Here is a 911,756-nt window from a genome sequence, read left to right as displayed (position 1 = left end):
AGGAGGAGGGGCTGATCCGGGTGGTCGGGGTCTTCTCCCACCTCGCCGTCGCCGACGAGCCGGCACGGCCCGAGACGGACCTGCAGGTGCAGGCGTTCCGCGAGGCCGTCGCCGCGGCGGAGAACGCCGGGATCGACGTCGAGGTGCGGCACCTCGCGAACACGCCCGCCACGTTCTCGCGGCCCGACTGCCACTTCGACCTCGTGCGGGTGGGCCTCGGCATCTACGGGCTCTCGCCCTTCTCCGACCAGGGCTCCGCCGAACTGGGCCTCCGGCCCGTCATGACCCTCAGCACCACCGTCTCGAACTGCAAGGAGGTGCCCGCGGGCCAGGGGGTCTCCTACGGGTACGCCTACCGCACGCAGAAGCCCACCACGCTCGGGCTCATCCCCGTCGGCTACGGCGACGGCGTCCCCCGCATCGCCACGGGTGCCCCGGTCCTCGTCGGCTCCCGCATCTACCCGGTGGTCGGCCGGATCGCCATGGACCAGCTCGTCATCGACTTCGGGACCACCGGACTGGTCGACACCCCGGACAGCCCCCTCGGCAGACGCGCCGTGCTCTTCGGCGGTGCCGGCTCGCCGCCGGTCGAGGACTGGGCCGCCGCCGCCCAGACCATCAACTACGAGGTGGTCACCCGGATCAGCGACCGCGTGGACCGGGTCTACGTGGACGGACGGCAGGAGGCGGGCGATGACGACGGCGCCTGAGTGGACCGCATCCTACGACGTCGGCTCGGCGGCCGAGCTGCAGGCCCTCGCCGCCGGCCTCGCACCGCAGCTCCGGTCCGGGGACCTGCTGGTCCTGTCCGGTGAACTGGGCGCCGGCAAGACGACGTTCACCCAGGGACTCGGCCGCGGCCTCGCGGTCGAGGACCGCATCATCTCGCCGACCTTCGTGCTCGTCCGCCAGCATCCCTCGGCCGGTGGGGGGCCGGGCCTCATCCACGTCGACGCGTACCGCCTCGAGAGTGCCGCCGCCGTCGACGACCTCGACCTCGAGGCCACGCTGGCCGCCAACGTCACGGTCATCGAGTGGGGAGCGGGCCGGGTGGAGCACCTGAGCGACAGCAGGCTGCACGTCGGGATCCTCCGGCCGCGCGGCGGGGCGCTGCCCGGAGCCGCTGCCGGCGGCCTGACCACCGCGTTCGACGACGACGGCGAGGACGAGGTGCGCATCGTCACCCTCTCGGGCTTCGGCCCGCGCTGGCATGCAGGGCCGCCGGCGATCGTCCTCGACTAGGCTGGACTGGTGCTTCTCCTCGCCCTCGACACCTCCGCTGCCGCGACGGTCGCGCTCCTGCGGGACGACGTCGTCGTCGGCCGGTTCGGCAGCGCCGACACGCGCTCCCACGCCGAGGTCCTCGCCCCCGCGGTGCAGCGGATCCTCACCGATGCCGCAGTGGCCGGCTCCGACCTGGACGGCATCGTCGCCGGCGTGGGCCCGGGGCCCTTCACGGGGCTGCGGGCCGGCCTCGTCACCGCACGCACCCTCGGCTTCGTCTGGGACGTGCCGCTGCTCGGCGTCCTCAGCCTCGACGCGATCGCCTTCGACGCCGCGGCGAGCGGTGCCGTCCCCGCCAGGAGCGCCTTCCTCGTGGGCACGGACGCGCGCCGCGGTGAGGTGTACTGGGCCGCGTACCGCGCACCGGCGGAGGAAGGCCTCCTGCCCCTGCTCCTCGACGGCCCGCACGTCGGCACCGCCGCGAGCCTGCCGAAGGGCATGCCCCTCGCGGGCCGTGCCGCGGGCCTCTACCCGGACGACCTCGACGGCCTGCCGGACTTCACGGCGTCGGACCCCGACGCCGCCTCGCTCGGCCGCGTGGCCCGGCAGCGCCTCCTCTCGGGCGAACCGCTGCGGGACACCGCCCCGCTGTACCTGCGGGAGTCCGACGCGAAGGTACCGGGCCCGCGGAAACGGGCGACGGCATGAGCTTCAGCCTGCGCAGTCTCGCCTTCGAGGACATCGAGACCATCGGCCGCCTCGAGAACGAGCTGTTCCCCACCGACGCCTGGCCGCTCGAGATGTTCTACACCGAGTTCTTCCAGCCGGACACGCGGCGCTACATCGTGGCCGAGGTCGACGGCGAGGCCGTGGGGTATGCGGGCGTCATGGTCATCGACACGACGGCGGACATCCAGACCATCGGCGTGCTGCCACGCTTCGAGGGCCAGGGCATCGGACGCGCCATGCTCACCGAACTGCTCGACGAGGCGGGGCGCCGCGGCGCGGACACCGTGATGCTGGAGGTGCGGGCCGACAACCCGCGCGCCCAGGAGCTGTACACGCGCTTCGGCTTCGTGAAGATCCACACGAGGAAGAGGTACTACCGCGACGGCGTGGACGCCTGGGTCATGCGGCTCGTCCTCACCGCGGACGGAGGCACGCCATGACACGCGAACCCCTGGTGCTCGGCATCGAGTCCTCGTGCGACGAGACCGGCGTCGGGATCGTCCGCGGCACGCAGCTGCTGACCAACACCGTGTCCTCCTCGATGGACGAGCACGTGCGCTTCGGCGGCGTCATCCCCGAGATCGCCTCGCGCGCGCACCTCGAGGCCTTCGTGCCCACCCTCAGGACGGCGCTCGACGACGCCGGTGTCTCCCTCGACGAGATCGACGCCATCGCCGTCACCGCCGGTCCGGGCCTCTCGGGCGCCCTCATGGTCGGGGTGTCCGCCGCCAAGGCGCTCGCCGTCGCCACCGGGAAACCCCTCTACGCCATCAACCACCTCGTCGCGCACGTCGGCGTCGGGATGCTCGGAGGGACGTTCGCCGACGGGCTTCCTCCGGACCTCGGCGCACTCCTCGTGTCCGGTGGCCACACGGAGATCCTGCGGATCGGGGACATCACGAGCGACGTCGAGCTCCTGGGGTCCACGATCGACGACGCCGCCGGCGAGGCGTACGACAAGACGGCGCGCATCCTCGGCCTCGGGTATCCGGGGGGGCCCGTGATCGACCGGTTGGCGGGGGAGGGGAATCCGGCGGCGATCCGCTTCCCGCGTGGCCTCTCGCAGCCGAAGTACATGGGGACGGCGGAGCAGCCCGGCCCGCATCGCTACGACTGGTCCTTCAGCGGGCTGAAGACGGCCGTCGCCCGCACTGTGGAACAGTACGAGGCGGCGGGGCTGGAGGTGCCCGTGGCGGACATCGCCGCGTCCTTCCAGGAGGCGGTGGTGGACATCATCACCTCCAAGGCCGTGCTCGCGTGCCGTGAGCACGGGATCACGAACCTGCTGCTCGGAGGCGGCGTGGCGGCGAACCGGCGGCTGCGCGAACTGACCGGCGAGCGGTGTGCCGCCGCAGGCATCACCCTGACCGTCCCGGCGCCGTCGCTGTGCACCGACAACGGCGCCATGGTCGCGGCGCTCGGGGCCCGGATCGTGATGAACGGGGGCCGACCGAGCGGAACCGCCTTCGGGACGAACCCCTCCCTGCCCGTCACGCAGATCGCCCTCGCGGCCGGCCAGGACGGCGGATCCTAAGACTCGCCGCGTACGCGGCCCCGGCCTGTCCGCCGGTCCCGCCGGGGGTCGGCCGGGTGCACTGCAGGGCTGCCCTTCCGGGAGCTTGGCGGCCGCCGGCTGCTTGACCGTCGCCAAGCTCTGCAGCCATTCGACCACCCGGGTCCGGGGAGGTGTCAAGGTCCCCGGCCCGTCCGCTGCGTCCCTCCGGAAGCCGGACGAGCCGGCGGACGGCGGCCGGGACGACGATGGACCGGACCCCCGCAGGGATCCGGTCCATCAGGACATCAGGGTCTAGAGCGTGCCGCGACGGCCCGCGTCGCCGTCGACGGTCTCGTCCCCGAACCCCTGGGTCTCGGACGGGATGCCCGTTCCCGGGACGCCGTCCACGGCCGGCACGGGATCGACGTCGACGACGTCCACCTCGTCCACGATCGGCGTGGTCTCGGGGACAGGCGCGGCATCGACGACGGGCACCGTGCCCACGTCCACCGTGTCGACGGCTTCCACCGTGTCCACGTCCTCGTCCTTCTTGCTGGCCGCCGCCGCGGCCACACCGGCCACCGCGGCCGCTGCCGCGACGCCGACCCCGGCTGCGACCTTGCCGGACACGCCGGCCTTGCCGCTGTCACCGCGCGACTGCTCGGCGTCCTCCACCGTGGGGGTCCCGGGCTGTCCGGCCACGGTCCCGCGCCAGGCGCCGGTGGCGTAGCTCTCCGACTCGATGAATTCCTTGAACCGGTGCAGATCGGCCTTGGCCTGGTTCTCCACGACATTGAGCTTGTCGCCGACCTTCTCGACGAGTCCCTCGGGCTCGTACTCCAGGACGAGGTTCACGCGCGTGGTGCCGCCGAGATCCTCGAAGGACACGGTGCCGGCATTGGTCGCGCCCTCCGTGGCAGCCCAGGACACCTTGCGGTCGGGTACCTGCTCGAGGACCCTCGCCTCCCACTGACGGCGGATGCCGCCGATCTCGGCGACCCACTCGAGGCGGTCGTCGCTGAGTTGGGTGATCTGCTTGATGCCGCCCATGAAGTGCGGGAATTCCTCGAACTGCGTCCACTGGTTGTACACGGTCGTCACTGGAAGATTCACTACAACGGTTTCTTCGACCTTCGTGCTCATCATGCCTCCCTTGTCTGGGGTGGGTGCGGTCACTGACCAAATCATCAGCATGCTTAGCATATGGTGCGCGCGGGACTATTGCCAGTACCGATCGTGCTGAGGCGTCCCGGCGGCTTCCCGGAACCGACGCCGCGCTCCTCAGGAGGGCAGGTCGCCGACGCTCGCGTACTTGCGGCGCCAGTCCCTGCCCTCCTCGCCGCCGTACAGCGTCCAGTACTCACGGCCGGAGGCGATGACGCCGTCGGCCACGGTCCAGATCGACACGACCCGGAAGATCCCGACGTCCTCCTGCGGCACCTGGACCTCCGACACCACGACCTCGCCGGCATCGTAGACGTTGAGGACGTCGATGCTCCATCCGTTCGGATGCTCGGAGTTCACGGCCACCATGTTGTCCCGGCCGCGGATGACCTCGCGCGTGACGGGCCAGAACACCTCCACGTCCTCCGCGAGGGCCTCACCCACGGCGTTCCAGTCCCTGCTCCATACCGACGACCAGTAGCGTCGGACGACCTCGGTAGATTCCATGGCCCGATGCTACCGGCGGAGGTCCCCGCTCAGGTGCCCCAGGTGTGCTGCGACGTGGGCCTCGTAGCCCTCGACCGTGCGCGCGACGGCCTCGGCCGGGGGAGTGTCCCAGATGTCCTGGTTGAAGAGCTCCACCTCGATGTCGCCGGCGTATCCCGCGGCCTGCACCGCCCGGGTGATGGCGGCGAAATCGATGACGCCGTCCCCGGGGTAGTGGCGCGAGAGCAGGACGTCCGCCGCGAGCGGCGTCGTCCAGTCGCACACCTGGTAGCTCGCGATCCGGCCTTCGGCGCCTGCCCGTTCGATCTGCGGGAACAGCTCGGGATCCCACCAGACGTGGAAGGTGTCGACCACGACGCCGACGGCCGCGGGGGAGAAGGGCGCGGACAGGTCGAGGGCCTGCTTGAGGGTCGAGATGACGGCGCGGTCCGAGGCGTACATGGGATGGAGCGGCTCCAGGGCGAGCGTCACTCCCGCCGCCTCGGCATCGGGCACCAGTTCGGCGAGGGCGTCCTGCACCATGGCGCGGGCACCCGCGAGGTCCCGCGATCCCTGGGGGATCCCGCCGGCGACCATGACGAGGACCGCCACGGAGCCGGGAGCACCCGAGGCCGCGAGGTGCGCGGCCTCCTCGATGGCCCGCCGGTTGTCGTCCATGGCCGCACGGCGTGCGCGGCCCTCCGGCACGGTGAAGAACCCGCCCCGGCACAGGCTGGAGAAGCGCAGCCCGGAGTCCGCGAGCAGCCGCCCGGCCTCCGGCAGTGACGCGGCCTGCACGGAGTCGCGCCACAGTCCGATACTGGTGATCCCGGCGTCGGCGGTCACCCGGAGGGCGTCGGCGAGCGGGGCGTACTTGATGGTGGCCTGGTTGATGGACAGGCGCCCGTTCGGCGTGCTCATGCTGCCACCCCGTTCACGGCCAGCAGGGCGTGCCAGCGTTCCCGGGCGAGCTCCGGCTGCTCGAGGGCCCCGCACGCGTTGGCGAGACGGACGATCTCCGACAGGTGCGGCAGGCTCCGCGCGGCCTGCAGGCCACCGACCATGCCGAAGCCGGCCTGGTGTCCGTTGAGCCAGCTGAGGAAGGCCACGCCCGTCTTGTAGTAGAACGTGGGCGCCGAGAAGATCTGGCGTGACAGCGCTTCGGTGGGTCCGAGGATCCGCTCGTAGGCCGCGCGGTCGTCGGCGTCGAGTGCCTGGACCGCTGCCGAGGCATGGGGGCCGAGGGCCGCGAAGGCGCCGAGGAGGGCATCGGAGTAGCCCGAGGCGTCCCCGCCGATGAGCGAGACGTAGTTGAAGTCGTCCCCGGTGAACATGCGGGCCGGTGCGTTGAGCTGCGACCGGACCGCCCGTTCGGAGTCCGCGTTCAGCAGGCTCATCTTCACGCCGGCCACCTTGTCGGGCGCGTTGGCGATGATCTTGAGGAGGGTCGACGACGCCGCGTCCGTGTCCGGGGAGCCGAAGTAGCTGCCGAGCTCCGGGTCGAAGGCGCTGCCGAGCCAGTGCAGGATCACGGGGGCGCCGGCGGCGGCCAGAACCTCCGAGTACACCCTCTCGTAGTCCTCGGCGGTGCGGGCGGCACGTGCGAGGTGGCGGCTCGCCATGAGGACGACGGAGGCGCCGGCGTCCTCGGTGAGGTGGAGCTGTTCCTTGTAGGCGTCGATGACCGCCTCGAGCCCGATGACGGCGTCGTCGACGTGGTCGGTGTTCACCCCGACCACCAGTGCGCCGTTCACCGAGCGGGCCTCCGCGGCGCTGCGCGCGATCAGCTCGCGCGTCGCAGCGGCGTCGAGCCCCATGTTGCGCTGTGCGGTGTCCATGGCATCGGCCACACCCAGGCCCCACGACCACAGGTGGTGCCGGAACGCGAGGGTCGCATCCCAGTCGAGATCCGCCGGTGAGCCGGGGACGTTCTCCCCCGTGGTCCGGGGGACCACGTGCGCCGCGGCGTACACCGTGCGGCTGCGCAGGGGCGCCGAGGGCTTCGAGAATGCCGGCGCCGGATTCAGTTCGACGGCGGAGGTGGCCCCGGCCGCATCGACGAGCGTGATCATGCCGACGTGACCGCTTCCTCGAGGGGGAGTGCCGTGGTGCGCACGTCCTCTAGGTCGAGGCGGCGTCCGGTGCGTGAGCTCTCCAGCCCCTGCTCCGCGAGGTACATGCCCCGCGCGCCGGCGAGGAAGTCGTACGGGTGCGGGCCGTCCTCCAGCACGTGCCGCAGGAACTCCTCCCACTGCGTCTTGAAGCCGTTCTCGACCACCTCGTTGGTGGGCACGTCGATCCAGTCGGCGTCGTAGTCGTGGGTTTCCTCGAGGTCGGGGTTCCAGACCGGCTTCGGGGTGGCGTTGCGCGGCTGGATCTTGCAGCCGAACAGCCCGACGACGGCCGAGCCGTGCGTGCCGTCCACCTGGAACTGCACGAGCTCGTCGCGGTTCACGCGCACGGTCCAGCTGGAGTTGAGCTGGGCGACGATGCCGCCCTCCAGCTCGAACACCGCGTAGGCGGCGTCGTCGGCCGTCGCGCGGTAGGGGCGGCCCTGCTCGTCGACGCGCTCGTCGATGTGCGTGACGGCGCGGGCGTAGACGGACTCGACCTTCCCGAAGAGGTTCTCCAGGACGTAGCTCCAGTGCGGGAACATGTCGACGACGATCCCGCCACCGTCCTCCGCCCGGTAGTTCCAGCTGGGGCGCTGCGCATCCTGCCAGTCGCCCTCGAAGACCCAGTAGCCGAACTCGCCGCGGACGGAGAGGATGCGGCCGAAGAAACCGGAGTCCACGAGCCGCTTGAGCTTCTGCATGCCGGGCAGGTACAGCTTGTCGTGCACCACGCCGTTCTTGATGCCGGCGGCCTCGGCCAGATTGGCGAGCTCGAGGGCGTCCTCCGCGGTCTCGGCGGTCGGCTTCTCGGTGTAGATGGCCTTGCCCGCCGCGATCGCCTTCCGGATCGCTGCGGAGCGTGCCTTGGTGACGAGGAAATCGGCGTAGATCTCCCAGGTCGGGTCCGCGAGGACGCTGTCGAGGTCGGTGGAGTAGTGCTCGATGCCGTGCTTCGCAGCGAGTTCGGCGAGCTTGGCCTCGTTCCGACCGACGAGGATCGGTTCGACCTGGACTTTGGTGCCGTCGGAGAGGAGGACACCGCCCTGGTCGCGGATCGCGAGAATGGAACGGACCAGGTGCTGGCGGTATCCCATGCGTCCGGAGACGCCGTTCATGATGATCCCAATTGTCCTCGTCGACATCGATACTCCTTGGTTCCGGGGGGGTTACGCCGTTCTGGAAAGCGCTTACCCAGAGTGTAGGGGAAGAAGGAGGGCGTGACAATAAGGGCAGACGGACGGTCAGTCGTCCGGACCCGGACGGCGCGGGATCTCGCGCCGCGTGCACTGGTCCGGGCGCACCCACGCCTCGCGGGCGATGGAGAATTCGACCCACTGGGCGAGGACCGCCGAGGCGGTCCATGCCATGGCGAAACCCCGGACGGTCTGCCGGACGCCGCCGGGATACTCGAGATCCACCCAGAGCGCCGGTGCGGGGGAGGCGGATTCGGTGATGCCCCCGGTGGGCGCCTCGAGCTGGAGCGGAGCGACGAACCGATGCGTGGTCGGCGGGAGGCCGTGCCAGCCGGCGGCCCTAGCCACGCGCGCCTGCGTGCACCGCGATGCACGGGGTGGGCTTGTCCATGCGCCCACTCTACGAGGGCCCCGGTGGGAAGCCCGGGAGCGAGGCTCCCCGGCGGTTACGCCGCCTGGGTCGTCAGGTCCCGACGCCGGCAGCGTGCGGCGTCGACCCACGCTTCCCGCGCCCGGGAGTACTCGATCCACTGGGCCCGGACGGCCGTGTCCGTCCAGGCCATGGCGAACCCCTTCCGGGTGCGGCGGGAGCCGTCGGGGTAGTCGAGGTCCACCCACAGTGCGGGCGATCGCACGGGCTCCGTGATGCCGCCCGGAGGAGCGTCGAGCTGGAGCGGTGGGACGTACCTGTCAGCGCTGGGTGGGATGCCGTGCCACCCCGGTCGTTCTGCCATGCGACGAGGGTATGCCGCAGGTCCGACAGTCACCCCGATCGGGCGTCCCCGGCTCCGGCGTGCGCCCGGGCGAGCTCATCGCTGAACGGTGCGCGCCTCCTCGGCGGCAGTCCGTCAATGAGCTCGTTCACGGCGAGGGCGAGCAGGTCGCAGTCGAGGGCGGGCATCGGCATCAGGCCCACCAGGTACGCCTCCACCTCGTACTCGTCGACCTCGCCGCTCATCGAGAAGTAGTGGAGCCACACCTCGCCCGCCGAGAAGCCGGACTCGACGACGGCCGCGTTGATCAGCGCCCGCTGTTCCTCGGAGTAGGGGAACGTCATCGGAACGCATCCCTGGTCCCGGCGTCCCCGTGGCCGTTCACGATGTCGGCGGTGAGCTGCCGGAACGGGACCCCCGTGCTGCGGGCGCGCGCGGTCAGTGCTGCGAGCGCCTCGGCCTCCGTGAGACCTTCACGTGCCATCAGGACCCCTTTCGCGATCCCGACCAGATCGCGCGAGCGCAGGGACTCCCGCAGTTCGCTGCTGATCCGGGTCGACGTCTCCGAGGTCTGCACGTGGCCGAGCAGGGCGGAGGCGGCGATCGACAGGTTCGTGAGGCGCGCGCGGTCGGCGTCGTCGAAGGCGGCGGGGAGGGTCGAGTACACCTTCATGGCGCCCAGGGAGTCGTGGCCCCTCAGGAGGGGGACGCTGAAGCAGGACCGCACGCCCGCCTCCGCCGCCGCCGCACTCCACCGCGGGAACCGCGTGTCCGCGGCCGTGTCCTCGATCGTCACCGGCATCCGCGTGGACCACGCCGTCAGGCACGGACCCTCGGACAGGGTGTACTGGAGGTCGTCCGCGGTGCGGACGAGTGCGTCCGTCGCACCCACGCTGGTGCGCTGCGACTCGTGGATGAGCGAGACGCCCGCGCCCGACGCATTGGGTGTCGTCTCCTGTGCGACCTCGGCGAGGAGATCCACGGCGTGCTGCGCCGTCTCCTGCGTGAGGAGCAGCCCGCGGATGCGACCGAGCGTCGCGCCCAACTCGTTGGAGGGGGGAAATAGGTCCATCAGTAGCCTCGGACGTCATGCCGGATGTGATTCCGGCGCCACGGGCCTTCTGCTAGACCACGATCGCACGTTGCCGCCGATCCGCTGCCCCCATCCTAGCCGGGCGCGAGCGGATCGGGTGCCGGAACACAGGGGTTGTTGGACCGGACATCCTGCAGGGAGGCCGGGGAGACGGCCCGGCCCGGTCCGGTGCCGGTCCACCCGCGGTGCACGGTACTCGTCGCCCGCCCTCCATGTCCTGCAGACCGGTGTCTGGTTAGGATGATCGCGACGATGTCACCCGGCACCGTAGTCCGGACGATCCTCCGGAGGCCCTCCGGAGCGCGTGTGCCGCCGTCGATGCCGTCGAGCCAGGAAGTGAGGGACCCGCAACGCCATGACGAACGATGACCTGCAGAAGATCCGCGTCGCAGCAGCTGACAAGGAGGACGTCGAGTTCGAGCTCGACCGCGCCGAACTGGTCCTGAAGGAAGCCGTGACCGAGGCGCTCAGCCACGGCGAGGACATCGAGGTCGTCGCCGAGGTCGCCGAACTGCCGGTGGACGATGTCGCGAAGCTCGCCGCCCGGAACGCCGACCCGGGGCCGATCCTGCCCCTGTGAGGTCCGGTGCTAGCGACGCGGTGTACTGCCCCGGATGATCGTCTCCGTGGTGATGGGGGTCGGGCCGGCGCCGCTGTCGGCGCCGCCGTCGTACGCCGACCCCGTGGCGAGCTGGAGGGCGCGCCGTCCGACGTCCTCGAGGGGGATGCGCACGGTGGTCAGGGCGGGCGTGATGTCCCGGACCGTCGGGATGTCGTCGTAGCCCGCCACGCCGATCCCCTCACCCGGGGCGATCCCGGCGTCACGCAGCGCGGAGACGACGCCCACGGCCATGACGTCGTTCGCGGCGAACACCAGGTCCATGTGCGCTCCCGATGCCAGCAGCTCCTGCGTGCCGCGGTAGCCGCCGTCGCGCGTGAAGTCGGCGTGGACGACGCGCTCGGGGGGAAGGGAGATGCCGTGCTCCGCGAGTCCCGCCGTGAAGCCGTCCAGGCGTTCCTCGGAGGTCCTGATCTCGGAGGGTCCGGCGATGACGGCGAAGTCGCGGTAGCCGAGCCCCGCCAGGGAGACGGCGAGGTCGTGCGCGCCTCCGCGGTTGTCCAGCAGGACGGTCGCGAACGGCGCTGCGTCCTGGCTGATGAAGGCGACCTTCCCGCCCGTGTCCTCGAAGGAGGAGAGCTCCGCCCGCAGGTGCTCCTCGAAGGCGGACCCGGTGGTCCGGGAGCCCGCCAGGATCAGAACGCGGGGACGCTGCCCGCGCAGGGCCCGGACCGTGTCGAGTTCACGCTGGGCGTTGCGGCCCGTGACGGCGATCGTCACCACGAGCCCCTCCTCGCTCGCCGCATCGATCACGCCGGCCGCGATACTGGAGAAGTACGGGTCCGCGATGTCGGCCACGAGCAGGGCCACCGTGGTGGTGCTGCCCTTGGCCACGGCCTGCGCGAAGAGATTGGTGGTGTAGCCGAGCCGCTGGGCCGCCTCCACCACGCGCTGCCGGTAGGCCTCGTTCACCTTGCGCGCGCTGCCGTTCAGGGACCGTGACGCCGTCGCGAGGGAGACGCCCGCCTCCCGGGCGACGTCGTGCAGTGTCGCGGGACTCTTGCTTGCCGGTGCAGACATCGCGTGCACTCCTGATGATGGGGGCAGTAGCCTCGGGCCGCGCCCTGCGAACTGCGGAAAGGCTCATTCTTGCACGGCTCCGGCGGGCGGCGACGTCCGCCACCCCGATTGGGTAAGCGCTTTCTCTGTTAGGGTTCCGAAGACCGCAACCCTGCCGATGATGGAGGTCCCCGTGCCCCTGCCGAGCCCAGCCGCCGCGTCCACCGCCTCCTCGGCCACGCCACTCAGGGCGGCCATCCTGGGAACCGGCGGCGTGGCCCACCTCCATGCCCGGGCGTTGCGCCTCCTGCCCGGCGTGGAACTGGTCGCGGCCGCGGATCCCTCGGAGCAGCACCTCGCGGCCTTCGCCGAGGCGTACGGCGTGGACTCGCGCCACGCATCGCTCGAGGACATGCTTGCGGACGTGCCCGTCGACGTGCTGCACATCTGCACGCCGCCCGGCGGTCATGCGGAACAGACGGCCGCAGGATTCGGGGCGGGAGCCCACGTGGTGGTCGAGAAGCCCGCAGCCCTGAGCCTCACCCAGCTCGACACCATGGTCGAGGTCGGCCGCGCCGCCCGACGCGGCCTCGCCGTCGTCTTCCAGCAGCGCTCGGGAACGGCTGCGGCCCACGTGAAGGGGCTGCTGGACTCGGGTGCCTTCGGGCGGACCCTCTCGGCGCTGTGCCAGACGAACTGGTACCGCACGGCCGAGTACTTCGCCGTTCCCTGGCGCGGTACCTGGGCCACCGAGGGAGGCGGCACCACGCTCAGCCACGGCAGCCACCAGGTGGACCTGCTGGCCTACCTGCTGGGCGAGTGGTCCGCCGTCCACGCCACGATGTGGCGGCTCGGTCGGGACGTCGAGACGGAGGACCTGTCCCACGCGTCCCTCGTCTTCGCGTCGGGGGCCGTCGCCTCCGTGGTGACCACGGTCCTCGCGCCGCGGGAGTCGAGCCTCCTGCGGATCGACACCGCGAACGCGACGATCGAGCTGGAGCACCTCTACGGCCACGGGCACGCGAACTGGAGGATCACACCGGCACCCCATGTGGACGAGCAGACGGCGGCGTCGTGGGCACTGCCCGACCAGGAGGTCCCGAGCGGGCACGATGCCCTGTTCGCCGAGATCTACGGATCGCTGCTGGCCGGACGCGGCATGCCCGGCATCGTGGGTCATCCGGCCCGCGCACTGGAGATCGTCACCGCCATGTACGCCTCCGTCCGCGAGGGCCGCTGGATCTCGAGGGCGGACCTCGCCGACCCCGCAGTGCGCGGCGCCCTCACGGCGCCGGTCGTCGAGGGCCGCCCGGAGGCCCGCCCGGACGGACCCGCGGCGTGACCGGTCCGACGCCGGTCCGGACCGCGGACGGCCGGCTCGCCGGCGTCCTGCACGACGGCGGGGGAGAGCCCGCCGAGCATTCACCCCGCCCGTTCCTCCATCCGGTGTCGACGCCCGGCGGGGGCATCGTCAGCGACTACGCGCCGGCGGACCACCCCTGGCACTGGGGCCTCGGCATCGCGGTGTCCACCATCGCGGTCGCAGGCCAACGGCACCCGGTCAATCTCTGGGGCGGACCGACCTACAGCGACGGGCAGGGCTATGTGCAGTTGCCGAACAACGGGTCCCAGCGGGGCGCCACCGCCCCCGCGGACGCCGGTGTGCTGCAGCGGCTCGAGTGGTGCGCGGCGGACGGGAGCGCGTTCCTGCACGAGGAGCGGACGTGGGATGCGGAGACCGTCCGCGCCGGCGGTGCGGACTGGGTCCTCACCTCGGTGCGGAGCCGGTGGATCAACACGAGCGCGGGTGTGGTCGCGTTCGGGAGCCCGACGACGGCCGGTCGGCCGAACGCGGGGTACGGGGGCTTCTTCCTCCGGTTGGCACCGTCGTTCGACGGCGCCGACATCGTCGCCGGCGCTGCGGTCGGATCGGGTGGTCCCGGCTCCCCGACCGGGTCCTTCCGCGTGACGTCCGGTGACGCCGGGTCCGTCAGCGAGGAGGACGCCATGGGCAGCAGACGCGCCTGGCTGGGGCTCCGGTCGGCCACCGCATCGGTGCTCATGGTGCCGGCGCCGGGCAACCCGGGCGGACTCTCGCCGTGGTTCGTCCGCAGCTCCGGCACTCCCATGCTGTGCGCCGCACCGTTCTTCCACGCGGAACTGCGCCTCGGCGCGGGCGAGACGTTCGACTGGGGCTGGTCCCTGCTCGTCGCCGACGGACGGATGCCGGACTCCGCCTTCGTCGATGCAGCGGGAGTCGCGGGAGCAGAGCACGCCGGGGGACCGGCCGAAGCCGCGCGGCCCTAGGCAGGGCGAGCACTCCCGTTCCCCGCCCCTACCGCGCCGGGGCTGCCCGGCAGGGGCGTCGTCGGGCCGGGAGAGCCGGGCGCTCCCGCTACAGTCCGAGCGCCTCGAGTGCGGGCAGTTCGGCGCGGGCACGCGCCTTGGCCTCCGCGGCGGTGGGTGCGGCCACAGCGATGCCTGCGATGCGCTGCGCCTCGGCGAGCGTGACACTGTTGAGGACGGCTCCGACGCCGGCGAGCGCGCGTGGCGTCATCGAGAGGGTCGACACCCCGAGGCCCACCAGGACGACGGCGAGTGCGGGGTCCGCGGCCGCCTCACCGCACACTCCCACGGGCTTCGCGGAACCCTCGGCTGCCGAGCCCTCGACGGTCAGCCGCACCATGCGGAGGACCGCCGGCTGCCAGGAGTTGTTCAGGGCGGCGAGGGAGCCCAGCTGACGGTCCGCCGCCATCGTGTACTGCGTGAGGTCGTTCGTGCCGAGACTCGCGAAGGACACCTCCCCGAGGATCGCCTCGGCCATCAGTGCCGCGGACGGGACCTCCACCATGACGCCGGGGGTCTGCAGGCCCGCGTTGCTGCACAGCTTCGCGAAGTCGGCGGCCTCCTCGGCGGTCGAGATCATCGGGGCCATGACCCACACGTCCGCAGTGGCCTGCGACGCGGCGTCCGCGATGGCCTTGAGCTGGCGTTCGAGGACGCCGGGGGAGGTCAGGTCGGTACGGTAGCCGCGGACGCCGAGGGCCGGATTCGGTTCGGACGCGTCGGTGAGGAAGGGCAGCGGCTTGTCGGCGCCGGCGTCGAGCGTGCGCACCACCACCTTCCTGCCGGGGAAGGCGTCGAAGACACCCTTGTAGGCCTCGATCTGCTCCTCCGCCGTGGGCTCCGTGTCACGTTCGAGGAAGCAGAACTCCGTCCGGAGCAGGCCCACGCCCTGCGCTCCGGCCTCGGCGGCCTTGACGGCGTCCTTCGCTCCGCCCACGTTGGCCAGCAGGGGGACCTCGTGCCCGTCCGCGGTGATGCCGACGCCGTCGAATACCGTGAGCGCCGCCGCGGCGGCCCGGTAGGCCTCGGCTGCCGCCTCCTCCTCGTCCCCCGGGTCGAGGGTGAGGGTCCCGGCGGCTCCGTCCACGAACACGAGGGCCCCGCTGTCGATCGCCTCGACGCCCGTGGCGGCCACGACGGCGGGCAGCCCCAGGGAGCGGGCGATGATCGCCGTGTGCGACTGCGGACCGCCGCCGGAGGTGACGAGGGCGAGGACCATCGCCGGGTCCAGGGTGGCGGTGTCGGCCGGCGCGAGATCCTCGGCGACCAGGATGAAGGGTACGTCCGACGACGGGATGCCGGGTGCGGGGAGTCCGCGCAGCTCGGCGACGATGCGGGAACGGACGTCGAGCACGTCCGCGGTGCGCTCCGCCATGTAGCCGCCGAGGTTGTGGAGCATCTCGGCGACGGATGCGCCTGCCTCCCAGACCGCACGGGCGGGGGAGGTGCCGTTGTTGATGAGTTTCGTGGCGGATTTCAGCAGCATGGGATCGGCGGCCATGAGGGAGGTCGCCTGCAGGACGGCCCGGGCGTCGCCCTTGGCGATCTCGGCCCTCCGTTTGAGCTCCTCCTGGACCGCCTTGGAGGCGACCTTGAGGGCGGCCACCGCCTGCTCGGGTGCGTCGGGGGTCTCATGGCGTTCACCTGCCGGCGGTTCGCCGACCGGGGAGGGCATGTGGCGTACGGGACCGATCACGCGGCCCGGGCTGACTCCGACTCCTGCGAAATTCACCATTGAACGTCCTCGCTTCCTTGCCGGTTGGTTCGTCTTCCTCCATTGTGACGCCTTCGGCAGGAAGTTCGTGTGACCCAGTTCATATAACAGCGCTATAGGTGCTACGGTAGCAGCCATGAAGAAAGTAGGCGAACCCACGCCTAAGGCCAGGCTTCTCCGGGCCGCCGCGGCACTGCTCGCGGAGTCCAACGGCGAACCCGTCTCGACGCGGCAGATCACCCAGGCTGCGCGCGTCACCGCACCCACCCTCTACCACCACTTCGGTGACAAGGAGGGCCTCTTCGACGCGGTCGTCGCCGAAGGCTTCTCCGAGTACCTCGACGCCGAGAGGAACCTCCCGACGTCGGGACAGCCGGTCGAGGACCTCCGGATGCACTGGGACAACCACGTGCAGTTCGGCCTCGACCATCCGCATCTGTACCTGGTCATGTTCGGCAACATCCGGCCCGAGCGCCGGCCATCGATGGTGGCCAGCGCAGAGGCCTTCCTCGAGGAGGTCCTGGTGCGGGCAGCCGCGGCGGCACGCCTCGTGGTGACACCGCACGAAGCCGCGCGCAGCGTTCTCGCCGCCAACATCGGCGTCACGCTCATGCTGATCGCGGAACCGGCGGCGAAGCGCAACCTCGAGCTCTCGGCGATGACGCGGGAAGCCGTGATCTCGGCGGTGGCGACGGATTCCGAGGGCGATCCGACGACGGACACGGAGGGGACACCCTCGGTGGTCGTGGCCGCCATAGCGCTCAACGCCGCACTGCAGTCCTCACACCCCGACCAGCTCTCCAGTTCGGAGCTCAAGCTCTTCCTCGAATGGCTCCAGCGCATCTCCAGCAGGTCGGGAAGCTGACGCTTCCCGACCTGCATTCATCCCCCCGCAATGCTGCGGAACGACGGTAAGGAAAGAATGTGGCTACTCAGACAGAAGCGAGGTCCGGTACCAGCGCCCGGGTCCGCGTGCAGAAATTCGGGACGTTCCTGTCCGGGATGATCATGCCCAACATCGGCGCCTTCATCGCCTGGGGACTCATCACGGCGCTCTTCATCGAGAAGGGGTGGCTGCCCGTACCGCAGCTCGGCGGATTCGGTGAGACCGACGGGGTGGCCAATACGGGGCTCGTGGGCCCCATGATCACGTACCTGCTGCCCCTCCTGATCGCCTACACGGGTGGCCGGATGGTCTACGACGTCCGAGGCGGCGTCGTCGGCGCGATCGCGACGATGGGTGTCATCGTCGGGGCCGGCATCCCGATGTTCATCGGCGCCATGATCATGGGCCCCCTCGGTGGCTGGACCATGAAGCGGATCGACGCGATCTGGGACGGCAAGATCCGGCCCGGCTTCGAGATGCTCGTCAACAACTTCTCCGCAGGCATCTGGGGCGCGTTGCTGGCGATGCTCGGCTTCTACGGCGTCGCACCGCTGGTGCAGGGCTTCAGCACGGCCGCCGGCAACGTGGTGCAGTTCCTCGTCAACAACGGGCTGCTCCCGCTGACCAGCATCTTCATCGAGCCCGCCAAGGTGCTCTTCCTCAACAACGCGATCAACCACGGGGTGCTGACGCCGCTCGGTGTCCAGCAGTCCCTGGAGCAGGGCAAGTCCATCCTGTTCCTGCTCGAGGCGAACCCGGGCCCGGGCCTCGGCATCCTGCTCGCGTACATGTTCTTCGGCAAGGGTGCTGCCAAGGCCTCCGCCCCCGGCGCAGCCATCATCCACTTCGTCGGTGGCATCCACGAGATCTACTTCCCCTACGTGCTCATGCGCCCGCTGCTGATCCTGGCCGCGATCGCCGGCGGCATGACGGGCATCGCGACGCTCAGCATCACCAACGCGGGCCTCGTGGCCCCGGCGGCTCCCGGATCCATCATCGCCGTGATCGCCCAGACCGCCCGTGACAGCTACTTCGGCGTCGTCCTCGCCGTCGTCCTCGCCACCGCCGTCTCCTTCCTCGTCGCCTCCGTGATCCTCAAGACGGGCAAGAACCAGGCGGACGGCGACCTCGCGGGTGCTGCCTCCCGGATGGAGACCATGAAGGGCAAGAAGAGCTCCGTCGCCGGCACCTTCCGCTCCACGTCGGCGACCACGGGCCCGATCCGCAACATCGTGTTCGCCTGCGACGCCGGCATGGGCTCCTCCGCCATGGGCGCGTCGGTACTCCGCAACAAGATCAGGGCGGCCGGCTTCCCGGACGTCAAGGTCGTCAACCTCGCCATCGCCAACCTGAAGGACGACTACGACGTCGTCGTGACGCACCAGGACCTCGCCGCCCGCGCCGAGCCCCTGACGCAGAGTGCGACGCACGTCTCCGTCGACAACTTCATGAACAGCCCGCGCTACGACGAGATCGTGGAACTGGTCCGTGCCAGTGCGGCAGCCGAGGGCGGGGTCGATCCCAAGAACCCGACGCCGGCCGCCGTGGCAGCCGAGGCCGACGTCGACGGCGCAGGCACCGGTGCCAACGACGTCCTCGCCGAGCAGAGCGTCGTGCTCGACGGCAGGGCGACCACCCAGGAGGACGCCATCAACGAGGCCGGCCGCCTGCTGGTCGACCGCGGTGCGGTCGACTCGAGCTACGTGGCGGCGATGCACGAGCGCGAGAAGTCCGTGCCCACCTACATGGGCAACTTCCTGGCCATCCCGCACGGCACCAACGCCGCGAAGGACCTCATCAAGCGCTCGGCCGTCTCGATCGTCCGCTACCCCGAAGGCATCGACTGGAACGGCAAGCAGGTGAAGTTCGTGGTCGGCGTCGCAGGCGTGAACAACGAGCACCTGTCCATCCTGTCCGCGATCGCCCGGGTGTTCTCCGACAAGGACCAGGTCGCCAAGCTCGACGAGGCGACCACGGTGGACGAAGTCCTCGCGCTCTTCGGAAAGGTCAATGCTTAGTGAAGGCAGTACATTTCGGTGCGGGCAACATCGGGCGCGGCTTCGTGGGGCTCCTGCTCCACGAGGCCGGGTACGAGGTGGTCTTCGCCGACGTCGCGGACGCCCTGATCGACCAGCTGGCTTCGACGCCCAGCTACGACGTCCACGAGGTCGGCGAGGACCCGGCCGTGAAGACGGTGGATAACTACCGGGCGCTCAACTCACGGTCGCAGGAGGAGGACGTCGTCGCGGAGATCGGAAGCGCGGACATCGTCACCACGGCCGTGGGACCGAATGTCCTGAAGTTCCTGGCTCCGGTCATCGCGCGGGGGATCGCCCGGCGCGGTGACGGGTTGGCACCCCTGCAGGTCATGGCCTGCGAGAACGCCATCAACGCGACGGACATCCTGCACCGTGAGGTCGAGCAGACCTACGACGGCGCCGCGCTGGACCTCGCCTCGAAGGCGGTCTTCGCCAACACGGCAGTGGACCGGATCGTCCCGAACCAGGCGGCCGGGCAGGGACTGGACGTCACCGTGGAGACCTTCTTCGAGTGGGTCATCGACCGCACCCCGTTCAAGGGCAACGCGCCCGAGATCCCCGGGGCGACGTATGTCGACGACCTCGAGCCGTACATCGAGCGGAAGCTCTTCACGGTGAACACGGGTCACGCGTCGGCGGCCTACTTCGGTTACGCCGCCGGTGTAGAGAAGATCGCCGACGCCATGGCCGACGAGGAGATCGCTGCCCGGGTCCGCGCCGTGCTCGAGGAGACGAAGCAGCTGCTGGTCTCCAAGCACGGGTTCGACGACGCGGAGCAGGAGGCCTACGTGCAGAAGATCCTGCGCCGCTTCACCAACCAGCACCTGCCGGACACGGTGGTGCGCGTGGGCAGGGCACCGCTGCGCAAGCTGAGCCGGCACGAGCGGTTCGTCGGCCCGGCCGCCGAACTGGCCGAAACCGGGGTGAAGCCCGTCGCCCTGCTCGAGGCGATGCAGGCGGCGCTGTCCTTCGCGGCGCCCGACGATCCCGAGGTCGCGGCACTCGCCGAGATCCTGGCGGCCCAGGAGCCGGGGGAGGCGACGACGTCGATCACGGGTCTCGAGCCGGATCACCCGCTGTACGGGTCGGTACGCGAGATCATCGCGCGGCACGCGCCGGGCCATCACGCCTGATCGCAGCGATCGGACGGGAAAGGGAGCAGCTCCGGCTGCTCCCTTTTTCGTCACCGGGCCTTGACGTGGGCGGCCCCGAATCCTAGGTTGATGAAGGAAAGCGTTTTCCAATCAAAGGATTCAATGATGAGTTCGGCCAAGAAAACCGCGGTCTCAACCTGCGTCGCCCTCGCCACGGGCACCCTCCTCACCCTCAGCGGTCTCGCCGTCCCCGCCATGGCGCAGGGCCAGGGGGCCGGCAACACCGCTCCGATCGGGGGAGTGCACCTGGAGTACCTGGACCGGGGGCTGGTGGCCGCCGCGACGCCGCAGGGCGTGTTCCTCAGCTGGCGGCTCAAGGCCGGCGAGGTGTCCGGCGCGACGTCGGACGGCCTCACGGGCACGGACTTCACGGTCTACCGGAACGGCGAAGCCGTCGCCACCGTCACGGACAGCACCAACTACCTCGATGCGGCCGTGACCGGGGAGGGGGCCGCCGCCGCTGCACGGTACAGCGTGGGCGCCGTCGTGAACGGCGTGGAGGTGGAGCTGAGTGCCGAGGTCACGCCCTGGACGCAGGCGTACACCGACCTGCCGCTGACCAGGCCGGCCGACGGCGTGACGCCGACGGGCGAGGCCTACACCTATGCGGCGAACGACATGAGCGTCGGCGATGTCGACGGGGACGGCGCCTACGAGTACTTCGTGAAGTGGGATCCCTCGAACTCGAAGGACGTCTCGCAGATCGGCTACACGGGCAACACCTACATCGACACCTACACGGCGGAGGGGCGCCTGCTGAGCCGGATCGATCTCGGCGTCAACATCCGTTCCGGCGCCCACTACACGCAGTTCATGGTGTCGGACTTCGACGGCGACGGCCGGTCCGAACTGATGCTGAAGACGGCGCCCGGTACGAAGACGACCACCTACGGACCCGACGGTGCAATCACCTCGGAGCGCTACGTGATGTTGCCGGAGGCCGACCTCGCCGCCGGCTACACGGATACGGACGACTACCGATTGAGTGCCGCCGGGTACTACGAGCACGTCGTCGGGATGTTCAGGGACTGGCAGGACCACCCCGAGGTCGCTGCAGGGAACTGGCCCGCCACGCTCGAGGAGGCCTTCGGGATCGCGCAGCGCTACGACTACCCGCTGTCCGACGCCGATGCCCGCGCGATGGCGGACTACTTCATCGACGTCTACGCCCCGTCCCGGAGCGCGCGGAACAACCTCCGCGCCTTCGAGGGCTTCATCGTCGACGGCCCGGAATACCTGAGCGTGTTCGAGGGAGCCACCGGCGCCGAACTCGAAACCGTCCCCTACGAGCCGGGCCGGGGAGACGACGGTCTGCTGTGGGGGGACTACGCCATGGCGCGCATCGAGCCCGGCAATCGCGTGGACCGGTTCCTGGCCGGTGTCGCCTATCTCGACGGCGAGAACCCGTCGGCCGTCTTCGCCCGGGGCTACTACACGCGGGCCAACGTCGTCGCCTACACCTGGGACGGGGAGCACCTCGTCCAGGACTGGGCCGTCGACTCGGGCCACGTGCCCATGTCCAACCCGTTCAACGACGGCCCGCACGGCGGCAGGGGCAGCAGCGAGGAGTTCGGCGCGCTGTCCGGGCAGGGCTTCCACTCGCTGAGTGCCGCGGACGTCGACGGCGACGGCCGGCAGGAGATCGTCTACGGCAGCGCCACCATCGACGACGACGGCTCGCTGCTCTACAGCTCGTTCGACACCCTCCCCGCCGGCAGTGCCGCCCCCGGCACGGAGGCGAAGCTGGGCCACGGCGACGCGATCCACGTCACCGACATCGACCCCGACCGCCCGGGCCAGGAGATCTTCTCCGTGCACGAGGGTGCGACGGGTGCGCCCTACGGCTGGGCCATGCGGGACGCATCGAACGGCGAGGTCCTGTTCGGCGGCTACACCGGCAAGGACACCGGCCGCGGCATGATCGGTGACATCGATCCCTCGGTCCGCGGTATCGAGAACTGGGCCGTGGGGCTCCGTTCGGCGTCGGGACAGCTCCTTCCGGGCAGCGGCCCGGGCACGAACATGAGCATCCGGTGGGCCGCCGATGGCACCACCCAGCTCGTCAACGGCACGGCCAACCAGTCCACCACCATCGACGACGCGAGGCGCGGACGCCTCCTCACCGCGACCGACACGCGGACGAACAACGGCACCAAGGGCAACCCGTCGCTCGTTGCGGATGTCCTCGGCGACTGGCGCGAGGAGCTGCTCGTCCGGACGGCGGACAGCTCCGCCATCCGGATCTTCATGAGCACCGAGGTGACCGACCGGAAGCTGTACACCCTGATGCACGATCCGCAGTACCGCGCGGAGATCGCCCGCCAGAACACGGCCTACAACCAGCCGGCCTACACCAGCTTCTACCTGGCGTCGGATACCGACTTCACGGACGTGCCCGTCCCGGACGCCTTCCTGCCCGGTGCGCTCCCCGCCCTGCAGCGACAGCTGGAGCAGGCCGTTGCAGGAGGCGGCGTGTCCGGCCCGGCCGCGCAGCAGCTGCGCGCTTCGCTCGACCAGGCCCAGCGCGCCGTGGAGCGGGACCAGTCCGGCAATGCGGCCCGTGCCCTGCAGAAGTTCCTCGACCGGCTGGAGCAGACGAAACCGGGCACTGTGTCGGACGACGCCCGGGTCCAGCTCGGATACGCGGGGTCGGCGGTCCTCGCCACACTGAACTGACGGCGTCGGGCAGAACCTCCGGCAGGATCGCGTGCGGACGGGCACGCGGTCCTGCCGGACCTGTTCCTGCAGCATGTCGGTGCCGGACGTCGTACGGCGCCGGATCGGGCACAGGCCGGGTCCGACGGCGCGGACGTCGCAAGGCGCCGGATCGGGCGCCAGGGTCAGGGGCGAGAGGCTCACCGGAGGGAACGATCCCTGCGCGTCGACGAGCAGGGGTGACGGTGCGATCGTCCCCCGCCCTCGAGGGTGGGACTTCCGGGCGCGGTGACCTCGGGCATCCGGGTACGGGCCCCGGGGAAAGGTACGCGGGTGCGGCGCCGTCGGGCGCCCGGGTACCAGGCCCTCCGGGTGTCGGCAGGCATGGTGCGGCGCCATCGGACGCCCGGACGCGGGTGCTGCCGGGCGCCCGGCGGTCAGGCCCCCGTGAGCTCCCGGATGAAGGCCAAGTGCTCGACGTCCTGGAAGGCGCCGCCCTGCTCGTGCCCGTTGTACGGGTACACCTTCATGCGCTTGGGGCCGGCGTAGTGGTTGTGGGCCGCGAACACGCACGACGGCGGGCATACGTCGTCGAGCAGGCCGACCGAGAACATCGCCGGCATGCTGCTGCGCGTCGCGAAGTTCACGCCGTCGAAGTAGCTGAGTGTACGGAAGACGGAGTCGACGGCGTCCCGGCGGGTGCCGAGATACTTCGCGATCTCCGAGTACGGGGCCGTGTCGACGATCTCCGTGGCGTGCCGCATGTGTGCGAGGAACGGGACATCGATGATGGCGCCGACGGGCGGGGTGTCGATGACGCGCTGCGCGAGGGCTGCTGCGGCGAGGGTGATGCCCCCGCCCTGGCTGCCTCCGGAGATCACCACGCGGGAGGGGTCGACGGCGGGGTGCGCCTGCGCGGCTTCGACGGCGTGCACGGCGTCCACGAACAGCCGGCGGTAGTAGTAGGTCTCGGGATCTTGAACGCCGAGCGTCATGAATCCACCGAAGTGTGGCCCGTTGAGGGTGCCGTCCGCGGTGTCGCCGGTCCGGTGGCCCGAGCCCTGGCCCCGGAGGTCCATGACGAAGTGCGCGAATCCTGCGCTCGGCAGTCCGGTCCATTCGCCGAGCAGTCCGCGTCCGCCCCCGTAGCCGATGTAGGTGACGACGGTGGGCAGGGGGCCGGCAAGATGGCGTGGGGTGAGCAGCCAGCCCTTCACCGGCTGGCCGTCGTAGCCGGCGAACGTGACATCCTCCGTGACCAGCTGGGTGTAGCCCGCGTCCACCTCCTCGAAGGAGGGGGCGGCGGCGTGGGTCCGCTGCTCGGCGAGGGTCTTGTCCCAGAAGGCGTCATAGTCCGCGGGTTCGTCGCGATCGGGCAGATAGGTCCGCAGCTGGGACAGGGGCAGGTCGAATTGGGGCATGGGGTGCATCCTTTCACGGCTTCGATGAGCGAAGATAGAGCGCGGACAAGCTGGTCCCGGATCAGACTGTTGACCATTGATACGATTCAATCTACGCTGTGGGATAACGCTTTCCCAAGGCGTACCGCGATGGCCGACGAAGAAGTTTTCCAGGAGGACAAAGATGTTCCGCACACTCTCAAGGCGCACCCTGACGGGCGTTGCAGCCCTGGCCGCCACGGGCCTGGCCCTGACCGGTTGTGGCGGCGGCGGGGGCGAACCCGCAGCACTCGACACCGAAGAAGAGATCACCCTGAACTACACGTTCTGGGGCAACGACGACCGCGCCGCCCGCTACGACGAGGCCATCGCGGCGTTCGAGGAGAAGTTCCCGAACATCACGATCAACGACACGTTCACCGACTACCCCTCGTACTGGGAGAAGCGCCAGACCGAGGCGGCGGGCGGCGGATTGCCGGACGTCATGCAGTTCGACTACACCTACCTCCGCCAGTACGGCGACAACGGCCTGCTCCTCAACCTCGAGGACTACTTCGACAACGGCATCACCACCGACGCCATCGACGAGAGCCTGCTGACCACCGGCAAGCTCGAGGACGGCACCTTCGCCATCCCCACCGGTTACAGCGCGTGGTCGGTCTTCCAGAACCCGGGGCTCCTCGCCGATGCCGGCGTCGAACCCTACGAGGGCGGCACGAGCTGGGACGACTACGACACGTACATGGCCTCCGTCACCGACGCCACGGGCGGGAAGGTGTACGGAGGAACCGACACCACCCAGCGCATCCAGGATCTCGAACTGAAGCTGCGCCAGCAGGGCCGCGAACTGTTCACCGAGGACGGTGAGCTCAACTTCACGCAGGAGGAGCTCGTCGAGCACTGGACCGAGGGCCAGGCGAACCGCGACAAGGTCACCGTTCCGCAGAGCAAGCTCGAGGAGATCAACCCCGTGTCCGGCTTCGGTGGCAACCTGACCACGAGCGAGATGAGCTGGAGCAACTTCCTCGGCGGGTACCTGGGTGACTCCGGAGCCGAAGAGATCACGATCGTGGCTCCTCCCACCGACAACCCGGACGAGAAGGACCTGTACCGCAAGGTCGGCCTGATGCAGGCGGCGTCGTCCTCGACGGAGCACCCCGAGGCAGCGGCGGCCTTCGTCGACTTCCTCATCAACAGCCCGGAGGTCGGCGAGATCTTCGGTGCGACACTCGGCATCCCCGCCTCGGAGACGCAGCTCGAGGGTGCGAACCTCGAAGGACCGGACAAGGCCGTCAAGGACTACCTCGATTCCGTCTCGGACCGCATGGGCGACGCCCCGGCGGCACCTGTCTCCGGCTTCGGCGCCATCGAGCAGACCTTCTGGGATCTCGGCAAGTCCATCGGCCTGGGCGCCGTGACCCCGGAGGATGCCGCGAAGCAGTTCTTCGACGAAGCCTCCGTCACGCTCGGTAGCTAGGCAGACAAAGGAGTTAGATCGTGACAACGGACTCGGCGCACGCGCCAGCAACAGCCCGCACCGCCGATTCCGGTGCCCGTCCGGCGGCAGGCCGCCGGACGGGCACGCCCCGGCCCCGCCGTCCCCGCAACCGCGACACGGTGGCAGGCTACGTCTTCCTCTCCCCGTGGCTGCTGGGATTCATCGGCCTCACCCTCGGCCCCATGGTGGCGTCGCTGTACCTCGCGTTCACCGACTACAACCTCTTCACCGCTCCCGAGTGGACCGGGCTCGAGAACCTCACCCGCATGGCCGGGGACGAGAAGTTCTGGAGTTCGGTGCGGATCACCCTGATCTACGTGCTGGTGGGAACACCCATCAAGCTCGCAGCCGCACTCGGGGTCGCGATGCTCCTCAACTACAAGGCACGCGGCACGGGCTTCTTCCGGTCGGCGTTCTACGCACCGAGCCTCATCGGAGCGAGTGTCAGCATCGCCATCGTGTGGCGTGCCATGTTCTCCACCGACGGCCCGGTCGACGGGACGCTCAACCTCTTCGGCATCAACCTCGGCGGCTGGATCGGTAATCCGTCGCTCATCATGCCGATGATGATCCTCCTCGCCATCTGGCAGTTCGGCGCCCCCATGGTCATCTTCCTGGCCGGGCTCAAAGGGGTCCCCGCCGAGCTGTACGAGGCGGCATCGGTGGACGGCGCCCGCGCCTGGCGCAAGTTCCTCAGCGTGACCGTGCCGATGCTCTCCCCGGTCATCTTCTTCAACCTGCTGCTCGAGATGATCAACGCCTTCCAGGTGTTCGCCTCGGCCTACATCATCGGGTCCGGCACGGGCGGCCCGGGCGGTGCGACGAACTTCTACACCGTCTACCTCTACACGAGGGCTTTCGCCAACAACCAGATGGGCTACGCGTCGGCGATGGCATGGGTCCTGCTGCTGGCCGTCGGCGTCCTCGCCTTCATCCTGTTCCGCACCTCCAAGAGCTGGGTCCACTACGCAGGAGACTCCAAGTGACCACGATCGAATCCAACCCTGCCGTCCCCGTTCCCGTGAACCCCGGCGATCCCACGCTGCGGGCGCCCCGCCGCCGTCCGATGCGCCGGCACATCCCGACCGCCATCTGGATCATCGGCATCGTCGCGCTCACGGCCATCGTGCTCTACCCGCTGCTGTGGATGGTCTCGGCGTCGCTCAAGCCGAACGCCGAGTTCGGCAGCAACCAGGGCTTCTTCCCCGAGAACCCGACCTTCGACAACTTCGTGAAGGTGATGCAGGGCATCGCGGGGATCCCCACCTGGAAGTTCTTCCTCAACTCCCTGCTCCTCGGGGTCGGCGCTGTCATCGGCACCGTCATCTCGTCCTCGATGGCCGCGTACGCCTTCTCGCGCATCAACTTCCGCGGCAGCAAGGTGCTCTTCGCCGCCATGATCGGGACGCTGCTCCTGCCGTTCCACGTGCTGATCATCCCGCAGTACATCATCTTCCGGAACCTCGGACTGATCGACACCTTCTGGCCCCTCCTGGCCGGCAAGTTCCTGGCCACCGAGGCGTTCTTCGTGTTCCTGATGGTCCAGTTCATCCGTAACCTGCCCCGTGAGCTGGACGAGGCCGCGCGCATCGACGGCTGCGGCCACACGCGGATCTTCTTCTCCATCACGCTGCCGCTCATCAAGCCCGCCATCATCACGTCGTCGATCTTCGCGTTCATCTGGAGCTGGAACGATTTCCTCGGTCCGCTGCTCTACCTGAACTCGCCGGACAAGTACCCGCTGCCGCTCGCCCTGCGCATCTTCAACGACCAGACGAGCACCTCCGACTACGGCGCCACCATCGCGATCTCCGTGCTCGCGCTGCTGCCGGTCATGCTGTTCTTCGTGATCTTCCAGCGCTTCCTCGTCGACGGCGTCGCCACCCAGGGCCTCAAGGGATGAGCCGGCGCCAGCGCGAGGCCGTCCGCGGGCGCGAAGCCGCCACCCGCGACGGAAGCGGCCTGCGCTGGCCCGGGGCGAGTGCCCGCTTCGCCCTGTTCGGCGAGGTCCTGTGGGTCGGGGTGCTGTGCTGTGTGGCAGGGCTCGGGATCGTCACGATCCCTGCGGCCCTCGCCGCCGGTTCGGCCCATCTCCACCGCTTCCTCCGCGCCGAGGACTCGCCGCTCCGGCATGTCGCCGCGGACTTCACCGCGGCCCTGCGGACCGGCTGGCTCCTGGGCCTCGGCGTCGCCGTGGGCGTCGCGCTGCTGCTGCTCGACATCCTCGTCGCCGCTGCGCGGATCCTGCCGGGATGGCAGCTCGTCCTGGCGCTGGGCGTCGTCCTGCTCGTCGGCCTGCTCGCGAGCCTTGCCGGGACGACGGCGCGCTGGCAGGCCTCGTGCTCCTGGCGCACCGCCGGTCTCCAGTGGCTCCGCGACGCGCGGCACGACCCGGCCGGCGTCGCGTGGCTCGTCTTCGCGGTGGCCCTGACCGCGCTCGTCGCCTGGCAGCTGCCGCCGCTCGTGGTCCCCGGCATCGGGTGCCTGGTGTTCGCGGCGCTGGCCACCTCCGTCCGGGACCGCCGAACCCGGTCCTGACCGATCACCCCGGTAACCCCGTTCACCCCGACTACCCCTGGAGCTCGCGTGCATTACGGCGGCGATTACAACCCCGAACAGTGGCCCGAGGAGATCTGGCCGGACGACGTGGCTCGCATGGGCGAGGCCGGGGTGACCATGGTCAGCCTCGGGATCTTCGCGTGGGCCCGGATCCAGCCGTCGGAGCACGAGTTCGACTTCGACTGGCTCGACCGCATCATCGACCTCCTCCACGAGGGAGGCATCGTCGTGGACCTCGCCACCGCGACGGCGTCGCCGCCGCCCTGGGCCACCGTCGCCTACCCGGAGATGCTGGCCGCCGACGAGCAAGGATCACCCTACTGGCATGGCAGCCGCCAGCACTACGCGCCGTCGTCGCCGGCCTACCGGAAGCTCGCCGCCGCCCTCGTGACGAGGATCGCGGAGCGCTACGCGCAGCACCCCGCCGTCGTGCTCTGGCACGTCAACAACGAGTACGGCTGCCACCTGAACGTGGACTACTCCGATGCGGCGCGGGACGCCTTCCGGGGCTGGCTGGAGAAGCGCTACGGGACGGTCGACGCACTGAACGACGCCTGGGGCACCATGTTCTGGTCCCAGCGCTACGGCACCTTCGGTGAGGTCTTCCCGCCCCGCCACGCGCCCTACAGCCACAACCCCGGCCAGCTCCTCGACTACCGCAGGTTCACCTCCGACATGCTCCTCGAGTGCTACCGCATGGAGCGCGACATCATCCGCGCCGCGGGGGCGACGCAGCCCGTCACCACCAATTTCATGGGGGCCTTCAAGCCGGCGAACTACGCGCAGTGGGCGCCGGAGCTGGACGTCATCAGCGACGACCTGTACCCGGACCCCAACGATCCCGAGAGCTTCCGCGAGGGCGCCTTCCACGGGGACCTCATGCGCTCGCTCAAGCCGGGAACCCCGTGGCTGCTCATGGAGCAGGCCTCCAGCGCCGTCAACTGGCGGCCGTCCAACGCGCCCAAGGCGCCGGGGCAGCTCGCGGCCCAGAGCGTGCAGGCCGTGGCCCGCGGAGCCGACGGCATCCTGTTCTTCCAGTGGCGCCAGTCACGGGCGGGGTCGGAGAAGTTCCACTCCGCCATGCTGCCGCACGCCGGGACAGGGACGCGGACCTGGCGCGAGGTGGTGGCCGCTCGGTGGGGAGCTCGGCCGGCTGCCGGGACTTCCGGCCGACGACGGCACCGCGCGCGTCGCCATCCTGCTCGACTGGGAGAACTGGTGGGCCATCGAGAACCCGGACCACCCCACCTCCCTCGACTACCTGTCCCTCGTGCGGGGCTGGTACGACGCCGCACACCGCCTCCACGTCCAGGTCGACATCCTGCCGCCCACAGCGGACCTCACCCGATACGCCGCCGTCATCGCGCCGCACCTCTATCTGCTCACGGAGCAGGCCGCCGGCAACCTCGTCGCCTTCGTGGAGCAGGCCGGACACCTGCTGGTGACGGCCTTCAGCGACGTGGTCGACGAGAACGACCGCTTCCGCGCCGGCGGATTCGGCACCCAGGTGCGCGATCTGCTCGGGGTGGTCGTCGAGGACTTCGGCGCCCTCGTCGCGCCGGGCTCGCAGGGACCCGGGCAGCAGGAGGCGCGGGTCGCCGGCGCCGGCTTCGCCTTCACGGGTTCCCTCATCGCGGAGGAGGGCCACGTGATCGACGCCGAGGTCCTCGCGACCTTCGACGGGGCCCGCCGGCACGGCGCGCCGGCGCTGACCGTGCGCCCCGGCGGTGCAGGAGCCGCCTACTACCTCGCCACCGTGCCGGACGACGACGGCGCACGGCAGGTACTCGGGCACCTGTTCGCGGCGGCCGGCGTGGAGCCGGTGCTTCCCGGGCTCCCGCCGATGGTCGAGGCGATCCGCCGTGGCCGGTTGCTCACGGTCATCAACCACGGCGACGAAGCCGCGGAGATCCGGGTGGAGGGCGAGGACGCCCTCACGGGGGACACCGTGGACGGCGTCACGCTGCAGCCCTTCGACTACGCCCTCGTGCTGACCGACCGCTGACCCGGGCCGAGGGGTCCTGCCCCGGCTACACCGGACGCCCGGCAGGTGCAAGACGGGCCGCCCGCTTCGACGGGGACTGCGGGGGAGCGGCCTGCGGTCCTACGCTCGGAGGCATGGACCAGCCGACCGAAGAACACCACCTGAAGGACCTCGGCAGCACGGAGGGCATCGATCCGACGGACGTCGGGCAGATCCAGGACGGGCCGCTGACCGCCGCGGACGAGGTGGACCTCATCTCGAACCAGGTCGTCCCGGACGCGGACCCGTCCGTCGAGACGCTCGCAGGGAACATCGGACTCGAGGACTCTCCCGCGGACAACCCGACGACGGACGACCGCTTCACCGGCGGCTCGCGCTAGCGGAGGCCGAGGACGGAGCCCCTGCCCGCCAGGGGGTCGCCTCCCCGGGTCGGACCAAAACGCCCGCACTCCCGGCGAGGGCGCGCCTGCGTGCCTAACCGCGCAGCTGCTGCACCATGTCGAGCACGACGGCCCGGAGGTCGCCGTCGTTGTCCTCGGCGATCCTCCGCTGGCGCTGGTACCCCGCGCCGCGCTGCAGGATGCCCTCCACGTCCGCGAGTTCACTGCTGCAACCGAGTTTCGCGGCGACCGGCTCGAGCCGGTCCAGGACCTCGACGAGGTGCTCGGTGACGAGCTGCTCGTTGCCCTGGGCGTCGAGGATGATGATGGCGTCGAGGCCGTACCGTGCGGCCCTCCACTTGTTCTCCTGGATGTGCCACGGCGGCATCGTGGGGATGGTGCCGCCGGCGTCGAGCGTGGTCGAGAACTCGTGGACGAGGCACTGCGTCAGGGCGGCGACGGCTCCGACGTCCTGCAGGGTCGAGAGCCCGTCGCACACGCGCATCTCCACCGTGCCGAGGTTGCCCACGGGGCGGATGTCCCAGCGGATCTCGCTCACGGAGTCGATCACCCCGGTGGTGAACATGTCCTCGACGTAGGACTCGTACGCGGCCCAGTCGTCGAAGTGGAACGGCAGCCCGGCGGTGGGCAGCTGCTGGAACATGAGGGCCCGCTGCGAGGCGTACCCCGTGTCCTCGCCACCCCAGAACGGTGACGAGGCGGAGAGGGCCTGGAAGTGCGGGAAGTAGTTGGCCAGGCCGTCCACCACGGGCAGGGCCTTGTCCCGGTGGTCGAGACCCACGTGGACGTGCACGCCGTAGATGACCATCTGCCGTCCCCACCACTGCGTGCGGTCGATCAGCTTGGCGTAGCGCTCCTTGTCCGTGACCTGCTGGGAGCGGGGTGCACTGAAGGGGTGCGAACCGGCGCAGAACAGCTCGACGCCCATGGGGTCGGTGACCTCGCGTACGGCGGCGAGTGATCGGGACAGGTCGGCCTTCGCCTCCTCGACCGTCGTGCAGACGCCGGTGACGAGCTCCACGGTGTTGAGCAGCAGCTCCTGCTTGATGTGCGGGTGCTCGTCGTCGTCCTGGAGCTCGGGGTGGTTCGCGCTGACGCCGCGCAGCACCTGGTCGGCGACGGAGACGAGCTCGCCGTTGTAGCGGTCCACGATCGCGAGCTCCCACTCGACGCCGAGCGTGGACTGGGCCGATTGCGCAAAGTCGATCTTCAAGGGCTGGCTCCTGGAGCGGTGCTGGGATGGTGGTGCCTCGGCAACGCGCCGTCGCGGAAGAGACTCGTCCCCATGCTAGTACGTGGCACGCGCGTGCGGCACGGCCGGGGGCACTGCTGCAATGATGGTGGGGTGCCCATCCTGAACAAAGACATGACCCTCTGCATCTCCCTGGCCGCGCGGCCCAGCAACATCGGCACGCGCTTCCACAACTACCTGTACGAGGAGCTGGGGCTCAACTACATCTACAAGGCGTTCACCACCAAGGACCTGCCCTCGGCCATTGCGGGCCTGCGCGGGCTCGGCATCCGGGGCTGCGCCGTCTCCATGCCGTACAAGGAGGACGTGATCGCGCTCGTGGACCACCTCGACCCCTCCGCGAGGGCCATCGACTCCGTCAACACCATCGTGAACGACGACGGCGTCCTCACGGCCTACAACACCGACTACCTCGCGGTGGAGCGGCTGCTGCGCGAGCACGCCGTCCCTCCCACGCACTCGGTGCTCGTCCGGGGTTCCGGCGGCATGGCCAAGGCCGTCGTCGCGGCCCTGCGCGACTCCGGCTTCACGCGGGTGGCCGTCGTCGCCCGGAACGAGCGCACCGGCCGTGCGCTCGCCGAGCTGTACGGCTTCACCTGGCAGCAGGAGGTGGGGGAGTCGACGGCCGACCTGATCCTCAACGTCACGCCGCTCGGCATGGCCGGTGCCGATGCTGATGCGGTCGCTTTCCCGCAGGCCGCGATCGACGCCGCGCAGGTGGTGTTCGACGTCGTCGCATCGCCGTCCGAGACGCCGCTGATCCTCGCGGCCCGGCAGGCCGGCAAGCCGGTCATCACGGGCGCCGAAGTGGTCGCCCTCCAGGCGGAGGAGCAGTTCGTCCTCTACACCGGGGTGCGGCCCACACCGGATCAGGTGCGCGCGGCGGGGGAGTTCTCCCGCCGGCAGGCGTAGCGCCCGCCGGACGCGGCCCGGCTACAGCCGGTACCAGCGCATGCCGTGCGGCTCGATCGTCACGCCCGCGGCCAGGAGCGCGTGCTCCGCGCCGATGAGTTCGAGGGCGGTCCGGGGCAGGCCCGAGAGCGTCTCGGCGCTGACGGACTGGGGCGTGTCGGCGAAGTTCGCGAGCACGACGACGGTGGAGTCCTCGCCGTCGAGCACGCCCGGGCGCTGGTAGCCGAGCACGTGCGGGTTGTTGGTGTGGAAGGGCACCAGCCGGCCGCCTGCGAACTCCGGGGTCTGCCGGCGCACCTCGACGAGGCGGGTGAGCCCGGCGAAGACGGCGCCGGCGTCCGTCGAGGGGTCCTGCCGGGCCGCATAGCGCTCCGCCGGGTAGGCGGGGCGGCCCACCCAGCGGCTGTCGGACGTCTTGGCCGGGTCGGCGAGGTAGGAGTAGTCGTTGAGCTGACCCACCTCGTCGCCGAGGTAGAGCAGCGGGATCCCGCCGGTGCTCAGGATGATGGAGTGCGCCAGGAGGATCCGCGCCACCCCGGCGCCGGTCCCTGCCTCGTCCGCCTCCAGCCCGGCGAGCGACGCCGTCGTGCCCGAGATGCGGCAGTCCCCGGTCCGCGGGTTGTCCTGGAAGGGGACGCCGCGCGCGAAGCTCCCGGGGAACCGGTCCACGAAGAACGCATTGAGGAACCGGCGGTGGTCGTACCCGTCGATCCCGAGCTCCGCGGCGTCCTCGTCCGAGAACGTCCAGCCGATGTCGTCATGGCTGCGCACGTAGTTCACCCACGCGGTGCCCTCTGGGATCTCGTGCCGGCGCTCGAGGGCCTGGGCGAGGAGGGAGACCTCGCGGGTGGCCAGCGAGTTCCAGATGAGCGCCATCTGCAGCGGGTTGTAGCTGAGCCGGCACTCACCCGGGTCGATGTACTGCACCACCTCGTCCGGGTGCACGATCGCCTCCGACTTGAACAGCAGGGAGGGGGCGGCGAGCCGGCAGACCGCGTTGAACGCCTGCAGCAGGAGGTGTGCCTCGGGCAGGCTCTCGCACGCGGTGCCCAGCTGCTTCCAGATGAACGCGACGGCGTCCATGCGGACGATGTCCACGCCCTGGTTGGCGAGGTACAGCATCTCGCCCGCCATCGCCCGGAACACCCGCGGGTTGCGGTAGTTGAGGTCCCACTGGAACGAGTGGAACGTGGCCCAGATCCACCGTCCGTCGTCGAGCTGCACGAAGGAACCGGGGTGGTCGTCGGGGAAGATCTCCCGCACCGTCTGCTCGTAGGCGTCGGGCATCGTACGGTCGGGGTAGATCCAGTAGAAGTCCTCGTAGTCGGGATCGCCCGCGAGGGCCCGGCGGGCCCACTCGTGCTCGTCGGAGGTGTGGTTGAAGATGAAGTCGACCACGAGCGCTATGCCCTCCCCGCGCAGCTCCCGGGCGAGGTCCGCGAGGTCGTCCATGGTGCCGAGGGACGGCTCGACCTGGCGGTAGCTGGAGACCGCGTAGCCGCCGTCGGAGTTCTCCGCCGGTGCCAGGAACAGCGGCATCAGGTGCAGATAGGTCAGCCCGAGGTCGCGGAAATAGGGGATGCGGTCGCGGAGACCGGCGAGACTGCCGGCGTACAGGTCCACGTAGCAGACCCCGCCGAGCATCCTGTTGGACTGGAACCAGTCCGGCGCCATGGCACGGGACGCATCGATGGCCTTCAGGTCCGCGGGGCGGTCCTGCCACGACGCGGCGGCGTCGAGGACGACCTGCAGCAGTTCCCCGTCCGCGCCGGGCCCGTAGAGGCGGTGGAAGAGCGACTGCAGGCGGGGGACCTCCGCCTCGAAGCGCGCCTCGAAGGACAGCCAGTCGGCGTCCGGGGTGTCCTCCCGGCGCGCCGCCCTGAGCTCTGTCCGGATGCGGTCCACGGTCAGCGTCTGCGGAGAACTCATCCCGCAAGCCTATGGCAGCCGGCCCCCGGCACCACCGTCGTGCGAAGGACCACGGGTGACGACGACCCGGGCAGGCGGACGTGGCCCCGCACGATGCACGAAGCGCCGCGCCCCTTCCGGGACGCGGCGCTCGATGCTGCGGTGGGGACCGCCGGAATCGACTACTCGGCGACCGGGATGGACTGCGACTTCAGGGAGTCGATGGTCTTCTGCTGCCCGTTCTCGAGGGCGTCCATAAGGGTGCCGGAGCCGCCGATGGCAGCACCGAAGCCGTCGGAGACGTCGGTGTAGGTCTGCGTCATGGTGGGGCCCCAGGTGAAGTCGGGGTTCACGTTCGCGGATGCGTCGGCGAAGACGTCGTAGATCTTCTGTCCGCCGTAGTAGTCGACGCCGCCGGAGAAGGCGTCCAGCTCGGTCGCCGACGTCGCCGCCGGGTAGATACCGCCGAGTTCGTTGGCGAGCGCGAGGGCTTCGGGGTCGGTGTTCAGCCAGAGCGCGAACTTGGCCGCTTCAGCCGGGTGGTCGGAGCCCTTCAGCACGGCGGTGGACGAACCGCCCCAGTTGCCGGCGGCCGTCCCGCCGTCCTCCCACTGCGGCATCGGGGCGACGGCCCACTTGCCCGCGGTGTCGGGTGCGCCGGTGGACAGTGTCGTGGCGCCCCAGACGGCGGACACCCAGGTCCACTGCTGGCCCTCGTTGAACGAGGCGTTCCACTCGTCCGAGAAGGACGGCAGGGTGGAGACGAGATCCTTGGACAGGAGGTCCTGCCAGTAGGTGGCGACCTCCTCGGACTCGGGGCTGGTCAGGTCCACGTCCCAGCTCTCGCCGTTGTTCGCGAACCACTGGCCGCCGTTCTGCCACACCATGCCGGCGAACCAGTTGACGTCCTGCTTCGGGAAGTTGGTGATGTAGGAGCCCTGCGCCTTGATCTTCTCCGCTGCGGCCGCGTACTCCTCCCACGTGGTGGGGACCTCGATGCCGGCCTGCTCGAAGAGGTCGGCGCGGTAGTACATGGCCATTGGGCCGCTGTCCTGCGGGACGGCGTAGACGGCGTCCTCCTCGCCGAAGGTCACCTGGCCCCAGGTCCAGTCGACGAACTTGTCCTCGGCATCGGCGACGCCCTCGCAGCCGGCGATGTTCTCCAGGCCGTCCTGCACGCGGAAGTTCGGCAGGGCGTCGTACTCGACCTGGCCCAGGTCGGGGGCGTTGCCCGCCTGGATCTGGTTGAAGAAGTTCTGGTAGGTGCCCGAGTTGCCGTTGGGGCTGGTCTGCACCTGCACCTGGATGTCCGGGTTGTCGGCGTTCCACAGCTCGACGACCTTGTCCATGCCGGGGACCCAGGTGGTGAAGTTCAGGGTGACGGGGCCCTCGGAGGCCTCGCAGGGAGCCGCGTCGGCGCCTGCCTCCGTGCTGTCTCCGCCGGCTGAGCAGCCGGAGAGAGCCAGCGCAGAGATCATGGCAAAGGCCGCGGTGACTTTTCCGTAATGCGCGCGCATTGTCTTTCCTATCGGTGGTAGTGCGGTGCGGGGGCGGTCGCCCCTGCACCCGAGGTGCTGGTCAGGAAGGGCTGCTACTTCACGCCGCCCGCGCCGAGGCCGCTGCTCCAGAAGCGCTGGAGGGCGAGGAAGGCGATGATCAGCGGCAGGATCGACACGAGCGCACCGACGATCACGAGGGAGCGCAGCTCGGGGATCTGGCTGATCTGGCTGTTCCAGGCGTACAGGCCAAGCGTCACGGGGAAGAGCGCCTGGTCACGGAGCATGATCAGGGGGAGGAAGAAGTTGTTCCAGATCGCGACGAACTGGAAGAGGAAGATCGTCACGAGGGCCGGTGCCATGAGGCGCGTGGACACCGTGAAGAACGTGCGGATCTCGCCGGAGCCGTCGAGGCGGGCGGCTTCGAGCAGTTCGCCGGGCACGCTGGCCGCCGCGTAGATCCGGGCCAGGTACACGCCGAAGGGGCTGACGAGGCTCGGCAGGAACACGGCCCACATGGTGTTGGTGAGCTCGACGCGGCTGAAGATCAGGAACAGGGGGAGCGCCAGCGCGGTGGCGGGCACCAGGACGCCGCTGAGCACGATGTTGAAGATCGCCTCGCGTCCCCTGAACTCGTACTTGGCGAGGGCGTACCCGCACATCGCCGCGATGACCGTGCCGATCAGCGCACCGACCCCCGCGTACAGGGCGGAGTTCAGCAGCCACCGGCCGAACAGGCCGTCGCCGTAGGCGAACAGGCGTCCGAGGTTCGTGAAGAACGTCCCGGCCGAGTTCGCCGTGAACCACAGGGGAGCGGTGGAGCTGATCTCGCCGCCCGTCTTCGTGGACGTGGTGAGCAGCCACCAGATGGGGGTGAGGAAGTACAGGGTGAAGACACCCATGATGAGCATGGCCGCGCTGCGGGACATGATGCTCTGGCGGGGTCCGCGGGAACGGTGGTCGGCGCTGTCCGCCGTCGAGCTCCCGTCGCGCTGGCGCCTGGACGCGGTGGCTGGGGCTGCCGTCACTGGGTTACCTTCCGCTGGGTGGACTTCAGGAAGACGAAGGAGAGGATGAACGTGGCGAGGGCGAGGACCACCGAGAACGCCGCGGCGAGGTTGTAGTTCGGGACCGACGCCGTGGTGTAGACCGCGAGGTTCGGCGTGAACGTGCTGTTGATCGCCGAGCTGAAGCTGCGCAGCGTCTGCGGTTCGGCCAGGAGCTGGAGCGTGCCGATGATGGAGAACACCGCCGTCAGGATGATGGCCGGGATCACCAGGGGGATCTTGATGCGCCAGGCGATCTGGATGTTGCTGGCGCCGTCGAGCCGCGCCGCCTCGTAGATCTCCGTGGGGATCGCGAGCAGCGACGAGTAGATGATCAGCATGTTGTAGCCGACGTACACCCAGGTGACGATGTTCGCGATCGCCCAGAGCACGAGATTGCCGCCCAGGAAGTCGACGTTCGAGGTGACGGCGCCGAACGGGGAGAGCGACGGCGAGTACAGGAAGCCCCACATGATCGCGGCGATCACACCGGGGACGGCGTAGGGGGCGAAGAACGCGAGCCGGAAGAACTTCTTGCCCTTCAGCAGGGGCGAGTCCAGCAGCAGTGCGAACAGGAGGGCGAGGCCCAGCATGATCGGCACCTGGACGACGCCGAAGAGCAGCACGCGCCCCACGGATTCCCAGAAAGCCGTGTTCTGGAAGACCTGCTCGTACTGGACGAAACCGCCGAAGACCTGGCGGGGCTTGCCGAAGGTGCCCTCGCGCTCCACGGTGAGCAGCGACTGCACGACGGCGTAGACGATCGGGATGGCGTAGAAGGCGAGGAAGAGGATCCCGAACGGGGCGATGAACAGTGCGACGGCGCGGCGCTGCGCTCCCGACGTCCGGTTCCTCCTCGCGAGCGGGGCCCCCTTGGGGGCCTGCGCCGGGGTGCTAATGACTGACATTGCCTGCATCCTTTCGGCCCTGGTCGGGGCCGTCGGTGTCGGGGATTCCTGGGGTGGTGCGGACAACGCGGACCGCGCCTGCGGGAACGGTGACGACGTCGGCCGAGGCCTCGGAGGTCAGCAGTTCCAGGCCGCTGACCCGGTACTTGCGGTCCTCGGCGGAGTGGTTGATCAGGAAGACGTACTCGTGTCCGTTGCCGCGGCGGGTGACGGTCTCGAGGCCGGACTGCGCCTCGGGCACCTGCACGCCGGCGGTGACCGCGGCCCGCAGCAGCAGATCCGTGAGGACGCCGCCGTCGAGGACCGTCGCGGAGTACCACGCCTCGCCCGCCCCGACGCGGTTGCGGGTCACGGCGGGGGTTCCGGCGTGGTGGCCGCCCGCGTAGTGCAGGACGGCCTCGGCCGAGGTGAGGCGCAGGGCCTCGGACCAGAGCGATGCGAGGGAGCCGTTGTCCAGCGGAAGCGGGTGCGCGGGGTCGAGGGGGAAGAACTCCTCCGAGCGGATGCCCAGCAGGTCCCGGAAGGCGCCGGGGTAGCCGCCGGGGACCACCCGCTCGTTCTCGTCGACGATCCCGCTGAAGAACGTGACGAACACGGATCCACCGTTCGTCACGAAATCGCTGATGACGGCGGCGTGCTCGGCACGGACCAGGTAGAGGTTCGGCACCACCGCGAGCTTGTAGGCGGACAGGTCGGCACCGGGCGCCACGACATCGACCGTGAGCCCGGCGTCCCACAGCGCCTTGTAGGCGGCGTGGACCTGCTCGATGTAGCGGACGTCGCCCGACGGATGCGATTCCTGGTCGTGCGCCCACCAGGCCTCCCAGCTGAAGACGAGCGCGACGTCGGCGTGCACCGTGGTGCCCGCGATCTCCCGGAGCCTGCCGAGAGCGGAACCGAGTTCGACGACGTCGCGCCAGATCTGCGAGTCGGTGCCCGCATGGGGCAGCATCGCGGAGTGGAACTTCTCGCTGCCCTGCAGCGATGCACGCCACTGGAAGAAGCACAGGCCGTCCGCGCCCCGGGCGAGGTGGGTGAGGGAGTTGCGGAGCATCTCGCCGGGGCCCTTGGCGATGTTGCGCGGCTGCCAGTTGACGGCGCCCGTGGAATGCTCCATGAGCAGCCAGGGCCGGCCCTGGGCGAGGCCGCGGGTGGTGTCGGCGGCGAACGCCAGCTCGGCGTGCGGCGTATCGAGGCGGTGGTCGAGGTAGTGGTCGTTCGCGATGACGTCCATCTCCGGCGCCCAGGACCAGTAGTCCTGGTTGCGGATGTGCGCGGCGACCATGAAGTTGGTGGTCACCGGGGCGTCGCTGTTGCGGCGGAGGGCAGCCTCCTCCGCCGAGTAGTGCGCGAGCAGCTCGTCGGAGCTGAAACGGTTGAAGTCGAGCGTCTGCGTCGGGTTCGTGGCCGAGAGCGTGAGCCTCGGGGGGAGCACCTGGTCCCACGCGGAGTAGCGCTGGCTCCAGAAGGCGGTACCCCATGCGGCATTGAGGGCGTCGAGCGTCCCGTAGCGGTCGCGGAGCCAGCCGCGGAAGGCCTCGGCGGAGACGTCGCAGTAGCACAGGGAGTTGTGGCAGCCGATCTCGTTGGAGACGTGCCACAGGCGGAGGGCGGGGTGGCTGCCGTAGCGGGCGGACACCTGCTCGACCAGGGCGAGCGCGTGGTCGCGGTACACGGGGGAGCTGGGGCAGAACGCCTGGCGACCTCCCGGCCACCGGGCCGTGCCGTCGGCGGTGCGGGGGAGCAGCTCGGGGTGCGCGGTGGTGAGCCAGGCGGGGGTCGACGAGGTGCCGGTACCGAGATTGACGCCGATACCGTTCTCGGCGAGCAGGTCCATCACGGCGTCCAGGTGCTCGAACCTGAAGATCCCCTCCTCGGGCTCGAGCTCCGCCCACCCGAAGATGTTGACGGCCACGAGGTTGACACCGGCTTCCTTCATGAGGCGGACGTCCTCGTGCCAGACGGAGGGGTCCCATTGCTCGGGGTTGTAGTCACACCCGTAGACGAGCCGGTCCGTGCCGGAGAGTCCTGCGACGGTGGTTGTGCGTGCCAAGCCTGCTCCTCGTGCTGCGGTGCCGATTCTCGGGGCGATGCCGGAGAAGGACCGCGGCGCAGCTTCTGTGAACGTTCCCAGAAACGGGCGGCTGAGCTCTCCATCGAGATTGTGTGAACGCTCCCAGAGTAACGAGGGCCACAAACGGTGTCAACGCGGAAGGGCGTGTCGGGTCCGGTGTGCCGACGTCGTCCGGGTCGTTCTCCGGGCTGTCGTGGAGGCTGTCGTGCGGGCCGTCGTGGAGGCCGGGCAGGGAACGGCCCGGGTGGCAGGAGGGACGTCAGCGGGGCGGGGGACGACGAGGACGACGGGAGGGGGGGCGAGGAGTCCGGCGCCGCCCGACCTGCAGGCCCGGGCCGTGTGCTCAGTCCGCGGGTCGGATCCGCGCGGCCAGCAGGGGCGTCCCCGGTCCCTCGAGCCCGTCGAGGTAGGCGGCCCGGCCGGCGAGACACATGACGAGGGCGAGGAGCGTGCCCCGTACCTCCGGCCCCTCGCCCGCCGTGAAGGGGGCATCGGTCGCGACGAGTCGGAGCCGCGCTCCGTTGCGGCGACTCGGGACGGTGAAGTTCCGCGCCACGAAGAACTCGGCGACCGGCAGCAGCGCATCGAGACCCGGGCGGGTGGGGATGCCGAGCGGCTGCCGGATGTCCTGCGCATGCACCACGACCTCCCCCAGATACGCGGGGAGGTCCGAGGACGGGGCGACCGACAGCCGGGCGATGGCGCGGAAGCGGTCGAGCGTGCCGGCGGGTGATGCCCCGAGGTGCTCCGCGAGGCGGCGTCGGTTGTGCACGTCGGGTCGGAAGCCCGCGAGGAGCATGCTCCTGATCCACGGCCACCGGCCCACCGACGCGGCGGCCGTGAGGTGCGCCGTGACCTGCTCCACGTCCCACGCCCCGCACAGGGTGGGACCCCGCCACTGCTCGGGCGTGAGGGTGGCGAGGTCCCGGGCGAGGGCGGCGCGCTCCGCATGGGTCACCTGCCACAGGGCATCGGTCGTGGTGGTGGCCATGCGTGTCCTTCCTGGGAGGGCCGGAGCCCGATGATCAGCTGCGGACGAGGATCAGACCGGCTGCTGGTCGCCGTACTTGGCCTGGACGGCCTGCCAGTCGCCGGACTGGGCGATGGGGTCCATCCACATCACTTCCCACGCGTGGCCGTCGGGGTCGGAGAAGGAGCGCGAGCGCATGAAGCCGAGTTCCTGGGACTTGTTCTCGGTGGCGCCCGCGGCGACGGCCTGCTCGACGAGGGTGTCGATCTCCTCCGGCGCATCGACGCTGATCGCGTTGATCACGGCGGACGTGCTGTGGGCGTCCGCCACCGGCTTGTCCGTGAACTGCGCCCAGTGCTGGTGCGTGAGGATCATCAGGAAGATGGTGTCGCTGATGGCCACCGCGCCGGCGTCGTCGTTGGAGAAGTTCGGATCGAGCGTCCAGCCGAAGCTGGTGTAGAACTCCTTGGACCGCGCCAGATCGCTGACGGGCAGATTGATGAAGACGTTCGTGGCCATGGCCGTTCTCCTGTTCGTGGTGGTGGTCCGCTGGGCGGTCCGGTGGCCCTTTCGAGCCCTTGCACCCCTTAGACGCGGGGTCCTCCGGGAAATCATCGGCGCCGGACGTAGCCCTGTCCACCCCTTGCGGACCGGGCCGACCAGGTCAACCCCTTGCGGAGCAGGCTGAAGAGGTCAACAGTATGGTGAAGAACCCAGGGGAGGCCGACCATGAGCACTTCTGCAGAGCATGCGTCCGATGCGCAGACCTCGACCGGCGAACCGGAGCTCAAACGGGTCCTCGGGCCGAAACTGCTCCTCCTGTTCATCGTGGGCGACATCCTCGGGGCAGGCGTGTACGCGGTCACCGGGACCATGGCCGGCACGGTCGGCGGGCTGGTCTGGCTCCCGTTCCTCCTGGCCTTCATCGTCGCGACGATGACCGCCTTCTCCTACCTCGAACTCGTGACGCAGTATCCGCAGGCGGCCGGGGCGGCCCTGTACACGCACAAGGCGTTCGGCATCCACTTCGTCACCTTCCTGGTGGCCTTCGCGGTGGTGTGCTCGGGCATCACGAGCGCGGCGACCTCGGCCAACGTCCTGGCCCAGAACTTCTTCGGCGGCCTCGACGTCAACGGGTGGATGGCCATGCCCGGGCAGGGGGTCATCACCGCCGTCGCGCTCGGGTTCATGCTGCTGCTGGCCGTGATCAACCTCCGCGGGGTCGGCGAGAGCGTGAAGTTCAACGTGGTGCTGACGCTCGTCGAGGTGACCGCCCTGTGCATCGTGATCGGCGTCGGATTCCTCGCCATGGCGCAGGGCAACGGCAACATCGGCGAGATCTTCGTGTTCACCGACTACCAGGACAAGGGGCTCTTCCTCGCGGTGACCGCCGCGACCTCGATCGCGTTCTTCGCCATGGTGGGCTTCGAGGACTCCGTCAACATGGTCGAGGAGACCCAGAACCCCGAGCGGATCTTCCCGCGCTCCATGCTCACCGGCCTCGGGATCGCCGTCATCTTCTACATGCTCGTCGCCATCTCGGTGGTCACCGTGCTGAGCCCCACGGAGCTGGAGGGCATCCGGGAGTCCGAGGGTGCGGCGCTGCTCGAGGTGGTCCACAAGGGCTCGCCCGACTTCCCGATCGACAAGATCTTCCCGTTCCTCGCCGTCTTCGCCGTCGCCAACACGGCCCTGATCAACATGCTCATGGCGAGCCGCCTGATCTACGGCATGGCGCGGCAGGGCGTCCTGCCCCGGCCGCTCGCGAAGGTGCTCCCGGTCCGCTGCACCCCGTGGGCCGGTATCGCCTTCTCCACGATCCTCGCGCTCGGCCTGATCCTCTACGTGACCAGCGATCCTGACAGCAACATCGTCGCCAACCTCTCGGGCACCACGGCCTTCCTGCTGCTGTGCGTGTTCACGGTGGTCAATGTGGCGTGCGTGGTGCTGCGGCGCAAACGGGACGTCAACCAGAAGGTGTTCTTCACCTCGCCCGGCCCGCTGCCCATCGTGGCCGCGCTGCTGTGCGCGTTCCTCGCCGGTCCGTGGGTGGGGCGCGACGTCGTCCAGTACCAGATCGCCGGCGGGCTCATGGTGATCGGGGTGGTCCTGTGGGTCATCACGTGGCTGATCAACCGGAGGACCAACACCCGGGCGGGAGACCTGACGGAGATCGACGGCTGATCCGGGTCCGCGCGGGGCGCTACCATCGCGTCATGGAGATCCTCCGCTACGCGGCGTTCACGGACCGGCCCGACGGCGGCAATCCCGCGGGCGTGGTGCTCGACGCCGACGACCTGGCGCCGGCGCAGATGCAGGCCATCGCCGCCGACCTCGGCTACGCGGAGAGCGCGTTCGTCTCGCGCAGGGTGCCCGGCGCCGCGACCGTCCGGTACTTCGCGCCCGAGGCGGAGATTCCCTTCTGCGGGCATGCCACGATCGCCACCGGCGTCGCGCTCGCCGAGCGGGAGGGGCCGGGACGGCTGGTCCTGTCATCGCCGGTGGGTCCGCTCGACCTGCGGACCGGGATGGTGGACGACCGCCTCGTCGCATCCCTCGTGACGGTCGGGCCCTGGGTCGCCGCGATCGACCCCACGGTACGGGCGGAGCTCCTGCGGCACCTCCGCCTCGCGGAGGAGGACCTGACGGATGACCTGCCCGTGATGCTGTCCTTCGCCGGCAACGTCCACCCGATCGTGGCCGTCCGCGACACCGCGATCCTCAGGCGCCTGGACTACGACTACGACGGGCTGAAGCAGCTCATGGCCGCCCAGGGCTGGGGCGCGACGGTCGCCGTCGTCCACCGCCTGGCGCCCCACGTCTTCGAGGCCCGCAACCCGTTCCCGCCCGGCGGGGTCCGCGAGGATCCCGCCACGGGGTCGGCCGCCGCGTCGCTCGGCGCGTACCTCCGTGCGCTGGGCAGGATCGCACCACCGGTCAGGCTGACGGTCCATCAGGGCGCCGACGTGGGCCGGCCCTCCGTCATCACGGTGGACGTCCCGCCGGACGGCGGCCTGACGGTCTCGGGCGGAGCGGTCCGCATCAGCGGATAGGAAGCGGGACCTCAGGGCCGCCCGCCTCAGGGACGCTGGTGGGACGCGCGACCGAATGCCGGCGGACGCGCGAACGGCAGGACCGTACGACCACGGCCGGCCCGCGGCTCACCTGCGGCTCAGTGGCCGGCGATGGGTGCGATGAGTGCCTGCGTGGCGGCGATCAGGTCCCCGGGCGCCAGTTCGATGTCCAGGCCGCGCTGTCCGCCGGAGACGAAGACGGTGGGGTGGTCCAGGGCGGAGCGATCGACGACCACGGGGGAGGGGTGGCGCTGGCCCAGGGGGGAGATCCCTCCGAGGACGTAGCCCGTGCGGCGCTGGGCGACCGCGGGGTCCGCCATCGCAGCCCTCCGCCTGCCGAGAGCGGCGGCCAGGGCCTTCAGGTCCAGCGTTCCCGTGACGGGCACGACGGCGGCCACGAGCGATCCGTCGGCACTGGCCATCAGGGTCTTGAAGACCCGCGCAGGTGCGACGCCGAGGGCGGTGGCGGCCTCCAGCCCGTAGGAGGAGACACCCTGCTCGTGCTCGTAGGGGCGGGCCGTGAACGCGATGCCGGCCGCCGTGAGCGCGGCCAGGGCCGGGGTGCTGCGCGGGCCCGTCGCTCTTCTGCCCACGGCACCTCCTCGCGCTTCTCAGATGGCCCTGGTCCTAGGGCGGGCCTGATCCTACGACGCCGACGCGAGGTCCCGGATCAGGGCCAGCTCCCAGGCGTCGGGCCGGCCCCAGGCTCCCGCGAAGTCGCAGGACAGGAAGAAGTCTGCCACGACCGGACCCGTCAGGACGAGGCCCTCGAGGTACTCCACGCCGTCGTGGTCCACCCGCTCGACGCCGTGGCCCCGGAGGGCCCGGAGGAGGGGGCCGTCGTCGTCCGACGCGGCTCCGTCGAGGCCGTCGGTGATGTCGGCGATGTCAGTGGTGTCGGCGGATGCGGTGCGCAGTGAGCGCCAGTGCAGGTACAGGCCCTCCGCCTCGTCGACGGATACGAGGGAGCCGTCGGCGGTGACGGTGATGCATTCCTGGATGAACTCTTCGGTGTGCTGGGTCATGGTGGTGATCCTTTGCAGTGTCTGGGACGCGGGACCGGGCAGGGGTGGGGCCGGTCGGGGGTGACGCGCGCGGGGCGGTCGGTACGCAGCGGATGCGGTGATGGGCAGCGCTGCGTCAGGGCGCGGAAGCGCCGACGGGAGATGAGGTATCCGTCAGAACGGCGGGTGCGAACCGGGGCGAGGACTGCTCGCCGGGGCAGGGGTCACCGGACGGCCTGTAAGCGGCTGGAGCGAGGAAGGTTCTGGCTGGTCATGATGCACGCCCCTTTCGGGGATGGTGCTCTGCTGTTGCATGCCCGGCGGGAACGGCGGGGCTGCGAAGAGAAGAACCGAAGACAGCCGCCTTCTTCTAGACAACTACCCCCACCCTACGCCTTCCCGTCGCGGATGGCCCGGGGAGCCTCGGCTACAGTACAGATATGCCCCCGACGCGCCCCCGGAACCGCCGGGCGACCATCAACGACGTCGCCACCGCGGCCGGGCTCTCGCGGGGAACGGTCTCGCGGGTCGTCAACGGCGAGCGCTACGTCTCGGACGAAGCCCGCGTCGCCGTCGAGGATGCCATCGCCAAGGTCGGGTACGTGCGGAACTCGGCCGCCCGGAACCTGGTCACGCAGGAATCGCGCGCGATCGCCCTGATCATCCACGAGCCCCACTCGCTCCTGTTCGAGGACCCCAACATCGGCTCCATCCTCCTGGGGGCCAACGCCGTCCTGTCGAAGGCCGACTACCAGCTGGTCTCCCTCATCATCGACTCGGACCGGGACAGCCGCAGGGTCGCGGACTACCTCCGGGGCGGGCTGGTCGACGGCGCGGTGATCGTCTCCGCCCGTGCGTCGGACCCCATCGCGTCCGCCGTGCGCGACATCGGCGTCCCCGCGGCCTTCGTCGGGCATCCGCCCGGCACGCCCGATCTCCCCTATGTGGCCATCGACAATGTCGCGGCGGCCTTCGCTATCACCCAGCGTCTCGTCGGCACGGGCCGGCGGCGCATCGGCATGATCGCGAGCGCCATGGACCGGGACTCCGGGAACGACCGGTTCACGGGGTTCCGGGCTGCCCTGGGCGAGCGCTTCGACGCCTCGCTGGTGGTCGAGTACCCCCTCTACACCTACGCGGCGGGCCTGGAGGGCATGCAGGAACTGCTGCGCCGCTGCCCGGAGATCGACGGTGTGTTCGCCGCGTCCGACGCCGTCGCCGCGGGTGCCATGACGGCGCTGCAGGAGTCGGGGCGCAAGGTGCCCGACGACGTCGGGATCGTCGGGTTCGACGACAGCAGCTGGGCCCTGAGGACCAGGCCGCAGCTCTCGACCGTCAAGCAGCCCGCCGACCTGCTGGGCAGTACCGCCGCCGAGCTGGTCCTCGCGCAGATCCGGGGCCTGCCGAGCCCCGTGCAGGTGCTGGACACCACGGTCGTCTGGCGCGATTCGGCCTGACACGCGCGGTGGACGGCGCCCGACGACAAGGAGGACTGACATGTGGATCGGGTTCATCGAGTTCGACGTCCTGCTCGGTGACGTGCATTCACTGAAGGGCAAGCGCTCGGTGGTGCGCCCCCTGGTGTCGGATCTCCGCCGGAAGTTCGAGCTCTCCGTCGCCGAGGTCGGGCACCAGGACCTGCACCGCCGGGCGGTCGTCGGGGCCGGGGTGGTCGGAGGGGACCGGCAGCACGTGGTGGACGTGCTGGATCGCGTGGAGCGGTACGTCGCGGCGCGGCCGGAGATGGAACTCCTCAGTGCCCGACGGCGGCTCCTCAGCAGCGAGGACTAGGGCGCCGGGACGCCGATCGCGGCGGAGGCCGTGGGTCAGCCGGCTCGCCGCCAGGTTCCGAGGTCGCCGGACTGCGACTGGAAGAAGTCGACGGTCATCGAGGTGGCAGTGCCGCCGTCCAGGGCGAAGACGACCGACGACAGGGAGCCCTTCGGTGCGTTCTCGCCGCGCGGGGTGAAGGCGAAGGTATCGGCGTCCCAGTGCTCGAGGACGGCGGTCGTTCCTCCCTCCGGGCCGACGGCGAGGACGAGGGATCCGTCCTCCTCGGTCACCGTCGCGGTCCCGAAGTACTCGTTCGTGTACTCGCCCGTGTAGGCCGACAGCGTCTGTGCGGGAGCCGGGTCCGTCGGGGCCGGTACGCCCGGCAGGTCTCCCGCCGGCAGGCTGAGGTTGGCCGTCGCCTTCCCGTAGGCCTCCACCCAGTCGCGGGTGGCGTGGCCGAACTGCACCTCGTCGAGGAACGCCGCCGCGATGGCCTCGGGCGCACCGACCGGGGAGGCGTTGGTCAGGACGACGATGCCCACGTCGGCGGACGGCATCATCACGACGGTCGTCGCAGCACCCAGGTTGAAGGCTCCCGAATGGCTCAGGCTCACCCGGCCGCCCGGGTGCACGCCCACGCCGAAGCCGAAGCCGTACTGCCCGGCGCGCTGGTCCGCGGCCGTCGGATGGGACGAGATGCTCTGGGCGCTGATGGCCGGCAGCAGGGCCTTCTCCTCGAGGAGTTCCTCGCCGTCGTACGTGCCGGATGCGAGGATCAGCGTCATCCACCGGGACAGGTCGTCGACCGTGGAGGAGACGCCGCCCGCCGGGGCCTGCGCATCGGCGTCGCGCTCGTAGAGCGGCTCGAAGGTCCTGTCCGCGACCCTCGTGTGCAGCGTCGCCCGGTTCTCGCGCCCGAGGAAGTCGTCGTGCCGCGAGCTCGTCCGGTCCATGCCCAGCGGCTTGTACAGCTGCTCCTCCGAGAGGGACTCCCAGTCGGTGCCCGCTGCCGCCGCCACGGCTTCCGCCCCGATGGTGGTGCCGAAGTTCGCGTAGCCGTAGCTGGCACGGAACGGGTTCAGGGGCTGGTGCCGGAGGTGGTCGATGATGTAGTCGCGGTCGTAGCCGATGTCCTCGAGCAGATCACCGGCGGCCGGCGGCAGTCCCGTGCGGTGCGCGTAGAAATCCCCGATCGTGGCATGGGTGGAGACCCACGGGTCCTCGAGTTCGAAGCCGCTGAGCAGGTCCGCGACGGGCGTGGTCCACTCGACGACGCCCTGCGACACCTCGCGGGCGACCACGGTTGCTCCGACGGGCTTGGACAGCGAGGCGATCTGGAAGACGGTGTCGGCGTCGACCGCCCCGTCCTCGCCGAGCTTCCGCACGCCGTAGCCTTCGGCGAAGACCGTCTCGCCGCCGTGCACGACGGCGACCGCCGCACCGGGGACGCCGGTGCGCTGCAGGGCGGCCTGCACGATGCCCGGCAGTTCCTCCACTGCCGTGTCGATGCTGCCCTCCGGCAGTGCGACCACGTCCTGGTTGGGGGCGGCACCGGTGGTGACCGTGATGCCCTGGTCGGGAGCGGTGCCGGTGGGGACCGCTCCCGGAGGAAGGGTGCAGCCGGCGAGGACGGTGACGAGCACGGCCGCGACGGCGGTGCCCCTCGGGGGACGATGACGCATGGCGACTCCTGACCGCGGCTGCCTGGGACACTCAGGCTAGTGCGCAGCCCTGCGCGCGGCGATGGACCTACGTCCCGTCTTCGGAGGCCTGGAAGGCCGGCGGCGCCCGGACCCTCCGGGCTGATCCGGGACGGCAGGCGGGGGCGGCCTACTGCGCCAGGTAGCGGATCACGGCGAGGACCCGGCGGTGGTCGTCCACGGTGACCGGCAGGCCGAGCGTCTCGTAGATGCGGGAGGAGTGCTGCACCACGGCCTTCTCCGTCACGACGAGCCGCGCCGCGATCCAGGCGTTGCTGCGCCCCTCCGCCATCAGCGCGAGCACCTCCTGCTGGCGCGGGGTCAGCCGTGCCATGTCATCCCGCGCGCGCCGGGCCCGTTTCACCATGATGTCCACGACGTCGGGGTCGAGGGCCGTGCCGCCGCGGGCGACCCGCCGCAGATCCGCGCGGAAGGCGTCGACGTCGGCGATGCGCTGCTTCAGCAGGTAGCCCACCTTCGCCGGACGGTCGGTGAGCAGCTCGACGGCGTAGCGCCGCTGCACGTACTGCGAGAGCACGACGATCGCCGTGTCCGGGTGCTCCGACCGGATGCGGAGCGCGGCGACGAGTCCCTCGTCGGTGCGCGTCGGCGGCATGCGGATGTCGGTCACGACGAGATCCGGCTGGTGCCGTGCCACGGCGTCGAGCAGCTGGACGGCATCCGGTACCGCCGCGACGACGTCGAACCCGCCCTGTTCGAGGACGAGCATCAGCCCCTGCCGCAGCAGCGCCTCGTCCTCGCCGATCACAACACGCATGGCAGCTCCGCACTCAGCCGCGTCCCGTGGCCCAGGGCGCTCTGCATCTCCAGCCGCCCGTTGACGACCTCGACGCGGTCCGCCAGCCCGCGTAGTCCGCGTCCGGCCGTGAAGGACGCGCCTCCGACGCCGTCGTCGTGCACCTCGACCAGGAGCCGGTCGCCACGGCGCTCGATGCGCACGGTGAACGCCCCGGCCCTGGAGTGCTTGAGTGCGTTCGCGAGTCCTTCCGCGACGACGAAGTAGGCGGTGCTCTCGATCGCCCCGGGCAGGGCGCCGTCGGTGATGCCGAGATGCAGGCGGGTCGGGACCGGGATGCGGTCCACGAGGTCCTCCGTGGCGGCCGAGAGTCCCTGTTCGATCAGCGTCGAGGGCATGACGTCGTGCACCAGGCGGCGGAGGTCTGCGGCGGCGTCGTCGATGCCCTTCCGCAGCGACGTCGCCTGCTCGCGGGTGTCGGGTGTCGACCCGGGCGCGTTCGCCACCTGCTGGGCCTCGAGCGCGAGGAGCACGAGCTGTACCTGGAGCCCGTCGTGCAGGTTCTGCGCGATGCGCCGACGCTCCCGGTCGGCGGTGGCGACCAGCCGGGCGCGCGAGGCGCGCAGGGCGTCCTGGCTCGCCAGCAGCTCGGCGGTGAGCCGTTCGCGTTCCACGGCGATCGCCACCACCCGGCCGGCGGTGCGGACGGGGTCCGGGTCGGCGAGCAGGGACGCGTCGTACACGATCGCCCCCACCGTGCGGCCGCCGACCTCGACCTCGACGCTGGACCGTTCGTCGCCCGCGGTCGGCAAGCCCACCCGCGCGCCGGCTGCGTCCACCCAGGTGCGGCTGTCCGGCACCCAGAAGACGATGTCGAGGGAGGCGTCCCCGAGGGCGTGGCGGAGGGCTGCGGTCAGGGACGGCCTGGCGCCGCCCGTGGTTCCGAGCCACGTCCCGAGCTCCTCGAGTTCGCCCGTGCGCGCGAACCCGCCGCGCAGCACCCCGAGGGCGAAGGCGACCGGGATGCCGCCGAGGAGCACCGCCTGTACGGCGGCACGCACCAACGCCGGCATGCCGAGGACGGCCTCGAACAGGGAGGCGCTGGCCGGGATGAGGATCACGGCCACGATCCCGTAGGCGAACAGCGGGCCGAGCACCCGGCGGTGCGCGGCGTCGGACCGGATGAGGCGCCGGGCCAGGATCGCGGTGGTGGCGACCGCCACGGCGATCCCGCAGGCGCGCTGCACCGTGCTCCCGAGCATCAGCAGATCGGGTCGGTCCGCCACGGACAGGGGTGCGGGCGCTCCCGGGTCGAAGAGGTAGAGCGGGGCCTGGAGCACCAGCGCGACCCCGTAGCCGGCAGCGACGGTCACCCGTGAGGCGCGGCTCCGCAGCCGGCCGGACGGGAAGGCGTGCAGGAGGTGGAAGGCCACCGCGAGGACCGCCGTCGCGGTGATCGTGCCGATGACGGGGAGTACGGGGACCGTCGTGTCCGCCAGGCTCCCGGCGAACAGGGCGAGCCCGCCGATCACGATGAGGGCGCCCATCCGGTTGCTCGGCCGCCTCCACCAGGCCACGAGGCCGGCCGCGACGTACACCCAGAAGACCACGATGAACAGCAGGTGCACCCAGCGGGCGTCGCCCGCACCCGGCAGGACCAGGGCCAGATGGACCGTCCCGAGGACCAGCGCCGAGATCGCGAGCAGGACGAGTGCCCGGCCCAGCGATCGGGGCAGGGACGAGCGGATCCCACGAGGGGTTGGCATCTGCCCAGCGTAGGGCCCGGGGACCGTCAGCGGGATAGGCGGGGCACCACCACTTCCGGCGGCGTCCTTACCGCGGCGGCGGGGCGGACCCGCGGCCCAGGGCGCCGGAAAGGACGCTGCAGCGACGCCTCAGGAGGCGGGTGCGGTGGAGGACGGCTTCGCCTGCCGGTGCAGCGGGCCGTCGTCGAACGCGTCGAGCAGCGCCCGGATGTCCTTGTACACCTCCACGGCCCCGGCGTCCCGCAGTTCGGCTTCGCTGGTGCCGCCCGAGGCGAGGCCGACGGTGGTGATCTTCAGTTCTGCCGCCGCGATGACGTCCCACACCGAGTCGCCGACGAACACCGCGTGGGCGGCGTCGAGCCCGCCGGCATCGAGCGCGGCCTGGAGGATGTCGGGGGAGGGTTTGCTGTTCTCGGCGTCCGTGGAGCTCGTGGCCGCGGTGATGGAGGCGTCGGCGTCGATGATCCTGCGCAGGACCTCGAGTTCCTGCTGCGAGGCGGAGGAGGCGAGCACCACGGTCAGGCCGCTGTCGGCGCAGCGGCGCACGAGGTCGCCGGCGCCCTCGAAGGCGCGGAGGCCCGGCCAGAACGTGGAGAAGATGGCGCCGTGCGTCGCATCGAGCTCGGAGTCCTGGTCGGGGTCGCGGTCGTCGCCGAGCAGGTGCGCCACGAGCTTGTCCCCGCCCATCCCGATGGCCCGGTGGATCTCGGCCGCCGGCACGTCGTGGCCGAACCGCCGGAACGCCTGCCACCAGGCGAGGGTGTGCTGGTAGTTGGAGTCGACGAGCGTGCCGTCGACGTCGAACAGCACTCCGGCCCGTCCGCCTGCTGCTTCCGTGGTGTTCTCCGCCATCGTGTCCGCTCTCCATGGGTGCCGGGTACTGGGTGCTGGGTCCTCAGTCGAGTCTAGGAACGGGAACGGCCCGGTGGGACTGTGGGCCCGGGGTTGCGGCCCGCGGGGAAGTGTGGCCACCCGCGCGGCGGGCCGGGCGGGCTCAGGGGCTCAGGGGGCCGTCACGGGCTCGACGACGATCGCCACGCGCTCGTCGCCGATGCGGGTCAGCACGAGGGTGGCCTTCTTCCGTCCCTTGCCCGATCCGTTCAGCAGTTGCCTGCGCACCTCCTCCGGTGTCACCGACAACCCGCGCTTCTTGATGTCGAGGACGCCGATGCCCTCGCTGCGCACCCAGGCCTTCAGTGCCTTCACGCTGTAGGGGCGCACCTCGAGCACGCGGTAGGCGCGGGCGAAGGGGGTGTCCGTGTACGAGGGGGCGCAGATGTAGGCGATCATCGGGTCCAGCAGGTGCCCGCCGAGCCGTCCGGCGAGATCCGCGACGAGCTCGGCGCGGATGACGGCGCCGTCGGGCTCGTAGAGGTAGCCGCCCGGCTCGCCGACCGCCGCCGTCGGGCCGTGCCCGAACTCCGCCGCGGACACCATCTCCGCGGACCCCTGCGGGCCGACGACGAGCGCCGCCCGGCGGACGCCGTCGCGCCGGAGCGCGTTGAACCAGAGCGCCACCTCGGTGACGTCGCCGTCCACGGAGACCCACTGCGCCTCGCACGCGGACGGGACGGACGCGTGCGGCATGCCCGGCCCCATCTTCACGCCCACGGGCTTCCCGCCGTCGGCGAGGTGCTGGGCGAAGGAGAGCGGAGGCGAGAACGCCTCGGGGTCGAAGAGGCGGGAGGTGCCCGACGTCGTCGTGGTCCGGCGGGCAGGATCGAGCCACACGCCGTCGTACTCCGCGGTGTCCACGGCGGACGCGTCCGCGTTGACGACGCGTGCGTTGGGGAAGGGCAGCAGGTTCATCGTCGCGGCGGCCGCCGTGGTCTCGTCGAGCTCGACGGCCGTGACCTCCCGGTCGAGGGTGGCCAGCGCCATGCTGTCCGCGCCGAGGCCGCAGCCGAGGTCGGCGACCCGCACGAGCCCGGCGTCCACGAACCGCTGCGCGTGGCGGGCGGCGACGGTCAGGCGCGTGGCCTGCTCGAGTCCTGCCGCCGTGAAGACCATGTGCTCCGCGAACGGCCCGAACTTCGCGGACGCCTTCGCGCGGAGCCGCGACTGCGTGAGTGCTGCGGCGACGGTCCCGGGGGAGTGGCCCGCCTTCCGCAGCTGCTCCGTGAGCCGCAGGCTGTCGGCCTCGGTATAGGGCCCGAGCGAGTTCAGCAGCTCCCAGCCCTCGGGGGTCAGGATGTCCGCGATGTTCTCCGAAGCCATGCAGCCAGCCTAGGCGAAGTACACGCCGATCCTGTTGCCGCGGATCTGCTCCACCTGGATCTCCACGTCGTACACGCGGTGGAGCACGGCCGGCGTCATGATCTCCTCCGGGGGGCCCTGCTGGATGAGTGCGCCGTCGCGCAGCGCCAGGATCGTGTCCGAGTAGCAGGACGCGAAGTTGATGTCGTGGATCACGAGCACCACGGTCTTCCCGAGGTCGTCGGCGAGCCGGCGGAGCAGGCGCATCATGTCCACGGAGTGCTTCATGTCCAGGTTGTTGAGCGGCTCGTCCAGCAGGATGTGCTCGGTGTCCTGCGCGAGGACCATCGCGATGAACGCGCGCTGGCGCTGGCCTCCCGAGAGTTCGTCGACGAAGCGGTCGGCGAGGGCGGTCAGGTCCAGGTAGTCGAGCGCGCGCTCGATGTGCTCGCGGTCCGCCGTGGTGGGGCGGCCGTTGTTGTGCGGGAACCGGCCGAACCCGACGAGATCGCGCACCGACAGACGGACCGTCAGCTGGTTCTCCTGCCGCAGGATCGACAGCGTCCGGGCGAGCTGCATCCCCGGCGTCGTGCTGACGTCCAGCCCGTCCACCTCCACGCGGCCGGCGTCGAGCGGCAGGAGCCGGCTCATCATGGACAGCAGGGTGGACTTGCCGGCGCCGTTCGGACCGATGATCGAGGTGACGCCGCCCCGGATCGTGCAGCTGACGTCGTCCACCACCGTGGCGGTCCCGTAGCGCTTGGTGGCATGGCTGACGGTGATCACCGGATGCGGCCTTTCAGGAGGAGGGCGATGAAGACGAGGCCACCGGTGAACTCGATGACGATGCTGAGTGCTGTGTCGAACGCGAAGACCTGCTCCAGGACGAGCTGTCCGCCCACGAGTGCGATCACGCCGAGCAGGACGGCGACGGGCAACACGACGGCGTGCCGGAAGTGGTTGCACAGCTGGTACGCGAGGGCCGAGACGAGCAGGCCGAAGAAGGTGGCGGGCCCCACGAGGGCCGTGGAGACGGCGACCAGCACCGAGCAGATCACCAGGACCAGCGTCACGGTGCGCCGGTGGTCCACGCCGAGCCCGACCGCGGTGTCCCGGCCGAGGGCCAGGACATCGAGGCGGTGCCGCAGGCGCCAGGCGGGCACGCACAGTCCCAGGACGGCGACGGCGGAGATCAGCAGCAGCGTCGGATCCACGCGGTTGAAGCTCGCGAAGAACAGGTCCTGCAGGATGATGTACTCGCTCGGGTCCATGAGGCGCTGGAGCAGGGACGAGACGCCGCGGAAGAAGACACCGAACACGATCCCGACCAGCAGCAGCAGGTGCAGGCTCCGCCCGCCGCCCGTGAAGAGCCACCGGTACAGCAGCCAGGAGAAGCCGACCAGGAGCGCGACCTCGACGATGAAGCGGACCGGCGCTCCGAGGGTGAGGAGGGTCCGGGCACCGAGGGCGAACGCCAGGACGGTCTGGATGAGGATGTAGAGCGCGTCCAGCCCCATGATGGACGGCGTGAGGATCCGGTTGCCGGTCACCGTCTGGAAGAGCACGGTGGACACCCCGACGGCGACGGCGACCAGCACCATGGCGCCGACCCGGTTCAGGCGCCGCGGGAGCACGTACGCCAGGTTGCCCTGCAGGTCGACGAGCAGGAACGCCGCGACGAGCGCGGCGGCGGTGACGCCGAGCACCGCGAGCCAGGCGCGGGGCGGGAGCGTCCTCAGCGGCGTCCGGCCGGACTGCACGACGGCGGTGGGAAGGGGGCTGGTCCTAGCGCGCACCGGCGGTCCTCCGTACGAGCAGGGTGATGAACAGGGCGCTGCCGGCCACGGAGACGATCACGCCGACCGGCACCTCGTAGGGGAAGCGGATGATCCGGCCGAGGATGTCGCAGGCCAGCAGGAATCCTGCGCCGAACACGGCGATCCAGGGGACGGCGCGGCGCACGTTGTCGCCGATGAGCAGGGACACGAGGTTGGGCACGATCAGGCCGAGGAAGGGGACGGCTCCCACGACCACCACCACGACGGCGCTGATGAGGCTCACCAGCACGAGGCCGAGGTTCATGGTCCGCCGGTAGTCCAGGCCGAGGTTGGTGGTGAACTCCTCACCCATGCCGGCCACGGTGAACCGGTCGGCGCACACGTAGCCGACGACGGCGAGGGCGGCGACGATCCACAGCAGTTCGTAGCGGCCGCGGACCAGCCCGGAGAAGTCACCGATCATCCAGGTGTTGAGCGTCTGCAGCAGGTCGAAGCGGTATGCGAAGAACGTCGTCACCGCCGCGATGACCCCGCCGAGCATGATGCCCACGAGCGGGACGATCAGCGTGTTCCGCAGCGGGATCCGGCGCAGGACGGACAGGAAGAGCGCCGTGCCGGCCATGGCGAAGACGGCGGCGATCCCCATCTTCGCGACGATCGGGGCGGCGGGCAGGAGCAGCGTGGCGACCAGGATCCCTGCGGTGGCCGATTCCACCGTGCCGACGGTGGAGGGTTCCACGAACCGGTTACGGGCCATGAGCTGCAGGACGAACCCGGCGACGCTGAGGGCCACGCCGGCCAGGAGGACCGCGAGCGTGCGCGGCACCCGGCTCACGAGGAACGTCTGCCACACGCCGGCGTCGCCCTCGAGCAGGTCGGCGGGGGAGACCGCCGCGACGCCCACGAACAGGCTGACGAGGGCGAGCAGCAGCACCGCTGCGCCCGCTGCCCAGAGGGCCGGTGGCCGGGTGGAGCCGTGCTGCTGCGCCGGCCGCTGCGGCCGGAGGGAGAGTGCTGCCATGGGGGCGCCTACCGCCGGAGCGGCGCGGCGGTTCAGGCCGCGAGGGCCTCGTCGACTGCGGAGACCATGGCGTCGAGGTTGTCGAGGCCGTACCCGATGAGGTACCAGCTCGCGGAGTCGAGGTAGGTGACGTCGTCGTTCTTCGCGGCGTCCGTGCCGTTGACGAGCTCGTTGTCCAGGACGGCGGAGCCGGCGGCGCCGGCCTCACCGACGGCGGCGTCCCGGTCGATCACGAAGAGATGGGCCGGGTTGACCTCGGCGATGTATTCGAAGGAGACCGCCTCGCCGTGCGTGCCCTCGTTCCTGACCGCGGCGGCGGGCTCGACGCCGAGCACGTCGTGGATCAGGCCGAACCGTGATCCGGCGCCGTACGCGGTGACCTCGCCTGCGCTGGTCATCAGGACGAGGCCGTTGCCCGCGGAAGCGGCGGTGTCCTTCGTTCCGGCGATCTTCGCGTCGAGCGCGGCCAGCCGGTCGGCGACCTCGTCCTCGGCGCCGAAGATCCGGCCGAGTGATGCGGTGTGCTCCCGGAAGCTCGCCATCGGGTCCGCTGCATCGACGCTCAGATCGATGGTCGGCGCGATGTCCGAGAGCTCGTCGTACGAATCGGCGACACGGCCCGAGATGATGATCAGGTCGGGGGCGGCGGCGGCGATCGCCTCGAAGTCCGGTTCCTTCATGGAGCCGATGTTCGTGGTGTCACCGCCCTCGTAGGCGGAGAGCTGCTGGGGCAGGGTCCCCTGCGGGACGCCGGCCACGTCCACGCCGAGCGCGTCCAGGGTATCGAGGGCGCCGAGGTCGAAGGTGAACACCGTCTCGGGATCGACCGGCACCTCGGTGGTCCCCTGCGCGTGCTCGACCGGGACGGTCGAGGCCGCCGCCGGCTCGTCGGCCGCCTCGGAGGAGCCACCGCACGCCGTCAGGGCGAGGGTGGCCGCAGCGGCTGCGGAAAGGACGGCGAGGCGCAGGTGTGCCATGGGGTGGACTCCGTGGAGGGAAGGGGCCGGGCGGGCCGGACGTCGCGGAAGTAAGGAATGCCTTACCTCTCTCGAATGTAGAGGGCCGTGCGGGAATTACGCAACTGGAACGTGTCCTATTGCGACGAAGTGCGTCCGGTCGGACGGTGGGCCGCCACCGTTGAGCCGTCAACGCTGGCACTCACCTTGACCGAGTGCCAGCGCTTGCATACAGTCGGAGTTGGCACTCGCTCACTGCGGGTGCTAATCCCGAGGGAAGCGTTCGCCGGCACCGCGACGACGGTTCACGCCCAGCCCGACGGCCCCCATTCCATTGGTATCGAACGCAAAGGAGAGCCCGAGTGTCGGTCTCTATTAAGCCCCTTGAGGATCGCATCGTTGTCCGCCCCCTCGAAGCCGAGCAGACCACTGCTTCCGGCCTCGTCATCCCGGACACGGCCAAGGAGAAGCCCCAGGAGGGCGAAGTCGTGGCCGTCGGACCGGGTCGTGTCGACGACAACGGCAACCGCGTGCCCGTCGATGTCGCCGAGGGCGACGTCGTCATCTACTCGAAGTACGGCGGAACCGAAGTGAAGCACGGTGGCCAGGAGTACCTAGTCCTCTCCGCCCGCGACGTCCTCGCCGTCGTCGTCAAGTAGTACCCCTTGAGGAGAAGCCCCGGCCCGCAGCGGCCGGGGCTTTTCCTCGCCAAGCCTGAAAGGAACCAACAGTGGCAAAGCAGTTGGAATTCAACGACGCCGCCCGCCGTGCCCTCGAGGCCGGCGTGGACAAGCTCGCGAACACCGTCAAGGTGACGCTGGGCCCCCGCGGACGCAATGTCGTGCTCGACAAGAAGTGGGGTGCGCCCACCATCACGAACGACGGCGTCACGATCGCCCGCGAGGTCGAGCTCGACGACCCGTACGAGAACCTCGGCGCCCAGCTGGCCAAGGAAGTCGCCACCAAGACGAACGACGTCGCCGGTGACGGGACGACCACCGCCACGGTCCTGGCCCAGGCGCTCGTCAAGGAAGGCCTCCGCAACGTGGCCGCCGGCGCAGCACCCGGACAGCTCAAGCACGGTATGGAGGTGGCGGTCGAGGCCGTCGCCAAGCGCCTGCTCGAGAACGCCCGCGAGGTCGTCGGCCAGCAGACGGCCAACGTCGCCTCCATCTCCGCGCAGAGCACCGAGGTCGGTGACCTCCTCGCCGAGGCGTTCGACAAGGTCGGCAAGGATGGTGTGATCACCATCGAGGAGTCCTCCAGCACGCAGACCGAGCTCGTCCTCACCGAGGGCATGCAGTTCGACAAGGGCTACCTCTCGCCGTACTTCGTGACCGACGCCGAGCGCCAGGAAGCCGTCCTAGAGGACGCGCTCATCCTCATCAACTCGGGCAAGATTTCCTCCCTCCAGGAGTTCCTCCCGCTGCTCGAGAAGGCGCTGCAGGCCGGCAAGCCGCTGTTCATCATCGCCGAGGACATCGAGGGCGAGGCGCTCTCCACCCTCGTGGTCAACAAGATCCGCGGCACCCTGAACGTCGTCGCCGTCAAGGCGCCGGGCTTCGGTGACCGCCGCAAGGCCATGATGCAGGACATCGCCACCCTCACGGGTGCGCAGGTCGTCTCGCCGGACCTCGGCCTCAAGCTGGACCAGGTGGGCCTGGAGGTGCTCGGGTCCGCCCGCCGCATCACCGTCACCAAGGATGCCACCACGATCGTCGACGGCACCGGCAGCGAGTCCGATGTCGCCGACCGCGTGGCGCAGATCCGCGCCGAGGTCGAGCGCACCGACTCCGACTGGGACCGTGAGAAGCTCCAGGAGCGCCTCGCGAAGCTCGCCGGCGGTATCGGCGTGATCAAGGTCGGCGCCGCCACCGAGGTCGAGCTCAAGGAGAAGAAGCACCGCATCGAGGACGCCGTGTCCTCCACGCGTGCCGCACTCGAAGAGGGCATCGTGGCCGGCGGCGGTTCCGCACTGGTCCACGCCGGGAAGGCGCTCGACACCGACCCCGACGTCCTGGCACTCGAGGGCGACGCGGCCACCGCCGTCGGCCTCGTCCGCCGCGCGCTCGCCCAGCCGCTGCGCTGGATCGCGGAGAACGCCGGTCACGAGGGATACGTCGTCGTCGCGAAGGTCTCCGACCTCGAGGACGGTCACGGCTTCAACGCCGCGACCGGCGAGTACGAGAACCTCGTGGACGCCGGCATCATCGACCCCGTGAAGGTGACGCGCTCCGCGCTGCGCAACGCGGCGTCCATCGCGGCACTCGTGCTGACCACGGAGACCCTCGTGGTCGAGAAGCCCGAGGAGTCCGAGGACGAGGGACACCAGGGCCACTCGCACTAGGGCCCAGGGGCTCCGGCCCCCCGCACGACAGCAGCACCCCGGCTCCGAGGAGCCGGGGTGCTGCTGTCTGTTCCGGGGCCGTGCCCCTAAACGACGAAGCCCCGGTACTCCAGGAGTACCGGGGCTTCGTCGTGCAGTTCGGGGATCAGGCGTCGACGACGATCGCCGTGACCACCGGCTGGCGGTTGTAGTAGCGGCGCATCCAGTTGGCCGTGGCCCGCTCGATGATGTCCTCCGGGTCCTGGCGGCGGCCGCCCTGGCGGTTGGACGCCGCATCGCGGAGCGCCTTCTCGACGGCGGCGCCCGCCTTGTCGAGGTCCTCGTCGGAGCAGGAGAAGCCCTTGGTGAAGAACTCGGGCGCCTCGACGATGTCCCCGTTGTCCGGGTCGATGATCGCGAGGACGGTGACGACACCCTCCTCCGCGAGGCGGCGCCGCTCGCGCAGGTCCTCCTCGGTGATGCCCCCGACGCTGTCGCCGTCGACGAACACCAGGCCCGCCTCCACCTTGCCCGAGAGGGTGGCACGTCCACGCACGAGGTCGACGGTCACGCCGTCCTGCGCGATCACGACGTTGCGGGGATCGACGCCGGTCGCGACGGCGATCTCCGAGTTCGCGCGCAGGTGGCGCCACTCGCCGTGCACCGGCATGACGTTGCGCGGCTTCACGATGTTGTAGCAGTAGGCGAGCTCGCCGGCGCTGGCATGGCCGGAGACGTGCACCTTCGCGTTGCCCTTGTGGACCACGTTGGCACCGATCTCGGTGAGCGCGTTGATGATCCCGTAGATGGCGTTCTCGTTGCCCGGGATGAGCGAGCTGGCCAGCAGCACGGTGTCACCCTCGCTGATGCGGATGGCGTGGTCCTTGTTGGCCATGCGGGAAAGGGCCGCCATCGGCTCGCCCTGCGAACCCGTGCAGATCAGCACCACCTTGTGGTCGTCGCTGCGCTCGAGCTTCTTGAAGTCCACGAGCAGGCCCTGCGGGATGTTGAGGTAGCCGAGGTCCGCCGCGATGGTCATGTTGCGGACCATCGAACGGCCCACGAACGCCACCTTGCGGCGGTGCTGGTGCGCGGTGTCGATGATCTGCTGGATGCGGTGGATGTGGCTCGCGAAGCTGGACACGATGATGCGGCGCGGAGCCGTGCGGAACACGGCATCGATGGCCGGCGCGAGGTCCTTCTCCGACGTGGTGAAGCCGGGGACGTCCGCATTCGTGGAGTCGGTGAGGAACAGGTCCACGCCCTCCTCGCCGAGGCGTGCGAAGGCGGCGAGGTCCGTGATGCGGCGATCCAGGGGGAACTGGTCCATCTTGAAGTCGCCCGTGTGCAGCACCATGCCGGCCGCGGTGCGGATGGCGACGGCGAGGCTGTCGGGGATGGAGTGGTTCACGGCGACGAACTCGAGGTCGAAGCCGCCCATGGTCCGGCGGTCGCCCTCCTTTACCTGGACGGTCTTGGGGGTGATGCGGTGTTCCTTCAGCTTGGCCTCGATGAAGGCGAGCGTCAGCCGCGAGCCGACCAGGGGGATGTCCGCCCGCTCCTTGAGGAGGTACGGGACGGCGCCGATGTGGTCCTCGTGGCCGTGCGTGAGGACGACGGCGACGACGTCGTCGAGGCGGTCGCGGATGTAGGAGAAGTCCGGGAGGATGACGTTGACGCCGGGCTGGTGTTCCTCGGGGAACAGGACGCCGCAGTCCACGATCAGCAGCTTGCCCTCGAACTCGAAGACGGTCATGTTTCTGCCGATCTCACCGATGCCTCCGAGCGCGACGATGCGCATGGCTCCGGCGGCCAGTTCCCGTGGTGCTTTCAGTACGGCAGGTCTCTTATTCACAGATCAGGTTTCTCTCGTTCATGCGGGGGCGGTCGTGGCCGTCCGACAGTCGTCGTCGAGGCCGTCGGATCCGGCGATTCCGGTCCGTGGTCCCCGGTGTCCCCGGGAACATGCTTCTCCAAGAGTACGTGGTCCGCGGGCGCCCCGGCGGATCGATCCCCCACCCCGGTTCCTGTTGCACGGGTGTGCGCCCGATCGTCACCCCGTGCCGCCGTCACCGGAATAGGGGCCGTGTACGAATGGTTCTAGACTGACAGGGCCCGCGGGCAGCACCCGCCGAAGGCCCCGACCCCCACCCGGTTCCACCGAAAGAGGCGCAGCAGTGAGCCAGCAGTCCGGCCAGAACGAGACCCACGACCCCTTCGGATTCATCGGCCTGACGTACGACGACGTCCTCCTGCTCCCCGGCCACACCGACGTGATCCCCTCCGAGGCCGACACGTCGTCACGCATCTCCAAGCGGATCACCGTGAGGACGCCGCTGCTCTCCTCGGCCATGGACACCGTGACCGAGGCCCGCATGGCCGTGGCGATGGCCCGCCAGGGCGGCCTCGGGGTCATCCACCGCAACCTGTCCATCTCCGACCAGGCAGACCAGGTCGACCGCGTGAAGCGCAGCGAGTCCGGGATGATCACCAACCCGCTGACCATCGGCCCCGACGCCACGCTGCAGGAACTCGACGAGCTCTGCGGCCACTACCGCGTCTCCGGCCTGCCCGTCGTGGACGGGACCGGGCACCTCCTGGGCATCGTCACCAACCGCGACACGCGCTTCGTGCTCGAGCGCGATTTCCCCCGCACGCTGGTCCGCGACGTCATGACGAAGATGCCGCTCGTCACCGGGCACGTGGGCATCAGCGGCGACGACGCCATCAACCTCCTCGCGACGAACAAGATCGAGAAGCTGCCGCTCGTCGACGACGACGACGTCCTCCGCGGCCTCATCACCGTCAAGGACTTCACCAAGGCCGAGCAGTACCCGCTCTCCACCAAGGACGACGACGGCCGCCTGCGGGTGGGCGCGGCCATCGGCTTCTTCGGCGACGGCTGGGAGCGCGCCATGACCCTGGTCGAGGCCGGCGTCGATGCCCTCTTCGTGGACACCGCCAACGGCCACAGTGCCGGCGTGCTCGAGATGATCGCACGCCTGAAGGCCGAGAAGTCCGCGGCGCACGTCGACATCATCGGCGGTCAGGCGGCCACCCGCGAAGGCGCGCAGGCCCTGATCGACGCCGGCGCGGACGGCATCAAGGTGGGAGTGGGACCCGGCTCCATCTGCACCACGCGCGTCGTCGCGGGCGTCGGTGTCCCGCAGGTCACCGCGATCTACGAGTCCGCGAAGGCGGCGATCCCCGCCGGTGTCCCCGTCATCGCCGACGGCGGCCTGCAGTACTCCGGCGACATCGGCAAGGCCCTCGTGGCCGGTGCCGATACCGTGATGCTCGGCTCGCTCCTCGCCGGATCCGCCGAGGCGCCGGGCGAGCTGATCTTCGTCAACGGCAAGCAGTTCAAGACCTACCGGGGCATGGGGTCGCTCGGCGCCATGCAGACGCGCGGCAAGAACACCTCCTACTCGAAGGACCGCTACTTCCAGGCGGACGTCTCGGGTGACGACAAGCTGATCCCCGAGGGCATCGAGGGGCGCGTCGCCTACCGCGGCCCGCTGGCGTCCGTGGCGTACCAGCTCGTCGGCGGCCTGCGGCAGACCATGTTCTACACGGGCGCGCGCACCATCCCCGAGCTCAAGGCCAAGGGCAAGTTCGTCCGCATCACCGCGGCCGGCCTGAAGGAATCCCACCCGCACGACATCCAGATGACGGTCGAGGCACCCAACTACGGCTCCAAATAGCACCAGCGCGTCGCATCGGCCCCCGCCCCGGACTCCGTGGACGGGGGCTGATGCCGTATGAGCGGACTCCCGCAGCCCGAGGTCGCCGCGCGCCGCAAGCTCCGCCTCGGCCCGTACGCCCGCGCCGTCGGGCAGGTACTGGTGGTCAGCGCGAAGGCGTCGCCGGGCGCCGTCGTCATGAAGGTGGCGGGCTCGCTGATCTCCGCGACCCTGCCGCTGGTCACCACGTACTTCGCGTCCCTGACGACGACGGCGCTGGCCGCCGCCTACGCGGGTGACCCGGACGCCGGGCGGTCGGCGATCGTCTACGTGATCGTGACGGCCGTCCTCGGCCTGCTGTGGGGCGCCTTCACCAGCGTGGACCGCTACATCCAGCAAGTCCTGAGCTTCCGGGTCGGGGCGATCGTGGGGGACCGCATGTACGAGCGGTTCCTGGCCCTGGAGTTCTGGCGGTACGACGACAAGGAGACCGTGGACCTGTACGACCGGGCCCGCCGCTTCTCCGACTCCTACGCGAGGGTCCTCGACCGCATCGCCGCGATCTTCACGCAACTGGTCTCCGTGGTCCTCGCGATCGGCGCGCTGCTGCTGGTCAGCTGGTGGATCGCGCTGATCGTCCTCGTCGCCATCATCCCCAGCGTGTACCTGCAGTTCCGGCTCTCCCGCGAGCAGATGGCGCACTGGAACACCCAGGTGGACTCGCGGCGGCAGCGGCGCATGATCGAGGCCAACCTGATGAAACCGCAGAACATCGCCGAGATGCGCCTCTACGGGATCGTCCGGTACCTCATGGACCTGCGCTCCACCCTGCGCGACGCCGACGAGAAGCGGCGCCTGGACTTCCAGCGGCGGTACATCCCCAAGCAGCTCCTCGCGGACGCCCTGCAGTACGGCGCCGAACTGCTGTCGCTGGTGTGGATCGTGGGGCAGATCATCGCCCGCGCCCAGCCCGTGGGCCAGTTCCTCTACGTGCAGCAGATCGTCAGCCGGGCGCTCAGCACCGCCAACAACCTCGTCTCCTCGCTGAGCTCCATCGACGAGGACCTCGCGAACCTCAAGGACTACGAGCAGTTCATGGAGTTCCCGCTGTCCACCGGTGCCCCCGGGCGCCTGGCGGAGGCACCCGCCGACGTCGAGCTCCGCGACATCCACTTCACGTACGCCGGTGGGGAGGCCGAGGTCCTCAAGGGCATCTCGATGTCCTTCCAGCGCGGCACGCACGTGGCCGTCGTGGGCGAGAACGGTGCCGGGAAGTCGACGCTGGTGCGGGTCCTCGCGGGTCTGTACCAGCCGAGCCGGGGAGCGGTGCTGCTCGACGGACGCGACCTGCGGGAGATCGGGATCGACGACTGGCACCAGCACCTCGCCGTCATGTCCCAGGACTTTCTGCGCTACGAGTTCGCCACGGCCGCCAACAACATCTACTTCGGCGACGTCCACCGCCCGCGCGACGACGAGCGGGTGCGGCGGGCGGCGGCGGACGCCGATGCTGCGGAGTTCATCGGGAAGATGCCCAACGGCTACGACAACTATGTGAGCAACTGGATGGAGGACCCGCGCGGACGCAAGGGCAGCGGCCTGTCCGGCGGGCAGTGGCAGCGGCTCGCGATGGCCCGCAACTTCTACCGCGATGCGCCCTTCATCGTGATGGACGAGCCGACGTCGGCCATCGACGCGCTCGCCGAGCACCGCATCTTCTCCCGGCTCTTCGCCGACCGCTCCCGGACCATCATCGCGATCAGCCACCGGCTCGCCACGATCGAGAAGGCCGACATCGTGTACATGCTCGAGGACGGGCGCGTGGTCGAATCGGGCACGCACCGGGAGCTGGTGGCCCTCCGCGGCCGCTACTTCCGGATGTTCGAGAGCCAGCTGCCGGAAGCCTGACCCGGGGAGGGGAGTGGCCGCAGGTCAGGCGTCGCCGTCGTCCGCCGCGTCCGGCTCCTCCTCGTAGCCCACCGACTTCTCCTGCAGGAACTGGCACAGGGAGGCCGCGACCAGGAGTTCCGCGGCGAGGGCGTGCAGCTCCGCGGCGGTGAGTTCGAAGGCGTCGCTGCGGGCCCCGAACGAGATGGACCACCGTGCATCGCCGATGGAGACCGGTTGCATGAAGATCTCCGTGCTGCCGGTCCTGAGCGGCACGGTCACCAGGCCCGTGTCCGCTCCGTCCGTCCCGTCCTGCACGAGGACGGTGATGAGCGCACCGCCCTCGATGGTGGTCCGGAACTCGTCGATCCAGGCCTCCAGCGTCTTCTTGCTACGGAACGGCATGCCGTCGTCCTTTCCCGAGGTCCTTCTCCGCAGGGCGTTTCCGGTGCTGTCCGGAGTGCCCCGGGATTCAGAATAAGGTGCCCGGCCGCCTCCTCCCGACCGCGCAGGGCGAGCTCCAGGAGGGAGTCGTCCGTACGGCGTCGACCGGAGGGGCGGGACCCGGCCCCGAGCTGCTTTGCGGAAAGGCATGCCTTCCTGCGAGGATGGCCCCGCACGAGGAATCAAGGATCAGGGACGGATGAGCATGCTGCGGACCTTCACGGCCCGGACTGCCACGGAATGCGGGGTGGCCGCTGTGGCCTGCTGTGCGCCCGCGCCCTCACCGGCCTCCCGGACCGCAGGCAGTTCTCCCGCCTGACGCACCGCCGCACCCCGTTCGACGCGCACTCACCTGCGCCCGTGCGGCGCGCCGCGGTTTCCTGGCCTGGGCCGGCAGAGCTCGATCACCCTCGACCCTCCAGCTGCTAAGGCACCCTCCCATGCATCCCCTTTCCATCAAGGACATCCGCTCCTCCTTCATCAACGCCACCCGGTCCGAGACCGCGAAGCTCACCCCGCCGAAGAACCTCGAGACCGTGGACTGGCAGAACCTCGACTTCCTCGGCTGGCGGGACGAGAAGATGCCGCTCCGCGGCTACCTCGTGGTCCCCGGCTCCCAGGGTCCGACCGGCATCCTCCTCCGCGCCCCCGAGGGGGGAGCCCGCAGGGGCCGCTCGGTGCTGTGCGAACTCTGCCGGGACGTGTATTCCAAGGAGGACGTCCTCCTGTGGGTCGCCCGCCGCTCCGGACAGTCCGGGCGCGACGGCAACACCGTCGGGACGCTGATCTGCGCAGACTTCATCTGCTCCGCGAACGTGCGCAGGGAACCGCCCGCCAGCGAGATCCACCCGGATCCCGCCGTCGTCGTGCAGCGCCAGGCAGGTGAGCTGCGCGACCGCACGGAGAAGTTCCTCGGCCGCGTGCTCCAGCGGTAGCCCCCGGGCGGGCCCGGACCCGGGGCGAGCTCCCACCGGGTCCGGGCCGGAGCCCCCGGACTCGCCCACCCGGCGGCCGCCGCGGCTCCCGCCGGGCCGAGGGCGGTGCTGGGCTAACCTAGAGCAGTGACTTACGAGATCGAGATCGGCCGGGCCAAGCGCGGACGCAGGGCATATTCGCTGGACGACGTGGCGGTGGTGCCCTCCCGGCGCACCCGGGACCCGCTCGACGTCTCCGTGAACTGGCAGATCGACGCCTACCAGTTCGAGATGCCCGTCGTCGCCGCCCCGATGGACTCGGCCATGTCGCCGGCCACCGCCATCGCGATGGGCCGCCTCGGCGGACTCGGCGTCCTCAACCTCGAGGGGCTGTGGACCCGTTACGAGGACCCGCAGGCCGTCCTCGACGAGATCGCCGGTCTCAGCACCGAGAACTTCAGCCCGGCGGCCACGCGCCGCCTGCAGGAGCTGTACAGTGCGCCGATCCGCGCCGAGCTGATCACGAGCCGCCTGGCCGAGATCCGCGAGGCCGGCGTGACGGTCGCCGGGTCCCTCACCCCGCAGCGCACCCAGCAGTTCTACAAGACCGTCCTCGCGGCCGGCGTCGACATCTTCGTGATCCGCGGCACCACGGTCTCCGCCGAGCACGTGTCCAAGAACGAGCAGCCCCTGGACCTGAAGAAGTTCATCTACGAGCTCGACGTCCCCGTGATCGTGGGCGGCGCGGCCGGGTACACGCCCGCCCTCCACCTCATGCGCACCGGCGCGGCCGGTGTGCTGGTCGGGTTCGGCGGCGGCGCGACGACGACGACCCGCCGGGCCCTCGGCATCCACTCGCCGCTCGCCTCGGCCATCGCCGACGTGGCCGGTGCCCGCCGTGACTACATGGACGAGTCGGGGGGACGCTACGTCCACGTCATCGCCGACGGCGGCATGGGCGCCAGCGGTGACATCGTCAAGGCCATCGCCATGGGCGCCGACGCCGTCATGCTCGGTTCCGCGCTCGCCCGCGCCGAGGAGGCCCCGGGCAAGGGCTGGCACTGGGGCCAGGAGGCACACCACCACGAACTCCCGCGCGGTGACAGGGTCAACATCGGCACCGTCGGTCCCCTGCAGGAAGTGCTCTGGGGTCCCTCCCACCACACCGACGGCAGCTCCAACTTGATCGGCGCCCTGCGGCGGGCGATGGCCACCACCGGCTACTCGGACCTCAAGGAGTTCCAGCGCGTGGAAGTCGTCCTCTCGCCCTACATCTCCACCGACTGACGGCGCGGGAAGGCCGGCGCGCGGGACGGCCCCGCTAAACTGGAAAGCCATGGCCGGCGGTAACTCCGAAAGGCACACTGTGAGCGACTTGTCCCTCGAGCTGCACGACGCCGAACTCACCACCCCCGACCTCGTGATCCTCGAGATGGAGGCGGCCTCGAAGGAGGACGCGGCGGCCCAGCTGGCCGGGCGCCTGCACGCCGCGGGCCGGATCTCGGACCTGCAGGCGTTCCTCGACCAGGTCAACTCGCGCGAACACCAGATGGCCACCGGCCTGCCCGGCGGCGTCGGCCTGCCGCACGCCCGCAGCGAGTACGTGAACCAGACCTCGATCGCCGTCGGCGTCACACGCTTCGGTCACAGCCTCGACTTCGGCGCGGTGGACGGCCCGGCCACCCTCGTCCTCCTCATGGCCACCCCGGCGCAGTCCTTCTCGGAGCACCTCGAGGTCCTCGCCACGATCGCCCGCAGCCTGTTCAAGGAGAACTTCCGCGAGTCGCTGCGCCGGGCGCACGACGCCGAGGTGATCGCCGAGCTGATCAATTCCTCGCTGGTGTTCTTCGACCACTGACGCCCCGGCGGACCGCCGGGGTCCGTGGCGCTACTCGCTCCGCCAGGAATGCCACAGCGACGCGTACGCGCCGTCCAGTGCCAGCAGTTCCTCGTGCGAGCCCAGCTCGGCGATCCGTCCCTCCTCCACCACGGCCACGCGGTCGGCGTCGTGCGCGGTGTGGAGCCGGTGTGCGATCGCGATGACGGTGCGCCCCTCGAGGACGGCGTTCAGCGACCGTTCGAGATCGCGTGCCGCCTGCGGGTCGATCAGTGACGTCGCCTCGTCCAGCACGAGGGTGTGCGGGTCGGCGAGGATCAGCCGCGCCAGCGCCAGCTCCTGCGCCTGGGCAGGGGTGAGCTCGTGCGCCCCCGATCCCACCTCGGTGTCCGTGCCCTCGGGCAGTTGCTTCACCCAGTCGAGGGCGCCGACGCTGCGCAGCGCGTCCTCGATCTCGCCGTCGCCGGCGTCCGCGCGCCCGAGCCGCACGTTGTCCGAGACCGACCCCACGAAGACGTGGTGCTCCTGCGTGACCAGGGCCACCTCGCGGCGCAGGTCGTCGAGCGGCCGGTCGACGAGGGGCACGCCGCCCACCGTGACGGTTCCCGAGGTTGGCGGGTGGATGCCGGCGATCAGCCGGCCCAGGGTGGACTTGCCGGCGCCGGAGGGGCCGACGACGGCGAGGCGTTCGCCGCGCACGAGCGTCAGGTCGACGCCGTGCAGCACGTTGTGGCCGGGGCGGTAGGCGTAGGTCGCGGCGGACACCACGATGTCCTCGTTGGCCGGTTCCGCCGTCGTCGCCTCGCGGTCCGGCTCGACGTCCTTGATGCCGATGATGCGGGCCAGCGAGGCGGCACCGACCTGGATCTCGTCGGTCCACATGATGAGCAGGTCCACCGGATCGATGAGCCGGACGGCGAACAGGGCCACCGCGGCCACGGCGCCCGGGGTGACAGCGCCCTGCCCGGCGAGCCAGCCGCCCCACAGCAGCACCGCGGCGGCGGGCAGCCAGAAGGCGATGTCCGCGGCCGGGAAGAGGACGGAGCGCAGCCACAGCGTGTACCTCTCCGCCTGGTAGCTCCTGCCGAGGGCGGCATCAAGGTCCTGGCGGCGCAGGCCGCCGAGGCCGAGGGCGTCGACGGTGCGGGCACCCTCGATGGTCTCGGTGATCGTCCCGTTCACCACGGCGTAGGTCTCGCGCTCGCGCATGTAGCCGGCCGCGCTGCGCCGCAGGTACCAGCGCGTCACGGGCCACAGCAGCGGCAGGCCCACGAGGAGGGCGAGGGACAGCACGGGCGAGGTGACGACGGCGGCCCCCAGCGTCAGCAGGATGGTCACCGCGGAGACGACGACCTGCGGCACGCCGAAGCGGACCGTGTGGGACACCGCGTCGATGTCGTTCGTCGTCCTGGCGACGAGGTCGCCCGTGCCCGCCTTCTCCACGGTGGACAGCGGGAGCGCCGTGACGTCCTCCATGAAGTCCTCGCGCAGCTCCGCGAACACCCGCTCGCCGAAGACCATGCCCGAGCGCACGGCGTAGCGGCGCAGCACGGACTGCACCGCGAGGAAGCCGAGCATCCCGAGGGAGACCGCGGCCACGAAGGACGGCGTCGTGCCGGCGGACACGGCGTCGATCAGCACGCCGAGCAGGAAGGGTCCGGCGAGGCCCGCGACGGCGGACCCGACGTACAGGATGATCACCGTGCCGAGGCTCCGCCGGTGGTGGCGGATCAGGCGTGAGGCCTCGTCGCGGACGGACCCCGGTCCGGCGACGGGGAGCTTGGTCGTGCTACTCACTGCGGATCACCACGTTCCTGTAGGTGCTGCTGCTGGTCATGAGGTCCTTGTGGCTGCCCTGCGCGCTGACCCGGCCGTCCTCGAGGAAGACGACGCGGTCGACGACCCGCAGCAGCAGCGGGCTCGCGGTGACGACGACGGTGGTCCGCCCGTCCCGGCGTCGGGCCTCGCCGAGCCGGGCCGCGATGCGCTGCTCGGTGTGCGCGTCGACGGCGCTCGTCGGTTCCACGAGGACGAGGTTCTCCGCGTCGGTGAGGTAGGCGCGCGCCAGGACCAGGCGCTGGCGCTGCCCGCCGGAGAAGCCCCTGCCGCGCTCGGTGACCTCGTGGTCGAGGCCACCTTCGAGCCCGTCGAGGATGTCCAGTGCGCTCGCGGCCTCGAGCGCCGCGAGGACGGCGTCGTCGTCGTGCCGGCCGTGGGGGTCCAGCTGGTCGCGCAGGGCGCCGCTGAACAGCTGGGGGGCGGCCTCGCTGACCACGATCCGCGCGCGGATGTCCGCCAGCGGGACGTGCCGGAGGTCGGCGGCGCCCCACCGCACCGTCGCCTCGGCGAGCACGGCGTCCTCGAACCGGCCGAGGCGCGTCACGGCGTCCGTCGACTCCGCGGGCTCCCGCGAGACCACGGCCGTGATCAGCCCGGGCTCGACCACCACACCGGACCGCTCGTCGACCAGGACCCCGCCCGGCGGCGGGGCGGGCACCGGCGTCGGACTCTCGGCGACGTTCGCGTCCACCGACAGCACGGCGATGATCTTCCGCGCACCGACATGGGCACGGATGAAGCGGGCCACCGAGTCCGCGGCCGCCCGGATGGGGGTCATGAGGAAGATGGAGAACCCGTAGAGGGCCACGAGCTCCCCGGGCGTGATGTCCCCGGCCAGCACCAGCGAGGCGCCCACCCAGGTGAAGACCACGCTGAAGGTCCCGGCGATGAACACCTGGGAGGCCTCGAGGTCCGCGAGGGAGCGCGCCACCCGGATGCCCGAGTCACGCGTCACGGTGGACTTGTCCCGGTAGCGGCCCACGAAGATGTGCTCGCCGCCGATACCGCGTAGCACGCGCAGTCCGGCCACGGTGTCCGCGCCCACCGCTGTCATCCTGCCGGACGCCTCGCGCTGCTCGCGCTGCCGCGCCTGCATGGGCCGCACCACGAAGAGGAGCAGGCCGCAGCACACCGGGACGCCGACGAGCACGACGACGCCGAGCACGGGGGAGGTCTGCCAGATGAGGACCGTGACCACGAGCCAGGCCGCCGCTGCTCCGGCGAGGCGCGTGAGCACCTCGTACACCTCGCCGAGCCGGAAGGCGTCGGAGGCGGCGGTGGACACGACCTCGCCCGTGGACAGTGCGGTGGGCAGGGCATCGCCGGTGCGGCTGATCTTGTCCCCCACGAGCCGGACGGAGCTGAACGCGGCCTGCATCCAGTTGCTGACGCCGGCGCGATGCGTCGCGGTGTCGGAGACGGCCTGGACCACCATGAGTCCGAGCAGTACGCCCGCCCAGCCGAACAGCGCGCGCCCGTCACCGCCGATGATGCCCTCGTCGAGGGCCCTGCCGAGGACGAAGGGCATGACGGCCTGCGACGCCATCCACACGGTTCCGAGGAGGATCCCGGCCGCGAGGGTGGCCTTCTGCTGCCCGCCGAGCCACAGGAGGTAGCGCGCGGGGGAGCGCAGGTCCGGCGAGCCGGTCAGGGGGTAGGGAAAGGAGCGCACGAGGATTCATCCTAGACCGCATCGGGGCTCAGTGATAGGGATTTGCCAATCACTCTTGCGGGCCGCGGTGCTGCCCGGTGGGGCCGGGCGGTATTCGTTGTTCTACAGGGGTACGAAGTACCGTTAAGGGGTGTTGAAGACCGCGCTCAAGCCTCGATGGATCCTCACGCTGATCCTTGCGATGGCGGCTGCCGCGATCTTCGTCCTCCTCAGCCAGTGGCAGTTCAACTCCTCGCGGGAGGTGCCGCCGCCCGCGCCCAGTACCACCGAGAACGTCCGCCCGCTCACCGACGTGCTGACGCCGCTCACGCCGCTGTACGCGTCGGGGGCCGACCAGATGGTGTCGGTCGACGGCGCGTTCCTGCCCGGGACCCGGATGCTGGTGGGGAACCGCCTCCGCGACGGCGAGGAGGGCCTGTGGGTCGTCCAGGCGTTCGCGGTCGATCCGGCCCCGGACGCTGCGCCCGGCGAGGGGGCCGTGATCCCCGTCGTGCTCGGCTGGGTGGCCGCGGCGGAGGACGCGGCGTCCGTGCCGCAGCAGCAGGGTGCCGCCGCCGTCGTCGGGCGGCTCCTGCCGCCCGAGGCGCCCGTGGCGCAGCGGAACGCCGACGGGCAGGTGCCGTCGCTCTCCACGGCCGAACTGTCCAACGTGTGGGACGCCACCGCCTACGCCGCCTTCATCGTCGCCACCGACGTGACGGTGGACGGTGCCGCCGTCCCGTTCGCCGACGGCATGGAGCCGGTGGTCGTCGGCCCGCAGCCGCAGGACACTCCGATCAACTGGCTCAACATCTTCTACGCCGTCGAATGGGTCGTCTTCGCCGGCTTCGCGTTCTTCCTGTGGTGGCGCCTCGTCGCCGACGACCACCGCCGCACCCTCGAGGACGCGGCCGACGCCGAGCAGGCGCTGCGGGACGCCGCCGGCCCACCCCTCGAGCAGCCTGTCGACCCGCCCGTCGACGAGCCCGTCGACGCGCCGCTCGTCGCCCCCTCGTCCCGACTCGCAGCCGATCCCACCCGCACGACATCCCCCAAGGAAAGCGGAGCCCACCGTGACTGAGCCAGCACTCGACCCCACCGCCGGAACGGCCCGCCCGCAGGGCGGGAAGCAGAAGCGGCGGTTCGGCGGCACCCATGCGCAGATCCGTTCCGCGCTCGCGTTCTACAAGGTGCTCGCCTACGCGACCGGCGTCATGCTGCTGCTCGTCGTCGTGGAGATGGTGGCGAAGTACGGATTCGACTCCGAGATCGTCGCCGGAGGCGGGGCGTTCCTCCAGTTCCTGCCCGAGGTCGTCGCCGAGACCGCCGGCGGGGTGAACCTCTCGACGGCGGTGCTGATCGTCCACGGCTGGCTCTACGTCGTCTACCTGATCGCCGACTTCCGGCTGTGGCAGCTCATGCGCTGGCCCTTCGGCCGCTTCGTCCTGATCGCGCTCGGCGGCGTCGTGCCGCTGCTGTCCTTCTTCGTGGAGAAGCGGATCCACCGTCAGGCCGAGGAGGACCTCGCAGCGCACCCCGAGGCTGCGCCGCGGTACTGAAGCCCCGCGTCCGCCATCGCGTCACAGCCCGCCCGCGGATGTGCGGCGCCGGGTGCACGCGGACTATTGTTGGTGGGTGACTACCCCCGAGAACGGCTCCGAACACCGTCCTGTCCTCGTCGTGGACTACGGCGCGCAGTACGCACAGTTGATCGCGCGCCGCGTCCGTGAGGCGGACGTGTACTCCGAGATCGTCCCGCACACGCTCAGCACGCAGGAGATCCTCGCGAAGAACCCCTCGGCGATCATCCTCTCCGGCGGGCCGTCCAGCGTCTACGCGGAGGGCGCCCCCCGCATCGAGCGGGACCTGTTCGACGCCGGCGTGCCCGTGCTCGGCATCTGCTACGGCTTCCAGGCCATGGCCGACGCGCTCGGCGGCACGGTCGCGAAGACGGGCCTGCGGGAGTACGGCTCGACGGACGTCCGCTCCGACGGCGCCTCGCGCTCCATCCTCACGGGGACCCCGGAGCAGCAGAACGCCTGGATGAGCCACGGCGACAGCGTGCAGGCCGCCCCCGACGGCTTCGACGTGCTCGCGAGCACGGCCGGCGCGCCGGTCGCCGCCTTCGCGAACGAGGAGAAGGGCCTCTACGGCGTGCAGTGGCACCCCGAGGTCAAGCACTCCCAGCACGGCCAGGCCGTCATCGAGAACTTCCTCTTCCGGGGCGCGCGCCTCGACCCGAACTGGACCACCCGCAACATCCTCGAGGAGCAGGTGGAGCGCATCCGCGAGCAGATCGGCGATGCGCGCGTCATCTGCGGGCTCTCCGGCGGCGTCGACTCCGCCGTCGCGGCAGCACTCGTGCAGCGCGCCGTCGGTGACCAGCTCACGTGCGTGTTCGTGGACCACGGACTGCTGCGCGAGGGCGAGGCCGAGCAGGTGGAGCGCGACTTCGTCGCCGCGACCGGCGTGAAGCTGTATGTCGCCAACGAGCAGGAGCGCTTCCTCGACGCCCTCGCGGGCGTCTCCGACCCGGAGACCAAGCGCAAGATCATCGGCCGCGAGTTCATCCGTGCCTTCGAGGAGGCCGAGCGCGCCATCATGCGCGAGGCGGCGGCCGAGGGCGAGCCCATCCGGTTCCTCGTGCAGGGCACCCTCTACCCCGACGTCGTGGAATCGGGCGGGGGAGAGGGCGCCGCGAACATCAAGAGCCACCACAACGTGGGCGGCCTGCCCGAGGACCTGCAGTTCGAGCTCGTCGAACCGCTCCGCACCCTCTTCAAGGACGAGGTGCGCGCCGTCGGCGCCCAGCTCGGACTGCCCGCGGAGATCGTGGGACGACAGCCGTTCCCCGGCCCCGGCCTCGGCATCCGCATCGTCGGCGACGTCACCGAGGAACGCCTCGCCCTGCTCCGCAAGGCCGACGCGATCGCCCGCGCGGAGCTGACGGCGGCCGGACTCGACAACGAGGTCTGGCAGATGCCCGTGGTGCTGCTCGCCGACGTCCGCAGCGTGGGCGTCCAGGGGGACGGGCGGACCTACGGACACCCGATCGTGCTGCGCCCGGTCTCGAGCGAGGACGCCATGACCGCCGACTGGTCACGCCTGCCGTACGACCTCCTGGCCCGCATCTCCAACCGCATCACCAACGAGGTGGACGGCGTCAACCGCGTGGTGCTCGACGTGACGAGCAAGCCGCCGGGAACCATCGAATGGGAATAGGCGGATCCGGACAGGGGATCGAACCCCTGTCCGACCGCCCGGGCCGCGTTGCTATCCGCGGGGTCCGATCGCTTTTCGGATAGCTTGGAAGACATGCCAATCTGGTCGAGATCAGCACGTGACAATGCAGGGAAGAAGGCGGCCGTGCCGGAGCAGGACCAGCGGGATACGGCGGGTTCCCCCGCGAATCAGCCGCAGGGGAACCAGCAGCGCACGGAGGCGGGCCGGCAGCGCCCCGACCCCTCCGGTGACGCAGCCTCCGCCCAGGAGTTCCTCGTGCCCTGGCTCGAGGGCCTCGGACCCCAGGCCAGCGGCGATACGCTCCTGCACTTCCGGCCCTCAGCGGGCACGAGCATCGACCTGACGCACGCCCACCCCTCGGGACTCGCGCAGCTCCTGGCCGGCAGGCGCACGCGCCTGTCCACCCTCCTGCGCGACCCCGTCCAGTACAGTGCCGCCAAGGCCGCGGCGCGCGCCCTCCGCGCGAAGATCTTCGAGCTCGGCACCGAGCGGGGCATCGACGTCGGCTTCCTCGCCGCCGGGACGGCGTCGTGGCGGTCGGTGGACGACTCCGGACGCTCCGAGACGCTGAACGCCCCCGTCCTGCTCACCGCGATCTCGCTGACGGTGCACGCCTCACAGGACGACTACGAGCTGCAGATCACCGAGCAGGCCCGCATGAACCCGGCACTCGTCCGGCACCTGCGGAACCAGCAGGGCCTGCGCGTGGACCCCACCGGCATCGCCCGCCTCGCCTACGGCACCGCGCGCCTCGATCCGCATCCCGTCCTCGAACGCATGCGCGTGCTGAGCGAGGGGGTGCGCGGCATGTCCGTGGAACACCGGATCCTGGTCTCCACCTTCGCCGACCTCGCCGGGGTCAAGGGCGATCCGGCCCTCCGCCCCGACCATCCGGTGCTCGCCGCGCTGCTGGGTGCGGCCCGTGGGGACACGGACGACGCATCGGCCCTCGCGGGTGCGGCGGACGGACTCCGGTTCCCGCCCGCCGACGAGCGGGACCCGGCCGAGGAGATCCTGGTCCTCGACGCCGACAAGGCCCAGCAGGAGGTCCTCGACCTCGCGTCCGCGGGCATCAGCCTCGTCGTGGCCACCCCTCCCGGGACGGGCCAGACCCAGACCGCCCTGAACGTCGCCGCCCGCGCCGCCGCCGACGGCAAGCGCGTCGTCGTCGCCGCGGAGCGCCGCGGCACCCTCAACGAGTTCGTGCAGGACCTCGACGGGCTCAACCTGGGCTCGCTCGTGCTCCAGGTCGGCAGCCAGACCGGGCCGGCCCAGCTGCGCGAGGCCGTCATCCGCGCCCTCGTCCGCAACGAGAAGTCCGTCCAGCCGCAGCTCGAGACGCTCCACGCCACGCTCACCGGGCACCGCCACCAGCTCATGGAGCATGTGCGGAGCCTCCACAACATCCGCAGCCGCTGGGGGTGCTCGCCCTACCAGGCCATGCAGTCCCTCGCCGGCCTCACCGCGCTCGATCCGGCACCGTCCACCACGGTGCGCCTCAAGCGCAGCGTCCTGGACTCCATCGCCGACCGCAAGGAACTCACCGAGCGGCTCCAGCGTGCCGCGGAACTGGGCAGCTTCAGCAAGGCGTCCACGGAGAGCCCGTGGTACGGCGCCCAGCTGCTCAACCGCAAGGAGACCGAGCACGCGCACGGCCTCGCCGAGCAGCTCGCCACCGAGATCCCCGAACTCCGCGACGAGGTGCAGCGGGTCGCCGAGCACTCCCACATCACGCTCGGCGGGACCTTCCAGGAGTGGGGCGAGCAGCTCGAACTCCTCGTCGCGGTCCGCGAGAGCCTGGACAAGTTCACGCCCGACATCTTCGACCGGCCCGTCACCGACCTCATCTCCGCCACCGCGCCGTCCTCCTGGCGCAAGGAACGCGACATCGAGATGAGCTCCATGACCCGGTCCCGGCTGCGGCGCGTGGCCAAGGAGTACATCCGGCCGGGCGTGCACATCTCCGACCTCCACACCTCCCTGCGCGAGGTCCAGCAGCAGCGCACGCTGTGGACGCGCTACGCCCTGACCGAACGACACCCCTCCGTCCCCACGGGCCTGGCGGAGATCCATGCGTCCTACCGCGCCGTGGAAGCCCGGCTCGCGGAACTGACGACGATCCTCCGTCCGACCTCCGGGCACCCCGACCTCGCGGCGCTGGACCTCGACGCCCTGGAGACCCTCCTCCGCGACCTCGCGGTGGACAAGGACACCCTCGCCACCCTGCCCGAGCGCACGCTGCTGCTCGACGAGATGCGCGAGCAGGGCCTGGGAGAGCTGCTCACCGACCTCGCCGCCCGGGAGGTGCCCGCCGACCGCGTGGGGCACGAGCTCGAACTCGCCTGGTGGCAGTCCGCCCTCGAGGCGATGATCAGCGGGGACGACTACCTCGCCATGTCCGACGGTGACAGCCTGCGCAAGCTCGAGGCGGAATACCGCCTGGCGGACAACGCGCACATCGCCTCAGGTCCGGCCCGCATCCGCTGGACGCTGGGCGAGCGCTGGCGCGCCGCGGTGGAGAACCACCCCGAGGACGCCGCCCGGCTCCGGCAGGAGCTGAAGGACGGGACGCTGACCCTCGAGGTCTTCGCGGGCCTCGCGCCGGAGCTCGTCGCCGCGCTCGTGCCGATCTGGGCCGTGAGCCCGCTGACCATCCGGGGTGCGGTCCCCGAGGGCTGCACCTTCGACACCGCGGTGATCCTCGACGGCGAGTCGATGTCGCTGCAGAGCGCCGTGCCCTGCATCGCGCGCGCCTCACAGGTCACCGTCTTCGGCGACGATCGCCTGGCGGGGCCGACCCGCTTCAGCATCGAGGTGCAGTCCGCGGATCGCGCCTCCACCCTCGAGCCCCTGCCGAGCGCCTACGACGCGCTCCGCGAGGTCCTGCCCATCCGGGGCCTGACACAGGTCTACCGCGGCGTGGACCGGGGCCTCGACACCTACCTGAGCGAATCCTTCTACGACGGGAAGCTCTCCCGGCTGCCGCAGGCCTCCGAGGTCACGGGCAGCGGCCGAGGGCTCGTGGTCGAGTACCTGCCGAACGGCACCGGCATGCCGAGCTCCGAGCACGACGGCGTCGAGAGTGTCGCCGTCGAGGTGAACCGCGTGGTCGAGCTGGTGTTCGAGCACATCCGCCGCCGTCCCCACCTCTCGCTGGCCGTCGTCACCGCCAGCGCCCGGCACGCCGCCCGGGTGGGCGAGGCGATCCGCCTGCAGATGACCGAGTTCCCGTGGGCGGCCGATTTCTTCACACCCGGTCGGGAGGCGTTCCGCGTCGTGCCCGTCGAGCGGGCAGGAGGACTGGTCCGCGACGACATCATCTTCTCGCTCGGCTACGGCCGCACGCCCCACGGGCGGGCGCTGCACTCCTTCGGTCCGCTGTCCGGTCCGAACGGTCGCCGCAACTTCGTCATGGCGATGACGCGCGCGCGGCGGCTCCAGCACGTGCTGACCTGCTTCGAACCGTCCGACCTCGATCCCGACCGGCTCACCACGGGAGCGCTGGACTTCTTCGAGCTGCTCCAGCGCGAGCTCGGCGGACCGGCCGGGCAGCCCGGGCCGGTGTCGGGCAGCAACGAGGATCCCCTGGTCGCCGACCTCGTGGACCGTCTGCGCCACCGCGGCGCCGAGGTGTGGGACCACTACGCGGGCGTCCTCGACATCGTCGCGGTGCGGCCGGCGGACCTGCGAGCGGACGGCACGGCCGCCGCGGTGCAGGACGAGCGGCCCGCTCCACTGGCGATCGAGTCCGACGGGACCACCCGGTACGGCTCGATGTCGGTGCGCGAACGCAGCCGGCTCCGGCCCCAGGTGCTCGAACGCATGGGCTGGCGCTACCTGCCGCTGTGGACCATCGAGGTCTTCACGGACCCCGACGGCTGCGCGGAACGGGCATCGGCCGTCCTCGGGCTGCCGCCACGGGACGCTCCGGAGGAGCCACGGACATGGAAGGACAGCGCGACCATGAGCAAGGACGGGCAGCACCCCGGACCCGGGAGCGAGGCGGCCCGTGAGCCGGCCGACGCGGCCCCGTCCCTGCCGACGACCGCCGGCGAGGACGACCCCCGATCCTGGGGAGACACCGAGGGCGACCACGACGAGTGGCTCCAGGAGCAGCGGCCCCCGCACTGGGGCTGACCGCCCTGCCCGGGTAGCGGGGGACGACGGGTCCGTCGCGACGCGGGCGTGTCAGCGTCCGGCCGTCAGCACCAGGTGGACGTCCCCCGAGCTGGAGGATCCGGCGAGGGCGGCGGCCTCGGCGGCGCGCGCCGCCACGACGACGAGCCCGCCGTCGCCGTCCGCTCCCGGCCAGGTACCCGTGCCACCCGCATCGGTCCACAGGACGGCGACCGCTCGGGCGAGGACCGTGGACTGTGCGGGGGACTCGAAGCCGTTGCCGGTGCTCAGGACGACGTCCACGAGCTGGCCGGGGGCGAGGAGCTGGACGATACCCGGATCCGCCGGTCGGAGCGGCACTGCGACGGTGCCGGGAGCGGCGCCCGTCAGCAGTCCGTCACCCACCAGTGCCGTGCTCGCGATCGGTGACCCGCGGAGCAGGGGAGTGGCCAGCTGCTGGCCCACGAGGCGGTCCGTCTGCCCGAACGGACGATGACCCACCGCCGCCACGGGCAGCCGGGTGAGGGCGACGTCGGCCTCCGTCAGCACCGTCCCTGCCGCGAGATCGCGGGCAGCGGTGGCGACCGTCGTCGTCGCGTAGTCGTCTCCCACCAGCGCTTCGACCGCGACGCCCGCAGCGAGGCTGAACAGCAGGCACGCGAGGAGCCGTCTGCGGCGATACACGAGCCGGCGGAGCCGGTAGCGGAAGGGCCGCTCGCGGAGCAGGGTGGTCGGGTCCATCTACCGACCCTAGGCCGGGCACGCCGAGGCGCGACGTGCGGGCGGAGCCATGTGGATATCGGTCCGGTGGGTCACCCGCCGGCGCCGGACGGGCCGGCAGCCGTCAGGACGCTGCGGCGTTCCCCGTCGAGGAGGAGGAGGACGACGACGCCGTCGACGCGGCTGCCGATCCGGTCGAGGAGCCGGAGGAGCCCGGGGCCGCCGTGACCGTGGACGAGGAGGACGGCGAACCCGCGTCCGTGCTCGTCGTCGTGGACCGGGAGTCGTTGCGGTAGAAACCGGAGCCCTTGAACACCACGCCCACGCTGTTGAACTTCTTGCGCAGGGCTCCGCCGCAGGCGGGGCAGACGGTCAGGGAGTCCTCCGAGAACGACTGCTGGATGTCGAAGGCGTGGCCGCAGTCCTTGCAGGCATAGGCGTACATGGGCATGGAAATCCTCCTGGACGGGCGTCGTGGCCCCCGGGGCGGCTCTTCCGGCCGCTGCTTTTGGCACTCTCCGGGGTCGAGTGCCAGTCTACACCGGCCCAGCGACAGCTTCGAAGCGCTGCAGTCCGTCCGCCGTGAACACCCCGCCCAACCGCTGGTCGAAGGGTTCGGCCGGGATGGCGCCGGCGGGCAGCAGCTCGGACCGGTACACCACACCCAGGCGGGGCGGGGCGCCGGGGGAGTCCGTCGGATGCTGCGCGAGGAACCGGTCGTAGTATCCGCCTCCCTGGCCCAGGCGCTGGCCCGACCGGTCGACGGCGAGGGCAGGCACGAGGATGAGGCAGACCGCGGGCACCTCCTCGAAGGGGCGGCGCGGGCCGACCGGCTCGTCCACGGGCGCGCGCACCGACCGCTGGAGGGCGGTACCCGGCACCCACCCGACCCACGAGAGCCGGTACGCCGGCTCGCAGACCGGGAGGACGACGTCGAACCCGCGTGCGTGCAGGTCCTGCAACAGCCCCGCGGTCGCCGGTTCCGGGTCACGCCCCAGATAGGCGGCGATCGTCCGGCGCTCCCCGGGAGCCGCGGCGATACCGCCGGCGTGGTCCACGACGGCGCGGGCGATCGCCTGCGCCTGCTCCTGCCGATCGGCCGGATCCGACGCGGAGCGTGCAGCGCGCAGCGAGGCCCGCAGGCGGAGTTTTCCCTTATCACGTGCGGGGAGGGTCATTTCACCATTGTGCAGGGCGCCCGGGGGATCGGGCACCCGTTATGTAGTGTGGTGCCCATGACTTTGCGATCACGTGTGACGAAGGCCGTTATCCCCGCGGCCGGCCTGGGGACCCGCTTCCTCCCCGCCACCAAGGCGATGCCCAAGGAGATGCTGCCCGTCGTGGACAAGCCCGCGATCCAGTACGTCGTGCAGGAAGCTGTGGACGCGGGCCTGTCCGATGTCCTGATGATCACCGGCCGCAACAAGCGGGCCCTGGAGGACCACTTCGACCGCGTCCCCTTCATCGAGCAGACGCTCGAGGCTAAGGGTGACCACGACAAGCTGGCCGCCGTCCGCCGGCCCTCCGAGCTCGGCGACATCCACTACCTCCGCCAGGGCGACCCCAAGGGCCTCGGCCACGCCGTGCTCCGCGCGAAGCTGCACGTCAACAACGAGCCGTTCGCCGTCCTCCTGGGTGACGACCTCATCGACGACCGCGACCCCCTGCTCGAGACGATGATCGCGGTCCAGGCCACGACGGGCGGCTCGGTGATCGCCCTCATCGAGGTCGACCCCCAGCAGATCAGTGCCTACGGTTGTGCCGACATCACCGAGATCGACGGCGAGGACCACGTCCGCGTCAACCAGCTCGTCGAGAAGCCCGCCATCGATGAGGCTCCCTCGAACCTCGCGGTGATCGGCCGCTACGTGCTGCACCCCCGCGTGTTCGACGTCCTCGAGACCACCGAGCCCGGCCGCGGCGGGGAGATCCAGCTGACGGACGCCCTGCAGACCCTCGCCGCCGCCGAGGGCGAGGGCTCCGGCGTGTACGGGGTGGTCTTCCGTGGCCGCCGCTACGACACGGGCGACAAGCTGAGCTACCTGAAGGCCGTGGTGACACTCGCGTCGGAGCGGGAGGACCTCGGCCCCGACCTGCGCACCTGGATCAAGGACTTCAGCAAGAACCTCGCGGACTAGCACGGGGCGCACGCGATGTGGTCGGCGACCAGCTGGCCCGTGAGTCTCAGGACGGGCTCCCTCGTCCTGAGGCCCATCCGCCACCGGGACAAGGCAGCCTGGACGGCGTTGCGGCAGCGCAACGCCCGCTGGCTCGCGCCCTGGGAGGCCTCCAATCCGGATCCCGAGGGTTTCCTGCCCACCTACCACCAGATGGTGCGGTCGCTCACCCTGCAGGCGCGGTCGGGGTCGGCGCTCCCGTTCCTCATCACGGAGCAGCCCGAGGGTTCGCGGGATGCGCGGCTGGTGGGCCAGCTGACTGTCTCGGGGATCACCTGGGGTTCGGCGTTGTCGGCGACCCTCGGGTACTGGGTGGACGCCGAGCGGGCCGGCCGGGGGATCGCACCGACGGCCGTGGCCCTGGCCACCGACTACTGCTTCGGGGACCTCGGCCTGCACCGCATGGAGATCAACATCCGGCCCGAGAACGCAGCGAGCCTCCGTGTCGTCGAGAAGCTGCACTTCCGCGACGAGGGCCTGCGGCCCCGGTACCTGCACATCGCCGGGCAGTGGGCGGATCACCGGAGTTTCGCGCTCACGGCGGAGGAGGTCCCGCGCGGCCTGCTGGCCCCCTGGCTCGAGAGCGGCCGGTCGCACCGCGGGTGATCCGACGGTCGAATGCCGCGGCAAGCATATTCGGGTCCGACACACCGAGGACAATGCGGTGACGCGGTACCAAGTGTCCTACGGTTCTAGGTGTGGTCTTCTCCCTGGATAGCTCGTTGGTGCTCGCCGCAATCGTCGGACTGTGGCTGCTCTGGGTGGCCCCTTCCGTCCTCAGGAGGACCGTGCCGGCATCAGCCGGAAGCTCACACCGATCGCCACGAGCCGGGACCCGCCGTCCCGCAGGGAGCATGATGACCATGACCACGCCACAGGACGACGCACACACCACGGAACCCACCCGGGTCCTGCCCGCCGCCGCCGAGGAGTTCCCGGCCGGGGAGTTCGCGGCCGGGGAGCCGACGGCCCTGCCGGACCCCGCGCCCGCCGCCACGCCGACCTTCAGGCCGCGGTGGGGACGCATCGGTGTCGCGCTCGTCGGCCTCGCGGCCCTGCTGGTCACGCTGGTGACCCTCGTGCTGGCCGTGTTCGGCGTCGTGTCCGTCGTCGTCCCCCTGGCATCGGTGGTCGTGGCCGCGGCCGCCGTCGCAGTGCTCAGGATGCTCGCGGTCCGCGCCCGCCGCGCCCGCGTCGACCAGGCGTTCCTCGATGCCATGGCGCCCGTCCACGTCGCCGAGCCCGCACCGCCCGTGGCGCCGGCTGCGCCCGCAGCCCCCCGCCGGCCCACCACCCTGTTCGATGCCGAGGAGGCCGTGACGCGGCGCCTCACCCCCATGGAACTGCGCACCGCCGCGCTCGCCGTGGCGCACGGCTCCTCCGTGCTGGACGTCCGGGGCATGTCCGTGCCGGCCGAGGCGGACGCCGCAGCCGGCGAGGACGTCGCCGCCGCGCCGGCCGTCACACCGGACTGGGCGCCCGTGGAAGTCCCCCGGCCCACCTACGTCGATGCGGCCAAGGCAGAACGCCAGGCGCCCGCCCCGCTCGATCTCCCCGAAGCCCCGAAGCCGACCTCCCGGACTCCCATCAAGGCCTCCGAGGCCGCTGCGCGCATTGCCGCGAACGACACGGTGGGCGACGCCGCCGAGGCAGCCCCCGCAACGGGCCGCATCAACCTCGACGACGTCCTGCAGCGCCGGCGCGCCTGACCGGTCATCAGCTGGGGAACCGGACACCGGTCCACCCCCGAAGGCATCTCCCGGGGGCCGCATGAAGGCGAGGCAGGCGCGCATCGTCCGCGAGCAGGAGACCATGGCGCTCCTGGAATCGGATGCGCCGTCGGATCTCCTGCACCGGACCCTCGCCGCTGCGGGCTGGGCACTCGAGTCCTGGCAGCTCGGCTCCCTCCACCACCGGCCCGGAGCGGGCGTGACAGGCGTCTACGCCGTGACGGTGCGCCCGGCCCGGAGCGCCTCCGGCCGTAAAGGTCGCACCTCGCCGCCACCCGCCTACGCCTGCATCACCTCCTGCGCCATCCCGCACGCCGCGGACGGCGTCGTGGTCTTCCACCGTCGGGGCGCGGACCCCCTGACCGTCTGGGTGCATCCCGCCGATCCGCTCCTGCCCGGACTCCCGCTGGCCCTCGACCAGGACCGCGTCACAGCCCTCGCCTTCGGCCCCGGTCACGTGCCCGGCGAGACGGGACTCGACCTCCGCAGCTATCGGCCGCTGCGCCGCGCCGTGATCCGCGCGGACAACGGCGGGGACCGCCGCTACCTGAAGGTGCTGCGCCGTCATGCTGCGGGAGGCCTCGCGGACCGGCACCGGATGCTGCGGGCCGCCGGGGTCCCGGCGCCCGCCCTCGCGGGAGACCCGGTGCAGGACGTCGTCGCCATGCACCCTGCGCCGGGCACGCCGCTCGCCGACCTGCTCATGCGGGACGGCGCGGCCGATGTGGATCCGCACGAACTCGTCGCGGTCCTGAGGTCGCTGCCGTCGGCGGTGCTGGCCCTCCCCGTACGCCCGCCGTGGGCCGCACGGGTCCGCGACTACGGCGAGGGCGCGGTGGCCGCCCTGCCGGAGCAGTCCGCCCGGATCCGTCGGCTCGCCGAGGGCATCGATGAGGCGGTCCGCACGAGCGACGGCGGCCCGCTCGTGCCCACCCACGGGGACTTCTACGAGGGCAACCTCCTCATCACCGGCGGCGCGGTGTCGGGGCTGCTGGACGTCGATGCGCTCGGCCCCGGACGCCTCGTGGACGATCTCGCGTGCTTCCTCGGCCACCTGGCCGTCCTGCCGGGCCTGCATCCCGGCTACACGCACGTGCCACAGGCGCTGCTGCGGTTCCTGCGGGCCTTCGACGAGCATGTCGACCCCGCGGCGCTCAGGAGCCGGGCGGCAGCGGTGAGCCTCACACTGGTCGCGGGGGCGCGGCGGGACGCGGCGGACGACGCCGGCGCCGGCGAGGCGCTGTCCCGCCTCGAGGTCGCCGAGCAGTTCCTCACGGAGGCGCGCGCGCTCGGGGCGCCGCGCGCGAGGGGCGCCTAGTCGCCGCTCGGTTCCGCCCGCGTCCTCATGACCAGCACCGGCGTGCCGTCCGCATCCGACGCCTCGAGCTGCACGGAGACGGCGAGGCCTGCCAGCGAGTCCAGGTGGGTGCCGCCGCACGGGATCTCCGCACGTTCGCCCGGCAGCTCGCAGACCCACCGGCGCCGGTCCGTGAGACCCGGTCCGTCCGCCGCGATGCCGATCGGCGCACCCGTCGCCGTCCATGTCGCGAGGGTCGCGTTCACGGCCGCCGCGATCGCGGCCGGGTCCAGGTCCTCGACGCTGAAGCCCTTCCGCCGGAGGGACTTGCCCAGCCGGTACGTGTCGACGGAGCCGAACTCGCCGATCGCGGTCGTGTCGACGGCCAGCGCATCGAAGTTGGGCGCGCCGAGGGCATCCGCGGGCACGTCCTTCTTCCAGCGGTCCGCCAGCGCTCGGTTGAGGGCGAGGGAGGCGAGGTGGCAGCCGGTGTGCCCGGCGGACACCGCCGCCCGGTAGGCGGCGTCGACCCGGACGACGACGTCGTCGCCCACCGCCGGTGCGTCCGCGTCGGTGAGGTGCGCGACGACGAACGCCCAGCCCTCGGTGCCCTTGCGGACCGGCGACTCGGCGCCGAGGTACAGGGTGGTGCCGTCCGTGGCGCCGACCACGCAGTCGGTCACCGGCCAGGCGGCCCCGTCTGCCCGGAGCTCCCCGCGATCGGGGCCCTGGTCCGGCCAGGCGGAGTCGACGGGGTGGAAGGCCGTGGTGTCCAGGAGCACGGCGTGCCGGCCGTCGTCGCGGGTCTCGACGTGCAGCACGCGCGAGACGGAATCGACGGCGCCCTGCGGATAGGTGACGCGGGTGTCGGTGGTGGGCAGGGCCATGGAGGTCTCCTCGGGTAGCGCGGGTCGGGTCGGGCATGCGGGTAGGTTGGCCGGTCGGGCGGGTCGGGCGGGTCGGGCGGGTCGGGCGTGCGGGTCGGGTCGGGCGTGCGGGTCGGGCGTGCGAGTCGGTCGCTGGTCAGGCGTCGGCAGGACGCTGCGCGAGCCGCTCGAGCAGCGGCTCGACGCGGTACGGGATGTGCTCGTGCAGGGCGAGCACCGTCTCGGTGCGGATGACGCCCTTGATCTTCAGGACCGAGCGCAGGGCGGCCTGCAGGTGGTGGGTGTCCGTCGCGGCCACCCGGCACCAGACGTCGCCCCGCCCCGAGATCTCGTGCACCTCGAGGACCTGGTTGAGGGTGCGCAACCCGGCGATGACGCCGTCGAGCTCGCGGTGCGCCACCTCGATGGTGATGAAGGCGACCACGTCGTACCCGAGCGCCTCGAGGTCGAGCTCTCGTCCGCTGGTGCGGAGGATCCCCGCCCGGAGCAGCCGGCGGATCCGGGTCTGCGCCGTGTTGCGGGCCACCCCGAGCAGTTCGCCCAGCTCGCTCACCTGGGCGCGCGGATCCCGCACCAGTTCGAGCAGCAGGCGCAGGTCCAGCCTGTCCAGTTTGCTCATGAAGCCCACTTCCCGTCAGTCGTCCCGATCCGTGTTGCGCACGACGCTCAAAAAAGACGTGCGTGACCCCCCAGGGCGTGCAATCCACCTCATCCTATAGAAGTCCGGGCCCGACCCCGCTCGGAGAAGCGCCTACTGTTGGCGCGTGCGAGCGAGGAGAAGTGGCATGAGCGTCATCAACGAGCTGCGGATGCGGCCGGCATCCGCCGAGCGCCGCAGCTGGGACGCATCCCTCGCCGTCCGCCTCGCTCTCGCGGTGACGGTGATCTCCACCCTCCTGATCGGCGCCAACCTCGCCACGCCGCTCTACCCGCTCATCCAGGCGGACCTCGGGCTGACCCCTTTCGCCGTCACCGTCGCCTTCGCGTCCTACGTCATCGCGCTGATCGGCGGACTCGTCCTCGCGGGCCACTGGTCCGACCACATCGGCCGGCGCGCGGCCCTCGTCCTCGCCGTGCTCCTCGGACTGCTCGGGGCCGCTCTCTTCGCCGTCGCCACCTCACTGCCGATGCTGGCGGCAGGCCGCGCCCTCCAGGGCGGTGCCGTAGCCCTGGCCACCGGCGCGAGCGCGGCCGCCCTCCGCGACCTCCTGCCCTCGCGTCCCGACTGGGCATCCCGCTTCACCCTTCTGGCCTCCGCGGGGGGCGTGGCCGCCGGACCGCTGATCGGCGGGCTCCTCTCGCTCCTGCCCGCGCCCACCAGGACGCCGTTCCTGATCTACCTCGTGGTGCTCGCGAGCCTCCTGGTGCCGCTGGTCCTGCTGCGTGCCCGGCCCGCGATCAAACCCGCAACGGGGCAGAATCCGCTGACCGCCCTGCGTCCCCGCCGGCCGGCCGTGTCCCGGGAGGCACGCCGGTCCTTCTGGACGGCGTCGTCCGTCGGATTCCTCAGTTTCGCCGTCTTCGGCTTCACGCTGAGCCTCGCCCCCACCTGGTTCGCGGGGATCGCGGGCACCTCCTCCCGGCCGCTGATCGGCCTCCTCTCGGCCCTCGTGCTCGGATCCTCCGCCGTCAGCCAGCTCCTGTCGCCGCGCGGACGCTTCGTGGTGCCGCTCGGTCTCACGGGCATGGCGCTGGGTGTCGGCCTGCTGCCGGTCGCCGAGGCCACGGGCAGCCTGCCCCTGCTCGTCGGCGCGTGCCTCGTGGCCGGTTTCGGGCAGGGCATGGCCTTCCGCGTGGTGTTCAACGAGGTGTCGGTCAAGGTCGCACCCGCACTGCACGCCCAGACCGTGAGCGCCGTGTACGTCATCACCTACCTCGGCAGCGCCGTGCCCGTCCTCGGCCTCGGTGCTGCCGCCGGGATCTGGGGGCTGGACGCGTCCGTGACGGTGTTCGCGCTCGCGGTCGCCGGGGTCTGCGGGGCGCTCGCCGCCGGCTCGCTCGTCGTCCGGCTCCGCGCCGCCCGCTGACCCCGGGCCGGTTCGCGGGTCGCAGCGGCGGTGCCGGCACCGGCGGGAGCGCCGGCCGGCAGCACGTACGCCGCGGCCGGTCGGGGATTCCGCCGGCGGACCTCCGGGCGATACCCGCTGTTTGTACGCTGTAGGGATGAGCAGCCCGTCGTCACCCCAGCCGTCCCCCGCTCCCACCGGCGCCGATCCTCGTGCGGCCGCCGGAGAGGGGGCGCTCGTCGTCGGCCTCGACATCGGCGGGTCGAAGACCCACGGAGCGCTGTGGCGGGACGGGATCCTCGTCGCCGAGGCCAGGGCCGGCAGCGCCAACGTCCAGAACGTGACGCGGGAGGACGCCGCCCGCAGCCTCGGCGAGCTGTTCCGCGACCTCCTGTCCACCGAGCCGTCCGGGAGGATCGGGCGGGTCGTCGCCGGTTCCGGGGGAGTCGACACCGAGGCGGACGCCGACCGGCTGCGCGCCCTGATCGCGCCGCACGCGCCGGGAGCCGCGATCGACGTCGTCCACGACACGCGCCTCATCCTCGCGGCCGGGGGAGCGCGGGCGGGCATCGCCGTCATCGCCGGCACCGGGTCGGTGGCCTGGGGCGTCACGGAGGACGGCCGCCAGGCACGCTCGGGAGGCTGGGGCTACCTCCTGGGCGACGAGGGCAGCGGCTACTGGGTGGCCCGCGAGGCGGTACGGCGGGCACTGCACCGGCATGACGTCGGGCTCCGCCCCGACACCCTCGACGCCGCCGTCCTGGCACTGAACGGCGTCACCACGCCCACCGAACTGATCGGGCTGTTCCACTCCGGGGCCGGCCGCACGTACTGGGCAGCACAGTCGAGGGCCGTGTTCGACGCGGCGCAGGACGGTCACGAGGACGCCGCAGCGATCGTCGACCAGGCAGCGGCCGATCTCACGCGCCTCATCCTCGACGTCGCCTCCGTGATCGGCATCCCGGGTCCCGTGGTGCTCGGCGGCGGTCTCGCGATGCATCAGCCGGCCCTGCAGGCGCGCCTGCGGGACCGTCTTGCGGCCGCGGACATCACCCGGGTGGTGTTCCTCGAGGAGGATCCCGTCAAGGGTGTCCGCTTCCTGATGGCGGGGTAGGCGGGCCGGGTGCCGGCGGCGCGGAAGGTGGCGGACGGAAATTGACCGACCCGAGACCCATATGCGGTCTTGCCTGCTCCGAACACACGGTTAGACTCAGAACCTCCGACAGCTTGAACTGACCGCTGCGCCCCCGCCCAGCGGCATCCAGACGGCAAGCCGGACCCGCATTCGTGCGGCCCGCGGGCGCAGCCCGGCCGAGAAGCTCCTGCCAGGAAAGGCACAGCTGCCATGACACCCGCCGAGCAGGCTTCGAGCCGCCCCATGATCGAGTTCCACGACGTCACCAAGACCTACGACGGCGGACGTCCCGCCGTCGAGGACCTCTCCATCGAGATCGACCGCGGGAGGATCACGGTCTTCGTGGGCCCCTCCGGCTGCGGCAAGACCACCTCCCTGCGCATGATCAACCGCATGGTGGAACCCACCTCCGGGCAGATCCTCCTCGACGGCCAGGACATCGGCCGGCAGAAGGCCGCGGAACTGCGCCGCTCCATGGGGTACGTCATGCAGTCCTCCGGGCTGCTGCCGCACCGGACGGTCCTCGACAACATCGCGACCGTCCCCCGCCTCAACGGCGTCGGGAAGGCCGAGGCGCGCAGGCGCGCCTCCGAGCTGCTCGACGTCGTCGGGCTCGCCTCCGACCTCGGCCGCCGGTACCCCGTGCAGCTCTCCGGCGGGCAACAGCAGCGTGTGGGTGTGGCCCGGGCCCTCGCGGCGGACCCGCCCGTGCTCCTCATGGATGAGCCCTTCAGCGCCGTGGACCCCGTGGTCCGCGCCGAACTGCAGGAGGAACTGCTGCGCCTGCAGCGGGACCTCGCGAAGACGATCGTCTTCGTCACGCACGACATCGACGAGGCCACCATCCTCGGGGACAAGGTCGCGGTGTTCGCGGTGGGCGGGCGCCTGGCGCAGTTCGCCGCTCCCGAGGAGATCCTGAGGGCCCCCGTGGACGATTTCGTGGCCGGCTTCGTGGGCCGCGACCGCGGGTTCCGCCACCTCTCCTTCCAGGACGGCGACGGCGTCGCCATCCACCCCGTCGAGACCATCGACTCCGACCGCCTCGCCGATCCGACCGTCCCGGTGCACTCACCGTGGACGCTGCTGGTCGACACCGAGGGACGCCCGCACGGTTGGGTGCCGCAGGCCAGCCGCGCAGGCTTCACGCGGCAGGCGGACGCCGTACCCGGCGGCTCCCTCTACACGCGGGGCGACTCGCTGCGCCGCGCCCTCGACGCCGCCCTCTCCTCGCCCTCGGGCCTCGGGGTGGCGGTCGACGACGACGGACGCGTCGTCGGCGTCGTCCGCGCCGCGGAGGTCTTCGGCCTCATCGAGGCCGCGAGGCTCGGCCGGGGCCGCGCCGAGCACAATACGGCGGTCTGACCATGGACTGGTTCCTCTCCAACCTCGACTTCATCTGGCTGCACACCCGGCTCCACCTCTTCCAGGCGATCATCCCGCTGCTGCTCGGCGTCCTCGTCGCCGTGCCGCTGGCCCAGCTCGCCCGGCTCAACCCGGTGGTCGGGTCGGTGCTGCTGACCGGCTCCTCCATCCTCTACACCATCCCGTCGCTGGCGATGTTCGTGTTCCTCCCGGTGATCCTCGGGACCAAGGTGATCGATCCGGTCAACGTGATCGTGGCGCTGTCCGTCTACGCCTTCTCCCTGCTCGTCCGGTCCACGCTCGACGCCCTCGACTCCATCGACGACGGGGTCCGGCAGGCCGCCGTCGCCATGGGCTACACGCCCGTGCGCCGGTTCCTCACCGTGGACCTCCCGCTGTCGCTGCCCGTGCTGTTCGCGGGCCTGCGCGTCGTCTCGGTCACCAACATCTCCCTCGTCAGCGTCGGCGCCCTCATCGGGGTGCCGAGCCTCGGGACGCTGTTCACCGACGGGCTCTTCCGGTCCTTCCCGACGGAGATCGCCGTAGGGATCGCGATCATCCTCCTGCTGGCCCTCGTCCTGGACCTCGCACTCGTGCTCACCGAACGGCTGCTGACGCCCTGGGCGCGCAGGGCCCGCTCCGGTAGCACCGGCGGCTCCGCCGACGACGCCGTCGCGCTCGAGGCGAAGGTGGCGGGCGCCTGATGGACTACTCGAGCACCAACCTCTTCGTCCAGATGTGGGAGTGGCTGACCGCGCCCGAGAACTGGGAGGGCGAGCGCGGCATCCCCACCCGCGTCGTCGAGCACCTCGGCTTCACCGGGCTGACCATGGTGATCGCGCTCGCGATCGCCGTGCCGATCGGCCTCTACGTCGGCCATACCGGACGCGGCCGCGTCGTCATCGTCTCCGGCGTCGGCATCCTCCGTGCCCTCCCGACCCTCGGCATGGTGTTCCTGTTCACGCTGCTCGCGGGGCTCGGGCTGATGCCGCCCATCTGGGCGCTGGTCCTGCTCGCCGTCCCGCCACTGCTGAGCGGCATCTATGCGGGCATCGCCTCGGTGAACCGCACCGTGGTGGACGCCGCGCGCAGCATGGGCATGGGCGAGCTGCAGATCCTGTTCAGGGTCGAGGTGCCCAACGGCCTGCAGGTCATCCTCGGCGGGGTCCGCGCGGCCGTCCTGCAGGTCATCGCGACGGCAGCTGTCGTCGCCTTCATCAACCTCGGCGGGCTCGGGGTGTTCCTCGTCGAAGGGACCCAGCTCGCCGACTACGGGCGCCTCTTCGGCGGCGCCGTCGTCATCACCGTCCTCGCGATCGCCGTCGATCTGCTGTTGGGCCTGGTGCAGCGACTCGCCATCCCGCCGGGCCTCCGGGCATCCGGTCCACCCAGAACCAGAGAATCCGGTCGGCAGAAGGCCGTCGCCGGAGCACAAGGAGGAACACCATGAAGAACCTGTCAGCGCAACGCGCCACCCGGCGCGCTTTGATCGGACTGGCCGGTGGCCTGACGGCCGCGCTGGCGCTGAGCGCCTGCGGTGCGGACAGCGATCCCCAGGGCGCGGCGGAGAACACCGCCAGCGCCGCCGGCGGATCCGTCGTCATCGGTTCCGCGGACTTCCCCGAGAGCCAGGTCATCGCCGAGATCTATGCCGGGGCGCTCAAGGCCGCCGGCGTCGAGGCGACGACGAAGCCCAACATCGGGTCGCGCGAGATCTACTACTCCGCCCTCGAGGACGGGTCGATCGACATCCTGCCCGAATACGGCGGCAACCTGCTCCTCTTCGCCGATCCCGCTGCCACCGCCGCGTCCGCCGACGACATCCTGGCGGCCCTGCCCGACGCACTCGCCGCCAAGTCGCCGGACGTGAAGCTCGGCGTGCTCGAGCCGTCGAAGGCCGAGGACAAGGACGCGCTCGTCGTCACCGCTGCGACGGCCGAGAAGTACAGCCTCGAATCCATCGAGGACCTCGCGAAGGTCTGCGGCGAGATCACCATCGGCGCCCCGAGCACCTTCCAGGAGCGTGCGTACGGCCTGCCCGGCCTCAAGGAGAAGTACAACTGCGAGCCCGGCGGCTTCGAGGCGATCAACGACGGCGGCGGGGACATCACCCTGCAGGCGCTGCTGAACGACGACGTGCAGGCCGCGGACATCTACACCACGACGCCGTCGATCGAGGACAACGACCTCGTGGTCCTCGAGGATCCGAAGGACAACTTCATCGCGCAGCAGGTGCTCCCGCTCGTGAACACCGACACCGTCAGCAGCCAGGCCCAGGACGTCCTCAACAAGGTGTCCGCCCAGCTGACCACCGAGGACCTCCTCTCGCTGAACCGCGAGGTCAGCGGTTCCGAGAAGCGCAACCCGGCGGACGCGGCAGCGGACTGGCTGTCCGAGAAGGGACTCGCGGGCTGATCCTCGGTCCGGGTGCTCCGCAGGGGCCCGGCACGCGGCGTCTTTCTGCCGCGTCCCGGGCCCCTGCTGTGGCATCCTGATCCAATGGCCACCTACACGCAGTCGGAAAAGCTCCGGAACGTCCTCTACGACATCAGGGGGCCGCTGCTCGAACACGCCATGACCATGGAGGCCCAGGGCCACCGGATCCTCAAGCTCAACATCGGCAACCCGGCGCCCTTCGGCTTCGAGGCACCGGACGCCATCCTCGTGGACATGATCCGCAACCTGCCCAAGTCGCAGGGCTACAGCGACTCGCGGGGTATCTTCTCGGCACGCACCGCCGTCGTGCAGTACTACCAGAGCCGGGGCATCACCTCGATCGACGTCGACGACGTCTACCTCGGCAACGGCGTCAGCGAGCTCATCACGCTCTCGATGCAGGCGCTGCTCAACACCGGCGACGAGATCCTCATCCCCACGCCCGACTACCCGCTGTGGACGGCGTCCGTGGCGCTCGCCAGCGGCACCCCCGTGCACTACCTCTGCGACGAGGACAACCACTGGTGGCCGGACCTCGAGGACATGGCCTCGAAGATCACGCCCAACACCAAGGGCATCGTCCTCATCAACCCGAACAATCCGACGGGCTCTGTGTACCCACGGCCCATCCTCGAGGCGATCGTGCGGCTGGCACGGGAGCACGGGCTCATCATCTTCGCGGACGAGATCTACGAGAAGATCCTCTACGACGACGCCGTGCACATCAATGCCGCCTCGGTGACGGGCGACGACGTCCTCTGCCTCACCTTCAGCGGGCTGTCCAAGGCGTACCGCATCGCCGGGTTCCGCAGCGGCTGGATGGCGATCTCCGGGCCCAAGCGTGACGCCGCGAACTACATCGAGGGCATCAACCTCCTGGCCAACATGCGCCTGTGCGCCAACGTGCCCGCGCAGCACGCGATCCAGACGGCCCTCGGCGGGTACCAGAGCATCAACGACCTCATCCTGCCCGGAGGACGCCTCAAGCAGCAGCGCGACAAGGCGGCCCAGATGCTGAACGCCATCGACGGCGTGAGCTGCGAGGTGGCGCAGGGGGCCCTGTACCTCTTCCCGAAGCTCGACCCCGAGGTGTACCCCATCAAGGACGACGAGAAGTTCGCGCTCGATCTGCTCAAGCAGCAGAAGATCCTGATCTCGCACGGCAGCGCCTTCAACTGGGTGCACACCGACCACTTCCGGATGGTCACGCTGCCGAGTGTGGAGGTCATCGAGGACGCCATCGGACGGCTCGCCGATTTCCTGTCCACCTACAAGCCCTGACCGTTCCGGCCACGCCGGCCCCACCAGCAGGAGGACCCATGGCATCCACCACCGCCCCGAGCGTCGCCTCGATGACCGAGATGCGCCGGCTCCTCCTGGCCGGGCCGGACTTCTCGCTCGCGTCCGTCGACCCGGACTCCACCCCGGGGTTCGACGGCGGGAAGGCGCAGGGCAAGGCGGCGCTGGCCGACGGGGCGGAGGCACTGTCGTCGCTGCAGGAGAAGCTGTTCGCGGAGAGCCGGGCCGGGAGCGAGATCGCCGTCCTGCTCGTCCTGCAGGGCATGGACACCTCGGGCAAGGGAGGGATCGTCCGCCACGTCATGGGGCTCGTGGACCCGCAGGGCGTGCAGCACCACGCCTTCAAGGCGCCCACGGACGAGGAGCAGCAGCACGACTTCCTCTGGCGTGTCCGCCGGCAGCTGCCGGCAGCGGGCCTCATCGGGGTGTTCGACCGCTCCCACTACGAGGACGTCCTGATCCACCGGGTACGCGGACTGTCGCCCGCCGCCGAGGTGGAGCAGCGGTACGCGGCCATCCAGGAGTTCGAGGGCGAGGTGACCGCGTCCGGGACACGGGTGCTGAAGGTGATGCTCCACATCGGCAAGGACGAGCAGAAGGCCCGCCTCGCGGAGCGCCTCGACCGGAAGGACAAGTACTGGAAGTACAACCCGGGCGACGTCGACGAGCGCGCCTACTGGGACCAGTACCAGGAGGCGTACCAGGTGGCGATCGAACGGACGAGCACCGCCGACGCGCCCTGGTACGCGGTCCCCGCCGACCGCAAATGGTACGCGCGGCTCGCCGTCCAGCACCTGCTCACCGCCACCCTGGAGGACATGCAGCTGAGCTGGCCGCGGGCGGCCTTCGACGTCGAGGCCGAGAAGCGGCGCCTCGCGGCCAGCTGAGCGGTCCTGCACCCCCGCCGGCGCGGTCCGAGGACGCGGACCGCTCCTGACCGCATCTGCTTCTAGCCTTGAGGCTCCACCACCATCACGGAGGCCATCATGGACTGGAAGATCGAACTCATCGGAGTGCCCGTCAGCGACGTGGACCGTTCCATCGCTTTCTACCGGGACCAGGTGGGGTTCGTGCTGGACCACGACCACCGCGTGAGCGAGGGGCTCCGGTTCGTGCAGTTCACGCCGCCCGGATCCGCCTGCTCCATCGCGTTCGGCGAGGGTATCAGCGACATGGCACCGGGCTCGCTGCGCGGCATCCAGGTCGTCGTGGCCGATGCGGCGCAGGCGCGGGCCGACCTGGTTGGGCGCGGGGTGGAGGCATCGGAGGTCGACGAGCAGCCGTGGGGCAGGTTCGTGTATTTCGCCGATCCCGACGGCAACGGGTGGGCGCTGCAGGAGATTCTCGCCCGGGGGTGATCGGGCGCAGGCAGGCGCGGGGATCGTCGGGTGCCTGCCCCGGGCGTCGTGTCCGGGGCAGGCCGTCCGCGCCGCTGGAGGACTCCTGGTCCTGGGGGACTACTGGCGCTGAGGGGCTACTGGCGCTCGGCTTTGTCCCGCGCCGCCGCCAGCCGCACCTTGGCACCCTCCAGCCACGCCTCGCACCGGTCCGCCAGGGCTTCACCGCGCTCCCACAGGGCCAGGGACTCCTCGAGGCTCACGCCCCCGGCCTCGAGCCGGGCGACGACGGCGACGAGTTCCTCCCGTGCCTGCTCGTAGGACAGGGCGTCGATGTCGGCCCGCTGCGGCTCCTGCTTGCTGTTGTCCGTCATCGTGTCTTCCTCGTCTGGCGGGTACCGGGTACCCGGATCGTCGTGTGCTCGGCTGAAAGGCCACGGGCAGGGCGCGCTGTGCAGTGCGGTGGATCGCCGACGGCGCCGGCGGGCCCTGCGCCCTCGCCGGTCACGACGGTTCCCCGGACGGTGGCTTCGCGACCGCCGTGAACTGCCCTCCGGCGACCCTGATCCTCAGGGCATCCCCGCTTCCGACGTCGTCGGGCGCCCGCACCACGTGCCCGTCCGACCGCTGGACGACGGCGTACCCGCGGTCCAGGGTCTTCTGGGGCGACAGCGAGCGCACCCGCTCCCGCAGGTGGTGGACCGCGTCGGCGTCGCGCTCCACCAGGGCGGAGATGGAGCGCAGTGCACGGGAGCGGAGGCGCTCGACGTCGGCCTCGCGCACATCGATCATCCCTTCCGGCTTCGCGAGGGACGGCCGGGAGCGCAGGTTCGCGAGGCTCTCGCTCTCGCGGTGGACGAGGACCCGGATGGACCGCTCCAGGGCCGCCCGCGCCTGCCTGATCCGCCCGAGCTCCTCCGTGACGTCCGGGACCACGCGCTTCGCGGCGTCGGTCGGCGTCGAGGCGCGGAGATCGGCCACTTCGTCGAGCAGGGGGCGATCTGCCTCGTGGCCGATAGCGCTGACCACGGGCGTGGCGGCCCGCGCGACGGCCCGGACGAGCGACTCGTCGCTGAACGGGAGGAGGTCCTCGAGTGCGCCGCCGCCGCGGGCGATGATGATGACGTCGACCCGCGGATGGGCGTCCAGCTCGGCGAGGGCCGCGGAGACCTGCGCGACGCTGCTGACGCCCTGGACGGCGACCTCGCGCACCTCGAACTCGACGGCGGGCCAGCGCAGGGCAGCGTTGCGCATGACGTCCTTCATGGCGTCGGAATCGCGCCCGGTGATGAGCCCGATCCGGTGGGGGAGGAGCGGCAGCGGCTTCTTGCGGGCTGGCGAGAACAGCCCCTCGGCGGCCAGCGCCTGCCGCAGCCGTTCGATACGCGCGAGGAGGTCACCGATGCCCACGGGACGGATGTCGATGGTCTGCATCGACAGGCGCCCCGTCTTGATCCAGAAGTCCGGTTTGAGGCGGGCGACGACGCGCGAGCCCCGCTCCAGGGGGCCGGACACCCGCTCCATCACCGAGCCGTAGACCGACAGGGACAGGGAGACCTCCGTGTCGACGTCGCGCAGCGTGATGTAGCACATGGTCGCGCGCCGGTTCAGTTCGATGACCTGTCCCTCGACCCACGCGGCCGGGGCGCGGTCGATGTGCGCCTTGAGCTTCTCGGACAGCAGGTGCAGCGGCCACGGGGCGTCGGGGGAGGTCTCGGCGGCCGTGGGTGGGATGGTCGAGGTGCGCTGCGCCGGCTCGGAGGCGCCGGCGGTGCGCGCGCGTGTTCCCTCGCTCGTCATGGCTGTCCTGTCCGCGGGGAGTCCGGTGCTCCCGCTGCTGCTCCTCGAAAGTGCACGGTCTATCTCTACCACCCCCGACCCCCACCGGGCCCCGCCGGTCCTCCCTGTGCATTCCGCACATGGAGGGGCGAGGGGCTGCAGGGCGCGACGCGCTGTGTCCGAAGGCGATCGAACCGGCATAATCGTGCACTCGACCTCCACCTAAGGATTCCATGCGGACGCTCCTCTCTGCCCTCCTGGCCCTCCTCGCGCTCGTCGCCACCGCCGGGGGACTGGCATCGGCCTGGATCGCCGGGAATCTCGTCGAGGAATCCGGATTCGTCGCGCTCGCCGCCCCCCTGGGCGACGATCCCGAGTTCCAGGCGGCGCTCGCGGAGTCCCTGGCGCAGGAGGTCACGGCGACGAGCGGGCTGCCGGAGCAGCTACGGTCCTTCGTCGAACCGGTCATCCGTGACGCCGCGGGCGCCGTCACGGGATCGTCCGGCTATCCGGGGGCCTGGACGGAGACCCTGCGCCTGTCCCACGCGTTCACGTTCGCCCAGGCGCCCGACCCCGGCGAGACGGCGCCGGCCGTCCTGACCCTCGACCTCGGGCCTGTCGCGCAGCTCCTCGCGGAGGACGTCGGAGGACGGCTGGGCGTCGACGTGCCCGTCCCGGACGACACCACGATCGACGTCGGCTCCCTCGAACGCGGCGGGTTGCTCAGCGGTGTCGCCGACGCGGTCCAGGGGTGGCGTCTCTACCTCGCGGGGGCGGCGGTGCTGGGCCTGCTGGCCATCGTGGTCGCACGACGGCGCAGCACCACCCTCGCGTTCCTGGGGCTCGGCGTGGCCGGGCTCGGCGTGCTCGGGTTGCTGGCGGTGGACTGGGTGCCGGCAGCGGCGGCCCGGGCTCCCGGGACGAGCGCGCTCGCGGACGTCTTCCTCGGAGGCCTCGCCGGGCGGGCCGGGGCGGACATCGCGGCCTCCAGCATGCCCGTGATCGTCGTGGGCGTCATCGCGTTCGTCCTCGGGGTCGTCGGCCGGCTCGCCGCCGGGCGGCGTAGGGCTTAGCTCACAGCGGAGTGCAGGCCGACCAGCGGGGTCGGGGACGACCGAGCCGGTAGAATCGGACCATGACCAGTACCACCGTTCAGGTCCCCATGCCCACCATCCCGCGCAGGCGCCGTTCCCCCGAGGACGTGCTCGCCGCTGCGCCGGTGACCGGGGAGAAGAGGGTACTGCTCGCCGCCCCCCGCGGTTACTGCGCCGGAGTGGACCGCGCCGTCATCGCCGTCGAGAAGGCACTCGAGCACTACGGGCCGCCCGTGTACGTGCGCAAGCAGATCGTGCACAACCTGCACGTCGTGTCGACGCTCGAGGCCAAGGGCGCCATCTTCGTCGACGAGACCGACGAGGTCCCCGAGGGCGCGCTCGTCGTCTTCTCGGCCCATGGCGTGTCGCCCGCCGTCGTGCAGTCCGCCGAGGACCGCGGCCTGCGCACCATCGACGCGACCTGCCCGCTCGTCACCAAGGTGCACCGCGAGGCGCAGCGCTTCGCACGGGACGACTTCGACATCCTCCTCATCGGCCACGAGGGCCACGAGGAAGTGGAGGGCACCGCGGGTGAGGCCCCCGATCACATCCAGATCGTCAACGGCCCCGAGGACGTCGACAAGGTGCAGGTGCGCGACCCCGAACGGCTCATCTGGCTCTCCCAGACGACCCTGAGCGTCGACGAGACCATGCTGACCGTGAACCTGCTGAAGGAACGCTTCCCCACACTGCAGGATCCGCCCAGCGACGACATCTGCTACGCCACGTCCAACCGGCAGGCCGCGATCAAGAAGATCGCCCCGGAGACCGATCTCGTGATCGTGGTCGGGTCCGCCAACTCCTCGAACTCGGTCCGCCTGGTGGAGGTCGCGCTCGAGTACGGGGCGAAGGCCGCGCACCGCGTCGACTTCGCCAACGAGGTGGACGAGTCCTGGTTCGAGGGCGTCGCGACCGTCGGCATCTCCTCGGGTGCCTCGGTGCCCGAGAATCTCGTCCAGGACGTGCTGCGGCTCCTCGCCGAGTACGGGTACGGGCAGGTCGAGGAAGTCGTGACGGCCCAGGAGGACATCATCTTCTCCCTCCCCAAGGAGATCCGCGCCGCGCTGAAGGCCATGGGTGATTCGACGCCCGCGATCGGCGGTCGGGGCCAGCGGGACCGCACCTCCCTCAACTGACCCGGCCGGTGCACGACGCACCGGACACCGCGCCACGACGGCGGCCCCTCCTCGGAGGGGCCGCCGTCGTCGTCCGGGGACCAGCAGGGTCTGCTGCCACGGAAGCACCCCGGGAATGCCCGGGGCGATCAGCCGGCCGATTCCTCCAGGAGTTCGTGGGCGGTCAGGGAGCGCGGTGTCGCATCGATCGTCGCCGCCCGTTCCGACGCCCCGGGGCTGCCGGCGCGCTGTGCGCGGGCGGCGCCGAGGAGGCTGACATCTGCCCCGGCCGGGCCCTCGGAGCTCCCGGTGGCACCGTCGGCGCCCTCCACCGCGGCCTCGACGGCGTCGAGGGACGCGGAGTCGAAGGCGCCGATGCGGCGCGCGGTCGGGAGCACCCTCGATTCGAGGGCTCCGACGAAGGAGTTGTAGCGCTCCACCGACGTCTTCAGGGACGTCCCGAGACGGGTGACGTGCCCGCCCATGGTGCCGAGCCGCTCGTACAGCTGCTTGGACAGGTCGAACAGTTCCCGGGCGTTGTCGGTGAGCACGGCCTGCCGCCAGCTGAACGCGGCACCCTTGAGGATGCCCAGCAGGGAGACCGGGGACGCGAGCGCAACGCTGCGCGAGAAGGCGTAGTCCAGCAGCTCCGGATCCGCGCGCAGCGCCTCCGAGAGCACGGACTCGACCGGGATGAAGCAGATGACGAGTTCGGGGGAGTTGGCGGCGCCCTCCCAGTACTTCTTCCGCGCGAGCGCGTCGATGTGCGCCCGCAGCGCCTTCGAGTGCTGCTTCAGCAGTTCGCTGCGCCGCGCCCCGTACCCGGCGGCGTCCCCGTCGCCCGGCTCCTCGGCCGATCCCGCCAGCTCCTGCGCCGCGAGGAAGGCGCTCAGCGGCACCTTGGCGTCGATGACCAGCTGCTTGTCCCCCGGGAGCTGGACCACCATGTCGGGGCGGGCCCGCTCCCCGTCGTCGCCCGCGGTGAAGGACACCTGCTCCAGGAAGTCGACGCGCGAGAGCATGCCCGCGGCCTCCACGACGCGCCGCAGCTGCACCTCGCCCCACTGGCCACGCGCGCTGTTGCTGCGCAGGGCACCCGCGAGGGAGTGCGTGGTCGACAGCAGCAGGGCGTCCGCCTCGCGGGACTCCTCGAGCTGCCGGGCGAGCTGCCCGTACTGCTCCACGCGGTCCCGCTCGAGCAGGCCCACCTGCCGCTGGACCTGTGTCAGCTTCTCCGCCACGGGGGCGAGCGCGCGCAGGACGTCGTTGTCCGTGGACGTCTTGCCGGTCAGCTCGCGGTTGTGCTGCTGCAGGAGGTCACGCTGGGCCGCCGCAGCCGCGAGCTCCGTCGTCGTCCTCCCGAGGCGTGCGGTGGCGTCGTCGAGCTCGGTGCGGAGGCCCTCCGCGCGCAGCCGCAGGGTGCGGGCGACCAGGTACGCGCCGACGGCGCAGCCGATCAGGAAGGCGAGGAGGACGAGGAGGACGGCGGTTGTACTCATGCCCACACTGTCGCAGGAACCTCCGACAATCACGTGCGCCGACACCGCCGGACGGTGTGCCGGCGCCCGGTAGACTTGTCTCCCGTGGCTCTTACTATCGGCATCGTCGGACTGCCCAACGTCGGCAAATCAACCCTCTTCAACGCGCTGACGCGCAACAACGTGCTGGCGGCGAACTACCCGTTCGCCACCATCGAGCCGAACGTCGGCGTGGTCAACCTGCCCGACCCCCGCCTCGCGAGCCTCGCCGATGTCTTCGGCTCGCAGCGCATCCTCCCGGCCACCGTGTCCTTCGTCGACATCGCCGGGATCGTCAAGGGCGCCTCCGAGGGGGAGGGCCTCGGCAACCAGTTCCTCGCCAACATCCGCGAGGCGGAGGCGATCGCCCAGGTCATCCGCGTGTTCGACGACCCCGACGTCATCCACGTCGACGGCAAGGTGGACCCGCGCTCCGACATGGAGACCATCAACACCGAACTGATCCTCGCCGACCTGCAGACGCTCGAGAAGGCCATCCCGCGCGTCGAGAAGGAAGTGAAGATCAAGAAGCGCGAGGCCGCGCAGCTCACCGCCATGCAGGCCGCGCAGGCCGTCCTCGAACGCGGCGACACCATCTTCGCGTCGGTCGCGAGCGACAAGCTCGAGATGGAGCACCTCCGTGAGCTCAGCCTGCTCACGGCCAAGCCGTTCATCTACGTCTTCAACGTGGACGACGCCGTGCTCGGCAGCGCCGAGCGCCAGGAGGAGCTGCGGCAGCTCGTGGCCCCCGCCGACGCCATCTTCCTCGACGCCAAGCTCGAGGCCGACCTCGTGGAACTCGACGAGGCCGAGGCCCGCGAGATGCTCGAGATGAACGGCCAGGACGAGTCCGGCCTCGATCAGCTCGCGCGCGTCGGTTTCCACACCCTCGGCCTGCAGACCTACCTCACGGCGGGTCCCAAGGAGAGCCGTGCCTGGACGATCAAGAAGGGTGCGACGGCGCCCGAGGCCGCCGGTGTCATCCACTCCGACTTCCAGCGAGGCTTCATCAAGGCCGAGGTGGTCTCCTTCGGCGACCTCATCGACGCCGGGTCCATGAGCGAGGCGAAGTCCCGCGGCAAGGTCCGTATCGAGGGCAAGGAGTACGTCATGTCCGACGGCGACGTGGTGGAGTTCCGCTTCAACGTCTAGGAACAGCCACTGCGGGTCGGGCCGAGGATGGTGGGCTCCGGGGTCGGCAGTCAGGTCTGCTGCGGCGTGTGGTGGAGCTCGTCGTCGACACTGGTCGTCCTGGTCGCCGACGGTGTGGTGCGGCGGGGCCAGGCCCAGGCGGAGCGCAGGATGAAGACCAGCAGCAGTACCTCGATTCCGATGGAGATGCCGTAGAAGGCGGCCCACTCCCAGGTAGCTCCTGCCGCGTTGAACATGGAGTAGGGGATGAGGAGCGACGCGACCACGAGGTTCGTGGCGCGGTTCATCCGGGCGGGCAGCATCATGGAGAGCACCACCATCAGGGCCGGTATCGACACGGACACGAGGAAGATGGTCAACAACGTCGCGCTGATGTCGAACCTCCAGACGAGGCCGTTCAGAATGCCGTCGACGACGCCTGGCTTGTAGAGGTTGAAGATGTCGACGTAGATGTAGAGAAACATGAAGGTGGTCCATGCGGCGGCGATCCTGGCCTGCACGGGTATGAGCCGGTCCTCCAGCGGCGAGCGGAAACGCGGGTTCTTCAGCGCGGTGCGGGACTGCGGTGTTCTCATCAGAAGCTCCTTGCCGTGGTGGGTGGGTGCTTCCACCTTCGCGGATGCCTACATCGGGCACATCGGTCCGGAGGCCTGATCCGACCTGGCCGTTGGTCTGGCCGAGGTCCTGTACTTTCGGCCGATACGCCGATCACGCGGGCTGCCTAGACTGATGAGATGGCCGCCCACGCACTCCACGCGATGTGGGCCGAACCTCGACCGACCCACCCCCCGAACCGGGGGCCGCGGGACTGGACCCTGGTCGCAGTACTGATCAGCTGGTCCCTGGTGGAAGCGGTGTTCCGCCAGGACCTGGCGCCGCGCCCGCTGCTGCTCACGGTCCTCGCGGTCGTGGGACCACTGCTGTGGCGACGCACGCACCCGCTCGTCGCGGTCGCGGTCGCCTTCGGAACCTTGACGCTCGTCGACATCGCCAGAGTCCTCACCGGGTCGCAGGGCGCTCTGCCGTCGAGTATCTCGGCGACCCTGATCCTGACCTACGCACTGTTCCGGTGGGGCTCCGCTCGGGAGGCCGCAAGCGGCCTCGGCCTGATCCTGCTCTGGCTGCCCATCACGACCGTCGCCGAGGGCGCCGGCCTGTGGGAGGCGGTCGCCGGGTACGCGATCTTCCTGTTCGCGGCAGCGCTCGGTGCCGTGATCCGCTATCGCGAGAGAATCCGCATCCGCGACATCGACCAGGCCAAAAGCCACGAACGCGAACAGCTCGCTCGCGAACTCCACGACACGGTGGCTCACCACGTGTCCGGCATCGCCATCCAAGCCCAGGCAGGACGTGCCATCGCAGCCTCCCACCCGGAGCGCGCCATCGAGGCCCTGGCCGTCATCGAGGACGCAGCGACCCAAACGCTCACCGAGCTGCGCGCCATCGTCGGCGTACTCCGCGCCTCACAGGACACCGAGCTCGCGCCGCAACCCGGCGTGGCGGAGGTCGAGCAGCTCGCCACCGACGGCCGGACGCGTCCCCGGGTCGAGGTGACGCTCTCCGGCGAATTCGACGACCTCAGCCCGGCCGTCGGGGCAGCGATCTACCGCCTGGCCCAGGAGTCCACCACCAACGCCCGAAGGCACGCCCGCCACGTGACGCGGATCACCGTCACCGTCACAGGCGACGCCGACCGGGTACGAGTGACCATCGACGACGACGGCTCCTCCGGCGCCGGCGGTCGTACCGCAGCAGGCTTCGGCCTGGTCGGCATGCGGGAACGCGCGTCACTGCTCGGTGGCAGCTTCGACGCGGGCCCCGCCGGCGAGCAGGGCTGGCGGGTGGAGGCAGTGCTGCCCCGGACCGGGACACCGCGTTGAGCATCAGGGTCCTCATCGCCGACGACCAGCCCATCGTGCGTACCGGGTTGACGATGCTGCTCGACGCGCAACCCGACATCGACGTGGTCGGCGCGGCCGCCGACGGGTGCGAGGCCGTCCGCCTGGCGCTTCAGCTGCGGCCCGACGTCGGCCTGTTCGACATCCGGATGCCGCTGATGGACGGCATCGAAGCCACCCGGCGTCTCGCCGGCCCCGACGTCACCGACCCGCTCCCGATCGTGGTCATCACCACCTTCGACCTCGACGAGTATGTCCACGGTGCGCTCAAGGCCGGCGCCCGTGGGTTCCTGCTCAAGGACGCCGGACCCGCTCTGCTGACCCAGGCCATCCACGCCGCCGCGGACGGAGACGCACTGATCGCACCCAGCGTGACTGTCCGACTGCTCTCCGCCTTCGCACACGCACGGACGTCACCGCCGAGGCAGCCGACCGAACCGCTCACCGCCCGCGAGGAGGAAGTCCTTGGCACCGTAGCCCGCGGTCGCACCAACAACGAGATCGCCGGCGAGCTCTACATCACCCCGAGCACCGTCAAGGCCCACCTCGCCAGCCTCATGCGGAAACTCGGCGCCCGGAACCGCGTCGAGGTCGCCATGTGGGCCCATGAGACCGGCCGTATCTGACGTCGCAAGGCCTCGCCGCCGTCAGGTCCGGCCCTGTTCGGCTGTGGACCATCCTCAGGTGCAACGGGTCGAGTGCTTCACGGCTCGTGAGGCGTCGGTTCGCGCTGGCGTCGCCCTGTGTCAGGAGCCCGCAGCAGGACCACTCCGGAGGACCTCGTCGAAGGAGGGACAGCGGGCCTGACAAGCACCAGGGATCGACGCTGCCAAAATAGTGCATTATGATGCACTGTATGGAGACAGAGGCAGAGCCACTGGCGCGGGCGATCGGCACCCGGGTGAAGCAGGAGCGCAAGAACCGGGAATGGACGCTCGACCAGCTCGCCGCCGCGGCGGGCGTGAGTCGCAGGATGCTCGTGAACGTCGAGCAGGGTGCGGCGAATCCGAGCGTCGGCACCCTCCTGCGACTCTCGGATGCGCTCGGCGTCGGGCTGCCCTCGCTGGTGGAGCCGCCGGCGTCGCCGGCGGTGAGGACGACCCGCCATGGTGATGGGGCAGTGCTGTGGACCGGCGACCTCGGGGGGCAGGGTGTGCTCGTCGCGGGGACCGAGCCGCCGAACGTGGTCGAACTGTGGGACTGGACTCTGGCCCCCGGGGAACGGCACACGAGCGAGGCTCACGCAGGCGGCACTCGGGAGCTCCTCCACGTCCAGGAGGGCGCTCTCACCGTCGACGTCGACGGTGAGCTCCATGAGCTCGGCACCGGCGACGCCCTGACCTTCCACGGTGACGTCGCCCATGCCTACCTGAACCGGAACGGCGTCCGCACCCGGTTCTCCCTCACGGTCTTCGAGCCGGGCGTCGGAGCCGCACGCAGAACCGGGACCCCCGATGCCTGAGCCCCTGACCTCCGACGCCTTCCTCGCCGCCTGCACGGTCGAGCCTGCAGTGTTCGACCTGCGGCCGGACTACCGCGCCATGCTCCTCGTCGTCGACGGGCTCACGCCGGGAGCGGAAGCCGCTAGCGGCGCGGCCGATGCGCTGATCGCCGCCGCCGAGGCACACGCCCGGACCGCACTCGCCTCCTCCCCGGTCGACGAGCTGCCGCACATCGCCGCCTGGCGCGCGGCCTACCGTGCATTCGGGGCCAAACCCCAGCGCACCCGGAACAGCCTGGAAGCGCTTACGCGTCGGGCCGAGCACGGCCTGCCGCGTGTCAACGCCCTCACCGACATCTACAACGCGGTCTCCGTGCTGCACCAGGTCCCGCTCGGCGGCGAGGACTTCCACGCGTACCGAGGGCCGGCACGCCTCGCCCGGGCGACCGGCGAGGAGCCGTTCGACACGACGGCGGACGGCGGGACGGTGATCGAGCACCCGGAGCCCGGAGAGGTCGTCTGGTGTGACGAGGAGGGGGTGACCTGCCGGCGCTGGAACTGGCGGCAGGGCCGCCGCACCGCGCTCACGGACTCGACGACGACAGCCTTCTTCATCCTCGACGCGCTCGCACCGATGTCCGACGCCGCGCTGGACGCTGCGGCGGACGAGCTCGCGAACGCGCTGGCGCAGCTCGGCGATCGGGTCTCCAGTTCGCGCCGGATGATCGGCGCTTCGTGATGCGCGGACGCACGGGTACCGGCGTCCCGGCGTGGTCGATGGCGGTCGCGGCCATGCTGGCCGTCCAGCTGTCGAACGCATTGTCGGTGGGCGTCATCGACCAGGTCGGTGCGGCCGGTACCGCCTGGCTGCGCATGTGCTTCGGTGCGGTCTTCCTCTGGCTGATCGCCCGCCCGAGGATCCGCTCCGTCCGCCGGAAGGACGTGCCCGCACTGCTCGCCCTCGGCGTGGCCACCGGGTTCATGACGACGTTCTTCCTCGCCGCCGTCGAGCGCATCCCGCTCGGTACCGCGGTGGCGATCGAGTTCCTCGGCCCGCTGACCGTGGCGAGCGTGGCGAGCAGGGACAGGAGGGCACTGACCTGGCCGCTGCTGGCCCTTGCCGGCGTGGTCCTGCTCACCGAGCCCTGGCGCGGGGACATCGATCTCGCCGGCGCCGGGTTCGCCCTGCTCGCAGGCACCTGCTGGGGCCTGTACAACGTGCTCACCCAGCACGTGGGCGACCGGTTCTCGGGAATCAGCGGGCTGTCGCTGACGATCCCCGTCGCAGCCCTGGCGACGATGCCCGTCGGGCTGCCGCAGGTGATCGGCGGCGACGTTCCGTGGTGGGTGCTGCCGGCAGCCGCCGGCATCGCGCTGATCGCACCGGTGATCGCGTTCGGGCTCGAGATGCTCGCGCTGCACCGCATGACGCACACGGCGTTCGGCACCCTGCTCTCCATCGAGCCCGCGTTCGGCATCCTCATCGGGCTGCTGGTGCTCAGCCAGACGCCCACCCTCCTGCAACTGGTCGGTATCGCGCTCGTCATCCTGGCCGGCGCCGCCGCGCAGCGCGGAGGGGCCCGGCCGCCACGGCCGGAGGCCGGGACCCCGGCACCCCCGGCCGCAGCGAAGGGACCGATGCCCCCGCCGGGGTGACCGTGCACCCGAGGGCGGAGGCCTGCCCGGACGCGCTGCCCCTCACCACAGGCGGCTGTTGGTCTCCGACACGAAGCCCCGCCCGTCGGAGAACCAGTGGATGGTCGGGCTGTTGCGCGCCGAAGGCGTCGTGAGCTCCGCGAACAGGTCCGCGTTGAAGCGGTTGTTCAGCTCGGGGGAGCTGAGCACGGTGTCCCTCGTGATCACGAAGACCGGCCCCTTGAGCCCTTTGCTCTGGATCGACAGGTGGACCTCGGCGTGCTGGTCCAGGCGCGCCTTGAGGGCGCCGATCGCGGCCTGGACGTTGGCGTCGTCGTCCCAGACCGCCGCATGCTTGTCGACGAAAAGCCAGGCCATACCGCATTCCACCCGTCCACAGCGGATCCCGCACGCCCGTCCGGCGCGCCGCCCGGTGCAGCAGCCATGCTGCCGCTCCGGGTCGTCCAAGCAAAGCACCGGGCCGAGCGACCGATCAAGCGGCTCGTGCCGTCGTCGCACTGGGTTGCAGCTCGGTAACAACGACACCCGGCTCCTGTGCCGGATGCCTGCCGGGATCGAAGTGCCCCTATGCTTCACCTGATGTGAGTAGCGTCGTCCCTGGGGGGCGCGTGTCGGCTGATCCGCAACACCGCGTGGAGTCGGAGCCACCCTACGAAGGAGGAGACGGCATGCGTTTCGGACGTACTTCCAGGGCTGCGGGGGTGGCTGCGGCAACGGTGCTGGTGATGAGCGCCTGCACTGCCCCCACGGGGCCCGAGATACCGGAGGAGACCCCCGCGGGCGAGGTGACGGGCGGCAACATCCGCGTCGCGGAGGTCAACGGCTTCACCTCGTTCAACTCGAACAGCTCCAAGGGCCAGGTGGACGTCAACGGCCGGATCGCCTATGCGACCCACTCCGGCTTCGTGTACATCGACGGCGACCTCGAGGTCGTCGAGAACGAGGACTTCGGGTCCATCGAGGTCCTCTCCGAGGACCCCCTGAGCGTCAGGTACACGGTCAACGAGGGCGTCACCTGGTCCGACGGTGAACCGGTCGACGGCGGGGACCTGCTCCTGCACTGGGCGATCGGCTCCGGCTACTTCGACGACGCCACCCTCGACGCGGACGGCGGCGTCGTCTCCGGGGCCACGTACTTCGACTACGCCGGCGACACCAGCGGCCTCGCGCTCACCGGACTCCCGGAGATCGGCGAGGACGGCCGGTCCCTCACCCTCGAGTACTCGGAGCCCTTCGCGGACTACGAGGTGGCCTTCGGCCTCATGACCGACGGCGGCATCTCCACCCCCGCGCACGTCCTCGCGGAGAAGGGCGGCCTCGCCGACGAGGACGCACTGACCGAACTCATCCGGACCGAGCCGGAGGGTGACCCCGAGAATCCTGCGGTGCGCCCCGAGCTGCGGCGGGTCGCCGATTTCTGGAACACCGGCTTCGACACCAGGTCCCTGCCGGATGACCCCACGCTCTTCCTCTCCAACGGGCCGTTCGTCGCGTCGGCCATCACCCCGGACCAGTCCATGACGCTGGTCCGCAATCCGGACTACTCCTGGGGGCCGATGCCGAAGGTCGACGAGATCACCGTGCGGTACATCGGGGCGGCGCCGGCCCAGGTCCAGGCACTGCAGAACGGGGAGGCGGACATCATCTCCCCGCAGGCCTCGGCCGACACCGTCGAGCAGCTCGAACGCATCGAGGGCGTCACCGTCAACCGCGGCAACGAGCTGTCCTACGACCACCTCGACCTCACCTTCGGCGGCGTGTTCGCCAGGGAGAGCGTCCGCGAGGCCTTCCTGAAGACCGTGCCCCGTCAGCAGCTGGTCGAGACCATCGTGCAGGAGCTGAACCCGGACGCCGAACCCCTCGATTCCCAGCTCTTCCTGCCCGACCAGGAGCCCTACGGGAAGTCCGCCGCCGAGAACGGCTCGGAGGCCTTCGCGGACGTGGACATCGAGGGCGCGAAGGAGCTGCTCGAGGGCGCCACCCCCGAGGTCCGGATCCTGTACGACCGGGACAACCCGAACCGCCAGGAGTCCTACACCCTCATCGCCAAGTCCGCGGCGAAAGCGGGATTCGAGGTTGTGGACGGCGGCCTCGGTGCCTCCGCCTGGAGCGCCGCCCTGGGGGACGGCACCTACGACGCCTCGATCTTCGGATGGATCAACGCGGGAGGCGGCGTGTCCGGCGTACCACAGATCTTCAGGACCGGTGCCGGTTCCAACTTCAACGGCTTCTCGAGCCCCGAGGCCGACGAGCTCATGGACGAGCTGATCGTGACCACCGACCCGGAGCAGCAGGACGAGCTGCAGATCCGGATCGACAAACTGATCTGGGACTCCCGGTACGGGCTGCCCCTCTACCAGCTGCCGGGTGTCGACGCGTTCAGCGACAACGTCTCCGGGGTCACCTACATGCCGAACCAGACCGGTGTCTGGTGGAACTTCTGGGACTGGCAGCTGGCACAGTAGGCCGCGGCGGCACCGGACGTCCCGCTGCGGGCGCGGGTGCTCGGGCGCTTCCGGGACTCCTGTACCGTACTCGAGGGTCTTTTCCCCGCTTCGTTATGAAAGCGTGATTTCGTGACGCAGGGCGCGCTGGCCTGCGGAAACAAGGGCCGCACGCCCCGAAGCTGAGTGTCCGCTGGGAGTCCTTGTATACAGGATGTTCAGGGAAGCAACGGAACGGGCATATGATCTTCCGGTGTGAGTTGGCTCTCGCTGTCTGCAGAGCCACGAAACCGGCCACATCAACGCCGGAACGACCCCAATAACTAGGAGGCGGAATGCGTTTCACGCGCACTTCCAAAATGCTCAGCGTCGCGGCGCTCGCCGCACTGACCCTGAGTGCATGCGGTGGCGGAAGCTCTGAGTCCGGCACCACCAGCGGGACCACGGACGCGGTCATCGTCGTCGATGGCTCCGAGCCCCAGAACCCGCTGATCCCCACCAGCACCAACGAGGTGGGTGGCGGAGCGATCCTCGACCTGATCTTCGCGGGCCTCGTCAGCTACGACGCCGAGGGCAAGCCCCAGAACGAGATGGCGGAGTCCATCGAGACCGAGGACGCCCAGAACTACACGATCACGCTCAAGGAAGGCAAGACCTTCACCAACGGTGATCCCGTCACCGCGAGCTCCTTCGTGGACGCCTGGAACTACGGTGCCGCTGCGAAGAACGCCCAGCTCTCGAGCTACTTCTTCGAGAGCATCGAAGGCTACGCCGAGGCCAGCGCCGAGGGCTCCACCGTGGAGACCATGAGCGGCCTGAAGGTCGTCGACGACAAGACGTTCACCGTCAAGCTGTCGCAGCCGGAATCGGACTGGGAGCTGCGACTGGGCTACAGCGCGTTCTTCCCGCTGCCCGCCGAGGCACTCACGGATCCCGCGACCTTCGGCGAGAACCCGATCGGCAACGGCCCCTACAAGTTCGCCTCCGAGGGTGCCTGGCAGCACAACCAGCAGATCGAGCTCGTGCCGAACGACGAGTACGAGGGCCCGCAGGAAGCGCAGAACGCCGGCGTGACGTTCAAGATCTACCAGAACGACACCACGGCATACCAGGACCTGATCTCGGACAACCTGGACGTCCTGAAGACGATCCCGACGAGCGACATCAAGAACTTCAAGAACGACCTCGGGGATCGCTCGATCGAGTCGCCCTACGCGGGCAACCAGACGATCGCCGTGCCGTACTACCTCCCGAACTGGGAGGGCGAGGCCGGCAAGCTGCGGCGCCAGGCCCTGTCGATGGCGATCAACCGCGACGAGATCACCGATGTCATCTTCAACGGCGGTCGCGAACCCGCGAAGGACTTCACCGCTCCCGTCCTCGACGGCTACAGCGCGGACCTGCCGGGCAGCGAGAACCTCGAGTACAACCCGGACGAGGCCAAGAAGCTCTGGGCCGACGCCGAGAAGATCTCGCCCTACGACGAGTCGCAGCCCCTGACCATCGGCTACAACGCCGACAAGGGTGACCACAAGACGTGGGTCGAGGCCGTGGTGAACAACATCAAGAACAACCTCGGCATCGAGATCTCGGGCAAGCCGTACGCGACCTTCAAGGAAGCCCGCACCGAAGCCACGGACGAGACCCTCTCGGGTGCCCTCCGTGCCGGCTGGCAGGCCGATTACCCGTCGCTGTACAACTTCCTCGGACCCATCTACGCCACCGGCGCCGGGTCCAACGACGCCCGCTACAGCAACCCCGAGTTCGATCAGCAGCTGAAGGACGGTCTCGCCGCCAGCTCGGTCGAAGAGGGCAACGAGGCCATGAACACGGCCCAGGAGCAGCTCCTCGAAGACCTCCCCGCCATCCCGCTGTGGTACCAGGTCGCCCAGGGCGGCTGGAGCAACAACGTGGACAACGTCGAGTTCGGCTGGAACGGTGTTCCGCTCTACTACGCCATCACCGGCAAGTAACCCCTAGCGGTCTCGGGGCCCGCCCGGCACAGGGCGGGCCCCTTTTCCGTGCTCCAACGAAAAGGTTCAACACCTCATGAGCAACCCCACCCTGCGTCCCGTCCGGACGCATGCCGCACCGGGAGGTGCGCACTGATGGTCTGGTACATCGTCCGACGCTTCCTGCAGCTGATCCCCGTCTTCCTCGGCGCGACGCTGCTGGTGTACTTCCTCGTCTTCAGCCTCCCCGGCGACGCCACCGCGGCCATCTGCGGCGAGCGCGGCTGCACCCCCGCCGTCGTCGCGGGCCTCCGCGAGCAGTACAACCTGGACCAGCCCTTCTGGATCCAGTACCTGCTGTACCTCAAGGGCGTCCTGACGTTCGATCTCGGCACCAACTTCTCGGGCCGTCCGATCGCCACCATCATCGCCGAGGTCTTCCCGACCACGGCGAAGCTCGCCATCATGGCCCTCGTCATCGAAGCCGTCTTCGGCATCGTCTTCGGCCTCATCGCGGGCCTGCGCAAGGGCAAGATCTTCGACTCCTCCGTCCTCGTGCTGTCCCTGATCGTCATCGCCGTGCCCATCTTCGTGCTCGGCTTCCTGATGCAGTTCCTCATCGGCGTCAAGCTGCAGTGGACGAACCCGACCGTGAGCGGCGACGCCACCTTCTCGGAGCTCCTGCTCCCGGCCGTCGTCCTCGGGCTGGTGTCCTTCGCCTACGTGCTGCGCCTGACCCGCACGAGCATCATCGAGAACGTGAACGCGGACTACGTCCGGACGGCGACGGCCAAGGGCCTCAGCCGCCGGCGCGTCGTCGTCGTGCACGTCCTCCGCAACTCGCTGATCCCCGTCGTGACCTTCCTCGGCGCCGACCTCGGCGCCCTCATGGGCGGCGCGATCGTCACCGAAGGCATCTTCAACGTCAACGGGGTCGGCAACACCCTCTACCGCGCCGTGCTGAACGGTGACGGACCGATGGTCGTCTCGATCGTCACGTTCCTGATCCTCATCTTCTGCCTGGCGAACCTGCTGGTGGATCTCCTGTACGCGTGGCTGGACCCAAGGATTCGATATGCCTGAACCAACACCATCACCCATCGAGGCCGTCGCGACCACCGCGGTGACGCCGGTGGCCCGCACCAAGCGGTCCGCCTACCCGATCGAGCACTTCGTCGCCGACCTCGACGAGACGCCGGTCCGGGCCACGGACAGCGCCGTCTCCGACGCCGCGCCCCGGAGCCTCTGGGGCGAGGCCTGGCGCAGCCTGCGGAAGCAGCCGCTGTTCATCATCAGCGCGATCCTGATCCTCGCGGTCATCTTCGTGGCACTGTTCCCGGGACTGTTCACCAATGAGCCGCCGAACGAGAACTGCCTGCTCGAGAACTCCGACGGCGGCCCCGCTCCCGGCCACCCGCTGGGCTTCACCGTCCAGGGCTGCGACATCCTCTCCCGCGTGGTGCACGGTACCCAGTCCTCGCTGACAGTCGGCCTGTTCGCCACGCTCGGCGTGGTCCTGATCGGCGGCCTCATCGGTGCACTGGCAGGGTTCTTCGGCGGCTGGGTCGATGCCGTGCTCGCCCGCATCGGTGACATCTTCTTCGCGCTCCCGCTGATCCTCGGCGCCATCGTCGTCGTGCAGCTGCCCGTGTTCCAGCAGAACCGGAACGTGTGGACGCTCGTCGTCATCCTGGTGGCCTTCGGCTGGCCGCAGATCGCCCGCATCACGCGGGCCGCGGTGATCGAGGTCCGCAACGCGGACTTCGTGACGGCGGCACGCTCCCTCGGGGTGTCCCCGCTGGGCGCCCTCGTCAAGCACGTCATCCCGAACGCGCTCGCGCCCGTCATCGTCATCGCGACGATCTCGCTCGGCACGTTCATCGTGGCGGAATCGACGCTGTCCTTCCTCGGCATCGGACTGCCGCCGGAGGTCATGTCGTGGGGCAACGACATCTTCTCGGCCAAGCCCTCGCTGCGCAGCAACCCGATGGCGATCTTCTGGCCGGGCCTCGCCCTGTCGATCACCGTTCTGAGCTTCATCATGCTGGGCGACGCCCTGCGTGACGCTCTCGATCCGAAGGCACGCAAACGATGAGCCACAGCACCCACCACGAGGGCGGCCGCCGTGCCGCCCGCACCGAGACGGCGGCGGCTCCCGCAGCGACGGGAGGCGTCCAGCCGCTGCTCGAACTCCGCGACCTCGCCATCACCTTCACGACGTCGAACGGGGACGTGCCGGCGGTGCGCAACGCGCACCTTACCGTCATGCCCGGGGAGACCGTCGCGATCGTGGGGGAGTCCGGGTCGGGCAAGTCGACGACGGCCCTCGCCGCCATCGGGCTCCTGCCCGCGAACGGCCGCGTCTCGAACGGCAGCATCATCTTCGACGGCGAGGACATCACCCACGCCTCGGAGAAGCGGATCATCGAGCTCCGCGGCTCGTCGATCGGCATGGTGCCGCAGGACCCGATGTCCAACCTGAACCCGGTGTGGAAGATCGGATTCCAGGTCAGGGAGACCCTGCGGGCCAACGGCCTGCCGAGCGGCCCCCAGGACGTCGCGAAGGTGCTCTCGGAGGCGGGACTGCCCGACGCCGCATCGCGCGCCAACCAGTACCCGCACGAGTTCTCCGGCGGCATGCGCCAGCGTGCACTCATCGCCATCGGCCTGTCCTGCCGGCCGCGCCTGCTCATCGCCGATGAGCCGACGTCGGCCCTGGACGTGACCGTGCAGCGGCAGATCCTGGACCACCTGGACACCATGACCGAGGAGCTCGGCACCGCCGTGCTGCTCATCACGCACGATCTCGGCCTCGCCGCCGAGCGCGCGCACAAGGTGATCGTCATGTACAAGGGGCAGGTCGTCGAGGCCGGTCCGGCCCTCGAGCTGCTGACCAACCCGCGCCACCCGTACACACAGAAGCTGGTGGCCTCGGCCCCGTCCATCGCCTCGCGCCGCATCGAGTCGGCGAAGAAGGCCGGCATCGAGACCGAGGACCTCCTCGCGCCCACCGTGGCGAAGGGGCCGGCCCAGGACAAGGTGATCGAGGTCGAGGACCTGACGAAGGTCTTCAAGATCCGCGGCAGCTGGGGCAAGTCCACCGACTTCACCGCTGTGGACAAGGTGTCCTTCTCGATCGCGCGCGGCACCACCACCGCGGTGGTGGGCGAGTCCGGTTCGGGCAAGTCCACCGTCGCGAAGATGGTCCTCGGGCTCGAGGGCGCGACGTCGGGCAGCATCCGGTTCGACGGCGTGGACATCACGACGCTCGGGCGCAAGGAGATGTTCGACTTCCGCCGCCGCGTGCAGCCGATCTTCCAGGACCCGTACGGTTCGCTCGACCCGATGTACAACATCTACCGGACCATCGAGGAACCGCTCCGGGTCCACGGGGTCGGGAACGCCAAGAGCCGGGAGAAGAAGGTCCGGGAGCTGCTCGACCAGGTGGCCCTGCCCTCCGCGATGATGCAGCGCTTCCCGAACGAGCTCTCCGGCGGCCAGCGGCAGCGCGTGGCCATCGCGCGGGCGCTCGCCCTGGATCCCGAGGTGGTCATCTGCGACGAGGCCGTCTCCGCGCTCGACGTCCTGGTGCAGGCACAGATCCTGAACCTGCTCGCCGACCTGCAGTCAAACCTGGGCCTGAGCTACCTGTTCATCACCCACGACCTCGCGGTGGTGCGCCAGATCGCCGACCACGTGGCCGTGATGGAGAAGGGCACGCTCGTGGAGCAGGGCACCACCGACGAGGTGTTCGACAACCCGAAGACCGCCTACACGCAGGCGCTCCTCGCGGCGATCCCGGGGGCCGGACTCGTCCTGCCCCCCGAGGTCGCATAGCCGGAGGTCACCGGCAGCACCGGCAGCACCCGCAGTACGGACGACGGCGGCTCTCCACCCGGAGGGCCGCCGTCGTCGTACCATCCGCGCCCCGCCTCTGCGCCCACAGCGGATTCGGGCCCCGATCGAGGGGGCGCATTAGGTCCGTTTTTACCTCTCGCCTAGACTGGTATGAGGGCGTGCAGTGCAGCCGCCACCATTTTCCCCGCAGTAGATACCGAATTGAGTCATTACGCATGTCTGAAACCACAGGCAACACCGCTGTCCGCAGCGATCTCCGCAACGTAGCCATCGTGGCTCACGTTGACCACGGAAAAACCACCCTGGTCGATGCCATGCTGAAGCAGACCAATTCGTTCGCCGCCCACGGCGACGTGGCCGACCGCGTCATGGACTCGGGTGACCTCGAGCGCGAGAAGGGCATCACCATCCTCGCGAAGAACACCACGGTGTTCTACGACGGTCCCTCCGCCAAGGGCGAGACCATCACCATCAACGTCATCGACACCCCGGGCCACGCCGACTTCGGCGGCGAGGTGGAGCGCGGACTGTCCATGGTCGACGGCGTCGTGCTGCTGGTCGACGCGTCCGAGGGGCCGCTGCCCCAGACCCGCTTCGTGCTCCGCAAGGCCCTCGCCGCGAAGCTCCCGGTCATCCTGCTGGTCAACAAGACCGACCGTCCCGACTCCCGGATCGAGGACGTCGTGAGCGAGTCGATGGACCTGCTGCTCGGCCTCGCCTCGGATCTCGCGGACGAAGTGCCGGATCTCGACCTCGACTCGATCCTGAACGTGCCCGTCGTCTACGCCGCGGCCCGCGCGGGAGCGGCCTCGCTCGAGCAGCCCGCCGACGGCACCGTGCCGACGAACGACAACCTCGAGCCGCTGTTCCAGACGATCATCGAGCACATCCCGGCGCCCAGCTACAACCCCGACGGTGTGCTGCAGGCGCACGTCACCAACCTCGACGCGTCGCCGTTCCTCGGCCGCCTCGCCCTGCTCCGCATCTTCAACGGCACGCTGCGCAAGGGCCAGCAGGTCGCCTGGGCCCGCCAGAACGGTGAGCTGAAGACCGTCAAGATCACCGAGCTGCTCGCCACCAAGGCGCTCGAACGCGTCCCCACCGAATCCGCCGGACCCGGCGAGATCGTGGCCGTCGCCGGCATCGAGGGCATCACCATCGGCGAGACGCTCACCGACGTCGACAACCCGCAGCCGCTGCCGCTCATCACGGTCGACGACCCCGCGATCTCCGTCACCATCGGGATCAACACCTCGCCGCTCGCCGGCAAGGTCAAGGGCGCCAAGGTCACCGCACGCCAGGTCAAGGACCGCCTCGACAAGGAGCTCATCGGCAACGTGTCGCTCCGCGTCCTGCCCACGGCACGCCCCGACGCCTGGGAGGTCCAGGGCCGCGGCGAGCTCGCACTGGCCATCCTCGTCGAGCAGATGCGCCGCGAGGGCTTCGAGCTCACGGTCGGCAAGCCCCAGGTGGTCACCAAGACCATCGACGGCAAGATCCACGAGCCGATGGAGCACATGACCATCGACGTGCCCGAGGAGTACCTCGGCGGCGTCACCCAGCTCATGGCAGCCCGCAAGGGCCGCATGACCAACATGGCCAACCACGGCACCGGCTGGGTCCGCATGGAGTTCATCGTCCCCGCCCGCGGCCTCATCGGCTTCCGCACGCGCTTCCTCACGGACACGCGCGGCGCCGGCATCGCCGCGTCGATCTCCGAGGGCTACGAGCCCTGGGCCGGTGACATCGAGTACCGCACCAACGGGTCGATGATCGCCGACCGCGCCGGCGTGGTCACGCCGTTCGCGATGATCAACCTGCAGGAGCGCGGCTCGTTCTTCGTGCAGCCCACCTCCGAGGTGTACGAGGGCATGATCGTCGGCGAGAACTCCCGCGCCGACGACATGGAGGTCAACATCACGAAGGAGAAGAAGCTCACCAACATGCGTGCGGCGTCCTCCGACACCTTCGAGAACCTGACCCCGCCGCGCAACCTGACGCTCGAGGAGTCCCTCGAGTTCGCCCGCGAGGACGAGTGCGTCGAGGTCACGCCGGAGTCGATCCGCATTCGCAAGGTCATCCTCGACGCCAACGAGCGCATGCGGGCATCGCGCTCACGCGCCCGCGCCTAGAGCTCTAGCAGCACCATGGCACACGACGACGCCGGTTCCTCCCCAGCAGGGGAGGGCCGGCGTTCGGCGTTCCCGGTGCTTTCGGAGGGACACCCGAGGGCCGGCACGCCGGCGCGTCCGGCGTCGGACCCGATGCGGCAGCCTCGACCGCAGGATCAGGCGCAGGATCAGGCGCAGGATCAGGCGCAGGATCAGGCGCAGGACCGGGCGCAGGAACCGACACGGGACCCGGCGCAGGATCAGGCGCAGGGCGCTCCCACGCCGCACCTCCGGGGAACCGGCCCGCTGGCGGCCGCCGCCCCTGCGACCGGCCCACGGAGGCCGCACCGGGTGGTCGCCGTCCTCGGAGCAGCCGCGGCCGGCATCGCCGCTGCGGTCCTCGGCACCGTGCTGCACGCCCAGCTCCTCCACGTGGGCGCCGCCGCTCTTCCCGTCGGGGCGCTGGCCGCCCTCCTGCTGGCCGGGAGCCTGTTCCTGCTGTGCGGCCTCTGGGCGCGGAGCGTCATCATCACGGCAGTGGCCGGGGCCGTCGCCTACGGCGCGGTGGCACTGATCTCGACGTCGTCCGAGCGGCTGATCCTCACGGGCTCCTCCGACGCCGCCCCAGGCGCAGCCCTCGCCGGGAACCTCTGGCTCTTCGGGGTGCTCGTGGTGACGCTGGGCGCCGTCGTGGCCGGGAGTATCCTCCTGCGCCCTGCCCGCCGCTAGCCGAACCCGCGCAGGGTGCGCCGAGGGACTGCCCGGGGCCGACACGGGTCACCGGTGGCGGGAGGCCCGCTCCGCTCCTCGCCGGGAGGTGCGTCAGTCCGCGGTGCGGTCCAGGTGGTGCGCGAGCATGATCGACGTCGCGGTACCGTCCGGGTCGGGGCCGCGCTGCGCGTAGTCCTCGAAGACCTCGCGGATGCGCCCCATCATCTCGGCGCGGTGCTCGTCGTTGAGCCGGACGCCGAGCCGCCAGACATCGATCTCGGACGGCTGCAGTCCCTCGATCTCCTGCAGGAACGTCTCGACGAGCACCGGTGCGGAGTGGGGGATGGGCGTGTGCCAGGACAGCCCCGTGGCGCGGTAGGGGATCTCCTTCGCCCCGCGGTTGCCGGTGCGGGCGTCGTCGGCGGCGAGGAAGCCGGTGGAGAGCAGGGTGCGCACATGGTGGAGGGAGGTGGCGGGGTTGAGCGCCAGCCTCTCTGCGATCTCCTTGTTGGTCCTCGGCTTGTGCAGGCACAGGCGCAGGATGCGGAGCCGGACCGGGGAGCTGAGTGCGCGGCCGCGCGCCTGGAGGTCCTCGTCTAAGTCCATCCGCCGATCATACGGGACATCCACCGATTGATTGATGGGTCCCAATCACTGGCTGTCGGGTCCGTGGCGGCCCGTCAGCGTCGCGGTGCGCGGCGAGGGGGAGCGGGCGGCACGGGCTTCGCGGCCGTGACGTCGGCGAGCACGACGACGTCGTCACCCCGGCGCGTCCGCACGGTGCACGTGGTCCCGTCCAGCGCGACGAGGTCCCCCAGGGAGTCGGTGACCCCCTCGTCCAGGCGCCGCCGGACCACGACCCTCGTGCCCAGGGGGAGCGCTGCGAGGAGGCTTGCGGGTGTCTGCACCTGTCAAGGGTAGGCCCCGCGGAGCACCAGGGGGCGATTCCGGAGCCTGCCGGTGGTGGTCCGATGGCGGGGAAGGGTGCGTTAAGCTGGGAACCGCACCGAGGGTGCGGCAGCCGACCCCAGTTTCAAAGGAAAGGCGTGGGACGTGACCTACGTAATCGCGCAGCCCTGCGTGGATGTCAAGGACAAGGCCTGTATCGAGGAGTGCCCGGTCGACTGCATCTACGAGGGTGAACGGTCGCTCTACATCCACCCCGACGAGTGCGTCGACTGCGGCGCGTGCGAGCCCGTGTGCCCCGTGGAGGCGATCTACTACGAGGACGACACGCCGGAGCAGTGGGCCGAGTACTACAAGGCGAACGTCGAGTTCTTCGACGACCTCGGTTCGCCCGGCGGCGCCGCGAAGGTCGGCAACACGGGCTTCGACCACCCGATCATCGCGGCCCTGCCGCCCCAGAACCAGCCCGCCTAGGTGGCGTCCGGGGAGCCGAAGCCCTTCGGCCTGCAGCTGCCGGACTACCCCTGGGACGCCATGGCGCCCTACCAGGACATCGCGTCCCGGCACCCCGACGGCGTGGTCAACCTGTCCATCGGCACGCCGGTGGACCCGACGCCCCACCTCATCCGTTCCGCCCTGGCCGCAGCGGCCGACGCGCACGGCTATCCGACCACCCATGGCACGGTGGCCCTCCGTGAGGCGATCAGCGCCTGGTTCGCACGCCGCAGGGGCGTGCCCGGGCTCGATCCGCTCGACATCCTGCCGACCGTGGGATCCAAGGAACTGGTCGCGTGGTTGCCGTTGCTGCTCGGGCTGGGGGCCGGCGACGTCGTCGTGCGCCCCACCGTCGCGTATCCCACCTACGACATGGGCGCGCACCTCGCGGGTGCGACGCCCGTCCCCGCGGATTCCCTCGCCGATCTCCCGGACGACGTGCGGGCCCGTGTGCGCCTGGTCTGGATCAACTCGCCGGGCAACCCTACGGGCGAGGTGCTCGACGTGGCCGGCCTGCGGGCCGTCGTCGACGACGCGCGCTCCCTCGGGGCCGTCGTCGCCTCCGACGAGTGCTACGGCGAACTCGGCTGGGGGCGCTGGGACCCCGCGGAGGGCGGCGAGCCGGTGCCGAGCGTGCTCGACCCGCGGGTCAGCGGGGGCTCGCACGAGCTGCTGCTGGCCGTCTACTCGCTGAGCAAACAGTCCAATCTCGCAGGGTACCGGGCCGCCTTCACGGCCGGCGACCCCGCCATCATCGCCAACCTCGTCAACTCCCGGAAGCACGCCGGGATGATCGTCCCCCGCCCCGTCCAGGAGGCCATGCGGGTGGCTCTCGGGGACGATGCGCACGTGGCCGAGCAGAAGGACCTGTACCGTCGCCGTCGCGCCCTGCTCGTCCCCGCCCTGGAGGCCGCCGGGTTCACCATCAGCGGCTCCGCCGCGGGCCTGTACCTCTGGGCGTCCGACGGCGGGCCCACCTGGGACACCATCGGCTGGCTGGCCGGGCTCGGTATCCTCGCGGGGCCTGGGACCTTCTACGGTGACGCGGGGCACGGCTTCGTCCGGGTGGCGCTCACCGGCAGCGACGAGAGGATCGCAGCCGCCGCGGCCCGCCTCACCGAGGCGGGGCCCCGCAGGGCGGCCCCCTTGCCCGCGGACGGGGAAGGGAAGCAGGATTAGTGATCAGGGGCTCGCTGACTGGTAGCGTTTGTCGCTGAATGTGCTGTTCCCGGAGTGACGTACGTCCTCCTGCGTAGTGATGATCTGAGGCGACGACCTCGCTCCAGCTCCTGAAGGAGAATCGATGACCGAGCAGAATGCTGCTTCCCTGCACTACGACGGTGGCGAACTCAGCCTCCCGCTGGTGCCCGCCGTCGAAGGCAACAACGGCTACGACGTGTCGAAACTGCTGAAGCAGACGGGCCAGGTCACCTTCGACCCGGGCTTCATGAACACCGCGGCCACCGCGTCCGCGATCACCTACATCGACGGCGACGCCGGGATCCTGCGCTACCGCGGGTACCCGATCGAGGAACTCGCGAAGAGCTCCAGTTTCCTCGAGGTCTCCTACCTCCTCATCTACGGCAACCTGCCCACCCCCGAGGAGCTGAGCGCGTTCGACGGGCGGATCCGCCGCCACACCCTGCTGCACGAGGAGCTCAAGGGCTTCTTCGGCGGGTTCCCGCGTGACGCGCACCCCCATGCCGGTGCTGTCCTCGGCTGTCTCGGCGCTGTCCACGTTCTACCAGGACTCGCTGGACCCGTTCGACGACGAGCAGGTGGAGCTCTCGACGTTCCGCCTCATGGCGAAGCTGCCCGTCATCGCGGCGTACGCCCACAAGAAGTCCATCGGCCAGCCGATGCTGTACCCGGACAACTCCATGAACCTCGTGGAGAACTTCCTGAGGCTCTCCTTCGGCCTGCCCGCCGAGCCGTACGATCTCGACCCGATGATGGTCAAGGCCCTGGACCTGCTGCTCATCCTGCACGCGGACCACGAGCAGAACTGCTCGACGTCGACGGTGCGCCTCGTGGGCAGCTCCAATGCCAACATGTTCGCCTCCGTCTCCGCCGGCATCAACGCGCTGTTCGGCCCGCTGCACGGCGGCGCCAACGAGGCCGTGCTGAACATGCTGCGCGACATCCAGGCCAAGGGCATGCAGCCCGAGGACTTCATGGAGAAGGTCAAGAAGAAGGAAGACGGCGTGAAGCTCATGGGCTTCGGGCACCGCGTCTACAAGAACTACGATCCGCGCGCGAAGATCGTCAAGGCCACGGCCCACGACATCCTCAACCGGCTCGGCGGCAACGACGAGCTCCTCGACATCGCGATGCGGCTCGAGGAGAAGGCCCTCGCCGACGACTACTTCATCGAGCGGAAGCTGTACCCGAACGTGGACTTCTACACCGGCCTGATCTACAAGGCCATGGGTTTCCCCGAGAAGATGTTCACAGTGCTCTTCGCGATCGGACGCCTGCCCGGCTGGATCGCCCAGTGGCGCGAGATGATGCAGGACCCGCAGACGAAGATCGGCCGCCCCCGCCAGCTGTACACGGGCGAGGCGGAGCGCCACTACCCCGCGAACTGACCCGCAGCACGACGGCGGCCGCCCACCTCTGGTGGGCGGCCGCCGTCGTTCGGTGACCGGATCGGAGGGGCCGGGAGGGGTCAGCTCCCCTGGGCGTAGCCCTGCGGATTGTTCTTCTGCCAGCGCCAGTGGTCCTCGCACATCTCGGCGAGCGTGCGCTTCGCGGACCAGCCGAGATCGGCCAGCGCCGAGGAGGGGTCGGCATAGCTGACGGCGGCGTCGCCCGGTCGGCGCGGGGCGAACTCGTAGGGGACGTCCTTGCCCACCGCCGCGGAGAAGGCCGTGAGGACCTCGAGGACGGAGGAGCCGCGCCCGGTCCCGAGGTTCCAGGTGTGCACCCCGCCGTGTGCCACGAGGTAGTCCAGGGCGGCCAGGTGTCCCTCGGCCAGGTCGACGACGTGGATGTAGTCGCGGACGCCCGTCCCGTCCGGCGTCGGGTAGTCGTTGCCGAATACGAGGACCTTCTCACGCCGGCCCACGGCGACCTGCGCCACGAACGGCAGGAGGTTGTTCGGGATGCCGGTCGGGTCCTCGCCCATCGTCCCCGAGGCGTGTGCGCCGACGGGGTTGAAGTAGCGCAGCAGGGCGATGTTCCAGCGCGGGTCGGCCGCACCGAGGTCGGAGAGGATGTCCTCGATCTGCTCCTTGGTCCGCCCGTACGGGTTGACGGCGTCGAGCGGGAGCTTCTCGGTCAGGGGTACTTCCTCCGAGGCGCCGTAGACCGTCGCCGAGGAACTGAACACGAGGGTGCGCACACCGGCGTCGTCCATCACGCGCAGCAGGCTCAGGGTGCCGCCCACATTGTTGGAGTAGTAGTAGAGCGGCTTCTCGACCGATTCGCCCACGGCCTTCAGCCCCGCGAAGTGGATGACGGCGTCGACCTGCTCCTCCGCGAAGATGGCGCGCAGCCGGGGCTCGTCCAGGAGGTCGGCCTGATGGAAGGTCGGCGTGCGGCCCGCGAGGGTCGCCACCCGATCCAGCGACGTCTTGGTCGAGTTGAGCAGGTTGTCGACGACGACGACGTCATGGCCGTGTTCGAGCAGGGTCAGGACGGTGTGCGAGCCGATGTAGCCGCTGCCACCGGTAACGAGGATCTTCATGCTTCCATCCTAGGTCGGCGGCGCTGCCCGACCGGGCCGGCATGACGACGATGGCCCGGGCAGGTGCCCGGGCCATCGTCGTCGTCCTTGCCGTGCCGTCAGAGCGGCGGGGCCCCGACGGTGTCGTACATGGCGTAGTCGTCGGTGGTGACGGTGCCGTTGCCGAACAGGCTCAGCCCGAAGCTGATGGCGGTGGCCCCGGCGGGCAGCGCCGGTGTGGTGAAGCTCGCCTGGGTGTAGGCGCCCGCCGCGGGCAGCCAGGGGCCGGAGGTCCAGTACACCCAGGTGCCGGAGGCGTCCCGGTAGTAGAGGGCGAACTGGGTGATCGCCGTGGAGGTGTACCAGGCGCGTACCGAGTAGGTCTTCCCCGCGGTGGCCGCCGGAGCGCAGGTGCCCGTGTCCAGGGAGGTCAGCAGCTTCGCGTCACCGCCGGAGTAGCCGGTGATGGTGAGGCGCTCCGCCTTGGTGCCGGTCCGAGCGGTGGCCACGGTGCTGAAGGTCGGCGTGTTGACCCCGAATCCCGAGGACTGCCAGCACTGGGGGAACGCGCCGCTTCCGGCCGTCTCCAGGCTGGGGTTCTTCACGAGATTGGTCCCCGGGGCCGGCGGCGGCGGCGGGGTCACGTTCGCGGTATCGAACATCTCGTAGTCGTCCGTGGTGAGGGTGCCGTTGCTGAAGAGGTTCAGGCCGAAGCTGAGGCCGTTCGCGCCGGCCGGCAGGGGCGGCGTGGTCCAGCTGGCCTTCTGGTAGGTGCTGGACGCCGCGAACCAGGGGCTGGAGGTCCAGTACTTCCACGAGCCGACCCCTGTGCGGTAGTAGAGGGCGAACTGCGTCGGTGCGGTCGATTTGTACCAGGCGCCCAGGTTGTAGGTACGGCCGGCCGTGGCCGGGGGTGAACAGCCGCCGAGGTCGAGCGCGGGCAGGAGCTTCGCGTCACCGTCGACGTAGCCGCTGACCACCAGCTGCTCGGCACGGGTACCGGTGCGGCCGGGACTCACCACGGAGAACGCGGTGGTGTTGGTGCCGTAGCCGCCCGCGTTCCAGCACTGCGGGACGCCGTTGGTGAGCGTCTCGAGGCCGGGGTTCTTCACGAGGTTCCCGCCCACGGGCGGAGGAGGGACGGCGGGCCCCGAGACCACCGGCTTGACCGTGCCGCCCACCACCTGGTCGACGGTCTTGACGGTGGTGGTCGCGGGCCTGGTCTTCAGCCAGGCGGCGAACTGGTCGAAGAGCGCCGGTGTGACGGCCAGGGGGTCGGTCCCGCCGATGTGGTGGAAGGTGAGCTGGATCCACCCGCCCACGGACTCGGCCTGGGTGACGCTGTTCTGCAGGTCTGCCAGGGTCCAGGTGTTCTCGACCTGGTCCGGGGCTGCGGTGTTCCAGGGGTTCACGGCCGGGATCGTCTCGGCCAGGGGGCAGGTGCCGCAGCTGAACCGCGTCTTGATGTCGCCGAGCCCGCGGGCGCTGTTGTACCCGCAGTTCTTCGCGATCGTCTCGATCGCCGGGGTGTTCGAGGCGAACGGATAGGCGAAGCTCGTGACGCGGAACCCCCAGCTGGTGAGGTTGACGCGGTCGTTGCAGATCTGGCGGGTCGCCTCGTCGGACGGCAGCGTCACCAGATCGGGGTGGGTCACGGTGTGGCCGCCGATCTCGTGGCCGGCGGCGGCCAGCGTCCTGAGGTCGGCCTGCGTCAGGTAGCCCGCCGTGTCGGTGACCCCGGATGTGACGTAGAAGGTGCCCTTGAGGCCGTACTTGTTCAGGGTCTGGGCAGCGATCAGCTGATCCGCGTTACCGTCGTCGAACGTGAGGGAGACGACGGTCGGGCCCGCGGCCGAGGCCGCCGGGGGAGCGATGGCGGGGCTGACGATCCCCACGGCGAGGGCCAGCAGGGCCGTCACCACCCATACCGCCCACCGGCCCGGAGCCGGGGCGCCGTGCAGTGGTCCGTGGTTTCTTGTGGTGCTTCCTGACGAAGTCATGGTTTCTCGCTCACTTCAGAACTGGGATTCCCGGACGCGCGCCGTTCCGGGGCACCCTTCAACCTACGACTCCGCCCCGGCGAAGCCACGCGAGATCGCTACCCATATCTTCAGGGGCAACACTCGGCTTCGGTACGGGCGTCTCGCAGCGGCTCCGAGTAGTGTCCCGGCCGGCGTCGAGTGCTGTTCGGCCTTTGAAGCGCCGTCCGCGCCGGGTCTACTCTAGGAAACCAGGCTGACCGGTCCTGAAGGAGGCCAATGTCGTATCCCGACCCCGGCTACAGCGCGTACTTCACCGTGGACACCTCGGAGGTGCTCCTCGTGGCGCTCTACCTCCGGGACTGTGCAGGCCTCAAGGGCGTGGGACGGCCGTCCCTGCCGCCCGTGATCCCCACCGTCCGGGCCGTCGACACCCACCGCCTGGCCCGGACGGGGGAAGCCTCTGTCCTGCGGGTCGAGTGGGAGGCGTGGTGGCACAGCCTCGTCGCGCACAGGATCAGCGGCGCCGTGCTGCCCGTCCCGCCGCTGTTCGAGGCCCTCGACGGCATGGAGGCGCTCAAGGGGCTGTTGCGCGCGCACGTCGGGGCCGCGACGGACTGGGCGGAGGAGCGGTGTGCCGAGTACGCCCTGCATGCCGGCGCCAGGGGGGCCGACAGCATGGAGAGCCTGCTGGCGCGGCTCGTGCAGGAACGCGAGTTCGAGCTGGGCCGGGCCGCCCGCCGCTTCACCCTCGAGGTCGTCGAACTGCCGCTGGGTGTCCGGCGGGCATGGTGGGTGGAGCCGGACAAGCTGCTCATGTGCCAGGACCTGTTCGACGACGAGCGCTCGTTCCGCAGCTACGTGGAACCGGTCATCCGGGCACTGGCCTGACCACACGCGCCCGTCCGGCAGGTGCCCGACGGCGGGCCGTCAGGGTGTTCCGCCCGCAACGGTGATGGTGAGCGTCCCGGGAGCCGTCGTCGTCGACGTCCACCCGCCGTCCGCCCTCACCCATTCGAGGCCCGAGTAGGCCACCGAGGTGATCTCGAGGGCCGACGCATGCGCCACGGCCCATTGCGCGGCCGCCCAGCCGCCGGTGCCGTCGAGCTGCACGGCGAGCCGGTTCCCGTCGACGGCCCCGCCGAGGGGGCCGAAGACCTCCTCCGCGGCGGTCGAGACGGCCAGGGGGTCGCCCGTGGCGGCCGGCTCCCGGAGGGTGCAGTCGAGGGCGGCCGGGGAGTTGCCGGTCAGTGCCGAGGCGAAGGCCCGGCTCTCGGGCTCGTGGTCCGCATACGCGTCCGGGAAGGCGGAGCGCTGCACCGTCTGGGCGGCCTCCGTGATGGGGAGCGTCTCGTAGCCCGGCACCTCCACGAGCGCGTCGTAGAAGGCACCCGCGGCGTAGACGGGGGTCAGAACCTGCTCCTCCGAGCCCCAGCCCTGCGAGGGGCGCTGCTGGAACAGGCCCCGTGAATCCGGTCCGGCCTCGTCGCCGTAGTCGATGTTCTCGAGCCTCGACTCCTGGATGGCCGTCGCGATGGCGATCGTCGCGGCGCGTGCCGGGAGGCCGCGGCCCACGGCGACCCCCGAGATCAGGGCCGCGTTCTCGGCCTGCCGCGGCGTGAGCTCGAACGTGTCGGTACCCACGGTGGCGCTGCAGCGCTCGCGGACCAGCACCTCGCTGTCGTCCAGTGCGTGGACGGCGAGCACGGTCCCGCCGACGACGACGGCCGCCAACCCGGTCAGCAGGGCACCGGTCCGGAGCCGGCGCCGGCGACGGCGGACGGCGGCGGACGGACCCCGCGGAGCCACGCGCTAGTTGGCGTGCAGGGCCGGGTTGAGGGCGATGCCCTCCCCGCGACGGGGACGTGCCTCGACGGCACCGGTGGCGGAGTTGCGCAGGAACAGGATGCCGGACTCGCCCGAGAGATCCTTCGCCTTGACGAGCGTGCCGTCCTGCAGCGTCACCTTCGTGCCCGCGGTGAGGTAGAGCCCTGCCTCGACCACGCAGTCGTCGCCGAGGGAGATACCGACGCCGGACTCCGCCCCGAGCAGGCATCGCTCGCCGATGGTGATGCGCTCCTTGCCGCCGCCGGAGAGGGTTCCCATGATCGAGGCGCCGCCACCGATGTCGGAGCCGTCCCCGACGACGACCCCGGCGGAGATCCGGCCCTCGACCATGGAGTGACCGAGGGTGCCGGCGTTGAAGTTCACGAAGCCCTCGTGCATCACTGTGGTTCCCTCGGCCAGGTGCGCACCCAGGCGCACGCGGTCGGCGTCGGCGATACGGACGCCCGCGGGTACCACGTAGTCCACCATGCGGGGGAACTTGTCCACCCCGTGCACCTGGACGGGGCCGCGGGCGCGTAGGGCCGCACGGACCGTCTCGAAGTCCTGGACCTGTGCGGGCCCGTGGTTCGTCCAGACCACGTTCGCGAGCAGGCCGAAGATCCCGTCGAGGTTGATGGTGTTGGGCTGCACCAGGCGGTGGGACAGGAGGTGCAGCCGCAGGTAGGCGTCCTCGGTGCCGGCCGGGGCCGCCTCGGGATCGATCGTCAGGTCGACGACGCGCTGGGTGACCTTGCGCGCGTTGTCCACGCCGGCCTCCGCGAGGGCCTCCAGCGAGTCCCTCAGGTGGGCCGACGTGCGGTCCTCGCCGCACCAGGGGGCGGGGAACCAGGCGTCCAGCACCGTTCCGTCCGATGCCACGGTGGCGAGGCCGGTACCGCCGGCCAGCCGCTGCGGGGTGGAGGGCATGGACGGGCTGGGCAGGGGAGGAGTCATGGGCAGCAGTCTACCGAGGGATAGTGTTGCAGCATGATTCAGACACCCGCCGCGGAGCTCGATCTCGGCTCCGACGTCGCCCTCCTGACCGCCCGGCTCATCGATCTCGAGAGCGTCTCGGGCAACGAGGCGGGCATCGCCGACGCCGTCGAGCAGGCGCTGCGGCGCCTCGACCACCTCGAGGTGGTCCGCGACGGCGACTGCGTCATGGCGCGCACCCGGCTCGGACGGGCGGAGCGCGTCATCCTCGCCGGTCACCTCGACACCGTCCCGCTGCCGTCGGCACCGGGGTCCCGCGGCACGGTGCCGTCCACCTGGGAGGGCGAGGTCCTGTACGGCAGGGGAGCCACGGACATGAAGGGCGGCGTGGCGGTGCAGCTGGCGCTCGCCGCGGCCCTGACCGAGCCCACCCGGGACATCACGTTCATCTTCTACGACCACGAGGAGGTCGAGGCGTCGCTGAGCGGCCTCGGCCGGGTCGCCGTCTCCTACCCGGAATGGCTCGTCGCGGACTTCGCCGTCCTGCTGGAACCCACGGACGGCACGGTGGAGGGCGGGTGTAACGGCACCGCGCGGTTCGAGGTCAGGGTGACCGGCAGGGCAGCCCATTCAGCACGTGCGTGGCGGGGCGTGAACGCCATCCATGGGGCCGCCGAGATCCTCGTCCGGCTGCGGGACCACGAACCCGCCACCGTCCACGTGGACGGGCTGGACTACCGCGAGAGCCTCAATGCCGTGAAGATCGCCGGTGGCACGGCGGGCAACATCATCCCGGACGGCGCGGTCATCGAGGTGAACTACCGTTTCGCGCCCGACAAGACCCCCGAGCAGGCCGAGGACTACGTGCGCGCCCTGCTCGAGGGGTTCGCGGTGAAGCGGACCGACGCCGCTGCCGGGGCGCGGCCGGGGCTGCACCATCCCGCAGCCGCCGCGTTCGTCGCGGCGGTGGGCGAGGAACCGAAGCCGAAGTACGGCTGGACCGACGTCGCGCGGTTCAGCGCCCTCGGCGTCCCTGCGGTCAACTTCGGTCCGGGCGACGCCCTCCTGGCGCACACGGACGACGAGCACGTGCAGGCCGACGCCGTGCGCGCCTGCCTCGCGGCGATGGTCGCCTGGCTGTCCTGACGGGAGCGGCCGGAGGACCCGGCAGGAAGAGCGACGCAGGGCCCGGCAGCTGCCGGGCCCTGCGTCGTTCCGTCCGCCGGACGGCCTCAGGTGGAGGCCGCGTCCAGCGCGACGGCTTCCTGTGCCGCGGGCCTGCGGCCCTTCGTCCTGAAACTGAGGAGCACGGACAGCCGTGTGGCCAGCGTCGAGAGGGCGAAGTTGATGGCGATGAAGATCGCCGCGGCGACCAGCAGCGACGGGATCACGTTGCCCTCGCCGACACCCAACCGCCGCGTGTACTGCAGCAGTTCGGGGTAGGTGATGATGAAGCCCAGGGCGGAGTCCTTGAGGATCACCACGAACTGGCTGACCAGCGCCGGCAGCATCGCGATGAGCGCCTGCGGCACCTCGATGTTCCGCAGCGACTGGTTCCTCGTCAGGCCGATCGCCATGCCCGCCTCGCGCTGGCCCCTGGGCAGGCCGTACACGCCGGAACGCACGAGTTCGGCGATGACGGAGCCGTTGTAGAGCGTGAGGGCGAGGATCACGGCGATGAGCGGCGCCTCCTGCGGCTTCACGGCGCCCGAACTGCCGAGTGCCAGCCAGAAGAAGATCATCATGAGGAGCACCGGCACCGCCCGCAGGAACTCGACGACGACACCTGCGATCCAGCGGATCGGCGCCACATGTGAGAGCCTGCCGACGCCGAAGACCAGTCCGAAGGCCACCGAGGTGACGATCGCGATCCCGGCGGCCTTCAGCGTGTTGCCGAGGCCGGGCAGGATGAAGAACTCCCACGTCCGCGATTCGAGGAAGGGCGTCCACATGCTCGCGGCGAACTGGCCCTTGTCCGCCAGCGCCGAGATCACCCAGGCGAGGATGCCGAGGACGATCAGGACGCCGACGATGTTGCCGATGAGGATGGTGCGTCGCGCTCGGGGGCCCGGCGCGTCGAAGAGGACCTGCTGTGCGCTCATCGGGCCACCGCCAGTTTCCGTGAGGCCCACGTGGTCAGCAGACCGATCGGGATCACGAGGATCACGAAGCCCAGGGCGAAGGTGAGGAAGATCGGGATGACCAGGTCCGAGCGGAACTCGATCATGGTCTTCATGAGGCTGGACGACTCGGCCGCTACGGAACCGGCCGCGGCGACGGTCGAGTTCTTGATGAGGGCGATCAGCACGTTGCCGAGCGGGGCGATGGCGCCCCGGAAGGCCTGCGGCAGGATGATGAGCCGCGCCGCCGGCAGGAAGCCGAGGCCGATGGCCCGCGCCGCTTCCGCCTGCCCGACGGGGACCGTGTTGACGCCGCTGCGGATCGCCTCGCACACGAAGGCCGCGTGGTACAGCGAGAGGCCGACGATGGCGATCCTGAACAGGCTGTCGTCGAGCTCACCGGCGAGGCTGATCTGCATGACCGAGAACAGGCCGAGGAACCCGAACGCGAGGATGATCGTCAGCGGCGTGTTCCGGAAGATGTTGACGTAGGCCGTGCCGAACCACTGCAGGCTCGGGATGGGCGAGATGCGGAACAGGGCCAGCACCGTGCCGATGACGAGGGCCCAGATGGCAGCCCAGAAGGACAGCTGGATGTTGACCCAGAACGCTGCGGGCACGTTGTAGGTCTCGAACAGCGACAGGTAGTTCTCCACGGTTCACCCCTTTCCGGGTGGGGGACATGGCATTGGTGGGGCGGCCCGGACGGACCGCCCCACCAAGGGGAGCGATGCTAGGCGCAGGGCTCGGGCGTGGGCGGGTTGAGGTCCTTGTTGAAGGAGTAGTCGGCACCCTCGGTGTTGCGGGTGATCGCCTCTTCCCAGGCACCGTCGTCGATCATCTTGGTGATGGCGGCGTTGATGTCCTCACAGCGGTCGCTGTCCTGGGGCAGGCCGACGCCGTACTTCTCCTCCGAGAAGGTGTTGCCGACGACCTTGAACTTGCCCGCGTTGGCCTCCTGCGAGGCGAGGCCGGCGAGGATGATGTCGTCGGTGGTGACGGCGTCGATCTGGCCGCCGCCCATCGCGGTGACGCACTCGGCGTAGCCCGGCTGCTCGACGAGTTGGACGCCGGGGTACTGGTCCTTGATCTTCTGCGCGGACGTGGAGCCGGTGACCGAGCAGAGGTTCTTGCCCTCGAGGTCCTCGGGGCCCGTGATGTCGCTGTCGGTGGGGACGAGGAGGTCCTGGCCGGCCACGAAGTACGGGCCGGCGAAGGCGACGGTCTCCTTGCGCGTGTCGGTGATCGAGTAGGTCGCGAAGATCATGTCCACCTGGTTGTTGGACAGCAGGTTCTCGCGGTTCGCGGAGGGCGCCTCGACGAATTCGATGTTGTCCTCGGTCACTCCGAGCTCGTTCGCCACGTACTTCGCGACGTCGACGTCGAAGCCGGAGTAGGAGCCGCCCTCGTCGTAGCCGAGGCCGGGCTGGTCGAACTTGATGCCGATGCGAAGGCTCTCGCCGCCGCCCTCTCCGCCGCTACCGCTCTCGGCGCTGTCGCCACCGCCGCCACAGGCGGACAGTGTCAGTGCGGCCACCGCAGCCACCGCGGCTGCTGCGTATCGGGTCTTCTGCATGGGTTCTCCTTGGATTGCGGCCTCGCGAGGCCCTCGTGGATTGCTTGCGGGGTGAGTGGGACGGGCAGGGTCAGTGCGAGAGGATCTTGCCGAGGAAGTCCCGGGCGCGCTCGCTCTGCGGGTTGGTGAAGAACTCCTCGGGGGTGGCCTGCTCCACGATCTGGCCGTCGGCCATGAAGATCACGCGGTCGGCTGCCCGCCGGGCGAAGCCCATCTCGTGGGTGACCACGATCATGGTCATGCCCTCCTTGGCGAGCGACACCATGGCGTCGAGGACCTCGTTGATCATCTCCGGGTCCAGCGCGGAGGTGGGCTCGTCGAACAGCATGACCTTCGGCTGCATCGCGAGGGCCCGTGCGATGGCCACGCGCTGCTGCTGGCCGCCGGACAGCTGGGCCGGCAGCTTCTGCGCCTGGTTGTCGACGCCGACCCGCTTCAGCAGCGACATCGCGAGGTCCTTGGCCTGGCCGCTCTTCATGCCCTTGACCTTGATGGGTCCGAGCGTCACGTTCTCCAGGATGGATTTGTGGGCGAAGAGGTTGAAGGACTGGAAGACCATGCCGACGTCGGCGCGCAGCTTCGCGAGGGCCTTTCCCTCGGCCGGGAGCACCTTGCCGTCGATGGTGATCTCGCCGTCGTCGATGGTCTCAAGGCGGTTGATCGCGCGGCAGAGCGTCGACTTGCCGGACCCGGAGGGCCCGATCACGACGACGACTTCACCGCGGGCGACCTCCAGGTCGATGTCGCGCAGGACGTGCAGGTCCCCGAAGTGCTTGTTCACGTGCTTGAGGGAGACGAGAGGGCTTCCCGTGGACGCGGGCGTGGCCGGGCGGGGTTCACTTGTCATGGGAGAAATCTAGCGAACTATTCCTTTGCGGCAATACACAGCGGCGCAAAGGTATCGATTGTGATTCAAGAGCAACCAAAGCCCGTGCGGCCCCCGGCGTTGGTTAGCCTAGGTAAATGTCTCCTTCCCAGCACCCCTCGGCCGGCGATGGCGCACGGCTCCCCGCCCTGCACGGCGACGACGCACCGGCTGTGGCCGGCGTGCCCGCCGCCGGCGGCTCGAACGGCTCCTCGCGACCACGGGGCGAGGCGGGGCCGGCGACCAGGCGGAAGGGCTCCGTGGAACTGAGGCGCGGCCAGGCGACGGTGCCGCAGGCGGACAAGATGCTCCTGGATGCGGATGACAACGGCGGCTTCACCCGCACCGATCCGTGGCGCGTCCTGCGGATCCAGAGCGAGTTCGTGGAGGGGTTCGGCACGCTCGCGGACCTGGGGCCGGCCATCAGCGTCTTCGGGTCGGCACGGACGCCCCGCGAATCGGCCTTCTACGCCATCGGCGAGGAGGTGGGCCGGCGGCTCGCCGAATCCGGGTTCGCGGTCATCACCGGGGGAGGCCCGGGCGCCATGGAGGCCGCCAACAAGGGTGCCTGCCAGGCGGGCGGGACCTCCGTGGGACTCGGCATCGAACTGCCCTTCGAGCAGGGCATGAACGAGTGGGTGGACCTCGGCATCAACTTCCGGTACTTCTTCGCCCGGAAGACCATGTTCGTCAAGTACGCGAGCGGGTTCGTGGTGCTGCCGGGCGGCTTCGGCACGCTCGACGAGCTGTTCGAGGCGATGACGCTCGTGCAGACCCGCAAGGTCACGTCCTTCCCGATCGTGCTCGTCGGGGTGGCCTACTGGCAGCCGCTGCTCGACTGGATCGAGGGCACGCTGCTCCCTGCGGGCACCATCTCCGAGAAGGACCTCTCGCTGCTGCAGCTCGTCGAGACGGCCGAGGACGCCGTGCGGATCGTGGCGGCGTCGGCCGGCCACGACCACCCGGCCTGAACCGCTCCGGGGTCCCGGCGGTGACGTCCGGGGTGCCCGGTCACTCCGGCGGCCCCGGCGATTCTGGCACCATTGCGGTGTGACTATCTTCCTGGTGATCCTCGCCGTCCTGCTGGTGGGGGGAACCGCCGTCCTCGCCTCGGGCCGGCCGCTGCCTGCACCCCTCCAGCGACTCGCGGTGAGCGCGCGCTCGGGGTCCGGGTCGGCGACGCCCGCGGGATGGGCGGACCCCGCGGCACCGGCGGGGCCGGGGCTGGTGGAACCCGTCGCCTCCCTGCCGCCGGTCCTGCTGCCCGAGGCACCCTCGGCACAGGACGTGGACGCGATCCGCTTCGGCCTCGGGCTGCGCGGCTACCGCATGGACCAGGTGGACGAGGTCCTCGACCGCCTCGCTGCGGCCCTCGAGGAACGCGACGCCGTCATCGCAGGGTTGCGCGTGCAGCTCGCCGGACGGGACACGGGACGCGGGACCGGGACCCGACAGGACGCCGGGTGGTGAGCGGCGCCGGTCCCGGCTCCGACGGCCGGCTGCGCTGCGGCTGGGCGCTGGCGAGCGCGGACTACGAGCGCTATCACGACGAGGAATGGGGCCGGCCCGTCAGGGGAGAGGCTGCGCTGTTCGAACGGTTGAGCCTCGAGGCCTTCCAGTCGGGCCTGAGCTGGATCACCATCCTGCGGAAGCGGGACGCCTTCCGGCGGGCCTTCGCCGGCTTCGACCCGACGGCCGTCGCGGAATTCGGCGCCGACGACGTCGGGCGGCTCATGACGGACACGGGGATCGTCCGGAACCGGCAGAAGATCGACGCCACCATCGCCAACGCCCGCGCCCTGCTCGCACTGCCGGCGGGGACCACCCTCGGCTCGGTCCTCGAGAGCCACCGGCCACCGCCACGTCCGGCGCCCGCCGAGCTCGCGGATGTCCCGGCCATCACGCCCGAGAGCACGGCACTGGCCAGGGAGCTGAAGCGCCTCGGATTCCGCTTCGTGGGTCCGACGACGGCGTACGCCATGCTGCAGGCCACGGGGTACGTCGACGACCACCTCCGGGACTGCTGGGTCCGGTCCGACGGCGGCGGGGAGGTGTCGGCGACCCCCGACGGCGCACGCCCATGAGCCGCACGGCCGCGGCCCGGACACGCCGTCCCGCTCTGTCCGCCAGGCTCTCCGCGCTGACGTCCAGACTGGCCGCCGTCCACTGGTCGGTACCGGTGCTCGCGGTGTTCCTCGTCGGCCGCATCGTGTCCACCGGGATCCTCCTGCTCGCCGCGGCGCGCCAGGGACCGAGCCCGTGGTCGGGCGCCGCCCCCGGGTACGGCACGTTCATCAACTACTGGGACAGCGGCTGGTACGAACGCATCTTCAGGGAGGGCTACCCGACCGAGCTGCCGCGGGACGGCGAGGGTGCCGTCAGCCACAACCAGTGGGCGTTCTACCCGCTCTTCCCGGGACTGGTCCGTCTCCTCGACGCCGGCACCGGCCTCGGCTGGGGGATCCTCGCCCCCGTCGTCACGGTCGCCGCCGCGGCGGGAGTCGCGCTCGTCGTCTACCGCCTCTTCCGGCTCCGGACGGACCACCGGACCGCGCTCGCAGGGGTCGCCGTGGTGTCCTTCGCCCCCGTCGCCGTGATCCTGCAGGTGCCGTATGCGGAATCGCTGCACCTGCTGCTCCTCGCGTCCTCGCTCCACCTCGTGGCGAGGGGCCGCCACTACGCGGCGATGCCCGTCGTCGTGCTCATGTGCCTGGCCCGTCCGGCAGGGGTGCCGTTCGCCATCATGGTGGGCATCCTGTTCCTCTCCGCCCTCTGGAGGAGTCGCCGCGCAGGGGAGGATCCGGCCGCCCGTCGGCAGGTCGTCTCCCTGTTCCTGCTGGGCCTGGTCTCGTCCCTCGCCGCCGTCGCGTGGCCGGGTATCGCGTGGGCGGTCACGGGACAGGCAGACGCGTACGTGGCCACCGAGACCGCGTGGCGCGGGGAGCCGCTGGCGCCCTTCGTCCCCTGGTTCGAGACGCCCGCCGCACTGCTGGGCCCGGGAGCGGCGGCCCTCGTGGTGGCGGCCCTGCTGATCGGTCTCGTGGCGCTCTTCCTCACGCCGGCGGTGCGCTCGATGGGTCTGGTCCTCGGCGCCTGGTGCGCCGGCTACCTGCTGTACCTCGCGGCCTTCTGGGACCCGCAGTCGAGCACGTGGCGCATCCTGACGCCGCTGTTCCCCCTCGCGCTCGCCGTCGCCACCATCCGTAGGGGGCGCCTCCTCTGGGTGCTGCTGCCGGCCTCGGTGGTGCTCCAGTTCCTCTGGGTGGACTGGCTGTGGGGCTGGACGCCGACCGGGCCGGACGGGGATTATCCACCCTGAGTGTGATCCACGCCGCACCTGAATTAGCAGGTGCAGGCCTTGTGCTGAATAATGAAGGGGATGACGTGCACCGCCGGACCTTTCATCGGGCACCGGAGCGGGGCACTGTTTACTGTCGCGCTACCGCTCGTCGCGGTCGCGCCCTGTTGAAAGGGACACCCCCATGGCTGCCATGAAACCGCGAACCGGCGACGGACCGATGGAAGTCACCAAGGAGGGGCGCAGCCTCATCATGCGGGTGCCGATCGACGGCGGCGGTCGCCTCGTCGTCGAACTCAACGCCGAAGAGGCGGGCAAGCTCAAGGACTGCCTGCTCACCGTCACGACCTAGGCCGACCGCGCTCAGGCGCGTTGCTTGACCGCCAGCAGGAGCCCGGTGCCCGTCGGCAGGAGTGCCGACACGAGTGCCTCGTTCTCACGGATCATCTTCCCGACCTGCCGCAGGGTGTTGGTCGACTGCTCGCGCACCGCGGGTTCCGCCACGCGGTCCTGGTCCAGCGCGTCGTTGACGATCATGATGCCGCCGTCCTTGAGCAGGCGCGTGGCCTGCTCGACGTACGCGGGGAGTCCCGGCTTGTCGGCGTCGATGAACACCAGGTCGTAGGCGCGGTCGGTCAGCCGCGGCAGCACGTCGGCGGCGCGGCCGGAGATGGTGCGTGTGCGGTTCGAGGGGATCCCCGCTTCGGCGTACGCCTCGCGGGCCGCGCGCAGGTGGTCGACGTCGGAGTCGATGGTGGTCAGGACGGCGTTCCGGCCGAGCCCCCTCAGCAGGCAGACCCCCGAGACCCCGGCCCCGGCGCCCACCTCGACGGCGGTGGTGGCCTTGGAGGCGGCCGCGAGGACCGTGAGGGCCGCACCCACGGCGGGCGTCACCGGGGCGACGCCCAGTTCGTGGGACCGGTCGCGTGCCCTGAGCAGGACGTCGTCCTCGTCGGGGAGTCCTTCCGTGTAGGACCAGCTGCTGTGTTTGTCGGCGGCCATCGGCATCCGTTCTGTGGTTCGCGGGAGGTGGTGCGGGCTGTCGGGGCCCCGCGTCAACACTACTGTGCGGCGTGCACCTCCTTCCATGCGAGCTGTCCGGCGGAGGAACAGGGGAGGGGCAGGGCGCGTAGGGCCGCTGGTCCTGCCGTCGGAGCCCGCACAATATCCATGCTGCTACCAGCGGGCTCCCAGCTTGGTGGGAAAGACTTTTTACTCGGGACATCCGTCGTCAAGGCAGTCCCGAATCCCCGGTATCACTGCTCGAAGCCCCCGGGCGAGAGCAGGATCCGATCGGGATTCGCCGCGAGAAGGGGTACATGATGTCTAGCGTTAAGGCGGCACGAGCCGCCGTGGAGGCGGTCTCCGAAGCGGACGCGCCCATTCTGGACGAGCACGGCAACCCGTGGGTCGCGCCGTCGTGGGAGGAAGTCGTCACCACGTACTCACCGAAGGTCTACCGCCTGGCCTACCGGCTCACCGGTAACCGGTTCGACGCCGAGGACCTCACCCAGGAGGTCTTCGTCAGGGTGTTCCGGTCCCTCGCCAACTTCAAGCCCGGCACGCTCGACGGCTGGCTGCACCGCATCACCACCAACCTCTTCCTCGACCAGGCCCGGCGCAAGACCCGCATCCGCTTCGACGGTCTCACGGAGGAGGCGGAGAGCCGCCTCCCCAGCAAGCACCCCGGCCCCGAGCGGAGCTTCGAGTTCAACAACCTCGACATCGATGTGCAGGCCGCCCTCGAGGAACTCCCGCCGGACTTCCGTGCCGCCGTCGTGCTCTGTGACCTGGAGGGCCTCGCCTACGACGAGGTGGCGCAGGTGCTCGGCGTGAAGCTCGGCACCGTCCGCTCCCGCATCCACCGCGGACGCACGATGCTGCGGGAGAAGCTCGCCCACCGTGATCCGCGCAGCTCCGGCGGGACCGGCGCCGCCCTCGGAGTCCCACGGATCGCCGGCCTGGGCTAGGACCGATGCTTCATCCTCATCGTTCGCTCCAGGACCTCGTGGACGGCGAGTTGTCCGATCGGCGGCGGATCGCCGTGGAACGGCACGTCTCCCGCTGTGCGTCGTGCACGGCGTCGGTCGCCCGCCTCCGGAGCCTCAAGAGCGCCCTGCTGGGCCTTCGGAATCCGTCGCCGGACCCCGGCTTCCAGCAGCGCCTCCTCTCTCCGCACGTGGGCTCCGGCTCCACCCCCAGGTCCTCTGCCGAGCGCGAGGAGCGCACCGGCTCGAGCGCGGCCTTCGTACGAGCCCACCACGAGCGCACGGCGCCGCGACGCCGCCACCGCACGCTGGTCCTGGCGGGCGGGTCCGCCGTCGCCGCGGCCAGTGTGCTCGCCGCGGCCTACGTCGTCGGATCGGAGGCCGTCCCGGTGACGGCGGAGGGCGCCCGGGGGGCCACCGCGCTCCGCGCCGGATGGGACTCGGTGGCCCCGCAGACGCCCACGTACCTCGACACCGGCCAGCTCGAGACGCTCCGGGAGGGCGGCTGGTACTGCCCCGAACTCGAGTCGCTCGGATTCACCCTGCAGAGCGCCGAGGGCATCACCGTCGGTGGCAGGCCCACCCTCGAACTGGTCCTCGAGAACGACGGCGACACCGTCACGGTCTACGAACAGAGGAAGGTCGGCGACGCCGGCGGCCTGGACGAGCCACCCCTGAACGCCGTGACCGGCAGTCCCGTGAGCTCGGACGGCTTCGAGCACATCGGCGGTGCCGATCGCGACATCTGGGTGCGCTCGGGCGAGCCCTGGCAGGTGGTCCTCGACAGCCCCACGGTCACCTACACCGTGGTCTCGGACCTGCCGGCGGCCGCGATGCCGCAGACGCTCAATCAGCTCGTCGCGACGGAGCACGCCCAGCTGTCGCTGTCACCGCAGGGACAGGACGATTCGATGATGGCCCGCATCATCCGGGGCCTGTCTCGGATCACCCACCCGGAGGGCGACGGCGGGTAGGTGGCCGACGGGGCGCGCAGACGTGGACCGTCGGTGGCCCCGGTCCGCCGGCTGTCCAGGGGCACCGGCGAATGTGGCCGGCGCCGGCCGGAAAGGTAGTCTTTTCACGTGTTGGGAATCAACGGCCTCGAACTCGTGGTCCTGGCGATCATCGCCGTCGTGGTGCTCGGCCCGGAGCGGCTTCCGGAGTACGCCGCCCAGCTCGCGCGGCTCGTCAAGGGACTGCGGCGCATGGCGACCGGAGCGCGCGAGCAGCTGAGGGAGGAAGTGGGCCCGGAGCTGGACGAGGTGGACTGGCGCAAGCTCGACCCACGCCAGTACGATCCCCGGCGCATCATCAAGGAAGCTCTCCTCGACGACATCGAGGACGTCTTCAAGCCGGTGAGCCCGAACGCCCCCAAACCCGTGGTCACTGCCGCTGCCGCTCCCACCGCGGCGACGGGCGCCACCCGCCCCACCGTGTCCGTCCCGCTCGGTCCCCGGCTGGAGGCCGGGCAGGCCGCACCGTACGACCGCGAGGCGACCTAGCACCCTCCCCCCCCGGATCAGGCGGCCTACGGCCTGCCGGACGGGCCGGTCCACAGCAGCCCGAGTCCGAGGCGCCCGGGCTGTCGGCACCGGGACCGTCATTCCCTGACCCTCGTGCCCTGACCGTCGGCGCCGGTCGGCTCAGCGCACGCTGACGGGAAGCTTCAGGCCCTCCAGCCCGCGGGGTCGGCGCGCGAGCGCCGACGCGATGGCCAGGAGCTCCTCCCGCGCCGCCGAGTCGCCCCCGCCGAGCACCAGCGGCGTGCCGGCGTCGCCGCCCTCGCGGAGCGACACCTCCAGCGGGATGCTGCCGAGCAGCGGGACCTGGGCGCCGAGTGTCGCGGACAGGCGCGCTGCGACGGTGCTTCCGCCCCCCGCGCCGAAGAGCTCGAGCCGACCGCCGTCGGGCAGCCCGAGCCAGGACATGTTCTCGATGACGCCGGCGGACGCGTTGCCCGGTCTGGGCCGCCATGGCCCCGGCCCGCTCGGCGACATCGGCCGCTGCGCTCTGCGGCGTGGTGACCACCAGGAGTTCGGACGAGGGCAGCAGCTGAGCCACCGAGATGGCGATGTCCCCGGTGCCCGGCGGCAGGTCGAGGAAGAGCACGTCGAGGTCGCCGAAGTACACGTCGGTGAGGAATTGCTCCAGCGCCCGGTGCAGCATCGGTCCGCGCCAGGAGATGGGCTGGTTGCCCTCCACGAACATCCCGATGGAGATCACCTTCACGCCGTGCGCCACCGGCGGGAGGATCAGCTCGTCCACGCGTGTGGGCTGCTGCGTGATGCCCATCAGGGCGGGGACGGAGAAGCCGTAGACGTCCGCGTCCACGATGCCCACCCGGAGCCCCTGCGCGGCCAGGGCGGCCGCCAGGTTGACGGTCACGCTGGACTTCCCGACGCCGCCCTTGCCGCTGGCGACGGCGTACACGCGCGTGAGCGACGACGGGCTCGTTGAACGGTATGCCGCGACGCCCGCCGGCACCCTTCAGGCGTTCCTTCAGTGCGTCCCGCTGCGCCTGGTCCATCACGCCGAGCTCGACCTCGACGCGGTCCACGCCGTCGACGCCCGCGAGCGCGGCCTCGGTGTCCCGCCGGATCGAGTCACGCAGCGGGCAGCCGGCGATGGTCAGGAGCACCCGGACGCGCACGGTCCCGCCGTCGATGGACACGGACTCGAGCATCCCGAGTTCATCGAGCGGGCGGCGCAGTTCGGGGTCGATCACCGTGGCCAGCGCTGCGCGGACGGCCGCCTCGGCGGGCAGGTCACGTGTCACCGGGACGGTTTCCTCCCGGTGGGCTGCACCTTCGGGAGCGTCACGGTGTTCTCGGACGGTTTGCGGGGTTTCCGCTTCTGCAGGACCAGCTCCTGCCCGTCGGTCGCCTCGATCAGCTCCTCGAGGACCGAGCGGAGCTCCGAGCGCACGTAGTCGCGCGTCGCGACCTCGCGCAGGGCGATGCGCAGCTCGGCGATCTCCCGGGTCAGGTACTCGGTGTCCGAGAGGTTGCGTTCGGCGCGCTGCCGGTCCTGCCGCAGCGACACCCTGTCCCGGTCGTCCTGGCGGTTCTGGGCGAGGAGCAGCAGGGGGGCGGCGTAGGAGGCCTGCAGGGACAGCATGAGCGTCAGGGCCGTGAAGCCGAGCGCCGCACTGTCGAAGCGGGCGTTCTCCGGCGCGAACGTGTTCCAGGCCAGCCAGATCAGGCAGAAGATGGTCATGTACAGCAGGAACTGCGGGGTGCCCATGAACCGGGCGAAGTTCTCCGTCGCGCTCCCGAAACGGTCCGGGTTGGGCCGCGGCCTCAGCAGGAACCGCTTCCGCGCCTCCCTGGGGGTGTCCAGTCCACTCGAATTCGACCTCGTCTTCTCAGCCACGGCGGTCACCTCGTTTCAGTCCCGGTGTGTCGTCCTGTGCCCGCCAGTCGTCGGGCAGCAGGTGGTCCAGCACGTCGTCGACCGTCACGGCGCCCACGAGGCGCCCCTCCGTGTTCACGACGGGCAGGGAGTTCAGGTTGTAGGTCGCGAGGATCCTCGAGACCTCGCTCACGTCGGCCTGGTCGCCGACGGCCTCCAGGTCGGTGTCGATGATGTTGCCGAGCGGCTCCGGCGGCGGATACCGCAGGAGCTGCTGGATGTGCACGACGCCGAGGTAGCGTCCCGTCGGCGTCTCCAGCGGAGGCCTGCACACGAAGATCGACGAGGCGAGGGCGGGGGTCAGCTCCTCGCGCCGCACATGCGCGAGGGCCTCGGCGACGGTCGCCTCCGGGGGCAGGATCACCGGCACGGTGGTCATGAGCGAACCGGCCGTCCCCTCCTCGTACTCGAGGAGGCGGCGCACGTCCTCGGCGTCGTCGGGCTCCATGAGCTGGAGCAGCTCCTCCTTCTGCGCGTCGGGCAGTTCGTTGAGGAGGTCGGCCGCGTCGTCGGGGTCCATCTCCTCGAGCACGTCAGCCGCGCGTTCACGCGTGAGGGACGTGAGGATCTGGACCTGGTCGTCGTCGGGCAGTTCCTGCAGGATGTCGGCGAGGCGGTCGTCCTGCAGCTCGCCCGCCACCTCGAGGCGCCGCTTGTCGTTCATCTCGTGCATCGCCTCGGCGAAGTCGGCGGGCTTGAGGTCGTCGTGCTGCGCGACGAACTGGGTGGCGCCCTGCGGTTCGTCCGTGGTGCCGTGGAAGGCGTCGAGCCAGTCGATGATGAGCCGCTCGCCACCCCGGCGCAGCCCGCGCAGGGGTGACACCGCGCCGCCGCGGCGGACGAACAGCTGGGAGACGTGCCAGTCGCCCGCCCGGTTGCGTTCCATCGCGATGTCCTCGACGACGGCGCTGCCGCTGCCGTCGCGGAGCGTGAGCCGGCGGTCGAAGAGTTCCGCGACGACGAGCATCTCGGCACCGCGCTGCTCGAAGCGGCGGAGGTTGACCAGGCCGGTGCAGATGATCTGCGACGGGTCCATCGACGTGATGCGCGTCATGGGGACGAAGACGCGCTTCTTGCCGGGCACCTCGACCACGAGACCCACGACCTGCGGCGTCCTGGTGGGGCCGCGGTCGAGCACGACGGCATCCCGCAGGCGGCCCAGGCGGTCGCCGAGCGGGTCGAACACGTCGAGGCCCAGGAGCCGGGCGACGAAGACGCGGGTGGGGTTGGTAGTCACAGCTCTAGGCTATCGGGCGCGGGGGGCTCGGACGGCATCGCCTCAGGGCCCCCCGGCCGCCCGGGAGGGCGTCCCCCGGGAGAACCCTCCCGCGGTCGCAGGCGTTAGGCAAGAATGGACACCATGTCGACACCACCACTTGGAACCACTGCCTCCCGCGATCTGGGCCGGGTGCTGCCCACGGGCGAGACCATCGGCCGGTACACGAGCTACCTCGATGCCCAGAAAGCCGTGGACTACCTCGCGGACAACAAGTTCGCCGTCCAGCGTGTGGCGATCATCGGCAACGACCTCAAGACCGTCGAGCGGGTGACGGGGCGCCTGACCTATCCGCGCGTGGCGCTCGGCAGTGCCGCGACCGGCGCCTGGTTCGGCCTCTTCGTCGGGCTGATCCTGAGCCTGTTCGCCGGGAGCGAGACCGGGATCACCATCACCTCCTCGATCGCCCTGGGCGCCATCTTCTGGCTGCTCTTCGGCGTGCTGACCTACACGTTCCAGCGCGGGCGGCGTGACTTCACCTCGACGAGCCAGGTCATCGCCACCAGCTACGACGTGATCGTCGAGCCGAGCCTCGCCGCGGAGGCCCGGCGCCTCCTGCAGCAGCTGCCCATGAACGGGCAGGCCCAGCACCCGGGCGGGGCGCCCTCCGCCTGGGGGCAGCCGCAGGGACAGGGACAGGCTCCCGTCCAGCCGCCCCAGCCGCCCCAGCAGCACACTCCCGAGCGCCCCGCAGGATGGAATGACCCCTACGCGGGCCAGCAGGGCCAGCAGGGTCAGCAGGGCCAGCAGGGTCAGCAGGGCCAGCAGGGTCAGCAGGGTCAGCCGGGGCAGCCCGTCCCGTCCGAGGACCAGACCGCCGGTCCCGGCACCACGGGACCCCGCCGGGGCCAGTTCCCCGATCTGCCGGACGGCCGGCCCCAGTACGGCGTGCGCGTCGAGGAGCAGCCGGTGGGAACCCCGGCGGCGGGCCCGGACGGAGCGGCGCAGGCCGGCCCTGACGCGGTAGCCGCCCCGGACCGGTCCGGGGACGACGAGCGCCCCGGCAGCCATGGCTCCTCGGCCGCGGGCGGCTCGCACTAGCGGGTCCTGCGCGCCGGGCCTCCTCCGGAGGCCGCCTGCAGCACGAAGGCCGGGACCCTCGGGTCCCGGCCTTCGTGCTAGGGCCTTCGTGTTACGGCCTGCGCCGTCCGGACGACCCCTCGGGGGCCGCCCGCGTGGCGCTACTCGCCGGTGCTGCCCCAGATGCCCGCGATCCAGGCCTCGACGTCGTCGGGGTCCCGGGGGAGGGCCGCACTGAGGTTCACCGGTCCGTCGGCGGTCATGAGGATGTCGTCCTCGATCCGCACGCCGATACCCCGGTACTCCTCGGGGACCGCCAGGTCCTCGGCCTTGAAGTACAGGCCCGGCTCGATGGTGAAGACCATGCCCTCGGTGAGGATCCCGTCCAGGTACAGTTCCCGTTTGGCCTGCGCGCAGTCGTGCACGTCCATCCCGAGGTGGTGGCTCGTGCCGTGCGGCATCCAGCGGCGGTGGTGCTGGCCCTCGGGCGCCAACGCCTCCTCGAGGGAGACGGGCAGGAGGCCCCACGCGTCCAGGTTCTCGGCGAGCACGGTGACCGCGGCGGTGTGGATGTCGCGGAACTTCCGGCCCGGCTGCGCCGCGGCGAAACCGGCGTCGGCGGCGTCGAGCACCGCCTGGTAGATCCTGCGCTGGATCTCGGTGTACTGCCCGGTGACGGGGAGTGTCCTGGTGATGTCGGCGGTGTACAGGCTCTCGGCCTCGACGCCCGCGTCGAGCAGGAGCAGGTCCCCGGCCTTCACCTGGCCCGTGTTGCGGATCCAGTGCAGCGTGGTGGCGTTGTTGCCGGAGGCGGCGATGGTGTCGTAGCCGAGGTCGTTGCCCTCCTCGCGTGCCCGGGTGAAGAACGCCCCTTCGACGACGCGCTCGCCGCGCGGGTGGGTGAGGGCCCGGGGGAGCGTCCGGATCACTTCGTGGAAGCCGTTGACGGTGGCAGCCACGGCGGCCTCCATCTGCTCGACCTCCCATGCGTCCTTGATGAGCCTCAGCTCGGAGAGCGCTTCGGCCAGCACCGCGTCGAGGGCGTCGGCCTGCTCCAGGTCCACCCCGGTGTTGATGCGGGACGTGTCCACCAGCGCATCGGCGTTCAGGTCCACCTCCCGGAGGAGGCGGATGCTGACGCCGCCGATCGCGGGGACGCCGGCGTCCTTCGTGATGGCCACCTCGAGCTCGGCGAGGTCCGCGGTCTCGAGGTCGAGCTGGGCCCTGATCTGCGCCATGGACAGGCGCTGCCCGATCCAGAACTCGCCGTAGCGGGCGTTCGCGTAGAACTCGGCGCTGTCGCGTCCCGCGAGCTCCCGGAAGTACAGGGTGGCGGTGTGGTTCCCGCCGTCGTCGCCCGTGCCGGGATCCACGGGTTCGAGGACGAGCACGGCGTCCGGCTCGTGGTCGAGGCCCAGGCCCGTCAGGTGCGCGAACCCGGAGTGCGGGCGGTACCGGTAGTCGGTGTCGTTGGAGCGGACCTTGAAGGGGCCGGCGGGGATCACGAGGCGCTCGCCGGGGAAGCGGTCGGAGACGGCGCGACGCCGCCGGGCCGCGTGTTCCGCGACGGGGGCGACGGACGGGAGGTCGTCCGAGGCCGGTGCCCAGCGGGAGGCCATGAACGCCTTGAAGGCCTCGGAATCGGGCCGTTGCGACCGGTTCTCGTTACGGGCGGCGAGGGGCTGGCCCTCGGGTGCGTCGGTGGGGATGTCGGATGCGGGTGCTGTGTCGTCGGTGCTCACACCCGCCATCGTCCCACCCCCGCCGCGTGTCGGGAAAGTCCGGCGCGGAAGGCCGGAAGGCCGGAGCGGCGCGGGAGCCCCTGACCGGGCCCGGCGCCCGCGGCGCGTAGATTGGATCCGGTGAGAATCGATCTGCACACCCACTCCAACGTCTCGGACGGTACCGAGGACCCCGAGGTCCTGATCGGGTCGGCGGCGGCCGCCGGGCTCGACGTCGTCGCGCTCACGGACCACGATTCGACGGCGGGCTGGGACAGGGCGCGGACCGCCGCGGACAGGCTCGGCATCGGGTTCGTCCCGGGCATGGAGGTCTCGTGCCGTACGGACACCGGCATCAGCGTCCACGTGCTGTCCTACCTGCACGATCCTGCCCACCCCGGCCTGGTCGAGGAGATCGCGAAGTCCAGGTCCGCGCGCCTGACGCGGGCGCGGCGGATGGTCGGGCTGATGGCCGAGGACTTCCCCATCACCTGGGACCTGGTGCAGCAGCACGTCACGGAGGGCGCGACGGTGGGTCGCCCGCACATCGCCGACGCGCTGATCACCCTCGGCGTGGTGGGTACACGCTCGGAGGCCTTCGAACGGATCCTGACCGCGCGCTCGCCCTACTGGGTGAGCCACTACGCACCGCACCCCGCCGCAGCCGTCGCCCTCATCCGGGACGCCGGAGGGGTGCCCGTCTTCGCCCATCCGTCGGCATTCAACCGCGGCGCCGTGGTGGGCGGGGACGTGATCGACGAGATGATCGACGCCGGCCTGCTGGGGCTCGAGGTGGAGCACCGCGACAATCCGGAGGAGGCGCGCGTGGAGCTGCGGAGGATCGCCGGCGACCACGGGCTGCTCATCACGGGGTCGAGCGACTACCACGGCGCGGGCAAGCCCAACCTGCTCGGGGAGAACGTCACGGCGCGGGAGACCCTGGAGGCCATCACGGCACTCGCCACGCACACGCCGGGCTAGCCGGTCAGGTTCGGCGCTGCGGCCGGCGCGTCAGGTCCATGGGGCCAGGCGCGCGTGCATGACCTCGATGGCCTGCGGATTCCGGTCCACGCAGACGAAGCGGCGGCCGAGCTTCCCGGCGACGGCGCCGAGGGTCCCCGAGCCGGCGAAGAAGTCGAGCACCCAGTCGCCCTCGCGGCTACTGGCCGCGACGGCGCGGCGCAGCAGGCCCTCGGGCTTCTGCGTGGGGTAGCCGGTCTTCTCCCGGCCGGTGGGGGAGACGATCGTGTGCCACCACACGTCGGTGGGGAGCTTGCCGAGGGCCGCCTTCTCCGCGGTCACGAGCCCCGGCGCCATGTAGGGTTCCCGGTCCACCTCGTCGCTGTTGAAGTAGTAGCCGGACGGGTTCTTCACGTATACGAGGATGTTGTCGTGCTTGGCCGGCCACTTGCGCTTGGCCCGCGCACCGTAGTCGTAGGCCCAGATGATCTCGTTCAGGAAGCAGTCGCGGCCGAACAGGGCGTCCAGCATGACCTTCGCGTAATGCACCTCCCGGTAGTCCAGGTGCAGATAGAGCGTGCCGTCATCGGCCAGGAGCCGCCACGCCTCGGCGAGCCGGGGCCAGAGGAAGTCCCAGTAGTCCTCGAAGGCGTCGTCGTAGCTCGCGAGCATGCCCTTGACCGTCGAGTACGAGAGGCCCTTGAAGCCCACGCGGTCACCCTCGCCCTGCGCCGCCCGCACCATCGAGGTCTGCTGGCGGCGCTGCACCCGGCCCGTGTTGAAGGGCGGGTCCACGTAGATCATGGTGAAGGCCGCGTCCGGCAGTGTGGCGAGGTACTCCGCATTGTCCGCGTGCACCACCAGGTTGGCGCCGTCCGCGCTCCACAGGGGAGGCACGGACGGCGCAGGGAGCTCCGACACCGGGTGTCAGTCCTCCGTGCCGCCGGCAGGCTTCCCGACGACCTCGCCGTTGCGGCGGCGGGTCCGGCTGCGGCGCGGACGGTCGCCCGCGGGCGCCTCGCCCTCGCCGCCGGAGCGACGACGGCGTCCGCCCTCGACCCCCGTCCGCCTGCGCGGGCGCGGCAGGAGCGTCCGTCGCGGAGCTGTTCCCGCCGCGGCCGCGGCTGCGCGAACGACCGGAGCCGTCGCCGGAGCCTGAGCCTGAGGGTGCGCCGTCGCGGCGCGGGCCGCGGCCGCCGGAGCGCCCCTGGGCGTCGTCGTCGCGGGTGCCGCGCGTGCCACCGCCGCGCTTGCCGGTCTCCCCGAGATCCTCGAGGACCTCGGCCTGGATGCCGGCCAGCTTGCGGTCCTTGCGGGGCAGGCGGCCCTTGGTGCCCTCGGGGATGTCGAGATCGGTGTACAGGTGCGGCGACGAGGAGTACGTCTCGACGGGTTCGGGCGTGTCGAGGCCGAGTGCCTTGTTGATCAGGCCCCAGCGGGGGACGTCGTCCCAGTCGACGAACGTGACCGCGGTGCCCTTCTTGCCGGCACGGCCCGTGCGGCCCACGCGGTGCAGGTAGGCCTTCTCGTCCTCGGGGCACTGGTAGTTGATGACGTGCGTGATGTCCTCGACGTCGATGCCGCGCGCCGCGACCTCCGTGGCGACGAGGACGTCGATCTTGTCGCCGCGGAAGGCCCGCAGCGCCTGCTCGCGGGCACCCTGGCCGAGGTCGCCGTGGATGGCGCCGGCCGCGAAGCCGCGGTCGATCAGTTCCTCGGAGAGCTTCGCCGCGGTGCGCTTGGTCTTGCAGAAGATGATGGCGCGGCCGCGGTTCCTGGCCTGCAGGATGCGGGCCACCACCTCGGCCTTGTCCAGGTTGTGCGCCCGGTAGATGACCTGGCGGATGTCCTTCTTGGTGATGCCCTCGTCCTCGGGGTCCGCGGCGCGGATGTGGGTGGGCTGCGTCATGTAGCGGCGTGCCATCGCGATGACGGGGCCGGGCATGGTCGCGGAGAACAGGAGCGTCTGGCGCACCGGAGGCGTCGCGGCGATGAGGGTCTCGACGTCGGGCAGGAAGCCGAGGTCCAGCATCTCGTCGGCCTCGTCGAGCACCACGATCTTCACGTTCTTGAGGACGAGCAGCTTCTGCCGGTACAGGTCGATCAGGCGTCCGGGCGTACCGACGACGATCTCGACGCCCTTCTTGATGGCCTCGATCTGGGGCTCGTAGGCACGGCCGCCGTAGATGGTGACGATCCGCGCGTTGCGCTTCTTCGCCGCCGTCGTGAGGTCGTTCGCCACCTGCACGGCGAGCTCGCGCGTCGGGACGACGACGAGGGCCTGCGGCGCGCCGGGGACCGGGAGCTTCTCGTATCCCGCGTCGTCGGGGCCGACCACGCGCTGGATCGCCGGGATGCCGAAGCCGAGGGTCTTGCCCGTGCCGGTCTTCGCCTGGCCGATGATGTCGTGGCCGCCAAGGGCGATCGAGAGGGTCATCGCCTGGATGGGGAAGGGGTGGGTGATGCCGGCGTCTGCAAGGGACTCGACGATGTCGGGGCGGACGTTGAAGTCCGCGAAGGTCTCGGCGACGGCCGCGTGCGGCTCGTCGGTGGTGACCAGGGTGTCCTCGACGTCGATCGCGTCGGCCGAGTTGTCGGCGACGAGGTGATGGGCGTCCGTCATCTGGGTGGTGTCTTCATTGATGTCGTGCACGTTCTACCGTTCATTCAGGCCCCGCGGCCGCTGAGGCTCGACGCCGGGATCGATTCATCCGGGGCGGAGCGTATCTGCGGGCGCCAGGGCGTCCGGTGGAAGCCGATCGCGGGCTTGGACTGCGTGCGGGCTGCGGAGGGAGACCTGCGCCCGCGGGAACTCGGGATCGAGTTGGTACTACGGGTTATCGACGAGGTGATAACGACCGGGCATCCATTACTACACCGTCAAGACTACCCTGCCCGCTCCTCCCCGGTGTCATCGCAGGCCGGGCGGGGGTGCGTCCGGGGGTTTGACCTCGAAGCGCAGGCGGCGGCGCGCGATGTCGGCTTCCAGGAGCACCACGGTGACGCGTTCGCCCGCGACGAGCTCGCCGTAGCATTTGGCCTCGAGCGGCGGTTCGGTGACCTGCACGGTGCCGGACAGGCGGGGCGCCTGCTTGCCGGGGGCGTCCTCGGCGGCCGGCGGCGAACCCTGGAGGACGACGGCGGAGAACGCCTCGCCGATGCGGTTGCTCAGCAGGGCGGCCTGCACCGCGTCCATCGCACCCGAATCGAGCCGCGAGGCCGTCTGGTTGGAGGACGCCATGAGCGCGTTGAGGTCCGGCAGGGCCGCCCGCACCCACTCGGGTACCTCCTCCCCGGCACAGAGCGACGCACAGGTCACGAGCACGAAGCGGTCCACGAGGCGTCGGAGGGGAGCGGTGGTGTGGGCGTAGGGTGCGGCGATCGCGGACTGGACGACGGCGTCGGGCACCTGTCCGTCGAAGGCGGTGTACCCGGCGCCCCGGAAGAGCGAGGCCGCGGCGTGCATCAGCGCGAGCTGTCGCGGGTCGGCGACGTCGAGCGTACGGAGGAACGCGTCGTAGGGCAGGTCCGCCGGCCAGGGGTGCTCGAGGGCCTCGGACTGCCGCCGGAACTTCGCGAGGGCCCCCTCGTCGGGCTCGGGCATGGTGCGCAGGATGCCGATGCCGCCGTCGATCATCATGCGGGCGGCGGCCATGCCCGTCATGAGGGAGATCTGCGCGTTCCAGTCCTCGCAGGGCAGGGCGGGCTCCGTGAGGATGCCGTAGCTCTCGCCGTCGTGGGTGATCTCCTGGCGGGGCAGGTTGAGGCTCGCCCCGCCGCGCTCGAGCTCCTGCTGGATGCGGTGCAGGCCGATCTCCTTCAGGAGGGTGAGCTGCTCGTCGGCGGTACCGGCGTCGATCTCCGCCTGGGCCTCGGCGTAGGTGAGCTGGCGTCGGCTCCGGACCATGGCGCGGCCGACGGTGACGGACTGCACGACGGCCGCGGCATCGAGGCGGAAGTGCCACACGAAGGCGGGCCGGTCCCGGTCTGGGAGGAGGCTCGCGGCGTCCTCGGAGATGGCCTCCGGGTGCAGCGAGATCCGCCCGTCCGGTGCGTACATCGTCTGTCCGCGGAGCCGTGCCTCCGCATCGACGGCGCCGCCGGGGCGCACGAAGAGCGGTACGTCGGCGATGGCGTACCAGACCTCGTAGCCCGTCGCGTCCGTGGCACCCGGGTCGGCCGGGTCGGCGCTGCCCGTCCGCACGAGGTGCACGGCCTGGTCGAGGTCCGTGGAGCCGGGCGGGTCGATGGTGAGGAACGGCAGGTCCCGCAGGTCCGTCGCGGGGAGATCCAGGGACGCCAGTGCGGCCTGCGCCTCCCGCAGGACCTCCTCGGGGAAGTCCTCGCGGATCTCGAGTTCCTCGCGCAGGGCCCGCAGCGACTCCGTGAGGCGCTGCTGGGACTCCCGGTCCCTGATATCCATATGCTGTGCGGGCACAGGCATTACGGTAACGCACGTCACAGACATCGGGGGTCCTCCCGCGGGCGGGCCGCGGGGGTTGCTAGGCGTCGTGGGGGCGGAGCGACGCCACGGCCTTCAGGACACGGCGCTGCCGCGTGTCGGCGCCCTTCGCCTGCTCGATGGGCAGGACGAGTGCCTTCCGCCGGCTGACCGACAGGGCGGCGAACGCGGCGACGAGCGCCGGATCGGCCGAGAGGGCGACGGCGAGGTCCTCCGGCACGTCGACGGTGCGCTCCTCGAGGTCCAGGCGGAGGCCCACGGCCACCGTCTGGTCGGCTGCCACCCCGGCCCCGGTCCGATGCTCCGCACTGACCGGGATCATGGCGCGGCCGTTCATGGATCCGACGGTGGTGCGGAAGGTGTAGGCACCCAGCGTCACGGTCACGGCGGGGCGCCTGCCGCCGCCGAGCGACGCCAGCACCTCCTCCGGGACCTCGATGCCCGTGGCCGTGCGGCCCGCCCGCTCCAGGACAGCCGAGAAATCCATGTGTTCCTGCCTTCCGTCCGGCCACCGGCACGCATCCGCGCCGACCGGAGAGGTCCCCTCCGGCCCGTCCGGCCGGTGGGGACCGAGCATAGACCGACGGCGGCGGTGCGCAACAGGTCCCGGCGCCGTGCGGCAGGTTGCCGCGCCGGTCGGAGTGCGTACTCTTAGCAGAATGAACAACGGCTCCTCCGACAGCACGGCCCTCTCGGCAACCGGACGGGATCGCACCGGATCCGAGGATGCGGCCTCCGGAATCACCGTTCCCGCCACAGACGACGCGTTCGCGAATCCCCTCTACGCGCGCTTCGTGACCGACCTCCTCGGCATCGTCGCGTACGGGGAGCTGTCCGGATTCGAGCGGCTGTCCTCGGACGCGCGGTTCTCGCCCAGTCTCGCCGACCGTGCCGGCCTGGGCCGGCTGGCCGTGCAGGAGTTCGAGCACTTCGAGATGGTCGGAGCCTTCCTCGCGGACCTCGGCATCACGGTCGAGGACGCCATGACCCCGTTCCAGGCCTCCATCGACGCCTTCCACGAGCGGACACGCCCCGGTGACTGGTACGAGTCGCTCATGAAGGCCTACGTGATCGACGCCTTCTCCGGGGACTTCTACCGGTCGCTGGCCGGCAGTTTCGACCCCCGCACCCGCGAACTCATTCGCGCCATCGACTCGGGCGACGGTGCGGCCCACCTCCAGAGACGGCTGAAGGAGGCACTCTCCGACGATCCCCGCCTCGCCTCGCGCCTGGCACTCTGGGGCCGCAGGCTCGTGGGGGAGGCCCTGACCCAGGCGCAGCGGGTGGGGATCGAGCGCGAGTACCTCGCCGGTCTCCTCTTCGCGAACGAGCCGGACCACACGCAGCACACGACGGCGCTCTTCGCGCAGCTCACCCGGAACCATTCACGGCGCATGAGCGCCCTGGGACTCACCGCCTGATCCCGGCCTCTCCCGGGACGCGGCAAGACCCGTGGTCGACGGCGCCAGCCGCCCGCCACGGGTCTTGAGGTGAAGAGGTCCCTCGCGCGGCTAGAGTGCGCCGAACCCGACGCGTCGCGTCTCCTCGGCGCCGATCTCGACGTAGCCGAGCACCGACGTCGGGACGATCACCTGGCGGCCCTTCGCGTCCTTGAGGCGCAGCTCGGTACCGCCGCTCATCGCCTGGGCCACGAGCTCGGCGATGGCGTCGGCGCTCTCGGAGGATTCGAGGATGATCTCGCGGTTGACGTTCTGGATACCGATCTTGATTTCCACGGCGTGTTCCTCCTGTTGTGTGGGCAGTCCTACTGCTTCGAAAACTACCCTAGATCTCTTTCGGGAAACGGCTGATTCCGCGCCAAGCTAAACGGTAGATGAGCTCCGCGGCAGCATCGATGTCGAGACTGCCGTCCGTCTCCAGCCAGTAGCGTGCGCTGACCTGGGCCATCCCGGCGAGGCCGCGTCCCAGCAGCGTCGCCTCCACGATCGAGAGCTGCGTGTCGCCGGCGATCACACCGGCGATCGCGCCGGCGAAGTGGGCGTTGAACTCCTCGAGCCGGCTCCGGACATCGGGCTCGTTGCCGATGTCGGACTCGAACACGAGCCTGTGCGCCTGGCTGTCCTGGGCGATGAACTGGAAGTAGGCCCGCATGGTGGCGTGGACGCGCAGCTTGTTGTCCTCGGTGGACCGCAGTGCGTCCACGAGCAGCTGCGTGAGTTCGGCGAGGTGCCCGTCGAGCAGCGCGAGATAGAGATCCCGCTTGCCGGGGAAGTGCTGGTAGAGCACGGGCTTGCTGACCTTGGCCGCCACGGCGATGTCGTCCATGGCGGCACCGTGGTAGCCGTTGCTCACGAAGACTTCCTGCGCCGCCGCCAGGAGCTGGCGTCGTCGCTCGTCCCGCGGCAACCGGACGGCTTTTCCTGCGGTGGTCGGTTCAACACTCACGTGAGGTGTTCCTCGGGCTCTGCGGGCGGGGGGATCAGCCCAGTTTACCCACCGGTAGGAAGCGGGCCGTCCCTGACCGGGAGGCCGAGACGGCGGACCCGCTCCGGACGCTGGGTCGGCGACGTCTCCTCCCCGGGGAACCGGTACGGCGGAGTAGCTCCGCGGGCGGGAGGGGGCGGTGCCCGCTGGCCCGGGCCCGGGGGAGCGCCCTACCCTTGGGCATGACCGCTTTCCCGTCGTCCGCGCCCGTGAGTGCCCAGGCCGTCCCGTCAGCACCGCCCGGCGTGGCCGCGGGCCTGCTGCCCCTGGTCGAGGCGAGGGGGAGCCTGTCGCAGGAGGAGACCCTGCGGTATTCGCGGCACCTGATCATCCCCGGTTTCGGCACGGAGGCGCAGCTGCGCCTGAAGAATGCGCGCGTCCTCGTGATCGGCGCGGGAGGGCTGGGATCGCCGGTGCTCCTGTACCTGGCGGCGGCGGGCGTGGGGACGCTCGGGGTCGTGGACGACGACGGCGTCGAGCTCTCCAACCTGCAGCGCCAGGTCATCCACGGCATGCCGGATCTCGGCCGGTCGAAGGCGGAATCCGCCCGCGACAGCATCCTGGCGCTGAATCCGCTCGTGGACGTCGTGCTGCACGAGGAGCGGCTGGACCGCGGCAACGCGCTGGAGCTCTTCGCCGGGTACGACCTCGTCATCGACGGCACGGACAACTTCGCCACGCGCTACCTCGTCAACGACGCCGCGGCGATCCTCGGCAAGCCGTACGTGTGGGGCTCCATCCTGCGGTTCGACGGCCAGGTCAGCGTGTTCTGGCAGGACCACGGACCCACCTACCGCGACCTGTACCCCGAAGCGCCGCCGCCCGGTTCCGTGCCCTCGTGCGCAGAGGGCGGGGTGCTGGGCGTGTTGTGCGGGCAGATCGGCTCCGTGATGGTCAACGAGGCGATCAAGCTCATCACGGGGGTGGGCACCACGCTGCTCGGCCGGGTGCTCGTGTTCGACGCGCTCGACATGAGCTGGCGGGAACTGCGGGTGCGGTCCGACCCGACGGCGTCGCGCATCACCGAACTCATCGACTACGAGCAGTTCTGCGGCCTGCCGTCACCGGCGGCCGCGGCGGCATCCGGGGAGGCGCCGGAGGAGGTCGTGCCGACCGTGTCCGTCGAGGAGCTCTCCGCGCTCCTCGCGGCGCGCGCCGCCGGCACCGCGGACTTCGACCTGCTGGATGTGCGGAACCCCGAGGAACACGCGATCGTGAGCATCGACGGCGCCGTGCTGGTGCCGAAGAACCTGATCATCGACGGGGACACGGTGATCGAGCCGGGCAGGACGCTGTACGTGCACTGCAAGTCCGGCGTGCGGTCGGCCGATGTGGTCCGCTTCCTCCGGGACCACGGACACCGTGATGCCGTGTCCGTGGAGGGCGGCATCATCGAATGGGTGCGGAGGATCGAGCCGGAGAAGATGACCTACTGACCCTTCCCGCCCTCGTGGGCGGGCCGCGCCGGGAGCGATGCCGGGCAGGGTGCTCCGGTCAGGTGCTCCGGGTCAGGCGCTCTGTGCGGGCCGTTCGTGGTCCACGGGGCAGACGGCGCCGTCGAGGTGCTCGTGCGGTCGGGTGGCCGGCACGACCTCGGCCGCATGACCCGGGGCGCCGAGGTCCGGATGCGGAGCGGGCGTCTTCTCCGCGGGCGCCATGTCGATCCCGTAGAGGGCTTCGAGCGCTGCGGTGTAGTCGTCCTGGCGTCCCTCGGCAGCGAGTTCACGCGCTCGGACGGTGGGCACGTGCAGGAGCTGCCGGACCATGCGCCGCAGGGCGAACTCGACCTCCTCCGCAGCGGCCGTGCAGCCGTGCTGGGCGCGGACCCGCTCCATCTCGGAGTCGAGGACCGCCTGCGTGTGCCGGCGCAGTGCCACGATTGCCGCGTTCATGGCGCGGGTGGTCTGCTGTTCCTCGAAGGACCGCGCGGCGCCGCGCACGAGGTCGGCGGCCTGAGCGAGCGCGTCGGCCTGCTCCTCGGGGGCCGCGGCGCGGACGGACTCGAGGGTGATGAGTTCGACGTCGTCGAGGGTCCCGACGGCGGGGTCGAAGTCGTGGCTCAGGGCGAGGTCGATGACGACGAGCGGGCGGTTGCTCCCGGCGCGGACCCGTTCGATGTCCGCGGCGTCGATCCGGGCGTCGCTGCCGCTGCAGCCGATGACGACGTCGGCGCGGCGCATGGCGCCCGGCAGGTCCGCCGCGGTGACGGCGGTGCCGCCGCGGGAGGCGACGAAGCCCTCGGCGCGTCCGGAGGAGGAGAAGACGGAGATGTCCGTGCAGCCGCGCTCCTTCAGCGCGGCCATCGCGGCGCCCGCATACGCGCCCGTGCCGAACAGCACGACGGTCTTGCGCGACCAGTCGGCGTCGGCGGAGAGATCGCCGGCGAGCTCGAGGGCCACGGAGACGATGGACCGGCCCCGGCTGCCGAGCGCCGTCTGCGCGCCGACGTCCTTCGCGGTCTTCGAGGCGGCCTGGAACAGGCGCACGAGGCCGCCGCTGGCAGCACCCGAGCCCTGCGCCTCGATGAGTGCGCGGCGCACCTGGCCCGCGATCTCGCGTTCACCGATCACGGCGGAATCGAGCCCGGCGCCGACGGCGAAGAGGTGTTCGGCCACGCCCTGGCCGGTGTGGGTCTCGAAGGACGCGGAGACCGACTGCTCCGGGATGCCGGAGTACTCGCTGATGGTCGACACGATCGCGGAACGGGCGGCCTCGACGTCCTCTTCGGAGGGCGCTTCGGCGTAGATCTCGAAACGGTTGCAGGTCGCCAGGACGACGGCACCGGACACGGCCCTGTCATCGGCGAGTACGGAAGCAGGGACCTGGGGTGCCCCGACGCTCAGTCGGGCGACCGTCTCCAGGTCCACGTTCGAATGTGTCGCTACAAGTGAAAGAAGTACCACAGTCCTTCGATCATACCGAGAACAGGCCCCTCCCACTGATGAGGCGATCCTTACCGGGGCTTGCTTTCCGCGGATTCCTGCGGGATTCTGTCCCTCGGCCGCCGGGGTGATCTTGGCCACGCACCCCCGCGCCGCAGGAATCCCGGTTAACGCTCCGGCGGGATCTTCGGCAGAATCGGCGGTATGGACCTCGCCGCATCGCACCCGCTCAACGACGGCCGCACGTCCGGCTCGGCCCTCATCTCCGCCTATCGCGGCCTGACGCCGCACCGGCGTCCCGTGTGGTTCATGCGCCAGGCCGGACGGTCGCTGCCCGAATACCGGGCGCTGCGCGCAGGCACCGACATGCTCGCGTCCTGCCTGGACCCCGAGATGGCGTCCGAGATCACCCTGCAGCCCGTCCGCCGCCATGATGTCGACGCCGGCATCTTCTTCTCCGACATCGTGATCCCGCTGAAGCTCGCAGGTGTCGACGTGGACATCGTCCCCGGGGTGGGCCCGGTCCTCGGCAAGCCCGTCCGCACCGCCGCCGACGTCGCCGCCCTGCCCACGCTGACCGACGAGGCGCTCGACCCGATCCGGCAGGCGGTCGCCCTGACCGTCGACCAGCTCGGGAGCACGCCGCTGATCGGCTTCGCCGGGGCGCCGTTCACCCTGGCCGCCTACATGGTGGAGGGGCGGCCCTCACGCGACCACCTCGGCCCGCGCACCATGATGCACGCGGACCCTGACACCTGGCGCGCCCTGACCGACTGGGCCGCGGACGCGTCGGGCATGTTCCTGCGCGCACAGCTCGAAGCCGGCGCCAGCGCGGCGCAGCTGTTCGACTCCTGGGCCGGCTCGCTCGGACTCGCGGACTACCGCCGTCACGTCGCCCCTGCCTCGCGGCGGGCCCTCGACCACGTGCGCGGTCTCGGGGCGCCCCTGATCCACTTCGGCACCGGCACGTCCGAGCTCCTCGTCGCGATGCACGAGGTGGGCGTGGACGTCATCGGCGTCGACTACCGGCTGCCCCTCGACGAAGCCGGCAGGCGCCTCGGCGGGACGGTCCCGCTGCAGGGCAACATCGACCCGGCCCTGCTGCCCGCACCTTGGCCGGTCCTCGAGCGCCACGTCCGCGAGGTGCTGGCCGCCGGAGCGTCGGCCCCCGGGCACGTGGTGAACCTCGGACACGGCGTCCCGCCGGAGACCGACCCGGACGTCCTGACACGCGTCGTCGAACTCGTCCACTCCGTGGAGCCGTAGCCGTGGCAAGGAGCGCCGGTGGACCCGGCGGCGAGGACCTGCCGGCAGGGCTGCCCGGCGGTCCGCCGCAGGAGCGTGCGCGCCGCCGCACCGTCGTGGTGATCGGCGGCGGCATGGCGGGCCTCGTCGCCGCGCGGACCCTCCTCCGGCAGGGGCTCCACGTCACGCTGCTCGAGCGGTCCGGACGCTTCGGGGGCACGGTCGACGGACGCCTGCTCGGCGGCTTCCAGCTGGACAGCGGCGCGGAGTCCTTCTCGACCCGCTCCGCCACGGTCCCGGCCCTCGCCGCCGAACTGGGGCTCGCCGACCGGATCGTCACCCCCGATGCCACGGGCGCCTGGGTGCAGCTCCCGGGCAAGGACCTCCGTGCCTCGGCGCAGCCCCTGCCCAGTTCCGGTGTCCTCGGGATCCCCGCGGATCCGACCGACCCGGCGATCACCGCCGTGATCGGTCGCGCCGGCTCCCTCCGGGCGTCCCTCGACAGGGTGCTGCCCGTCGGATCCCTCGCGACGCGCAGCAGGGTGAGCCTCGGAGAGCTCGTCCGCACCCGTATGGGGGACGAGGTGCTCACCCGCCTGGTGGCCCCCGTGGCCGGCGGTGTCTTCTCCGCGGACCCGGACGACCTCGACGTCGACTCCGTGGCGCCCGGCCTCCGCACCACGATGGCCCGCCTCGGCTCGCTCGGAGCAGCGGCAGGAGCACTGCGTGCGGCGGCACCGGCCGGCGCCGCGGTCGGTGGGCTCTCCGGCGGGATCGCCCAGCTGCGGGACGCACTCGTCGCGGAACTCACGGCCGACGGCGCCGACCTCAGGACAGGGGAGCAGGTGACCGGCCTCGCCCGCTCGGCCACCGGGTGGACGGTGACCACCGAACACTCGTCCCTCACGCGCCGCCTGCCGGCCGACGGCGTCCTCGTCGCCACGGAGGGCCGCGCCGCCGTCGACCTCATGGCCCCGGTGATCCCCGACCTCGCGACCGAACGGCCCGATCCGGTACCCGGCGTCGCCCTCGTCACCCTGATCGTCGACGTGCCGGAGCTGGACGCACGGCCGCGGGGCACGGGCGTGCTCGTCGCACGCGGCGTGGAGGGCGTCGCGGCCAAGGCGCTCACGCACTCCACCGCGAAGTGGGCGTGGCTGCGGGACCAGGCCGGCCCGGGCTCGCACGTCCTGCGGCTCTCCTTCGGGCGGGTCGGGGACACACCCGCCGACGTGGGGCTCTCCACGCCCGACGACGCCCTCTACCGCCATGCGCTCGCCGACGCCTCGACCCTCCTCGACCTACCGATCGTCGAGGCGGACGTGCTCGACTGGGACGTGGTGCGCTGGGCGGGCGCGCTGCCCCACGCCTCCGTGGGGCACCGGGAGCGGGTCGCCCGGATCCGGTCGGCCGTCGCCGACCGCTCCGCGTCCCTCGCGGTGACGGGCGGATGGCTCGCCGGGACGGGTCTGGTGGCGGTGATCGACGACGCCCGGGCCCGCGCGCAGGCCCTCGCCGACGCCCTGACGGGTGGCCCTGCCGAGGACGGCCCTTCCACCGGGATGTGACGTTGATCTCTTCTACCCCCTGTAGAAGAAAAGGGATTCGGTTCGACTCCGGGCGAGGGGCAGACTAGTACCATGACTGAGCCAACATGTAGCAACCCCGCCCACGCTCCGAACGGAGGGGGCGCCGAAGCCCCCGGTGAGCTGTTCTACACCCTCTGGACCGTCTTCAAGCGGGACGCCGCGACCACCGGTTCCGATGCCCGGCAGCTCGAGGAGGTGCTCTCCTCCTTCGAGCAGGACGGCGTGGTGCTCCGCGGTTTCTACGACGTCTCCGCCATGAGGGCCGACGCCGACGTGATGGTCTGGCTCCACGGGCCGCGCCCGGAGGAACTGCAGGCCGCCGTCCGCCGCCTGCGCCGCACCGAGACGTTCGCCGGGACCAGCGTCGTGTGGTCCGCCATGGGCGTGCACCGCGACGCCGAGTTCTCGAAATCCCACAGCCCGGCCTTCTCCCGCGGCGTCGCCCCGGCGGAGTGGGTGTGCGTGTACCCGTTCGTCCGGTCCTACGACTGGTACATCCTTCCCCAGGACGAGCGCCGGACCATGCTCATGGACCACGGGATGAAGGGGCGCAAGTACCCGCAGGTCATCTCCAACACGGTGTCATCCTTCGCCCTCAACGACTACGAATGGATCCTGGCACTCGAGGCTCCCGAGCTCGTGGACCTCGTGGACCTCATGCGGTACCTCCGGGAGACCGAGGCACGCCGCCACGTCCGCGAGGAAGTGCCGTTCTATACCGGCCGGCGGATCAACCCCGACGAGATTGCAGAGGTGCTCCAGTGACGACACAGGCTTTCGACCCGCTCGAGGGCGTCGACCAGAACGGCCGCATGGCCCCGAAGGCGTACGACGCCGTCGTGCTCGCCTCCTTCGGCGGCCCCGAGGGGCAGGACGACGTCATCCCCTTCCTGCGCAACGTGACCCGCGGCCGCGGCATCCCGGACGAGCGCCTCGAGGAGGTCTCGCACCACTACCGCGCGTTCGGTGGGGTGAGCCCCATCAACAGCCAGAACCGGGCGCTGCGCGCCGCCATGGAGGCCGAGCTGCGCGGCCGCGGCATCGACCTGCCCGTCTACTGGGGCAACCGCAACTGGGAGCCGTTCATCGCCGACACGCTCCAGGAGGCCTACGACGCCGGGCACCGCAGGGTGCTCGCCGTCACCACGAGCGCCTACTCCTGCTACTCGAGCTGCCGCCAGTACCGTGAGGACCTCGGTATGGCCCTCGTGAAGACCGGCCTCGAAGGCCGGCTCGAGGTGGACAAGGTGCGCCAGTACTTCGACCACCCCGGCTTCGTGGAACCCTTCGTCGAGGGTGTGACGGAGGGGCTCGCCACGGTGCGCGCCGGGCTGGCCGAACAGGGCACCCCCGACGCCCCCGTCCACATCATGTTCTCCACCCACTCGATCCCCATGGGCGACGCGGAGGCCGCAGGCCCGCGCAACGGCGACGGCGGACCGGCCTACGAGGACGGCGCCTACGTGGCGCAGCACCTCGCGACCGCCCAGGCGGTGCTGGACCGCATCCCCGGGGCCGCGGGCGTCGAGTGGTCGCTCGTGTACCAGTCCCGCTCCGGCGCGCCCCACATCCCCTGGCTCGAGCCCGACATCAGCGATGCGCTCCGTGACCGCTACGAGCACGGGACACGCGGCGTCGTGATCGTCCCGCTCGGCTTCGTCTCCGACCACATGGAGGTCGCCTGGGACCTCGACACCGAGGCGATGGAGACCTGCGGCGAGCTCGGGATCGTCGCCGACCGCGTCCCCACGCCCGGCACGCACCGGAAGTTCGTGGAGGGCCTGGTCGACCTCATCCTCGAGCGCACCGTCGAGAACAACATCGCGGACCGGCCGTCGGCCACGGCGCTCGGTCCCTGGTACGACGTCTGCCGCCCGAACTGCTGCGCGAACCGTCGCGGGGAGAAGCCGACCATCGCGGCCGTCGACTCCACCGTGGGCACGCCGCTGCCGAACCCCGGGATGTGATGACGACGGGTATCAGGGTCGGCACGCGGGGCAGCGCCCTCGCGATGACGCAGACGACGACGGTCGCGGAGCGCGTGGCGGATCTCGCCGGACTGCCGTACGAGCTCGTCCGGGTCCGGACGGAGGGTGACGTCTCCCGGGGCTCGCTCTCGCAGATCGGCGGCACCGGCGTCTTCGTCGCGGCCCTCCGCGACGCCCTCCTCGAGGAGCGCTGCGACATCGCGGTGCATTCGCTCAAGGACCTCCCCACGCTTCCCGCGCCCGGACTCACTGTCGCCTCGGTGCCTGAGCGGGAGGACGTCCGCGACGCCCTGTGCGCGCGCGACGGCCTGACGCTCGCGACGCTCCCCGACGGGGCGCGCGTGGGCACAGGATCGCCGCGCCGTGCCGCGCAGCTCAGGTCCGCGCGGCCGGGGCTGGAGGTCGTCGACATCCGCGGGAACGTGGACACGCGCCTGGGTCGCGTCGCCGGACTCGTGCCGGGTGCGCCGGGAGACCTCGACGCCGTCGTCCTCGCCGCCGCCGGGCTGCGCCGGCTGGGCCGCGACGGGGTCATCACGGAGTTGATCGACACGGACGTCATGCTCCCGGCCGCCGGTCAGGGGGCCCTCGCGGTCGAATGCCGCGAGAGCGAGGCGACACCGCACGTGCGGGAGGCGCTGGCCACCTACGACCACCTGCCCACGCGCCTCGCGGTGACCGCGGAGCGCGCCGTCCTGCTGCAGCTCGAAGCCGGGTGCGCCGCCCCCATCGGTGCGCTCGCGCGCCTGCAGGGCGACGAGCTGTCGCTCGAGGCCGTGGTCTGCAGCCTCGACGGCCGCTCGATCCTCCGGCTCACGCGCTCGGCACCCGCCACGGACGCCGTCGCCGCCGCGCAGCTCGGACTCGAGCTCGCCGAGGAGCTGCTCGCCGCCGGTGCCGCCGGCATCGCACCGCTGAACAGCTGAGGCCGGCGTGGCGGAGCAGCGGGCGGAGAAGCCGGTGATCGTCCTGCGGCATCCCGCCCGCGCGGTCCGGATCGCCGAGGCACTCGGCGCCGCCGGCCTGACGGCCTACGCGCTGCCCCTGACGGACACCGAACTCCCCGTCGACACGGCGGGCGTCGCGGAAGCACTCGCGCGGCTCGGACGGGGCGGCTACGCGTGGCTCGTCGTGACGAGCGGCAACACCGTCCAGTCCCTGGAGATGCTCGTGCGGACGGACGGGACGACGCTCGCCGCCCTCGTCCGCGCCGGCCACGCGCGGGTCGCCGCCGTCGGTGCCGCCACGGCCCGGCTCCTCACCGCCACCGGCACCGGCGTCGACCTGGTTCCCGGCCGCGCCTCCTCGGCCGGCCTGCTCGATGCCTTCGGCCCGGGCCCGGGCGAGGTCCTCCTGCCCCAGGCCGATCTGGCGCCGGACGACCTGCGGATCGGCCTGACGGGCCTCGGCTGGTCGGTGCACCGCGTCGAGGCGTACCGGACGGTGCCCTACCCCGCCCACCCCGCCCGGCGCGTGCCCGGCGTCGAGGAGGAGGGGACGCCGCCGCCCCTGCTGTCCGTCCCCGACGTCGTCGGGACCGGCGCCCGCCCTGTCCACCCCGCCGTCGTGTTCACGGCCCCGAGCGCCGTGCTGCAGTTCCGTGAAAGGCTGGGTGGCGGGCCGCTCGCCTTCCTCCCCGTCGCGATCGGGCCGACCACGGCCGCGGCCCTGCGCTCGCAGGGCTGGGAGCCCGCCGCGACGGCCGCGGAACCGACACCGCCGGCGATCGTGGCGGCCGTCGAGGACGCCTTCTCGCGCGGCCGGACGACATACTTCGCACCACTGAACGGAGATCGACCATGAGTTTCCCCCAGCACCGCCCCCGGCGGCTGCGGTCCACACCCGCCCTGCGGCGCATGGTGGCCGAGTACCGCGTCCACCCGTCCGAGCTGATCCTGCCGGCGTTCATCCGGGAAGGGCTCACCGAGCCGTCGCCCATCCTCTCCATGCCGGGCGTCATGCAGCACTCCACCGACTCGCTGAAGCGCGCGGCCACGGAGGCGGTCGAGCGGGGTGTGGGCGGCATCATGCTGTTCGGCATCCCCGCACACCGCGACGCGACGGGGAGCGCCGGCATCGACCCCGACGGCGTGCTCAACCGGGCCATCGCCGACGTCCGTGCCGAGGTCGGCGACTCGCTCGTCGTCATGAGCGACGTCTGCCTGGACGAGTTCACGGACCACGGGCACTGCGGCGTGCTCGCGGAGGACGGTTCGGTGGACAACGACACGACCCTGGCCCTGTACGCGCAGATGGCGGTCGAACAGGCGAACGCCGGGTCCCACGTCCTCGGCCCCTCCGGCATGATGGACGGCCAGGTGGCCGTGATCCGCCAGGCGCTGGACGAGGCCGGACACCAGGACACGGTGGTGCTCGCCTACGCGGCGAAGTACGCCTCCGCGTTCTACGGTCCGTTCCGGGAGGCCGTGGACTCCCAGCTGCAGGGCGACCGCCGGACCTACCAGATGGACGCCGCGAACCGACGGGAGGCGCTCCTCGAGGTCGAGCTCGACATCGAGGAGGGCGCGGACATGGTGATGGTGAAGCCCGCCATGAGCTACCTCGACATCCTCGCCGACGTCGCGGCCATGTCACCCGTGCCCGTCGCCGCGTACCAGATCTCGGGGGAGTACGCGATGATCGAGGCCGCCGCGGCGAACGGCTGGATCGACCGCCGTCGCGCCATCGAGGAGTCCGTCCTCGGCATCAAGCGCGCCGGCGCGCAGATGATCCTCACCTACTGGGCCTCCGAGCTTGCGCTCTGGCTCGACGAGAAGAACTAAGGAACCCTTCATGACACCTTCCCCGACGACGTCGGACACCCTGTACGAACGCGCCCGGGCCCTCATGCCCGGCGGGGTCAACTCGCCGGTCCGGGCCTTCGGGTCGGTCGGCGGGACGCCGCGCTTCCTCGTCGACGCGCACGGCGCCTACGTCACCGACGCCGACGGCACCGAGTACGTGGACCTCGTCTGCTCGTGGGGTCCGGCGCTGCTCGGACACTCCCACCCGGACGTCATCGCCGCGGTCCACCGCGCCGTCGACCACGGGCTCACCTTCGGCGCCTCGACGCCCGCCGAGGCGGACCTCGCGCAGCTCGTGCAGCAGCGCGTCCCCGCCGTCGAGCTGCTGCGCATGGTCTCCACCGGCACGGAGGCCACCATGACCGCGGTGCGCCTGGCCCGGGGATTCACCTCGCGCAACCTCATCGTGAAGTTCGCCGGCTGCTACCACGGGCATGTCGACAGCCTCCTCGCCTCCGCGGGATCGGGCGTCGCGACCCTGGCGCTGCCCGGCTCCGCGGGCGTCACGGAGGCGACGACCGCGGAGACCCTGGTGCTGCCGTACAACGACGTCGAGGCCGTCGAGGAGGCCTTCCGGACGCACGGCGAGCACATCGCCGCCGTCATCACGGAGGCGGCACCGGCCAACATGGGCGTCGTGACGCCGGCGCCCGGTTTCAACGCCTTCCTCAGCCGCATCACCCGCGAGAACGGCGCGCTGTTCATCGTCGACGAGGTCATGACCGGCTTCCGCACCCACGCGGGCGGGTACTGGAAGCTCACGGGCGGGGCCGACGACGCCGAGCACCCCTGGACACCCGATCTCCTGACGTTCGGCAAGGTCATCGGCGGCGGGATCCCCGCCGCCGCGCTCGGCGGGCGTGCCGACGTCATGAACTACCTCGCGCCGATCGGGCCCGTCTACCAGGCGGGCACGCTCTCGGGCAACCCGATCGCCATGGCCGCGGGCGTGGCCACCCTCACCGCGGCGACCGACGACGTCTATCGCCACGTCGACGCGCGCTCCCTCGAGGTCAGCGACGCCCTCTCGGCGGAACTCTCGAAGGCCGGCGTGGACCACTCGATCCAGCGCGCAGGCAACCTGTTCAGCGTCGCCTTCGGCACCTCCGAGCACGGCGTCCGGAACTACGCGGACGCCCAGGGGCAGGAGGCGTTCCGCTACGGCCCGTTCTTCCACTCCATGCTCGACTCGGGTGTCTACCTGCCGCCGTCGGTGTACGAGGCCTGGTTCCTCTCCGCGGCGCATGACGACACCGCGATGGAACGCGTGCATGCAGCCCTTCCCGCCGCAGCCCGGGCGGCTGCTGCTGCCGTAGCGGCGGACTGACGCCGGGACGGCAGCGGCCGACTCCGACGGGCCCCGTCGGCGTCGGCCGCTGCGCCGCCCAGGGACGGCCGGCGCTCCCCGGGGCGATGCACCTCACCCCGGGGCGGGCCCTGCAGGCCCGGCCGGTGCCCCGATGACGGGCCAGGCCCGTTCGATCACGGCGTCGGGCTCGGTCCGACGGAGGTACTCCTCGAAGCTCGCCGCCTGACGGTCCGCCCACACCACCAGCGACGCATGGAGGTCGGCTGCGGGTCGCTGGAGGAAGGCGTAGCGGTCGGCGAGGATCCGTCCCACCTCCAGCGTCGCGAGGACATCCGCGGCAGAGGTGTGCGCGTTCTCGAACCGGATGCCGTAGTGCTCGCACAGGGCGGTCAGGGTCCGCTTGCCGCGCCGGTACCGGTCCGCCTGCTTGTCCATCACGTAGGGGTCGATCACCGGCGATGGGCGGGGGATGTCCACGGCATGGCGGCGTCCCTCCTGCTCGAGCACCGTGAAGTCGTAGCGCGCGTTGTAGGCCAGCACGGGGACGCCGTCGCCGAAGAGCCGGGCGAGGACCGCCGAGATGCCCCGGACCACGTCCGCGGCCGCCAGCCCGTGTGCACGCGCATGCGCCGTGGTGATGCCGTGGATGGCAGCAGCCTCGTCCGGGATCCCGACGCCCGGATCCGCCAGCCACTCATGGTGTTCGAGGACCTCCCCCTCGCCGTCGACGAGGACGATCGTCGCGGTGACGATCCGCGCGGACAACGGGTCGCGTCCCGTCGTCTCGAGGTCGAAGGCCGCCCTCGGGCCCACGTGCCAGCTGCTCATGGAACCACCGTACTGGCGGCCTCCGACCAATTGAGGCCTCGCGACGGCGCGCCGGGACTAGGGTGGGGACCATGCGGGGTGGAGGCACGGACAGCGGGGCAGCGCTGCGGCAGGACGCCGCCGGCCGGGTGCGCACACCCTCCCGTGTCGACCCCGACGCCTACGTCGACGCCGTCCTCGCGGTCGCCGGGATGATCCCCGCGGCGCGCGTCCTGACGTACGGGGACATCGCGGAACTCCTGGACTGCGGTGGCCCCCGGCAGGTCGGCAGGGCCCTGGCGCGCAGTACGTCGGGGGTCCCGTGGTGGCGGGTCCTGCGGGCCGGAGGTCACCCCCCACGCGGGTTCGCCCGGCAGGCGCTGTCCCACTACGAGGAGGAGGGTACGGCCCTGACCGTGCCGGCGGGCGCGGAGGACGCCGAGGGGTACCGCGTGGACCTCCGGGAGGCACGCTGGTGGCCCTCCGAGGCGGAGCAGTCCCGCATGGCCGCACTCGGCGCGTCCCTCCGGCGGACCGGCCCGTAGACCACCGACGCGGTGCCCGTCGACGAGTCGCTGATTGTCCGTGGCATGTGATGGTCTTGAGGCATGACCAGCACTCTCCATGACGCTTCCACGACGGCGGACGCCGCCCCCGGGGAGGGCGCCTCGCCGTCCGCGAGGGCACACGACGCCGTGCTCGCTTCGCTGGAGACCGTCACCGGTCAGGTCCTCGTCCTCGGCGCCCCGGGCAGCGGGAAGTCGTCCCTGCTCGCGGACCTGGCCGTGCGGCGCATCGAGGCAGGAGCGGTGGTCCCCGAGGGGCTCCTCCTCCTCGCGCCCACACGCGCCGCCGCCACCCGGCTGCGGGACGACCTCACCGCCAAGCTCGACCGCAGCATCAGCACGGCGCCCGCGCGCACCTGGTCCTCCTACGCGTTCGACCTCATCCGGCGTGCGAAGGCAGAGGGCCGCACCCCCCTGATCACGCGGTCGCCCAGGCTCCTGGCGGGTGCCGAACAGGACCTCATCATCAAGGAACTCCTCTCCGGACACGGCCGCGACGGTGCGGCGTCCCCCGCGTGGCCGTCGAGCCTCGCGCTCGCGCTGCCCACGCGCGGGTTCCGGCAGGAGATCCGCGACCTCTTCGACCGCGTGAGCGAGTACGGGGTGCCGGCCGACGACCTCGCGGAGTGGGGACGGCGGTTCGACCGCCCGGACTGGGTCGCGGCCGCAGCGCTGTACCGCGAATACCGCGACGTCCTGGATCTCCGGATGCCCGAGGCCTTCGACCCGGCGGGCATCCTCACGGCCGCCCGGGAGCTCCTGGAGACGGACAGGGACTTCCTCGACCAGGAACGCGACCGGCTGCAGCTCGTGCTCGTCGACGACTACCAGGAGGCGAACCCCGCCGTCCACGCGCTGCTCGGACTCATCGGGGCCGGCAACGACGTCGTCGTCACCTCCTGCCCGGACACCGTCGCCCAGGGCTTCCGCGGCGCCCGCCCGGAACTGACCGGACGGCTCTCCACCCTGTTCCGCGACGGTGCCGGCCTGACCACCGTGACCCTGCCGGGATCGCTGACCATGGGGGAGCGGCTCGCGGAGGCATGGGGCAACGTGGCGGCTCGTATCGCCACCACCGGCGTCAGCACGGCCTACCGCGCGCCGCAGGGCGGTGCAGGGGACCACGAACGGCCGAACGGGCAGCAGCACGCAGGGGACGACGCCCGGGAGGAGCTCCGGGGGGACGCACGGGAGGACGGCGGGACCACGGGCGGGCCCGCCGTGTCCGCCCATGTGCTCGACAGTGTCTTCCACGAACAGCGATTCATCACCCAGCGGGTGCTGGAATCCCACCTGTTCGGCGGACGGAGTCTCGACGACATGGCCGTGATCGTCCGCAACGGCGCGCAGGTGAGCGCCGTGCAGCGCTTCCTGACCGCGCAGGGCATCGCCGTGAACGTCCCGGCCGCGGAGACGGCCATCCGCGAGGAACCCGCCGTGCGGCCCCTGCTCGACCTCTACGCCGTCGTCGTGGGACGGGCGGAGCTGGACACCGAGCTGTGCATCTCCCTCCTCACGTCGAGGATCGGCGGTGCGGGCAGCCTCGACCTCCGGCGGCTGCGCCAGATCCTGCGGCGCACGGAACTCCAGCAGGGCGGAGGCCGGACCAGCGACGAACTCCTCGCGGCCCTGTTCTCCGCGCCCGAGGAGATCGCGGCACTGCCGTCGGAGGGCGCCCCGGTGCGCAGGCTGCACCGCATGCTCGAGGCCGCCCGCGCCGCGATCGCCGACCCCGGGCGGGACCCGGAGACGGTCCTGTGGGCGCTCTGGTCGGCCTCCGGGTTGGCCCAGCAATGGTCGTCCGCGGCCGTGTCCGAGGGGCCCTCGTCCGCGCGGGCGGACCGGGACCTGGACGCCATGATGGCACTGTTCACCACGGCCGAGCGCTTCGTCGAGCAGATGCCCGGCGCGGACCCCGAACTCTTCCTCGACTACATCCTCAGCCAGGACATCCCGATGGACACGCTGACGCAGCGCACCACCCGCCACGCGTCCGTCTCGGTCCTCACGCCGGCCAGCGCCGCCGGCCGGCACTGGCCGCTGGTGATCGTCGCAGGGGTCCAGGACGGCGTCTGGCCGAATCTCCGCCTGCGCGGGGAGCTCCTCGGGTCCGGTGAGCTGCGTGCCCTGCTCGATCACGGTGAGTCCTTCCGCAGCACCCGGGACCCCGTGTCGCTGCTGCAGGACATCCGCTTCGACGAGCTGCGGACCTTCTCGCTCGCGGTCTCCCGGGCCACCGAGGAACTGATCTGCTGCGCCGTCTCCTCCCAGGACGAGCAGGCCTCCCAGTTCCTCGACGTGCTCGACCCCCTGCCCGCCGGCGTGGCGGAGCGCGCACGCACCGAGGTCCTCCGGCCCGTGACGCTCCGCGCGCTCGTCGCCGAGCTGCGCAAGTTCGCGCAGGACCCGCAGGCCGGCCCGGCCCTGTCGCGTGAGGCCGTCCGGCACCTGGGCCGCATGGCGGTGCTCGAGCCGCCGGTGCCCGGCGCCCACCCGGCGCAGTGGTGGGGCGTCCTCGCAATGAGCAGCGAGGACCCCGTGGTACCGCCGGACCAGCCCGTCCCGGTGTCGCCCTCCAAGGTGGAGTCCGTCCTCACCTCCCCCCTGAGCTGGTTCGTCTCCGCGGCCGGAGGCGAGCGCACCACCGACTTCGCCCGGTCGCTCGGCACCCTGGTGCACCAGATCGCGCAGGACCTCCCGGAAGCCACCGGCAACGAGTACGTCCGGGAACTGGAGCGGCGCTGGCCGCAGCTCGGCATCAGGGACACGTGGGAGGGTCAGGCCGACTTCCGGCGCGCCGAGGGCATGGTGCGCAAGCTCGCCGCGTACGTGCTGTCGATGCGGAAGGCCGGGCGCACCCTCGCCGCCACGGAGGTCGACTTCTCCGTGGACCTCGACGTGCGGCTCGGCGGGTCGGAGCGGATCGCCCGGCTGCGGGGCCAGATCGACCGGCTCGAGCTCGACGCGGAGGGCAGGTTCGTCGTCGTCGACCTGAAGACGGGCAAGAGTGCGCCGGCCGTCGCGGAGATCCCCCGGCACCCGCAGCTCGCCGCCTACCAGACCGCCGTGTCCGCGGGTGCGCTGCAGGACGCCGGCGCCACCGACCCCGCCGACCCCACGTCAGCGATGGAGGGACCCGTGGTTCCGGGCGGTGCATCGCTCGTCCAGCTCGGCAAGGACTCCAAGTCCGTCTCCATCCAGGAGCAGCCCCCGGTGGGCCCCGACGACACCTGGGCGAGGACCATGATCGAGGACGCAGCGGCGCTCATGGCCGCGGCCACGTTCGACACCATCCACGATCCGCGGCGTTCCGGCTTCGGCGGCAGCGGCTGCCGCCTGCCCGAGATCTGCCCGCTGTGCGAAGAAGGCAAGCAGGTGACCCAGTAGTGGCCGGCACGAAGACCACACGATACTCGGCACGCGGCCTCGCGGAGCTGCTGCACACGGACCCCGATGCGCCGGTGGCCTATCCCACGGACGACCAGGCGCGCGTGATCGAGGCCCCGCTGGAGCCTCTCCTCGTGATCGCCGGCGCGGGATCCGGGAAGACCCGGACGATGGCGGACCGCGTCGTCTGGCTCGTCGCGAACGAGCTCGTGCGCCCCGAACAGATCCTCGGCGTCACCTTCACCCGGAAGGCGGCCGGCGAGCTCGCCTCGCGGGTCCGGCAGCGCCTCGCGCAGCTCTACGCCGCCCTCGAGCGTGACGACACCACCCCGGCCGGCGGGGACTCGCTCGACCGGCTGGACCCGGCCATCTGCACCTACCACTCCTTCGCCAACGGGATCGTGCAGGACTACGGGCTGCGCATCGGCGTCGAACGCGACTCGGTCATGCTCGGGACCGCCCAGTCCTGGCAGCTCGCACACTCGGTGGTGGAGACCTACGACGGGGAATGGGAGCACTTCACGGCCGCGAAGAGCACGCTCGTGAAGGCGGTGCTCGACATGGCGGGGGAGTGCGCCGAGCACCTGGTGAGTCCTGCGACCGTCCGGAGCGAGCTGCGTCGCCACATCGAGCACGTGACCTCCCGGCCGTACGTCGCGGGGGCCGCCAGGCCCACCACGCAGGACGCATCGAAACTCGTCAACAAGCTGCGCACCCGCATCACCGTCACCGAACTCACGGAGCGTTACGCCGCCGCGAAGCTCGCACGCCGGCAGCTCGACTTCGGGGACCTCGTCTCCCTCGCCGCGAGGATCGCCCGGGACATTCCGGAAGCGGGCCGGATGGAACGCGAGAAGTACAGGGTCGTGCTGCTCGACGAGTTCCAGGACACGTCCCACGCGCAGATGGTGCTGTTCTCGCGGCTGTTCGCCGACGGGCGCTCCGTCACCGCCGTCGGTGATCCGCACCAGTCCATCTACGGGTTCCGGGGCGCTTCCGCAGGCCAGCTGGCCACCTTCCGCACGGCGTTCCCGGCCGTGGGCGAGGACGGCCGCGCCCCGTCGGAGGTCGCCCACCTGTCCGTGGCCTGGCGCAACGCCACGTCCATCCTCGAGGCCGCGAACACCGTGTCCGCGCCCCTGAACGTCCCGGCGCCCTGGCTTCGGAACACCTCGGTCCAGCAGGTGCCCGGACTCGTCGCACGGCCCGGTGCACCGCTCGGTGAGGTGACGCTCGGGCGGTTCCTCACCGATGCTCCCGTCACCGCCGGCCCGTCGACGGACGGCGCACCGTCGGATCCCGCCCCGGCCCTGAGCGAGGCCGAGGCGATCGCGCGGGAAGTCCTCCACCAGCGGCGGCGCAGCTTCGAGACCGACGACGCCGGCGACCCGCTGCGGCCGACGATGGCCGTCCTGTGCCGGGGCCGCAAGCAGTTCGACCCGATCCGGCGTGAACTGGAGCGGGCCGGCGTGCCCGTCCAGATCGTGGGCCTCGGCGGGCTGCTGCGGACCCCTGAGATCGTCGACCTGCTGGCCACCCTGAGGGTCCTCGGCGATCCCGACCGCTCCGACGCGATGCTGAGGCTGCTCTCGGGCGCGCGCTGGCGCCTCGGTCCGGCGGACCTCATGGCGCTCGGCGACTGGTCCCGGCAGCTCGCCCGCACGCGGGAGGCCGCCTTCCGCCGTGGCGCCTCTCGGGGGAAGGAGCTCGACGACGAGCAGGCCGCCGACGCCGTCGTGGCGCCCGACCTCGCCGAGGCGGGCAGCCTCGTCGAGGCCGTCGACTACCTCCCGCCGACGGACTGGGTGTCGTCGTCCGGCCGGTCCCTCAGTGACACGGCGAGGCGGCGGCTCGACGCGCTCCGACGCGAGCTGCGTAGCCTCCGCGGGTTCGTGGGAGATGACCTGGGCACCATGATCGGGGAGGTCGAGCGCACCATCCTGCTGGACATCGAGGTCGCAGCGAAGCCGGGAGTGAGCATCCATGAGGCACGCCGGAACCTCGACGCCTTCACCGAGGCCGTCGCGGGATTCGTGTCCACCGCCGAACGGGTCGACCTGCCGGCATTCCTCGCCTGGCTCGAGGCCGCCGACCAGGAGGAGGACGGCCTGCCCGTGACGCAGCTCGAAGCGAGCAGGGACGCGGTGCAGCTCCTCACCGTCCACGCCTCGAAAGGCCTGGAGTGGGACGTCGTCTTCGTGCCCGGCCTCAACGAGGGATCCTTCCCCAGCGGCAAGGACTCACGCTGGAGCAGCGGTGACGCCTCCATCCCCTGGCCCCTGCGCGGAGACGCAGCCGAGCTTCCCCAGTGGGACTGGGAACAGCAGGACCAGAAGGAGTGGCTGGCCAGCGAGAAGGAGTTCACGGGCGAGGCGAGGGCCCATGCGGAACGGGAGGAACGGCGGCTCGCCTATGTCGCCTTCACCCGCGCCAAGCATTCGCTCGTGTGCACCTCGTCGGCGTGGGGCGGGGGGCGGTCCCGGCCCTCGGGCCCGTCGCCCTACCTCACCGATCTGGTGCACCTCGCCGGGTCCGGCACGGCCGGCTTCTCGGCGCCGCACTGGGTCCCGGAGGAGGACGAGGGCGACGCCAACCCCGCGAACGCCAGACCCGAGCGTGCCACTTGGCCGTTCGACCCGCTGGGCGCCCGCCGCGCCTCCATGGAACGTGCGGCGCAGGCCGTCCTCGAGCAGGCGGCGGCGCCGGCGCCGGCGGACGACGCGGACGGCGGCCGGTGGGGACGCGAGGTCCGACTCGCGCTGGCCCGGCAGGCACGTGAGCGGGAACGCCTGCCGCTGGCGCTGCCCTCGCACATCTCCGCCTCGACGCTGGTGGAGTTGCGCGAGGATCCCGGCGCCGTGATGCAGCAGCTGCGGCGGCCGCTGCCTCGGCGTCCCGGTTCGGCGGCTCGCAAGGGAACGGCGTTCCATGCCTGGATCGAGGAGTTCTACGGTTCCAGCGGCATGCTCGACCTCGGTGAGTACCCGGGTGGGGCGGACGCGTACGTGGACGAGACCCTCGGGTTGAAGGACATGGCCGCGATCTTCGAGCAGTCCGAGTGGGCGCTCCGCGAACCGGCGGCCATCGAGGCCCCGATCGAGACGCGGATCGGGAGCATCGTGGTCCGCGGCCGCATCGACGCGGTGTTCCGCGACGCCGACGGCGGCTGGGACCTCATCGACTGGAAGACGGGCCGCCCGCCTGCCCCGGACCGGCGCGCGGCGAAGGCCGTCCAGCTCGCGGTCTACCGCCTGGCATGGTCGCGGCTGAAGGACGTGCCGCTGGAGAAGGTGCGGGCCGCCTTCTTCTACGTCGCGGACAACCTCGTGGTGCGGCCGCACGACCTGGCGGACGCGGCGGAGCTCGAGGAGATCATCCGGGCCGCGGATGCCGTGGCCGGCTGATCGCCGGGGCGCGGCGGGGTCAGCCGCGGAAGGAGACGATCGGCAGGGCTGACGTCGCCACGTCGTCCGGCGAGCCGGCGGACTGCTCGCTGCTCCGGAGCAGCGTCACCTTCGAGGAGGTCGGCATGGACCGCTGGCGGCCGGCCGTCAGGCGCGCGTAGGCGAGGGACGACCCCGAGGCCGTCCCGTGGTCGTCGTCACCGCGGTGGGGCCCGGAGGACTCCGCCGGGCGGCTGCCCTGCGCCGGAGCGCTGTCGGGCAGGCGGTGGAACCTCTGGCCGGCGGTGCTGTCCGGGTCGTAGGCGTGGCTGCCGGTCCTCCCGGTACGGTCGTCCTCCACCTCGGTTCCCGCGTCGTGCGACGCCGGTCCCTGCCCGCTGTGCACGGCGAGGCCGGGCACGGTCGCCTCGGCGGTGGGGCCCCCAGGGTTCTCCTCCGTCCCGGCGTGGTTCTCGGGACGGCCGGACAGCCCTCCGGTCTGCACCCTGTCATCGGGACGGTGACCGCCCGTGGACCCGTAGCTGTCGGTGCCCAGGTCGTCGCCCCACTCGAGGCGTTCCTCGTGGGCGTGCCGCGCACGCTCGGCGGCCTCGTGCTGCTCGCGTTCGATGAACTCCACGTCCGCCTCGAGGGTGGCGAGCATGCCTTCGGCCTCGCGGATCATGACGGCGTCTTCGAGCGCCATCCCACGGACCAGCCACTGGGCCAGGGCGAACTCGGCGGCCAGTGCGGCGCGGCGTGGGAGGTGCGGATCGACAGCTGACGTCCGGGCACCCGCATACGCCTCGTGGACCGCGTCCACGAACGCCGTGTCCTCCGCGGCGGCGAGCCAGGCGAAGTCCTCAGCGGGATCGCTGATGCACAGGTCGGTCCAGCCGGTCACGGCGGACACCCGCCCTGCGGAGATCAGCAGGTGGTCCTCGTGCAGGTCACCGTGGACGACCGTCGGGCTGAACCGCCACAGCGTCACGTCCTCGAGGGCGTGCTCCCAGCGGCGCAGCAGGATCGCGGGGATCCTGCCGGTCGTCGCCGCCTGGTCGAGTTCGTTCAGTTTCCGCTGCCGGTACTCGTTCGCCTCGTAGCTGGGCAGGTCGGCACGCTGGACGATGTCCTTCGGCAGTTCGTGGATGGCGGCGAGGACGCGTCCCAGTTCCCGCGCCATCCCCTGACCGCCTGCCGTCAGCACGTCGAGGGGGCGGGTGGTCCCGGTGAGGTGGGAGTAGACGAACGTGCTGAGTTCCCCCTGCCGCACGCTGCCTGCCATGTGCGGGATGAGGAAGGGGAGTTCCGCCTTGACCGCCGGCGTGAAGGCGCGCAGTGCCTGCAGCTCCGTCTCGAGCCGCATGCTGGCCTCGGCGTGTCTCGGCGAGCGGACCCTCCACTGCTTCCCCGCATCGTCGACCAGCAGGGCGGAATCGAAATCCGCGGCGTCGTCGGGCGCGCCTGCGACGCCCGTCGGGGCCAGGCCGGGTACAGCGGCGCTTGCGATGGCAGCAAGTTCCATGGGTGTCCGTTTCACAAGGTCCACCGTAGGGCGTCCCCGCTCCGCCCGCCCAGTCCCGATGCGGCGCGTCGCCAGATGGACTACTCGTCTTCGGGCCTGCGCCGGTCCCGTATCCGCCCCTCACCCCTCCTGCACCGGCACGCATCGAAATGGGTTTTGGGAGAGCGAGAACGTACCGTAGAAGCATGACCGAACCCCTCCGGACCCTCGCGCTGCCACCCCTCGGATCACTGCCGCTCTCCCGCACGGATTCCGACCGGGACGGCGATGCGAGGACCACCGAGAACCTCCTCGAGAAGCTCTGGGCCTCCGAGGAGACGAAGGTCCTGCCCCTGACCCGCGGGAAGGCCCCCGTGGAGGGGACCGCCCTGCGGCTCCTCGCACCCTCGGAGCTGGAGCGGCCCGAGCTGCTCGTCTACCTCGGGCGGATCAACGAGGGATCCGCCGACGCCGGTCGGAGCGTGGTCCTCGCCGTGCTCGAGGCGGAGGACCCGGCCGTCGCCCCCGTGGACCGGTGGCTGGGGCTGCGGGAGGTGGCCGCGTCGCTCGATGCACGCGACGCCGGGCTCTTCGTCGAGGCCGCCGCGGTGGCCAACTGGCATGCGACGCACACGCACTGCCCCCGGTGCGGCACCCCCACGGAGGTGCGCGACGCCGGCTGGGTGCGCCGGTGCCCGGCCGACGACTCCCTGCACTACCCGCGCACGGACGCCGCGATCATCGTCTCGGTGATCGACGACGACGACCGCCTGCTCCTCGGGTCCGCGATGGCGTGGCCCGAGGACCGCTTCTCCACCCTCGCCGGCTTCGTTGAGCCGGGCGAGTCCCTCGAGGCCGCCGTCGTCCGGGAGGTGGCCGAGGAGTCGGGCCTCGAGGTCCGGTCGCCGGAGTACCTGGGATCCCAGCCGTGGCCCTTCCCCGCATCGCTGATGCTCGGTTTCACGGCGCACGCGGTCACTACGGATGCGGTGCCGGACCGCGAGGAGATGCGGTCGGTGCGGTGGTTCACGCGTGAGCAGCTGTTCACCGAGGTACGCGACGGGACGATCGCCGTCGCGGGCGGCGTCTCGATCGCCCGTGCCCTCATCGAGCGCTGGTACGGCGGACCACTGGACGAAGAGCCGTCGGAGGCGCGCCCCTGATGACCGGGATTCTGCTCGAGGACAGCATTCTCGAGGGGCTCGACGACGAACAGCGGACCGTGGCGAGCACCCTCACGGGCCCGCTCTGCGTCCTTGCGGGCGCAGGGACCGGCAAGACCCGCGCCATCACGCACCGGATCGCGTACGGCGTGCACACCGGCGTGTACAAACCGCAGCAGGTGCTCGCAGTCACCTTCACGGCCCGCGCGGCGGCGGAGATGCGCACCCGACTCCGTGATCTCGGCGCCGGTGGCGTGCAGGCACGGACGTTCCACGCCGCAGCCCTCCGGCAGCTGCAGTACTTCTGGCCGCAGGCCGTCGGCGGACCCCTGCCCGCGCTGGTCGACCACAAGGCCCAACTCATCGCCGAATCGGCCCGGCGGTTGCGCCTGACGACGGACCGCGCCGCCATCCGGGACGTCGCGGCGGAGATCGAATGGGCAAAGGTCTCGATGCTGACCCCCGACGGGTATGCCGCCGCCGCCGCGGGGCGGGAAGAGCCGGCGGGCATGGACCTCGTCTCGGTGTCCCGCATCTTCTCGGCCTACGAGGACCTCAAGATCGACCGGAACCTGATCGACTTCGAGGACGTGCTGCTGACCACGGTCGCCATCCTCGAGGAGGACGAGAAGGTGGCCGCGACGGTGCGGGCGCAGTATCGCCACTTCGTCGTCGACGAGTACCAGGACGTCTCCCCGCTCCAGCAGCGGCTGCTCGACCTCTGGCTGGGCGAGCGACGGGAGCTGTGCGTCGTCGGGGACGCGAGCCAGACCATCTACTCGTTCACCGGTGCGACGTCACGGCACCTGCTCGATTTCACGAAGCGGTACGAGGGCGCGCAGGTGGTGAAGCTGGTCCGCGACTACCGGTCGACGCCCCAGGTGGTCCGCGCCGCCAACACGCTCCTGGCGGCGCGGGGCGACGACGCGGATCGGCGTGCCGTCGGCACCACGTGGTCGGCGCCGCTGGAGCTGATCGCGCAGCGTGCCTCCGGTCCCGAGCCGGTCTTCACCGAGTGCAGCGACGACGAGGCCGAGGCGGCCGAGTGCGCGAGGCGGATCGGCGTCCTGCTGAGCCAGGGCGTCAAGGCGAGCGAGATCGCCATCCTGTACCGCACGAACGGGCAGTCGGAGGCGTACGAGCAGGCCCTCGCCAGCGCCGGGATCGGGTACCAGCTGCGCGGCGGCGAGAGGTTCTTCCAGCGCCGCGAGGTGCGCGACGCCCTGCTGCAGCTCCGCGCTGCGGCGCGCACCCAGGGTGATGCCGACGTGCCGCAGCAGGTGCGCGATGTCCTCGCCTCGCTCGGCTACACATCCGTCGCGCCCCAGAACTCGGGTGCGGTCCGCGAGAAGTGGGAGTCGCTCGCAGCCCTCGTCGGCCTGGCCGACGAGCTGAACCGGGTCCGCGGTCCCGAGGCCTTCACCCTGCAGCTGTTCGTGGCGGAACTCGAGGAACGGGCCGCGTCCCAGCACGCCCCGACCGTGCAGGGGGTGACCCTCGCGTCGCTGCACTCGGCCAAGGGGCTCGAGTGGGACGCCGTCTTCCTCGTGGGCCTGAGCGAGGGGCTCATGCCCATCTCGTTCGCCGACACGCAGGAAGCCATCGACGAGGAGCGACGGCTGCTGTACGTCGGGATCACGCGTGCCCGGATCCACCTCTCGCTCTCGTGGTCCACGTCGCGCTCCCCGGGCGGACGGGCGAGCAGGAAGCCGTCGCGCTTCCTCGACCCCCTCCGTCCTGCGACGGCCGGCCAGGCGTCCTTCCGCCAGCCGCGTCCGAAGACGAACCGCAAGTCGTCCGCACCTGCCGTGTGCCGCGTGTGCAAGCGTCCGCTCCTCACCGGCTCGGAACGCAAGATCGGGCGTTGCAGCGAGTGTCCCGCGAGCTACCAGGAGGAGACCTTCGAGGCGCTCCGGGCGTGGCGGCTCGCGGAGGCCCGGGACAAGGACGTCCCCGCGTTCGTCGTCTTCACGGATGCCACGCTCGTCGCGATCGCCGAAGCCAGACCGCAGACGCTCGACGAACTCGGCGACCTGGCCGGTGTCGGGACGGCGAAGCTCGAACGGTACGGCGAAGCGGTGCTGGAGATCCTCGGTGACAGCGCCTGAGGCCGGCGTGCCGGGCGCCGAGCGGCTCCCGGTGGAGGTGCGGCGGTCCGCACGGCGGAAGCGGACGGTCAGCGCCGACATCAGGGACGGGGTGCTCCGGATCTCCATCCCCGGTCATTTCTCGGCAGGCCAGGAGCGTCACTGGGTGGAGCGGATGACGGCGCGGATGTCCGCGAAGTACTTCGACGCCCCGGTCACCGACGACCAGCCCGTCCCCGAACTGCAGCAGCGGGCCGAGCGGCTCGCTCACCGGTACCTGGGCGGCAGGGGTGTGCCGTCGACGATCGGCTGGGTGACCAACCAGAACTCGCGCTGGGCCTCCGCGACCCCGGCGTACCGGACCGTGCGGCTGTCCCACAGGCTGCAGGGCATGCCGGAGTGGGTCGTCGACTACGTGATCCTGCACGAGCTGGCGCACCTGATCGAGCCCTCCCACAACGCGGTGTTCTGGGCTCTGCTCACGTCGTACCCGCACACCGAGACGGCGAAAGCCTTCCTCGAGGGTGCGGCCTTCGCCGCACACCGGAACCTCTCGGGCGACCTGGACGAACTCTAGGGCGGGCGACGGCAGGACCGCGGTCGGGCCGGCCCGCGCCGGGTACCCTGCCGCGGGCCGGCCCCAGCCAGTACACCGCGGGAAGCCCCACGCCGCGCCGGGCCGGTCGGTCCGGACCGGGCCGTCGACCATCTGCCGCGGGCCGGCCCCCGCGGGTACACCGCGGGAGACCTCATTCCGCGCCGGGCCGGTCCTGCTGGTCCGACGCACCGGGCCGGTCCTTCCGGACCGGCCCGTCGGGCGGTTCAGTCGGCCCTGGTGCCGTCCGGGCCGGGACCGTCGCCGGCTTCCGGGTCGTCGCCGGGCTCCGCCGTCGGCGTCCCGCCGTCCTCCGCGCCGGACGACGCCGGATCCTGCCCGGTCGGGGAGCCGTCCGCGGGTGCGTCGGCGTCCTGCTCGAAGCCTCCGGCGAGGAGCCGCTGGAGGGCTGCATCGACGTCGGCGTCGGACGATTCGATCAGTCTGCGGCGCTCCGTGAAACCGGCCGGATCATCGAGGTCCTCCGCGGTGGGCAGGAGATCGGGGTGCTGCCACAGGGCGTCGCGCCCGTCGGGTCCGCGTTCCTCCAGCAGGAGGGCCCACAGCGCTGCGGCGTCGCGCAGCCTCCGCGGCCGCAGCTCCAGGCCGACGAGCGCCGAGAACGCGTGCTCGGCAGGACCGCCCGTCGCCCGGCGACGGCGGACCATCTCGCGCAGAGCCCCGGCCGACGGCAGATTCGCCGCCGCCGCAGCGGTCACCTCGTCCACCCAGCCCTCCACCAGGGCGAGTGTCGTCTCGAGCCGCACGAGCGCGGCGTCCTGCTCGGGCGTCCGCTCCGGCATGAAGACGCCCTGCGAGAGGGCGCCCTGCAGGCTCTCGGGGTTGGTCGGATCGATGTCGCGCGCCGCTTCCTCGATCTTGCCCATGTCGATGTGGATACCCCGCGCGTACCGCTCGATGCTGCCGAGCAGGTGACCGGTGAGCCAGGGGATGTGGGTGAACAGGCGGACGTGGGCCGCCTCGCGTACCGCGAGGAAGAGCTGCACCTCCTGCTCCGGGATGTCGAGCCCGGCGCCGAAGGCGGCCACGTTGGCGGGGAGGAGTGCCATCCGTCCGTCCGCGAGCGGGACGCCGATGTCCGTCGATCCCACGACATCCTTCGAGAGGGCCCCGACGGCCTGCCCCAGCTGCATGCCGAACATGGCACCGCCGACGTTCTGCAGCATCGAGGCGGGGCCGCCCATGCCCATCATCGACTTCATCTCCTCGGGCAGCTGCTCGGAGATGACATCGGACAGGGCCTTGGCGATGCTCGTCGCGACAGGCTCCGTGAGGCGGCGCCAGGTCGTCATGGTCGCCTCGACCCACTCGGCCCGGGACCACGCACGGCCGAGCTGCCCGGTGCTCGGGAAGTCGGTCACCGGGTCGAGCCACATCTCGGCGAGCTTCAACGCCTCGTCCACGCTGCGCCGCTGAAGCGCGGTGACGGAAGGATCGCTGTCGGACGCTGCGACGCGCCGTGCCTGCTCGTGCGCCATCTGCCAGTTGACGGGGCCCTCGCTCTGCGCGCTGAACATGGCCTGGACCTGCTGCATCATCATGGCCATCGCCGCGGGATCGGAGGGCAGGCCGGCCGCCTTCGCGATCTCCTGCGGATCGAAGCCGCCCGCCCCGCCGCCGCCGAACATCTTCGCCAGCATCTCGGACAACGGATCCTGGGGGGTGTCGTCGTCGCCGTTCGAGGGATTGGATGGGTTGGTCACTGATACCACCGGTCCTGGGAGTAGCTCGGGTCCGGCAGGGAGGCGGGGCCCCTCCTGCCGGCTGTGCAAGACACGCTACCGGCCCGGCCTTGCCGGTGTCCCTCGCCGCGTGAACCGTTCGCTGAGGGCAAAGAGCCGAGCGTGGGCGGACGCCCGGGGAGGACGCCCGTGCAGCAATCGTCCAGGAACGGTGTCGGTGAAAGCGTCTACCCTAGGGGTGCCGGTAGCGTGCTGTTGCCCCGGGCCCGGCACTTGAACGCGCCCTACAGAGAGAAGACCCGTGACGCAGCCTGTCCACGTCGAGACCCACGTCCCCGAGGAGCCCACGCGACCCAGGGACCCGCGCTTCCGCGCGATGATGGTCTCAGGAGGCCTCGCCGTCGTCCTCGGCGCAGCCGCCGTCCTCCTGCCCTCGCCGTACGTCCTGGAGACCCCCGGTCCCACCTTCAACACGATCGGCGAGGTCAACGGGCAGCCCCTGATCCATGTCGAGGGGAGGGAGAGCTTCCAGCCCTCGGGCCAGCTGGACCTCACGACGGTGTTCGTGAACGGCGGACCCAACGGGCCGGTGAACATCCTCGACACGTTCCGGGCCTGGGTGGACCCCAGCGCGAACGTCCTGCCCGAGCAGCTGGTGTACCCGGAGGGGACGACGTCGTCCGACGTGAAGGAGCAGAACGCGGTCGCGATGACGTCCTCGCAGGAGTCCGCGATCGCCGCGGCGCTCGCCCACGAGGGCATCGACTTCACCGAGGAGCTGTCCGTCGCCGGCCTCGCCACCGACGCCGCCGCGGAGGGGATCCTCCGGGAGGGCGACATCCTCCGCACCGTCGACGGGCAGGAGGTCGAGAACATCACGACCCTCCGCTCCGCTCTCGACGACGCGGAGGGAGCTCCCGCCGACCTCACCATCGTCCGGGACGGCGCTCCGCTGGACGTCTCCGTGACGCCGAAGAAATCGCCCGAGGGCGACTACCAGCTGGGCGTCATGCTCGCCTCCACGTTCGACTTCCCGTTCGACGTGACCATCCAGCTCGACAACGTCGGCGGCCCCTCGGCGGGGACGATGTTCGCCCTCGGGATCATCGACACCCTGACCGAGGGCGACCTCACCGGCGGCAGGCACTTCGCCGGGACGGGCACCATCGACTCCACCGGAGCCGTCGGACCGATCGGCGGTATCGCCCAGAAGCTCGTGGGAGCGCGGTCCGGGGGAGCGGAGTTCTTCCTCGCGCCCGCAGCCAACTGCAACGAGGTGGTCGGCCACATCCCGGACGGGCTGACCGTCGTGAAGGTCGAGACACTCGACGAGGCCGTGGACGCCGTGGAGACGCTGGGAGCCGGCGAGGACCCCGCAGGGCTCCCCGCGTGCTGACGACCCGCACGACACGGTTCGGTGACGATCCCGGTGGTGTGCTGCCCGACCGGGAACCTAATTGGTCGGGCCGAACGTGAACAGGGCAGAATGAAAACACGAAGGGCGTGACTGCACGCTGTCTGCTGCCCGTGTCCGGGCCGGGGGAGCGAAGTGGAACACCGGTCATCGTGACCCGTAGCAGCCAACGATGAGGTAGATGTGACATCCGGACCAGATCGTCCGTTCGGCAGTAGGCCGAGCCCCGCAAGTCCAGCCAGGAGCCGGCGTCGCAGCCCGCTGATCCCGACCATCATCGTCGTGGCGGTGATCGTCATCGCCTTCGTCTACCTGTCCCAGGTATACGCGGACGTCCTCTGGTACCAGCAGCTCGGGTTCCTCGAGGTGTTCGTCACCGAGAACCTGTCGCGGATCGTGCTCTTCATCCTGGCGTTCCTCATCATGGCGGGCGCCGTGTACACGAGCCTCCGGATCGCCTTCCGCAGCAGGCCGATCTACGCACCGGACAGTGCCATCCAGGACAACCTGAACCGGTACCAGGCCCAGCTCGAACCGATCCGCCGCCTGCTGATGCTCGGCATCCCCGTCGTCCTCGGCGCTTTCGCCGGGACGGCCGCCTCCTCCCAGTGGCAGGAGGTGCTGCTCTTCCTCAACCAGGAGTCGTTCAACAAGCAGGACCCCGAGTTCAAAATGGACTACGGGTTCTACATGTTCACGCTGCCGTTCCTGAGTTTCGTGACGGGCTTCCTGATCAGCGTCGTCATCATCAGCGCGATCGCCACGATCCTCACGCACTACCTGTACGGCGGCATCCGGCTCGAGGAGAAGGGCCTGTTCACCACGAAGGCGGCCCGCATCCAGATCGCCGTCGTCGCGGCGCTCTTCCTCGTCCTGCAGGGTGTCAACTACTGGCTGGACCGATTCGACACGCTGCTGAACCAGGGCACGTGGGCCGGCGCGCTCTACACCGACGTCAACGCGGTGATCCCCACCAAGGCCATCCTCGCCGTCGCCGCCCTCATCGTGGCCGCCCTGTTCGTCGCCTCCGCGTTCCTCGGGCGCTGGCGCCTGCCGCTGATCGGCACGGCGATGCTCATCATCACCGCGCTCCTCGCCGGCGGCGTGTACCCGTCCATCGTCCAGCGCTTCCAGGTGCAGCCGTCCGAGCTCGACGCCGAGCGGCAGTACATCGACCGGAACATCGAGCTGACGCGGGAGGCCTACGGCCTCGACGACGTCGAGGTGGAGCCCTACACGCCGACGGACGTACCCCAGGCGGGAGCGCTCGGCGACGACGGCCAGACGACCACGAACATCCGCCTGCTGGACCCGAACATCGTGTCCGACGCCTTCAGCCAGCTGCAGCAGTTCCGGCAGTACTACCAGTTCCCCGAGACGCTCAACGTCGACCGCTACGAGATCGACGGCGAGGTGCAGGACACCGTCATCGCCGTGCGTGAACTCGACACCAACGGTGTCCCCGAGGGCTGGGTCAACGAGCACGCCTTCTACACGCACGGCTACGGCGTCGTGGCCGCCGCCGGATCGACCGTGCAGCCGGACGGCCGGCCGTCCTTCCTGCAGTCGGGCATCCCCTCGACCGGCGTGCTCGGCGACGACACGACCTACGAGCCCCGCATCTACTTCGGCGAGGAATCTCCCGAGTACTCGGTGGTCGGCGCCCCCGAGGGCCGGCCTGCCGCGGAGATCGACAGGCCGCAGAGCGAGAACTCGGACACCGACTCCCGCACCACCTTCAAGGGGGACGGCGGACCGGATGTGGGCAACCCCTTCAACCGGCTCGTCTACGCGCTGAAGTTCCAGTCCACCGACCTCCTGCTGTCCAACCAGGTCACCAGCGAGTCGCAGATCCTCTACGACCGCGACCCCGTGGAACGCGTCCGGAAGGTCGCCCCCTACCTGACGCTCGACGGCAACAGCTACCCCGCCATCGTCGACGGCCGGGTCAAGTGGATCATCGACGGCTACACGACCAGCGCCAACTTCCCCTACTCGACGGAGCAGGAACTCGAGTCCGCCACCCAGGACTCGCAGACGGCCGAGGGCCTCGCCACCGCGCTGCCCGCCGAGCAGGTCAACTACATCCGGAACGCGGTCAAGGCCACCGTCGACGCCTATGACGGCTCGGTGGACCTCTACGCCTGGGACGACCAGGACCCGGTCCTCAAGTCCTGGCAGAACGTCTACCCGTCGTCCCTCCAGCCCTTCAGCGAGATGTCGGCGGACCTGATGGCACACGTGCGCTACCCGGAGGACCTCTTCAAGGTCCAGCGGGAACTGCTGGCGCGCTACCACGTCACCGATACGGACGCGTTCTTCTTCAACAGCGAAGCCTGGAACGTGCCCGCCGACCCGGGGGCGACGTCGGAGGGGGCGACGACGACGGCGGCCACCGACCGCCAGCCACCCTTCTACCTGACCCTCCAGATGCCGAACCAGGAGGGGGCTGCCTTCTCCCTGACCACGCCCTTCATCCCGTTCGTGCCCGCCGGCCAGACCCCGAGGAACGTGCTCTACGGATTCCTCGCGGCCAACGGTGACGCCGGGACGGGGGAGGACGGCGTCAAGAGCGAGGACTACGGCCGGCTGACCCTGCTGGACAGTTCCGGTCAGGATTCCGTGGTCGGTCCCGGCCAGGCGCAGAACCTCTTCAACTCGGACACCGAGGTCTCCCAGGAGCTGAACCTCCTGCGCCAGGGTGCCTCCGAGGTGATCAACGGCAACCTGCTGACCCTGCCGATCGGCGGCGGCATCGCGTACGTGCAGCCGGTCTACGTGCAGTCCTCGGGCAGCTCGTCCTTCCCGGTCCTGCGGCGTGTGCTCGTGAGCTTCGGCGAGAACGTCGGGTTCGCGCCCACCCTGGCCGAGGCCCTCGACCAGGTCTTCGGCGGACGCTCCGGCGCCACGACCGGAGACCAGGAGAACGTCGGCGAGACGCCGGAGGATCCGGCGACACCTCCCACCGAGGGTGAGGCGGCTCCGACACCGAGCCCGTCGCCCAGCCCCTCACCGACACCCTCCGAGGGCGGGACGCCGGGCGGAGCGACCGGTGACCCGGCGGCCGACCTGCGGACGGCGCTCGGCGATGCGAACAAGGCGATCCAGGACGGCAACGCGGCGCTCGCCGCCGGTGACTTCGCCGCCTACGGTGAAGCGCAGGACCGGCTGCAGGACGCCCTGCAGCGTGCCCTGGACGCCGAGGAACGCGTCTCGGGGAGCACCGGGGAGTAGCCGGAGGCGGATCGGGTTCCTGCTCGATTTGCACCTGGGCCCCGCGGCCGGTAACGTTAGTTACACGCCGCGGGGTGGAGCAGTTCGGTAGCTCGCTGGGCTCATAACCCAGAGGTCACAGGTTCAAATCCTGTCCCCGCAACGAAGAAGAGTCCGGTCCACCACTGGTGGGCCGGACTTTTTGCTGTGCGCGTCCCGGTCCTGGTGCTCTCCGGATCGCCAGGACCGGTGCACGGGTGTCGTGACCGGGGAGATCGATCGGGTGACTCACACGCTCCGACCATGCACCGGTCCGGCGTTCGCCGGAGGTTCTCCCACCTCGTGGACGGCATGATCGCCGCAGGCCGTCCCGGTGACGGAGGCCCGCTCGATGCGCGACACCGTGAACCATCGCATCGCGTTGCGCAGCCGGCACCACCCGACCAGGTACCACTGGCCGTTGGTGGAGGCGAACAGCACGGGTTCGACGTCGCGGGTGGTCGTGGTCCCTTCCCCCGAGGTGTAGCGGATGCGGATCACCCGCTGCTCGGCCATGGCCTCCTCCAGCGCCGACCTGATGACGCGCGAGGAGGAGGGGAGCGCATCGACCCAGACGCGCCCGGCCAGCTCGTCGGCCCGGGCGCGGGTCCTGGGATCGAGGACGTCCAGGATCTTCCGGATCCCGGCTGCTGCCAGATCGGCGTAGGGGGCATCGGGTGCGGCGGATACGGCCGCCATGAGCGCCACGGCCTGCGCCGGGGACAGGCTGACGGGCGGCAGGGACGCACCGACCGCCACTCCGTAGCCACCGCCCGGACCGGGACGCGACCAGAGGGGCAAGCCGCTGTCCTCGAGCGCGGCGAGGTCCCGCTTGACGGTGCGCACGGAGACGCCGAACTCCCGTGCCAGCCGCTCGGCGGAGCAACCCCGTGGACCGCTGCGGCGCAGCGTCTCGGACAGGGCATGAAGGCGCTCGGCCCGCTTCATCGTTCAGCCGCCGTCAGATTCATGACACGAATAGTGACATACACCTGCCCGCAGCGCCTGTCAGGGTGGTGGCATGACGACGACGACGAGCAGTCCGACCATCCTTCTCATCGCCGGCCACTGGCTGGGCGCCTGGGCGTGGGACGAGGTGCTGGAACACCTGACCACCGACGATGCCCGGGCAATCGCGATGACGCTGCCCGGTCTCGACGGGGACGATCCCGGGCGTGCGGCGAGAACCCTCGATGATCAGGCCGCAGCGGTCCTGGACCTCCTCGCCCGCCTCGGGGTCTCCGAGGGCCGGCCCGCGACCATCGTCGCCCACAGTGGGGCGAACGCCCCCGTCAGCCTTGTCCTCGACCGGCACCCGGAGCTCGTCCATCGGGTCGTGTGGGTCGAGTCCGGTCCGATGGCGACGGGAAGCGTCTTCGCCCCGGACCTCCCGGAAGGGGTCGAGGAGCTTCCGCTGCCGGCCTTCGACGTCCTCGCGCAGCAGGCGAGCCTCGAAGGCCTGAGCCCGGAGGTCCTCGAGCGTTTCCGGGCCCGGGCCGTCCCCGAGCCCGGCCCGGTGCTCCGTCAGCCCGTCGTGCTCACGGACGATGCCCGCCGCACGGTCCCTACGACCCTGGTGTGCTGCTCGATCCCGAGCGCGCAGGTACTCGAGCTGGCCCGCGCAGGCCATCCCGTGTTCGCCGATGTCGCCACCCTCGAGCACCTCGACGTCATCGACCTCCCGACGGGCCACTGGCCCATGTGGAGCCGTCCCCGCGACCTCGCCGAAGCCATCCGGTCAGCGGCGTCCCGAGCCTCCTGAACGGCCGGTACACCTAGCCCTCGGAGAGGGCCTTGTACGCACTCAGGGCCCGCTGGCGGCTCTCCTTGAGGTCGACCACGGGCTCCGGGTACCCGGGCGCCTGACCCTTCCAGGGTTCGTGGACGTTCTCGGCGTCCGCGAGTTCCGGCACGAACCGGACCAGGTACGCCCCCTGCGGATCGAACTTCTTGCTCTGCAGCACGGGATTGAAGATCCGGAAGTACGGGCTGGCATCGGCGCCCGACCCCGCGACCCACTGCCAGCTCGCGGCATTGCTCGCGGCGTCGGCGTCGACGAGGCAGTCCCAGAACCATCTCTCGCCCACGCGCCAGTCGATCATGAGGTTCTTGATGAGGAACGACGCCGTCGCCATCCGCACGCGGTTGTGCATCCACCCGATCTCCCACATCTGTCGCATCCCGGCGTCGATCAGCGGATACCCCGTGCGGCCGCGCTGCCAGGCGTCCAGCTCGGCTTCCGTGGAACTCTCCCACGCGAAGGCGTCGAACTCGGGGCGGTAGTTCACGGTGGCCAGCTGGGGATTGAAGTACAGCAACTGCCAGCTGAACTCGCGCCAGCCCAGCTCGGAGCCGAAGACCCGGATGTCCTCCGCCGTCGAGCTGTCCTTGCGGTCCTGCGCGGCGTGCCACACCTCGAACGGGCTGATCTCGCCGAACCTCAGGTGCGGGGACAGCCTGCTCGTGCCGTCAACCGCGGGCCGGTCGCGGGCGTCCTTGTACCCGTGGGCAGCATCCTCGAGGAAGTCGTCGAGGCGGGCGTGCGCCCCGGCTTCGCCGGGCGTCCACGTCGCGCGGAGGCCCTGCGCCCAGTCGGGGGCCGTGGGCAGCAGCCCCCAGGCGTCGAGGCGGTCCGAGCCGAGGACCGGCCCTCGGAGGGCTTCCGGTGCGGGCAGGGGCTTGCGTGGGGTGCGGGACGCCAGGCATGCCCGCCAGAACGGGGTGAACACCTTGTAGGCCTCGCCCGACCCCGAGGTGACCTCCCACGGCTCGTACATCAGATTCGCCTGGTAGCTCGTCGCCTCCACGCCCTGCTCCGCGAAGGACGTCTTGAGGGAGGCATCCGTGGTGCGCTCGGCGAGCCCGTAACGGCGGTTCCAGGCGACGGCGTGGGCCGAGGCCTCCTGGACGATCCCGGGCAGCACCTCTCCGGCCGCTCCCCGTCGCAGGACGAGGGGGATGCCCAGCTCGTCGAGTGAGGCGCCCAGTGCCGCCAGGGAGTGGTGCAGCCACCAGCGCGACGCACCGCCGAGCGGCCGGATGCCCTCGGTCTCCTCGTCGAGGATGTAGCAGGCGACGACGTCGTCCCCGCTGTCCGCGGCAGCGGCGAGTGCCGGATTGTCGGAGATGCGGAGATCGTCGCGGAACCACACCACAGTCAGAGCCATGCCCTCAATCTACCGGCGGGCTCCGACACGACGGCGCCGGCAAGCAGAGAGGGCCGCAGCCCGGTGGCTGCGGCCCTCTCCGGCAGGGGGTCGATGCGTCAGTGCGTCAGTGCGTCAGTGCGTCAGTACGCCGTCTCGCCCGTGGTCGACGGCGTGCCGGCCGCGGCGTTCTCGCCGGAACCCTGGCCGATCGCCGACCGGGAACCGGACCCGGATTTCAGGGCCGCGAGGCGTGCCTCGATCTCGGTCTGCTCCCCGAGGTCCTCAAGGCTCTCGAACTGGGCATCGAGGCTCGACGACGCCAGCTCCTGCTGTCCGCGGACCCGGGCCTCCTCGCGCCGGATCTTCTCCTCGAAGCGGCCCACCTCGCTCGTGGGGTCCATGAAATCGATGCTCTTGACGGCGTCGTGCACCTGCTGCTGCGCCTGGGCGGTGCGAGCCCGGGCAACCAGCTGGTCGCGCTTGACGGTGAGCTCGCCGAGCTTGCCCCGCATCTGGTTGAGGCCGTCCTTGAGCTTGTCGACGATCTCCGTCTGGGAGGCGATGGTGGGCTCGGCGCCCTTCGCCTCGTTCTCGGCCGCCATCTGACGCTGGATCGCCACCTTGGCCAGGTTGTCGAACTTCTGGGCGTCCACGGTGTCGCCGGTCGTCCGGTACTCGTCGGCCTTGCGGGAGGCCGCGAGGGCCTTGTTGCCCCAGCTGCGGGCGTTCTCGACGTCCTCGTTGTAGTCGTCCTGCATCATGCGCAGGTTGCCGATGGTCTGTGCGACAGCGCTCTCGGCCTCGGCGATGCTGTTCGTGTAGTCGCGGACCATCTGGTCGAGCATCTTCTGCGGATCCTCCGCCTGATCGAGCAGCGCGTTGATGTTGGCGCGCGTGAGCTGGGCGATCCTGCCGAAAATTGACTGCTTTACCATTGATTTCCCTTTCGATTCTTCCTGAGATCCTGCGAACACTGCATCCTGCTGTCGGCGCGAGCGGTGCGGCCTAGAAGTCTCCGCCGCCTCCGCCGAAGTCCCCGAACCCGCCGCCGCCGCCGTCGAACCCGCCGAAGCCGCCTCCGCCGAAGCTCCCGCCGTCGCCGCCGAAACCCCCGCCGCCGCCGTCGTTGTAACCGCCGCCGCCCCAGCCGCCACCGAAGCCTCCGCCGCCGTTGAGGATCGAACCGAGGAGGATGCCGCCGAGCAGGGCGCCGCCCATGCCGTCGCCGCCGCGACCGCCGTAGCCGCCCATGCCCATGCCGCCGCGGCCGAAGCCGTCGACGTCCTGCTCCGCCAGCTGCGCGGCCTGGTCGGCGAGCATCGACGCCTGCTGCGCGTGGGACAGCGCCGCCACGGGATCGGAGCGCTGCAGGCCGACGGCGTAGTCGAGGTTGCGTTCGGCCTCCGCCAGCCGGGTGCGTGCCTCGCTGCCCACTCCACCGCGTCGCGCGCGGATGTAGTCGGCCGTGCCGGAGATGCTCGACTGGGCCGCGATGAGGGCGTGCTGCAGCGAGTCCTGCGCCCGCCGGGTGTTCTCCGCCTGGTCGCGCACGCCCCCGAGGGCGGCGTCGAGCTGGGAGTGCGCGGCCTCGAGCCGCTGCAGGAGGGCGAGGGGGTTGCTGCGGGCGCTCTGGCGCTCCCGCCGCACGGTCTCGACGGCGGCCTGCGCGGCCGCGATGGGGCCGGCGAGGTCGCGGTACTGCCCTGCCCGGTCCATGGCCTGCGCCTGCGCCAGGTCCTGCTCGGCCTCGGGCAGCGCACGTTCGAGCTCGCGCTCGGCCGATGCGAGCTCCTCGGCGCGCTTGTCGATCGCGTCCAGGAGCACGGTGCTCTGGTGGACCGACTCCTCGGCGGCCCGGACGGCGACGACGGCACGGCCGGTGTCGCCGGCCGCCATGCGCGACTCGGCCTCCGTCGCGGCGCTGTCGACGAAGCTGAGGCGCTCCCTGGCCTGTTCGATGTTGTCGGCGACCTGGGACGTCGCGGTCTCGAGGTAGCGTCCCTGGAGGGTCCGCAGGGCCTGCTCGGCGGCGGCGAAGCGTCGCTGCGCCTCCCCGGCGGCGGCCTGGGCCCGGCGCAGTGCCTCGGGTGCGTTGCGTTCGAGCTCCCGCAACGCGTCGAAATCGGCCTTGTTGGCCTGCAGCGAGGCGTTCACGTCCTCACAGCGGCGGATGATCTCCCCGAGCCACTGGCGCTGCTGCTGTTCCGTGTCCGGGATGTGGTCGTCCAGTTGCTGCTGCAGCTTGAAGGACTCGCTCATGTGCTGCCGGGCGGCGGCGATGTCCTGGGCGAACGTCGCGATCGCCTCGCTGCCGTACTGGGCCTCCGCGAAACCGAGCTCCTGCTCGCTGGACTTGATGGCGTCGTCGGCCGCGACCAGGAGGCTGCCGGCCCGCTTGCGGAGGTCCTCCACGCTCACGGACGCCAGTGGATCGACGACCTCGCCACTCGCGGACGGCACCGGGCCGTAGCCGTACTGCTCCCGCTTGCGCTGGGCGCTGCTGGTGCCGCGGTTCTTGAGCAGCATGTAGCCGCCCGCGCCGGCTACGGCGACGAGGCCGCCCACGAGGACGAGCCCGCCGAGGCCGCTGCCGCCCGAGGAGCCGGTGGTCCCGGAGGAGGTTCCCCCGCCCGTCCCACCGCCGGTATTGCCTGCCAGCGCGTCCTCGGTCCCCTGGACGGCCGCGGTGCCGGCAGCCGCCAGCTCTCCTGCCCGGAGCTCGGGGCCGATGTATTCGTCGTAGATCGCCTGACCCTGCCCGCCGATCGCGGAGCCGCTCCCGACGACGTACGCGGCAACCCCCTGATCGACGGCGACCGCCAGCATGCCCTCGTTCGAGGTCTGGTCGTTCAGCTGCGCCGACGCCGTCGCCCACGACGCGCGATCGGTCGGGTTCTCGAAGTCGTCCACGTAGGCGACACGGACGGTGAAGCCCTCCTGCGAGCGCAGATCCTCGATCGCGGCCTCGAGCTCGCTCTCCTCGTCGGGGCTGAGGACGCCCGCGTTGTCGATGACGTAGTCACCGGACGGGAAGGTGAGCGGTTCGTCGGCGAAGGCCGCGGCACCGGAGAACAACGGGATCGCCACGGCGGCGCCCAGGACAGCAGAGACGCGGGTGCGCCTGCTCAACATTCGCATTTTCGACCCTTCGGCACGTCCCCCGGACCCTACCGGTCCCAGGACTGGGGCCGGCGGACGCCGGAGGCTCCCTGTCTTTCCGATTCTATGGTTGGGGTTCGGGAGCGTCCACCACCGTCCCTATGCCCCTAGCGAAAGGGGCGGCATCGGCCCCTGGCCCGCGCCCGATCCTGGGCTCCGCCGCTGCCGGGAGCCACCGACGCCCCGGCGCACCCGGCGCACCCGCCTACCACGCGCCCGGCGGGTCCGCGCCAGGGTGCACCGATCCGCTCCTGGTCCCGGCAGATGCCGGCTACGCACGATACTGGGGGAGGGCCACCACCTCCCGGAGGAATCCGGGAGACCTCCGCAGGGCACCAGCAAGCTCTCAGACACCGCACAGCGAACGCATGCTCAAGGCTCAGAGAAGGTTGCCATGATGTGGTCAACAGCAACGAAAGGACCTCCGATGAACGAGCAGCCAGGCACGCCGGGCACCCCGGACCGCCCCCTCCCTCCGCAGCCGCAGAACCCTCCGTCCTGGGGATCCGGCCGGCACCAGGACTCGGCCGGAGACCGCCCGGCGGAGGGGCAGCCGACCCCGTGGAGCGACAGCCGCCCCGGCGGTCACGCTGCCGGAGCTCCTGACACGACGGTCCAGCCGTCCACCCCGTACCCGACGGCCCAGCATCCGGCGGTGTCCAGCCCGGGGCACGAGGCCCCGCAGCCGGCGTTCCAGCAGGCTCCTGCCGCACACCCCGCCTATGCGGGCCACCAGCCCTTCTACGGGGAGCAGAACGGCTACGGCCACGCGGCGTCGGGTCCTGCGGTGCAGACCGTCGGAAAGGACCGCCGACGTGTCGGCCTCGCCACCTTCGCCGCAGGGGTCCTGGTGGCAGGGCTCGTCGGCGGCGGCGTCGCGACGGCCGGCTACAACGCCCTGGACGGCAACGCCTCCGCCGGCACCGCCCAGGCGGCACCGGAGTCCATCGTGGTGAACAACACCGAGGACGTGAACACCATCACCGGCGCGGCCGTCACCGCGTCGCCCAGCGTCGTCACGATCGCCGTGAGCGGCGGCAGCGCGAGCGGCTCCGGATCGGGCATCATCCTCGACACCGACGGCCACATCCTCACGAACACCCACGTGGTGACCCTGGGCGGACAGGTCTCGGAGCCGACGGTCGAGGTCAAGCTCAACGACGGGCGCGTATTCGCCGCGACGGTGGTCGGCACCGATCCGCTCAGCGACCTGGCGATCATCAAGATCGACGCCCCCGACCTCAAGGCCGCCACGCTCGGGAACTCCGACGAGCTCAACGTCGGCGACACCGCGATCGCGATCGGCGCCCCCCTGGGTCTCAGTGGCACCGTCACGGACGGCATCGTGTCCACGCTCAACCGCACCATCAGCGTCGCCTCGTCCGCCGTGCCCGAGGAGCAGCCGGACAGCACGGAGCCCGACGACGGCGAGGGCTTCAACTTCCTCCCGCCGGGCGGCTCCAGCGGGCAGCAGAGCGGGTCGCAGGGCTCCATCTACCTCAACGTCATCCAGACCGACGCCGCCATCAACCAGGGCAACTCCGGCGGTGCGCTCGTCGACACCGACGGGAAGATCATCGGCGTCAACGTGGCCATCGCCTCCGCAGGCTCCGGTGAGTCCACCGGCAACATCGGCGTGGGCTTCTCCATCCCGATCAACTACGCGAAGCGCATCGCCCAGGAGATCATCGAGGACGGCGCGGCCACGCACGGATTCCTCGGCGTCAGCGTCACATCGGCCTCCAGCGACGGGTCCAAGAGCGGCTCCACGTTCTCGTCCGGTGCCCTCGTCCAGTCGGTGGAGCCGGGCTCACCCGCCGAGGGGGCCTCGCTACAGGTAGGCGACGTCATCACGAAGGTCGGCACCTTCGCGATCAGCGACCCGCAGTCCCTGACGGCGGCGGTGCGCATCCAGACCGTGGGACAGCAGGTGCCCGTGGAGATCCTCCGAGGCGGGGACGCCCGTACGGTGGAGGTCACCCTCGCCCAGGCGCCCGCCCAGTAACGGGAGAGGTCGCGCCGGGAGGCACGGACGAGCAACGCACAGGAGGTGGTCCCGGGTCCGGGACCGCCTCCTGTGCGTCGGGGAGCCGGACGGGTCGCGCGGGCGGATGGTACGGGCGCCGTCGTCGGCTCCCGGGCGCACCACCTGTGGTTAGCTAGTCGGTGGGAAGATCCCCGAACGAGGAAGGTCATCAATGGACGAGGCCACAGCAGGAGGACTGCGCATCGCAGTCCTCGTGAAGCACGTTCCGGACGCTCAGTTCGACCGCCATATCGGCGAAGACCTGACGACGGTCCGGACGGAGAGCATCCTCTCCGAACTGGACGAGTACGCCCTCGAAGCAGCGCTGCAGCTCGTCGAGGCGCACGGGGGAGCTGCCGCCGGTCACCGCGTCACGGCCATCACCATGGGCCCCGCCGCCGCCGTGGGCGCCGTGAAGAAGTCGCTGCAGATCGGGGCCGACGACGGCGTCCATCTCACCGACGAGGCACTGACCGGGTCCGACGCGTCGGCCACCTCCAAGGCGCTCGCCGCACTCCTGCGGCACCTCGGTCCCTTCGATCTCATCCTGACCGGCATGGCGTCGACCGACGGGGAGACCTCGCTCGTCCCGGCGCAGCTCGCGGAGCGCCTCGGCCTGCCGCAGGTGACGTTCGCGGCGTCGCTCGAGCTCACACCCGGGGACGGTGACCGGACGCTCAGCGCACGGCGCGACAACGACACCTACGCGGAGACCATCGAGTCGTCCCTGCCGGCCGTCGTCTCCGTGACGGACCAGATCAACGAACCGCGCTACCCGAACTTCAAGGGCATCATGGCGGCGAAGAAGAAGCAGATCCAGGTCCTGTCGCTCGCCGACATCGGACTGCAGCAGGACGAGGTGGGGCTGGCAGGGTCCTGGACCCGGGTGGAGGCGGCGGCGCCGCGGCCGCCCCGCAACCAGGGGACCGTCATCACGGACGAGGGCGATGCCGGCGTCCGGCTCGTCGACTTCCTCGCGGGACAGAAACTCCTCTGAGCCCGTCCTCCCGTCCCATCCAGACCTCCAGGAGATCCGCCATGACCACCGTCCTCGTCTTCCTCGACCATGCCGGAGCGAGCCTCGCCAAGAGCGAGCGCGAACTCCTCTCCCTCGGGGCGTCGCTCGGTGAGGTCACCGTCGCGCTCGCCGGCGACGCCGACCAGGCGTATCTCGACGGGGTCGGCTCGTACGGCGTGCAGCAGGTCTACCGGCCCGACAGCGCCGCCGTGTCCGAGGTGCTGGTGGCGGGGAAGGCGGCGTTCCTCGCCGAGGCCGTCCGCACCACGGGCGCGGGCATCGTGCTGCTCGGCAACTCCTACGAGGCGAAGGAGATCGCCGCGCGGCTCGGTGTGCGCCTCGGGGCGGGCGTCATCACGGACGTCGTCGCGCTCGCTGCCGACCTGACCGCCACGAAGTCCGATTTCGCCGGCTCGTACACGGTGGACTGCCGCGTCACCACCGACGTCGCGATCCTCACGGTCAAACCCAACAGCTTCGATGCGATCGAGGCGGGCGGCCCGTCGTCGCCGCACGAGGTGCGCCTCCCCGTGGACCTCCCGGCGGCCGTGGCGCGCGTGACGGGACGGGTGGACAAGCCCGTCAGTGGCAGGCCCGAACTCGCCGAGGCCCGGGTCATCGTCGCCGGCGGCCGCGGCGTCAACGGAGACTTCACGCCGCTCGAGGCTCTCGCCGACGCCCTGGGCGGTGCCGTCGGTGCGTCCCGCGCGGCCACCGACGCAGGCTGGATCGAGCACTCGGCCCAGATCGGCCAGACGGGCAAGACCGTGTCCCCGCAGCTGTACATCTCCGTGGGCATCTCCGGTGCGATCCAGCAGAAGGCCGGCATGCAGACCTCGAAGGTGATCGTGGCGATCAACAAGGACGCGGACTCGCCCGTCTTCGAGATCGCCGATTTCGGGATCGTGGGTGACCTCTTCACGGTGCTGCCGCAGGCCACCGAAGAGATCCGCAAGCGCGGCCTGTAGCGCATGGCTCGCGAACAGGTCCCCTCCGCCATCTCCCGGGTGCTGGTGTTCGCCGCCCATCCCGACGACATCGACTTCGGGGCGTCCGCGACGATCGCCGGGTGGACCGCTGCCGGGGTGTCCGTCAGCTACTGCATCCTCACCGATGGTGACGCGGGCGGTTTCTCCGCGGAGGACCGGCCGGGCGTCGCGGCCCTCCGCCGCAGCGAGCAGCGCGACGCCGCCGCAGTGGTGGGCGTCAGCGACGTCACCTTCCTGGGAGAGCCCGACGGCTACCTGGAGCCCACGGACGCCGTCATCCGCGAGATCGTGCGGCGGATGCGCGAGGTCAGGCCCGACGTGGTGCTGTCCATGCACCCGGAACGGAGCTGGGACCGCATCCAGAAGAGCCACCCCGACCACCTCGCATGCGGGGAGGCGGTGACGAGGGCGGTGTACCCGGCGGTGGAGAACCCCTTCGCCTACCCGGAGCTCGAGGCTGCCGGGCTCCGCAGCTTCCGCGTCCCGTGGCTGTGGTTCTACGGCGGTCCCGCCCACCTCGAGAACCGGTTCGTGGACGTGACCGGGGCGGAGGACCTGAAGCTCGCCGCCATCACGGCGCACCGGAGCCAGCACCCCGATGTGGGGCGGATGCAGTCGCGCGTGCGGGCCATCCTGCAGGAGAACGCCCGTCGCGGCGGTCTGCCCGAGGGCCGCAGCGCCGAGGCTTTCCACGTGGTCGAGGTCAACACCGAGGAGACGATCGCCGGCTTCTAGCGGCGGCGTCCGCCGGGCAGCGCCGGCAGTCGGCCGCAGGGAGCAGCAGGGCCCCGCCGGTCATCCGGCGGGGCCCTGCTGCACGTTCCGGGTACTGTCCCGGATCAGGCTCCGAGAGGGATCTGCACCACGATCGGCAGCGTCGGTGTCGCCGAACCGCCCTCGGGCTCCACCGTGATGGCGATCGCGGTGAAGCCGCTGATGTCGCGCAGCTCGGTCACCTTCGAGCCCGCGACGTCCTCACCGGTCATGGTGCCCTCGGAGACCGGGGCAGCGCCGTCGGCGGGGATCCGCCACATCTGGTAGACATGCCCTTCGCTCGGCGCCGGGATGCCGCTGAGCGTCACGACGGCGGCGTCCTCCTCACCGGAGACGGCGAGGTCCGCCGTGCCGCCCGCCTCGAGGGAGAGCTGCTGCTGCCGGACATCGGAGGCCTGGAGCACCTGCTGCTCGAGCGTGGTCTGCTGAAGGTTCTGGGCGATGGTCACGCCGCCGACGGCGATCACGACCGCCGCTGCCGCGGCCACGACCCAGCGCGAGGCCCGCGAGCCCAGGGACGTCCGCGCGGAGCGCCGCCTCGCCAGCTCGTCCTGCCCGGCAGGAAGCGCCTCCCGGCCGACGGTCCCGTCCCCGGGCGCAGGATCCGGATCGGCTGCGACGGAGGGGACGGCCGACAGGCCCCGGACGGGGGATCCCGTGCCGCTGCCGCCCGGCAGCTGCGCCATGATGCGTTCGAAGAGATCCGCCGGTGGCTCGGCCTCGGCCGTCGCATACGCGGCCGTCGCGGTCTCGCGGCAGGTACGGACCCGCTCGGTGAAGGCCGCCCGGACGGCGGGCTCCGCATCCTCGAGGAATGCTTCGAGGACGCGTCGCTCGGCGTCGCTGATGGCGTCCAGCGCGTACAGCTCCGCCCACTCGAGGACGTGACCTCGTGCCAGGTCCGTGTCGAGGTCGTCTGCGAATCGTCTGTTCATATCCTTGTCCTGCATCTCAGGTCACCTCCAGACAGGTCTTGAGCCGGATCAATCCATCACGGATCCTCGACTTGATGGTCGGCACCGCGACGCCGAGCTTCTCGGCCACTTCGCGGTACGTGAGGCCCCCGTAGTAGGCGAGCTTCACGGACTCCTGCTGCGTCTCGGTGAGGGTGTCCAGGCACCGGACCACGCCCTCCGCCTCGAGGCGCTGCGTGACGGTGTCCACGACGTCGTCGTGGTCGATGGTCTGCGTCGCCGCGCCGTACCGGGCCTCGCGGTCCGTGGCGCTCTGTTCCGACCGCACCCTGTCCACCGCGCGACGGTGCGCGAGGGTCATCAGCCAGGCCATCGGGGTCCCCATGGCCGGGTTGAACCGGTCCGCGGTGTTCCAGACCTGCAGGTAGACCTCCTGGGTGGCGTCCTCGCTGAGTTCGGGGTCGATGAGCACGCGCCGGGCGAGGCCGTAGACGCGCCTCGACGTCTGCTCGTAGAAAAGCGCGAAAGCCGTACGGTCCTGCTGCGCGATCCGCAGCAGCAGGTCGGTCAGGGTGGGTCCTGCGGGATCGGCGGCCGACTCGTCCGCGGCGGGAGCGGTAGGGCTGACCCGGCTTACTCGTGGCGTTTCCATAGGGCTCCAGCATAGGGTGCCCGCCGACCCAAACCGAACACCGCGGACGGCGCCGTGCCGGGGCCGAGGGCCCCGTCCCTGATGCAGCAGTACCATCTCACCACCCCGCCTGCTCCTCGTTCTCCGCTGACACCTACCATTCGGCGCTGCGGCACCGACGGATGGCTCGGGACGAGGCTTCGTGCGCGGTCGCGGGCGCCGCCTCCCGTGGTGTCTGGCGTGGTGTCTGGCGTGGTGTCTGCTGCGCTGCCTACTCGGCGGGCGGGCGGGATCCGACGGCGATGAGCGAGTCGGCGTTGAGGACGAGGGTGTCGCCGATGCGCTCGGCGAAGGCCTCCCGCACACGCTGGAGGGCGTCGGGCTCGTCCGGCAGCAGCCCCCGGTACGCGCTGCCGAGCGCGAAGGACCAGGCGCGGTCGGTGTCCAGGGGGACGGCCAGGCCGAACTTCTCCACGGAGACGTCCGTCAGCCCGCGCGCACGCAGCCAGTCCGTCAACCGGTCCACGGAGGCGAGTCTCCTGCAGTTCTCCACGAAGACCGGGACGGGCGGGTGGCCCGCGGTCTCCGTGCCGGTGCTTCCCGCGTCCCGGAGTGTCTGGAGGAGGAGGTCGCCGAACGGTTCGAGGGCGCCGTCGTCCCACGCGCTCAGCGCGATCCGCCCACCGGGCCGCAGCAGGCGCACGATCCGGTCCATGCCTGCGTCCATGTCGTCGAGGAGGAAGACGCCGTAGCAGCTGACGACGGCGTCGTACGGCAGCTCGGCGACCCAGGCCTCCGGGTCCGCCCGGTGGAAGGACACGTTGCCGAGGCCGAGCGCCTCCGCCTTGGCCTCCGCGAGGTCCAGCATCGCGGAGGAGTGGTCGACGGCGTCGACGTGCCCGTCCGGCCCCGCCAGCTGCGCCGCGGGGATGGTGCCCGTACCCGTGCCGGCGAACACGTCGAGGACCCGCTCGCCCAGGAGGACGTCGGCCGCGGCGACCACCGCGTTGCTGACCGGGTTCCAGACGGCCGGAGCGAGGCGGTCGTAGTCCTCCGCACCGCCGTCGGGCAGTGTTGCGGCATGGCGAGCGGGCATCAGGACTCCTGGGTGGTCATCGCTGGGCGCCCGCGAAGCCCTGCTGGCGCCAGGCTTCGTAGAGGACGATCGACGCGGTGTTGGCGAGGTTGAGGGATCGGCGGGAGGCGAGCATGGGGACGCGGACACGGGACGTCACGTGCTCGTCGTGTTTCACGTCGTACGGGAGTCCGTCCGATTCCCTGCCGAACATCAGGACGTCCGAGGGGTCGTAGGCGATGTCGGTGTAGGACACGTCGCCGTCGGAGGTGTAGGCGAACACCCGGCGGGGCTGCAGCGCGGTCCAGGCGTCCTCGAGGCTCGCATGGACGTGGAGCACCGTGAGGTCGTGGTAGTCCAGCCCGGCCCGCTTCAGCTTCGAGTCCTCGAGGGAGAACCCGAGCGGTTCCACGAGGTGGAGCTCGGCGCCGGCGACGGCGGCGAGGCGGATGGCGGCACCGGTGTTGCCCGGTATCTCGGGGGTGTGGAAGAGGATGCGGAACACCGGTTCATCCTAGCTTCCGGCCGCGGCCAGCAAGCGCGCGAGCACGGGGAGCTGCACCACGTTGGGCGCCGGTCCCGAGGACAGGAAGGACCGGATGGTCCGCACCGCGGTGCCCGCGTTCACGACCTGCACCACGCCCGGCGACCGGTCGAACCCCGGCGGGACGTCGATGACCGGCGCGAAGGGATTGTCCGGTGCTCCGTGGATGACGAGCCATCCCGTCACGTTGCAGTCCGGGAACAGCTCCTGCACCGCCCGGACCACCCGGGGCACCTGGAGGTCGACGGGCCGGCCCTGGTGGCGCAGGGCGCGGCCGTCCCAGGAGAAATTGCCCGGCGGGGCGGTGAAGGAGTCGATGACGGCCATCCGGTAACCGGCGAGCAGGATGGAACCCGCGGACGTCCTCTCCCGGTCGTCGAAGGCGACGCCGTTGACGAGGCGCGCGGCCGGGTAGGTGGGCAGCAGCGCCCGCTCGAGCAGGGCCGAGGTCCGGAGCTCCCCGTCGACCCGGGCGCGCGTTCCGGTGGAGAGCCGCGCGAACATGCCGGGTTGCCGGGCGGTGCCGTGCAGCTGCCGGCCGGCGGCGATCAGGGGGACGACGGGCGGGGAGGACGGCGAGAACGGCGGCAGGTACTCGGGCGGGGACTTCGCGGCGTCCTCGTCCTCGACCCGCGTGCGCGTGGACGCGGGCTGCGGGGCCCCGTTCCGGCGGGCGCCCGTGTCGCGGGCGGGAGCGGCCGGCCGTGCCCGCCCGGTGTCCGCGTCGTACTTCTCGCGGCGCCGGGGATCGCTCAGCGTCTCGTAGGCGACGGCGACGTCGTGGAACCGGGCGGCCGTCCCGCCGAGATCGGGGTGCGCTGCACGGGCAGCCCGGCGGTAGGCGTCCTTGATGTCCTTGGTGTCGGCTCCCGGGGGCACGCCGAGGATGTCGTAGTACGACTTCCGTGGTGCCTCTGGCATCGATCAGGCCTTTCGTGGGGGTTCTCCGTTGCCGGACGAGCCGGATCCGGGCCGGCCGGGACCGCCTGGGTACCCCTGAGACTAGAGGCACCGGTGGTACCGGACAAAAGCGGCCGGGCAGGGCCGGGCGTGGATGGGCATAGGTACAACGGAGGACGCGGCGGGTAAGTTCGCGCCCCCGTGGCGCCCCCGTGGCGGCCCGGTCTCGACCCGGTGATGACCGCGTGATGACCGCGTGATGACCCCATGGCGGGAGGGGAGCCCTGCCCATTGCGGGATGCACGGCCGGCACTACAGTGGGAACGGCGCGCGGAGGTCGTGCTGCTGATCGGGGGACAGGACGGTGCACGTGGGGCGTAGCAGGTGGCGGAACCGGCGCTGGGCGGCCCTCGCCTCCCTCGGTCTGCTGGTGCCGGTCTCGGCCTGCACCATCGAGGTGCCGCTGGGCCCGGGCGCGACGCCGGCCGCCTCGTCGTCGACCGCATCCACCCCCGCCCCCACGCCCGCCCCCACCGGTGCTGCACCGGAGCTGCCCCCGCTCACGCGGGCACAGATCTCGGGCGAGGACATGACGTTCGCCCGGGGCGGGTACATCGCGGAAGGGGAGAGCGTCGCGTTCTCGGACGGCATGACGCGCTCCGATGGCTGGACCCAGCGCACCATGATGGTCAACGGCGAATCCGTGTACGAGAACGGCGCGGGATGTCGGGCCTCGCTGCGCTACACAGGGCTGCAGACTCCGCTCGTGGCGGACGGTGACGACAGGGCGTCCACGGAGGCGCTCTTCCAGTTCCTCGATCCGAGCATCGTCCCCGGATACCTCACGACGACGACCTGGCTGTGGGGCGAGAGCCCGGGAGAGGCCTCGGCCGGCATCGAGTTCCTCACCTACGTCCAGCCGGCCACCGGCTCCGCCCCCGCGAGCGCCGTGTCCCTGCGGCTGTTCCACCGGTTGCGCACCGGCATGGCCTTCACGGTCTCCTGCCCGTCGGACGACCAGCTGGCCGCCGCCGTCACCGACGTCCGCAGCCGTGTCTCCGTGGTCCCGCCCCGCTCCTGAGCCCCGCGCACGCCCGGTCCGGCCTCCTGGCCGTTCCCGTCTGGCCGTTCCCGTCTGACCGTTCCCGTCTGACCGTTCCCGTCTGACCGTCCCCGTCTGACCGTCCCCGTCTGACCGTCCCCGTCTGACCGTCCCCGTCTGACCGTCCCCCTCTGACCGTTCCCCTCTGACCGTTCCCCTCTGACCGTTCCGCTGCGCCGCCGCGCCGCCGGAACTGGTCAGGAGGCGCGCCGGTACCGCGTGTAGAGGGCGGAGTCCTCGGCCAGCAGCGATGCGAGCGTCAGGGCCACGGGTGCCTCCGGGCCGCCGCCGGCCGCGATGCGGGGGCCGTCGCCCCCGGCGAGCAGCGGACTGATGGACAGGCACAGCTCGTCGACGGCGTCGGAGCGGGTGAAGCCGCCGAAGACGGCCGGGCCGCCCTCGCACAGGACCTTCAGCAGATCGCGCCGATGCAGTTCCGCGAGGACGGCGGGCACCTCCACGGTGTCCCCGCCGCAGTCGACGACGTCGGCGACCTCCGCAAGGGCCGCCCGCCGGTCGGGGGGCGCGGCCGCGCTGGTGAGGATCAGCGGCCGGACCGGGGCGCCGCCGAGGAACCCACCGGCCGGATCCAGGTCGAGGCTGCCGGAGATGACCGCGACGGCCGGGTGCGCCGCAAGACCGTGGGCGGAGCGCCACGCGCGTGCGTCGTCGTCGACCAGGCTGCCCGCGTAGCCCTCCGCGCGGATGGTCCCCGCGCCCACCAGCACCACGTCGGCGAGGCGCCGCAGGACCGCGAAGATGCGCTGGTCGCCGTCGTTCCCGAGGCCCGCGGAGAGACCGCCGCTCGTCGCGGCGCCGTCGGCGGCCGCCACGAAGTTGAACCGGACGAACGGGCGGTCGGTGGGCGGGTACGCGTAGAGGCGGTGGAGCGCGCCGTCGTCGACCGCTCCCGGGGACGCGGGTATCAGTGAGGTGATCACGGCGTCACCGGCTCGTTGACGTCGCCCATGTTGTGGCGGAGGTAGACCGGTTCCCGCCACCCGAGGACCGCCTCGGTGAGGTTGACGGCGGCACGGGACGCCGCGACGTTGTGCATCCGGACCACGCGCGCCCCGCCGAGGATGCAGATGACGGCTGCGGCGAGGGAACCCTCCACCCGTTCACGCTTGGGACGGTCGAGGGTCTCGCCGATGAAGTCCTTGTTGGACACCGCGGCCAGGGTGGGGAAGCCCAGGCCGGCGATCTCGGAGAACCGGCGCGTGATCTCGAGCGAGTGCAGGGTGTTCTTGTTGAGGTCGTGTCCGGGGTCGAGCAGGATGCGGTCCTCGGGGATGCCGAGCCGGACGGCGTCGTCGACCTTGCGCAGGAGGAAATCCACGATCTCGCCCACCACGTCACCGTAGGTGGGCCGCGGGTACACGGTGCGGGGCTCGGCGAGGCTGTGGGTGATGACGAGGTGCGCGCCGGCATCGGCCACCACGGCCGCCAGGTCCGGATCCCGCAGGCCCGTCGTGTCGTTGACCACGTTCGCGCCGGCGGCGAGCGCCTGCCGGGCCACCTCGGGCAGGAAGGTGTCGGCGGAGATGATGACGTCGGATGCCGCCCGCACGGACGCGATGACGGGCACGATCCGGTCCGCCTCCTCCGCCGCGGGGATCGGCTCGCCCGGGGAGAAGGGCGCCCCGCCGATGTCGACCCAGTCGGCGCCGTCCTCGACGGCCTTCAGGGACGCGTCGACGGCGGCCTGCAGGGCGAAGGTCGCACCGCCGTCGTAGAAGGAGTCCGGTGTCCGGTTGATGACCGCCATGAGCGCCACCTGCCGGTCGAAGTCCACGGTGCGCGCGCCGAAGGTATGGGTCGCGTGCCGGAGGCCCGGCAGGTAGGTGCCGGGCGATGAAGGAGCCGCTGCTTGACTGTCCATGCTGTCTTTGTACCACTGCGTGCTGGGCGGACCGCCGTGTGCGGAGCAGGCCGGACGCCGCCGGGATCGGCTCCCCGGTGTGGCGCCCGTAGAATTGGGGTATGCCCGTGTATGTCGATCACGCGGCGACCACGCCGATCTCGGCGCCGGCGCTCGCCGCACTCACCCGCGAACTCAGCCGGAGCGGAAACCCCTCCTCCCTCCACGGCTCGGGCCGTCGTGCCCGGCGCGCCGTCGAGGAGGCCCGGGAGACGGTCGCCGCGGCGGCCGGGGCACACGCCTCGGAGGTCGTCTTCACCTCGGGTGGAACCGAGGCGGACAACCTCGCCATCAAGGGCCTCTACTGGGCGCGCCAGGCAGAGGATCCTGCCCGGACCCGGATCCTCTGCAGTTCCATCGAGCACCACGCCGTGCAGGACACCGTCGAATGGCTCGAGCGGCACGAGGGTGCCGAGGTCGTCTGGCTGCCCGTGGACGCGGCAGGCGTGGTGTCCCTCGACGCGCTGCGCGCCGCGCTCGCCGACGCGCCGGACAGGGTTTCGCTCGTGACCGTCATGTGGGCGAACAACGAGGTCGGGTCCGTGCAGCCCGTGCGGGCCGTCGTCGAGGAGGCCGCACGCTACGGGGTCCCGGTCCACAGCGACGCCGTGCAGGCGTTCGGGGCCCTCCCGGTGTCCTTCGCCGCGTCCGGACTCGCCACGATGGCCGTCAGCGCCCACAAGATCGGGGGTCCGGTGGGCGTCGGTGCCCTGCTCGTGGGCCGTGCCGTCTCGCTCACGCCCGTGCAGCACGGCGGCGGGCAGGAACGCGACATCCGCTCGGGCACGCTCGACGGCGCGGGCATCGCCGCGTTCGCCGCAGCGGCGGACGACGCCGTCGCCGGCCTCCACGCCGAGTCCGTCCGCCTCGCGGGTCTCAGGGACCGGCTCATCGACGGGATCCTCCGCGAGGTGCCGGACGCGGTGCTGCGCGGTGTCGCGCACCCCGCCCCGGAGGGCACGCGGCTCCCCGGCAACGTCCACTTCACCTTCCCGGGCTGCGAGGGCGACTCCCTCCTGTTCCTCCTCGACCTCGCGGGGATCGAGTCCTCGACCGGCTCCGCCTGCACGGCCGGGGTCCCGCGGCCGTCGCACGTGCTGCTCGCGATGGGGCTGACGGAGGACGAGGCCCGCGGCGCCCAGCGGTTCAGCCTGGGGCATACATCCACGGCCTCCGACGTTGACGCCGTGGTGGCGGCCATCGGGGGAGCCTACGCCCGCGCCCGCAAGGCGGGAATGGCCGGGCACGCATCAACCATCCAGACGGCAGGAACGGGTTTCTCATGAGGGTACTGGCAGCGATGAGCGGCGGAGTCGACTCCGCGGTGGCGGCGGCACGCGCCGTGGAGGCGGGGCACGACGTCGTCGGCGTCCACCTCGCCCTCTCCCGCATGCCGGGGACGCTCCGGACGGGCAGCCGCGGCTGCTGCACCATCGAGGACTCGCGGGACGCGTGGCGCGCCTGCGACATCCTCGGCATCCCGTACTACGTGTGGGACTTCTCCGAGCGGTTCAAGGAGGACGTCGTCGACGACTTCGTCGCCGAGTACGCGGCGGGACGCACCCCGAACCCCTGCATGCGCTGCAACGAGCGCATCAAGTTCGCGGCCCTGCTCGAGAAGGCGCTCGCGCTCGGGTTCGACGCCGTGTGCACCGGCCACTACGCGAAGGTGGTCGAGGACGCCGACGGCAACCCGGAGCTGCACCGCGCGGCCGACTGGGCGAAGGACCAGTCCTACGTGCTCGGCGTGCTGACGCACGAGCAGCTCAAGCACTCCATGTTCCCCCTGGCCGAGACGCCGTCGAAGGCCGAGGTACGGGCCGAGGCCGAGCGGCGGGGACTCTCGGTCGCGAACAAGCCCGACAGCCACGACATCTGCTTCATCCCGGACGGCGACACGCGCGGCTGGCTCGAGGAGCGCATCGAGATGACCGAGGGTGACATCCTCGACGTCGACGGTGAGCGGATCGGCAGCCACCCCGGGGCGAACGCCTTCACGGTCGGCCAGCGGCGCGGACTGAAGCTCGGCACGCCCGCCGCCGACGGCAAGCCGCGCTTCGTCCTCGAGATCCGTCCCAAGCAGAACGAGGTGGTGGTGGGACCGGAGCACCTGCTCGCGATCGACGAGATGCGCGGCATCAAGGTCTCGTGGGCGGGTCTGCCCATCGCCGAGGTACGCACGGGGGAGGAGTTCGAGTGCACCGCCCAGGTGCGGGCGCACGGCGATCCCGTGCCGGCACGGGCGACGGTCGAGTCCGCCGACGGGGTCCAGCAGCTCGTGGTGCGCCTGATCGAACCGATGCGCGGTGTGGCACCGGGCCAGACGGTGGTGCTGTACCAGGGCACGCGCGTGCTCGGGCAGGCGACCATCGATTCGGCGCGTTCCGCCCTCCGTCCCGAGCTGGCCGCGGCAGGCTAGTCGCAGTTCACGGAGGGCCCCCGGCTTCTGCTTGACTGGACTCATGACGCATCCACGCAGCGGCTTCGACCCGGCAGCCAGTTCACTCGCGGGAGACGTGGCCCCCGAGGTGATGGCGGAGCTTCTCTCGGTGAGGAGCTCCATCGACAACATCGACGCGACGCTCGTCTACCTGCTGGCCGAACGCTTCAAGGCGACGCAGCGGGTCGGACACCTCAAGGCCGAGCACGACCTGCCGCCCGGCGACCCGCAGCGCGAGGCCGCGCAGATCGCCCGGCTCCGCATGCTGGCCGAGGAGGCGCAGCTTGACCCGGCCTTCGCCGAGAAGTTCCTGAACTTCATCATCTCCGAGGTGATCCGGCACCACCAGGCGATCTCCGAGAACCGCCGGCCCGGCGCGGACACCGCCGCCCCCGCCGGCCCCTCCCGGGACAGTGCCTCGGCGCCGACCGCCCCGGCGGGTGCCTCCACGCCGACGAGCGCCGGTGCCCCCGCGCCGTCGAGCCCTGCGACCGGGATCTCCGGCACACATGCCTGAGGAGCCCTCCGTCCGGTCCGTCGGAGCGACATCCGCCGGGGACTGGCCCGGCACCGACCCTCTCGAGGCCAACCGGGCCGTGCGCGGCGAGCTCGGGGGAGCGAACCTGCCCTTCCTGCCGTCGCTGCCCGCGCGCGGACCGGGCAGCGACGCCGTCGGGCGGACGCTTGGGGTGCTCGATGAGCTGCCCTTCGACCTGCAGCCGCACGGCTGGCGCCTCGTGCAGCGCCCCGGCAGGGATCAGCGACGCGCCGAATCGGCCCTGTCCTCCGACATCAACGCCCTCGGTGACATCGCCGGGGCCGAGGAGGTCCCCGCACCGCGGCTGAAGCTGCACCTGCGGGGCCCGCTCTCCCTGGCGGCCGGCGTCCACCTGCACAACGGCGAGCGCGTCCTGATCGACCACGGGGCCCGACGGGAACTCTATGCATCGCTCGCCTCGGGGGCCGCGGACCTCGTGCGCCGCGTGTCCGCCGTCGCGCGGGGAGCCGAACTGCTCCTCCAGCTCGACGAGCCGGACGCCGAGGAGATCCTCACCGGCCGTGTGCCGACCGCGAGCGGCTACCGCACGCTGCGCGCCGTCGACCGGCGGGAGGCCACGGAGGCATGGGACCTCGTGACGGGGTCCGCCCTCGCCGCCGGTGCCGCCCGTACGGTGCTCGTCCCGGGCGGCGGGGACGTCGCCCTCGACGCGGCCCGCTCCAGCACCGCCTCGGCGCTCTCGCTGGATCTGCCCCGGATCTCCGACCGGCGCTGGGAGGCACTCGCCGAGGACATCGAGGCGGGCCGGCTGCTGGAGCTCGCGATCCTCGATCCGCGGGCCGCCCTTCCCCAGGTGAGGGTCCTGGCCGAGTCGGTCCTCGCCGCATGGCGCCGCGTCGGTCTGCCCGTCTCGACGCTCGGAGTGCTGACGGTGACCACCCGACCCGGGCTCGAATCCTCGACGCCCGGCGAGGCGACCCGGGCACTCACGCGGCTCGCGCAGGTGGCCGACGCGCTGGACCAGGTCCGCGTCGAGGGCTGACCGGCCGTCCGGCGGCCGACGCCGCTGTCGGACGCGCCCCTCGTCAGACGCGCTGCTCCCAGCGCCGCGGGCGCGCGTCGGCGGGCAGGACGCCGTCGAACTCCTCGAGCGTGTAGTCGAAGGCCCCGGCATACACCAGCAGGGTCCCGAGCTGTCGGTGGACCACCCGGGTCTTGATCCGGAAGGCACCGGTGTCGTCGTCCCACCACTGCTCCACGTAGGCGAGCGCACCGACGGCGTCGGGCAGGGGCAGGCGGATGCCCGCGAACACCCGGGTCTGCGAGGACACCATGCGGATGTGCCCGTCGTCCGTCGAGGTGCAGGTCAGAAGGGTGGCCATCCGGCGGTGCCGGCCCACGTAGTCGGTCAGGACGCCGTCCTGCAGGGAGGTGGTGTCCTCGAAGACGCGCAGCGCCGTCCCGAAGTCCAGCTCACGGCGGGCCGTGAGCGCCGGCCGGCCGAACGGGTCGGTGTGCGGGTAGTTCCTGATCGTGAAAGGGACGTCGTCGCCGTATTCGGGGAAGAACGCATTCTCGAGGGCCGTGAGGCGGAAGGCCGGCCGGGCGAACCACGCGGGGCATCCGGCGACGTCGAACACCCCGCGCCCGTGGCCGGCGAGGCCGCTCCCGGCGTGCAGCCCGAAGTACTCGCGCAGCTCCGGCTGCAGGCGGCCGAAGTCGCTGCCCATCGCCTGCTGGTAGATCGAGGTCATGCCGCCCACTTCCGTCGCTCGGACCACCAGTCAATCACGCTGCGGACGTCCGGCCCTCGGAGCGCCGCAGGCGCAGGGCAGCCGACGCCGTTCACAGGCGCCCGGCGGCCTTGAGCCTGATGTACGTGTCCGCGAGGAGCGGCGGGAGCTCCGCGGGAACCGCGTCCACGACCTCCGCCCCGACGAGGCGGAGCTGGTCGGCCACCGCCGCCCGGTCCAGCAGGGCACGCTCCGCAGCCGCAGCACGGAACGTCGCCGCCGCCGTCGACCGGTCGGCCGCCATCTCCTCGAGCCGCGGATCACGGACCGAGGCGACCACGACGACGTGGCGTTCGGTGAGGCCCGGCAACGCGGGCAGCAGGCCCTCCTCGACGGCCCCCGAGTCGAGCGAGGTCAGCAGGACCACGAGACTGCGGTGGGGCGACGCGGCCCGCACCTGCGCCGGGAGGCGTGACCAGTCGGCCTCGATCAGTTCGGCCTCCAGGGGGGCCATCGCCGCCACGAGCGAGCCGAGCAGGTTGCCCTTCGCCGTCGAATCGACGCGTGCCCGCAGCCGGCGGTCGAACGCCAGGAAGTGCACCTTGTCACCGCCACGCTCGGCGAGCACGGACAGCAGCAGCGCCGCCTCGATGCCGGTGTCCAGGCGCGGCTCGTCGAGCACGCGCGCCGCCGAGGTACGCGACGTGTCGAGCACGACGACGACGCGCCGGTCACGCTCCGGGCGCCAGGTCCGCACGACGGTGTCGCGCCGTCGGGCCGTCGCCCGCCAGTCGATGGAGCGCACGTCGTCGCCCCGGACGTAGTCGCGCAGCGAGTCGAACTCCGTGCCCGCGCCCCGGATCTGCACCGCGGACCGGCCGTCCAGCTCGCGCAGGCGGCGGAGCTTCGACGGCAGGTGCCGCTTGGAGGCGAAGGGCGGGAGCACCCGGAGCGCGCCGGGGGCCGTGACCGTGACCTGCCGCGCGGCCACCCCGAGCGGACCGGCGCCCCGGATGGTCACCGTCTCCACGCGGAGGATCCCGCGGCGCCCGGGGCGGAGGAGGACCCCCATGCGGCGCGACTCCCCGGGCGGGACCAGGACCGACTGCTCCGGGTCGACGGCACCGGCCGACGGCTGCCAGGCCTCACGCACCCTGGCGCGCAGCGGCCTGCGGGTGTCGTTGCGCAGCACCAGGGCGCTGCGGCACTCCTCGCCGAGCCGCACGCCGTCGGGGAGCTCACGCACGATCCCCACCCGGCGGGGTGATGCGGCGAGGGACAGATCGACGGCGGTCACGGCGGCGAGGAGCGCCGCCCACAGCAGGATCGACGTCGCACCCGGGAACAGGATGACAGGCACGACGCCGAGCAGCGCCAGCAGGACGAGGCGGCCGGTGAGAACCACGGGAGCTCCTCTCGGCTCCGGACGCAGCAGCGCTCGGAGGGGGTGGGGTAGGGACCCTACCGCGGGACGGGGACGGTGTTCAGGATGCCGCCGAGCACGTCGTCGACGCTCACGCCGTCCATCTGCGCCTCGGGCCGCAGCGCCACGCGGTGACGGAGCGCCGGGAGCGTGAGGGCCTTGACGTCGTCGGGGGTCACGAACGAGCGCCCCGACAGCCAGGCCCAGGCGCGGGACGTGTTCAGCAGGGCGGTCGCGCCGCGGGGCGACACCCCGAGCTGGAACGACGGCGAGGACCGCGTGGCCCGGACGACGTCCACGATGTAGGCGAGGACCTCCGGGGCGATCGCGACGCGCGCGACCGCGGCGCGGGCCCGGTCGATGTCCTCCTCGCCGGCGACGGCCCGGACGCCGGCGGCGCCGAGGTTCCGCGGATCGAAGCCGACGCTGTGGCGGCGGATCACCTCGATCTCGTCGTCGCGGCCCGGGAGGGGCAGGATGAGTTTCAGCAGGAAACGGTCGAGCTGCGCCTCGGGCAGGGGGTAGGTGCCCTCGTACTCGACCGGGTTCTGCGTGGCGGCCACGATGAAGGGTGCGGGCAGGCGGCGCGAGACGCCGTCGACGGACACCTGGCGTTCCTCCATCGCCTCCAGCAGCGACGCCTGCGTCTTCGGCGGCGTGCGGTTGATCTCGTCGGCCAGCAGGATGTTGGTGAAGACAGGGCCCTCGCGGAAGGTGAACTCGGCGGTCTTCGACTCGTAGATCAGGGAGCCCGTGATGTCGCCGGGCATGAGGTCCGGCGTGAACTGCACGCGCTTGGTGTCGAGGGCCAGGGCCGTCGCCAGGGTGCGGACGAGCAGGGTCTTGGCGACGCCGGGGACGCCCTCCAGCAGGACATGCCCGTCGGCTAGCAGGCCGATGAGGAGGCCGGTCACTGCTGCGTCCTGCCCCACGATGGACTTGCCGACCTCCGTGCGGACCCGCAGGAGCGCGGCCCGGGCGCTCTCGCCGTCGTGGTCGTCACTGCCGGCATGGTCCGCAGGGTTGCGAACCCGGTCGGACGCCCCGCCCGTCGCCTGGTCCGGCATCCGGTCCGTCTCCTGGTCCGGCATCCGGTCCCGATCCGCGATACGCGTCGCCTGGTCGGACCCGGAGCGAGGTGCGGCGGACGGCGCCTGCAGGGGCCCGTCCTGCCAGCCGGCGGAATCGTTCATGATCGAATCTCCTTCTCGAGGTCGAGGATCTCCTGTGCCCACAGCACAAGCTCACGGTCGGTGGTCGGGGTGTGGTCGAGCAGTCGCCGCTCGAGGTCGGTGCGGGGCCGGCCGCTGTGGCGGGCCACGGCGTCGAGGATCTCACCCGGCGGGGCCGAACGGTCCACGCGGAGGCGGCGTGCCATCCGGGTGAGCGCGGCGGCACGGAGGTTCGCCGCAGCGTGCGCCACAGACCGGGAGTCCTGGTAGAGCCGGGCGCGGCCCTCCGCCGTCTCGGCCGCACGGACGACGACGGGCAGCGGCTCGACCGCCAGCGGCCCCAGGCGTCGTCCCTTCCAGGCCATCGCCAGGACGGCGCAGACGAGCAGCCAGACCAGGAGCGGGTCCACCCACGGGGGCAGGAGCGTCCGGGGATCGATGCCCTCACCGCTCGCGACGATGTCCGCGCCCGTCGGCTCGTACCAGACGAGCGTCGGGAGGGATCCCAGGGCGTGCAGGGCGAGGGCGGCGTTGCCGTCCTCCGTGATCGTCTCGTTGGAGAGGACCGACGGCGCCCCGAGGACGGCCACCGCCCCGTCGGCGCTCGTGGTGTACAGGCCGCCGCTGCCGTCGTCACTGCCGTCGTCGCTGCCGTCGTCGGTGACGCCGACGACGGGCGTCGGGAAGCACTCGATGCCGCCCGAGTAGGCCGTCCCGGTCGCGGAGATCGTACCTGCCGCCGTCGCGGCCTCGTCCTGGCACTCCGCGGCGAGCGCGGGCGTGTCACCGAAATCCAGGGGTACGGAGCCGAGCAGGGTGAACTCCTCGTCCAGCGCGGTCAGCTGCCGGCTTGCCGGGGCCGCGAGGACGGCCCGGCCCGATGCGTCGGCCAGCTCCGCCACCTGGGTGGCGCTGAGGTACTGCCGTGCATCGTTGAGGAACAGCGTCGCCGGTCCGGCGTCCAGTTCCTCCAGCGCGTCCTCGAACGACTCGACGCGCACGACGTCGACACCCTCGGCCGCGAGGACCTCCGCCACTGCGCGCGCGCCCTGGGGTGCCGCGTTGCCGGGGGACAGCGGACCGTCGTCCTCCTCCTGTCCCGGGAGGAGGTTGAGCAGGACGATCACCGCGAGCACGATGGCGCCGACCAGCAGGGGCACGGAGCGGCGGAGGCGGCGGCGGGTGGTCGCGAGCACGCTTCCGCCGTCACCCATGTGCTCGGACCCCGGCCCGACGGCGGATCGAGGGGCGGGTCGCCCGTCCGCCCCGCCGGAGGACGTCGCCCGCTGGATCCCGGTCCCCTGCACAGCGGTGCTCCGGGCGTGCGCCGGTTGGGCGTCGCGCGTCATCGCGGTGCCGCCGGCGTCGTCGTGCCGGTGCGGCGGCCGGGCTGCTCGGACGCGAGCCGCCCGTCGAGCTCGACGGCGCGCCGGTAGTCGTCCGCCCCGGCCGTGCCGCTGCCGTAGTGGGTCTCGTTGAAGAGGTCGGCGAGCCGGGCGATGTCGGGCGCCAGGGCCGGGAACGCTCCTCCGAGCTGCCCGGCCGCCTCCGTGGCCGTCCTCCCGACCTGCTCCTCGACCACGACGCGTTCCTCCGCGGATCGGATGATCGCGCGCAGCAGCTCGGCGACAGCGCCGTTCCAGTCGCGGTCCGACGCGAGCTCTGCGGACCGGCGACGGTGATGCTCCGCCGAGCGCCGGGCGCCGTCGTCGAAGACAGCGGTGTCCTGCTTCCGCCCGCGTGCGTTGAGGCGCGGCCTGATGAGCACGACGGCCACGACGATGACCAGCGCCGCGCCGACCGCCACCAGGAGCGTCCCGGGCCCGGCCCCCAGGCCTTCCACCCCGTCCAGGAGCCTGCCGATGCCGCGCAGGAACTCGGCGAGGATGCGTTCGAAGATGTTGGGCTGTGCCTCCACGTAGGCCGGTTTCGCCAGCTCCTCCTGCAGGAGCCTGCGGGCCTCGTCTGCGTCCGGTGCGATCAGCATGCGCGGACCGGTCGTCGCGGGCACCCGCCGTCGCACACCACCGGTTCGGCGCGGGGACGTGTCACGCGGGGCCTCCCGGCTGGTAGCCGAACGAGGTACCGGACGGGCCGCCGGGGATACCGCCCGGTGTCGATCCGCCGCGTTCGTGCTCGCGCATCAGGACCACGTCGAAGCCCTCACGGCGCATACGGAGATCAACGTAGAGGAGGGACGTCACACCGGCCTGGAAGGCGTAGCCGATGGCGGAGAAGAGCGCCGTGATGGCCTGGGTGGCAAGGAGTACGGGAAGCGAGTCCAGGGCGTCGGGCGCCGCGGACGCGCTGCTACTGAAACCGACGATCAGCGACACGGCGAACGTCAGGGGCGCGGAGATGACGGAGGCGATGATCGACACGATGATGCTCGTCAGCAGGACGATGCCGAACGTCCGCCACCAGTTGCCGCCGGTCAGCGCCCACGACCGCTTCACGGAGGTCCACGGACCGGTCCCCTCGAGCATGAGCGCCGCCGGTGCGACGACGATCTTGGTGCTCACCCAGACCAGGAGGGCCACGGCGCCGAGCACGAGCGGCACGATGAGCAGGGCCGAGTACTCGTCGAGGCCGAGGATGGCCAGCGCGGAGATCCCGACGACGAGCACGAGGCCCACGAGCCCTGCCGCGAAGGTCAGGAGGCCGAAACCGAGCAGCGGGAGGATGCGCCCGCGGGCGAGTCGCCACGCCTGCGCGAAGGACGTCCGCTGGTTGATGACCGCCCGCGCAATCGGGACGACGAGGATGCCCTGCAGGACGAGCAGTGCCACAGCTGACACCACGCCCGACACGCCGGCCACCGCACCGAACCCGGCGAAGGCCGCGATGATGCTGTCCGGAGTCGGGTTCTCGGCCTCGAGGGTCTCGAAGGACGACATGACGTTCCCGAGCAGGAGGACGGTCACCAGCGCGACGACGGCCTGCAGGAGGATCGCCGTGCCGAACGTCGCCACGGGGTTCTTCCGGCATGCCTGGAAGGCACCGTCGAGGATCTCGCCGAGCCCGAGCGGCCGGAGGGGGATGACGCCTGGCTTGGGCGGCGCCTGGTACAGGGGCCCGGCGGCAAAGGGGCGGGAACCGTACGGGCCGCCGGCCGGCCCGGGTCCCTGCGGCGGGTAGCCCGGACCCCAGCCCTGGCCCGGTGGTTGTCCGGGTCCCTGCGGCGGGTAGCCCGGACCCCAGCCTTGGCCCGACGGCTGTCCGGGTCCCTGCGGCGGCCCGGGGGACTGCCAGGACTGCGCCGGCCGGCCCTGGTCGTGGGGGGCGGGCGCGCCCGGAGCCTGCCACGGGGACTGCGGCGCGGACGAGGACCGGGAGGGCGGTTCGACGCCGTCGCCCCGTCCGTCCGGTGCGCCGCCGGGCACCCCGTCGTCCGGCTGACCCTTCACCTGATCACTCATGGCGTCCCCTCGGTCGATGCTCCGGGGAGGTCCGTCCGCTGCTCCCCTCCTGCATCATAGGCCGGGCCACCGCGTCGGCCGGCTGATCACGGGCTGCACCTGCACCTGCGCCGCACCTGCGCTTCTTCCGCCCAGCACACGGTGGGGCTGATGGGACATTGCACGCCCGATGGGACAGTATGGGGGTATGAAGGCTCGCATACTGGTGATCGACGACGACGAGGCCCTGTCCGAGATGATCGGCATCGTCCTCCGCAACGACGGATTCGACCCCGTCTTCTGTGCCGACGGCGCGGCCGCGCTCGGCGTGTTCCGCGCGACCCAGCCGGATCTCGTGCTGCTGGACCTGATGCTGCCCGGCATGGACGGCATCGAGGTGTGCCGCCAGATCCGCAGCGAGTCGGACCTCCCGATCGTGATGCTCACCGCGAAGTCTGACACCTCCGACGTCGTCCGGGGCCTCGAATCCGGCGCCGACGACTACGTCCCCAAGCCCTTCAAGCCGGCCGAGCTCGTCGCCCGCGTGCGCGCCCGGCTGCGCCCGGCCGAGTCGAAGGCCCCCGAGACCCTCCGGATCGGCGATGTGGGCATCGACGTCGCGGGCCACGAGGTCACACGCGCCGGTGAGCGGGTCTCGCTCACCCCGCTCGAGTTCGATCTGCTGGTGGCCCTCGCACGGAAGCCGTGGCAGGTGTTCACCCGGGAACTGCTCCTCGAACAGGTCTGGGGCTATCGGCACGCCGCCGACACCCGGCTCGTCAACGTCCACGTGCAGCGGCTGCGCTCGAAGATCGAGCGTGATCCCGAGGCACCCGAGATTGTCCTGACGGTGCGTGGTGTCGGCTACAAGGCCGGACAGGGCTGACACGGAGGGTGCGGGGGGCCGCACCTCCGAGCCCGGCACCACTCCCGCATCCGGGACGCCCTCGGACCCCGGCTCCGACGGTGCCGCGCTCCACCGACCCGCCGGTGGCCGGCTGAAGGACGGCGTCGACCGCTTCCGTACCCTGCTGCGCTCCATCGCGCGCAGCTGGCGCCGTTCGCTGCAGTTCCGCACCGTCGTCGCGACGATGCTGCTCACCTCCGTGTCCTTCGTGGCCGTCGGGGGCTTCCTCTCGAACCAGATCGCGAGTGCGCTCTACGACGAGCGCTTCGACCAGTTCAGCGCGGAGGCCCGTTCCGCCCTCACCTCCACGAAGGCCGTCTTCCGGGACTCCTCGGCGACGGACCGCGACACCACGAGCCGGCTGGTGTTCGACTCCGTCAACGCACTCGTGGGCAGCAGGACGAACGCACCCCGCCAGGCCATGCTGGTGCCCATCACCGCCGGGGAGGGGCTCTTCATCCCGACGACGGTGAGCCAGGACGGGGCGACGGCGGGCATGTTCCCCGACGACCTCCAGCAGGCCGTGGCTGCGGGGCAGGATGTGTACTGGGCGCCCATCACCATCCCGGTGACCGAGAACGGTGAGCCGGACGCGCCGGGCATCGCGTTCGGGACGCAGGTCCAACTGCCGCCCGAGCGCAGCCCGTACGCGCTCTACGTGTACTACGACCTGTCCTCGATGCAGGCCACACTCGACTCCATCCACGGCGTGCTGTGGCTGGTGGGCGTCGTCCTGCTGCTCGTCATCGGCGGGGTCACCTGGTACGTCACCCGCAGCGTGGTGCTGCCGGTCGGCCATGCCGCGTCCGTGTCGGAGAAGCTCGCCGCCGGGCAGCTGCAGGAACGCATGGAGGTCACCGGCGAGGACGAGGTGGCGCGGCTGGGAGCATCGTTCAACCGGATGGCGGCCAGCCTGCAGGACCAGATCACCCAGCTGGCCCAGCTCTCCCAGATGCAGCAGCGCTTCGTCTCCGACGTGTCGCACGAACTCCGCACCCCCCTGACCACCGTGCGCATGGCGGCCGAGGTCCTGCACGACGCCCGGGACGAGTTCAATCCCGTGAACAAGCGCTCCGCCGAGATCCTGTTCGACCAGGTGGAGCGCTTCCAGGCCCTGCTCGCGGACCTCCTCGAGATCTCACGGTTCGACGCCGGGGCGGCGGTCCTGGAGGCCGAGTCCGTGGACGTGGTGCAGCTCGTCCAGCACGCCATCGACGGCGCGCGGCCCCTCGCGGAGCGGCTCGGTACCGAGCTGTCGATCGTGTCGACGGAGTCGCGGTGCATCGTCGATGCCGACGGCCGCCGCATCGACCGGATCCTGCGGAACCTGATCGTGAACGCGCTCGAGCACGGGGAGGCGCGACCCGTGGAGGTCCACATCGCATGCAACCCGGAGGCCGTCGCGGTCGCCGTACGCGACCATGGGATCGGGATGACACCCCTGGAGGCCTCCCGTGTCTTCGACCGGTTCTGGCGGGCGGACCCGGCACGCGCCCGCACCACGGGCGGCAGCGGGCTGGGGCTCTCCATCGCCACCGAGGACGCCCGGCTGCACGGTGCCTGGCTGGAGGCGTGGGGGCTGCCCGGTGAGGGTGCATGCTTCCGCCTGACGCTGCCGCGGCATCAGGGCTCCGTCCTGATGTCGTCGCCCCTGGCACTGCCTCCGGGAGCGGTCCGGGACCGGACGGGGTCCGCCGGAGAACCACGGCACGGGGCATCGCACGAGGCAGGGGACGGGACGCGTGAGGACACCGGGGCCACGACGAGGGAGAGCAGTGCGACGCAGTAGGACCAGAACCCGCGCCCGGGCCGAGCGTTCCGTCCGCAGGAGGCGGCCGGCACTTGTTGCCGCCCTGCTGGTGGTGTGCTTCATGGTGCTGACGGCCTGTTCGGCCATCCCGACGAGGGGACCGGTCGGGGTCATCCCGGCGGCGGAGCCCGAGGTCGACGCCGTCGCGCCCGCGTTCGACCCCGTGGGACCCGCGCCCGGCGCCACGCCCGAGCGGATCCTGCGGGACTTCATCACGGCCGGGACGGGGGCCGGGGACGGGTACAGTGTGGCCCGCCAGTTCCTGACCCCCGAACTGGCGAAGACATGGAAACCCGAGGAGCGGATCGTCCTGTTCCGGTCCGATCCGCGCGTCGAGAAGCGCGAGACCGAGGGCGTCTACCAGATCCAGTTGGAGACGACCGGGACGGTGGACTCCCGGGGACTGCGGACCAACAGCGCCCTCCCGGCCTCCGAGACGCTCGGCGTCCGGATGGTGCAGGTATCGGGAGAATGGCGGATCGACGACATCCCGGACGGCATCATGCTCGCCCAGAGCAGTGCACGGGACCTCCTGATCTCGCACAACCTCTACTTCTACAGCAGCAACTACCGCTACTGGGTCCCGGACGCCCGCTGGTTCGTCCGGCGGACCGGGGTGACCGCCAGGATCGTCAGCGCCATGCTCTCGGGCCCGGCACCGTACCTGCAGGGCTCCGTGACCAGCGCCTTCCGCGAAGGGGTGACGCTGGCCCGCGATTCGGTGCCCATCACGTCCGGCACGGCGTCCGTGGAGTTCTCGTCCGAGGTCCTCGAGGACGCCACGAGCCTCGGCCTGCAGCAGATGAACCAGCAGCTCCAGGCCAACCTGCTCGGCCTGAACGATGTCACCTCGGTGCAGATGACCAGCGGCCGGCCCATCGAACTCGGCGATCCCGCCCCGGAACTCGTGGTCCCCGAGCTGACCCCCGACGTCGGGGGAGAGCAGGTGGCCGTGGCGGACGGTGAGCTGGTGCGGGTGCGGAACGGGGCCACCGTCCCGATCGAGGGGATGCCGAGCGTCGCCGAGCTGCAGCCTCGGATGCCTGCGACCTCGGTGTCCGGGAGTGCCTACGCGTTCGTGAACGGGGACAGGAGCACCCTGTTCGTCTCCGCGCCGGGCAGTGAGGCCCGCGGGGTCGTGACGGGCACGGCCCTGACCCGGCCCTCCTTCGACCCGGAGAACTGGGTGTGGACCACCAGGGCCTCCGGGGGGCGCAGCTCCATCCTGGCCGTCCCGCCCGGCGGGACGGAGGCCAACGCGGCCGTCCTCGCCGCAGGCTGGCTCGGCGACCGGAGGGTGGACGAACTGCGCGTCTCCCGGGACGGGTCGCGGGCCCTGATCGTCGCGGATCGCGATGGGACCAGCGAACTGCTCATCGCCGGGATCACACGATCCCCGGACGGGATCCCGCAGACGCTCACCACGCCGCTGGCCCTGCCGGTGACCGGGGACATCGACACCGCGGCCTGGGCCGGCCAGAGCACCATCGTCGCGTCCTCCCTCAGCGCCGACGAGGAGGCCACGCCGGTCATCCTGCAGCTCGACGGCGACCAGGAGACCATGGCGGCCCTGACCGGTGTCCTCGCCATCAGCGCCGGATCGGATGCCGAGGACACGCTGTACGCACAGGCCGGCGCCACGCTGTACCGGCGCATCGGCAACAGCTGGGTGGACGAGCAGCTGAAGGTCAGCGACCCCGCGTTCCCGGGCTGACGATGTCCACATGGGCGGCACGGCGGACGGCCGCCCGCCGGCGGCGTGATGCGCTGGGGCATGCGCGTTCCCGCCCTCGCTCCGACCGTCGCCCGCATCCTCGACGGTGTCGTGTTCGGCCGGGCCTATCAGCGCGCCGCCCGCGCCCTGGCCGCCTTCGCCGCCCTCGTCCTGCCGTCGTCGTGCGTGGTCTGCGGCCGGTGGGACACGTCCCTGTGCCCGGAGTGCCTCGGCGCGTTCCGCCTGGCGACGGCGCGTCCGTTTCCCGCCGAAGCGGAGGCCGAGTCGCTGCCTGACGTCCCGCTGACAGCTGCCCCGCCCCCCCCGACGCGCCCGGCGGGCGGAGGGACGCTCCGGCACCCGGGCGGCACCCGCCGGAGCGGGGCACTGACGGCTTCGGCCCGCTGCCCGTCCTCGCCGCCGGCCGGTACGGCCACGCCGTGTCGGTGGTCCTGCTGGCGTTCAAGAACCATGGGCACGTGGATCTGGCGGGGCCCCTCGCGGCGGCCCTCGGCGGAGTGCTGCATGCCGCCCTCGCGCGATCACCGGGACCGTGGTCGTCCGGGCCCGTCCTGCTGGTGCCCGTGCCCACCCGGGCCTCGTCGCGTCGCAGGCGCGGCTACGATCCCCTGATGCTGCTCCTGGCCCGCCTCGACAGCGCCGGAGGGTTGCCGAGGGGTACGGTGCTCGCGCCCGCGGTCCGGCAGCTCCCGGTGGCGCGGCGTCTGCTGACAGCACTCCAGCAGGGAGGAATGCCGGGATTCGGCCGTTCCGCGTCGGCGGTGCTCTCCGGTCTGCGGGGTGGCCAGAAGGGGCTCGGCCGACGGCGGCGGCGGGCCGGCGTGCTGGACTCCATGGCCGTCGGGCGCCTCCGCGGTGCCCTGGTCGGCCGGGACTGCATCATCGTGGACGACGTCCTCACCACCGGTGCGACGGTCGGCGAGGTGCACCGTGTCCTCACCGCGGCCGGTGCTCGTGTGCTCGGGGCCGTCGTCCTCGCGGCGACATCCTCGCCCGCAGCAAAAGGGTCCGGGCGCACGCCTGACGAACTCCCGGCAGGCTACCGGAACTTGCCGGGCGTCGGAGGGTGAATAAAGCAGGAGCGTGAACTAACGTGATGAGACGGGTACCCAGAGATGGTCCGTATCCGTCGGCGGCGGCTCTGCTCAATGCCACAGCCGTCGTCGTGTCACCTAGCGATGTGGAGGGCACCATGGAATTTGTGATCAATGGTCGAAACCTGGCGGTATCCGACCGTTTCCGTGAGTACGCGACGGAGAGGATCGACAAGATAGAGCAGCTCGGCGACAAGGTGCAGCGCGTCGACGCGAAGATCACCAAGGAGCCCAGTGCACGCATGGCGGACACCTCCCTCACGGTTGAGCTGACGGTCCTCTGCAAGGGCCCCGTCGTCCGCGCCGAGGCCTCCGCGGCCGACAAGTTCGCGGCCTTCGACCTCGCCTACGCGAAACTCCTCGAGCGCCTGCGCCGCGCCCGGGACCGCCGGAAGGTCCACCACGGCCGGCACACCCCGGTGGCCGTCCGGGTCGCCACAGCCGACCTCGAACCGGCCGATCCCGCCCAGCCCATCTACCTCGAGACGCCGGTCATCGAGCCGACGTCCACCGAGCCGGTGGCGCAGACCGACGACGCCGGTGACGCCGACTCGTACGCCTCCCCGGACGACGTCCCCGCAGGCGATTCGCCCGTGCTGATCCGCCGGAAGGTCTTCTCCGGTACCCCGATGACACTGGACGACGCCGTGGACAACATGGAGCTCGTCGGACACGCCTTCTACCTCTTCGTCGACTCCGCGACCGGAGCACCCTCGGTGGTGTACCGGCGGCAGGGCTGGACCTACGGCGTGATCACCCTCGATTCGAAGTGCGCCGAAGGAACCGAGGAGCCGCAGGAGGAACTCCTCGCCTACCGGGCCAAGGAGACCGCCACCGCCTAGGCACCGCAGCGGGCGGGCAGCGCCCGCGTATCCCGACGTCCGATCAGCACTGCCTCCGCGCACCGCGCGGGGGCAGTGCCGTGCAGGAGACCATGCCGAATCTCACCATCGCCCAGGCCAGGCGGATCCTCCTCGCCGCACAGGGCCTCCACCGGCCGCGCATCGAAGCGCCGTCGTCGCGCCGAGCCGTCACCACGGCGGCGCAGCGCCTGCAGGTGCTCCAGGTGGATTCCGTCAACGTCCTTACCCGGTCCCACTACCTGCCTTTGTTCTCGCGCCTCGGCACCTACGACCCCGCGGACCTCGACGCCCTGTACTCCCGGGGTCCGCGCAGGCTCGTCGAGTACTGGGCCCACGAGGCAAGCCTCGTCCCACCCGAGCTCTTCCCGCACCTGCGCGTCTGGCAACGGCGGACCTGGATGGGCGCCTCGAGCGTCCCCGCCGACGTCCGGGACGCGCTGGAGGCGGGGATCAGCGGCATCCTCGCCGCCGGCATCCCCCTGACCGCCGCCAGCATCCAGCGGGAGCTCGGCGCGGACACCGCGCGGCCCGCGGAGGGCTGGGGGTGGCGATGGACGGCGGCGAAGCGGGTCCTGGAGGACCTCTTCGCGCGGGGCGAGATCGGGTCGGCAGGCCGGACGCCCCAGTTCGAACGCCTCTACGCGCCGATCGCCTCGGTACTGCCCGACGCCGCACTGGCCACGGCCGCACCGGACCGGGCGGAGGCCCTGGCGGTGCTCGCCGGACGGGCCGTGAAGGCGCTCGGCGTCGCTCCCGCCCGTTCCGTCGCGGACTACTTCCGCACACCCGTGCGCCAGACGCGGGAAGCCCTCGACGGGCTCGTGGGCGTGGGCGCGGTGCAGGCGGTGTCCGTCGACGGCGGGACGGAGCCGTGGTACCTCGACCCCGCGGCCGTCCTGCCGCGGCAGGCGCGGGGGAGGGCCCTGCTGAGCCCGTTCGACTCCCTCGTCTTCGAACGCGGCCGGCTGCAGAAGCTCTTCGGGATGCACTACCGCATCGAGATCTACACCCCGGCCGACCGGCGGGTCCACGGCTACTACGTGCTGCCGTTCCTGCTGCGGGATGCCATCGTGGCCCGGGTGGACCTCAAGGCGGATCGTGCCGCGAACCGCCTGATGGTGCATGCCTGCCACGGGGAACCCGATGCTCCCGCGGACACCGCCGCGGAACTCGCCGACGAGCTGCGCCTGCTCGCGCGGTGGCTGGGCCTGGCCGACGTCGTCGTCTCCGACCGGGGCGACCTCGCGCCGGCGCTTGCCGTACAGGTCGGCAGGCTACTCTGAGCGGACACGTGGTGCGGCGACGTCGGTTCCGAGCGGGAACCAAAGCGGGGCACCGGACGTCACTCACGTAGACTAGATACGCCATCTTTGGGCAGCATCAGATTGGGAGCAGATACCAGTGCCATCACTTCTTGAACGAGTACTCCGCACCGGCGATAAGAAGACACTGAAGCGACTCCGGAACTACGCTGACGCGATCAATGTCCTCGAGGACGAATTCCGCGAGATGTCCGATGCGGAGCTGCGCGGAGAGACCGACCGGCTGAAGAAGCGCTACGCGGACGGTGCCACCCTGGACGACCTGCTGCCGGAGGCGTTCGCCGCCGTGCGCGAGGCCTCGAGCCGTACCCTCGGCCTCCGCCACTTCGACGTCCAGCTGATGGGCGGCGCGGCCCTCCACCTGGGCAACATCGCCGAGATGAAGACCGGCGAGGGCAAGACGCTCGTCGCGACCGCCCCCGCCTACCTGAACGCGCTGACCGGTAAGGGCGTCCACGTCGTCACGGTCAACGACTACCTGGCGGAGTACCAGTCGGACCTGATGGGCCGCGTCTACCGCTTCCTCGGCCTCACGAGCGGCTGCATCCTCTCCAAGCAGGATCCCGCGACACGCCGTGAACAGTACGCGGCCGACATCACCTACGGCACGAACAACGAGTTCGGCTTCGACTACCTGCGCGACAACATGGCGTGGAGCGCCGCCGAGCTCGTGCAGCGCGGACACAACTTCGCCATCGTCGACGAGGTCGACTCGATCCTCATCGACGAGGCCCGCACGCCGCTCATCATCAGCGGCCAGGCGTCGGGCGACGTCAACCGCTGGTACAACGAGTTCGCGAAGGTGGTCCAGAAGCTGACCGTCGATACCGACTACGAGGTCGACGAGAAGAAGCGCACCGTGGGCGTGCTCGAGGACGGGATCGAGAAGGTGGAGGACTACCTCGGTATCCACAACCTGTACGAATCCGCCAACACGCCGCTGATCGGATTCCTGAACAACGCCATCAAGGCCAAGGAGCTGTTCAAGCGCGACAAGGACTACGTGGTCCTCAACGGCGAGGTCATGATCGTCGACGAGCACACCGGGCGCATCCTCGCCGGGCGACGCTACAACGAGGGCATGCACCAGGCCATCGAGGCGAAGGAGGGTGTGGAGATCAAGGCCGAGAACCAGACCCTCGCCACCGTCACGCTCCAGAACTACTTCCGCCTGTACGACAAGCTCTCGGGCATGACGGGTACCGCCGAGACCGAGGCCGCCGAGTTCATGTCGACCTACAAGCTCGGCGTGGTCCCCATCCCGACCAACAAGGACATGGCACGCCAGGACCTCTCCGACCTGATCTACAAGAACGAGGTCGCCAAGTTCGACGCCGTCGTCAAGGACATCATCGAGCGCCACGAGACCGGCCAGCCCGTCCTCGTCGGCACCACGAGCGTCGAGAAGAGCGAATACCTCTCGAAGCAGCTCGCCAAGGCCGGGGTGCGCCACGAGGTCCTGAATGCGAAGAACCACGCCCGGGAGGCCGCGATCATCGCGCAGGCCGGCCGGAAGGGCGCCGTGACTGTCGCGACGAACATGGCCGGACGAGGCACCGACATCATGCTCGGGGGGAACGCGGAGTTCAACGCCGTCGCCACCCTCGAGAAGCTGGGACTCGACCCGGCGGACAACGCCGAGGAGTACGAGGCCCAGTGGCCTGACGCCCTCGAGGCCGCGAAGGAAGCCGTGAAGGCCGAGCAGGACGAGGTCCGCGACCTCGGCGGACTGTACGTGCTCGGCACGGAACGCCACGAGTCCCGGCGCATCGACAACCAGCTGCGTGGACGCTCGGGACGCCAGGGCGATCCCGGCCGCTCCCGCTTCTACCTGTCGCTGACCGACGATCTCATGCGGCTGTTCAACTCCGGAGGGGCGGAGCGCATCATGAACAGCGCCACCATGCCGGACGACGTCGCCCTCGAGTCGAAACTCGTCTCGAAGGCGATCGAGAACGCGCAGGGCCAGGTGGAGGGACGCAACGCCGAGCAGCGCAAGAACGTACTGAAGTACGACGATGTCCTGAACCGCCAGCGCGAGGCCATCTACGGCGACCGCCGCAGGATCCTCGAGGGCGGCGACCTCAAGGAGAAGGTCCAGTTCTTCCTCGAGGACGTCATCACCGCGATGGTCGACGAGGCCACCGAGCAGGGCCACGGCGACGACTGGGACTACGAGCTGCTGTGGACCAACCTCAGGACGCTGTACCCGATCACGCTCACCGCGGACGAGGTCATCGAGGAAGCGGGCGGGAAGTCACGCCTGACGCGCGACTTCCTGCACGGGGAGATCCTCTCCGACGCCAGGCTCGCCTACCAGGCGCGTGAGGAGTCCCTCGGTGAGCAGTCCATGCGGGAGCTGGAACGCCGCGTCGTCCTGTCGGTGATCGGCAGGAAGTGGCAGGAGCACCTCTACGAGATGGACTACCTGAAGGAGGGCATCGGTCTGCGGGCCATGGCCCAGAGGGATCCGCTCGTCGAGTACCAGCGCGAAGGGTTCATCCTCTTCCAGGCGATGATGGAGTCGATCCGCGAGGAGAGCATCGGCTACCTCTTCAATCTCGAGGTCGAGACCTCCGCGCCGGCACAGACCGGACTGCCCGGGGTGACCGACGGACGGAACGTGGTGCAGGCGCCGACCATCAAGGCTGCAGGCCTGGAGGCCCCGGCGAAGCCGGCCACGCTCAACTTCACGGCGCCCAATGCCCAGGGCGAGGCCGAGATGCACGTCGAGCGCAACAGGACGCAGGCCGCTGCGGCCGGCGGCAAGAAGGCCAAGCGCAAGTAGTCAGCCGATCTCCAGGGCGGTCACCCGCCACGCTCCGCGCCGTTGCTCTATCCGAAGAGCGACGGCGCGGACGCGTTTCTGGTCATAGGCGACGACGGACGCCTCGTACACACCGGGGCCGACGGGGCACACGCGTGCGGAGCGCACGATGACGTGGCGGTGGGCGCTCGGTGCCGTCTCAGCCCCGCGGCCGGCGGGCGCATCGTTGATGCAGCGCACGAGGTTGGCCCGCAACTGGAGCCGCTCGTAGTTCTCGGGGTCGAGCCACCGCGCCAGCTGCTGGAGGGGGCGGGACCCGCCGAGCACCTCGAGCGCACCCAGGGCCACGGAACGTGCGATGCCCGCGATGCGGCGGACCGCCGCGGGATCCGCGTCCGCCGGCGCCGACGCGGCCGGACCCGCGTCGTCGACCGGGTTCCGGCCGTCCTCGAGCCCTGGCTCCTCGACTGCGGCACCCGTGGCGAGGGCTCCGGCGCCATGGTCGGCCGGACCGGGCACGGCGGCGGCGACCGGGTCCGTGCTGTCCGGCGGGTCGGCGGAGGGCCGGAGCTCGAAGAGCGCGCCCGGCGCGGCGTCGGCTCGTCGGGCTGCTTCCGGCAGGAGGGGGCGAGGGGCGCCGCTGGCGTGGGCGAGCTGGGCGGCCCTGGTGTGCTGGAGCTGGGTTACGACGGGCATGCGTTGTCCTCTCCGAAACATCCTGACGGTCGTCCGCGGCACCGGGGGCGGAAGCGCGGTCTCCTCCGCCGCACGGGCACGCCGACGGTGGAGTTGTCGTGCCGGTGTCCTGCAGCTCTCGAGCTCGGGAGCTCTCGTGGGGTGGGGCCGGTGATCCTCCCTCCGGCCTAGGGTGCCGGAGCCTTCAGGACCTGGCCCGGCAGCAGGAAGGACGGGTCCTCCCCGACGATGGCGCGGTTCGTGTCGTACCAGGCCGGCCAGGCCTCCGCCACATCCGCTGCCGTCGCGAGCGGACCGAGGCGCCCGGCGACGATGGACCACAGGGAGTCGCCGGAAGCGACGACGACCTCCGCCGCCCCGGCCGTCGTCCTGCTCTCCGGGCGGACCAGGAGACTGCCGCCCGCCGGTATCGGGGACGGCTCCCAGGCCGGCGGGATCGGGGTGGGCACGTGGGGCCCTGCGGAAGCTGCGGCAGAGGGCTCCCCGGAAGGGGAGACGGGCTCGGGTTCACTGCCTGACCGTTCGCCGGCGGTGGCTATCGGTGACCAGTAGGGCGAGCCGGAGGGGGTCGGGGCGCCCGTGGCGGCGGGAGCGCCGTCATCGGCTGCCAGGGGATCGCTGCCCGATGCAAGGATGCCCGCGGCGTGGGACCTACCGCTGCCGTCCGATCCGCTCGACGCGGCCTGGGCGAGGGTGGGCACGGCGAGGAGATTGACCCCGAGAAGACCGGCCGCGATCCGGCGCATGACGGCCGGGGTGCACCGCCGGACGATCGTCGCGGCGGATGAGGGGCCGCGGCGCTGGAGCAGCTCGGCCACGACGGCCAGCCCCAGGGCCAGTACCCAGAGGCCGACGGTACCCGCTCCGAGCATCGACAGCAGGACTCCGACGGCGCCGTCGATGTCCCGCTCCCGTGGCGACGTCGACAGGAGCTGTCCCGCCGCTGCCGCCACCGCCCCGCACGCGAGGACCAGGCCTGCCTGGATCGTATCGTCCCTCTTCATGCCCATTCCTCCTTTGGCACAAGTTTGATGAGACCGAACGGCATTTGTCTACGTTTGGGGCTACTCGCTTTTTCTGGTCGCGATTGACGAGGATCCGGGCTCGGCCTACCGTGGGGTGATGCGCTGGGATGCCCTGTTCGACGACCTCGAGTCACAACTCCGCTCGGCGACGACGGCCGTGCAGGAGAGCGAGATCCGGGATCGGACGCGGATCGAGCAGTCCCGCCTGACGCTGGTGCAGCGGCTCCTCGGTCACGTGGGTATGCCGGTCGGCGTCTCCACCACGGGAGGGCGTTTCCTCTCCGGTGTCCTCACGCACGTCGGCGCCGGGTGGGTCACGCTGGCGGTGGAGGGTCGCTCGGTCATCGTGCCGCTCGCGTCGCTGCAGGCCGTCCGCGGGCTGGGTCGCGGGGGGTGGGGCAGCCGCCGTCGGGTGTCCACGCGCGGGTCGGTCTCGGGTCCGCCCTCCGGGCCCTGTCCCGGGACAGGGCGCAGGTGGCGCTGTGGCTGGCGACGGCGTCGCGCTACAGCGGGGTGATCGACAGGGTCGGCGCAGATTTCCTCGAACTCGGGCTGGTGGTCGCCGGCGAGGAGAGGCGCGCAGCCCACGTGCGGGATGTCCTCACGGTGCCCTTCGCGGCCATCGACGTCCTGGAGTCCGCCGCGCCGAGCGCGTGAGGAGCAGGACGTCCGCGGCTCAGAGGACCGGCGTGCTCTCGGGGTCGTTCCCCAGGGCGGACGCGGTCTTCTCGTACGCCTTCGCGATGTACTCCTCGAGGACGCGGGTCTCCACGCGCCACTGGCCGCGACCGCCGACCTGGATGGCCGGCAGCTCACCGGACCGGACGAGGGCGTAGGTCTGGGATGAACTGATGTTGAGCACCTCGGCCACATCGGCGAGGGTGAGGAAACGCCGCTCGGCCACGGGTCCGCCTTTCCTGATACTTCGGGTATGCCTCCAGTGTGCCACCGGAGATGCCGATTGAAGAGGATCTCCACACTTTGATCCGATTTACGGCTGCTCGGTTCCTTTCGGCCCCCTGCTGGGCCAGAATGGCAGGACCGAGCCCCGATCGGGTGGCGCCGGTCTTTTGGGGGGATGACAGTGAGCATCGACACGCGCGCCACACAAGGACCAGGCGAAGCCCCGCGGCTGAAGAAACCGTCGTGGAAGGACCCGCGGCTCCTCATCGGGCTGCTCCTCGTCCTCGCCTCCACGGCCGGTGTCGTCGCTCTCCTGGACAGCCAGGACACCACCACCGAGGTGTACTCGGCGCGCCGGGACATCCCGGTCGGCGCCGCGGTGTCCGCCGACGACCTCGTGGCCGTCCCGGTCCGTCTGGCGAGTTCCGCCGGGGCCTACCTGCCGGTCTCCGGCGGGATCCCCGACGGCGCGGTCGCCACGAGGCTCGTCACCGAGGGTGAACTCATCCCGTCCGCGGCGCTCGGAACCGCCGACGAACTGGACCGGAAACCGGTGGGCCTCTCGGTCGAGGACCCGCTGCCCACGGGAACCGAGGCAGGCGACCGCGTGGACGTCTGGGTGTCGCTCCGGACCGACACGAACACGTACGAGGAACCCCGGCTGCTGCTCGAGGCCGCCGAGGTGGCGGAGCTGACCGTGGGGGAGTCCGCCCTGGGCGGGAGCGCCTCGACGCTTGTGCAGGTGCTCGTCGACGACGGGGCGATGCCCGAACTCCTCAACGCGCTCTCCAACGACGCCCGCATCGCCGTCGTCCTGAACCCCGGTGCGGGTTCGTGAATATCCCGGTCGTCACGCTCGGGGCGGCCGCGAGCGCCCATGTCCCCGGACTGGAACAGCTGCGCGGCCCGGTCACGGTGGTGCGCCGCTGCGAGGACCTGCCGGAGCTCGTCGCCGCATGCCAGTCGGGCCTCGCGCGGGCCGCCATCCTCGCTCCCGGCGCGGCGGAACTGACCGCCTCCCTCGTCGACCGGCTGCGGTTCGCCGGGGTCGCCGTCGTCGCGCTGACCGACGGGGCCGCGGCCGCGGACGCCATCGAGGGAGTCGAGTACGTCGATTCCACCGTCGGGCCTGCGGCACTCGCGGACGCGGTCTCGCGGGCCGTCGCGTCGTTCGGGGACGGTGCTGACCGGCCACGGGGAGCCCTCGCCTACGCCGATCCGCTGCACCGGCCGGAGGCCACCGGGCCGCCACCCGCCGACGTCGCCGACAAGCCGGGGGAGGGGCGGATCATGGCGGTCTGGGGGCCGGCGGGCAGCCCCGGCCGCACCACCGTCGCGATCAACATCGCCGCGGAACTGGCGGTCGCCGGCACGTCCGTCCTGCTGGTCGACGCGGACACCTACGGTGCGAGCATCGGCGCCTCGCTCGGCCTGCTCGATGAATCGGCAGGCCTCGCGCAGGCCTGCAGGCTCGCCGACCAGGGTGGCTTCTCCAGCTCGATCCTCGGACGGATCGCGGTGAGCGTCGCCATCAAGGGACGCCGCCTCCAGGTCCTGACGGGAATCACCCGACCCGACCGCTGGCCGGAACTGCGCCCCGCGGCCCTCGCACAGGTGCTCGACGCCGCCCGCTCCCTCGCGGACGTCACGGTGGTGGACTGCGGCTTCTGCCTCGAGGCGGACGAGGAGCTCAGCTTCGACACCCTCGCACCACGCCGCAACGGTGCAGCCCTCCGTTGCCTCGAGCTCGCCGACTCCGTGATCGCCGTCGGCGGCGCGGACACCATCGGCGTCCCGCGCCTGGTGAAGGCGCTCACCGAACTCGCCGACGCGGTACCGACCGCCGCGCCCCGCGTGGTGTTCAACAGGGTGCGGGCAGCGGCGGTCGGGCGTGCCCCGGAGGCGCAGTTGCGGGAGGCCTGGGAGCGTTTCGGCCCGTCGGCGGGGATCGCCGCCTTCCTGCCCGTGGACCACGCCGCCGCCGACCGGGCACTGCTGGCGGGGACCGCACTGCTGGAGACCGCGCCCGCCTCGGCACTGCGGATCGCGATCGCGGAGCTCGCCGAGGTGCCCGTCGCCGAGGGGCGGCGCCGCCGCCCCTTCCGACGGCTCGGCGACGTGAGATTTCGAGGCAACCCGGATAGGCTTCCTTGGTAAGAGGTCGCAATGAAGCGGCCTTTCATTTCGTTACGGAGGCCCTTCCCATGTCGTCTGGATCCAGGACAACGGATCAGTCAAGCTCGGACACGTCGCGGGAGGATTTCGTAGAGCACTACTTCGAGCATCTCGCACGCGAGGACGCCGTCGGGTACCAGCCCACCGATCTCCGCCAGCGGGCCTTCGCGCACAGGGACCTCGCCGAGGCCCGCGAGCCGGGTACCGCCGCCATCGGGGTCATGGACCAGGGGAACTCCAGCGTGGTCATGATCGTCACCGACGACATGCCCTTCCTCGTCGATTCCGTCACGGCCGAGCTCGTGCGGCAGGACGCGGCCATCCAGCTCGTGGTGCACCCGACCTTCCTCGCGGTGCGGGCGGACGGGTCCCACGCCCTGACGGCGCTCAAGCGCGTACCGTCGACGGCCGGCACATCCAGCGGCGACACCGCCGCGCTGCCCAACATCGGCGAGTTCGCCGGACTGAGCGGCCGCACCACCCACATCGAGTCCTGGATCTCGGTGGAGGTCACCCGGCTCCCCGACGCCGCCGCGAAGGCGGCGATCATCGACGGCCTCCACCGCGTGCTGGGCGACGTGCGCGCGGCCGTCGAGGACTGGCCGGCCATGCGGCAGACGGTCCGGTCCATCGAGGCGTCGCTCGACTCGATCGCCGGCGCGGAGGCGATCCCCGACCTGCGGCAGGCGCAGGAGCTGCTGCGGTGGCTCGACGGCGGCAACTTCACCTTCCTCGGCTACAAGGAGTACGAGCTCGTGGTCGACGAGGAGGGTGCCGACGCCCTGCGGGTGCGGGACGGCAGCGGCCTCGGCCTGTTGCGGCACGGCGGCGGCGGCGGACAGCTGCAGCAGCTCACGGCCGCGGGTCGCGCGAAGGCGCGGGAGCGCCGCGCACTCGTGATCACCAAGGCCAACTCGCGCTCGACGGTGCACCGCGCCGCCTACCTCGACTACATCGGCATCAAGAGCTTCGACGCCCAGGGCAACGTGAACGGCGAGCGGCGCTTCATCGGGCTCTTCGCGACCAGTGCGTACACGGGCTCGGTCCGCAACGTGCCGCTGGTCCGCGACAAGGTCTCCGAGGTCCTGCAGCGCTGCGGCTTCCCGTCCGACTCCCACTCGGGCAAGGACCTGCTCTCCATCCTCGAGACGTACCCGCGCGACGAGCTGTTCCAGGTGGACGTCTCGGACCTCGTGTCCACGGCCCTCGGCATCCTGCGACTGCAGGAGCGCCGCCGCACGCGGCTGTTCCTGCGCCCGGACGTCTACGGACGCTTCATGTCCGCCCTCGTCTACCTGCCCCGCGACCGCTACACGACGAGCGTCCGCCAGCGGATCGAGGAGGAGCTGCGGGCGGCGCTCGACGCGGACTCGATCGACTTCGAGGCCCGGATGAGCGAGTCCGCGCTCGCCCGCCTGTTCTTCCGCATCCGGCTGCAGCGCGGCGCGGAGATCCCCGCCGTCGACGCCGCGGACCTCGAGGAACGCCTCGTCCGGGCGGCCCGCTCCTGGCCCGAGGGCATCGTGGAGGTGGCGCAGCACAGGTTCGAGCAGGACACCGCCCAGCGCCTGGCCGCACTGTGGGCGGACTCCTTCCCGGCCGGCTACCGGGTCGACTACGAGGTCGAGGACGCGCTGGAGGACATCTCCCGGTTCGAGGAACTGGCCCACGCGGACTCGGGGGCACCGCAGCTGCACGTCTACGTGCCGGAGGGGCCGGAGTCCGGCGACGCCGCGGACGCCCGCCTGAAGCTCTACCTGACCGAGGCGAAGAGCCTCACCCAGATCCTCCCGTACTTCCACAACCTGGGCCTCGAGGTGCTCGACGAGCGGCCGTTCGAGATCACCCGGTCGGACGGACGGGCCTTCTTCCTCTACGATCTCGGGCTCAAGTACCCCGCCGGTATCTCACCGCTCGCCACGGCCCCGCTGCTGCAGGACGCGTTCAGCGCCGCGGTCACGGGGAACAGCGAGTCCGACGCGTTCGACCGTCTCGTCCTCAGCGAGGAGCTCGGCTGGCGCCAGGTGCTGATCCTCCGCGCCTACGCCAAGTACATGCGCCAGATGGGCAACACCAATTCCTACGGTTTCGTCGCGGACACGCTGCGCCGCAACGGTGTGGTCGGCCGTGCGCTGGTCGCACTGTTCAGCGCACGCTTCGATCCCGACCTCGACGGCGACCGTTCGGTGGCCGTGGAGGCGGCACGCCGGTCGCTCGACGAAGGCCTCGAGGGCGTCCCGACCCTCGACGCGGACCGCGTCCTGCGGACCTTCGCGAACCTCATCGAGGCGAGCCTCCGGACCAACTACTTCCAGGACAAGCGGCACGTCAGCATCAAGTTCGACACGTCGCGGATCGAGGGCGCGCCCTTCCCGCGACCGAAGTTCGAGATCTGGGTCTACTCGCCCCAGGTGGAGGGCGTCCACCTGCGCTTCGGCAAGGTGGCCCGCGGCGGCCTGCGCTGGTCGGACCGGCGCGAGGACTTCCGCACGGAGGTGCTCGGGCTCGTGAAGGCGCAGACCGTGAAGAACGCCGTGATCGTGCCGACCGGCGCGAAGGGCGGCTTCTTCGCCAAGCAGCTGCCCGACCCCGCCGTCGACCGGCAGGCGTGGCTCGCCGAGGGCCAGGCGAGCTACCGCACGTTCATCCGGGGGCTGCTCGACATCACGGACAACGTCATCACCGCGGTCACCGCGGAGGGGACCACCGAGTCGGTGCTGCCGCCCGCCCGAGTGGTCCGGCACGACGACGACGACACCTACCTGGTGGTCGCGGCCGACAAGGGGACCGCGGCTTTCTCCGACATCGCCAACGAGCTCTCCGGCGAGTACGACTTCTGGCTCGGTGACGCCTTCGCGTCGGGCGGGTCCGTGGGCTACGACCACAAGGCCATGGGCATCACCGCCCGGGGCGCCTGGGAGTCCGTCAAGCGGCACTTCAGCGAGTTCGACGTCGACACGCAGACCGACGACTTCACAGTCGTCGGCGTGGGCGACATGAGCGGTGACGTCTTCGGCAATGGCATGCTGCTGTCCGAGCACATCCGCCTCCTGGCGGCCTTCGACCACCGCCACATCTTCCTCGACCCGAACCCCGACGCCGCCACGTCCTTCGCCGAGCGCCGTCGCCTGTTCGACCTCCCGAGGTCCAGCTGGGAGGACTACGACAGCAGCCTCATCAGCCGCGGCGGCGGCGTGTACCCGCGCCAGGCCAAGTCCATCCCCATCTCCCCCGAGGTGCGCGATGCGCTGGGCCTCGACGCCGGAGTGGTCAAGCTCAGCCCCCCGGAGGTGCTGAAGGCGATCCTCCGCGCGCCCGCCGACCTGCTCTACAACGGCGGCATCGGCACGTACGTCAAGGCCACGGACGAGACGCACGGCGACGTCGGCGACCGTGCGAACGACGCGATCCGCGTCAACGGCAGCGAACTGCGCGCCCGCGTGGTCGGTGAGGGCGGCAACCTCGGCATGACCCAGCGGGGCAGGATCGAGGCGGCGCTCGCGGGCGTCATCCTCAACACCGACGCCATCGACAACAGCGCCGGCGTCGACTGCTCCGACCACGAGGTCAACATCAAGATCTTCGTCGACCGCATGGTGCGCGCCGGCCACCTGCAGCCCGAGGAACGGGCGGAGTTCCTGCATTCGATGACCGACGAGGTCGGCCAGCTCGTGCTGCAGGACAACATCGACCAGAACGTCCTACTGCTCAACGACCGCCAGCGGGTCATCGAGTGGAGTCCGAGCTACGAGCGGATGATGGACTGGCTGGAGAAGAAGGCCGACCTGGACAGGGGACTCGAGGCGCTGCCGACCACGGCCGAGCTGCGCCGCAGGATCGACGCCGGCCAGGGCCTCACCTCGCCCGAGCTGGCGGTGCTGGCCGCCTACGCGAAGATCGAGCTGACGAAGGTGCTGTCCGCCAGCAGCCTCGCCGACGATCCCTACTTCAGGGGCACCCTCCGCCGCTACTTCCCGCGCCGGCTGGTGGAGCGCTTCGACGACCTGCTCGACACGCACCCGCTGCGCCGCGAGATCATCTCCACCGTCATCGCCAACGACATCATCAACCTGGGCGGGATCACGTTCGCGTTCCGGGTGATGGAGGAGACGTCGGTGCCCGAACCCGTGGTCGCCCGTGCCTTCGTGGCGCTGCGCGAGATCTACTCCCTCGACGAGACCGTCGATGCGCTCGCGGCGCTGCCCGCCGACTTCCCCACCGATCACTGGACCACCGTGCACCTGGACCTGCGCCGGCTCCTGGACCGGGCCGTCCGCTGGTTCGTCAACCACGTGGAGCAGGGCACCGCGGTGGACGAGGACATCGACGCGTTCAAGCCGCTCGTCGCCCCGTTCCGTTCGCGCCTCGCGGAATACCTGCGCGGCTGCGATCTCGAACGGGCCCGTGAGGCGACGGCGACGGCGACGGCGTGGAACCTGCCCGAGGAACTCGGCCGGCACTGGGCGGAGCAGTTCGAGTCCTTCGCGCTGCTCGACATCGCCTACAGCACCCGAAGGGTCGACGAGCCGGTGGAGAACATCGCGAAGGTGTACTACGCGGTGTACGACCGCTTCGAGGTGGACGACCTGCTCGAGCGCATCACCACACTGCCGCGCACGGACCGCTGGCAGGCCCTGGCGCGGGCCGCGCTGCGCGACGACCTCTACTCCACGGTCGCCGACATCTCCGTCGCCGTCATGCGCGCCACCCGTGAGATGCAGGACCGCGACGCGGGGGAGCGCCTCCTGGCCTGGCAGGAACTGAACGCCGACCAGCTCCAGCGTGCGAGCAACATGTTCGCCGAGGTCAACCTGCTCGAGCAGGACGACATCTCGTCCCTGTCCGTGGCGCTGCGCCTGCTGCGGTCCATCGTGCGGTAGGGGTGCGCCCGGTCCGGTCGGCGCCCGGGCCTGCGAGTGACAGACTGGACCCGTGGCACCTCGCGCCGCAGGTCCGGCCGGTCACCGCCGGCCGGGTGCGGACCGTGGTGCCGCGTCGTGACCGAGCAACAGAAAGATCCCATGGCAATCTTCACCGACCCCATCCGCGAGCACGCGGGGTTCGAACCCGGCGACGCCGAGTGGCTCCACCTCCTCGTCGGCGACTGGCAGATGGTGGCCGACCTCGCCTTCGCCGATCTCGCCCTGTGGTTCCCCCTCGACGGCGGCGGCTATGTCGCGCTGGCCCATGCCCGGCCGTCGACCTCTCACACCGTCTTCCACAGCGACTTCGTGGGCGAGCGCATCCGTGCCGACCTGCAGCCGCTCGTCGACGTCGCCTGGGCCTCCCAGAAGATCGAGCGGTCCGGCGAGACGAACTGGACCACCGAGATGGCGATGCGCGTGGAGGCGGTGCCGATGGTACGCAACGGCCGCACGCTCGCCGTCGTGACGACCCACATGGACCTCTCGAGCTCGAGGATGCCGTCGCGGCTCGAACTGACCTACCGGCAGTGCGCCTACGACCTCCTGCGGATGGGCACCCTGGGGCTGTGGCCCGACTTCGCGACGCCGACCGGGTCCCGGCGTGGCGCCCCGCGCGTCGGCGACGGGCTCATCCGGCTCGACGTCGACGGGATCGTGCAGTACGCGAGCCCGAACGGCGTATCGGCGTTCCGTCGGCTCGGTGACGTCGAGACCCTCGAGGGCCGTCCGCTCGCGGAGATCACGACGGCGCTGCTGAAGGACCGGCGGATGGTCGACGAGACGCTTCCACTGGTGGTCACCGGGCGCATGCCCTGGCGCACCGAGATCGGTTCGCGGGGCGTCAGCCTGTCGCTGCGTGCCATCCCGCTGCGCGACGAGAAGGAGCGCTTCGGAGCGCTCGTGCTCTGTCGTGACGTCTCGGAACTCCGCCGCCGGGAGATGGAACTGGTCTCGAAGGACGCGACCATCCGGGAGATCCACCACAGGGTGAAGAACAACCTCCAGACCGTTGCGGCGCTCCTGCGGATGCAGTCCCGCAGGATGGTCAGCGAGGAGGGGAAGCTCGGCCTCGAGCAGGCCATGCGCCGTGTGTCGACCATCGCGCTCGTCCACGAGACGCTGTCGCAGGGACTGGCCCAGAGCGTGGACTTCGACGAGCTGATCTCACGGCAGTTCCGCCTGTCCGCGGAGGTCGCCTCACCGTCGCAGGCGGTGCGCACCGAGCGCAGCGGCGACTTCGGGGAACTCCCGAGCGACCTCGCCACACCGCTGGCCCTCGTGATCAACGAACTCGTCACGAACGCCGTCGAACACGGGCTCTCCGGCCGTGCGGGCACCGTGTGGCTCATGGCGAACCGGCGGATGGTGGTCGACGGGGAGGAGATCCTGCGGGTGACGATCGCCGACGACGGCGTCGGCCTCCCTGCGGGCGGGCACGCCGAGGGCCTGGGGCTCCAGATCGTCCGGACCCTCGTCACCAGCGAGCTCGGCGGGACGATCGAATGGCGCACGCGCGGCGGGGGCGGGACCTCGGTCACCATCGAGCTGCCGTTGCGCCTGAATCAGGGCAGCTGACACCGGCCACCGACGACGAAGGGCCGCCCGATGGGCGGCCCTTCGTCGTTCGTCCCGTTCTCCGAGCGGACCGGGTACTGCTACCCGGCTTCGATCAGGAGGCGCGGCGTGCCCGTGCGGCCCGGCGCTTCAGCGCCCGACGCTCGTCCTCGCTCAATCCGCCCCATACTCCGGCGTCCTGCCCGGATTCGATGGCCCACTGCAGGCAGGTGTCCTGCACCTGGCAGCGACGGCAGACGCTTTTCGCCTCCTCGATCTGGAGAAGCGCCGGCCCGGTATTGCCGACCGGGAAGAACAATTCCGGGTCCTTGTCGAGGCAGGCTGCGCGACTACGCCAATCCATGGTGATCACATTCTCCTTCAGCCTCGCTCGTCTCTTGTGAAAACATTCACGAGGGGGCTCATAGTAAAGGGGGCCGACTCTGGGCCCCCCGGGTATCCACTGCTTTTAAGGCTGTCACGTTACCAACGGGTAAACAAGGGTTTTACCCTGTCGATTGGCTGTATGGGTGAGTGGTTAGTCACAGCACCCTTAGGTGGCGGTGCCTCCCGGAGAGGGGCCGGGCGCGTCGGGTAGGGTGCGAGGGTGGTTCCCGATCAAGCCCTGCCCCCTTCGACGCGGCCTCCCGGCGTCCTCCTGATCGCCGCGATCCTGGTGCTCGAGGCGGTCGCGCTGCTGGTGCTCGCGGTCCGCTTCGTGCTGACGGCCTTCAGTGCCGACGCGCTCTCGGTCGGGGGGTCGGTCTTCATGACGGTGCTCCTGCTGTTGGTCGGCGCAGGTCTCATAGCCCTGGCCCGGCAGCTCGTCGCCGGTTTCCGCTGGCCGCGGTCGCCCTCGCTCGTCGTCCAGATGTTCCTGGTGATCCTCGCCTTCCCCTACTTCTCCAACGGCCTGCCACTTCTCGGTCTGGCGCTCCTAGTCCCCGCCGCCGTCGTCATCGTGACACTCTTCTCCCGGCCGGTCGTGGAGTACACGGTGCGGACCACCGGGCCCGGCAGGGCGCTGTAGCGGCCGCGGAGCCCGGGCTGTCCGGACGGGTCCTGCGGCTTCCCCGACGCGCGGGCGACCTGTACCTCCACGACGCCTCCCGGATCGCACGCGTATCCGCGACCGGCGACGGGCGGCCCGTCCGCGGCGAGCCGGACGCCGAAGAAATCGCCGTCGCCCGCCGTCCTCGGCGCGAGGAGCAGTCCACGGCCTGCGCTGCGGGCCCGCAGCGCGAGCGGTACGCGTGTCGCGAGCGCAGGACCCGGACTGGCCGCGAGCACCGACGCCACACCGTGCGCGACGAGACCCGACAGTACCTGCTGCACGTCGGGAGGCAGCCGGTCCGCGTCGTCGACCAGGAGGATGCAGTCCTCGGCCAGGCCCGACCCATCGCCGGCCTGCGCGAGCTCCCGCCAGTATGCGACGGCCGCTGCCCCGGCGGCGTCCGGGGGCGGCGCCAGGACGCAGCGTGGCGGGACCAGGCGCCGGGCCGACTCCCGCAGCACGCGAAGGCTGTTGGTGCGGCCTGACCCTGCGTGTCCCAGCACGAGGTACACCTCGCCGGGGCGGAGGGTGAGGGAGAACGGCTGCAGGTCGTCGCCGTGGACGCCCAGCAGGAGATCCTCCGGTGCGTCCGGACTCCCTCCCGCCACGATGCTCGACAGGAGGATCCGGCGGGGGAGGGGATGCACCGGGAACGGGGTCCGTGCGGGCGGGCGGACCGGTGGTCCGGCGGCCGCGGGCTCCGTCAGCAGCTGGCAGGTACCCTCGCCCCAGCTGCCCGTGATCCGTCCCTGGGCGAAGCCCCGCCCGGCGACCGCGTCCACGGGCGGCATCCTGGGCCACGCCATGGTGGTCTCCGCATGCGCCCCGAGGGGCAGATAGACGCGGTTGGGGAGCAGGGCGAAGAACCGTGACGTGGTCAACTCCCGGCCCCCGTCGATGAGGACGCTCACGCCGCTCCGGGCACCGTCGCGGACGAGCGTGTGCAGGTCGTCCTCGGCCCGGACCAGGCGTCCGCCCTGGAACTGGCTGCTCCATCGCCCCCACCCCGTGACCACGAGGACGATGCGGCCGGTGTCCTGCGGACCGATCCTCAGCGCGGCCAGTCGCTCGAGGACACGACCGGCCCGCTTCGTCTCGTCGGGCAGGACGTACGCCCCGACGTGGGCATCCGCGGAGCATGCTCCCAGGGACCCGTCGCCGTCGAGCACGTACAGGTGCAGGTCCGGGTCGCTGCCGGGCAGGGCCGACACGACGGCGGCGAGGGTTTCCGCCGCACCGCAGCCGGGAAGCCCGACGAGGGCGAGATGGGAGTGGCTGCCCGGGGCACCAGCGCAGCAGGTGCTGCGCCTGGTGCTCCGGGTGATCGGCGATCCCGAGGAGCACACCGGCGTCGTCCCCGCCGCGGTGCGTATCAGCATCAGGAGTCGGCAGAGCAGTGCAGGCCGCGGGCGGGAGGCGGCTGGGAAGCGGCGGCAGGACCGGCCGGAACGGGGAGGGAGCCGCGGCCCCGCCGGCGGCCTCCACCAGCCCGGCAACCGCCCGCTCGAGGACACCGGGGCCGGCTGCGGCCCTCCCGTCGCCCCCGTCGATCCTGTCGCCCCTGTCGTTCCAGTCGCCCCCGACGGGAGCCGGTGCGGGTGTGCCGGCCCACGATCCGCCGAGGTAGGCCGTGACGTCCTGCCAGCCCGGTGCTGCCGCCGGGAGGTCGGACGACGACGCGACCTGCACGGCGACGGGCGGTTCGTTCCCGCGGCGCAGGAAGGCCCGGCCCGGAGCGCCGACCGGGATCTCCGCCGCCACGCCGGAGCCGAGGAGGTCCTGCGACTCCATCGCGGTCTGCACCCGCAGGAGCACCGACGTCGTGAGGTTCGCCCTCAGGTCCGGTGTCACCGCTCCCTGCACCCGCTGCGTGGCCAGCACGAGGTGCACGCCCAGGGAGCGTCCGAGTGCGGCGATCCGCATCAGGTCCGGGCCAGCGGTCGGCACGTCGTCGCTCAGCACCCGGAACTCGTCGATCACCACGACGAGCCGGGGCGGGCAGTTCGACGGCGAGATCCGGCGCAGTTCGTCGAGGTCCTGGGCGCCGTGGTCCGCGCACAGGCGTTCCCGCCGCCGCAGTTCCGCCCGCAGCGAGGTCAGGGCCCGCGCCGTCGATTCGGAGGACAGGTCCGTCAGGCTTCCCACGCAGTGGGGGAGCGAGGCGAGTGCGCCGAGCCCCGAACCGCCCTTGTAGTCGAGCAGGAGCAGGGCCAGATGCTCGGGCGGCTGGTCGAGTGCCAGCCCGAGCACCAGCGTCCTCAGGAACTCGGACTTGCCGGAGCCCGTGGTGCCGGCGACCAGGAGATGAGGCCCGTCCCGGACCAGGTCGATCGACACCGGGCCGACAGGGGACCGGCCGATCGATGCCGACGGGTGCTGCGCGTCGGCCGCCGCCCATCGCCCGGGGATCGACGCTGCGAGGGTGTCGGGTCCGAGCTCCCCGGACCACAGCGATACCGACGCCGGCAGGACACCCGCGCCGGGCCCTGCTCCCGGACGGCGGGCGGTCGCGGCGGGGCCGCGCCGTCCGGCTCGGGCGAGCGCCCTCGCGGTCCGCTCGAACGTCCGCTCGGAGACACCGTCGGGAAGGACGCGGTACTCCCGCCCGTCGATGCGTGCCCGGGCATCCTCGCCCACCACCATCCCTGCGCCCGGTAGGACCGTCCCGCTCCCGGCTGGGTCCGTGGGTCCGGGATCGTCCAGCCGGAACCGGATGATGAGGACCCCGGGACCTCGGGCGACCTCGGGAAGATCCTCCGCGACCTGGAAGAGGAGCAGCGCACCGGTCTGCTCGATGATCGCGGCCAGGACGCTCGGGTCCTTCGTGAGCAGGACGTTCGCGAGGAACCGCGCAGGGAGCGGGAGGTGGGCCGAGCCCCAGCACACCACCGGCGGATACCCCTGCTCCGGATGGGCGAGCTGGAGCAGCAGGGCGCGCAGGACTCCCGCGACGGCCACCCTGTCACCCGCGACCGTGAAGAACGGTTCCGCCGTGCTGACGGTGCGGACGGCGGTGCGGGAGGCGGTGCCTGCGTGGCCACCCGGCAGGCAGGGCAGCACCAGCGGCAGCTCGGACAGGACCGGCGGGTCGACCATCGGCGTTCCCCGACCGATGGCGAGATGCGCGGGCTGATCGGCGATGCCGAGCCTCAGCAGGACCGGCGCGGAGGGCGGCCGCACCCCTGCCTCCGGCCCACGGGGTGCCCCGTGGCAGGCGCGCAGGGCGTCGAGTGCCGTCTGGCCGGGGTCGGGCACCGCACCGGCCCGGCGGAGCCGGTCCCGGCCGGCCGCCTCCCGGACGGTGTCCGCGAAGACGCGCGCCTGCCGCCGGTGACCGATCAGGGGGACGAGTCCGGTCACCGCCGAGAGGCCGCTGAAGGCGAGGAAGAACCACAGGCCGGTCGTCAGGGCCAGGACGACGCCGAGGACCAGCGGCAGGACCGCCGTGAGGCCCAGGAGGCGGGACGGTCTCCTCGGGGGTTCCGGACCGATCGGGACGGCCTCGAGGACCTCCGTGGGGGAGACGTAGTGCCAGCCGTCGTCGTCGACCAGCGCGATCCGGCACCGGCTCGAGCCGAGCCGGAGAACCGCCGACACCGTGAGATCCGCGGTGCTGATGCGTCTCCCGTCGAGGAACGTCCCGTTCACCGAGTCCAGGTCCTCCAGGAGGACCGTCTCCACGGTCACGGTCAGGAGTGCGTGCCGCCGGGAGAGTCCCGGGTCGGCGATCACGATGTCGCAGCCCGCGCGGCCGATCGTATAGCTGCCGCGCGTGAGTGGAATCACCTGGCCGGCGTCGGGGCCCGACTGGACGACGAAGACGAGCGGTGGCAGCCGGGCCGGGACGGCCTCGGGCGGGATCCCGCCGCAGACGATGATCGCCCCGTCCGTGAGGTCGCCGACGAGAGGCGTCAGCCCGGCCAGGGGCGCACCGTCGACCGTGAACGGTGCCTCGTAGCCTGCCGCTGCAAGCCGGCCGGCGAGCGCTGCGCCCGTCGGCAGTACCTGGGGATCGACGACGATCTCCCGGGTGGGGAAGGCGCTCGGGGGAGCGCTCGCGAGCGTGACGTGCAGATCCACCGCGGCCTCCTGGGGTCCGATCTGCCTCCGAGGCTAGGGCGGGACCGCCCCCGGGCACCTGGAGCGTGGCGGGGTGTGGATAAGCGCCCGGCGGGCACCGACGCGGGTGGTTGCCGGCCCGGGCGTGCCGGGTCCGCACAGGAGCCGCCGCTACACTTGATCATCGTGTCTACCCCGGAAGCCCACCATGTCCGTCGCTGAAGCGAGTCGTTCCGCGGCTCCACGTGTTGTGTCCGGCGGTGAGAATCGAGGATTCCGGCCGGAGGTGCAGGGCCTGAGGGCCCTCGCCGTGCTCATGGTGGTCTCCTATCACGTGTGGTTCGGCCGGGTGTCCGGCGGCGTCGATGTCTTCCTGCTGATCTCGGCCTTCCTGCTGGCGCTGTCCTTCCTGCGCAAGGCGGAGTCGGGCAAGCCGCTGGATCTCGCGCGGCACTGGCTGCACCAGTTCAAGCGGCTGCTGCCGGCCGTCGTCGTCGTCATCCTGGGCGTCCTCGCGGCCACCTATGTGCTGGTCCCGAAGTACCGGTGGCTGGACATCATCGAGCAGTCCTGGGCGTCGCTGCTCTACGTGCAGAACTGGGTGCTGGCCTCGAATTCGGTCGACTACTACGCCGACGACCACAGCGCAGCGAGCCCCCTCCAGCACTTCTGGTCGCTCTCCGTGCAGGGGCAGGTGTTCATCCTCTGGCCGCTGCTGTTCCTCGCGAGTTCCCTGCTGGCACGCCGGTTCCAGCTGAAGTTCCGCGGTGTCGTGCTGCTCGTGTTCGGAGCGCTCTTCGTGGCTTCGTTGGCCTTCTCGATCTGGGAGACCTACACCAACCAGGCGTACGCCTACTTCGATACGCGGGCCCGTCTCTGGGAGTTCGCCTTCGGGACGCTCCTGGCGCTGGCGCTGCCGTTCCTCCGCCTGCCACGCTCCCTCCGGATCGTGGCCGGATGGGTGGGCGTGGTCGCGATGCTCAGCGGCGGCTTCCTCCTCGATGTCCAGGGTCAGTTCCCCGGGTATGTTGCCCTCTGGCCCGTCGTCGCCGCCGCCCTGGTCATCGTCGCCGGGCAGACGGGCAGCCCGTTCGGGGTGGACCGGTACCTCTCCGCCGGGCCGCTGGTCCGGATGGGCGACCTGTCCTACGCGCTGTACCTCTGGCACTGGCCGGTCCTCGTGCTGGCCCTGATCTGGCAGGATCGGCCGACGCCCGGAGTGCTCGGCGGCCTCCTCGTCATCGCGGTGTCGCTGGTCCTGGCGTATCTCACGATGCGGTTCGTCGAACGGCCCCTCCGCCGCCTCACCTGGGCCGACAAGCGGCGCCGCCGGGCCGTGATCGTCCTCGCCGTGTGCCTGGGCCTGGTCGCCGCGCCTTTGGCGGGCTGGCAGCAAAACCTGCAGGCGCAGGCCGCGCGTGCCGCGGCCCAGACCAGCGCCGACAACCCCGGGGCGGTATCCCTGCTTCCCGGGTACCGGAACGAGATCTCCGAGGACGCGGTGACCCTGCCGGAGCTCAGCTCGATCAAGGGCGATTTCCCCCGGCTCGAGGCCTGTGACGCGACCGCGACAGGCATACCCGCCGATCTCGCGGACTCCTGCACGCAGAGACTGGCCGAGGGCGAACCGAGCAGGACGATCGTCGTGGTGGGGAACAGCCATGCGCAGCACATGTCCGCAGCGGTCGTCTCCCTGGCCGAGAAGCACAACTGGACGGTGATCGACCTGATCTCCCTGGGGTGCGTCTTCGGGCCGGCGGGCCCCGACACCACGCCCGAGTGCGCGGACTTCTTCGAGCGGTCGAGCGCCTACATCGAGGACCTGGAGCCCGACGCCGTCTTCACGATCGCGACCAAGACGCAGTTCGGCTCGACCGCTGAGACCCTGGTGCCCGACTTCGAGAACACCGTGCGACGGTATGCAGCCCGCGGCATCCAGGTCATCGGGGTACGGGACAACCCCCGGTTCGAGTTCAACATGCCCGACTGCATCCAGGAGCACGAGGACGCCCTCGAACCCTGCACACCCGCCAAGGCGGACCTGGTCCCCGCGGTCTCCCCCCTCGACGCGCTGGATCCCGGGACCCCGCTCTACCGGTCGGTCGACATGACGGACGTGATCTGTCCCGGTGTCACGTGCCCGCCCATCATCGGCAACGTGTACGTGTACATCGACAACAACCATGTCAGTGCCACCTACTGGCGCACCATGGTCTCGCAGTTCGAGGAGCGGCTGGTCGGCGTCCCGGCACTGGAGACAGCCTGAGCGCCGATGCCTCGCCGAGCGGTGTTCCACGCCCCTCCCCGGCGTTCCGCAGACCGCGGACCGTGTGGTCCGGCGAGGGGAAGCATCACTCTCGGGTAGCCTTAAGCGGGCATGTCCGTGGTTCGAATCAATTCAGGAGCATTTGTGAACGTTGACCTCGTTGTCGTTGGATCGGGCTTCTTCGGCCTGACCATTGCTGAACGGGCGGCCACCCAGCTCGGCCTGAAGGTGGCCGTGCTCGACCGGCGCCACCACATCGGTGGGAACGCCTACAGCGAGAACGAAGCTCGCACGGGGATCGAGGTCCACCGCTATGGTGCACACCTGTTCCACACGTCGAACGAGCGTGTCTGGGACTACGTCCACAACTTCACGGAGTTCACGAGCTACGTGCACAAGGTCTACACCCGCCACAAGGGCGAGGTGTTCCCGATGCCGATCAACCTCGGCACCATCAACCAGTTCTTCCGCACCGCTCTCGGACCCGCCGAGGCCCGCGCCCTCATCCAGGAGCAGGCGGGGGAACTCGCCGGGACGGATCCGCAGAACCTGAACGACAAGGGGATCCAGCTCATCGGCCGGCCCCTGTACGAGGCGTTCATCAAGTACTACACGGGCAAGCAGTGGCAGACCGACCCCAAGGACCTGCCGGCGGAGATCATCTCCCGGCTCCCCGTCCGGTACACCTATGACAACCGGTACTTCAATGACAAGTACGAGGGTCTGCCCGTCAACGGGTACACCGCGTGGATCGAGCGGATGGCCGACCACCCGAACATCGACGTCCACCTCAACACCGACTTCTTCGACGAGGGCCACGAGTACTCGCGCTCCACCACCCTCGGCCAGGTGCCCGTCATCTACACCGGGCCGGTGGACCGGTACTTCGACTTCGCCGAGGGCGATCTCTCCTGGCGCACCATCGACCTCGAGGAGGAGGTCCTCCCGATCGAGGACTTCCAGGGGTGCTCGGTGATGAACTACCCCGACGAGGACGCGGCCTACACGCGGATCCACGAATTCCGTCACTTCCACCCCGAGCGGGACTACACGAAGGACGCGACGGTCATCATGCGGGAGTACTCCCGTTTCGCGGAGAAGGGCGACGAACCCTACTACCCCATCAACACCGGCGACGACCGGGCGAAGCTGCTCGCGTACCGTGACCTCGCCCGGGGCGAGGAATCGGTGCTGTTCGGCGGACGCCTCGGCACCTACAAGTATCTCGACATGCACATGGCCATCGGGTCCGCGCTGTCGATGTTCGACAACAAGATCACGCCCCACTTCACATCGGGTGCAAAGCTGGAAAGCGGAGGAGTGGAAGCATGAGCATCGTTTCCAAAGAGATGGACACGGCAGCCGACGACACCGGCACGGACCTCTGGAAGACCGTCCACCGCGTCGTCTTCCCGACCGACGGCGACACCGACACGCTGCCGCTCTACGTCGACTTCAATGCGGCCCAGCGCGTGGTGGACGAGCAGCAGCGCTCGCCGCGGGCGGGCGCCGCGACGACTGCCGTCGTCGCGCAGCACAGCACCCAGCGCTCCGACTTCATCCTCGACCGCCGCAGCCTGCGCCTGCCGGCCTACCGGAGGGTGTCCTTCGGCACGTACTTCAATGCCTTCCCGGCAAGTTACTGGCGCGCCCACACGGACGTGGCGCAGGTGCGCCTGACCGTCGAGGTCGACGCCGAGGCCACGGTCGTCATCTACCGGTCGAGCGCGCGCGGCACGTCCAACCGGGTGCAGAGCGTCCACGTCGACGCCGGCAGCCCGGTCGCCGTCGACCTGCCGATCACCGCCTTCGGTGACGGCGGCTGGTACTGGTTCGACCTCGTCGCCCTGGACAGCGACGTCACGCTGGAGCGCGCCGAATGGGCGGTGCCGCAACCGGACGGTTTCGAGGCCGGCACGCTGTCGGTGGCCGTCACCACCTTCAACCGGCCCGACTACTGCGTCCGCCACCTGTCGACCTTCGCGGAGTCCGAGGACCTGCTCGGCATCCTCGATCGCCTCATCATCACCGACCAGGGCACCCAGAAGGTGCGGGACCAGGACGGTTTCGAGGAGGCCGCGGCGACGCTCGGGGACAAGTTCACGCTGCTCGAGCAGGGCAACCTCGGCGGCTCGGGCGGATTCGCCCGCGGCATGCACGAGACGGTCAACGACGGCCGGAGCAAGTACGTCATGCTGCTGGACGACGACGTGCTGGTCGAGACGGAAGGCATCCTGCGGGCGGCGAACTTCGCCGACTTCACCCGCAAGCCGACCATCGTGGGCGGGCACATGTTCAACCTCTACGAGCGGTCCGTGCTCCACAGCTTCGGCGAGGAGATCAACGAGTACCGCTACTTCTGGGGACCGGTGACGAACACCCTCGAGGCGCACGACTTCTCGTCGAGCAACCTCCGCACCACCCCCTGGATGCATCGCCGGGTCGACGTCGACTTCAACGGCTGGTGGATGTGCCTCATCCCGACCAGCATCATCCGCGAGATCGGCCTCGCCCTGCCCGTCTTCATCAAGTGGGACGACGCCGAGTACGGCATCCGGGCGAAAGCCCACGGCTACCGGACGGTCTCCCTTCCCGGAGCCGCCGTCTGGCACATGCCGTGGACCGAGAAGGACGACACCATCGACTGGCAGGCGTACTACCACCAGCGCAACCGCTGGCTCGCCGCGATGCTCTACTCGCCCTACAAGCACGGTGGCCGGATGCCCCGCGAGAGCTTCGCCGTGGACGTACGTCACCTCCTGTCCATGCAGTACTCGGCGGTCGAGCTCCGGCTGAACGCGCTCGAGGACCTCCTGGACGGTCCGTCCCACCTCCACGCGACCATCGGCGCCAAGCTCCCCGAGATCCGCAGGCGTCGCGCCGACTTCGACGATGCGCGCATCAGCAAGAACATCGCCGAGTTCCCCGACGTCAAGCGGGTGAAGCCTCCCAAGAAGGGCGTCAAGCCCATGCCGCCGCGCAATGTGCGGAGCGCACTCGTCAAGGCAGGAACGGGAGCCCTCCGCCAGATCCGGCCGGCCCGTCCCGAGGCGAGTGTCCGCCCGGAGGCGAACGTCCCGGCCATGGATGCACGGTGGTGGCGGCTGTCGCAGCTCGACTCGGCCCTCGTGTCCTCGGCCGATGGTTCGGGTGCGTCCTGGTACAAGCGCGATTCCGCCAAGTTCCAGTCCATGCTCAAGCGCAGCATGGTGCTCCACCAGCGGCTGCTCGCCCGCTGGGACGATCTCGCCGAGCAGTACCAGAGTGCGCTGCCGGAGTTCACCTCGCAGCAGGCCTGGGCGAGGACCTTCGAGGACGCCACCCCGGGCGAAAGCGCGGGGAAGTCGTCGCAGTGAGCAGCGTCACCGACCGGTCGGCGGCCGGAGGGGGGCCGCGCGGTGAGCTCGTGGCGCCGGGATACGGCCACGGTCTCCGCGACGTCGTCCGGTCCCGCTACCTGCTGAAGCTGCTCGTCCAGAAGGAGCTGCGCGTCCGGTACCGGGGATCGGTCCTCGGACTGCTCTGGTCCTACGTCAAGCCGGGCGTCCAGTTCGTCGTGTTCTATGTCGCCCTCGGGGTCTTCCTGGGGCTCGAGCAGAGCGACCGGAACCCCGGTGGCCTGCCGAACTACGCGATCTACCTGTTCTCGGGCATCGTGCTGATCAACTACTTCAACGAGGCCCTGGGCAATGCGTCGCGCGCCATCGTGTCCAACGGCGGGCTGATCAAGAAGATCTATCTTCCGCGGGAACTCTTCCCGATCGCCTCCACGTGGGTGTCGGCGGTGCATTTCCTGCCGCAGATCCTCATCCTCCTCGTGGCCTGTCTGTTCGCCGGGTGGTCGCCCTCGGTGCTCCAGCTCGCCGCCGCCGTCGCCGGGTTCCTGATCGTCACGATGTTCGCCATCGGGCTCGGCCTGCTGTTCGGCGCGGTCAACGTGTACTTCCGCGACGCCGAGAACCTCGTCGACATGCTGCTGATGGTCGCGACCTGGGCATCACCCGTGCTCTATCCCTGGCTGCTCGTCCGCGAGAAGCTCGGCGAGACCTGGTTCATGATCTACCAGCTCAACCCCATCACGGTGGCCGTCGAGACGTTCCACTTCGCCTTCTGGCTGCCCACCACGGAGCGGGCCGAAGCGATCCCGCCGAACCTGTTGTCGCTGTGGATCCCGGTCGCGCTGGTGACCTCGGCACTGATGCTCGTCATCGGCCAGCTCGTCTTCCGGCGGCTCGAGGGCCGCTTCGCCCAGGAGTTGTAACGTGAGCACAGCCATCGAGATCCGCGACGTCAACAAGCAGTTCGTCCTGCGCCATACCCGGTCCATGAAGGAAGCCTTCGTCTGGCTCATGAAGGGTCGCAAGGGCGACCTGTCCGAGCGCTTCCACGCGCTGTCCGACGTGTCCCTCACCATCCAGGAGGGGGAGACGGTCGCCCTCCTGGGCTTCAACGGCTCCGGGAAGTCGACCCTGCTCAAGCACATCTCCGGGGTGATGCGCCCCGATACCGGCAGCGTGCACACCCGGGGGAGGGTGGCGGGCCTGATCGAGGTGGGGGCCGGGTTCCACCCGGACCTCAGCGGTCGTGACAACGTCTATCTCAACGGCGCCATCCTCGGCATGGAACGCGCGGAGATCGAGGAGCGCTTCGACTCGATCGTCGAGTTCTCCGAGATCGGGCAGTTCATCGACACCGAGGTCAAGTTCTACTCGTCCGGCATGTATCTCCGGCTCGCCTTCTCCGTCGCCGTCCATACGGACCCGGAGGTCTTCCTCATCGACGAGATCCTCGCCGTCGGCGACGAACCGTTCCAGAAGAAGTGCCTGGCGAAGATCGCGGAGCTCGCCGCCGAGGGGAAGACCCTCGTCGTGGTCAGCCACGACCTCGACATGGTGGCCAGGATCTGTGATCGCGGTGTCCTGCTGGATCACGGGAAGATCCTGATGGACGGGCCCGTCGATGAGGTCGTCGAGCGCCTGCGCGCGAGCTGACGCCTCCCAAAGCAACGCCATCCCTCGGGTGGGTCCCGTCGGCCGAGCCGAACGGCAACAGGAATGATGCAGCCCTTGGAGCTGCCGATGGAGGAAATGTGTCTTGGTGGTCCACTGTGCCGGTGCTACTCGTCACGGTCGCCGTGATGGTGGTGCCCGGTGTCCTTCTCTCACTCGGGCTCGGCTTCCGGCGCCTGATCGCCGTGGGACTCGCACCGTTGTTCAGCGTGGCGGTCGCCGGTGTCGCCGCGGTACTCGGGTCCCTGATCGGCATACGGTGGTCGATCTGGCTCGTCCTGGGAGCATCCGTCGTCTTCTCGGCGATCGCCTTCGTCCTGACACGTCGCTTCGGGCGGCTTCCACGGACGGAGGAACCCCGTCCTGATGGCACCGGCGTCCTGGCGGCAGCAGGAGCAGGCGTCGTTCTCGGTGGCGCCCTCATCGCCTGGCGGACCGTCACGCTGATCGGCAACCCGGAGAACATCGCCCAGCGGTTCGACAACGTGTTCCACCTGAACGCGGTGGAGTACATCGTCAGCACGGGGGACGGCTCGTCGCTCACGCTGGGTGAGATGACGGGAAACACGGGCGCAGCCGCCGTCTACCCGGCGGCATGGCACTCGCTCGCAGCCTTGGTGGTGCAGGTGACGGGCACCTCGGTGCCCATCGCGGTCAACGCACTGAACATCGTCATCGCGGCCGTCGTCTGGCCGCTGTCGATCGTCCTCCTGGCCCGCATCGTGGCTGGGAAGAGGCCCGCCGTCCTCCTCGCAGCAGGCGTGCTGTCGGCCGCTTTCATCGGGTTCCCCTACCTCATGATGGTGTGGGGACCGCTCTTCCCGTACATGCTGTCGGTGGCACTGCTGCCCGCGGCCGTCGGTTCCGTCCTGCTGGCCGTCGGCATGGGGCGGCAGGTACGCGCGGCCGTCCTTCCCGCCGTGCTGGCCGTCCTGATCGCCGTTGCTGCCCTCGGGCTGTCCCATATGAGTACCGTGAACAGCCTTCTGCTGGTCAGCATCCCCGCCCTCGCCTGGGCGCTCGTCCGATGGCCCGTCACCGTCTCCCGGATCAGGACCCCCCTGGGCGCGGTGATCCTCAAGAGTGGTATCGCGCTGGCCGGACTGGGGTTGTCCGTAATCCTGTGGCTCAAGCTGCGGCCGGTGCCCTATGACGTGTGGGGGCCCCATCAGACTCCCGGCGGCGCGGTGGGCGAGGTGCTGTCCTACTCGCCGATGGGATTCCCGCTGATCTCCCTGGCCGTCTCCGTGTTGGGCCTGGTCGGTATCATCCACATCCTGCGTTCAGGGCACCACCGCTGGCTGCTCGTGAGCTTCGCACTCGTGGGCTACCTCTACGTCGTCGACGCCGGTCTCGAGCGAGGGCCGTGGCGGGCAGTCCTCACCGGGATCTGGTACGCGGACACCAACAGGCTGGCGGCGCTCCTGCCGCTCTTCGGAGTGCTCCTCGGGGCGCTGGGAACCGGAGCAGCGGTCACCTGGCTCGCCGGGCTCCGGACTGCGGCCACGAAGGGCGACGGGACGGAGGAACGGTTCCTGGGCGGCCGGCGCTCCGCGCGACGCGTCGGGTATGCGGCCGGCCTCACGGTCCTCGCCCTGCTGCTCGCGGTCTCCACGCAGACCGAGCCCCTCGAGACCTACCTCGAGGGCGGCGAGCAGTTCTACCTGAGGGACACCCCCACATCGATCCTCTCGTCCGATGAGTACGAGTTGCTCGAACGGGCGGATCAGTCACTGCCCGAGGATGCCGTGATCGCGGGCAATCCATGGAACGGGAGCACCTTGGCGTTCGCCTTCACCGGACGCAAGGTCCTGTCCTACCACCTCTTCGAAACGCAGAGTCCAGCCGCGATTGAGGTGTCCGAGTCCCTGAGGGACGCGGCCACCGACCCGCGGGCCTGTGACGCGGTCGAGGAGACCGGGGTGTCCTACGTCCTCGATTTCGGGACGCAGTACCTGGTCGAGGGCGGCGGCGAGGGCCTCTTCCCAGGGTTCGACGACCTCGCCGATTCGGATGCCGTGCGGTTGGTCGACGAGCAGGGTGCGGCCAAGCTGTACGAGGTCGTCGTCTGCCAGTAGCCCGAGACCCGCACCCCCGCTCCGGCGGGTCGGGCGGGCACCGGGATTCCCCGCCCGGCGGGTTGCGCGGACGAGGCACCCGGGGGTGGCATCCGCCGGCGGGCGGGGGATCCGTCAGAGGCTATTTGCCGCGCGCCAGGAGTCCGAGGAGGTAGCGCCCGTAGCCGCTCTTGACGAGCGGTTCCGCGCGACGGCGCAGGTCGTCGTCGCTGAGGAACCCCTGGCGCCAGGCGATCTCCTCCGGAGAGCCGATCTTCAGTCCCTGGCGGTGTTCCACGGTACGGATGAAATTGGACGCGTCGCTGAGGGACTCGAAGGTCCCGGTGTCGAGCCAGGCCGTCCCTCGGGGGAGGATCTCCACCTGCAGGCGCCCGGCCTCGAGATAGGCCTTGTTCACATCCGTGATCTCCAGCTCACCCCGGGGCGAGGGCTTCAGATCCCCGGCGATGGAGATGACGTCGTTGTCGTAGAAGTACAGACCGGGGACCGCGTAGTTGCTCTTGGGGTTCTCCGGCTTCTCCTCGAGCGAGAGCGCCCGGCCGTTGGCGTCGAACTCCACGACGCCGTAGGCGGAGGGCTCGGCCACCCAGTAGCCGAACACCGCCCCGCCGTCGACGTCGGCGAAGCGGCGCAGCTGCGTACCCATCCCCTGCCCGTAGAAGATGTTGTCACCGAGGACCAGGGCCACGGTCTCCTGTCCGATGTGCTCCGCGCCGAGGATGAATGCCTGGGCGAGACCGTCGGGGGAGGGCTGCTGGACGTAGGTGAGTGAGACCCCGAACTGGCTGCCGTCCCCGAGCAGGTGGCGGAACTGGTCCGCATCCTGGGGGGTCGTGATGATCAGGATGTCCTGGATGCCCGCGAGGATGAGCGTGGAGAGCGGGTAGTAGATCATCGGCTTGTCGTACACGGGCATCAGCTGCTTGCTGACGCCGAAGGTGATCGGGTGAAGTCTGGAACCGGTTCCCCCGGCAAGGATAATCCCGCGCATTCTTCGAATTATTGCCGTGCGGCAGTGCAGGGCCAAATCGCAGCCGTGGCCGGCGAAGGGTGCTGGGGTAGGATGACCGGGTTGCCCGAGTGTCGGTCGTGCTGATGGAGAGATTGTGCCACGGAGGAAAAACCAGTCTGGGCTGTGGTTCGGTCGACCGTTCGACACCCGGAACAACGGCCTGAACCTGATCCGCCTCGTGCTCGCACTGACGGTCCTGGTCCACCATAGCTGGCCGCTGTCCGGACGCGCTGAGGAACCCGCCTTCGCCGGCGACACGCTCGGAGGATGGGCCGTTGCGGGCTTCTTCGTGGTCAGCGGCTACCTCATCACCGCGAGCCGGTTCAGCCACTCGCTGGGGGAGTACCTGGTACACCGGATCGCCCGGATCATGCCGGCGTTCATCGTCTGCCTCGTCGTCGTCGCAGGCTTCTTCGCACCCCTCGGCTATTACGCCGCCCGCGGAAGCCTCGACGGTTTCCTCACGACCGGCACGACCCCCTTCAACTACGTGTTCGCCAATCTCGGGTTGAAGATGATCACCTACGACGTGGCGGGCACGCCCGCGGACGTACCCTACCCGGGTGCCTGGAACGGCTCGTTGTGGAGCCTCTACTACGAGTTCTACTGCTATGTGATCCTCGCCGTCCTCGGGATCTTCGCGATCATCCGCAAGTCCCCCTGGCCCATCACCATCCTCTTCGCCGCGAGCGTGGTCGCGCACGCCTCCATCGAGGACATCGCCGCCTACACCCAGGGCAACTTCGACTTCGACCTGCTGTTCCGCCTCCTGCCCTTCTTCCTCGGCGGCGCCGTGGTCCAGGTGTGGAAGGACAGGATCGGCATCCACTGGCTGCCCGGAGCGGTAGCGGTGGTGGCCGCCGTCGCGATCACGGCCCTGGTCCCGGACTGGGGCGGAGCCGCCTCGGCCGTCTTCATCGCCTACGGCATCCTCTGGATCTCGACGCTGGTTCCCTCGCCGCTGCTGATCCGGAAGAACGACGTGTCCTACGGCGTGTACATCTACGCCTTCCCGATCCAGCAGCTGCTCGCGATCCATGGGGTCCACGAGCGAGGACTGGCCATCTACATGCTCGTGGCCGCGGCCCTCACCATCGCCGCGGGGATCGCCAGCTGGCTCCTCGTCGAACGACCCGTGATGCGCGCGGTGCGCCGGCACGGGAAGGCTGCTCCCGCGCCTACGACGGCTGCGACGCCGGCCGCAGGGGCAGCCCCGGAGGAGGGAGCACCGGCCGGGAAGGCAGCCCAGGCCGGGCGCACGGCACCACCGGAGCAGCAGGACGCGCACGTCCGGCAGCGGCCACCGATCGTGGAGACCCAGGCGACAGGCGGGTGAGCCTCTCAGCCGCGGAGCTCCGGTCGACGTCCCGGCGCAGGGCGGGTGTGCTCGCTCCGGCTGCGGCCGGTGTCGGGGTCTTCCTCACCGTCGTGGCATTGCGACTCGCGGGTCTCCTCGACGGACCCGTCATGATCGGCGTTCTCGGGCTGCTCCTGCTGGGGTTCCCGACGTCGGACTCCCTGTCCCGGCGTATCGTCCTGATCCTCCCGCCGATGCTGGGCTTCACCCCGCTCCTCTGGTGGATTCCGGAGCTCTTCACCGTCGTCGACTACGGCGCGTTCGTCCTTGCGGCGGTGGCCGGAGCGTTCGCGGCGTGGGCTGCCTGGGCGGCGTCGAGGCCCGGTGAACTCGGGCGGGTACTTCCGCGGTTCAGGCCGCTGGACGTGCTGCCGGTCCTGACCGGCGCGGCAGCCGTCGTGACACAGCTGCCGGTACTGGCCGCCGGTTCCGCCGACAGGGCACTGTCGCTGCTGTCCCTGAACTGGGACAACGCCTCCCACTTCACCATGTACTCGACCCTGCAGGCCCGGGACCGGGTGATCCCGCTGCTGGGCCTGGCGGGGGACGGAACCCGCTGGTCCTTCCAGGACTACCCGCAGGGCTTCCACGCCGTCCTGGCGACGGCGTCCCAGCTCGCCTTCGGTCCGGTGGCCCTCGGACCCGAAGCGGCGGTCGTGGCCTACGCACGCCTGTCCGCCCTGGTCACGGTGATGGCGGCGGTCCTCGTCTCCGCCGGGCTGGTGTCGCTCCCAGTGATGCGCCGGCGGCCCCTGGTGGCGACGCCCGTCGTGGCCGCCGTGTCGGCCGGGTGGGTCTTCGGGCCCGGGGCGATGGCGTACCAGCACGGGTTCCCCAACTTCTACCTCGGGGTGGCGCTGGTGGTCTCGGCCGTGCTCGTGGTGTCCACCATGGCGAAGCCCCTCCTTCCCCTGCCCCTCGCGGCCCTGGGCGGGTGCGCCGTCGGCGTCGCCCAGAACTGGGTCCTCCTCCTCGTGTTCCTGGTGCCCCTTCCGCTGGTCCTGTTCCTGCCGGCCCGTGCGGTCCGTTGGCGTGCCCCCTGGACCGGATGGGTCACCGCCTCCGTCACCGTGCTGCTGACGGTGGCGGGCGTGTCCCTCGCGCTGGGGCAGATCTCGGCGATCGAGGTGAAGACGGTCATCGAGGCGACCGGGGGAGTGCCCGATCCCAACGTCGTCGAGGTCACGGCGATCCTCGTCGCCTGTGCGGTGCTCTCCTTCCGGGCCGCACGGAGCCGAGGTGCCGCGGCGGGCTCCCTGGTCCGGAGGCGCCTGCCCCTCCTCGTCCTGGCGGCAGGGGCGCTCTTCATCCTGTGGTTCGGCGGCGTTCAGCTGGTCGAGGCCGGCAAGCTGTCCTACTACGTCCTGAAGTTCCTCATCGCCTTCGAGCTCGTCGCACTGGTCCTGGCAGCCGTGGCGCTGATGATCGTCCTCGAACGGCCGCGCCTGCCGGTCCGCCCGCGTGCTGCTCCGCCCGGGTCCCGACTCCCCGGTGTAGCCGTGGCGGTCCTCGCCGCAGGGGCGGCGACGCAGCTCTTCGGCTCCGCCCCGGTACCCTGGGGCCAACCGCTCCTGGGCGCATCCGCTGCTGCCCGGGAGGCCGTCGACCAGCAGGAAGCCATCGCGGAGGTGCCCGCCCACATCCATGCCCTCCTGCGGGCCGTCGAGGAAGGGGGCGGCGAACCGGCGATCTACATCACCACCGAGGACTGGACCGTCTTCAACCCCCTTCTGGCGCAGCAGTGGTACAGCGCACTCACCGGTACGTACACCGAGGGCGGCTGGGAGCTCTCGCTCTCCATGTTCCCCCTGGTCGGGAACCCCTCAGCGGTCGACGGGGTCGTGGACGCGATCCGCGAGCAGGCTCCGGGCACCCGCTTCATCATCAACCCCTGACGGCGCCGGTCCCACCCGGGCCAGGGACCCGCGCGCCGGGACGGGGATGGGGCAGGACCGAAACGAGGAGAGCCTCCCGCGCTCGGCGCGGGAGCTCTCCTCGGACACGCGGCGCAGGCGCCGTCCGGTCCGATCCTGGTCGGTGTCAGGCCGGCTGGACGTCGGCCTGGGAGTCGATCCACCGGGCCAGCCGGGAGATACCCTGCTCCAGGTTGTACTGGGGGGTCCAGCCGAGTACCTGCTGCGCCGCGCTGACATCCGCCCACGCGTGCCGGACGTCGCCCTGCCGGTACTGGCCGGTGACGTGCGGGGCCGGTGCGCTGTAGTACCCGGCGATGATCGCCGCGGCCGTGCCGATCGTCTGGAATTCCCCGGAACCGATGTCGAGAGGGGTGTCGCTGACGGACGGCGCGGTCGCCGCGGCCACGAGGGCCGACGCGACGTCGTCGATCAGGATGAAGTCGCGGCGCACCTCGCCGTCCTCGTAGAGGGGGATGGAGGTGCCCGACTTCGCCATCCTGCAGAACAGCGACATGATGCCGGTGTAGGGGTTGATGAGCGACTGGCCCGGGCCGTACACGTTCTGGAGCCGGAGGATCGCCGTCTCGACCCCGTAGGACTTGCCCCAGGCCAGCAGGACGTTCTCCTGGGCGAGCTTCGTGGCACCGTACACGCTGACCGGGGCGGGGAAGACGTCGTCGGCCCTCATCGCCGTGGGCTCGGCGTCGGCGAAGTCCCACTGTGCCTGATCGAGGGTCGCGCTGGTGCGCTGGCCCGGGTAGAAGAGCGAGTCCGTTCCCGTGTGGCGCCAGGCGCCCTCCCCGTACACTGCGCGGCTGCTCGAGAGGACGATCCGACGCGGCAGCTTCTTGTGGCGATTGAGCGCATCGAGCATCTGGGACGTGCCGACGACGTTCGTCATCGTGTGCCGGGTCGACTCCTCGAGGGACTGTCCTGTGCCGGTCTCCGCGGCGAGATGGATGATCACGTCGGGGGTCACCGTGGCGAGCACGCTGTCCCAGACGCCTGCGTCCGTGATGTCGCCGCGGATCAGCTCCGCCGACGCATGGAGATCCGCCGGCCGCTCGCCGGAGGCGTGGATCTGCGGGTGGAGGTTGTCCACGACGACGACCCGGCCGAAGGAGGCCGCCAGGCCGCTGGAGATGGCTGTACCGATGAAGCCGGCTCCGCCGGTGACGAGGACTGTCTGGTCGGGCTGGCCGGAATGTGGGGCGTGGGTCATGAGAGCCTTCCTGAAGGGGCCGTTAGAGGCCGAAGATGTGGCGCGCGAGCGCCTTCGCTGCTGTCTGGTTGCGGCTGAGGAGGGCGCCGGGCAGGAGGGTCGCGGCATGGGCCCGGGAGGTCAGGCGGAGCCGCGCGGCGCGTTCGGCGCGCTTCCAGTTGAGTTCCTTGGCCTGGCCGGCCGCAACGCTGAAGTACTCGCGTTCCCCGGCGAACCTCGAGCCGTCCACCAGCTTGGAGGACGAGGCGCTGGCCGAATGGCGCCGATAGGAGAAGCACAGGGTGGGCTCGATGAGCAGTTGGTCACCCTTGTAGACCATGTCCATCACCAGGGCGAGGTCCTGGATGATGGGGAAGCCCTCACGGAAGTCGACCTCGCGGATCTTGTCGGTGCGGAACGCGAGGGATGGCCAGTACAGCCAGTCACCGTGCATGAGGTTCGCCGCGATGGCCTCGCCGGAGACGAGCTGGATCCCTGCCCCACGGGGGCGGACCAGTTTCTGCTTGGCGGTGTCGGCGAGGGTCGTCACGACCTTTCCCGCCTCGTCGATGATCCGCACCCCGGGCTGGATGATCGCAGCCTCCGGGAAACGGCGGTGCGCGGCGAGGACGGTGTCCACGTAGTTCGGCAGCAGGACGTCGTCGCAGCCGAGGATCGTCATCAGCTCCTGCGTCGCCAGCGAGACGCAGGTGCGGTAGTTCGCGGTGATGCCCTCGTTCTGCTCCTTGCGGATGTAGGTGATCCGCTCATCCTCGATCCCGTCGAAGTATTCCTTCACGGTCAGGTCGGGGTAGGCGTCGTCGACGACGGTCAGGCGCCAGTCGTCGGAGTCCTGCGCCAGCACGCTGCGGACGGTCTCCTTGAGGTAGCCGGGATCGCCCCAGTAGGGGATGAAGATGTCCAGTGGCATGGGTCGGCCAGCTTTCCGTTGGTTGGCGCGGCGGAGGGCTCCGCCGGGCAGCGTGGTCTCAGGGGTGCTTCTGCTTCTGCGGAGGATGCACGGGGGACGCGCCGTTCGCTCCTGTGGAACCGTGACCGGAGGCGTGGGGCTCCATCGGCGCCCGCACGGCGTCGGCAGGCCCCTTCTCGGACGGGACCGTCCGGTCCGCGGCGAGGGCCTCGAGCTGGGCACGCAGGATGGCCACCTCCTCGGCGAGCGCCCGCGTCTCGTCCTCGACCGAGGAGATCTCGACGGAGAGGTGCAGCAGCACGCCCAGCACGAAGAGGATTCCCAACGCGAAGAGCAGGTTCGACGGGATGGTGACGCCCACGGTCTCCGCGGCGATCGCCAGGAGTTGGGGGAATGCGCCGAGTACGACGGTGGCTGCACCCACGATCAGCCAGAGCGCCGCGTACTTCTCCCGGATCTTCTTGCGCCGCAGGAGGTCGAGGACGACCGCGACGATGATGATGGCCAGCACGAAGGCGGCGATGGTTTCCAAGAGTCAGGCTCCCACGAGATGGACTGGTCCGGATTTCCTGCGCGTCAGTGCGAAGAGCAGGGCGAAGACGGAGCGGCCGAGGTAGATGGCGGCCTTGGTCGGATTGTGGCTCGGTGTGCCCCCCTGGCGGACGCGCATCTCCACGGGAACCTGGACCACCCGACAACCTGACTTGATCGCGACGACGAGCGAGTCGATGGTGTCGCCGAGGTACTCGGCCGGATAGTGGTCGAGGTACTGGGCGATCGCCCGGGTGTTGGCGGCCCGGAAGCCGCTGGTCACGTCCGTCAGGCGCGTCTTGGCGAGAGCGGAGATGACCCCGGCAAGGAATTGCATGGCCCACTTGCGCGGACCGGACACGCGGTACTCGCCGCGGTCGGCGAAGCGCGCTCCGATGGAGATGTCGGCGTCGTCGAGACCGCGGAGCACCCGCTCGATGTCCCGGGGGTCGTGCTGGCCGTCGGCGTCCACCTGGACGACGGCGTCATAGCCGGTGCGGGCCGCGTACTTGAAGCCCGCACGCATGGCGCCACCCACCCCGAGGTTGAACGGAAGCCGCAGGACGGTCGCGCCGGCGGCCGCGGCCTCGGCAGCGGTCTCGTCGGAGGAGCCGTCGTCGACGACGAGGACGTCGTACCGCTGCCCGAGGGCCAGTGTCTCCCGGACCGTGTTGCCCACGGTCTGGGCCTCGTTCCACGCCGGCATGATGACGAGGGCGCGGGAGTAGGACGGATTGGGCATGACTTCAAAGATATACCAAGACAGCGGGGGAACCGGGCCGGCCGGGTGCGCGTCCCGTCTACTCCGCGCCGTACGAACGCCGCGCGTAACGCCGGTACACGGCCCCGAACAGGGCGGGAGCGACCTTGAGGAGCAGCCCCGCCGCTGCGAGGTCCGGGCGTACCCTGGCGCAGCCGGCCAGGCGCCGGAGCGGGAGGGCCGCGGCGTACGGCCGGAGGTCCGGGTGCCCTTGGTCGGCCCCGGTGCCGGATGCGGCGGCGCTCTGCGCCACGAGGAGTGTCAGGAGTGTGAGCATCGCCTGGAACGGCGCGCGGAACCGCTCCTGCCGGAAGGCATCGTCGAGGTGGTCATCCAGGTGCGCGAGGGCACGCCCGACGTCGTCCTGGGACGGCACCCGCCCCCAGGTGAGGGAGCCGGCGGAGATCCGGTAACGGTACAGGGGCCGCTCCAGGACGACGACGTGTCTCGCCCGGGGGTAGAGGGAGAGATTCATCACCATGTCCTCGAACCGCTTGAGTCCCTCGGGGTAGCGGATGCCGTCGAACAGGCTGCGGCGGTACAGCTTGTCCCAGGGGAACGGCGTGATGCGGTCGGCCAGTGCCAGGCGCAGGGCGGCCGTCCCGGCCATGCGCCCGCTGCCGCGGCTCGATCGCGGGCGCTCCTCGGAGCCCTCCACCGCGACGACGTGGCCACACACGACGATGTCGGCCTCCGGGTCGCAGGCGCCCGTCAGCACCTCGAGGTAGTCGGGCAGCAGCTCGTCGTCGGCGTCCAGGAAGACCACGAACTCACCGGTCGCGGCGTCGAGGCCCGTGTTCCTGGCGGCGGAGCTGCCGCGGTTCTCTGGGCACTCGATCACGCGCACCGCCCTGTCGTGGGCTCCGTCGGCGAAGGCCCGGGCCCGTCGGGCGGAGTCGTCGCCCGAGGCGTCGTCGACGACCACCAGTTCCCAGTCCTCGTAGCTCTGGGCGACGACGCTGGCCAGTGCTCGGTCGATCGTCGAGGCACTGTTGTAGACGGGCACGATCACGCTGACGAGGGGAGCTCCGGAGGTCATGGTTCGATATCTTCTTCCACCGGGGAACCGGTCTTCCGTCCCCTGACGAGGGTCAGGAGAGCCGCGATATGGACGAGGGCTCCGACGACGGGCCCCGACAACAGGCTGAGCACGACCCGGGACTCGAGGGAGCCGGGCAGCAGGAGCATGAGGAAGGTCGATGCCGTCGCGATCAGCCAGCCCATCGAGTAGGCGGAGTGTGCGCCTCGCGCGAGGCACGCGGTCCCCGTCAGGGTCAGCACCGCCATCAGGCAGCCGGCGAAGGTCAGGGCGGCCATGGTCAGGGGGGCCAGGACGTACGCGGGCCCGAAGATCAGCATGATCCAGGGCCCGAGGAGACCGGCCGCGCCCGCACCGACGCAGCCGAGTGCGAGCAGTCCGGCGGCGGGCCGGACGAGGGCACGAAGGAGCGCGGTGCCCGTCACGCCGACGAAGCGGGAGATGAGCACCGATTGGAAGGCCTGGAGGGGGATCATGATGGGCGCGCGGGTGAGGGAGATCGCCAGCAGGAGGGGTGCCGCGCCGGCGTACTGCTCGAGGGGCGTCGTCAGCCGCAGGAGGATGGGGAACCCGGTGACGAGCGCCGCCGTGGCTGCGGCCGACAGCATGGCATGGCCGGCGTTGGGACAGGAGGGCCGATGCGCCGACGTCCGCCCGTGCCCGCACCGCCGTCCGTGACGAGCGGGTGAACAGGAGGATGAGCAGCCAGGTCAGGGCCCCTGCGGCGCTCGCCACTTCCAGCCCGAGCCGCGTGGACACGGTGAGCGCGACGACGACCACGAGGAGCAGGCGCAGCAGCGCCTCGGAACCGGCGAGGCCCGCGAACAGCGTCCACCTCTGCGACCCTCCGGCCGCTCCTGCCAGCGAACAGTGCCCCGCGTAGGTGATCGCGGCCACCGAGAGGACCGCGACCAGCAGGACGGTGTCGTCCGGGAGGATCGACGGCGCCCAGAGCGGCGAGGACGCTGCGATAGCCACCGCACCCCCGCCGCCGATGAGCAGTCCGAGGGGGAAGACCGCCGCGCCGCGCGCCGTCCGTCCGACGTCCGTCGCTGCTGCCCTGACCGCGCGTGTGAATTCGTTGATGATGCCCGCCAGGACGCCGAGGACGAAGAACAGGACCGCCCAGAACGTGAGGAACTGGGCGTTCTCCTCGGGGCTGAGTGCGCGAGCGGCGATGAAGAGGATCAGGTAGCTGGCGGCCGCCGCGACCACCGAGGCGGCACCCACGGCCGGCAGGCCTCCGCCCCTGCTCCGTCCGGCCTTCACACGCGCGGGTTCTGCCGCGGACTCGGCCGGATCACTCAGGGACATAAGCCCCGATCATAGCGAGGCCGCGAGCCCCGGACACAATCCGCTGGAGTGGATCGTGCCCGGGTCTACGCGCCTGGTGGTGTGGGTTAGAGGCGGGTGATGCCGCGGGTGGGTGACCAGCTGAGTTGGCCTTTCTGGAATTTCTGGGTGCAGGTCTTGGTGGTGGTGCAGGTTTCGTCGGTGGTGGGGTAGCCCAGGGTGCCGTTCTCCCAGCCGGTGGCGCGCCAGGCGGCGCCGATGGCGCCGGTGGTGGGGTGGGCGCCGGTGGTGGGGGACCAGTGGATCTGGCCGCCCTGGAAGTTCTGGTAGCAGCCGCTGTTGGCGAGGCCGCAGGACTGGTTGCTTGTGGGGTAGCCGAGGGTGCCGGCTTCCCAGGCGGTGTTGCCCCAGGCGGTGTTGAAGACGCCGCGGGTGGCGTAGGCGCCGGTGGTGGGGGACCAGTGAATCTGGCCCTTCTGGAAGTTCTGGTAGCAGCCGCTGTTGGTGAGGCCGCAGTTCTCGCCGCTGGTGGGGTAGCCCAGGGTGCCGTTCTCCCAGCCGCTGCCGGCCCAGGCGGAGGCGATGGTGCCGTAGGTGGGCTGGGCGCCGGTGGTGGGGGACCAGTGGATCTGGCCGCCCTGGAAGTTCTGGTAGCAGCCGCCGTTGGTGAGGCCGCAGGTCTCGTTGGCGGTGGGGTAGCCGAGTTTCCCGCGTTCGCGGCCCAGGGCGCTCCAGGTCGTGTCGATCGCTCCGGAGGTCACGGCGGTTCCGGTGGCGGGGGAGGTGTAGATGTTGCCCTTCTGGAAGGTCTGCAGGCAGCCGTTGCCGACGAGTCCGCAGATCGCGTTGCTGGTCGGGTAGCCGATCTTGCCCTTTTCCCAGCCGCTGCCGGCCCAGGCGGAGGCGATGGTGCCCGTGGTCGCGTAGGGGCTGGTCGTGGCCGACCGGTGGATCTGGCCGCCCTGGAAGTTCTGGTAGCAGCCGCCGTTGGTGAGGCCGCAGGTCTCGTTGCTGGTGGGGTAGCCCAGGGTGCCCTTCTCCCAGCCGGCCTGTCCCCAGGCCAGGGCGATGGGGCCCCAGGTCGCGGAAGCGCCGGTGGTGGGGGACCAGTGGATCTGGCCGCCCTGGAAGTTCTGGTAGCAGCCGCCGTTGGTGAGGCCGCAGTTCTCGTTGCCCGTGGGGTAGCCCAGGGTGCTGCGTTCACGGCCGAGCGCGCTCCACGCGCCGTCAATCGCCCCGAGTGTCAGTGTCGCCCCGGTGGCCGGGGTCCAGTAGATGTTGCCGCCCTGGAAGGACTGGACGCAGCCGCTGTTCTTCAGGCCGCAGGTGAGATCGCTGACCGGGTATCCCAGGACGCCCTTCTCCCATCCGGTCCTGCCCCAGGCGGTGTTGACCGCGCCCTGCGTCGCGTGCGCTCCGGTGGCCTTCGTCCAGTGCACCTGACCGTACTGGTAGTTCTGGTAGCACCCGCCGCCACTGATACCGCACACCAGCCCCGACACGGGGTCCCCGACCGCCGGCGTCCGCGCGGCAGCACCCTCCACCAACGGACCCGCCACAGAGGCGACCTGGGAGTTCGTGGTGAAGGAGGCGAGGTCCGCCGCCGATCCCTGCCATACGTTCGAGTCACCGACGAAGGGCCCGGTGCTGCTGTACTGCCAGACGGCGTAGGAGGACCAGCCGTTGGGCAGGCGTCCGGCCGTCGTCTGGCCGTAGGCTGCGATGTGCAGCGGATGATCGGCGAACGCGCTGGAGTTGCCGGTGCAGGTCGCCCACCAGTCCGTCGTCGTATAGATCATGGGCACCCGGCCGGTGAGGGCCCGGACCGTGGAGGAGAAGTCCCGGATCCAGGACACCATCTGCGTGGCCGACAGGTTGTAGCAGGTGTTGCCGAGCGACGGGTAGGGGTTGTACTCGATGTCGAGCAGCGGCGGCAGGGTACGCCCGTCCGCCGACCAGCCTCCGCCGTTGCGCACGAAGTACGTCGCCTGCTGGGCGCCGGATGACGACGTCGTCGGGATCGCAAAGTGGTAGGCGCCGCGAACCATGCCCACGGACGCCGCTCCGTCGTACTGCTGGCCGTAGAACGGGTTGACGTAGCCGGTGCCCTCGGTCGCCTTCACGTACGCGAATTCAGCGCCCTGCGTCCTGGCCGTGCGCCAGTCCACGGCAGCCTGGTGGCTACTGACGTCGATCCCCTGGATGCCTGCCGGCCGCCAGGTGGCGGCCAGGCCCTGCGACCGGGGGACGGCGGTCTCCTGCTGCACGACGGCGGCCGCGACTTGCGCATCGCCGGTGGCCCTCAGCCGATCCAGGCCCTGACCCATGGCGGCATTGCCGTAACCCCGGACAGCGTCAGCCGCGCTCGGCGACGCGACGGACGCATGGCCCGGCTCCGCAGGAGGGGCAGCGGGATCTACCGGCTTCGCGGGCGTCGTGGGTACAGCGGTCGGCACAGCGGTCGGTACAGCGGTCGGTACAGCGGTCGGTACAGCGGTCGGTACAGCGGTCGGTACGGGAGCTGCCTCCGGACCCGTCGGGCGTTGGGCCTGTGCCTCGGGTTGCGCGACCTGCGACGGCGGAACCGGATCGACCACCTCCGAGGCGACGGCGGGGAGTGGCGCAAGGGCGAGCGTCACCAGGAACGCTGCGGCTGTCAGTCGGGACGTGCGGGAGAGCGGGTTCATATCAAAGGTCCTTGGGGTCTACGCGCCTGGTGGTGTGGGTTAGAGGCGGGTGATGCCGCGGGTGGGTGACCAGCTGAGTTGGCCTTTCTGGAATTTCTGGGTGCAGGTCTTGGTGGTGGTGCAGGTTTCGTCGGTGGTGGGGTAGCCCAGGGTGCCGTTCTCCCAGCCGGTGGCGCGCCAGGCGGCGCCGATGGCGCCGGTGGTGGGGTGGGCGCCGGTGGTGGGGGACCAGTGGATCTGGCCGCCCTGGAAGTTCTGGTAGCAGCCGCTGTTGGCGAGGCCGCAGGACTGGTTGCTTGTGGGGTAGCCGAGGGTGCCGGCTTCCCAGGCGGTGTTGCCCCAGGCGGTGTTGAAGACGCCGCGGGTGGCGTAGGCGCCGGTGGTGGGGGACCAGTGAATCTGGCCCTTCTGGAAGTTCTGGTAGCAGCCGCTGTTGGTGAGGCCGCAGTTCTCGCCGCTGGTGGGGTAGCCCAGGGTGCCGTTCTCCCAGCCGCTGCCGGCCCAGGCGGAGGCGATGGTGCCGTAGGTGGGCTGGGCGCCGGTGGTGGGGGACCAGTGGATCTGGCCGCCCTGGAAGTTCTGGTAGCAGCCGCCGTTGGTGAGGCCGCAGGTCTCGTTGGCGGTGGGGTAGCCGAGTTTCCCGCGTTCGCGGCCCAGGGCGCTCCAGGTCGTGTCGATCGCTCCGGAGGTCACGGCGGTTCCGGTGGCGGGGGAGGTGTAGATGTTGCCCTTCTGGAAGGTCTGCAGGCAGCCGTTGCCGACGAGTCTGCAGATCGCGTTGCTGGTCGGGTAGCCGATCTTGCCCTTTTCCCAGCCGCTGCCGGCCCAGGCGGAGGCGATGGTGCCCGTGGTCGCGTAGGGGCTGGTCGTGGCCGACCGGTGGATCTGGCCGCCCTGGAAGTTCTGGTAGCAGCCGCCGTTGGTGAGGCCGCAGGTCTCGTTGCTGGTGGGGTAGCCCAGGGTGCCCTTCTCCCAGCCGGCCTGTCCCCAGGCCAGGGCGATGGGGCCCCAGGTCGCGGAAGCGCCGGTGGTGGGGGACCAGTGGATCTGGCCGCCCTGGAAGTTCTGGTAGCAGCCGCCGTTGGTGAGGCCGCAGTTCTCGTTGCCCGTGGGGTAGCCCAGGGTGCTGCGTTCACGGCCGAGCGCGCTCCACGCGCCGTCAATCGCCCCGAGTGTCAGTGTCGCCCCGGTGGCCGGGGTCCAGTAGATGTTGCCGCCCTGGAAGGACTGGACGCAGCCGCTGTTCTTCAGGCCGCAGGTGAGATCGCTGACCGGGTATCCCAGGACGCCCTTCTCCCATCCGGTCCTGCCCCAGGCGGTGTTGACCGCGCCCTGCGTCGCGTGCGCTCCGGTGGCCTTCGTCCAGTGCACCTGACCGTACTGGTAGTTCTGGTAGCACCCGCCGCCACTGATACCGCACACCAGCCCCGACACGGGGTCCCCGACCGCCGGCGTCCGCGCGGCAGCACCCTCCACCAACGGACCCGCCACAGACGTGACGGACTGCACGGGCTCGATCGTGACACTGGCCTCGGTGTTGCTGACGGAGTCGATCCGGAGTCTCGTGCCGGCCTGCGTGGTGAAGGTCTGTCCCTGCTGCCAGGTGAGCGACGTGTTGCCCCAGCCCGAGCGTGCACTGTTCGGGGTCAGGACGATGGAGGCGTTCCCGCTCCAGCCGAGGATGTCCTGCTTGGTGATCTTGACACCCCGGTTTCCGCCGACGGCTGTCACCGCGTCATTACCGACGGGTGCCCGGAGTTCCAGGTAGTACGTCTCGCCGCTCGTCGATTCGGTGAATTTCACTGCCCGGCTCGAGGCCGTACCTGCCCAGGGTCGGAGCGTGACGGAGCGGGTGGCCGCAGGAGTCCCGAGATCCTGGATCTCGTCCCCACGGCCGAATCCGCCGTATTCCCAGAGGAAGGCGTTGATCTGCGGGGAGCTGGTCTGGGCGTAGCCCATGAGGTCGGAGGTGTCACTGTACTCTGCCGACCAGCAGGCGGGATCGGTCCACGAGGCCCCGGACCGTGCAACATCGAGGCGCCCGTTGCTGCACGCGAGGGAGTTGGCGTGATGCAGTCCGAGCACGTGGCCGAACTCGTGCGTCACGACGTTGTTGGTCAGGGCGGAGGGGTAGGGCATGATGACGCGTCCGCTGGTGGGGCCGTCGGTGAAGCCGCCGCCGAGGATGCCCCAGGACCCGTTGTAGTTCAGGTCTGCGTGCGGCACGAAGATCACGAGGGACTCGTACGGCCGGTACTGCCAGTTCAGTTCCTTCGTGACCTTGTCCATGATGGTGCCGTAGGAATCGGTGATCTTGGCCGCCGAGACGTGGCGGTACTCGTTCACCTGTTTCATCGAAAGGCGTCCGGCGGTCGCGGAGTTCCAGTATTCGTTCGACTTGAGGATCGAGTTGCGCGCGGCCGTCATGTTGATCGCGTCGGCGTCCGCCTTGGTCTTGCCCGCGAGCTGGACCGTGACAAGGGTGACCTTGAACTCACCCGATCGCGGCGCGATGGCCGCGTTGCCCCCGCTGCCGTCGAGACGGAGGGGCGATGCGGCCTTCATCGGGGTGACGGGCTCGGTGTAGTGCTCCCCGTAGCGCGCGTTGGAGTTCGGGTCTGCGAGCGGATTCCAGTTCAGGTCCGGGACGAAGGACGTGACCTGATCCGGTGCGGCGGCGGCCGCATCGGTCGCAGCAGGTGCAGGCTCGCTCGCCCGTGGCGTCGAAGTGCTCGTGGTCCCCGGAACGGTGGCGGGAGCGGGCTCGACGGTCGGGGCCGTAGCGCTGGGCGCCGGGGCCGGGGCCGGTGCCGGTGCCGGTGGCATCGGCGTTGCCGGAGTTGTTGCGGTGACAGCTGCGGGTGCGGCGGGTGGCAGCGAGGGCGAAGCCTCATTCGCAAGTGCGGGAACTGCGCTACCGACGAGACCGAAGGACAGCAGGGCGGCGCACAGAAGCCGGGCGGGGGAGGGCAAGGTCACGGGTTTCTCCAGCAGAATCCGGGCGTTAGCCAGCTAAGTGAAATCCCGTGAAGACTATCCAGATGTGACTTGAGTGACTAACGATTCGGATGTGACTGTGGAATCTTAGGCAAAACCTGCGGGTTTCCCTGTATTGACTGCGGCGTGTCGCTTGCACACAGTAAGGAGACAGGCGTAGTGCCGCCCGTCGCGAAGTTATCCACAGGCGCGCGATGCTCTGGTCGGGCCGGGTCTCCTTCAGTAGGGTAAGGGGCGGCAGGGGCTCCTGAAGCCGCGGCCATCGCGCCGACGGCGGCGGGACGATCGATGGGGGATGTCGATGGAAGCTGTGCGCATGGTCGAGGACGAGGTGCGCGAGCTCATCCGTCGGCGCGGCATCGACCCGGCCTTCCAGATCGCAGAGGTCCAACGTCTGGTCAACGACGCCGTCGAGGACTACGAGGAACGCTCCGTCCTCGGAGTCCTTCCTCCGCTGGGCAGGCTCGACGCCGCGCGCAAGCAGATCTACGACGCGGTCGCTGGTTTCGGCGTCCTGCAGCCGCTCCTCGACGATCCGACCATCGAAGAGATCTGGATCAACGCCCCCTCCGAGGTATTCGTCGCGCGGAACGGCGAATCCGAGCTCACGGCGCTCTCGTTCACGGACCAGCAGGTCCGGGACCTCGTTGAGAAGATGCTCAAATCCTCGGGACGACGGCTGGATCTCTCGTCTCCCTTCGTGGATGCTTCCCTCCCCGACGGCTCCCGCCTGCATGTGGTGATCCCGGACGTCACCCGGCGCCACTGGTCCGTGAACCTCCGGAAGTTCATCGCCCGTGCCTCGCGCCTGGAGCACCTCGTCGAGCTGGGGTCACTCAGCCCGCAGGCAGCCCGCTTCCTCGCTGCGGCGGTCGCGAGCGGGCTCAACATCCTGGTCTCCGGTGCCACCCAGGCCGGCAAGACGACCCTGCTCAACTGCCTCGCCGCGTCGATCGGACCCCGTGAGAGGGTCATCACCGTCGAGGAGATCTTCGAACTGCAGTTGCCGCTGCGCGACGTCGTGGGTCTGCAGTGCCGGCAGCCCAACCTCGAGGGCACGGGCGAGATACCGCTGCGGCGCCTGGTCAAGGAGGCCCTCCGGATGCGGCCGGACCGCCTCATCGTCGGCGAGGTCCGGGAGGCCGAGAGCCTCGACATGCTGATCGCCCTCAACAGTGGACTTCCTGGCATGTGCAGCGTGCATGCCAACAGCGCGCACGACGCCGTCACGAAGATCTGCACGCTCCCGCTCCTGGCGGGCGAGAACATCTCGAGCAGCTTCGTGGTGCCGACCGTCGCGTCGTGCATCGACCTCGTGGTGCATTGTGCTCGGCTCCCGGGCGGTCAGCGCAAGGTCATGGAGATCATGGCCTTGGGGCGGCGGGTCGAGAACGGCGTCATCGAGTCCTCCCAGGTCTTCAGGCGCGTCGACGGGGACCTGCACCTCACCGCCAGCGGGATGCCGGCCGAGGAGAAGTTCGCCGCGGCGGGCGTCGACGTCTCGACCCTGCTCGGAGCCCGCGCATGAGCATCGCCGTCGGGGCCGCCCTCGGTGCCGGCCTGTTCCTCGTGTGGTGGTCCTGCTGGGAGCGCCCGGCGACCCAGCGCCGGGTCCCTGTCCGACGGCGACTGATCGACGACCTGCTCCTGCGCGCCGGCGTCGAGCGCGTCTCGGCGAACGGGCTCCTCGCCTCGTGCGCAGCGGTGGGCGTCGCCGTCCTGCTGGTCGGCGTCCTGCTGACGGGCTCGGCGCCCATCGCGCTGTGCTTCGCGCTGTTCGGCGGGTTCCTCCCGTTCTCGGTCGTCAGGTGGCGCGCGGCCCGGCGGACCGCGTCCCTGCGCGAACTGTGGCCCGACGTCGTCGATCATCTCCGGTCCGCCATCCGCGCCGGGCTCTCCCTCCCCGAGGCGCTCATCCAGTTGGGGGAGAAGGGCCCGGTCGAACTCCGGACAGCCTTCCGGGCGTTCGGCGTGGACTACCGCGCAGGCGGGCGCTTCGAGGACGCGCTCGATCGACTCAAGGAACGGTTGGCGGATCCGGTGGCCGACCGCATCGTGGAGGCGCTCCGGATGACGCGCGAGGTGGGCGGGTCCGACCTGGGGCGGCTCCTCGGAACACTGTCGGAATTCCTGCGGGACGCGGCCCGGACCCGCAGCGAACTGGAAGCGCGGCAGTCCTGGACGGTCAACGCCGCCCGGCTCGCCGTCGCCGCCCCCTGGATCGTCCTGCTGCTCCTGGCCACGCGCCCCGAGGCCGTGCGTGCCTACAACTCGGCAGCCGGGGCGGCGGTCCTGCTCGGCGGGCTGCTGATCTCCGTGGTCTGCTACCGGATCATGCTGCGCGTCGGAGCGTTGCCCGAGGACGAGAGGGTCCTCCGATGACACCCGTCCTCGCGCTGGCGGCTCTTGCGGGGCTCCTCCTGGGCGTGGGGCTGTGGCTCGTGGTGGTCCGGCTGCCGGCCATGCGGCCGGTGACCCTCACGCAGCGCATCGCGCCCCAACTCCGCGCCGTCGACGTCCGGTCCAGGCTGCTCGCCGAGGCGCCCGCCGACCTCACGCCGTTCGGCGCGCTCGAACGGATCCTCCGCCCGCTCCTCGCGGACGCGGTGTCCTGGTCGCACCGGTTCAACCCCGCAGCGGCGACCCTCGCAGGCAGGCTCGCCCAGGCCGGACGCGGGCAGACCACCACGGACTTCCGGGCACAGCAGTTGCTCTGGGCCGCCGGGGCGCTCGCAGGATCGACCCTGGTCATGGTGCTCCTGGCCGCCGCCGGCTCGGTCGACCCGCCGCTGGCGGTCGTCCTCATCCTGGGGTGCGCCGTCCTCGGGTTCGTCGGGCGTGACTACCTCCTCTCTGCCGACATCCGGCGGCGCGAGGCCCGGATGCTGGCGGAGTTCCCCAGTCTCGCGGAACTCATGGCGCTCGCCGTGTCCGCCGGCGAGAGCACCACCGGCGCGCTCGAGCGCATCTGCAGGACGGCGAGAGGCGAACTCGCCGGCGAGTTCGGCCTCGTCCTCGCTGCCACCCGGGCGGGGAAGCCCCTGGTCGACGCACTGCAGGAGTTCTCGCACCGTACGAGGCTCGCCCCGCTCGCCCGCTTCGTGGACGGCATCACCGTCGCCGTCCAGCGCGGGACCCCGCTCGCGGACGTCCTCCGGGCCCAGGCACAGGACGTCCGCGATCTGGCCAAGCGCGACCTGATGGAATCGGCCGGCAAGAAGGAGATCGCCATGATGGTGCCACTGGTCTTCGGGGTCCTTCCGCTGACCGTCCTCTTCGCCGTCTATCCCGGCATCGCCCTGATCACCATCGGCTTCTGACGCAACGTCACCACACCACGAGGTCACCACAACAAGGCAGCACCACTACGAGGGGGAACCACCATGAAGGTCCTGACCAGCACACGGCACATCGCCCTGCTCCTCCTCACGGCCGTCGCGGCGTGGGCCGCGCCCCCGCCGGCGGGCGACCGGGAGCGCGGCGACGTCCCGGGCTGGGTGATGATCACCCTCATGTCCGCCGTCCTCGTCGCAGCGCTGCTCGCGATCGCGGGGCCCGCCCTGGAAGGCCTGTTCAACCAGGCGATCGATCAGGTCTCGCCCTAGGTGGCGTCGCACGCAGCAACTCCGCGTCGCGGTCACGGGCGCCGCGACGACGGAGAGCGCGGCGCCGCCGTCGTGGATTTCGCGCTGATCGGGGGCCTGTTGACGGTCGTCTTCATCGCCATCGTCCAGCTGGCACTCGTCCTCCACGTCCGCAATACCCTGATCGACGCCGCAGCGTCGGGGGCCCGCTACGGCACGCTGGCGGATCGGGATCCGCAGGACGCGGTGGGGCGCACCGAGGAACTGATCCGCGGCTCCCTGGCCGACTCCTACGGGTCGGACGTCTCCGTCGGGGAGAGCACCGTCGGGGGCGTTCGAACGCTCGAGGTGGTGGTGCGGGCGCCCCTGCCGGTCATCGGTCTCATCGGTCCCGCCGGCACCATGGAGGTGCGTGGCCATGCCGCTCTTCCGTCGTGATGCGGGGAGCGCCGCGGGCGGGACCCGACAGGAGAAGAGGTCTGCCGGCCCTGCGCCCTCCGTGCTGCGACGGCCGGGGGAGCGGCAGGCCGCGTGGCGGGGCCTCGGGGATGAGAGCGGCAGCGCCGTCGTGGAGTTCGTCTTCCTGGGCGTCCTGCTGCTGGTGCCGGTCGTCTACCTCGTCCTGACCGTGGGCCAGTTGCAGGGCGGGTCGTTCGCCGTCGTCGGTGCCGCCGACCAGGCGGCGAAGGTGTACGTTGACGCGCCGACGGTGCAGGACGCCGACGCGCGGGCCCGTGACGCCGTGCGCCTCGCGCTCTCCGACTTCGGTTTCTCCGAGGACCAGGCTGCCGTGGAGATCGCCTGCAGCACCGAATGCCTCGCACCCGGCTCGACGGTGACCGTCGTCGTACGGCTCGACGTCCCGCTCCCGCTGATCCCCGCCATCGCGGGCACGCATCCTTCGGCAGCAACGGTGGATGCGGCCGCGACCCAGGTCATCGAGCGGTTCGGATGACCGGGAACAGTGCACCCACGCGGAGGAGAACGCCTGCGCCTGGGAAGGCTGCACCATGGGCCGGCAGCCGCGAGGACGGTCAGGTCGGCGTCCTGGTCATCGGCTACCTGCTCATCTCCCTGCTCGTCGTCACCGTCGTGCTGGCCGTGTCGGCCGTGTACCTCGAGCACAAGAAGCTGCTCTCCGCCGCCGATGGTGCCGCGCTCGCGGCCGCCGACAACTACAGCATCGACGTCGGGACCGGCGGGGGATCCGGCGCGGGCGCGCTGCCGCCGCTGACGCCGCTGCCGGCGCTGCAGGACTCCGGCGTCGAGCAGGCGGCCGAGGGCTACCTCATCGCCACCGGGGCCGGCGCCCGCTTCACGCAGCTCACCGTCGACCCGGCGACGGGCGCACCCGACGGACGGACCGCCCGGGTGGTCCTCAGCGCCGTGGCGCACCCGCCCGTCGTGAACTTCCTCGTGCCGGCAGGGATCCCCATCGTCGCCCGTGCCGACGCCCGCGCCGAGCTGACCCGCTGACAGGCCCGTCCGTGTCCCGCCACGCTTGCCGGTGCCAGGTGAGCGCCAGGGAGCCCTCGCGTCGCCCCAGGACCGATGACGTAGGCTGGAAGGACCATGGCAGCCACCGATTTTCCCGCAGAGATCCGCGCCCTCCGGGCCAAGTACCAGTCCATCGAGCAGGTGTCCGACGTCGAGGGGATCCGCAAGGACATCGACGAACTGAGCGAGGAAGCCGGCGCCCCGGACCTCTGGGACGACCCCGCGGCAGCGCAGAAGGTCACCTCGAAGCTGTCCCACCGGCAGTCCGCCCTCGAGCGCCTCGAGACGCTCGAGAGCCGCATCGACGACCTCGAGGTCCTCGTGGAGCTCGGGCAGGACGAAGGCGACGAGGACTCCCTCGCCGAGGCCGAGAAGGAGCTCGTCTCCCTCAGCAGGTCGCTGGACGACCTGGAGATCGTGACCCTGCTGGCCGGTGAATGGGACGAGCGCGAGGCCGTCGTGACCATCCGGTCGGGGGCCGGGGGTGTGGACGCCGCCGACTTCGCCGAGATGCTCCTGCGCATGTATCTCCGCTGGGCCGAGCGCCACGGCTACCCCACCCAGGTCCTCGACACGTCCTACGCCGAGGAGGCGGGCCTGAAGTCCGCGACCTTCGAGGTGAAGGCCCCCTACGCCTTCGGCACCCTGTCGGTCGAGGCCGGGACGCACCGCCTCGTGCGCATCAGCCCGTTCGACAACCAGGGCCGCCGCCAGACGTCGTTCGCCGCCGTCGAGGTCATCCCGCTCATCGAGCAGACGGACGTCATCGAGGTGCCCGACAACGAGATCCGGGTCGACGTCTTCCGTTCCTCCGGGCCGGGCGGGCAGTCGGTCAACACCACCGACTCCGCCGTCCGCCTGACCCACCTCCCCACCGGGCTCGTGGTGTCCATGCAGAACGAGAAGTCCCAGATCCAGAACCGCGCCGCCGCGATGCGCGTGCTCCAGTCCAGGCTCCTGCTGCTGAAGAAGGAGCAGGAGGACGCCGAGAAGAAGGCGTTCGCCGGGGACGTCAAGGCGTCCTGGGGTGACCAGATGCGGTCCTACGTGCTCAACCCGTACCAGATGGTCAAGGACCTCCGGACCAACCACGAGGTCGGCAATACCTCGGCCGTGTTCGACGGCGAGATCGACGACTTCATCGACGCGGGCATCCGCTGGCGGACGAACAACCGCAACGACGCCGCATAGCCACTACGCGACTTCGGGGCTCGACCACCTGTTTTGCGGTGGAGCTCTTGCGTGCGACACACCGGCGGGGTAGTGGGCGACGCGTGATGCTGTCGTTATAGTCGAGGAGCCGCGGCTTCCTCCCCCCAGCCAATGCCCGTGCCCGGCGCACCTGGGCGCTTAAGTGGTCATGATCCGATTCGATAACGTCACGAAGAACTACGACCAGCAGTCGCACCCTGCCCTCGACGCCGTCTCGCTCGACGTGGACCGCGGTGAGTTCGTCTTCCTCGTCGGCGCCTCGGGCTCCGGCAAGTCGACCTTCATCCGCCTGGTCCTCAAGGAGGACAGCGTCTCGCGGGGCGCCGTGTACGTCGCCGGCCAGAACGTCGCCAACATCCCGAGCTGGCGGGTCCCGCGTCTCCGCCGCGGTATCGGCGTGGTGTTCCAGGACTTCCGCCTGCTGCCCAACAAGACGGTCTTCTCCAATGTGGCGTTCGCGATGCAGGTCATCGGCAAGAGCCGCGCCGTCATCCGCGAGACCGTCCCGGACGTCCTCGCCACCGTGGGGCTCGAGGGCAAGAACAACCGCATGCCGCACGAGCTCTCCGGCGGCGAGCAGCAGCGCGTCGCGATCGCGCGTGCCATCGTCAACCGTCCCGGCATCCTGCTCGCCGACGAGCCCACCGGCAACCTGGACCCGACGACGTCCATGGGCATCATGAAGGTGCTCGACAGGATCAACCAGAACGGCACCACGGTGGTCATGGCCACGCACGACGACGACATCGTCAACACCATGCGCAAGCGCGTCGTCGAGCTCCGAAGCGGCTCCGTGGTGCGCGACGACGCGCAGGGCATCTACGTCGGCGACGCCGGGGCCATGGTCGAATGAGGCTCGCGTTCATCCTCGCCGAGATCGGCTCGGGCATCCGCCGGAACCTGTCCATGGTCACGTCCGTGATCCTCGTGACCTTCATCTCGCTGACCTTCGTGGGTGCGGCCGGGCTGTTCCAGCTGCAGATCGGCCAGATGAAGGGCTACTGGTACGACCGCGTGCAGGTCACCATCTACCTCTGCGTCGACAACTCCTCGCAGGCCAGCTGCGCCACCGGCCCGGTGACGGAGGACCAGCGCGCCGCCATCGAGGCGAAGCTGGAGTCGGAGCAGTTCGCCCCGTACGTCGACACCGTGACCTACGAATCGCAGGAGGAGGCGCTCGGCCACTTCCGCGACCAGTTCGCCAACTCGCCGATCGTCGACTCCGTCACCGCGGACCAGCTCCCCGAGTCGTTCCGCGTCAGCCTCGTGGACGCCGAGAAGTACGAGGTCATCGACGAGGCCTTCTCCTCGGAGCCAGGCGTCGACGCCGTCAGCGACCAGCGGGACTTCCTCGAGGCCATCTTCCGCTACATGAACTGGGCGTCCGTCGTCGCGCTCGTGATCGCGGGCATCATGACGTTCTGCGCCATCCTGCTCATCGCGACCACCATCCGCCTCTCCGCCTTCAGCCGCCGTCGGGAGACCGGCATCATGCGCCTCGTCGGAGCCTCGAAGGCCGTCATCCAGCTGCCGTTCGTCCTGGAGGGCGTGATAGCGGCCGTGATCGGCGCGATCCTCGCGTCCGCAACGCTCTGGGGTGCGTCGCGCTTCGTCATCGACGGCTGGCTCGTGAAGACCTTCCCGCAGACTGCGTTCATCTCGTCGCAGCAGGTCCTGATCCTCGTCCCCGCGCTCATACTGCTCGGGGCCGTCCTCGCAGGGCTCTCATCCCTGCTCACCCTCCGACGATACGTAAAGGTCTAGCATCATGCCGCTCAGCGCCAGGGGACACGTGCGCCCGTCAGGAACCTTCTGGCGGGCAGGGCAGGACAGGAAGGCCTTCGTGGTCCGCGGGACGGCGGGCAGCTCGATAGCCCTCGTCGTCGCGCTCGCCCTCGGTTTCAGCACGCCGGTCGTCGCGGACGAACTCGACGACCGCAAGAGCGCACTCGAGCACGAGATCGAGGAGGTCCAGCAGTCGATGGAGTACCTCGACTCCGACATCGCCGAGACCATCGGGGCCCTCAAGACCTACCAGGGCCAGCTCCCCGCCGCGCAGCAGGCGCTCACCGATGCCCAGGGCGAGGTCGAGACGGCTGCCGGCGAGGCCGAGGCCCTGGCGGTCCGCGTCGAGCTGGCGCAGGAGACGAAGAACAAGATCGCCGAGGAGCTGCGCGCCGACCAGCAGGAGATGGACGAGACCCGCGTGGTCATCGGCCAGATCGCCACCGAGGCGTACAAGAACGGCGGGGTCCCCACCAACGTGTCCCTACTGATGGGAGCGGACGACGTCGAGGACTTCACCGAGTCGATGGACCTGGTGGACCAGGCCCTGCGCAGCCAGAACGCCGCCATGGAGCGCCTCTCGGAACAGAGTGCGACGAACGCGAACAGCCAGGCACGCCTCGTCGCCGTCGAAGCGGAGATCACCACCCTGAAGGACAAGGCCGACGCCGCCCTCGCCGCGGAGCAGGCGGCACGGGACGCCGCCGCCACCGAGAAGGGGAAGGTGGACAAGCTCGTCGCCGACACCTCCGCCCTCTCGAACAAGCTGCAGGAGCAGAAGCCGGTCATCGAGGCGAAACTCGCCGGTGTCGAGAAGGCGCAGCAGCAGGTCAACGCCGATATCGCCGAACGCCAGCGCCGCCAGCTCGAGGAAGCCCGCAAGGCGGAGGAGGCGCGGCTGAAGGCCGAGGCCGAGGCCGCAGCCCGGGCCGAGCAGGCGCGTCGCCAGGCCGAGGCCGAGGCCGCCGCCGCCGCGGAGACGGCACGGCGGGAAGCCGAGGCGGCGGCCGCCAACCGTCCGGCGCCGGCCCCCGTCCAGCCGGTCGCCGTCCAGCCGGTCATCCCGGCGGCTCCGGCACCGGTGGCGTCGAGCCCCAGTGCTTTCGGCCTCAGGTCCCCGGTGAACGCGCCGATCAGCTCGGGCTTCGGCTGGCGCCCGACGCCGGTGGGCACCATCGACTTCAACGGCACCGGCGGCTACACGCACACCGGGATCGACTACGGTGTGGGCTGCGGGACACCGCTCTACGCTCCGGCCGCAGGGGAGGTCTGGTACGCGGACTCGAACGTCCTGCCCGGTGCCGGGAACCGGATCGTGCTCAACCACGGCGTCGTGGGCGGCAACGCGCTCGCCACGAACTTCTACCACCTGACGAGCTTCCTGGTCTCTCCCGGCCAGCGTGTCAGCGCAGGCCAGCTGATCGGCTACACCGGTACCACCGGCAATTCGACCGGCTGCCACCTGCACTTCGAGACGATGCTCAACGGCACGCTCGTCGATCCGATGGGTCTGCTCTAGGTCGTAGGATGGAAGGCACTGTCCATCCGCGGACCGCCGTCCGCAGCAGTGTCCCACGAAGGAGAGTTGCCGTGCCGAAGGAAAGTGGCCGGAAAGTGGTGGCCACCAATCGGAAGGCCTTCCACGACTACGCGGTGCTCGACACCTATGAGGCGGGCATCGCCCTCATGGGCACCGAGGTGAAATCCCTCCGCGCGGGACGTGCCTCCCTGATCGACGGCTACGCCATCTTCTACGGCGACGAACTGTGGCTCGAGGGCATCCACATCTCCGAGTACTCCCAGGGCAGCTGGACCAACCACGCCGCCCGCCGCCGGAGGAAGCTGCTCCTGCACCGTGAGGAACTCACCAAGATCTCCCAGAAGATCCGCGAGTCGGGTTTCACCCTCGTGCCCCTGCAGCTCTATTTCCTGAACGGCAGGGCCAAGGTGGAGATCGCCGTGGCCCGGGGCAAGCGCGACTACGACAAGCGCCAGACCCTGCGGGAGAAGCAGGACAACCGGGAGGCGCTGCGCGCCATGCGCGAGAAGAACCTCGGCGCGTGAGCGATGTCTTCTGGGACGCCCAGGAGGACGAGCCCGAGGTCTCCGAACTGACCTACCGGCGCCCGTGGTGGGTGACGGTCACAGCCCTCGTGGACCTCGTCCTGCTGCTCGTGGTGGTGCCCGTCGGCATCCTCTCCCTGATCCCTTTCGTCTTCCTGGTCTACGTCTTCTTCGCGCAGGTCCTCGTCTGGATCTCGCCCGTGCTGCTCGCCCTCAACGTCGCGGTCTTCTGGTGGAGCTTCCGGCGCAAGCAGGCGGCGACCACCGCCCTGGCCGCCCTCGGCATCGCCTTCGTCACCCTCTCCTTCGTCGTCGTCGGTCTCTGGCAGGCGCCCGTCGTCGTCCTGGGGCTCACACTCCGGGGCTAGGCCGTCGTCGTTCTCCGTCAGCGAAGCCCTCCCGGTGCATCCTCCGCGTGCGGTAGACTTCTGAAGTCGGAGGGCCGGTGGGCTTCCCGGCACAGGGATCACTTGATAACTGAACATGGGGATGACAGGTTTCGACGATGTTAGTCGCGACAGGGGAAGCGGGCCGAGGATACAGGGTTATCTCGTAAACGCTCCTTGTAAAACAATAAGTGCCGAACAAAAGCGCACTGACTTCGCTCTCGCTGCCTAAGCAGCCTAGCTAGTCCGTCAGCCCGGGTTTGCTCTCGCCCCGGATCCTGGCGTCATTTAGAGGGCCACTGCTCCCGGTCCTCGTTGTAGGGACCGGGGGGACTCTTATACAACTGGGCTTGGCAGCCACTCGTCTGCACGATGGCTGGAGCCGAGAAAAACCGACGCAGACTGCGCCCGGAGAAGCCCTGACTACACTGCATCGGACGCGGGTTCAATTCCCGCCATCTCCACCACCCACGAAGCGCTCCGCCGGTACCCGGCGGGGCGCTTCGTCGTACCGGTTCCGGGAGCGCGAACTACACTTGGCCAATGAGCTGGACTGACAGGCCGCCGTCGTGGCTCCCGCCGCTGCCGCCGCCCCACAGGGGACGTGCTCTGATCGTGCTCGGCTGGATCCTCGTCGGCGGGACGTTCGTCTACATCTTCGTCATGAGCTACCTCGGCGGCACGCACACCCTGCTCACCCTGGTGCCGCTGCTGGTCGGCCTCCTGTGCCTCATCATCGGCCTGCTGCGCCGGGACACCCGCCCGCGGTAGCATGTTGCCGTGCAGTTAATTACACGATAAAAATAAAGAATGATTTTCGAACCCCTCCACCTCTCGCGCGGGGGCACCAGTGTGGTGCTCGAACCCCACCCCCACGGACTGCCGGCCCTCACCTACTGGGGCCCCGACCTCGGCGACACGGGGGACCTGGTGGCCCTCGCCGCCGCCCAGCAGCCGCAGCGCGTGTCGGGCGGCATCGACGTGCCCGCCCGCCTCACCCTGCTTCCCCTCCAGTCCGCCGGCTGGCAGGGCACGCCCGGCCTGACGGGGGACCGCTCCGGGACGCATCTCTACCCGCGGTTCACGGTGGTGTCGGTCGACTGCCCGCCGGGTTCCGCGGCAGCCGTCATCGAGGCGCGCGACGACGACGCCGGGCTCGCCCTGACCGCGCACGTGGGCCTCACGGCGTCGGGCCTGTTCACGCAGCGCCTGGTGCTCACCAACACGGGCGACGACGAGTACGAGGTACGCTCGCTGGCCCTGTTCTTCCCGCTCCACCACACCGCCGCCGAGGTCCTGGATACCACGGGCCGCCACCTCCGCGAGCGCTCCCCCCAACGGCACGCCCTGACCGCCGGTACCTATGCCCGCACGAGCCGGCGCGGGAGGCCCGGCGCCGACGCCACGGTGCTCCTCGCGGCAGGTGCCCACGGTTTCGGCTTCGAGCACGGCAGGGTGCAGGGTGTGCACCTCGCCTGGAGCGGCAACCAGCAGGTCCTGGTGGAGAAGACGCCGGCCAGCGCGGGTTTCCTCGCGGCGGGCGAGGTGCTGTCGCCCCGCGAGGTCGTCCTCGCACCCGGGGAGAGCTACGCCACCCCCGAGGCCATCGGCTCCTGGGGCGAGGGCCTCAACGAACTCGCCGCGCGCTTCCATCGCGATCTCCGGGCGAGGCCCTCGCATCCGCAGCGCCCCCGCCCCGTGACCCTCAACACCTGGGAGGCCGTGTACTTCGACCTGGACCTCCCGCGCCTGCTGGCCCTGGCGGACCGGGCGGCCTCACTCGGCGTCGAGCGGTTCGTGCTCGACGACGGCTGGTTCCGGGGCCGGCGGGACGACACCTCGAGCCTCGGCGACTGGTACGTGGACGAGACGGTCTGGCCGGACGGCCTGGCCCCGATCATCGACCACGTCCGCGGACTCGGCATGGAGTTCGGGCTCTGGTTCGAACCCGAGATGGTCAATCCGGACTCCGACCTGGCGCGGGCCCACCCGGACTGGATCCTGCAGCCCGAGGGGCGCCTGCCCCTGCCGGGGCGGCAGCAGCAGGTGCTCGACCTCGGGAACCCGGACGCCTATGCGTACATCCTCGAACGCATGGACGGGATCCTGTCGGCCGACGACATCGCCTACGTGAAGTGGGACCACAACAGGGACCTGCTCGAGGCAGCGGATGAACGCACGGGACACGCGGCCGTGCACCGGCACGTCCTGGCGCTCTACCGGCTGCTGGACGAGCTGCGGCGGCGCCACCCGGGCCTCGAGATCGAGAGCTGCGCGTCGGGGGGAGCGCGCGTGGACCTCGGTATCCTCGCGCGGACGGACCGCATCTGGACGAGCGACTGCATCGACCCCCTGGAGCGGCTCGTCAATCAGAAGTACACGGGGCTCGTGGTGCCCCCCGAGCTCATGGGGATGCACGTGGGCGGGCCCGTCTCGCACTCGACCGGCCGGGCGCACACCCTGCCCTTCCGGGCCGGCACCGCCGTCTTCGGGCACTACGGCATCGAGTGGGACATCTCCGACCTCACGGACGAGGAGTACGCGGTGCTCGGCCGGTACGTCGGACTCCACCGGTCCTGGCGCCGGGACCTGCACCGCGGCACCGTCGTGCACGCCGACCCTGACGGACCCGGCGATGGATGTGCGGGGCGTCGTGTCGGAGGACCGCCGGCGAGCGCTCTTCGGGTACTCGCTTACGGGCTCGAGCGCGAGCTACCCGCCCGGTCCGCTGACCTTCCCGGGCCTGGACCCGGACACGCTGTACACGGTGCGGCCGGCGGTGCCGGAGGAGGGGCATCCCGGCAACGGGCAGTCGCCGCTGGCCTGGCTGCAGTCCGCGCTCGACGGCGTGCCGCTGCGGCTGTCCGGTCGGGTGCTCGCCCAGGCGGGGCTCCAGGCACCCGTGCTGCTGCCCGAGCAGACCCTGCTCATCGAGTTCCACGCGGCGGACTGACGCAGCCGGGCCGCAGGGCGGGGTCACCGGCCCTGCGGCTCAGCCGCCGTGGGCGAGGGTGCTCCCGTAGAGCGACAGGAGGGACTCCATGCCGCCCTCGCGCATGGCCCGCCGCTGGCGCTCGGCTCCCGTGCCACGTTCCGCCAGGGTGGTGAGCCCGGATCGGACGGAGTCGGTGTCGCCCTCGGCTTCGAGGGCGGCGCCGACGTATTCGAGGAAGGCGTCGAGGTGCTGCCGCGCGGGGACGGGTTCCGCCGTGGCGAGGTCCACGAGGTTGCGTTCCATGCCGTCCCTCGCGCCCTGCCAGAGCGCGGCGTCGAGCAGTTCCGGATCCGGCACGAGCGGCGCGGTGTCGGCCTCGGCGTCCTGCAGCGCCGTGACCACGAGGGCGCGGGTCAGCGCCCCGAGGAGGACGGCGTCCTGTGCCTCGAGCTGCACGTCGCAGGCCCTCAGCTCGAGCGTGGGGTAGCGGTCCGAGAGCCGCGCGACCCATGTGAGGACCCCGCGGTCGAGGATGGCGCCGGTGGCGCTGATGGCCGTGATGCGGCGCTCGTAGTCCGCGGCGTCCGCGAAGTAGGGTGCCACGCCCTGGACCGCCCAGCGCCGGTAGTGGATGACGCGCCAGCTGCCGAACCCGCTGTCCCGGCCGAGCCAGTAGGGCGAGTTCACCCCGAGCGCGGTCAGCAGCGGGATCCAGGGACGGATGCGGTTGAGGGCCTGGACCCCGCGCTCCTGGTCCGGCACGGCGACGTGCACGTGCAGTCCGTTGACGAACTGGTCCCCGACGATGCCGGGCGCGGTGGCGCGCAGGTCCTCGTAGCGCTGCTTGTCGGTGAGTTCGGGGTAGGCCTGCGGGATCCACGGCGCCGTGCCGGTGGCGGCCCCGATGCTGTCCGTGCGCGCTACCGCGTCGGAGAGCGTCCGGCGGAAGGTCAGCAAGGACTCCTCGGCCTGCGCCAGGGTCTCGCACACGGGCGTGGCCGTCTCGATCTGGCAGGAGAGCAGCTCACGCTGGATCTCGTCCTCGCCGATCTCCGGCACGGCCTCGAGCAGCGCCTGGACCTCCTCGGCGCGGTGGGCCGGCAGCCCGGACACCGGTTCGAGGAGCAGGTACTCCTCCTCAAGTCCGAGAGTGGTCATCGGGGGACTCCGTCCGGGCGTCGGGAACAGGGCGACGCGCGGGGCGCGCATCCCGCCCAGTCTAGGAGCGGACGCCGTACGAGGGCGACACGGTTGGCTCCGCGGCGCGTCCGGCGCCGGTCACCCGGCCGCGGGCCGCCCTGGGTCGTGGAGCGTGCACCCGTCATGGCGCGTGGTCGTCTCGATCCACAGCGCGCGGGCGAGCGCCGCATCGACCGTGAGCGACCGGGCGGGGGAGGGGACCGGGTCGGGGGCCACTGCGCCCGCGGGGCGGGTTCCCTGCCCGGGCACCGCGCCGATGCGCAGTTCGAGCAGGGAACCGGCGCCGTGCCGTTCCAGGAGCAGCTCGTCGTCGAGGCCGATCCCGTGGCGGACGAGGAAGCGCAGGACGGCGGGGTCGCCGTCGCTCACCCGCACGAGCCGGCCCGCATGGCCGTCGTCCACGCCGTCGAGGCGATGGGCCGGCGGATACCGGACGGAACCGTCGGCCGCAGGGATCGGATCCCCGTGGGGATCGCGCCGCGGGTGGCCGAGCTTCGCGTCCAGGCGCTCGATGAAGGCGTCCGAGACCGTGTGCTCGAGCAGCTCGGCCTCGTCGTGGACCTCGTCCCAGCCGTACCCGAGTTCCGTGACCAGGAAGGTCTCGATGAGCCGGTGCCGCCGCACCATGGCGAGGGCGAGCGCACGGCCCGAGGGGGTCAGGCTGACGGGCCCGTACTTCCGGTGGTCCGCGAGCCCGAGGTCGACGAGCTTCGCGACCATCCCCGTCACCGAGGAGTTGGCGACGGACAGGCGCTCGGCCAGGTGCGTGGCGGTCACGGCCTCCGCCTGCCACTCCGTGAAGGCGTAGATGGCCTTCACGTAGTCCTGCACGCTGGTCGACTCGATGCTGAGGACGGCGCCCCTGCGCCCCGCCATCAGGCGGCCACCCGGGTGCCCGTGCCCCCGCGGGCACCCGAGCGGCGACGGGCCTGCCAGAGGATCCCGTCGGGACGGGCGACGAGGTAGACCACGGCGAACACGAGGGCCTGGCACAGCACCACCGCCGCACCCGTGGAGATGTCCAGGTAGTAGCTGGCGTAGATGCCGGCGACGGACGCTGCCACGGTGAGCACGACGGCGATGACCAGCATGCGGTCGAAACTGCGGGACAGCAGGAAGGCCGTGGCGCCCGGCGTGATGAGCATGGCCACGACGAGGATGATCCCGACGGCCTGCAGGCCGACGACGACGGTGAGGGCGAGCAGTCCGAGCAGCAGCGCCGACAGGAACCGCGTGTTGAGCCCGATCACGTGCGCGTGCGTGCGGTCGAAGGCGAGGAGGGTGAGGTCGCGCCGTTTGAACAGCAGGACGGCGAGGGTCAGGGCGCCGAGGACCAGCACCTGCCACACGTCCCCGGCGGACACCCCGAGGACGTTGCCGAACAGGATGTGCATGAGGTCGATCTGTGATGGCGTCGCGGACACGATGGCGAGCCCCGCGGCGAAGAGGGCCGTGAAGACCACCCCGATCACGGTGTCGGCCTTCAGCTTCGTGGTGGACCGCACGATCCCGATGAGGGCGACCGCGCCCGCGCCGAAGACGAAGGCACCGATGGAGAAGGGGATACCGAGGATGTAGGCGAGGGCCACGCCGGGCAGGACGGCATGCGAGACGGCGTCGCCCATGAGGGACCAGCCCATGAGGATCAGCCAGCACGAGAGGACGGCGGCCACGACGGCTGCGGCGACCGTGACGGCGAGGGCGCGGGTCAGGAACCCGTACTGCAGGGGTTCGAGCAGGAAGGTGAGGACGTCCACGTCAGGATCCTCCGTCCGACAGCGAGGCCGACGCCGCGGCAGGCGCCGCGGGAGCCGTGTCGACCGGAGCACGGGGCGCCGGGTCCGGAGGTGCGGCCCCGAAGGCCCGGGCGAGGTTGCCGTGGGTGAGCACCTCCGACGGGTCGCCGGCTGCCAGGACCCGCCGGTGCAGGAGGACCGCCTCGTCACAGAGGGCGGGGACCCCGGCGAGGTCGTGGGTCGAGACCAGCACCGAGCGGCCCTCGTCCCGGAGCGACTTCAGGAGGCCGGTCATCGTGCGCTCGCTCGCCTGGTCCACGCCCGCGAACGGCTCGTCGAGCAGGAGCAGCCGGGCGTCCTGCGCGATGCTCCGGGCGATGAAGACCCGCTTGCGCTGCCCGCCGGACAGCTGGCCGATCTGCCGTCTCCGCAGCGCGGTCAGGCCTACCCGCTCGAGGGCGTCGTCGACGGCGGCGCGTTCGGCGGCACCGAGGCGGCGGGCGGCGCCCAACCGTCCGTACAGTCCCATGGCGACGACGTCGGACACGGAGACCGGGAAGGTCCAGTCGACCTCCTCGGCCTGCGGCATGTAGGCGACGAGGCCCCGCTTGCGCGCCTGGGCCGTGGTCATCCCGAAGAGCTCCACGCTGCCCTCGCGCGGGACCAGGAGCCCCATGAGGGCCTTGAAGAGGGTCGACTTCCCCGAGCCGTTCACGCCGATCAGCCCGCAGATCCTGCCGGCGGCCAGGGTCACCGAGACGTCGTCGAGCGCGTGCACCTCGTTGTACCGGACGCTGAGGTCCCGGACGTCGAGCACCGGTGTACCGGCTCCGTTCGTGGTCATCGTGCGATTCCTTCCGCGATGGTCTCGAGGTCGTAGCGGATGAGGTCGAGGAACGTCGGTACGGGCCCGTCGGCCTCGGACAGCGAGTCCACGTAGAGGGTGCCGCCCAGGTCCGCCCCGGTGGCCAGCGCCACCTGCTGCTGGGCGGACGCGTTGACGGTCGATTCGCAGAACAGCGTCGGCACACGGTGTTCTTCCACGAAACCGATGACGTCCCGGATCTGTCGGGGCGTGCCCTCGGAGTCGGCGTTCACCGGCCAGATGAACGCCTCGGCGAGGCCGGCGTCCCGGGCGAGGTAGGAGAACGCCCCCTCGCAGGTCACCAGGGCCGGCGCGCCGACGCCGGCGACGTCCGCGCGGAAGGCTTCCAGCAGATCCGCGAGATCCTCCTTCAGCGCCTGTCCGTTCGCCTCGAAGTCGGCAGCCTGGTCCGGAACGAGCCCGGAGAGGGCCTCCACCGTGTTGTCGACGTAGATCTGGGCGGCGAGGGGGGACATCCATGCGTGCGGATTGGCGTGGCCGCTGTAGTCGCCGGACCGGATGTCCACGGGTTCCACGCCGTCGGACAGGACCACGTGGGGGGCGTCGACCGCGGTGAGGAAGCGTTCGAACCACCGCTCGAGCCCCAGCCCGTTGTCGAGGATCAGATCCGCGTCCTGCGCCCGGACGAGGTCCGACGGCGTGGGTTCGTAGCCGTGGATCTCCGCACCGACCTTCGTGATCGACTCGACGCGCACATGCCCTCCCGCGACGGTGCCGGCGAGGTCCGCGAGCACGGAGAAGGTGGTCAGGACGAGTGGACGGTCATCCACCGGCTCCGGGCGTCCCGGGGAGGCGGCGCACCCGCTCAGTACGGCGAGCAGGACGACCCACCACGCGAGGCGTGCGGACGGGGACCGCCGGAGTTGAGGCATACCTAAAACTAGCCTTTAGGCATGCCGAAATCTAGGCGGGGAGCAGGGCCGCGCGCCACGCGTGCGTGTAATAGGGGATCCGGACGACGGCCTCGGCCGGGAAGGCCAGGTAATCGGTGAGGTACCAGAGGAGGTTCGCCTCGACGCGGGCCCGCCCCGCGGACGAGGCACGCCGATAGTAGCTGCGGGACCGCGCGAGATCCACGATGCCGGGGACGGTCAGTTCCTGGGACCAGCGGACGAGGATCTCCTCGGGCGGCCCGAAGGACGGCCCGAAGGCCGGGCGATAGGCGGGGGAGAAGACATCACCCGCGTGCATGATGCGGGACAGGCGATGGACCCAGGGCAGGGTGACGTCGAGCTGGTTCCAGAGCAGGGCGAGCCGTCCTCCGGGCGTCAGCACCCGCGCGGCCTCCCGGACCGTCGCCGGGTGGTCGCACCAGTGCCAGGCCTGGGCCAGCGTGAGCAGGTCCACGGAGGCGTCCGGCAGGTGCGAGTGCTCCGCCGTGCCGCGGACGGCGGGCACGGAGGGGAGCCGGGTCGAGAGGACGGCCAGCATGTCCTCGGACGGGTCGACGGCGGTGACGCCGAGGCCGCGTGCGGCCAGCAGGGCGGTGAAGATGCCGGTCCCGGCGCCGAGGTCGGCCGCCCGACGGGCACCTTCAGGGACGACCCAGTCCGCGACGACGTCGGGGTAGCCGGGGCGGACGCGGTCGTACCGTCCTGCACCGGAGAGATAGGCGTCGGCCATCTCCCGCCGGCGCTGCTCGTCGAGGCGCGGCCCGCCCCTCACCACGACATGCCCTGCGGACCGCCCGTCGCGCTAGAGGAGGTCATCCACATCGGGGTTGAGGGTACGCAGGACCTCGCTGTGCAGGGACCCGTTCGTGGCGAGGGCGTTGCCGCCGAAGGGGCCGTCCACGCCGTCGAGCGAGGTGAACCGGCCACCGGCCTCGGTCACGATGGGCACGAGCGCCGCCATGTCGTGCAGGTTCAGTTCCGGTTCGCAGGCGACGTCCACGGAGCCCTCCGCCACCAGGCAGTAGGACCAGAAGTCGCCGTAGGCGCGCGTCCGCCAGACCTTGTCGGTCAGGTTGACGAATTCGGCCAGCGTGCCGCGCTCCCGCCAGCCGGACAGGCTGGAGTAGGACAGTGAGGCGTCCGCGAGCCGGGAGACGTTCGAGACCCGGAGGCGCTGGGCCGCGGCGAGCGACTTGCCGGTGTAGGCGCCGGTACCCTCGGCCGCCCACCACCGCTTGCCGAGCGCAGGCGCACTCACCAGGCCGACCACGGGCCGGCCCTCGTCGATGAGGGAGATCAGGGTGGCCCACACCGGGACCCCCCGGACGAAGTTCTTCGTGCCGTCGATGGGATCGATCACCCAGCGGCGCGAACCGGAGCCGGTGCTGCCGAACTCCTCGCCGAGAACGGCGTCGCGCGGCCGCGCCCGGGAGAGCTGGCCGCGGATGGCCTCCTCGGCGCTCTTGTCGGCATCCGTCACGGGGGTGAGGTCCGGCTTGGTCTCGACCCGCAGGTCGAGCGCCTTGAAGCGCGACATGGTCTGGTCGTCGACCGAATCGGCCATGATGTGGGCAAGACGGAGGTCGTCGTTGTAGCCCTGCGTGAAACTCATACCGATCAACCTATCGTCTGGGCGGGCGCATCAGGCGCTTCGGTGCGGGGCGGGCCGGTCGGGACCGGACAGCAGAAAGCCACCGCGGGCTCGCGCCGCACGGTGGCTTCCGGTCCGTCGCCGCTGGGCGGCACGGGGACAGTTAGAGAACGGTGATGTTCTCGGCCTGGGGACCCTTGGGGCCCTGGGTGGTCTCGAAGTTGACCTTCTGGTTCTCTTCGAGGGAACGGTAGCCGTTCGAGTTGATCGCGGAGAAGTGGGCGAACACGTCAGCGCCGCCGTCCTCGGGAGCGATGAAGCCGAAGCCCTTTTCGGCGTTGAACCATTTCACTGTGCCAGTAGCCATGTCGTACATCCTTACCTGGGAGAGCATCCCGACGTTCGGGCGCTCATCGTGGTGTTCGTTACCCGCTTATCGTCAAAAGCTGTCGAACTCCAGGTGGAGGGTCAAGGCTTGAAATTTAATGCGCAAACAACAACTGTGTTCACCCTAACAGCCCAGGGGCCGGTGTCCGGCATCCTGTGCCCGCCGTCACTGCTGTCCGAGCTCCTTGGCGTCGTGCGCGCTGCCCCGCGGGTCCGCGGTCCCGGCCGTCAGCAGGCGCCGCAGGCTGGCGAGCCGGACGGGCCCCGAGTCACCGGCGAGCCCCTCCGCCACGTAGCTGTCCAGGCCGCAGTCGACGGCGTTGTCGTCGTGCCGGCACCCTCGCTCGCAGCGGTCGGTGCCCGGCTCCAGGTCGGGGAACGCCTTCAGGATGCGGTCGGCGTCGACGTGCGCGAGCCCGAAGGACCGGATGCCCGGGGTGTCGATGATCCAGGTGCCGGGAGCGGCGTCGGCCGCCTTGAGCGCGAGGGCCGACGACGACGTGTGGCGCCCCCTGCCCGTCACGGCGTTCACGCCGCCGGTGGCCCGGGTGGACCCGGTGAGGGCGTTGACCATGGTGGACTTCCCGACGCCGGAGTGGCCGAGCAGCACGCTCACCTGTCCGTCCAGTTCGTCCCGCAGGGCGTCGACGGCGCCGTGCGAGAGCCGAGCCGACTCGCCGTCGTCGGAGGTGGCCTCGAGCCCCACGGCCTCGTCGGTCCTGCTGATGATGACGCGCAGGTCGAGGTGTTCGTAGTTGGCGAGCAGGGGGGCCGGGTCGCGGAGGTCGGCCTTGGTGATGCACAGGAGCGGCTCGATCCCGGCGTCGTAGGCCGCCACGAGTGCGCGGTCGATGAAGCCGGTCCGCGGCTCCGGGTTGGCGGCGGCGACGACGATCACGAGCTGGTCGGCATTGGCGACGACGACGCGCTCCACGGGGTCCGTGTCGTCCGCACTGCGCCGCAGGACGGTGCGCCGTTCCTCGATCCGGACGAGGCGCGCGAGGGAATCGGGCCCGCCGGAGAGATCGCCGACGAGGGCCACGAGGTCCCCGGCGACGACGGCGCTGCGGCGCAGTTCGCGGGCCCTCGCGGCGACGACGGTCCGCTCGTCGGGCGTGTCCTCGTCGACCACCGTGGTGTAGCGTCCACGGTCCACGGTCACGACGCGCCCGGTCACGGCGTCCTCGTAGGCGGGGCGCGTCTTGGTGCGCGGGCGGGACCCCTTCTTGTTGGGGCGGATCCGCACGTCGGACTCGTCCCAGGCACGCGACCCGCGGCGGTTGCCGGCCTCGCTCATGCCCGGCCCTGCCCGTCGGCCGCGCCCGGCGTGCCGGCCGAGCCCGTGAGCGCCGTCCAGAGGGCGGGGAACTCCGGCAGCGTCTTGGCGGTGGTGCCGATGTTCTCGACCTCGACGCCGTCCACGGCCAGCCCGATGATCGCGCCGGCGGTCGCCATGCGGTGGTCGTCGTACGTGCGGAAGACGCCGCCGTGCAGCGGCGCCGGGCGGATGGTCAGTCCATCGGCCGTCTCCTCGGCGTCGCCGCCGAGCGCGGTGATCTCCGCGACGAGCGCGGCGAGCCGGTCCGTCTCGTGCCCCCGGAGGTGGGCGATGCCGGTGAGGGTCGACGGCGAGTCGGCCAGCGCGCAGAGGGCCGCGACGGTGGGGGCGAGTTCGGACGTGTCGGCGAACGTGCCCCCGGCGATCGAGGGTCCGCCCGTGACGGTCAGGACGCCGTCCGCCAGGGTCGCCTCCGCACCCATGAGCGGCAGGATGCGCCGCCACGCGTCGCCGACCTGGGTGGTCCCGTCGGGCCAGTTGCGCACACGGACGGTCCCGCCGGTGACCAGGGCGGCGGCGAGGAACGGTCCGGCGTTGGAGAGGTCGGGCTCCACGGCGACGTCGAAGGCCGCGATCGGTCCGGGGGAGACCCGCCAGAGGTCCGGCACGGAATCGTCGACGTCCACGCCGAGGGAGCGCAGGGTCCGCACCGTCATCCTCACGTGGTCGAGGCTGGGGACGGGCTTGCCGACGTGCTCGAGGTGCAGGCCCTCGGCGAAGCGGGCGCCCACGAGGAGGAGCGCGGAGACGAACTGGGAGGATGCGGACGCGTCGACGACGAGCCGCCCGCCGCGGACGTGTCCGTCGCCCTCGACCGTGAACGGCAGCGCACCGGAGCCGTCGTCGTCGACCGTCACGCCGAGCCCGCGCAGGGCCGCGATGATGCTGCCCATCGGGCGGCGCCGCGCGTGCGGGTCGCCGTCGAACCGCGTGCTCCCCGTGACGAGCCCTGCGAGGGGCGGCACGAAGCGCATGACGGTGCCCGCGAGGCCGCAGTCGACGGCGCGGTCCACGGCCGGTCCCGGCCCTGCCGGCAGGGGGACGACCCGGAGGTCCGGCCCGAAGCCGCCGTCGCCCGGTACGTCCTCGATGACGGCGCCGAGCGCCCGCAGGGCGTCGACCATCAGGGCGGAGTCACGGGAGTGCAGCGGCCGGCGGATGAGGCACGGACCGTCGGCGAGCGCCGCGAGCACGAGGTAGCGGTTGGTGAGCGACTTGGACCCGGGCACCGAGATCTCGGCGTCCACGGGACGCGTCAGGCGGGGCGCCCGCCACAGAGTCTGGTCGGACACCCCGCCTGAGGTAACGGTCATGTCGCTTAGGAACCGACGACGTCGGATGCGGTCTTGCGCACGGCCTGGTCGGCCTTCTTCAGCTGCTTGCGGGCGTCCTTGCGGAAGCCTGCGGCGTTCTTCCTGGCGTCCAGGGCGATGTGCTCGGCGCGCCAGGCGATGCCCGGCCGGCCGTTGGTGTCCACGGCGGCGAGCAGGACGGCGCCGATCAGCGAGAGCTGCTTCAGCAGCTGCGCGCGGCGTGCCTTCTTGGCGTCGGGCGTCGAGGCATCCGCCGAGCGGTAGTCGACGAGGGCGTTGACCGTCGCGGTGACGGTCAGCAGCAGGGCCGCGACACGGGAGAACCGCCCGATGCCGAGCAGGACCGCCGCGCCGACCTGCGTGGCCCCGAGGACCTGGCCCACGAGCTTCTCGTTGCTGGTGAAGGCGCCGGCGGACGGGACGACCTTCGTCACCCCGGCGAGGACGGGCTTGAGCTGCGGGGCCGTCGCACCGGCGGTGCGGAGGCGGTCGACGCCGGAGAACACGAAGCTGCTGGCGAGCAGGGGTCGGGCGATTACGCGGACAAGGGTCACAACTGCCTCCTGGTTGCCGGCGGGGTGCGCCGGACATCGGTTCCGTACTGCTTACTAAGCACGCTGGGTCTAGTTTTGCATGCCGCACCGCACGGGGCGATCCGTAACCCGCCACGCACGGCCCGCCCTGCTGTGCCTCCAGGCGCGAGGTTGCTCCACGATCCTCCGGTGCGGGACGGGGACGGGGGCGGCCGGCAGGAATAGAAGGGCACGCGGGCCGGTTGGAACAGGGGTAACGGAGACAGCAGGGGGAAGGGGACGCACGAATGGCAGGTATACCGACCGCGACGGTCGACAGACCGGGCTTCCAGCTCTCGACGTCGGTCAAGCATGAGGCCCCCACAGGGCCGCGACAGCTTCGACGCGTAGACTTTGGCACGATGAATACCACAGCCCCCGCAGGCAGCAGCCCCGCCGAAGACGCAGAGTTGGACGTGTCGACCGAGTCCGAAGCGGACCGCAAGGCACGCTTCGAGCGCGACGCCATGCAGTACGTGGACCAGCTCTACTCCGCCGCCATGCGCATGGCCCGGAATCCGAGCGACGCCGAGGACCTGGTGCAGGAGGCCTACACCAAGGCATTCTCGGCGTTCCACCAGTACAAGCCGGGAACCAACCTGAAGGCGTGGCTGTACCGGATCCTCACCAACACCTACATCAACCTCTATCGCAAGAGGCAGCGCGAGCCCCTGCAGTCCCACTCGGACACGATCGAGGACTGGCAGCTCGCGAAGGCGGCCGAGCACACCCCGGCCGGCCTGAGGTCGGCGGAGGCCGAGGCGCTGGACCACCTCCCGGACTCCGACGTGAAGAGCGCCCTCCAGGCCATCCCGGAGGAATTCAGGCTCGCGGTGTACTTCTCCGACGTGGAGGGCTTCGCGTACAAGGAAATATCGGAAATCATGAACACGCCCATCGGGACCGTCATGTCCCGGCTGCATCGCGGCCGCAAGCTCCTCAGGGAGCTCCTCGCGGAGTACGCGCATGAGCGGGGACTGCGTACCACCACCGGTGCTGGTGCCAAGACCCCGGTCGCAGCAGGTGCAGCGGGCAAGGAACAGGAGATGAGGAAATGAGCGATTGCGGCAGTTTGGGCGATTGCGCCGACTCGAGGATCGAGCGGCTGTACGAATACCTCGACGGTGCGCTCTCACACCAGGACCTCGTCGAGATCAAGGACCACCTCGACGGGTGCCCGCAGTGCGCCGAGGAGCATGACCTTGAGTGCGTCATCCGGTCGGTCGTGAAGCGATCCTGCACGGAGGTGGCACCGTCCACCCTGAAGGCGAGCATCCTCGACCGCATCAGCCACCTGCAGACCGCCGACCACTGACGGCCTCGTCAGGCACTGACGGCATCAACGACAGAACCTCCGGTACCCTGACGGGCCGGAGGTTCTGTCGTTGGTGCCCGATGGCACCGTCCGGACTCAGGTGTTGGGGCGCTTACCGTGGTTCGCGCCTCCACGCTTCCGGTCGCGACGCTTGCGTGCTCGCTTGCTCATGGCTGCCTCCTTCTTCTTCAGGCACTGGATTCGTGCAGAACTGCACCCAAGTCTCCCATACCGCTGCGGGCGTCACCTAAACCGCGCCGCTGCCGCCGTCGGACCTGGCCCTAGGATGAGGGGATCATCCCCCGTCGAAGGAGTCCTGCATGCGCGCCGCCTATGCCGCCACCCAGTCCGCGGACGATCCGCTCGACGGCCTCACCGTCGGCGACCTCGAGGTACCCGACGCTCCCGCCGGCTTCCGGCGGGTGAGGGTCGTGGCGTCCTGCCTGAACCACCATGACCTGTGGTCGCTGAAGGGTGTCGGTCTGCCCGAGGACAGCCTGCCCATGGTGCTCGGCTGCGACGCGGCAGGGGTCGACGACGACGGCAACGAGGTGATCGTGCACGGCGTCGTCTCCTCGCCCGACTGGCGCGGCGACGAGACCCTCGACCCCCGCCGTTCCCTGCTCTCCGAGCGCCACCCGGGCACGATGGCCGACTACGTGTGGGTGCCCGAGCGGAACCTCGTGCCCAAGCCGGCGGAGCTGACGTTCGAGGAGGCGGCCTGCCTGCCCACGGCCTGGCTCACGGCCTACCGCATGCTCTTCACGGTCTCCCCGGCGGCCCCCGGCTCCACGGTCCTCGTCCAGGGGGCGGGGGGAGGCGTGGCCACCGCGCTCATCGCGCTCGCCGCGGCGGCCGGTTTCCGGGTCTGGGCCACGAGCCGCAGCGAGGAGAAGCGCCGGCGCTCACTGGACCTCGGCGCGGAGCAGGTGTTCGACGCCGGTGCCCGGCTGCCCGAGCGCGTCGATGTCGTCTTCGACTCGGTGGGTGAGGCCACGTGGGCGCACTCCCTGAAGTCGCTCGTGCCCGGCGGGACCGTGGTGACCTGCGGCGCGACGAGCGGGCCCGCCCCGTCCGCGGACCTCAACCGCGTGTTCTTCCTCCAGCTGCGCGTGCTGGGCTCGACGATGGGCACCCGCGAGGAGCTGCAGCGGCTCACGCGCTTCCTCGTCGCCACGGGCGTCCGGCCCGTCATCGACACCGTGCTGCCCCTCGACGACGCCGCCCAGGGCTTCCGGCGCATGCTCGACGGCGAGGTGTTCGGGAAGATCGTCTTCCGCCACTGAGGACCACCGGGAAGCACCGGGGACCACCGGGAAGCGCCGGAGATCTCCGGGTAGTACCGGTTAGCACCGAATAGCACCGCACGGACGAAAGGAGACCCTCCGCTGACGGAGGGTCTCCTTTCGTGTGCCGGCCTGGGCGCCGCCCTTCGGGCAGCTGGTCGATGGCTAATCGATGGCTAGTCGACGGCTCCGGCCGCCATGAGGGCGGAGCGCTGCTCCCGGCGCAGCGCCTGGTGCGCCGGGTCCGGTACGGGCGCCGCGGCGAGCAGCCGGCGCGTGTACGGATCGCGCGGGTACTTCAGGATCTGCTCGGTGGTGCCCTGCTCCACGAGGGTGCCCTTGTTGAGCACCGCGACGTGGCTGGCGAGGAGCTCCACGACCGCGAGGTCGTGGCTCACGAACAGGCAGGCGAACCCGCGTTCGCGCTGGAGCTCCTGCAGCAGCTCCAGGACCTTCGCCTGGACGGAGACATCGAGCGCCGAGGTGGGCTCGTCCGCGACGAGGAGGTCCGGCCGCAGCGACAGCGCACGGGCGATCCCGACGCGCTGGCGCTGTCCGCCGGAGAGCTCGTGCGGGTACCGGTTCCGGAACGCGACCGGCAGCTGCACATCCTCCAGCAGGGCCGCCACGCGCTTGTCCAGCTCCGCGCGGCCCGGCTTCTCGTGCAGGAGCATGGGCTCGCCGATGCTGTCGCCGATGGACAGCCTCGGGTTGAGGGACGCCGCCGGATCCTGGAACACGATCGCGAACCTCTTGCGCAGCGGCAGCAGCTGCCGGGCGCTGAGTTCGGTGATGTCGGTGCCGCCGATCCGGACCCGGCCGCCGGAGGTCCGGATCAGGCCGGTGACGGCGCGGGCGATGGTGGACTTGCCCGATCCGGACTCACCGACCAGGCCCAGGACCTCGCCCGGGTTGATGGTGAACGACACGCCCGCGACGGCCTTGAAGGGCGGCTGGCGGAAGCGTCCGGGGTACTCGATGTCCACGTCCGTGAGCTCGAGGGCGGGGACGACGCCGGAGGCGGCGTGCGTCTCCTGGGCCCGGAGCGCGGCCTCCGCATACTCCCTGTGGATGGTCGCCTGCCCGTCCACGACCTCGACGTCGGTGAGGACGCCGCCCACCTTCGAACCCAGGTGCGGGACGGCCCCGAGGAGCTGCCGGGTGTACGCCTCGGCGGGAGCCGCGAACAGCTGCGCCGTGGGAGCCGCCTCCACGATGCGCCCGCGTTCCATCACCACGACGTGGTCGGCCAGGTCGGCGACCACCCCCATGTCGTGCGTGATGAGGAGCACCGCGCTGTTGAGCCGCTTGTTGAGCTTGCGCAGGAGATCCAGGACCTCGGCCTGCACCGTCACGTCGAGCGCCGTCGTCGGTTCGTCCGCGATGAGCAGCATCGGGTCGTTGGAGAGGGCGATCGCGATCATGGCGCGCTGGCGCTGGCCACCCGAGAACTGGTGCGGGAACGAGTCGTAGCGGCGTTCCGGCTCCGGGATCTCCACCATGCTCAGCAGCTCGATGGCGCGCTTCTTCGCCTGGGCGGGGGAGAGCTCGGTGTGCTGCTCGATCGCCTCGCGGATCTGCTCACCGACCGTCAGCACGGGATTGAGCGCGGTCATGGGTTCCTGGAAGATCATCGCGATCTCGTTGCCGCGCACGCGCCGGAGCGTGCCCTGCGACGCCCCGATGAGCTCCTTGCCCAGCATCTTCGCGCTGCCCGTGGAACGCCCGTTGCGGGGGAGGAGGCCCAGCAGGGCCATGGAGGACATGCTCTTGCCCGAGCCGGACTCCCCGACGATCGCGAGGATCTCGCCCGGGTGGATCTCGTAGGAGACGTCCTCGGCGGCCATCACCCACTCGTTGTCGACGTTGAACTCCACGCCGAGGCCCTTGACCGCGAGGATGGGGCCGTCTCCGGGCACTGTCTGCTCATCCGAGATGATGACGGAACTGGTACTCATTACTGCTTCACCCTTGTCTGCTTGGGGTCGAACGCGTCGCGCAGGCCGTCTCCGATGAAGTTGACCGCGAGGGCGATGCCGATGATGAACGCACCGGGCCAGAGGAAGAGCCAGGGGCGCACGGTGAGGGCCGAGCGGTTGTCGTTGATGGCCTTGCCGAGCGAGGTGTCGGGTGCCGTGACGCCGAGGCCCAGGAAGCTGAGGCCGGTCTCGAGGAGGATGGCGCCCGAGATCGCGAGCGTCGTCGAGACGATGATGACGCCGACCGTGTTCGGCAGGATGTGGCGGAAGATGATGCGGCCGGAGCTCGCACCGACCGACTTCGCCGACTCGACGAACTCCTTCTCGCGCAGGGACAGGAACTCGCCGCGGACGAGCCGCGCCAGTCCGGTCCAGGTGACGGCTCCGAGGAACAGTGCGAAGGGGATGATGCCGTGCTTCGCGACGATGCCGGCGACCGCTGCCGCGATGACGACCGTGGGGATGGTGATGACGACGTCGGTCAGGCGCATCAGGACTGCCTCGGTCCAGCCGCGGAAGTACCCGGCGAATGCGCCGACGGTGGTGCCGATGACCATGGCCACGATCCCCACGATGAACGCGATGATGAGCGAGGTCTGGATGCCGCGCATCGTCAGGGCGAAGTAGTCGCGGCCCAGGACGTCCTGGCCGAAGGGGTGCTCGCCGAGGCTGAAGGGCCAGAGGGTCAGCGTGGGCCGGCCCTCGTTGAAGCGTGCGGCCAGGACGTCGTAGTCCTTGTTCCACCAGCCGGGGATGCCCGCGAAGCCGATCGAGGTGAAGGCGAGGAGGAAGATCAGCACCAGCAGGGCGATGCCCGCCAGCGCACCCTTGTGGCGGAAGAACCGCTCCCGGATCAGGCGTCCCTGGCTCTTCGCCTCGGTGGTGCGGATGCGATCGGTCTGGTCCCTCGTGGGGATGGCCGTCGCGATGTCGGTGTCCTGGCTCTGCAGTGTCATCTCGGACAGTTCCAGGGAGGTGCGGGTGTCGTCCCGCGGGTTCTCGTGGTTACTCATGATGGATGTCCTAGCTCAGGGTGATGCGCGGGTCGAGGAACGCGTATGCGATGTCGGCCAGCATGTTGAACAGCACGGCGGCCGTGCCGACCACGAGGAAGAAGGCCATGACCGGCCCGGGGTCCACGTTGTTGATGCCCACGACGAACATGTTGCCCATGCCCTTCCAGCCGAAGACCTGCTCCGTGATGACGGCGCCGCCGAGGACGCCCGCGAAGTCGAAGGCCATCAGGGTGGTGATCGGGATCATCGCGTTGCGGAAGGCGTGCTTGACCAGGACGGTGCGTTCGCTGAGGCCCTTGGCGCGGGCCGTGCGGATGTAGTCCTGGTTCATGACGTCCAGCTGGCTCGCCCTGGTGTACCGCGTGTAGGTGGCGAAGGAGATCAGGGTCAGCGCGATGGTGGGCAGGATCAGGTGCAGCGCATAGTCCAGGTTGGTCTCCCAGAACGTGCCGTTGAGGTTCGCCGACTGCGACCCGGTGGTGGGGATCGGTCGGCCGCCGGCCTTCGCGGAGAGCACCGGGTACGCCTGGAGGAGGCGGTCGAGCACGATCAGCAGGCCCACCGAGACGGCGATGACCGCACCGATCTTGCCCGCCTGGCCCCGGAACGGTCCGCCGACCACGCCGGCGACGACGTAGGCGAGCACCGCCATGACGACCACGAGCGCGACGACGACGAGCCAGTTCGGCTCCTCGAGCAGCGGGATGGAGACGAGGTAGCCGACGAAGCTGACGCCGGCGGCAGCGAGGGCCGCGTGCAGGACGCGGCGTCGGCGGAACCCGGCGAGCAGCGCGGTCCAGAGGACGGCGACACCGACGGCGGAGACGAGGATCCCGACGAGGCCGAGGCCCGGGGTGACGAACCAGCCCGTGACGAGCAGGAGGTACAGGGCGAGGGCGGTCGCGACGGTGGCGACCACGAACACGGTGAGCCGGCGCCGGCGGTCACCGCCGACGGCGACGGCCCAGACCACGCCGGCAAGCAGGCCTATCAGGGCGATCGTGAGATAGGAGAACTGCGGATTCGCCAGCCACGTGTTGAGGTCGATCGCCAGGTACTGCTTGAGGATCGTCGAGAGCCAGAACAGGGGCAGCGAGAAGAGCAGGAAGGAGATGAAGGTGACGGAATAGTCGAACGTGCTGTACTGGCGGATCGCGGTGACGATGCCCACGATCACGCCGAGGACCAGGGCGAGGACCGTCGCGATGACCACGAGGCGCAGGGTGGAGCCCATGGCGTTCTGGAGCTGCGGGAGGACCTCGGCGCCGGAGCGGTCCTGGCCGAGGGTGCAGCTGACACCGCCGGGGACGAGGCAGTGGCCGACGTCCTGGAGCCACAGGAAGTAGCGGGGGATCGGCGGTACGTCGAGGTTCATGGCGGCCGTGCGGGCGGCGATGGTGGCTGCCTTCTCCGGACCGCTGGTCTCACCGAGGTCCTCGAAGGGATCGCCCGACGAGATGGTGAGGAAGTACATCAGCGTGGTCGCTGCGAGCATGATGAAGAACGAGATGATCGTTCGCTTGGCGATGAAGTAGAACACGGGGGGCTCCTAGGAAACGGTGCAGGCTGTCGCGGTGCCGGGCACAGGGACGGGCAGGCCCGAGGGCCTGCCCGTCCTCATGCGTTCTCCGGATGGAGCAATCAGCTCTGCTTCGTCCAGCTGTAGGCATTCCAGGTGATGCCGGTCTGCGTCGGGTTCAGTTCCACGCCCTCGAGCTTGGAGGAGTACCCGATGATGTCGGCGTTCGCGTAGAGCACCACGTTGTACTGGGTCTCGGCGAGCCGCTGCTCGAGTTCGGTCTTCAGAGCGGGGACCTTATCGGCGTCCGTGGTGGTCGCGATCTCCGACCAGAGGCGGTCCACCTCGGGATCGGCGTAGCCGCCGAAGTTCTGCTCGCCACCGGAGACGTAGATCGACTGGCCGGAAGCGACGAGTCCGGAACCGGACCAGCCGAACAGGACGGCGTCCCAGGCACCGGGCTGGGAGAGCTTGGCGCTCCACTCGGCCTCGGGCTGCGGGACGATCTCGAAGCCGGCCTTGTCGCAGGAGTCCTTGATGAGCGCGACCATGTCGGCGCGGAGCTGGCTGGTCGAGGCGTACATCAGGCTGACCTTGACGGGCTCGGCCTTGCCGGCCTCGGTCAGGAGCTTCTTGGCGCCTTCGATGTCGGCGGTGCCGTCACCCTGGGCGGCAGGAGCGCCCTCGAGGACCGTCTCGTAGTCGGGCTGGCCCGGCTGGTACTCGCGCAGGTTCATGACCGTTCCCTCGGGATCGATCGGGGTCACGAACTTGTCGACCATGTCGGCGCGGGGCATGCAGGCGTTGAAGGCCTGGCGCACCTTGACGTCCTCGAAGACCGCGCCGGGGCGCTGGTCGAGGTCCACGTGCGAGAAGGTCAGGGAGGTCCCGGCGTCCACCGTGACGGTGTCGCCGATCTGCTCGAGGGCCGTCTTGGTGTCGACCGAGGGGCTGGAGGGGTCGATCACGTCGACGTCGCCGTTCTGGAGCGCCTGGACGGCCTCCTCGTCGACGATGGTCTTGAAGACGATGGTGTCCGTCTTGCCCGCGTGCTCCTCGCCCCAGTACTTGTCGTTCTTCACGAGCGTGAGCGTGCCGTTCGTGGCGTTGTCCAGCTTGTACGGACCGGAGGAGGGCAGCAGGGCCGTGTCCGGGAGTGCCGGCAGCTCGGGCTCGTAGTCCCAGCCGGTGTTCCAGAAATCGGCGACGGGCTTGAGGGCCGCGGTGTCGTCGTTCTGGATGGCGTCGACGAGTGCGGCGCCATCGCCCTCGGTGGAGAGTCCACCCTGCTCCGCGGCGATGTGTGCGGGCATGAAGACCCCGCCGGTCAGGAGGGCTTCCCAGTCGGCGTAGGGCTCGTCGAAGACGAGCTCGAACTCCTTGTCACCCGGTTCGCCCTCGATCATCTTCGTCTGGGCGAAGCCGTTGGTCGAGGCGGCCAGGAAGAGGTCGGACTCGGCGCCCGTCTCGGGGTCCTTCTCACCGCTCGGGTGCGTACCGGAGAGCGCCGCCCACGTCAGCAGGGCGTCGTCGTAGTCGATCGGCACGCCGTCGGACCAGACAGCATCGTCGTTGATGGTGTACTTGATCGTCAGCGGGTCGTCGCTCACCTTCTCGTAGGTGCCGAAGTCCTCGTTGGGCTCCAGTTCCCCGGCTGCCGTGAAGGCCGCGAAGCCGCTGGAGGTCAGGTTGTCGACGTAGCCGTTGTACACGGAGTTCGTGGCCGCGGTGTTGCCGTTGTAGCCCGTGGGCGCCTGGCTGATCGCGATGTTGATCGTCGTCGCCAGGTTCTCCGCGGCACCTTCCGATGCGGGGGTCTCGGCCGTTCCGCCCGCCGATCCACAGGCGCTCAGCATGAGCGCTCCGATGGACAGTGCGGCGAGCGTCATAGTGCGCTTATTACGCATTGAATAGTCCTTACTGTGCTTGGCGCGAGGGGCGAAGGGGCGCCCCACGAGGCGGGATTGCTGCCGTGACGGCAATCACACTCGCACAGCATAGCGAAGGATCGTTGCCTCCGGACACTCAGTGAACCTTTGATAACCCAACTGTTACCTGTCCGAAATATAAGGCCTCTGGCCAATAAAAAAGCCCCGGGGACAGCGTGTCCCCGGGGCCCGGCGCGTGTCCGGTGGCCTACTCTGGCGCCGGCACTTCCAGCCACTGGAACCAGCCACGGTGCAGGACGAGCCAGGCGATGAGCCCGTAGCCGGCCTGGCCCGGGGTCCCCGCGTTGGAGGCCAGATCGTGGCGCCACTGCTCGTGCGCGAGCAGCGGGGAGAAGGTGTCGACGAAGACGTGCTTGCGGCGCGTGGTGACATCACCGAAGGCGGCCGACAGGTCGGCGAGGCGGCGGTTGCGCTCCGCGTCGAGACCCGGCGGAGGACCGACGACGAGCACCTTGACGCTCATCTGCGAGGCGCCGTCGAGGATGTTCGCGAGATTGAGCCGGCTCCGCGCCGTGGACAGGTCGAGGTCCAGGTCCCGGTCCGAGAGACCGATCACGAGGCGGTTCTCGAAGCCGGTCTCGAAGCGCCGGCCGGCCTCCTGCAGCCAGCGGTTCGCGAGGGCCTCGGTGCCCTCGCCGGGGGCCGGGAGGCTGTACGCCTCCACACTGGCGGTATCCGGCCGGGTCCGGGCCATCACGCGCCCGAACCAGCCGAGAGCGCGCGGATCACCGAGCCCCGCGAGGAGTTCGTCGCCCACTGCTGCTAGCCGGATTCTGCGTTGTTCCACTGGTCCCTCGGTGTGCTGGTCGTCGAAGATGAGCCGGGCTGCCGGGAACGGCACGCGCGCTCATCTGCCCTTAAAGATGTCAGGTGGGGCCTGAAGCCCCACCTGACATCATACTGATGGCCTTGCTACTGGCGGCCGAACGCCCTCTTGATGAGGAGTTCCTGCTCCACCGCGTGGTTCTTCGCGGATCCGGTCGCGGTCGACGCCGAGGCGGGCCGCGAGGCCAGCCGCACGCTCCGATCAAGCTCCTGCGGCAGGTTGAGACCGATGAACGGCCAGGGCCCCTGGTTCGCCGGCTCGTCCTGCGCCCACACGATCTCCGCGTTCGGGTAGGTGGCCAGGGCGTCGCGGATCTCGTCCACGGGGAGCGGGTAGAGCTGCTCCACGCGCACGATGGCCGTCCTGCCGTCGTCGAGCTTTTGCCGCGAGGCCAGGAGATCGTAGTACAGCCGGCCCGAGACGAGGATCACGCGCTCGACGTCGTTGCCCGGCGTCTGAAGCGTGTCCGGGATGACGGGACGGAAGGTGCCCTGCGTGAAGTCCTCCACCGAGCTCGCCGCGGCCTTCAGGCGCAGCAGCTGCTTCGGGGTGAAGATCACCAGCGGCTTCCGCGGACGGTGGTAGGCGTGCCGGCGCAGCAGGTGGAAGTGGGACGCGGCCGAGCTGGGGTTAGCCACCACCATGTTCTCCTCGGCGCACATCTGCAGGAAGCGCTCGATCCGGGCGGAGGAGTGGTCGGGGCCCTGGCCCTCGTAGCCGTGCGGCAGCATCAGCACGAGGGACGAGCGCTGCCCCCACTTCTGCTCGGCGGAACTGATGAACTCGTCGATGACGATCTGCGCGCCGTTGACGAAGTCACCGAACTGCGCCTCCCAGATCACGAGTGCGTCCGGGCGTTCCACGGAGTAGCCGTACTCGAAGCCCATGGCGGCGTATTCGCTGAGCAGGGAGTCGTAGACCCAGAACTTGGCCTGGTCCGGGCCGAGATCGTCGAGCGGCAGCCACTCGTGGCCGGTGGCCCGGTCGTGGAACACCGCGTGGCGCTGCACGAAGGTCCCGCGGCGCGAGTCCTGGCCGGCGAGCCGCACGGGCACGCCCTCCATGAGGAGGGACCCGAACGCGGCGATCTCGCCGAAGCCCCAGTCGATGCCGCCCTCGCGGGACATCTGCTCGCGCTTGTCGAGTAGGGCCTTGAGCTTCGGGTGCACCGTGAAGCCTTCGGGGATGGCGGTGTGCGCCGCACCGATCCGCGCGAGGGTCTCCGTGCTGATCGCCGTCTGCGGGGCCTCGCTCTCGCCGCCGTCCGCCTGCTGGGCGTAGGGGCGCTCGAGATCGGACTTCGCCTGGGGGTCCCGGGTGATCACGGGGATCGGCGAGGTCTGCGCCGCGTGCGTCTCCGCGAAGACCCGCTCGAGGCGCTCCTGGTAGTCGCGCAGGGCCTGCTCGGCTTCTTCCTGCGTGATGTCCCCGCGGCCGATGAGGGCCTCGGTGTAGAGCTTCCGGACCGAGCGCTTCGCCTCGATCAGGTTGTACATCATGGGCTGGGTCATCGAGGGGTCGTCGCCCTCGTTGTGGCCGCGGCGGCGGTAGCAGACCATGTCGATGACGACGTCCTTGTTGAACCGCTGCCGGAACTGGTACGCCATCTGGGCCACGCGGACCACGGCTTCGGGATCGTCGCCGTTCACGTGGAACACCGGGGCCTGGACCATCTTCGCGACGTCGGTGGAGTACACCGAGGAGCGCGACGAGGTGGGGCTCGTGGTGAAGCCGACCTGGTTGTTGACGATGACGTGGATGGTTCCGCCGGTCCGGTAGCCACGCAGCTGCGAGAGGTTCAGGGTCTCCGCCACCACGCCCTGGCCCGCGAACGCCGCGTCGCCGTGGATGAGGATCGGCAGCACGGGGAACGTGTCGCCCTGGTCCAGGAGATCCTGCTTGGCGCGCACGATGCCCTCGAGCACGGGGTCGACGGCCTCGAGGTGGGAGGGGTTCGCCGCGAGGTACACGCGGGTCTCGTTGCCGGCGTCGGAGGTGAAGGTGCCCTCGGTGCCGAGGTGGTACTTCACGTCACCGGACCCCTGCACGGAGCGCGGATCCTGGGTGCCCTCGAACTCGCGGAACACCTGGGCGTAGGTCTTCCCGGCGATGTTCGTGAGCACGTTCAGGCGGCCGCGGTGGGCCATGCCGATCGCGACCTCGTCCAGCCCGTCGTCGGCCGCACCGGAGATCACGGCGTCGAGCAGCGGGATCAGGGACTCGCCGCCCTCGAGGGAGAAACGCTTCTGGCCGACGAACTTCGTCTGCAGGAACGTCTCGAAGGCCTCGGCGGAGTTCAGCTTGTGCAGGATGCGCAGCTGCTCCTCACGGCTCGGCTTGGAGTAGGGGTGCTCCAGCTCGTCCTGGAACCACTGCCGCTCGGCGGGATCCTGGAGGTGCATGTACTCGATGCCCGTCGTGCGGCAGTAGGCGTCACGCAGGACACCGAGCATGTCGCGGAACTTGAGCATCGGCTGCCCGCCGAAACCGCCCGTGGGCCACTCGCGGTCGAGGTCCCAGAGGGTGAGGCCGTGCGTGCGGATGTCGAGGTCGGCGTGCTTGCGCTGGACGTACTCGAGCGGGTTCGTGTCGGCCATCAGGTGGCCGCGCACGCGGTAGGCGTGGATGAGCTGCTGGATCCTGGCGACCTTGTTGATCTGGTCCACCGGGTCCACCTGGATGTCGGCGCTCCAGCGCACGGGCTCGTAGGGGATCCGCAGCGACTCGAAGATCTCGTCGTAGAAACCCTGCTCGCCCAGCAGCAGCTGGTGGATGATCCGCAGGAACTCGCCGCTGCCCGCACCCTGGATGACGCGGTGGTCGTAGGTGGAGGTCAGGGTGATGGTCTTGCTGATGGCGTGCTTGGCGAGGGTCTTCTCGCTCGAGCCCTGGAACTCCGCCGGGTACTCGAGGGCGCCGGCGCCGATGATGCACGCCTGGCCCTTGGACAGGCGGGGCACGGAGTGGACCGTGCCGATACCGCCCGGGTTGGTGAGGGACACCGTGGTGCCGGCGTAGTCGTCGGCGCCGAGCTTGCCGGCGCGCGCCTTCTTCACGAGGTCCTCGTAGGCGTGCCAGAACTCCGAGAAGTTCATGGTCTCGGCCTTCTTGATGTTCGGCACCACGAGCGAGCGCGTGCCGTCGGGCTTCGGCATGTCGATCGCGAGGCCGAAGTTCACGTGCGCCGGCTGGATCGCGGACGGCTTGCCGTCGACGACGTCGTAGTAGACGTTCTGCGACGGGAACTGGGCGAGGGCCCGGATGATCGCGTAGCCGATGAGGTGCGTGAAGGAGACCTTGCCGCCGCGCGCACGGGCCAGGTTGCTGTTGATGACCAGGCGGTTGTCGATGAGCAGCTTGGCCGGGATGGCCCGGACGCTGGTCGCGGTGGGGACGCTGAGGCTGGCCTCCATGTTGGTGGAGATGGCCTTGGCCGGGCCGCGCAGCACGCTGACCCTGTTCTCCTCCATCTCGGCGCTGCGGTCCGAGGCGGGCAGCTGCGCCGGGATGGGCTTCGCGGCGGGCTTGTCCTCGCGGGACGTCTCCGGCTTCTTCGCCGGTTCCTTCGCCACGGGGGGCTTCCCGCTCTGCTGCGTGCTCGCCGGGCTCTCACCCGACGCCTTGGGCGCGGGGGCCTCGGCCTGCACCACCGGCAGTTCCTTGGTGGGCGGGTGGGCGGCCGCGGGTGCCGGGGGAGTGTTCCCGTTCGAGGGACGGGCCTCCGGGGTGGTCGCGGCAGGGGCCGATGCGGGGTTCACGGGCTTGTCGGCCGCGCGGCCGTTCTGCGGCGGCGTGCTCTCCGCATCGAACGAATCGAAGAGGTCCCACCACTTCCTGTCGACCGAGTGTCGGTCCTTCTGGAACTGCTCGTAGAGTTCATCAACGAGCCACTCGTTCCCGCCGAATTCTTCAGGCAGGCGGTGGCTGGTTTGTTCTGGCACTTGGTATACGCCTCTTCCGTAAGTTGCCCTGAGCGCGGTGCGGGCGTCACGATCGGCGGAAAGCCGTGTCTGGACCCTGTTCAAGTGTAGTGACAGGAGTAGGTCACGGCCAATCAGGCGTGTCGCGCCGGGCGGCGTCGTGTGATACTGCGGGCAGCCGGCGGATGTGCCCCGCGGCACGCGACGCACTAGACTCTTCGCGGCTGTCCATCAGGCTGCCCGTCCGGCCGTCGACGCAGGGAGCACCGTGCGCTTCATCACCCCGCCCACCACCGACCTCACCTACTCGGACGTCTTCCTCGTCCCGAGTGCCTCCGAGGTCATCTCACGCTTCGACGTGGATCTCTCCTCCGACGACGGGACGGGCACCACGATCCCGCTGGTCGTGGCGAACATGACGGCGGTCACCGGCCGGCGCATGGTCGAGACCATGGCCCGGCGCGGGGGCATCGGCGTGCTGCCGCAGGACGTGCCGGTCGAGGTGATCGCCGAGGTCACCTCCTGGGTCAAGGACCGCCATCCCGTCTTCGAGACGCCGCTCAAGCTCCAGCCGGGCAACACCGTCATCGACGCCCTCCACCTCATGCACAAGCGCGCCCACGGTGCGGTCCTCGTCGTCGACGACGGCGGCGCCTGCGTGGGCGTGGTGAACGCGGCCGACTGCGAGGAGGTGGACCGCTTCGCCTCGCTCGAGTCCGTGATGCGTGCCGCTCCGGCACCGTTCGAGGCTGCGCTCTTCGACGACGAGCCCGCCGCCGCGCTGCAGAAGGCCTTCGAGGACCTCGACGGCGCGCGCATCGCCCTGGCGCCCGTGGTGCGCGACGGCGTGCTGCAGGGCGTCATCACCCGCACCGGGGCACTGCGCTCCACGATCTACGACCCCGCGCTCGACGCCGCCGGCAGGCTCCGTGTCGCCGCGGCGGTCGGCATCAACGGCGACGTCGAGGCGAAGGCCGGGGCCCTGCTGGACGCCGGCGTCGACGTGCTCGTCGTCGACACCGCGCACGGCCACCAGCGGAAGATGCTGGACGCCCTCGCGGTCGTCCGCGGCCTCGACCCGAAGGTCCCGATCGTCGCCGGCAACGTCGTCAGCGCCGACGGCGTCCGCGACCTGGTGGCCGCGGGTGCGTCCATCGTCAAGGTCGGCGTGGGTCCCGGCGCCATGTGCACCACGCGCATGATGACCGCCGTCGGACGCCCGCAGTTCTCCGCCGTGCACGAGTGTGCGCAGGCCGCCGCCGAGCTCGGCGCCCATGTGTGGGCCGACGGCGGCGTCCGCTACCCGCGCGACGTGGCACTGGCCCTCGCCGCCGGAGCGAGCCAGGTCATGATCGGCTCCTGGTTCGCCGGTACCTACGAGAGCCCGGGCGACCTGCAGACCGACAGCAACGGCCGCCGCTACAAGGAGAGCTTCGGCATGGCGTCGGCACGCGCCGTGCAGAACCGCACGCGGCGCGACGACGTCTTCGCCCGCGCGCGGAAGGGCCTGTTCGAGGAGGGCATCTCCACCTCGAAGATGTACCTCGACCCGGCACGCCCGGGCGTCGAGGACCTCCTCGACCTGATCACCGCCGGGGTCCGCAGCTCGATGACGTACGCGGGCGCGGCATCGCTGGCCGAGTTCCGCGAGCGCGCGGTGGTGGGCGTGCAGTCCGCGGCCGGGTACGAGGAGGGACGGCCGCTCCAGCAGAGCTGGTAGGCCGGCCGATCCACCCCGCGGGTGCGCGCAGTTCCGCCCGGGGAGAAAGTCCCCGGCGGGAGACGTGCCCGAACCGGTAAACTGGGCCTCCTTATGGACAGTCCTTCTAGGGGCCGGCTCGATGCCGGCATACCCTCCTCCCGTGCCCATCTGCTGCCCGGAACCGATCCGGACCACCCGGCCGACGCCGGGTCCGGCTCCGACGCAGCCCTCCTGTCCTCCGACGCGGCGGACCCCCTCAGACGCGGACCGCTGCATCCCCGCCCTGCGCTGATCGGGGAGGGGAGGTAGCGGTGGAATGGATCCTCCTGGCCGTCGGCCTGCTCCTCGTCCTCGGCACGGGGTTCTTCGTGGCCGTCGAGTTCGCCCTCGTCGCGCTCGACCAGACCTACGTGCAGCGCGCCGTGGACGACGGCGACACGAGGGCGGAGCCGCTGCTGCGCTGCCTGAAGTCGCTCTCCACGCAGCTGTCGAGCTGCCAGCTCGGCATCACGCTGACCACCCTGCTCACCGGGTACGTCATGGAACCGTCCGTCGGTCGGCTGCTCGAGGCGCCCCTCACGGGTCTCGGCCTGTCGGAGGCCCTGGTGGCCTCGTCGTCGATCATCATCGCGATGATCCTGGCGACCCTGCTCTCGATGCTCATCGGCGAGCTGGTCCCCAAGAACCTGTCCATCGCGCTGCCCTTCCGGGTGGGTAAGGCCCTCGCCCGTCCGCAGCTCGTCTTCACCGCCGTCTTCAAGCCCGCCATCATCGTGCTGAACGGTTTCTCCAACCGGATCCTCAACATCTTCGGCCTCGAGGCCAAGGAGGAGATCTCGGGTGCGAGGACGCCGTCGGAGCTCTCGTCGCTCGTGCGCCGCTCCGCCGAGATGGGCACGCTCGACCAGGGCACGGCCAACTTCCTGGCCCGCACGTTCAGCTTCTCGGAGCGCACGGCCGCCGACGTCATGACGCCGCGCATCCGCATGGAGGTCATCGACTCCGACCAGACCGTGGCCGACGTCGTCGAGGCGGCGCGGCGCACCGGGTACTCCCGGTTCCCGCTCATCGGGGACTCCGCCGACGACATCCGGGGCGTGGTCCACGTCAAGAAGGCGGTGGCCGTCCCCCGGCACAAGCGTGCGGAGCTCCCGGCCGGCACCATCATGACCGATGTCCTCCGCGTCCCCGAGACGGTGCACCTGGATTCGCTCCTCAGCGAGCTCCGCGAGGCGAACCTGCAGCTCGCCGTCGTCCTCGACGAGTACGGCGGCACAGCCGGCGTCGCGACGCTCGAGGACCTCGTGGAGGAGATCGTCGGCGAGGTGAAGGACGAGCACGACAAGCTGAAGCCCGGCGTGCTGCAGAGCGCGGCCGGGGACTGGTTCTTCCCCGGTCTCCTGCGTCCGGACGAGGTCACGGTGCTGGTCCCCGGCCTCGTGGTCCCGGACGAGTCCGGGTACGAGACGGTGGCCGGGTTCATCATGGCCGAGCTCGGCCGCGTCCCGGCGCCGGGCGATCAGGTCGAGGTGCCCGCGGGCACCCTCACGGTGGAGCGCATGGACGGACGGCGCATCGACCGCGTCCACTTCCGGCCGGCGCCCGTCCCCGCAGGGGAGACCGACGAGGCCGTGGTGCCCGAGCACCAGCAGGTGCCGCAGGGCACCGGCCCCCACGACACCGGCTCCCACGACACCGTTCCCCGGGCCACCGCCCGTCCCGCCTTCGCGGGCAGTACCGCCGTACGGAAGGACCACCGATGAGTGACTGGGCAGGAATCGTCTGGCTCGTCGTCCTCCTGATGGGCAACGCCTTCTTCGTGGGCTCGGAGTTCGCCATCATGTCGGCCCGCCGCAGCCAGATCGAGCCCCTGGCCGAGGCCGGGTCCAAGCGCGCCCGGACCACCATCTGGGCCATGGAGCACGTCTCCCTCATGCTCGCCTGCTCGCAGCTGGGCATCACCGTCTGTTCGCTGCTGATCCTGCAGGTGGCGGAACCGGCCATCCACCACCTGTTCGTGGTGCCGTTCGAGGCGTTCGGCATCCCCGAAGGACTCGCCGACGGGGTCGCCTTCGCGCTGGCCCTGATCCTGGTCACCTTCCTGCACGTGACCTTCGGCGAGATGGTGCCCAAGAACATCTCGGTCTCCGTGGCCGACAAGGCGGCCCTGCTCCTGGCGCCGCCGCTCGTGATGATCGCGAGGGTCGTCAACCCGGTGATCTCCACGCTCAACTGGGCCGCGAACCACATCCTGCGCGCCCTGAAGGTGGAGCCGAAGGACGAGGTGTCGTCGACGTACACGCTCGAGGAGGTGCAGTCGATCGTCGAGGAGTCGACGCGGAGCGGCCTGGTGGACGACGAGTCCGGGCTGATCACCAGCGCCCTCGAGTTCTCGGGCCAGACGGCCGAGACGACGATGGTCCCCCTCGGGGAACTCGTCACGGTCCGCACGGACGCGACACCGGAGGACTTCGAGCGTGCCGTGGGACGCACCGGCTTCTCCCGGTTCGTGATGGAGGACGAGTCCGGGAACCTCACCGGCTACATGCACCTGAAGGACGTCATGTCCATGCCGCAGGCCATGTACCGGAGGCCGATCACGGAGAACAAGGTGCGCACGCTCGTGAATCTCTCGGTCGGCGACGGGATCGAGGACGCCCTCGGGGTGATGCAGCGGACGGGATCCCACCTGGCGCGCGTCCTCGGACCCGACGGGTCCACCCGGGGCGTGCTCTTCCTGGAGGACGTGATCGAGCAGCTCATCGGCGAGATCAGGGACGCCACGCAGAACCAGGGCGTGCGACGGACCGGGGAGGGCGTCGGCGGCGCGGAGGCGTCCGTGGGCTGAGGCCCGGCACCGCCGACGGGAATGCGAACCATTCGCGTTTCGGTTATGCTCGTGACGCTAACGTAAACAGTTCTCATTAGTCTGATCGAGGTCCCATGCACCTGTCCCGCCGTCTCGCCGTCCCCGCGCTCCTGGCCGTCTCCGTCGTCGGGCTCGCCGCCTGCGGGGACGGCGCGGCGGGAGCGCGGACGGGGGACGCCTCCGGCGGCGCCCTCACGATCGTCACCGCCACCAACGTGTACGGGGACATCGCCGCCGCCGTGGGCGGCGACGACGTGGAGGTGACCGCGATCGTGGACAGCCTCAGCCAGGACCCCCACTCCTACGAGGCCACCGTGCAGGACAAGCTCGCCGTCTCCGAAGCTGATCTCGTCATCGAGAACGGGGGAGGCTACGACCCCTTCCTCGGCCGCCTCGCCGAGGAGACGGGCGTGGAGACGGTGCTCAGCGCCGTCGACCTCTCCGGTCTCGAGGGCGCCGACGCGACGGAGGAGGCCGGCGAGGAGCACTCCGACGAGGAGGGGCACGCGCACGGAGCCTTCAACGAGCACGTCTGGTACGACCTGCCCGCCATGACGGCCCTCGCCGACGCCCTCGCCGAGGAGCTCGGCCGGCTCGACGGGGCGAACGCGGACGCGTACCGGGAACGCGCCGACGCCTTCACGGCGGACCTCCAGGGACTCCAGGACCGCCTGGCGGCGCTCGCGGCGGACGGGCCCGGCGGGAGGGTCGCTGTGACGGAGCCCGTCCCCGTGTACCTGCTGGAAGCCGCCGGCCTCACCAACGCGACGCCCGAGGAGTTCACCGAGGCCATCGAGGAGGAGTCCGACGTCCCCGTCGCGGTCCTCGAGGAGATGAAGACGCTCGTCACGGGTGGGACGCTCTCCTTCCTCGCCTACAACGACCAGACCGAGGGATCGCAGACCGAAGCGGTCCGCACCGCCGCCGGGGACGCGGGCCTCCCGGTCCTCGATTTCACCGAGACCCTGCCCGAGGGCGAGGACTACGTTTCCTGGATGACGGCCAACACGGATAGCATCGAGGCCGCGCTCGGATCGTGAGGTCCCGGCCGTCCGATCCCGGCACGCCCCCATCACGACAGACTGGAAGCCGCCCCGCATGACCTCGACGACGTCCCGCCACGTACCCACCCCGGACGGGACGGCCGGCCCGGCGATCAGCCTGCGGGGTGCGGCGCTCTCCTTCGGACGGCGCACGCTGTGGCAGGGCCTGGACCTCGACATCATGCCGGGTGAGTTCTTCGCCGTGCTCGGGCCGAACGGCTCCGGCAAGACCAGCTTCCTGAAGGTGCTGCTCGGCCTGCAGCCACTCGACGCGGGCACGGCGACGATCGACGGCCGCCCCATCACGCGCGGCAGCCGGAGCCTCGGCTACATCCCGCAGCAGAAGTCCTTCCCGGCCGAGACGCCGCTCCGCGCGCGCGATCTCGTGGGACTCGGCGTGGACGGCCACCGGTGGGGGCTGCGGCTGCGCGGCAGGGCCCACCGCGAGCGGGTGGACGGCCTGCTGCGCGATGTCGGTGCGGAATCCTACGCCGACGCACCCGTGGGTCTCCTCTCGGGTGGCGAGCAGCAGCGCCTGCGTGCCGCGCAGGCGCTGGCCACCGATCCGACGGTCCTCCTGTGCGACGAGCCCCTGCTGTCGCTGGACCTCAACCACCAGCAGGCCGTGAGCTCGCTCATCAACCGGCAGTGCCATGACCGGAACAGCGCGGTGGTCTTCGTGACGCACGAGATCAACCCCGTCATCGACTACGTGGACCGCGTCCTCTACCTCGCCGACGGCCGGTTCCGGGTCGGGGCGCCCGCCGACGTCATGACGAGCGAGGTCCTGTCCGATCTCTACGACAGCCCGGTCGAGGTGCTGCACAGCAACGGCCGGATCGTCGTCGTGGGCCTGCCCGACGCCACGACCCACCACCACGAGAGCGCCTGACCATGGACTTCGCCGAGATGATCGATGCCGTCTTCACCTTCGACAACTACGCGCAGCTGCTGCCCCTCGTGCAGAACTCACTGATCGCCGGGGCGGTGCTGGGCCTGCTGGGCGGACTCATCGGGACCTTCGTCATGATGCGCGACCTCGCCTTCGCCGTGCACGGCATCGCGGAACTCTCCTTCGCCGGGGCGGCCTTCGCGCTGCTCGTCGGAGCCAACGTCGTCGCCGGCTCGCTCGTGGGCTCGGTGCTCGCGGCGCTCGTCCTCGGCCTCATGGGCATCCGGGCCCGCGACCACAACTCGATTATCGGGGTGGTGATGCCGTTCGGCCTCGGCCTCGGCATCCTGTTCCTCGCGCTCTACGAGGGGCGTGCGGCCAACAAGTTCGGCCTGCTCACCGGGCAGATCGTCTCGGTCGACGACGTGCAGCTGAACCTGCTGGTCGGGTGCGCCGCGGTGGTGATCCTCGCCCTCGCCGCGATCTGGCGCCCGCTGACCTTCGCGAGTGCGGATGCGGACCTCGCCGAGGCGCGCGGCGTCCCCGTGCGGGCCCTCTCGATCCTGTTCATGGTCCTGCTGGGGATCTCCGTGGCGCTGTCCATCCAGGTGGTCGGTGCCCTGCTGGTGCTCGCCCTGCTCATCACCCCGGCGGCGGCGGCGCTGAAGGTGACCTCCGCGCCCGGGCTCGTGGTGCTGCTCAGCGTGCTGTTCGCCTGCACCTCGGTGGTGGGCGGCATCCTCCTGGCGCTGGGCGGCCGCATCCCGATCAGCCCCTACGTCACCACGATCTCCTTCGCGATCTACGTGGTGTGCCGACTCGTCGGTCCGCGTCGGGCGGCGCGACGGTCCGGGGCGGTGGCCGCCGGCGGTTCGCAGGCCATCGCGGCGGGTGCGCGGGGCTAGGACTCCGGCGGGCGGTCGGCCTGGTCGACGGCGTCCGTGATGGTCTGTTCCATGCTGCGCAGGAACCGGGTCACCGTCTCGGTCTCCGCGTCGGTCAGGCCCTCGGCCGCTGCCAGGACGCTGCGCTTCTCGATGTCGAAGCCGGCGCGGAACTCCCCGGTGGCCTTCTCTCCCGGCTCGAGGATCACGGCACGGCGGTCCACGGGATGGCGTCGACGCCGGATGAAGCCCGCCTTCTCGAGCCTGTCGATCACGAGCGTCGTCGAGGCACTCGAGATGCCGAGGGCCAGCGCGAGCTCCTTCGGGCTCGCCCCCTCGTCCCGCTGCCAGACGGCGAAGAGGTAGCGCAGCGCGCTCAGGTCCGTCTCGTTGATGCTCAGCTGCTGGCTGAGCCGCCGGCGCATGCCGCTCTCCAGCGTCCGGTACGCCCGCAGGGCGTTGAGGACGTCGACTCCTGTCGCCGTGGCATGGGGCACGTCGGCGGCTGCCGGGTACCAGTAGCCGGCTCCCTGCTGTGCGTCCGGGGAGATCATGCTCTTAGCTTAGAACATCTAGTAGTCAGTCTCTCTAGCTAACCCGCCGGATGTCGTCCCGTCCTGTCCCGGGGCGCCCGCGTCAGGGCCCTCGGTGGGGAAATCCGGCAGGTCGAGCTCCGCCATCGCCGCCCCCAGGCTGCCGAGGAACCGGTGGATCACGGCGTACTCCTCGGGCCGGAGCCCCGTCACGACGGCCATCATGCGCTCGTGGAGGGCCCCCATGGTCGAGCGGACCTCCTCGTCCGTGGACGCGGTGGGCCAGATCTCCACGCCCCGACGGTCGGTGGGGCTGGCGCGTCGCTCCGCGTGGCCGCTCCTGGCAAGGCGGTCGATCAGGACGGTCGTGGCCGCGGTCGAGATGCCGAGCTCCCGGGCGAGTACCGCCGCGCTGAGGGGCCGGCCGGTCCGCTTGGCCTGGAGCAGGAGCCGCAGTGCCGTCATGTCCGACCGGCCTAGGTGCATGGAGTCCCTGCTCCGGCCGCGCATGGCGATCTCCGCGGTCCGGTAGCTCCGCACCGCATCGGTCAGGGCCTCGAGGTGCTCGGCGTCCGGGCCGTGCCCGCCGGGGCCCGCCGCTGCAGGGGCCGCAGGCGAGGGGGTCGGTCGGTCGGAGGCCATCACAGGAATCAGCCTAGTCGAGGGCGGTGATCGTCGTCTGCGCCCCCGACCGGTTTCCGGAGGCTACCGGTTGCCCTGCCGGGTGCAGTACCGTCCCCTCCGGGACGGCCCAGGAGACGGACCGGGGGGACGGCCCAAGGGACGGCCCAGGGGACGGCTCAGGGGAGGGATGGCCGGGCGGAGCATTCAGGGCACAGTCCATGGATCTCGACCGTGTGGGCGGTGTCGGTGAAGCCGTGCTCGGCGGCGATGCGCGCGGCCCACTGCTCGACCGCGGGAGCCTCGATCTCCACGGCCCTGCCGCAGTTCCTGCACAGCAGGTGGTGGTGGTGGTGCTCGACGGCGCAGCGACGGTACACCGCCTCGTTGTCCCCGCTGCGCAGCACGTCCACGAGGCCGTCGTCGGCCATGGACTGCAGGATCCGGTAGGTCGTGGCGAGGGAGACAGACTCGCCGCGATCGTGGAGCAGGCGGTGGAGTTCCTGCGTGCTGACGAAATCGTCGAGGTCGTCGAGCGCGGCGCTGACGGCACGGCGCTGGCGCGTGACGCGCTGCGCACCGCCCGTACCTGCCGGTGCTGCCTCGGATGTCGCCTCCGGCGTCATGTTCTACCCTTCCCGGCGGGCACTCGACGTGCCTGGACCGGAGTCAAGATTATCAGCGCGGCGGCGGGTAATCTGGGCGCATGCTGCTGACCAAGTTCTCGCACTCCTGCGTGCGCCTCGAGCAGGACGGTTCCGTGCTCGTCATCGATCCGGGTTCGTTCTCCGAGGTCGAGGAGGCGCTCGAGGGTGCCTCCGCCGTCCTCGTCACGCACGAGCACCCGGACCACATCGCCGTCGACCGGGTGGTCGCCGTGCTCGCGGCGGACCTCTCCGTGCAGCTCTGGGCCCCACGCGGTGTCGCCGACGCCGTCGCCGAGGGCCTGGGTGACGCCGCGGGGGACCGGATCCACGCGGTCGGCGGCGGTGAGGAGTTCTCCGCGGCCGGCGTCGACGTCCGGACGTTCGGCGGCCAGCACGCGCTGATCCACCCCCTCATCCCCCTGGTCGCCAATGTCGGATTCCTCGTCGGAGGGACCGTCTACCACCCGGGCGACTCGTTCATCGTCCCCGAGGGGGTCGAGGTGCGGACGCTGCTCGTGCCCGTCCACGCGCCCTGGTCGAAGCTCGCCGAGGTCGTGGACTTCGTCACCTCCGTCCGCGCCCCCCGCGCGTTCCAGATCCACGACGCGTTGCTGAACGAGACCGGGCTCGGCATGGTCGAGGGCCACGTCACGCGGCTCGGAGCACGGTACGGGACCACCTTCCGCCATCTGGACGTGCGCTCCAGCGTCGAGCTCTGAGGCCGCCGTCCCGCGGTCGCCGGTTCCGGTCGTCGGAGTCCCGGAGAGAATCGGTGCCTGAGCCGTCGGCACGGCCGCGGGATCCTTGGTGGGCGGACCGCCGTGTGGTGGACTGGCCTGCATCAGGGCCGGCCGCGGCGACCGCCGCAGTCCGGCCGCCCGTCCCGACAGGAGATCTCGATGAAGACTCTGATGGATGTGCAGGAACTGCAGGACCGGATGACCTCCGGTGCGCAGACCATCCTGCTCGACGTGCGCTGGTCGCTGGGTGACCCCCACGGCCACGAGCACTACCGCGCGGCCCACATACCCGGTGCCGTGTACGTGGACATGGAGACCCAGCTTTGCGCGCCCGGCGGCCCCGGTCTCGGCCGCCACCCCCTGCCTGCTGCCGAGGCACTGCAGGAAGCGGCCCGCCAGTGGGGCCTCAACGACGGCGACACGGTGGTCGCCTACGACGACTCGGGCAACCTCGCGGCGGCCCGCCTGTGGTGGCTCCTGCGCGATGCCGGCTTCGCGTCGGTCAGCCTGCTCGACGGCGGCCTGACGGCGTGGCGCGCCGCGGGGTTCGGCGTCGAGGGCGGGGAGGAGCGCCACTGCGTCGGGTCCGTCCACCTCACCCCGGGCCACATGCCGGTCGTGTCGATACCCGACCTCCTCGACGCCCCGGCGGTCGATGTCCTGCTCGACGCACGCGCCGGCGAACGGTTCCGCGGGGAGCAGGAGCCCGTTGACCCGAAGGCCGGCCACGTCCCCGGAGCGGTCAGCGCGCCGACGGCGGACAACCTCACGCCGGACCGGCGCTTCCGGTCCGCCGACGAACTCCGGCGCCGTTTCGGCGCCCTCGGCGCCGGCCAGGGACGCGTCGCGGTCTACTGCGGCTCGGGCATCACGGCCGCCCACGAGATCGCGGCCCTGGACATCGCGGGCATCGACGCCGCGCTGTTCCCGGGCTCGTGGTCGCAGTGGTCCACGACCGAGGGCCTGCCCGTCGCGACGGGCGCCTGACGCCGGCACAGACCGAGCAGGGCGTGCCCCGACCCTGCCGCTGGCCCCTTCCCGGGCGGCGCGGTAGCGTCGGGGCATGACCCCAGGACGTCCCGTGCCACCACCCCTGCGCGGCGCAGTGGCACTGCCCTCCCCGGCGCCGGATGAGGCGGCGGGCGCCGACGGCGTCGATACGGCCGCAACTCCAGGAGGAACCATGCCCACGCTGTTCACGAAGATCATCGACGGAGAGATACCCGGCCGGTTCGTCTGGCAGGACGAGGACGTCGTCGCCTTCCTGACCATCGCCCCGATCACCCCGGGGCACACGCTCGTGGTGCCACGCCGGGAGATCGAGCACTGGCTCGAGGCCGACGCCGGGACGCTGGCCAGGGTGATGGCGGTCGCGCAGGCGGTCGGCCGCGCGCAGGAGAAGGCCTTCGGGGCCAGGCGCGTCGGGGTCCTCCTCGAGGGCTACGAGGTGCCCCACCTGCACGTCCACGTCTGGCCCACGCAGTCGCCGGACGACTTCGACGTCAGGCGCGTCGACCACGCGCCCGACCCCGCCGCCATGGACAGCGCCGCCGACGCCCTCCGGGCCGCCCTGCGCGACGCCGGGCACGGGGACTCCGTCCCGCAGTAGGCGGAACGGACGGGCAGGGCCGGCCGTTTCCGGGTGGCCGCCTACCGGCCGGCCCGTTACCGGCCGGCCCGTTAGTTACCGGTCGGCCGGCTACCGGGTGGCCGCGAGGGCCTCGTTCAGGGCCGTCCTGACGCGTTTCTCCGACACCGAGTACGCCGTCCCGAGATCCTGGGCGAACAGGCTCACGCGCAGCTCCTCGATCATCCAGCGCACGCGCCGGAGTGCGGCCGGGCGATGGCGCCCTGCCGCCAGCGACGCGACGGCGTCGTCGTACTCGTCCTCCAGCCGCTGGACGACGGCCATGCCGAGGCCGTCGCGCTGCACGTTCGTCGGCAGCTTCTCGAGCCGGACCTCGATGGCCCTCAGGTAGCGGGGGAGGTGCGCAAGCTGCGCGTAGCCGGTCGCCGCGACGAAGCCGGGGTAGACGAGGTGCTCGAGCTGGCTCCGGACGTCGTTCAGCGCCGTGATGAGCGCAAGGCTCGTCGTGCCCTTCAGCTGCTTCTGGATCCGACGGGTGCTGGACAGCACGCGCTCGACCGTGGCCGTCACCGTGAAGACGGTGTCGATGAGCTCCGCGCGGACCGCCTCGTACAACCGGTCGAAGGCCTCCTCCGTCCAGGGCAGCTCCTCCGGCACGAGCTTGTCGATCGCGGCCAGCGAGCAGTCGCGGATCAGCTCCGCGACACTGCCGTGCGGGTTCTGGCTGAACGTGAGCTTCTCGGTGTTGCTCAGGTGCTCGAGGACGTATTTCGCCGGGCTCGGGATGCGCAGGGACAGGAGCCGGATGACGCCCGCCCGCATGACCGTCGCCTGCTGGCCGGCGTCGGGGAAGACCTTCAGCCCCACCGACGTGCCCTCGTCCACCACGGCAGGGAAACCCGTGACCCGGTGCCCGGCGACGGTCCGCGACACCTCGCGCTCGAGGGTGCCGAAGACCCACGACGTCTCTCCCGTGCGCTCCGCGACGGCCGGTGCCTCGGCCACGGCGACCCCGCCGCGGGAGGCAGGGGCGACGCCGCTGCCCGCCCGGGGTGCGTCGGTGACCGGTGCGCCCCGTCCGCCCCGCGTGCCCGCGGCGCGTCCGTCGTCCCGCCCGGCGGGTCCCGTGCCTCCTCCGCGGCCGCCGCGCCCGGGGCCCCCGGAGGGGCGCGTGCTGCCGGGCGTGGCGCCGAGGGACTGCGCGATGGCACGGCTCACCGCGGGCGCGAGCGATTCCTTCAGTGCCTCGAGGTCGCGGGATTCGTCGAGGACCCGGCCGCCGGCATCGACGATGCGGAACATCATCAGCAGGTGCTGCGGCACCGCGGACCAGTTCCACGACCCGGGCGGGATGATGTGCCCGCGCAGCCGGCGCAGCGCGAGTTCGAGGGACGCCTCGAGATCGTCCTGTGCGGGGTCGAAGTCCGCGGCGAGGGCGGCGACTGCGGTGCGGGCCACGTCGGGCGCCGGCACGAAGTTCTTCCGGATCTGCTTCGGCAGGGACTTGATGAGCGCGGTGACGAGCTCCACGCGCTGGCCGGGGATCTGCCAGCGGAACGGCTTCGGCTCGAGCTGGTTGAGGAACAGGACGGGGATGGTGACCGTGACGCCGTCGTGCGCCCCCGGGGTCAGTGGCGAGAACTCGTAGGTCAGCGGCAGCTCGAAGCCCGCCTGGTGCCAGACGCTCGGGAATGCGGCCTCGTCGAGCTCCGCGGCATCCTCGCTGAGGAGCTGCTCCGGGTCGAAGTCGAGCAGGTCGGGGTGCTCGTGGCGGGCCTTCTTCCACCAGGAGTCGAAGTGCCGTTCCGAGACGACGTCGGGGCCGATGCGCTGGTCGTAGAACTCGAAGAGCGTCTCGTCGTCGACCCGCAGGTCACGCCGTCGCAGGCGGTTCTCGAGCTCGTCCACCTCGGCCAGGCGGGCCTGGTTGCGGCTGAAGAACGTGTGGTGCGTCTTCCAGTCGCCCTCCACGAGGGCGTGGCGGATGAACAGCTCACGGGCGACCTCCCGGTCGATCCGGCCGTAGTTGATGCGGCGCTGCGGCACGATCGGCACGCCGTACAGCGTGACCTTCTCGTACGCCATGACCGAGCCCATCTTCCGGGACCAGTGTGGCTCGCTGTAGGTGCGCTTCACGAGGTGCGGCGCCACCTGCTCGGCCCACAGCGGGTCGATGCGGGCGACGACCCTGGCCCAGAGCCGGGAGGTCTCCACGAGCTCGGCGGCCATGACCCAGTCGGGCGACTTCTTGAACAGCGCGGACCCGGGGAAGACGGCGAAGCGGGTGCCCCGTGCCCCGGCGTACTCGCGCTTGCGCTGGTCGTAGAGCCCGATGTTGCTGAGCAGCCCCGAGAGCAGGCTGACGTGGATCTGCTCGTGCAGGCCCACAGGGTCCACGGGGCCGGCGGGCAGCGTGATGCCGAGAGGCTTGGCGAGCTGGCGCAGCTGCTGGAAGAGGTCCTGCCACTCGCGTACGCGCAGGTAGTTGATGAACTCGGTGCGGCACAGCTTCCGGAACTGCGTCGAGGAGAGTTCGGCCTGCTTCTCCTGCAGGTAGCGCCACAGGTTGAGGTAGGCGGTGAAGTCCGAGTTCTCGTCGACGAAACGCTTGTGCTTCTCCGCCGCCTGCTGCTGCTTCGCGGGCTGGTCGGCGGAGGGCCGCTCGCGCGGGTCCTGGATGGTCAGCGCCGCAGCGAGGACCATGACCTCCTTGACGGCACCGCGGGCGCCGGCCTCGACGATCATGCGTCCCAGCCGGGGGTCGACGGGGAGCTGGGCGAGCTTGCGTCCGACGGCTGAGAGTCCGCCGTCGTCCTTCAGGGCGCCGAGCTCGCGCAGCAGGGCCACGCCGTCGTTGATCGCCTTGGTCTCGGGCGGTTCCACGAACGGGAACTCGGCGATGTCCTTCGGGCTGCGCGTGACGCCCATGGCCGCCATCTGCAGGATGACGGCGGCGAGGCTCGTGCGGAGGATCTCCGGCTCGGTGAACGGACGCCGCGACGCGAAGTCCTCCTCGGAGTAGAGGCGGATGGCGATGCCGTTGGAGACACGCCCGCTGCGGCCCGAGCGCTGGTTCGCGGACGCCTGGGAGACGCGCTCGATCGGCAGGCGCTGCACCTTGGTGCGGTGGGAGTAGCGCGAGATGCGCGCCGTGCCCGTGTCGATCACGTACTTGATGCCCGGCACGGTGAGGGAGGTCTCGGCGACGTTCGTGGCGAGCACGATCCGGCGGTGGCTGCCCGTGGGGCGGAAGACCCGGTGCTGCTCCTCGAGGGACAGGCGCGCGAACAGGGGCAGGACCTCCGTGCCGCGCAGCCGCGTCGTCGACTGGATCCGTGCCCGGAGCGCGTCGGCGGCGTCGCGGATCTCGCGCTCGCCGGAGAAGAAGACGAGGATGTCGCCCGGCGCCTCGAGGGACAGCTCGTCCACCGCGTCGCAGACGGCATCGAGGGGATCGCGTTCCTCCTCGAGCTCGCTGTCCGCGCCGCCGTCGCCGTCGTCGAGCCCGCCGGGCGGCTGGTCGAGCGGCCGGTACCGGATCTCCACGGGGTAGGTGCGCCCGGAGACCTCGATGATCGGCGCGGGGGAGGTGTTCTCGACGGCGGCGTCGGCGGCGAAGTGGGCGGCGAAGCGCTCCGGGTCGATGGTGGCCGAGGTGATGATGACCTTGAGGTCCGGGCGCTCGGGCAGGATCCGCCGGAGATAGCCGAGGATGAAGTCGATGTTGAGGCTGCGCTCGTGCGCCTCGTCGATGATGATGGTGCTGTATTTGCGCAGCATCCGGTCGTGCTGGATCTCGGCGAGCAGGATGCCGTCGGTCATGAGCTTGATCTTCGTCGTGCGGCCCACCGAGCCGGTGAAGCGGACCTGGTAGCCCACCTCCTCGCCGAGCGGTACCTGCAGCTCCTCGGCGATACGCTCGGCCACGGTGCGTGCAGCGAGGCGCCGGGGCTGGGTGTGGCCGATCAGTCCGTGCTCCGCCAGCCCGAGCTCGAGGCACATCTTGGGGATCTGCGTCGTCTTCCCGGACCCGGTCTCACCGGCGATGATGGTGACCTGGTTGGCCGCGATCGCGGCCATGATGTCTGCCCGGCGCTCCGAGACAGGGAGGTCCGCGGGGTAGGAGATTGTCAGTGTCATGGTTGCCTGCCAGTCTAGTTGCTCGCGCCGGGCCGCAGGCGGCCGTTCACTGAGGGCTGGGCCCGGCCTGCACGGCGTCGTCGGTACGGGCGGGAGCGCCCGCCGATCGGCGCAGGCGTTCGGCGACGACCACGGCCCGCTCGCGCATCTCGGCCGGCTCGAGGACCTCGAAGTCGATGTCCCAGCTCGCCACGTAGGCGAGGGGGAAATCGAGCGAGTCGAAGCCGGCCCGGAGCAGTGTGGCGTGGTCGCCGTCCGCCTCCAGGGTTCCCGTGGTCGGCGGCACGCGTGCTTCCAACTCGTGCAGGGGCGCATGGAACCGGATGACGGCGTCGTAGGAGAAGGGCGAGCGGGTGATGGATTCCTGCACATAGGCGGCGAGGTCCGCGGCCGGCAGGGTCCGGGGTGCGAAGCGGTCGCGTGCCACGGGGACGCTCCGGCAGCGATCCACCCGGAAGGTCCGCCAGTCCTCCCGTGAACGGTCGAAGGCCACGAGGTACCAGCGTCGGCCCGTGTCCACGAGCCGGTACGGTTCCACGATGCGCCGGGAGGACTCGCCATCGTGCCGGTCGTAGCGGAAGGCCACGCAGCGGCGCTCGGTGATGGCCGCGGAGAACGCGGTGAGTACTTCGGGATTCACGGGTGTGCTCGCCGCCGCCATGCGGGTCACCGCCGAGCGGAGGCCGGAGAAGCGGGGCCGGAGGCGGGGTGGCAGCACCTGCTCCAGTTTGGTGAGGGCCCGGACGGACGCCTCGCCGACCCCCGAGACGGGACTCGCCGTGACCGCGGTGAGGCCGATCGCGACGGCGAGCGCCTCGTCGTCGTCGAGCAGGAGCGGTGGCAGCTGGGCGCCGGCGCCCAGCTGGTAGCCGCCCGCCACGCCGGGCGACGCGTTGATGGGGTAGCCCAGGGTGCGGAGCTTCCCGATGTCCCGGCGGACCGTGCGTTCCGTGACCTCCATGCGCTGCGCGAGGGCCGGACCGGTCCACTCGCGTCGCAGCTGGAGGAGCGAGAGGAGCTGCAGCAGGCGTGCCGACGTCTCGATCATGCCCCCACGGTACGTCCGATCGCGGACAGGAGGTGTCCTGGATCCCTGCGGGGCGTGCGGCGTCCGGCCCGCGGCGGGGGCCGGCCCACAGGTGCCGTCGGAGCCTCAGTCCCCGGCAGGGGTGGCTGCGCGTGGCGCCGGGGCCTCACTCGCCGCCGACAGCGTGAAGATCCCGTAGCGCATCGCACCGGTACGGTAGGCCAGGATCAGGCGGGGGATGCTCAGCAGGAAGACGCGGTTGCGTCCGCCGAGGGCGAGGCGGCGGGTCTCGCGATCGACGAGCAGGGCCTTCGCGAGCCGACGGGCGCAGATCGTCCAGGTGCGCGCGACGCGGCGGCTGGCATCCTCGTAGCCGTCGATCGTGAAGCCCGCCGCCCTCGCCATCGCCTCGTACTCCTCGCGCGTGCCCATCGCCGGCAGGCGCCCTTCGCGGCAGATCGGCTCGAGCAGGTGACGCACCTTCCACCCGCCGGCATCCGTCTCCGCGAGCCACGCGCAGACCACGAGGCGGCCGCCGGGCGTCAGCACGCGATGCGCCTCGGCGAAGAACCCGGGCTTGTCGACCATGTGCTCGCTCGACTCGATCGCCCAGGCGGCATCGGCCGAGGCGTCGGCCAGCCCGTTGGCGAACCAGTCGCGCAGCTGGATGTCGACGTCGGGCCCGGGGCACGCGGCGGCGTAGCGGTATTGCTCGGCGGAGAGCGTGAAGCCGGTCACGCGGACCCCACGCGTCGCCGCGAGCAGCCGTGCGGTGGAGCCGTAGCCGCAGCCGATGTCGATGCACGCCTCTCCGGGTACGAGGCGGAGCCGGTCGCCCACGGTGTCGACGAGCGCCTCGACGGCCTCGGTGGACGTCTCGCGACCCGTCACCCAGAGTCCGTGATGGACGTGCTCGCCCCAGACGGCGCGATAGACCGGATCGAGCTCGTCGTAGTGGTCCGCGACCGCCGCGGCGTCCTGGGAGATGTCGGGGACAATCACGCGCTCACACTACAGCGCTGCTCACGGCCGTCGGAAGGTCCCGACAGGACACGTCGGGCCCGGTGGACGGCGGAAGCGCCCAGGGCCGGCACAGCCCTACGCGCGTCGTCCCAGCACCAGCCAGAGCGCCCACCCGGAGAACGCCGCGACCCCGCCGAGCACGACCGCCAGGCTCGAGCCGGCGCCGCCGAGCAGCAGCGCGAGCAGTGCCACGGGCTGCGCCACGACCTGCCGACGCAGGAACGACAGTGCGAGCTCCCGCAGTGCCGCGACACTGATCCACCCGTGCAGGGGGAGGTGCAGGAGCAGGAGGTAGAGGACGAACACGGCGTGGAGCCCGGCGACGAAGGCCAGGAGCCACGGCGACCCGGCGGGCATGTTCACCGCGTAGGCCACGACGAGCAGCAGCAGGGCCAGGAACACCAGGCCGATCGACGGGAGGACCGCGGCGCCGACGGCCACCGCGAGGGGCACGGCGATCCAGGCGGAACCGCCCCAGACGAGCGCGCCGAGCGACCCCGCCGCCAGTGCCGTCGCACCCCGCACCAGGGCCAGCGGGACGAGCCCGCCGCGGTCCGGGACGGCGCGGTCACCCGTGCGGCGCGCGGGGCGTACGGGACTCACAGGACCGCACCCGCGCCGGAGGGTCCGCCGGCGGCTCCGGCGGCTCCGGCGGACCGGCCGTCACCGAAGCGGAGCGGGCGACCGGGGACGCCGGACGTACCCCCGCCAACCGAGCGGGCGCCACCCCGTGTGCTGCCGGCGCTCCGCCTGCCCGCCTGCCGCGCGAGCAGGCGGAGGCCGGTCTCGAGATCGGGGCCGGACGGCGCGAAGAGATCCGCGCCGGCCGCACCGGCCGCTCTGCGGGCAGCGACCTCCGCCGGTGCGGAGTTCACGCCGGGCGTTCCGCCCCGCGTGGCCGTCGACGTGCCCGCGAGGACCGGGATGCCGTCCTCCCGCAGGCCCTCGAGCAGCAGGCGGCGCCGGAGGAGCGTCAGCCGCACGGCCTGGGCCTGGGACGCCGTCGTCCCGCCCGGCAGCAGCTGTGGCACGCAGTCGACGCCGACCACGAGGTGGCCCTGGGCGTGCCACAGGCGCAGCAGGCGCGCCGGCTCGTCATCGAGGAAGGGCGAGAAGACCACGACGACGGCGCCCGGCGGCGGCACGGGGTCCCGGCTGCGGCGCCGTCGGGGGACCACGGACGTCCCTGCGAGCCGCGTACGGATCCGCTCGAGGTGCCGGGCGCCGCCGGCGGAGCGCAGGGCGCGCCGGGTCCCGGACAGGTCGTCCAGTCCTACCCGATCGCCGCCGGCGAGGAAGGAGGCGGCGACCGCCGTGGCGGCGGCCCGCGCCACGTGGAGGGACCCGCTGGTGATGCGGGGACTCCCCGTGGCGAACCAGTCGGCGGTCGACGACGGGAGGTCCTGTGCGGGGTCGACCACGAGGAGGACGGAGGCCTCCGCATCGGCATAGGAGCGCCGCACCATGAGCCTGTCCTGGTCGGTGGAACGGCGGGCGGTGGCGCGCCAGTCGATCCGCCGCAGGGCATCGCCCGGTTGGAGCGGTGCGACCGACCGCAGTTCGACACCCTCACCCGGCCGCCTCGACACGTGCGTGCCGGCGAGACCGAGGAGCCGCCTCGCCACGGGACGCGCGAGGGCCACGCCGACCGGCGGGAGGATGCTGAGGCGCACGGGCCGGCCCGCGATGAAGGACGAGGACCCGGTGACGTCCGCTGGAACGCCGGCCGACGCGTACGACAGGACGTCGCGCTCCCCGGAGGGCGGTGCCCCGACCAGCAGCGGGCACTCCTCGCCGGTCGTCAGCACGAGGCCGTCCGGTGGACAGCCGGGCGCGGCCAGGATCGTCGCGGTGAGGCCGCCCCCGGACGCCCTGCCCGTCGACGGTCCGAGCAGCAGGCGAGCGCGTGCGCCCTGCGCTCCGGGCCGCCGGTCGCTGGTGATGCGGACAGGTGGTTCCTCCCGGCCGCGCGGCCCGGTGCGGGCGGCGAGGGCGAGGAGGGCGAACGGCGCGGCCAGTGCGGTGGTGTCGGGACGGCCGGAGACGAGCCCCGCCACGATGCACAGCAGGGCGAGGACGACGGCCAGGGCGCCCCCGGGGGACCGGCCGGCTCCGGTCCTCCCGGTCCCGGCCCTGCCGCTAACCATGGGGCACGGTCGACGGGGTGGGCACCTCGGCCAGCACATCCCGCACCACGCGCTCGGCGGCGACCCCCTGCGCCCAGGACGTCGGCGTCAGCGTGAGCCGGTGGGCGAGGACCGCCACGGCGCCCTCCTGGATGTCCTCGGGGAGGACGAAGGTGCGCCGGTCGAGGACCGCGAGGGCACGACCGAGCAGGACGAGGCCCTGGGAGCCGCGCGGCGAGGCGCCCACCTCGACGTCGGGGTGGCGGCGGGTCGCCGCGGTGAGGCGCACCGCGTAGTCGATGACGTCGGCGTCGACGCCCACGGTCTCGACCGCTTCCTGCAGGCGCAGCAGTTCGTGCGCCGTCGTCACGTTCGCCACCCGGGTCTCGTCCTGCCGCCGGGCGATGCGCCGCGCGATGATGTCCTGCTCCCCGCCGGCGGCGGGGTAGCCGAAGCGGAGGCGGACCAGGAAGCGGTCCAGCTGCGCCTCGGGCAGCGGATAGGTGCCCTCGAACTCGATCGGGTTGGAGGTCGCGAAGACGTGGAAGGGGCGCTGCAGCGGGAGGGTGGTGCCCTCCACCGACACCTGCGCCTCCGCCATGGCCTCCAGCAGTGCGGACTGCGTCTTCGGGGATGTCCTGTTGATCTCGTCGGCGAGGAACAGCCCTGCGAAGATCGGCCCCGGACTGAACTCGAACTCGCGGGTGGCCGGGTTGAAGATGGAGGACCCGGTGACGTCCGAGGGCAGGAGGTCGGGGGTGAACTGCAGGCGGCGGAAGTCCAGGCCGAGCGCCTGGGCGAGGGTCTTGGCCGCGAGGGTCTTGCCGAGCCCGGGAAGGTCCTCGAAGAGCACGTGGCCGCCGGCGAGGACCGCCGCGAGCGCCAGGCGCAGTGCTTCTTCCGCGCCGACGACGACGGTGCCCGTCCGGTCGAGGACCTCCCGGCCCACCCGGGCGGCCTCCTCCGGCCCGGACTGCCGGGTGGGCCGGCCGGCCGGTGCGGCGGCGGACCCGTTGCGATCGGGGGTGTTCATGGGGTCTCCTGGCGGTGGGCGGGCGGCGGGCCCGGGGTGAGGACGAGCGCTTCGAGTTCGTCGAGGACGGCGCGCAGGTCGCGGGAGGTCAGGGGGAGGGGGGAGGACCGGGCGGTGAAGGCTCGGAGCGCGTCGCTGCGTGGAGCGTCCGGACGGGCCTCCGCCGCTGCGACGGCGAGCCGGTGCACCTCGAGGACCGCGCGGGTGCCGGGTTCCGACGAGGCCAGCGAGAATTCGAGCGCGTGCAGGTCGGCGAGCCCGAGGGCCGGGCCGGGCAGCGGCGGGAGGACGGCGCGCCGGACGTCGACGGCTTCGAGGAGTCCGTTCGCGATGCCGGCCGCGACCGCGGCTCCGGCGAGGGCCGTGGCGTGCCGGGCGTCGAGGCCGAAGAACCACCCCGCGACGAGGGCGAGGGCGACCAGGACGGCGGTGATGACCCAGGCGGAGCGCTTCACGGGGCGTCCGCTCCGGTGCGGGGGGAGGGGAGGACCGCCGAGAGCTCCCGGATGGCGCCGAGAGCGAGCTCCCGGTCGTCCTGCCCCAGGCTCGGGCGGCCCCCGGTGCCGCTCCTGCCGAACCGGGCGCGCTGGTAGAGGCGGGTGAGGGTCGCCAGCGGCGGCAGCGGCAGGGTGAGGGCGGTGGCGGCGGTCGCGGCGAAGTCCGACGTGGTCTGGGCCGGTGTTCGCGCGATGCCTGCCGCCGCGCAGAGGCGCTCGAAGTCGAGCCAGCACCGGATGACGGCGTCCGAGGTGTCCGCTCCGGCCAGCAGGGCGCGCGAGGCGTCCGTCCAGGCCGGCAGGACGTGGGGCGCGAGCGCGGAGGTGTCCTGCTGCTGGAGGCCGGTCTGCTCCAGCAGGCCGTCCTCGGCCTCCCGGAGGGCACGGAACCGCAGCAGGAACCTCAGCAGGAGCGCGAGCGCGGCCATGCCCAGGACCAGCAGCGCCGCCACGGCCCAGTCGCCGCCGATCTCGAGGCGCTCGCCGTCGGGCAGGGGGGCGGGGGTGGCGGTGGCCGTCGGGGCGGGTACGGCGTCCTGCTGCCGGACGGCGGCGGGAGGTTCCACCACGGGGTCGGCCGAGAAGTCCCCCATGAACGCGGCCGCGAGCACGGCGAGGACCAGCATGATCACGGTCAGGACGGCGGGGCCGGCCGATGCCGCGCGCCGGGGCCACGCCTTCGTCGCCACGCCTCCCCCGTCGTCGGTGCCAGTGCGGTCCGAGGGCCGCGTGCTGGTGAGCCTACCAAAAGCAGAACCGCCGCCGGCCTGATGGCCGACGGCGGTGGACTCTGCGTGAGTCGGGGTGCCCTCGATAGGATTCGAACCTACGACCTTCTGCTCCGGAGGCAGACGCTCTATCCCCTGAGCTACGAAGGCAGACACGGTGGTTCCCGTGCCCGTTAGGGACTCGTAGAGCTTAGCAGGTGAGCCCGGCTCGGGAAAACGCCGGGGCCGCCCGCGCGGGGGTCAGTAGCCCAGGAAGGCGTCCGTCGTCACCCGGGACACGCCCGCCGAGCGCACCGCGGCGCGGAAGTCGCCGATGAACCGGGGTGAGCCCGAGACGAGCACCCTGCGCCTGCCGAGATCCGGGACGGCGGCCAGGAGGTCCTCGGCCGACGCATCCGCCCCCGCGTAGGTCCACGTGCCGGGCAGCGGGGGGACACCGTCCGCGGTGGGCAGGAAGAGCACCACGCGGGTGCCGAGGTCGGCCAGTTCGTCGCGGAAGGCGATCTCCTGCTCGTCCCGCACCACGTACACGAGGACGACGTCGCGGGTCTCCCCGCGGGCGGCGAGGTCCCTGAGCTGGCTGAGGAACGGCGTCACGCCGATGCCCCCTGCGGCGAGCAGCAGCGGGACGGACGGGTCCCGCGGCAGGAAGAAGTCGCCACCCACGAGCGTCCCGGTGACCTGCGCGTCCTTCGGCAGGTCGAGCAGGGCCTTCTTGAACGAGCTCCCGGACCCGGTGGTCCGCAGCCCGAAGGTGACGGCGTCGCCCTGCTGGGGTGCGGAGGTGATGCTGAAGACCCGCCGGCTGCCGCGGCTGTCCGCCCCCCGGTGCGGCATGCTCAGCTCCATGTACTGGCCGGCCCGGAAGCGTACGGGCTTCGCCGGGGCGAACACGAGTTCGGTGCTGGTCGGGGTGAGCCGCCGCGACCCCGTGAAGGACAGCCGCACGCCCCGCCGCTGTCCCATCAGGAACGCCACGGCGTTGCCGATCACCAGGGCGAACTCCGGGCCGAGGAACACCGGCCCGGCCGACAGCTGGAGCGCGAACACGGCGGCGACGATCGCCGCGAAGAGCCACTGCTGCCAGCGCAGCGGGGGGAGGGTGAGCGGTTCGGTCAGCATGAACCCGAGCAGGAACAGCACGGGGTAGGACGTCAGGACGAGCTGCAGGCCGGCGCCGGGTGCCATGCCGCCCTGCACCAGGCCCGCCAGCAGGATCCCGAGCGCCACGACGAGGAACACGGCTCCCATGGCCAGCTTCCGGGTGCGGTACAGGAGCAGGGCGGCCCCCACCGCGACGACGGGCAGCATGTAGGCGTTCGCGACCCACCACGCGGCTGCACCGACGCCGAGCAGCGTGGCGACGACGGCGCCCGTCGCGGCGGGATTGAAGATGTGCCGTCCCCGGAAGGCCAGGAGGAACTTCGACGCGCCGGCCGCGGCACCGGCGACGAGGACGCCGCCGAGCCCGGCGGCGGTGGCGGACGGGAACATGATGAGGAACACGATCAGGCCGGTGATGAGGGAGGACTCACTGTGCGGGCGGAGCCGCAGGATGAGCGCCATCACGCGGGTGCCGATGATCGTCCCCCCGACCGCGGCGAGGAGCGAGCCGCCGAGCTCGGCGGGCGGGTAGGCGAGGAGGCCCGCGAGTGACAGGGCGAACGCCTCGAGGGTCAGGACCAGGAGGACGATCAGCGTCAGCCGGTACATGGTCACGCGGCCCAGCAGGCCGTCGAGTGCTGCGGTCATGGGAACAGGGCTCCTTGGAGTGCGGCGGACGAGCGGGCGCGCCCGTCCGAGTACACGAGGACGTAGTCGAAGCCGAAGGCCCGGCCGAGGTCGGCCGGGTCCGCGACGAACAGGGCGGTGCACAGGCCGTCGGCGGTCATCGCGTCCTCGGCGAGGACCCACGTGGCGACGACGGTGTCGACGCAGCGGCCCGTCCGGGCATCGAGGACGTGGTGCAGCCCGTCACCCCACACCCGGCGGTTGGACGCCGAGGCGCACAACGCCCCGACTCCGAGGGGCACCGTGCCGATGGCCGACGACGGATCATAGGGATGCTCGAGCCCGACCGTGATGGTCCCGGCGCCGGCACGCCGCATGTCGCCGCTCGCGTCGACGATCACCTCCTCGTGGCCCGCGGCCAGGAGGTACTCCAGCATCAGGTCGACGAGCTGGCCCTTGCCCGCGGCGCCCACGTCGAGGAGGGCGGGCGCGCTCAGGGTGACGCCGTCGTCCGTCCAGTCCAGCAGGCCGTCCCAGGCGCGGGAGGGCGCGGGCGCCGCCGTGGGGACGAACGAGTACGCGGCATCGTAGCCCAGGGCCGCGAGGCGCTCGCCGACGAGCGGCGAGACCCCGCCGCCGGTCACGTCGTAGAGGGTGCGCAGGAGCCGGCCCAGCGCGGCGCCGTGGCCGGGCAGGGGAAGGCTGCCTCCGGCGGCGGCGAGGGCTGTGACGCCGGAGTCGGCGCGGAAGCGCGAATAGAGGGCGTCGTACTCGCCGGCGAGCTGCAGCAGCCCGGCGCGCTGCCCGGCCGGGAGCGGCGCGCGACTGTCGACACGCCAGCGGGTGCCGATCGCCTCGAAGCTGAAGGAGTCCGCCACGGTACCGCCCTAGAGCCGGGCTTCGCTCTTGATCTTGCCGGTCGCCTCGTTGAAGCCGCCGCTCGTGAGGGAGGACCCGGCCACCTTGTCGACGGCGAGATCGTCGAGCTTCCGGCCCACGATCGCGTCCGAGATGCCGCCTGCGAACCGCTCCTGGTAGATGGTGGTGGTCGGGTTGTCGGGCATGGGCTCCACCTCCACGGCGGTGACGACGTCGGCCTCCAGCGTGATCGTCACGCCCACCTCCTCCCGGCCGGCCGGGGACTGGTACGAGCCGGTCTCCGTGTAGGTGCCGTCCCTGTAGGACGCACCCGAGGCGTCAGCGCCCGTGTCGCCCGCCGCCGGTCCCGTGCCCGACGGTGCCTCCGACGGTGCCTCCGACGGTGCCTCCGACGGTGCCCCCGCCTGCGACCCGGGCGCGGGCGGCTCGGCCTCCGCACCCGCGCAGCCCGCGGCGCCGAGGATCGAGACCGCGGCGAGGGCCGTCAGGACCCGGCGGGGCAGGGGGGACCCGGCGGAACGGGTCGCTGCAGCGGGAAGGGTGTGGGGGCGTGCGCTCACGGGGTGCTCCTGGGGAGATCGCCGGGACGGGGGCCGGGGGCCGGACACCGAGGGAAGGTTGAAGCTCGAACCAACGTACCTGCATCGTCCAACGTTCCGCCGCACGATTCGTTTCCCCCAGGACGAGGGACTCCCGCAGGAGCACGAGGGCCCACCGGGCCCAGCCGTCACCGCCGCTGCCGACCGCGTCACGCGAAGCAGGGCGCGGAGGTCCGCGCCGGTATGCTGGACGGGTGACTCCCGAAGAACTCTCTGCCGCAATTTCCGCCTGCCTGAAGGCCGCCGTCGAGGCGGGCGACCTGCACATCGACCTCCCCTCGGAGGTGCGCGTGGAGCGACCGAAGAACCGGGACCACGGGGACTGGGCCACGAACATCGCCCTGCAGCTCGGCAAGAAGGCGGGCATGAACCCGCGCGACTTCGCGCAGCTCCTCAGCGACCGCCTGGCGGGCATCGACGGCGTCAAGGCAGTGGACATCGCCGGTCCCGGCTTCCTGAACATCACGCTCGACGCCGGCGCGGCGGGCGAGCTGGCCCGCACGATCGTCGAGGCCGGCCCCGCCTACGGCACCAACGAGGCGCTCGCGGGCCACACCATCAACATGGAGTTCGTGTCGGCCAACCCGACGGGCCCGCTGCACCTGGCCCACACGCGCTGGGCCGCTCTCGGCGACTCCATCGCGCGCGTCCTTCGGGCCAGCGGTGCGCAGGTGACCACGGAGTACTACATCAACGACGCCGGCACCCAGATGAACAACTTCGCGGCCTCCGTCCTCGCGACCATCAAGGGCCGGCCGACGCCCGAGGGCGGTTACCCCGGCCAGTACATCGCGGACCTCGGCCGCACCGTCCTCGCCGGCCGCCCCGAGGTGGCGGACCTCGACGACGACACCGCGCTCCCGATCGTGCGCGCCCTCGCCTACGAGGCGCAGATGGCCGACATCAAGGAGACGCTGGCGGACTTCGGCGTCCACTTCGACGTGTTCTTCTCCGAGTCGGCGCTGCACGACGGCGGCGCCGTGGAGCAGGCCGTCGACCGCCTGCGCGAGCAGGGCCACGTCTTCGACGAGGACGGCGCCGTCTGGCTCCGCACCACCGACTTCGGCGACGACAAGGACCGCGTCCTCATCAGGGCCAACGGCGAGCCCACGTACTTCGCCTCCGATGCCGCGTACTACCTCTCCAAGAAGGACCGCGGCTTCCCCGAGAAGATCTACCTCCTCGGAGCGGACCACCACGGCTATATCGGCCGCCTCAAGGCCATCGCGGCCTGCGCCGGCGACGACATGGAACAGAACATCCAGGTCCTCATCGGCCAGATGGTGTCCGTGAACGGCGCCCGGCTCTCCAAGCGCGCCGGCAACATCATCGAGCTGCGGGACCTGCTCGACTGGCTCGGCAAGGACGCCCTGCGCTACTCGCTGGGACGCTCGCCGGCCGACTCGGCCATGTCCATCGATCCCGAGCTGCTGCGGAAGAACACCAACGAGAACCCCGTGTTCTACGTGCAGTACGCCCACGCCAGGACGCACGCCGTCGGCCGCAACGCCGTCTCCGCCGGCGTGGACACGAGCACCTTCGACGCCGCCTCGCTGGGCCACCCCACGGAGGGCGAGCTGCTGGCCGCCCTCGGCCAGTTCCCGGGCGTCGTCGCGCAGTCGGCGACCTTCCGCGAGCCTCACCGCGTGGCCCGCCACCTCGAGGTCATCGCCGGCACCTACCACCGGTGGTACGACGCGTGCCGCGTCGCGCCGCTCGGCGACGCGCCGGTCGAGGACGTGCACCGCTCGCGCCTGTGGCTGAACAACGCCACGCAGCAGGTCCTCGCCAACGGGCTGGACCTCCTCGGGGTCTCCGCGCCGGAGAGGATGTAGCGGTCATGGCGATGACATCCGCCCAGGCATCGCCGCTCGCACCGGAGTGGCTGTCCGTACCCGCCGACCAGGCACGGCTCGACGCGAAACTGTGGGCCGAGGACGTCGACCGCGGGGCCGATGGCGTCGTCCGGGTCGACGGCGTGCCCGTGACCGACCTCGCCGCGCAGTACGGCACCCCGCTGTTCGTCGTGTCCGAGCGCGACTTCCGCACCCGTGCCGCGACGTTCCGCGACGCGTTCGACGAGGCCTTCGCCGACCTCTGCGGTGGCGTGGACGTGTTCTACGCGGGCAAGTCGTTCCTCTGCACCGAGGTGGCCCACTGGGTCCGGGAGGAGGGCCTCGGGCTCGACACCTGCTCGGGCGGCGAGCTCGCCGTCGCCCTCCGCGCGGGCCTGCCGGGCTCCCGGCTGGGCCTGCACGGGAACAACAAGTCCGCCGCCGAGATCGTCCGCGCCATCGACGCCGGCCTCGGCCGGATCGTCGTCGACAGCATCCAGGAGGTCGCGCTCGTCGGCGACCTCGCCGTGCAGCGCGGACGGACGGCCAACGTCATGCTGCGCCTCACGCCCGGCGTCCACGCGCACACGCACGAGTTCATCGCCACGGCCCACGAGGACCAGAAGTTCGGCCTCTCCCTGACCACCGACCAGGGCCCGGGGCAGGGGAGCGGCGGTGACGACGCCTCCTCGCCGGCCGCCCGCGCCGTCGCCGACGCCCTGGCCCACCCCGGCATCGAGCTCCTCGGCGTGCACTGCCACATCGGGTCGCAGATCTTCGAGCCGGAAGGCTTCGAACTCGCCGCACAGCGGCTGCTCGGCTTCCTGGCGGAGGTCCGCGACCGGCACGGCGTCGAACTGCCCGAGCTCGACCTCGGCGGCGGCTACGGCATCGCCTACACCGAGGCCGACGAGCCGCGTCCCGCCCGGGAGATCGCGCAGGCGATGGCCGCCGTCGTCGGGGCGACGTGCCGGGACCTGGGACTGGCCGTGCCCCGCATCTCGATCGAGCCCGGCCGGGCCATCGTGGGCCCGAGCACGTTCACCCTCTACACCGCCGGCACCACCAAGACGGTCCGCGTGGACGCGGCGGCCAACGGCTCCGAGGTCCTCGAGGACACTTCCGTTACGCACCCGCGGCGCTATGTGTCGGTGGACGGCGGCATGAGCGACAACCCCCGTCCGGTGCTCTACGGCGCGGATTACTCGGCCGTCCTGGCCTCACGGACACCCGAGGCGGCCCCCGTGCTCTCGCGCGTGGTTGGCAAACACTGCGAGAGCGGTGACATCGTGGTGCGGGACGTCTACCTCCCCGAGGACATCGGGGCCGGTGACCTCCTCGCCGTCCCGGGCACCGGGGCCTACTGCTGGGTGCTCTCGAGCAACTACAACTACCTGACGCGTCCGCCGGTCGTGGCGGTCGTCGACGGGGTCGCGCGGCTGATCGTGCGCGGCGAGACGGAGGAGGACCTGTTCCGCAGGGACGTCCAGCGCGAGCCCGCCTCGCCAGGGAAAGCAGAGCCCGCCACGGATTCAGGAGCCTCACGGACAGCATGAACTCACCAGCCACACCCTCCGCAGGACCCCTGCGCGTAGCCCTGCTCGGCTGCGGCAACGTCGGCGCGCAGGTCGCCCGCATCCTCCTCGAGGACGCGGAGAACCTCGGCCGCCGCGCCGGCGCCCCGCTCCAGCTCACCGGCGTCGCCGTCCGCAGCCTCGACGCCCCCCGCGACGTCGACCTGCCGGCCGGGCTCCTCACGACGGACGCCGAGGCACTCGTCGAGGACGCCGATATCGTCATCGAGCTCATGGGCGGGATCGAGCCGGCCAAGTCGCTGATCCTCCGGGCGATCGGCCACGGCGCCACAGTGGTCAGCGGCAACAAGGCGCTCTTCGCGCAGGACGGCCCCGAGCTCTACGAGCAGGCCGACGCCGCGGGCGTGCAGCTCTCCTACGAGGCCGCGGTGGCGGGCGCCATCCCGATCCTCCGCCCCATCCGCGACAGCCTCTCCGGCGACCGCATCACGCGCGTGCTCGGGATCGTCAACGGCACCACCAACTACATCCTCGACCAGATGGACTCCACGGGAGCCTCCTTCGCGGATGCGCTGAAGGCCGCCCAGGACCTCGGCTACGCCGAGGCGGACCCGACGGCCGACGTCGAGGGCCACGACGCCGCCGCGAAGGCCGCCATCCTCGCCTCGCTGTCGTTCCACACGCGGTTCGCCCTGGAGAACGTCCACTGCGAGGGCATCACGTCGGTCACCGCCGACGACATCGCGGCCGCCGCGGAGGACGGCTACGTCATCAAGCTGCTGGCCATCGCGGAGATGCTCACCGACGAGGCGGGGGCGGCGGGCGTCGGCGTCCGCGTGCACCCCACCCTGCTGCCCCGCTCCCACCCGCTGGCCGCAGTCCGCGGCGCGTTCAACGCCGTGTTCATCGAGGCGGAGAATGCCGGCGAGCTCATGTTCTACGGCCAGGGCGCCGGCGGCACCCCGACGGCCTCCGCCGTCCTGGGCGACGTCGTCAGCGCCGCCCGGCGGATGGTGCTCGGCGGTCCCGGCCGGACCGAGACCACCACGGGCCACGTACCGCCGCTGAGCATCGACACCGTGCGCACCAGCTACTGCATCGGGCTGGAGGTCGCCGACCAGCCCGGCGTCCTCGCCCGCATCGCGCAGATCTTCGCCGAGAACGGCGTCTCCATCGAGACCATGCGCCAGCGCATCCACCAGGGCGGGCCCGACGGCGGCACCACCGCCGAGCTGCGGATCGTCACGCACCGCGCTCCGGAGGCGTCCCTCGCGGCGACCGTGAAGCAGGTCGCCGCGCTCGAGGTCATCACCGCCGTCTCGTCCGTGCTCCGAGTAGAGGGAATCTAAGTGGCCCACCAGTGGCGCGGAGTCATCCGCGAATACGCCGACCGCCTGCCCGTCACCGACGCCACCGAGGTCATCACCCTCGGTGAGGGCGGCACGCCCCTCGTGCATGCCCGGCACCTGTCCGAACTGACCGGATCCACCGTCTACCTCAAGGTGGAGGGCATGAACCCCACGGGGTCCTTCAAGGACCGCGGCATGACCATGGCGATGACCGCCGCCGTCGCCGCCGGTGCCAAGGCCGTGGTCTGCGCGTCGACGGGCAACACCTCCGCGTCCGCCGCGGCCTACGCCACGCAGGCCGGCATCACGTGTGCCGTGCTCGTGCCGGACGGCAAGATCTCCATGGGCAAGCTGAGCCAGGCGATCGCCCACGGTGCGCAGCTCCTGCAGGTCAACGGGAACTTCGACAACTGCCTCGACGTGGCCCGGAAGCTCTCCGAGGCGTACCCGGTGTTCCTCGTGAACTCGGTCAATCCGGCGCGGCTCGAGGGCCAGAAGACGGCCGCCTTCGAGGTCGTCGACACCCTGGGCGACGCCCCCGACTACCACCTCATGCCGGTGGGGAACGCCGGGAACATCAGCGCGTACTGGAAGGGCTACAAGGAGTACGCGGCGCCTTACGCCTCCCTGGAGCACGGCGAGCTCCCCGCTGTCGCCACGCGCACGCCCATCATGTGGGGCTTCCAGGCCGAGGGCGCGTCGCCGCTGGTGAAGGGCCACCCCGTCACCGAGCCGGACACCATCGCGACCGCCATCCGCATCGGCAATCCCGCGTCCTGGGACTTCGCCGTCGCCGCGCGGGACGAGTCCGGCGGGCTCATCGACGCCGTGACGGACGAGGAGATCCTCGACGCGCACCGCTGGCTGTCCGCCCGCGAGGGCGTCTTCGTGGAGCCCGCCTCGGCGGCCGGCGTGGCGGGACTCATCAAGAAGCACGCGGAGGGCCTCGTGCCCACCGGGAAGACCATCGTCATCACCGTGACGGGCCACGGCCTGAAGGACCCGCAGTGGGCGCTGCGCATGGCGGACGGCTCGGACGTCGAGCCCACCAAGGTGGAGTTCGACGTCGTCAGCGTCGCCGCCGCGCTCGGGCTCGAGGACTGACGTGGCCGGGCTGCACGCCGCCCCGGTGCCGGCCGAGGTGCTCGACCTCCCCGCCGTCGAGGCAGGCCAGGACGTCGAGGTCACCGTTCCCGCCACGAGCGCGAACCTCGGCCCGGGCTTCGACTCCCTCGGTCTCGCACTGACGCTGCAGGACACCGTGCGGGTGCGCACGACGACGTCCGGCACCACGATCGTGCGGGCCACGGGGGAGGGCGTGGCCGGTTTGCCGACCGACGAGACCCACCTCGTCGCGAAGTCGCTCATCAGCACGCTGCACCACGCCGGACGGCGGGCGCCCGGGCTGGAGCTCGACACCACGAACGTCATCCCGCACGGCCGGGGCATGGGTTCCTCGGCGGCGGCCATCGTGGCCGGCGTCCTCGCCGGCAACGCGCTCCTGCCCCCCGCGGAGCAGTTCGATGCCGCACACCTCCTGCAGTGGGCGGCGGCCATCGAGGGCCACCCGGACAACGTGGCCCCGGCGCTGCAGGGGTCGCTCGCCATCTCCTGGGAGAGCGGCCACGCCTTCCACAGCACGCGGGTCGAGGTGCGCCCGGACATCGTCCCCGTCCTCGCCATCCCCGACCTGGCCCTGTCGACGGACAGCGCCCGCGCGCTCCTGCCGGCGTCGGTGTCCCATCGGAGCGCCGCCGCGAACGCGGGACGCGCCGCGCTCCTCGTGCACGCGCTCGGGGCCGATCCGTCCCTGCTGTTCGCCGCCACGCAGGACGCGCTGCACCAGGACTACCGGGCCCAGGCCATGCTGCCGAGCGCCACGCTGCTGCGCGCACTGCGCTCGGCCGGCTTCGCGAGCACCATCTCGGGGGCCGGTCCCAGCGTCCTGACCATCGCCGTCGGGGAGTCCGGGGCGCGGGCGGCGGAAGAGGCGCTCCACGACCTGCTCGGACGCGGCGACACGCCGGGGATGTGGCGCGTGGTCAGGCTCGCTGTGCAGCGGGAAGGTGCTAAAGTGGGAGTGCACCAAGGGTAGGAACCGCCGGGGGCGTCATGCCCCCATCGGAACCAGTGTGTCTCAAGCAATGACCGTGTCTTTCAGCAGACACCGTGTCCCACATCAGGCACCGCGTGCTGTTGAACTGGGCGTCCTCATCTCTAGACCGCCGCGAAACTGCAGGTCCGACCGGCAGTAGCACATCCTCAGGTGTAGCCTCCGACCTTATCTTTGTGCGTGCGGACCCACCTCCCGCACAACGACATCCTCAGGCTCCCAGCAGACCCAGCCTGAGCCGGATCGCATCCGGCCCGACTGAACCCCGCCCGCTTCCCATGCGGCTCGGGGCAAACCACCGCGGACCACCGATCAGGTGGCCGCCCGACGAGGGGGAAGGATCCTTCGTGACTGACACCACTGACCTGTTACCAGGTGTGGCAACCCAAGACGCTGAAGCAACCGGCGCAACAACTTCCAAGAGCAGCGGCCTCGCGGGCCTGAAGCTCGCCCAGCTCCAGGCCCTTGCCGGCCAGCTCGGGATCACCGGCGGATCGAGGATGCGCAAGAGCGACCTCGTGTCCGCGATCTCCGACCACCAGCGCGGTTCCGCCGTCGCCGATCGCCAGAAGACCCCCAGCGTCCGCAGCGAGCACACCGCCGACGCCGAGCGCCCCGCCGTCGTGGGCACGCCCGCCGCGGCCGAGGACCGGCCGCAGGACGACCAGTCCGCCCCCGCCGAGCGCCAGCCGCGGACCCGCAACCGCAACCGCCGCGCAGGCAGTGACGGCGTCGTGTCCACCCCCGCCCCGGACGCCGTCGTGCCGGGCGAGCAGGTCGAGGCACCGTCCCGCACCGCCGAGGACACCCCGGCGGACGAGCAGCAGGACCGCGGCGACCGCGACAGCGGAGGACGCAACCAGCGCAACCGCCGCAACCGTCGCGGCGAGGACCGCTCGGACGCGCAGTCCGGTCAGGCCGACACGCAGAACGGCCAGGGCGAGACCCAGAACGCCGGCCAGGGCGAGTCCCAGGCCGACACGCAGTCCGGCCAGCAGGGCGAGGGCCGCAACGAGCGCCGCACCCGGTCACGCAACGGACGCGACGACGATCGCTCCAACGGTTCGAACAACGGCTCCAACGGCTCCAACGGCTCCAACGGCTCGAACAGCGACACCCAGTTCGACAACGGCCGCAACGGCAGCGAGCGCAGCGACAACCGCGGCAACGGCGCGAACGACGACGAGGGCCGCGGCCGCAACCGCCGCAACCGCGCGAACCGCAACGGCGGCCCCGGGGGCAACGGCCCCGAGGACCGCAACAGCCGCTTCCGCGACCGCAACGACCGCAACGAGCGCAACGACCGCCGCCGCGGACGCAACCAGCCGGACGTCGACGACGTCGAGGTCACGGAGGACGACGTCCTGCTGCCGGTCGCCGGCATCCTCGACGTCCTCGAGAACTACGCCTTCGTGCGCACCTCCGGCTACCTGCCGGGTCCGAACGACGTCTACGTGTCGCTCGCCCAGGTCAAGAAGCACAATCTGCGCAAGGGCGACGCCGTCGTCGGCGCCATCCGTGCTCCCCGCGAGGGCGAGACCCAGGCCAGCGCACGCCAGAAGTTCAACGCCCTGGTGCGCGTCACCTCGGTGAACGGCAAGCCCGCCGAGGACCTCAAGGACCGCGTCGAGTTCGCGAAGCTCGTCCCGCTCTACCCCTCGGACCGCCTGCGCCTCGAGACGGACCCGAAGAAGATCGGCCCCCGCGTGATCGACCTCGTGGCCCCGATCGGCAAGGGCCAGCGTGGCCTGATCGTGTCCCCGCCGAAGGCCGGCAAGACGCTCATCCTGCAGGCGATCGCGAACGCCATCACGATCAACAATCCTGAGGTCCACCTCATGATGGTCCTGGTCGACGAGCGTCCCGAAGAAGTCACGGACATGCAGCGCACGGTCAAGGGCGAGGTCATCGCCTCGACGTTCGACCGCCCCGCCGACGACCACACCACGGTCGCCGAACTCTCCATCGAGCGTGCCAAGCGCCTCGTGGAGATGGGCATGGACGTCGTCGTGCTGCTCGACTCGATGACCCGCCTCGGACGCGCCTACAACCTGGCCGCCCCGGCGTCGGGCCGGATCCTCTCCGGTGGTGTCGACTCGGCCGCGCTGTACCCGCCGAAGCGCTTCTTCGGTGCCGCGCGCAACATCGAGAACGGTGGCTCGCTCACCATCCTCGCCACCGCGCTCGTGGAGACCGGCTCCAAGATGGACGAGGTCATCTTCGAGGAGTTCAAGGGCACCGGCAACATGGAGCTCCGCCTCTCGCGCAGCCTCGCCGACAAGCGCATCTTCCCCGCCGTGGACGTCAACGCGTCCGGTACCCGGCGCGAGGAGAACCTGCTCTCGCCCGACGAGGTCAAGATCATGTGGAAGCTGCGCCGCGTGCTGTCGGGTCTGGAGACCCAGCAGGCACTCGAGCTGCTCACCAACAAGATCCGGGAGACGCAGTCCAACGTCGAGTTCCTGATGCAGGTCCAGAAGACCACCCTGGGCTCCAAGGACTCCGACTAGGAACGGCAGCCGTTCGGGACGGGTCGGCCAGATCATGGCCGGCCCGTCCCGGGCGGCTTCGTCCGTTAACCGGCACCCCCGTGCCGCGACGGCGGCGACGACCGCGTCGAGCCCCGACCAGTGGTCGTCCCTGCCCTCCCGATCTTCGTAGACTGGCTGCACACGCCGAAAGAGGTACACCCGATGTTTGAGTCCATCCAGGGACTGCTCGACGAACACTCCGAGCTGCAGGACCAGCTCGCCGATCCCGCCGTCCACGCCGACCAGGCGCTGGCCCGCAGGCTCGGCCGCCGGTACGCGGAACTCGGGCGCATCGTCGATGCCCACAACCGCTGGAGCGCGCTCGACGACGATCTCCAGGCGGCCCGCGAGATGGCCTCCGAGGACCCCGAGTTCGCCGCCGAGGTGCCCGTCCTCGAGCAGCAGCTCGCCACGGCGCAGGAGCGGCTGCGGCGCCTGCTCATCCCCCGGGACCCCAACGACGGCCGCAACGTCATCATCGAGGTCAAGGGTGGCGAGGGCGGCGACGAGGCGGCCCTGTTCGCCGGCGACCTGCTGCGCATGTACGCACGCTATGCCGAGTCGCGCGGCTGGAAGACGGAGCTGATCTCGGCGACCGAGTCCGACCTCGGCGGCTACAAGGACGTGCAGATGGCCATCAAGGGCTCCTCGAACGATCCCGCCGAGGGCGTGTACGCCCGGCTCAAGTTCGAGGGCGGCGTGCACCGCGTGCAGCGCGTACCCGTCACCGAGTCGCAGGGCCGCATCCACACCTCCGCCGCGGGCGTCCTCGTGCTGCCCGAGGTCGACGAGCCGGAAGAGGTCGAGATCAGCCAGAACGACCTGAAGATCGACGTGTACCGGTCCTCGGGTCCGGGCGGGCAGTCCGTGAACACCACCGACTCCGCCGTCCGCATCACGCACCTCCCCACCGGGATCGTGGTCGCGATGCAGAACGAGAAGTCGCAGCTGCAGAACCGCGAGGCCGCGATGCGCGTGCTGCGTTCGCGGATCCTCGCCCACGAGCAGGAGAAGATCGACGCCGCGAACTCCGACATCCGGAAGTCGCAGATCCGCACCATGGACCGCTCGGAGCGCATCCGGACCTACAACTACCCGGAGAACCGGGTCGCCGACCACCGCACGGGCTATAAGGCGTACAACCTCGACGCCGTCATGAACGGTGATCTCGAACCCGTGGTGCAGTCGGCGATCGAGATGGACGAGCAGGCCCGCCTCGACGCCATCGGCGCGGACGAGTAGGCGTGGAGGAGGCCCTGCGGGCGGCCGAACGGCAGCTCCGCGACGCCGGCGTCCCGAGCCCCCGCGTCGACGCCGAACTCCTGGCCGCGCACCTGCTCGGCGTGTCCCGCGGACGGCTGCGAGCCCTGGCCCTCACCGGGGCTGCGGCCCCCGAGGGGTACGGGGCGCTCGTCGACGAACGCGCCCGCCGCGTCCCCCTGCAGCACCTCACGGGGAGGGCGTCGTTCCGTCACGTCGAACTGTCCGTCGGGCCCGGTGTGTTCGTCCCGCGGCCCGAGACCGAGACGGTCGCGCAGCTCGTGATCGACCGCGCCGCCGGTCTCGACGCCCCGAAGATCGTGGACCTCGGCACCGGCAGCGGCGCCATCGCCGCGGCCGTCGCGGACGAGGTGCCCGGGGCGGACGTCTTCGCCGTCGAACTCAGCGACCTCGCCCTCGCCTGGGCCGGGCCCAACCTCGAGCCCTTCGGCGTCCACCTCGTCCAGGGCGACCTCGCCACTGCCCTCCCCGAGCACGACGGCTCGTTCGACATCGTCGTGTCCAACCCGCCCTACATCCCAGCGGACGCCGTGCCGCTGGAACCCGAGGTGGCGGAGCACGATCCGCGCATGGCGCTGTACGGCGGGGGAGCGGACGGCATGGACCTCCCGCGTGCCGCCGCGCGCACCGCCGCCCGCCTGCTGAGGCCCGGCGGCTACTTCGTGATGGAGCACGCCGAGGTCCAGGCGCCCTGGATCGCCGCGTTCCTCGAGCACACGGGCTCGTGGAGCACCGTGACCACCCACCAGGATCTCGGCGGACGCGACCGCGCGACGAGCGCCGTCCTCGCCTCCCAGCGCCCGGCCACGACGACGGAAGAGACACCACGATGACGGACAGCAGCACGGAGGCCGGGCCGGTATCGGTGCCAGGCACGACACCGGTCCCGGACGCGGGCTCGGGCAAGATCACGGGCTCGATCACGGGCTCGATCGCGGGCTCGACCACCGGCCCGGACGCCGGCGAGTCGGTCGCGACGACCGTCGAGGAGGCCGCCGCGGCCGCCGTCGCCGACGCGCGGGACACCGTCGCCGTCGCCGCCGTCACCTACGACCGGCACGAGGAGCTCGCGCAGCTCCTGCATTCGCTCGCCGCCCAGAGCGCGCCGATCGCACGCGTGGCCCTCGTGGACTCGGGCACGAAGCCCGCCACCGACGTCGTCGATGCGGCGACGGCCGCGGGCAGCGCGATCCACTACCTCCGTTCCGAGGCCAACCTCGGAGGGGCGGGCGGCTTCGCCTTCGCGATCCTCGCGGCCCTCGCGAGCGGCGCCCGCTGGATCTGGCTCATGGACGACGACGGGCACCCCGAGGACGAGCGCTGCCTGGCCGAACTGCTCCGTGCCGCACACGAGCACGACCTGGACATCGTGAGCCCGCTCGTCGCCGCGACGGACGACCCCACGCGGCTGTCCTTCAACTTCCGCATCAACGGGCTGCTGACCAACGACCGCGCCACCCTCGAACCGCTGGGTTACCTGCCGGACATGGTGCACTTCTTCAACGGCGCCCTGATCCGCGCGGAGGTGTTCTCCACGATCGGGCTGCCCGACATGAAGTACTTCATCCGCGGCGACGAGGTGGATTTCCTGGCCCGTGTGCGCAAGGCCGGCCTGAAGTACGGCACGCTCGCCACCGTCGCCGTCCGGCACCCCGCCACGTGGTCGGAGATGAAGCCGATCTTCGGCGGGTTCATCACGCCCGTCATCCCCGACGGCGACTTCAAGCGCTTCTCCTACTTCCGCAACCGCGCCTACAACGCGCGCAAGTACCGCAACCTGCGCTGGTTCGGTGCGGACGTCGTCGGCTTCCCCTACTACTTCCTCACCCGGCGCGACCTCAAGGGGCTGAGGGCCTGGTTCGCGGCCTACTCCGCCGGACTGCGGGGAACCGGCTTCGGTCCGCCGCCGTCCTGATCCGCGCCGATGTGCGGAGGCCCGCCCCGCAGTGGAAGGATGAACCGGTGACCACCAGCTACGACTGCTCCGACCCCGCCCAGCGCCGCGAGGGGCTCGCTGCCGCCCAGCGCGCCGTCTCGCTCAAGCAGTGCGTCGTCCTGCCGACGGACACCGTCTACGGCATCGGCGCGGATGCCTTCTCACCCCAGGCCGTCGCGACCCTGCTCGCCGCCAAGGGACGCGGCCGGAACATGCCGCCGCCCGTCCTCATCCCGCGGATCCAGACACTCGACGGGCTAGCGACGGACGTGCACCCGGATGCACGCGCCCTCGCGGAGGCCTTCTGGCCCGGCGGCCTGACGCTGATCTGCCATGCGCAGCCCTCCCTGACCTGGGATCTCGGCGACACGCTGGGAACGGTCGCCCTCCGCATGCCCGACGACGACGTCGCCCTCGAACTGCTCACCCTGACCGGGCCGCTGGCCGTCTCGTCGGCGAACAGGACGGGCCACCCCGCGGCGACCACTGCGGCCGACGCCGCCGGCCAGCTCGAGGAATCGGTCGCCGTGTACCTGGACGCGGGTCCCCGCACCGCGGCCGACGGGACGGGCTCGACCATCGTCGATGCGACGGGCGGTACCCTCAGCGTCGTCCGTCAGGGGACCATCCCGCTCGAGCGCCTGCGCGAGGTGGTGCCGGGCATCATCGGCATCGACGGTGCCCCGGCGACGGACGGGCACGACGCGGGAGCACCCTCCGCCTGATCGGCCCGCCTGATCGGCCCGCTGATCGGCGTCAGGCGGACGCGGCCCCGGGCGTGCGTGCCCGGTCCTGCGCCTCGGCCAGCACAGCGCGCACCCTGGGTTCCGGTGCGAGGCCCTCCTCCAGGGCCCACCCGGGCGCCTGGTCCTGGCCGAACCACATCAGCTCCACGCGGCGTACGTGGCCGTCGAGCCGTCCCCGGAGGAGCGCCGACACACCGTAGCCGCCCCGGACCGCCACCCGGCAGAGCGCGGACGGCAGCACGTGCGGCCGTCCGCCCACCGCCTCGAGGACCGTGCGGACGGTGAGCCCCTCCCACGGCTGCAGGACGATCCGCGGCGGGGCGTCCCCGTGCCGTCCGACGGCGAGGACGAGGTCCGCGAGGGCCTCCACGGAAGTGATCGGCGAGCGCGCGTCGCCGGGGGACGCCACCGAGGCGAGCGGGGACTGCGCGAGCCGCGCGAGGGACGCCGTCGTGGGACGGCCCCGCCCCTGGACCGAGGTGGCGCGGACCGTCACCACGGACAGCCCGGGTGCGCGGTCCGCCGCGAGCGCCAGCGCCTGCTCACCGAGCGCCTTGCTGCGCGAATAGGCGGAGAACGGGCGCACGGTGTCCGTCTCGTCGAGCCTCTCCGTCCGGCCCTGCACCGCGGCGCTGCTGAGGTGGATGAAGCGGCGCGTCCCTGCCGCTGCCGCGGCCCGTGCGAGGACGGCGGGGAGCAGGGCGTTCGCCCCCAGCAGGTCCTCGCCCCCGGAGGCGGAGGGCGTGGCCAGTCCGGCGGCGTTGACGACGACGTCGTGGCCCTCCATCGCGGCCGCCAGCCCCTGGACGTCCGTCCCGGCAGCGGCCTCGAGGAGTGCAGCGGGTGTCTGTGCGGACGCCGCCAGGCGCGGCGCGGGGAGCCCGCGGGCATCGATCCCGCCGCTCCGGAGGGCGTGCATGATCGCGGAGCCGACGAAACCCGAAGCGCCGAGCACGAGCCAGGTCATCGCGTCCCTCCCGAGGACCGGGACTGCCCGGCCGGCGCGGTCAGGGGCGGCTCCGGCTGCCAGTCGGGATCGCGCAGGATCGCACGGGCGGCCCGCCATCCCCGCCACAGCGCCGGCGCACCGGAAAGGGACCTCTCCACGGCGACGAGGCGCACCAGCTCCTTCCCGGCCGAGAGGAGCGTCCCGAGGCCGAACCCCACGCGGTTGAACCGGCCGTGCAGGCGCAGGTAGCGGGCGAGGTGCCCCCGGTTCCGCATGCCGCAGAACCGCGAGAGATCGCTGGAGTCGTTGAGGTGCCGGACGCCGAGGTCCACCTGCCGCTGGGCGCGGGTCTTCCGCAGCACGAAGGCGTCGACGTACGCCACCGGATACCGCCGGGAGATGAGCCACCCATAGGTGAGGTCGTCGCCGTTGAGGAAGAACCGCGCGTCGGGCAGCCCGATCTCACGCACCACGTCCGCCGAGACGAGCATGCCCTCGAAGCAGCCCACGTTGGTGTGGAACACCGAGGAACGGGCGAACACGTCCCCGCGCACCGGCAGATGGACCCCCAGGAACTCGTCGAGGATGTGCTGCCAGAAGAACGGCTCGCCCGCGTGGTCGTACCGGCGCCCGTGGATGCAGGAGTAATGGTCCAGCCAGGGCCGGAAGGACGCGAGCGCGTCGGGCATGACGACGACGTCGTCGTCCATGAGCCACAGCCACTCGGCCCCCTCGCCGATCGCGCGCGACACGCCGGCCGCGAAACCGCCCGAGCCGCCCACGTTCGTCGGGAGGCGGTGCACGATCACCGGCACGCGCGGCTCGAGGGCCGCCAGGAGGTCCGCGGTGCCGTCGGTGCTCGCGTTGTCGACGACGACCACGCCCGACGGTGCGGGATCCAGGGTGTCGATCGAGGCGAGGAGCTGCTGCAGGTGGTCGGCCCGATTGAAGGTGGTGATGACGATGAACACGCGCGGACTGCCGGCGTCGGGGACGTGCAACGTGGTCCTTCCGGGCCGCGCCAGCGCGGTGCGCAACGGGCCTGGCACGGGCGGGGCGGCTAGTATTCTCGGGTAACAGCAGTCTATTACACCGTGTTCCGGCCCCCGTCGGTCCGGTCCCGGCCCTGCCGGCGCGGGACTGTCCCGGCAGCAGCACGCCCGGTGCGGGACGCGGTGGTGCACTGCCTGACACCGTTAGGAATCATGGGACTCAACCAAGGCCGGACACCAGGCTCCACCGCCCGGACGCCAGACTCCACCGCCACGGCTCCAGCGGGCGACAAGCCTGCGATCTGGCTGTGGTCGCAGTACCTGCTGGACGCCGTCGCCTGGATCGTGGCCATCCTCCTCGCGCTGATCCTGCGCTACGAGCTCCTCGTGAAGGAGGTCAACGTCCCGGGCGTCGCGGCGTTCTGCGCCGTCGCCGTCGTCGCCCAGCTGGTGGTGGGACTGAGCTTCGCGCTGTACCGCGGCAGATACAGCTTCGGCAGCTTCCACGAGGCCAAGCTGCTGGTCATCGTCGCCGTGCTCGTCGCCGTCATCCTCGTGCTCACGAGCGTCGCCTTCTTCACCGTCATCGAGGTGCCGCGCAGCATCGGGATCATCGCGTTCCCGTTCGCCTGCATGTTCCTCGCCGCGACGCGCTACCTGAAGCGCATGTACGTGGAGAGCAAGGCCAAGCCGGGGGAGGACGCCCAGCGCACCCTCATCTACGGGGCCGGGTTCCTCGGCAACTCGCTGGTCGGCCGCATGATGCAGGACCCGGAGTCGCCCTACTTCCCCGTGGGCCTGATCGACGACGACCCCGCCAAGAAGCACCTCCGGCTGTCCACCGTGCCCGTCCTCGGGCGCATCGACGACCTCCGGGACATCGCCGCCAGGACGCAGGCCCAGGTCCTCGTCATCGCGTTCGCGGAGGTCGAGGCGGCGCAGGTCCGCCGTGTCTCCGATCTCGTGGCGGGCCTCGGGATCAAGGTGCTCGTCCTGCCGCCGCTGCGCGACATGCTCGGCGCTGCCGGGGCCGCCATCGCCGACTTCCGGGAGGTCGCGGTCGAGGACCTGATCGGGCGGCGCCCCGTGGACATCCACCCCGACGAAGTGGCCGGGTACGTCACCGGCAAGCGCGTGCTCGTCACCGGCGCGGGAGGTTCGATCGGTTCCGAGCTCTGCCGCCAGCTCGCGGCCTTCGCGCCCGCCGAACTCATCATGCTCGACCGCGACGAGACCGGCCTGCAGTCCACGCAGATCTCCCTGACGGGGCGCGGCCTCCTGACCGGGCGCGACACCGTCCTCGCCGACATCCGCGACGCGGACGCGCTGCTGAACATCTTCGAGGACCGCAGGCCGCAGGTCGTGTTCCACGCGGCGGCGCTGAAGCACGTCTCGCTGCTCGAGCAGTACCCCGAGGAGGCGTGGAAGACGAACGTCCAGGGGTCCCTCAACGTCCTGCGGGCGTCGGGCGCCGTGGGGGTCACCAACTTCGTCAACATCTCGACGGACAAGGCGGCCGACCCCACGAGCGTCCTCGGCCACTCCAAGCGCGTGGCCGAGAAGCTCACGTCCTGGCACGCGGAGCGCACCGGGCAGAAGTACGTGTCGGTGCGCTTCGGCAACGTGATCGGGAGCCGCGGCTCCATGCTGCCGCTGTTCACCGAGCAGATCCGCAACGGCGGACCGATCACCGTGACGGACCCCGAGGTCACGCGCTTCTTCATGACCATCCCCGAGGCGTGCCAGCTCGTGGTGCAGGCCGGCGCGATCGGCAGGGGAGGGGAGGTGCTGATCCTCGACATGGGGGAGCCCGTCCGGATCCTCGACGTGGCCCAGCGCATGATCGCGATGTCCGGCAAGGACATCGACATCGTCTTCACCGGCCTGCGACCGGGCGAGAAGATGCACGAGGACCTGATCGGCGAGGGCGAGAACGACTCCCGCCCGCTGCACCCCAAGATCTCCCACACCTCGGTCGCGCCGCTCGACCCGCAGCAGCTCAGCCTCCAGGAGTGGAAGGCCGAGGGCGGTTTCGGACACGGCAGGCGCGGGATCGAGCCCGGGCCGGCGTCCCCGGACACGGTCCATGAGGCCTCCCGCGAGCCCGGACGGCGTCCGGCAGCCCACGTCCCGCCGTCCGCCTCGGGCGTCGGTGGGCGGTCGTCGTGAGCCCGCTCCTCGCCCTCGTCGGGATCGTCGCCCTGGGGCTGTCGCTCGCGCTGCCCGTCGTCGTGAAGCCCCTGCTCAAGCGCCTGGGCGTCATCGACATCCCCAATGACCGTTCCTCCCACTCGACCACGGTCATCCGGGGGATGGGAGTGGCCGTCGCTGTCGCGATCCTCGTCGCCCTGGTGCTCTCCCTCGCCACGGGGCTCGTCTCGGTCGACCGGTCGCTCATCGCGATCATCCTCTGCATGGTCGCCGCCGCTGCGACCCTCGGGTGGATCGAGGACTTCCGCGGCCTCTCCATCAGGGTCCGCGCCTCCGCGCAGCTCCTCGTCGGGGCGGTGGGCACCGTCGCCCTCGCGACCACCATCGACGACAGCAGCTACTGGTGGGTGCCGGTCGGCGCCATCGCCGTGGCCACCTACATCAACGCGGCCAACTTCATGGACGGCATCAACGGCATCTCCGGCATGCACGGAGTCGTCGTGGGCCTGTTCTACTCCGCGGCGGGAGTGCTCAGCGACCAGCTGTGGCTGACCGTCGCGGGTCTCGTGCTCGCCGCCGCCTTCGCGGGTTTCCTGCCGTGGAACCTCGGCCGCGGATTCGTGTTCCTCGGCGACGTGGGCAGCTACCTGCTGGGCGCGACCATCGCGGCGATCGCCGTCACGGGTCTCCTGGCCGGGGTCTACCTCGAGTACCTGCTCTCGCCGGTCCTGATCTACCTCGCGGACACCTTCACCACGCTCGTGCGGCGCGCCCGGCGCGGTGAACCCCTCTACATCGCGCACCGGCAGCACGTGTACCAGCGGCTCACAGACACCGGACTCGGCCACGTCCAGGTGTCGCTCCTCGTCACCGTGCTGTCCGCGCTGACGGGAGCCGCCGGTTTCGTGTCCGCCACGGCCGCCGCGCCCCTCGCCGTGTCGGCCTCGCTCTTCGCCGCGGCCGTCGTCGCGCTCTACCTGTACTCGCCGCGGATCTTCCGCGCGCTGGCCCGCCGGCGGGCCGCAGCGGACGCCTGAGCGGACCCGGCCCGGACTTCGGCATGCGGTAGAATTTCAGGCGCCGGGCACGACGACGCCGCGTCGTGTCGACCCGGTGCCAGGCCTCGCGACGCCGTCGACGGAGGACCAGCAGTGCGCCCTGCGGCGCAGACGAGAGAGCGGACAACGCGTGCCACGACCGGAGCATCCGGCCAACGGAGCCGACCCGAACCTCGTTCGGGCGTCCGGCGCCACCGAATCCCCCTGGCTGGGCATCCTCGCCAGGAGCGCGGCAGCGGCCGGCGCGGTCGCGCTCGTCCTCGCCGCCGCCGCATTCCTCGCCACCTCGCCCGAGGCCGGCCTGAGCGTGCTGTTCGGGGCCGTCCTCGTGATGGCCTTCTTCGGCATCAGTCTCCTGATCGGACATTTCACGGGAAGGACGAACCCCTCCGGGGCGCTCGGCCTGTTCATCGTCACCTACGCGATCAAGGTCGTCGGCTTCGCCGCCGTCCTGTTCCTCCTCGGCACACCGGACTGGCTGGACCGCACGTGGTTCTTCACGGGCGCCCTCGCGACAGTCCTCGTCTGGCAGGCCGCCGAGGTGTTCGCCTTCTCCCGCCTCCGCACGCCGCTCTACACAGGGACCGGGGCCGCCACGGACTCCGCGGCCGCCGATCGATCGCTGCCGCCGACCGAGCCGTCGACCGAGCCGCCGACGGGTCCTTCGGCACAGCCTTCCGGGCAGGCTCCGGCACGGCCCACGGCCGGCCGGTCCTCCGGTGATCCGTCCGATCTGACGGAAGGACGCTGACATGGCGACCCCCCAGGAACCCGCCCGGGGAGCGAACGGCGACCCCGCGGCACGCACCGAGGACGCGCGCCTCGCGAACGGCGGCTACAACGCCGGTATAGCCGTCCTCAGCTACATCATTGGCGGGATCGCAGTGTGGAGTTTGATAGGCTGGGGGCTGGATAATCTCCTCGACACGCGCTGGTTGGTGCTGGCGGGAGCGTTCTTAGGTGCAGCAGGGGGTTTCTACCTCTCCCACATGCACAACCTCACCCGGAACCACACCCCGAGTCCGCAGGACGGATCCCGGGCGTCGACCGGTGCCGAGGACGGACACGAGTGAATCCCCAGAACTTAACGAGTCGGACCAGTTCCACTGCGACCGAACAGATCTTGCCCAACGATGGACACTGCAGAGAGGAAACGCGTTGATCGCGCTTGCGCTCCCGGCCGCAACTACCGAAGAGGGATTCGTAGCCCCGACGATCGAGGACACCCACTACCGGGACATCCTCCCCTGGGGTGACGCCTACGGAGTCTGGTTCGACCCCGGCTTCGGCAAGCAGATGCTCATGGTCATCCTGTCCGTGGTCCTCATCGCCGCCTTCTTCCTCGTCGCCTCCCGGCGCGGCCAGCTCGTCCCCGGCAAGATGCAGTTCCTGGGGGAGTCGGCCTACGGATTCGTCCGCAACTCCATCGGCAAGGACATCATCGGCGGCCGGGACTTCCTGAAGTACGTGCCCTGGCTCTTCACCGCCTTCTTCTTCGTGCTGGTGAACAACATCTTCGGTGCCATCCCGTTCCTGCAGCTGCCGAGCTTCTCGCACCCGGGCAGCGCCTACGCCATCGCGGCGATCTTCTACCTCCTCTGGGTCGGCATCGGCCTGAAGAAGCACGGCCTGCGGTACTTCAAGCTGGCCGTCGTCCCGTCGGGCGTGCCCTGGTACATCCTGCCGATCGTCGTGCCGATCGAGATCATCTCGAACTTCATCGTCCGGCCGGTCACCCACTCGCTGCGACTCTTCGCCACGATGCTCGCCGGCCACCTCATCGTGACCCTCGCCGGCTCCGCCATCGAGTACATGGTCTCCACGGGCAACATCCTCCTGCAGGGCACCAGCGTGCTGGTCCTCGTCGGCGCCGTGGCGATGTACATGCTCGAGGCGCTGATCATGGTCCTCCAGGCCTACGTCTTCACGCTGCTCGCCGCGATCTACATCGAAGGCGCTCTGCACGCCGACGCCCACTGATTCACACACGTCTTCCCCGTCGGGGATGATCCCAAACAACCTGTCGCACCAAGGCGGCATCTTGAAAGGAACACAATGGAAGTACAGGGTAGCCTCAACCTCGTTGGATACGGTCTCTCCGCAATCGGCGGTGGTATCGGTGTGGGCCTCGTCTTCGCCGCGTACATCAACGGCGTCGCTCGCCAGCCTGAGGCACAGCGTGTCCTCCAGCCCATCGCCTTCCTCGGTCTGGCACTGACCGAAGCCCTCGCGATCCTGGGCCTCGTCTTCGCCTTCGTCATCGGCGCCTGACACCGCCGTCCAGATCGACCGAAGACCAGTTGAAGAAAGACGGGTGAAAAATGCTTAACGCAGCAATCATGGCGGCGGACGAGGCCTCGAGCCCGCTCGCACCGAACTGGTGGGAGTTCCTCGTAACTCTGGTCGGCTTCGCCGTGCTGATGTTCATCGTCATCAAGTTCGTCATGCCGGCATTCGAGAAGACCTTCGCCGAGCGCACCGCCGCCATCGAAGGTGGCATCGCGAAGGCGGAGGCCGCCCAGGCGGAAGCCAACGCGGCGCTGACCGAGTACAAGCAGCAGCTTGTGGACGCTCGTACCGAGGCGAACCGTATCCGGGAGGAAGCACGCGCCGAAGGCGCCCAGATCCTCGCGGAGCTCAAGGAGAAGGCCGCCGCGGAGTCCGCGCGCATCTCCGAGCAGGCCCACGTCCAGATCGAGGCCGAGCGCCAGGCCGCAGTGGTCTCGCTCCGCGCCGAGGTCGGGACCCTGGCCACGGATCTCGCCAGCCGGATCGTCGGCGAGTCCCTCGCCGATGACGCCCGCTCGTCGCGCGTCGTCGACCGCTTCCTCGCGGACCTCGAGACCTCGTCGCACGGTGCCGCTTCGGATCGTGCAGGTGCAGCGAAGTAATGGCAGGTGTATCGAGCGTCTCCCTGGCAACGGTCCGTGAAGGACTGGAGCCCCGCCTGCCCGGAGCCACCCTGGCCCTGGCCGAGGACCTGTTCGGTGTCCTGGCGATCCTGGACAGCAACGCCGGCCTCCGGCGGGCGCTGACGGATCCCTCGCGTACCGGCAAGGACAAGGCCGTGCTGGTGGATCAGCTCATCGCCGGCCGGGTGTCGCCGGAGGCGGCCGCGGTGGTCAGGGACCTCGTCAACGAGCGCTGGGCCAACGCCCGCGACATCGGTGACGCCCTGGAGACCCTCGCCGCGACCGTCGTCATCGCCGTGGCCGAGCAGGGCCGCGGCGTGGAGGGCTTGGACCAGCTCGAGAACGAGCTGTACTCCTTCATCCAGGTGGTCGCCTCGAACCACGCCCTGCAGAGGGCGCTCTCGGAAGCGCAGGCCTCGCCGGAGTCGAAGGTCACCCTCGGCCTGAAGCTCGTGCCCCAGGCGGGCGCAGCCGGCAGGCTCCTCATCGCGCAGGCCGTGCGTGCCCCGCGCGGCCTGAAGCCCGCAGCACTCGTGCATCGGTTCCTCGAACTCGTCGCCGCGCGCCAGCAGCGCTGGATCGCCGATGTCAGCGTCACCCGTCCGCTGACGGCAAGCCAGCTCGCCCGCCTGGAGTCGGGCCTGAACGCGATGTACGGCCGGGAGCTCAAGGTCAACGTGAAAGTCGACCCTTCACTCATCGGCGGCGTCCGTGTCAGCGTTGGAGACGAGATGGTCGACTCGACCGTCATCACGCGTCTGTCCGAACTCCGTCGCAGGTTGGCGGGATAGGCGTCCACGCCCGTCCCAGCGGAGTTCCATCCACTGAATCACACACCGGTCGCCACGCATCCCATGGGGACCAACAACACAGGAGAGCAGGGACTGAGATGGCCGAATTGACCATCAACGCCGAAGACGTCCGCAGTGCGTTGAACGACTTTGCGGCGTCCTACGAGCCCGGAAATGCGGAGCGCGTCGAAGTCGGCCGCGTCACCACCGCCAGCGACGGCATTGCCCGTGTGGAGGGTCTTCCCTCCGTCATGGCCAACGAGCTGCTGCGGTTCGAGGACGGCACGCTCGGACTCGCCCAGAACCTCGACACGCGTGAGATCGGCGTCGTCGTCCTCGGTGACTACAACGGAATCGAAGAAGGCCAGGAAGTACACCGCACGGGCGAGATCCTCTCGGTCCCCGTCGGCGACGCCTTCCTCGGCCGCGTGGTCGACCCCCTGGGTCAGCCCATCGACGACCTCGGAGAGATCGTCTCCGAGGGCCGCCGCGCACTGGAGACCCAGGCACCCGGCGTGACGCAGCGCAAGTCGGTGCACGAGCCGATGCAGACCGGGCTGAAGGCCATCGACGCGATGATCCCGATCGGCCGCGGCCAGCGCCAGCTGATCATCGGTGACCGCCAGACCGGCAAGACCGCCATCGCGGTGGACACCATCATCAACCAGAGGGACAACTGGGCCTCGGGTGACGTGAACAAGCAGGTCCGCTGCATCTACGTCGCCATCGGCCAGAAGGCGTCGACCATCGCCGCCGTGCGCCAGACCCTCGAGGACAAGGGCGCGCTGGAGTACACGACGATCGTCGCGTCGCCCGCGTCCGACCCCGCCGGGTTCAAGTACCTCGCCCCCTACGCCGGTTCGGCCATCGGCCAGCACTGGATGTACGGCGGCAAGCACGTCCTCATCGTGTTCGACGACCTGTCGAAGCAGGCTGAGGCCTACCGTGCGGTGTCGCTGCTGCTCCGCCGTCCGCCGGGACGCGAAGCCTACCCGGGCGACGTGTTCTACCTGCACTCCCGCCTGCTGGAGCGTTGCGCGAAGCTCTCCGACGAGCTCGGTGCCGGTTCGATGACGGGCCTGCCCCTCATCGAGACCAAGGCGAACGACGTCTCGGCCTATATCCCGACCAACGTCATCTCCATCACCGACGGCCAGATCTTCCTGCAGTCGGATCTCTTCAACGCCAACCAGCGTCCCGCCGTGGACGTCGGCGTGTCGGTCTCCCGCGTGGGCGGCGCCGCACAGGTGAAGTCGATGAAGAAGGTCTCGGGCACGTTGAAGCTCGACCTCGCCCAGTACCGCGACATGCAGGCGTTCGCGATGTTCGCCTCCGACCTGGATGCGGCCTCGCGCCAGCAGCTGACCCGCGGCGCACGCCTGATGGAACTGCTCAAGCAGGGCCAGTACTCCCCGATGCCGGTGGAGCAGCAGGTCGTCTCCATCTGGGCCGGGACGAACGGCTACCTGGACGACGTCCCCGTCGAGGACATCCGCCGCTTCGAGTCGGAGTTCCTGGAGCACCTCGGCCACAAGTCGCAGATCCTCAACACGCTCGCCCAGACGGGCAAGCTCGAGGATTCGACGGCGGAGGAGCTGAAGACCCAGATCACGGACTTCAAGCAGGGCTTCTTCGGGGTCGGTGCCGACGGTTTCGGTGCGGGCCACGAAGAGTACGAGGCCATCGACGCCGAGTCGGTCGAGCACGAAAAGATCGTTCGACAGAAGCGCTAGAGGACCCGTCGCCGGGAGGGGCCAAGCCCCTCCCGGCCGGCAGGACCCTGGCCTGATCGCTCCCCGACGCGGGGGCGGAGGAAAGGACAAGAATGGGAGCCCAGATCCGGGTCTACCGCCAGAAGATCGCCTCGACCACGTCGACGCGGAAGATCTTCAAGGCGATGGAGCTGATCGCGACGTCTCGCATCGGCAAGGCACGTACGCGTGTCGCAGCGGCCCAGCCGTATGCCAACGCGATCACCCGGGCCGTCTCGGCCGTGTCGTCGCAGTCGGAGATCGACCACCCCCTCACCACCGAGCACGGTGAGGTGCGGCGCGTCGCCGTCCTGGTGATGACGTCCGACCGCGGCCTCGCCGGCTCGTACTCGGCCAGTGCCCTGAAGCAGGCGGAGGGCCTGTTCGAGGCGTTCCGCACCGAGGGCAAGGAGATCCAGGCCTACCTCATCGGCCGCAAGGCGCAGTCGTACTTCGACTTCCGCGGGCGCGACTACGAGAAGGTCTGGACGGGCGGCACCGACGCTCCCGAGTTCGAGACCGCCCGCGAGGTCGGCGAGGCGCTCCTGTCCACCTTCCTCAAGGACTACGAGGACGGCGGCGTGGACGAGATCCACGTGGTCTACACGAAGTTCCGCTCCATGGTGGTCCAGGAACCGTCGGTCGTCCGCCTGCTCCCGCTGGAGGTCGTCGACGAGCAGGTGCCGCAGGACGGCGACCTGCTGCCCCTTTACGAGTACGAGCCGGAGCCCGAGCAGGTCCTGGACGCGCTGCTGCCCCGGTACATCGAGTCCCGGATCTTCGCGGCGATGCTGCAGGCCGCTGCCAGCGAGCTCGCCGCCCGGCAGCGTGCGATGAAGTCCGCCGGCGACAACGCGACGGAGCTCATCAAGAAGTACACGCGCCTGCGCAACACCGCCCGCCAGGCGGAGATCACCCAGGAGCTCTCGGAGATCGTGGCCGGCGCGGACGCGCTGAACGCCTCCTGACGCCCCACCCGCCCGGATCCTCACGGACACCGGGCAGCTAGACTTAGTTCCACGCCATCTACGTAAATGAAGTGAGAGAGATGACTGCCCAGACTGTTGAGCACGGTACGGACTCAGTTGCCCCCGGCGCCACCGGCCGTATTGCACGTGTCATCGGCCCGGTTGTCGACGTCGAGTTCCCGGCCGATGCAATCCCCGCAATGTACAACGCCCTCACCACCGAGATCACTCTCAACGGTGTGACCCGCCTGATCACCTTCGAGACGTCGCAGCACCTCGGCGACAACCTCGTCCGCGCGATCTCCCTGCAGGCCACCGACGGACTCGTCCGCGGCACCGTGGTCCAGGACACCGGTGCTCCGATCTCCGTGCCTGTCGGCGACGGCGTCAAGGGCCACATCTTCAACGTCCTCGGCAAGCCCCTCGACGTCGAGGAGTCCGCGCTCGAGATCACCGAGCGCTGGCCCATCCACCGTTCCGCCCCGAGCTTCGCGTCCCTCGAGGGATCGACGGAGATGCTCGAGACCGGCATCAAGGTCATCGACCTCCTGACCCCCTACATCAAGGGTGGCAAGATCGGCCTGTTCGGCGGCGCCGGCGTCGGCAAGACCGTCCTCATCCAGGAGATGATCACCCGTGTGGCCCGTAACTTCGGCGGCACCTCGGTGTTCGCCGGTGTGGGCGAGCGCACCCGTGAGGGCAACGACCTCTGGGTCGAGATGGAAGAGGCCGGCGTCCTGAAGGACACCGCGCTCGTGTTCGGCCAGATGGACGAGCCGCCGGGAACGCGCCTGCGCGTGGCCCTCTCGGCCCTGACCATGGCGGAGTACTTCCGCGATGTGCAGAACCAGGACGTGCTGCTCTTCATCGACAACATCTTCCGGTTCACCCAGGCCGGGTCCGAGGTGTCGACCCTGCTGGGCCGCATGCCCTCGGCCGTGGGCTACCAGCCGAACCTCGCCGACGAGATGGGTCTCCTGCAGGAGCGCATCACCTCGACGAAGGGCCACTCGATCACCTCGATGCAGGCTATCTACGTGCCTGCGGACGACTACACCGACCCCGCCCCGGCCACGACGTTCGCGCACCTCGATGCGACCACCGAGCTCTCCCGCGAGATCGCGTCCCGTGGCCTGTACCCGGCCGTGGACCCGCTCGCCTCGACCTCGCGCATCCTGGACCCCCAGTACATCGGACACGACCACTACAACACGGCCGTCCGCGTCAAGCAGATCCTGCAGAAGAACAAGGAACTGCAGGACATCATCGCGATCCTCGGCATCGACGAGCTCAGCGAAGAGGACAAGGTCGTCGTCGCCCGCGCGCGCCGCATCCAGCAGTTCCTCTCGCAGAACACGTACACCGCCAAGCAGTTCACCGGCGTCGAGGGTTCGACCGTCTCCATCAGGGACACCATCGAGGGCTTCTCGGCGATCTGCAACGGCGACCTCGACCACATCGCGGAGCAGGCGTTCTTCAACGTCGGCGGCCTCGATGACGTCGAGCGCCAGTGGGCCAAGATCCAAGAGCAGACCGGTAAGTAGCGCCGATGGCATCGAACGCTGAACTCGAGGTCGAGATCGTCGCGGCCGACCACTTCGTGTGGTCGGGCGCGGCGCGTGTCGTCAATGCGCGCACAAGCAACGGTCAGATCGGGATCCTTCCCGGCCACGCTCCCATCCTGGCGATCCTCGAGGCCGGTGAGCTCTCGGTGGAGCCCGTCAACGGCGAACGCCTAGTGGTCGGCGTGGACGGCGGCTTCTTCTCGGTCGACTCAAACCGCGTGGTGATCGTGGCGGACAACGCCAAGGTCGGCGGTTCGGTGACTCCGGAAACCGTCTAGGGTTTCCGGCGTGGAGGCTCTCGGTGTGACGTTCATCTGCCTTGCGGTCGTCTTCGGCCTGCTCGTGCTCGTGATCGCCGCCTTCCTCCTCCGCCGCTATCAGCTGGGCCGAGCGCTCGGCACCTTCGACGCCTCCATCCGCTTCCCTCCCCGGGGATGGCGGGTGGGGGTTTGTCGTTATACGGACAAGCACCTCGAATGGCTCAGCCTCCTGTCGCTGAGCCCCATCCCCAAGTTCCGCTTCCTCCGCAGCTCCCTGGAGGTCACCGGCTGGCGTGCGGCCACCGAGGCGGAGCGCGCGGGGATCCAGCCGGGGGCGATCATCGTCCACATGGCCTACGAGGGCAAGCCCTTCCACCTCGCGATGAAGTACGACGTCTACGCGGGCCTCTCCTCCTGGATCGAGGCCGGACCGGTCATCGGCATCGGCACCTGGCGCTAGCCCGCTGCGGCGGCGGTCCGCCCATGGGTCGCCGGTGCCGCTCGTGGGGCTGGTGGCGCTCAGGCGCCGTCGAGGTCGAGCGGCAGGACCCACCGCCCGGCACGGAGCACACCCTTCAGCTCGAGGTCGGGGGAGACCACCAGAGCGTCCGCGCGGAGGCCGCTGCGCAGACTGCCCACCTCGTCGGCCAGTCCCAGGACGCCCGCGGGGACGGAGGTCGCGGCGCGCAGGGCGTCGACGATGCCCACCCCTGCCCCGACCGCGCAGCGCACCACGTCGAGCAGGCTTCCGGCGCCACCCGCCAGTGTCCCCGTGGCCGTCAGCACGGCGGCGTCGTCCACCACCGTGACCTCCTGGCTCCCCAACCGGTAGATCCCCGACGTACGTCCCGCCGCGGCGGTCGAGTCGCTGACGAGGCAGATGTTCTCCGCCCCGGCGATCGTGAAGGCCATGCGGACCGTCTCCGGGTGGAGATGTACGTTGTCCGCGATGAGCTCGACGGCGATCTCGCCCGCGCGGGCCCGTTGCAGGAGCAGGGGCACGGGGCCGGGGGAGCGGTGATGGATGGCCGGCATCGCGTTGAACAGGTGCGTGGCCGTGGGCCTGCCGCTGAAGCCCGCGAACCCCGTGGAGGCGAGTTCCTCGTTGATGAGGTCGAGGGCGGCGCTGGTCTCCTCCGTGGAGCTGTCGGTGTGCCCGATGGACGGGATGACGCCGTGCATCACCAGTTCGTAGACGAGGACGTCGCTTCCCGGCAGTTCGGGGGCGTAGGTCATGGAGGTCAGGTGTCCCCGGCCCGCGGTGACGAGGCGCGCCACGTCCTCCTGCGTCGGCAGGAGGAGGAAGGCGGGGTCGTGCGCGCCGTTGCGCTCCTTCGACAGGAACGGGCCCTCGGCATGGATGCCTGCCAGCAGCCCTGACTGCACTGCTGCGGCGAGTCTGCCGAAGGCGGCCTCGAGGTCCTCGATCGGTGCGGCGCACGTGCTGGCGAGCACCGTCGTCGAGCCGCTGCGGTGGAGGTGCGTCGCGGCCGCCTCGATGTCGGCGTCGGAACCGGACGTGAAGTCGCCGCCGCCGGCGCCGTGGCAGTGCAGGTCGATGAGCCCCGGGAGGACGAGGAAGCCCTCGGGCAGCCGCAGGGCGGTGGGGTCGCCGGTGCCCGTGCCGACCCCGACGATGCGGGAGCCGTCCCAGCGGAGCACGCCGTCGTCGATGATCCCCGCTTCGGTCACCAGGCGTCCGGACAGGGCAGTGGGCGTTCCGCTGGAGAGGGCCATGGTCCGATTCTAGGCCGTCGCCCTCCCGCGGCCCCGATGGATCGGACGGACGGCTAGAAGAGGCGGGAGGCGCTGTCGTCGACGCCGCGCATCGCGTCGTAGTCGAGGGTCAGGCAGTCGATGCCCCGGTCGGTGGCGAGGACACGTGCCTGCGGCTTGATCTGCTGCGCGGCGAAGATCCCGCGGACGGGCGCCATGAGCGGGTCGCGGTTGAGCAGTTCGAGGTAGCGCGTGAGCTGCTCGACGCCGTCGATGTCACCGCGGCGCTTCAGCTCGATGGCGACCGTCCGCCCCTGGGCGTCGCGGGCAAGGATGTCGACGGGGCCGATCGCCGTCATGTACTCACGGCGGATCAGGGTGGACCCTGCGCCGACGAGTTCGATCTGCTCGGCGAGGAGCCGCTGGAGGTCGGCCTCCACGCCGTCCTTCACGAGGCCGGGATCGACGCCGAGGTCATGGGAGGAGTCGTGCAGGTGCTCCCGGATGTTGATGACGAGCCGGTCGTCGGTCTTGGCGTGCTGGACCGTCCACACCTCGGTGATGCCCTCGGCGCGGTCGGCGTCGTCGGGCTCGCTGACCCGCAGGGTCGCGGGCGGGCTCATCCAGTTCAGCGGCTTGTACGAGCCGCCGTCGGAGTGCACCAGGACGGAGCCGTCGGACTTCACCATGAGGAGCCGGGTGGCCAGCGGGAGATGCGCCCGGAGGCGGCCGATGTAATCGACGGAGCAGCGGGCAATGACAAGACGCACGTCGGCGATTCTACCGGGCGTTGGGCCCCTTCCGCGCCCGGTGCGGAGCTGTGCGGCCGCATCGGGCAGACTGAGGGGGTGCCCCGTTCCAACCGCCCGAACCGCCCCCGCGGGTCCTCGCGCCCCAAGTGGACCGCGCCGCCGGAGCTGGATCTCGAGCGCGCGCGTGCCGGCCTGCCGCTGCGGGAGTCCGCCCCCGACGGCGAGTGGTCGGTGCGCCGCATCACCGAGCGCAACGCGGCCAAGACCTACACCTGCCCCGGGTGCAACTCCTCCATCCTGCCCGGGATCGCGCACCTCGTGGTGTGGCGGGAGGACTCGCTGTTCGGCCCGGAGAGCGCCCTGGCCGACCGGAGGCACTGGCATGTGCGGTGCTGGCAGACGCGGAGCTTCCGCTACTGAGGCACCCGGTGCGTGCCCGTCCTAGACTGGGAGGATGCCCACCGATTCGCCCGATTACACCTTCACGCCCACCGACGAGGCGATCGAGATCCGCGCGTCCACGGTGCTGCCCGCCGATCGCCGGAACATCGAGCTGCAGACCGCCGACGGGCTGACCCTCGTGGGGGAGTTCGCGGCACCCGCGGGCGGTCGTACGCCGCGGGCCACGCTCGTGACCCTGCACCCGCTGCCGACGCACGGCGGCTTCATGGACTCCCACGTGTACCGGAAGGCGTCCTTCCGGCTGCCGGCTCTCGCGGACATCGCCGTGCTGCGGTTCAACACGCGCGGCACGTGCTCCCCGCGGGGCTGCAGCGAGGGCGCGTTCGACGGCGGCGACGGCGAACGGCTGGACCTCCAGGCGGCCGTGGAGTGGGCCGTGGCCCAGGGGCTGCACCACATCTGGCTCGTGGGCTGGTCCTTCGGCACGGAACTGTGCCTCAAGTACGGTGCCCAGGACCCGGTGGCGGAGCTGATCGAGGGAGCGATCCTGCTGTCACCGCCGCTGCACCGCGCCGGCGACGCCGACCTCGACGCGTGGGGGGCGAGCGGACTGCCCCTGAAGGTGCTCGTCCCCGAGTTCGACGACTACCTGGTCCCCGAGGACGCGGAGCGCCGGTTCGCGCGCGTCCCGCAGGCCGACGTGACCGGGGTGGACGGCGCCAAGCACCTGTGGGTGGGGGAGAAGTACGCGGCGCGGGCGCTCAACGAGATCGTCGGCGTCGTCCGTCCCGAGCTCGAGCTGCCCCTGCCCACCCGGTGGGCGGGGCCGGCCGCCGTCGCGAGCTCCCAGTGACCACGGGCTGCTGACGGCCGGCTGACGAGCCCGGTTGCCAGGACGGGCGGACTACTGGCCGTCCTGGCGCGCGATGAACACTTCCTTGAGGAGCAGCATCACCGCGGCCGCCGTCGGGATGGCGATCAGTGCGCCGAGCACGCCGAGGAGGCTGCCGCCCGCGATCACCGCGATGACGGCCACCGCGCCCGGCACGGCGACGGCGCGCTGCATGATGCGCGGCGAGATGAAGTACGCCTCGAACTGCAGATAGGCCACGTAGGGGATCGCGAACAAAAGGGCGGTGTGCCAGCCGACCGTCATTGCGATCAGGCTGACGAGCACCGCGGCGATGGTGCCCCCGACCAGCGGGATGAACGCCAGCAGCGCGACGACGAACGCCAGCAGGACGGAGAAGGGCACGTTGGCGATCGACATGACGATGAACGCGAACGTGCCGTTCAGCAGGGCCACGCAGGCCTGGCCGATCACGTACATGCCGACGCTGCGCGTGATCTCCTCCGAGAGGACCTCGACGCGCGGCCGGCGCGAGCGGGGAGCGAGCCGGTACCCCCACTTCTTGATGGACGGCAGGGACGCGAGGAAGTACAGCGCGAGGACCAGGATCACGAGGGAGCCGAACAGCCCGTTGATGATCACCGTGCCCACGCCGAGCACGCCGCCGAAGATCCCGCCGACCGCCTCGCTGTTCGCGAAGAACTTGTCGACCTCCGAGACCACGCGGTCCCGGACCTGGAACTGGTCGTCGAGCGTCGTGAAGAACTCCGAGTTCAGGAAGTCGTCCGCGTACCCCGGCGCACGGTCCACGATCTGGGAGGTCTGGCTCACGATCGTCGGGATGAGCAGCGCGAAGAACCCGGCCACGATGCCCACGAGGACGGACAGGGCGACGGCGATGCCGGCCGGGCGCGGCACGCCCTTGGTCTCGAGCCACCGCACGATCGGGTCGAGTCCGAGCGCGATGAAGAGGGCCGCCCCGATCCACACGAGGAGCTGGCCCACGTTGGTGATGATGAAGAAGGCCAGCAGCGCGAGCCCCACGCCCACGCTCATCATGAAGCCGAAGTGGATGGGGTGGCTCCTCATGCTGCGGGGGTACGCACCACCGAACTTGAGGCGTTCGTCGGCGAGGGACACACCGGGATCGACGGCGACGGCCGCGGGCTCGCGCTCGGGCGGGAACTCGAAGCGGGGTCGTGGCTGCGCCGCCGGGAGGGACTTCCGGGCGAGGGAGAACAACGACCGCAGGGTCGACGGCGGCTGGGCGGCGGCGACCGGTACATCGGAGGGCAGCGTGTCCTCGCCGGCCACGGGCGGCTCGGGCCGCGGAAGCGGCTGGTCGAGCGGGACGTCCTGGTGGTCTGTCAACGAAGGGCTCTGCTTTCGGATGTGCGTACCTGCGCCGCGGGTGGGTCGGCTAGCGAAACCCTAACAGCCGGGCACCGCCCACGAAGGTGTTGACGAGCCGCCCCGGGACGATCCCACGGACGCCGTCCCGCCCATGATCCGGCCGACCGACGCCGCCCCGGCCCGACCGGCCGGAGGAACTTCGTTACCATTGGGTGACTATTCCCGATGGCCCGCCGCCGCAAGCGGCGGGCCATCGGAGCGGAAGGGGCCAGACGCTCCGCCGGAACGGACGACGATAGGCAACCAGTGCGCGGAAAGACAGCAGTACCGATCATCGTGGCAGGGCTCCTGCTGATGCTCCTCGGCATCGGGCAGCGGACCATCTGGGCCCCTGCGGAGACGGTCACCGCCAGTGTCGCCCAGGACGTCGCCGAGGGGGCCGGGACGGCCCCCGTCACAGTGATCGAATCCGGTGCGCGCGGCGACGCCGACGGCTCCGTCGACGTCACCGTCGAGGCGGACGGTCCCTTCACCCTCGCGGTCGGCCGAGCCTCGGACGTCGAGGCCTGGGTGGGGGACGCCGCACACCTCCAGGTCACGGGCATCGCCGAGGACACGCTGTCCTCCGACTACGCCGACGGCGAGGACACCGTCCCCGATCCCAGCGGCAGCGACCTCTGGATCAGCGAGGAGCCCGGTGACGGCACGCTGACCTACCGGTGGAGCGAGCCCGTGGAGGGTGACTGGTCCATCCTGCTCGCCGCCGACGGGACAGCCGCCGCACCGACGCAGGTCTCCATCACGCGCCCCAACGACCAGTCCACGCCGTTCGCCCTGCCGCTCATCATCGGCGGAGCGCTCGTCGTCGTCCTCGGTATCGCCCTCCTCTTCGTCCCGCCGCGCAACCGCAGCGGGAAGCGGACCACCGAGGCGGTCGAGGGGACCCGTGCGTACGCCCGCCGGCACGCACAGGCCGGCGGATCGGTCGGCGCGTCCTCGATCGCCGCTCCCGGGCCCGTCCTGGTGCTCGCGGGACTCGTCGCGGGCGGCTCGCTGCTGGGTATCGCACCCGGGATGGCGACGACCACGCCCACCCCGTCCGCGACCTCGCCGTCCACCGCGTCATCCGCGACCGCCACGCCGTCCGCGTCCTCCACCTCGTCCGCGGTGCCGTCCGCCGCCGCCACCGGGGCGCCGTCGGCGGGCAGCGAGGCCAGCGGCCCGCCCGTCGTCCTGGCCAGCCAGCTCGAGCGCATCCTGGGCGACGTCTCCTCGACCGTCACCGATGCGGACGCGGCAGCGGACGCCAAGCGACTCGCCCCACGCGTCGGCGGCGCCGCACTGGACCTCCGCACGGGTTCCTACGCCGTGCGCGCCAAGGAACCGAAGGCCACACTGCCGGTCCCGGTCGCCGCGGATCCCGTGCTGCTGGACATGATCCCCACGGGCGCGGACTGGCCGCGCACGATCGTCGCGCTGACGCAGAGCGACGACAACCCGGTGCCGCAGGCTCTCCTGCTGGTGCAGGAGACCCCCCGCGAGAACTACAAGCTGACCTCCGCGGTCCAGATGCTGCCCGGGAGCACGTTCCCCTCTCCGCCGGCGCCCGGGGCCTCGGGCCCGGTCCCGGTCGACGAGACCAGAGCGCTCGCGAAGGCGCCCCAGGACGCCGTCGCATCCATCGCCGACTTCCTGACGAAACCGACCGGCGCCAACGCCGAGACCTTCGAGGAGAACTCCTTCTCGGAGGCGATCACCGACTTCCAGGCCGGCGTCGTCGCCGACCCGGGCAACAAGGCGGCCAACATCACCTTCACGCACCAGGCGCAGGGCGAGCGCACGCAGGCCCTGATGACGGGCGACGGCGGAGCGATGGTGTTCGGCTACCTCACCCACACCTACTCGAGCGTCCCGAAGGGCGCCGGCGACACCATCGACCTCAAGGGGACGGTGTACAAGTCGCTGACGGGCAAGGACTCCAGCGAGAAGGGCATCGACGTCAACTACGGCGAAGCCGTGATGATGTACGTCCCCCCGGCAGGGAGCGACGATAGGATCCGGGTCATCGGCGCCGCGCAGCAGCTGCTGTCGGCCAAGCTACGCTGACCCGGCACCCACGAGCGTCCAGCACAGGCAGCCAGAGAAAGGCAGAGCATTGTCCACACCAGCACAACGGGGCGGGATGCCGCCGTCGAGCATGAACCTGCGGGGAGCGGTGGACCTGTCCGCGCTCAAGGCGCGCGCCGACGCCGCCGCACGGCCCGCCGCAACGCGTCAGCCCGCGGCAGGACCGAGTCCGTACGTCGTCGAGGTGACCGAGCAGACCTTCCCGCAGCTCGTGCAGCTCTCGGCCCAGGTGCCCGTCGTCGTGAACCTCCGCGCCACCTGGAGCGAGCAGTCGAACCAGGTCACCGCCGTCCTCGAGGCCGCCGCGGTGGAGTTCGACGGCCGGATCCTGCTCGCGAACGTGGATCTGGAGGCGCAGCCGCAGATCGCCCTGGCGTTCCAGGCGCAGGGGGCCCCGACCGTCGTCGCCGTGGTGAAGGGCCAGCCGGTGCCGTTGTTCGAAGGCGCCCTGCCCGACCCCCAGATCCGCGCCTACCTCGACGAGCTCCTGAAGGTCGCCGAGGCCAACGGGGTGACCGGGACGCTCAACGACGGCGCCGAACCCGGCACCGCCGCTCCCGAGGAGCCGCCGCTGCCGCCCCTGCACCAGGAGGCCTTCGACGCCATCGAGGCGGGGGACTACCCGGCTGCGGCTGCCGCCTATCGCCGTGCCCTCGCGGAGCAGCCCGCCGATGCGGACGCGAAGGCCGGACTCGCGCAGGTGGAGCTCATGCAGCGCGTGCAGGACGTCGATGCCGCCGCGGTACGCCGGCGCGGCGCGGACGAGCCGGACAACGTCGAGGCCCAACTCGCCGTGGCCGACCTGGACATCACGGGTGGCCATGTCGAGGACGCGTTCAACCGTATCGTCGCCTTCATCGGGCGGACCGCGGGGGAGGACAGGGAAGCGGCACGCAAGCGCCTGCTGGAACTGTTCGACATCGTCGGCGTCACCGATCCGCGCGTGACCAAGGCCCGCAGCGCGCTCGCGCGCGCCCTGTTCTAGCAGGCCGCCCCCGCCCTGACAGCACCGCGTCCCGCCCAGACCCCGTACGACCAGCAGAGGATGGCATGACTTCCGCAGCACCCACCGGCACGGCCGGCCTGTTCGACCCCATCACACTCCGGTCCCTGGAGCTGCCGCACCGCGGCTGGGTGGCCGCCATGTGCCAGTACTCCTGCGAGCCCGCGACGGCTCCCGGCGTCCCCACCGACTGGCACCTGGTGCACCTCGGCCAGTTCGCCACCGGAGGCGCGGCGCTCATCATCACCGAAGCCGCCGCCGTGAGCCCCGAAGGCATGATCAGCCCGCGCGACGCCGGCATCTACTCGCAGGAGCAGGTCGATGCCTGGCGCCGCATCAACGACTTCATCCACGACCACAGTGCCGTCGGCACGAAGACGGCCGTGCAGCTCGCGCATGCCGGTCGGAAGGCCTCCACCTACTGGCCCTTCAGCGGCAAGCACAACTCCGTCCCCGCATCGGAGGGCGGCTGGCAGACCCTCGGCCCCACCGACGAGGCCTTCGGCCGGTACGCTGCGCCCCGTGCCATGACCGAGGAGGACATAGAGAAGGTCATCCGCGACTTCGGGACGGCCGCCGCCCTCGCCCTCGACGCCGGCTTCGACACCATGGAGATCCACGCCGCCCACGGATACCTGCTGCACCAGTTCCTCTCGCCGCTGGTCAACACCCGGACCGACGGTTGGGGAGGCTCGGAGGAGGCCCGGTTCCGCCTGACGCTCGAGGTGATCCGCGAGGTCCGCCGGGTCATCCCCGACACCATGCCGCTGCTGCTGCGCATCTCCGCCTCGGACTGGACCGAGGGCGGGCTCGACGGCGCCGTGTCGGCGCGCCTCGCCAAGCGTGCCGCCGAGGAGGGCGTGGACTTCATCGACGTCTCGTCCGGCGGTGCCGTGCCGGCCGCGTCCATCCCGGTCGGTCCGGGTTACCAGGTGGCCCTCGCCGAGGAGGTGCGGACCTCCGGTGTCCCGACGGGCGCCGTCGGTCTCATCAGCGACCCGCGCCAGGCCGACGACGTCATCCGCGGGGAGCGGGCCGACGCCGTCCTCATCGCCCGAGCCGCCCTCCGCGATCCGCACTGGTGGATGCGGGCAGGGCACGAGCTCGGCCATGAGCTCGTCCCGGCGCCCCAGTACGAGCGGGCCGGCACCTTCTGACGCACCCGTCCCTTTTCCTCCTTTGGGATGACGAGGGGCGCAAGTGCACGTTGCTAGCGTGGCAGCATGAGTTCCCTCGTGCCACCGCCGACCGACGAGAACAATCCGCAGGCCAGGGCCGGTACTGCCGCACTGAGCATCCGTGGTCTCGCCAAGCGTTTCGGAGAGAAGATCGCCGTGAACGGCGTCAGCCTCGAAGTGCCGCCGGGCTCCTTCTACGGACTCGTCGGGCCGAACGGCGCCGGCAAGACCACCACCCTCTCCATGGCCACAGGCCTGCTCCGGCCCGATTACGGCCAAGTCATGGTGCACGGTGTGGACGTATGGGGCCAGCCGCTCGAGGCGAAGAAGATCATGGGCATCCTGCCCGACGGGGTCCGGCTGTTCGACCGGCTCACCGGCGAGCAGCTGGTCACCTATGCGGGACTGCTGCGCGGCATGGACCGCGAGACGGTGGTGGAGCGGACCGGGGACCTGCTGCGTGCCCTCGACCTGACGAACGACGCCGGGACCCTCGTGGTGGATTACTCGGCGGGCATGACGAAGAAGATCGCGCTCGCCTCTGCCCTCATCCATGCACCGAAGCTGCTGGTCCTCGACGAGCCGTTCGAGTCCGTGGACCCCGTCTCCGCCGCGAACATCCGCGACATCCTGACGGGCTACGTGCGGTCCGGCGGCTCGGTGATCGTGTCCAGCCACGTCATGGACCTCGTGCAGCGCATGTGCGACCACGTCGCGGTCATCGCGGCAGGAACCGTGCTCGCCGCGGGAACGGTGGACGAGGTCCGGGGGGAAGCGACCCTCGAGGACCGCTTCGTCGAGCTCGTCGGAGGTCGCAGCACGTCGGAGGGGCTGTCGTGGTTGCGGACCTCCTGAGACTGAAGCTCCTCCTGCTGCGCAATTCGCTTCGGCGGAGCACGGCGCAGCTCGTCGGAGTGATCCTCGGCGGGTTGTACGGACTGGGCCTCCTGGTCCTGCTCATCATCGGCCTGGTGCTGCTCGGCAGTGCCGAACCCGAGCTGATCCGGACCATCCTCGTGATCGGCGGCTCGGCGACGGTGCTCGGCTGGATCGTCATACCGATCGCGGCGACCGGCATCGACATGACACTCGACCCCGCACGGTTCGTGACCTTCGCGATCCCCATGCGTCAGCTGCTCGCCGGCCTGGTGCTGGGCGGCATCGTCGGGATCCCGGGCGTGGTGACGCTCATCGCGTCCCTGACGCAGGTGTTCACCTGGATCCGCTATCCGGCCGCCGCGCTGACCGCCCTCGTCTGTGGTCTCGTCGCCGTGCTCCTGTGCGTCGTCGCCTCGCGGCTCGTGACGACGGCCGTGTCCTCGATGACGGGCTCGCGCCGCTTCAAGGACGTCAACGGCATCGTCGCGTTCATCCCGCTGATCTTCCTCGGGCCGATCATCGGCGGGGTGACGGCCGGATTCCAGAGCTCGCCGGGCTTCGCCCGGTCGCTGGCCGATGTCCTCGCCTGGACTCCGCTCGGTGCCCTGTGGGCCGCACCGGCCGACGTCGCCGCAGGGAACGTCGGGGCGGCCCTCCTGAAATTCCTGATCGGCGCGGCCACCCTGGCGCTGTTCCTCGTGCTGTGGAGCCGGAGTCTCACCCACGCACTGGTCACGCCCCCGTACAACGCCGTGTCGAAGCGGGCCGGCGGGAACCTCGGCTGGTTCGGCCGTTTTCCCGCGACACCCGCGGGGGCGGTAGCAGCACGGGCCCTGACGTATTGGCTCCGTGACCCGCGGTACTCGGCATCCCTCGTGATGATCCCGTTCCTCGCGGTGCTGCTGTATTTCTCGGGTGGGGGCTCCGGCACGGCGTTCGCCTTCCTCGGTCCGCTCACCGCCTTCCTGCTCGCGTGGTCCATCTCGGCCGACATCTCCTACGACAACACCGCTTTCAGCCTGCACGTCTCCACCGGGGTGAGCGGACGCGATGATCGGCTGGGACGCGCCGGCGCACTGCTGGTCTTCGCGCTGCCGATAGCACTCGTCTTCACGGTCGTGCCGTTGCTCGTCACGGGCAGGGCCGAGGACCTGCCCGTGATGCTGGGGCTGTCGCTCGGATTGCTGCTGACCGGCGCAGGGCTGTCGAGCATCGTGTCGGCGCGCTACACCTACAACGTCCCGCTGCCCGGGGAGAGCGCCTTCAAGACGCCGCCGGGTACGAACTTCCTGATGTTCGCCGTCCAGATCCTCGGGTGGCTAGTGCTGGTGCTGCTGGCGCTGCCCGAGATGATCCTGACCATCGTCTACTTCGTGACCGGGCAAGCGCTGTTCGGCTGGCTGACCGTCGTGGTGGGGCTTGTCCTCGGCGGGGTGCTGCTGGTCGTCGGTATCCGTACGGGTGGGCGTTGGTACGATCGCCGCGCTCCGGAACTGCTGCTGGCCGTCTCGGCGAACCGCTGATCACAGCTGCTGGCCGTCTCGGCGAACCGCTGATCAGAGCTGCTGGCCGTCTCGGCGAACCGCTGATCAGAGCTGCTGGCCGTCTCGGCGAACCGCTGATCACAGCTGCCGGCCGCGTCGGCGAACCGCTGATCACTGCTGCCGGCCGTCTCGGCGAACCGTTGATCACAGCGCACGTCGGCGCTGTGACCCTACGCACGCGCTTCGGGTCGGTCCGGCGTCTCCGGGCGATCACCCAGGCGGACGACCACGGTGACCCGCCGGGCGCGCCAGGTGTACAGCCCACTTCGGCGCTGTCGCCGGTGCGCAGCGAACCCTCGTCGCAGGGGGGAGGGCTGACAAGACGCGCGCAGATTCAGGGCTGTTCGGCCGACTCTACCTGTGCATAACCTGTAGCGCGCGGGACGCGTAGGGCTATGCTGAGGGCCATTCCGGTAGGCGGGCCGACGGTGATGGGGGAGTTGCATGTTCCTTATGCGTGCATCTGGTCGTGGTGATGGGCTCCGTCATCGTCATCGAGCGGCTATGCCGATTCTGGCAGGAGCAGCTGTTGCCATGATGCTGCTGACCGGCTGCCAGGGCGACCCGGATCCGTCGGCGCAGCCGAACCCTGATCCGTCTTCGTCGGCGTCGCCCGCTGCGGCGTCTCCTTCTGCAACCCCGTCCCCGTCATCGACGTCTGAGTCGTCGCCTGCTTCGTCGGCTGGGCCCGCGGCGAACGTCCCTGTGCCGGTGAAACCGGCACTCGCGGACGAGAACTCGGCCGAGGGTCTGGAGGCCTTTACCAAGTACTGGTTCGAGTTGTTCTCCTATGGCTACGAGACCAACGACTGGGCTCCCTTCGAGGCAGTAACGGATCCGCGATGCGAGACCTGTTCAAATGCGACCAGCGCGGTGATGGACGTCTACGCGGATGGTGGATGGGTCTGGGGTGCCGACTCCGAAGTCACCGAGTTCACGACCGATTTCCAAACGAATACTCAAGGATCAATCGGCTCCTATGTCGAGGTAATCCAAGACGCATCTATAACGTTCTCAGCCTCGGGGGAAGTTGAAGCGGAAGCGCCCAAAGGGGATGCAATCTTTAACGCCATCTTCTCGGCATACATCGACCACCGATGGGTAATGCTCGATTTCGGCGCACCCGAGGGGGTTCAATGATGCAATCCATGAGGTTTCCCATCTTTGTCGCGGTCCTTGTTTTTGCGTTCTACACTCAGTCGGTCGCAGCGGTAGCCAAAGGAAATGACATCAGGTTTGATGGAGACACGGCGACCGCGACGGTGAGAGACTCTGGCTTCTTCGATGGAAGCACGACGGAGAATAAGTCCGATCCTCGGCCAGGAGATAGGGCAATTCAAGAGCCTGCTGCCTTGCCCGTTGACGACGGAATCGAGTACACCTACGTGCGGGCCTGCACCGTGGATGTAGGTGATGCTCTGGATCCGGCAACGTGTCCGAAGATAAATGCTCGGTGCACGGCTCGGGAGGGCGGGCTCGTGGTGAACTGGATCGCTATAGACACCCGGGTACAGCCGGCGACGCGGACGCCGACAGGGCGGAGTTCCTGCGTATATCCCGGCGAGGTGCCGGAACCGCCGGTGGATACCGCAGCGGATACCGCAGCAGCACCGGCGGAAGCGCCGATCGTCATCACCCTCGAGGAGTTCCAGAAGCAGCCGGTCCTGGCCGCGACGATCCTGTCCCAGCCGTCGAACTTCGGGTTGCGCAACGCGCAATCGAACATCTACGCGCAGGCCCGGGAGCAGGAGTTCACGTTCGTGTTCCAGGACGCATCGATCGTCCTGAAAGCCCGACCGGTGTCCTACCGGTGGGACTACGGCGACGGCACCAGTGTGACGACGACGTCGCCCGGCGGCCCGGTGAACGGGAATGCTTTCGACACGCCCACGGCAACGAGCCACCAGTATGCCCGGACCGGTGACTTCCAGGTCACGGTGACCACATTCTTCGCCGGCGACTACTCAGTTGACGGCGGTCCGTTTCAGCCCGTTGCTGGAGAAGCCGCGGTCGTGTCCACACCGCACCTGATGAGCATCTGGCGGACCCAGTCGCATCAGGTGAGCCAGGACTGCCTGGAGAACCCGACCGGCATCGGTTGCGAGCCACCCGTCCGGTGATCATGCGGCCCAGCCGCGATGTTCGCCACCCCTCCGGACCCGGACTGCATGCCCTAGAAGGGCGGTGCTTCGGGGGCGGTGGTGTAGGTGCGCCCGGTAGGAGAGGTGGCGGTCAACGTGCCTGACATACAGGACGTGGCAGGAATCCCGAGCGTGCCAGTGGTACCGGGCGCCGCTGGGCCGTGTTGGCCGACCCGGTTCTGGTCGGGGCCCTGGGTGTAGTGCCAGATACCTTCGGACTTGAGGGTGTGATGCTTGCGGCAGAGATGGGCGAGGTTGTCGTGATCGGTCGGCCCGGCGTGGGACCAGGGCGTCGTGTGGTCGAGTTCGCAGCGCGAGGCGGGGATGCTGCAGCCGGGGTGTCGACAGGTCTGGTCGCGGACTCGCAGCCAACGTTTGAGGTCGGCCGGGACGGCGTACGAGGTACGGCCGACGCTGAGCACGGCCCCCGATTCGGGGTGGGTCAGGAGCCGGGTGAAGGAAGGCGCATGGGCGGCAAGGCGGCGGGCGATGTCCGCGGGGATGGGGCCGTAGCCTTCCAGGTCCGCCGGAGCGTCGTCGACTCCGAGCAGTGTCAGCACGGGCACCGTGACATTGATGTGCGCACAAATCCTCGGCTCCGCCGGTACCCCGACATGGGCTTCCCCGGAGGAGGCTTCAGGGGTCGGGTCGCTGTCCGGTCGATTGGCGGAGACGCGAGCGGAGGTGCCCTGGCAGCAGGTGGTGCCGGGGGCGGTGAGGAGGAGGTCGGCGAGGACGTCGGTGCGTAGCTGGGGCAGGGTGCGGGTTTCGGCGGGGGTCTGCAGGCTGCGCGCTGTGGCGGTGAGTCGGCTGTCGATGGCCGTGGCGTCGGCGGCAGGGAGGTAGACATGCAGCCAGGCCATCGCGTCGTGGTCGGGCTCGAAGTCCACACGGCGCCGGCTGGTGGCTGTCGCAGCTCGCTGGTGGAGGGATTCGGGGTGCAACCGGGTACGGAGCGTCCGGGCTCTGGAAGCCAGCCGGGTTGTGGTGGTCTCGGCGGCCAGAGGCAGCAGTTGGTCTTCGAGCAGGGCCGCGGTCGCCTCGGGCAGCCCGGTGTATTCGTGGATCAGGGTGGTGGCGTGCGCCCAGGAGATCGCCCCGGACGCGAGGGCTGCGTGAGTTCTGGGGTGGTGGTTGACGAGGACTGCGGAGAACTGCACGAGTCGGTGGGCAGTGCGTTCGGGGATACGCAGCAGGCAGGCCAGTTCTGTCGCCGTCGTGGTATCCGCCAGATTGGTGTGCCGACCCTTGGTGAGTCGTTCAGACGATTGCCCGCGGGCCTGATAATCGAAGAATTCGCTTTCCAGGAGTTGACGCAGTTCCTCGGTGGCGGTAGCCATGTCAGCATCTATCCGGGCTTTCTCGGCGGCCAAGGACAGAATGCGCGCGTCGATGCGCTCGCATTCCGCCCGATATTGCGCATTCGTCCTCATACCCTTTATTATCGACCCTGCCACCGACAATATAGGGTGGGGCAGGAACGCCCGGCAGGAACAATTCCGGAATCGAAGGCGGCTCCCCTTCCGTGGAGAATACCTGCCCGAATGTCACCCCTGACCCCCTGTAGAACGGGTGGCCGGGCGATAGACTGGGCCCATGACTATGCCCGCAGATCCCTTCGCAAACGATCCCCTCGAAGCCGGCACAGGCGGCTCCACGGCGACCATCGAACGTGAGGAAGTCCGCCAGGAGGTCGAGCCCGGTGACGCCGAACGCTTCGCCCACTACGTCCGCAAGGAAAAGATCATGGAGTCCGCCTTCACCGGCGAGCCGGTGATCGCACTGTGCGGCAAAGTGTGGACCCCGGGCCGCGACCCCGAGAAGTTCCCGGTCTGCCCGGAATGCAAGGAGATCTACAACGGCCTCCGCCCGGGCGACGACAAGCCCAAGGGCTGACAAGCCGAAGGGCTGACAAGCCGAAGGGTCGGCGGGGAACCCGAGGGCCCACAGGAAGCCACAGCCCGACAACTAGGCGAAGGGCCGCGTCCCCGACAGCAGCACCCGATCCCGCAGGAGCAGGTGCCCGGCTCCTGATCTGATCAACCCTCACGAAGCGCCACCAGCACCGGCCGATCCAGGAGCCGCGGTTCGAACGCGCCCGCCCGCTACCCAGCAGAACACAAGGTGACATGAGCAAGACCGCCAATAGGGCAGGGACCACGACAGCCGGAGCGATGTCGCCCGAGCTGCGCCCACTCACCATCGGCATCCTCGCCATCATCACCTGCGCGGCCTTCGAGGCGATGGCCGTCATCACCGCGATGCCGTCCGTAGCCAGGGAACTCGACGGCGAATCGAGCTACGGGCTGGCGTTCTCCATGTATCTGACGGCGTCGCTGCTCGGCACCGTCGTCGCCGGTTCGTGGTGCGACCGCAAGGGCCCCCGGCCCGCCCTCGCCGTCGGGCTGGGCCTCATGATCCTGGGACTCCTCGCGGCGGGAGCAGCCCCCGACTTCTGGCTCGTCACGGTCGGCCGAGCCGTATCCGGCCTCGGTGGGGGCTCCATGATCGTCGCGGTCTATGTCGTCATCGGACGGTCCTTCCCGCACAAGGCCCAGCCGGTCGTGTTCGGCTGGCTCGCCGCCGCCTGGGTACTCCCGGCGCTGATCGGCCCCGTGGTCGCCGGATTCGTCACCCAGAACTTCGGGTGGCGCTGGGTGTTCCTCGGCGTCGTCCCCGTGGTGCTCGCCGCCGTCGTCATCGTGTGGCCGAAGACGAGGGGGCTCGGCCCCATCGAGGCGACCGATGCCGGCCCGGCAAAGGGACGCGTCCTGCGCGGGTTCGCCCTGGCCGGGGGCGTCTTCGCCGCGCAATGGGCCGTCGTCCGCCTCGCGGACGCGCAGGACCCGGACGCCGGGACCGTGACGGGCCTCGTGCTCCTGACCGTCGCGGGCGTCGTCGTCGCCCTCCTCGTCCTGCCTCCACTGCTGCCCAAGGGCGCCCTGGTGCTCGCCCGCGGACTGCCGAGCATCATCGCGACCCGCGGCATCGTGAACGTCGCGTTCTTCGGCACGGAGGCCTTCATCCCCCTGATGCTCGTGAGCTCCCGGGACATCGATCCGGGCACGGCGGGCCTCACCCTGAGCGCCGGGGCGCTCGGCTGGAGCGCCGGCTCCTTCGTGCAGGCACGCGTCACGTTCGACCGGCAGTGGCTGCTGGTCGCCGGGTCCTCCGTCCTGTCGCTCTCGCTCGGCGGGTTCGCACTCGCGACGGCGGTGGAGGCACCGCTGTGGGTGCTGGCCGCTGTGTGGGGTCTGTCGGGATTCGCCATGGGGATGACGCTCTCGAGCACGTCGGTGCTGGTGCTGAAGCTCTCCGCGCCCACGGAGCAGGGGCGCAACTCGGCCGCCCTGCAGATCTCCGATCAACTCGGCGGCGTGGCAGGCACGGCGGGCGCCGGTGCGCTCTTCGCGCTGCTGCACGACCCCGCGGATCCCGGGCATGTGCCGACCTTTGTTGCGATCTGGCTGGCTCTGTGGGTGTTCACGGCAGCGGGTATAGTTTCGGGTCTGAGAGGGGCCAGGTCATCCGATGGCGGCTCCGGTCTCACCCCCAGCAAGTCAATGGAAGGTACTGTCCCGGCGTGAGTAGTGACACCCTGTTCGGTGCCGGCGCAGCCCTGCCCCCCGCATATCCGGAGCGCGCCGCCTGGGGGACCGCCCCCAAGCTGCGCCAGTGGCAGAGCGAAGCGCTGGAGAAGTATTTCCGGGAATCCCCGAGCGATTTCCTCGCGGTGGCCACCCCCGGTGCAGGCAAGACGACCTTCGCCCTCCGCGTGGCCACGGAGCTCGTCGAGCGCGGCGTGGTCAACCGGGTCACGATCGTCGCCCCGACCGACCACCTGAAGCGCCAGTGGGCGGATGCGGCCGCGAAGGTCGGCCTCGCCATCGACCCCAACTTCAAGAACGCGGACGGCCGTCATGGCGGAGCGTTCATCGGCGTCGCCGTGACCTACGCGCAGGTGGCCAGCAAGCCGATGCTGCACCGTGCGAAGACGGAGGCCGCCCGCACCCTCGTGATCCTGGACGAGATCCACCACGGCGGTGACGCGCTCTCCTGGGGTGACGGCATCCGTGAGGCTTTCGAGCCCGCAGCCCGGCGCCTCGCACTCACCGGTACGCCCTTCCGCTCGGACACCGCGGCGATCCCGTTCGTCGAGTACGCCGAGGACCGCGACGGGATCCGCCGCTCCCGCGCCGACTACACCTACGGCTACGGCCAGGCCCTCCGCGACCACGTGGTCCGCCCCGTCATGTTCATGGCCTACTCCGGCCAGATGCGCTGGCGTACCAGCGGCGGCGAGGAGATGGCCGCATCGCTCGGCGAGGCGGCCGTCACCAAGGACATCACCGCGCAGGCCTGGCGGACGGCGCTCAACCCTGCCGGCGAGTGGATCCCGGCCGTCCTCGCCGCCGCCGACAAGCGGCTCACCGAGGTACGGCGCACCGTGCACGACGCCGGTGGCCTCGTGATCGCGACGGACCACGACGACGCCCGCGCGTACGCGGGCCAGCTCAAGCGCATCACGGGGGAGTCGCCGACCGTCATCCTGTCCGACGACGCGAAGGCCTCCTCGAAGATCGAGGAGTTCTCTGCCGGCGAGAAGCGGTGGATGGTCGCCGTGCGCATGGTGTCGGAGGGCGTCGACGTCCCGCGCCTCGCCGTCGGCGTCTACGCCACCTCGACCGCCACCCCGCTGTTCTTCGCGCAGGCCGTGGGCCGCTACGTGCGTGCCCGGCGGCGCGGGGAGACGGCGTCGATCTTCCTGCCCTCCGTACCGAACCTCATGGCGCTGGCCAACCAGCTCGAACTCGAACGCGACCACGCCCTCGACCGGCCCGAGAAGGACGACGAGGGGTTCGGTCTCGAGGACGGGCTCATGGAGGCCGCCAACCGCGAGGACAAGGCGTCCGATTCGCTCACCAAGCAGAAGTTCGAGGCCCTCGAATCGCAGGCGTCCTTCGACCGCGTCCTGTTCGACGGCGGCGAGTTCGGCACCGGTGGTGAGATGGGCAGCGAGGAGGAGCTCGACTTCCTCGGCATCCCCGGGCTGCTCGACGCCGACCAGGTGGGACAGCTGCTGCGCCAGCGCCAGCAGGAGCAGCAGTCCCGCCGTAAGACGAGACACGCAATGACACCCGCCGAGCCGCTGGTCGTGGACCACCGGCAGCTCACCGAGCTGCGCGGCCAGCTGGCGAAGAACGTCTCCGCCTGGGCCGCCCGGACCGGCATGCCGCACGGCCAGGTCCACACCGAGCTGCGCCGGCAGTGCGGCGGGCCCGCCGTCGCGCAGGCCAACGAGGACCAGCTCCAGCGCCGCCTGCAGAAGCTGCAGGACTGGTTCATCGGCAAGAAGTAGGACCCGTGGACACACGAAGGCCGGGCTGGTCGCACCAGCCCGGCCTTCGTGTTTCCGGCTAGCCGGCGAGCTCGACGCCGGCCGCCTCCAGCTCCTCCAGCGCCGCCTCCGACTTGTCGTCGTGCACGCCCCGGACGAGGTCCACCATCACCGTCACGCCGTACCCGGCCTGGAGCGCATCCAGGGCGGTCGCCCGCACACAGTAGTCCGTGGTGAGGCCGGCGATCACGACGTCGTCGACCTCGTGGTCCTGCAGCCAGTCGTCGAGGGTCAGCGGATCCTCGTCGCTGTCCGCTGCCCCGCCGCCGAGCTTCTGCTCGCCTGTGGGCACCTCGTCGTCGGGTGCCTTGACGCCCTCGAACCCGGAGTAGGCGGCCTCGAACTGGCCCTTGCGGAAGACGGCGTCGATGCTCTCGGTGTCGAGGTCGCGGTGGAACTCGGAACCCCTCGTATCGGCGACGCAGTGGACCGGCCACGAGTCCGTGAAGTCGGGCTCCTCGGAGAAATGCGCCCCCGGATCGATGTGCCAGTCCTGCGTGGCGACGATGTAGTCGTACGTGCCGGCCTGTCCGTCGATATGGTCGCTGATGTCGGCCGCGACCTGCGCGCCGCCCTGCACGGCGAGCGAACCGCCCTCGCAGAAGTCGTTCTGCACGTCCACGATGATCAGTGCGCGCGTCATGATGCTGCCTCCTCGTACTCGGTGGGGATGACGGGTTCGCCGCGCTGCAGACGCCGGACGGCTCCGGGCAGCTCGGCGACGGACCGGGTGTGGCGCTCGGCGGCGCGGTGGACGGCCTCGGCACCGGTCCAGCCCGGAAGGACGACGCCGTCCTTCACGAACTGCTGGACGAGCGGGCGGTCGTCGCCGTCGTTCGCGGGGCTGATCCCGATCCCGACGACCTCGACCTGGGCGATCCCGTGCTCGTCGAGCCTGCGCATCGCCTGCTTCAGCCCGCCCACCGATGCCTTGTTCTTCGCCGCCTTGGCCACGGAGATGAAGGTGCCGTCGTCGTCCTGGCGGCTGACGAGCTTGTAGACCATGCCGGCGGTCGGTGCGCCGGAGCCGGTGACGAGGGATGTGCCGACACCGTAGGAATCCACCGGGGCCGAGGCGAGGAGGCCGATGGCGAACTCGTCGAGGTCCGAGGTCACCACGATCTTTGTGCTGTGGTTCCCGAGGTCGTCGAGGAGCTCCCGCACCCAGCGGGCCTGGGCGACGAGGTCACCGGAATCCAGGCGCACGGCACCGAGCTCGGGGCCCGCCACCTCCACGGCGGTGCGGACGCCCTGCTCGACGTCGTAGGTGTCCACCAGCAGCGAGGTGCCCCGGCCGAGCGCGGCGACCTGCGCCTCGAACGCTGCACGCTCGGAGTCGTGCAGGAGCGTGAAGGAGTGCGCGGCCGTGCCGACCGTCGGCAGGCCGTACCTGCGGCCGGCCTCCAGGTTGGAGGTGCTCGCGAAACCGCCGATGATCGCGGCCCGGGCGGCGGCGACGGCGGCCTCCTCGTGCGTGCGGCGGGATCCCATCTCGATGCAGGGGCGCCCGGCGGCCGCACCGGTCATGCGGGACGCCGCGGAGGCGATCGCGCTGTCGTGGTTGAGGATCGAGAGGATGAGCGTCTCGAGGATGCAGGCCTCCGCGAAGGCGGACTCCACCGTCAGGATCGGCGAGTTCGGGAAGTAGGCCTCACCCTCCGCGTAGCCCGAGATCGAGCCGGTGAAACGGAAATCCGCCAGCCAGGCGAGGGTGGTGTCGTCCACGATCCCGGCGTCGCTGAGGAACGCGAGCTGCGCGTCGTCGAACCGGAAGGTGGCCAGGGCCTCCAGCAGGCGGCCCGTCCCTGCGACGACGCCGTAGCGCCGGCCCGCCGGAAGCCGCCGTGCGAAGGCTTCGAACACCGACCGGCGGTGGGCCGCCCCCGAGTGCAGCGAGGCCTGCAGCATCGTCAGCTCGTACTGGTCGGTGAAGAGCGCGCTGTTCGGCATGTTCACGGTGGGCGGCACCTCACCGGCAGCGGCGGGCGGGTCTGTGGTCGGGGCGTTGGTCACCCTCAAAACGATAGCGGGGCGCCCGGGGTGTGAGTAGCCGGCCAGCGGAGGAGGTTGAGGCGACCTAGAATGAGGGGATGACCGTAGGCTTTGCAACCGGCACCGACACCCTGGAAGAGGTGCGGACCACCGAGAAGACCGACCTGGACCAGCCCTGGGTCGTGGTGGTCTGGAACGACCCCGTGAACCTCATGAGCTATGTGAGCTACGTCTTCCAGACCTACTTCGGCTACAGCGAGGCCAAGGCGCGCACGCTGATGCTCGAGGTCCACGAGCAGGGCCGCTCCGCCGTCGTCTCCGGCAGCCGCGAGAAGGTGGAGCAGGACACCGTCGCCCTGCACTCCTACGGGCTGTGGGCCACCTTCGAGAAAATCGGAAGCGAGTAAGCCCTCCCATGGCGAAACCCTTCAAATCGACGCGCCGCGGCATCACCGGAGCGCTCGAGCCCGGTGAGGCGCGCCTCCTCGGCGCCCTGCTCGACGACGTCATCTCCATGCTCGAACCCGAGACGGGGCCCAGCGAGGACCCGCTGGCCGCGATCGTGGGCATGTCCGGGGCGGATGCCGAGTCGACGGCCCCCGACGACTCGGCCGTCCGGCGGCTGCTGCCCGACGCCGTCCGCGGGGACGACGACGAGGCGCTCGCCTTCCGGCGCCTGACCGAGCGCTCCCTGCGGGAGCAGAAGATGGGTGCCCTGCGCAGCAGCGCCCTCGCGATCGAGTCGAATCCCATCACGCTCACCGACGAGCAGGCCCGCCTCCTCGCGCAGGCGCTCAACGACGTCCGGCTGGTGCTCGCGGACCGCCTCAGCATCGAGACCGAGGAGGACGCCGAACGGCTCCACGACATCGCGGACTCGAAGGACGTGGACGACGTCGAGTCCTACCTCGCGCTCGTGTACAACTTCATCACCTGGCTCCAGGAGTCCCTCGTCCAGGCCATGCTGAAGGCCGCCCGGCTGCAAGGCTGACGCGGGACGGCGCCGGGCACATCCCCGACGACGGCGGGCTGTGACAAAACCCACGGATCAGTGAATAGTTTTCGTGGGCGTCACGTCATATTCTCGGAGGATCATGAGCCCAGAGCCAGCGAACCCCGACCGCAGCGAAGCGCCCATCGGCATCTTCGACTCCGGCGTCGGGGGACTGACGGTCGCCCGAGCCGTCATCGACCAGCTTCCGCACGAGTCCATCATGTACGTGGGCGACACGGCGAACGGTCCCTACGGACCTCTGCCGATCGCTCAGGTACGCGCGCACGCGCTGGGGGTGATGGACGAACTCGTCGATTCCGGCGTGAAACTCCTCGTCATCGCCTGCAACTCGGCATCCGCCGCGGTCCTCCGCGACGCGCGGGAGCGTTACACCGCCCGCTACGGCATCCCCGTGATCGAGGTCATCCAGCCGGCCGTACGCCGCGCGGTGGCGTCCACCCGCTCGGGCCGGATCGGCGTCATCGGCACCAGCGCGACCGTCGGGTCCCGCGCCTACGACGACACCTTCGCGGCCGCCCCGCACCTCGAGGTCACCTCCGTGGCCTGCCCGGCGTTCGTCGAGTTCGTGGAGGCCGGCATCACCGGCGGTCCGGCACTGCTGAGGACGGCCGAGGAGTACCTCGCACCGCTCAAGGACGCGGGAGTCGACACGCTCGTGCTCGGCTGCACCCACTACCCCCTGCTGACCGGCGTCATCTCCTACGTCATGGGCGACGCCGTGACCCTCGTCTCCAGCGCGGAGGAGACCGCGAAGGACGTGTACCGGGCCCTCGTCTCGCACGACCTCGAGCGGGACGACGCGGTGCCCGCCGTACACCGCTTCATCGCCACGGGCGACGCCGCGAGTTTCGAGGTGCTCGCACGCCGGTTCCTCGGGCCCGAGGTCCTCAGTGTCCAGCACGTCGACCACGTAGCCGCCCAGTACCCGACAGGCAGCCTCGCGCGCATCACGCCCGAGATGATCGCCGCCGGGTTCCCGCCCGCATGAAGCTCACCATCGTCGGCTGCAGCGGGTCCTTCCCCGGCCCGCAGTCCCCGGCGTCCTGCTACCTCCTGACCGCCGAGTGGGAGGGGCGCAGCTGGCGCATCCTCCTCGACCTCGGCAACGGCTCGCTCGGAGCCCTGCAGCGGTACATGGACCTGCGGGAGATCGACGCGGTGTTCCTGTCCCACCTGCACCCCGACCACTGCATGGACCTCTGCGGCCTCCACGTCGCCGTCCACTGGGACCCAGCGGGCTGGGGGCTGCCCCGCATCCCCGTCTGGGGGCCGGCGGCGACGGCGGACCGGATGGCCAGCGCCTACGGCCTCGACCCCGACCCCGGGATGCACGAGGACTTCGACTTCCGCTCGTGGGAGGACCGCTCGGCCGTCTCGGTGGGCCCGTTCACCATCACGCCCTACCGGGTCCTGCACCCCATCGAGGAGGCCTACGCGCTGCGCATCGAGGTGACCGAGGCCGACGGCGAGGGGTCCTCCCGCCCGCACGTCCTCACCTATTCGGGCGACACCGACGCGTGCGACGGGCTGGTGGATGCAGCCAGGGACGCCGATGTCTTCCTGTGCGAGGCCGCCTTCCACGAGGGACGCGACGACGCCATCACCGGCGTGCACCTCACGGGCAAGCGTGCCGGCGACGTCGCGACGCGCGCGTCCGCCAAGCGACTGCTGCTGACCCATCTCCCGGTCTGGAACGATGCGAACGTCGCGGTCAGCGAAGCCCGGGAGAGCTACGAGGGCCACCTCGCCGTCGCTGTCGCCGGAGTCTCCTACACCGTGTGACGCATGGTGCACACGAGCCCGCTCGTGTCCGCGGCGCCGCATCACGGGCACCCCTCCTGCACGCCCGCGTCTAGACTGGAAATCATGACCTCCCCGAAATCCACGCCCGTGCCGCCTGCCGCCAGTACCCGGAGCCCCGTGCTGCGGGCGGACGGCCGGACGCCCGACCAGCTGCGCAACATCAGCATCACGCGCGGCTGGTCCAAGCAGGCCGAGGGCTCGGCACTCATCGAATTCGGGAACACACGCGTCCTGTGCACGGCGAGCCTGACGAGCGGTGTGCCCCGCTGGCTCAAGGGCGAGGGCAAGGGCTGGGTCACCGCCGAGTACGCGATGCTCCCGCGGGCCACGAACACGCGTTCGGACCGGGAATCCGTCAAGGGCAGGATCGGCGGCAGGACGCACGAGATCTCGCGGCTGATCGGCCGCTCGCTGCGCTCGATCATCGACACCAAGGCGCTGGGGGAGAACACGATCGTCCTCGACTGCGACGTGCTGCAGGCCGACGGCGGAACGCGGACGGCCGCGATCACCGGTGCGTATGTGGCGCTCGCCGACGCGATCCGGTACGCCAAGGACAAGAAGCTCATCCCCGCCTCGGCATCCCCGCTCACCGACACCGTCGCGGCCATCAGCGTAGGCATCATCGACGGCGTCCCCATGCTCGACCTGCCCTACGTGGAGGACGTCCGCGCGGAGACCGACATGAACGTCGTCGTCACCGGATCGGGCAAGTTCGTCGAGGTGCAGGGCACCGCCGAGGGGGCGCCGTTCGACCGCGCCGAGCTCGATGCCCTGCTGGACCTCGCGCTCCTCGGCACCGCGCAGCTCGCGCAGATCCAGATCGACACCCTTCGGGACTCCTCCGGTGGCTGACGCGCCCCGGCTCGTCCTCGCCACCCGCAATGCCGGCAAGCTGCGTGAACTGCGCGAGCTCCTCCGCGGCCAGGTCCCCGGGCTCGACGTCGACACGCAGGTCGTCGACGCCGAGACGGCGGGTGCACCGGACGTGGTGGAGAGCGGCGTGACCTTCGAGGAGAACGCGCTGCTCAAGGCCGAGCAGGTGGCACAGGCCACGGGTCTGCTCGCCGTCGCCGACGACTCCGGCCTCGCCGTCGACGTGCTGGGGGGAGCCCCCGGCATCTTCTCGGCACGGTGGGCCGGCAGGCACGGCGACGACGCCGCGAACCTCGAACTGCTCCTGGCGCAGCTCGCGGACATCCCCGACGAGCGGCGGGGCGCGGCCTTCGTCTGTGCCGCGGCGCTCGCGCGTCCCGGCACCCCGGCGGGAAGCCACACCGAGCGCGGGGAACTGCGGGGAACGCTGCTGACCGCCCCCCGGGGGACGGGGGGCTTCGGCTACGACCCGATCCTCGTGCCCGAGGGGCTGGACCGCAGCTGCGCGGAGCTTGCACCGGGGGAGAAGAACGCCATCAGCCACCGGGGCATCGCCTTCCGGGCGCTGCTGCCACACCTCGTCGACGCGCTCAGCTGAGCGGCATCGAAGCACCACCCAGCAGGATCAGCATCATGACCAGAACCAGCCGGCACCGCAGGCGCCCCGTCCACGAGGACGGACCGGTCGCACCATCAGAGGGACGGACATCACCGTGAGCATCATCCAGACAGCACAGGCCGCCCAGGCCCTCCACGTCGCGACGGCGACCACGTCGTCGGACGGCTCGGCGCTCGGCGCCGTCACGGACTGGGCGGTGAATCTCATGGAGACCATCGGAGCCCCCGGTGCCGGACTCGCGATCGCGCTCGAGAACCTGTTCCCGCCCCTGCCGAGCGAGGTGATCCTGCCGCTCGCCGGATTCACCGCGAGCCGCGGCAATTTCTCCCTGTTCGAGGCGATCCTGTGGACCACCCTCGGCTCGGTCATCGGGGCCTACGCGCTGTACGCGCTGGGCGCCTGGCTCGGCCGCGACCGCATGCGGCGCCTCGTGTCCAAGGTCCCCCTCATCGATCTCGAGGACGTGGACAAGGTGGAGGACTGGTTCAACCGGCATGGCTACCGGGCCGTCTTCTTCGGCCGGATGATCCCGCTCTTCCGGAGCCTCGTGTCCATCCCCGCCGGTATCGAACGCATGCCCCTCGGCAAGTTCCTGCTGCTGACCACGGCGGGCAGCCTGATCTGGAACTCGATCTTCGTGCTGGCGGGCTTCTTCCTCGGGGAGAACTGGCACGTCGTCGAGCAGTACGCCGATACGTTCCAGAAGATCGTGATCGTCGCCGTCGTGCTGTTCGTCGTCTACTTCGTCGTCTCCAAGGTGCGCAAGCACCGCGCCGGCAAGCGGGTGCAGTGACGGCGGATCCCGAGCGCCGTGCCGCGGACCCGCTGGCCCGCGTGTGGCCGCTGTTCGGGCTCGTCATCGAGACGCCCCGCCTCGTCCTGACGCCGGTCAGGGACGAGCACCTGCCGGAGCTCGTGGATGCCGTCCTCGCCGGTATCCACGACCCCGCCGAGATGCCGTTCAGCGTCCCCTGGACCGATGCGCCGCGCAGCGTCCTCATCACCGAGACGGCGCGGCACCAGTGGAGGACCCGTGCCGGGGTCACCCCGGAGGACTGGACGGTCAACTTCGCCGTGCTGCACCGGGGCCGCGTCATCGGCAGCCAGGACCTCAGGGCACGGGGTTTCCCGCTCCTGCGGCAGGTAGGGTCCGGGTCCTGGCTGACCCGCTCGGCGCAGGGGCAGGGCTTCGGCACCGAGATGAGGGCCGGCGTGCTGCAGCTCGCGTTCGACCACTTCGGTGCGACGTCGGCGGTATCGGAGGCCGCCGACTGGAACCGGGCATCGCTCGGCGTCTCCCGGAGCCTCGGCTACACCGCCAACGGCACCGCCCTCGTCGAGGCCCGGCCTGGTGAGCTGCAGACACAGCAGAACCTGCTGCTCGCCAGGGAGGACTTCGTCCGGCCGGACTGGACCGCCGAGGTGAGGGGCGCGCGGGCGGCCCTGGACTTCCTCCTCCCCGCGGGGACGGCCGCACCAGCGGACTGACGCGGGTGTTCCGGCGGCCGGCAGCTCCCCAGGCGCTCCCGCGACCCGTGCCTCCACGGGTGTTCCGCGACAGGTGTCTAGCCGTGCGCTCCCGCGACCGGCGCCTGACCGGGCTGCGTCAGCACACGCGACACGTCCGTGGACGGATCGAACAGCCGAGCGTCGATCCCGAGGGCACGGGCGGCCGCGACGTTCGCGGGCGCGTCGTCGATGAAGATCACCTGTGGCCCGTCGACCCCGAGCTCGGCCAGGACCTGCTCGTAGACCGCGGGGCTCGGCTTGACGAGCCGGAGCGTCGAACTGAAGAAGAGATGCTTGAAGAGCCGGGTCCACGGAGCGTGGGAGAGCTGCGACACCATGGCCGCCGGCATGTTCGAGAGCAGTGCCAGCTGTTCGCCCCGTGCGTCCAGGTCCTCCAGCACATCGAGGATCTCCAGATTGGGGTGCGACCACTGGTTGCCGTCGAGGACGTCGAGCCAGGCGGACCTCACGTGCTCCACGCGCTCGCCGCAGACCAGCGACCAGTACTCCTCGGAGGTGAGTGTCCCGGCGTCGTAGGCATAGCGGTGCTGCCAGTAGGCGGATCCCGCGTCCTGCAGACCGTGCGTGCCGGTCGCTTCCGCGAGCAGATCCCAGTCCTGTGGGGTGGGCGCGGTGGAGATCACATTTCCGTAGTCGAAGAGGTACCACCTGCGGGGGCTGTCGATGTGGGCCATGGTTCAGGGTAGGGCCGAATGCCTCCCGATGCGTCGGGACAGCGATGAACGTTGCGTGAACGGGTAACCGGCGGCGGTAGAATTGGTTCGTGGGAATAGCATTCACGGCCATCGACTTCGAGACGGCGAATGGCTTCCGTGGATCCCCCTGCGCGGTCGGCCTGACCAAGGTCAGGGACGGCCGGATCGTCGAGGAAGCGTCCTGGCTCATGCGACCGCCCGTCGGCCACGACTCCTTCGACTCACGGAACATCGCGATCCACGGCATCACCTCGGACATGGTCGCCGACGCACCCCGGTTCGGTGACCTGTTCCCCGAGATCGGCGGCTTCATCGGCTCCGATGTGCTGGTGGCGCACAACGCCGCCTTCGATCTCGGGGTCATCCGCTCCGCGCTCGAAGTGTCGGCTCTCGCCGGGCCCGCCTGGGACTACGCCTGCACCGTCGTGCTCTCACGCAGGAGCTATTCGCTGCCCTCCTACTCCCTGCCCTTCGTCGCGGAGGCGGCCGGTGTGCCGCTGGTCAACCATCATGACGCCGTGGAGGACGCCCGCGCCTGCGCCGGCATCATGATCGACATCGCCCGCCGGTACGGGGCGCCCACCGTCGAGGACGTGCTCGGCCACCACAACCTCCCGCTGTCCCGGGCCGAGCCCTACGCGCCAGGCGTCGACGAGCTGTCGAAGGCCACCAGGACCGCGCTCGAGCGCGGGACGTCGCCCGCCGGCTGGTCCGGTTGGCCCGAGGAGGGTGAGAACCCGAACGCCAACGCCCAGGCCGATCCGCGGCACCCGCTCTACGGGCAGACCGTCGTCTTCACCGGCAATCTCGGCATCCCGCGTCCGCAGGCCAAGGAACGCGCGGCACGACTCGGGGCGCAGCCGGCCAGTTCCGTGACGCGGAGGACCACCGTCCTCGTGGTCGGTGACGGCTTCGTCGCCTCGGACCTGCGCAACGGGCGCGTGACCGGCAAGGCCCGGCGCGTGCTCGAGCTGCACGAGCGCGGCCAGGCCATCGAGGTCCTGTCGGAGGCCGAATTCCTGCAGATGACCGGCGGACGCTGGCCGAAGGACAGCCAGTAGCCGTCGGTAGCCGTCAGCAGTAGCGGGTGTAGCCCGTTCTGACCCCAGCGGGATAGCCGGCGGGGTGGGCCGACCGGTCGATGTGCCCGGGCCCGGCCTGATGCCCTGCCCCACGGGCTGCGGGCATCAGACCGGCTCCACCCGGACGGGACGGCGTCAGCCCTCGACCACGGCGATCTCGTTGGGCGCGCCGGGTAGCTCCTCCGACGAGGTGATTCCTCCGGTGGTGATGTCGACGGCGTGCAGCTTCCTCGAGACCGGATCGGTGATGTAGGCGGTGTGCCCGACGACCTCGAGGGCGGGGTGCGGATCCTGCCACTCGACAGGGCCTTCCCAGGCGTCGAGGACCGGAGTGGAGTCGGTGATCTCGCCGGTCGCGGGATCGAGGGTGTGCAGGACTCCGTCGGAGGCGATGATGAGCACCTCGCCGGCGGGTCCCCGCGCGACGTCCCGGAACGTGTACTCGATGCCCTCGGGCAGGTCCACGACCTTCATGGTCTTCGCCGCGGTATCGATCAGGGCGAGCTCGCCCAGCAGGTAGCCCTCCGAGTCCGGGTCCGAGTTGTAGTCACCGACCACGATGGGGCTGGCGTCGCTGAGGTAGGCGTTGCCCATGCGCCCGTACTCGTCGGGGGCGGTGATCTTCGTGATGTCGCCCGAGTCGTAGGCGAGGACGCCGTTGCTGCAGCCGAACACGACGACTTCGTCCTTCGTGGTCCCCTCACCGTGGACGGAGGGGCACTCGTCGCTGCGGGCGATCTCGTTCCCTTCGGCGTCGAGGACCTTGATGCCGGAGCGGCTTTCCGAGGTGCCGACGGTGGTGAGGAACGTGCCGTCCTCGAGGACGACGGAGACGCCGTGGTGCGGCTCGCCGCCCGGGATGGTCTCGGTGTCGGGGAGGCTGTCCGTGACGTCGAGGAGGTCGTCGGTGGTGAAGATGGTGGTGTCGCTGGTGCCGTCCGCATAGAGGACCGTCCTGTCCCCGTGCTGGACCACGTGGCCGGCCGTATCGGCTCTGAACACCAGATCGGTGAGCTTCGGCTCTGACTGCTGCGACCCGGCGGAATCCGTCCAGGTTCCCAGGTCGAGGACCCGGAAGCCCTCGGGAACGGTGACGAGGGCGTGGCGTCCGTCGCCTGCGGGATTCAGGCGGGTGAAGCCCTCGAGGGGGAGATCGCCCTCGAGTTCCAGCGTGGTGCCGTCGAGGACGACGATGCCGCCGTCGTAGGTCAGGGCCACGCGGGGTGCGGCGGATGCGGCCGGGGTCGTCTCCGGAGCGGCTGAAGCATCAGCTGCCGGTCCCGAGGAGGAGCCGCAGGCCGTCAGGAGCAGGGTGGACGAGGCGACGGTCGCCGCGAGGGCCAGGTGCCTTCGTCGTTTCGTGAGCAGATGTATTGTCATGATCTTCCTTTTGTTCTTCCGGGATCTCAGGGCGAGAGCCCTGCGGAGATGCGCTCCGTGTTGGTGCGCATCATGGCGAGGTACGTGTCTGCACCCTCGCCGGGGTTCGTGAGCGATTCGGTGAAGAGTTCGACGACGTCGACGTCGACATCCGCGCCGGCGGCCAGGACCTGAACGAGCCGATCGGGCTGGGAGGATTCCGCGAAGATGGCTGTCACTCCCGCCTCTTCGATGGCCGCGACGAGGTCGCGAAGGTCCGAGGCACTCGGGGACGCGAGGGTGGTTCCGCCCGGGATCACGGCGCCGATGATGCGGAAGTCGTATCGCTCGGCGAGATAGCCGAAAACATGGTGATTGGTGACCAGGGCCCGCCGATCGGTGGGGATGGCCGCGAAGGCTTCCGTCATGGCGGCGTCGAGCTCCGTGAGCTCCGACCGGTAGCCCGCCGTGGAGGCTCCGATCGCGTCGGCGTCGATGCCGTCGATGCCGAGGACCCGTTCCTCCAGCTCGTCGACGACGTCGACCATGAGTGCCGGGTCGGTCCAGAAGTGGGGATCCGGAGCTCCCTCGGAGTCCCCCTCTGCGTAGGCGAGCGGCTCGATGAGTTCACCGGCGACGAGAAGGGGGACATCCTCGGACCGTGCGCTGTCGATGTGCTGCTGCAATCCCTCCTCGAGCCCGAGCCCGTTGGTGACGATCAGGTCCGCCTGCCGCATCAGGGCTCCGTCCTGGGCGGAGATCTCGAAGGAATGAGGATCGGCATTCGGCTGCATGAGCACCCGGACCTCGGCCTCCTCGCCCACGACGTTCCGGACGACGTCGCCGAGGATGTTGGTGGTGACCACGATGACGGGTTCGTCCGACGCCGCGGCGGCGCATCCCGAAGCGCCGGTGATCGCTGCTGCGGCCAGGACCAGTGCCAGATGCCGTCGTGTGCGGTTCATCGACCGACCTCCGCGAGATACGCCGGGGTGGTCTCGGTGCTGAAGGACCGCGCGATGCGGGCGCTGTCCGCGAAGTCGATCTCATGGAGCTGCTGCTCGGCGGGCGCGTTGAGATAGGCCCGCTGCTGGTCGGCGATCAGCTCGACCCCGGCCAGGAGGGCAGGATCCTTCAGGGTCCCGGTCAGCAGCGGCCCGGTCGCGGCAAGGATCCCGGGACTCTCCGCGGAGAGCACGAGGACGCGGCCGTCGTCGCCGAGGGCGACGACGTGACCTTCGGTGTCGTCGACGGCGGATACCTGCAGCAGCGGCACGTCGGTGGGGATGAACTGCCAGGAACGCTCGCGGGTGTCGAGCAGCCAGGCACCCCGGTCACCGGCCACCGCGGCGACCGTCGGCCGTCCTTCCCGGGCACGGAACTCCGAGGCCTTCGGCGCATCCACGCCGACCGGGTAGGGAACCCGCTCGAAAGCGATGTCGTCGCCGTCGGTCGTCACCAGCAGGGCGCCGTCGTCGCACCCGATGACGGTGCCGACCGACGTGGTGATCGTGCCTCGAGCGTCGACGCAGTCGGCGCTCGCGCCGTCCACCGGATCACCGTGCGTGTCGTACGCCTGGACGGCGGCTGCCGTTCCGTTCCGCCCGGGGTGGGTCAGGAGCGTGAAGTTCGAGACCGGGACGAGCATCCCGGGGTGTGGCTCGGCCCTGAGTTCCGTACGGACACGCAGTTCCCCCTCGGCCAGGGCATCGTTGTCGAGCACTGTGCCCAGGCCGCTGTCGGGGAAGTAGATGCCGGTGGCCGAGGCGCCCGGCGTGACGAGCGCTTCGCCACTCCCGGCGATCGTCCCGATGACCGTCGGCTCACCGCGGTAGTAGTGGAAGTGGTCCTCGTGGTCCCACGTCCACATCCCGCTGTCGATGACCGTCATGGCACCGGTGGCAGCGGACGACGTGAAGAGGTAGCGACCGTCGGTGGCGGTGTCACTCACGTCCTCGACCTCACCGATGCCGGTGGTGGTCCCGTCGGCGAGGTCGAGCAGGTGAAGCCGTCCCTCCGTGTCCACGGTCATCAGATGCAGCTGAGGCTCGGCGACCTCCGTGGAGCCTTCGAGAGTCCCATGGCCGTCACCGACAGGAGCAGGGGAGGAGGTGGACGGGACCGGCGGGTCCGGTATGCGCTCACCGGCTGATTCCGCGGACGAGCAGGAGACAAGGGTGAGCGCGAGGAGAGGAAGAGCGAGGAACAGGGTGTCAGGCGTTCGCACGGAGGACTTTCTGTGACAGGGCTTCAGCCGGTTCCTGACCGGTGGAGCGGTGGGTGGAGGTGGGTCGACGCCGGGTGAGGCTGCGGATGACAGTCGACAGGGCCGCGCACCCGACGGCGGCAAGGGCGATCGAGGCGCCGGCGGCGGTGCCGCAGTACCAGGAGGCGAGGAGCCCGACGACGACGGACACCATGCCGATCAGCGCTGCGGTGACCATGGTGGTGGGGATGCGCGCCGTCCAGGGTGCAGCTGCGACGGGCGGAGCGAGCAGCAGCCCGATGACGAGCAGTGCCCCGACGGCCTGGTATGAGGCGACGACGGCCAGTGTCACCAGCCCGACGAGGAGCACCTGGGCCAGGCGCGGCCGCAACCCCATGACGTGGGCGATCCTCCGGTCGAACGCGAGAGCGACGAACGCGCGATGGAAGGCCGTGGCGACCAGGACGGTCAGGAGTAGGCCGACGGCGAGCAGCCGGATGTCGGTGGGACCGATCGCCAGCACGTCTCCGAAGAGGATCGCCGTCGCGTCGGTCGCGAAGCTGCGCGAGTGGGAGACGATGATGACGCCGGCGGCGAGCATGCCGACGAAGAACAGGCCGATGCTCGTGTCATGGGACAGGCGGCCGCGGCGCGCCAGGTAACCCACGCCGAGACTCATGACGATCGCGCTGGCAGCAGCGCCGAGGACGACGGGGACTCCGGCCAGGGTCGCCACTGCCACGCCGGGAAGCATCCCATGGGCCATCGCCTCGCCGAGGAACGCCATCCCGCGGATCACCACCCACGTCCCGACCACGGCGCAGATGGCTGCACAGAGCGAGCCCCCGATGAGGGCTCGCAGCATGAAGTCGGTGGCAAGGGGTTCCAGGAGCAGGGTCACGGGGCAACCGTAGACTTAAATGCGCATCATTCTCAATATGGTACTTTCGAGGGATGCTGCCGCTCCGAACTCCTTCCGTCCGCACGGCTACTGGGGTAGCTCCGGACTGCATTGAGCCTCTGGTGCTCACCGATGTCTGGTTCGATCACGACGGCGTCGAGGCCCTTCGCGGCATCTCACTCTCGATCCAACCGGCTGCCGTGACGGCTATCGCGGGCCCCAACGGATCCGGGAAGTCGACGCTGCTCGCGGTCCTCGCCGGCCTGCTCGATCCCCGCAGCGGCAGCATGTCATCGCCCGCACAGGCACGCAGGGCCCTTGTGGTGCAGCGCAGTGAAATCTCCGACCGCATGCTTCTCACCGTGCGGGAGGTCGTCACCATGGGTCGATGGTCCGCTGCAGGCCCGATGCGACGCCTGCGTGCCGACGACCGCCGAATCATCGACGACTGCATCGAAGTCGTGGGCCTGGGCGGCCATCGGAACCGTCCCCTCAGTGCCCTGTCGGGTGGACAGCGGCAGCGCGCCCTCCTGGCCCAGGGCCTGGCGCAGCGAGCCGATGTCGTGCTCCTCGATGAGCCGACCACCGGCCTGGACGCCACCACGCGCACAGTCGTCGCCGATGTCCTGCTCACCGAGCGCGCCCGAGGTGCAACAGTCGTCTGCGTGTCGCACGACGATGTCGTCCTCGCCGCTGCCGACCAGACGATCAGGCTCGACGCGGGCCGGGTGGTTCCTGCAGGACCGGACCTTCTCCGTACTCACCAGCCGGGCGCCTGAAGGATCACTGCATCCCGTGACCGGCGTCTTCCGATCCGCCTGGACGCAGTAGCGCGGCCTCGTCCACTGCCTATGCTTCCCGCCGGACGCCGGACGCCGGACGCCGGACGCCGGACGCCGGACGCCGGACGCCGGACGCCGGCATGACTGACGGAGACGTGGTCTTTGCGGCGAGCACCCTCACGACGTCGGGGGGCACGGGGCCGGCTCTCGTCGTTCCCGCGCTGTTGTGGGGGTGGGGGTGGGGGTGGGGGTGGATTTGGTGGTGGTGGGGTTGTGGTTCTATAGTTATGGAGTTGCCCCGGTGAGGGTGACACATCCCCCCTTTGATTCGAGTTGAAGCTGTTCTGGTGTGTGCTGTGCATGCTGCCGGGATGGGCTTTGGTTCTGTTGTCGGTTGTGTGGGTTCGTTGGTTGGTGGTGGTGCCGGGTTTTTGCCTGGTGGTGCGGCTGGGGAGCGGATTTGCGGGATCGGGGGTGGTGGGGTAGGCTTGTAAAGTTGCTTCGGAGCGAGAACAGATCCGTTTGGTTGTGTTTGGTGCCGGTAGCTCCTGTTGTTTGAGAACTCAATAGTGTGCCAAGTTTGTTGATACCGATTGTTTTTTGATTGGTTGAATTTGCTGGTTGCCGCACCCCGTGTGGTGGCTGGTTTTTTTGGCTGGTTTCGAATTTTGTGCAATGGTGTCACCCGTTTTCCCGGGTGGTGTTGTTGTGTCTGTAATGCATTTACGGAGAGTTTGATCCTGGCTCAGGATGAACGCTGGCGGCGTGCTTAACACATGCAAGTCGAACGATGAACCTCACTTGTGGGGGGATTAGTGGCGAACGGGTGAGTAACACGTGAGTAACCTGCCCTTGACTCTGGGATAAGCCTGGGAAACCGGGTCTAATACTGGATACGACCTTCTGGCGCATGCCATGTTGGTGGAAAGCTTTTGTGGTTTTGGATGGACTCGCGGCCTATCAGCTTGTTGGTGGGGTAATGGCCTACCAAGGCGACGACGGGTAGCCGGCCTGAGAGGGTGACCGGCCACACTGGGACTGAGACACGGCCCAGACTCCTACGGGAGGCAGCAGTGGGGAATATTGCACAATGGGCGCAAGCCTGATGCAGCGACGCCGCGTGAGGGATGAAGGCCTTCGGGTTGTAAACCTCTTTCAGTAGGGAAGAAGTCCATCTTTTGGGTGGGTGACGGTACCTGCAGAAGAAGCGCCGGCTAACTACGTGCCAGCAGCCGCGGTAATACGTAGGGCGCAAGCGTTATCCGGAATTATTGGGCGTAAAGAGCTCGTAGGCGGTTTGTCGCGTCTGCCGTGAAAGTCCGGGGCTTAACTCCGGATCTGCGGTGGGTACGGGCAGACTAGAGTGCAGTAGGGGAGACTGGAATTCCTGGTGTAGCGGTGAAATGCGCAGATATCAGGAGGAACACCGATGGCGAAGGCAGGTCTCTGGGCTGTAACTGACGCTGAGGAGCGAAAGCATGGGGAGCGAACAGGATTAGATACCCTGGTAGTCCATGCCGTAAACGTTGGGCACTAGGTGTGGGGGACATTCCACGTTTTCCGCGCCGTAGCTAACGCATTAAGTGCCCCGCCTGGGGAGTACGGCCGCAAGGCTAAAACTCAAAGGAATTGACGGGGGCCCGCACAAGCGGCGGAGCATGCGGATTAATTCGATGCAACGCGAAGAACCTTACCAAGGCTTGACATGAACCGGAATGATGCAGAGATGTGTCAGCCACTTGTGGCCGGTTTACAGGTGGTGCATGGTTGTCGTCAGCTCGTGTCGTGAGATGTTGGGTTAAGTCCCGCAACGAGCGCAACCCTCGTTCCATGTTGCCAGCGGGTTATGCCGGGGACTCATGGGAGACTGCCGGGGTCAACTCGGAGGAAGGTGGGGACGACGTCAAATCATCATGCCCCTTATGTCTTGGGCTTCACGCATGCTACAATGGCCGGTACAAAGGGTTGCGATACTGTGAGGTGGAGCTAATCCCAAAAAGCCGGTCTCAGTTCGGATTGAGGTCTGCAACTCGACCTCATGAAGTTGGAGTCGCTAGTAATCGCAGATCAGCAACGCTGCGGTGAATACGTTCCCGGGCCTTGTACACACCGCCCGTCAAGTCACGAAAGTTGGTAACACCCGAAGCCGGTGGCCTAACCCCTTGTGGGAGGGAGCCGTCGAAGGTGGGACCGGCGATTGGGACTAAGTCGTAACAAGGTAGCCGTACCGGAAGGTGCGGCTGGATCACCTCCTTTCTAAGGAGCGCCTCAGGTTCATGTCGTCCATCCTCAGTGGTGGGTGTGTGGCCTGCAGGAGTCAGCCCATAGCGCGGGCGTTTGTTCCGCGGTGGGTGCTCATGGGTGGAATATCAATGGATAGGTCCCGGAGGGGTCCTGGTGGCGTGTGAGTACGCACCGGTGGTGCTGGTGTCCCTGGAAGGGGATGGTGGCCGGCTGGTGTCTGGAAAGCGCGTGTCGGGGTTTGTTCGGGTAATCGTTTGGCACACTGTTGGGTCCTGAGATAACAGGGCCCTGTTCTTCGTGGGTGGTGTCGGTCGTGGACCGGGTACCGGGTGCGTGCGGGGAAGGCGACGTGAGGGGTCCTTTGTGGATTCCTTGGGTGGTTCTTCTTCGGGTGCGTGTCGGGTTCCTGGTGTGGGGTTGGTGCCGCGTGTCGGGGGGTGGGGTTTGGTTGTTTCTGGTTTTCCCGCGCATGCTGCGCGCCCGGTTTGTTCCCTGGTTCTCCCTCGTTTGTGGGGGGTGTGGGGTCGGGTGTTCGGGTGTGACGGGGTTGTTGGTTGAGAACTGCATAGTGGACGCGAGCATCTTAAAAAGAAGCAATTTCTAAGATAAATCTGGTTTCGGACGTATGTTCGGGCCTGGTTTTCTCGATATGTTTTTTGATCTTTTGTGGTCAAGTTTTTAAGGGCACACGGTGGATGCCTTGGCATCAGGAGCCGAAGAAGGACGTGGGAATCTGCGATAAGCCTGGGGGAGTTGATAACCGAACTTTGATCCCAGGATGTCCGAATGGGGAAACCCCGCCCGGCGCGCGAGTGACCGGGTGACCCGTATCTGAACACATAGGGTACGTGGAGGGAACGTGGGGAAGTGAAACATCTCAGTACCCACAGGAAGAGAAAACAATAGTGATTCCGTTAGTAGTGGCGAGCGAACGCGGACGAGGCTAAACCAGTGGTGTGTGATAGCCGGCGGGCGTTGCATCACTGGGGTTGTGGGACTTTCCGTTCCAGTTCTGCCGGACTGGTGAAATGAGTGCGTGCGTATAGGTGAACGGGTTTGAAAGCCCGGCCGGAGAGGGTGTTAGTCCCGTAACCGTAATGCGTGACGCCGTTTGGAGAGGATCCCAAGTAGCACGGGGCCCGAGAAATCCCGTGCGAATCTGCCAGGACCACCTGGTAAGCCTAAATACTCCCTGATGACCGATAGCGGACCAGTACCGTGAGGGAAAGGTGAAAAGTACCCCGGGAGGGGAGTGAAACAGTACCTGAAACCGTGTGCCTACAAACCGTCAGAGCAGCCTTGTAGCTGTGATGGCGTGCCTTTTGAAGAATGAGCCTGCGAGTTAGTGTTACGTCGCGAGGTTAACCCGTGTGGGGAAGCCGTAGCGAAAGCGAGTCTGAATAGGGCGAGTGAGTGGCGTGATCTAGACCCGAAGCGAAGTGATCTACCCATGGCCAGGTTGAAGCGACGGTAAGACGTCGTGGAGGACCGAACCCACTTCAGTTGAAAATGGAGGGGATGAGCTGTGGGTAGGGGTGAAAGGCCAATCAAACTTCGTGATAGCTGGTTCTCCCCGAAATGCATTTAGGTGCAGCGTTGCGTGTTTCTTACCGGAGGTAGAGCTACTGGATGGCTAATGGGCCCTACAAGGTTACTGACGTCAGCCAAACTCCGAATGCCGGTAAGTGAGAGCGCAGCAGTGAGACTGTGGGGGATAAGCTTCATAGTCGAGAGGGAAACAGCCCAGACCACCAACTAAGGCCCCTAAGCGTGTGCTAAGTGGGAAAGGATGTGGAGTTGCCCAGACAACCAGGAGGTTGGCTTAGAAGCAGCCACCCTTGAAAGAGTGCGTAATAGCTCACTGGTCAAGTGATTCCGCGCCGACAATGTAGCGGGGCTCAAGTACACCGCCGAAGTTGTGGCATTCACATAGATCCCAAGCCGGAGACTTGTTCTCTTGGTTCAAGGATGTGGATGGGTAGGGGAGCGTCGTGTGGGCAGTGAAGTCGCGGTGGAAACCAGCGGTGGAGCCTACACGAGTGAGAATGCAGGCATGAGTAGCGAAAGACGGGTGAGAAACCCGTCCGCCGAATGATCAAGGGTTCCAGGGTCAAGCTAATCTGCCCTGGGTAAGTCGGGACCTAAGGCGAGGCCGACAGGCGTAGTCGATGGACAACGGGTTGATATTCCCGTACCGGCGAAGAACCGCCAATACTGATCGAGGGATACTAACCGCCAGAAGCATGACCGCCCACCCTTGTGGTGACGTGGTTTTTTGTGGATCGCGGGACCTGATCTCGGGAGGTAAGCGTATTAACAGGTGTGACGCAGGAAGGTAGCCGAGCCGGGCGATGGTTGTCCCGGTCTAAGGATGTAGGGCAGGGCGTAGGCAAATCCGCGTCCTCGTGTTCAGTCACGAGCCTGAGATCTGATGGGACCCCCGTCAAGGGGGGATTCGGTGATCCTATGCTGCCGAGAAAAGCATCGGCGCGAGGTTCCAGCCGCCCGTACCCCAAACCGACACAGGTGATCAGGTAGAGAATACTAAGGCGATCGAGAGAATTATGGTTAAGGAACTCGGCAAAATGCCCCCGTAACTTCGGGAGAAGGGGGGCCCCAACTGTGAAGGCGACTAGCTCGCCGGAGCGGATCGGGGCCGCAGAGACCAGGGGGAAGCGACTGTTTACTAAAAACACAGGTCCGTGCGAAGTCGCAAGACGATGTATACGGACTGACTCCTGCCCGGTGCTGGAAGGTTAAGAGGACCGGTTAGTTTCACGCTTGCGTGGGACGAAGCTGGGAATTTAAGCCCCAGTAAACGGCGGTGGTAACTATAACCATCCTAAGGTAGCGAAATTCCTTGTCGGGTAAGTTCCGACCTGCACGAATGGAGTAACGACTTCCCCGCTGTCTCAACCATAAACTCGGCGAAATTGCAGTACGAGTAAAGATGCTCGTTACGCGCAGCAGGACGGAAAGACCCCGAGACCTTCACTATAGTTTGGTATTGGTGTTCGGTGTGGCTTGTGTAGGATAGGTGGGAGACTGTGAAGCGTGGACGCCAGTTCACGTGGAGTCATCGTTGAAATACCACTCTGGTCACTCTGGATATCTAACTTCGGCCCGTAATCCGGGTCAGGGACAGTGCCTGATGGGTAGTTTAACTGGGGCGGTTGCCTCCTAAAAAGTAACGGAGGCGCCCAAAGGTTCCCTCAGCCTGGTTGGCAATCAGGTGGCGAGTGTAAGTGCACAAGGGAGCTTGACTGTGAGAGAGACATCTCAAGCAGGGACGAAAGTCGGGACTAGTGATCCGGCGGCACATTGTGGAATGGCCGTCGCTCAACGGATAAAAGGTACCTCGGGGATAACAGGCTGATCTTGCCCAAGAGTCCATATCGACGGCATGGTTTGGCACCTCGATGTCGGCTCGTCGCATCCTGGGGCTGGAGTAGGTCCCAAGGGTTGGGCTGTTCGCCCATTAAAGCGGTACGCGAGCTGGGTTTAGAACGTCGTGAGACAGTTCGGTCCCTATCCGCTGCGCGCGCAGGAAATTTGAGAAGGGCTGTCCTTAGTACGAGAGGACCGGGACGGACGAACCTCTGGTGTGTCAGTTGTACTGCCAAGTGCACCGCTGATTAGCTACGTTCGGATGGGATAACCGCTGAAAGCATCTAAGCGGGAAGCCTGCTTCAAGATGAGATTTCCATACACCAAGAGTGTGAGAGGCCCCCAGCCAGACCACTGGGTTGATAGGCCGGACGTGGAAGCAGGGACTAAAGACCTGTGAAGCTGACCGGTACTAATAAGCCGATAACTTACACCACACACCCACCCCCACCACGACAAGGTGGTCACGGGATCCCGGGCAACCAGGACCCCGAACCCCCTTCACGAACGGTGACGCAGGGGCGGGTGAAAGATCGACATGCTACGCGTCCACTATGCGGTTCCCAACCAACAACAGGAACCACCCCCACCGGGACCCGTCCCCACCCCGCCCCCACCAGGGCAGGCAAGGACCCAGGGCCCCGCACCAGGCGGGGGGCACCACCTACAACTGAATAGGTCCAACCAGCACAACACGACCAACACCCACAGATTTACCGCCACCGAACCCAAACCCCCAGCACGGGGGAGGGCGCCCGGTCAGGCCGGTAGCAAGGGTTACGGCGGTCATAGCGTGGGGGAAACGCCCGGTCCCATTCCGAACCCGGAAGCTAAGACCCACAGCGCCGATGGTACTGCACCCGAGAGAGTGTGGGAGAGTAGGACACCGCCGGACAACCATTACAAGGACGAGGCCCCACCACCGGTGGGGCCTCACCCCTTTAACCACCCCAACACCCCCCAACCACCCGCCAGCACCAGCGTCACGCCACTGAGTGCGCGTCGCCGCCGGCGGGACCAGCAGACCAGGTCTGCACGAGAAGACCACGGCACTTCCAAGGAAGCGTCGTGGAGCTCGCTGCGGGAGGTGTCGGCTCACCTCCCCATAGGGTCAGGAGCCGGTGGTCGCAGCGAGCAGGGTATGCGCCATGGTCCGGACGACTGCGGGCATCCCCGCGGCGTCCAGGTAGGCCGGAGGAAGCGCGCTCGTACCGTGGAGGGCACCGATGATCGCCCCTGCCACGGAGGCCGCCACGACAGGCGATGCGTCGGGCCTGCCGGCCGCGGCCGCGGCGGCGAGAGCCGCCGCGAGTTGTCCTCTCGGCGATGCCGATGCCGCCGCTCCCTCGAGAGCGGCCTGCAGCGCGGCCTCGAACGTCCCCGCCGCCGTCGTCCCACCGTCTGCCGGGGAGTCGTCCCCGACTCCACCCGATGCGCCGGCTCCCACTCCGCCCTCGTGGGCGAGACCCGGGTTCGGGGCGAGGCGGTGTTCCTCCAGGCGGAGCTCCCCGACCGCCTCCTGGAGACCGAGGCCCTCGATGGCGAGCGACCTGATGATGTTACTGAAGAGGGCTGCGGTGTTCCGCGCGGCGGGGGAGCCGTGCGTGAGGGCGGCACCGTCGACCGTCAGCCTCTCCACCATGCTCGCCGGGATGCGGGGAACGAGTCCGAAGGGGGCGGAGCGCATCAGCGCACCGGCGCCCTGCGCCTGCTGGTTGAGCGGCCGCGCCCGCGTCCCCATCTCACCCGTGAGAAGTGCCCGGACGGTGTCCGGGTCCGCGTCGTGCACCGCGAGGAGGTCGTCCTGCCGGTCCAGCCACCGTGCAGGCGGAGCCGGCGCGCCCGCCGGGAGGTGCTCGCCCTGCCGGTCGAGCCAGCGGAGGTAGGCGAGCCAGAGGCAGGCGGTCTCGTCCGCGGCGACGCCGTCGTTCGCCCACTCCAGCGCGTCGACCAGGCCGTCCACGGTGTACAGCGTCAGCTGCGTCGCGTCCGAGACGGTCGCTGCGACGGGATCGTGGAGGGCGGCTGTGGGATCGTCACCTGCTGCGAAGAGCACGCCGTAGGCGTCGCCCGCCATCGTCCCGAGGAGACACCCGAGGACGCGGTCCTCGTAGCCGGTCGGGCCGTCCGGTGCCGGGGTGGAGGTGGCGGTGCTGGGGTCTGCGGTGCTGTCGGTCGTCACCCGTCCAGTCTAGGAGCCCGCCCGGCCCGACTGCGCGTCGGCTCCCAGCCGCCATGCAGACTAGAATGGAAGGCTTGTCGGCGGTCCGGTGCAGCACCGGACGGTTTCCCACAGGCACGAACGAAGGACTGCGCTCCCATGACCTATCCCACGACACCCGCCGGAGCGACGGCGGACGCCGCGTCCGCCGCGAGCACGTCCGACGACGCGATGCGGGCTCCTGGCCTCGTGGCCCGCTCCATCGCCGAAGGCGCCGGTTCGTTCCTCGTCATCCTGGCAGGCCTAGGTGCGACGATGCTCGCCACGGAGACGGCGCTGCAGCCCACGCTCGTGTTCGGTTTCGCCGTCGTCGCCGCGATGATCGCATTCGGGCATGTCTCCGGAGGGCATTTCAACCCCGCGATCACCATCGGGTCGGCCGTCGCCGGCCGGACCGACTGGAAGTCCGTCGCTCCGTACGTCGTGGCCCAGGTGGTGGGTGCCGTCGCTGCGTCCGGCCTCATCTGGCTCGTGCTCAGCGCCAATGCACAGCTCACCGACATCCGCGGATTCTTCAGCTCCGCCTCCAATGGCTTCGACGACCACTCGGCCGCACAGTTCCCGCTGACCAGTGCCTTCCTGCTCGAGGTGGTCGCCTCCGCACTCCTCGTGGCCGTGCTCCTCGGGGCGGGCTCACGGCGCGCCCGGCGCGACCTCGCCCCGTTCGCCGTCGGCCTGACCTACGCGGGCCTGCTCTCGTTCCTCCTGCCCGTGACCAACGGCGGTATCAACCCCGTCCGCGCCACCGCATCCGCCCTCTTCGCCGAGTCCTGGGCCCTCGAGCAGCTGTGGATGTTCTGGGCCGCCCCGATCGTCGGAGCCCTCATCGCGGGGCTGATCTTCCGCAGCATCGATGGCTTCGCACCAGGGCGCAAGAGCTCGGCGGTCGACGCCGAGATGGCCGCAGTGCCCGCCGGACCGGACACGGACCAAGCCCCGGTGGACGACGGCGGCCCTGCCGGAACCGGCCGCCGCCCGGTCGGTGACGCCGCGTCCTTCTTCGACAAGCCGGCCTCCGACAGCCCGCAGGCGGCGTCCGATGACGTCGCCCCCGGGACGACCGGCCCGGTCCGCTAGCACCATCCCATGGCCCGTCGCGCGCTGAACCGAAGAATGTCGGCGTGCGGCGGTAGCGTGAAAATCATGAGGATCCTGCACACTTCCGACTGGCACCTGGGCCGTTCCTTCCACGGCACCGGGACCCTCGACGCCCAGCGGATGTTCCTCGACAGCCTCGAGAAGACCGTCCGCGAGGAAGCCGTCGACGTCGTCCTTGTCGCGGGCGACGTCTACGACCGCGCCCTGCCCGCCGTCGACGTCGTCGCGCTCCTCGACGAGGCGCTGGACCGCCTGACCGTCGCCGGCGCCCACGTGGTCATCAGCAGCGGCAACCACGACTCCGCGACCCGGCTGGGATTCGGCGGGCGGCTCCTCTCCCGCGGGGGAGTGCACCTCCGCACCCGCCTCGAAGACCTGGCTGTACCGGTGACGTGGCCGCTCGGTGACGGTGCCGAGCTCGCGGTCTACGGCATCCCCTACCTCGAACCGCGCGTCGTCGCGAACGCGCTGCAGGCGGACGTCGGGACCCACACGGCCGTGACGGGCGCGGCCCTCGACCGTATCCGCGAGGATCTCGCACGGCGGGGGGAGGACCGGCGTGTGGTGTCGATCGTCATGGCCCACACGTTCGCCGCGGGCGGCGCCCCCACGGACAGTGAACGCGATCTCGCCATCGGCGGGCTCGGCGCCGTCCCGCTCTCCCTCTTCGACGGGTTCGACTACAGCGCGCTCGGCCACCTGCACGGCCGGCAGAGGCTCTCCGAGACCGTTCGGTACTCCGGCTCGCCCCTCGCCTACTCCTTCTCCGAGGTCGACCAGACGAAGGGTGCCTGGCTGCTCGAGGTGGACGCCGACGGCGTGCGCGACATCCGTGCGGTCGAATGGCCAGCACCCCGGGACCTCGCGGTCCTCGACGGACGGCTCGAGGACCTGCTGGGCCGGACCGACCTCGAGTGGGCGGAGACCGCCTACTGCCACGTGACCCTCACCGATCCCGAGCGCCCGGCGCGCGCCATGGAGCGCCTGCGGACGCGGTTCCCCGACACCCTGGTCCTCGCGTTCGCTCCCGAGGGAGGTTCCGGCAGCGACACCCGGACCTACAGCGAACGTATCGCCGGGGCACGGGACGACGCCGACATCTGCTGCGGTTTCCTGGAACACGTGCGCGGCCGGAAGGCCTCACCGGAGGAGCAGGCGCTCGTCCGGCAGACCGTCGACGCCGCCCTGAGCCTCGCCCACGAACAGTAGGAAGGTCCCGTGAGACTGCACCACCTCGAGATCCAGGCTTTCGGCCCCTTCGCAGAACGGCAGAGCGTCGACTTCGACGCGCTGTCGGCCCAGGGCCTGTTCCTCCTCAACGGTCCCACCGGTGCCGGCAAGTCGAGCGTGCTCGACGCCGTGTGCTTCGCGCTCTACGGCTCGGTTCCGGGTGCACGCCAGGCAGCCAAGCGGCTGCGCAGCGACCACGCCGCCGAGTCCCTCGCCCCGGAGGTCGCCCTCGAGTTCTCGATCGCCGACCGCCGCTTCCGGGTCGTCCGGTCGCCGGCCTGGGACCGACCGTCGCGACGGGGCAGCGGCACGACGACCGAGCAGGCCCGCACGCTCCTCAGCGAGCACATCGGCTCCGACTGGGTGCAGAAATCCGCCCGCAACGACGAGGCCGGACACGAACTGCAGTCGCTGCTCGGCATGGACAAGGAACAGTTCACCAAGGTGGTCATGCTGCCCCAGGGCGAATTCGCGGCTTTCCTTCGAGCCGACGCGAAACCGCGGCGGGAACTGCTGCAGCGGCTCTTCTCGACGACGCGCTTCGAGGACCTCGAGCGGCTGTTCGCCGAGGAGAGCCAGCGGGTGGGCCGGGACCTCGCCGAGCAGGAGAGCCGCCAGCGGCACCTCCTCCTCCGCGCGATCGACGAGGCCGAGCGCCACGACCTCGGTGGAACCGGAACCGCCCCCGAGTCGGGATCCGACTGGTCGGTGACGATGCAGGGCATGGTTGCCGCGCTCTCCGCGCGCCGGGAGGCGGCGTCCCTCGACAGCCTGGAACTCGCCGAACAGAGCGCCCTCGCTGACGGTGCGCTGGCAGAGGTCCGGCGACGGCGCGAGCGGTTCGCGGCCCTCGAGCAGCTCAGGGCGCAACGCGCCGACCACGACGGCCGCACCGAGGAGATCGAGCGCCTGGCCGGGGTGCTGCGCCGTCACGAGCAGGCCCAGGGCCTCGCAGTCCTCCTCGGGCTCGACGACGACGGAGCCGCGGCGGTCGAGCTGGCCCGCTCCCGGCACCGGGAGGCCGTCGACCGCGTCCGGACCGACACCACGGCCACCGAGTATCTCGACCCCGATCTCCTCGCCGACGAGATCCCTCGCGCCGCCCTGGCGGACGGATGCGAGGCGTCCTCCTCGGCCCTGGGTGTCCTGCGAGCCGCCCTGCCCGACGAGCAGCGGCTGCTGGAGATCCGCTCCGGACTGCAGACCGAGACGGCGGCAGTCGAGAGCCTCGACCGTCGGATCGAGGAGACGGCCGAGGAAGCCACCCGACTGGAGCGCGCACGCACGGCGGACACCGAGAGCCTGGTCCCGCTGCGGCTCGCGGCCGACGGGCTGACGCACCTGCGCGCCGATCTCGCCGCGGCCGCGGCCGCCGAGGACGTCGTGCGGCAGTACCGCGCGGCCGCCGAGCGCAGCACCGCAGCGGACGCCGCCCACGCGGCGGCGTCCGCGCTCTTCCTGCAGCTGAAGGCAGAGTGGCTCGACAAGCTGCAACTCAGGCTCGAGCAGTCCGCCGAGGAGCTCGCCGAGCGGCTCCGGGACGGTCAGCCCTGCCCGGTGTGCGGCAGCTCCGAACATCCGGCGCCCGTGACGTCACCGGGAGGGACACGGATCACCCTCGAGGAGGAGCAGGCCGCACGCCGCCTGCAGGCCGAAGCCGAGAGTGCGCTGGACGATGCCCGGGAGGTGCGTGACCGGCTACGCCTCGAGGTGGCCGACCTCGCAGCCCGGGGCGGCGCCGCCGCGCCCGAGGACGCGGCCGCGTCGACCCGCGCAGCACGCCTGCGGGTCGACGCCGCGGCGGCGGCAGCTGCCGAATGCTCCGCCGTCGAGGAGCGGGTGCGGATCTCGATCGAGGAGGCGCAGCGTGTCGGCCGGCTGCGGGACGCGCTCCGTGAGGAACGGTCCGCCGCGGAGTCGCGGAGGTCTTCGCTGCTCGACCAGCAGAGCGTCCTCGATCGGCGGCTTGCCGGGCTGCAGGGCGCAGCGTCGTCGCTGGCCGAGCGGATCGGGGCGGTGCAGCGCGCCCACGACCGCCTCGAGGCCGTCCTGGACACCCTCGACGACGTCGTCCGCGCCGCCGCCCGCCACCTGGACGACCGGAAGCGCCTGGAGGAGGCACTGCTCGCCACGCCCTTCCCCTCGCCGCAGGAGGCGCGCGCCGCGCTCCTGCCGGACGACCACCACGCGCGGGTCGCGCAGGACGTGCGTGACCATGAGGTCCGGGGCCACCGCCTCGACGCAGCCTGGGACGGGAGCGGGATCCGGGAGAGCCTCCGTGAGGAGCGGGACGGCATCATGCCACCGTCCGGGGACGACGAGCAGCGCGCCGGCGCCGCTGCCGAGGATCTCAGGGCCAGGGCACACCGGGCAGGAATCCTGGCCGAGGTACTCGGCCAGTCCGTCGCGCAGGTCGAGACCTATCTCCGGCAGCTCGAGGAGCTCGAACGGGACGTCGCACCGCTGCGCGAAAGGGCGCACCTGGTGGCCGCCGTCGCCGACACGGCCCGCGGGGGAGGGGAGAACCTCTACAAGATGTCCCTCGCCACCTACGTGCTCGCATCGCGGCTGGAGCAGGTGGCGGCTGCCGCGACCGAGCGACTGCTCCAGATGTCCGACGGCAGGTACCAGCTGGTGCACAGCGACGCCACCGCCGGCAACAAGCGGTCCGGACTGGGCCTCAATGTGATCGACGGCTGGACGGGGAACCGACGCGACACGGCCACCCTCTCGGGAGGCGAATCCTTCATGGCCTCCCTGGCGCTGGCTCTCGGACTGGCCGACGTCGTCCAGCAGGAGGCGGGCGGACTCGACATCGAGACCCTCTTCGTCGACGAGGGGTTCGGCTCCCTGGACGACCAGGCGCTCGAGCAGGTCATGGACGCGCTCGAGGGCCTGAGGAGCGGCGGGCGGGTGGTGGGACTGGTGAGCCACGTGCCCGAACTCAAGCAACGGGTCGGTGCGCAGCTGCAGGTCGTGAAGGGACGGCAGGGCTCCATCCTGCGCTTAGTGGAGCAACCCGCGAGCGTGTAAACTGTAGGGCGTTGACGGGTCGGGCGCATCGGGAGGGGGGACGATGCGCACTCGATGCACCCGGAAAGCGCATGTACAAGAACCCGACGCCCGCCTCTGCGGACCCCTCCCCGTCCCCGAATCAGTCCCCGCTGCCACGTCCTGACCGGCCCGAGCGCTCGCGCCTCGGCAGGTTCGGCGTGCTGCCCCATCTTGCGGGCACCTCCTTCCTCGTCCTGGGCCTCTTCGCCCGGCTCCCTCTGGCGATGCTCACCGTCGGCGCCCTGACGCTCGTGACCACCGCCAGCGATTCGTACGCCGCCGGCGGATTCGCGGCCGGCGCCGTGGGCGTCGGTTCGGCGCTCGGCGCCCCGCTCCTCGGCGTCCTCGCGGACCGGCGCGGCCAGCGGATCGTGCTCCTCGTCTCGGCGGTCCTCAACACCCTGGCCATCGCCGTACTGCTGGTCGTGACCCTCACCAGTGCACGCTTCACCGGTGGCGCCCTGGCCCTCGTGCTCGCGGCGGCGTTCGCGACGGGCTTCACCTGCCCCCAGATCGGTCCGCTGGCCCGGGTCCGGTGGATGGCCATGACCCGTGGCCGCCGCTCGGACCTGGACACGGCCCTCTCCTACGAGGGGACGGCCGACGAGCTGACCTTCGTGCTCGGTCCGGCGCTGGTGGGACTGCTCGCCGGCCTCATCGCGGCGTGGCTCCCACTGGCCCTTGCCGCCGCCCTCACCATCACCCTCGTCAGTGCCTTCGCCGTGCACCGCACCGTCGCCTTCAGCGATGCGCCGCCCGCACCCGCCGCGGACGAGGCCGCCCCGGGCGAAGAGGCGCCCGCCCGGTACCGGGCCTCGCTCGTCCTGCTCCCCGTGGCGGGCATGATCGCCATGGGCACGTTCTTCGGGTCCACACAGACCTTCCTCACAGCCTTCACCGGGCACTTCGGCTCGCCGGAGTCCTCGGGACTGCTCTACGCGGTGATGGGGCTGAGCTCGGCCCTGGCCGCCCTCTCGGTCGCCTACTGGCCCCAGCGGTTCGGCCACACCACCCGGTGGGTCGCCTCGGCCGCAGCGATGGCCGCAGCCGCGGCGGCCCTGGCTCTTCCGGACTCGATCGCCGCCATGGTCGTGGTGCTGCTGGTCCTCGGGATCTTCGTGGGACCGACCATGGTCACCATCTTCTCGATCGGCTCCGAGGTCGCCCCCGCGCATCGCCTCGGGACCGTCATGACCCTGCTCGCGAGTGGGATCGTCGCCGGAACGGCGATCGGCTCGGCGCTGGCCGGGACGCTCGCCGAATCGTCCGGCCCGGCCGCGGCCGCCGCGGTCCCGGCGTCGGCCGCCGGGGTCCTGCTGCTCCTCGGCCTCCTCTCCGCCGTCGCCCTGCGGCGCGCGACGACCGGACGGAGGATGTCACGGCACGTCCCGTGATGTCCTGCATAGCACGCCCTCGGCACGCGTTCCGCGTGCTGTCGCTTCCGCTGCGCTGAGCATAGGATCGGGAGACATCCGAGCTGCAGGAGGACTGATGAGTACCGAAGGCACTGAGCAGGACGGCACCGACGACGAGCAGGGGGCCGGCCCCGAAGGCACCATCCCGGCCAGTGCGGACGGTGTGGCGGCGGGCTCGACGGACGAACCGAGCCACTTCGAGCCGGAGGAGGACGACGGCGACGGGTCCTGACCCCGCGTCGGCTCCATAGGGGCGGATGAACCTCAGCGCCGGGATCCTGGCCCATCGGCCGGATACGGTGCAGCCGTGCAGGACCGCGGATCAGCCATCTGGCGCCCGCAACAGCAGACCGCTGCAGACGCGAGGGCCGGTCAGCTGATGCTCGGGGCGCGGCGGGGTGGCTCCGGTACGTGGATCCTGCCCGTGAAGACACCGCCGGTAATGGCGCCCCCTGTCGAGGGGCCGCCGTCGTCCGGGGTGGGTGCATCGCCCGCACCCCGCGGACCGGGTACGCCGCGATAGGGCGGCGGGCGATGTCCGTCCGTCCCGCTGCGCAACTGGAGGGCGACGTCGTGCGCATCGGGGCGTCGCGCAGGATCGCGCGCTGTCATCCGCCGGAGCAGATCCGCCCACTCCGGTCCGAGCGAATCGGGTACTTCGGGATCGCGCAGGAGTCTCGCCAGAGCCGCTTCGACCAGCGGACCGGAGAAGGCCCGCTCACCGGTCAGGCACTCGAGGAGGACGAGACCGAGCGAGTAGATGTCGCTGCGCTCATCGACCGGATCCCCCTTCGCCTGCTCGGGGCTGAGGTAGTTCGCGGTGCCGATCGTCGCACCGACGGCCGTGGCCGTGGCGGCCTCCACCATGCGGGCGATGCCGAAATCGGTCAGCTTGGCGTACAGCCGCGTCCCGTTGTCGGCACCGTGGAAGAGCAGGATGTTGGCGGGCTTCACGTCGCGGTGGACCACCCCTTCGGCGTGGATGTAGGCCAGCGCGTCGGCCAGATCGGCGCCGAGTTGCGCTACGTCCTCGCCGGGAAGCGGGCCGCGCTTGAGCCGGTGCCGGAGGTCCTCGCCGTCCACGAGTTCCATGACCAGGAAGCCCGCGGTGCGCCCGTCCTCGTCCTCGTGCATGCCGGCGTCGTGCAGCGTCACGAGGCCGGGGTGGTTGAGCGTCGAGAGCAGCATGGTCTCCATGTGCTGGCGACGGTAGTCGTCGTCGTCCGCCATCGTGGGATTGAAGAGCTTGACCGCGACGTCCCGCCCGAGATTGCGGTCGACGGCGCGATACACCGACGCGGTTCCCCCGACGCCGAGCAGCTCCGTGGTCTCATACCGGTGGGCCAGGAGCACCCGCATGCGTGTCCTCCCGCGACTGTCAGTGATTGTCGATCCTGCGCAGCACTAAGTCTGCTGATCGATTGTCAGTATATCGTGCGCGGATTCCGCTCCGGCGCCCATCGGGAGCCGTTACCGAACCTTGATCGGGGTCCTCAGGAGAGGAAGTCGAGGGCGGCGTCCTTGAAGAGCCTGGAGGTGATGGCGCTCGAGTGGTTCCTGCCCGGCAGGGTCATGACGGCGGCCTCCACGGCCCACTCCCTGAGGTCGTCGATCCCCCCGGCGTAGTCGTCCTGGTCTCCGGCGACGAGGAGCAGCGGCATCCTGGGCACGGCGCCCTGAGGGTCGAAGGGCTCCGTCTTGATGGCCGAGACCATGGCCAGGAGTGCGGGGAGGTCGGCCTGCTCTCCCGCCTGCGCCATCCGCAGGAGGTCCGTCGTCGTCGGATCCTGCGACGGGGTCCCGCCGGCGAGGAAGCGCTCCGCCCCCTCGAGATCGAAGGCGGCGAGGGGGTCTGCGGTGCCGGGCCCACCGAGCACCATCCGCCGGACGAGTTCGGGCTGCGTGGCGCCGAACTCCCAGGCCAGGCGGGACCCCAGGGAGTAGCCGATGATGTCGACGCCGGTCGTCGGATCGTCGTCGCGCAGGGGGACGACACGCTCGTCGAAGAGGGCCTGCAGGATGTCCGCGCGCATGCGGCTCGGTGTGTAGGCATCGCCGTCCTCCGGCGCCGCGCTGTCCCCGTGCGCGGGGAGGTCCACCATGATCACGCTGCGCCCGGCGTCGTTCAGGAAGCGGACCCAGCCCGTGTCCGTCCAGTTCTGCCGGGACGAGGAGCCGAAGCCATGCAGCAGGAGGATCGGCGGCAGGGGGAGTGGGGCAGCGGCAGTGCTGCGCAGGATGGACAGGTGAGGATCGGTGCCCTCGACGTCGTGTACCGCGTGGTGGTCCATGTACCCCATCGTAAGGGCGGCAGAGACGTGTGCGCCGTCGAACACATCCCCGCCCTTCGACCCCGGAGGGCCGACGCCTGTGACTTTAGACACTTTCCGGCGGCGGTTCAAGCCGCCGGCCGACAGCGGCCCAGGGGCGGGGGACCGGACGTCTGTCCATCGCCCGGCCCATGAGTTATAGTCATCACGACCCTAAGTAGGGTCGCACCCCGTCGGACGGAAGGGCCGGGTATGTACAGCTCGGCCAACGTCTCGGAGCGCCAGGCCCAGGCACCGGCGCTCGCCATCTCGACGGTCATCTTCGCGCTGCGCTCGGACCCCACCTCGGGGCGGTCCGAGATCTGGCTGCCGCTCGTGCGAAGGATCCGGCAACCGCACCTCGGCAAGTGGGCGCTCCCCGGTGGCCCGCTCGGAGGCAGCGAGTCGCTGCAGGACGCGGCAGCGCGGAACCTGAGGGAGACCACGGACCTCGAGCCGACGTACCTCGAGCAGCTCTACGCGTTCGGCGGGCTCGACCGCGCTGCAGCGCAGCGCCTCGTGTCCATCGTCTACTGGGCGCTCGTCCGCCCGGACCAGGCCGGCCTCGCACGGGAGTCGGAGAACGTGCGCTGGTTCCGGGCATCCGAGGCGGCCGGCCTCGCCTTCGACCATGACGAGATCGTGGCCTACGCCCTCGAGCGGCTGCGCGGCAAGATCGAGTACGGCTCCGTCGCCTACCACTTCCTCGGCGACCGGTTCACGCTCGCGCAGCTGCGGGGGGTGTACGAGGCCGTGCTCGGCCGGTCTCTGGATCCGGCGAACTTCCGGCGCCAGTTCCGGTCAGCCAAGGACATCTCCGCGACGGACGAGGTGCTCCAGGGCGGGCGCAACCGGCCGCCCCGCCTCTACCGCTACACAGGACCGGTCGCGACCGCGCCCCTCCCTCGACCTGCGGAGCCGGCCCCACCGCCGTCGTAGCAGCCCATCGCCGACACCCGTCCTCTTCGTCCTCCACCCCCCCCCGATCCCGCCGACGACCACCGCCGGCCCGCCCACTCAGGGAGAACCACATGTCCGTCACCACAGCCATCCAGCTCGTCGGTCGAGAAGAGGCGGGCGCCGCCGCGGGCACCGGGACCTGCTCGCCGAACCTCGCGCGCGATCCGTGGGCGTTCGATGCCCTACCCATGCCCAGCTACGGCCCCGGTGCCTCCATGCACGATCAGGCCCCACCGGCCACTCCCCGGCAGGGCGAACTCCCGGAGGAGTACAGGACCGCGTCCGCAGAGGAGCTCGACCGCCGCATCCTCGCCGCGAAGGACACGCTCGGGGACTCCGCGGTCATCCTCGGCCACTTCTACCAGCGCGACGAGGTGGTGCAGTACGCCGACTTCGTGGGCGACAGCTACCAGCTCGCCCGCGCGGCCACCGAGCGGTCGGCGGCCGAGTCCATCATCTTCTGCGGCGTGCACTTCATGGCGGAGACCGCGGACATGCTCTCCACGCCGCAGCAGTCCGTGATCCTGCCGAACCTCGCGGCAGGGTGCTCGATGGCGGACATGGCGGACATCGATTCGGTGTCCGAATGCTGGGAGCAGCTGACCGCTCTCCTCGGATCCGACGAGGACGCCGATGGGCGCCGGCCCGTCATCCCGGTGACCTACATGAACTCCTCGGCCGCGCTGAAGGGATTCTGCGGTGAGAACGGCGGCATCGTCTGCACCTCGTCGAATGCCGCGGCGGTGCTCGAATGGGCCTTCGAGCGGGGCCGGCGCGTGCTGTTCTTCCCCGATCAGCATCTCGGGCGCAACACGGCCAAGGCCATGGGCGTGCCGCTCGAGCAGATGCCGATGTGGAATCCACGCAAGCCCTGGGGCGGGACGGACGAGCAGACGCTGCGCGACTCCCGCGTGATCCTCTGGCACGGGTTCTGCTCCGTGCACCGGCGGTTCACCGTCGCGCAGATCGAGCAGGCGCGCGCGGAATTCCCCGGTGTCCGTGTGATCGTGCACCCGGAGTGCCCCATGCCCGTGGTGGACGCCGCCGACGAGTCGGGCTCCACCGACTACATCCAGAAGGCGATCGCCGCGGCCGCGCCCGGCAGCACATTCGCGATCGGGACGGAGATCAACATGGTGAACCGGCTCGCCGCGCAGTACCCGGAGCACACCATCTTCTGCCTCGACCCCGTCATCTGCCCCTGCTCCACGATGTACCGCATCCACCCCGGGTACCTCGCGTGGGTCCTCGAAGGGCTCGTCGAGGGGCGGGTCCTCAACCGGATCACCGTCCCCGACGCCGTCGCCGTCCCCGCCCGCGTGGCCCTGAACCGGATGCTCGCGGTGCGGCCATGACACCGGGACGCCCGGTCCGCGCGCGGCCGGACGACGGTGCCCACCGGGCCGTCGTCGTCGGCGCCGGAGTCGCGGGACTGCAGACGGCGCTGGTGCTCCGCCGTCTCGATCCCCGCCGGGAGGTGGTCCTGCTCTCGAAGGCGGCCCTCGCCGAGAGCAACACCAGGTACGCCCAGGGCGGGATCGCAGCCGTCGTGCCGGACCGTCCGGACCACCGCCCGACGGCGGGTGCCCCGGAGGACACGGTGCTGTCGCACATCTCCGACACGCTCGCGGCCGGCGCCGGGCTGGCGGATCCGCACGCCGTCGCGGTCCTCTGCCGTGGTGCCGCGGACGGTATCGACGCCCTGGAGCGGGCGGGGGTCGTCTTCGACACCTCCGGTGCGGCACGGGCGGCGACAGGCGCGACAGGCGCGGCACATTCCCCAGCCACCGAGCACATCGGACCCCGGCCGGCCGGAGTGGGCGGAACCGGCACCCACGAGACCCTGGCACGAGGCCGGGAGGCCGCCCACTCGGCTGCCCGGATCCTCCACATCGGCGGCGACGCCACCGGAGCCGGACTCGTGGACGCACTCACCGCAGCCGTCCGCGGGGACGAGGGGATCCGCGTCCTGGAGCACACCTTCGTGACGCGGGTGCTGCTCGACGAGGCACCCGGCAGTGCTCCACGCGCCACCGGGGTCGAGGTCCTCACGGACGAGGGCGTGCGGCGGATCGGGGCCGACGCCGTCGTGCTGGCGACCGGGGGCGCGGGCCAGCTGTTCGAGCACACCACCAACCCCGTGATCAGCACGGGTGACGGTGTCGCACTGGCGTGGCGCGCGGGGGCCGTGGTCGCGGACCTCGAGTTCTTCCAGTTCCATCCCACGTCGCTCGACGTCCCCGGGAACCCGCTTCTCTCGGAGGCCGTGCGGGGGGAGGGGGCCCGGCTCGTCGACGCCGAGGGCCGTGCCTTCATGACGGACCACCACCCGGACGGCGACCTCGCGCCCCGCGACGTCGTCGCCCGGGGCATCGCCGGACACCTTGCGTCCCGCACCACCCAGGCCGCTTCCCGGCCCGCCCGGCAGCCATCCGAGAGCTCGACCGGCCCGACACCGCGGGTCCTCCTCGATGCGACGGCGCTCGGTGGCGCGTTCCTGGCCCGGCGCTTCCCGTCCCTGACCGCGCTCACCGCCCGGCACGGGTTCGACTGGTCCACGGAACCGGTCCCGGTCGTCCCCGCCGCCCATTACTGGATGGGTGGCGTCCGGACCGATCCGGACGGACGGACCTCCGTCCCCGGGCTGTTCGCCGTCGGCGAGGCGGCCTGCACCGGCGTGCACGGCGCCAACAGGCTCGCCTCGAACAGCCTGCTCGAAGGGGTCGTCTTCGGCGCCCGCTGTGCGGCCGCGATCGCCGGCGGCGGCGGCGGGGACGCGCCCCGCTTCGATGCCGAGCCCGTGGACCTGGACGGGCAGGCACCCACCCAGCCCTTCACCCGGCGCGATCTGCAGGTGCTGATGTCCGACCACGCGGGCATCCTGCGAACGCACGACGGGCTCGACCTCGCCCGCAAGCACCTCTCCTCCTACCGCTCCGGCCCCGACCCCGAGAACGCCAACCTCCTGCTGTGCGCCCGGCTCCTCGTCCACGCGGCCGCGAACAGGTCCGGCTCCTGCGGTGCGCACTTCCGCGCCGACGAGCCCGACGACGCGCCCCGCCATCCCGCCCCGCGCCGGTCCTACGTCCGAGCCACCGAAGGAGCAACGCCATGACCCGTACTGCCGCCACCCCGCCCTCCACGGCCCTGTCGACCACCCCGCCGCCGCAGCACCTGATCGACGCGATCGTCACCGCTGCACTCGCCGAGGACGCCCCGTGGGGCGACATCACGTGCCAGGCGCTCATCCATCCCGACCTGCAGGCGACGGCGACCGTCACGGCGCGCGAACCGGGCACCCTCTGCGGGACCGCCGCGATCGAGGCCGCGATGCGTCTGACGGACCCGCGCATCCGCGTCGACCTCCCGCTGGCGGACGGTTCCAGGTTCGCAGCCGGTGACGTCCTCGCCGAGATCAGCGGACCGGCGGCCGGGATCCTCACGGCCGAACGGACAGCACTCAACATCGCCCAGCGCCTCAGCGGGATCGCCACCCTCACACGCTCGTTCGTGGACGCCGCATCCGGCACGCACGCGCGCATCGTCGATACCCGCAAGACCACGCCCGGGCTCCGGGTCCTGGAGCGCTGGGCGGTCCGGTGCGGCGGTGGATCCAATCATCGGTCCGGACTGTCCGACGCCGTCATGGTCAAGGACAACCACCTGGCCCTCCTCGCCGTCGACGGCCCCGAGGCCCTCACGGACACCCTGCTGACCCTGCGATCGCGGGTGCCGCACACCGTGCACGTCGAGGTCGAGGTCGACCGGCTGGACCAGCTCGGCCCGGTCCTCGCCGCAGGGGTGGACACCATCATGCTCGACAACTTCGGCCTCGACGACCTCGCCGCGGGCGTACGCCTCATCGACGGACGCGCGCTCGTGGAGGCGAGCGGCAACGTCCGGCTGGACACCGTGGCCGCCATCGCCGCGACCGGCGTGGACATCATCTCCGCCGGGGCCCTCACCCACAGCGTCCGCTCCCTGGACCTCGGGCTGGACTTCGTCCAGGTGCCGGGCCCACGGGCTGGTCGGCCGGACGGCCGCCATGATCTACCTTGACGCCGCCGCGACCGCACCGGCGCGGCGCGAGGTCCTCGAGGAGATGTGGCCCCTCCTGACAACCACCTTCGGGAACCCCTCGAGCCACCACACCTACGGCGAGGCGGCAGCGGCCGAGTTCTCACGGGCCCGCTCGCGCATCGCGGCGCTGCTCGGCTGCCGTCCGTCGGAGATCGTCTTCACCTCGGGTGGCACCGAGGCCGACAACCTCGCGCTCAAGGGGATGGCCCTCGCCGCCCCGCGGGGACGGCATATCGTCACGAGTGCGATCGAGCACCCGGCGGTCCTGGAAGTACTCGACCACCTCCGCCGCTTCCACGGCTTCCGCATCACCGTCCTGCCGGTCTCCCGCACGGGCCTCGTCTCGCCGGCCGTGCTGGGCGACGCGCTCGAGGACACCACGACGCTCTGCAGCGTGATGTACGCGAACAACGAGGTGGGCACGGTGCAGGACGTCGCAGCGCTGGCCGACGTCTGCCGCCGCGCAGGCGTCCCCTTCCACTCCGACGCCGTCCAGGCCGCGGGCTGGCTTCCCCTCGACGTCGGACGTCTGGGAGTCACGGCCCTCAGCATCTCGGGCCACAAGCTCGGTACGCCGAAGGGCATAGGGCTGCTGTACCTCCGCGCCGGGACGCCGTGCGAGCCCGTGCTGCACGGCGGCGGCCAGGAGCGCGGGCGCCGGTCCGGCACGGAGAACGTCGCCGGTGCCGTAGGCCTCGCACGGGCGCTCGAACTCGCGCAGGGCTCCCTGCCGGGCGTCGCAGTCACGGCAGCGACCGCCCGGGACGCGTTCATCGCCGCGGTCCTCCAGGGCGTTCCCGGGGCGATCCTGACCGGCGACGCCGAGCATCGGCTGCCGAACCTCGCCTCGTTCTGCTTCCCCGGCGTGAACGGTGAGGCGGTCCTCCTGGAGCTCGAACGCCGCGGGGTCGTCTGCTCGAGCGGATCGGCCTGCGCGGCCGGCTCCACCGAGCCGTCGGCCGTGCTGCTGGCGCTCGGCCTCGACGAGGAGACCGCATCGACCGCCGTGCGGCTCTCATGGACCCAGGGCACGCCGGAGGGGGATCTCGAGGTGGCCGCCCAGGCCGTCGTCGCGTCCGTGCGTGCCGTGCGGTCGCTCGGCGCGGCACACCCGGACGGCAGCTTCGCCGAAGCCTAGACTGGCGGCATCGAGCGACGCGCGAGGCAGAGCGGACGGCACGGAGCGGCAGTTAGCGGCAGGGAGCGGCACGGGTGTCACCGGAGATACCCGTGCCATGGAGGGGGAGGCGTCATGATGAAGCCCAGGACGATCGTGCAGGAGATCCGACCGGGACGACGGGCACGGCAGGCCGTCCTCGCCGCGGCGCTCGCCGGCCTGCTGCTGACGTCGTGCTCCGCGCCGCAGGACGACGAGGGATCCGTCTCGCCGCCTGCGTCCGCCTCCAGCACGCCGGAACCGACGGCAGCGCCGCTGCGGGAGGCCCGCGAGGGATGGAAGGTGTTCACCGATCCCGGGCGGCTCGTGAGTTTCGAACTGCCCGAGGCATGGGTGGTGCAGCCGCTCGAGCCGGCCGTGGGCAGCTATGCGCCGGGCTCGCTGCACTACGCGGTCCGCACGCCGGAGGGGGTGACCGCCGCCGAACTGCACACCGGCATCGTGACGCCCGAGCCTCCGTGCCCCGAGCCGCAACGCACACCCTATTACGTCATCGGCAGCGAACCGCTCGATCCCACCGTCGGAGCTCCGGCCACCGCGGACCTCGAACCCCGCTTCGTCGTCCGGCTCATCACCGGCTTCCGCTTCTTCGGCTCGTACGGGATCGCCGATCAGGTCGGCGGACCCGACGGGCTGGCGTGCTCGCTGTCGAACACCGTTCAGGGGAGCGACGCCCTCGGCCGGTTCAGTTTCGGCGATCTCGAGGTGCTCGCACCCAAGGTGCCCGCGGAGACCGGTCCGGGGACGGTCTCCTTCGGCACCATCGGCGAGGCGGAGGCCTACTATGCCGGCCCGGAGTTCGCGACCATCCGCGAGATGATCCTCTCCGTCCAGGTCGGGGCCGCTCCGGCGAGTTAGGCCGAGGGTCAGACCGCGGGCTGCAGGGTGGCGTAGTCCACCCCGGTCAGTTCGACGCTGCGGTTCCAGAGTCTCACCGCGATGTCCCGGTCCAGCACCCGCGGCACGGGGGCCACGAGGCGGGGGCCGCCCCGGGTCTCGCCCGGCCCGGAGGGGCCGAAGTAGTCACCGCCACGGACGTCCGGGGCGGTCGCCGCGTACAGGGTGGGCGACGCCCCGGCGGCGTCGGACTGGCCCATCAGCCGGAAGAAGCCGCCGAAGGCGTCGAGCAGCGCGGGTGCCTGCATGCCCGCGGTCAGGTTCGTGTTGGCCAGTCCGGGATGTGCCGCCACGGAGGTCAGGTCCCAGCCCGCGGCGCGCGCCCGACGGTCGAGTTCCACCATGAAGTAGAGGTTCGCGATCTTGCTCTGGCCGTACGCGCTCCAGCGGCGGTAGCGGCGTTCCGACTGCAGGTCCCCGAAATCGATGCGCCCCCGCTTGTGCGCGAGGCTGGACAGCGTCACGACGCGGGACGAGCCCGCCTCCTGGAGGTTCGGCAGCAGGAGCCCCGTCAAGGCGAAATGGCCCAGATGGTTGGTGCCGAACTGCAGTTCGAAACCGTCGGCCGTGGTGCCTTTCGGCGTGGCCATGACACCGGCGTTGTTCACCAGGATGTGCACCGGACCGTCGAGGCCCGCCGCGAAGTCGCGGATCGAGGAAAGGCTCGCGAGGTCCAGCACGCGCATCTCGACGCTCTCACTGCCGGTCAGGGAGCGGACCCGCCCCTCGGCCTCGCGCCCGCGTTGCTCGTTGCGGCATGCGAGGACCACGTGCGCGCCCTTCCTTGCCAGCGCGACGGCGGTCTGCAGCCCCAGCCCGCTGTTGGCGCCGGTGATGACCACGCGCCGTCCCGACAGGTCGCCGATCGAATCCGCTGTGAAGTCGCTCATGTGTGCCTTTCCTGCATGGGCGTCCTGCCCGGCCGGGGGATGCCCGCCCGGCGTCGAGGATACCGCTCCCGCCCCAGCATAGAGTTGGGACCGAACGAACCGCCTACCGGGAGCAACGAACCATGCAGCGCACTGTCTCCGCCGATCTCGAAGCCACCACGACCGCCGGCACCGAGATCGTCCTGTCGATCGCCGTGGCCGCCCCGGAGGCCTACGCGTCGGTCGAGGAGCAGCTGACGGTGCTGGTCGACGGCGAACCGACCGCGGTCCGCGCGAAGCAGGACGGCGATGGCGGCCGGCTCCACCTGCTCACCACGCCTCGGGCCTCCTCGGTCGCCGTTCACTACCGGGCGACGGTGGCAGGACAGGCGGCTCCAGCCCCCGGGGACGACGTCGACCTGGTGCGCCATGTGCGTCCGAGCCGCTACTGCGAATCCGACAGGATCCTGCCCACCGCCTATGCCGTGCTGCCCGACCTCCGGGGGCCGGATCTCGTCCAGGGCATGCGGGACTGGGTCGCCGAGGAGCTGTCCTACGTCTCGGGGTCGTCCCGCTTCACGGACGGTGCCGTGGACACCCTGCTCGCGCGCAGGGGTGTCTGCCGGGACTACGCGCACCTGCTGATCGCCCTCCTGCGGGCGCGGGACATCCCCGCGCGCCTCGCCTCCGTGTACGCTCCGGGACTCAGCCCGATGGACTTCCACGCGGTCGTGGAGGCCTGGGTCGACGGCACCTGGCACCTGCTCGATGCGACAGGCCTCGCGCCGCGGGCCTCGATGCTGCGGATCGCGACGGGCAGGGACGCGACGGACACGGCATTCGTCTCGACCGTGGGCGGTTCGCTGCAGCTCACGCGCCTCACGGTGACCGCCACCGTCGACGCGCTGCCCGTCGAACGCGCCGCCGACCGGGCATCCCTGCGCTGATTCCGAAGTCACGGCGGGGGCTGCCGGGCGCGAGGGGCAGAGCCTGACCTACTGCCCGAGGCCCGCGTTGATCTTGTCCGTCAGGGCCTTGAGCTGTGCCATCTCGGCCGGGTCCAGAACGGGCGCGAGCACGTCCTGGATGCGGTGGACGTGGGCCGATCCGATCCGCCGCTGCAGCGCCCGGCCCTCGTCCGTGAGGGCCAGTTCGACGCCGCGCTGGTCGGTCTCCGCAGGGCGCCTCCGCACCAGGTTCCTCGCCTCGAGGCGGTCCACCATGCGACTGAGGCTGGGCTGGCTGATCAGGAGGTGATGATTGAGTTCGTTGAGCCGCGTCCAGCCTCCCGGACAGCGGCTCAGGTTGAACAGGACGTCGTACTCGCCGATGGGCAGTTCCCGGAACACGGGGTCCTGGCGGAGGCGGCGCATGACGCCGACCTGCGCGCGGAAGAGCGACTCCCAGGTCTCCGAGGCCTGCCGGGTCGACGGACCGGACGCGGCCTCGCCGTCCTGGCCGGCGGCCATCGGCTTCCCTGCGGTGTTCGACTGGTCGCGCATGGCTGTTCCCCGGCCTCCCGCCGGTTCCACCGGCCATTGGATACGTATGCATCCATTCTACGCGGCCGGGGCGGGCTGCACGCGGGAGCCCTCGGGGCGTCAGGCGGTTGCGGCGGCCGCCCTTCGCCGGGCCCGTTCCTCACGGCGCCCCTCGACGAGCCGGTACAGGACCGGGACGAGGATGAGCGTCAGCGCCGTCGACGAGACGAGTCCGCCGATCACGACGACCGCCAGCGGCTGCGAGATGAAGCCTCCCTCGCCTGTGAGCCCGAGCGCCCATCGGCGTGAGCGCGAAGATGGTGGCGAGGGCTGTCATGAGGATGGGCCGGAGGCGCTGGCGGGCGCCCTCGCGGATCGCGTCCGCGACGGGCAGTCCCGGCGCTCCGTTCCGCGGCAGGCGGTACTGGTTGATGAGGTCGATCAGCACGATCGCGTTGGTGACGACGATGCCGACGAGCATCAGCATGCCGATGAGCGAGGGCAGTCCGAGCGGGATCCGCGTGATCAGCAGCAGAGCGATGGCGCCCGTGGCGGCGAAGGGGATCGACACGAGCAGGATCAGGGGCTGCACGAGGCTCTTGAACGTCGCCACCATGATCACGTAGACGATGGCGACGGCCGCCCAGAGCGCCAGGAACAGCTGGTCGAAGGACTCGGTCTGCTGGCTCGAGGCGCCGCCGACGGTCGCCGTCGCGCCGGCGGGCAGGTCGACGCCCGCGAGCCGCTCGTTCACCGCCGTCGTCAGGCCACCGAGGTCGTCCCCGGCGGGGGTGATCGAGACGCGTGCCGTCCGCTCCCCGTTGGTGCTCGTGACCGAGAGCGGCACCTCCACCTCCTCGACGGATGCGACATCCGTCAGGGGGACGGGCCCCTGCGCCGTCGGGATCCGGAGGGCACGGAGCTGGTCGAGGCTCGTGATGGGTGTGCCCTCCCCGATCAGGACCGGGAAGTCGTCGGCGTCGAAGCGCACGGACCCTGCGGGCACGGGACTGATGCTCCCGCCGAGCAGGCCGGCGATCTGGCCTTCGCTGAGGCCCGCCTCGACGGCGGCCGCGCGGTCCACGTCGATCTGGACCTGCGGCTTCGCAGCCGACAGGTTGCTCGTGACCTCGCCTGCGCCCTCGATGCCCTGCAGGCCGTCGAGGACGGCGGCGTTGGCCGAGGCAAGGTCCTCGGGAACGGGAGCTGTGATGTCGACGTCGATGGTGCTGGACGTCCCGAAGCCGCCCTGCTGACTCGACACGGAGAAGGTGCCGGCGTCCTGGAGGCCGTCGAGCTCCTGGCGGACCGACTCCTGGAGCTCCTCCTGGTCGGCCTCCTCGTCGGTGATGACGGTGAACGTCGCCACCGAGGCACCGCCGGAGAACTGGGCGGCGAAGCCGCCCTCCGCGTTGCCGACGGTGAGCTGGACGTCCCGGATCCGGGGATCGGCGGCCAGGATGTCCTCCGTGCGGGCGGCCGCCTCCGCTGTCGTCGTGAGGCTGGAGCCCGGTGCCAGCGTCTGCGTGAGGGAGAAGCTGTTCTGGCCCGAGCCGCCGAGGAGGTTCGTGGGGAGGAACGGGACCATCGCCGCCGTCGCGCCGAGCACGATCAGGCCGCTGACGAGCGTGACGACGGGGTGACGCTGCGTGCCGGACAGGATGGGCAGGTAGCCGCGCTGGAGGAGGGACGGCCGCTCGGACGCGGGAGCCTCCCGGGCTCCGTCCTCCGGCACCGCGGCGGCGTGGCGTGCTCCCCGGCGTGAGGGCATGGTGCTGGGGAGGAACCAGTAGGCCAGCACCGGGATGATGGTCAGCGCCACGGCGAGGGATGCCAGCAGCGCGATCCCCGTCGTGACGGCGAAGGGCCGGAAGAGTTCGCCCGCGAGACCGCCGACGAACCCGATGGGGGCGAACACCGCGACGGTGGTCAGGGTCGAGGCGGTGATGGCTCCTGCCACCTCACGGACAGCCGTCAGGATCGCCTCGCGCTTGTCCTCCCCGTAGCCGAGGTGCCTCTTGATGTTCTCGATCACGACGATCGAGTCGTCCACCACGCGCCCGATCGCGATCGTCAGGGCGCCGAGGGTCAGCAGGTTCAGGGAATAGCCCGCCGCGTAGAGCCCGATGAACGTGATGAGCAGTGACAGGGGGATGGAGATGGCGGTCACGAGGGTGGAACGAACCGAGAGCAGGAAGACCAGGATGATGAGGACGGCGAAGACGAGACCGAGGATGCCCTCCGTGGTGAGGTCGTTGATGCTGCTCTCGATGAAGGGCGCCTGGTCGAACACCACGGTGATGTCGGCGGCGTTGCCGAGTTCGGCCTCCAGGTCCGGCACGAGGTCCACGATCTGCTGCGAGATCTGCACGGTGTCGCCGTCCGGCACCTTGGTCACCGCGAGGGCGAGGGTCTCCACGCCGTTCGTGCGCGTGATGGAGGTGGCGGCGTCGTCGGCCAGGCTGACGTCGGCGATCTCCCCGATGGTCACGACCGGACCGGAACCGGAACCGGGAGCCGGAGCCGGAGCCGCAGGAGCGGCTGCGGCACCGCCCGGTGCCGACGGTGCCGACGGTGGCGGCGACGTCGGCGACGTCGGCGAGGTCGTCGGCGACGACGAGGAGGTCGAGGACGACGGGAGGACCGGGAGCGCCTTGATGTCGTCGAGCGATTCGATCCGGCTTCCCGCCTGGATCGTCAGGGACCGGGGGTCCTCCTCCAGCGTCCCGACCGGGAACAGCGCGCCGTTGTCCTCGAGGGTGCTGGTGAGGTCGGCGACGGTGAGCCCGGCAGCGGCGAGTGCGCCGTCCCGGGGCAGGACGGCGACGTGCTGCGTGGTCCCACCGGAGACCTCGGCGGTGCGTACGCCCTCGATCTTCTGCAGCCGGGGGACGGTCAGCCGGGAGAGGTCGCCGTTGAGCTCGCTGAGGGACTGGTCCGAGGACACGGCCATGAACACGATGGGCAGGTCGCTGATGCTGCCCGCGAGGGCCTGCGGCTCGACGTCCTCCGGGAGGGTGGGGCGCACCGTGGAGATGGCCCGGTCCACCTGCGCGCGTGCCCGGTCGAGATCGGTGCCGTACACGAACACGAGGCTGACGGTGGAGACGCCGGTGCGGGAGGTGGAGGACGACGACTCGAGCCCCTCGACACCGCTGAGTGCCGCCTCGAGGGGTTCGCTCACCTGCTGGTCGAGGTACGCGGGGGACGCCCCCGGCACGGAGGACAGCACCGTGATCTGCGGGAACTCGAGCGAGGGGATGAGCTCCTGCTTGAGCGACCCGAGGGTGATCACGCCGAACACCGACGCGAGGATGGTGATCAGCGCGATGAGCGCGCGGTTACCGAGGGAGAGATGGGCCAGACGGAACAAGGAACCTGCCTTCGGTGCTGGCGGGCGTCCGGCTGCCCGGCACCGCCGTCGTTATTTGAGCTTGAGGACCCGGTCGGTGAGCGTCTGGACCTCGGTGGCCAGGGACGGGTTCTCGTTGAGCCTGACTCCGTACCCGGGCAGCATCTCCTTGAGCTTGGGCTCCCAGTCGGTCATCTTGGCGGGGAAGCAGCGCTTCAGCAGCTCCACCATGATGGGCGCGGCGGTGGAGGCGCCGGGGGAGGCGCCGAGCAGGGCGCCGACGGAGCCGTCCGCGGACGTGATGACCTCGGTGCCGAACTGCAGCACGCCACCCTTCTTGGGGGCCTTCTTGATGACCTGCACCCGCTGGCCCGCCGAGATCAGTTCCCAGCTGCCGCCGTCGGCCGTCGGGAGGAAGTCGGTGAGCGCCTCGTTCTTCGCGTCCCGGTTCTTCAGCACCTCGGTGATGAGGTACTTGGTCAGGGACATGTTGTCCTTGGCGACGGCCAGCATGGGCACCAGGTTCGAGGTGCGGATGGAAGTGGGCAGGTCCAGGTAGGAACCGCGCTTCAGGAACTTCGTGGAGAAGCCGGCGTACGGTCCGAACAGGAGGGAGCGCTCGCCCTTGACGAAGCGCGTGTCCAGGTGCGGCACGGACATGGGCGGAGCTCCGACCGACGCCTGGCCGTAGACCTTGGCGTTGTGCCGGCCCACGAGCTCGGGATCGGTGCAGCGGAGGAACTGGCCGGACACGGGGAACCCTGCGAAGCCCTTGCCCTCGGGGATGCCGCTGCGCTGCAGCAGGTGCAGGGCGCCGCCGCCGGCACCGATGAAGACGAACTTCGTGGTGACCGTGCTGGTCTCGCCGGTGGTCCTGTTCCTGACCTTGACGTCCCAGCGTCCGTCGGTGGCGCGGGCGACGTCGAGCACGTCGAAGCCGTAGTGCAGGTCGACGCCGGTCCCCTCCAGGTAGCCGGTCAGCTGGCGGGTCAGGGCACCGAAGTCGACGTCGGTGCCGCCCTCGACGCGTGACGCGGCGACGGGCTGCGAGGGGTTGCGGCCCTGCATGACGAGCGGCGTCCATCCCGCGATGGTGTCGTGGTCCTCGCTGTGCTCCATGGTGCTGAAGAGCGGCTGGGCGCTGAGCGCCTCGTAGCGCCGGCGGAGGTACTGCGCGTTCGCCTGACCCCAGACGAAGCTCATGTGGGGCACGGGGTTGATGAAGGTCCGGGGATCGCCGACATGGCCCTCGGACACCATGTGCGACCAGAACTGACGCGACACCTGGAACTGCTCGTTGATGGCGACGGCCTTGGCCGGGTCCACGGAGCCGTCCTTGCCGGCGGGGGAGTAGTTCAGCTCGCACAGGGCGGAGTGGCCCGTGCCGGCGTTGTTCCAGGGGTCGGAGCTCTCGAGGCCGGCGACGTCGAGCCTCTCGAAGAGCGAGATGTCCCACTCGGGCTGGAGCTGACGGAGGAACGCGCCGAGCGTGGCGCTCATGATCCCACCGCCGATCAGCACAACGTCGGTGGTCTTGGCAGGGGAGCCCAGAGTATTAGTGGTCAACGTTGTCTCCAGTCGCAAGGTCGTAGCAAGGAAAGCCTAGCCTCTGGCAGTGACACTCCCTAAATCCGCGGGGCGCCCGGGCAGCACGGGGTGCGGGGTCCGTGGCGGCTCAGTCCGAGGGGTCGGGCAGGGGTTCGGCGTCGGCGAGGTCGATCCGGTTGAAGACCTCGCGCATCACTGGGCTGACCGGATAGGACGTCACGCGGGCGCTCATGGCCAGCGCCGAGATGGGGAAGGCCAGGGGCACGGCGGGGATCCGTCCTGCGATCTGCGAGCTGATGCTCGCGTACGCCGTCGTCCGGTCCTCGCCGTTCGGCAGTCCGCGGGCGCGGTTGATCTTGCTGAACAGCTGCGGGTCGTCATAGCCGAACTCGTCGTTGCGGCTGCCGAAGAGCGCGCCGACGAAGTTGTCGGGGTCCTCGTAGCTCCCGCTCCAGCCGAGGAGGTGGAAGGCCCGGTCGCCCGGCTTCTGCACCGCCGCCACATAGCCGTCGCTCCACTCGACGGGGACGGGCTTGATGTTGAAGCCGGCCTCGGTGAGCTGGCGGCTGAGCTCCGCATAGGCCTTCTCCGGCGAGGGCAGGTAGGCGCGGGAGACGTTGCGCGGGTAGTAGAAGGGCAGTTCGCGCCCGTCGTACCCGGATTCCTCCAGCAGTTCCTTGGCGAGGTCGAGGTCGTACCCGTAGTCCGCCACGGTGTCGTTGCTCACACCGAGCTTCTCCGGGACGAACTGGCGCGCCGGCTTGGTGCCGTTGAGGAAGCGGCCGTCGATCAGGGCGTCCTTGTCGATGGCGTGGGCGACGGCCTGGCGGAAGAGGGGGTCGTCGACTCCCGGGAAGGCCTGGTTCATCCCGAGGTACAGCACGGAGTACGGGTCGCGCTGCAGGAACTGGAGGCCGTTCCGGGCGAGGTCGACGGCGCTGTCCACGCTGACGAAGTCGTAACCGTCGATCCGACCCGAGGTGAGGGCCCGCGCGCGGGAGTCCGGGTTCGGGATGGTGGTGAAGGCGACCTTCTGGATCTCGCCGCGCTCCCCCCAGTACCGGGGGAAGGCGGCGAGGTCGACGGCGCCCGGCGTCCAGGAGACGAGGCTGAAGGGCCCGGTACCCACCGGAGCGAGGCCGTACCGGGAGATGGCCATGCCGTCACGGGTCTCGCTGAGCTCGTCGGCGGCCCCGGACCGGAGTGCCGCCGGGGAGGAGATGGCGAAGGCCGGAGCGGCGAGCGCCGGGATGAGCCCGGTGATCCGCTTGCGCAGGTGCAGGTCCACGGTGTGCTCGGCCGTCGCGGTGCACCCCTCGTAGAGGGTCGCCTCGGGCCGGTCGGAGAACGCCTTGAACACGTTCTCGAACGGCAGGCGGGAGGCGCCCGCGCGGGCGGCGGCGGGCAGCTGGTACCAGCGGTCGAAGTTGGCGCACACCGCCTGCGCGTCGAACGGCAGGCCGTCGTGGAAGACGACGTCGTCCCTGAGTGTGAACTCGTAGGTCCGTCCGTCGTCCTGTTCCTCCCACGCCTCGGCCAGGAGCGGCGTCGGTTCGGAGGTGAGCGGATCGACGCCGACCAGTCCCTCCATGATCTGCTGCGACACCCGGTAGGACTCGGTGTCGTTGGCGAGTGCCGGGTCGAGCGTACGGGGGTCGGCCGCGGTGCCGAACGTGAACGTCGACGCCTCCGCGGCCGGGGTGGTCGCGGCCGCGGACGGCTGGGGAGGGGACACCTCACCCGCCGTGCAGGAGACCAGCGAGGCCGCCGTGAGGACCGCCGTGAGCGGGAGAACGCCGCGACGGGCGCGTCCAGGGCCGATGCGGCGCGCGGCAGGGGTCTTCACAGCAGGATCTCCGAAGGGCAGTGGTTCCCGGTCCGACGCGGTCCGGGTTTCTGATCCTCAAGTCTAGGTGATGGTCCTGTCCGCGCTGCCCGGACCGCGGCCGGACGAGCGAACGGACCCCCTCACCGCGGTGAGGGGGTCCGTCCGTTGCCCTGGAGCATGTCAGAGGTGTGCGCCAGGGACGCTTCCGATGCTCAGCCGGCGGGAGGCGTGAGGACGCCGTCCACCAGGTACACGACGGCGTTGGCGGTCTGGACGCCGCCGCAGACGATGTTGGCGTCGTTGACCTTCAGGGCGTCACCGGAGCCGGTGACCTCGAGCGTCGCGCCCTGGACCGTGGTCTGGGTGGTGCCCTCGAGCTCGGCGGGCTGGATCTTGCCCGGGACGACGTGGTAGGTGAGGATGCTGGAGAGCATGGCCGAGTCCGTCTTCAGGGTCTCGAGCGTCGCGGGATCCAGGGCCTTGAAGGCGTCGTCGACGGGTGCGAAGACCGTGAACTCGCCGCCGTTGAGGGTGTCGACGAGGTCGACGTCCGGGTTGATCCCGCCGGAGACCGCAGCGGTCAGCTGGGTCAGGATGGGGTTGTTGGACGCGGCGGTGGCGACGGGATCGAGCGCCATGCCCTCGACGGAGCCGGCACCGTCGGGGACCTGCTCGGCGTAGCCGGCGCAGCCCGGTCCGACCAGGTTGGCCGCGGGGTCCATCATGGCGTCGGCGGAAGCCGAGGGGCTCATCTCCGCCTCCGGCGTCGCGGACTCGCTGGCCATGCTGCTCTCGCCGGCCGCGCTGCTCGGGCTGGACTCGGACGATGCCTCGTCGCCTCCGCCACAGGCCGCCAGGCTCAGCATCGAGATGGCTGCGATCCCGAGGATCGAGAGGTTCCTACGCTTGGTGGTTTCCATGAGATTGTCCTCCGTACATGGCACCCCGGAAGGGCGCCTGTGGGCTGTGGTTTGCGGTGAAACACATCGTGTCGATGTCTCGGAGGTACTTCGGATGCCCCGCGGGGGTGGATGGGTGGGATCTTCGAGAAGGAGTCCGCCGGCCGCCGTCGGGCGGGCACGCACGGGCCCTCCCCGATGCGCGCACGACCTGCCGCGTTGTGCCTCCCGGCGCCGCCGCGGCCAGCGGAAAGCCCCGCCGGATCGGTGCCCGGCGGGGCTTTCGTGAGCGACCCGGAGGCCGGTGCCGCCGCTGTGTCGTGTGCGCGAGAGGGGACTTGAAAACTCCTCTTGGCCCTTTTCGGCTCCCACCCCGAGGACCGCGCTGGGTAACGGCGGAAACTGAGAGGGTCCCCGGAGTGTCCGGAATCCGGGTGGCGTTGATGGCATCAACAGGCCAGGCGAAGGGACCACGGTCCCCTCGTCACCCGTCCCGATGCGGACCTCGCTCCTCGAGTTGCCGCCGGCGCACGACGCCAGGGGGCACCTACGCTTCACGAACCATCGAAAACTCCACCCACTGGACCTGCGCGAGCTCCTTCGGCCACGCCATAGCGAAGCCCTTCACCGTCTGCACGACGTCGCCGGGGTAGGTCAGGTCTACCCACACAGCCGGTGCCTCCTCCGTCGTCCAGTGCACGCTCTCGGCCGGCCCCGGCATGGACTCGGGCGGACGAACCGGTCAGCAGACGGGGCATACCCATGCCAGTGGTACCCGTGCCCGCCCTGGGATCGATCACTCATCCCGAGCAGGGTTGCACCCACCAATGACGGAAGGGGCCGCCCCCGGATGAGGCTCACGCTTTCAGATCGTGATGGAACCGGGAGCACAACGCGGGCACGGGTTCCACCCAACAACTACATTGAGAAGCGAGGTCGCAAACAGGCACACTCGACAAACTCAGGCGTCCCGCCTCCGGCGGTGCCTTGTGAAATGGGGGAAGTATGAAGAAATTGATGGTGTCCAGCGCTGCCGCCCTTGGGATTTCAATCCTGATCTTGCTGTCGGGCATTCCCGCCGCGGGCGCATTGGAAATCCCGCCACGCCAGGAACCGACGATTTCGGCGACGGTTTTCGAGGCCGGGACGACCATCACGTTTGGTGGGATCAACGCGTACCCGAATACCGAGGTGTGGATCGACTTCGATGAGCCTCGGAAGTTGGCGTTCATTGACGAGGAGCGGTACACGAATCCTGACCTCCCACCGCAGCAGACGATCATCTCCGACGCCAACGGGGTGTTCTCCACACACGTGACCTTCCCCGTACCGGGCACCTATTTGATCAGGGGTTACTGGGTCGACGGCGGAAGCGGACGGGTGTTGAAAGTTGACCAGACCGTTGAGGTGACGGCGTCGACCACGCAGCTCCCTGCCATCGGTACGTCTACTCCACAGGTCAGTCAGGTGCCCATTGGTGGCGTTGACACCGGAGTCCCTACCACCGACGAACAACCCACCAACCTAGGAATCGTCGCCCTTGGCGGAGGCATAGTCCTGGCGGCAGCGGGCATATCGCTGAGGATCAGGCACCTGCAGGCTGGTGCCCGGAGTTAGGCCGAACCCTCACCGAACCAGCTGGCCATCGCACAGGCCCTCGTCTAATGAGGAGTAACTGATCGCCAACGACGAAAGCGCCCCACCCTCACGAGGAGGGTGGGGGCGTGTCACTGCACTGAGCCGGATTCATGGACTCCTCTCGGGTGGATCCGAGTAGTAGGAGCACATGTGGAGTACCGCACACGCTGTTGAGGCGCTGGCCCCGAGCTTTAGCGTCAGCGCATGAAACGGCTACTAGAAGCAGTGCACCGGTTCGTGGAGCACAACGTCGTGTGCGATGACCCGTGGCCTGCCCTGTCGCGCCTAGACCAGGAAGACCTCATAGCCCAGGCAAGGTACCGGCTCGACCGATTGCACTAAGCCGGATCCATGTGTGGAGGCGGTCGGATACCGCCGTTCCATGACCCGTATCTTCTTGAGCCATGCATCCGAAGACAAACCCGCGTACTTCAGGTCTACCGCCGCTTAGACAACGCCTACCCTGACCTCGAGCAGTGGTTGGACCTGTTCGAGATCGTCGCCCCCATCAACACTTCCGCCAACTTCATCAATAACGACCCGGCCGATGCGCCCCTGACTAGAAGCTCTACTGTGCGCGAGAGGGGACTTGAACCCCTACGTCCGAAGACACTGGAACCTAAATCCAGCGCGTCTGCCAATTCCGCCACTCACGCTCGGATGCCTCGCAGGGAGGGCATCCGGTCGGATCCACTCTATCGCCACCGCGCCGTGCCAGGGCGACCCGGTGTGCGGTGGCTCGCGGCTGCCTACCGGTCGATGCCGAGGTCGCGCCGCAGCTTCGCGACATGGCCGGTCGCGCGGACGTTGTACTGCGCGAGGGCGACCCTGCCCTCGGCGTCGACGACGACCGTGGACCGGATGAGGCCCTCGTACGTCTTGCCGTAGTTCTTCTTCTCACCCCAGGCTCCGTAGGCCTCCGCGACGGCGTGGTCCTCGTCGGACAGCAGGGGGAAGGTCAGGGACTCCTGCTCGGAGAACGCTGCCAGCTTCCGGACCGGGTCGGGCGAGATGCCCAGCACGCGGTACCCCGCGGCGCCGAGCGAGGCGAGATTGTCCCGGAAGTCGCAGGCCTCGGTGGTGCACCCGGGGGTGGCGGCCGCCGGATAGAAGTACACGACGACATTTCCGCCCCTGAGCGACGAGAGCGAGACCTTGTTGCCTTCGGCATCCAAGAGCGTAAAGTCGGGGGCACTATCACCGGTAGCGAGTCGTTGCGTCATGCATACTCCTGGGGTTCGGCTGGGGTGGGGCGGGGGTGCAGCCGTCTCCCGGCAAGGCCTCCGGGCCCGGCCGGGAGAAATTGACTAGCTGGCCTAGCTATCATAGGGGGAGATCCGGTGCCGGAGACGGGACCCGATCTGCGATCGAGAGGAAGTGCACGGTCTATGCCCGATCTGGAGCAATGGCCCACCGGACGACTGCTGACGACGGCGGCGCGTCTTGTCGAGCATGCCTGGAACGAGCGGCTCGTCGACATTGGCGTGACGCATGCAGGCGTGATCGCCCTCGGCGTCCTCGCGGATCAGGGTGCCATGACGCAGGCGAGCCTCGCCCAGATCGTCAGGGTCCAGGCGCAGACGATGGGGAAGACCCTCTCGCGGCTCGAGACGCGCGGCCATGTGACGCGCGTCCGGAACGACCTGGACCGGCGCTCGCACACCGTGTCCATCTCGCCGGCGGGACGCAGGGTCCTCGACGCCGCGGAGGACATCGAGCGCACCCTCGTGGCCGGTGGGGGGCTCGTGTCCGACGAGCTGCGCGGGCACCTGCAGAGAGTCATCCGGGAGCTGGGTGCGCCCCGGTGGAACTGGACGGCGGGCAGCGCCGGCGCGAAGGACGGGGTGGCCCTCGAAGGCCCCGGTGCCGCGGGCCCCGCAGCGACCCTGTCGAGCTGAGCACCTCCCTGGACCGCAGAGGTCCGTCGAGCCCCTTGCCCTCCGGGTAGGGGGCTTTTCCGTTCCCGCCGCGGCCGGCGCGCGGAACGCTTCTACCCGCACCGCCGGGAAAAGGGAAGACCCCTGCAGAATCGGATTGTTCGCGGAAAGGGTCTTGCGTACTAAGCAGACTGATGTTTTGTTGGGAAGCGTGAGTGTCCAACGCCTGACGGAGAACAGCATGCCCGGTACCGCCGACCCCGATTCCGCCGCGGAGCCCCCTGCCGTCCGCGCGGTCACCCCCGCCTGTCCCGGCGAGGGCACGCAGGCTCCCGGCGAGGACACGGAGGCCGACGCCCCGGAAACGGACGGCGCGTACCCCGAGCGTCCCCTCAAGGCGGCCCTGCAGGATGACATCGCCCTGCGGCACATGGACATCGCCGAATCGGTGGCCCGCTCGTTCGCGTTCTCGGGGCCCGAGGCCTCGGACATCCGGCAGGTCGCCTATCTCGGACTCATCAAGGCGGTGCAGCGCTTCAACCCGGGCCGGGGCATCCCGTTCGCCTCGTTCGCGGTACCCACCATCACCGGGGAGATCAAGCGCTATCTGCGGGACTCGTGCTGGGTGGTCCGACCGCCACGCGCCGTGCAGGATCTGCGCACGGAGATCGCCCGCACCGCTCCCGCGATGGCTCAGCGGCTCGGGCGCGAGGCCACGGCACGGGAGCTGGGGCTGGAGCTCGGCTGGCCGGAGAACAAGATCCTCGAAGCACAGGCCTCCCACTCGAGCCTGCGTCCCGACTCCCTCGACGCACCGACCGAGGGACGCACCTGGGCCGACACGCTGGCGAGCGATTCCAACGGGATGGAGCGCAGCGATGACATGATCTCGCTCCGCGGCGCCGTCAACGAACTCGACGCCGGTGAGAAGGAGCTGCTCTACCGCCGCTACTTCATGGAGCAGACCCAGCAGGGGATCGGGGACGAGCTCGGGATGTCGCAGATGCAGGTCTCCCGGACCCTCGCGCGCATCCTGGTCAAACTGCAGAAACGGCTCCTCGACGCCCCCGCCGCGCAGGGTCAGCGTCCCGCGCGCACCGGCATCGCCTGAGACGCCCGGAAACCCTGCGCGGCGCACACCCGAGGGCGGCCCTAGGAGATGCCGTGGTCGGCCGCCGCCGCCAACACCTGCTCCACGGTCACCGCCATCAGCGCGGGATCCGGCGTCGGTGAGAACGTCTCACCCAGGCGCAGCGATTCGTCGGTCAGCACGGTGTGCGGCCCGGGTGGCGGTCCCCACTCGGACGCGGGGGCCGGTCCGAACAGCACCACGGACGGCCGGGCGTACGCCGACGCCAGGTGCGCGGCCCCGGTGTCGGCGGAGATGACGAGGGAGGCGCCGGCGATCAGGGCGGCGAACCGGTCCAGCGGAAGGTGCCCGGCCGCCACGGTCTCCGCCGGCAGGCCGGCGGCGTCGGCGACGGCGAGCGCCCGGGGCCGTTCCTTCGCGCTACCGGTGAACAGCACCTGGTGCCCGGCGGCAGCCAGGGTGTGTGCCACCGTCGCGAACCGCTCCACCGGCCAGAGGCGGCTGCCGTACGCCGCCCCCACATGGACGACCACGGCGTCAGGTGCCGGGCTCCCGCCGTCCGGCACCCGCAGGCGGCAGTCGAGCGGGTCCGCCGGGACGCCGTGCCAGGAGACGAGCGACGCCCAGCGCTCCCGTTCGAGGATGCCGTCGCGCCATTCGGGCCCGTCCCAGCCGGGGGAGCGGTGGCCCATGCGCCGCTTGGCGCCGATCTCCTCGAGGCGGCCCCTGCTCTCGCCCCCGCTGCCGTGCAGGTTCACGGCCAGGTCGATCCGCCCGTGCTCGATGGGCAGGGGATCATCCAGTCCGTGCGTGGGCAGCAGGTCGTCGATGGCCTCGGTGAGGCCGACGATGGGCCGCAGCCATTCCTGCGCCGCGTAGAGGATGCGGTGCTCGGGGAACGCACGGCGCAGCCCTTTGAGGGCGGGCACCGCCACGAGGAGGTCCCCGAGCTTCAGCGCGCGCAGGGCCAGGATCTCGGGGCGTCCGTCCGGGGCGGGCGTCGAGGCCGGGATCTGGACGGGAGCGGAGGCGGGCCGGATGCCCGTGGCGGTGGTGCCCTCGGAAGTCATGCGAATCATCCTGCCAGAGGTTGGGACGGCCTCCCGCTGCCGCCGCCGCTCGACGCCGGGAGAAGAAGTTCGGCGTCAGGTGTTTAGTACTGCTTCTTCTCGGGAACTAAGCCAGTATGCATACTTCGGCCGGACTCCCGCGGACAGCCCCCCAGGCGGTCCTGTTCGACCGCGACGGGACCATCGTCGTGGACGTCCCGTACAACGGCGACCCCTCGCTGGTGCGGCCCATGCCGGGCGCCCGCGAGGTCCTCGACGGGCTGCGCTCGCGCGGCATCCCGGTGGGCGTGGTCACCAACCAGTCGGGCATCGCACGGGGCTACGTCACACGCGAACAGGTCGATGCCGTCAACGCCCGGGTCGAGGACCTGCTCGGTCCGTTCGCGGTGTGGGAGGTCTGCCCCCACGGCGCGGACGACGGCTGCCGGTGCCGCAAGCCCGGCCCCGGGATGGTCCTCTCCGCCAGCGAGCGGCTCGGCCTCGACCCGGCGGAGGTCGCCGTGATCGGGGACATCGGAGCGGACATGGGCGCCGCCGCGGCCGCCGGGGCCCGCGGCGTGCTGGTGCCGACCGACATCACCCTGGACGAGGAGATCCGGGATGCCCCGGCCGTCGCCCGGGACCTCGCCGAGGCCGTCGAGTCCCTCTGGGCGGGCACCCCGTGAGGCGGCGTGTCCTCGTCGCCCGCCTCGACAGCGCCGGAGACGTCCTGCTCGCGGGTCCGGCCGTCCGCGCCGTCGCGGCCGGCGACCACGGCGATTCGCCGAACGACGTCGTCATGCTGTGCGGCCCGCAGGGTGCGGCCGCGGCCCGCCTCCTCCCGGGGGTCGTCGACGTCGTCACGTGGTCCGCGCCCTGGATCGTGGACCCCGCCCCCGAGCCCACACCGGAGCTCGTCCGCGAGCTGCACGACGCCGTCGCGGGCCTCGGCGTCGACGAGGCGGTCCTGCTGACCTCGTTCCACCAGTCACCCCTGCCGCTGGCCCTGCTCCTCCGGCTCGCCGGCATCCGCCGGATCGCGGGCGCCTCCGTGGACTACGCGGGATCCCTCCTCGACGTCCGGCTCAAGCCCGGCGAGGACTTCCCCGAGGACCAGCCCGAGGCGGAACGCGCGCTCGGCATCGCGGAGGCCGCGGGCTACGCCCTGCCGCCCGGCGACGACGGCCGCCTCCAGGTCACGGGACTCACCGACGCCTCGGACCTGGTGGGCAAGGGCCCCTACGTCGTCGTCCACCCCGGCGCGTCCGTGCCGGCACGGGCCTGGCCGCCGCTCCACCACGCGGCCGCCGTCGAGCTCCTCACCGCGGCCGGCTTCCGCGTGGTGGTCACGGGCGGGCCGGGCGAGACCGACCTGACCTCCACCGTCGCCGGACCGGAGGCGCTGGACCTCGGCGGGCGCACCGACCTCGCCGCCCTGGGCTCCGTCCTCGCGGGCGCCTCGGTGGTGATCACGGGCAACACCGGCCCGGCACATCTCGCGGCCGCCGTGGGCACGCCCGTGGTCTGCCTGTTCTCGCCCGTGGTGCCGGCGATCCGCTGGGCACCGTATCGCGTCCCCGTCGAGCTGCTCGGCGACCAGAACGCCGCCTGCGCGCTCAGCAGGGCCCGGATCTGCCCCGTGCAGGGTCACCCGTGCCTGTCCACCGTCTCCCCGGAGGACGTCGTCGACGCCGTCCTCCGCCTCAGCTCCGGAGTATCGTCACTCGGCTCACGCCGCAGCATCGGCCGCACCGACGGCCGCAGAACAACGAGGGGAAACCGATGAGGATCCTGTTATGGCATGTGCACGGAGGGTGGACCGACGCCTTCGTGCGAGGTGATCACACCTACGTGCTGCCCACCACGCCCGACGGCGGCGCTTGGGGACTCGGCCGGGCGGGCCGCGACTGGCCCGCCTCCGTCATCGAGGTGGCGCCCTCCGACCTCGCCGACGCCGGCATCGACGCCGTCGTCCTGCAGCGCGTCGAGGAGATCGCCGAGTGCGAGCGCCTCCTCGGCCGCACCCCCGGACGCGACCTGCCGGCCGTCTTCCTCGAGCACAACACGCCGCGCCGCGACATCGTCGGCACGGTGCACCCGCTCGCGGAGCAGACGGACATCCCGGTGGTGCACGTGACCCACTTCAACGAGCTCTTCTGGGACAACGGCGTCGCCAGGACCACGGTGATCGAGCACGGCATCGTCGATCCGGGCTACCTCTACACGGGGGAGCTCGAGCAGCTCGCCGCCGTCATCAACGAACCCGTCCGACGCGGGAGGATCACGGGGACGGACCTGCTGCCGCGGTTCGCCGGCGTCGCCCCGCTGGAGGTCTTCGGCATGGGCACCGACCGGCTCGCCGACGCCCTGGACCTCGGTCCCGGGGAGCTGCGGATCGGCGGCGACCTCCCCACGGCGCGGCTGCACGCCCGGCTCGGGCGTTCCCGGGCCTACGTGCATCCCCTGCGGTGGACGTCCCTCGGGCTCTCGCTCCTCGAGGCCATGCACGTGGGGCTCCCCCGTGCTGGCGCTCGCGACGACGGAGGCCGCCCGGGCCGTCCCGCCCGAGGCCGGCGCGATCTCGACGAGCATCGACGACCTCGTCCGGATGGCGTCCCGCCTCCTCGAGGACCCGGACGAAGCCCGGGCCCGGGGGCTGGTGGCACGGGAAGCGGCACTGGCACGGTACGGGCTCGCCCGGTTCCTCGCCGACTGGGACGACGTCCTGGAGCGGGCGCCGCTGCGGCACCGGGTCCTGGCCTCGACAGAAAGGAAAGCGCAGTGAGGATATCGATGGTCTCCGAGCACGCCAGCCCGCTCGCGGCACTGGGGGGCGTCGATGCCGGCGGACAGAACGTCCACGTGGCGGAACTGTCTCTCGCGCTCGCCCGCCGCGGACACGACGTCACGGTGTACACCCGCCGCGACGACGCCGCACTGCCCGACCGGGTGCGGACGCACCCCCGGCTGGAGGTCGTGCACGTCACGGCGGGCCCGGTCCGCAGCGTCCCGAAGGACATGCTGCTGCCCTACATGAGCGAGCTCGCCGAGGGCATCGTCGAGGACTGGGGCGAGCAGGCACCGGACATCGTCCACGGGCACTTCTGGATGTCCGGCATCGCAGCACTCGACGCCGCCCGCCAGTCGCGCAGCGCCGGCCGCCCCGTGCAGGTCGTCCAGACCTTCCACGCGCTCGGGACGGTCAAGCGCCGCCACCAGGGCTCGGAGGACACCAGCCCGTCCGAGCGGCTCATGCTCGAGGCGATGGTGGGCCGCAGCGCCGACCGCATCGTCGCCACCTGCTCCGACGAGGTGTTCGAGCTCAAGGCCATGGGCGTGCCGGGCAGCCACGTGTCCATCGCCCCCTGCGGCGTCGACCTCGAGCTGTTCAGCCCGCAGGGACCCGTCGAGGCGCGCGGCCGCGCCCACCGCATCGTCAGCGTGGGGCGGCTCGTGCCACGCAAGGGCATGGATCTCGTCATCCGGGCCCTGGCGGAGCTCGCCACCACGGGACGCGACGACGTCGAACTCGTCATCGTGGGCGGCGCCGGCAACTCGGCCAGCCTCGAGGAGGATCCCGAGGCGCAGCGGCTCACCGCCCTGGCCGCCGAACTCGGTGTCGGCGACCGCGTGGTCCTGCGGGGCCAGGTCTCCCGCGCGGAGATGCCGGCGGTCCTCAGGAGCGCCGACGCCGTGGTCTGCGCGCCCTGGTACGAACCGTTCGGCATCGTGCCGCTCGAGGCGATGGCGTGCGGCGTCCCCGTGATCGCCGCCGCCGTCGGGGGACTCGTCGACACCGTGGTGCACGGCAAGACCGGCCTCCACGTCCCGCCGCAGGACCCCGCGGCCATCGCGGCGGCCATCGCCGAGGTGGTGTCGGATCCCGACTGGGCCGGCGAGCTCGGCGGCAACGGCTACCGCCGTGTGAAGGCCCGCTACTCGTGGAGCCGGATCGCGGCCGACACGGAGAAGGCGTACCAGACGGCCCTGAATGCGGCAGCGCCCGCACAGCCGGCCACAGCGCGGCGGAGCGCCGCGCGTCGACTCGAGAGCACGGGAGGCAGGGCACTGTGACCACTCACATCACCGACGTATCCGAGGACAGGACCACCGGTCCTGTCGATACCGCGGCACCCGTCCGTGGTCCACGCCCGCACACCCCCGGCGCGCCGGGCAGCACGGCCCCTCCCGGGGAGGACTCCCGCCGGATCGTGACGGACCACCTGCGCTCCGTGGGCCCGGCCATCGAGTCGCTGCTGCAGAACGTCGGCACCCTCGCCGGCTGGGGGGTGGAGATGGCCGAGCGGCTGATGGCCGGCCAGCGCCTGCTCGCCGCCGGCAACGGCGGCTCCGCCGCGGAGGCGCAGCACCTCACCGCCGAACTCGTGGGCCGGTTCGACGGCGAACGCGAGCCGTTCTCGGCGATCTCCCTCCATGCCGAGAGCTCGGCCGTCACGGCGATCTCCAACGACTACGGGTTCGACCGCATGTTCGCCCGCCAGGTGACCGCGCACGGGCGCCCGGGAGACATCCTGCTGCTCCTGAGCACGAGCGGCAGGAGCCCCAACCTGCTGCACGCCGTGGACGCGGCCCGGGCGGCCGGCGTGACCACGTGGGCCCTCACCGCGGCGGGACCCAATCCGCTGACCGAGCGCGTCGACGACTTCGTGGCGATCGAGGCGAAGTCCGCCAATGCGCAGGAGGGCCACCTGATCGCCCTCCACGCGATCTGCCGGGCCTTCGACGCCGAGGTGCACCGCCGCCGCCAGGAGGAGCAGCGATGAGGATCGTTGTGGTCGGTGACGTCCTGCTCGACACGGACCTCTCGGGTGATGCCGGGCGCCTGTCGCCCGACGCGCCCGTGCCCGTCGTCGACGTCGACGCCGTCCGGCGCCGTGCCGGCGGTGCAGGACTCGTGGCCCGCATGCTGGAGGCCGACGGCCACGAGGCCGTCCTCGTGACGGTCCTCGGGGAGGACGACGCCGCAGGGCTGCTCCGTGCCGAGCTCGAGGGCATCGCCGTCGTCGCCGGCCCCTCCGGCGCCCCGACACCCGTCAAGACCCGGGTCCGGGCGTCCGGGCAGCCCGTGGTGCGCTTCGACGAGGGATGCGCCACACCGCCCGTCCCCGGATGCACCGACGCCATGCTGGCGGCGCTCGACGGGGCCGACGCGGTCATCGCGGCGGACTACGGGCGGGGGCTGCTGGCCGATCCCGCGCTGCGCGCCCGCCTCGAAGCCCTCGCCGCGTCGACCCCGGTGGTGTGGGACCCACACCCCTCCGGGGCGCAGCCTGTCCCCGGCGTCGCCGCCGTGACCCCCAACCTCGGGGAGGCGCTCCGCTTCGCCGACGTCCAGGGCTCCGGCACGCGCGCCGCCGCGGCTGCCGCGGACGTCCTCCTGGCCACCTGGCGCAGCCGCGCGGTGCTCGTCACGATGGGCGAACACGGGGCCCTCGTCGCCGCGCCGGGCCTCCTGCCGCAGGTGGTCCCCGCACCCCGCGTCACCGCCGCGGACCCCTGCGGGGCGGGCGACCGGTTCGCCTCAGCGCTCGCCGTCGGCCTCGCCTCGGGGGAGCCGATCGACACCGCGGCCCAGCGGGCCACGGAGGCCGCCGCGCGCTTCCTCGGCTCCGGGGGAGTGGGCGCCATGGGCCGCCGGCAGGACACGCCGCGGCAGCTGCCCGTCGACGGCCTCGATGCCCTCGACGTCGCGCGCCGCACGCGGGAGGCGGGCGGCACCGTCGTGGCGACCGGCGGGTGCTTCGACCTCCTCCACGCGGGCCATGCCCGCACCCTCGCGGCGGCACGGCAGCTCGGCGACTGCCTGATCGTCCTCCTCAACTCGGACGAGTCCGTGCGAGGGCTGAAGGGCGAGAGCCGTCCCATCATCAAGCAGGAGGACCGCGCCGAACTGCTCTCCGCCCTGGAGTGCGTGGACGCCGTGCTCGTCTTCGGGGAGTCCACGCCGGAGAACGCCATCTCCCGCCTCCAGCCGGACATCTGGGTCAAGGGCGGCGACTACGCGGCCGAGGACCTGCCCGAGGCGGCGCTCGTGAGCAGCTGGGGCGGCAGGACGGTCACCGTCCCCTACATCCCGGCCCGCTCCACCACCAGACTTGCAGCCGCGCTCGCCCGAGTCGGCTGACGCGCTGCAGAACCGCACCCGGTCCGATCCAGCAGGCCGGGAGCAACGCAACGAAAGGAACAGCATGACCGAGAACACGACAGCAGGCACGGCAGCGACACCGGCAGGCAACGGCTTCAACCCGGGACGCGTCCTGGTGACCGGTGGAGGCTCCGGCCTCGGCGCGGCCATCGTGCAGGGCGTGCTCGCCGCAGGGGGTACCCCCGTGGTGCTCGACCGCGACATCAGCCGCGTGACCGGCGTCAAGGCCTTCGAGGTCGACGTCGCGGACCGCGAGGCCGTGGAGGCGGCGGTGCGGGAGGCGGCCGAGACGATGGACGGCCTCGACGCCGTCGTCACGGCAGCCGGCATCGACCGGTGCGGGGCGCTCGACACGGTGCCCGCGGACCAGTGGGAGAAGGTGATCGGCGTCAACCTGATGGGCACCGCGTCCACCGCCCGCGCCGCCCTGCCCTACCTGAAGCAGACGCACGGCCGCGTGGTCACCATCGCCTCCACGCTGGGCATCAAGGCCGTGGGCGACGCGACGGCCTACTGCGCCTCCAAGTTCGGGGTGATGGGCTTCTCACAGGCCCTCGCCGCGGAGACCGCCGGGCAGATCGGCGTCACCACGATCATCCCCGGCGGCATGAAGACCCGGTTCTTCGACGACCGCGACGAGCAGTACAAGCCGCAGGACGATTCACGCCTCAACGACCCCGAGCGCGTGGCCGAGGCGATCCTCTTCGCGCTGTCGCAGCCCAAGAGCTGCGAGATCCGCGAGATGGTCATCGCCCACGCAGAAGAAGGCTCGTGGCCCTGAGTTCCGCCACGTCCGCGTAGACGGCGTCGGGCTGGACGGTCGCAACGAACGAGTCGTCGTGCTCGCAGCGTTGGGCCGTCCACCCGACCTGGGTGACGTCCACGCCGCACACCGGGCAGTGCGCCACCCAGGAGAAGTGCACGCGGTGGAGGCTGCGTCCCATCGCCCCGGCGTTGATGACGTTGCCGATCCAGTAGACACCGACGGTCGGCGTGCCGACGGCCTGCGCCAGATGGCGCGGGCCGCTGTCGTTGCCCACCATCACCGCGCTGCGCGCCAGCACGCCCGTCAGTTCGCCGAGGGTCAGCCGGCCCGCGAGCGACCGCACGTCCGCCGACGGGTGTTTCGCGCGTGCCAGGCGGACGATCTCCTCGGCCGTCGGTGCGTCGGAGGCGTCGCCGACCACCACCACCTCGCAGCCGTCCGCCGCGGCGCGCACCGCGATCTCCGCGAACGACGACGACGGCCATCGCCGGCGCGGGTCGGTGGCGCCGGGGTGCAGTGCGATCACGGGTCCCGGGCCGGTCAGCTGCGCGGCACGCTCCGCCTCCGCGGGCAGCACCTCGACCCGCCGGCTCGAGGTCCCGCGGCACCGCCCCGGCCAGCCCCACCACCTCGAGGGCGCGGAACACCTCGTGCTGGTAGTAGACGTACGGGATGGTCCGTTCCAGTCCCACGGCGTCGGGCGTGCGCGTGCCGATGGTGTGGCGGGCCTCCAGCCGCAGCAGGAACGGGTTGGAGTTGCGTCCGCCCCCATGCAGCTGCACGGCGAGGTCGAAGGACCCGCGCACGGCGGCGAAGAACCGCTCCACCGCCTCCGGATCCTCCTCGCCGGGTCGGACGCCGGGGGAGACGGGCAGCTCCAGCACCGCGGACACCGGGCCGGGCCTGCCCTCGAGCAGCGCGGCGTGCCCGGGCATCCCGAGGAGGGTGATCTCCGCCCCGGGATAGCGGTCCTCGAGAGCGGCGATGGCGGGCAGCGCGAACATGAGGTCGCCGAGGCCGCCACCGCGCAGGACGGCGATCCGTCGGACGTCCTCGAACGGCGCGAGCACCGGCCCCACCGACCTCGCCTCGTCCTGGCGACCGCCGAAATCCGCTGTCGTGTCCGCCTGCTGTGTCACGTTCTCCCCGTTCCTGTCGCTGATCGCGGTGCCTCGAGCAGCAGGCCCCCGGTGCCCCCAGCGGCAGGCCTGCGCCATGCTGTCAATGCCTTCGCCGGGAGCAGGAGACCCGCTGCCCCTTCCCGTGCCACCATATGCTAAGCGTGCTGATGACCGCGCGGGTGTGGCGTAGAAATCGGCGGGCGCCCTGTGTGAAAGCACGGGAGGCGGGTACGGGACCACTAGCCGTGCCGCGGGACCACGCCGCGGCGGTACACGACATCGAGGAGCGCAATGTCCATCAACTCCCAGGCACACACCCTGCTTGATGTGCAGGACGACGAGTCCCTCACCATCCTCGATCCCCGCGACGGGAGCGAGGTGGGGACGCTGCCGTCCGCCAACCGGGACCAGGTGGCGCTCGCCGTCGGCCTGGCGCGGACCGTGCAGCCCGAATGGGCCGCCACCAGCCCGGCCGACCGGGGTGCCGCCCTGCGGCGGGCCGCCGCGGCACTGCGGGAGGGTGCCCGTGAGCTGGCGGAACTGAACACGCGCGAGACCGGCAAGCCCCTCGGGGACGCACTCGGCGGCGTCGAGGCCGGGATCGCCACGCTCGAGCAGTACGCGGAACTCGGCCCCGTGCACCGCGGGCTCAGCCTGCGCGGAGCGGTGACCGCCACCGACTACACGGTCGCCGAGCCGCGCGGGGTCGCCGCGCTCCTGACGCCGTGGAACGACCCCGTGGCCGTGGCCGCCGGGCTCATCGGTGCCGCCCTGGTGACGGGCAACACCGTCATCCACAAGCCGAGCGAGCGGTGCCCCCACGTGGGCGAACTGCTCGGGCGCCTGCTGCAGCCGGCCTTCCCCGACGGCGTCCTCACCACCCTGACCGGCGGCGCCGGAGTGGGGCAGATGATCACGATGGAGACGGGGGTGGACGTCTTCGCCCACGTCGGCTCGAGTGCCACCGGGGCGCGGATCGCCCGGGCGGCGTCCCTCACCGGCGCGCACGTCATCCGGGAGAACGGCGGCAACGATCCCCTGATCGTCGACGCCGACGTCGACCCCGTGTGGGCCGCGGGCCAGGCGGCCCTCGGCGCCTTCGCCAACAGCGGGCAGATCTGCACGTCCGTGGAGCGCATCTACGTGCACCGCGCCATCGCCGAACCCTTCCTGGCCGCCCTCGCGGCCGAGGCCCACAGCCGCAACACGGGCGGTGACTTCGCGCCGCTCGTCGACCGGCGCATGCGGGACATCGTGGACGCGCAGGTGACGGAGGCGATCAGCCTCGGCGCGCGGTGCCTCGAGGGCGGGCAGGTGCCGGGCGGCCCGGGCGCCCACTACCCGGCCACGGTGCTCGCGGACTGCACCGATGCCATGACGGTCATGACCGAGGAGACCTTCGGCCCGGTGGCGCCGGTGACCGTCGTGGACAGCTTCGACGACGCCCTGCGCCTCGCCGCGGCCGGTCCGTACGGGCTCGCGGCGTCCGTGCTGACGGGCGGCATCGCCCACGCGCAGCAGGCCATCGCCGGGCTCGCGGTCGGCACGGTCAAGGTCAACGCCGTCTTCGGCGGTGCGCCCGGCGGATCGGCCCAGCCCCGCGGCATCAGCGGGGCTGGGTTCGGCTACGGGCCCGAACTGCTCGACGAGTTCGCCCTCGTGAAGGTCGTGCACATCAGCGCGCCTCCGCAGGAGGGCGCCTGATGGACGACGCGCTGCAGAACCTGCCCGGGGGCATCGCACCCGCGGCACAGGACGCCGGGGAGGACCTCTCCGAGGTCCGGGGCCTCGCCGCCTGGGTCCCCGCGGCCATCGCCGACCGCGCGCCGAGCATCACCGTGATCGGCGACGCCATGCTGGACGGCTGGTGGAGCGGCACCATCGAGCGCTTCTGCCGGGAGGCGCCGGCGCCGGTCGTGGACATCACGCGGCGCGACTACGCCGCCGGCGGGGCGGCGAACACGGCGATGAACCTCGCCGCCCTCGGCGCCGACGTGCGCATGTGCGGCCTGATCGGCACCGACGACGCCGGGCAGCGCCTGCGCGGCATCCTCGAGGACGCCGGCGTCGACACCACCCATCTCCTGCAGGACCCCCGGGTGGGCACCACCACGAAGTACCGCATCCTCGGCGGTGACCAGGTCATGCTCCGCCTCGACGACACGCACGGCGACCTGCCGTCGTCGGCGCTCACCGACCTCGCCGCCACGATCCCCGCCGCCGTCGCGGGCGCCGACGCCGTCGTCGTCTGCGACTACGGCTCGGGCGCGCTCGGCGAGGAGGTCCGCGCGGCGCTCGGGCATGCCTCGAGCATCGATCCGGGCACCCTCGTCGTCGTCGACGCCCACGACACCGCCGCCTGGGCAGCGCTCGGCCCGGACATCGTCACGCCCAATGCGCAGGAGGCCGCGCAGGTCCTCGCCGTGCGCCTCGACCCGCGCTCGGACCGGGCCGCGACCGTCACCGGCGCGGAGGGCCGATCTCCTCGCATCGACGAACGCCGCCGCCGTCGTGGTCACCCTGGACCGGGACGGCACGGTGCTGCTCGGGCAGGACGGCGAGGAGCACCGCACCTGGGCCCGGCCCGCCACCGAGAAGCAGGCCTCCGGTGCGGGGGACACCTTCGTCGCGAGCCTCACCGCCGCGCGGGCCGCGGGCCTGCCACTCACCACGAGCCTGGATCTGGCGCAGGCCGCCGCCGACGTCGTCGTCCACCGCCCGGGCACCTCCGTGTGCACGACGGCTGACCTCACCGGCCACCTGCAGCAGGTCGCGGACACCGCTCTGACCATCGAGGAGCTCCTGCGGAGGGTGGCGGAGGACCGCGCGGCCGGCAAGCGCATCGTCCTGACGAACGGGTGCTTCGACGTCCTGCACCGGGGGCACACCCGCTCCCTCAACCAGGCCAAGCAGCTCGGCGACGTCCTCGTCGTCGCGCTGAACGACGACGACGGGGTGCGCAGGCTCAAGGGCCCCGACCGGCCCATCAACCCCATCGCGGACCGCGCGGGCATCATCGCGTCCCTGAGCTGTGTCGACTACGTCACCGTCTTCACCACGGACACCCTCGTGCCGCTGATCGAACTGCTCCGGCCCGACGTGTACGCCAAGGGCGGCGACTACACCGCGCAGATGCTCGAGGAGGCGCCGGCCGTCGAGGCCTGCGGCGGACGCGTCAGCATCCTCGACTACGTCCCGGAACGCTCCACGGCGGCCGTCGTCCGCAGGATCCGGTCCGCACCACTGAGGGACGACGCGCCGTGACGCCGCGCTGGTCGGGCGAGTGGGCATCGGACGCGCCGGCGGACGAGCCCGCCGTCGACGTCCTGATCCCCTCCTTCGGGCGCCCGGCGGAACTCGCCGTGACACTCGCGGGCCTCGCCGCGCAGGAGGGCGTGCCCTTCCGCGTGATCGTGAGCGACCAGACGGACGGCGAGGCCGCGTCCTGGATCCAGCCCGCGGTCCGGGCGATGGTGCGGGTCCTCGAGGCCCAGGGGCGGTCGGTCCGGCTCGAACGGCACCTGCCCCGCAGGGGACTGGCCGAGCACCGGCACTACCTCCTGGGACTGGCGCGTGCGCCCTTCGTCCTCTTCCTCGACAACGACGTCTGGCTCGAGCCCGGCACGCTGGACCGCATGGTCCGGGCGCTGCGGACGGCCGGCTGCGGATTCGTCGGGTCCGCGGTCCAGGGGCTGTCCTATCTCGGCGACCGCCGGCCCCACGAACGCACCGGGCTCGCGCTGTGGCCCGGGAACGAGGTGCTGCCGGAGCGGATCCGCCCGGACACCGAGGGCTTCGCGCGCTGGCCGCTGCACAACGCCGCGAACCTGGCCCACGCCGCCGCGGACCTCGCCATCCCACCCGGCGACTGGAGGCTGTACCGCGTCGCCTGGGTGGGCGGCTGCGTCCTGTTCGACCGGAAGGCCCTCGTGGAGTGCGGAGGCTTCGACTTCTGGGAGAGGCTCCCCGCCCGGGCACGCCGGCGAGGACGTCGCCGCCCAGTGGCGCGTCATGGAGCGGTACGGCGGGGCGGGCATCCTCCCGTCCGGGGCCGTGCACCTCGAGGCGCCCACCACGGTGCCGGACCGGGAGATAGACGCTGCCCGGGTGATCCTGGGCCAGTGACGGTGCTCCCGCCGCGGGAGCACCACAGGAGAACGAACCGACATGAAGGAGCACCAGATGGCAGATCCGAGTCCGATCGACATCCAGAAGGCGCTGGGCGGCATGGACTACCCGGCCTCCAAGGAGGACCTCGTCCGGCACGCGAAGGACAAGGGCGCGGACGGCGCGGTCCTCGAGACGCTGGAGAACCTCCCCGACCGGGAGTTCGATTCGCCGACCGATGTGAACAAGGAAGCGTCCAAGTAGTACGAGGGCGACGGGAGAGTGCCCGACGGCGCACCCTCCCGTCACCCGCCCTTCCGGAAGGACGGCAATGAAGAACACGGCAACGCAGGCAGCGGACGGGACCCGCCCCGGGAAGGAGCAGCAGGAGTCATCGGGCGGCGAGAAACCCGTGACCGTCATCATCGCGTTCATCGCGAATCTCCTCGTCGCGGGCGCGAAGACGGTCGCCGCGATGATCACCGGCTCCGCCTCCATGACGGCCGAGGCCGCCCACTCGTGGGCCGACACCGGCAACCAGATCTTCCTGCTCGTCGCCGAACGCAAGTCACGGCGCCGCCGCGACCGGTCGCACCCCATGGGGTACGGGCGCGAGGCGTACGTCTGGTCGATGTTCGCGGCCTTCGGGCTGTTCACCGCCGGTGCTGTCGTCTCCATCACGCACGGCATCCAGCAACTGCTCGAGCCCGAACCGGCCGGCGACTACGGGATCGCCTACGCCGTCCTCGCCATCGCCTTCGTCCTCGAGGGCATCTCGTTCACGCAGGCCTTCCGGCAGGCGCGGAAGGCCGGGCAGGAGCGGGGCACCAGCACGCTGCAGAGCGTGTCGACGACCTCGAACCCCACCCTCCGCGCGGTCTTCGCGGAGGACGCGGCCGCACTCCTCGGCCTGGTCATCGCCTTCCTCGGCATCCTGCTGCACCAGCTCACGGGCTCGTCCGCAGCGGACGCCATCGGGTCCATCCTGGTCGGCGTGCTCCTCGGGGTGATCGCGGTGATCCTGATCGACCGCAACCGGCGCTTCCTCGTGGGCCAGGCGGTGTCACCGGCGCTGCTCGCATCGGTCGCCGGACGGCTGGGCGCGCACGCGAGCATCGACCGCGTGACCTACCTGCACCTGGAGTACGTGGGGCCGGAGCGGCTGTACCTCGTGGCCGCGGTGGACCTGGTGGGCGACCGCCTGGAGCACGACGTCGCCGTGGCCCTCCGTGCCGTCGAGCGCGACATCGAGGACCACGAGCGCATCGAGGAGGCCGTGCTCACCCTCTCCACGCCCGACGAGCCGACGCTGGAACTCGACGCCGGCACACGGAGCTGACCCGGGCGGACCGCCCGGGCGGCCCGGTGGACCCGGGCGGCCGTCTCAGGCGATGCTGGACGCACCGTCCCCGGCCGCCTGCGCCCTGGCCGCGGTCCCCGCGATGTTGACCATCCAGCTGATGCCGAAGCGGTCGACGCACATGCCGAAGCTGTCGCCCCAGGGCGACTCCGACAGGGGGAGGACCGCGCTGCCGCTGCCGGCGAGGGCGTCCCAGTAGCCGCGGAGCTCGGCCTCGTCGTCACCGCTGATCGAGATCGAGTGGCCGGCCGGGGGCGTGAACTCCATGCTGTTGGGTGTGTCGGCCGCCATGATCACCTGGCCCGAGGGGGTGGTCAGCATCGAGTGCATGATCTTGTCCTGCTCGGCCGGGTCCTCGCTCATCTGGAACTCCCCGAAGGTGGTGCTCTGCAGCTCCCCGCCGAACACGGACCGGTAGAACTCCATCGCCTGCGCCGCGGTGTCCTTGAAACTGAGGTAGGTGTTGATCGTCGCTGCCATGATGTCCGCTTCCTGCCGGGTGACCTGGGCCACGCCTCCGTGATGACAGGTGCGATTATCGCCCAGGGACCGCGGGCTGGGAAGATCAGGGCCGGCGCTGGTCGATCGCGCCCGCGATCCTCTCCTCGAGATCGGTGATCGTCGCGTCCGGCAGGACGATCAGCCCGTCGAGCTCCCGGCGCGCCCGCCGGTACGCGGTCTGGCGTTCTGCGGCCGTCGCGGCGTCGTCGATCGCCACCGTGACGAGCTTCCTGGCCGTCTCCAGCCGCTGCCGTTCCTCGGGGGTGAAGCCGCTCGCCCGCACGCGCCGGGCCTCGGTCTCGGCCACCTGGAACGCGACGTCGTACGAGGTGACGGCCGAGCGGTACTCCGCGAGATCCTCGGCGGACATCTCGGCGGGGTCCTCGGGACGCAGGGAGTCGGCCACGCGCTTGGCGCGGAGGAAGGCGACGGTGAGCGGCTCCCGCACATCCGTCATGGTGGGGTAGTCGATGAGTTTCGCGGCGTCGAGCTCGTAGGACAGCCACTTCCGGTCGACCTCGTCATGCATGCGCTCGACGTGCCGGACATCCCGTTCGCGGTTCTGGGGCTGCTCGGGGGCGGCGTCCGGCCGGGCGTGTGCCCCGTGCAGGGCTCCCGGGTGCTTCAGGCGGTACATCTCCACCTTGCGCCGGTGCCGCCGCTCGGTGGCCTCCGACCATGACCTGCCCCAGATCGCGAAGACGCCCGACAGCGGGAAGACGAGCCACCAGTAGCTGCCGGCGAAGGACAGGATTTCGTTCACGGGTCCATCGTAGGCCCGAGCCGGGTCGAACCCGGAGAGCTTCCGGCCGGGCCGGGAAATGAACGAATCCCCGTCCTCCAGGCGGCGAGACCTGGCGAACGGGGATTCGACGTGCACCCCCCGGGACTTGAACCCGGAACCCATTGAAGGAGAACCAGAGTCCTTTGACAGATCAGTGAGTGAACGGTTAGTGCCCGATTCTGCCCCTAGAACGCGCGGATTAGGGTGTCTCGGCCCTCAATTCCGCTTAGAGTCGTTCATTCTATGACTGTCCCGTTCGGGAAAAAACTTAGACTTAACTCAGAGCCAGAGCCTGCCGGGGCTACTCGCCGGCGACGTCCTCCGGCGCCAGCTTCCCGCGCTGCTTCTCGGCCTGCTCGTACATGCGAGCGATGTACTCCTCGAGCTTCACCCGCTCCACACGCCACTGCCCTCGCCCACCCACCTGGATGGCCGGCAGGTCGCCGGACTTCACGAGCGCGTACATCTGCGACTGACTGACTGCGAGCTCCGCGGCGACATCGGGCAGGGTCATGAAACGGGGTTGATCGGCCATGACCTGATCCTAGTGGGACGAACTGGGGTCAACCGTCCCGATGCGGCCGCGGATCCTCGACCTGCCGGCGCTTCACCACCCCAGCGTCCACCCAAGCCTCGCGAGCCATCGAGTACTCCACCCACTGGCAGAGGACGAGGCTGTTCGTCCACGCCATCGCGAAGCCCTTGACCGTCTGCGTCTGACCATCGGGGTAGATGAGCTCGCACCAGATGGGTGGCGCCTTCTCCGTGGTCCTGGTGACGCCCTCCGTGGGCTCGGGGAGGCTGATGGGCGGTACGAACCTGTCCCGTGAGGGCGGGATCCCGTGCCACCCTGGGCGGGGCTTGCGTTCTTCCATGCCTGCGACCGTAGCGCCCGCCAACGACAGAACGCCCCCACCCGATGAAGGGTGGGGGCGGCACTGCACTAAGCCGGATCTATGGCGGAGTCGAGCCAGCATGTGGAGAGCACCAGCCACGCGAAACGCCGCAGACACACGAACGCCGTAAGCTTCAGCGCATGGGGAGACAAATTGCACACATGCGACGGGTCTGGCGGAACACCAACACGAGCAGGCGGCTCACAATCCTGGGAGCAGCGCTCCTTGGCGCAGGAACCTTGTTCCTCGCGATCGCCGCCCTGCAACTCACCTAAGCAACACCGCCAAACACGGACACGCCCCACGCCCGAAAGGCCAGGGGCAACGGATAGGATGACACGCATGCTGATGGGGAAGCTCGCGCCGATCGACCACATCCGCGCATGGTGGAGCCGGGTTGGTGAACAACCAGACGTGTGCCGGCGCTGCGGTGAAGCTGGCGCCCCCATCCGACCAGAAGGAAGCTACTTCTACTGCTCGCTGGGATGCCAGGAACAAGACGCAGACGCGCAAGCCGAAGCGCTCTAAGCAACACCGGGCACGATGCCCGCAGGCACGACATCAGGCAAGGGGCTGGGGCCTTATCTCAACAGCACACGAGTCAGCCGCCGCTAAACCACGCAAAGAACACGAACAGTGGATGGACGCCCTGCGCGGGTTAGCCATCCTCCTCGTTGTCTACCACCACGGCATCGGGCAAGCGGCCACAATCTCAGACGTTCCCCGCGCCCTACTCTCCCTCGATGACTTTCTAGACCCGTTCCGCATGCCAGCGCTCATGATCCTCTCCGGCATGCTGCTGCCTCGCTCGCTCGCGAAGTCGCCCGCCGAGTTCCTGTCAGGGAAAGCCGGCAAAGTGCTCTGGCCCTATCTGCTGTGGTCCGTGATCGTCGTTTCAGCGGTCGGGCTCTACGGCGGCGGGCTGGACCTGACGGACTATGCGCTCATCCTCTACGACCCGCCCACCTACCTCTGGTACCTGGCGATCCTCTTCGTCTACTACCTCATCGCCCTACTCGTGCCATCCAGGTTCCACCCCTTGATCGGACTACTAGGGTGGCTGTCATCCTTCGCCGTTGACTGGGCCTTCGTCGGCCCGCTGACCAACGCCGAACGATTCACCTACCTCATCGGGTTCTTCTTCCTCGGGCAGATCATCGCCAACAACCGCACCAAGTTCGACGCCGCCGCGAAGAACCCATGGGTCCTCCTAGTGTCCATTCTGATCGGCGGCGCGGGGGCTGCCCTGTCCGTCGCAGGAGTGGCGGTCAGCTTCTCCCCGATCTTCGTAGTCGTCCCCATCGCGGGCTTCCTCGTCATGTACCGGCTAGCCCTCCGTATCCAGCCCATCTTCCTGCAGTGCATAGGGGCAGGGTCACTGGTCTTCTACGTAACCCATTTCCTCGTCATCATGACGGCCTCCGCGCTCTTGGGGCGCCTTGGCGTGACGTGGTGGCAAATCACCGCCCCGGCCCTACTACTCACAGCCGTAGGCGCCGGGTACGTTGGCGTATTCCTATCACGACGCCCGGTAACGAGCTGGCTGTTCGCCCTCCCAGAATCAGGCCAGAAGCGGCGGACACAGACAAACGAAGAGAAGGCCCCCACCCCGTAAAGGGTGGGGGCCAACGCCCGCGCAGTCCAACGTATTAGATGACCCGCGCAGTCAAAGCGTCGAACGCAACAGCCGAGGAAGCCGCCGCGCAACGGAAACCATATTGGGTGCCGGCCGTGAAGTACGCCAGGTCGTCCACAGTAAGCGTGTGGGCGAGAGCCAGCCGGCCATCGAGGTAGGCGTTCAACTGGTTCCCCCGCGCCACAACCCTGAGTGCGTACGTTGTTCCCGCGACGGGGGCGAAGCGAAGCCCCAGCACGTTGGTGCTGGCTGCGCTCTTCGTGATCGCGAGGAACACCCCGCCGCTATCGACGAAGGCTCCCATCCTGTTGCCGCCGTCAAAGCTGCGGAACAAGACGCCCGGCGCCGTACCCGCAGCCCATGTGAGGTTCACACGGAGATCGAAGTCTTTCTGCGCCCAGGTGAGGAACGTATTGCCGCCCGTGACGGGTACAGCTTTCCCCGCGACGATGGCGAAACCTCCGGCGCCCCATGGTTGGCCGCTGTCGGCGGTGCCAAGGTTCGCGGCGTCCGCCCTATCGAACGAGTCACGAACGCCGGCAACAGGGGCCGTCCGGGTAAGAACGTCGACCGTGGACACAAGGGCGGTCCCAACACTGATCTGCGCCGGGATCTCGAACTCGGCCCGCAGGAGGTCAGCCATGAGCTCGTGGCCCTTGTCGTTCTGGTGCGTCCGGTCGATGTCGATCACATCGAGCGGGTCCGCCCCCGGCACGTCGAGTGCCAGGTAGGTCGGGTTCAAGTCGATGTACCAGAACCGCTCTGGGTTGCTGTCGGCAATTTCCTTCATGATCGCGCCGTAGTCCTGCCAGAGCCGCGGCCCGAAGTAGTCGAAGCGCTGGAACTGGTTGATTAGAAGGTGGACAGCATCGGATGCCCCTGCGGCATCCATGCGCGCTATTGCATCGAGGATGTTCGCCTTGGATGTTGCGGGGTCGTAGCCAGCTGTCCAGTCGTTCGACGTGGGCATGTGGATGACGAGCGCGGGCTTTATGAGGCCAATCTGCGTCGCCCGGATCGGCGAGACGTACACGTCGGTCCTCGCTCCGGGGATGCCAGCGTTGTAGGCGTGGATGCCCGGGGTGTTGATCGGGGCGGTGAACGAGTCGTCGAGGATCACTGGCGTTGACTCGGCGCCAGCGCCGCTGGGGTATTCGCCCTGGATGATCGCAGTAAGCCTGTTCACATACCGTCGAGCAGGGGTGGTTGCATTGCCTCCTGCTGTCGTGGAGGATCCGTCAAAAACGATGGCGACCGCCTGCGTCCTACTGTTGGCGGCGCGCTGCTTGAACTTCGCGAGAGGTGCGCGGCGCCCCTTGCTGCCAACGGTCGCATTGGCAATTGTGGCACTTAGTACAGCGCGGGACGGGCTGGTGGGATCCTGCAGTTCCCCTGCGACAGCCGCCCTGGTCGTGGCGACGTTCGCCCCGTCCTTGCCGGGCTCGCCCTTGAGGACACCGCTTGCGACGACCTCCGCGACCTCAGCGGAAACACGCTCGGGCACTGCCACTTCGAGCTGCCCGAGAGCGCCCTGCGCCGCCGTCTTCGCCGCAACAGCCTCCTGCAGCACTCCCGTGTAGGACTTGAACGTCCCCTGGAACACCTCACCCGGGGCGACCGCCTCCCACGCCACGAGCGTGTACCCGTCAGCGATGAACGCGGGCCCGAAGCCGCGGGAGTTGAGCTGCAGCGGGTTGGACAGCGGTCCGCCCGTCACCGTCTTCAGGGCGAGGAGGGTGCGGGTGCCCGGGGCGTAGATGCTGATGACGCCGTTCTCGGCGACGTTCTGCGGGTTGTTCGGGTCGTTCGCGAAGATCTGGTCGAACTCAGCCATGAGTGGGCCTTCCTGATGGGACGCTTAAGTGGAGAAGGCCCCATCAGGGGCCGTTGGAGCAGGGGCGGGGTTAGACGTTGCGGCGCCGGCCCGTGCCGTCAGGGACAGGGCCCGGGATCGCGAGTGAGGTCAGGACGGACACGAGGCAGCCGCCGAGGAACGCGCCACCCAGGGTCGCGAAGTTGATCGTGAACGCGTTGATCACCTCCGCCGTCTCACCATCCACCCCGCCGGCGACGACACCCACCCCGAGGGTGAGGAGGGCGAACTGAGCGCCGGACTTCAGGGCACGCTCGGCGGCGCCGCGCCAGAACTCTGTCGTGAACATCAGGACTCCTTGGCGACGGTGAGGGTGACGTCGGCGGTGATGCCCTTGAGGTTCTTCTCGAATGCCCGGGTGGTGGCCGCCTCGACCTGGGCGACGAGGTCGGCGACGTCGACGCCGCCGGTCTGATTGGCGAGGGCGGCGAGGATCACCTCGCGGGTGGCCTGCTGCTCGGCGCGCAGCTGCGCGAAGTTCACCGACAGCCACGACAGTTCCGTGGCCCACGTAGTCGGCTTACCATCCGACCGGCGGGACACCTGAGCGTTCAGGACGAACGGGGCGATGACAGGGCCGGCGACCTCGCCGACCCGGGTGAACAGCTTGGTCTGGTTGTCTCCGAAGAGGCCGCCCCAGATTTGCTTGAGCATGGTGAGGTTCGGGTGATCTGCCATGGTGGAGCCCTTCTATGCGTAGATGCCTTCAATGCCCTCGATGAGGAGTGGCTCTGGTGTGCCGACCGAACTGGCGCCCTCGCCGCCGGGTGCGATGGGGACGACCGTCTCGATCGCGAAATAGTCGAGCGGGTCGACCCGCCCATAGAACGTGCCCTCCGGATAGGCGCCGTCTGCGTAGTCGATGAAGACTTCCCAGTGCAGGTGCGTTCCGTTCTGGTTCTTCGGGAGGATGTAGCCGGTCCACCCCATGACCCCAATCGGGGTGCCCGCTTTGACGAACTGGCCTTCTTTGACCCAGATCTCAGCCAGGTGGCAGTACATCGAGTAGACAGCCTGATTCGGGGCGGGGTGGGCGGCGATGATGCTGTTTCCGTTGTCCCCGTTGTTGGGCAACTGCTCCCACGGGTTGTTAGCGGCGAAGCCCTCGCCCCGCGCCCAGACGATGAACATGTCCGCGGGTGCGTAGACGATTACGCCCTGCTGCCCGGGCGTGGGTGGCGTGTAGTCGATGCCGTAGTGGATGCGCCATCCCACGTCGCCGAAGCCGTTGCTGATGGATGGGACGTCGACCGGGTGCCGGACGAATACGCTCATGGGGTCTCCTAGATGACGGTCTGCCCGTAGCTGTCGTGGATTTCATTGCCGAGCTTCTGCGCGTGCTTCGCGAGCTCCCGCTCCAGCTCGTCAATGCGACGGTCCTTGGTGCGGATGATGTCCTCGAGCTCCCCGATACGCATGTGCAGCGACCGGATGAGCTCCTGGTCCTGCCGGGCGTCCGTGTCCGCTTTCTCCGCGTAGGAGCGAAGATCCCGGATCGTGCCCTCAAGGGCGGCGCGGTCAGTGCGGTTGTCCTCGATCGTCTTGGACAGGATCGTGAAGACGTTCATGGTCTCCGACTGCTGATCAGCCGGGGTACGCATCTTTTTGTCCAGCACGAGCTTGATCAGGACGCCGAGGGCGCCGATCACGGTCGCCGCGAGCCCGCCGCCGGCGAGGCCTTGGATGAAGTCCACTTAGACGTCCTTCCCCTCGGCCTGCGCCTCCCGGATGAACCAGGGGAGGAGCATCACGAACCGGCAGATTAGGGCGGCGAGCATCGCGTATGCGAACACGGCGAGGGCGGCACGCTCATAGTTGCTGAGTGCGAGGTACGCCTGAGTGAAGAAGTAAGACAGGGGACCCGAGGACAGCAGGGCGATGCCGGCGAGTTCGATACTCACCCCGATCGTGCGGACCCGGCCGCGTTGTGCGGTCATGATCAGGCCGGTGATGCTCATGATCCCGCCAAGGATGGTCGCGCCCGCCATGGTGGTGACGATGGTGCGCTGCAGGGCGTCGTTCACTGCGGTTGGGGTGAGCAGCCACAGGACCGTGGGCCACACGACGCCGAGGGCGAACTTGAAGTGGATGTAAGCCCAGTGGACGGGGGTCAGCCGTTTCAGGGCGCGGGCTGTCCGCCGTGTCTTATGGGGAGCCACATGGGCCTCCAAGGTCTCGTGTAATGTCTCCGGTACCCGTGCGGGCATATCGTTTTCTCGATTCGTTGTGTTCGTGCGGGTGAGTGGCCCGTCGTGTTAGCGCACGACGGGCCACGCCTCTTAGTAGCCCAGGACGACGACGTCGACGGTGAAGCCAGCGTTCGGGTCCTTGGCCCCGGTATCGCCCCTGTAGAGGCGCCACCGGACCCGCCCGTTCACGAGCTCGACCTTGCGGTAGTCCTTGGACGCCCCACCGCCGAACGTCTGATCGGTGAACAGGACCGCGGTGACAGCGTTGGGGAACGCGGGGAAGAACGTGTCGACCTCCGCGTTCGCATTCGATGTCCCATCCACGGGAATGAGCTTCGCCTGCAGGGGCTGGGCCTGCAGCGGGTACACCTTCCATGCGAACGACCCCCCGTTCGCGGCGTCGTACTCGTAGCAGTGGAGGTTCGACCCGATTTTCACCCGGGCGCCTTCGCGCTGCAGCTGGTCACGACCCAACACCTCAGCCGCCTCAACGCCACCGTTCCCGGCCCACGCCCGGAGATCCACGATGTCCTGCACGACCGTGTTCCCGGCCTGGATTCGGACCAGTGCGATTTCCTGATCACTAATCTGTCCCGGCGCGTTCTCGTGCGCGGGGATCTTCTTCTCCGCGGTGCCAGGGATGATCACGAAATTCGTGGATGCCGGCGTTGACCAGTTGCGGCGGGCTGCGAGCAGGAACCACTGCGACCCCGATGCAACCAGGGGCAGGGATCGCGTGTCGTAGTCGGGGAAGTCGTCCATGACACCGTCGCCGACGCCGATGCCCCCGTTGATGCGGATCCCGCGGTCCAGCCCGGGCTGCACGGTGACCTTCCAGTCCTCCTCGCCACCGACGCTGAATCGGGCGCCGGACACGCGGGTCAGCCAGTCGGCGAGGATCGCCGAGTTCACCGACCCCGGGTAGCCGTAGCTTTCAGGTGCTCCTGCCATTACGTGCCTACTCTCAGATCGGTGACGCCTCTGGCGAGGGTCGTGATGGCTTTCATGAGTTGCTCCATGGGGTCGTCCTTCGGCCCGATGACCGCTGAAAGGGACAGGCCGTTCGATCGTGACCAGTCGAGGCTGACTTCCCGCACGACGTCGGTGACCTCGATGCCGGGGCCCACGACGGCGGTGACGATGTCTCCCGGCTTCACGCCCTTCGGCCCGAAGATCCGGAAGTTGTTTGACTCCGCCAGGTCCACGGTCAGCGTTGCTACGGGCGCTGTCTCGTTCAGTGCTTCCTGCCCGCGCATCGCGTGGGTGACCGAGTCAGCCGTGTCCCGGGCGTCTTGGAAGACCTCGATGACGTCGCCCCATTCAGCCTCGCGGGCGGCGGAGGCGAAGGGGATGAACTCGCGGAGGTCCCCGGATCCCTGCGCGCCGATTACGCCGCGGGTAGCTTCCGGTGCGGCCCGGGAGAACTGCCACTTCCTGACCACCCTCGACTGCTCAGTCAGCTTCGTGACCCGCACCTTCGGCACGTAGCAGTCCAACAGCAGCCCGCCGGGGATCATCTCCACGGACACCCCGATCCCGGCGGCGTCGACCGCGGGAAACAGCCGGTCGAACAGAGGGTGCATCCGCAGGGACACGTCCACCAAGCCGCCTCGGGACTGGTCCGGGGCGACCGTCAGTGGGTATTCGGACCGGTGAAGGATGTTCTGCCGTGCCGCGGCCTTCACCACGGACTCGGCGTTGTCTCGCATTGTCCAGTACGCGCCGTCGTCGCCCTGCTGGGTGATCGCCTTCATGGGCGCTGGCCAGCCGAGGAAGTTCGACAACAGACGGAAGTCCGACTGGACGCTGAACTCAAGCGTCCTCGGAGGCTCGCTGCTCCCACTGGCCAGGCGCACGGGCCCGGAGATGAGGTGCTCGCCCCGGTACCGAATTCGCAGCCGTGTGCCCGGCTCGATCAGCATGCCGGCCCGCTTGTGGTTCGCCGGAATCGAAAACGTAGCCTCGCTGATCGCGTTGTGCCGGATCGTGGCCTTCAGCGAGGTCACGCTCCCCAGCGGCGCCCGCCACTGGTAGTTCCTGTCGAAGATCGCGAACTGGAACATCAGACCCCCATCAGGCGCAGCGGTGTGAACTCGACCTGCACCTTGCCGGTGCCGTCCATGGCGAGGCTCAGCTTCACGTCCTCACCCGGAGGGATGGGCGGCGGCCCGAAGTCGGGCAGCTGGTCCATGACGTCGTCTCCGTCGAGTTCGGCGATGAGGTCGAGGGGGTCGGAGTTGAGGATCAGCTTCGATCCTTCGGGGATGGGGAAGTCGATGGGTGTCACGACGCCGGCGACGCCGACCTCGACGGTCTTCGTGGGCCCGAAGACCGTCCACTTCGCGTACGACTCGACGTCGCCCCTGTTCGTGACGACAGCCGACGCGAGGTTCGAGGAAGGGCTGATGAAGAAGTCCGGCCCATACCCGGTGGGCCCGAAGAAGTCGACCTGCTCACCGGTCTCCCACACCTTAATGACCGGCTCGTCCTCCCAGAACGGCTGCTCAGGCAGGAGTGGAATGCCGTAGGCCATCCACCCGCGCCTGCCCGGGTCCCGGTCGTAGACGTAGCTGTCCGGGCTGCCCAGGCGGAGGGTGAGCGAGAACTTCTCGCCCCTCGAGGGAATCTCGACCGTCCACACGCCCGTCTTACCCGGACGGAGCGTCTTCCAGAACGCCCGGTGCCGTTCCACCCACGCATCCGTCGACGGGATGTCATCGGTCGCCGTGCCGGTGTAGATGATGATGTTCCAGTAGACCTTGCGGCCTGTGGCGAGCCAGCCGTCCCACTCGACGCCGTGCACGACCGGGGAGTCGTGCGTGTAGTTCACGAGCTCCGGCATCCCAAGCCCCTCGAGGCCCTCCGCTGCCAGGGCGACACCGGTGGTCGGGTCGGAGATCTCCCACACCGAGCCATCCCAGCCCGTCCACGTATGGCGCACTCCGCGCCAGCGCTTCAGGAGGGCTGGGATGACCGGTACGTATGGTGCGGCGTAGGCGAGGTTGATCATCCGACTCGTGCCACCCTTCTCAGGTCGTTGAGTGTCACGCCGCGGCGGACTTCGGTTTTGAACTCGTCCACGATGTGCTCCGGGTTGCCGTAGACCGGCCCGTTGAAGTTCACCTGCACACCCGCTGCCCCAGCCCCGCCGGCGGAACCCCCACCTGCGACCGAGGAGGTGCCCGAGAGGGAGGCCGCGCCGGTGACCCGTGCGGCCGCCTGCTGTACCCTCCCGGCCTGGCCTTCGATCGCGTCAGCGAAGTCGTTGACCAGTGCCTTGCCGGAGTACGTGGTGTACCCGCGACCAGAGAACGGGCCACGCTTGGCCGGGGAGAACGGGAAGAACTCGCGGACGCGGTCCATGGCGTTCCCGACCGCGCTGGTGATGTTCCCGATCATCCCGGTGATGCCGTCGAGGAAGCCCTGCATCAGCGACCGTCCCGAGTTGATGAGGAGGCCACCGAGGTTCCCGAGCGCGCCGGTGATCTTCCCCGGCACGCCCATGACGAACGAGACGAGGTCCGTGAACTTGCCGACCGCAGCGGACCGGGCATCCTCGACGTAACCGCCGACGATCCGCCCAATGGCGCCAAGACCAGCGATGCCGGCCTGCACGCGCCCCGGGATGGACTGCACGAACGACACGATGCCGTTCCAGATCGAATCCCAGACGCCCTTCACCGCCGTGAGGCCCGCCCGCACGATGGACCCGACGATCGCGAGGGCCCCGGTGATGATCGCGACCACAGTGTTGAAGACACCCTGGACGATGTTCTTGATGCCGTCCCACACCTGCGACCAGTTCCCGGTGATGAGGCCGGTGACGACCTGGATGATGCCCTGGATGATCTGCATCGCTGCCATGATCACCGTCGCGATGACCTGAAACACGGTCACGACGACTGGCAGGAGCGCCTGGATGATCGGGATCAGCGTGCCCGCGATCTGGGTGATCAGGGGCGCGATGGCGCCGATGAGCGCCCCGAAGATGGACACCACAGGCGGCAGGATCGCCGTCACGAGGTTGATCAGGATCGGCGCGAGCTGCCCCACCAGCGTCGTAATCAGCGGGATGACCGCCGTGACGACGCCGAGGATCACCGGGACGAGCGTGGTGAACGCCTGCCCTACCATCCCGATAAGGGTCCCGATGGTGGGCAGGAGGGCCACGAGCACGCCGGAGAGGATCCCGACGAGCTGCGAGAACAACGGTGTGACCTGCGCGAGAGTGGCCCCGAGCACGGGCCCGATCTGAGCGGCCAGTGCCTGGATCATGCCGGCGATCTGTGGGAGGACCGGCAGGAGTGCTTGGAATACCAGCCCGAATGGGGACAGCATCGGCAGGAGACCCAGCACCTGCGGCCCGAGGGTTTGGAAAGCGGTGATGATCGTGTCGATCACGGTCCGGATGGTGGTGCCAATGGCCTCGAAAGGCCCGCCGCCACTGAACCCGGTCGGGTTACTCAGCCCGGCCCAGAAGTCCTTCGCCGCCCCGATGACCCCATCGAAGGCACCTCGGAGTGTCTGCCCGAACGCCAGGATGGGGTTCAGGTTTGCGCCGTAGCTCGCTGCGACGTCCGCCGGCATCTTGAAGCCGCCGATGATGGTCTTGACGAAGTTGACCGAGGTGATGAACGCTTCGCGGATCCGGAACAGGGCGCCGACGACGGGGGAGTCTTCCTCGACGCCGAAGGCCTCTCGGAAGGCTCCGGTGAAGTCGCCCTTCCCGAAGAGGTCGCGAAGACCAGTGAAGCCGAGACCTATCCGCTCCACGGTCCCCTTGACGGCCGCCTCAGCCTTCGGGAAGCCATTCACGAGGGCCGTGGTGACCGCCGTGATGGCTGGGAGGAATGCTGTGCCGAGCGAGGCTTTCGCGTTGCCCCACAGCGAGTTGAGGCGCTGCTGCTGGCCGGCGAGGGTGTTGGACTCCTTCGCGAAGTTCCCATGAGCGTCCGCAGTCTGCTTCATCACCAGAGACAGGGTCGCCGCCTGCTGGGCTTCAGCGGACAGCGCACCATCGACCTTCTCGAAGCCGAGGGCAGCCGCCTCCGCGTCGATCTTCGCCTGTGACAGCGACACCCCGTACTTCTCGATCGGGTCCCGCTCACCCTTGAGGGCCGACGACAGGGCGCCGACAGCGTCCGACGTCGTCCCACCGAACATCGACGCGAGATCCGCGCCAAGCCCGATGAGGTCATTCGTCTTGGGGGCGAGCTCCTCCATGGCGGTGCCGCCGTTTTTCAGCTGCGCACCGATGAGCGTCCCGAGCTCGTTGTACTCGTTCTTCGTCAGCCCGACGTCGGTCGCGGCGCTCGAGGCCCACGCGTTGATCTGGCCCGAGCTGTCCTTGAAGATCGCGCTGACAGCACCGACCGACTGCTCGAGCTCGGCGGCACTGGTGATGCTGGACTTGAAGAAGCTGACCGCCTGGTCGACCGCGAACACTGCGGCGAGGGCTCCCATGGCCTTCTTGATGCCGGACACGAAGGCGCTACCGGACTCCCGGCCACCCGAGTCCGAGACGCGGACAGCGTCGTCGGCCTCGTCTTTGACGGCCTTGGAGATGTTCAGCTTCCCCTTGAGCCCGTCCCAGCCGCGGGCGAAGCGGCTCGAAGCGATCTCGGACGACGTCCCAACCTCTTCGGTCGCGTCCGCGAGCTGCTTTTGTGAAGCCTGCAGGGTCTCCGAGGATGCCTTCGTCTTGTCCTGCGCGGTGGTGAGCTTCCGTTTCGCGCCCTCGAGGCGCTCCTCAGCGGCCACCAGGCGTGCCGAACCGGCCTCCCCCTTGGCCCGTACGTCCGCGAGGGCCGCCTCAGCGACACGGACCTTGCCTGCGGCGTCCTGCTCCTGCAGGCGGGCCGTGGACAGCGCCTTGGACGCACTCGCCACTGAAGCCTGCAGCTTCTTCGCGGAATCGGCGCCGACGTTCCCGGCGCCAGTCGTGAACGCGGACGAGAACGCCCGTCCCGACGACTGGCCCGCGGACGATGAGGCGGACGAGAAGATCCGGCCGAACCTGCTGGCCGATTCCTTGCCCGCCCCATCGACCTCGGAGGTGACTGCGGAGCGGAAGCCCTTGAACGTCGGAAAGACCGGGATTGTTGCATTTCCGACTTCAGCCACGGGTTACTCCTCAGGGTTGCGGATCTGCGCGAAAGCGCTGGAAGCGCGGAGTCGCTGCACGAGTACTGCGCGTTCTTCGTCGGTGACTTCGGCTTCGGCGTCGGGCCACGGCCAGTCGAGCTCGAGCGGCTGTTCCTTCTCGCCCCGGGTGGCTTGGTGCACCCGGAGGAGGGTCATGCCGGCGTAGAACTCTTCACGGCTCATGGGGTACTTCCAGCCCGCGAGCGAAGCGAAGAAGTGGGAGCTCTGGTCCTTCTGAAGCTCAGCGACGAGGTCGATCGCTTCAGGGAAGGGGATGCTCTTGCCGACTTCGCCTACTGAGGTTCCGAATCGGTGCCGGAAGTCGTAGGTGAGGGCTGGTCGGTGCTCCCCGATGAGTCTGAGGAGCCCTGCGATTCCCCCAGGCTCGCTCCGAACCGCTTGCCGAGGGCCTCGGAGAACTGCATGAGGATCTGTATGGCTTCGGCACCATCGGAGAGCCCGCGGAGCATCTTCGCGTCGTCCTCGGACATGATGCTGTTCATGATGAACTCGGGCGCTTCGGTCTCTTCGACGTCATCGATCTTCATCATCTGCATGAGGCGATCGAACGGGACGAGGAGGCTGACGGACTTCTCGCCGTCGTAGGTCTGGCACTTCAGGTTGGTTTCGACCACCTGGAACTTCGGCTTGGGGCCGGGTTCGGGCTTTTTCTTGGGGTCGGTCATGATGGGCTCCTAGCTGGTGATGGGTGCGATGGGTGTAGCTGTGGCCCGTGTCCACCCATCAGGGACACGGGCCACAGGTCTAGAAGGGGCCGGAGGTTAGCCGGCAGCCGCGACGGCGAGGGTGTTCCACTCCGCGAAGTGGTCGTTGTCGAGCTCCTCGGAGCGGGAGACGTTGAAGACGACCTCCGTGCCGCGGACCTCGCCGCGGGTGTTCCGCTGCTCCGTCACGGACTGGATGGACACGTTGGGGGCGACGCGTCGCTCGATGGCGCCGTTCTTGAAGATGATCTCCGTGAACGCGACGTACTTGACGTCTGTGCCACCGCCGTCGACGGTCATGTAGCCGTTCGCGTCGTACGTCTTGCCGCGGGTGAGCTCGCGGACGACCGGGTCGGTCTGGGCGAGGGTCACGCTGATCGTGACGTTCGCCAGGCCGGACGGGATCGAGAAGCCCTCCTGGAAGAACTCGATCGGGTCCCCGTCGGCTTCCATGGCCCATTCGGGGGCGCCGTCCGTGGTGAACAGGCCCGGCACCTTGTAGGCGGCCGGCAGGGTGAAGCCGATGACACCTCCCTCGGAAGGGGACGGGATGTCGGTACCGAAGGGTGCGAGGCCGATGAAACCAGTGACCGGCACTCCAACTTTTGTTACGTCATTCGCCATGACAAGGCTCCTTTGAATGGAAGTGCCGCCCACGTTTGGACGGCCGGGATGGAGGGTATTGCTGTGATGGGGCTAGAGGGGCTGTCCGACGACGGACAGGGTCGCGGTCAGGTACCGCCGGGACTGGGTCGATTCCTCGGGCGCCTTGTAGGGCCCGTTCACCCCGAGCACCGCGGCGACTGGGTTGCCGGGCTCGACCCGGGCACAGTCGCGGATGATCGCGGCGACCAGGCGGGACAGGTTCGCCGCTTCCTGCTTGTTCGCGGCGAGGATCGTGACGCCCACAGCGGCCTCAGCGGTGACCACGGACGTGTCCGGGCCGCCGTCGTACCGGACGACCACCGTGCGGGGCTTGGCTGGGCTGGGGAACTCGTCGGATACGAACACCCCGGCCGCGTACGCCTCGGGGCGCAGGGCTAGTTCCCGGCGGATGTACCCGGTCAGCCACAGCTCGAGGTCTGCATGAATGACGCTAGCCACGCTTCACGCCCCTGACCGCCCTAGCCATGTTCCCGGTCCGTGACTCGATGAGCAGGCTCTTCGGGTCCGATGCCTCGACTACCGCGACGTTCCGTCGTGCGCTGCGCTTCACCTTTACCGTGATGCTGCCCTTGTATGCGCCGGAGTCGACCGGGGCGGACGACACAGCAGCAGAGCGGATCTGCTCGGCCTTGTCGACGCACATCTGCGTCAGCTCGGGCCCGGTACCGATCTCGGAGAAGAACGAGTCGTTGGGTTCGAAAGGCATCAGCCGTCCACCTTCCGGATGGCGAACTCGCTGCCCGGTGACCAGCCGGTGAACGGGTTCGGGCTGGTCAGGATGTCGCCCTGGACCTCCCACAGCCCGCTCCGGGCCTCGATGCGGTCGTGGGCTCGGATGTCCTCGTCGGGACCGCAGTAGATGCTCATCTGGGTGATGACCTGGGATCGGGAATCGTTGACCGCTTCGACGGTGGAAGACGCAGCGATCGCCACGCCCTCCACCGTCAGCCTGTCAGGATCCGACCAGTCACCGAGCGTCTGCTCGTTCGAGTACGGGTCGAGGACGAGCCGCCGGCGCACCCGGACGACCGTCTCACCATCAGGCAGGGGAAACATGGTCCTCCCCGATGGCTTCGTTCGCGATGTCCTCGAGTTCCGTCTCCGGCTCGTACGTGTCGACCCGATTGTTGAACCGGATGTGGTCCGGCGCCGGCGTCCGGTAGGTGCGGGTGCCGGTGTTCCCGGTGATCGAGTCGAGGGTTTCGAGCTCGGCGGGCAGGAACCACGCCCCAAGGGAGCTGGCCGAGTTCCACCGTGCGGAGAACGGGCCAGCCCCTTCGGAGTCGATCATCTGCTTGAGCTTGTCGAGACGCCGCTGCACTGCGTCGGCGACTGTCACGAGGAACAGCGGTTCGAGGTCAGCCGTGAGGCTCGCCCCGTACCGCCGCTCGAGCAGCACCTTCAGTGCAGCGACCCAACCCTCAACTCGCGGTGTTTGCGCCGCGCTTGGTGGTTTTGACAGGAGGGGTGTCACCTTCGCCAGAGTCAGTTCCACTGTCACCCTCCGCTTCCTTGGTAGCTTCCGCGGCCTTGGCCGCTTCAGCTTCCTTCTCGGCTTCCGCAGCCTTGGCTGCCTCTTCCGCTTCCTTGGCGGCCCTCTCGGCCTCCGCGGCGTCGGCAGCGGACGTGTCCTCGGCCCAGCCCCGTTCCGTGTAGAACGGGGCCGAATCCTCGTCAACGACGACCGTCCGGCCCGACTTCTCGTGCTTCAGTTCGACGTTGGGCATGATCAGGCCCCCGATGCTGCAGTGAGCGCCGAGACCGGCGAGTGGCGGGTGCCCTCGGTGCCGACGACGTCGGCGAGGGTGTAGGCGTACCGGGCCCGGAAGCGCAGCGCGACCTGGTCGTTCTCCGCGAGGTTGACGCCGTCGATGGTGGCCTCGGTGAGGAACTTCACCTGGATGTCGGTGCGGACACCGATGAGGACCGAGGACGTGTCCGCGACGAGGCCGAGGGCCTTGGTGCGGTCCCACGCGCCGTTCTTGTTCCAGTACGCGTCGAGGCCGGCGACGTTGTCGACGGATCCCGCGGCGGAGGACAGGGACGGCAGGTAGATCGGGGAGCCGTCAGCGTTGCGGAGGTTCGCGAGCTTGAACTTGAACCCGCCGCGGGCGAGGAACGCGTCCGGGTTGGCCCCGGAGTCATCCACGGACTCGGCTGCCTGGAAGATCGACCCGACGAGGTCGTCCTCACCGGCGCCCACCTGGTAGATCTGGCCGGCGGCCGTCGCAGCGGCGAAGAGGTCCGGGGACGTCCACGCTGCGGGCTTGCCGGTGCCGAACAGGACCGCGCCGTCGAGGGTGCGACCCACGGCCTCGCCACCGAGCGCTGCGGCGTTGGCGAGCAGGTCGTCGGTGGCGTCCTCGAGGTCTTCCTCGTTGAGGACGATGATCGCGGCGATCTCCTGCGCCTCGAGGCGCTTGTTCTCGAACGAGAACTTCGTGTTCGGCTTCTTGCGGGTCGCCGCGGTCTCACCGACGAACGATGCGGTGGGACGGGTCGCCAGTGCAGGCATGTTCTGCACCTTCGCGCCCATGGGGACGGTCGTGAACGCGGACAGGACGGTCGACGTCGCTGCGGCGCGGTTCAGGAGGGTGTCGCTGTACTCCTCTTCGATGAGAGCAGCAATGTCAGCTCGGGTGATAGCCATGGTGGTTCTCCTTCAAGAACGGGGGAGGTTACTGGCCGCCGCGGTATTCGCGGAGCGCAGCAGCCGCACGGGACTTCCCCGCGGGCTTGGTTTCAGTCGATTCGGAACCCTGCTTGGGCTTCGGGCGCTGCCGGACGGCCGGGCCGCCGGTGGTCTTGAGCAGGTAGGGCTTGTCCTTCGCGATCGCCTCGAGGCGGTCCTTGATCGCTTTCGCGTCAGGTCCGTCGTCGCCGATCTCGACGGTGCTGATGTCACCGAACAGGGCGATGGCGTCCTTCGGGTCGGAGAAGTCGAGAGAGGCCGCAGTGGCCTTGATCTCGGCGTTCACGATCCGGGTGGTGAACTTCCCTGTGACCTCGTTGGCGCCCTCAGCCTTCGCAGCGTCGATTGCTTTCTGCTGCTCCGTCTTGGAGGACTCCTTGAACTGGTCGTACTCGGTGGCCTTGGCCTTCAGGGTGTCGTAGTCCGCGAACTTGTTGCGTTCGCGTGCCACGCGGTCCTGAATGATGCGGTCGAGGTCAGCCTGTGACGCGGGAGGCGTGAATGCGCTCTCCTGCTGCTGTCCGGCCTGCTCGCCGGGCTGCTGCTGGCCCTCGGTGCCCTGGGTGTCGCCCATGTGGGTTCCTTCTTCCGTGAATCCGTCGATATGACCGGCGATTTGAGCAGCCGCCGTGACTGCGTCCCCGTTACTCGGGTGGGTTCTGCTGCTGCAGGTCCGTGAGGCCCTGCAGGGTCTGTTGGGTGTTCGCTTGGACGGCGGCGGGAAGGGCTTGGGTGCCGTTCTCCCGCACGTACTCGGCGGCTTCGAGGGCGTCGGTCTTCGACCAGCCCGGGATCATCGCGAACAGCATCTCCAGCGGCGCACCAACGGTCTGGAGCTTCACGATGGAGTCGCTGATCTGCGCAAGGGAGCGGGTCGACGTGTCGGCCCAGTGGACCTGCGACGAGGTATCCGATGCGGCGTCGTCGTAGTTGAGGATCGCCGCGGCCTTCCGGAGCGCGAGCTCGTACCCTTCGCCCATGACGACCTGGTGGTCGGCGATGTTCCGGAAGTAGCCGGACTCGGCGGCCGCGATGCCCTCCGCGCTCATGTTCACGATCGCGCCGAGCAGGTAGTGCGGTGGGACCTGGCAGACGGCCGACAGGTGCTTGATGTGCGTGTCGACGGCGTCCGCGACCTGCTTGATGTCCGACGCAGGGAACGACCCCCACCGGGTTTCCGGGTCCGTTGAGTGCAGGAGCGAGTCCACGGACGGGCGGACCATCGCGTTCCCGGCCTCATCCTTGGCGATGTTCCCGCCGGACTGGTTCTTCTGCGGGAACGCGCCGTACCGCTGCACCATCTGCAGGGTGAACGTGGCGTCCACAATCCGCTTGTAGACCGGGATGGCCGGCTCAATGGAGGACTTCGGGAAGCCATCCATGGCGAACTCGTTCGCGATCATCGTGACCGGGTTGACGCCCATCTCGTGGGCGACGAACTCGAGCTTCTCGATCTTCTGCGGGGTGCCCGTGATCGTGTACTGGCCCTCGGAGTCGAAGAACATCCACCGCTTGTCGCTGACCTTGTGCAGGGCGTAGGTGGGGGAGTCGTCCCACGGGTCGTCCTTGGTCGAGTACGTGGTGTGCGCCGACAGAGGCCGCATCACGACGCCGTCGCCCTCCGCGGGGAGGTCGAGGAGGTACCCATAGCCGAGGCCGATGACCTCGCGGTTCAGGACGACCTGCCGGGCGTCCATCCCGTTGGCCTGCCATGCCTCTTTCCACGTCCCGTCATGCGAGTACCCGTCGATGGCCGTGCCCTGAGCGATGCAGTCGCGGACGAACAGCAGCCAGGGGGAGCGGGCCTTCGTGAGGAGGTCCTTGTACTCGGTGTCAGCGTTCTCGGGCATCCACGTCTTGTTCAGGCCGCCCTCGATGCTCTTCTGCAGCCATCGGAGGCGGGCCCACTGTGTGCGGGCGCCCTTCATCATGTCGCCGTCGCTTATGAGAGCGGAAAGCTCGCTGCTGCTAAGGGCCACGCTCTCACCTGATTCCTGTCACTACGCCCGGTTCTTTCGCGGGGTTGGCTTCTGCCTTCTTGACGCCCCAGTGCGCGAGGGTCGCGGACTGGATCTGCGTGATCGGCTCGGTCGGGTCAGACTGGTCCCACGTGAGTCCGCCGACAAGTGGTCGGGTGGTCGCGTGCCGAAGGGACTGCAGGAGGTCGTCCTGCCCGCGGTGGACGACGAGGCCAGCGTTGATGGACTCGACCATCGAGCCAAACGCCCCAGCGACCTCGCCGGCATTCACGGCCATGTACTTCACGCCGGCCGCCGTGAGATCCGTGAGGATCGGCCCACAGTTCTTCTCATCGAGGACCACGAGCGCCGGTTTCAGGTCCTTGACCATCGCAGCGACCGCTGCAGGCACCCAGAGCGTCTGCACGCGGGTGTCGCGGGTCTCAACGAAGATCCTGTCGCCGGACCTCGACGCAGCGGACACTGTCGCGTACCCGCCGCCCCTGCCGAGGCTGATCGCCAGCACCGGGGGGTCCCCCAGAACAGCCGAAGCGTCTGCAGAGCCGTTCCAGACGTCGAGTTTGACCTCGTTGTGTATGGCTTCCTGCTCCGGGCGCCGATTCGGCCACACGCTGCACCGCTCCCGGGCGAACGAGGACTTATCGGCCCCTGCCCGAACGTGCTGCTCGGCGATCGTCTCCGTCCGGATCCGGATGTCCTTCGCAGGGTTCGAATCGGCCCACACCTGCTCGCTCGAGAGGTCGATAACGTCGGCGAGGTCCGGGTCTTCTGAACCCTCCGGGGACCACTCCGCCCAGCCCGTCCGATCGCGTACAGGGGAGCGGCCGCGGTCGCGGACACCCTCGAACACCTCGGAGTCGTTCAGGCCCTCCTCGGGAACGGTGCCCGTGTAGAGCTCCTGCCGGTTCGGGACCGCTGACTGCGTGTAGGTGAGCGCGTTACGAGCTGCGACGCCCAGTTCCTGGGCCTCGTCGTACACGATGACGTCGGCGGAGAAGCCGCGGCCCGAGTTCTTGGACCGGGCCACGAATTTGATGCGGTTACCAAGGCTCTTTTGCCCCGGCTGCCGCTTCAGGAGGATCTCGGCGGTGTTGCCCTTGTAGATCTGCTCCACACGCTCATTTAGGCGCGGAACGGACTCGATGACTCCCCGGAGCCGGTCGAACCCGTCCATCGCGGTCTTGAACTCGTGCGCCGTGTGCAGGATCGACTTCCGCCGCCGGTCCAGCCGCGGGAAGAGGAACAGGTGAGCCAGGTCGTAGGCGACGAGGATCTCGCCCTTGCCGTTCTGGCGGGCAACGAGAACTCCAAACTCTGTCGCCGCCCACTCGTTCGACTCATCCACCGCGAACAGCCCGTCGATGACGTACGACTGCCAGTCATCGAGCAGGATCCCGCACAGCTTCGCGAACTGTGAGACCTTCGGGCCGAGCGTGCCGACAGAATCAGGACGCTTCTCGATCCTTGGGCGCTGGGAACCCAACAACGTTGGAGAGGTCGCCGTTGAAGAACTCATCGAACGGGTCGACCTCCTTCACGCCACTACTCAGGCCAGCGAGCTCTACCAGCAGCTCGGAGTGGCGTTTGGACAGCGGGGCAAGCTTCGACGGCTCGACGTCACCCATCGCGGCCTCCACCAGGCGCAGATTCCACTCCAGCGACTGCTGACGGGTCATCCCAGCCTTCGGAGCCTCAGCAGGAGGCCTCTCGGCAGCCGTGGGCTCGTCCTCACGCCGCTGACGCACCTGGTCCCGCGAACGGTCCACCGAAGCCTGCCGGCAAGCCGCATCCACGGCCTCGCCATCCCGGAGATGCCGTTTGTAGGCCGAATACGTCCCGCAAGGGGCCTTAGCACGGGGCATCAGGACCTCCTCGGTAGTGGGCGCCTCTCAAATGGTGCGAAAACACGAAATGGTGCGCAGGAAAAAATGCCACGAGCAGGCGGGAAGTAGGCAGGAGATCGGGGGTTGGGGGGTACCCCCGGGGTCTGTTCGCTAGTGCTTGGTGGAGAAGGTGTAGAAGTCGGCGCTCATGCCGTCGTGCACTGTGGGTCTGATGCTGAGCAGCTTCCCTACGTGCTCTGCCTTCTCTGCTGCACCGAGTCGGGCTTCGTGCTCTGCGTCTTCTCGCCTGTACCCGAGGATCATGACCTCGACCGTGTCAGGTGCTGGCTCTACGTCGGGTACAGCTGGCGGCTTGGCTGTGGCGTCTGAGTACCCGAGGGACTCAGTGATCGCCGTGTGCTGCGGGTGCTGGTCGAAGCTGTCATCGATGAGGCGAGGCAGGGCGCCTGTGCTCCTACCCCTGAGCTTGGCTGCGCTGCCCACGTACTCGTAGGTGCCAGGCTCGAGGCCGGATTCCTTCGCGGCCCATACGCCTGCGCGCTTGTTGCCTGCGAATACCAGTGTCTTGTCCACGGTCGTGTCCTTATCCTGGTGGGCGGATGGTCGGTGCTGCACTGTCGGACTTGATGCTGTTGCAGCGGCGGTGCATGGGGTCGAGGTCCTGTGCGTACAGGTGACCGCCGTTGTTCACCGCGTCCGGGTGGTCAGCGGTGAATGACATGGCGTGTGTGGCTGGGAGCGTGTAGTCGATGGGCTTCCCACACCAGGCACAGTCGCGGCCTTCACGTCGGAGGCGTTGCTGCTTCCGCCTGTACGCCCTGTGTCCCTTGCCGTTGCGGATGCTCGACGTCATCGGCCCTGCCCCTGTACGGGGCGGGCCTTCGATCGTTCCTGCCGGCACTCAGCACACAGCCCGTTCGCTTCCCCCACGTTGGGGCAGTAGTCCGCAGTGCAGGGCCGCATGGTTCGCCTCCGCCTATCCGTCCGTCAGTGCCCCGGCTTACTCTTGGTGCACTGGTCTCTACCGAAGGAATGCAATGACACTGGATGCTGCTGTCGCCGACTATGTTCGCCGCGGTTACGCCGTTGAATCCCGCACGAATACTCAGGCCGTGATGGCGAAGAAGCGTCGCATCGGCTGGTTCTGGAACATCCTGCTGAGCATCGTCACCGGTGGCCTGTGGCTCATCGTGGTGATTGTGCGTCTGATCAACCGGAAGGTCGACCGCGTCGTGTTGAACGCGGATCCGACGGGCATGCTGATCAGGTAGCTGGTGGGTGCTGGCGTCTCCCGACGAGCAGCCAACCAGGTGGCCCCTGACACGGGCCGTTCACCCCGAACGGCAATAGGTAGCGAACACTCTGCCCGGGCGTGATCTGTGAAGTGTTGGAGCCTCTGCCTGTATCAGCCGCAGGTCTGAGGCGGTTGCCCGGTGTTGCGTCCGGCTTGTGCCTCGAGCTGCCCTGGACGAGTGGGGCGGGCGCTCTAGCTGGCCGTGACGAGATACCCACGCACTTAGCCTGACGAGCAGGAACCAGCGGTGGTGGGGATTGAGTAGGAACGGCAGGAATCGAACCTGCATCACTTGGCGCCAAGTTCAAGCTCTGCCATTGAGCTACATCCCCATGGCTCCCTGCATGGAAGAAGCCCGGCACCGTGTGGGGGGACAGGTGCCGGGCCTCTCATTCAGGAGACTACAGCGACCGAAAATTCAGACACTTCGGTAGCGCAAGATCATTCTATGCAGAATGACGCAGGTCACGCAACAACGCTGGGTCGATCGTTCTCCTGCACCTTGGCGCTCATGGCATCGCGCAGCCAGTGCAGCTGCTCACCCTCCCACTGGGCGGCACATGACTGGCACGTCACCGTCCCCCCAACCGCGATGAGGACCGAGCAGATCTTCGTCTCGCCGTCCACGACGACCTCCTGCTTCGCCCAGCCGCAGTGCGGGCAGGCGCCGACGATCTCGGTGGACCGTTGAGGGTGAACGATCGCGAGGATAGCTGACACCCAGCCCGCCGTTGCGAGCCTGGCGTCCTCGACGTCCTTATCGCCGGCGGACAAGAGATGAGCCACCCATCGCCGGAGGTTCCCCTCGACGTCGGACGTGGGGACGCGGGCGACACCTGCCCAGGTCTGGTACCTCTCCGCGCACTTCCCTTTGATCTCCTCGAGGAGGTTCAGGGCCGACACGTCGAGGGGCAGCCCAGCGGTCGCAGCGCCGCCGGTGTTGCCGCCGGCGGATGCCCCGATGCACTTCCTGAGCTGGTCGAGGAGGGATGGGACGGTGCCGTGCACGTCCTCGGTGATGAGCTCGCCGTCGACGCGGTACATGGCCTTGTGTCGGCGGGTGTGTTCACGGGTGAGCTGGTGCACGTTGGAGTGCACCTCGGTCAGGGCGTCCATGCTCGGGCCCCGTTCCGGTTCCCGGCTCGCAGGTTCGCCAAGTTCTCTGCTTCCCTCGCGAGCGAAGCGCGGGCCTCCCTGGCTGCCCGCTGGTCGTCCTCCTGCTTGTGGTGGCTGCAGGTGCGCTGCCTCCCACACGTCCCGTAGGGGGTCCAGCAGCACCCCCGCTTGCAGGTGTTTGTGTGGGGGATGGGGTTGAGTGGCATCAGATTCCTTCGAGGTGGTCGCGGTTGCCGTTGAGAATGGCGGCGAGGTCGCCGACGGTGAGGGTGACCCACTGGTCCTGCGGCTTCCCCTTCCCGTGGCGTTTGTGGACGATGAGTCCGGCAAGTGCGTCGTCGTTGCCTCGTTCGGTTTCGGCTTCGGCCGCCCAGGTGCCGAGGCTGATCTTCGCGGTGTTCTTGCACTCGAGGACGAGCTTCTGCCCGTGGATTCGGACGCCGCCGATGTCGCCGCGGTCCTTCGCCCCGTTCTTCGGTCGCCTGTCGATCCGGTCGTCCACGGTGTCCCGCAGGTAGTCGGCGACGCCACGCTCGAAGCTGGCGCCCTTCTGCCGGTGGTACGTGGTCATGCGACGGCCTTCCTGAGTCGCACGCGGTTCGCCTCTGCGCACGGCTCGCATGGCTTCTCGCCGCGCACGAGGTGACGCTGGTAGGCGGCAGTGGTCCCGCAGGGCTTCAGTTCCCTGGGTTTCCTGCGGCTCGCCTTCGAGGCCGCCCGGTACTCCCGGTTGGCGATGGTGCACGGCTCACAGGGGCGTTCGTTGGAGCGCATGTGCCGGAAGTACGCTCCACGCGTCCCGCAGGGGTGGCGGTCGCTCCTCGGGGCGCGGGTGGTTTTGAGGCCGCGGTCGCTCGCCTTCGACGCGGCACGCTTCCGCGGCTCGGTGGCACCGATCTCCTTCTCGATCTGCGCTTCCATCTCCGGGGTGATGACGAGGCGGACTGCTGGGCGACGTGGGGCGCCGTACTGGTAGCCGGGCATCAGGCCACCAGCTTCGCGTGGTGGAGCCAGTCGGAGGCGAGCTTGTTGTCGAGCTCGAGGTCGACAGCGAGCGTGTACTCGACCATGGCGCCGCGGCTGACCTCCCAGCCGGGCAACAGTGCGATGCCGTCCGCCTGAATGAGCTGAGCGATGGCGAGGCGCATGTACCCCTGCCACGTCTCAGGCTCCGGTTTCGGGTTCTCGGCCGGGTTCAAAACGGTGTAGCCGGCTGCGCGGAGCTTGGCCGCTGCTTCGTGGAAGGCCGGGTAGTTGAAGTCGGGAAGCCCGGACATCGGTCCGGCCAGGTAGAGCGTGGTTGGGCTAGAAGGGTGGGGTGTCATTGGTGCTGGTCTCCTTGGTTGGTGGTGTGGGTGGGAGTGGTGTTCCGAGGGTGTTGGTGCAGTGGTGTTGGGGGACGACTGGGTGGGTGTCGTGTTCGGGTGGGTGTCCGCGAATGTGGTGGATGGTGCGGCGTTGGAGTGTGCGGTTGCGGGTGTCGTAGTCGTAGGTGTGTCTGCCGGCCAGGAGGGCGGTGAGTTCGTCGGTGCTGGTGAGGGTGTGGGGGTCGGCGGTGTTGGGGATGAGGGTGCGGGTGTCTTCGAGGGCGTTGAGGGTGGGCTTGCCACAGGTGGGGCATTGGCCGGTGGTTGTGGTGTGTGCCCAGGCGTTGAGTGGTTGGCGCCGTCGGGTTTTCGTGGTGGTCGCGGCTGGCGGTGTGGGTGCTGCGAAGAGTGCGGGCTGGGTTTGGCCACCAGTACCTACCACCCCCCTCCCTAAAGGTCGGGGGGAGGTGGGTTCCTCCTGACCTCCTCCTAACCTCCTCCTGACCTCCTCCGACCTCCTCCCGCCCCTAGATGTAGGGGAAGAGGTAGTGGGTGCGGGCGCTGAGAACGGGTTGTTCATGCTGGAGCCCCTAGAACGGTCACTCCGAGGGGCAGGTAGATGTACCCCTTGCCCGGCCCGGAGGGGGCGATCTCGGTGACCTTGTGCTCGAACACGGCGGCGTCAATGTGCCCTTGGAGGGACTCTTCCTTGCCCTTGTAGCCGGAGGCCCGGAGCGCCCCGTAGATCGCTGCACGCGAGCAGCCGGGGTTGTTCTGCACGTGTCCGACGACGACCTGGGCGCCGCGCTTCGTCTTCTCCCAGGCACGGTCGCCGCCGCCGATGGTCTGCCAGCGGGTCTCCTCGTCGTACGAGAGCATCTGCTCCTCGACGTCGACGTCACGGCCGGTCGCACGGAAGTACCGGATGTCGGCTTCGTCCTTGGTGAGGAACCAGCGGACGTCGGCCCAGTCGTCCAGGCGGGTGGCGCCGCGGGCCCTTTCTTCGCCCTGCTCGGCTTTCTCCCTGCCTGTGTGGGTGGGGAGGATGAGGTTCTGGACGCCGGCCCGGTTCTTGATGACGTCGAGGGTGTCGAGGAACCTGCCGACCTCGGTGTTGTCGTTCTCCGAGACACCGGTGAAGGCTCGGGCGAAGGGGTCCACGATCCAGTTCGTGATCTCGTGCTCGGCGAGCCATCCGACGATCCAGTCCTCGACGTATTTGACGGTGACGGGCATGCGGAAGCCGCGGAGGTTGAGCAGGGACACCATGTCGGTGTTGTCGACGTTGAGCTCCCGCAACCACTTCCGGTAGAGCCGGTCGTCGACCTCGTAGTTGAAGATCGCGGTGCGGCCGCTGTCGGGGTGCACCGCGTACTTGCCGAGGAAGTCGATCTGGTCGGCGAAAGACTTGGCGAGGTTGTTGATGGTGGTGGACTTGCCGGTCTTGAACTGCGCGGTAAGCAGGACGTTGCCGCCCATGGGAAGCAGCTGGTCGACGGCGTAGTCCAGCGGCGGATCCGCGATGAGGAGTTCCGCGGTGAGTGTGGGCCTCGAGGGTGGGACACGGAAGCTCTTGAGGTTCTCCTCGGCGTCGAGGATCTGCCGCGCTTCCCTGCGTGCCCGTTCCCGTTCGACTTCTTGCTGTACTGCCTGGTGGCGTTGGAGTTGGAGGAGGTAGGCGCGGTCGGCGTCGGTGAGGTCCCCGTCGCCTTGGACGCGTTCCTCGAGCCCTGCTGGCTTCTCGGCGATCGTGGGTGCGGTGATGGTGGTCGTCTCGGGGAGGAGCATGGGCGGTGGTGCCTGGCGGGGGTGTTCTGCTCCTGCGCCGAGTCCGGAGTTGAGGGTGGCGGTGATTTCGTCGCGGGGGAGCCCGCAGCCGAGGGCGGCTTGGGTGAGTTGGTCGTGGACGGTTTGGTGGGGGAGTTCGCCGCCGGCGACGAGTTGGGAGAGGCTGAATGCGGCCCGGTTGAGGGCGTGGTTGCGGGTGCCTTCGGGGGCGGTGGTGACGTTCGCGCATTCGCGGTTGAGTGCGGCGAGGGCGTAGGGGGTCGCCCCGTCGAGGGTGAGGAGTTGGTGGACGGTCGCTGCGGGTTGCCCGTCATCGCCGACCGGGTCCCCGTACTTCTGCTTGACGCTCTTGAGGAAGCTCACGATGCCTCCTTTCTGGGTTCGGTGATTCTATATGGAATGAGCGAGGGCAGAGCTATACAGCTGCGTCGAAGGTCAGTTCGGCCTGCGTGAAGCGCTGAGCGGCCGCTTCGCAGTAGTCCTCGCGGCCTTCGATGAGGATCGCCCTCCGGCCCGACATGCGGGCCGCCATCCCGGTTGAGCCGGAGCCTGCGGTGGGATCGAGGACTATCCCGCCGGGTGGGCAGGAGTAGCGGATGATCGGGTCGAGGATGCCGAGGGGCTTCTCGGTTGGGTGGATTGCTTTGCCGTGCATCGACCGCACCTGGAGGACCGAGCGGACGAGCCGGGGCCCTCCATCCTCTGAGGTGTAGCTGCTGGCCTCGATGTTTCCGGTGTGGGTTGGTCGCGTCTTCCGGCGGACGGTGCGCGCCCGGGCGTCGTTGGTGTACTGCGGGTCTTTGTAGACGTCGCCCCACGATCCCCGGTACCAGTGCAGGGCGATCTCGTGGACGCGCTTAAATCGGTCGGCGTGGAAGCCGGACCCGTTGTGTTTCTCCCAGATCAGCTCCTGCCCGTACGTCCACGCGGCGAAGTCACTCCGGCGGTCAAGGTGCATTCGCATTGAGCCGAAGCACCACAGCGACGCGTCGTCCGGCAGGGCGCCCTGGACAGCTTGCACCCACCCTTCGGGCCAGTGATCCCACTCCAACGACGTGTCACCGTACGGAGGGTCAGCGAGGACCATGTCGGCACTCATGCCGGGCAGGACGTCGCGGCAATCGCCGAGGTACAGCTCGATCGACTCGTCCTGGTAGTAGGGCTTCATGCTGAAACTGCCAGTGACTCGGAGACGATTCCGACGAGGTCCCGGGCCGCCGGAGGGGTGACAGCGTTGCCTGCCTGCATGGTGCGTTCCTTCATCGTGCCGAGGATCGTGTAGTCCCGCGGGAATGCCATGCCCCAGGACTGCTCGTGGGGCTGGATCATTCGCATGAGCGCTTCGGTGACTTCGGGGCTGTCGTACTCCACGAGGGAGTGGTGGTTGCCGCCGGCGGCGAACGTGTCGTAAGGCATGGTGAGCGCGGGCTTGGCCTTGCCATTGCGGCGGAGCGGGACGATCAGGGCGTGCCGGTCGCGGGTGGTGAAGGTCGAGTACGGCTGCGCGGTCGTGGCCGGGCTCGACTTCCCGTAGTACGTGATGAGCAGGTTGTCTGCTGCTGGGTAGCGGTTCAGCCCGTCAACGATCCGGCCGAGCGTCTTCTCGGCGAGAGGCTTCGCCCTGTCTCCGATGCGCTTCCCCGTGAGCGTCCAGTCGATGGCTGTTGCCGCTGCCTCGACTGCAGGCTCGATGATCTCGTTGCGGCACTCCACCCGTGGGCACCGCCAGTGATATTGGGTGCGGTACTTCCCCCACTTCTGCCCCTTGAACGCCTGCAGCGCCTGCACCCGGCCGTGCTTCGAGCACTCCGCGTAGGGGCGGAGCTTGTCGAAGTCCGGGCGCTGGTTGCCCTTCTTCCAGAAGACGACGTACATGCGGTCGCGGGACTGCGGGGCGCCCTTGCCGAACGCCTGAGCGTGCATCGAGTTCATGTACACCTGGTGGTGCTCGTACCCAAGGGTCTCCATCGCGTACAGCCACGCGGGGAAGGGCCCCCACTTACCCGCCTCGACGACGTTCTCGGTCATGATCGCCTGGTAGCCGTGCTGCTCGGCGAACCGGGGCACGTCCCACATTGTCGCGCGCGACCGCTCGGCGGCCTCATCGGGCAGCCCGTCGGTGAACAGCGGCGAGTCGTTCGTGGCGCGCTTCTTGCCCTTGGCGTTCGAGTGGTTGGTGCACTCCGGAGACGCCCACAGCAGGTCCGTCTTCGGGGTGTACCGGGGGTCGATGTGCTGGACGTCGGCGCACGCGTGGTCGGCGGTCGGGTGGTTGTGCTGGTGAGTCTCGATGGCACGTGCCCAGTGGTTGAGCGCGAGCTTCACTGTGATCCCCGGGTTCATGATCGCCCCGGTGGAGGATCCGCCGGCGCCGCAGAACATGTCGGTGAGGGTGAGGGTCATCGTGTCTCCTGGCTGGCTTCGAGGGTGAGGGGCTGCTGCCAGCGGTAGACGGCGCCGTTAGTGAGCCGTGAGGGTGGGGCGAGGACGTACCCGCCCTGCCCGCGGTAGTCGATGCCGGGGAGGAGGCTGGTGGTGTTCCCGTCGCCGGTGGGTCGGATGTAGACGTGGATGCCTCGGGGTGTGTTGGCGCGGCCGATGATTTCGGGGACGTCGCCGCCTGCGCGGAGTTTTGCGTAGGACTCGTAGCCGGGCTGCCCGTCGACGTCGATGACGTCGAAGAGGGCGCCGGTGGGGAGGCCGATGTTCGCGGGCGGTGTGGCGGTCCACCACGCCCGGATCTGGTCCGCGTCGAGGGTGGCGTCCTTGAAGCCGTGCTGGGTGAGGGGCCGCTTCTCGCCTGGGCGGACGGGGAAGACGGCGATCCCGGTGGACGCGTACCAGAGGGCTGCGTTGAGGAGCGCGTCGGGGGCGTTGAGGCGTGCCTCCCGTGCTTCCTGTTCGGCGTCGATCTGGCCCTCGAGGAGCAGCGCCCGTTCGAGGTCGTTGGCGTTCAACGCTTCCTGGTAGTCCTGTTCGATGGTTCCCACGTGTGTCTCCTGAACTGTCGGGGTGATCGCTTGTGCTTGGTGCCGCCATTGGCGGGGGTTGAGCGGGTAGTTGGTGTGCATGGGGTCTCCTGAGGTGTGGTGCCCGCCCACGGCTCGAACGTGGGCGCCTGCCGGCCGGGCTGGTCGTGCTGGTCTAGAAGGGGGGCTGCCCTCCCGTGTTGGTTGCCGGCGCCTGCTGGGGGGCGGGGGGCTGCAGCTGTCCGCTGGCCTGCTGGTTGATGTAGGCGACACCGACCTCGATGTCCGCGGCCGTCGCTTCCGCGAGGAGCCACGGCGCGGACTGGCCGAGCTTGGCCTGCCCCTGGCCGAGCCGTCCGAGGACCTTCTCGCCGATCTTCGGGCGGAGCTGGTTTGCCAGGACCTTCGGGAAGACGAGGCAGTCGTCGTACCGGTCGCCGGCGCTGGGCCCGTCCAGCACGACGATGTTGGAGCGGACGACATCGGACTCGCCGTAGTTGGAGGTGACCTTCTCGGAGTTCAAGGGCTCGATGTACAGCAGCGCCCCGTTGACGGTCTTCCAGTCGATGCCGGAGGTGGTGGCGGGTGCTGCGAACGGTGATGCGGTCATGTTCTTGTTCTCTTCCTGTTGCTGTTTCTCGGTGAGTGGTGAGGTCAGGCTGCGAGCTGCTGCTTGCGTGCCTTCGCGGCCTCGGTGTGCAGGGCGTCCCAGATGGTCTGGTTGTCCTGCCACAACTTGGTGAGCTCGTCGGCGGTGGCGGCGACGGTGATCGCGTTGACGAGGGCCGCACCGACGGTGACGGCGTGCTCCTCTTCGGCGGTGTGGTCCGGGGCGGGGGTCTGGTCCACGAGCGGCCAGGTGAGGTTCTTCGTGGACCGCAGTGAGTGCACGGCCTTCGCCGTCTTCATGGCGTCCCACCCCTTGGCGATGTCCACCCACACCAGCCGGCACGTCCCCGTTCCGGCAGGCAGGTGGATGATCAGGGCCCGCTCGAGGTCGACGTTGAGGGGTTCGCGGGTGTTGGTGGTGTGGTCGTAGCGGACGCTGCGGGCGTAGGTGGCGAGCTGCGCGGCGATGGTGAGGGCGGCGAGGTCGATGTTGCCGGTCTTCACGTCCGCGATGTAGTCGCGGCCCTGGTAGCGGACGCGACGGTCCAGGGTCCCGCCGACGTGGAGCTCGTCCTGCACCACGAACTCCTCGATCGTGAGGACCTCGAGGTCGGCGGTCGCTTCCCGGTACGCGGCGAGGTCGGGGATGTAGGCGAGGGGTACGTTGCGGGGTTCCTCGCCCCGGTCGATGGTCTCGGTGAGCTTGTGGATGGCCGTGCCGAGGGTCGCTTTCGCGGAGACGCCGGCGGCCTCGAGGGCTTCCTGCAGGGTGGCGTTGAGTGCCTTCTTGCCCTCGGGCGCTTCGGGATCCTCGACGGCGGCGACGGCCATCTGCAGGTCGGGCCGGGCGAGGAGGCCGAGGGCTGCGAGGCGGAGCTTCCAGTTGGTGAGGTTGGTGGTGTCATCGATGCACTTCGCCATGGTGGTGCAGCGGGTGTAGGGGATGGGTTTCCCGCCGTCGGCGGGGGTGACGAGGGGCCGCTGCCAGCGGTCCCGGGGGATGGGCTGCACGGCCTGGGCGAATGGTGTGGTGGTCATGGTGCGGTTCTCCTGAATGGATCATCCTATTTGGAATGCTCGTGGGCATGGGGGAGCGGTGCTCCGATTATGCGGGGTGCCTCTGACGTTCGATGGCCTGGTCTTCGCGCCATTCGTCGGCGCGGGCGTCGTAGTCGTCCGGCGCCTCGGCGTCCGTGTCGGGGTTGTCTTCGAGGTGGCGGTCGAGGTGGCTCGCGAAGGGTGCGGCGAGGATCAGCATGACGAGGAGGAGCAGGTACACGCTGTCCGGGATCACGATTTGCCCTGGGCAAGCACGGCGAGCGTCGCCGCGTCCTGCTTGTTGATCATCTCGCGGTACAAGTCATCGGGGTTCTGCCCCAGCTGCTGAATGACCTTCACGGCGTAGAAGCCGTACCCCTTGGGGAACTCGACCTTGATCGAGATGGGAATCTGAATGTCCTCGGTGGTTGTGGCGGTGATGGTCAGGTCCAGGTTGTCCTTGGCGCTCATGATGTCTCCTTGAGGTTGTCGAGGGCGGTTGCTGCCCGGGCCCGCCACACGTTGGTGAGCGCGTTGATGAAGTCCTCGCAGTCCTTGTCGGTGAGGGTGAGGAGTAGGTCGCCGTCCGTCGAGACGACTTCGATGTGGTTGTCGCCCGATGTGATGACTTCGCGGATCTCGGCGGTGAGGCCTTCGCTGGTGAGGTTGAGGGTTTCGAGAGTGACCGCGACCGGCATCGCTGGCCTAGGTGCGGTGGCGTCGAGCCGCTTGCAGGCGGCTTCGAGGGGATCAGCTAACATGATGGTGAACTCCTTGAGAGAGGGTTTCTAGGGCCGTCCCCCACCTGCCAGTGGGAGACGGCCAATTTCGTTTAGACGCAGATGCTGTGGAAGCGGGCCAGGTCTTCGATCTGGCGTGGAGACCGACCAACTGCCCGGCAAAGGTCCATGTATTCGTCCAGCTTCGGGATGTACTCGCACCGCCGAATCCGGGCGATCTTCTGCACATCCCACCCGGTGAGAGCACTGAGCCCTGCGGGTTTGAGATCTTGCCGGCCTGCTTCGGCGAACACCTCCTTGATCAGTTCGTAGGGAGTGGGTCCGGGGTCCACTTCGGGCATTTCCTGATGGTGTGTGATACCCATGACACCGAAGCTAGTCTGAATAGAATGATTAAGTCAAGTAGTGAGTGCTTTGATCCAAGTGGAGCGGCTAGGTATGTCGAGTATGGATAAACCATTCAGAATCTGATAGCTTCATGCCATGGCACTCGGAAAGAACATGGAACCCAGCGACCTCACCAAGAGAGTCGCAGCTGTCATCCGCGCCCAAATGGCATACAAGGACATCAGCCAGGCAGAGCTGGTCCGCGCAACCGGGCTCTCTCAGCCCACTGTCTCGCGCCTCCTGAAAGGCGAGCGGGCCATGGACCTCGAGCAGATGAACCTCATTTGCTCCGCCCTGCGCATCTCAGTCGCCGGCGTCCTCGAGCAAGCCGAAGAGCACCTCCGCAACCAGGGGGCCACCGTCACCCAGCTGCGACCCACAGTGTCAGACGACGTCTCTAGCCTTGTCGAACGGTCTGCAGCGCGAAACGGCAAGGGGAACAAGCAGGAACATGGGGAAAGCTCTACCTGACATCGAATACATGCTCCTCCCGGGAGCATTGAACGGTCTCTACGACAAACAGACGCACACTATCTACATCGACCCGAGGCTCGACCCTCCCACCACGAGGGCCACCCTCGTCCACGAGCTCGTGCACGCCGAACGCGGAGACACCGCCTGCTGCGACGCCTGGTTCCACGCCAAGCAGGAACTCACCGTCGAACGAGCCGCAGCCATGAGGCTCATCAGCACCGACGACCTCATCGCCGGCGTCCGTGAAACCTGCGACGACCGGCACCTCGCCGCCTGGCTCGAGGTAGACCTCGACATGCTGAACACCCGCATCGGGATCCTCACCGCCGCGGAGCGAAGAGTCATTGAGGAAGAGGTGGACCGACTAGGAAGGACGGCGTGATGCGAGGTAGGCCCAGGCTCCCGGTCGGCGAGTACGGGAAGATCACCGTCGTCGGCGAGAAGCCGAAGTACGTGGCCCGCTGCTGGTTCCGCGACCTCGACGGCGTCGGCCGGTACGTCACCGCGCAAGGCCCAGCCAAGGCCTCCGCCGTCCAGGCGTTGAAGGACAAGGTGTCGCAGCGCCGGCTCATCGGGGGCGCCGAGATCCTCCCCGAAACACGCGTGTCCGTCCTCGCCGAAGCGTGGTTCACGACCCTCGACCAGTCCCAGGGCACGAAGGACACGTACCGGCACATCCTCGACCGGCACATCCTCAAGCAGCTGGGGAATCTGCAGATCCGTGAAGCGACCACGGCACGCCTCGACACGTTCCTCCGCGACGCCGCGAAGAAGGGCCCCAGTGTGGGGAAGTCCTGCCGCGTCGTCCTGTCCATGATGTTCGGCCTCGCCTCCCGGTACGACGCCGTGCCGGCGAACCCGGTGACGGACACGAAGCTTGCCCGTGTGGAGCGGAAGAAGGTCACCGCCCTGTCGGTGGCGGAGGTGGGGGAGTTGCGCCGCGACGTCGCCGCGTGGGCCGCCCAGCGAGCCTCCCGGGCGGTGATGCTTGACGTCGTGGACCTGTTCGTCGCCACCGGGCTGCGGCCGGGCGAGCTCCTTGGGATCCGCTTCGCCGACGTCGACCTCCGCAACGGCACCCTCAGCGTCACCGGGACCGTGAAGCGGGACAGCGTCAGTGGGCTGCACCGTCAGCCGTACCCGAAGACCGAGTCCGGGGTCCGGACCCTCGCCCTGCCCGACTTCGCCGTGTCCATGCTCCGCCGGCGGAAGCTGGCCGGCACCTCCGACCTGGTGTTCCCCGCCCGTGATGGTGGGCCGTGGGAGCCGTCGAACTTCCGGCGCATGTGGCGTGAGGTGCGGGGCGAGAAGTGGGAGCACGTCGAACCACGAGCGTTCCGCAAGGCCGTCGCCACGCTGATCGAGCGCGAGTCCGGGTCCCTAGTCGCATCGCAGCAGCTCGGACACTCATCCGACGCTGTCACCCGGAAGCACTACATCGAGGCGAACCACGTCGCGCCCGACAGCCGCGGGGCGCTCGAGCAGTTCCGCGCCGCCGAGTAGGATCTCGAAGATTCCCGGCCTGAGCTAGTGACGCCATCCATTCAGTATGGGATGATCTATTCACAGGGGAATCACCCCGGACAAAGCGAAACCCGACAGCCGGCGAGAGCTAGTCGGGTTTCTACCGCTCAACGTTGAAGGAGAAGCGGCATGGAAAACACTACCAGCACATCGGCCCTAGACGTGATTCGGGCCCGCGCTGACGCTGCCACCGAAGGGCCGTGGGAAGTCGAGCCAGGATCGGTCAGCGCCGACTTCCTAGACTTCAAGCCGAGCAGCGTCTTTGTAGGCGGCGGGGTTGACCCTTTTGGCGAGGCAAACAACGACTACGTTCTCAGCTACAACGTCACTGACGAGGACGCTGAGTTCATCGCTCATGCCCGCACGGATGTCCCGAAGCTGGTATCCGCCCTCGAGGCCGTGCTGGCAGAGCACCGAAAGGTGAGCATCTACGACGAGTGCGAATGCCCCGACGGCACCCATCCCGAGGACTACGACTACATCGATTGCCAGGACTATGCGGGCTGCCACAACAGCATCACGGGCATCGGGTGCGAGGAGTGCTGCGTACATGGGGACTATTTGACCGAGGCCTGCGGTGAGAGTCACAGCCACACCACGGATGCCACGCAGCGGTGCGCGACCGTCAAGGCCATCACGGAGGCCCTCGCATGAGCCCCCGCCCCGCGAAGGATCCCCGCGTCCACGTGGCGGCACGCGCCCTAGCCGAAGCCATGGGGACACCCCTGGACTGGAAGCTGTTCCAGTCGGAAGCCCGGGCGGTCCTCGAAGCCGCCGACACCGTCGACCCACTCCGAGAGAAGGCAGCATGAACCGGAAAGAGATCACCGAAGCCCGTGCGAAGGCGGTCCAGTTCATCCTCGATAGTGATGCCGCGATCGGCCGACTCGACCGGGAGTTGAAGGAGCGGAGTTGGGGCGACGGGAAACCCAAGGCGTCCGACCACTCCTACGGCTCACCTGAGACGGGCCAGCTGCGCCGCACATCCCTCGACCTGACCCGCGCACTCGCCCGGATGAGGCGGCCATGAGCGCCAAGCAGGAGGCCACCTACCACGGGGCGGACATCGTGACCCGGCTCCGCCTGTACGGCCCCGAGTCCGACTACGACGGGGTGATGAGCGAAGCAGCCAACGAGATCGAAGAGCTGCGAGCCAAGCTTGCTTGGGTCAGCACAGACGACGGTGTGTCAGCAGTTCAGGAAGAGCTCGCGGCGTGGGAAATCCTTGAATATGCCCCGGCGGACGAGATCAGGGCGGCCGCCTCGGCAGCGATGAAGGCACTGATCGACGCCAACCCCCACGGCCGGTTCGCCGATGTCTAGCGGGGCCCCGAAGTTCATCGACGTCACCGGCTTCCCCGATGAGGGCGAGCACGTCCCACCCACTGCCAGGGCAGCAGCCCTCCTCGTAGCGCAGGGCTGGACCGCGCCGAAACCGATCCCCGCTGACAACCGAGAGATCGGCTTTGTCTGCTACACCCGCGACCTAGGGGACTACGTATGATCCGCACCGAATCAGTGGACCTACACCAAGCCAACACGGGGCACCTGATCCTGGCCATGAGCCACAGCGGAGAGACGAAGGCCTTCGAGAAGATTGGTGACGACGAGTGGCAGAAGATGGGCGCCGGCATCAACTACTCCGACGCCGGGGTTCGAGCTTGGGCTCATGACTGGTGCGACCTAGTGCAACGCGGGCCCCTCAATGTTCCTTCTGATATTGCGGTCGAAAGGCTGAGGCAGAAGCTGGGGGGCTCGTCGTGATCCGCTTATGGGAGGAGATCCAACTCCTCAAACCCCTCACCTACCTCGCATGGGCGCCCATCCTCTGGGCACTCGACCGCATCAAGCCCGAAGGAGAGACGGGCACCTAACGAGCTCAGGGGCAAGCATTACGGTGCATCCGGAAGTGACTCTACGGATGGTAGGAAGCAGGGTCTAACGATTGGGAGACGCACTCGATTAGGTCACCGAGTGCCCGTAGCCTCAGGAAATCGCCCTGTATCTAGGGGTGCGGAGAACTAGCGAAGGTAGGCGCCAGTGGCACGGTCAGATCAGTTCGCCGTCCACGGGCTCGGTGAGGTCCGGGCCCGCGGATCCTTTACGGAGGCGTCGGAGGATCTCACCGACCAGTTCCTTGTCCGTAGCGCCGGCCAGCGAAGCCTGGGTGTCCATCGATTCGATGTCGCCCTGCTGCAGGAACCCTGCCGCGAGGAACGCCGGCACCACCGGTGCGTCGTAGGCCCGGCAGATCGCCACGATGGTCAAGGCCTTCACCTCGCCTGCCATCTGCCTGGTCAGTGTCGAGTGTCCCAACCCGGATCTGGCTGCAATGGCACGCCAGCTATCGCCGTCCGTGACGCGCTGCAGGTACTCCCGCAACGGCCGGTTACTCACCTCGTCGTGAGGGACTTCTGCATCACTAGGCAACAGGAACCCCACCAGTCACACGAGAGCCTCGGGCAACAATTCCCACTAGGCGTGGGGGCCGTTGCTCGCCACCGAAGGAGCGGTGCATACTTGCACCACAGCGTTCCAAGAATGCGACAGTGGAGGCAGTCATGGCGGAGCTCAGGATCAAACCCGGGCTACTCCAGCGCCTCCGCGAAATCCGCAACATCCCCAGTGAGGAGCACCAAGCCAGGCTGATGGGCGTGGACCGGTCAACCTTGCGCCGCGTGGACCGCGGCGCGACACCTTCCGGAGCGTTCATAGCAGCCCTCTGTGAGACGTTCGACTTGGGGATAGGGGAAGCCTTCGAGATCGTCTCCACCAGCACACCCCAGAAGAGCAAACATAACCCATGACTATCGGCGATGCCGGGAAGCAGTACCCATGGGGGGACAGCAGTACGTGAAAGGAATGGTCTCAGTGACGAGCACGCCAATGGTGAGCACGACAGCCCCGCATCCGGAGGGCTACAGCCAGGACGATGGGAACCCGAACGTGTGGTGGGGGACCAGCATCGAGCGGGACGAATACAACCTCCACCCGGCATGGACGCCCGAGGATGGGCATCGCCTGTTGGTCGAGGTGGGGGAGGTCACCAAGGAGGGGGCGAAAGCCATGGCAGCCGATCTGGCCGGGTGGTGCGGCCCGAGCTAAACGGCTGGGGGAGAGGGCGGTTCCGGGGATCCGGGACCGCCTTTTCTATGCCCTCGTGAACGAACGGATCACTATAAAACTTCGACTTAACTTAGAGTGAGTCGATCCGGAGGCAACAAAAAAGCGGTCCCACCAGGCGTTGTGCCTAGTGGGACCGCTATGTTGTGTGCACCCCCCGGGACTTGAACCCGGAACCCATTGATTAAGAGTCAATTGCTCTGCCAATTGAGCTAGAGGTGCGTGGCGTTTCGCCTCCCGATTTCACCCGGGCGGGTCATCCGCAACAGCATGAAACTCTACCAGCAGTTCTGCCGAAACATGAAACCGGCGACTCCACCCGGTCCCGCCACCGGTCCTTCACCCGTGCCCGTCCCTCCGGATCGTGAGGATCCTGGCACCACCGGACTCGTTGGTGGCCACGAGCAGGGAGCCGTCCGCGGCCGCCGCGACGTCGCGCAGACGCCCGAACTCCCCGTCGAAGTGACTGGCCGGTTCCCCCGCCGTGCCGCCACCGAGCGGGACCTGCCAGAGCCGCTCACCCCGCAGGCCGCCGATATAGGCGACGTCGTCCACGATCGCCATGCCGCTCGGTGAGGAGGCCGCCGTGGACGGCCACACCACCTGGGCGTCGATGTACCGGGGATCGCCGGGCGCCCCGGTGACCTCCGGCCAGCCGTAGTTCCCGCCGGGCGTCACGAGATTCAGTTCGTCGTCGACCTCCGGGCCGAACTCGGAGGCCCAGAGCCGCCCGGCGGAGTCCCAGGCGAGGCCCTGCACGTTGCGGTGCCCGAGGCTGTACACGGGCGAGCCGGGCACCGGGTTGTCCTCGGGGATCCCGCCGTCGGCCGTGATCCTCAGGATCTTCCCGCCGAGACTCGCCGGGTCCTGTGCGCGGTCGCGGACGGCGGCATCGCCCGTGCCGACGTAGAGGTGGCCGTCGGGCCCGACGGCGATCCGCCCGCCGTTGTGCGTCTCCGCCTTCGGGATGCCGGTGAGCACCGCCTCCGGCGCGCCGAGCCGTCCGCCGGCCCACGCCATCCGCACCACGCGGTTGTCAGTGGCCGAGGTGTAGTAGGCGTAGACGGCGTCGGGCTCCTCGGTCCCCGTGGCGGCGACGGCCAGTCCGAGCAGGCCTCCCTCGCCCGATGCGTCCGCCGCGTCGGGGATCCTGCCGACGACACCTGTGTCTGCGCCCTTCACGCGCCTGATCTCGCCCGTCTCCCGCTCGGACACGAGCAGGGAGCCGTCGCCCAGCACCACCACGGACCAGGGGACACCGAGCCCCGTGGCGGCGTCCTCACCGCGGGTGAGGCCGGGAAGCGCGGCCGGCGGCCGGTCCGTGGGCGCGGTCCCGCCGGGGGTCGCGGACCCGCCGGCGTACCGGGGGTCCGGTTCGCCGGCCGGCGTCGAGCAGCCGATCACGGCCAGCAGGATCGCTGCTGCCGGAGGAAGGGCCCGGGCCAGAAGGCGGGCGGGTCGCCGTCGGGCGGCTGACATGGTCCGACCCTAGGGCGGGGACCGGGGGGTGTCCACCCCTCCTGTCCGCCGGGGGAGCGGGACCGCCGGGCGGGCGCCGGGTCACGGGTGCCTCTAGGCTGGCGCCATGACGAACCCCACCCCCTCCGACACCCCGGTCCGTACCCTGAGCGTCCCCTCCGCCGACCTGCGCGATGCGCTCGCCGGCGCCTCCCCGGCCGTCGACGTGGTGCTCTGGGACTTCGAGACCCCGCCCGAGGGCTTCGACCCGGCCACGCTCGACGCCGCCGTCCTGCCCTACACGGGCCGCGCCCACCTCGACGGGGCGCTGGACGCCGCCCCGAACCTCCGGCTCGTCCAGACCCAGTCCACGGGCTACGACGGCGTCGCGGACCTCGTGGGACCGGACGTCGCCATCGCCACGGCCGCCGGCGTCCACGCCGCGGCGACCGCCGAACTCGCCGTCGGACTCGCCCTCGCCTCCCTGCGGGGGATCGACGACGCCGTCCGCCAGCAGGCCGAGGGCCGCTGGCACAGCGCCCGCTACCCGGGCCTCGCGGACCGGCGCGTGCTGCTCGTGGGCGTCGGCGGGATCGGGGAGGAGATCCGCAAGCGCCTCGTCACCTTCGAGGCGGACGTGACGCGGGTGGGCAGCGCCGCGCGCGACGACGAGCAGGGGCACGTGCACGGCAGCGACGAACTGGTGGAGCTCGCCCCGCACCACGACGTCGTCGTGGTGATCACACCCCTCACCGACGCTACGCGGGGGCTCATCGGCCGCGAGGTGCTCGCCGCCCTGCCGGACGGTGCCCTCGTGGTGAACGTGGCCCGCGGCGCCGTCGTGGACACCGAGGCGCTGACGCGCGAGGTCACGGCCGGACGGCTGAAGGCGGCGCTCGACGTGGTGGATCCCGAGCCGCTCCCCGCCGACCATCCGCTGTGGCGGGCTCCGGGCGTCCTCATCACCCCGCACGTGGGTGGCAACACGGGCGCGTTCCCGCCGCGGATCCTCGCCCTGCTCCGGCGCCAGATCGAGCGGTTGGGCCGCGGTGAGGAACCCGTCAACCTCGTGCGGCGCGGCCCCTGGGCGTAGCCGCCCGCCGGGGCGGGGCGGGAAGCCCCGACGTCCGTCGGAGCCGTCGCTCGTTGCCGCGGGCACTCGTCGCTGCCGGCACTCGTCGCTGCCGGCGCTCGTCGCTGCCGGCGCTCGCCGCCGCCGGCGTCGGGGCCTCAGGACATGGCGATGAAGGCGTCCATGAAGGATGTGAAGTCGGCGGCGTCCTCGTCCTGGGCGAGGCGCAGCGGCGTCCCCGGGCCGATGTCGAGGACGGGCTGCTCGAGGACTGTGAACCGGAAGACCCGTCCGGTGCTCGTACCCACCTCGAAGCTGTCGTCCTCGTCCCACTGCAGCGCGTGGGCGAGGTTGGTCATGTTGACCTCCACCGGCACCCCGGCGCCGGTGATCGCCACGAGGTCCACCGGTGCGATCATCAGTTCCGCGGGCTTCCAGCGGTAGCCGACCACGTAGGCCGCGGCCGGCACGGCACCGCGGGCCCGACCGGCCGCGAACACGAGGTTGTAGTCGCCGTAGTTGGGGATCTGGGCGTCGAAGACGCGGCGCAGGGCGTTCTTCAGCCCCTGCCCGCCGTCGAGCGGCCTGCTGGAGTCGTGCGGCTCTTCGGGAGTCATATCACGCCGTTGCGGTAGGAGGCTGTCGGACCGGTGCCCGGGGTTTCCTTCCGCGCTCCGCAGCCGGCGGGCCGGAGGAATCGCCCGTGAGACCCACACTGTACCGGAGGGCGTACCCCGCGCACGAGGACGGCCATGATGCGGGAACGACACGTGCAGGGTGCCTGGACGACCTGTAACAGGCGGGTCACATGGTGAAACCGTCCTGTTACCCGGGCCTAGACTTCTCGCATGACCGTGGAAACAACGCCTGGAAAAACGTCGGGAACAACGCCGGACATCAAGCCGAGAAGCCGCGTCGTCACGGACGGCATCCATGCGGCGCCGTCCCGCGGGATGCTGCGTGCCGTGGGTATGGGTGACGACGACTTCGCCAAGCCGCAGGTCGGTGTGGCCAGTTCCTGGAACGAGATCACCCCCTGCAACCTGTCCCTCAACCGCCTGGCGGAGGGAGCCAAGGAGGGCGTGAGCGACGCGGGAGGGTTCCCCATGCAGTTCGGCACGATCTCCGTGTCGGACGGCATCTCGATGGGCCACGAGGGCATGCACTTCTCGCTCGTCTCCCGTGAGGTGATCGCGGATTCGGTGGAGACCGTGATGCAGGCGGAACGCATCGACGGCTCCGTGCTCCTCGCCGGCTGCGACAAGTCCCTGCCGGGCATGCTCATGGCAGCCGCCCGGCTCGATCTCGCCTCCGTGTTCCTCTACGCCGGCACCATCATGCCGGGCTTCGCGAAGCTCGAGGACGGCACCGAGAAGGAGGTCACGCTCATCGACGCCTTCGAGGCCGTGGGCGCCTGCGCCGCCGGGAAGATGAGCCTGAAGGACCTGGACAGCATCGAACGCGCCGTCTGCCCCGGTGAGGGTGCCTGCGGCGGCATGTACACGGCGAACACCATGGCCTGCATCGGGGAGGCCCTCGGCATGTCGCTCCCCGGCTCGGCAGCGCCGCCCTCGGCCGACCGCCGCCGCGACATGTACGCCCGGAAGTCCGGGGAGGCCGTCGTCAACCTCCTGCGCCTCGGCATCACGGCCCGCGACATCATGACGAAGAAGGCGTTCGAGAACGCCATCGCGGTCACCATGGCCTTCGGCGGCTCGACCAACGCCGTCCTCCACCTGCTGGCCATCGCCCGTGAGGCGGAGGTGGAGCTCACGCTCGACGACTTCACCCGCATCGGCGACCGCATCCCGCACCTCGGCGACCTGAAGCCCTTCGGCCGCTACGTCATGTTCGACGTCGACAAGGTGGGCGGCGTGCCGGTCATCATGAAGGCGCTGCTCGACGCCGGCCTGCTGCACGGCGACTGCCTGACGGTGACCGGCAAGACCCTCGCGGAGAACCTCGCGGAGATCGACCCGCCGGACCTCGACGGCAAGATCCTCCGCGCGCTCGACAACCCCATGCACAGGACCGGCGGCATCACCATCCTGCACGGCTCCCTCGCTCCCGAGGGCGCCGTCGTGAAGAGCGCCGGCTTCGACGCCGACGTCTTCGAGGGCACCGCCCGCGTGTTCGAGCGCGAGCAGGGCGCCCTCGACGCCCTCGATGCGGGAGCGATCCAGGCCGGGGACGTCGTCGTCATCCGCTACGAGGGACCCAAGGGCGGCCCCGGCATGCGCGAGATGCTCGCCATCACCGGCGCCATCAAGGGTGCGGGCCTCGGCAGGGACGTCCTCCTGCTCACCGACGGCCGCTTCTCCGGAGGCACCACGGGCCTGTGCATCGGGCACGTGGCACCGGAGGCGGTCGACGGCGGTCCCATCGCCTTCGTGCGCGACGGCGACCGGATCCGCGTCGACATCGCGGCGAAGAGCTTCGACCTCCTCGTCGACGAGGCCGAGCTCGAGCAGCGGAAGGTCGGCTGGGAGCCGCTGCCCGCCCGCTACACCAAGGGCGTGCTGGCGAAATACGCGAAGCTCGTGCACTCCGCGTCCCAGGGTGCGTACACGGGCTAGGGATCCTCACGAGCCGGGACGGGAACCCTCCCGTCCCGGCTCGGCCCGATCGGGTTAATGTCCACTCACTGGACGAGGTGTCCACGATGTGAGATGGGGCGGGGGTCGGTTGACACTCTTTCGCGGGGGCGTGGAAACTACAGGTATGCAGCCCGAACCCGTAGTCGTCGTCCTTATACAGCGCGTGGCCTGAAGCCCGTCCGGTAGACGACTGCAGTCACGCGCAACCCCTCGCAGAGCCCGACAAGGCTGAGGGGTTTTTTTGTTGACATGACCTGTCGGCAGGAAAGCGGCGCGGGAAATCCGCAGTTCCATCTGCAGCAGTGCAGCGAACGTTCCAAAGGAAGTTGTCAGATGTCCAAGGGATCGCCCATCAGCCCGGCGCTGTTGGCAGCAAGGCCAGCACCTCCGGCAGCACCAGCCCCCGAGACCGTTCCCGCCGTCCCGGCGAGTGCCGTCCGGGGCCCCAACAACGTCGTCGCGCCCGTCCGGATGCTCGGATCCGCGGCGATCGTGCGGTCCCTCGAGGAACTCGGCGTCGACGACGTCTTCGGGCTCCCCGGCGGGGCGATCCTCCCCACCTACGACCCGCTCCTCGCGTCCACCCGGCTCCGCCACATCCTCGTGCGGCACGAGCAGGGCGCCGGCCACGCGGCCCAGGGCTACGCGATGGTGACCGGCCGGCCCGGCGTCTGCATCGCGACGTCCGGCCCCGGGGCCACCAACCTCGTGACGGCCATCGCCGACGCCCACATGGACTCGGTGCCCATGGTCGCGATCACCGGCCAGGTGTCCAGCGCGTTCATCGGCTCGGACGCCTTCCAGGAGGCGGACATCGTCGGCATCACCATGCCCATCACCAAGCACTCCTACCTGGTCACCGATGCGCAGGACATCCCGCGCGTCCTCGCCGAGGCCTTCCACATCGCCACCACGGGGCGCCCGGGGCCCGTGCTGGTGGACGTCGCCAAGGACGCCCAGCAGTCCACCATGACGTTCTCCTGGCCGCCCAGGGTCGACATCCCCGGCTACCGGCCCGTGGTCCGCGGGCACGCCAAGCAGGTCCGCGAGGCCGCCCGCCTCATCGGTGCCTCCCAGCGTCCCGTCTTCTACGTGGGCGGCGGCGTGGTGAAGGGGCATGCGTCCGCGGAGCTGAAGGAGCTCGCGGAACTCGTCGGCGCCCCCGTGGTGACCACCCTGATGGCCCGCGGCGTCTTCCCGGACTCGCACCGGCAGCACGTGGGCATGCCCGGCATGCACGGGTCCGTCTCCGCCGTCACGGCGCTGCAGCAGGCGGACCTCCTCATCACGCTCGGCGCCCGCTTCGACGACCGCGTCACCGGCGTGCTGTCCAGCTTCGCGCCCAACGCGAAGGTCATCCACGCGGACATCGACCCCGCCGAGATCTCCAAGAACCGCACCGCGGACGTCCCCATCGTCGGCTCCGTGAAGGAGATCATCCCCGAGCTGACCGCGGCGGTCCACGACACCTTCGAGGCGCAGGAGCGCCCCGACATCTCCGCCTGGTGGAAGACCATCGACCACCTGCGCGAGACCTACCCGGTGGGCTTCACCCAGCCCGACGACGGCCTGTCGGCACCGCAGCAGGTCATCAAGCGCATCGGCGAGCTGACCGGCCCCGAGGGCGTCTTCGTCTCCGGCGTCGGACAGCACCAGATGTGGGCCGCCCAGTTCATCCAGTACGAGCGCCCGCACGCGTGGCTGAACTCCGGCGGACTCGGCACCATGGGCTACTCGGTCCCCGCCGCGATGGGCGCCAAGGTGGGCAACCCGGACCGCGTCGTGTGGGCGATCGACGGCGACGGCTGCTTCCAGATGACCAACCAGGAACTCGCGACCTGCGTCATCAACAACATCCCCATCAAGGTCGCTGTCATCAACAACTCCTCGCTCGGCATGGTGCGGCAATGGCAGACCCTGTTCTACGAGGGCCGCTACTCGAACACCGACCTCAACACGGGGCACGACACCGTCCGCGTCCCGGACTTCGTGAAGCTCGCCGACGCCTACGGCTGCGTGGGCCTGCGCTGCGAGCGCGACGAGGACATCGACGCGACCATCCAGCAGGCGCTGGCGATCAACGACCGCCCCGTGGTCATCGACTTCGTGGTGAGCCGGGACTCCATGGTGTGGCCGATGGTGCCCTCGGGTGTCAGCAACGACCTCATCCAGATCGCCCGGAACATGACCCCGACCTGGGAGCAGGAGGACTGACCATGGCACGACACACACTCTCCGTGCTCGTCGAGGACGTACCCGGCGTGCTGACCCGCGTGGCCAGCCTCTTCGCGCGGCGTGCGTTCAACATCAACTCGCTCGCCGTGGGCCCCACCGAGATCCCGGGCATGTCCCGCATCACGGTCGTGGTCGAGGCCGAGGGTGACCTCCTCGAGCAGGTCACCAAGCAGCTGAACAAGCTCATCAACGTGCTCAAGATCGTCGAACTGACCACCGAGCAGTCGGTGCAGCGCGACCACGTCCTCATCAAGGTGCGGGCCGACGCCGCCACACGCCTTCAGGTGACGCAGGCCGCGGACCTGTTCCGCGCCTCCGTCGTGGACGTGGCGATCGACTCGCTGATCATCGAGGCCACGGGCACCCCCGAGAAGCTCTCGGCGCTGCTGTCCGTCCTCGAGCCGTTCGGGATCCGCGAGATCGTGCAGTCCGGCACCCTGGCGATCGGCCGCGGCGCGAAGTCGATGAGCGGCTCGAGTCAAGCCCTGCGCAGTGCCTGAGCACCCCAGACCCAACCTTTCCAGCACCATCCACCCCAAGGAGAAACACCCGTGACCGAGATGTTCTACGACGACGACGCCGATCTGTCCATCATCCAGGGCCGCACCGTGGCCGTCATCGGCTACGGCAGCCAGGGCCACGCCCACGCCCTCAGCCTGCGGGACTCCGGCGTCGACGTGCGCGTCGGGCTGAAGGAAGGATCGGCGTCGCGCGCCAAGGCCGAGGCCGAGGGCCTCCGGGTGCTCTCGGTGGCGGAGGCCACCGCGGAGGCGGACCTCATCATGGTCCTCACCCCGGACCAGGTGCAGCGGCACGTGTACAAGGAGGACATCGCCCCCAACCTGCAGGCCGGCGACGCCCTGTTCTTCGGGCACGGCTTCAACATCCGCTACGGCTACATCCAGCCGCCGTCCGACGTCGACGTCGCCCTCGTGGCGCCGAAGGGGCCCGGGCACATCGTGCGCCGAGAGTTCGAGGCCGGCCGTGGCGTCCCCGACCTCATCGCGGTCGAGCAGGACGCCTCGGGCACGGCCCGCGACCTCGCCCTGTCCTACGCGAAGGCCATCGGCGGCACCCGCGCCGGCGTCATCGAGACCACCTTCACCGAGGAGACCGAGACGGATCTCTTCGGCGAGCAGGCCGTGCTCTGCGGCGGCGCCTCGCAGCTCGTCCAGTACGGCTTCGAGACGCTGACCGAGGCGGGCTACAAGCCCGAGGTCGCCTACTTCGAGGTGCTGCACGAGCTCAAGCTCATTGTCGACCTCATGGTCGAGGGCGGCATCGCGAAGCAGCGCTGGAGCGTCTCCGACACCGCGGAGTACGGCGACTACGTCTCCGGCCCCCGGGTCATCACCCCCGAGGTGAAGGAGAACATGAAGGCCGTCCTCGCCGACATCCAGAACGGTGCGTTCGCGAAGCGCTTCATCGACGACCAGGACGCCGGGGCACCCGAGTTCGCCGCCCTGCGCAAGAAGGGCGAGGACCACCCGATCGAGAGCACGGGCCGTGAGCTCCGCAAGCTCTTCTCGTGGATCAAGACGAGCGACGACTACACCGAGGGTTCCGTGGCGCGCTAGCGCCGTCCCCTCCCGGCAGGGCACCCGCCTGGCGCTCGACGACGAGCAGGTGCCCTGCCGGACGTGTGTCCGGGCCCGACCGGCCCCGTTCGGTCCTGTCCGGCACCGCCCGCTCCGCCCCCGATCCCGCCCCTCCCGTCCCGAAGGAATCCCCGTGACCACCAGACCCGTCGTGCTCCTCGCCGAGGAACTCTCACCCGCCACCGTCGAGGCCCTCGGCCCCGATTTCGAGATCCGCAGCACCGACGGCGCCGACCGCGCGCAGCTCCTCGGAGCCCTCGCCGACGTCGACGCCGTCCTGGTGCGCTCGGCCACCCGCATGGACGAGGAGGCCATCCGGGCCGCACCGAGGCTGAAGGTCATCGCGCGCGCCGGCGTGGGCCTCGACAACGTCGATATCAAGGCCGCGACGCAGGCCGGCGTCATGGTGGTGAACGCGCCGACGTCGAACATCATCTCGGCCGCCGAACTGACCGTCGGCCACATCCTGAGCCTCGCGCGCAACATCCCGCAGGCCAGCGCCGCCCTGAAGGCGGGGGAGTGGAAGCGCTCGAAGTACTCGGGCACGGAACTGTACGAGAAGAACGTCGGCATCATCGGGCTCGGACGCATCGGCGCGCTCGTCGCGGCGCGGCTGCAGGGCTTCGGCACGCAGATCCTCGCCTATGATCCCTACGTCACGTCGGCCCGGGCGGCCCAGCTCAACGTGCGGCTCGTCTCCCTCGAGGAGCTCCTGCGCGAGTCGGACTTCGTGACGATCCACATGCCGAAGACACCCGAGACCGTCGGGATGCTCGGCGCGGACGCCTTCGCGCTCATGAAGGACACCGCGTACGTGGTCAATGTGGCGCGCGGCGGACTGGTGGACGAGGACGCCCTGCAGGCCGCCCTCGAGCAGGGGCAGATCGCCGGAGCCGGCGTGGACGTCTTCGTGGCGGAACCGAGCACCGACCTCCCGTTCTTCGCGCACGACAGCGTCGTGGTGACCCCGCACCTCGGGGCGTCCACCGCCGAGGCCCAGGAGAAGGCCGGGATCTCGGTGGCGAAATCGGTCCGCCTGGCGCTGGCCGGCGAGCTCGTGCCCGACGCCGTGAACGTGGCCGGCGGCGTGATCGACCCGGCGGTGCGCCCCGGCATCCCGCTCATGGAGAAGCTCGGCCGCATCTTCACGGCGCTCACGCATGCCTCGCTCACGCAGATCGACATCGAGGTGGCGGGTGAGATCGCCGCCCTCGACGTGAAGGCGCTCGAGCTCGCCGCGCTCAAGGGGGTGTTCACCGACGTCGTCTCGGAGCAGGTCTCCTACGTGAACGCGCCCGTCCTCGCGGAGCAGCGCGGCGTCACCTCCCGGCTCGTCACCACGCCGGAGTCGGAGGAGTACCGCAACGTCCTCCGGCTGCGCGGTGCCCTCTCCGACGGCAGCCGGATCTCGGTGGCCGGCACGCTGACCGGACCGAAGCAGGTGGAGAAGCTGGTCGGCGTCAACGGCTACGACCTCGAGATCCCCATCAGCGACCACCTCCTGGTGCTGCTCTACGCCGACCGTCCCGGCGTCATCGGGACCCTCGGCCGGCTCCTCGGCGAACGGGACATCAACATCGCCGGCATGCAGGTGGCACGCAACAAGGAGGGCGGCCAGGCGCTGTCCCTGCTCACCGTGGACAGCTCCGTGCCGCAGGACGTCCTCGACGCGATCCGCGCCGAGATCGGCGCCACCGTGGCCCGCGAAGTGGATCTGCAGGACTGATGACCACCACCGGATCCGAGCCCAGGACCACCCACCACCTCCCCGCCGAACAGGCGACGGCGACGCAGGTCCTCTCGCGGGACACCCCGCCGGTCCTGCGCGTCGAGCCAGGCGACCGCGTGGTCGTCGAGTCCCTCGACGCGAGGGGGCACCTCGAACGGCAGGCCACACCCGGAGCGGTCACGCCCTACCGGTTCCCGGACCGGCAGGGCCACGCGCTGACCGGCCCGATCGAGGTGGCCGGGGCCGTGCCGGGCGACGTGCTGGCGGTCCGCTTCGAGTCCCTCGAGCCGGCCGACTGGGGGTGGACGGCGGCGGCCCGGCGGAACGACGAGTTCGCCCGCCTCCTCGGACTGGAGGGCACGGACCCCGCCTGGCTGCTCTGGGACCTGGACCGGGACGCCGGGACGGCCACCGACCAGTACGGCCACGTGGTCCGGCTCGCCCCGTTCCTCGGGGTGGTCGGGCTGCCGCCCGCCGAACCGGGTGAGCACTCGACGACCCCGCCCCGCGCGGCCGGCGGCGGCAATATCGACTGCCGTGAGCTCACGGCCGGCTCCACGCTGTTCCTGCCGGTCACCGTGCCCGGCGCGCTGCTGCACCTCGGCGACGGCCACGCCGCCCAGGGCGACGGCGAGGTGGGCGGCACGGCCATCGAGTGCGGCATGACGACGACGATCACCGTCGACCTCGTCCGGGACGCCCCGCTGGACAGCATCCACGCGCTCACGCCGACCGCGCGCATCACGTTCGGTTTCGACGCCGACCTGAACCGGGCGACGGCGGAGGCCCTCGGGGCCATGCTCACGTGGCTCCAGCAGCTCCACGGCCTGGAGCGGAAGGCCGCGCTCGCGCTGGCGAGCTCCGTCGTCGACCTGCGGGTCACGCAGATCGCGAACCAGACGTGGGGTGTGCACGCCGTGCTGGGGCTCGACGCCGTCGGGGCGGCCTGAACCCTCCGCGCCTTCCCGCTTGGGCAATTGACGCCGCGCCGGGGTAATTTCGTAGGGTGACTTCCCCAGATGCAAAGCCCTCGTTCTACATCACCACGGCCATCTCCTACCCGAACGGCGTGCCGCACATCGGGCACGCCTACGAGACGATCGCCGTCGACGCCATGGCGCGCTTCAAGCGCCTCGACGGTTTCGACGTCATGTACCTCACGGGGACGGACGAGCACGGCCTGAAGATGCAGCAGGCGGCGGACCGGGAAGGCATCCCCGTGCGGGAGCTCGCCACGCGCAACGCGCTGGCGTTCCGGGACATGAACGATGTCGTGGGCACCTCCTACGACCGCTTCATCCGCACCACGGACGCGGACCACTACGCCGCCGCGACCGAGATCTGGAAGCGCATGGAGGCGAACGGGGACATCTACCTCGACAAGTACGCGGGCTGGTACTCCGTCCGGGACGAGGCGTTCTGGGGCGAGGACGAGACGGAGGTCCGCGAGGACGGCGTGCGGTACGCGAAGGAGACCGACACGGAGGTCACCTGGACCGAGGAGGAGAGCTACTTCTTCCGGCTCTCGGCCTATCAGCAGAGGCTGCTGGACCTCTACGAGGCGCAGCCCGAGTTCGGTGCGCCGCAGTCCCGCTTCAACGAGGTCATCTCCTTCGTGCGGCGCGGCCTGGAGGACCTCTCCATCAGCCGCACCACCTTCGACTGGGGCGTCCCGGTCCCCGGCAATCCCCGGCACGTCATGTACGTCTGGGTCGACGCGCTCACGAACTACCTCACGGGCGTCGGCTTCCCCGACACCGGATCCGAGCGGTTCCGGACGTTCTGGCCGGCGGACGTGCACGTGATCGGCAAGGACATCTCACGCTTCCACGCCATCTACTGGCCCGCCTTCCTCCTGTCCGCGGGGCTCGAGGTCCCGAAGCGCGTCATGATCCACGGCTTCCTGCACAACAAGGGCGTCAAGATGTCCAAGTCGCTCGGCAACACCGTGGCCCCCGCCGACTGGGTGGACCAGTACGGCCTGGACCAGGTGCGCTTCTTCCTCCTCCGCGAGGTCCCGTTCGGCGCGGACGGTTCCTACAGCCACGAGGCCGTTGTGGGACGCATGAACGCCGACCTCGCGAACAACTTCGGCAACCTGGCGCAGCGCTCGCTCTCCATGGTGGCCAAGAACTGCGGCGGCGCCGTCCCGCAGCCGGCGGAGTTCGACCTCGCGGACACGCAGATCCTCGATCAGGCACACGCCCTGCTCGATACCTGCCGTGCCGCGTTCGACCGGCAGGAGTTCTCGCGGGCGCTCGAGGCCGTCTGGGCCGTCCTCGGCGACACGAACGCGTACTTCGCCGAGCAGCAGCCGTGGGTCCTCCGGAAGACGGACCCCGAGCGCATGAACACGGTCCTCTACGTGACGCTCGAGGTGCTGCGGGTGGTGGCCGTCCTCGCCCAGCCCGTCATGCCGTCCGGGGCCGGCCGGATCCTCACGGCCCTCGGCCAGGGGACGGCGGACGACGACGGGCGCCGTGTGTTCGCCGCGCTGGACCGGCGGATCGAGCCCGGGACGCCGCTGCCGGCGCCGACGCCGGTGTTCCCGAAGTACGAGGAGCCCGCGGGGGAGTAGGCGGGAAGGAGACGGGAAGAGCAGTCCCGGGACCGCGCAGGCCTTCCGCTGGCCGCCTGCGCGGGCGCCCGGCGTGGGCCAGTGCTCGTTCCGGGTCCGACGCTCAGTAGCGCAGGAAGCGCGCCGGGGCGGTCTCCCGCATGATCCGCGCCACGGTGTCCTGCTGCCGCCTCGATGCTTCGAGCAGCCGTTCGAGGGCCGGCCGGTCGAGGACGGTGTCGCCCGCGCTCGCCGTCGCTGCCGACGACAGGGCGAGGAGCGTGGACCACAGCGACTCCTTGCCCCGCACCAGTGACTGCAGGGCCTCGAGTTCAAGCTGCGCGCCCGTGGTCGCCCTGCGGCGCATCGGGTTCAGGGGATCGAGTTCGGCCACCACGGACATCGCCCGGGCAGCCGCCATCTTGACGACGCCGGGCCGGTGCCCGAGCGACCTGATCAGCCGCTTGAGGAAGGCGCGCTCCTCGTTGATCTCCTGCCGCAGGCGCTCGAAGTCCTCTTCATGGGGGGTCCCCGCCCAGGAGACCCGCGCTGCCTTGAACAGCCGGACCCCGTTCGTGGCACCCACGAGGTGCACGTCGAGGTAGGGCAGCAGGGTGTCCAGGTCCAGCTGGCGCAGGGGGATGCCGTCCGCGGCACGCGACATGGTTTCTCCTTCCATGGATTGTCCAGTCCATCACCCTACGGCAGCGCAGTTCGGCAGGGATAGCGGCACGGCGGGTCCACCGGCTCTTGCGACCCGGTGGACCCGCGCTGCCGGCGGCCGGCGCACCGCGGCCCGGGAAGGGCGCGGTGCGCCCCGTCCTCAGTCGGCGGCGAGCCCGGCCACCGGGGAGAGGCGCGCCGCCCGGCGGGCCGGCAGCACGGAGGCCAGGAGCCCGGCGGCGACGGCCACCAGGAGGACGGCGCCGATCTGGCCCACGGGCACCGCGGGGCTGACGGGGGCGATGCCGCCGAGCGCGGACTGCGCGCCGAGCCAGCCGTAGAGGATGCCGAGCCCGGACCCGAGCAGGGCCGCCACGCCGGCGATCAGCACGGCCTCGACGGCGAGCATCCCGCGCAGCTGGGCCCTGGTGAGGCCGAGGGCGCGCAGCAGCGAGTTCTCCCGGCGCCGTTCCAGGACGGAGAGGGACAGGGTGTTCGCGACCCCGATGAGCGCGATGAGCACCGCCACGGCGAGCAGGGCCGTGACGATCAGCAGCATCACGTCGATGATCTCGTTGTAGGCCACGCGTTCGAGGGCGGGACCCATGACGCTGTACTCCGAGACACCCGTGGCGGCCACGATCCGCGACTGCACCTCCGCGACGCCCTCCGCGTCCAGCCCGTCGGTGAGCTTCAGCCAGTAGGTGGAGCCGACGGCGGTGGCGAAGGCCTCGGCGTCGGCCGCCGGTGCGGTTGCCGGATCGGCGGCCACCGGTTCGCCCAGGTAGGCCTCCAGCGCCCCCGGCGGGGTGCCGCCGAGCTGTTCCGCCGTGGCCTGGGTGATCAGGGGCTGGAAGAACACGGCGTCCGTGGCGGTGACGGGCAGGGTGGCGGGGCCGTCGCCGCCGTCGAGTGTCACCTCGGACTGCTCCCAGGTCTGGGGTGCGAGGACCATGCCGTCCTGCAGGACCCCGTCGGAGCGGAGCACGCCGGCGATGTCGTCCGCGTCCGCCGAGTACACGAGCTGCCCGCCGTCCGCGGCGCCGGTCAGCAGCACCGGGGTGAGCTTCACGGCGGTCTGCACGCCGTCGATCTGCTGGAGGGCGGGGACGTCGACGCGGGACGCCTGCCCCCCGGTCCCGGAGGAGGAGCCGGGCACCCTCACCTCGAGATCCACGGCGTAGTTCTGGTCGAGCTCGCGGTCGAAGGACGTGCGCGCGGTCTGGGCGCCCACCATCATCATGGTCACGAGCGTCACGCCGACGAGCAGGGCCGCGGACGACGCCGTGGTGCGAGCGGGGTTCCGGACGGCGTTGACCGACGCGAGGGTCCCCGGGACGCCGAGGGGACGGGCGAGCCGCCCGGCCGCCGCGACGCTCGCCGGGATGAAGAACGGCGCGAGGAGCACGACGCCGAGGAAGGAGACGGCTCCGCCCAGCACGGCCGGGCCGATCGCGACGGAGAAGGCGCCGAGCACCAGGAGCGCGACGCCGAGGAGGAGCGCCGCGAGCCCGACGGCGAGCCGGACCCGTCCGCTCCTGCTCGCTGCCAGGACCGGATCGGTGGGACGCAGCGCGGCCAGCGGCGCCACGCGCGTGGCGGCGCGCGCCGGGACGAGGGCGGCGAGGAGCGTCATCAGCAGGCCCACGGCGACCCCCGTGAGGACGGCGGACGGCGGGACGGCCAGGACGGCGAAGGAGCCGAAGTCGGTGCCGCGGGCGAGGCCCACGAGGCCGGCCATCACGCCCACGGCGAGCAGCACGCCGACCACGGAGCCGGTGAACCCGACGATGGTGGCCTCGACGAGCACCGACGCGCGGATCTGGCGCCGCTCGGCCCCGATGCAGCGCAGCAGGGCGAGTTCCCGCGTCCGCTGCGCCACGAGGACGGAGAACGTGTTCGCGATGACGAGCCCTGCGACGAGGACGGCCACGGCGGCGAAGGCGAGCAGGATCCCCGTGAGCGCGTCATTGCCGTTCGAGAGCTGCGCGACGTCGGCAAGGGTCTGCTCGGAGGCCGTACGGACGGAGAGGTCGGTGGCCTCCCCGGTGTCGGCCGCACCCGTGGACGGTGCCTCCAGGACCGCCGTGACGGCTCCCAGGACGGCTGCGGCGTCGGCCCCGGGGGCCAGGGCGAGCTGGATGTTGCGGATGGCGGGATCACCGCCGGTCAGCTCGCGGACCACCGACGCGGACGCGAGGACCTGCACCGCACCGGAGAGGCTGGGATCGGCGCTGGGCGTGACGAGTCCGGTCACGGTCAGGGCACCGCCGAGTGCCCCGGGGGTCGCCGCGCCACCGTCGCCGAGCGCTACGGTGTCGCCGGGCACGACGCCCAGGCGCTCGGCCGACTTCTCGTCGAGCGCCACCTCGTCCGGCGCGCCCGGGTAGGAGCCGCGGATCACCTCCGCGTTCTCCAGGTCGGTCGGAGCGGTGGTGGTGAAGACGGCGAGGGACGACTGCGCGCCCGTGGCGAGCTGGCCGTACGCCCGCTCGAGACCGTACGCGGTGTCCACGCCGGGGACGGCCGTGAGCCGCTCGACCACGTCGGCGGGGACGTCGGAGCCGTCCTGCCCGGTGACGACGAGATCCGCCGTGGCGTAGCCGGCGCCGATGCTCCGGCCGAGGCTGGCGGTGGTGGTCGCGCCGACCATGAGGGTGGCGGAGAGGAAGGCGACCCCGAGCATCACGGCGAGGCCGACGGCGAGGAAGCGGCGGGCGTGGACCCGCACCTGGGCGAGGGCTATCTGGAGCACGTCATGCCCCCAGCTGCGCGAGGGCGCCCAGGATGGCGTCGGGCGTGGACTGCTCGAGCTCGCCGACGAGCTCGCCGTCCTTCATCAGGACCACGCGGTCGGCGTAGGACGCCGCGACGGGATCGTGCGTCACCATGATGATGCTCTGGCCCATCTCGCGGCAGCTGCGCCGGAGCAGGGACAGCACTTCGGCGCCCGTCGCGGAGTCCAGGTTGCCGGTGGGTTCGTCCCCGAAGATCACGTCCGGCCGGGTGAGCAGGGCACGTGCGACGGCGACCCGCTGCTGCTGCCCGCCGGAGAGCTCGTGGGGGCGGTGGGACAGCCGGTCGGAGAGGCCCAGGGTGGAGGAGATCTGCTGGAGCCAGTCGACGTCCACCGTGCCGCCCGCCAGCGCGACCGGCAGCGTGATGTTCTGCTCCGCCGTGAGGGTCGGCACGAGGTTGAAGGCCTGGAAGACGAAGCCGACCCGCTCCCGGCGCAGGCGCGTGAGCTCGGCGTCGGGAAGGCCGGTGATGTCGGTCCCGCCGATCCAGAGGCGGCCGGAGTCGACGCTGTCCAGCCCGGCCAGGCAGTGCATGAGGGTCGACTTGCCGGAGCCGGAGGGCCCCATGATCGCTGTGAAGTGTTCCCGGGCGAAGTCGAGGGAGACGTCGCGGATGGCGTGCACGGCGGTCTCGCCGCGGCCGTAGCTCTTGGACACTCCGCGGGCGGCGACGGCGCCGCCCTCCGGGGTGGCGGACACGGCGAGGGCGCCGGGCACGCCGGCGGGAAGATTCGTGGAAGTTGTCATGCTCCCACGCTATGGAGGACGGCCGGCCTGCGGATCGGCGTACGGGCCGGGTTTTCAGCAGGTGCATCTCATACCGGGGGATGAGCAGGAGCTGCGAGGCCTACGACCTGTCCGGCCGGCGCGTCAGGGCCGGACGACGCCCGTCGCGTAGGCCAGCACGACGGCCTGGACGCGGTCGCGTGCCTCGAGCTTCGCGAGGATGTGCCCCACGTGCGTCTTCACGGTCGCCTCGGAGAGGAACAGCTGCACGGCGATCTCGGGATTGGACAGTCCCTGCGCGATGAGTTCGAACACCTCGCGCTCGCGCGGGGTCAGGCGCGCCACGGCGTCGGTCTGGGCGTCCTGCGCGGGGGAGGGCCGGCGCAGCAGCGGCGCCACATGGTCCAGCAGGCGCCGGGTGGTCGAGGGTGCGATCACGGCGTCGCCCCGGTGCACCGTCCGGATCGCCTCCAGCAGCTCCTCGGGCGGGGCGTCCTTCAGCAGGAAGCCGCTCGCGCCCGCGTGGATCGCGGACAGCGCGTACTCGTCGAGGTCGAACGTCGTCAGCACCACGATCCGCGGACCGGCGTCGGCGGCCCCGACGGCCCCGTTCGATCCGGCGAGGATGCGGCGCGTCGCCTCGATCCCGTCCATGCCGGGCATGCGCACATCCATCAGCACGACGTCGGCACGCGTGGTGGCCAGGGCCCGCACCGCCTCCTCGCCGTTGGCCGCCTCACTGACCACGCGGAGGTCGGGCTGGGAATCGATGAGCATGGCGAAGCCACTGCGCACCAGGTGCTGGTCGTCCACGATCGCGACCCGGATCGCGGTATCGGGGACCGCGCCGGTGTGGCGGGCGCCGGTCGTGTCGGCGGTGCTGGTCGTGCTGGTCGTGCTGTCCACGGTGGTCCTGTTCTCCTGATCTCGCCCGGCGTGCTGCCGGGACCCGGTCGCCTCGCGGCGCGTCCTGCATCTGGTGTGCCTCCCTGCCGCCCTGAGCCTAGGACTGGGTGTAGGGGATGAACGCCCCCACCCGGTAGCCGCCGCCCGTCCGCGGGGCGGCCGACACCGTGCCGTCGTACAGGCGGACGCGTTCGGTCATCCCGGTGATGCCCTGACCCGCGCCCGCCGTGGCGGGGTCGGGGGCGGCGCCACGCCCGTCGTCGTCGACCGTGATGGTCAGCCCGCGCGCCCCGTACTCCAGGGTCACCTCGGCGGTGGTGTGCGCCCCCGCGTGCTTGAGCACGTTGGTGAGGGACTCCTGCACCACCCGGTAGGCGGTCAGTTCCGCTCCGAGCGGGAGCTCCTTGCGCGGCGTCCCGATGCGCCTGCACGCGACCCGCACGCCCGAGTGCCGCACCGACTGGATGAGGGCATCCACGTCGTCCAGGGTGGGCAGCGGGCGGGTGGAGGCGGTCTCGTCGCCGCGCAGCACCCCGAGCAGCCGCCGCATCTCCCGCAGCGAGCCCCGGCCGGTGTCGGCGATGGTGCCGAGCGTGCGCACGGCCAGTTCCGGTGCCTGGGCGCTCGCGTAGCGTGCGCCGTCGGCCTGCGTGATGATCACCGAGAGGGAGTGCGCCACGATGTCGTGCATCTCCCGCGCGATGTGGCTGCGTTCGTCCGCGGCCGCGAGGTCGCGCTCCTGCTGCCGCTCCACCTCCAGGCGGCGCGTCCTGTCCTCCAGCGCCTGGTAGGTCCGGCGGCGCGCGCGGGCCAGATCACCCATCGTCCACGCGAGGAGCACGAGCGACTCCACGAAGAAGAGCACGATGACGTACACCGGCACCGAGGCCAGCACGAACGCTGTGCCGCCCAGGCCGATCAGGTCACCGAACCGCACGAGACCCGCGGCCGAGCCGACGAGGGCGAGCGCGAGGCCGCCGAGGCTCGCCCACCGCGGAGCGTAGGCGGCCAGGGTGTAGAGGGTGATCAGGACGACGAACTGCGCCGGAGCCGGCTCCACCCCGAGGACGATCTGCAGGACCGAGATGCCGGCGATGATCCCGGCCGAGAGGATCACGTGCGACCGGCGCCAGACGAGGGGGACCAGCAGGGCCACGGACACCGCGACGAGGCCGCCGTAGCCGCTGGCCCCGGCGAAGGGCAGGACCAGGAAGACGAGGATCGCCAGGGCGAGGCAGGCGTCGATCGTCCCCGGGTGTGCGCGTACCCAGCGCGCGAGCCGCAGGTGGATGTCCATGGCAACCAACTCTAGGGGGGGCGCCGCCGTCGCACATCCGACCCAGGGTGGAGCCGTCTCAGCCTGCGGACGGATTGTTGCCGGACCGGGCGCCTTCCTACGCTGGAACCATGACCGACGCACCGACAGACGCACCCCGCCGTATCGACCTCGCCGTCATCCCGGGCGACGGGATCGGCCCCGAAGTGACCACCGAGGCCGTCAAGGTGCTGCTCGCGGCGGTCGGCACGGACGTGGAGGTCGCACTGACCGAGTACGAACTCGGCGCCGAGCACTGGCTCGCCACGGGCGAGACGCTGTCCGATGCGACGCTCGCGGCACTGCGGACGCACGACGCCATCCTGTTCGGGGCCGTGGGTGCCGCGCCCGGCGACACCCTCGTCCCGTCGGGACTCATCGAACGCGAGTTCCTGCTGAAGCTCCGCTTCTCGCTGGACCACTACGTGAACCTGCGCCCCACCCGGCTGTACGCGGGCGTGCCCAGCCCGCTCGCGGACCCCGGCGTCGTCGATTTCGTGGTCGTCCGCGAGGGGACCGAGGGTCCCTACACGGGCAACGGAGGGACGCTGCGGGGCGGCACGGAGCACGAGGTCGCCACCGAGGTGTCGCTCAACACGGCCCACGGTGTGGAGCGCGTGGTCCGCGACGCCTTCCGCCGGGCCGCAGGGCGGCGCGGGAAACTGACCCTCGTGCACAAGCACAACGTCCTCGTCTACGCCGGCCACCTGTGGAAGCGCATCGTGGAGGCCGTCGCGTTCGAGTTCCCCGAGGTGGAGCACGACTACCTGCACGTCGACGCCGCGATGATCTTCCTCGTCACCGACCCCTCGCGCTTCGACGTGATCGTGACCGACAACCTGTTCGGCGACATCGTGACCGATCTCGCCGCAGCGGTCTCGGGGGGCATCGGGCTCGCCGCGTCCGCGAACCTGAACATGGACCGCAGCGCACCGTCCATGTTCGAGCCCGTTCACGGTTCGGCCCCCGACATCGCCGGCCGGCAGATCGCGGACCCCACGGCCGCGATCCTCTCGGCCGCGCTCCTGCTCCGGCACCTGGGCCTCGACGGGCATGCCGCCCGGATCGAGCAGGCCGTCGAGGCGGACATCGCCTCCCGCACGGGAACGCGCACCACGACGGCCGTCGGCGATGCCATCGCCGCTGCCGTGTCCTAAGGTGGTTACACATCATTAACCCAGTGCCGGAGCACTGACCACCGACGGACGACGGCGGCCGCGCCGCGCGTGCAGTCCGTTCCAGCGCGGAGGAACCATGACAGCCACCGAGACCCAGTTCACCCAGCACCTGTCGACCCGGCGCACCCCGGCGGAGGAGCGGGAGGCGGTACTGGCCGATCCCGGCTTCGGCAACTTCTTCACCGACCACACGGCGATCATCGACTTCAGCGTCGACGAGTCCGGCGTCGGTGGCTGGCACAGCGCACGCCTGGAGCCCTACGGGCCCATCGCGCTCGATCCCGCGGCCGCCGTCCTGCACTACGGCCAGGAGATCTTCGAGGGCATGAAGGCCTACCGCCACGCCGACGGGTCCGTGTGGACGTTCCGCGCCGACGCGAACGCGGCCCGCCTGAACCGGTCCGCGATCCGCCTGGCCCTGCCCCAGCTGCCCGAGGAGCTGTTCCTCGAGTCGCTGCGCCAGCTCGTCGCCGCGGACCAGGACTGGATCCCGTCCGGCGACGGCGCGAGCCTCTACATCCGGCCCTTCATGATCGCCACCGAGGCGTTCCTCGGCGTGCGGCCCGCGCGCGAGGTGTCCTACCGCGTGATCGCCTCCCCGGCGGGCAACTACTTCGGCGGAGCGGTCAGGCCCGTCGACATCTGGGTCTCCCGCAACTACGCGCGGGCAGGGCGCGGCGGCACGGGTGCGGCGAAGGCCGGCGGCAACTACGCCTCGTCCCTCGCCGCGCAGCTGGAGGCGGAGGCCCACGGCTGCAAGCAGGTGCTCTTCCTCGACCAGGCCAACGACAACGCGGTCGAGGAACTCGGCGGCATGAACGTCTTCTTCGTCTTCCGCGACGGGTCGCTCGTGACCCCGTCCCTCTCGGGGACCATCCTCGAAGGCGTCACGCGGTCCTCGATCATCCAGCTCGGCCGCGACCGCGGGCTGAACGTCGTCGAGCGCAAGATCACCCTCGACGAGTGGCGGGACGGCATCGCGTCCGGCGACATCACCGAGGTGTTCGCGTGCGGCACCGCGGCCGTCATCACCCCGATCGGCCGCCTGCGCGACGGCGACGAGTACATCGGAGCCCCCGATTCCGCCCCGGGCGACGTCACCATGTCCATCCGGAGCCAGCTGCTGGGCATCCAGAGCGGTGTCGTGGAGGACACGCACGGCTGGCTGACGCGCCTGGTCTGAGCTCCGGCGCCCGACGGCGTCCCGCCCGCCGTGGCAGGGGGCGGGGCGCCGTTCCCGTCCCGGGGCGGGGTCAGCGCGAGGCCGCCGGCTCCGGGCCGTCGATCTCCTCGCCCACGCGCAGGTAGCGGGTCGTGGCGAGGAGGGCGCCAGCCTCGTCCGCCGGCATGGGGCGGCTGAAGTAGTATCCCTGGCCACTCGCGCAGCCCAGCTCCCGGAGCTGCTTCGCCTGCTCGCGGGTCTCGATGCCCTCGAACACGGCCTCGAGGCCCGCGGCGCGGATGAGCTGCAGGATCGCCGCGACGAACTCGAGCTGGCCGGGACGCGTGTTGAGTTCGGTGAGCAGGGAGCGGTCCACCTTCACCATGCTGACGGGCAGCTCGCGCAGGTAGCTGATGGACGAATAGCCCGTGCCGAAGTCGTCGATCTCGATCCCGACGCCGAGCTGCTGCAGGCTCAGCAGCGAGTACATCTCCACCTCGCCGCGCGTGACGATCGCCGTCTCGGTGATCTCGACCACCAGGTTGCGGGACGGGAGGTCGAGCTCGCGGAGCAGGGTCCGGATGGAGTCGACGAGGTCGAGCTGCTTGAGCTCGACGGCGGACAGGTTGACCCGCAGCTGGAAGTCGTCGTCGAGCGGGAAGTCCCGGCGCCATCGGGCCAGCTGGTGCAGCGACGTGGACATCACCCAGCGGTCCAGGTCGTGGATGACCCCGATCTCCTCGGCGAGCGGGATGAACGTGTCCGGCGGGATCAGGCCGCGCAGGGGATGCTGCCAGCGCACCAGGACCTCGACGCCGAGGATCCGGTGGGTGGCGAGCTCCACCACCGGCTGGTAGTGCAGGACGAGTTCGTTCGAGCTGATGGCCCCGCGCAGTTCCGCTGCCATCTGGCTGCGGAGCTGCCGCGAGTAGAGCATCACCGGCTCGAACAGCTTGATGATGCTGCGGCCCTCACGCTTGGCCGCGTACATGGCCGTGTCGGCGTCGAGCAGGAGTTCGTCCGCCGTCTGGTCCGCCGTGCCGAGACGCACGCCGATGCTCGCGCGCGCATGCACGTAGAGCGAGTCGAGGCGGATGTGCTCGCCGAGGACCTCCAGTGCCCTGCGTGCCACGTGCATGGCGGTGTCCTTGGTGGCGCCGGGCAGCAGGATCGCGAACTCGTCGCCGCCGAGGCGAGCCACGACGTCGGTCTCGCGGACCACGCTGTTGAGCCGGGAGGCCACCTCCTGCAGCACCCGGTCGCCCGCGTCGTGCCCGAAACGGTCGTTGACGTTCTTGAAACTGTCGAGGTCCAGCAGCAGCAGGGCGGGAGGCTGGGTCCCCCTGGCGGCCTGGCTGAGGGCCTCCTCGATGGCGTCCATCAGCGCCACACGGTTGGCGAGACCGGTGAGGGCGTCGGACATCGCCATCTTCATCATGTCCAGGTGGGCCTGCCGGAGCATCGCGGTACGGCTCTCCACCCGCTTCTCGAACTGTTCGTAGACCTGTTCGAGCTCCTCGGCGAGCAGGTTCACGCCGGTGATCACGGCGTCGACCTCGTCCCGGGCGGTCGAGGGCTCGATCCGGCTGCTGAGCTCGCCCCGCGACAGGCGGACGATGCTCTCGACGAGCATCGCGAGCCGGGGGTCCTTGTGTTCAGCGCTCATCGGATCCAGCGTACAGTCCGAGTGCCGCTCCCCGGGCGAGCCCGCCCGGGCGTTGCGTGGTCCGCGGTGCGGACGAAGACCGTCGTCATGCGTTGCCCCCAGGCTGCCGCCGTCCAACAGAGGGCGCCTCGACCGGGGCAGGCGGGCCGGTCGTGCGGCGGGCACCATCCGGCCCCTGGTCCACGTGACGGGGCAAGACTAGCACCGCGCGGCGGCGCTCCTCCCGGGCGGACCGCCGCGCCGGGCGCGCGGACCCCGCGCGGGAACGGCGGCACGCAAGGAAGCCCCGACCGGGTGGGAGTAATGGGGGAAAACGCCCAGCCCGATCGGGGCTCGAAGATCAACCTACGCGAGGTCGGGCAGGCGGGGCGCCGCCCAGTCGACCCCAGAATTCGCTTGACATCCGGGAACCGCCCGAGGGGTCAGCTCGGCACCTCCTGGATGCCGCGGATCAGGGCGTGGGCCGCCGACGCCCTGTCCTTGGCGCCCGACTGGAGGAACAGGCCCTCGCTCACCCTGAAGTTGCCGAGAGCCTCGGCCCTGCTGCCGCGTGCCGACAGCGCCTGCCCGAGCAGGAAGTGGGCCTGGGCCGCCATATGCGAGGCGAGCAGGTGCTTCTTCGCGATGATGTCGGCGAGCTGGTCGACGGCCGCGTCCAGCTGCCCGGTCAGGACCAGCCACTGCGCGCGGGTCAGCTTCAGTTCCAGCCGGTCCCGCTCCGTCCCGCCGACGATCGAGCTCGCCAGCTCGGCGCGCTCGATGCATTCGAGCGTCTCGGGCCCGATGGCACCGGCCGCGAGCCGCAGCGACGCCGACGCACGGTTGAAGCGCGCCCACAGGTCGAGGTCGTTGGTGGGGGACAGGTTCTCGGCTGCCAGCCGGTGGTACGCCACCCCCTCGTCGACATGTCCGAGGAGGAACGCCACATTGCCGATCGTCCAGTAGGACTGGCCGACGTATCGGCTGGCGGGCTGGAGCGGCAGGAGGTCGACGAGGGCGAGGCACTCCTGCCAGGCGGCCTCCAGCTGGTCGCTGTCGGCGAGGGCGGCGACCAGGGCGTGGCGGGCATCGATCTCGACATTGACGTCGTCGTGGCTTCCCGCCGCGTCCCTCACGCCCTGTCGGGCGGCGGCGACGGCGAGTGCCAGGTCCCCCGTGCCCTGCAGGGCGAGCGAGGAGAGCGTCGACACCTTCGCGCTCAGGGCCTTGGACCGCTCGGTCAGGGGGTGCTTGCCCAGGATCTCGGCGGCCGCCCACGACTCCTGCATCTTGCCCTGCTTCCGGAGGCACTCCGACACGAGGAAGCTGGCGTTCCACCAGCCGAGCTCGTCCGAGGCCAGCAGGGCGGCGGAGGCGAGTTCCTCCGCGAGATGCTGCGCGTTCTCGTAGTCCCGCTGGTTCCACGCATCCCGTGCCCGGAGCTCGAGCAGCAGTCGTTGGCCGGCGGCTTCCTCGTCAGTCATGCGCACCTACGGCTTTCCACGTGATCGGGTGTCGCCCCCCATTATTCGGAATCATCCGGGCCGCGACCATCCGCGCAGAGAAATGTTCAAAAAAATCTTTGAATATGTTACTAAAGTGACTGGTGTGGCTTACGATGATTATCGAACCGCTCGTGTTATAGGGCGGGACTCCACTAGACTGTCGACCGAGCCCTAAGGACAAACACCATGAAGCGCTTTACCTCCGCATTCCTGCTCGCAACGCTCCTCGTCACCGGTGGGGCTGCCGCAGCCAACGCCGCCCCTGCGAAGACCGGCGTCGTAGCACCCGTCTCCTCGCTCGACCGCGTGAACAACTGGCCCGGTTAAGCACTCTCGGCCGGACTCGGCGATCCGTTAGGGATTTCCGTCAGGCCGCAGCGTGTCAGGCCACCTGATGCAGTACCGGCACCGCGGGCACCCTCTTGGGGGAGTGCCCGCGGTACGTCGTTAAGGTGCGTCGGCGAGCCGGTTCCGGCGCCGCCGGTGCGCACGCTCCCGGACGCAACTGCGCAGGCTAGGCTTGGCCGCATGCGAATTGCACGCTTTGTCGTAGATGATGACCCATTGTTCGGCGTCGTGGAAGGGACCCCCGGGAGCGAGGAGGTCGCCGTCATCCAGGGCGACCCGTTCTACGGCGGCGTCCAGCTCACCGGCGTCCGCCACGCGCTCGAGGACGTCCGGCTCCTGGCTCCCGTCATCCCGCGCAGCAAGGTGGTGGGCGTGGGCCGGAACTACGCCGACCACATCCAGGAGATGGGCAGCGAGACGCCGGCGGCGCCGCTGATCTTCCTCAAGCCCAACACCTCCGTCATCGGACCCGGCGATCCCATCATGCTGCCGTCCTTCTCGGACCAGATCTCCTACGAGGCCGAACTGGCCGTCGTGATCGGCCGGATCTGCAAGGACGTCCCGCTCGAGCGCGTCGACGACGTCGTCTTCGGCTACACCTGCGCCAACGACCTCACAGCACGCGACGTCCAGAAGACCGACGACCAGTGGGCGCGCGCCAAGGGCTTCGACACGTCGTGCCCCATCGGCCCCTGGATCGAGACCGACCTCGACCCCGAGAACCTGACCATCCGCGGGAGCCTCGACGGCGACCTCCGCCAGGACGGCTCCACGAGCGACATGATCTGGGGGGCGCGCGAACTCGTGGCCTACGTCTCGCAGGCCTTCACCCTCCTGCCCGGGGACCTCATCCTCACCGGCACGCCCGCCGGCGTCGGCCTGATCACCGACGGCCAGCGCTACGACGTCGACATCGAGGGCATCGGGCGCCTGTCCAACCCGGCCCGCCGCTGATCCAGCCGCCGCGCGTCCGGGGGGCCGGGCGCGGCGCCGCGCGGCCGGTCATGATGCTCCCACCTAGACTGGGAGCATCATGACTACTGCCGCAGATCTCCCCACCGTCACCGATGCCACCCCCGTCCGGGTCCGATTCTGCCCGTCCCCGACGGGCACGCCCCACGTGGGGCTGATCAGGACGGCGCTGTTCAACTGGGCGTACGCGCGCCACACGGGCGGGAAGCTCGTCTTCCGCATCGAGGACACCGACGCCGCCCGCGACAGCGAGGAGAGCTACCAGCAGCTCCTCGAGGCGATGACCTGGCTGGGCATCGACTGGGACGAGGGCGTGGAGGTGGGAGGGCCGCACGCGCCGTACCGCCAGTCGCAGCGCGGCGACCTGTACCGGGACGTCATCGAGCGCCTCGTCGCAGCCGGCCACCTCTACGAATCCTTCTCCACGCCCGAGGAGGTGGAGGAGCGGCACCGCGCGGCGGGCCGCGACCCCAAGCTCGGGTACGACAACCACGACCGCACGCTGACCGAGGAGCAGAAGGACGCCTTCCGGTCCTCCGGCCGGCCCGCCGTCCTGCGCCTGCGGATGCCCGACGACGACATCACCTTCACCGACCTCGTGCGCGGCGACATCACCTTCCGCGCCGGCAGCGTGCCGGACTTCGCCGTCGTGCGCGCCAACGGCGCGCCGCTCTACACCCTCGTGAACCCCGTGGACGACGCCCTCATGGGCATCACGCACGTGCTGCGCGGGGAGGACTTGCTCTCCTCCACGCCGCGCCAGGTGGCCCTGTACCGAGCGCTGATCGACATCGGGGTGGCCCGGTACATGCCCCTGTTCGGGCACCTGCCCTACGTCATGGGCCAGGGCAACAAGAAGCTGTCCAAGCGGGATCCGGAGTCGAACCTCTTCCTCCACCGCGAGCGCGGCTTCATCCGGGAAGGTCTGCTCAACTACCTGTCCCTGCTCGGCTGGAGCCTGTCGGCGGACGAGGACATCTTCTCCGTGGAGCAGCTCGTCGAGAAGTTCGACGTCCGCGACGTCCTCGCCAACCCCGCCCGGTTCGACCTGAAGAAGGCCGAGGCGATCAACGGCACGCACGTGCGGCTCCTCGACCCCGCCGAGTTCCGCAGCCGGCTCCTGCCCTATCTGGTCGCCGCCGGCGTCATCGGTGACGCTCCCACGGACGAGGAGCTGCGCATCGTGGCCGAGGCCGCCCCCCTCATCCAGGAGCGCATCACCCTGCTCGGCGAGGCACCCGAGATGATCGGGTTCCTGTTCAAGGCCGACGACGCCGTCGACATCGCCGAGGACGCCCGCAAGGGCTTGCCCGAGAACCTCGGCGAGGTGCTCGACGCGACCCTGGACGCCCTGCAGGCCGTGGACGCGTGGGACGCGGAGTCGCTGCAGGCGGCCCTCCGGGGAGCGCTCGTCGACACCCTCGGGCTGAAGCCGAGGCTGGCCTTCGGCCCGGCGCGCACGGCCATCTCGGGGCGCAGGATCTCGCCCCCGCTCTTCGAGTCCATGGTCATCCTCGGGCGCGAGTCCTCGGTCGCGCGCCTGCGCGCCCTGCGCGAGACGGCAGGCTGAGCCGTGCCGGGCCCGGCCGACGAACCGACGGCGTCGCAGGCGGACCCCGTGGAGGGGGTGCTGTTCGACATCGACGACACCCTCGTGGACCTCGAGCAGGCCATGGGGCACGTCCTGCAGGCGATCCCCGATCCGGCGCTCAGCCACCTGGGGGATGACGACTGGGTGCGCTACAAGGCGCTGTACACGACGGATCCGCAGCGGCACTACGACCGCTTCCTCGCCGGCGAGCTCACCTTCGAGGAGCAGCGCGTGCACCGGGTCCGGCATGCCCGTGCAGGGTTCACCCCGGAGCCGTTCCTGGGGCGTGTGGCCGAGGCGTGGGTGCGGGACTACGAGCAGCTGCTCCCGCAGCACTTCCGTGCGTACGACGACGTCGTCCCGCTGCTGGACGCGCTGGAGGCACGGGGGATCCCCTACGGCGCTGTCAGCAACAACGTGCACGACTACCAGCGGGCAAAGCTCGACCGGGCCGGGCTCCAGCGGATCGGGGTGCTCGTCGGCATCGACACGGTCGGGGTCGCCAAGCCGGACCCGGCCATCTACCGCGAGGGCGCGCGCCTGATCGGTGCCGCGCCGTCGCGCACGCTGTACGTCGGCGACAACCGGCTGGTGGACGCGGTGGGGGCACGGGACGCCGGGCTGATCGGCGTCTGGCTCGATCGCACGGGTGCCGGCAGGGACCGCGGGGTCGACTCGGGGACCGGGGCGGCCACGGGCGCCGAAGGCGTTCCCGAGGTGCCTTGCATCGCCGGGCTGGCGGCCGTTTTGCAGTTCCTGCCCTCTGTCCGGTAAAGTTATTTCTCGGCGCGGAGCGGTTACGCGGCCGGAGCCCAGCACGATCGGGCCTTCGGGAAGTGCCATTGGGGTATGGTGTAATTGGCAACACACTGGTTTCTGGTACCAACATTCTAGGTTCGAGTCCTGGTACCCCAGCGCGGTTCCGTCCTTCCGGACGGGATGGCACGAGCAGTAAAAAAGAAGTAGTAGGATGGAAAGTACTGGCCCCATCGTATAGCGGCCTAGTACGCTGCCCTCTCACGGCGGTAACGCGGGTTCGAATCCCGCTGGGGTCACAACCGGACAGTCCCGGACATCACCACGATGTCCGGGACTTTCTGTTTCCCGGCCCGACCCGCTCCGCAGGGTCTCCGCAGGGTCTGCTCCGCAGGGTGTGCCGGGGCGCGGCGCCCCTTGGCGCCGCTCGGCGGGACGCGGCTGGCATGATGGAGCCATGAGCGCACCCTCCCCGGCCGGCGAAGCCCGCGCGCTGCCGCCGCTGCTGCGGGACGTGAGCGGCGCACTCGATCATCTCGCCTTCCCCCTGGCGCTCCCGGCCTCCGCCGCCGCACGCACCTCGACCGAGGCCGCGCGTGCGCAGCTCGCCGACTACATCCTCCCGCGCCTGGCCAGCCTCGACGCGCCCCTCGTGGCAGTCGTCGGCGGCTCGACGGGAGCGGGCAAGTCCACACTGGTCAACGCCCTCGTGGGCCGCCCCGTCTCCGCGACGGGCGCCGTCCGGCCCACCACGCGCCGCCCGCTCCTGCTCCACCACCCGGATGACGCCGGCTGGTTCGACGACGACCGGGTGCTGCCCTCCCTCGCCCGGGTCCGCCTCGGGGGCGACGACGGGACGGCCGGCGAAGCATCGGCCTCCCCCGGGGGACCCTCGCACCACCCCGCGACCGGCCAGGGGGCGGACACGCTGCTGCTGCGTCCCACGCCGACGCTGCCGGCCGGCCTCGCGCTGCTCGACGCTCCCGACGTCGATTCGATCGCCGACGAGAACCGCCGGCTCGCCGGCCAGCTCCTGGCGGCAGCCGATCTCTGGCTCTTCGTGACGACGGCCAACCGCTACGCGGACGCCGTCCCCTGGAAGCTGCTGGCCGAGGCCGGACGGCGTGACGTGCTGGTGGCGATCGTGCTCGATCGGGTACCGCCCGGCGTCGAGGAGGAAATCAGGAGCGACCTGCTCACCCTCCTGTCCGCCGAGAACCTCGGTCACGCCCCCATCTTCGTGATCCCCGAGCTGCCGCTCGGACCGGCCCGCATGCTGCCGGCCGATGCCGTCGAACCCATCACCCGGTGGCTGCAGGCCCTCGCCACCGACGCCGAGGGCCGGCGCGACATCGCCCGGCGCACCGTGCAGGGAGCCATGCGTGCCCTGGCGGAACGTGTGGACGGGATCGCGGAGGCGGTGAGCGAGGAACAGGCGGCCGGGGACGAGCTGCGGGCGGCAGCGGACGGCGCCTATCGCGAGGCGCTGCGCGCCGTGCTCGCCGCGACCGAGGACGGCCGGCTGCTGCGCGGCGAAGTGCTCGCCCGCTGGCAGGACTTCGTGGGCACGGGCGAGTTCATGCGGGGGCTCGAGTCGAGGATCGGGCGGGCCCGCGACCGCGTCAGCGCCTTCTTCACCGGCCGCCCCGCCCCGGCCGCGACCGTGGCCGAGGCCATCGGCAGCGGCCTGCAGACCGTCGTCGTCGAGCAGGCGGCCCGCGCCGACGAGTCGACACGGCGGCGATGGCGGAGCGACGCAGCGGGCCGGGTCCTCCTGGAGGGCATCGCTCCCTGGCATGCCGATGCCGTCTCCGCGGAGGTGGCACGCGAGATCCGCGCCTGGCAGGAGGACCTCCTGCGGCTGGTCCAGGCCGAGGGCGCCGACAAGCGGTTCACGGCCCGCATGCTGTCCTTCGGCGTGAACGGCATCGCCGTCGCGCTGATGGTGGTGGTCTTCGCCTCGACCGGGGGGATCACGGGCGGGGAGCTCGGGATCGCCGGTGCCTCGGCGATCGCGGGGCAGAAACTGCTCGAGGCGGTCTTCGGGGACGACGCCGTCCGCCGCCTCACCGCCACGGCACGCGAGGACCTGTCGGCCCGCGTGGAGGGGCTGTTCCGCCAGGAGCGGGAGCCCTTCGACCGCAGCCTCGAGCCCCTGGCCCGTCAGACGCCGGCGGAGACCCTGCGTGTCCTCGCCCGCCGGCTCCGCACGGCCCTGCCCCCGGGACAGCGCGCCGCGGCCGGGGACGGCGCATGAGCCGACACCGGGGAGCGACGGCGGAGGCGCCGCTCGCCGAAACCCTCACCGGCGTGCTCGAGGACCTGCAGGCGGCCTACTGGCTCGGCACGGACCGGCTGCCCGAGGAGCACCTCGCGCGGCTGCACGCCACCCTGGACCGCGCCGGCAGCCGCCGCTCACTCTCGGCCGACCACACGGTCGTCGGGGTGTTCGGGCCCACCGGCAGCGGGAAATCGTCGCTCGTGAACGCCCTGAGCGGCACCGACGTCGCCCGGGTGGCCGCCCGGCGTCCCACGACCTCCGAGCCGCTCGCCCTGGTCTGGGGGCGGCAGGGGAGCGACGAGCTGCTCGACTGGCTCGGCGTCCGCGTGCGGGTCGAGCTCCCCGACGGCGCCCCGCTGGCCGGATCGCCCGGCACGGCGCAGGACCCACGGGCCGGGGCGGACGCTCCGCCCCCCGCGGCACAGGCGGCCGGCGAGGAGCCGCGCACGCCCGACGACGCCCCGTCCGGCGCCGCCGTCGCGGCGCCGGCAGGATCGACCGCCCCCGGGATCCGGGCGGACGCTCCGGGCGAGGGGCGCCGGGGACTCCTGCGCTGGCGGCGGCGCGGCAGAGCGGCATCGCCGGTGGCCCCCGAGGCGCCGGCCACGGCATCGCCCGCCCGTGCGTCCGGGCCCGCGGCCGGGCTCATCCTCCTCGACCTCCCGGACTTCGATTCGACCGCCCTCGTGCACCGCGAGATCGTGGAGCGGCTCTCGGGGCAGGTCGACGTGCTGCTCTGGGTGGTCGATCCCCAGAAGTACGCCGACGCGGCACTCCACCACGGATTCCTCCGCGGACTCGCCCACCACGACGCCGTGACCCTGGTGGCCCTGAACCAGGCGGACCGCCTCCAGGCGCAGGACCTGGAGGAGGTCACGGCGTCGCTCCGGGGCATCCTCGCCGGCGAGGGACTGCAGGACGTCGCCGTCGTCCCGGTCTCCGCGCTGACTCGTCAGGGGGTGGGCGACCTCGCCCGGGTGATCGGCGACCTCGTCGGAAGCCGCGCCGCGGCCGGCCGCAGGATTGCTGCTGACGCCGCGCGGGCCGCGGACGACCTCCTCCCCTTCGCGGCGGAGGAGCCCGTGGCAGGGCCCTCCGAGGAGGTGCGGGCGGTGCTGGCGGAGGAGCTGGCGTCCGCGGCCGGCGTGCCCGTCGTCGTCGACGCCGTCCGGTCGTCCTACCGCCGCGATGCCCACGCTGCCATGGGCTGGCCCGTCACGCGATGGCTCGGGGCGTTCCGGCCGGACCCGCTGCGCCGGCTGAACCTGCGGCGGCAGGACGTGGTGCCCGAGGTGCGGCGCTCGTCGCTCCCGCTGAGCAGGCCGGCCCAGCGGGCGCGCGCCGACCAGGCACTGCGGGTCTTCGGCGACGAGGTCGCCCGCGGCGTCGTGGAGCCCTGGCGCACGTCCATCCGCGACGCCGCCCGCGGCACCGCGGACGACCTCACGGACGCGCTCGACTCCGCCGTCACGGCTGCCGACCTGGAGACCGGACGGCGCGCCTGGTGGGCGGTCTTCGGTGTCCTCCAGTGGGTCGCCTTCGCCGCGCTCGTCGCAGGGCTGGCCTGGCTCGGCGTCCTCGCCGTGCTCGGCTTCCTCCAGCTGCCCGCCGTCGACGTCCCGCGCGTCGAGGGGTTCCCGGTGCCCACCCTGCTCATCGCCGGCGGCGCGGGAGCAGGCATCCTCCTCGGAGTGCTCGCTGCGCTGCTCGCCCGGTGGGGTGCGGCCCGTCGCGCGGCACGGGTACGACGGCGGCTGTTCGCCGCATGCGCCCGCGCGGCGGAGGGCACCGTCGTGGCCCCTGTCGAGGCCGAGGTGGACCGGTGCAACCGGTTCCGTGACGCCGTTTCCCGAGCGCGCCGGGCCTGAGGACCACCCGCCGGAGGACGCGGCGGCCCGGCGGCGTCAGCGGGTGGCCGACGTGACCCTGGCGACGGGATCGTGTCCCGAGCAGATCCACTCGACCGAGCCCGAATCGATGCGCTCGGCCAGCAGCCCCACGGTGGCCGCCGCCGTCGGTTTGTCGTCGATGAAGATCGCGGCGAAGTCGCCGACACCGCCGCCGGCCGACACCCTGGCCGCGTCGCCGGTGAAGAGCACGCCGCGCCACTGGTAGGCCACATGGCCCGGCGTATGGCCGGGCGTCGGGAAATAGGCGAGCGCGGGGAAGATCTCGCCGGCGCCGGTCAGTTCCCGCGCGCCGGCGGGGAGTGCCACGCGGACCAGGCGCTGCAGCACCTTCCGGAACAGGGTGTGCGGCGTGCGGCGGCCGCGCAGGATGTCCGCGTCGGCGGCGCCGATCCACACGGTCGCCCCGAGGGCCTCCTGGAGCCGCTGCGCGGCCTGTGCGTGGTCGACGTCGTAGTGGGTGAGGACGATGTCCGTGACCGGGCCGGTCGTCGCCTCGCCGGCCCGCAGCTCGGCGATCACGCCGTCGGACCCGGAGGACATGCCGGGGTCCACCACCGCGGTGCGGGCGGCGCCCACCACCACGAAACCGTGGGACCCCTTCTGCCGGTCGAGCTGGTAGCAGTCCTGGGCGATGAGGCGCATGGGTGTCCTTCGGCTGGTCAGGGCGGGTGTTCGAACACTACCAACCCGGGGCCCCGCCCGACCGCGGCTCAGCCGAGCAGGCGCAGCACCTTCTCCACCGTGTTGATGTTCCGGGTGGTCGACGTCGCGGCGAACCGGGCGCGCGCGAGGAGGCGGGCGAGCGGGACGTCCGTGGACCGGCCCTTGGGGGCGAACCACCCGATGGCCGTACCACCGTCGAGCACCACGGGCTGCAGCTCGTGGGCCTCCCGGAGGAAGGCCGCGAGCTCGTCCGTCCCGGTGAACAGGGTGACGTAGGTGTGGACCGGCCCTGCGCCGCCGGGCGGCTGCGGGACGGACGCGGCGATCGCACCGAGCTCGGCGCGTTCGGTGACGATCACCCAGGCCGTGTAGCCGAAGCGTGCGCCGAGGGCCTCCTCGACGGTCCGCTTCAGGTCCAGCGGTCCGAGGGCGGAGGAGCAGGTGACGTTGCCGCTGGCGAGGACCGTCGCGACGTCGGCGACGGGCAGCCCAGCGAGCAGATCGCGCAGTTCCGCCATGCGGACCGTCACGCCACCGACGTTGACGCCGCGCAGGAAGACGGCGTACCGGTGGAGCGGCACGGCGGGCTGAGCCCGGGCGGGGGCTTGTTTTCCGGCGGGGAGGTCAGCCGGCATGTCAGCCGGCCTGTCCGTCCGCGGATCCGTCCCCGTGACCGTCCGCGTGTCCTTCGGACGCCGATCCGACGGCGAGGGTCAGCTGGCGCGCCGCGTCGGAGACGACCTCGGCATGGATGCGGCCCGGCTGCCGGGTGAGGCGCTCCATGGGGCCGGAGATCGACACGGCCGCGATCACCCGCCCCGAGGGACCGCGCACGGGCGCGGAGACGGACGCGACGCCGGCCTCGCGCTCGCCGAGGCTCTGCGCCCACCCGCGCCGCCGCACCCCGGCGAGCACGGTCGGCGTGAACCGCGCGTTCTGCAGTCCCATGAGCAGGCGGTCGTGGTCCTCCCAGGCGAGCAGGCACTGGGCGGCGGACCCGGCCTTCATCGACAGCTGGGTGCCAACGGGGATGGTGTCCCGCAGCCCCACGGGCCGCTCCGCCGAGGCGACGCAGACCCGCCAGTCACCCTGCCGGCGGAACAGCTGGGCGCTCTCGCCCGTCGCGTCCCGCAGGGTGAGCAGGACGGGCCCCGCCGCGGCGATCAGCCGGTCCTCGCCTGCCGCCGAGGCGAGCTCCACGAGGCGGCTGCCGAGGACGAAGCGACCCTGGATGTCCCGGCCCACCAGACGGTGGTGGGCGAGGGCCAGGGCCAGCCGGTGCACCGTGGGCCGTGCCAGCCCTGTGGATGCGACGAGCTGGGCGAGGGTGGTGGGGCCCGCCTCGAGGGCGTCGAGTACCAGAGCGGCCTTGTCGATCACGCCGACTCCACTAGAATTGTCCATAGGATGATACTGCCGTCTCATTATCTGAGACGCAACCCGTCGGGCTGGCCCTCGTCGCCGGGCGCTGGTTGAGTGGCAACCACATTGGTCCTATCGGGCCCCACCGGGCCCGGTTCGCCGGAACAGAGAAGGACGATCGTCATGGGCAAGACACTGGCAGAGAAGGTCTGGGACGCGCACGTGGTCCGCAAGGGCGACGTCGTCGGCGCCGAAGCGCAGCCCGACCTCCTCTACATCGACCTGCACCTGGTGCACGAGGTCACCTCGCCCCAGGCGTTCGAGGGGCTCCGCCTCGCCGGACGGCCGCTGCGCCGGCCCGATCTGACGATCGCCACCGAGGACCACAACACGCCGACGCTCGACATCGACAAGCCGATCGCCGACCTCACGAGCCGCACGCAGATCGAGACCCTGCGCGCCAACTGCCGGGAGTTCGGCGTCCGCCTGCACTCGCTCGGCGACGCCGAGCAGGGCATCGTCCACGTGGTCGGACCGCAGCTCGGACTCACGCAGCCGGGCCTGACCGTCGTCTGCGGCGACTCGCACACCTCCACCCACGGGGCCTTCGGAGCGCTCGCGATCGGCATCGGCACCTCCGAGGTGGAGCACGTCATGGCCACGCAGACGCTCTCGCTGAAACCCTTCCGGACCATGGGCGTCACGGTCGAGGGGACCCTGAAGCCGGGTGTCACGTCGAAGGACATCATCCTCGCGGTCATCGCCAAGATCGGCACGGGGGGTGGCCAGGGCTACGTCCTGGAGTACCGCGGCTCGGCCATCCGCTCGCTGTCCATGGAAGCGCGCATGACCATCTGCAACATGTCCATCGAGGCCGGGGCGCGCGCCGGCATGGTGGCACCGGACGAGACGACCTTCGCGTACCTCAAGGGCCGCCCCCACGCCCCCGAGGGCGCCGACTGGGACGCTGCCGTCGCCGACTGGCGGGAACTGCGCACCGACGACGACGCCGTCTTCGACGCCGAGGTGTTCCTCGACGCGAACGAGCTCGAACCCTTCGTCACCTGGGGGACGAACCCCGGCCAGGGGGTCTCGCTCTCGCAGGCCGTGCCCTCGCCCGACGACTTCGCGGACGAGAACGACAAGGCAGCCTGCAACCGGGCGCTGGACTACATGGCCCTCGAGCCGGGCACCCCGATGAAGGACATCCGGGTGGACACGGTGTTCCTCGGCTCGTGCACCAACAGCCGCATCGAGGATCTGCGCATCGCCGCGGACATCATCCGGGGGCGGCAGAAGGATCCCGCCGTGCGGATGATGGTGGTGCCGGGCTCGGCCCGCGTCCGGCTGGAGGCCGAGGCCGAGGGGCTGGACCGGGTGTTCAAGGACTTCGGCGCCGAATGGCGGTTCGCCGGCTGCTCCATGTGCCTCGGCATGAACCCGGACCAGCTGGCGCCGGGGGAGCGGTGTGCCTCGACGTCGAACCGGAACTTCGAGGGGCGCCAGGGCAAGGGCGGGCGGACCCACCTCGTCTCGCCCGTCGTCGCCGCCGCGACCGCCGTGCGCGGCACCCTCAGTTCGCCGTCGGACCTCGATCCGCTGCCCGGCACCGGTGCCCGCCCTGCCACCCGTCCTGCCGCCGATTCCACCGTCCCCGCCGCCTAGGAGCCCGCCATGGAGAAGATCACCACGCACACCGGCATCGGCGTCCCGCTGCGCCAGAGCAACATCGACACCGACCAGATCATCCCCGCGGTGTACCTCAAGCGGATCACGCGCACCGGGTTCGAGGACGCGCTCTTCGCGGGCTGGCGCAAGGAGGAGGGCTTCATCCTCAACCGGGAGCCCTACTCCCGCGGGACCGTCCTCGTCGCAGGACCCGATTTCGGCACCGGCTCCTCCCGCGAACACGCCGTGTGGGCGCTGAAGGACTACGGCTTCCGGGCCGTCCTGTCCTCCCGGTTCGCGGACATCTTCCGCGGGAACTCGGGCAAGCAGGGGCTCGTGGCGGCGCAGGTCGCCCAGGACGACATCGAGCTCATCTGGAAGATCCTCGAGAACGAGCCGGGCACCGCGGTGACCGTGGACCTCGCCTCCCGCACCGTCCAGTGCGGATCGGTGAGCGCCCCTTTCCAGATCGACGACTACACGCGGTGGCGCCTGCTGGAGGGGCTCGACGACATCGGGCTGACCCTCCGCCAGGAGGAGCACATCACTGCGTTCGAGGCGCGCCGGCCGTCCTGGAAACCGACCACCCTGCCCGCACGCTCCTGAGTGCACGCACACCGGATGTCGTGCTCGTCACGTACGGTTTCGGTGTCCGGAAGGAATGACGACGCACCCGCGCTGGTTCTTCCCAAGAGAACAGGGAGTGCGCGACGTACCCTTGAATTTCTGTCCGCCGCACGGTGCTCCTATGCTTGGTACGAGCATTTTCGAGTCCGCGGGGGGTTCAACGTATGAGGGAAATAGGTATTCATGGGTAGCGTTCTGACCATCCGCGGGGGCATCCCGCTGACCGGCAAAGTATCCGTCCGCGGTGCGAAGAACCTGGTTCCGAAGGCGATGGTGGCCTCCCTGCTGGGTAGCACGCCGTCCGTCCTGCGCAATGTCCCGGAGATCAAGGACGTCGACGTCGTCACGAGCCTGCTGCAGCTGCACGGCGTGACGGTGACCAAGGACCCCGTGACGGGCGACCTCACGATGGACCCGATCAACGCGAAGATGGCGATGTCCAAGGACATCGATGCGCACGCGGGTGACTCGCGGATCCCCATCCTCTTCTGCGGGCCCCTGATGCACAGCATCGGCGAGGCCTTCATCCCCGACCTCGGCGGCTGCAAGATCGGCGACCGCCCGATCGACTACCACCTCGAGGTCCTCCGCAACTTCGGCGCCGTCGTCGACAAGCGCCCCGGTGGTATCTCCATCTCCGCGCCCAAGGGGCTCCACGGGGCGAAGCTGACGCTGCCCTTCCCGAGCGTCGGCGCCACGGAACAGGTGCTCCTCACCGCGATCCGCGCCGAGGGCATCACCGAGCTCTCGGGTGCCGCCGTGGAACCCGAGATCATGGACCTCATCGCCGTGCTGCAGAAGATGGGCGCCATCATCACCGTGCAGACCGACCGCGTCATCCGGATCGAGGGCGTCGCGGAGCTGACCGGCTACAACCACAAGGCCATCTCCGACCGCAACGAGACGGCGTCGTGGGCGTCCGCGGCCCTGGTCACCAAGGGGGACATCTACGTCGAGGGCGCGCGCCAGCTCGACCTCACCGCCTTCCTCAACACGTACCGGAAGATCGGCGGGGCCTTCGACGTGGACGACGAGGGCATCCGCTTCTACCACCCCGGCGGCGCACTGAAGCCGCTGGTCCTGGAGACGGACGTGCACCCCGGCTTCATGACCGACTGGCAGCAGCCCCTCGTCGTCGCCCTAACGCAGGCGTCCGGCGTGTCGATCGTCCACGAGACGGTCTACGAGCAGCGCTTCGGCTTCACGGAGGCCCTGATCCGCATGGGCGCCAACATCCAGCTGCACCGCGAGTGCCTGGGCAGCGTCCCGTGCCGCTTCGGCCAGCGCAACTTCCTCCACTCGGCCGTCATCTCCGGGCCCACGCAGCTGCACGGCGCGGACATCGACATCCCCGACCTCCGTGGCGGCTTCAGCCACCTCATCGCGGCCCTCGCGGCCGACGGCGTCTCCCGCGTCACCGGGATCGAGCTCATCAACCGGGGCTACGAGCGCTTCCAGGACAAGCTCGAGGGCCTGGGTGCCGACTTCGACGTCACGGAGGACGCCCCGGTTCCCGCCGTGGCCTTCTCCTAGGCGGCCCGGGCAGATGGGGGAGTCACGCGGCTCACGGGCCATGTTCATGTTCCTCGCCTCCTGGGTGAGGCCGGTGATGAATGCGCTCATGGACAAGGAGTGGCACGGGCAGGAGAAGCTGCCCCGCGGGACGGGCATCATCGTCTGCCCGAACCACGTCACGGAGATCGATCCGGTCGTGGTGGGGCACTTCCTCTACAACCAGGGGATCATGCCGCACTTCCTCGCGAAGGCGTCGCTGTTCGAGGTGCCGGTCATCGGGGCGATCCTGCGCACCATCGGGCAGGTGCCGGTGGAGCGGAGCTCGGCGGGCGCCAACCGTTCGCTCGAGGCCGCGCGCGCAGCACTCGCCGACGGCGGCGGCATCATCATCTACCCGGAGGGCACGCTCACGCGCGATCCTGACATGTGGCCCATGAAGGGCCGCACCGGTGCTGCACGCCTCGCACTCCAGACGGGAGCCCCCGTGGTCCCGATCGCGCACTGGGGTGCGCAGGAGGTCTTCCCCCGCTACGCGAAGCGCTTCTACCTCTTCCCGCGCAAGCGCTCCCGCGTGCTCGTGGGCGAGCCCGTGGACCTCTCCGACCTCTCCGACGCCCCGCTGACCAGGACCACGCTCGACGCCGCCACCGATCGCATCCTCGATGCGATCACGGACCTGCTGGCGCAGCTCAGGGGCGAGGAGCCGCCCGCGGAGCGCTGGGACCCCGCGCAGAAGCAGCAGAAGCCGACCGGCCGCCACTTCGAGGCCCCGGACGACGGCCCCGACGCCTCGCCGACCGGAGGACGGTCATGACCCCGGCACCCGCGAAGATCGCGGTGCTCGGTTCCGGCAGCTGGGGGACGACCTTCGCCAAGGTCCTCGCCGACGCCGCCGACACGCCCGTCATGCTCTGGTCGCGGCGCCCCGAGGTGGCCGACGAGATCACCGTGGAGCACAGGAACTCGCGGTACCTCGGTGACACGCGCCTTCCGGCCAACGTGTCCGCGTCCACCGACATCGCCGCCGTCCTGGCCGGGAGCGACCTCGTGGTCATCGCCGTCCCCGCCCAGACGCTCCGGGCACAGCTCCCGGCCTGGCGCCCGCTCATCCCGGGCACCGCCGTCGTCGTCTCCCTCATGAAGGGCCTCGAGGTGGGCACGGATGCACGGATGAGCGAGGTGATCGCCGAGGAGCTCGGTCTGCCGGCGGAGCGCATCGCCGTGCTCTCCGGACCCAATCTGGCCATGGAGATCGCCCGCGAGGAACCGACGGCGTCCGTCGTCGCGTGTCCGGACCACGACACAGCGGCGTGGATCGCCGCTGCGTGCACGGCCTCCTACTTCCGGCCCTACACCTCCACCGATGTGATCGGCGTGGAGATCGGCGGCATCGTCAAGAACGTCATCGCCCTCGCCGTCGGCATCTGCGAGGGGCGGCGCATGGGTGACAACACGAAGGCGTCCGTGATCACGCGGGGGCTGGCCGAGACGACGCGCCTGGCGGTGGCGCTCGGCGGGAAGGCCGAGACGCTGGCGGGGCTCGCGGGCATGGGCGACCTGATCGCCACGTGTTCCTCCGCCCTGTCCCGCAACCACACCGCGGGCCACCTGCTGGGCCAGGGCCTGACCCTCGAGCAGGTGACGGTCCGCATGAACCAGACCGCCGAGGGCATCAAGTCCGCGCACGCGGTCCTCGACTCCGCCACCAAGCTCGGCGTGGACATGCCCATCACCGAGAGCGTCGTGGCCGTCCTCCAGGGGCACCTGTCCGTGAACGACCTCGGGCCGCGCCTGCTGTCCCGCAACCTCAAGCCGGAAGGCGATCCCGCTCCGTGACCACCGAGACCTCCGCCCCCACCCGCAAGCCCCGCGTCCTCGTGCTCTTCGGGGGCCGCTCGAGCGAGCACTCCGTCAGCTGCGTGACCGCGGCCGGCGTCCTCGAGGCGATCGACCGGACCCGCTACGACGTCGTGCCTGTCGGGATCACCAGATCCGGCCAGTGGTCGCTCGTCTCGGCGGATCCGTCCGCCTGGTCGCTGCGCTCCGACGTCCTGCCCGAGGTCACCGCGACCGAGCAGGCCGTGGTCATGGGGACCGCGACCGGGGGCGGCTCCGGCCGGGAACTGCTCGTCGCCGCGCCCGGTTCCGTGCCCGAGAGCCTCGGCGGCGTCGACGTGGTGCTGCCGCTCCTGCACGGGCCGTTCGGCGAGGACGGAACGCTCCAGGGCATGCTCGAGATGGCCGACATGCGCTACGTGGGCGCGGGTGTCCTCGCGTCCGCCGTCGGGATGGACAAGCACTACATGAAGGTCGTGTTCGCCGCCGCCGGGCTCGAGGTGGGCCCCTACGAGGTGATCACCGACCGCCAGTGGCGCAGCGACCCCGACGCCTGCGCGGCGCGCGCCGCGGGCCTCGGCTTCCCGCTCTTCGTCAAGCCGTCCCGGGCCGGCTCCTCCATGGGCATCAGCCGGGTCGAGGACGCGACCGGGATCAGGGACGCGGTCGAGGCCGCCCGTGCCTTCGACCCGAAGGTCGTCGTCGAGGCAGGCATCGAGGGCCGGGAGATCGAGGTGGCGGTCCTGCAGGGGCGCGGCCTCGCGGCGCCGCGCACGTCGCTGCCGGGGGAGATCGCGATCCAGCCCGGCGACCACGCCTGGTACGACTTCGAGGCCAAGTACGTCGACGGCGCCGCGGCCGAGCTCTCCTGCCCGGCGGACCTCCCGCCGGACATCCTCGAGCGCGTGCAACGGCTCGCGGGCGAGGCCTTCGACGCGATCGGCGGTGAGGGCCTCTCGCGCGTGGACTTCTTCTACACGCCGGACGGCCGCCTGGTCATCAACGAGATCAACACCATGCCCGGGTTCACGCCCATCAGCATGTACCCGCAGATGTGGGCGAAGTCCGGTCTCGGCTACACCGAACTGATCGACGAACTGATCGGCCTCGCGCTCGACCGGACCACGGGACTGCGCTGACCCGGTCCGCGCCGTCGGCGTGGTCACCCCGCCAGGAGGACCCCGACGAGTGATCCGCCCGCGAGCAGCACCGTCGAGAGGGCGCCGACGACGGCGAAGCGTCCCCCCGTGCGCAGCAGCCGGCGCACGTCGATGCCCGCGCCGAGCCCGAACATGCCGGCCGCCAGCAGCACCGTGGTGACGGTACGGCTGCCGTCGAGGACAGGGAGCGGCAGGACCCCGAGCGAACGGACGGCCACCATGGCCAGGAAGCCCAGCACGAACAGGGGGACCACGGGCGGGCGGGCCGAGTTCCCGGGGACGATCCCCGTCCGGGCCGCCGAGGGTCCGGGAAGGCCGGCCCCGGCGGTCGGCTGATCCGCTCCCGCCCGGGCGGCGCGCCGTCGTTCGCCGAGGGACGCCACGGCGGCGACCGGCGCGAGCATCAGCACCCGGCCCAGCTTGACCACCGTGGCGACGGCGAGCGCCGTCGCTCCGGCCGTGCCGGCGACGGCCACGACCTGCGCCACCTCGTGCACGGCCAGCCCCGCCCACATCCCGAAGCGGTCCTCACCCAGCCCGAGGAGGCCGCCGAGCACGGGCAGGACGACGATCATGAGCGACCCGTAGAGGGTGACCATCGCGACCGCGCCGGCGGTCTCGTCGTCGTCGGCGTCCACGACGCCCTGCAGGCCGGCGATCGCCGAGGCGCCGCAGATCGAGAAGCCCGCTGCCATGAGGGTGGCTCCGGCGCGGGTGAGACCGAGCCGCAGGCCGAGGTGGAGGGTGAGGACATAGCTCAGGGCGACGCACGCGACGATCAGGCCGAGGACGGGCAGGCCCAGCGCCACGATGTCGGGCAGGGCGAGCTGGAGTCCCAGGAGGACGACACCGGCCCGCAGCAGCTTCTTCGTCCCCGCCGTCACACCCCGTCGAAGAGCCGGGGCGTAGAGGGTGGAGTTCGCGAACAGCACGCCGAGCACCAGCGCGATCACGAGGGCGCCGACGACGGACTGGACCGATCCGACCCAGAGCGCGACGGCCACGCCCGCGGCCACCACCGCCAGCCCCGGGGCCAGCGCCGCGGTCCGTGCCCGCACGCCGGCGGGACGCCCGGAGGGTGCTGGGGTCATGATCGATCACTTCCGGGCTGGACGGACGAAGGGAGGTTGCCTCCGATCATTGTTTCATGGGAGGGGGAGCAGTACGCTCGCCTTCCCGCCCGGTGGGGCCCCTCCCCGAGGTGATGACATGTCCACGTTCCTCTTCGCCACGCTCGATGCCGGCGGCAATCTCCCGCCGGCCCTGCTGATCGGCGCGGAGCTGATGCGTTCCGGTCACTCCGTCCGGTTCATGGGTCACCCGGCCCAGTCGGACGCGGTCCGGGCGACCGGAGCGGACTTCGTGCCGTACCGTTCGGCCGTGCCCATGACGCCGACGGTCGAGCTGCCGGCGCTGCGGGACATCACGATGATGCTGTCGGTGTTCACCGACGCCGGGATCGGCCGCGACGTGGTGACCGAGGCCCGCCGCGACCCGCCGGACCTGCTCGTCATCGACTGCCTCCTGTTCGGTGCCCTCGGTGCCGCCGCGAAAGAAGGGCTCGCCTACGTCTCACTGGTGCACAGCTTCTACGCCTTCTTCGACGGCCCCTTCCGGCGCAACCCCATCTCGGTCCTGGCGCGCCTGAAGGGCCTCGGCCCCCGTCAGGTCCTCGAGGGCGCGGACCTCGTGCTCGTGTGCGCGGATCCGGACCTCGATCCGGCCGGTCGTTCCCGCCGCTCCGGCAACGTGGTGTGGGCGGGAGCCGCGGTCGACGTGACCGCGCCGGCGACACCGCCCGCGCACCCCCATGTCCTCGTGAGCCTCAGCACCACGGCCTTCCCGGGACAGCCCGAGGTACTCCAGCGGATCCTCGACGCCGTCGCGGACCTGCCGATCGACGTGACCGTCACGACGGGGCCCGCTGTCGATCCGGGCCGGCTGTCCGCTCCGCCGAACGTCGCGGTCCACCGGTACATCCCCCACACCGAGGTCATGCCCCACTGTTCGGCCGTGCTCGGCCACGGCGGCCATGCGACGACGATGCGGGCCCTCGCCCACGGGCTGCCGATGCTGATCGTGCCGATGCACCCCATGCTCGATCAGCCGATGATCGGCAAGGTCGTGCAGGAGGCGGGTGCCGGGCTGGTGCTGGGGCGCAGATCGTCCGGGGCACAGATCGCCGAGGCCCTCATGACGATCCTCGACACGGACTCCTACGCGGCGGCCGCGGGCGCGATCGGTGAGCGCCTGCGCGCGGCGGGCGGAGCACGCACGGGTGCACTCCTGCTCGAGGGACTCGTCGAACGGGCCGCCGCCTGACCCCGGCGCGGCGCCCGAGGGGCCGCCGCGCCGGTTCCACCCCTAGATCAGGCCGTCGGTCAGGCCGTTGGGCGTCCCGAAGCGGTGGGCGGTGATGCTGATGGCCTGCTCCTGCAGGAACGGCAGCAGCTCGATGCGCCCCGACTCCGTGACGGGCTGCGCATACACCGCGAGATCGGGCCGGCCGCCGGTCACCGCGGCGAGCGCTGATGCGCCGCCGCCGATGAGCCGCACGCGCCGGAGCGGGAGCGTCGCCGCGCGGGCCAGCCAGGCGGCGTCGTCCTCGACGGTGACGCCCCCGATCTGCTCCGGCAGGGCGGACCGCAGCGCTGCCGGGAGGCCGGCGGCGGACGAGACGGCCACCTGAGCGCCGGTCGCGGCCGCTGCGAGCAGCACGCGGACGAGATCCGCCAGGGGAGCGCCCTCCGCGAGGCGCACCGTCACCGGGTGGGGGAGGTAGCGGAAGAGGTTCCGCTCGGCGGAGAGGGCCGAGACGTCCCGGACCCGGCCGAACTCGCCGTTCCATGCTGCGGCGTCCGAGGCCGCGGCCCGGGTGAGGCGTGCCACGTCCGCGTCGGACAGGCCGGCCGACCCGGCCGCCGACAGCAGCGGCGCGACGGCGGGCAGGGCGGCGCCGGATGCCGTGGCCTCCCTGGGCGACCACGTTCCGAGGCCCACGAGGTAGTTGGGGCCGCCGGCCTTGGTCCCGGCACCCACGGCCGACTTCTTCCAGCCGCCGAAGGGCTGGCGCTGGACGATCGCTCCGGTGATGCCGCGGTTGATGTAGAGGTTGCCCGCCTGCACACCGTCGATCCAGGTGGCGATCTCCCGGCTGTCGAGCGAGTGGATGCCGGAGGTGAGGCCGTAGTCGATGTCGTTCTGCAGCGCGATCGCCTCCTCGAGGGTCGCGGCGGTCATCACACCCAGGATCGGTCCGAAGTACTCGGTGAGGTGATAGGTGGCGCCGCGCTTCACGCCGACCCGGATGCCCGGGCTCCACAGGCGGCCGGAATCGTCGAGCCGCCGGGGTTCGACGAGCCAGGACTCACCGTCGCCGAGGGTCGTCAGGCCGTCCAGCAGCTTGCCGGCGGCGGGTTCGATCACCGGGCCCATCTGCGTGGTGGGGTCCTCCGGGTAGCCCACGGAGAGGGAGGCGACGGCGTCGAGCAGCTGGTTGCGGAACCGCTGCGACGTCGCCGCACTCCCCACGAGGATCACGAGGGACGCGGCCGAGCACTTCTGGCCGGCGTGGCCGAAGGCCGACTGCGCGACGTCCCGCGCGGCGAGGTCCAGGTCCGCGCTGGGCGTGACGATGATGGCGTTCTTGCCGGACGTCTCGGCGAGCAGCGGCAGGTCGGTACGGAACGAGCGGAACAGCTCGGCGGTCTCGTAGCCGCCGGTCAGGATCACCCGGTCCACGCGCGGATCGGCGATGAGCTGGCGCCCGAGATCCCGTTCGTCGACCTGCACGAGGCGGAGCACCTCGCGGGGGACGCCCGCGGCCCACAGCGCGTCGATCATGACGGAGCCGGAGCGCCGGGCCTGCGAGGCCGGCTTGATGATCACGGACGAACCGGCGGCGAGCGCCGCCAGGGTCGATCCGGCGGGGATCGCGACGGGGAAGTTCCACGGTGGCGTCACCACTGTGAGCCGGACGGGGGAGAACACGGCGCCGTCGACGTCGTCGAGCTCACGGGCACGCTCGGCGTAGTAGTGGGCGAAGTCCACCGCCTCGGAGATCTCCGGGTCCGCCTGGTCCAGCGTCTTGCCGGTCTCGGCGGCCATGACCTCCATGAGCTCCGCGCGGCGTGCCTCCAGGGCGTCGCCCGCACGGTGCAGGATCACGGCGCGCTCGGCGCCGCTGAGGGAGCCCCAGGCGGCGGACGCGGAGACGGCGCCGGCGATCGTGTCCTCGAGCTCGCCGGCGCGGGTCAGGGTGGTCGCGGCGACGAGGTCCTTGCCCAGCTGGGAGGAGGGGACGCGGTCGAGGATCGCCCGGCCCCACGACCGGTTGGCCGGCAGCGAGGGGTCGGTGTCGGCGGTGTTCGTGAAGCCCGTGCCCGGGTGCGGCGGGGCGGGGACGGTGCGGTCCTGCCGGCGGTTCGGCCCGGGGATCGAGGTGTCCAGCTCCGCCAGGGAGGCGAGGAACCGGTTCTTCTCGCGTTCGAAGAGCACCTCGTTGTCGGAGAGCTCGAACACGGCGGACATGAAGTTGTCCTGGCTCGCTCCCTCCTCCAGGCGTCGGATCAGGTAGGCGATGGCGACGTCGAACTCGCTCGGGTGCACCACGGGCGTGTAGAGGAGGAGGGACCCGACGTCGCGCCGGACGGCCTCCGCCTGGCCCTGCGCCATGCCGAGGAGCATCTCGAACTCGATGCCGGAGCGTACACCGCGCTCGCCGGCGAGCAGCCAGGCGAAGGCGAGGTCGAACAGGTTGTGCCCGGCGACGCCGACGCGCACGTTGTCGACGCGCCCGGGCTGCAGGGCGTAGTTGAGCACGCGCTTGTAGTGCGTGTCCGAGTCCTGCTTCGACCCCCAGGTGGCCACCGGCCAGTCGTGGAGGGATGCCTCGACCTGCTCCATCGGCAGGTTGGCGCCCTTGACCACGCGGACCTTGATGGCCGCACCCCCGGCGGCGCGGCGGGCCGCGGCCCACTCCTGCAGGCGGATCATGGCGGCGAGGGAGTCGGGGAGGTAGGCCTGGAGGACGATGCCGGCCTCCAGGTCCCTGAACTCGGGACGGCCGAGGATCTCCATGAAGACCGCGATCGTGAGGTCGAGGTCCTTGTACTCCTCCATGTCCAGGTTGATGAACTTGGGCTTCTCCGACCGGGCGGCGAGCGCGTACAGCGGGGCGAGCTTCTCGGCGACGTGCTGCACGGCCTCCTGGAAGGCCCAGGCGGGGTGCGGGGCCACGGTGGAGGACACCTTGATGGACACGTAGTCGACATCCGGCCGCTCGAGGAGGCGCACCGTGCCTTCCAGGCGGCGTTCGGCCTCGTGGTCGCCGAGGACCGCCTCGCCGAGGAGGTTGACGTTGAGGCGGATCCCCTCGCGCCGGATCCTGCCGATCGACCGGCCGAGCCGCGCGTCGGAGGCGTCGATGATGAGGTGCCCCACCATCTCCCGCAGCACACGGCGGGCGACCGGGATGACGACCTGCGGGAGGACAGGCGCGACGGCGGCGCCCACCCGAACGGCCGAGCGCATGTACCAGGGGAGGAACGCCGGCACCTTCGGGGCGATGGCGGCGAGGTTGCGTGCGGCCACGGAGAGGTCCTCCGGGCGGATCACGCCGTCCACGAAGCCGACGGTGAAGGCGAGCCCGTCAGGGTCCTTGAGGACCCCGGCGAGCTGCTGCGCGGAGGAATCCACCGGCACTTTCGAGGCCTCGGTAAGCCACCGGCGCACGAGGGCGATCGCTGCGTCCGGGAGGCCCGCCGGGATGTCGGTGGTGCTGCCGGGAGCGGCGGAGAAACGGGAGGATGCGGCGTCGTGCCCCTGGTCGAGGGTGCTGGACGCCTTCAGGGGTGCCGCGGTGGCGGCGACGCCCTCGAGGGGGATCTGGGTTGTCATGGCAACGGCTTTCGATCGGACGGCTTGCACCGTCGCAGCTATTTCCTCCCAGTATCGGCCCGCCGTACGATTAGCGAAAGTGATGATTACCGAACGGTACCCATCAGTGGATCCGAATCGTCATCGAGGCCGGAGGCGCCATGCTCGACCTGCGCAGGCTGCGGTTACTCCGCGAACTGAAGATCCGCGGCACGCTCGCGGAGGTCGCGGAAGCCCTCAGCTACAGCCCGTCCTCCGTCTCGCAGCAGCTGGCCCTGCTCGAGAAGGAGGTGGGCGTTGAACTGCTGCGCCGAGCGGGTCGCCGCGTGGTCCTCACGGCACAGGCGGAAGTGCTTGTCGCCCACACCGCCGAACTGCTCGAGACCCTCGAGCGCGCCGAGTCCGATCTCGCCGCGTCGCTGACCACGGTGTCCGGCACCGTCCGCGTGGCGGTCTTCCAGTCGGCCGCGCTGGCGCTCATGCCCGGCGCCCTGACGGCCATGACCCGCGACTATCCCGAGGTGCGCGTGGAGATGGTGCAGCGCGAACCGGAGACCGCGCTGTACGAGACGTTCGCCCGCGACTTCGACCTCGTCATCGCCGAGCAGTATCCGGGGCATGCGGCCCCGCGCCACCCCGAGCTGGACCATATGCCGCTGACCGAGGACGCCATCCGCCTCGCCGTCCCGCTCCTGGGGCCCCACACGGGTATCGGCACTGTCGCCGACGCGGCGGGAGCGGCGTGGGTCATGGAGCCCAGGGGTGCGGCGTCCCGCCACTGGGCGGAGCAGGCGTGCCGACGCGCGGGGTTCGAACCGGACGTCCGCTACGAGACGGCGGACCTGCAGGCCCAGATCCGCCTGATCGAATCGGGCAACGCCGTCGCCCTCATGCCCGATCTCGTGTGGACCGGCCGGAGTGTCCCCGTGCAGCTGCTCGACCTCGAGGAGAGTCCGCGGCGCTCCGTCTTCACCTCCGCTCGCCGCGCCGGTGCACAGCGGCCCGCCGTGCTGGCCGTCCGCGAGGTCCTGGGACGCGCAGCGGCCGATGTCCGGCACCCGCCCTCGCCGTAGCAGCCCGCCGCGGGACGGGGACCACCGGGTGGTCACCGTTCGGGGAGTCGGACGCAATAAACGGCTGCCCTGCCCTGTTGGGTCCTAGGACGCGGTTTTTCGCGTCGGCCCGGCCCGCTCCTAAGGTTGATGCATGTCCATCCAGTCCACCCAGTTCGACTCCTCCGCCGTACCGGCCACCGTCGAGAGGGTCGCGGAGACCGTCCTGCCGACCCGGCACGGGACCTTCCGGATGATCGGCTACCGGGACAGCGGGGGCACGGAGCACGTGGCCCTGGCCCAGGGGATCGCCGACGATGCCGACGGCCGGACCACGGGCGCGCCCCTGGTCCGGGTCCACAGCGAGTGCCTCACGGGCGACGCCTTCGGGTCCCGGCGCTGCGACTGCGGCGAGCAGCTCGAGGCGGCGCTCGCCGCCATCGCCGAGGAGGGCCGGGGTGTGGTGGTCTACGTCCGCGGTCACGAGGGCCGCGGGATCGGCCTGCTCGCCAAGCTCAAGGCGTACGCACTGCAGGACCAGGGCGTGGACACGGTGGACGCGAACACGGCGCTGGGTCTCCCGGTCGACGCCCGCCGCTACGACCAGGCGGCCGAGATCCTGCAGGACCTCGGCATCGGCGCGGTCCGGCTGCTCTCGGGCAACCCCGCGAAGGAGGAGGCCCTGGAGGATCTCGGCATCGCCGTCGTCGAGCGCCGGAACCTGCCCGTGCCGGACCGCGCCGAGAACGCCGGCTACCTCGCGACCAAACGTGAGCGCATGCGGCACGACGCCCCACCCGTGGCGGACGCGTGGGAGTCCCTGCTCGAGGGCGTGGCACCCGCGGCTCCGGCACCGGGGGAGGCCGAAGAGCTGACCCACCGGTACGGCTACCTCGCGCAGGCCTCGGGGCCACTCGTCGTCGGGCAGCTGCGCCAGAGCCTGGACGGCTTCATCGCGTCACGATCCGGTGATGCCGGCCTGCACGAGGATCGCGGGGACCACGGACACCTGCAGCGGCTGCGGGCGCTGGTGGACGCCGTCGTCGTCGGCGCCTCCACCGTGCTGGCCGAGGACTGCTCGCTCGCGGTCGAGGACGTGCCCGGACGCAGCCCCGTACGCGTGGTGCTCGACGCCGCGGCGAGGGTCGGCGTCGCCGCCAGGGTCCTGGCCGACGACGGCGTGCCGACGCTGTGGATCGTGTCCGGCGACGCGATCGTGCCGGACGGGCTGCCCGCGTCCGTCGAGGTGGTGCGGCTGCCGGCGGAGGATTTCGCGCCGCGCCGCGTCCTGGACATCCTGCAGGCGCGGGGCCTTGAGAAGGTGCTCGTGGAAGGGGGCGGCAACACGGTGTCGCGGTTCCTCGAGGCCGGTGTGCTGGACCGGCTGTATCTCACGACGGCTCCGGTGCTCGTCGGTGACGGCGTCTCCGGGATCCGCTTCTCCGGCTCCGACGTGCTGGCCGAGGCCCGGACCGCGCCCGTGCGCCGCTTCGTGTTCGGCCTGGACATCTGCACCGAGTTCAACTTCGCGGCGACACGCTGACCTGCCGCGTTCCGCCCCGACGTTCCGGGGCCCGGACGCAGCAATCCCACCGGCCAGGGCCTTCCGGCCCGGACGGTGGGATTCCGGCACAGCGAGGGGTCAGGAGTCCTCGGTGAGCCGCTTGCTCTTGCCCTGCAGCCGATCGATGTGCTCGGATGCCTCGGCCTTGTTGATGTCCGCGGGGATCTCCTCGCCGGCCTCGCGGGCGAGGGTGTCCAGGTAGCTCCGCTGGGCTGCGGTCATGGGCTCGTCGCCGGTGACCCAGTCCGAAGGATCCCGCTCGAATCCGCCCTCGGGCTCGGAGTTCGGGCTTCCCAGTGTGTCTGCCATGCGTGTTCCCCTTCGTCGTAACCGGCTGAAGCCATCAGTGTACTTACTGTCACTGACAGCTCCGCAGGGCGGACGGCCAGGCGGCGTCGCAGGTGTCGTTCCGAGTGCGCGGCGAGGCGCATCCTCCCGCCGGCGTAGCGCACGCCGCCGCGTGTCCTGCTGGCCACGGCGAGCCAGCTGCACACGGAGCGTTCGAGGACCCACGCGGGTGCCCACAGTGCCGCGGTGGGGTGGAAGACGCCGCGCCCTCCGCGCCGTCGGCGGCCCAGCTCGGCGAGGGCGACGACGGCGACGCCCGCCACCGCGAGCCGGGCGCCCGACCGTCGGGCGAGGAGGATCGCGGGGAGCAGGCCCAACTCCACGGCGAGGCGCCCCGGCTGGGCGAAGCTGTCGTAGGCCTGGCGCACGCGCTGCCGCAGGAAGTGCCGCGACGAGCAGGGGATCCGGGCCACGAAGAGATCGTCGGCGCGGACCTCGACCCCGCCGGCAGCGCGCACCGTGCGGATCAGTTCGAGGTTCTCGAAGAGGGCGTCGGCGCAGTAGCCGCCCGCCGCGAGGACGGTGCTCCTCCGGACGCCGAGCGTGCCGGGGAAGTCGGAGGAGAACGCCCTGTTGAGAAGGGTCCGCCCGGTGTCCCAGCGGGCGTGCCAGGGCGGATGCGCGAAGTAGTTCTGGGGCCGCACCAGATCCGCGTCCGCGAGGAGCCCCAGGACGCGCTCCAGCTCGCTGGGCCCGTACCGGACGTCGTCGTCGGCGATCACGACGGCCTCGTGCCGTGCGGCGGCGAGGCCGGTCAGGACGCCCTGCACCTTCCCGTTGCCGCCGCGGCGCACCAGCCCGGGGTCGGGGCGCAGGTGGCGGACCTCCCGCGGGAACACGGCCGCATGGACCGCGAACAACGGGTCCGCGGAACCGTCCACCACCGTGACATCGACCCACCGGACGAGATCCCGCAGATAGCGCGCCAGGTCCTCGGCGGGCCCCGCCTCGGCGCACCTCAGCGGCAGGACGTATTCGGCTGCGTACCGCATGGACGGCGGATCCTCCTCACGCAAACGGTTTCCGGACCGGTCATCCGCTTCCCTCCAATTACTAAGGGTGCTTACGGTGAGAGGGCAAGGAACCCACGGGCACGACTGCCCGTAGACACCAGGAGGAACAGTGAGCCAGCCAGCCCAGCAGCAGGACCCGCCCGGCACCACCGAGGCCATGGACCCGGCTCCCGACCACGGCGAGGAGTCCTACCGCGGAAGCGGCCGACTGACCGGCAAGAAGGCGGTCATCACGGGCGGTGACAGCGGCATCGGCCGCGCCGTCGCGATCGCGTACGCCCGCGAGGGGGCCGACGTCCTCATCAGCTACCTGGACGAGGACGACGACGCCCGGGAGACGGCGCGCTGGGTGGAGGAGGCCGGACGGCAGGCCGTCCTGTTCCCGGGCGACCTCGCGGACCCGGCGACCTGCCGCGCCGTGATCGACAAGGCGGTGGAGGAGTTCGGCAGGGTCGACGTCCTCGTCAGCAACGCCGCCTTCCAGATGACGCACGAGACCATCGAGGAGATCCCCGACGAGGAGTGGGACCACACACTCGCCACCAACCTCAGCGCGTTCTTCCACCTGACGAAGGCGGTCCTGCCGCACATGGGACCGGGGGGCTCGATCATCGGCTCGAGTTCGGTGAACTCGGACAACCCGGTCCCCACGCTGATGCCCTATTCGGCGACGAAGGCGGGGATCGCCAACATGGCGGCGTCCATGGCCCAGCTCCTCGCCGAACGCGGGATCCGCGTCAACTCCGTGGCCCCCGGGCCCATCTGGACACCGCTCATCCCCGCCACCATGCCCGAGGAGCAGGTGCAGAGCTTCGGCCAGCAGGTGCCCCTGCAGCGCGCCGGCCAGCCCGCCGAGCTCGCGCCGGTGTACGTGCTGCTCGCCTCCGACGAGGCGAGCTACGTCTCCGGCGCCCGCATCGCCGTCACCGGCGGGCAGCCGATCCTCTGACGACGCCGCCGCATCGCGGCGACGGTCTCCCGGGGCCCTTCCACGGACGGTCGGCACCACGCGTCCGTGGAAGGGCCTCCCGCGTCGAGGCTGATCAGGCCTCGATGATCAGCCCTCGAACATCGGCAGCGGTGCGCCCGCCACGCCCGGCTCGACGGCGAAGAGCGCGCCGGCCTGCGGTTCGGACCCCTCGGGGATGTTCTCCTGCGTCGTCGTCACGAAGAGGGTCCTCAGGTCCGGTCCGCCGAACGCGCACGCCGTCACGTTCGTCACGGGCAGGGTGATGTGCTCGGAGAGCCTGCCCGAGGCGTCGAAACGCGCGATGGCCCCGCCCCCGTACAGTGCGGCCCAGATGCCTCCCTCCTCGTCGATGGCGAGGCCGTCGGGCATGCCGAGCGCCTGCTCGACGAGGGCGAACGTGCGGCGGTCCGTGAACCGGCCGGCGGCGACGTCGTAGCCCAGCGCGTCGATCCGGCCCGTGGGGGTGTCGGCGAAGAACGCGGTGTCACCGGCGGGGGAGAAGTGCAGGCCGTTCGAGACGGTGATGCCGGTCAGCAGGGTGGAGACCTCCAGGTCCCGGCCCAGCGCGTAGAGGGTCCCGGCCCCGAAACCGCCCTCCCAGCCCATCGATCCGCAGAGGAACCGCCCCGCGGTGTCGCAGCCGCCGTCGTTCATGCGCACGCTGCTGTCGGCGAACGCCTCCGGGCCCTGCTCGAGGATCGAGAAGGAATCGTCCGCGAACACGAAGCCGCGCTCCACGCCGAGCACGTAGCCGCCGGACGAGCGGCCGCGGATCACGCCGGCGAGCCGCGGGTGCACGTCGTGCCGGTCGAAGGTGCCGTCGTCGTGGCGGACCAGGACATCGCCCTCCATCATGTCCACCAGCAGCAGCTCACCGCGGCGCGGGTCCCAGTAGGGGCCCTCCCCGTGGAAGGTGCAGACGTCGGAGATTTGCTCGGCTTTCACGGTGCCTCCTGGCGGTTGGGTGGTGCTGGATCGGGGGTCGGACGCACTGTCCGGTCGGCATCCGGTGTCCTCCCCGTCCCAGCGTGGATCACAGGACGTGCCGGGTGCCATCACCGTCCGCCCGGCGGGCCGGGGCGTCGACGGGGTTGCGTCAGCCGCCCGGAGCGGGGGTGGCGTCGGCGAGGCCCACGCACGCCCGGCTCTGCTCGACGCGCGCGACGGCGTCGCCGAGTTCCACGAGCACCGTGCTCGATGCGACCTCGTCTGGGTCGAAGAGGACCTCCACGGCGGGATCGCGGCCGTAGGTGGTGGCGGTCCAGGCCGGGTCGCCCTCCCGCACCACCCAGTCGACGTCGTTCACCGTCACGCACGGATCCGTGGTGGGGCCGGGGACGTCCACACCGCATCGCAGCACCACTGCGGACGGATCCCCCCAGGCGGAGGTGGCCTGGCTGTTCGTGTCGCGCTGTTCGTTCTCGGCCACTGACGGCGGAAGGGCGATCATCACGTCGGCGCAGGCCGCGTTCGCGGCATCCTGCGCGGGATCGACGTCCACGACGGACGCACATCCGGAGAGCCCGGCCAGGAGCGCGAGAAGCACCAGGGGGGTCGCGGACCGGGGGAGGGCAGGCATGATCCCACCCTAGTAGGTGGCCCGGGCGCGGGGGCGACACGGGGCAGCGGGTACCCCCGATGAGCGGGGAGCGGTGGCGTGCCGACCGTACACTTCAGGAGCCGCAGCCGAATCCGGGCTGCGCTCACCCACCGCACCCGTCGATGCTCTCAGGCAGCACACGGGTGTGAGAGCCCGAGCCGAGGACGAATGACCGCGCCACACCGCCGCACCCCGACGACCGCCACCACCAGGATCCTCTGCGGTGCAGCCGCCACCCTGCTCGCAGGAGCGGTGCTCGCCGTACCGTCACCCGCGCTCGCGGTGGAGGGGGCAGGGTCCGTCCCCGCCCCGGCCGTCGTCGGCGACACCCTGCCGGGCAGGACCGTCGCCGAGCAGCAGCAGCAGCCGCAGCCGCAGCCGACGGGGACCTTCGTCGAACCCGCGCCGGGCGTCACCGACCCCACGGCGACGGACGGCGTCGACCCCGCCACGGGCTTCGCGATCAACGCCAGGACCCGGTTCCTGGTGCACCCCGGCACCGGGTACCTGATCGAACCGGGCACGGGGCACCTCCTGTTCCCCGACACCCTCATATACACCAATCTCCGCTACGACGAGGCGTCCGGCCAGGTCGTCGGCATCCCCGGTGAGACGCCGGCCCCCGGCGCCGGAGAACCGACGGCGGCCCCGACGCCGACGGCCACCGATGCCCCGACCGACGCCGCGACCGCCCCCGCCCCGGCACCCTCCGCCGTCCTGTCGGAGGTGCCCGTCGCGGCGCCCGCCGTTCCGTCCGCGGCGCCGAGCGCCACGGCGACGCCGCGTCCCAGCCGCTCCGCCACGTCGTCGGCCACGAGCACGCCGGTCGCCGCCGAGGAGGAGCGGACCTCCGCCCTCGCGCCCATCGCCTGGATCGGCGGCGGGATCGTGGCGGCCGCGCTCGTCGTCGTCGCCGTCCTCGCCGCACGACGACGGGGCCGCCACCAGTCCTGACCGGCGCCCCGCGCCGCGTCCGCCCGGCCGCGGTTCCACGAGGTCGGGCGGACGACGGCCCGAGGACCGCACGACGGCCGGCGGCCGCGCGACGGGCCGACGGCGGCCGGGAACCGGGCGGGGCCGCGGCCTGCCGGTAAAGTGCAGGACGTGAAGAATCTCCTCGTCACCGGCGGCGCCGGCTTTATCGGATCCAATTTCGTCCACTACCTCATGGAGCACACGGACGTCACCGTCACCGTGCTGGACAAGATGACGTACGCGGGCAACCACGCCTCCCTCGAGGACCTGCCGGCAGAGCGTGTGGAGCTGGTGGTTGGGGACATCGCCGACGCGGCCGTCGTGGACCCGCTGACCCGGCGGGCGGACGCCGTCGTGCACTTCGCCGCCGAGTCGCACAACGACAACTCGCTGCACGATCCGCGACCGTTCCTCGACACCAACATCATCGGCACCTACACGCTGCTCGAGGCGGCGCGGCGCTACGGGACGCGGTTCCACCACATCAGCACGGACGAGGTGTACGGCGATCTCGAACTCGACGACCCGGAGCGCTTCACCGAGAACACGCCCTACAACCCGTCGAGCCCCTACTCGTCCACCAAGGCGGGCTCGGACCTCCTCGTGCGTGCCTGGGTGCGCTCCTTCGGGGTGCAGGCCACCATCAGCAACTGCTCCAACAACTACGGCCCCTACCAGCACGTCGAGAAGTTCATCCCCCGCCAGATCACCAACGTGATCGACGGCGTCCGCCCCAAGCTCTACGGCGAGGGCCTGAACGTGCGCGACTGGATCCACGCCAACGACCACTCCTCGGCCGTGTGGACGATCCTCAACAGGGGCGAGATCGGGCAGACCTACCTGGTCGGCGCCGACGGCGAGCGGAACAACAAGGACGTCGTGGAACTCATCCTCAGCGAGATGGGCCAGGCCGCCGACGCCTACGACCACGTGGTCGACCGCGCCGGACACGACCTCCGCTACGCCATCGACTCCACCAAGCTGCGCACCGAGCTCGGCTGGACCCCCGAGTTCGACCACTTCGAGCAGGGCCTGCGGGACACGATCGCCTGGTACCGGGCCAACGAGGCCTGGTGGCGCCCGCAGAAGGCCGTCACCGAGTCCAAGTACACCGAGCTGGGACAGTAAGCGCATGGGCCCCACCTTCTCGAAGCCCCTCGCCGCCCGCGAGACGCCCATTCCCGGCGTCGTCCTGTTCGACCTCCCCGTCCACGGTGACAACCGGGGCTGGTTCAAGGAGAACTGGCAGCGCGCGAAGATGACCGCGGCCGGGCTGGACGACTTCGGTCCCGTGCAGAACAACATCTCCTTCAACGAGACCGCCGGCACCACGCGCGGCATCCACGCCGAACCCTGGGACAAGTTCATCTCCGTGGCCACGGGACGCGTCTTCGGCGCCTGGGTGGACCTCCGGGAGGGACCGTCCTTCGGCGCCGTCTTCACGGCCGAACTGGACCCGTCGACCGCGATCTTCATCCCGCGGGGCGTCGGCAACGCCTTCCAGACCCTCGAGGACGGCACCGCCTACACCTACCTCGTGAACGACCACTGGTCGGCCGACGCGCAGGACCAGTACGTGTTCCTCAACCTCGCCGACGAGACGGCCGCCATCGCCTGGCCCATCCCGCTGGCCGATGCGGAGCTCTCCGAGAAGGACCGGAACCACCCGCGCCTCGCGGACGTGACGCCGCTGGCGCCACGCCGGACCCTCGTGGTGGGGGCCGACGGCCAGCTCGGCAAGGCCCTCCGCGGCGCCCTCGCCGGTTCCCCGTCCGTGGAATTCGCCTCCCGTGCCGATCTCGACCTCCTCGACGGGGATCTCGACGGCGCGCGTCCGTGGTCGGCGTACGGCACCATCATCAACGCCGCCGCGTACACGGCGGTCGACGCGGCGGAGACACCCGACGGGCGCGCGGCCGCATGGGCCGTCAACGTCGCCGGCGTGGCGGCCCTCGCCCGGGTGGCGAGCGCGCACCGCCTGGCCCTCGTGCACATCTCCAGCGACTACGTCTTCGACGGATCGCGCCCCGTGCACGGCGAGGACGAGCCGTTCACGCCGCTCGGCGTGTACGGGCAGACGAAGGCCGCTGGCGACGCGATCGTGGCCACCGTGCCGCGCCACTACATCCTGCGCACCAGCTGGGTGATCGGGGAGGGGAACAACTTCGTCCGGACGATGGCGAACCTCGCAGGCCGCGGGATCTCCCCGAGCGTCGTGGACGACCAGGTGGGCCGCCTCACCTTCACCGAGGACATCGCCGGCGCGATCCTGCACCTGCTCGGCAGCGGAGCCGCCTACGGCACGTACAACGTGAGCAACGACGGCGCACCGCAGAGCTGGGCGGAGATCGCCGCGGACGTGTACGCGCTGTGCGGCAGGGACCGCGCCGACGTCACCGGCGTCAGCACCGCCGAGTACTTCGCCGGCAAGGACGCCGCGCCGCGCCCGCTGCAGAGTGCGCTCGACCTGGCGAAGCTGAAGGCCACCGGCTTCGTGCCGGTGCCCGCGGCGGAACGCCTCGCCGAGTACGTCGCCGCACTGACGGCGTGAGCCGGGCCGTGACGGTTTGTCGGTCCCGCACCCTACGGTAGGCCCATGAGCAGATTCGCTGAACGCCCGGCGCCGGCCGGACCGACCGTCGACGGCCTGACGGAGGGGGAGCTCCTCGCGAGGATCTTCCCCCTGCTCGGCGCCGCACGGGGCGTGCTCGTCGGCCCGGGCGACGATGCCGCCGTGCTCGCCGCCGCGGGCGCGTCCGTCGTGATCTCCCTGGACACCCTCGTCGAGGACCACGACTTCCGGCTGCTCCGTCCCAACGGCTTCCTGACCACCGGCTACGACGTCGGCTGGAAGTCCGCCGCCCAGAACCTCAGCGACATCAACGCGATGGGTGGCACCGCGACGTCGCTGGTCGTGAGCCTGACGCTCCCTCCGCACACGAGTGTCGCCTGGGTGGAGGACTGCGCGCGCGGGCTGGCAGCCGCCATCGACGGGCTGGGTGCCACCGGTTGCTCGGTCGTGGGCGGCGACCTCGGGGGCGGAGCGCAGCTCGTCGTCACCGCCGCGGTCACCGGGACCCTGGCGGGACGGGCGCCCGTCCTGCGCTCCGGCGCGGCACCGGGGCACATCCTGGCCGTCGCGGGAACGCTCGGACGGGCCGCCGCAGGCCTCGCCCTCCTCGAGGACGGCCGCCCGCTCGAGGAGTTCGGGCCCTCCGCGGCAGAGCTGGTGGCGGCGCAGCTGCGCCCGCGACCGCCGCTGGCCGCCGGCCCCGCCGCCGCCGTCGCGGGGGCGAGTGCCATGCTCGACATCTCCGACGGCCTGCTGCGCGACGCCGGCCGGATCGCGGCGGCGAGCAACGTGCGCCTCGACCTGGACCCCGTCGCGCTCCAGCCGTATGTCGTACCGCTGGAGGACGCCGCCGCACGGCTCGGTGCCGCCCCGCTGGACTGGGTGCTCGGCGGCGGCGAGGACCACGGCCTGCTGGCGAGCTTCCCCCGCGACGCCCTGCTCCCGCCCGGGTTCACTGCGGTAGGCTCGGTGGAGCCGGGCGCGCCGCTGGTGACACTGGCGTCACGGGCGACAGTCCTCAGGGGATGGGATCACTTTGCAGACTAAGATCACCGCCAACGCTGTTGCGATGAAGCGTTGGCTGAGCAGGGCCGAAGAATCCCTCGGCAACCACAGCGACCGCCTCAACGCCATCAACATCTTCCCCGTCGCCGACGGGGACACCGGCACGAACCTCTATCAGACTGTCCGCGCCGCGGCGCAGGCGGCGCACGACACCGGGACGTCGGACCTCGGGGAGCTGCTCAGCGTTGCGGGCCGCGCCGCCATGGAGGATGCGCGCGGCAACTCGGGGACGCTCTTCGCCGTCTTCCTGGCGGCCTTCGCCGAGCCGCTGCACGGAGTCACGCGGCTCACGTGCACGCTCCTGGCATCGGCGCTGCACCGGGCGCAGATCCGCAGCTGGTCCGCCCTCAGCGACCCCGTGCCCGGCACCATGCTCTCCGTCCTGGAGGCCAGCGCCCGCGGCGCGGCCGAGGCGGCGGCCGGTCATGCGGGGGACGACAGCAACTCGGCGCTGGCCCTCACGCTCAGGGCATCCGTCCAGCAGTCCCTGCAGGCCGTGGTCCGCACCGAGAGCCAGCTCGGCCCGCTCACGGACGCGAAGGTGGTCGACGCCGGCGGCGTGGGCTTCCTCCTGATCCTCGATGCACTCCGGGCCGCCGCGCTGGGCGAGGAACTGCAGGACGAGCTGCTCGACGGCCTCCACGGCTACGACATCCAGGCGCCGCACATCCACGCCGGCGGTGACGCCGAAGGGGTGGAGGTCATGTGCACCATCAACCTCAGCCCGCTCGACGCCGCCACCCTGCGCCTCCACCTCGACGAGATCGGTGATTCCGTCATCATGAGCGCCGTCACGGAGGTCGAGGACGGCTACCGCTGGCGCGTCCACGTGCACGTCCCGGACCCGGCGCCCGCCCTCGCCCTCATCCACGAGGCAGGAACACCCGTCAACGTGACGGTGACCCAGCTCGCCGCCCCGCCGGTAGGAGACGCGAGCCGGTGAGTCCTGAGACGGCGCGGGCCACCGCCTCGGAGCTCGACGCCCCGCTCGAGAAGCGCCTCGGGCCGGTGGCGAAGCACCTGGCGAAGTACTTCGGCATCACCACGGTCGGCGAGCTCCTCAACCACTTCCCGCGCACCTATCTGAAGCGGGGGGAACTGACGCCCATCGCGGAGGTCCCGGTGGACGAGGAAGTGACGCTGATCGCCCGGGTGCAGTCGGCCAACTCCCGCAGGATGCAGACGCGCAAGGGGATGCTGCTCGAGGTCACCATCACCGACGACGCCGACGGAGGGCTCGGCGGGATGAACCTGACCTACTTCAACGGCTTCGCCGCAGCACGCGACCTGAAACCCGGCGTACGCGCGATGTTCTCCGGGAAGGTGACCGTCTACCGTGGCAGGCTGTCCCTCACCAACCCGCGCTACGCCCTGCTCGACGAGGGGGACGACCCCGACGACGTCAACCGGCCCATCCCGGTCTATCCTGCGGTCGAGAAGCTGGACAGCGACAAGATCGCCAAAGCCGTCGCGACGGTCCTCGACACCCTGCAGCTCTCCGACCTCGACGACCCGGTCCCGGCATCCATCGCCCGGCGGGACAAGCTCATGAGCCTGGGCACCGCCTACGAACTCGTCCACCGCCCGCAGCAGGTCGAGGACGCCTACCGCGCGCAGCACCGCCTGCGGTACCAGGAGGCGTTCGTGCTGCAGGCGGCCCTCGCGCGCCGGCGCGCACTCGCCGCGCGGGAGGAGGCGACGGCGCGCGCACCGCGCGCGGGCGGGCTCCTCGACCAGTTCGACGCGCGGCTGCCCTTCACACTGACGCAGGGACAGCTCGACGTGGGGCGGACCCTCGCGGAGGATCTCGCACGGGACCACCCCATGAACCGCCTGCTCCAGGGGGAGGTCGGGTCCGGGAAGACCCTCGTGGCGCTGCGCGCCATGCTGCAGGTCATCGACGCCGGAGGCCAGGCCGCACTGCTCGCGCCCACCGAGGTGCTCGCCGCGCAGCACCTGCAGTCCATCACCCGGACGCTCGGCCCGCTGGCCGAGGCCGGCATGCTCGGCGGTGCGCTGGACGGCACCCGCGTGGTGCTGCTCACCGGCTCCATGTCCACGGCGCAGCGGAAGAAGTCGCTGCTCGAGGCGGCCTCCGGTGACGCCGGGATCGTCATCGGCACCCACGCCCTGCTGTCCGACAACGTGGAGTTCTTCGACCTCGGGCTGATCGTCGTCGACGAACAGCACCGCTTCGGCGTGGAGCAGCGCGACTCGCTGCGCACCAAGGCCCGTACCTCCCCGCACGTGCTCGTCATGACGGCCACCCCGATCCCGCGGACGGTCGCCATGACGGTGTTCGGCGACCTCGAGACCTCCACGCTGTCGGAACTGCCCGCCGGACGTTCGCCGATCGCCACGCACGAGGTGGGCCTCAGCGAGCACCCCGCCTGGATCAACCGCATCTGGTCCCGGGCACGCGAGGAGATCGACGCGGGCCGGCAGGTGTACGTGGTGTGCCCCAAGATCGGCGACGACGGCAGGGCCGACGAGGACGCACCGGAGGTGCTCTACGGGGAACCCGTGGCGGACCGGAAGGCCGGCGGTCAGCAGGAGCTGACCAGCGTGGTCGGGCTGTTCGAGTCCCTCGGGACGGTCCCGCAGCTCGACGGCGTCACCAGTGGCATGCTGCACGGCCGGATGGACCCCCAGGACAAGGCGGACGTCATGGCGCGCTTCGCGGACGGCACCGTGCAGCTCCTCATCGCCACGACCGTCATCGAGGTGGGCGTCGACGTCCCCAACGCCACGCTCATGGTCATCATGGACGCCGACCGCTTCGGCATCTCGCAGCTCCACCAGCTGCGCGGCCGCATCGGTCGCGGCGGGCACGCGGGCACCTGCCTCCTCGTGACGAAGCTCGAGCCCGAGCATCCGAGCCGCGAGCGCCTGTCCGCCGTCGCCTCCACCACCGACGGCTTCGAGCTCTCCCAGAAGGACCTCGAGCTCCGACGCGAGGGGAACATCCTCGGCGCCTCGCAGTCGGGCGGCCGCTCGGCACTGCGCTTCCTGAAGATCACCCAGCACGGCAAGGTCATCGAGAAGGCCCGGGCCGATGCCCAGGACATCGTGCCGGCGGATCCCGATCTGCACGACTATCCCGGGCTCGCGCTCGCCATCGAGCTGTACCTGAACCCGGAGAAGGAAGCCTTCCTCGAAAAGGGCTGACCCTCCCGGTTCCGCGTCCGAGGAGATAGCATCCTCTTCATGACGCAGATACGGATCGGCGATGCGGCGCGCTTCCTCGGGGTCAGCGACGACACCGTGCGCCGCTGGATCGATGCGGGCATCCTCGGGAGCAGCAGGGACGCCTCGGGCCGCGCCGTCGTCGAGGCTCTCGAGCTCGCCCGGCTCGCTCAGCGCAACGCCGTCCTGCCGGGTGACCCGTCGGACATCGGCCGGTCCGCCCGCAACCGCTTCGTGGGCATCGTCACCGGCATCATCGTCGACACCGTCATGGCGCAGGTGGAGCTGCAGTGCGGCCCGCACCGCGTCGTGTCCCTCATGAGCAGCGAGGCCGTCCGCGACCTCGGCCTGGAGGAGGGGTCCGTCGCGATCGCCGTCGTCAAGGCCACCACCGTCATCATCGAGACCCCTGCCGGGAAGGCCTGAGCATGGCGCCCGACCTGAAGCCCTCCCTCGTGGTCGCCGCCGCTGTCGCGCTCCTGGCCACCGGCTGCGGAACCGGCACACGGGACGCGGGAGACGGCGGCACGACCGGCGACGCGGCCGACGGCAGCATCACCGTCTTCGCCGCCGCCTCCCTCAAGGAGTCCTTCACCGAGCTGGCCGCGGCGTTCGAGCAGGCCCACCCAGGGTCGGAGGTCTCCCTGAACTTCGCCGGCTCCTCGGACCTCGTCACGCAGATCACCGAGGGCGCTCCCGCGGATGTCTTCGCCAGCGCGGACGCGGAGACCATGGCCGAGCTGGTGGAGGCGGGCCTGCTGGCCGGAGAGCCGGTGGACGTCGCCACCAACACCCTCCAGCTCGTGGTCCCGCCCGACAACCCCGCCGGGATCTCCTCCCTCGCGGATGCGGCGAGGCCCGGGGTGAAGACGGTGATCTGCGCGGTGCAGGTCCCGTGCGGAGCAGCGGCGGCGATGATCGAGCAGTCCGCCGGGGTGGACCTGACGCCGGCCAGCGAGGAATCCTCCGTCGCGGACGTCCTGGGCAAGGTCACCTCCGGCGAAGCCGACGCGGGGCTGGTCTACGTGACGGACGTGCGGGCGGCAGGAGACGCCGTCCGCGGCATTCCCGTGCCCGAGGCGGCCGACGCCGTCAACACCTACCCCGTCGCCGTGCTCGCCGACCGCCCGGAGGGGGCGACGTCCCGGGCCTTCGTGGAGTTCGTGGCCGGCGCGGACGGGCAGGCGGTGCTCCGGACAGCAGGTTTCGGTGCGCCCTGACGCCTCCTCCGCCCTGAACCCGGGCGTCCTCCCACGCTGGGTGGTGGTGCTCGCCGTGGTCGGCGGCCTGTTCGTGCTGTTGCCCGTCGTCGCCCTCGGCCTGCGCGTCGACTGGCCGCACTTCCTCCCGCTCGTCACCTCGGACAGCGCGCAGGCGGCGCTGCTGCTCAGTCTCCGCACGTCCCTCACCGCGACGGCGCTATGCGTCCTCCTGGGCGTGCCGATGGCCCTCGTCCTCGCCCGGACGGCGTTCCGCGGACAGCGGCTCGTGCGCTCCCTCGTCCTGCTGCCCCTGGTCCTCCCGCCGGTGGTCGGCGGGATCGCCCTGCTCTACACCTTCGGGCGGCGGGGACTGCTCGGCAGCAGCCTCGATGCCCTCGGGATCGACATCGCGTTCTCGACGACCGCCGTGGTGATGGCGCAGGCCTTCGTCGCCCTGCCGTTCCTCGTGCTCAGCCTCGAGGGCGCCCTGCGGTCGGTCGGGACCCGCTACGAAGCGGTCGGCTCGACCCTCGGCGCCGGACGCTGGACGGTCCTGCGGCGGATCACCCTGCCCCTGGTCCTGCCGGCCCTCGTCTCCGGCGCCGTCCTCTCCTTCGCCCGCGCACTGGGCGAGTTCGGCGCCACGCTGACCTTCGCCGGCAGCCTCGAGGGCACCACCAGGACGCTCCCGCTGGAGGTCTACCTGCAGCGGGAGACCGACCCGGACGCCGCCGTCGCGCTGTCGCTCATCCTCGTCGTGGTGGCCGTGGCCGTCGTGGGCGTCGCGCACCGCGTGCGGCCACTCGGGAGCGGTGTTCCGGGATCCCGGCCGGCCGGTGCCGTGGGCCGGGCCGGCTGATGGGGCTGACCTTCGCGGCGACCCTCACCGAGCGCGGCTTCGACGTCTCGTTCGAGCTCGCCCCCGGGGAGACCCTCGCCGTCCTCGGACCCAACGGCGCGGGGAAGTCCACGCTGCTCACCCTGCTCGCCGGGCTGCTCGCCCCCACCTCCGGCCGGGCGGCGCTGGACGGCTCCGTCCTCTTCGACGTCGGTCCCGGCCGCCGCGTGCTCACGGAGCCGCGGCAGCGCGGCGTGGCCCTGCTGGCGCAGGAAGCGCTCCTGTTCCCGCACCTCACGGCCCTCGAGAACGTCGCGTTCGGTCCACGCAGCCGGGGGGAGCACCGCGCTGCGGCACGCGCCAGGGCCCTGCAGTGGCTCGACCGCGTCGGGGCCGGGGACCTCGCCCGCCGCAGACCGGCCGAGCTGTCCGGAGGGCAGGCGCAGCGCGTGGCGATCGCGCGCGCACTCGCGGCCGATCCGGCGCTGCTGCTGCTCGACGAGCCGCTCGCCGCCCTCGACGTGGCCGTCGCGCCGGCGGTCCGCACCCTGCTCCGCGATGTGCTGGCCGGCCGCTCGGCCGTCATCGTGACGCACGATCCGCTCGACGCCTTCCTGCTCGCCGACCGCGTCCTGATCCTCGACGGCGGGAGGATCGTCGAGTCCGGAGCGACCGCCGAAGTCCTGACGCGACCCGTCACGGCGTTCGGCGCCCGCCTGGCAGGCCTGAACCTCGTGCTCGGCCGCGCCTCGTCCACGGGCTTCACGGCGGACAACGGGCTCGACGTGCCCTCGGCCGACCCGCTGCCGACCGATCGCCGGCTCGCCCTCATCGTGCGTCCGGGCAGCGTGACAGTGTCGCGGGACCCAGCGGCCCCGCCCGGGACGGTCCGCATCGGAGCGGAGGTCGACGACGTCGAGCACCGCGGGGACCTGGTGCGCGTGCACGTCGCCGGACTGGCGGCGGACGTCCCTCCGGCCGACGTCGTCGCCCTCGGCATCACGCCCGGCCTGCGATTGTTCGTGGGTTTCCGGCACGAGGACGCAAGCATCTACCCGCTCTAGGAGGACGGTCGGTGCGGTCCCGGTCGGACGCTAGAGTCGACAGCATGACGCGCATCATCTCCGGGGCCGCAGGCGGCTCGACCCTCACCAGCGTCGACGGGAACGGCACACGTCCCACGACCGACCGCGTGAAGGAGGCCCTGTTCTCCAGCCTCGAGTCCTACAACGTGGTGCACGGGGCGCACGTCCTCGATCTCTACGCCGGCTCCGGGTCGCTCGGCGTCGAGAGTGCGAGCCGCGGCGCCGCATCCGTGGACCTCGTGGAATCGGCCGACAGGGCCGCCGCCGTCGCCCAGCGCAACGCGGACCTCGTGAACCGCGTGCTGGGGTGGACGGCGGTACGCGTGCACCGCACCAAGGTCGAGACCTACCTCGACCGCGTCGCCCCGGACATCACCTGGGACCTGGTCCTCATGGACCCGCCCTACACGGTGCGGGAGGACGGTGTGCTCGCCGTCCTGGCGGCCCTGGAGTCGCGGCTGTCCGAGGGTGCGGTCGTGGTCGTCGAGCGCTCCGCGCGGTCTCCCGAACCGGCCTGGCCCGCCTGGCTCGAGCGGTTCTCGGACAAGAAGTACGGGGAGACGCGCCTCTGGTTCCTGGAGCCCGCGGTCCCCTGACCCGCCGTCGGGAGCCCGGAGGGGCCGCGGAAGCGGGGACAGGGCACGGGCAGGGACGCCACGGGGCGCGGTACCGGCGGATGCACCGGTACCGCGCCCCGTGGCGGAGGGACTACGCCCTGCGTCGTGTCCTGGCGAGCGCCACAGCACCGGCCGCGAGGCCGAGCAGGCCGGCGACCAGCCCGACCCACGCCACGGCGGACGCCGAACCCGCGTCCGTACTCGACGAGGTCTGCTCCGCGTCGATCGCCTCCGGGGTCCCGGCGGTCGTGTGCGAGCCGCCGTGTGCGTCCTCGCCCTCGGCCGCGGCGGTGGTGACGAACGACGGCGCCGGCTTGTCGGGCTCCTCAGCGCCTTCCTCGGCCTCCTGGTTCCACGCGACGACCTCGCCGTCGGTGTAGGACTGCGAGGTGGGAAGCACCACGGTGGAGCCTGCCTCGGGCAGGCGACCGACGGAGATCGAGAACGTCTGGTACTCCTGCTGCGAGATCTCCGCGCCCGCGTCGGCCGTCCAGACGACGGACAGCGGTGCCTCGGTGAGTGTCACGCCGTCGTCCGTGGTGACGGGCTCCGGCAGGGCGCCGGACACCACCTCGGCGGTCCAGCCCTCGACGGGCTTGACCCGGACGGAGGTGAACGGCTGCTCGGTGGGGAGCTGGACCTCGAGCTTGTTCGTGGCCGCGGTCTCGGACTCGTTGGGCACGCTGAACGTGAGCTGCGAGTACCCGTTCTCGGTGGTCGAGGCGGGGGCGACGGTGACGTGGGCGCTCGCGGCGCCGAGGCCGAGCCCCATGAGGCCGGCGGTGGTCAGGGCGACGGCGCCGGTGGTGAGGGCGCGCCGGGGGAAGGAAGTCATGGAAGTGCCTTTCGGGACTGCGCTCCGGGCCGCAGTGCGGCAGGTGTCGGAGCAGCGGGGAATCGGGGGTCGTCGGGGTGGGTGCCCGCCGATGCCCCGGATCCCTCCGGGTCAGGCAGGCAGCAGGGCCTCCGGCGGTCCGCGCAGGCTCGGCACGGAGGCGTGCACGGACAGGGGTGCCACCGGGGGCGGGCCGTCCAGTACGGGCCCGCGGCGGGTCGGAGCGGGGGGAGCGGGCGTGGCGGGGGCGAGGAGCGGCCGGAGCCACGCGCGGAGGAGCGCGAGGGCCTGCTCGCTGCGGGAGACCGCGGCCGCGAGGACCACGGCGGCCAGTGCGTGCAGCAGGACCATGGCCGGACCGGCGGACGCCGCGCCCATCGGATCCTGGACCGCCGGCGAGCAGGCGAGCTCGAACGCGGCGTGGTGCCCGGGCATCGCCGACGAGCTCTGGCACACGGCCGGGACGGCCGTCATCCCGAAGACGGTGTGCAGCAGGAACTGACCGGCGCCCATCGCCAGGAGGCCGGAGCGGAACGAGACGGGACGCCGCGTGAGCAGCATCAACGGGACCAGGAGCAGCGCGCCGAGCAGGAGCAGGACGGCCGGCGCGGGTAGGTGGCCTGCGGCGAGGACGTGGGACGCGGACGAGACCGAGAGGATCAGCGAGACGAGGACGACCGAGCGGAGGTACGGGAGGGCGCTGGCCATCCGGTGCCTCCTCCCTGTCGTGTCCTGAGCTCCTGGCGGCATCGGCCGGCCGACGAGAGCTCCCCTCACAGGGTACCGCCGCGGCGCGGACCGGCCGCGTGGACGTACTTCGCGCGCGGGGCCCGGACGGATGGGCCGGTGACGGCCGGGGCCCATCCGTCTCCGGGCCGCGACCGTCACTCCCGCCGGCGGACGGGGTGCCTCCCGGGTCGGTGGCGCAGGTGGGCTGCTCCGCCCCAGCCGAGCCCGAGCGCGGCGACGATCAGGCACAGTGCCAGGCCGTTCCACGGAGCGAGGCCACGGAACGTGACCGCCAGGCCCAACCCGGCGGTGCTCAGGGCCAGTACCGTGCAGGCGAGGACGACGGCGGCGGGCCGCACGGCCGGAGGCACGCGATCGCCTAGTGCTTCGGATCCGGCTGGCGGGGATCCTGCTCGCCCATGTCCGCGCTGCCCAGGGCCGCACCCGCAGGGGAATGGCTGGTCTCGTTGAAGCGGGCCATGAGTTCGGGGTGATGCAGGTCGAGGGCCGGGCGCTCCGAGCGGATACGCGGGATGGAGACGAAGTTGTGGCGCGGCGGCGGGCACGACGTCGCCCACTCCAGGGAGGCACCGAAGCCCCACGGGTCGTCGACGTCGACCTTCTTGCCCTGCCTCCACGTGATGTAGACGTTCCAGAAGAACGGGATCACGGAGGCGCCGAGGAGGAAGGACCCGATCGTGGAGAACTGGTGCATCCCGGTGAAGCCGTCCTCGGGCAGGTAGTCCGCGTACCGGCGGGGCATCCCGTTGACGCCGAGCCAGTGCTGGATGAGGAACGTGGCGTGGAAGCCGAGGAACAGCATCCAGAAGTGGATCTTCCCAAGCCGCTCGTTCAGCATGGTCCCGGTGAACTTCGGCCACCAGAAGTAGAACCCGGCGAACATCGCGAACACCACGGTGCCGAAGACCACGTAGTGGAAGTGCGCGACCACGAAGTAGGTGTCGGAGACGTGGAAGTCCAGCGGCGGCGAGGCCAGGATGATGCCGGTGAGTCCGCCGAAGAGGAACGTGACGAGGAAACCGAGACTCCACAGCATCGGTGTCTCGAAGGTCAGCGACCCGCGCCACATGGTGCCGATCCAGTTGAAGAACTTCACGCCGGTGGGCACCGCGATGAACATGGTCATGAGGGCGAAGAACGGCAACAGCACGGCACCGGTGACGTACATGTGGTGCGCCCACACCGTGACCGAATACGCCACGATCGCCCAGGTGGCGTAGACCAGGCCCTTGTAGCCGAAGATCGGCTTGCGGCTGAAGACCGGGAAGATCTCCGAGACGATGCCGAAGAACGGCAGGGCGATGATGTACACCTCGGGGTGGCCGAAGAACCAGAACAGGTGCTGCCAGAGGATGGCACCGCCGGCCTCGGGGTCGAAGATGTGGGCACCGAAGCGGCGGTCCGCGCCGAGCGCGAAGAGGGCCGCGGCGAGGACCGGGAACGCCATGAGGACGAGCACGGAGGTCGCCAGCGTGTTCCAGGTGAAGATGGGCAAGCGCCACATGGTCATGCCCGGTGCGCGCATGCAGATGATCGTGGTGATGAAGTTGACGGAGCCGAGGATGGTCCCGAAGCCCGTGAGTGTCAGGCCGAACACCCACAGGTCCCCGCCGATGCTGGGGGAGAAGCTCACATTGGCGAGGGGCGGGTACGACGTCCAGCCGAAGGCCGCGCTGCCCTGCGGGGTGAAGATGCCGAGTCCCACGATCATCCCGCCGAACAGGTAGAACCAGTACGCGAGGGCGTTCAGCCGCGGGAACGCGACGTCGGGTGCGCCGATCTGCAGCGGCATGATGACGTTCGCGAAGCCCGCGAACAGGGGGGTCGCGAACAGGAGCAGCATGATGGTGCCGTGCATCGTGAACAGCTGGTTGTACTGCTCCTTGGTCTGCAGGATCTGCATCCCGGGCTCGAACAGTTCGGCGCGGATCACCAGCGCCTCCACCCCGCTCATGCAGAACCACACGAAGGACGTGATGATGTAGAGGTACCCGATCGTCTTGTGGTCCGTGGTGGTCAGCCATTCGACGATCACCCGCCCTCTGGTCCGCGTCCTGGCGGGGGAGGCGGGCTTCGCGGCGAGGGTGGAGTCTGCGTACTCAGCGGTCATGCTGCGCTCCTGACGGGGACGGGGATTGGGTGGTGGCGGGGCGCTGCACGCCGGACCGGGCCCGGTGGCTGCCGTGCGGTCGGGGGAAACGCGAGGGGCAGGGAGGCAGGACCTCCGGCACGATCAGCGAGCAGGTGCCGGTCCGCTCGGCATGGCGTGGGTGCGCGGTCGGTCCGAGGATGCCGGAGAGATTCAGGGCGTCCACCCCTTCGCGTTCGATGTGCTGCGCGCCGCTCGCGTCGATCACCACCATCGGCACCTGCAGGACGCGGAGGGTGCGGTCGACGACGGCGACGAGGGCCCTGCAGTTCTCCTCCGTGAGGCATCCACGGACCTCCATCCGCGCCGCGCGGAGTTCGATGTCGAGGCGGACGGTCACACCCAGTTTGTGGCTCTTCGTCATGGTCCCCCTGTCAGAGGTCTTCCATGCCCGACTGCTCAAGCTGATTCAAGGCTAGGAGGCGAACCGCGTCTTCGTGACCGGTAAACCTGCTTGACAAGGCGCCACCGATCCGCCCCGCGTAGTCCCTCGAGGGCGGACGCTATCGGCGGGGGAGCCGCTCGAAGGCCTCGCGGTCGGACCCGACGAGGACGGCGGCCGGGTGCGGTCCCGCAGCCAGGAGCGCCCGCGTCCAGGCGGCCGGCCAGGGCTTCCGGCGTGCGGCGACGATCACGTTGCCGGCCCGGGAGCCATCCACCATGCCGGCCTCGGTCAGCACCGCCGTCGCGGGGGCCAGCGCCGCGAGCTGCCCGCTCTGCGCGCGCGCGAAGGCGAGCGGAGGATCGTCGCCGACGTTGACCAGGACCACCCCGTCCCCGGCGCAGACCCGCAGAAGGTGCGCGGCGAAGCCTTCGGACGTCAGGTGGGCAGGAGCGTCGTCCCCGGCGAAGATGTCCAGCACGACGACGTCGAAGGCGTCGTCCGGCTGCTCGAGCACGGCGTCCGCAGCGTCGCCGACGACGATGTCGCAGGTGGTCCCGTCCGGTAGCGGCATGGCGTCGAGGACGAAGTCGATCAGCGCCTGGTCCAGGTCGACGGCGGTCTGCTGCGACCCGGGACGCGTGGCCTGGACGTAGCGGACGAGGGTCAGCGCGCCGGCGCCGAGATGCAGGACCCGCAGGGGTGCACCGGGTTCTCCCACCAGGTCGATGACGTTGCAGATGCGCTGCAGGTACTCGTAGAAGACCCGCTCGGGGTGGAGCAGGTCCACATGGGACTGCTGTGCGCCCGCGATGCTGAGGATCAGTGCGCCCTCGATGTGGGCGTCCTCGTCGAGTTCGGCGTAGGCGCCCGCCGCCGGCAGCCAGCGGGTCGGGACCTCGGGCTCCAGCTCGGCGGCCGCGTCGCCGGCGGGTCCCGGGTCCGGCGTCCCGGTCATACGCGCGCCTGCAGGGTGCCGAGGCGCCGTGCGCCCTCCTCGATGACGTCGAACTTCTTGCAGAAGGCGAAGCGCAGCATCGAGCGCGTCCGCTCGGCGCCTTCCTCGTGGCAGAACATCGCCACGGGGATCGCCGCGACGCCGATCAGCTCCGGCAGGCGCCGCGCGAGGTCGGTCGCGTCCTCGATCCCGAGGGGGGCGGCGTCGACCATGGTGAAGAACGTGCCCTCGGGCTCGAAGACATCGAAGCCGGCCGCGCGGAGGCCCTCACCCAGAAGGTCCCGTTTCCTGCGCAGCGTGGCCGCGGCGTCCGAGAAGTACGTGTCCGGCAGCCCCAGACCCAGGGCGACGGCACCCTGGAACGGTGTGCCCGAGGTGTAGGTCAGGAACGTCTTGACGGTGCGCACCTGGGCCACCAGGTCCGCGGGGCCGCTGAGCCAGCCGATCTTCCACCCCGTCACCGAGAACGTCTTGCCGGCGGAGGAGATCGTCAGGGTACGCTCCGCGGCTCCCGGCAGGGTGGCGACGGGAAGATGCGGAATCCCGAAGGTGAGGTGCTCGTACACCTCGTCGGTCACGATGATGGCGCCGTAGCGCGCGGCCAGCCGCACGATGAGCTCGAGCGCCGACCGGCTGAACACACTGCCCGTCGGGTTGTGCGGATTGTTGACGACCACGATCCTCGTGCGCTCGCTGAAGGCGGCCTCGAGGTCGGCGGCGTCCGGCTGGAAGTCGGGCGCGCGCAGCGGCGCCGTGGTGTGGGTGGCACCCGAGAGGCCGATCACCGCGCCGTAGGAGTCGTAGAAGGGTTCGAAGGTCAGCACCTCGTCGCCGGGCCCGGCGAAGGCGAGGATGGCGGCCGCGATCGACTCGGTGGCGCCGGTGCTGACGATCACCTCGGTCTGCGCATCCACCGTCAGCCCGTAGAACCGCTCCTGGTGGGCGGCGATCGCGTGCCGCAGGACGGCGAGTCCCTGGCCGGGCGCGTACTGGTTGGCGCCGTCGGCGATGGCGGCCCGTGCGGCGTCGAGGATCTCCCGGGGTCCGTCCTCGTCGGGGAACCCCTGGCCGAGGTTGATCGCGGCGTGCTTCTGCGCGAGGGCCGTCACCTCCTCGAAGATCGTGATGCCGAGCCGGCCGTCGCTCCCGAGGAGGTTCGCCCCGCGGGCGGTCCTCGACCACGGTGCCGTGCTCCTGGGGGCAGCGGTGTGCGCGTCTGTCGTCATGACACCAGTATTGCCGCCCCGCCCGCCCCGCGCGGGGCACGACGACGCAGGGCGGGCGGACTCGGTACCGTGGGGGTATGAGCCGCGCCGTCTGCCCCGGGTCCTTCGACCCCATCCACAACGGGCACATCGAAGTCATCAGCCGGGCCAGCCGTCTCTTCGACGAGGTGATCGTCGCCGTCTCGACGAACTACGCCAAGAAGTACCGGTTCGGGATCGACGAGCGCCTCGCGTTCTGCTCCGAGAGCCTCGCCCACCTGCCCGGTGTCACGGTGCGGCCGATGGGCGCCGGGCTCGTGGCCGAGTTCTGCAGGGAGCACGGTGCGGCGGCGCTCGTGAAGGGCCTGCGGTCCGGCCTCGACTTCGACTACGAGCTGCCCATGGCGACCATGAACCGGCACCTGGCCGACGTCGAGACGGTGTTCCTGCCCACGGGCACGGAGTTCGCGCATGTCTCCTCCACGCTGCTGAAGGAGGTCGCGGGGCTCGGCGGGGACATCGGGGCCTTCGTCCCGGACGCCGTCCTCGCGCGCCTGCGCCCGGAGGGTTGAGTGGCGCAGGCGTGGCCCCCGGGGGCGTTTTGGGCCTGCCCGGATCATCAGGGTAGGATGGTACGTCGGTCATATGTTCTACAGGAGTCACCATTAAAAGCGATCTCAGTTCGCCCCTGACGTTCAGCGTCAAGGATCTCGGACGCAGTCCGGGAAGCATGCGGACAATCGAAGAACATGTACCGGCCCCGAAGGATTTCGGCGTCGCCCTGATCGGCGTGCAGGAAGGTTCCGACATGGAACTCGACCTGCGCTTCGAGTCCGTGCACGAGGGGATCCTCGTGTCGGGTACGGCGAACGTCGAGGTAACCGGCGAGTGCGGCCGTTGCCTGGAGCCACTGCGGTACGAGCACGACGTGGATGTCCAGGAGCTCTTCTTCTACAGCGACTCCGAGTCGCTGTCGGTGGAAGAGGACGAAGAACAGCACAGGGTGGAGAACGATTCGGTCGATCTGGAACCCGTGCTGAGGGACGCAGTGGTAACGTCGCTGCCGTTCCAGCCGGTGTGCCGGGAGGATTGCAAGGGACTGTGCTCCGAATGCGGAGCCCGGCTCAACGACGATCCGGACCACCACCATGAAGTTTTGGACCCTCGCTGGTCAGCCCTCGCCGGGCTGACAGGCACCGCCGCCGAGCATGACGCGGCACCCAAGTCAGAGTCAGACGAGAGAGAAGAGAGTTAGCCGTGGCTGTCCCGAAGCGGAAGATGTCCCGCGCGAATACCCGTGCACGCCGGTCCCAGTGGAAGGCAACCGCCCCCAAGCTGGTCAAGACCATCGAGAACGGTCGCGTCACCTACAGCCTCGCCCACCAGGCCAAGGTTGTCACCGACTCGGCCGGCACCCCGCTGTTCCTGGAGTACAAGGGCCGCAAGGTAGCCGACGTCTGACACCGGATCCGTCCCGCCGCGTGCACGCACCGGCGGGCCTCCGTCCGATGCAGCAGCTGATGCGGTTGTGAAGAATACTGAAGAACTCACGAAGCGTCTCGGTGTCGATATCGACACCGGGACGCTTCGTCTTGCCCTGACGCACCGGTCCTACGCCTACGAGAAGGGCGGCATCCCGACCAACGAGCGGCTGGAGTTCCTCGGCGACTCGGTCCTCGGCCTCGCGGTCACCGATGCCCTCTACCGGGACAATCCAGGCCTGTCCGAGGGCGAGCTCGCGAAACGGCGGTCCGCGGTCGTCAGCACCAAGGCACTGGCGGGAGTCGCACGCACCCTCGATCTCGGCAGCTACGTGCTCCTCGGACAGGGCGAGAAGCTGACCAACGGGCGGGACAAGGCATCGATCCTCGCCGACACCATGGAAGCGGTCATCGGTGCGGCGTACCTCAGCCACGGCATCGAGACGGCGCGCGCGATGGTCATGCGGCTCATCGGCCCCCTGCTCCGCGATTCCGCCGTCCTCGGCGAGGGCACCGACTGGAAGACCCGCATCCAGGAGACCGCGGCCGGCCGGCGGCTCGGGCTCATCGACTACCGGGTCGACGGCACGGGCCCCGATCACGCACGTACCTTCACCGCGCGCCTGGTGATCGGCGGGATCGAGTACGGCTCCGGACACGGACCCTCGAAGAAGGAGGCCGAGCAGGCGGCCGCGGCCGCTTCCTGGGCGCTGCTCACCGAGGGCGCCGGTTCCTTCCCCGGAACGGGAGACCCCGCCCACGACGCCGCCGGCGGGTCCTGAGTGCCCGAACTGCCCGAAGTGGAGGTCGTGCGCCGCGGCCTCGCCCGCTGGGTGGCCGGACGCACCATCGAGGCCGTGGAGGTCCTCGACGCCCGGTCCCTCCGGCGGCACGTCGACGGCGTCGAGGACTTCATCGGGAACGTGACCGGTTCACGCGTCACCGACGTGGTGCGGCGCGGGAAGTTCCTCTGGATGGTGCTGGACGACCCCGACGGCGGCCCTGCCCGAGTGGCGCTGATGGCCCACCTCGGGATGAGCGGCCAGCTCCTGATCGAGGAGCCCGACGCACCGCGGGAGAAACACCTCAAGGTCCGCCTGACCCTCTCCGCCGCCCTCGACGAGGAGGGCGTCCCGCTGCCGGCCGAGCTGCGCTTCGTGGACCAGCGCATCTTCGGAGGCATGTTCCTCGCCGACCTGGAGCCGACGCCGGACGGGCACCCGGGAGGACTGGGGCGGGAGAGCCTGCCGCTCGTCCCGCACCAGGCCGCCCACATAGCGCGCGACCTCCTCGACCCCGCTTTCAGCCCCGAATCCTTCCACCGGAGGATCCGGGAGCGCCGGACCGGGCTCAAACGCGCCCTCCTCGATCAGGGGCTCGTCTCGGGCATCGGCAACATCTACGCCGACGAGGCCCTCTGGGCGGCCAGGTTCCACTACGCACGCCCCACCGACACCCTGCGACGCCCGGACACTGCACGCATCCTCGAGGCGGCCACCGACGTCATGACCCGGGCGCTGGCCGCGGGAGGCACGAGCTTCGACGCGCTGTACGTGAACGTCAACGGTGCGTCCGGCTACTTCGCGCGGGACCTCCAGGCGTACGGCCGGGCCGGCCGGCCGTGCCGTCGCTGCGCGTCCGAGGGCCGGGAGACCCTGGTGCGCCGGGAGTCCTTCATGAACCGCTCCTCCTACCTCTGCCCGCACTGCCAGCCCAGGCCGCGGAACGCACGGGTCTGATCCCGCCCGGCACCGCCCGTGTGAGATTCCCCTCGTGATCCAAACGTGACAATCCACGGCCCCTCACGTACCGTTGATCCCGCGCTCGCTCCAGCACGGAGGGGCGCCCATCCTCTTTCTGCCGAACCCTGTCGATGAGGATGGACCGTTCGCACAAACCATTCGACAGGGGCGGGGGAACCAGTAGCGGGCTCGATCACGAGTCCTAGGGGTTAAGACACGCGTTGACCAGCTTGGGGGCGATGGTCAGCAGGTGCATGTCCGGATGTCCCATCCGAACCCGACAGCTAACTTCGCAGGCATTGGGAAAGGCAACAGCATGTCCAAGAGCCATATCGCGCGCCACCGGGCCGTCCCGACGCGCATCAACCCCCTCGTCACCGCCTCCCGCGCCGTCAGCGCGAGTGCGTCCGTGGCCGGCAAGCCCGCCGCGGTCGTCGTCGCCGCTTCCGGCCTCCTGTTCGGCGCGGCACTCCCGGCCAGCGCGGCCGGCGAGATCGCCATCGACACCCCGCAGCAGGCAGCGGTCAGCACGGCCGCGGCCGGCACGTACACCGTCCAGGCCGGCGACACCCTCGGCAGCATCGCGTCCTCCCACGGCGTGAGCCTGGAGACCGTGTTCGCGGCCAACGGCCTCGGGTACAGCTCGGTCATCTACCCCGGCCAGGCCATCTCGCTGAGCGGTTCCGCCGCTCCCCAGCAGTACGCCCCGCAGGCCGTGCCCGCGAGCAGCCCCGCGGTCACGTCCACGTTCACCTCCGCGGGCAACTCCACGGGCCTCAGCACGCAGTCCGCAGCCTCGATCGCGCCGGTGTCCTCCGGATCGCTCGCCGGTATCGCCGGAACGGCGATGCAGGGCAAGGGCTCGAGCTACGTGTACGGCGGCACCTCCTTCGGTGCCTGGGACTGCTCCGGCTTCGTGCAGTGGGTCTACGCGCAGCAGGGCATCAGCCTGCCCCGCACCACCTGGGCCCAGTTCGCTGCCATGACGCCCACCAGCAACCCGCAGCCGGGTGACCTGGTGAGCCAGAACGGCGGCAGCCACGTCGGGATCTACCTCGGCAACGGCCAGATGATCAGCGCTCTGAACCCCTCGCAGGGCACGCAGGTGCACTCGGTCAACGCCATGGCGGTCGACGGCTACTACACGCGCTAGAGCGAACCGCCGGCGGCGAACGCCGGCAGCGCCACGGAAGGGCGGGATGCTGTGCATCCCGCCCTTTGCCGTACCCGGCTTCGGGTGTACATTCCGGCGGGTCACGCCTACCCGAAGGAGCACCGATGTTTCGAGGATTCGCCACGATCACCTTCTACGCCGACGATCTCTCCGCAGCCCGCGACTGGTACACGGAGCTGTTGGGGATCCCGCCGTACTACGCCTTCCCGCAGCCACCCGCCCCTCCCGCCTACCTCGAGTTCCGGGTGGGTGACGACGAGGACGAACTCGGGTTCATCGACCGGAGGTACGGGCCGTCGGGTGCCTCCCTCGGCCCGGGCGGCGCCGTCATGTTCTGGCACGTCGACGACCTGGCCGGGACTCTGGACAGGCTGTTCCGGCTGGGCGCCACCGAATACGAGGCCGTGACGGAACGGGGGACCGGTGGCTTCACGACGGCGTCCGTGGTGGACCCGTTCGGCAACGTGCTCGGGCTCATGCACAATCCGCACTACCTCGAGGTCCTGGCCGCACGGGAGGCGTGACCGCGGCCCGCGGGCACCCTAGCGCGAGTAGTGCCGGGCCAACCGTTCGAAGCCCTCGTCGATGCCGACGTCCGGCTCCCAGTCGAGGACCGTGCGGGTGCGCCGCTGGTCGAACCAGTGCGCCGTCGAGAGCTGTTCGGCGAGGAAGCGGGTCATGGGCGGTTCCTCCGTCCGGCCGGAGGCGAGCCAGGCGCGCTCGATCACGGCTCCTGCCCCGCGCGCGAGTGCACCGGGGACGGACCACGCCGGCGGTGCCACCCCGCCGGCGCGGCAGATCCCGCCGAGCAGCTCCGCGATGGGGCGCGGCTCACCGTTCGTGACGACGAAGGCCTGCCCCTGGGCGGCGTCGATACGCCGCAGGCACGCGACGATCGCCGACGCGGCGTTGTCGACGTAGGTCGTGTCGATCAGTGCGGTGCCGTGGTCGAGCAACGGCAGGCGGCCGTGCCGGGCGCGGTCGATCACGCGTTCGACGAGCTGCGTGTCACCGGGGCCCCAGACGATGTGCGGCCGCACCGCGGCGACGCGGAAGGCCGGGGTGGAGCGGGCGAGGGCCAGCAGTTCCGCGGCCGCCTTGGTCCGCGCGTAGTCGCCCCGCGCGTGAGCCGGGTCGGCGGGGCCCGCCGGAGCGCCGACGAGGGACGTCCCGTCGTGGGCGACCGAGGGGGAGGAGACGTACACGACGTCGGTGACGCCGGCGTCCTGCGCCGCGTCGAGCAGGCGCCGCGTGCCCTCGACGTTGACGCGGTCGAATTCGGCGGCGGCACCCGTGAAGGAGACCTTCGCCGCCAGGTGGACCACCGCGGCGCACCCCCGGACCGCCATGGCCACGGCGTCCGGGTCCTCGACCGAGCCCAGGACGTCCTGCGCTCCCGGCACGCCGGACGGGCGGCGCTGGAAGCATCGCACCTCCCGGCCCTCGGCGACGAGGTGCTGCGCGACGGCGCGCCCGAGCATGCCGCTCGCGCCGGTCACGAGGACCGTCACAGCGAGCCCGCCCGCCCGCCCGAGAGGAAGCGGCCGCTCCACGCCGCGACGCCGGCCCGGTCGATCTTCGCGTTGTGGCGGACGTCCACGGGCAGGGCCGGGACGGTGATGACGGCTGCGAGGTCCACGCCGTGCGCGCGCGCGGCGGAGCGGGCGTCCGCGGCCAGCGGAGCGTCGGCGAGGCGCGGACGGCCTCCCGCCTCCGTCTCGAGGACCGCGACGACGGCCTGGGTGCCTGCCGGGCCCACGCCGACGACGGCGGCCAGCCGGACGCCGTCGAGCGCCTCCAGTACCTGCTCGAGTCCGACGGGCGTCAGCACGCCGGGGGCGGGGGTGAGGACATGGCCGAGCCTGCCCTCCACCCACAGGCGCCCCTCGGCGTCGAAGTGCCCGACGTCGCCGGTGCGGTGCCAGGGCGCCGTCCGTGCCGCGTCCTGCTGGGTCCTCCACAGCCGGAAGTAGCGGTCCTTGACGTGCGGGGCGTCGACGAGGATCTCGCCGGTGACGCCCGGCGTGGTGGTCGGCTCGCCGGTCGCCGCGCCGGTGCCGTCGAGCGGGCTCAGGGCCACGCGGGTCCCGTGGACGGGCAGGCCCACGCACACGCCGTTCCCGGCACCCTCGGCGTCAGACGCCGTGGCCGCGCGGATGCCGGCGAGGTCGATGTCCGCGACGAGGAGGGATTCCGTCATGCCGTAGGGCGTGTGGAGGGCGGCGGCCGGGACGAGGCCCTGCACGGACTCGAGGAGCGGGACCGGGATGGGCGCACCGGCCGAGAGCAGCAGGGTGATCCGGGCGAGGGCGCGCCTCCCGCTCGCGTCGAGGGCCGACGACGTCGCGAGCACGTTCCGCAGGGCCGCGGGCGAGGCGAAGACGACCGTCGCGTCGATGGCGGCGGCAGCGTCCGCCAGCGCCTGCGCGGTCAGGGTGCGGGGGGCCGTGACGTCCATCGCCGGTGTCACGGACGTCGCCCCCAGGGCGGGCCCCAGCAGGGCGAAGGGCGCGAAGCCGGCGACGAGCGCGGTGCCGGGTCCCAGTCCCAGGGTGTGCTCGACGGCGTCGCGCATCGCGGAGAGCTGCCGGTGCGTGTAGACGACGCCCTTGGCGGGGCCGGTGGATCCGGACGTGAACAGGATCGCCGCGTCGGCATCGGGCGCGGGTGCCGGGACGTCGGCCGTCCGCCGGGCCGCCCGGAGGTCCCCCAGGGAGGCCTCGACGCGCAGCGCCTTCCGCTTCGCCGCGGGCAGGGTGCCCACGCTGATGCGGCGGCCGGGCCAGCCGAAGGCGCGGGCGGCGAGGAGGGCCCGCTCGATGCCGATGACGACATCGGGCGCCGAGCCCTTGACCGCTCGGCTGAGGCCGCGGGCGCCGAGGCCGGCGTCCGCGACGACGATCACCGCACCGATGCGCAGGCACGCGTAGATGAGGACCGTGAGGTCGACGCCGGGCGGGACGAGCAGGCTGACCCGGGTGCCGGGACCATGCCCGAGCGCGGTCAGGCCCGCGGCGACGGCGGCGACGTCGTCGTCCAGCTGCCGCCACGTCAGGGTGCGTGGGGGACCGGCGGGCGTCATCTCGGCGACGGCCGTCGCCGGACCTTCCGGACCGCCGGCAAGCTCCCCGAGGCGCCGGCCGAGCGGCACGTAGGGCGCGGCCTCCGTCGAGCGGGCGTCGTCGACCGGGGGCGCACCCGTGCCGACCGAGCGGGCGGAGAGCCAGTCCATGGCGGTCGACGCCGTGTCGGCGTCCTCCTGCACGAGGTGGCTCGCGTGCTCGAAGCGGTGGATGTCCGCGTGCGGCAGCCGGCCGGCGAGGTCCTCCAGGTAGGTGTCCGAGAAGATCGGATCATGCGGGCCCCACATCATCAGGACGGGGACGTCGAGGCTGCGGATGCCCTCCGCCGTCGCGGTGAGTGCCGCGTAGCTGGGGTGGGACGGATCGGCGGGGATGTCCGAGACGAAGTTCGCGATGCCCTGGCGATCCGCCGCGGAACGGTACGGGGCGCGGAAGGCGCGGCGGACGTCCCGGTCGAGAGCGGGCCGGGCGAGGGCGAGCGTGACGTCGAGGAAGGCACTCGTGGTCCGGGTGCCGAGTCTGTGGACCCCGGGCGCGAGGGCGAGCCGGAGGGGCGCCGGGATCGGGCGGTCGCCGTCCTGGTGGATCGCCGTGTTGGTCAGGATCACGCCGGCCAGGTCCGCCCGATGGCGGTCCGCGTAGCCGAGGCTGACGACGCCGCCCCAGTCGTGGCCGACCGTCACGAGGGGCCCGGTGATGCCCGCGGCGGCGACGAAGTCCCCGAGATCCGTGATCCGGTGCTCGAGGCGGCGGAACGCGCCGGTCCGGTCCGAGTAGCCCATGTCCAGCTGGTCCACCGCGACCACGCGCCAGCCGGCATCGAGCCCGGCCGCCAGGAAGGTCCGCCACAGGTAGGACCAGGTCGGGTTGCCGTGGACGCACAGGAGCGTACCCTTGGCGGGCCCGGCGAGGCCTGCCCCGTTGTCCAGGTAGTGCCAGCGGTGGGTCGTCCCCGGCTCATCGGCCCCACTGGTCGAGGGCACATCGAGGTACGCCGACCACGAGGGATCGACGCCGGGGAGTGCTACCACGCAATCTCCATCATCGAGGTGTTCAGGCCCGAGCCGACGCCGAGGCAGAGCACACGGTCGCCGGAGGTCAGCGACTGCGCCTCCTGGGCGAGGGTCATCGGCAGTGACGCCGGCCCCACGTTGCCCCAGTGCGGGAAGGTGATGGGGACCCGCTCACGCTCGAGGTCCACGGCCTTGATGATGGCGTTGGTGTAGGAGTTCGACACCTGGTGCGTGACGTAGCGGTCCATGGCGTCCCACGCCCAGCCGTCCGCCTGCGCCTCGTGCCACGCGGTGACCACGAGTTCCAGGCCGCCGTCCAGCAGGCCCTTGGTATCGGTGTACATGCCGTCGATCCCGCCCACGCACAGCTCGTGGTGCTGCGTCCCGGCGCGGGACACCCCGCCGAGGATGCGGTGCGAGCCGGGGTGCAGGTCGGCGGGGCCGATCACCGCCGCAGCGGCCCCGGACCCGAGGGTGAGGGTCGCGAACTCGGCCAGGAAGTCCGCGCGCGTCGAATCCTCGCGGTTGAGGCGACGGAACGTGGCCTCCTGCGTCCGCTGGGCGTCCTCACCGGCGACGATCAGGGCGTACTTGATCTGCCCCGAATCGATCATGTTCGCGGCCAGGGTCATGCCGTTGACGAAGCCCAGGCACGCGTTGGCCAGGTCGAAGTTCATGGCCGACGAGGGGAGCCCCAGGGAATGGTGGATCTTCACGGCGACGGACGGCTCGAGGTTCCGCCGGGTCACCGAGGTGTTGATGAGCAGGCCCACGTCACCCGGTTCGATCCCGGCCTCGGCCATCGCCTTGGCACCCGCCTCGATGGCGGCGTCGTCGAAGTCGGACCCGGGGGACCACCAGCGCCGCTCCGTGACGCCTGCCACGCGCTCGAGGAGCCGCTTGGAGAGGCGGAGCCTCTTCAGGCTGGGAGCCAGCCGTTCGTCGAACTCTGCGGAACTGACGACTACCGGCGCCTCCACACTCGTGACGGCGAGCAAGGCCGTGTTGTCATGTCGGAACGTCGCGTTACCGGTCAAATTTCCTGCCTCGTCAACTTGTCAGCGCCGGTACAGGCCGTGAAGGACCCACGGATGGATCGGCCTGGACGCTCTGGATACTGCTGAAACTTTTGTAAGCCTACTTCGTAGTGCGGCGGGCGGCCACGTCGGAATCGTCCGCGCGTGCGGCCCTGCCCCCGGATAGGCGCCCCGCGCCGGCCGACCGCCGCCCCGTGGTGGTACCGATGCCCTGCACCGTCGGTGGGTTCCAGTAGATTAGGGAGGTCCCTCACCACCTGGAGATCCTGACACCGTGCACCTGAAGAGTCTAACCGTGCGAGGGTTCAAGTCTTTCGCCTCGGCGACCACCTTCGACTTCGAACCCGGCGTCACAGCCGTCGTGGGGCCCAACGGCTCCGGCAAGTCCAACGTGGTGGACGCACTCGCCTGGGTGATGGGCGAGCAGGGCGCCAAGACCCTGCGCGGCGGCAAGATGGAGGACGTCATCTTCGCCGGCACCTCGGGCCGCGCACCGCTGGGCAGGGCCCAGGTGTCGCTCACCATCGACAACAGCGACGGTGCCCTCCCCATCGAGTACACCGAGGTCACCATCAGCCGCACCCTCTTCCGGGCGGGCGGCTCCGAGTACGCGATCAACGGCAGGCACTGCCGGCTCCTGGACATCCAGGAGCTGCTCTCCGACTCCGGGCTGGGGCGGGAGATGCACGTCATCGTCGGCCAGGGCCAGCTGGACAAGGTGCTGCACGCCACCCCCGAGGACCGGCGCGGCTTCATCGAGGAGGCCGCCGGGATCCTCAAGCACCGCCGCCGCCGCGAGAAGACCGTGCGGAAGCTCGATGCCATGCAGGCGAACCTGGCGCGGCTGTCCGATCTGACCGCCGAACTGCGGCGGCAGCTGACGCCCCTCGGGAAGCAGGCCGAGGTGGCCCGCCGTGCGCAGCAGGTTCAGTTCGCCGTCCGGGACGCACGGTCGCGCCTGCTCGCCGACGAACTCGTCACCCTGCGGGCCGGCTTCGACCGTGACACCGCTGCCGAGGCGGCGCTGCAGGCGCGCCGCGAGGAGGCCGAGACGGCGCTCGGCGCCGCCCAGGCACGCCAGGCGCACCTCGAGCGTGCCGCTGCCGCGTCCGTCCCGGCCCTGAACCGTGCCCGGGAGACCTGGTATGCACTGTCCAGCGTCCGGGAGAAGCTCGCCGCGCTCGCCGCCCGCGCGGAGGACCGCGGGCACCTCCTCGGGCAGGGCGGCGCCGAACCCGACCAGGGCCGCGACCCCGATCACCTGGACCGGCAGGCCGCACGGGTCAGGACCGAGGTCGAGGGACTGCAGGAGGAGGTCGCGACGCTCACGCACGCCCTCGAGGCGACCCTCGCCGCCCGCCGCGACGCCGAGGGGGCATCGGCTGCGGAGGACGCGCGGCTCGCGCGCCTGCTCCGTGCAGCCGCCGACCGGCGCGAAGGCGACGCACGGCTCGCGGGAACCGTGGGCGCGGCCCGCTCACGCGTCGAGGCGGCCGTCGCCGAACTCGGCCGCCTCCGCGGATCGGTCACGGCGGCCGAGGAACGGCGGCGCACGGCCGAACGGGACTTCGCCGCGCTCGAGGGCCAGGTCGCCGGAGCGGAGGAGGGGGAGGAGGGGCTCGACGCCGAGCACGAGGACGCGTCAGCCCTCCTGGACACTGTCACCGGGGAGCGGGCCGCGCTCGTCGAGGAGGAACGTGCGGCCGAACGGGAGCGCGGCGCCCTCGCTGCGCGGCTCGAGGCGCAGCGCGAGGGCCTGCAGCAGCGCGACGGCTCGGAGGCGCTCCTCGCGGCAGGGCTCGAGGGCGTGTCCGCGCCGCTGGCGCGGCTCCTCCACGTGGCAGCCGGCTTCGAGAAGGCGATCGCCGCGGCCCTCGCCCACGCGGCGGACGCCGTGACCGTCGACAGCGTCACGGTGGCGGTGCGGGCGCTGGAGCTCCTCAAGCACGACGACGCCGGGCAGGTGTCGATCGTCGTCGCACCGGGCGTGGCGGGGGACCGTCCGTCCGGACCGCAGCAGAAGGACCGTCCGGAGGCGACGCCGGTGCAGGAGGACGTCCCGGTCCCCGCGCTCTCCGTGGTCGCGGTGCCCGACGCGGTCCGGCCCGCCGTCGAGGAACTCCTCGCCGGCGTCGTCGTCGTCGCCGACCTGGCAGAGGCCGCAGCCATCGTGGAGGCGGGGTCGGCGACGATCGCCGTCACCCGCGAGGGCGACGTCCTGTCCCGGCACACCGCACGCGGCGGGACGCCCGGGGCCGCGGGCTACCTCGAGCTGCATGCCGCGGCCGAGGAGACCGGGGTAAAGCTCGCGGAGGCCGTCGCCACGACCGAACGCCTGCGGTTCAGGCTGTCCGCGGTGGACGCCCGCCGGCAGGCAGCCCAGCAGCGCGTGGACGCCGCTCTCGAGCGCCTGCACGAGTCCGACGCCCGCATGGCGGCCGTCGCCGAGAAACTGGGGCAGCTCAACGCGAACCTCCGGTCCGCCTCCGGCGAGGCCGTGCGCCTCGCAGCCCTCGTCCGCGCGGCCGAGGCGAACCTCGTCCAGGAGGAGTCGAGACTGCAGGAGGCCGCCCGGCGGCTGAAGGACCTGCAGGACCAGCCCGTCGACGCCGAGCCGTCCACCGAACAGCGGGACGCCCTGCAGCGCGCCGCCGTCGAGGCGCGGCAGGCAGAACTCGAGGCCCGGCTCGCACTCCGCAGCCGGGAGGAGCAGCTCTCCGCCCTGGCCAACCGGGCCGCCTCCCTCGAGCGCGCCGCCCAGTCCGAGCGCCGGGCCCGGGAGCAGGCGGCCGAGAAGGCGCGCATCCGAGCGGCCCAGGCACGGAAGGCCGCCGCAGTCGCCCGGGCAGCACGCGAGGCCGAACGGGCGGCCACCGCCTCGGTGGCCGCGGCCGCCGAGCAGCGCGATGCCGCCGAGGGCCTGCGCGACCAGCAGGACAGGGAACTCCAGGAGGTGCGCAGGGCCGCCGCGGACCTCGCCGTCGACCTCGCGCGGCTGACCGACTCCGTGCACCGCGACGAACTCGCCCGCACCCAGCAGAGGCTGCGGATCGAGGCACTGGAGGATCGCGCCATCGAGGAGCTCGGCCTGACGCCGGACCACCTCGTCGACGAGTTCGGCCCCCACCTGCCCGTGCCCTCGGACGCGGCGCCGGAGGACAAGTGGGCCGAGCTGAGGGCCCCGGTCGACGACGACGGCCGGCCGGTGCCGGTGGGCGTCCCGTTCGTGCGCGAGCAGCAGGAGAAGAGGCTGAAGCGGGCCGAACGGGACCTCGCGGCGCTCGGCAAGGTGAACCCCCTGGCGCTGGAGGAGTTCGCGGCCCTCGAGGAGCGGCACCAGTTCCTCAGCACGCAGCTGGCCGACCTCAAGGCCACCCGGAAGGATCTCCTGGACATCATCCGGGACGTCGACGAACGCGTGGAGCAGGTCTTCACCGCCGCCTACCGCGACACGGCCGAGCAGTTCGAGCGCGTCTTCGCCACCCTCTTCCCGGGCGGCGAGGGCAGGCTCGTCCTCACCGACCCCACGGACATGCTCACCACCGGGATCGAGGTCGAGGCGCGGCCCGCGGGCAAGAAGATCAAACGCCTGTCGCTGCTCTCCGGCGGGGAGCGCTCACTGACGGCCGTGGCCCTGCTCGTCGCGATCTTCAAGGCCCGGCCCTCGCCGTTCTACGTCATGGACGAGGTGGAGGCCGCCCTCGACGACACGAACCTGGGCCGGCTGATCACCATCTTCAGGGAGCTGCGGGAGTCGAGCCAGCTGATCATCATCACGCACCAGAAGCGCACCATGGAGGTCGCCGACGCGCTCTACGGCGTCACCATGCGCGGCGACGGCGTGTCCACCGTGATCAGCCAGCGCCTCGATGCCGAGGCGGAACCGGCCCTCCGCTAGGGCGCTGCCGTGCGTTCCTGCGCGGGTAGGGTCTCGCGGGAACCGAGCCACACCGCCGCGGCGACGACGGCCAGGGCGCCCGTCACCACGAAGGCGAGGTCGTAGGAGCCGGTGGACAGCCGGTCGATGATGACGCCGGCGACAAGGGGTCCGAAGATCGCGCCGAGGTCGGAGCTCATCTGGAAGCCTGCGAGCACCTTCCCGCCGCTGCGCCCGTTGCCGATGACGTCCGCGACGGCGGCCTGCTGCGCCGGGTTCAGCAGCCCGGTCCCGATCCCGCCGACGACGCAGATCGCCAGGAACACGACGACGGTGCCCGAGTAGCCGAGCGCCGCCATGGCGGCGCCGTTGACCAGCAGCCCGGTGATCACGAGGGGCTTCCGGCCGACGGTGTCGGCGAGGCGGCCGGAGACCGTCAGGGCGAGCGCGGTCCCGGCGGCGAAGAACGCGAGCGAGATGCCGGCGATCTGCGGCCCGGCACTCAGTACGGCCGAGGCGAAGAGCGGCACCAGGGCCATCCGGATGCCGAAGGAGGACCAGCCGTTGGCGAAGCTGGACACGAGGGCCGCCCGGTAGGCGGAGTCCTTCACCGCCTCGCGGACGGTCAGGGGGGCTGTGTCCCGGCCCGCCTGGCGCTCGGCGAGCGAGGTCCCCTTGAGCTGGAAGAACACCACCGCCGACGCGACGAGGAGGGCTCCCGCGTAGACGAGGAACGGCACGCGCAGGCCGAGCCCCGCGAGCAGCCCGCCGATGATCGGCCCGCCGATGCTGCCGAGCAGGAAGGCGGTGGCGTAGGCCCCCGAGACGCGACCCCGGATGGACGGCGGTGCGAGCCGCACGATCAGTCCCATGGCCGACACGGTGAACATGGTCGACCCGATGCCGCCGAGGCCGCGGAAGACCAGGAGCTGCCAGTAGTTCCCGGCGAAGGCGCAGGCGGCGGTGGACAGGGCCACGATCAGCAGTCCCACGATGTACACCGGGCGCTCGCCGAGCTTCTCCACCAGCCATCCGCCCGCCGGCGCGAACAGGAGGCGGGTGAGCGCGAACGCGCTGACGATGACCGAGGCGGCGGTCACCCCCACGTCGAAGCTGCGGGCGAACTGCGGGAGGATCGGGGCCACCAGGCCGAACCCGATGGCGATCACGAACGCCGCCGCGATGAGCACCCTGATCTCGCGGGGGATCCGCTCACGCTCCGGCCGCCCGGCGGGCGTGGAGGAGCTGGGGGAAGAGGGGCGCGCGCGAGGGAATCCGGCCATGGTCCCTGAATTCTGTCACCCGGCCGGCGGGATGCTCAATCGGCCCGTATGAGAAGGTGGATCGGTGAACGACATCCTCCTGCCTGTCATCTTCGTCATCCTCGCGATCGCCGTGATCGGGTCGGTCGCCGTCCTCCTGGTGCGCGGCCGCCGCACGCCGCCCGGGCTGTACTCCTCGCCCCGGGACCCCGACGACCAGGTGACGGGCGCCGCCCACGGGGCGACGTCCACGGACGTCCTGGACCGCCCGGACGGCGTCACCACGGACGAGCTCGTCCCGGACGACCTCAGCGGTCTCGACGAGGCACCCGCGCTGCCGGCCCTGGACACGGTCGACCCCGTGCAGGGTCGGCTCGCCCGGTTGCGTGCCCGCCTGGTGCGGTCCAACAACGCGCTCGGCAAGGGTCTCCTCGCCCTGCTGTCCCGGGACAGGATCGACGAGGACGTCTGGGACGAGGTGGAGGAGACACTCCTCCTGGCCGACCTCGGCACCGAACCCACCATGGAGCTCGTGGACGCGCTGCGCGAACGGGTGAAGGTGGCCGGCAGCCGCAACCCCGCGGAGGTCAAGGACATGCTCCGCGAGGAACTCGTCAAACTGGTCGACCCGTCGATGGACCGCTCCCTCGCGACGCAGCGCCATGCCGACCGGCCGGCCATCGTCATGGTGGTCGGCGTCAACGGCGTCGGCAAGACCACCACCGTCGGCAAGCTCGCCCGGGTGCTGGTCGCCGACGACAAGGACGTCATCCTCGGGGCCGCCGACACCTTCCGCGCCGCCGCCGCCGAGCAGCTGGCCACCTGGGGTGCGCGAGTGGGTGTGCCCACCGTCAAGTCCGACATCGACGGCGCGGACCCCGCGTCGGTCGCCTTCGAGACCGTCAAGGCCGGGATCGAGCAGGAGGTCGACGTCGTCCTGATCGACACCGCCGCGGCGCCTGCAGAACAAGGTGGGCCTCATGGACGAGCTCGGCAAGGTCAAGCGCGTCGTGGAGAAGCAGGGCACCGTCGACGAGGTCCTCCTGGTCCTCGACGCGACGACCGGGCAGAACGGCCTCACGCAGGCCCGCGTGTTCGCCGAGGTCGTGAACATCACAGGCATCGTGCTGACCAAGCTGGACGGGACCGCGAAGGGCGGCATCGTGGTGGCCATCCAGCGGAGCCTCGGCGTCCCGGTCAAGCTGATCGGTCTCGGTGAGGGTGCTGACGACCTCGCGCCGTTCGACGCCGAGGGCTTCGTCGACGCCCTGCTGAACTAGGGTCGCCGCCCCGGCCCTCCCGGTCGGGAAACCTGCCTGAAACATCGGTGTCACGCGTCTTTTACGGGAGCGGAATCCCTGTAACCTGCGCGCAACGCGCCACCCAGCAGCCGGAAACACGCGCAACGCATTCTGGAGGAGCGGGAAGTCCCCGCCCTCTTCGGAAGGACAGCGTTCGATGGATCTGACAGCAGGTCACGTCTGGGTGATGATCTCAGCCGCCCTCGTACTCCTCATGACCCCCGGCCTCGCCTTCTTCTACGGCGGCATGACCCGTGCGAAGGCCGCACTGAACATGATGATGATGAGCTTCATCGCCGTCGGACTCGTGGGCATCGTGTGGGTCCTCTGGGGCTACTCCATGACGGGCGGCGACGGCGTCGCGCAGCTCTTCGGCAATCCGTTCGCCTCGTTCGGCCTGGCGAACCTCGTCGGCACCGAGGACCTCATCGGGGCCGGCTACGGGGCCACCTTCGCGATCATCACGGTGGCGCTCATCAGCGGCGCCATCGCCGACAGGGCCAAGTTCGGCGCCTGGACGCTCTTCGTCCCCATCTGGGTCACGGCCGTGTACTGCCCCCTCGCCTTCATGGTGTGGGGCGGTGGACTGCTGAGCGCCGACGGCGCCGTCGGCGGGGCCGTCGGTGAGGCCGTCGACTTCGCGGGCGGCACCGTGGTGCACATCAGCGCCGGCGTCGCGGCCCTCGTCCTCGCCCTGATCCTCGGCAAGCGCCAGGGCTTCGGCAAGGACCCCGCGCAGCGTCCCCACAACATCCCGTTCGTGATGCTCGGCGCCGCACTCCTGTGGTTCGGCTGGTTCGGCTTCAACGGCGGCGCGGCGGGCTCGGCCGAGGAGGCCGGCCTCATCTGGGTCAACACCATGGCCGCTCCTGCGGCCGCGATGGTCGGCTGGCTCGTGACGGAACGCATCCGCGACGGCCGGCCGACGTCGCTCGGCGCTGCGTCGGGCATCGTGGCGGGCCTCGTGGCCATCACGCCGGCCTGCGCCAACGTCAGCCCGGTAGGAGCCGTGGGCCTCGGTATCGTCTCGGGGGCGCTCTGCGCCCTCGCGGTCGGCATCAAGTACCGCCTGGGCTTCGACGACTCGCTCGACGTCGTCGCCGTCCACCTCGTCGCCGGCATCGTCGGCACGCTGTCCCTCGGATTCATCATGATGCCCGTCGAGGGCGAGGGCGGCGGACTGTTCTACGGCGCCGGCCCGGGCCAGCTCGTCGCCCAGGTGGTCGCGGCGGCCATCGCCATCGCCCTGTCGGCGGTCATGACCGCGATCATCGGCCTGGCCATCCACAAGACCATCGGCTTCCGGATCAGCTCCGACAGCGAGGTCACCGGCGTCGACCTCTCGGAGCACGCCGAGACCGCCTACGAGTTCGGGGGGCTCGGCGTGGGTGGGTCCTTCCACCCCTTCGCCGACCAGATGTTCGCGCAGCAGAAGTCCGCACAGCCACAGACCACCCAGCAGAACGTCACGGAGGGCGTACATTCATGAAACTGGTCACAGCGATCGTCCGTCCCGACAAGCTCGACGGTGTCCGGGGAGCACTCGAGAACTACGGCGTACAGGGCCTCACGGTCAGCCAGGCCAGCGGTTACGGCCGCCAGCGCGGCCACACCGAGGTCTACCGGGGTGCCGAGTACACGGTGGACCTCCTGCAGAAGGCACGTGTCGAGGTCCTCGTCGCGGATGCCTGGGTCACCGACATCGTCGACGTCCTCGTCTCCACCGCCAACACCGGCCGCGCCGGTGACGGCAAGGTGTGGGTCATCCCCGTCGAGGAAGCCGTCCGCGTACGCACCGGCGAACGGGGAGAGGCAGCCCTGTAGGACGCGCGCCCCGAGGTCCTGACGTCGGGGGCCGAACCGGGTTCGACGGAACGCCCGGCCGGAGTGACTCCGGCCGGGCGTTCGTGCGTCGTGGCTCGTGCGTCGTGCGTCGTGCGTCGTGCGGCGGTCATGGGGGAGCGCCGACGATCGGCGGCGCCCGGACCGCCGGGGAGGGGCGGGAGTCAGGCCCTGCCGTGCGAGGACGGCCAGCCGTCGGGGCCGTCCGACCCTGCCGGGTACTCCTCGAGCGGCACCCGGCCCTCGGACCACGCCGCCAGGACGGGCTCCACGATGCGCCAGCAGTCCTCGGCGGTGTCGCCCCGCACGGAGAGCGTCGGATCGCCCGCGAGGACGCCGTCGAGCACCTCGCCGTACGGGAGCAGGTCCGTCTCGTTGAGGTCGGCGCTGAGCGTCGCCCGGTCCAGCGAGAACATGTCGCCGGGCCCGTTCACGTCCATCTCGAGCTGCAGCGTGTCGGGGCCGAAGCCGATGCGGAGCTTCGTCGGCGCGTCCTGTCCGGTGAACCCGGTGGGGAGGTGGCTGACGGGGCGGAAGGTGATGACAGCTTCCTTGCGCTTGGCGCCGAGCGCCTTGCCCGAGCGGAGGACGAACGGGACGCCGGACCACCGCTCGTTGTTGATGGACACCGTGACCTCGGCGAGCGTCTCTGTGCCCTTCGCGCCGTCGACGCCGGGTTCGGCGGTGTAGTCGACGATCTGCCGGTCGCCGATCGTGCCCGCCGTGTACCGCGCGCGCCGGCTGCTGCCCGGCTCGTCGAGATCCACGGAGCTCGCCCGGAGGATGGATCCGATGTGGTCGCGCAGGTCCCGTTCGTGGAGGGTCGACGGCGCGTTCAGCGCCAGCAGCGCCATCACATGGAGCAGGTGGCTCTGGATCATGTCCCGCAGGGCGCCGGCGCCGTCGTAGTAGCGGGCGCGGTTCTCGAGGGCGAGGTCCTCGTCGAAGATGACCTCCACCTTCTCGATGTGCAGGTTGTTCCACACCGGCTCCAGGATGCGGTTCGCGAACCGCAGGCCGAGGATGTTGAACACCGTCGCCTTGCCGAGGAAATGGTCCACGCGGTGGATGTTCTGCTCCGGGACGAGCCTGGAGAGCTTCCCGTTGAGCCGGTGGGCGCTCGCCTGGTCCGTGCCGAAGGGCTTCTCCATCACCAGGCGCGTGCTCTTCGGGAGGGAGTCCGGGCCGAGGGCGCTGCAGGCCTTCTGGCTGATGGCGGGCGGGAGGGCGAAGTAGATCGCCACCGGGCCCTCGAGGGTCGCCACGAGGGCGGCCAGCCCGTCCTGGGTCACGTCGATGAAATGGTAGGAGCTGGTGTCGCGCACCTGCTCGAGCGCGGCCCGCCCGCGGTCGTCCGCCTTCTCCAGGGCGGCGGCGAAGGCCCCGCCCACGCGCTCGCGCCAGTGGTCGTCCGTCCAGTCGTCGGATCCCGCGCCCACGAGGTGCAGCCCGTCGGCGCGGCCGAGGCGGATCAGCCGGGCGAGCCCGGGCAGCAGGAGCCGGCCCGTCAGGTCGCCGGAGGCCCCCAGGATCAGCAGCGTCTTGACGCGCGTCTCTGCGTCGGCGGGAATGGTGTCGTGTTCGGCGAGGGAGGATGTGTCCACCTCTTCACCTTGCCACTTATCCCCGCGGGTGTCCTGCACTCCCGCATCGTGGCCCCGGTTGCGCCCCGGGTGATGCGGCCCCCGGCACCCGGCGCCCCGGGGGTCGACCCTCCGGGACCCCCAGTTGATACCCTAGGGAGTTGAGTCTCTCTACTTCCCGATGAAAGAAGTGCACGGCACGTGTTCAATTCACTCTCCGACCGGCTGACTGCGACCTTCAAGAACCTGCGCGGCAAGGGCCGCCTCACCGAGGCGGACATCGATGCGACGGTCCGCGAGATCAGGCGCGCCCTGCTCGACGCCGACGTCGCCGTCCCCGTGGTCCGTGCCTTCACGGCCGCCGTCAAGGAGCGCGCGCTCGGCCTCGAGGTCTCCCAGGCACTGAATCCGGGCCAGCAGGTCGTCAAGATCGTCAACGAGGAACTCGTCGGGATCCTCGGCGGTGAGACCCGCCGCATCAGGCTCGCGAAGAACCCGCCGACCGTCATCATGCTCGCCGGCCTCCAGGGCGCCGGTAAGACCACGCTCGCCGGCAAGCTGTCCAAGTGGCTGAAGGGCCAGGGCCACAGCCCGCTGCTCGTGGCATGCGACCTCCAGCGCCCGAACGCCGTCCGGCAGCTCCAGGTGAACGGTGAGCGCGCCGGCGTCCCCGTGTACGCCCCGCACCCCGGCGTCAGCTCCGAGTTCGAGACCGCCACCGGCGATCCCGTGGCCGTCGCCCGCCAGGGCGTCGCCGAGGCGCGCGCCCGCCTGCACGACGTCGTCATCGTCGACACCGCCGGGCGCCTCGGTGTCGACGCCGAGCTCATGCAGCAGGCCGCGGACATCCGCGCCGCGATCAGCCCGGACGAGGTGCTGTTCGTCATCGATGCGATGATCGGCCAGGACGCCGTCAACACCGCGCTCGCCTTCAACGAGGGCGTGGACTTCACCGGCGTCGTGCTGACCAAGCTCGACGGCGACGCCCGCGGCGGCGCGGCCCTCTCGGTCGCCTCCGTCACGGGCAAGCCCGTCATGTTCGCCTCCACGGGTGAGGGACTGGGCGACTTCGAACTGTTCCATCCCGACCGGATGGCCTCCCGCATCCTCGACATGGGCGACATCCTCACCCTGATCGAGCAGGCCGAGCAGTCCTGGGACAAGGACGAGGCCGCCCGGATGGCGAAGAAGTTCGCCGACCAGGAGGACTTCACGCTCGACGACTTCCTCGCCCAGATGCAGCAGATCCGCAACATGGGCTCCATGAAGAAGATGCTCATGATGATGCCCGGTGCCGCCAACATGCGGGAGCAGCTGGAGAACTTCGACGAGCGCGAGATCGACCGCGTCGAGGCGATCGTCCGGTCGATGACGCCCCACGAGCGGCTGGCGCCGAAGATCATCAACGGCTCCCGCCGAGCGAGGATCGCCCGCGGTTCCGGTGTGCACGTGTCCGAGGTGAACGGCCTGCTCGAACGCTTCGGCCAGGCGCAGAAGATGATGCGGAAGATGGCTTCCGGGGGCGGCATCCCGGGCATGCCCGGCATGGCAGGGCCCGGCGGGTTCGGTGGTCCGCGCAAGAAGGCGGCCGCCGCGAAGGGCAAGAAGAAGCCCCGCTCCGGCAACCCGGCGAAGGCCGCGCAGGAGCTGCAGGAGGCCGAGGCGCGTCGTTCGGCCGCCCGCACCGCCGCACCCACGGGTGCTGCATTCGGCGGCCAGCCGGACTTCGACCCCTCGGCCATGAACCTCCCCAAGGGCTTCGAGAAGTTCCTCGGCAAGTAGCTGATGGTCGGACATCCCGGACCCCGGGCCGAGGGGCAGTGATGGCGTTCGAGCGTGCGGTGTTCGTCCACGGCGGCGATTCCTTCGGTGCCGCGGCATGGCCGCGGCAGCACGGCCTGTCCCTGGACTACGACTGCCTCTACGTGCGCCGGCACGGCTTCTCCGCGACCGAGGAGCCGTGCCCGACCGACCACGGCCGTGACCAGGCCATCATCGCCGAGGCCCTGGGCGGCGGGGGACACCTCGTCGCCCACGCGCAGGGTGCGGTGTGCGCGATGCTGCTCGCCGTCGAGCGCCCGGACCTCGTGCGCACGCTCACGCTCGTCGAGCCCGCCTGCCTGTCCCTGACGGCCGACCTTCCCGCGACGGCGGCCTACATCTCCCGGATGGCGCCCCTGTTCGCCGACCGTGCCGCCATGTCCGACGACGACTTCCTGCGGGCCTTCGTCCGCCGCGAGTCCGACACGGACGCGCGGATGCCCGCCAGCGCCGACGCGCGGCGGGACGTCGCGCGGCTCCGGCTCCAGAGCCCTCCCTGGGAGGCGCCCCTGACGATCGTGCCCGGCGTGCCGACGCTCGTCCTGACGGGCGGGTGGGAACCGCTGTACGAGGAGGTGGCCGCGTACCTGGCGGGTACCGGCGCCGTCCACCGCATCGCCCCCGGCGGCCACCGTCCGCAGGACACCGACGAGGGCGCCGGACTGATCCGGGCGTTCCTCGCCGCGTCGCGCCTGGATGCCGTCGCCTGACGGCCGGTACGCCGACCCCTGCTGGGAATAAGTTGAAGCTTCAACCAGTTGTGCCGGATACCTACTTCCGCACCACGAGGAGCCACATGTCCGCGCAGGATCTCCTACCCGTCGCCACCACCATGGGCACGCTGACGCTGAAGGTCGGCGACCTGGCGTCCATGTCCGCCTACTACGCCGCCGCCCTCGGCCTGGCGGTGCTCGAGGACGGCACCGACGCCGTCGTCCTCGGCCGGCAGGGGAGCGCCGTGCTCCGCCTCGAGGAGGCCCGCCACCTGCGCCTGCCGAACCGCGGCGAGGCGGGCCTGTTCCACACGGCCCTGCTCTTCCCCGATCGCGCGGACCTGGCCGCCGCCGTCGCCTCCGCGGCACGCCACCCCCGAAGCGCGTACGTGGGCAGCGCCGACCACCTCGTCAGCGAGGCCTTCTACTTCAGCGACCCCGAGGGCAACGGCATCGAGCTGTACTTCGACCGCCCGCGCGAGACCTGGGCGTGGACCGAGGACGGACAGGGCAACCGCGAGGTGACCATGGGCAGCCTGCCCCTGCCGCCGCGGGACTACATCGGACAACACCTCACGGAGGCCGCGGCGTCCTCGGCGGAGTCGCGGAGCGCGACCGTGGGGCACGTCCATCTGCAGGTGGGCGACGTGGAGACCGCCCACCGCTTCTACGTCGACGTGCTCGGGTTCGAACGCACCGCGGGCTGGCACGACCAGGCATTGTTCGTGTCCGCCGGCGGGTACCACCACCACATGGCGATGAACGTGTGGAACAGCAGGGGTGCGGGCCCGCGCAGGGACACGCTCGGCCTCGGCGAGGTCCTCATCCGGGTGCCGGCCGCCGACGAGGTGGCGGCCCTCGCCGACCGCCTCGCCCACGCCGGGATCGCCAACCACCACACGGGTGCCGAGCTGCGCTTCGAGGACCCGTGGCGCAACCGCCTGAGGGTCGCCGTCGACGCGCCGTCCGCCGGTGTCAGGCCTCGCCCATCATGAGCCCCTCGATCGAGTGCTTCTGGGTGATCGGGGTCAGCGTCTCCACGATCGGGCACCCGAGGTGGTCGCGGACGCGCTGGGGCAACCGCTCGTAGAACCCGCGGGTGACCGCCATGTCGTGGTGCTCCGCGTTGCCTGCTCCCGGAGCATCGACCCCGAGCACGAGGACCGGCCGTGACTTCTGCGAATCGTTCCGCGTGCCGCGGTGGATCGTGAGGGCCGAGCGCGCCGAGATGTCACCCATCTTCGGGTACTTCCGCTGCGCCAGCGCCTCGTAGCGGGGGTAGGCCGCCTTGGGCGGGAACATCTCGTGGTCGAAGCCCTCCGGCAGGTCCCACTGGGTGGTCGGCGCGACCTCGAAGGGGCCCATGTCCTCCTCGGTGTCCACCGCCGTGGCATTGAAGGCCAGCGACGTCAGGCGCCGGTTCGTGCGGGTCTCCTCCGGCATCGGGAAATCCCGGTGCCACGGCTGGTTGACCGCGCCGGCCCCCGGCACGTCGAAGCCCAGCTCCACGATCTGGTAGTCCGGGCCGAGGACGGACTCGCAGACCATGCGCACCCACGGGTGATCCACGAGTTCGAGCCAGCCCCGCATCTGCTCCGGGTGCATCTCCACGTAGTAGCGCTTCGGGCCCCGGCCCACGGCTCCGTTCGGGCGGGAGAGGGCTTCCTGGAATGCCGCGTCGATGTCCTCGCGCAGCTGCTCGGCCCACTCGCGGGAGAAGGCCTGCTTCCGCGAGATGACGCCCTCCGTGTAGAGGCCGGTCACGGCGGCGGCCACCTCCTCGTCAGCGCCCTCCGGGATCGGGACCCGGATGTCGTCGAGCGTTCGTGTCACGTCGGTCATGGTGTCGTCCTCTTCCGTTGTCCTCGGGCCGGGCGGGCGTCCGGTGCGTCGGAATCGCGCCGCTGTCGGGGCTCCGCCGTCGGAGGCCGCCCGGAATGCTCCTGAATCGCCTAATTTACGCCTGTCTGGCACAATGGAGTCGTACTCGATCCGTGCAGCCCCTCTCTCTGCGCGTGCATTGTGTCCTTTGAACCCCTCTGATTGGCCCGCCCCACGGGAGCAGGACGACGGGTTCGCCCCTTTTCATTTACAAGGAGTGACCACACAAGTGGCCGTAAAGATTCGCCTCAAGCGCATGGGCAAGATCCGCGCACCGTTCTACCGTGTCGTCGTCATGGATGCACGCTCCAAGCGTGATGGTCGTGCCCTCGAAGAGATCGGCAAGTACAACCCCACCGAGGAGCCCTCGTTCATCGAGATCAACTCCGAGCGTGCCCAGTACTGGCTGGGAGTCGGCGCCCAGCCGACCGAGCAGGTCTCCGTCCTGCTGAAGATCACGGGCGACTGGCAGAAGTTCAAGGGACTCAAGGGCCAGGAAGGCACCCTGAGGACCAAGGCACCCAAGGAGTCGTTCGTGGCTCCCGAGAAGGGTTCCGTCATCGTCCCCGAGGCGATCACGCCGAAGGCGAAGAAGAGCGACGACGCCGCCACGGAAGCAACCGAGGCCGAGTAAGTTGCTGGCCGAAGCTCTGGAGCACCTCGTGCGCGGGATCGTCGACAACCCGGACGACGTCCGGGTCTCCGCGAAGAACAACCGCCGCGGCGAGACGCTCGAGGTGCGCGTGCACCAGGAGGACCTCGGCCGCGTGATCGGCCGCCAGGGCCGGACCGCCCGCGCGCTGCGCACCGTGGTGGCAGCCCTCGCGAACGGCGAGCCGGTGCGCGTCGACGTCGTCGACACCGACCGTCGCCGGGGCTGACACCTCCCAGAGCTGACAGGCACGAACCCGATCGGCCCCATCACCAGGACATGGTGGTGGGGCCGATCTCATGTACCCCCCCCCCCCGCAGCACCGACACGACAGCAGGAGCACCACGATGGACGTACTCGTAGCGAGGATCGGCAAGCCCCACGGCATCCGGGGCGAGGTGACCGTGCAGCTCTTCACCGACGCGCCGGAGGACCGGTTCGACGCCGGGGAGACCTTCCGCGTGGAGGGCGCGGCCGTGACGGAGCTGACCGTGGTCCGGGCACGCTGGAACAAGGACATCCTGATCGTCGGCTTCGAGCAGGTCGCCGACCGCAACCAGGCCGAGACGCTGCGCGGCGCCCAGCTCTTCATCGACACCGACGAGGCCGACGACGAGGACGACGCCTGGTACGAGCACGAGCTCGTGGGCCTCGACGCCCGGGTGGACGGCCGGTCCGTGGGCAAGGTGACCGGGCTGCGGACCATGGCCGTCCAGGATCTCCTGGTGGTCGAGCTGGCCGACGGCCACGAGGCCCTCGTCCCGTTCGTGGGCGAGATCGTGCCCGAGGTCGATCCGGGGGCGGGCTTCGTGTCCATCGTGCCGCCGGCAGGACTGTTCGACCTGAACACCCCCGGCTCCAACCAGGCGCCCGACGACGGCGACGACATCGCGGCAGCCGAGGGCGAGGCGCGCGAGTAGTGCGCATCGACGTCGTCTCGATCTTCCCCGAGTACCTGGCCGCACTCGAGCTGTCCCTGATCGGCAAGGCGCGGCAGGACGGCGTGCTCGACGTCCGCGTCCACGACCTGCGCGCCTTCACCACGGACCGGCACCGGACCGTCGACGACACGCCCTACGGCGGGGGAGCCGGCATGGTGATGAAGGCCGAGCCCTGGGCCCTGGCGCTCGAAGCCGTCCTGGCGGAGGCTCCCGCGGCCCCCGCGCCGGCCCACGCTCATCGTCCCGTCGCCCGCCGGGGCGGTCTTCGACCAGGCGATGGCCTACGAACTCGCGGAGCTGGACCACCTCGTCTTCGCCTGCGGCCGGTACGAGGGGATCGACGAACGCGCGATCGACTGGGCGCGCGCGGAGTTCGACGTCCGGCCCGTCTCCCTCGGCGACTACGTCCTCAACGGCGGGGAGGTGGCGGTCCTCGCGATGGTCGAGGCCGTGGGCCGGCTCATCCCCGGCGTCGTCGGTAACCCGGAGTCGCTCCTCGAGGAGTCGCACGCCGACGGGCTGCTCGAATACCCCGTCTACACCAAGCCGTCGTCGTGGCGGGGACGGGACATCCCCGAGGTGCTGCTCAGCGGCAACCACGCGCGGATCGCCCAGTGGCGGCGCCTGGAGCAGTTCCACCGGACGGCCGAGCGGCGGCCGGACCTGCTCGAGGCCGTCGACACCGCGGCACTGACGAAGGCCGACCTCGCGGCGCTGCGCGCGGCGGGATTCGACGTCGTCGACGGCAGGCTCACGCGCACGGCGCATTAGCGGTTCGCGGCGCTGCTGTGGAATAATCAGAGATCGTGTCCACTGGGCCGGGACCTGCCACAGGGGGTGTCCGGCCAACAGTTCGCACACCGGCCGCCGACTTTCCGGATCGGCCGGGAAACCTGCTTCGGCGGCATTGCCAGGACCTACGGTCCTGTCCTTGCCCGCCGTGACCAACGTGGATGACCTGTGGCGTCCACCAGGAGAAACAGCATGCATATCCTCGACTCCGTCGACGCCGGATCCTTCCGCGACAACGTCCCCGACTTCCGCGCCGGCGACACCGTCAACGTCCACGTCAACATCATCGAAGGCAAGAACACCCGTGTTCAGATCTTCAAGGGCTTCGTCGTCGGCCGCCAGGGCGACGGCATCCGCGAGACCTTCACGGTCCGCAAGGTGAGCTTCGGTGTCGGCGTGGAGCGTACGTTCCCCGTCCACAGCCCGGTCCTCGACCGCATCGAGGTCGTCTCCAAGGGTGACGTGCGCCGCGCCAAGCTGTACTACATGCGCGAACTGCGCGGCAAGGCAGCCAAGATCAAGGAGAAGCGCGACCCCAAGACGGTCAAGTAACCCCTCTGGTGCAGTTCACCCCCGCTTCCCGGTCACCGGCCGGAGAGCACCCGAAACGCCGGCCCCATTCCGTGGGCTGGCGTTTCGTGTTCTCCGCCGTCGTCGTCGCGGTCCTCATCACGGGACTCGTGCGCGGCTTCCTCGTCGACGTGTACTTCATCCCGTCGGGATCCATGGAGCCGCTGCTGGCCGAGGGCGACCGGGTGCTCGTCACCAAACTGGAGGACACCCCCGGGGACGTCCGCCGCGGCGACGTCGTCGTCTTCGACGGCCGCGGCTCGTTCGACCCCATCACCGATCCCCGCGGCCTCCCCGAACGGGTCGGCGGAGCCGTCGGCCAGTGGCTGGGGCTCACGGGCAGCGACACCGTCTACGTCAAGCGCGTCATCGGCGTCGGCGGGGACCACGTGACCTGCTGCTCGGACGACGGGCGGCTGACCGTCAACGGCACGGCGATCGAGGAGCCGTACGTCTCCGCGGGCGACGCGCCCAGCGAGCAGGCGTTCGACGTCGTCGTCCCCGAGGGGCGGCTGTGGCTCCTCGGAGACCACCGCTCCGCGTCGATGGACTCCCGCTCACTGCTGGGCGCGCCGGGCGGGGGGCTCATCGCGGAGGATCGGATCATCGGACGGGCCTTTCAGCTAGTCTGGCCACTTGACCGGTTCGCCCCGATCGAGCGGCCCGCGACGACCTCGTAGCGGCACGGATGCCGCACCCGCAGGACCGCACCCGGAGGTTGCACCGGGTGTCACGACCACAGAGGAAACCTTTCACATGGCACGGAACTTCCGCAGGAAGTCGCCCACGGGGGCCGAGGCACCCGCAGCGCAGACGTTCGAACCGGGCGCCGACGCCGGCGGTTCGGCGGAGAACGCAGCGGGGGACTCCTCGCGCCGCAGGAAGGACGCCGACAGGGGCTTCGGGGCGTGGCTGAAGGAGATCGCGACGATCGTCGTGATCGCTCTGGTGCTGTCCTTCCTCATCAAGACGTTCCTGTTCCGGGCGTTCTTCATCCCGTCGGGATCCATGGAGCAGACCCTCGAGATCGACGACCGCATCTTCGTCAACCAGCTCGTCCCGCAGCCCTTCGACCTCGAGCGCGGGGACATCGTCGTCTTCCGCGACACGCAGGGCTGGCTGCCACCCCAGGCCGACGCGCCGGTCAGCTGGCTGAAGGAGGCGCTGGTCTTCATCGGACTCGCCCCGGACGAGTCGCAGCAGCACCTCGTCAAACGCGTCATCGGGCTCCCGGGGGACCATGTGATCTGCTGCGATGCCCAGGGCCGCCTCACGGTCAACGGGGAACCGCTCGATGAGCCCTATCTGTTCCCCGGTGCCACCCCCTCGGACCTCCCGTTCGACGTGGTGGTCCCCGAGGGCAGGGTCTGGGTCATGGGAGACCACCGGAACGCGTCCGCGGACTCCCGCGCCAATCGGGACAAGCCCGGCGAGGGTTTCGTCTCCATCGACGACATCGAGGGCAAGGCCGCCGTCATCGCCTGGCCCCTGAACCGGATCGGGTTCCTCGGCAACTACCCGGACGTCTTCGACGGGGTCCCCGACGCCGCGGCGGCGCCTGCTCCTGCAGGACCATGACCGCACCCCGGAAGAAACGCACCGCCACCCCGACCCTGAGCGTGGAGAGGTCCTTCGCCGCCCACGGCCACCGGTACATCGCCGGCTGCGACGAGGTGGGCAGGGGAGCGCTGGCCGGGCCCGTCTCCGTCGGCATCGTCGTCGTCGACCTCGACGCCGCGACGAGCCTCCGCGGCGTGCGCGACAGCAAGCTGCTCCTGCCGGCACACCGCGAGGCGCTGGTGCCTCGCATCCGCCGCTGGTCCGTCGCCTGCGCCGTGGGGCACGCCACCGCGGCCGAGATCGACGCACTGGGACTCATGGCCGCCCTCCGGACCGCCGGCGCCCGGGCCTGGACGTCCGTCCTGGAGACCGTCGTCCCGGACGCGGTCATCCTCGACGGCAACCACGACTGGCTCTCGGCGCGGTCCCAGGGAGAGCTCTTCGGCACGCCCGACGGCGGCACCGCGCCCGTGGAGCCTGGAGGCTGCACAGCCCCCGTCCACACGCGCATCAAGGCCGACCTGAGCTGCCAGAGCGTCGCCGCCGCCAGCGTGCTGGCCAAGGTGGAACGCGACGCCCTGATGGTGGAACTCGCCGGACGCCACCCCGCCTTCGGCTGGGACGGGAACAAGGGGTACGCCACCGGGGCGCACCGCGAGGCCATCGACGCCGCAGGGCCGAGCGAATACCACCGGAAGACCTGGCGCCTCGGCAGTGCGGACAGGCCCGGCGCGACACACGCGGAAATTGGAGGATGATGAACGGATGAGTGCCGAAGATCTTGAGAACTACGAAACCGACATGGAGCTCCAGCTCTACCGCGAGTACCGGGACGTCGTAGGGCTCTTCAGCTACGTCGTGGAGACCGAGCGTCGGTTCTACCTGGCCAACACCGTGGACCTCCAGGCCCGCTCGGCCGACGGCGAGGTGTACTTCGACCTGACGCTGCAGGACGCCTGGGTGTGGGACGTCTACCGTTCGGCGCGGTTCGTGAAGAACGTCCGCGTGATCACCTTCAAGGACGTCAACGTGGAGGAGCTGTCGAAGTCCGACGACATCGCGCTCCCGAAGGACGGCACGCTCGGCAACTGACGCAGGGCAGGGTCGCCGGCCTCCACCGGCGACCCTGCGCCCGGGCGCCCTCCGACCCTTGCGGGCGCGGACTCGTGCTCACGCCGTGGGGCTGTCCTCCGTGTCCCCGTAGGGGAACGCGTCGTCGCCGTCGATCGGCACATCCGCCGCCTGCTCGAGGCGGTCCGCTTCGGATCCGCCCGTGCCCTCACCCGCGATCCCTCCGCCGGACACCGTGTCGTCGGGCTGCAGCGAGGCCGCCTGCTCCTGGAGGTCGGCCTCGGATCCGCCCATCCCGCCGCCCGCGATCGTCCCGCCGGACGCCGTGTCGCCGGCCTGGTCGGGGACGCCCTGTTCCTGCAGGTCGGCATCGCTCCCGCTGGGTAGGAAATCGTCTGTCGCCACTGTGTCCTCCTCGGGCTCGTGCTGGCGTCACCGTGACGTCGCCCCACCACGGTACGAGGTGGGACCGGGCCCATGCCACAGCAATCTCCGGTCGTGGCCCTCTCGCGTCCCCGGCCGCGGGGTTGTCCACATAGCCGCTGTCGTCCCGGCGGGCCGCCGCTGATTCCCCGACTCTGGTGGAGGAGGTGAGGCCAATGCTGGCCAAGGATCAATTGGGGCGTCGCGGAGAGGCGACGGCCGCGGACTACCTGCACCAGGCAGGACTGAGGATCGTCGACCGCAACTGGCGGTGCGCCGCGGGGGAGATCGACCTCGTGGCCGTCGACGGGTCGACGCTCGTGATCGTCGAGGTCAAGACGCGGAGCTCGGACGACTTCGGCCAGCCGCTGGAGGCCATCACGGCCGCCAAGCTCGAGAGGCTGTACCTGCTCGCCTCGAAATGGGCGCGGGCGCACAACCTGAGATTCAGCGGATTCCGCATCGACGCCGTCGGCGTGCTCGACGACGGCTCCGGTGCGCCGCGGATCGAGCACGTCCGGGCCCTCATCTGATGGCGCTCGGCCGCACCTACGCCGTGTCCCTCGTCGGCATGAACGGGCACGTCATCGAGGTCGAGGCGGACATCGGCCAGACACTGCCGGCCTTCGTGCTGCTCGGCCTGCCCGACGCATCGCTCAACGAGGCGAAGGACCGCATCCGGGCGGCGGCCCGGAACGCGGGCGTCCCCCTGAGCCGACGCAAGATCACCGTGAACCTCATCCCCGCGTCGCTGCCCAAGCGCGGATCGGCCTTCGACCTCGCGATCGTCATGGCGGCGCTGTCCGCCGCGGGCGACGTCCGCGGCTGCGGCAGTACGGTCTTCCTCGCGGAGCTGGGGCTCGACGGCCGGCTCCGGCCCGTGCGCGGGGTGCTGCCGGCGGTGATGGCCGCCGCCGGCGCAGGGCACCACGGCATCGTCGTGGCGGAGGAGAACGCCGCCGAGGCGGCACTGGTGCCCACGGCCGAGGTCCGCTCGTTCCGGACGCTCGCCGCGGTGGCCCTGGCCTTCGGAGCCGACGCCGCGCAGGTCCGGCTGCCGGATTCCGCGGACAGCGCCGCGCCCGGCGTCCCGCCCGCACGGCCCGAGCCGCTGAAGGACCTGTCGGACATCGCGGGCCAGCAGGAGGCCCGCTTCGCCCTCGAGATCGCGGCCGCCGGTTCCCACCACCTGCTGATGGTCGGACCACCCGGTGCGGGCAAGACGATGCTCGCCGAGCGACTGCCGGGCATCCTGCCGGATCTCGAGGACGAGCAGGCGATGGAGGTGACCGCGATCCACAGCCTCAGCGGCGACCGGCACTGTACCGAACTCGTCCGCAAGCCCCCGTTCGAGAGCCCCCACCATACGGCGACCCCCGCCGCCATCATCGGCGGTGGCAGCGGCATCCCGCGGCCCGGCGCGGCGTCACGCGCCCACCGCGGGATCCTGTTCCTCGACGAGGCCCCCGAGTACGAACGCCGGGTGCTCGAGGCGTTGCGGGAGCCCCTCGAGAGTGGTCGCCTCGTCCTCCACCGGGCCTCGGGGACCGCGTCCTACCCGGCGAGGTTCCAGCTCGTCCTCGCACTCAACCCCTGTCCGTGCGGACTGGCCAGCGGAAAGGGCGTCGAGTGCATGTGTACCGCCCAGCAGCGTCGAAGATACTTCAACCGCCTGTCCGGTCCGCTCCTAGACCGTGTCGACCTGCAACTGGCCGTGCACCGGGTGAGCCTCGCGGACTATGCAGGGGCTCGGGACGCCGAGACGTCCGCCGTCGTGGCCGCCCGCGTGGCGGATGCGCGGAAAGCCCAGCGTGAGAGGCTGCGGCGGTGGAACTACGCCACGAACGCCGAGGTCCAGGGGCGTATCCTGCGCGGCGAGCTCGCGCTGCCGCGAGCCGTGACCTCGTCCCTGGACAGGGCGCTGGACAGGGGCCTGGTGAGCGCCCGGGGATGGGACCGGGTCCTCCGCGTCGCGTGGACGATCTCCGACCTCGCAGGCCGCCTCCGCCCCGACCCCGACGACGTCGTCACGGCGCTCGGGTTCCGGATCCAGGAGCGCGCCGCGTGAGCGGGGTCGCGGAGTCCCTGCTCGCCCGGGCGTCCCTCTCCCGGCTGTTCGAACCCTCGGACAGCGTCGGACTGGCACTGGTGTCGGTCGTCGGCCCCGTCGACGCGCTGCGCATCATCGGGGGCGGGATCGCGGCGGGATCCGCGGTCCGGCGTCTCCTGCGGGATGCCCTCGACATCCCCGACAGCCCCCGTGATCCCCTGAAGGACGGCGTGTCCCGCTGGGGTCCGCGCCTGCACGACCTCGCACCCGAGCGGGACCTCGCGACCCTCGAACGGCTCGGCGGACGGCTGGTCACGCCCGATTCCGAGGACTGGCCGGAGGCACTGGACGACCTGCGGCTCGCCGCCCCGCTGTGCCTGTGGGTGCGGGGCCGGAAGGAGATCCCGGCACTGGCCCGGACGGCCGCGGTCGTCGGATCCAGGGACAGTACCGCCTACGGCGGTTCGGTGACGGCCGGTATCGCGTCAGGACTGGCCGCCCGTGGCTACTCGGTGGTCTCGGGGGGCGCCTACGGTATCGACGCGCAGGCTCATCGTGCGGCGCTCGCGTCGTCGCACGACGAGGCGTCCCCGCCGACCATCGCCTTCCTGGCGTGCGGCGTGGACAGGTACTACCCCGCAGGCAACGAGGAGCTCCTGCGGACCGTCGCGGAGAGAGGGCTGCTGATCTCCGAGGTCCCGCCCGGCAGTTCGCCGACCCGATGGAGGTTCCTGCAACGGAACAGGCTGATCGCCGGCGTGAGCGCGGTGACGGTGGTCGTCGAGGCGCGCTGGCGCTCGGGCGCCCTGAACACCGCGCACCATGCGGCAGCCCTGGGCCGCGCGGTCGGTGCCGTACCCGGCTCCGTGCATTCGGCGAACTCCGCCGGCTGCCACCGCCTGCTCCGGGACGGCAGCGCCGTGTGCGTCACGGACGCCGCCGATGTCGTCGAACTCGCCGGCGGGCTCGGCACCGAACCGTGGGGGGACCTGGAGCGGGAGGGTGCCACGCCCGCCCGGGAGCACGACGGTCTGGGGATCCCCGACCTGCTGCTCCTCGACGGCCTGCCCGTGCACGCCTCGACGACCGTCGACAAGCTGTCCTCCGTCGCCGGGCTGTCCGCTCGGGACGTCATCAGCGGGCTCGCGCGGCTCGAACTCGCCGGCCTGGCGGTTCGCGCGGCCGGCGGATGGCGCCGGCAGAAACCCTGAGGCGTGCCTCACGGCGCAGCGGACTCCCTGCGCCGCGTCCCCGACCACCCCGACCACCCCGACCACCCCGACCACCCCGACCACCCCGAGCACCACCAGGAGGATGTCCATGAACCGCACCAGCACCCCCGCCGGCGAGGAAGAGCGATGGCAACTCGACATCAGCACACCGATCGGAGGTCTGCACGTGGTCGCCGGTCGTGCGGCAATCGTCGGTCTCTATCACGCCGACCACCACCCGATGCCCCCGCCGGTCGCCCTCGGGCGCCGCATCCCCGTTACTCCCGGCCCCGCCCAGGAGGCGGTCCGGGAGGCAGGCGTCGAGCGGCCGGCAGGTGCTGCCGGTGCCGCCGGCGATACCGATCCTCCGGCCCCGGACCCGGTCGTCGTCATCCTGCAGCAGGCGGAAGCGGAGCTGGGGGAGTACTTCGCCGGTCTCCGCCGCGCGTTCGACGTGCCCGTGGACCTGCGGGGGACGGTCTTCCAGCGATCCGTGTGGTCCGCCCTCCTGGGCATCCCCTACGGGCAGCGCCGCAGCTACCGTGATATCGCCGGCGAGCTCGGCAACCCCAGGATGGGGCGGGCGATCGGCGCGGCGGTGCGGGCCAACCCCGTGTCCGTCATCATCCCCGGACACCGGGTGGTCGGCAGCACCGGAGCGGTCGTCGGGTATGCCGCGGGCCCCGCGACCAAGAAGGCGCTCCTCGACCTCGAAGCAGGCCTGGTGACCGCGCCGTTCCACAGTGGCTGAAAGGCACGGCCCCGAATGCGCTGCGCCCTCCGGGCCTGCGGGGATACTGGTACCGGAGGGACGATGCCACACGACGACACAGGAACACCGGCGCTGGACGCCGCCGCGCGCGACTTCGAGCTGTATCTGACCCGGGAGCGCAACCGCTCGGTGCACACGGTCCGCGCCTACCGCACGGACCTCGAGCTGTTCTTCGCGCACGCCGCGCAGTCCGGGGTGTCGGCGCTGGGCCAGCTCGAACTCCGCCACTTCAGGGCATGGCTCGGCGCGCTCGACGCCGCCGGACTGTCCCGCTCCACCATCGCGCGCCGCGCCGCCTCCGTCAGGGCCTTCATGGACTGGGCCGTGCGGGAGGAACTCGTCCCGACCAACCCCGCACTCCGCCTCCGCTCACCCAAACGCGCCAGATCCCTTCCCGCCGTCCTCAGCCGGCCGCAGGCCGGCGCGCTGTTCGAGGACCTCGAGGACCGCAGTCCCGGAGGAGATCCCTCCGACCTGCTCCGGCGGGCCCTGCTGGAGGTGCTGTACGGCACGGGCGTGCGCGTCGGTGAGCTGGTGGGCCTCGACATCGACGACGTCGACACCGAGCGGCGCACCCTCCTCGTCCTGGGCAAGGGCTCGAAGGAGCGCACCGTGCCCTACGGCGTGCCCGCGGCGCACGCTCTCGACGACTGGCTCCGGCGCGGCCGCCCGCACTGGGTGACGGACAGGAGCGGGCCGGCGCTCTTCCTCGGCCGGCGCGGCGGACGCATCGATCAGCGCGCGGTCCGCACCCAGGTGAAGGACGCCCTCGACGCCCTCGGTGACACGGCAGCGCGCGGGCCCCACGCGCTCCGGCACACCGCGGCCACCCACCTGCTCGATGGTGGCGCCGATCTGCGCGCCGTCCAGGAGCTGCTCGGCCACTCGAGCCTCGCCACGACGCAGCTCTACACGCACGTGTCCGTCGACCGGCTGCGGCGCAGCTACGAACAGGCCCACCCGCGGGCGTGAGGGACGCGACCGGGACGTGTCCCACCCACCGGCTCGCCCACCCGTGGCCGACGTCGTCGGAAGTGGCGAAATTCACGTTCGTCCGGCACAATAAGCAGTAGTTCGGTCGAGCCCGCGCTCCGCGCGCGGGTGGGTCTCGTGAAGTTGCCGGTCATCGCGCATTGCATCATCCGTTGAAGGTCGTTGGGGAAGACGTACCTACAGCTATGGAGGATGGAATGTCTGTTGTGATGGCGCGCGGTGTCTTGTACGTGCACTCAGCCCCTACTGCGTTGTGCCCTCATATCGAGTGGGCTGTCGGCTCCGTGCTGGACAAGCGCATCGACATGGAGTGGACGGCGCAGCCCGCCGCGCCCGGAATGCTCCGGGCCGAGCTGTCCTGGGTCGGCCCGCAGGGTTCAGGCGCACAGCTCGCCTCGGCCCTCCGCGGCTGGGCGCACCTCCGGTACGAGGTCACCGAGGAGCAGAGCGCCGGCGCCGACGGCGGCCGCTGGTCGCACACACCCGAACTCGGCATCTTCCACGCCACCACGGACGTCCACGGCAACATCATGGTGACCGAGGACCGTATCCGCTACGCCTACGAGGCGGGCGCCGGTGATCCGGCCGCGGTCTACCACGAGCTCTCCCTCGCGCTCGGCGAGTCGTGGGACGAGGAACTGGAACCGTTCCGGCACGCTGCCGAGGGCGCTCCCGTGCGCTGGCTCCACCAGGTCGGCTGAGCATCCGCCGGGAGGCAGAACCCGCTCGGCGCGCAGCCGGACGCCGCGGATCAACGCACGCACAGCATGAGGAAGGGCGCCACCCCGGGGTGGCGCCCTTCCTCGTTCCCGCCGTGTCCCGCGTCAGATGCTGCGGAGCACGATGACGGCGTTGTGCCCGCCGAACCCGAACGAGTTGCTCAGCGCCACGATGTCCCCGGAGGGTAGATCCCTCGGCTTCGTGACGACGTCGAGGGGGATCTCGGGGTCCTGGTTGTCCAGGTTGATCGTGATCGGGGCCTTCCGGTCGTGGATGGCGAGGACCGTCATGACGGCCTCGACCGCGCCTGACGCACCGAGGAGGTGACCGGTCTGGGACTTCGTCGCCGAGACGGCCACCTGGTCCACGTGCGCTCCGAGCGCGGCCTTCAGCGCCGTGTACTCGGGCTTGTCCCCCACCGGGGTGGACGTGGCGTGGGCATTGACGTGCACCACGTCCTCCGCCTGGGCCCGCGCGTCGAACAGGGCCGCCTTGAGCGCCCGGGTGGCACCGAGTCCCTGGGGATCGGGCGCGGTGATGTGGTAGGCGTCAGCGGTCACCGAGGTGCCGGCCAGTTCGGCGTAGATACGCGCGCCGCGGGCCAGGGCGTGCTCCTCGGCCTCGATGACGAGCGCGCCTGCGCCCTCGCCCATGACGAACCCGTCGCGGTTCGTATCGTACGGGCGCGACGCGAGCTCGGGCTCGTCGTTCCTGCGTGACAGCGCCTGCATGGAGGCGAAGGCCGCGATCGGCATCGGGTGGATGGCTGCCTCGGCGCCGCCGCAGACGACGACGTCCGCCTTGCCCGACCGGATCAGTTCCAGGCCCTGGTGCAGGGCCTCCGTCCCGGAGGCGCAGGCGGACACCGGGGTGTGGGCTCCTGCCCGAGCACCGAGGTCGAGGCTCACCGCGGCGGCGGGACCGTTGGGCATCAGCATCGGCACCGTCATGGGCAGCACCCGCCGCGGGCCCTTCTCGCGCAGTGTGTCCCAGGCGTCCAGGAGGGTCCAGACGCCACCGATGCCGGTGGCGAAGGCCACCGCGAGGCGGTCCTTGTCCACGTCCTCGATGCCGGAATCACGCCATGCCTCGCGCGCCGCCACGACGGCGAACTGCGTCGAGGGGTCCATGCGCTTGGCCTCCACACGGGAGAGCACTTCCGAGGCCGGGGTGGCGATCTGGGCGGCGAACGTCACGGGCAGTTCGTACTTCTGGACCCAGTCGGCCTCGATGGTCCGGGCGCCCGAAACTCCCTTGAGGGAGTTGGCCCACATGGTCGGGACGTCCCCGCCGATGGGGGTGGTTGCACCGAGTCCGGTGATGACGACTTTGCGTGGCATGGTCACTCTTTCGAAGCTGGAGTGTGCGCCGGCGGGACCGGGGCGGGGATGACGACTACGGCCGCCCACGGCGGGAACACCGGGAGCGGCCGCAGCGCTGGGAACGCAGGGACTAGGCCTGTGCGCCCGAGATGAAGTTCACGGCGTCGCCGACGGTCTTGAGGTTCTTGACCTCTTCGTCGGGGATGCGGACGCCGAACTTCTCCTCGGCGTTGACGACGATGGTCATCATGGAGATCGAGTCGATGTCGAGGTCGTCGGTGAAGGACTTGTCCATCTCGACGGACTCGGGGGCGAGGCCCGTCTCCTCGTTGACGATCTCTGCCAGTCCGGCCAGGATTTCTTCGTTGTTAGCCATGGTGGCTCCTTTTCTGTTCTTGCCGGTGCACCGGCGGGGATGGTCAGACCGCACTGTCGCGGCCTGGGCTTGAAAACTAGGGGAGCACCACGACCTGGGCTCCGAAGACGAGACCCGCGCCGAACCCGATCTGCAGGGCGAGCTTGCCGCTGAGGGAGGGCTGCTCCTTGAGCGTGCGGTGCATGGCCAGCGGGATGGAGGCCGCCGAGGTGTTGCCGGCGTCCACGATGTCCCGTGCGACGTAGACGTGCTCGGGGAGCTTCAGCTGCTTCACCATCTCATCGATGATACGGATGTTGGCCTGATGGGGGAGGAAGGCGGCCAGATCCTCGGCGGAGATGCCTGCCGCGTCGAGCGCGCGTTGCGCGACCTTCGCCATCTCCCAGACGGCCCAGCGGAAGACCGTCGGTCCGTCCTGGCGCATCGTCGGCCAGAGGCTCTCCCGGCCCGCATCGACGTCCTGCTCCCGCTCGGTGTCGGTGGCGACCGCGCCGATCGCGTAGTCGCGCACGTCGGTGAGGGGGCGGGTCATGCGGATGGCTTCGTGCTTGCTGCCGTCGGATCCCCAGACGGAGGGTCCGATACCCGCGGTCTCGCCGGGACCGACGACGACGGCGCCGGCACCGTCACCGAGGAGGAAGGAGATGGTGCGGTCGGAGTTGTCGATGAAATCGGACAGCTTCTCCACGCCGACGACGAGCACGTACTCGGCGGTGCCGGCGTGGACCAGGGCGTCGGCCTGGGCGATGCCGTAGCAGTAGCCCGCGCAGGCCGCCGAGATGTCGTAGGCCGGGGCCGGTGTCGCACCGAGGCGATCGGTGAGCTGCGCGGCGGCGGACGGTGTGGCGTACGGGTGGGTCACGGTCGAGACCAGGACCGCGCCGAGCTGGGATGCGTCGATACCGGCGGCGGCGAGGGCCTCCCTCGAGGCTGCTTCCGCCATGTCGATGACGCTCACGTCACGGGGTGCGCGGTGGCGCGTGACGATGCCGGTGCGCTGCCGGATCCATTCGTCCGAGGAGTCGATCCACTGGCAGACGTCGTCGTTGGTGACGATGACCTCGGGCCGGTACGCGCCGACGCCGTGGATGCGTGTGTGCTCGCGCAGGGGGGCTTGCTTGATGGTGGTGCTCACTGAGGTCCTTCGGAGGTAAGGGACGGATCGAGGTCCGTGGTCCGCGAGTGCTCCTCGAGGAAGCTGCGGGCGGCATCCAGGTCCTCCAGCGATTTTACGGCGAGGGTCGCGGTACCGCGCATTCCGCGCTTCGCCAGCCCGGTCAGGGTCCCCGCGGGGGAGAGCTCGATCATCCCGGTGACGCCCATGGCCTGCATCGATTCCATGCAGAGGTCCCAGCGGACCGGGCGGGAGACCTGCGCGATCAGGCTGTCGAGGTTGCCCTCGCCGGTGGCGACGGGCCGTCCGTCGAAGTTGGACATGAGGGTTGCCACCGGGTCGGTCGGTGCGAGCGAGGGCCGCAGCGCCTCCAGCGCCGTGACGGCGGGAGACATATGGGCCGTGTGGAAGGCCCCGGCGACCTTCAGGGCGATGACGCGGGCCCTGGCCGGCGGATCCGCGGCGAGCTCGGCCAGCTGTTCCAGCGTCCCCGCGGCGACGACCTGCCCGCCGCCGTTCGCGTTGGCCGCGGTGAGGCCCAGTTCGGCGAGCCGGCCCTGCACCTCCTCGGCGTCCCCGCCCAGCACCGCACTCATGCCGGTGGGCACGGACGCCGCCGCCGCGGCCATCGCCGTGGCACGTACCCTGACGAAGGCGACGGCGTCGTCCTCGCTGAGCGCCCCGGCCACGGCGGACGCCGTGAGCTCTCCGACCGAGTGGCCGGCGACGACGGTGGCGGCGGTCAGCACGGAACCCTCGAGCAGCACCCGCGCCGTCACGAGGCCCGCAGCGACGATCAGCGGCTGGGCGACGGCCGTGTCCTTGATGGTCTCCTCGTCGGAGACGGTGCCGTGCCGCACGAGATCCGTGCCGGCGCGGTCACTGAGCTGCTCGAGATGCTCCCGTACCCCCGGGAGCTCGAGCCAGGGGCTCAGGAAGCCCGGGGTCTGGGAGCCCTGTCCGGGGCAGGCGATTGCAAGCACTGTTCCAGCTTTCCAAATCGGTGGTGCATTATCGGGTGTTCGGCTGAACCAAGCTGGCTGTGCCGCTTTGTAGGAAGTCTACAAGTCATCGGCGGGCGCGGGGACGGCCTCTCCAGCGCCGTCCATGCCCGCCGACCGCATCGCTCGTGCCGTCGCCGACGATGACCCGCCACCCGCCGGGACGATGGGCGGGGAGACCGAGAGCCGGCCGACCACCAGCGCCGTCTGCAGGACGAACGCCTCACGGGCCACCAGCGGGTCCCACCCGGTGACGTCGCAGACGCGACGGAGTCGGTACCGCACCGTGTTGGCGTGCACGAACAGGGCCCGCGACGTCGCCTCCAGGGAGTGTCCCAGGGAGAGATAGGCGGACAGCGTCTGTTCCAGGCCGTTGGACGCCGCCAGGAGCGGCCGGTAGATGTTCCGCACGAGGGCCCGGCGCGCGGTGTCGTCCCCGGAGATCACGCGTTCCGGCCACAGGTCCTCGGAGGAGACGGGTCGGGGAGCCCCGGGCCAGGCGCGGGCGGCGGTGAGTCCCGCGAAGGCGGCCTGCGCCGACGTGCTCGCCTCGACCAGCGATTCCGCCTCGGGTCCGAACACGACGGCGCCGGATCCGAACAGCTCGGTGATCCTCGGGTAGGCCTTGGCCGGGTCCCGGACGCCTCCCAGCACGAGGATGAGCCGGTCGCCCTGGATCCCGACGAGGACGTCCTCCGCGAGCCGTCCCGTGACACGCCGCAGCTCGTTCAGGAACCCGGCGTCGGGCTCCTGCGGTGCACTGCCGACCATGACGGTGATGCGCGCCTGGGACGTCCAGCCCACGGCGGCGATGCGCGATCGGAGCGCGTCCGAACTCTCGCCGCGCAGGATCGCATCGACGACGAGGGCCTCCAGGCGGGTGTCCCACGACCCGCGGGTCTCCGCAGCACGCGCGTAGACGTCGGCCGCTGCGAACGCCACTTCCCGCGAATACCTCAGCACGGCCTCCCGCAGCGGTCCCTGATCGGCCGCGGGGGCGAGGAACGGCACCTGGTCCTCGACGACCTGCACCACCACGCGGATGAGCTGCAGGGCCTTCTGCAGGCTGATCGAGCGCGTGAGCTCCGTGGGCGCCGTGCCGAAGACGTCGCTGAGCACCCAGGCCGGGGAGACGGGCTTCTGGTACCAGTTCACGAAGGAGGCGATGCCCTTCTGGGCCACCATGCCGAGGGCCGACCGCTCGTCGGCGCGCAGTCCGCGGTACCACGGCAGGTCCGCGTCCAACTGCTTGAGGGTCGCGGTCGAGAGGGAACCGATCGTGGCCCGCAGCTTCTCGACGGTGGCGGGATCCGCGGGAGCGGTCCCCGCGTTCGTGGCTCCCGGGGCGGTCCCGGTGCTGCCGGGGAGATGTTCGGGCTGCGGCATCCTCCGAGCATACGGTCTCGGCGACGATCGCCCCATTTGTGGAGGAGCTACAAAAAAGGCGACGGCGGGAGCAGCACTGGGCTGCTCCCGCCGTCGCCCCCTACCGGGTGGGTGGGGTCAGGCGTCGCCGCCGGTGTTGCCGGTGGTTCCGGCGTTGACGTCGAGGAGGCGGTATTTCTCGATGGCTTCCTTGGGCGCGTTGGGGTCGACTTCGCCGCGGCGGGCGAGCATCTCCAGGGCGCGGACGACGACGGAGTGGCTGTCGATCTTGAAGAACCGTCGTGCTGCCGCGCGGGTGTCGGAGAAGCCGAAGCCGTCGGCTCCGAGGGTCGCGAACTCGTTGGGGAGGAACTGGCGGATCTGGTCGGGCACGGCCTTCATGAAGTCCGACACGGCGACGATGGGGCCCGTGGCGCCTTCGAGTTGCTGGGTGATGAAGGGTTTACGGGCGTCGGCGCCGGGGTTGAGGAAGGCTTCTTCCTCGGCGTCCAGGCCGTCGCGGCGCAGCTCGTTCCAGGACGTCACGGACCAGACGTCCGCGGAGACGCCCCAGTCCTTGGCGAGGATCTTCTGCGCCTCCAGCGCCCAGGGCACGGCCACGCCGGAGGCCAGGATTTGGGTGCGGGGGCCGTCGACCTTGGCGGGTTTGAGCAGGTAGATGCCCTTGAGCAGTCCCTGGACGTCGAGTTCCTCGGGTTCGGCGGGTTGCACGAAGGGCTCGTTGTAGACGGTGATGTAGTACATGACGTTGCGGAAGGACTCGGGCTTGTCGCCGATGTCCCCATACATGCGGTTCAGCCCGTCGCGCATGATGTGCCCGATCTCGTACCCGAACGCCGGGTCGTAGGTGATCACGGCCGGGTTCGTGGAGGCCAGGATCGGGGAGTGCCCGTCGGCGTGCTGCAGGCCCTCACCGGTGAGCGTGGTGCGCCCGGCGGTCGCCCCGATGATGAACCCGCGGGCCATCTGATCCGCCGCGGCCCAGATGGAGTCCCCGGTGCGCTGGAACCCGAACATCGAGTAGAACACGTAGATCGGGATCAGCGGCTCACCCTGCGTGGCGTAGGCGGTGCCCGCGGCGGTGAACGCGGCCATGGATCCGGCCTCGTTGATGCCCGCGTGGAGGATCTGGCCCTGCACGGACTCCTTGTACGCCAGGACCAGGTCGCGGTCCACGGAGAGGTAGTTCTGCCCGTTGGGGTTGTAGATCTTCGCCGTGGGGAAGAACGAGTCCATGCCGAAGGTGCGTGCCTCGTCGGGGATGATCGGCGCGATGCGCTTGCCGAACTCCTTGTCCCGCATGAGGTCCTTCAGGATCCGCACGAACGCCATCGTGGTCGCGGCCTGCTGCTTGCCGGAGCCGCGCTTTCCCATCTCGTACGCCTTCTCGCCCGGCAGGACGACCTCGGCGTGCTTGGTGCGCCGCTCGGGCACGAAACCGCCGAGCTCACGCCGGCGCTCCATGAGGTACTTGATCTCCGGTGCATCGGCGCCCGGGTGGTAGTACGGGGCGTTGTAGAGGTCGTCGTCGATCTGCTCGTCCGTGACCGGGATCCGCAGGTGATCGCGGAACGCCTTCAGGTCGGCGTTGGTCAGCTTCTTCATCTGGTGGGTCGCGTTGCGGCCCTCGAAGTGCGGGCCCAGGCCGTAGCCCTTGACGGTCTTGGCGAGGATGACGGTCGGCTTGCCCGTGAACTCCGTGGCCGCCTTGTACGCCGCGTAGACCTTGCGGTAGTCGTGGCCGCCGCGCTTGAGCTTCCAGATCTCGTCGTCGGAGAGGTCCTCGACCATGGCCTTGGTCTCGGGGGACTTCCCGAAGAAATGGTCCCGCACGAATCCGCCGGACTCGGCCTTGTACGTCTGGTAGTCGCCGTCGGGCGTCTGGTTCATGATGTCCACCAGCGCGCCGTCCGTGTCCTTGGCCAGCAGCGAGTCCCACTCGCGCCCCCAGACGACCTTGATGACGTTCCAGCCCGCACCGCGGAAGAACGCCTCGAGTTCCTGCATGATCTTGCCGTTACCGCGCACCGGCCCGTCCAGGCGCTGCAGGTTGCAGTTGATCACGAAGTTCAGGTTGTCGAGCTTCTCGTTCGCCGCCAGCTGGAGCAGGCCCCGCGACTCCGGCTCGTCCATCTCACCGTCACCCAGGAACGCCCAGACCTGCTGCCCGGAGGTGTCCTTCAGGCCCCGGTTGTGCAGATACCGGTTGGACTGCGCCTGATAGATCGCGTTCATCGGGCCGATACCCATCGACACCGTGGGGAACTCCCAGAACTCCGGCATCAGCCGGGGGTGCGGGTAGGAGGACAGTGCGTGGCCCTCCTTGGACTTCTCCTGCCGGAACCCGTCCAGGTCCTCCTCGCTCAGCCGGCCCTCCAGATACGCCCGCGCATACATCCCCGGGGAGGCATGACCCTGGAAGAACACCTGGTCGCCACCGCTGGGATGGTCCTTGCCCTTGAAGAAATGATTGAAACCCACCTCATACAGCGTCGCCGCGCCCGCGTAGGTCGAGATGTGCCCGCCGACCCCGATCTCCGGCCGCTGCGCCCGGTGCACCATGACCGCGGCGTTCCAGCGCAACCACGCACGGTACTTCCGTTCGATCTCCTCATCGCCCGGGAACTCCGGCTCCTGATCCGCCGGGATCGTATTCACATAATCCGTCGTCGTGACCATGGGCACACCCACGGACTGCGCACCGGCACGCTGCAGAAGCGAACGCATGATGTACTGCGCACGCTCCGTGCCCTGGGTGCGAATCAACTCATCGAGGGACTCGATCCACTCCGCGGTCTCCTCAGGATCCCCATCGGGCTTACCGACAGTCAGACCACTCAGAATATCCGCCGTACCTTGTTCTGCAGCCACGCGATATCTCTCCACTTCCACGGATCTTGTCCGTGTCGCTTAATGCCTGCGCATGGCTCGATTGGGCCCGCGCAGAGAATGCATGCCCGGCGCTAGCACCGCGGCCACATACCGCTTCACTCTATCGCCGCCACGCGGTGAGTGCGTAGCGGGACCAGGGTCAAGCGGGAGATTACGCCGAGGGCTTGCGCACACTTCGTCGCGTGGCGCGGGCGACGGGGTGTGGCGGGCCCGAATCCGCCGACTGGCTTGATGCTTGGCGGATAAGGGTGTTGGCTGGTAGTCATGTACATCCATACGAGGGCCGGTCACCCGACAGTCCCGTCTTTTCAGGAGGAGCTAAGTGAGCGAGGCTGAAGCCGCCACTGCGGTCAACGTGGCAGGCAAGTTGGGTTTCAAAGACGGTGACCTTGTCCAGGAACTCGGCTACGACGACGACGTCGACTTCGACTTCCGCGAGGGCCTCGAGGACGGCATCGGGTCGGAACTGCTCACGGAGGACGACCAGGACGTCGTCGACGGCGTCATCCTGTGGTGGCGGGCCGGGGACGGCGATCTCGTGGACGCCCTCGTGGACGCGCTGACCTCCCTCGGTGCCACCGGCGTCGTCTGGCTGCTCACACCGAAGTCCGGCCGCCCCGGCTACGTCTCTCCCGCCGATGTGCAGGAAGCAGCCCCTACCGCGGGCCTGCACTCGACGTCCTCCGCCGGCGTCTCCCGCGAATGGTCGGCCACGCGGCTCGTCAGCCGCCGGAAGCAGTAGGTCTTGGCACTGGCAGTAGGGGCGGCCGCCCCGGAGTTCGCGCTGGCGAACCAGTTCGGCGAGACCGTCGAGAGCCGGTCGCTGGTCGGCGGGGCCGTGGTCGTCTTCTTCCCGTTCGCGTTCTCGCGGGTGTGCACCGATGAGCTGGGCCAACTGCGGGACAGCCTCGACCTCTTCGACGCCGCGGGTGTGAGCCTGGTGGCGGTCTCGGTGGACCACAAGTACACGCTGCGGGCCTTCGCCGACGCGAACGACATCTCCTTCGACCTCCTGGCCGATTTCTGGCCGCACGGGACCGTCACGCGGGCGTTCGACGCGTTCGACGACGTCCACGGGTACGCCGAACGGGTCAGTTACGTCCTCGACGGTGCCGGGACGGTGCGCGCCGTGGTGTCCTCCCCGCACGGCCAGGGCAGGCCGATCGCCGACTACGCCCGCGCACTGAGCTCGGTCGAAGCCGCACTGTGACGGGTGGCCCGGGGCGGGGGCCGGAGGACCTGCCCGGCCCCGCAACCAACCCGAGGCTCGGCCTCACGGGTTTCGTGAGCGCCGCTCCCGCGGAGAGCCTCGTCCCGCTGGCCGACGACGAGCGCCGGCTCCTGGACGAAGCGGTCGCGCTGCTCGGCGGCCATCGGCTCGCCGTCCTGACGGGTGCGGGCCTCAGCACGGATTCGGGGATCCCCGACTACCGCGGGCCGGAGTCGGTGCCCCGCAGCCCCATGACCTACCAGCAGTTCGTCGGAGACGAGGCGCTCCGGCGCCGGTACTGGGCGCGCAACCACGTGGGTTGGCGCCACCTGCGCCGGGCGGACCCGAACGCCGGCCACGCGGCCGTGGCACTGCTGGAGCAGCGGGGCCTGCTCTCGGGCCTGATCACACAGAACGTCGACAGGCTCCACTCCTCGGCCGGCAGTGTGAACGTCATCGACCTCCATGGCACCTTCGATCGCGTCGTGTGCCTGCAGTGCGCGTCGACCTTCCCGCGATCGCGGATCGCCGAGATCCTCGAGGACCTGAACCCCGGGTACCTCGAGCGGGAGTCCGACGCCGGTGACGTCGCACCGGACGCCGATGCCGACGTCGACGACACCGGGGACTTCGTGATGGCGCCGTGCCCGGTGTGCGGCGGGATGCTGAAGCCGGACTTCGTCTACTTCGGCGAGAACGTGCCCAAGGCGCGCGTCGCGGATGCCTACGCCATGGTCGACGCCGCCGGTGCCCTGCTGGTCGCCGGGTCCTCCCTGACCGTCATGAGCGGGCTGCGGTTCGTCCGCCATGCGTTCAAGGCGGGCAAACCCGTGGTGATCATCAACCGCGGACGCACGCGGGGCGACGAGTTCGCCTCCCTGAAGATCGAGGCCGGCGTCTCCGAGGCCCTCAGCTACCTCGCCCGGCAATTGCCGGACCTGCCGTCCGCGGAGGCGATTATCCGTCAGGGGCGCGAGTAGTGCGACCGGAAACCGAGTAGCGACTACTGGTCCCGCAGCCTCCCGTGGACCGTAGGTTCATCCCATCGGTCTCTCACACGGGGTGGAAAATGCGTTCAGCGAACAGGTCTCTTCTCGTAGGTCTCACCACAGCGGCGGCCATCGTCGTTGCTCCCTTGCTGACGAACCCGGGCAGCCGGCCGCCCGAGGACGCACCGGCCGCGGCTGTGCCGATGGTGGGAACGCCGCCGGCCGCCCTGGCGCCGGCAGCCGCGGAAGCGTCCCTGGACCTCGGGCCCGCGCACGCTGCGGACCCCCTGCCTGACCTCCTGCCGGGCCCCCTGCCTGATCCTCTGACGGACCCGGCACCGTCCCCGGCGCCGCGGCCATCGGGCAGCGGGATGGGCGGCGATCTGCCTCCCGGACTGCTGCCGGATCCTCCCTATCCCCAGTGCCCGATCACCGAGGACGGCGCCTGGTGGACCGACCCGGCCGATCCCTACACGTGCATCCCGCCCGCATCGCGTCCCTTCCACGAGCCGACGCCACCGGGCATCGACCCCGGGCTCCTCGAACCGATCTTCGAGGACCCCGGGACGGAGCCCGGTCCCGGCGGGGACTGCCGCACCACCGGGGCGCTGCAGTGCACCGTCACGATCATGGGACAGGACTACGTCGTGCTCTTCGCGGACGGTCGGCCGGTGGGCGTCGTCGAGGCGCAGGGCTAGAGCCACCCGCAGGCAGGCGCTGTCCGCGAACTCACCGTCGCGGGCCCGACCACGGCGCCCCTGCGAGCCGCCCGTCGCCGAGGTTGTCCTCCCCGCGGACGCGGGTCATGCTTGTCCTGAGAGCTCGCCCGATGGTGACCCCGTTCGACCGTGGAGGAGGGCTTGGCGACCCTACGCGCACCGACACCGGACGACACGGCGACCCGATCCGGAGCCATCGATGCCCTACGCGTCCTCGCGGTCGTCGGGGTCGTCGCCGGGCACGTCTGGTCCGGTCCGCTCGTCGACGCCGCCCTGTACACCTGGCACGTGCCCGCGTTCTTCCTGCTCTCCGGGTACCTCTGGAAGACCCGGGAGCCGGGCACCCGTCGGGCGGTCGTGACGGAGGCCAGGAAGCGCTTCGGCACCATCATGACGCCCTACTGCGCATGGCTGGCCATGACCCTGATCGTCCATGTCGCCCTCCACTCCCACCGCGGGACGCTGACGCCGGAGGCCGTGACCCGGCCCCTGATCGGCGGGTCCCTCAACGCAGGGCCGTTCGGCGCGTACTGGTTCATGACCGCCCTGTTCATCTCAGCCGTCATGTTCCGGGCGCTCGAACGTGTTCCCCTCGTCCTCCGGATCGCGCTGGTCGCCGGTGTCACGATCCTCATCTCCCAGTTCCGGGAGGTGCTCGCCCCGCTGCCCCTGTCGGTCGGGGTCGCCGGTGCCGCGCTCATCTTCATGCTCGCGGGCCAGGGACTGCAGCACGTCCGCGGACGGGTGAGGAGCCCGGTCCGGACCGGCGCCGTGTGCCTCATGGCAGGCGCCGCGCTGGTCCTCTCCGGGGTGCCGGAACCGCTGGACATCAAGTACGGGGAGCTCGGCACGCCGGTCCTCAGCGTGGCCGTGGCGGTCCTGATCGACGTCGGCCTCCTGTTGGTGCTCGAGGGTCTGTACACCCGGCTGCCCGAAGAGGTTCATGGGGTCTCCACGGCGCTTGCCGCCGGTTGCCTGATGGTGGTGCTCACCCACACCTACGTCCTCTGGCTGCTCGACGTACCGGAGCCCGAGCGGTCGTTCCACGTCCTGGCTGCGGCACTGGTCCTGCCGTGGGCCGTCGCTCTCATCCTGCATCGCACGCCGCTCTCCCGGGTGCTCCTCGGGATGCCGCGCGCCACCTGAGCGGCCCAGCCGGCGCGCACGGGAGGGGCAGGGGAGGGAGTGCTCCGGACAGCAGAGAACCCCGCCGTCCAGGAGGGACGGCGGGGTTCTCCGATGGTGGGTCCTACCGGGATCGAACCGATGACATCCACGGTGTAAACGTGGCGCTCTACCAGCTGAGCTAAAGACCCTCACCTCGCGATGCACTGTTCCGGGCGGCGCCGGGTGGCTGCATCACGAGGGTCGACTATACCGGTTCCGCGCGGGATCCGGCCAATCCGGACCGTCGCTACTCGCCGGCGGCGAGCTGCCCGCAGGCGCCGTCGATCTCCTTGCCGCGGGTGTCCCGGAGCGTGGTCGGGATGCCGGCGGCGCGGAGACGATTGATGAACTCGGTGGACACGCTCTTCTCCGACGCCGTCCAGATGGACCCGGGCGTGGGGTTGAGCGGGATCGGATTGACGTGCACCCAGCCGCGGCCGCGCTGGTTGAGTTTCTTCGCCAGCAGGTCCGCCCGCCAGGCGTGGTCGTTCATGTCCTTGATCAGCGCGTACTCGATGCTCACGCGCCGGCCCGTGGTCCGGTAGTAGTTGTACGCGGCGTCGAGGGCCTCGTCCACCTTCCAGCGCGTGTTGACCGGGATGAGCTCGTCGCGGAGCTCGTCGTCGGGCGCGTGGAGCGACAGCGCGAACGTGACCGGCAGGGACTCCGCGGCCAGCTTGTTGATCGCCGGGACGAGGCCCACCGTGGAGACGGTGATGTTGCGGGCCGACATGCCGAGTCCCTCGGGGGAGTCGTCGACGAAACGGTGCAGGGCGGCCATCACACGCTTGTAGTTGGCCAGCGGTTCGCCCATGCCCATGAAGACGATGTTGGTGACGCGGTCGGCGTCGTGCCCGCCGTCCGTGCGCAGATCACCGAGGGCGCCCTCGGCGAGCGCCCTGTTCGCGGCGACGACCTGGTCCACGATCTCCGCCGTCGACATGTTCCGCGTCAGGCCGGCCTGGCCGGTGGCGCAGAACGGGCAGTTCATGCCGCAACCGGCCTGCGAGGACACGCAGAGGGTCACCCGCCCGGGGTAGCGCATGAGGACGGACTCCACGAGGGCGCCGTCGAACAGGCGCCAGAGGAACTTGATGGTGTCGCCGTTGTCCGTCGTCAGGCGCTTCACCTCGGTGAGCAGCGGCGGGAACATGGCCGAGACCAGCTCCTCGCGTCCCGCCTTCGGGAGGTCGCTCATCGCCGCCGGGTCGGTGGTGTAGTGCGTGAAGTAGTGCGTGGACAGCTGCTTCGCGCGGAAGCCCTGGTGGCCCAGCTCCTTCAGGCGGTCCTGGCGTTCGGCGAGCGTGAGGTCCGCCAGGTGGACCGGCGGCTGGCTCACCCGGGGTGACTTGAACTGCAGCAGGGGCCTGCCGTCGCTGGAGACGATCGGCTGCGAGCCCTCCACTTCGGGCCGGACCTGGGGTCGCGCGGCAGCGGTGGGGGCGGGGGCGGGGGTTACCGTAACGTCGGACATCCTTATCATTCTTTCACGGATGGCGCCAGCGTCCCAGCCGGAGGGCTGTCGCGTCCGACACGCCACCCGCCGAGGGCGCTGACACATAACGCGACGGGCAGTCCCGCCTCTGGCGGCCGGTGCGGGCACGGTAATAGTGTGAAACCGACCGGATGGCCGGCGCGGGAGCGCCCGAAGCACCGGCAGATGCAGCGACCTGCATCCAGCTGACTAACGACGGAGAACACATTGAGCGCACAGATCGGCGTCACAGGCCTGGCAGTCATGGGGGCGAACCTCGCCCGGAACCTCGCCCGCAACGGCTACACCGTGGCACTGCACAACAGGTCGGTGGAGAAGACGGACGCTCTGCTGCAGAAGCACGGCGGGGACGGGGAGTTCATCCGCACGGAGACGCTGCAGGAGCTCGTGGACTCCCTCGAGAAGCCCCGCCGGGTGCTCATCATGGTGAAGGCGGGCAAGCCGGTCGACTCGGTGATCGACCAGCTCACCCCGCTGCTGGAGCCCGGCGACATCGTGATCGACGGCGGCAACTCGCACTACGAGGACACGCGGCGTCGTGAAGCGGCCCTGTCGCAGCAGGACCTGCATTTCGTCGGCGTCGGGGTCTCCGGTGGCGAGGAGGGCGCGCTCCTCGGCCCGTCGATCATGCCCGGCGGGTCCCGGGAGTCCTACGACTCCCTCGGGCCGATGCTCGAGAAGATCTCCGCGAAGTACAACGGGGAGCCGTGCTGCCGCTGGATCGGGACGGACGGCGCGGGCCACTTCGTGAAGATGGTGCACAACGGCATCGAGTACGCCGACATGCAGGTCATCGGCGAGGCGTTCGACCTGCTGCGCTCGGGCGCCGGGATCGAGCCTGCGGACCAGGCGACGATCTTCACGGACTGGAACACCGGCACGCTGTCGTCCTTCCTCATCGAGATCACCGCCGAGGTGCTCGCCCACACCGACGAGCGCACGGGCAAGCCCTTCGTCGACGTCGTCGTCGACGCGGCCGGCCAGAAGGGGACCGGACGCTGGACCGTGGTCTCCGCGCTGGAACTGGGCAGTCCGACCTCGGGCATCGCCGAATCGGTATTCGCTCGTGCGCTGTCCTCGCAGCTCGAGCAGCGGCTCCAGGCCCAGGACATCCTGCAGGGCCACGAGGGCACGGTCGAGCTGCCCGAGACGTTCGTGGAGGACGTGCGGCTCGCCCTCTACGCCTCCAAGCTGGTGAGCTACGCGCAGGGCATCGACATGCTCACCGCGGCGGCCAAGGAGTACGGCTGGGAGCTGAAGCTCGATGAGATCGCGTCGCTGTGGCGTGCAGGGTGCATCATCCGGGCCGAACTGCTCGACGACATCATGAAGGCCTACGCCGTGGCCGACGAGCGTCCGGCCAACCTGCTGCTCGCTCCTGCGTTCGCCGAGGCGATCGCCGGCGCGGTCCCGGCGTGGCGCCGTGTGGTGGCCACCGCCGTCCAGCTGGGCATCCCGGTCCCCGTCTTCTCGGCGTCGCTGGCCTACTACGACGGCCTGCGCCGCAAGCGCCTGCCGGCCGCCCTCACCCAGGGACTCCGGGACCTGTTCGGGGCGCACACCTACAACCGCGTGGACACCGAGGGCACGTTCCACACCCTGTGGGGCGAGGACAAGTCCGAGATCGACGCCGTCGACACGCACTGACGGCTGATTGACGGCTCACTGAACGACGGAAGCCCCGGACCGTGGTCCGGGGCTTCCGCCGTGCAGGGCCCGTACGGGCGGGGTGCGGGCCTAGATGTAGATGGCCGGGTCCACGTACTCGGCGGGATCCACCGCGGGCTGCGTCTCGCGGCGTGAATCCCGGTGCCGGAACGTCGCGGGGATGCCGGTGACGATCGAGTCGGGCGGGGTGTCCTTCACGACGACGGCATTCGCGCCGACCGCGCTCCCCGCGCCGATGGTGATGGGCCCCAGCACCTTCGCGCCGGCGCCGATCGTCACCCGGTCGCCGATGGTGGGATGCCGCTTGATCTTCTCGAGCGACCGGCCGCCCAGCGTCACGCCCTGGTACAGCATGACGTCGTCACCGATCTCGGCGGTACCGCCGATCACGATCCCCATGCCGTGGTCGATGAAGAACCGGCGCCCGATGGTCGCCGCCGGGTGGATCTCGATCCCCGTGAGGGCGCGCGTGAGCTGCGACAGCACGCGCGCCGGGAAGCGCAGCCGCTCGTCCCGCCACATGCGGTGGGTGAGGCGGTGCATCCAGATGGCATGCAGCCCGGAGTACACCACGGTGTTCTCGAGGGACCCACGGGCAGCCGGATCGTGGGTGCGCGCGGTGTCGAGGTCCTCGCGCAGTCGTTCTAGAAAGCTCACCGGCTACCTTCTCAGGGATTGTCAGGAACGGCTCAGGGACGGGACGTGGCGGTCAGCCGCGGATGTCGTCGAAGAGGACCGTGGAGATGTAGCGCTCGCCGAAGTCGCAGACGACCGCCACGATGAGTTTACCGGCGTTCTCGGGACGCTTCGCGAGCTCGAGGGCCGCCCAGACGATCGCTCCCGACGAGATGCCGCCGAGGATGCCCTCCTGGGTGCCGAGGGCCCGGGCCACGCGGACCGAGTCCTCGACCGTGGCGTCCATCACCTCGTCGTACGCCTCGCGGTCGAGGTTCTCGGGGATGAAGTTCGCCCCGAGGCCCTGGATCTTGTGGGGGCCGGGGGCGCCGCCGTTGAGGATGGGGGAGTCCGCCGGCTCGACGGCGACGATCCGCACGCCGGGCTTGCGCTCCTTGAGGACCTGTCCGACGCCGGTGATGGTGCCGCCGGTGCCGACGCCCGCCACGAAGATGTCGACCTCGCCGTCCGTGTCCTCCCAGACCTCCTCCGCCGTGGTGGTCCGGTGGATCGCGGGGTTCGCCGCGTTCGCGAACTGCTGGGCCCAGATGGCGTTCTCCGTCGTCGCGACGATGTCCTTCGCCCGCTCGACGGCACCCCGCATGCCCTCCGAACCGGGCGTCAGCACGATCTCGGCACCGTAGGCGCGCAGCATCACGCGCCGCTCCGTGGACATGGTCTCGGGCATGGTCAGGATGACCCGGTAGCCGCGCGCCGCACCGACCATCGCCAGCGCGATCCCGGTGTTCCCGGACGTCCCCTCGACGATCGTCCCACCGGGCCGGAGGGCGCCGGCCCGCTCCGCCGCGTCGATGATGGCCACGCCGATGCGGTCCTTCACGCTGTTGGCGGGGTTGTAGAACTCGAGCTTCACGGCGACCTGGGCGTCCAGTCCCTCGGTCAGGCGGTTCAGCCGGACGAGGGGGGTCCGTCCCACGAGCTGGGTGACGTCGTCGTAGATCTTTGCCATGTGGAGCCTGTCTGTTCGGAAGAGGGAGGGGCGACGTCGGTGGGGGCGGGGCGGGATGCGCGCCCCCGGGGCGACGGCGGTCAGCTTAACGGGTGGCCGCCGGTGCGCCTAGGCGGCGAGCCACTGGGCGTAATACTTCCGCGCCTTGGACAGCTTCGGGTTGATGATCACCTGGCAGTATCCCTGCTCGGGGTGCTTGGCGTAGTAGTTCTGGTGCCAGTCCTCCGCCACGTGGAACTGCGGGAGCCGGCTGACCTCGGTGACGATGGGGTTCTTCCAGTTCTCCTGGTTGCGGCGGGTCGCGTCCTCGAACAGTGTCTGCTGCTCGGCGTCCTGGTAGTACATGACGCTGCGGTACTGGGTGCCGACGTCGTAGCCCTGCCGGTTCAGCGTGGTGGGGTCGTGGGACACGAAGAACATGTCCAGGACGACGTCCTCGGGGATGACGGTCTCGTCGAAGGTCACCGCGACGACCTCGGCGTGTCCGGTCGTGCCGGAGCAGACGGAGTCGTAGTCAGGGTGCCGGGTATGGCCGCCCGTGTAGCCGGACACCACCTCGGTCACGCCACGGGTCTTCTGGTAAAGGGCATCGAGGCACCAGAAACAGCCCCCACCGAGCACGAAAGTCTTCATGACTGTGTCAATGCGCGGTGCGCCCCGATGATTCCCCGGCGTCATCTGCCCTGAGTGAACCCCGGAGGCTTGGAGGGGCCGCCGGGGGCAGGTATTACTGGAGTCATGGAACACAAGGAGCACGACGCCGTCGGCCCGCCGGCACTCGCGCCGGCCGCCGCGGAGCGCGCGGATCCGCCGGTCGTCCGCGTGCCGACCGTCGGCGAGGTCCTCGTCGCCATCGAGGAGCTGTGGCCCGAGAGCCTCGCCGAGGGGTGGGACGCCGTCGGCCTGGTCGCGGGCCGCGCCGGGAACCGGGCGGAGAAGATCCTCTTCACCGTCGACCCGACGGCCGCCGTGCTCGACGAGGCGCTCGAGTGGGGAGCGACCATGATCGTGTCCCACCACCCCCTGCTGCTGAAGCCCGTGTCCACCGTCGCGGCGTCCGGGTTCAAGGGCGAGGCCGTCCACCGGCTGATCGAGGCGGGCTGCGCCCTCGTCACCGTGCACACCAACGGCGACAGCGCCGTCGGCGGGGTGTCCGACGTGCTGGCGGACGCGCTGGGGCTGCACGGCGTGGAACCCCTCGTCCGGGCGGCGGACGGCCTGCCCGAGGAGGGCATCGGGCGTGTGGGTGACCTCGAGGCGGCCGTCCCCCTCGGTGACTTCGCCGAGACCGTCTTCTCGATCCTGCCCGCCGTGGCCGGCGGGGTGCGCGTGGCGGGGGACAAGGACGCGCTGGTGCGCCGGATCGCGGTCTGCGGCGGGGCCGGTGACTCCCTGTTCGACCGCGTCCGCGCGAGCCGTGCCGACGTGTACGTGACCGCCGACCTCCGCCACCATCCGGCGTCCGAGGTCAGGGAGGCCGCCGCCGACGGTCCTCCCTACCTCATCGACGTCTCGCACTTCGGCAGCGAGTGGCTGTGGCTGACGCCGGCGGCCGACGCCCTGGGCACTGTCCTCACGGACCAGGGCTTCAGCACCGACATCCGCGTCAGCGGGGTCAACACCGACCCCTGGGACTTCGTGCTCACGCCAGGCCACTGACCCGCCCTCCGACCCGCCCACGAACGCCTTCCCTGATCGCCTGCCGGCCGGTGGTCGCCTGGTCACCGGCCGGCGGGCCGGTCCGGGTGGCCTAGGCTGGGACGACGCACCCGGCCCGCCCGTCGAGCCCCGTCCGTCCGACCCTGGAGGTTAACCGTGGCCAAGGCTGCACCCGAGGAACAACTCCGCCTGCTCGACCTGCAGGCCCTCGATTCGACCCTCAACAAGCTCTCCCGCCAGGCCGTCGCCGCCCGTGGCAACCCTGCGCTCGGTGCCGTCGCCGCCCGTGTGGCCGAGGTGGATGCCGAACTGGTGCGGGCCGGCACGGAACTGGGAGACCTCGAGCGTGAACTCACGCGCGCCGAGGACGAGGTGCAGTCCGTGGTCACGCGCCTCGAACGCGACGAGAAGCGACTGAACAGCGGAACCGGGACGTCCAAGGACCTCACGGCACTCCAGCACGAGGTCGCCTCTCTGACGAAGCGTCGCTCCGACCTCGAGGACGTGGAGCTCGATGTCATGGAACGCGTCGAGGCGGCACGCGCCGCCCGGGACGAGGTCGCGGAGCGCACCAACGCCGTCCGCGCCGAGCTGCTCGCCCTCGAGGAGGCGCGTGATCTCGAACTCGCCGACATCGACGTGCAGCGCGTGGATGTGCAGGCGCGCCGCAACGAGCTCGCCGCGACCTTCGAGGAGCCGCTCCTGGCCCTGTACGAGCGGATCCTCGTCAAGCGCGGTGTGGGCGCTGCCCGCCTGTTCCACGGCAAGTCGGAGGGTTCGGGCATGCAGCTCAGCCCCGGCGACCTCGCGGACATCGCCGCGGCGGCCCCCGACGACGTCGTGCTGTGCCCCGATTCGGGCTGCATCCTGGTCCGCTCGAGCGACTGGGGTACCCAGCAGCCGTGACACACCAGCAACTGTTCGACCCCTATGAGCGCGACGACTCCACCGAGGACGCGGCGGCGGGCCCCGCCCGGCTCGTCGTCGAGGCCGACGGCGGCTCCCGCGGCAACCCGGGACACGCCGGCTACGGTGCCCTCGTGCGCGACCCGGAGAGTGGCCGGATCCTCGTCGAGAAGGCCGCCTACATCGGCAAGGCCTCGAACAACGTCGCCGAGTACTCGGGCCTCGTCTCGGGTCTCGAGCTCGCCCGGGAGATCAACCCGCAGGCCTCCGTCCACGTGAAGATGGACTCGAAGCTCGTCGTGGAGCAGATGTCGGGGCGGTGGCAGATCAAGCACGCGGACATGAAGGTGCTCGCGGCGAAGGCACGCAAGGTCCTGGACCCGCGCCGTGTGACCTACGAGTGGATCCCGCGTGAGCGCAACAAGGACGCCGACCGGCTCTCGAACGAGGCCATGGACGCCGGGATGGCAGGTGTCCCGTGGAAACCCCGCGCCGCCGCGCAGGCCCCGGCCCCGACGCCGGCAGCGTCGCCCGCTCCGGCCGCCGACGAGGTCCGCGCACCCGCGGGCAGGCTGCACCACATCGAGGTGTGGACCGAGGATCTGCCCGCGGCCGAGGCCAGCCTGGGCTGGCTGCTCGAGCGCCTCGGGTTCCCCCGGAAGGACTCGTGGAAGGACGGGGTCGGCTTCGGGACCGACGAGTTCTACATCGTGCTCGAGAGCGGACCGGACGTGGCCCCCGGCGGACACGACCGCCGTCGCAGCGGGGTGAACCACCTCGCCTTCCGGGCCGGCACGCGCGCGGCCGTCGACCTGCTGGCGCGCCGCGCCGCGAGCCACGGGTGGTCGCTGCTGTTCCGTGACCGGCACCCCTTCGCCGGGGGGCCGGAGCACTACGCCGCGTATCTCGAGAACGCCGAGGGGTTCGAGGTGGAGCTGGTCGCCGACTGACGCCGGTCAGTCGAGCACGATGTTGAGCTGGGCGGGCTTCCGTGCCGTCGCCGGCTCGAGCTCGGCGCTCCACTTCTCCCGGGCCGCCGCTAGCAGAGCCGCCGGTGTCGCGGGAGCCGCTCCGCGCCGCGTGAGCAGGTGCCGTGCGAACTCGCCGCGCGTGTGCTTGGCGAAGTGGGACACGACCGTCCGCCGCCCGCCGCGCAGCTGGAAGACGTTCACGGCGGCGCTCTGCTGGGGCGGCGGCGTCCACGCCGCGGCATAGGTGCTCGAACGGCAATCGACGATCAGGCCCGCTCCCGCATGCTCCCCGAGCGGTACGGCCAGGTGCTTCTTCCAGTAGGACGCCAGGCGGCCCGTCCCGGGAAGGTCCACGGACATCGACAGGCGGTAGGCCGGGATCCGGTCGCCGAAGCCGAGGGCGCCCCACAGGGCCGACACGACGACGCACTGCTCGCGCGCCTTGCGCTTCTGCACCGGCGTCATCCGCGCGTAGCCGAGGGCGTCGTACAGGACACCCGAGTAGACGTCGTGGGCGGGGGCGGCGGGGGCGACGTCGAGCACCAGGTTCCTCTGCACGTCCTCGATGAGGGACGCGCCGACGCCGAGGACCGCGTGCGCGTCGTCGGCTCCGCTGACCGTCTTCAGCGCGGCGAGCACGGCCCTGCGCGCGTCGTTCAGCCCGGCGAAGTGGAGCTCCTCGAGCCGCACGGGGCCGCCCGTGCGGGCGGCGGACTTGCCTTCGGACGGGGGGAGCAGGATCAGCACCGATCAACCCTATCCAACTTCCGGGGCCCTCCCGACACCGTCCGGTGTGGCGTCCCGTCCCGTCTAGAATGGACGACGGATGGGTCGACCAGGCGGCCGCGTTGGACGGTGCGCATGCGCCCGATCCACCGAGGAACGTCCGGGCTCCGCAGGGCAGGGTGGTGGGTAACGCCCACTCGGGGTAACCCGCAGGCCAGTGCCACAGAAAAGAGACCGCTTCCCGCTGCAGGCTCCGGCCGGCGCGGGGAGTAAGGGTGAAAAGGCGGTGTAAGAGACCACCAGCACGCCGGGTGACCGGCGTGGCTCGGTAAACCCCACCCGGAGCAAGGCCAGACAGTGTCCGCTCGAGGGCTGCCCGCCCGAGGGCACGGGTAGGCCGCTGGAGGGCGTCGGCAACGGCGTCCGTAGATGGATGGCCGCCACTCGCGCGACGGCGACGGCGCGCGATGACAGAACCCGGCGTATCGGTCGACCCATCCCTCGACCTCCCCTAAATGGCGTCGGTTCTGGCGATTTAGCCGGGATTACGGGCAACTTTCCCTCCCAGTAGTGCGGACTGTTGCGTCCTACTGTGGAGGATTGGCAGCGCCCCCGAGCGCCCGAGACGACTGCTAGCGCCCCACGAGCGCCCGATAGCTACCCTGGATTGAGGCCCTCCTGCACTGCAGCATGACGCTGCCAGCGGGGCAATGCGTGATCCAGTAGAGCAACCCGAGCTTCCGGCATGGTGCCAGCCCTAAGCCGTTTCCGTTGGGACAGCATCCAGATCATTAGGGATCGCTCTTCGCTTCCCTTTGGCGCCTCGACCCGAGGTCGGCGCCCATTCTGCTCCATGAACCGCAGGTAGTCGGTGAATCGCTGCTGCCAGTGTTCCGGGGCGCGGGGTGGCACGTACCAGCCGGGTACGAGATTCAAGAGCTCGAGCTGCTGTGCTGTCAAACGACCGCTGTGGTGCTCGTGGCGCTGCTGGTAAAGGAATCCGTGGCATTGCCGCTCCCACGTCGAACCATCCTGGCGGGGGAGACGCCCTGCAGTTTTGACGAACCAGCACAAGTTCTCGTACTTCTGCTGCCAGGTGAGCAGGGGGCGTCGCTTCGGCACTGCAGGCTGGTCGTGCAGGACAAGCCGGCGATCGAAAAAGCCGCGATCGCGACGGTCCTTGCTAGCGGCGACGCGTCGGACGTTCCGAACGCTCGTACGGCACAAGTCCGCGATCCGCTCTGGGGAGAGGCCGTGCTCGTACATCAGCAGCCACTCCTCGCGTGACTCGCACGGCCCCCAACTTTCGTCCATCGACGCTACTCCTCGGCGGCAACGTCCTCAGGGGCGAGCTTGCCGCGCTGCTTCTCGGCTTGCTCGTACATGCTGCGATGTACTCCTCGAGCTTCACCCGCTGCACACGCCACTGCCCGCGGCCTCCCACCTGCATGGCTGGCAGGTCGCCGGACTTCACCAGCGCGTACATCTGCGACTGACTGACTGCGAGCTCCGCGGCGACGTCGGGCAGGGTCATGAAACGGGATTGATCGGCCATGACCTGATCCTAAGGGCGAGGAATGGCCCCTTCGCTCGGCCTGCCGATTTGTTCCCTCGCATGCTCCCTAAAGCGGAGTCATTGACACCGCATGCTCCTCTTGCAAATGTTAGCCATCCGGAGAAGCGAGGGCTTGAAAGAGCCTGATATGCCTTGGAGGGCACATGGAGGATCTCGTTCGAAGACTTGTCGTGCTTGTGGGAGTAGCAGCAGTGGCAACGGCTTGCGGCGGCGCTCCTGCTGAATCCCCGACCAGCCCTGCTGAGAGTTCTTCTGCTCAGGAACAAACAAGTGCAACCCCTAGCGCAACTCTGCCGGTGACGCCGGCAGCGACAGAAGAACCCGCCGCTGCTCCCGAACTGTCCGATGGTCCCACCCTCATTACCTGCAGCACCTCCGGAACCTCGGAACTTACTCAAGTTGAAGTTTGGGTGATCGATGCGGAAACGGCAGTTCTCACCCCGATCTCCGACATGACCATCGGGGACACACCCTCCTGTCCGTCGGGAGCGTTCAGTGCCGACCGAATGCGGCAGTGGTTCTCTGATGACTATGCCCGCAGCGCCGCCGACTTCAAAAGAGCGGAAGACAACTCCAGTCGCGTGGGCTGGGTCGATATGCAGGCAAAGGAGCTAACCGACTTCTCGGAGAAGTTAGCTGGCGGTTCAGGTGGTTTCGCAGCAGCCCCACAGCACTGGAACGCACTATTTGCGCCTGACGGCTCCCTGTTCTTCTTCGACCAAGCGACGCAAACCTACAACTGGGCGGACGCCGACGCAGGCGGAATTACGAGGACAGTCCCGATGGGAGACGTGCGCCCGCCCGTGTTCCTGGACGCGGTAGGCGAGCCTCAACGCGTGGACAATATGGGCACTAGCCTCTCTAGTTGCAACAAAACTGTCGCCCCCGATGGGCAATCACAGATGAATCTCGATGTTCAACAGAACGTCCTCGCGTGGGTGGACGACACAAGCGCGTTTCAGTTGACTGAAGACGGTCAGCTATCCGTAGTAGAGGCGCGCCCGCCGAGTGAGTCACAAGGGTTCTGCAACTTCCCTGGAAAACCAATTACGCCCGTGTCGGATTTTGAGATCACCACGGCAATCGTGAACCCCGAAGGTACCCATGCCTTCTTCATCGCCTACAGGGGCACCGAAACGAGCCTCTTCAAAGTACCCATGGATGGCTCAGGGCAACCAGAGCTTGTAGGGCCAGTTGAAGGGCCAGCCCGATCCCGATACTTCCTGACGGACTGGGATAGCTAGCAGTCAGGGTGGCTAACCTCACCCGTCGCGATGCGGCCGGGGATCCGCGAGCTTCCGGCGGCTGACGACGTTCGCGTTCACCCACGCCTCCCGTGCCATGGAGTACTCCACCCACTGGCACAGGACGAGACTGTTCGTCCACGCCATCGCGAACCCCTTCACCGTCTGTGTACGCCCGTCCTGGTAGACGAGGTCACACCAGATGGACGGAGCGTTCTCCGTAGTCCTGGTGACCCCCTCCGTGGGCTCGGGGAGGCTGATGGGTGGGGCGAACCGGTCCCGTGAGGGCGGGATGCCATGCCACCCTGGGCGGGGCTTGTGTTCCATGGCTGCGACCGTAGCTTCCGCCAATGACGAAAGCGCCCCACCCTCATAAGGAGAATGGGGCGCTTCTGTCTTGTCTCACGGAGTAAGGCCAAGTATCAGCTAGGAGCGGAGCGCCTACATATTGGCGCGGTGGTCGGGTCCTTCGACCCGATCGAGCGGGTTCGCTGGGACGGGCGGGGGAGGCGGGGGAGGCGGGGTGTTGGGAAAGGCAAGCCCGGCCGCGCCCAGCCCGAGAACCGCCGCGGCAAGGTTCAGCCACGCTTGGGACTCGTCGGGTCCGATGACGCCAAAGATGACGAGGATCGGGATTAGGGCCGTCACGATGCCATAGATCCACTTACGAATTGCAGGGTCCGCAATGATCATGATGCGCTTCTTTCGAGTGCGAGAGCGACGATGCCGATGAGGGCGGAGGCGCCTTCCCATAGGGTAGGTAGCGTCCAGCACAGAGCCAGTGCTGTGATGCCGACAACGAGTGTGGTCAGCGCGAGAAGCGGCTCTCAATGCGGAATCTGGAGCCGCAGCCCGACCTTCGTTTCCGCGGCCGGGTTGTTGATGCCGTTCGCGAACTGCAGCTTCTGTACCGTCAGGGCCTTGTGCCCGTTCGCGTGGTACCAGCCAGTGATGCTTGACAGTGTATCGCCGGCGTCAACTACCCATGTATCGGCGCCAACCGGAGGCCAGACGCGCTCACCCGGCTTGATCTTGTTCGGGTCCTTGATGCCGTTGTAGGCGGCGATCTTCTCGACGCTCACTCCGAAGTGCTTGGCAATCTTGCCGAGGGTCTCGCCCTTGCCTGCCTCCACCAGCCAGTGATCATCCGGCTCGTACACTGCGTTGACAGCCGGCTTCACGAAGGCGGCGGGCGGCGCCGTGATCGGGGGTGCCGGCACGGGGGCGGACAGCGCCCGAGACTCGCGATCCACGCGGGCAAGATCCCACACCCCGGGGCATGCTGTCGCGGACCAGGACGAATGCTTGATGAGCGGAAGGTTCGCGCCGTAGTGCTCGCGCAGGCCAGGCCACGGTCGCGTAGTCACCGTTCGTCGCCTCGGGGCGGCACTCGATGTGGATGCTCGTCGCATTGCCGTAGGCATTGCCCGCAGCCCAGGAGGCGTTCACGGGGGAGACGAGGCAGTGGATCCGCCCGTCCGAGACGACGAAGTGCGCGGACGTGTTCGGGTTTCGGTGGACGAAGAAGTCGACGACGCCGTCGTGGGTCTGCCCGAAGGACCCCCAGTGGTGGATGGTGATGGACTCGATGCGGCGCGGAGTTCCGAAGGTCCCGAGGACGCTCAGGGAGTCGGTGAATTCGGAGTCGGACAGGGACTCGTCAATCGTGTAGGTCATCAGTGGCCCCTTCCCGGGCATAAAAAATGACCGCCCACGAGGACGGTCATAGAGTGCAGTCGATATGCGGTTATGGGGTGGGCAGGCCTGCCGCCTTGAGCGCGGCGTGTGCCCTATCGAGCTCGCCAATGCCATGGCGCCCGGGGACGCCCACTTCGGCTTCCGCGGCTCGAACTGCATCGCTGCACGTTCCAGCCAGGTCACGCTCACGGGTTCCCCTCGGGTGTGAGTGGTTGCTGGCGCTACCACCGGCTAAATTTTGACCCTCCTCCTTGGCGCGAGCCTCGGGCATGAGACCATTTTTGCAAGCGAAGGAGCTGCGAAATGAAGACATGGACAATCGTTCTCGTAATGGTCGTTTCTGGGGCCGTGGGCATACTGTTCATGATTTTCGCTTTTGACAGTGGATACTCGGTGACCGCGAGTGTCCTGCTGTTTGCACCGTTGATAGTGAGCATTTTCGTCGCCTCATTCACTGTTTTCGCACACGGAAGCCTTACGCTGCAGCGGGAAGCAGCCGCCGCCTTCGTCTCCTATGCAGCGCTTACACTCCTAACCGGCGTGGCCTTTCTGGTCGACGAGCCAGAAATTACAGCCAAGTTCGTCGACGCTCTTTTGTTTGGGCAGGTCATTGCACTGCTTTCGGTGGTGAGAACGTGCCTGGAGTCTTGGAACAATCCAGTGGCGAAGGAGACTAAGGAGCAGCGCTTAGCGCGGCATGCCGCAGCAGCTCAAGTTCGCAAGGCGAATTACCAGTAGACGGCAGACCACGCTTGGCGCCTCTGCCTGTTTCAGCCGCAGTTGTGAGGCGGTGCCCGGTGTTGCGTCCGGCTTGTGCCTTGAGCTGCCCTAAGACGGGTGGGGCGGGGCGGGCGCTTTGGCTGGCCGTGACGGGGTGCCCGCACGTTCCGCACTGCCGAAGCAGGGGTGTGAAGGACTTAGGGGCGCAGGACGGACTTGAACCGCCGCAACGGGCCGGAAGGCCCGTGCTCTATCCACTGAGCTACTGCGCTGACGCCGTGGACTAAACCGCGCCCTTCACCTTTCGTGCTCAGGAGTCCCCCTAGCCCGTGGTGGAAGTCTGGCCCGCCGGCTCATGTTCCGGCAGGTATTCAGTTGTGCCCCGCAGGTGGTGTCACTGGCTCCTGTCAGGAGGTGGAGCCTCAACCGACCTTCGCCCCATGTCTGGGCGGGCGTTGACGGGGGAAATCTGCCACTGCGGGCGATTATGGTCTGAGACTATGTGACAAGCCCCACCCTGTCAAGAGACGACACTCACCCCAACGGGAGAGTTTTTGAGCGCGGGATTCCCGTACTTCGAGGCCTTCATCCGCAGCCAGAGTTCCTGCACTTCGCTGATCCGGTACCGCTTCTGCGGGATGACCAGTTGCCGACTCCCGACCGCCTGGAGGATCTCGGGCCCGTTGCAGCGGATGAGCTGCTTGCGTTGCGCCCACTTCCGGATCGTCGCCGCGGGCAGGGCTTCCCCCGTGGTCGGGTCGGTGAGCGCCCGGCTGATCTCGGCGGCCGTGCCTTCGATGATCCCAGCAGCGGCCAGGGCGGCGGCCCTCCACCCGTTGACGTCGTACGCCTCACCGCAGGTCCGGCAGGTCACGTACGGCTTGCCCTGCAGGGCGTACAGCGGCGACCCGCACACCTCCCCTTCGATGTCCGTGGGGCACATGCCAGCGAACACGCGCTGCACAGGCCTGTCAGCCCCGCGGAGGCACTGGCGGACGGCGGGGATGATCTCGTCGTACATGTCTCCGGCCCACTCGCTGACACGGATGGTCGCAGCCATGGTGGCCACCCATTCGGCGACGGTCGCGGGGGACCGGTGGTCGCGGGGGCCGGGCCGCAGGGGTTCGGCGGGCATTGGTGGGGCGGGTCCCCCGGTGAGGGCGAGGGCGTCGATCCGTTCGCACTCTTCCATCCATGCGAGGGTGTCGCGGTCCCACTGGGCTGTGAGGGGCTCGAGTATGTAGCGGGCCCAGGCGTTGACGAGTTCGCGGAGTTCGTAGCCGCGGGTGAGGGCGACTTCGTCGAACATGACGGGCTTGTCGCCGGCGGACGCACCCCCGACGCTCTCCCCGTAGGCGGTGGAGCGGATGGCGACGGCGCCGAGCGCTGCGAGGGTGTCGCGGACGTCAAGGAGCGCGTCCTTGAGCTTGGTGAGGTCGTCGTCGCACAGGTACACGCCCTCGGCGAGGTGCTTCTCGCAGTGGGGTGCCGTGCACTCCTGCGCTGTCACTGCTGGCCTCGGAGCCACATGCTGGCACCGTCGGCGTCGTGGAGGGTTCCGAGGGGCATGAGGTCGGCGGCCGCGGTGAGGACCCAGCGGACGTCTTCCCGGTACGAGGTGCGGGACGCGTCGTCGAGGTCCGCCCAGGGAGTGGATTCGGGGAGATTCTCCTACGCTATCTGGCACATGCTTTCGAACGTTTCAGCGCCCGTCGACTGGTCCACTGTTGTTGCCACTTCGTCCCCCTGAATTGCCCGCCCTAACACCTTCGATTCTACCGTAATAGGAGCATAATTACCTCTAAATGGAAGGGATCTAGGGCGCCAGTTCGCCCAGCGATCGGAGTGCGGCGGGCACCACGGTGGGCACGAGTTCCCACTGCCCGGGCGTGAGGTTCAGGGCGTTGAGGATGGACCGGATTGCCTGCGCCACGAGGTCGCCCTGCTGCTCAGCGAGGCGCACCCGGCGTTCCTCGATGCCGGCCTTCAATGCCGCGGTGGTGACGGCGACGAGGTGCTTCCGTTCCCCGAGGTACAGCTGGTACCAGGCGTTGAACTCGGCCCGCTCTGTGGTCGTGTCGACGGGGCCCTGTGGGCCGATGCCCTGCTGCTTCTCCACCTCGCCCCACACCAGCTGATCGGGCCCGAGCTCCCGCACCTTCCCCTGCAACCACAGCACCGTCCCATACGTCCGGCTGATCTCGTCGAGGAGGGCCTTCGCGGGGTCGATGTCCTGGGGTAGCCCGAGGGTGACGATCGCTTTCTCCATGGTGTCCTTCGCCTCTGCCTCTGCTATCCGGGCCGCTGCCGCCTTCTGGGCTTGCGGGGACTTGCCCCCGTGCCGGGCGCACCGCTTCTGACCCCGCATGGGCGAAGCGCCACACGAACCGCCGTCACGCTTCTTTGCACCACAAGTGGGCATGTCTTCCTCTCTGCTGGGGCGCGCCCAAGGTCGGGTCAGTCTTCGCTGACTTCGGATGCGCGACCTACTTTTCCCTGATGGCTTGCGCAGGGTTTTTGCTCATGGGTAATGCTTTACCCGAGAAGATGCACTGCTCGTCAAAGTCGACTTTTAGATGAGACTCATCGCCGTCGTAGTCAATGTTGAACACTTGGTCTTCGAAGGTGCAATTTATGAAGCTCACGCGAAGACTGTTCGCTTCTCGCGATTTTATGAGACTATGAAAGAGTAATCCGAATCGACCACCCGAAAAGACGCAGTTGTCAAAGGTGAAGGAAATCTTTTCATGATGAATAAAAGTAGCGCCCATCGCGCCGGAGAAATTGCAGTTTGAGAAGTGCATTGTCTTAAAAGACTCATGCAGGGTTTCGAAAAATAGCAGCCCACTCCCAAACTTGCAGTCCATCATTGAGAAGAATCCCCCGGGTCTGTTAACCTTGGCGCCCTGCAGAATAAGCGCGCCGCCATCCAGTTCAACTTCCGAGAAGAAGGTGTTGTCTTCAAGAGTCGCGTCCTTAAGTATCAACATTCCGTTGTTCGAAATGAGGGCATTAGAGATGGGCTGTATCGCTGAGACGCCCTCTAGGTTGAGTGAACGATTACCCCAGTACTTCCGCTTCTCAACATCTTTCTGCCATCGTGCACTAAGTATCTGCCAGCCGGCGCGCTGAATCGCAGAGGGTCTTGCGGGATCATAAGCATCTCCCTGACTCTCTATCTGAATGACTGAACAGAAGAGGTCGAGGCAGGTTTGTTGCTCGGCAGTGTCGTCGCGATCAAACCAATCATCTGCTAGTGCGCTCAAGGCATAGAGGCCGGCGAGGCGCACCGCAGTCTCTTTACTGGCGAGCTGCTCCGCGCATTGCGCGTATCGGGCACGGAGTGACGCTACGATGTCTAAGTCATGCTTCCGACTGACGAGTTCAAAGTTGCGATTCGCAAGTTCGAAATTCCGGTTGGCAGTCTCTTGCGCTGCAGCTGATGTCTTTTGTACTTCGACGCCTGTCTTCTGTGCTTCGGCAGCAGTTCTTTGCGCCTCAGCGCTGATCCTAAGGGTTCGCTCCGCGGTTTGCTGTCGGCGATAGGAAAAGAACAGCGTCACTCCAACGCCTAAGGCCGCAGCGGCTGTCACTGCGTTTCGGATCACGGCAAAGAATCGATCAGGCTCCAAGCGCGGTTCAGCTCGCCAGAAGATCCACTCTTTCGTCTCATATGCTGCTGCCACCCAGATCAGTCCGAAGACGACGGTGAGGGAAAAAATGAAGCCCCAGAAGAAGATGTACGGTAAATCGATTGGTTGCGCCTCACCCTCGAGCGCCTTCCGTTCGGCTCTGGCGCTGCGGTTCGAGAAGTCGGATCTGGTGTACCCCATCAGCTCAGCTTATTGCCTGGTTGTGGGCTGCTGGTCGTTCCTCGTCCGGTGATGTCCCGCCGGCGGCGACGAGATGCTGTGCGGCCCGCGGCGTCGGGTCCACGGGCCCACCCTCGTCGGGGAACCCGATCACGTCGAGGAACGGCGCCGGACTCACCATGGCTTCTGCTGTGGGTCTACGCCGAGAGCGATGCTGGTCGGGCAGGGGAACTTGACGTCCTTGTCCTCGTTGAAGTCCCAGCAGGAGATGCAGCACCCATTGCCTTCTGCGACGTGCATCGCGAGAACGGCCTTGATCTGCTCGCTCTGGGCGGTGATGGCGTCGGCGGCTTCGCCCATCAGCGCCTCGTAGTCGGATTCCGGGCCGTGGGCCCTCAGCCCGGATTCAACGGTGCTCATGCTGCCTCCTGTCGTTTGTGAATGCGGGCGACCAGGCGTTGCCCTTCGGGGTCGGCGATGAACCCTTCGAGGGCGTCGAGCCGAGTGACGTGTGCGCGGTGGGCTGCGGTGAGGTCAGCGAACAGGTCCGCTTGGGTGATGGACGGGGCCCCGCACGCGATGGCCAGCTCGTACGCCTCGAGCGCGGAGGTGAGGGCCCGGACGCTCATGCTTCAGTGCCCGAAGATCGTCCGCGCCGGCAGTGCCCGTCGCGCTCGTCACCCCGGCACCAAGTGGTGTGCAGGAAGCCGGCCGGGGGCGTCGGGGCAGCGCCGGCGAGTTTCGTCACGAGTGGGGGGTACGCCGGTGGGATGTTCGACTGCGCTCCCGTTGAGGCGATAGCGGCCAGCGCGTCAGCCTCCTCTGCGAGTACGATCGCGTGGTCGAAAGCAGGCCGAAGCGACGCCCAGGCGAGCGACCGAGCTGCGCTCAACCGCTCCACGGTTGCCGAAGCGCTCATGGTCGCCTCATGCGGGCGAGTGCGCGGGTGAGGTCGAGGGAGGTGCGGCGCAGCTGCCCGGTCTCGGGTGATCCGGAGGAGTGGTCGGACGCCTTGGGTTTCCCGTCGCCCCAGCTACGGTCTTTCAACTCTCGGTCGAGTCGGCCGATCGCGGCATCGCTGTCGAGGATGAACTGGACCGCTTTCGCCCGGGCGTCGGTGATCTCCTTGCGGTTCATGCTGCGGCCTGCTCGAGGTCGATGATCCGGTCGATGGCGGCGCGTGCCCCGGGCTGGATGCTGCTGTAGAAAAACCCTGGCCCGTTGAACAGCTCGATCACCAGCTCGTCGCGGCGTGCGGCCCGCTTCGCTTGGGCGGCGGCAGCTTCCACTGCGTCCTCCCTCGCTTCGAGGTGCAGGGCGAGTGCGATGTTGTTGAGCGCATACTCCCACCGGGTTTCGGAGTTGCCCGGGCCGAATCGCTTCGAACCGATACCGATGCCCATGCCGTGCGCTTCGACGATGGGCAGTTCGCTGCGGGGGATGACGGCGTGCTCGGCCAGGATGGCGCCCACCACCTCGCCCAGGCTGCCGTTCGACCACAGAACGTCTGTGTTCTCGTTGATCGTCGCGGCGAGCTGCCGGCGAGTTGTGTCTATGCTGGTCATATCGGAACCTCACTTCCGGTCGTGCCCCGGACGTTCGCAGCGTCGCGGGGCTTCTACGTGTCCTATCAGTCTAGTGTCAATCAGAGGGCACTACCACTCTCAATGGGAGTGATTGTGAGCAAAAGTCCAGCCCTGCCGGTGCCGCCTTCGCGCATGTCTGGGCCGACGACGTGGGCGTTCGTGTCGTCCGGGGTGAGCCCGTAGTCGACGAGCCCGTCGATGACCGCCTTCGCGGTGGGGGTGAGGTTGTGCGCGTCGTACGCCCTGCCCGTCGACTTGATGACAGCCGCGGTGATGTGCACTGGCCCGAGACCCTTGGGGAGCCGGGCGAGCCTCGCGTACACGTGCGCCGAGTGCCGCCACGCCTTCGTCAGGCGAGCCCTGGTCGCCCAATGGGACCGGTCGTTCATCGAGATCCACGCGGCCGGCGCCGGGACCTCCAGCGTCCATGGCTCGTTCACGACACCCTCCCAGCATGAACACTCGTCAATCCCAATGGAGGGGCTGGAAGGCGCTCAGAAGCCCCAGCAGAATGTGAGACACCCGGATACCCACCCGACGCCCGCCGCACGCTCCTGACCCCCGCCACGTCCCGCCCAGCCGCAACCGAACGCTCATGCTCCCACACCGCAAACACCCGCGACTCATACGCCTCCGCATCCGTCAGCTCCAAACGCGTCACCTGCACCCGACGCTCCACCGAGATCCGGGCATCCACCGCCGCCCCAGCCGACTCCGAACGCTCCCGCCGCAACCGCTCGACCAGGGCATCCGTTATCGCCTTCGCCTCCACGAAACGAGCCTCCGCCACATCAACCACCGTGGGTCGGTGCGCGGGAGGGTTGGTCGCCCTACGGGAGGGTGTGATGTTCGTGCTCATCGGGTGGCCTCCTCTCGGGCTTCGGTGCAGTCCGGGCATTCGGACTCTTTGCCGCTGATGCGGTGGACCTTGGACCACCGGGACCCCGGGATCGGCTCATCGTGGTCGTGGTGTTCTGGCTCCGGGCCGCAGGGGTATGGCTTGATGGCGCTGGGGTCGACGCCGTAGTGCACGGCTCGTTCATAGATCCATTCGCCAGCGTCGTCCATGCGTTCCACAGCCCAGTCCCACGCTTCCTGCCCGGTGAGCCCTTGGTGCATTGCGTCGGCCATGAGCGCGATCTGGCGGGCGGCGATGAGTTCCGCGGTGCGGCTTCCGGTGCGCTCGGAGATGGTGTTGAACCAGCTGGTTCCCTGCACGTCGAAGCCGATGGCGCGGGTGTAGAGGTAGGGGAGTTCGACATCGAGAGGGCGTGATTCCCATTCGCCGGGGTGGGGGTAAAGCTCGTGTGCGTATCTGCGCTTCGTGCGGCGGGTTTCGGTGGTGGTCATGGTGTGCTCCCTGGGTTCCAGTGTTTGCCTTGGTGGGTGGGTGGTCTGTCGCCGACGAGGATGTCGGCTTTGCAGCAGTGGCAGGTGTGGGCCGGTTCGGTGGGGTGGTCTTCGCATTTCGGCCCGGGTGGTGGCTGCTCTCGTGGGTGGTCTCCGTCGGCCCTCCAGTGCCGGCCTTCCATGAAGATCACCGCGGGCGTCCGGTTCGTGGGGGTTGCTGCGGTCTTGACGGCTGCGATGACGAGTGCCGGGAACGGGTGGTCTGCCCGGTGCTCCCAGAGCAGGCTCATCATCGAGGGGATAGACCAGTCGGGGCGGATCTCGTGGAGGATGTGCGCGAGGAGTGTGGCCTGGGGTTGTGTGAGTTCTGGGAAGTCAGTCAAGTGTTCGAACCTCGCTTATCACCTAGGTGACGATTGATTGATTTCTCAGCCAGAGGGTTGAAAACCCTTGAGGGCTGGGAGGTGAGTTAACTACTTGGTCTTGGCCTTGGTCTTGGGCACCTGAACCTTCGACGAACTTTCGCCGTTCGGAACGGGCGCGGAACGGCGTTCCTTCACCGTTCTTCTCCGTCTTTTTCCTGCCCGTCGAGCCATTTCCGTTTCCGTTCTCGCGCCTTCCTCTTCTCGTTCTCAACCTGTTCTTTCGTGCGCTGGTACTCCGTCCAGGACAGGAACCGGTATTGGTCGCCCTCAGCCGTCCACAGCCCCGCGGTAATCAGCCTCTGTGCGAGCTGTCGCCCTTTCGGCCAGGACTGGACGTGCCAGCCCGGCACGACCCCGTCAGTGAGGTAGTCGGTGCAGTACGTGCCACACACGAGCCAGAGGCCGGTCGCTTCGAGACCCGCAGCGCGCACCTTCGGGTGGGAATGCATCTTGTCGTCAGCGTTGAACCACGCCATTGGCGAACGCCCCCCGGGAGTGCTTATAGGGTGAGCGGGTGCTAAAACTACTCACTTGCGAAGACGGTGGCCCTATCACCTGCGCCATTCTCAAAGTTGTGGACGAGATAGGGCGTGACCCTGGCATGTTCCAGTGGTTTGCCAGTATCTGGATTCCTCTGGTTTCCGCGGCAGCGTCGGTTGCCGTCTTGGTGTATGCGGTGCGGACGGCTCGCTCAGCTGAGGACCAAGCCGAAAAGTCAGAGAAGGCCCGCATCAAAGCTGAGAAGGACCGGTCGGCCGCAGAGCACGCCGACCGGCTGCGAAGAGCATTCGCAGCGATATTCGCATCGGTCGGAGAACTTGGTGAAGACCTCGTGCTGCAATCTGTCAACGGTAAGAGAACGCCGCTGCCGACGGACTTCCGCGTTCTCGGAGATATTGCGGCCGCACGACTGGAGTCGAACAGCCATGAAGAGCGAAGGCTCCTCGATCGGTTGCGGAAATTCGTGATTGAAACCCGGGACATGCCCAGATCGGTTCGGGGCCTAGTTCTCCTCGAGATGTGGAGGCTGGTCATCAACTGGTCTGAGAGCACTGCTGAGTGGCGCGACTCTACTGTGTTTCCGCGCTTTGATGAACTCGCAGCTCTTACGGGCAATGACGACTGGCCCGACTGGGTTGAACGAGGCTCGTAGGGTTCACGAACCCACCCCCAACGCCTGGGCGCCGATGCTGATGAGGTCGCGGGCGGCCGGCGGGGTGACGGCGTTGCCGGCCTGCTTGACCTGCTCCCGCTTGTTGCCGGTCATGATGTAGTCGTGCTTAGTCATAAGTTTCTCCTTGTAGTCTTCATGGATGTTCTGGGGACTTGGGTCGGAAGTATGGCTGCAACTTTGGTCAGGTGTAATTGGATCGCTCGTCGGAGCCATCGGGGCCGCCGGCGTGGCTTTGCTCGTTCTCTGGCGTACCAATCTCCACCAAGCCGAATTGGCCCGGCGAGCACTTGAGGAGCAACGCAGCCTGTCTGAGAAGGCCCTAACTGCGCAACGGGATGATGCAAAGAGGGCCCTTGACGAGCAACGAAACTCCCTAGAGCGGCAACTGACCGACCAACGATCTGAATCCTCACGAGCAAGGGAGCTAGCTGCCATCGCAGACTTCCTTTCCGCTGTAGTGGGTGTGGTCAACGGTGCTGATGACTTGAGCCAACTGGATGCTCATGACCAACAACTCCGATCCGCCCGCTATCGCATGACGTTCGAACCAGGTTCCCGAGCGCTCGGCGAAGCTCTTAGGGGTTGGGTTTCTGTATTGGCGAGATCCGTACGCCTCTCTCACATGGTTAGTAGCGCACATCACGTCATGCCGCTGCCCAACGATGCCGATGACATAGCTATCGATTACATCGGTATTTCCGCGAGGATGAGGGAAGCCGCTTCGACGTGGCCCGTAGGTGATGAGGGCGACCGTCAGAAGTTGCTGACCAAGCTGCGCGAAAATCTTTCGCACTATGAGGAAAGGTCGACGAAGATTCGGGATCACATCACGCCGTACTTCACAAGCGAGGGCCCAACGAATCGATAGTCTTCGGCGGGTCGCTCGTGACCGGCGGCTAAGGAGCGGTCGTGCAGCTAGCCTCCTCTTATGACTGTTGAGTGGGGGACTCCCGTCGGATGGACGGGCACGCGCAAAGAGATCGCTGCGATGTACGGCGGCACGAGGTTCGGAGGGATGGAGACGCCGAGCACCTCGGCGAACGTGCTGTTGTTCACTGACCCGAAGGTGGGTCGGGAGAACGGGTATGAGTTCGACGGTTGGTCTGCCGACGGAGACGTGTTCTCGTACACGGGTATGGACCGGATCGGTCCGCAGAAGGTGCATAAGGGCAATCTCGCCTTGCGGGATCATAAGCTCAACGGGAAGGCCGTCCGCCTCTTCGGTGTGAGCGGGAAGGCCGCCGTCGGGAACGGCCAGGACCGCATCTACCTGGGTGAGTTCGCCATCGACGACGACCACCCGTACTCCACGGAGGATGCCCCCGGCGTGGATGGAGTCATGCGCACTGTCTTCGTGTTTCACCTGCGGCCGGTCGGGGAGATCCTCCGTCGCGACGAGGACTTGAGCTCGAAGGCTGCAGATCCGACGGATGCCGGCAGTGCGAGTCGGGTTCCGCTCGAGAACCACGCCGTCGAAGAGTTTGAGCGAGCCGGGACTGAAGCGGGCACCGGCAAGAAGCGCGAGCAGGATCTCGTCAACGCCTTCCAGACCATCCTGAAGAGCAGGGGCCGCGAGCTCGATCGGTTCAAGGTGTACCCGAAGGGCAGCAGCATGCCGCTCTTCACAGACATCCACGACGCCACCGAAGGCATCCTCTACGAAGCCAAAGCGGACGCCACCAGGAACAGCGTGCGTGCTGGCCTCGGACAGCTGCTCGACTATCGCCGGTACGTGGACGGCCGCCCCTGCCGGCTGCTGCTCCCCGCCGCGCCGAATGCCGACCTGCTGGAGCTCCTCGCCGAGCACGACATCGCTACCGTGTGGCGCGTCGGCGACACGAGCTCTTTCGAGTTGCACGAGGGCGGCTCGACGCGGGCGTTCTGATCGGTTCCGCATGTGAGTCCAAGTCGGCATCAGTCATCACCTTCTGACCTGCAGGAAAAGGGGCTGCACCCGGCGAGGGAGCTGTCATCTTCGAGGGACTCTTCAAACTCGGCCGCAGCGATGGCGTGCAGAAGATTGCCTTGACGGCTCGCCCACTCGTGGTAGCTGACGCGGTCGATCGGCGCGTCCGAGAGGGCCATGCGCGAACGGTGCAGGAATGCCTGCCCCAGCAGTGGCTGCCCCTGGGCGTTGGCCTTCGCGGAGCCCGCACGGATCGCCGCATCAAACTCGACCGCGTCCTGCCACTCCGCGGGGTTGTTGTCGCGCAGCTCGCGCCACTGGCGGTTGGTGTGAAACGGGCACCCGATGCACGCCGACTTCGGAGTCGACCCGAAGCCCTGCGAGGTGAGGAGCAGGACGCACAGCTCGCGGCTCATGCCCAGCTCCAGCAGCGGGTATCGGTTGCGAGAGTAGGAGACATCGCCGGTCTTGAGGTTGCCGTCCTGATCGAGAGCCCGGTCGCGCTCGTCCGTGCTGATGCCGATCCACTGATCGACGGAGCGGCCCTTGGGTACGCGGCCCGGCTTACCGTCCTCTCGTGGCTCGGCGCCGAGGATGCGGCGCACCTGCTCCTTGATTGGCTTGAGCTTGTACTCGCTTGTGCACTGGCGCCGGGTCATACCGTCCCCGCCGTCCTTGTTCTTGATATAGAGCGGCATGGACGCGAAGCGGTGCACGGGGTCGAGGGCGTCATTGCGGATGTTCCCGGAGGAAACTCGGTAGATCGGTATGCCGGCGGGCTTGGCGATCTCCTTTTCGATGCGGTCGAGATGGGCGTAAACGGACGCTGGCTCCCAGCCGGTGTCCGAGATAATGGCTCCATCGAGCCGCGGGAGCGTACCGATTGCGGACAGCAGGAGGAGTGCGGTGGACTGCACCCCGGCGCCCAGCGAGAGAATCTGCCGGCTCAATCCGAGCACCTGCATTCGCCGGTGGTGCGGATGGGGGATCCGCAGGAGGTGCAAATCTCAGGGTTAGTGATGGTCGTGGTGGTGTTCATGCTGCGAGGCTCCCTGCTTAGCGTTCGAGGTAGTCGGGGCGGAAGTCGCCCCAGTGGAGGTCGGTTTCTGGGTCGCCGGTGGAGACGATGACGACGGGCGCCTGCTGGTAGCCGAGGGCTGCGACTGCGGCTGCGTCGGCGGGGCCCTGGGCCAGGTCGACGGCCACGTATCGGAGGCCGCGCTTCTCGAGCCACCGCTTTGTGGCGTTGCACTGCTGGCAGTTCGGCAGGGTGTAGATCGTGAGCATCACTGGGGTGCCTCTCAGAAGGGGTGAAAGCTGCCCTGCAACGGGAGGGTTGCAGGGCAGCGTGAATCTGGGTGGTTAGAACGGGGGCTCTGCGTCGTCGGTGGGGGCGGCACCCGACGGGTCGTCTGCGGGCTGCTGGCCCCAATGCTGCCCGCTGGTGGCGGGCTGGACGCCGCCGCGGGTGCCGGGCCCCTGTGTCCGGGTCACCTTCGCGGAGGCGTGGCGGATGGACGGGCCGATCTCGTCCACCTCGAGTTCCATGAAGGTGCGCTTCTCGCCCTCTTTCGTGTCGTACGAATGCGACTTGAGGCGCCCCTGGGCGACGACCCGCGTCCCCTTCGTGAGGGACTCGGCGACGTTTTCGGCGGCGTCCTTCCACACGCTGGCCCGGAGGAACAGCGTCTCGCCGTCTTTCCAGTCGTTGGCCTGCCGGTCGAAGGTCCGCGGGGTGGATGCGATGGTGAAGTTCGCCACCGCGCTACTGGACGGGGTGAAGCGCAGCTCGGGGTCGGCAGTGAGGTTGCCGATGACGGTGATGACTGTCTCGCCCGCCATCAGTTGGTACCTGCCAGGCATGCAGCGTCAGTGTCCGCGTCGACCGGCTTGGGGAGGACGCCGTCGTCGTCAACGACGTCCTCCTGCTGGGTGTCAACGTCGGCTTGCTGCTGCGCGGCGGCGACGAGCTCGTCGGTCAGCTGCTTCGCCTCGGACACGGTAAGGTCCTTCGATCCGTTGATCTCGCGGCCGACCCACGCGGTGACGACGCCGAGCATGTCGTCCTTCGTCGTGTAGCCCAGGGCCTTGAGCGCGTTGCCGAGATCCGTCTGCTGCTTCCGGGAGCACAGCGGCTCCGCGGGTTCCGCTCCGGCAGGCACAGCTGCTTCGGGCGCAGGCGGGGGAGTGGCGGCCGCTGCTGCCTCCGCGAGCCGTGCCGTGGCCGAATGCGCGGCCGGGCCCATCGCACGAGGAGGTTCGTGGTGCGTCCGACGTAGAGGAGCTTCCCGCCCCGCGTGTAGATCCGGTAGACGTAGGCCGGCCGCTGCACCACTCGGCGAGCATGGGCTTCTGCGCTGTTCACGCTGCACGCTTCTTCGACGCGTCGGCGTGGAGTGTGTAGGTGATCTCGTCCTTGGTGACGCCGAGGCGTTTGGCAATGCGGGTGATCACTTCTTCGGAGGGCTGCTTGGCGCCCTTCTCGACGTGGGTCAGGTATCCGGGGCTGATGCTGCAGTCGACTGCAAAGACCCCGTGCTTGATTCCGAGGGCTTCCCGCATGGCCCTTATGGCTGGGCCGTGCGCCAATCTCATTCGCATAGGAAGAGCATGGGCAACCTTAGGCAACGAGGTCAAGCAACTATGGGTGACTCGGGGAAAAGCCGCTCTAACCTGCGGTTTTACCTACGAACTACTTGCATGGTTTTCCGGTTTCGGACCCGTAAAGTGCAACGTTGGGCAGTTGTGTTGCCTAAAACTTTCTAGGAGAGTGTCGCCTGTGATTACCGGAGAGCAGATCAGGGCCGCTCGTGAGCGGGCGGCGCTGACGCAAGGTCAGCTAGGGGAGCGCGTTGGCGTGTCCCTGCGGACCATCGGGAACTGGGAGCGCGGGGAGTCCGTACCGCGCAACAAGGAGGGCGTCCTGCGCTCTGCTCTCGGAGACTTCCTGCCGAACAGGGATAGCCAGGCGCCACCGCTCGACTCAGCTAGTGACGCCGAGCTGCTTGCTGAGGTCGCTCGGAGGTTCGCCCGGACTACCCACTATCCGGAGAAGCCCGGGGTGGATCCCGCGGAGGACATCACGCAGTTGCCGCGCCTTCCTCGCAAGTAGGCGAAGCTCCACTACTCACGCACGATGCAACCTCTACTGGAGTGTCTACTGCACCCGCTAATAGGAGGTTGACCAGCCCCCATCAGGGGGCGCCAACTGGAATCAAGCACACAATCTGTCAGGAGAAACACGATGTCTAGCAACCCAGAAACGCTCAGATCGCTGATCCTCGAGATGAAGGGTGATCGGTCCTTCGAGCGGTTGTCCCGAGACTGCGGCGGGATCCCGAAAGCGAACCGGTTGAACACTCTCGCGGCCGGCCAGAAGATCAACAACTTCCCGGACCCGCCCACGATCAAGGGTCTGTCGCGGGGGCTGAACGTGTCCGTAACGCGGGTCGTCCTCGCTGCGGCCCGGTCCCTTGAACTGAACGTCTCCGATTCGGACCCGGACGAGCTCGTGCTTCAGGGGGCTGGCGCCCTCCCTCCCGAGTCGAAGCAGCTCCTGGTGAGCATGTCGCGTCAACTTTTGACCGCATGGGACGCCGCCGACACGGCCCGACCCGGCGTGTCGGATAACGGCTCGGCGACGCGTATGTGAACTGTCACAGCCGTCCCATAGCGTGCATCCATGGGTCTCATGGGTCTCATGGGGACAGCGGTAGAGCTAGGAACACAGGTAATCGAGGGGAACGTCGAGCAGGGCTGGGGGTCGTGGGATCACGCCACGCAGACGATGACATTGAAGCCCGGGATGGGCAAGGTACAGCGCCGGTCGGTGCTGGCGAGGATGCTCGGGCACGCGGCGCTCGGGCACACCGAGGCATCTCCGCAAGCGGAAGCGGAAGCGGAAGCGCAGGCATGGGCAGCGCGGCAGCTGATTAGCGCCGGGCGCGTCGCGGCGACACTGAAGGCCGTCAACTGGGTGGGCCTGCTGGCCCGGGAACTCGAGGTCATGCCGTCGGACGTCGCCGCCTACTACGGGTCGTTGAGCGATGAGGAGAGATTGGGGATCCGAAAGATGATCGAGACGACGCCGTGCGGGTACCCACGGGGGAGTGGCTGATGGCCAGCATCGAGGACAGGTGGACGCGGGCCAACCCTGACGGGGGGCCACCGAAGCGTGTCCGCCGGGAGCGGTACGGCCAGGGCCTGCGGTGGCGGGTGCACTGGGATGAGGGCGGCAAGCGGTCAAAGTCGTTCTCGACGAAGGACGCTGCGGAGGCGTTCCTGACCGAGGTCAATGCTCGAACCCACCCCGGGATCTACACGGCGCCGGCGCGGGCGCTGCTCATCTCGGAGTACGCGGCCCGGTGGCAGGAGCAGCAGATCCACCAGCGGGCGTCGTCCCGGGAGCAGATTGCCCGGCGGATGAACCGGAGCATCCTGCCCGTGCTCGGGCACAAGCGGATGGAGTCGGTGACGCGGACGGATGTGCAGGCCGCAGTGATCGGCTGGTCGGAGACGCTGGCGGCGTCGACGGTGAAGCTCACCTACACGTACCTCGCGGGCATGATGAAGGCCGCTGTCCTCGACGGCGTGATCCGGGCGACGCCGTGCGTAGGGATGCGACTCCCACGGGATGAGGTGGAGCGGGTGCGCCCGTTGTCGACCGATACGGTGCGGGCGCTGGTAGAGGCAATATGGGCGCCCTACAGGCCGCTCGTCGTGTTCGGGGCGGCGACCGGGCTGCGCGGTTCGGAGATGCGCGGGCTGACCTGGGACCGGGTGAACCTGTCCCGCGGTTCGGTGACCGTTGACCGGCAGCTGGTGTCACGGGACGCCGGCCGCCCGGCGTGGGGTCCGCCGGAGACCGCGTCGAGTGTCCGGACGATCAGCATCGGCCCCGCGACGATCGCAATGCTCGAGGACCTGCCACGGGTGGGGGAGCTGGTCTTCACGGCAGGCGGACGTGCGCTCACCCGGGGGAACGCCGGGGATGCTTGGCGCGACGCTCGGGCGAAGGTGCCAGGCATCGGCGACGGGTTCCACCAGCTCCGCCACTATCACGCGTCGCAGCTCATCGCCGGGGGCATGTCGCCGGTCGCGGTCGCCCACCGCCTAGGGCACAAGGATGCGACCGAGACGCTGCAGACGTACGCCCATCTCTGGCATGACGATGACCAGCGGGCGGCCACTCTCACGGACGGTGTGGTCGCTCTGTAGGCGGACGGTTCTGCGGCTGGCAGCGCCCCTACAGCGCCCGGGCTACATGTCGTCCCACGTTAGGAGGATGCCGAGTAGATACCCGGCGTATCGGTCGACCCATCCCTCGACCTCCACGCCGACGGAGAACGCGCGTTCGATCAAGGATCGTCGGCGCGTCGCGCCCGGCTGGACACTGGGGATCCGCATACTCTGTGAACACCGCCGTGGGTCTCCTCGACGAGCACGACGGTACGAACGGGTCGGCCTACCGCTGGGGCAACGAGGCTGACCCGTTCACTCCCCTGGAACGCTTTCCCGAACGCCCTGTCGGGCGGCCCGTTCCGGGCCGGAGATGAAACGGCCCCCCGTACCTGGTCTCAAGAGGTAGGGGGGCCGCCCGGCGTCTATAGCCGCCTCGGGAGCCGGTCGACCGCGATACTGCTGGGGGAACGACCGCGGGACCCACTCCCAGCTCTCATTCTCCGCTTCCACCGAGGGCGCGGCAATCGACGAGGGGTCCTCTAAGCCAAGGGAGAACTCGGGAACTTTCACAGAGGATGCCGGAGGCAACCAAGTATCGGGCCGGGTCCCTGTTCCGTCAAGACCCCGCGAAGTCGTCCGGATCTCGACCTCGAGGCGTCCGGAACACGGCGCAGGACTGGGCTAGGGTGATCGGATGAATGCAGGTGGTCCGCGGAGCAGGCGCCTGTTGGCGCGCAACCGGAACTTCCGCGCACTCATGATCTCGAGCACCTTCGGGGTGCTCGGGAACGCGGTCGCAGCGGTCGCCCTGCCCGTCATCGCGGCCGTCGAACTCGATGCCAGCGACTTCGCGGTGGCCGCACTGGCCGGCATGACGTTCCTGCCCTGGCTCCTCTTCGGCCTCCTCATCGGTGTCTGGGTGGACCGCCTGCCACGCAGGTTCGTGATGCTCGTCGCGCTCTCGGTGCGCGTCGTCGTCCTCGCGCTCCTCCCGCTCGGCTACTGGCTCGGATTCCTCAGCACGCCGCTGCTCTTCGGTGCCGCCTTCGTGGCAGGAGTGGCCTCCGTGTTCTTCCAGCTGGCGGACGCCGCCCTGGTGCAGCAGGCGGTGACCCCGGACGAGCTGATGGAGGGCAACGGCCTGATCACCGGTTCCGGTGCTGCGGCCGACGCCGCGGGGCGGTCCATCGCCGGGTGGCTCGCCGGCGCGGTAGGAGCGTCCAATGCCCTCATCGTGCAGCTGGTCACCTCGGTGGTCTCCCTCCTCGCCCTGCAGCGGCTCGATGTCCGGGAGGTCGTCCGGCCGCAGAGCGACCGGCGCATCCTGCAGGAGATGTCCGAGGGGATGCGCTACACCTTCAGCACGGCCCCGCTGCGCGCCATCCTCCTCAATGCGGCGCTGTGGAACCTGGGCGGCAACATCGCGGCCTCCCTGCTCGTCGTCCTGGTCCTGAGGACCCTGGGGGAGTCGGAGGTGTGGCTCGGGCTGCTGCTCGCCGCCGCCTCCGTGGGCGGAGCGGCGGGCGGCACGACGGCGAACGCGCTGGGGGAGCGCTTCGGCTCCGGACCGCTCTGGCGGTGGTCCATGGTGCCCGGGGTGTTCGGCTACGCCTCCCTCCTGGTGCTCACTCCGGGCTGGGGGATGCTGTGGGGGGTCCTCGGCATGTTCGTCATGGGCGCGAGTGTCGCGTGGAACATCGTGGTCGGCTCCAGCTTCCGCCAGCGCGTGTGCCCGCCGGGGATGATGGGACGCCTGGGTGCGGCGTCGCGCATGGTGAGCTGGGGCATGCTCGCGCTCGCGAGCCTCCTGGCCGGGATCCTCGCCGAGACCATCGGCGTGCGCGGGGCCGTCGTGGTCGGCGTCGCGATCGCCTGCCTGGCGCCCCTCGTGGCCCTGTTCGGGTCCCTGCGCGGCGTCCGGCGGCTCGAGGACCTGGTCGAGGCCGCCGAGCCCGACGCGCGGGCCGCTGCCCGGCCGAACGCCTGACGCGCGGCGTCAGCGGGCTGCGGTCTCCGCGGAGTGGTCCGGACGGCTCAGTGGCCGAAAGGATCAGGGTCGACACCGGGCATCCAGGTCAGACCCTGGACGCCCCATCCGTTCGCCTTCATCGCCTTCCTGGCCTTCCGCGACTGCCGGTTGTCGAGGCGGTCGACGTACAGCTTGCCGTCGAGGTGGTCGTACTCGTGCTGCATGCAGCGGGCGAACCAGCCGGTGGCCTCGAACTCGACGGGGGTGCCGTCGCCGTCGAACCCGGAGATCCTCGCCCATTCGGCGCGTTTGAGGGGGAAGGCCTCCCCGGGCACGGAGAGGCATCCCTCGGCCTCGTCGTCGGGGTCAGGGTCCGATCCGGGCACCTTCGACGTCACGAGGGTCGGGTTGACGAGGACGCCGCGTGGCGCCACGCCGTCGTCGTTCTCCATCCCGTACACGAACACGCGCAGGCCGACGCCTACCTGCGGCGCTGCGAGACCGACGCCGTTCGCGGTGTCCATGGTCTCGAAGAGGTCGGCGATGAACGTGCGCAGTTCGTCGTCGAAGGCCTCCACCGGCTGGGCGCGCCGGTGCAGGACGGGCTCACCGGAGATGACGATGGGATGGACTGCCATGGACCTACCTGTTCTGGGTGGGACGGTCCGCGATGGACCGCCCGATGGATTCGCGCATGATCTCGCTGGTCCCGCCGAAGATGGTCAGCAGCCGGGCGGCCAGGAAGGCCTGCGAGACCGGGTATTCGAGGATGTACCCGTAGCCGCCGTGCAGCTGCAGGCACCGGTCGGTGATGGACTTGGCGCGTTCGCTCGCCCACAGCTTGGCCTGTGCGGCGGACGTCGGGGTCAGGGTGCCGGCGTTGAACGCGAGGACCGCCTGGTCGACGAAGGTCTCCGTGACCTGGACCTCGGTCAGGATGTCGGCGAGGACGTGGCGGGTGTTCTGGAAGTCGAGCACGCGTTCGCCGAACGCGCTGCGGTCGGTCACGTACCGGACGGTCTGCTCGTAGGTGGCCCGCGCGAGAGCGGCCGCGGCGACGGCGATGCCGAGGCGGCCCTGCGGGATCTGCTCCAGGCTGTAGCGCAGGCCCTGGCCCACCTCGCCCACGAGATCCGCGCCGGGGACCCGCACGTTGTCGAAGAACAGTTCTGCCGTGTCCGACGCGCGCAGCCCCATCTTGTCGAGCTGGCGTCCGGGCGTGTACCCCTCGCCCCGCCGCACCATGAACAGGGAGAAGGCGTCGCTGGCCCCGCGGCCGGTGCTGCCGTCGGTGCGGGCGAGCACGAGGGAGGCGTCCCCGCTGATGCCGTTCCCGATGAACACCTTCTGCCCGGAGAGCAGCCAGTCGTCGCCGTCGCGCACGGCACGGGTGCGGATGCCGCGCAGGTCGCTGCCGGCCCCCGGCTCGGTCCACGCACAGGACGTCACGATCTCGCCGGAGACCATGCCGGGAAGCCAGCGTTCCTTGAGGTCGTCCGAGCCGTGGGCGAGCAGGTGCGGGAGGACGAGGTCGTCGTGCAGGTGGAAGGCGAGCCCGACGGCGAGATGGTTGCTCCGGGCGAACTCCTCGTCGAGGACGGCGCGGAAGCGGTAGTCGGGCATGCCAGCGCCGCCGAACTCCTCGGGTACCGCGAGTCCGAGCAGGCCCTGCTCGCCCGCGGCGGTCCACACGGACCGGTCCATCATGTGCTGCTGGTCCCACCCCGCGTAGTGGGGGGCGACGGCCCGTTCGTTGAACTCGCGGGCGACATCGCGGAAGAGCTCGTGATCCTCGTCGAACACTGTGCGTTCCATGGTTCTGGTCCTTCGGTGCTGTCAGCCGCGGGTGCGGCCCGAGGGCTGCCGACCGGGGCTGGGCTGGGTGGGCCGCAAATGCGTATGCCGCCCCGGATGATCTCCGGGACGGCATACGTGGCCAGGTTCTTCCCTGGCAACTGAGGGTGAGTAACGGGGGTTGAACCCGCGACCTCCTGGACCACAACCAGGCGCTCTGCCAACTGAGCTATACCCACCATGTGTCGTCGCTCGCCAGCCCTCAGGAACTCCGTCCGGGCTGTCAGCGACAGGCAGCGGATACAAGTTTACACACTTTTCGGTGTGCTCCTGACCGCCGGTCGGAGCCCGCCGGCAGGTGTCAGGGAGCGACGGTGCCGGCGATCGCCTTGCTCGTGGCCGAGTCGGGGCCGGGCGAGGGCACGAAGACCGCGGCGCGGTAGTAGCGCAGTTCACGGATGGAGTCCTCGATGTCCCCGAGGGCGCGGTGCCCGCCGGTCTTCGGCGGTGCCTGGAAGTAGGCGCGGGTGTACCAGCGGCGCGCGAGCTCCTTGATGGTGGACACGTCGATGATGCGGTAGTGCAGGTAGTCGACGACGAGTGGCATGTCGCGGGCGAGGAAGTTCCGGTCGGTCCCGACGGAGTTGCCGGCCAGCTGCGCCTTCCGCGGCTCGGGCACCCATTTCTTGATGTAGGCGAGCACCTGCTGCTCCGCCTCGTCCATCGTGATGCCGCCGTCGAGCTCCTCGAGCAGCCCCGACGTCGTGTGCATCTGCCGCACGAAGTCCCCCATGTGGGCCATGGCCTCGGCGGTGGGCTTGATCACGACGTCGACACCCTCACCCAGGATGTTGAGTTCCGAGTCGGTGACCAGGACTGCCACCTCGATCAGGCCGTCATGGGTGAGGTCCAGCCCCGTCATCTCGCAGTCGATCCAGACGATGTGTTCACTCGATATCGGCATTCGACCAATGTACCGTCCGGGACCGACCGCCCCACGCGCCGATCCCCGGGTGGCGTCCAGCCTGCCGGGAGCGGCCGTACCCGAGGACTCGCATGGGGCCCCGGTGCTAATATTCGAACAGTCCGCTCAGGGCTGCGGGGAGACCTGGGTGCCCCCGCCGCCTCCGGCCCAGGGCACCGCGGTGTCCGCCGTCCGGTCGTGACCCGCCGGCGGCCCTGGAACACGGGCATGCAACGCCGACCTCCTGTTTGCCGACGATTGGAAATGCCCAGATGCCCGCCCAGGTCCCCCTCACGCAGGTCGAGACGCAGCCGGGCCCTAACCGCCCCAACGTGGCCGTCGTGCAGGGCTTCGTCGGTTCCCTCCTGATGTGGATGGGATCCCTCGGCGTCGGCTGGCTGTCGCTGGCCTCCGCGGAGCTGAGGCGGAATCCCGTCATCATCTGGCTCCGCTTCGAGCCCGCCGGTGCGGTCCTGTCCGTGCTGCTGCTCGCGCTCGGCGGCATGCTCCTGATCCGCGCCTGGCTGCGTCTCGGCCAGCGGCTGAACGGGTGGTCGGACGACACGCGCCCCTACCTGCTGAAGGCCATCGTCGCGTGGACGATCCCGCTCGCCGCCGCGCTACCGCTGTTCAGCCGGGATGTCTTCGCGTACATCGCGCAGGGCCAGGTGATGGTGGCCAAGCTCAACCCGTACGTCGACGGCTACTCGCAGATCTCCAACTACCTGCAGATCGGCGCCGACGACCTCTGGGCCCAGAGCCCCACGCCCTACGGCCCCGTGTTCCTCTGGATCGAGGAGGGCATCGTCCGCATCACGGGCGGACACCCCGACACCTCGATCATCCTGTTCCGGGTCGTCGCACTCGCCGGCGTCGCCCTGTGCGTCTACTTCGTCCCCAAGCTGGCGGAACTGCACTCCATCAACGCGAACCGCGCCCTCTGGCTGACGGTCGCCAATCCGCTGTTCCTCATCAACTTCGTGGCCGCCATCCACAACGACTCCCTGATGATCGGGCTGGCACTCGCCGGGCTGTACCTCGCGGCGACCCGGCGGCCGCTCCTCGGGATCCTGCTCATCACCCTCTCGGTCGGCATCAAGCCGATCACCCTGATCTTCCTGCCGTTCGTCGGGCTGATGTGGGCGGGCAAGGGGGCGTCCTGGCCGCGGCGCTTCCTGTACTGGTTCCTCACCGCCGGGCTGTCCCTGGGGATCCTGTGGGTCATGGGGTACGTGAACACCTTCGGCTTCGGCTGGGTGGGGGCGCTCAGCACGCCGGGCAGCGTCTGGATCTGGTACGCGCCCATCGGGTTCATGGGCCTCGTCATCGCGACCCTCGGCGACGCCGTCGGGCTGAGCGGCTGGGACATCGCCAACTGGTTCCACACCCTCGCGCGGTTGGCCTCGCTGGTCATCATCGCGTTCCAGATCTTCCACGGCGACCACAGCCGCCTCGTGCGCAGGCTCGCCTTCGCCTTCGCCGCGATCGTCCTGCTGTCGCCCATGATCCAGTCCTGGTACGTGGTGTGGCTGATCCCGCTGTTCGCCGTCACCGGCATCCGCGACGACTGGCAGGTCAAGTTCCTCTACTTCACGGTGGCCTTCTTCATGGTCTACGCCATCACGGACCAGCTGGACATCTTCCCCTACTTCGACTTCAGCCTGATGATGGCGCGGCAGGTGGCCGCCGTCGTAGCCCTCGGGTTCGCGCTGTACCTCGTCTTCGTGGACCGGAGCACGAAGATCCTGTTCCGCAAGCGCTACCGCCCCCTGGAACCCGGGCAACTGCACTGATCCCGGCCCGCCCGGGGCGCTTCCGACCGCCCCCTGGGCGAAAAGCGATATGCGGGACGGGGGCGAAGCGGCAATACTGAGCAGATGATTGAAACAGGAACGACGACGTACACCGGCGAGTTCGAGATCACCGGCTGGGACGCCGAGCCGTATACGGAGCCCGGCAGCACCGGTGAGCTGTCCAGGGTCCGCGCCGCGAAGGTGTTCGAGGGCGAGATCAGCGGGACGAGCACGGCGGAGCTGCTCATGGCGGGCAACGACGTCGGCGCCGGGTACGTGGCGTCCGAACAGTTCGTCGGGTCCGTCGGCGAGCGCACGGGGTCCATGACGGTGCAGCACTGGGGCGTCGCCGAGGGTGCCGATGCGGCGAGTTCCGGGCACATCATCCCCGGCTCCGGCACGGACGGGCTGCATGGCATCTCCGGCAAGGCGATCTACTCACAGGACCCGGACGGCCAGCACCGCCTCGAACTCAGGGTGAGCTTCGGCGAGGACGAGTAGTCCGCGGGCCGGTATCGCGGGGGAGCAGGAGCGGCCCATAGTAAACTGGGCCCACTGCCTCCGTAGCTCAGGGGATAGAGCAGGGGCCTTCTAATCCTCTGGTCGCAGGTTCGAATCCTGCCGGGGGCACAGTACGAGGGCCGGACGCCTGGCGTCCGGCCCTCCGTCGTCCCGACCCCAACCGGTCCCGTCCGGGCCCCGGGGCCCAGTTACGGGCGGTTCCCGGTATCGAACCGCTCGCCGTACACCCGCTCAGCCTCCTGCAGCAGGTCCTCGTGCAGCCGACCGAGCGGCACCACGTCGGTCAGGAGCGGTTCGGAGTCCGGCCCGCGGCCCACGCATTGCCCCGTGAGCACCCACGGGAAACGCTCCTCTTCCTCCGCCAGGTGTCGGTACTGGCACACCTGGCGGGCGAGCCAGTCGCCGAGCGGCCGGGTCCACCACGGTTCGGGGGTCAGCGGATTGACGGACAGCCCCGGCAGATCCAGCCCGCTCTCGCCGTCGCTGCTCGTCCCGTCGCGATCGGCCTCGAATCCGCACGAGTAGCGGAGGTACACCGGCTCGTCGCCCTGCACGAGGTCACAGAGTTCGTCGAGGGTGGAGATGACACGGTCGCCGGTGCCGGTCGCCGTGCCCTGTGCATTGTTCGTCGCGTTGTCCGTCGCGTTGCCCGTCGCTGTGGCCGTCGGACTGGCCGTTCGGGTCTGGGGAGGTGTCGCCGTCTTCATCCCTCCACGCTAAAAACGAAACCACACGTGTCTCAACCATCGATTCGTGCCCCATCCGCCCTTCCGCTTCCCGCCGGCGTCGCCTAGTGCGGGTGGACCGCGCCGTGCCGGCCGGGGCCGCCCCGGACCCTGACGGTCTCAGCCGGCGCGGAGCGCTCCGGTGAGGGTGGTGTGGACCAGGTCGTGATAGTCCTCCGGCGTCCAGCCCAGATCGGTCAGGGTGCGGTACGCCTCGGGGTGCCCGGTCGTCCAGATCACCGCGGCGGCCTGCGCGTCGCTCAGCTCCCCGAGCGCGCCCCTCTTCCTCAGTTCCGCAGCGGCGCGGCGGTAGTTGGTGAGGCGCTGCTCGTCCCGCCTGCGCTGCACCGCGGCGACTTCGACGTCCACGGCCGCCGCCTGGCGGATCACCACCCACACGCCGGACGTCCGCGCGTTCACCTCGACGAACCACTCCGCGAGCACCGCGACCACCTCCGCGGCGGTTCCGGCACGCCCTACCCGTTCGGCCATGAACTCGGGCACGGGGGTCGGCGCCGCCGGCCCTGACGCCGCGAGATCGAGCACCGCGGACAGCAGCGCTGCCTTGTTGCCGACCGAGTTGTAGATCGTCTGGATCGACACCCCGGCACCGGTCGCGACCGCGGCGATCGAGGACCCGACGTAGCCGTCGGAGAGGAAGAGGCGCTCGGCCGCGTCGACGATGCGACGGCGCGTCAGGGCGGCCTGCGCCTCGCGGAGCGACGGAGGCGGCAGCGTGGAATCCGGCATCTCGCTAGCATAGACGTCCACTCACTGGAGGCGTATTCTAATGATCCGTCCAGGAGATCGCCATGGAACATCTCGAGACCGTCGTGGTCGGCGCGGGCCAGTCCGGCCTCGCCGCCGGCTACCCATCTCGCACAGCGGGGACTGCCCTTCGCGATCCTCGACGCAGGAGAGCAGGTGGGGGACACCTGGCGGGGCCGGTGGGACTCGCTGCGGCTCTTCACCCCGGGCAGGTTCAGCAGCCTCCCGGGGTCCGCCAACCCCGCCGGCCCGGCAGGTTTCGCGGGCAAGGACGAGTTCGCCGACTACCTCGCCGCCTACGCGGAACGGTTCGCGCTCCCGGTCCGCTGCGGAGTGCGCGTCCACCAGGCCGTCGTCCGCGGCGACGGCTTCGAGCTGGACACCAGCGCCGGGCCCGTCGCCGCGACCCACCTCGTCGTAGCGGCGGGGCACACCGGGTTGCCGCACCGACCGTCGTTCGCCGAGGGGCTCGACGGAGGGATCCGGCAGCTCCACGCCTCCGAATACCGCAACCCCCGGAGCACGCCCGGAGACACGGTCCTCGTGGTCGGTGCGGGCACCTCCGGGGCCGAGATAGCGCTCGAGCTCGCGGCGACCCGCACCGTGGTGCTCGCCGGGAGGCCGACGCCGCACATCCCCGATGCGGTCTTCCGGTACGCGGGCCGCCCCTACTGGTTCCTCGTCGACAGGCTGCTCACCATCGACACACCACCGGGGCGACGCGTCGCAGCGGGGTTCGGACGGCGAGGGGCTCCCCTCATCCGGGTGTCGATGCGCCAGGTGGAGGACGTCGGCGTCACCCGGGTTCCTGCCGTCACCGGGGTCACAGGCGGGCAGCCGCAGACGGTCGACGGCCCGCTGCCGCAGGTCGACACGGTCATCTGGGCGACAGGCTACCGGCCCGACCTGCGATGGCTTCCGCCCCTCGACGTCGACGATGTCGGCGTGCCGCGGACCGATCGCGGTGTGGCGGCCGACCTCCGCGGCCTCTACTTCCTGGGCCTGCCGTTCCAGTACGCGCTCACCTCCGCACTCATCGGCGGGGTCGGGCGGGACGCGGCCTACATCGCCGACCGGATCGCCCGCGAAGCCGCCGTGCCGGTTCCCGCAGCGGACCTGACCCGGTCCCGGCCGAGCGTTGTCAACATAGCGCCTGTGCCGTCCGCGCCGTCGGTGCACCCGGCCGAGACTGGGCGGAGGCCGGCACTCACCGCCGTCCTCCGGACCTACGGAAGGACAGATCCATGACCGACACCATCACCGTGCGGGGCTATGTCGCCACGGACGTGCGCCTCACCTCCGCGCAGAGCGGGCTGGCGATCGCCGGGTTCCGGATGTGCTCCACGGAACGCCGCTTCGACAAGGAGGCGAACGCGTGGGTGGACGGCCACACCAACTGGTACTCCGTCTCGATGTTCCGCCAGCTCGCCACCCACGCCGGGGCCAGCATCAAGAAGGGTGACCGCGTCATCGTCACGGGCCGGCTCAAGGTGCGGCCGTGGATCAACGCGGAGGGCAAGACGGGCACCTCCGTGGAGATCGACGCCGACACGGCCGGGCACGATTTGATGTGGGGTACGGCAAACTTCCGGCGGACGACGGCCGACCGGGGCGAGCTCCACTCCGCGTCCGGACCCGATGAGCAGCCGGGCCCCGTCACGGCCGACGACGGACCGCCGGCGGGCGTCGATGCCTCGACGGGTGAGCTGTACGCCCCCGCGACCTTCGACGTGTCCGGCGCTGATCCGGGTGGTGCTGCATCGGGTGACGCTGAATCGAGTGACGCTGAATCGAGAGGCGCTGACGGCCGCGACGATGCCCGTCGCGGGCACGCTCTTGACGCCGAGGGGGTGCCGTTCTGATCGGGTGCGGTCCCGATCCAGGCCCTGGGCGTGCGACAGAAGGGCGGAAGGGCGGAAGGGCTGAAGGGCTGAAGGGCTGAAGGGCGGAAGGGCTGAAGGGCTGAAGGGCTATGGAAGGGGGACTCGAGCTCGGCACGGCGGCGCCGGAGGGCCCGTCTCGTGGTCGCATGGCAGGATGAACACGTGATCACAGACGCGTCCGCCCAGCCTGTCCGCCCCACCCGTGGGCGACGGTGTTCCGCCATCCCGATGGCGCTGGCGTCCGTCCTTCTCGCCCTGACGTCCTGCGCCTCATCCGCGCCGGCGGACGACAGCGCCGTCGTCGCCCCCGCGAGTGACGCGGCCGACCCGGCGGCGACGCCCGAGGGCCCGGAGGAGCCGGCGCAGGCGGCCGCCACCGCGTCCGCACCGGAGGGAGACCTGGCGAAGGTGTCCGGCGCGGTCGATGCCGCCCTGCAGGAGCTGGTGGATGGCCAGGACTCGGTCACGAGCGACCAGGTGCGAGGTGCGATCGAGCAGGGGTTCGGCGCGGCGGACGCCGCGGCCGAATCGGTCGAGGTGTCGGTCGACCGGACGCCGACGGGCCTGGACGTCGACGCGATCCAGGGCGCCGGCCTCCTCGGCGGACGCTGCGTGTTCGGCGAGGTGCGCGAGGGCGTCGTCTCGGTCGTGGTGCTTCCCGCGCTGGCCTCGGGCCGATGCTTCGTGGGCGACCAGCGCTGAGGTCCCGCCTCGCCGCCGCCGCCGGATCGCAGGAGGCGACGCGGGGGCCGGGGCGGACGGATACCGGCCGAGTGGGAGAACAGGGTGGACACCCACTAGCCTTGGAGGTATGGCGGAATTCATCTACACAATGACCAAGGCCCGCAAGGCCGTCGGCGACAAAGTTATCCTGGACGACGTCAGCATGTCGTTCTTCCCCGGTGCGAAGATCGGCGTCGTCGGCCCGAACGGCGCCGGTAAGTCCACGATCCTGAAGATCATGGCGGGTCTGGACACGCCGTCGAACGGCGAGGCTCGCCTGAGCCCCGGCTACAGCGTCGGCATCCTCCTGCAGGAACCGCCCCTGAACGAGGAGAAGACCGTCCTGGGCAACGTCCAGGAGGGCGTGGGCGAGATCTACGGGAAGATCCAGCGCTTCAACGAGATCTCCGAGGAGATGGCGAGCCCGGACGCCGACTACGACACGCTGCTCGACGAGATGGGCAAGCTGCAGGAAGCGATCGACGCGGCCGACGCCTGGGACCTCGATTCCCAGCTCGAGCAGGCCATGGACGCGCTGCGCTGCCCGCCGCCGGACGCCGATGTCACGGTCCTCTCCGGTGGTGAGCGTCGTCGCGTGGCGCTCTGCAAGCTGCTGCTGCAGAAGCCGGACCTGCTGCTCCTCGACGAGCCCACCAACCACCTGGACGCCGAGAGCGTGCTGTGGCTCGAGCAGCACCTCTCCTCCTACGCCGGCGCAGTCCTGGCCGTGACCCACGACCGGTACTTCCTCGATCACGTGGCGGAGTGGATCGCCGAGGTGGACCGCGGCCACCTCTACCCCTACGAGGGCAACTACTCGACCTACCTCGAGAAGAAGCGTGCGCGTCTCGAAGTCCAGGGCAAGAAGGACCAGAAGCTCTCCAAGCGCCTCACCGAGGAACTGGAATGGGTCCGCTCCAACGCCAAGGGACGGCAGACGAAGTCCAAGGCACGCCTCAACCGCTACGAGGAGATGGCTGCGGAGGCGGAGCGCACCAGGAAGCTCGACTTCGAGGAGATCCAGATCCCACCGGGCCCGAGGCTCGGCAGCCAGGTCATCGAGGCCCACGACCTGCGCAAGGGCTACGACGACCGGATCCTCATCGACGGGTTGTCCTTCTCGCTGCCGCGCAACGGCATCGTCGGCGTCATCGGCCCCAACGGTGTCGGCAAGACCACGCTGTTCAAGACCATCGTGGGCCTGGAGCCCCTCGACGGCGGGGAGCTGCGCATCGGTGAATCGGTGAAGATCTCCTACGTCGACCAGTCGCGAGGCGGCATCGATCCCAACAAGAGCCTCTGGGAGGTCGTCTCCGACGGTCTCGACTTCATCCAGGTGGGCCAGGTCGAGATGCCGTCGCGTGCCTACGTGTCGGCGTTCGGCTTCAAGGGCCCGGATCAGCAGAAGAAGGCCGGAGTGCTCTCGGGTGGTGAGCGCAACCGCCTGAACCTCGCCATGACGCTGAAGCAGGGCGGGAACCTCCTGCTCCTCGACGAGCCGACCAACGACCTCGACGTCGAGACGCTGTCGAGCCTCGAGAACGCGCTGCTGGAGTTCCCGGGCTGCGCCGTCGTCGTCTCGCACGACCGGTGGTTCCTCGACCGGGTGGCTACGCACATCCTCTCCTACGAGGGCACCGAGGACGATCCCGACAACTGGTACTGGTTCGAGGGCAACTTCGACGCGTACGAGCAGAACAAGGTGGAGCGCCTCGGAGCCGACGCGGCCAAACCGCACCGCGTCACCCACCGCCGCCTCACCCGCGACTAGCGGGAGCGGATCGGTACAGAAGAGGGGACACGGCGAGCGCCGTGTCCCCTCTTCTGTGTCTCGGTGCCTCCCGGCCGGGTGCCGGTCAGGCCGGCGGGATCCGGATCATGCCCTCCTGCGCCACGCTCGCCACGAGATCGCCCGCACGGTTGTAGATGTGTCCGGTAGCCAGGCCCCGGGCACCCGACGCGCTCGGGGAGGTCTGCACGTACAGGAGCCACTCGTCCACCCGCACGGGGCGGTGCCACCACATGGCGTGGTCGAGGCTCGCCACGCTCATGCCGGGCTGGATCCAGCTGAGCCCGTGGGGGCGCAGGATCGATTCGAGCAGGGTGTAGTCGCTCGCGTAGGCCAGGGCCGCCCGGTGGAGGTTCGGGTCGTCGGGCAGGGGCCCGAGGCTGCGCATCCAGACGGCGTTCCGTGGCTCCCGCGAGCCCTCGTTGGTCAGGTACAGCGGAGCATCGACGTGCCGGATGTCGAACGGCCGGTCGAAGGCCCATGCCCGGGCCACGGGGTGGTCGAGTGTGCCGAGCAGGTCTGCCGTCGTGGGCAGAGTCTCCGGGTCCGGCACACCGTCCGGCATGGTGTCCTGGTGGACGATCCCGTCGTCGGGCGTCTGGAAGGACGCGATCATGGACAGGATGGGGACGCCGTTCTGATAGGCGTGCGTGCGGCGTGCCGAGAAGGAGCGACCGTCCCGCAGCCGCTGGACGCCGAAGGTGATGGGCTGGTCCGAGTCGCCGGCGCGCAGGAAGTAGCCGTGCATGGAGTGCACGTCGCGCGACGGCTCGACGGTCCGCATGGCCGCGACCAGTGACTGGGCGAGGACCTGGCCGCCGAAGACACGGCGTCCCGGCTGGCGGGCGGAGGACCCCACGAAGATCTCCTCGTCGGTCTGCGCCCCCTCGGCGCTGCTGAGGTCCAGCAGGGCGAGGAGCGCCTGCGTCGGATCGGTCGGGGGTTCGGCGGCAGCGGCGGCTCGGGCCGCGTGCGGCTGATCGGTCATGGGGGTCCTTGCGGTGGTGTCGACGGAAGCGGTGAACCGGGAACGGCTACCCCCGACACTAGACGGACGCGTCCGTCCTGCTCAAAACCACGCCAACACCCGGCCGCCCCGAGGCGGGTGCCCGGTCCGGGACGCCGTGCGGCCGGACACTCCATGATTTCTTGAGAGGATTGCACCATGCCTCCCGTGAACACCTTCCCCCTTCAGCTGCGCTTCGGCGACGAGGATTCGTACGGCCACGTGAACAATGTCCGGTTCGTGCAGTTCCTCGAGGACGCACGCGTGCACCTGATGAGCGGATCCCGGCCCGAGGGATCCTTCATGGATCTGATCGACCCGGACCAGTACACCCTCGTGGGGCGCCAGGAGATCGAGTACCTGGCGCCGTTGAACTTCAGCACGACCCCCGCCGCCGTGGACCTGTGGGTCACCGCCGTCGGCGGGTCCAGCTTCGACCTGGGCTACGCCGTGCGCGACAGGGTGGCCGCCGAGGGCAGCAGCACGAGCGCGATCGCGGCGACCACCATGGTGCTGGTCAGCCGGACCACCGGGCGTCCTGTGCGCCTCTCCGATGCCCAGCGGGGCATCCTGCTGTCCTGGCAGGGCCCGGCCGTCCCCTTCCGTCGCGCCCGCGCCAGGTAGGGCGGGCCATGGGATCGTCGGAACTCCGATTCGCGGACACGCAGTCGGTCGCTGATTTCCGCACCTTCACGGCGCGTGCCCGGGCGAACGACGACGGCAGCATGCGCCTGGTGGCGGTCGGCCGGGTCGCGGCCGCCTACGTCCGGACCCTCGGCCCCACGGTGCTCGGGGAACCGCTGCCGACCGTGCTCGGACTCCGCACCATGGCGCTCGGAAGCGACGCCGACGTCGACGTGACCGTCTCCCTGGGCTCGGTCCTCGACCGGCTCGCTCGCATGCCCGCCGGCGACGTCGTGTTCCCTGTCCCGACCGTGACGGTCACCGAGCCCTGGGCCGGGATCCTCCCGCCGCGTACCGGCTGGTCCTACGTGGGGGATGTGCCGTGCGCCGTCCTCGACCGGGCAGCGACGGACGGCATCGGGAACGTGGCCCGGAGCCTGCCGGATCGGGCGGGGGCGCCGGTCGTGAGCAGTGCGCGGACAGCGGTCTGGGGCCGCCCCCTCGACGGCGTGGCCGGATCGGTGCCCGCGGGAGCCGCCTTCGGTGCGTTCAGCCTGGGGTTCCTCGTGCCGGAGGCCAGCGCCACGGTCCACGTCAACGGCCGCTGGTCCCGGGTGAGTACCGCACGCGGTCATATCCTCGTGCGCGCCGCGGCCATCCTCTGACGCACGCACCGACGAACCGACGCGCGGGCGAACAAGCGAACGAACAGGCAAGCAGACGGTCGCGCGGGTGAACGGGCCGGCGCCCGGGCTGTCCCTCGGATCGGGCTAGTCTGCGGCGTTGACCATCGAGTGTGCGGCGCGGTCCAGGTAGTCCCAGAGGGTCGCCTCGTGCAGGGGGGCGAGCCCCAGGGAGTCGACGGCCGCGCGCATGTGCTGGAGCCAGTGGTCACGTGCCTGCGGGCCGACGCGGAAGGGCATGTGCCGCATGCGCAGTCGCGGATGCCCTCGCTGTTCGCCGTAGGTCTTGGGGCCGCCCCAGTACTGCTCGAGGAACAGCAGCAGGCGTTCCTTCGCCGGCCCGAGATCCTGCTCCGGGTACATGGGGCGCAGGACGTCGTCGTTTGCCACGCCGTCGTAGAAGGCGTCGACGAGCTTCACGAAGGTCGCGTGCCCGCCCACGGTCTCGTAGAAGTTGTCCGTGTACTGGGGCTGGCTGAACCCCTGGCCCGCCGTGACGAGCCGCTCGACGGGCAGCGCGGAGCGCGCGCCTGCGGACGGGGACGACGCGGTGCCGGCAGGAGGCGCCGCTTCGGCCGGTACGGGCGGCTCCCCGCCGGTCGACGGCCGCTGCGCGCCGGACGAACCCTCGCCGGTCATGCCCGATCCTCCGCCGGTGCGGTGGGAGCAGCGGCGGCCGGTGCGACGTAGTCGCCCTGCGACCGGTTGCCCACCTTGGTGATGTCGCCGTTGCGCACGTACCAGATGGCGCCGTGCTCGTCGATCATGCGGGTGATGCGCAGGCCGAGGGACTGGACCACGCCCACGGTGTCGCCGACCTCGATGGTGTCCCCGATGCCGTACTGGTCCTCGATGGTGATGAAGAAGCCGAGGAAGGCGTCGCGGATCACCTCGCGTGCACCGAAGCCGATGGCGATACCGACGATGCCGACGCTCGCGAGGATCGGCCCGATGTTGAAGCCGAGCGTCTCGATGGCCATGAGGATCGCGACGACGGCGATGGTCACGGCGGCGACGCTCGAGAGCAGGCCGCCGATGGTCTCGGCGCGCTGGACGCGCCGTGCGCTGTCGAACGGACGCAGTGCCGGCTGCGCCCACTTGAAGTGCGGCTTCTTGAACACGCTGTAGCCGTTCTGGACGCGTGTCACCGACCGCCCGATCAGGTAACGGACCACGAGCCACAGCAGGAGGGCGCCGATCAGGATGATGAGAGCGGCGATGACCTGGCCGCCGTAGCCGAGGGGGGTGAGGAATGTCATGGAGTCACTTTCATGCAGGCATCCGGGACGTCCGCCACGAGGGCACAGTGGCGCGGGGATGTACTGACAGGCTACAGGGACTCCCGCGGCCGGCGCCCGGCGACGGTCGCCACACCCACGGGGTGACACCCGCCGGACGCCGGATCCGGCGTGCTCCGCCCGGATGGCCTGTCCGGCTTGTCTGCTGCGTCCGCCGGACGCGCCGGGGCGGCGTCTCCCCGGGTCGTCTAGACCGTCGGGCCCGCGGCTACCGGCTCGTGGTGCACGGGGAAGGCCAGCGAGCGGGCGATGAAGCACAGCCGGTTCGCCTCGGCGTGCAGGGAATCCGCGAGGGCGACCTGGCCGGCGTCCTGCAGTTCCACCCGGGGCCGCAGCACGATCCCGGTGAACTCGCCGCTGCCGTCCGGGTTGAGGCGCAGCGTCCCGGTCGCCGAGTCGCTGTAGCCGGTGACCACCACACCCGCCTGCACGGCAACGTGCAGATAGGACAGCATGTGGCACTGCGCCACGGCGGTCAGCAGCAGCTGTTCGGGGTTCCACCGCTCCTTCGATCCGCGGAACGTGGGGTCGGCGGTCCCGAGGAGGCGCCCCGGACCCTCCACGTCCACCTCGTGGTCGCGGCTGTAGGCCCGGTAACCGGACGTCCCCTCGCCGAGATTGCCCGTCCAGAGGATCCGCGCCGCGTACGAGTGTTCCTGCAGGTTCATCCCTCGACCCTAGTACCGGTACCGGGGGGAGGGGGACCGGGGCGGGGAGGACCTGACCGGTCCTCCCCGCCCCGGTGGGTGGCTACCTGTCGGCGGCCTGGGCCCTGAGCGCCCGGACGATGCCGTCGCGGCTCTCGAGCACGAGCCGGCGCAGCGACGGTGCCTCGCTGCCGAGGTCGGCCAGGAAGGCGTCCGTCCGGTCGAGCGTCTCCTGCGTCGTCTGCAGCGAGGGGTACAGGCCGACGACGATCTGCTGGGCGATCTCGTGCGTGCGGGTGGCCCAGACCTGCCGGAGCGACGCGAAGTACCGCTCCACGTACGGCTCGAGCAGGGCGCGGTCGTGGACGCGGCCGAAGCCGGAGATCATGGCCCGCTGCGTGGCGTTGGGCAGATCGGTGGCGTCGACGATCGCCGTCCATGCGGCCTCCTTGCCCTCAGCCGTCGGCAGCGCCGCCCGGGCCGCCGCTGCGGCCAGCTCGCCCGTCGCCGTCGAGTCGCGCGCCAGTTCGGCGTCGATCTCGGCGGCACCGGCACGGCCACCGGTCACGAGGCTGGTCAGCAGCTCCCACCGCAGGTCCTGGTCGACGGTGAGGCCCTCGGGCACCCGGTCACCGGCGAGCATCGCCGCGACGGCGTCGAGCTGCGGCGCCGTGCGGGCGTGCGAGGAGAACGCCCGGGTGAACTGCAGCTGCGCATCGGACCCTGCGGCCGCCGCGAGGGCGAGCTCCTGCAGGCTGTCCGCCGCGGCCTCGCCCATCGCCTCGCGGTCCTCGGGATTCACGTAGAAGGCGAGCGTCGAGGCGAGCTGCCGGAGCAGGACGAGCACCACCGAGGAGTCGGACTCGGCGCCGATGTTCTGCAGGACCAGCTCCACGTAGTCGCGGGCGGGCGTCTCACCGTCGCGGGCGGCGTCCCACGCTGAGGCGAGGACGAGCGTGCGGGGGAGGGAGTCCTTGAAGTCCTTGACGTGGCGCACCGAGGTCCGGAGGGACGCGGGGTCGAGCCTGATCTTCGCGTAGGCGAGGTCGTCGTCGTTCAGCAGGACCAGCGCGGGCCGCCGGCGACCCACGAGGTCGGGGACCTCGGTGCGCTCGCCGTCGACGTCGAGCTCGAGCCGGTGCACACGGACCAGCGCGCCGTCGTCGTCGTGGTCGTAGAAGCCGACCGCCAGGCGGTGCGGCCGGATGGTGGGGAACTCCTCGACCGCGGTCTGCACGATGGTGAAGGCCGAGATGAGGCCGTCGTCGTCCGTGCCGATCTCGGGGCGGAGCGTGTTGACGCCGGCGGTCTCCAGCCACAGGCCGGACCACGCCTTCAGGTCGCGGCCGCTGGAGCCCTCGAGCTCGGACAGGAGGTCGACGAGCTCGGTGTTCTTCCAGGAGTGCTTGGCGAAGTACTGGCGGACGCCCTGCATGAACTCCTCCTGGCCCACCCACGCCACGAGCTGCTTGAGCACCGAGGCGCCTTTCGCATAGGTGATGCCGTCGAAGTTGACCTGCACGTCCTCGAGGTCGTTGATCTGCGCGACGATCGGGTGCGTGGAGGGCAGCTGGTCCTGGCGGTAGGCCCAGCCCTTCTCGAGGATCGCGAAGGTCGTCCACGCCTGCTCGAACTCCGTCGCCTCGGCGGCGGCGAGGGTGGACATGAACTCGGCGAAGGACTCGTTCAGCCAGAGATCGTTCCACCAGCGCATGGTGACGAGGTCGCCGAACCACATGTGGGCCAGTTCGTGGAGGATCGTGATGGCGCGCCGCTCGACGGTCGCATCGGGGACCCGGCCCCGGAAGACGTAGGTCTCCACGAAGGTGACCGCCCCCGCGTTCTCCATGGCGCCCGCGTTGAACTCCGGCACGAAGAGCTGGTCGTACTTCTCGAACGGGTACGGTGCGCCGAACTGCTCCTCGTAGAACGCGAACCCCTGCCGGGTGAGGTCGAAGATGTTCTCGGCGTCCATGTACTGCATGAGCGACTTCCGGGCGAACACGCCGAGCGGGATGGTCCGCCCGTCGGAGCTCGTGAGCTCGCTCCGCACCGACTGGTACGGTCCCGCGATCAGCGCCGTCACATAGGAGGACATGACGGGCGTCGGCTCGAACGCCCAGGTGGAGGCCGCGGCGCCGTCGGTACCGTCCGCTCCGGCCTGGACCGGTTCCGGCGTGGCGCTGTTGGAGATGACGTCCCAGTGCGACGGCGCGGTGACCGTGAAGCGGAACGTGGACTTCAGGTCCGGCTGCTCGAACACGGCGAAGACGCGACGCGAATCGGGTACCTCGAACTGCGTGTAGAGGTACACCTCCCCGTCCACGGGGTCCGTGAACCGGTGCAGGCCCTCGCCCGTGTTCATGTACGGCATGTCGGCCTCGATCACGAGCCGGTTGGCGGCGGCCAGCGACGGCAGCTGGATCCGGACGCCGTCGGACACCTCGGCGGTCTCGAGGGGGACACCGTTCAGTTCGACCCGGTGGACGGTGTCGGTCACGGCATCGATGAACGTCGATGCGCCCTGCTCCGCGTCGAAGGAGACGACCGTCGTGGACCGGAAGACGCGCTCGCCGCGGGTCAGGTCGAGGGTGACGTCGTAGGAGTGGACAGTGAGCAGATCGGCGCGCGTACGTGCTTCATCGCGCGTCAGGTTCAGACCGGGCAAGGATCGCCTCCAGGTGGTATCGGGGTCCGCGCGTGTGATGGGGACTACGCGGCGCTTAGATTCTCTCACTCCGCCAGACCCCGTCGCTCGCACCGGGCGTCATCGGTCCGCCCCCGGGGCGGACTAGGCTGGAACGCGTCCTGCCCTGCCGGGCGGGGTGCCCCGCAATCACCGCCGGCCCGCCCGGCGCCGTCCCGAAGGAACAGATGTCCATGCGCGTCCACCTCGCCACAGACCACGCCGGCATGGAGCTGAGCGCCCACCTGCTCTCGCACCTCACGGCGGCAGGGTACGACGTCGTCGACCACGGCCCTGCCTCCTACGACCCGGAGGACGACTACCCCTCCTTCTGCATCCACGCCGCGCAGGCCGTCGTCGCCGACCGGGCTGCGGGCACGGAGGCGCTCGGGATCGTCCTCGGCGGGTCCGGCAACGGCGAGCAGATCGCAGCGAACAAGGTGCAGGGCGCGCGGGCGGCCCTGGCCTGGAACCTCGACACCGCGCGCCTCGCGCGCCAGCACAACGACGCGAACGTCATCGCCGTCGGAGGACGCCAGCACACCGTGGACGAGGCGACGGAGATCATCGAGGCGTTCCTGGCCGAACCGTTCAGCGGAGCCGAGCGGCACAGCCGCCGGATCGCCCAGATCGCGCGGTTCGAGGAAACGGGAAGCATTGCCTGAGGGCCACTCGGTCCACCGGCTGGCGAAGCAGTTCGGCTCGGTCTTCGCCGGCGAGCGGCTGGCCGTCTCCAGCCCCCAGGGGCGCTTCTCGGCGGGAGCCGCGCTGCTCGACGGCGGCACCCTGCTGAGCGCACTCGCGCACGGCAAGCAGCTGTTCCTGAGATTCGACGGCGACCGCGTGCTCCGCGTGCACCTCGGTCTCTACGGCGCCTGGAGCTTCGGCGGCGATTCGACCTTCCGGGGAGCGTCCAGTATCGGTGCGCCCCGCCGGGTGGGGGAGTCGGAGCAGCCCTCCGGAAGCGGTGACGGCGACGGTGACGCCTACGGCGGCCCGCCGGAGCCGGTCGGCGCGGTGCGCGTCCGGCTCGTCTCGGCCCACGGCTGGGCTGACCTGCGGGGGCCGACGGCCTGCGAGGTGATCACGGGTGCCGAGGAGGAGGCCGCGCGGGCGAAGCTGGGACCGGATCCACTCCAGCCTTCGTCCGACGGCACCGTGTTCGTCCGCAAGGTGATGTCGAGCATCACGGCGGTGGGCATCCAGCTCATGAACCAGGCGGTCATCGCCGGGATCGGGAACATCTACCGCGCGGAGGTGCTGTTCCTGCAGGGCATCAACCCCTGGCGCCCGGGCAGGCAGCTCCGGGAGGACGAGGCGGCCGGTATCTGGGCGGACACCGTGCGGCTGATGAAGGACGGCGTGCGGGAGGGCCGGATCATCACGACGACGTCCGAGGCCCGGAACGGCAGGCCCAAGCGGTCGGCGCCGAACTACGTGTACAAGCGCACCGGTGAGCCGTGCCGCCGCTGCGGCACGCCGATCCTGACGGCGGAGATGGCGGCGCGGAACGTGTACTGGTGCCCGCAGTGCCAGGCGGCGTGACCAGGGCCGAGCCCGCGCGGCGGACAGGCCGGTTAAAGCAGGACACCCGGACGCATCGGTCCGGGTGGAAGGCCCTCGAGGGCCGGAAGGAGAGGGGATGACGGGAATCGAACCCGCGTAATCAGTTTGGAAGACTGAGGCTTTACCATTAAGCTACATCCCCGAAACAGGCCCTGGCGGACCCTCGTGGAACGCCTACAACTACACCACAGCAGCCGCGCGATCGCCAAATGTGCGCCGTGCGCTCAAAGATGCGTAGACTGACACTCGCACTTACGGGGTGTAGCTCAGCTTGGTAGAGCGCCTGCTTTGGGAGCAGGAAGTCGCAGGTTCAACTCCTGTCACCCCGACTCTGTCGTGTGATGAGGAAAGTGCCTCCGCTGCAGAACCAATCCCAATCATCCCAGGAGTCCTACGCTGTGAAGAGCGCTGTTGAAACCCTTTCCCCCACCCGGGTGAAGCTGAACGTCGAGGTCCCCTTCGAGGAACTGAAGCCCAGCATCGACGAGGCCTACAAGACCATCGCCACCCAGGTCCAGGTTCCAGGCTTCCGCAAGGGCAAGGTTCCCCAGCAGCTCATCGACCAGCGGGTCGGCCGCGGCTACGTGATCGAGACCGCCATCAACGACGGCCTGAACGGCTTCTACCAGAGCGCCGTGCAGGAGACGGGCATCCGTCCCTTGAGCCGCCCCGAGGTCGAGATCACCGAGGTCCCCGACCCCGCGAAGAAGGACGGCCAGCTGACCTTCACGGTCGAGCTGGACATCCGCCCCGAGATCGAGCTGCCCGACTACAAGGGCATCGACGTCACCGTCGAGCCCGTCGAGGCGTCCGACGAGGACATCGAGAAGGCCATGGACGAGCTCCGCGGCCGCTTCGGCACCCTCACCACCGTCGACCGCCCCTCGAAGGACGGCGACTTCCTCACCATCGACCTCACCGCGTCCGTCGACGGCGAAGAGGTCGACTCGGCCCAGGACCTCTCCTACCAGATCGGTTCCGGCACCATGCTCGAGGGCATGGACGAGGCCGTTACCGGGCTCTCCACGGATGAGAGCGCCACCTTCGAGACCAAGCTGGCCGGCGGGGAGCACGCCGGAGCCGACGCGCAGGTCACCGTCGCTGTGAAGGCCGTCAAGGAGCGCGAGCTCCCCGAGGTGAACGACGAGTTCGCCCAGCTCGCCAGCGAGTTCGACACCGCCGAGGAGCTGCGCGCCGACCTGGCGAAGCAGGCCTCCGAGTCGAAGCTCATGGACCAGGGCGTCGAGGCACGCGACAAGGTGCTGGACAAGCTCGTCGAGATCGTCGCCGTGCCCGTCCCCGAGAGCGTCATCGAGGAGCAGCTGGAGCAGCACTTCAACGGCGAGAACGCCCACAGCGCCGGCGAGGACCACGACACCGAGGAGCACCGCGCGGAGGTGCGCACCAATACGGAGCGCGCCTTCCAGAACGAGGTCATCCTCGACGCGGTCGCGGAGAAGGAAGAGGTCGGCGTCAGCCAGAACGAGCTGATCGACTACATCGTCTCCACCGCCGGCCAGTACGGCATGGAACCGAACCAGTTCGCCCAGATGCTCGACCAGAGCGGCCAGGTCCCGATGATCGTCGGAGAGGTCCGCCGCCGCAAGGCCCTCGCCAAGGTCCTCGAGTACGCGACGGTCACCGACACCAACGGTGCAAGCGTCGACCTCACGGAGTTCGTCCGCCCCGCGGGCGACGAGGCCGAGACCTTCCAGGCCGACGACGTCGAGTCCGAGCGGGACGCCGTCGAGGACATCCGGTCGACGGAGGCCGACGTCGTCGACGCCGACGCCACGGACGTCCAGGCCGCCGAGGCCGAGACGGCCGGATCCGAGGACACCGCGGCAGCGGAGACTCCGGAGGAGCCTGCAGCCGCCGAGGCACCGAAGAAGAAGCGCGCGCCGCGCAAGAAGCCGGCCGCCGAGTAGGACCCGTTCGTGCAGTCAGCGGTGCCGCAGCCTCCGGGCGCGGCACCGCTGCCGCGTTAAGGGCCCGGGACGGGTGCGGGCGGCCCCGCTGCGACGCCCGCCGGGGCCGGCGCGGCCACCGTGCGCCGTCAGCGAACAGCTCCCCGAGCGGGAGCAAATCGGCGGGGCAGCGGGTTAGTGTCCAAGGAGAGACAAAAGGTCGGGTAGGCCGCCAAGGCACCACCCGCCAGAGTGAGAGGTCAACGTCAATGGCAACCGAACCACGCACCCCGAGCATGGCAGGCCCCGAAGCGGGCGGTCGTGACGAGTACATCTACAACCGGCTCCTCAAGGAGCGCATCATCTGGCTCGGTTCCGAGGTCCGCGACGACAACGCGAACGCCATCTGCTCCCAGCTGCTCCTGCTGTCCGCCGAGGACCCGGAGCGCGACATCTTCCTCTACATCAACTCGCCCGGTGGATCGGTGACGGCCGGCATGGCCATCTACGACACCATGCAGTTCATCCCCAACGACGTCGTCACCGTCGCCACGGGCCTCGCCGCCTCCATGGGCCAGTTCCTGCTGTCCTCGGGGACGAAGGGCAAGCGCTACGCGACGCCCCACGCACGCATCCTGATGCACCAGCCCTCCGGCGGCATCGGCGGAACGGCGACCGACATCCGCATCCAGGCGGAGCTGATCCTCCACATGAAGCGCGTGATGGCCGAGCTGACGGCAGAGCAGACGGGCCAGACCGTCGAGACCATCCTGAAGGACAACGACCGCGACAAGTGGTTCACGGCCCAGGAAGCCCTCGACTACGGGTTCTTCGACCACATCTCCGCGCACTCCGGCTCCGTCGCGGGCGGCGGCGGCACCGAGCAGACCGCGTAGTCCGCGCAGCAGCCCCACTCCTACCAGTCGTCCTACAGGAGACACCATGAACCACGATTTCCAGGCAGCCGCGGGATCCAGCGCACGGAACCTCCCCACGAGCCGCTACATCCTTCCCCAGTTCGAGGAGCGCACGCCCTACGGGTTCAAGCGCCAGGACCCGTACACGAAGCTGTTCGAGGACCGCATCATCTTCCTCGGCACCCAGGTCGACGACGCGTCCGCGGACGACGTCATGGCCCAGCTGCTCGTGCTCGAGTCCACGGACCCCGAGCGCGACATCACGCTCTACATCAACTCGCCGGGCGGATCCTTCACCGCCATGACGGCGATCTACGACACCATGCAGTTCATCCGGCCCGAGGTCCAGACGGTCTGCCTCGGGCAGGCCGCGAGTGCCGCCGCCGTCCTGCTCGCCGCCGGCGCGCCGGGCAAGCGCCTCGCCCTGCCGAACGCACGCGTACTGATCCACCAGCCGGCCCTCTCCGGAGGACAGGGCGGGCAGGCCTCGGACCTGGAGATCCAGGCCAACGAGGTCATGCGCATGCGGACCTGGCTCGAGGACACGCTGGCCCTGCACTCGGGCCGCACCCCGGAGCAGGTCAACATCGACATCGAGCGCGACAAGATCCTCACCGCCGCCGACGCCGTCGAGTACGGCCTGGTGGACGAGGTCCTGAACTCCCGCAAGATCACCCCGCCGAAGATCAACACCCCGTAACCGGCACGGCGCATCCGGCGGTCCCCGCGGCCACCGGATGCGCCGATCGGCAGGGTCAACGCCCGTGGCGCCGCAAGGCACCACGGGCATTTTGATACTGGCTCCCGCAGCCATGTGGCCTACAGTGGTCATAGCAATCGTGTAATACCTAAGGGGATTGAACCATGGCTCGCATTGGTGAGAGCACCGATCTGCTCAAGTGCTCCTTCTGCGGGAAGAGCCAGAAGCAGGTTCGGAAGCTGATAGCCGGCCCCGGCGTGTACATCTGTGACGAGTGCATCGACCTGTGCAACGAGATCATCGAGGAGGAGCTCTCCGAGGTGGCGGATCTCGGCACGTTCGAGCTGCCCAAGCCCCGCGAGATCTTCGATTTCCTGCAGGAATACGTCGTCGGCCAGGAGCCGGCCAAGCGTTCGCTCGCCGTCGCCGTGTACAACCACTACAAGCGCATCCAGTCCGGCAGCGGCCCCCGCGCCGCAGGCACCCTCGCCGATGCGGCCGAGGCCGAGGACGTCGAGATCGCGAAGTCGAACATCCTCCTCATCGGCCCCACGGGCTGCGGCAAGACGTACCTCGCGCAGACCCTGGCCCGCCGGCTGAACGTCCCGTTCGCCGTCGCGGACGCGACGGCCCTCACCGAGGCGGGCTACGTCGGCGAGGACGTGGAGAACATCCTCCTCAAGCTCATCCAGGCCGCGGACTACGACGTGAAGAAGGCCGAGCAGGGCATCATCTACATCGACGAGATCGACAAGATCTCCCGCAAGAGCGAGAACCCGTCGATCACCCGCGACGTCTCCGGCGAGGGCGTGCAGCAGGCGCTGCTGAAGATCCTCGAGGGCACTGTCGCCTCCGTTCCTCCGCAGGGCGGACGCAAGCACCCGCACCAGGAATTCATCCAGATCGACACCACCAACGTGCTCTTCATCGTGGCAGGGGCCTTCGCGGGCCTCGAGGAGATCATCGGGTCGCGGGCGGGCCGCAAGGGGATCGGCTTCGGGGCGCCGTTGAGCTCGCTGAAGAACGAGGAAGCCAGCTACGGCGACGTGATGCCGGAGGACCTGCTGAAATTCGGGCTGATCCCCGAGTTCATCGGCCGCCTGCCGGTCATCACCACCGTCACGCACCTCGACCGCCCGGCGCTCATGCAGATCCTGACCGAGCCCAAGAACGCCCTCATGAAGCAGTACCAGAAGATGTTCCTGCTCGACGGCGTGGAACTCGTCTTCGAACCGAAGGCGCTCGAAGCGATCGCCGACCTCGCCCTGGACCGGGGCACGGGCGCACGCGGGCTGCGCGCCATCATGGAGGAAGTGCTCCTGCCCGTCATGTTCGACCTCCCGAGCCGCGAGGACATCGCCACCGTGGTGATCACGGACGACGTCGTCGGACGGCGCGCGGAGCCCACGCTGATCTCGCACGAGGTCGTCGCGAAGCGCCGCAACAAGTCGGCCTGACTCCCGCAGCACAGGAAAGGCCCGGCCGTCAGGCCGGGCCTTTCCTGTGTCACGCGCCGAGGCGTCCGACGGAGATCCGGGTCAGACCCCCGCGGCGATTTCGGTGTCGGTGTCGGTGTGGGTGGTGGGGTAGGTGGGTGGGTGGACGGCGGCCATTTCCTCGAGGACGCGGACGACTTGGCAGCTGTAGCCGAATTCGTTGTCGTACCAGATGTAGAGCACGGTGTGGTGGCCGTCGGCGATGGTCGCGAGGCCGTCGACGATGCCGGCGCGGCGGGAGCCGACGAAGTCGGTGGAGACGACTTCGGGGCTGTCGATGTAGTCGATCTGTTTGCGCATCTCGGAGTGGAGGGAGACTTCCCGGAGGTAGGTGTTGATCTCGTCCTTGGTGGTGGCGTGGTCCAGGGTGAGGTTCAGGATGGCGATGGACACGTCCGGGGTGGGGACGCGGATGCTGCTGCCGGTGAGTTTGCCGGCCAGTTCGGGGAGGGCTTTGGCGACGGCGGTCGCGGCCCCGGTTTCGGTGAGGACCATGTTCAGGGCTGCGGAGCGGCCGCGGCGGTCGCCGCGGTGGAAGTTGTCGATGAGGTTCTGGTCGTTGGTGAAGGAGTGCACGGTCTCGACGTGGCCGTGGGCGACGCCGTAGCGGTCGTGGATGGCTTTCAGGACCGGGGTGATGGCGTTGGTGGTGCAGGACGCGGCGGTGATGATCCGGTCCGACTCTTCGATGGTTGCGTGGTTGATGCCGTGGACGATGTTCTTCAGGGCGCCCTTGCCGGGTGCGGTGAGCAGGACTTTCGCGACGCCGGTGCTCATGAGGTGTTGGGACAGGCCGGCCTCGTCGCGCCAGCGGCCGGTGTTGTCCACGACGAGGGCGTCCCGGATGCCGTAGGCGGTGTAGTCGATGGTGGCGGGGTTCTCGGAGTAGATGACCTGGATGCGGATGCCGTTGGCGGTGATGGTGTTGGTGGCCTCGTCGACCTGGATGGTGCCGTCGAAGGAGCCGTGCACGGAGTCGCGGCGCAGCAGGCTGGCGCGTTTGACGAGGTCGTTGTCGGCGCCGCGGCGGACCACGACGGCGCGCAGGCGCAGGCCGTGGCCGCCGCCGGCTTTCTCGATGAGCAGGCGGGCCACGAGCCGGCCGATCCGGCCGAAGCCGTAGAGGACGACGTCGGTGCTGGTGCGCTCGTCGTGGCCGCCCTTGCCGACGATGTCGGCGAGCTCGGTGCGGAGGAACTCCTCCAGGGTCCGGGTGTCCCCGGCGGCGGCGGCGTGGTCGTAGGCGTTGCGCAGGCGTCCAATGTCGATCGCCGCGGCGCCGAGGTCGAGGTCCGCGAGGATCGCCAGCAGCGGGGCGGTGTCCTCGAGGCGGAGTTCTTCGGTGGTGATGCGGCGGGCGAACCGGTGGGCCTTGAGGATGTTCATGGTGGATTTGTTGATCAGGCTGCGCCCGTGGATGCTCGTCACCACGTTATTGGTGCGGTAGAGGCGCCCGATCAGCGGGATCATGGCCTCCGCCAACGCCTCCCGCTCAAGCCACATGTCCCGGGTTCCGGCGTCGTTCTCGGTCCTGTCGTACGGCAAGTGTGCATCCCTTCGGGCACCGGGAACACCGGTGCGGGCTCCTCCAGCCGGATGGCGACGCAGGGATAGCGCCAGGCACCGTCGGCTGGTCGTGTGCTCCCATTAGACCGCTCCGCACGGCCCCGCATCAACTCGGCCGTCCCGACCACGCCGGAAGCCGCTATGGAATAGGGCGCGGCCGGAGCCGGTTGCACCGGAAAAGGCCCCCGGCCTGCCCACCATCCGAAGGAGTACTGCATGAGCGAGTCCACCACCGTCGAGAAGGCCGATTTCTGGTTCGATCCCCTGTGCCCCTTCGCGTGGATCACGTCCCGCTGGATGGGGGAGGTGGAGCAGGTCCGGAACATCTCCGTGGACTGGCACGTCATGAGCCTGTCCGTCCTCAACGAGGGACGCGACCTGCCCGAGGACTACCAGGCCGTCATGGAACGGGGATGGGGTCCCGTCCGCGTCATCATCGCCGCAGCCGAGCTGCACGGCGGCGAGTACATCAAGAAGCTGTACGACGCGATGGGCACACGCATCCACATCGGCCAGAACAAGGACTTCGACGTCGTCATCCGGGAGGCACTCGACGAGGTGGGGCTTCCTGCCGAGCTGGCGCAGTACGCGCACACCGACGAGTACGACGCCCAGCTCCGCGCATCGCACAAGGACGGCATCGACCGGGTGGGAGACGAGGTCGGGACACCCGTCGTCGCGTTCAACGGCACCGCGTTCTTCGGGCCCGTGCTCACGAGGATCCCGCGCGGCGAGGAGGCCGGCCGCATCTTCGACGGCGCCGTGCTGATGTCCGGGTTCCCCGAGTTCTTCGAGCTCAAGCGTTCACGGACGGCCAGCCCCACGTTCGACTAGGGCCGCAGCACAACGCGGAAGGGACCCACCAGGCGGTGGGTCCCTTCTGCGTCGTCGGCACGGGCGGCGCGGCGCCTACTCCGCGGGCTGGGGCACGAGTTCGACGTCGGACACGGCGAGCGCGCCGTCCCCCGCCGCCAACCGGAGGTCCTTCGCGTTGCCGGCGGCGAGCAGGTCCGCGAGACCGGCCCGGACCTGCTCCACCTGGGCGGCGGGCGCGGTCACCACGGCGGTCTCCACCTCGGTGCGCTGCTTGACCTTGGCCTCGGACTTGGCCTTCCGGATCCCTCCGAGCGCCAGGGCGACCGCCGTCAGGACCTCCGCGTCAGCGGTGTCGGGCAGTGCCGCGAGGGCGTCGGCGCTCGGCCACGCGGCCCGGTGCACGGAATCCTGCCGCCACCAGCTCCAGACCTCCTCGGTGGCGAACGGCAGGAACGGCGCGAAGAGACGCAGGAGCGCGTCCAGCGTCGTCGCCAGCGCCGTCTGCACCGACTGCGTCGCCGCGTCCGCGGGGTCGCCGTACGCGCGGTCCTTGACCAGTTCCACGTAGTCGTCCGTGAAGGTCCAGAAGAAGGACTCGGTGAGCTGGAGCGCCCGGGCGTAGTCGTACTTGCCGAATGCGGCCGTGGCCTGCTCGGTCACGGTGCGCAGCTGCGCCAGCAGCGACTGGTCCAGTGCCTCGGTGACACGGCCGAGTGATCCCTCGCCGACGGACGCGTCCGTGACGCCGAGGTTCAGCACGAACTTCGACGCGTTGAGCAGCTTGATCGCGAGACGGCGTCCGATCTTCATCTGGTTCACCTCGTACGCGGTGTCCGCGCCGAGCTTCGCCGACGCGGCCCAGTAACGCACGGCGTCCGCGCCGAACTGCTCGAGGACGTCGGTGGGCACCACGACGTTGCCCTTGGACTTCGACATCTTCTTGCGGTCGGGGTCGAGGATCCAGCCGGACAGCGCCGCGTGCTTCCACGGCACGGAATCCTGCAGTGCATCCGCGCGGACGGCGGTCGAGAACAGCCACGTCCTGATGATGTCGTGCCCCTGGGGCCGGAGATCGAACGGGAAGACCTTCCCGAACAGGTCCTCGTCCCGGGCCCAGCCTCCGACGATCTGCGGGGTGAGGGACGACGTCGCCCAGGTGTCGAGCACGTCGCTGTCGCCGATGAAGCCGCCCGGCTGGTTGCGGGCGGACTCCTCGAAGCCCGGTGCCGGATCGGCGGCCGGATCGACGGGCAGGGTCTCGAGGGCGGGGAGGATCGGATCCTCGTACTCCGGCTCGCCGTCGGCGTCCAGGCGGTACCACACGGGCACGGGCACTCCGAAGAACCGCTGGCGGGAGACGAGCCAGTCGCCGTTCAGGCCCTCGATCCAGTTCTCGTAGCGGGAGCGCATGAAGGCCGGGTGGAAGTCGATGGCACGCCCGCGCTGGATCAGCGCGTCGCGCTTGGCGGCGTCACGCCCGCCGTTGCGGATGTACCACTGGCGGCTCGTCACCACCTCGAGGGGCTTGTCGCCCTTCTCGTAGAAGTTGACCGGGTGCATGATCTTCGTCGGCTCGCCCTCGAGGTCCCCGCTGTCGCGGAGCAGGGCGACGACGGCCTCCTTGGCGCTGAAGATCGTCTTGCCGGCGAGCTGGGCGTAGTTCTCCCGGGCGCGCTCCGTGGCGATCCACTCGGGCGTCTCCGAGCGGAGGCGTCCGTCCCGGCCGACGACGGCGCGCGTGGGCAGCTGCAGCTCACGCCACCAGGTGACATCCGTGAGGTCGCCGAACGTGCAGATCATCGCGATGCCGCTGCCCTTGTCGGGCTTGGCGAGGGGGTGGGCCTTGATCTCGACCTCGACGTCGAACAGGGGGGAGGTCACAGTGGTACCGAACAGCGGCTTGTAGCGCTCGTCGTCCGGATGGGCGACGAGGGCGACGCACGCGGGGAGGAGCTCGGGCCGGGTCGTCTCGATGTGGATCGGGTCGCCGCCCGGGGTGTGGAAGGCGATGCGATGGTACGCGCCGGGCTGCTCGCGGTCCTCGAGCTCGGCCTGCGCGACGGCGGTGCGGAAGGTGACGTCCCACAGGGTGGGGGCCTCGGCGAGGTAGGCGTCGCCCGCCTTCAGGTTCTCGAGGAAGGCCCGCTGCGAGACGGCGCGGGAGGTGTCGTCGATGGTCCGGTAGGTCAGGTCCCAGTCGACCGAGAGCCCCAGCGTGCTGAAGAGGTTCTCGAAGACCTTCTCGTCCTCGACGGCGAGCTCCTCGCAGAGCTCGATGAAGGTGCGGCGCGAGACGGCGTCGAAGTCACGCTGGTTCTTGGCCGGCTCCGCCGGCGGACGGTAGTCGGCGTCGTAGGGCACCGACGGGTCGCAGCGGACACCGTAGTAGTTCTGGACGCGGCGCTCGGTGGGCAGACCGTTGTCGTCCCAGCCCATCGGGTAGAAGACGTTGGCGCCGTTCATGCGCTTGAAGCGGGCCATCACGTCGGTCTGCGTGTAGGAGAACATGTGACCGACGTGGAGGGAGCCCGACGCCGTGGGCGGGGGTGTGTCGATCGAGTACACCTGCTCGCGGGTGGTGTCGCGCCGGAAGGTGTAGGTGCCGTCCTCGCGCCACTGGCGGGACAGCCTCTCCTCGAGGCCCTCCAGGGCGGGTTTGTCGGGAACGGAAACGGACTGGGGGGAGGGCGTGTCTGTGCCCTGGGTCGTATCGGCCATGTCTCCATTGTTCCCTACCCGGGAGCCCGCACCCTCCGGGGTAGGGGTCCGGGGCCCGACTTCTTCGGGCCGGGATTGTCGGGTGGGAGCAGGCCGGGTCTTTGTACCGTGGTGCAGGACGGTCGGACAGAAAGGTCGGACAGGACGGGAGGACCTGATGCAGGAGTGGAACCGTGCGATCGAGCTCATCGAGGCGGACCTCACCGCGCCCGTCGACGCCGGTGCCCTCGCAAGGGTCGCGCTCACCTCCGAGTACCACTTCCGGCGCATGTTCGCTTCCCTGGCGGGCATGCCCCTGTCCGAGTACATCCGCCGGCGCCGGCTCACGGCGGCGACCGGCGAGATCCTCGCCGGTCGCACGGTGCTCGAGGTGGCGACCCGGTACGGGTACGGGTCGGCGGAGGCCTTCACACGGGCGTTCAGGGCCCTGCACGGCACAACCCCCTCACAGGCACGGCGACCGGGAGCCATCCTGCACTCCCAGCCGCAGCTGAGGTTCCATCTACGGGTCGAAGGGACGACGGACATGAAGCACCGCATCATCAGCAAGGACGCATTCCGCCTGGTCGGGCGCAGGGCACGGGTGCCGATCGTCTTCGAGGGCCCCAACCCGCACATCGAGCGGTTCGAGCGGTCCCTGGACCCTGCCCTGAGGCCCCTGCTGGAGGCGTTGTCGGACACGGAGCCGCAGGGGCTGCTCGCCGTCACCGACACCATCGCGCATCCGGTGGAGGAGGGCGGCGAGGTCGACTACTGGCGTGCCGCCGCAACGCTCCAGGCGCCGCCGGATGGTCTCGACGCCCTGGAGGTGGCGGCCGGACAGTGGGTGGTGTTCGATACCGAGGGCGTGTTCCCCGACGTGCTGCAGCGCCTCTGGGCCGATGCGGCGGCGGAGTGGTTCCCGGCCAACCCGTACCGCTGGGCGCCGGGCCCGCAGCTGCTGAGTGTCCAGGCGGATCCGGGCGGCGGCACGGGCCGCGGTCAGCTGTGGATCCCGATCGAACCGGCGGCGTCGAGCTGACGGTGGTGCCGGGCGCGGGCCCCGCCCGCGGAGGGTGATCGCTACAGTGGCCCCATGAGCCAGACATCAGCCACGCCTCTCGGCGCCCCCGCAGACCCAGCCCCCACCGCCCTCCGCGCGATCGTCACGGGGGCGAGCTCCGGCATCGGTGCCGCGACGGTGCGTGCGCTGCGCAGCGCCGGCTGGGACGTCGTCGCGGCGGCCCGGCGCCTGGACCGCCTCACGGCGCTCGCCGAGGAGACGGGGGCCACCCCGATGGTCCTCGACGTCACCGACCAGGCGTCCGTCGATGCGTTCGCCGCGGAGGTGTCCGCGGCCGGACCGGTCCACGCGCTCGTCAACAACGCGGGCGGGGCCTTCGGCGCGGACCGTGTCGTGGACGCGGTGACGGCCGACTGGGAGTGGATGTACAACGTGAACGTCCTCGGCTCGATGCGCATGACGCGCGCACTGCTGCCGGCCCTGCGCGAGGGCGGCCAGGGCACCGTCCTGTTCCTGACCTCCACGGCCGCGCTCGCCGCCTACGAGGGCGGCGCAGGCTACTGCGGGGTGAAGGCGGCCCAGGAGTCCATGGCGCGCTCGCTCCGGCTCGAGGAGGCCGAGAACAACATCCGCGTCATCGAGGTGTCCCCGGGCATGGTGCACACCGAGGAGTTCTCCCTCAACCGCCTCGGTGGCGACCAGGGGGCGGCGGACAAGGTCTACGAGGGCGTCGACTACCCGCTGACCGCCGACGACGTCGCCGGGGCCGTGGCGTTCACCCTCAACGCACCGCACCACATGAACATCGACCAGCTCGTCCTGCGTCCGCTCGCCCAGGCGGCGAACCACAAGGTCCTCCGCCGCTGACCGCCCCGCGGAACCCGACCCTCATGGGCCCTCCGGCGGCGGGCACCGGACGCCGCTTCCTCGCACGCCGGTCCTCGCCGCGTCCCGACCGGGTGGACGCGGCGCCGGGCGGGGTACCGGTTCTCCTGCTGGTCAACCCGGCCGCGGGGAAGGGCAGGGCCGAGCGCCGTGCGCCCGCGGTCGAGCACGCCCTCCGGAGCGCCCACGCCACGGTGTCGGTGGTCCGGACGGGGAGTCTCGCCGAGGCGACCGCATGCGCGCGGAGCGCGCCGCCCGGCAGCGTCGTCGTCGCGCTCGGCGGCGACGGGTTCCTCGGCGCTGTCGCGGCCGGCACGAGGCTCTCCGGCGCGGTCCTGGTGCCCCTGGCCGGGGGCCGCGGCAACGACACCGTCCGGCGACTCGGCGTCCCCCTCGACCCGGTGCGGGCCGTCCGCGCGATGGCAGGATGGCACGAACGGACCATCGACGTCGGGCTCGTCGGCGGCCGTCCGTTCCTCGGGGTCGCGCATGCCGGCTTCGATGCCGTCGCCAACGAGTACGGCAACGCCTCGCGGTGGGACCTCGGGCCGCTCGTCTACCTGTACGGCGGGATCCGCGCGTTCCGCTCCTGGCGTGAGGTCACCTTCACCCTGACGGTCGACGGGCAGCACCGCGTGGTGACCGGCTGGTTCGTGGCGGTCGGCAACGGGGGCCGGTACGGCGGTGGCCTGCGCATCTGTCCGCGCGCGGTGATCGACGACGGACTCCTCGACGTCGTGGCCCTCGGACGGTCCTCGATCCTGAACGTCGTCGCCACCTTCCTGCTCTCCTACAGGGGCCGTCACCTCCGGCGGCCCGGGATCACCGTCGAGCGCGGCACGAGCATCAGGATCGCCGCCGACCGACCCCTCAACGCCTACGCGGACGGGGAGCTGGTGGGCCCGCTCCCGCTGACCGTCGTCGTCGAGCCGTGCTCGCTCAGGATGCTGCTGCCGCCCGTTCCGCCCTCGGTGCCACCGCGAGCGTGACGGAGTAGTTGTCCATGGTGCCGGGCAGCGGACGCTCCGGGTCGAGGGCCTGGCCCTCCGCCACGCGGAGATCGTGCCCGCCCACGAGCGAGGCCAGGGTGGCGCTCGTCAGCAGCAGCACCAGCTGCTTCCCGGGACACACCACGGGCCCGTCGCTGAACGGTACGAGCGGCCAGCCGTCCTCCTCGTCCGTCAGCCAGCGCTCCGGCGAGAAGTCGTGGGCGCCGCGCAGGTGGCGGTCGTCGCGGTGGAAGTACGGCGCGTAGACGAGCACGCCGCAGTCCGCCGGCATCACCCCCGCCGGCCATTCCACGGGTCGCGTGGTCTGGCGGAGGATCATCGGCGTGGTGGGCCAGAGGCGCAGTGCCTCGAGGACGCACGCACGGAGGTAGGGGAGTACGCGCCGGCCCGAGGTGTCGCCGTCGACCTCGCGCCGGGCCGCCGCCATCGCCTGCGGGTGCGTGGCGAGCACGGTCAGCGCCCGGAAGGTCGCCATGCCCGCGGGGTCGAAGGCGAACAGCCACTGCGGCAGCTGCTCGGCCGGTTCGGCGCCGTCGCCCTTCGGTGCGGCCGCCAGCACGGCCGCCAGGCTGCCGGGTTCCGCGTTCGCGAGTTCCTCGTTGACCCGCTGCAGGAACCGGCGGCGCGTGTCCTTCCGCACCGGCCTGAGGAACGCCCAGTTGCCGCCCTTGCGGAGTCTGATCATCATGGCCGTGAGGTCCTTGTCGTCCCGCGCGTGGTCGCCGAAGACCACCCGCCGCACCACGCGGTACCAGGCGTCGAGGAACTCGCCCCACGGGAGGGTGCCGCTGCGGGCGGCGGCACACATCAGGTGCTGCATCTCCTCCTCCACGACCGGGACGAAGCGGTCGGCGAGGCGGTGCACCGGATGAGCCGTGTCCAGGACCTGCTCCTGGAGGGCGCGGCGCACGGTGCGGACGGGACCGCGGGAGACCAGCACGTTGGCGGGCTGGAAATGGGACAGCGCCGCGCGCTTCTCGCTGCTGGCCGGGGAGAAGGGCTCCGGCGACTGTGCCAGGACGGTGTCCACGTCCCCGGGGGCCAGGACCATCGCCTGCTTCCGTACGGGCAGCTTCAGCATCAGCGGGCCCTCCGGGTACCGCGCATGGACTCTCCGGACGATGTCCACGGCCCTCGTGTCCAGGTCGAGGCGCGCCGTGAGCCGCACCGCCCACGGCCTGCGGACGATGGGCCCCTTGGCGATGGTGGGCAGGAGGACCCCCAGCAGCAGGCGGGCGGTGTCCAGCGTCGTCGCGGTGGGGAGGGTGGTGGTCGGCATGCGGTGTCCATCCTGTTGCTCGGGGGGTGCCCTCCCAGCGTGCCAACGAGGAGCCGCGACCACAACGACTTTCCGCCCGCCCACGCACCCGCGCGGTGTGCGGTCGCCCTTTCGACAACGAATTCGCCCCGGCGCTAGACTGGCAGGACAAGCATCGACCCGGCGATCACCGGTGAGCTTCCGGAAGAAAGGCCCGCCCGCGCGGCGGCCCGTAGAACCGGACGGGGTGGCCCGTCACAGCCTGGAAACGAGCGGCGGCCCCGCCCGCAGTGCCCGCGACGAGCGGCATGGCGGACGACGGCGGCAAGTGAGGTGGTACCGCGGGTCCAGTTCCCCTGCGGCCGGTCAGGCAACCGGCGGCGGGCCGGGCAGGCTCCCGTCCTCACGGCAGGACTCCCCACCCCACGCCGCCGTACACAGGATGAGAACAATGCCGCAGATCTACCCCAAAGCAGTGTCGCCCGACGACGCCGGGACCCCTTCCTCCGGGACGGGCGCGTCCCCGAGCTTCCCGGAGCTCGAGCAGCGAGTCCTCCGCTACTGGGAGAAGGACGGCACGTTCCAGGCGTCCATCGACAACCGCGACGCCGGGGTGGACGGCTCCAACGAGTTCGTGTTCTACGACGGCCCGCCCTTCGCCAACGGCCTGCCGCACTACGGCCACCTCCTCACCGGCTACGCCAAGGACCTCGTGGGCCGCTACCAGACGCAGCGCGGACACCGCGTGGAGCGGCGCTTCGGCTGGGACACCCACGGCCTGCCCGCCGAGCTCGAGGCGATGAAGCAGCTCGGCATGACCGACAAGCAGCAGATCCTCGCCATGGGCATCGACAAGTTCAACGAGGCCTCCCGCGCCTCCGTCATGAAGTACGCGGGGGAGTGGCGCGACTACGTGACCCGCCAGGCCCGCTGGGTGGACTTCGACAACGACTACAAGACCCTCAACCCGGAGTACATGGAGTCCGTCCTCTGGGCGTTCAAGACCCTTCACGAGAAGGGCCTGACGTACAACGGGTACCGCGTGCTGCCGTACTGCTGGAACGACGAGACACCGCTGTCCAACCATGAGCTCCGCATGGACGAGGACGTCTACCAGGACCGCCAGGACCAGACCGTCACGGTGACCTTCCCCCTCCTCGCCGGCGCCACCGAGCTGTCGAAGGAACTCGCCGGCGTCCGGGCCCTCGCCTGGACCACCACGCCCTGGACCCTGCCCACCAACGCGGCGCTCGCCGTCGGGCCGGACATCACCTACGTCGTCGTCGAGGGCGAGCACGACGGCCAGGCGGCCCGCTACCTCCTCGCGGAGGATCTGCTCGGCAACTATGCCAAGGACCTCGGGTTCGCCGACGCCGCCGCCGCCCGCGACGCCGTGACCTCGCGCCACGTGGGCACCGAGCTGGAAGGGCTCACCTACGAGCCCCTGTGGGACTACCTCGCCGATCCGGAGGAGGGCGGGTACCGCAACGCCTTCCGCATCCTCGTGGCCGACTACGTCACGACGACGGACGGCACCGGGCTCGTGCACCAGGCGCCCGCGTACGGCGAGGAGGACCAGAAGGTCTGCGAGGACGCCGGCATCCAGGTGATCCTCTCCGTCGACGAGGGCGCGAAGTTCCTGCCGCTGTTCGGCAAGGGCCCGCTCGCGGAGGTCGTCGGCCTGCAGGTCTTCGAGGCGAACCGGCACATCACGCGCGTCCTGAAGTCCGAGGGGCGCCTGGTGCGCCAGTCCAGCTACGTCCACAGCTACCCGCACTGCTGGCGGTGCCGGAACCCGCTCATCTACCGGGCCGTGTCGTCCTGGTACGTCGAGGTCACCAAGATCCGCGACCGCATGGTGGAGCTGAACCAGGACATCACCTGGATCCCCGGCAACGTCAAGGACGGCCAGTTCGGCAAGTGGCTCTCCAATGCACGCGACTGGTCCATCAGCCGCAACCGCTTCTGGGGCAGCCCCATCCCGGTCTGGCAGTCCGACGACCCGGAACACCCCCGCACGGACGTGTACGGCTCACTCGCCGAGCTGCAGGCCGACTTCGGCAGGCTCCCGCTGAACAAGCAGGGCGAGGTGGACCTCCACCGCCCCTTCATCGACGAGCTGACGCGCCCCAACCCGGACGATCCGACCGGTCGGTCGACCATGCGGCGCGTCGAGGACGTGCTGGACGTCTGGTTCGACTCCGGGTCGATGCCCTTCGGCCAGGTGCACTACCCGTTCGAGAACGAGCAGTGGTTCGACACGCACAACCCGGCGGACTTCATCGTCGAGTACATCGGGCAGACGCGCGGCTGGTTCTACATGCTGCACATCCTGTCCACCGCGTTGTTCGACCGCCCCGCGTTCCGCAACGTCATCAGCCATGGGATCGTGCTCGGTTCGGACGGGCAGAAGATGTCCAAGAGCCTCCGCAACTACCCGGACGTCTCCGAGGTGTTCGACCGCGACGGCTCCGACGCGATGCGCTGGTTCCTCATGGCCTCCCCGATCCTCCGGGGCGGCAACCTCGTGGTCACCGAGCAGGGCATCCGCGACGGCGTCCGCCAGGTGATCCTGCCGCTGTGGAACGTCTGGCACTTCTTCAGCCTCTACACCAACGCCGCGAACGGCGGAGCGGGCTACGAGGCGAAGACCGTCACCCCGGAGGCTGCCGCGCAGCTCGCGGAGCCGATCGACCGCTACATCCTCGCGAACACCGGCAACCTCGTGAGGGACCTCACCGAGGCGCTCGACGCGTTCACGATCAGCGACGCGTGCGAGTCGCTGCGACGCTACCTCGACACGCTCACCAACTGGTACGTCCGCCGGAGCCGCCAGCGGTTCTTCGACGAGGACACCGACGCCTTCGACGTCCTGTACACGTGCTTGGAGGCGGTGTGCCGGGTGGCGGCACCGCTGCTGCCGCTCGTCACCGAGGAGATCTGGCGCGGCCTCACCGGCGGCCGGTCCGTGCACCTCACCGACTGGCCCGAGGCGGCGTCGTTCCCCGCCGCTCCCGACCTCGTGGAGCAGATGGACCGGACCCGCCAGGTCTGCTCCGTCGGATCGAGCCTCCGCAAGGCGGCCAACCTCCGCGTGCGGCTGCCGCTGCGGGAGCTGACCGTCGTCGCGCCCGGCGCCGAAGGCCTCACCGGGCAGTACGCCTCGATCATCGCCGATGAACTGAACCTCAAGGACGTGCGCCTGGTCGACTCCGCGGACGCCGAGCCGGCCGAGTTCGGCATCGCGCAGCGCCTCGTCGTCAACGCCAGGGCGGCCGGCCCCCGCCTCGGCAAGAACGTCCAGGCCGTCATCAAGGCCTCGAAGTCGGGGGACTGGTCCGTGGACGACGACGGCGGTGTCACCGCCGGGGGACTCGCCCTCGAGCCGCACGAGTACACGCTCGACACCGTGGTGGAGGGCAACGACGCCGCGTCGAAGGCCGTGACGGTCCTGCCGGGTGGCGGCTTCCTCGTCCTCGACACCGAGGTGACCCCTGAACTGGCCGCCGAAGGGACGGCGCGGGACGCCATCCGGGCCATCCAGCAGGCGCGCCGCGACGCGAACCTCGACATCAGTGACCGCATCGGCACGACCATCGGCGTCGCCCCCGCGCAGGTCGCCGCCCTCGAGGCGAACGCCGGCCTGATCAGGGCCGAGACCCTCACCGTCGACCTCCGCGTCGAGGCCGTCGAGGGCTCGGGGAACGACTTCACCATCACCGTCGCGAAGCAGGAGCAGCAGAATGGATGACTTGAACGGGGCGGGCCCCGAGCTCGACCGCTTCTCGGTCGAGAGCGTGTACGCCGAACTGCTGAGCCGGGCGCCGGAGGACAGGATGGAGCCGCGGATGGCTCCGCTGTACCGGGCGATGGAGATCCTCGGGGAGCCGAACAAGGCGTTCCCGATCATCCACATCACCGGCACCAACGGCAAGACCTCGACGGCGCGCATGATCGAGAGCATCCTGCTGGCGCACGATCTCCGCACCGGCCGGTTCACCAGCCCGCACCTGTCGCGCGTGACGGAACGCATCAGCATCGACGGCGAGCCCGTCGCGGACGAGACCTTCGTCCGGGTGTGGGACGAGATCAAGCCCTACCTGGACATCGTCGACGGCGAACTCCTCGTCGCGGGGGAGCCGCGGCTCACGTACTTCGAGTGCGTCACGATCCTCGCGTTCGCGATCTTCGCCGACGAGCCGATCGACGTCGGCGTGATCGAGGTGGGACTCGGCGGGATCACCGATGCCACGAACGTCGGCGACGGCCAGGTGGCGGTCGTCACGCCCATCTCCCTGGACCACACCGAGCTCCTCGGTGACACGGAGGAGGACATCGCCCTCGAGAAGGCGGGCATCATCAAGCCCGGCTCGTTCCTCGTCAGCGCCATCCAGCCCCGGGACGCCGCCCAGGTGCTCCTCGACCGCGCCCGCGAGGTCGGCGCGGAGTTCCGCTTCGAGGGCGTCGAGTTCGGGGTCGAGTCCCGCACGGTCGCCGTCGGCGGACAGGTGGTCTCCCTGACCGGGCTGGCGGGCCGCTACGGTGAGCTGCTGGTGCCCCTGCACGGTGAACACCAGGCGGAGAACGCCGCCGTCGCCGTCGCCGCCGTCGAGGCGTTCCTCGGTGCCGGTGAGCGTGAGCTGCAGACGGAGCTGGTGCGCAACGGACTGCGCGCCGTCACGTCGCCGGGCCGCCTCGAGGTGGTGCGCACCGCGCCGAGCATCATCGTCGACGCCGCCCACAACCCGGCCGGGGCCCGCGCGGCGGCGAAGGGCGTCAGCGAGGCGTTCGATTTCTCCCGGCTCGTGCTGGTCATCGGTGTCCTCGAGGACAAGGACGCCGCGGGGATCCTCGCCGAACTCCACGAGGAGCTCGGCGGCATCCTGGAGGACGTCTGCCTGACGCAGTCCACCTCGCCCCGCTCGGTCCCGGCGGCGGACCTCCTGCAGGCCGCCCTCTCGGCGGGCTTCGCGGAGGAGAACATCAACATCGCCCCGGGTCTCGACGACGCCCTCGAGTGGGCCGTGCTGAAGGCCGAGGAGAACAACGACCTCGCGGGCGGTGTCCTCGTGACCGGCTCCATCACGGTGGTCGGGGAAGCCCGCACGCTCCTAGGGAAGTAGGCAGATCATGGCACGCATGACCAAGGCCCAGCGCGAGTGTCGGCCCGGGATGCCGAAGAAGCGCCGGTCCACGAAGATCATGTTCGCCTCCACCGTGCTGTTGCTCGAGGCGTTCGTGGTGTTCTTCGCCACGCTCGCCGTCTTCGGGCTGCGCCGCGACGAGATCCCGCCCGCGCTCATCCTGACCTCCGGGCTGATCCTCAGCGTGGTGCTCGTGCTGACGTGCGCCGTGCTGACGAAGCGGTGGGGGATCGCGCTGGGCTGGGTCCTGCAGCTCGTCCTCATCGCGGGCGGCTTCCTCGAGCCGACCATGTTCGTCGTCGGGCTCGCGTTCGCGCTGACCTGGCTCTACGGCCTTCGCCAGGGCAGGCGGGTGGATCGCGAGAACGTGGAGCGGGACCGCCTGCAGGCGGAGTGGGAGAAGGCGAACCCCGAGTAGCGGCGGCTTTAGTAGAGTCGGACCTGATACCAGTTCACCGTTGACTGCGCCGTCCGGGACGGCGCCCACCCCCAGGAGTACATCATGAGCGTCGAGCGCACCCTTGTCCTCGTCAAGCCCGACGGCGTGGCCCGCGGCCTGACCGGCACCATCCTGTCCCGGATCGAGGCGAAGGGCTACACCATCGCCGAACTCAAGCAGGTCCACGCGAGCCGTGAACTGCTGGAGGAGCACTACGCGGAGCACGCCGGCAAGCCGTTCTTCGAGCCGCTCGTCGAGTTCATGCTCAGCGGGCCGATCGTCGCAGCGATCTTCGAGGGCCAGCGCGTCATCGAGGGCTTCCGCTCCCTGGCGGGAGCCACGGAGCCGACCACGGCGGCGCCCGGCACCATCCGCGGGGACCTCGGCCGTGACTGGGGTGTCAAGGTCCAGCAGAACCTGGTCCACGGGTCCGACTCGGCGGAGTCCGCCGAGCGCGAGATCGGCATCTGGTTCGCCTGACGCCGCCGGCAGGGTTGCCCCGGGTCGTGTGCCCGGGGCAACTGTCTTGGTAGGTTAGGGCCATGATGACCTACCAAAGACTGGGTTCCTCGGGACTCAGCGTTTCCACCGTCGGGCTCGGCTGCAACAACCTGGGCAGGGCCGGCACCTCCTCCGAGTCGCAGGAGGGCACCGACGCCGTCGTGCACGCGGCCATCGATGCCGGCATCACGCTCTTCGACGTCGCGGACATGTACGGCAGGGCGCCCGGCGTCAGTGAGGTGCAGCTGGGCAAGGCGCTCGGCAGCCGGCGCGACGACGTCGTCCTCGCCACCAAGTTCGGCCTCGACATGGGCGGCGTGAACGGACCCGACTGGAATGCCCGGGGCTCCCGGCGCTACATCGTCCGGGCCGCCGAAGCGTCGCTGCGGCGCCTCGGCACCGAGTGGATCGACCTCTACCAGTACCACGCCCCGGACGCCCTCACACCCGTCGAGGAGACCCTCGCAGCCCTCGACGACCTCGTGACCAGCGGCAAGGTCCGCTACCTCGGGCACTCCAACTTCGCCGGCTGGCAGATCGCCGAGGCGGAGTTCACCGCGCGCAGCGGCGGCTACACGCCCTTCATCTCCGCGCAGAACCCCTACAGCCTGCTGGACCGGCGCCTGGAACGCGAGGTGGTCCCGGCGGCCGAGGCCTACGGCCTCGGCATCCTGCCGTACTTCCCGCTCGCCAACGGCCTCCTGACCGGCAAGTACCGCCGGAACGAGGTGCCCGCCGGCAGCAGGCTCACGCACTCCCGCCAGAACGTGCTCGACACCGCGGACTGGGACCAGCTCGAGGCCTTCTCGGCCTTCGCACGGGAACGGGACCTCACCGAGGTGCAGGTGGCCTTCTCCTGGCTCGCCGCCCAGCCGTCGGTCGGGTCCGTGATCGCGGGGGCCACCTCACCCGACCAGGTGCGCCAGAACGCGGCGGCCGCGGCATGGACGCCGTCGGACGAGGACCTCGCGGAACTGGACCGGATCTTCCCCCGCCCAGCCGCCTGACTCCGATCGGCAGGCCGAACGAAGAGCACCTGTCCCCACTCTCCACTCCCGCGCGGGGTGGAGAGTGGGGAGACCAGTGCGCACGGAGAAGCCGGGCCTGCTGCTAGTGGCCGGGGGTGGGTTCTCCACTCCGGAGATCGGCGCGGTGGTCCGCGAGGATGATGCGCCGAGCGACTATCGAGCCGACGAACGAGACCAGGGCGAGGACGAGCAGCAACGTGGCAGGGCCGGTGGAGGAACCGTCGGTGAGGGTCAGAATCCAGGCTGCCAGTGCCGGCATGAATCCGGCGATGACTCCGGCGATATTGGCTGACAGCGCGATTCCCGAATAGCGCAATCGCACGGGGAAGAGCTGGGTCAGTGTCGTACCCAAGGCTGCGTACGAGATCGAGCCGAGGCCCAGGGCCAAGAACATCGCGGCGCTGATCGCGACCGACTGCCGCGAGTCCACCAGCCAGAAGATCGGGAATGCGGTCACCACGCTGACCGCATACCCGACGATGAGCATCCTGGATGGGGTGAAACGGTCGGACAACTTCCCGACGATCAAGGTGACGATGATCTGCGCGACGGCACCCCACGAGATGGAGGTGAGGATCACGGTGGCGCTGAGCTCCAGCGTGCCCGTCACGTAGCTGATCATGAAGGTCGTCAGGAGGAAGAAACCTGCGTTGTTCATCAGGTAGGCGCAGACGCCCACGAGCAGCCGCACGGGGGCTTCGGAGATCAGTCGCGCAAAGGGCACTTTGTCGTCCGTACGATGAGCGGCTGCAGCTGCTGTGAAGTCGACGGTCTCGTCCACGCGCAGGCGCAGCCACACGCCGACGGCCACCAGGAGGATCGAGATGAGGTAGGGGATCCGCCAGCCCCACTCGAGGAATTGCGGCCCGGTCAGGCTGACGACTGCAGCGACGATGAGCGTCGACAGCAAAGTTCCGGTGGGGGAGCCGAGTTGGACGACGGCACCATAGAAGCCGCGCTTGTGTGCCGGCGCGGATTCCACCGCCATGAGCATTGCCCCACCCCACTCACCACCGGCCGCGATGCCCTGCACGAAGCGCAGGATGGTGAGCAGGATCGGGGCGATGATGCCCGCGGTCTGGAAAGTAGGCAGCACCCCGATGAGGGTGGAAGCGACTCCCATCAGCACGATCGTTGTGACGAGGATGCCCTTCCGGCCAAGCCGGTCCCCGAAGTGTCCGAAGACCAGTGCGCCGAGGGGGCGACCGATGAACCCGATACCGAAAGCCAGGAACGATTGAAGCGTCTGCAGGGCGGGGTCGTCTCCGCCGAAGAACAAGGGTGCGAAGACGATGGATGCAGTCGTTCCGAACAGGAAGAAGTCGTACCACTCCAGGGATGTTCCGACGTAGGAGCTGATGACGGCTTTGCGCGCCCGCCGTGCATCAGCTGGTCCGAGCGCCACCGGTGCGGCGTCGTATTCCGGCCTGTTGTCGAGCGAGGCTGCGTCGTCGGCGGCAGGTGGGGTATTCGATGTGGCGATGCTGATCACTCCTGAGTTTTCGTCCGTCCCGATCGGCGACGCCCAGATACAGCACCCCCTTCAAAGACCCTACGTTCCACCCATACCCACAAACCAAGGCCATCAATCCTGGCCTGACTCTGCCATGATCACCACCAAGAAGCTTTGGACCGTCACTCCCATCATCAGCCTTCGGGTATTGCCCCGATTCCTCAGCCTGCGCCGGTGATCAGTACGCCATGGGATTCTTCTCCACGTTTCTGACGCGGTGCAGCAGGTTCAGGGGACGAGGATCGCGCGGCCGCGGACCTTGCCGGCGTCGAGGTCGCTGATTGCCTGTTGGAAGTCGTCGAGGGAGTATTTCTGGGTGTGGAGCGTGACTGCTCCGCGTGCTGCCAAGGCCATGAGGTCCTGCAGGTCGTTATAGCTGCCGACAAGGTTCCCGATGATGTTGATCTCGGAAGACACCAGGTCGATGGTCGGCACGTTGATGTTCTCGCCGTAGCCGACGACGAAGTAGTCTCCCGCCTGCCTGGTCATGGCGATGCCCTCCGTGGTGGCCCCACCTTCGCCGACGAAGTCGATGAGTACTTCGGCGCCGTGGCCGCCGGTGAGTTCCAGGACCTGTTCCACCTGTGTTCCGTCGGCGAGAACGCCCTCGTCGGCCCCGATGCTCTTCGCGAGTTCCAGGGCGGCCGGATTCCGGTCGACGACGACGATCCGGCTGGGCGTGAGTGCTTTGAGGACCTGAATTCCGATGTGCCCGAGTCCTCCAGCCCCGATGACGACACAGGTATCGCGGGGGGTGAGCCGCTTGGCGGCTTTCGCGGCCGCATGGTATGCGGTGAGGCCGGCATCGGCGAGAGCGGCGACATCGGCTGGTTCGAGGGCGTCGTCGATCCTCACCACGGAGCGTGCCGACGTCAACAGGTATTCCGCGTACCCGCCGTGTGTGTCGATTCCGGGGAACTTGCTGGTTTCGCAGTGCACGTCATCTCCCGAGCGGCAGGCGCGGCAGAGCCCACACGTCACGAGTGGGTGGAGGATCACCTTGTCGCCGACCTGGACATTCGTCACCGCGCTTCCGGTGGCGTGAACCCACCCGGCGTTCTCGTGACCGATCGTGTAGGGCAGATGGACCTGTGATTTTTCGGCCCACTGTCCTTCAAGGATGTGAAGGTCGGTTCTGCAGACACCGGCCCCGCCGATTCGGACGACGACGTCCCACGGCCCGGTTACTTCCGGCCTGGGCACCTCGGCCATCTTCAGTCCTTCGTGGTAGCCGACGACCTGGACGGCTCGCATGGTGCTCACTGGTGGATCTCCTTGATTGTGACTGGAAGCAGGGTGTGTTGGGTGCTGGGTTCTGCGCCTTCCGGACGGGCGCTCTGGTCGGCTTCGGATCCTGCGTAGCGGGTACGGAGCAGCCCCCTGCAGAAGTGGGCGTTTCCGTCGATGGAGATGCGGGTCGACCGGGCTCGTCTCAGTGCCATGGGCACAGCCTCCAGCGCGTACGTGCGGCCTTCATGATCGACCAGGACGATTGCGTCCGGATGCGTGGGCAGCCCGAGTGCTTCCCGTCGGCGGAGAAGAGCTGTCTTGGTGCGACCGGCCGGGATGTCCGCCAGCGGGATCCGGCCGATGTCTGATTCGGGAAGGTTCCGGTTGGCGCGAAGCAATTCCGTAAGGCACCGTTCCATTGCGGCAGTGTGCGCTTTCTTTCGGAACGTCCAGCGCAGCTCGTCAAGGCCTTCCTCCGCCTCGTGGCGGAAGGTTCCCCGGTACCCGGCGTCCGCGGCGAGCCCGGCATTGATCAGGTCGGAGTCGTGGTGGTCGTCCAACTCGACGACCACCCTGTCGACTCCTTCCAATGCCGCGATGGCGTCCTTGCTGTCGGACGCCATGAGGTAGGCGAAATTGGGTGAGCAGAACGACGTCGGAAGACGCAGGTGCACGCTGATGGTCAATCCTCCGACACCGTGCATGACGTCGATGGATCGCACGAACCCAAGGTCAGTGATGGGTTCGTCGAGTTCGGGATCCTGCACGGCACTGAGGGCGCGTCGGATGTCGTCGGTCTCGAGCAGGGTCGCGCGAGGGGACGGCCGGGTCTGAATGTCTGTCATCACACGCCCGCCAGATCTGCCCGCTCGGGCTGGCGCGGACCCGTCGTGGGCTCCCCGGCGTCGGGGAGCTGCAGGGCCGCAGGCACCGGGATGTCGTACATTTTTGCGGCATTCAGCCCGAGGATCTTCTTCTTCTGGTCGATGGTCAGCGGGGCGTACTCAGTCATGTCCTCGGGGATCTGGAAGTCGACGAACGCTTCGATGAGCCACCGTGGCGTCCATAGGGCGTAGTCGCTGGAGAACTGGATGCGGTCCTCGCCGATCCAGTAGATGAGCTCGCCGATGATCTGCGCGAAGTAGCGGGGGCGGGTGTGCATGAAGGGCATGGCGACGGCAAGGCCACCGTGCACGTTCGGCTCCTGGGTGGCGATCCAGCAGAAGTCTTCCAGACGGGGCAGTCCGACGTGCTCGACGACGAAGTTCAGGTCGGTGAAGTCGGTGGCGGCGTGATCGACGTCGGAGACGTCGAAGGCATCCCGGTCCAAGGGGCGGATCGTGGGGCCCTTGTGGACGTGGATGTTCTTCACGCCGAGCTTGCGGCACTCCTCGAAGTAGCGGTAGGTCCAAGGATCGGACAGCTTGTAGCCGCGCGAGTCTCCGTTCCATTCCGCGGTGTAGAGCTTCACGCCCTTGAAGTTCATCCGCTCGTGGTCAGCCCGCAATTGGTCCAGGCCGGCCTCGCCGTTGCGCGGGTCGAAGCAATGGTTGTAGCTGAGCTGGGTCGGGTTGGCCGCGGCGAGGGCATAGGCTTCCTCGGTCTGTCCGAACCCGGTCTTGTAGAACTCGCCGAGGTAGGCGGGCTGGAAGATCGCGTGATCGACGTAGCCGTCCTCGAAGATGTCCTTCATCAGGCGCTTGCCGCCCTGGTACAGGTATTCCTCGTAGGTCCACAGTTGGTCAGCGGGGGAGAGGTTGCGGTGATAATCGTAGAAGCAGTCGATGAACTGCTTGCCGTGGATGTTGAGTTGGTTCTCCGGACGGGCGTCCCACAGAGCGATGTGGGCGTCGACGATGAAGTAGTTCTCGCCGTCTTTGGTGTACATGCCATATCTCCATCTCCTCGCAACTGCCGTAGTTGCGATGGGAGAGACGCTACGAGCTTTCCAAGAACGCAAAGTGTGATCGGCGTCTCAATTTGAGACGGACGGTGCTGACCGACGAACGGCAGCCCCGCTAGTCTCGAGGGACAAAGTTCAAGGAGGACGGCGATGAAGCCGAACCACATCCCCTCTCCCGTTCCGTCGCGCGAGAGTGCCGGAAAGGACGGAGTATCCGTCGGGGCTCGGCGGCTCCTGGCGTCCTGGCAGAGAAGCCAGGAGTACGGCGTGTCCGCAGAATCCGTTGATCCCACCTGGGCCGGTGACATCCCCGACGATTCGCTGTTCTACCAGTGCGGACAGGAAGTACTCGCAGGCCTTCACGAGTCGCTGGTGAACGAGCCGCTCAGTCTCATGCTCACCGACGCAGACGGGCTTGTGCTGAACAGATTCAGCGGAGACTCGTCCCTCCTGCGCGCATTGGATCGCGTCTACCTGGCGCCGGGCTTCGCGTTCTCCGAGCGCCAGGCCGGAACCAATGGACTCGGACTTGCGTTGGCCGACAAGGTACCCACCCTTGTGCGAGCCGAAGAGCACTACAGCGCGAGCCTGCGGACCTACACCTGCGCAGCAGTGCCCGTGCTGGACCCGGTCACAGGGAGCATCGAAGGAAGCGTCAACATCACCACCTGGTCCAAAACCTCACCCGGCCTACTGCTCGCCCTCGCCCAGTCCGCAGCGACGAACACCTCCACCCTCATGTCCAGCCGATCAAGGGGACGGGTTCAGCCCGCCAAGCCCCAAGGAGGAGTGTTTCGGGTCCAACGTCCGAGGCTTGAGCCGGCAGCAGGCACGATGCGCGCCATGTCTGCCCCCTGGACCTCAGCCTTGCAGAAAGCAACTGAGGCCCTAGCCATAGGAGACGTCGTTGCCGCGGTCGGAGAACCTGGAAGTGGACGGGCCACACTCTTGGGTCAGGCGCTCCGTCAGGCACACCCCGCCAGCCGAATCCTCTGCGCGTCCGTACCCGCACCTGACATGGTCGAAGAATGGCTGGCGCTCTGGACTCCCGAACTCTGCAAGCCGGACACCGCGATCATCATCGAGAATGCTGATTTCCTTCCAGCATGGGCCGCACAGAATATTGCAGGTCAGGTACGGAACCTCCCCGGCGCCACGACCCACTCGTCGCCCGACACTTCAACAACGGTCCCGCTCCTTCACTGGGCTTTCACAGCGGAGAACCTCGACCATGTCCCAGCGGAACTGACGCGTGCAGTCGCGCGCGTCATCCCCGTCCCAGCACTGAGAGAGCGGCCCGCGGACATCATGCCCCTCGCCAGGTACGCGGCCCGCCAGACAAGGCTGCGCGACCTCGACTTCACCCCAGCAGCCGAACGAGCGCTTGCCAACTACGACTGGCCAGGAAATACCGACGAACTCGTCCACGCAATCCACGCGGCCGCACTCGTCACCGATATCATCGACACGCACCACCTCCCTCCCGGGTTGATCGGACCCACCGCGAGGAGACTGACCCGGATAGAGACCTTCGAACGAGACGAAATAGCACGACTTCTCTCACGCCCCGGCACATCCGTTGCCGAAGCCGCAGCGGAACTAGGCATCAGCCGAGCCACCATCTACCGACGCCTCACCAAATTAGGTATCAACCCACGGAGTTGACCGCTTCCGCTGCTGCCGCGAGGGTCGCCACGACCGCCCCTGCTATCCCAGCAGCTGGGCGGATAATTCATCTATGTCAACCCATGTTGACGAGGCTAGCTTTATCAACCAAGCGTCTCTCCTTATCAGCCGTCGCCTACTTAGCATTCGCAAGCAACAGAGCAATAGATCACGAGGCCGGAGACGCTTCAAGACACCATTGCCGCGGTCGTCATCTACCCCGTCGATCCGACCAGAGCGAAGCGCCAAGAGCGGGATGTTCCGTCTACTTCGTCGTGATGGGGCTCGATGCAGCTCTTAGGTATGGGGCGATGCCGGCTGACGGATGGGGAAGGCAACGTGCGCGACCGGTTCCTCATCTGGCCCGGTGGAGGGATCGGCAAAGTAGTACTCCCTAGGCGAACCTGCTTGCTCGACGTCATTTTCATCGATCCAAATTCTGATGGAATCGTAGGCGGAGAGAATATCTGGATACCGGATGTGGGCGCGGGTGATCGTGACGAAAGCCTCGAGGTGCGCCGGTTCCACTCTGGTGCGCAGGGTTGTGTCTTTCGCTCGCTCGATGTCGATTGGGAGCGCCGACTCCACGGGCCCGTCACTGTCCTTGGAGACATCACCGTGGTACATCACGATGGAAGCATCCACTTGCCCCCCAAGTCCTGCCGCAGCAGCTTGCTGCCGAATACCTGTTTGCACAATCCAGTCGCTGCGATTCGGGGCATCGACGTAGGCCTGCTCGGTAAGCAGCGTTTGGGCTGGTATTTCGCGTGTGGTGACAGGGAACATGATGTAGCAATCCCATCTATCGGTGTTGGTGTGGAAGAGGAGCTCGAGGATGGTGCGGTGGTAGTCGGATTGGCGACAGGCTGGGACCTCCACGACATAACGTAGGGTTCCGTTGTTCGCGGGGCGTATTGACCGGTTCCGCTGCTGAGTGCATCGGCACCCCGGTCCGTCGGTGCAGCCAGATCGATCGTTGGGCGCGCAACTGGTCAGGCTCGCACGCTCGGTAGCCCGTTTGCGAGTCCACCTTCGCCGGCAGGAGCAGTCCGTTCTGTGCGTGCAGCCGCAATGCCCTGGGTGAGGGCGGCGATCGCTTTGAGCACCGACCAGCTGAAAGCCACTTCGGTTGCCTCATTGACCTCCTCCGGCGCGGACTGCGTCCGCTCTCAGGTTCAGCGTCCGCTCCGCCCCAGGGGCGAAGTCAACATCACGGCCTCGACACGCGCTGTTCAGGAGTCCGCGCACCGCAACCTGGCTTTCGGGGTCTTGTCGGGGCAACCTTGGCCACGAAGATCCGGCAGTCCGTATGCGGCCACCGGCGCCGATACTGGGGTGTACGCTAGTACACCGTCAGAGGGAAAGCGGTCCTTCGGGGTTCTTACAGGATGAAATGGGTGGTGGGGACCTTCTGGCCGATGGAGGCCAGGACTTGCGCTGAAATGTCGTGGACTTTGACGTTTTGCCCGCTGGATGCGGCGAGGAGGATACGCATCGCCTCATCGTGGCTGCATTGGTTCTGCCCCATGATGATGCCCGCGGCGAGGAGAATCGCTGTCCGTGATTCCAGGGTGCTCATCAGCTGGTGATTGGTGTCGGTGACCTGCGCGAGACGAACCGCCAGACGTAAGGCTCTCGAGGCACCCTGCGCTATCTGCAGCGCTTCAGCTTGTGCCTCCTCGTTGAAAGCATCGGGGTGTTCGGCATACAGGTCTAAGGCTGCTCGAACCCCACCGTCCAGGGGAATCGGGGTGCCAAGAGCGGACAGGATGCCGTAGTTCCTGACGACGTTGGTGTACTCACCGAAGCGGGTGTCGGAACGAAAATCGGTCACGTACTGCACTTGGCCGCTCCGGGCCGCGCGAACACAGGGTCCGTCGTTGAAGCGGTACTGCACCTCATCGATGCGCTGCGCACGAGCGCTGCTGCTGGCAATGGTCATTTTCGTTCGTGGTCGCAGCAGCGTCACCCCGCACAGAATGGTCGTCCTCGAGGTGCTGAACTTCGAGGCGGCACGCTGGGCCAGCAGGGTCAGCAACTGGCCCCTGTCACCGCTGTCCAGGACGAGGTTCTGCATTTCATCTGCGAAAGCACGTGCATCAGCGTCTGTATCGCCGGGTTGTGGGGTGGACATCAAAGAGCCCGCCTTCACGCTCCGCGTTGATCCCTTCACCACGATGGTGAAAGCGCTGAAGCTATAGAGCCGCCTGCTACTAGACGACACCCTCACTGTACAGACGAGCTCAAACGCACCTGCGCTTAACCGGTCCGCTCCAGACCTTTCTTCTCAACCACAGATAGCCGACCTTCGACGCCGGCGATATTGGCTGAAAGGGCGATTCCGGAGTAGCGCGGCCGCACGGGGAACAGCTGGGTGAGGGTAGTCCCTAGGGCCGCGTAGGAGATGTGTTGGGGTGCGGCTCGGCCGGTGAAGAGTGTCTTCCGGCTCATCCGGTCTCTGGTCGAGGTTGAAGGGCGGGTACTCCTCTCGCATGGGCGGTGATTCAATGAGCGAGTCCGCGCTGGTCCTCTCGAAAGGCGCCCTACTGGTAGGGCCGCTGGCCCTCTCGTGCTGCAGGTGACGACTGCGGCCGGGCACGCTCTGGTCAGTGGTCATGGTTGCCGTGTTGCGCCCGCTCGATGAGCGTTGCCAACGCACCGTGCAGTGTGTGGCGTTCAGGGACAGTGGCCGAGGTGTCCCCGAGATGTATTTCGTACATGCGTTCGTCGGGGTACTTCCGGCAGCTTTCGTCGGCTTGCTCGAGCGCGGTAAGGAGCGGAGTGCAATCCGAATCAGGGATGTCAGTCGACCACTGCCGGGTCAGGCTGGTGAATCCGCCGCTTCGAGTGACTTCAAGATGCATTGGGGTGACTTCTTTCCTTGGCCCAGGTACGGCATGGCGCATTTCACGGTGGAGGTTCAGGTGCACCAGAACCAGCCCGGCGGTCGCCAGGACACAGGGACCGCATGTTGTCGTCCTGCGCCGCAGCGCGTGCAGCAGTATCGCGCCCACGCCGGTTCGACGTGGCCGTTCGGAAGCGTGTGTTGCAGGCTGTACTCCGGGTAGATCAAGTTCTCGTCAGTCCCGCAGCTCAGGCAGACAGGGGTTGTGTCGGCCGCGCTGGCCTTCCGGGACGCATATCTTCTCATCGCCGCGGAATGTAGTGCCTGTGACGGTGGGACGGCCACGCGGTGAGCCGTGAGTAGATCGATGGGCCTCTGCTCGGCGTCCTTCTGACTGGTGGGCATCAGTGCGTGGCTCCCATGAGACGGCCGCGCGCCATGGAGCGTGCCAGGTTGAAGAACTGGTCCCGTTGGCCCGCCGCCCAGGGCTGGTCGACTGCTTCAGCCCACAGGGGCCTCACTAGGCTCGGGTCTGCCACGCGGGTGGCAGAACCGTTGAGCAGCACCGACCATCCGCTGCGGGCCTCTGTGTCGATGCGGTCGATCTGAAACGCTGCGTGCTCGAGGTAGCTGGCGGCGTTGGTGCCCTCGGTGGAGGTGCGGAAGTACACATGGTCGGCCATCATGAAGTAGCTCACCGGCACAATGTCCAGCACCCCGTCACGGAAGAAGCCGAGCCGGCCCGCGGATTGCGTCGCTGCCAAAGCCCAACACTGGGCACTGGTGAGTGCTTTCGCAGCGTTCAGCCCGCCCTCGGACTCCCCGTAGGCGTCCTGGTGCTCTATCGGAGAGTTGTGTCTCGTCCTGGACGTCGATGGGTCAGGAGTGGCGGAGGAGGTGGTTGTCATGGTGTTGTCTTCTTCCCGTTTGATACGGAGACCGATCACCAGCACACCAAAAGTGCCCGCGACAGCTTGGGCGGGAGCAGGCGTCGCAGCTCGTCATGGACTGGCGTCAACGCCTGGTGATCTCCTGATTTTCAGGCTACGGAACGAGGAAGTGCCTTATCAGGGCCCAAAGGCCCTGATAAGGCACTTTTATTTGCTGCTGGTGGCGGGCGTGCACTGTGCGGGGACGGTCATCAGTTCGGGTGTCGCCGGAATGAGGTCGCAGTGACTTGTACCCTCAGCGCGCTTGCCGGAATCATCGAGGGGCCACAGCCGCTGCTCTGACCCGACGGAGGACAGGACGGATGCTGCAGGGGCTGTGTGGGCGGGGTCTGGTTTGTTGCTGCAATGCGCCTTTGCAGGATGTCAGGTGCTCGTCAGTGGATGGTTCCTCGCCGGGATGGATGACCGAAGGCTACGTGGCTGACGCTTCCTGGTTGACGGGGTTGTTCGAGCCACTGCGGGGGAAGGCCCGTCCGCTGATGGACCCGGGAACCAGGCGCATGAACCGGTCTTTACGACCGCTTTCCCACGGATGAAGGGGCAGTTGCACTGTGGCCAGAAGCTCGGAGGTCACCGCGATAGTCGCTGCGTCTCCTTTCACGACAACACTCCACACCACCTCCTGGCCTGTGCCATCGTCTGTGTACGAGCCATCCGCTTCGAGCGCGGCAGGGGCGTGTTCGGCGGCAAGGGATTTTGTGCCTTCGGATGTCCTGTAGACGACTGTCCCGTGATCGACGGTGAAGTTGATGGGGAAGATCTCGGGCCGCCCGTCCTTGCAGAGGGCAAGACGCCCGACGGACGTCGCACGCAGGAGCGCCCAGCATTCATGTGCTGGAAGGATCCTCGTAGGTGTGGGCTCAGCGTTCATACCGTGACACTATGAAGCTGCTGCTCCACCGGCTAGGGCACTAGGTCCTGTTACGGCGCTTCAGCAAGCGTACGTGCCAGCGTCATCCGAACGACCGGGTGAATCGATTACCTCAGGAACTTCATGGAAGTTCAACCACGGCACTCGGGAGCGTTCAGTGGTAACAGGATCCCAGCACGAATCGGTGACCCCGCACGATCAGACCATTACTGCCACCTCAGCGGCGGGAATCGGAAACCTCCTCGCAGCTTTCGAGTCCATGGCCGATGATATCGATCTGGATACCGTCCTCGAACGCGTCATCTCGGCCGCTTGTCAGCTGGTTGACGCACACTACGGTGCGCTGGGCGTTATCGGCCCGAACGGGACACTGGGTCAGTTCATTACGGTGGGACTTCAGGATGATCACATCAAACGGATCGGGTCCCCGCCTCAGGGGCACGGCGTGCTGGGTCTTCTTGTCAGCGAACCCCGGCCGTTACGGCTTCAGGACCTGCGCCATCACGATCGCGCCACGGGGTTCCCGGAGCGTCATCCGCAGATGGGTTCATTCCTGGGTGTCCCGATCCGGATCCACGGGACGGTTTTTGGGAACCTTTACCTCACGGAAAAAAATGGGGAGGAAGACTTTACCGACACCGATGAGAAGCTGCTCATCGCCCTTGCGGCCGCGGCCGGCGTCGCCATCGAGAATTCGCGCCTCTTCCACGACTCGACCCGACGAACGCAGTGGCTCGAAGGCGGCCTGAACGCCGCACATGAGCTCCTCGAGCAACCCGATGATGCCCGCAATGACCTCGAACTAATCGCACACCACGCCCTGCACGCATCACGCAGCGACCTCACTGTCGTGCTGCGTGACTTCGGCCAGCAGCGGGGCCTGATCTGCGAAGCCGCGGACGGCGTCAATGCCGGAGCTTTCATCGGACAATCAGGGGCTGACAACGTACAACTCGACGGACTGACAGCACAATCGCCGCCGCTCCTGCTGACGGAGGAGGACATCAACCAGCTCCTTCCAGGAGCGCCACCGGCAACGATCTCCACAGCCCTCCTCACACGCCTCGCGGGGACCGGGGAACGGCAGTTCCTCCTCTTCGGCAGACCTGCGGAATTCCCGCCCTTCTCGGACGTCGATCATGAGATGGTGACCTCGTTCACCTCCCACGTGGCCCTGTCTCTGGAGCTACTGCGGGTCCACCGGCAGCGGGAGCAGGAAGCGGTCTTCGGCGATCGCGACCGGATCGCCCGCGACCTCCACGACCTGGTGATCCAACGACTCTTCGCGGCGGGCCTGAGCATCCAAAGTTTGCACAAATACCTGCCGGATGCCGAGGCTCTTGAACGGATCGAGGCCGTCACCGTCGAACTGGACGCGACGATCAGGGAACTGCGCGACACCATCTACTCGCTGCGCTCCATCCCTCAGAGCACCCAGACATTCACGTCCAGTATCTTCACCCTCGTTGCGAGAGTCTTCGACGGTCACGACCTTCAACCTGTCCTGCACCTCGCCGGACCCCTCGACGCCACCATCGATCCGGCGTGGGCTGATCACGTGCGGGCGATCCTCCTCGAGGGTTTGTCCAATGCGCTCCGCCATGCCGGCGCGCGGTCCATCACGACGACGCTGCAGGCACTGCCGGACCGCCTAGAGCTGCGGATCACCGACGACGGGTCAGGGTTTGAACAGACACCGTCGCGCAGCGGGCTGGCGAATATGCGGCGTCGCGCCGAGCTCTGCGGAGGCACCCTCACGATCTCCAGTCCCCCGGGCAGGGGAACGGATGTCCTGGTCACGGTGCCTCTAACATCCTCGCCAACCGTTTTACCTCTACTTGCTCCTAGCGCGTAGGGGCCGGTGGTTCTGAGGGCCGGGAAATGTAGACGGCGGCCTGGGTGCGGCGCTGGAAGCCGAGCTTCGCCAGGAGCGCGGAGACGTAGTTCTTGACGGTTTTCTCGGCCAGGAACAGTTCGGCGCCGATCTGCCGGTTCGTCAGTCCGCCTCCGATCAGTGTGAGGACCTTTTTCTCCTGCGCTGTCAGGCCGGCCAGGCGCACGTCCTCCTGTGGGGCGTCGCGCAGTCCGGCGATGATGCGCTCCTTCAACCCTGGCTCGAACAGAGACTCACCCGCGGCGGCCCTGCGTGCCTTGCCGACCAGATCGGAGCCGATGATCTCCTTCAGGATGTATCCGGAGGCCCCGGCCAGGACGGCGCCCCGCACCGCCTGGTCGTCGTCGTAGCTGGTCAGGATGACACACGACAGGGACGGGTCGATCGAGCGCACATCACGGCACACCTCGATTCCCGTCCCGTCCGGCAACCTCGCGTCGAGGATCGAGATGTCAGGTGACAGGGCAGGGATTCGGCGCGTTGCTTCCTCGGCGGAGTCGGATTCCCCGACGATCACGCACCCCTGGGCCTCCAGCAGTTCTCGTAATCCTCGCCTGACCAGTTCGTGGTCGTCGAGGAGGAACACCGTGACGTCCTTCATCTGCTGATCACCGTCGTTACTCGCATCCCATATCTGCCTTAGTTTTTTCAGACCTGACGCCTGTCGACACCAAGCATCAGCATGATCCCGCCCGGCCTTCCCTGACAGGGCCTTACGTCCCCTTACCACTATGGACTGAGGAGGGGACGTAAGGCCCTACCTGCTTATTGCGGGACCGGCGACGATCGGAAGAAGTCGTGTTCCGCCCAGAAAAGGACTCCTCATGGACGCACCCTCTACCCCCCGCCGACGCGTCATCGTTGTGGGAGTTGATGGTTCCCCGTCGTCGATCGCTGCTCTGCAACTCGCCGTCAACCTCATGCCGCTGGCCGGTGACACCATCCACGCCCTCGCGGTATGGCAGCACCCCATTGCCTTCGGCCGTTACTCACCGCCCGTGGAGCACGACTACGAGGGACTCGCTCGCGAGGCCCTGGATCAGGCGGTGACCGAGGCGTTCCCCCCGGGGGCTCCTCGCCAGGCTGCGGACATTGAGCGCAGAGTGGTGCGCGGCCTCGCCGTGGAGGTCCTCATCCAGGAGAGCAGGCATGCCGCGATGGTCGTCGTCGGTTCCCGCGGTCATGGCGGGTTCGCAGGACTACTCCTGGGGTCCGTCAGTTCCGCACTGGCAGAGCGGGCGCAATGCCCGGTCCTCGTCGCCCACGGCGCGCTCCACCTCGCCGAGGGTGAGACCACCGCCCTGCCGCCCGTCCGGATACCGGCATGAACCCTCCCGGTGTCCCCGCCAAACCAGTGATCGTCGGCTACGACGGCTCCGATGGCTCCCGGCTCGCCGTGCAGTGGGCAGCCCACCACGCGGCGGCCACAGGTTTGGGCCTCGTCGTCGTGCACTGCTGGGTCTGGCCGTTCTTCACGCAGGACCTCGGCCCGGTTCCAACCGTGAAGGACAGCGGCCTTCGGAGCGCAGCGCAGCGGATCGCCGCTGAAGGCCTCGGCCTCGCTCGACAGGCCGAGCCCGACGTCGACACGAGCGAACGGCTCATCGTCGGCTTCCCTTCGGAAGTGCTCACCAGGCTCTCGGTGGAAGCCTCTCTGCTTGTCACCGGCACGCGCGGGCTCGGAGGTTTTGCGGGCCTGCTCATCGGATCGGTCAGCCTCCATCTCGCCGCCGCCGCGTCGTGCCCCATCGCGGTCATCCGTGATGATCAGCCCGCCAACGGCGACGTCCTGGTGGCGGTCGACGGATCCCCCGAGAGCGACCGCGCCGTCATCGCGGCAGCATCGCTGGCGACCACCCTGCACGCCCAGCTGCGCATCCTGCACGTCAGGCCCTACAGCCGGCATGTCGCCGCCCGACTCGCCGACCTCGAAAGCGACCCCGTCATCCAGCAGGCCTTGAATCTCCTGCCGGGCGACACGGACCTGACCGTCATCGAGGATTCGTTCGCCGAACACTCGGTACCCGGCGTCATCGTCCACCACACGCGCGGGGCCATGATCGTGGTGCTCGGAGCGAAGGGCAACAACACTCTCGGCGCCCGCCTCGGATCCACGGTCCACGCCGTGCTGCACCACGCCCAAGGGAGCGTCCTCGTCGTCCGCTGAGCCACAACACCCCGAACCAGAATCTCAGCCTTCAAGAAGGGCACGCGCTGAACAGCGCATCACTGGCAGCGCTCACCCGTCATCAAATGGACGATGCCTGAACGGCGTCCAGCAGGCGCAGCTCTCACACCGTTTCCGGAGGGCACGGGAAGACTCTGCGGCAGACCACGCTCGGGTTCCGGACCGGCGGCCGTCGGAGCGGGCACGAGAATCCGGGAGAAGTGACCTCGTGCGTGTTGCAGGGACGTGTGGCACACACTCCCGGCACCATGCCTGAAACGGTTTGACCGGGGACGTGATCGTCGTTGCGGATGCGCCGTATGCGCCAGGAATCGTCGAGGAGTTCGTTGGTGTCCTTGATCGTCGCTATGCCCCGATAGCGCCGTCTCTTACGTGGTGTGGCACTTCTCATGCCTGCGAGCACTGGACGCCGTTGTCGGCCGGCAGCATGTCTATCGCCGGCGTGGATCTTCCACGTCGCACGCTCATGCTCCCTACGTCAGGTGGCGCTCCTGCACCCTTGACGTCCCAGCTGACACCTTTCGTCCCTTCAACGCCAGATTGGTGCTGACCTCGGGGAACGGCTCGGCACGACACTGACCAAGCCGTTCGCTTACTGGAACTGTCTTCATGGGCGAAGCCGTCGCCTCGCAGCCCGATGCCGTGCGTGGTGTCGTGCGTGGTGTCGCGCGTGTATCTGGGCGATGATCTCAATCGCTGCGGCGCCGACCATCGCGGTGGCCAGGCTCATCGTGAGCAGGGCGTGTGGGGGGCCATGACAGGTCGAGGAAGTCGCGGACGACGGGGACGATGAGTACGGCCGCGAGACCTGCACACATCGCTAGAACGACAGCGACTCGCTGGGCATTCAGGGGTCGCGACGTGACCACGAGGATCCATAGGCCCACCAGTGTGAGCACGATGACAGATGCGGTCCGAACGGCCTGGGGATCGAAGGCGCCGCTGACTGTGGCATAGATGTTCAGCGCGATGACAGTTGCTGCAACAGTCATGCCGGCAGGTATAGCGAAAGTCAGGGAACGTCGGAGGAAGCCGGGTGTGTAGCGGCGCGTATTGGGCATCAGGGCGAGGAAGAATGCGGGGATCCCGATGGTCAGGCCGTCGGTGACGGATAGTTGCCGAGGAAGGAACGGAAAGGCCCACAGGAGCGAACCGAAGACGACGGAGATGACGATGGCGTAGGTCGTCTTGGTCAGAAACAGCATGGAGACGCGTTCGATATTCGCGATGACCCGCCGGCCTTCTGCCACCACGCCCGGCAGACGTGCGAACTGGCCGTCAAGAAGTACGAGGCGGGATACGGCCTTCGTGGCGGCCGCCGCTGAACCCATGGCGATACCGATGTCCGCCTCCTTCAAGGCCAGGACGTCGTTCACCCCGTCCCCGGTCATCGCTACTGTATGGCCGCGGCTTTGCAGAGCGCGGATCATTTCCTTCTTCTGTGTCGGCGTAACCCGTCCGAAGACGGTGTGTTCCTCCATCACTTCGGCGAGTAGTTCCTGATCATCCGGAAGGCTACGGGCGTCGAAGCCCTTGTCGATATCCAGTCCGACGTCGCGCGCGACGGCGGCGACCGTGTGCGGATCGTCGCCTGAAATGATCCTTAGGCTCACGCCCTGCTCGAGAAAATAGGCGAGGGTTCGCCCCGCGTCCGATCGTGTTTTTTCCCGGAAGGTCAGGAGGACTACGGGCACTGGGGTTAGTGGTAGCTGAGCATCATGGGGGGGATCACTTCGTAGAGCGCCGGAGGCGTGAGCCAGGATGAGGGTCCGTGAACCCGTTGATGCCAGGGCTGCAGCCTTCTCCAGCGTTGAATTCGTCCGCGGCGTATCAGAGGTCAGGACCAGTTCCGGTGCACCGAGCACCCAGGTTTCCTCGCCGCCATGCTCGACGTCGAAGCTGACCGCACTCCATTTTCTTGCTGAGGAGAAGGCCACAGTCGAGATGGGGGAGAGGCTCTGGCCGGAAGCGTACTGTTCGCTCAGGCATCGTGCGGTCGCGTTGGCGTTAGGGTCGGCCCCGAACCAGCCCAGTGCTTGTTCCCACCCCCGTACATGGTCGGAGCTGACTTCGTGGACGGCCTCGAACACGATACGGCCCTCGGTAAGGGTGCCGGTCTTGTCGAGGCAGAGGACATCGACTCGCGCGAGGCCCTCGACGGAGGCAAGCTCCTGAATGAGGACCTTCTCCCGCGCCAGCCTCACTCCGCCGACGGCGAACGCGACGCTGGTCAGCAGCACCAAGCCCAGAGGGATCATCGCGACGATGCTGGCGACCGCTCCAATAGCCCCTGTTCGCCAGGCCCCTGTGGTGATCGCCTGTGACCAACCACCGTTGGCTTGCATCTGCCCATTGATGACCAGCAACATCACGGGCAGCAACATCCACGTGATCCACTGCAGAATCTTGTTGAGGCTGCTGCGGATCTCGGAATTGACGAGCGAGAAGCGTTTGGCTTCTGCTGTCAGGCGACTCAGGGACGCGTCATCGCCGACGCGAATGACACGTGCCCGTCCCTGCCCGGCGAGAACGCTGGAGCCTGACAGCGCCTCCGAACCGGGGGGCTTATCGACTGGATCCGATTCACCGGTGAGCAGTGACTCGTCCAGCTGTAAACCCTCACTGTCGAGCACAACAGCGTCAGCGCTGAGCTGATCACCGGCGCGAAGCACGAGAATGTCGTCCCGAACAATGGTCGCTCTGGCGATTTCATGCGCAAACCCGTCACGGAGCACGCGGGCGGTAGGACGATCAAGGACAGCAAGTCGATCCAACGACCTTTTAGCCTGGTACTCCTGCACCACCCCGATGACAGCGTTGCCGATAGCAGCGAAGCCGAACAGGGCGTCCTGCCACTGGCCGATCACCAACAGCAGAGCAAAACTGCCGGCAACGATCCCGTTGAAAACGGTCAGGACGTTGGCACGGAAAATCTGCCACAAGCTCCTGCTGGACTGGTCGGACACCTCATTGCCGAAGCCTGCGAGGAGCCTTTGTGCCGCCGCTTCCCCTGAGAGTCCTGCTCTGGCCGGTGCCTGTGCGTCGGGCCGGACCATTGTGTGTCCCATATCTATGCGACGGTCCCGCCCTGCAGCTCCATTCGGAAGCCACCCCTGTGCTGGATCGACGATGGCGGACCGCTGGCCACAGTGATGCGTTGATCGTCCCGGGCACCCGCTGCACGCCGAAGGACCAATCTGTTTCCGTTTCTCACCCTAGGACGCCGCTCACAGGTAGCGGCGCGCTATGGCGGGCTGCTGGGCACAGGTTTGGCAGCAACTTCAGGGCGGCCCCCGTGCAAGAGGCATCGGTTGCACGGGCTTGAAGACCAAGAATGATGAGCATGATCCCTTCGAGCTCACGCGCACGACGAAGAGGTCCACAGTCGATGGGGTGCATACCAGCTGAAGCCGCAAGCCGACCGACAGCTGCTTTCGCACCATCGGAGTCGCCGGCAATGAAAACATCCAGGGGGAGTCCACCGACCGTGCCGGCTTGCAACGCGGCGGCGGGAATGGTGTTGAACGCCTTCACGACAGGCGTCTGATCGCCTAGGAGCCCGGAGAGATGCTCGGCGGCTGAGTGACCCGGCGGGACCAGCATCCGGTCGAAACTGGCAGTATCCACGGGGTTGCTGACATCAACGACGATTTTCCCCCTCAGCTGGGGCCCGTACTTCAGGACGAACGGTTCGATGTCCGGGTAGGAGAGGGCCAGCATGATGATCGTGCCTTCGATCGGGCTGCCGTAGTGCGCGCCGCGGGCCTCTGTTCCCAGCACACTCACCAGTGCCTGCACCTTTTGATCGTCGCCCATGATTGTCACCTCGCAGCGGGCATGGAGCATCCTCACCGCTAATCCGTGAGCTATCGGCCCGGTTCCGATGATCGTGACGGAGTTCATCTGTGTTTGTCGTTCGAGAAGTCCGCCCGGCAGGGCGACCGCGATCCACTGGTGCAACATGAGCTCACCGTAGGAGGCAGGCAGTCCTGATTGGAGGTGTCTTAGGTCCTGACTTCGCATCTTTCACCGCGCCCGGCTCGCCAAGGCTTGCCCGAGTGCCTCTGACACCGCGCCCTGTCCGCCCTCGTACTGCCCGTGCTGATAGCTGGGTCCAACACTTCGGGACGTTGTGCCCTACCCGTATGGCGTGGGTGCCCGTTTGGATGGAAATTTGGATGGGAAGAGGACCTGAGGTGCGTGTCATCCGGGGATGGTGACCATCGTGGCTTTCCGATGAAAAGGACGCGCTTCATGACCAGCATCAGCACTTTGTGGGCAACACTCGATACCACGGTGCAGCGATGGCTGCTGCAGAACCCCGGCACGATGGTGCTGCCCCGGACGTACGTCAACCAAGTCGCAGCAGGTGCGGGGCAGGTTCTGCATCTGGACGAGCACGGTGAGTACTGGCTGTCCAAGGAGGACATGCTCTTTCTGAAAGCCGTGCGAAGCCAATCGCCGCACTCCACAAAGTCGCCGTCACCTCAGGTGCGCTCGCGTGCTGCCGCCCTTCGCTCCGATGAACCGGGACTGGATCCTCATAGAGAGGCCCTCGACCAGTGACCCTCACCCGACCCGCGCCGTCACCACTTCCTGACCGGGTACCAGCGCCCTCAGCCCGCCCCGTGGCAGGCAAGGTCAGGTCGCCGTTCGTCCGTGTCTCTTCGCAGAACCCTGTCAGCGTCACTGAGCCCTCGCCTGTTTTCGTCCGGACGAAAAAGCGCAGGTCAGCGCCCTGCCTTTCTACGCCAGCTCCTCCTGCGCAGATCCGGCCGGTACCGGGTCCTCCAGGGTAGCTGCAGGTTCAGCGACGTGGCCGGCTCGAAGGTGGTCACGGAGTTCCAGGATGATGGCCAGCTGCTGCTCGCTGAGTTGGATGAGGCGGTCGATTTCCTGCTTGGCTGCGGTGTCGGTTTGGAAGTCGTGCAGCGCCATAGCGGCGCTGATCCCATCCTGCCGTTTCGCTGCGATGAGGAGGATGGCCCCCTGCAGCCCGGCGAGCATCGACAGTCCGAGGTTGAGCAGGATGTAAGGGTAGGGGTCCCAGGCATCATTGGTGAGAATCATGGTGTTCATCAGCGCCCACACGAGCATCAGCGAGACCAGGACGGCGATGAACGCCCAACTTCCCATGCCATTGCGCAGCACGTCCGCGGCTCGCTGCCCGACGGTCAGGCCCTCGAAATGCACCGAGAGCCACGTCGGATGCTTCGGCACGAGATTCTGTGCGGGGGTTTTCGCGTTACGGATGGTTTTCACCTGCCGAAACGAGGTTGAAGGTGTAACTAACGGTTCCGCCCAGGATGGCGCCAGGCGTAGGGACCTGGCCTTTCAGGACGCGCGCCCCCGGTCGTGTATCACTCACGCGCCCTGTCGCGGCGTTGGGCTGCGCGCGTTTTGTGCTTGTGCGCTTTTTGCCTGTGGTCACGCTGTGGAGTGGTTGGACGGTACGCATCTGCTCAGGGTCATTCGCCCAGTACAAGTCGATCGCCCGACGCTGATCTGGCTCGCCCGTATCAGTGATCTGTCCACAGCCTTTTGTGGTGGTCAGCAGTGGCTGGGGTAGAGGATGTGGGACTGTTCGGGCCGATGCCGGGGGTGAAGGAGGCGGGCTAGTGTCACTCATCAGAGTCCGCGAACCGTGTCCGTCGGTAGGTCGCAATATGCAGGGCAATTTTTCGTTCCGTCTCCCGGCGACGCTCGCCTCGCCGTTCCAATGAAGACCTGACGCGGTTGCTTTCACCACGACCTTGACCGTCCTGGTCAGGGAACAAGTAGTGCGCAGGACGAGGAAAAGCGGGGCTCTTCACTTTCGGGAGCGGCAGTGATGCTGATCCCAGGAGGGAATCGATGGGACGGCGGGGATGTCTTGTGCTCACAGGTGATCCTTCCTTGGTGCTCCGTACCGCACAGCTCTGGCTCTGGCTCTGGCTCTGGCTCTGGCTCTTTTTGATGGTCCCTCTCGCGTCGGCGACCCGCTAGGGTCTTTGGCCACTACATGGGTGGTGGAGTACGCCACGACCGTCAGAGTGGGGAAAGGGTGCGTGTGGGTACCGTTCAGTGGCCGACCAGCCCTGTCGTGGGCGCTGGCGCACTATTGAATGAACATCATGAGAATCGTCAGCTCAAAACCTCGCTGTCACCGCGGTAGGTGCTGCAGCGCTTTAAGCCCTGTCAGTAGGTGACCTGGTCAGTCGCTCGGATCTCGCCGCTGTCCTGTATCTGGAGGCGCAGACCATGGGCAACGTTTTGACCAGACTTCATCTACAGCGGCTGATCACCAGGGATCGCAACACGATGGGTCGACGTTCGATGCGCACCGCTTCGTCGCACGGCGAGGACAGGCACCCGTGGGAAGTGTTGATGACGTGTCAGAGCCCTCCGCCGGTACGGCCCGGTTGTCTGAGCAGACGCGCTGGCGCCCTCTAGGTATCGTTTTCACTCGTTCCCGGGCCAACCCGGCCCTTGACCCCCGAACACACTGTGAAACCACTCTTCAGGGGCGCGGGGATACCGGCACTGGCTGTGGGTGGCCGCTACGGCCAGGTGAACGTTCCCGCGGGCAGTTCGTTTCAAGATGCCTCATCCTCCGCTCAGCGTGGTCGTGTCCGAGGATGTCGTCACCTTTGCGCTGCTTCCGTAGTGTGCTGAGCCTCTGCTTGAGGAAGCTCAGACTGAACATCGGTGATGTAGGACCAATGACCCTGTCTGCAGGCGGGCACAGCAACGAAGGTGGTTCTAGCCTCAGCCCTATGCCTTCGACCACTGGATGAAAACTTATGAGTGTTCTCAACACTGTTCGCGATCTCGCGGCGGAACCTGTTCTTGATGCGATCGAGTTGGAGCGCATTCATGCATGGTGGCGGGCAGCGAACTATCTCTCGGTCGGACAGATCTATCTAATGGATAACCCTCTGCTGCGCGAGCCGCTGCGCCCTGAACACATCAAGCCACGGCTCCTGGGCCACTGGGGGACGACGCCGGGCCTGAACTTCATCTACGCCCACCTCAATCGGGTCATCATGAAACGCGATCTGAACATGATGTACATCATGGGCCCGGGCCACGGTGGTCCAGGTCCGGTGGCAGCCGGCTGGCTTGAGGGCACCTACAGCGAAACGTACCCCGACATCACTCAGGACCACGACGGCATGAAGCGGCTTTTCCGCCAGTTCTCCTTTCCGGGCGGCATTCCCAGCCATGTTGCACCGCAGACCCCTGGCTCGATCCATGAAGGTGGAGAGCTTGGATATGCACTTTCGCACGCCTACGGTGCAGCGTTCGACAACCCGGACCTCGTCGTCGCCGCCATCATCGGAGACGGCGAGGCAGAGACCGGCCCGCTGGCTGCGAGTTGGCACTCCAATAAGTTTGTCGACCCCGCTCGGGACGGCACTGTACTGCCCATCCTGCACCTCAATGGATTCAAAATCGCCAACCCCACCGTCCTGGACCGGATCGACAGGGACGAACTCGACGCACTCCTGCGCGGATACGGACACACCCCCTATTACGTGGAAGGGTCCGATCCGGAGCAGATGCACCAAGACTTCGCCCGCGTCCTCGACGCCTGCCTCGATGCAATCCAGGACATTACCCGCCAGGCACGGGAGAACGGGGTGACGGAAAGGCCACGGTGGCCGATGATCGTCCTGCGATCCCCGAAGGGATGGACGGGTCCTGCTGAAGTCGACGGCCTGAAGGTCGAGGGCAGCTGGCGATCGCACCAGGTGCCTTTCACCCGTGCCCGCGAGAACGACGGTCATCGGGCTGTCCTTGAGCAGTGGACGCGCAGTTACCACCCGGAGGAACTTTTTGACGCGACCGGCGCTCCTGTCGACGCGATCCGCACTTTGCATCCGGTGGGGGAGAGGCGCATGAGCGCCAACCCCCACGCGAACGGGGGCGTCCTGCTTCGGGACCTGCAGCTGCCCGACTTCCACAACTACGCGGTACCCGTGGCCGCGCCGGGTACCGGCGCGGTCGAATCCACCAAGGTACTGGGCACGTTCCTGCGGGACGTGATGGCCTCCAACATGGACAGCTTCCGTGTTTTCTCCCCCGATGAGAACAACTCAAACCGTCTCGGCGCAATTCTGGAAGCAACCAACCGCACCTGGAACGCTCGAACCCTCGCCGAGGACGACCATCTTGCTCGCGACGGGCGTGTCATGGAGATCCTCTCCGAACACACCTGCCAGGGCTGGCTCGAAGGTTACCTGCTCTCCGGACGCCACGGACTGTTCTCCTGCTACGAAGCGTTCGCCCACCTCGTCGACTCGATGGTCAACCAGCACGCCAAATGGCTGACCACCACCAACACCATCCCCTGGCGGAAACCGGTCGCATCCCTGAACTACCTACTGACCTCCCACGTGTGGCGGCAGGACAACAACGGGCTCTCCCACCAGGACCCGGGATTCATTGATCACGTCGTCAAAAAAGCCGACGTGACCCGCGTCTATCTTCCGGCGGATGCCAACACGCTGCTCTCCGTCACCGATCACTGTCTGCGCAGCCGCCAATACGTCAACGTCATCGTTGCCGGTAAGCAACCCGCACTGCAGTACCTGACCATGGAGCAGGCCGCCATTCACTGCACCAAGGGCATCAGCATCTGGGACTGGGCCAGTACCGACGTAGATGCTGAACCGGACATCGTCATGGCGTGCGCCGGGGACGTGCCCACCATGGAGACCCTCGCCGCCGTCGAAATCCTGCGAACGCGCTTCCCCGACCTGAAGATCCGGGTCATCAACGTCGTTGACCTAATGCGCCTCCAGGACCGGAGCCAGCACTCTCATGGTCTCTCTGGAGAGGACTTCGACGCCCTGTTCACCACGGATAAGCCGGTCATCTTCGCCTACCACGGGTACCCCTGGCTCATTCACCGCCTCACCTACCGACACACCAATCACGACAACTTCCACGTCCACGGGTACCGGGAGGAAGGAACCACCACCACACCGTTCGACATGTGCGTGCTCAACGGCATCGACCGATACACCCTCGCCATCAACGCCCTCGACCACATCCCACGCCTCGCCAACACCTCGGCACACGTACGGGAAGAGCTCCGAAACAAGCTCATCGAACACCACCAGTTCATCCGCGTCCATGGAGAAGACATGCCCGACATCATGAACTGGCAGTGGACAGCATCCCTTGGTGCGGAAGCCGTGAAGGGAAGCGGATGAGCAGCGCCCGGCGCTGCCGTCTAAATCAACTCCCGATACGTAGGAACGTCGTGGGCCAGAAGCCACCGTGTCCCTCATGAAGAGACTCGTCGGGCTGAAGACGATTCCGGCCTGTTGTGTGGGGCCGACACAACGACCGGCACTGACCCACTCAGCACGGATGCGTCGAGCGGCTGTCGTTCTCGACAGCAGCCGCACGACCCGACGCGGAAGGAACGTACATCACTCATGGCCGATCCAGTACAAACGTACGACGTCATCATTGCCGGGGGAGGCATTGCAGGGCGTAGCCTCGCCTACTTCCTCAGTCGGAAACCACAGCTGGCTGGAACCAGGATCCTCCTCATCGACGGTGCCCGGAACCAGTATGAACACCGTTCGCTGATCTACTGGCACGATGGAGATTTTCCTTTGCCTCTGGCACCCGCAGCCACATTCAAAAGCATCGCAGTCGACGCAGAACCTGCCCGACGGGTCCTGCCGCTCAAGCACCACAGCCTGTGCCTCACCTCGTCACGAACCGTCTTTCGGTGCCTCGATAAGGTCATCGACGCCAATAGCCACATCACGCGCCTTGACGCCAACATCTCACGTGTACGCAGTCACAAGGACTTTGTAGAAGTCACACTCAGCGATGGCCAGCCATTCCGAGCGCCCTACTGCTTCGACAGCACTTTCTACCCGCTCGGAGTCAAGGCACCATTGCTCATGTCGGGCGAAATCCGACGGATACGCACTCCCCAGCCATCGTTCGACCCGTCGGTGGCTACCTTCATCGATTTCCGGTCGGGCGAGAAAACTCCCGTGCACTTCCACTGCGTCCTGCCGATCTCGGCCAGGGAAGCCTTCGTAGAAGTAACCCGGATTCTGCCCAACGGGCATATAGATCCGGGATTCTCCTTCGAAGAGGCGACATCGGCCTACCTGGGCGAGGTGTGGGGCGTGACCGAGTTTTCCCTCTTGTCCCTCGAACGGGGTTTCATCCCCCTGGGAATCCACCCACCCGCCCCTCACCGTCGCCATATGTACATCGGAACCCCTTCCGGAGTCATCAAAGCCACGACGGGCTACGGTCTCACCCGCATTCTTCGCCAAACCGAATCCATCGCAGCCTCGCTTGCCTCCACCGGATCACCGGACGCTCCCCGGCCGTCCCGCCGTTTCCATTGGTACGACAAACCTGTCCTGAGAATGTGGAAGCACAGTCCCCAGGACGCAGTCTCCTTCATGAAAGCCGCGTTCGCGGCCGGTGACGCCGATCTCGTCCTCGATTTCCTGGACGAACAAACGACCCTTGAGCAAGAACGCGGCCTACTCGGCTCCATGCCGGTCACCTTGCTCCTCCACCCGCGGCTCTGGATCTGACCCAGCACGACTTCCTGGAGAAGCCAGCACCCCTCAAGCATTGAAAAGGCGGAAACGCAGAAGGGGCGTGGCTTGGGAATGCCCTGCCGACCCGGATGTGTCAATGACTATCGGTCCTTCAACCGATGTCGGTGGATCCAGGCAGGCGGTGGTCAGTCCTTGGTCAAACCGCCGACAAGGGGCTCGCGCCATCAGCGATCCCGCCAGGCGTCCGCGACCGATTGGGAGTGCCTCTTCCGCCCTACACAGTGCGACGGTTGTGAGCGGACATGCCGGGTGCGTCAGGCACTGCGGAACCTTCTCGCAGCAGCTTGCCCACCACTCGATGTGTTGATAGCGCCGGTTGATGGGTGTCTTTGCGGGGACTAGGCGCGCACCCTGGCACGCCTTGTCGGGTGTCTAGTGGCGTTACGGACCATCGATACGTTTGGAAGTAGCCAGGGAGAGAATGAGGTATCAAAGAGTCAGATCCTCGCCCCTGTAGGACTGTTCGCTTCGGCGCCGCCATTGTCCTTGCGGGGTGCTCAACGGGTTCGGGTCCGGACGACAGAACGCCCCCCGTGAGAGCAGCACCGCATCGTCCGCGCCAGCCACAACCACCGAGGCGAAGTCTCCCTCGGCATCCGACCCGGCAGGGGCGGCCGCTCCGGCCTTGAGCTCGCCTGATGCCACGCCGTCGGTGACCGCGCCCGGGCAGGCAGGAGGCGCCTCGTCGGGTCGGCCTCGGTCGGCGCCGGCTCAGCCAACGTGTCCTTGGTAGCGGGCGCCGAGCACAGCATCACCCGCTCGGACGAGCCTGCCACTGGCGAATGCACCAGCGGCGGAGACATCGACCTCGAGACCGACACCGTGGAACTGACAGTCACAGATGACTGCGCGGACATCGAGGTCGATGGAAACCGGAACACCGTAACTGGCGGCAGCACCCAGACGCTCGATGTCGAAGGCGACCGCAATACCGCCACCACAGGTTCGGTCCCGGAGGTGAGTGTCGACGGAGAGACAACAACACCATCGAGGTTGGTGAAGCAAGCGCTATCGACGTCGCAGGGGACGAGACCACGATCATCTACGAGAACGGCGACCCCGTCATTGAGACCGAAGGGAACAACTCGGTCTCCGCCGCCTGATGTACTGACCGTGGTCCCAGAACCTTCTCATGTCGTGCCGACGCAGGTCCGGCAAGGTCGCTCGTCAAAGACGGGTAATCCACTTCCAGATGCGCTGAAGTCCTGATCGGGTAAGTGGGTAGAGCACAAGAACAGCCCAGGCACCGAAGACAACTTTGTAAATGACGGCATCGTCGATGATGTCCTCGGAGGCATCATGGAAAGCCTGCCCCCTGGCCGACCTTGGGTGGCGTACCGGCTCTGATGCTGTCTTCAGACGGGCCATTGAATTCCCTACCTCAATCGAACCGGATACTCGAAGGGCCAGGGCCAGGTGTCCTTCAACCTGCACCAGATATTCGTGGATCACGCGGGATGCGGCTACTACCGGCGCGGTGGAAGGTGAGCAACGGAAGACATCATGCCTGCACTCCGGTGGGAGCTGCCGTCAGGGGCAGGGCTGCGTTCGGGGGCTCGCGCAGGTCCTCACGCTAGCGATTCCGCCGCTGGCGTGACTGTCGATGCGTCGTGGGAGAGTTGCAGCGCTCCGTGGGAGATCAGGACAGGGCATGCTGATCGTTCGGCGATAGCGGAGCTGACCGAACCGAGAAGGAGGCCAGCGAAACCGCCATGTCCACGCGAACCAACAACTACCAACGAAGCAGATTTGCTCTTCTCGATGAGTATCTCGGCCGGTGGCCCCTGCAGGACCAGCCGCTCGACTCTGCAGGGTGCCTCGTCGTGAAAAGCAATTGCCAGAGCCCGGTCGAGGACTTCTTCGGCCTGATCCTGGGGGTTCCACCCGGTGGGGGCGTACAGCCCGAAAGCGAGGGGGTAGTGCCAGGCTGCTACCGCATGAATCACATCCCCTGCTGCTGGGACGAACTGGGCAGCCAGCTGTAGTGCGGTGACTGATGAGAGTGACCCATCAACGCCGACGACGACCACACGTTCATGTGCTGCGGGAAAGTTCTTCATCATTGGTCCTTACCATCGCAGGAGAGTGCTCTTCCGATGGTCGCGGAGGCAAGTGCAACCAGACAGGGCCAAAAGGCCTTTCAGGCAGGTGGAATCGTCTCACTATGGGCGGGTTGATCATGCCGGCGCAGCGTCGAGCGGTGCGCGCCCGCAGGAGCTGCTGTCTTTTCCCTTTGCCGATCCGCACATCATCAAGGCAGTGGGGGGAGCACGGCCAGTCCCTCGTCCGCCAAGGGACACGGCCCGCTAGCCTCTGATCATGGATAGGACGTCAACGCGCGACCGCGACCTCCCCGGAGGGGAACGCATCCTGATCCTGTCCGCAGGGGTGGGCTCGGGGCATAACAGCGCCGCTGCCGCGGTGCAGCAGGCGTGCGCGGCGCGCCCCGAGGTCTCCGACGTGCAGGTGCTCGATGTACTGCAGGTAAGTAGCCTGCTGTACCGAACACTGCTCGGAAAGGGCTACTTCGTCCTGGTCAAGGGTTTGCCCTGGCTGGTCGAGTGGGGCTACGACACGAGCGACCCGCCGTTCCGGCGACGCGGCCCGATCGACCCATGGACACGGGCGAACGCTGTTCCCGTTATCGGTGCGATCAAGCGCTTCCGACCCACCGCGATCGTATGCACGCATTTCCTGCCAGCCCAGCTGGTGGCATCACTGCTGCTTCGCGGCGTCATCGACGCGAGGACCGCCGTCGTGACGACGGACTACGATTTCCAGGGCCTGTGGCTTCCGGGCGCGTTCCACGCCCTCTTCGTCGCCAGGGAGGAGGGGAGGGTAGAGCTCACAGCGCTCGGCCTCCCTGCCGATCGTGTCGCGGCCACGGGCATTCCCATTACCCACCAGCCCTGTATCGCGCCCGCACGCAGTGCCACCGAGCCCCCGATGCTGCTGATCTCGGCGGGCGCAACCGGCGGCGATGATGCGGTCTCGGTGGTGCGGCAGACGATGCACATGCGCTCATCGTTCACCGCCACGATCGTGTGCGGACACAACGACGCGCTGCGGCAGCACATCGAGCAGCTGGTGGCGCCCGCCGGCGACCGCTACCGCGTGCTCGGGTTCACGGCAGAGATGCCGCAGCTGCTGCACCGTGCCGACCTGTTCGTAGGCAAGCCGGGCGGGCTGTCGGCGTCGGAGTGCATGGCTGCAGGGCTGCCCATGGTCTTGGTGAACCCGATTCCAGGGCAGGAGATCCGAAACGGTGACTACCTGATGGAGCAGGGGGCGGCCGTCCGTTGCAACACCGCAGCGACGATCGGTTGGAAGATTGACGAGGTCCTGCGCGAGCCCGGCCGTCTTCAGCGAATGCGGGCGGCGGCGCAGAGAATTGGCCGCCCTGACGCTGCAGCGAACGTTCTCACCCGCCTGCTGGGCGGACCGGCACGTCCTCTCGTCGTGACCCGCGCAGCCCAAAGGACGATTTTCGCAGCGAGCGATCAGCGCGTCGTAGCGACGGATCTAACGGGGCCCTCCTCGCTGGTCCGTCTGGTCGACTCCGCTGCGGCTAGCACCATCGCATTGCTGCAAGTTAAGGAACTGAAGGATCTGCAGAAGCGGTACGCGACACCCAACGGGGATCTGGTGCTGCGACGGGGCCAAGCGTCCATCTCGCTCCGGTGGGAGCCGCGACGATTCCTCCGCGCCTTGCTGAGGCGCGACGACGCGCTGCCTGTGCGCATTGAAGGGCTTTCGGCGTCCCCTCACGACTTGTCCGAGTAACCGGCACGACACGCCCCGCTGCGTGCTCAGGCCGGCCAGCGGCCGGGGGCACCTTTCTCATTGACCGGTTCCTCGGTGCGTCGGAACCGCATTGCGTGCGTCCAGCTGACCGGGCTGTGCTGGTCGGCGAGTAGCGCCCAGTCGCCTGCGCGAGCGGACCAACGCCGTGTGATCGGATCGCGCTGAAGGGTGGGCCCCGCATCCAGTGCTACCCGCACGGTCGCCTCCGCGTCGGGCCCCAGTGTCACCTTCCGGAAGCCCAAGAGATGGGCCACCGGCCTGCGCAGGGACACGTCTGCGGCGTATACCTGGATGACAGTCGAGCCCTCCCTGTTGCCGGTGTTCGTTACGAGTACGTCCGCGGCGCCTCCTGCGTCATCAATGCTGTGGCCCAGAAGCCGGTGCTTGATCGTCGTGTAACCCAGGCCGAATCCGAACGGGAACGCGGGCGCCTGTCCCTCCCGGTCAAGGCGGCGCTGACCCCACATATCGTCGTAGATGACGGACTTCGCCGCACGATCAAACGGTGGCAGATGCGCGGCGTCCTTCGGCAGCACGAACGGCAGCCGTCCGCCGGGCTCCGCGCTGCCGGTCACCACGCTCGCGAGGGCACGGCCGCCCTCCATTCCGCTGTACCACGTCAAAAGGAGTGCCGGCACCCGGTCCCGCCACGCCTCCATGAGGATCGCGCTGCCGCCGATCAGCACGACGATGGTCCGAGGGTTCGCCGCGGCGACCGTATGGATAAGACGCACATCGGAGGGGCGCAGGTCGAGCGAGCTGCGGTCGCCGCCCCGGACGAAGCGCGACGCGACGTGCGCGAGACCGATCAGGGACTGACGGAGCGGGCCTGAGCCAAAGGCCCGGCCGAGCACGGCCCACGTCGACGCCGCCCGTGACGACGGATTCGCCCTCGTCGTGCTGGTCCAACCCGACGACGACGATCGCTATTTCGGCCGCGGCTGCCAGCGCAGCCGCGGCCCGCTCGTTCCGACCGGAGGTGGTCGTGATCCGTACCAGGGGAAGCGCCTCACGCAGCCCCTGCAGCGGCGACACCGTGGAGGGGGGCCGAACGCGTGAAGAGCCATGATCGCCGAGATTCGCCCGTGCCGCGAGACGTCCGATCACCGCGAGATGTCCGGTGGTAGGAGCCAGCGGCAACAGCGGCGCCCCACCGACGGTTTCATTCTTCAGCAGGACGATCGACTCCGCGGCAACCCGGTGGGCGAGTGCACGGTGCGCCGGGGAGGCGATGAGGTCAGGGGTGGGGCTCACAACGTCCCGGGTCGCGGCATGCAGCAGGCACGTGCGCAGGATGCGGCGCGCGGACCGCAGCACAGTCGCTTGGGTTAGCTCGCCACTGTGCAGCGCGGCCGGCAGATCGCGTGCACGCAGCAGTCGCAGCGGCATCTCCACATCCATCCCAGCTTCTAGGCTGGCAACCGCGTCGTGGATTCCGAACACCCAGTCGCTGGTCACGAACCCCGGAAAGCCCCATTCCTGTCGCAGCACATCAGTGAGCAAGGCGCGGTTGACGTCCATGTACTCGCCCCGCACCCGGTTGTAGGAACTCATCACAGAATCCGCGCCAGCTTTCACGACGGCTTTGAAGTGCGGCAAGTACACCTCGTGCAAGGCGTGGTCGTCGACCGACACATCCACCTCGAAGCGCTCGTTCTCCATCGAGTTGAGCGCGAAGTGCTTCACGCACGCCATGACGTGCACGCGGACGCCTCGGGTGAGGGCCGATGCCATCCGGCCCGTGAGTACCGGATCCTCCCCATAACACTCCTGCGCCCGGCCCCACGCGGGGTGGCGAAGCAGGTTCACGCACACGGAGGCGGAGTAGTTCGCTCCCCGCGCCCTCGTCTCCACACCGATCGCAAGCCCGACACGTTCCTCCAGCGACGGATCCCAGGTCGCGGCCCGCGCAACTGTCACCGGGAAGGCGGTAGACGCTCCGATCACCACGCCACGGCCACCGTCGCTGAACCGAATACCTGGAATGCCTAGCCGCGGGACCGCCCCCGCCACGAACGGCCGCCGCCCAAGCAGTATCGGGATGAAGGGGAGCAACAGCCGCGGAGAGTCACCGTCGAGCAGCCCAAGAATCTCCCCTTCCGTCATCCGGGCGATCAGTTGCTCCGCGGCGTCATCAGCACCGAGCTCGCCCGCGCGGACCGCGCGCACCACCTCGCCGTACACGCCGCCCGTAACCCGCGTGTCCGGCAACGCCAAGTTTCTCGCTCGCGCTACCCAACGCCCCGCGGCCCTCGTCATGCCCACATTCTGCACCCCGTGCATACCTAGCTGCGGAAGAGCGGCACTATCCCCTCAGACCTGAACGATTATTACATCTCTCCGAGTAGTTCCCAGGCCGGTAATCAGCGATCATCCGCCCGATGGCGCTATCGGGACGCACCCCACACGACGAGGTCCGGATCAGGGAACGATGACGGCTCGTCCCCGCAAAGTGCCGTCGTGGAGCCTGCGATACGCCTCGGGACCCTGCTCGAGGGAGAAGCGTTCGACATCGACGGTGATCCGGCCCGACCGGGCAAGTTCGATGACTTCTATCAGTTCCGACCGGGAGCCCCAGTAAGGTGCTCGAGCGGAAGATTCCCATGGGGTTGAAAAAAAGCCGACAGCGACAGTTCCTGGACCGACGCCAACGATCACGACATCACCACCGACCGCGATGGTCCGCGATCCGAGTTCGGTGGTGGGAGCAATGCCGACGAAATCGAAGACGGCATCGGCTCCCCGGCCGCCGGTCAGTGTCCGAATCTGTTCCGCTGCGTCCGGACCGGATGGGACAGTGTGGTGGGCACCGACGTCTCGGGCGTGGGCAAGTTTGTCTGCCGCCGCGTCAACAGCGATGACAGTGCAGGAAGTGATGGCCCGCAGGATTTGTACGGCAACATGCCCGAGGCCGCCGACACCGATTACTACTGCGGTTGAACCGGGAACAAGTTTCGGCAGTGATTTCTTGATGGCGTGATAGGGCGTCAAGCCGGCGTCTGTCAGGGGTACGCTCACGACCGGGTCGAGATCTTCAAGCGGCACCAGGTGCCGGGCATCATCGACGAGCAGATACTCGGCCATGGCACCGGGCGCACCCAGACCGGGCGGTTTGATGCCTCGTGCTGCCGCGTTCTCGCAGTAGTTCTCCTCACCTTTCGAGCACGGGTAGCAACGACCGCAACCCCACGGGCCGTAGACGAGGACCGCGTCTCCAATGTCGAGACCGGTAACGCCTGCACCGAGCGCTTCAACAGTGCCAGCCCCCTCATGACCGAGAGTCAACGGTAGGCCGTACACGTACTGATCCTCAGGCAAACCCATGATAAAAGAGTCCGAGTGGCAGACCCCAGCGGCTGTTACGCGCAGCAATACCTCGCCTGGCCCCGGGGAAGGCATGGGTATGTCAACGAGCTCGGGGGCGGACCCGATAGTTCGGTATTGCAGGGCTTTCATGTGGATCCTTCGATTGTTGGGGAGGGGCAGAAAACGGGCGGGCATCGCGGCGAGAAGACGGCGGTACCCAGCAGCCTGTGAGCATGAGGCTTGGTGCGTCGCTCATGGACGGCGCTCCGGTCCTTCTTGCTGGACCATAAGCTCCCGCGCAGGCTCTCGGAGGCATGCGCACTGCAGGCAGATGACCACGCGCTGAACCCGGTTGGTGCAGTAATGGCAGAAAACGTATCGGTTCGACTTCGTGATCGCGCACCGGTCGCGGTCTATCTGTGAGAGCAAGCAACGGAGCAACAAAAGCCGATGACTGCAAAGCTACTTGTCCGACCGGATTCGATCACGAACTTCCGGACCAAAACCTTCACTCTCGTCGACTACGTTGGACGCAGGTGTGGCCGCACCGCTAATGGTCATCGGGCGAGCCCAGGAAGCGCTATCTTGCGTCGCTGCAGCGGCCGACCGTGTGCGCAGTATGCAAGAAGAATCAGTTCCTGTTCGATCGACCCGAGCGACTCAACCCGGAATGAACCCAACACCACCGCGTCGGTGACGTAGCCTCAATCGAAGGGGGATTGGTTGAGTCTCTAGTAGGACTCGACGTACAGGCGGTTCTCGACATCCGTTACGTTCGGCGAGGACCACGCCGCACGACCGGCCTGCTGCTTCTCGCTCCAGGAATGAACCTCTCCGCTGAGAGTCACTCTCGTGCCAATGACACGGACTTTGACGTTGTCTGCATCGACCTGTGTATTCCGGACAAGTGCGTCCCGGATTCGGTTTTCGGTGTCGTCTTTCGAGGACCGGTCGGAAAGGGAGATGTGGTTGTCGATCATGTGAACCCCTTGTAGATGAAGTACCGCCCATTCGGCGGCACGGCGGCGGACGTACCAAATAGCCTCACCCGTCAAACTGAGCTCGTGCACTCCGGGAATTACCTACGTTCAACCTGTCCTGCAAACTCAGTTCCGCGGTCGCCACGAACCTGCTCTGTTGTGAGCGTGCGGAGATCCTTCGGTCGATGCGCGAAAAAGTGCGGCTTGAAACCACTCTCGCAACTTAGGTCGACTGCTGACAGTGCCGAAGGTCCTGAAGTGGGCATCGCTGAACTTGCCCTGCTCATCTAAGGACGGGAACAAGTTTCTCCGAGGTGAGGGTGATTGCCGCGGTGGCGCTACCGGTTCTGCAAAGCTCAACGTCGACAGCCTGCTCCCAATTGCCCTCAGTGTTGGGCCAGCACGAAACACCAGTCACCCCTGAGGAACGATGCTTCCAATCTGGCGGAACAGCTCTACCATGGGCGCGAAACAATGATCGGGAAGCATCATTGCCTATGCTTGAAGAACGCATTTCCCGCATACAACAAAACCGCCGATAGCCCATGTTTTGTTAGGTCAAAGTCGGGCAGAGCACCCCCCAGAGGTGCCGGAAATAGAGGCGTAGGCGGGTAGGGGTGAGGACCAAGTTGGCTATGACGCCCAAAGGCCGAGACGTTGGCACAACGTGGGGTAGCCCCGCGGCCGGAATGTGGAAGGGTGATTCGGCGTTGTCGCACAGTGAGGCTCGATGATGCGCCGACACATCGGATCAAGCACAGGAGTACTCCATGCCTCTCAGCCCTGCCCTGACGACCCTTCGCACCGCCGAGACCAGCGTCCCCCTCATCAGTGAACTGGCCAGGCGCTGGAGTCCGCGGTCCTTCGATGCCGAAGCGGTGATCTCGGATGCCCAGCTCGACGCATTGCTCGAGGCAGCACGCTGGGCGCCGTCGGCGAGCAACAACCAGCCCCGCCGGTTCATCGTCGCCCGCCGGGGAACCCACACGTTCGACACGATCGTCTCGGCCCTCGTGGGCTTCAACGCAGCCTGGGCCCAGACGGCTTCGGCCTTGATCGTGGGGATCGCCGAGACCTCCAGCGTCGAGGGGGACGTACGGCCCTACGCGGAGTACGACCTCGGACAGGCCGTGGCCCACCTCAGCGTTCAGGCGGAAGCCGAGAACCTCTCGACCCACCAGATGGCGGGCGTCGAGTGGGAGAAGATCATCGCGGCATTCGACCTCCCGGAGAACATGAAGCCCATGACCATCACGGCAGTGGGCACGGTCGCCGAGGCGGACAGGCTCCCCGAAGCGCTCGCGGAGAGGGAGACCGCCCCCCGCACGCGCCTTCCGCTGGACGAACTGGTGCTGCTCCGCAGCTAGTCGCCGCACTACCGCCGGGACTCCCATGCGCGACGGCTGGCACCCGCCGCGCAGGGCAGTTCCCTGTGGTGTGCTGCAGGGTCGCCGGGCGGCCTCTGCTGCTTGGGCAGGAGGCGTGTTGTCAGAGGCGGTCGGAGATCGTGTCCATCGTCCGCTGCGGTGCCTCGAGATGCATATCGTGATGCACGCCTGCGACACGGCGAATCTCCCATCCGAGTGCCTCCAGCTCGATTGCAAGGCTTTGCGGCAGCACTGCTGCAGAGTCGTCCGACAGGACAATGGTCGACGGTACTGCTGGCGGCCCCGCGGCAACAGGGTGAAACGCGACGTCACGGAAAACGCCGATTGCCATACGGGCATCGAATGCGGCTTGCGCGCCAGCCAGCGAAGCACGGATCTCGGGGGTGTAGCCGGCTCTTGTCTTCGCCCCCCCCGCCGCGCCTGCAGCGCACCCACCACGCCGAGGGAGAGCGGGGGAATCATCCAGAAGAGTCGGCCGGGCAGACCGGACGTCGGCAAGGCCATCTGGAAGCCCGGGCGTCCCTCGGCGGTGAGGGTGGTGACGAGATCCGCGACGGATTCCAGCGACGACAGGTCCAAGGACCGGGTGCTGACCCTGGCGCCGTCGACGGCCGCGCGGATACGCTGCGCTGCCGCTTCGCCCTTAACCTGGTTGCGGACGGGCATGATGACCTCCGCGCCGGCTCCGGCCAGTCGTGTCGCAATGACCGTGCCGATGCCGTCGCTCGCTCCGGTGACGACGGCGAGGGTCCCGGTCAGGTCGAGGACGGGGTCGTAGGTGCGCGCCATGAGGAATTCCTTCGGTCGAGGATCAGGGGTGCCGGAATCGGCGCCTTCATTCATGGTTCATCGGTTGCTGTGTCGTAGCTAGGACCTGTCGATCCACGGCTCGGCGGACAGCGGCTGAGGGGTGGCGCCGGCTAGGAGGTGAGGGTCCGTGCCGATGACCGTCAGCAGCTGCAGTTTCTCGTGGCTGTCACTGCCGGGCACGGCCGTGTAGACGAGGAGGCGGTGCGACTGGTCCGGATCGAGCAGGGTCTGGCAGTTCAGATCGAGGCGGCCGACTGTCGGGTGGAGGAAGCGTTTGACCTCGGGCGGCTGCACGCCCACTTCCTGGGTGTCCCAGACGCTGCGGAAGTCCGCGTTGTCCTGGAGGAGCGCGGCGAGGTCGGCGGCCCGCGAGCCTGGCCCGCGGAGGGCGACAAGCTGACGGAGCCCCGAGGCGTAGACGCGGGACAGCCGCTCGCGTTCCTCGAGCGGGTAGGCCTCCCTCGCCGTGGGGTCGGTGAACCACCGCTATCCGATACTCCGCCCCGGACCCGTGCGCTGCGAGGCGTCACCGAAGAGGGCCAGACCGAGCGGTGTCTGCCGGAGGGTGTCCCCGACCTCGGTGATGATCTCTGCGGGAGTGTCCGTGAGCCGGTTGAGGATCCGTAGCAGTCCCGGGCTCACGAACTCACTGTCGGTGCCGCGCAGAGGCGGGGTATGCCCTGCGAGGCGGAAAAGATGATCCCGCTCGCCCAGGGTCAGGTGAAGCCCCTGGGCGATGGAGGCGATCATCTGGCCGGAGGGGTGGGGGCCGGTGCCACGTTCGAGGCGGGCGTAGTAGTCGCTCGACATGTGGCACAGCCCGGCCACTTCCTCCCTTCGAAGTCCGCTGGTCCGCCGCCGCTGACCCCGCATCAGCCCGACGTCCTCTGGCTGGAGCGATTCACGGCGATGACGCAGAAACGAACCCAGTCCCGCACGATCGATCATGCTGTGCCTCCTTCAGAAGTGGACCCTCTGTCTATCGTGTTCACCCTCAGGTATCCACGGCTCGTCAGACCACCCCTGTGCGACGGTGGTGCCACGCCCTACCCGTGCGGCGTGCAGCCACCCCACGCCGTGCGGGACGGCGCGGGCAGGCACCAGGAAGGCCCCGGACCGGCGGGTCGGGGCCTTCGTGCTCCTCGAACGGCTGCAGGCTCAGGCCTGGTGGAAGGTCTTCCCGAGGACGCGCTCGGACGACCCCACGCGGTCGAGGTACGGGGTGATGCCGCCGAGGTGCATCGGCCAGCCCGCGCCCATGATCATGCACAGGTCGATGTCCTCGGGTGCGGCGACGACGCCCTCGTCGAGCATGCGCCCGATCTCGTCCGCCAGCGCGTCCTGGGTCCGGCGCAGGACCTCCCCGGCGGTCGACGGTGCGCTCCCGCGCTCCATGAGGTCCAGCGTCGTGGGAGGGACGGTCTCGGTGCCGTCCTCCTGCTTCTCCCAGAGACCCTTCACGCCGGCGTCGATCAGCTTCTGCTGGTTCGCGGAGACGTGGAACCGGTCGCCGAACGCGGCGTGCAACGACTCCTGCACGTGCTGGCCGACGGGCAGGCCCACCAGGGCGAGCAGCCTGAACGGCGTCATGGGCAGGCCCATGGGCCGCAGCGCATTGTCGGCGGTCGCGGCGTCGGTGCCCTCGTCGAACACGGCCGTGATCTCGCCGAACATGCGGCCGAGGATGCGGTTCACCACGAAGGCGGGGGCGTCCTGGACGAGGACGGCGTTCTTCTTCAGGCCCTTCGCGAGGACGAAGGCCGTGGCGAGCACGGTGTCGTCCGTCTTGGGGGCGCGCACCACCTCGAGCAGGGGCATGGCGGCCACGGGGTTGAAGAAGTGGAAGCCGACCACGCGTTCGGGGTGCACCAGGTCCGCGGCCATCTCTGCCACGGACAGTGACGACGTGTTGGTCGCGAGGATGCACTCGGGCGAGACCACGGCCTCCACCTCGGCGAACACCTGCTTCTTGACCGACAGTTCCTCGAACACGGCCTCGATCACGAAGTCCGCGTCGGCGAACACGTCCTTCGAGACCGAGCCGGTGACGAGGGCCCTGGTCCGGTTCGCCGCGTCCTGCGACAGGCGCTTCCTGCCGAGCATCTTGTCGATCTCGGCATGGACGTAGGCGACGCCCTTGTCCACACGGGCCTGGTCGATGTCCGTCATGACCACGGGTACCTTGAGCTGCCGGGCGAACAGGAGGGCGAGCTGGCTCGCCATGAGACCTGCGCCGACGACGCCGACCTTGGAGACCGGGCGGGCCAGCTTCCGGTCGGGTGCTCCCGCAGGGCGTTTGCCGCGCTTCTGCACGAGATCGAGGAAGGCGTAGACCGTGGCGTGGAACTCGGATGTCTGCATGAGTTCGGCGAGGGCCGTGCACTCGGCAGCCGCCGATTCCTTCTGCGAGGAGGTCCGGCCGGCGTCGAGCAGGGCGAGGACCCGCATGGGCGCCGGCGCCGCATTGCTGGTCTTCGCCTCGACGAACGCCCGGCCGGCGGCGACCGCGCCGATCCAGGCGTCGTCGTCGTAGCGTGCGAGTTCGGCCCGACGCTGCGCGACGGCGTCCGCCTCGCCACCGGTGAGGACGCGGGCGGCCCAGAGGAGGGACTGCTCGATGAAGTCCGCCGGCTCGAAGAGGGCGTCGGCGATGCCGAGGCCGTGGGCGGCCCTGCCGTCCAGGCTCCGATTGTTGCTGAGGGGGTTCTCGATCATCACCTTGACGGCGTTCGCGGGGCCGATCAGACGCGGCAGGCGGTACACGCCGCCCCAGCCCGGGACGAGGCCGATGAAGGCCTCGGGCAGGCCGATCCCGTTGGCACCCGAGGACACCGTGCGGTAGTTCGCTGCGAGGGCGATCTCAAGGCCGCCGCCGAGAGCGACACCGTTGATGAAGGCGAAGCTCGGCACCCCGAGATCGGCGAGGAGGTCGTACGCCTCGTGGCCGAGCTCCGCCATGAGGCGGCCGAGGTGCTCGGACCGCACGCTCTTGACGGTGCTGAGGTCAGCGCCCGCCACGAGGAAGTAGGGCTTGCCGGTCACGGCGACGGCGGAGATCTCGCCGCGCGCGGCACGCTCCTTGAGCCCCTCGAGGGTGCGGCCGAACTCGATGAGCGTGTTGGGCCCGAGCGTGGTCGGCTTCGCGTGGTCGAGGTCGTTGTCGAGCGTGATGAGCGCGAGGACGCCCGCGCCCCCGGGGAGCGTGATGTCCTGGACGTAGGAATGGGTGACGATCTCGGTGGGAACCAGTGCGGCCAGTTCGTCGTAGCGGTCGAAGCTCATGCTGCATCCTGTCCGTAGTGCTCGTGGTGGGGGTTCTCCCAGATGACGGTGGCGCCCATGCCGAGGCCGATGCACATGGTGGTCATGCCGTAGCGCACGGCCGGGTCCTCCTCGAACTGGCGGGCCAGCTGGTTCATGAGGCGCACGCCCGAGGAGGCCAGGGGGTGCCCGACGGCGATGGCTCCGCCGTAGCGGTTGACCCGCGGGTCGTCGTCGTCGATGCCGAAGTGGTCCAGGAAGCTCAGCACCTGGACGGCGAAGGCCTCGTTGATCTCGAAGAGCCCGATGTCGCCGATGTCCAGGCCGGCCTGGCGGAGGGCCTTCTCGGTGGCGGGGACCGGGCCGATGCCCATGACCTCGGGTTCCACGCCGGCGAAGGCGTAGGCGACGAGGCGCATGCGGACGGGGAGGCCCAGTTCGGCGGCGGCGTCGGCGGACGCGAGCAGGGCGGCCGTCGCGCCGTCATTCAGCCCCGCGGCGTTACCGGCGGTGACGCGCCCGTGGGCGCGGAAGGGCGTGCGCAGCGTCGCGAGGTCCTCGACGGTGGTGCCCGGGCGCGGCGGCTCGTCCACGGTGTTGAGCGTCCAGCCGGAACCGGCCTTCCGGCCCGCGACCGGCACGAGATCGGGCTGGATCCGGCCCGTCTCGTAGGCGGCCGCGAGCTTCTGCTGGCTGCGGACCGCGTACGCGTCCGTGCGGTCCTTCGTGATGTCCGGGAAGCGGTCGTGCAGGTTCTCGGCGGTGTTGCCCATGTTCAGGGCGGCGGGGTCCACGATCCGCTCGGACTGGAAGCGCGGATTGGGATCGGCGTCGGCGCCCATGGGGTGGTTGCCCATGTGCTCCACGCCGCCGGCGATGACGACGTCGTAGGCCCCGAAGGCGATGCCCGACGCCGTGGTGGTCACGGCGGTCATCGCGCCGGCGCACATGCGGTCGATCGCGAAGCCGGGGACGGTGCGGGGGAGTCCTGCGAGGAGGGCGGCGGTGCGGCCGATGGTCAGGCCCTGGTCGCCGGTCTGGGTCGTGGCGGCGATCGCGACGTCGTCCACCCGCTCGGGCGGCAGCGACGGGTTCCGGCGCAGGAGGTCGCGGATGCACTTCACCACGAGGTCGTCGGCGCGCATGCCCGCGTAGATGCCCTTGTCACCGGCCCTGCCGAAGGGGGTCCGTACTCCATCGACGAAAACGACGTCGCGGACGGCACGCGATGCCCGCGCTGTCCTGGCTGCGGACGTGGTCCCGGTTTCTAGGCTCACCTGTTGCTCCTCTTCGAGATGTTGATCCGCGACTATGTTACTGGCCAGTAACATAGCGTGCAAGCGGCTCGCCGGGCGCGTGGGGCGTCAGGCGTCGGAGGGCTCCGGGCCGGGCCGATGACCCTTGGCGGGCAGCGGGTCCGGGTCGAGGAACGCCACGGTGATGATCGCTGCCACCTGCTCGATCTGCCAGCGGCGTGCGCCCAGCTCGGCGAGGGCCGCCGCGACCGATTCGAGGGAGATCTCGGCCGGGGGCCGCCACGCGATGCGCCGCAGGTAGTCCGGCGTGAGCAGGTTCTCGACGGGCATGCCGAGCTTCTCGGCGTGGGCCGCGACGCGCGGTCGCGCGGTCTGCAGGCGGGCCGCCGCCTCGGGATCCTTCTCGGCCCAGACCCGCGGGGGCGGCGGGGCGTTCGTGGAGATGTGCAGGGGCGGGAGGTCCGTCAGCTTCCGGGCGTCGCTGATGCACTTCAGCCAGCGCGGTGCCTCCTTCTGGGCCGCCCGGCCGTGGAAGCCCTTCGTGGCCAGCAGCTGCGGGACGGTGGCGGGCATCGCCTTCGCCGCGGCCACGATCGCCGAATCCGGGATGAGCCGCCCGGGCGCCACGTCGCGGCGCTGCGCGAGGTCCTCGCGTTCGAGCCACATCTGGCGGACGGCGGCGAGCTGCCGCCGGTCCCGCAGCTGGTGCAGCCCGGACGTGCGGCGCCACGGATCGACGCGCGGCTCCGCGGGCGGTGTGTTGCGGATGTGCTCGAACTCCTCCTCGGCGATCGCCAGCTTCCCGTCCTGCTGCAGCAGATTGGCCAGCTTGTCCCGGAGCTCCGGCAGGACCTCGACGTCGAGTGCCGCGTAGCGGAGCCAGGGCTCGGGCAGCGGCCGCTTCGACCAGTCCGCGGCGGAGTGCTCCTTCGCGAGGCTGAACCCGAGCTGCGACTCGATGACGGCGGCGAGGCCCACGCGGGGGAGGCCGGCGAGGCGCGCGGCGAGCTCCGTGTCGAAGAGCCTGTCGGGCCACATGCCGAGGTCGGAGAGGCAGGGCAGGTCCTGGCTCGCGGCGTGCAGGATCCACTCGACGCCGTCGAGGGCGTCGTCGATGATCCGGAGGTCGTCGAAGGGCTCGGGGTCGATCAGCCACGTGCCGGCGCCCTCACGCCGGATCTGCACGAGGAAGGCGCGCTGGCCGTACCGGAACCCGGAGGCCCGCTCGGCGTCGACGGCCGCCGGACCGGTCCCGGCGGCGAGGGCGGCCGCGGCGCGCTCGAGGCCGGCCTGGGTGTCGATGACGAGGGGCACGCCGTCGCGGGGTTCGGTCAGGAGGGGGAGGTCCTGGGGCCCGGATTCGACGGCGGGAGGGGGCGCATCGGTGCTGTCCGTCTGTTCGGACGTATGGGAAGTCATGGTGATTTCAGTCTATCCCCGCGGACGTCCGCGGCCGGAAGCGGAGGGCGCCCCGGGCTGCGGCGGGCAGGTGTCCGCCTGCGGGACGCCGGGTGGTCAGGATCTGCGGTGGGGCAGGTGGGCGACGCCCGCGGGCAGGGGCGGCAGGCCGGCGAAGGTGCACACCATGTCGGACCAGGCCTCGAGGTGCCGGCGCACGTCCTGCGTCTCGGGCGTCCAGGACGCCCGGAGTTCGATGTCGATGGTGTCGGGGCGGTCCTCGAGGGTCCCGTAGCTCTCGGAGAGGATCCGGGTGGCGGTGCCACCGGTGCTGTGATGCCGCGCGCCGCGCGTCTCGAGGGCTTCCACGAGCCAGGTCCAGGCGACCGACCCGAGGAGCGCGTCGTTGCCCATGTCGGCTTCGAGCTGCGCGCGGATGTAGGTGACGATGCGGAAGCGGCCGTTCCAGACCTCGGAGCCCTCGGGATCGTAGAGGAGGATGAAGCGGCCCGTGGCGAGTTCCTCGGGGTCGGACGGTGCGAGGAGGCCGCGTGCGGGTCCGTGGAGCGGCAGCGGCGACGCCTCGAAGACCTCCGCGCCGAGCGCCACGGCGAAGGGGGCGAGCCGCGAGGGCGCCGGGATCTCCTCCAGCCGGATCTCGCTGCGACGGGCCGCCTTCCGGAGCCCGGCCAGGGCATCGAGGAATTCGGCAGGAAGCTGCGATACGCCACCGGTAGCACTCACCCCCGCAGATTATGCCCTGCGGGGGTGGGTTCTGCGGCGGCGCGCCGGTCGGCGGACGACGGCGCGCCGGGGAACGGATCCGTTCGGGTCCTCAGGCGGACGCCTCCCGGCGGATCGCCTCGATGAACGCGTCGACGTCCTCCTCCGTGGTGTCGAACGAGCACATCCACCGGACCTCCCCGGTGGCCTGGTCCCAGTCGTAGAAGCGGAAGCTCTCGCGGACGCGGTCCGCGGCTCCCGGGGGGAGGATGGCGAAGACGGCGTTGGCGGTGGTCTCCTGCGTGAGCGTCACGCCCGGGATGCCGCGGACACCCTCGGTGAGGCGGGCGGCCATGGCGTTGGCGTGCGACGCCGAGTGCAGCCAGAGGTCACCCTCGAGCAGGGCGACGAGCTGTGCGGAGACGAAGCGCATCTTCGACGCGAGCTGCATGTTGAGCTTCCGCAGGTAGTCCAGCCCCGTGGACGCCTCCTGGTTCAGCACGACGACGCACTCGCCGAACATGAGGCCGTTCTTGGTGCCGCCGAAGGAGAGGATGTCCACCCCGGCGTCGCGCGTGAAGGCGCGCAGTGGCTGGCCCAGTGCGGCGGCGGCGTTCGCGAGGCGCGCGCCGTCCATGTGGACCCGCATACCCCGTGCGTGGCAGTGGTCGGCGATCGCCTTGATCTCGGCCACGGAGTAGAGCGTGCCGAGCTCCGTGGTCTGGGTGATCGAGACCGCGAGGGGCTGCGCGCGGTGCTGGTCGCCCCAGCCCCAGGCCTCCCGGTCGATGAGCTCGGGGGTCAGCTTGCCGTCCGGGGTGGGGACGGAGAGCAGCTTGATGCCGCCCACGCGCTCGGGGGCCGCGTTCTCGTCCACGTTGATGTGCGCGGTCTGCGGGCAGATCACGGCACCCCAGCGCGGCAGGATGGACTGCAGCGAGAGCACGTTGGCTCCCGTGCCGTTGAACACAGGGTAGATGGAGATGCCCTCGCCGAAGTGGTGCTCCATGACCTCCTGCAGCCTGGCGGTGTACCGGTCCTCGCCGTAGGCCACCTGGTGCCCCTCGTTGGCGGCCGCCAGGGCCGCGAGGACCTCGGGGTGCACCCCCGAGTAGTTGTCGGACGCGAAGCTGCGCGAGGTCCGGTCGTGCAGGGGCGCAGGCGCTGCGGGAGCGATGGCTGGAGTCATGGTGTCGGTCACGGTCCTATTATCCCCGAGCCGCGGCTAGCGCCGCACCGCGTCGATGCGGGCGCCGTTGACCTCGCCGGCCGGTGCGCCGGGCAGCGACGCGAGGATCCGGGCGAGGTCGTCGACGTGGGTGAAGCCCGGGAACGTGCGTTCCGGGTGCTGCTGCAGCATCGAGTCGTCCACCAGCGCCTTGACGACGACGGCGGTCGCGGCCGCTCCGGTGCCGTCCTTCGCGAAGCCCTGCGCCACGGCCTGGAGCCAGGCGTCGACGGACGCCTTCACCGCGGCGTAGGAGGCGTTCGCCGCCGTGGGCGCGGCGACCGCCGTCGCGGTCACGGCGGCCAGGCGGCCCGCACCTCCGGCCAGCTGCTCGTAGAACGCCCGGCTGGTGTTGAACAGGGTGACGAAGACGGACCGGTGGAGGAACTCGTAGTCCGCCGTGGACTGCGTCGTGATACCCCGGCCACCCCGCCAGCCACCCACGAGGTGGAACAGGGCGTCGGCGCCCCCGTGGTCGGTGCGGACACGCTCGGCGAGGAGGCCCACCGCGGCCCCGTCCGTGAGGTCGCACGCCTGCCGGTCGACGCCGTCGAGTCCGGCGAACGCCGCCTCGAGGCGCGTCGCGTCGGACCCCACGGCCACGACCGTCAGGCCGTCCGCCAGCAGGCGCCGGGTGAGGGCGAGACCGGACGCGCTCGTGGCGCCCGCCACGACGGCCGTCCGGCCGCCGGAGGCACCGCTCACGCCGTGTGCGCGGTGATGCCCGCGGTCGACTCGATGACGGGCTTCATCTTGCGCTCCAGCGCCTCGAAGAACATCGAGAGGGGGAACTCGTCGTCGAGCACGGCGTCCGTGAGGGCGCGCGGCGGGCCCATGAGCTCGAGGGCGTCGGGGCCCTTGGCCCACACGGAGGCCGGGTGCGGGGTGACGGTGGCGGAGACGAGCTCGTAGGCCGCGAGCCAGTGCGCGATCTTCGGCCGGTCGATCGACCGCCAGTACAGCTGCTCGATCTGCTCGCCGAGGGCGACGACGACGTCGGCGACCTCGTCCCAGTCGATCGTCAGCTTGGTGTCGGTCCAGTGCAGCACCCGGTGCTGGTGCATCCACGCGAAGAGCAGCTGGCCGCCCAGGCCGTCGTAGTTGCGCACGCGGCTGCCCGTGATGCTGAAGCGGAAGATGCGGTCGAAGATGACGGCGTACTGCACGAGCCGCGCGTGCCGGCGTGCCTCGGGGGACGCGTCGTCGTCCTGTGCGATCCGCACGGACTCGCGGAAGGCCGTCAGGTCGCAGCGCAGCTCCTCGAGCGAGTACAGGAAGAACGGCATGCGCTGCTTGATCATGAACGGGTCGAAGGGCAGGTCGCCGCGCATGTGGGTGCGGTCGTGGATGAGGTCCCACATCACGAACGTCTCCTCGGTGAGCTGCTGGTCGTCGAGGAGCTCCAGGGCGTCCTCGGGCAGGTCGAGACGCGTGATTTCCGCTGCGGCGCGGACCACCCGGCGGAAGCGGGCGGCCTCGCGGTCCGCGAAGATGGCGCCCCAGGTGAAGGTCGGGGTGGAACTGACGGCGACCGTCTCGGGGAACAGCACGGCGGAGTTGGTGTTGTACCCGTCCGTGAAGTCGAGGAAGCGGATGGGCACGAAGAGCGCATTGGAGTACTCGCCGGCCTCGAGCTCGCCGATGAACTCCGGCCAGAGGACCTCGATGAGCACGGCCTCCACGAGGCGGCTGGTGCTGCCGTTCTGCGTGTACATCGGGAAGACCACGAGGTGCTGGAGGCCGTCGACCCGGTCCAGCTGGGGCTGCAGTGCGAGCAGCGGCTCGAGGAAGTCGGGCACGGCGAACCCTGCGGAGCGCCAGGCCTCGAAGGCCGTGACGGTGCGGCTCAGGTAGTCGGCGTCGTGCGGGAACAGGGGAGCGAGCTCCCGGACGGCGGACGTGATGGCGTCCGTGCAGGCCGCCGCCTCGGCGTGGTGCTCCGGGTCGGGGACGGAGCCGTCCTTGACCTGCAGGAGGCGCAACCGGTGCGCCGCGTCCTTGAGGGCGTGCCACGCGGGGTGTTCCTGCGGCCTGTTGTCTACGGGGGCGAGCGGAGTGACGGTCATGGCTCCTGCTTTCGTCGGTGGGATGCATCGCTGGTCGTTGCCGTGAGAGTAGCAACATGAACAGGGATACTTACACTTTTGGAAGACTTACAAAAGCAGAACTTATGCTCGCCGGGAGGACCCGACGCCGGAGGATCAGCGCGGCTTCACAGCAGGGGCACGCGAAAGGCCGGCCCGAAGACCGGCCTTCCGGGAGCGCGGTGCGCGTCGGCACCCGTCCCGTTACTCGGCGGGCACCAGCGTCATGGAGATGGAGTTGATGCAGAAGCGCTGGTCGGTGGGCGTGTCGAAGCCCTCGCCCTTGAAGAGGTGGCCGAGGTGCGAGTCGCAGCGTGCACAGCGCACCTCGATGCGTTCCATGCCGAGCGAGCGATCGTGCAGGTAGCGGACCTTGTCCTCGGCCAGCGGCGCCCAGAAGGAGGGCCACCCGCAGTGGGAGTCGAACTTCTCGTTGCTCGTGAAGAGCTCCGCCCCGCACGCACGGCACGCGTACGTGCCCGCGGTCTTCGCGTCGTAGTACTCCCCGGTGTAGGGGCGCTCCGTGCCGGCCTTGCGCAGCACCTGGAACTCCTGCGGGGTCAGTTCCTGCCGCCACTCGTCGTCGGACTTCTGGATAGCGGGCCGGTACGCATCATGTTCGGTAGTCATAGTGCGTGCAACGCCTAGGAGTCACCAATAAATCCCGAGCCCGAGTACAGGTGCAGCACGGCGATCCCGAGCTTGTCCTGCGCCCGATTGGCCCAGTCCCGGTGCAGGGTGTCCGCCACGGCATGGGGGCGCGTGATGACCACGGCCTGCGCGGCCCCGGTGTCCGCGGCCTCCTGCACGAGCGCGTCCACCGGGTTCCCCGTCGTGGTCCGGCCGCGCGCGGCGTACCCCTCGTCCATGAGGAGCCGCAGCGATACCTCGAGGGCGGTGCGCGCCGCAGCCTCGTCGTGGTGCCGGTCGTCCGAGGAGAAGGACCGGAAGGCCTCACCCACCTCGAACAGGCTCAGGTGCCGGAAGAACTCGCCGAGCACGGACTCGTCGCGGTCCTCGGGGATCAGGACGACCACGTCCGCCGGCTCCTCTCCCTGCAGGGACCGGAGATTGGCGAGATCGGGCTGGGTCAGGGCTTCCTCGGTCAGCACGAGGATCGTTTCGGTCATGGCGCCACTGTACTGCGGGACCTCGGCAGCGGATCCCGGCCGCGGGAGGGTGTGGCGAATCGGCGATGCTTGGCGGGGCGGGGTGCAAGCAGGGTAGAAATGGAGGCATGGCAACTGGAAGGTCGACGCCCGCGGTGCAGCGGGTCCCTGCGCCCTGGCTCAAGTGGACGGCGCTCGGCGTGGGGGCGGGAGCGGCCCTGGCCTCCTCGGCGGCCGGAGTGGTCTCCGGACTCGCGGTGTACTTCGCGCGGCAGATCGTGACGCCGCCGCGCGGGCGCGAGGAGAACCTGGACATCCTCGCCGTCGTGGGACCCCCCGGGAACCAGACCGTGATCCTCCCGGCGAACGAGGACACGACCGTCGAGGGCACCTACAGCCTCCACTTCGACCGCGGCGAGGGGCACGCCCGCATCGGCGCCATCCGCTCCTACGTGCCCCGCGAGGGCACGGTCGAGCGGGACGTCGAGAAGGTCTACACGGGCGACCTCGGGTCCGCGACCCGCGGCTGGTGGGGCGGTGCCACCTACCCGTCGCCGTCGGGCCTGGGCTTCGCCGACGAGGAGGTCCTCATCCCGGTCGAGGGCGGTTCCGCTCCGGCCTGGCTGGTCCGGGCGGAGGCGCCGGCCCGGACGTGGGCCATCATGGTGCACGGCCGCGGTGCGTCCCGCAACGAGGCGATGCGCGCCCTCCCGCCGGCACGCCGGCTCGGCATGACGAGCCTGGTGCTGTCCTACCGGAACGACGGCGAGGCCCCCTCGGCGCCGGACGGCCGGTACGGCCTCGGGATGACCGAGTGGCACGACGTCGATGCGGCGATCGACTACGCGGTGGCGCACGGCGCCCGCGACGTCGTCCTGTTCGGGTGGTCCATGGGCGGGGCCATCGCCCTGCGGACGGCGGACCTCTCGCGGCATCGGAGCCGCATCACCGCGCTCGTGCTCGACGGCCCCGTCATCAACTGGATCGAGGTGCTCGCGCACCATGCCGAGCTGAACCGCATCCCGGCCCGCGTGGGCCTCCTGGGCCAGTACCTCCTCGCGAGCCAGCGTGCCCGGCGGATCACCGGACTCGCCGCGCCGCTCGACCTCAAGAGCATGGACTGGATCGCCCGCGCCGAGCAGCTGACCCTGCCGACGCTCGTGCTGCACAGCGAGGACGACGAGTTCGTGCCCATCGGCCCCTCGGCCGAGCTGGCCGCCAGGAACCCGGCCTTCGTGACGCTGGAGCGGTTCCACCACGCCCGCCACACGAAGGAGTGGAACGTCGACCCGCAGCGGTGGGAGTCCGTCGTCGAGCGCTGGCTCGACGGCCTCCTGTTCGGGCGTACGCTCCCGGGCGGGAAGGCGCCCGACGCCGGGAGGCCCGACGCTACTGCGCTTCCCTGATCTTCCGCTTGATCCGTCCCAGCATGGCCGCCATGCCGCGCATGCGCAGGGGGGTGATGGCGCGGGTGAGGCCCAGACGGTCCGGCACGTCGTCCGGCACCGCGAGGACCTCCGCGGCAGGGAGCCCGTCGAGGCCCTCCAGCAGCACGCCCGCGAACCCGCGGGTCGTCGGCGCCTCGGGCGGCGCCGAGAAGAAGAGGTGCACCGGCCGTTCGGGCTCCGCGCCGATCTCCATCGTCAGGAACAGCGGGCTCTGGCACTCGACGACCTGCTCGAGCAGCTCGGGGTGCTGCCCGTAGCGCTCGGGAAGGGCCGGCAGCTCGCGGGAGAAGTCGAGGAGGAGCTGCAGCCGGTCCGGCTCGGTGAGGTCCTGGAAGTCGTCGATGATCTCCGCGAGCTTCGCGGGGATGGCCTCGGTGGTCATCGTCCGGCCTGCGCTGCCGACACTGCCTGCGCGGGTGCTTCGCCGGGCTCGCTGCCGCGGACGATCGGGACACGCACCGCGTTGCCCCATTCCGTCCACGAGCCGTCGTAGTTCCGTACCTTCTCGAAGCCGAGCAGGTGGGTGAGGACGAACCAGGTGTGGCTGGACCGCTCACCGATCCGGCAGTAGGCGACGACGTCGTCGCCGTCCTGCAGGCCCGCTTCGTCCCGGTAGATGGCGTCGAGCTCGGCGCGCGTGCGGAACGTCCCGTCCTCGGCCGCGGCGCGCGCCCAGGGGACCGAGCGGGCCGTGGGGATGTGCCCGCCGCGGAGGGCCCCCTCCTCCGGGTAGGCGGGCATGGTGGTGCGGGCACCCGTGTACTCGTCGCCGGACCGGACGTCGATCAGCGGGTTGCCCAGGTGCGCCAGGACGTCGGCGAGGTAGGCCCGGACGGGGGCGTCGTCGCGCTCGACGACGGGGTACTCCGAGGCCACGATCCCGGGCCGGTCCGTGGTCATGTCCCGGCCCTCCGCGACCCACTTGTCGCGTCCGCCGTCGAGCAGGCGGACGTCCTCGTGTCCGAACAGGGTGAAGACCCAGAGCGCGTAGGCGGCCCACCAGTTGCTCTTGTCGCCGTAGATCACGACTGTCGAGTCGCGGGCGATGCCCTTGGCGGCCATGAGGCGGGCGAAGCCCTCGCCGTCGATGTAGTCGCGGGTCACCTCGTCGTTCAGCTCCGTGTGCCAGTCGATCTTCACGGCGCCGGGCACGTGGCCGGTCTCGTACAGCAGGACGTCCTCGTCGGACTCGACGACCACGAGGCCCGCGGATCCGAGGTTCTCGGCCAGCCAGCCGGTGGAGACGAGCCGTTCGGGGTGGGCGTACTCGGCGAACTTGTCCTGTGGATCTGCAGTCAGGGTCATGGGGGCCTCTCGCATGGCTTGGGGGCACGCGCGGCGTGCGGTCCGGTGTCTTTCCACCTAGCCTAACCACGCGGCACGCCGATTGCTTCCGGTGCTCCGGGGTGCTCCGGCGCACACCGGAGTGCCCCGCGGCGCTCGCCGGTGCAGCTGCGGGCCGGGCGGGACCCCGGGCCGCAGCCCGGGTCAAGACCCCCACCGCCCCGGACGGGCGCGCGGGCGCGCAGGGGCCGTTGCCGTAGTCTTGCGTAGCGGAACGGCCGCGTGCAGAGCCGTTCCCGACGACCTCGCCGGACAAGAGAAAGCGGTCCAGATCCGTGCCAGCCATCGAACACCTGACAGAGCGTTCCCCGAAGGTCTCCGTCGATGAGTTGCTGGACGGCTTCTACCCGTCGCCCCGCTTCGGCGAGGTATCCTTCGACACCTACCGCCCCGATCCGCAGCAGCCCTCCCAGGCGGCGGCCGTCACCAAGCTCCGCGACTTCGCCGGAGCGGTCAACGAGCCCGAGCCGTCGGGCCTGCGTAGGCTGTTCGGCGGGAAGAAGCCGGCCACGCGGGCCGGCATCTACCTCGACGGCGGGTTCGGCGTCGGCAAGACCCACCTCCTCGCCTCCCTGTGGCATGCGTCCTCGGGCCGGAAGGCGTTCGGCACGTTCGTCGAGTACACGAACCTCGTCGGCGCCCTGAGCTTCCGCAAGACCGTCGATGCCCTCAGCGGCTACAGCCTCGTCTGCATCGACGAGTTCGAGCTCGACGACCCGGGCGACACCGTCCTGATGTCCCGCCTCATGCGGGAACTCGCCGACGCGGGCGTGAAGCTCGCGGCCACGTCCAACACGCTCCCGGGCTCCCTCGGGGACGGGCGGTTCGCGGCGGAGGACTTCCAGCGGGAGATCCAGGTCCTCGCGGACCAGTTCGAGGTCGCGCGGATCGACGGCGAGGACTACCGCCACCGCGGCCTGCCGCACGCACCGGAGGCGATCGACGACGCCGCCCTGCGGGACCGGATCGCCGCCTACTCGGCGGGAGTCCTGGCGGAGGACGACTTCCCCGAGCTCATCCGGCACCTGGCCGACGTGCACCCGAGCCGCTACCGGCAGCTGCTCGACGGCGTCGACGCAGTGGCCTGGCACAACGTGCAGACCATCACGGAGCAGGCCGTGGCACTGCGGTTCGTGGTCCTGGCCGACCGCCTCTACGACAGGGACGTGCCGATCATGGCGAGCGGCACCACCTTCGACAAGCTCTTCACGGAGGAGATGATGGGCGGCGGGTACATGAAGAAGTACTACCGGGCGGTGTCCCGCCTGACGGCGCTCGCGCGGCAGGGGAGCGACGTCGCGAGCTAGCCCCGCCGCTCGGAGCGGATCGCGGCCGGGTGGGGGGTCGGCCGGAAAAGCAGGAAGCGCCGGTGCCGCCTCTCGGCGGGACCGGCGCTCCTTATTGCCAGGCTGGGATCACACGGCCGGCGGAGGGGTAGGGCCGACGTCGCCCTTGCCGTCCTTCTTGTCGATCTGATCGACCATCTCGGAAGCCTTCGTCTGCACTCCGTCGATGTGGTGCGAGTACTTGCCATGGGTCTTGCCGTCGACGAAATCGCCGGCCTTCCCGATGCCGTTCTTCACCTTGTCGGAATTATCGCCAATGAGTTCGGTCGCCTTACCCGCGAGGGTGCCGGCCTTGCCCTTGAGCCCGTCCAATAAACCCACGGACACCTCCTTTCGGTCGTGGAAACGCAGGACCGTTTCCGCTCCGACCATCATAGGCGAGGATCATGGGCATGTCCTGGGAGGCCTCGGCCACCGTCCGCCGCCCGGGCACACAAAAAGACCGACCCACACCGGGGTCGGTCTGCGAGCGGACGACGGGATTCGAACCCGCGACATCCACCTTGGCAAGGTGGTGCTCTAGCCAGCTGAGCTACGTCCGCAAAAAAGCGCCCCCGAGGGGGCGCCCTGGTGGGCGATACTGGGATCGAACCAGTGACCTCTTCCGTGTCAGGGAAGCGCGCTACCGCTGCGCCAATCGCCCATTTTCATGGTGCTCGTACCGTAACGAGGTGGGGACGGGATTCGAACCCGCGTATACGGCTTTGCAGGCCGCTGCCTCGCCTCTCGGCCACCCCACCGTGACCGGAGGAGCTCCGGTCACCGGACTGATCCGGCCATACAGTGACTTGCGAGCGGACGACGGGATTCGAACCCGCGACATCCACCTTGGCAAGGTGGTGCTCTAGCCAGCTGAGCTACGTCCGCAGAAGGAGAACAGAGCCGAGAACCCCGCTCCATGACGAGCATTTCGCGGTGTTTCTTCGTTTTCCAACGAGAAAAAACTCTATAGGACGTTTGAAGGTTCGTCCAATCGGCGGGTCGCGACGTCGGCCGGGGTGCGTGCCGGAGCCGCCCGTGGATCGCCGGTTCGCAGGCATCGGGCTGTCAGAGGCACCTGAGAGACTGGAGCCATGACCGCCCCGCTCCTCGCCCACGCGACACCCCACGGCAGGATGTACGCCCGCTCCACCTCCGAGCAGCCGTCCGTCCCGTCGATCACCACCGTGATCTCGCAGCTGCCCACCTCGCTCGGCGGCTGGTTCGGCCACATGGCGGCCAGCGCGCTCTCGCGGGACCCGCGGCTGCCCGGAGCGCTCGGCAACCCGTCGGAGCTGCGGTCCGCGGTCCGCGAGGCGGCCTCCGCGGCCGAACGCTACCGGGACGACGCAGCCCTCCGCGGCACGCGCGTGCACCACTACTGCGAACAGGTCGCGCTGCGCGCACTCGGGCGCCCCGAGGAGCTCGATGCCGCCCGCCTCGCCCTCGAGGAGAACGGCGAGGCCGGCTTCGCCCAGCGGTTCGACGAGTGGTGGAGCCTCTACGACGTACGTCCGGTGGAGCCCGAGCTGACCGTCTGGAACACCGAGCTCGGCTACGCAGGGACCCTCGACCTCGTCGCCACGATCGGCGGGCGCACCTGCCTCATCGACTACAAGACCAAGAACACCGACCGCGACGGTTTCGTGAAGGCCCTCGACGACAAGGTGGTCATGCAGCTCGTCGCGGGCATGAAGGCGGAGGAATGCCTCGTGGACCCCGAGAAGGGCGAATGGCGTGCCTGGCCCCACGGCGACCAGCCGCTGCTGCTCGGCGTCGCCGTCGGGCAGACCGAGGTGCGCGCCATGCGGGCCAACCCGGAGGTGCTGAGGACGCACTGGCTCCGCTTCTGCGCCCTGCGGCGCGCCTGGGAGGCGGGGCTGCACGCCGAGGAGGCCGGCCGGGCGCTGCTGCCCATCGGTCCGCCGCCCACCGCGGCCGTGCCGGCCGGGTCCGCCCTCCCGGCCTGACCCGCGGAATCCCGGCTAGCCGGAATCCTGGCGCGCGGAACCCCGGCACGCGGTACCCGCCACCCGGCGACGGCCGGGGAGCATCCCCGGCACCACACCCCGGGCCTTCCGCGGTGCCCTGTTCCACGCCGCGGCACTAGGATTGACGGGAACCTCGCGGACACACCCTGGCCGCGGGCAGCCCACCCTCCCGTCCTGCGCGCTCCCGCGCAGACCGGAACCGAAGCGAGGAACCGAGCACCGATGGCCGTCCTGAGTATCCGCATGATCGGCGATCCGATCCTCCGTACACCGGCCGCCGAGGTGACCGACTTCGGACCGGAGCTCGCCCGGCTGGTCGAGGACATGACCGAGACCATGATCGACGTGCAGGGCGCGGGGCTCGCCGCACCCCAGGTGGGGATCGGGCTGCAGGTCTTCACCTATCGCGTGGACGGGGTGCAGGGCCACGTGGTGAACCCGGTGCTCGAGACCGACGGCGCGTCGCAGGGCGAGTCCGACGTCGAGGGGTGCCTGTCCGTGCCCGGGCTCGGCAGCTATGTCGACCGGACCGAGTGGGCGCGCGTCACCGGCAAGGACATCTCCGGGCAGGACGTCGTGGTCGAGGGGACGGGCATGCTCGCCCGCGCCCTGCAGCACGAGACCGACCACCTGCGCGGCACCCTGTACATCGACCGGCTCCAGGGCGAGGACCGCAGGAGCGCCCTCCGCGCCATCCGGAGCGCGGACTACAACCGCGTCACCTCCCGGACCGCGGCCGAGCGGTCCCGCACCCTCGGATCGAGCTTCACCCCGGGAGCCGGCGGCACCGGGACGTTCGGCCGGGCCACCCGATGAGGATCCTGTTCGCGGGGACGCCCGAGGTCGCCGTCCCGTCGCTCCGGGCGCTCGTGGAGGCCGGCTTCGACGTCGCCTCCGTCCTCACCCGCGTCGACGCGCCGGTGGGACGCCGGAAGGTGCTGACGCCGAGCCCGGTCGCTGCCGCCGCCGACGAGCTGGGGCTGCCGGTCCTCAAGGCCAACCGCTTCACGCCGGAGCTGATCGGCCACCTCGGCACGCTCGGGCTGGAAGCGGCGGCCATCGTGGCCTACGGCGGCATCGTCCCGCCGGCCGGGCTGTCCGTCCCCGCGCACGGCTGGATCAACCTGCACTTCTCCGTGCTGCCGGCCTGGCGGGGCGCAGCCCCCGTGCAGCACGCCGTGCTCGCCGGGGACGACGTGACCGGCGCGACGACGTTCCTGCTCGAGGAGGGCCTCGACACCGGCCCCGTCTTCGGGGTCATGACCGAGACCCTCGAGCCCGCTGCAACGAGCGGGGAGGTCCTCGGGCGCCTCGCGCACAGCGGTGCCGTCCTCCTCGTGCAGACCCTCTCCGGCATCCAGGCCGGCCGCCTCACGGCGGCACCGCAGGCCGGGGAACCGAGCTTCGCCCCCAAGCTCACCATCGACGACGCGCGGGTCGACTGGTCCCGGCCCGCCGTCGCCGTCCGCCGTCGCGTCAACGCCGTCACCCCGGAACCCGGGGCGTGGACCACCCTCGACGGACACCGCGTGAAGCTCGGACCGGTCACCCCCGTCCCTGAGGCGGCCGGCGACGGGGCCGACGGAGGACCGGCGCGGGCGCGGCTCGCGCCCGGCGCACTGCAGGTGGCCGGGCGGCAGGTGCTCGTCGGCACGGGCACGGATGCCGTGGCCCTCGGCGAGCTACAGCCCGCCGGTAAGAAGATGATGAACGCCCTGGACTGGGCACGAGGCGCGGCGGCGCGCGGGGAGCTGGTGTTCGAGTGAGTACGGACCGCGGATCGAACAGCGGAGCGAACAGGGGATCCGGCAGTGGATCGGGCAGTGGATCGGGCAGGGGATCCGGCGGCAGCGGGGGACAGGGCTCGCCGCGCGGGTCCGGCAGGAGCAGCGGACGCGGACAGGGCGGCGACCGCCGGCGCAACGAGCAGGGGCGCGAGCGCAACCGCGGCGGTGAGCGCCAGTACTCCCAGGCCGCGCCGTCCCAGCGGACGCGCCGCGCGGACCCGGCCCGCCTCGTGGCCTTCGAGGTCCTGCGCGCCGTTGCCGCCGAGGACGCCTACGCCAACCTGGTCCTCCCGGCCTCCATCCGCAAGCACCGGCTGGACCGGCGCGACGCGGGCTTCGCCACCGAGCTGACCTACGGGGCCCTGCGCGGTCAGGGGACCTACGACGCCGTCCTCGCCCGCTGCGTGGACCGGCCCCTCGACCAGCTGGATCCCGCGGTGCTTGATGCCCTCCGCCTCGGGGTCCACCAGCTCCTCGCGATGCGCGTGCCCGCCCACGCGGCGCTCGACCAGACCGTCGGGCTCGTGCGCGCCGTGATCGGCGCGGGCCCGTCGTCGCTCGTGAACGCCGTGCTCCGCAAGGTCACGGCCCACGACCTCGACGGCTGGATCGCGGAACTGGTGGCCGGGCTGACGGACGCGACCGCCATCGCGGCCCTGACCCACAGCCACCCCGAGTGGATCGTGCGTGCCATGCGCCAGGCGCTCGTCGCCCACGGCCGCGACGCCGCCGAGATCGACGCACTGCTCGCCGCGGACAACGCCGCGCCCGTGGTGCACCTCGTGGCCCTGCCCGGGCTCGCCTCCCTCGACGACGCCCTCGCGGAAGGGGCCGAGCCGGGCCTCCTCGCGCCCGACTCCGCCTACTACTCCGGCGGCGACGTCAGCCGCCTGCCCGGCGTCTCGACCGGCACCATCCGCGTGCAGGACTCGGGATCCCAGCTCGTGGCCCGGGCGCTCGCCGCCGTCCCGCTCGACGACCGCCGGGCGGGTGGCGCCGAACAGTGGCTCGACCTGTGCGCCGGCCCGGGCGGCAAGACGGCGCTGCTCGCGGCGCTCGGCCAGGACACCGGCGTGCACCTGACCGCCAACGAGCCGGTACCGCACCGTGCCCAGCTGGTCCGGCAGGCGCTGCGGCCCCTGCCGGAGGAGTCCTGGACGGTGCGGGTCGGGGACGGTCGCGACCTCGGGCGGGAGCAGCCCGGGCACTACGACCGCGTGCTCGTCGACGCGCCGTGCACGGGGCTCGGTGCGCTGCGGCGCCGGCCCGAGTCCCGGTGGCGCCGCAAGCCGGCCGACCTCGTCTCCCTCGCCCCCCTCCAGCGGGAACTCCTGGCCTCGGCCCTCGACGCCGTCGCCCCGGGCGGGGTCGTCGCGTACGTCACCTGTTCGCCGCACCACGCCGAGACCGACGCCGTCGTCGACGACTGCCTGCGCAAGCGCACCGGCTTCGAGCGGCTCGACGCCGGCGCGGCGCTCGACGCCGTGAGCATCGGGGGAGCCCTGGACGCCGGGCACGGGGCCGGCGCGCAGCTCTGGCCGCACGTGCACGGCACGGACGCGATGTACCTCGCCCTCATCCGCAGGACCCCGGAAGGATGACGGCGCGCGCGTGCGTGCGCCCGGTGTGGACCCGCACACCCCTGGATCCGCAACGAAAGGAACAGCCGTGACCCACCTCCGCATCAACCCGAGCATCCTCTCCGCGGACTTCGTCAACCTCGAGGCGGAGCTGCAGCGCATCGGGTCCGCCGACGCGGTGCACGTGGACGTGATGGACAACCACTTCGTGCCGAACCTGACGCTCGGCCTCCCCGTGGTCCGGCGCATCCGGGAGGTCAGCCCGCTGCCGCTCGACGTGCACCTCATGATCGAGGACGCGGACCGCTGGGCGCCGCAGTACGCCGAGGCGGGGGCGGCGTCCGTCACCTTCCACGCGGAAGCGGCCACCGCCCCGGTGAAGCTGGCCCGGGAACTGCGGGACGCGGGAGCGAAAGCCGGCATGGCACTCCGCCCGGCCACGCCGGTGGAGCCCTACCTCGATCTCCTCGGCGAGCTGGACATGCTGCTCGTGATGACCGTGGAACCGGGCTTCGGCGGGCAGTCGTTCCTGGACCTCACCCTGCCGAAGATCCGCCGGGCGGCGAAGGCCATCCGCGGCGCGGACCTGCCGCTGGTCATCCAGGTCGACGGCGGGATCACGGAGGACACCATCCTCCGTGCCGCCGAGGCGGGCGCGACGGTCTTCGTGGCCGGTTCCTCCGTCTACGGGGCGGACGACGCCGCCGCCGCCATCTCCGCCCTGCGCACGGCAGCGTCCCGGAAGCACTGAGCACGCCCCGACCGGGCGGCCGGCCGCGCTAGGGAACGGCGGGCGGGTCGGTCACGGCGATCCGGACGGACAGCGCCGATGCGGCGGCCTCCTTGAGGACGGCGAACCGCGGATCCGGCACCGTGAGGAAGGGGACCTGCGGCAGCCCCGCCACGGCCGCGAGGACCGGTTCGCCGAGCGCTGCGGCCGCGAGGGTCCTGTCACCGCCGAGCTGCAGGCAGGACGGCGGGTGCTCGGCGAAGATCGCCGCGGCCCGCGCCGCGGTCTCCTCCACCAGCGCGTCGGCCTGGTTGGCGCGTCGCCGGGCGAAGCGTTGCTGCGACCAGCCGCCGGCCGCGGTGCGGCCCTGCACATACCGGGTGCCCGTCTTGGAGGACAGGACGACCCCCTCACGGGCAGCGCCCACCGAGTACCCGCCCCGCCGCAGGAGCAGCAGCCCCACCGTGGCGGTGGCGTCGATCCCCGACAGGAGGGCGGCGACGTGGTCGCCGCGCTCCGCCGGTCCGGACGCCGGCCCGGCCGGGCCGGCCGGAGGGAGGGCCGGGGGGAGTGGTGGGGTCAGGACGGCGCGGCAGCCGTTCGCGGCGGTGACCTCCAGGGACCCGTCCGGCCGCTCGGCGGGCTGCACGGTAAAGGTGCCGTTGCGCTGCCCGAACCGGGTGAGCCAGCCGTCGAGGCGCCGGGCCTCGACGAGCACGGACCTGGTCGGCGACACGGTGCTCCTTCAGGGGTGCGGGTGCTGCGGCGGTGGGTGCGGCGACGGGCCGCCGGCGCCTGCTGCGTCAGTGGCCCACAGTAACGTTGACACCGTGAATGATCTATTCAGCGCGGCGGCCGACGACGACGAGCAGGACGACGCGCCCGCTGCCGGCAGCCGCGCAGCGGGCATCGGCAGGCCGCGCAGCCCCCTGGCCGTGCGCATGCGGCCGCGCTCCCTGGACGAGGTGGTCGGCCAGCAGCACCTGCTGGGCCGGGGGTCGCCCCTGCGGACCCTCGCCGGCGAGCACGACCCCGGAGCGCACGCCGCGCCGTCATCCGTGATCCTCTGGGGCCCGCCGGGCACCGGCAAGACGACCCTCGCCCACGTGATCGCGCGCGGCCAGGGGCGGAAGTTCGTCGAACTGTCCGCCATCACCGCGGGCGTCAAGGACGTGCGGCGCGTCATGGACGAAGCCCTGACCTCGCGCGACCTGTACCGGCAGACCACGGTGCTGTTCCTGGACGAGATCCACCGCTTCAACAAGGCCCAGCAGGACGCCCTGCTGCCCGGCGTGGAGAACGGATGGGTCGTGCTGATCGCCGCCACCACGGAGAACCCGTCGTTCTCCGTGGTCTCGCCGCTGCTGTCGCGCTCGCTGCTGCAGACCCTCAGGCCGCTCGACGAAGCGGATATCCGGGGCCTCCTCGAGCGGGCCGTCGGCGACGAGCGGGGCCTCGCCGGCACCGTCCAGCTGTCCCCGGACGCGCTCGAGCATCTCGTGCGGCTCGCCGCAGGGGATGCCCGGCGCGGCCTGACCGCGCTGGAGGCCGCCGCCGGCGTCGCACGGTCCGAGCAGGACACGCACGACGCGCAGGACGCGTACGGGACGGGTCCGGGCGCAGGCAGCGCCGGTACCGACGGCGAGGATGACGGCGAGGACGACGACGAGGACGAGGGCAGCCGGCAGGCGCTGCCGGTGCTGGTCACCCTCGCCCACGCGGAGAAGGCCGTGGACGTCGCGGCGCTGCGCTACGACCGCGCCGGGGACCAGCACTACGACGTCGCGAGCGCGTTCATCAAGTCGCTCCGCGGGTCGGACGTCGACGCGGCCCTGCACTACGTCGCCCGGATGCTCGAGGCCGGTGAGGACCCGCGGTTCATCGCGCGGCGGCTCATGATCTCCGCCTCGGAGGACGTCGGCATGGCCGACCCGACGGCCCTGCAGACCGCCGTCGCCGCCGCCCAGGCGGTCCAGCTCGTGGGCATGCCCGAGGCGCGCATCATCCTCGCCGAGGCCGTGGTGCACATCGCCACCGCGCCGAAGTCCAATGCCGCGTACAACGGCATCAACGCGGCCATCGCGGACGTGCGGGCAGGGCGCGGCCAGGGCATCCCCGCCCACCTGCGGGACGCCCACTACCCCGGCGCATCGCAGCTCGGACACGGGAAGGGCTACGTGTACTCGCACGACGAGCCCCACGGCATCGCCCTGCAGCAGTATGCACCCGACGACCTCGTGGGGCGGGACTACTACGTGCCGTCGGACCGGGGCACGGAACGGGACATCTCCGCGCGCCTGTCCCGGCTGCGCCGCATCATCCGCGGGAAGTAGCCGGGCCCCACGCGCCCGGCCGTGCAGGACGCCGCGTCCCGGCGGCATCCGCCCGGCCTCCCGCTCCGGCGCGGGGCGACGAGGGGTGCCGATTCGGCCGGCCGGCCCGTGCACTGCTAATATTGGTCGCTGACTGGCAAGTCGCCGTGTACCAGCCATCCTCCCGTGTCCTGCAGCAGGTCTCCTGCTGCGCCGCTCGGGCTGACGGCCAGGGTCGCGGCGGACTGTAGTACCGGGAAGCGGCCAATCCCGGCTCTCCGCAAGAGGAGGCCAGCGACACCAGAAGTGCGGACGCCCCCGTGGCGCAGGTCCGTTCCTTCGCCGCAAAAACATCGAAAGGTAGACGTGGCTAACAACACACGTGCCCGCCGGAAGGTCCGCATCTCGCGTGCCCTCGGCATCGCCCTCACCCCGAAGGCCGAGAAGTACCTCGAGCGTCGGCCGTACGCGCCGGGCCAGCACGGCCGCGCGCGTCGCAAGCAGGACAGCGACTACGCCGTACGTCTGCGCGAGAAGCAGCGTCTGCGCGCCCAGTACGGTATCCGCGAAGCACAGATGACCCGTGTCTTCGAGGAAGCCCGCCGCACCGCAGGTCTGACCGGTGAGAACCTGATCGAACTGCTCGAGATGCGTCTCGACGCCCTCGTGCTGCGTGCAGGCTTCGCCCGCACCATCGCCCAGGCCCGCCAGCTCGTCGTCCACCGCCACATCATGGTCGACGGCGCCCGCGTGGACCGCCCGTCGTTCCGCGTGGCCGAAGGCCAGCTCATCCACGTCCACAGCCGCAGCGAGACCATGGTCCCGCTGCAGGTTGCTGCCGCTGGTGCGCACCGCGACGTCCTTCCCGCCGTTCCCGGCTACCTGGACGTGCAGCTCGACAAGCTCCAGGCGCGCCTCGTGCGTCGCCCGAAGCGCTCCGAGGTCCCCGTGACCTGCGAAGAGCAGCTCGTCGTCGAGTACTACGCACGCTAGTCGCCCCGCCCGTCCGGAGCGATCCGCCGGGAGAGCAGCACGAAGAGCCCGTGGCACCCGCCACGGGCTCTTCGTTCTGTAAGGTACTAGGAGCAAGATTCCGATGCCCGCCCTTCGAAGGCGGCCCCTGCGTAAAGGAGACCGCCCATGTCAGGTGGAGATATTGCCGGCCTGATAGCTGCTGGCGTGTTCGCCGTCCTGGTCCTGCTGCTGGCCGTGCCCATCTGGAAGCTCGGTCGCGTGTTCGACGAGCTGCGCAAGGCCATCCGCACCGTCACCGACGAGACCACCCCGCTGATCGGGGAGGTCACGAGCACCGTGAGCACCACGCACCAGCAGCTGAAGGCGGTCGACGGCATAACCTCGAACGTGTCGGACGCCTCGGCCAACATCTCCGCCCTGTCGTCGCTGGTCGCCGCGACGATCGGCGCACCGCTCATCAAGGTGTCCGCGTTCTCGTACGGCGTTCGCACGGCCCTCGCCGGCCGTACGTCCCCCGCACGCCGCCGCCGCAGCCGCTAGCCCCCAACGAACCGGAGAGAACGATGATCAGAAGAGTGTTCTGGCTTGCCGCCGGCGTCACGATCGGCGTCGTCGCCGTCCGCAAGGTGTCCCAGGCGAAGTCCACCCTCGGCCCCGAGGGCCTGAACCGCGCGGTCGGCCAGATCAGCGACAGCATCGCCGATTTCGCCGACGCCCTCCGGTCCGCCATGAGCGAGCGTGAGAACGACCTCCGCGCGGCGCTCGGCGTCGAAGCCCCCGCGGCCCCCGCCACACCGGACGCCCCCGGCGACGCCGCTCCCGCGTCCCGCCGCTCCCTCCGCTAGGTACGGCACGGGCCTGCTCCCGCAGTGCCTCCCGGTGCCTCCCGGACCCTTCCGGCGCCGGAAGGCACCGAGCCGTCCCCTGCCACGGGCGACGCCGCCCCGAGCCCGCCGGCCCCACGCCGCATCGCGACCCGCCCCCTCACCGAAGGATTGACCCATGAAGTCCCACGAGATCGCCAGCCGCTGGCTGAGCTACTTCGAGAAGAACGGGCACACGGTCGTGCCCTCGGCGTCGCTGATCTCCTCCGACCCGTCGCTGCTGTTCACCGTCGCCGGGATGGTGCCGTTCATCCCGTACCTGACCGCGCGCGAGGTCGCCCCCTACGCCCGGGCCACGAGCGTCCAGAAGTGCATCCGCACCGGTGACATCGAGGAGGTCGGCAAGACCGCCCGCCACGGGACGTTCTTCCAGATGTGCGGCAACTTCTCGTTCGGGGACTACTTCAAGGCCGAGGCCATCCGCCTGGCATGGACCCTGCTCACCAGCGACGTGTCCGAGGGCGGCTTCGGCCTGCCGGCGGAGCGGCTCTGGATCACCGTCTACCACGAGGACGAGGAAGCGCTGGAGATCTGGCGCGACAGCATCGGCGTGCCCGCCGAGCGCATCCAGAAGATGGGCAAGAAGGACAACTACTGGTCCACGGGCCAGCCCGGCCCTGCCGGCCCCTGCTCCGAGATCTTCTACGACCGCGGCCCCGCCTACGGCGTCGACGGCGGCCCGGAGGCGGACGACACCCGCTACGTGGAGATCTGGAACCTCGTCTTCATGCAGTACCAGCGCGGCGAAGGCACCGGCAAGGACGACTTCCAGATCCTCGGGGAACTGCCCAAGAAGAACATCGACACGGGCCTCGGGCTCGAGCGCCTCGCGATGATCCTCCAGGGCGTCGAGAACATGTACGAGACGGACCAGGTCCGCCCCGTGCTCGACCGGGCCGCAGCGCTCAGCGGGAAGACCTACACGAGCGCCGAGTCGCCCGAGGACCCGCACCACACGGACGACGTCCGGATGCGCGTGGTCGCCGACCACATCCGCTCCTCCCTGATGCTCATCGCCGACGGCGTGACGCCCTCGAACGAGGGCCGCGGCTACGTGCTGCGCCGCCTCATCCGCCGGGCCGTCCGTGCGATGCGCCTGCTCGGCGTGGAGAAGGCCTGCCTGCCGGAGCTCCTGCCGGCGTCGCGCGATGCCATGAAGGGTGTCTACCCGGAGGTCGAGAAGGACTTCGAACGGATCAGCCGCATCGCCTACGCCGAGGAGAAGGCGTTCCTGCGCACCATCGCCTCGGGCACCGCACGGCTCGAGGAAGCGGTCCGCGAGTCGCTGGCCGAGGAGCGCCCGCTGTCCGGGCAGGACGCCTTCACCCTGCACGACACCTACGGCTTCCCGATCGACCTGACCCTCGAGATGGCGGAGGAGGCGGGCTTGGCGGTCGACGCGGAGGGCTTCCGGTCCCTCATGCTCGAACAGCGCCAGCGTGCCCAGGCGGACGCCCGGGGCAAGAAGGCCGGCCACGCCGATCTCTCGGTCTTCACCGAGCTCCTCGGCCGCGGACAGACCGTGTTCACCGGCTACGACGAGCTCACCTCCGAGGCGACCATCATCGGCGTGCTGACGAAGGGCCAGTCGATCCCCAGCGCCCTCCAGGGCGACGAGATCGAGATCGTGCTCGACCAGACCCCGTTCTACGCGGAGGCGGGCGGCCAGGCGGCCGACGTCGGGCTCATCACGGGCGACGGCTTCGTGATCGAGGTCCTCGACGTGCAGCGGCCGATCAAGGGGCTCAGCGTCCACCGGGCCGTCGTCCGTGAGGGCGAGGTGGCACAGGGTGCCCGGGTGATCGCCGCCGTCGACCGCCAGCGCCGGCACGCGGGGGAGCAGGCCCACTCCGGCACGCACATCGTCCACGCCGCCCTCCACGAGATCCTCGGCCCGGAGGCCCTCCAGCGCGGGTCCTTCAACAAGGCCGGGTACCTGCGCTTCGACTTCTCCTGGGGCGAAGGCATCAGCGCCGCCGCACGGTCGGAGATCGAGGAGGTCTCCAACATCGCGATCCGCAACAACTACGAGGTCGAGACGAAGATCATGTCCCTCGCCGACGCGAAGGCGCTCGGGGCGACCGCCCTCTTCGGCGAGGCGTACGGCGACACCGTCCGCGTGGTCGAGATGAACGCCGAGTTCTCGCGGGAACTCTGCGGCGGCACGCACGTGGCATCGACGTCGCTCATCGGAAGCCTCACGCTGCTGGGCGAGCAGTCCGTCGGGTCGGGCAACCGGCGCGTGGAGGCCCTCGTGGGCCTGGACGCCTTCCGTCACCTGGCCGCCGAGCGGGCACTCGTCTCGGAGCTCTCCGACATGCTGAAGGTGCCGTCCGCGCAGCTCCCCGAGCGGCTCTCGGCGACCCTGGCCAGGCTCAAGACCGCCGAGCGGGAGCTCGAGAAGCTCCGCAAGGAACAGCTCGCCGCCGCCGCCGGTTCGCTGGTCGACACCGCTGTGGACGTCGACGGCGTGCGCCTCATCGCGCACGACGCCGGCGAGGTGAGCGGCGCGGACGACCTGCGGACGCTCGTGCTCGATCTGCGCGGCCGGCTCGGCTCGGATGCTGCAGTCGTCGCCGCGACGGCCGTCTCCCAGGACCGCCCGCTCGTGCTCGTCGCGACCAACGAGGCCGCCCGCGGCGCCGGCGTGAAGGCCGGCGCGCTGGTGCGCACCGCCGCGAAGATCCTCGGTGGCGGCGGCGGTGGCAAGGACGACGTCGCGCAGGGCGGCGGGTCGGACGCTTCACGGATCCCCGAGGCGCTGTCCGCCATCCGCACCGCCGTGGCGGAACGCTGACGGCCCCGGTGGCGGGCGACGGCGGGGGAGCGGGGACCGGCATGGACGCCCCCGCCCCCTACCCGCGGGGGCCGAAGCTCGGCGTCGACGTCGGGCAGGTCCGCGTGGGACTGGCCGGCTGCGACCGGGACGGGCTCCTCGCCACGCCCATCCGCACGCTCAAGCGCGATGCGCGCAAGAACAGCGACGTACGGATCCTGGTGCGCGAGGCCGTCGAACGCGGCGCTGTGCAGATCGTCGTCGGGCTCCCCCGGAACCTCAGCGGCAGGGAGGGCGCGTCGGCGGAGATGGCGCGGACCTATGCCGCGCTGGTCGTCGGGGAACTCCAGCGACAGGCCCTGCCGGTACCGGTACGCTTGGTGGACGAGCGGCTGAGCACCGTCTCGGCCCACCGCTCGCTGCACGCGGCTGGTCTGAGCAGCCGCGAGCATCGTAAGGTTGTTGACCAGGTGGCAGCTGTCGAAATTCTCCAGCATGCCATCGACACGCAACGTTCACTCGGACGGGACGTGGGGGATCCGGTTCCTGTGCGTGACGCAGAGGGCGCCCAGGGCCCATTGCTGACCCCTACAGAGGAGCCGGTTATCAAGGACAGTTCACCCAGCAGGAGGAATCCGGAGTCGTGAATAACCGTACCCGCCATTCCCCTTCGTCCCATGAATCCGACGAGCAGCGCGCCGCCTACGACGACGGCTACGCCCACCCCGCACCCGTCGAGCAGTTCTTCGCGGACCAGGAGGCACCCCGCCGCGGCCGCCGGCCCCAGTCGGCGAAGGCCAAGAAGCGCAGGCGCCTGAGGCGCACCGTCGTCATGCTCGTGGTCCTCCTGCTCTTCGCGGGCACCGTCTACGGCGTGGCACTCATGCTGCGGGACATGCTCGGCCTGAACGACGTCACCGACTACGCCGGCCCGGGCGGCGAGGAGACCGTCTTCTCCGTCACCGAGGGCGCCGGAGCACTCGCCATCGGCACCGGGCTCGAGAGCGCGGACATCGTCGCCGATTCCGAGACCTTCGTCGAGGCCCTCGCGGCCATCGCGGACGGCCGCGAGGTCCAGCCGGGCGAGTACGAGATGCGCCTGCAGATGCCCGCCGCCGACGCCGCGGAAGCGCTCCTCGGCGACGACCCCTCGCTCGTCTCCTACGCGGCCGTGGCCCGCGACCTCCGCCAGGGCGAGGTCTTCGACATCCTCAGCACCTCCACCGGCATCCCGCGGGCCGAGTTCGACGCCCTCGCCGCCGCACCCACCCAGTTCGGCCTCCCGCCGCAGGCCCTCTCGCTCGAGGGCTACCTGCACCCGGGGGAGTACCGCTTCGACGTCGACGCGAGCGCCACCGACATCATCACGGAGATGGTCAAGGCCACCACGGACCGCCTCGCGGACGACGGCGTGACCGACCCGGCCGAGCAGTACCGGATCCTGACCATCGCGAGCATCGTGCAGGCCGAGGCCCAGCAGGGCGACTACGCCACGGTGGCAGGCGCCATCAACAACCGGCTCACGCCGGGCAACACCGAGACCAGCGGCTTCATCCAGTCCGACGCGACCGTCACCTACGGTCTCGGCAAGCGCAGCTACCAGATCACGGACGAGGAGAAGCAGGACACCTCCAACCCGTACAACACCTACGCGAACCCGGGACTGCCGAAGGGCCCCATCGGGTCTCCCGGCGACGACGCCATCGACGCGACGGTCAATCCCGCGGACGTGCCGTTCTACTTCTGGGTGACGGTGGACCTCGACACCGGCGAGACCAAGTTCTCCGAGACGTACGCGGAGCACCTGCGCTACGTGGACGAGTACCTGGCGTGGTGCACGGACCATCCCGGTCGGTGCGACTAGGTGGGCCGGTAGGTGGTCGCCCCCGCGGCGCCCGCCCGGGCCGCCGTGATCGGGTCGCCGATCGGGCACTCGAAGTCGCCCCAGCTGCATGCGGCCGCCTACCGGGCGCTCGGCATCGAGTGCCCGTACACGGCGATCGACGTCGCTGAGGCGGGCCTCGACGCCTTCGTCGCCGGCGTGCGCTCCACGACCGGCTGGCGCGGCCTGTCCGTCACCATGCCCCTCAAGGCCGCCATGGCGCGGCTCGTCGACGCCACGACGGAGCCGGCCGCTGTCCTCGGGGTCGTCAACACGGTCGTCGTCGACCACGCGGGCGGACCCGCCCGGCTGACCGGGCACAACACCGACGTCGCCGGGGTGGCCAACGCCCTGGCCGCCGCCGGCGTGCGGCGACCCCGGGGGCCGGTCGTCCTCGGGGGCGGGGGCACCGCCGCGGCGGCCGTCGCCGGCCTCGCCCGGCTCGGAGCACCCGCGGTCCGCGTGGCGGTCCGGCGGCCCGACGCGGCGGCCGACCTCCTGCGCATCGGCACAGCCCTCGGCATCGACGTCGTCCTCCTGCCCTGGCCGGACGCCGCGGAGGCCGTGCGCGCGGCCGACGTCGTCATCTCCACGCTGCCGCCCCGCGCGGCCGACCCCCTGGCCGTGGACCTCGCGGCCGACGCCTGTTTCCGGACGCAGGGGACGCTGCTCGACGTGGCCTACGACCCCTGGCCCAGCACCCTCGCCGATGCCTGGCAGCACGCCGGCGGGACGATCGTCCCGGGCCTGGACATGCTGCTCCACCAGGCCGTGGAGCAGGTGCGCCTGTTCTTCCCCGACGTGCCACAGGACCGGGGCGCCGTCCTCGAGGTGATGTGTGACGCAGTGGGGGCCGTGCGGCGCTGATCCACGCGCCACCGCATGGCAGTATGGAAACCATGTTGCGTTGGTTGACGGCAGGAGAATCACACGGCCCCGCCGTGGTCGGGATCATCGAGGGGATGCCCGCGGGGGTGGCCGTCACGAGCGCCGACGTGCAGGAGGCCCTCGCCCGTCGCCGCCTCGGCTACGGGCGCGGCGCCCGGATGAAGTTCGAACAGGACGAGGTCCGCATCCTCGGCGGCGTCCGCCACGGGATCACGCAGGGCGGGCCCGTGGCCATCGAGGTCTCGAACACCGAATGGCCCAAGTGGGAGAAGATCATGTCGGCCGACCCCGTCGAGGGCGACGACGCGGCCGAACTCGCCACCTCCGCCCGCAATGCGCCCCTCACCCGGCCCCGCCCCGGGCACGCCGACTTCACCGGCATGCAGAAGTACGGCTTCGACGAGGCCCGTCCCGTCCTCGAGCGGGCCAGCGCCCGGGAGACCGCCACCCGGGTGGCGCTCGGCACCGTCGCCGCGCAGTTCCTCGCGGGCCTCGGCATCCGCCTCGTCAGCCACACCGTGTCCATCGGCTCCGTCTCGGTCCCCGAGGACGCACCCCTGCCCGTGCCGAGCGATGTGATCGCCCTCGACACGGACCCGCTGCGCTGCTTCCACCGGGACACGTCCGACGCCATGGTGGCCGAGGTCGACGCCGCCCACAAGGAGGGCGAGACGCTCGGCGGCGTGGTCGAGGTGGTCGCGTACGGGCTCCCGCCGGGACTCGGCAGTTACGTCCACTGGGACCGGAGGCTCGATTCCCGCCTGGCCGCCGCCCTGATGGGCATCCAGGCCATCAAGGGGGTGGAGGTCGGCGACGGTTTCCAGACGGCGGCCCGCCGCGGCACCGCGGCGCACGACGAGATCATCCGGAACGACGACGGCAAGATCGTGCGCCTGTCCAACCGCGCCGGAGGCATCGAGGGCGGCATGAGCATCGGTGACGCGCTGCGCGTGCGCGCCGCGATGAAGCCCATCGCGACCGTGCCCCGCGCGCTGCGCACCGTCGACGTCAGCACCGGAGCGGCAGCGCGCGCCCACCACCAGCGCTCGGACGTGTGCGCGGTGCCCGCCGCCGGCGTCGTCGCCGAGGCCATGACGGCACTCGTCCTGGCCGAGGCCGTCACCGAGAAGTTCGGCGGCGACTCCCTGGCCGAGACGGCCCGCAACCTGCGCAGCTACCTCGAGAACATCCCGGAGTTCCTGGACTCCGCCGGAGTCTGATGCGGGGGAACCGCCCGGTGGTCCTCGTGGGGCCCATGGCCGTGGGCAAGTCCGCCGTCGGCCGGATGCTCGCACGGCGGACGGACGCGCGCTTCGTCGACACGGACCGGGTGATCGTCGAGCGGCACGGCAGCATCCCCGGCATCTTCGCCCGCGGCGGAGAACAGGCGTTCCGCCGGCTCGAGGCGGAGGTCGTGGGCGAGGCGCTGACGGGCGACGGCGTCGTGGTCTCCCTCGGCGGCGGGGCCGTGCTCAACCCCGGGACACGGGAACTCCTCGCCGACGCGGTCGTCGTGTTCCTCGACACGGACCTGGCGACCGTCCTCCCGCGCATCAGCGGGGACGTCGGGCGCCCCCTCCTCGCCGGCCGGCCCGCCGAACGGTGGCAGGAACTGTACGACGCGCGGCGGCCCGTGTACGCGGCGGTGGCGACCGCCGTCGTCGACACCCGCGGCCTGAGCGTCGGCGCCGCCACCGATGCCGTGCTCCGCGCCCTGGCGGACCACGACACCCCCAGCGACACCCCCAGCGACACCCCCAGCGACACCCCCAACGACACCCTGGACGACGAGAGCGGGACGACCCCTAATGGCCACTGACGAACCAACCATCATCCCGGTGACCGGCAGTGCCGGCGAGGGCGGCTACGACGTCGTCGTGGGCCGCGGACTGCTCGGCCGGCTCCCCGGCATCCTCGGCGAACGGGTGCGCCGCGTACTCGTCATCCATCCGCGGGCCCTCCGCACCACCGGTGACACGGTGCGCGCCGAACTCGCCGACGCGGGCTTCACGGCCGTGACGGCGGAGATCCCCGACGCCGAGGAGGGCAAGCACATCCAGGTGGCGGCCTTCTGCTGGCAGGTGCTCGGCCAGAACGACTTCACCCGCTCCGACGCCGTCGTGACCGTCGGCGGCGGCGCCGTGACGGACCTCGGTGGCTTCGTCGCAGCGACGTGGCTCCGCGGCGTGCGTGTGGTCCACCTGCCCACGAGCCTCCTGGCCATGGTCGACGCAGCGGTGGGCGGCAAGACGGGCATCAACACGGCCGAGGGCAAGAACCTCGTGGGGTCCTTCCACCCGCCCGCAGCCGTCCTCGCGGATCTCGACGCGCTGGCGACGCTCCCGGCGAACGAGCTCGTCACGGGGCTCGCCGAGGTGGTGAAGTGCGGCTTCATCGCGGACCCGGCCATCCTCGACATCATCGAGCAGGACACGACGGCGGCCACGGATGCCACCTCGCCCGTGCTGCGGGACCTCGTGGAGCGCGCCATCCGGGTGAAGGCCGGGATCGTCTCGGAGGACCTGCGCGAGGCGGGCCGCCGTGAGTACCTCAACTACGGCCACACGCTCGGGCACGCGATCGAGCTCGCCGAGCGCTACTCCTGGCGGCACGGCGCGGCCGTGTCGGTGGGTCTCGTGTTCGCCGCCGAGCTCTCCCGGATGGTCGGGCGCCTGAGCGACGCGGACGCCGACCGCCACCGGACCATCCTGGCGTCGCTCGGCCTGCCCGTCACCTACCGGCGCGACCGGTGGGCCGCGCTCCTCGACGGCATGCGCCGCGACAAGAAGTCCCGGGGCGATCTGCTGCGCTTCGTCGTCCTCGACGGCATCGGCCGCCCCGGCATGCTCGAGGTCCCGGACACCTCGCTCCTGTTCGCCGCCTACCAGGAGATCGCCTCCTGACCCGTCGACAGGGTGGGCGGGCGGGGCCCAGCCGGTCGCCGCGACGCACAGGGTAGACTGGTCTCTGGACTTTTGGCGCGCCTCCGCGCGCCCGCCGAGCCCCGGCCGGCCCATCCATCAGCGACATCGACGAAAGTGAATCTGTGGCGACCACGAACGACATCAAGAACGGCACTGTGCTGAAGCTCGAGGGCAACCTCTGGAACGTCCTCGAGTTCCAGCACGTCAAGCCCGGCAAGGGTGGAGCCTTCGTCCGCACCAAGCTTCGCAACATCCTCTCCGGCAAGGTGGTCGACAAGACCTTCAACGCGGGTCTGAAGATCGAGACGGCCACGGTGGACCGTCGCGACTACCAGTACCTGTACAAGGACGGCGAGGACTTCGTCTTCATGGACACCACGGACTACGACCAGATCACGGTGCCCGGCAAGACCGTCGGCAATGCGGCGAACTTCATGCTCGAGAGCCAGATGGCCACCATCGCGATGCACGAGGGCTCCCCCCTCTACGTCGAGCTGCCCGCCTCCGTGACGCTCGAGATCACCTACACCGAGCCCGGTCTCCAGGGCGATCGTTCGACCGGCGGCACGAAGCCCGCCACGGTCGAGACCGGCCACGAGATCCAGGTCCCGCTGTTCCTCGGCACCGGCACCAAGGTCAAGGTCGACACCCGGACGGGCGAGTACCTGGGACGCGTCAACGAGTGAGTGCACGCAGCAAGGCCCGACGCCGGGCCCTCGACATCCTCTTCGAATCCGCGCAGCGGGACATGGCGGCCCTCGAGGTCATCCGGGCACGCCGCGAGAAGACCGACATGGTCATCGCGGACTACACGGTGGACATCGTGGAAGGCGTCCTGGAGCACCAGGAACAGATCGACGAATACCTGAGCACCTACTCGCAGGGCTGGACCCTGGACCGCATGCCCGTGGTCGACCTGATGCTCCTGCGCATCGGCTCCTGGGAGCTGCTCTACAACGACGACGTCCCGGACGGGGTCGCCGTCAGCGAGGCCGTCGAGCTCGCGAAGATGCTCTCCACCGACGAGTCGCCGAAGTTCGTCAACGGACTCCTCGGGCGCCTGCAGCAGCTCAAGCCGACCCTGCTCGCCTGACCTGACCCCGGAAGCTCCCGTGGACCGCCGCCGGCGGACCGCGGGAGCTTCTCGCGTTCCCGGACGGCCTCGCACCCGCCCGCTGCGCACCCGGCACGGGTGCGGACGCCTGACGACCGCTGCGACCGCTGCGCGCGACGGGCGGTCAGCGGGCCGCGGAGGCCACCTGGAAGATCCGCGCGCGGCGCTGCGTCGCCTCCTCCAGCAGGGCGCGCTCCTGCGCCGCGTAATCGGCGTCGTGCCGTCCGCCCAGCAGTCGCTGCCGGGTGAACGCGATGCGCGCGCCCGTGCGGATGAACTCGCGCATGTCGGGCTTGGCGCCCACCGACGCCGCCCAGGCCAGGGCCTGTGACCGGCCCGGACGCGTGGCGAGCATGTGCACCTCCTCAGGCGTGAACCAGCCCGCGCGGGCGTAGTCGCCGAGCCGTGCCTCCGTCAGGCGTCGCTCCGAGCGGCGGAGGAGGACGACGGACACCACGGCGGCGATGAACAGCGGCACCTGCACCACCAGGTAGAAGAGCAGGAAGTCGTTGAACAGGACGAGGGTGCCGCCGTTCCACAGCATGTGGCCGGCCATCGCGGGGATGAGTCCGAGGACGAACGCGCCGAGGATCCGGGCGTTCCCGCCGCCGCGGCTCAGCGCGTAGCCGAGGACGAAACCGAGGAGCGAGGTGAACATGACGTGCGCGAAGGGGGAGAACAGGCCCCGGAGGATGAAGACCCCCACGAGGGCGCCGGCGGTGCTCGACTCCATCACGGCCGAGCCGAAGTACAGGATGTTCTCCGTGAAGGCGAACCCTGCGGCGACAGTGCCGGCGTAGACGATGCCGTCCACGGGACCGTCGAAGTGGCTCCGGCGGGTGTAGACGAGGACCAGCACTCCCAGGCCCTTGGCGAACTCCTCGACCAGCGGTGCCTGCAGGACGGGCCCGATCACCTCCGGGGAGGTGGTGGTGAGGGCGTTGCCCAGCAGGTCCACCACGTAGGTGCCGAGCAGCAGCGTGACGACCACGGAGGTCCCAGCGCCCCAGAGGAACGCGAAGAGCAGGGCGCCCCGCGGTTCGGGGTCCCACCGGTCGATCCAGTGGAGGCCGAGCAGGCAGATACCGAGGGGGACGAGGGCGAGGATCCCGCACAGCAGGAACGCCGACGGGCCGAGCGACAGGGAGAGCAGGAGCAGTACGCCCGCCACCACGAGGGCCGCGACGATCACGAGGACGACGTTGAGCGCACCCCGCCGTCGCGGCGGCGGCTGGTTCCAGACGGGGAGCAACGGCCCGGCCGTCCGGGTGGGTGCGGGGTGGTGGTGGCGCAGCGTCGTCGTACCCCACCAGCCTTGGTGCTGGTGGGGCTGGGAGCGGTCCTCGAGTCGCTGTCCGTAGCCCTGTGAGCTGTTCCACTGCGGGCCGCCTGGACCCGCGCCGGGGTTGTTCATAGCCATGAGGCAACCCTAGGGGCAAGCGGCGCTGTGGTAGTTTTGACACCGCAACCAACCTTTAAATGCCGTCCGGTGAGGCGGGGAAGGAGGAAGCGTGTTATGACCGTGCCAGCTCCGGAATCCGGCCTGCACAAGCGCGTTGTTCTCGCAGAAGCAGATATAGACCGCGCTCTCACGCGCATCGCCCACGAGATCCTCGAGGCGAACAAGGGGTCCCGCGACCTCGTCCTCCTCGGCATCCCCCGCAGGGGCTTCCCCCTGGCCCAGCGCCTCGCCCAGAAGATCGCGGCCGTCGACACCACCGTCGACCCGGACCTCATCACCGGGCAGCTCGACGTGACCATGTACCGCGACGACCTCCGGCGCAACCCCACCCGCTCGCCCCTCGCGACCCAGTTGCCGCCGTCGGGCATCGACGACAAGGTGGTGGTGCTCGTGGACGACGTGCTCTACTCCGGCCGCACGGTCCGCGCCGCCCTCGACGCCTTGGCCGACCTCGGGCGTCCCCGCGCCGTCCGCCTCGCGGTCCTCGTGGACCGCGGACACCGGGAGCTGCCGATCCGGGCCGACCACGTGGGCAAGAACCTCCCCACGTCGTCCCGCGAGCGCGTGCGCGTCCACCTCGCGGAGATCGACCTGATCGGCGGCTCGGCCGTCAACGAGGTCGTCATCGAGGACCGCGCGTGAAGCACCTGCTCAGCACGCAGGATCTCTCCGCCCGGAATGCGCTCCGCCTCCTCGACGTCGCCGAGGAGATGGCCGCGGTGGGGGAGCGCGAGATCAAGAAGCTCCCGGCACTGCGTGGACGCACCGTCGTGAACCTGTTCTTCGAGGACTCCACCCGCACCCGCATCTCCTTCGAGGCGGCAGCGAAGCGGCTCTCCGCGGACGTCATCAACTTCGCGGCGAAGGGCTCCTCGGTGTCCAAGGGCGAGTCCCTGAAGGACACCGCGCAGACCCTGGAGGCCATGAGTGCGGACGCCGTCGTCATCCGGCACTCCGCCTCCGGCGCCCCCGCCCGCCTCGCAGCCTCGGGCTGGATCGACGCCGCCGTCGTCAATGCAGGCGACGGCACCCATGAACACCCCACCCAGGCGCTGCTCGACGCGTTCACGCTGCGCCGGCACTGGGCGAAGGTAGGCGGCGGGCCGTCGGCCGGCACCACGCTCGCCGGGATGAAGGTGCTGATCGTCGGTGACGTGCTCCACTCGCGGGTGGCCCGCTCCAACGTGTGGCTCCTGACGACCCTGGGTGCGGAGGTCCTGCTCGCGGGCCCGCCCACGCTGCTGCCCGTCGGGATCGGTTCCTGGCCCTGCACGGTGTACTACAACCTCGACGACGCCCTCGCCCAGCGGCCCGACGCCGTGATGATGCTCCGCCTGCAGGCCGAGCGCATGAATGCCGCGTTCTTCCCTTCCACGCGGGAGTACTCGCGGCGCTGGGGCTTCGACGACGGACGCCTCGCACTGCTGGACACGATGGGCCTGCACGACACCGTCATCATGCATCCCGGGCCGATGAACCGGGGCCTGGAGATCTCCTCGGCCGCGGCCGACTCCCCGCGCTCCACCGTCCTCGCGCAGGTCCGCAACGGCGTGTCCGTGCGCATGGCCGCGCTCTACCTGCTGCTCTCGGGCGACCACCACGACGAGCAGGACCAGCAGCAGGAGCAGCAGCAGGACCAGCACGACGACCCGACCGCCCTGATCCCGGAAGGCCGCACCTCGTGACGACCCCCAGCAGCACCCCCAGCAACACCCCCGGCACGCCCGCCCAGTACCTCGTCCGCGGCGCCTCCCTCCTCGGTCGCGGAGCCGAGGACCTCCTCGTGCGCGACGGCGTCATCGCGGCCGTGGGCGGCGCGGCAGCGGAGGCGGCATCCCCGGACGCGGTGATCATCGAGGCAGCGGGGCTCGTCGCCCTGCCCGGCATGGTGGACCTCCACACCCACCTCCGGGAGCCCGGACGGGAGGACGCCGAGACGGTCGAGACCGGCTCCCGCGCCGCCGCCCTCGGCGGTTTCACCGCCGTGCACGCCATGGCCAACAGCTCCCCGGTGGCCGACACCGCGGGCGTGGTGGAGCAGGTCTACCGCCTGGGCCTGGCCTCCGGCTGGGTCGAGGTGCGTCCCGTCGGAGCCGTCACCGTCGGCCTCGGCGGCGAACGCCTCGCGGAACTCGGTGCCATGGCCGAGTCGCCGGCGTCGGTGCGCGTGTTCTCCGACGACGGCGTCTGCGTCTCCGACCCGGTCCTCATGCGCCGCGCCCTCGAGTACGTGAAGGCGTTCGACGGCGTGATCGCTCAGCACGCGCAGGAACCGCGCCTCACCGAGGGCGCCCAGATGAACGAGGGCGACGTCTCGGCGGTCCTCGGCCTCACCGGCTGGCCTGCCGTCGCGGAGGAGAGCATCATCGCCCGCGACGTCCTCCTCGCCCAGCACGTCGGGTCGCGGCTGCACGTCTGCCATGTCTCCACGGCCGGATCGGTCGAGATCATCCGGTGGGCCAAGGCCCGCGGGATCGACGTCACCGCCGAGGTCACCCCGCACCACCTCCTGCTCACCGACGAGCTGGTCCGCAGCTACGACCCCGTCTACAAGGTCAACCCGCCGCTGCGCACCGCCGACGACGTCACCGCCCTCCGCGCGGCCCTCGCCGACGGGACGATCGACGTCGTGGGGACCGACCACGCGCCGCACCCGAGCGAGCACAAGGAGTGCGAGTGGGCGCAGGCCGCGATGGGCATGACGGGCCTCGAGACCGCGCTGTCCGTGGTACAGCACACCATGGTGGAGACGGGGCTGCTCGACTGGGAGGGCTTCGCCCGCGTCACCTCCGTGGCGCCGGCGCGCATCGGCCGCCTCGCCCACCAGGGCAGGCCGCTCGCCGTGGGTGAACCCGCGAACCTGATCCTCGTCGACCCCGCCGCCCGGTGGACGGTGGACCCCTCGACCATGGCCACGAAGGGACGCAACAACCCGTTCCGCGGCCTCGAACTGCCCGGCAGCGTGCGCGCGACCTTCCTCGCCGGCCACGCCACGGTGCTCGAGGGCCGCCTGGCCACACCGCGCCCGGCAGCCCCGGCGGCGGGCGGGGAGGCGCCGGCATGGAGTCTCTAGGCTGGGTCGCCCTGACCCTGGGCATCATCGCCGTCCTCGTCGCGCTCATGGCGCTCGGGTGGCGCAACAGGCTCCGCCGGCAGTCCGACGTCCCCGCGCCGCCCGAGCCGCCCGCCGACCCCGGGCCCGTCCTCTACGAGGCCGCGGGCCAGTACGTCGCCACGACGACGGCGGGGGACTGGCTGGACCGCATCGCGGTCCACGGGCTGGGGCTCCGCGGCAACGCCGTCGCCGCCGTCCACCCCGACGGCCTCGTGTTCGCCCGCACCGGCGCGCGCACGGTCTTCATCCCCCGCACCGACCTCACCGCCGTGCAGCTCGCGAGCGGCATGACGGGGAAGTTCGTCGAGAAGGAGGGCCTGGTCGTCGTGACCTGGCGCCTCGGCGCGCTGCGCGTGGACACGGGCTTCCGCACCCGCCACCCGGCGCACAAGGCCCAGCTCGTCGCAGCGGTCGCTGCGCTCATCCCCTCCGATCCACCAGACCACCGAACTCCACCGACCCCCGAAGGCAGGGAACAGCTGTGAGCCACGCTCCATCGAAGGCACCGGTCCGAACGAACGCACCCGCGGTGCTCGTCCTGGAGGACGGACGGACCTTCCGCGGCCGCGCCTACGGCGCCGAAGGCACCGCCCTGGGAGAGGCCGTCTTCGCCACCGGCATGACCGGCTACCAGGAGACCATCACCGATCCGTCCTACGCCCGCCAGCTCGTGGTGCAGACCGCCCCGCACATCGGCAACACGGGCGTGAACGCCGACGACGCCGAGTCGCGCCGCATCTGGGTGGCCGGCTACATCATCCGCGACGCCGCCCGCCGCCCGTCCAACTGGCGCTCCGAGCAGAGCCTGGACGAGCAGCTGCGCGAGCAGGGCATCGTGGGCATCGAGGGCGTCGACACACGCGCCATCACCCGCCACCTCCGGGAGCGCGGCGCCATGAGGGCCGGGATCTTCTCCGGCGCGGACGCCGCAGCCGGCGAGGAGCGGCTCGTCGAGCAGGTCCTCGCCCAGCCGTCCATGGCCGGAGCACGGCTCGCCGAGGAGGTCAGCATCGACGAGGCCTACGTCGTCGAACCCGCGGACCACGGCTGGACCGGCGAGACGCAGGCGACCATCGCGGCGCTGGACCTCGGCATCAAGGCCATGACACCCAAGCACTTCGCCGAGCGCGGCGTGCGCACGGTCGTCCTGCCCGCCGGCGCCACCTTCGAGGACATCACCGCCGCCGGGCCGGACGGCGTGTTCATGTCCAACGGGCCGGGCGATCCCGCCACCGCCGACGCGCAGGTGGAACTCCTGCGCCGGGTCCTCGACGCCCGCCTGCCGTTCTTCGGGATCTGTTTCGGCAACCAGATCCTCGGACGCGCCCTCGGCTTCGGCACCTACAAGCTCCGCTACGGGCACCGCGGCATCAACCAGCCGGTCCTCGACCGGCGGACCGGCAAGGTGGAGATCACCTCGCACAACCACGGGTTCGCCGTCGACGCGCCTCTCGACGGTCCGGTGGACGCGCCCGCCGGCGCGTACGGCCGCGTCGAGGTCAGCCACGTGAACCTCAACGACGACGTCGTCGAGGGCCTCGCGTGCCTTGACCTCCCGGCCTTCTCCGTCCAGTACCACCCCGAGGCGGCCGCCGGCCCCCACGACTCCGCCTACCTCTTCGACCGCTTCCTCGACCTCATGCGGGCCGAGAAGGAGAGCCCCGGCTCCGGCAACGCCGTCCTGGCCTCGGCCCTCGACGCCCCGTCGGAAGCGGCGGCACTCGCCACGGCGGCCGCCGCGGAACTCGGCACGCACGGTTCCAAGGTGACGGGCACGCAGCCCCGGCACAGCACGACATCGAGCAGCACAACGCAGGAAGAGAACTGATGCCCCGCAGAACCGACCTCACGAGCGTCCTGGTCATCGGCTCCGGGCCGATCGTCATCGGCCAGGCGGCCGAATTCGACTACTCGGGCACCCAGGCGCTGCGCGTCCTGCGCGAGGAGGGCCTGCGGGTCATCCTCGTGAACTCGAACCCCGCCACCATCATGACGGACCCCGAGTTCGCGGACGCCACGTACGTGGAACCGATCACGCCCGACGTCGTCGCGAAGATCATCGAGAAGGAACGCCCGGACGCCTTGCTGCCGACCCTCGGCGGCCAGACGGCGCTGAACACGGCCATCGCACTGGACAAGAACGGCGTGCTGGAGAAGTTCGGTGTCGAGCTCATCGGCGCGAACATCGCCGCCATCGAGCTCGGCGAGGACCGCGAGAAGTTCAAGGGCGTCGTCGAGCGCTGCGGCGCCGAGTCCGCCCGGTCCGCCATCATCCACTCGATCGACGAGGCCCTCGCAGCGGCCGACGACCTCGGGTACCCCATGGTGGTCCGGCCGTCCTTCACGATGGGCGGCCTCGGCTCCGGCCTCGCGTACACGGAGCAGGACCTGCGCCGGATCGTCGGCCAGGGCCTGCAGTACAGCCCCACGAGCGAGGTCCTCCTCGAGGAGAGCATCCTCGGGTGGAAGGAGTACGAGCTCGAGATGATGCGCGACAAGAACGACAACGTCGTGGTCGTCTGCTCCATCGAGAACTTCGACCCGGTGGGCGTGCACACGGGCGACTCCATCACGGTGGCGCCCGCCCTGACCCTCACCGACCGCGAGTACCAGCGCCTGCGGGACATCTCGATCGCCGTGATCCGCGAGGTCGGTGTCGACACCGGCGGCTGCAACATCCAGTTCGCCGTCGAGCCGGACACCGGCCGCGTCGTCGTCATCGAGATGAACCCCCGGGTGTCCCGTTCGTCCGCCCTGGCGTCGAAGGCCACGGGCTTCGCGATCGCGAAGATCGCCACGAAGCTCTCCCTCGGCTACACGCTGGACGAGATCCCGAACGACATCACCCTGAAGACCCCGGCGTCGTTCGAGCCGACCCTCGACTACGTGGTGGTGAAGGTGCCCCGCTTCGCGTTCGAGAAGTTCCCCGCGGCGGACCCCACGCTCACCACCACCATGAAATCGGTCGGCGAGGCCATGGCGATGGGCCGCAACTTCACCGAGGCGCTGCAGAAGGCCCTCCGCTCGCTCGAGCAGAAGGGCTCCCAGCTCTCCTTTGCGCCCGTCGGCGCGGACGAGGTCGACGCCCTCGTGGAGGCCGCGAAGCGCCCCACCACCGAGCGTCTCTCCCAGGTGCAGCGAGCCCTGCTGGGCGGCGCGAGCGTGGAGCGGCTGTACGAGGCGACGGGGATCGACCCCTGGTTCCTCGACCAGCTCGTCCTGCTCAACGAGATCGCCGAGGAGGTGCGCACGGCGCCGAACCTCACCGAGGAGGTGCTGCGGCTCGCCAAGCGCCACGGCTTCTCCGACGAGCAGATCGGCGCGCTCACGCACACCCCCGACGCCGTGGTCCGCGGCGTGCGGCACGCCCTCGGCATCCGGCCCGTGTTCAAGACCGTGGACACGTGCGCCGCCGAATTCGCCGCCTACACGCCGTACCACTACTCGTCCTACGACGAGGAGGACGAGGTGGAGGCGCACGAGAAGCCCTCGGTGGTCATCCTGGGCTCCGGGCCCAACCGGATCGGGCAGGGCATCGAGTTCGACTACTCGTGCGTCCACGCCACCATGGCGCTGCGCCAGGCCGGCTACGAGACCGTCATGATCAACTGCAACCCCGAGACGGTGTCCACCGACTACGACATCTCCACGCGCCTGTACTTCGAGCCCCTGACCCTCGAGGACGTCCTCGAGGTCATCGCGGCCGAGCAGCGCACCGGCGGCGTGCTCGGCGTCTTCGTGCAGCTCGGCGGCCAGACACCGCTGAAGCTCGCCCAGGAGCTCGCCGACGCCGGCATCCCCATCCTTGGCACCTCCCCGGAGGCCATCGACCTCGCCGAGCACCGCGGGGCCTTCAGCCGCGTGCTCGACGCCGGCGGCCTCATCGCGCCGAAGAACGGCACGGCCGTGTCCTTCGAGGACGCCAAGAGCATCGCCGACGCCATCGGCTACCCCGTGCTCGTCCGGCCCTCCTACGTCCTCGGCGGCCGCGGCATGGAGATCGTCTACGACGAGGCCAACCTCTCGCGCTACATCGCCAACGCCACGGAGATCACCGAGGCCCACCCCGTGCTGATCGACCGCTTCCTCGAGGACGCCATCGAGATCGACGTCGACGCCCTCTTCGACGGCACCGAGATGTACCTCGGCGGCATCATGGAGCACATCGAGGAGGCCGGCATCCACTCCGGCGACTCCGCGTGCGTGCTGCCGCCCATCACGCTCGGCGCCGACGTGCTGCAGCGCGTCCGCGAGGCGACACTCGCCATCGCCCAGGGGGTCGGCGTGCGCGGACTCATCAACATCCAGTTCGCCCTGGCCTCAGACGTGCTCTACGTCCTCGAAGCGAACCCGCGGGCCTCGCGGACCGTGCCCTTCGTCTCCAAGGCCACGGGCGTGCAGCTCGCGAAGGGCGCGGCGCTCATCGGCACGGGCGTGACGGTGGCCGAACTGCGGGAGCGCGGGCTGCTGCCGGCACAGGGCGACGGCGGGTCGCTCCCGCTCGACGCGCCCGTCTCCGTCAAGGAGGCCGTGCTGCCCTTCAGCCGCTTCCGCACACCGGAGGGCACCGTCGTGGACTCGCTGCTCGGCCCCGAGATGCGTTCCACCGGCGAGGTCATGGGCATCGACAAGTACTTCGACACGGCCTTCGCGAAGAGCCAGGCGGCCGCGAACGCGGCCCTGCCCGTCGAGGGCAAGGTCTTCGTCTCCGTCGCCAACCGGGACAAGCGCGCCATCGTCATGCCGGTGAAGCGCCTCGTGGACCTCGGCTTCGAGATCGTCTCGACGGGCGGCACCGCCGACGTGCTGCGCCGCAACGGCATCCAGGCGACGACGGTGCGCAAGGTCGCCGAGGGCGCAGGGGCCGCGGGGGAGGGCACCGTCGTCGACCTCATCACCGAGGGCGGGATCGACATGATCATCAACACGCCCTCCGGGGGCCAGGCCCGCGGGGACGGGTACGAGATCCGGGCCGCCGCGACGTCCTACGGGCTGCCGGTCATCACGACGATCCCCGAGGTCGGGGCGGCCGTCCAGGCGATCGAGGCCATGCGCTCCTACGAGTGGTCCGTGACGAGCCTGCAGGAGCACGCCGCGAACCTGCGGGCAGCGTCCGAGGCCCGCAATGCGTCCTGAGGCCGGTGCCGTCCCGGTCCGCGCCCCGTTCGGGGAGCGGCTCGCGGCGGTTCGGGCGGCCCGCGGCAGCCTGTGCGTGGGCATCGACCCCCACCCCGGGCTGCTCGCGGACTGGGGGCTCGAGGACTCGCCGGCGGGGCTGGAACGGTTCTCGCTGACGGTGCTCGACGCCGTCGGGCCCGTGGCCGCGGCCCTCAAGCCGCAGGTCGCGCTGTACGAGCGGCACGGCGGGCGGGGGCTCGCGGTCCTCGAGACCCTGCTGGCCCGCGCTGCCGACGCCGGCGTCCTGACCATCGCCGACGCGAAGCGCGGGGACATCGGGTCCACGATGCAGGCGTACGCCGACGCCTGGCTGGGGGAGGGGCGGCCCCTCGCCGCCGACGCCGTCACCCTGAACCCGTATCTCGGGTTCGAGTCCCTCCGGCCGGCCCTCGACCTCGCCGCCGCCACCGGGCGGGGCGTGTTCGTCCTCGCGCTGACCTCGAACCCGGAGGGCCGTTCCGTCCAGCACGTGGGGGGAGCGGCGTCCGTGGCCCGCTCGATCGCCCTGGCGGCCGCCGCCGAGAACGCCGGACGCGGGCGGGGGCACGTGGGCCTGGTGGTAGGCGCCACCGTCGGCGATGCCGCGCAGGGGCTCGGCCTCGACCTGGCCGGCCTCAACGGCCCCATCCTCGCTCCCGGCGTCGGCGCCCAGGGGGCGGGGCCGCGCGAGCTGCGGGCCGCCTTCGGCGACGCCCTCCCGTCCGTCCTCCCCACGTCGAGCCGTGCCGTCCTCGCTGCAGGGCCCGACGCCGCCGCGCTGCGGACCGCCGCGGAGCGGACGCGCGACGAGCTCGCCTGAGAGCCCCGGGCGGCAGCCCGTGCATTGATTTAGGGGCCCCGCGCCCGGTAGGTTCGGTTCCAGCCCCACCCCGTCCCGGGGAGACCCTTGACCGATCCAGACGACGAGCGGTCGCCGCCATCCGTGGTGCCGTCCAGTGCAGGGAGCACCCGTGAGCCTGAAGCCTTTGACGGATGACGAGCGAACCGTGGCGCGCGGGAAGGCGACGGCGGCTCGCGCCGTGCGGGCGGACATCAAGGCGCGGCTGAAGACCGGTAAGCTTTCGGTGGCGGAAGTCATCGACAACCCGGACGGCGACGACGCCGTGGGCCGCCTCAAGGTCCTGGATCTCCTCAAAGCCCTGCCCGGCGTCGGCGACGTGCGGGCGGCGGGCATCATGGCGGAGGTCGGCATCGCCGCCACACGCCGTGTGCGCGGCCTGGGCGTCCATCAGCGCAAGGCTTTGGTCCTGTACCTCGAACAACATCACGCCGGCCCGGCCGGCAAGTAAGGAAGCAGTAGTGTCACAGCCCCGGCTGACAGTCCTCGCCGGCCCCACCGCGGTCGGCAAGGGAACCGTCTCGACCTACATCCGGGACAACTACCCCGAGGTATGGCTCTCCGTCTCGGCGACCACCCGCCCTCCCCGCCCCGGTGAGGTGGACGGCGTGCACTACTTCTTCGTCTCGTCCGACGAGTTCGACCAGCTCGTCGCCGACGGGCAGCTGCTGGAGTGGGCGGTGGTCCACGGACGCAACCGGTACGGCACGCTCCGGCGCACCGTGCAGGCGGCGATGGACGAGGGCCGGTCCGTGCTGCTCGAGATCGACCTGCAGGGTGCGCGCCAGGTCAGGGAGAGCATGCCGGAGGCGAATTTCGTCTTCCTCGCGCCCCCCACCTGGGAGGAGATGGTGCGTCGCCTCGTGGGGCGCGGCACCGAAACACCGGAGGAACAGCAGCAGCGGCTGGAAACCGCTAAACTGGAACTTGCCGCCGAGCCGGAATTCAACCACACCGTCGTCAACGACAGCGTGGAGCATGCGGCAGACGAGCTCGTATCACTGATGGGACTGCGTCCGCTGCAGCGCTGAGAGGCCCCGCACCAGCCGTTCCGCCTTATTTTTGGAGAATTTGTGTCAACTCAGCCCGAAGGCATCATCAACCCGCCGATCGACTCCCTCCTGGAGGTCTCGGACTCGAAGTACGCCCTCGTGATCTACGGCGCCAAGCGTGCCCGCCAGATCAACGCGTACTACTCGCAGCTCCACGAAGGCCTCTTCGAGTACGTCGGCCCCCTCGTCGACACGAAGCTGAACGAGAAGCCCCTCTCCATCGCGCTGCGCGAGATCAACGAGGGCATGCTCGTCTCCTCGCCCATGGAACAGTCCGAGTAACGCGACCGATCCAGCAGGCGGCAGACAACCGGTGCGCGTAGTACTTGGTGTCGGAGGAGGGATAGCAGCCTACAAGGCAGCGTCCCTCCTCCGTCTTTTCACGGAGTCCGGCCATGACGTGACAGTCATCCCCACCGAGGCCGCCACGCGCTTCGTCGGCACGGCGACCTGGGAGGCGCTCTCCGGCCATCCCGTCAGCAACAGCGTGTGGGACGACGTCGACAAGGTGAACCACGTGCGCCTCGGCCACGAGGCGGACCTCATCGTGATCGCCCCCGCGACCGCTGACGTCCTCGCCCGCGCCGCCGCCGGCCTCGCCGACGACCTCCTCACCGGCACCCTGCTCATGGCGCGCGGCCCCGTCGTCATGGCGCCCGCCATGCACACCGAGATGTGGCAGCACGCCGCCACCCGCGCGAACGTCGAGGTCCTCCGCTCACGCGGCATCACGGTGATCGAGCCGGCTTCCGGGCGTCTCACCGGGGCGGACTCCGGCCCGGGCAGGCTCCCGGAGCCCGCCGACATCTACACCGCTGCCATCGAGGCCGCCCGCCCTCCCGGCGGCGCCCTGCAGGGGAAGCGCGTCACCATCTCCGTGGGCGGCACCCGTGAGGCCCTCGACCCCGTGCGCTTCCTCGGTAACCGGTCCTCCGGCAAGCAGGGCATGGCGCTGGCCGAGGCCGCCCTCGCCCAGGGGGCCCGCGTGACCCTCGTCCTCGCCCACGCGGAGGTCGCCCCGCCCCGCGGGTGCGAGGTGGTCCGGGTCGAATCCGCGCTCCAGCTGCGCGACGCCGTGCTCGCGGCGCTGCCCGCCACGGACGTCCTCGTGATGGCCGCCGCCGTGGCGGACTTCCGCCCCGCGGAGACGGTCACCACCAAGATCAAGAAGAACGACGACGGGACCGACCCCGTCCTCACGCTCGTCCGCAACCCCGACGTCCTCCGGGAGGCCGTGCTCGCCCGCGACGAGGTGCTCGCCCGCGACGGCCGCGACGGGCCGCTGGTCATCGCCGGGTTCGCCGCCGAGACGGGCGACGCGACGGCCGATCCCCTCACCCACGCCCGTGCGAAACTCGCGCGGAAGGGGTGCGACTTCCTCGTGCTCAACGTCGTCGGTTCGGATCTGGTGTTCGGCGAGGACTCCAACGAGGTCACCCTCCTCGGCGCCGACGGCAGCGAATCGGCCCCGCTGCACGGATCCAAGCGCGCCGTCGCCGACGCCGTCATCACCCGTGCGGCGGACCTGCTGTCGCGCTGAGCCGCGCAGTGCGGTCCGACGGCCGGTCCGGCGTCCGCCGCAGCACGCAGCACCGGGCAGCACTGTCCCTCCGACCCAGTAGAGTGGGCACGTGAATTCTCCCAGCCCTGAGTCCTCCTTGCGCCTGTTCACCTCGGAGTCGGTCACCGAGGGGCATCCGGACAAGATCTGCGACCAGATCAGCGACGCCATCCTCGACGGCCTGCTCGCCCAGGACCCCGATTCCCGCGTCGCCGTCGAGACCCTGGTCACCACCGGCCTCGTGCACGTGGCGGGGGAAGTCACCACCGAGGCCTACGTCGAGATCCCCGACATCGTCCGCAAGACCATCCTCGGCATCGGCTACGACTCCTCGGCGAACGGCTTCGACGGCGCCCGCTGCGGCGTGTCCGTGTCCATCGGCCAGCAGAGCGCCGAGATCGCGTCCGGCGTCTTCACCTCCCTCGAGACCCGCGAGGGCACGGGCCTGGATCCGTACGACGCCCAGGGCGCGGGGGACCAGGGCATCATGTTCGGCTACGCGAGCGACGAGACGTCCGTGCTCATGCCCACGCCCATCTGGCTCTCGCACCGCCTCTCGGAGCGGCTCACCAGCGTCCGGAAGGACGGCACCCTCCCGTACCTGCGCCCGGACGGCAAGACCCAGGTCACCATCGGGTACGACGGCGACCGGCCCGTGTCCATCGACTCCGTGGTCATCTCGTCGCAGCACGCGGCCGAGGTCTCCCTCGATCAGCTGCGCGCCGACCTCGTGGAGCACGTGATCACCCCGGTGCTCGCGGACTCCGAACTCGACGCCTCCGACGTGCGGCACATCCTCAACCCGGGGGGCGCCTTCATCATCGGGGGCCCCGTGGGCGACGCCGGCCTGACCGGGCGCAAGATCATCGTCGACACCTACGGCGGCATGGCCCGCCACGGCGGCGGAGCCTTCAGCGGCAAGGACCCCTCGAAGGTGGACCGCTCGGCGGCCTACGCCATGCGCTGGGTCGCGAAGAACGTCGTCGCCGCCGGCCTCGCCCGCCGCGCGGAGATCCAGATCGCCTATGCCATCGGCATGGCGCAGCCCGTCGGCATCTACGTCGAGACCTTCGGCACGGAGACGGTGGACCCGCAGGCCATCGGCGCCGCGATCCGCGAGATCTTCGACCTGCGGCCCCTCGGCATCATCAACGCACTCGACCTCAAGCGCCCGGTCTACCAGCGGACCGCCGCGCACGGCCACTTCGGCCGCGAGGAGGACGGCTTCACCTGGGAGCGCACGGACCGTGTGGACAAGCTGCGGAGCTACTTCAACGCCTGAGGCGGGAGGGGACGGCGGGCGGCACGGGCTGCCCGCCGCAGCATCATGACGGAGACCAAGCGCCCCGCCGTTCGGCCGGCCCCGGGCATGGACGGCCAGCTGTCGCTCCTGCACGGATTCGGTCCGGCCAGGCTCCCGCAGGCGGACCCCGAGCGGGCGTCCTCCCTGCCGGTGGCACGGGTCATCCTCGACGCCCAGCTGCCGCACCTCGACCGGTTCTTCGACTATGCGGTGCCGGCCGCGATGGACGCCGAGGCACAGCCCGGCGTGCGGGTGAAGGTGCGGTTCGCCGGGCGCGAGCAGTCCGCGTTCCTGGCGGAGCGGGTCGACGAGGCGAGCACCACGGCCACGCTCCTGCCCCTCGGCAAGGTCGTGTCGCCGCAACAGGTCCTCACACCGGAGATCCTCGCCCTGGCGACCGCCGTCTCCGCGCGGTCCGTCGGCACCGTGAGCGACGTCCTGCGCTCCGCCGTCCCGCCGCGGATGGCCCGCGTCGAAGCGGAGTTCCCCGGCAGCATGGGGACGGTGGACCCGGCGGCGGACGACGCCCAGGAACCGGTGCTCCCCGTGGTCGTGGAACCGCGCTCCTCCGGCAGCTTCGGCCGGTACGTGAACGGGCGCGCCTACCTCGAGCACCTCCGGGCGGGTGAGTCGCCGCGTGCCGTCCTCACCAGCCTCGGCGGGTACGGTGCCACCGCATGGCCGGAGGAGATCGCCGACGCCGTGGCGGCCACCGCCACGTCCGGGCGGGGCTCGGTCGTCGTGGTCCCGGACCAGCGCGACCTCGCGCGGGTGGAAGGTGCACTCGTCGCCCGGCTCGGGGCGGATGCCGTCGCCCGCCTCACCGGGGAGGACGGCGCGACGCCGAGATACCGGAACTTCCTGCGCGTCCTGCACGGCACCGCGACCGTCGCCGTCGGCACCCGGTCGGCCGCCTACGCACCCGTACGGAACCTCGGCCTGGTCTGCCTGTGGGACGACGGCGACGACCAGCACATCGAACAGCGCGCCCCCTACCAGCACATCCGGGACGTCCTGCTGCTGCGGGCCGAGCACGAGGGCACCGCGATGCTGTTCTCGTCTGTCGGCCGCACCACGGAGGCCCAGCGCCTCGTGGACACCGGCTGGGCCCACGCCATCCAGGCCGACCGCACGGAGGTACGCCGGGCCACCCCGCGCGTCGTCCATGCCGCGGACGCGTTCCAGATGGAGCGCGACCCCCTGGCCGCGCAGGCCCGGATCCCGCACGCCGCCTGGGCTGCGGCGCAGGCGGGCCTGAAGCACGGTCCCGTGCTGCTGCAGGTCGCACGCACCGGGTTCTCCCCGGCGCTGGCCTGCGACAGGTGCCGCCACCCCGCGCGCTGCTCGGCCTGCGCCGGGCCGCTGGCGCAGGCCGGCCGGTCCGCCCCGCTCGCCTGCCGGTGGTGCGGGCGCCCCGAGACGGCGTGGTCCTGCGCCGAATGCGGCGGAACCCGGATCCGCGCCACGGTAGCGGGAGCCACCCGCACCGCCGAGGAACTGGGACGGGCGTTCCCCGGCGTGCCCGTGATCTCCTCGGCGGGTGAGCACATCGTCGACGCGGTGCGGGACGCACCCGCGGTCGTCGTCGCCACGCCGGGCGCCGAACCGGTGGCGCCGGCAGGGTACGCCGCGGTGATCCTGCTCGACGGCAACGCCCTGCTCAGCAGGGAGTCGCTGCGGGCCGGCGAGGACGCCCTCCGCCGCTGGTTCTCGGCCGCGATCCTCGCGCGCCCCTCGACGGCGGGCGGCACCGTGGTGATCACGGGTGACGACGACGTCGCGGTGGGACACCTCGTGCGGTGGGACCCGGCAGGCGCCGCCTCGCGGGAACTCGGCGAGCGCCAGGAGCTGGGACTGCCTCCCGCAGTCCGGTACGCGGTGCTCACGGGAACCCGCGAAGCCCTCACCCACTTCCTCGAGGGTGTCCGGACGGAAGGCGTCGCGCGCGTCGTCGGCCCGGCGCCCGTCCCGCCGGACATCCGGCGGGAGGCGATGCTCGCCGCGCGTGCCGCAGCCGGCGCGTCGAAGGGCGGCGCGCCGACAGTGCCGGCCGACGCACTGGCAGGGCAGGGCAGCCACCGCGTCCTGCTGTTCTTCCCCTACCGGGCGGCCGCCGGCATCACCGCGCAGCTGCGGGCACGCCGCGCCGCCCTGTCCGCTCGGCGGACAGGCGAACCGGTGCACATCCGGCTCGACGCGCTGGACGTGCTCTGACCCACCAGGAACGCCGCGCCGGGAGGGCCTGCGTTCCCGAGGGGCGCACAGGCTGTACCGTGTAGCTGCCCCGAAGTAGGGATCCGCTGACAAGTGAAGAGGTTCGTCGTGCCCTATCGGAGCAAAAGCCTTCTGGAGCAATGGGTGTGGGAATTCGCCGCCGATGCCGAGGAGACCCCGGGCGTGATCGAGGTCCTGCAGCACGACGGCGGTGCCGGGGCCGACACGGGACTGGTCGTCATGCGCTTGAACGATCTGCCCTCGGACATCTTCCTTCATCCGGTAGGACCCGGTGACCCGAGGTGGGAAGTGAACTTCGGTCCACGGGAGCGGGACCTCGCGATGAGCGCCGGCAGGCTGCGTGGTCTTGCGAAGGAACTGGACCGTGCGGCGGCGCTGTGTGAGTTCTTCGAAAGCAAGTCGGAGGAGCATGCCTCAGGCGCCAGCCCGGCCCCTGCGGCCTGAGGCCGGCTCGAGGATCGATCGAGCCGGCGGGGACGGGGAGCGCGGACCTAGGCGACGACGCCGATGGCGGGAACCGACCCGAGACGTACCGGAGGAAGATCCTCGAATGCCGGCGTCGCGAACCAGTAGCCCTGGAACAGGCGGATACCGGCCGCCTTCAGGAACAGGTACTCCGCCTCCGTCTCGACACCTTCTGCGAGCACCGTGATGCCGAGCTCCCCGGCGATGCCGAGGACACCGGACACGACGGCCTGGCGAGCGGGGCTGCCGTCGATGCCGCGCACGAGCTTCATGTCGAGCTTCATCAGGTCCGGCTGGAAGTCCACCAGGAGGCCCAGCCCCGCATGACCGGCACCGAAGTCGTCGATGGCGGTGGTGAAACCGTGCTTGCGGTATTCGGTGATGATGTTCGTGAGGTGGGCGGTGTCCTCGACCTCCTCGTTCTCGGTGAACTCGAACATGATGGCCGACGTCGGGAAGCTGCACCGCGCGGCTGCGCGCAGCGTCGCTCGGAGGCACGCGGCCGGTTCGTAGACTGCGTTCGGCATGAAATTGATGGACAGCTTCAAATCCTCGCCGGCAGGGAACAGGCGCGATGCCAGCTCGATCGCCTTCACGCGGCAGTCCTGGTCGAAGCGGTACCGCTGGTCCGGCAGGATGCGCGAGAGGACCTCGGGGGCGCCCTCGCCCGACAGGCCCCTGACCAGCGCCTCATAGCCCCACACGCGCTCGTCGACCGCGTCGTAGATCGGCTGGAAAGCCATGCTGAACTCGAAGCCGAGTCGTGAGGATACGGCGCAGCCGTTGCATGCCATGCAGATTGCTCCCTTACTGATTCCGTCCACCATAGAACACGCCGAGCGTCCTCGCCGTCCAGCCGGGCAGGACCAACCGGCGGTCCGACAGGCACGGCCGGGCTGTGCTCCTGCTGCTCCTGCGTCGTCGCCGCCCTGCGCTGCCGTCGACGTCCTGCTGCTGCCGTAGGAGCGCTAGTCGCCGTCGCCCGCTGCGTCACCCGGATCGAAGAACCCGAGGGGATCAATATCAGGGGAGGGTGCTGCTGTGCTGGTCGAGGTCTGGCCCGAGTCGCCGGCACGCAGGACGGCCGGGTCGTCGTACACGGACCGTTCGCCGTCATCGGCTGCGAAGAAGGCAGCCACCGCACCCGGCACCAGTGCTGCGGCTGCGATCGCACGGGGGATCCTCGAGTCTGCGGCCTCACCGGAGGTGCCGGCCACGAGCTCGACCCGAATCGGTGTGTGGGTGCCATCCGTGAGCGCCATGGTGTCCTCCGACGTCCGGCCCGAAGTCCTGTCCCTCGAATGATCCTCCGCGGCGTCCGGCTGTCAAGGGACGACGACGGGGACGGCGTCAACCGGGAGCCGCCTGTGGTGCCGCACGGTTCAGGCCTCCGGTGTCGGACGCACCGGTGCGGCCGCCCCGGACAAACGCTCCTCGCCGCCTCCGCCCGGGTTCGGCATCACAGGCCTTCGACGTCTCGGGGCGTCAGAGGAGTTGCAGCCCGTACGGCGGAGACGACGTCGAGGATCCCCCGGGCAGCCGCGGACGCATCCTCCTGGTCGGTGATGAACGACGCGTGGGTGGCGCCGTCGACCACGCGGTGCAGGCTGTCGGACGACAGGGAGGCCAGGACGTCCTGCGATACGTCCCAGCCGGGCGCGCTCCCACGGCCCGCGGTCAGGACGACCAGCGGCTTGCCGCCAAGATCCTTCAGGGCGGCAGCCTGCTGCACGGAGGAGCCGCCGTGGCCGTACTCGTGGAGCGTGCTCTGCGCATGGGCGGGCGTCACACCGAGCAACTGTCCGACACCGAGGCGCGTGGCGCTCGCGGCGAGCGCCGAGATCCGGTCCACCATGTCGGAGTCGGAGTCGTCGGGATGCGCCGACCGGACGGGGCCGGATGCCGGCGCGGTCGAGTCCACCAGGACGAGTCCGGCCACGTCCTCGGGGTAGTGGGCGGCGAACGTGAGGACGTAGAGTCCACCGAACGAGTGTCCCGCCAGGACGTACGGTCCGGGGACGTCCCCGCGCTGCAGCAGCGTATGGAGGTCCGTCGCGATCCGGGCGGCATCCTGTGGGGTGGTCGCCGGATCGCTCCAGCCCCGGCCCGCCCGATCGTAGATACACACCCGGGTGTCACGGGCGACGGCCGGGGTTATCCGCCCGAGATCCGACGACATCCCGCCCGCACCGGGTTCGAGTACGACGGTCGGGCTGCCTGAGCCGGTGCAGTCCAGGTGCAGGCGGTGTCCGCCGACGTCGATCAATCGGCCCGGCATGGCATGGGCCCTCGCGTCCGCCGCTTCGCCTGCGGCTTCGTAGCCTCCACCCAGCGACGCCAGGACCAGCACGGCGATCACCGGGTAGAGCAGGACGCGCCCGCTGCGGCCGCGCAGCCGGCGTCGGGCGTGGGGGATCATCCAGAGGGCCACGACCAGCAGGGCGGGCGGCCATACCCAGGTGAGCGCGGCGCGCAGCGGGGCACCGAACACCACCAGGAGGACACCGGTCAGTCCCAGGAGGAGTGCCGGAGCCGCGGCCCATCGCTGCGGTTGATCGGTGAGCCGTCCCGAGAGACCAGCCAGCATCGCCCAGCCCAGGGCGAGCCCCACCAGGACGGCGCCGCTCACGCCGCTCTCGGTGGGCGGGATGAACGGTGCAGCGGCCAGCAGGAGTGCGGCGAGCGCCCCGGTCACCAGGGAACCGGCGGCGATCCAGCCGGTGCGATCCTTGCGCGACGGATGAGGGCGGAGACGCTTCCGAGCCGCGGTGTGGGGGCTCGTGGAAGTGCGGGACGTTCTGTTCGTGCTCGCCGGGGGAAGGGTCATGCGCTCATGCTGCCACCCGGTGGCAGCGGATCTGCGGGGCGAAAATGCCCTTCATGGAAAGGATTCCGCTCAGGCGATGCCCTGCTCGGTACAGTGGCCCTATGCACCGGGTCGTCGCTTTGGCACTGCAGGATGTGGTCGCTTTCGACCTGGCCATCCCTGCGCAGGTCTTCGGCCATGCGGATGAACGGGCGCGGTACTCCTTCCGTGTCTGCGCGGCCCAGCCCGGTCTGGTCCCGACGACGTCCGGCTACTCCATCCAGGCCACCGACGGTCTGGATGCCCTCCTGTCCGCGGACACGGTCGTGGTGCCCGGCTACGAACCGCTGGACGACCCTTCCGCCGAGGTCTGCGAGGCGTTACGTCAGGCGGCCGCCAACGGGGCACGGGTGGTGTCGGTGTGCACGGGCGCCTTCGCGCTCGCCGCCGCAGGCCTTCTGGACGGCAAGCGGGCCACCACGCACTGGAGGAGCGCGCAGCGTCTCCAGACCCTGTACCCCGGTGTCTCCGTCGACGCCGACGTCCTCTACATCGACCAGGGAGCCGTCAGCACCAGCGCCGGGGTCGCGGCCGGCATCGACCTGTGCCTGCACCTGGTCCGCAAGGACTTCGGCACCGAGGCGGCCAACAGCATCGCCCGACGGATGGTGGTGGCCCCGCACCGCGAAGGCGGCCAGGTCCAGTTCATGGAACGTGCGGTCGCCGCACCCCTGGCCCTCTTCGCCGATACCTGCGCGTGGGCGAGGCAGCACCTGGCCGAACCGCTCACGGTGGACGACATGGCCTCCCATGCCGGCTGGGCGCCCAGGAGTTTCACACCCGGAAATTCACGGCCGAAGCAGGAATGACGCCCCTGAGGTGGCTGAACGACCAACGCATCGCCGAAGCATGCCACCTTCTGGAGACCACCGGCCTGACGGTGCACGCGATCGCCTCCCGGACCGGCCTGGGGACAACAGCCAATTTCCGTCTCCACTTCACCCGGAAACTCAACACCACGCCCTCGAGCTACCGGCGTCTCTATCAGGGCCGGAACCGGCGTGCTGCCCCCGCGTGACACTTCCGGCGTGATCGACCATCACGCGGAGTGCATGCGGACGCTGTGCCCAGCCGGTCGGCGTCGCTGCCGGACTCGCACCAGGAGGGGAGTGAGGCCGGCAGTGAGAGCGAGGGCGCAGGCGACGACGAGGAGGGCCCCGGGTCGGGGTGGCACCCACAGCTGTGCCTGCTCGGCGCTGCGGGCGGGGTAGTCGAGCATCTTGGCGGTCGAGTCCGCGAGGCCCGGCCCGCCGTGTGCTGCCAGGTCCGCCAGCGCGGCGTCGAACCCCCCGTGCCCGGACGACGTGCGCAGCGTCGAGGAGGGGATCCCCTGGCCCCGCGCCCAGCGGTCCAGTGAAGCGCGTTCTTCCGGGTCTCCGCTGGACGCCACCAGCACGCGATCCAGGCTGCTCGGAGCGGCCGAGGTCGGTGCGGTGAGGAGAACCAGCCCGTGAGCGGTGGTGATGCTGGATCCAGCGCCGACGGGAAGGGCCGTCGTGGCTGACGAGTACCCTGCAACCTCGAACGGGGCCGAGGCATCCACTTCGCCGACCCCCTCAGCGAGGGCGACCCCGACCGTCGGACGGAACCAGGGCAGGACGGCGTTGAGACCGACGCCGAGATCGGTCGGTGCGAACCGCTGGACCGGGATGGCGGTGGAGGCGTCCAGCGACCACGACGGGTAGGCCATGTCTGCACCGACACGCTCGGCTTCCGTATCGCCGGCAAGCTGCTGCATGAGGCGCAGTGCAGCGGGGATGCCGGAGGTCACTCCCGCAGAGGTGGTGATACCCCGGTCCTGGACGTACCGCTGACCGGTCACCCACGTGACGTCGGGATTCGATTCCTCGAGCTCGATGATTCGGGACCAGTGCGACGTGGCGCGGTGGCCGTCCAGCAGCCCCGTTGCGGCCAGGACCCTCGAACCCGCGCAGACACCGAGGATCTGGGCGCCCGACCGGGCCCCGTCCACCACGTAGTCGCGCAACTCCGTTTCGTCGTCGCCCGCTGGGTCGTTGACCGCGGGAACGACGACGACGTCCGGCGCCGGCGCGGCCCCTATGGCCGCGTCCTCGAAGGTGTACGTCGGCAGCACACTCAGTCCGCCGTTGAGCGGGACAGGATCCGAGGTCGCGGCGACGGTGTAGACCGAGAAGTGCGTCGAGCGGGCGAAGACCTCGTAGGGGGCCAGGGCGTCGGCCGCGTCGGTGCCGGACCGGCCGAGGGCCACGGCGACCACGATCGGGCCGTCCGAAGAGGGCACGCTTGCCGCGCTCCCGCCGTCCTGGACCATCAGCGCCTCGGTGGGGGCGGCGGCAGCACCGGCCCAGAGCAGGGCGATGAGGGTGATCAGCGTGATCCCGGTGCCGAGGATGGCAGCCCCGATGCGGCGAAGAACGAGTCTGCGGGCGGAGGAAGGGTGGGACGTGCCGATCCTGGTGGCGCTCATCGGGTTGCCTCAGCACTGTGGTGGAGCCGCGTGACCGCTGGGGTCGTGGGTTCACTGCCGCGAGGGTGTGCGGCGGTCCCGGATTCGATGGGGTGCATGGTGTTCTTCGTGGCCTTCCTGACTGTGCTTCGCAGCGGAGCAGGACGTCGTCCTGGACCCTGGGTCGGGGGTACCTGGGTACGGCAGCCGTGCGTGGTCCTGCGCGCTGGAGCGGGTGGTGCGCTCATGCTGTCACTCAGCGGTCGCGGAACTGCAGGGTGAAAATGCCCTGTAGGACAAGGATTCTGCGCGTGGGTGCTCTCGAGTTCCGCCGGCGCCGGCCGGCATCGTCCAACGCCGGAAGACCACGGTTACCAGATCACGTTCCGGAAACGCATCTGATCCCACGCCGTGCACGATGCGCCGGCTGGTGGGCTTGTCCGAGTAGTCTTCGCATCAGGTAGGGCAAGGGCGGAGACTTCAATGCGTAGACGAGCGGCCCATGGCAAGGCGTGGCTCAGCCGGCGCCCGGATGGGATCCAGCGCCTGGAGTGGGTGGAAGGATCCACGATCTCCGGCAAGGACGCCGCCGATGTTCTCGAGGCGAGCTTCTGTCTGGCCGGTCACAAGCCGTACGCGATCCTGGTGGAGATGACCGCGATCGTGCATCAGACGCAGGAAGCGCGCGAGACATTCAATGCGGACTCCCGAGTCATCGCGGCGGCGCTCCTCGGCGTCGGACCGATGGACGAGATCCTCGCAGGAGGCGCGCACACGGCGGTGCACCCCACGAGCTACTTCACCTCCGAGGACGACGCCATCACCTGGATCGAACTGCATCTGGAGGCGCTCACGACATCGCCACACGCCGGGTAGGTCGATAGCCCCCGGGCCATGACCTGGAGTCCGGGGCCCGTCGGGCCGAACCGGAGTGTTCTCGGTGTAGGCGCTAGGCGTTTCCCGGGAGTGCGGTTGCAGTCGTGCATCGACGGTGTCGTCGCGCCGGGGGATCTGCCTACGGTGGCATCAGACAGAAAATCTACTGAGGAGTCCTCATGGTCCTGTTCTCATCTCCGCCCCCGCATGTCCACTCCGACGCCTCCTCGGCTCGCCGGGTGGGTGCTGCCCTGGTTGGAACGGCACTTCTTCTCACCGGATGCGCGTCTGGGGGAGAAGATCATTGGAACTCCACGGCGGTCGGGGACGACAAGAGCATCGGTGCTGTGGAACTGCGGAGCGTCCTGCTCGTGACCGACGCCGAGGGAGAACCGGCAAGGCTCCTCGGCACGATCGAGAACACGGGAGGGCAGCCGGTCGATGTGACGATCAGCGACGCCGATGAGGAGACGGTGCTGACTGTCGAGGCTGAGGGCAGCGTGCCCCTGGATACGGTCGAGACGCTCCTGAGGACGGCAGGCGATGCACCAGGTGCTCGAACGACGCTGACGGCCGAAACCACCGAAGGCGACGTCGACCTTCTCGTCCCCGTCGTCGACGGAACCCTCGACCCGTACCGGCCATACCTTCCCACCTGAGGCACGACGACGCTGGACGATGGACCAGTTGGATGCGCGCGGGCCGCACTCCGAGGATGCGTGGTTCGCGCTCCGCAGTCCGACCACTCAGGATGCTTCTCCGTCCCCGTTCAGCCACTTCGCTCTTACCTGCACGTCCGAGAGCTCGTATCCCAGCCCGTCGTAGAAGCCGATGACCGCTTCGTTGGTCGTGCGGATCATGAGGTGCACTTTCACGGCGCCACGTTCGATCAGCCACTGCTCACACGCCTCCATCATCAGGCGGCCGAGGCCGTGTCCCTGCTTCTGCGGGGCGACCGCCAAGTAGTAGACCCACCCGCGGTGACCGTCGTGTCCCACCATCGCGGTAGCCACCAGATCGCCGTGCATGGTGCAGCCGAGAACAGTGGACGACTCGCCATTGATCGCGCGGAGCAAGTCCGCCGTCGGGTCATTCCAAGGAAGCGTGAGGCCCGTGGCCTCCCACAGCGAGATGGCATCCCGATACTGATCTTCCGTCAGGGTCAGAGCTTCCATTCCGCCGAGTGTATGCGGCCATGCCCCGCCGGCGAAGCGGCCGCCACCCGGTCCTCAGGCGTGCTCGTGCTGGTCGGGGAACCAGGAATCAGTGGGTGGTGAACGCCGAGTCCTCCGAAGCCATCCCTTGGTCGTTTGCTTCCGCGTGACGGATCACCAGGGAGGTCGTGATGAGTGCGGCGGCGAGCACCATGCACGGCACCAGCACGATCAGGTACGTCAGCGACACCAGCACGGCTGCGGGCGCTGATTCCCAGACCTCGGGAAGCGGCATGAGGCTCAGGCTGTCCCCGACTCCGAAGTTCCTGTTGATGAACGGGCCGAGAACCAGCAGGGCGATGGCAATGATGCCGAGCCTTGTCCCGAACTTCATGGCTGACTTCGCCAGGGCTGCACCGGACATCTTGCTCCTGAGGGTCGATCGGTGGGAATCTGCTCGATGGATCGCATCTTGCTGTGGTCTGAGTATGAGCGCAGTCTGCAGCGGCATCAATGCCGGGCCCGGATCGGCCCCCATCAGGACGCATCCCGGAAGCGGAACCGGGCGCATCGGTCGGGCAGACGGTGACACGTCGATGGTCGCGAAGAGGCAGCTCCGAACCATGGCGATTCTTCACCGGGGAAGAGGTGCTGGATGTTGTGCCTGCCGGGTCTTCAGCAAGGCGATGAAGCCCGTCAGGAGGAAAGCCGGTATGCCGACAAGGCTGAGCAGGATCAGGGAGTCGACCATCCAGGAGGACCGACCTGCGTCGGCGAGGGCTATTCCTCGACCGAAGGCCCCCATCGACACTCCACCGAGGAGGACCACCAGACCGAAGGACACTGATGATGCCCGGCGTCGGTCCGTTCCGGCGCTGCGGGCGGAAGAACTGGGCGGACCTCTTGGTGGAGCGATCGTCAGCGTCGAGCCATGGCCTTCTGCGAAGTAGCGAACAGCCCGAGACTGTAGGCGAGGAGGATGACGGACATGACCAGCCCCGACCCGACGGCCGCTCCGAGAGCACTGGTCCGCGTGCCGATGAGCAGGCCCAGGCCACCCAGGCCGGCAAGAATTCCTCCGAGCGTGTAGAACATGCGTTCCTTGAATGCCCAGGCGAAGGGTATGAAGTGGAGACCGACGACCAGGGCGATCAGCGCTGGTTGAAGCTCCAACGTGCCCCTCGAGGTGAGCCATCCGGTGCCGAAAGCGATCAGCGCGAACTCCATGATCACGCACAGGAGATACATTCCGATCTGCTGTCCACGAGGAGCAGTGAACGGGCCGAGGTAGCGCGGCGAGGCGAAAAGGAACCAGACGGTGAGGGTGACGGCACCGATGACCAGGGTGCGCGCGACGGCAGGTAGGAGGTCTGCGAAACCCGGCGTGTAGGAGAACACGAAGACATACGCGCCGAACAACCCGACAAGAGTTCCGATTCGACGCGGATCCGCGAGACGCGGTGGCGCACCGGCTGAATTCCACGCAGTGTCGCTGTGACCTGTCACTGAAAGTCCCCCTGAAGTGATGTAGTCATCGCCAGCCGCCAACGGCGACCCGTCGATGAAGTGCTCGCAACAGTACCTCGCACGCGCGATCGACGGGTGGAGGGGTCGGTGCGCGGAATCGCGGATTCTCACGATCCACCCGACACGATGCCCGTCATGACTGCGGAAGTCCTGCACGCTGGCCACGGTGTGTTGCATTGCGCTCCCCACGTCCGCCAACCCGGTCCCACGGTCGGCCGGGTACCGCGCCGATACCTGATCGATTCGCGTCACACGTCCCGAAAGGTGGGTCCACTCCGACGATCCGTACCTTTCTCCTACTGCGCCGGCGTAAGTATCGCGTTGGAGGGGCACCGATCGCCGGCCCGCGAACAAACGAGCGAGCCACTCCTGGTCCATGGGTACCAACGCCCAGTCGACTTCTTCATCGAGGACGACGTCGAAACCGTCCTCCGCCACCTGCCACTCGGTCAACCACACATCGATCTCCTGCGGAGCCTTCGAAGGGACGACGTCCTCCACATCCGCTGCATCGCGTCGTGACGCCGTGAGCGGCTCGTAGGAGCCGAGGAAGTGGGAGTGCTCACCGGACGGACACCACTCATCGCACCGTTGCCTTGCACTGATCGATGACACTTGCGGTGCGTTGCGATCGTCCATCCGACGAGCCTAGAGCAGCTCCGGTGGCGGTTCGCTGCCTGGGTCGAATCAAGAGGTCCCTACAAGGTAGCGGCGAGGTCCAGACCCCGATTCGCCGCCAGTCCTGGGACGGAGGTCGACTCCACATAGTCGACGGCGTCGATGGGTAACGCGGACAGCGCGTCAGCCGTAGTCGGCTGTGACTGTTCCGGTACTTCCGTCCAGGCGGATGAGCCCACCGTGAGGGAGGACCCACTGAGGTCGGGTGTGGCCGAACGGAACACCGACGCAGACGACCGCGTCCGGGTTGTACGCGTTGATCTGTCCAGTCATCGCATCGCTCTGCTCTGCCCGCAGTCGCGCGCGGTCATCGGCTGAAGGGACTGGTTCGCCCAAGCGGCTGACCGGTGGGCGAGCTACCAACACGCCGGCAACAGCTTCGAGGATCCCTCTTTCACCCAGGGCTCGCACCCAACCCACCACGTCGTCCGCCGGGGGTAGCTCCTCGCTGGTCTCGAACAACAGGATCGCTCCGGCCAGATCCGCAACGGATGGCATCCGGTCGGCCAGCGCGATCTGGTCGATGACTTCGAGGCACCCTCCCCAGGAGGGGCCTTCGACGACCTTTCGCGGGCCCGACCACATCCACGGTGCTGTCGCCTCACGACTGCCGAACTCGGTCAGGGCGCGAGCATCCGTCCAAGGCACTCCGTAGTCCTCCGACTCGCCCGGATCGGTCAGTTCGATACTGCCGCCGTCGAGGAGCGCGGCGCGGAGAGAAAGGAGGTGCAGGTCATCGATGTGTGGTCCCGCACCCAGATGCACCTGCGTCGAACCCCCGTAGTAGCTCGGCACCCCCAGTCCCCACAGGAAGTTGTGCAGGTTCGTATTGTCGCTGTACCCGAGGAACGGTTTCGGGTTGGCGGCGATGACCGCAGCGTCGAGGTGCCTGATCACGGTGATCTGGTCATTTCCTCCGATCGTCGCGAGCACGGCACGGATACTCGGATCGGCGAATGCTGCGGTGATGTCGACGGCCCGGGCCTGCGGGGACGCGCCGAGTTGTCTGGTCGTCGGATATTCGACCGGCACCAACCCGGTCGTCTCCGACAGCCGTCTCATCGCCTGCTCGTGAACATCCGTCGCGATCGCCGGCGCCGCGAACGCCGGGGAAAGAACAGCGACCCGATCACCAGCGACCGCCTTCTTGAGGACGGAGAAGGTCTGTGATGTCATCCGATCATTAGATCAGCCGAACAATTCATTCAAAGTCCATGCGCTTCTGGAAGCACATCGGCCGGCGCAGGTCCGCCCCTTCCGACTTTCCGAGCGCACGCTTTGCTCTGCCTGCGGACACCGCAGTACGCGGGGGAGGCTAAGGTCAGCTGCGGATCGATATACGGGCAGACGGATGGTCGTGTGCGAAAGTGACGGAATGACTCTGGATGATGAGCTCGACCTGATTCTCGAGCGTCGGGACCGCGACAATATGCAGCCGACCATCGACGCTTTGCTTCCCTACTACGCTTCCCATCCGGGGGATGCGCGAGTGCTCTACGAAATCGGCGGGGCCTACGATACCGCGGGACAGGAAGACATCGCGCGGAAGTTCTATGAGGAAGCTCTTGCTGCCGGGCTCGAAGGGGATCTGCTGCGCCGGTGCTACATCCAGTACGGGTCGACGCTCAGGAACCTGGGCGAGTTCGAGGCGTCGCTCGAGGTCTTCAGGACAGCTCGTACCGCGTTTCCCGGCTCGCCGGCGCTAGGGGCCTTCGAGGCCATCACCCTTCATGCGGCGGGTCGATCGAGTGCATCTGTCGCGTCCCTGCTTGATCTGGTGGTGGAGTTCGTTCGCTCTCGCGACATCGAGCGATACCTGGCAGCCATCAGTGGCAACGCTGCCCACATACGGTCCCTTGGCGACGACCACTCGTAGCCGGTCATGTGTCGATACGAAGGAAAGTAGAGCTCTGATGAAATTCAGTAGTGACGTTGATCCGATCCAGCATCCTCTCCCCGGCGCCGTACGCCTACGCGGCCACAGCGCCTGCGGATGCGCGATTGATCTTCCTCGCGGGGTCATGCCCTCTCGACGAAGCCGGAGCGACGGTCGGCAAAGGTGACTATGCAGTCCAGGCGCGACAGTGTCTTGGGAACATGAAGACCGCACTCGATGAGGCTGGAGCCGCGCTCGAGGACGTGATCAGTACCCGTGTGCTCGTGGCATCGACTGATCGGGCTGATCTCGTCAGGGCATGGGAGATCGTTCGCCAGGCATTCGGCGCCAATGACGTGCCGAGCACCCTTCTCGGTGTCACGGTTCTCGGCTACGAGGGCCAACTCGTGGAGATCGAAGCCGTCGCTGCTGTACGTGGCTGATGGCCCCTGCCGGGGTGTTCCACTTCTGCAGACCAAGGTCCTTCGGATGACGGCGTCCGAAACCCCTCGCTACTGCATCGCGGCGTCGGAGTGTGCACCGGGAACCTGGCGCACTTCTGGTGCGATGTCAGGGCCATCGACCACCAATGTGTAGCCTCCTGCTGCTGTCGCCTCCCTGAAGGCTGGGAGGTCACCGCGGTCATCACCTGCAGACGCGACAGTCAGGAGATTCCTGGTCAAGCGGGCCTTGCCCATCCCGAAGCCTCCTCGCCCACCTGGCCGGTGACCTCGGCGGTCCCCTAAGCTGTCGCAGTGAGCCACGTGAGCGAGAAAGGGCCGTTCTTCCACGGCACGAAAGCGGACCTGAAGGTCGGAGATTTTCTGACCGCGGGCTTCCGGTCGAATTACCGTCCCGACGTCATCATGAACCACATCTACTTCACCGCGCTTCCCGACGGCGCAGGTCTCGCTGCAGAGCTTGCATCCGGTGATGGTGAACCGCGCGTCTATGCCGTCGAGCCGACAGGAGAGTTCGAGGACGACCCGAACGTGACCGACAAGAAGTTCCCAGGCAATCCGACCCGGTCGTACCGCAGTCGTGCTCCGTTGAGGGTCATCGGCGAGATCGCCGATTGGACGCGGCTGACACCCGAGGCACTACGAACCTGGAAAGAGCGACTGGCGGCACTGCATGCGGATGAACGGGCCCAGATCATCAATTGACGGTCGTTTCGCGAGGGGCGTCACGACCACGGAGTCACTGAGCGCTTCTGTTGCTCGCCATCGATGACGAGGTCCAGTCGCTCGTCGAGGAACGCGACGTAGTCCCGCACGTCCGCTGCGTCGCTCAGGGGGTGTTCGTACTGCCACGCAATGTCGTCCACCCGTTGATCTCCGATAGTCGCGGAGTACCAGGTCGCATAACCCTTGTACGAGCACATCGAGCTTGTCGAGCTGGGCTCGAGCGGCGCCACGACGTCCTCCATCGGCAGGTAGTACCGGGCAGGCAGGTTCGTCTCGAACAGCATCCGTGCTCGGGTGGTGTCGGCGAGGACGTGGCCGTCGAGCATCAGCTGCACGTGCCGGGAGGTGCCTCGAATGTCGATGCGACCGTACGGGTCATGCGGATGGCTGATGATCTCGTCGTCTTCCTCGAACCAGGTGTCGAAGTCGGCGAATGCGAGGATCACATGATCGGCGAGACCGGGGTCGTGTGCCCGGAACCCGGCAGCCGCGGCATCCGTCTCCGGAACGCGTACCTCGACCGGTTCGCCGGCCGTCGTGCGCACGTCGAACGGGATCCGCGGGTCGAACACGGGAACCTTCGACAGGTCGGGAAGCATGAATCCCACCGCGTCATTCTCGAGTGGCGTCGAGGAGCGAAGCGAGATCTCGGCGTGGATGTCCTGGTACGGGACGGCGTAGCCGGGCACGACCCGTCGCGGCTCCCACACGAGCATTGCGCGCGTGGTGTCGACGACGGTCCGCCCGCCGAGCGTCGCGCGGATGCGCTTGGCCGTCGGCTCGTACCGGAGCTTCTGGAGCAGCTGCCCCATCGCATCCCGCATCTGCACGCCGGTCATATCGGCGTCAAGGTCGAGTGAGTCTTTCGTTGGGCCCGGCATGCACTCACGGTAGACCTGCGCCCCTGGTCCGGATAGAGGCGGAGGGCTCTATAACCGCCTCGCTTCGCGCGTCCTACGGTTCGACAGCGGCACCTGACAGAGTAGGGATATGGGACAGAAGAATAAGAACCAGATTCTCCACGGTGACGGGCCATTGGTCGCAGGCTTCCTGGGCGCGGTTCTGCTCAGTATCCCGATCATCATTCGGCTTGCCTACGGGAACGGGAATGCCTGGGACTGGGTCTTCCTGGTTATAGCCGCCGGCCTTGCAATCTACTGGATAATGCTCGCATTGCGTGGCAAGAAAAGACAGGCGAGGAAACTGTCGGCCCTTCCTGGAGAGGAATCACCTTCACGAATTCCTTGATATCAAGGCGCTATTCCCTGGTCGTGACATCCGGACCAGTGGAAGGGGACGGACCGGACGATGCAAACAGCAGTGGCGCGCCGATTCCGCTTGCCGCGCCACTGCGGCGTTCCTAGCGTTGAACAAGCACACGGTGCCCTGAGTCAGCGGAAGGACGAATACCACCATGAAGCACTGGATAAGAGACCACGGACTCTTCCTGGCGAATGCCGCGCTGTTCCTCGTCTCCTTCGTCGGCATGGTGCTCAGTGGCGTCCTCGACTACAACGAAGAGCAACGTGCTCACGGAGCGCCCGGCGTCACCCTCCTCGGCTTCTTCGGTACGGGCGACTTCCTGGAGGCGACGTTCGAGAACTGGGAATCGGAGTTCCTGCAGATGGGCATGTACGTGGTGTTGACCGCGTATTTGTTCCAGCGTGGCTCCTCGGAGTCCAAGCTCCCGGGCAAGCATGAACCGCAGGATGACGACCCGCGGGAATCGGCAGGCAACAAGGACGCACCGTGGCCGGTGCGCCGTGGCGGTCTTGTGCTCAGACTGTACGAACATTCGCTGTCCATCATGTTCTTCGTCCTGTTCGCGGCCTCCTTCCTCCTGCATGCAGTGGGCGGAAGCGAGGCATACAACGACGAACAGGCGAGTCACGGCCAACCAGGGGTCACCGTGCTCGGGTATATGGCGACGTCGCGATTCTGGTTCGAGTCCTTCCAGAACTGGCAGAGCGAGTTCATGGTCATCGCCGTGATGATCGGGGCGTCCGTCTACCTGCGCGAACGTGGAAGTGTGGAGTCCAAACCCGTCGCGATGGCACATCGCGACACCGACACATGACCGCTGTTTCCCTCTCCGCCCCGTCGGTGCGGTGAAGGAGCGTCTCGTGGAGGCTGACGTACAGGGATGACTGCTCAGGTGAGGTCGGCTATGAGCGCTGATGAAGCGCAGTCCCGAATACCGTTGATGCCTTTGACGGTCGTGTCCTTGTCCCCGTACGGCTCACTGGTGACCAGGGTCGCTCCGTCGTCGCCTGTGAGCCGGAACCGGAATCGCTCATCATCGTCCAGATAGATCTCGAATCGTCCCGCCATGTCTGTCTCCTTCATCGTGCGGTGCTGCACGTCTCACCTGACCAGGTGACCGCGCAGGAACCATGACTGACCCCGTGAGCGCTGATCGCATCCGCGTACGTGCCAAGATAGCCGGGTACAGGCGCGTGCACCACGCGTCGCCCCCGGAGCAGCGTTGCATGCGGAATCCTTGCACCCGCGCTCGGTCGCCGGACTGTCTCCCATCGACGTAGACCGCGGCTCCGGATGCCGCCACCGAGGAGGGAGGCGCTGTCTTCGGCGCCTCGAGGTCGACCGGCGTGGCCTTCAGTTCCTAGAGTGGAGGTATGACCCGTTCCCCTGAGACTTCGTCCGACTGCGACAGACCCGGTGCCCGGTGGAGGCCGGGCCGGCTACCTCTTCCTGGGGTGGTCCGATGAACGGGGAGCTGGGGTTGAACATCGCACTGGTCGTGGTGTTCGTCCTCATCGGTGGTGTGTTCGCGGCGACCGAGATGGCGCTGGTGACGCTCCGCGACAGTCAGGTCAACGCCATAGCTCAGCGCGGGAAGCGAGGCGAGAAGGTCGCTGCGCTGGCTCGCAACCCGAACAGGTTCCTCTCAGCGGTGCAGATCGGGGTGACGGTCGCCGGGTTCGCGTCGGCCGCGTACGGCGCGTCGTCGATTGCCCCCTCCGTCGCACCCCTGCTGGTATCGCTCGGACTGGCCGAGCCGGCCGCCCTCACTCTTGCCACGATCCTGCTGACTCTGATCGTCGCGTACCTGTCGCTCGTCCTGGGTGAGCTGGCACCGAAACGGCTGGCGATCCAGCGCAATGCGCAGTTCGCGTATGCCGTGGCCCCGGTCCTCAATGGTTTCGCGGTGCTCATGCGCCCGGTGATCTGGTTGCTGTCCGTGTCGACGAACGCGGTGGTGCGTCTTCTCGGCGGTGATCCCCACCGCACGAGCGAGGAGATGACGGAGGAGGAGCTCCGGGACATCGTGACGAGTCATGAAGGGCTGCCCGAGGACGAACGCCGCATCCTGGACGACGTGCTCTCGCTGCGTGACCGGCAGATCAGTGAGGTCATGCGACCCCGGCCCGAGGTCGTCGCCCTCCCCAGCAGCGACACCGTCGCAGAGGCCATCGCTCGCATCAACGACCTGCCGTTCTCGCGGTACCCGGTGGTGGACCAGTCCATCGACGACATCACGGGGTTCGCGCACGTGCGGGACCTGTACGACGCCGCCGCGCACGACCCGGGTGCGCCATTGTCACAGGTCCTCAGGCCGATCCCGTACCTGCCCGCTACCGCCCGTCTTCTTCCCACCCTCACGAAACTTCGCGCCCGGAACACCCATATCGCCGTCGTCGTCGACGAATACGGCGGCACCGACGGGATCGTCACTTTGGAGGATCTCGTCGAGGAAGTCGTCGGCGAGATCTTCGACGAATACGACACCGACGCCGCACCCGTGAGGCTCGCTGACGGCGGAGGCGTCGTCGACGGGCGACTCAACCTGCAGGACTTCGCCGAGACGACCGGCATCGAGCTACCGCGGGGGACATGGGACACCGTCGCCGGTTTCGTCCTCGACCGCCTCGGCCGGCTTGCGGCACCGGGAGACACCGTCGACGTGGACGGCGCGACCCTCCAGGTCACCAGCATCGACCGACGGCGCATCGCCGAACTCCTCGTGCTACCGGCGGAAGGCCACCCTCACGACGAGCAGAAGGTCATCTGATCGCCCCGCGATGTGGAACGCGGGAGACCCGGACACAGCGCAAGGGATCCTCGACCGGATGTCTGAGGCTGCCTGGCTCACCGTTGTCGTGCTGCTCGTGACGGAGGATGGTTCCGTGGGGAGCGCAGCAGGGACCGGGGGTCTCGTGGTTCAGGTGGGCGGGCAGTCGCGATCCGCGATCGTCGAGGCTCTGCACCTTGCGGGTGTGCAGCTCAATGTGCACGCGCAGACACTGCTCACCCACCCCGCGTTCGATGACCCACTCCGTGAAACGCTGCGAATCGTCGAGCGCACCGTGGAGCAGCTGGGTTTCGAGGAGGGGGCTGTTCAGTCCCGCGTCTTCGAGGCCGCCAGGGCTCAGGGCCTCGAACTCTGTCCCCTGGTGGCCGGCCCTTATCTCCGGTTGACGATGATGGACCAAGCGAACGCGCCGGACTCGGTCCTGTCCGCAGGTCGCGGCCCGACCGGGGCGGTCCACATCGCGTCCGAGCCGCTGAGTGAAGACGTGGAGTATCCCAAGGGGTTCTATCTCCGCGTCGTGGACGGGCGGGCCTGGCTGCGAGGCTATCGCTGCGACGACGAGTACGTGTGGGCTCCGGGGCAGCGGCTCGCGTTCCGCTCACCGATGCCGGCTGAGCGGCGCTCCGTGAGCTGATCCTCCAGCGGGCGGACACCAGGCCGACAGGGGAGTGGGCCTTCAACTGTTTCCGCAGCCAGAAGGAGGACACTGCTGCCGGGAGCCGGGACGAAAGCGGAGTGGTGCACGTCGATTCACCCTTGAGGGGTGATTCTCCGGCCTTGTCGTTCTGTTGTGATGTCCCCGGAAGGGACTTCTCATGTGCCGTTGGATCGCCTATTCCGGTTCGCCCGTCAATCTTGAGGACCTCCTGTACAAGCCGGAGCGTTCTTTGGTGATGCAGAGCAAGTACTCCCGGCTGGGCGTCGAGACGATCAACGGAGATGGTTTCGGGGTCGGCTGGTACTCGACGGTTCCCCGTCCCGGCCTTTTCCACAGCACGGACCCCGCATGGAATGACAGGAACCTCCGTGAGCTGGCGGCACTGGCCTGGTCAGGCCGCGTCTTCGCCCACATCCGCGCATCGACCGGCACGGCGGTCCAGCAGACAAATTGCCACCCTTTTCGCCATGACCGATGGCTCTGGATGCACAACGGACTCATCAATGACTTCCTCAAGCTCAAGCGAGACCTGACACTCGCTGTGGATCCCGCCCTCTTCCCTCTGATCCAGGGCTCAACCGATTCGGAACTGTTCTTCTACCTGGCGCTCACCCTGGGACTCGAGAAGGATCCTCCGGGGGCTGTCGCGCGTGCGGTCGGGCTGATCGAGAACATCGGCCGACAGCACGGCGTCGAATTCCCTCTGCAGATGACGGTGGCTGTCACGGACGGGGAGACCACCTGGGCCTTCCGCTATTCCAGCGAAGGGCGGTCCCGCTCTCTCTTCCGCAGCACCGACATCTCAGCCCTCAGGGCTTTGCATCCCACCCATGAGTTACTGCAGGGGCTCTCGGGCGACGCGCGACTCGTGGTGTCCGAGCCGCTCGGCGACCTCGAAGGGGCATGGCAGGAGGTGCCGGAAGCCTCCTATCTGGTGGTACACGGCGCTCAGGCGGAAGTCGCACCCTTCGCTCCGATCCCGGTGTAGCGGAAGAGGTCCGTGATCATGGCTCAGACCAGGGTCGAGCACCGAAGCGTCCATGAACGCGCGGCGATGGGCAAGCAGCAGAGGGAGCAGACGCCACGGTCCTCCCACAGGGGCTGGCTACCCTCAGCGGACCGCCCGGATCCTGTGGCGCTGCTCGAGGAACAGAACCTCACCCGCGACCTAGACCTCGTACCGGTCCGCCACGGGCGGATGCTGGCCTCCCCCTTCACGTTCTACCGGGGCGCGGCCAAGATCATGGCCGCCGACCTGATGGACACGCCACGGTCGGGTCTGATGACCCAGCTGTGCGGGGACGCCCACCTGTCCAACTTCGGTGTGTTCGCCTCACCGGAGCGGAGGTTGATGTTCGACCTCAACGACTTCGACGAAACGCTTCCAGGGCCGTTCGAGTACGACGTGAAGCGCATGGCCGCGAGTTTCATGATCGCGGCGAGGAACAACGCATTCGCCGAAGACGACGCGCTCGAAGTGACACTCACGGCGGTGCGGGCATACCGCGAAGCGATGGCCCGGTTCGCGCAGATGCGGACTCTGGACATCTGGTACGCCCGACTGTCCGAGGAGGAACTGATGGACGCCATCGATGTGGCGGTGGCGACCCAGAAGGGCAAGGCCCTGAAGAGGGCCGAAGATGTGGGCAAGTCGGCGCGGACGAACATCGCCAAGGCTCGCACCCGTGACAGTCTGCAGGCACTCTCCAAGCTCGCCGAGCGCGTCGACGGGAAGTACCGGATCGTCAGCAAGCCTCCGATCATCATTCCTGCCCGGGACCTGGGTCGATCGTTCGGCATGTCGCCCGATGAGGTGGAGCAGGTGGTTCATGAGCAGTTCCGCGCCTACCGGGCCACCCTCCCTGCTGACCGGCGTCACTTGCTGGAGCGCTTCGAAGTGGTCGATGTCGCCCGCAGAGTCGTGGGTGTCGGCAGTGTCGGCACGCGGGCATTCATCGCTCTGCTTCAGGGCCGGGATCAACAGGATCCGTTGTTCCTGCAGGTCAAGGAAGCCAGGAGGTCTGTGCTCGAGGACCACCTGCCGAAGAGCCGGTTCCGCCAGCCGGGCGAGCGGGTGGTGCAGGGGCAGCGGATGATGCAGGCCGCGAGCGACATCTTTCTTGGCTGGACGAAGGGCGTACAGGAGAACAGGTATCTGTATTGGCGCCAGTTGCGTGACATGAAGGGTTCAGCCGTTGTGGAGGGGATGAGGCCGCTCGGCATGACGTTCTATGCCAATGCCTGCGGATGGACCCTGGCACGGGCGCATGCCCGATCCGGTGACCCCGTCGCGCTGGCCGCCTACCTGGGTAGCAGCGACACATTCGACCGCTCCATTGCCGACTTCTCCGGGCACTATGCCGACCAGAACGAACGCGACTTCCAGGCTTTCGTCGCTGCAGTCCGTTCCGGACGCCTGGAAGCCGTCGGCGTCGGCTAGGGGCGGTCCACGATCTGGAAGGGAAGTCGAACCGCATGAATCGCGTCGCGATGCTTCGCAGTAGCCCTCGAACCCGGGGAGGTCGGACTGATGACTGATGCGGCGTTCGCCCTCCTGATGGTGCTCATCCTTGGATGGGCAGTGACCTCGAATCGCTTGAGTCGATGGAATATCACCGGTCCGCTGGTGTTCATGCTTGCCGGTTTCCTGCTCGGGAACCGATACTGGGGCCCGGTTCCGATCGATGTCGAGGCGCCGTCGGTTCACCTTCTCGCCGAGTTGACGCTTGCGATGCTGCTGTTCTCCGACGCGGTGAGGGTGAATGTCGCAGACTTGAGGCACGATCTCCGGGTGCCTGCGCGTCTGTTGGGGATCGGCCTTCCACTCACTCTGCTTTTCGGCACCGTCGCCGCTGTCGTGTTCTTCGATGACTTCAGCTGGGCTCTCGCGCTGTTCGTCGGCGCCGCCCTCGCCCCTACTGATGCTGCGCTGAGTGCCCAGGTGATCAACGACAAGCGGATCCCCTCGCGGATGCGCCGCGTGATCACCGTCGAGAGCGGGCTCAACGATGGGATCGTCACTCCGATCGTCGTCTTCGCGCTCGCGCTGGTGGCGGGTCAGCTCGGCACCGATGGTGGCCATGACGACGCCCGAATCCGTCCGCTGCTCGAACTGGGTATCGGGATCGTTGTGGGTGTCGCCGTCGGGTGGGGGAGCGCCAAGCTCATCGCGTTCGCTTCGGAGCGCGACTGGGTGAGTTCCGGTGGTCGACGACTGGCAACTCTGGCTGCCGCGCTCGGCAGCTTCGCCGGCGCAGTGACCTTCGGCGGCAACGGATTCATCGCCGCCTTCGTCGCGGGAATCGCGTTCAGTGCCGCCCTTGGAGAGGGCGCCGAGCAACAGCACGAATTGAGTGAACTGCCGGAACTGTTCGGGGAATTGCTCGCGTTCGCCGTATGGTTCCTGTTCGGCGCGGCGCTCGTGCCGGTTGCCTTCGAGCTCTTCTCGGCGTGGACCCTGCTCTACGCGGTAGCGAGCCTGACTGTCATCCGCATGATTCCCGTGGCACTGGCGCTACCGCGAACAGGGCTGGACAGGTCGACGGTCATCTTCGTGGGATGGTTCGGGCCGCGCGGCCTTGCCTCGATCGTGTTCGCGTTGTTGGCGATCGAAGAGCTCGGAGATTCGGGCCCGGTCCGACAGGCGATCTCCGTCGTCAGTCTCACCGTCCTGCTCAGCGTGATACTCCACGGAGTATCGGCCGGTCCTCTCGGGCGCCGCTATGCACTGCAGCACGGCGACGCCCACATCGTCGGCAGATAGGACCGACCCCTGGTGACGCCCCGGACGGGGCTGGAAGGTCCGCGTCGGGCCTTCGGTCAGTGAAGGACACCTGCCGGCTCGCGCGTGAGGGGTGTAGGCTCGGCGGCTACAGAAACCGAACGGCAAGGATCCACGGTGCTATGGGTGCGTCTGACGGTGCGTCTAGAGGTGTGATGGAGGGGTCTGGCGGCGGTGCCGGGCCTGTATCGACGGTGCGGGTCAAACCCCGGAGCAGGGCTGATCCAGCCCATCCCCTGATCGCGTCTCATGAGGCCGAGGTGCGGTTGCGGGTTCTGAAGGCCGCCAGCGTGCTGGTCGACCGGCTCACCTACGACGCGGTGACCATCGAAGCGGTGGCGAGAGCCTCGGGGGTGAGCAAGTCGACGCTGTACCGGCACTGGCCATCGCGCCAGCTGCTTGTGTTGGAGGCCTTCACCTACAAGACGAATCTCCTGACGAACGTCGAGGACACCGGCGATGTTGCACGGGACCTGCACGCCTACCTCGTGGCGCTGACGTACTGCCTCCACATCGGCGGTGCCGGCTCCACTGTGGCGAACCTGTTGGCCGAGGCGATCCGTAGCGAGGACTTCGCCGCCCACTTCCGCCACACCCTGCTGCGGGAGCGACGCCAGGGGTTCCTTGCGATCATGGCGCGCGGCCAGCGCCGCGGACAGGTGCGCGACGACGTCGACCTCGCGGTCGTGATCGATGCGGTGTACGGCTCGGTTCATCACCGACTGGTCGCCACAGGCCAGACCATCGACGGCTCGTTCTTGCGGAACCTGACAAGATTCGCCGTCGACGGCGTCGCGACCCCGTCCTACCGCGAGACGTATCGCGCTCGGACCTGACCGGTACCGTCCGTTGGCGGCCCTCCGTGCTGATGGGACGATCGGTGCCGTTTCGTCCCATTCCTTCCCCCACACCCGGGTCATCGCGGGATCGTGGAATCAGCGCAGGAACAAGCGCGGATCACCACTCACCGGAGGTATGCAGGCCATGATCACCAAGGAAAAGACCGCACGGACGAACGTCGGCAGCAGGCACCCGCAGCTCTACCGGGCGCTGACCCCGGTCGCACGGCTGGCGGACATGACAGCCCTGGAGGAGGGCCTGTCCCCGTTGCTGATCGAGCTCGTGAAGCTCCGTGCGTCCCAACTCAATGGGTGCGCGTTCTGCCTGCGCACCCATTCACAGGATGCCCTGGACAAGGGGGAGAGCCCCGTGCGGCTCAATGTGCTCTCCGCATGGCGGGAGAGTGAGTATTTCGACGAAGCGGAACGCTCAGCCCTCGCCCTGACGGAGTACCTCACGCTCATCCAGGACTCCCACCGCAACGCGGGCCTCTATGAAGCGGCGGCCGCGCACCTCACCTCCGGCCAGATGTCCGCGGTGACTTGGGTGGTGCTGATCATCAATACGTACAACCGCATCGCGATCAGCGGCGCCTACCGCGTCGCCCCCTGACCCTTCTGTCCGGGGCGATGCCACCACCACGTAGTACCAAGAGAAAGTCTGGAGACGCATCCACATGCGCAAGATCCTCATCATCGGCGGCGGCTATGCAGGTTTCTACACCGCTTGGCGGCTGGAGAGATACCTCCGGCGGGGGGAAGCGGAGGTCACCCTGGTCGATCCCGTCCCGTACATGACCTATCAGCCGTTCCTGCCCGAAGTGCTCGCCGGGTCCATCGAAGCCCGCCACAGCGTCATCGTCCACCGCCGGCACCTGAAGAAGACCCGGTTGATCACCGCGACGGTCACCTACATCGACCATTCAGCGAAGACAGCGACGCTGAAGCTCCCCGACGGACGCGAGGAACGCGAGGAACGCGAGACATACGACATCGTCGTGGTCACCGCCGGCGCCACAACCCGGACCTTCCCCATCCCGGGCGTCGCCGAGCAGGCGATCGGGGTGAAGAACATCGAAGAGGCCGTCTACATCCGAGACACCATGCTGCGCAACATCGACACCGCAGCGTCCCTGCCTCCCGGCCCCGAAAGGGAGAAACTCCTGACCGTGGTCTTCGTCGGCGGCGGCTACGCCGGCATCGAGTCGTTCGGCGAGCTTCGGGCGCTCGTGACAGCCACCCTGAAGAAATACCCCGAGCTGTCCTTGGCCGAGACCCACTTCCACCTCGTCGAGGCGACGGGCCGGATCCTGCCGGAAGTATCCGAGAAGACCAGCCGCTGGGTCCTCCGCCACCTCGCGGAGCGGCGGGCCAGTATCCATCTGGATACCCAGGTGACGTCCGCGATCGGCGGACGCATCAGCCTGTCCACGGGCGAATCCTTCGATGCGGGCCTGCTCATCTGGACCGCCGGCGTCATCGCGAACCCGATGATCACCAGGAACACGGACCTGCCGATCGACCAGCGGGGACGCATCATCGCCCGCGCCGACCTCCGGATCGGCGGCCCGGACACACCGGTCGCCGACGCGTGGACGGCAGGAGACAACGCGGCCATTCCGGACCTCACGGGCGGAGGGGTGGGTGGCTATACCGTGCCCAACGCCCAGCACGCCATCCGGCAGGCCAAGCTCCTGGCCCGCAGCATCCGCGACACGCTGCGTGGCGGTGAGGCGCAGGAATACCGCCACCACAACCTCGGCGCCGTCGCGACCCTCGGCCTGGGCACCGGTGTCTTCCAGTCCGGGCCTCTCGTCATCAAGGGCTTCCCGGCCTGGCTGATGCACCGCGGGTACCACGTGCTTGCCATTCCCACCTGGGAACGCAAGTGGCGGGTTCTCTGGGGGTGGTGGAACAACTTCTGGCTCGGGCGCGACACCGCAGGCCTCCGTGGCCTCGAGACTCCACGGGCGACGTTCGAGGAAGCCGCGTCCTACAGCCGGCCCCAGCCACCGACGGCTACGGCGACCGTCCATCCAGCACCACATACCGGCGCCCTCGGTGCTGGAGGGAAAGAGGAGGACAACCGTGCGTCCTGACGCCGGCCCGACAACCGGTCTCCCCCTCCGACGATGAAGGTCCTGCGGCTTCACATCGAGTCGTGGCGCCGACGGGTGGAAGCTACGGTAGTGTCTCTTTCGCCTCTAGAAGCGGGGCCATTGGGTTGTTGGTACGTGAATGAGGAACTTCGTGAGTGATAGCAGCAGGCTGGATCCGGAAAAGACCTTCCCGGAGGACTTGACGTCAGTCGATCGGGATGACCTGGACATCCTGAACAGCAGGAACCACCGCTCGAGGGATGCGCAGTACATCCGTGACGGTGAAGTCGACGCCGAAACCGAAGGTCAGCACCACGACCTACGGGAAGAGCTCGACCGCCGCCAGACAATCCGGGACACCGGCTCGGCCACCGACAAGGCCGAGGCCGCGGCCGACGTGGACTCTCACAGCGCGGCGAAGGAAGCTTGACGCCTGCCTGACACGGGAGTTCCGACGCGTTGCGGGATGGGTTCCGACGTCATCCCGTCTGACCGGACGGGGTGTCGACAGTGACTGCCGTGGGCTGATCGGCGGCCGCATGGCCGTTGATCAGCAGCCCGGTCTGCTCCCTGTCGTCGTCCTCTTCGAGTCCGGAGCGCGTCGCCAGTCGTTGATCATGTCCATCCTTCATCCTGTGCCGATCGCGATCGCTCAGTGGACGCAGGTGAGTGCTTGATGTCAGCGTCGTGCGGCGAGGATCTCGACAAGGGATCTGGACCTCGGCGAAGGAGTACGTTGCGTCCATTCGACGCTCGGCACCCGCTCGCCGCTATTGCGTCGCGATGACACTCATGACATTGCCCGACGGGTCGGTGAACCAGGCGATGAGGGGGCCACCCTTCCGGTTCACTCCCTTGTCGTCCGTCATCCCTTCGTAGTGAACAAAGACGACCCCTTTGGCCCCGAGTTCATCGACGGCCGCGTCGACATCCGGGACGGGGAAGTTCAGGACGGTGAACGTCGCAGGTTCGTGGGCGGACCCTTTCGGGTAGACGAGCACGTGGTGACCACTCCCAAGATCGATCGAGAGCATCCCATGTTCCTCCGCGACGGACAGCCCGAGCGCATCCTCGTAGAACGCCCTCGCCTCCTGGATGTCCCGCACTGAGAAACCACTGAACGCCTTCGTCTGATCGATCATGCGGCCCAGTGTGCCACTGCGGCGCAATAACCGACAGGGACTGAAGTATATGAAGCCCTTCAACAACCGGAACCACCGTGAAGATCCGGACAAAGAGCGCGAGGGCCCAGCGGGGCAGTTCCACGTCTCCCTGGGGGCGAATGCCACCTCTCTTGATCAGGGCCGAAGTCCCTCCTGCATCCTGCGGGTGAAGCGGTCGTCGTGGCTGTAGGGTTCCGGTATGCCCGAAACGTCCTTGGAATGGAAACTCGAAGTAATCGTTCTGCCCAGCAGCGACATCGACCGGTCCATCGAGTTCTACCGGGACAGCGTCGGTTTCGTCCTGGACCATGACGTGTCCCCGGTGCCGGGAGTCCGGGTCGTCCAGTTCACGCCCAGGGGATCATCCTGCTCGGTGGTCTTCACCGAGGGCATGGGGTCCGGTGCGAGCGCGCCGATCTCCGGTCTCCAGCTCGTGGTGCGGGATGTCGAATCAGCCCGCCTGGAGTTGCTGGAGCGCGGCATCGACGTCGAGCCCGTCACGAGAATGGGAGAGGGGGACGCAGCCGCGTTCATCTATTTCTCGGATCCGGACGGCAACGGGTGGGCCGTACAGGAGATCCGGAACCGTAGCGACTGGCTCACCTAGCACTCAGCCCTGCTCTTCAGCACTGCCGAACAAGGGCTGACTGCGCTCGGCTGCTCCCGCGCCTCTGACGCCTCGTGAACGTCGACTTCCTGCGTCGCTGGGTCCGGGCACGAGTTCCCGCTCGAGGGATGGATCCTCGACTGGTTGGACGTGGTTCGTCAACCGGTGCGAGCGTGGACGTGTCGACGACGATTCCTGGGACCGTGAGATCGGCGAGGAGACGGACGAGGCACTGGCACTGACGGGGAAGGATGTGGGCACGCCCATCATCCACTTCGAGCCGCCCGCCGGTGTGACCTTCTTCGGGCCGGTCATCAGCAGGCTGCCGGCGCAGGATTCGGCTGCCGAGCTCTGGGACCATGTGGTCGCTCTGGCACGGCGGGAGTCGGCGCCAGAAGAAGTGAGGGATGCGTGAGAAGGGGCTTATGAGTCAGACAAGCATCCGTCATCACCAGGAGTCCATTCTGGTTCAGGCGTCGGCCGAGGCGCTCTATGACCTGGTGTCCGATGTTGCGTGCACGGGGGAGTGGAGTCCGGTCTGTACCTCGTGTTGGTGCGACGACGAGGTCGAGGCCGGCCGGCTCGGTGCCTGGTTCACTGGGCGGAATGAGCTCCCGGATCGCTCCTGGGAAACCCGGTCGCAGGTGGTGGCTGCCGATCGCGGACGCGAGTTCGCCTGGGTAGTGGGCGGTAGCTTCGTCCGCTGGGGCTTCACGCTGACTCGAGAACAAACCGGCACGACCCTCCGTGAGTCGTGGGAATTCCTACCCGCCGGGATCGCCATGTTCGAGGAGAAGTACGGTGACGGGGCGTCTGCTCAGATCGCCGACCGCACCCAACAGGCGCTCGGAGGCATCCCGAGGACTCTGGCCGCGATAAAGCGGATCGCCGAGGCCGTTCCCACGAGTGAAGAGGTCCGGCCCTGACCGCAGAGTCAGGTAAGGGAGGTGACCTCGTAGGTATGGCCTGCCGCACGCAGTCGCTCCACCAGGACATCGCCGAGGGCGGTCGCCGGGGTCAGCGATCCTGCGGCGGGTGGCAGGCGGTCGCCGTCGAGGGCAAGACAGAGCGCTGTCTCACCGGCCATGACGGCGGTGGCGGCGTACCCGGGGTCTCCCGGCCCGGCTGCGACGGCCCGGTACCGCCGTCCGCTCTCCGTGGAGGCGGTCACCTCCGAACGGAACCAGCCTGAGCGCCGCGCGGCCTCGGTCGGTCCGGTGCCCGGGGCAGGAAGGGCGCGGTCCAGCAGCTTACGCGTGGGAGGAAAGGCCATTGCAGCCCCGAACACCCGCAGACCCAGCGCCATCGCTCCGGCGAGGAGCGCGCGTGCGGGCCCCCGTCCCGTACCCATCACCTCGCCGTACCGGAGGGACCTGCCGTAGGCCCACCCTTGCAGGGCATTACTGCGACGCACGATGCGCGTATTCGCCGACGCCATGATGAAGGGCGCGGTCCACAGACCGTCCTCCGAACGGCCGACCCACCCCAGATCCGACGGCTGCCGCGTCGAGGGCTCAGCTGCCCGGTCCGGGCCGAGGGAGAAGGGATCGCCCGCGAGCGTTCGCAGCACGGAATCCGACCGCATGCCGTCGAGCTGCCCGCGCATCGACTCGATGGTGCCGCCGCTGAAGCCACCCTTGGCCGTGGCGACGAGCTGGACCTCGGTCAGCCCGCCGGCGTCGTCGGCCTCCGCGGTCCGGTGCAGGAGGAGCACCGCGAGGTCCGAGGGGACGGAGTCGTAGCCGCACGCATGCACGATCCGCGCGCCGGTGGTTTTCGCCAGGGCGTCGGAGCGGTCGATGGCGTCACGGACGAAGGACACCTCGCCCGTCAGGTCCCCGTAGTGCGTGCCGGCGCGGGCACATGCTTCGACGACAGGTAGTCCGTACTTGGCGTAGGGGCCGACAGTGGTGAAGAGAACCCTGGTGCCCGCGGCCAGCGCAGCGAGCGTTCCAGGGTGATCCGAATCGGCTTCGATGAGGGACCAGCCGCGTGCTGCGGGAGGGAGCCTGGACCGTACCGCCTCGAGCTTCTCCCTTGACCTCCCCGCGAGCCCCACGCGGAGGTCCGCCGGAGCGTGGTCCGCGAGATATCCGGCGATCAGTTCACCGACGAAGCCGGTGGCACCGAAGAGGACGAGGTCGTGGTCGCGCGCTGGGGCCTCCATGCCAGCAGTCTTCCACGGCAGCGCCCGGACCGACACCGAGAAGCGCCTGGGGGAGGTCTGCCTCGACACTGATCCTTTCGTGACAGGATGCATCAGATGACCGACCTTCCTGTCCTCTCGGACCGGCTCCTTGCCGTCCCCTACCGCGATCCGGTTCACGACGGTGCGACCGACCCGGTCCTGGTCCCCGATCCCGTCACGGGATCCTGGTTGATGTTTTACACGCAGCGCCGCGCTACGCAGGTCAGGCTCGACGGCGTGGCCTGGGTGCACGAGTCCGACATCGGTGTCGCACGCTCGAGCGACGGCGGTCTGACCTGGATCTACCAGGGCATCGTCGAGGGCCTCACCCCACCGGGTCTCGTGGGGCCCCTTACCCGGTGGGCGCCTGACATCGTCCGGGTAGGGGACCGCTGGCTCATGTTCCTGACGTTGCTGGGCGGTGAGCGGACCGACTGGACCGGTCCGGCGCGGATCGCCCAGTACACCAGCGCCGATCTGCAGATGTGGGAGTTCCAGGCCTATCTCGACCTCCGTTCCGAGCGGGTCATCGATGCGGCCGTGACGCAGTGCGGTGATGGCCTTTTCCGCCTCTGGTACAAGGACGAGACGCAGGGGTCTCGCACCTATGCCGCGGTGACAGCCACCCCGAGCCTGCCCTCCACCTGGCGTGTGGAGGGCCTGGTGATCGATGGCAGGCCGCACGAGGGACCGAAGGTCTTCGTGCTGGGCCAGTGGTACTGGATGATCACCGACGAGTGGCGGGGCCTGGCTGTCTACCGGTCACGTGATGGTGCAGGTGGATGGGAGCGGCAGAAGCGCGACGGCGGACTCATCCTGACGGCACCGGAAACCTTCAGGGGCCTCCCTGTCGTGGCCCGGCATGCTGACGTCGTGGTTCAGGAGGATCACGCTGCCGTCGTCTACTTCACCCATCCGCAATGGACCGGTGCGGACCTCGGCGACATGGAGGGCGAGGCGGCGGGCACGGCTCATCGCAGGAGTCATGTCCGGGCCGCCTGGTTCCACGTCAGCCCCGCCGGCGAACTCGTCCCCAGGGGTAGCAGGCCATCGTTCGGCTACTCCACCGGAAATGCCTCAGCGCACCTGCCGAGTGGTGACGATGGTCTTCCAGGGCCCTGACGGGACATCCTTGTCGTCCACGAACTGCCAGTTCACCCGGTCATCCCGGCCGTTGAGTTCCTTGAACCCGAGGCAGCCGTTCAGGGCCGGTGAAACGTCCATGCCGGCTCCATTGAAATCCTTGTTGGCCGGTCGTGTGTCATTGGCACCGAATACGTAGGCCTTGTCCTGGTACTGGCCGGGTCCGGCATCCTGGATCTGTCCGTAACATTCGCGGTCGCCGTTGCGCATCCTGACCCATCGGTTCTTCATATAACTGAAAGAGGCGTCTGGTCCCCTGCCGGCGTATGCCGCCTCGTTGGCCCAGGGTATGACCCCAGCCCGCTCTCGAAAGGCTGCGGCATTGTTGATGTCGTCGTACGGCAGGTCCAGGTAGAACGGGTTCTCGCTGGGTGTCATCCTGGTGGGAGCGTAGCCGTTGGACTGCACGCGGACTTCCGTTGTGCAGACCCCTCCGGCTGAAATCCCGTCGCACCCGCCGTAGCTCTGTATCCATGCAGAATCGTAGGTCGAATACGCCTGGCTGCCGTCCTGTGCCTGTGGATCGAAGATCTCGCCGACCCAGAAAGTCGTGGCCACGATGTTCGTGTGCCAGGGGTACTTCCCGCTGTCGGCCAGTACAGCGCGTGCCGACGGCTCGAGGGTGGGCGGCGAACATGCGGCAGTTGTCACGGCCAGGGTCACCAGGAGCGTGGACTTCACGGCCTGACGCCTGATGCCGGTCCCGCGGCGAGAGTTTCCCATTGTGTTCCTCCACAGCCTCGTTGCACCTTCACCCCACCCTTTTCCTACAGCAACTGCGCACCCGCCAGCCGACACCGGAGGTCTGCTGCGCGGATAGGTGAGGTGTGGAGTCACGCAGCGAGGAGCTGCTGGAGTGTTCATGATGATCTCGTTCTCGGTGGGCGTCAACGTCGAGCCGGTGGTGCCGGCGGTCGTCCGCAGCTTTCAGTCGAACCTCACGAAAGCTCGGATGGTCCCTCCGGGGAATTCGTCCGTCTGCGTGTAGCCGAGGGCTTCGTAGAATGCCTTCTGCCGTGGCTCATCGTCGGTGATGAGGACCTTCTGCCGCACGTGGGGGTACTGCTCGAGGGCTCGCTCAGCGAGGGCACGTCCTACACCGCGCCTCTGGTGGGACGGCCGGACGAGGATGTCCTGGAGGTAACAGATCGAAGCACCGTCGGAGATCACTCGCGCCAGTCCGACCAACATCCGACCGTCGCGGGCAGTCACGAGGGTGGATGATCCTTCGAGGGCCCTCTGGAGGGCAGCCGGCTCCCTGGTGTAGGCAAGCCATTCCACGGCGCCATAGAGAGCGAGAACATCATCCAGCGCTAGGTCCTGGGCCTTCACTACCTCGATCGTGGTCATGCTTCATCGAAGCACGATCGCGGCTCCACCCGTGTGCCGGCTCACGGCGCCCGGCGGGGGCGTCCAGCCGGGCGGACCAGCCGTGCGCCGCTTGAAGACACCCTTGTGCGGTGGGCACGGGCGGTTGGTGGTTCCCGTCTAGGGTTGGAGGATGGCTGCCGTGGGGGAAGTGCTTGAGGCTGATCGGCTGTTGGTCGGGTACGCAGGTACTCCCGTCTGCGGGGAGGTGTCCTTCAGCGTCGCTGCCGGCGAGGTTCTTGCGGTGGTGGGTTTCAACGGTGCCGGTAAGTCCACAGTTGTTCGAACGCTGGCGGGGCGCCAGGACCCACTGGCCGGGGATGTGCGCGTCCATCGCCTACCGGTGGCGCTCGATGCGGTCATGTTTCGGCGACAGGTCGCCGCAGTGTTCGATGAGGACGTCTTCTTTCCGTCATTGACGGTGCGGGAACATCTACTTCTGGTTGCCCGGGGGCATTCGCTGGACGATCCTGAGAACGCGGTGGAGGCCGAGCTGGAATTCTTCGGGATCGCGGACAGGGCGCATGTGGTCCCGGACGCATTGTCCTCAGGGCAGCGCCGGCGCCTGCTCCTGGCCGCAGGGTTCATCCGACCGTCTTCACTGGTGTTCCTCGACGAGCCCGAGCAGCGCCTCGACCCCGTGATGCGTGACGCGTTGTCCGGGCGGATCCTGGAACGTGCCGGGGCGGGAACCGCCATCGTCCTGGTCACCCACGATCCCCGGCTGCTGGTACGGACGGCGACATCATGCTTGGTCATCGATGAGGTCGTCACGACGGTCGACACGGAGCGGGGGGCTCAGATCATTGCAGGTACCTGACCCGGTGGGCGCGACGACAGGGTGGGTGGCACCGGACCGTGATCCGGTGCGCCTGGCGAGGGACGTCGTCATTTTCACGCGGCGTTCGGCCCGACAGTACAACAGGGTCCGCTCGTCGGCGCGGGATCTCTTCGTCGACGTGTACTCGAACGCGTTGGCAGGTGCTTGCGTCGTGATGATGGTCGCGTCGCTCGTCGTGGCCCTCCGGAATGAGATCGCAGCGAGAAGTATCCACGAGACGAGCCTGGTGGCCATGCGCTGGCAGGTACTACCCGCCGGCATCCTTTGGATGGCTCTGACCTACCTGGCCTTCGTGGGGATCGTCGTGGTGGCCCGCCGGCTTGGACCTGTCACCGTCGGCCAGGCAGAGGGAGCGTGGTGGCTGCCGCTGCCGATCGACCGCAGACCGATGGTTCTTCCGTCGTTCCTCCGGCGACTGGGCGCCGTCGGTGTCGTAGCTTCCGTGTCCTATGTGCCGTTCAGCCTCCTGACCGCGCTCGATCGCTCCCCCTCGGCACATGTGGGCGCGGCGGCGACCTTCGGAGGTGGAACTGTTCTGGCTGTCGCCGGCGCCGCGGTCCTGCAGCTGGCACCAGCGTCCCGTGCACTCCGGGCGAGCATCTTCGTGGGACTCGTCCCCGTGGCCGTCCTGCCGTTCGTGGCCGCCGCCATCTGGCCGCTCGTCCTGGTGGGCGTCGCAGCGACGATGCTCGTCGCGTACGTGCTCCATCGCGCCGGTGCCGTGCGCGGATCCGAGCTGCAACGCGGCGGCGCCGTCTCGGGGCATGCCGTGGCGTCCATCTTCTTCATCGACGTCAACGAGTTGCGCCGCTCCCTGGTGGCCGAACGAGCTTCGGGCGTCAGCCGACGCGGCTCGCGCTACTACGCGCGCCCCCCTCGAAGGGCCCTCACGGCCGTGGTACGCGCCGACGTCGCTGCGTTCCTCCGCCTGCAGCCTCCGCCCACCGCGGCACTGGTGTGGCAGGGGATCTGCGTCGGCGTCGCTCTGGTCACCCCGGCCCTTCCCGTGTTCCTCCAGCTGACCGTGATCCTCATCGCAGGATGCGTCACGACAGCAGGAACCGGAACCGTCGCCCGACGGACAGCCGTCATCCCCGAGCTCGACGTGCTCCTGCCCGTCAGCCCGGTCCTGGTGCGATGCAGCCGGACCCTCATGCCCGCCCTTGCCATGGCGGCCTGGATGGGCGCCCTGACTGCAGCACTGGCAGTGCTGGGAGCCGGTCCTCCCAGCCTCGTACTCCTTGGCGCTCTCGCGGGCTTCGGCATGGGAGCCGGAGCTGTCCGCGCAGCTACCCGCCCCGCCACCGACTGGACCACGCCGCCGGTGGAGACGCCCTTCGGGTCAGTACCCCGGGGCCAACTGTCCTCACTCTTGCGCGGGACGGACATGACCGTCCTGGCCATGGTCCCGGTCCTCCTCGCGCTCTACGTGGGGGTGGTTCATCCGTGGCTGATTCTCGCCCAGATCATCGCCAGCGCGACGGCGATCATCGTGCAGGTCTCGACCCCGCCTTCACGATGAAGGATCGGCTGACGGATGCTCTACCGGCGATTCAGGGTTTTGTTCAGGTGATCGGGCGTGTGTCGTTGCCGTCCGGGGAGGGGGCGCAGCGCGGTTCTGGAGGGTCCTGACGACTTTCTGTACGGCTGTTCGGTGCAGGCTTTCGGGACGGCAGAGGATGTCGACGCGTCTGCTGAGGTGTACATCGCGCAGTGGTTTGAGAACGATGCGGCTGCCGGGTTGAGGCGCGGCTGTGTAGCGGGGCATAAGCGCCACGGCGGGACTGTTCGCGATGATCGCGGCGGCGACGAAGAACTCGTTGATCCGGTGCGTGATGTTCAGCGGTCTTCCTGCGTGTACGGCAATGCTGTGCAGAGCTGATACCAGCGGGAATCCGTCCTGGACGGACACCCATTCCTCATCGATCAGCTCTGCGACGCCGACGGTGGGGTGAGCGGCCAGAGGGTGTTGATCCGACATGGCCACGTCCAAGGGCTCACGCACCAGGGGCAGCACTGTCAGGGACGACGGCCAGGGCGCGCTGTGCTCGAGGCGGTGAGCGATGACGAGGTCATAGTCAGCTGCGAGGGCGGGAAAAGCATCCTGCCCGACGTCCCGGTCGTGACACACCAGGCGTGGATTCCCCTCACCGGCAAGGTCTCCCAGAAGCGGTCCGAAGTAGGTCAGTCCGGCGCTGTTGAACGCGCAGATGCTGACCGTCGCGGTCGGGTCCTGCACATACCGGCTCACAGCCTGCTCCGCGGAGCTCATCGCGACACTGATCTGCGTGGCGGCTTCGGCCAACGCCTGCCCGGCTCCGGTCAGGACCAGGTTTCGGCCTCGGCGTTCGGTCAGGGGCACCTCGATCCGGCGCTGCAACGCGCTGAGTTGCTGGGACACAGCAGACGGCGAAACGTGGAACGCCCGCGCCACAGCAGCCAGGCTCCCGCGTTCGCCCAACTCTCTGAGTAGCCGCAGGTGATGCACATCCATAAGAGAACGCTAAACCATCACTTCACAAACTGCCCTCTCGTCTAACCATCCAGAATGCGCCAAGCTCTAGGAGTGCCCTCCTCCCTCTCATCTCCGACCTCACCGGACTCCTTCGACCGGCGCCTAGGAAACAGCCGGCACCATCCCGTCCTCTCCTCCCTGATTGCACGCCGCGTCGATGTCCTTCTCCTGCTGGTCGCCCTGGTGTGGGGTAGCAGCTACCTCGTGGCGAAGGTCCTCACCGACACCGTCGGTGTCACCGTGATTCTCTCGTTCCGGTTCCTCATCACCACCGCGGTTCTGGTCGTGATTGCGCTGATCCGGACCCGGCGCAAGGCGGGACCGCGCGAGATTGCCACCGGCGCCGCACTCGGCCTCACTCAAGCGGCCGTCCTGCTCCTTGAGACCCACGGGATCGCCGGCACCAGTGCCACGAATGCCGGCTTGATCATCAGCCTCGTCGTCGTCTTCACCCCGATTGCGGAGAGCGTCGCCTTCCGGGTCCAACTGCCACGCATGGTGCTCGGTGCGGGCGTGATCGCCGTCGTCGGGGTGTGCCTGCTGGTATCCGAGGAGGGACTCGTGACCCCGACTCCTGGGGACACCCTGATGCTCGCCGCCGCGGTTGTCCGCGCCATCCACGTCACCGCGGTCTCCGGTCTCACCCGAGGACGGGACCAGAGTCCGCTGACTCTGACGCTGGTGCAAAGTGCCGTCTGCGCCGTCGTCTACACCGCCGCCGACCATACGGGTGTCCTCGACGCCATCAGCATCTTCGATCCCGCACAGTGGCTCGGTGTTCTCTATCTGGGCCTGGCCTGCAGCGTCTTCGCGTTTCTCGTACAAACCTGGGCGATCCAACAGACGTCTGCGTCACGGGCCAGCCTCCTCATGGGCACGGAACCCGTCTGGGCCGTCCTCATCGGAGTCACCATCGGGCAGGACACCCTCGGGCTCCTCGGGCTCCTCGGCGCCGGGTTCATCATCACCGGCACCTACCTCGGACTACGAGCCGAAACCCGCCACCGAGATCTACAGGAACCCGCGCTCCTGCACGCACGTCACGACACCCCTGCCTGAAGTGGGATCATCAGGCAACACGATCCCGGAACCTGCGGCAACCGAGTTCGACGTGCCGGGTCACCGGTCAGTGGCGGGCCGACTTTCGCCGGGAACCGTCAAACGCTCCATCCCGGTAGCCATAGCCCTATTGCCCTTGCCGCCGCGGTTCTCATCATCGCGCCCTGGCACTGAGAATGCGGTGCGGTGCCGTCAATGGTCAGTCTGATGTCATCGCTTGCCGGCTGCGACGGCCAGCATTGTGAGCGCAGCGCCGGCTGCTGTTGTCACGGCGGACCGTGAGCGTCGGCGTTGCCCCATCATGACGCCGGCGAACGCCCACAGCAGGGTGCCGGCGTAGAACCGGGAGGAGACGGTGGAACGTTCGGGAGCGGCGACGGCGCTGGTGCCGAGCGCGCCGAGCGCCGCGAGGAGGGCCGCTCCCGCCGTCGAGGCCTTCGGCCCGGCGGGGACGAGGTCCTTGGCGACGAGCACGGCGGCCAGGTTCACTCCGCAGGCTGCCTGTCCCCATGCGGCAAGCATTCCCGCCGCCGGGGCGACCGCCGCAACCTGGGCCGTGCTCAACTGATCCTTCCGCTCAGCCTGCGCAATCCGACGCCGTCCCGCCTCGGCCAGAACGGCGAGCGCGGCGAGCGCCGCCTGGGCGCTCCAGGACCGGCCGGAGCGTGCAAGCGGCGCCCAGATACCGGCGGCAGCGAAGGCTCCGGCAAGGGGCCATCCCGCTGCACGCCAGATGTCCTGGGAGCGGGCGGAACCGCGGGCCTGGTGGATCGCGAAGGCGATGGAGGAGGCAAAGATCGGGAACCAGATGGTGAAGCTGAAGGCGGCCGGCTGGATCACGTTCGGCGGTGCATCCCCACCTCGGAACCGCGGACCGTAGAACGTGGGGAGGAGTACCTGTGCGGCAGCCGCCGCGCAGGTGAGCACCTGACGGGAGGAATCGCCCGAGGCCGTGGCCCACAGGCGGCGAGGGGTACTGGGAACGAGGTCGGTCATTTGAGCTCCCTGGAAGGTATGAGCAGATCCGGCAGCGGCGCATGTCCTGCGTGGTGCAAGCAGGTAGGGGATCATCCCGAACGTCGCCCTGATGATGGTGGACAAATCTGGGGCAGCCGCGGACTCGCTTGTCCCCAACGCTGAACGTGGCATCAGGCTAGAGCGCCAGCGGGCCGGCAGAATGGCCAGTGCTGAGTTCGATCACTGACCGATGCCGCGGTGTCCACCGGACCGCCGTCCAACGCACAGCCATGGCGCACACTGCAGGACACCCGAGATACCGGGGTCCTCTATCCGGCGGGCATGGCCGAGACCTCGGGGACGCATCGGAGACCGGCCGGGTCGCCAGTATGGATATCCGGGAACGTGATGTCCGTGGACTCGCCCCCTGCCAAGGTGAACCTGTCCTCGGCGAAGCCGACCGATCCGCCGTCGGAAGCGCGCAGAACGGAGAACCGGACCGTATAGGAGTTGGTTGTGGTGCCGATGTTCGTCAGGAGGGCCTTACCCCGCCATACGTTGCCTTCATAGGCCGCGCACAGGAAGCCGGACAACACCTCCGGATCTGCGGTCGGCGTGACCGTGCCGGCTGTCGTGGCTGGTGCGGTCGGTTCGGGTGCCGGACTCGCACAACCAGTCAGAGCGGTCAGCAGGACGGCGACGGGAACAGTGCCCACAAATGCCTCGATGCGCATTTCCTCAGGTTAGATCCGGGTTCGGATCTCGGTATCACCTGATCGGGGTGACTAGCGGGGTCGGGCGCACGATCCCGGGCGGGATTTCCAGACCGGGAGATGCTCCCGTGGGGCTCCTCACGACGGTCCAGGTCGGTCGACTCCGGGCCGCAATCATCCGCTCCGGGTGAAGCAAGAGTTGACGACATGGATCTACGGTCAGGCATGCGACTACTACGAAACCGGCCCGAACGAAGCCGACCTGACGCTCTCGGGGGACAGCGGTTCCAGATGCGCGAGAAGCTTGCCTCGTTCGGGGATGACTACTGGATCGAGGACGACGCGGGTCAGCGGGTCTACAGGGTCAACGGCAAGGCCCTGCGGGTCCGGGACACCTTTGTCCTGGAGGACGCCTCCGGGAATGAGGTGGCACGCATCCAGGAGCGCAAGCTTTCGGTTCGCGACAAAGTCGCCGTCGAGCGCGGCGGTCGCACGGCAGTCACTGTCTACAAGGCGCTGATCGGGCTCCGAGCCCGGTTCACCATCGATGTGGAAGACGGCGCACCGATGAGAGCGTCAGGGAATTTCATAGGTCACGAGTACCAGATCGAGCGTGACGGACGCGTGATTGCGACGATCTCGAAGAGATGGTTCCGGATGCGTGAGTCCTACGGCATCGACGTGGCCCAGGGGGAGGACGTACCGCTCATCCTGTCGATCACCGTCGCCATCGACTCGCTGACCTAGGTGCTACCCATGGATCCGGGGCCCGACCCGATCATTGCTGTCCGAAGAATCGTGGGTTCTCGACCGATGGCCGATCGTCGCGCTCGCCGTTGCACCCAGTTCTCGGCCCAGGGTCCCTTTCCGAGCGATGACCATCGGGAGTGGACCGGCGCACCTGGCACGAAGCGGCCGGTGCACGACCGATCAGAGTTGTGGTGACGACCGACGAGGTGCCAGGTCTGCCCGGGTCTCGACCCAGGAGGCGCCGGCTGCCCAGGCGGGCGGCCTCAGCGTTGGCAGAACGTTGGACGAGGATCGACGGCGTCGATGTCTTCTACCGGGAATCGTCCGCCCTGACCGATTCGCCAGTCATGATGCACCTGCACGGCTTCGGCCTTTCCGGCCGGTACCTCCTGCCGACGGCGGAACGTCTCCGGGACGAGTTCCACACGTTGGTCCCGGATCTTCCGGGATTCGGACGCAGCGGGAAGGCGCTCAATCCCCTCGACGTGCCCGATCTCGCCGACGCAGCCGCCAGGTTCCTCGACGATCGTCATATCGCGTCGGCCACCCTTGTCGGCAATTCCATGGGGTGTCCGGTCATCTGCGAATTCGCCTACAGTCATCCTGAGCGCCTGGATCGGGCAGTCCTCGTCTCGCCGGCCGGGGGAGTGCACAATCAGCCGTTAGGACGCGCCCTGCGGCAACTCGCCCGCGATGGTGCGCGCGAACCGATCGGGATGATGCGCGTGGCCGCCCCGGACTACCTCAGGTTCGGTGTCCCCAGCACCGTCAGGATGTTTCGCGCTCTCACGCGGTACCCGTCCCTTGATCGTTTGCTGGCCTTGAAGAGTCCGACCCTGGTGGTCATCGGCGACCGGGATCCGTTGATGCCGAGCCCCGCTCGGATCCGCGAGGTCGCGAGCCGCACGGACAACAACGTCTTGATGGTGATCATCGAGGGGGCGGCGCACGCTATCAACTTCAGCAATCCCGGCGAACTGGCTCACGTCATCAGCCAGTTCATGTCAGATGAACCGATCGTCGACAATCCTGATGAGCCCGGGCACTCCCGCTCCTACGAGATCCACCGTGGAACTCTCCACCCGCAGAACGGACCCTGACCACGGCAGTGGGTGTGGCGCGTCAGCACGAGAAGGGGGCTGTTCCCCCGCGCCAGGTCACGGAGGGTTGGTGGCCACGATACCGGTGGTCAGCGCTTGGCTCCGGCGAGGGTGCCGGTCGTGGGAGCCTCGTCCGTCATGGAGATGAAGCAGAGGATCTGGCGGTCGTCCTTCCACGTCCAGCCCTCATTGTTGGGGTAGATGTAGCTGAACCACAGCTCGGATTCGTCATAGGCCAGCCCGACGAACTCCTCGAACTCGGTGGTGCAGAACTCGTCGGCCAAGTCGATGGCCCATGACTCGCCCAGATACTCACCATCGGGCAGCGTCGTGACAGCAAAGGCCTCGAAGACGTGTTCGTCCTCGCACGGAATAGCGGTCACCTCGTAGACGTCGAAACTTTCACCGGAAGCCGCGGCTTCTGCTTGTTCAGCAGATGCCAGGGTCGAGGTGCAGTCACCGACCAGGAGAGCAGCAGCATTCGTCTCCGACTCGGCAACGAGATCACCTGCCTGATCCCGATCAGGCGCCGGCAGGTCGGGCTCGAGTATGGCGCACCCGGTAGCTCCGAAGAGAAACAGCGCTACCGACAGCCCGACGGCACCTCGCACAACGACAGACTTCAAGCCTCGACTCACACCGCACCCCCAAGACACGGCCCAGCGGATGCGGTGCCGACTGAGAGGAGTATAAGCGTGGGCACCCCGAAACCCGTCCCGCCTCTTCGGGACACGGTCAGGCCCTGTCTACAACGAGATCTGGCCACGACCTACGCAGGGCAGAGCCCTCTGTGGACGTACTCGGGGCTACCCCTTGGCGGCGCTCCTGAGTATGTCTCAGCCGGCCAGGCCGTGCGCCAGGGCGTACAGGCTGGCGCCGACCCGGTTCCCCACGCCGAGCTTGCCGTAGATGCGTTCGACATGGTTGCGGACCGTCTTCTCCGAGAGCGTGAAGCGTTCGGCGATCTGCCGGTTGGATTCACCACGGGCGACGTGCACCAGGATCTGCGTTTCGCGGGGCGTGAGGCCATCGATCCGCTGAGCGGTCTTCGCCTGGCGGTGTCCGGCCACCGAAAGCACAGCGCTGACCGCGGCGGGGTCGAGCCGACCGGTCGCCGCGCGCTTCCGCAGCCTGTCTGCGGCCTGGTCGGGGAGGAGCTCCGTGCGATAGGGCCGGGGCTCGAGGGCGGCTTCGTAGGCGACCGCGGCCGCCAAGATCCTGTCCGGTGTGGGAAGTGCTGCCGCTGTGAGCGAGCGGGGGTAGCCGCGGCCGTCGGGCTGCTCGTGGTGGTTCGCGGCGATGCGCGCAACGTCTCCGAGACCCTCCACGCGTTCCAGGATGCGCGCGGTGAGGTACGGGTGCAGGCGGGCGCGCTCCCACTGCACCTCGGAGAGCGGACCGCCCTGCTCCCAGATCCGGTTCGAGACACCGATCCGGCCGATGTCGTGCACATGGCCGGCGCGTCGCACGGCCGCGACGTCGTCCGCGTCGAGGCCGGACGCAACGGCTGCCCTCGCGGCGAGGTCCGCGACCGCTCGGGAGTGCCCCAGAGTGAACGGACACTTCAAATCGACGAAGTCGCCGATCGCAACGAGTATTCGATCCAGTTCGACAGGGCTCATCGGTCGGTCTCGATCAGGTGCCTCGCGCAGCACCTCGTCCCAATGCGTCTGGCCCGCGGGCGGGGCGAGGATCTCGCCCGGCGCTGCAAGGAAGGCATCGGCGACCCCCGGATCGAACTGGCCGCCGCGGCGGGACCGCACCATGTGCTCTGCTCCGCCTGGACCGTAGGTGCGATCATGGACCTCGACGAGATCGGCGAGGTGGGCGATGTGCATCTCGAGGGGAATCGCCTCGCCCTCGAGGCCCATCGGACTGCCCTGCCCGTCATACCTCTCGAATGTTGCGGCGAGCGCCTTCTGCACCCGCTCGGGGAGTCCCATCTCCGCACAGAGCAGGGAGGCCGAGGCGCAGTGCGAATGGATCATCTCCCCGAGCTGTCGCCTCGGATCGTGCATGAGCTGTGCGATCACCTTGAGCCGTTCCGGCAGCGGAGCGCCATGAGCGATGTTGCCCAGCAGGAAGCGCATGTACGGCAGGCCCGCCCAATCGACGAGGAAGGCCTGCTGCTTGACGGTGATGTCGTCGCCGAACCAGCGGACGTACTCGTGGGATTCGGCATGGCACCCGATCCACATCATCAAGGTGAGGTAGAAGGTGGTCTCACGCTCCTCGCGGTCGAGCCCGAGCCGGTCCGCGAGTCGCGTTGCGATGACCGATGAGCGCAGGACGTGCTCGGTCGGTTGGCCGAGTCCGAGGTCGATCGCGATCGACAGGGCTGCCAAGAGCTCTGTGCGCCTTGTGGCGATGGCTCCATGGGGCATGCGCTCATCCTCTCGCGGTTGTGACCGTCTAGGAAGCGGTCTCCCGGAGCCTCCTGTCGTGGTCCGCGGCCGAGAGGTGTTCGGCTGCATCGAACGTGTCGAAGTGCACGAAGCCGGTCATGAAGAGGCCGCGCTGGGGCAACCAGAACCCACCCAGACGGGTCTGGGTGGCAAGGGCCTGGGGGACGCCGAAATCGCTCCCGTCGAGGGTCGCGCGGCTTTCCTCGACAGCCCAGATCTGCAGGGGCGCCATGGCGAAGTGCTGGCCGTTCGGCATCACCCCCCTCAGCCGGACCCTGCCCACGCCCAGCACCGGGCCTGACATCCGCCCCATGAGTGACAGCACGGCCGGGCTGGTCCACATCCACAGGGGCATGAGCCTGCACATGCGGCTCATCATCCGCGTGACAGGGGTGCTCGTGAGAGCAATGGTCCAGTCGAGCGTTCCACCGATGGAGATGTGCAGGGTGCGTTCGTCGAGCCAGTCGGCATCGATCGGTCCACGGACCGACGGGCGAGTGCACGCCGAGCCGATGTACCGTTCGCAGCTGTGCTGCGGATCAGTGGTCGAATACACCGTCCAGTCACCACTGGGACTGCGGTGCCAGACCGCCGTGTAGTCGGGGCCGAAGCTCGAGGCCATACGACGCGTCGCGAGATAGTCGCCGGAGGAGAACGACAGACCCACGATGCCCGAGCCGGCAATACGCTCGTCACCCCCGGGAGGCAGGATCGGGGTTGCCTCGGCGCCGGCACGAGGAGTAGTCATCACGACCCCTCGATCACGGGGAAGATGCGGTCCGCGACGAGCCCGTGACCCTCGCGATGAACAGTGATCGCGGCCGCGGCATCTGGTGCCTCGACCAGACAGAACACCTTCCCGTGCTGCTCATCGACCCAGTAGCGCAGGTACTTCACGTCGTACTTGTCCTGGGTCTCCAGGTCTCGGGCATGAGCACCGGCCACGTCCTGTGCTCCGATTCCCTCGGGAAGTGTCTCGTGTACATCCATATAGAGAGTCATTGCTGGCTCCTTTCATCGGCTTTCGTCGGCGGGGAGATGGTTCGATTGTGCTCCGCCAACTGGTCCGGGTCATGAGGCATCTGCCTCATCTCAGAGGACGAAAAACGGTTCACCCCTTCCTCGGGACTCCTGCTGCTTTGGAGGCGGCGGTCACGTCCCCTGCTGCACGCTGCGACGGTTGAGGAAGCAGCCGTGAAGGCGGCAGGTGTCGTCTCGCTGTACAGAGACGGTGACAGGGTGGAAGGAGGGGGTGCCCGCCTACCGTGTGAAGGGTGCGTAGCAGGGTGACCAGGCGCAGCAGACGAAGGGGGCGCAGCATCGGTAACGTGACGATGAGCAGCTCGGGGATGGTGCGGATGAACCAGCGGCGGCGATCCTCGGCCGGATACAGCCGGGCTCATGGGTGGCACCCTCGGCGAGCATGCCCGCCAGCGACGGACCGGGGCGCCCTTCAGCCCGTGAAACGATCCTTCAGCGAGAATGGCCGGCCGACGCAGGCGCCTGACGCATCTACTCGGCCTCGTACGCCATTCTCGCCTCATAACTGAGGTCGGCTTCACTGGCACGGACCTCGAGGGAGTCCTGACCGGCTGCCAGGGGAAGTGACCACACACCCGTCGTGGACTGCGCGGCAGCGTCCGCGCAGTCCATCTTCGCACCACCCGGCAGGAAGAGAGTTCCGGGACTACCGCAGGTGAGTTCCACTCTGATGTGTGTGGCGCCGGAGGGCGGGGTGCCCAGTTCGAACGTGTGGTCACCCGTGTAAGTACCGGAAATCGGTGCTGCCGTTGCGTCGGACGTGACACCTGTGGAGCGAGGTGACGGCTGATTGTCAGTCGATCCGGGTGAGGGCAGCTCTTCAAGGCGCTCTGGATCTTGAGCAGTGCACCCTGCGAGGAGGCCGGCCGTAACAAGTGCCGATAGTGATACGCCCAGTACGCGGTGTTGGTTCATCTATCGACGCTAGCAGGGTGGTTTACCGATCTACCCTTTGGTCAGGACTTCGTTATCGGGACGTTGTTGCGTCGAATCATGGTTTCTGTCCTCACGTCGCTCGACGGCTGATTCCAGGTTCTGGTGGTGATTCAGCGGTGATGCCGTTGCGACAGACCCGCTGATCGGCCCGCAGCCACGTCCGCACCGGGGCATCATGGATAATCAGCCTGGCGGTGGCCGAGCACGTCATCCACCGGCACTCGCAAGCGGTCACTGGGGACGTCCTGGATCCCCGGTCCGCCCTGAGGAGATGCTGGCCGCCCAGTCCGTGCGATCGTGAGGAGAGCCAGTGATGATGGCGGTGCTGAGTACGAAGTTCTTCGTTCCGTCGCAGCGCTCTGAGTCGGTGTCCCGTCCTCGTCTGGTGGAGCGTCTGGTCGCCGGGTTCCGGTCGGGACGACGACTCGCGCTCGTCTGTGCACCGGCCGGGTTCGGCAAGACCACCGTCCTGGGGGAGTGGATAGCGCAGCTGCGCCGGCAGAACCCGGACATGTGCATCGCGTGGTTGTCCCTTGAAGAGAGCGACAACGATCCTGTCCGCTTCCTCACCTACCTGACTGCCGCACTTCATCGGGCCGACCCCGACGTCGGCTCGGAGGATCCAGAGGTGCGACTGCCGGCCGAAGCGGCCCTCACCCCGCTGATCAATGACATGACGCGCAGCGCGCGGCCGATGATCCTCTTCCTGGACGATTTCCAGGTCATCGAGGACACGTCGGTCCGTGACGCGGTCGTTTTCCTGCTTGATCACCTGCCACCCGGGATGCACGTCGCCATCGCGAGCCGTTCTGATCCGCTCCTTCCCCTGGCGCGGCTGCGAGCAGGCGGCCGCCTGACCGAGTTACGCGCCGCCGACCTGCGTTTCACCCAGGATGAAGCGACCGCCTTCCTCAACCAGGTCATGGGCCTGGCCTTGACCCAGGAGAACCTCGCTGCGCTCGAGACCCGCACGGAGGGCTGGATCGCCGGACTCCAACTCGCCGCGCTGTCCATGCGCGAAAGTACGGATGTCCCGGCCTTCATCGACGCGTTCACCGGCAGCAACCGCTTCGTCATCGACTACCTCTCCGAGGAGGTTCTCCGCCGGGCACCGCTCCACCTGCGCGAGTTCCTCCTCCAGACGGCAGTCCTTGACCGGCTCAGCGGGCCGCTGTGTGATGCGGTGACCGGACGGACCGACAGCACCCAGATCCTGGAATCCCTTGAGCGCGCCAACCTGTTCATCGTGCCCCTGGACGACAAGCGGCAATGGTACCGATACCATCACCTCTTCGCCGAGGTTCTGCGTTCGAGGCTGCTCACGCACGGCACGGCGCACGTTGCGGCCCTCCACAGGGCGGCCAGTGCGTGGTACGAGAACAACGACGCGCCCGACGAAGCGGTCAGGCACGCATTCGAAGCAGCCGACTTCCCGGGGGCCGCGCGCTTGATCGAAGCGGCCATCCCCGGTGTCCGCAAGAGCCGACAGGACGCAACCCTCCTCGGCTGGCTCGCGAGGCTGCCGGATGATGCCAGGAACCGCAGGCCAGTGCTGAGGGTGTTCTCCGCGTGGTCCTCACTCGTCGCCGGGGACATCTTCTCCGCCGATCATCAACTCACCGCAGCAGAACGTCTCCTCGCGATGTCCGATGACGGCGAAGATCCCGCCCATGATTCCGAGCCCGGCGAGGAACTCCGGAACCTGCCCGTCACGATCGAGCTCTACCGCGCCTCCCTCGCCCTGGCCCGGGGAGACCAAGCCGGCTTCGCGATTCACGCTCATCGCGCGTTCGACTCGGCGAGGCCCGAAGACCACCTGGGGCGGGGCGCGGCGGCCGGCCTGCTGGGCCTTGCCTTGTGGGCCGGCGGCGATCTCGAGGCCGGCGTCGTGGCCTTCAGGAACTCTGCGGCAAGCCTTCGCCTCGCCGGCAACCTGACCGATGCGCTGAGCACCACCATGGTGATCACCGACATGCTGCTGCCGCTCGGTCGACTGCGGGAAGCCCGGACGATCTATGAGGCCGCGCTGCAGCAGTCCATCGACCACGGCAACGGTGGCCCACCGACAGCGGACCTCCATGCAGGGCTCAGTGACCTGTATCGGGAGTGCAACGAGCTGTCGCTCGCCCAGGAGCACCTGGCGGCAAGCACCGAACTGGGCGAAGGCGCGCTCTCGCACGAACATCGCTACCGGTGGTTCGTGGCGATGGCCAGAGTGCACGAAGCCCTCGGGCAACCCGAGCTCGCCCTCGAAGCTCTCACGGGCGCCGAACAGCACTACCGGCGGGGCTTCTTCCCCGACGTCAGACCGATCGGCGGCCTGCGCGCCCGCATCCTGATCGCCCAGGGGCACCTTCGGGAAGCACGAGCGTGGGTGGACGAGCAGACACTGACACCCTGCGGGATGCTCGATTACCACTCCGAATTCAGCCATATCACTCTCGCTCGGCTGCTGATCGCAGAGCACCGCGAATACCCCCTGAGTCACTCTCTCGACCAGGCACACGAGCTACTCGGTCGCCTGCTCGTTGCAGCCGAAGCCGGCGGACGTACGGGGAGCATGAGCGAGATCCGGGTGCTGCAGGCTCTGGCATTCCACGCGCAGGGCCAGATATCCCTGGCACTCGTGCCCCTGGAACGAGCCCTGACGGACACCGAGCCCGAAGGCTATGCCCGACTGTTCATCGACGAGGGCGCACCGATGCTGGCACTCCTGCGCCACGCCGCCGGCGCGGGCATCTGCCCGGCCTTCGTGCGTCGGCTCAGCCAGGCCCTCCGCGACACCGGCGACGCCGGGTCCCCGGACCAACCCTACGAAACGCTCAGTGAACGTGAGTTCCACGTGCTCAGGCTTCTCGCCACAGAGCTGTCAGGGCCGGAAATCGCCCGCGAACTCTACGTCTCACTCAACACGATGCGGACCCACACGAAGCACATCTTCCTCAAGCTCGACGTGAGCAGCCGGGCCGCCGCCGTCCGCCGCGCCGAATCGCTGGGCCTGATCTGAAGGCACTTCCACAAGAATCACCATCCGATCAAGAAATGTGGTGATGCCGTGTCACCACACGGCTGCGTAGCTTTCGAATGTGCCCGGACGATCATCCGGCGCATCGGAACCAGAGGAGCGCATCATGAGCATCACCACATCCACCCTCACCCGCGGAGCCGCGGCCGCCGCGGCCCTCGCGGGCCTCGCCTACATCGTCATCCAGTTCATCCACCCAGCCGACGTGGTCGCTTCGCTGACGACACAACGATGGCAGTTCGTCCACCTCCTGAGTTTCGCCGAGGCGGTACTCGCACTCATGGGAATCACCGGCATCTATCTCCGGCAGGTACGGCAACTCGGGGTCCTTGGGTTGATCGGGTACCTGATGTTCGGCTTCTTCCTGATCCTGCAAGCCGCCTTCAACTTCGCCGAAGCGATCATCGCCCCCCTGTTCGTCACCGACGCACCCCAGGTCTCCGTCGACGTCGTCGGACTCTTCGGCCGGTACGAGGCCGTCACCGATCTGGGTCCACTAGCCGCACTCCCCAACCTCGGAGCATTGCTCTACGTGGTCGGCGCACTGCTCTTCGGCATCGCCGTCCTCCGCGCCCGGGTTCTGTCACGAGGAGCCGGCATCCTGCTGATCGCAGCAGCAGCCATCACGCCCGTCGCGGGCGCGCTCCTGCCCCACACGCTCGAACGCCTGGCCGCCGTTCCCATGGGCCTCGCCCTGATCTGGCTCGGCTACTCCCTCTGGTCCGACGAGCGCTCTAACACCGCAGACACCGCAGCCCAGCAGGCGCGAGCGGATGAGGCCCGCCTCGGTCCAGCGGCATGAACCGCTACCAGATACGGCTCGAGGGGCGACTCGACCCGGGATGGAGCGAATGGTTCGAGGGCTTCACGCTCACACTAGATGCGGAGCAGCACACCCTCCTCACCGGTGCCGTCATCGACCAAGCCGCCCTCCACGGGCTGATTCGACGCGTAGGCGACCTGGGCATGAACCTCATATCCATCAACAGCACGAACGATGCCGCATGACGGCGTACGCCCGCCGGCCTACGCCGAGCCTCTTCCGCACCGGTGAAGGGTCCGCGGCCGGTCGTTCTGCTCAGAGCAGCTGGCGAGCGTTGGCTCGGGCGAGGTCGATGAGTTCGCGGCCGTTGCCGGCGAGCACAGTGCGCAGCGCGTAGACCGCAAAGCCGGTGGCCTGCTTCGCCTCGATCTTCGGCGGTATTGAGAGCTCCTGCCGCTCCACTGCGACGGAGACGAGCGCGGGGCCGTGGTGTGCGAACGCGCGGCGCAGGGCACCCTCGAGGTCCTCCGGGCGCGTCACACTCTCGCCGTGCATTCCCACCGCCTGAGCGACCGCACCGAAGTCGGGGTTCTGGAGTCCGGTGCCGAAGTTGACGATGCCGGCCGCCTTCATCTCCACTTCCACGAAGCTCAGCGCCGCGTTGTCGAACACGACGATCTTGATCGGAAGCTCGTGCTGCACAGCCGTCAGCAGCTCGCCAAGCATCATCGCCAGGCCGCCGTCGCCGGCGAGGACCACGACCTGCCGGTTCCGGTCCACAGCCTGGGCACCCATGCCGAGCGGGGTCGCCGCCGCCATGGTGCCGTGCCAGAAGGAGCCGATGAGGCGCCGTTTCGGGCCGATGCGCAGGTGCCGGCACGCCCAGATCACCGGAGTGCCGACATCGGGCAGGAAGACCGCGTCGTCGTCCGCGAGCTCGTCGATCAGGTGGGCCAGGTGCTGCGGATGGATGGCGCCTGAGCCCTGCTTCTCGAGGTCGTCGAGCTGCGCGCGGGTGCGGCGGTAGTGGTCAAGCGACTTCTCGAGGTGGGTGCGCTGTTGCTTCCGCTCGAGCAACGGCAGCAACGCCGCCGCCGTCGCGCGCACACCGCCGACCATGCCCTGGGTAAGTGGCACCCGGCGCCCGAGCTGCTCGCCCAGTACGTCGACCTGCAGGATCTTTGCGTTCTTCGGGTAGAACTGCTGGTACGGGAAGTCGGTACCGAGCATCAGCAGCGCGTCGCAGTCCTCCATGGCGCGGTATCCCGACGCGAAGCCGAGGAGCCCGGTCATGCCGACGTCGAACGGGTTGTCGTGCTCGATGATTTCCTTCCCGCGGAGGGCATGCACGATCGGCGCTCCGAGTACGTCGGCAAGGGCGAGGACCTCATCGCGCGCCCCCGCCACGCCGCCGCCCGCGAGGATCGTGACCTTCTCACAGGAGTTCAGTGTGGTGGCTGCGTCCTGCAGCTCCGACGGGGAGGGCACGATGACCGGGTCGGTGCGACGGACCGTGAAGACGCGCTCGTCCGAGGCGGCCTGAAGCGCGGTGTCGCCCGCGATCACGAGCACCGCGACGCCCCTCTTCTCGATGGCCGTCCGCATTGCGATCTCCAACAGCCGTGGCATCTGCTCAGGGCTCAGCACCATCTCGCAGAAGACCGTGCAGTCACGGAACAGCTCGGTGGGCCGCGTCTCCTGAAAGTACTGGCTGCCGATCTCGTCCGTCGGGATGTGGGATGCGATCGCGAGCACGGGTACCCGGCTCCGGTGCGCGTCGTAGAGCCCGTTGATGAGGTGCAGGTTGCCGGGGCCGCAGCTGCCCGCGCACACCGCGAGGTCGCCCGTCAGCGCCGCCTCCCCGGCAGCAGCGAACGCAGCCTCCTCCTCGTGCCGGACGAGCATCCACTCGATGCCCTTTTCCCGGCGGATGGCCTCGGTCACCGCGTTCAGGGAGTCGCCGGGAACGCCCCAGACACGCTGGATCCCGTTGGCGGCGAGGTTGTGGACGACGGTCTCGGCGATCGTGGTCATGCTGCTCCTCCGTAGGGCCTGCAGGCGGCTCGGCCAGTCTAAGCGGCGGGGATCGGGCAGTTCCATGGTTGTTTCGAGTGCATCCGTGTGCTTGGCGCAGCGGGAGAGCCCAGTGCCCAGCATGGCCGCCATGGACGGCACATCGATGTCGTCGTCCAGACGATCCTCAACCAGCTCGAGCAGTCTGTTCGACTGCGCGATCATCGCGCCCCTTCACCACCCACACTTCCGCGTCGTCGCGATCGGCACGCTACTCTCGCGGTCCAATCGGATCACGTCACCGTCCGGGCAGCTGCCGAAGCCGGTGGACCAGCGTGGTGGGTGAGCGCAACCGACCGTTCACGAGCGGGATTCTGCTTCGCACTCGAGGCTTCCACTCAGCCGTCTTCTGCCACCGCTGCGATCGTTCCCAAAAGTATGCTTACCTGACCCATCCTGGTTCGGGGTCGGTCAGCGACATCGAGTGAGGTGCTGTGTATGTCCACGCGGGATGTTTCCTCGATAGGCGCACCCTGTTGGGTGGACACCTGGCAGCCGGATCCGCCGGCCGCTGCACAGTTCTATGGCGCCCTGTTCGGCTGGGACTTCGATGCACCGATCCGGATGTCGGGTTTCAGCGGCGAGTACTACCTGGCCCGTCTCGACGGGCGGTTGGTGGCCGGCGTCGGGCAGGCTCCTCCGCGGTCACCGGCTGGATGGCTGACCCATGTCCGTGTGGATGATGTCGGGAAAGCATTGGCCCATGCTGAGCAGGCGGGCGGCCGCGGGCTCGCCGAATATCGGGCCTCGACGCGCGCGGCATTGATCGCCGACTCCTCCGGAGTCATGTTCTGCCTGCGAGAAGCGGGAGAAGACCACCGCGTCGAGCTCGTCGATCAGCCGAATAGTTGGGCGATGAGTTCGCTGCACACTCCGGACCTGGAGAAGGCCCAAGAGTTCTACCGGACGATGTTCGATTGGGAACTGGAGTCTTCGCCGGAAGGTACCTTCTCACGATGGGTTCGCGACGACCGGATAGTGGCAGTAGCTACCACCACCGACGGCACCGATATTCCGGCGCACTGGAGTATCAACTTCTCCGTCGGCAGTGCGGACGAAATCGCTGAGAGGGCGGTGGATCTCGGGGCGGACTCCTGCTGCCACCCTCGAATACCCCGGGATTCAGGAGCGCGGTGATCCGGGACCCCTGGGGCGGGGTCGTCGCTGTCAGTGCGGTCTCCGCCTGAGGACAGCACGCACAGGGCGCACCGCGCTCGGGAGAGGGGCAAGACGGTAGCCCGAGGAGGGCCTGCGGTCGACGGGACGTCGCGAATCTCCAGGGTTTGCGAGAGCCGCGCCGAACCAGATGCAGGGTGGTCGCCCGCGAGGGGACCCTTCTACCGGACTGTGCATGATGCGGTGCGTGTACTCGCGATATCTAGACCTCCTGCGCGCCCCAACGTGCGAGCGCGACGATCGCCTCGCGCAGGGCAAGCCCCCGGTCGGTCAGCGCATAGGCCCGGGTGTTGTGCCGGAGTGGCAGGCGCGACAGTACGCCGGCCGCTTCGAGCTCGCGTAGCCGGGTCGCGAGCATGTTCGTCGGCGCGCCGAGTTCGCGCTGCAGATCGCTGTAGCGCTGTGGCCCGTCGAGTAGCTGCTCGACGACGAGCAGGGCCCACCGCGCTCCGACGATGTCGAGAGCCGCGGCCAGGTCGCTCATGCGGTCGGATCGACGTCCGGTTTCATCCAGAACGGCGAGTAGTGGTAGCCGTCCGGGTCGTCGAACTGGCGCTGGTACATGAAGGGGTAGTCGTCGGTGTCGCCGATCCGTCCGCCGGCGGCGCCGGCGCGTGCGGTGAGCTCGTCAACCGCCTCGCGGCTGCCGAGGTCGAACGAGACAGTCACCTTCGAGGGCGTGCCGGGTCCGCCGACCAGCTCCTCGGCCCCACCAATGCTTGCGTACATCTCTCGGCTACCGAGCATGACGTATTGCTCGGGCGCGATCGCGAAGCACGACACGTTGTGATCGGACATCTCAGTGTTCAGGGTCCAGCCAAGGGCGGTATAGAAGGCTGTCGCACGCTCGACGCTCTCGACGGGGCAAGTGATGAAGAGGCTCATGCGGCTATACTTGCAAAATGCAAGTGATACGTCAAGACCCGCCCCGGCTGGTCGTTGGGAGCAGGAGCGACTGCGGGGCCGGCCGATCCGTCACTGTGTTCTCCTGGTCGCGTGCCCCAGCCATAGATATGCACGCCTGACGACGCCCGTGGTGAGAAGGGTGAATCCCGCGTAGGCCAGCGGGTCACGATAGGAGAACGGCCTTACGGCATACGGCGATCGTACGGCGGCTGTGGAACAGGTCAGGTGCCAATCACGGCACCTCCAGGCCGGCAGTCCTCTGCGGGATCCTCGTCGCCCACGATCAACCACCCTCTACCGGGTTCGGGAGGCTTGCTGGAGGAGGGCTTGTTCAACGTAGGGGGAAAGAGCCGCAATCATGGCGGCGGCGAGGACCGCGTGGCCCTGATCGTTGGGGTGGAGCTGGCCCTCTTCAGGGTAGAGGTACGGCAGGTAGTCCTCGCCGAAAACGCCGCGCTGTCCCTTGATGAACGGCAATTCAGCTTCCTGGGCGCACTCACCGTGCAGGTCGAAGAGATCCCGGCCCCTCGGTGGTTCCTGGAGTGTCGATGGCCAGTACGGCTCCACGACGAGCACCTGGGACGTGGGTAAGGCGTCCCGGAGGGTGGTCATGTCCTGAATGATCATGCGGCGGAGTTCACTCTTCCGCTCGGGGATGCACTCGTAGTCGTTCTGGCCCAGTGCGATCAGAGCAAGGTGAGGCTGGGCGCTGATGACCATCTGCAAGGGGTGCAACGGAAAAGCGTCCGTGTCGCGTCGGCGGATGAAGCCCAGGCCGTCCACCGAGAAGTTGTGCTCCTCGAGGTTCAGGGTGGCGCACGTGATGCTCGTCCAGCGTTTGCTGCGGTCCGAGATGCCCCGCCATCCGGTGCCGATACTGTCCCCGTAGATCCCCATCCTGATGGTCACCGGCACACGCTAGCAGCACACGCGCCGGAGTCCAGCCATCACCACGAAGGACCAGAAGGGGATCGGCGATCAAGCTCGGTCGGCGTGTGCTCCCGCCTGTCCGATCTCGTCGTTCCGCCGGCTCAGTCGATGTCCGAGACCGTCGATGGAGAAGCCCAGACCCGCCTCGAGGTCGGGCACCGTTAGCGTGCCGTCATCCACCATCCGGTTGCTTGCACTGCAGGGTACCGGTAGCATGCAGTGCATGGCACCTTCCCCCGATTCGGTCCTGACGCAACTCCGCAAAGGCACAGTGGACTACTGCGTGCTTGCCTGCCTGCGCTCCGGGGCGGCGTATGGGCTGGAGATCGCCGATCGTCTCGGCGAGGGGAAGGTCCTGTTCGCCAGCGGGGGCACGCTCTATCCGCTGCTCTCACGTCTACGGCAGCAGGGATGGGTGACCACCACGCTGGAGCCATCACCGGTCGGTCCGCCCCGCCGCTATTACCACCTCACTGACACGGGCGAGAACGCTCTGCAGGTCTTCATGGAGACCTGGAGCGTGTTCGCTGCGGATGTCACAACCATGATCAAGGAATCTTCATGACCACCACCGAACCGCTGCCGGCACTTCTGGAGGCATACTTCGCCGATCTCGATCGCGCGCTGATCGGCACTGACGCCCGGGAGCGCGCTGAGACGATCCAGGCGATGCGCGAACATGCCGCCGAGATGCTCACCCGAGATGGAGCGTCGGACAACACCGCTGAACGCATCGTCGCCGATTTCGGGCCGGTCGAGCAGGTCGCCGCCGCCGCCACGTCGGCACCCATCGCGGCCCGCTCCTGGGTGGACGTCTGGCTGCTCGTGGGCTCCATAGTGAGTCTGGTGTTCTACGTCTTCCCCTTCGTCGCGTTCGCGATCCTCGTCTGGGCGATCGTGCGGCTGAGACAGGCTTCAGGGAACCGGGCGCTGCAGCGCGCTGCTTGCTGGGTGTCCGCTGTGTCGGTCGTGTTCTCGGCCTGTTTGTTCATCAGTCACCTCGTGCACGCCCTCTGACCTGTCGACGGGCTGCGACAGGCTCCTGGAACTCGGTGGCTGCAAGCCTGCCCACGCCCCTGTCCGTGAGCAACTCGAAGCCGAGAAGCGTCTTGGCCGTCCGTCCCGATAACGGATCCGCCAGCAGCGTTCCCGGCAGTCGGCCTGTTCGGCCACGTGAGGTCGTGACGAAGCGCCCTGGCCGTCCGTTGGAGGATCCTCCGGGGGCTCCTGCTGATCAAGCCCCTGGCCCTCTGCCTGTTGCACATCTGTGGCGAGCAGGAGGTGCATGTTTGTCATTGACGCATCCGCTGGAGACTTGGCACGTTTACTTAGTAAGTAGACTGACTAACTCCGGAGAGTTGACGCCGATGAACCAGAACGAGAGTACTGTCCCGACTGCGCCGGGTAAGGATCAGAAGCCGAACCGGTCCGGGTAAGGAGATGAGTGCGGGTACGAGGTCACGTTTCACTTGGGTTTTGCGTGCAACCTTGTGGTTCTGGCCGTTCCTTGCCGCTGTCGTGTCCCTGGGGGTGACGATCCTCCTCTTGACGGTCCGCCCGGATCCTAGCCCCGCGTGGGCCACATGGTTGTGGCCGAGCGGTACCGACGCCGCGATGGCGCTGCTGCAGGTGGTGGCCGGTTCGATCATGACGGCCACGACCCTGATCTTTTCGTTGACCGTGCTTGCGTTGCAGGTGGCGTCTCAGCAGTTCTCTCCGCGGTTGTTGCGCGAGTTCGCCAGGGACCGGGTGACCCAGACGGTTCTGGGCATTCTGATGTCGACGTTCGTGGTATCGGTGACCGGATTGCGGGGAATGGATGCGGAGCGCCCGCTACCGGTGCTGGTGCCGGCCCTGGTGTTCGTGATGGGGCTCGGATCCGCCGGAGCCCTGCTGTTCTATGTCGGCCACATCGTGAAGTCCCTGCGGGTGGACACGATGATGCTCGCCGTTCACCAGGAAGCCTCACGAGCGGCTCGGCAGGCATACCCGGAGTACGAGGACCACTCCAGGGACCTCAGCTCGAGCCTTTCGAGCCCCAAAGGCGGGACCCTGGTCATGGCAGCGCGCAGCGGGTTCGTCAAGGCCGTCCGGCCCCAGGTTCTGGTGCAGGCGGCCACTGAATCTCGTGTGGTCGTCCGGGTAGGTGTCAGACCGGGGGATCGGGTGACGGTCGGCACCCCTCTCGGAAGCTTCTCGACGGACGATGGCCGGGACGTGACCGGTCCCGTGGCAGAGCAGATGTCCGAGGCTCTGGCAGTGGCGGTCGAGATGGGCTTTGAACGCACGCTCGAGCAGGACCCCGCTCTGGGGCTGCGCCAGCTGACCGACATCGCGGTGAAAGCCATCTCACCGGCGATCAACGATCCGATCACAGCAGTCCACGCGGTGGGTCACTGCGCGGACCTACTCGTGCAGTTGCAGGGCTGCAAGCTCGGCTCCCAGCAGCACAACGACGTCCACGGTACGCCACGGGTGATCACCCCAGACCGGGATCACCGCTACTATCTGGACCTGGTGTGTGCACCCGTGCGCCGGTTCGGGTGTTCCGAGCCGTTGGTGCTCTCTGCATTGCTGCGCCTGCTCCGGGACTGCGCGATCAATGTCCGGGACGACACCCAAGGCAAGGGCATTCGCGCTCAGGTCGGACTGATCCTCGATGCGATGGACCCCTCGATGCTTCCCTACGACGCTGACGCTGTCCATGACCTCGCTGCCCGCGTGGACCTGGCATTGCAGGGGAACGCTGATGACGCATACCGGGACCGGGCCGGCGAAACCAGATCAGTCTGACAGCATCGGCCTACCGGCGTACTCCTCGTACATGGTGGAGTGTCCGATTGTCTGTTCCTGTGGAACCGACGACGGTCAGCAGCCGATCACGTCCTGGTTGAGCGAGGAGCAGGCAGGTTGCTCGGATCATGGCTCACCGACTAGTCCCAGCATGTGCGCTGCGGGTGTGGGCGTCTGATACGCCGTCCCTCCCGACGGGACTGTCAGGGGCGGGCCCTGATGTTTCGACCGGGTTGCTGAGCAGTGGGCAGCTTTCGGGCTTCTGGAAGAGTCCTTGCCCGCGCGCATGGGCGCTTCCAGAAGTTCACACCCCGGACGACTCCGAGATAACTCCGGGACGACTCCGAGATGACTCCGAGATGACTCCGAGGCGACTCCGGAACGGTCCGGGGCGTTGAAGTGACAGCAACTCCTCAATCCCTCGACAGCACAGGGCCAGTTGCGTGGGTATCGCGGATAGTAGGCGTTATCTGGTGCTTCCGCTGCGGGTGGCTGCTTTGTAGGGTTGGGTTGCGGAGTGCGCTAAGCAAAGGTCGAACCCGCAGAGCCGACGAGCGTCCGGGCGCCGGCGTACCCGACAGAAAACGACCCCATGCCTCACCCCACATCTCACACCGAGTCTCAGGCGATGTCCCACCCGCTCGCGGGCGTAGCAGATGCCCTGCTCTCGCTCGTTCTCGCCGATGAACCGCTCGAAGCGTGTCTTCACCTACTCACCGAGCATGCTCTGCGCACGGTCCCTTCCGGTACCGCCGAGTGCGGGGTGTTTCTCCTGCGACCACGCAAGAGACCCCTGGTCGTCGCCAGTACCACAGATGCGGCCAACCTCGCCCGGCGCCGGGCGTCAGCCGTGCAACGGCGCACCACACTTGATCAGGATGCAGCACCGGCCGGCCGGCCGGATGCCGTCGACGTGGATGAGTACCCCGAGCGGGAGCGGATGGGTCCGGGTGTCCAGTCGGTCCTTGAACAGATTCGCCCCATCGGTGAGGACAGTCACCTCGGGATCTGCCTGTATCCGTCCCGGCCGTCACGATGGGGTCCCTTGCTGCCGCAGGTCGCGGCCGACATCGCTGCGCTTCACGACGTCGCACGGACCGCTCTTGCGTTCGGTGTCCGCTTATCGCTGCTCTCCGGCCGCAGCGAGGACCTGGTCGCGGCTTCCGCCAGTCGCACCCGCATCAACATTGCCGCCGGGATCCTGATGGAGCAGAGCAGGTGCTCCCATGCCGAAGCGATCGAGATACTGCAGTCAGCCGCCAGTCACCGCAACATGAAGATGCATGCCCTGGTCGAGGTGATCATCAACAGCGTGCAAACCCCCCCCGGTGAAAGGAACCACCGCAGCACAGTCGCCTCCTCGTCACAAACTTCACCCACGAGAAGTCCTCTGCCCAGCAGGGAACCACCGACACCGAACGCGCATTCGAGAACACGTGGCCTGGAAGAGATTCATCGAGGAGCACGTTGGCACCCACGGGTGCACGGAGACGAGTCGGCTCCGCGCAGACCCGGCCGTGAGCTCCCTGACTAGACTGCGGGTGTGCACTTTCCCGAGCCCGCACTCAGGCAGGGGGGCCTCGCGCTCTACGCGGTGGCTGCCGTTCTTGCCGCAGCCGCACATTTCGTGGCGGGGTACTTCTATCTGACCAGCGGTCTCGTCGCCCCGCTCTGGGCCCTGGCACTGTTCCTCGCGTGGTGGCTGGTGCTGACCCGTGTCGGCGTGAAACTGGTGCTACGCCGGTCCTATCGGGTGCTTCTCGTGCCTGTCGTCGCGGTGGCCACGTGGTTCGGCGCGATGGTGATCGGTGGCACCGTCCTCGGCTGGAGTGCCTGACCTGCCCGGGAGAAGGTCAGGAGCGTGCCGGCAGGACGCACAGCTCGTTGCCCGAGGGGTCGGCATAGATGCGCCACGGCAGGTCGCCCCAGCCGGTGCGCAGTTCGCGGCCGCCCCGTTCGATGATGCCCGCTGCGACGTCGTCGGGGTCGTCCCCGGCCTCGAGCCGCACGTCCAGGTGCAGCGGGTTCTTCCCGGCGCCCTTCGGCGCCGGCTCAGGGCACAGCTCGAGGAGCGGTCCCCGCTGCGACGGGTGGCGCAATGTAGGAACCCCTCCCGGGACCCGGGTCCAGCCGGTGAGCCAGGACCAGAACCGCGCGTCGCGCTCCACGCCGGAGGAGTCGAGGGGGAGCGCCGCGATGGGTCCTGTCAGGTAGTCCTCCGTCCGCTCGTCCATGACGCAGCAGGGGTTTCCCTCCGGATCGGCGAGCACCACCCACGGCACGCGCCCCTGACCGACGTCGAGGTGCCGGGCACCGAGCGCGAGCAGCCGGTCGACCTCCTCCGCGTGGCCGGGGCCGCTCCGCAGGTCGACGTGGAGTCGGGGCGGGGAGGACGGCTCATGCACGCGCTGGAAGCACAGATCCAGCACCGGACCACCCTCGATGGTGAGTCGGGTCTCGTACACGTCAGGCTCGTCCGTGAGCGTCTCGCCGCCGACCACCGCCTCCCAGAAGCGGCCGAGTCGCTGGGGTTCCACGGCGTCGACGACGAGATTCTCCAGGTACATGGAGGCCACCGTAGGCCAGGTGGGTCAGCCGCCTCAAGGGGGCGGCCGACGGGACGGCCGTCAGGCGTGATGCCGCCGGCGGATGAGGAACTCGGCGACGGCGAGGTTGATGACCCACGCCGCACCCATCAGCAGTGCCCGGGCGGTCTGGCCGGGCGGCATCGAGAGGAGCTCCGGCAGGATGAGGATCAGGGCCTGTGTCCCTGCGCCGAGTCCGATCGCGTAGGCCCGGGTCATCCATGCGCCGTGCGCTGCGATGTCCCCGTGCATCACGGCGCGGACGCCGAGAGCGAGGCTGAGGAGCATCACCCCGCCGAACAGGAGCCGAAAGGTCAGCAGGAGCGGACCATCACTGGCTGGAAGGAGGTAGAACAGTGCCATCCAGAGGCCGGTCGCTGCTGCCGTCACCCCGGCAGGGAAGAGGATCCGGCCGGAGATCCGGTGCCAGCGGCGCCCCCGGCGGCGCAGGGCGGGGACGAACTGGAACGCTCCGAGCAGCGTGTAGACGGTCGCGCCGACGATGTGCAGGACCACCGGGACGGGAGAGTCGAAGAACCGGGCGTTCCGCTGCGTGATGCCGGCACCGCCGGTCAGTTCGGTCAGCCGCACGGCGCCCGCGAGGACGGGGATGAGGCTCAGCAGGATCAGTCCTGCCGGCACGAGCCACGCCGGTGCCGAGCGGCCGGTGCCGGCCGGGTGGGCCCGGGCGGGCGTCGTCAGTCCTGGAGTGTCCATCGGCGTCCTGTTCTTCGAGCCCTGGGGCGTGGGGTGAAGCTAGGGGGCGGAGCCTTGAGGTGTACTCTGTACACCTCTGAGGATCACAGTAGGTGTACGGCGTACACTCGTCAAGTGGGTGACGTGACGGACAGGGAGGAGCACATGGAGGAGAGGATGCGGGCCGTGCCGCGAGCACGCCTGAGCAGGGATACCGTGCTGCGGGCCGCCATCGCCCTTGCCGACGAGCAGGGCATCGGACGCCTGGGCATGCGCCCCCTGGCCGAGGCGCTCGGCGTCGTGCCGATGGCGCTGTACAAGCACGTGGCGAACAAGGACGATCTCCTGGACGGGATGCTCGATGTCATCGTGGGGGAGATCGACCCCCCCGATCGATGCACCGGAGTGGAAGGACGTCGTCCGGCATCGGGTCCTCTCGGCGCGGAGTGTGCTCCAGCGGCACCGGTGGGCCCGCAGGGTGCTCGAGACGCGGACCCGGAGGACCGCGGGGGTGCTCGCCTACATGGATTCGTTCATCGGCATGTTCCTCCAGCGGGGGTTCTCGGCGGACCTGACGCACCATGTCATGCACGCCATCGGCAGCCGTATGTGGGGTTTCACGCAGGAACTTTTCGACGATCCCGAGGCCGGACCCGCCGGGCCTGCGGCAGTGGAGGACGGCGCGGCCGAGCAGGCCGCCCTGCAGCAGATGGCAGCGCTCTTCCCCAACGTCCTCCGCATCGCCATGGCCTCCTCGCACGACGGCGAGGGCGTCGTCGGTCGCGGCTGCGACGACCAGTTCGAGTTCGAGTTCGCGCTCGACCTGCTGCTCGACGGCATCGAGGACCCGCGTGCCAGCGGCTGGTCGTCCGCGGGGCTGCGGACGGGCTCGTAGCCCACGCCCGGATCCTGCGGGTGGCCGGACTACGTCCGGTCGGGGATCGCCGCGAGGTGCCAGCCCTCGGAGTCGATCTCGAGGACGACAGGTGCCGTGCCCTCCACGGCTTGCCGATGCAGGGCCCGCGTCACGGCGTCCGCGGATGCGGTGACGACGAACGTCTCGCCGCGGAACCGGTCCGCCGTCTCCTCGAGGAGGTCGGTCAGGTCCTGCGTGTCCTGGAGGTCGAACCAGGCGGCGACCGGAAGGCGCGTCAGCCACGCAGGAGGTGCGGCAGCGGCATCGAGCAGCACAGCCGTGGCAACGCACTGGAGATCCGTCATGCTCCGCGTCCTCCGAGGACCATGCCGCCGATGCCGCTCACGCCGAGGGGTCCCGTCGGCCGACCGATTCCGCGGTGAGCCGAACGAAGCGCCGTCGTCCGTATTCGTCGATCGCCCGCCGGCACGCCTGGCGCAGCTGCTCGGCTGACGCCGTCCACGTGTACGTGGCAGCCTGCGCCACCCCGGCACGGGAGGCCTCGGCCCAGCATCCGGGCTCGTCGAGGGAGCGGACCGCGGCGGCCACCGCGTGGGGATCGTCGGGGTCCACGTACAGGGCCGCCGTGCCCCCGACCTCCCGGAAGATGGGGATGTCGCTCGCGACGACGGGCGTCCCGGTGGCCATCGCCTCGATGATCGGCAGGCCGTACCCCTCAGCCCTGGAGAGCGTGACGAGCGCGGTCGCGTCGAGGAGCAGGTCCTCGTACTCGGCGTCGCTCACGCCGTCGTGGAATCTCACCCGTTCCTCCGCCGCGGGAAGCGCCGTCAGTTCGGCACGCCGGGCCGGTGTGATGCGGCTCAGCAGGTGCAGCGTGTGGCCGGGGAGCAGTGCCACGGCCCGGACGAGCGTCTCGACGTTCTTGTAGGGCATGAAGGACCCCATGTAGAGCAGCGACGCCGACCGCGGGGCGTCCGGGTCACGGCGGCGCTCCGCCGGTTGGGGTGCGTTGCCGACGAGCAGCACAGGCCGGCGCGTGAGCCTGTGCCGCGCGATGAGCCCGGCGGTGGTGGCGGAGATCGTGGCGACGACGTCGGCGCGGTTCAGCAGGAGCCGCTGGGGCCAGTAGGCGAGGTGGTAGAGCCGCCAGAGCAGGCGCACCGGCAGGGGCAGGAACGACGGCGGCGTCGGGTTCTCGTAGTAGATGAGGTCGTGCAGGGTGAGGACGAGCGGGTACCGGCGGCCCCAGGAGCCCATGGTCTGCATCGGGCACACGACGACGTCGGGCTTCAGGCGGTTGATGCGCCGCGCGACGAACAGCTCGGCGGGGGAGAGCGGGCTGGTGATGCGTACGAAGGGCACGTCGGGCAGGAGCGCGAGCTGCCGGGGGTCGCTGATGAGCATCACGACGTCGTCCGTCCGGGCGAGCGCGGCAATCAGGCTCGCCCCGTAGCGGCTGATGCCGTCGTGGTGGTCGGTGCGCGTGAAGCGCGCGTCGAACAGGATCCTCATACGGGTGCTCTCTCCAGGAAGTTCTCGATCAGCAGGGCCGCCTCGCGCGGCTTCTCGTAGTGCACGAGGTGCCCGACGTCGGGCAGGACGGCGAGCGTGGCGTCCGGGACGAGGGCGGCCAGTCCGCGCTGGCTCTCCACGGAGCCGATGTCGTCCTGTTCGGCGGCGATCAGCAGCACGGGCATCAGCAGTTCGTGCGCGCGGTCCCGCACGGTGCCCGAGATGGAGGCCCGGAACGCCTCGAGCACCACCCGGCGCGTGGCGAAGGAGCTGAAGTAGGCCGCGTGCTGCCCGTGGATCCAGCGGCGCAGCGACCTGTCCCGGGTCTTCGCCATGAACACGCTCATGCTGCGGACGATCACCGGGTTGGCCAGCAGGGCACGGCCGGCCCGCTCGGGCAGGCGGTCGGCTGCGACGTAGTAGGCCTCCGCGACCCGCGACGCCAGCCGGCTCGGCCCTTCGAGGGCTGGGGCACTGATGGGGTTCACCAGCACCAGGGTCTCGGCGAGGTCCGGGTCCAGCGCCGCCGCTTCGGCCGCGACGATGGAGCCGAAGGAGTGCCCGAGCAGGACGCGCGGCTCCGGGGCGAAGCGGCGCGCGATGTCGTCGATGAAGCGTGCGTAGGTGGCGACGTCGTGCGTACCGGGCAGCTCGCCGCCCTGGCCGAAGCCCGGCAGGTCGGGGAGGAGGATGCGGTGGCGGGGCAGTTCCTCGACGAACCGCAGCAGGCCGTGGTGGTCGCCGCGGAAACCGTGCACCATCACGATCGTCGCGCCTGCCTCCCCGTCGGTGCCGAGCGCCGGGTAGTCCCAGACCCGCTGCCGGGTGCCCTCCCAAGCGAGGGTCGTGACGGTGCCCTGGCGCATCAGCCCACCCGGTCGGGGTGCGACCCGAACCGCTGGTCGCGGTCGAGGGCGTCGAGCGCGGCGAGGTGCGCGTCGTCGAGCGTGAACCCGAAGATGTCCAGGTTGGAGCCGATGCGCTCGCGGGAGCTCGCCTTCGGGATGGTCAGGATGCCCTGCTGCAGGTGCCACCGCAGGATCACCTGGGCGGGTGTGCGCCCGAGCTCGGCCGCGATGCGCCCGATCGCCGGGTCCTGGAGGACGTGGCCCCGGCCGAGCGGGCTCCAGGCCTGCGTGGCGATGCCGTGCTGCGCATGGAAGGCACGCAGCGCGCGCTGCTGGAGATAGGGGTGCAGCTCGATCTGGTTGAGGACCGGGACGACGCCGGTCTCGGCGATCAGGCGTTCGAGGTGCGGCTGCTGGAAGTTGGAGACGCCGATGGACCGGACCCTGCCCTCGGTGCGGAGCCTCTCGAGAGCACGCCACGTGTCGACGTACAGGTCCCGGGACGGGCAGGGCCAGTGGATCAGGTACAGATCCAGCTGGTCCAGGCCTAGCAGGCCCATCGTCGTGTCGAAGGCGCGGAGCGTCGCGTCGAAGCCGTGGTCGTCGTTCCACACCTTGGACGTGACGAAGAGGTCCTGCCGGTTCCCGGTCTCGAGGAAGGTGCGTGCGGCAGCGCCGACGCCGGCCTCGTTGCCGTAGAGCGCGGCGGTGTCGAGCAGCCGGTACCCGACATCGAGGGCGGTGGAACACAGCTCCGCGGTGTCCTCGGGCGGCACTTTGTACACGCCGTACCCGAGGACGTCGATGGTGGTGCCGTCGGCGAGCGCGGCGCGGGGTACGGAGGTGCTCATGGGGGAACTCTACCGAGCGCACGGCATCGTCGACGCCGACCGGCGCCCGCCGGGTGGCGGGTCGTCCCGGCGCCGGGCGCTGCTCAGCCCGGTTGCAGCGCGTCGAGGACCAGGGCGAGACCGTGGTCGAACTCGTCGGCGAAGTCGTAGCCCGGCTGGAGGACGACCCCCGTCGCGATCTCCATCATCCAGGGGTACTCGCCGCCCGCGAAGTGCTCCATGATGGGCGCGGCCGCCTCGGGCACGGACTCCGCACCGCTGAGCGGCAGTGCGGCCTCCTGCAGCGCGAACCCGTAGATGAAACTGTCCAGCAGCGCATACGCGTGGGCCGTCGCCTGCAGGGTGAAGCCGGAACGGCGCAGGGTTCCCAGGGTCGCGTCGTGGTGCCGGAGGGTCGCCGGTCCGGGATTCCTGCGCGATTCGAGCAACCCCACGGCCCAGGGGTGTCGGCGCAGCACCGCGCGCAGGGAGCGTGCACGGGAGAGCATCTCCTGCCGCCACGGCTCCCCGATGACGGGGAGGTACACCTCGGCGAAGACCAGGTCCACGATGCCGTCGAGGATCTGCTCCTTGTTGGCCACGTAGTAGTACAGGCTCATCGGCTTGCTCCCGAGTTCCGCGGCGAGCGTCCGGATGCTCAGCCCGGCGAGGCCGTGCGCGTCGGCGAGGGCGACGGCGCAGCGGAGGACCCGCTCGCGTGTGAGCGGCACCCGATCGGTCGTCGGTCGTGCGTGCATCCGGCCCCCTGGGTGATGACCCCTAGCTGTTTCGTACACTGTACGATACCGTGTGCCGCACGGGCCCGCGCAGGGAGCGCGTCCCCCGAGGAGGCGGTCATGCAGGACGAGGACAGCAGGGCGACGACGGCCGGGGCCACCATGCGGGCCGTGACCCGGTACGAGTACGGCGGCCCCGACGTACTGCGGGTGGGGGACGTGCCCGTACCGGAGGTGAAGCCGGACGAGGTCCTCGTGCGGGTCCACGCCGCCGGCGTCGATCGCGGGGTGTGGCACCTCATGACGGGCACCCCGTACCTGGCGCGGCTGGCCGTCGGGGTGCGCAGGCCCCGGAACGTGGTGCCGGGCCAGGACCTCGCGGGCGTCGTCGAAGCCGTCGGCGCACGGGTCTCGCGCTTCGCGGTCGGTGACGAGGTGTTCGGGAGCGGGCGAGGGTCGTTCGCGGAATTCGCGGCCGCCCCCGAGGACACGCTGGTCCGCAAGCCCGCCGGCCTCACCTTCGAGCAGGCGGCGGCCGTCCCGGTGTCCGCCGTGACGGCGCTCAAGGCACTGCACGACGTCGGGCGGGTCACCGCGGGCCAGCACGTCGCGATCCTCGGCGCCTCGGGCGGCGTCGGCAGCTTCGCCGTACAGCTGGCCAAGGCCGCCGGGGCACGCGTCACCGGGGTGTGCAGCGCGGCGAAGGGCGACTTCGTGCTCTCACTGGGCGCCGACCGCGTGATCGACCACGCCGCCGGTGACTTCGCCGCCGGGTCGCCCGCCTACGACCTCGTCCTCGACATCGGCGGTCGTCCCTCCGTGGGCCACCTGCGCCGCGCGCTCGCGCCCCGCGGCACGGCCGTGATCGTCGGAGGGGAGGGCGGTGAACGCCTCTCGGGCGGCATGCACCGGCAGCTCGGTGCTGCCGCGCTGTCCCCCTTCGTGCGCCAGCGACTGGCCATGGTGATAGCGCTCGTCCGGGCCGAAAGCCTGGAGCGGCTCGTCGCCCTGATGGGGGAGGGTGCCGTGATGCCGAGCATCGACCGCTCGTTCCGCCTCGAGCAGGCCTCCGAGGCCCTCGCCTATCTGGAGGCGGGCCGGGTTCGCGGGAAGGTGGTCCTCGCCGTCTAGCGCTCACCCGGCCCGGCACCACACGCGGCGCGCAGGGCCCGGGCAGCTGGGCCGCGCCCGGCGCCGCAACCCGGTCAGGCGTAGACGAGCCGCTGGGCGGCGCCCTCGTCGAGGATCAGATCTGTCGCGAGTCCTGCCGCGAGCGCTCCCCGCAGCCCGTGGATCTTGGACTCGCCGGAGACCACGCAGATGCGGCGGCGGACCTTCCGCAGCTCGTCGAGGTCCGGGCCGGTGCTCCGCTGGTTCAGCACCACGTCCCGGTGGCTACCGTCCGCGCGGAAGAACATCGTGGCGACGTCGCCCACCACGGCATCGCCCTCCAGCGCCTCGAGGTCCTCGCCGTCCAGGTACCCGCCGCTGTACACGTGGCTGGGGATCCCCGAGCCGATGGAGCCGACGCCGAAGATCGCCATCGTCATGCGGCGCTGCAGGTCGAGGATGCGGCGGACGCTGCGCTCGTCCCACATGGCGGTCTTCGTCGCGGCGTGGTCGAAGAAGGCCGGGACGGGGAACTGTTCCACGCGCGCCCCGTAGGCCTGTCCGAACCGGCGCAGGATCTCGCTGGCATACGTGATGCCGGTGGTCTGCGTGTTCCCGGCCCCGTTGAGCTGCACGATCGTGCTGTCGTGGGTCTGCTTCCGCGTCAGGTGGTGGCTGACCGCGCTGAGCGTGGATCCCCAGGCGACGCCGATGATCGCGTTCGAATCCACCAGCGGTCCGATGGTGCGGGCGGCCTGGATCGCGACGCGGTCGAGCACGTCCGAATCGCTGACCGAGTCCGCGACGGGGACCACGTGCGCCTCGACCCCGAACCGGCGGCGGATGTGCTGCTCCAGCGCCGGTGCCCGCTCGGACGGATTGTTCACCTGGATCTGCACCAGCCCCGTCTCGCGGGCCATCGACAGCAGGCGGGAGACCGTGGAGCGCGAGGTCCGCAGCTCCCGCGCGATGGCGTTCATCGTCAGGTCCTGCAGGTAGTACATCTGCGCGGCCCGCAGGGCATCCCTGGACCGGTTCCCGTGCGCATGCTCACCGGCCGCCCCCTCCACCCCGGGGCTACCACTCATGATCGTCATCCGGCCAGTCTGGACCTCTCGTGCACGTTTGTGCAATGCGGTTGACTGCAATTCCCAGTCCTCGAAGAATGAGAGATGCAGCACCCCTTCCAGACATAGACGTTACGGAGTAGTACCTTGAGCATTCCAGTCGACCGGAACAACGGTGAAGGCACGACAACTTCTACCCGCACCGTGGTGCAGAGGCTCAGGGACAAGCCCCGGGCGTCCGTGCTCATCATCGGCGGCGGCATCAACGGGGTCGGCACGTTCCGCGACCTCGCACTCCAGGGCATCGACGTCGCCCTGGTCGAGCGCGGCGACTACTGCCAGGGCGCCTCGGGTGCGTCCTCGCACATGATCCACGGCGGTATCCGCTACCTCGAGAACGGCGAGTTCCGCCTCGTCCGCGAGTCCGTCATCGAGCGCAACGCCCTCATGAAGATCGCCCCCCACTACGTGAAGCCGCTCCAGACCACGATCCCGATCTACACGACGTTCTCCGGCATCCTCTCCGCCCCCATGCGCTTCCTCACGCACAAGCAGGGCAAGCAGGTGGAGCGCGGCGCCGTCCTCATCAAGGCCGGCCTCACCATGTACGACTTCTTCTCGCGCGACGGCGGCAATGTACCCCGCCACTCCTTCGTGGGCCGCAAGAAGGCACTCGCGGCCATGCCCGACGTCCGCAAGGACATCAAGTGGGCGGCGACCTACTTCGACGCCTCGGTCCACAACCCCGAGCGCCTCACCCTCGACGTCCTGCGCGACGGCCAGGTGATCAACCCCGAGGCCCGTGCCGCCAACTACGTCAGCGCGGTCGGCACCGGTGAGGACGGCGTGCTCCTGCGCGACGAACTCACGGGGGAGACCTTCACGTTCCAGGCCGACGTCGTCGTGAACGCCACCGGCGCGTGGACGGACAACACCAACGCGGTGCTCGGCTCCGAGACCCGGTTCATGGGCGGCACCAAGGGATCGCACATCGTCCTGGACCACCCCGAGCTGCTCAAGGCCTGCAACGGCACGGAGATCTTCTTCGAGCACGTCGACGGCCGGATCGTGCTGATCTACCCGATGGGGGACCGCGTGCTCGTCGGCACCACGGACATCGACGTCGACATCAATGAGCAGGCCGTCTGCACGGACGAGGAGATCGAGTACTTCTTCGAGCTGATCGGCCACGTGTTCCCCGATATCGAGGTGACGCAGGACGACATCGTCTACAGCTTCTCCGGCGTCCGGCCCCTGCCCCGCCACGACGACACGCAGCCCGGGTTCGTCTCCCGCGACTACCGCATCGAGAAGCGCGAGGAGAAGCTGGGCGGCCGGTCCGTCACCACGCTGAGCCTCGTCGGCGGCAAGTGGACCACGTTCCGTGCCCTGTCCGAGCACCTCACCAATGACACGCTCGCCGCCCTGGGCAAGCCCCGCAAGGCGTCGACGGCGGGTGTCGCCATCGGCGGTGGCCAGGACTTCCCGACCGACGCCGCCGCCGAGCGTGCCTGGATCAAGCGGGCCGTCCGCCCGGGTGTCGACGAGGCGCGGGTGGAGGTCCTGCTCACGCGCTACGGGACCCGTGCGACGGATGTCATCGAATACCTTGCCGAAGGCCCCGACAGGCTGTTCAATTCCACGAAGGAGCTGAGCACGCGCGAGCTTGCCTACATGGTGGAGCACGAGCAGGTCGGCCACCTGATCGACGTCCTGATCCGCCGTACATCACTTGCCTTCCGTGGACTCGTCACCGGGGAACTGCTTGCCGAGCTTGCCGATACCCTCGCCCCGTTGCTGGGATGGGACGCTGCGCGATCCGCAGCGGAGGTCAAGCTCGCCGAGACGGTCCTCGCCGAGGCCCACAGGGTGCACGTCAAAAGCCTGACCGCCTAGCGGCGCCCGCCGCTAGGGGTCGAACCGCTGCCGAGAGGCAGTGGCGCAGTGCCAACGGCAGTGGTTGCCGGGGGGAATCAACGGGTGCCGTCGAGGCGGCGGCACCCGTTAATAAATGAATAGATTGAGGAGTCAACGATGTCTCTGGAAGTGTTTGTGGCCGAAACATTCGGCACAATGCTGCTGCTGTTGCTGGGTACGGGCGTGGTCGCGAATGTCGCGCTCGCCAGGACCAAGGGCAATAACGGCGGCTTTCTCATGGTCAACTTCGGTTGGGGTCTCGCCGTCTTCGCCGGTGTCTACGTGGCAGCCCTCTCCGGCGCCCACCTCAACTTCGCCGTCACGATGGGGCTGCTGTTCAACGCTGACGCAGCCGAATACGCGCCCGGCGTCGACAAGACCTTCGCCACCACACTGGCGTACCTCGCGGCCCAGATGATCGGTTCCATCCTCGGCGCCGTCCTCTGCTGGCTCGCCTACAAGCAGCACTTCGACGAGGAGCCGGATCCCGCCAACAAGCTCGGCGTCTTCTCCACCGGTCCCGCGATCCGTTCGTACGGCTGGAACCTCGTCACCGAGATCATCGGTACCTTCGTGCTCGTCCTGGTCATCCTGTCCTTCGGCAACACGCCGTCGGGCCTCGGCCCCCTCGCGGTGGCGCTGCTCGTCGTCGGTATCGGCGCGTCGCTCGGTGGACCCACCGGCTACGCCATCAACCCGAACCGTGACCTCGGCCCCCGTATCGCGCACGCCTTCCTGCCGATCAAGGGCAAGGGCAGCAGCGACTGGGCGTACGCGTGGGTCCCCATCGTCGGACCGATCGTCGGTGGTGCGCTCGCAGGCATCGTCATCCAGTTCCTCTCGTTCCCGGCCGCAGCCTAGGCAGCACCACGTAGGGCGGCGCGTCACCGCGCCCTCTTCCACGTCGTCATCCAATGAAGGAGTAAGACATGTCGCAGCAGTACGTCATCGCCATCGACCAGGGCACCACCTCCAGTCGGGCCATCGTCTTCGACCACAAGGGCGATATCGTGTCCTCCGGGCAGAAGGAGCACGAGCAGATCTTCCCCAGGGCAGGCTGGGTCGAGCACGATCCCGCCGAGATCTGGACCAACACGCGCGAGGTGATCGGCACGGCGCTGTCCAAGGCGAACCTCACCCGCCACGACATCGCCGCCGTCGGCATCACCAACCAGCGTGAGACCGCCGTCGTCTGGGACAAGACCACCGGCAAGGCGGTCTACAACGCCATCGTGTGGCAGGACACCCGCACCCAGAACATCGTCGACGAGCTCGCCAAGGACGGCGGCGTCGAACGGTACAAGGCGAAGGTCGGCCTCCCGCTGGCCACCTACTTCTCCGGCACCAAGATCAAGTGGATCCTCGACAACGTCGAGGGCGCACGCGAGAAGGCAGAGGCCGGCGACCTCCTGTTCGGCAACACGGACTCCTGGGTCACGTGGAACCTCACGGGCGGCACCGACGGCGGCGTGCACATCACCGACGTCACCAACGCCTCGCGCACCCTGTTCATGGACCTGGAGACCCTCGCCTGGGACGAGTCCATCCTCGCCGACTTCGGCGTCCCCGCGTCGATGATGCCGGAGATCAAGTCGTCCTCCGAGGTCTACGGCACCGTGCACACCTCGCAGCTGCTCCGCGAGACGCCGGTCGCCGGAATCCTCGGTGACCAGCAGGCGGCGACCTTCGGTCAGGCGGCGTTCGACAAGGGCGGTGCGAAGAACACCTACGGCACCGGCAACTTCATGATCGTCAACACCGGCGAGGAGATCGTCCACTCGAAGAACGGTCTGCTCACCACGGTCTGCTACCGCCTCGGAGACGCGAAGCCCGTCTACGCACTCGAGGGCTCGATCGCCGTCACCGGTTCGCTGATCCAGTGGCTCCGTGACAACCTCGGCATCATCAACAGCGCGCCCGAGGTCGAGCAGCTCGCGACGACGGTCGACGACAACGGCGGCGTGTACATCGTCCCGGCGTTCTCCGGCCTCTTCGCACCGTACTGGCGCTCGGACGCCCGCGGCGCGATCGTCGGCATGACCCGCTTCGTGAACAAGGGTCACATCGCCCGTGCCGCACTGGAGGCGACGGCCTTCCAGACCCGCGAGGTACTGGACGCCGCCAACGCCGATTCCGGGGTCAACATGGAGGACCTGAGGGTCGACGGCGGCATGGTCGCCAACGACGCCCTGATGCAGTTCCAGGCCGACATCCTGGGCATCCCCGTGATCCGGCCGAAGGTCACGGAGACCACCGCCCTCGGCGCTGCCTACGCCGCGGGCCTCGCGGTCGGTTTCTGGAAGGACACCGACGAACTCGCCACCAACTGGGCCGAGGACAAGCGCTGGGTCCCCACCATGGACGAGGCAGAGCGCGAGCGCCAGCTGCGCCTCTGGAAGAAGGCCGTCACGAAGACCTTCGACTGGGTCGACGAGGACGTGCGCTAGCACCGTCCGGCAGTATCCGGCCGTGCCGGGAGGGCACGTCCGGTCCGTCGCAGGACGGACCGGACGTGCCCTCTGCATGATCGGGCCTCCCGCGGGGCGGTCACGGCCGCACGCTGCTAAAGTGAAGCCATGCCTCGCGCCCTCCTTCTTACATAGCCGCACGGTATCCTCCGTGCGGCGGCCCCTCCCTGTGAGGGGCTTTTGCATGTCCGGCGCAGGACGGCAGCACGGCAGTCCCGAAGAAGCACCGCAGCAACGTTCCACCGACAGGACAGGTCAAGACACAGTGAGCATCAATCCCGAGGCCGCGCAGCCGGACGAGGACACCTACGATTTCTCCGCCATCGAGGCGAAGTGGCCCGCGGTGTGGGACCGGCTCCAGGCATTCGCCCCTGCCGACGACGGCAGCCGTGAGCGCCGCTACGTGCTCGACATGTTCCCCTACCCCTCGGGTGACCTCCACATGGGGCACGCCGAGGCCTTCGCCATGGGCGACGTCGCCGCGCGGTACTACCGCCAGAAGGGCTTCGACGTCCTGCACCCGATCGGTTGGGACTCGTTCGGCCTGCCCGCCGAGAACGCCGCGATCAAGCGCAACGCCCACCCGGCGGAGTGGACGTACGCGAACATCGAGACGCAGGCCCACTCCTTCAAGCGCTACGCGATCAGCGCCGACTGGAGCCGCCGGCTGCACACCTCCGACCCCGAGTACTACCGCTGGACGCAGTGGCTGTTCGTCCGGTTCTTCCAGAAGGGCCTCGCCTACCGCCGGAACTCGCCGGTGAACTGGTGCCCGAAGGACCAGACCGTCCTCGCCAACGAGCAGGTCATCAACGGGGCCTGCGACCGTTGCGGGACCATGGTCACGAAGAAGAACCTCAACCAGTGGTACTTCAGGATCACCGACTACGCCGACCGCCTGCTGGACGACATGGAGCAGCTCAAGGGGCACTGGCCCGAGCGGGTCCTCGCGATGCAGCGCAACTGGATCGGCCGCTCCAAAGGAGCGCATGTCCGCTTCCGCATCGAGGCGACCGACGGCGCGCCGGAGTCGGACGTCACGGTCTTCACGACGCGCCCGGACACCCTGTACGGGGCGACCTTCTTCGTCGTCGCCGCGGACGCGGACCTGGCCCTCGAGCTGGTCACCGCCGAGCACCGGGACGCCCTGGAGGCGTACCGCGAACAGGTCAAGGGGCTGTCGGAGATCGAACGGCAGGCCACCGAGCGGGAGAAGACCGGCGTGTTCACCGGGCGCTACGCGGTGAACCCGCTCACCGGCGAGAAGCTGCCCGTGTGGGCCGCCGACTACGTGCTGGCCGACTACGGCACCGGCGCCATCATGGCGGTCCCTGCCCATGACCAGCGCGACCTCGACTTCGCGCGGACCTTCGACCTGCCGGTCCGCACCGTCGTCGACACGGGCGCGGAGGACGCCGCGGAGACGGGTATCGCGACCACCGGCGCGGGCACGCTCGTGAACTCCGGCGAACTGAGCGGCCTGGACAAGGCGACGGCCATTGCCCGCGCCGTCGAACTCATCGAGGAGCAGGGGACGGGCACGCACACCGTCAACTACCGCCTGCGCGACTGGCTGCTCTCCCGCCAGCGCTTCTGGGGGACCCCCATCCCGATCATCCACTGCCCGTCCTGCGGCGAGGTGCCGGTCCCGGACGACCAGCTGCCGGTCACGCTCCCCGAGGGCCTGCGCGGCGAGGCGCTGGCGCCCAAGGGCACCTCGCCGCTGGCCGCCGTCGAGGAATGGGTCAACGTGCCGTGCCCCTCGTGCGGCGGCGCGGCGACCCGCGACACGGACACCATGGACACCTTCGTGGACTCGTCCTGGTACTACCTGCGCTTCGTGAACCCGCACCTGGACACGGCGCCGTTCGATCCGGAGGCGGTGAACCGCTGGCTGCCCGTGGGCCAGTACGTGGGCGGCGTGGAGCATGCCATCCTGCACCTGCTCTACAGCCGGTTCTTCACCAAGGTGCTCTTCGACCTCGGCATGGTGGGCTTCACCGAGCCCTTCAGCGCCCTCCTGAACCAGGGCCAGGTCCTCAACGGGGGCAAGGCCATGAGCAAGTCCCTCGGCAACGGCGTGGACCTCGGCGAGCAGCTGGACCGTTTCGGGGTCGACGCCGTGCGCCTCACCATGGTGTTCGCGTCGCCGCCCGAGGACGACGTCGACTGGGCGGACGTCTCGCCGTCCGGCTCCGCGAAGTTCCTCGCACGCGCCTGGCGCCTGGGGAACGACGTGACGAGCGCCGTCGGTACCGACCCGGCGACGGGGGACCGCGCGCTGCGGTCGGTGACGCACCGGACGGTCTCCGACGCCGCCGAGCTGATGGAGGCCAACAAGTTCAACGTGGTCATCGCGAAGCTCATGGAGCTGGTCAACGCGACGCGGAAGGCCATCGACTCCGGTGCCGGGGGAGCGGATCCTGCCGTCCGTGAGGCAACGGAGGCCGTCGCCGTCCTCCTGAGCCTATTCGCGCCGTACACGGCCGAGGACCTGTGGAACCGCCTCGGCCACGAGGCGACGGTCGCCACGGCGGGCTGGCCCGTCGTGGATCCCGCCCTGCTGACGCAGGAGAGCGTCGTCGCCGTCGTCCAGGTGCAGGGCAAGGTGCGTGACCGCCTGACGGTGTCCCCGGACATCGCCGAGGACGAACTGCGCGAACTCGCGCTGGCCAGCGACCAGGTGCAGCGCGTGCTGGACGGTCGCGGCATCCGCACAGTGATCGTGCGGGCGCCGAAGCTGGTCAACATCGTGCCGGCCTGATGACCAGGGGATCGACGGTCACGCGGACGGGGAGCTCCTCGTGCGGGTAGCCGTCGTCACCGACTCGGCCGCCGGGTTCGCTCCGGGATGGAGCGCACCCGGCGGCCCGGCGGACGGTGTGCACGTGGTCGCGATGCCGGTCCTCGTGGGCGACGACATCCTCACCGGGGAGCACGACGACGTCACGGCCCCGCTGATGCTGGCCCTCGCTGCAGGATCCGACGTGCGCACCTCGAGGCCGTCGCCGGGCCAGTTCGACCGCGTCTACGCGCGGCTGGCGGACGAGGGCTACGACGGGATCGTCTCGGTCCACCTGTCCGGGCTGCTGTCCGGGACCGTGGAGGCGGCGCGCCTGGCGGCATCGCGCGCACCGGTCCCGGTCGAGGTCATCGACACCCGGACCGCCGGCATGGCCCAGGGCCGCGCCGCCCTCGCGGCGAAGGACGCGGCCGCCTCGGGAGGGGACCTGCAGGCCTCCGCCGCGGCCGCCGCCATGGCGGCCCGCGCCTCCAGCCTCTACTTCTACGTCCCGAGCGTCGAGCAGCTGCGGCGCGGCGGGAGGATCACCGCCGCTGCTGCGTGGCTGGGTACGCTCCTGTCCGTGCGGGTGATCCTGCGCGTGCAGGGCGGACGGCTGGTGCCGCTCGAACGGATGCGGTCGGCGGCGCGCGGCATGCAGCGGCTCCAGGAGCTCGTCGAGGCCGACGTGGCGACCCGGAGCGGCGGCGTCCACCTGACGGTCCATCACTTCGGCAACGAGGACGTCGCCCTCGCCCTTGCGGACCGGCTGCAGACGATGGCCGGGTCCGGCGTGGTCACGACGGCGCCCTGCCCCTCGGTGCTGGCCGCGCACGCGGGACTCGGCGTCGTGGCCGTCACCGTCAGCGCCGACTAGGCAGCTCTCCGGCAGGTCGCTCCCGACCGGGATATCCACATAGCCTCCACCGCCCTCCGGTGGCCGATGCCGGCTCCTAGCGTGGAGCCATGGGAAAGCACCGATGGCCGACAACGGGGGACGCCTGGGAGCCGCCCGCCCCCACGTTCGGGGCACCGCGCTCGGATCCCTCCGCGGGTGAGGGCCTCACCGGGGCCGACCGGGAGGACGGCGACGGCTCCACTACCGATCTGTGCCCGCCGCAGGCTGCGGGAACCCGGTGGGCGGGACGGGATCAGGGGATCCCACCGTCCCGACTCCGTGCCGTGCGCTGGAGTGTGGCGCGGACCGCGGCGCTGGTGTTCCTCGGCGTGGCCCTCGCCGTCGGCGCAGCGCTCTTCCTCATGCGCAGCTCGGAGCCGTCGGCCGCCGCCGTGTCGGTGCAGCTGGACGGCGGTACCCCGGCCGAGGGAGCCGGCGACGGCGGAGCTGCGGAGGACACGGCGGGTGGGACATCCTCCGGGGAGGAACCGCCCGGGCAGGAGCCCGGCGGGGATTCGTCGGGCCGGCCACCCGGTGGGGCGTCGTCGGGACACGATCCGTCGGGTGGAGACCCGCCCGGTCGGGTGACCGGCGGGCCCTCCGTACCCGCTGGCGGCGGGGGCGGACCGGTCGTCGTCTACGTGACCGGCGCGGTGGCGTCGCCCGGCGTCGTCACGGTGCCGGCGGGGACGCGGCTGTTCGAGATCATCACGAAGGCGGGCGGAGCGCTTCCCGAGGCGGATCTCGACGGGATCAACCTCGCGGCCGTCCCCGGGGATGGCCAGCACATCCACCTCCTGGCTGTCGGCGAGGCACCGCGACCGGATCAACCGGAGGCGGAAGGACCCCTGCCCGCAGCGGGGTCGGAAGGACTCGGAGGGATTGTCGGTGGGTCAGGTGGCGTCGGCTCGGGCGGAGCCCTCGACATCAATACCGCGGGCCTGGCCGAGCTCGACTCCCTTCCGCGCGTCGGGCCCGTCCTGGGGCAGCGGATCGTCGACTGGCGGGACGAGCACGGGCCCTTCGCCCAGGCGTCCGACATCGATGCGGTGCCCGGGATCGGGCCGGCACTGCTCGAGGGGATCCTTCCCCTCATCGTGGCGCGGTGAGGGTCGTATCGGGCCGTACCGGGTGCAGGCCGGGCGGGAATTCCCGCCGCCGGGCAGGCGGCGTGGCCGACGCCGCTCCTTCCCCGGCTCTGTCCGCCGGCGACCGGGACCGACACCGACGGGATCTGCGGCTCGTGCCGTCGGCGGCAACGGCGTGGGCCGCGGCCGCCGCCGCCGTGATCCACGGCGGAGCGGTCGGGGTGACGGCAGCGGGCCTCATCGCCGCCTCGGTCGGCGTGACCCTGGCCTGCCTGGTCGCCCTCGTGCCGGCGGGGCCTCGTCCGGCCTGGCTGCTGGTGCCCGTGCAGGTTCTCCCCCCGGTGGCCGCGCTGACCCTGGTGCTGCTCGCCGCGGGTGGGAGCCTCGCGCGGGCGGAGGCAGGACCGGTCGATGACGCGGTCCGTTCCGGCGCCCGATTCACCGCCGTCCTCCGTATCGCCGGTGAACCCTCGCCGCTCGCGCCCGGCCCGTTCGGGAGCGGCACCCGCTACCTCGTCGAGGCGGACGTCGTCGGCGGGGTGCTGCGCGGCCAGGCGTTCGCCTCGGCCACCCCCGTGGTGGTCCTCGGCCCGGAACCGTGGAGCGGGGTCGGCACGGGTGACACGGTGCGGGTGCTGGGCACCGCGAAACCGGCGGACCGGGTGGGCCGAGCCGCGGCGGTCTTCCTGCCGGCGAGCAGCCCGAGCATCGAGGAAGCCGAGGGCTGGCTGGGCTACACCGAGGACCTCCGGGCACGCTTCCGCGACCTGGCAACCCGCGACGACCGTGACGGCGGCCTGCTCCCGGGGATGGCGCTGGGTGACCGGATCGGACTCGAGCCCGACCTGGAAGCGGACATGAGGACCACCGGACTGACCCACCTCACCGCCGTGAGCGGCGCCAACTGCTCCTATGTGGTGGCCTTCGCCTTCCTCGGCCTGCGGACGGTCCGCCTGCCTCGCCTCCCCGCGGCCGTCGGCGCGGTAGGAGCCCTCATCTGCTTCGTGATGCTGGTCCGGCCGGAACCGAGCGTCCTCCGCGCGGCGGTCATGGGTGCCATCGGCGTGGCCGCCGTCCTCTCGGGGCGGGGCAGGGTGTCCCTGACCCTGCTGATGCTGTCCGTCATCATCCTGCTCGCCGCGGACCCCTGGCTCTCGGTGTCCTTCGCGTTCATGCTGTCGGTCGCGGCGACCCTGGGACTCGTCACTGCAGGTCCGGCGGTCGTGGAGACCCTCGAACGGGTGATGCCACGCATCCTCGCCCAGTTGCTCGCCATCCCCCTGACAGCGCAGCTCTTCTGCACGCCCATCCTGGTCCTCATCCAACCCTCCCTGCCGGTCTATGCACTACCGGCGAACATCCTCGCCTCGCCCGTCGTCCCCGGGATCACCCTGCTGGGCATGCTGGCGGTCCTCGCACTGATCGTCGCGCCGGTGGTGGCACACCCTCTCGTGATCGCCGCGCAATGGGGCACCCGGTGGGTGGCGGGCATCGCGGACACCCTGTCCGCGGCACCGGCGGCATCTCTGCCCTGGCTGCCGGGCGTACCCGGGGCCATCGTCGCGGGCCTGGTCTCCGTGGCGCTCCTGCTCCTGATCCGGCGGGATGCCCTCGTGGCCCGGTGGGGGCGCACCCGGCGGGCGAGCCGCGTCCAGGCAGATCACGAGGACACCGCGCCGACCCCGACCCGATCCTGTCCGCGTCGCCCCCGGGCCTGGATCCTCGCCGTCCTCGGCGCCATCGTGTGCCTCGCGGCCGTGGCCGCTCTCGCCGGCCGCGCACGGGTGCCGGAGGGACGCTCCTGGATCGTGACGATGTGCGACGTCGACCAGGGCGACGCCGTGGTGGTGAGGACGACGCCCGGCCACGCGCTCGTCGTCGACGCCGGACCGGATCCGGAGGCGCTGGACCGGTGCCTGGACGCCCTGCGCATCGAGGTGATCGACGCGCTCGTCATCACGCACCTGCACGACGACCACTACGGCGGTGTCGAGGGCGCCGTCCGGGGGCGCGTGCTGTCCGCGCTCTACTACTCCACCGGGGAGGACCACCTGCCACGCGAGGTGGAGAAGGCAGCGGCAGCAGCCGGTGTGCGGGCCGCGCGGCTGGACAGCGGGTCGGCGCTCCACCTCCCTCCGCTCCGCATCGACGTCCTGTGGCCCCCGGAGGACGCGGCACCGCCGGAGGAGAACAACGCGAGCGCCGTCCTGGAGGTCGTGGCGCCGACCACCGCTGGATCCATCACGATCCTGCTCCTGGGAGATCTGGAGGAGGACGCCGCGACCTCCCTGCTCACCGCGACGCCCTCACTGAGCACGAAGGGAGTGGAAGTCCTCAAAATTGCCCACCACGGTGCCAGGAACGGCGGCACCGCGCTCCTCGAGGCCGTGCACCCCCGCCTCGCCCTCATCTCGGTGGGGGAGGGCAACGACTACGGCCACCCGCACCCGACCATCCTCGACGCCCTCGAGCGCTCGCGGATCGCCACCGCCCGCACGGACGAGCTGGGCACCGTCCTGGTGGACGTGGTCGGCGACACCCTCGAGGCCCGGACCCTGCGGTGAGGCCTTCAGGAGGAGGTGCCGCAGCTTTGAGGCGCCTCGGGGTCGTGACACAGTAGGAGTGCACCTGACGGAAGGAAGCCCGCCCCGTGGCAACAAAATCTTCGGCCGCCCGCACCAGCGGTCCCGCCCCCGCATCCTGGCGGGAGGTCACGCCGGCGGCGGTGGTCCTGCTGTCGGGTCCGGAGGACTACCTCGCGTCGAGGGCGGCCGAATCGATCCGCGGCCAGGTCCGCGCGGCACAGCCCGATGCCGAACTCATCCGCTTCGACGCCGGTTCCTACGAGGCCGGCACGCTCACCATGCATGCGAGCCCCTCCCTCTTCGGCGACTGGAAGATCATCGAGGTGGCGGGACTGGCGCAGATGAACGACGCCTTCCTCGTGGAGACCCTCTCCTATCTCACCGACCCGGCGCCCGACGTCGTCCTGGTGATGCGCCATTCCGGCGGCAACCGCGGGAAGAAGCTGCTCGACGCCGTCAAGGCCTCGAAGGCCACGATCGTCGACTGCCAGCCGCTCAAGAAGGACGGCGAGAAGGCCGAGTTCGTCACCACGGAGTTCCGGTTGGCACGACGCCGGATCGATGCCGACGCGGTGCGCGCCCTCGTCGCCGCCGTGGGCTCGCAGCTGCCGGAGCTCGCGGCAGCCTGCCAGCAGCTCATGTCCGATACCGCGGGCGACGTGTCCGTCGAGACGGTCGAGAAGTACTACGGGGGGCGGGTGGAGGCGACAGGTTTCAAGGTCGCCGACGCGGCCCTGGCAGGACGCACCGCCCAGGCCCTGTCGATGCTGCGGCACGCCCTGGCCACGGGGGCGGACCCGGTCCCCATCGTCGCCGCCCTCGCCATGAAGGTCCGCGCCGTCGCGAAGGTGCACGGGGTCAGGGGCTCGTCCATGCAGCTCGCCAAGGACCTGGGGATGGCGCCCTGGCAGGTGGACCAGGCCCGCAGGGAAGCCCAGCGGTTCAGCTCGGACGCCCTGGCACGCTGTATCCGTGCGCTCGCCGAAGCGGACGCCCAGGTGAAGGGCGAGGCACGGGACCCGGTGTACGCCGTCGAGCGGGCCGTGACGGTCATCGCCCTCGGCGACGGCTGAGCCGCCGTACCGCCTCTTCGCCGCCGTCGCGCCGCACTGCCGTAGCGCCGCACTGCCGTAGCGCCGAAATGCCGCGGAGCCGCAGCACGGCCGAACCGCCGCGACGCCGCACGGCCGAACCGCGGGGCCGCCGCACGGCCGACCTGCGGCAGTGGCTTAAACGCCGAAGGGCCGGCCCCCGGAGGAGCCGGCCCTTCGATGAAGGGTTCGCAGCTTAGAGCGCGTTGACCTTCTTGGAGATCGCGGACTTGCGGTTCGCTGCGTTGTTCTTGTGCAGCACGCCCTTGCTGACGGCCTTGTCGAGCTTGCGGCTGGCGGTCTGGAGAGCCGTTGCAGCAGCGTCCTTGTCAGCACCTTCGACGGCCGTGTTCACGGCGCGGATGGCGGTCTTGAGCTCGGACTTGACCGAGTTGTTGCGCTGCCTCGCCTTTTCGTTGGTGAGGATGCGCTTCTTCTGGGACTTGATATTTGCCACGTATGAGAACTTTCTTTGTATTGCGGACTGGTCGTGAGGGTATTTCGGCCGACCAGAGACTGAACGGCGTGGGGATACCGTGTGGCGATCGGCCAAAGTGCCCGAAGACCTGCGCGGACACACAGCTATACAGCTTACCAGAAAGAGCCGGAGACCCGGACCTGCACGGCTCCTGCCGGTGCTCCGCGACGACTGCGGGGGACCGCCGCCGTGAGGGCGCGGACACGGGCCGGAGCCGAGCGGTGCACCGGGCCGGGGTCGGTGTCCGGTCAGAGCGGACGGCTGGTCAGCCGAGCAGGTGATCCGGTAGCGCCGCGACCACCCGCTCGAAGCGGTCCCGGGGAAGGACGGCGCCCTCGCGCCGGATCCCGGCGGGCGCGACCCGCAGGATCCGATCGACCTTCACCTCGCTCGGGCGTCCCTGCCGGTCCCAGGCACCGGTACCGATGTCGATGTACCGGTCGTCGTGCTCGCGGGTGTTGTTCCGGTCGCGGCTGGTGAGCATCAGGCCCAGCAGGTCGTGCCCGTCCCGCCCGATCAGCAGGACCGGGCGGTCCTTGCCCTGCGCTGGATCGTCCTCGTACGGCACCCACATCCAGACGATCTCGCCCGGGTCGGGATTCCCGTCGCTCGAGGGGGAGTACGCCAGCGAGACGGCCCGGCGGCGGCTCTCCGCCGGACGGCCAGGAGTCGCACGGCCCGTGGGACCACTGGATTTCCGCGGGGATCGGCGGTCGGGAGCCTGCCTGGACTGTTCACGCTCCGCGGCGCTGACGACGCGGCGTGCCAGGGACAGGAGGGAGCGCAGGGTGATGGCCATGGAGGTGATCCTAGGCGAGCCGCCCATCGGGTACCTCGACGCCGTCGTCCGTCCCGTCGCCGTGATTCCCGGTGCCACCCGGCCACGTGGGACACTAAGGGAAGTGAAACGGCGCTGACCAGCCCCGTCGCCGTAGAGGACGGCGCGGCTGTGGACTGCATGCCGGCCCTGTCCCGTAACAGTGAGGAACCTACGTGTCACCCATGGCCCGCACCGCGCCGGTGCCCGCCGCCACCGATCCGGCGATCATCAGGAATTTCTGCATCATCGCCCACATCGATCACGGGAAGTCCACGCTGGCGGACCGCATGCTCCAGCTCACCGGAGCCGTGGAGCAGCGTGACATGAAGGCGCAGTACCTCGACCGGATGGACATCGAACGCGAGCGCGGCATCACCATCAAGTCGCAGGCCGTGCGCCTGCCGTGGGAGGTCGACGGCACCGCCTATGCGCTGAACATGATCGACACCCCGGGGCACGTGGACTTCACCTACGAGGTCTCCCGCTCGCTCGCGGCCTGCGAGGGCGCGATCCTGCTCGTCGACGCCGCGCAGGGGATCGAGGCCCAGACCCTCGCGAACCTGTACCTCGCGATGGAGAACAACCTCACGATCATCCCCGTGCTGAACAAGATCGACCTGCCGGCCGCCCAGCCCGAGAAGTACGCGGCGGAGCTCGCGAGCCTGATCGGCGGCGAGCCGGAGGACGTGCTGAAGGTGTCGGGCAAGACCGGTATGGGCGTCGAGGCCCTCATGGACAAGATCGTCCGAGACCTCCCCGCACCGACCGGCAACCCGGACGCGCCGGCCCGCGCCATGATCTTCGACTCCGTGTACGACACCTACCGCGGCGTCGTCACCTACGTGAGGGTCGTCGACGGCAAGCTGAGCCCGCGCGAACGCATCCAGATGATGTCCACCCGCGCGAGCCACGAACTGCTCGAGATCGGCGTCAGCTCACCCGAGCCCCAGCCGTCCAAGGGCCTCGGCGTCGGCGAGGTGGGGTACCTGATCACCGGCGTGAAGGACGTGCGCCAGTCGAAGGTCGGCGACACGGTCACCAACCTGGCCAAGCCCGCCTCGGAGTCGCTCGGCGGCTACCAGGACCCGAAGCCGATGGTCTTCTCCGGCCTCTATCCGCTCGACGGCACCGACTACCCCGTGCTGCGCGACGCCCTGGCGAAGTTCACCCTGAACGACGCCGCGCTCGTCTACGAGCCCGAGACGTCCGCAGCGCTGGGCTTCGGCTTCCGGGTTGGCTTCCTCGGGCTGCTGCACCTCGAGATCACGCGCGAACGCCTCGAGCGGGAGTACAACCTCGACCTGATCTCCACAGCGCCCAACGTCGAGTACGAGGTCACGCTCGAAGACAAGCGGGTCCTCAAGGTCACCAACCCGAGCGAGTACCCCGTGGGCAAGATCGCCGAGGTACGCGAACCCATGGTGTCCGCCACCATCCTGGCGCCGTCCGAGTTCGTCGGCGCCATCATGGAGCTGTGCCAGCAGCGCCGCGGTGTCCTCGGGGGCATGGACTACCTCTCGGAGGACCGGGTCGAGATCCGGTACCGCCTGCCCCTGGCGGAGATCGTCTTCGACTTCTTCGACCTGCTGAAGTCCAAGACCCGTGGCTACGGGTCCCTCGACTGGAAGGCCGACGGCGACCAGGTGTCAGACCTCGTGAAGGTGGACATCCTCCTGCAGGGTGAGCAGGTGGACGCCTTCAGTGCCATCACCCACCGTGAGAAGGCCTACGCGTACGGCGTGATGATGACGGGCAAGCTGCGCGAGCTCATCCCACGCCAGCAGTTCGAGGTGCCCATCCAGGCCGCGATCGGGGCACGGATCATCGCGCGCGAGAGCATCCGGGCCATCCGCAAGGACGTCCTGGCCAAGTGCTACGGCGGTGACATCACCCGCAAGCGCAAGCTCCTCGAGAAGCAGAAGGAGGGCAAGAAGCGCATGAAGATGGTGGGCCGCGTCGAGGTCCCCCAGGAGGCCTTCATCGCCGCCCTGTCATCCGACGAGTCGAAGGACAAAGCCAAGAAGTGATGCCGAACGGTTCCCAGGCGGCGAGCCGGCATGCCTAGCGCGCTGCCGCTCGGCCTGCCGGCGCCCGACGACGGACTCCTGCCGCCCACGGCGGCAGATGGTGCGCTCGAGCGCGACTTCTGCCTCTACGTGCACATCCCGTTCTGCGCCGTCCGGTGCGGGTACTGCGACTTCAACACCTACACGGCCACGGAGCTCGGCGGGGGAGCATCCCAGGACGCCTATGCGGGCTCCGTGCTCGCCGAGATCGAGCTCGGCGCGCGCGTGCTGGAGACCTCCGGCGTGCCCGCCCGCCCGCTGTCCACCGTGTTCTTCGGCGGAGGCACCCCCACCCTGCTCCCGGCCGAGGACCTCGCCTCGATCCTGCGCGCGGCGCGTGCCACGTGGGGGCTGGCCCCGGACGCGGAGGTCACCACCGAGGCAAACCCCGACTCGGTCACCCCCGAGTCCCTGCGCACCCTGCGGGAGGCCGGCTTCACCCGTGTGTCCTTCGGCATGCAGTCGGCCGTGCCGCACGTCCTCGCGGTGCTCGACCGCACGCACGCGCCCGAGCGCGTCCCGCAGGCCGTGCAGTGGGCCCGCGACGCCGGACTGGCCGTGAGCCTCGACCTGATCTACGGGACGCCGGGGGAGTCGCTGGAGGACTGGCGCACCACCCTGGCCACGGCCCTGTCCTACGGACCGGACCACATCTCCGCCTACGCCCTCATCATCGAGGACGGAACGAGGCTCGCCTCGCGCATCCGGCGCGGCCAGGTCCCGCCCATCGACGACGACGACCACGCGGACAAGTACGCCCTCGCCGAGGAGATGCTCACGGCCGCCGGTCTGCACTGGTACGAGGTCAGCAACTGGGCACGTACGCCCGCGGACGAGTGCCGCCACAACCTCGCCTACTGGCGGGGCAGCGACTGGTGGGGAGCCGGCCCGGGCGCGCACTCGCACGTGGGCGGGACCCGCTGGTGGAACGTGAAGCATCCCCGTCCCTACGCGGACGCACTGGGCGCCGGGCGGTCACCCGCGGCGGGCCGCGAGGTGCTGTCGGCGGAGGACCGTTACGTCGAGGACGTCATGCTGCGCGTGCGGCTGCGCGAGGGGCTGTCCACGCAGTCCCTGACGGCGACCGGACGCAGGGCCGTCGCCGGCCTGATCGCCGACGGACTGGTCGACCCGGCCGCCGCGTTCGCCGGCCGCCTGGTCCTGACGTTCAACGGCAGGCTGCTCGCCGACGCCGTGGTGCGCCGGCTCCTGCCGGACTGAGGCGCCGCGCGGATCCAGTGCGGACCACAGGAGGTGGGTGCTGTCCCGGCCAGGCCTGGCCGGTCCGCCACCCCCGCTGCGGGACGCGAGCGCCGCGCCGGGTCAGGGGTGCCGGCCGCTCAGCGGATCGGGCGCAGGTTCAGGGCGTAGCGGTACGGGCGTCCGCGATTCACCTGGATGCCCGCGCTGACCGAGAAGATCGCGATGACGACCCAGATGAGGGCATTGACGACGGCGAAGACACCGCCGATGACCGGCAGGAGCGACAGGAGCCACGCGACCAGGGCCAGGATGGTGGGCGGAAGCGTGAAGTTGAGCGCCTCCTTCGACTCCTGCGCCGTGAAGGGGCCACGGTCCTTGAAGATGAGGTAGATCAGCAGCGAGGGGATGAACCCCAGGATCCCGCCGAAATGTGCCAGCGTGGCGTACTGGCGGTCCTCGGAGGCCGTCAGGGGGAGGGCGGTCGCGGGCGTCCCCTCGAACGCAGGACGGGACTCGTTCCGGCCGTGGTGCTGGTGGTCGGCGGTGTTGGACAACTTCGGTTCCTTTGGTGGCTGGCGGGAACTCTCCCCCGGGAGTGTGCTTCAAGGATACGGGGTGGCGGGGGCCGGACGGCTCAGGCGGTCCCCGGCTGGGCGGTCAGGAAATCGATGACCTCTTCGACCCGGCCCAGCAGGGAGGGCTCCAGATCCGCGTAGGTGCTGACGCCGGCGAGGATCCGCTTCCACCCGTGTGCGACGGCTGCCTGGTTGTGGTGCGGCCAGCCGAGGCCGGCGAGGATGCCCGTCTTCCAGTCCTGGTGGCGGGGGACCACCGGCCACGCGTCGAGCCCCAGGGCAGCCGGTTTCACCGCCTGCCAGACGTCCACGTAGGGGTGGCCCACGATCAGGACGTGGTTGCGGGCGCCGGGTACGGTCATCGCCTGCTGGGCGATCCGCGACTCCTTCGTCCCCGGCAGCAGGTGGTCGACGAGGATCCCGAGCCTGCGCTCCGGGCCGGGCGCGAACGCGCGCACGGCCCCTTCGAGGTCGTCGACCCCGTGCAGCGGTTCGACGACGATCCCCTCGAGCCGGAGATCGTCGCCCCAGACCTTCTCCACCAGTTCGGCGTCGTGCTGGCCCTCGACCCAGATCCTGCTGGCGCGCGCCGTCCGGGCACGGGCGCCGTCGACCCGCACCGATCCGGAGGCGGTGCGCGTGGACGCCGGGGCGGCGCGCAGGACGGGCGCGACGACGTGCACGGGATCGCCGTCGAGGAGGAACCCGTGACCGAGCCTGAAGGTGCGCTTCTTCCCGCGCCGGTCCTCGAGCACCATGACGTGCAGCCCGCCTGACTTCTCGACGCGGACCACGGCGCCGACGAAGCCGCTCTGCACGTCCTCGAGGACCATGTCCTTCTCCACCGGGACGTCGGGCAGGCTGACCCGCTTCGGAGCCGCGATGTCCTGTGCTCCCCAGCCGTAGTCCATGCCGTGCGCGTCCTTCCCGTGAGGGCTGCGGCGGTCTGCCGCTGCCCGGGTCCCAATGCTAACAATCGGCCCGCACGTACTAGACTTGGCACTTGGGTGTGTCGAGTGCTAACCGCTCGGGGCCGCCCGCAGAACGCACCCGCATGGAGAGGAACAGACCCGGAGGTGAGTCAGGAATGAGCGAACCACGACGCCTGGAGGTACTCCGGGCCATCGTCGAGGACTACGTCCACTCCCGGGAGCCCGTCGGCTCCAAGGCACTCGTGGACCGCCACCGGCTGGGCGTCTCGTCCGCCACCATCCGTAACGACATGGCCGTCCTCGAGGAGGAGGGCCTCATCGCGGCTCCCCACACCAGTTCGGGCCGCATCCCCACGGACAAGGGCTACCGCCTGTTCGTCGACCGCATCTCCGAGGTGAAGCCGCTCTCGGCTCCCGAGAAGAAGGCGATCCAGACGCTGCTGGAAGGCGCCGACGATCTCGACGACGTCATGGACCGGACCGTGCGCCTGCTGGCACAGCTGACCAACCAGGTCGCCGTCGTCCAGTTCCCCCGGGTCGGGGGAGCGTCCGTCCGGCACATCGAGTTCGTGCTGCTCGCCCCGCAGCAGATCCTGGTCGTCCTGATCGCCAGCAACGGCACCGTCCAGCAGCGCATCGTACGGACCCCGGCCGCGATCCAGGAGGCCGAACTCGCGGAACTCAGGCAGCGGATCCTGTCCGCGGTGTCGGGTGTGAAGCTGTCCGGGCTGCCCGCCGAACTCGGTGTCGCCCTGGCGCAACTGCCTCCCGCACTGAGGGCGCACGGGGGTACGATCATCAGGGCGCTGGAACAGCTCGCAGGGCTCGGCCGTGACGACCGGATCCTGCTGGCGGGGACGGCGAACCTCGCCCGTTCCACCGGGGATTTCCCGCTGAGCATCGGCCCCATCCTCGAGGCGCTCGAGGAGCAGGTGGTCATGCTGAGGCTCCTGTCCGAGATGGAGTACGACGCCCGCGGCATCTCCGTGAGGATCGGCAGCGAGAACCCCTACGGGGGCCTGTCGGGGGCCTCCGTCGTCGCCACGGGCTACGGGCCGGACGCCGGCGCGAAGCTCGGGGTCCTCGGGCCCACCCGCATGGACTACCCGACGACGATGGCCGCCGTGCGCGCCGTCGCCCGCTACCTCTCGAGGATCCTCGAGGAGTAGGCGAGTGCCCTCCGGGGCACCCAGGCATTTCCGCCGGTTCCGGCGAGCAGCAGACAGAAGTCTCCAACAGGAAGTGATGTGCACGAGTGAGTAATCACTATGAGGTCCTCGGTGTGGCGCAGGGTGCGACCGGCGAGGAGATCAAGAAGGCGTACCGCAAGCTGGCGCGCAAGCTCCACCCGGACGTGAACACGGGGGACGATGCCGCCGAGGAGTTCAAGCGCGTCACGCACGCCTACGAGGTGCTCTCGGACCCCCAGAAGCGCAGGGTCTACGACACGACGGGCAACGAGAACGGCACGGACAACGGGTACGGCGCCGGCTACTCGGGCTCCGGCTTCGCGTTCCAGGACATCTTCGAGACCTTCTTCGGCGGCGGCGGCCAGCAGGCCGGAGCCCCGACGCGGACCCGCCGCGGGCAGGACGCCCTGATCAACGTCCGCATCGACCTGAAGGACGCCGTCTTCGGGGCCAACAAGAAGATCGAGGTGGACACCGCGGAGGTCTGCCCCACGTGCGACGGCAGCTGCTGCCAGCCCGGCACCTCCGTCCGCACCTGCGACATCTGCGGCGGCTCCGGCCAGGTCCAGCGCGCCGTGCGGTCCATCCTCGGCCAGGTCATGACGAGTGCCCCCTGCGGTACCTGCCAGGGCTACGGCACCGTCATCCCGAGCCCCTGCCACGAGTGCAGCGGTGAGGGCCGCATCCGCGCGCGCCGCACCCTGACCATCAAGGTGCCCGCAGGCGTCGGTACCGGCACGCGCATCCAGCTCGCCGGGCAGGGCGAGGCCGGGATCGCCGGCGGGCCGCAGGGCGACCTGTACGTGGAGATCCGCGTCAACACGGACTCGACCTTCCTGCGCGACGGCGACGACCTGCACGTGACCCTGAGCGTCCCCATGACGGCGGCCGCGCTCGGCACCAGCGTGCACCTGGACACGTACGACGGCGACCAGGAGCTCGTCATCAAGCCCGGGACGCAGTCGGGGGAGATCCTGACGCTGCGCGGGCTCGGCGTCACACACCTCCGGAGCCAGGGCAGGGGAGACCTCCGCGTCCACCTCAACGTCGAGACCCCACGCAACATCGACCACCAGCAGGAGGAGCTCCTGCGCCGGCTCGCGGAGCTGCGCGGCGAGGAGTACACGGACGGACAGCTCGCCAGCAGCGGTTCGGGCGTCTTCGCGCGCCTCCGGGAGCGCCTCGGGAACCGCTGACCATGACGCGGCCCCTCTTCTTCGGTCCGGGTGAGACCGTCCGGTCCGCCGTACCCGGCACCGTGTTCGTCCTCGGCGGGGACGAGGGGCGCCACGCCGCCACCGTGAGACGGCTCACCGCGGGCGAGCGGATCGACGTGTCCGACGGCGCCGGCTACCGGATCGGCGGCGTCATCGCCGCGGTCGGGACGGGGACGGTCGACCTCGAGGTGGAGACGGCGGGCCAGGACCCCGCACCGCTCCATCGCCTCGTGCTCGTGCAGGCCCTGGCGAAGGGCGGCCGCGACGAGCAGGCCGTCGAAGCCGCCACGGAGCTCGGCGTCGACGCCGTCGTACCGTGGCATGCCGAGCGCAGCATCGTCCGCTGGCGCGGCGACAAGGCGGAGAAGGGCCGGCAGAAGTGGGTGTCGCTCGTCGGCGCCGCGGCCAAGCAGTCCCGCCGCTCGTTCGTCCCCGACGTGCACGGCGTGGTGGACACCTCCGGGCTCGCCACCTGGGCGGCGTCGGTGGACCGCATGGTCGTCCTCCACGAGGACGCGGAGACCTCCCTGGCGGCTCAGGTGACGGCGCTGCGCACCTCCGGTGTGCTGGACGCGCCCTCGTCGACCGCCGTCGTCGTGGGCCCGGAGGGCGGGATCAGCGACGCCGAGCTGGGGAAGCTCCGCGCCGTCGGAGCCCGGACGGCGCGCCTCGGACCACACGTCCTGCGGTCGTCGTCCGCCGGGCCGGCGGCACTGGTCCTGCTCAACCACCTGCTCGACCGCTGGTAGCGGACACCCCGGTCATGCCGGCCGCGCCGGGCGTCCCCGATCCGACCCCGTCTACCTGACGGTGACGCTCTTGGAATCCTGTGCCTCGCCGTCGCCGTCGCCGTCGGGGACGGTCACGGTGACCTCGTACCGGCCCGGTGGCAGCGTCACGGAGAAGGAGTAGGCCCCGTCCGCGATGTCCACCGAGCCGTCGCGGAACAGTCCCGTGGGGCCCGGGGTGGAGCTGTCCTCCCCGCGGTCGATACGCCAGCCGACGGATTCCTCCGACGAGGGACCGACGCCGTGGATGATCAGCCCGGCGGTGTCCGCTTCCACGTCCTGCTGGGGGTCGATGATCCAGACGGGCGCCCAGCGCCGCTGAGTCCCGCGTCCATTCGCCGACCAGATCGACCGCGCCGAAGGCGCGGACGTCGGCCGCCCCGTCCACGAGGACGACGACGGAGCTCGACTCGCCCCCCGGGATGAGTCCCGCGTTCGATGCCGCGGCGGTCGCCGTGTAGACGAGCTGCTGCAGCGCCAGGCGGGCTGCGTCCTCGTCCAGGCGGGACGAGAACGCATCCGAGGACATGTCCAGCGTGATGACGTTCTTGGTGGAGATCGCGGACCGGACGCTCGAAGCCTGCTGCCAGGGGGAGCGGTAGTCGGGATCCAGGGGCCGCCCCGCCGTCATGAGCTGCACCGCATCGGCGATCGGATCACCCGTGGCCCCCTCCGGAGGCGGGAGGAACTCGCGGAACAGCCGGTCGCTGCCCTCGACGTCCCCGAGCCAGTACACGGGCAGCAGAGGTTGCGCCTCGGCCGGTCCCGCAGCGGCGCCCTGGGTCTGGACGGAGGGGTCCGACGGCGCGGAGCCCTCGGGCGCGGCGGTGGCGAAGGGCTCGGCGATCGCCGTCGTGTGCCCGCCGCCCTGGAACAGCCCCACGTTCGGGACGATGAACACGCTGCTGGCGACGAGCACGCCGCCGGAGACGAGGAGGATGCCGGGCAGCCCGAGGCGGCTCCGCTTCAGGGGGTCCTGCTCGCTCATGCCGGCCCCCTTCCGTCAGGCGCACAGGTGCGCGGATCGATTCCTGGAAAATTCGCGGTCCAGCGCATCGACGGCTGGAGTCGGTGCAGGCGCGGACCGGGAGCCGGTCCCGCTGCCGGGCCTCATTCAGCTTGGCACAGGGCGGGAGGACGCACCCGTAGGAAGACCGCCACCGGGCGGGACTGAAACCCGATCGATACGAAGCCGTTGCCGATTCGCGATGAAACCCGAGTGGAACTCGGTCTCCGGGTAGGATGCCGCAGATCACGTCCCTGCACCATGTCCGGCCGGGAATCAAAGGCCTCCGGCTCCTGTTGACACAGGAGGCGGCAGTGGACCATGACGTAGGATTGGCATCTCTGCGGCTGTCGGTCCGAGCGCTGGTCCAGCGCGGGACCCGCGGCGGGCGCAGCCACCGTCACCACGTGTACGACTACTCGAATGAGGGCGATCGAAGGCCGGACGGCCGAGCTATGAGCGAATCTTCAACTGGCATCAATGCGGCAGGACTGGACACCCGGATGTTCGTCTTCGACTCGACGGAGCAGATGGTGCAGGCCCTCGGCTCCAACGACGAGGCGCTCCGGCTGATCGAGGACTCGTTCCCGGGCGTCGGCCTGCAGGCGCGGGGGAACGAGCTGACCATCACCGGGCCCTCGGCCGACGTGCTCCGCACCGAGCGGCTCATCGGCGAGATCCAGACCATGGCGAGCAACAACGCGACCGTCTCCCCGCAGGTCCTCGAGCAGCTGGTCACCATGCTGAAGACGCAGAGCGCTGCCAGGCCGTCCGAGGTCCTGTCGGTCAACATCCTCACCTCCCGCGGGAAGACGATCCGCCCCAAGACGCTCAACCAGAGCACGTACGTGGACGCGATCGACCGCAACACCATCGTGTTCGGGATCGGCCCGGCCGGTACCGGCAAGACGTACCTGGCCATGGCCAAGGCGGTGCAGGCGCTGCAGCAGAAGGAAGTCAACCGGATCATCCTGACGCGGCCGGCCGTCGAGGCGGGGGAGCGGCTGGGCTTCCTGCCCGGCACTCTGAACGACAAGATCGACCCGTACCTGCGGCCGCTGTACGACGCCCTGCACGACATGATGGACCCCGATTCGATCCCGCGCCTCATGGCGGCCGGGACGATCGAGGTGGCCCCCCTCGCCTACATGCGCGGCCGCACCCTCAACGACGCGTTCATCATCCTCGACGAGGCCCAGAACACCACGCCGGAGCAGATGAAGATGTTCCTCACCCGCCTCGGCTTCGGCTCGAAGATGGTCGTCACCGGCGACGTCACCCAGGTGGACCTGCCCAACGGGACCAGTTCCGGACTCCGGATCGTCAGCGAGATCCTCCGCGACGTCGACGACGTCTACTTCAGCGAACTCGACTCCGCCGACGTCGTCCGGCACCGCCTCGTCGGGGACATCGTCACCGCCTACAGCGCCTGGGACGAAGAGCAGCGCGCAGGGCAGGCACGCGCCACCCGGCCGGGTGGCAACCGATGAGCGTCGAGGTCAACAACGAGTCCGGGTACGACGTCGACGAGGAGTCGCTCGTCCGCCTCGCCAACTACCTGTTCGAATCGATGTTCGTCCACCCCGAGGCCGAGCTCTCCATCATCCTCGTGGACACCGCGGCGATGGAGAAGCTGCACGTCGAGTGGATGGACGAGCCCGGCCCCACGGACGTGCTCTCCTTCCCCATGGACGAGCTGCGGCCCGGCACGCCGGGGCGGGTCACGCCCGCCGGGCTCCTCGGGGACATCGTCCTCTGCCCGGAGGTCGCCGCGTCCCAGGGTGCGGCAGCGGGTCATAGCACCAATGACGAGCTGCTCCTGCTGACCACCCACGGCGTGCTCCACCTCCTCGGCTACGACCACGCGGAACCGGAGGAGGAGAAGGAGATGTTCGGCCTGCAGCGGCAGCTCCTCTCGGGCTTCCTCGGTGGCAGCGCCCCACGGGAGACCCGCGCTTGACCGTCTGGCTCCTGGCCCTCATGGGCCTGTTCTTCGCGCTCACCGCGGCCCTCGTCACCTCCGCCGAAGCGGCCTTCAGCTACCTCCCCCGGCAGGAGGGCGAAGCGCTCGTCCAGGAATCACGGACGTCGTCGCTGCGCCGCATCCTGGACGCCCCCGTCGCCCACATGCATGCCCTGCGCTTCTGGCGGGTGTGGTTCGAGATGGCCGGGGCCGTCGCCGTCGCCATCCTGTTCCACGACCTGCTGGACAGCATCTGGCTCGCCGGCCTCCTCGCCACGGCTGTCATGGCGGCCATCGGTTTCGTGATCGTCGGCGTCTCGCCCCGCCAGCTGGGGCGGATGCATGCATCCGCCGTGGTCCGGCTCACCGCGGGGCTCGTGGCCTTCCTCTGCGCGATCCTCGGTCCGATCCCGCGCTGGCTCGTGCGCATCGGCAGTTCCATCACACCGGGAGCGAGCCGCGACGAAGCCGCCTTCTTCACGGAGGAGGAGTTCCGCGAACTCCTGTCCCGTGCCTCGGACGCGGAGATGATCGAGGACAACGAGGCGGAACTGATCCACTCGGTGTTCGAACTCGGCGACACCAAGGTCCGCTCGGTCATGGTGCCGCGCACCGACATGGTCACGATCGACACCGGGTCCACGCTCGACCAGGCGATGTCGCTCTTCCTCCGCTCGGGCTACTCCCGCATCCCGGTGATCGGCGAGAGTTCCGACGACATCCGGGGGCTGCTGTACCTGAAGGACGTCGTCGCGAATCTGCACGGCCGGGCCACGCCGAACCTCTCCCGGCCCGTGGACGCCGTGTGCCGGCCCGCCCGGTACGTCCCCGAGTCCAAGCCCGTGGGCGACCTGCTGCGCGAGCTGCAGCGTGAGTCCACGCACGTCGCCATCGTCATCGACGAATACGGCGGCACCGCCGGGCTCGTCACGCTCGAGGACCTCATCGAGGAGATCGTCGGCGAGATCGTGGACGAGTACGATTCCGAGGTGCCCGAGCAGGAACGGCTCGACGACGGCGAGTACCGGGTGAGCGCGCGGATGGGGATCGACGACCTCGGCGAGCTGTTCGGCCTCGACCTCGACGATGAGGAGGTCGACACGGTCGGCGGCCTCCTGGCCAAGACGCTGGGAAGGGTGCCGATCGTCGGATCCGAGGTCACAATTGACGGTATCGGTCTGCGGGCCGAGCGCGTGGAAGGCCGACGCAACAGGGTCTCCCACGTGATCGCGCACCGCCTCCCCCCGGAGCACACCGAGCAGGACGAACGAGAGACGATAGAGGCAGATCATGAGCGACGTTGAACACAGGGCCGGATTCGTCTCGCTCGTCGGCCGGCCCAACGCCGGCAAGTCCACCCTGACGAACGCCCTGGTGGGGCAGAAGGTCGCCATCACGTCGGCGAAGCCGCAGACCACCCGCCACACCATCCGGGGCATCGTGAACCGCGAGGACTCCCAGATCGTCCTCGTCGACACCCCGGGCCTGCACCGGCCACGGACGCTCCTCGGGCAGCGGCTCAACGACCTCGTCGCCGACACGCTCGCCGAGGTCGACGCCGTCGGGTTCTGCCTGCCCGCCAACGAGAAGATCGGTCCGGGTGACCGCTTCATCGCCGAGCAGCTCGCGCGGCTCAACCGCAAGCCCCTGATCGCGGTGGTCACCAAGACCGACCTCGTGGACCGACGGGCCCTCACCGAGCAGCTCCTGGCCGTCGCGAAGCTCGGCACCGACGTGGCCGGACCCGCGGGCTGGGCGGACATCGTGCCCGTCTCCGCCGCCGACGGCTTCCAGGTCGACACGGTCGCCGAGGTGTTCAGCCGCCACATGCCGGAATCCCCCGTGCTGTACCCCGGGGGAGAGCTCACCGACGAACCCGAGGCCGTGATGGTCGCCGAGCTCGTCCGCGAGGCCGCCCTGGAGGGCGTGCGCGACGAACTGCCGCACTCCCTGGCCGTCGTCGTCGAGGAGATGATCCCGCGCGAGGGCCGCAGCGAGGACAACCCCATGCTCGACGTCCACGTGAACCTCTACGTCGAGCGGCCGTCGCAGAAGGCCATCATCATCGGCAAGCAGGGCGCCCGGCTGCGGGAGGTCGGGACGAACGCCCGCCGCGGGATCGAGGCGCTCCTCGGGACCCGGATCTACCTCGACCTGCACGTCAAGGTGGCCAAGGACTGGCAGCGCGATCCCAAGCAGCTGGTGAAGCTCGGCTTCTAGCCGGGCACGACTCACCGGGTCCGCTCGTTAGGATGCGGGAACGGCCCGGTAGGCTGCGATAGCCTCCGCAGCCGACTCCCACAGCATTGCCGGGCGACCGGCGCCACTGCCGTCGCGCTGCGGATCCCTGCGCCGGCGACGGCGCACGGTCCCGACCGGTACCGACCACCATCCTCCATCCGAAGGAGCCCGGGCATGACCCGCCGATCGTCCTCCGAGGGCGCAGACAGCGCCATCGACGCCTCCGAGGCGGCTCCTGCAGGGGCGCCCGCCACCACGGGCCCAGTGGGACGGCACCTCGGCAGTGGCGGTGGGCACCGGGTCCTGAGGCTGACGGCCCTCGTGATGGCGACGGTCCTCGTGGCCGCCGTCGGCTTCGTCGCGGTGCAGGTCCTCCGCCTGCAGTCCAACGTCTCCACGTTGCCGCTCAACCTCGCCGAGGACCAGGGCTCGGCCCTCCCCGTCGATTCGAGCACCGATCCGCTGCAGATCCTGATCCTCGGATCGGACACCCGGACCGGGAACAGCGGGGAGTTCTTCGGTGACGAGAGCGACTCCTCGGGCGAGGGGAACTCGGACGTCATGATGCTGCTGACCCTCTCGGCCGACCGCGAGGACGTCACGGTCGTCTCCTTCCCCCGCGATCTGCTCGTGCCCCTGCCCAGCTGCGTCGACCCCGAGACCGGCGACGTCTCCGAAGCCCTCGACCTCGGCCAGCTCAACGGGGCTCTCGACGAGGGCGGGCCCGGCTGCACCGTCGCGGCGATCAACAACCTCACCGGCCTCTCCGTGGACCACTTCATGATGGCGGGCTTCAACGCCGTCAAGGAGCTGTCCTCCGCCGTCGGCGGCGTCGAGGTCTGCGTCCAGGAGCCCGTCGACGACGAGTACTCGGGGCTCTCCCTGCCCGCCGGCACCAGCGAGGTCGAGGGCGACCAGGCGCTGGCCTTCCTGCGGACACGCCACAGCTTCGGCGACGGCGGCGACACCGGGCGGATCGCGGCCCAGCAGGCGTTCATGGCGTCCCTGGCACGCAAGGTGCGGGCCGAGGGCACCCTGACGAACCTCCCGAAGCTCTACTCGATCGCCGACGTGATCACCCGCAACCTCACGGTGGACGAAGGGCTCTCCCAGCCCACGGAACTGCTGAAGATCGCCGACCGCATGAAGGACGTGGACCTCGGCAACATCGCCTTCGTGACCGTCCCGACCGAGCAGTGGGTCGAGGACCCCAACCGGCTGGTGCTGAACGAGGAAGCGGCGGCCCCGCTCTTCGACGCGCTGCGGGAGGACCGCGGCCTCACCGAGGATGCCCCCGAGCCCTCGGCCACACCGTCCGCGCCGGAGACCCCGCAGGCTCCCGAGACGCCGGCGGTCGATCCGGCCACGGTGCCCGTCCTCGTCATCAACGCCACCACGGACACGGCCCGCGGGGCCGAGATCCAGCAGCTCCTCGCCGCGGCCGGCTACACGCAGAGCTCGCCCTACGAGTCCGTGCCGGCCGAGGTGTCGCAGGTCGTGTTCGGCCCCGGATACGAGACCGCTGCTGCCGACCTCGCCGCCCGGTTCGGGATCCCCGACAGCCAGGTGCTCCTCAGCGAGCAGACCGTAGGGGTCCAGCTGGTCGTCGGCGCCGACCTCGCCACGGGCTCGAAGGTCGTCGTCCCGCCGCTCGGCAGCGACCTCGACGGCCAGACGGCCGACCAGGTCACCTGCCAGGCGACGTCGGGCCTCTAGCCGGAGGGGTTCCGCCCCGACGCCCCCGACGCCCCCGACCCGCCGCCGGGATGCCGGACGGGTCCTGGGTGAGCGCCGGACGGGGCCGGTCGTCCGGGCCCGTCCGGCGCGGTTCCTACCAGATCCTGACGCGCTCGGCCGGGTCGAGCCAGAGGCCGTCCTGCTCTCCGACGGCGAAGGCCTCGTGGAACTCGTCGAGGTTCCGCACCACCTGGTTGCAGCGGAACTCGTTCGGCGAGTGCGGATCGACGGTCAGGCGCCGCTTCGCCTCCTCGGGCCGGATCTTCTGCTGCCAGCACGTCGCCCAGGAGAGGAAGAACCGCTGGGTGCCGGTGAGGCCGTCGACGACGGGGGCCTCGGCGCCGCCGAGGCTGAGGAGGTAGGCCCGGTAGCTGATGCCCAGCCCGCCGAGGTCGCCGATGTTCTCGCCGAGCGTCAGCTCGCCGTTGACCGCCTGGCCCGGCACCTCGGACGGTTCGAGCGCGGCGTACTGCGCCACGAGCCGGCCCGTGAGGGCGTCGAAGGCCTTCCTGTCCTGCTCGCTCCACCAGTTGGAGAGCCTGCCCGTCCCGTCGAACTGGGACCCCTTGTCGTCGAAGCCGTGGCCGATCTCGTGCCCGATCACCGCGCCGATCGCGCCGTAGTTGATCGCGTCGTCGGCCTCGATGTCGAAGAACGGCGGCTGGAGGATCGCGGCGGGGAACACGATCTCGTTCATGGTGGGCATGTAGTAGGCGTTGACCGTCTGCGGCGTCATGAGCCACAGCCCGCGGTCGATCGGCTGGCCGAGCTTGTCCAGCTGGCGGCGGTGCTCGAACTCGGCCGCGCGCAGGACGTTGCCGTAGAGGTCCGAGGGCCGGACATCGAGCGGCCCGTAGTCGATCCACTGCTCGGGGTAGCCGATCTTCGTGGTGAAGCGGGCCAGCTTCTCGAGGGCCCGTGACCGTGTCTCGTCGGTCATCCAGGTGAGGGCCGTGATGCTCGACTCGTAGGCGGCGATGAGGTTGCCCACCAGGTCGAGCATCGCTGCCTTGTGCGTCGCGGGGAAGTGGCGCTCCACGTACCGCTGGCCGATCGCCTCGCCCATGGCGCCCTCCACCAGCGCGACCCCGCGCTTCCACCGGTCCTTCAGCTGCGGCGTACCCGCGAGGTGGGTGCCGTAGAAGGCGAAGGCCGCGTCGACGAACCGCTCGTCGAGGTAGTCGGACGCGTGCAGCAGGACGCGGCTCGCCAGCCACTCCCGCCAGGTGGCGAGGTCCTCCTCGCGCAGGGCCGCGTCCAGCCCGCGGACGTAGTCCGGCTGGTTGACGACGAGCTCCGCCGCCTGGTCCGGTGCATCGGTGACGATGCCCAGCCACGGGACGAGGTGGTCCGACAGGCCGGCGACGTCGCCGTGCTGCACCAGGTTGTAGGTCTTCTGCGGGTCACGCCTCTCGACGCTGCCCATGGACGACGCCGCGAGGCGCGTCTCCAACGCCAGGACGCGAGCCGCCGCGCCCGCCGGGTCCCCGGTGCCGACGAGCCCGAAAAGGGTGGCGAGCAGCTCGCCGTACTTCTCCCGGGTCTCGGCGAAGCCGTCCTCCCGGTAGTACGACTCGTCCGGCAGCCCGAGGCCGGACTGGTAGAGGTGCAGCAGGTACCGCTCCGGATTGCCGGCGTCGTTGCTGACATAGGGCGCCGCGAGGCCCTGCACCCCGGAGCGGGTGAGACCGGCGCTCAGGTCCACCAGTTCCTCGACCGTCGTCACCGCGGCGATCCGCTCGAGCAGCGGCATGATCGGCGCGGCGCCCTCCGCCTCGATGCGCTGCGTGTCCATGAAACCGGCGTACAGGGTGCCGAGCTTCGCGTCGATGCCGTCCGCCGCGGCGTCCCCGCCCGTCCCGGCGGCATCCTCGATGATGGCGCGGACGGCGAGTTCCGAGGCGTCGCGCAGCGCGGTGAAGGAGCCCGTGAGCGGGCGGTCCTCGGGGATGACGGCGGAGCTCAGCCACACGCCGTTCGCGTGCCGGAAGAGGTCGTCCTGCGGCCGGACCGACCCGTCGAGCTGGTCCGGATCGAAAGTGCTGATCGTCATTGTCGCTTCCCGTTTCCTCGTGGTGTTCCTCGGTGCTGAACCTGGGCGTCCCGGCGCGGGACGCCCGCAAGCCATCCTATGTGCCGTGCTATCGTGACAATGTGCGTGCACAGCTGACCCTTCTTCGGTGCCGCGGCGAGGCCATCTAGGACTTACGAGCCACTGGCCATCCCTCGCCGCGGAGGTACCGCCCGGCCGCCAGCACCTCACTTCCAGCAGAGAAGGCCGATTCCCATGCAGAACGCACAGAAGACCTCCAGTATGCCCTTCGGCAAGTACCGTCCGTTCCAGGACCAGATCTCCGTGGAGCTCCCCGACCGCACCTGGCCGGACCGCGTCATCACGAAGGCGCCCCGCTGGTGTGCGGTCGACCTCCGCGACGGCAACCAGGCGCTCATCGATCCGATGAACCCCGAACGCAAGCACAAGATGTTCGATCTGCTGGTCCGCATGGGCTACAAGGAGATCGAGGTCGGTTTCCCCTCGGCGTCGCAGACGGACTTCGACTTCGTGCGCCAGCTCATCGAGGGCGACCGCATCCCCGACGACGTCACCATCCAGGTGCTGACGCAGTCCCGCGAGCACCTGATCGAACGCACCTACGCGTCCCTCGAGGGCGCCGACCGGGCGATCGTCCACCTCTACAACTCGACGTCGGTGCTGCAGCGCCGCGTGGTGTTCAACCAGGACCAGGACGGGATCATCGACATCGCCCTCCAGGGCGCCCGGCTGTGCCGCAAGTTCGAGGAGAACATGGGCGACACAGCCATCACCTACGAGTACTCCCCGGAATCCTTCACCGGGACCGAACTGGAGTTCGCGGCTCGCATCAGCAACGAGGTCTCGGCCGTGTTCGAGGCCTCCGCGGACCGGCAGATGATCCTGAACCTGCCCGCCACCGTGGAGATGGCCACACCGAACGTGTACGCCGACTCCATCGAGTGGATGAGCCGCAACCTCGCCGACCGCGACAGCATCATCCTGTCGCTGCACCCCCACAACGACCGCGGCACGGGCGTCGCCGCCGCCGAACTCGGCTACCTGGCCGGGGCGGACCGCATCGAGGGCTGCCTCTTCGGCAACGGTGAGCGGACCGGCAACGTGGACCTCGTGACCCTCGGCATGAACCTGTTCAGCCAGGGCATCGACCCGGAGATCGACTTCTCCGACATGGACGACATCCGCCGCACCGCCGAGTACTGCAACCAGCTCAGCGTGCCCGAGCGGTCGCCCTACGGAGGCGACCTCGTGTTCACCGCCTTCTCCGGCTCCCACCAGGACGCCATCAAGAAGGGCTTCGAGAGCATGGAGCGCGACGCCGCGGAGGCGGGCGTCGGAATCGACGACCTCTCCTGGGCCGTCCCCTACCTGCCGATCGACCCCAAGGACATCGGCCGCTCCTACGAGGCCGTCATCCGCGTCAACTCGCAGTCCGGCAAGGGCGGCGTGGCCTACCTGCTCAAGAACGAGCACAGCCTCGATCTGCCCCGCCGCGCGCAGATCGAGTTCTCCGGCGTCATCCAGCGCCGCACCGAGACCCAGGGCGGCGAGGTCAGCGGCGCCCAGCTGTGGTCGGTCTTCCAGGACGAGTACCTGCCCACCCGCACCGAGGGCGGCACGGAGGCCTGGGGCCACTACGAGCTCACGTCGGTCAACACCGACACGGCCGAGGACGGATCCTTCAAGCTCGTCGCCACGCTCCTCGTCGACGGCGTCCAGCAGCGCAGGTCCGCCCACGGCAGCGGCCCGATCGACGCGCTGCTGGCCATCCTCAGCCAGGACGGCGTGGACGTGCGCGTCCTCGACTACACCGAGCACGCGCTGTCCTCCGGCGGGAACGCCCGCGCGGCGGCCTACGTGGAGTGCGCGGTCGGCGAGCGCGTCCTGTGGGGTGCCGGCATCGACGCGAACACCACCATGGCGGCCCTGAAGGCCGTCGTCTCCGCCGTGAACCGGGCCATCCGCGACGCCGCCTGATCGCCTGCGGCGCACCCGCCACCTCCGCCCGCCACCCCTGCCGATGGCTTCGGCGGGGGTGGCAGGTGGGACAATAGGCAGGTGCCGTCCTCCTCAGCATCACGTACCTACCGCACCGAAGGTGTCGTGCTCCGCACCTACAAGCTCGGTGAGGCGGACCGCATCATCGTGCTGCTGACCCGCGACCAGGGCCAGGTCCGCGCGGTGGCCAAGGGCGTGCGGCGGACCAGCAGCAAGTTCGGTTCGCGCCTCGAACCGTTCATGTCCGTCGACCTCCTGCTCGCGCACGGACGCAACCTCGACGTCATCACCCAGGCGCAGACGAAGGGCGCCTACGGGCACGGCATCGCCTCCGACTACGGGCGCTACACGGCCGCGACGGCCATCGCCGAGACCGCCGAGCGCCTGACCGATATCGGTGAGGCCGGGGGAGCGCAGTACGCCCTCGTCGCCGGGGCGTTCTCGGCCCTCAGCCGCGACCTGCACCCGTCGGAGCTCATCCTCGACTCCTACCTGCTGCGGGCCCTCGCGACCGCGGGATGGGCTCCCAGCTTCACCGACTGCGCCCGGTGCGGCGCGCCCGGACCCCACTCCGCGTTCTCGGCGCCGCTCGGCGGGGCCGTCTGTCCGGTGTGCCGGCCGCCCGGGTCGGCGTCGCCGTCGCCCGCCACGATGGACCTGCTCGGAGCGCTCCTCACGGGGGACTGGACTCTCGCGGACGCGTCGGAGAGCGGAGCGCGCCGCGAGGCCGCCGGGCTCGTCGCGGCCTACCTGCAATGGCACCTCGAACGCGGGGTCGCCTCCCTCAAACATGTGGAGCGTGCATGAACAACCCCGGCACACCGTCCCGTCGCGCCTTGGCCGCACCCGAGCGGGGAGCAGGTGCCGTCCATCCCACGGCAATTCGTCCCCGAGCACGTGGCGATCGTCATGGACGGCAACGGCCGCTGGGCCAACGAGCGGGGACTGCCCCGCACGGACGGGCACAAGGCCGGCGAGGCCGCGCTCCTCGACGTCATGGCCGGCGCGATCGAGATCGGTGTCCGGCACGTCTCCGTGTACGCCTTCAGCACGGAGAACTGGAAGCGCTCACCTGAGGAGGTCCGCTTCCTCATGGGCTTCAACAAGGACGTGCTGCGCCGCCAGCGCGATCAGCTCGACGCCTGGGGTGTGAGGATCCGCTGGTCCGGGCGGCGTCCGAAGCTGTGGCAGTCGGTCATCCGCGAGCTGGAGGAGGCGGAGCGGCACACAGTGCACAACACGACGTGCACGCTCACCATGTGCGTCAACTACGGCGGGCGGGCCGAGATCGCCGATGCGGCCCGGGCCATCGCCGAGGACGTCGCCGCGGGGACACTGAAGGCCTCCTCGGTCAACGAGAAGACGATCCAGCGCTACCTGGATGAACCCGACCTGCCCGACGTCGACCTGTTCCTCCGCACGTCCGGTGAGCAGCGGCTGTCCAACTTCATGCTGTGGCAGTCGGCGTACGCGGAGATGGTGTTCATGAACACCCTCTGGCCCGACGTCGACCGCCGCACGCTCTGGCGTGCCATCGAGGAGTACGCGTCGCGCGACCGCCGCTACGGCGGAGCCGTGGACCGCACCGCGGACGCCCGCCGCTCCTCCTAGCCCTCCGTCGGTCTGGTGCTTCGACGGTCTGGTGCTTCGACCGTCCGGTCCTCCGACCGTCTAGTCCTCCGACCGTCCGGCCGGCTCCGCGTCCGCGACCGGCACGGCGGTCCGGGCCGGAGCGGCCCGGGGGAGTTCGCGGCGGTCGGCCGCCCGCACGGGGACGTACGCATCGAGCCACCACGCGGCGCTGTCGACGGCGAGTCTCCGCACCTCACCGCGGGACAGGAACACGTCGTGCAGTGCACCGGGGAGCCGGCGGATGGTCACCCTCGGGCCGAGTCCCGCCGCGCGGCGCACCATGGGTTCCACGTCGAGGACGCTGTCCGTCGCGAGCTTCGCGCTCTTCCACGCCAGGCCGAGGGTCGACGCCGCGGAGCACAGGACGAGGACCGGGGCGCTGACCGAGATCCCCCTCGCGAGGGTGGCGTGTGCGGCCAGGACGGCGGCGAGCCAGCCGACGGTCACCGGGAAGCCGGCCTCCGGGCGCCATGCCGGATCGACGTCCCACTCGCCCTCCCGCGTGTCGCTGATGCTGCGGAAGGACGCGCCGGGTTCGGGCAGCCGCAGGCGCAGCTTCGGCCGGCGGTGGGACAGCCGGGCCAGGATGCCGTGGGCCGCGCGCTTCACCAGCGCGGTGCCCGGGGTGTCGAGCCACGGGCTGCTGAGCACGAGGGCGGCGATCCGGCCCGGATTGCGTGCCGCCCAGAGCGTGGCGACGAGCCCGCCGGTGGAGTGCGCGATCAGGACGAGGTCGACGGCCGTCGGCACGCCGCGGCGGACGGCGATGCGGCGTTCGAGGGCGAGGATCGCGGCCTCGAGGTCCGCGTCGTAGTCCTCGAGCGAGGTCACGTAGCCCGGGGTCTGGCCGGGCAGCAGGCTCCTCCCGTACTTGTGCAGGTCGAGGGCGAAGAACGCCCAGCCGTGCAGGTGCAGGGTCCGGGCGAGCTCCTCGTGGAAGAAGTAGTCGCTGAAGCCGTGGACGTACAGCACCGCACGCGCGGTACCCGCCGGTTCGGCGGTGCCCCCGGCGCCGTCCGGCTCGTAGGCGACGAGCGTCGCGACGCGGGGTCCCTCGTCGTCGGGCTCGAGCGGCAGGGTCAGTGCGCGGAAGGATGGCCCGAGGATGTCCTCGGCCCAGGATTCGTCCATGCAGGACACTATCCTCCTTCCGCCGCCCCGAGTTGATGCTCCAGCACCCGTCATGGAACTCTTGACCCATGCGTTTCTACCCGACCTTCTTCCGGCTCGTCTTCTCCGGGATGGACGCCGAGAGGGCCCACAGGATCGGGTTCACCCTCATCCGCGCCGTCGACATGACACCCGTGGGCTGGGCCCTGCGCCGCTTCTGCGCACCCGACCCGGGCCTCGCCACCACCGCGTTCGGGGTCGAGTTCCCGTCGCCCTTCGGCCTCGCTGCCGGTTTCGACAAGGCCGGCAAGGGCGTGCTGTCGCTGACCGCGCTCGGCTTCGGCCATGTGGAGATCGGGACGATCACCGGCCAGGCGCAGCCCGGCAACCCGGCGCCCCGCCTGTTCCGCCTCGTGGAGGACAGGGCCGTCATCAACCGGATGGGCTTCAACAACGACGGTGCCGCCGCCGTCGCCCCCCGCCTGCAGTCGGCCCGGCACCGGCTGGCGCGCCGCTACGGGGAGCGCCGGCGGCCCGTGGTCGGTGTGAACATCGGCAAGACCAAGAAGGTCGACATCGCCGACGCCATCGCCGACTACCTCGTGAGCGCAGGTCAGCTCGCCCCCGTGGCGGACTACCTGGTGGTCAACGTGTCCTCACCGAACACGCCGGGGCTCCGGCTGCTGCAGAGCGTGGACTCCCTCCGGCCGCTGCTGGAAGCGGTGCGCAGCACGGCCGACGGCGCGGCGGGCCGGCACGTGCCGCTCCTCGTCAAGATCGCCCCCGACCTCACGGACCAGGACCTCGACGACGTCGGCGCCCTCGCCCTGGACCTCGGACTCGACGGCATCGTCGCCACGAACACCACCATCACCCGCGGGAATCTCACCACCGACCCCGCCACGGTGATGGCCAAGGGCGTGGGCGGCCTCAGCGGCGCGCCCCTGAAAGCCCGTTCGCTGGAGGTCCTCACGCGGCTGCGGGCCGCCGTGGGTGATGAGCTGGCCATCGTCTCCGTGGGCGGCGTCGAGACGCCCGACGACGTCGCCGAGCGGCTCGACGCCGGCGCCACGCTCGTGCAGGGCTACACGGCCTTCCTCTACGAGGGACCGTTCTGGGCGCGCCGCATCAATCGGGGGCTGGCACGCCGTCGCGCAGCCACCTGACGCGGTCCCTCGTGGAACGGAGAAGAGCCGGGCCCGTAGGCCCGGCTCTTCTTCCGTTCCCGTCCGCGGCGCGCCGCGGACGTCAGGAGCTCGTGGTCGCGATCAGGAGGGGTACTGTCCGCGCTTGACCTGCGGCTTCGGCAGGCGCAGGCGGCGAAGCTGCAGCGCCCGGGTCACCCCGTACCAGAGATCGCCCTGGTTGGGGCCGCCGAACTTCTCCGTCAGTTTCTTCTTCAGCTTGCGCCGCAGCAGGATGCAGTCGACGATCACCGCGACGATGAGGACCCAGAACGCCATGAGCACGGCGCTCTGCACCGCGAGGGACTGGAAGAAGCTGAGGATCACGAACACGAGGGCGGCGATCATGAGGAACTCGCCGATGTTCACGCGCGCGTCGACGAACTGCCGGATGAAGCGCCGGTTCGGGCCCTTGTCCCGGAGCGGCAGGTAGCGCTCGTCATCGGTGTCGAGGGCCTGGCGCATCCTGGCGCGGTCGTCCCGCACCGCCGACCGGTCCTTGTCCCGGGCGGCCTTGCGGTCGGTGGGCACGAGGGGTCGCTTGCGGGCGGCCTGCTGGACGCTGCGCTTGGGTGTCGGGGCACCCTTGCCCTGCACGCGCTGCGTCTCGTGGGTCGATGAAGCGCTGTCAACGACTTCCTGGGCAGAGGGGGCTTCCTTATTTCGTCCGAACACCCCTTCAGGATACCGGCTCGCCGGGTCCGCCCCGCCGGTCCGGTCCGGGCATTTCGCCCGCCCCCTGCCGCCCCGGTCCCGCGGTCGGGCTGTGTAGGGTTCTGGCATGACTTCCATGAGTACCCCCACCGAGCATCCGCACGAGCCCTCCGACGTCGTCGAGCAGCTGCGGGCGAGCGTCGACACGGCGTTCCCCCGGATCGTCGAGGAGCTCTCCGGCCTCGTCGCCATCCCGGGCATCGCCTGGGAGGCCTTCGACGCCGCCGAACTCGATCGCAGCGCAGAGGCCGTCGCCGCGCTGATCCGCGGCGCCGGCATCGACGACGTCCGCATCCTGCGCGTCGACAACGACGGCACGCCCGGCGGGCCCGCCGTCGTCGCCCGCCGTCCCGCGGTCGGCGACCGGCCGACCGTGCTCCTCTACGCGCATCACGACGTCCAGCCGCCCGGCGATCCCGCGCTGTGGGAGACCGAACCGTTCGTCGCCACGGAACGCGACGGCAGGCTCTACGGGCGGGGGGCAGCCGACGACAAGGCCGGCATCATGGCGCACGTCGGCGCCTTCCGGGCACTGTCCGACGTGCTCGGCGACGCGTTCGGGGTGGGCGTCACGCTGTTCATCGAGGGCGAGGAGGAGGCCGGCTCGCCCACTTTCCGCTCCTTCCTCGAGACCTACCGCGCCGACCTGGAGGCCGACGTCATCGTCGTCGCCGATTCGAGCAACTGGAAGGTCGGCGTGCCCGCGCTGACCACGAGCCTGCGAGGGCTCGTCGACGGCACCATCGAGGTGCAGGTCCTCGACCACGCGGTGCACTCCGGGATGTTCGGCGGGCCGGTCCTCGACGCCCCGACGCTGCTCGCCCGGCTCATCGCGACGCTGCACGACGACGCCGGCGACGTCGCCATCGCGGGCCTGCAGGGCGGGGACCACGCGACCGTGGACTACGCCGAACAGGACTACCGCGCGGACGCCTCGGTGCTCGACGGCGTCGACCTCGCAGGGACGGGCTCCATCGCCTCCAGGCTGTGGCACAAGCCCGCCCTGTCCATCATCGGCATGGACGTCCCGAGCGTCGCCCTGTCCTCGAACACCCTCCTCCCGCGCGCCCGCGCCAAGTTCAGCCTCCGCCTGGCGCCCGGGCAGGAACCGCAGGCGGCCATGGACGCCGTCCGGAGCCATGTCGAGAGCCACGCGCCGTTCGGCGCCCGCGTGACCTTCACGCCGGGGGAGACCGGCAGCCCCTTCCGTACCGATACCAGCGAGCCCGCGTCGCGCCTGGCGCTGGAGGCCCTCGAGGAGGCGTGGGGCGTGCCGGCCGTCGAGGCGGGGATGGGTGGTTCCATCCCCTTCATCGCCGACCTCACGGAGCTCTTCCCCTCCGCCCAGATCCTGATCACCGGCGTCGAGGACCCCGATTCGAGGGCCCACAGCGCGAACGAGTCCCTGCACCTCGACGAGTTCCGGAAAGCCGTCCTGGCCGAGGCGATCCTCCTCGCCCGGATCAACGACGGCGGGCTGCACCGCGACCAGGGGTGACACCCGGGCCGTGCCCGGCCGGGGGACGGAAATGTTTCGGGCCCCTCGGCCGTTAGATGGAGAGTGGGCCCGGCGTAGAATGGGACGACGCCGTGCGCGCCACCCCGCGGACGCACGAGCGGATCCGCCAGGATCCGAGCTAGGAGAGACACGATGAGCACACCGACCACCGAAGCAGCAGCCCTGCAGGAGTCCACCGAGCTTCCTGCCCACGAGGTCGACCTGTCCGATGTCGCAGCCGGCAAGGTGCGCAGCCTCCTCGAGCAGGAGGGCCGTACGGACCTCCGCCTGCGCGTGGCGGTACAGCCCGGCGGCTGCTCGGGCCTGATCTACCAGCTGTACTTCGACGAGCGGGTCCTGGACGGCGATGCCGTCCGCGACTTCGACGGCGTCGAGGTCATCGTGGACAAGATGAGCGTGCCCTACCTGTCCGGTGCGTCCATCGACTTCGAGGACACCATCTCGAAGCAGGGATTCACCATTGACAACCCGAACGCCGGCGGCTCCTGCGCCTGCGGGGACTCCTTCCACTAAGGCTGTCCACTAGCACGCGGCGAAGGCCCGGAACAACCCGAGAGGGTGTGTTCCGGGCCTTTCGCATGTCACCGGATCGCGGGTCTTCCGGGTAAGCTCTACAGTGAGTAGTAAAACTGGATGTGCACCCCGGGCAGCTTCATGGGCGGGTGGCAACGCACGTAGAAAAGGAAGGTCCGTCTGTGAGTTCGCAGGACCGAACCGGTAGCAAGCGCGTCAGGATCGCGAAGATCTCCAGCATCTCGCTGGCTGGCGCCCTCCTACTGACCGGCTGTTCGGCAGAAGCCCAAAAGGGCTGGCTTCCGGCAGACCGGGACAACACCAACCACACCGGGGCCATCACCGATCTGTGGGTCAACTCGTGGATCGCGGCCCTGGCCGTCGGCGTCATCACGTGGGGCCTGATCATCTGGTGCATGGTCGCGTACCGCCGCCGGAAGAACGACACCGGCTACCCGCGGCAGATGAGCTACAACCTGCCGCTCGAGATCTTCTACCTGACGATCCCGCTGTTCATGGTGCTCGTGTTCTTCTACTTCACCGAGCGCGACATCGCGACGATCGACGCCCGCGTGGAGGACCCCGACGTGATCGTGGACGTCCGCGGCAAGCAGTGGTCGTGGGACTTCAACTACGTCACCGAGGACAAGTACTCCACCGGTGTCCAGGGCAGCCTGAACGGCGAGGAAGGCGTCCCGGAGAACCTTCCGACCCTGTACCTGCCCGTGAACCGGTCGGTCGAGCTCCAGCTCAACGCCCGCGACGTGCAGCACTCGTTCTTCGTCCCGGCGTTCCTGCAGAAGCGCGACCTGTACCCCGGGCGCACCAACTACATCAACCTCACTCCTACCAAGGAGGGGACCTTCGCGGGCAAGTGCGCCGAGCTGTGCGGTCAGTACCACTCGGAGATGCTCTTCAACGTCAAGGTCGTCTCGCAGGCGGAATTCGATGCGCAGATGGACCGTCTGGAGGACGGTCAGCTCGGCGACGAGTACGACCGCGACTCCTACCCCGGAGATGATCCCGATACCGACCCAGCCAGGAGCAGCAGCTGATGTCCACCTTCGAATACACCCTTGAGGAAGCCGGCACCGTAGCCGCTCCCCGCGTGGTTCCGCGGTCCAAGGGACGCATCGTCGTCAACTGGATCACCTCGACGGACCACAAGACGATCGGGTTCATGTACCTGATCGCCTCGTTCGTCTTCTTCTGCTTCGCCGGTGTCATGGCGCTGATCATCCGCGCAGAACTGTTCGAGCCCGGGATGCAGATCCTGCAGACCAAGGAGCAGTACAACCAGCTGTTCACGATGCACGGCACCGTGATGCTCCTGATGTTCGCGACCCCGCTGTTCGCGGGCTTCACGAACTTCGTGATGCCGCTGCAGATCGGCGCACCCGACGTCGCGTTCCCGCGGCTGAACGCCCTGGCGTTCTGGTTCTTCCTATTCGGCAGCAGCATCGCCGTCTCGGGGTTCATCACCCCCCAGGGTGCCGCGTCGTTCGGCTGGTTCGCCTACGCACCGCTCTCGAGCACGACCTTCTCGCCGGGCGTCGGCGGTGACCTCTGGGTCTTCGGCCTCGCGCTCTCCGGCTTCGGCACGATCCTCGGCGCCGTCAACTTCATCACCACGATCATCTGCATGCGCGCACCGGGCATGACCATGTGGCGTATGCCCATCTTCACCTGGAACGCCCTGATCACCTCGATCCTCGTGCTGATGGCGTTCCCGCCGCTGGCCGCGGCCCTCTTCGCGCTCGGCGCGGACCGCCGCTTCGGTGCCCACATCTTCGACCCCGAGGCCGGCGGTGCCATCCTCTGGCAGCACCTGTTCTGGTTCTTCGGCCATCCCGAGGTGTACATCATCGCCCTGCCGTTCTTCGGCATCGTCTCGGAGATCTTCCCGGTCTTCAGCCGCAAGCCGATCTTCGGCTACAAGGGCCTGGTCTACGCGACGATCGCCATCGCGGCCCTGTCCGTGACCGTGTGGGCGCACCACATGTACGTCACCGGCGCCGTCCTGCTGCCGTTCTTCGCCTTCATGACCATGCTCATCGCGGTGCCCACCGGCGTGAAGTTCTTCAACTGGATCGGCACCCTCTGGCGAGGCTCGCTGACCTTCGAGACACCGATGCTGTGGAGCCTCGGCTTCCTCGTCACGTTCCTCTTCGGCGGACTCACCGGCATCATCCTGGCCTCGCCGCCGCTGGACTTCCACGTCTCCGACACCTACTTCGTGGTCGCGCACTTCCACTACGTGGTCTTCGGCACCGTGGTGTTCGCGATGTTCGCCGGGTTCTACTTCTGGTGGCCGAAGTTCACCGGCAAGATGCTGAACGAGCGGCTCGGGAAGATCCACTTCTGGATGCTGTTCCTCGGCTTCCACGCCACGTTCCTCATCCAGCACTGGCTCGGCGTCGAAGGCATGCCCCGCCGGTACGCGGACTACCTGCCCGAGGACGGCTACACGGCCATGAACCAGTTCTCCACGATCGGGTCCTTCGTCCTCGGCGCATCGCTGATCCCGTTCTTCTGGAACGTGTACATCACCTGGCGCACCGGCAAGAAGGTCGAGGTCGACGACCCGTGGGGCTTCGGTGCCTCCCTGGAGTGGGCGACCTCGTGCCCGCCGCCGCGCCACAAACTTCACGTCGCTGCCGCGCATCCGCTCGGAGCGCCCTGCGCTCGACCTGCACCACCCCGAGCTGCAGCAGACCCACACCCCCGATGAGAGCCCGGCCAGCTTCATGGGCTCGGCCGACCGGAAGGACGCCAACGCATGAGGATCGAGAAGAACCTGTTCCTTTTCGGTGTGCCGATCTTCGTGCCGGTCGCCTTCATCTACGGCTGGCTGACGGAATGGTCCGAGTGGGTCGGCCTGCTCGGGATCCTGCTCGTCGGTGGCCTCGCCGGCATGATCGGCTTCTACCTGGCCTTCACGGGCAAGCGCGTCGGTGCACGCCCCGAGGATCGCCTCGACGCCGAGATCCACGAGGGATCCGGCGAGCAGGGCCACTTCAGCCCGTGGAGCTGGTGGCCGCTGGTCCTCGGCCTCGCCGCCGCGACCGGTTTCCTCGGAATCGCCATCGGGTTCTGGATCCTGTACATCGGTCTCGGCCTGGCTGCGATCGCCCTCGTCGGCTGGGTCTTCGAATACAGCCGCGGGTACCACGCCCACTAGTACCGCTCGAAGCCCTGCGACAGGGAGCCCGCCACGTGCGGGCTCCCTGTCGTTTAACTAGAGTCGGTACAGCGACCCCGCACGGGGGACGCCGGCGGAGCGAGGAGACCGACACGTGGCAGTACTGCCCAGGCCTTTCGACGCGGACCGCCTCGACGACGCGTCCGGCACACCCAAGCACGTCCAGCTCCGGGAGAGCCTGCGCCGCTACATCCGGCAGTTCGGGGAGCCCGGGGCCGGCATCCCGTCCGAGCGGCAGCTGAGCGAGTACTTCGGCGTGGCACGCATGACCGTCCGGCAGGCCGTCGACGCGCTCGTCGCGGAGGAGGTACTGGAGCGGGTGGTGGGCCTGGGGACCTTCGTGGCGCGGGCCAAGGTGGACCTGCACATGAAGATGACGTCCTACACGGAGGAGATGATCCGCCGCGGGATGGTGCCCGACGCCCGGGTCCTCAGTTTCGAGCAGCAGGGAGCGAGCCCCCTGGTGGCGCGGGAGCTGCAGATCGAGATCGGCCAGCCGGTCGTCCGGTTCCGGCGTCAGCTCCTCGCCGACGGGGAGCCCATGAGCGTCGACGAGAACTTCCTTCCGGCGCACCGGGTGAAGGGCCTGCTCGACGGTCCTCCTCCCACCTCGCTCTACAACGTGCTCAGCGAGAAGTACGGCCTCGTCATGGAGTGGGGGGAGGACACCATCGAGGCGACGGCGGCGTCGCCGTCCATCGCCCGCCTGCTCAACGTGGAGATGAATGCCCCGCTGCTGAAGATCCAGCGGCATGCGTACGTGGCGCGGGCGATGATCGACTACTCCGTGTCCTACTACCGCGCCGATCGCTACAAGCTGTGGGTGCCCCTGCAACGCCCGGGCGTCCGCACGCCGCGTGCGTACAGCTCCAAGCGACTCGGGTGACGTGCCGGCCCCCGATACCGCGACCCGGCGCCGGGTGGTACCGAGGACGGGACGCGGGACCGCCGGCAGGGGAGGACCCCGCGGGTGTCAGGGTGTCGGGGGCCAGGGTGTCGGGGGTCAGGGTGTCAGGTCGGCGATGATGTTCGCGGCCGGCCCGGAGCGACTGTGACGGTAGCCGGTGCCGGCCCAGAGGTGCAGTGCCTGCAGGTCGTTGTGCGCGGCCGCGGCCGCCCGCAGGGGTGCGGTCATGTGGTGGATCTGCGGGTAGGCGTGATCATTGCGTTCGTGGTCGTCCATGAACCGGTTCCGCAGTCCGCGGGCGGGCCTGCCGGTGAAGGCGCGGGTCACCTTCGTTTCGGTGAAGACCGGGTCCTGCAGGGCTGAGCGGTGAGCCGGGGTCGTTCCGGCTTCGTCGGCCAGGAGAAGGGCGGTCCCGACCTGCACGGCTGCGGCGCCGGTGTCCAGGATCGCGCGGACCTGCGTCCGGGTGCTGATGCCACCGCCGGCGATCAGCGGACGGTCGGTGGTGTTCCTGATGGCGGTGACCAGGTCGGGGAGCGGCTCGGTGCCGGGCTCGGCGGCCGGATCGAACGTGGCGCGGTGGCCGCCGGCGTCGGGGCCCTGCACGATGAGGATCCGCGCGCCGCGTTCGGCGGCGGTGCGTGCCTCGTCCGTGGAGGTGACGGTGACGGCGGTGTGGATGCCGAGGGCGTTCAGCTCCTGCAGGACGTCGGCGTCCGGACAGTCGAAGGTGAACGACACCACGTCGGGTCCCAAGTCCCGGATCACGTCCAGCTTGGCGTGCCAGGCGTCGTCGTCCCAGCTGGGGGCACCGACCTCGACGCCGTACCGGTCGGCGTCGGGCTGCAGTTCCTGCCGGTAGGCCTCCAGCTCGTCCTCGTCGGCATGGTTGGCTGACACGACGAAGAGATTGACCCCGATGAGCCCCGAGGTGAGGGTCCTCGTGGTGGCGATCTGGTCTGCGAGCTGCTGCGGTGTCTTGTTCCCGCCGGCGAGGAATCCCAGGCCGCCGGCGTCGGTCACGGCGGCGGCGAGTGCCGGGGTGGAGGGTCCTCCGGCCATCGGTGCCCCGATGATCGGTCGGCGCAGCGCGAAGGGCAGGGGAACCGGATCGGGCAGGACCGCGGAGGGATCCGTCACGAGCCGGCACTCGGGGGCGTGCGGCGCGTGAAGACGAGGTGCACGACGCCGGACGGGGAAGGGGTCGCTTCGATGGCGAAGCGCTCCTCGAGTCCTTCGAGGCTGTCCCAGAGCCGTTCGCCCCGGCCGAGGACGATCGGCACGAGGACGATGTGCAGGTGGTCGATCAGATCGGCCTCGAGGAACTGCCGGACCGTCGCGACGCCGCCGCCGATGCGGATGTCGCCGTCACCGGCCAGGGCGCGCGCCTGCTCGAGCGCAGCGGCCGGATCGGCGTCGACGAAATGGAAGGCTGTGCCGCCGTCCATGGAGAGGACCGGCCGGGGGTGGTGGGTCAGGACGACCACGGGGGTGTGGAAGACCGGGTCCTCACCCCACCAGCCCCGCCACGCCTCGTCCTCCCAGGGGCCGCGCTGGGGGCCGAACTTGTTGCGTCCCATGATCTCCGCGCCGATCCCGGGACCCCACGCGCTGGCGAACGCCTCGTCCACGCCGCGGGACCCCTCCGACTCCCCGTGGATGCCCATGGCGCGGAACGTGCTCGTCTCGAACGCCCATTCCATGAGCCGGGAGCCGGCATGACCGAAGGGGGCGTCCAGGGCCTGGCCGTCACCGGCACCGAAGCCGTCGAGGGAGATCGAGAAGTTGTGCACGCGGACGAGGGACATGGCATCTCCTGGGCTTGTCGTTGGCGATCACTCTAGGGTGACCGGACCGGTGGCTCAAGACAGGAGCCGTCAACCGGCCGCCACGAGGAGAGCGAACGCACCTCCGATGAGGGCCCCGACGGCGTAGCCGGCCGCCACCTGGCCCGGGGTGTGGGCGAGGAGCCGGACGCGCGACCAGCCGACGGCCGCGGGGACCAGCACGAGGGGGGACGCCCACGCACCGAACAGCGCGAGCATGCCGACGACGGCGAACACGGCGACCGCGGAATGCGCCGAGAGCTTCCACCAGAGGTTCACGACCAGGACCGCGAGCACCCCTGCGACGGTGCACACCACAGCCCCGACCACCGCGGCCGGCGCGTCGAGGCGGAGGAGCAGTGCGAGGCCGATGCCGATCGACACGAGGGTCCCGGCGAGCACGGGCAACCGCTGGCGGCGATCGCTGATGTGGTGGTCGACGAGATACCCGCGGCGCACGAGGGCGATGACGCCGACGAGGGGCAGGGCCGCGGTGAAACCGACGGCCACGGCCGCGAGGAGCACGCTCTCCGGCCAGGCAGCGGAGTGCAGGGCCGCGAGCACCAGGAACAGGGACAGGAGGACGGCGGGGGCGAAGACCTCGCTGACCGCGACCGCGAGCCGGTCCGACATCGACCGTCCCTGTGCGGTCGGAAGAGCACTCATCCCACATTCCTTCTCTGATCGCCGCGGAGATGACGGAGGGCCCGGACGCTGGCGTCCGGGCCCTCCGATCGGGTGTTCAGGTGCTAGTGGCTCGCGATGGACTCGCGGTCCTTCGCGCCGGCGACTTCGTCGTGGTGGTCTCCATGGGAGGCCGCCAGTTCCTTCGGCGTCACGGGGGCCACGCGGTCTTCGAAGAAGAAGCGGGACAGGCGACCGTGGGCCTTGTCGAGGAGCGAGACCTTGCCGTCGGCGTCCGGCGCCGGGACCATGACCTCGGGCGACTCGAACGCGACGAGCTTGTAGCGCTTGTAGTCGTCCACCGGCTCGTGGACCTCGATGAACTCACCGTGCGGCAGGCGTACGATGCGTCCGGTCTCGCGGCCGTGCAGGGCGATCTCGCGGTCCTTGCGCTGCAGGGCGAGGGCGATGCGCCGAGCGACCATGAAGGCGAGGACGGGGCCGAAGAACACCAGGAAGCGCAGCCAGTAGGTCACATCGTTCAGCGACACGAGGAAGTGCGTGGCGATGAGGTCCGAGCTCGCAGCGGCCCAGAGGACGCAGTAGAACACGACACCTGCGACGCCGACGGCCGTGCGGGTCGGAGCGTTGCGCGGGCGGTTGAGCAGGTGGTGCTCCCGCTTGTCCTTCGTGACCCAGGCCTCGATCCACGGCCAGGCGAACATGAGGGTGAAGACGATGATCGCGGGGACGAGCGCCGGGATCAGGACGTTCAGGGAGAGCGCGTTGACGCCCCACGGGAACGGGATCATGAACTCGAAATCGAAGTCCCCGATGGTGCCGGGCATCAGGCGCAGGGCGCCGTCCACCCATCCGATGTACCAGTCGGGCTGGGTTCCCGCGGACACGGGGGAGGGATCGTAGGGGCCGTAGTTCCAGATCGGGTTGATGGTGAACGCTGCGGCGATCGCGGCGAGGACACCGAACACGATGAAGAAGAAGCCGCCGGCCTTCGCTGCGTAGACGGGTCCCACGGGGTAGCCGACGACGTTCGTGTTCGTCCGGCCCGGGCCGGGGAACTGCGAGTGCTTGTGGAGCACGACCATGAAGAGGTGGATGCCGATCAGGAGCAGGATCACGGCGGGGATCAGGAGGATGTGCAGCACGTACAGGCGACCGATGATCATGGTACCCGGGAACTCGCCGCCGAAGAGGAAGAAGCTCAGGTACGTACCGACTACCGGGATGGCCTTCATGACGCCGTCGATGATGCGCAGGCCGTTACCGGAGAGCAGGTCATCGGGGAGCGAGTAGCCGGTGAAGCCGGCGGCCAGGCTCAGGATGAGCAGCACGCAACCGACGACCCAGTTGAACTCGCGCGGCCGGCGGAACGCGCCGGTGAAGAAGACCCGGAGCATGTGCACCGCCACGGAGGCGACGAACAGCAGTGCCGCCCAGTGGTGGATCTGGCGCATGAACAGGCCGCCGCGGACATCGAAGGAGATGTCCAGCGATGACCCGTAGGCCACTGACATCTCGACGCCGCGGAGGGGCAGGTAGCTGCCCTCGTAGTGCGTCTCGGCCATCGACGGGTCGTAGAAGAAGGTGAGGAACGTGCCGGAGATGAGCAGGATGACGAAGGTGTACAGCGCCACCTCACCGAACATGAACGTCCAGTGGTCGGGGAAGATCTTCCGGCCGAACTCCTTGACGATCCCCGAGCCGCCGACGCGGGAGTCGACGTAGTCGGTGACCTTGCCCACGCGCGTCTTCGGCACGTAGGTAGGCGTCGCAGTTGAGCTGCTCATGTCAGCCTCGCTCCCAGAAACTAGGTCCTACGGGTTCTTGGAAATCGCTTGACGCGACGAGGTAGCCCTCGTCGTCGACTTCGATGGGTAGCTGTGGCAGCGGCCGTGCAGCCGGTCCGAAGATGACCTTGCATTCCTGCTCGAGGTCGAAGGTGGACTGGTGGCAGGGGCACAGCAGGTGGTGTGTCTGCTGTTCGTAGAGTGCTACCGGGCAGCCGACGTGCGTGCAGATCTTGGAATACGCAACAATTCCGTCGTAGCCCCAGTTCTCCCGTCCGGGAGAGGGGTTGAGCTCCTCGGGGTCCAGGCGCATCAGCAGGACGACTGCCTTCGCCTTTTCCTCGAGCTTGTTCTCGACCTCGTTGAGGCCTTCGGGGATGACGTGGAACGCCGAACCGATCGTGACGTCGGAGGCGAGGATGGGGGTGCCGCTCGGATCGCGGGTCAGGCGGACGCCCGTGTCCCACATGGTCTGCTTCAGCGCGTTGCCGGGGAGCGGACCGAGGTCGCGGAAGATGGCGATCGCCGGCAGGGGAGCGAGGATCGCCGCTCCGAGGAGCGTGTTGCGGATCAGCGGCCGGCGCTTGATGCCCGACTCGTCGAGGATGTCGTTGACGATCTTCTCGGCGTCCTGGCGGTCCTGCTCCGGGCGGATCTCGTGGCGGCTCTCCGTCACCTCGTGATCGGGCATGAGCGTCTTGGCCCAGTGCACGATCCCGACGCCGATGCCGAGCATCGCGAAGGCGGTGCCGAGGCCGAGCATGAGGTTCTGGAGGCGTAGCCGCTCCACCGTCTGGTCCAGCGGGATGAAGAAGTAGCCGACGAAGAAGAGCAGGGTGCCGAGGACCGAGATGAAGAACAGCAGGGCGACCTGCCGCTCCGCACGCTTCTCGGCGCGGCGGTCCCGGTCCGCCAGGCGCGGCCGGTGCGGGGGGAGGCCCGGGTTCTCGAACTGGTCCAGCTCGCGGCCCGGCGTGGTGACGGTAACCGAGGTCCCGGGAGCGCCGTGACTAGAGTCGGCCATGATCCCTCTCATCCTTCTTCAGGTACTGCATTCGAAAGTCTGTCTTGAATTCGTTCACGATGCGCGTGCGGATGGTCAGGAGGACCGCGACGTGAGCCACACGGTGAAGGCGATGATGACGCCCAGGCCGGCGACCCAGATGAAGAGTCCCTCGGAGACCGGGCCGAGCGAGCCGAGGTCGGCTCCACCCGGGGAGCCCTGCTCCTCGATGGTCTTGAGGAACGCGATGATGTCCTGCTTGTCCTCGGGGGCGATGTTCGCGTCGTTGAAGACGGGCATGTTCTGCGGGCCCGTGACCATGGCCTCGTAGATGTGCTTCTCGGAGGTGCCGTCGATCGACGGGGCGAACTTGCCCCGGGTCAGGGCGCCACCGGCGGCAGCGGCGTTGTGGCACATCGCGCAGTTCACGCGGAAGAGCTCGCCGCCCTTCGAGGGATCACCCTCGGAGGCATCGGTGATCTCCTCGGAGGGGATCGACGGGCCGGCGCCGAGCGAGGACACGTAGGCCGCGAGCTGGCTGATCTGCTCCTCGGTGAACTGGACGGGCTTGGCCTGCGCCTGGGGGCCGTCCATCTGCATCGGCATGCGCCCGGTGCCCACCTGGAAGTCGACCGAGGCCGCGCCGACACCGACGAGCGACGGTGCCGCGTCGGATCCGGTGGCGCCCATGCCGTGGCAGGAGGCGCAGTTCGCCGAGAACAGCTTGCCGCCCTCCTCGACGTCGTTCGCCGTGAACGTGGTGGTCTGTGCCTGCGCTTCGTTGGCGGTGCTGGCGGCGGCGTACAGCCCGCCGGTGACGAGGAGCGCCATCAGGAGCAGCGCGAACGCTGCAAGGGGATGACGCCGCCTCTGGGAGAGTGCCTTCACGGAGTGGTTCCTGCCTTTTGTGGTGCCAGAGCTGCTGGAGTTCTTCATTGAATTCTACCTCTAGTAGAAGAGTTTACGTGAGGCAGTTACTGGAGGAAGTAGATGATGATGAACAGGCCGATCCAGACGACGTCGACGAAGTGCCAGTAGTAGGACGTGACGATCGCCGAGGTGGCTTCGAAGTGGCCGAACTGGCGGGCGATGAACGCGCGGCCGATGATGAAGAGGAAGGCGACGAGGCCGCCCATGACGTGGATCCCGTGGAAGCCGGTGGTCATGTAGAAGGCCGACCCGAAGGGGTTGGAGGACAGCGAGACGCCCTCGGCCACGAGGTGTGCGTACTCGTAGGCCTGCACCGAGACGAAGATCGCCCCCAGGAGGAAGGTCAGGAGGAACCACTCGACCATGCCCCAGCGGCTGAAGGCGAACACTCCGCCGGTCCTGCGCGGCTGGAGGCGCTCCGCGGCGAAGACGCCGAACTGGCAGCTGAAGGAGCTCGACACGAGGATGATCGTGTTAACGAGGGCGAACGGCACGTTCAGCTTCTCGGTCTCCATGGCCCACAGCTCGCTGGAGGTGGACCGCAGGGTGAAGTACATGGCAAAGAGGCCGGCGAAGAACATCAGCTCGCTGGACAGCCACACCACGGTTCCTACGGAGACCATGTTGGGGCGGTTGAGTGCGGGATGCGGGGCGGCGCTGGGGGCTTGGGTCGCAGATGTCACAGAGTCATTATGTCCCCAAGAACATCACGATCACCAACGCGAAATGGGCCTCCCGGGCGCCGCCCGAGACCGTGGGGAGCCCCAACGCCCGGATTTCCGCGGAAGTTCCCCGTGATGACTTTCTACAATTCGTAGATAATCTGGGACGGTGAGCCTGACAACGACCCCTGCAGGGGTGCAACCGACCTGGCCGTCCATCTTCTCGTCCCTCCTGTCAAGGACGGATCTGACGACGGCGCAGAGCCGCTGGGCGATGGACACGATCATGGCGGGTGAGGCGAGCCACGCCCAGATCGCGGGCTTCCTGATCGCCCTGCGCGCCAAGGGCGAGTCGGTCGACGAACTGGTCGGGCTCGTCGAGGCGATGCTGGGACGCGCGCACCGCATCGCTGTCGAAGGACCGACCCTGGACATCGTCGGGACCGGCGGTGACGGCCTGAACACACTGAACATCTCGACCATGGCGTCGCTCGTGGCGGTCGGGGCCGGGGCGAGGGTCGTCAAGCACGGGAACCGGGGGGCGTCGTCGGCGTCCGGGGCGGCCGACGTCATCGAGGAGCTGGGCGTCCGGCTCGACCTCGCGCCGTCCGACGTCGCGAGGACGGCCGAGCGGGCGGGGATCACGTTCTGCTTCGCGCAGGTCTTCCACCCCTCGATGAAGCACGTGGCCGTCCCACGGCGTGAGCTCGGCGTGCCGACGGCGTTCAACTTCCTCGGGCCGCTAAGCAATCCGGCCGGGGTCACGGCCCAGGCGCTCGGCTGCGCCGACGCGAGGATGGCTCCCCTGATGGCCGGCGTGCTCGCGGCCCGCGGCATCCGGGCCCTCGTCTTCCGCGGCGACGACGGCCGCGACAAGCTCACCACCAGCGGGTCCTCGACGGTGTGGGAGGTCCGCGACGGTCGGGTGCAGGCGCATCAGGTGCACCCGGGGGACTTCGGCCTCGACGCCGTGCCGGTCGACGCGCTCCGCGGCACCGACGCGACCGGCAACGCGGGCGTGGTGCGTGCAGTACTGGCCGGCCACACGGGTCCGGTACGCGACGCCGTCGTCCTGAATGCCGCCGCCGGCCTCGTGGCGCTCGACGACACCGCCGACGGGGACCTCGTCGACCGGATCCGGGCGGCGATGGACCGCGCCCGCGCCTCCATCGACTCCGGGGCGGCGGCGGACGTGCTCGAGCGGTGGATCGAGGCCACCCGGTCCTGCTGACCGGCGGAAGGTCCTCGGCGTGCCGGCGATGGCGGGCCCGCGGACCCGCCGCGATCCGTCAGCTGTCGAAGCCCAGGGAGAACGCGGCGTCGAGGTCGTGCTGCGAGTAGGACCGGAAGGCGATCTGCGTCGTCGTGGACCGTATGCCCTCGATCTTGGACAGGCGGTCGGCGATGACGTCCGCGAGGTCCTCGTGACGGCTCACGCGTGCGATGGCGATGAGATCCCATTCGCCGGTCACCGAGTAGACCTCGCTGATGCCCTCGATCTCGGAGATGGCCTGCGCACTCTCGGGGATGCGCGCGGCATCGGTCTGGATGAGGACGAATGCGGTGATCATGGCGTGCCTTTCGGGTAGGGACCTCGGTCCTACGCTACCCGTCGGCGCCGGTCGATAGCGCGTGCCACGGCCCGCGGTGCCAGCAGGAACACGCCGAGGACGAGCAGCGTGACCACCTGGAAGCTGAAGGCCACCCCCGCACCGGAGAGGGCACGCAGGGCGAGTCCGCCGACGACGGTCCCGAGCCACAGGACGACCGCGGTGGGCACCAGGGAGCCCGGTGTGCGCCACGCCCGTGCCACGAGCGCCGTGAGCGCGTAGGCGAGGAGGAACGGCCAGGCCGTCTCGAGGATGCCCGCCGCCGTGACCCCGTGCTCATGGGTACGGCGACCGGACGCGGCGAAGGCCAGGACGAGGAGGACATCGGCGAGGTGCCAGACGAGCGGGGTGCGCCGCGTGTCCCCCCGGGTCGGCCGTGCGTGCGGGCGGACGGGAGTGCGGCGGACCATGAGGTCAGCCTACTGCCCGTCGGTGGCGGGGGCGTGGATGACATCGGGGCCACGGTCTGCCCGACAGCGCGCGGACGTGGCGTAGGCCTCCGGCGTCGCCGACGCCCGGTCGTAGCCGACCCTGTGCGCCGACCCTGCGCGCCACCCTTCTGCGCCGAGCCGATCGCGAGAGCTGCGGCGGGCGCCGGTCCGTCGGCATACCCGGACACAGCCGGGCACGACCGGACACAGCCGGCGCACAGCACCACGAAAGCCGCGCCACACGTTCACCGGTGACAGTGGTGCAGGGTCGATGAAGGCCCAGTCCACTGCAAGCGGCCGCGGAGAGCGGCAGATCGAGGAGACACAATGATTCAGCGGAGGAAGATGGCACTGGGCATCGGTGCGGCAGCCCTGGTGGCCGGGACGAGCCTCGGGATCACGGGCATGGCCAATGCCGCGACGACGGCGACACCCGAGCCGTCCGCGAGCGCCTCGGCCGCCCCCGACGCCGAGGGCCGGGGCGGCGGGGGCGGCCGGCACGGCGGCGGATTCGACGCCGCCGCCCTCGCGGAGAAGCTGGGGGTCGAGGAGGCGGCGGTCCAGGATGCGCTGCAGTCCTCCCGGGAGGACACCGGAGGCCGGCCGGACCGCAACGCCCTGCAGTCGGCGCTCGCGGCCTCCCTCGCGGAAGCGCTCGGGCTCGACGAGGCGACCGTGCAGACCGCGCTCGACGACCTGGAGGCGGAGCGCCGGGCGGAACGCTCCGCCGATCTGCAGGAGAGGCTCGACGCGGCGGTCGCGGACGGCTCCCTCACGCAGGACGAGGCCGACGGCGCGGCGAAGGCCGTGGAGCTCGGCATCCTCGGCGGGCACCGCTGAGGCGGTCCGGCCCCTGCCGGCCCACGGCTGACCGGCGCACGGCTGACCCGGGCCCGCTCCTGATCGGGCCCGTCAGGGCCTGACGGCGCCCTCGAGGCGCGGGGATGGTTCCGTCGCGGGCAGCCGCCGTCGCGGAACCATCCTGTCCTCGATCCTCCTGCGGGCATTCCTCGGCACGGGTACGCTCGTCGCAATCGGGACGTGACCCGAGTAGGCAGAGCAGTCCTTCCAGTTTCGAGGAGCAGCCATGACCACCCTCCAGAACCGCCCGAACACCGCACTCCTGGTCATCGACGTGCAGAACGGCGTCGTCTCCGGCGCCCATGCGAGGGACACCGTGGTCGCCACCATCAACGGTCTCGTCGACAGGGCCCGTACCGCCTCCGCGCCCGTGGTGTGGGTGCAGCACGCCGACGCGGACCTGGAGGCGGGAAGCGAACCGTGGCAGATCGTGCCGGAGCTGGAGCCCCTCGCGTCGGAGGCCGTCGTGCACAAGACGTACGGGGACTCGTTCGAGGGAACCGATCTCGAGGAGGTCCTCGCGGCCGCCGGCGTAGGCAGGCTCGTGGTCTCGGGTGCCCAGACGGATGCGTGCATCCGCTCCACCATCCACGGGGCATTCGCCCGGGGGTACGACGTGACGCTCGTCGGCGACGCGCACACCACCGAGGACCTCAGCGCCTACGGGGCCCCGACGCCCGACCAGGTCATCGGCCACACCAACATGTACTGGCAGTACCAGACGGCGCCCGGGCGGACGGCCGGCGTGGTGGCTGCCGGCGAGGTCGCCTTCAGCGCCTAGCGGGTCCTCGACCCGGTCCGGGCGCGGCATCCGTCCGGGTGGGTACTTCCCGTCGCCGGGCGTCACGACCGCGACGGGAACCGCATCGTGACGCCCGGAGCGCGCCCGGGAGTGCAATCGCGCGCCACCGTCCTGTACAGGAGGCAGGGGCACCACAGACTGGCCCTACGAGGACGCGCGTCCGGTGCGTCCCGAGCGGCTCCAGAGGGGGATCCGGGCATGGGTCCACGACGTGCGTCCACCGGCGAGGAGCCCCGGGTGCGTGCCGCTACCGGCGGCGCCGCCCTCCGCGCTCGCCGATCCGTTCCCGCGCCGCCCCTTCCCGGGAGCCAGTCCGCCGGTGCGGTATGGCGCTCGATCGCTCGGGAATTCGGACTCCTTCCCGGTTCTGCCGTCGATGCCCTCCTCGGCCCTGCGAGTCCGCCGGCCGGGTGCCTCGCCGCCGAGCGGAGGATCCTCGGCGTCGGGACGCGCGCAGGCCGGGTGCTCTACCCGGGCTTCCAGTTCGACGCCGCAGCACACCGCGTCCGGCCGCTCATCGCCGAGGTGGCGCTGATCGGACGGACCTCCGGCTGCCGGGACCGCCGGATCCTCGCGTGGTTCTGCATCCCCTCCGAGCGGCTGGGCGACGAGCGCCCCGTGGACCATCTCGCGGATCCGTGTACCGTCGTCGCGGTGGCGGAGATCGACTTCCGCTGGAGCCGGCGGTCGGACCCGCCCGACCGCGCGGACGACTGACCGCGGGAGCGGACGGGACGACCGGCCGTGGCAGATCCCGCGGCGGCGCGCGGCGGCCGCCCGGGGCCGGCTACTGCAGGGAGGACGTGAGCCGCGCCAGGTTGTCCATCACCTTGTGGCCGGCGGGCCGCTTCAGCCACTCCTCGAGGAGGAGCCGGTCGCTGTTGCGGCGGTACCCGTCCTCGATCGCGTCGAGCTCCGACACCAGGTGCGGGTCCCTGATGAGCACGGAGACCTCCAGGTTCAGGGCGAAGGAGCGGATATCCATGTTGCTTGAGCCGACCACGGCGACGTCGTCGTCGATGCTGAAGTGCTTGCTGTGCAGGACGTGCGGTGCACGGTAGAGCCATACCGTCACGCCCGCCCTCAGGAGGGCCTCGTAGTAGGACCGCTGTGCGTGGTGCACGAGGGGCTGGTCGCCGATGGCGGAGACGAACAGATCGACGCGTACCCCGCGGGCGGCGGCGGTGACGATGGCCAGCATCAGGGACTCGTCCGGCACGAAGTAGGGGCTCGTGATGCTGACGCGCCGGGTCGCGTTCTGGATCATGTGGACGTACAGCTTGAGATTGTTCGCGTTCTCGAACGTGGGGCCGCTCGGCACGATCTGGACGTCCGCTGTCGCATCCCCCCACCCGCCCTCCGCGCCGAGGAGCAGTCCGCCGGGTGCTGCGGGTGCGGTCGCGCCGAGCATGGCGCCGGCGGTGGTGCCCGCGGGTGCCGGGACGAGGACCTCACCGGTCTCGCTGTACCAGTCGCTCGCGAAGACGGCCGCGAGCTCGTCGACCGCCGGTCCCTCGAGCGCCACCATGAGTTCCTTCCAGCGCAGCCCGCGCGCCACGTTCCGCTTCTTCAGGTAGCTGGCGTCGATGACGTTCTGGGAGCCCGTGAAGGCCACGTCCCCGTCGACGATGAGCAGTTTGCGGTGGTTGCGCATGTCCGGGCGCTGCCACTGGCGGCGCAGCGGGCGCAGGGGCAGCATGGGGTGCCACTGCGCTCCCATGGCCGTCAGCGCCGCCTGCGTGGGCCGGTGCCGCGGGAGCAGGAGTCCGGCGACGTGGTCGAAGAGCACACGGACGACGACCCCGCGTGCTGTGGCCCGGGCCAGCGCCTCGAACAGCGGTTCGGTGGCGTGGTCCAGCACGAGGATGTAGAACTCGACGTGGATCGTCGTCCGGGCCGCGTCGATCCGGTGCACCATGCGCCGGAGGCTGTCGTCGTAGTCGCCGAGGAGCACGCCCCGGTTCCCGGCGGTCATCGGCAGCGCGCCGAGGCGCGTGTTGAGCGCGACGGCGGACGCGAGCCACGGCGGCCACTCGTCACGGCGTTCGACGGCGGCGAGGGCCTGCGGCCGCTCCAGCGCCCTCTCGTTGAACCGGCGCTGCGCCTCACGCCGGGCGCGGGGCAGCCGCCCGACGCCCACGAGCAGGAAGGCCAGCGCACCCAGGAGGGGGATGAACACGATGGTCAGGACCCAGGCGATCGCCGCCGACGGCTGCCGGTTCGCGGAGACGTAGACGGTCGCGATGAAGCCGAGGACCACGTGGGAGATCCCCAGGACCGTCGCGACGATGGCGGGATCGGTCATGGTCCACCCGCCGGTGGCAGCGGCGGGTGGGCGCTCATGCCGGTGATCCTGCGCCCGGGTCCAGGGCCATCACCACGTCCAGCAGCAGCCGCGCACCGAAGCCTGTGGCGCCGCGCGACCGCCAGGCGTCGTCGTCCTCGGACTGCATGGTCCCGGCCATGTCGATGTGCGCCCACGGGACGCCGCCCACGAACTCGTGGAGGAACAGGGCCGCCGTCGTGGCACCGGCGTACTTGCCGCCCATGTTCGAGAGATCCGCGACGTGGGAGTCGAGCTGCGGGCGGTAGCGGTGTTCGAGCGGCAGCTGCCAGACGCCCTCGTCCGTCCTGCGGCCGGCCTCCGCGACGCGGTCCAGCAGGGCCTGGTCGTTGCCGAAGAGCGCCGCGGTCCTCGTACCCAGGGCCATGAGGGCCGCGCCGGTCAGCGTGGCGATGTCGATGATGGCCCGGGGTGACTCCTCGGTGGCCAGGACCAGGGCATCGGACATCACGAGGCGCCCCTCGGCGTCGCTGTTCTTGATCTCCACGGTGGTCCCGCCGCGGATGGTGAGGACGTCGCCGAGCTTCATCGCGGAGCCCGAGGGCATGTTGTCGGTGCACATCAGGAAAGCCGTCACGGGGATCGGGCATCCGCTGTCCCGGAGGGCCGTCATCATCCCGACGATCGCCGCGGAACCGGCCATGTCCATCTTCATCGAGAAATGCATGGGGTCCGAGGGCTTCAGCGAGATGCCGCCCGAGTCGTACATGATCCCCTTCCCGACGAGGGCGAGGTGCTGCACCGGCGGACCGGGCGGCACGTAGCGCAGCATGATCATGCGCGGTTCCTCCGTGCTGCCGGCATTGACGCCGAGCAGGCCGCCGCATCCCATGGCGATGAGCTGGTCCTTATCGAAGGTCTCGGCCCCGAAACCGTAGGTCCCGGCCATACTCCGCGTGAGGTCCGCGAAGGCCACCGCGGTGAGGTGTCCCGGCGGGGTGTTGGCGAGGTCCCGGGCGATGTTCGTGGATCGTGCGGCGAGGCGCCCGGCCTCGGCTCCCTGCGTCGCCCCCGGGACGTCGGCCTCCGGCACCACGAGGCGGAGGGTCTCCAGGGGCACGACGTCGGGCGCGGACTTCAGTTCGGTGTAGCGGTAGCGGGCCAGGAGCACGCCCTCGACGACGGCTTTCCCCAGGGCTTCGGGTGCCAGGTCCAGCTCCGCGGGTGGTACGAACGACGCATTCCGGAAGCGGCTGGAGGCCCGGGCGAACGTCGCGGCGGTGTCGCGGAGCGCCGCCTCGTTCAAGTCCTCCACGGCGCCGCAGCCGACGAGGACGACGGCTGGTCCGGCCAGGTGCGGCAGCGCGAGCGCCTGGCCCGGCTTGCCCTCGAAGCCGGCGACGCGCAGCGACTCCTGCGTCATCCCGAGCCATTCGAGCCCACCGAGGCCGGGGCCGGTGGCATAACCGATGACGTCCGCCGAGCCGTCCGCGCTGCCGTCCGACGGGAGGTTGTCCTGTTCGCCGACCAGGATGCGGGTCCCCGGCTGGTGGTTCACTGAGGGGAGCGGGTCGAAGTCCGCGGCGATGAGCTTGTGGGAGGCGAAGGTCACGGGGCGCCACCCGTGATCGTCCTCGCCTTCAGCAGGGTGAACTCGTCCTCCGTCAGTGCCCCGGACGCGCGCAGCGCCGCGAGGCGTTCGAGCCGTGCGAGGACGTCCTCCGTCGCGGACGGGGAAGCCGGAGCGGCGGTCGGGCTGGGCGGCGGTGGCACCGGGGCAGGAGGCGGTGCGGCGGCCGCCTGGCCCCTGGCATTCACGGCGTTGGCGGTGGCCGCGGCCGTGCCGGTGATCACCGCCGTGCGCACGGCGGTTCCGGCGAGGCTGCGTCGTCGTCGTCCGAGGGCCATGATGCTGCTCCTTGCTCGTGGAAGGTGGGTGCGTCCGGCCGGCGGCCGGAGGATCGGTCAGGCCTGGGCGGCAGCGGGTTCGGTGCCCGGGCTGCCGGCGGTGACGGTCGGGGGGATGTCTCCGGGGAGCCAGGAGGGCAGGCGTCCGGCGGGTACCACGGCCAGGAGGGCGATGCCCGCGAGGCCGAGCAGCGAGAGGTTCAGTGCGCGGAGCCTCGACTCCTCGTTGATGCGCACGGCCTCGGCGACCTGCGCTTCGGTGGCGTCGGTGGCGCCGAGCACGTCCTCGAGCTGGTCGTTCGTGATGAAGTTGACCTCGTCGAGATCGACCTGCGCCTTCAGTGACGGCGGGATGGTCTCGTTGTCCACCAGGTTCGCGTTCACCAGGGCGCTCAGCGCCGTCACGGCGAAGACGCTCGCCACCGCGATCCCGATGCTGCCCGAGATGTTGTGGACGAGCCCCCGCCACGCGCCGACGTCACCGGCAAGGCGCTTGGGTGCGGCGGAGAGCAGGGTGTTGAAGACGAGGGCGACGATGGCCCCCTGGCCCAGGCCGAGGGTGACGAGTCCGACGACGACGAGGAACTGGCTCCAGTCGTTGCGGATGGTGAATGCGAGGAGGATCAGGGCCGCCGCGACGACGACGAACGCTGCGCGGGCGATGGTGCGCGGCGGGAAGCGCGTGTACAGGCCGGCCACGGCCGTGCTGGCGATGAAGATGGAGATGGTGTACGGGATGATGGCGATCGATGTCTGGAACCCGGTGCGGCCCTGCACCACCTGGATGTAGAGGGGGATCAGGAAGTTCGCCGCGGTCCCCACGAACAGCATGCACGCCATGCACACGGTGGTGGCACGTTCGGAGGCGCTCTTGAGGACCTCGAGGTCGAAGAGCTGCGGCGCTCCCTCGGCCTTCCGCTTCCGGAGCCACGCGAAGAAGCTCTGCCCGAAGACGGCACCGAGCACGATCAGGACGAGGGCCGGGGAGAGCCCGAGCACGGAGAACGGGGCCGAGGGGGTCGCGATCACCACGCCCCAGCTGTTCAGTCCGCTGAAGCCGAAGCTGAGGAGGATCACGGTCGCCGCAGCGAGGCCGGCGCCGGTCCAGTCGATGGTCATGCCGGTCTGCGGGGCGACGGGGGCCAGCCGGAGGGCCAGCAGGAAGTTGACGACGGCGAGGGCGACGACGAGCGCGAACGAGTAGCGCCAGCCGATCGTGGACGCGAAGGACCCGGCGAGCAGCAGGGCCAGGACCCCGGCGGCCGGGATGGCGGCGGCGAGGTACCCGATGGCACGCGCCTGCTGCTGGCCCGAGAAGTTCGCGGCGATCACGACGACGAGGGCCGGGGCGATGAGCGCGATCACGGCGCCCGAGAGCGCCTGCGCGGCGAACAGCATGACCGGGCTGACGCTCAGCGCCACGCCCGCCATGGCCGCGCCATGGATGACGAGCGCGATGCGCAGGATCCGCATGGACCCGAACTTCGCACCGAGCTGGGCGCCGAGGAGGATGAATGCCGCCATGGCGAAGGTGCCGGCGGTGATCGCCGTCCCGACGGTCGTGGCCGGGGTGTCGAGGTCACTGGTGATGCCCTGCATCGAGACCGTCAGCGCGTTCACCGCGAAGGAGGCCTGGATCTGCGTCAGCACGACGACGACGAGCGGCAGCCACGACGTCGTCCCCTCCTGGTCGGTTGCAGCCTCGCGGCCCGGTCGAGTCTTCATGAGGTACCTCCGTGGGAGCAGAATCGTGAACTGCCGGTTCGGTGCCGCAATGCTACGAGCGGACGCCGCCACCCTCGGGCGCCCCGTCGCTCGAATCGGGTCGCCCGGTCGCTGAATCACACTGTCCGTCGGTCGGAGGGCCGCGGGGAGAACAGCCTGGGGGGAACAGCTGGGGGAACAGCCTGGGCGGACCGTGCGCACGGTTTCCACCCCTGCACCCATCCGCGGGCCCGCCCGGATGCGACGGCGGGCCGTGTGCTCTACTGGGGGCATGACGCACAGGAGCGCGACGTCGCAGCCGGCGGAGGGAGCGCTGGCGGCGGCCGCCGGCGCCTACGAAGCGGCGTTGCCGGGACTGCGCGCGCAGTTCGCCATCGACGGCCTCGACCGGACGGGCGTGCCGACGTGGGCGACCTGGTGGCGGGGCGACGGTGCGGCGCTGGGCGGCGTCGGGTACGGTCCGTCCGCGGCGCAGGCGCGCGTCGGGGCTCTCGGCGAGACGGTGGAGAGCGCCTTCTCCCTCAGGGCACTCGCGGACCTCGAGCGGACGACGGCCTCGTACAGCGATCTCCGGCGCCGTCGGGGTGCGGCGGGGGTCGCCGATCCGCGGACCCTGGGGTTGCCGGCCGGCTCCGGCTACTCCGATGACATGGTGCTCACCTGGGTGCCACTGCGTCGTGCCCGCTCGGCCCCCGGCCCTGACGCCTCCGACATGCACGGCGGAGCGGACCTCGAACTCGACGGGGAGACCGTGCTCGTGCCCGTCGATCTCGTGGCGAGCAGCCCCTCGGAGCTGACCGACCGGGACCAGGGCGTGCGACTGCTGATGCCCGTCGCGAACGGGCTGGGCGCGGGGACGAGCCTGCGGCAGGCCGTCGTCCACGGCGTGCTCGAGATCCTGCAGCGCGACGGCAACGGCCTCACGTTCCGGGCTCTCGATCGGGGTGCCGTCGTCGCGCTGGGTCCCGACGACGGGGACGCCGAGACCCGCCAGGCGCTCGCCGCCCTCCGCGCGGCCGGGGTGGACGTGATGGTGAAGATCGCCTCGACCGACCGGGGCGTGCCCGATCTCTTCGTCGTCGGGCACGCACCCGGTGACGATCTCGTCGTCGCGACGGCATGCGGTGAGGCGGCGCATCCGGACCGGGAGGTGGCGTTGCGCAAGGCGGTCCTCGAGTTCGCCTCGGCCCGGGCGCGGAAGGCCTTCATTCACGGCCCGCTGGCCGCGGTCCGGGGTGTCGCGCCGCGGGACTACCTGGACGATGCGCTGTCAGTCGTGGAGCCGGCCGCCGAGGAGCCGCGGGTCCTCCACGCGACCGTGGGCTGGCTGACCGCGGGCCCTGAGCAGGAGGCAGCGGTGCGGGCGCGCCTGGCTGCCACCGTGTTCTCCCGCCGATCCACCGTGCGGTTCGGCGATCTGCCGACCCGCCCGGCCGCGGATCCGCTGGCGGTGATGGCCGGGCACGGTCTCGAGGTCCTCGTCGCGGATCTGACCCCGCCCGGGGCGACCGACGCCGGTGCGGCGCGGGCGGTCAAGGTCGTGGTGCCCGGGACCGAGGTGGAGACGGTGGCCTACGGCCGCATCGGTGAGGCAGGCGTGCGGAGACTGGTCGAGGACGGCCGCGACGACCTCGCGCGCGTGGGCACACGGCCCGAGGGTGACGGGTGGCGAGAGGTGATCCTGACCCCAGGGGCCTCGGAACGGCTCGGCGGGCCGGCGTGGCTGGATCGTGACGCCGTCGACGGCGTCGCCCGGGGGTTGCTGCCGCTGTACCGTGAGCCGGGACGGCACACTGCCCGCGTCCTCCTCGGTGAGCGCTAGTGCTTCCGACGGACCCGACGACGTGATGGCTACGGTGATGCGATGAGCACGCAGTCCCGCGCGGACGAGCTCGAGAGCTACATCCTCGATCAGGGTGGGAGACCCGGGGGAGCGCCGGTGGTGCTGCTCGACGACGCCGCCGTAGCGACAGGAGCGGATCCGTCCGGGCTGATCCCGGGCGTCTTCGACCCGCTCCCGGAACTGCTCCGGCGGCCCGCGCCGTTCTCGTACGAGGCCTACGTCCTGCAGAGCGTCCTCGGCGAGCTCCTGCTCGAGAGCGAGGGCGCCGGGTGGTCCCGGGCCGAGCTTCGCGCCGTCCCGCTGGTGACCCTGAACTTCCACGATGTCTCACCGGACCACCGCGAGGCGACGGACAGGCGGCTGGCCAAGCTGGCACGGCTCGGCGACCTCCTGGGCGACGGCGGCGACGGGGTGCTCCGCCCGCGCGTCGTCGTCCTCCTGTTCGACGGGTACAAGGATGCGGCCGAGATGGTCGTCCCGATCTGCGAGCGGCTCGGGCTCCGCGTCCTGATCCTGCCCATCGCGGTCGAGGTCGAGGACGACCGTGCAGGGACGCTGGGCGACGACGCGCTGATCCGGCTGGCTCGACGGCACGCGCTGGGTTTCCACACGCTCACCCATCGCGCGGCGGAGGAGATCACGCCCGCCACGGTGGTCGCCGAGGTGTCGGACGTCGTGCGCCGGCTGACCCGGATCGCCGGCCGGGCACCGCGCGTGGCCGCCTGGTGCGGTGGTGCCCGCTTCGACGACCGCCTGCTGGGGAACCGGCGACTGCGTGAGCTCGGGGTGACCGAGCTCGTCTCGAACTGGTCCTGGGAGACGATCCGGGACGGAACGCCCGGAACGCCCGGGACGGCCGGAACGCCCGGAACGCCCGGGACGCCCGGTCCGTCGGGTCCGCGGAATCCCTCGGATCCCTCCGCCGTGTCGCTGGACTGATGCCGGTCGGGCGTCCGATCCGGTCACCGGGACGGACGGCCATCGCCACCGTCGCGCCGATCGCGCAGAATCGAGGAACCGGTTCGGCGGAGAGCACGGCAAGGGAGCAGACGGACCGGCGAAGGAACGGGAGACGGGGCGGGTATGCCGGGTGATGTGCCAGCGGAGGTGCTGGAGGGTGTGACCTTCGTGCCGGCGAGCGGCGGACGCTGGGTGTGCCCCGGCGTCGACGGGCTGTCCCTGTCGCCCGTCCACGGTGACGATCCGGACGTGACGGTCCGGGCGAAGGCGGTCGGCGGCATGGTGGCCGCCACAACCACGCAGACCGCGCTCAGGGTGACCGCGGCCTCCGTGGGCCTGCGCGGGATGACGTACGTGGGTTTCGCGGCGCGGGGACGTGCGCGCGTCGCTCCCGCCGGATCCGCCGGCGTCCCCCTGCAGCAGGGGGAGGCGCTCATCCTCACGGAGCCGATCGATCTCGTGCTCGAGAGCAGCGTCCCCACCCGCTGGATCCACCTCCTCGTGCCGTCAGCCCGCCTCCGGCAGCGCGGGGTGGACCTGCGGGTCGGTGAGTGCCTCATCAGGCGCGGTGCGCTCGCGGGACCCGTGGCGGCCTTCGCATCCGCCCTCATCGACGCGCAGGACGGACGGAACGCCGTCAGTACCGTGGTGGCGGCGCGGGTGCTCGAGAACCTCCTTGTCGCCGTCTACGGAGACGGGCTCGGTGATGCCGATCCTCGGGCGGACCAACGGTGGCGCCTGCGCCGGGCGGCGATCGACCTCATCGACGAATCCTTCAGCGACCCGCTGCTGACTCCGGCGGCGGTCGCGGAGGTCGCCGGGGTGTCGCTGCGCCACCTCCAGCGCGCGTTCGAGGGCAGCGGGACGAGCATCGCCGCGGAGATCAGCCAGCGACGCACCGACAACGCCTGCATGCTGCTGTCCGCTCCGGCGTCACGTGAGCTGACCGTGAACGAGATCGCCCGACGGTCGGGATTCTCCTCGGCCTTCGAACTGCGCTCCCGCGTCAGGTCGAGGTTCGGCGTCCCGCCGTCGGAACTGCGGCGCACCCTGGGGGTGGGCGCCGACGTGTCACGCCGAGGGCAGGACCTGCGTCGGGGCGAGCATCCGGTAGGAGGACGTGGGCATGCCGAAGCGGTCGTCGAAAGCAGCACGTAGCTGGCCCGCGGAGGTGAAACCGGCACGGGCGGCGATGCGGCGGTCGCTCCGGTCCGGGCCCGTCAGGGTGTCGATGAGGGCCGCCGCGTAGTCGCTCCTGGCCCGGCGGATCTCGAGCGCGATCGTGGTGCCCGACCCCTCGAAGCTGCGCTGCAGGTGGCGCAGCGAGACGTTGAGCTCGAGCGCCACCAGGCGGGGGCGGAGCGCCGGGTCGGTGAACCGGCGCTGGACGATCGCGGCAGCGCGGGTCCTGAGGATCCCGCGGAGGGCGGCGCTGTCCATACTCGGCGGGTCGGCTTCGAGCAGCGTCCCGACGAGGAGTTCGACGAGGCTCCGCTCCGCTGCGCGTGCGGCGTCGAGGGGGGCCAGCGGAGGGGCACGGTGCAGGGCATAGGCGAACTCGCGGAGCGGCGCGAGGAGTGCGCCGTCCGCGCAGCTCCTCGCCACACCGCCGGGCAGGCGGACGCCGCGCCGGGAGAGCACGTTCAGGGGAAGCGTGAGGCGCAGCATCGCCGCGGGGCCGCCGCCGTCCAGGGTCAGTGCTCCTGCTGCGGCGGCGACAGCACCTCGATCCACGGGCACCATCGGGCCACGGCGACCCCGGAGGGCGACGGACCCGGAGAGGATGATGACCGCCTGCGCAGTGCCTTCCGCGGCGGCGAGCTGCAGCGGCGTCTCGGGTGCCACGGGGAGGTACGCGAGCGTCACGTCACCGACGACCGTCCGGCGTTCCGTGGGCGCCGCGGCGCTCCGACGGGCGGGAGGGGAGAGCCGCCCGACGGCAGCACCCGACGGGCCGGAGGGCCCGGAGGGGCCGGAACCGAGGTGATGAGGGGGCCCGCCGGGCCGTCGGGACGGCAGGACGCCGGTGCCCGGATGTGCCGGCATAGGTGCCCTCCCTCCCGGACGTCCCGCCGCCCGTGCTGCGGCACGGGAGCACCGCCTGGCGGAGTCCGTGCCGTCACCGATACCCCATGGTGAAGGGGAGGCAGGCTCCGCCGTATCACCTAGTGCGGGTGATTCCGCGCCGGTCCTGCTTCCGCGCCGGTCCTGCTTCCGCGCCGGTCCTGCTTCCACGCCGGCCCTGATCCCACGCCGGCTCTCCTGCCGGGGGCCCGGGCGGTTCAGGGCAGGCGCGAGGGCTGCAGGACGGAGGCGTGGGCCGCTCGGGCCGGATCCAGCTCCACGGGGCTGACGAGCACCGCCGGGCCGCGGTGGAGGGTCCCGCTGCCGACCGGACGGCACCGCAGCCCACCGCGTCCACGCATCGCCTTGTGGGCGCCGGGCGCCAGGACCCGGTCCATCCACGCGCAGGGGTGGGCGTGCCGGCCCCCGTGGAAGGCGACGGCCGAGCCTGCGGACTCCAGGACGAACCCGTGCCCGATGAGCGGAACCAGCTCGGCGCCGCGCAGCACCACGTTGCGGCGGGGGAGCAGCGGATCGAAGGGCGCGACCCCGAGCCCGGCGGCGATGGCTTCGAGGGACTCGATGGCGAACAGGGTCACCGCCGCGTCCATGTGCGCCGCCTTCCCGAAGAAGCGGTCACCGACGATCCCCTTGCCGGCCACGACCTCCACCGTCTCGGCGTCGGTGGTGGCCACGTCAGCCGCGCCGTCCCGGGCACGGCCGAAGTAGGCGTGCGCGGGAGACACGAGCAGGTGCAGGATCTCGACGTCGTACCGGAACTCATGCGTCATGGTGCCCACGCTAGCCCCCGCCGGCACCCACGACGCTCGGGACCGCGTCAGGCCTGTCCCGGTTGCGGTTCACGCTCCCCGTGGACGGCCCAGTGGCCCACGGACCGGGCCTTGTAGATGGCGGGGTTGTGCGAGGAGATGGTCCGCGCATTGCGCCAGTGCCGATCCAGCGCCCGCCCGGTGGACGTCGCCGACGCCCCGCCGACCTCGAACAGCTGGGTGGCCGCGGTCAGCGCCTGGTCGACGGCGACCAGCTGCGCCTGGCTGACCGCGATGTCGGCGGCGTCGACCGCAGGCCGGGCCGCGCTCGGCGCCGGGGTGCCGTCCTCCTCCCGACCGGGCGCCGGACGGTCCGCGTGGAGCGCCTCGTAGGCGGAGTCCAGGAGGTCGGCGGCGGCCAGCACGACGGCGTCCGCCGCGAAGGCGCGCCCGGTCAGCTCACCCACCACCTGCAGCACCTGCGGGTCCTCGCGCGGCAGCGGCGTCGGTGCGTTGACGTAGGACCGCGTGCGGGGCCGGACGAATGCCGCCGCGTCCTGCGCAGCGGCCCGGGCGATACCGGCGAGCGATGCGACCAGCACCAGCTGGAAGAACGCGGGCACGTGGCTCGGTGCGTCAGGTGAGAACGGGCGCACGTTCCGCGGATCCACGCGCACCTCCGTGAAATGGGTGGTCCCGCTGCCGGTCAGCCGCTGGCCGAAGCCGTCCCAGTCGTCGATCCGCTCCACGCCGGGAGCCGTGGCCCGCACCGCGTACCCGACGCGCTCGCCGTCGCGCACCGCGCTGCCGGCGATCCAGTCTGCGTACAGGCTGCCGGTGCTGTAGTACTTGCTGCCTGTGAGCGTCAGCGCGCCGTCCTGGGCGCTCGGGGAGGTCAGGGTCGTGCGGATGTCGCGCAGCGATATGCCGGTGAGCTCGCTCGAGGCGTTGCCGATCATCGTTCCCGCCGCGATGTCGAAGAGCCATCGGTCCCGATGCGCCGACGGCGGCTGGAGCAGCGTCCCCTCGACGTACGCGAAATGGCCGCGCCACAGCTGCGTGAGATTCGAATCGGCCACGGCCAGGTCGGTGAGGAGGGTGAAGAGCTGGCGCAGTGACGCTCCCGACCCGCCGTACTCCACGGGGACGCGCAGGGCGCCGAACCCCGCCTCCTTGAGGGCCGCCACCTCGTCGAAGGGCAGCACGCGGTCCTGCTCCCGGCGTGCCGCTCCTGCAGCGACGGCGTCGAACAGGGGGCGGAACCGCTCCCGGAGCGACGCCGTCGAGGGTGGGACGCCCTGCGGTGCGGGGTCGCCCGTCCGGGCCGGATCGATGGTGGTCGTGGACATGGCGTACTCCTAGGCGTAGGACGGGCTGGCGGGTGCGGCCGTTCCGGCAGCACCGGCGGCCGGGGACGCGGCGAGGGTCGCAGCCTCGCCGCCGAGGTTGGCGCCGTTCCGGTAGCGCGCACCGGGGTGCTGGTCGAAGAGGCGTGTCGTACCGGGGCCGAACAGGCGCTCGCGGAGCGTCGATTCCTCGTACGACCTGCGGTACAGCCCGCGCTTCTGCAGTTCGGGGACAACGAGTTCGACGAAGTCCTCGGCCGTCCCCGGGGTGAGGAACTGCCGCAGGTTGAACCCGTCGAGGTCCGTGCCCTCGACCCACCGCTCGATCTCGTCGGCGACCTCCGTGGGGGTCCCGATGGCTACGAAGGGGCCCCGGTCGAAGCGCGTGATGCGCTCGAGTGCCTCGCCGACGGTGGTCCCCGCAGGGTGGCGCCGGTTGCTGGGCCGGCGGTCGCGGCCGGGCCGGTCCTCGCGGGCGAGGATGTCGTCGATCACCTCGTCCGGCCGGTACGCCGCGAGGTCGATGCCCCCGCCGCCCGCGTGCGCGAGGTAGCCCTCGGCGCTGGACAGGCGCCGGTATTCGTCCGCCTTCCGCTGGGCGTCCTTGGAGGTCCTGCCGACGATGACGACGGCGCTCGCGAACGTCTTGATGTGATCCGCGCCCCGGCCGTTCGCGACGGCCAGCCGACGGAGGTCCGCGACGTTATCCCGGTAGGCCGCGGCATCCCGACCCCCGACGAACACGCCCTCGGCGTGCCGTGCGGCGAACGCCTTCCCCGCGACGGAGCTGCCCGCCTGGAACAGGACGGGTGTGCGCTGCAGGGAGGGGGCGCTCAGGTGCGGCCCGGCGACGGAGAAGTGCGTGCCCCGGTGGTCGATGTACCGGACCTTCGACGGATCGGTGTAGACGCGCCGCTCGCGGTCCTCGATCACCGCGTCGTCGTCCCAGGACCCCTCCCACAGCTTGTACAGGACGTCGAGGTACTCGTCCGCGATGGCGTAGCGCTGGTCGTGCTCCACCTCGTCGGCCAGCCCGAAGTTCCGGGCCGCGTTGGGGAGGTAGGACGTGACGATGTTCCAGCCGAACCGTCCCTTCGTCAGGTGGTCGAGGGTGGATGCGCGGCGCGCGAAGGCGAACGGCGGCTCGTACGTCGTGGAGAACGTGGCCGCGAAGCCCAGGTGTTCGGTGACGGCGGCCATCGCCGGGATGACCAGCAGGGGATCGTTGCTGGGGATCTGGACGGCCTCGCGCAGGGCCGTCTCGGGACCGCCCCGGTACCCGTCGTACGTGCCGATCACGTCGGCGAGGAAGACGCTGTCGAAGAGCCCGGCCTCGAGCAGCTTCGCGGTCTCCACCCAGAAGTCGAGGTCGTTGAAGCGGTGGCGGTTGTTCTCCGGGTGGACCCAGAGACCGTGGGAGATGTGCCCCACGCAGTTCATCTCGAAGAGGTTGAAGGCGATCTGGCGTGTCATGAGCGGGGGATGTCCTTCCGGGCGGCGGGGAGTTCGGGGATGGCGTTGATGAGTCTGCGCGTGTACTCGTGTGCGGGATTATCGAAGACCCCGGCGACGGACCCGTGGTCGAGGACACCGCCGTCCTTCAGCACCAGCACCTCACGGCTGACGTGCTGGATCACCCCGAGATCGTGGGAGATGAAGAGGTAGCTGAGTCCGAAGCGCTCCTGGAGGTCCGCCAGGAGGTCGAGGATGCGGGCCTGCACCGTGATGTCGAGCGCGGAGACGGGCTCGTCGCAGATGATGGTCTCCGGTTCGGCGGCCAGGGCGCGGGCGATGGCGACGCGCTGGCGCTGGCCTCCCGAGAGTTCGAGGGGACGGCTGCGGGCCCTGTCCGCCGGAAGGCCCACGAGGTCGAGCAGTTCGAGGACCCGACCGGCCAGCGCGTTCCGCGGGGTGCCGGCAGCGGCGGCGGCCTGTCCGATCACCTGCCGCACGGTCTTCCGCGGATCGAACGACTGCAGCGGGTCCTGATAGATCATCTGCACCGAGCGGCGTGCTGCGAGGTCCCGGGTACTCCGGTGCTCGGCCCACGTGCGCCCGCGGACGCGGACGGTACCCGCGTCGGGTGCCTCGACACCCAGCGCGATGCGTGCCACAGTGCTCTTGCCGCTCCCGGACTCCCCGACGATCCCCAGCGTGGATCCTCCCGGCAGCGTGAAGGAGACGCCGTCGACCGCCGTGCGACTGCTGCCGCCGGGGCCGGGGAAGGCCTTGGTGAGTCCCTCGACCGCCAGGGCAGGCGGGGCAGGCGGGTTCGGCGCGTCGCGGGACGGGGTGGACGGCGTCGCGTCGCCGCGTTCCGGTCGGCCCGTCACCGTGAGGCGCCGTCCACGGGACGACCGCGACGGGATGGCCGCGAGCAGCCCTTGCGTGTAGGGGTGGCGGGGGTCCTGCAGGACGGCCCCGACGCTGCCCTCCTCGACGATCACGCCGTCGCGCATGACGGCGACGCGGTCGGCGAGGTCCGCGACGACGGCGAGGTCGTGGCTGACCACGAGCATCGCCGTCCTGCCGCCCTTCAGGCCGCCGAGCAGGCGGAGGACCTGTGCCGCGATGGTGGCGTCCAGCGCCGTCGTGGGTTCGTCGGCGATGAGGAAGCCCGGGTCCGCGGCGATCGCGGAGGCGATGAGGGCCCGCTGGCGGAGCCCGCCGGACAACTGGTGCGGGTACTGGCCGGCCCGGAGCTCAGGATCGGGGACGCCCACGGAGGCGAGGAGTTCGACGACGCGGGTCCGTCGGGCGCCCCGGTCGAGGTCGCCGTGCAGGCGGAGGACCTCTCCCACCTCGTCGCCCACCGTGCGCAGGGAGTCGAGGGATGACAGGGCGTCCTGCAGGATGAACCCTGCCTCCCTGCCTCGGATGCGGGTCCACTGGCGTTCGCCCCACGTGGAGGCGTCCTGGCCGTTGAAGCGCTGGGTGCGGGACCGGACCTGGGCGCCGGGACCGGTGAGTCCCACGAGGGTGCGGGCCGTGACGGATTTCCCGGATCCGGACTCGCCGACGAGCGCGAGGCACTCGCCCGGCCGGATGGACAGGCTGAGGTCGTGGATGACCTCCCGACGGTGGACGCCGCGGCCGAACCCCACGGAGAGTCCGTCGAGTTCGACGACGGGGGCGGCCGGCACGAGCGCCCCCGTCGCGTCGGGGGAGTCGGGGGAGTCGGGGGAGTCGGTGGGGCCGGTCAGGGCTGTGGAGCTCATGCGAGCCTCCCTTCGGCACGGCGTCGGAGCTCGCGCCCGATCACGGTGATGGACAGCACGGTGGCCACGAGGAACGCGGCGGGGAAGGTGATCATCCAGGGTGCGTTCGAGATGAAGTTGCGGCCTGCGGAGAGCATCGCCCCCCACTCGGGGGCGGGGGGCGGTGTCCCGAGTCCGAGGAAGCTCAGGGAGGCGCCGGCCCCGATCGCCGAACCGATGCCGATGGTGGCGAGGACGAGGACGGGCTTGATGACGTTCGGCACGGTGTGCGCCAGGAGGATCCGCCAGGCCGGGAGGCCGAGCGTGCGGGCGGCCTCGACGTAGCCCGACCGGCGGACGAGGTGCGCCTGCGCCCGCGTGATCCGGGCGTAGTAGGCGATGCTGCCGGCCCCGATCGCGAGGATCGCGTTCTCCGTGCCGCCGCCGATGATGCCGATGACCACGAGCGCGAGCAGGATCTCGGGGATGGCGAGGGTGACGTCGAGGAACCGCATCACGGAGGCCTCGACGAATCGTCCGTTGAGCCCGGCGAGGAGGCCGATGGCCGTCCCGCCGATCACGCCGATGGCCGTCGCGCCGACGCCGATGTACAGCGACGTGGCGGCACCGTGCACGATCCGCGTGTAGTTGTCGGCACCCGAATCGTCCGTACCGAACCAGGCGGCGGCGCCGGGCGCCTGGAAGCTTTTGGCCGGATCCACGGCGTACGGGTCGGCGGATGCCAGGAGGCCCGGGGCCAGGACCGCCACGGCCAGCCACAGGAGGAACGCGGAGGCCAGCAGGATGCCGGGGCGGATCCGCCACCGGCGGCGCCGTACCCGGCCGGGGCCGGCCAGGGCCGTCCCTCGGGCGGGGAGCGCCGCGGGCGGGGCGACGGCGGGTGGGATGGTGCGCGAGGCGATGCTCATGCGGTCACCACTTTCGGGTCGATGAACGTGTATAGGAGGTCGATCACGAGATTCACGACGACGTAGACCGCGGCTGAGAGGAGCACGATCCCGATGATGACCGGCAGGTCCTTGTTGTAGACCGACGCCAGCGTGAGGGATCCGATGCCCTGCCGGCTGAAGAGGGCCTCGACGACCACCGACCCGCCGAGCAGGGCGGCGACGACGAACCCGGACATGGTCATGACCGGGATGGCCGCGTGCCGGAGGGCGTGCCGGATCCGCACCGGGAGATCGCGCATGCCGCGGGACCGGGCGGTCAGGATGAACGGCTGCTCCAGGACGTCCTCGAGCTCGTTCCGCAGGACCTGCGACAGGGTGCCGAAGATCGCGAGGGCGAGGGTGAGGGCCGGCAGGATCAGCGCGGCCGGCCCCTGGTTCCCGCCGATGGGGAACCAGCGCAGGGTGAACGAGAAGACGATCAGCAGCGCGAAGCCGATGATGAACGTCGGCGTCGCGGCGAGGACCACCTCGATCCCGGAGACGATCGAGCGGAGCCACGGGGCCCGCTGCGCGGACAGGATCGCCACCGCGAAGGTCAGCGGCAGGGCGAGGACGACGGCGGCCGCCGCCAGCGCCGCCGTCGCGCCGATCTGCTGCCCGATGGCCTCCGTGACGGGCAGGCGCAGCCTGTAGGACTGCCCGAGGTCGCCCTGGAGCAGGTTGCCGAGGTAGCTGCCGTACTGGACGATGAACGGCTGGTCGAGGAGGTAGTCGCTGCGGACCTGCGCAAGCGTCTCGGCCGTGGGCCGCGCATCGGGTCCGCCGAGGATCAGCAGTGCCGTGTCGCCGGGAATCAGGTAGACCGCGAGGAACGTGAGCGTCGCTGCCCCCCAGAGGACACCGAGGCCGACGGCGAGTCGCGTGAGGACCCGTCGGAGCACGGCCACCTACTCGGCCTTCCAGGCGTAGGTGAGGACCGGCACCGGGTGGGAGGTGTCCACGGCGACGTCGTGGACGGTATTCGCGTAGGCGAACTGGCTCGGGTTCTCGTAGAGGGGCACGCCCGGCACGATCTCGAGCAGTCGGTGCTGGGCCTCCGAGTAGGCCTCCTCGGCCACGGGGCCGTCGTCGGCCTCACGGGCCGTGGAGAGCAGCTCGTCGAGTTCCGGATCGTTGACGTAGGAGGAGTTCTGGCCGATCCGCTCGCCCGTGATCTCGGAGGAGTGGTACCGGATGAACAGGACGTCGGTGGTGTTGGTGTGCCAGACGCCGGCGAGGGCGTCGTAGTCGCCCGCGTAGCGGAGCTCGGTCAACTGGGCCTGGGGGAGCTGGATGATCCGGACGTCGAAGCCGACCTTCCGCGCCTCTCCCTGCAGCTGCACGAGCAGCGGGCTCGGGGTCGAACTCTCGACCGTGGGCACCTCGACCGTCAGCCGCTTCCCGTCCCTGGTGCGGAAGCCCTCGTCGTCCCGACCGGCCCAGCCGGCGCCGTCGAGGAGCTGGTTCGCCCGTTCGGGGTCGTAGGTCAGGACGCCCTCGACGGACGGGTCGTAGTACTTGCTCTCCTTCGACAGGAAGCTGTCGATCGGCGTGTAGGTGCCGAAGCCGAGGCTCTCCGTGACGGCCTTCGTGTCCACGGCGGCCGCGAACGCCTGCCGCACCGCGAGGTCGTCGAACGGGGCACGGCTGAGGTTGAAGCCGAGCACGTACGGGCTGCCGGTGCGGGGCAGGTTCTCGTACGTGAAGTTCGGATCCGCCTGCACGGCGGCGGCGTTCTGCGGCGCGAGGTTCTCCGTCAGGTCGTACTGGCCCGAGACGAGCGACTGGTGGCGGATGACGGGTTCGCTGACGAGGGTGACCTCCACGCCGTCGAGGTACGCCTCGCCGTCGCCCTCGAGCCATTCCGGCGCCCAGTCGTACCCTTCGCGCCTGGTGTAGCTGATGCTCTGGCCGGGCTCGTAGTCGGCGACGGTGAACGGACCGGTGCCGACCGGCTTCTGGCACAGTGTCTCCGGCGCCTCGGTGATGGCCTTGCCCGAGTTCATGCCGAGCCAGGACTGCGCGAGCGTGTAGAGGAAGGGCGTGTAGGGGTAGGCGAGATGGGCCTCGAACGTGTAGTCGTCGACCACCGTGCCGTCCACGTACGGGGCGATGTACGCGGCGGCGAGCGGTGACTTCGTGGCGGGGTCCCTCATGTGCTCGAAGTTCTGCCCGAGGACCTCCGCGTCCCACGGTGAGCCGTCGCTGAAGGTGACACCCTGCCTGAGGTGGAACGTGTACGTTCTGCCGTCCTCCGAGACGTCCCAGGACTCCGCCAGGTAGGGCGCGACATCCCCGTTCTCGTCGAGGGTCACCACGTTGTCGTAGATCAGGCGGCCGAGGAACTGCTGCTGTGTCGCGGAGATGCCGTGGCCGTCGAGGCAGCCCGGCTCGGCCGAGATGGACACGTCCAGGATGCCGCCGGACACCGGCTCCCCGCTCGTCGCGGAGGATGGGGCTGCCGGCCCGGCGCAGCCGGTCAGCAGGGCGAGAAGGCCGACGGCGGACAGCGCCGTGACCTGTCCGAACAGCTTTCGATTTCGGGCAGGGCGAAGTACGGATGCATTCATGAAGAATTCCTCGGGTGCATTCTGGCGCAGCGCACAGCACAATTCGCCAGGAGGGAAGAAAAAGAAAAAAGGAGAAAGGGAGAAAAGGGCGCGATGCGCCGTGATCCGGCTAGGGGAGGGCTGTACAGCTCACGATGAGTGCCTTTCGGAGTGCTCTTGCCTGCACCGGACCAGCACCGAGTGCCGAGGAGAAGGCCGCTTCGTCATCCGAACCACCCAGGAACATGGGGTTGGTGCGCGGTCCAGTCGGAGCTTTGCGACCGCGTCTCTTGAAGCTGGAACAACTATAGGCAGAAGCCCCTGATATTCGATCAACAAAAAGAAATGTGACATCTGCGGAAATGTCCGTCGGCGCACGAAGAGCGTATGACGACGGCAGGGGTGCGCTCAGCCCAGCACGACGGTGCCGTCGTCGAGGATCTGCCAGCCGGGATTGTGCGCCACCTCCCACACCACCCCACTCGGATCACGGACGAGGGCGTGGAAGATCCCGCCGAACGCACTGTGCTGCGGCTCCTTCAGGAGGACGCCGCCGGCGCGCGTCATGGCAGTGATGGCCGCGCGGACCTCGACCGGACCGCCGACGTTGTGGGACAGCGTGATACCGGCGGGTGCCGGCGCGGTCTCGAGCCCGAGATCCTGGGCGAACTTGTGGGCGATGAACAACCCGAGCAGCATGCCGGGAGCCACCTGGTAGAAGACGACCTCGTCGGGGACGTCCACCACCGGCGTCCAGCCGAGCCCGTCGGCGTAGAACGCGCGGGCGGCGTCGAGGTCCGGCACCGCGACCGTGAGGAAGTGCAGCTGTTGGTCCATGGCGGAAGCCTACCGAGCCCGTCCCCGGCGGAAGCGGACAGAGTCTTCCGCCGGGGACGGCATCAGTGGCTGGGGGGAAGAGGGTGGGTCTCCCGATACGTCTGGATGTGGAGGGCGAGCTTCCGCTCGGTCTCCCGACGACGCTCGAGCTGGCGTTTCAGGTCGGATTCCGAGAGCGCGGGGGCACCGCGCTGGAGACGATCCCCCGACAGCGGGGGAGCAGGTGGGGGTGTGGCAGGGAGGCTCAGGGATCGGGCCTCGGATTCCTGTGTGGTCATGGCGGTGTCCTTCGTGGGGGAAGGGCGCGCGGCTGATCATCCTGGAGCCGACGCGCGCCTTCGTCGACCCAGGGACGGTGTCGGTCCGTGAGTCCCGCCAGTGTGCGCCGAGTCCGGGCGTCCCTCTAGGGTCTTTCGGCCCCCTTTGATCGACGGAACCGGGAGCGTGGGCGACTGCTGACGCCCGGCGGGGTGACGATATAAGGTGCCCTATGCGCGGTGAGCCTGTTGTCGGGATCGAGCGGACGTTCGACGTCGAGGACGACGCCCCGCTTCCCGCGCTGGCGGACCTCCCCGGGGTCGGGAGCGTGGACCAGCCGGAGGAGCACCACCTCGGAGCCGAATACGTCGACACCCCGGACTTCCGGCTGGCGTCCCGCCGGATCACCCTGCGACGGCGGACCAGCGGCGAGGGCGACGGCTGGACCCTGGAGGTGCCCGCCGGCCCCGACGAGCGCCACGAGCACTCCGGACCGCTGCGCAGGGGCACCGACGCCGTTCCCGCGGCTCTCCTGAGACTGGTCCGGGTGCACACCAGGGACAGCGGACTGGTACCGGTGGCCAGGCTGTCCACCCGGCGCATCGTGTGGCGCCTGCGGGGCGGGGACGGCGAGATCCTCGCCGAGTTCCGGGACGACCACGTCGAGGCCGAGGTAACCGGTCCCGGACCCTCTCCCCGGCACCGGCGGGAATGGGGGCTCGCACTGGCCGACGGATCGAGGGACCTGCTGGATGCCGCGGAGGCCCTCTTCGCGGCCGCGGGCGGTCGTCCTGCCGCTCCCCGCTCGGAGCCGGCACGAGCCCTCGGCGCTCGCCGACCGACCGCCGTCGGCATCGTCCCGGCACCCGCGCCGGGCGGTCCGGCAGGGGATGTCCTCCTCGCGTACCTCCACGAGCAGGTGGCCGTGCTCCAGCAGCAGGATCCCCGCGTGCGGCTGGACGCATCCGACGCGATCCACCGGATGAGGGTTGCCATCCGACGCCTGCGGTCGGTGCTGGCGACGTACCGGACGCTGCTGGAGGACGCGGACGCCGTCCGGCGCCTGCGCGGCGAGCTCGCGTGGCTCGCCGGGGTCCTCGGCACAGCGCGCGACGCGCAGGTGATGCACGCGCGGCTCCGGCAGCTGGTGGCCGACGAACCGGCCGAGCTCCTCCTGGGCCCCGTCGAGCGCAGGCTCGAGATCGAGCTCGGAGGGGATCACCAGAGGTTCCATACCCGCGTGCTCCGGACGCTGGACGGACAACGCTATTTCCGCCTCCTCGACACGCTCGACGCCCTGGTCGCCGCCCCGACGCTGACTCCCGCAGCAGCCGATCCTGCCGCTCAGGTGATCCCCGCCCTCATCGACCGGGATCTGGAGCGCCTGCGCAGAGCGGTCGATCATGCGAGGGACCACCGGGCGGGGACCGGCGACCATCCCGGCCTGCACGAGGCGCGGAAGGCCGGAAAACGCCTGCGCTACGCAGCAGAGGCGGCCCGGCCCATGGGGCGCAAGAAGATCGCCCGGATCGCCGGAGGGGCGCAGGCGATCCAACAGATCCTGGGCGAGCACCAGGACAGCATCGTGACCCGGGAGCTGCTGCGCCGCCTCGCCGCCACGGCCTTCCAGGAGGGGGAGAACGGCTTCAGCTACGGCCGGCTGCATGCCCTGGAACAGGCGGTCGCTCTCGACGCCGAAGACCGTTTCCGGCGCGCATGGAAGCACTTCCCGTCACCCCTGCGGAAGAAGTAGCGCACGCCCGTTCCCGGTCGGGGCCGGCGGACACCCATGGCGGTCACCCGCCGCCCGTCGCCGGCCCAAGCACCCTATGCAGGGCGGCAGGATCGGCGTACCTTACGACCGTGGACGAACTCCCGGCACCGCAACGCGTGGCCCGCTTCGTGGGGCAGCATCCCCTCTCGGAGCGGATCGCCGTCGCCCAGGACGTCGTGTACGGTCCGCTGATCGGCTGGGCGCAGCGCAGTCCCTTCCATTCAGGCGTCCTCGGGCACTCGATACACCCCCCGCTCACCGACCTGACGCTCGGATTCTGGGTGAGCGCGTCCGTCCTGGACCTGGGCGGTGGGCCCCAGGCGCGCGGCAGTGCCACGCTCCTGGTCGGTGCAGGACTGGCGGCGGCTGTGCCGACGGCGCTCTCCGGCGCCGGTGACTGGGCGGGGATGACCGGCTCCGCACGCCGTATCGTGGCCGTGCACGCCCTGGGGACCGACATCGCCGTCTTCCTGCTCCTCGGATCGCTGATTGCACGCATGCGAGACCATCACTCTCTGGGGACCCGGCTGGGTCTCGCCGGGAACGTCGTCGTGGCGTCCGCGGGATTCCTGGGCGGGCACATGGCGCTCAACCGCGGCGCTGCGCGCCGGGCCCGGTGAGTGTCGGACGCGTCCCGTCGACGGGTGGTCGGCCGCTCCGCCGAAGGAGCCTGGATCGATGTCCGCGGACCGGTTCTCCCGACGTCGGGCTGCAGGCCCGGTGGCGCTAGCGGTCCAGACCGGCCGGTGAGGGTCGTCCGGCCTCCACGAGACCGGGGGTATGAGGATCCTGCGGTTGCGGGTCCGGCTCGTCCGGTCCCTGATCCAGCCGGAACGGGGGGTACTCGTCCCGCAGGAGGAGGACGTAGGCCAGCACGCGGTAGGTCCAGCGGGAGATGCCCATGACGAAGTCGAACAGCGGCCTGGGGTAGCGGGCGGTGAACAGCAGTGCGACCCCGGCGACGAGGGCCAGGATGCCCAGGAGCGACGGACCCGCCGTCCTGGCGAATTGGCCCGGATCGGTGCCGGTGGCCGTCCAGGACCAGGCACCGGTCAGCACAGCGAGGATGAGGAGGTGCGGCAGCGCCAGGAGCCACCCTTTGACCAGGACCAGGCCACGGTGCAGCCGTGCCGGATACGGGACGTGGAAGTCGGCCGGGTAGGCATCCACGGGTGCCAGGGTGAAGGGAGGGTACTTGTCCGTGCCGAGGACCGAGCTGTAGAACTGGACCCGCCAGGTCCACCGCAGAACGCCCACCGTGAAGGGGAAGAGCGTCGCCGGGTACCGGCCGGTGAAGAGGATGACGATGCCCGCAGCGATCGTGCAGACCCAGCAGGCGACCCACAGCAGCACCAGGATCACGGCGTGGGGAAGGGCCAGGAACCACTTCACCAGCCACAACCACCGCGACAGCCCGGGCCGAAGGCTGCCGCTCAGCGAGGCGGGGTGGGGCAGGAGGTCACGTGCGGCATCCGCGGAATCCAGATGGTGCCTCTCCGCGGAAGATACCAGCCGTCCCTGCCGGGTGGCGCTCAGGGAAGGGTCGAGCCCCCGGCCGAGGCCGCTGGCCCCGGCCAGCACCAGGGGGATACCGACCAGGAGCAGCAGGACGGCGGTGAGGAGCAGCGCCACCCCGATCGGGGCGAACAGGGTGGACCGGAACCCCGCCTGCAGGTCCTCGGCACCGGCAGGGCTGCCGTCGGCGTTCATGATGACGACCGCCCAGTTGCCGGCCCGCAGGTCCGCCGTGATCTCCTGCATCCCCGTCCCCGACGCCGACATGGTCCAGAATTCCTGCTCGGCAGGCGGGCCCGGGACACCGGATCCCGGCACGTCGCGGTACACGGCGCGGAAAGGCGTGGTCCGGAGATCGCGCAGTTCCGTGTGGTGCACCGACGACAGGTAGGCGTCCACGTCATCCTGACGGGCCACCCCGATGAAGACTGCCTGCCCCGGATCGGCTGCCGTCGCGCGCAGCCGCAGCGTGGCGAGCCCGGCCGGCAGGTCCTCGACGCCGTCCACCTCGTTCACCTCCACCTGGCTGCTCGTCAGGGCGTAGGAGTCGAAGGAGAATCGCTCGGTGGAGCTGGTGAGGAAGTCCCCGTCACGCTGCAGGCCGGCCAGCGCAGCCACGGTGGCACCGCCGATACCGATACCGCCCGCGATCGTGATGAGGAGGGCGCCGAGGAGGACCAGGATCAGGGGAGCGGTCCGCATGCGGGCTGCTGGAGGAACGGGGGGAGTACTGCTGAGAGGCGAGCTCATGACATGCCATCCTTTGCGTCGCGACATCGTGGATGGGAACGCGCCGAAGCCTGAACGGCGTGGCCCGTGACCCGCTGGAGGCCCCGGGATCGTCCACTCTGCGCCGAAGGGCGGTGTTGAGCTAGGGCAGAAAGTCCCCTCCGCGTACCCGTGACCGGGGACACGACCGCGAGTGACCGTGCCGGCCCCGGTCCCGGGTCACCTGGCGCTGCGCAGGCGGCGTCCGCGCACGTGCTCCGGGGCCACGGTGAGGAACAGGTCGCGGAGGCCGGGAGCCCATGGTTCATCGGAGACCTTGCCCCACAGGGTCGTCAGCAGACCGGGATCCTCGACGCGGGTCGCGGGACCGTTGATCAGCACCGTCCATCCGTGCTGCCTGGTCCGATCGACGGAGTCCACCTGGAACGCCGCATGTTCCAGATAGCTGGTCGCAATGACTCCGTCCGCCGATGTCCGGAAGTACACGCGGTGATCGAGCACGAAGTAGTTGACCGGGAAGATGTTCAGCAGACCTTCACTGAAGAATCCGAGCCGTCCCGTGGACTGGGTGGTGGCCAGGGCCCAGCACTCGGTGGGCGTGAGGATCTCCGAGGCACGAAGGGTGCCGGGGTTGTCCCAGAAGGTGTCCTGGTCGGGGGAACTCGTCATGATGCGGGCCTTCCTTGTCGTCGCCCGCGTCGTCATCGACGGGGTGGTCCTGACGCTACGGACCGATCGCTGTCCGGATCAGAGCCTTTGGGCCCTGATCCGGACAGCGTCTCTCTGTGAGGGTGGGGTGCAACGGCCACCGCTCGGCATCGGTCCCGACGGCGGGACCGTGCCATCCGGAAGGAGCATCATGACGACCGTGCTGCCTGAACCACTGCGTGTCCTGCCGCCGGTCCGCCGTCCGGAGCCCATGCTCGTCGGCCTGCGCGACGCGGTGAGCAGCCGGTCCGCCGTCCAGTGGGCTGCGTCGCGTGCAGTCGCCCAGGGCGTTCCTCTGACCCTGCTGCACGCTCTTCCGGCGCCGGAACTCGTTCCCCCGGGCACTTCATATGGAGATGTCGTCGCCAGGGGCCGTACCCTCGTCAATCAGGAAGCGGGGCTTCTGGCGCGTAGTCATCCCGGCCTCAGGATCAGTGCCTCCCTGCACTGCGGCGACGTCGTTGATGCCCTTCTCGGTCTCTCGGAGTCCGTTCCGATGATCGTCCTCGGAACGGACCGCCGGAATCCGGCCGGCGGCGAGTTCACGGGCGCGGTCGCCGTGGAGGTGGCCCTGAACGCCACCGCGCCTGTCGCGGTGGTGCCCGCCTCGTATGCCTACACCTCGATGACGGATCACAGCAGAGGGGGTGTGGTAGCCGCTGTCGACGGTTCCGAGGTCTCGCGTGCCGCCCTCGTCCTGGCAGCGGGGGAGGCGTCCCGGACCAGGAGTTCCCTGACCGTCGTGACGGTGCTGGGGGTCACCTCCGGGCCGATGGCCGTCAGCGCCTCGGTGATGCTCGTCGACGTGCGGAACCTTTACCCCGGCCTGCCGGTCAGCTGGATCGTCGACGACGAGCACAGACCCGATCAGGCACTGCACCTCTATGGGACGGGCGCGGACCTGCTGGTGATCGGCCGGCACGGAGCAGGCGCACGATCGGCGCGGTCCCTCGGTTCGGTCACGCGTACGCTGCTCCTCGAACCGCCGTGCCCCACCGTCGTCGTATCCCTCTGACCACGTGGTCCTCGACGCCGAGGGTCATTCATCGGATGCCCGGCCGGCTCGCAGGTGAGCCGGCTGCCGGGCAGGCGTGAAGGCGCGCCCGCTGATCGTCTCGGGCACCAGGCGCATGAACCTGTCCTTCCGGCCGCCCTCCCAGGGGTGCAGCGGCAGGTGCATCGTCTCCATCAGCTCAGGCGTGCGGTCGATGGTGGACGCGTGCCCCTTGACGACGACGCTCCAGACCTCGCCGCCCGGGAGCGACGTCCCGTCGGCCTCGAAGGCCACGGTGGCTTTCTCGGCCGCGCGTGCCTTCGTACCCTCGGAGGTCCGGAAGACGATGGTCCCGTGGTCGATGGCGAAGTTGATCGGGAAGATCTCCGGTACGCCCTGCACGCACAGGGCCAGACGCCCCACCGGAACGCGGCGTAACATCTCCCAGCACTCGTGGGCGGGAAGGATCCGTGTAGGTGTAATCTCGGCTTCCATACCGGGACACTACGAAATCCCACCGACCCCTAGTAGGGCCATGCGACCCCACCTGCAGGAACCAGACGCGCCGCTGCCACGGGCGACCGATCGCTACCCTCCCGGAGTGCGCTGTGGCCCGGTCCCAGGACGGTTTGTTCTGTGACGACGCCGCCGGAGACCCCGATGAACCCCGCGACCGACATGCCCGTGCACACCGCGCCGCGTCCCGCTCCGACGCCACGGCAGGATGGTTCAGCGGCACCCCGGGACGAAGCCCTGCCCCCCAGCGGCATCGAGAACCTCCTGGCCGCTTTCGCCGCCATCGCCGATGATCTGGGGCTGGAGACGGTTCTGGAGAGGGTGATCTCCGCCGCGTGTCGGCTCGTCGATGCCCGCTTCGGTGCGCTGGGAGTCATCGGCCCCGACCGCATGCTGAGCCATTTCATCACCGTGGGGCTGGACGATGACCAGATCGCCCGTATCGGTTCGCTGCCGCGCGGACACGGCGTGCTGGGCCTGCTGATCACCGCACCGCATCCGTTGCGCCTGGCCGATCTGCGCCGTCACCCCCTGGCCTATGGCTTCCCGGCCCATCACCCGCAGATGACGTCTTTCTTGGGCGTACCCATCCGAGTTCACGGCACGGTTTTCGGGAATCTCTACCTGACCGAGAAACACGGGGGAGTGGACTTCTCCGACGGGGACGAGCAGCTCCTCGTCTCACTGGCGTCCGCGGCCGGCGTCGCGATCGAGAACTCACGCCTGTTCGACGACGCCACGAGGAGGACGCGCTGGCTGGAAGGTGGTTCAGGAGCAGCCCAGGCACTGCTGAGCCAGCACAACGACGCCCGCAACGACCTGGAACTCGTCACCCAGCACGCACTGCACGCCTCCCAGAGCGTGCTCGCGCTCGTGCTCCGGGACTTCGGTCACCAGCAGGGGCTCATCTGCGAGGCAGCCGACGGCCTGGGGTCCAGCTGCCGGCTGGGGCGCCGCGTCGAGGGCGTCCCCGCTCTGAACAGCCTGGCACCCACGGATCGCCCCTTGCTCCTCACCGGGGACGACATCGGCCGCGTCCTTCCTGCAGCGTCGGCAGGCACGATCGACGCGGTCCTGTGCAGTAGGCTGCCCGGCGAGCCTGAACGCCATTTCCTGATCGTCGGTCGCGCCCCGGGGGCTCCCGCCTTCACGGACGTCGACTACGAGATGATGCGGTCGTTCACCTCGCACGTGTCCCTTGCACTCGAACTACTGAAAGCGCACTACCAGCGTGAAGAAGACGCCGTGCTGGGGGACCGGGACCGCATCGCGCGGGACCTTCACGACCTGGTGATCCAGCGACTCTTCGCAACAGGCCTCAGCATCCAGAGCCTGCGGAAGTACACGGCGGATCCTCATGCTCTCGAGCGGATCAACGCGGTGACGGGCGAACTCGATGCGACCATCCGGGAGCTGCGCGACACCATCTATTCCCTCCGGTCCATCCCCCGTGCCGAACCGACCTTCACCTCCACGGTGTTCTCCCTCGTCGCCGACGCATTCGACGGACACGACCTCGAGCCGGTCCTCCAACTCTCCGGTCCGCTGAACGCCTCCCTCCAAGGCGAGCGGGCGGACCATGTCCGGGCGGTCCTCCTCGAAGGGCTCTCCAACGCGCTCCGACACGCAGGGGCGCGGTCCATCACCACCGCTCTCACCGTCGCCGGAGAGCAGTTCGAGCTCAGCATCAGCGACGACGGACGCGGTTTCGTCGACCCTGCCCGAACCAGCGGGCTGGCGAACATGAGACACCGCGCGGAACTGTGCGGCGGCACCCTTTCGGTCACCAGCACACCCCGCGATGGCACGCAGGTGCACCTCGTACTCCCGCTCGACGACCCGGACGGGTTCAGCGTGCCTGGGCCGAAGCGGCACGGGAGATGAACACCGCTGCCTGGGTGCGGCGCTGGAAACCCAGTTTCGCGAGCAGCGACGACACATAGTTCTTCACGGTCTTCTCCGCCAGGAACAGTTCGACGCCGATCTCCCTGTTCGTCAGCCCTGCCCCGATCAATGCCAGGACCTTCCGCTCCTGACTCGTCAGGCCGGCCAGACGCGGGTCCTCCGCCGGAGCCTCGGTCAGGCCGGCGACGATATGCTCGCGCAGTCCCGTCTCGAAGAGGGACACGCCGGTCGCGGCCAGTCGCACCTTCTCGACAAGATCGGAGCCGAGGATCTCCTTGAGGACGTATCCCGCTGCTCCGGCGAGGACCGCCCCGCGGAGTGCCTGGTCATCGTCGTAGCTCGTGAGGATCACACACGCCAGGGACGGGTCGACCGCTCGCACGTCGCGGCACACCTCGATTCCCGTGCCGTCGGGCAGCCGCGCATCAAGGATCGAGACGTCCGGAGACAACGCGGGGATCCGCCGGGTTGCCTCCTCCGCGGATCCGGACTCACCGACGATCACGAAACCCTCGTCCTCGAGCAGCTCACGAAGTCCCCGGCGCACCAGCTCGTGGTCGTCCAGGAGGAACACCGTCACCCGAGGCCTTGCCCTGTCGTCCGCGTCCGTCATCGGCGTATCCCATCCGCTCGTCCCACGGCCTCGTTCCACGGCCGACCCTTGCCGATGCCCGAGTGACCACCGGATGCTCCTGGACCATGATCACTCCTCCTGACCGGCAGGGGCAGGGCCGAAGGGCCCGTTGCCTGCCGCCGGGCCTTTCGGCCCTATCCGCGTATCCGGGCCCGGAACAGGATGAGGGCGTCGCATTTCCTGCTTGACCATCCCGTTAGGACGCAGCCATGGAAGAACCTCGCAGGTCCCGCGTCATCGTCGCCGGCGTCGACGGCTCCCCGTCCTCCATCAACGCACTGGAACTGGCGGCCCGCCTCGTCCCGCTGGCAGGAGACGTCATCAGGGCGGTCACCGTCTGGCAGTATCCGGTGGGCTTCGGGACTTTCGCCCCCTTGGACTGGAACCCGGACGAGCTGGCCGAGAAGGCGCTCGATCAGGCCCTGTCCGCTGCGTTCCAGGACGGTCGTCCCTGCCCGATTGAGCGGCGTGTACTGCAGGGCACGGCCGCCCAGGTCCTCATCGACGAAAGCAGGCACGCCTCGATGGTCGTGGTCGGTTCGCGCGGCCACGGCGGGTTCGCCAGCCTGCTCCTGGGCTCCGTCAGTTCCGCTGTCGCCGAGCGGTCCTCCTGCCCGGTGGTCATCGCCCACGGAGCATTCCAGTCTCCCGAGCTGGCCCAGCACTCCCTCGAGACCGTCGACGCAGCATCATGACCGATGGGCCCGCGGATCCTGCTGGGGCCGATCGTGCCGGCGGCCCCGCGCTGACGGACGGCGGCAGCAAGCCGGCAGGCCGCCCGAACCCCGTGGTCGTCGGCTACGACGGATCCGAGGGGTCGGCACGGGCGGTGCTCTGGGCCGCCCGCTACGCGACGGCAGCGGCGATGCCGCTCGTCGTCGTGCACTGCTGGGTATGGCCCTTCTTCACCCATGACCTCGGGCCCGTCAGCGGTGTCGAGGACAGCGGGCTGCGCCGCGAAGCCGAGAAGATCGCCGCGGAAGGCCACGACCTCGCCGTCCGCGCCGAGCCCGGACTGGTGTGCAGCACACGGCTCCTCGTGGGATTCCCCGCGGAGACCCTCACGAGGCTCTCCGCACAGTCCTCCCTGATCGTCACCGGGACCCGTGGGCTCGGGGGCTTCAGCGGACTGCTGGTGGGCTCGGTCAGCCTCCACCTCGCGGCCGGCTCCTCCTGCCCCCTCGTGGTCGTCCGGGAAGCCGGACCCGCCCACGACACCATCCTGGTGGCCGTCGACGGATCACCGGAGAGCGACAGGGCTCTCGTCTCCGCCGCGGACCTCGCACGAACCCTGCACACGTCCCTCCACATCCTCCATGTCAGCACCTACCGCAGGCATACCGCCGAGCAGATGCGACCAGGGGTTGCCGATCCTGTCGTCGAACGGGCGAGGCTCCTGCTACACGAGGCGACGGATGTCACCGTCACCGAGGAGACCGCCGTCGCTCCCTCCATCCCCGGGCTGCTCGTGCAGCGTGCCGATCACGCCTCCTGCATCGTCCTCGGTGCCAAAGGCAGCAACACCCTCGGGGCCCGGCTCGGCTCGACGGTCCACGCCGTCCTCCATCACACCAGGGGCAACGTCGTCGTCGTCCGGTGACGGTCCCACGGCAGGGGAGTGATGGGGTCGTCGAGGAGATCGAGGATGGGGTCCGCGTCACGACGGCGTGACGGTCCGCCGTGTGAGGACGACCACGGGGAGCGCGTTCCCCGGCCGGGTCAGATCCCGTGCTGATCCTCGTCGCCCGCCTTGCGGACGACGAGGACCGGGCAGTGCGCGTGGGCCACGCAGGCGCTGCTGACGGACCCGAGAAGAAGTCCCCTGAACTTCCCGTGGCCGCGGCTGCCCACGACGAGCAGGGCTGCGTCGTTGGAGGCCTTCACCAGGGATTTCACCGGGTGACCGAAGACCACCGACGCGTCCATCCGCGGGGGAGTGTCGTCCCCGAAGGCGGCGGTCAGGGCGTCGTCCAGTTCCTTCCGGGCGACGGCGGTGTACTCGCTGCGTCCGAGGGGGACGTACGCGGGGTACTCGGCCGGGTCGTCCCATACTGCG

The 911,756-nt window shown here is 69.8% G+C and carries 843 protein-coding genes, 17 tRNA genes, 3 rRNA genes, 2 other RNA genes, 20 pseudogenes and 2 riboswitches (2 of these 887 cut by a window edge); of the genes and pseudogenes, 485 read left to right on the top strand and 400 right to left on the bottom strand.

Going from position 1 to position 911,756, the window contains the following annotated elements; all coding sequences use genetic code 11:
* The 5 genes in view from alr to tsaD are tightly spaced (at most 9 nt apart) and all read left to right on the top strand, a layout consistent with a single transcriptional unit that may run on beyond the window.
* A protein-coding gene (gene alr / locus QFZ50_RS11075; RefSeq protein ID WP_307084153.1) for an alanine racemase crosses the window boundary here: on the top strand, nt 1–710 show its 3' portion. It extends 454 nt beyond the left edge of the window; 710 of the gene's 1,164 nt are visible here — the last part of the coding sequence; the start codon falls outside the window, past its left edge; the stop codon is at nt 708–710.
* Complete coding sequence (gene tsaE, locus QFZ50_RS11070) at nt 694–1,242, top strand: tRNA (adenosine(37)-N6)-threonylcarbamoyltransferase complex ATPase subunit type 1 TsaE (RefSeq protein WP_307084149.1); 549 nt, start codon at nt 694–696, stop codon at nt 1,240–1,242. Before alr ends, tsaE begins: the two co-directional genes overlap by 17 nt.
* Before the next feature lie 9 nt (nt 1,243–1,251).
* Nucleotides 1,252–1,932, top strand: coding sequence for a tRNA (adenosine(37)-N6)-threonylcarbamoyltransferase complex dimerization subunit type 1 TsaB (gene tsaB, locus QFZ50_RS11065; RefSeq protein WP_307084147.1), 681 nt, complete (start codon nt 1,252–1,254; stop codon nt 1,930–1,932).
* Nucleotides 1,929–2,393, top strand: coding sequence for a ribosomal protein S18-alanine N-acetyltransferase (gene rimI / locus QFZ50_RS11060; protein WP_307084145.1), 465 nt, complete (start codon nt 1,929–1,931; stop codon nt 2,391–2,393). The genes tsaB and rimI overlap by 4 nt, the downstream gene beginning before the upstream one ends.
* A complete protein-coding gene (gene tsaD / locus QFZ50_RS11055; RefSeq protein WP_307084143.1) occupies nt 2,390–3,487 on the top strand; it encodes a tRNA (adenosine(37)-N6)-threonylcarbamoyltransferase complex transferase subunit TsaD in 1,098 nt (365 codons plus the stop codon). The genes rimI and tsaD overlap by 4 nt, the downstream gene beginning before the upstream one ends.
* A gap of 273 nt (nt 3,488–3,760) precedes the next feature.
* On the opposite strand, the gene QFZ50_RS11050 is transcribed toward tsaD, so the two are convergent.
* From QFZ50_RS11050 to QFZ50_RS11010, 9 genes are all read right to left on the bottom strand, one after another.
* A complete protein-coding gene (locus QFZ50_RS11050; RefSeq protein ID WP_373462270.1) occupies nt 3,761–4,561 on the bottom strand; it encodes an SRPBCC family protein in 801 nt (266 codons plus the stop codon).
* 168 nt (nt 4,562–4,729) lie between these two features.
* Nucleotides 4,730–5,119 (bottom strand): nuclear transport factor 2 family protein, encoded by a 390-nt coding sequence (locus tag QFZ50_RS11045; RefSeq protein ID WP_307084141.1) that lies wholly within the window; start codon nt 5,117–5,119, stop codon nt 4,730–4,732.
* Nucleotides 5,120–5,128: 9 nt separating this feature from the next.
* Nucleotides 5,129–6,019, bottom strand: a complete 891-nt coding sequence (locus tag QFZ50_RS11040; protein WP_307084139.1) for a sugar phosphate isomerase/epimerase family protein — start codon at nt 6,017–6,019, stop codon at nt 5,129–5,131.
* Complete coding sequence (locus tag QFZ50_RS11035; protein ID WP_307084137.1) at nt 6,016–7,170, bottom strand: dihydrodipicolinate synthase family protein; 1,155 nt, start codon at nt 7,168–7,170, stop codon at nt 6,016–6,018. Before QFZ50_RS11035 ends, QFZ50_RS11040 begins: the two co-directional genes overlap by 4 nt.
* Nucleotides 7,167–8,354: a Gfo/Idh/MocA family protein gene (locus QFZ50_RS11030; RefSeq protein WP_307084136.1), complete on the bottom strand. Its 1,188-nt coding sequence runs from the start codon at nt 8,352–8,354 to the stop codon at nt 7,167–7,169. The genes QFZ50_RS11035 and QFZ50_RS11030 overlap by 4 nt, the downstream gene beginning before the upstream one ends.
* A gap of 99 nt (nt 8,355–8,453) precedes the next feature.
* Nucleotides 8,454–8,753: a hypothetical protein gene (locus tag QFZ50_RS11025; RefSeq protein ID WP_307084134.1), complete on the bottom strand. Its 300-nt coding sequence runs from the start codon at nt 8,751–8,753 to the stop codon at nt 8,454–8,456.
* Nucleotides 8,754–8,851: 98 nt separating this feature from the next.
* Nucleotides 8,852–9,139, bottom strand: a complete 288-nt coding sequence (locus QFZ50_RS11020) for a hypothetical protein (RefSeq protein WP_307084133.1) — start codon at nt 9,137–9,139, stop codon at nt 8,852–8,854.
* Between the two features lie 29 nt (nt 9,140–9,168).
* Nucleotides 9,169–9,462 (bottom strand): hypothetical protein, encoded by a 294-nt coding sequence (locus QFZ50_RS11015; RefSeq protein WP_307084132.1) that lies wholly within the window; start codon nt 9,460–9,462, stop codon nt 9,169–9,171.
* Nucleotides 9,459–10,190 (bottom strand): GAF and ANTAR domain-containing protein, encoded by a 732-nt coding sequence (locus QFZ50_RS11010; RefSeq protein ID WP_307084131.1) that lies wholly within the window; start codon nt 10,188–10,190, stop codon nt 9,459–9,461. Before QFZ50_RS11010 ends, QFZ50_RS11015 begins: the two co-directional genes overlap by 4 nt.
* Nucleotides 10,191–10,566: 376 nt before the next feature.
* Here QFZ50_RS11010 and QFZ50_RS11005 point away from each other — a divergent pair, with 376 nt between their 5' ends.
* Complete coding sequence (locus QFZ50_RS11005; protein WP_307084130.1) at nt 10,567–10,791, top strand: hypothetical protein; 225 nt, start codon at nt 10,567–10,569, stop codon at nt 10,789–10,791.
* Between the two features lie 9 nt (nt 10,792–10,800).
* Here QFZ50_RS11005 and QFZ50_RS11000 read toward each other — a convergent pair whose 3' ends face one another.
* Nucleotides 10,801–11,850 (bottom strand): LacI family DNA-binding transcriptional regulator, encoded by a 1,050-nt coding sequence (locus QFZ50_RS11000; protein ID WP_307084128.1) that lies wholly within the window; start codon nt 11,848–11,850, stop codon nt 10,801–10,803.
* A gap of 172 nt (nt 11,851–12,022) precedes the next feature.
* On the opposite strand from QFZ50_RS11000, the gene QFZ50_RS10995 reads away from it, so the two are divergent.
* Both QFZ50_RS10995 and QFZ50_RS10990 read left to right on the top strand, forming a co-directional pair.
* Entirely contained in the window at nt 12,023–13,171 is a 1,149-nt protein-coding gene (locus tag QFZ50_RS10995; protein WP_307084126.1) for a Gfo/Idh/MocA family protein, read from the top strand.
* A complete protein-coding gene (locus QFZ50_RS10990) occupies nt 13,168–14,136 on the top strand; it encodes a DUF6807 family protein (RefSeq protein ID WP_307084124.1) in 969 nt (322 codons plus the stop codon). Before QFZ50_RS10995 ends, QFZ50_RS10990 begins: the two co-directional genes overlap by 4 nt.
* Nucleotides 14,137–14,224: 88 nt before the next feature.
* Here the strand turns inward: QFZ50_RS10990 and ptsP are convergent, their stop codons facing one another.
* A complete protein-coding gene (gene ptsP / locus QFZ50_RS10985) occupies nt 14,225–15,910 on the bottom strand; it encodes a phosphoenolpyruvate--protein phosphotransferase (RefSeq protein WP_307084122.1) in 1,686 nt (561 codons plus the stop codon).
* Nucleotides 15,911–16,025: 115 nt separating this feature from the next.
* On the opposite strand from ptsP, the gene QFZ50_RS10980 reads away from it, so the two are divergent.
* The 4 genes from QFZ50_RS10980 (at nt 16,026) to QFZ50_RS10965 (ending at nt 22,644) form a co-directional block, all read left to right on the top strand.
* Nucleotides 16,026–16,754, top strand: coding sequence for a TetR/AcrR family transcriptional regulator (locus QFZ50_RS10980; protein WP_307084121.1), 729 nt, complete (start codon nt 16,026–16,028; stop codon nt 16,752–16,754).
* Nucleotides 16,755–16,813: 59 nt separating this feature from the next.
* Entirely contained in the window at nt 16,814–18,793 is a 1,980-nt protein-coding gene (locus tag QFZ50_RS10975; RefSeq protein ID WP_307084120.1) for a PTS mannitol transporter subunit IICBA, read from the top strand.
* Nucleotides 18,793–19,947, top strand: a complete 1,155-nt coding sequence (locus QFZ50_RS10970; RefSeq protein WP_307084119.1) for a mannitol-1-phosphate 5-dehydrogenase — start codon at nt 18,793–18,795, stop codon at nt 19,945–19,947. The genes QFZ50_RS10975 and QFZ50_RS10970 overlap by 1 nt, the downstream gene beginning before the upstream one ends.
* 123 nt (nt 19,948–20,070) lie before the next feature.
* Complete coding sequence (locus QFZ50_RS10965; RefSeq protein ID WP_373462269.1) at nt 20,071–22,644, top strand: rhamnogalacturonan lyase; 2,574 nt, start codon at nt 20,071–20,073, stop codon at nt 22,642–22,644.
* A 416-nt stretch (nt 22,645–23,060) separates the two neighbouring features.
* On the opposite strand, the gene QFZ50_RS10960 is transcribed toward QFZ50_RS10965, so the two are convergent.
* Entirely contained in the window at nt 23,061–24,044 is a 984-nt protein-coding gene (locus QFZ50_RS10960; RefSeq protein ID WP_307084118.1) for an acetylxylan esterase, read from the bottom strand.
* Nucleotides 24,045–24,207: 163 nt separating this feature from the next.
* On the opposite strand from QFZ50_RS10960, the gene QFZ50_RS10955 reads away from it, so the two are divergent.
* The 7 genes and pseudogenes from QFZ50_RS10955 (at nt 24,208) to QFZ50_RS10925 (ending at nt 30,444) form a co-directional block, all read left to right on the top strand.
* Nucleotides 24,208–25,500 (top strand): ABC transporter substrate-binding protein, encoded by a 1,293-nt coding sequence (locus QFZ50_RS10955; protein ID WP_307084117.1) that lies wholly within the window; start codon nt 24,208–24,210, stop codon nt 25,498–25,500.
* A 20-nt stretch (nt 25,501–25,520) separates the two neighbouring features.
* Entirely contained in the window at nt 25,521–26,507 is a 987-nt protein-coding gene (locus QFZ50_RS10950; protein WP_373462268.1) for a carbohydrate ABC transporter permease, read from the top strand.
* Nucleotides 26,504–27,424 carry a carbohydrate ABC transporter permease gene (locus tag QFZ50_RS10945; protein WP_373462267.1) on the top strand — a complete coding sequence of 307 codons (921 nt, stop codon included), beginning with the start codon at nt 26,504–26,506 and terminating at the stop codon, nt 27,422–27,424. Before QFZ50_RS10950 ends, QFZ50_RS10945 begins: the two co-directional genes overlap by 4 nt.
* Nucleotides 27,421–28,059 carry a hypothetical protein gene (locus QFZ50_RS10940; RefSeq protein ID WP_307084116.1) on the top strand — a complete coding sequence of 213 codons (639 nt, stop codon included), beginning with the start codon at nt 27,421–27,423 and terminating at the stop codon, nt 28,057–28,059. The genes QFZ50_RS10945 and QFZ50_RS10940 overlap by 4 nt, the downstream gene beginning before the upstream one ends.
* Before the next feature lie 117 nt (nt 28,060–28,176).
* A pseudogene (locus QFZ50_RS10935) lies at nt 28,177–29,151 on the top strand (beta-galactosidase); the annotation flags it as partial.
* An 82-nt stretch (nt 29,152–29,233) separates the two neighbouring features.
* Nucleotides 29,234–30,085 carry a beta-galactosidase gene (locus QFZ50_RS10930; protein ID WP_307086771.1) on the top strand — a complete coding sequence of 284 codons (852 nt, stop codon included), beginning with the start codon at nt 29,234–29,236 and terminating at the stop codon, nt 30,083–30,085.
* A 113-nt stretch (nt 30,086–30,198) separates the two neighbouring features.
* Nucleotides 30,199–30,444 carry a hypothetical protein gene (locus QFZ50_RS10925; protein WP_307086895.1) on the top strand — a complete coding sequence of 82 codons (246 nt, stop codon included), beginning with the start codon at nt 30,199–30,201 and terminating at the stop codon, nt 30,442–30,444.
* 94 nt (nt 30,445–30,538) lie between these two features.
* Here QFZ50_RS10925 and QFZ50_RS10920 read toward each other — a convergent pair whose 3' ends face one another.
* Nucleotides 30,539–31,678 (bottom strand): glutamate--cysteine ligase, encoded by a 1,140-nt coding sequence (locus tag QFZ50_RS10920; protein WP_307084115.1) that lies wholly within the window; start codon nt 31,676–31,678, stop codon nt 30,539–30,541.
* Between the two features lie 132 nt (nt 31,679–31,810).
* Here QFZ50_RS10920 and QFZ50_RS10915 point away from each other — a divergent pair, with 132 nt between their 5' ends.
* Complete coding sequence (locus tag QFZ50_RS10915; protein ID WP_307084113.1) at nt 31,811–32,629, top strand: shikimate 5-dehydrogenase; 819 nt, start codon at nt 31,811–31,813, stop codon at nt 32,627–32,629.
* Nucleotides 32,630–32,650: 21 nt separating this feature from the next.
* Here the strand turns inward: QFZ50_RS10915 and QFZ50_RS10910 are convergent, their stop codons facing one another.
* From QFZ50_RS10910 to QFZ50_RS10880, 7 genes are all read right to left on the bottom strand, one after another.
* Entirely contained in the window at nt 32,651–34,558 is a 1,908-nt protein-coding gene (locus tag QFZ50_RS10910; protein ID WP_307084111.1) for an alpha-amylase family protein, read from the bottom strand.
* Nucleotides 34,559–34,719: 161 nt separating this feature from the next.
* Nucleotides 34,720–36,054 (bottom strand): ABC transporter substrate-binding protein, encoded by a 1,335-nt coding sequence (locus tag QFZ50_RS10905; protein ID WP_307084109.1) that lies wholly within the window; start codon nt 36,052–36,054, stop codon nt 34,720–34,722.
* A gap of 74 nt (nt 36,055–36,128) precedes the next feature.
* Nucleotides 36,129–36,962: a carbohydrate ABC transporter permease gene (locus QFZ50_RS10900; RefSeq protein ID WP_307086769.1), complete on the bottom strand. Its 834-nt coding sequence runs from the start codon at nt 36,960–36,962 to the stop codon at nt 36,129–36,131.
* A gap of 95 nt (nt 36,963–37,057) precedes the next feature.
* Nucleotides 37,058–37,996 (bottom strand): carbohydrate ABC transporter permease, encoded by a 939-nt coding sequence (locus tag QFZ50_RS10895; RefSeq protein WP_307084108.1) that lies wholly within the window; start codon nt 37,994–37,996, stop codon nt 37,058–37,060.
* A complete protein-coding gene (locus tag QFZ50_RS10890) occupies nt 37,974–40,040 on the bottom strand; it encodes a beta-galactosidase (RefSeq protein ID WP_307084106.1) in 2,067 nt (688 codons plus the stop codon). Before QFZ50_RS10890 ends, QFZ50_RS10895 begins: the two co-directional genes overlap by 23 nt.
* Nucleotides 40,041–40,404: 364 nt before the next feature.
* The gene (locus tag QFZ50_RS10885; protein ID WP_307084104.1) at nt 40,405–41,052 is read right to left on the bottom strand and encodes a maleylpyruvate isomerase family mycothiol-dependent enzyme; all 648 of its coding nucleotides are present in this window, start codon (nt 41,050–41,052) and stop codon (nt 40,405–40,407) included.
* Between the two features lie 51 nt (nt 41,053–41,103).
* Nucleotides 41,104–41,550 (bottom strand): VOC family protein, encoded by a 447-nt coding sequence (locus QFZ50_RS10880; RefSeq protein ID WP_307084102.1) that lies wholly within the window; start codon nt 41,548–41,550, stop codon nt 41,104–41,106.
* Nucleotides 41,551–41,760: 210 nt separating this feature from the next.
* Between QFZ50_RS10880 and QFZ50_RS10875 the strand changes: the two genes are divergently transcribed.
* Nucleotides 41,761–43,215, top strand: coding sequence for an APC family permease (locus tag QFZ50_RS10875; protein ID WP_307084100.1), 1,455 nt, complete (start codon nt 41,761–41,763; stop codon nt 43,213–43,215).
* 32 nt (nt 43,216–43,247) lie between these two features.
* Nucleotides 43,248–44,084, top strand: coding sequence for a PhzF family phenazine biosynthesis protein (locus QFZ50_RS10870; protein WP_307084098.1), 837 nt, complete (start codon nt 43,248–43,250; stop codon nt 44,082–44,084).
* Between the two features lie 119 nt (nt 44,085–44,203).
* Here the strand turns inward: QFZ50_RS10870 and ybaK are convergent, their stop codons facing one another.
* Together ybaK and QFZ50_RS10860 are read right to left on the bottom strand one after the other, a co-directional pair.
* Complete coding sequence (ybaK, locus tag QFZ50_RS10865) at nt 44,204–44,698, bottom strand: Cys-tRNA(Pro) deacylase (RefSeq protein ID WP_307084096.1); 495 nt, start codon at nt 44,696–44,698, stop codon at nt 44,204–44,206.
* Between the two features lie 51 nt (nt 44,699–44,749).
* Complete coding sequence (locus QFZ50_RS10860) at nt 44,750–45,130, bottom strand: hypothetical protein (protein ID WP_307084094.1); 381 nt, start codon at nt 45,128–45,130, stop codon at nt 44,750–44,752.
* Nucleotides 45,131–45,549: 419 nt separating this feature from the next.
* Here QFZ50_RS10860 and QFZ50_RS10855 point away from each other — a divergent pair, with 419 nt between their 5' ends.
* Both QFZ50_RS10855 and QFZ50_RS10850 read left to right on the top strand, forming a co-directional pair.
* Entirely contained in the window at nt 45,550–46,566 is a 1,017-nt protein-coding gene (locus QFZ50_RS10855; protein WP_307084092.1) for a LacI family DNA-binding transcriptional regulator, read from the top strand.
* Between the two features lie 40 nt (nt 46,567–46,606).
* On the top strand, nt 46,607–46,900 hold the full coding sequence (locus tag QFZ50_RS10850; protein ID WP_307084091.1) for a DUF503 domain-containing protein: 294 nt from the start codon (nt 46,607–46,609) through the stop codon (nt 46,898–46,900).
* A gap of 35 nt (nt 46,901–46,935) precedes the next feature.
* On the opposite strand, the gene QFZ50_RS10845 is transcribed toward QFZ50_RS10850, so the two are convergent.
* The 9 genes from QFZ50_RS10845 to QFZ50_RS10805 form a co-directional block, all read right to left on the bottom strand.
* Nucleotides 46,936–48,564: a serine hydrolase gene (locus QFZ50_RS10845; RefSeq protein ID WP_307084089.1), complete on the bottom strand. Its 1,629-nt coding sequence runs from the start codon at nt 48,562–48,564 to the stop codon at nt 46,936–46,938.
* A 148-nt stretch (nt 48,565–48,712) separates the two neighbouring features.
* The gene (locus QFZ50_RS10840) at nt 48,713–49,360 is read right to left on the bottom strand and encodes a response regulator (RefSeq protein WP_307084088.1); all 648 of its coding nucleotides are present in this window, start codon (nt 49,358–49,360) and stop codon (nt 48,713–48,715) included.
* On the bottom strand, nt 49,348–51,105 hold the full coding sequence (locus QFZ50_RS10835; RefSeq protein WP_307084087.1) for a sensor histidine kinase: 1,758 nt from the start codon (nt 51,103–51,105) through the stop codon (nt 49,348–49,350). Before QFZ50_RS10835 ends, QFZ50_RS10840 begins: the two co-directional genes overlap by 13 nt.
* A gap of 129 nt (nt 51,106–51,234) precedes the next feature.
* A complete protein-coding gene (locus QFZ50_RS10830; protein WP_307084085.1) occupies nt 51,235–51,957 on the bottom strand; it encodes an HAD family hydrolase in 723 nt (240 codons plus the stop codon).
* Nucleotides 51,958–52,107: 150 nt separating this feature from the next.
* The gene (locus QFZ50_RS10825; protein ID WP_307084083.1) at nt 52,108–53,322 is read right to left on the bottom strand and encodes a class I SAM-dependent methyltransferase; all 1,215 of its coding nucleotides are present in this window, start codon (nt 53,320–53,322) and stop codon (nt 52,108–52,110) included.
* 9 nt (nt 53,323–53,331) lie between these two features.
* A complete protein-coding gene (locus QFZ50_RS10820; RefSeq protein WP_307084081.1) occupies nt 53,332–54,087 on the bottom strand; it encodes an iron ABC transporter ATP-binding protein in 756 nt (251 codons plus the stop codon).
* The gene (locus QFZ50_RS10815) at nt 54,084–55,097 is read right to left on the bottom strand and encodes an iron chelate uptake ABC transporter family permease subunit (RefSeq protein WP_307084079.1); all 1,014 of its coding nucleotides are present in this window, start codon (nt 55,095–55,097) and stop codon (nt 54,084–54,086) included. The genes QFZ50_RS10820 and QFZ50_RS10815 overlap by 4 nt, the downstream gene beginning before the upstream one ends.
* Nucleotides 55,087–56,100: an ABC transporter permease gene (locus tag QFZ50_RS10810; RefSeq protein ID WP_307084077.1), complete on the bottom strand. Its 1,014-nt coding sequence runs from the start codon at nt 56,098–56,100 to the stop codon at nt 55,087–55,089. The genes QFZ50_RS10815 and QFZ50_RS10810 overlap by 11 nt, the downstream gene beginning before the upstream one ends.
* A 32-nt stretch (nt 56,101–56,132) precedes the next feature.
* Nucleotides 56,133–57,077: a siderophore ABC transporter substrate-binding protein gene (locus QFZ50_RS10805; RefSeq protein WP_307084075.1), complete on the bottom strand. Its 945-nt coding sequence runs from the start codon at nt 57,075–57,077 to the stop codon at nt 56,133–56,135.
* 341 nt (nt 57,078–57,418) lie between these two features.
* Here QFZ50_RS10805 and groES point away from each other — a divergent pair, with 341 nt between their 5' ends.
* Together groES and groL are read left to right on the top strand one after the other, a co-directional pair.
* Nucleotides 57,419–57,715, top strand: a complete 297-nt coding sequence (gene groES, locus QFZ50_RS10800) for a co-chaperone GroES (protein ID WP_087076694.1) — start codon at nt 57,419–57,421, stop codon at nt 57,713–57,715.
* Between the two features lie 71 nt (nt 57,716–57,786).
* Nucleotides 57,787–59,403, top strand: coding sequence for a chaperonin GroEL (groL, locus tag QFZ50_RS10795; RefSeq protein WP_307084069.1), 1,617 nt, complete (start codon nt 57,787–57,789; stop codon nt 59,401–59,403).
* Between the two features lie 145 nt (nt 59,404–59,548).
* Here the strand turns inward: groL and QFZ50_RS10790 are convergent, their stop codons facing one another.
* A complete protein-coding gene (locus QFZ50_RS10790) occupies nt 59,549–61,183 on the bottom strand; it encodes a ribonuclease J (RefSeq protein ID WP_307086767.1) in 1,635 nt (544 codons plus the stop codon).
* 376 nt (nt 61,184–61,559) lie between these two features.
* Here QFZ50_RS10790 and guaB point away from each other — a divergent pair, with 376 nt between their 5' ends.
* Both guaB and QFZ50_RS10780 read left to right on the top strand, forming a co-directional pair.
* Complete coding sequence (gene guaB / locus QFZ50_RS10785; RefSeq protein WP_307084067.1) at nt 61,560–63,086, top strand: IMP dehydrogenase; 1,527 nt, start codon at nt 61,560–61,562, stop codon at nt 63,084–63,086.
* 57 nt (nt 63,087–63,143) lie between these two features.
* Nucleotides 63,144–64,973, top strand: a complete 1,830-nt coding sequence (locus QFZ50_RS10780; protein WP_307084065.1) for an ABC transporter ATP-binding protein — start codon at nt 63,144–63,146, stop codon at nt 64,971–64,973.
* A 24-nt stretch (nt 64,974–64,997) separates the two neighbouring features.
* On the opposite strand, the gene QFZ50_RS10775 is transcribed toward QFZ50_RS10780, so the two are convergent.
* On the bottom strand, nt 64,998–65,357 hold the full coding sequence (locus QFZ50_RS10775) for a hypothetical protein (protein WP_307084064.1): 360 nt from the start codon (nt 65,355–65,357) through the stop codon (nt 64,998–65,000).
* A 479-nt stretch (nt 65,358–65,836) separates the two neighbouring features.
* On the opposite strand from QFZ50_RS10775, the gene QFZ50_RS10770 reads away from it, so the two are divergent.
* From QFZ50_RS10770 to QFZ50_RS10760, 3 genes are all read left to right on the top strand, one after another.
* The gene (locus QFZ50_RS10770; protein ID WP_307084063.1) at nt 65,837–66,331 is read left to right on the top strand and encodes an FBP domain-containing protein; all 495 of its coding nucleotides are present in this window, start codon (nt 65,837–65,839) and stop codon (nt 66,329–66,331) included.
* Between the two features lie 126 nt (nt 66,332–66,457).
* Complete coding sequence (locus QFZ50_RS10765; protein ID WP_307084061.1) at nt 66,458–67,597, top strand: GuaB3 family IMP dehydrogenase-related protein; 1,140 nt, start codon at nt 66,458–66,460, stop codon at nt 67,595–67,597.
* A 49-nt stretch (nt 67,598–67,646) separates the two neighbouring features.
* The gene (locus QFZ50_RS10760; RefSeq protein WP_373462266.1) at nt 67,647–68,168 is read left to right on the top strand and encodes a PTS sugar transporter subunit IIA; all 522 of its coding nucleotides are present in this window, start codon (nt 67,647–67,649) and stop codon (nt 68,166–68,168) included.
* A gap of 30 nt (nt 68,169–68,198) precedes the next feature.
* Here QFZ50_RS10760 and QFZ50_RS10755 read toward each other — a convergent pair whose 3' ends face one another.
* Nucleotides 68,199–69,944 carry an ABC transporter ATP-binding protein gene (locus QFZ50_RS10755; RefSeq protein WP_307084058.1) on the bottom strand — a complete coding sequence of 582 codons (1,746 nt, stop codon included), beginning with the start codon at nt 69,942–69,944 and terminating at the stop codon, nt 68,199–68,201.
* The gene (locus QFZ50_RS10750) at nt 69,937–71,658 is read right to left on the bottom strand and encodes an ABC transporter transmembrane domain-containing protein (RefSeq protein WP_307084057.1); all 1,722 of its coding nucleotides are present in this window, start codon (nt 71,656–71,658) and stop codon (nt 69,937–69,939) included. The genes QFZ50_RS10755 and QFZ50_RS10750 overlap by 8 nt, the downstream gene beginning before the upstream one ends.
* Nucleotides 71,659–71,788: 130 nt before the next feature.
* On the opposite strand from QFZ50_RS10750, the gene QFZ50_RS10745 reads away from it, so the two are divergent.
* The 4 genes from QFZ50_RS10745 (at nt 71,789) to QFZ50_RS10730 (ending at nt 79,017) form a co-directional block, all read left to right on the top strand.
* Nucleotides 71,789–72,718: an SURF1 family protein gene (locus QFZ50_RS10745; RefSeq protein ID WP_307084056.1), complete on the top strand. Its 930-nt coding sequence runs from the start codon at nt 71,789–71,791 to the stop codon at nt 72,716–72,718.
* Nucleotides 72,711–73,196 carry a DUF3817 domain-containing protein gene (locus tag QFZ50_RS10740; RefSeq protein WP_307084054.1) on the top strand — a complete coding sequence of 162 codons (486 nt, stop codon included), beginning with the start codon at nt 72,711–72,713 and terminating at the stop codon, nt 73,194–73,196. The genes QFZ50_RS10745 and QFZ50_RS10740 overlap by 8 nt, the downstream gene beginning before the upstream one ends.
* 76 nt (nt 73,197–73,272) lie before the next feature.
* Nucleotides 73,273–74,859: a glutamine-hydrolyzing GMP synthase gene (gene guaA, locus QFZ50_RS10735; protein ID WP_307084053.1), complete on the top strand. Its 1,587-nt coding sequence runs from the start codon at nt 73,273–73,275 to the stop codon at nt 74,857–74,859.
* A 93-nt stretch (nt 74,860–74,952) separates the two neighbouring features.
* Nucleotides 74,953–79,017: a DUF4011 domain-containing protein gene (locus QFZ50_RS10730; protein WP_373462265.1), complete on the top strand. Its 4,065-nt coding sequence runs from the start codon at nt 74,953–74,955 to the stop codon at nt 79,015–79,017.
* Between the two features lie 51 nt (nt 79,018–79,068).
* Here the strand turns inward: QFZ50_RS10730 and QFZ50_RS10725 are convergent, their stop codons facing one another.
* The 3 genes from QFZ50_RS10725 to QFZ50_RS10715 form a co-directional block, all read right to left on the bottom strand.
* Nucleotides 79,069–79,737 (bottom strand): RcpC/CpaB family pilus assembly protein, encoded by a 669-nt coding sequence (locus QFZ50_RS10725; protein WP_307084049.1) that lies wholly within the window; start codon nt 79,735–79,737, stop codon nt 79,069–79,071.
* Between the two features lie 103 nt (nt 79,738–79,840).
* Complete coding sequence (locus tag QFZ50_RS10720; protein WP_307084047.1) at nt 79,841–80,167, bottom strand: FmdB family zinc ribbon protein; 327 nt, start codon at nt 80,165–80,167, stop codon at nt 79,841–79,843.
* Between the two features lie 85 nt (nt 80,168–80,252).
* Nucleotides 80,253–80,894 carry a 5-formyltetrahydrofolate cyclo-ligase gene (locus QFZ50_RS10715; protein WP_307084045.1) on the bottom strand — a complete coding sequence of 214 codons (642 nt, stop codon included), beginning with the start codon at nt 80,892–80,894 and terminating at the stop codon, nt 80,253–80,255.
* A gap of 57 nt (nt 80,895–80,951) precedes the next feature.
* Here QFZ50_RS10715 and galU point away from each other — a divergent pair, with 57 nt between their 5' ends.
* The 4 genes from galU (at nt 80,952) to QFZ50_RS10695 (ending at nt 84,941) form a co-directional block, all read left to right on the top strand.
* Nucleotides 80,952–81,854: a UTP--glucose-1-phosphate uridylyltransferase GalU gene (galU, locus tag QFZ50_RS10710; RefSeq protein ID WP_307084043.1), complete on the top strand. Its 903-nt coding sequence runs from the start codon at nt 80,952–80,954 to the stop codon at nt 81,852–81,854.
* A gap of 15 nt (nt 81,855–81,869) precedes the next feature.
* Nucleotides 81,870–82,499 (top strand): GNAT family N-acetyltransferase, encoded by a 630-nt coding sequence (locus QFZ50_RS10705; RefSeq protein ID WP_307084041.1) that lies wholly within the window; start codon nt 81,870–81,872, stop codon nt 82,497–82,499.
* A gap of 257 nt (nt 82,500–82,756) precedes the next feature.
* Entirely contained in the window at nt 82,757–83,602 is an 846-nt protein-coding gene (locus QFZ50_RS10700) for a hypothetical protein (protein ID WP_307084039.1), read from the top strand.
* 61 nt (nt 83,603–83,663) lie between these two features.
* Nucleotides 83,664–84,941 (top strand): phosphotransferase, encoded by a 1,278-nt coding sequence (locus tag QFZ50_RS10695; RefSeq protein WP_307084038.1) that lies wholly within the window; start codon nt 83,664–83,666, stop codon nt 84,939–84,941.
* Here the strand turns inward: QFZ50_RS10695 and QFZ50_RS10690 are convergent.
* Nucleotides 84,938–85,807, bottom strand: coding sequence for a metal-dependent hydrolase (locus tag QFZ50_RS10690; RefSeq protein ID WP_307084035.1), 870 nt, complete (start codon nt 85,805–85,807; stop codon nt 84,938–84,940). The genes QFZ50_RS10695 and QFZ50_RS10690 overlap by 4 nt on opposite strands.
* Before the next feature lie 136 nt (nt 85,808–85,943).
* Nucleotides 85,944–86,426: an Lrp/AsnC family transcriptional regulator gene (locus tag QFZ50_RS10685; RefSeq protein ID WP_307084033.1), complete on the bottom strand. Its 483-nt coding sequence runs from the start codon at nt 86,424–86,426 to the stop codon at nt 85,944–85,946.
* A 166-nt stretch (nt 86,427–86,592) separates the two neighbouring features.
* Between QFZ50_RS10685 and QFZ50_RS10680 the strand changes: the two genes are divergently transcribed.
* From QFZ50_RS10680 to QFZ50_RS10640, 9 genes are all read left to right on the top strand, one after another.
* Nucleotides 86,593–87,834, top strand: coding sequence for an MFS transporter (locus QFZ50_RS10680; protein ID WP_307084032.1), 1,242 nt, complete (start codon nt 86,593–86,595; stop codon nt 87,832–87,834).
* A 136-nt stretch (nt 87,835–87,970) separates the two neighbouring features.
* Nucleotides 87,971–88,927 (top strand): N-acetylglucosamine kinase, encoded by a 957-nt coding sequence (locus QFZ50_RS10675; protein ID WP_307084030.1) that lies wholly within the window; start codon nt 87,971–87,973, stop codon nt 88,925–88,927.
* A 264-nt stretch (nt 88,928–89,191) separates the two neighbouring features.
* A complete protein-coding gene (locus QFZ50_RS10670; RefSeq protein ID WP_307086765.1) occupies nt 89,192–90,310 on the top strand; it encodes an ABC transporter ATP-binding protein in 1,119 nt (372 codons plus the stop codon).
* 2 nt (nt 90,311–90,312) lie between these two features.
* Complete coding sequence (locus QFZ50_RS10665) at nt 90,313–91,014, top strand: ABC transporter permease (RefSeq protein WP_307084028.1); 702 nt, start codon at nt 90,313–90,315, stop codon at nt 91,012–91,014.
* Nucleotides 91,014–91,760, top strand: a complete 747-nt coding sequence (locus QFZ50_RS10660; protein WP_307084026.1) for an ABC transporter permease — start codon at nt 91,014–91,016, stop codon at nt 91,758–91,760. The genes QFZ50_RS10665 and QFZ50_RS10660 overlap by 1 nt, the downstream gene beginning before the upstream one ends.
* On the top strand, nt 91,757–92,725 hold the full coding sequence (locus QFZ50_RS10655) for an ABC transporter substrate-binding protein (protein WP_307084024.1): 969 nt from the start codon (nt 91,757–91,759) through the stop codon (nt 92,723–92,725). The genes QFZ50_RS10660 and QFZ50_RS10655 overlap by 4 nt, the downstream gene beginning before the upstream one ends.
* A gap of 84 nt (nt 92,726–92,809) precedes the next feature.
* A complete protein-coding gene (locus QFZ50_RS10650; RefSeq protein WP_307084022.1) occupies nt 92,810–94,027 on the top strand; it encodes a pyridoxal phosphate-dependent aminotransferase in 1,218 nt (405 codons plus the stop codon).
* A 38-nt stretch (nt 94,028–94,065) separates the two neighbouring features.
* Complete coding sequence (locus QFZ50_RS10645; RefSeq protein ID WP_373462264.1) at nt 94,066–94,932, top strand: polyphosphate kinase 2 family protein; 867 nt, start codon at nt 94,066–94,068, stop codon at nt 94,930–94,932.
* Between the two features lie 99 nt (nt 94,933–95,031).
* On the top strand, nt 95,032–95,403 hold the full coding sequence (locus QFZ50_RS10640; protein ID WP_307084020.1) for a VOC family protein: 372 nt from the start codon (nt 95,032–95,034) through the stop codon (nt 95,401–95,403).
* Between the two features lie 116 nt (nt 95,404–95,519).
* On the opposite strand, the gene QFZ50_RS10635 is transcribed toward QFZ50_RS10640, so the two are convergent.
* Together QFZ50_RS10635 and xseA are read right to left on the bottom strand one after the other, a co-directional pair.
* Nucleotides 95,520–95,756 carry an exodeoxyribonuclease VII small subunit gene (locus QFZ50_RS10635; RefSeq protein WP_307084018.1) on the bottom strand — a complete coding sequence of 79 codons (237 nt, stop codon included), beginning with the start codon at nt 95,754–95,756 and terminating at the stop codon, nt 95,520–95,522.
* A gap of 130 nt (nt 95,757–95,886) precedes the next feature.
* Nucleotides 95,887–97,182, bottom strand: a complete 1,296-nt coding sequence (gene xseA, locus QFZ50_RS10630) for an exodeoxyribonuclease VII large subunit (RefSeq protein ID WP_307084016.1) — start codon at nt 97,180–97,182, stop codon at nt 95,887–95,889.
* Nucleotides 97,183–97,394: 212 nt separating this feature from the next.
* On the opposite strand from xseA, the gene QFZ50_RS10625 reads away from it, so the two are divergent.
* Both QFZ50_RS10625 and QFZ50_RS10620 read left to right on the top strand, forming a co-directional pair.
* Nucleotides 97,395–98,234 carry a hypothetical protein gene (locus QFZ50_RS10625; RefSeq protein ID WP_307084015.1) on the top strand — a complete coding sequence of 280 codons (840 nt, stop codon included), beginning with the start codon at nt 97,395–97,397 and terminating at the stop codon, nt 98,232–98,234.
* 62 nt (nt 98,235–98,296) lie between these two features.
* Nucleotides 98,297–99,391: a 4-hydroxy-3-methylbut-2-enyl diphosphate reductase gene (locus QFZ50_RS10620; RefSeq protein ID WP_307084013.1), complete on the top strand. Its 1,095-nt coding sequence runs from the start codon at nt 98,297–98,299 to the stop codon at nt 99,389–99,391.
* A gap of 128 nt (nt 99,392–99,519) precedes the next feature.
* Here the strand turns inward: QFZ50_RS10620 and rmuC are convergent, their stop codons facing one another.
* On the bottom strand, nt 99,520–100,869 hold the full coding sequence (gene rmuC, locus QFZ50_RS10615) for a DNA recombination protein RmuC (RefSeq protein ID WP_307084011.1): 1,350 nt from the start codon (nt 100,867–100,869) through the stop codon (nt 99,520–99,522).
* A gap of 84 nt (nt 100,870–100,953) precedes the next feature.
* Between rmuC and ychF the strand changes: the two genes are divergently transcribed.
* Entirely contained in the window at nt 100,954–102,039 is a 1,086-nt protein-coding gene (gene ychF / locus QFZ50_RS10610) for a redox-regulated ATPase YchF (protein ID WP_307084009.1), read from the top strand.
* Between the two features lie 50 nt (nt 102,040–102,089).
* On the opposite strand, the gene QFZ50_RS10605 is transcribed toward ychF, so the two are convergent.
* Nucleotides 102,090–102,614, bottom strand: a complete 525-nt coding sequence (locus tag QFZ50_RS10605; RefSeq protein WP_307084007.1) for a DUF6326 family protein — start codon at nt 102,612–102,614, stop codon at nt 102,090–102,092.
* A 159-nt stretch (nt 102,615–102,773) separates the two neighbouring features.
* Between QFZ50_RS10605 and QFZ50_RS10600 the strand changes: the two genes are divergently transcribed.
* From QFZ50_RS10600 to QFZ50_RS10580, 5 genes are all read left to right on the top strand, one after another.
* Entirely contained in the window at nt 102,774–103,919 is a 1,146-nt protein-coding gene (locus tag QFZ50_RS10600; protein ID WP_307084005.1) for a sensor histidine kinase, read from the top strand.
* Complete coding sequence (locus tag QFZ50_RS10595; RefSeq protein ID WP_307084003.1) at nt 103,916–104,563, top strand: response regulator; 648 nt, start codon at nt 103,916–103,918, stop codon at nt 104,561–104,563. Before QFZ50_RS10600 ends, QFZ50_RS10595 begins: the two co-directional genes overlap by 4 nt.
* Before the next feature lie 230 nt (nt 104,564–104,793).
* Nucleotides 104,794–105,399 (top strand): helix-turn-helix domain-containing protein, encoded by a 606-nt coding sequence (locus QFZ50_RS10590; RefSeq protein WP_307084001.1) that lies wholly within the window; start codon nt 104,794–104,796, stop codon nt 105,397–105,399.
* Nucleotides 105,392–106,117, top strand: a complete 726-nt coding sequence (locus tag QFZ50_RS10585; RefSeq protein WP_307083999.1) for a B3/B4 domain-containing protein — start codon at nt 105,392–105,394, stop codon at nt 106,115–106,117. Before QFZ50_RS10590 ends, QFZ50_RS10585 begins: the two co-directional genes overlap by 8 nt.
* The gene (locus QFZ50_RS10580) at nt 106,117–107,034 is read left to right on the top strand and encodes an EamA family transporter (protein ID WP_307086761.1); all 918 of its coding nucleotides are present in this window, start codon (nt 106,117–106,119) and stop codon (nt 107,032–107,034) included. The genes QFZ50_RS10585 and QFZ50_RS10580 overlap by 1 nt, the downstream gene beginning before the upstream one ends.
* A 42-nt stretch (nt 107,035–107,076) precedes the next feature.
* Here QFZ50_RS10580 and QFZ50_RS10575 read toward each other — a convergent pair whose 3' ends face one another.
* On the bottom strand, nt 107,077–107,391 hold the full coding sequence (locus QFZ50_RS10575) for a hypothetical protein (protein WP_307083997.1): 315 nt from the start codon (nt 107,389–107,391) through the stop codon (nt 107,077–107,079).
* A 368-nt stretch (nt 107,392–107,759) separates the two neighbouring features.
* Here QFZ50_RS10575 and QFZ50_RS10570 point away from each other — a divergent pair, with 368 nt between their 5' ends.
* From QFZ50_RS10570 to QFZ50_RS10540, 7 genes are all read left to right on the top strand, one after another.
* Nucleotides 107,760–109,499, top strand: a complete 1,740-nt coding sequence (locus tag QFZ50_RS10570; RefSeq protein WP_307083994.1) for an ABC transporter family substrate-binding protein — start codon at nt 107,760–107,762, stop codon at nt 109,497–109,499.
* A 314-nt stretch (nt 109,500–109,813) separates the two neighbouring features.
* A complete protein-coding gene (locus QFZ50_RS10565; protein ID WP_307083991.1) occupies nt 109,814–111,451 on the top strand; it encodes a peptide ABC transporter substrate-binding protein in 1,638 nt (545 codons plus the stop codon).
* A 135-nt stretch (nt 111,452–111,586) separates the two neighbouring features.
* Entirely contained in the window at nt 111,587–112,513 is a 927-nt protein-coding gene (locus QFZ50_RS10560) for an ABC transporter permease (protein ID WP_307083989.1), read from the top strand.
* Nucleotides 112,506–113,525, top strand: coding sequence for an ABC transporter permease (locus QFZ50_RS10555; protein WP_307083988.1), 1,020 nt, complete (start codon nt 112,506–112,508; stop codon nt 113,523–113,525). Before QFZ50_RS10560 ends, QFZ50_RS10555 begins: the two co-directional genes overlap by 8 nt.
* Entirely contained in the window at nt 113,522–115,267 is a 1,746-nt protein-coding gene (locus tag QFZ50_RS10550) for an ABC transporter ATP-binding protein (RefSeq protein ID WP_307083986.1), read from the top strand. The genes QFZ50_RS10555 and QFZ50_RS10550 overlap by 4 nt, the downstream gene beginning before the upstream one ends.
* Before the next feature lie 236 nt (nt 115,268–115,503).
* Nucleotides 115,504–117,420 carry a translational GTPase TypA gene (typA, locus tag QFZ50_RS10545; RefSeq protein ID WP_307083983.1) on the top strand — a complete coding sequence of 639 codons (1,917 nt, stop codon included), beginning with the start codon at nt 115,504–115,506 and terminating at the stop codon, nt 117,418–117,420.
* A 15-nt stretch (nt 117,421–117,435) separates the two neighbouring features.
* Complete coding sequence (locus QFZ50_RS10540; protein ID WP_307083981.1) at nt 117,436–118,128, top strand: hypothetical protein; 693 nt, start codon at nt 117,436–117,438, stop codon at nt 118,126–118,128.
* Nucleotides 118,129–118,221: 93 nt separating this feature from the next.
* Here the strand turns inward: QFZ50_RS10540 and QFZ50_RS10535 are convergent, their stop codons facing one another.
* Together QFZ50_RS10535 and QFZ50_RS10530 are read right to left on the bottom strand one after the other, a co-directional pair.
* Complete coding sequence (locus QFZ50_RS10535; RefSeq protein ID WP_307083979.1) at nt 118,222–118,716, bottom strand: ArsR/SmtB family transcription factor; 495 nt, start codon at nt 118,714–118,716, stop codon at nt 118,222–118,224.
* A 74-nt stretch (nt 118,717–118,790) separates the two neighbouring features.
* Entirely contained in the window at nt 118,791–119,018 is a 228-nt protein-coding gene (locus tag QFZ50_RS10530; RefSeq protein ID WP_307083978.1) for a putative acetyltransferase, read from the bottom strand.
* Between the two features lie 145 nt (nt 119,019–119,163).
* Between QFZ50_RS10530 and fdxA the strand changes: the two genes are divergently transcribed.
* From fdxA to QFZ50_RS10515, 3 genes and pseudogenes are all read left to right on the top strand, one after another.
* Nucleotides 119,164–119,490: a ferredoxin gene (fdxA, locus tag QFZ50_RS10525; RefSeq protein WP_049829022.1), complete on the top strand. Its 327-nt coding sequence runs from the start codon at nt 119,164–119,166 to the stop codon at nt 119,488–119,490.
* The gene (gene dapC, locus QFZ50_RS10520) at nt 119,491–120,690 is read left to right on the top strand and encodes a succinyldiaminopimelate transaminase (RefSeq protein WP_307083976.1); all 1,200 of its coding nucleotides are present in this window, start codon (nt 119,491–119,493) and stop codon (nt 120,688–120,690) included.
* Nucleotides 120,691–120,814: 124 nt separating this feature from the next.
* A pseudogene (locus tag QFZ50_RS10515) lies at nt 120,815–122,099 on the top strand (citrate synthase).
* Between the two features lie 80 nt (nt 122,100–122,179).
* On the opposite strand, the gene galE reads toward QFZ50_RS10515, so the two are convergent.
* Entirely contained in the window at nt 122,180–123,199 is a 1,020-nt protein-coding gene (gene galE, locus QFZ50_RS10510) for a UDP-glucose 4-epimerase GalE (RefSeq protein WP_307083974.1), read from the bottom strand.
* A gap of 98 nt (nt 123,200–123,297) precedes the next feature.
* The gene (locus tag QFZ50_RS10505) at nt 123,298–125,178 is read right to left on the bottom strand and encodes a polysaccharide deacetylase family protein (RefSeq protein ID WP_307083973.1); all 1,881 of its coding nucleotides are present in this window, start codon (nt 125,176–125,178) and stop codon (nt 123,298–123,300) included.
* Nucleotides 125,179–125,436: 258 nt separating this feature from the next.
* On the opposite strand from QFZ50_RS10505, the gene QFZ50_RS10500 reads away from it, so the two are divergent.
* Nucleotides 125,437–126,048, top strand: a complete 612-nt coding sequence (locus tag QFZ50_RS10500; protein WP_307083971.1) for a hypothetical protein — start codon at nt 125,437–125,439, stop codon at nt 126,046–126,048.
* A gap of 39 nt (nt 126,049–126,087) precedes the next feature.
* Here QFZ50_RS10500 and QFZ50_RS10495 read toward each other — a convergent pair whose 3' ends face one another.
* Nucleotides 126,088–126,966, bottom strand: a complete 879-nt coding sequence (locus QFZ50_RS10495) for a hypothetical protein (RefSeq protein ID WP_307083969.1) — start codon at nt 126,964–126,966, stop codon at nt 126,088–126,090.
* A 3-nt stretch (nt 126,967–126,969) separates the two neighbouring features.
* On the bottom strand, nt 126,970–127,938 hold the full coding sequence (gene dapD / locus QFZ50_RS10490; RefSeq protein ID WP_307083967.1) for a 2,3,4,5-tetrahydropyridine-2,6-dicarboxylate N-succinyltransferase: 969 nt from the start codon (nt 127,936–127,938) through the stop codon (nt 126,970–126,972).
* Nucleotides 127,939–127,971: 33 nt separating this feature from the next.
* On the opposite strand from dapD, the gene dapE reads away from it, so the two are divergent.
* Nucleotides 127,972–129,063, top strand: coding sequence for a succinyl-diaminopimelate desuccinylase (dapE, locus tag QFZ50_RS10485; protein WP_307083964.1), 1,092 nt, complete (start codon nt 127,972–127,974; stop codon nt 129,061–129,063).
* An 86-nt stretch (nt 129,064–129,149) separates the two neighbouring features.
* Here dapE and QFZ50_RS10480 read toward each other — a convergent pair whose 3' ends face one another.
* The 4 genes from QFZ50_RS10480 to QFZ50_RS10465 form a co-directional block, all read right to left on the bottom strand.
* Nucleotides 129,150–130,019 (bottom strand): amino acid ABC transporter permease, encoded by an 870-nt coding sequence (locus QFZ50_RS10480; protein ID WP_307083962.1) that lies wholly within the window; start codon nt 130,017–130,019, stop codon nt 129,150–129,152.
* Nucleotides 130,016–130,693 (bottom strand): amino acid ABC transporter permease, encoded by a 678-nt coding sequence (locus tag QFZ50_RS10475; protein ID WP_307083960.1) that lies wholly within the window; start codon nt 130,691–130,693, stop codon nt 130,016–130,018. The genes QFZ50_RS10480 and QFZ50_RS10475 overlap by 4 nt, the downstream gene beginning before the upstream one ends.
* A 77-nt stretch (nt 130,694–130,770) precedes the next feature.
* Nucleotides 130,771–131,613, bottom strand: a complete 843-nt coding sequence (locus tag QFZ50_RS10470) for a glutamate ABC transporter substrate-binding protein (protein ID WP_307083959.1) — start codon at nt 131,611–131,613, stop codon at nt 130,771–130,773.
* 70 nt (nt 131,614–131,683) lie between these two features.
* Complete coding sequence (locus tag QFZ50_RS10465; RefSeq protein ID WP_307083958.1) at nt 131,684–132,460, bottom strand: amino acid ABC transporter ATP-binding protein; 777 nt, start codon at nt 132,458–132,460, stop codon at nt 131,684–131,686.
* A 116-nt stretch (nt 132,461–132,576) separates the two neighbouring features.
* Between QFZ50_RS10465 and QFZ50_RS10460 the strand changes: the two genes are divergently transcribed.
* The 5 genes from QFZ50_RS10460 (at nt 132,577) to QFZ50_RS10440 (ending at nt 136,128) form a co-directional block, all read left to right on the top strand.
* A complete protein-coding gene (locus tag QFZ50_RS10460; RefSeq protein WP_307083957.1) occupies nt 132,577–133,449 on the top strand; it encodes an LOG family protein in 873 nt (290 codons plus the stop codon).
* A gap of 79 nt (nt 133,450–133,528) precedes the next feature.
* On the top strand, nt 133,529–133,948 hold the full coding sequence (locus QFZ50_RS10455; RefSeq protein WP_307083956.1) for a DivIVA domain-containing protein: 420 nt from the start codon (nt 133,529–133,531) through the stop codon (nt 133,946–133,948).
* On the top strand, nt 133,945–134,562 hold the full coding sequence (locus tag QFZ50_RS10450; RefSeq protein ID WP_307083955.1) for a DNA-3-methyladenine glycosylase I: 618 nt from the start codon (nt 133,945–133,947) through the stop codon (nt 134,560–134,562). The genes QFZ50_RS10455 and QFZ50_RS10450 overlap by 4 nt, the downstream gene beginning before the upstream one ends.
* Nucleotides 134,559–135,797, top strand: a complete 1,239-nt coding sequence (locus tag QFZ50_RS10445) for a hypothetical protein (protein ID WP_307083954.1) — start codon at nt 134,559–134,561, stop codon at nt 135,795–135,797. The genes QFZ50_RS10450 and QFZ50_RS10445 overlap by 4 nt, the downstream gene beginning before the upstream one ends.
* Before the next feature lie 163 nt (nt 135,798–135,960).
* Complete coding sequence (locus tag QFZ50_RS10440; RefSeq protein WP_087076540.1) at nt 135,961–136,128, top strand: DUF3117 domain-containing protein; 168 nt, start codon at nt 135,961–135,963, stop codon at nt 136,126–136,128.
* A gap of 11 nt (nt 136,129–136,139) precedes the next feature.
* Here the strand turns inward: QFZ50_RS10440 and QFZ50_RS10435 are convergent, their stop codons facing one another.
* The gene (locus QFZ50_RS10435) at nt 136,140–136,778 is read right to left on the bottom strand and encodes an O-methyltransferase (RefSeq protein WP_307083953.1); all 639 of its coding nucleotides are present in this window, start codon (nt 136,776–136,778) and stop codon (nt 136,140–136,142) included.
* Nucleotides 136,779–137,095: 317 nt separating this feature from the next.
* On the opposite strand from QFZ50_RS10435, the gene sigE reads away from it, so the two are divergent.
* From sigE to QFZ50_RS10420, 3 genes are all read left to right on the top strand, one after another.
* Nucleotides 137,096–137,746 (top strand): RNA polymerase sigma factor SigE, encoded by a 651-nt coding sequence (sigE, locus tag QFZ50_RS10430; protein ID WP_307083952.1) that lies wholly within the window; start codon nt 137,096–137,098, stop codon nt 137,744–137,746.
* 5 nt (nt 137,747–137,751) lie between these two features.
* Complete coding sequence (locus QFZ50_RS10425; RefSeq protein WP_307083950.1) at nt 137,752–138,738, top strand: anti-sigma factor family protein; 987 nt, start codon at nt 137,752–137,754, stop codon at nt 138,736–138,738.
* 108 nt (nt 138,739–138,846) lie between these two features.
* Nucleotides 138,847–139,266 (top strand): Sec-independent protein translocase TatB, encoded by a 420-nt coding sequence (locus tag QFZ50_RS10420; protein ID WP_307083948.1) that lies wholly within the window; start codon nt 138,847–138,849, stop codon nt 139,264–139,266.
* 141 nt (nt 139,267–139,407) lie between these two features.
* Here QFZ50_RS10420 and QFZ50_RS10415 read toward each other — a convergent pair.
* The 3 genes and pseudogenes from QFZ50_RS10415 to QFZ50_RS10405 all read right to left on the bottom strand — a co-directional run bounded on the left by QFZ50_RS10415 (nt 139,408) and on the right by QFZ50_RS10405 (nt 142,412).
* Nucleotides 139,408–140,540: pseudogene (locus QFZ50_RS10415) on the bottom strand (Mrp/NBP35 family ATP-binding protein).
* The gene (locus tag QFZ50_RS10410) at nt 140,537–141,136 is read right to left on the bottom strand and encodes a DUF1003 domain-containing protein (protein WP_307083946.1); all 600 of its coding nucleotides are present in this window, start codon (nt 141,134–141,136) and stop codon (nt 140,537–140,539) included. Before QFZ50_RS10410 ends, QFZ50_RS10415 begins: the two are co-directional and overlap by 4 nt.
* Nucleotides 141,129–142,412, bottom strand: a complete 1,284-nt coding sequence (locus QFZ50_RS10405) for a magnesium transporter MgtE N-terminal domain-containing protein (RefSeq protein WP_307083944.1) — start codon at nt 142,410–142,412, stop codon at nt 141,129–141,131. Before QFZ50_RS10405 ends, QFZ50_RS10410 begins: the two co-directional genes overlap by 8 nt.
* A 123-nt stretch (nt 142,413–142,535) precedes the next feature.
* Here QFZ50_RS10405 and QFZ50_RS10400 point away from each other — a divergent pair, with 123 nt between their 5' ends.
* A complete protein-coding gene (locus tag QFZ50_RS10400; RefSeq protein WP_307083943.1) occupies nt 142,536–143,492 on the top strand; it encodes a general stress protein in 957 nt (318 codons plus the stop codon).
* 140 nt (nt 143,493–143,632) lie between these two features.
* On the opposite strand, the gene QFZ50_RS10395 is transcribed toward QFZ50_RS10400, so the two are convergent.
* Nucleotides 143,633–145,222, bottom strand: coding sequence for an aminopeptidase P family protein (locus QFZ50_RS10395; protein ID WP_307083941.1), 1,590 nt, complete (start codon nt 145,220–145,222; stop codon nt 143,633–143,635).
* Between the two features lie 111 nt (nt 145,223–145,333).
* Here QFZ50_RS10395 and QFZ50_RS10390 point away from each other — a divergent pair, with 111 nt between their 5' ends.
* Nucleotides 145,334–146,173 (top strand): PHP domain-containing protein, encoded by an 840-nt coding sequence (locus QFZ50_RS10390; RefSeq protein ID WP_307083940.1) that lies wholly within the window; start codon nt 145,334–145,336, stop codon nt 146,171–146,173.
* Nucleotides 146,174–146,203: 30 nt separating this feature from the next.
* Here QFZ50_RS10390 and QFZ50_RS10385 read toward each other — a convergent pair whose 3' ends face one another.
* The 4 genes from QFZ50_RS10385 to QFZ50_RS10370 form a co-directional block, all read right to left on the bottom strand.
* Nucleotides 146,204–146,947 carry a DNA-methyltransferase gene (locus QFZ50_RS10385; protein WP_307083938.1) on the bottom strand — a complete coding sequence of 248 codons (744 nt, stop codon included), beginning with the start codon at nt 146,945–146,947 and terminating at the stop codon, nt 146,204–146,206.
* Nucleotides 146,868–148,775 carry a DEAD/DEAH box helicase gene (locus tag QFZ50_RS10380; RefSeq protein WP_307086759.1) on the bottom strand — a complete coding sequence of 636 codons (1,908 nt, stop codon included), beginning with the start codon at nt 148,773–148,775 and terminating at the stop codon, nt 146,868–146,870. The genes QFZ50_RS10385 and QFZ50_RS10380 overlap by 80 nt, the downstream gene beginning before the upstream one ends.
* A 288-nt stretch (nt 148,776–149,063) precedes the next feature.
* Complete coding sequence (locus tag QFZ50_RS10375; protein WP_373462263.1) at nt 149,064–150,590, bottom strand: RNB domain-containing ribonuclease; 1,527 nt, start codon at nt 150,588–150,590, stop codon at nt 149,064–149,066.
* A 64-nt stretch (nt 150,591–150,654) separates the two neighbouring features.
* On the bottom strand, nt 150,655–151,101 hold the full coding sequence (locus tag QFZ50_RS10370; RefSeq protein WP_307083935.1) for a YdeI/OmpD-associated family protein: 447 nt from the start codon (nt 151,099–151,101) through the stop codon (nt 150,655–150,657).
* A 172-nt stretch (nt 151,102–151,273) separates the two neighbouring features.
* On the opposite strand from QFZ50_RS10370, the gene QFZ50_RS10365 reads away from it, so the two are divergent.
* On the top strand, nt 151,274–152,035 hold the full coding sequence (locus QFZ50_RS10365) for a ferritin-like fold-containing protein (protein WP_307083934.1): 762 nt from the start codon (nt 151,274–151,276) through the stop codon (nt 152,033–152,035).
* A gap of 90 nt (nt 152,036–152,125) precedes the next feature.
* Here QFZ50_RS10365 and QFZ50_RS10360 read toward each other — a convergent pair whose 3' ends face one another.
* Both QFZ50_RS10360 and QFZ50_RS10355 read right to left on the bottom strand, forming a co-directional pair.
* Nucleotides 152,126–152,350 (bottom strand): DUF3107 domain-containing protein, encoded by a 225-nt coding sequence (locus QFZ50_RS10360; RefSeq protein WP_307083933.1) that lies wholly within the window; start codon nt 152,348–152,350, stop codon nt 152,126–152,128.
* Between the two features lie 49 nt (nt 152,351–152,399).
* Nucleotides 152,400–153,020 (bottom strand): TetR/AcrR family transcriptional regulator, encoded by a 621-nt coding sequence (locus QFZ50_RS10355; RefSeq protein WP_307083931.1) that lies wholly within the window; start codon nt 153,018–153,020, stop codon nt 152,400–152,402.
* Nucleotides 153,021–153,241: 221 nt separating this feature from the next.
* Here QFZ50_RS10355 and moeB point away from each other — a divergent pair, with 221 nt between their 5' ends.
* Nucleotides 153,242–154,495: a molybdopterin-synthase adenylyltransferase MoeB gene (moeB, locus tag QFZ50_RS10350; RefSeq protein WP_307083929.1), complete on the top strand. Its 1,254-nt coding sequence runs from the start codon at nt 153,242–153,244 to the stop codon at nt 154,493–154,495.
* A 72-nt stretch (nt 154,496–154,567) separates the two neighbouring features.
* Here moeB and QFZ50_RS10345 read toward each other — a convergent pair whose 3' ends face one another.
* On the bottom strand, nt 154,568–155,962 hold the full coding sequence (locus QFZ50_RS10345; RefSeq protein ID WP_307083927.1) for a glutamyl-tRNA reductase: 1,395 nt from the start codon (nt 155,960–155,962) through the stop codon (nt 154,568–154,570).
* Nucleotides 155,963–156,145: 183 nt separating this feature from the next.
* Here QFZ50_RS10345 and hemE point away from each other — a divergent pair, with 183 nt between their 5' ends.
* The 8 genes from hemE to hemL all read left to right on the top strand — a co-directional run bounded on the left by hemE (nt 156,146) and on the right by hemL (nt 164,894).
* Nucleotides 156,146–157,207, top strand: a complete 1,062-nt coding sequence (gene hemE / locus QFZ50_RS10340; RefSeq protein WP_307083925.1) for a uroporphyrinogen decarboxylase — start codon at nt 156,146–156,148, stop codon at nt 157,205–157,207.
* A gap of 2 nt (nt 157,208–157,209) precedes the next feature.
* The gene (gene hemG, locus QFZ50_RS10335) at nt 157,210–158,754 is read left to right on the top strand and encodes a protoporphyrinogen oxidase (protein ID WP_307083923.1); all 1,545 of its coding nucleotides are present in this window, start codon (nt 157,210–157,212) and stop codon (nt 158,752–158,754) included.
* Nucleotides 158,755–158,826: 72 nt separating this feature from the next.
* Nucleotides 158,827–159,540, top strand: a complete 714-nt coding sequence (gene hemQ / locus QFZ50_RS10330; protein WP_307083921.1) for a hydrogen peroxide-dependent heme synthase — start codon at nt 158,827–158,829, stop codon at nt 159,538–159,540.
* A 47-nt stretch (nt 159,541–159,587) separates the two neighbouring features.
* Nucleotides 159,588–160,742, top strand: coding sequence for a ferrochelatase (locus QFZ50_RS10325; protein WP_307086757.1), 1,155 nt, complete (start codon nt 159,588–159,590; stop codon nt 160,740–160,742).
* Nucleotides 160,742–161,689, top strand: coding sequence for a hydroxymethylbilane synthase (hemC, locus tag QFZ50_RS10320; protein WP_307083919.1), 948 nt, complete (start codon nt 160,742–160,744; stop codon nt 161,687–161,689). The genes QFZ50_RS10325 and hemC overlap by 1 nt, the downstream gene beginning before the upstream one ends.
* 7 nt (nt 161,690–161,696) lie before the next feature.
* Entirely contained in the window at nt 161,697–162,566 is an 870-nt protein-coding gene (locus QFZ50_RS10315; protein WP_307083918.1) for a uroporphyrinogen-III synthase, read from the top strand.
* Nucleotides 162,563–163,546, top strand: coding sequence for a porphobilinogen synthase (gene hemB / locus QFZ50_RS10310; RefSeq protein ID WP_307083916.1), 984 nt, complete (start codon nt 162,563–162,565; stop codon nt 163,544–163,546). Before QFZ50_RS10315 ends, hemB begins: the two co-directional genes overlap by 4 nt.
* A 10-nt stretch (nt 163,547–163,556) precedes the next feature.
* On the top strand, nt 163,557–164,894 hold the full coding sequence (gene hemL, locus QFZ50_RS10305; RefSeq protein WP_307083914.1) for a glutamate-1-semialdehyde 2,1-aminomutase: 1,338 nt from the start codon (nt 163,557–163,559) through the stop codon (nt 164,892–164,894).
* 93 nt (nt 164,895–164,987) lie between these two features.
* Here the strand turns inward: hemL and QFZ50_RS10300 are convergent, their stop codons facing one another.
* Complete coding sequence (locus tag QFZ50_RS10300) at nt 164,988–165,704, bottom strand: 3'-5' exonuclease (RefSeq protein WP_307083913.1); 717 nt, start codon at nt 165,702–165,704, stop codon at nt 164,988–164,990.
* Nucleotides 165,705–165,775: 71 nt separating this feature from the next.
* On the opposite strand from QFZ50_RS10300, the gene QFZ50_RS10295 reads away from it, so the two are divergent.
* From QFZ50_RS10295 to QFZ50_RS10285, 3 genes are all read left to right on the top strand, one after another.
* Nucleotides 165,776–166,228, top strand: a complete 453-nt coding sequence (locus tag QFZ50_RS10295; protein WP_307083911.1) for an MGMT family protein — start codon at nt 165,776–165,778, stop codon at nt 166,226–166,228.
* Nucleotides 166,229–166,291: 63 nt separating this feature from the next.
* Entirely contained in the window at nt 166,292–169,636 is a 3,345-nt protein-coding gene (locus QFZ50_RS10290; RefSeq protein WP_307083907.1) for an ATP-dependent helicase, read from the top strand.
* Complete coding sequence (locus QFZ50_RS10285) at nt 169,636–173,040, top strand: ATP-dependent helicase (protein WP_307083905.1); 3,405 nt, start codon at nt 169,636–169,638, stop codon at nt 173,038–173,040. The genes QFZ50_RS10290 and QFZ50_RS10285 overlap by 1 nt, the downstream gene beginning before the upstream one ends.
* 19 nt (nt 173,041–173,059) lie before the next feature.
* Here the strand turns inward: QFZ50_RS10285 and QFZ50_RS10280 are convergent, their stop codons facing one another.
* The gene (locus QFZ50_RS10280; protein ID WP_307083903.1) at nt 173,060–174,544 is read right to left on the bottom strand and encodes a macrolide 2'-phosphotransferase; all 1,485 of its coding nucleotides are present in this window, start codon (nt 174,542–174,544) and stop codon (nt 173,060–173,062) included.
* Between the two features lie 185 nt (nt 174,545–174,729).
* On the opposite strand from QFZ50_RS10280, the gene nudC reads away from it, so the two are divergent.
* Genes nudC through QFZ50_RS10265 form a run of 3 tightly spaced genes read left to right on the top strand, consistent with a single transcriptional unit; the run spans nt 174,730 to nt 178,350 of the window.
* Nucleotides 174,730–175,686 (top strand): NAD(+) diphosphatase, encoded by a 957-nt coding sequence (gene nudC / locus QFZ50_RS10275; RefSeq protein WP_307083901.1) that lies wholly within the window; start codon nt 174,730–174,732, stop codon nt 175,684–175,686.
* The gene (locus tag QFZ50_RS10270) at nt 175,686–177,794 is read left to right on the top strand and encodes an ATP-dependent DNA helicase UvrD2 (RefSeq protein WP_307083899.1); all 2,109 of its coding nucleotides are present in this window, start codon (nt 175,686–175,688) and stop codon (nt 177,792–177,794) included. Before nudC ends, QFZ50_RS10270 begins: the two co-directional genes overlap by 1 nt.
* Nucleotides 177,781–178,350, top strand: coding sequence for a M48 metallopeptidase family protein (locus tag QFZ50_RS10265; protein WP_307083897.1), 570 nt, complete (start codon nt 177,781–177,783; stop codon nt 178,348–178,350). Before QFZ50_RS10270 ends, QFZ50_RS10265 begins: the two co-directional genes overlap by 14 nt.
* Before the next feature lie 245 nt (nt 178,351–178,595).
* On the opposite strand, the gene QFZ50_RS10260 is transcribed toward QFZ50_RS10265, so the two are convergent.
* A complete protein-coding gene (locus QFZ50_RS10260; RefSeq protein ID WP_307086755.1) occupies nt 178,596–180,029 on the bottom strand; it encodes a zinc-dependent metalloprotease in 1,434 nt (477 codons plus the stop codon).
* A 343-nt stretch (nt 180,030–180,372) separates the two neighbouring features.
* On the opposite strand from QFZ50_RS10260, the gene QFZ50_RS10255 reads away from it, so the two are divergent.
* The 3 genes from QFZ50_RS10255 (at nt 180,373) to QFZ50_RS10245 (ending at nt 184,861) form a co-directional block, all read left to right on the top strand.
* Nucleotides 180,373–181,467: a YlbL family protein gene (locus QFZ50_RS10255; RefSeq protein ID WP_307083896.1), complete on the top strand. Its 1,095-nt coding sequence runs from the start codon at nt 180,373–180,375 to the stop codon at nt 181,465–181,467.
* A 279-nt stretch (nt 181,468–181,746) separates the two neighbouring features.
* Nucleotides 181,747–184,719 (top strand): UPF0182 family membrane protein, encoded by a 2,973-nt coding sequence (locus tag QFZ50_RS10250; RefSeq protein ID WP_307086754.1) that lies wholly within the window; start codon nt 181,747–181,749, stop codon nt 184,717–184,719.
* A gap of 68 nt (nt 184,720–184,787) precedes the next feature.
* Nucleotides 184,788–184,861, top strand: a tRNA-Met gene (locus QFZ50_RS10245).
* 125 nt (nt 184,862–184,986) lie between these two features.
* Here QFZ50_RS10245 and QFZ50_RS10240 read toward each other — a convergent pair.
* Nucleotides 184,987–185,685 (bottom strand): helix-turn-helix transcriptional regulator, encoded by a 699-nt coding sequence (locus tag QFZ50_RS10240; RefSeq protein ID WP_307083894.1) that lies wholly within the window; start codon nt 185,683–185,685, stop codon nt 184,987–184,989.
* Between the two features lie 73 nt (nt 185,686–185,758).
* Between QFZ50_RS10240 and QFZ50_RS10235 the strand changes: the two genes are divergently transcribed.
* Nucleotides 185,759–186,499: an alpha/beta fold hydrolase gene (locus QFZ50_RS10235; RefSeq protein ID WP_307083892.1), complete on the top strand. Its 741-nt coding sequence runs from the start codon at nt 185,759–185,761 to the stop codon at nt 186,497–186,499.
* A gap of 13 nt (nt 186,500–186,512) precedes the next feature.
* Here QFZ50_RS10235 and QFZ50_RS10230 read toward each other — a convergent pair whose 3' ends face one another.
* The 3 genes from QFZ50_RS10230 to QFZ50_RS10220 all read right to left on the bottom strand — a co-directional run bounded on the left by QFZ50_RS10230 (nt 186,513) and on the right by QFZ50_RS10220 (nt 191,024).
* Nucleotides 186,513–187,904, bottom strand: a complete 1,392-nt coding sequence (locus QFZ50_RS10230; RefSeq protein WP_307083890.1) for a cryptochrome/photolyase family protein — start codon at nt 187,902–187,904, stop codon at nt 186,513–186,515.
* Between the two features lie 122 nt (nt 187,905–188,026).
* Nucleotides 188,027–188,821: a PspA/IM30 family protein gene (locus QFZ50_RS10225; protein ID WP_307083888.1), complete on the bottom strand. Its 795-nt coding sequence runs from the start codon at nt 188,819–188,821 to the stop codon at nt 188,027–188,029.
* Between the two features lie 70 nt (nt 188,822–188,891).
* On the bottom strand, nt 188,892–191,024 hold the full coding sequence (locus QFZ50_RS10220) for a TPM domain-containing protein (protein ID WP_307083887.1): 2,133 nt from the start codon (nt 191,022–191,024) through the stop codon (nt 188,892–188,894).
* Nucleotides 191,025–191,472: 448 nt separating this feature from the next.
* Here QFZ50_RS10220 and QFZ50_RS10215 point away from each other — a divergent pair, with 448 nt between their 5' ends.
* From QFZ50_RS10215 to QFZ50_RS10200, 4 genes are all read left to right on the top strand, one after another.
* Complete coding sequence (locus QFZ50_RS10215) at nt 191,473–193,050, top strand: S1C family serine protease (RefSeq protein WP_307083884.1); 1,578 nt, start codon at nt 191,473–191,475, stop codon at nt 193,048–193,050.
* A 193-nt stretch (nt 193,051–193,243) separates the two neighbouring features.
* A complete protein-coding gene (locus tag QFZ50_RS10210) occupies nt 193,244–194,068 on the top strand; it encodes an electron transfer flavoprotein subunit beta/FixA family protein (protein WP_307083883.1) in 825 nt (274 codons plus the stop codon).
* A gap of 41 nt (nt 194,069–194,109) precedes the next feature.
* Entirely contained in the window at nt 194,110–195,057 is a 948-nt protein-coding gene (locus QFZ50_RS10205) for an electron transfer flavoprotein subunit alpha/FixB family protein (protein ID WP_307083882.1), read from the top strand.
* Nucleotides 195,058–195,060: 3 nt separating this feature from the next.
* The gene (locus tag QFZ50_RS10200) at nt 195,061–195,813 is read left to right on the top strand and encodes a PIG-L deacetylase family protein (protein WP_307083881.1); all 753 of its coding nucleotides are present in this window, start codon (nt 195,061–195,063) and stop codon (nt 195,811–195,813) included.
* Nucleotides 195,814–195,917: 104 nt separating this feature from the next.
* Here QFZ50_RS10200 and QFZ50_RS10195 read toward each other — a convergent pair whose 3' ends face one another.
* The 5 genes from QFZ50_RS10195 to QFZ50_RS10175 form a co-directional block, all read right to left on the bottom strand.
* Nucleotides 195,918–196,787, bottom strand: coding sequence for an anti-sigma factor (locus QFZ50_RS10195; protein ID WP_307083880.1), 870 nt, complete (start codon nt 196,785–196,787; stop codon nt 195,918–195,920).
* Nucleotides 196,788–196,803: 16 nt separating this feature from the next.
* The gene (sigK, locus tag QFZ50_RS10190; protein ID WP_307083879.1) at nt 196,804–197,418 is read right to left on the bottom strand and encodes an ECF RNA polymerase sigma factor SigK; all 615 of its coding nucleotides are present in this window, start codon (nt 197,416–197,418) and stop codon (nt 196,804–196,806) included.
* Between the two features lie 250 nt (nt 197,419–197,668).
* Nucleotides 197,669–198,493 carry a class I SAM-dependent methyltransferase gene (locus QFZ50_RS10185; protein ID WP_307083878.1) on the bottom strand — a complete coding sequence of 275 codons (825 nt, stop codon included), beginning with the start codon at nt 198,491–198,493 and terminating at the stop codon, nt 197,669–197,671.
* A gap of 16 nt (nt 198,494–198,509) precedes the next feature.
* Complete coding sequence (locus QFZ50_RS10180) at nt 198,510–198,977, bottom strand: tRNA (cytidine(34)-2'-O)-methyltransferase (protein ID WP_307083877.1); 468 nt, start codon at nt 198,975–198,977, stop codon at nt 198,510–198,512.
* Nucleotides 198,978–198,986: 9 nt separating this feature from the next.
* Nucleotides 198,987–199,937, bottom strand: a complete 951-nt coding sequence (locus tag QFZ50_RS10175) for a J domain-containing protein (protein ID WP_307083876.1) — start codon at nt 199,935–199,937, stop codon at nt 198,987–198,989.
* Between the two features lie 349 nt (nt 199,938–200,286).
* On the opposite strand from QFZ50_RS10175, the gene QFZ50_RS10170 reads away from it, so the two are divergent.
* Nucleotides 200,287–200,997 carry a hypothetical protein gene (locus QFZ50_RS10170; RefSeq protein ID WP_307083875.1) on the top strand — a complete coding sequence of 237 codons (711 nt, stop codon included), beginning with the start codon at nt 200,287–200,289 and terminating at the stop codon, nt 200,995–200,997.
* 218 nt (nt 200,998–201,215) lie between these two features.
* On the opposite strand, the gene QFZ50_RS10165 is transcribed toward QFZ50_RS10170, so the two are convergent.
* Entirely contained in the window at nt 201,216–201,959 is a 744-nt protein-coding gene (locus QFZ50_RS10165; RefSeq protein WP_307083873.1) for a pyrimidine reductase family protein, read from the bottom strand.
* Nucleotides 201,956–202,900: a dihydropteroate synthase gene (gene folP / locus QFZ50_RS10160; protein WP_373462262.1), complete on the bottom strand. Its 945-nt coding sequence runs from the start codon at nt 202,898–202,900 to the stop codon at nt 201,956–201,958. The genes QFZ50_RS10165 and folP overlap by 4 nt, the downstream gene beginning before the upstream one ends.
* A gap of 101 nt (nt 202,901–203,001) precedes the next feature.
* On the opposite strand from folP, the gene QFZ50_RS10155 reads away from it, so the two are divergent.
* From QFZ50_RS10155 to QFZ50_RS10140, 4 genes and pseudogenes are all read left to right on the top strand, one after another.
* Nucleotides 203,002–204,225 (top strand): cysteine desulfurase family protein, encoded by a 1,224-nt coding sequence (locus tag QFZ50_RS10155; RefSeq protein ID WP_307083872.1) that lies wholly within the window; start codon nt 203,002–203,004, stop codon nt 204,223–204,225.
* Nucleotides 204,222–205,358, top strand: a complete 1,137-nt coding sequence (gene mnmA / locus QFZ50_RS10150) for a tRNA 2-thiouridine(34) synthase MnmA (RefSeq protein WP_307083870.1) — start codon at nt 204,222–204,224, stop codon at nt 205,356–205,358. The genes QFZ50_RS10155 and mnmA overlap by 4 nt, the downstream gene beginning before the upstream one ends.
* A 43-nt stretch (nt 205,359–205,401) precedes the next feature.
* Nucleotides 205,402–205,767: pseudogene (locus tag QFZ50_RS10145) on the top strand (chorismate mutase); the annotation flags it as partial.
* A 121-nt stretch (nt 205,768–205,888) separates the two neighbouring features.
* Nucleotides 205,889–206,920: a hypothetical protein gene (locus tag QFZ50_RS10140; protein ID WP_307083868.1), complete on the top strand. Its 1,032-nt coding sequence runs from the start codon at nt 205,889–205,891 to the stop codon at nt 206,918–206,920.
* A 43-nt stretch (nt 206,921–206,963) separates the two neighbouring features.
* Here QFZ50_RS10140 and QFZ50_RS10135 read toward each other — a convergent pair whose 3' ends face one another.
* From QFZ50_RS10135 to QFZ50_RS10110, 6 genes are all read right to left on the bottom strand, one after another.
* On the bottom strand, nt 206,964–207,632 hold the full coding sequence (locus tag QFZ50_RS10135; protein ID WP_307083866.1) for a DUF4166 domain-containing protein: 669 nt from the start codon (nt 207,630–207,632) through the stop codon (nt 206,964–206,966).
* Between the two features lie 91 nt (nt 207,633–207,723).
* Nucleotides 207,724–209,016: a DUF58 domain-containing protein gene (locus tag QFZ50_RS10130; RefSeq protein ID WP_307083864.1), complete on the bottom strand. Its 1,293-nt coding sequence runs from the start codon at nt 209,014–209,016 to the stop codon at nt 207,724–207,726.
* Nucleotides 209,017–209,072: 56 nt separating this feature from the next.
* Nucleotides 209,073–210,101, bottom strand: coding sequence for an AAA family ATPase (locus QFZ50_RS10125; RefSeq protein ID WP_373462313.1), 1,029 nt, complete (start codon nt 210,099–210,101; stop codon nt 209,073–209,075).
* Between the two features lie 122 nt (nt 210,102–210,223).
* Nucleotides 210,224–211,555 (bottom strand): DUF4350 domain-containing protein, encoded by a 1,332-nt coding sequence (locus tag QFZ50_RS10120; RefSeq protein WP_307083860.1) that lies wholly within the window; start codon nt 211,553–211,555, stop codon nt 210,224–210,226.
* Nucleotides 211,552–212,193: a DUF4129 domain-containing protein gene (locus QFZ50_RS10115; protein WP_307083858.1), complete on the bottom strand. Its 642-nt coding sequence runs from the start codon at nt 212,191–212,193 to the stop codon at nt 211,552–211,554. Before QFZ50_RS10115 ends, QFZ50_RS10120 begins: the two co-directional genes overlap by 4 nt.
* A 61-nt stretch (nt 212,194–212,254) precedes the next feature.
* Complete coding sequence (locus tag QFZ50_RS10110; protein ID WP_307083856.1) at nt 212,255–213,625, bottom strand: hypothetical protein; 1,371 nt, start codon at nt 213,623–213,625, stop codon at nt 212,255–212,257.
* A 187-nt stretch (nt 213,626–213,812) separates the two neighbouring features.
* Here QFZ50_RS10110 and mtrA point away from each other — a divergent pair, with 187 nt between their 5' ends.
* The 7 genes from mtrA to secA all read left to right on the top strand — a co-directional run bounded on the left by mtrA (nt 213,813) and on the right by secA (nt 224,123).
* A complete protein-coding gene (gene mtrA, locus QFZ50_RS10105) occupies nt 213,813–214,490 on the top strand; it encodes an MtrAB system response regulator MtrA (RefSeq protein WP_307083853.1) in 678 nt (225 codons plus the stop codon).
* Nucleotides 214,462–216,300, top strand: coding sequence for an MtrAB system histidine kinase MtrB (gene mtrB / locus QFZ50_RS10100; RefSeq protein WP_307083851.1), 1,839 nt, complete (start codon nt 214,462–214,464; stop codon nt 216,298–216,300). The genes mtrA and mtrB overlap by 29 nt, the downstream gene beginning before the upstream one ends.
* On the top strand, nt 216,287–218,035 hold the full coding sequence (locus QFZ50_RS10095) for an LpqB family beta-propeller domain-containing protein (RefSeq protein WP_307083849.1): 1,749 nt from the start codon (nt 216,287–216,289) through the stop codon (nt 218,033–218,035). The genes mtrB and QFZ50_RS10095 overlap by 14 nt, the downstream gene beginning before the upstream one ends.
* A 440-nt stretch (nt 218,036–218,475) precedes the next feature.
* Nucleotides 218,476–219,126: a ComF family protein gene (locus QFZ50_RS10090; RefSeq protein WP_307083848.1), complete on the top strand. Its 651-nt coding sequence runs from the start codon at nt 218,476–218,478 to the stop codon at nt 219,124–219,126.
* Between the two features lie 122 nt (nt 219,127–219,248).
* Nucleotides 219,249–219,992 (top strand): ribosome hibernation-promoting factor, HPF/YfiA family, encoded by a 744-nt coding sequence (gene hpf, locus QFZ50_RS10085; RefSeq protein ID WP_307083847.1) that lies wholly within the window; start codon nt 219,249–219,251, stop codon nt 219,990–219,992.
* 92 nt (nt 219,993–220,084) lie between these two features.
* Nucleotides 220,085–221,296: a winged helix-turn-helix domain-containing protein gene (locus tag QFZ50_RS10080; RefSeq protein ID WP_307083846.1), complete on the top strand. Its 1,212-nt coding sequence runs from the start codon at nt 220,085–220,087 to the stop codon at nt 221,294–221,296.
* 118 nt (nt 221,297–221,414) lie between these two features.
* The gene (gene secA, locus QFZ50_RS10075; RefSeq protein WP_307083845.1) at nt 221,415–224,123 is read left to right on the top strand and encodes a preprotein translocase subunit SecA; all 2,709 of its coding nucleotides are present in this window, start codon (nt 221,415–221,417) and stop codon (nt 224,121–224,123) included.
* Here secA and QFZ50_RS10070 read toward each other — a convergent pair whose 3' ends face one another.
* On the bottom strand, nt 224,124–224,798 hold the full coding sequence (locus tag QFZ50_RS10070; RefSeq protein ID WP_307083844.1) for an Rv3235 family protein: 675 nt from the start codon (nt 224,796–224,798) through the stop codon (nt 224,124–224,126).
* Between the two features lie 167 nt (nt 224,799–224,965).
* Nucleotides 224,966–225,802, bottom strand: a complete 837-nt coding sequence (locus tag QFZ50_RS10065) for a LysM peptidoglycan-binding domain-containing protein (RefSeq protein ID WP_307083843.1) — start codon at nt 225,800–225,802, stop codon at nt 224,966–224,968.
* Nucleotides 225,803–226,216: 414 nt separating this feature from the next.
* On the opposite strand from QFZ50_RS10065, the gene QFZ50_RS10060 reads away from it, so the two are divergent.
* Complete coding sequence (locus QFZ50_RS10060; protein WP_307083842.1) at nt 226,217–226,480, top strand: hypothetical protein; 264 nt, start codon at nt 226,217–226,219, stop codon at nt 226,478–226,480.
* A 19-nt stretch (nt 226,481–226,499) separates the two neighbouring features.
* Here QFZ50_RS10060 and QFZ50_RS10055 read toward each other — a convergent pair whose 3' ends face one another.
* Nucleotides 226,500–226,727 carry a helix-turn-helix domain-containing protein gene (locus QFZ50_RS10055; RefSeq protein WP_307083841.1) on the bottom strand — a complete coding sequence of 76 codons (228 nt, stop codon included), beginning with the start codon at nt 226,725–226,727 and terminating at the stop codon, nt 226,500–226,502.
* 180 nt (nt 226,728–226,907) lie between these two features.
* Here QFZ50_RS10055 and QFZ50_RS10050 point away from each other — a divergent pair, with 180 nt between their 5' ends.
* From QFZ50_RS10050 to QFZ50_RS10035, 4 genes are all read left to right on the top strand, one after another.
* A complete protein-coding gene (locus QFZ50_RS10050; RefSeq protein ID WP_307083839.1) occupies nt 226,908–227,564 on the top strand; it encodes an SAF domain-containing protein in 657 nt (218 codons plus the stop codon).
* A complete protein-coding gene (locus QFZ50_RS10045; protein WP_307083838.1) occupies nt 227,561–228,883 on the top strand; it encodes an AAA family ATPase in 1,323 nt (440 codons plus the stop codon). The genes QFZ50_RS10050 and QFZ50_RS10045 overlap by 4 nt, the downstream gene beginning before the upstream one ends.
* A 47-nt stretch (nt 228,884–228,930) precedes the next feature.
* Nucleotides 228,931–233,781, top strand: coding sequence for an NAD-glutamate dehydrogenase (locus tag QFZ50_RS10040; protein ID WP_307083836.1), 4,851 nt, complete (start codon nt 228,931–228,933; stop codon nt 233,779–233,781).
* Nucleotides 233,782–233,922: 141 nt separating this feature from the next.
* Nucleotides 233,923–235,401, top strand: a complete 1,479-nt coding sequence (locus QFZ50_RS10035; RefSeq protein WP_307083834.1) for a sensor histidine kinase — start codon at nt 233,923–233,925, stop codon at nt 235,399–235,401.
* Between the two features lie 94 nt (nt 235,402–235,495).
* Here the strand turns inward: QFZ50_RS10035 and QFZ50_RS10030 are convergent, their stop codons facing one another.
* The gene (locus tag QFZ50_RS10030; protein ID WP_055769355.1) at nt 235,496–235,744 is read right to left on the bottom strand and encodes a WhiB family transcriptional regulator; all 249 of its coding nucleotides are present in this window, start codon (nt 235,742–235,744) and stop codon (nt 235,496–235,498) included.
* Nucleotides 235,745–235,987: 243 nt separating this feature from the next.
* Here QFZ50_RS10030 and QFZ50_RS18250 point away from each other — a divergent pair, with 243 nt between their 5' ends.
* Entirely contained in the window at nt 235,988–236,410 is a 423-nt protein-coding gene (locus QFZ50_RS18250) for a hypothetical protein (protein WP_373462261.1), read from the top strand.
* Here QFZ50_RS18250 and QFZ50_RS18245 read toward each other — a convergent pair.
* Entirely contained in the window at nt 236,318–240,220 is a 3,903-nt protein-coding gene (locus tag QFZ50_RS18245) for an FtsK/SpoIIIE domain-containing protein (RefSeq protein WP_373462312.1), read from the bottom strand. The genes QFZ50_RS18250 and QFZ50_RS18245 overlap by 93 nt on opposite strands.
* Here QFZ50_RS18245 and QFZ50_RS10020 point away from each other — a divergent pair.
* The 7 genes from QFZ50_RS10020 (at nt 240,207) to QFZ50_RS09990 (ending at nt 249,846) form a co-directional block, all read left to right on the top strand.
* A complete protein-coding gene (locus tag QFZ50_RS10020) occupies nt 240,207–240,392 on the top strand; it encodes a hypothetical protein (RefSeq protein ID WP_307083830.1) in 186 nt (61 codons plus the stop codon). The two genes, QFZ50_RS18245 and QFZ50_RS10020, sit on opposite strands and share 14 nt — an antisense overlap.
* 387 nt (nt 240,393–240,779) lie before the next feature.
* Nucleotides 240,780–242,759: an acyltransferase family protein gene (locus QFZ50_RS10015; RefSeq protein ID WP_307083828.1), complete on the top strand. Its 1,980-nt coding sequence runs from the start codon at nt 240,780–240,782 to the stop codon at nt 242,757–242,759.
* A 144-nt stretch (nt 242,760–242,903) separates the two neighbouring features.
* Nucleotides 242,904–244,091 (top strand): UDP-galactopyranose mutase, encoded by a 1,188-nt coding sequence (glf, locus tag QFZ50_RS10010; protein ID WP_307083826.1) that lies wholly within the window; start codon nt 242,904–242,906, stop codon nt 244,089–244,091.
* On the top strand, nt 244,088–246,115 hold the full coding sequence (locus QFZ50_RS10005; RefSeq protein WP_307083825.1) for a glycosyltransferase: 2,028 nt from the start codon (nt 244,088–244,090) through the stop codon (nt 246,113–246,115). The genes glf and QFZ50_RS10005 overlap by 4 nt, the downstream gene beginning before the upstream one ends.
* The gene (locus QFZ50_RS10000) at nt 246,112–247,020 is read left to right on the top strand and encodes an ABC transporter permease (protein ID WP_307083823.1); all 909 of its coding nucleotides are present in this window, start codon (nt 246,112–246,114) and stop codon (nt 247,018–247,020) included. Before QFZ50_RS10005 ends, QFZ50_RS10000 begins: the two co-directional genes overlap by 4 nt.
* 1 nt (nt 247,021) lies before the next feature.
* Nucleotides 247,022–247,750 (top strand): ABC transporter ATP-binding protein, encoded by a 729-nt coding sequence (locus tag QFZ50_RS09995; protein WP_307083822.1) that lies wholly within the window; start codon nt 247,022–247,024, stop codon nt 247,748–247,750.
* Between the two features lie 122 nt (nt 247,751–247,872).
* On the top strand, nt 247,873–249,846 hold the full coding sequence (locus tag QFZ50_RS09990) for a DUF6541 family protein (RefSeq protein ID WP_307083820.1): 1,974 nt from the start codon (nt 247,873–247,875) through the stop codon (nt 249,844–249,846).
* A gap of 121 nt (nt 249,847–249,967) precedes the next feature.
* Here the strand turns inward: QFZ50_RS09990 and rfbA are convergent, their stop codons facing one another.
* Nucleotides 249,968–250,837, bottom strand: a complete 870-nt coding sequence (rfbA, locus tag QFZ50_RS09985; RefSeq protein ID WP_307083818.1) for a glucose-1-phosphate thymidylyltransferase RfbA — start codon at nt 250,835–250,837, stop codon at nt 249,968–249,970.
* A 115-nt stretch (nt 250,838–250,952) separates the two neighbouring features.
* Here rfbA and QFZ50_RS09980 point away from each other — a divergent pair, with 115 nt between their 5' ends.
* Together QFZ50_RS09980 and QFZ50_RS09975 are read left to right on the top strand one after the other, a co-directional pair.
* A complete protein-coding gene (locus QFZ50_RS09980; protein WP_307083816.1) occupies nt 250,953–252,194 on the top strand; it encodes an acyltransferase family protein in 1,242 nt (413 codons plus the stop codon).
* Complete coding sequence (locus tag QFZ50_RS09975) at nt 252,191–254,110, top strand: hypothetical protein (protein ID WP_307083814.1); 1,920 nt, start codon at nt 252,191–252,193, stop codon at nt 254,108–254,110. The genes QFZ50_RS09980 and QFZ50_RS09975 overlap by 4 nt, the downstream gene beginning before the upstream one ends.
* 145 nt (nt 254,111–254,255) lie before the next feature.
* Here QFZ50_RS09975 and QFZ50_RS09970 read toward each other — a convergent pair whose 3' ends face one another.
* The 8 genes from QFZ50_RS09970 to QFZ50_RS09935 all read right to left on the bottom strand — a co-directional run bounded on the left by QFZ50_RS09970 (nt 254,256) and on the right by QFZ50_RS09935 (nt 265,399).
* A complete protein-coding gene (locus tag QFZ50_RS09970; protein WP_307083813.1) occupies nt 254,256–255,353 on the bottom strand; it encodes an NAD-dependent epimerase/dehydratase family protein in 1,098 nt (365 codons plus the stop codon).
* 22 nt (nt 255,354–255,375) lie between these two features.
* Entirely contained in the window at nt 255,376–256,263 is an 888-nt protein-coding gene (locus tag QFZ50_RS09965) for a glycosyltransferase family 2 protein (RefSeq protein ID WP_307083811.1), read from the bottom strand.
* Between the two features lie 58 nt (nt 256,264–256,321).
* Nucleotides 256,322–256,795, bottom strand: a complete 474-nt coding sequence (locus tag QFZ50_RS09960; protein ID WP_307083809.1) for a DUF2304 domain-containing protein — start codon at nt 256,793–256,795, stop codon at nt 256,322–256,324.
* A gap of 3 nt (nt 256,796–256,798) precedes the next feature.
* Nucleotides 256,799–257,536 (bottom strand): glycosyltransferase family 2 protein, encoded by a 738-nt coding sequence (locus tag QFZ50_RS09955; RefSeq protein WP_307083808.1) that lies wholly within the window; start codon nt 257,534–257,536, stop codon nt 256,799–256,801.
* Nucleotides 257,537–257,594: 58 nt separating this feature from the next.
* Complete coding sequence (locus tag QFZ50_RS09950) at nt 257,595–258,593, bottom strand: glycosyltransferase family 2 protein (protein WP_307083806.1); 999 nt, start codon at nt 258,591–258,593, stop codon at nt 257,595–257,597.
* Complete coding sequence (locus QFZ50_RS09945) at nt 258,590–259,201, bottom strand: hypothetical protein (RefSeq protein WP_307083804.1); 612 nt, start codon at nt 259,199–259,201, stop codon at nt 258,590–258,592. The genes QFZ50_RS09950 and QFZ50_RS09945 overlap by 4 nt, the downstream gene beginning before the upstream one ends.
* 792 nt (nt 259,202–259,993) lie before the next feature.
* Nucleotides 259,994–262,213 carry a GH25 family lysozyme gene (locus QFZ50_RS09940; protein WP_307083801.1) on the bottom strand — a complete coding sequence of 740 codons (2,220 nt, stop codon included), beginning with the start codon at nt 262,211–262,213 and terminating at the stop codon, nt 259,994–259,996.
* Nucleotides 262,214–262,612: 399 nt separating this feature from the next.
* A complete protein-coding gene (locus QFZ50_RS09935) occupies nt 262,613–265,399 on the bottom strand; it encodes a hypothetical protein (RefSeq protein WP_307083800.1) in 2,787 nt (928 codons plus the stop codon).
* Nucleotides 265,400–265,871: 472 nt separating this feature from the next.
* On the opposite strand from QFZ50_RS09935, the gene QFZ50_RS09930 reads away from it, so the two are divergent.
* The 17 genes and pseudogenes from QFZ50_RS09930 (at nt 265,872) to QFZ50_RS09850 (ending at nt 279,051) form a co-directional block, all read left to right on the top strand.
* Entirely contained in the window at nt 265,872–267,098 is a 1,227-nt protein-coding gene (locus tag QFZ50_RS09930) for a CpaF family protein (RefSeq protein WP_307086746.1), read from the top strand.
* On the top strand, nt 267,095–267,952 hold the full coding sequence (locus QFZ50_RS09925) for a type II secretion system F family protein (RefSeq protein ID WP_307083798.1): 858 nt from the start codon (nt 267,095–267,097) through the stop codon (nt 267,950–267,952). The genes QFZ50_RS09930 and QFZ50_RS09925 overlap by 4 nt, the downstream gene beginning before the upstream one ends.
* Complete coding sequence (locus QFZ50_RS09920; protein WP_307083796.1) at nt 267,949–268,890, top strand: type II secretion system F family protein; 942 nt, start codon at nt 267,949–267,951, stop codon at nt 268,888–268,890. Before QFZ50_RS09925 ends, QFZ50_RS09920 begins: the two co-directional genes overlap by 4 nt.
* 63 nt (nt 268,891–268,953) lie before the next feature.
* On the top strand, nt 268,954–269,175 hold the full coding sequence (locus QFZ50_RS09915; protein ID WP_307083794.1) for a hypothetical protein: 222 nt from the start codon (nt 268,954–268,956) through the stop codon (nt 269,173–269,175).
* Entirely contained in the window at nt 269,176–269,592 is a 417-nt protein-coding gene (locus tag QFZ50_RS09910) for a TadE family protein (RefSeq protein ID WP_307083792.1), read from the top strand. It abuts the gene before it with no gap.
* Entirely contained in the window at nt 269,573–270,109 is a 537-nt protein-coding gene (locus QFZ50_RS09905; RefSeq protein WP_307083791.1) for a hypothetical protein, read from the top strand. Before QFZ50_RS09910 ends, QFZ50_RS09905 begins: the two co-directional genes overlap by 20 nt.
* The gene (locus QFZ50_RS09900; RefSeq protein ID WP_307083789.1) at nt 270,106–270,630 is read left to right on the top strand and encodes a pilus assembly protein TadG-related protein; all 525 of its coding nucleotides are present in this window, start codon (nt 270,106–270,108) and stop codon (nt 270,628–270,630) included. The genes QFZ50_RS09905 and QFZ50_RS09900 overlap by 4 nt, the downstream gene beginning before the upstream one ends.
* Before the next feature lie 96 nt (nt 270,631–270,726).
* Nucleotides 270,727–271,842 carry a peptide chain release factor 2 gene (gene prfB, locus QFZ50_RS09895; RefSeq protein WP_307083787.1) on the top strand — a complete coding sequence of 372 codons (1,116 nt, stop codon included), beginning with the start codon at nt 270,727–270,729 and terminating at the stop codon, nt 271,840–271,842.
* Nucleotides 271,843–272,011: 169 nt separating this feature from the next.
* Nucleotides 272,012–272,716: a cell division ATP-binding protein FtsE gene (ftsE, locus tag QFZ50_RS09890; RefSeq protein WP_307083785.1), complete on the top strand. Its 705-nt coding sequence runs from the start codon at nt 272,012–272,014 to the stop codon at nt 272,714–272,716.
* Entirely contained in the window at nt 272,713–273,627 is a 915-nt protein-coding gene (ftsX, locus tag QFZ50_RS09885) for a permease-like cell division protein FtsX (RefSeq protein ID WP_307083783.1), read from the top strand. The genes ftsE and ftsX overlap by 4 nt, the downstream gene beginning before the upstream one ends.
* A gap of 4 nt (nt 273,628–273,631) precedes the next feature.
* Nucleotides 273,632–275,167 carry a M23 family metallopeptidase gene (locus tag QFZ50_RS09880; protein WP_307083781.1) on the top strand — a complete coding sequence of 512 codons (1,536 nt, stop codon included), beginning with the start codon at nt 273,632–273,634 and terminating at the stop codon, nt 275,165–275,167.
* 71 nt (nt 275,168–275,238) lie between these two features.
* Entirely contained in the window at nt 275,239–275,712 is a 474-nt protein-coding gene (gene smpB / locus QFZ50_RS09875) for an SsrA-binding protein SmpB (RefSeq protein ID WP_105030166.1), read from the top strand.
* Nucleotides 275,709–276,080: a hypothetical protein gene (locus tag QFZ50_RS09870; RefSeq protein WP_307083777.1), complete on the top strand. Its 372-nt coding sequence runs from the start codon at nt 275,709–275,711 to the stop codon at nt 276,078–276,080. Before smpB ends, QFZ50_RS09870 begins: the two co-directional genes overlap by 4 nt.
* A 117-nt stretch (nt 276,081–276,197) precedes the next feature.
* Nucleotides 276,198–276,565: a transfer-messenger RNA gene (gene ssrA / locus QFZ50_RS09865) on the top strand.
* Nucleotides 276,566–276,641: 76 nt separating this feature from the next.
* On the top strand, nt 276,642–276,869 hold the full coding sequence (locus QFZ50_RS09860; RefSeq protein WP_307083776.1) for a hypothetical protein: 228 nt from the start codon (nt 276,642–276,644) through the stop codon (nt 276,867–276,869).
* Between the two features lie 39 nt (nt 276,870–276,908).
* Nucleotides 276,909–278,624 (top strand): annotated as a pseudogene (locus QFZ50_RS09855) (alpha-galactosidase); the annotation flags it as partial.
* A gap of 109 nt (nt 278,625–278,733) precedes the next feature.
* Nucleotides 278,734–279,051, top strand: coding sequence for a GH36 C-terminal domain-containing protein (locus QFZ50_RS09850; RefSeq protein ID WP_307086745.1), 318 nt, complete (start codon nt 278,734–278,736; stop codon nt 279,049–279,051).
* Nucleotides 279,052–279,090: 39 nt separating this feature from the next.
* Here the strand turns inward: QFZ50_RS09850 and QFZ50_RS09845 are convergent, their stop codons facing one another.
* The 11 genes from QFZ50_RS09845 to QFZ50_RS09795 form a co-directional block, all read right to left on the bottom strand.
* Nucleotides 279,091–280,191 carry a carboxylate-amine ligase gene (locus QFZ50_RS09845; protein WP_307083774.1) on the bottom strand — a complete coding sequence of 367 codons (1,101 nt, stop codon included), beginning with the start codon at nt 280,189–280,191 and terminating at the stop codon, nt 279,091–279,093.
* Between the two features lie 120 nt (nt 280,192–280,311).
* On the bottom strand, nt 280,312–281,109 hold the full coding sequence (locus QFZ50_RS09840; protein WP_307083772.1) for a metal-dependent transcriptional regulator: 798 nt from the start codon (nt 281,107–281,109) through the stop codon (nt 280,312–280,314).
* Entirely contained in the window at nt 281,109–281,990 is an 882-nt protein-coding gene (locus QFZ50_RS09835; protein WP_307083770.1) for a metal ABC transporter permease, read from the bottom strand. The genes QFZ50_RS09840 and QFZ50_RS09835 overlap by 1 nt, the downstream gene beginning before the upstream one ends.
* 1 nt (nt 281,991) lies before the next feature.
* The gene (locus QFZ50_RS09830; RefSeq protein WP_307083768.1) at nt 281,992–282,813 is read right to left on the bottom strand and encodes a metal ABC transporter ATP-binding protein; all 822 of its coding nucleotides are present in this window, start codon (nt 282,811–282,813) and stop codon (nt 281,992–281,994) included.
* Entirely contained in the window at nt 282,810–283,727 is a 918-nt protein-coding gene (locus QFZ50_RS09825) for a metal ABC transporter substrate-binding protein (RefSeq protein ID WP_307083765.1), read from the bottom strand. The genes QFZ50_RS09830 and QFZ50_RS09825 overlap by 4 nt, the downstream gene beginning before the upstream one ends.
* Before the next feature lie 31 nt (nt 283,728–283,758).
* Nucleotides 283,759–284,520 (bottom strand): class I SAM-dependent methyltransferase, encoded by a 762-nt coding sequence (locus QFZ50_RS09820; RefSeq protein ID WP_307083763.1) that lies wholly within the window; start codon nt 284,518–284,520, stop codon nt 283,759–283,761.
* 30 nt (nt 284,521–284,550) lie between these two features.
* Nucleotides 284,551–285,360, bottom strand: coding sequence for a histidinol-phosphatase (hisN, locus tag QFZ50_RS09815; protein WP_307083762.1), 810 nt, complete (start codon nt 285,358–285,360; stop codon nt 284,551–284,553).
* A 142-nt stretch (nt 285,361–285,502) separates the two neighbouring features.
* Nucleotides 285,503–285,706: a cold-shock protein gene (locus tag QFZ50_RS09810; protein WP_043446208.1), complete on the bottom strand. Its 204-nt coding sequence runs from the start codon at nt 285,704–285,706 to the stop codon at nt 285,503–285,505.
* Nucleotides 285,707–285,892: 186 nt separating this feature from the next.
* Complete coding sequence (gene rsgA / locus QFZ50_RS09805) at nt 285,893–287,023, bottom strand: ribosome small subunit-dependent GTPase A (protein WP_307083759.1); 1,131 nt, start codon at nt 287,021–287,023, stop codon at nt 285,893–285,895.
* Nucleotides 287,020–288,378: a 3-phosphoshikimate 1-carboxyvinyltransferase gene (aroA, locus tag QFZ50_RS09800; protein WP_307083757.1), complete on the bottom strand. Its 1,359-nt coding sequence runs from the start codon at nt 288,376–288,378 to the stop codon at nt 287,020–287,022. Before aroA ends, rsgA begins: the two co-directional genes overlap by 4 nt.
* A gap of 5 nt (nt 288,379–288,383) precedes the next feature.
* Nucleotides 288,384–288,932 (bottom strand): DoxX family protein, encoded by a 549-nt coding sequence (locus tag QFZ50_RS09795; RefSeq protein WP_307083755.1) that lies wholly within the window; start codon nt 288,930–288,932, stop codon nt 288,384–288,386.
* Between the two features lie 380 nt (nt 288,933–289,312).
* Between QFZ50_RS09795 and QFZ50_RS09790 the strand changes: the two genes are divergently transcribed.
* Together QFZ50_RS09790 and rsrA are read left to right on the top strand one after the other, a co-directional pair.
* Nucleotides 289,313–290,008 (top strand): sigma-70 family RNA polymerase sigma factor, encoded by a 696-nt coding sequence (locus QFZ50_RS09790; protein WP_307083753.1) that lies wholly within the window; start codon nt 289,313–289,315, stop codon nt 290,006–290,008.
* Complete coding sequence (rsrA, locus tag QFZ50_RS09785; RefSeq protein ID WP_307083751.1) at nt 290,005–290,265, top strand: mycothiol system anti-sigma-R factor; 261 nt, start codon at nt 290,005–290,007, stop codon at nt 290,263–290,265. Before QFZ50_RS09790 ends, rsrA begins: the two co-directional genes overlap by 4 nt.
* A gap of 96 nt (nt 290,266–290,361) precedes the next feature.
* Here rsrA and QFZ50_RS18240 read toward each other — a convergent pair whose 3' ends face one another.
* Nucleotides 290,362–290,436: a 50S ribosomal protein bL37 gene (locus tag QFZ50_RS18240; protein WP_369299106.1), complete on the bottom strand. Its 75-nt coding sequence runs from the start codon at nt 290,434–290,436 to the stop codon at nt 290,362–290,364.
* A 149-nt stretch (nt 290,437–290,585) separates the two neighbouring features.
* On the opposite strand from QFZ50_RS18240, the gene QFZ50_RS09780 reads away from it, so the two are divergent.
* A complete protein-coding gene (locus QFZ50_RS09780; RefSeq protein ID WP_307083749.1) occupies nt 290,586–291,551 on the top strand; it encodes a zinc-binding dehydrogenase in 966 nt (321 codons plus the stop codon).
* A gap of 176 nt (nt 291,552–291,727) precedes the next feature.
* Here the strand turns inward: QFZ50_RS09780 and QFZ50_RS09775 are convergent, their stop codons facing one another.
* The 6 genes from QFZ50_RS09775 to QFZ50_RS09750 all read right to left on the bottom strand — a co-directional run bounded on the left by QFZ50_RS09775 (nt 291,728) and on the right by QFZ50_RS09750 (nt 302,781).
* Nucleotides 291,728–293,509 (bottom strand): ABC transporter ATP-binding protein, encoded by a 1,782-nt coding sequence (locus QFZ50_RS09775; RefSeq protein WP_307083747.1) that lies wholly within the window; start codon nt 293,507–293,509, stop codon nt 291,728–291,730.
* Complete coding sequence (locus QFZ50_RS09770) at nt 293,509–294,543, bottom strand: ABC transporter permease (RefSeq protein ID WP_307083744.1); 1,035 nt, start codon at nt 294,541–294,543, stop codon at nt 293,509–293,511. The genes QFZ50_RS09775 and QFZ50_RS09770 overlap by 1 nt, the downstream gene beginning before the upstream one ends.
* A 10-nt stretch (nt 294,544–294,553) precedes the next feature.
* Nucleotides 294,554–296,086 (bottom strand): ABC transporter permease, encoded by a 1,533-nt coding sequence (locus QFZ50_RS09765; protein WP_307083742.1) that lies wholly within the window; start codon nt 296,084–296,086, stop codon nt 294,554–294,556.
* A 101-nt stretch (nt 296,087–296,187) separates the two neighbouring features.
* Entirely contained in the window at nt 296,188–297,972 is a 1,785-nt protein-coding gene (locus tag QFZ50_RS09760) for an ABC transporter family substrate-binding protein (protein WP_307083740.1), read from the bottom strand.
* Nucleotides 297,973–298,201: 229 nt separating this feature from the next.
* Nucleotides 298,202–298,801 carry a GDSL-type esterase/lipase family protein gene (locus QFZ50_RS09755; protein WP_307086744.1) on the bottom strand — a complete coding sequence of 200 codons (600 nt, stop codon included), beginning with the start codon at nt 298,799–298,801 and terminating at the stop codon, nt 298,202–298,204.
* 125 nt (nt 298,802–298,926) lie between these two features.
* A complete protein-coding gene (locus tag QFZ50_RS09750; protein WP_307083738.1) occupies nt 298,927–302,781 on the bottom strand; it encodes a multifunctional oxoglutarate decarboxylase/oxoglutarate dehydrogenase thiamine pyrophosphate-binding subunit/dihydrolipoyllysine-residue succinyltransferase subunit in 3,855 nt (1,284 codons plus the stop codon).
* Between the two features lie 247 nt (nt 302,782–303,028).
* On the opposite strand from QFZ50_RS09750, the gene QFZ50_RS09745 reads away from it, so the two are divergent.
* The 6 genes from QFZ50_RS09745 (at nt 303,029) to QFZ50_RS09720 (ending at nt 310,171) form a co-directional block, all read left to right on the top strand.
* Nucleotides 303,029–304,480, top strand: a complete 1,452-nt coding sequence (locus QFZ50_RS09745) for a GuaB1 family IMP dehydrogenase-related protein (RefSeq protein ID WP_307083736.1) — start codon at nt 303,029–303,031, stop codon at nt 304,478–304,480.
* 293 nt (nt 304,481–304,773) lie between these two features.
* Nucleotides 304,774–306,225 carry a hemolysin family protein gene (locus QFZ50_RS09740; protein WP_307083734.1) on the top strand — a complete coding sequence of 484 codons (1,452 nt, stop codon included), beginning with the start codon at nt 304,774–304,776 and terminating at the stop codon, nt 306,223–306,225.
* On the top strand, nt 306,222–307,310 hold the full coding sequence (locus tag QFZ50_RS09735) for a hemolysin family protein (RefSeq protein ID WP_307083732.1): 1,089 nt from the start codon (nt 306,222–306,224) through the stop codon (nt 307,308–307,310). The genes QFZ50_RS09740 and QFZ50_RS09735 overlap by 4 nt, the downstream gene beginning before the upstream one ends.
* A gap of 95 nt (nt 307,311–307,405) precedes the next feature.
* Nucleotides 307,406–308,371 carry a metal ABC transporter solute-binding protein, Zn/Mn family gene (locus QFZ50_RS09730; protein ID WP_307083730.1) on the top strand — a complete coding sequence of 322 codons (966 nt, stop codon included), beginning with the start codon at nt 307,406–307,408 and terminating at the stop codon, nt 308,369–308,371.
* A gap of 58 nt (nt 308,372–308,429) precedes the next feature.
* A complete protein-coding gene (locus QFZ50_RS09725; protein ID WP_307083728.1) occupies nt 308,430–309,266 on the top strand; it encodes a metal ABC transporter ATP-binding protein in 837 nt (278 codons plus the stop codon).
* Between the two features lie 2 nt (nt 309,267–309,268).
* On the top strand, nt 309,269–310,171 hold the full coding sequence (locus QFZ50_RS09720; protein ID WP_307083726.1) for a metal ABC transporter permease: 903 nt from the start codon (nt 309,269–309,271) through the stop codon (nt 310,169–310,171).
* Here the strand turns inward: QFZ50_RS09720 and QFZ50_RS09715 are convergent.
* The 3 genes from QFZ50_RS09715 to QFZ50_RS09705 form a co-directional block, all read right to left on the bottom strand.
* A complete protein-coding gene (locus QFZ50_RS09715; RefSeq protein WP_307083724.1) occupies nt 310,168–310,704 on the bottom strand; it encodes a MarR family winged helix-turn-helix transcriptional regulator in 537 nt (178 codons plus the stop codon). The genes QFZ50_RS09720 and QFZ50_RS09715 overlap by 4 nt on opposite strands.
* An 18-nt stretch (nt 310,705–310,722) precedes the next feature.
* Entirely contained in the window at nt 310,723–311,325 is a 603-nt protein-coding gene (locus QFZ50_RS09710) for a MarR family winged helix-turn-helix transcriptional regulator (RefSeq protein WP_307083722.1), read from the bottom strand.
* 158 nt (nt 311,326–311,483) lie between these two features.
* A complete protein-coding gene (locus QFZ50_RS09705; RefSeq protein WP_307083721.1) occupies nt 311,484–311,930 on the bottom strand; it encodes a Fur family transcriptional regulator in 447 nt (148 codons plus the stop codon).
* 80 nt (nt 311,931–312,010) lie between these two features.
* Here QFZ50_RS09705 and QFZ50_RS09700 point away from each other — a divergent pair, with 80 nt between their 5' ends.
* The 3 genes from QFZ50_RS09700 (at nt 312,011) to QFZ50_RS09690 (ending at nt 314,300) form a co-directional block, all read left to right on the top strand.
* Nucleotides 312,011–312,670, top strand: a complete 660-nt coding sequence (locus QFZ50_RS09700; RefSeq protein ID WP_307083719.1) for an MBL fold metallo-hydrolase — start codon at nt 312,011–312,013, stop codon at nt 312,668–312,670.
* A gap of 180 nt (nt 312,671–312,850) precedes the next feature.
* Entirely contained in the window at nt 312,851–313,678 is an 828-nt protein-coding gene (locus QFZ50_RS09695) for a sulfurtransferase (RefSeq protein WP_307083717.1), read from the top strand.
* Nucleotides 313,679–313,874: 196 nt separating this feature from the next.
* Nucleotides 313,875–314,300 (top strand): HIT family protein, encoded by a 426-nt coding sequence (locus QFZ50_RS09690; protein WP_307086742.1) that lies wholly within the window; start codon nt 313,875–313,877, stop codon nt 314,298–314,300.
* 90 nt (nt 314,301–314,390) lie between these two features.
* On the opposite strand, the gene hrpA is transcribed toward QFZ50_RS09690, so the two are convergent.
* The 12 genes from hrpA to QFZ50_RS09630 form a co-directional block, all read right to left on the bottom strand.
* Complete coding sequence (gene hrpA, locus QFZ50_RS09685; RefSeq protein WP_307083714.1) at nt 314,391–318,419, bottom strand: ATP-dependent RNA helicase HrpA; 4,029 nt, start codon at nt 318,417–318,419, stop codon at nt 314,391–314,393.
* A 46-nt stretch (nt 318,420–318,465) separates the two neighbouring features.
* Nucleotides 318,466–319,467: a helix-turn-helix transcriptional regulator gene (locus QFZ50_RS09680; RefSeq protein ID WP_307083712.1), complete on the bottom strand. Its 1,002-nt coding sequence runs from the start codon at nt 319,465–319,467 to the stop codon at nt 318,466–318,468.
* Between the two features lie 105 nt (nt 319,468–319,572).
* Nucleotides 319,573–320,448, bottom strand: a complete 876-nt coding sequence (locus QFZ50_RS09675) for a class I SAM-dependent methyltransferase (protein WP_307083710.1) — start codon at nt 320,446–320,448, stop codon at nt 319,573–319,575.
* A gap of 96 nt (nt 320,449–320,544) precedes the next feature.
* Nucleotides 320,545–321,072, bottom strand: a complete 528-nt coding sequence (locus QFZ50_RS09670) for a hypothetical protein (protein ID WP_307083708.1) — start codon at nt 321,070–321,072, stop codon at nt 320,545–320,547.
* The gene (locus QFZ50_RS09665; RefSeq protein WP_307083706.1) at nt 321,069–322,616 is read right to left on the bottom strand and encodes a DUF58 domain-containing protein; all 1,548 of its coding nucleotides are present in this window, start codon (nt 322,614–322,616) and stop codon (nt 321,069–321,071) included. The genes QFZ50_RS09670 and QFZ50_RS09665 overlap by 4 nt, the downstream gene beginning before the upstream one ends.
* On the bottom strand, nt 322,609–323,628 hold the full coding sequence (locus tag QFZ50_RS09660) for an AAA family ATPase (RefSeq protein ID WP_307083704.1): 1,020 nt from the start codon (nt 323,626–323,628) through the stop codon (nt 322,609–322,611). Before QFZ50_RS09660 ends, QFZ50_RS09665 begins: the two co-directional genes overlap by 8 nt.
* Nucleotides 323,625–324,083: a hypothetical protein gene (locus QFZ50_RS09655; protein ID WP_307083702.1), complete on the bottom strand. Its 459-nt coding sequence runs from the start codon at nt 324,081–324,083 to the stop codon at nt 323,625–323,627. Before QFZ50_RS09655 ends, QFZ50_RS09660 begins: the two co-directional genes overlap by 4 nt.
* A complete protein-coding gene (locus tag QFZ50_RS09650; protein WP_307083700.1) occupies nt 324,080–324,814 on the bottom strand; it encodes a DUF4129 domain-containing protein in 735 nt (244 codons plus the stop codon). The genes QFZ50_RS09655 and QFZ50_RS09650 overlap by 4 nt, the downstream gene beginning before the upstream one ends.
* A gap of 116 nt (nt 324,815–324,930) precedes the next feature.
* Nucleotides 324,931–325,003: transfer RNA gene (locus QFZ50_RS09645), tRNA-Arg, on the bottom strand.
* A 90-nt stretch (nt 325,004–325,093) separates the two neighbouring features.
* Nucleotides 325,094–326,605 carry an FAD-dependent oxidoreductase gene (locus QFZ50_RS09640; RefSeq protein ID WP_307083697.1) on the bottom strand — a complete coding sequence of 504 codons (1,512 nt, stop codon included), beginning with the start codon at nt 326,603–326,605 and terminating at the stop codon, nt 325,094–325,096.
* Complete coding sequence (locus QFZ50_RS09635) at nt 326,602–327,462, bottom strand: FAD:protein FMN transferase (protein WP_307083695.1); 861 nt, start codon at nt 327,460–327,462, stop codon at nt 326,602–326,604. Before QFZ50_RS09635 ends, QFZ50_RS09640 begins: the two co-directional genes overlap by 4 nt.
* Before the next feature lie 9 nt (nt 327,463–327,471).
* On the bottom strand, nt 327,472–328,023 hold the full coding sequence (locus QFZ50_RS09630; protein ID WP_307083693.1) for an FMN-binding protein: 552 nt from the start codon (nt 328,021–328,023) through the stop codon (nt 327,472–327,474).
* A 233-nt stretch (nt 328,024–328,256) separates the two neighbouring features.
* Between QFZ50_RS09630 and argS the strand changes: the two genes are divergently transcribed.
* From argS to QFZ50_RS09580, 10 genes are all read left to right on the top strand, one after another.
* Nucleotides 328,257–329,897 carry an arginine--tRNA ligase gene (argS, locus tag QFZ50_RS09625; RefSeq protein WP_307083691.1) on the top strand — a complete coding sequence of 547 codons (1,641 nt, stop codon included), beginning with the start codon at nt 328,257–328,259 and terminating at the stop codon, nt 329,895–329,897.
* Nucleotides 329,898–329,902: 5 nt separating this feature from the next.
* Nucleotides 329,903–331,453, top strand: coding sequence for a diaminopimelate decarboxylase (gene lysA, locus QFZ50_RS09620; RefSeq protein WP_307083689.1), 1,551 nt, complete (start codon nt 329,903–329,905; stop codon nt 331,451–331,453).
* Nucleotides 331,450–332,781 carry a homoserine dehydrogenase gene (locus QFZ50_RS09615; RefSeq protein ID WP_307083687.1) on the top strand — a complete coding sequence of 444 codons (1,332 nt, stop codon included), beginning with the start codon at nt 331,450–331,452 and terminating at the stop codon, nt 332,779–332,781. Before lysA ends, QFZ50_RS09615 begins: the two co-directional genes overlap by 4 nt.
* Entirely contained in the window at nt 332,782–333,885 is a 1,104-nt protein-coding gene (gene thrC, locus QFZ50_RS09610; protein ID WP_307083685.1) for a threonine synthase, read from the top strand.
* 1 nt (nt 333,886) lies between these two features.
* Nucleotides 333,887–334,876: a homoserine kinase gene (gene thrB / locus QFZ50_RS09605; protein WP_307083684.1), complete on the top strand. Its 990-nt coding sequence runs from the start codon at nt 333,887–333,889 to the stop codon at nt 334,874–334,876.
* Nucleotides 334,877–335,241: 365 nt separating this feature from the next.
* Nucleotides 335,242–337,404 (top strand): transcription termination factor Rho, encoded by a 2,163-nt coding sequence (gene rho, locus QFZ50_RS09600; protein WP_307083682.1) that lies wholly within the window; start codon nt 335,242–335,244, stop codon nt 337,402–337,404.
* A 183-nt stretch (nt 337,405–337,587) separates the two neighbouring features.
* Complete coding sequence (gene prfA, locus QFZ50_RS09595; protein ID WP_307083680.1) at nt 337,588–338,667, top strand: peptide chain release factor 1; 1,080 nt, start codon at nt 337,588–337,590, stop codon at nt 338,665–338,667.
* Between the two features lie 2 nt (nt 338,668–338,669).
* The gene (prmC, locus tag QFZ50_RS09590) at nt 338,670–339,539 is read left to right on the top strand and encodes a peptide chain release factor N(5)-glutamine methyltransferase (RefSeq protein WP_307083679.1); all 870 of its coding nucleotides are present in this window, start codon (nt 338,670–338,672) and stop codon (nt 339,537–339,539) included.
* Entirely contained in the window at nt 339,536–340,621 is a 1,086-nt protein-coding gene (locus tag QFZ50_RS09585) for a glycosyltransferase (protein WP_307083677.1), read from the top strand. The genes prmC and QFZ50_RS09585 overlap by 4 nt, the downstream gene beginning before the upstream one ends.
* A gap of 47 nt (nt 340,622–340,668) precedes the next feature.
* On the top strand, nt 340,669–341,367 hold the full coding sequence (locus QFZ50_RS09580) for an L-threonylcarbamoyladenylate synthase (protein WP_307083675.1): 699 nt from the start codon (nt 340,669–340,671) through the stop codon (nt 341,365–341,367).
* 31 nt (nt 341,368–341,398) lie between these two features.
* On the opposite strand, the gene QFZ50_RS09575 is transcribed toward QFZ50_RS09580, so the two are convergent.
* The gene (locus QFZ50_RS09575; protein ID WP_307083673.1) at nt 341,399–342,355 is read right to left on the bottom strand and encodes an NAD-dependent epimerase/dehydratase family protein; all 957 of its coding nucleotides are present in this window, start codon (nt 342,353–342,355) and stop codon (nt 341,399–341,401) included.
* Complete coding sequence (locus QFZ50_RS09570) at nt 342,352–343,338, bottom strand: glycosyltransferase (protein ID WP_307083672.1); 987 nt, start codon at nt 343,336–343,338, stop codon at nt 342,352–342,354. The genes QFZ50_RS09575 and QFZ50_RS09570 overlap by 4 nt, the downstream gene beginning before the upstream one ends.
* A 204-nt stretch (nt 343,339–343,542) precedes the next feature.
* Here QFZ50_RS09570 and QFZ50_RS09565 point away from each other — a divergent pair, with 204 nt between their 5' ends.
* The 13 genes from QFZ50_RS09565 to QFZ50_RS09505 all read left to right on the top strand — a co-directional run bounded on the left by QFZ50_RS09565 (nt 343,543) and on the right by QFZ50_RS09505 (nt 355,245).
* The gene (locus QFZ50_RS09565; protein ID WP_307083670.1) at nt 343,543–345,498 is read left to right on the top strand and encodes a polysaccharide biosynthesis protein; all 1,956 of its coding nucleotides are present in this window, start codon (nt 343,543–343,545) and stop codon (nt 345,496–345,498) included.
* Nucleotides 345,495–346,517: an MraY family glycosyltransferase gene (locus QFZ50_RS09560; protein WP_307083669.1), complete on the top strand. Its 1,023-nt coding sequence runs from the start codon at nt 345,495–345,497 to the stop codon at nt 346,515–346,517. Before QFZ50_RS09565 ends, QFZ50_RS09560 begins: the two co-directional genes overlap by 4 nt.
* A 151-nt stretch (nt 346,518–346,668) precedes the next feature.
* Nucleotides 346,669–347,289, top strand: coding sequence for a hypothetical protein (locus tag QFZ50_RS09555; protein WP_307083667.1), 621 nt, complete (start codon nt 346,669–346,671; stop codon nt 347,287–347,289).
* Nucleotide 347,290: 1 nt separating this feature from the next.
* Nucleotides 347,291–347,611 carry a hypothetical protein gene (locus tag QFZ50_RS09550; protein WP_307083665.1) on the top strand — a complete coding sequence of 107 codons (321 nt, stop codon included), beginning with the start codon at nt 347,291–347,293 and terminating at the stop codon, nt 347,609–347,611.
* 85 nt (nt 347,612–347,696) lie between these two features.
* Nucleotides 347,697–348,518: a F0F1 ATP synthase subunit A gene (atpB, locus tag QFZ50_RS09545; RefSeq protein ID WP_307083663.1), complete on the top strand. Its 822-nt coding sequence runs from the start codon at nt 347,697–347,699 to the stop codon at nt 348,516–348,518.
* 75 nt (nt 348,519–348,593) lie between these two features.
* Nucleotides 348,594–348,809: an ATP synthase F0 subunit C gene (locus QFZ50_RS09540; protein WP_019481292.1), complete on the top strand. Its 216-nt coding sequence runs from the start codon at nt 348,594–348,596 to the stop codon at nt 348,807–348,809.
* 50 nt (nt 348,810–348,859) lie between these two features.
* Nucleotides 348,860–349,429 carry a F0F1 ATP synthase subunit B gene (locus QFZ50_RS09535; RefSeq protein ID WP_307083655.1) on the top strand — a complete coding sequence of 190 codons (570 nt, stop codon included), beginning with the start codon at nt 348,860–348,862 and terminating at the stop codon, nt 349,427–349,429.
* Nucleotides 349,429–350,241 (top strand): F0F1 ATP synthase subunit delta, encoded by an 813-nt coding sequence (locus QFZ50_RS09530; RefSeq protein WP_307083653.1) that lies wholly within the window; start codon nt 349,429–349,431, stop codon nt 350,239–350,241. Before QFZ50_RS09535 ends, QFZ50_RS09530 begins: the two co-directional genes overlap by 1 nt.
* A gap of 98 nt (nt 350,242–350,339) precedes the next feature.
* A complete protein-coding gene (atpA, locus tag QFZ50_RS09525) occupies nt 350,340–351,974 on the top strand; it encodes a F0F1 ATP synthase subunit alpha (protein ID WP_307083651.1) in 1,635 nt (544 codons plus the stop codon).
* A 92-nt stretch (nt 351,975–352,066) separates the two neighbouring features.
* Complete coding sequence (locus tag QFZ50_RS09520) at nt 352,067–352,960, top strand: F0F1 ATP synthase subunit gamma (RefSeq protein ID WP_307083648.1); 894 nt, start codon at nt 352,067–352,069, stop codon at nt 352,958–352,960.
* A gap of 80 nt (nt 352,961–353,040) precedes the next feature.
* Nucleotides 353,041–354,504, top strand: a complete 1,464-nt coding sequence (atpD, locus tag QFZ50_RS09515) for a F0F1 ATP synthase subunit beta (RefSeq protein WP_307083646.1) — start codon at nt 353,041–353,043, stop codon at nt 354,502–354,504.
* Between the two features lie 5 nt (nt 354,505–354,509).
* A complete protein-coding gene (locus QFZ50_RS09510; protein WP_307083644.1) occupies nt 354,510–354,803 on the top strand; it encodes a F0F1 ATP synthase subunit epsilon in 294 nt (97 codons plus the stop codon).
* A gap of 10 nt (nt 354,804–354,813) precedes the next feature.
* Complete coding sequence (locus tag QFZ50_RS09505; RefSeq protein WP_307083643.1) at nt 354,814–355,245, top strand: DUF2550 domain-containing protein; 432 nt, start codon at nt 354,814–354,816, stop codon at nt 355,243–355,245.
* Between the two features lie 59 nt (nt 355,246–355,304).
* On the opposite strand, the gene QFZ50_RS09500 is transcribed toward QFZ50_RS09505, so the two are convergent.
* Together QFZ50_RS09500 and nucS are read right to left on the bottom strand one after the other, a co-directional pair.
* Nucleotides 355,305–356,522: an N-acetylglucosamine-6-phosphate deacetylase gene (locus QFZ50_RS09500; protein ID WP_307083641.1), complete on the bottom strand. Its 1,218-nt coding sequence runs from the start codon at nt 356,520–356,522 to the stop codon at nt 355,305–355,307.
* Between the two features lie 53 nt (nt 356,523–356,575).
* Nucleotides 356,576–357,271, bottom strand: a complete 696-nt coding sequence (nucS, locus tag QFZ50_RS09495; RefSeq protein WP_307083639.1) for an endonuclease NucS — start codon at nt 357,269–357,271, stop codon at nt 356,576–356,578.
* A 78-nt stretch (nt 357,272–357,349) separates the two neighbouring features.
* Here nucS and QFZ50_RS09490 point away from each other — a divergent pair, with 78 nt between their 5' ends.
* Nucleotides 357,350–357,673, top strand: coding sequence for a hypothetical protein (locus QFZ50_RS09490; RefSeq protein WP_307083637.1), 324 nt, complete (start codon nt 357,350–357,352; stop codon nt 357,671–357,673).
* 34 nt (nt 357,674–357,707) lie between these two features.
* On the top strand, nt 357,708–358,508 hold the full coding sequence (locus QFZ50_RS09485) for an alpha/beta hydrolase (RefSeq protein WP_307083635.1): 801 nt from the start codon (nt 357,708–357,710) through the stop codon (nt 358,506–358,508).
* A 51-nt stretch (nt 358,509–358,559) separates the two neighbouring features.
* Here QFZ50_RS09485 and QFZ50_RS09480 read toward each other — a convergent pair whose 3' ends face one another.
* Nucleotides 358,560–359,876: an AI-2E family transporter gene (locus tag QFZ50_RS09480; RefSeq protein ID WP_373462260.1), complete on the bottom strand. Its 1,317-nt coding sequence runs from the start codon at nt 359,874–359,876 to the stop codon at nt 358,560–358,562.
* Between the two features lie 288 nt (nt 359,877–360,164).
* Between QFZ50_RS09480 and QFZ50_RS09475 the strand changes: the two genes are divergently transcribed.
* The 7 genes from QFZ50_RS09475 (at nt 360,165) to QFZ50_RS09445 (ending at nt 368,709) form a co-directional block, all read left to right on the top strand.
* Entirely contained in the window at nt 360,165–361,964 is a 1,800-nt protein-coding gene (locus tag QFZ50_RS09475; protein ID WP_307083633.1) for a hypothetical protein, read from the top strand.
* Nucleotides 361,965–362,013: 49 nt separating this feature from the next.
* Nucleotides 362,014–362,970 (top strand): tetratricopeptide repeat protein, encoded by a 957-nt coding sequence (locus QFZ50_RS09470; protein WP_307083631.1) that lies wholly within the window; start codon nt 362,014–362,016, stop codon nt 362,968–362,970.
* A gap of 65 nt (nt 362,971–363,035) precedes the next feature.
* Complete coding sequence (locus tag QFZ50_RS09465; protein WP_307083630.1) at nt 363,036–364,145, top strand: NADH:flavin oxidoreductase/NADH oxidase; 1,110 nt, start codon at nt 363,036–363,038, stop codon at nt 364,143–364,145.
* Between the two features lie 66 nt (nt 364,146–364,211).
* The gene (locus QFZ50_RS09460; RefSeq protein WP_307083629.1) at nt 364,212–365,021 is read left to right on the top strand and encodes an ABC transporter ATP-binding protein; all 810 of its coding nucleotides are present in this window, start codon (nt 364,212–364,214) and stop codon (nt 365,019–365,021) included.
* A complete protein-coding gene (locus QFZ50_RS09455; RefSeq protein WP_307083628.1) occupies nt 365,003–366,568 on the top strand; it encodes a transporter in 1,566 nt (521 codons plus the stop codon). The genes QFZ50_RS09460 and QFZ50_RS09455 overlap by 19 nt, the downstream gene beginning before the upstream one ends.
* Before the next feature lie 555 nt (nt 366,569–367,123).
* Complete coding sequence (locus QFZ50_RS09450) at nt 367,124–367,729, top strand: DUF6318 family protein (protein WP_307083627.1); 606 nt, start codon at nt 367,124–367,126, stop codon at nt 367,727–367,729.
* An 8-nt stretch (nt 367,730–367,737) separates the two neighbouring features.
* Entirely contained in the window at nt 367,738–368,709 is a 972-nt protein-coding gene (locus QFZ50_RS09445) for a PKD domain-containing protein (protein WP_307083626.1), read from the top strand.
* A 53-nt stretch (nt 368,710–368,762) separates the two neighbouring features.
* Here the strand turns inward: QFZ50_RS09445 and QFZ50_RS09440 are convergent, their stop codons facing one another.
* Entirely contained in the window at nt 368,763–370,163 is a 1,401-nt protein-coding gene (locus QFZ50_RS09440; RefSeq protein ID WP_307083625.1) for an HNH endonuclease, read from the bottom strand.
* Nucleotides 370,164–370,326: 163 nt separating this feature from the next.
* Between QFZ50_RS09440 and QFZ50_RS09435 the strand changes: the two genes are divergently transcribed.
* From QFZ50_RS09435 to QFZ50_RS09425, 3 genes are all read left to right on the top strand, one after another.
* Nucleotides 370,327–370,626 (top strand): DUF3039 domain-containing protein, encoded by a 300-nt coding sequence (locus QFZ50_RS09435; RefSeq protein ID WP_307083624.1) that lies wholly within the window; start codon nt 370,327–370,329, stop codon nt 370,624–370,626.
* Nucleotides 370,627–370,859: 233 nt separating this feature from the next.
* On the top strand, nt 370,860–372,317 hold the full coding sequence (locus QFZ50_RS09430; RefSeq protein ID WP_307083622.1) for an MFS transporter: 1,458 nt from the start codon (nt 370,860–370,862) through the stop codon (nt 372,315–372,317).
* Nucleotides 372,314–374,089 (top strand): DEAD/DEAH box helicase, encoded by a 1,776-nt coding sequence (locus QFZ50_RS09425; RefSeq protein WP_307083620.1) that lies wholly within the window; start codon nt 372,314–372,316, stop codon nt 374,087–374,089. The genes QFZ50_RS09430 and QFZ50_RS09425 overlap by 4 nt, the downstream gene beginning before the upstream one ends.
* A gap of 58 nt (nt 374,090–374,147) precedes the next feature.
* On the opposite strand, the gene QFZ50_RS09420 is transcribed toward QFZ50_RS09425, so the two are convergent.
* Nucleotides 374,148–374,771: an isochorismatase family protein gene (locus QFZ50_RS09420; protein ID WP_307083618.1), complete on the bottom strand. Its 624-nt coding sequence runs from the start codon at nt 374,769–374,771 to the stop codon at nt 374,148–374,150.
* Entirely contained in the window at nt 374,768–376,078 is a 1,311-nt protein-coding gene (locus QFZ50_RS09415) for a nicotinate phosphoribosyltransferase (protein WP_373462311.1), read from the bottom strand. The genes QFZ50_RS09420 and QFZ50_RS09415 overlap by 4 nt, the downstream gene beginning before the upstream one ends.
* Nucleotides 376,079–376,218: 140 nt before the next feature.
* Here QFZ50_RS09415 and clpS point away from each other — a divergent pair, with 140 nt between their 5' ends.
* From clpS to QFZ50_RS09375, 8 genes are all read left to right on the top strand, one after another.
* A complete protein-coding gene (gene clpS, locus QFZ50_RS09410; RefSeq protein ID WP_307083616.1) occupies nt 376,219–376,527 on the top strand; it encodes an ATP-dependent Clp protease adapter ClpS in 309 nt (102 codons plus the stop codon).
* An 8-nt stretch (nt 376,528–376,535) separates the two neighbouring features.
* A complete protein-coding gene (locus QFZ50_RS09405) occupies nt 376,536–377,111 on the top strand; it encodes a DUF2017 domain-containing protein (protein ID WP_307083615.1) in 576 nt (191 codons plus the stop codon).
* A gap of 103 nt (nt 377,112–377,214) precedes the next feature.
* Nucleotides 377,215–378,123 carry a glutamate racemase gene (murI, locus tag QFZ50_RS09400; protein WP_307083613.1) on the top strand — a complete coding sequence of 303 codons (909 nt, stop codon included), beginning with the start codon at nt 377,215–377,217 and terminating at the stop codon, nt 378,121–378,123.
* The gene (locus QFZ50_RS09395) at nt 378,120–378,917 is read left to right on the top strand and encodes an MBL fold metallo-hydrolase (protein ID WP_307083611.1); all 798 of its coding nucleotides are present in this window, start codon (nt 378,120–378,122) and stop codon (nt 378,915–378,917) included. The genes murI and QFZ50_RS09395 overlap by 4 nt, the downstream gene beginning before the upstream one ends.
* Nucleotides 378,918–379,001: 84 nt before the next feature.
* Complete coding sequence (gene rph, locus QFZ50_RS09390; RefSeq protein ID WP_307083610.1) at nt 379,002–379,793, top strand: ribonuclease PH; 792 nt, start codon at nt 379,002–379,004, stop codon at nt 379,791–379,793.
* Nucleotides 379,786–380,412, top strand: coding sequence for an RdgB/HAM1 family non-canonical purine NTP pyrophosphatase (gene rdgB, locus QFZ50_RS09385; protein WP_307083608.1), 627 nt, complete (start codon nt 379,786–379,788; stop codon nt 380,410–380,412). Before rph ends, rdgB begins: the two co-directional genes overlap by 8 nt.
* A 115-nt stretch (nt 380,413–380,527) precedes the next feature.
* On the top strand, nt 380,528–381,226 hold the full coding sequence (locus tag QFZ50_RS09380; protein ID WP_373462259.1) for a DedA family protein: 699 nt from the start codon (nt 380,528–380,530) through the stop codon (nt 381,224–381,226).
* Nucleotides 381,223–381,921: a GNAT family N-acetyltransferase gene (locus tag QFZ50_RS09375; RefSeq protein WP_307083607.1), complete on the top strand. Its 699-nt coding sequence runs from the start codon at nt 381,223–381,225 to the stop codon at nt 381,919–381,921. Before QFZ50_RS09380 ends, QFZ50_RS09375 begins: the two co-directional genes overlap by 4 nt.
* Before the next feature lie 77 nt (nt 381,922–381,998).
* Here the strand turns inward: QFZ50_RS09375 and QFZ50_RS09370 are convergent, their stop codons facing one another.
* The gene (locus QFZ50_RS09370) at nt 381,999–382,637 is read right to left on the bottom strand and encodes an HAD-IA family hydrolase (protein WP_307083605.1); all 639 of its coding nucleotides are present in this window, start codon (nt 382,635–382,637) and stop codon (nt 381,999–382,001) included.
* An 89-nt stretch (nt 382,638–382,726) separates the two neighbouring features.
* On the opposite strand from QFZ50_RS09370, the gene QFZ50_RS09365 reads away from it, so the two are divergent.
* On the top strand, nt 382,727–383,719 hold the full coding sequence (locus QFZ50_RS09365; protein WP_307083603.1) for an exonuclease domain-containing protein: 993 nt from the start codon (nt 382,727–382,729) through the stop codon (nt 383,717–383,719).
* A gap of 156 nt (nt 383,720–383,875) precedes the next feature.
* Here QFZ50_RS09365 and aztD read toward each other — a convergent pair whose 3' ends face one another.
* The 4 genes from aztD to aztB all read right to left on the bottom strand — a co-directional run bounded on the left by aztD (nt 383,876) and on the right by aztB (nt 388,206).
* Nucleotides 383,876–385,120, bottom strand: coding sequence for a zinc metallochaperone AztD (gene aztD, locus QFZ50_RS09360; protein ID WP_307083602.1), 1,245 nt, complete (start codon nt 385,118–385,120; stop codon nt 383,876–383,878).
* A gap of 26 nt (nt 385,121–385,146) precedes the next feature.
* Nucleotides 385,147–386,064, bottom strand: coding sequence for a zinc ABC transporter substrate-binding protein AztC (gene aztC, locus QFZ50_RS09355; protein ID WP_307083600.1), 918 nt, complete (start codon nt 386,062–386,064; stop codon nt 385,147–385,149).
* Complete coding sequence (locus QFZ50_RS09350) at nt 386,061–387,131, bottom strand: ABC transporter (protein WP_307083598.1); 1,071 nt, start codon at nt 387,129–387,131, stop codon at nt 386,061–386,063. Before QFZ50_RS09350 ends, aztC begins: the two co-directional genes overlap by 4 nt.
* A gap of 181 nt (nt 387,132–387,312) precedes the next feature.
* On the bottom strand, nt 387,313–388,206 hold the full coding sequence (gene aztB, locus QFZ50_RS09345) for a zinc ABC transporter permease AztB (RefSeq protein WP_307083596.1): 894 nt from the start codon (nt 388,204–388,206) through the stop codon (nt 387,313–387,315).
* 122 nt (nt 388,207–388,328) lie between these two features.
* Here aztB and aztA point away from each other — a divergent pair, with 122 nt between their 5' ends.
* From aztA to rrf, 4 genes are all read left to right on the top strand, one after another.
* Nucleotides 388,329–388,985: a zinc ABC transporter ATP-binding protein AztA gene (aztA, locus tag QFZ50_RS09340; protein WP_307083594.1), complete on the top strand. Its 657-nt coding sequence runs from the start codon at nt 388,329–388,331 to the stop codon at nt 388,983–388,985.
* A 725-nt stretch (nt 388,986–389,710) separates the two neighbouring features.
* A 16S ribosomal RNA gene (locus QFZ50_RS09335) occupies nt 389,711–391,244 on the top strand.
* 656 nt (nt 391,245–391,900) lie between these two features.
* Nucleotides 391,901–395,056, top strand: a 23S ribosomal RNA gene (locus QFZ50_RS09330).
* A 341-nt stretch (nt 395,057–395,397) separates the two neighbouring features.
* Nucleotides 395,398–395,514, top strand: a 5S ribosomal RNA gene (gene rrf / locus QFZ50_RS09325).
* Together the 16S, 23S and 5S rRNA genes form the textbook arrangement of a ribosomal RNA operon.
* A gap of 216 nt (nt 395,515–395,730) precedes the next feature.
* Here rrf and QFZ50_RS09320 read toward each other — a convergent pair.
* Complete coding sequence (locus tag QFZ50_RS09320; RefSeq protein WP_307083592.1) at nt 395,731–396,801, bottom strand: ADP-ribosylglycohydrolase family protein; 1,071 nt, start codon at nt 396,799–396,801, stop codon at nt 395,731–395,733.
* A 138-nt stretch (nt 396,802–396,939) separates the two neighbouring features.
* On the opposite strand from QFZ50_RS09320, the gene QFZ50_RS09315 reads away from it, so the two are divergent.
* The 5 genes from QFZ50_RS09315 to QFZ50_RS09295 all read left to right on the top strand — a co-directional run bounded on the left by QFZ50_RS09315 (nt 396,940) and on the right by QFZ50_RS09295 (nt 403,869).
* Nucleotides 396,940–397,917, top strand: coding sequence for an aquaporin (locus tag QFZ50_RS09315; RefSeq protein ID WP_307083590.1), 978 nt, complete (start codon nt 396,940–396,942; stop codon nt 397,915–397,917).
* A gap of 66 nt (nt 397,918–397,983) precedes the next feature.
* Entirely contained in the window at nt 397,984–399,147 is a 1,164-nt protein-coding gene (locus tag QFZ50_RS09310) for an exonuclease SbcCD subunit D (RefSeq protein WP_307083588.1), read from the top strand.
* Nucleotides 399,148–399,156: 9 nt separating this feature from the next.
* The gene (locus tag QFZ50_RS09305; RefSeq protein ID WP_307083586.1) at nt 399,157–402,201 is read left to right on the top strand and encodes an AAA family ATPase; all 3,045 of its coding nucleotides are present in this window, start codon (nt 399,157–399,159) and stop codon (nt 402,199–402,201) included.
* Nucleotides 402,202–402,272: 71 nt separating this feature from the next.
* Nucleotides 402,273–403,616 (top strand): MFS transporter, encoded by a 1,344-nt coding sequence (locus QFZ50_RS09300; RefSeq protein WP_373462258.1) that lies wholly within the window; start codon nt 402,273–402,275, stop codon nt 403,614–403,616.
* Nucleotides 403,617–403,713: 97 nt separating this feature from the next.
* Entirely contained in the window at nt 403,714–403,869 is a 156-nt protein-coding gene (locus QFZ50_RS09295; protein WP_307083582.1) for a hypothetical protein, read from the top strand.
* A 140-nt stretch (nt 403,870–404,009) separates the two neighbouring features.
* On the opposite strand, the gene QFZ50_RS09290 is transcribed toward QFZ50_RS09295, so the two are convergent.
* Both QFZ50_RS09290 and QFZ50_RS09285 read right to left on the bottom strand, forming a co-directional pair.
* Nucleotides 404,010–404,996, bottom strand: coding sequence for a serine/threonine-protein kinase (locus tag QFZ50_RS09290; protein WP_307083580.1), 987 nt, complete (start codon nt 404,994–404,996; stop codon nt 404,010–404,012).
* 134 nt (nt 404,997–405,130) lie between these two features.
* Nucleotides 405,131–405,928, bottom strand: a complete 798-nt coding sequence (locus tag QFZ50_RS09285) for an alpha/beta fold hydrolase (RefSeq protein ID WP_307083578.1) — start codon at nt 405,926–405,928, stop codon at nt 405,131–405,133.
* A 231-nt stretch (nt 405,929–406,159) separates the two neighbouring features.
* Here QFZ50_RS09285 and QFZ50_RS09280 point away from each other — a divergent pair, with 231 nt between their 5' ends.
* The 6 genes from QFZ50_RS09280 to QFZ50_RS09255 all read left to right on the top strand — a co-directional run bounded on the left by QFZ50_RS09280 (nt 406,160) and on the right by QFZ50_RS09255 (nt 413,021).
* Nucleotides 406,160–406,885, top strand: a complete 726-nt coding sequence (locus QFZ50_RS09280; RefSeq protein ID WP_307083576.1) for an NUDIX hydrolase — start codon at nt 406,160–406,162, stop codon at nt 406,883–406,885.
* Between the two features lie 92 nt (nt 406,886–406,977).
* Nucleotides 406,978–408,261, top strand: coding sequence for a quinolinate synthase NadA (nadA, locus tag QFZ50_RS09275; protein ID WP_307083574.1), 1,284 nt, complete (start codon nt 406,978–406,980; stop codon nt 408,259–408,261).
* Nucleotides 408,258–410,021 (top strand): L-aspartate oxidase, encoded by a 1,764-nt coding sequence (locus tag QFZ50_RS09270; protein ID WP_307083571.1) that lies wholly within the window; start codon nt 408,258–408,260, stop codon nt 410,019–410,021. The genes nadA and QFZ50_RS09270 overlap by 4 nt, the downstream gene beginning before the upstream one ends.
* A complete protein-coding gene (gene nadC, locus QFZ50_RS09265) occupies nt 410,018–410,965 on the top strand; it encodes a carboxylating nicotinate-nucleotide diphosphorylase (protein WP_307083569.1) in 948 nt (315 codons plus the stop codon). Before QFZ50_RS09270 ends, nadC begins: the two co-directional genes overlap by 4 nt.
* Nucleotides 410,952–412,124, top strand: a complete 1,173-nt coding sequence (locus QFZ50_RS09260) for a cysteine desulfurase family protein (RefSeq protein ID WP_307083568.1) — start codon at nt 410,952–410,954, stop codon at nt 412,122–412,124. The genes nadC and QFZ50_RS09260 overlap by 14 nt, the downstream gene beginning before the upstream one ends.
* Nucleotides 412,125–412,238: 114 nt before the next feature.
* Nucleotides 412,239–413,021, top strand: a complete 783-nt coding sequence (locus tag QFZ50_RS09255; RefSeq protein ID WP_307083567.1) for a hypothetical protein — start codon at nt 412,239–412,241, stop codon at nt 413,019–413,021.
* 8 nt (nt 413,022–413,029) lie between these two features.
* Here the strand turns inward: QFZ50_RS09255 and QFZ50_RS09250 are convergent, their stop codons facing one another.
* Nucleotides 413,030–413,950, bottom strand: coding sequence for an oxidoreductase (locus QFZ50_RS09250; RefSeq protein ID WP_307083566.1), 921 nt, complete (start codon nt 413,948–413,950; stop codon nt 413,030–413,032).
* A 122-nt stretch (nt 413,951–414,072) separates the two neighbouring features.
* Between QFZ50_RS09250 and QFZ50_RS09245 the strand changes: the two genes are divergently transcribed.
* Nucleotides 414,073–414,876 (top strand): transglutaminase-like domain-containing protein, encoded by an 804-nt coding sequence (locus tag QFZ50_RS09245; protein ID WP_307083565.1) that lies wholly within the window; start codon nt 414,073–414,075, stop codon nt 414,874–414,876.
* Nucleotides 414,877–414,924: 48 nt separating this feature from the next.
* On the opposite strand, the gene QFZ50_RS09240 is transcribed toward QFZ50_RS09245, so the two are convergent.
* The 5 genes and pseudogenes from QFZ50_RS09240 to QFZ50_RS09220 form a co-directional block, all read right to left on the bottom strand.
* Nucleotides 414,925–415,431 (bottom strand): MarR family winged helix-turn-helix transcriptional regulator, encoded by a 507-nt coding sequence (locus tag QFZ50_RS09240; RefSeq protein ID WP_373462257.1) that lies wholly within the window; start codon nt 415,429–415,431, stop codon nt 414,925–414,927.
* Nucleotides 415,432–415,530: 99 nt separating this feature from the next.
* Nucleotides 415,531–418,783: pseudogene (locus tag QFZ50_RS09235) on the bottom strand (efflux RND transporter permease subunit).
* A gap of 51 nt (nt 418,784–418,834) precedes the next feature.
* Entirely contained in the window at nt 418,835–420,328 is a 1,494-nt protein-coding gene (locus tag QFZ50_RS09230; RefSeq protein ID WP_307083564.1) for a malate:quinone oxidoreductase, read from the bottom strand.
* 109 nt (nt 420,329–420,437) lie between these two features.
* Nucleotides 420,438–422,156, bottom strand: coding sequence for an ABC transporter substrate-binding protein (locus tag QFZ50_RS09225; protein ID WP_307083563.1), 1,719 nt, complete (start codon nt 422,154–422,156; stop codon nt 420,438–420,440).
* Between the two features lie 194 nt (nt 422,157–422,350).
* Nucleotides 422,351–423,058, bottom strand: coding sequence for a fasciclin domain-containing protein (locus QFZ50_RS09220; protein ID WP_307083562.1), 708 nt, complete (start codon nt 423,056–423,058; stop codon nt 422,351–422,353).
* Between the two features lie 984 nt (nt 423,059–424,042).
* On the opposite strand from QFZ50_RS09220, the gene QFZ50_RS09215 reads away from it, so the two are divergent.
* On the top strand, nt 424,043–424,654 hold the full coding sequence (locus tag QFZ50_RS09215; protein WP_307083561.1) for a hypothetical protein: 612 nt from the start codon (nt 424,043–424,045) through the stop codon (nt 424,652–424,654).
* Between the two features lie 595 nt (nt 424,655–425,249).
* Here the strand turns inward: QFZ50_RS09215 and QFZ50_RS09210 are convergent.
* Both QFZ50_RS09210 and bcp read right to left on the bottom strand, forming a co-directional pair.
* Nucleotides 425,250–425,331, bottom strand: a tRNA-Leu gene (locus QFZ50_RS09210).
* 93 nt (nt 425,332–425,424) lie between these two features.
* Nucleotides 425,425–425,898, bottom strand: coding sequence for a thioredoxin-dependent thiol peroxidase (gene bcp, locus QFZ50_RS09205; RefSeq protein ID WP_307083560.1), 474 nt, complete (start codon nt 425,896–425,898; stop codon nt 425,425–425,427).
* Between the two features lie 165 nt (nt 425,899–426,063).
* Between bcp and QFZ50_RS09200 the strand changes: the two genes are divergently transcribed.
* Both QFZ50_RS09200 and QFZ50_RS09195 read left to right on the top strand, forming a co-directional pair.
* Entirely contained in the window at nt 426,064–426,573 is a 510-nt protein-coding gene (locus QFZ50_RS09200) for a MarR family winged helix-turn-helix transcriptional regulator (protein ID WP_307083558.1), read from the top strand.
* Between the two features lie 190 nt (nt 426,574–426,763).
* Nucleotides 426,764–427,663: a sigma-70 family RNA polymerase sigma factor gene (locus QFZ50_RS09195; RefSeq protein WP_307083556.1), complete on the top strand. Its 900-nt coding sequence runs from the start codon at nt 426,764–426,766 to the stop codon at nt 427,661–427,663.
* A 41-nt stretch (nt 427,664–427,704) separates the two neighbouring features.
* On the opposite strand, the gene QFZ50_RS09190 is transcribed toward QFZ50_RS09195, so the two are convergent.
* Nucleotides 427,705–428,712, bottom strand: a complete 1,008-nt coding sequence (locus tag QFZ50_RS09190; protein ID WP_307083554.1) for a glycosyltransferase family 9 protein — start codon at nt 428,710–428,712, stop codon at nt 427,705–427,707.
* A gap of 116 nt (nt 428,713–428,828) precedes the next feature.
* Here QFZ50_RS09190 and QFZ50_RS09185 point away from each other — a divergent pair, with 116 nt between their 5' ends.
* From QFZ50_RS09185 to QFZ50_RS09155, 7 genes and pseudogenes are all read left to right on the top strand, one after another.
* Nucleotides 428,829–429,377 (top strand): D-glycero-alpha-D-manno-heptose-1,7-bisphosphate 7-phosphatase, encoded by a 549-nt coding sequence (locus QFZ50_RS09185; protein ID WP_307083553.1) that lies wholly within the window; start codon nt 428,829–428,831, stop codon nt 429,375–429,377.
* The gene (locus tag QFZ50_RS09180) at nt 429,374–430,477 is read left to right on the top strand and encodes a glycosyltransferase family 9 protein (RefSeq protein ID WP_307083552.1); all 1,104 of its coding nucleotides are present in this window, start codon (nt 429,374–429,376) and stop codon (nt 430,475–430,477) included. The genes QFZ50_RS09185 and QFZ50_RS09180 overlap by 4 nt, the downstream gene beginning before the upstream one ends.
* A pseudogene (locus tag QFZ50_RS09175) lies at nt 430,474–431,476 on the top strand (glycosyltransferase). Before QFZ50_RS09180 ends, QFZ50_RS09175 begins: the two are co-directional and overlap by 4 nt.
* The gene (locus tag QFZ50_RS09170) at nt 431,473–432,765 is read left to right on the top strand and encodes a glycosyltransferase (RefSeq protein WP_307083551.1); all 1,293 of its coding nucleotides are present in this window, start codon (nt 431,473–431,475) and stop codon (nt 432,763–432,765) included. Before QFZ50_RS09175 ends, QFZ50_RS09170 begins: the two are co-directional and overlap by 4 nt.
* A gap of 134 nt (nt 432,766–432,899) precedes the next feature.
* Nucleotides 432,900–433,475, top strand: a complete 576-nt coding sequence (locus QFZ50_RS09165; protein ID WP_307086731.1) for a D-sedoheptulose-7-phosphate isomerase — start codon at nt 432,900–432,902, stop codon at nt 433,473–433,475.
* Nucleotides 433,472–434,836, top strand: coding sequence for a PfkB family carbohydrate kinase (locus tag QFZ50_RS09160; RefSeq protein WP_307083550.1), 1,365 nt, complete (start codon nt 433,472–433,474; stop codon nt 434,834–434,836). The genes QFZ50_RS09165 and QFZ50_RS09160 overlap by 4 nt, the downstream gene beginning before the upstream one ends.
* A gap of 64 nt (nt 434,837–434,900) precedes the next feature.
* A complete protein-coding gene (locus QFZ50_RS09155; protein WP_307083549.1) occupies nt 434,901–435,638 on the top strand; it encodes an SDR family oxidoreductase in 738 nt (245 codons plus the stop codon).
* Here the strand turns inward: QFZ50_RS09155 and QFZ50_RS09150 are convergent.
* Entirely contained in the window at nt 435,604–436,149 is a 546-nt protein-coding gene (locus QFZ50_RS09150; RefSeq protein ID WP_307083548.1) for a glycosyltransferase family 9 protein, read from the bottom strand. The two genes, QFZ50_RS09155 and QFZ50_RS09150, sit on opposite strands and share 35 nt — an antisense overlap.
* Before the next feature lie 886 nt (nt 436,150–437,035).
* Between QFZ50_RS09150 and QFZ50_RS09145 the strand changes: the two genes are divergently transcribed.
* From QFZ50_RS09145 to QFZ50_RS09115, 7 genes and pseudogenes are all read left to right on the top strand, one after another.
* Nucleotides 437,036–438,448 (top strand): aldehyde dehydrogenase family protein, encoded by a 1,413-nt coding sequence (locus QFZ50_RS09145; protein WP_307083546.1) that lies wholly within the window; start codon nt 437,036–437,038, stop codon nt 438,446–438,448.
* A pseudogene (locus tag QFZ50_RS09140) lies at nt 438,448–439,116 on the top strand (bifunctional heptose 7-phosphate kinase/heptose 1-phosphate adenyltransferase); the annotation flags it as partial. The gene QFZ50_RS09145 and the pseudogene QFZ50_RS09140, both read left to right, overlap by 1 nt.
* A pseudogene (locus QFZ50_RS09135) lies at nt 439,046–439,423 on the top strand (PfkB family carbohydrate kinase); the annotation flags it as partial. The pseudogenes QFZ50_RS09140 and QFZ50_RS09135, both read left to right, overlap by 71 nt.
* A gap of 51 nt (nt 439,424–439,474) precedes the next feature.
* The gene (locus QFZ50_RS09130) at nt 439,475–440,008 is read left to right on the top strand and encodes an adenylyltransferase/cytidyltransferase family protein (protein WP_307086729.1); all 534 of its coding nucleotides are present in this window, start codon (nt 439,475–439,477) and stop codon (nt 440,006–440,008) included.
* Nucleotides 440,005–440,640 (top strand): annotated as a pseudogene (locus QFZ50_RS09125) (glycosyltransferase family 2 protein); the annotation flags it as partial. The gene QFZ50_RS09130 and the pseudogene QFZ50_RS09125, both read left to right, overlap by 4 nt.
* Nucleotides 440,641–440,926: 286 nt before the next feature.
* Complete coding sequence (locus QFZ50_RS09120; protein ID WP_307083544.1) at nt 440,927–441,115, top strand: DUF2795 domain-containing protein; 189 nt, start codon at nt 440,927–440,929, stop codon at nt 441,113–441,115.
* A gap of 67 nt (nt 441,116–441,182) precedes the next feature.
* Nucleotides 441,183–442,190 carry a cation diffusion facilitator family transporter gene (locus tag QFZ50_RS09115; RefSeq protein ID WP_307083542.1) on the top strand — a complete coding sequence of 336 codons (1,008 nt, stop codon included), beginning with the start codon at nt 441,183–441,185 and terminating at the stop codon, nt 442,188–442,190.
* Between the two features lie 45 nt (nt 442,191–442,235).
* Here QFZ50_RS09115 and QFZ50_RS09110 read toward each other — a convergent pair whose 3' ends face one another.
* From QFZ50_RS09110 to QFZ50_RS09095, 4 genes are all read right to left on the bottom strand, one after another.
* Nucleotides 442,236–442,691, bottom strand: coding sequence for a VOC family protein (locus QFZ50_RS09110; RefSeq protein WP_307086728.1), 456 nt, complete (start codon nt 442,689–442,691; stop codon nt 442,236–442,238).
* A gap of 85 nt (nt 442,692–442,776) precedes the next feature.
* Complete coding sequence (locus QFZ50_RS09105; protein ID WP_307083540.1) at nt 442,777–443,475, bottom strand: hypothetical protein; 699 nt, start codon at nt 443,473–443,475, stop codon at nt 442,777–442,779.
* A 322-nt stretch (nt 443,476–443,797) separates the two neighbouring features.
* The gene (locus tag QFZ50_RS09100) at nt 443,798–444,031 is read right to left on the bottom strand and encodes a helix-turn-helix transcriptional regulator (RefSeq protein WP_307083538.1); all 234 of its coding nucleotides are present in this window, start codon (nt 444,029–444,031) and stop codon (nt 443,798–443,800) included.
* A 28-nt stretch (nt 444,032–444,059) separates the two neighbouring features.
* Entirely contained in the window at nt 444,060–444,371 is a 312-nt protein-coding gene (locus tag QFZ50_RS09095; protein WP_307083536.1) for a hypothetical protein, read from the bottom strand.
* Nucleotides 444,372–445,032: 661 nt separating this feature from the next.
* Between QFZ50_RS09095 and QFZ50_RS09090 the strand changes: the two genes are divergently transcribed.
* Nucleotides 445,033–446,007, top strand: coding sequence for an acyltransferase family protein (locus tag QFZ50_RS09090; RefSeq protein WP_307083534.1), 975 nt, complete (start codon nt 445,033–445,035; stop codon nt 446,005–446,007).
* A gap of 34 nt (nt 446,008–446,041) precedes the next feature.
* Here QFZ50_RS09090 and QFZ50_RS09085 read toward each other — a convergent pair whose 3' ends face one another.
* The 25 genes from QFZ50_RS09085 to QFZ50_RS08965 form a co-directional block, all read right to left on the bottom strand.
* The gene (locus QFZ50_RS09085) at nt 446,042–447,862 is read right to left on the bottom strand and encodes a GDSL-type esterase/lipase family protein (protein ID WP_307083532.1); all 1,821 of its coding nucleotides are present in this window, start codon (nt 447,860–447,862) and stop codon (nt 446,042–446,044) included.
* A gap of 70 nt (nt 447,863–447,932) precedes the next feature.
* Nucleotides 447,933–448,190, bottom strand: a complete 258-nt coding sequence (locus QFZ50_RS09080; RefSeq protein WP_307083530.1) for a hypothetical protein — start codon at nt 448,188–448,190, stop codon at nt 447,933–447,935.
* On the bottom strand, nt 448,190–448,579 hold the full coding sequence (locus QFZ50_RS09075; protein WP_307083528.1) for a hypothetical protein: 390 nt from the start codon (nt 448,577–448,579) through the stop codon (nt 448,190–448,192). Before QFZ50_RS09075 ends, QFZ50_RS09080 begins: the two co-directional genes overlap by 1 nt.
* Nucleotides 448,580–448,591: 12 nt before the next feature.
* Nucleotides 448,592–449,176 carry a M23 family metallopeptidase gene (locus tag QFZ50_RS09070; RefSeq protein WP_307083526.1) on the bottom strand — a complete coding sequence of 195 codons (585 nt, stop codon included), beginning with the start codon at nt 449,174–449,176 and terminating at the stop codon, nt 448,592–448,594.
* Nucleotides 449,177–449,184: 8 nt separating this feature from the next.
* A complete protein-coding gene (locus QFZ50_RS09065; protein WP_307083522.1) occupies nt 449,185–449,595 on the bottom strand; it encodes a hypothetical protein in 411 nt (136 codons plus the stop codon).
* Nucleotides 449,596–450,060, bottom strand: coding sequence for a hypothetical protein (locus QFZ50_RS09060; protein WP_307083520.1), 465 nt, complete (start codon nt 450,058–450,060; stop codon nt 449,596–449,598).
* Between the two features lie 120 nt (nt 450,061–450,180).
* Nucleotides 450,181–451,041 carry a hypothetical protein gene (locus QFZ50_RS09055; RefSeq protein WP_307083519.1) on the bottom strand — a complete coding sequence of 287 codons (861 nt, stop codon included), beginning with the start codon at nt 451,039–451,041 and terminating at the stop codon, nt 450,181–450,183.
* On the bottom strand, nt 451,041–452,153 hold the full coding sequence (locus tag QFZ50_RS09050) for a Gp37-like protein (protein ID WP_307083517.1): 1,113 nt from the start codon (nt 452,151–452,153) through the stop codon (nt 451,041–451,043). The genes QFZ50_RS09055 and QFZ50_RS09050 overlap by 1 nt, the downstream gene beginning before the upstream one ends.
* Complete coding sequence (locus QFZ50_RS09045) at nt 452,153–453,100, bottom strand: hypothetical protein (protein ID WP_307083515.1); 948 nt, start codon at nt 453,098–453,100, stop codon at nt 452,153–452,155. The genes QFZ50_RS09050 and QFZ50_RS09045 overlap by 1 nt, the downstream gene beginning before the upstream one ends.
* The gene (locus QFZ50_RS09040) at nt 453,097–456,213 is read right to left on the bottom strand and encodes a hypothetical protein (protein ID WP_307083514.1); all 3,117 of its coding nucleotides are present in this window, start codon (nt 456,211–456,213) and stop codon (nt 453,097–453,099) included. Before QFZ50_RS09040 ends, QFZ50_RS09045 begins: the two co-directional genes overlap by 4 nt.
* Before the next feature lie 3 nt (nt 456,214–456,216).
* Complete coding sequence (locus QFZ50_RS09035; protein WP_307083512.1) at nt 456,217–456,417, bottom strand: hypothetical protein; 201 nt, start codon at nt 456,415–456,417, stop codon at nt 456,217–456,219.
* Between the two features lie 110 nt (nt 456,418–456,527).
* A complete protein-coding gene (locus QFZ50_RS09030) occupies nt 456,528–456,920 on the bottom strand; it encodes a hypothetical protein (protein WP_307083511.1) in 393 nt (130 codons plus the stop codon).
* A 96-nt stretch (nt 456,921–457,016) separates the two neighbouring features.
* Nucleotides 457,017–457,583 (bottom strand): hypothetical protein, encoded by a 567-nt coding sequence (locus tag QFZ50_RS09025; protein ID WP_307083510.1) that lies wholly within the window; start codon nt 457,581–457,583, stop codon nt 457,017–457,019.
* 72 nt (nt 457,584–457,655) lie between these two features.
* The gene (locus QFZ50_RS09020; protein ID WP_307083509.1) at nt 457,656–458,063 is read right to left on the bottom strand and encodes a hypothetical protein; all 408 of its coding nucleotides are present in this window, start codon (nt 458,061–458,063) and stop codon (nt 457,656–457,658) included.
* Nucleotides 458,056–458,331 (bottom strand): hypothetical protein, encoded by a 276-nt coding sequence (locus tag QFZ50_RS09015; protein WP_307083507.1) that lies wholly within the window; start codon nt 458,329–458,331, stop codon nt 458,056–458,058. The genes QFZ50_RS09020 and QFZ50_RS09015 overlap by 8 nt, the downstream gene beginning before the upstream one ends.
* Nucleotides 458,331–458,681, bottom strand: coding sequence for a hypothetical protein (locus tag QFZ50_RS09010; RefSeq protein ID WP_307083506.1), 351 nt, complete (start codon nt 458,679–458,681; stop codon nt 458,331–458,333). Before QFZ50_RS09010 ends, QFZ50_RS09015 begins: the two co-directional genes overlap by 1 nt.
* Nucleotides 458,665–459,024: a hypothetical protein gene (locus QFZ50_RS09005; protein WP_307083504.1), complete on the bottom strand. Its 360-nt coding sequence runs from the start codon at nt 459,022–459,024 to the stop codon at nt 458,665–458,667. Before QFZ50_RS09005 ends, QFZ50_RS09010 begins: the two co-directional genes overlap by 17 nt.
* Nucleotides 459,025–459,046: 22 nt before the next feature.
* Nucleotides 459,047–459,352, bottom strand: coding sequence for a hypothetical protein (locus QFZ50_RS09000; protein WP_307083503.1), 306 nt, complete (start codon nt 459,350–459,352; stop codon nt 459,047–459,049).
* 2 nt (nt 459,353–459,354) lie between these two features.
* Entirely contained in the window at nt 459,355–460,275 is a 921-nt protein-coding gene (locus QFZ50_RS08995) for a phage major capsid protein (RefSeq protein WP_307083502.1), read from the bottom strand.
* A gap of 28 nt (nt 460,276–460,303) precedes the next feature.
* Nucleotides 460,304–460,891 (bottom strand): hypothetical protein, encoded by a 588-nt coding sequence (locus tag QFZ50_RS08990; RefSeq protein ID WP_307083500.1) that lies wholly within the window; start codon nt 460,889–460,891, stop codon nt 460,304–460,306.
* Between the two features lie 70 nt (nt 460,892–460,961).
* Nucleotides 460,962–462,296 (bottom strand): phage portal protein, encoded by a 1,335-nt coding sequence (locus QFZ50_RS08985; RefSeq protein WP_307083498.1) that lies wholly within the window; start codon nt 462,294–462,296, stop codon nt 460,962–460,964.
* 4 nt (nt 462,297–462,300) lie between these two features.
* Nucleotides 462,301–463,782: a hypothetical protein gene (locus QFZ50_RS08980; protein WP_307083497.1), complete on the bottom strand. Its 1,482-nt coding sequence runs from the start codon at nt 463,780–463,782 to the stop codon at nt 462,301–462,303.
* Nucleotides 463,742–463,972, bottom strand: coding sequence for a hypothetical protein (locus tag QFZ50_RS08975; protein ID WP_307083496.1), 231 nt, complete (start codon nt 463,970–463,972; stop codon nt 463,742–463,744). The genes QFZ50_RS08980 and QFZ50_RS08975 overlap by 41 nt, the downstream gene beginning before the upstream one ends.
* 318 nt (nt 463,973–464,290) lie before the next feature.
* Entirely contained in the window at nt 464,291–464,713 is a 423-nt protein-coding gene (locus QFZ50_RS08970) for a hypothetical protein (protein WP_307083495.1), read from the bottom strand.
* A 10-nt stretch (nt 464,714–464,723) separates the two neighbouring features.
* Nucleotides 464,724–464,993: an HNH endonuclease gene (locus QFZ50_RS08965; protein ID WP_307083494.1), complete on the bottom strand. Its 270-nt coding sequence runs from the start codon at nt 464,991–464,993 to the stop codon at nt 464,724–464,726.
* 184 nt (nt 464,994–465,177) lie between these two features.
* On the opposite strand from QFZ50_RS08965, the gene QFZ50_RS08960 reads away from it, so the two are divergent.
* Complete coding sequence (locus tag QFZ50_RS08960) at nt 465,178–465,411, top strand: hypothetical protein (RefSeq protein ID WP_307083493.1); 234 nt, start codon at nt 465,178–465,180, stop codon at nt 465,409–465,411.
* 285 nt (nt 465,412–465,696) lie between these two features.
* Here QFZ50_RS08960 and QFZ50_RS08955 read toward each other — a convergent pair.
* From QFZ50_RS08955 to QFZ50_RS08880, 16 genes are all read right to left on the bottom strand, one after another.
* Nucleotides 465,697–465,766: transfer RNA gene (locus QFZ50_RS08955), tRNA-OTHER, on the bottom strand.
* A 133-nt stretch (nt 465,767–465,899) separates the two neighbouring features.
* A complete protein-coding gene (locus QFZ50_RS08950) occupies nt 465,900–466,550 on the bottom strand; it encodes a DUF7341 domain-containing protein (protein ID WP_307083492.1) in 651 nt (216 codons plus the stop codon).
* Between the two features lie 205 nt (nt 466,551–466,755).
* Entirely contained in the window at nt 466,756–467,121 is a 366-nt protein-coding gene (locus tag QFZ50_RS08945; protein WP_307083491.1) for a putative PDDEXK endonuclease, read from the bottom strand.
* Nucleotides 467,118–467,534 carry a hypothetical protein gene (locus QFZ50_RS08940; protein ID WP_307083490.1) on the bottom strand — a complete coding sequence of 139 codons (417 nt, stop codon included), beginning with the start codon at nt 467,532–467,534 and terminating at the stop codon, nt 467,118–467,120. Before QFZ50_RS08940 ends, QFZ50_RS08945 begins: the two co-directional genes overlap by 4 nt.
* Nucleotides 467,534–467,875, bottom strand: coding sequence for a DUF4406 domain-containing protein (locus tag QFZ50_RS08935; protein WP_307083489.1), 342 nt, complete (start codon nt 467,873–467,875; stop codon nt 467,534–467,536). The genes QFZ50_RS08940 and QFZ50_RS08935 overlap by 1 nt, the downstream gene beginning before the upstream one ends.
* A complete protein-coding gene (locus QFZ50_RS08930) occupies nt 467,856–468,299 on the bottom strand; it encodes a hypothetical protein (protein WP_307083487.1) in 444 nt (147 codons plus the stop codon). The genes QFZ50_RS08935 and QFZ50_RS08930 overlap by 20 nt, the downstream gene beginning before the upstream one ends.
* Nucleotides 468,300–468,433: 134 nt before the next feature.
* Nucleotides 468,434–470,008, bottom strand: a complete 1,575-nt coding sequence (locus QFZ50_RS08925) for an AAA family ATPase (protein WP_307083486.1) — start codon at nt 470,006–470,008, stop codon at nt 468,434–468,436.
* Between the two features lie 52 nt (nt 470,009–470,060).
* On the bottom strand, nt 470,061–470,813 hold the full coding sequence (locus QFZ50_RS08920) for a DNA-methyltransferase (protein ID WP_307083485.1): 753 nt from the start codon (nt 470,811–470,813) through the stop codon (nt 470,061–470,063).
* Nucleotides 470,810–472,048 carry a DNA cytosine methyltransferase gene (locus tag QFZ50_RS08915; RefSeq protein WP_307083484.1) on the bottom strand — a complete coding sequence of 413 codons (1,239 nt, stop codon included), beginning with the start codon at nt 472,046–472,048 and terminating at the stop codon, nt 470,810–470,812. Before QFZ50_RS08915 ends, QFZ50_RS08920 begins: the two co-directional genes overlap by 4 nt.
* Nucleotides 472,045–472,635: a bifunctional DNA primase/polymerase gene (locus QFZ50_RS08910; protein WP_307083483.1), complete on the bottom strand. Its 591-nt coding sequence runs from the start codon at nt 472,633–472,635 to the stop codon at nt 472,045–472,047. The genes QFZ50_RS08915 and QFZ50_RS08910 overlap by 4 nt, the downstream gene beginning before the upstream one ends.
* Nucleotides 472,636–472,789: 154 nt before the next feature.
* Complete coding sequence (locus QFZ50_RS08905) at nt 472,790–473,224, bottom strand: hypothetical protein (protein WP_307083482.1); 435 nt, start codon at nt 473,222–473,224, stop codon at nt 472,790–472,792.
* Between the two features lie 44 nt (nt 473,225–473,268).
* Nucleotides 473,269–474,261, bottom strand: coding sequence for a hypothetical protein (locus tag QFZ50_RS08900; protein ID WP_307083481.1), 993 nt, complete (start codon nt 474,259–474,261; stop codon nt 473,269–473,271).
* A gap of 67 nt (nt 474,262–474,328) precedes the next feature.
* Nucleotides 474,329–474,517 (bottom strand): hypothetical protein, encoded by a 189-nt coding sequence (locus tag QFZ50_RS08895; protein ID WP_307083480.1) that lies wholly within the window; start codon nt 474,515–474,517, stop codon nt 474,329–474,331.
* Nucleotides 474,514–474,732 (bottom strand): hypothetical protein, encoded by a 219-nt coding sequence (locus QFZ50_RS08890; RefSeq protein WP_307083479.1) that lies wholly within the window; start codon nt 474,730–474,732, stop codon nt 474,514–474,516. Before QFZ50_RS08890 ends, QFZ50_RS08895 begins: the two co-directional genes overlap by 4 nt.
* A complete protein-coding gene (locus QFZ50_RS08885) occupies nt 474,729–475,022 on the bottom strand; it encodes a hypothetical protein (protein WP_307083478.1) in 294 nt (97 codons plus the stop codon). Before QFZ50_RS08885 ends, QFZ50_RS08890 begins: the two co-directional genes overlap by 4 nt.
* A 71-nt stretch (nt 475,023–475,093) precedes the next feature.
* A complete protein-coding gene (locus tag QFZ50_RS08880; RefSeq protein WP_307083477.1) occupies nt 475,094–475,366 on the bottom strand; it encodes a hypothetical protein in 273 nt (90 codons plus the stop codon).
* Nucleotides 475,367–475,484: 118 nt separating this feature from the next.
* Between QFZ50_RS08880 and QFZ50_RS08875 the strand changes: the two genes are divergently transcribed.
* The 8 genes from QFZ50_RS08875 (at nt 475,485) to QFZ50_RS08840 (ending at nt 479,150) form a co-directional block, all read left to right on the top strand.
* Entirely contained in the window at nt 475,485–475,859 is a 375-nt protein-coding gene (locus tag QFZ50_RS08875; protein WP_307083475.1) for a helix-turn-helix domain-containing protein, read from the top strand.
* A gap of 10 nt (nt 475,860–475,869) precedes the next feature.
* Complete coding sequence (locus QFZ50_RS08870; RefSeq protein WP_307083474.1) at nt 475,870–476,244, top strand: ImmA/IrrE family metallo-endopeptidase; 375 nt, start codon at nt 475,870–475,872, stop codon at nt 476,242–476,244.
* The gene (locus QFZ50_RS08865) at nt 476,244–477,365 is read left to right on the top strand and encodes a site-specific integrase (protein ID WP_307083472.1); all 1,122 of its coding nucleotides are present in this window, start codon (nt 476,244–476,246) and stop codon (nt 477,363–477,365) included. The genes QFZ50_RS08870 and QFZ50_RS08865 overlap by 1 nt, the downstream gene beginning before the upstream one ends.
* 150 nt (nt 477,366–477,515) lie before the next feature.
* Complete coding sequence (locus QFZ50_RS08860; protein WP_307083471.1) at nt 477,516–478,040, top strand: hypothetical protein; 525 nt, start codon at nt 477,516–477,518, stop codon at nt 478,038–478,040.
* Nucleotides 478,037–478,198: a hypothetical protein gene (locus QFZ50_RS08855; protein WP_307083470.1), complete on the top strand. Its 162-nt coding sequence runs from the start codon at nt 478,037–478,039 to the stop codon at nt 478,196–478,198. Before QFZ50_RS08860 ends, QFZ50_RS08855 begins: the two co-directional genes overlap by 4 nt.
* Complete coding sequence (locus tag QFZ50_RS08850) at nt 478,195–478,416, top strand: hypothetical protein (protein ID WP_307083468.1); 222 nt, start codon at nt 478,195–478,197, stop codon at nt 478,414–478,416. The genes QFZ50_RS08855 and QFZ50_RS08850 overlap by 4 nt, the downstream gene beginning before the upstream one ends.
* Nucleotides 478,413–478,709 (top strand): hypothetical protein, encoded by a 297-nt coding sequence (locus QFZ50_RS08845; protein ID WP_307083467.1) that lies wholly within the window; start codon nt 478,413–478,415, stop codon nt 478,707–478,709. The genes QFZ50_RS08850 and QFZ50_RS08845 overlap by 4 nt, the downstream gene beginning before the upstream one ends.
* A gap of 177 nt (nt 478,710–478,886) precedes the next feature.
* A complete protein-coding gene (locus tag QFZ50_RS08840) occupies nt 478,887–479,150 on the top strand; it encodes a hypothetical protein (protein ID WP_307083465.1) in 264 nt (87 codons plus the stop codon).
* Between the two features lie 285 nt (nt 479,151–479,435).
* Here QFZ50_RS08840 and QFZ50_RS08835 read toward each other — a convergent pair whose 3' ends face one another.
* On the bottom strand, nt 479,436–479,663 hold the full coding sequence (locus QFZ50_RS08835) for a hypothetical protein (RefSeq protein WP_307083464.1): 228 nt from the start codon (nt 479,661–479,663) through the stop codon (nt 479,436–479,438).
* A 272-nt stretch (nt 479,664–479,935) separates the two neighbouring features.
* Between QFZ50_RS08835 and QFZ50_RS08830 the strand changes: the two genes are divergently transcribed.
* Together QFZ50_RS08830 and QFZ50_RS08825 are read left to right on the top strand one after the other, a co-directional pair.
* The gene (locus QFZ50_RS08830; RefSeq protein WP_307083462.1) at nt 479,936–480,193 is read left to right on the top strand and encodes a helix-turn-helix domain-containing protein; all 258 of its coding nucleotides are present in this window, start codon (nt 479,936–479,938) and stop codon (nt 480,191–480,193) included.
* A gap of 64 nt (nt 480,194–480,257) precedes the next feature.
* Nucleotides 480,258–480,491, top strand: coding sequence for a hypothetical protein (locus tag QFZ50_RS08825; protein ID WP_307083460.1), 234 nt, complete (start codon nt 480,258–480,260; stop codon nt 480,489–480,491).
* 167 nt (nt 480,492–480,658) lie between these two features.
* Here the strand turns inward: QFZ50_RS08825 and QFZ50_RS08820 are convergent.
* A tRNA-Lys gene (locus tag QFZ50_RS08820) sits at nt 480,659–480,731 on the bottom strand.
* 117 nt (nt 480,732–480,848) lie between these two features.
* Nucleotides 480,849–481,988 carry a PQQ-dependent sugar dehydrogenase gene (locus QFZ50_RS08815; RefSeq protein ID WP_307083458.1) on the bottom strand — a complete coding sequence of 380 codons (1,140 nt, stop codon included), beginning with the start codon at nt 481,986–481,988 and terminating at the stop codon, nt 480,849–480,851.
* 106 nt (nt 481,989–482,094) lie between these two features.
* Here QFZ50_RS08815 and QFZ50_RS08810 point away from each other — a divergent pair, with 106 nt between their 5' ends.
* Nucleotides 482,095–483,060 carry a 2-hydroxyacid dehydrogenase gene (locus QFZ50_RS08810; RefSeq protein ID WP_307083456.1) on the top strand — a complete coding sequence of 322 codons (966 nt, stop codon included), beginning with the start codon at nt 482,095–482,097 and terminating at the stop codon, nt 483,058–483,060.
* Between the two features lie 137 nt (nt 483,061–483,197).
* Here the strand turns inward: QFZ50_RS08810 and QFZ50_RS08805 are convergent, their stop codons facing one another.
* Complete coding sequence (locus tag QFZ50_RS08805; protein ID WP_307083455.1) at nt 483,198–483,656, bottom strand: hypothetical protein; 459 nt, start codon at nt 483,654–483,656, stop codon at nt 483,198–483,200.
* Between the two features lie 231 nt (nt 483,657–483,887).
* Here QFZ50_RS08805 and ilvD point away from each other — a divergent pair, with 231 nt between their 5' ends.
* The 7 genes from ilvD to metG all read left to right on the top strand — a co-directional run bounded on the left by ilvD (nt 483,888) and on the right by metG (nt 493,776).
* Nucleotides 483,888–485,615 (top strand): dihydroxy-acid dehydratase, encoded by a 1,728-nt coding sequence (gene ilvD, locus QFZ50_RS08800; protein WP_307083454.1) that lies wholly within the window; start codon nt 483,888–483,890, stop codon nt 485,613–485,615.
* 354 nt (nt 485,616–485,969) lie between these two features.
* Entirely contained in the window at nt 485,970–487,850 is a 1,881-nt protein-coding gene (locus QFZ50_RS08795) for an acetolactate synthase large subunit (protein WP_307083452.1), read from the top strand.
* Between the two features lie 2 nt (nt 487,851–487,852).
* Nucleotides 487,853–488,371, top strand: a complete 519-nt coding sequence (gene ilvN / locus QFZ50_RS08790) for an acetolactate synthase small subunit (protein WP_307083451.1) — start codon at nt 487,853–487,855, stop codon at nt 488,369–488,371.
* A 51-nt stretch (nt 488,372–488,422) separates the two neighbouring features.
* Nucleotides 488,423–489,448: a ketol-acid reductoisomerase gene (gene ilvC / locus QFZ50_RS08785; RefSeq protein ID WP_307083450.1), complete on the top strand. Its 1,026-nt coding sequence runs from the start codon at nt 488,423–488,425 to the stop codon at nt 489,446–489,448.
* A 154-nt stretch (nt 489,449–489,602) separates the two neighbouring features.
* Nucleotides 489,603–491,195 (top strand): phosphoglycerate dehydrogenase, encoded by a 1,593-nt coding sequence (serA, locus tag QFZ50_RS08780; protein ID WP_307083449.1) that lies wholly within the window; start codon nt 489,603–489,605, stop codon nt 491,193–491,195.
* Nucleotides 491,195–492,148 carry an acetamidase/formamidase family protein gene (locus QFZ50_RS08775; protein ID WP_307083448.1) on the top strand — a complete coding sequence of 318 codons (954 nt, stop codon included), beginning with the start codon at nt 491,195–491,197 and terminating at the stop codon, nt 492,146–492,148. Before serA ends, QFZ50_RS08775 begins: the two co-directional genes overlap by 1 nt.
* A gap of 56 nt (nt 492,149–492,204) precedes the next feature.
* On the top strand, nt 492,205–493,776 hold the full coding sequence (gene metG / locus QFZ50_RS08770) for a methionine--tRNA ligase (RefSeq protein WP_307083447.1): 1,572 nt from the start codon (nt 492,205–492,207) through the stop codon (nt 493,774–493,776).
* Between the two features lie 103 nt (nt 493,777–493,879).
* Here the strand turns inward: metG and QFZ50_RS08765 are convergent, their stop codons facing one another.
* The 5 genes from QFZ50_RS08765 to QFZ50_RS08745 all read right to left on the bottom strand — a co-directional run bounded on the left by QFZ50_RS08765 (nt 493,880) and on the right by QFZ50_RS08745 (nt 500,145).
* A complete protein-coding gene (locus QFZ50_RS08765) occupies nt 493,880–494,419 on the bottom strand; it encodes a hypothetical protein (protein WP_307083446.1) in 540 nt (179 codons plus the stop codon).
* A gap of 159 nt (nt 494,420–494,578) precedes the next feature.
* A complete protein-coding gene (locus QFZ50_RS08760; RefSeq protein ID WP_307083445.1) occupies nt 494,579–497,173 on the bottom strand; it encodes an ABC transporter permease in 2,595 nt (864 codons plus the stop codon).
* A gap of 1 nt (nt 497,174) precedes the next feature.
* Nucleotides 497,175–497,963 (bottom strand): ABC transporter ATP-binding protein, encoded by a 789-nt coding sequence (locus QFZ50_RS08755; protein ID WP_307083444.1) that lies wholly within the window; start codon nt 497,961–497,963, stop codon nt 497,175–497,177.
* Nucleotides 497,964–498,086: 123 nt separating this feature from the next.
* The gene (locus tag QFZ50_RS08750; protein ID WP_307086726.1) at nt 498,087–498,770 is read right to left on the bottom strand and encodes a response regulator; all 684 of its coding nucleotides are present in this window, start codon (nt 498,768–498,770) and stop codon (nt 498,087–498,089) included.
* A 175-nt stretch (nt 498,771–498,945) separates the two neighbouring features.
* Nucleotides 498,946–500,145: a sensor histidine kinase gene (locus QFZ50_RS08745; protein ID WP_307083443.1), complete on the bottom strand. Its 1,200-nt coding sequence runs from the start codon at nt 500,143–500,145 to the stop codon at nt 498,946–498,948.
* A 110-nt stretch (nt 500,146–500,255) separates the two neighbouring features.
* Here QFZ50_RS08745 and QFZ50_RS08740 point away from each other — a divergent pair, with 110 nt between their 5' ends.
* Both QFZ50_RS08740 and QFZ50_RS08735 read left to right on the top strand, forming a co-directional pair.
* A complete protein-coding gene (locus QFZ50_RS08740; RefSeq protein ID WP_307083441.1) occupies nt 500,256–501,320 on the top strand; it encodes a 3-isopropylmalate dehydrogenase in 1,065 nt (354 codons plus the stop codon).
* Between the two features lie 97 nt (nt 501,321–501,417).
* Nucleotides 501,418–502,524 (top strand): branched-chain amino acid aminotransferase, encoded by a 1,107-nt coding sequence (locus tag QFZ50_RS08735; RefSeq protein ID WP_307083439.1) that lies wholly within the window; start codon nt 501,418–501,420, stop codon nt 502,522–502,524.
* A 70-nt stretch (nt 502,525–502,594) separates the two neighbouring features.
* On the opposite strand, the gene QFZ50_RS08730 is transcribed toward QFZ50_RS08735, so the two are convergent.
* Both QFZ50_RS08730 and QFZ50_RS08725 read right to left on the bottom strand, forming a co-directional pair.
* Nucleotides 502,595–504,169: a putative bifunctional diguanylate cyclase/phosphodiesterase gene (locus QFZ50_RS08730; protein WP_307083437.1), complete on the bottom strand. Its 1,575-nt coding sequence runs from the start codon at nt 504,167–504,169 to the stop codon at nt 502,595–502,597.
* Nucleotides 504,170–504,591: 422 nt separating this feature from the next.
* Complete coding sequence (locus QFZ50_RS08725; RefSeq protein WP_307083435.1) at nt 504,592–505,632, bottom strand: hypothetical protein; 1,041 nt, start codon at nt 505,630–505,632, stop codon at nt 504,592–504,594.
* A 207-nt stretch (nt 505,633–505,839) separates the two neighbouring features.
* On the opposite strand from QFZ50_RS08725, the gene QFZ50_RS08720 reads away from it, so the two are divergent.
* The 8 genes from QFZ50_RS08720 to QFZ50_RS08685 all read left to right on the top strand — a co-directional run bounded on the left by QFZ50_RS08720 (nt 505,840) and on the right by QFZ50_RS08685 (nt 513,469).
* On the top strand, nt 505,840–505,980 hold the full coding sequence (locus tag QFZ50_RS08720; protein WP_307083434.1) for a hypothetical protein: 141 nt from the start codon (nt 505,840–505,842) through the stop codon (nt 505,978–505,980).
* A 201-nt stretch (nt 505,981–506,181) separates the two neighbouring features.
* Nucleotides 506,182–506,955 carry a fumarylacetoacetate hydrolase family protein gene (locus QFZ50_RS08715; protein WP_307083433.1) on the top strand — a complete coding sequence of 258 codons (774 nt, stop codon included), beginning with the start codon at nt 506,182–506,184 and terminating at the stop codon, nt 506,953–506,955.
* Nucleotides 506,956–507,034: 79 nt separating this feature from the next.
* Entirely contained in the window at nt 507,035–508,543 is a 1,509-nt protein-coding gene (gltX, locus tag QFZ50_RS08710; protein ID WP_307083432.1) for a glutamate--tRNA ligase, read from the top strand.
* A 3-nt stretch (nt 508,544–508,546) separates the two neighbouring features.
* Nucleotides 508,547–509,338: an HAD family hydrolase gene (locus tag QFZ50_RS08705; protein ID WP_307083431.1), complete on the top strand. Its 792-nt coding sequence runs from the start codon at nt 508,547–508,549 to the stop codon at nt 509,336–509,338.
* A gap of 69 nt (nt 509,339–509,407) precedes the next feature.
* Nucleotides 509,408–509,479: transfer RNA gene (locus QFZ50_RS08700), tRNA-Gln, on the top strand.
* Between the two features lie 67 nt (nt 509,480–509,546).
* Nucleotides 509,547–509,619, top strand: a tRNA-Glu gene (locus tag QFZ50_RS08695).
* A gap of 158 nt (nt 509,620–509,777) precedes the next feature.
* The gene (locus QFZ50_RS08690) at nt 509,778–511,577 is read left to right on the top strand and encodes a dynamin family protein (protein WP_307083430.1); all 1,800 of its coding nucleotides are present in this window, start codon (nt 509,778–509,780) and stop codon (nt 511,575–511,577) included.
* A complete protein-coding gene (locus tag QFZ50_RS08685) occupies nt 511,574–513,469 on the top strand; it encodes a GTPase (RefSeq protein ID WP_307083429.1) in 1,896 nt (631 codons plus the stop codon). Before QFZ50_RS08690 ends, QFZ50_RS08685 begins: the two co-directional genes overlap by 4 nt.
* A 36-nt stretch (nt 513,470–513,505) precedes the next feature.
* Here the strand turns inward: QFZ50_RS08685 and QFZ50_RS08680 are convergent, their stop codons facing one another.
* From QFZ50_RS08680 to QFZ50_RS08670, 3 genes are all read right to left on the bottom strand, one after another.
* Nucleotides 513,506–514,153: an MBL fold metallo-hydrolase gene (locus tag QFZ50_RS08680; RefSeq protein ID WP_307083427.1), complete on the bottom strand. Its 648-nt coding sequence runs from the start codon at nt 514,151–514,153 to the stop codon at nt 513,506–513,508.
* Between the two features lie 68 nt (nt 514,154–514,221).
* Complete coding sequence (locus QFZ50_RS08675) at nt 514,222–514,809, bottom strand: DUF1697 domain-containing protein (RefSeq protein WP_307083425.1); 588 nt, start codon at nt 514,807–514,809, stop codon at nt 514,222–514,224.
* A 1-nt stretch (nt 514,810) separates the two neighbouring features.
* Nucleotides 514,811–515,578 carry an IclR family transcriptional regulator gene (locus tag QFZ50_RS08670; RefSeq protein WP_307083423.1) on the bottom strand — a complete coding sequence of 256 codons (768 nt, stop codon included), beginning with the start codon at nt 515,576–515,578 and terminating at the stop codon, nt 514,811–514,813.
* A gap of 141 nt (nt 515,579–515,719) precedes the next feature.
* Between QFZ50_RS08670 and leuC the strand changes: the two genes are divergently transcribed.
* The 6 genes from leuC (at nt 515,720) to QFZ50_RS08640 (ending at nt 522,321) form a co-directional block, all read left to right on the top strand.
* Entirely contained in the window at nt 515,720–517,201 is a 1,482-nt protein-coding gene (gene leuC / locus QFZ50_RS08665; RefSeq protein WP_307083421.1) for a 3-isopropylmalate dehydratase large subunit, read from the top strand.
* Between the two features lie 9 nt (nt 517,202–517,210).
* Nucleotides 517,211–517,810 carry a 3-isopropylmalate dehydratase small subunit gene (gene leuD / locus QFZ50_RS08660; RefSeq protein WP_307083419.1) on the top strand — a complete coding sequence of 200 codons (600 nt, stop codon included), beginning with the start codon at nt 517,211–517,213 and terminating at the stop codon, nt 517,808–517,810.
* A 204-nt stretch (nt 517,811–518,014) separates the two neighbouring features.
* Nucleotides 518,015–519,364: a UDP-N-acetylglucosamine 1-carboxyvinyltransferase gene (gene murA, locus QFZ50_RS08655; RefSeq protein ID WP_307083417.1), complete on the top strand. Its 1,350-nt coding sequence runs from the start codon at nt 518,015–518,017 to the stop codon at nt 519,362–519,364.
* 13 nt (nt 519,365–519,377) lie between these two features.
* Nucleotides 519,378–520,160 (top strand): lysophospholipid acyltransferase family protein, encoded by a 783-nt coding sequence (locus QFZ50_RS08650; RefSeq protein ID WP_307083415.1) that lies wholly within the window; start codon nt 519,378–519,380, stop codon nt 520,158–520,160.
* Complete coding sequence (locus tag QFZ50_RS08645) at nt 520,157–521,182, top strand: NAD(P)H-dependent glycerol-3-phosphate dehydrogenase (RefSeq protein ID WP_307083413.1); 1,026 nt, start codon at nt 520,157–520,159, stop codon at nt 521,180–521,182. The genes QFZ50_RS08650 and QFZ50_RS08645 overlap by 4 nt, the downstream gene beginning before the upstream one ends.
* Nucleotides 521,179–522,321: a D-alanine--D-alanine ligase family protein gene (locus tag QFZ50_RS08640; RefSeq protein ID WP_307083411.1), complete on the top strand. Its 1,143-nt coding sequence runs from the start codon at nt 521,179–521,181 to the stop codon at nt 522,319–522,321. The genes QFZ50_RS08645 and QFZ50_RS08640 overlap by 4 nt, the downstream gene beginning before the upstream one ends.
* Nucleotides 522,322–522,344: 23 nt before the next feature.
* Here the strand turns inward: QFZ50_RS08640 and QFZ50_RS08635 are convergent, their stop codons facing one another.
* Complete coding sequence (locus QFZ50_RS08635) at nt 522,345–523,433, bottom strand: YeiH family protein (protein ID WP_307083409.1); 1,089 nt, start codon at nt 523,431–523,433, stop codon at nt 522,345–522,347.
* A gap of 118 nt (nt 523,434–523,551) precedes the next feature.
* Here QFZ50_RS08635 and QFZ50_RS08630 point away from each other — a divergent pair, with 118 nt between their 5' ends.
* Entirely contained in the window at nt 523,552–524,664 is a 1,113-nt protein-coding gene (locus tag QFZ50_RS08630; RefSeq protein WP_307083408.1) for a glycosyltransferase, read from the top strand.
* 42 nt (nt 524,665–524,706) lie between these two features.
* Here the strand turns inward: QFZ50_RS08630 and QFZ50_RS08625 are convergent, their stop codons facing one another.
* On the bottom strand, nt 524,707–528,240 hold the full coding sequence (locus tag QFZ50_RS08625; RefSeq protein WP_307083406.1) for a bifunctional proline dehydrogenase/L-glutamate gamma-semialdehyde dehydrogenase: 3,534 nt from the start codon (nt 528,238–528,240) through the stop codon (nt 524,707–524,709).
* A 140-nt stretch (nt 528,241–528,380) separates the two neighbouring features.
* Between QFZ50_RS08625 and QFZ50_RS08620 the strand changes: the two genes are divergently transcribed.
* Both QFZ50_RS08620 and ribA read left to right on the top strand, forming a co-directional pair.
* On the top strand, nt 528,381–529,292 hold the full coding sequence (locus tag QFZ50_RS08620; protein ID WP_307083404.1) for a LysR substrate-binding domain-containing protein: 912 nt from the start codon (nt 528,381–528,383) through the stop codon (nt 529,290–529,292).
* 133 nt (nt 529,293–529,425) lie between these two features.
* Nucleotides 529,426–530,814: a GTP cyclohydrolase II gene (gene ribA / locus QFZ50_RS08615; protein ID WP_307083402.1), complete on the top strand. Its 1,389-nt coding sequence runs from the start codon at nt 529,426–529,428 to the stop codon at nt 530,812–530,814.
* A 99-nt stretch (nt 530,815–530,913) separates the two neighbouring features.
* Here the strand turns inward: ribA and QFZ50_RS18235 are convergent, their stop codons facing one another.
* Nucleotides 530,914–531,057 (bottom strand): DUF3072 domain-containing protein, encoded by a 144-nt coding sequence (locus tag QFZ50_RS18235; protein WP_373462256.1) that lies wholly within the window; start codon nt 531,055–531,057, stop codon nt 530,914–530,916.
* The gene (locus tag QFZ50_RS08605; RefSeq protein WP_307083398.1) at nt 531,054–532,175 is read right to left on the bottom strand and encodes a glycosyltransferase; all 1,122 of its coding nucleotides are present in this window, start codon (nt 532,173–532,175) and stop codon (nt 531,054–531,056) included. The genes QFZ50_RS18235 and QFZ50_RS08605 overlap by 4 nt, the downstream gene beginning before the upstream one ends.
* Before the next feature lie 130 nt (nt 532,176–532,305).
* Here QFZ50_RS08605 and QFZ50_RS08600 point away from each other — a divergent pair, with 130 nt between their 5' ends.
* A complete protein-coding gene (locus tag QFZ50_RS08600; protein ID WP_307083397.1) occupies nt 532,306–533,145 on the top strand; it encodes an SDR family oxidoreductase in 840 nt (279 codons plus the stop codon).
* Nucleotides 533,146–533,253: 108 nt separating this feature from the next.
* Here the strand turns inward: QFZ50_RS08600 and QFZ50_RS08595 are convergent, their stop codons facing one another.
* Nucleotides 533,254–534,111 (bottom strand): SMP-30/gluconolactonase/LRE family protein, encoded by an 858-nt coding sequence (locus QFZ50_RS08595; RefSeq protein WP_307083395.1) that lies wholly within the window; start codon nt 534,109–534,111, stop codon nt 533,254–533,256.
* A gap of 151 nt (nt 534,112–534,262) precedes the next feature.
* Complete coding sequence (locus QFZ50_RS08590) at nt 534,263–534,745, bottom strand: DUF3515 family protein (protein WP_307083394.1); 483 nt, start codon at nt 534,743–534,745, stop codon at nt 534,263–534,265.
* Nucleotides 534,746–534,934: 189 nt separating this feature from the next.
* On the opposite strand from QFZ50_RS08590, the gene QFZ50_RS08585 reads away from it, so the two are divergent.
* The 11 genes from QFZ50_RS08585 to rsmD all read left to right on the top strand — a co-directional run bounded on the left by QFZ50_RS08585 (nt 534,935) and on the right by rsmD (nt 546,285).
* Entirely contained in the window at nt 534,935–535,720 is a 786-nt protein-coding gene (locus tag QFZ50_RS08585; RefSeq protein ID WP_307083393.1) for a hypothetical protein, read from the top strand.
* Nucleotides 535,721–535,870: 150 nt separating this feature from the next.
* Nucleotides 535,871–536,869: a dTDP-glucose 4,6-dehydratase gene (gene rfbB, locus QFZ50_RS08580; RefSeq protein ID WP_307083392.1), complete on the top strand. Its 999-nt coding sequence runs from the start codon at nt 535,871–535,873 to the stop codon at nt 536,867–536,869.
* Between the two features lie 4 nt (nt 536,870–536,873).
* The gene (locus QFZ50_RS08575; RefSeq protein WP_307083390.1) at nt 536,874–538,292 is read left to right on the top strand and encodes a bifunctional dTDP-4-dehydrorhamnose 3,5-epimerase family protein/NAD(P)-dependent oxidoreductase; all 1,419 of its coding nucleotides are present in this window, start codon (nt 536,874–536,876) and stop codon (nt 538,290–538,292) included.
* Between the two features lie 45 nt (nt 538,293–538,337).
* Nucleotides 538,338–539,360, top strand: a complete 1,023-nt coding sequence (gene thiL / locus QFZ50_RS08570) for a thiamine-phosphate kinase (RefSeq protein WP_307083387.1) — start codon at nt 538,338–538,340, stop codon at nt 539,358–539,360.
* A 22-nt stretch (nt 539,361–539,382) separates the two neighbouring features.
* The gene (locus QFZ50_RS08565; protein ID WP_307083384.1) at nt 539,383–540,321 is read left to right on the top strand and encodes a DAK2 domain-containing protein; all 939 of its coding nucleotides are present in this window, start codon (nt 539,383–539,385) and stop codon (nt 540,319–540,321) included.
* Nucleotides 540,318–542,546 carry an ATP-dependent DNA helicase RecG gene (locus tag QFZ50_RS08560; protein ID WP_307083382.1) on the top strand — a complete coding sequence of 743 codons (2,229 nt, stop codon included), beginning with the start codon at nt 540,318–540,320 and terminating at the stop codon, nt 542,544–542,546. Before QFZ50_RS08565 ends, QFZ50_RS08560 begins: the two co-directional genes overlap by 4 nt.
* 39 nt (nt 542,547–542,585) lie before the next feature.
* Nucleotides 542,586–542,990, top strand: coding sequence for a TOBE domain-containing protein (locus QFZ50_RS08555; RefSeq protein WP_307083380.1), 405 nt, complete (start codon nt 542,586–542,588; stop codon nt 542,988–542,990).
* Between the two features lie 2 nt (nt 542,991–542,992).
* Nucleotides 542,993–543,784 (top strand): molybdate ABC transporter substrate-binding protein, encoded by a 792-nt coding sequence (modA, locus tag QFZ50_RS08550; protein ID WP_307083378.1) that lies wholly within the window; start codon nt 542,993–542,995, stop codon nt 543,782–543,784.
* Nucleotides 543,774–544,625 carry an ABC transporter permease gene (locus QFZ50_RS08545; protein ID WP_307083376.1) on the top strand — a complete coding sequence of 284 codons (852 nt, stop codon included), beginning with the start codon at nt 543,774–543,776 and terminating at the stop codon, nt 544,623–544,625. The genes modA and QFZ50_RS08545 overlap by 11 nt, the downstream gene beginning before the upstream one ends.
* Nucleotides 544,625–545,668, top strand: a complete 1,044-nt coding sequence (locus QFZ50_RS08540) for a sulfate/molybdate ABC transporter ATP-binding protein (RefSeq protein WP_307083375.1) — start codon at nt 544,625–544,627, stop codon at nt 545,666–545,668. The genes QFZ50_RS08545 and QFZ50_RS08540 overlap by 1 nt, the downstream gene beginning before the upstream one ends.
* Nucleotides 545,669–545,712: 44 nt before the next feature.
* Nucleotides 545,713–546,285: a 16S rRNA (guanine(966)-N(2))-methyltransferase RsmD gene (gene rsmD / locus QFZ50_RS08535; RefSeq protein WP_307083374.1), complete on the top strand. Its 573-nt coding sequence runs from the start codon at nt 545,713–545,715 to the stop codon at nt 546,283–546,285.
* 112 nt (nt 546,286–546,397) lie between these two features.
* Here the strand turns inward: rsmD and QFZ50_RS08530 are convergent, their stop codons facing one another.
* From QFZ50_RS08530 to QFZ50_RS08500, 7 genes are all read right to left on the bottom strand, one after another.
* Nucleotides 546,398–547,141 carry a YcnI family copper-binding membrane protein gene (locus QFZ50_RS08530; RefSeq protein WP_307083373.1) on the bottom strand — a complete coding sequence of 248 codons (744 nt, stop codon included), beginning with the start codon at nt 547,139–547,141 and terminating at the stop codon, nt 546,398–546,400.
* Nucleotides 547,142–547,252: 111 nt separating this feature from the next.
* Complete coding sequence (locus tag QFZ50_RS08525; RefSeq protein ID WP_307083372.1) at nt 547,253–547,849, bottom strand: hypothetical protein; 597 nt, start codon at nt 547,847–547,849, stop codon at nt 547,253–547,255.
* A 176-nt stretch (nt 547,850–548,025) separates the two neighbouring features.
* Nucleotides 548,026–548,241, bottom strand: coding sequence for a hypothetical protein (locus tag QFZ50_RS08520; protein WP_307083371.1), 216 nt, complete (start codon nt 548,239–548,241; stop codon nt 548,026–548,028).
* Between the two features lie 8 nt (nt 548,242–548,249).
* Nucleotides 548,250–550,001 carry an aa3-type cytochrome oxidase subunit I gene (gene ctaD / locus QFZ50_RS08515; protein ID WP_307083370.1) on the bottom strand — a complete coding sequence of 584 codons (1,752 nt, stop codon included), beginning with the start codon at nt 549,999–550,001 and terminating at the stop codon, nt 548,250–548,252.
* On the bottom strand, nt 549,991–550,404 hold the full coding sequence (locus QFZ50_RS08510) for a hypothetical protein (RefSeq protein ID WP_307083369.1): 414 nt from the start codon (nt 550,402–550,404) through the stop codon (nt 549,991–549,993). Before QFZ50_RS08510 ends, ctaD (QFZ50_RS08515) begins: the two co-directional genes overlap by 11 nt.
* Before the next feature lie 139 nt (nt 550,405–550,543).
* A complete protein-coding gene (locus QFZ50_RS08505; RefSeq protein WP_307083368.1) occupies nt 550,544–551,380 on the bottom strand; it encodes a spermidine synthase in 837 nt (278 codons plus the stop codon).
* The gene (locus QFZ50_RS08500) at nt 551,377–552,606 is read right to left on the bottom strand and encodes an aminotransferase class I/II-fold pyridoxal phosphate-dependent enzyme (RefSeq protein WP_307083367.1); all 1,230 of its coding nucleotides are present in this window, start codon (nt 552,604–552,606) and stop codon (nt 551,377–551,379) included. Before QFZ50_RS08500 ends, QFZ50_RS08505 begins: the two co-directional genes overlap by 4 nt.
* Nucleotides 552,607–552,683: 77 nt before the next feature.
* Between QFZ50_RS08500 and coaD the strand changes: the two genes are divergently transcribed.
* From coaD to QFZ50_RS08465, 7 genes are all read left to right on the top strand, one after another.
* A complete protein-coding gene (coaD, locus tag QFZ50_RS08495) occupies nt 552,684–553,157 on the top strand; it encodes a pantetheine-phosphate adenylyltransferase (protein WP_307083366.1) in 474 nt (157 codons plus the stop codon).
* Between the two features lie 116 nt (nt 553,158–553,273).
* The gene (locus tag QFZ50_RS08490; RefSeq protein WP_307086724.1) at nt 553,274–553,840 is read left to right on the top strand and encodes a YceD family protein; all 567 of its coding nucleotides are present in this window, start codon (nt 553,274–553,276) and stop codon (nt 553,838–553,840) included.
* Nucleotides 553,841–553,842: 2 nt separating this feature from the next.
* Nucleotides 553,843–554,046, top strand: coding sequence for a 50S ribosomal protein L32 (gene rpmF / locus QFZ50_RS08485; RefSeq protein WP_087076034.1), 204 nt, complete (start codon nt 553,843–553,845; stop codon nt 554,044–554,046).
* 67 nt (nt 554,047–554,113) lie between these two features.
* Nucleotides 554,114–554,848 (top strand): ribonuclease III, encoded by a 735-nt coding sequence (gene rnc, locus QFZ50_RS08480; RefSeq protein WP_307083365.1) that lies wholly within the window; start codon nt 554,114–554,116, stop codon nt 554,846–554,848.
* Nucleotides 554,849–555,805: a bifunctional DNA-formamidopyrimidine glycosylase/DNA-(apurinic or apyrimidinic site) lyase gene (gene mutM / locus QFZ50_RS08475; protein ID WP_307083364.1), complete on the top strand. Its 957-nt coding sequence runs from the start codon at nt 554,849–554,851 to the stop codon at nt 555,803–555,805.
* Nucleotides 555,806–555,945: 140 nt separating this feature from the next.
* Nucleotides 555,946–556,122: riboswitch (cyclic di-AMP (ydaO/yuaA leader) on the top strand.
* A gap of 2 nt (nt 556,123–556,124) precedes the next feature.
* Nucleotides 556,125–556,961, top strand: a complete 837-nt coding sequence (locus QFZ50_RS08470) for a C40 family peptidase (protein ID WP_307083363.1) — start codon at nt 556,125–556,127, stop codon at nt 556,959–556,961.
* 125 nt (nt 556,962–557,086) lie between these two features.
* Nucleotides 557,087–557,506: a VOC family protein gene (locus tag QFZ50_RS08465; RefSeq protein ID WP_307083362.1), complete on the top strand. Its 420-nt coding sequence runs from the start codon at nt 557,087–557,089 to the stop codon at nt 557,504–557,506.
* A gap of 18 nt (nt 557,507–557,524) precedes the next feature.
* Here QFZ50_RS08465 and QFZ50_RS08460 read toward each other — a convergent pair whose 3' ends face one another.
* Genes QFZ50_RS08460 through QFZ50_RS08450 form a run of 3 tightly spaced genes read right to left on the bottom strand, consistent with a single transcriptional unit; the run spans nt 557,525 to nt 562,115 of the window.
* Nucleotides 557,525–558,493, bottom strand: coding sequence for an NAD-dependent epimerase/dehydratase family protein (locus QFZ50_RS08460; RefSeq protein WP_307083361.1), 969 nt, complete (start codon nt 558,491–558,493; stop codon nt 557,525–557,527).
* Nucleotides 558,490–561,096, bottom strand: coding sequence for an alpha/beta fold hydrolase (locus tag QFZ50_RS08455; protein WP_307083359.1), 2,607 nt, complete (start codon nt 561,094–561,096; stop codon nt 558,490–558,492). The genes QFZ50_RS08460 and QFZ50_RS08455 overlap by 4 nt, the downstream gene beginning before the upstream one ends.
* Nucleotides 561,090–562,115 carry a 3-oxoacyl-ACP synthase III gene (locus QFZ50_RS08450; protein ID WP_307083357.1) on the bottom strand — a complete coding sequence of 342 codons (1,026 nt, stop codon included), beginning with the start codon at nt 562,113–562,115 and terminating at the stop codon, nt 561,090–561,092. The genes QFZ50_RS08455 and QFZ50_RS08450 overlap by 7 nt, the downstream gene beginning before the upstream one ends.
* Nucleotides 562,116–562,389: 274 nt before the next feature.
* Here QFZ50_RS08450 and smc point away from each other — a divergent pair, with 274 nt between their 5' ends.
* A complete protein-coding gene (smc, locus tag QFZ50_RS08445) occupies nt 562,390–566,013 on the top strand; it encodes a chromosome segregation protein SMC (protein WP_307083355.1) in 3,624 nt (1,207 codons plus the stop codon).
* Here the strand turns inward: smc and QFZ50_RS08440 are convergent.
* On the bottom strand, nt 566,010–567,275 hold the full coding sequence (locus tag QFZ50_RS08440; protein WP_307083352.1) for an MFS transporter: 1,266 nt from the start codon (nt 567,273–567,275) through the stop codon (nt 566,010–566,012). The two genes, smc and QFZ50_RS08440, sit on opposite strands and share 4 nt — an antisense overlap.
* Before the next feature lie 64 nt (nt 567,276–567,339).
* Between QFZ50_RS08440 and ftsY the strand changes: the two are divergent.
* The 3 genes and pseudogenes from ftsY to QFZ50_RS08425 all read left to right on the top strand — a co-directional run bounded on the left by ftsY (nt 567,340) and on the right by QFZ50_RS08425 (nt 570,379).
* Nucleotides 567,340–568,534: pseudogene (gene ftsY / locus QFZ50_RS08435) on the top strand (signal recognition particle-docking protein FtsY).
* A 178-nt stretch (nt 568,535–568,712) separates the two neighbouring features.
* Nucleotides 568,713–570,044, top strand: a complete 1,332-nt coding sequence (locus QFZ50_RS08430; RefSeq protein ID WP_307083350.1) for an ammonium transporter — start codon at nt 568,713–568,715, stop codon at nt 570,042–570,044.
* On the top strand, nt 570,041–570,379 hold the full coding sequence (locus QFZ50_RS08425) for a P-II family nitrogen regulator (protein ID WP_043445797.1): 339 nt from the start codon (nt 570,041–570,043) through the stop codon (nt 570,377–570,379). Before QFZ50_RS08430 ends, QFZ50_RS08425 begins: the two co-directional genes overlap by 4 nt.
* Before the next feature lie 182 nt (nt 570,380–570,561).
* Here the strand turns inward: QFZ50_RS08425 and QFZ50_RS08420 are convergent, their stop codons facing one another.
* On the bottom strand, nt 570,562–572,001 hold the full coding sequence (locus QFZ50_RS08420) for a glucose-6-phosphate dehydrogenase (protein WP_307083346.1): 1,440 nt from the start codon (nt 571,999–572,001) through the stop codon (nt 570,562–570,564).
* 180 nt (nt 572,002–572,181) lie between these two features.
* Between QFZ50_RS08420 and ffh the strand changes: the two genes are divergently transcribed.
* The 3 genes from ffh (at nt 572,182) to QFZ50_RS08405 (ending at nt 575,509) form a co-directional block, all read left to right on the top strand.
* On the top strand, nt 572,182–573,762 hold the full coding sequence (gene ffh, locus QFZ50_RS08415) for a signal recognition particle protein (protein WP_307083344.1): 1,581 nt from the start codon (nt 572,182–572,184) through the stop codon (nt 573,760–573,762).
* A gap of 41 nt (nt 573,763–573,803) precedes the next feature.
* Complete coding sequence (locus tag QFZ50_RS08410) at nt 573,804–574,511, top strand: alpha/beta fold hydrolase (RefSeq protein ID WP_307083342.1); 708 nt, start codon at nt 573,804–573,806, stop codon at nt 574,509–574,511.
* A gap of 86 nt (nt 574,512–574,597) precedes the next feature.
* Nucleotides 574,598–575,509, top strand: a complete 912-nt coding sequence (locus tag QFZ50_RS08405; protein ID WP_307083340.1) for a VOC family protein — start codon at nt 574,598–574,600, stop codon at nt 575,507–575,509.
* On the opposite strand, the gene QFZ50_RS08400 is transcribed toward QFZ50_RS08405, so the two are convergent.
* On the bottom strand, nt 575,490–576,356 hold the full coding sequence (locus QFZ50_RS08400) for a phytanoyl-CoA dioxygenase family protein (protein ID WP_307083338.1): 867 nt from the start codon (nt 576,354–576,356) through the stop codon (nt 575,490–575,492). The two genes, QFZ50_RS08405 and QFZ50_RS08400, sit on opposite strands and share 20 nt — an antisense overlap.
* 268 nt (nt 576,357–576,624) lie before the next feature.
* Between QFZ50_RS08400 and rpsP the strand changes: the two genes are divergently transcribed.
* The 9 genes and pseudogenes from rpsP to QFZ50_RS08355 all read left to right on the top strand — a co-directional run bounded on the left by rpsP (nt 576,625) and on the right by QFZ50_RS08355 (nt 582,002).
* Nucleotides 576,625–577,029 carry a 30S ribosomal protein S16 gene (gene rpsP, locus QFZ50_RS08395; protein WP_307083337.1) on the top strand — a complete coding sequence of 135 codons (405 nt, stop codon included), beginning with the start codon at nt 576,625–576,627 and terminating at the stop codon, nt 577,027–577,029.
* 1 nt (nt 577,030) lies between these two features.
* Nucleotides 577,031–577,276 carry an RNA-binding protein gene (locus QFZ50_RS08390; protein ID WP_104050540.1) on the top strand — a complete coding sequence of 82 codons (246 nt, stop codon included), beginning with the start codon at nt 577,031–577,033 and terminating at the stop codon, nt 577,274–577,276.
* A gap of 118 nt (nt 577,277–577,394) precedes the next feature.
* A complete protein-coding gene (gene rimM / locus QFZ50_RS08385) occupies nt 577,395–577,967 on the top strand; it encodes a ribosome maturation factor RimM (protein ID WP_307083335.1) in 573 nt (190 codons plus the stop codon).
* Nucleotides 577,967–578,759, top strand: a pseudogene (gene trmD, locus QFZ50_RS08380) (tRNA (guanosine(37)-N1)-methyltransferase TrmD). The gene rimM and the pseudogene trmD overlap by 1 nt, the downstream one beginning before the upstream one ends.
* A gap of 213 nt (nt 578,760–578,972) precedes the next feature.
* Nucleotides 578,973–579,332, top strand: a complete 360-nt coding sequence (gene rplS, locus QFZ50_RS08375; protein WP_104166690.1) for a 50S ribosomal protein L19 — start codon at nt 578,973–578,975, stop codon at nt 579,330–579,332.
* 8 nt (nt 579,333–579,340) lie between these two features.
* Entirely contained in the window at nt 579,341–580,030 is a 690-nt protein-coding gene (gene lepB, locus QFZ50_RS08370) for a signal peptidase I (protein WP_307083334.1), read from the top strand.
* 76 nt (nt 580,031–580,106) lie between these two features.
* Nucleotides 580,107–580,928: a signal peptidase I gene (lepB, locus tag QFZ50_RS08365; RefSeq protein ID WP_307083333.1), complete on the top strand. Its 822-nt coding sequence runs from the start codon at nt 580,107–580,109 to the stop codon at nt 580,926–580,928.
* Entirely contained in the window at nt 580,925–581,668 is a 744-nt protein-coding gene (locus QFZ50_RS08360) for a ribonuclease HII (RefSeq protein ID WP_307083332.1), read from the top strand. The genes lepB (QFZ50_RS08365) and QFZ50_RS08360 overlap by 4 nt, the downstream gene beginning before the upstream one ends.
* Before the next feature lie 7 nt (nt 581,669–581,675).
* On the top strand, nt 581,676–582,002 hold the full coding sequence (locus tag QFZ50_RS08355) for a DUF2469 domain-containing protein (protein WP_105031007.1): 327 nt from the start codon (nt 581,676–581,678) through the stop codon (nt 582,000–582,002).
* A gap of 78 nt (nt 582,003–582,080) precedes the next feature.
* Here QFZ50_RS08355 and QFZ50_RS08350 read toward each other — a convergent pair whose 3' ends face one another.
* Entirely contained in the window at nt 582,081–582,386 is a 306-nt protein-coding gene (locus tag QFZ50_RS08350; protein WP_307083329.1) for a hypothetical protein, read from the bottom strand.
* A gap of 194 nt (nt 582,387–582,580) precedes the next feature.
* Here QFZ50_RS08350 and QFZ50_RS08345 point away from each other — a divergent pair, with 194 nt between their 5' ends.
* From QFZ50_RS08345 to QFZ50_RS08320, 6 genes are all read left to right on the top strand, one after another.
* The gene (locus QFZ50_RS08345; RefSeq protein WP_373462255.1) at nt 582,581–582,937 is read left to right on the top strand and encodes a YraN family protein; all 357 of its coding nucleotides are present in this window, start codon (nt 582,581–582,583) and stop codon (nt 582,935–582,937) included.
* A complete protein-coding gene (locus QFZ50_RS08340; protein WP_307083325.1) occupies nt 582,937–584,472 on the top strand; it encodes a YifB family Mg chelatase-like AAA ATPase in 1,536 nt (511 codons plus the stop codon). Before QFZ50_RS08345 ends, QFZ50_RS08340 begins: the two co-directional genes overlap by 1 nt.
* Entirely contained in the window at nt 584,469–585,665 is a 1,197-nt protein-coding gene (gene dprA / locus QFZ50_RS08335; protein ID WP_307083323.1) for a DNA-processing protein DprA, read from the top strand. Before QFZ50_RS08340 ends, dprA begins: the two co-directional genes overlap by 4 nt.
* A 109-nt stretch (nt 585,666–585,774) precedes the next feature.
* A complete protein-coding gene (locus tag QFZ50_RS08330) occupies nt 585,775–586,416 on the top strand; it encodes a methylated-DNA--[protein]-cysteine S-methyltransferase (RefSeq protein ID WP_307083321.1) in 642 nt (213 codons plus the stop codon).
* Between the two features lie 63 nt (nt 586,417–586,479).
* Nucleotides 586,480–587,409 (top strand): tyrosine recombinase XerC, encoded by a 930-nt coding sequence (locus QFZ50_RS08325; RefSeq protein ID WP_307083319.1) that lies wholly within the window; start codon nt 586,480–586,482, stop codon nt 587,407–587,409.
* A gap of 218 nt (nt 587,410–587,627) precedes the next feature.
* Nucleotides 587,628–588,131, top strand: a complete 504-nt coding sequence (locus QFZ50_RS08320; protein WP_307083317.1) for a DUF3145 domain-containing protein — start codon at nt 587,628–587,630, stop codon at nt 588,129–588,131.
* A 123-nt stretch (nt 588,132–588,254) separates the two neighbouring features.
* Here the strand turns inward: QFZ50_RS08320 and fabF are convergent, their stop codons facing one another.
* The 6 genes from fabF to aceE form a co-directional block, all read right to left on the bottom strand.
* Complete coding sequence (gene fabF, locus QFZ50_RS08315; RefSeq protein ID WP_307083315.1) at nt 588,255–589,490, bottom strand: beta-ketoacyl-ACP synthase II; 1,236 nt, start codon at nt 589,488–589,490, stop codon at nt 588,255–588,257.
* Between the two features lie 112 nt (nt 589,491–589,602).
* Complete coding sequence (locus QFZ50_RS08310) at nt 589,603–589,848, bottom strand: acyl carrier protein (protein ID WP_133080681.1); 246 nt, start codon at nt 589,846–589,848, stop codon at nt 589,603–589,605.
* Nucleotides 589,849–589,924: 76 nt separating this feature from the next.
* A complete protein-coding gene (locus QFZ50_RS08305; protein WP_307083310.1) occupies nt 589,925–590,983 on the bottom strand; it encodes a beta-ketoacyl-ACP synthase III in 1,059 nt (352 codons plus the stop codon).
* Complete coding sequence (locus QFZ50_RS08300; RefSeq protein WP_307083308.1) at nt 590,980–591,945, bottom strand: ACP S-malonyltransferase; 966 nt, start codon at nt 591,943–591,945, stop codon at nt 590,980–590,982. The genes QFZ50_RS08305 and QFZ50_RS08300 overlap by 4 nt, the downstream gene beginning before the upstream one ends.
* A gap of 78 nt (nt 591,946–592,023) precedes the next feature.
* On the bottom strand, nt 592,024–593,349 hold the full coding sequence (locus QFZ50_RS08295; RefSeq protein ID WP_307083306.1) for a PucR family transcriptional regulator: 1,326 nt from the start codon (nt 593,347–593,349) through the stop codon (nt 592,024–592,026).
* Between the two features lie 117 nt (nt 593,350–593,466).
* Nucleotides 593,467–596,220: a pyruvate dehydrogenase (acetyl-transferring), homodimeric type gene (aceE, locus tag QFZ50_RS08290; protein WP_307083304.1), complete on the bottom strand. Its 2,754-nt coding sequence runs from the start codon at nt 596,218–596,220 to the stop codon at nt 593,467–593,469.
* 343 nt (nt 596,221–596,563) lie between these two features.
* Between aceE and QFZ50_RS08285 the strand changes: the two genes are divergently transcribed.
* The 5 genes from QFZ50_RS08285 (at nt 596,564) to QFZ50_RS08265 (ending at nt 600,305) form a co-directional block, all read left to right on the top strand.
* A complete protein-coding gene (locus tag QFZ50_RS08285; protein ID WP_307083302.1) occupies nt 596,564–596,983 on the top strand; it encodes a DUF3052 domain-containing protein in 420 nt (139 codons plus the stop codon).
* Between the two features lie 3 nt (nt 596,984–596,986).
* On the top strand, nt 596,987–597,451 hold the full coding sequence (locus QFZ50_RS08280) for a redoxin domain-containing protein (protein WP_307083300.1): 465 nt from the start codon (nt 596,987–596,989) through the stop codon (nt 597,449–597,451).
* A 107-nt stretch (nt 597,452–597,558) separates the two neighbouring features.
* Nucleotides 597,559–598,431 (top strand): NAD-dependent protein deacetylase, encoded by an 873-nt coding sequence (locus QFZ50_RS08275; protein WP_307086722.1) that lies wholly within the window; start codon nt 597,559–597,561, stop codon nt 598,429–598,431.
* An 89-nt stretch (nt 598,432–598,520) separates the two neighbouring features.
* Nucleotides 598,521–599,138, top strand: a complete 618-nt coding sequence (locus QFZ50_RS08270) for a hypothetical protein (protein WP_307083297.1) — start codon at nt 598,521–598,523, stop codon at nt 599,136–599,138.
* 162 nt (nt 599,139–599,300) lie between these two features.
* Nucleotides 599,301–600,305: an acyltransferase family protein gene (locus QFZ50_RS08265; RefSeq protein WP_307083295.1), complete on the top strand. Its 1,005-nt coding sequence runs from the start codon at nt 599,301–599,303 to the stop codon at nt 600,303–600,305.
* A 94-nt stretch (nt 600,306–600,399) separates the two neighbouring features.
* Here QFZ50_RS08265 and QFZ50_RS08260 read toward each other — a convergent pair.
* Both QFZ50_RS08260 and rlmN read right to left on the bottom strand, forming a co-directional pair.
* Nucleotides 600,400–600,475 (bottom strand) — tRNA-Val (locus QFZ50_RS08260).
* Between the two features lie 98 nt (nt 600,476–600,573).
* The gene (rlmN, locus tag QFZ50_RS08255) at nt 600,574–601,800 is read right to left on the bottom strand and encodes a 23S rRNA (adenine(2503)-C(2))-methyltransferase RlmN (RefSeq protein WP_307083294.1); all 1,227 of its coding nucleotides are present in this window, start codon (nt 601,798–601,800) and stop codon (nt 600,574–600,576) included.
* Between the two features lie 228 nt (nt 601,801–602,028).
* Between rlmN and gndA the strand changes: the two genes are divergently transcribed.
* Nucleotides 602,029–603,468, top strand: coding sequence for an NADP-dependent phosphogluconate dehydrogenase (gene gndA, locus QFZ50_RS08250; RefSeq protein ID WP_307083292.1), 1,440 nt, complete (start codon nt 602,029–602,031; stop codon nt 603,466–603,468).
* A gap of 90 nt (nt 603,469–603,558) precedes the next feature.
* On the opposite strand, the gene epsC is transcribed toward gndA, so the two are convergent.
* The 3 genes from epsC to msrA all read right to left on the bottom strand — a co-directional run bounded on the left by epsC (nt 603,559) and on the right by msrA (nt 605,767).
* Complete coding sequence (gene epsC, locus QFZ50_RS08245; protein ID WP_307083290.1) at nt 603,559–604,146, bottom strand: serine O-acetyltransferase EpsC; 588 nt, start codon at nt 604,144–604,146, stop codon at nt 603,559–603,561.
* Between the two features lie 52 nt (nt 604,147–604,198).
* Nucleotides 604,199–605,134: a cysteine synthase A gene (cysK, locus tag QFZ50_RS08240; protein ID WP_307083288.1), complete on the bottom strand. Its 936-nt coding sequence runs from the start codon at nt 605,132–605,134 to the stop codon at nt 604,199–604,201.
* Between the two features lie 108 nt (nt 605,135–605,242).
* Entirely contained in the window at nt 605,243–605,767 is a 525-nt protein-coding gene (msrA, locus tag QFZ50_RS08235; RefSeq protein ID WP_307083286.1) for a peptide-methionine (S)-S-oxide reductase MsrA, read from the bottom strand.
* Nucleotides 605,768–605,872: 105 nt separating this feature from the next.
* Here msrA and QFZ50_RS08230 point away from each other — a divergent pair, with 105 nt between their 5' ends.
* The 3 genes from QFZ50_RS08230 (at nt 605,873) to QFZ50_RS08220 (ending at nt 608,649) form a co-directional block, all read left to right on the top strand.
* On the top strand, nt 605,873–606,793 hold the full coding sequence (locus QFZ50_RS08230) for a Nif3-like dinuclear metal center hexameric protein (RefSeq protein ID WP_307083284.1): 921 nt from the start codon (nt 605,873–605,875) through the stop codon (nt 606,791–606,793).
* 156 nt (nt 606,794–606,949) lie between these two features.
* The gene (locus QFZ50_RS08225) at nt 606,950–607,699 is read left to right on the top strand and encodes a zinc ribbon domain-containing protein (RefSeq protein WP_307083282.1); all 750 of its coding nucleotides are present in this window, start codon (nt 606,950–606,952) and stop codon (nt 607,697–607,699) included.
* A complete protein-coding gene (locus QFZ50_RS08220) occupies nt 607,696–608,649 on the top strand; it encodes a reverse transcriptase-like protein (protein WP_307083279.1) in 954 nt (317 codons plus the stop codon). The genes QFZ50_RS08225 and QFZ50_RS08220 overlap by 4 nt, the downstream gene beginning before the upstream one ends.
* A 6-nt stretch (nt 608,650–608,655) precedes the next feature.
* On the opposite strand, the gene QFZ50_RS08215 is transcribed toward QFZ50_RS08220, so the two are convergent.
* Nucleotides 608,656–609,417, bottom strand: coding sequence for a YaaA family protein (locus QFZ50_RS08215; protein WP_307083277.1), 762 nt, complete (start codon nt 609,415–609,417; stop codon nt 608,656–608,658).
* 80 nt (nt 609,418–609,497) lie between these two features.
* On the opposite strand from QFZ50_RS08215, the gene rnpB reads away from it, so the two are divergent.
* An RNA gene (gene rnpB, locus QFZ50_RS08210) (RNase P RNA component class A) lies at nt 609,498–609,897 on the top strand.
* Between the two features lie 156 nt (nt 609,898–610,053).
* Here the strand turns inward: rnpB and QFZ50_RS08205 are convergent.
* Nucleotides 610,054–610,710, bottom strand: coding sequence for a Helicase associated domain protein (locus QFZ50_RS08205; RefSeq protein WP_307086893.1), 657 nt, complete (start codon nt 610,708–610,710; stop codon nt 610,054–610,056).
* 79 nt (nt 610,711–610,789) lie between these two features.
* Nucleotides 610,790–610,930 (bottom strand): annotated as a pseudogene (locus tag QFZ50_RS08200) (helix-turn-helix domain-containing protein); the annotation flags it as partial.
* Nucleotides 610,931–611,115: 185 nt separating this feature from the next.
* Here QFZ50_RS08200 and QFZ50_RS08195 point away from each other — a divergent pair.
* Nucleotides 611,116–612,216: a hypothetical protein gene (locus tag QFZ50_RS08195; RefSeq protein ID WP_307083275.1), complete on the top strand. Its 1,101-nt coding sequence runs from the start codon at nt 611,116–611,118 to the stop codon at nt 612,214–612,216.
* An 18-nt stretch (nt 612,217–612,234) separates the two neighbouring features.
* Here the strand turns inward: QFZ50_RS08195 and QFZ50_RS08190 are convergent, their stop codons facing one another.
* The 4 genes from QFZ50_RS08190 to QFZ50_RS08175 all read right to left on the bottom strand — a co-directional run bounded on the left by QFZ50_RS08190 (nt 612,235) and on the right by QFZ50_RS08175 (nt 613,893).
* Nucleotides 612,235–612,543, bottom strand: coding sequence for a hypothetical protein (locus QFZ50_RS08190; protein WP_307083273.1), 309 nt, complete (start codon nt 612,541–612,543; stop codon nt 612,235–612,237).
* Nucleotides 612,544–612,657: 114 nt separating this feature from the next.
* Nucleotides 612,658–612,909, bottom strand: coding sequence for a hypothetical protein (locus QFZ50_RS08185; protein ID WP_307083271.1), 252 nt, complete (start codon nt 612,907–612,909; stop codon nt 612,658–612,660).
* A 134-nt stretch (nt 612,910–613,043) separates the two neighbouring features.
* Entirely contained in the window at nt 613,044–613,376 is a 333-nt protein-coding gene (locus tag QFZ50_RS08180; RefSeq protein ID WP_307083268.1) for a LysM peptidoglycan-binding domain-containing protein, read from the bottom strand.
* Complete coding sequence (locus tag QFZ50_RS08175; protein WP_307083266.1) at nt 613,360–613,893, bottom strand: N-acetylmuramoyl-L-alanine amidase; 534 nt, start codon at nt 613,891–613,893, stop codon at nt 613,360–613,362. The genes QFZ50_RS08180 and QFZ50_RS08175 overlap by 17 nt, the downstream gene beginning before the upstream one ends.
* Nucleotides 613,894–614,217: 324 nt before the next feature.
* On the opposite strand from QFZ50_RS08175, the gene QFZ50_RS08170 reads away from it, so the two are divergent.
* Entirely contained in the window at nt 614,218–614,652 is a 435-nt protein-coding gene (locus QFZ50_RS08170) for a hypothetical protein (RefSeq protein WP_307083264.1), read from the top strand.
* 183 nt (nt 614,653–614,835) lie between these two features.
* Here the strand turns inward: QFZ50_RS08170 and QFZ50_RS08165 are convergent.
* From QFZ50_RS08165 to QFZ50_RS08110, 13 genes and pseudogenes are all read right to left on the bottom strand, one after another.
* Nucleotides 614,836–614,905: transfer RNA gene (locus tag QFZ50_RS08165), tRNA-OTHER, on the bottom strand.
* 249 nt (nt 614,906–615,154) lie between these two features.
* Entirely contained in the window at nt 615,155–616,144 is a 990-nt protein-coding gene (locus QFZ50_RS08160; protein ID WP_307083262.1) for a hypothetical protein, read from the bottom strand.
* 306 nt (nt 616,145–616,450) lie between these two features.
* Nucleotides 616,451–616,903 carry a hypothetical protein gene (locus QFZ50_RS08155; protein WP_307083259.1) on the bottom strand — a complete coding sequence of 151 codons (453 nt, stop codon included), beginning with the start codon at nt 616,901–616,903 and terminating at the stop codon, nt 616,451–616,453.
* A 60-nt stretch (nt 616,904–616,963) separates the two neighbouring features.
* Nucleotides 616,964–617,056 (bottom strand): annotated as a pseudogene (locus QFZ50_RS18230) (HGGxSTG domain-containing protein); the annotation flags it as partial.
* A gap of 64 nt (nt 617,057–617,120) precedes the next feature.
* Entirely contained in the window at nt 617,121–618,467 is a 1,347-nt protein-coding gene (locus QFZ50_RS08150) for a hypothetical protein (protein ID WP_307083257.1), read from the bottom strand.
* A 4-nt stretch (nt 618,468–618,471) separates the two neighbouring features.
* Entirely contained in the window at nt 618,472–618,627 is a 156-nt protein-coding gene (locus QFZ50_RS08145; protein ID WP_307083255.1) for a hypothetical protein, read from the bottom strand.
* A complete protein-coding gene (locus QFZ50_RS08140; protein WP_307083253.1) occupies nt 618,621–618,866 on the bottom strand; it encodes a hypothetical protein in 246 nt (81 codons plus the stop codon). The genes QFZ50_RS08145 and QFZ50_RS08140 overlap by 7 nt, the downstream gene beginning before the upstream one ends.
* The gene (locus QFZ50_RS08135; protein ID WP_307083251.1) at nt 618,863–619,075 is read right to left on the bottom strand and encodes a hypothetical protein; all 213 of its coding nucleotides are present in this window, start codon (nt 619,073–619,075) and stop codon (nt 618,863–618,865) included. The genes QFZ50_RS08140 and QFZ50_RS08135 overlap by 4 nt, the downstream gene beginning before the upstream one ends.
* A 286-nt stretch (nt 619,076–619,361) precedes the next feature.
* Nucleotides 619,362–619,583: a hypothetical protein gene (locus QFZ50_RS08130; RefSeq protein WP_307083250.1), complete on the bottom strand. Its 222-nt coding sequence runs from the start codon at nt 619,581–619,583 to the stop codon at nt 619,362–619,364.
* Nucleotides 619,580–620,011, bottom strand: a complete 432-nt coding sequence (locus QFZ50_RS08125) for a hypothetical protein (protein WP_307083248.1) — start codon at nt 620,009–620,011, stop codon at nt 619,580–619,582. The genes QFZ50_RS08130 and QFZ50_RS08125 overlap by 4 nt, the downstream gene beginning before the upstream one ends.
* A gap of 80 nt (nt 620,012–620,091) precedes the next feature.
* Entirely contained in the window at nt 620,092–620,472 is a 381-nt protein-coding gene (locus tag QFZ50_RS08120) for a hypothetical protein (RefSeq protein ID WP_307083246.1), read from the bottom strand.
* A 415-nt stretch (nt 620,473–620,887) separates the two neighbouring features.
* Nucleotides 620,888–621,382: a hypothetical protein gene (locus QFZ50_RS08115; RefSeq protein ID WP_307083245.1), complete on the bottom strand. Its 495-nt coding sequence runs from the start codon at nt 621,380–621,382 to the stop codon at nt 620,888–620,890.
* Nucleotides 621,383–621,938: 556 nt separating this feature from the next.
* Nucleotides 621,939–622,283, bottom strand: coding sequence for a hypothetical protein (locus QFZ50_RS08110; protein ID WP_307083243.1), 345 nt, complete (start codon nt 622,281–622,283; stop codon nt 621,939–621,941).
* A 38-nt stretch (nt 622,284–622,321) separates the two neighbouring features.
* On the opposite strand from QFZ50_RS08110, the gene QFZ50_RS08105 reads away from it, so the two are divergent.
* On the top strand, nt 622,322–622,960 hold the full coding sequence (locus QFZ50_RS08105) for a hypothetical protein (protein WP_307083241.1): 639 nt from the start codon (nt 622,322–622,324) through the stop codon (nt 622,958–622,960).
* 3 nt (nt 622,961–622,963) lie between these two features.
* On the opposite strand, the gene QFZ50_RS08100 is transcribed toward QFZ50_RS08105, so the two are convergent.
* Complete coding sequence (locus QFZ50_RS08100; protein WP_307083239.1) at nt 622,964–623,095, bottom strand: hypothetical protein; 132 nt, start codon at nt 623,093–623,095, stop codon at nt 622,964–622,966.
* A gap of 25 nt (nt 623,096–623,120) precedes the next feature.
* Here QFZ50_RS08100 and QFZ50_RS08095 point away from each other — a divergent pair, with 25 nt between their 5' ends.
* Entirely contained in the window at nt 623,121–623,849 is a 729-nt protein-coding gene (locus QFZ50_RS08095; protein WP_307083238.1) for a hypothetical protein, read from the top strand.
* A 60-nt stretch (nt 623,850–623,909) separates the two neighbouring features.
* The gene (locus QFZ50_RS08090; protein ID WP_307083235.1) at nt 623,910–624,866 is read left to right on the top strand and encodes a hypothetical protein; all 957 of its coding nucleotides are present in this window, start codon (nt 623,910–623,912) and stop codon (nt 624,864–624,866) included.
* A 29-nt stretch (nt 624,867–624,895) separates the two neighbouring features.
* Here QFZ50_RS08090 and QFZ50_RS08085 read toward each other — a convergent pair whose 3' ends face one another.
* From QFZ50_RS08085 to QFZ50_RS08065, 5 genes are all read right to left on the bottom strand, one after another.
* Nucleotides 624,896–625,852, bottom strand: a complete 957-nt coding sequence (locus QFZ50_RS08085; protein WP_307083233.1) for a hypothetical protein — start codon at nt 625,850–625,852, stop codon at nt 624,896–624,898.
* Between the two features lie 91 nt (nt 625,853–625,943).
* A complete protein-coding gene (locus QFZ50_RS08080; protein ID WP_307083231.1) occupies nt 625,944–626,174 on the bottom strand; it encodes a glutaredoxin domain-containing protein in 231 nt (76 codons plus the stop codon).
* 75 nt (nt 626,175–626,249) lie between these two features.
* Nucleotides 626,250–626,729: a single-stranded DNA-binding protein gene (locus QFZ50_RS08075; RefSeq protein WP_307083229.1), complete on the bottom strand. Its 480-nt coding sequence runs from the start codon at nt 626,727–626,729 to the stop codon at nt 626,250–626,252.
* A complete protein-coding gene (locus QFZ50_RS08070; protein WP_307083227.1) occupies nt 626,729–627,049 on the bottom strand; it encodes a hypothetical protein in 321 nt (106 codons plus the stop codon). Before QFZ50_RS08070 ends, QFZ50_RS08075 begins: the two co-directional genes overlap by 1 nt.
* A gap of 199 nt (nt 627,050–627,248) precedes the next feature.
* On the bottom strand, nt 627,249–627,449 hold the full coding sequence (locus tag QFZ50_RS08065) for a helix-turn-helix domain-containing protein (protein WP_373462254.1): 201 nt from the start codon (nt 627,447–627,449) through the stop codon (nt 627,249–627,251).
* Here QFZ50_RS08065 and QFZ50_RS18225 point away from each other — a divergent pair.
* The 5 genes from QFZ50_RS18225 (at nt 627,397) to QFZ50_RS08045 (ending at nt 632,055) form a co-directional block, all read left to right on the top strand.
* Entirely contained in the window at nt 627,397–627,999 is a 603-nt protein-coding gene (locus QFZ50_RS18225) for a helix-turn-helix domain-containing protein (RefSeq protein WP_373462253.1), read from the top strand. The two genes, QFZ50_RS08065 and QFZ50_RS18225, sit on opposite strands and share 53 nt — an antisense overlap.
* A 132-nt stretch (nt 628,000–628,131) precedes the next feature.
* Complete coding sequence (locus QFZ50_RS08060) at nt 628,132–628,539, top strand: hypothetical protein (protein WP_307083225.1); 408 nt, start codon at nt 628,132–628,134, stop codon at nt 628,537–628,539.
* 30 nt (nt 628,540–628,569) lie between these two features.
* Nucleotides 628,570–629,004, top strand: a complete 435-nt coding sequence (locus tag QFZ50_RS08055; protein WP_307083224.1) for a hypothetical protein — start codon at nt 628,570–628,572, stop codon at nt 629,002–629,004.
* Complete coding sequence (locus QFZ50_RS08050) at nt 629,004–630,104, top strand: tyrosine-type recombinase/integrase (protein ID WP_307083222.1); 1,101 nt, start codon at nt 629,004–629,006, stop codon at nt 630,102–630,104. The genes QFZ50_RS08055 and QFZ50_RS08050 overlap by 1 nt, the downstream gene beginning before the upstream one ends.
* Nucleotides 630,105–630,762: 658 nt before the next feature.
* On the top strand, nt 630,763–632,055 hold the full coding sequence (locus QFZ50_RS08045) for an MFS transporter (protein ID WP_307083220.1): 1,293 nt from the start codon (nt 630,763–630,765) through the stop codon (nt 632,053–632,055).
* Nucleotides 632,056–632,102: 47 nt separating this feature from the next.
* On the opposite strand, the gene def (QFZ50_RS08040) is transcribed toward QFZ50_RS08045, so the two are convergent.
* The 4 genes from def (QFZ50_RS08040) to orn form a co-directional block, all read right to left on the bottom strand.
* On the bottom strand, nt 632,103–632,675 hold the full coding sequence (gene def, locus QFZ50_RS08040) for a peptide deformylase (RefSeq protein ID WP_307083218.1): 573 nt from the start codon (nt 632,673–632,675) through the stop codon (nt 632,103–632,105).
* Between the two features lie 4 nt (nt 632,676–632,679).
* A complete protein-coding gene (locus QFZ50_RS08035; RefSeq protein ID WP_307083216.1) occupies nt 632,680–633,852 on the bottom strand; it encodes an acyl-CoA dehydrogenase family protein in 1,173 nt (390 codons plus the stop codon).
* Between the two features lie 145 nt (nt 633,853–633,997).
* Nucleotides 633,998–634,070 (bottom strand) — tRNA-His (locus QFZ50_RS08030).
* 122 nt (nt 634,071–634,192) lie between these two features.
* Complete coding sequence (orn, locus tag QFZ50_RS08025; protein ID WP_307083214.1) at nt 634,193–634,795, bottom strand: oligoribonuclease; 603 nt, start codon at nt 634,793–634,795, stop codon at nt 634,193–634,195.
* A gap of 272 nt (nt 634,796–635,067) precedes the next feature.
* On the opposite strand from orn, the gene mptB reads away from it, so the two are divergent.
* The 3 genes from mptB to QFZ50_RS08010 all read left to right on the top strand — a co-directional run bounded on the left by mptB (nt 635,068) and on the right by QFZ50_RS08010 (nt 637,218).
* Complete coding sequence (mptB, locus tag QFZ50_RS08020; RefSeq protein WP_307083212.1) at nt 635,068–636,588, top strand: polyprenol phosphomannose-dependent alpha 1,6 mannosyltransferase MptB; 1,521 nt, start codon at nt 635,068–635,070, stop codon at nt 636,586–636,588.
* Nucleotides 636,589–636,672: 84 nt separating this feature from the next.
* Entirely contained in the window at nt 636,673–637,089 is a 417-nt protein-coding gene (locus QFZ50_RS08015) for a DUF3224 domain-containing protein (protein WP_307083210.1), read from the top strand.
* 56 nt (nt 637,090–637,145) lie between these two features.
* Nucleotides 637,146–637,218 (top strand) — tRNA-Arg (locus tag QFZ50_RS08010).
* Between the two features lie 80 nt (nt 637,219–637,298).
* Here QFZ50_RS08010 and QFZ50_RS08005 read toward each other — a convergent pair.
* Complete coding sequence (locus tag QFZ50_RS08005; RefSeq protein ID WP_307083208.1) at nt 637,299–637,817, bottom strand: DUF6098 family protein; 519 nt, start codon at nt 637,815–637,817, stop codon at nt 637,299–637,301.
* Nucleotides 637,818–637,955: 138 nt separating this feature from the next.
* Nucleotides 637,956–638,585, bottom strand: coding sequence for a TetR/AcrR family transcriptional regulator (locus QFZ50_RS08000; RefSeq protein WP_307083206.1), 630 nt, complete (start codon nt 638,583–638,585; stop codon nt 637,956–637,958).
* A gap of 174 nt (nt 638,586–638,759) precedes the next feature.
* Here QFZ50_RS08000 and QFZ50_RS07995 point away from each other — a divergent pair, with 174 nt between their 5' ends.
* The 4 genes from QFZ50_RS07995 to ettA all read left to right on the top strand — a co-directional run bounded on the left by QFZ50_RS07995 (nt 638,760) and on the right by ettA (nt 642,980).
* The gene (locus QFZ50_RS07995; RefSeq protein WP_307083205.1) at nt 638,760–639,851 is read left to right on the top strand and encodes a flavin-containing monooxygenase; all 1,092 of its coding nucleotides are present in this window, start codon (nt 638,760–638,762) and stop codon (nt 639,849–639,851) included.
* A complete protein-coding gene (ssb, locus tag QFZ50_RS07990) occupies nt 639,848–640,465 on the top strand; it encodes a single-stranded DNA-binding protein (RefSeq protein ID WP_307083203.1) in 618 nt (205 codons plus the stop codon). Before QFZ50_RS07995 ends, ssb begins: the two co-directional genes overlap by 4 nt.
* 183 nt (nt 640,466–640,648) lie before the next feature.
* Nucleotides 640,649–641,188: a DUF6993 domain-containing protein gene (locus QFZ50_RS07985; protein ID WP_307083202.1), complete on the top strand. Its 540-nt coding sequence runs from the start codon at nt 640,649–640,651 to the stop codon at nt 641,186–641,188.
* 109 nt (nt 641,189–641,297) lie between these two features.
* Entirely contained in the window at nt 641,298–642,980 is a 1,683-nt protein-coding gene (gene ettA / locus QFZ50_RS07980) for an energy-dependent translational throttle protein EttA (protein ID WP_307083201.1), read from the top strand.
* Between the two features lie 85 nt (nt 642,981–643,065).
* Here ettA and QFZ50_RS07975 read toward each other — a convergent pair whose 3' ends face one another.
* The gene (locus QFZ50_RS07975; RefSeq protein WP_307083200.1) at nt 643,066–643,986 is read right to left on the bottom strand and encodes an acyl-CoA thioesterase; all 921 of its coding nucleotides are present in this window, start codon (nt 643,984–643,986) and stop codon (nt 643,066–643,068) included.
* A gap of 177 nt (nt 643,987–644,163) precedes the next feature.
* On the opposite strand from QFZ50_RS07975, the gene QFZ50_RS07970 reads away from it, so the two are divergent.
* Both QFZ50_RS07970 and QFZ50_RS07965 read left to right on the top strand, forming a co-directional pair.
* Nucleotides 644,164–644,628, top strand: a complete 465-nt coding sequence (locus tag QFZ50_RS07970; RefSeq protein ID WP_307083199.1) for an acyl-CoA thioesterase — start codon at nt 644,164–644,166, stop codon at nt 644,626–644,628.
* Between the two features lie 8 nt (nt 644,629–644,636).
* On the top strand, nt 644,637–645,293 hold the full coding sequence (locus QFZ50_RS07965) for a hypothetical protein (protein ID WP_307083198.1): 657 nt from the start codon (nt 644,637–644,639) through the stop codon (nt 645,291–645,293).
* Nucleotides 645,294–645,398: 105 nt separating this feature from the next.
* Here the strand turns inward: QFZ50_RS07965 and QFZ50_RS07960 are convergent, their stop codons facing one another.
* From QFZ50_RS07960 to pepN, 4 genes are all read right to left on the bottom strand, one after another.
* Nucleotides 645,399–645,827 (bottom strand): globin, encoded by a 429-nt coding sequence (locus QFZ50_RS07960; RefSeq protein WP_307086718.1) that lies wholly within the window; start codon nt 645,825–645,827, stop codon nt 645,399–645,401.
* A 119-nt stretch (nt 645,828–645,946) separates the two neighbouring features.
* Nucleotides 645,947–646,570 (bottom strand): mechanosensitive ion channel family protein, encoded by a 624-nt coding sequence (locus tag QFZ50_RS07955; RefSeq protein WP_307083197.1) that lies wholly within the window; start codon nt 646,568–646,570, stop codon nt 645,947–645,949.
* 227 nt (nt 646,571–646,797) lie between these two features.
* Entirely contained in the window at nt 646,798–647,277 is a 480-nt protein-coding gene (locus QFZ50_RS07950; RefSeq protein ID WP_307083196.1) for an OsmC family protein, read from the bottom strand.
* Between the two features lie 82 nt (nt 647,278–647,359).
* Complete coding sequence (pepN, locus tag QFZ50_RS07945) at nt 647,360–649,915, bottom strand: aminopeptidase N (protein ID WP_307086717.1); 2,556 nt, start codon at nt 649,913–649,915, stop codon at nt 647,360–647,362.
* Between the two features lie 221 nt (nt 649,916–650,136).
* Between pepN and QFZ50_RS07940 the strand changes: the two genes are divergently transcribed.
* Both QFZ50_RS07940 and QFZ50_RS07935 read left to right on the top strand, forming a co-directional pair.
* The gene (locus tag QFZ50_RS07940) at nt 650,137–650,607 is read left to right on the top strand and encodes a ribose-5-phosphate isomerase (protein ID WP_307086715.1); all 471 of its coding nucleotides are present in this window, start codon (nt 650,137–650,139) and stop codon (nt 650,605–650,607) included.
* The gene (locus QFZ50_RS07935; protein WP_307083195.1) at nt 650,600–651,487 is read left to right on the top strand and encodes an Fpg/Nei family DNA glycosylase; all 888 of its coding nucleotides are present in this window, start codon (nt 650,600–650,602) and stop codon (nt 651,485–651,487) included. Before QFZ50_RS07940 ends, QFZ50_RS07935 begins: the two co-directional genes overlap by 8 nt.
* A 92-nt stretch (nt 651,488–651,579) precedes the next feature.
* Here QFZ50_RS07935 and QFZ50_RS07930 read toward each other — a convergent pair.
* A tRNA-Gly gene (locus tag QFZ50_RS07930) sits at nt 651,580–651,650 on the bottom strand.
* Between the two features lie 113 nt (nt 651,651–651,763).
* Between QFZ50_RS07930 and QFZ50_RS07925 the strand changes: the two genes are divergently transcribed.
* The 5 genes from QFZ50_RS07925 to clpX all read left to right on the top strand — a co-directional run bounded on the left by QFZ50_RS07925 (nt 651,764) and on the right by clpX (nt 656,489).
* Nucleotides 651,764–651,837 (top strand) — tRNA-Pro (locus tag QFZ50_RS07925).
* A 69-nt stretch (nt 651,838–651,906) separates the two neighbouring features.
* A complete protein-coding gene (gene tig, locus QFZ50_RS07920; protein ID WP_307083194.1) occupies nt 651,907–653,436 on the top strand; it encodes a trigger factor in 1,530 nt (509 codons plus the stop codon).
* A 248-nt stretch (nt 653,437–653,684) separates the two neighbouring features.
* On the top strand, nt 653,685–654,311 hold the full coding sequence (locus QFZ50_RS07915) for an ATP-dependent Clp protease proteolytic subunit (RefSeq protein ID WP_307083193.1): 627 nt from the start codon (nt 653,685–653,687) through the stop codon (nt 654,309–654,311).
* Between the two features lie 46 nt (nt 654,312–654,357).
* Entirely contained in the window at nt 654,358–655,032 is a 675-nt protein-coding gene (locus QFZ50_RS07910; RefSeq protein ID WP_307083192.1) for an ATP-dependent Clp protease proteolytic subunit, read from the top strand.
* 164 nt (nt 655,033–655,196) lie between these two features.
* Entirely contained in the window at nt 655,197–656,489 is a 1,293-nt protein-coding gene (gene clpX / locus QFZ50_RS07905; protein WP_307083191.1) for an ATP-dependent Clp protease ATP-binding subunit ClpX, read from the top strand.
* 81 nt (nt 656,490–656,570) lie between these two features.
* Here the strand turns inward: clpX and QFZ50_RS07900 are convergent, their stop codons facing one another.
* On the bottom strand, nt 656,571–658,031 hold the full coding sequence (locus QFZ50_RS07900) for a glyceraldehyde-3-phosphate dehydrogenase (protein ID WP_307086713.1): 1,461 nt from the start codon (nt 658,029–658,031) through the stop codon (nt 656,571–656,573).
* A 279-nt stretch (nt 658,032–658,310) separates the two neighbouring features.
* On the opposite strand from QFZ50_RS07900, the gene QFZ50_RS07895 reads away from it, so the two are divergent.
* Complete coding sequence (locus QFZ50_RS07895) at nt 658,311–658,928, top strand: mycothiol-dependent nitroreductase Rv2466c family protein (protein ID WP_307083190.1); 618 nt, start codon at nt 658,311–658,313, stop codon at nt 658,926–658,928.
* A 75-nt stretch (nt 658,929–659,003) separates the two neighbouring features.
* On the opposite strand, the gene valS is transcribed toward QFZ50_RS07895, so the two are convergent.
* A complete protein-coding gene (gene valS, locus QFZ50_RS07890; protein ID WP_307083189.1) occupies nt 659,004–661,628 on the bottom strand; it encodes a valine--tRNA ligase in 2,625 nt (874 codons plus the stop codon).
* A gap of 157 nt (nt 661,629–661,785) precedes the next feature.
* On the opposite strand from valS, the gene QFZ50_RS07885 reads away from it, so the two are divergent.
* From QFZ50_RS07885 to QFZ50_RS07875, 3 genes are read left to right on the top strand one after another with little or no spacing between them, the layout of a single operon-like run.
* Nucleotides 661,786–662,649: an AraC family transcriptional regulator gene (locus tag QFZ50_RS07885; protein WP_307083188.1), complete on the top strand. Its 864-nt coding sequence runs from the start codon at nt 661,786–661,788 to the stop codon at nt 662,647–662,649.
* 54 nt (nt 662,650–662,703) lie between these two features.
* Entirely contained in the window at nt 662,704–663,498 is a 795-nt protein-coding gene (locus tag QFZ50_RS07880; protein WP_307083187.1) for an SDR family oxidoreductase, read from the top strand.
* 23 nt (nt 663,499–663,521) lie between these two features.
* Complete coding sequence (locus tag QFZ50_RS07875) at nt 663,522–664,505, top strand: diacylglycerol/lipid kinase family protein (protein ID WP_307083186.1); 984 nt, start codon at nt 663,522–663,524, stop codon at nt 664,503–664,505.
* Here the strand turns inward: QFZ50_RS07875 and QFZ50_RS07870 are convergent.
* Nucleotides 664,456–665,805, bottom strand: a complete 1,350-nt coding sequence (locus tag QFZ50_RS07870; RefSeq protein ID WP_307083185.1) for a cytochrome P450 — start codon at nt 665,803–665,805, stop codon at nt 664,456–664,458. The two genes, QFZ50_RS07875 and QFZ50_RS07870, sit on opposite strands and share 50 nt — an antisense overlap.
* A gap of 421 nt (nt 665,806–666,226) precedes the next feature.
* On the opposite strand from QFZ50_RS07870, the gene ileS reads away from it, so the two are divergent.
* The 5 genes from ileS (at nt 666,227) to QFZ50_RS07845 (ending at nt 672,875) form a co-directional block, all read left to right on the top strand.
* Nucleotides 666,227–669,535, top strand: coding sequence for an isoleucine--tRNA ligase (ileS, locus tag QFZ50_RS07865; RefSeq protein ID WP_373462252.1), 3,309 nt, complete (start codon nt 666,227–666,229; stop codon nt 669,533–669,535).
* A complete protein-coding gene (locus QFZ50_RS07860; protein ID WP_307083183.1) occupies nt 669,528–670,907 on the top strand; it encodes a bifunctional folylpolyglutamate synthase/dihydrofolate synthase in 1,380 nt (459 codons plus the stop codon). The genes ileS and QFZ50_RS07860 overlap by 8 nt, the downstream gene beginning before the upstream one ends.
* Before the next feature lie 7 nt (nt 670,908–670,914).
* Entirely contained in the window at nt 670,915–671,346 is a 432-nt protein-coding gene (locus QFZ50_RS07855; protein WP_307083182.1) for a DUF4233 domain-containing protein, read from the top strand.
* Nucleotides 671,347–671,430: 84 nt separating this feature from the next.
* Entirely contained in the window at nt 671,431–671,847 is a 417-nt protein-coding gene (gene ndk, locus QFZ50_RS07850) for a nucleoside-diphosphate kinase (RefSeq protein ID WP_307083181.1), read from the top strand.
* A gap of 62 nt (nt 671,848–671,909) precedes the next feature.
* On the top strand, nt 671,910–672,875 hold the full coding sequence (locus QFZ50_RS07845) for an aldo/keto reductase (protein ID WP_307083180.1): 966 nt from the start codon (nt 671,910–671,912) through the stop codon (nt 672,873–672,875).
* Nucleotides 672,876–672,978: 103 nt separating this feature from the next.
* Here QFZ50_RS07845 and QFZ50_RS07840 read toward each other — a convergent pair whose 3' ends face one another.
* The 4 genes from QFZ50_RS07840 to QFZ50_RS07825 all read right to left on the bottom strand — a co-directional run bounded on the left by QFZ50_RS07840 (nt 672,979) and on the right by QFZ50_RS07825 (nt 677,527).
* Nucleotides 672,979–674,388, bottom strand: coding sequence for an MFS transporter (locus QFZ50_RS07840; protein WP_307083179.1), 1,410 nt, complete (start codon nt 674,386–674,388; stop codon nt 672,979–672,981).
* Nucleotides 674,389–674,637: 249 nt separating this feature from the next.
* The gene (locus tag QFZ50_RS07835) at nt 674,638–675,672 is read right to left on the bottom strand and encodes an NAD(P)-dependent alcohol dehydrogenase (RefSeq protein ID WP_307083178.1); all 1,035 of its coding nucleotides are present in this window, start codon (nt 675,670–675,672) and stop codon (nt 674,638–674,640) included.
* Nucleotides 675,669–676,484 (bottom strand): iron-sulfur cluster assembly protein, encoded by an 816-nt coding sequence (locus tag QFZ50_RS07830; protein WP_307083177.1) that lies wholly within the window; start codon nt 676,482–676,484, stop codon nt 675,669–675,671. Before QFZ50_RS07830 ends, QFZ50_RS07835 begins: the two co-directional genes overlap by 4 nt.
* The gene (locus QFZ50_RS07825; protein WP_307083176.1) at nt 676,484–677,527 is read right to left on the bottom strand and encodes an amidohydrolase family protein; all 1,044 of its coding nucleotides are present in this window, start codon (nt 677,525–677,527) and stop codon (nt 676,484–676,486) included. Before QFZ50_RS07825 ends, QFZ50_RS07830 begins: the two co-directional genes overlap by 1 nt.
* 282 nt (nt 677,528–677,809) lie before the next feature.
* Between QFZ50_RS07825 and QFZ50_RS07820 the strand changes: the two genes are divergently transcribed.
* The gene (locus tag QFZ50_RS07820; RefSeq protein WP_307083175.1) at nt 677,810–679,207 is read left to right on the top strand and encodes a helix-turn-helix domain-containing protein; all 1,398 of its coding nucleotides are present in this window, start codon (nt 677,810–677,812) and stop codon (nt 679,205–679,207) included.
* 297 nt (nt 679,208–679,504) lie between these two features.
* Here QFZ50_RS07820 and QFZ50_RS07815 read toward each other — a convergent pair whose 3' ends face one another.
* From QFZ50_RS07815 to QFZ50_RS07795, 5 genes are all read right to left on the bottom strand, one after another.
* Nucleotides 679,505–680,086, bottom strand: coding sequence for a hypothetical protein (locus QFZ50_RS07815; RefSeq protein ID WP_307083174.1), 582 nt, complete (start codon nt 680,084–680,086; stop codon nt 679,505–679,507).
* A gap of 502 nt (nt 680,087–680,588) precedes the next feature.
* Nucleotides 680,589–681,284: a GAF and ANTAR domain-containing protein gene (locus tag QFZ50_RS07810; RefSeq protein ID WP_307083173.1), complete on the bottom strand. Its 696-nt coding sequence runs from the start codon at nt 681,282–681,284 to the stop codon at nt 680,589–680,591.
* A gap of 529 nt (nt 681,285–681,813) precedes the next feature.
* Nucleotides 681,814–682,071, bottom strand: coding sequence for a hypothetical protein (locus QFZ50_RS07805; RefSeq protein WP_307083172.1), 258 nt, complete (start codon nt 682,069–682,071; stop codon nt 681,814–681,816).
* Nucleotides 682,072–682,456: 385 nt separating this feature from the next.
* On the bottom strand, nt 682,457–682,960 hold the full coding sequence (locus QFZ50_RS07800) for a pyridoxamine 5'-phosphate oxidase family protein (protein WP_307083171.1): 504 nt from the start codon (nt 682,958–682,960) through the stop codon (nt 682,457–682,459).
* Nucleotides 682,961–683,414: 454 nt separating this feature from the next.
* Entirely contained in the window at nt 683,415–683,873 is a 459-nt protein-coding gene (locus tag QFZ50_RS07795; protein WP_307083170.1) for a pyridoxamine 5'-phosphate oxidase family protein, read from the bottom strand.
* Nucleotides 683,874–684,132: 259 nt separating this feature from the next.
* Between QFZ50_RS07795 and QFZ50_RS07790 the strand changes: the two genes are divergently transcribed.
* Entirely contained in the window at nt 684,133–685,728 is a 1,596-nt protein-coding gene (locus QFZ50_RS07790; protein ID WP_307083169.1) for a GAF domain-containing sensor histidine kinase, read from the top strand.
* Here QFZ50_RS07790 and QFZ50_RS07785 read toward each other — a convergent pair.
* On the bottom strand, nt 685,718–686,368 hold the full coding sequence (locus QFZ50_RS07785; RefSeq protein WP_307083168.1) for a response regulator: 651 nt from the start codon (nt 686,366–686,368) through the stop codon (nt 685,718–685,720). The genes QFZ50_RS07790 and QFZ50_RS07785 overlap by 11 nt on opposite strands.
* A 223-nt stretch (nt 686,369–686,591) precedes the next feature.
* Here QFZ50_RS07785 and QFZ50_RS07780 point away from each other — a divergent pair, with 223 nt between their 5' ends.
* On the top strand, nt 686,592–687,095 hold the full coding sequence (locus QFZ50_RS07780; RefSeq protein WP_307083167.1) for a universal stress protein: 504 nt from the start codon (nt 686,592–686,594) through the stop codon (nt 687,093–687,095).
* The gene (locus QFZ50_RS07775) at nt 687,092–687,934 is read left to right on the top strand and encodes a universal stress protein (RefSeq protein WP_307083166.1); all 843 of its coding nucleotides are present in this window, start codon (nt 687,092–687,094) and stop codon (nt 687,932–687,934) included. Before QFZ50_RS07780 ends, QFZ50_RS07775 begins: the two co-directional genes overlap by 4 nt.
* A gap of 710 nt (nt 687,935–688,644) precedes the next feature.
* Here the strand turns inward: QFZ50_RS07775 and QFZ50_RS07770 are convergent.
* Both QFZ50_RS07770 and QFZ50_RS07765 read right to left on the bottom strand, forming a co-directional pair.
* Entirely contained in the window at nt 688,645–691,011 is a 2,367-nt protein-coding gene (locus QFZ50_RS07770) for an HAD-IC family P-type ATPase (RefSeq protein WP_307083165.1), read from the bottom strand.
* A 154-nt stretch (nt 691,012–691,165) separates the two neighbouring features.
* Nucleotides 691,166–691,918: an NADPH-dependent F420 reductase gene (locus QFZ50_RS07765; RefSeq protein ID WP_307083164.1), complete on the bottom strand. Its 753-nt coding sequence runs from the start codon at nt 691,916–691,918 to the stop codon at nt 691,166–691,168.
* A gap of 291 nt (nt 691,919–692,209) precedes the next feature.
* Between QFZ50_RS07765 and QFZ50_RS07760 the strand changes: the two genes are divergently transcribed.
* On the top strand, nt 692,210–692,521 hold the full coding sequence (locus tag QFZ50_RS07760; protein ID WP_307083163.1) for a hypothetical protein: 312 nt from the start codon (nt 692,210–692,212) through the stop codon (nt 692,519–692,521).
* Between the two features lie 180 nt (nt 692,522–692,701).
* Here the strand turns inward: QFZ50_RS07760 and QFZ50_RS07755 are convergent, their stop codons facing one another.
* Nucleotides 692,702–693,217: a DUF1003 domain-containing protein gene (locus QFZ50_RS07755; protein WP_307083162.1), complete on the bottom strand. Its 516-nt coding sequence runs from the start codon at nt 693,215–693,217 to the stop codon at nt 692,702–692,704.
* Nucleotides 693,218–694,737: 1,520 nt separating this feature from the next.
* Here QFZ50_RS07755 and QFZ50_RS07750 point away from each other — a divergent pair.
* The 4 genes and pseudogenes from QFZ50_RS07750 to QFZ50_RS18215 all read left to right on the top strand — a co-directional run bounded on the left by QFZ50_RS07750 (nt 694,738) and on the right by QFZ50_RS18215 (nt 699,650).
* The gene (locus QFZ50_RS07750; RefSeq protein ID WP_307083161.1) at nt 694,738–697,155 is read left to right on the top strand and encodes a phosphoketolase family protein; all 2,418 of its coding nucleotides are present in this window, start codon (nt 694,738–694,740) and stop codon (nt 697,153–697,155) included.
* A 228-nt stretch (nt 697,156–697,383) separates the two neighbouring features.
* Nucleotides 697,384–698,520, top strand: coding sequence for a lycopene cyclase family protein (locus QFZ50_RS07745; RefSeq protein ID WP_307083160.1), 1,137 nt, complete (start codon nt 697,384–697,386; stop codon nt 698,518–698,520).
* Between the two features lie 747 nt (nt 698,521–699,267).
* Nucleotides 699,268–699,507 (top strand): annotated as a pseudogene (locus QFZ50_RS18220) (DUF3060 domain-containing protein); the annotation flags it as partial.
* Nucleotides 699,393–699,650: a DUF3060 domain-containing protein gene (locus QFZ50_RS18215; RefSeq protein ID WP_373462310.1), complete on the top strand. Its 258-nt coding sequence runs from the start codon at nt 699,393–699,395 to the stop codon at nt 699,648–699,650. The pseudogene QFZ50_RS18220 and the gene QFZ50_RS18215, both read left to right, overlap by 115 nt.
* Before the next feature lie 64 nt (nt 699,651–699,714).
* Here QFZ50_RS18215 and QFZ50_RS07740 read toward each other — a convergent pair whose 3' ends face one another.
* Nucleotides 699,715–699,999: a hypothetical protein gene (locus tag QFZ50_RS07740; RefSeq protein WP_307083159.1), complete on the bottom strand. Its 285-nt coding sequence runs from the start codon at nt 699,997–699,999 to the stop codon at nt 699,715–699,717.
* A 116-nt stretch (nt 700,000–700,115) separates the two neighbouring features.
* Nucleotides 700,116–700,610 carry a universal stress protein gene (locus QFZ50_RS07735; RefSeq protein WP_307083158.1) on the bottom strand — a complete coding sequence of 165 codons (495 nt, stop codon included), beginning with the start codon at nt 700,608–700,610 and terminating at the stop codon, nt 700,116–700,118.
* A 256-nt stretch (nt 700,611–700,866) separates the two neighbouring features.
* Here QFZ50_RS07735 and QFZ50_RS07730 point away from each other — a divergent pair, with 256 nt between their 5' ends.
* Nucleotides 700,867–702,330, top strand: coding sequence for an MGDG synthase family glycosyltransferase (locus QFZ50_RS07730; RefSeq protein ID WP_307083157.1), 1,464 nt, complete (start codon nt 700,867–700,869; stop codon nt 702,328–702,330).
* A gap of 26 nt (nt 702,331–702,356) precedes the next feature.
* On the opposite strand, the gene QFZ50_RS07725 is transcribed toward QFZ50_RS07730, so the two are convergent.
* The 4 genes and pseudogenes from QFZ50_RS07725 to QFZ50_RS07710 form a co-directional block, all read right to left on the bottom strand.
* Nucleotides 702,357–703,205 (bottom strand): glycoside hydrolase family 3 C-terminal domain-containing protein, encoded by an 849-nt coding sequence (locus tag QFZ50_RS07725; protein ID WP_307083156.1) that lies wholly within the window; start codon nt 703,203–703,205, stop codon nt 702,357–702,359.
* A 91-nt stretch (nt 703,206–703,296) separates the two neighbouring features.
* Nucleotides 703,297–704,457 (bottom strand): annotated as a pseudogene (locus tag QFZ50_RS07720) (glycoside hydrolase family 3 protein); the annotation flags it as partial.
* A 315-nt stretch (nt 704,458–704,772) separates the two neighbouring features.
* Nucleotides 704,773–705,807: an NAD(P)-dependent alcohol dehydrogenase gene (locus QFZ50_RS07715; protein WP_307083155.1), complete on the bottom strand. Its 1,035-nt coding sequence runs from the start codon at nt 705,805–705,807 to the stop codon at nt 704,773–704,775.
* A 581-nt stretch (nt 705,808–706,388) separates the two neighbouring features.
* On the bottom strand, nt 706,389–706,637 hold the full coding sequence (locus QFZ50_RS07710; protein ID WP_307083154.1) for a BON domain-containing protein: 249 nt from the start codon (nt 706,635–706,637) through the stop codon (nt 706,389–706,391).
* Nucleotides 706,638–707,407: 770 nt separating this feature from the next.
* On the opposite strand from QFZ50_RS07710, the gene QFZ50_RS07705 reads away from it, so the two are divergent.
* On the top strand, nt 707,408–708,004 hold the full coding sequence (locus QFZ50_RS07705) for a nitroreductase family protein (protein ID WP_307083153.1): 597 nt from the start codon (nt 707,408–707,410) through the stop codon (nt 708,002–708,004).
* Nucleotides 708,005–708,125: 121 nt separating this feature from the next.
* On the opposite strand, the gene QFZ50_RS07700 is transcribed toward QFZ50_RS07705, so the two are convergent.
* The 12 genes and pseudogenes from QFZ50_RS07700 to QFZ50_RS07645 form a co-directional block, all read right to left on the bottom strand.
* Nucleotides 708,126–708,356, bottom strand: a complete 231-nt coding sequence (locus QFZ50_RS07700; RefSeq protein WP_307083152.1) for a hypothetical protein — start codon at nt 708,354–708,356, stop codon at nt 708,126–708,128.
* A 245-nt stretch (nt 708,357–708,601) separates the two neighbouring features.
* Nucleotides 708,602–708,814, bottom strand: a pseudogene (locus tag QFZ50_RS07695) (SDR family NAD(P)-dependent oxidoreductase); the annotation flags it as partial.
* A gap of 78 nt (nt 708,815–708,892) precedes the next feature.
* Nucleotides 708,893–709,783 (bottom strand): annotated as a pseudogene (locus tag QFZ50_RS07690) (helix-turn-helix transcriptional regulator).
* A 210-nt stretch (nt 709,784–709,993) separates the two neighbouring features.
* The gene (locus QFZ50_RS07685; protein ID WP_307083151.1) at nt 709,994–712,117 is read right to left on the bottom strand and encodes a 3-hydroxyacyl-CoA dehydrogenase NAD-binding domain-containing protein; all 2,124 of its coding nucleotides are present in this window, start codon (nt 712,115–712,117) and stop codon (nt 709,994–709,996) included.
* Nucleotides 712,114–713,373, bottom strand: coding sequence for a thiolase family protein (locus tag QFZ50_RS07680; protein WP_307083150.1), 1,260 nt, complete (start codon nt 713,371–713,373; stop codon nt 712,114–712,116). Before QFZ50_RS07680 ends, QFZ50_RS07685 begins: the two co-directional genes overlap by 4 nt.
* An 87-nt stretch (nt 713,374–713,460) precedes the next feature.
* Nucleotides 713,461–714,771, bottom strand: a complete 1,311-nt coding sequence (locus tag QFZ50_RS07675; protein ID WP_307083149.1) for an HRDC domain-containing protein — start codon at nt 714,769–714,771, stop codon at nt 713,461–713,463.
* A 96-nt stretch (nt 714,772–714,867) separates the two neighbouring features.
* Nucleotides 714,868–715,494, bottom strand: coding sequence for a DUF3000 domain-containing protein (locus QFZ50_RS07670; protein ID WP_307083148.1), 627 nt, complete (start codon nt 715,492–715,494; stop codon nt 714,868–714,870).
* Nucleotides 715,495–715,585: 91 nt separating this feature from the next.
* Nucleotides 715,586–716,662, bottom strand: coding sequence for a threonine aldolase family protein (locus QFZ50_RS07665; protein ID WP_307086711.1), 1,077 nt, complete (start codon nt 716,660–716,662; stop codon nt 715,586–715,588).
* 36 nt (nt 716,663–716,698) lie between these two features.
* Nucleotides 716,699–717,406: an SDR family NAD(P)-dependent oxidoreductase gene (locus QFZ50_RS07660; protein ID WP_307083147.1), complete on the bottom strand. Its 708-nt coding sequence runs from the start codon at nt 717,404–717,406 to the stop codon at nt 716,699–716,701.
* On the bottom strand, nt 717,403–718,767 hold the full coding sequence (locus QFZ50_RS07655) for a DUF6421 family protein (RefSeq protein WP_307083146.1): 1,365 nt from the start codon (nt 718,765–718,767) through the stop codon (nt 717,403–717,405). Before QFZ50_RS07655 ends, QFZ50_RS07660 begins: the two co-directional genes overlap by 4 nt.
* Nucleotides 718,768–718,989: 222 nt before the next feature.
* Nucleotides 718,990–719,415, bottom strand: a complete 426-nt coding sequence (msrB, locus tag QFZ50_RS07650; protein ID WP_307083145.1) for a peptide-methionine (R)-S-oxide reductase MsrB — start codon at nt 719,413–719,415, stop codon at nt 718,990–718,992.
* 14 nt (nt 719,416–719,429) lie between these two features.
* Nucleotides 719,430–719,915, bottom strand: coding sequence for a hypothetical protein (locus tag QFZ50_RS07645; RefSeq protein ID WP_307083144.1), 486 nt, complete (start codon nt 719,913–719,915; stop codon nt 719,430–719,432).
* Between the two features lie 107 nt (nt 719,916–720,022).
* On the opposite strand from QFZ50_RS07645, the gene QFZ50_RS07640 reads away from it, so the two are divergent.
* A complete protein-coding gene (locus tag QFZ50_RS07640; protein ID WP_307083143.1) occupies nt 720,023–721,300 on the top strand; it encodes an alpha/beta hydrolase family protein in 1,278 nt (425 codons plus the stop codon).
* Here the strand turns inward: QFZ50_RS07640 and QFZ50_RS07635 are convergent.
* A complete protein-coding gene (locus QFZ50_RS07635; protein WP_307083142.1) occupies nt 721,284–721,724 on the bottom strand; it encodes a SufE family protein in 441 nt (146 codons plus the stop codon). The genes QFZ50_RS07640 and QFZ50_RS07635 overlap by 17 nt on opposite strands.
* On the bottom strand, nt 721,721–722,647 hold the full coding sequence (locus QFZ50_RS07630; protein ID WP_307083141.1) for a sulfurtransferase: 927 nt from the start codon (nt 722,645–722,647) through the stop codon (nt 721,721–721,723). The genes QFZ50_RS07635 and QFZ50_RS07630 overlap by 4 nt, the downstream gene beginning before the upstream one ends.
* Before the next feature lie 314 nt (nt 722,648–722,961).
* On the opposite strand from QFZ50_RS07630, the gene zapE reads away from it, so the two are divergent.
* Nucleotides 722,962–723,993 carry a cell division protein ZapE gene (gene zapE / locus QFZ50_RS07625; RefSeq protein WP_307083140.1) on the top strand — a complete coding sequence of 344 codons (1,032 nt, stop codon included), beginning with the start codon at nt 722,962–722,964 and terminating at the stop codon, nt 723,991–723,993.
* A 108-nt stretch (nt 723,994–724,101) separates the two neighbouring features.
* Here the strand turns inward: zapE and QFZ50_RS07620 are convergent, their stop codons facing one another.
* From QFZ50_RS07620 to QFZ50_RS07600, 5 genes are all read right to left on the bottom strand, one after another.
* A complete protein-coding gene (locus QFZ50_RS07620) occupies nt 724,102–724,353 on the bottom strand; it encodes an antitoxin (protein WP_307083139.1) in 252 nt (83 codons plus the stop codon).
* A 147-nt stretch (nt 724,354–724,500) separates the two neighbouring features.
* Nucleotides 724,501–724,574 (bottom strand) — tRNA-Gly (locus tag QFZ50_RS07615).
* A 26-nt stretch (nt 724,575–724,600) separates the two neighbouring features.
* Nucleotides 724,601–724,675 (bottom strand) — tRNA-Val (locus QFZ50_RS07610).
* 26 nt (nt 724,676–724,701) lie between these two features.
* Nucleotides 724,702–724,772, bottom strand: a tRNA-Cys gene (locus QFZ50_RS07605).
* Between the two features lie 53 nt (nt 724,773–724,825).
* Nucleotides 724,826–724,899, bottom strand: a tRNA-Gly gene (locus QFZ50_RS07600).
* 206 nt (nt 724,900–725,105) lie between these two features.
* Here QFZ50_RS07600 and QFZ50_RS07595 point away from each other — a divergent pair.
* From QFZ50_RS07595 to rpe, 5 genes are all read left to right on the top strand, one after another.
* On the top strand, nt 725,106–725,981 hold the full coding sequence (locus QFZ50_RS07595) for a cytochrome (protein ID WP_307083138.1): 876 nt from the start codon (nt 725,106–725,108) through the stop codon (nt 725,979–725,981).
* A gap of 243 nt (nt 725,982–726,224) precedes the next feature.
* On the top strand, nt 726,225–726,818 hold the full coding sequence (def, locus tag QFZ50_RS07590; RefSeq protein WP_307083137.1) for a peptide deformylase: 594 nt from the start codon (nt 726,225–726,227) through the stop codon (nt 726,816–726,818).
* Complete coding sequence (locus tag QFZ50_RS07585; RefSeq protein ID WP_307083136.1) at nt 726,815–727,768, top strand: methionyl-tRNA formyltransferase; 954 nt, start codon at nt 726,815–726,817, stop codon at nt 727,766–727,768. The genes def (QFZ50_RS07590) and QFZ50_RS07585 overlap by 4 nt, the downstream gene beginning before the upstream one ends.
* A complete protein-coding gene (locus tag QFZ50_RS07580) occupies nt 727,765–729,390 on the top strand; it encodes an RsmB/NOP family class I SAM-dependent RNA methyltransferase (protein WP_307083135.1) in 1,626 nt (541 codons plus the stop codon). The genes QFZ50_RS07585 and QFZ50_RS07580 overlap by 4 nt, the downstream gene beginning before the upstream one ends.
* A gap of 67 nt (nt 729,391–729,457) precedes the next feature.
* Complete coding sequence (gene rpe / locus QFZ50_RS07575; RefSeq protein WP_307083134.1) at nt 729,458–730,120, top strand: ribulose-phosphate 3-epimerase; 663 nt, start codon at nt 729,458–729,460, stop codon at nt 730,118–730,120.
* Between the two features lie 28 nt (nt 730,121–730,148).
* Here the strand turns inward: rpe and QFZ50_RS07570 are convergent, their stop codons facing one another.
* Nucleotides 730,149–730,835 (bottom strand): acVLRF1 family peptidyl-tRNA hydrolase, encoded by a 687-nt coding sequence (locus QFZ50_RS07570; protein WP_307083133.1) that lies wholly within the window; start codon nt 730,833–730,835, stop codon nt 730,149–730,151.
* 94 nt (nt 730,836–730,929) lie between these two features.
* Between QFZ50_RS07570 and QFZ50_RS07565 the strand changes: the two genes are divergently transcribed.
* From QFZ50_RS07565 to nusB, 13 genes are all read left to right on the top strand, one after another.
* A complete protein-coding gene (locus QFZ50_RS07565) occupies nt 730,930–732,432 on the top strand; it encodes a replication-associated recombination protein A (protein WP_307083132.1) in 1,503 nt (500 codons plus the stop codon).
* 345 nt (nt 732,433–732,777) lie between these two features.
* Nucleotides 732,778–733,404, top strand: coding sequence for a 30S ribosomal protein S4 (gene rpsD / locus QFZ50_RS07560; protein WP_307083131.1), 627 nt, complete (start codon nt 732,778–732,780; stop codon nt 733,402–733,404).
* Nucleotides 733,405–733,551: 147 nt separating this feature from the next.
* Nucleotides 733,552–733,926, top strand: a complete 375-nt coding sequence (locus QFZ50_RS07555) for a DUF948 domain-containing protein (RefSeq protein WP_307083130.1) — start codon at nt 733,552–733,554, stop codon at nt 733,924–733,926.
* Nucleotides 733,927–733,949: 23 nt separating this feature from the next.
* Nucleotides 733,950–734,231, top strand: coding sequence for a hypothetical protein (locus tag QFZ50_RS07550; RefSeq protein ID WP_307083129.1), 282 nt, complete (start codon nt 733,950–733,952; stop codon nt 734,229–734,231).
* 157 nt (nt 734,232–734,388) lie between these two features.
* On the top strand, nt 734,389–737,067 hold the full coding sequence (gene alaS / locus QFZ50_RS07545; RefSeq protein WP_307083128.1) for an alanine--tRNA ligase: 2,679 nt from the start codon (nt 734,389–734,391) through the stop codon (nt 737,065–737,067).
* Between the two features lie 41 nt (nt 737,068–737,108).
* Nucleotides 737,109–737,693 carry a Holliday junction resolvase RuvX gene (gene ruvX / locus QFZ50_RS07540; protein ID WP_307083127.1) on the top strand — a complete coding sequence of 195 codons (585 nt, stop codon included), beginning with the start codon at nt 737,109–737,111 and terminating at the stop codon, nt 737,691–737,693.
* Nucleotides 737,690–738,910, top strand: coding sequence for an endolytic transglycosylase MltG (mltG, locus tag QFZ50_RS07535; protein WP_307083126.1), 1,221 nt, complete (start codon nt 737,690–737,692; stop codon nt 738,908–738,910). The genes ruvX and mltG overlap by 4 nt, the downstream gene beginning before the upstream one ends.
* 12 nt (nt 738,911–738,922) lie before the next feature.
* Nucleotides 738,923–739,795 carry a shikimate dehydrogenase gene (locus QFZ50_RS07530; RefSeq protein WP_307083125.1) on the top strand — a complete coding sequence of 291 codons (873 nt, stop codon included), beginning with the start codon at nt 738,923–738,925 and terminating at the stop codon, nt 739,793–739,795.
* 32 nt (nt 739,796–739,827) lie between these two features.
* Nucleotides 739,828–741,036 (top strand): chorismate synthase, encoded by a 1,209-nt coding sequence (gene aroC, locus QFZ50_RS07525; protein ID WP_307083124.1) that lies wholly within the window; start codon nt 739,828–739,830, stop codon nt 741,034–741,036.
* Complete coding sequence (locus QFZ50_RS07520) at nt 741,036–741,635, top strand: shikimate kinase (RefSeq protein ID WP_307083123.1); 600 nt, start codon at nt 741,036–741,038, stop codon at nt 741,633–741,635. The genes aroC and QFZ50_RS07520 overlap by 1 nt, the downstream gene beginning before the upstream one ends.
* Nucleotides 741,625–742,719: a 3-dehydroquinate synthase gene (aroB, locus tag QFZ50_RS07515; protein WP_307083122.1), complete on the top strand. Its 1,095-nt coding sequence runs from the start codon at nt 741,625–741,627 to the stop codon at nt 742,717–742,719. Before QFZ50_RS07520 ends, aroB begins: the two co-directional genes overlap by 11 nt.
* A gap of 143 nt (nt 742,720–742,862) precedes the next feature.
* The gene (efp, locus tag QFZ50_RS07510) at nt 742,863–743,426 is read left to right on the top strand and encodes an elongation factor P (protein WP_104050627.1); all 564 of its coding nucleotides are present in this window, start codon (nt 742,863–742,865) and stop codon (nt 743,424–743,426) included.
* Nucleotides 743,423–743,833: a transcription antitermination factor NusB gene (nusB, locus tag QFZ50_RS07505; protein WP_307083121.1), complete on the top strand. Its 411-nt coding sequence runs from the start codon at nt 743,423–743,425 to the stop codon at nt 743,831–743,833. The genes efp and nusB overlap by 4 nt, the downstream gene beginning before the upstream one ends.
* A gap of 145 nt (nt 743,834–743,978) precedes the next feature.
* Here nusB and QFZ50_RS07500 read toward each other — a convergent pair whose 3' ends face one another.
* Complete coding sequence (locus QFZ50_RS07500) at nt 743,979–745,274, bottom strand: PrsW family intramembrane metalloprotease (RefSeq protein WP_307083120.1); 1,296 nt, start codon at nt 745,272–745,274, stop codon at nt 743,979–743,981.
* Between the two features lie 96 nt (nt 745,275–745,370).
* Between QFZ50_RS07500 and pyrR the strand changes: the two genes are divergently transcribed.
* The 14 genes from pyrR (at nt 745,371) to QFZ50_RS07430 (ending at nt 761,042) form a co-directional block, all read left to right on the top strand.
* Nucleotides 745,371–745,958: a bifunctional pyr operon transcriptional regulator/uracil phosphoribosyltransferase PyrR gene (pyrR, locus tag QFZ50_RS07495; protein ID WP_307083119.1), complete on the top strand. Its 588-nt coding sequence runs from the start codon at nt 745,371–745,373 to the stop codon at nt 745,956–745,958.
* Nucleotides 745,955–747,001 carry an aspartate carbamoyltransferase catalytic subunit gene (locus QFZ50_RS07490; RefSeq protein ID WP_307083118.1) on the top strand — a complete coding sequence of 349 codons (1,047 nt, stop codon included), beginning with the start codon at nt 745,955–745,957 and terminating at the stop codon, nt 746,999–747,001. Before pyrR ends, QFZ50_RS07490 begins: the two co-directional genes overlap by 4 nt.
* Nucleotides 746,998–748,389, top strand: coding sequence for a dihydroorotase (locus QFZ50_RS07485; RefSeq protein WP_307083117.1), 1,392 nt, complete (start codon nt 746,998–747,000; stop codon nt 748,387–748,389). Before QFZ50_RS07490 ends, QFZ50_RS07485 begins: the two co-directional genes overlap by 4 nt.
* A complete protein-coding gene (locus QFZ50_RS07480; RefSeq protein WP_307083116.1) occupies nt 748,377–748,916 on the top strand; it encodes a PH-like domain-containing protein in 540 nt (179 codons plus the stop codon). Before QFZ50_RS07485 ends, QFZ50_RS07480 begins: the two co-directional genes overlap by 13 nt.
* Nucleotides 748,913–750,259 (top strand): glutamine-hydrolyzing carbamoyl-phosphate synthase small subunit, encoded by a 1,347-nt coding sequence (gene carA, locus QFZ50_RS07475; RefSeq protein ID WP_307083115.1) that lies wholly within the window; start codon nt 748,913–748,915, stop codon nt 750,257–750,259. The genes QFZ50_RS07480 and carA overlap by 4 nt, the downstream gene beginning before the upstream one ends.
* Entirely contained in the window at nt 750,259–753,567 is a 3,309-nt protein-coding gene (gene carB, locus QFZ50_RS07470) for a carbamoyl-phosphate synthase large subunit (RefSeq protein ID WP_307083114.1), read from the top strand. Before carA ends, carB begins: the two co-directional genes overlap by 1 nt.
* Nucleotides 753,557–754,408 (top strand): orotidine-5'-phosphate decarboxylase, encoded by an 852-nt coding sequence (pyrF, locus tag QFZ50_RS07465; RefSeq protein WP_307083113.1) that lies wholly within the window; start codon nt 753,557–753,559, stop codon nt 754,406–754,408. Before carB ends, pyrF begins: the two co-directional genes overlap by 11 nt.
* Before the next feature lie 151 nt (nt 754,409–754,559).
* The gene (mihF, locus tag QFZ50_RS07460; RefSeq protein ID WP_307083112.1) at nt 754,560–754,898 is read left to right on the top strand and encodes an integration host factor, actinobacterial type; all 339 of its coding nucleotides are present in this window, start codon (nt 754,560–754,562) and stop codon (nt 754,896–754,898) included.
* A gap of 10 nt (nt 754,899–754,908) precedes the next feature.
* Nucleotides 754,909–755,478, top strand: coding sequence for a guanylate kinase (gmk, locus tag QFZ50_RS07455; protein WP_307083111.1), 570 nt, complete (start codon nt 754,909–754,911; stop codon nt 755,476–755,478).
* Between the two features lie 42 nt (nt 755,479–755,520).
* Complete coding sequence (rpoZ, locus tag QFZ50_RS07450) at nt 755,521–755,781, top strand: DNA-directed RNA polymerase subunit omega (RefSeq protein WP_307083110.1); 261 nt, start codon at nt 755,521–755,523, stop codon at nt 755,779–755,781.
* Between the two features lie 31 nt (nt 755,782–755,812).
* Nucleotides 755,813–757,039 carry a bifunctional phosphopantothenoylcysteine decarboxylase/phosphopantothenate--cysteine ligase CoaBC gene (gene coaBC / locus QFZ50_RS07445; protein WP_307083109.1) on the top strand — a complete coding sequence of 409 codons (1,227 nt, stop codon included), beginning with the start codon at nt 755,813–755,815 and terminating at the stop codon, nt 757,037–757,039.
* A gap of 91 nt (nt 757,040–757,130) precedes the next feature.
* Nucleotides 757,131–758,342: a methionine adenosyltransferase gene (gene metK / locus QFZ50_RS07440; RefSeq protein WP_307083108.1), complete on the top strand. Its 1,212-nt coding sequence runs from the start codon at nt 757,131–757,133 to the stop codon at nt 758,340–758,342.
* A 45-nt stretch (nt 758,343–758,387) separates the two neighbouring features.
* On the top strand, nt 758,388–760,577 hold the full coding sequence (locus QFZ50_RS07435) for a primosomal protein N' (RefSeq protein WP_307083107.1): 2,190 nt from the start codon (nt 758,388–758,390) through the stop codon (nt 760,575–760,577).
* Between the two features lie 144 nt (nt 760,578–760,721).
* The gene (locus tag QFZ50_RS07430; protein ID WP_307083106.1) at nt 760,722–761,042 is read left to right on the top strand and encodes a hypothetical protein; all 321 of its coding nucleotides are present in this window, start codon (nt 760,722–760,724) and stop codon (nt 761,040–761,042) included.
* 47 nt (nt 761,043–761,089) lie between these two features.
* On the opposite strand, the gene QFZ50_RS07425 is transcribed toward QFZ50_RS07430, so the two are convergent.
* From QFZ50_RS07425 to QFZ50_RS07415, 3 genes are all read right to left on the bottom strand, one after another.
* Nucleotides 761,090–761,806 (bottom strand): EAL domain-containing protein, encoded by a 717-nt coding sequence (locus QFZ50_RS07425; RefSeq protein WP_307083105.1) that lies wholly within the window; start codon nt 761,804–761,806, stop codon nt 761,090–761,092.
* A gap of 225 nt (nt 761,807–762,031) precedes the next feature.
* Nucleotides 762,032–762,325 carry a hypothetical protein gene (locus QFZ50_RS07420; protein ID WP_307083104.1) on the bottom strand — a complete coding sequence of 98 codons (294 nt, stop codon included), beginning with the start codon at nt 762,323–762,325 and terminating at the stop codon, nt 762,032–762,034.
* A gap of 197 nt (nt 762,326–762,522) precedes the next feature.
* Nucleotides 762,523–763,890 carry an alpha/beta fold hydrolase gene (locus QFZ50_RS07415; protein WP_307083103.1) on the bottom strand — a complete coding sequence of 456 codons (1,368 nt, stop codon included), beginning with the start codon at nt 763,888–763,890 and terminating at the stop codon, nt 762,523–762,525.
* Between the two features lie 101 nt (nt 763,891–763,991).
* On the opposite strand from QFZ50_RS07415, the gene QFZ50_RS07410 reads away from it, so the two are divergent.
* A complete protein-coding gene (locus QFZ50_RS07410) occupies nt 763,992–764,738 on the top strand; it encodes a DJ-1/PfpI family protein (RefSeq protein ID WP_307083102.1) in 747 nt (248 codons plus the stop codon).
* Nucleotides 764,735–764,947, top strand: a complete 213-nt coding sequence (locus QFZ50_RS07405) for a helix-turn-helix domain-containing protein (RefSeq protein WP_307083101.1) — start codon at nt 764,735–764,737, stop codon at nt 764,945–764,947. Before QFZ50_RS07410 ends, QFZ50_RS07405 begins: the two co-directional genes overlap by 4 nt.
* A 21-nt stretch (nt 764,948–764,968) precedes the next feature.
* Here QFZ50_RS07405 and QFZ50_RS07400 read toward each other — a convergent pair whose 3' ends face one another.
* Nucleotides 764,969–766,378, bottom strand: coding sequence for a DJ-1/PfpI family protein (locus tag QFZ50_RS07400; RefSeq protein ID WP_307083100.1), 1,410 nt, complete (start codon nt 766,376–766,378; stop codon nt 764,969–764,971).
* A gap of 462 nt (nt 766,379–766,840) precedes the next feature.
* Here QFZ50_RS07400 and QFZ50_RS07395 point away from each other — a divergent pair, with 462 nt between their 5' ends.
* Nucleotides 766,841–767,233, top strand: a complete 393-nt coding sequence (locus QFZ50_RS07395) for a DUF7793 family protein (RefSeq protein ID WP_307083099.1) — start codon at nt 766,841–766,843, stop codon at nt 767,231–767,233.
* A gap of 179 nt (nt 767,234–767,412) precedes the next feature.
* Nucleotides 767,413–767,892 (top strand): hypothetical protein, encoded by a 480-nt coding sequence (locus tag QFZ50_RS07390; protein ID WP_307083098.1) that lies wholly within the window; start codon nt 767,413–767,415, stop codon nt 767,890–767,892.
* 87 nt (nt 767,893–767,979) lie between these two features.
* Here QFZ50_RS07390 and QFZ50_RS07385 read toward each other — a convergent pair whose 3' ends face one another.
* The 4 genes from QFZ50_RS07385 to QFZ50_RS07370 all read right to left on the bottom strand — a co-directional run bounded on the left by QFZ50_RS07385 (nt 767,980) and on the right by QFZ50_RS07370 (nt 771,768).
* Nucleotides 767,980–768,408 carry a GNAT family acetyltransferase gene (locus QFZ50_RS07385; protein ID WP_307083097.1) on the bottom strand — a complete coding sequence of 143 codons (429 nt, stop codon included), beginning with the start codon at nt 768,406–768,408 and terminating at the stop codon, nt 767,980–767,982.
* 88 nt (nt 768,409–768,496) lie between these two features.
* Nucleotides 768,497–768,811: a hypothetical protein gene (locus tag QFZ50_RS07380; protein WP_307083096.1), complete on the bottom strand. Its 315-nt coding sequence runs from the start codon at nt 768,809–768,811 to the stop codon at nt 768,497–768,499.
* A gap of 494 nt (nt 768,812–769,305) precedes the next feature.
* Complete coding sequence (locus tag QFZ50_RS07375) at nt 769,306–770,553, bottom strand: DUF6578 domain-containing protein (protein ID WP_307083095.1); 1,248 nt, start codon at nt 770,551–770,553, stop codon at nt 769,306–769,308.
* A 162-nt stretch (nt 770,554–770,715) separates the two neighbouring features.
* Entirely contained in the window at nt 770,716–771,768 is a 1,053-nt protein-coding gene (locus QFZ50_RS07370; protein WP_307083094.1) for a S66 family peptidase, read from the bottom strand.
* A 199-nt stretch (nt 771,769–771,967) separates the two neighbouring features.
* Here QFZ50_RS07370 and QFZ50_RS07365 point away from each other — a divergent pair, with 199 nt between their 5' ends.
* The 3 genes from QFZ50_RS07365 to arr all read left to right on the top strand — a co-directional run bounded on the left by QFZ50_RS07365 (nt 771,968) and on the right by arr (nt 773,634).
* Nucleotides 771,968–772,468: a tetratricopeptide repeat protein gene (locus QFZ50_RS07365; RefSeq protein WP_307083093.1), complete on the top strand. Its 501-nt coding sequence runs from the start codon at nt 771,968–771,970 to the stop codon at nt 772,466–772,468.
* Nucleotides 772,469–772,518: 50 nt separating this feature from the next.
* Nucleotides 772,519–772,911, top strand: coding sequence for a RidA family protein (locus QFZ50_RS07360; protein WP_307083092.1), 393 nt, complete (start codon nt 772,519–772,521; stop codon nt 772,909–772,911).
* Nucleotides 772,912–773,223: 312 nt separating this feature from the next.
* Complete coding sequence (gene arr / locus QFZ50_RS07355; protein ID WP_307083091.1) at nt 773,224–773,634, top strand: NAD(+)--rifampin ADP-ribosyltransferase; 411 nt, start codon at nt 773,224–773,226, stop codon at nt 773,632–773,634.
* A 20-nt stretch (nt 773,635–773,654) separates the two neighbouring features.
* Here arr and QFZ50_RS07350 read toward each other — a convergent pair whose 3' ends face one another.
* Entirely contained in the window at nt 773,655–774,536 is an 882-nt protein-coding gene (locus QFZ50_RS07350; RefSeq protein ID WP_307083090.1) for a DUF427 domain-containing protein, read from the bottom strand.
* A gap of 109 nt (nt 774,537–774,645) precedes the next feature.
* On the opposite strand from QFZ50_RS07350, the gene QFZ50_RS07345 reads away from it, so the two are divergent.
* Together QFZ50_RS07345 and QFZ50_RS07340 are read left to right on the top strand one after the other, a co-directional pair.
* Nucleotides 774,646–774,903, top strand: coding sequence for a hypothetical protein (locus tag QFZ50_RS07345; protein ID WP_307083089.1), 258 nt, complete (start codon nt 774,646–774,648; stop codon nt 774,901–774,903).
* Between the two features lie 166 nt (nt 774,904–775,069).
* Complete coding sequence (locus tag QFZ50_RS07340; RefSeq protein ID WP_307083088.1) at nt 775,070–775,732, top strand: DUF6766 family protein; 663 nt, start codon at nt 775,070–775,072, stop codon at nt 775,730–775,732.
* 74 nt (nt 775,733–775,806) lie between these two features.
* Here the strand turns inward: QFZ50_RS07340 and QFZ50_RS07335 are convergent, their stop codons facing one another.
* Nucleotides 775,807–775,986 carry a YegP family protein gene (locus QFZ50_RS07335; RefSeq protein WP_307083087.1) on the bottom strand — a complete coding sequence of 60 codons (180 nt, stop codon included), beginning with the start codon at nt 775,984–775,986 and terminating at the stop codon, nt 775,807–775,809.
* A gap of 394 nt (nt 775,987–776,380) precedes the next feature.
* Between QFZ50_RS07335 and QFZ50_RS07330 the strand changes: the two genes are divergently transcribed.
* The 9 genes from QFZ50_RS07330 (at nt 776,381) to QFZ50_RS07290 (ending at nt 785,516) form a co-directional block, all read left to right on the top strand.
* Nucleotides 776,381–777,688: a hemolysin family protein gene (locus QFZ50_RS07330; protein ID WP_307083086.1), complete on the top strand. Its 1,308-nt coding sequence runs from the start codon at nt 776,381–776,383 to the stop codon at nt 777,686–777,688.
* A 58-nt stretch (nt 777,689–777,746) separates the two neighbouring features.
* The gene (locus QFZ50_RS07325; RefSeq protein ID WP_307083085.1) at nt 777,747–778,343 is read left to right on the top strand and encodes a hypothetical protein; all 597 of its coding nucleotides are present in this window, start codon (nt 777,747–777,749) and stop codon (nt 778,341–778,343) included.
* Between the two features lie 181 nt (nt 778,344–778,524).
* Nucleotides 778,525–779,355 carry a class II glutamine amidotransferase gene (locus QFZ50_RS07320; protein ID WP_307083084.1) on the top strand — a complete coding sequence of 277 codons (831 nt, stop codon included), beginning with the start codon at nt 778,525–778,527 and terminating at the stop codon, nt 779,353–779,355.
* A gap of 144 nt (nt 779,356–779,499) precedes the next feature.
* Nucleotides 779,500–780,807: a DUF2252 domain-containing protein gene (locus tag QFZ50_RS07315; protein WP_307083083.1), complete on the top strand. Its 1,308-nt coding sequence runs from the start codon at nt 779,500–779,502 to the stop codon at nt 780,805–780,807.
* A 90-nt stretch (nt 780,808–780,897) separates the two neighbouring features.
* Nucleotides 780,898–782,130: a cation:proton antiporter gene (locus QFZ50_RS07310; protein ID WP_307083082.1), complete on the top strand. Its 1,233-nt coding sequence runs from the start codon at nt 780,898–780,900 to the stop codon at nt 782,128–782,130.
* A 140-nt stretch (nt 782,131–782,270) separates the two neighbouring features.
* Nucleotides 782,271–782,984 carry a TetR/AcrR family transcriptional regulator gene (locus tag QFZ50_RS07305; protein ID WP_307083081.1) on the top strand — a complete coding sequence of 238 codons (714 nt, stop codon included), beginning with the start codon at nt 782,271–782,273 and terminating at the stop codon, nt 782,982–782,984.
* Between the two features lie 148 nt (nt 782,985–783,132).
* Nucleotides 783,133–783,600 carry a carboxymuconolactone decarboxylase family protein gene (locus QFZ50_RS07300; RefSeq protein WP_307083080.1) on the top strand — a complete coding sequence of 156 codons (468 nt, stop codon included), beginning with the start codon at nt 783,133–783,135 and terminating at the stop codon, nt 783,598–783,600.
* A 64-nt stretch (nt 783,601–783,664) separates the two neighbouring features.
* Nucleotides 783,665–785,086, top strand: coding sequence for an NAD(P)/FAD-dependent oxidoreductase (locus QFZ50_RS07295; protein WP_307083079.1), 1,422 nt, complete (start codon nt 783,665–783,667; stop codon nt 785,084–785,086).
* 151 nt (nt 785,087–785,237) lie between these two features.
* Complete coding sequence (locus QFZ50_RS07290; RefSeq protein ID WP_307083078.1) at nt 785,238–785,516, top strand: hypothetical protein; 279 nt, start codon at nt 785,238–785,240, stop codon at nt 785,514–785,516.
* Nucleotides 785,517–785,856: 340 nt separating this feature from the next.
* Here the strand turns inward: QFZ50_RS07290 and QFZ50_RS07285 are convergent, their stop codons facing one another.
* Nucleotides 785,857–786,228 (bottom strand): VOC family protein, encoded by a 372-nt coding sequence (locus QFZ50_RS07285; RefSeq protein WP_307083077.1) that lies wholly within the window; start codon nt 786,226–786,228, stop codon nt 785,857–785,859.
* Nucleotides 786,229–786,448: 220 nt separating this feature from the next.
* Between QFZ50_RS07285 and QFZ50_RS07280 the strand changes: the two genes are divergently transcribed.
* Genes QFZ50_RS07280 through QFZ50_RS07270 form a run of 3 tightly spaced genes read left to right on the top strand, consistent with a single transcriptional unit; the run spans nt 786,449 to nt 787,782 of the window.
* A complete protein-coding gene (locus QFZ50_RS07280; protein ID WP_307083076.1) occupies nt 786,449–786,856 on the top strand; it encodes a VOC family protein in 408 nt (135 codons plus the stop codon).
* Between the two features lie 40 nt (nt 786,857–786,896).
* Nucleotides 786,897–787,271 carry a mycothiol-dependent nitroreductase Rv2466c family protein gene (locus QFZ50_RS18210; protein ID WP_373462309.1) on the top strand — a complete coding sequence of 125 codons (375 nt, stop codon included), beginning with the start codon at nt 786,897–786,899 and terminating at the stop codon, nt 787,269–787,271.
* Nucleotides 787,264–787,782, top strand: a complete 519-nt coding sequence (locus QFZ50_RS07270; RefSeq protein WP_307083074.1) for an SRPBCC family protein — start codon at nt 787,264–787,266, stop codon at nt 787,780–787,782. Before QFZ50_RS18210 ends, QFZ50_RS07270 begins: the two co-directional genes overlap by 8 nt.
* 8 nt (nt 787,783–787,790) lie before the next feature.
* On the opposite strand, the gene QFZ50_RS07265 is transcribed toward QFZ50_RS07270, so the two are convergent.
* Nucleotides 787,791–789,023 carry a saccharopine dehydrogenase family protein gene (locus QFZ50_RS07265; RefSeq protein ID WP_307083073.1) on the bottom strand — a complete coding sequence of 411 codons (1,233 nt, stop codon included), beginning with the start codon at nt 789,021–789,023 and terminating at the stop codon, nt 787,791–787,793.
* Nucleotides 789,024–789,119: 96 nt separating this feature from the next.
* Between QFZ50_RS07265 and QFZ50_RS07260 the strand changes: the two genes are divergently transcribed.
* Entirely contained in the window at nt 789,120–790,166 is a 1,047-nt protein-coding gene (locus QFZ50_RS07260; RefSeq protein WP_307083072.1) for a glycoside hydrolase, read from the top strand.
* Here QFZ50_RS07260 and QFZ50_RS07255 read toward each other — a convergent pair.
* Together QFZ50_RS07255 and QFZ50_RS07250 are read right to left on the bottom strand one after the other, a co-directional pair.
* Nucleotides 790,122–790,868, bottom strand: a complete 747-nt coding sequence (locus QFZ50_RS07255) for a hypothetical protein (protein WP_307083071.1) — start codon at nt 790,866–790,868, stop codon at nt 790,122–790,124. The two genes, QFZ50_RS07260 and QFZ50_RS07255, sit on opposite strands and share 45 nt — an antisense overlap.
* Before the next feature lie 246 nt (nt 790,869–791,114).
* Nucleotides 791,115–791,537, bottom strand: a complete 423-nt coding sequence (locus tag QFZ50_RS07250) for a GNAT family N-acetyltransferase (protein ID WP_307083070.1) — start codon at nt 791,535–791,537, stop codon at nt 791,115–791,117.
* Between the two features lie 151 nt (nt 791,538–791,688).
* Here QFZ50_RS07250 and QFZ50_RS07245 point away from each other — a divergent pair, with 151 nt between their 5' ends.
* Both QFZ50_RS07245 and QFZ50_RS07240 read left to right on the top strand, forming a co-directional pair.
* On the top strand, nt 791,689–792,375 hold the full coding sequence (locus QFZ50_RS07245) for an ABC transporter ATP-binding protein (protein ID WP_307083069.1): 687 nt from the start codon (nt 791,689–791,691) through the stop codon (nt 792,373–792,375).
* Nucleotides 792,376–792,400: 25 nt separating this feature from the next.
* The gene (locus QFZ50_RS07240) at nt 792,401–793,918 is read left to right on the top strand and encodes a DUF6297 family protein (protein WP_307083068.1); all 1,518 of its coding nucleotides are present in this window, start codon (nt 792,401–792,403) and stop codon (nt 793,916–793,918) included.
* Here the strand turns inward: QFZ50_RS07240 and QFZ50_RS07235 are convergent.
* Nucleotides 793,910–794,890 carry a LysR family transcriptional regulator gene (locus QFZ50_RS07235; protein WP_307083067.1) on the bottom strand — a complete coding sequence of 327 codons (981 nt, stop codon included), beginning with the start codon at nt 794,888–794,890 and terminating at the stop codon, nt 793,910–793,912. The genes QFZ50_RS07240 and QFZ50_RS07235 overlap by 9 nt on opposite strands.
* Nucleotides 794,891–794,962: 72 nt before the next feature.
* On the opposite strand from QFZ50_RS07235, the gene QFZ50_RS07230 reads away from it, so the two are divergent.
* Nucleotides 794,963–795,970, top strand: a complete 1,008-nt coding sequence (locus tag QFZ50_RS07230; protein ID WP_307083066.1) for a DMT family transporter — start codon at nt 794,963–794,965, stop codon at nt 795,968–795,970.
* Between the two features lie 210 nt (nt 795,971–796,180).
* Here QFZ50_RS07230 and QFZ50_RS07225 read toward each other — a convergent pair whose 3' ends face one another.
* Both QFZ50_RS07225 and QFZ50_RS07220 read right to left on the bottom strand, forming a co-directional pair.
* On the bottom strand, nt 796,181–796,966 hold the full coding sequence (locus QFZ50_RS07225) for a hypothetical protein (protein WP_307083065.1): 786 nt from the start codon (nt 796,964–796,966) through the stop codon (nt 796,181–796,183).
* 290 nt (nt 796,967–797,256) lie between these two features.
* Nucleotides 797,257–797,661 (bottom strand): hypothetical protein, encoded by a 405-nt coding sequence (locus tag QFZ50_RS07220; protein WP_307083064.1) that lies wholly within the window; start codon nt 797,659–797,661, stop codon nt 797,257–797,259.
* 270 nt (nt 797,662–797,931) lie between these two features.
* On the opposite strand from QFZ50_RS07220, the gene QFZ50_RS07215 reads away from it, so the two are divergent.
* The gene (locus tag QFZ50_RS07215) at nt 797,932–798,387 is read left to right on the top strand and encodes an LURP-one-related/scramblase family protein (protein WP_307083063.1); all 456 of its coding nucleotides are present in this window, start codon (nt 797,932–797,934) and stop codon (nt 798,385–798,387) included.
* Between the two features lie 272 nt (nt 798,388–798,659).
* The gene (locus QFZ50_RS07210) at nt 798,660–799,490 is read left to right on the top strand and encodes an alpha/beta fold hydrolase (protein ID WP_307083062.1); all 831 of its coding nucleotides are present in this window, start codon (nt 798,660–798,662) and stop codon (nt 799,488–799,490) included.
* An 89-nt stretch (nt 799,491–799,579) separates the two neighbouring features.
* Here QFZ50_RS07210 and QFZ50_RS07205 read toward each other — a convergent pair whose 3' ends face one another.
* The 4 genes from QFZ50_RS07205 to QFZ50_RS07190 form a co-directional block, all read right to left on the bottom strand.
* On the bottom strand, nt 799,580–800,116 hold the full coding sequence (locus tag QFZ50_RS07205; RefSeq protein WP_307083061.1) for a septum formation family protein: 537 nt from the start codon (nt 800,114–800,116) through the stop codon (nt 799,580–799,582).
* Nucleotides 800,117–800,326: 210 nt separating this feature from the next.
* Nucleotides 800,327–801,874: an HD domain-containing phosphohydrolase gene (locus QFZ50_RS07200; RefSeq protein WP_307083060.1), complete on the bottom strand. Its 1,548-nt coding sequence runs from the start codon at nt 801,872–801,874 to the stop codon at nt 800,327–800,329.
* A 28-nt stretch (nt 801,875–801,902) separates the two neighbouring features.
* Nucleotides 801,903–802,643, bottom strand: a complete 741-nt coding sequence (locus QFZ50_RS07195) for a hypothetical protein (protein ID WP_307083059.1) — start codon at nt 802,641–802,643, stop codon at nt 801,903–801,905.
* The gene (locus QFZ50_RS07190; protein WP_307083058.1) at nt 802,643–802,897 is read right to left on the bottom strand and encodes a DUF4242 domain-containing protein; all 255 of its coding nucleotides are present in this window, start codon (nt 802,895–802,897) and stop codon (nt 802,643–802,645) included. The genes QFZ50_RS07195 and QFZ50_RS07190 overlap by 1 nt, the downstream gene beginning before the upstream one ends.
* 1,288 nt (nt 802,898–804,185) lie before the next feature.
* Here QFZ50_RS07190 and QFZ50_RS07185 point away from each other — a divergent pair.
* From QFZ50_RS07185 to QFZ50_RS07175, 3 genes are all read left to right on the top strand, one after another.
* Complete coding sequence (locus QFZ50_RS07185) at nt 804,186–806,879, top strand: LuxR C-terminal-related transcriptional regulator (RefSeq protein ID WP_307083057.1); 2,694 nt, start codon at nt 804,186–804,188, stop codon at nt 806,877–806,879.
* 124 nt (nt 806,880–807,003) lie between these two features.
* Entirely contained in the window at nt 807,004–807,699 is a 696-nt protein-coding gene (locus tag QFZ50_RS07180; protein ID WP_307083056.1) for a hypothetical protein, read from the top strand.
* On the top strand, nt 807,696–807,905 hold the full coding sequence (locus tag QFZ50_RS07175) for a hypothetical protein (RefSeq protein ID WP_307083055.1): 210 nt from the start codon (nt 807,696–807,698) through the stop codon (nt 807,903–807,905). The genes QFZ50_RS07180 and QFZ50_RS07175 overlap by 4 nt, the downstream gene beginning before the upstream one ends.
* A 70-nt stretch (nt 807,906–807,975) precedes the next feature.
* Here QFZ50_RS07175 and poxB read toward each other — a convergent pair whose 3' ends face one another.
* On the bottom strand, nt 807,976–809,694 hold the full coding sequence (poxB, locus tag QFZ50_RS07170; protein WP_307086709.1) for a ubiquinone-dependent pyruvate dehydrogenase: 1,719 nt from the start codon (nt 809,692–809,694) through the stop codon (nt 807,976–807,978).
* Between the two features lie 519 nt (nt 809,695–810,213).
* Here poxB and QFZ50_RS07165 point away from each other — a divergent pair.
* The gene (locus tag QFZ50_RS07165; RefSeq protein ID WP_307083054.1) at nt 810,214–810,870 is read left to right on the top strand and encodes a VOC family protein; all 657 of its coding nucleotides are present in this window, start codon (nt 810,214–810,216) and stop codon (nt 810,868–810,870) included.
* A gap of 241 nt (nt 810,871–811,111) precedes the next feature.
* On the opposite strand, the gene QFZ50_RS07160 is transcribed toward QFZ50_RS07165, so the two are convergent.
* The 3 genes from QFZ50_RS07160 to QFZ50_RS07150 form a co-directional block, all read right to left on the bottom strand.
* Nucleotides 811,112–811,393, bottom strand: a complete 282-nt coding sequence (locus tag QFZ50_RS07160) for a winged helix-turn-helix transcriptional regulator (RefSeq protein WP_307083053.1) — start codon at nt 811,391–811,393, stop codon at nt 811,112–811,114.
* Entirely contained in the window at nt 811,390–811,794 is a 405-nt protein-coding gene (locus tag QFZ50_RS07155) for a VOC family protein (protein ID WP_307083052.1), read from the bottom strand. The genes QFZ50_RS07160 and QFZ50_RS07155 overlap by 4 nt, the downstream gene beginning before the upstream one ends.
* 315 nt (nt 811,795–812,109) lie before the next feature.
* Nucleotides 812,110–812,724 (bottom strand): SGNH/GDSL hydrolase family protein, encoded by a 615-nt coding sequence (locus QFZ50_RS07150; RefSeq protein ID WP_307083051.1) that lies wholly within the window; start codon nt 812,722–812,724, stop codon nt 812,110–812,112.
* A gap of 244 nt (nt 812,725–812,968) precedes the next feature.
* On the opposite strand from QFZ50_RS07150, the gene QFZ50_RS07145 reads away from it, so the two are divergent.
* The 5 genes from QFZ50_RS07145 (at nt 812,969) to QFZ50_RS07125 (ending at nt 817,375) form a co-directional block, all read left to right on the top strand.
* Nucleotides 812,969–813,310, top strand: coding sequence for a PadR family transcriptional regulator (locus QFZ50_RS07145; protein ID WP_307083050.1), 342 nt, complete (start codon nt 812,969–812,971; stop codon nt 813,308–813,310).
* Complete coding sequence (locus QFZ50_RS07140; RefSeq protein ID WP_307083049.1) at nt 813,307–813,762, top strand: HAAS signaling domain-containing protein; 456 nt, start codon at nt 813,307–813,309, stop codon at nt 813,760–813,762. Before QFZ50_RS07145 ends, QFZ50_RS07140 begins: the two co-directional genes overlap by 4 nt.
* A gap of 423 nt (nt 813,763–814,185) precedes the next feature.
* A complete protein-coding gene (locus tag QFZ50_RS07135) occupies nt 814,186–815,538 on the top strand; it encodes a DUF2254 domain-containing protein (protein WP_307083048.1) in 1,353 nt (450 codons plus the stop codon).
* A gap of 628 nt (nt 815,539–816,166) precedes the next feature.
* Nucleotides 816,167–817,072: an ANTAR domain-containing protein gene (locus tag QFZ50_RS07130; protein WP_307083047.1), complete on the top strand. Its 906-nt coding sequence runs from the start codon at nt 816,167–816,169 to the stop codon at nt 817,070–817,072.
* 9 nt (nt 817,073–817,081) lie between these two features.
* Nucleotides 817,082–817,375 carry a hypothetical protein gene (locus QFZ50_RS07125; protein ID WP_307083046.1) on the top strand — a complete coding sequence of 98 codons (294 nt, stop codon included), beginning with the start codon at nt 817,082–817,084 and terminating at the stop codon, nt 817,373–817,375.
* Between the two features lie 16 nt (nt 817,376–817,391).
* Here the strand turns inward: QFZ50_RS07125 and QFZ50_RS07120 are convergent, their stop codons facing one another.
* Together QFZ50_RS07120 and QFZ50_RS07115 are read right to left on the bottom strand one after the other, a co-directional pair.
* A complete protein-coding gene (locus tag QFZ50_RS07120; protein ID WP_307083045.1) occupies nt 817,392–818,105 on the bottom strand; it encodes a VOC family protein in 714 nt (237 codons plus the stop codon).
* 60 nt (nt 818,106–818,165) lie between these two features.
* Nucleotides 818,166–818,840, bottom strand: coding sequence for a DUF2306 domain-containing protein (locus tag QFZ50_RS07115; protein WP_307083044.1), 675 nt, complete (start codon nt 818,838–818,840; stop codon nt 818,166–818,168).
* A gap of 144 nt (nt 818,841–818,984) precedes the next feature.
* Here QFZ50_RS07115 and QFZ50_RS07110 point away from each other — a divergent pair.
* A pseudogene (locus QFZ50_RS07110) lies at nt 818,985–819,110 on the top strand (hypothetical protein); the annotation flags it as partial.
* A gap of 70 nt (nt 819,111–819,180) precedes the next feature.
* Nucleotides 819,181–819,714 (top strand): TetR/AcrR family transcriptional regulator C-terminal domain-containing protein, encoded by a 534-nt coding sequence (locus QFZ50_RS07105; RefSeq protein ID WP_307083043.1) that lies wholly within the window; start codon nt 819,181–819,183, stop codon nt 819,712–819,714.
* Nucleotides 819,715–819,743: 29 nt separating this feature from the next.
* On the opposite strand, the gene QFZ50_RS07100 is transcribed toward QFZ50_RS07105, so the two are convergent.
* The 5 genes from QFZ50_RS07100 to QFZ50_RS07080 form a co-directional block, all read right to left on the bottom strand.
* A complete protein-coding gene (locus tag QFZ50_RS07100; protein WP_307083042.1) occupies nt 819,744–820,040 on the bottom strand; it encodes a hypothetical protein in 297 nt (98 codons plus the stop codon).
* A gap of 37 nt (nt 820,041–820,077) precedes the next feature.
* Nucleotides 820,078–821,208 carry a glycosyltransferase family 4 protein gene (locus QFZ50_RS07095; protein ID WP_307083041.1) on the bottom strand — a complete coding sequence of 377 codons (1,131 nt, stop codon included), beginning with the start codon at nt 821,206–821,208 and terminating at the stop codon, nt 820,078–820,080.
* Nucleotides 821,205–822,074, bottom strand: coding sequence for an alpha/beta fold hydrolase (locus QFZ50_RS07090; RefSeq protein ID WP_307083040.1), 870 nt, complete (start codon nt 822,072–822,074; stop codon nt 821,205–821,207). The genes QFZ50_RS07095 and QFZ50_RS07090 overlap by 4 nt, the downstream gene beginning before the upstream one ends.
* Entirely contained in the window at nt 822,074–822,907 is an 834-nt protein-coding gene (locus QFZ50_RS07085) for an aldo/keto reductase (protein WP_307083039.1), read from the bottom strand. The genes QFZ50_RS07090 and QFZ50_RS07085 overlap by 1 nt, the downstream gene beginning before the upstream one ends.
* Before the next feature lie 83 nt (nt 822,908–822,990).
* The gene (locus QFZ50_RS07080) at nt 822,991–823,644 is read right to left on the bottom strand and encodes a TetR/AcrR family transcriptional regulator (RefSeq protein WP_307083038.1); all 654 of its coding nucleotides are present in this window, start codon (nt 823,642–823,644) and stop codon (nt 822,991–822,993) included.
* A 99-nt stretch (nt 823,645–823,743) separates the two neighbouring features.
* Between QFZ50_RS07080 and QFZ50_RS07075 the strand changes: the two genes are divergently transcribed.
* Nucleotides 823,744–824,754 carry an NAD(P)-dependent alcohol dehydrogenase gene (locus tag QFZ50_RS07075; protein ID WP_307083037.1) on the top strand — a complete coding sequence of 337 codons (1,011 nt, stop codon included), beginning with the start codon at nt 823,744–823,746 and terminating at the stop codon, nt 824,752–824,754.
* Between the two features lie 74 nt (nt 824,755–824,828).
* Here the strand turns inward: QFZ50_RS07075 and QFZ50_RS07070 are convergent, their stop codons facing one another.
* A complete protein-coding gene (locus QFZ50_RS07070; RefSeq protein ID WP_373462308.1) occupies nt 824,829–825,821 on the bottom strand; it encodes a sugar-binding transcriptional regulator in 993 nt (330 codons plus the stop codon).
* A 132-nt stretch (nt 825,822–825,953) separates the two neighbouring features.
* Between QFZ50_RS07070 and QFZ50_RS07065 the strand changes: the two genes are divergently transcribed.
* From QFZ50_RS07065 to holA, 8 genes are all read left to right on the top strand, one after another.
* Nucleotides 825,954–827,696 carry a glycerol-3-phosphate dehydrogenase/oxidase gene (locus QFZ50_RS07065; RefSeq protein WP_373462307.1) on the top strand — a complete coding sequence of 581 codons (1,743 nt, stop codon included), beginning with the start codon at nt 825,954–825,956 and terminating at the stop codon, nt 827,694–827,696.
* A 138-nt stretch (nt 827,697–827,834) separates the two neighbouring features.
* Nucleotides 827,835–828,578 (top strand): MIP/aquaporin family protein, encoded by a 744-nt coding sequence (locus QFZ50_RS07060; RefSeq protein WP_307083036.1) that lies wholly within the window; start codon nt 827,835–827,837, stop codon nt 828,576–828,578.
* Between the two features lie 68 nt (nt 828,579–828,646).
* On the top strand, nt 828,647–830,164 hold the full coding sequence (gene glpK, locus QFZ50_RS07055; RefSeq protein ID WP_307083035.1) for a glycerol kinase GlpK: 1,518 nt from the start codon (nt 828,647–828,649) through the stop codon (nt 830,162–830,164).
* Between the two features lie 286 nt (nt 830,165–830,450).
* Nucleotides 830,451–832,949, top strand: coding sequence for a leucine--tRNA ligase (leuS, locus tag QFZ50_RS07050; protein WP_307083034.1), 2,499 nt, complete (start codon nt 830,451–830,453; stop codon nt 832,947–832,949).
* A gap of 40 nt (nt 832,950–832,989) precedes the next feature.
* Entirely contained in the window at nt 832,990–833,844 is an 855-nt protein-coding gene (locus tag QFZ50_RS07045; RefSeq protein WP_307083033.1) for a DegV family protein, read from the top strand.
* Nucleotides 833,845–833,933: 89 nt separating this feature from the next.
* Nucleotides 833,934–834,974 carry a ComEA family DNA-binding protein gene (locus tag QFZ50_RS07040; protein WP_307083032.1) on the top strand — a complete coding sequence of 347 codons (1,041 nt, stop codon included), beginning with the start codon at nt 833,934–833,936 and terminating at the stop codon, nt 834,972–834,974.
* 134 nt (nt 834,975–835,108) lie between these two features.
* Nucleotides 835,109–837,517 (top strand): ComEC/Rec2 family competence protein, encoded by a 2,409-nt coding sequence (locus QFZ50_RS07035; protein ID WP_307083031.1) that lies wholly within the window; start codon nt 835,109–835,111, stop codon nt 837,515–837,517.
* Nucleotides 837,518–837,603: 86 nt separating this feature from the next.
* Nucleotides 837,604–838,611, top strand: coding sequence for a DNA polymerase III subunit delta (gene holA, locus QFZ50_RS07030; RefSeq protein ID WP_307083030.1), 1,008 nt, complete (start codon nt 837,604–837,606; stop codon nt 838,609–838,611).
* A 214-nt stretch (nt 838,612–838,825) separates the two neighbouring features.
* Here the strand turns inward: holA and rpsT are convergent, their stop codons facing one another.
* Together rpsT and QFZ50_RS07020 are read right to left on the bottom strand one after the other, a co-directional pair.
* Complete coding sequence (rpsT, locus tag QFZ50_RS07025; protein WP_307083029.1) at nt 838,826–839,086, bottom strand: 30S ribosomal protein S20; 261 nt, start codon at nt 839,084–839,086, stop codon at nt 838,826–838,828.
* Nucleotides 839,087–839,372: 286 nt separating this feature from the next.
* Nucleotides 839,373–839,906, bottom strand: a complete 534-nt coding sequence (locus QFZ50_RS07020; protein ID WP_307083028.1) for a type II toxin-antitoxin system PemK/MazF family toxin — start codon at nt 839,904–839,906, stop codon at nt 839,373–839,375.
* Nucleotides 839,907–840,100: 194 nt separating this feature from the next.
* On the opposite strand from QFZ50_RS07020, the gene lepA reads away from it, so the two are divergent.
* Complete coding sequence (gene lepA, locus QFZ50_RS07015) at nt 840,101–841,954, top strand: translation elongation factor 4 (RefSeq protein WP_307083027.1); 1,854 nt, start codon at nt 840,101–840,103, stop codon at nt 841,952–841,954.
* Nucleotides 841,955–841,984: 30 nt separating this feature from the next.
* Entirely contained in the window at nt 841,985–843,214 is a 1,230-nt protein-coding gene (gene hemW / locus QFZ50_RS07010) for a radical SAM family heme chaperone HemW (protein ID WP_307083026.1), read from the top strand.
* A 119-nt stretch (nt 843,215–843,333) separates the two neighbouring features.
* On the opposite strand, the gene QFZ50_RS07005 is transcribed toward hemW, so the two are convergent.
* Together QFZ50_RS07005 and QFZ50_RS07000 are read right to left on the bottom strand one after the other, a co-directional pair.
* Nucleotides 843,334–843,750: a DUF4870 domain-containing protein gene (locus QFZ50_RS07005; protein WP_307083025.1), complete on the bottom strand. Its 417-nt coding sequence runs from the start codon at nt 843,748–843,750 to the stop codon at nt 843,334–843,336.
* An 80-nt stretch (nt 843,751–843,830) separates the two neighbouring features.
* Entirely contained in the window at nt 843,831–844,682 is an 852-nt protein-coding gene (locus tag QFZ50_RS07000; protein ID WP_307083024.1) for a DUF3097 family protein, read from the bottom strand.
* Between the two features lie 176 nt (nt 844,683–844,858).
* Here QFZ50_RS07000 and hrcA point away from each other — a divergent pair, with 176 nt between their 5' ends.
* The 3 genes from hrcA (at nt 844,859) to QFZ50_RS06985 (ending at nt 847,859) form a co-directional block, all read left to right on the top strand.
* Nucleotides 844,859–845,872 carry a heat-inducible transcriptional repressor HrcA gene (gene hrcA / locus QFZ50_RS06995; protein WP_307083023.1) on the top strand — a complete coding sequence of 338 codons (1,014 nt, stop codon included), beginning with the start codon at nt 844,859–844,861 and terminating at the stop codon, nt 845,870–845,872.
* A gap of 86 nt (nt 845,873–845,958) precedes the next feature.
* The gene (gene dnaJ, locus QFZ50_RS06990) at nt 845,959–847,089 is read left to right on the top strand and encodes a molecular chaperone DnaJ (RefSeq protein WP_307083022.1); all 1,131 of its coding nucleotides are present in this window, start codon (nt 845,959–845,961) and stop codon (nt 847,087–847,089) included.
* A 2-nt stretch (nt 847,090–847,091) separates the two neighbouring features.
* Complete coding sequence (locus QFZ50_RS06985; protein ID WP_307083021.1) at nt 847,092–847,859, top strand: 16S rRNA (uracil(1498)-N(3))-methyltransferase; 768 nt, start codon at nt 847,092–847,094, stop codon at nt 847,857–847,859.
* Here the strand turns inward: QFZ50_RS06985 and QFZ50_RS06980 are convergent.
* Complete coding sequence (locus QFZ50_RS06980) at nt 847,834–848,886, bottom strand: GerMN domain-containing protein (protein WP_307083020.1); 1,053 nt, start codon at nt 848,884–848,886, stop codon at nt 847,834–847,836. The two genes, QFZ50_RS06985 and QFZ50_RS06980, sit on opposite strands and share 26 nt — an antisense overlap.
* Before the next feature lie 473 nt (nt 848,887–849,359).
* Here QFZ50_RS06980 and QFZ50_RS06975 point away from each other — a divergent pair, with 473 nt between their 5' ends.
* The 5 genes from QFZ50_RS06975 (at nt 849,360) to QFZ50_RS06955 (ending at nt 854,824) form a co-directional block, all read left to right on the top strand.
* Nucleotides 849,360–850,394 (top strand): PhoH family protein, encoded by a 1,035-nt coding sequence (locus QFZ50_RS06975; RefSeq protein ID WP_307083019.1) that lies wholly within the window; start codon nt 849,360–849,362, stop codon nt 850,392–850,394.
* A complete protein-coding gene (ybeY, locus tag QFZ50_RS06970) occupies nt 850,391–850,864 on the top strand; it encodes an rRNA maturation RNase YbeY (protein WP_307083018.1) in 474 nt (157 codons plus the stop codon). Before QFZ50_RS06975 ends, ybeY begins: the two co-directional genes overlap by 4 nt.
* Nucleotides 850,861–852,171 (top strand): hemolysin family protein, encoded by a 1,311-nt coding sequence (locus QFZ50_RS06965; RefSeq protein ID WP_373462251.1) that lies wholly within the window; start codon nt 850,861–850,863, stop codon nt 852,169–852,171. Before ybeY ends, QFZ50_RS06965 begins: the two co-directional genes overlap by 4 nt.
* Nucleotides 852,158–853,087 (top strand): GTPase Era, encoded by a 930-nt coding sequence (era, locus tag QFZ50_RS06960; RefSeq protein WP_307083017.1) that lies wholly within the window; start codon nt 852,158–852,160, stop codon nt 853,085–853,087. Before QFZ50_RS06965 ends, era begins: the two co-directional genes overlap by 14 nt.
* Before the next feature lie 195 nt (nt 853,088–853,282).
* Nucleotides 853,283–854,824 carry an LCP family protein gene (locus tag QFZ50_RS06955; protein ID WP_307083016.1) on the top strand — a complete coding sequence of 514 codons (1,542 nt, stop codon included), beginning with the start codon at nt 853,283–853,285 and terminating at the stop codon, nt 854,822–854,824.
* A gap of 115 nt (nt 854,825–854,939) precedes the next feature.
* On the opposite strand, the gene QFZ50_RS06950 is transcribed toward QFZ50_RS06955, so the two are convergent.
* A complete protein-coding gene (locus QFZ50_RS06950; RefSeq protein ID WP_307083015.1) occupies nt 854,940–856,898 on the bottom strand; it encodes a M13 family metallopeptidase in 1,959 nt (652 codons plus the stop codon).
* 234 nt (nt 856,899–857,132) lie between these two features.
* On the opposite strand from QFZ50_RS06950, the gene leuA reads away from it, so the two are divergent.
* The 3 genes from leuA (at nt 857,133) to QFZ50_RS06935 (ending at nt 860,507) form a co-directional block, all read left to right on the top strand.
* On the top strand, nt 857,133–858,875 hold the full coding sequence (leuA, locus tag QFZ50_RS06945) for a 2-isopropylmalate synthase (protein ID WP_307083014.1): 1,743 nt from the start codon (nt 857,133–857,135) through the stop codon (nt 858,873–858,875).
* Between the two features lie 81 nt (nt 858,876–858,956).
* Nucleotides 858,957–859,703, top strand: a complete 747-nt coding sequence (gene recO / locus QFZ50_RS06940) for a DNA repair protein RecO (RefSeq protein WP_307083013.1) — start codon at nt 858,957–858,959, stop codon at nt 859,701–859,703.
* A gap of 54 nt (nt 859,704–859,757) precedes the next feature.
* Nucleotides 859,758–860,507: an isoprenyl transferase gene (locus tag QFZ50_RS06935; RefSeq protein WP_307083012.1), complete on the top strand. Its 750-nt coding sequence runs from the start codon at nt 859,758–859,760 to the stop codon at nt 860,505–860,507.
* Between the two features lie 60 nt (nt 860,508–860,567).
* Here QFZ50_RS06935 and QFZ50_RS06930 read toward each other — a convergent pair whose 3' ends face one another.
* The gene (locus QFZ50_RS06930) at nt 860,568–861,659 is read right to left on the bottom strand and encodes an alpha/beta hydrolase (RefSeq protein WP_307083011.1); all 1,092 of its coding nucleotides are present in this window, start codon (nt 861,657–861,659) and stop codon (nt 860,568–860,570) included.
* A 68-nt stretch (nt 861,660–861,727) separates the two neighbouring features.
* Here QFZ50_RS06930 and QFZ50_RS06925 point away from each other — a divergent pair, with 68 nt between their 5' ends.
* Nucleotides 861,728–862,804, top strand: a complete 1,077-nt coding sequence (locus QFZ50_RS06925) for a quinone-dependent dihydroorotate dehydrogenase (protein ID WP_307083010.1) — start codon at nt 861,728–861,730, stop codon at nt 862,802–862,804.
* Between the two features lie 102 nt (nt 862,805–862,906).
* Here the strand turns inward: QFZ50_RS06925 and QFZ50_RS06920 are convergent, their stop codons facing one another.
* A complete protein-coding gene (locus QFZ50_RS06920) occupies nt 862,907–863,497 on the bottom strand; it encodes a DUF3043 domain-containing protein (protein WP_307083009.1) in 591 nt (196 codons plus the stop codon).
* 115 nt (nt 863,498–863,612) lie between these two features.
* Here QFZ50_RS06920 and QFZ50_RS06915 point away from each other — a divergent pair, with 115 nt between their 5' ends.
* The 6 genes and pseudogenes from QFZ50_RS06915 (at nt 863,613) to QFZ50_RS06890 (ending at nt 869,656) form a co-directional block, all read left to right on the top strand.
* Nucleotides 863,613–865,034, top strand: a complete 1,422-nt coding sequence (locus QFZ50_RS06915) for a dipeptidase (protein ID WP_373462306.1) — start codon at nt 863,613–863,615, stop codon at nt 865,032–865,034.
* Nucleotides 865,035–865,187: 153 nt separating this feature from the next.
* A complete protein-coding gene (locus QFZ50_RS06910) occupies nt 865,188–865,568 on the top strand; it encodes a HesB/IscA family protein (RefSeq protein WP_307083007.1) in 381 nt (126 codons plus the stop codon).
* A gap of 182 nt (nt 865,569–865,750) precedes the next feature.
* Nucleotides 865,751–866,623, top strand: coding sequence for an aa3-type cytochrome oxidase subunit II (ctaC, locus tag QFZ50_RS06905; RefSeq protein WP_307083006.1), 873 nt, complete (start codon nt 865,751–865,753; stop codon nt 866,621–866,623).
* Nucleotides 866,623–868,351 (top strand): annotated as a pseudogene (gene ctaD / locus QFZ50_RS06900) (aa3-type cytochrome oxidase subunit I). The gene ctaC and the pseudogene ctaD (QFZ50_RS06900) overlap by 1 nt, the downstream one beginning before the upstream one ends.
* The gene (locus tag QFZ50_RS06895; protein ID WP_307083005.1) at nt 868,348–868,749 is read left to right on the top strand and encodes a cytochrome c oxidase subunit 4; all 402 of its coding nucleotides are present in this window, start codon (nt 868,348–868,350) and stop codon (nt 868,747–868,749) included. Before ctaD (QFZ50_RS06900) ends, QFZ50_RS06895 begins: the two are co-directional and overlap by 4 nt.
* 124 nt (nt 868,750–868,873) lie before the next feature.
* Nucleotides 868,874–869,656 (top strand): GntR family transcriptional regulator, encoded by a 783-nt coding sequence (locus tag QFZ50_RS06890; protein WP_307086700.1) that lies wholly within the window; start codon nt 868,874–868,876, stop codon nt 869,654–869,656.
* Nucleotides 869,657–869,773: 117 nt separating this feature from the next.
* On the opposite strand, the gene QFZ50_RS06885 is transcribed toward QFZ50_RS06890, so the two are convergent.
* The 7 genes from QFZ50_RS06885 to ctaE form a co-directional block, all read right to left on the bottom strand.
* The gene (locus QFZ50_RS06885) at nt 869,774–870,817 is read right to left on the bottom strand and encodes a nitronate monooxygenase (RefSeq protein WP_307083004.1); all 1,044 of its coding nucleotides are present in this window, start codon (nt 870,815–870,817) and stop codon (nt 869,774–869,776) included.
* Nucleotides 870,814–871,485, bottom strand: a complete 672-nt coding sequence (locus QFZ50_RS06880; RefSeq protein ID WP_307083003.1) for a dihydrofolate reductase family protein — start codon at nt 871,483–871,485, stop codon at nt 870,814–870,816. The genes QFZ50_RS06885 and QFZ50_RS06880 overlap by 4 nt, the downstream gene beginning before the upstream one ends.
* A gap of 69 nt (nt 871,486–871,554) precedes the next feature.
* Nucleotides 871,555–872,169: a phosphatidic acid phosphatase gene (locus QFZ50_RS06875; protein WP_307083002.1), complete on the bottom strand. Its 615-nt coding sequence runs from the start codon at nt 872,167–872,169 to the stop codon at nt 871,555–871,557.
* Nucleotides 872,170–872,252: 83 nt separating this feature from the next.
* The gene (qcrB, locus tag QFZ50_RS06870) at nt 872,253–873,935 is read right to left on the bottom strand and encodes a cytochrome bc1 complex cytochrome b subunit (RefSeq protein ID WP_307083001.1); all 1,683 of its coding nucleotides are present in this window, start codon (nt 873,933–873,935) and stop codon (nt 872,253–872,255) included.
* A 1-nt stretch (nt 873,936) separates the two neighbouring features.
* Nucleotides 873,937–874,959 carry a cytochrome bc1 complex Rieske iron-sulfur subunit gene (qcrA, locus tag QFZ50_RS06865; RefSeq protein WP_307083000.1) on the bottom strand — a complete coding sequence of 341 codons (1,023 nt, stop codon included), beginning with the start codon at nt 874,957–874,959 and terminating at the stop codon, nt 873,937–873,939.
* Between the two features lie 75 nt (nt 874,960–875,034).
* The gene (gene qcrC / locus QFZ50_RS06860; protein ID WP_307082999.1) at nt 875,035–875,826 is read right to left on the bottom strand and encodes a cytochrome bc1 complex diheme cytochrome c subunit; all 792 of its coding nucleotides are present in this window, start codon (nt 875,824–875,826) and stop codon (nt 875,035–875,037) included.
* Nucleotides 875,827–875,912: 86 nt separating this feature from the next.
* Nucleotides 875,913–876,551 (bottom strand): aa3-type cytochrome oxidase subunit III, encoded by a 639-nt coding sequence (ctaE, locus tag QFZ50_RS06855; RefSeq protein WP_307082998.1) that lies wholly within the window; start codon nt 876,549–876,551, stop codon nt 875,913–875,915.
* A gap of 154 nt (nt 876,552–876,705) precedes the next feature.
* Here ctaE and trpD point away from each other — a divergent pair, with 154 nt between their 5' ends.
* Nucleotides 876,706–877,761, top strand: a complete 1,056-nt coding sequence (gene trpD, locus QFZ50_RS06850) for an anthranilate phosphoribosyltransferase (RefSeq protein ID WP_373462305.1) — start codon at nt 876,706–876,708, stop codon at nt 877,759–877,761.
* Nucleotides 877,762–877,819: 58 nt separating this feature from the next.
* On the opposite strand, the gene QFZ50_RS06845 is transcribed toward trpD, so the two are convergent.
* Both QFZ50_RS06845 and QFZ50_RS06840 read right to left on the bottom strand, forming a co-directional pair.
* Nucleotides 877,820–878,101 carry an Lrp/AsnC family transcriptional regulator gene (locus QFZ50_RS06845; RefSeq protein ID WP_307082996.1) on the bottom strand — a complete coding sequence of 94 codons (282 nt, stop codon included), beginning with the start codon at nt 878,099–878,101 and terminating at the stop codon, nt 877,820–877,822.
* Nucleotides 878,102–878,130: 29 nt separating this feature from the next.
* Nucleotides 878,131–878,550, bottom strand: coding sequence for a DUF3054 domain-containing protein (locus QFZ50_RS06840; RefSeq protein WP_307082995.1), 420 nt, complete (start codon nt 878,548–878,550; stop codon nt 878,131–878,133).
* A 348-nt stretch (nt 878,551–878,898) separates the two neighbouring features.
* Here QFZ50_RS06840 and QFZ50_RS06835 point away from each other — a divergent pair, with 348 nt between their 5' ends.
* The 3 genes from QFZ50_RS06835 to QFZ50_RS06825 all read left to right on the top strand — a co-directional run bounded on the left by QFZ50_RS06835 (nt 878,899) and on the right by QFZ50_RS06825 (nt 880,951).
* Complete coding sequence (locus QFZ50_RS06835) at nt 878,899–879,411, top strand: hypothetical protein (RefSeq protein ID WP_307082994.1); 513 nt, start codon at nt 878,899–878,901, stop codon at nt 879,409–879,411.
* 247 nt (nt 879,412–879,658) lie between these two features.
* Nucleotides 879,659–880,213: a cysteine hydrolase family protein gene (locus QFZ50_RS06830; RefSeq protein WP_307082993.1), complete on the top strand. Its 555-nt coding sequence runs from the start codon at nt 879,659–879,661 to the stop codon at nt 880,211–880,213.
* A 219-nt stretch (nt 880,214–880,432) separates the two neighbouring features.
* Nucleotides 880,433–880,951 (top strand): hypothetical protein, encoded by a 519-nt coding sequence (locus QFZ50_RS06825; protein ID WP_307082992.1) that lies wholly within the window; start codon nt 880,433–880,435, stop codon nt 880,949–880,951.
* A gap of 70 nt (nt 880,952–881,021) precedes the next feature.
* On the opposite strand, the gene QFZ50_RS06820 is transcribed toward QFZ50_RS06825, so the two are convergent.
* Genes QFZ50_RS06820 through QFZ50_RS06805 form a run of 4 tightly spaced genes read right to left on the bottom strand, consistent with a single transcriptional unit; the run spans nt 881,022 to nt 886,151 of the window.
* On the bottom strand, nt 881,022–882,539 hold the full coding sequence (locus tag QFZ50_RS06820) for a phospholipase D-like domain-containing protein (protein WP_307082991.1): 1,518 nt from the start codon (nt 882,537–882,539) through the stop codon (nt 881,022–881,024).
* Between the two features lie 34 nt (nt 882,540–882,573).
* A complete protein-coding gene (locus QFZ50_RS06815; RefSeq protein WP_307082990.1) occupies nt 882,574–884,130 on the bottom strand; it encodes a leucyl aminopeptidase in 1,557 nt (518 codons plus the stop codon).
* A complete protein-coding gene (locus QFZ50_RS06810; RefSeq protein ID WP_307082989.1) occupies nt 884,127–884,426 on the bottom strand; it encodes an SHOCT domain-containing protein in 300 nt (99 codons plus the stop codon). Before QFZ50_RS06810 ends, QFZ50_RS06815 begins: the two co-directional genes overlap by 4 nt.
* A 57-nt stretch (nt 884,427–884,483) precedes the next feature.
* Nucleotides 884,484–886,151 (bottom strand): MFS transporter, encoded by a 1,668-nt coding sequence (locus QFZ50_RS06805; RefSeq protein ID WP_307082988.1) that lies wholly within the window; start codon nt 886,149–886,151, stop codon nt 884,484–884,486.
* A gap of 271 nt (nt 886,152–886,422) precedes the next feature.
* Here QFZ50_RS06805 and QFZ50_RS06800 point away from each other — a divergent pair, with 271 nt between their 5' ends.
* The 3 genes from QFZ50_RS06800 (at nt 886,423) to QFZ50_RS06790 (ending at nt 890,112) form a co-directional block, all read left to right on the top strand.
* Nucleotides 886,423–887,973, top strand: coding sequence for a YcaO-like family protein (locus QFZ50_RS06800; RefSeq protein ID WP_307082987.1), 1,551 nt, complete (start codon nt 886,423–886,425; stop codon nt 887,971–887,973).
* A 42-nt stretch (nt 887,974–888,015) separates the two neighbouring features.
* Nucleotides 888,016–888,933, top strand: a complete 918-nt coding sequence (locus QFZ50_RS06795; protein WP_307082986.1) for a polysaccharide deacetylase family protein — start codon at nt 888,016–888,018, stop codon at nt 888,931–888,933.
* A gap of 180 nt (nt 888,934–889,113) precedes the next feature.
* On the top strand, nt 889,114–890,112 hold the full coding sequence (locus QFZ50_RS06790; RefSeq protein WP_307082985.1) for a helix-turn-helix domain-containing protein: 999 nt from the start codon (nt 889,114–889,116) through the stop codon (nt 890,110–890,112).
* On the opposite strand, the gene QFZ50_RS06785 is transcribed toward QFZ50_RS06790, so the two are convergent.
* The 10 genes from QFZ50_RS06785 to QFZ50_RS06740 all read right to left on the bottom strand — a co-directional run bounded on the left by QFZ50_RS06785 (nt 890,026) and on the right by QFZ50_RS06740 (nt 900,945).
* Entirely contained in the window at nt 890,026–891,000 is a 975-nt protein-coding gene (locus QFZ50_RS06785; RefSeq protein ID WP_307082984.1) for a helix-turn-helix domain-containing protein, read from the bottom strand. The genes QFZ50_RS06790 and QFZ50_RS06785 overlap by 87 nt on opposite strands.
* A gap of 236 nt (nt 891,001–891,236) precedes the next feature.
* A complete protein-coding gene (locus tag QFZ50_RS06780; protein ID WP_307082983.1) occupies nt 891,237–891,809 on the bottom strand; it encodes a molybdenum cofactor biosysynthesis protein in 573 nt (190 codons plus the stop codon).
* Between the two features lie 47 nt (nt 891,810–891,856).
* Nucleotides 891,857–893,137 carry an acyl-CoA dehydrogenase family protein gene (locus tag QFZ50_RS06775; RefSeq protein WP_307082982.1) on the bottom strand — a complete coding sequence of 427 codons (1,281 nt, stop codon included), beginning with the start codon at nt 893,135–893,137 and terminating at the stop codon, nt 891,857–891,859.
* A gap of 9 nt (nt 893,138–893,146) precedes the next feature.
* Complete coding sequence (locus tag QFZ50_RS06770; RefSeq protein WP_307082981.1) at nt 893,147–894,607, bottom strand: LLM class flavin-dependent oxidoreductase; 1,461 nt, start codon at nt 894,605–894,607, stop codon at nt 893,147–893,149.
* Nucleotides 894,604–896,352, bottom strand: a complete 1,749-nt coding sequence (locus tag QFZ50_RS06765; RefSeq protein WP_307082980.1) for a dipeptide ABC transporter ATP-binding protein — start codon at nt 896,350–896,352, stop codon at nt 894,604–894,606. The genes QFZ50_RS06770 and QFZ50_RS06765 overlap by 4 nt, the downstream gene beginning before the upstream one ends.
* Nucleotides 896,349–897,260 (bottom strand): ABC transporter permease, encoded by a 912-nt coding sequence (locus tag QFZ50_RS06760; RefSeq protein WP_307082979.1) that lies wholly within the window; start codon nt 897,258–897,260, stop codon nt 896,349–896,351. The genes QFZ50_RS06765 and QFZ50_RS06760 overlap by 4 nt, the downstream gene beginning before the upstream one ends.
* Nucleotides 897,257–898,189: an ABC transporter permease gene (locus tag QFZ50_RS06755; RefSeq protein ID WP_307082978.1), complete on the bottom strand. Its 933-nt coding sequence runs from the start codon at nt 898,187–898,189 to the stop codon at nt 897,257–897,259. The genes QFZ50_RS06760 and QFZ50_RS06755 overlap by 4 nt, the downstream gene beginning before the upstream one ends.
* Nucleotides 898,190–899,851 (bottom strand): ABC transporter substrate-binding protein, encoded by a 1,662-nt coding sequence (locus tag QFZ50_RS06750; RefSeq protein ID WP_307082977.1) that lies wholly within the window; start codon nt 899,849–899,851, stop codon nt 898,190–898,192.
* A 147-nt stretch (nt 899,852–899,998) separates the two neighbouring features.
* A riboswitch (SAM riboswitch) is annotated at nt 899,999–900,126 on the bottom strand.
* 112 nt (nt 900,127–900,238) lie between these two features.
* Nucleotides 900,239–900,667, bottom strand: coding sequence for a VOC family protein (locus QFZ50_RS06745; protein WP_307082976.1), 429 nt, complete (start codon nt 900,665–900,667; stop codon nt 900,239–900,241).
* Nucleotides 900,668–900,729: 62 nt separating this feature from the next.
* Nucleotides 900,730–900,945, bottom strand: a complete 216-nt coding sequence (locus QFZ50_RS06740; RefSeq protein WP_307082975.1) for a hypothetical protein — start codon at nt 900,943–900,945, stop codon at nt 900,730–900,732.
* A 212-nt stretch (nt 900,946–901,157) separates the two neighbouring features.
* Here QFZ50_RS06740 and QFZ50_RS06735 point away from each other — a divergent pair, with 212 nt between their 5' ends.
* Both QFZ50_RS06735 and QFZ50_RS06730 read left to right on the top strand, forming a co-directional pair.
* A complete protein-coding gene (locus tag QFZ50_RS06735; protein ID WP_307082974.1) occupies nt 901,158–902,678 on the top strand; it encodes a CYTH and CHAD domain-containing protein in 1,521 nt (506 codons plus the stop codon).
* 110 nt (nt 902,679–902,788) lie between these two features.
* The gene (locus QFZ50_RS06730; RefSeq protein WP_307082973.1) at nt 902,789–903,319 is read left to right on the top strand and encodes a hypothetical protein; all 531 of its coding nucleotides are present in this window, start codon (nt 902,789–902,791) and stop codon (nt 903,317–903,319) included.
* A 106-nt stretch (nt 903,320–903,425) separates the two neighbouring features.
* Here the strand turns inward: QFZ50_RS06730 and QFZ50_RS06725 are convergent, their stop codons facing one another.
* Complete coding sequence (locus QFZ50_RS06725) at nt 903,426–904,964, bottom strand: DUF4389 domain-containing protein (protein ID WP_307082972.1); 1,539 nt, start codon at nt 904,962–904,964, stop codon at nt 903,426–903,428.
* A 198-nt stretch (nt 904,965–905,162) separates the two neighbouring features.
* Nucleotides 905,163–905,612 (bottom strand): pyridoxamine 5'-phosphate oxidase family protein, encoded by a 450-nt coding sequence (locus QFZ50_RS06720; protein ID WP_307082971.1) that lies wholly within the window; start codon nt 905,610–905,612, stop codon nt 905,163–905,165.
* 190 nt (nt 905,613–905,802) lie between these two features.
* Between QFZ50_RS06720 and QFZ50_RS06715 the strand changes: the two genes are divergently transcribed.
* Nucleotides 905,803–906,666: a universal stress protein gene (locus QFZ50_RS06715; RefSeq protein ID WP_307082970.1), complete on the top strand. Its 864-nt coding sequence runs from the start codon at nt 905,803–905,805 to the stop codon at nt 906,664–906,666.
* Between the two features lie 24 nt (nt 906,667–906,690).
* On the opposite strand, the gene QFZ50_RS06710 is transcribed toward QFZ50_RS06715, so the two are convergent.
* A complete protein-coding gene (locus QFZ50_RS06710; protein WP_307082969.1) occupies nt 906,691–907,140 on the bottom strand; it encodes a pyridoxamine 5'-phosphate oxidase family protein in 450 nt (149 codons plus the stop codon).
* Between the two features lie 141 nt (nt 907,141–907,281).
* On the opposite strand from QFZ50_RS06710, the gene QFZ50_RS06705 reads away from it, so the two are divergent.
* On the top strand, nt 907,282–909,045 hold the full coding sequence (locus QFZ50_RS06705) for a GAF domain-containing sensor histidine kinase (RefSeq protein ID WP_307082968.1): 1,764 nt from the start codon (nt 907,282–907,284) through the stop codon (nt 909,043–909,045).
* Here QFZ50_RS06705 and QFZ50_RS06700 read toward each other — a convergent pair.
* On the bottom strand, nt 909,011–909,679 hold the full coding sequence (locus tag QFZ50_RS06700) for a response regulator (RefSeq protein ID WP_307082967.1): 669 nt from the start codon (nt 909,677–909,679) through the stop codon (nt 909,011–909,013). The two genes, QFZ50_RS06705 and QFZ50_RS06700, sit on opposite strands and share 35 nt — an antisense overlap.
* Before the next feature lie 230 nt (nt 909,680–909,909).
* On the opposite strand from QFZ50_RS06700, the gene QFZ50_RS06695 reads away from it, so the two are divergent.
* Nucleotides 909,910–910,395, top strand: coding sequence for a universal stress protein (locus tag QFZ50_RS06695; RefSeq protein WP_307082966.1), 486 nt, complete (start codon nt 909,910–909,912; stop codon nt 910,393–910,395).
* The gene (locus QFZ50_RS06690; RefSeq protein WP_307082965.1) at nt 910,392–911,300 is read left to right on the top strand and encodes a universal stress protein; all 909 of its coding nucleotides are present in this window, start codon (nt 910,392–910,394) and stop codon (nt 911,298–911,300) included. The genes QFZ50_RS06695 and QFZ50_RS06690 overlap by 4 nt, the downstream gene beginning before the upstream one ends.
* 119 nt (nt 911,301–911,419) lie before the next feature.
* On the opposite strand, the gene QFZ50_RS06685 is transcribed toward QFZ50_RS06690, so the two are convergent.
* Nucleotides 911,420–911,756, bottom strand: partial view of a universal stress protein gene (locus QFZ50_RS06685; RefSeq protein WP_307082964.1) — the 3' portion only. It continues 119 nt past the right edge of the window; the window shows 337 of its 456 coding nt (coding positions 120–456); its start codon lies off the right edge, out of view; it ends in the stop codon at nt 911,420–911,422.

The organism is Arthrobacter agilis (genome assembly GCF_030816075.1).
Classification (GTDB): domain Bacteria; phylum Actinomycetota; class Actinomycetes; order Actinomycetales; family Micrococcaceae; genus Arthrobacter_D; species Arthrobacter_D agilis_E.
Note: the sequence above shows the minus strand (reverse complement) of the source record. Positions and strands in the feature narration are given on the sequence as shown.

Coding starts and splice junctions, on each gene's coding strand:
- QFZ50_RS09970 (WP_307083813.1), bottom strand. CDS start 255,353: ATGACCCACGCCCCACATTCCGGCCAGCCCGACCAGACAGTCCTCGTC.
- QFZ50_RS08740 (WP_307083441.1), top strand. CDS start 500,256: ATGACCGACGCACCGACAGACGCACCCCGCCGTATCGACCTCGCCGTC.
- QFZ50_RS09070 (WP_307083526.1), bottom strand. CDS start 449,176: ATGAGCGTATTCGTCCGGCACCCGGTCGACGTCCCATCCATCAGCAAC.
- QFZ50_RS11015 (WP_307084132.1), bottom strand. CDS start 9,462: ATGACGTTCCCCTACTCCGAGGAACAGCGGGCGCTGATCAACGCGGCC.
- QFZ50_RS07145 (WP_307083050.1), top strand. CDS start 812,969: ATGGCACCTTCCCCCGATTCGGTCCTGACGCAACTCCGCAAAGGCACA.
- QFZ50_RS07390 (WP_307083098.1), top strand. CDS start 767,413: ATGGTCCTGTTCTCATCTCCGCCCCCGCATGTCCACTCCGACGCCTCC.
- QFZ50_RS08465 (WP_307083362.1), top strand. CDS start 557,087: ATGTTTCGAGGATTCGCCACGATCACCTTCTACGCCGACGATCTCTCC.
- QFZ50_RS07100 (WP_307083042.1), bottom strand. CDS start 820,040: ATGACGGATCTCCAGTGCGTTGCCACGGCTGTGCTGCTCGATGCCGCT.
- valS (WP_307083189.1), bottom strand. CDS start 661,628: ATGGCCGATACGACCCAGGGCACAGACACGCCCTCCCCCCAGTCCGTT.
- QFZ50_RS09300 (WP_373462258.1), top strand. CDS start 402,273: ATGTACAAGAACCCGACGCCCGCCTCTGCGGACCCCTCCCCGTCCCCG.
- QFZ50_RS08405 (WP_307083340.1), top strand. CDS start 574,598: ATGTCCGCGCAGGATCTCCTACCCGTCGCCACCACCATGGGCACGCTG.
- carB (WP_307083114.1), top strand. CDS start 750,259: ATGCCCCGCAGAACCGACCTCACGAGCGTCCTGGTCATCGGCTCCGGG.
- QFZ50_RS07955 (WP_307083197.1), bottom strand. CDS start 646,570: ATGACATTCCTCACCCCCCTCGGCTACGGCGGCCAGGTCATCGCCGCT.
- leuA (WP_307083014.1), top strand. CDS start 857,133: ATGCAGAACGCACAGAAGACCTCCAGTATGCCCTTCGGCAAGTACCGT.
- QFZ50_RS08185 (WP_307083271.1), bottom strand. CDS start 612,909: ATGATCATTGCGGACCCTGCAATTCGTAAGTGGATCTATGGCATCGTG.
- QFZ50_RS10645 (WP_373462264.1), top strand. CDS start 94,066: ATGGCATCCACCACCGCCCCGAGCGTCGCCTCGATGACCGAGATGCGC.
- QFZ50_RS06825 (WP_307082992.1), top strand. CDS start 880,433: ATGGGTCCACGACGTGCGTCCACCGGCGAGGAGCCCCGGGTGCGTGCC.
- QFZ50_RS08505 (WP_307083368.1), bottom strand. CDS start 551,380: ATGACCGGGACGCCGGACCCGGGACCCGCCGGCGACGCGGCCGCCGAG.
- QFZ50_RS07130 (WP_307083047.1), top strand. CDS start 816,167: ATGTCCCACCCGCTCGCGGGCGTAGCAGATGCCCTGCTCTCGCTCGTT.
- QFZ50_RS10230 (WP_307083890.1), bottom strand. CDS start 187,904: ATGGCTCTGACTGTGGTGTGGTTCCGCGACGATCTCCGCATCTCCGAC.
- QFZ50_RS08900 (WP_307083481.1), bottom strand. CDS start 474,261: ATGACCACCACACCATTCGCCCAGGCCGTGCAGCCCATCCCCCGGGAC.
- QFZ50_RS07880 (WP_307083187.1), top strand. CDS start 662,704: ATGAGCCAGACATCAGCCACGCCTCTCGGCGCCCCCGCAGACCCAGCC.
- QFZ50_RS09915 (WP_307083794.1), top strand. CDS start 268,954: ATGAAGGTCCTGACCAGCACACGGCACATCGCCCTGCTCCTCCTCACG.
- QFZ50_RS10925 (WP_307086895.1), top strand. CDS start 30,199: ATGGACCAGCCGACCGAAGAACACCACCTGAAGGACCTCGGCAGCACG.
- sigE (WP_307083952.1), top strand. CDS start 137,096: ATGATGTCTAGCGTTAAGGCGGCACGAGCCGCCGTGGAGGCGGTCTCC.
- QFZ50_RS08875 (WP_307083475.1), top strand. CDS start 475,485: ATGGCACTCGGAAAGAACATGGAACCCAGCGACCTCACCAAGAGAGTC.
- QFZ50_RS10660 (WP_307084026.1), top strand. CDS start 91,014: ATGGACTACTCGAGCACCAACCTCTTCGTCCAGATGTGGGAGTGGCTG.
- QFZ50_RS11020 (WP_307084133.1), bottom strand. CDS start 9,139: ATGGCAGAACGACCGGGGTGGCACGGCATCCCACCCAGCGCTGACAGG.
- QFZ50_RS08935 (WP_307083489.1), bottom strand. CDS start 467,875: ATGACACCCCACCCTTCTAGCCCAACCACGCTCTACCTGGCCGGACCG.
- QFZ50_RS10270 (WP_307083899.1), top strand. CDS start 175,686: ATGACCGGGATTCTGCTCGAGGACAGCATTCTCGAGGGGCTCGACGAC.
- QFZ50_RS07040 (WP_307083032.1), top strand. CDS start 833,934: ATGGGAAAGCACCGATGGCCGACAACGGGGGACGCCTGGGAGCCGCCC.
- QFZ50_RS10895 (WP_307084108.1), bottom strand. CDS start 37,996: ATGCAGGCAATGTCAGTCATTAGCACCCCGGCGCAGGCCCCCAAGGGG.
- QFZ50_RS10965 (WP_373462269.1), top strand. CDS start 20,071: ATGATGAGTTCGGCCAAGAAAACCGCGGTCTCAACCTGCGTCGCCCTC.
- QFZ50_RS09935 (WP_307083800.1), bottom strand. CDS start 265,399: ATGCCACCGGCACCGGCACCGGCCCCGGCCCCGGCGCCCAGCGCTACG.
- QFZ50_RS08230 (WP_307083284.1), top strand. CDS start 605,873: ATGGAACACAAGGAGCACGACGCCGTCGGCCCGCCGGCACTCGCGCCG.
- QFZ50_RS09965 (WP_307083811.1), bottom strand. CDS start 256,263: ATGCCACTGGACATCTTCATCCCCTACTGGGGCGATCCCGGCTACCTC.
- msrB (WP_307083145.1), bottom strand. CDS start 719,415: ATGACTACCGAACATGATGCGTACCGGCCCGCTATCCAGAAGTCCGAC.
- QFZ50_RS07180 (WP_307083056.1), top strand. CDS start 807,004: ATGAGCATCACCACATCCACCCTCACCCGCGGAGCCGCGGCCGCCGCG.
- QFZ50_RS06710 (WP_307082969.1), bottom strand. CDS start 907,140: ATGGAAGCCGAGATTACACCTACACGGATCCTTCCCGCCCACGAGTGC.
- QFZ50_RS06810 (WP_307082989.1), bottom strand. CDS start 884,426: ATGGCCCTCGGACGACGACGACGCAGCCTCGCCGGAACCGCCGTGCGC.
- QFZ50_RS07305 (WP_307083081.1), top strand. CDS start 782,271: ATGGGTGCGTCTGACGGTGCGTCTAGAGGTGTGATGGAGGGGTCTGGC.
- QFZ50_RS08005 (WP_307083208.1), bottom strand. CDS start 637,817: ATGAAGACGGCGACACCTCCCCAGACCCGAACGGCCAGTCCGACGGCC.
- QFZ50_RS08605 (WP_307083398.1), bottom strand. CDS start 532,175: ATGCGGTACGCAGCCGAATACGTCCTGCCGCTGAGGTGCGCCGAGGCG.
- QFZ50_RS07805 (WP_307083172.1), bottom strand. CDS start 682,071: ATGCATCTTGAAGTCACTCGAAGCGGCGGATTCACCAGCCTGACCCGG.
- QFZ50_RS07135 (WP_307083048.1), top strand. CDS start 814,186: ATGAGTGCGGGTACGAGGTCACGTTTCACTTGGGTTTTGCGTGCAACC.
- QFZ50_RS08960 (WP_307083493.1), top strand. CDS start 465,178: ATGACACTGGATGCTGCTGTCGCCGACTATGTTCGCCGCGGTTACGCC.
- QFZ50_RS10700 (WP_307084039.1), top strand. CDS start 82,757: ATGACCACGCCACAGGACGACGCACACACCACGGAACCCACCCGGGTC.
- QFZ50_RS09780 (WP_307083749.1), top strand. CDS start 290,586: ATGCGCGCCGCCTATGCCGCCACCCAGTCCGCGGACGATCCGCTCGAC.
- QFZ50_RS18235 (WP_373462256.1), bottom strand. CDS start 531,057: ATGACCGCAGCCCAGCGGAGCTACCTGGACACCCTCGCCCGCGAGGCC.
- QFZ50_RS10370 (WP_307083935.1), bottom strand. CDS start 151,101: ATGGATTTCTCGGCTGTCCTGGAGCGGGCGGGCCGCACGGCCACGGGC.
- QFZ50_RS09420 (WP_307083618.1), bottom strand. CDS start 374,771: ATGACGCGCGCACTGATCATCGTGGACGTGCAGAACGACTTCTGCGAG.
- QFZ50_RS08150 (WP_307083257.1), bottom strand. CDS start 618,467: ATGGGGTACACCAGATCCGACTTCTCGAACCGCAGCGCCAGAGCCGAA.
- QFZ50_RS08840 (WP_307083465.1), top strand. CDS start 478,887: ATGATCCGCACCGAATCAGTGGACCTACACCAAGCCAACACGGGGCAC.
- QFZ50_RS07435 (WP_307083107.1), top strand. CDS start 758,388: ATGACGGAGACCAAGCGCCCCGCCGTTCGGCCGGCCCCGGGCATGGAC.
- QFZ50_RS10280 (WP_307083903.1), bottom strand. CDS start 174,544: ATGGAACTTGCTGCCATCGCAAGCGCCGCTGTACCCGGCCTGGCCCCG.
- QFZ50_RS08625 (WP_307083406.1), bottom strand. CDS start 528,240: ATGACAACCCAGATCCCCCTCGAGGGCGTCGCCGCCACCGCGGCACCC.
- QFZ50_RS09285 (WP_307083578.1), bottom strand. CDS start 405,928: ATGGACCACCACGCGGTACACGACGTCGAGGGCACCGATCCTCACCTG.
- QFZ50_RS07075 (WP_307083037.1), top strand. CDS start 823,744: ATGCAGGACGAGGACAGCAGGGCGACGACGGCCGGGGCCACCATGCGG.
- tsaE (WP_307084149.1), top strand. CDS start 694: ATGACGACGGCGCCTGAGTGGACCGCATCCTACGACGTCGGCTCGGCG.
- QFZ50_RS10185 (WP_307083878.1), bottom strand. CDS start 198,493: ATGCCCGCTCGCCATGCCGCAACACTGCCCGACGGCGGTGCGGAGGAC.
- QFZ50_RS10955 (WP_307084117.1), top strand. CDS start 24,208: ATGTTCCGCACACTCTCAAGGCGCACCCTGACGGGCGTTGCAGCCCTG.
- QFZ50_RS08630 (WP_307083408.1), top strand. CDS start 523,552: ATGTCCACGTTCCTCTTCGCCACGCTCGATGCCGGCGGCAATCTCCCG.
- ribA (WP_307083402.1), top strand. CDS start 529,426: ATGTCCATCCAGTCCACCCAGTTCGACTCCTCCGCCGTACCGGCCACC.
- QFZ50_RS09500 (WP_307083641.1), bottom strand. CDS start 356,522: ATGGCCCTCTCCAGCGGAACGCCCACTGCCCTGTCCGGACGCCTGGTG.
- QFZ50_RS08590 (WP_307083394.1), bottom strand. CDS start 534,745: ATGCCTGCCCTCCCCCGGTCCGCGACCCCCCTGGTGCTTCTCGCGCTC.
- QFZ50_RS10720 (WP_307084047.1), bottom strand. CDS start 80,167: ATGCCCATGTACGCCTATGCCTGCAAGGACTGCGGCCACGCCTTCGAC.
- QFZ50_RS08110 (WP_307083243.1), bottom strand. CDS start 622,283: ATGGCGTGGTTCAACGCTGACGACAAGATGCATTCCCACCCGAAGGTG.
- QFZ50_RS07085 (WP_307083039.1), bottom strand. CDS start 822,907: ATGAGCACCTCCGTACCCCGCGCCGCGCTCGCCGACGGCACCACCATC.
- QFZ50_RS08035 (WP_307083216.1), bottom strand. CDS start 633,852: ATGGAACGCACAGTGTTCGACGAGGATCACGAGCTCTTCCGCGATGTC.
- QFZ50_RS09725 (WP_307083728.1), top strand. CDS start 308,430: ATGACCTCGACGACGTCCCGCCACGTACCCACCCCGGACGGGACGGCC.
- QFZ50_RS07825 (WP_307083176.1), bottom strand. CDS start 677,527: ATGTACACCAAAGACGGCGAGAACTACTTCATCGTCGACGCCCACATC.
- rfbA (WP_307083818.1), bottom strand. CDS start 250,837: ATGCGCGGGATTATCCTTGCCGGGGGAACCGGTTCCAGACTTCACCCG.
- QFZ50_RS08130 (WP_307083250.1), bottom strand. CDS start 619,583: ATGAACCGCAAGGAGATCACCGACGCCCGGGCGAAAGCGGTCCAGTTC.
- QFZ50_RS10425 (WP_307083950.1), top strand. CDS start 137,752: ATGCTTCATCCTCATCGTTCGCTCCAGGACCTCGTGGACGGCGAGTTG.
- hrcA (WP_307083023.1), top strand. CDS start 844,859: ATGAGCGAACCACGACGCCTGGAGGTACTCCGGGCCATCGTCGAGGAC.
- tsaD (WP_307084143.1), top strand. CDS start 2,390: ATGACACGCGAACCCCTGGTGCTCGGCATCGAGTCCTCGTGCGACGAG.
- QFZ50_RS07900 (WP_307086713.1), bottom strand. CDS start 658,031: ATGTGGCTTGAGCGGGAGGCGTTGGCGGAGGCCATGATCCCGCTGATC.
- QFZ50_RS10110 (WP_307083856.1), bottom strand. CDS start 213,625: ATGAGTGATCAGGTGAAGGGTCAGCCGGACGACGGGGTGCCCGGCGGC.
- QFZ50_RS06700 (WP_307082967.1), bottom strand. CDS start 909,679: ATGACGGACGCGGACGACAGGGCAAGGCCTCGGGTGACGGTGTTCCTC.
- QFZ50_RS09415 (WP_373462311.1), bottom strand. CDS start 376,078: ATGCCGAACAGCGCGCTCTTCACCGACCAGTACGAGCTGACGATGCTG.
- QFZ50_RS07480 (WP_307083116.1), top strand. CDS start 748,377: ATGGAGTCTCTAGGCTGGGTCGCCCTGACCCTGGGCATCATCGCCGTC.
- QFZ50_RS10480 (WP_307083962.1), bottom strand. CDS start 130,019: ATGAGCGCACAGCAGGTCCTCTTCGACGCGCCGGGCCCCCGAGCGCGA.
- QFZ50_RS08425 (WP_043445797.1), top strand. CDS start 570,041: ATGAAACTGGTCACAGCGATCGTCCGTCCCGACAAGCTCGACGGTGTC.
- QFZ50_RS08355 (WP_105031007.1), top strand. CDS start 581,676: ATGAGTGCCGAAGATCTTGAGAACTACGAAACCGACATGGAGCTCCAG.
- QFZ50_RS10870 (WP_307084098.1), top strand. CDS start 43,248: ATGGAGATCCTCCGCTACGCGGCGTTCACGGACCGGCCCGACGGCGGC.
- def (WP_307083218.1), bottom strand. CDS start 632,675: ATGGCAGTCCATCCCATCGTCATCTCCGGTGAGCCCGTCCTGCACCGG.
- QFZ50_RS07940 (WP_307086715.1), top strand. CDS start 650,137: ATGCGCGTCCACCTCGCCACAGACCACGCCGGCATGGAGCTGAGCGCC.
- QFZ50_RS09095 (WP_307083536.1), bottom strand. CDS start 444,371: ATGGAAGAACGCAAGCCCCGCCCAGGGTGGCACGGGATCCCGCCCTCA.
- QFZ50_RS07105 (WP_307083043.1), top strand. CDS start 819,181: ATGTCATCGTGGGGGAGATCGACCCCCCCGATCGATGCACCGGAGTGG.
- QFZ50_RS10620 (WP_307084013.1), top strand. CDS start 98,297: ATGACCAGTACCACCGTTCAGGTCCCCATGCCCACCATCCCGCGCAGG.
- QFZ50_RS08815 (WP_307083458.1), bottom strand. CDS start 481,988: ATGTCAGCCGCCCGACGGCGACCCGCCCGCCTTCTGGCCCGGGCCCTT.
- cysK (WP_307083288.1), bottom strand. CDS start 605,134: ATGGCAAAGATCTACGACGACGTCACCCAGCTCGTGGGACGGACCCCC.
- QFZ50_RS10290 (WP_307083907.1), top strand. CDS start 166,292: ATGACCAGCACTCTCCATGACGCTTCCACGACGGCGGACGCCGCCCCC.
- QFZ50_RS07175 (WP_307083055.1), top strand. CDS start 807,696: ATGAACCGCTACCAGATACGGCTCGAGGGGCGACTCGACCCGGGATGG.
- QFZ50_RS08730 (WP_307083437.1), bottom strand. CDS start 504,169: ATGAGCGCTGAACACAAGGACCCCCGGCTCGCGATGCTCGTCGAGAGC.
- atpD (WP_307083646.1), top strand. CDS start 353,041: ATGACTGCCCAGACTGTTGAGCACGGTACGGACTCAGTTGCCCCCGGC.
- ilvN (WP_307083451.1), top strand. CDS start 487,853: ATGGCACGACACACACTCTCCGTGCTCGTCGAGGACGTACCCGGCGTG.
- xseA (WP_307084016.1), bottom strand. CDS start 97,182: ATGACGAGCGAGGGAACACGCGCGCGCACCGCCGGCGCCTCCGAGCCG.
- mnmA (WP_307083870.1), top strand. CDS start 204,222: ATGAGGGTACTGGCAGCGATGAGCGGCGGAGTCGACTCCGCGGTGGCG.
- QFZ50_RS08865 (WP_307083472.1), top strand. CDS start 476,244: ATGCGAGGTAGGCCCAGGCTCCCGGTCGGCGAGTACGGGAAGATCACC.
- QFZ50_RS06695 (WP_307082966.1), top strand. CDS start 909,910: ATGGAAGAACCTCGCAGGTCCCGCGTCATCGTCGCCGGCGTCGACGGC.
- nadC (WP_307083569.1), top strand. CDS start 410,018: ATGACCCGTACTGCCGCCACCCCGCCCTCCACGGCCCTGTCGACCACC.
- mtrA (WP_307083853.1), top strand. CDS start 213,813: ATGAAGGCTCGCATACTGGTGATCGACGACGACGAGGCCCTGTCCGAG.
- QFZ50_RS09930 (WP_307086746.1), top strand. CDS start 265,872: ATGGAAGCTGTGCGCATGGTCGAGGACGAGGTGCGCGAGCTCATCCGT.
- QFZ50_RS10115 (WP_307083858.1), bottom strand. CDS start 212,193: ATGCTGATCGCACCGGACGCAGACGAGGCCCGCAGGCTCCTGCAGGAG.
- lysA (WP_307083689.1), top strand. CDS start 329,903: ATGGCGATGACATCCGCCCAGGCATCGCCGCTCGCACCGGAGTGGCTG.
- QFZ50_RS09860 (WP_307083776.1), top strand. CDS start 276,642: ATGAGCTGGACTGACAGGCCGCCGTCGTGGCTCCCGCCGCTGCCGCCG.
- QFZ50_RS08725 (WP_307083435.1), bottom strand. CDS start 505,632: ATGACTGACGAGGAAGCCGCCGGCCAACGACTGCTGCTCGAGCTCCGG.
- QFZ50_RS06950 (WP_307083015.1), bottom strand. CDS start 856,898: ATGACGATCAGCACTTTCGATCCGGACCAGCTCGACGGGTCGGTCCGG.
- QFZ50_RS10680 (WP_307084032.1), top strand. CDS start 86,593: ATGAGCGTCATCAACGAGCTGCGGATGCGGCCGGCATCCGCCGAGCGC.
- QFZ50_RS07665 (WP_307086711.1), bottom strand. CDS start 716,662: ATGACTCCAGCCATCGCTCCCGCAGCGCCTGCGCCCCTGCACGACCGG.
- rsmD (WP_307083374.1), top strand. CDS start 545,713: ATGACGCGCATCATCTCCGGGGCCGCAGGCGGCTCGACCCTCACCAGC.
- QFZ50_RS07845 (WP_307083180.1), top strand. CDS start 671,910: ATGATGACCTACCAAAGACTGGGTTCCTCGGGACTCAGCGTTTCCACC.
- QFZ50_RS10175 (WP_307083876.1), bottom strand. CDS start 199,937: ATGCCAGAGGCACCACGGAAGTCGTACTACGACATCCTCGGCGTGCCC.
- QFZ50_RS09840 (WP_307083772.1), bottom strand. CDS start 281,109: ATGGCGGGGCGCAGGGGCGCCGTCCTCAGCATCGAGTCGACCAGCGTG.
- QFZ50_RS09120 (WP_307083544.1), top strand. CDS start 440,927: ATGGCAGATCCGAGTCCGATCGACATCCAGAAGGCGCTGGGCGGCATG.
- QFZ50_RS10910 (WP_307084111.1), bottom strand. CDS start 34,558: ATGAGTTCTCCGCAGACGCTGACCGTGGACCGCATCCGGACAGAGCTC.
- hemW (WP_307083026.1), top strand. CDS start 841,985: ATGCCTAGCGCGCTGCCGCTCGGCCTGCCGGCGCCCGACGACGGACTC.
- QFZ50_RS09055 (WP_307083519.1), bottom strand. CDS start 451,041: ATGGCAGGAGCACCTGAAAGCTACGGCTACCCGGGGTCGGTGAACTCG.
- QFZ50_RS10200 (WP_307083881.1), top strand. CDS start 195,061: ATGGCTCGCGAACAGGTCCCCTCCGCCATCTCCCGGGTGCTGGTGTTC.
- clpS (WP_307083616.1), top strand. CDS start 376,219: ATGACCGTAGGCTTTGCAACCGGCACCGACACCCTGGAAGAGGTGCGG.
- QFZ50_RS09565 (WP_307083670.1), top strand. CDS start 343,543: ATGGGACTCAACCAAGGCCGGACACCAGGCTCCACCGCCCGGACGCCA.
- QFZ50_RS06760 (WP_307082979.1), bottom strand. CDS start 897,260: ATGAGCATCGCCTCGCGCACCATCCCACCCGCCGTCGCCCCGCCCGCG.
- QFZ50_RS08295 (WP_307083306.1), bottom strand. CDS start 593,349: ATGCCGCAGCCCGAACATCTCCCCGGCAGCACCGGGACCGCCCCGGGA.
- QFZ50_RS06765 (WP_307082980.1), bottom strand. CDS start 896,352: ATGAGCTCCACAGCCCTGACCGGCCCCACCGACTCCCCCGACTCCCCC.
- QFZ50_RS07095 (WP_307083041.1), bottom strand. CDS start 821,208: ATGAGGATCCTGTTCGACGCGCGCTTCACGCGCACCGACCACCACGAC.
- QFZ50_RS10900 (WP_307086769.1), bottom strand. CDS start 36,962: ATGTCCCGCAGCGCGGCCATGCTCATCATGGGTGTCTTCACCCTGTAC.
- QFZ50_RS07295 (WP_307083079.1), top strand. CDS start 783,665: ATGCGCAAGATCCTCATCATCGGCGGCGGCTATGCAGGTTTCTACACC.
- QFZ50_RS09700 (WP_307083719.1), top strand. CDS start 312,011: ATGCTGCTGACCAAGTTCTCGCACTCCTGCGTGCGCCTCGAGCAGGAC.
- QFZ50_RS09220 (WP_307083562.1), bottom strand. CDS start 423,058: ATGGAAACCACCAAGCGTAGGAACCTCTCGATCCTCGGGATCGCAGCC.
- QFZ50_RS08055 (WP_307083224.1), top strand. CDS start 628,570: ATGGGTCTCATGGGTCTCATGGGGACAGCGGTAGAGCTAGGAACACAG.
- QFZ50_RS08975 (WP_307083496.1), bottom strand. CDS start 463,972: ATGACCCGTCAGCAGTCGCTGGAGTGGAATCTGCGCCTGGTGGAGGCC.
- QFZ50_RS08065 (WP_373462254.1), bottom strand. CDS start 627,449: ATGCGGGAAGCCCTCGGAATCAAGCACGGGGTCTTTGCAGTCGACTGC.
- QFZ50_RS08360 (WP_307083332.1), top strand. CDS start 580,925: ATGACCGCACCCCGGAAGAAACGCACCGCCACCCCGACCCTGAGCGTG.
- QFZ50_RS10665 (WP_307084028.1), top strand. CDS start 90,313: ATGGACTGGTTCCTCTCCAACCTCGACTTCATCTGGCTGCACACCCGG.
- QFZ50_RS08015 (WP_307083210.1), top strand. CDS start 636,673: ATGATTGAAACAGGAACGACGACGTACACCGGCGAGTTCGAGATCACC.
- QFZ50_RS07970 (WP_307083199.1), top strand. CDS start 644,164: ATGCCTCCCGTGAACACCTTCCCCCTTCAGCTGCGCTTCGGCGACGAG.
- QFZ50_RS09030 (WP_307083511.1), bottom strand. CDS start 456,920: ATGACCGACCCCAAGAAAAAGCCCGAACCCGGCCCCAAGCCGAAGTTC.
- QFZ50_RS10470 (WP_307083959.1), bottom strand. CDS start 131,613: ATGCAGAAGACCCGATACGCAGCAGCCGCGGTGGCTGCGGTGGCCGCA.
- QFZ50_RS07810 (WP_307083173.1), bottom strand. CDS start 681,284: ATGCAGAACCTCGTCCTGGACAGCGGTGACAGGGGCCAGTTGCTGACC.
- QFZ50_RS10585 (WP_307083999.1), top strand. CDS start 105,392: ATGCCTGAGCCCCTGACCTCCGACGCCTTCCTCGCCGCCTGCACGGTC.
- QFZ50_RS06725 (WP_307082972.1), bottom strand. CDS start 904,964: ATGAGCTCGCCTCTCAGCAGTACTCCCCCCGTTCCTCCAGCAGCCCGC.
- nadA (WP_307083574.1), top strand. CDS start 406,978: ATGTCCGTCACCACAGCCATCCAGCTCGTCGGTCGAGAAGAGGCGGGC.
- QFZ50_RS06930 (WP_307083011.1), bottom strand. CDS start 861,659: ATGGACGAATCCTGGGCCGAGGACATCCTCGGGCCATCCTTCCGCGCA.
- QFZ50_RS07350 (WP_307083090.1), bottom strand. CDS start 774,536: ATGCCGGGCCCAACGAAAGACTCACTCGACCTTGACGCCGATATGACC.
- QFZ50_RS07200 (WP_307083060.1), bottom strand. CDS start 801,874: ATGCCCCATGGAGCCATCGCCACAAGGCGCACAGAGCTCTTGGCAGCC.
- QFZ50_RS07645 (WP_307083144.1), bottom strand. CDS start 719,915: ATGACCGAAACGATCCTCGTGCTGACCGAGGAAGCCCTGACCCAGCCC.
- QFZ50_RS07190 (WP_307083058.1), bottom strand. CDS start 802,897: ATGACTCTCTATATGGATGTACACGAGACACTTCCCGAGGGAATCGGA.
- QFZ50_RS09730 (WP_307083730.1), top strand. CDS start 307,406: ATGCACCTGTCCCGCCGTCTCGCCGTCCCCGCGCTCCTGGCCGTCTCC.
- QFZ50_RS09900 (WP_307083789.1), top strand. CDS start 270,106: ATGACCGGGAACAGTGCACCCACGCGGAGGAGAACGCCTGCGCCTGGG.
- QFZ50_RS08995 (WP_307083502.1), bottom strand. CDS start 460,275: ATGGCTATCACCCGAGCTGACATTGCTGCTCTCATCGAAGAGGAGTAC.
- QFZ50_RS09200 (WP_307083558.1), top strand. CDS start 426,064: ATGCCCGATCTGGAGCAATGGCCCACCGGACGACTGCTGACGACGGCG.
- QFZ50_RS10155 (WP_307083872.1), top strand. CDS start 203,002: ATGCCCGTGTATGTCGATCACGCGGCGACCACGCCGATCTCGGCGCCG.
- QFZ50_RS10790 (WP_307086767.1), bottom strand. CDS start 61,183: ATGCGCATCGTCGCGCTCGGAGGCATCGGTGAGATCGGCAGAAACATG.
- QFZ50_RS06745 (WP_307082976.1), bottom strand. CDS start 900,667: ATGGACCAACAGCTGCACTTCCTCACGGTCGCGGTGCCGGACCTCGAC.
- QFZ50_RS09575 (WP_307083673.1), bottom strand. CDS start 342,355: ATGACCTGGCTCGTGCTCGGCGCTTCGGGTTTCGTCGGCTCCGCGATC.
- QFZ50_RS09250 (WP_307083566.1), bottom strand. CDS start 413,950: ATGAGCGACTTCACAGCGGATTCGATCGGCGACCTGTCGGGACGGCGC.
- QFZ50_RS07785 (WP_307083168.1), bottom strand. CDS start 686,368: ATGAAGGACGTCACGGTGTTCCTCCTCGACGACCACGAACTGGTCAGG.
- rph (WP_307083610.1), top strand. CDS start 379,002: ATGACCTCCCCGAAATCCACGCCCGTGCCGCCTGCCGCCAGTACCCGG.
- QFZ50_RS09615 (WP_307083687.1), top strand. CDS start 331,450: ATGAACTCACCAGCCACACCCTCCGCAGGACCCCTGCGCGTAGCCCTG.
- rimM (WP_307083335.1), top strand. CDS start 577,395: ATGGACGTACTCGTAGCGAGGATCGGCAAGCCCCACGGCATCCGGGGC.
- QFZ50_RS09760 (WP_307083740.1), bottom strand. CDS start 297,972: ATGCGTAATAAGCGCACTATGACGCTCGCCGCACTGTCCATCGGAGCG.
- QFZ50_RS06800 (WP_307082987.1), top strand. CDS start 886,423: ATGACGCACAGGAGCGCGACGTCGCAGCCGGCGGAGGGAGCGCTGGCG.
- QFZ50_RS07770 (WP_307083165.1), bottom strand. CDS start 691,011: ATGGTCCGGCCCGACGCACAGGCACCGGCCAGAGCAGGACTCTCAGGG.
- QFZ50_RS09255 (WP_307083567.1), top strand. CDS start 412,239: ATGATGAAGCCCAGGACGATCGTGCAGGAGATCCGACCGGGACGACGG.
- QFZ50_RS08650 (WP_307083415.1), top strand. CDS start 519,378: ATGGGGGAGTCACGCGGCTCACGGGCCATGTTCATGTTCCTCGCCTCC.
- QFZ50_RS10505 (WP_307083973.1), bottom strand. CDS start 125,178: ATGACTTCGTCAGGAAGCACCACAAGAAACCACGGACCACTGCACGGC.
- QFZ50_RS09695 (WP_307083717.1), top strand. CDS start 312,851: ATGAAGACTCTGATGGATGTGCAGGAACTGCAGGACCGGATGACCTCC.
- QFZ50_RS10705 (WP_307084041.1), top strand. CDS start 81,870: ATGTGGTCGGCGACCAGCTGGCCCGTGAGTCTCAGGACGGGCTCCCTC.
- QFZ50_RS08050 (WP_307083222.1), top strand. CDS start 629,004: ATGGCCAGCATCGAGGACAGGTGGACGCGGGCCAACCCTGACGGGGGG.
- QFZ50_RS07760 (WP_307083163.1), top strand. CDS start 692,210: ATGACCAGCATCAGCACTTTGTGGGCAACACTCGATACCACGGTGCAG.
- QFZ50_RS10770 (WP_307084063.1), top strand. CDS start 65,837: ATGCATCCCCTTTCCATCAAGGACATCCGCTCCTCCTTCATCAACGCC.
- QFZ50_RS07345 (WP_307083089.1), top strand. CDS start 774,646: ATGGGACAGAAGAATAAGAACCAGATTCTCCACGGTGACGGGCCATTG.
- QFZ50_RS09050 (WP_307083517.1), bottom strand. CDS start 452,153: ATGTTCCAGTTCGCGATCTTCGACAGGAACTACCAGTGGCGGGCGCCG.
- QFZ50_RS10380 (WP_307086759.1), bottom strand. CDS start 148,775: ATGACGGACGCCCATCACCTCGTCGCCGACAACTCGGCCGACGCGATC.
- QFZ50_RS07115 (WP_307083044.1), bottom strand. CDS start 818,840: ATGGACACTCCAGGACTGACGACGCCCGCCCGGGCCCACCCGGCCGGC.
- QFZ50_RS06775 (WP_307082982.1), bottom strand. CDS start 893,137: ATGTCCACGACCACCATCGATCCGGCCCGGACGGGCGACCCCGCACCG.
- leuC (WP_307083421.1), top strand. CDS start 515,720: ATGGGCAAGACACTGGCAGAGAAGGTCTGGGACGCGCACGTGGTCCGC.
- QFZ50_RS09035 (WP_307083512.1), bottom strand. CDS start 456,417: ATGAGCCGTGAAGAGTTCTACGCCGGCATGACCCTCCTCCGGGTGCAC.
- mptB (WP_307083212.1), top strand. CDS start 635,068: ATGCCCGCCCAGGTCCCCCTCACGCAGGTCGAGACGCAGCCGGGCCCT.
- QFZ50_RS07340 (WP_307083088.1), top strand. CDS start 775,070: ATGAAGCACTGGATAAGAGACCACGGACTCTTCCTGGCGAATGCCGCG.
- fabF (WP_307083315.1), bottom strand. CDS start 589,490: ATGCCACGCAAAGTCGTCATCACCGGACTCGGTGCAACCACCCCCATC.
- QFZ50_RS09680 (WP_307083712.1), bottom strand. CDS start 319,467: ATGATCGAGACGTCGGCACGCCTGCTGCAGCTCCTCTCGCTCCTCCAG.
- QFZ50_RS08905 (WP_307083482.1), bottom strand. CDS start 473,224: ATGACCGCATCACCGTTCGCAGCACCCGCCACCACCTCCGGCATCGAC.
- QFZ50_RS08915 (WP_307083484.1), bottom strand. CDS start 472,048: ATGACCCTCACCCTCACCGACATGTTCTGCGGCGCCGGCGGATCCTCC.
- era (WP_307083017.1), top strand. CDS start 852,158: ATGAGCGACGTTGAACACAGGGCCGGATTCGTCTCGCTCGTCGGCCGG.
- QFZ50_RS09290 (WP_307083580.1), bottom strand. CDS start 404,996: ATGCGGGTGCTCCTGGCCCACCGGTATGAGACCACGGAGCTGCTCGGC.
- QFZ50_RS06975 (WP_307083019.1), top strand. CDS start 849,360: ATGAGCGAATCTTCAACTGGCATCAATGCGGCAGGACTGGACACCCGG.
- QFZ50_RS09395 (WP_307083611.1), top strand. CDS start 378,120: ATGAAGCTCACCATCGTCGGCTGCAGCGGGTCCTTCCCCGGCCCGCAG.
- QFZ50_RS09520 (WP_307083648.1), top strand. CDS start 352,067: ATGGGAGCCCAGATCCGGGTCTACCGCCAGAAGATCGCCTCGACCACG.
- QFZ50_RS09260 (WP_307083568.1), top strand. CDS start 410,952: ATGATCTACCTTGACGCCGCCGCGACCGCACCGGCGCGGCGCGAGGTC.
- ndk (WP_307083181.1), top strand. CDS start 671,431: ATGAGCGTCGAGCGCACCCTTGTCCTCGTCAAGCCCGACGGCGTGGCC.
- QFZ50_RS07800 (WP_307083171.1), bottom strand. CDS start 682,960: ATGACAACCACCTCCTCCGCCACTCCTGACCCATCGACGTCCAGGACG.
- QFZ50_RS09315 (WP_307083590.1), top strand. CDS start 396,940: ATGACCTATCCCACGACACCCGCCGGAGCGACGGCGGACGCCGCGTCC.
- hemE (WP_307083925.1), top strand. CDS start 156,146: ATGGACCTCGCCGCATCGCACCCGCTCAACGACGGCCGCACGTCCGGC.
- glpK (WP_307083035.1), top strand. CDS start 828,647: ATGTCGCAGCAGTACGTCATCGCCATCGACCAGGGCACCACCTCCAGT.
- hemQ (WP_307083921.1), top strand. CDS start 158,827: ATGACTGAGCCAACATGTAGCAACCCCGCCCACGCTCCGAACGGAGGG.
- QFZ50_RS10440 (WP_087076540.1), top strand. CDS start 135,961: ATGGCTGCCATGAAACCGCGAACCGGCGACGGACCGATGGAAGTCACC.
- QFZ50_RS09540 (WP_019481292.1), top strand. CDS start 348,594: ATGGAAGTACAGGGTAGCCTCAACCTCGTTGGATACGGTCTCTCCGCA.
- QFZ50_RS07655 (WP_307083146.1), bottom strand. CDS start 718,767: ATGACCGTCACTCCGCTCGCCCCCGTAGACAACAGGCCGCAGGAACAC.
- QFZ50_RS10860 (WP_307084094.1), bottom strand. CDS start 45,130: ATGACCCAGCACACCGAAGAGTTCATCCAGGAATGCATCACCGTCACC.
- QFZ50_RS09280 (WP_307083576.1), top strand. CDS start 406,160: ATGTACAGCTCGGCCAACGTCTCGGAGCGCCAGGCCCAGGCACCGGCG.
- QFZ50_RS07280 (WP_307083076.1), top strand. CDS start 786,449: ATGCCCGAAACGTCCTTGGAATGGAAACTCGAAGTAATCGTTCTGCCC.
- QFZ50_RS07630 (WP_307083141.1), bottom strand. CDS start 722,647: ATGACCCTGACTGCAGATCCACAGGACAAGTTCGCCGAGTACGCCCAC.
- QFZ50_RS07870 (WP_307083185.1), bottom strand. CDS start 665,805: ATGCCGACCACCACCCTCCCCACCGCGACGACGCTGGACACCGCCCGC.
- QFZ50_RS08175 (WP_307083266.1), bottom strand. CDS start 613,893: ATGACCTACACGATTGACGAGTCCCTGTCCGACTCCGAATTCACCGAC.
- QFZ50_RS07220 (WP_307083064.1), bottom strand. CDS start 797,661: ATGCGCATCGAGGCATTTGTGGGCACTGTTCCCGTCGCCGTCCTGCTG.
- QFZ50_RS10655 (WP_307084024.1), top strand. CDS start 91,757: ATGAAGAACCTGTCAGCGCAACGCGCCACCCGGCGCGCTTTGATCGGA.
- sigK (WP_307083879.1), bottom strand. CDS start 197,418: ATGGAAACGCCACGAGTAAGCCGGGTCAGCCCTACCGCTCCCGCCGCG.
- QFZ50_RS10540 (WP_307083981.1), top strand. CDS start 117,436: ATGGCACACGACGACGCCGGTTCCTCCCCAGCAGGGGAGGGCCGGCGT.
- hemL (WP_307083914.1), top strand. CDS start 163,557: ATGACACCTTCCCCGACGACGTCGGACACCCTGTACGAACGCGCCCGG.
- QFZ50_RS06845 (WP_307082996.1), bottom strand. CDS start 878,101: ATGATCACCGCATTCGTCCTCATCCAGACCGATGCCGCGCGCATCCCC.
- QFZ50_RS08100 (WP_307083239.1), bottom strand. CDS start 623,095: ATGACTAAGCACGACTACATCATGACCGGCAACAAGCGGGAGCAGGTC.
- QFZ50_RS08885 (WP_307083478.1), bottom strand. CDS start 475,022: ATGTTAGCTGATCCCCTCGAAGCCGCCTGCAAGCGGCTCGACGCCACC.
- QFZ50_RS06795 (WP_307082986.1), top strand. CDS start 888,016: ATGAGCACGCAGTCCCGCGCGGACGAGCTCGAGAGCTACATCCTCGAT.
- QFZ50_RS10435 (WP_307083953.1), bottom strand. CDS start 136,778: ATGGCCGCCGACAAACACAGCAGCTGGTCCTACACGGAAGGACTCCCC.
- galU (WP_307084043.1), top strand. CDS start 80,952: ATGACTTTGCGATCACGTGTGACGAAGGCCGTTATCCCCGCGGCCGGC.
- QFZ50_RS07775 (WP_307083166.1), top strand. CDS start 687,092: ATGAACCCTCCCGGTGTCCCCGCCAAACCAGTGATCGTCGGCTACGAC.
- QFZ50_RS08645 (WP_307083413.1), top strand. CDS start 520,157: ATGACCCCGGCACCCGCGAAGATCGCGGTGCTCGGTTCCGGCAGCTGG.
- aztC (WP_307083600.1), bottom strand. CDS start 386,064: ATGAACCGCACACGACGGCATCTGGCACTGGTCCTGGCCGCAGCAGCG.
- QFZ50_RS09010 (WP_307083506.1), bottom strand. CDS start 458,681: ATGTTTCCCCTGCCTGATGGTGAGACGGTCGTCCGGGTGCGCCGGCGG.
- QFZ50_RS07420 (WP_307083104.1), bottom strand. CDS start 762,325: ATGGCGCTCACGGATGGCACCCACACACCGATTCGGGTCGAGCTCGTG.
- QFZ50_RS07300 (WP_307083080.1), top strand. CDS start 783,133: ATGATCACCAAGGAAAAGACCGCACGGACGAACGTCGGCAGCAGGCAC.
- dapE (WP_307083964.1), top strand. CDS start 127,972: ATGATTCAGACACCCGCCGCGGAGCTCGATCTCGGCTCCGACGTCGCC.
- QFZ50_RS09825 (WP_307083765.1), bottom strand. CDS start 283,727: ATGCCTCAACTCCGGCGGTCCCCGTCCGCACGCCTCGCGTGGTGGGTC.
- QFZ50_RS10875 (WP_307084100.1), top strand. CDS start 41,761: ATGAGCACTTCTGCAGAGCATGCGTCCGATGCGCAGACCTCGACCGGC.
- QFZ50_RS09665 (WP_307083706.1), bottom strand. CDS start 322,616: ATGGTTAGCGGCAGGGCCGGGACCGGGAGGACCGGAGCCGGCCGGTCC.
- QFZ50_RS07910 (WP_307083192.1), top strand. CDS start 654,358: ATGAACCACGATTTCCAGGCAGCCGCGGGATCCAGCGCACGGAACCTC.
- QFZ50_RS10005 (WP_307083825.1), top strand. CDS start 244,088: ATGAGCATCGTTTCCAAAGAGATGGACACGGCAGCCGACGACACCGGC.
- QFZ50_RS07405 (WP_307083101.1), top strand. CDS start 764,735: ATGACGCCCCTGAGGTGGCTGAACGACCAACGCATCGCCGAAGCATGC.
- QFZ50_RS10300 (WP_307083913.1), bottom strand. CDS start 165,704: ATGAGCAGCTGGCACGTGGGCCCGAGGGCGGCCTTCGACCTCGAGACG.
- QFZ50_RS09090 (WP_307083534.1), top strand. CDS start 445,033: ATGGACGCCCTGCGCGGGTTAGCCATCCTCCTCGTTGTCTACCACCAC.
- QFZ50_RS10080 (WP_307083846.1), top strand. CDS start 220,085: ATGCCGAATCTCACCATCGCCCAGGCCAGGCGGATCCTCCTCGCCGCA.
- QFZ50_RS10845 (WP_307084089.1), bottom strand. CDS start 48,564: ATGCGTCATCGTCCCCCGAGGGGCACCGCCGTCGCGGCCGTGCTCGTC.
- QFZ50_RS06835 (WP_307082994.1), top strand. CDS start 878,899: ATGATTCAGCGGAGGAAGATGGCACTGGGCATCGGTGCGGCAGCCCTG.
- QFZ50_RS08310 (WP_133080681.1), bottom strand. CDS start 589,848: ATGGCTAACAACGAAGAAATCCTGGCCGGACTGGCAGAGATCGTCAAC.
- QFZ50_RS10675 (WP_307084030.1), top strand. CDS start 87,971: ATGAGCAGCCCGTCGTCACCCCAGCCGTCCCCCGCTCCCACCGGCGCC.
- QFZ50_RS10855 (WP_307084092.1), top strand. CDS start 45,550: ATGCCCCCGACGCGCCCCCGGAACCGCCGGGCGACCATCAACGACGTC.
- QFZ50_RS09160 (WP_307083550.1), top strand. CDS start 433,472: ATGAGGATCGTTGTGGTCGGTGACGTCCTGCTCGACACGGACCTCTCG.
- QFZ50_RS10195 (WP_307083880.1), bottom strand. CDS start 196,787: ATGAACAGACGATTCGCAGACGACCTCGACACGGACCTGGCACGAGGT.
- QFZ50_RS08075 (WP_307083229.1), bottom strand. CDS start 626,729: ATGGCGGGCGAGACAGTCATCACCGTCATCGGCAACCTCACTGCCGAC.
- QFZ50_RS06785 (WP_307082984.1), bottom strand. CDS start 891,000: ATGCCGGCACATCCGGGCACCGGCGTCCTGCCGTCCCGACGGCCCGGC.
- QFZ50_RS08795 (WP_307083452.1), top strand. CDS start 485,970: ATGTCCAAGGGATCGCCCATCAGCCCGGCGCTGTTGGCAGCAAGGCCA.
- QFZ50_RS10905 (WP_307084109.1), bottom strand. CDS start 36,054: ATGCGCGCGCATTACGGAAAAGTCACCGCGGCCTTTGCCATGATCTCT.
- lepB (WP_307083333.1), top strand. CDS start 580,107: ATGGCACGGAACTTCCGCAGGAAGTCGCCCACGGGGGCCGAGGCACCC.
- hemC (WP_307083919.1), top strand. CDS start 160,742: ATGACGACGGGTATCAGGGTCGGCACGCGGGGCAGCGCCCTCGCGATG.
- QFZ50_RS09295 (WP_307083582.1), top strand. CDS start 403,714: ATGAGTACCGAAGGCACTGAGCAGGACGGCACCGACGACGAGCAGGGG.
- hemB (WP_307083916.1), top strand. CDS start 162,563: ATGAGTTTCCCCCAGCACCGCCCCCGGCGGCTGCGGTCCACACCCGCC.
- QFZ50_RS10840 (WP_307084088.1), bottom strand. CDS start 49,360: ATGCGTGTTGTGATCGGCGAGGACGAGGCGCTGCTGCGGCAGGGGCTG.
- QFZ50_RS09925 (WP_307083798.1), top strand. CDS start 267,095: ATGAGCATCGCCGTCGGGGCCGCCCTCGGTGCCGGCCTGTTCCTCGTG.
- QFZ50_RS08990 (WP_307083500.1), bottom strand. CDS start 460,891: ATGGGCGACACCCAGGGCACCGAGGGCCAGCAGCAGCCCGGCGAGCAG.
- QFZ50_RS07555 (WP_307083130.1), top strand. CDS start 733,552: ATGTCAGGTGGAGATATTGCCGGCCTGATAGCTGCTGGCGTGTTCGCC.
- ssb (WP_307083203.1), top strand. CDS start 639,848: ATGACCGACACCATCACCGTGCGGGGCTATGTCGCCACGGACGTGCGC.
- QFZ50_RS06880 (WP_307083003.1), bottom strand. CDS start 871,485: ATGTCCCTCGTCCGCGTGCACAACTTCTCGATCTCCCTCGACGGCTTC.
- QFZ50_RS10850 (WP_307084091.1), top strand. CDS start 46,607: ATGTGGATCGGGTTCATCGAGTTCGACGTCCTGCTCGGTGACGTGCAT.
- QFZ50_RS07950 (WP_307083196.1), bottom strand. CDS start 647,277: ATGAACCTGCAGGAACACTCGTACGCGGCGCGGATCCTCTGGACGGGC.
- QFZ50_RS10395 (WP_307083941.1), bottom strand. CDS start 145,222: ATGGCGGGTGTGAGCACCGACGACACAGCACCCGCATCCGACATCCCC.
- QFZ50_RS08320 (WP_307083317.1), top strand. CDS start 587,628: ATGTCTGTTGTGATGGCGCGCGGTGTCTTGTACGTGCACTCAGCCCCT.
- QFZ50_RS06770 (WP_307082981.1), bottom strand. CDS start 894,607: ATGACACGCCAGATCGCCTTCAACCTCTTCGAGATGAACTGCGTGGGG.
- QFZ50_RS09445 (WP_307083626.1), top strand. CDS start 367,738: ATGAGGTTTCCCATCTTTGTCGCGGTCCTTGTTTTTGCGTTCTACACT.
- QFZ50_RS07400 (WP_307083100.1), bottom strand. CDS start 766,378: ATGAGCGCCACCAGGATCGGCACGTCCCACCCTTCCTCCGCCCGCAGA.
- ybeY (WP_307083018.1), top strand. CDS start 850,391: ATGAGCGTCGAGGTCAACAACGAGTCCGGGTACGACGTCGACGAGGAG.
- QFZ50_RS07375 (WP_307083095.1), bottom strand. CDS start 770,553: ATGGACGATCGCAACGCACCGCAAGTGTCATCGATCAGTGCAAGGCAA.
- QFZ50_RS08765 (WP_307083446.1), bottom strand. CDS start 494,419: ATGTCGCGTGCCGCGGACGGCATCCCCCTGCGCCAGCTGGACCTGGAC.
- QFZ50_RS07780 (WP_307083167.1), top strand. CDS start 686,592: ATGGACGCACCCTCTACCCCCCGCCGACGCGTCATCGTTGTGGGAGTT.
- QFZ50_RS07380 (WP_307083096.1), bottom strand. CDS start 768,811: ATGTCCGGTGCAGCCCTGGCGAAGTCAGCCATGAAGTTCGGGACAAGG.
- QFZ50_RS09000 (WP_307083503.1), bottom strand. CDS start 459,352: ATGCCCAACGTCGAACTGAAGCACGAGAAGTCGGGCCGGACGGTCGTC.
- QFZ50_RS07520 (WP_307083123.1), top strand. CDS start 741,036: ATGCGGGGGAACCGCCCGGTGGTCCTCGTGGGGCCCATGGCCGTGGGC.
- aroB (WP_307083122.1), top strand. CDS start 741,625: ATGGCCACTGACGAACCAACCATCATCCCGGTGACCGGCAGTGCCGGC.
- QFZ50_RS10605 (WP_307084007.1), bottom strand. CDS start 102,614: ATGAGAACACCGCAGTCCCGCACCGCGCTGAAGAACCCGCGTTTCCGC.
- QFZ50_RS07250 (WP_307083070.1), bottom strand. CDS start 791,537: ATGACCACGATCGAGGTAGTGAAGGCCCAGGACCTAGCGCTGGATGAT.
- bcp (WP_307083560.1), bottom strand. CDS start 425,898: ATGACGCAACGACTCGCTACCGGTGATAGTGCCCCCGACTTTACGCTC.
- QFZ50_RS09185 (WP_307083553.1), top strand. CDS start 428,829: ATGCATACTTCGGCCGGACTCCCGCGGACAGCCCCCCAGGCGGTCCTG.
- QFZ50_RS06875 (WP_307083002.1), bottom strand. CDS start 872,169: ATGAGTGCTCTTCCGACCGCACAGGGACGGTCGATGTCGGACCGGCTC.
- QFZ50_RS07675 (WP_307083149.1), bottom strand. CDS start 714,771: ATGACTTCCCATACGTCCGAACAGACGGACAGCACCGATGCGCCCCCT.
- QFZ50_RS10535 (WP_307083979.1), bottom strand. CDS start 118,716: ATGGACTTAGACGAGGACCTCCAGGCGCGCGGCCGCGCACTCAGCTCC.
- QFZ50_RS07325 (WP_307083085.1), top strand. CDS start 777,747: ATGTCTGAGGCTGCCTGGCTCACCGTTGTCGTGCTGCTCGTGACGGAG.
- QFZ50_RS08145 (WP_307083255.1), bottom strand. CDS start 618,627: ATGGTGAGTCCGGCGCCGTTCCTCGACGTGATCGGGTTCCCCGACGAG.
- QFZ50_RS09735 (WP_307083732.1), top strand. CDS start 306,222: ATGAGTGACTGGGCAGGAATCGTCTGGCTCGTCGTCCTCCTGATGGGC.
- QFZ50_RS09550 (WP_307083665.1), top strand. CDS start 347,291: ATGGCGACCCCCCAGGAACCCGCCCGGGGAGCGAACGGCGACCCCGCG.
- QFZ50_RS08745 (WP_307083443.1), bottom strand. CDS start 500,145: ATGGACATCCACCTGCGGCTCGCGCGCTGGGTACGCGCACACCCGGGG.
- QFZ50_RS08510 (WP_307083369.1), bottom strand. CDS start 550,404: ATGACGAAGAGCCACAAACTGGGTGTGACCGTCCGCCTCGACATCGAA.
- QFZ50_RS10140 (WP_307083868.1), top strand. CDS start 205,889: ATGCCTGAGGAGCCCTCCGTCCGGTCCGTCGGAGCGACATCCGCCGGG.
- QFZ50_RS10780 (WP_307084065.1), top strand. CDS start 63,144: ATGAGCGGACTCCCGCAGCCCGAGGTCGCCGCGCGCCGCAAGCTCCGC.
- QFZ50_RS11000 (WP_307084128.1), bottom strand. CDS start 11,850: ATGTCTGCACCGGCAAGCAAGAGTCCCGCGACACTGCACGACGTCGCC.
- QFZ50_RS09660 (WP_307083704.1), bottom strand. CDS start 323,628: ATGAACACCCCCGATCGCAACGGGTCCGCCGCCGCACCGGCCGGCCGG.
- folP (WP_373462262.1), bottom strand. CDS start 202,900: ATGGACAGTCAAGCAGCGGCTCCTTCATCGCCCGGCACCTACCTGCCG.
- alaS (WP_307083128.1), top strand. CDS start 734,389: ATGAAGTCCCACGAGATCGCCAGCCGCTGGCTGAGCTACTTCGAGAAG.
- prfA (WP_307083680.1), top strand. CDS start 337,588: ATGTTTGAGTCCATCCAGGGACTGCTCGACGAACACTCCGAGCTGCAG.
- QFZ50_RS10125 (WP_373462313.1), bottom strand. CDS start 210,101: ATGCCGGACCAGGCGACGGGCGGGGCGTCCGACCGGGTTCGCAACCCT.
- QFZ50_RS09245 (WP_307083565.1), top strand. CDS start 414,073: ATGCAGCGCACTGTCTCCGCCGATCTCGAAGCCACCACGACCGCCGGC.
- QFZ50_RS10135 (WP_307083866.1), bottom strand. CDS start 207,632: ATGACCTCGATCTACCAGCAGGCGATGGGCAGCGACTTCGGCCGCCTG.
- QFZ50_RS09880 (WP_307083781.1), top strand. CDS start 273,632: ATGCCGCTCAGCGCCAGGGGACACGTGCGCCCGTCAGGAACCTTCTGG.
- QFZ50_RS10635 (WP_307084018.1), bottom strand. CDS start 95,756: ATGACGGACAACAGCAAGCAGGAGCCGCAGCGGGCCGACATCGACGCC.
- QFZ50_RS07185 (WP_307083057.1), top strand. CDS start 804,186: ATGATGGCGGTGCTGAGTACGAAGTTCTTCGTTCCGTCGCAGCGCTCT.
- QFZ50_RS09690 (WP_307086742.1), top strand. CDS start 313,875: ATGCCCACGCTGTTCACGAAGATCATCGACGGAGAGATACCCGGCCGG.
- QFZ50_RS10835 (WP_307084087.1), bottom strand. CDS start 51,105: ATGCCAACCCCTCGTGGGATCCGCTCGTCCCTGCCCCGATCGCTGGGC.
- QFZ50_RS10120 (WP_307083860.1), bottom strand. CDS start 211,555: ATGACGCGCGACGCCCAACCGGCGCACGCCCGGAGCACCGCTGTGCAG.
- QFZ50_RS10590 (WP_307084001.1), top strand. CDS start 104,794: ATGGAGACAGAGGCAGAGCCACTGGCGCGGGCGATCGGCACCCGGGTG.
- QFZ50_RS06820 (WP_307082991.1), bottom strand. CDS start 882,539: ATGACCGATCCCGCCATCGTCGCGACGGTCCTGGGGATCTCCCACGTG.
- QFZ50_RS09310 (WP_307083588.1), top strand. CDS start 397,984: ATGAGGATCCTGCACACTTCCGACTGGCACCTGGGCCGTTCCTTCCAC.
- aztD (WP_307083602.1), bottom strand. CDS start 385,120: ATGACAATACATCTGCTCACGAAACGACGAAGGCACCTGGCCCTCGCG.
- QFZ50_RS07140 (WP_307083049.1), top strand. CDS start 813,307: ATGACCACCACCGAACCGCTGCCGGCACTTCTGGAGGCATACTTCGCC.
- QFZ50_RS10555 (WP_307083988.1), top strand. CDS start 112,506: ATGCCTGAACCAACACCATCACCCATCGAGGCCGTCGCGACCACCGCG.
- QFZ50_RS10240 (WP_307083894.1), bottom strand. CDS start 185,685: ATGAAGCGGGCCGAGCGCCTTCATGCCCTGTCCGAGACGCTGCGCCGC.
- QFZ50_RS07270 (WP_307083074.1), top strand. CDS start 787,264: ATGCGTGAGAAGGGGCTTATGAGTCAGACAAGCATCCGTCATCACCAG.
- dapD (WP_307083967.1), bottom strand. CDS start 127,938: ATGACTCCTCCCCTGCCCAGCCCGTCCATGCCCTCCACCCCGCAGCGG.
- rmuC (WP_307084011.1), bottom strand. CDS start 100,869: ATGAGTACAACCGCCGTCCTCCTCGTCCTCCTCGCCTTCCTGATCGGC.
- QFZ50_RS09100 (WP_307083538.1), bottom strand. CDS start 444,031: ATGGCCGATCAACCCCGTTTCATGACCCTGCCCGATGTCGCCGCGGAG.
- QFZ50_RS06895 (WP_307083005.1), top strand. CDS start 868,348: ATGAGGATCGAGAAGAACCTGTTCCTTTTCGGTGTGCCGATCTTCGTG.
- QFZ50_RS08940 (WP_307083490.1), bottom strand. CDS start 467,534: ATGCCCGGCTACCAGTACGGCGCCCCACGTCGCCCAGCAGTCCGCCTC.
- QFZ50_RS07060 (WP_307083036.1), top strand. CDS start 827,835: ATGTCTCTGGAAGTGTTTGTGGCCGAAACATTCGGCACAATGCTGCTG.
- QFZ50_RS09405 (WP_307083615.1), top strand. CDS start 376,536: ATGGCGAAACCCTTCAAATCGACGCGCCGCGGCATCACCGGAGCGCTC.
- QFZ50_RS10940 (WP_307084116.1), top strand. CDS start 27,421: ATGAGCCGGCGCCAGCGCGAGGCCGTCCGCGGGCGCGAAGCCGCCACC.
- QFZ50_RS08635 (WP_307083409.1), bottom strand. CDS start 523,433: ATGACCCCAGCACCCTCCGGGCGTCCCGCCGGCGTGCGGGCACGGACC.
- ftsX (WP_307083783.1), top strand. CDS start 272,713: ATGAGGCTCGCGTTCATCCTCGCCGAGATCGGCTCGGGCATCCGCCGG.
- QFZ50_RS07385 (WP_307083097.1), bottom strand. CDS start 768,408: ATGGAAGCTCTGACCCTGACGGAAGATCAGTATCGGGATGCCATCTCG.
- QFZ50_RS09720 (WP_307083726.1), top strand. CDS start 309,269: ATGGACTTCGCCGAGATGATCGATGCCGTCTTCACCTTCGACAACTAC.
- QFZ50_RS06715 (WP_307082970.1), top strand. CDS start 905,803: ATGACGACCGTGCTGCCTGAACCACTGCGTGTCCTGCCGCCGGTCCGC.
- rplS (WP_104166690.1), top strand. CDS start 578,973: ATGCATATCCTCGACTCCGTCGACGCCGGATCCTTCCGCGACAACGTC.
- QFZ50_RS07860 (WP_307083183.1), top strand. CDS start 669,528: ATGGATGACTTGAACGGGGCGGGCCCCGAGCTCGACCGCTTCTCGGTC.
- QFZ50_RS07285 (WP_307083077.1), bottom strand. CDS start 786,228: ATGATCGATCAGACGAAGGCGTTCAGTGGTTTCTCAGTGCGGGACATC.
- QFZ50_RS09585 (WP_307083677.1), top strand. CDS start 339,536: ATGACGGACAGCAGCACGGAGGCCGGGCCGGTATCGGTGCCAGGCACG.
- QFZ50_RS09045 (WP_307083515.1), bottom strand. CDS start 453,100: ATGATCAACCTCGCCTACGCCGCACCATACGTACCGGTCATCCCAGCC.
- QFZ50_RS07245 (WP_307083069.1), top strand. CDS start 791,689: ATGGCTGCCGTGGGGGAAGTGCTTGAGGCTGATCGGCTGTTGGTCGGG.
- QFZ50_RS09155 (WP_307083549.1), top strand. CDS start 434,901: ATGACCGAGAACACGACAGCAGGCACGGCAGCGACACCGGCAGGCAAC.
- QFZ50_RS09920 (WP_307083796.1), top strand. CDS start 267,949: ATGACACCCGTCCTCGCGCTGGCGGCTCTTGCGGGGCTCCTCCTGGGC.
- QFZ50_RS08045 (WP_307083220.1), top strand. CDS start 630,763: ATGAATGCAGGTGGTCCGCGGAGCAGGCGCCTGTTGGCGCGCAACCGG.
- clpX (WP_307083191.1), top strand. CDS start 655,197: ATGGCTCGCATTGGTGAGAGCACCGATCTGCTCAAGTGCTCCTTCTGC.
- QFZ50_RS07365 (WP_307083093.1), top strand. CDS start 771,968: ATGACTCTGGATGATGAGCTCGACCTGATTCTCGAGCGTCGGGACCGC.
- QFZ50_RS09940 (WP_307083801.1), bottom strand. CDS start 262,213: ATGGGTCAGGGCCTGGATCGGCTGAGGGCCACCGGCGATGCGCAAGTC.
- QFZ50_RS10695 (WP_307084038.1), top strand. CDS start 83,664: ATGAAGGCGAGGCAGGCGCGCATCGTCCGCGAGCAGGAGACCATGGCG.
- QFZ50_RS07225 (WP_307083065.1), bottom strand. CDS start 796,966: ATGACCGACCTCGTTCCCAGTACCCCTCGCCGCCTGTGGGCCACGGCC.
- QFZ50_RS09115 (WP_307083542.1), top strand. CDS start 441,183: ATGAAGAACACGGCAACGCAGGCAGCGGACGGGACCCGCCCCGGGAAG.
- QFZ50_RS09370 (WP_307083605.1), bottom strand. CDS start 382,637: ATGGCCCACATCGACAGCCCCCGCAGGTGGTACCTCTTCGACTACGGA.
- QFZ50_RS10215 (WP_307083884.1), top strand. CDS start 191,473: ATGAACGAGCAGCCAGGCACGCCGGGCACCCCGGACCGCCCCCTCCCT.
- QFZ50_RS09085 (WP_307083532.1), bottom strand. CDS start 447,862: ATGGCTGAGTTCGACCAGATCTTCGCGAACGACCCGAACAACCCGCAG.
- QFZ50_RS07715 (WP_307083155.1), bottom strand. CDS start 705,807: ATGAAAGCCCTGCAATACCGAACTATCGGGTCCGCCCCCGAGCTCGTT.
- QFZ50_RS08720 (WP_307083434.1), top strand. CDS start 505,840: ATGAAGCGCTTTACCTCCGCATTCCTGCTCGCAACGCTCCTCGTCACC.
- QFZ50_RS11045 (WP_307084141.1), bottom strand. CDS start 5,119: ATGGAATCTACCGAGGTCGTCCGACGCTACTGGTCGTCGGTATGGAGC.
- QFZ50_RS07265 (WP_307083073.1), bottom strand. CDS start 789,023: ATGGAGGCCCCAGCGCGCGACCACGACCTCGTCCTCTTCGGTGCCACC.
- QFZ50_RS07875 (WP_307083186.1), top strand. CDS start 663,522: ATGGGCCCTCCGGCGGCGGGCACCGGACGCCGCTTCCTCGCACGCCGG.
- ptsP (WP_307084122.1), bottom strand. CDS start 15,910: ATGGTGAATTTCGCAGGAGTCGGAGTCAGCCCGGGCCGCGTGATCGGT.
- pyrF (WP_307083113.1), top strand. CDS start 753,557: ATGCGTCCTGAGGCCGGTGCCGTCCCGGTCCGCGCCCCGTTCGGGGAG.
- QFZ50_RS08440 (WP_307083352.1), bottom strand. CDS start 567,275: ATGGCCGGATTCCCTCGCGCGCGCCCCTCTTCCCCCAGCTCCTCCACG.
- thiL (WP_307083387.1), top strand. CDS start 538,338: ATGAGCAGATTCGCTGAACGCCCGGCGCCGGCCGGACCGACCGTCGAC.
- QFZ50_RS08125 (WP_307083248.1), bottom strand. CDS start 620,011: ATGACCAGCATAGACACAACTCGCCGGCAGCTCGCCGCGACGATCAAC.
- ilvD (WP_307083454.1), top strand. CDS start 483,888: ATGACCGTGGAAACAACGCCTGGAAAAACGTCGGGAACAACGCCGGAC.
- QFZ50_RS09015 (WP_307083507.1), bottom strand. CDS start 458,331: ATGCCTTTCGAACCCAACGACTCGTTCTTCTCCGAGATCGGTACCGGG.
- QFZ50_RS07260 (WP_307083072.1), top strand. CDS start 789,120: ATGACCGACCTTCCTGTCCTCTCGGACCGGCTCCTTGCCGTCCCCTAC.
- QFZ50_RS06830 (WP_307082993.1), top strand. CDS start 879,659: ATGACCACCCTCCAGAACCGCCCGAACACCGCACTCCTGGTCATCGAC.
- QFZ50_RS07415 (WP_307083103.1), bottom strand. CDS start 763,890: ATGACCCTTCCCCCGGCGAGCACGAACAGAACGTCCCGCACTTCCACG.
- prfB (WP_307083787.1), top strand. CDS start 270,727: ATGGCAGCCACCGATTTTCCCGCAGAGATCCGCGCCCTCCGGGCCAAG.
- QFZ50_RS08500 (WP_307083367.1), bottom strand. CDS start 552,606: ATGACGACAGACGCGCACACCGCTGCCCCCAGGAGCACGGCACCGTGG.
- QFZ50_RS10030 (WP_055769355.1), bottom strand. CDS start 235,744: ATGGATTGGCGTAGTCGCGCAGCCTGCCTCGACAAGGACCCGGAATTG.
- QFZ50_RS10880 (WP_307084102.1), bottom strand. CDS start 41,550: ATGGCCACGAACGTCTTCATCAATCTGCCCGTCAGCGATCTGGCGCGG.
- hpf (WP_307083847.1), top strand. CDS start 219,249: ATGGAATTTGTGATCAATGGTCGAAACCTGGCGGTATCCGACCGTTTC.
- QFZ50_RS08685 (WP_307083429.1), top strand. CDS start 511,574: ATGAGCCGACACCGGGGAGCGACGGCGGAGGCGCCGCTCGCCGAAACC.
- QFZ50_RS07750 (WP_307083161.1), top strand. CDS start 694,738: ATGAGTGTTCTCAACACTGTTCGCGATCTCGCGGCGGAACCTGTTCTT.
- coaD (WP_307083366.1), top strand. CDS start 552,684: ATGAGCCGCGCCGTCTGCCCCGGGTCCTTCGACCCCATCCACAACGGG.
- QFZ50_RS09145 (WP_307083546.1), top strand. CDS start 437,036: ATGTCCATCAACTCCCAGGCACACACCCTGCTTGATGTGCAGGACGAC.
- QFZ50_RS08115 (WP_307083245.1), bottom strand. CDS start 621,382: ATGACCACCACCGAAACCCGCCGCACGAAGCGCAGATACGCACACGAG.
- QFZ50_RS09460 (WP_307083629.1), top strand. CDS start 364,212: ATGAGTTCCCTCGTGCCACCGCCGACCGACGAGAACAATCCGCAGGCC.
- QFZ50_RS10500 (WP_307083971.1), top strand. CDS start 125,437: ATGTCGTATCCCGACCCCGGCTACAGCGCGTACTTCACCGTGGACACC.
- QFZ50_RS08340 (WP_307083325.1), top strand. CDS start 582,937: ATGGCGCTCGGCCGCACCTACGCCGTGTCCCTCGTCGGCATGAACGGG.
- QFZ50_RS10640 (WP_307084020.1), top strand. CDS start 95,032: ATGGACTGGAAGATCGAACTCATCGGAGTGCCCGTCAGCGACGTGGAC.
- QFZ50_RS08195 (WP_307083275.1), top strand. CDS start 611,116: ATGGAGGATCTCGTTCGAAGACTTGTCGTGCTTGTGGGAGTAGCAGCA.
- QFZ50_RS08090 (WP_307083235.1), top strand. CDS start 623,910: ATGACTGTTGAGTGGGGGACTCCCGTCGGATGGACGGGCACGCGCAAA.
- QFZ50_RS08410 (WP_307083342.1), top strand. CDS start 573,804: ATGGCGTTCGAGCGTGCGGTGTTCGTCCACGGCGGCGATTCCTTCGGT.
- QFZ50_RS08575 (WP_307083390.1), top strand. CDS start 536,874: ATGGGCCCCACCTTCTCGAAGCCCCTCGCCGCCCGCGAGACGCCCATT.
- QFZ50_RS08890 (WP_307083479.1), bottom strand. CDS start 474,732: ATGAGCGCCAAGGACAACCTGGACCTGACCATCACCGCCACAACCACC.
- QFZ50_RS09905 (WP_307083791.1), top strand. CDS start 269,573: ATGCCGCTCTTCCGTCGTGATGCGGGGAGCGCCGCGGGCGGGACCCGA.
- QFZ50_RS08000 (WP_307083206.1), bottom strand. CDS start 638,585: ATGCCGGATTCCACGCTGCCGCCTCCGTCGCTCCGCGAGGCGCAGGCC.
- def (WP_307083137.1), top strand. CDS start 726,225: ATGGCCGTCCTGAGTATCCGCATGATCGGCGATCCGATCCTCCGTACA.
- QFZ50_RS10580 (WP_307086761.1), top strand. CDS start 106,117: ATGCGCGGACGCACGGGTACCGGCGTCCCGGCGTGGTCGATGGCGGTC.
- QFZ50_RS09075 (WP_307083528.1), bottom strand. CDS start 448,579: ATGGCAGATCACCCGAACCTCACCATGCTCAAGCAAATCTGGGGCGGC.
- QFZ50_RS08095 (WP_307083238.1), top strand. CDS start 623,121: ATGTTCTGGGGACTTGGGTCGGAAGTATGGCTGCAACTTTGGTCAGGT.
- QFZ50_RS07320 (WP_307083084.1), top strand. CDS start 778,525: ATGTGCCGTTGGATCGCCTATTCCGGTTCGCCCGTCAATCTTGAGGAC.
- QFZ50_RS07090 (WP_307083040.1), bottom strand. CDS start 822,074: ATGCGCCAGGGCACCGTCACGACCCTCGCTTGGGAGGGCACCCGGCAG.
- QFZ50_RS09715 (WP_307083724.1), bottom strand. CDS start 310,704: ATGATCTCCCCGGACGCACAGCAGGGAGCCGGCTACTGGTACCCGGCA.
- poxB (WP_307086709.1), bottom strand. CDS start 809,694: ATGACCACGATCGCCGAGACCGTCGTCCACAACCTCGCCGCCAACGGG.
- QFZ50_RS08190 (WP_307083273.1), bottom strand. CDS start 612,543: ATGGAACACAAGCCCCGCCCAGGGTGGCATGGCATCCCGCCCTCACGG.
- galE (WP_307083974.1), bottom strand. CDS start 123,199: ATGAAGATCCTCGTTACCGGTGGCAGCGGCTACATCGGCTCGCACACC.
- QFZ50_RS08060 (WP_307083225.1), top strand. CDS start 628,132: ATGTCTAGCAACCCAGAAACGCTCAGATCGCTGATCCTCGAGATGAAG.
- QFZ50_RS08965 (WP_307083494.1), bottom strand. CDS start 464,993: ATGACGTCGAGCATCCGCAACGGCAAGGGACACAGGGCGTACAGGCGG.
- QFZ50_RS06915 (WP_373462306.1), top strand. CDS start 863,613: ATGAGTACCCCCACCGAGCATCCGCACGAGCCCTCCGACGTCGTCGAG.
- QFZ50_RS09190 (WP_307083554.1), bottom strand. CDS start 428,712: ATGACTTCCGAGGGCACCACCGCCACGGGCATCCGGCCCGCCTCCGCT.
- QFZ50_RS09850 (WP_307086745.1), top strand. CDS start 278,734: ATGGATGTGCGGGGCGTCGTGTCGGAGGACCGCCGGCGAGCGCTCTTC.
- QFZ50_RS09775 (WP_307083747.1), bottom strand. CDS start 293,509: ATGAGTACCAGTTCCGTCATCATCTCGGATGAGCAGACAGTGCCCGGA.
- QFZ50_RS08805 (WP_307083455.1), bottom strand. CDS start 483,656: ATGACTCCCGAAGAGCCGCACGACTCCAGCAGGCCGCTCGACGGCGGG.
- QFZ50_RS10235 (WP_307083892.1), top strand. CDS start 185,759: ATGACGACGACGACGAGCAGTCCGACCATCCTTCTCATCGCCGGCCAC.
- QFZ50_RS08880 (WP_307083477.1), bottom strand. CDS start 475,366: ATGGGTATCACACACCATCAGGAAATGCCCGAAGTGGACCCCGGACCC.
- QFZ50_RS08155 (WP_307083259.1), bottom strand. CDS start 616,903: ATGGAGAAAGCGATCGTCACCCTCGGGCTACCCCAGGACATCGACCCC.
- QFZ50_RS10400 (WP_307083943.1), top strand. CDS start 142,536: ATGTCGACACCACCACTTGGAACCACTGCCTCCCGCGATCTGGGCCGG.
- QFZ50_RS10980 (WP_307084121.1), top strand. CDS start 16,026: ATGAAGAAAGTAGGCGAACCCACGCCTAAGGCCAGGCTTCTCCGGGCC.
- QFZ50_RS07370 (WP_307083094.1), bottom strand. CDS start 771,768: ATGACATCACAGACCTTCTCCGTCCTCAAGAAGGCGGTCGCTGGTGAT.
- QFZ50_RS08140 (WP_307083253.1), bottom strand. CDS start 618,866: ATGAGCACCGTTGAATCCGGGCTGAGGGCCCACGGCCCGGAATCCGAC.
- QFZ50_RS09270 (WP_307083571.1), top strand. CDS start 408,258: ATGACACCGGGACGCCCGGTCCGCGCGCGGCCGGACGACGGTGCCCAC.
- QFZ50_RS10775 (WP_307084064.1), bottom strand. CDS start 65,357: ATGCCGTTCCGTAGCAAGAAGACGCTGGAGGCCTGGATCGACGAGTTC.
- QFZ50_RS08430 (WP_307083350.1), top strand. CDS start 568,713: ATGGATCTGACAGCAGGTCACGTCTGGGTGATGATCTCAGCCGCCCTC.
- nudC (WP_307083901.1), top strand. CDS start 174,730: ATGACCGAACCCCTCCGGACCCTCGCGCTGCCACCCCTCGGATCACTG.
- QFZ50_RS07830 (WP_307083177.1), bottom strand. CDS start 676,484: ATGACAGACATTCAGACCCGGCCGTCCCCTCGCGCGACCCTGCTCGAG.
- QFZ50_RS09240 (WP_373462257.1), bottom strand. CDS start 415,431: ATGCGCGACCAGTCGAACACCGCAGGGAAGCCGATGGCCGCCGGCCAG.
- QFZ50_RS09530 (WP_307083653.1), top strand. CDS start 349,429: ATGGCAGGTGTATCGAGCGTCTCCCTGGCAACGGTCCGTGAAGGACTG.
- QFZ50_RS09440 (WP_307083625.1), bottom strand. CDS start 370,163: ATGAGGACGAATGCGCAATATCGGGCGGAATGCGAGCGCATCGACGCG.
- msrA (WP_307083286.1), bottom strand. CDS start 605,767: ATGAAGACTTTCGTGCTCGGTGGGGGCTGTTTCTGGTGCCTCGATGCC.
- QFZ50_RS07120 (WP_307083045.1), bottom strand. CDS start 818,105: ATGTACCTGGAGAATCTCGTCGTCGACGCCGTGGAACCCCAGCGACTC.
- QFZ50_RS10690 (WP_307084035.1), bottom strand. CDS start 85,807: ATGGCCCTGCCCACCACCGACACCCGCGTCACCTATCCGCAGGGCGCC.
- QFZ50_RS10225 (WP_307083888.1), bottom strand. CDS start 188,821: ATGGTAAAGCAGTCAATTTTCGGCAGGATCGCCCAGCTCACGCGCGCC.
- QFZ50_RS09110 (WP_307086728.1), bottom strand. CDS start 442,691: ATGGCAGCGACGATCAACACCTACCTCAGTTTCAAGGACACCGCGGCG.
- QFZ50_RS07895 (WP_307083190.1), top strand. CDS start 658,311: ATGAGCGAGTCCACCACCGTCGAGAAGGCCGATTTCTGGTTCGATCCC.
- moeB (WP_307083929.1), top strand. CDS start 153,242: ATGACCGCTTTCCCGTCGTCCGCGCCCGTGAGTGCCCAGGCCGTCCCG.
- QFZ50_RS07885 (WP_307083188.1), top strand. CDS start 661,786: ATGCAGGAGTGGAACCGTGCGATCGAGCTCATCGAGGCGGACCTCACC.
- QFZ50_RS07425 (WP_307083105.1), bottom strand. CDS start 761,806: ATGGCTTTCCAGCCGATCTACGACGCGGTCGACGAGCGCGTGTGGGGC.
- QFZ50_RS08950 (WP_307083492.1), bottom strand. CDS start 466,550: ATGGACGCCCTGACCGAGGTGCACTCCAACGTGCACCAGCTCACCCGT.
- ftsE (WP_307083785.1), top strand. CDS start 272,012: ATGATCCGATTCGATAACGTCACGAAGAACTACGACCAGCAGTCGCAC.
- QFZ50_RS07410 (WP_307083102.1), top strand. CDS start 763,992: ATGCACCGGGTCGTCGCTTTGGCACTGCAGGATGTGGTCGCTTTCGAC.
- QFZ50_RS09535 (WP_307083655.1), top strand. CDS start 348,860: ATGCTTAACGCAGCAATCATGGCGGCGGACGAGGCCTCGAGCCCGCTC.
- rimI (WP_307084145.1), top strand. CDS start 1,929: ATGAGCTTCAGCCTGCGCAGTCTCGCCTTCGAGGACATCGAGACCATC.
- QFZ50_RS08670 (WP_307083423.1), bottom strand. CDS start 515,578: ATGGACAATTCTAGTGGAGTCGGCGTGATCGACAAGGCCGCTCTGGTA.
- QFZ50_RS06780 (WP_307082983.1), bottom strand. CDS start 891,809: ATGACGCATGAGTTCCGGTACGACGTCGAGATCCTGCACCTGCTCGTG.
- QFZ50_RS08325 (WP_307083319.1), top strand. CDS start 586,480: ATGCCACACGACGACACAGGAACACCGGCGCTGGACGCCGCCGCGCGC.
- QFZ50_RS07745 (WP_307083160.1), top strand. CDS start 697,384: ATGGCCGATCCAGTACAAACGTACGACGTCATCATTGCCGGGGGAGGC.
- QFZ50_RS07020 (WP_307083028.1), bottom strand. CDS start 839,906: ATGGCCATCACCCTGCGCTCCCTCCTGTCCCTGGCACGCCGCGTCGTC.
- QFZ50_RS06840 (WP_307082995.1), bottom strand. CDS start 878,550: ATGGTCCGCCGCACTCCCGTCCGCCCGCACGCACGGCCGACCCGGGGG.
- QFZ50_RS10210 (WP_307083883.1), top strand. CDS start 193,244: ATGGACGAGGCCACAGCAGGAGGACTGCGCATCGCAGTCCTCGTGAAG.
- pyrR (WP_307083119.1), top strand. CDS start 745,371: ATGACCGTGCCAGCTCCGGAATCCGGCCTGCACAAGCGCGTTGTTCTC.
- QFZ50_RS07730 (WP_307083157.1), top strand. CDS start 700,867: ATGGATAGGACGTCAACGCGCGACCGCGACCTCCCCGGAGGGGAACGC.
- QFZ50_RS10260 (WP_307086755.1), bottom strand. CDS start 180,029: ATGCTGGCGAAGATGTTCGGCGGCGGCGGGGCGGGCGGCTTCGATCCG.
- murI (WP_307083613.1), top strand. CDS start 377,215: ATGAGCCCAGAGCCAGCGAACCCCGACCGCAGCGAAGCGCCCATCGGC.
- QFZ50_RS06735 (WP_307082974.1), top strand. CDS start 901,158: ATGCGCGGTGAGCCTGTTGTCGGGATCGAGCGGACGTTCGACGTCGAG.
- QFZ50_RS07310 (WP_307083082.1), top strand. CDS start 780,898: ATGACTGATGCGGCGTTCGCCCTCCTGATGGTGCTCATCCTTGGATGG.
- QFZ50_RS10325 (WP_307086757.1), top strand. CDS start 159,588: ATGGCCCCGAAGGCGTACGACGCCGTCGTGCTCGCCTCCTTCGGCGGC.
- rsgA (WP_307083759.1), bottom strand. CDS start 287,023: ATGAGCGAGGCCGGCAACCGCCGCGGGTCGCGTGCCTGGGACGAGTCC.
- qcrB (WP_307083001.1), bottom strand. CDS start 873,935: ATGAGCAGCTCAACTGCGACGCCTACCTACGTGCCGAAGACGCGCGTG.
- QFZ50_RS07160 (WP_307083053.1), bottom strand. CDS start 811,393: ATGAGCGACCTGGCCGCGGCTCTCGACATCGTCGGAGCGCGGTGGGCC.
- QFZ50_RS08620 (WP_307083404.1), top strand. CDS start 528,381: ATGCTCGACCTGCGCAGGCTGCGGTTACTCCGCGAACTGAAGATCCGC.
- QFZ50_RS10560 (WP_307083989.1), top strand. CDS start 111,587: ATGGTCTGGTACATCGTCCGACGCTTCCTGCAGCTGATCCCCGTCTTC.
- QFZ50_RS11005 (WP_307084130.1), top strand. CDS start 10,567: ATGACGAACGATGACCTGCAGAAGATCCGCGTCGCAGCAGCTGACAAG.
- QFZ50_RS08270 (WP_307083297.1), top strand. CDS start 598,521: ATGCGTTCAGCGAACAGGTCTCTTCTCGTAGGTCTCACCACAGCGGCG.
- QFZ50_RS08555 (WP_307083380.1), top strand. CDS start 542,586: ATGACGCAGATACGGATCGGCGATGCGGCGCGCTTCCTCGGGGTCAGC.
- QFZ50_RS08585 (WP_307083393.1), top strand. CDS start 534,935: ATGACCGCGCCACACCGCCGCACCCCGACGACCGCCACCACCAGGATC.
- QFZ50_RS11030 (WP_307084136.1), bottom strand. CDS start 8,354: ATGTCGACGAGGACAATTGGGATCATCATGAACGGCGTCTCCGGACGC.
- hrpA (WP_307083714.1), bottom strand. CDS start 318,419: ATGACACTGACAATCTCCTACCCCGCGGACCTCCCTGTCTCGGAGCGC.
- QFZ50_RS08540 (WP_307083375.1), top strand. CDS start 544,625: ATGGGGCTGACCTTCGCGGCGACCCTCACCGAGCGCGGCTTCGACGTC.
- QFZ50_RS06980 (WP_307083020.1), bottom strand. CDS start 848,886: ATGAGCGAGCAGGACCCCCTGAAGCGGAGCCGCCTCGGGCTGCCCGGC.
- QFZ50_RS09025 (WP_307083510.1), bottom strand. CDS start 457,583: ATGGCGAATGACGTAACAAAAGTTGGAGTGCCGGTCACTGGTTTCATC.
- QFZ50_RS10445 (WP_307083954.1), top strand. CDS start 134,559: ATGAGCCGCACGGCCGCGGCCCGGACACGCCGTCCCGCTCTGTCCGCC.
- QFZ50_RS10065 (WP_307083843.1), bottom strand. CDS start 225,802: ATGAAGAGGGACGATACGATCCAGGCAGGCCTGGTCCTCGCGTGCGGG.
- QFZ50_RS07235 (WP_307083067.1), bottom strand. CDS start 794,890: ATGGATGTGCATCACCTGCGGCTACTCAGAGAGTTGGGCGAACGCGGG.
- QFZ50_RS07735 (WP_307083158.1), bottom strand. CDS start 700,610: ATGATGAAGAACTTTCCCGCAGCACATGAACGTGTGGTCGTCGTCGGC.
- QFZ50_RS07070 (WP_373462308.1), bottom strand. CDS start 825,821: ATGAGTGGTAGCCCCGGGGTGGAGGGGGCGGCCGGTGAGCATGCGCAC.
- QFZ50_RS07915 (WP_307083193.1), top strand. CDS start 653,685: ATGGCAACCGAACCACGCACCCCGAGCATGGCAGGCCCCGAAGCGGGC.
- QFZ50_RS08085 (WP_307083233.1), bottom strand. CDS start 625,852: ATGCAGGTGCTCGGATTGAGCCGGCAGATTCTCTCGCTGGGCGCCGGG.
- QFZ50_RS10035 (WP_307083834.1), top strand. CDS start 233,923: ATGGCAATCTTCACCGACCCCATCCGCGAGCACGCGGGGTTCGAACCC.
- QFZ50_RS10725 (WP_307084049.1), bottom strand. CDS start 79,737: ATGGACCCGACCACCCTGCTCCGCGAGCGGCCCTTCCGCTACCGGCTC.
- QFZ50_RS10070 (WP_307083844.1), bottom strand. CDS start 224,798: ATGCCCGTCGTAACCCAGCTCCAGCACACCAGGGCCGCCCAGCTCGCC.
- QFZ50_RS10570 (WP_307083994.1), top strand. CDS start 107,760: ATGAGCGCCTGCACTGCCCCCACGGGGCCCGAGATACCGGAGGAGACC.
- QFZ50_RS10460 (WP_307083957.1), top strand. CDS start 132,577: ATGTCTCCTTCCCAGCACCCCTCGGCCGGCGATGGCGCACGGCTCCCC.
- ileS (WP_373462252.1), top strand. CDS start 666,227: ATGAGAACAATGCCGCAGATCTACCCCAAAGCAGTGTCGCCCGACGAC.
- QFZ50_RS10670 (WP_307086765.1), top strand. CDS start 89,192: ATGATCGAGTTCCACGACGTCACCAAGACCTACGACGGCGGACGTCCC.
- QFZ50_RS07855 (WP_307083182.1), top strand. CDS start 670,915: ATGGCACGCATGACCAAGGCCCAGCGCGAGTGTCGGCCCGGGATGCCG.
- QFZ50_RS07330 (WP_307083086.1), top strand. CDS start 776,381: ATGAACGGGGAGCTGGGGTTGAACATCGCACTGGTCGTGGTGTTCGTC.
- ettA (WP_307083201.1), top strand. CDS start 641,298: ATGGCGGAATTCATCTACACAATGACCAAGGCCCGCAAGGCCGTCGGC.
- QFZ50_RS11035 (WP_307084137.1), bottom strand. CDS start 7,170: ATGATCACGCTCGTCGATGCGGCCGGGGCCACCTCCGCCGTCGAACTG.
- QFZ50_RS10220 (WP_307083887.1), bottom strand. CDS start 191,024: ATGCGAATGTTGAGCAGGCGCACCCGCGTCTCTGCTGTCCTGGGCGCC.
- aroA (WP_307083757.1), bottom strand. CDS start 288,378: ATGACCGTTACCTCAGGCGGGGTGTCCGACCAGACTCTGTGGCGGGCG.
- QFZ50_RS07335 (WP_307083087.1), bottom strand. CDS start 775,986: ATGGCGGGACGATTCGAGATCTATCTGGACGATGATGAGCGATTCCGG.
- QFZ50_RS07765 (WP_307083164.1), bottom strand. CDS start 691,918: ATGTTGCACCAGTGGATCGCGGTCGCCCTGCCGGGCGGACTTCTCGAA.
- qcrA (WP_307083000.1), bottom strand. CDS start 874,959: ATGGCCGACTCTAGTCACGGCGCTCCCGGGACCTCGGTTACCGTCACC.
- QFZ50_RS06985 (WP_307083021.1), top strand. CDS start 847,092: ATGACGCGGCCCCTCTTCTTCGGTCCGGGTGAGACCGTCCGGTCCGCC.
- QFZ50_RS08945 (WP_307083491.1), bottom strand. CDS start 467,121: ATGACCACGTACCACCGGCAGAAGGGCGCCAGCTTCGAGCGTGGCGTC.
- leuD (WP_307083419.1), top strand. CDS start 517,211: ATGGAGAAGATCACCACGCACACCGGCATCGGCGTCCCGCTGCGCCAG.
- QFZ50_RS06955 (WP_307083016.1), top strand. CDS start 853,283: ATGACCCGCCGATCGTCCTCCGAGGGCGCAGACAGCGCCATCGACGCC.
- QFZ50_RS09955 (WP_307083808.1), bottom strand. CDS start 257,536: ATGCCCAATCCGTCCTACTCCCGCGCCCTCGTCATCATGCCGGCGTGG.
- QFZ50_RS08565 (WP_307083384.1), top strand. CDS start 539,383: ATGAAGCGTTGGCTGAGCAGGGCCGAAGAATCCCTCGGCAACCACAGC.
- QFZ50_RS06925 (WP_307083010.1), top strand. CDS start 861,728: ATGCGTTTCTACCCGACCTTCTTCCGGCTCGTCTTCTCCGGGATGGAC.
- QFZ50_RS08530 (WP_307083373.1), bottom strand. CDS start 547,141: ATGACTTCCTTCCCCCGGCGCGCCCTCACCACCGGCGCCGTCGCCCTG.
- QFZ50_RS10715 (WP_307084045.1), bottom strand. CDS start 80,894: ATGACCCTCCCCGCACGTGATAAGGGAAAACTCCGCCTGCGGGCCTCG.
- QFZ50_RS08735 (WP_307083439.1), top strand. CDS start 501,418: ATGACAGCCACCGAGACCCAGTTCACCCAGCACCTGTCGACCCGGCGC.
- orn (WP_307083214.1), bottom strand. CDS start 634,795: ATGCCGATATCGAGTGAACACATCGTCTGGATCGACTGCGAGATGACG.
- QFZ50_RS06720 (WP_307082971.1), bottom strand. CDS start 905,612: ATGACGAGTTCCCCCGACCAGGACACCTTCTGGGACAACCCCGGCACC.
- murA (WP_307083417.1), top strand. CDS start 518,015: ATGGGTAGCGTTCTGACCATCCGCGGGGGCATCCCGCTGACCGGCAAA.
- QFZ50_RS08680 (WP_307083427.1), bottom strand. CDS start 514,153: ATGCGCCTCATCGCCCAGGACTGCTACCAGCTCGACCGGCAGAAGGGG.
- ruvX (WP_307083127.1), top strand. CDS start 737,109: ATGGACGCCCCCGCCCCCTACCCGCGGGGGCCGAAGCTCGGCGTCGAC.
- QFZ50_RS09790 (WP_307083753.1), top strand. CDS start 289,313: ATGAATACCACAGCCCCCGCAGGCAGCAGCCCCGCCGAAGACGCAGAG.
- QFZ50_RS09465 (WP_307083630.1), top strand. CDS start 363,036: ATGACTTCCGCAGCACCCACCGGCACGGCCGGCCTGTTCGACCCCATC.
- QFZ50_RS07550 (WP_307083129.1), top strand. CDS start 733,950: ATGATCAGAAGAGTGTTCTGGCTTGCCGCCGGCGTCACGATCGGCGTC.
- QFZ50_RS07080 (WP_307083038.1), bottom strand. CDS start 823,644: ATGCACGCACGACCGACGACCGATCGGGTGCCGCTCACACGCGAGCGG.
- QFZ50_RS09640 (WP_307083697.1), bottom strand. CDS start 326,605: ATGACCGCAGCACTCGACGGCCTGCTGGGCCGCGTGACCATGTACCGG.
- QFZ50_RS08400 (WP_307083338.1), bottom strand. CDS start 576,356: ATGACCGACGTGACACGAACGCTCGACGACATCCGGGTCCCGATCCCG.
- QFZ50_RS09705 (WP_307083721.1), bottom strand. CDS start 311,930: ATGACGCCGGAGGCGACATCCGAGGCAGCACCGGCAGGTACGGGCGGT.
- QFZ50_RS08080 (WP_307083231.1), bottom strand. CDS start 626,174: ATGCTCACGATCTACACCCTGCCGAACTGCCAGCAGTGCAACGCCACA.
- QFZ50_RS08855 (WP_307083470.1), top strand. CDS start 478,037: ATGAGCCCCCGCCCCGCGAAGGATCCCCGCGTCCACGTGGCGGCACGC.
- aroC (WP_307083124.1), top strand. CDS start 739,828: ATGTTGCGTTGGTTGACGGCAGGAGAATCACACGGCCCCGCCGTGGTC.
- QFZ50_RS07705 (WP_307083153.1), top strand. CDS start 707,408: ATGCCTCTCAGCCCTGCCCTGACGACCCTTCGCACCGCCGAGACCAGC.
- QFZ50_RS08810 (WP_307083456.1), top strand. CDS start 482,095: ATGACGAACCCCACCCCCTCCGACACCCCGGTCCGTACCCTGAGCGTC.
- QFZ50_RS07965 (WP_307083198.1), top strand. CDS start 644,637: ATGGGATCGTCGGAACTCCGATTCGCGGACACGCAGTCGGTCGCTGAT.
- QFZ50_RS09770 (WP_307083744.1), bottom strand. CDS start 294,543: ATGAGTAACCACGAGAACCCGCGGGACGACACCCGCACCTCCCTGGAA.
- QFZ50_RS08675 (WP_307083425.1), bottom strand. CDS start 514,809: ATGCCGGCTGACCTCCCCGCCGGAAAACAAGCCCCCGCCCGGGCTCAG.
- QFZ50_RS11040 (WP_307084139.1), bottom strand. CDS start 6,019: ATGAGCACGCCGAACGGGCGCCTGTCCATCAACCAGGCCACCATCAAG.
- QFZ50_RS06750 (WP_307082977.1), bottom strand. CDS start 899,851: ATGAATGCATCCGTACTTCGCCCTGCCCGAAATCGAAAGCTGTTCGGA.
- QFZ50_RS08330 (WP_307083321.1), top strand. CDS start 585,775: ATGAACCGCACCAGCACCCCCGCCGGCGAGGAAGAGCGATGGCAACTC.
- QFZ50_RS08755 (WP_307083444.1), bottom strand. CDS start 497,963: ATGACAACTTCCACGAATCTTCCCGCCGGCGTGCCCGGCGCCCTCGCC.
- QFZ50_RS08170 (WP_307083264.1), top strand. CDS start 614,218: ATGAAGACATGGACAATCGTTCTCGTAATGGTCGTTTCTGGGGCCGTG.
- QFZ50_RS10960 (WP_307084118.1), bottom strand. CDS start 24,044: ATGCCCCAATTCGACCTGCCCCTGTCCCAGCTGCGGACCTATCTGCCC.
- QFZ50_RS10295 (WP_307083911.1), top strand. CDS start 165,776: ATGCGGGGTGGAGGCACGGACAGCGGGGCAGCGCTGCGGCAGGACGCC.
- QFZ50_RS08870 (WP_307083474.1), top strand. CDS start 475,870: ATGCTCCTCCCGGGAGCATTGAACGGTCTCTACGACAAACAGACGCAC.
- QFZ50_RS07790 (WP_307083169.1), top strand. CDS start 684,133: ATGGCCGATGATATCGATCTGGATACCGTCCTCGAACGCGTCATCTCG.
- QFZ50_RS09435 (WP_307083624.1), top strand. CDS start 370,327: ATGACTATGCCCGCAGATCCCTTCGCAAACGATCCCCTCGAAGCCGGC.
- QFZ50_RS09350 (WP_307083598.1), bottom strand. CDS start 387,131: ATGACCGTGGACACGGAGGGACGGCTTCACCTGCTCGACCTCGCCGAC.
- QFZ50_RS07685 (WP_307083151.1), bottom strand. CDS start 712,117: ATGAGCTTCGACCGCTACGACGAACTGGCCGCACTGGTTCCCACCGAG.
- QFZ50_RS10760 (WP_373462266.1), top strand. CDS start 67,647: ATGGCCGGCGGTAACTCCGAAAGGCACACTGTGAGCGACTTGTCCCTC.
- QFZ50_RS10625 (WP_307084015.1), top strand. CDS start 97,395: ATGCGGACGCTCCTCTCTGCCCTCCTGGCCCTCCTCGCGCTCGTCGCC.
- QFZ50_RS09710 (WP_307083722.1), bottom strand. CDS start 311,325: ATGGCCTCCGACCGACCGACCCCCTCGCCTGCGGCCCCTGCAGCGGCG.
- QFZ50_RS09510 (WP_307083644.1), top strand. CDS start 354,510: ATGGCATCGAACGCTGAACTCGAGGTCGAGATCGTCGCGGCCGACCAC.
- QFZ50_RS07640 (WP_307083143.1), top strand. CDS start 720,023: ATGGCAACTGGAAGGTCGACGCCCGCGGTGCAGCGGGTCCCTGCGCCC.
- QFZ50_RS09215 (WP_307083561.1), top strand. CDS start 424,043: ATGAAGAAATTGATGGTGTCCAGCGCTGCCGCCCTTGGGATTTCAATC.
- QFZ50_RS07595 (WP_307083138.1), top strand. CDS start 725,106: ATGACCGCCCCGCTCCTCGCCCACGCGACACCCCACGGCAGGATGTAC.
- QFZ50_RS07395 (WP_307083099.1), top strand. CDS start 766,841: ATGCGTAGACGAGCGGCCCATGGCAAGGCGTGGCTCAGCCGGCGCCCG.
- QFZ50_RS10575 (WP_307083997.1), bottom strand. CDS start 107,391: ATGGCCTGGCTTTTCGTCGACAAGCATGCGGCGGTCTGGGACGACGAC.
- QFZ50_RS07635 (WP_307083142.1), bottom strand. CDS start 721,724: ATGACCACCGAGGCCATCCCCGCGAAGCTCGCGGAGATCATCGACGAC.
- QFZ50_RS09945 (WP_307083804.1), bottom strand. CDS start 259,201: ATGCTGTCGGCCGCAGCCACGGCGGCGCTCGTCACCGGGTTCCCCATC.
- QFZ50_RS07795 (WP_307083170.1), bottom strand. CDS start 683,873: ATGAACGCTGAGCCCACACCTACGAGGATCCTTCCAGCACATGAATGC.
- hisN (WP_307083762.1), bottom strand. CDS start 285,360: ATGAGTTTCACGCAGGGCTACAACGACGACCTCCGTCTTGCCCACATC.
- atpA (WP_307083651.1), top strand. CDS start 350,340: ATGGCCGAATTGACCATCAACGCCGAAGACGTCCGCAGTGCGTTGAAC.
- QFZ50_RS06805 (WP_307082988.1), bottom strand. CDS start 886,151: ATGAAGACTCGACCGGGCCGCGAGGCTGCAACCGACCAGGAGGGGACG.
- QFZ50_RS08850 (WP_307083468.1), top strand. CDS start 478,195: ATGAACCGGAAAGAGATCACCGAAGCCCGTGCGAAGGCGGTCCAGTTC.
- ctaD (WP_307083370.1), bottom strand. CDS start 550,001: ATGACCGCTGAGTACGCAGACTCCACCCTCGCCGCGAAGCCCGCCTCC.
- QFZ50_RS10730 (WP_373462265.1), top strand. CDS start 74,953: ATGCCAATCTGGTCGAGATCAGCACGTGACAATGCAGGGAAGAAGGCG.
- QFZ50_RS10565 (WP_307083991.1), top strand. CDS start 109,814: ATGCGTTTCACGCGCACTTCCAAAATGCTCAGCGTCGCGGCGCTCGCC.
- QFZ50_RS07500 (WP_307083120.1), bottom strand. CDS start 745,274: ATGGCTATGAACAACCCCGGCGCGGGTCCAGGCGGCCCGCAGTGGAAC.
- QFZ50_RS10365 (WP_307083934.1), top strand. CDS start 151,274: ATGAACAACGGCTCCTCCGACAGCACGGCCCTCTCGGCAACCGGACGG.
- modA (WP_307083378.1), top strand. CDS start 542,993: ATGGCGCCCGACCTGAAGCCCTCCCTCGTGGTCGCCGCCGCTGTCGCG.
- QFZ50_RS09450 (WP_307083627.1), top strand. CDS start 367,124: ATGATGCTGCTGACCGGCTGCCAGGGCGACCCGGATCCGTCGGCGCAG.
- QFZ50_RS10205 (WP_307083882.1), top strand. CDS start 194,110: ATGACCACCGTCCTCGTCTTCCTCGACCATGCCGGAGCGAGCCTCGCC.
- QFZ50_RS10600 (WP_307084005.1), top strand. CDS start 102,774: ATGGCCGCCCACGCACTCCACGCGATGTGGGCCGAACCTCGACCGACC.
- QFZ50_RS07215 (WP_307083063.1), top strand. CDS start 797,932: ATGCGCGAGAAGCTTGCCTCGTTCGGGGATGACTACTGGATCGAGGAC.
- QFZ50_RS11010 (WP_307084131.1), bottom strand. CDS start 10,190: ATGGACCTATTTCCCCCCTCCAACGAGTTGGGCGCGACGCTCGGTCGC.
- QFZ50_RS10830 (WP_307084085.1), bottom strand. CDS start 51,957: ATGGCGGAGAACACCACGGAAGCAGCAGGCGGACGGGCCGGAGTGCTG.
- rsrA (WP_307083751.1), top strand. CDS start 290,005: ATGAGCGATTGCGGCAGTTTGGGCGATTGCGCCGACTCGAGGATCGAG.
- QFZ50_RS10685 (WP_307084033.1), bottom strand. CDS start 86,426: ATGAGCAAACTGGACAGGCTGGACCTGCGCCTGCTGCTCGAACTGGTG.
- typA (WP_307083983.1), top strand. CDS start 115,504: ATGTCTGAAACCACAGGCAACACCGCTGTCCGCAGCGATCTCCGCAAC.
- QFZ50_RS10885 (WP_307084104.1), bottom strand. CDS start 41,052: ATGGCCACCACCACGACCGATGCCCTGTGGCAGGTGACCCATGCGGAG.
- QFZ50_RS07710 (WP_307083154.1), bottom strand. CDS start 706,637: ATGATCGACAACCACATCTCCCTTTCCGACCGGTCCTCGAAAGACGAC.
- QFZ50_RS07700 (WP_307083152.1), bottom strand. CDS start 708,356: ATGGCAATCGGCGTTTTCCGTGACGTCGCGTTTCACCCTGTTGCCGCG.
- QFZ50_RS09810 (WP_043446208.1), bottom strand. CDS start 285,706: ATGGCTACTGGCACAGTGAAATGGTTCAACGCCGAAAAGGGCTTCGGC.
- QFZ50_RS09430 (WP_307083622.1), top strand. CDS start 370,860: ATGAGCAAGACCGCCAATAGGGCAGGGACCACGACAGCCGGAGCGATG.
- QFZ50_RS07975 (WP_307083200.1), bottom strand. CDS start 643,986: ATGACCGATCAGCCGCACGCGGCCCGAGCCGCCGCTGCCGCCGAACCC.
- QFZ50_RS08470 (WP_307083363.1), top strand. CDS start 556,125: ATGTCCAAGAGCCATATCGCGCGCCACCGGGCCGTCCCGACGCGCATC.
- QFZ50_RS10810 (WP_307084077.1), bottom strand. CDS start 56,100: ATGGCAGCACTCTCCCTCCGGCCGCAGCGGCCGGCGCAGCAGCACGGC.
- QFZ50_RS06690 (WP_307082965.1), top strand. CDS start 910,392: ATGACCGATGGGCCCGCGGATCCTGCTGGGGCCGATCGTGCCGGCGGC.
- QFZ50_RS08690 (WP_307083430.1), top strand. CDS start 509,778: ATGAGCGCACCCTCCCCGGCCGGCGAAGCCCGCGCGCTGCCGCCGCTG.
- QFZ50_RS08845 (WP_307083467.1), top strand. CDS start 478,413: ATGAGCGCCAAGCAGGAGGCCACCTACCACGGGGCGGACATCGTGACC.
- QFZ50_RS08205 (WP_307086893.1), bottom strand. CDS start 610,710: ATGGACGAAAGTTGGGGGCCGTGCGAGTCACGCGAGGAGTGGCTGCTG.
- QFZ50_RS08525 (WP_307083372.1), bottom strand. CDS start 547,849: ATGGCCAGCGCCCTCCCGTACCTCCGCTCGGTCGTCCTCGTCTCGCTG.
- QFZ50_RS08135 (WP_307083251.1), bottom strand. CDS start 619,075: ATGAGCGTCCGGGCCCTCACCTCCGCGCTCGAGGCGTACGAGCTGGCC.
- QFZ50_RS10805 (WP_307084075.1), bottom strand. CDS start 57,077: ATGGCACACCTGCGCCTCGCCGTCCTTTCCGCAGCCGCTGCGGCCACC.
- QFZ50_RS09845 (WP_307083774.1), bottom strand. CDS start 280,191: ATGACCACTCTCGGACTTGAGGAGGAGTACCTGCTCCTCGAACCGGTG.
- QFZ50_RS07195 (WP_307083059.1), bottom strand. CDS start 802,643: ATGACTACTCCTCGTGCCGGCGCCGAGGCAACCCCGATCCTGCCTCCC.
- QFZ50_RS09485 (WP_307083635.1), top strand. CDS start 357,708: ATGCCCACCGATTCGCCCGATTACACCTTCACGCCCACCGACGAGGCG.
- QFZ50_RS10465 (WP_307083958.1), bottom strand. CDS start 132,460: ATGACAAGTGAACCCCGCCCGGCCACGCCCGCGTCCACGGGAAGCCCT.
- QFZ50_RS08775 (WP_307083448.1), top strand. CDS start 491,195: ATGACCACCACCGGATCCGAGCCCAGGACCACCCACCACCTCCCCGCC.
- QFZ50_RS08345 (WP_373462255.1), top strand. CDS start 582,581: ATGCTGGCCAAGGATCAATTGGGGCGTCGCGGAGAGGCGACGGCCGCG.
- QFZ50_RS18225 (WP_373462253.1), top strand. CDS start 627,397: ATGCTGCAGTCGACTGCAAAGACCCCGTGCTTGATTCCGAGGGCTTCC.
- QFZ50_RS08715 (WP_307083433.1), top strand. CDS start 506,182: ATGCGAATTGCACGCTTTGTCGTAGATGATGACCCATTGTTCGGCGTC.
- QFZ50_RS10650 (WP_307084022.1), top strand. CDS start 92,810: ATGGCCACCTACACGCAGTCGGAAAAGCTCCGGAACGTCCTCTACGAC.
- QFZ50_RS07585 (WP_307083136.1), top strand. CDS start 726,815: ATGAGGATCCTGTTCGCGGGGACGCCCGAGGTCGCCGTCCCGTCGCTC.
- QFZ50_RS07000 (WP_307083024.1), bottom strand. CDS start 844,682: ATGGACTACGGCTGGGGAGCACAGGACATCGCGGCTCCGAAGCGGGTC.
- gltX (WP_307083432.1), top strand. CDS start 507,035: ATGACTACTGCCGCAGATCTCCCCACCGTCACCGATGCCACCCCCGTC.
- QFZ50_RS10040 (WP_307083836.1), top strand. CDS start 228,931: ATGTCGTCTGGATCCAGGACAACGGATCAGTCAAGCTCGGACACGTCG.
- QFZ50_RS08920 (WP_307083485.1), bottom strand. CDS start 470,813: ATGAAGCCCTACTACCAGGACGAGTCGATCGAGCTGTACCTCGGCGAT.
- QFZ50_RS09950 (WP_307083806.1), bottom strand. CDS start 258,593: ATGACCTCCGGAGCTCCCCTCGTCAGCGTGATCGTGCCCGTCTACAAC.
- rlmN (WP_307083294.1), bottom strand. CDS start 601,800: ATGTCCGACGTTACGGTAACCCCCGCCCCCGCCCCCACCGCTGCCGCG.
- QFZ50_RS10550 (WP_307083986.1), top strand. CDS start 113,522: ATGAGCCACAGCACCCACCACGAGGGCGGCCGCCGTGCCGCCCGCACC.
- QFZ50_RS08860 (WP_307083471.1), top strand. CDS start 477,516: ATGGAAAACACTACCAGCACATCGGCCCTAGACGTGATTCGGGCCCGC.
- QFZ50_RS10825 (WP_307084083.1), bottom strand. CDS start 53,322: ATGGCTTCGGAGAACATCGCGGACATCCTGACCCCCGAGGGCTGGGAG.
- QFZ50_RS07155 (WP_307083052.1), bottom strand. CDS start 811,794: ATGAGCCTCTTCATCACTTGCCCCGTCGAGAGCGTCGAGCGTGCGACA.
- QFZ50_RS09830 (WP_307083768.1), bottom strand. CDS start 282,813: ATGACCACGAACGGAGCCGGTACACCGGTGCTCGACGTCCGGGACCTC.
- QFZ50_RS06910 (WP_307083007.1), top strand. CDS start 865,188: ATGAGCACACCGACCACCGAAGCAGCAGCCCTGCAGGAGTCCACCGAG.
- QFZ50_RS09080 (WP_307083530.1), bottom strand. CDS start 448,190: ATGTTCACGACAGAGTTCTGGCGCGGCGCCGCCGAGCGTGCCCTGAAG.
- QFZ50_RS06740 (WP_307082975.1), bottom strand. CDS start 900,945: ATGACCACACAGGAATCCGAGGCCCGATCCCTGAGCCTCCCTGCCACA.